Source organism: Bradyrhizobium sp. USDA 3240, assembly GCF_054063295.1.
Genome location: NZ_JBSSGD010000002.1, coordinates 7083642 through 8003351 on the forward strand (window position 1 = coordinate 7083642; position 919710 = coordinate 8003351).

The following is a 919710-nucleotide window of genomic DNA, read 5'->3' on the forward strand; positions in this document are numbered from 1 at the left end:
GTGTCCATCAAGCCGATGGTGTCGCGCGCCATGTCGGCCAGCCGGTAGGGCGCTGCGACCGGAATCTTCAGGAAGCGCAGCTTCAGCAGCTCGAGCGCGGTCAGCCGCTTGCCGCCGCTCATCCGGGAGGATTTGCCGATATCCCTGTTGTCGAACCGGATCACGCGAAACCCGCGCGCCGCGAGCTGGCGGCAGAACTCGTCGTCCCAATGGATCATCTGGGCGCCGAGGCCCATGATCAGGAGCAGCGGCTCGGCGTTCGCATCGCCAAAAACCTCGTAGCAGATGTCGATGCCATTGGCGCGGGCGAGCTGCGGTGGCTGATGGGCGAGCGTGGTCACGGGCGTCCTCTCCTGGATTCGCGGTCAGGAACCTCCATGCTGCCACGGATTGACGCAGCGCAGAAGAGCGCCGATGTCGCCGGGCGCGCCGCGCAGTTGACCGATCAGCGGCAACAGTGTCGTATGGCACAAACAAACGGAAGCGCAGCAAGCGCTCGGAATTGGTGTGGAGGAGCGCCGCATGGCCGACAAGGGCAACGACCCTGCCGTGATCTGGCAGACGATGATTGGCGAGATGGAGAAGGGGTTCAACTCCTTCGGCGGTCAGTTGATGACCTCGCCTGAATTCTCGAAGGTGATGAATCAGGCCGGCAGCGCCGCAGCGGGCGCGCAGAAGCAGCTCGGCGAGCTGATGGAGAAATATCTGCTGGCGATGAACCTGCCGAGCCGGGCCCAGCTCGTCGGCATGGCCGAGCGTTTGCAGTCGATGGAGACCCAGCTCAACGAGATCAAGACGCTGCTGCAGCAGGTGCATCACAATTCGCTGGCACCGGACGACGGCCATGGCGCAACGCCGCGGCCGCCGCGCACCAGGCGTCCGCCATCGGAGGGAGACAGCAAATGAATGCTCCCACCGGGTTAGATTTTGCCTCGATTTCCGAGCGGGTCCAGTCCGAGGTGCAGCGCGCGATCCAGCGCAGCATCAAGGGCGTCGAGTATTTCTCGAGCTCCGGCCCCGAGCTCGGCTCGACACCGAAGGACGTGCTGTATTCGCGCGGCACCATGAACCTCTATCACTACCGGCCGCAGTCCGACGAAGTCTATCGCGTGCCGGTCCTGATCGTGATGGCGACCACCAACCGCGGCTACATCCTCGATCTGGTGCCGGGGCAGAGCTTCATCGAGTTCCTGCTGAAGCGCGGCTTCGACGTCTACATGCTGGACTGGACTGCGCCGAAGCCGGAGGAGAAATCGCTGCGCATGGAGGACTACGTCCTCGACTTCATCCCGGAATCGGTCCGCCGGGTGCAGCAGGATTCCGGCGAGAAGGACGTCTCCGTGATCGGCTATTGCTTCGGCGGCGTGCTGTCGCTGCTCTATGGCTCGATCTTCAGCGACGGGCCGATGAAGAATTTGATCTGCTTCACCACGCCGATCGATTTCCGCGAGATGAAGCTGTTCTCGAATTTCGCCGACCGCCGCTATTTCGACGTCGACCGCCTGATCGACAGCACCGGCAACATGCCGCCCGAACTGATCCTGCAATCGTTCGACATGTTGCGCCCGGCCGCGCGCGTGGTCGGCCAGATCCAGCTCTGGGACAACATCTGGAACGACGAGTTCGTCAAGTCGTACCGGATGTTCGACCGCTGGGCGACCGACACGCTGCCGCTCGCCGGCGAATATTTCCGCGCCATCACCAAGGACCTGATGTGGGACAACAAGCTCTACAACGACACCATGACGGTCGGCGGCCGCGCGGCCAGGCTTGCCGACATCAAGGTGCCGATCCTGCACGCGGTCGCCGAGCACGACCACATCGTGCCGTATGACGCGGCAAAGCACCTGATCACCAAGATCGGCTCCGAGGACAAGGAGGAGGTGATGCTGAAAGGCGGTCACGTCTCGCTGGTCGCCGGCGCCAATGCAATCAAGCGGCTGTGGCCGAAACTGGACACCTGGTTGGGCAAAAGATCGACCTAAGAAGGGTCGACTTGAGAGAGATCGACATGACCGAGCAACGTTCCTATCCGCGCCACGTCAAGACCGAGGCGGGCGACATCGAGTTCCGGCTGATGAAGCGGGCCGACGAGGCCGCGGTGCTGGCCTTCGCGCAAAAACTGCCGACGCATGATCTGCTGTTCCTGCCGCGCAACATCAGCCAGCCGAAGGTGCTGTCGGCCTGGATCAACGAGATCGAGCGCGGCGACATCACGAGCCTGCTTGCGATCAAGGACGGCAAGGTGGTCGGCTGCGGCACCCTGGTGCGCGATCCGCATTCCTGGTCGCCGCATGTCGGCGAGATCCGGATGGTGGTGTCGCTCGACGTGCGCGGGCAGGGCGTCGGCCGGGCGCTGTCGCAGGAGACGTTCGCTATTGCGCTTGGCGCGGGACTGGAGAAGTTCTCGGTGCAGATGACAGTCGACCAGCGGGCGGCGATCGCGCTGTTCGAAAGCCTCGGCTTCAAGGCGGAGGCCCTGCTGCGCGACCATGTCCGCGACGTCGAGGGCAAGGCCCACGATATCGTCGTGCTCGGGCATAATGTGGCGCAAGTCCGGGCCCAGATGGAGGCCTACGGCGTCTCCGAGGCGGTTGGCGGTAATTAGAAACCGTCATCCGCCGGTTCGTTAGGCAATCTGCCGGATATTCATTCTGTTCACACGCTCGTGATATCGCGCTGCAACATTCATGTTGCGGCGCACCATGGATTGTGACACAACAGCCTTGCCCCGGGCCAAACCGGACGGGGTGAGCCCATAGCTCAAACCTGAGGATGGAGAGACCCCAATGACCACCGAAACCAATTCCGTGCTGAACAGCGTCAAGGAAGCCTTCGCGCCCGTCACCGAGGCGTTCACCAAGCTCCAGAACATGGAAGTTCCGGAAGCCGCCCGTGAGTTCGTGAAGAAGCAGGCCGAGGCCGCCAAGACCCGCGCCGCCGACGCGTATGCCGGCTCCGAGAAGGTGACCAACGTGATCGAGACCGCCGTTGCCGGTTCGGTGACCGAAGCCGCCAAGATCAGCCGCAACATCCAGCAGGCGCTCTACCAGGACGCCGAGGCGTTCTTCGCCGGCATCGACAAGCTCGCTTCCGCCAAGTCGCTGAGCGAAGCTGCCCAGATCCAGTCGGACATGGTCCGTGCGCGTGGCGAACTGTTCGTCTCGCGGGCGAAGGCGACCACCGAGTATCTCGGCAAGCTCGTCACCGACGGTGCGAAGACCGCGCAGGACAACTTCTCGAAGGTCTACAGCAAGACCGCCTGATCGCGCTTGCACTGACCACTGCCCTTTTCGAAGGCCCGCCATTTTGCGGGCCTTCTTTTTTGCCCGGCATAGTTCGTGGTATCCACCGTCATTCCGGACGCCGCGAAGCGGCGATCCGGAATCTCGAGATTCCGGGTTCGTGCTTCGCACGCCCCGGAATGACGGCGGTGGGAGCATCGCGCTATGGTTGATCCAATCGACCTTCGAAAGCCGTCATGACCCTTCCCACCGCCCTCATCGCAATGCCCGTCGATGCCGAACGCGCCGCCGAGCTGCGGCGCGTGAAGTGGCTGGCGACCGGCGTGCTGGCGGCCACCCTCGTCATCTTCGTCGCATCGAAGGCGCTGCTGCCGGTGCATCCCGCGTTCGGCTTCATCGCGGCATTTGCAGAGGCCGCGACCATCGGCGGGCTCGCCGACTGGTATGCCGTCGTCGCCCTGTTCAAGCGGCCGCTGGGGCTGCCGATCCCGCACACTGCGATCATCCAGAGCAACCAGGAACGCATCGCCGAGAAGCTCGGCGAATTCATCGAGAACAACTTTCTGGAATCCGGCCCCGTAGAGGCCAAGCTGCGCGAGATCGATTTCGGCAGCTTCATCGCCGACTGGCTGCGCGACCGCAAACGTTCGGAGGATCTCGCCCGCTTCGTGCTGCGGATGCTGCCCGAAGCGTTTGCGGCGACCGAGAGCTCAGGCCTGATGCAGTTCATCAGCCGCCGCGTCACGACCCAGGTGCTCTCGATCGATCTCGCGCCGCTTGCGGCCGGCGCGTTGCGAGGCTTCGTGCAGGAGGGCAGGCATGGCGGCCTGCTCGACGATATCCTGCGTGTGCTGCACCAGACGCTGACGCAGCAGGAGACCATGGCCGTGATCCGCGACAAGGTCCGCGCGGAGATGCCGACGCTCTTGAGGCTCTATCGCGCCGACAAGTTCGTGGTGAATCGGATCATCGCCTCGGCGACGAAATTCTTCGAGGAGGTGCGCAACGATCCGCAGCATCCGTTCCGCGGCGAGTTCGACCGCATGCTGCTGTCGTTCGTCGACCGGCTCGGCAGCGACAAGGCATTCGCCGATCGCATCGACGGTCTCAAGCGCGATCTGATGGCGCGGCCGGAACTCGCCAATCTCGGGCGCACGATCTGGGCCAACGTCAAGGATTTCATCGAGCGCAGCGCCTCGGGTGAATCGCAGGTGCTGCAGCATCAGCTAGCGAGAATGTTCGTCGAGGCCGGCGACGCGCTTGACGGTGACGCCGAGCTGCGCGCCGAAATCAATCAGGGCCTGGTCGCGATCCTGCGCTCGGTCGTTGCCGAGCAGAAGAGCGGCGTCTCGACGTTTATCGCCGACCAGATGAAGAGCTGGGACATGGAGCAATTGATCTCGTTGATCGAGGTCAATGTCGGCAAGGACCTGCAATACATCCGCTTCAACGGCTCGTTGATCGGCGGGCTTGCCGGTTTGGCACTTTACACGCTGGAATATGTGCTGCGGCTGCTGTGACCGATTGGGCACGGAGGTCACTTAAGTTGTGGCAAGTGTGACCTGGGCCGCTTGCACCAAAGTGATCGGTTCCCTAGCTTTTCAAGGTTGATTGTTGCGTCGCGGAACGATTCCGCCGGGTTTGCGTCAATCCTGTTGACCCATTTCCGTTGATTCCATTGCCGGCCGCCGAGACGTCAGGGGCCGTGCCGAAGAGGAGTTGAAATGTCCGTTGCTGCGCAGACGCTACGCCCGCCGTCCAGGACACTGATGTTCCTGGAAGGCCGCGCCATTCACGAGCTCGGTGCCTTTCTTGGTGCATTGCCGCTGCTGAGCCTCGCGCCGCGCGGCGATGGGCATCCGGTGCTGGTGCTGCCCGGGCTGATTGCCTCCGACATGTCCACGCGCCCGCTGCGCGACTTCCTCAAGAGCAAGGGCTACGCCGTTAGCGGTTGGCGCCAGGGCCGCAACCTCGGGCTGCGCGCCGGCGTGCAAGACGGGATGGTCGACCTGCTGCAGGAGATGAATGAGACCAGCGGCCGCAAGGTCTCGGTGGTCGGCTGGAGCCTCGGCGGCCTCTACGCGCGCCAGCTCGCCAAGATGATGCCGGAGCGCGTGCGCCAGGTGATCACCCTCGGCAGCCCGTTTGCCGCAGGCCCGAAAGCGACCAACGCCTGGCGCGTCTATGAGATGGCCAGCGGGCGCCGTGCCGACGAAGAGGATGCGCGCTTCGGAGGCTCGCTCGCCAGCGCGCCGCCGGTGCCGACCACCGCGATCTTCAGCCGCACCGACGGCGTCTGCGCCTGGCAGGGTTGCCGCGAGCAGGCATCGTCGATGACCGACAGCATCGAGGTGGAGAGCAGCCATTGCGGCATGGGTCATCATCCGGCCGTGGTCTACGCCGTCGCCGATCGCCTCGCGCAGAAGGACGGCGAGTGGGCGCCGTTCGATCGCAGCGGCTGGCGCAGCCTGGTCTATCCGGATCCCAACCGCTGACGCTTCTTTCTTGCCTCGCCCCGCATGCGGGGAGAGGCCGGGGCGCATGAAGCGAAGCGTAATGCGATCCGGGTGAGGGGGAGTCTCCGCGCACTCACGTCGATCCAATTTGCGGAGGCAGCCCCTCACCCCAGCCCTCTCCCCGCACGAGCGGGGCGAGGGAGCGGAGGGACCGCACTCGCATTGTCGTGAATCGACAAAACGCGCTATGCGTTGGGCATGCCACAGCCGCTTGCCCGCATTGTCGATCAGCTGAAGCGCGAGCCGTCACGCACCGGCTCGATCATCATCACCGTATTCGGCGATTCCATCGTGCCGCGCGGCGGCTCGGTATGGCTCGGCACGCTGCTCGAATTCTTCAAGTCGCTCGACATCGACGGCAATGTGGTGCGCACCGCGATGTCGCGGCTCGCCGCCGACGGCTGGCTCGAGCGCAGCAAGGTCGGCCGCAACAGTTTCTATCGCTTGAATGCGAAGGGGCGGCAGACATTCGACACCGCGACACGGCACATCTACGATCCGCCGCCGTCGGACTGGACCGGCCGCTTCGAGCTGCTGCTGATCGGCAATGCCGAGGACCGCGACGCCGCGCGCGAGGCGTTGAAGAATGCCGGCTTCGGCAGCCCGTTGCCCGGCGTGTGGGTCGCGCCGTCGGGCGCACCGATCCCCGATGAAGCGTCGCGCGCGATCCGTCTCGAAGTGTCGGCGGAAGATGACAGCGGGCGCAGGCTGCTCAGCGAGAGCTGGCCGCTCGACCGCACCGCGGACGCCTATCTGAAGTTCATGAAGACGTTCGAGCCGCTGCACGGCTGGATCGTCAGAGGCGATAAGCTGACCGACGCCGACGCCTTCACCGCGCGCATTCTGTTGATCCATCACTACCGCCGGGTCGTGCTGCGCGATCCGTTGCTGCCGTATCAGCTGCTGCCGAAGGATTGGCCGGGCAGGGCAGCGCGGAAACTCTGCGGCGAGATCTATCGCGGGCTGCTTCCGCCGTCGGAACAATGGCTTGACGACCATGCAACCAATGAGGACGGGCCGCTGCCGAAGCCCAACGGGGCCGTGGCGCGCCGTTTCGAGGGCGTCTGAACATATTACAAAAACTTCTTGCATTCTGAAATTTGTGTTATATATTCCTGCCTAACAACACACTGGGAGGTCGGCCATGTATACGCAGGCGCTCAATTCATCCGATGGCGACGATCGCGGTGTCGAGGATGTCGCCCGTGCCAATCAGTTCCAGGCCCGCATCGATGCCGACGAGCGCATCGAGCCGAACGACTGGATGCCGGCGGCCTACCGTAAGACGCTGACCCGGCAGATTTCCCAGCACGCCCATTCCGAAATCGTCGGCATGCTGCCCGAGGGCAACTGGATCACCCGCGCGCCGTCGCTGCGCCGCAAGGCCGCGCTGCTCGCCAAGGTGCAGGACGAATGCGGCCACGGTCTCTATCTCTACGCCGCCGCCGAGACGCTCGGCACCTCGCGTGAGGAGCTCGTCGACGGCATGCTCTCGGGCAAGGCGAAATATTCCTCGATCTTCAATTACCCGACCCTGACCTGGGCCGACATCGGCACCATCGGCTGGCTGGTCGATGGCGCAGCGATCATGAACCAGATCCCGCTGTGCCGCTGCTCCTACGGCCCCTATGCGCGCGCGATGATCCGGGTCTGCAAGGAAGAGTCGTTCCATCAGCGCCAGGGCTTTGAGATCATGGTGACGCTGTGCCGCGGCACCGCGGAGCAGAAGGCGATGGCGCAGAACGCGCTCGATCGCTGGTGGTGGCCGGTGCTGATGATGTTCGGCCCGCCGGACCAGGTCAGCCAGCACAGCGACACCTCGACCAAGTGGAAGATCAAGCGCTTCTCCAACGACGAGCTGCGCCAGAAATTCATCGACGCCACCGTGCCGCAGTCCGAGTTCCTCGGGCTCACGATTCCGGATCCTGGCATGAAGCAGAACGCGAACGGCAATTGGGTGCACAGCCCGATCGACTGGGACGAGTTCAAGCAGGTGCTGGCCGGCAACGGCCCCTGCAACCGCGATCGCCTCGCCGCGCGCCGCAAGGCGCATGAGGAAGGCGCCTGGGTGCGCGAGGCCGCGATGGCCTATGCCGAGAAGCGCAAGAGCCGCCAGCTCGCGCAAGCCGCAGAATAAGGGAGCGCTCAAGATGGCCACGCCGAACGTTCCGCTCTGGGAAGTCTTCATCCGCAGCCGCAATGGGCTTGCGCACAAGCATGTCGGTTCGCTGCATGCGACCGACGCGACGCTTGCGCTACAGGCAGCGCGCGACATCTACACTCGCCGCGGCGAGGGGCTGTCGATCTGGGTGGTGCCGTCGAATGCGATCACCGCGTCCGATCCGTCCGAGAAGGGTATGATGTTCGAGCCGGCGGAAACCAAGATCTACCGCCACCCGACCTTCTACGACGTCCCCGACGAAGTCGGACATATGTGATCGCGCTTCCGCCCGTCATTGCGAGCGGAGCGAAGCAATCCATCGGACCGCAAAGCACGAAGAAAATATGGATTGCTTCGTCGCTTCAGTGCAAAATTGCTCTGCAATTTTGTCACGCGCTCCTCGCAATGACGGCCCAACAGCGAGTTGAATAGATGGCAACCGCCAATATCGAAGTCTCCGAAACGCCGCTGGTGCTCTATGCGCTGCGCCGCGCCGATGATGCGCTGATCCTCGGCCATCGGCTGTCCGAATGGTGCGGCCATGCGCCGGCGATGGAAGAGGACATGGCGCTCGCCAATATGGGTCTCGACCTGCTCGGCCAGGCCCGCGAGCTCTACAGCTACGCGGCCAAGGTCGAGGGCAAGAACAACGACGAGGACAAGTTCGCCTATCTGCGCGACGTCAGACAGTACCGCAACCTGCTGCTGGTCGAGCAGCCGAACGGCGATTTCGCGCGCACCATGGTGCGGCAATTCTTCTACGCGGCATTCGCCGATCTCTACTGGCGCGCGATGATGGCCTCGTCCGATCCGACGTTTGCTGCGATTGCGGCGAAGTCGGAGAAGGAGAGCGCCTATCATGTCAGGCATTCGTCGGAATGGATCGTTCGCCTCGGCGACGGCACCGAGGAGAGCCATCGCCGCGCGCAGGATGCGATCGACGATCTCTGGGCCTATACCGGCGAGATGTTTACGGTCGACGACGACGAGCGCAGCCTGATCGATGCCGGCATCGCAATCGATCCTGCGACGCTCAAGCCGCGCTGGCTGAAGACCATCACCGGCATCGTCAACGAGGCGACGCTGGCGTTGCCGAAGAGCGATTGGATGCAGCAGGGCGGTCGCACCGGCAGCCATAGCGAACATCTCGGCCATCTCCTCAGCGAGCTGCAATCGATGCAGCGGACCTTTCCGGGGGCAACATGGTGACGGTTGCGGTCAGCGATGCCGATCTGCGCCGGCGCGCCTGGAGCGCGGCTGCGCAGGTGGTCGATCCCGAAATCCCTGTTCTGACCATCGCCGATCTCGGCGTGCTGCGCGATGTCGCTGTCCACGACGGCCATGTCGAGGTTGCGATCACGCCGACCTATTCCGGCTGTCCGGCGATGAACATGATCGCGCTCGAGATCGAGCTCGCGCTGGAGCGCGAAGGCATTCATGGGCCGAAGGTCCGCACCGTGCTGTCGCCGGCCTGGACCACTGACTGGATGAGCGAGGACGGCCGCCGCAAGCTGAGGGAATACGGCATCGCGCCGCCGCTGCCGGGCTCCTCGCGCCGCGCGCTGTTCGGCGACCAACAGGTCGCGTGCCCGCAATGCGGATCGGGCGATACCGAACTGCTGTCCGAATTCGGCTCGACTTCCTGCAAGGCGCTGTGGCGCTGCAAGAGCTGCCGTGAACCCTTCGACTACTTCAAGTGTCATTGACCATGTCGACCCCACGATTCCACCGCCTGTCCGTCAGCGATCTGCGCCGCGAGGCGTCGGACGCCATCTCGATGACCTTTGCGATCCCTGACGATCTGCAAGGCGACTACCGCTTCGCGCCCGGCCAGTATCTGACCTTGCGCACCACGATGGACGGCGAGGAAGTCCGCCGTTCCTATTCGATCTGCTCCGGCCCTGACGATGGCGAGCTGCGCATCGCGGTGAAGAAGGTCGATGGCGGCGCCTTCTCGAACTGGGCGGCCGACGAGCTGAAGACCGGCGACGAGCTCGACGTGATGACGCCGACCGGCCGTTTCGGCGTTGCGCATGCGCCCGGCGAGGCGCGGACCTATGTCGGCTTCGCCGCCGGCAGCGGCATCACGCCGATCCTCTCGATCGTCAAGGGCGTGCTGGCACGCGAGCCGGACAGCCGCTTCTTCCTGTTCTACGGCAACCGTTCGACCGAAGGCGTCATGTTCCGCGAGGCGCTGGAGGAGCTGAAGGACCGCTTCATGCAGCGGCTGTCGGTGTTCCACGTCATCTCGGGCGAGGAGCAGGACATTCCGATCCTGCACGGCCGGCTCGATGGCGAGAAGGTGCGGGTGCTGCTGCGCTCGCTGGTGCCGGCTGCGACCGTCGATCACGTCTTCGTCTGCGGCCCGGCCGCGATGAGCGAGACCATCGAGGCGACCTGCCGCGAGATCGGCATCGCCGACGAGCGCATCCATGTCGAGCGCTTCGTGTCGGAATTCGGCGGCAAGCCGCGCCCGAAGGTCGTCGTTCCCGCCGGCGCGCCGCCGAAGGCGATCGCCGGACTGATCATCGACGGCAAGCGCCGCGAGGTCTCGGTGGCCGACGGCGAGTCGATCCTCGATGCCGCGCTGCGCGCCGGCATGGACCTGCCGTTCGCCTGCAAGGGCGGCATGTGCTCGACCTGCCGCGCCAAGCTGGTCGAAGGCGAGGCGCCGATGGATCTGAACTATTCGCTGGAGCCGTGGGAGCTGAAGGCGGGGTTCATCCTCACCTGCCAGGCCAAGCCGTGCTCCGGCAAGGTCGTGGTGGATTATGATCATGTATGATCGTCATTCCGGGGCATCGCGAAGCGATGAGCCCGGAATCCATAACCACGATCGTGAGTATGGATTCCGGGCCTGCGCCTTACGGCGCATCCCGGACTGACGAAAGCGGCGTTGACGCCTCGCGCGTCGCGCCCAACACTGACACCAAGAGGCCCGCTGCAAACGGGCCCGCGCACAGGGAGTTCGATGTGAACGTGAAGGCCACGCTATCGCCCGAGGATATCGCCCGCGCCTGCGCGGATGCGATGTGGAAGGGAGACGACGCCAGCAAGGGTCTCGGCATGGAGCTGGTCGAGATCAAGCCGGGGCAGGCTACGATGGCGATGACGGTGCAGGCGCACATGGTCAACGGCCAGCGCATCTGCCATGGCGGCTACATCTTCACGCTGGCTGATTCAGCGTTCGCCTTTGCCTGCAACAGCCGCAACGATCGCGCAGTGGCGGCGGAGGGCAACGTCACATTCATCCGGCCCGGCAAGCTCGGCGATCGTCTGGTGGCGACTGCGCGCGAGATCTCGCGCAGCGGCCGTTCGGGAATCTACGACGTGCGCGTCACCGCGGGCGACAGCGTGATCGCCGAATTCCGCGGACATTCGCGCGTGATACCCGGCACCTGGCTGCCGGACACCGACATCAAGGCATAAGGCTTCAGGGGAAACGTCGATGGCAACGGCAAGACTCAAGGATAGCGGCTATCGCGCCGAGCTCGATGCGGCCGAACGCGCCTCGCGCGACGAGATCATGGCGCTGCAGACCAGGCGGCTCGCCTGGTCGCTCAAGCACGCCTATGACAATGTCGCGCACTACAAGAAGAGCTTCGACGCGGCGGGCGTGCATCCCACAGATTTCAAGCAGCTTTCAGATCTCGGAAAATTTCCGTTCACGGTGAAGACCGATCTGCGTGACAACTATCCCTTCAACATGTTCGCGGTACCGCGCGAGCAGCTCGTGCGGGTCCATGCTTCCTCCGGCACGACCGGCAAACCGATCGTGGTCGGCTACACCAGGGCCGACATCGACACCTGGGCGGATGTGATGGCGCGCTCGATCCGCGCCGCCGGCGGCCGCACCGGCATGCTGATGCACAATGCCTATGGCTACGGCCTGTTCACCGGCGGCCTCGGCGCGCATTATGGCGCCGAGCGGCTCGGCTGCACGGTGATCCCGATCTCCGGCGGCATGACCGAGCGGCAGGTGCAGCTGATCAACGACTTCCGGCCCGACGTCATCACGGTGACGCCGAGCTACATGCTGGCGATCCTCGACGAGTTCAAGCGGCAGGGCCTCGACCCGCGCAAATCGTCGCTGAAGTTCGGCATCTTCGGCGCCGAGCCCTGGACCAACGCGATGCGGGTCGAGATCGAACAGGCCTTCGATATGGATGCGACAGACATCTACGGCCTCTCGGAAGTGATCGGCCCCGGCGTCGCGCAGGAATGCGTGGAGACCAAGGACGGCCTGCACATCTGGGAGGATCACTTCTATCCCGAGGTGATCGATCCCCTGACCGGCAAGGTGCTGCCCGACGGCGAGAAGGGCGAACTGGTGTTCACCTCGCTGACCAAGGAAGGCTTTCCGATCATCCGCTACCGCACCCGCGACCTGACGCGGCTGTTATCCGGCACGGCGCGGCCCGGCATGCGGCGGATGGAGAAGGTGACCGGCCGCTCCGACGACATGATCATCCTGCGCGGCGTGAACGTGTTTCCGACCCAGATCGAGGAAGCGCTGCTGGCGACCGACTGGTGCGGCGGCCATTTTGTCATAGAACTCACCCGCGAGGGCCGCATGGACGAGATGACGGTGCTCGCCGAGGCCCGGCCTGAGAGCTGGGACGGCGAGGGACTCACCGCGCACGCCGAGAAGGTCTCGGCCTTCATCAAGAACACGATCGGCATCTCCACCCGCGTTCGCATCGTGGCGCCCGAGACGCTGGAGCGTTCGCTCGGCAAGGCGAAACGTGTTTACGACAAGCGGCCGAAAGAATAGCCTCTCGCCCGCAATGCAAGAGGGCGCGGGGATTCCATGGCCGATACCAACGAAGCAACCGCTGCGGAGATCGTGGCCGACATCCGCGCCGGGAAGGTGACGGCGGTCAGCGTCGTCGAGGCGGCACTCGATCGCGCGGAGCGGCTCAAGCACCTCAACGCCTTCATCATGCTGAACCGCGACGGCGCGCTGGCGGCGGCGCGCGAGGTCGATGCCGGGAAGCGCACCGGCGTACTGGCCGGGCTTCCGATCGTGGTGAAGGACAACATCAACACATCAGATATGCCGACATCGGGCGGCACCCCGGCGCTGCAACGCGCACGGCCTGCGCGCAATGCGCCGTCGCTGCAAAAGCTGCTCGACGCGGGTGCTGTCGTCATCGGCAAGACCAATCTGCACGAGCTCGCTTTCGGCATCACCAGCACCAATCTCGCGCCGTTCGCGGGACCGGTGCGGAATCCCTACGACACGAACCGGATCCCGGGCGGCTCGTCCGGCGGAACGTCGGCGGCGATCGCCGCGCGTATCGCGACCTGCGGCCTTGGCTCCGACACCGGCGGCTCGACCCGCGTGCCTGCCGCGCTGACCGGGACCGTGGGCTTGCGGCCTTCGGTCGGCAATGGCGGAGCCGAGCGGCGCTACCACGACGACAACCAGGTGGTTCCGATCAGCCATACCCGCGACACCGTCGGCCCGATGGGCCGCACGGTCGCCGACGCCGCGCTGCTCGATGCCGTCATCACCGGCACGCCGCTGGCCGTAGCCATTCCGCTGCGCGGCGTGCGTCTCGGCATTCCCGCCTGCTTCTGGAGCGGTCTCGATCGCGACGTCGAGGCCGTTGCTCGGGCGGCCTGCGCCCGGCTCACGGCGGCCGGCTTGGTGCTGGTCGACGTCGATATGCCTGATCTGTTCGAGCAGAACGACAAGGTGTCGTTCGTGGTCGCGCTGCATGAACCGATCGCCGATATCCCGGCCTGGCTCGCCGCCTCCGGGATCGAGGGGATCACGCTGTCCGACATCGCGGCCGCCGTCGCCAGTCCCGACGTCGTCGGCGCGTTCGGCGCCATCACGGCGGACGCATTCGGCGCCGCCTATGACGACGCGATCAAGGTGCAGCGGCCGGCGCTGCAGGCGATCTATGCCGCCTATCTCAGGGACAATAAACTGGACGCCATCCTGTTTCCGACCACGATTGCGCCTGCGCCTGTCATCGATGAGAAGACCGGGTACGGCGAGATGTCGGTCAATGGCGGCGAGCCGGTGCCGACCTTCGGCACCATGATCCGCAACACCGATCCCGGCAGCAATGCCGGCCTTCCCGGGCTGTCGCTCTATGCCGGCATGACGCCTGATGGCCTGCCGGTTGGGCTCGAGCTCGACGGTCCGGTCGGCAGCGATGCCAAATTGCTCGGGCTCGGCCTGTCGATCGAGGCGATCCTGGGCACGGCCCCGCCACCGAAGCTCTGAGTAACAAGCCCCTTGAATTGATCGGTCAGTCGATTAGTCATGGCGTGTGGCCGCCCGGCGGCCACGATCCGCGCGCTTTGCGGCGCGCTTCATGACCGAGACTGGACTGCCCATGCCGCCGGCCCCGCCAGCAAATCGTCATCCCGTCGATGCCCGTTGCGTCCGCCTGCTGACGAAGGCGGAGAATGCAGCGGCGGTCGCGCCTGTTGTCGAGACCCATGCGCTGTCGCGGGGGGACAACGACGTCCTGATCGAGCTCAAGGCCGCCGCGGTCAATCCGTCCGACGTGAAGGCCGCGACCGGGCTGATGCCCTATGCCGTCTTCCCGCGCACCTCGGGCCGCGATTACGCCGGCGTCGTGATCGACGGTCCATCTGCCTTGGTTGGGCGCGAGGTGCTCGGCTCATCCGGCGACCTCGGCATCCGCCGCGACGGCACCCACGCCACCCATCTGGTGGTCGAGGCCGATGCCGTCGTGGAAAAGCCCGCCGGCATCTCCTGGGACGAAGCCGCCGGGATCGGCGTGCCGTTCGTCACCGCGATGGAAGGCCTGCGTCGCGCCGGCGTGCCGAAGGCGGGCGAGACCGTGCTGGTGATGGGCGTCAACGGCAAGGTCGGTCAGGCCGCCGTTCAGATCGCGAGCTGGCACGGCGCGCGCGCGATCGGCGTGGTGCGCAAGAGCGAGCCCTATGAGGGCCACAGCAATTCGCCGGTCGAGGTAATCGATGCCTCCACCACCGACGTCGCGGCGCGGGTGCGCGAGCTGACCGGCGGCAAGGGCGCCGACATCGTCTACAACACGGTCGGCGATCCGTATTTTCAGGCCGCGCACAAGTCGCTCGCGCTGCGCGGCCGGCAGATCCTGATCGCCGCGGTCGATCGCATCGTGCAGTTCAACATCCTCGAATTCTATCGCGGCCAGCACACCTATGTCGGCATCGACACGCTCGCGCTGTCGTCGGTTGCGACCGGCGAGGTGTTGCGCGAGCTCGCGCCCGGCTTTGCCAGCGGGCATCTGAAGCCGTTTCCGATCAGGCCAAGCGCGATCTATCCGCTGGCACAGGCCAGGGCGGCGTTTGTTGCCGTGGCAGGCTCGTCGCGCGACCGCGTGATTTTGCGACCGTAATCCACCGTCATTGCGAGGAGCAAAGCGACGAAGCAATCCATTCTCTGTCGTGTGATAGTATGGATTGCTTCGCTTCGCTCGCAATGACGAAGGCAATTGAAGGATTGTTATGGACACCGGCACCATTGTCATCCTCGCCGCGCTGATCATCGGCCTGATCTATGGCTCGGTCGGGCTCGTCAGCGGCTTCTGCATGATGAGCGGCCTGCGCGGTTGGTGGGCGGACGGCGACGGCCGGCTGGTGCGCACCTATGCGCTGGCGATGGGGGTTGCGATCGCGGCCTCGCAGCTGCTGGCGGCGGCCGGCCTCGTCGATCTCGGCAAGTCGATCTATCTGCAACCGTCCTTCTCGGCGCCGGTGATGTTCCTCGGCGGGCTGTTGTTCGGCTACGGCATGGTGCTGTCGAACGGCTGCGGCTCGCGGGCGCTGGTGCTGCTCGGGCGCGGCAATCTGCGCTCCTTCGTGGTCGTGATCGTGCTCGGCATCGTCGCCGAGATGACGCTGAAGGGCCTGATTGCGCCAATGCGGATCGCGATGGTGCAGGCGTCGCAGGCTACGGTCGCCACCAATTCGGTGCCGGCGCTGCTGGCGAGCGCCGGCCTCGGCGCGGTGCCGGCGCGGATGGTGGCGGCCTCGGTACTGTCAGCCGTGCTGATCATCTTCGCCTTTGCCCATGCGCCGTTTCGTAAATCGCCGGGCCAGATCGCGGCCGGCCTGATCGTCGGCCTGCTGGTGGCGGGCGGCTGGTACGCGACCGGCTATCTCGGCGCCGATGATTTCAATCCAGTGCCGGTGACCTCGCTCACCTTCATCGCGCCGATCGCCGACGCGCTGCAATATGTGATGCTGTCGACCGGCTCGACGCTCAATTTCGGCATCGTCACCGTGTTCGGCGTGTTCGCCGGCAGCCTGGTCACCGCTGTTACCACCGGGCGCTTCCAGTTCGAAGGCTATCGGTCGCCGCAGCACATGCTGCGCTCGGCAGGCGGTGCCGCGCTGATGGGCGCCGGCGGCGTGATGGCGTTCGGCTGCTCGGTGGGGCAGGGGCTCACTGGCTTGTCGACGCTGTCGCTGTCGTCCTTCATCGCAATCGCCGGCATCATGCTCGGCACCGGCGCCGGCCTGCGCGGCGCCTTGCGGGTCAGGCCGCTCGCGGTGGCCTAGGGGGCTTACTCATAACCGGCGGCTTCCAGTCATAAAGCGGAAGTTGCCCAGTTCGGTAGTTATCGGCGGCTCATGACCCTGAGCGGAAGTCGAGACCGCCACCATCTCTGGCCGCCTGACACCTGATGTTCGAGCAACGCAAGCTCCCGCCAATTTCATCAGCTGCCAGTGTCCCTTATTGTGCGAGTACGCCGCGTTGCTCCCGTGGTCCCGGATTGAGAACCGCGCCGTTGACTTTGCCGGCTGCGTCTCTGACGAAGGCGATCCGCGTGTGATCGCCACTCTCGACCTGGAATTCATCCTTTGAGCGAACCGCCACGGGCGTCGGTTGGCCTCTGTCAAAATCAAGGATCGACCACCCGCCTGTTGCTTCAACGACCAGCCTGCCATCTGCGACACGAATTCGAAGCTGGACGCTGTGCGAAGGGACAGCCTCTCGGGTAAAGGTGACAACGATCGGATTACTTTGGTTTTGGCGGAAGATTTTGAGCTTGATCGCGGCGTTGACCGGACCTGAAATCCGGCGAAAGGCCGCTTCCAGGGTCAGGCCCCTGATAGAGCTGTCGCCGACCGCGGCGATGAGATCTCCCGCCATGACGCCTGCCTTAGCGGCAGGGCCTGCGTCGACCAATTTAATCACTCTGAGGCCGCCGGCCTCCGCGACAACGGACTCAAGCCCGGTCCAGCCATTCCCGTCGGCGACGAAGGCCTGCCGGTCCAGCGAACTTGCGGAGCCGCCGAAATCGTAGCGTCCGACATATTCAGCGAGGTCTTCGGCATTTCCTCGCCCCGACGCGACGGGAGCTTCAGGAACCTTCAACGCGGTGTATGGCAGACGCCGGATGGCATTGAAATAGAAACCGTTCTCGCTGTGCTCGCTCCGCTGCATCATCATCACCAAAATCAGCTTCTGCACCGGATCAACCGAGAAAAATGTGCCCCAGCTTCCTTGCCAGTTGAAGCTGCCGACCGCGCCGGGAATCAGACTGAAATCCGGATTGGTGCGAACAGCGAAGCCGAGCCCCCATCCGGTGCCAAATGCTGGACCGACTTCGTGTCCTGCAAGATGCATGTCGGGCGGCAGCGAATTCGTCGTCATCAGCCTGACCGTTTCGGGCTTCAAGATACGCACGCCGTCAAGCTCGCCGCCGTTGAGCAGCATCTGGCAGAAGCGCAGAAAATCAGGAACCGTGGAGACGATGCCTCCGCCGCCCGAGAAGAACGTCTGCGGCTTGCCGACGTCGCTATTCGCGAAAGGGGGTTGGGGCTGCGGCCCCGGCACGGCGACGAGACGGGCAAGCTTGTCCTGCGGTACCGAGAAGCCGCTATCGACCATATGCAGCGGCGCGAAGAGGCGGCTTTGCAGAAACTGATCGAAGGGCTGTCCCGACACGACTTCAATGACGCGGCCGAGCACGTCGTAGCCGATGGCATATTCCCAGACTTCGCCCGGCTGGTGCAGAAGCGGCAGGGCGCCGAGGCTCGCGACGAAGTCCGCGATAGGCTTGTCGCGCCGGAACGGCGCCCTGGCGCCGTACAGTACGTGAATCGCGGCATTCTCAAATCCGGGATCGGCGTAGTCCGGCGAAGCATAAACGAGGCCGGACGTATTGCGCAGCAGGTCCCGGATCGTCATCGCACGCTTCGCCGGTTCAAAAATATTCCGCGCAACATCCGAGAGGATCGGATCCCCGGTGACCGGATCCTTTTTGACGACCTGCATATCCCTGAGCTCCGGCAGATACTGGGCCACGGGAGCATCAAGGTCGAGCTTGCCTTCGTCGACCAGCATCATGGTGGCGACGCTGGTGATTTGCTTGGACATCGATCCGATGCGAAAGATCGAATCCGGCCGCATCGGCGTTTTCTTGTCGTGGTCCTCGAAGCCGGTGGCTTGCAAATAGGCGAGCTTGCCGCCCCGAGCGATCCCCACGACAAAACCGGAAGGATCGCCTTTTTCGCTCTGCGCTTCGAACCAGGAGGTCATGCGCGCCAGCCGCCGCGCCGAAAAACCGAGACTGTCCGGGTCACCGACGGTCTGCAAATCGTCGGCAAGCGCCGCCCCTGCCGGACCGAGTGTAAGCGCCGCCAGCGCGGCCAATAGAACGACAAACCGCTGATTTCGCATGGGGATCCCCGTTGGCGCAGCTAATGCGAGGAAGGATCGCCATCAGTCTGTCGAATGTTTTCGATTGCTTCTCGCCGATTCCTGCAAACCGGCTGGCCGATTCCTCAACTCGACTGGCCGATCTTCAATCGATCGCTTTACCGGGGCTGCATTTCCCGCCATTGAGAGACGGCGGAATTCGGTTGGGGTCATATTGGTCGCCGCCTTGAAGGCGCGGTTGAACGGCCCGATCGACTGGAAACCAGTGTCCATGGCAATTGTCAGCACCGGGACTTCCACTTGTTTAGGGTCGACCAGCGCTGCCTTGGCTTCCCCGATCCGGTAATGATTGAGGAACGCATTGAAATTGCGATAACCGAGGCCCTCGTTGATGAGTTGCCGCAGCCGGTACTCCGGCACGCCGAGCTCGACGGATAACAATTTGATGGTCAACCCCTCACGCCGGTAGATGCGCTCAACCGTTATGAGCTGTTCCAACCGGCGCAGGAGAGCCGGTTCAATCGTTGCGTCAGACGCCTTGGTTGGCGCGCTGGAGGGGACGTTTGCGGCGGGCAGCAGGATCGAACCTTTCCGCGTCCCCGCCTCCAGCAGATTCCATGTGCTCAAACCAGCTAACGCGAACAGAACGAAGGCGTTGGCGACGCTAGTCATGGAAAAAGTGGGATGCGAGGGCTGCTCCAGGAAGCTCAAGTAAGAGTTGAGAACGGTTTGGGCCGACGCGCCGATCAGGACGACCAGCCGGAGCCCACGCCGGCCTTGCACAAGGTCCGCCGGCCAAGTGACGAGCGTCTGCGCCACCGCCAACAGGGCCAGGCCGAGAGAGGCAAACGACAGCGTGCGTTCGATCGCAAGCTCGAGCGCCGCCGATCTTGTGACTCCGCTGGCGTCCAGCCACTGAGCGACGGCGACGGCCGCCCACAAGACGCCATGCCAAGGCTGTGGTACGAAATCGTCATCGAAGGCAGCACGCGCCCATAGCCAGAACACGACACTGTTCGCGCTGGACAACGCCAGTAGCAACAGGCCCCACCACGCAAATGGCCGCGGGAACGTGGGCGCCGAGCAGACCATCGAAGCCGCAGCGCCGATTGCGAGCGCGGCGCCCAGCAGTGCGGCCGTGCTATCGCGGCGATCGCGTAGCGCCATAGCTGCGATCAGCAGGCACAATGCTATGACGGCGCCTCGTAACCCGAGGTCAATCGACATCAAACCGCTGGTGCCCACTCTCGGAAATACTCCCAAGTGCCATTGTTGAGCCGCGCAGGCTCGCTCATACGCCCTGGGCGCAACTGATGTCGGGTCGTCAGATAATCTCGAAGCGGCTACGAACTGAAAGAGCCCCGATCCGGCTCGGCGTGTTCGCCGGCAGCCTGGTGACGGCGCTTGCCACCGGGCGCTTCCAGTTCGAAGGCTATTGCTTGCCGCAGCACATGCTGCGCTCGGCAGGCGGCGCCGCGCTGATGGGCGCGGGCGGCATGATGCCGTTCGGCTGCTCGGTCGGGCAGGGGCTGACCCGCCTGTCGACGCTGTCGCTGTCGTCCTTCGTCGCAATCGCCGGCATCATGCTCGGCACCGGCGCCGGCCTGCGCGGGAGCTTGCGGGTCAGGCCGCTCGCGACGGCCTAGGGCGTGTACTCATGACCGTCGGCTTCCAGTCATAAAGTGGAAGTTGCCCGGTTCGGTAGTTATCGGCGCCTTATGACCCAAAGCGGACGCTGAGCTTCTTGCGGCAAAGCGGCATCTCAGTTTACCGAGACAAGCTTTAGTCCAATCACGCCTGCTACAATCAAAACAATGCAAAGCAGCCGCGCGGGCGACGCGGAGTCACCTAACACTGCGATACCTAGAATGGCGGTACCCGCGGCGCCGATGCCGGTCCAGATCGCGTACCCCGTTCCTACTGGAAGTGTCCGGAGCGCGAGTGAGAGAAGAAAGACGCTCGACAAGCCGGTAGCAGCCGTGAACAGCCCAGGTACCAGCTGCGTAAACCCTGCAGACCACTTCATGCCGAACGCGAACCCGATTTCGAGAAAGCCGGCGGAGGCCAGCATTATCCATGCCATGTGCGTAAATCCATTCACTCGTCGCCGGCGCTACGGCCGGACGTCGCAGGGTGCGCGCATGGACGAATTTCCATGCGCGAAATGTGTGGGTGCCTCAAGCCTTGCCGGCGGCAGCTGGAATCGAGCGAAACGAAATTCCCAATCGGTTGAACGCACTCATCAAGCCAATGGCATAGGTGAGGTCAGCGAGCTCCTTGTCGTTGAATTCGCCAGCCGCGGCCTCATAGTCGGCATCGGGAACGCCGGTTTCGGCCACCCGCGTCACGGTTTCTGTCCAGGCTAGCGCAGAGCGTTCGCGATCACTGAAGACTTGCCCCGCGTCGCGCCATACAGGCACCAGCACGAGTTTGTCGACGGCGACGCCAGACTTGAGCAGGTCGCGGGAGTGCATATCGATACAGTAGGCGCAGCCGTTGATCTGCGAAACCCGCAGATACACGAGATCGACGAGTTGCTTTGGGAGGCCGCTTTTTTGAAGATAGACATAGACTCCCCCGAAAGACTTGAAGCCGTCCGGCGAAGCCTTGGCGTAATCAATGCGCTTGTTCATGATTGAATCCTCATCTGGTTGAAGGATTCCATCGTGCTGTATCTTGGCCTATTCAAGAAGGTCCATGATTGGTCTTTGCAGGTGTGCCATGATTTTGGACTCCAGCAGATCTCGCACCAGCCGCCGCCATCACATCAATTTCAAAATGCGCCGTCCGAAATTTTCGACGGTGCGCCGGGAGTCAATATTTGTGAAATTTAAAAGAAGGGCCGAAGCTCCATCGTTGCGTGTCGTCCAGTCCGTGAGTGCTTCTGCGTACAAATTCTGTTCCCGCATACTTGCGACGAGCCGGCGGTCTGATCGGTTGCCTCGCAGACGCAAGATCAGGTGCATGCCCCCCGGCTGTGAATCTATTCGCACATATTTTCCCAGAACGCTTTCCAGGCCCGCGGCCGTCGCCTCTCGGCGCTCGGCATAGAGCTTCCTCATCCGCTGGATATGGCGCGCGAAATGTCCTTCGGCGATGAATGCAGTGACGATAGTTTGCGTGAGCCCGGGACAACCCGCTGAAAGGCTTTCAGCAACCTGTTCAAACCGCTCCACCTTCTGTTCCGGCACTACGAGATACGCAAGCCGCATGCCTGGAAAGAGCACCTTGCTGAACGTGCCTGCATAGAGCACCCGCCCATCGCGATCGAGGCTCTTCAAGGCAGGGAGTGGGCGGCTGACATAGCGGTATTCGCCATCGTAGTCGTCTTCGATGATCCATGCCTTGTTTCGTGCGGCCCAGTCCAGGAGCGCGAGGCGCCGGGGCAACGACAAGGACATGCAGAGCGGGCTCTGATGCGCGGGCGTGACCACCGCTGCGTGCGCCTTGGGCGCCAGCTTGACGGCATCGGAAACAACCATGCCCTCCCCGTCGACCGGCACGGAGACACCTTCGATGCGCATATGGTTGAATATTTCCCCGGTGGGCGGATAGCCCGGGTCTTCGAGCCAGACGCGATCACCCGCCTTCAGGAGGGCATAACCAATCAGCTCCACGGTTTGACGATAGCCCGAGGTGACGAACACCTGTGATGGCCGGCAGCTGATCCCCCGCGAAACCTGGAGGTACCTCGCGATTTCCGCACGCAGCAAAGGCAAGCCGTACACGGAAGGATGGATCATGTCAGAAGGCTGCATGGCGCGCACACTGCGCGCGCCAAGGCGCGCCCAGATCTTGCGAGGAAAGGCATCCAGGGCCGGCAAGCCCATCTGGAACGGCAGGATGGAATCCGGACGAAAACTGACAGCGTCGATGTCGGGGATGTCCGGCAAAGGCACCGGGCTCGCGATGGGCGTTCGCGGCTCGAGATCCGGGCTTACTATGGTCCCTGCCTGACCGCGCGCCTCGATATACCCCTCGGCGGCCAGCAAGGAATACGCCGTTTCGATGGTGCCTCTGGCCAGCCCCAACTCCTTGGTCAGCACCCGTGCCGAGGGAATACGGTCGCCGGGTTTCAACATTCCATTGGCGATGGCGTCGCGAAACCTATCGTAGATCTGCCGGTAGAACGGTGACGCCGCCGTCGGATCAAGCGACGAGAGGTTTTCGGGCTTCGCGGCACGCATGGCCTGATCCGATCCGTGGATGAACGAAAACCGACTATGCCACAACGGCTCGGATCGGTCTCCACTTCTCGCAGGCCGCAGCGGTCAAGTTCATCGCGCGGTGAATCATGGACCAGTCGCAAAGCTCATTCATGGTCCTTGGATGCAGGCCGCGCGATTGGCTATCGTTCAGTCAGAGTTCAGACAACAGCGATGGAAAGCCGATCATGAAAATACTGCATTTGATTTGCAGCCCCCGCGGGCAGGCATCGGAGAGCTACAGGCTATCTCAAACAATCGTCGGCCATTTGCTGAATAGCGAACCCAAGGCAACGGTCATCATTCGACCGATCGGTGGTGCCATCACCGATCTGGATGAGAATTATGCAACAGCTCTTGGCGCGACGGAGCGGTCGTTTGCGGAACTGTCTCCCGAAGGCTCTATGTCCCGGTCTGAAGCACTGATCCAGGAGCTCGAGAGCGCCGACTTCGTGGTCATCGCAACTCCGATGCATAACTTCACCGTGCCTGCGGCTCTCAAGATGTGGATAGATCACGTCGTTCGAGTCCGTCGAACGTTCCACGTGACTGCCGAAGGAAAAATAGGTGCGCTGCGCGACCGTCCGGTTTTTGTCGCAGTGTCATCGGGCGGAAGATTTTCCGGCGAGCGCACGCATCAGCCCGATTTTATCACGCCGTATCTCAAAGCTATACTGGGTTCCATTGGGCTGCATGATCTGACGTTCTTCTCCATTGAAGGGTCGGCCCTTGGTCCCGATGCATTGGTCGAAGCCCGAACCAAGACCGATCAAGCAATGCAGAGGTTCTTCCTCCGTTTCGCGCGCAATTCGATGGCGTTGCTTCAGCAAGCTGTATGAGCGGCCACCGGTCCCCGTAGGCCCAATCCGTATTCTGGGAGAGCAAGCATGACCATCGTCAAAGCCGCTGCCGTACAGATCAGTCCCGTGCTCTATAGCCGGGAAGGTACGGTGCAAAAAGTGATTCAGAAAATCGCGGAGCTCGCCAAACTGGGGGTCCAGTTCGCCACGTTCCCGGAAACGGTGGTGCCGTACTATCCCTATTTCTCATTCGTCCAGACTCCTTTCGAGCTCCGAACCGGCAAGGAGCACCTCCGGCTGCTCGATCAGGCCGTAACGGTACCCTCAGCCACCACGGAAGCCATCGGTGAGGCTGCGAGGCAGGCTAGGATGGTGGTGTCGATAGGCGTCAACGAGCGCGACGGCGGCACGCTCTATAATACGCAATTGTTGTTCGACGCAGACGGCACCTTAGTCCAACGTCGCCGCAAGATCAGTCCCACTTTTCATGAGCGCATGATTTGGGGCCAGGGCGATGGCTCCGGGCTGCGCGCAGTGGATAGTGTGGTCGGCCGTATCGGCCAGTTGGCATGCTGGGAGCATTACAATCCGCTGGCGCGCTACGCCCTGATGGCTGACGGCGAACAAATCCATTCTGCGATGTATCCGGGTTCATTCGCGGGTGATCGATTTGCCGAGCAGACACAAGTCAGTATCCGCCATCACGCCCTTGAAGCCGGTTGTTTCGTTGTCAGCGCAACGGCGTGGCTGGATGGCGAACAGCAAGCACAGATCATGAAGGACACCGGGTGCGGCATTGGGCCAATCTCCGGCGGCTGCTTCACCGCGATCATCTCGCCAGAAGGTGAATTGATCGGTGAACCCTTGCGTTCTGGTCAAGGCCAGGTGATCGCCGATCTGGATTTCGTGTTAATCGATCGACGCAAGCAACTGATGGACTCGCGCGGCCACTACAGTCGACCGGAACTTCTCAGTCTGGCCATCGATCGCACACCGGCGACCCACTTCCATGAACGCGGTATGCATACCTTGCCGACGATCGCTGATCCAACTGATGAAGATAACGTGAGGGCGGCATAGTGCGGGACGCAATTGCGCGAGGTGTATTCTTTGGACTCCGGGCCGCAAACCCTTTGTGACATCGAATGACGGACTTCCCGCGCTCAATTCGGTACCGGATACGTCCGTTCTTGGCCCAGGGCCGACATGCAGCGACGTAGGTTTCGACACCAGCTTCGGAGATCGAAGCGGACGTGACGAGTCCATGAGTACAGGCCCTAATTACGCACGCACCGGCGCGTCCGCGAGCGCGCTCAACGCGATGCCGCCGACGATCAGCGCCGCGGCGATCGCGAGCGACAGATCGATCGGCTCGCCGAGCAGCAATGCCGCGGTCACGATGCCAACGATCGGCGTCCCCGTCGTGCCGAGCGAGGTCGTCAGCGCCGGCAGGCTCTTGTTGACCATGGACATCGCCCAATAGGCCAGCGCGGTGCCGATGAAGCCGGAATAGAGGAACAGCAGCACGAGGTGCGGCGACCATGTCACCGTGGGCACGCCCTCGGTGACCAGCGCCGTCGTGGTCAGCACCAGCGTCGCGACCAGCACCTGCCACAGCAACAGCTGCAACGGCGTCGCGACCCAGCGGTGCGAGCGGATGTAGATGATGTTGGCGGCCCAGCAGATCGCGGCGAGGATGATCATGCCGGCGCCGGCGATGACGTGCAGATTGCTCCAGTCCAGCGACGCCGGGTTGAGGATCACGCAGAGGCCCGCGAGCCCCAGCGCGACACCGACCAGCTTGAGCGCGCCGAGGCGTTCGGTTCGCGCGGCGCCGGCGGCGAGCGCGACCCACAGCGGCGTGGTGTAGCCGAGCACGATGCCCTTGCTGGCCGGCAGATAGCGCAGGCCGGCGGCGACCAGTGTCGAGAAGAACGTCATGTGCAAGAGCGCGACGCTGAGCACGACAGGAACATCAGCGATCCGCGGGATGATCAAATTGCCGCTGGCCCGCAGGATCACCAGCAGGGCGACCAGCGCGACCCAGCTACGGATCGATGCGGTCCACAGCGGCGGCACCGACACGACCAGCGATTTCGTCACCGACCAGTTGATGCCCCAGGCCAGCACCACGACGATGAACAGGGCGGTGGCCTTGGCAGGGGAGAGTGATTGGTTCACGGGCGGCATCCTTGCAGGCGATACCGCTTCTGAATAGGATCGCGCTGGCTCTCTCGAAAGAGCCAGATTTGACAGATCAAAGGAGCCAGATTGATTCTCGCTGAATTGCTCGCGCTGAAGCGTGCCGATGATGCCGGGCTGACCGCGCAGCTGACGCAGCAGCTGCGCGGACTGATGGCAAGCGGCCGGATCAGGAGCGGGGCCGAGCTGCCATCGAGCCGCACCCTTGCGGCCGAGCTCGACGTGTCGCGCAACACCGTCACGCACGCCTACGAGCAGCTCGCGGCCGAGGGATATCTGCGCGTCGCCGCGCGGCGGCGGCCGGTGGTGTCAGACGATATTGAGGCGCGCTTCGCCAGGGCGGTGCCGGCGCCGCGGCGCGATGCCGCCCGCAAGCCGCTGCTGTCGCCCTGGGCCTTGCAGCTCTCGGGCACGGATTGGCCGCTGTCCTACCAGGCCGATTTCCGGCCGCTACGTCCCGGGCTCGCGGATGCGCGCGAGTTTCCACACGAGATCTGGGCGCGCTGCCTGCGCCGCAGCGCATTGCGCCGCCGCTTCAACGATCAGACCGTGATCAACCGGCCGAGCCTGCGCGAGGCGTTGCGCGATTATCTCGAAATCAGCCGCGGCGTGCGTGCCGAGGCCGATCAAATCCTGATCCTGCCGACGGCGCAGGCGGCGCTGACGCTGATCGCCGCGACCACTATTGTTACCGGTGATGCGGTGTGGACCGAAGATCCCGGCTATCCCGGCGCCGCGGCGGCGTTTCGCGCGGCGGGTGCCGACGTCGTCGGCGTCAGGCTCGATCAATGGGGCATGATGCGGACGCGCGAGGCGCGCGCGCCGAAGCTCATCTTCACGACGCCCTCGCATCAGCATCCGACCGGGCGGCTGATGCCGGTGGCACGCCGCACCGAGCTGCTGGCGGCGGCCGAGCCCGGCAAGACCTGGATCGTCGAGGATGATTACGACGGCGAGTTTCATTATGACAGCCGCCCGATGCCGGCCCTGCAAGGGCTCGATCGCGAGGGACGCGTGCTCTATCTCGGCACCTTCGCCAAGGCGACGACCGCCGATATCCGCATCGGTTATCTGGTGGTGCCGCCACAACTGGCGCGGACGATGGAGATCGCGCAGCGCCACCTCGGGCTGATGGCCTCCGTGCACGTCCAGGAGGCGCTGGCCGGCTTCATGGGCGACGGGCACTTCCTGGCGCATGTCAGGCGGATGCGGCGCATCTATCGCGCGCGCCGCGATCACCTCGCGGCGGCGCTGGCGCGGCAGCTCGAGCCGGTGCTGACAGCCGAAGTCCCGCCGGGCGGCATGCAGTTGATTGCCCGATTCAAGGATGGCGCCGCGGACCGGAGCGCCGTGACGCGGCTGATCGCAGCCGGGGTCGAGGTGCGCGCGTTGTCGAGTCTCGCGCTGGAGCGGCCGCACGACCATGGCCTGCTGCTCGGATTCGCCGCCTGGCGCGAGAACGAGATCGGCGCCGCGGTCCGGATCATGGCGAATTGCCTGACGGGGAAGCGCGCGGCGCGTGGGTAGAGGGGCGTTCGCACGATTTCGGAATAATGGAAATATATCCCTGAGTTGCCCGACGTGTCAAGTTGCCGTGTCGCAGGCCTTTGGCCGCCGGCTACTGTGCATAGGGTTGTTTTCGATATTTTCAGTGCGCCCCTTACTCCGCCGCCTTGGTCACGATCCGCACCTCCGACGTCAGCGTCTTGTGCACCGGGCATTTGTCGGCGATCTCCATCAGCCGCTTGCGCTGGTCAGCATCGAGGTCGCCCTCGATCCTGATGACGCGATCGATCTGGTCGAGCATGCCCTCGCGCGTCTCGCACTCCTCGCAATCCTTGGCGTAGATCTTGTTGTGCTGGAGCGTGACGGTGATGCGATCGACCGGCAGCGACTTGCGGTCGGCATACATCCGCATCGTCATCGAGGTGCAGGCGCCGAGCCCAGTGAGCAGGAAATCGTAAGGCCCGGGGCCGGTGTCATCGCCGCCGACGGCGACCGGTTCGTCGGCGATCAACCGGTGCGGACCGGTGGTGACGATCTGCTGGAACTTGCCGTTGCGGGTCTCCTGCACCACGACGTTGCGCGGCGCGCTGCCGGCATCGGCCACCGGCTGTGGCGCGAGGTCGACGTAGCGCTCCGCCCAGGCGCCGATCACGTCGGCGACATAGGCGGCATCCTGCTTGCCGCTCAGCAGATGATCGGCGCCCGCAAGCGAGACGAAGCTCTTCGGGTGCTTGGCCGCGATGAAGATATTGGTGGCGTTGTCGATGCCGACGGTGTCGTCGGTCGGCGAATGCATCACCAGCAGCGCCTTGTGCAGCTTGGTGACCTGCGCCATCAAGTTCTGCTCCGCGACGTCGTCGAGGAATTCGCGCTTGATGCGGAACGGGCGGCCGGCGAGCGACACTTCGCCTTCACCCTGCGCGCGGATGTCCTCGATCCGGTCCTTGAAGAAGTGTGTGACATGGACGGGATCGGAGGGCGCTGCGATGGTGGCGACCGCCTTCGCCTCGGGAATTTGGCCCGCGGCCGCGAGGATCGCGGCGCCGCCGAGGCTGTGGCCGATCAGGATCGCGGGCGCCTTGCGGGTCTCGCGCAGATGGTCGGCAGCGCGGACGAGATCGGCGACGTTCGATGTGAACGTCGAATTGGCGAAATCGCCTTCGCTGGAGCCGAGGCCGGTGAAGTCGAACCGCAGTGTGGCAATACCCTTGGCGGCGAGGGCAACAGCGATGCGCTTGGCCGCTAGTACGTCCTTGCCGCAGGTGAAGCAGTGCGCGAACAGCGCATAGGCCTTGATTGGGCCATCAGGCGTATCAAGCACGGCGGCAAGCTGATGGCCGCCCACACCGGTGAATTGAAAGCGTTCATGCGGCACGGGCAGGCTCCATCATTGTGTTGATCGGTCAGTCGCAGAATAGCGCTGTTCGGTCCAGGGATCACCGCGATTGTGATAGCCGCGCACCTCCCAGAAGCCGGGCGCATCTTCGGTCAGGAATTCGATGCGCTGCAGCCACTTCGCGCTCTTCCAGAAATAGAGATGCGGCACCACCAGCCGCACCGGGCCGCCATGCTCCTGCTCCAGCGGCTTGCCCGACCAGCTATGGGCGAGCAGCGCGTCCTCGGCAGCGAAATCCTCGAGCGCCAGGTTCGTCGTATAACCGTCATACGAATGCAGCGCGACGAAGCGGGCGTCATCGCGCGGCCGGCAGGCGGCGAGCAGGTCGCGGGTCGAAAGCCCCTCCCACTGATTGTCGTAGCGCGACCAGGTGGTGACGCAGTGAATGTCGGAGACGAACCGGGTCTGCGGCTGCGCCGCGAATTGCGGCCAGGTCCAGTAGATCGTCTGCTCGACCGCGCCGTAGACGTCGAGCCGCCAGCGCTCCCGCGTTACGTTCGGCATCAGCCCGAGATCGAGCACCGGCCAGTCAGCCGTCAGATGCTGTCCCGGCGGCAGGCGCTGCTCGTCCGGCCGGGTCACCTTGCCGGTGAGGAATTTGCCCTCGCGCGCCCAGCGTTGCTTGCTGCGCGTCAGCTTGCTCTCGGGCGGCTCGGCGTCGTCGGTCATCGGCGTGGCGCCATCATTCGTGGCGATGCATCGCGGAATCGTGCTTGGTGTCGCGCATGGTCGAGTAGATCAGGAGCGACAGGAAGATCATGCCGCTGAGATAATAGTAGAACCAGTCTTCATGCCCGATGCTCTTGAAATAGAGCGCGACCGCAGGCGCGGTGCCGCCGAAGATCGATACCGTGATGGCGTAGGGCAGGCCGACGCCGAGCGCACGGACATTGGTCGGGAACAGCTCGGCCTTCACGATCGCATTGATCGAGGTGTAACCGGCGACGAAGATCCAGGCGCTGCAGATCAGAAGGAAAGCGATGAAGGGCGACTTGGTCTCCTTCAGGGCGGTCAGGATCGGGATCGTCGCCAGCGTGCCGACGACGCCGAAAAAGATCAGCAGCGGCTTGCGGCCGATCCGGTCGGACAGCGCGCCATAGATCGGCTGCAGGAAGGTCGCGAAGATCAGCGAGCCGAAGATCACGAAAGTGGTCTGGTCCTCGGTGAGGCCGACCGACAGCTTCACGAAGGTCTGCATGTAGGTGGTGAAGGTATAGAACGCCGCGGTGCCGCCGGCGGTGAGGCCGACCACCAGCAGCAATTCGCGCGGATAGTTCAACAGGCCGACGATCGAGCCGGTCGGCTTGGAGAGCTTCTTGGCCTCCTCGAACGCTTCGGTCTCGTGCAGGCCGCGCCGCATCACCGCCGCGAAGATCGCGAGCATGGCGCCGATCACGAAGGGAATCCGCCAGCCCCAGGCCTTTAGCTCGTCCGGCGTCAGGAACACCTTTTGCAGCAACAGCAGCACGATGATTGCGGTGAGCTGGCCGCCGATCAGCGTGACGTATTGGAAGCTCGAATAGAAGCCGCGATGTTTGGCGTCGGCGACCTCGCTGAGATAAGTGGCACTGGCGCCATATTCGCCGCCGAGGCTCAGGCCTTCGATGATGCGGGCGAGCGCCAGGATCGTCGGTGCAGCAATGCCGATGGTGGCATAGGTCGGCGTCACCGCGATGATCAGCGAGCCGAAGCACATGCAGACCACCGACAGCGTCAGCGACAGCCGCCGGCCATAGCGGTCGGCGATATAGCCGAACAGCCAGCCGCCGAGCGGGCGCATCAGGAAGGTCGCGGCAAACAGCACGGCCGCATTGAGCTGCTGCACCACCGGATCGCTGTGCGGGAAGAACGCCGGCGCGAAATACAGTGCGAACGCGGTGTAGGCGTAGAAATCGTACCATTCGACGAGATTGCCGACCGAGCCGATGAAGATCGCCTTGACCCGCCGCTCGACGTCATGGATGTCGAGATGGTCGCTCGCGGATTGAGCGGTTTGTTCGGACATTGGCAGGCCTCCCCGGATTCTCTCGCGCGATTCCGGGGCAACCTACCTCATTTGCTTGGTGCGATGTAACTGCTGTCCTGTTCCCTTAGGCGTTCTTGCCGAACAGAACGGGCAGTTGACGCGGGCCGCGCACCGTGCCTTCGGACCAGGTCACCTTGCCGGCCGGGTCGAGGCGGAAATCCGGAATCCGCTTCAGCCATTCCTCGATCGCCACCTGCATCTCCAACCGCGCCAGGTTGGAGCCGACGCAGCGGTGGATGCCGAGGCCGAAGGCGGCGTGGCGGTTCTCCTTGCGGTCGATCACCACCTTGTCCGCATCCGGGAACATGGCGGGGTCGCGGTTGGCCGCGGGGAACGACAGCAGCACCATGTTGCCGGCCTTGACCGGGCAACCGGAGATCGTGGTTTCCTTCATCACCTCGCGCGCCATTGTCACCGGCGAATAGGCGCGTAGGAATTCCTCGATCGCGGTCGGGATCAGCGCCGGCTCCGCGACCAGGCGCTCGCGATCGGCGGGCGTTTTGGCGAGGTGCCAGAGCGAGGAGCCGAGCGCGCTCCAGGTGGTGTCGATGCCGGCGATCAAAAGCAACCGCAGCGAGCCGAGCACGTGCTCGTCGGTCAGCGGCTGGCCACCGGGGCCCTTGGCTCGCAGCAGCTGCGAGATCAGATCGTCGCCGGGCTCAAGCTTGCGCTGCTCGAGATGGGCCATGAAGTAGCCGGTCATCTCGCGCACGCCGCTCATCATCTCGTTCTCGTCCTTGATGCCGAGCTCGAGGATCTGGTGGATCCATTTGATGAAGAGGTCGCCGTCCTTCTCGGGAATTCCCAGCATGTGCGCGATGGCGCGCACCGGGATGTGCTTGGTGTAGCGCGCCGCGGCGTCGCAATGGCCATCGGCGATGAATTCGTCGATCAGCTCGTTGCAGATCGCGCGCACCCGCGGCTCCAGCCGCTTCATCGCGTCCGGCGTGAAGGGCGGCAGCAGCACCTGCTTGGCGGGCTTGTGCTCCGGCGGATCGGAGGTGATCGGCGGTGCACGGGCGGAGATCTCGGGGCGGACATCGCGCACGATGACGCGGCGCGAGGAGAAGTGCTCGGTGTCGTAGGCGATCTCCTTCACCGCCTGATAGGTGGTCGGCATGTAGCAGCCGAGGAAGCGCTCGGTATGCACGACCGGCGAGGCCGCGCGCAGCGTCTCCCAGATCGGGAACGGGTCGTCGGTCCAGACCGGATCGGTATGGTCGAAATCATGGACCCAATCGGTGACCGGGGGATGCTCGGGCAGAAAGCTTGCGGACGGGGAATCGGACATCGGCTCGTTTCCTTCTCGTTCGATCAAATGCTGGTCGGCTCAACGGGAGGCACGCGGCCATCCCTGCCAGCTGCTATTCCTCGGTGACTTCGATCGCGATTTCCGGGCAATTGGTCTGCGCGAGCCAGGCCTTGTCCTCGAGCCCGGCCGGAACGGTCCCGTCGCCGACTTCATGGGCGTTGCCGTATTCGTCGAGCTCGAACAGTTCGGGGGCGAGCGATTTGCAGCGGGCGTGACCCTGGCATTTGTCCTGGTCGACGCGGATTCTGAGCTTGGACATGCAAGCACTCTCCCTCGGCTCTGGCGCACAGGTGGAGCGCGCCGGGTTCCTCATCTTAGTTTATGCAAGTCCAGCTTGCTTGGGCGGCCGGCGCTTTAGCCGGCTCGCCAAGTTATAGCATATTACATTATCGTCGTGCTTGCGCGTCAAGCGAAAACTGCGTGCGTCCCACCGCCGGGTCTCGTCATTTGGATATTCGATCGAAGTCATTGGGGAATTTAATTTCCAAATGACGTGAGGAGGCGTCAACTTCGCCGGAAGGGTGGAGGGGATTTGCGATGACACTCATTGGCCCGCGTCCGGACTGGCTGACGTTCGATTGCTATGGGACGTTGATCCAATGGGATGAGGGCTTGATCGCGGCGACCAATCGAATTCTGGCCCGCTCCGGATCGCAGATCGAGCCGCGCGCGTTCATCTCGGTGTTTGATCGGCACGAACATGCCCTCGAGCGGAGCCGACCGCATCTGTCGTTCAGGGAGGTGACGGCGAGGGCGCTCGAAGCCGCCATGACCGAGCTGTCACTGCCCTCGGATCCGAACGGTGCGGAGATCCTGACCTCGTCGATCGGCAAGATGCCGCCCTTTCCGGAAGTCGTCGCCACGCTCGGCCGTCTGAAGGCCGCGGGTTTCAAGCTGGCGATCATCTCGAACACCGACGATGCGATCATCGCCGGGAACGTCGCGCAGCTTGGCGGGCACATCGATCAGGTCATCACCGCGCAGCAGGCCCGCGCCTACAAGCCATCCCGCGAAACATTCGAATACGCCTGGGCGTCGATCGGAATCGACAAGCCGCAGCTCGTCCATATCTGCGCCAGCCCGCATCTCGACCTCGCCGCGGCCCGCGATCTCGGCTTCCGAGCGATCTGGATTGACCGCGGCACGGGCCGTCAGCCGTTGCCCGATTACTTCCCGAACAAGGTTGCCGCCGCACTCGATCAGGTTCCGGGATTTCTTTCCGAAGCCGGCTGGATGTAGCTCGCGAGAGAACCGGATGGGCGTTGAACGAGCCGATGCACTCCCGGGAGACGCGCTCCCTTAATGCTTGCGCGCCGTCGGCGCGGTGAGCGGGCCCCAGGCGGCGAGGGCGGCGGCTGCGATCTGCTCGAGCTGCTTGCGGGTGGCGCCGTCGCGCGCCTGGATCGACATGCCCTGCTGCACCGTGATGTAGTATTGGGCGATCGCGTCAAGGTCGGCCGCGGGTGAGATCTCGCGACGCTCGACGCCCTGGCGCAGACGTTCGCGCAGCTCGGTCACCGCCTGCGCGCGCCGCTGCACGAGTTCGCGCCGCACGGTCTCGGAATGTTCGTTCGGATGCAGCGCCGACAATACTACCAGACAACCGGGCGGGCGTGAGCGGCGGGTGAAGACGCGCGCGGTCTGCATCAGGAAGGTTTCCACGGCCTGATAGGCGGTGTGCGTCTCGGCCACCGCACCCCAGATCAGTCCACCTTCGCTCGCCACGTAATAGTCGAGCGCCTTGCGGAACAGGTCCTCCTTGCTGCCGAAGGCAGCGTACAGGCTGGGCGAGGCGATACCCATCGCCGAGGTGAGGTCAGCCATCGAGGCGCCCTCATAGCCCCTCAGCCAGAACACTTCCATCGCGCGCGCCAGAGCGGCGTCCTTGTCGAAATTCCGGGGGCGGCCACGCTCAGCCATCGGTCCGTCCATTTCTGTGTCGATCACTAAATAATTCACTTGACGCGCCGGCGCAAGCTTCCTAATTCTGTGTCGATCGTTACAGATATATCGCCACCAACGAATGAGCCGAACATGACCCAGTCCCTGCAGGGAAAACGAGCCCTCGTCACCGGCGGCAGCCGCGGCATCGGTGCAGCCATCGCCAGGCGTCTTGCCGCCGAAGGCGCCGACGTCGCCATCACCTATGAACGCTCGGCGGATCGCGCCGAAACGGTCGGAGCTGAGATCAGGAAACAGGGCCGCCGTGCGCTGGCGCTGCAGGCGGACAGCGCGGACGCCAGCGCCGTGCGCGACGCGGTCAACGCAGCCGCCAAGGCGTTCGGCGGTCTGGACATCCTGGTCAACAATGCCGGCATCTTCCGCGGCGGCGGCTCGATCGATGCCGTCACGCTGGAGGATATCGACGCCACGCTGGCCGTGAACGTGCGGGCGGTAGTGGTCGCATCGCAGGCCGCGGTCGCCCACATGGGCGAGGGCGGCCGCATCATCAATATCGGCAGCAACCTCGCCAGCCGGGTGCCCGATGCCGGCATGAGCCTCTATTCGATGAGCAAGTCGGCGTTGATTGCCTGGACCCAGGGCCTGGCCCGCGACCTCGGCGGCCGTGGCATCACGGTCAATATCGTCCATCCCGGCTCCACCAACACCGACATGAACCCGGCCGATGGCGAGCAGGCCGAGGCGCAGCGCGCGCGCATGGCGATCAAGCGCTACGGCAAGGCCGATGACGTCGCTGCCCTGGTCGCGTTTGTCGCCGGTCCCGAAGCCGGCTCGATCAATGGCGCCGGTCTCACCGTCGACGGCGGCGCCAACGCCTGACGACGTTGGAGCGAGGAGCGCGTTGCCCTGCGCGCTCCTCGGCCTGGTGCCCGTGCTGGCCCCGCGACCCTACGGTTACGATCCGCATCGTCGCAGGCGGCCGGGCATGATGGCCGTCTCGCGTGCGGAATCCCGAGCCCTTCGGCCGCCTGGACCCCGGCTGGGAACCCGTTAAGCAAGTCGGAGTCCCCGGGTGATCTTGATAGACTTTCTAATGGACGCGCTTGCCGATTTCGCGGTTAATTGCCAATGGACGTCTCGTCCGCGGATGGAAGTGACCTGAACGCCCGATGTCGCTATTGTGGCGTATCCGCTTTAGCTTGGCCGACCGGTGATCAGCATTTCGATGGGACAAATCGTTCGTAAGTCGTTCAAAACCTACCACCATGGCGACCTCCGGGAGGCGCTGATCCAGGCCGCGCTGCGCGAGGTCGAGCTCGGTGGCCCCGAAGCGATCAGCATCAAGGCGCTGGCCAAGCAGCTCGGCGTCTCGCAACCGGCGCCGTATCGGCATTTCGCTGACCGCGAAGCGCTGCTGGAGGCGGTGACCGCGGAAGCGTTCCGGCAGTTCAACGTGATCATGCGCGAGGCGATCGCGCAGCCCGGCAACGCCTCGAAACTGTCGCGCTTTGCCCAGGCTGCGCTGGCCTTCGGGCTCGAGCGCCACGGCATCTACCGCTTGATGTTCGCGTCCAGAACCATGGCCTGCGCGCCTGTCGGCAGCGAGCTGCACGTCGCGGCGATGGAAACGCTGGCGCTGCTGATCGAGTCGTTCGAGGCGCCGGCCGTCGGGCTGTTGCGCGAGCGGCAGGCGCTGAAGATCTGGGCCGGGCTGCACGGCATCGTGATGCTTGCCGAGCAGGGCCTGCTCACCGGCGAGGTCGGCCAGATCAGCCGCGAGGAGCTGATGGACGAGATCGTCGAGCAGACCAAGCTCGCACTCACCGCCGCGCTGCATGCGACGGAAGAAAAGGCGTAGGACGCTCGCGAGTTGCTTACCCCGTCATTGCGAGGAGCGACGCGACGAAGCAATCCATCGCTCTGTGCGCTCGGTGACAATGGATTGCTTCGCTTCGCTCGCAATGACGAAGTAGAGGGTTAGGATCTCGGCGCGCGCGGATCGATCGGGGTGGTGCCGCGCACGCCCAGAATGTCCTCCAGCACTTTCGCGCCGGCCAGAAGCTGCGCCTCGGCGCGGGGCTTGGCGATCATCTGCAGGCCGACCGGCAGGCCAGACGCGGTGAAGCCGCAGGGCAGCGACAGCGCCGGGCAGCAGGCCAGCGTGATCGCGTAGACGATGCCGAGCCATTCGACGTAATTGTCGAACTTCTTGCCGTCGCATTCGGCGACATAGCGGTTCTCGACCGGGAATGGTGGCACGATGGTCGCGGGCGCCAGCAGCAGGTCGTATCGCTCGAAGAACTCGAGCGCACGCGCGGTGATCGCGACGCGCTGCGCCTCGGCGCGTTCGAGCTTCTCGACGGTGAGCTTCAGCCCTTCCTCGATGTTCCAGATCACTTCGGGCTTGAGCAGGTCGCGCTTGGTGCGCAGCAATTCGGCCTTGCTGATCGCGAAATCGAACGCGCGCAGCACGTGGAAGCATTCATGGGCCTCGCGGAAGTCGGGATGCGCCTCCTCGACGATCGCGCCGGCTTCCGCGAAACGCTCCGCGGCCTTGCGGGTCACCGCCTTGACCTCGGGATCGACAGGCGTGATGCCGAGATCGGGCGAATAGGCGATGCGCTTCGGCTTGCTGCCCGACCGCGTCGCCGACAGGAACGATGTCGGCAGCACCGGCAGCGACAGCGGATCGGCAGGATGCTCGCCGCTCATCGCGTCGAGCAGCAGCGCGAGGTCCTCGACATTGCGCGCCATCGGTCCCTGCTGGCCGAGCGTCCGGTCGACGCCGAATTTCGGCGTCTGCGCGACCCGGCCGATCGACGGCCGGAGGCCTACGACGCCGCAGAAGCTCGCCGGGTTGCGCAAGCTGCCGCCCATGTCGGAACCGTGGGCGAGCCACGCGGTGCCGCTGGCCAGCGCTGCCGCGGCACCGCCCGAGGAGCCGGCGGCCGAGCGCGACGTGTCCCAGGGATTGCGGGTCGGGCCGAACACCTCGTTGAAGGTGTTGGCGCCGGCGCCGAATTCCGGCGTGTTCGATTTGGCGTAGATCACGCCGCCGTTCTGCTCGAGGCGCTCGACCAGGATGTCCGACTTCGCGGGGACATTGTCCTTGAAGATCGGCGAGCCCTGCGTGGTCAGCACGCCGGAGACGGCGGTGAGGTCCTTGATCGGGACCGGAAGACCCGCAAGCAGGCCGCGTTCGCTGGCCGGCTTCTGCATAAGGGCCTTGGCGTGGGTGCGGGCGCGGTCGAAGCAGAGCGTCGGGAGCGCGTTGACCTTGCCGTCGACCTCGGCGATGCGCTTTTCCAGCACATCGAGCAGGTCGAGCGGCGTGACGTCGCCGGCTTTCAGTTTCTCGACGACGGCACACGCCGTTTCCTTCACCAAGCCCTGATCAGCCATGCACCGTTGCTCCTATGTCTTCTGTTTCCTTGTGCTGTAGAACATTTCCTGCCGTCGTGGCAATGCGACGAGAACCGAAGAGGCAGGGATGGCAGCGTTGTTTTCCGCGCTGGACTGGCGCGCGATGAGCCAGCAGGAGCGGGACCTCGGCTTGAACAATGGTGTTGCCGTCAAGGGCAGCGCCGAGATGGCCGCCGGCTGGGAGCAGCGCTCCGCGGCGATGCGGCAGAAACATCCCGACCATCTCGACCTCCGGTATGGCTCGCGTGAGCGCAACCGGATCGATTTCCTGAAAGCGCGCGACGGCGCGCCGACCTTGCTGTTCATCCACGGCGGCTATTGGCAAACCCGCGCCAAGGAGGTGTTCACGATCTTCGCCGAGGGGCCGATGGCGCACGGCATCAATGTGGCCCTGATCGGCTACACGCTGGCGCCGGATGCGACGCTCGATGACATCGTCGCCGAGATTCACGCCGGCATCGATTTTCTGGCTGGGCAGTTGCCCGCGCTCGGTGCCGCTGCCGAAAGCATCGTGGTGTCGGGCTGGTCGGCCGGCGGACATCTGACGTCGATGGCGCTGTCGAACGCCCATGTCCGGGCCGGCATGGCGATCTCGGGCATCTATGACCTCGAGCCGATCAGGCATTCCTACCTCAACGAGAAGCTGAGGCTCGACGAGGCCGCCTCGCGACGCAATTCGCCCATGATGCAGGAAGGCGGCACGGCAAAGCCGCTGTCGCTCGTGGTCGGCAGCGCCGAACTGCCGCTGCTGCGCAAGCAGACCGCCGATTTCGCCGGCCATCGCGCCCGTTACGGCTTGCCGGTGACCTATGAGGAGATCGCGGGGGCCGACCACTTCTCGATCATGCACGAGATGCTGGCGCCGCAGGGGCGCGTCACCACGCTGATCCGGCAGTTGTTCGAGCGGACGGCCGACTAGGCCGTCATTGCGAGGAGTGAAGCGACGAAGCAATCCATCGCTCCGCATATGCCGGCGCATGGATTGCTTCGCTTCGCTCGCAATGACGTGGTGGGAACTAACCCCACCCCGACGTCAGCCCGCCGTCCACCGTGTAGATCACACCCGACGTGTAGCCTGCGCGATCTGACGCAAGGAACGCCATCAGGTCGCCGATCTCGCGCGCGTGCGCGGGGCGGCCGAGCGGGAGGCCCTTCTGGAACTCCTTGTAGCGGTTCTCGTCGCCGAACTGGTTCTTGGCGCGGGTCTTGAGCAGCGTGACGTGTCTGTCTGTGCCCACAGGGCCGGGGTTGATGCCGACGACGCGGATGTTGTCGGCGAGGCTCTTGCCGCCGAGCGCGCGGGTGAACGACATCAGCGCCGCATTGCCTGCGCTGCCGCAGATGTAATTGGCGTCGAATTTCTCGCCCGCCGCACCGATGTCGTTGACGATCACGCCGCCGCCGCGCGCCTTCATCTGGGCATAGATCGCGCGCGTCAAATTGACATAGCCGAACACCTTGAGCTCCCAGGCGTGCCGCCAGGTCGCCTCGTCGATCTTGTCGATCGAGCCGCCCGGGATGTCACCGGCATTGTTGACGAGGATGTCGATGTCGGCAGCCTCTTTTGCCAATCGCGCCAGATCTTCGGATTTGCGCAGGTCGACGACGCTGATCGCGGCATCGATCTGGTGCGCGGAGCGCAGCCGTTCGGCCAGCGCCTTCAATTGCTCGCCGTTGCGGGCGGCGAGCAGCAAATTGGCGCCTTCCTCGGCAAAGGCTTCGGCGGCGGCCGCGCCAATGCCCTTGGAGGCGCCGGTGATCAGGACACGCTTGCCGCGCAGATGCAGATCCATGGGATGTCTCGCTTTGGTATGAGGAACGGGATGTCAGCGAAATTGGTGGGGCAGGGTCGCGCCGCGGTCAACACTGCACTGCAGCGTTGCGCTCTCGCGAAGTTTGGTCCATTGCAGGACCATCAGGATAGGCGGCATTGCCGGCCGGGCAAATCACAAGGGTGTTCTCGATGAGCAGCAAAAAGCAGTATCGGATTGCGGTCATTCCCGGTGACGGCATCGGCAAGGAAGTGATGCCGGAGGGCCTGCGGGTCATCGAGGCGGCGGCAAAGAAGCACGGCGTCGACGTGAAGTTCGATCATTTCGACTTCGCCTCCTACGACTATTACGAGAAGCACGGCGAGATGATGCCGGCCGACTGGAAGGACCAGATCGGCAAGCATGACGCGATCTATTTCGGCGCGGTCGGCTGGCCGGCCAAGATCCCGGATCACATTTCGCTATGGGGTTCGCTGATCAAGTTCCGCCGCGAGTTCGACCAGTACGTCAATTTGCGTCCGGTGCGGCTGATGCCCGGCGTGCCGTCGCCGCTGGCGAACCGCAAGCCCGGTGACATCGATTTCTGGGTGGTGCGCGAGAACACCGAGGGCGAATACTCCTCGGTCGGCGGCCGCATGTTCCCGGACACCGACCGCGAGTTCGTCACGCAGCAGACCGTGATGACTCGCATCGGCGTCGATCGCATCCTGAAATTCGCATTCGATCTGGCGCAGTCGCGGCCGAAGAAGCATCTGACCTCGGCGACCAAGTCGAACGGCATCTCCATCACCATGCCCTATTGGGACGAGCGCGTGGAGGCGATGGCCAAGAAGTATCCGGGCGTGAAGTGGGACAAGTACCACATCGATATTCTCACCGCGAACTTCGTGCTGCATCCGGACTGGTTCGACGTCGTGGTCGGCTCCAATCTGTTCGGGGACATTCTCTCCGACCTCGGTCCGGCCTGCACCGGCACGATCGGCATCGCGCCGTCGGGCAACATCAATCCGGAAGGCAATTTCCCCTCAGTGTTCGAGCCGGTGCACGGCTCGGCGCCTGACATTGCAGGCCAGGGCATCGCCAACCCGATCGGCATGATCTGGTCGGGCGCGATGATGCTGGAGCATCTCGGCGAGAAACAGGCAGCAGCCGCCATTGTCGGTGCGATCGAGCGCACGCTCGGCGAACGCACGCTGCGCACCCGCGACCTCGGCGGCAACGCCGACACCACGGCCTGCGGCAAGGCCGTGGCGGAGATGGTGGATTAGGCTGCGTTGTCAACCACGGGGTCGTCCTGGCGAAAGCCAGGACCCATTACCCCGAGTGCTTGTTGGCTTGATAGGTCTGACCACCGCCCTGCGCGATGACACAGGCCGGTGGTAATGGGTCCTGGATCGCGCTCGCTACGCTCGCTTGTCCAGGACGACGTCGATAATTATTACTTCACGATCCTGCGGCAATGCTCCCATGCCGCGTGGATCAGGTTCTGGCTCGCCTCGGGCGTGCGGAAGGCGGAGTGCGCCGACAGCGTCACGTTCGGGATCTTCGTCAGCGGATGATCCTTCGGCAGCGGCTCGATGTTGTAGACGTCGAGGCCGGCGTGGCGGATGTGGCCGGAGTTGAGTGCATCGATCATCGCCTGCTCGTCGACGATGGCGCCGCGGGCGGTGTTGATCAGGACCACGCCCTTCTTCATCCTGGCGATCTTCTCGCGCGCGATCATCCCGCGGGTCTCGTCGTTCAGCAAGAGATGGAGCGAGACCACGTCGCTGTTCGCCAGCACGGTGTCGAGCTCGGTGAACTCGACGCCCGGATGGCTCTTGGGCGACCGGTTCCAGGCGATCACCTTCATGCCGCTGCCGAGCGCGATGCGGGCGACTTCGGCGGCGATGCCGCCGAAGCCGACCAGGCCGAGGGTCTTGCCGGTGAGCTGCATGCCGTCCTCGCGCAGCCAGTTGCCGGCGCGCATCTCGCGGTCCATCTGCGCGATCACCCGCGCCGACGACCACATCAGCGCGATCGCGGATTCCGCAACCGCGGTGTCGCCATAACCCTTGATCAGATGCACGGAGATGCCGAGCTCCGCGAGCTCTTCCGGATTCATATAGCTGCGCGCGCCGGTGCCGAGGAACACGACGTGCTTCAGGCCGGCGCACTTTTTCGCGATGTCGGTCGGCAGAGCGGTGTGATCGACGACCGCGATCTCGGCGCCGTCGAGCACCGCCGGATAGTCCTCGGACTTGATGTCCGGGTTGCGGTTGATCCGCATCCGGGGATCGCCGGGCTTTTCCAGCCGCTCCGTGATGACAGCGAGCGATTCATTGGCGTCGACAAACACTGCGCGCACGAAAGCCTCCATTGAAGGAAGAAGGGATGATCAGGATGCGACGCCGGCGAGCGCCAGCACCGTATGCATCAGGACGTTGGCGCCGGCGGCACAATCGGTCTGCGTGGCGTCTTCAAGCTCGTTGTGGCTGATGCCGTCCTTGCAGGGCACGAACACCATCGCCGCCGGCATCACGGTGTTGAGGTTGCAGGCGTCGTGGCCGGCGCCGGAGGTGATGCGGCGGTGCGAATAGCCGAGTTGCTGGGCCGCGTTCTCCACGGCGTCGACCAGCTTCGGGTCGAAATGCGTCGGCGCCTTGCGCCAGACGAGATCAAGCTGAACCTCGACCTTGCGCCGTGCGGCGATCTCGGCAACCGCGGCACGGAGATCGCGATCCAGCGCGTCCATGATCCCTGCATCGGCGCTGCGGCAATCCACCGTGAAGGCGATCTCGCCGGGAATGACGTTGCGTGAGGGCGATGCGATCACGGCCTCGCCGATGGTGCCGACCGCCTTCGGGCCATGTTTCTTCGCAATGCTTTCCATCGCCAGCACGATCTCCGACAGCGTCGCCAGCGCATCGCGGCGCAGCGGCATCGGAGTGGAGCCCGCGTGACTCTCGAAGCCTGTGATCTTGCCGTCGTACCACAACACGCCCTGGCCGGAATCGACCACGCCGATGGTCTTGCCTTCGGCCTCGAGGATCGGGCCCTGCTCGATATGCAGCTCGACGAAGCTGGTGAACTTCTGGCGGCCGACCGGGGCATCGCCGCGATAACCGATCGAGTCCAGCGCCTGCGCCACCGTGACGCCCTCGGCGTCCTTGCGCGACAAAATGTCGTCGGTGGTGAAATCGCCGACATAGGCGGCCGAGGCCATCATCGCCGGCGCAAAGCGCGAGCCTTCCTCGTTGGTCCAGTTACAGATGCAGATCGGCAGCTCGGTCTCGATGCCGGCATCGTTGAGCGTGCGCACCAGTTCGAGCCCGGCAAGCGTGCCGAGGATGCCGTCATATTTGCCGCCGGTCGGCTGGGTGTCGAGATGCGAGCCGACGCCGATCGGCGGCTTCGACATATCCCGCCCTTTGCGCAACCCGAACATCGAGCCGAGTGCATCGACCTGCACCTCGAGGCCGGCGTTCTCGCACGCCTTGCGGAACCAGTCGCGCACCTGCTTGTCTTCGGCGCCGAGGGTCAGCCGCCGCACGCCGCCCTTTGGCGTTGCGCCGAACTGCGCGGTTTCGTGGATGGTGCCCCAGAGGCGGGCGGAATCGATCTGCAGGTTGGTGGCGGCTCGGCTCATGTCGTCAGTCCATTTCAGCTGTCTTTCCGGGGCGATGCGTCAGCATCGAACCCGGAATCTCGGGATTCCGGGTTCGGCTCTTCGAGCCGCCCCGGAATGACGTTTGATTATCCGGCACTGGTTCAATGGCGCGCCGCTTCCATCGCGTCAACCGCCACGCTCGCCTGCGCGATCTGCCTGGCGAGATGGGCGACACGCTCGATGGCGACCGCATCGGGGGAGGCGAGCCAGCTCGCGGTGAAGGTGAGGGGCGGCAGCTTGAGGTCGGTATCGAGCAGTTGCAAGCGGCCGTCGGCGAGCTCGTTCTCGACGATCGCCGACGGAATCACCGCAATGCCAAGGCCCTCATTGGCCATGTGGATCACGGTCGCGAGCGAGGTTGAGGCGTGCAGGCGGATCGGCGGCAGATCGGGGGCGTTGAACAATGCGCGTACGGTCTCATAGGGCTGGGTCTTGCGCGGAAACGTGATGATCGGAAACCGCGCCAGATCCCGCCGCGCCACCGGGCCGGGGCCGAGACCGAGCGACGGGCTCGCCAGGAAACCGATCGGGTAATCGCATAGCACATGATTGTGCGCGCCGGACGCCGAGACCGGTCCGAGCACGAAGGCGAGCTCGATCTCCTGCGCCAGCAACCGCGGGGTCAGGTTCGGCGTGATGTCGACCTCGATCTCCAGCGACAGATTGGGGTAGATCTCGTTGACGCTCTTGACCAGCCGCGGCAGCCAGGTGTGCACGATGGTCTCCGCGACACCGAGCCGCAACGCGCCGCGCATCGCCGAACGGTCGCCGACCTCCGCCATCATCTCCGAACGCAGGCCGATCAGCTTCTCGGCGTAGGTCATCATCAGCCGTCCGCTCGGCGTCGGCGAGGCCACTCGATGATCCCGGTTCAACAGCTTGACGCCCATCTCGCGCTCGAGCTGGGCGATGCGCTGGGAGATCGCCGGCTGGGTGGTGTTGAGCCGCTGGGCGGCACCGCGGAAGCTGCCGAGCTTGACGACCCAGAGGAAGGTTTCGATCGAGCGGAAGTCCGTCATTGGAAGCATATCCCCGATCGATAAATCCTATTTATCGATTTTGATTAGAAAGGACGATTAGACATTATATCACGCTTGGTGTTGGTTTGTCCTTGTCGAGATTATGGGCAGGAGAATCCCATGACTGTTTTTGCGGCAGTGCAGCGATCTCAGGGGGAGCCGGTGCTGGCGAGCGTCGAAGCGCGGCGCGCGAGCCGCAACGGCATGGCCTCGGCCACCACGGCCGGCCTCGCCAACGGTTTCGTCCAGGGCAATCTGGCGATCCTGCCGGAGAAGCTCGCCGGCGCCTTCCACCGCTTCTGCCAGCTCAATCCCAAACCGTGCCCGATCATCGGCATGTCCGATGTGGGCGATCCCCGGATCCCCGCGCTCGGCCTCGACCTCGACATCCGCACCGACGTGCCGCGCTACCGGGTCTGGCGCGACGGAGAGGTGGCCGACGAGCCGACCGACATCACCAAATACTGGCGCGACGATCTCGTCACTTTCGTGCTCGGCTGCTCCTATTCGTTCGAGGAGGCGCTGCTGGAGGACGGGCTGCCGATCCGTCACATCGAACGCAACCTGCGTGTGCCAATGTACCGGACCAACATCGCCTGCCAGCCGTCGGGGCCGTTCGCGGGACCTATGGTGGTGTCGATGCGCCCGTTCAAGCCGGCGGATGCGATCCGCGCGGTGCAGATCACCTCGCGTTTCCCGTCGGTGCACGGCGCACCGGTTCATCTCGGTCACCCGCATGCGATCGGCATCAAGGACATTGCCAAGCCCGACTATGGCGATCCGGTGCCGGTGGCCGATGACGAGATCCCGGTGTTCTGGGCCTGTGGCGTGACGCCGCAATCGGTGATCGCAAGTGCGAAGCTGCCGTTCGCGATCACGCATTCGCCGGGCCTGATGCTGGTGACCGATCTCAGGAACAAGCAGCTGGCTGTGCTCTGAATAGGCAATTCGTGCAATTCATTGAGGCTTTACTGCGCGCTACAAGCGTCACATCGATAATAACAAGCTGACCAAGGGGAATTTCGATGACGATCTCTCGCCGTAACGTGTTGCTGGGTGCCACTGCTGCCGCTGCGCTCGGTCCGATGGCCGCGCGCGCGCAGACAAGCGAAGTGGCAATCGGCGTGATCTATCCGCTGTCCGGCTCAAGCGCAGCGATCGGCGTCGACGCGCAGCATGCCTTCAACACCGCGGCCGACATCATCAACAAGAACTATGATTTCGCACTGCCGCTCGCCAAGGGCGAGGGCCTGTCCGGCCTCGGCGGCGCCAAGGTCCGCCTGGTGTTCGCCGACCACCAGGCCGACCCGCAGAAGGGCCGCGCCGAGACCGAGCGCCTGATCACCCAGGAGAAGGTCTGCGCCGTCGTCGGCACCTATCAGAGCGCGGTTGCCGTCACCGTCAGCCAGACCTGCGAGCGCTACGGCGTGCCGTTCATCTCGGCCGACAACTCCTCGCCGAGCCTGCATCGCCGCGGCCTGAAATACTATTTCCGCGCCTCGCCGCATGACGAGATGTTCTCGGCCGCGATGTTCGACTTCTTCGATGCGATGAAGAAGAAGGGCCAGAAGATCGAGACGCTGGCGCTGTTCCACGAGGACACCATCTTCGGCACCGATTCGGCGAATGCCCAGACCAAGCTCGCCGGCGAGCGGGGCTACAAGATCGTGGCCGACATCAAGTACCGCGCCAACTCGCCGTCGCTGACCGCCGAGGTGCAGCAGCTCAAGGCGGCGAACGCCGACGTGCTGATGCCGTCGAGCTACACCACCGACTCGATCCTCTTGGTCAAGACCATGGCCGAGCTCGGCTACAAGCCGAAGAACATCATGGCGCAGGACGCCGGCTTCTCGGAGAAGGCGACCTATGACGCGGTCGGCGACAAGCTCGAGGGCGTGATCTCGCGCGGCAGCTTCTCGCTCGATCTGGCACAGAAGCGGCCGATGGTCGGTCTCATCAACGAGATGTACCGCGCCAAGTCCGGCAAGGACTTCAACGATTACACCTCGCGCCAGTTCATGGGCCTGATCGTGATGGCCGACGCCGTCAACCGTGCCAAGTCGACCGACGGCGAGAAGATCCGCGACGCGCTGGTCGCCACCGACATGCCGGGCGACGTCACCATCATGCCGTGGCGGCGCGTCAAGTTCGACGAGATGGGGCAGAACAATTTCGCCGATCCGGTGCTGCTGCAATACACCGCGAAGAACTTCGTGACGATCTTCCCGGAACAGGCCGCCGTCTCCGAGGCGATCTGGCCGATGAACAGCTGATCGATCAGGCTTAAGGGGGCAGACGGCGGTGATTATTCCGGGACTGAAGACGTTCGTCATTGCGAGGAGCGCAGCGACGAAGCAATCCATTCTATCTGCTTGCGGCACGATGGATTGCTTCGCTTTGCTCGCAATGACGCGCGGCATGCGCCGTCACCCCGAAGGCACGGAGCGCTCACTGTGACAGCCGAGACCATTATCCAGAGTTTGGCGAGCGGCCTCTTGATGGGGCTGCTCTACGGACTGATCGCCGCAGGCCTCGCATTGATCTTCGGATTGATGGACGTCGTGAACTTCGCGCACGGCGAGTTCCTGATGATCGCGATGTACGTGACCTTCTTCCTGTTCGCGTTCTTCGCGATAGATCCCTTGCTTGCGGCGCCTTTGGTCGCCGCGGCATTGTTCGTGTTCGGCGCGGTGGTCTACCTGCTGGTGGTCCGCTTCGCGATGCGCGCCAAGGCCAATGCCGGCATGGTGCAGATCTTCTCCACCTTCGGCCTTGCAATCGTGATGCGGGGCCTCGCCCAGTTCTTCTTCACGCCGGACTACCGCAGCGTCACCAACTCCTGGGTCGGCGGCAAGACGATCTCGATTGGCGGCATCTATCTGCCGGAGCCGCAGCTGATCGGCGCGATGCTGTCGATCGCGGCCTTTGTCGCGCTCTACTTCTTCATCAATCGCACCGATTTCGGCCGCGCGCTCGAGGCGACACGCGAGGACGCCGGCGCGGTGGCGCTGGTCGGCATCGACAAGAACCGGGTGTTCGCGCTCGGCTGGGGCCTTGGTGCCGCGCTGGTCGGACTTGCCGGCGCCATCATGGCGATCTTCTTCTACATCTATCCCGACGTCGGCGCGTCGTTTGCGCTGATTGCCTACGTCACCGTGGCGCTCGGCGGCTTCGGCAGCGTGTTCGGCGCCTTTGCCGGCGGCATCATCGTCGGCCTGGTCGAGGCGACCACCGCGCTGATCCTGCCGCCGTCGCTGAAATCGGTCGGCATCTACGCCGTGTATCTCCTGGTCGTCTTCATCCGCCCGCGTGGCCTGTTCGGATCGATGTGATGGACACCCACTTCGCCCAACGCCGCAGGCGTGACCTGATCGTGGCGGCCTGCCTTGCAGTGATCGCAGCGCTGGTGCCGCTGTTCGTCAAGGACGTCTACGTCCAGAACATCATGGTCCTGACCCTGATGTATGCCGCACTGTCGCAGAGCTGGAACATCCTGTCCGGCTATTGCGGACAGATCTCGCTCGGGCACGCGCTGTATTTCGGGCTCGGCGCCTACACCACCGCACTCTTGTTCACCAAGTTCGGTGTGCTGCCGTGGTTCGGCATGCTGGCGGGCGGGGCGATCTCCGCGGTGATCGCGATGGCGCTCGGCTATCCCTGCTTCCGCCTGCGCGGGCATTATTTCGTGATCGCGACCATCGTGATCGCCGAGATCGTGCTGCTCCTGATCCAGAACTGGGATTGGGCGGGCGCGGCCCTCGGCATCGATATCCCGGTGCGCGGCGACAGCTGGCTGAAATTCCAGTTCACCCGCTCCAAGCTACCGTACTTCTATTTCGCGCTGGCGCTGGCCTGCATCGCCTGGCTCGTCACCTGGTGGCTGGAAGATTCCAAATGGGGCTATTGGTGGCGCGCGGTGAAGGATAATCCCGATGCGGCCGAAAGCCTCGGCGTCGTCGTGTTCAATTCCAAGATGGGCGCGGCGGCGGTCTCCGCCTTCCTGGTCGCGGTCGGCGGCAGCTTCTATGCCCAGTTCGTCTCCTATATCGACCCCGAAAGCGTGATGGGCTTCCAGTTCTCGCTGCTGATGGCGCTGCCCGCGGTGCTCGGGGGTATCGGCACGCTGTGGGGGCCGGTGCTCGGCGCCGTGATCCTGATCCCGCTCACCGAGCTGACGCGGTCCTTTGTCGGCGGCTCCGGCCGCGGCGTCGACCTGATCGTCTATGGCGCGCTGATCGTCGCGATCTCGCTGGCACTGCCGAAGGGGCTCGTCAGCGTGTTCGGCATGCTCTCCGGGCGCAAGGAGGCCGCGCGATGACGGCACTCCTGGAGACTCGCGGCGTCTGGCAGCGCTTCGGCGGCCTCGTCGCCAACAGCGACGTCTCGATCTCGGTCGGACGTGGCGAGATCGTCGGCCTGATCGGCCCGAACGGCGCCGGCAAATCGACGCTGTTCAATTTGATCGCGGGCGTGCTGCCGCCCACTCAAGGCTCGATCATCTTCGACGGCGAGGATGTCACCCGCCTGCCGGCCGCCGAGCGCTGCCAGCGTGGCGTCGGGCGCACCTTCCAGGTGGTCAAGAGCTTCGAGACCATGACCGTGGTCGACAACGTCATCGTCGGTGCGCTGATCCGCAACACCAAGATGCGGGTCGCGCGACAGAAGGCCTATGAGGTCCTCGAGTTCTGCGGCCTTGCGGCGCGCGCCGGCAAGCTTGCCGCCGACCTCGTCCCGTCGGAGAAGCGCCGGCTCGAAGTCGCCCGTGCGCTCGCCACCGAACCGAAGCTGCTGCTGCTCGATGAAGTGCTGACCGGGTTGACGCCGGTCGAGGCGCAGACCGGCGTCGAGCTGGTGCGCAAGGTCCGCGCCACCGGCGTCACCGTGCTGATGGTCGAGCATGTGATGGAAATCGTGATGCCGCTGGTCGACCGTGCCATCGTGCTCAATCTCGGCAAGGTGCTGGTCGAGGGCAAGCCAACGGAAGTCGTCCGCAATCCGGAAGTCATTTCTGCCTATCTCGGGGATCGTCATGCTATCGGTGCGTGAAGTCACCACCGCCTATCAGGGCCTGGTTGCGATCTCCTCGGTGTCGATCGACGTCACCAAGGGCGAGATCGTCTGCGTCGCCGGCGCCAATGGCGCGGGCAAGTCGACGCTGCTGAAATCGATCGCCGGCGCCGAGCGTCCACGCGCCGGCAGCGTCACCTTCGACGGCAAGCGGATCGACGGCCAGCCGCAGCACGTCATCACGGCAGGCGGCATCGCCTTCGTGCCGGAGAACCGCCGGCTGTTTCCGCGACTCTCGGTGCGCGACAATCTGCGGCTCGGCAGCTACCTCTATCGCAGCCAATCCGACCGCGATGCGCCGCTCGATCTGGTGTTCCAGCTTTTCCCGCGGCTCGGCGAGCGGCTGGAGCAGCGCGCGGAAACCTTGTCCGGCGGCGAGCAGCAGATGCTCGCGATCGGCCGCGCGCTGATGACGCGGCCGCGACTTCTGATGCTCGACGAGCCGTCGCAAGGCATCATGCCGAAGCTGGTCGACGAGATCTTCCAGGCCGTGAAGCGCATCCGCGACGCCGGCATGACGGTCCTGATCGTCGAGCAGCGCATGGCCGAATGCCTGGAGATCGCCGACCGTGCCTACATCCTGCAAACCGGCCGCGTGCTGATGCAGGGCACCGCGGCCGAGATCACCGGCAATCCCGACGTGCGCAAGGCGTATCTGGGGCTTTAGCCTTCATTTCACTGCCGTAGCCCGGATGAGCGAAGCGACATCCGGGGCCGTATTTCCCGCTACGATGCGCTCGGTTGACCTCTCGCCGTGGCGGCAGCGATCAGCATCTGTTCCACAATTCCATCGAACTCGCTTTTTCCTATGGGATCGGTCGCGGCAAGCTCGTCGTATGTTCTCGTATTGGGAAGCCACCAGCCATGGTGGCGCCCCGCCTCGTGGAGAACACGGGCTGCGGCTTCGACCTCGACCAGCACGGGCCGTCTTGGTGCGCTCATCGCTAATGCCCGTGTTCCGGCAGCGTCAGCCCGAACACCTTCGTCAAATCCGCCACCTGTTCGGGCGAGAGATAGCGCGGATTCAGGCCGCGCAGCAGCAGATAGAGCTTGGCGGTTTCCTCCAGCTCCTCGGTCGCGAACACCGCCCCTTCCAGCGTGTCGCCGGAAACGACGGGGCCGTGATTGGCGAGCAGCACCGATGAATATTTCCCGGCCAGCCCCCTGATCGCGTCGGCAACGGCGGGGTCGCCGGGGCGATAATAGGGCACCAGCGCGGTCTGGCCGCATTTCATGACATAATAAGCCGTCATCGCCGGCAGCGCGGCGCGCGGGTCGATCTCGGGCAGCATCGAAAGCGCGACCGAATGGGTCGAGTGCAGATGCACCACCGCGCCGGCGCTGGTGCGCGTCTGGTAGAGCGCGGTGTGCAGCGGCACTTCCTTGGTCGGGGCGTCGCCGGAGATGAGACGGCCATAGGCGTCGAGCCGCGACAACTTCGCCGGATCGAGGAAACCGAGCGAGGCGTTGGTCGGCGTCACCAGCCAGCCGCCGTCGTCGAGCCGGACGCTGATATTACCCGAGGAGCCCGGCGTCAGCCCGCGCTCGAACAGCGAGCGGCCGAAGCGGCAGATGTCCTCACGAAGCTTTGTTTCGCTCACCTGGTTTCGCCTCGCCGCAATCCGCTTTCCACTTTGTCTCATGCTTTGGCAGCACGGCCAAGCCGTGTTAGGCAAGCAGCAACGAGCATGATCCGGACCCGGCAGGCCGCGCCAGCGAAAGGCGGGCCGCGCTAGCGAAAACCAAGCCGGTGTTCCGAAAATGCTCAAACAACTAAAAATGTTCGAGGATCGCCGCATGTCCAGTTCCGCAACACCGCACGTCGCCGTCATCGGGCTGGGCTCGATGGGATACGGCATGGGACCTCGCTCAGGCGCGCCGGATTTGTCGTGACCGGCTGCGACGTGTCGGCCGATGCCGTCGCGCGCTTCGTGGGCGACGGCGGTAAGGGCGCTAAAACACCGGCCGAGGCGGCCAGGGATGCCGACATCGTCGTCAGCGTCGTCGTCAATGCGGCGCAGACCGAGGCCATCCTGTTCGGCAAGGACGGCGCCGCCGAGACCCTGGCGAAGGACGCGGTCTTCATTTCCTCGGCGACCATGGACCCCGATATCGCGCGGCGGCTGGCCAAGCAGCTGGAGGCGACCGGCCGGCATTATCTTGATGCGCCGATCTCCGGCGGCGCGCAGCGCGCGGCGCAGGGTGAATTGACGATCCTCGCCTCCGGCAGCGCGGCGGCGTTCGCAAAGGCGCGGCCGGCGCTGGATGCGATGGCGGCAAAGCTCTACGAGCTCGGCGATGCCGCAGGGCAGGGCGCCGCGTTCAAGATGATCAACCAGCTGCTGGCTGGCGTGCATATCGCGGCCGCCTCGGAGGCGATCGCCTTCGCCGCCCGGCAGGGCCTCGACATCCGGAAGGTCTATGAGGTGATCACGGCCTCCGCCGGCAATTCCTGGATGTTCGAGAACCGCATGCCGCATGTGCTCGATGGCGACTATGCGCCGCGCAGCGCGGTGGAGATCTTCGTCAAGGACCTCGGCATCATCCAGGACATGGCGCGCAATGCGCGCTTTCCGGTGCCGGTCTCGGCCGCGGCGCTGCAGATGTTTCTGATGACATCGGCGGCCGGCATGGGCCGCGACGACGATGCGTCGGTGGCGCGGATGTATGCGCAGGTCACCGGCACCAAGCTTCCCGGCGCAAAATAAGAGGATTCTGCAATGCCCCGCTTTGCCGCCAACCTCACCATGATGTTCAACGAAGTCCCGTTCCTCGACCGCTTCGAGGCGGCGGCGAAAGCGGGCTTCACCGCGGTCGAGTTCTTGTTTCCGTACGACCATCCGGCCGACGAGGTCGGCAAGCGGCTGAAGGCTGCGGGGTTGACGCAAGCGCTGTTCAACCTGCCGCCAGGCGACTGGAACGCCGGCGAGAAGGGATTTGCGGCGCTGCCGGATCGCTACGCCGACTTGCAAGCGAGCCTGAAGACCGCGCTGCCTTATGCGCAGGCGACCGGCGTCAAGCGTGTGCATCTGATGGCCGGGATCGCCGACCGCAGCGATGCCAAAGCGGTTGCGGCGTTTCGCAAATCGGTCGCGTATGCCGCCGAGTTCTTCGCGCCGCATGGCCTCGACGTCGTGATCGAGCCGATCAATCCGCGCAACGTGCCCGGCTATTTCCTCAACGACTTCATCTTCGCGCGCGACCTGATCAACGAGCTTGATATCGCGAACCTGAAGCTGCAATTCGACATCTACCACTGCCAGATCATCCATGGCGATGTCACGATGCGGCTGCGCGAGATGATGCCTGTGATCGGCCACATCCAGATCGCCTCGATCCCCTCGCGCAACGAGCCCGACGGCGAGGAGCTGAACTATCCGTTCCTGTTCGGTGAGCTCGACCGGCTCGGCTACGGCGGCTTCGTCGGCTGCGAATACAATCCGCGCGGCAAGACCACCGACGGTCTCGCCTGGTTCAAGCCCTATGCCGGAGTGAAGCCGTGACGCGCGCCGGAAACCTGTCTCTCGGTTGCATCGCCGACGACTATACCGGCGCCTCCGACCTCGCCAACACGCTGACCCGCGCCGGCCTGCGCACGGTGCAGACCATCGGTGTGCCCGCCGACGATCTCGCGCTGCCGGAGGTCGACGCCGTCGTGGTGTCGCTGAAGAGCCGCTCGATCGAGGCCGGCCTTGCGGTGACGCGTTCGCGCGCCGCGGAGGCCTGGCTGCGCGACCGCGGCGCCGGGCATATCCTGTTCAAGATCTGCTCGACCTTCGATTCCACCGATGCCGGCAATATCGGTCCGGTGATGGACGCGCTGCGCGCCGATTCGAAAGACGCCATCGTGCTGGTGACGCCGGCCTTCCCGGAAACCGGCCGTACCGTGTACCAGGGCAATCTGTTCGTCGGCTCGGTGCCGCTGAACGAGAGCCCGCTGAAGGACCATCCGCTCAACCCGATGCATGATTCCAATCTGGTCCGCGTGCTGGCGCGCCAGAGCAAGACCAAGGTCGGCCTGGTCGATCTGGCGACGCTGAGCCGCGGCACCGAGGCGGTTCGGGCCAAGCTCGCCGAGCTCGCGCGCAGCGGCATCGGCGCTGCTGTCGTCGACGCGGTGTTCGATCGCGACCTCGAAACCATCGGCCAGGTGGCGCTGGATCACGGTCTCTCGGTCGGCGCTTCCGGCATCGGGCTTGGCCTGGCGCGGGCGCTGGTCGCCGCTGGAAAGGCCAAATCGGCAGCTGCGAATGCCGTGACTAGCGCCGCGATCGGCGGGCCGGCCGCCTGCCTCGCCGGCAGTTGTTCGCAGGCGACGCTGCGTCAGATCGCCAGCGCCGAGAAGGTGATGCCGGTCCTGCACCTCGACCCCGAGCGGGTGATTGCCGGCACGGACGAGGCGCAGCGCGCGCTCGCCTGGGCCAAAGAGCGGCTCGGCATGGGTCCAGTCCTGATCGCCAGCAGTTCGACTCCTGAGGAGGTGGCAGCTCTGCAATCCCGTCATGGCCGTGATGCGGCCGGACATGCGATCGAGCAGGCGATGGCCGACATCGCCGAGGGTCTGGTGCGGTCGGGTGTGCACAGACTGGTGGTCGCCGGTGGTGAAACGTCGGGCGCCGTGGTCGATCGCCTTTGTATCCCGGGATTCCTGGTCGGGGCGGAAATCGCTGCGGGCGTGCCGGTTCTGCGCGCGGTCGGCGCTGGAAAAGGCGAGATGGTGCTCGCCCTGAAATCAGGCAATTTCGGCGGGCCGGAGTTCTTCTCGGACGCGCTGGCATTGATGCCTTGACGCGCTTCTCGCACATCATGTCACGGCGGTGACGGGTAACTCCGTAGTTCAACGGGGAACCAAATTAACCCTACTTAAGGAGGGGGGCTGGCTTTGATATGTGCGGCGCACCGCCGCGCCATCAGTCTTCTTTCCGCACGAACGGGCCTCGCGAGCCCGGCACCCAAGAGACCCCACGATGTTCGCCAAATTCTCGATCCGCGCCAAGATCATTGCCGCGGTTGCGTTCCTGCTTGTCGCGTTGACGGGCATGGGCCTGCTTGCAGTCTGGAACATGCGGGCGATCAACGCCAGCACCGTCGACATCACGACCAGCTGGCTGCCGAGCGTGCGCGTGCTCGGCGAGCTGCGTGCCGGGGTCATCACCTACCGCAACGTGATCCGCGAACACATGCTTTCGGAAACGCTGGAAGAGAAGCTGGCCGCCGAAAAGACCCTCGCCAGCGTCGTCGAGATGAACACAAAGGCCCGCGCCAAGTACGAGCCGATGATCACTTCACCCGAAGAGCGGGCGCTCTACCGACAGTGGTCCGACACCTGGGACAAGTACCGCAAGGGCACTGAAGAGGTGATGGCGATCTCGCGCAAGGAGGCCGGCAAGCTTCCGCATGAGGCGCATGAGCTCAATACCAAGGTGGTGAACAAGATCGGTCTCGAAGCGGACGAGATCCTGAACAAGGACATCGAGCTCAACAACACCGGTGCGGACAAGGCCGCGCAGGATTCTGCCAACAATTACAGCTCGGCACTGATGATGGTCGCCATCTTGCTCGGCATTGCCATCCTGATCAGTGTCGGCGTCAGCTTCTACACGGTTCGTGACATCTCGTCAGGCATCGCCTCGATCGTCGCGCCGATGCAGGCGCTGGGCCGCGGCGACCTCACCGCGCAAGTGCCGCACCAAGGCGAGAAGACCGAGATCGGCGCCATGGCCGACACGTTGCAGGTGTTCAAGGAAGCCCTGGTCGCCAAGAAGGCCGCCGATGAGGCCGCCGCCGCCGACGCCGAAGCCAAGATCGAGCGCGGCCGCCGGGTCGATACCATCACCCGCAATTTCGAGCAGATGATCGGTGAGATCGTGCAGACCGTGTCGTCGGCCTCGACCCAGCTCGAAGCCTCGGCCAGCACGCTGTCGTCGACCGCAAGGCGTTCGCAGGAACTGACCACCTCGGTTGCCGCTGCGTCCGAGGAGGCCTCGACCAACGTGCAGTCGGTGGCGTCGGCGACCGAAGAGCTGTCGTCGTCGGTGACCGAGATCAGCCGCCAGGTGCAGGAATCGGCGCGGATGGCCGGCGATGCCGTCGGCCAGGCGCGGACCACCAACGATCGCGTCAGCGAGCTGTCGAAGGCTGCTGCGCGCATCGGCGATGTCGTCGAACTGATCAACACGATTGCCGGCCAGACCAACCTGCTGGCGCTGAACGCGACCATCGAGGCGGCGCGCGCCGGTGAAGCCGGCCGCGGCTTCGCGGTCGTGGCGTCCGAGGTGAAGGCGCTGGCCGAGCAGACCGCGAAAGCGACCGGCGAGATCGGCCAGCAGATCGCCGGCATCCAGACCGCGACCCAGGAGTCGGTCGGCGCCATCAAGGAGATCTCGTCGACCATCGAGCGGCTGTCGGAGATCTCCTCCACCATTGCTGCCGCGGTCGAAGAGCAGGGCGCGGCGACGCAGGAGATTTCCCGCAACGTGCAGCAGGCGGCGCAGGGCACCCAGCAGGTCTCGGCCAACATCACCGACGTCCAGCATGGCGCCAACGAAACCGGGTCGGCTTCGACCCAGGTGCTGTCGGCGGCACAGTCGCTCTCGGGTGATAGCAACCGCCTCAAGCTCGAGGTCGGCAAGTTCCTCGACGCCGTCCGCGCGGCCTGACGCCGGCCGAATCTCTGACCATCGAAAATGCCCGGTCCGCAGGCCGGGCATTTTTCTTTGCGTGGATGCCGCTTTCACGCTCAGTAATTCAACGGAAGACATGATTAACGAACCGTAGGTCCGCGCGCGGTAACCTGCCACAGCGCGACGCGACCACCCGCAAGAATCGCGAAATCCATTCCAAACGAGGCACCGGATGATGTTCCTGGCGAGATTCCGCATTCTCACGAAGATACTGGCGATTGTGGGCGGTCTCTCGATCATCGCCGGGATGCTCGCCTATCTCGGGATTTCCTCGTTGAAATCGCTCAGCGAACGCGGCGTCGTCACCGCGCGCGCGGCGGAACGCGCATTGCTGTCGGCGCAGGCCAACCAGAACGTGCTCGCGATCAACCGCGCCGAATTCCGCAGCGCGCTCGATCCGCGCGACGAGAACCGGCTTGCCGCGAGATCGCTGATTGACGAGCAGTTCAAGTCGCTCGAGGAGCGCATCGCCACGATCAGCAAGACCCAGGATCCGCAAACCATCGCGCTGCTGCCCGGCGTGCGATCGGCGCTGTCGGCCTATCGGGCCCAGCTGAAGCAGACGCTTGACGCGGTCGAGAGCGCGAAGGCGGTGGACCTGACCCAGTCCGCCGAGAAACTGCGCGATGTCGCGATGAAGAGCCGCGCGGCCGCCGAAGAGCTGCAGGCCAGGGTTCGGGCCGTCGCTGACCGCCAGGATGAGCGGGTCAGGGACAACGTCAAGGCCAGTGAGCAGGAATACGTATCGACCTCGGAACTGTTGATTCTGCTTGCTGCTTCGGGCGTCCTGTTCGGGTTGCTGTTCGGCTTCGTCGTCGGTCAATATGGTGTCGCGAAGCCGATCCGTGCCGTCGTCGCGATGCTGCAGCAGCTGGCCGATGGCCGCTATGACATCCCGGTGCACGGCACCGATCGCCGCGATGAGGTCGGCGACGTCGCCAAGACGGCGCTTGTGTTCAAGGACAATGGCCTTGCCAAGATCCGGATGGAGCGCGAGCAGAGGGAAATCGAGGCGCGCGCCGCCGCACAGCGCCGCACCGAGATGCTCCAGCTGGCCGATGGCTTTGAGCGCGCGGTCGGTGAAATCGTCGAGACCGTCGCATCCGCCTCGACCGAGCTCGAAGCGTCGGCGACCACGCTGACCTCGACCGCCGAGCGTTCGCAAAACCTTGCCACCACCGTTGCCGCTGCGTCGGAGGAAGCCACCACCAACGTCCAGTCGGTGGCGTCCGCAACCGAGGAGCTGTCATCCTCGGTCAACGAGATCAGCCGCCAAGTACAGGAATCGGCGCGGATGGCCGGCGATGCCGTCAACCAGGCCCGTGCGACCAATGACCGGGTCGGGGAGCTGTCGAAGGCTGCCGCCCGGATCGGTGACGTGGTCGAGCTGATCAACACCATTGCCGGCCAGACCAATCTGCTGGCGCTGAATGCCACCATCGAGGCGGCGCGCGCCGGCGAGGCCGGACGTGGCTTCGCGGTCGTGGCATCGGAGGTGAAGGCACTCGCGGAGCAGACCGCGAAGGCGACCGGGGAGATCGGCCAGCAGGTTTCCGGCATCCAGGCTGCGACCGAGGATTCCGTGGCCGCGATCCGCGCCATCGGTTCGACCATCGAGCGGCTGTCGGAGATTTCGTCCGCAATTGCCGCTGCGATCGAGGAGCAGGGCGCGGCGACCCAGGAAATATCCCGAAACGTGCAGCAGGCGGCGGAGGGCACCCAGCAGGTCTCGGCCAACATTACCGACGTGCAGCACGGCGCCAACGAGACCGGCTCGGCGTCGACCCAGGTGCTGTCGGCGGCGCAGTCGCTCTCGAGTGACAGCAGCCGCCTCAAGCTTGAGGTCGGCAAGTTCCTCAACGCCGTCCGCGCCGCCTGAGCCGACGCCGGTTCGGCCAAACAGACATCGTTGTCGGGGCAACCGATCCCGGTGTGGTGAGGCGGCCGGCTCACCACGCTCTACATTTTCGCAGAGCAGCGATGCGTTAGCCTCCTGACAGCCGAAACGGCGTGCTCGGCCGGCGCATATTCGCAGCAGAGCCGTCTCTTTTTTGACGATGAGACGAACGCGATCGACGGCACTGTGCCCGGCGTACCCGATCGGAGCGCACCGCTTCACTGTACTATGCCAAGGAAGTGAAGGCCGCCGCGGCGCCGCAGGTTGGCGTTTTGCCCGTCATCGGGTAAATCGGCCGCTGCGGAACGGCTTTTGCAATGTCGATTCCTCTGCCCGGGGCGGGCTTCATTTCGGGAATGCTGCTTTTATGATCGCACTGGTCCGTATCGCGCTGAGCCGGCCATATACTTTCGTCGTGCTCGCGATCCTGCTGTTGATTATCGGACCGTTGGCGGCGATGCGCACGCCGACCGACATCTTTCCTGAAATTCGCATCCCCGTGATCGGCGTGGCCTGGCAGTACACCGGCCTGCCGCCGGACCAGATGTCAGGGCGTATCACCACGCCGTTCGAGCGCTCGCTGACCACAACGGTCAACGACATCGAGCATATCGTCGCCAACTCCTATAACGGGTTTGGCATCGTCAAGATCTTCTTCCAGCCCAACGTCGACATCCGCACCGCCAATGCGCAGGTCACCGCGATCTCGCAGACCCTGCTCAAGCAATTGCCGCCGGGGTCGACGCCGCCGCTGATCCTGAACTACAGCGCCTCGACGGTTCCGATCATTCAGGTCGCGCTGTCGGGCGATGGCCTGACCGAGCAGAACCTCGCCGATATCGGCATCAACCAGCTGCGCACGCCGCTGGTCACCGTGCCCGGCGTCGCGATCCCGTACCCGTTCGGCGGCAAGCAGCGCCAGGTCCAGATCGACCTCAATTCGACGGCGCTGCAGGCCCGTGGTCTGTCGGGGCAGGACGTCGCCAACGCGCTCGCCGCGCAGAACCTGATCACGCCGGTCGGCACCCAGAAGATCGGCAGTTTCGAATACACCATCAATCTGAACAACTCGCCGCTCAAGATGGAAGAGCTCGGCGACCTGCCGATCAAGCAGGTCAACGGCGCGATGGTCTATGTGCGCGACGTCGCCACCGTTCGCGACGGCAACCCGCCGCAAACCAACATCGTCCATGTCGACGGCAACCGCTCGGTGCTGATGATGGTGCTGAAGGCCGGCGCGATCTCGACGCTCGATATCATCGCCGGCATCAAGCAGAAGGTGATCGAGGTCAAGGACCAGCTGCCGGACGCGCTCAAGATCGGCTTCATCGGCGACCAGTCGGTGTTCGTCCGCGGCGCGATCACGGGCGTTGCCATCGAAGGCGTGATCGCGGCGCTGCTGACCAGCGTCATGATCCTGCTGTTCCTCGGCAGTTGGCGCTCCACCGTCATCATCGCGGTGTCGATCCCGTTGTCGGTGCTGGGTGCGATCATCATGCTCTCGGCGATCGGCGAGACGCTGAACATCATGACGCTCGGCGGTCTTGCGCTCGCGGTCGGCATCCTCGTCGACGACGCCACGGTGACGATCGAGAACATCAACTACCACCTCGAGCAGGGCAAGCCGGTCGAGCAGTCGATCCTCGATGGCGCCAACCAGATCGTGACGCCGGCCTTTGTCTCGCTGCTCTGTATCTGCATCGTGTTCGTGCCGATGTTCTTCCTGAGCGGCGTCGCGCGCTTCCTGTTCGTGCCGATGGCCGAAGCTGTCATGTTCGCGATGATCTGGTCGTTCATTCTGTCGCGCACCCTGGTGCCGACCATGGCGAAATACCTTTTGCAGCCGCATGTGCATCACGAGGGCGCGCCGCCGAAGTCGCGCAATCCCCTGGTCTGGTTCCAGCGCGGCTTCGAGGCGGGCTTCGAGCGCGTTCGCGGCGGTTATCGCGGCCTGCTCGATATGGCGCTCGGTCATCGCAAGGTGTTCGTCGCCGGCTTCCTCGCGGTCGTGGCGGTGTCGTTCCTGCTGGTGCCGTTCCTCGGCCGCAACTTCTTCCCTGCGGTCGACGCCGGCAACATCCTGATGCATGTCCGCACCCAGGTCGGCACCCGCGTCGAGGAAACCGCCAACCAGATGGCGGATGTCCAGAAGGCCGTCCGCAGGCTGATCCCCGGCGAGATCGAGACCATGACCGACAACATCGGCATGCCGATCTCCAGCATCAACATGACCTACAACAACACCGGCGTGATCGGGCCGCAGGATGCCGACATCCAGATCCGGCTCAAGGAAGGCCACAAGCCGACCGAAGAGCATGTACGCACGCTGCGTGAGCAGTTGCCGCGGTTGTTCCCGGGCACCAGCTTCGCGTTCCTGCCGGCCGACATTGTCAGCCAGATCCTGAACTTCGGCGCGCCGGCACCGATCGATCTGCAGATCCGCGGCGCCAACGTCGACGCCAACTTCGCCTACGCCAACAAGCTGCTGGCGAAGATCAAGCGGATTCCCGGCATTGCCGACGCGCGGATCCAGCAGTCGCCGAACAACCCGACCTTCAACATCGACGTCGACCGCACCCGCGCGCAATATGTCGGCCTGACCGAGCGCGACGTCACCAACTCGCTGGTCGTCAACCTCGCCGGCTCCTCGCAGGTCGCGCCGACCTACTATCTCAATCCCGATAACGGCGTGTCCTATTCGATCGTGATGCAGACGCCGCAATACCAGATCGACTCGCTGAGCGCGCTGCAGACGCTGCCGATCACCGCGACCGGCAACACCCAGGCGCCGATCCTCGGCGGCATCGCTGACATCAAACGCGCGACCTCGAGCGCGGTGGTGTCGCAATACGACATCCAGTCGCTGGTGCAGATCTACGCCACGACGCAGGGCCGCGATCTCGGCGGCGTCGCGACCGACGTGCGCAAGCTGATCGCCGACACCGCCAAGGAGGTGCCGAAGGGCTCCTCCGTGGTGCTGCTCGGTCAGGTGCAGACCATGAACTCGGCCTTCACCGGCCTCTTGTTCGGCCTGCTCGGCGCGGTCGTCCTGATCTACTTCCTGATCGTGGTGAACTTCCAGTCCTGGTCGGATCCGTTCGTGATCATCACGGCGCTGCCCGCAGCACTTGCCGGCATCGTCTGGATGCTGTTCACGACCCAGACCACGCTGTCGGTTCCGGCGCTCACCGGCGCTATCATGTGCATGGGCGTCGCGACCGCCAACAGCGTGCTCGTGATCAGCTTCGCCCGTGAGCGCTATGAGGAACTCGGCGATCCCGTCGCGGCGGCCCTCGAAGCCGGTTTCGTCCGGTTCCGCCCGGTGCTGATGACCGCGCTCGCCATGATCATCGGCATGGCGCCGATGGCGCTGGGGCTCGGCGAGGGCGGCGAGCAGAACGCCCCTCTGGGCCGCGCCGTGATCGGCGGCCTGATCTTCGCCACCTTCGCGACGCTGATGTTTGTTCCCGTGGTATTCAGTATGGTACACAAGAAGCAGGGCGCCAGAGCCGCCGCCTCATCGGAGATTCCGCATGCAGCCCACTGAACAGCGCCCACCGGTGTCCCGCCGGAGATTGGGCATATTCGGCGTGGTTGCATTGGTCGGCGCAGGGCTGATCGTCGGCACCGGGATCCGCGCCCGCGAGGAGCAGGACACCAGGCTGAAGCAATGGACCGATGACCAGGCCGTTCCGACCGTCGCGGTGGCGCTACCCAACGCCAAGGCGCTGAGCCCGACGATAGACCTGCCGGGCCGGCTCGAGGCCTATTCCCGCGCACCGATCTTCGCCCGGGTGTCCGGCTATTTGAAAAACTGGGACGCCGACATCGGGGCCCGCGTCAAGGCCGGCCAGGTGATCGCGGAGATCGAAGCGCCCGACCTCGACCAGCAATTGCTGCAGGCGCGCGCCGATCTCGCCAGCGCCCAGGCCTCGGCCAAGCTTTCAGAGGCCACGCTGACCCGGCGCAAGACGCTGGTCGCCTCGAACTTCGTCTCCGCTCAGGAGATCGACGAGCGCACCGCCGACCTCTCCAACAAGAACGGTGCGGTCAGGTCTGGCCAGGCCAATGTCGAGCGGCTGGAAGCGCTCGCCGGCTACAAGAAGATCACGGCGCCGTTCGATGGCGTGGTCACCTCGCGCGACACCGACGTCGGCGCGCTGATCAATGCCGGCGGTAACTCGGGTCCGGCGATGTTCACGATCTCGGACATCACCAAGCTGCGCGTCTACGTCAACGTGCCGCAGAACTACGTTCCGGCGATCAAGATCGGCGCCAAGGCCTCCTTGGTATTGCCGGATTACCCGAACCGCACCTTCCAGGCGACGGTGGAAGCCTCCTCGCAGGCTGTCGATGTCGCCTCCGGCACCACGCGGATGCAGCTCGGGCTCGACAATTCCTCCGGCGAGCTGATGCCGGGCAGCTATGCCAGCGTGAAGCTCAATTTGCAGCGCGAGGCCGCGCCGCTCAGCATTCCCGCCAGCGCCCTGATCTTCAACAGCAGCGGCCTGCGCGTCGCGACCGTCAGCCCCGATGACAAGGTGCTGTTCAAGACCGTGAAGATCGGTCGCGATCTCGGCAAGGAGATCGAGATCGCCTCGGGCCTCGCGCCTGACGACCGCATCATCACCGCCCCGCCTGATGGACTCGCCGACGGCGATCATGTCCGCGTCACCGGCGCCGGCGCCAAGGGTAAGCCGACGACGGCATCGGAAAAGCAGGATGTGAAGGGGTAGCTTCCCCTTCGTCAGGCCCGGGCTTGTCCCGGGCATCCACGTTTTCCTTTTCTTGGCTAGGCAAAGACGCGGATGGCCGGGACGAGCCCGGCCATGATATGCGGAAAAAGCCTTATCCCACCCGCCATTCCCGCACACCATCGCTCGCCGTGACGATGTCGCCCGTGCTGCCGACCGGCGTGCGGTCGAGGTCCCGCAGATAGGTCAGCGTTGCCGTGTCGCTCGCCGGAATGCGGCCGAGGGTGCGGCGGCCGTCTTCGGTGCGCAGCATTGTGACGCCGTGCTCGACCTCGCCATTGGCGCGATAGATCACGGTGAAGGCTTCGACCTTGCCTTTTCCCGCAGCCTCGGCGGTGAAATCGGGCACGTTGCGGCGGTGGCGGTCCGCCTCCGCCTGCACGCTGGTCTCCTGCTTGAGTGCCGCCGTCGGCGCCGCGCGCGACAGCACGAGGCCATGATGCTTGGTGACGAAGCCGCCTTGGCCGTAGAGCAAGCCGAGCGTGCCGCCGTTGCGCAGCTTGCGCACCATCGCGCAGGCCGAATGCGTCATGTAGGTGTTGAGCGGCGCGCCGAAGAACGTCAGACCGCCGGTCACGGTCGGCTGCACGTCGGCGCCGAGGCCGAGCGTCCGGCGCGCCATCTTCGGCACGCAGGGGAAGCAGCTATAGAGCTCGATCGCGTCGAACTTCCTGCCGTCGCCGCCGACGAGGTCCATCACCGCCTTCAGCACCGCATTCTGCGCGTGGCTCTCGACGAACTGGTCGCGGATCAGATAGTCGCGCGGCTCTTCCGCCGAGGCGCCGCCGAGCGGATAGATCAGTTTGTCCTCGGGCACGCCGGCGGCGCGCGCTTTCGCAAGGCTGGTCAGGATCAGCGCGCCACCCATGTTCACCGTCGGGTTCGCCACCATCAGCTTGGTGTAGGGCCAGGCGATCATCCGGTTGTCCGGCGTCGCGGTCGTGATCTCGTCGCCGGTGAAGCGCTTCTTCAGCCACGAGTTCGGATTGTCGGCGGCAATCCGCGCATAGGTCGACCACAGGTCACCGGACTCCTTCAGCGCCTCGCGCGGCGTCTGGCCCCAATGCGCCGAGGTTGCGGACTCATAGAGCGGATAGACCGTGATCGGCCGGAACACGCCGAGCGCAACGGCCAGCGGCTTCTGGAACGCGGCGCCGCGCTTCGGCTCCTCCACGTCATGCGCGAACGGCGTCCACGGCAGTTCGACGCCGGCGCGCTGCGCCTTGGTCGCGGTCGACTGCGCCTCCGCACCGCAGACCGCGGCAACGCTGCATTCGCCACGCGCGATGCGTTGCGCCGCTTCGTGCAGATAGCGGATCGGGCTCTCGCCGCCGACCGGACCATAATAGAGATGCGCGGGCGCGATGCCGAGCCGCTGCGCCAGCTGCTTTTCGGGATCGCGATAGCGCCAGCTCAGGAAGTTGACGACATCGAGCGACTGCACGTCGGAGAGCAGTTTTGCGCCGCTGTCGGCCTCGGCGCGCTTCAGCGCCTCTTCCAGCAAAGTGAGCGGCTCGAGGCCGGCGGCGATGTCCTTGGGACGATCGACGACCTCGCCGACACCGACGATGACGGGAATGCGGTCTTCGGGGATGCTGTTCGACATTCTTGTTGCTTCACTCTGGGATATTGATTCGGTGGCTAATTGGTCGTCATTGCGAGGAGCGAGGCGACGAAGCAATCCATTCTCCACCCGGGGCGAGATGGATTGCTTCGCTTCGCTCGCAATGACGGCGGTGGCCGTGTCACTTCGCCACCAGCGCGTTCATGTGCTCGACGGCCTCGACGAATTCTTCCTTGAACTCCTGCACCACGGCGCCCGCCGACTTCACGCTGTCGACTAGGCCGACACCCTGGCCGACGAAGTAGCTGACGAGATCGCGCGCCTTCTCGTTGCCGGCGGCAGCGGCGCGGTCGATGGCGTTGAAGGCGTCGCGGCTGATGATGCTTTGCAGCGGCATCGGCAGCGCTCCTGGGCTATCCGGCGAGCGGTCCCAGGCGTCGGTCCACACCGAGCGGAGCTGCCGCGCCGGCTTGCCGGTGCGGCCCTTCGAGCGGATGGCGTCGCGCGAGGACGCCGCGATCATCTTCTCGCGGAATATCTCCGAGGTCTCCGACTCCACCGTTGCAAGCCAAATCGAGCCGGTCCAGGCGCCGGCGGCGCCCATCGCCATGCAGGCCGCCATCTGGCTGCCGGTCATGATGCCGCCGGCGGCGAGCACCGGCACGTCGCGGATCTTCCTGACCGCCTTGATCACCTCGGGGACCAGCACCATGGTCGAGACTTCGCCGCAATGACCGCCGGCCTCAGTGCCCTGCGCGACGAGGATGTCGACGCCGGCTGCGACTTGACGCAGCGCATGTTCCTTGGAGCCGACCAGCGCCGCCACCGGCACACCGTGCTTGCGGCCCATCTCGATCATCGCTCTCGGCGGCACGCCGAGTGCGTTGGCGATCAGCCGGATCGGATGGCGGAACGAGACCTCGAGCAATTGCAGCGCGGTCTCGGCGTCGAACGGCTGCGGCTGGTTGTCGGCGACACTCTGCGCCGTGAGCTCGATGTTGTATTTCTTGAGGAGATTGCGGGTGAAATCGCGATGCTCCTGCGAAACGCGTTTCTCGAGGCTCTTCCAGGTGACGTTCTTCTCACCCGCGGTCGAGATATTTTCGGGGATCAGCACGTCGATGCCGTAGGGCTTGCCGTCGACGTGATCGTCGATCCATTTCAATTCCTGCTCCAGCGTCTCCGGCAGATACCGGGTCGCGCCGAATACGCCGAAGCCGCCGGCGCGGCTGACCGCCGCCACAACGTCGCGGCAATGGCTGAAAGCGAGCAGGGGGAATTCGATTCCCAGCATGTCGCAGATCGGTGATTTCATGGACTGGTTTTCTCCCGGCAGCCGTTTTTTGTGCTTGTTGGCATCAGGCTTCCGCGACGCTAGCGCATCATGGATGGTCAAGCCAAGCCGGTTTCCACTACGGCGATCTTGCGCGGAGGCGCTGCTCTGGCTGCATCCCTCGCGACGCATTCCGCAAGGTAGAAAATGCGAGAGCACGGGCTGGGCAAAGCCGAGCACACCCACCATCTAGTGCGAGCATACGGATGGGCACGACGGTCGCCGGCCCAACCTTTGGAAAAACATTAACCGGGAGCCAACGACGTGACTGACACCTCTGCCTACGAGCCGCCGAAAGTCTGGACCTGGAACAAGGAGAGCGGCGGGCGCTTCGCCAGCATCAACCGGCCGATCGCGGGCCCGACCCATGACAAGGAATTGCCGGTCGGCCGTCATCCGCTGCAGCTCTATTCGCTGGCGACGCCGAACGGCGTCAAGGTCACCGTGATGCTGGAAGAACTGCTGGCGGCGGGCCACAAGGGCGCGGAATACGACGCCTGGCTGATCAAGATCGACGGCAACCAGTTCGGCAGCGGTTTTGTTGCGGTCAATCCGAACTCGAAGATTCCGGCACTGATGGACCGCAGCGGACCGGAGCCGATCCGGGTGTTCGAGTCGGGTTCGATCCTTGTCTGTCTCGCGGAAAAATTCGGCGCGTTCCTGCCCACTGATGTGAAGACCCGCGCCGAAACCTTCTCCTGGCTGTTCTGGCAGATGGGCTCGGCGCCGTATCTCGGCGGTGGCTTCGGGCATTTCTATGCCTATGCGCCGACCAAGATCGAATACGCCATCGACCGCTTTGCGATGGAGGTGAAGCGCCAGCTCGACGTGCTCGACCGCAGGCTCGCCGACAACGAATATCTCGCGGGCGACGTCTACACCATCGCCGACATGGCGGTGTGGCCGTGGTATGGCGGTCTGGCCAAGGGCCTGCTCTATGGCGGCGGCGAATTCCTCTCGGTGCAGGATTACAAGAACGTGCAGCGCTGGACCGATGCGATCGCAGCACGGCCCGCGGTGAAGCGTGGCCGCATGGTCAACCGCACCTGGGGCGAGCCGTCGAGCCAGCTCCACGAGCGGCATGACGCCGGCGATTTCGAGACCAGGACGCAGGACAAGATCGGCGAGCCGGCGGCGTCTTGATTGCGCAATAGCTGCGTAGGGTGGATTAGCGAAGCGTAATCCGCCGTCGTGTGCGGACAAATTGGCGGGTTACGCCTTCGGCTAACCCGCCCTACAATCTACGCATCACCCCAACAAATCGTCATACTCCGGATGCTTCTTCATGAAGCCCTGGATGAATTCGCATTTCACGACGAGCTTGATGTGCTGCGCGCGTACGGCGTCGAGCGTCGCGCGGGCGAGCTTCGAGCCGATGCCGCGGCCGCCGAGCTCCGCCGGCACCTCGGTGTGCACAAGCGTGATCGCATCCGGCGTCTTGCGGTAGACCACAAAGGCGGTGGCGCCATCGACGGCGAGTTCGAACCGGCTCTGTGCCGGGTTGTCGCGGAATGCTTCACTCATTGTCTTATCCTCGTTATTTCTTCCTTGCGCCCTCGGCCGCGGGAAACACCACGCGGTCGTCGGTGCGGCAGTAGCGGTCGGCGAACATGCGGCCGATCGGGTGGTAGCGCTCCATATGAACGCGCATCGCATCACGATCCCACAATTCATCGCGGATGTGGAAGTGGATGCCTTCGCCCATGATCAGCTGGCGGTCGCCGTTGACGTCGATCAGCTTCCAGGTCTTGCACTCCATCGCGAACGGCGCATCGGCAAGTCGCGGCACCGCGATCTTGCTGGAGGGCGCGAGCTTCAGGCCGAGATAATCGGGCTCGCCGATCTCGGGCGGGAAATCGCCCGAGGTCTCGTGCATCGCGCGCGCCAAGGGCTCGTCGGTGAGGTTGACCACGAACTCACCCAGGCGCTGGATATTGACCAGGGTGTCCTTCTCGCGGCCGTCGGGCCTGCGGTTGACCGCGAACATGCAGAGCGGCGGATCCTCGCAGAACACGTTGAAGAACGAGAACGGCGCCGCGTTGACCACGCCGTCGGCGCCGAGGCTCGTCACCCAGGCGATCGGCCGCGGCAGCACGAAAGAGGTCAGCACCTTGTAGCGTTCGCGCTGACTTAGGTCGCTCGGGGAATATTCCATGGGGTGTCCGAAAACGTGGAGCGGGTTAGCGAAAGCGTAACCCGCCGCCGGCCGTTCGGAAAGCAAAAGGCGGGTTACGCTTGCGCGAACCCGCCTTGCAGACTTGCTTCCTCATCACGCCCCGCGAAGAGCGGGGAGTGGGGGCGCATCAACTACGTCATGCTCAGTTCGTGGCGGCCGACCACCATCCAGTGCACTTCGTCCGGACCGTCGGCGAAGCGCAGATGGCGGACGTCCTGGTACATTTCGCCGAGCGGGGACCACTGCGAGATGCCGGTGGCGCCGTGCATCTGGATCGCCTGGTCGATCACCTTGCAGGCGCGCTCGGGAACCATGGCCTTGACCATCGAGACCCAGACGCGGGCTTCCTTGTTGCCGAGCACGTCCATCGCCTTGGCGGCCTTCAACACCATCAGCCGCATCGCTTCGATCTCGCAGCGGGCCTGGGCGATGATCTGCAGGTTGCCGCCGAGATGGGCGATCTTCTTGCCGAACGCTTCGCGGGTCAGGCCGCGCTGCACCATCATGTCGAGCGCCTTCTCGGCCTTGCCGATGGTGCGCATGCAGTGATGGATGCGGCCGGGGCCAAGGCGGACCTGCGAGATCTCGAAGCCGCGGCCTTCGCCGAGCAGCATGTTGTCCTTCGGCACCTTCACATTGTTGAAGCGCAGATGCATGTGGCCGCGCGGCGCATGGTCATGGCCGAACACGTGCATCGGGCCCAGGATCTCGACGCCGGGGGTGTCGATCGGCACCAGGATCTGCGACTGCTGCTTGCTCGGCGCCGCATCGGGACTGGTCTTCACCATCACGATCATGATCTTGCAGCGCGGATCGCCGGCGCCGGAGATGTAATACTTCTCGCCGTTGATCACCCACTCGTCGCCGACCAGCTTTGCGGACGTCGAGATGTTCTTGGCGTCGGAGGAGGCGACGTTCGGCTCGGTCATCGCATAGGCCGAGCGGATCTCGCCGTTGAGCAGCGGCTTCAGCCACTTCTCCTTCTGCGCCTTGGTGCCGACGCGCTCCAGCACTTCCATGTTGCCGGTGTCGGGGGCCGAGCAGTTCATCGTCTCGGACGCGAGCGGGCTCTTGCCGAGCTCGGCGGCGATATAGGCGTAGTCGAGGTTGTTGAGGCCGTCGCCGGTTTCGGCGTCGGGCAGGAAGAAGTTCCAGAGGCCGACTTCCTTTGCCTTGTCCTTGGCCTTCTGCAGGATCGCGAGCTGCTCGTCCGTGAAGCTCCAGCGGTTGGTCTTCTTCTCGCCGGCGCGATAGAACTCGACCGACATCGGGTCGACGGTGTCGCGGATGAACTGCTTCACATGGTCGTAGAGCGGGCGGACCTTGTCCGACATGCGGAGGTCGTTGAGCTCGTCGCCCGGATTGAGCGTGTAGTTCGTGGTGCGCGGCACATAGGCATGCTTCATTATCGTTTCTCCCGTCGCGAAGGCGCGTTCGCGGCGGACAATAAGCGCGTGCGGCGCGAAGCGCGAGTACCGATTTTCCTGATGTCTCTACCGCATCGCGGAATTTCGCGACGGCGTTTCAAACGTTGTTTGAACGCCGTCGCGGACAGCGTGAAAACGTCCGGCGGACGCCGGTTAGGTCATCCGATGCATCGCGCAGATCTTGTTGCCGTCGAGGTCACGCAGATAGGCGAGGTAGAGCTTGATGCCGCTGCCCTCGCGCACGCCCGGCGGATCTTCGCAGGGCTTGCCGCCATTGGCGACGCCGGCCGCGTGCCAGGCATGGACTTGTTCCGGCGAAGAGCAGGCAAAGCCGATCGTGCCGCCATTGGCGTGCGTGGCCGGCTCGCCGTTGATCGGCTTGGAAACCATGAAAATGCCGGCCTTGGTGAGGTACATAATGCGGTGACCGTCGACCCGGGCCGGCCGGACATCGAGCGTGCCGAGCAGCGCATCATAAAACGCCTTGGCCTTGTCCAGATCGTTGGTGCCAACCATCACGTGCGAAAACATCTGAAATATCCTCCCTGTTGTCGACGAAAGCCACTTTTGTCACGTGCCTGCCGCTCGAACGCTTAGCAGCAGTTTCGCCGCGACGGAAGCGACGCGGCGTCGCGTGCGGTTCTGAAGCGGACCGATCTCGTCATTCCGGGGCGAGCGAAGCGAGAGCCCGGAATCCATCAAGCCGCGGCGTCGGTGGATGAATGGATTCCGGGCTCGCGCCAAAAGGCGCGCCCCGGAATGACGAGGGGGAGATACCCTGATCACTGAGTTGCCCGACAGCGGGAGAGGGACAAGTAAACGCAAGACTCGGACGCAGCAGCGCCGCGAGGATGCGGATGTATGACCCACAGAACGTGCAACACACTCAGTGTCGTCCTGGCGAAAGCCAGGGGACCCATTACCCCAAATCTCAATTGTTGCGCGACGCTGGAGCCACGATCCCGTTCATTAGCAAATTCGGTGGCTATGGGTCCTGGCTTTCGCCAGGACGACAGTTGTGGACGTGGCGGTCGCGGTACCCTCAGAACGCCGTGTACCCACCATCGATCACGAAGCAATCAGCCGTATGATAGGACGACGCCTTGCTCATGAGGTAGACGGCGATGCCGCCGAAGTCGCTGGGCTCGCCGAAGCGGCGCACCGGGATGCGCGGCATCACATTGGCGACGAACTTGTCGTTGGCCATGATGCCGGCGGTCATGTCGCTCTTGATCCAGCCGGGCAGGATCGCATTCGCGGTGACGCCATGGCGGGCAAGCTCGACTCCGAGCGCGCGGCACAGCGCGTTCAGCGCGGCCTTGGTGCCGGCATAGTGCTCGTTGCGTGCGGTGCCGAACAGCGAGGCGAGGCTCGAGGTCGCGACCAGCCGGCCGAACTTGTCGCCGGCCTCGGCGCGCTCGGTCATGTGACGTGCCGCAGCCTGGAATACGTGAAACACGCCGTCGAGATTGGTCGCGAACATCTTGCGCCATTCCTCCTCGGTGCGGTCGATGAAGGAGCGGCGTCCGCCGCCGCCGATGCCGGCATTGGCGAAGCAGCCATCGACGCGGCCGAAGGTGTCGAGCGTCGCCTTCATCGCGGTCTTGACCGAGCCGGAATCGCTGACGTCGCAGAATTGGGTTGCGACCTTGCCGGGGCCGGCCTTCATCGAGGCCGCGGCATTGGCGTTTTTTTCCGCGTTGCGGCCCCAGATCGCGACATTGCAGCCGGCGGCGTTGAGCGCCTGCGCGATGCCGAGGCCGATGCCGCCATTGCCGCCGGTGATGACAGCAACGCGGCCGGTGAGATCGAAGATGCCACTCATTGGGGTTTCCATTTGGTTTGGTGCGCGCTAATCACGCGTTCACGGATGGGCTTGCCGCCGACCATGGACAAGCCCGGCACAAAAATCAAATATGGGTCGAAGCATCGACCTACCGCGGTACCCACCGCCGAAGCAACGTAAAGAGGAAACCATGCAGTTCAAGCACGTCACGCTCGACTTCGACGGATCGGTCGCGATCCTCAAACTCGACCATCAGGAAGTCATGAACGCGGTCTCGATCGACATGCTGGGCGGCCTTGCCGAGGCGCTCGATGCGATCGACGACAAGCGCGACGAGGTGCGCTGCCTGGTGATCACGGGCGCCGGCCGCGCCTTCTGCACCGGCGCCAATCTGCAGGGCCGCAACCAGCAGCAGAAGCCCGGCAAGAGCAACGCCGGCGCGGCGCTGGAGACCGCGTTCCATCCGTTCCTGCGCCGATTGCGTAAGCTGCACTGTCCGATCGTGACGGCGGTGAACGGTCCGGCCGCCGGCGCCGGCATGAGCTTCGCACTGATGGGCGACCTCATCCTGTGCGCGCGCTCGTCGTATTTCCTGCAGGCGTTCCGCCGCATCGGCCTGGTGCCGGATTGCGGCTCGACCTGGCTGCTGCCGCGGCTGGTCGGCAAGGCGCGTTCGGTCGAGCTGTCGCTGCTCGGCGAGCGGCTGCCGGCCGAGAAGGCGCTGGAATGGGGGCTCGTCAACCGCGTCTATGACGACGGCGCGCTGATGGAGGAGACCATGAAGCTCGCGCATGATCTCGCCAACGGCCCGACGGTCGCGCTGTCGCTGATCCGCAAACTCTATTGGGACAGCCCGGAAAACACCCTTGAGGATCAGCTCAATCTGGAATTCGAGTCGCAGCGGATCGCGGGCCGCGCCGAGGATTTCAAGGAAGGCGTCACCGCGTTCCTCGAGAAGCGGCCGGCGAAGTTCACGGGCAAATGATCGAGACCGAACTCACCCGCTGCGTCGCCTCGTTTCATCCTGGCGCGACCGGCGTCACCGGCGCGGCAAAACTATCCGGCGGCGCCAGCCAGGAGACCTGGACGTTCGACATCGTGCACCCGAACGGCAATGTCGGCGCGATCCTGCGCCGCGCACCGCCGGGTTACGGTGCGGCGCCCGGCCGCGCCGCCGGCCTCGATGCCGAGGCGACGCTGATGCAGCTCGCGCATGACGCGGGCCTGCCGTCGCCGAAGGTGATGCATGTGCTGACGCCGGAGGACGGCCTTGGCCGCGGCTTCATCATGGCGCGGGTCGAGGGCGAGACTATCGCGCGGAAAATTTTGCGTGACGAGGAATTTGCCAAGGCGCGGCCGCTTCTTGCCCGCCAGCTCGGCCGTGTCATCGCCGGCATTCATGGCCTGCCGCAAGCAAAACTGCCGCAGCTGCGTAGCCTGACCGCGACCAGGGAGATCGAGGATCTCGCTCGCGAGTATCACAGCTTCAACTGGCCGCGGCCGGTGTTCGAGCTGGCGCTGCGCTGGCTGCGCGATCACGATCCCGGTCCGTCGTCCGAGGTGACGCTGGTGCATGGTGATTTCCGTCACGGCAATCTGATCATCGGCTCCGACGGGGTGCGCGCGGTGCTCGACTGGGAGCTCGCGCATACCGGCGATCCCATGGAGGATCTCGGCTGGATCTGCGTCAACTCCTGGCGCTTCGGCGAGATCGACAAGCCGGTCGGCGGCTTCGGCTCCCGCGAGGACCTGTTCGCCGGCTACGCGGAGGCCGGCCGCAAGGTCGACCCCGATCGCGTGATGTTCTGGGAAGTGATGGGCACGCTGCGCTGGGGCGTGATGTGCTGCGGCATGATGCAGCGCTTCCGCCTGGGCCCCGATCACTCGATGGAGCGCGCGATGATCGGGCGCCGCGCGTCGGAGACCGAGATCGATCTGCTGCGGTTGCTAGCTCCGCGAGGAAAGTAAGATGCAGGACGAACCGACACCCACCGAACTGATCAAGGCCGTCGCCGATTTCCTGCGCAACGAGATCGCACCCGCGATCAAGGGGCACAATAGCTTCAAGCTGCGCGTCGGCATCAACGCGCTCGATCTGGTGACGCGGCAGCTCGCGCTTGCCGAGGCTGGCGATGCGACCGAGGCCGCACGGCTGAAGGCGCTGCTCGACACGGACGGCACGCTGATGGAGCTGAACCGCGCGCTCTCGGAGAAGATCGCAGGCGGCGAGGTTGATCTGAAGACACCCGGGCTATCCGAGCATCTCTGGCAGACCACGATGGACAAGCTCGCGGTCGATCAGCCGAACTACGCGTCGTACAAGAGGGAACTCGGAAAGTAGGATGGGTTTCGTTGCGCGCTAGCCATCCTAGCCAGTGTCATTCCGGGGCGCCGCAAAGCGGCGAGCCCGGAATCCATACTCACGATCGTGGTTATGAATTCCGGGCTCGATGCTGCGCATCGCCCCGGAATGACGGGAGAGGGGATTAGCTTACCGCCCTACCCACTTCGGCGGGCGCTTCTCCGAAAATGCCTTCGGGCCCTCGATGTAATCCTGCGAGGCGGCCATCGCCTTCACCGCCGGATACTCGCGCTGTTCGGCCAGCGCCTGTTCCAGTGAGACTTCGAGGCCCTTCTGGATCGCCTGCTTGGAGGCGCGGATCGACATCGGCGAGTTCTTGGCTATGGTCTCGGCCCAGCGCTCGGCGGCGGCGAGCGCTTCGCCCTGTGGCACCACCTCGTTGACGAAGCCGAGCTCGAGCCCTTCCTTGGCGCTGACATGGCGCGCGGTCAGGATCATGCCCATGGCGCGCTTCAGACCGATCTGGCGCGGCAAGCGGTGGACTCCGCCGGCGAGCGCGGCGAGGCCGACGCGCGGCTCGGGCAGGGCGAAGGTGGCATTCTCGGAAGCGATGATCAGGTCGCAGGCCAGCGCGATCTCGAACCCGCCGCCCATTGCGACGCCATTGACGGCGGCGATGATCGGCTTGTCACAGTCGAAGCGGCTGGTAAGGCCGGCAAAGCCACCCTTGTCCCAGCCGCGCTTGCCGCCGGCGGCCTGCCATTTCAGGTCGTTGCCGGCGCAGAACGCCTTGTCGCCGGCGCCGGTGACGATCGCGACCCACTGCTCGGGATCGGCGGAGAAGTCGTCGAACACCTTGTTGAGCTCGAAATGCGCGTCGATATGCAGCGCGTTGTAAACCTCGGGCCGCGACAGCGTCACGATGGTGATGGGACCCTTGCGCGTCACCCTGGAGAATTTCAGATCCATGTTTGCTCCCGTCGATTTTCTGCGGCGAAGAATATGGCTGATATCCTACCGCCTGCGCCTCGTTCCGTGCCATCCAATTACGCAACGCGACCGCGCGCGCAAGCGTCGCCGGCCTGCTTGACTTGGCGGCGTGCTTCTCACCTTAATCGATCCGAACGCGGCTACGCGATAGCGTCTAAACGCAAAACCAGAATCAACAATATCTTCGGGAGTGACCGCCTTGGATTTCAATCTGCCGGCTGACCTGACAGCCTATCTCGCCGAGCTCGATCGCTTCATCGAGCGCGAGGTCAAGCCGCTGGAAGCGGCTGACGACAACATCCGCTTCTTCGATCATCGCCGCGAATGGGCGCGCACCGATTTCGACAAGGGCGGCCTGCCGCGCCATGAATGGGAATTGCTGCTGCGCAAGGTCAAGAACCTGGCGGATGCCGCCGGCCACCTGCGCTTCGCGATCCCGAAGCGTTACGGCGGCAAGGACGGCTCCAATCTCTGGATGGCTGTGATCCGCGAACATTTTGCCTCGAAGGGTCTCGGCCTGCACAACGATCTGCAGAACGAGCATTCGATCGTCGGCAATCTTCCGCTGGTCACCATGCTCGATCGCTATGGAACCGACGAGCAGAAGGCGATGATCGACGGCTCGATCACCGGCAAATACCGCATCACGTTCGGCCTGACCGAGCCCGAGCATGGCTCCGACGCCACGCACATGGAGACCAGGGCGGTGCAGGCGACCCGCGACAACGTCAAGGGCTGGATCATCAACGGCGAGAAGATGTGGACGACAGGCATGCATGTCGCGACGCATTGCGCGCTGTTTGCCCGCACCTCCGGCAATGACGGCGACGCGCGCGGCATCAGCTGCTTCCTGGTGCCGGCGAAGTCGCCCGGCGTGAAGGTCGAGGAGTATATGTGGACCTTCAACATGCCGACCGATCATCCGCGCGTCAGTTTCACTGACGTGTTCGTGCCGGAGGATGCGCAGTTCGGCGAGGTCGGCCGCGGCCTGTCGCTGGCGCAATGTTTTGTCCATGAGAACCGCATCCGCCAGGCGGCGAGCTCGCTCGGCGCTGCGGTCTATTGCATCAATGAGAGCGTGAAGTATGCCCGCGAGCGCAAGCCGTTCGGCAAGGCGCTGGCCGAGAACCAGGCGATCCAGTGGCCGCTGGTCGAGCTCGCGACGCAGGCCGAGATGCTGCGGCTGTTGATCCGCAAGACGGCGTGGGAGATGGACCAGCTGACCCAGGCGCAGGTCGAGCACACGCTGTCGGACCGGGTCTCGATGTGCAATTTCTGGGCAAACCGGCTGTGCTGCGAGGCCGCCGACCGCGCGATGCAGGTGCATGGCGGCATGGGTTATTCGCGCCACAAGCCGTTCGAGCACATCTATCGCCATCACCGCCGCTATCGCATCACCGAAGGCAGCGAGGAAATCCAGAAGCGCAAGGTGGCAGGCTTCCTGTTCGGCTACATGGGCGCCGGCAAGCACTGAGGCCTCAACCGAGGAGGGGCACGGCATGGAAGGCGGATGCACCTGCAGAAACGTCCGCTACCGCCTCAACGGCAGGCCGCTGATCGTGCACGCCTGTCACTGCACCTGGTGCCAGCGCGAGACCGGCACCGTGCACGCGCTGAACGCGATGTACGAAGCCGAGCGGGTCGCGCACATCGCGGCCGAGCCCGAGATCGTGGACACGCCGTCGGCGAGCGGCAAGGGCCAGAAGATCGCCCGCTGCCCGCGCTGCAAGGTCGCGGTGTGGAGCAACTATCCCGGCGCGGGACCGGCGGTGCGCTTCGTCCGCGTCGGCACGCTGGATGATCCGGGCCAGTGCCCGCCTGACGTCCACATCTTCACCTCGTCCAAACAGCCCTGGGTGACGTTCCCGCCCGGAGCCAAGGTGTTCGCCGAGTATTACGATCGGCGAGAGGTCTGGCCGAAAGAGGCGCAGGAGCGCTGGCGGGTCTTGCGGGAGAACGCGAAGAAGACCTGATACGCGACGTTCCCTCCCGCGTCGTCCCGGCGAAGGCCGGGACCCATAACCACCGCCGCTTGTTGTTGAACCACGCTGGGGCCGCATCCGTCTCGCCAACTGCCCTTTGTGGCAATGGGTCCCGGCCTGCGCCGGGACGACGGAGGGCTAGTTCACCTGCCGGTCCTTGCCCGCCCAGTACGGCTCACGCAGGCTGCGCCGCAAAATCTTGCCCGACGGATTGCGCGGCAGCGCCGGGATGAAGTCGACCGATTTGGGCGTCTTGAATCCCGCGATCCGCTCGCGGGTGAAGTTGATGATGTCGGTCGCCGTCGCGCTCTTGCCCGGCTTCATCACCACCACCGCCTTCACCGCCTCGCCCCATTTGTCGTCGGGGATGCCGATCACTGCGGCTTCCGCCACGTCCGGGTGGTCGCAGAGCGCGCTCTCGACTTCGGCCGGATAGATGTTCTCGCCGCCGGAGATGATCATGTCCTTGATGCGGTCGTGGATGTAGAGATAGCCGTCGCGGTCCATGTAGCCGGCATCGCCGGTGCGCAGCCAGCCGTCGCTATCGATGGTGCGCGCGGTGGCCTCGGGCAGATTCCAATAGCCGGCCATGTTGGAGCCGGAGCGGGTGGCGATCTCGCCGACTTCACCGGGCGGCAGCGGTTTGCCGTCCGGATCGAGGATCGCGAGCTCGATGCCGGGCAGCGCCTTGCCGGCGGAGCGCATGCGGTCGAGCCCCTCGATGTGATCCTCCGGCGGCAGCGCGACGATGGTGCCGGTGGTCTCGGTCATGCCGTACATCTGTACGAAGCCGCATTTGAAGACCTCGATGCATTCCTTCAGCAGCGCCGCCGGGATCGGCGAGGCGCCATAAAGCATGTACTTCAAACGGGAAAAGTCGACCTGCCGCGCGCGCGGCTGCCGCACCACGAACTGCATCGCGGCCGGCACCATGAACAGCTTGGTGATGCCGGACTGCTCGAAGAAGTCGAGCACCTTGGTCGGGTCGAACTCGCGGGCTATCACGCCGCGGGCGCCGTGATAGAGCCCCATCACGCCCCAGCCGGAGCCGCCGATGTGGAAGATCGGCATCGCGACCAGCGAGACGTCGTCGGTGGTCCACCGGTTCCATTCCGGCTTCTCGGCCTCGTTGCCGCTCTGCACGAGGTTGAGGAAGTTGGCGTGCGACAGCATCGCGCCCTTCGGCTTGCCCGTCGTGCCCGAGGTGTAGAGCTGGATCGCGATGTCCTTCGGCTCGATCGCAACGCGCGGATCATTGCCGCTCTGCGCGTCGCGCCAGGCGAGATAGTCGGGCCATTCCGGCGCGCCGCCCTCGGTCGTGATGATGGTGCGGACGCTAGGCAGCTTGTCCCTGATGTTGCGCGCCTGCGTGATGAACTCGGGGCCGACGAACAGGGTGGGCGCCTTGCAGTCGTCGACGATGAAGGCGACCTCGGGGCCTGCGAGCCGCCAGTTCACCGGCGCCATCACCACGCCGGCCTTCATCGCACCCATCAACAGCTCGAAATAGAAGTCACTGTTCTTGCCAAGATAGGCGATGCGCTCGCCTTTCTTGATGCCCATCGCGATCAGCGCGTTGGCGACGCGGTTGGTGTTGGTGTCGAATTCGGCGAACGAGGTCTGCCGGCCCTCGAACTCATAGGCCAGCGCAGCGCCGCGGCTCGTGGCGCGGTCGCGCACCATGTCGGCAAGGTTGCTCAGTTTCGGCGCGTCGGACATGTTTCCCCCGGGACGTCTTGTTTTGGTTGCGCGGAGTGTGGCGGCATCCGGCAGCAAAGACAATACGGGGAGTGGTGCACGATCCATCCACACCGTCGTCCCGGGCAAGCGAAGCGCGACCCGGGACCCATAACCACGAATGCAAATTTGGCGCGACGCTGGAGCCCCAGCGTTCGCCCTCGCAAAGAGCGGTGGTTATGGGTCCCGGCCTTCGCCGGGACGACAGTTGTTGTTAAGGCGCGAGCGCGAGCCTCAACCCCGCGCCGCGCGATCCTTCTCGTTCTGCGCCTTGATCGAGTCGCGCGCCTTGGTCCAGTCGTCGTCGCTCCAGTCGCGCAGCTGGTAGAAATTGCCGCCCATTGCCAGCGCCTGCGCGCCGTCCATGGCGATGGTTTCGCCGTTGATCCAGTCGCAGCCGCCGGAGATCAGGAACACGGCGAGGTTCTGCAGCTCCTCCATGGTGCCGACCCGGCCCATCGGGTTCATCGCCTTGGTCCGCGCGCCGGCTTCGTCGCCGGGCTTGATGCGCTTGCTCATGCCTTCGGTCGGGATCTCGCCGGGCGCGATGGTGTTGAGGCGGATGCCGTGGCGGCCCCATTCGATCGCGAGCGACATCGTCATGGCATGGATCGCCGATTTGCTCATCGCCGACGGCACCACATAGGGCGAGCCGTTGCGCACCCAGGTCACGGTGATCGACACCACGTTGCCGCGATTTCCGCCGGCGATCCAGCGCCGGCCCACCGCGTGGGTCACGTAGAAGGTGCCGTGCATCACGATATTGGCCACTGCATCGAACCCTCGCGCGGAGAGCTCTTCCGAGCGCGAGATGAAATTGCCGGCGGCGTTGTTGATGAGATCGGTGAGGGGACCGCTGGTGGTCCAGATCGACTCGATCATCTCGTCGACCGCCATCGCGTTGCGGATATCGACGCCATGGCTGACCACGCGTCCGCCATGCTCGGCCATCAATTCGGTGGCGGTCTCGTCGCAGACGCTCTTGCGGCGGCCGCAGATATGCACCTCGGCTCCGAGCTGCAGGAACCGCGTGGCCATGGCCTTGCCAAGGCCGGTGCCACCACCGGTTACCAGTATGCGCCGCCCGGCAAGAAGCTGGTCAGAGAACATCGTTTCCTCCACGGGGGTTGTCAGTTAATTGGTCGATTGACTAAAAGCGGACAACGGCCTTTGTGTAAAGCGCCAACTCAAGGACAAAGCGGAGGGAATGATGGAAGATCGCGTTTCGATATCGATTTCAGACGGTATCGCCGATGTCCGCCTGGTGCGGGCGGACAAGATGAACGCGCTCGATGCCGCGATGTTCGAGGCATTGGTCGCTGCAACCGACCGGCTTTCCAAGGAAAAAGGCGTCCGAGTCGTCGTGCTATCCGGCGAGGGACGGGCCTTTTGCGCCGGCCTCGACATGGGGCGGTTCGCCGCCATGAAGGATGGCGGTAACGGGGTGCCGGGCGGCGAGAACCGCGACCTCACCATCCGCACCCATGGCAAAGCCAATTTCGCGCAGCAGGCGGTCTGGGGCTGGCGCCAGCTTCCGGTACCGGTGATCGCCGCGGTCCATGGCGTCGCGTTCGGCGGCGGCTTCCAGCTCGCGCTCGGCGCCGACATGCGCTTCCTCTCGCAGGACGCGCGGATGTCGATCATGGAGATCAAATGGGGCCTCGTCCCCGATATGGCCGGCACGCCCATCCTCGCAAGCCTCGTGCGCGACGATATCCTGCGCGAGCTCACCTACACCGGCCGCATCTTCTCGGCGCAGGAAGCACAGAGCTATGGCCTTGCCACCCGCGTCTGCGACGATCCGCGCGCCGCCGCGCTCGAGGTCGCGCGCGAGATCGCCGGCAAGAGCCCGGATGCGATCCGTGCCGCGAAGCGGATGCTGAACAATCTGTCGGTCGATCCGGCGGCCGCGCTGCTTGCGGAATCGGTCGAGCAGCAGAAGTTGCTCGGCAGCCCGAACCAGACCGAATCCGTGCGCGCCAATCTGGAGAAGCGCGCGCCAAGGTTTGCGGATGTTGGGTAGACGCAACGCCGTCATTCCGGGGCGATGCGCTGCATCGAACCCGGAATCTCGAGATTCCGGGTCTGGTCCTTCGGACCATCCCGGAATGACCACGTAACCCGACGAAAGATCGGACCACGACAATGGAAACGTCAAAGCCCTTCCTCGGCATTATCAGCGGCAGTCGTCGGCGCGAGCACGCGGCAGTCGCCGAGCGCACTGAGCGCATCGCGAGCGGCCTGAACAAGCTCGGCGTCAAGCCGGGCGACAGCGTCTGCATGCTGATGCGCAACGACATCGCCTTCATCGAGGCGGCCTACGCAGCGATGCGGCTCGGCGCCTATGGCGTGCCGGTCAACTGGCATTTCAAGCCGGAGGAGATCAATTACGTGCTGACGGATTCCGGCACGCGCGTCCTGATCGGCCATGCCGACATGCTGCATCCGCTGCGCGGCGCGATCCCCGATGACGTCACCGTGCTCAGCGTGCCGACGCCGCCGGAAATCCTCACCAGCTACAAGATCAATCCCGATCATCTCGCGACACCCGACTTCGCGATCGATTTCGAATCCTGGCTGGCACAGTTCCCGCGCTATGACGGCCCTGTGGTGCCGCAGCCGCAGAACATGATCTACACCTCGGGGACGACAGGCCGTCCGAAGGGGGTGCGCCGTTTCGCGCCGACGCCGGAACAGACCGCCAATGCGGAAGCGATGCGCGGAATGATCTATGGCCTGAAGCCGGGGGCGCGCGCGATCCTGCCGGGACCGCTCTACCATTCGGCGCCGAATTCCTTCGGGCTGCGTTCGGGCAGGCTCGGCGGCGCGCTGGTGCTGATGCCGCGCTTCGACGCGGAGGAATTTCTGCAGTTGATCGAGCGCGAGAAGATCGACACCATCTTCATGGTGCCGACGATGTTCATCCGCCTGATGAAGCTGCCGGAGGAGGTGCGCCGGAAGTACGACATGTCGTCGCTGCGCCACATCATCCATGCCGCGGCGCCCTGTCCGCCCGACGTCAAGCGCGCCATGATCGAATGGTGGGGGCCCGTGATCTATGAGTTCTACGGCTCGACCGAGTCGGGTGCGGTGACGTTCGCCAATTCCGAGGACGCGCTGAAGAAGCCCGGCACGGTCGGAAAGATCTCGCCCGGCGCTGAGCTTCGCTTCATCGGCGACGACGGCAAGGAGGTGCCGCAGGGGCAGATCGGCGAGATCTATTCGCGGATCGCGGGCAATCCCGATTTCACCTATCACAACAAGTCCGAGAAGCGCGCCGAGATCGACCGGCAGGGATTCATCACCTCGGGCGACGTCGGCTATATCGACGCGGACGGCTACGTCTTCATCTGCGATCGCAAGCGCGACATGGTGATATCAGGCGGCGTCAACATCTACCCGGCCGAGATCGAGGCCGTGCTGCATGCGGTGCCTGGTGTGCACGACTGCGCGGTGTTCGGCATTCCCGACGCCGAGTTCGGCGAGGCGCTGATGGCGGTGGTCGAGCCGCAGCCGGGCGTGACGCTCGACATCGCCTCGGTCCGTGCCCAGCTCAAGACCGCGCTCGCCGACTACAAGGTGCCCAAGCATATCGAGATCCAGACCAATTTGCCGCGGGAGGATTCTGGAAAAATCTTCAAGCGCCGGCTGCGCGATCCGTATTGGGAGCGGGCGGGGCGGCGGATCTAGGGGGCAAAAAGGCTTGTCGTCCCGGCGAACGCCGGACCCGTAGCCGCAGTCGTCGTGGCTATGGCCGGCTGGGGCCGCAGCTTCGCGCAAAACCGCTACCTGTGGTTATGGATCCCGGCCTTCGCCGGGACGACATTGGTGTGGTGCACCGCTTCCAAGTTCATCTTGCGCTGCGGCAAAAAAAGCGCACACTCCGGAGGAACCCGGCAGCCTCTGGAGTAGCCCGCCATGTCACCCCAGACCATGCCTTCCGACACCGACAACGGTGCCAGGAGTGCCGCAGAGAAGGCGGCACAGGAGGAGGATGCACGGCTCCGGAACGACATCCGGCTGCTGGGGCGCGTGCTCGGCGACACCGTCCGCGACCAGGAGGGGGCCGGCGTGTTCGACCTGGTCGAGCGCATCCGCCAGACCTCGGTCCGGTTCCACCGCGACGAGGACAGGCTGGCGCGGCGGGAGCTGGAAGGCATCCTCGACGGCATGTCGATCGACGAGACGCTGCGGATCGTCCGCGCCTTCAGCTATTTCTCCCACCTCGCCAACATCGCCGAGGACCAGAACAATATCCGCCAGATGCGCAGCCGCGGCCCCGGCGGGGCGCCACGCCCGAGCACGCTGGAGCAGACGCTGGTGCATGCCCGCCAGGCCGGCATCAGCCCGGCCGATCTGCGCAGCTTCTTCAAGAATGCGCTGGTCAGCCCGGTCCTGACCGCGCATCCGACCGAGGTGCGCCGCAAGAGCACGATGGACCGCGAGATGGAGATCGCGGACCTGCTCGACCGCCGCGAGCGGCTGCAGATGACGCCGGAGGAGAGCGAAGCCAGCGACGAGCAGCTGCGCCGCGCGGTCGTGACGTTGTGGCAGACCAATTTGCTGCGCCGGACCAAGCTGACCGTGCTCGACGAGGTCGCCAACGGCCTGTCGTTCTACGATTACACCTTCTTGCAGGAAGTCCCGCGCGTCCACTGCGCGCTGGAGGATCGTCTGACCAAGGAGGGCGGCGAGGCGGGCGAGCTCGCTTCGTTCCTCCGGATGGGAAGCTGGATCGGCGGCGACCGCGACGGCAATCCCTTCGTCACCGCGGAGGTGATGCGCGGCACGCTGCGGCTGCAGTCGAGCCGGGTGCTCAGCTTCTATCTCGAACAGTTGCATACGCTCGGCGCCGAGCTGTCGCTGGCGGCGCACCTCGCCGACGTCTCGGACGAATTGCGCATCCTGGCGGAGCGTTCGCCCGACACCTCGCCGCATCGGAGTGGCGAGCCGTATCGTCTGGCGGTGTCCGGCATATATGCGCGGCTCGCGGCCACCGCCATGCGGCTCGAGGTCGAGACCACGCGGCCGCCGGTGGGCAAGGCCGAACCCTATGCGAGCGTCGAGGAGTTCCAGGCTGATCTCGATGTACTCAATCGCTCGCTGATCGCGAACAATTCCGGGGTGATCGCGCGCGGCCGGCTGCGGCAGTTGCGGCGGGCGGTGGATTGCTTCGGATTCCATCTGGCGCGGCTCGACATCCGCCAGAACTCGGCGGTGCACGAGCGCACCGTCGCCGAGCTGCTCGACACCGCAAATCCCGGCACGTCGTATTTGGCGCTCGGCGAGGATGCGCGCGTCAGCCTGCTGCTCGGCGAATTGCGCAACGCGCGGCCGCTGGCTTCGCCCTTCGTCAAATATTCCGAGGAGACCCAGAGCGAGCTCGCCGTGTTCCGCGCCGCGGCCGAGGCGCACGCCAGGTTCGGCCCCGAGGTGATCCCCCAGTGCATCATCTCGATGTGCAAGGGCATGTCCGACATGCTCGAGGTCGCGGTGCTGCTGAAGGAGGTCGGGCTGGTCAATCCGTCCGGCCGCAGCGCCATCAACATCGTGCCGCTGTTCGAGACCATCGAAGACCTGCAGGCCTCCAGCGGCATCATGGACCGCATGCTGGTGCTGCACGACTATCGCAAGCTAGTCGACAGCCTCGGCAGCGTGCAGGAGGTGATGCTCGGCTATTCCGACAGCAACAAGGACGGCGGCTTCGTCACCTCGGGCTGGGAACTCTACAAGGCCGAGATCGGCCTCGTCGAGGTGTTCGAGCGCCACGGCGCGCGGCTGCGCCTGTTCCACGGCCGCGGCGGTTCGGTCGGCCGCGGCGGCGGCCCGAGCTATGATGCGATCATCGCGCAGCCCGGCGGCGCGGTGAACGGCCAGATCCGCATCACCGAGCAGGGCGAGATCATCTCGTCGAAATATTCCAATGCCGAGGTCGGCCGCAGCAACCTGGAAATCCTCGCCGCCGCCACGCTGGAAACCAGCCTGCTGCAGCCGCGGCAGAGCGCGCCGCGCCCCGAATATCTCAAGGCTATGGAGGAGATTTCCGCGCTCGCGTTCAAGGCCTATCGAGGTCTCGTCTATGAGACCGAAGGCTTTGCCGACTATTTCTGGGGCTCGACCGTCATCAACGAGATCGCGACCTTGAACATCGGCAGCCGTCCGGCCTCGCGCAAGAAGACCCGCGAGATCGAAGACCTGCGCGCCATTCCCTGGGTGTTCTCCTGGGCGCAATGCCGGCTGATGCTGCCGGGCTGGTATGGCTTCGGCAGCGCCGTCGAGATCTGGATTGCCGAGCATCCCGAGCAGGGCATGCCGTTCCTGCAGGAGCTCTACCGGGAATGGCCGTTCTTCCGCACGCTGCTCTCCAACATGGACATGGTGCTGGCGAAGAGCTCGATTGCGATCGCCTCGCGCTATGCGGAACTCGTGCCCGACGTTGCGCTGCGCGAGAAGATCTTCGGCCAGATCCGCCGCGAGTGGCATCTTTCGATCGAGACGCTGCTCGACATCATGGGCCACGACCGGCTGCTGCAGGGCAACCCGCTGCTGGAGCGCGGCATCCGCAACCGCTTTCCGTACATGGATCCGCTCAACCACGTGCAGGTGGAGCTCTTGAAGGAGCACCGCGGCGCGCAGAACCCCGACGAGCAGGTGCTGCGCGGGATTCAGATCACGATCAACGGGATATCGGCTGGCTTGCGGAACAGCGGCTAGCCCCAGCGTCGTCCCGGCGAACGCCGGGACCCATAACCACGACCGGAGGTGTGACGAGAAGCTGGAGCTCCGGCTTCTCACATAATCGACTCTGGTGGTTATGGGTCCCTGCTTTCGCAGGGACGACAGCGCATTTTCGTCAACAGTTGTGCGCGCCTCTGGTCTCAACATAGAGCGCGTAGAGCGACTGGCTTGCGGTCATGAACAGGCGGTTGCGCTTCTTGCCGCCGAAGGTGAGGTTGGCGCAGGTCTCCGGCAGCAGGATCTGGCCGATGCGCGCACCGTCGGGCGCGAACACCTGCACGCCGTCATAGCCCGGGCCGACCCAGCCGGCGCCAACCCAGATGTTGCCGTCGATGTCGACACGCATGCCGTCCGGGAAGCCTGACTTGCCGTCCAGCGTCATGTCGATCAGCGTGCGCGGGTTGGAGAGCTTGTCGCCGTTGAGATCGTACTGCCAGACGATGTTCTTCGCGTTCGGGTAGTGCGTGATGCCGGTGTCGCAGACATAGACCTTCTTGTAGTCGTGGCTGAAGGCGATGCCGTTCGGCTTGAACGGTTCGTCGGCGACCTTGGTGGTCTGGCCGGTCGCAGCGTCGATGCGGTAGACGGCTTCCTTCTGGTAGGGCTCGTTCGAACCGGTGTTGGCGCGCTGGCCCTCGTAGATCGAGACTGCGCCGTAGCCGGGATCGGGTGAACCAGATCGACTTGTCGTTGGGATGCACGACCATGTCGTTCGGCCCGTTGAGCTGCTTGCCATTGGCTTGCTCGGCCAATGAGGTGACGGTTCCGTCGTGCTCGTAACGCACCAGCCGCGTGCGCTCGGCCGTGATCTGTCGGCCCTCGAAATCGAAGGTCGAGCCGTTTGCCTCGTTCGACGGCTTGTGGAACTGCTCGGAGATGTGGCCGTCATCGTCGAGGTAGCGCAACTGCCGGTTGGCCGGGATGTCGCTCCACACCAGATACTGGCCCTGCGCGTTCCAGGCTGGACCTTCAGCCCAGAGGCAGCCGGTGTACAGCCGCTTGATCGCGGTGTTGCCGACCTTGGCCTTGAAGCGCTTGTCGTCGATCACGACGATATCTGGATCGGGATAGCGCTGCGGCTCCGCGTTGCGGCCGAAGTCGCGCGCTGCGGCATCGGATGCAACCACCGCAGTTGCAGCAAGCGCGGTTGCGCTGCGCAAAATGGTTCGACGGTCGAACGCCTTCGCGCCGTCGCTCTCGTGTTGCTCTGTGTTGCTTGGATTTGTCACGAAAGTCCTCCCAGGCTTTTTGTTATCGGGAGGACGATCATGGGCCGGCAATTCGGGCACAATGCGGGCGCGTTATGAAGAAACAACCAAAGAGTGTGTCGCCCCGGCGGTTTCGCCGAGGCGACTTTTCATAAAACTGTCAGATCGGATCCCAAATTGAGATCGGATCAGTTCAGATCGGATCCCAGGTGAAGACGTCGGCCGAGCGGTCGAGCTTGGCGAACGATCCCTTCAGCGCCGGCATGCCGTGTTCCGCAATGGTCTCGGGCGTCCAGCCTTCGCCGCGATGCACCGAGCGCACCGGACGATGCTGGCCGAACAGGAAGATCTCGTTCATGCGCACGCCGAAGATCTGTCCGGTGACGTCCTTGGCGGCGTCCGAGAGCAGATAAGCGCAGACCGGCGCGATCTTCTCCGGGCCCATCTGCTTGATCTTCTCGACGCGGGCCTTCTCGGCGTCGGTCTCGGTCGGGATGGTGCCGATCATCCGGGTCCAGGCGAACGGCGACACGCAGTTCGAGCGGACGTTGAAGCGGCCCATGTCGAGCGCGATCGATTTCGACAGGCCGACGATGCCGAGCTTGGCGGCGGCGTAGTTGGCCTGGCCGTAATTGCCGATCAGGCCGGAGGTCGAGGTGAAGTGCACGAACGAGCCTGATTCCTGCTCGCGGTAGATGCGCGCCGCGGCGTGGCTGACATAGAACGAGCCCATCAGATGCACCTTGATGACGGCCTCGAAGGCTTCCACGCTCATCTTGTGGAAGATCATGTCGCGCAGGATGCCGGCATTGTTGACGACGCCGTCGAGCCGGCCGAAATGATCGGTCGCGGTCTTCACGATCTTGCTGGCCGGGATCGCTTCCGCCACCGACTCGAAATTGGCAACGGCCGTGCCGCCGCGCTTCTTGATCTCCTCGACCACTTCCTCAGCGGGCGCAGCATTCGAGCCGCCACCGTCGGCGGCGCCGCCGGGATCGTTGACCACGACCTTGGCGCCTTCCGCGGCGCAGAGCAGCGCGATCTCACGGCCGATGCCGCGGCCCGCGCCGGTGACGATGATGACCTTATCCTGCAGTGATTTTGCCATGTGGGTTCTCCTGGTTTGCTGTCCGTCATTCCGGGGCGATGCGCCAGCATCGAACCCGGAATCTCGAGGTTCCGGGTTCGCGCTTCGCGCGCCCCGGAACGACGGGCGTTACTTCTCGTTCGTAAAGATGATGGTGCCTGACGCGGCGAACATGCCGCCGACGCCGTGGCAGACCGAGATCTTCGCATTCGGCACCTGCGCCGGCGCGATGCCGCGCATTTGCCGCACGCTCTCCTGCAGCGCGTACATGCCGTACATGCCGGAGTGCATGTAGCTCAGGCCGCCGCCATTGGTGTTGAGCGGCAGCTTGCCGCCGGGGCGGGTGTTGCCGTCGGCGATGAACTTGCCGGTTTCCTCATGCGGCATGAAGCCGAGGTCGCCGAGGCCATAGAGCGGCAGATGCGCGAAGGCGTCGTAGATCATCAGATGATCGACGTCCTTGTGGGCGATGCCGGCCTCCTTGAACGCCAACGGGCCCGCCACCCTGAAGGCGCGTGACGAGTCAAAGGTCTTCATCTGGCTGACCATCGGCGTCTCCACGCTCTCGCCGGTGCCGAGAATGTAGACCGGCTTTTGCGGGAAATCCTTGGCGCGATCGGCCGAGGTGAGGATCAGCGCGCCGCCGCCGTCGGTGACGAGGCAGCATTGCAGCAGCCGGAACGGATAGGCGATCATCCGCGAGTTCAGGACGTCGGCGACCGTGATCGGATCCTTCATGGTCGCGCGCGGGTTCTTCGCCGCCCATTCGCGCTGCACGACCGCCACCATCGCGAGCTGCTCATGCGTGATGCCGTGCGTCTTCATGAAGCGCAGCACCGGAATCGGGAACATGCTCGGCGGCCCGTAGACGCCGAACGGCGACTCGAACTGGCCGTTGAGGCTGTCGGGTGCGGTGAAGCGCGGCTGCTTGCCGATCATCGACTTGCCGCTCTCGGCATGGGTGATCAGCACGGTCTTGCAGAGGCCGGCCTCGATCGCGGCAGCGGCGTGGCGGACATGCAGCATGAACGAGCAGCCGCCGACCGAGGTGCCGTCGACCCAGGTCGGCGTAATGCCGAGATAATGGGCCATCTGCTGCGGGCTCTCGACCGCGGTGGCGAAGCCGTCAATGTCGGACAGCTTGAGGCCGGCATCCGCGATCGCATTCAGCGCCGCGTCCGCGTGCAGCTGGATCTGCGACATGTTCGGGATGACCCCGAGTTCGGTGGTTTCGGCCGCACCGACGACGGCAACCTGGTTCCTGCGCATCACGTCACCCTTTTGCCGGGCGGAACAAGGGAAGGGTGATCTTGTCGTCGAGTGCCTCGAAGGCGACCTCGAGCGGCATGTCGAGCTCGAGCGCTTCCGGCGTCTGCGGACAATCGATGATGTTGCTCATCACGCGCGGACCCTCGTCGAGCTCGACGATGGCGATCGCATAAGGCGGCGTGAAACCGGGGGCGGCGGGACGATGGTTGATGACGTAGCTGTAGAGCTTGCCCTTGCCGCTGGCCTTGAAGATCGAGACCTTGCGCGAGGCGCAGGAAGGGCAGAACGGGCGCGGCGGAAAGTAGACATTGGCGCAGGCGTCGCAGCGCTGCAGGCGCAGCTCGCCGGCCTTGGTGCCGTCCCAGAAATGCTGGGTCTCAGGTGTCGGTTTTGGTTTCGCGCGCGCGGGCTCGGCCATGTCTGATGTCTCCTCCCGAAGTCGTTACGGTCTTGATGCGCCATCGAACCAAGGCCCGTCAACGGTCCATCCACGCCCCGCGCAGCGGCCTGTGTCCCGCGCATGCCGCATATTCCGCCCCTCGCACAATTGCTAAGGCCGCGATGCTTGTGTCGCTCCGGTCCGGCGCGTAGAAGGGCCGCGGTCCAAGATACGTCCAAGATGCGTCGAGGACCGGTCCACGAGACGTCCAAGACACCCGGGAGGAATAACATCATGCTGAGGATCATCGGCGCGGCACTCGCTGCCAGCCTCGCATTTGCCACGCAGGCAGTCGCCGCCGACGCACCGTCGGAGATCAAGATCGGCACGCTCTACGCGTCCTCGGGGCGCTACGCCTCGATCTCGATGCCGGTCTACAGCTCGCTCAAACTGTGGGTCGAGCAGAAGAACGCCGAGGGTGGCGTGTTCGTGAAGGCGTTCGACAAGAAGATCCCGATCAAGCTCGTGTCCTATGACGACCAGAGCAACACCGCGACCGCCTCGACGCTTTATAACCAGCTCGTCACCCAGGATAAGGTCGACCTGCTGGTCGCCGATTCCGGATCGGTGCTGACGGCGCCGGCGGTTGCGATCGCGCGCGACCACAAGATGTTCCTGTTCGACCAGACCGGCACCGGCGCGAGCTTCTTCTCCAAGGACAATCCCTACATCGCGCTGATGGCCGACCCGGTGTCGACGGTCTGGCCGAAGCCGGTGGCTGACTTCATCAGCCATGACGGCCCCGGCCTCGGCATCAAGAAGATCGCTATCCTCTACGCGACCAACGAGTTCACCGGCACCCAGGCCAACGCGTTCCGCAAGTTCGTCAAGGAGTCCGGTGCGCCGATCGAGATCGTCTACGACCAGGGCGTTCCGACCGAGACCACCAACTACAACGTCATCATCAACAACATCAGCAACACCAATCCCGACGCGGTGATCCATTTCGGCTACGCGCCGAACGACATCGCCTTCCTGCGCAACGTCCAGGACGTCGGCACCAAGTTCAAGATGCTGTTCGCGATCTATGCCGGCCTCGAGACCGAGCTGCTGGAGAAGAACGTGGGCGCCAAGGGCCTCGAGCATGTCTGGACCTACGTGCCGCCGTCCGAGCTGGATTATCCCGTTAATTTCGGGATGACCATGAAGGATTTCCGCGCCGCCTGGCTGAAGAAGTACAACGACGGCAAGATGGAGTTCGGCTTCAACGCGGTGGCCGGCTACACCACCGCGCTGGTGATCGAGAAGACGCTGTCGGTTGCGACCAGTCTCGACCAGATGGAGCTGCGCCGCGCGGTGTTCTCGCTCAGCGGCCAGCTCAAGACGCTGGACGGCACCTTCGCGCTGGATGAGACCGGCGGCCAGATCGGCGAGTTGACGCCGCTCGGCCAGCTCACGGTCGACGAGCACGATCACATCAAGTTCGTCTCGATCTATCCGCACGAGACCGCCACCGGCAAGCCGATCTATCCGGCGCCGTGATGCAGGTGAGTACACTAGACGTAGTCTTCGGCGGCGAGCGATAGCATGACTTATGCGCTCGTTGCCGGCGTGCTGTTCGGGCTGTATTTCAGCCTGGTCGGCATCGGCCTCAATCTCGTGTTCGGCGTCATGCGCATCGTCAATCTTGCGCATGGTGACATCCTGATGCTCGGCGCCTTCATCGCGCTCGGCGTGGTCGGCATTGCCGGCATCGACCCGCTGTTCGCGGTGCCGCTGGCCTTCATGGTCTTTGTGCTCGCGGGCGTGCTGCTGTATTGGGTGCTGGTGCCGCGGCTGCAGGGCTCGGCCAACCCGGAAATGCTGTCGATCATCTTGTTCTTCGGCCTGTCGCAGGTGATCGAAGCCGTCACCACGATCTTCGCCGGCACCAGCGAGCGCTCGATCCAGAGCCGGCTACTCGGCACCGTGTTCACGACCATCAAGGTCAAATGGTTTGGCGGCAAGGCCGGCGGGGCAGGGCCGATCCAGATCTTCGGCCAGGGCTTTCCCGCGCCTTGGGTGATCGCGGCGATCACCAGCCTGATCGCGATTGGGCTTGTTTATCTCTATCTCTACCACACGCGGCTCGGCACCCTGACCCGCGCGGTGATGTCACGCCGCGACGAGGCGTTGGCGACCGGTATCGACGTCGATCGCGTCTCGGCGGCGGCGTTCGGCATCGGGCTCGGCATCGCGGCGGTGGCCGGCGTGTTCGCGCCCTTCATGTTCGGCTCGGTGACGCCGGCCTTCGGCGCCGATGCGACCGTGACTTCGTTTGCCATCGTCGTGCTCGGCTCGCTCGGCAATCCCTTAGGGACCGCGCTCGGCGGCGTCGTCTATGGCCTCTGCTACATGCTGGTGCAAACCTATCTCAGTTCCTGGGCCGACTTGCTGCCCTATGTGTTGTTGATCGTGATCCTGTTGCTGCGCCCGAGCGGTCTGCTCGGAAGGCGGGTGCGCGTTGCATAACGCCTCGAAACACCTGCTGTTCATCCTGGCGCCGCTGGTGGTGGTGTTCGCACTGCTGCCCGGCGTCTATCAAAACCATCTGCTGCTGTTCAACTTCGTGATCTTCCTGATCCTCGCGCAAGGCGTGAACATCATCTATGGCTTCACCGGCTATCTGCCGTTCGGCTATGTCGGCTTCTTCGGGGCCGGCGCCTATGGCTTTGCCATCATGGTGATGCATCTGCAGACGCCGGCGCCGCTCGCCGTGCTGGTCGGCGGCGTGGTCGCGGTTGCGCTGGGCCTGTTGCTGACCCCGCTGCTGCGGTTGTCGGGCGCGTATTTCGCGATCGCCAATCTCGCGGCCTCGCTCGCGGTGCTGCACTTCGTGGCCAACCCGGCGCTGGAGGGGATCACCAAGGGCCCCTACGGCGTGTCGCTCACCGGCACGTTCAACCCGACCCATGCCTATTATGCGGCCGTGGTCGTGATGGCGCTGACGGTCGGCGCGGTGATCTATCTCAAGAACTCGCCGTTCGGCCTGGCGCTGCAGGCCGTGCGCGAGGATGCGGTGTCGGCCTCGATGGCCGGCGTCAACATCATCAAGATGCGGGTGATCGCCTGGCTCGCCTCGGCGCTGGTCGCAGGCCTCGCCGGCGGCATCTACGCCTGGTACGTCTCGGTGTTCTATCCCGACAACGTGTTCTCCGGCGAGTTCTCGATCTTCGCGATCGTGTTCGCGCTGTTCGGTGGAGTTGCCACCATCACCGGACCGATCGTCGGCGTGCTGATCCTCTACGGCATCTACAATCTGATCGGCTTCACCACGCCGCAATATTTCCAGCTGATCTACGGCCTGCTGATCATGGGTTTGGTCTTGTTCCTGCCCGCGGGACTGGTGTCGCTGGCAACGCGCAGGGGGTGGCATGTCCCCTGAGCAAAACTCCATTCTCAAGGTCTCCAAGCTGGTCAAGCGCTTCGGCGGCTTCCACGCGCTCGACGGCCTGAGCTTTCACGTCGTGCCGGGCGAAATTCTTGGTCTGGTCGGTCCGAACGGCTCCGGCAAGACCACGGCGATCAATGTGATCTCGGGTCTCTATGCGCCCGACGGCGGCGAGGTCGTGTTCGACGGCGCGTCTTCCGGCGGCGTCGCCTCGCACAAGCTGGTTCACCGCGGCATCAATCGCACCTTCCAGGTGCCGAAGCCGTTCCTGTCGCTCACGGTGCGCGAGAACATCCAGGTGGCGCTGGCCTATGGCGGCGCGACTGGCACGCCACCGTCGATCGCCGAGCTGCTTGATGAGTACCGGCTGAAGGAGGTCGCCGACCGTCCTGCGGCCGACCTCAACAGCGCGCAGCAGAAGATGCTCGATCTCACCCGCGCACTCGCCACGCGCCCGCGCCTGCTGCTGCTCGACGAGCTCGCGGCCGGTCTCAATCCGGCGGAGCTCGACTGGATCGCCGGCCGCATCAAGGCGCTCGCCGCGACCGGCATGGCGATCATCGTGGTCGAGCATCTGATGGGCTTTATCGAGCAGATCACCGATCGCGTCATCGTGCTCAATGCGGGCAAGGAGATCTTCGAGGGCACGCTTGCGACCGCGGTGCGCGAGCCGCAGGTGATCGAGGTGTTTCTGGGAGGCGAGCATGCCCACTGATGCAGCATCGCTTCTGGACGCCAAGGGCGTCGATGCCGGCTACGGCACCATGCAGGTGCTGTGGGGCGTCGATCTCGACGTCCGCCCCGGCGAGACCGTGCTGTTGCTCGGCGCCAATGGCGCGGGCAAGACCACGTTCCTGAAATCGCTGGTCGGCCTGATCGAGGCCCGCAGCGGCCACATCAGGCTCGGCGGCGAAGACATCACGAGAATGCGATCGTCGGACCGCATGAAGCGCGGCATGACCTACATGTCTGAGCTTGCGGTGTTTCCCGATCTGTCGATCGAGGAGAACATCCGCGTCGGCGCGCAGGCGCTCGGCCATGCCAATCCGGGCGCGCGGGTCGACGAACTCTACGGCCTGTTTCCGGTGCTGCGCGACAAGCGCCGCGATCCGGCCTCCAGCCTGTCCGGCGGCCAGCGCAAGATGCTCGGCATCGCCAAGGCACTCTCGGCCGAGCCGAAGCTGCTGGTCATGGACGAGCCCTCGGCCGGGCTGTCGCCGCTGTTCGTCAAGGAGGTGCTTCGCGCCTTGTCGAGCCTGCAGGGCCGTGGATTGGCGCTCTTGATCGCCGAGCAAAATATCGGTTTTCTTGAGATTGCCACCCGCGTATTCGTGCTGGAAGGCGGGCGGATCCGCTTCTCCGGCACGGTTGCCGAGATGAGCGGCAATGAAGAGCTGCACCGGGCCTATTTCGGGCTGAAGTGACGCCGGTGGAAGCGTTTTCGAGCGAAGTGGACACCGGTTCGCGTGAAGAAAACGCGTCAAAAGAAGCGCTAGCGCCGATCTGGAAATCGGAGCCGGTTCGCGCGACAATCAGCTGCAAGACCTTTTGAGTTGCCAGCCAGCAAGCCGTGAAGTGCAAGCCTTAAAGTGAAAGCCATGCCCAAAAATCCGACACTCGCCTCCCTTGCCGCCGACCTCGCCAGCGGCGCAACCTCCGCCCGCAAGCTCGTCGAGCAATGCATCGCCAGGATCGCTGATCCGTCAGGCGAGGGCCAGCGCACCTTCATCCATGTCGACCGCGACGCGGCGCTGGAAGCCGCCGATGCCATGGACCGGCTGCGCAAGGCCAACGCCGCGCCGTCACCCTTTGCCGGCATTCCGGTCTCGATCAAGGATCTGTTCGACATCAAGGGGCAGGTGACGCGCGCCGGCTCCCGCGCGCTGGATGATTCAGCGCCGGCGGATGCCGATGCGCCTGCCGTGGCGCGGCTCAAGCGCGCCGGCTTCATCGTGATCGGTCGCACCAACATGACCGAGTTCGCCTATTCGGGCATCGGCATCAATCCGCATTACGGGACCCCGAAGAGCGCCTGGAACCGAAGCGTCGGCCATGTGCCGGGCGGCTCGTCCTCGGGCGCGGCAGTCTCGATCGCCGACGGCATGGCGTTCGGCGCACTCGGCACCGACACCGGCGGCTCCTGCCGGATCCCGGCCGCCTTCAACGGCATCGTCGGCTACAAGCCGACGCAGCGCCGGATTCCGCTCGACGGCGGCGTGCCGCTGTCGTTCACCCTCGACAGCTACGGCCCGCTGGCCAATTCGGTGGCCTGCTGCGCCGCGCTCGACGCGGTGCTGGCCGACGAGCCGGTGACGCCGGTCGCCCCCCGGCCGGTCAAGGGCATGCGGCTCGCGGTGCCGACCACGGTCGTGCTCGACGACCTCGACGATGCCGTCGCAAAAACCTTCGAGCGCGCGCTCGCGGCGCTGTCGCGCGCCGGCGCGTTGATCGAGCGCATCGAGGTGCCCGAACTGCTCGATGTCGGCGTGATGAACACCAAGGGCGGGTTTTCCGCGGCCGAGAGCTATGCCTGGCACCGCTTCCTGCTGGCCAGCAAGGGCGACATCTACGATCCCCGCGTCGCGGTGCGGATCCAGCGCGGCGAGGGGTTTCTGGCGGCCGACTATATCGACATCATCAACGCGCGCCGCTCGTTCATCGCCCGGACCGAGGCGCGCATCGCACCCTATGACGCGATGGTGCTGCCGACCACGGCGAACCTGCCGCCGACCATTGCGAGCCTCGCCGATGACAAGGCATTCGCCACCGAGAACCTGCGCGCGCTGCGCAATCCCTCGCTGATCAACGTGCTCGATGGCTGCGCGATCTCGCTGCCCGCGCATCGCGAGGGCGAAGCGCCGGTCGGCCTGATGCTTGCTGCCGCGGGCGGCTCGGATCGCCGCATCTTCGAGCTTGCGGCCGGAATGGAGACCGTCATCCGTGTTTGATCTCACCTTCAATGTCGACGACACGGGCGTCGCGACGCCACTCACGCTCGAAATCAAGCAGGCCGTGATCGCCGGCTGGACCGGCCGCGATCCGGTGGCGCGCGACAAGCACATCGCCGAGCTCGAGGCGCTCGGCATCGCACGGCCCGCGACGACGCCGATCTATTACCGCTGCTCGGCGCGCCGGCTCACCTTCGCTGATACCATCGAGGTCTGCGGCGAGGACTCAAGCGGCGAGGTCGAGTTCGTGCTGATCGGTTGGCAGGGCCGCATCTTCGTCGGCTGCGGCTCGGACCACACCGACCGCAAGGTCGAGAGCTACAGCGTCACGGTGTCGAAGCAGATGTGCGACAAGCCTGTCGCGTCTGAATTGTGGGAATTCGAAGACGTCATCGATCACTGGGACCAGCTGATCCTGCGCTCCTGGGCCACGATCGGGGGCCAGCGCGTGCTCTACCAGGAAGGCACGCTCGATCACATGCTGCCGGTCAAGGACCTGATCGGGCGCGGCTTCGACAAGGGCGCGTTGCCGGACGGCTGCGCCATGTTCGGCGGCACCTTCGCGGCCAAGGGCGGCATCCGCCCCGCCAGCCGCTTCGAGTTCGAGCTGGAAGACCCGGTGCTGAAGCGGAAGATCAGCCACGGATATGACGTGGTCACGCTGCCGGTCAGGGGCTGATTTCTCGCCGCGAGGTCTTGGAGCGGATGCAGCCGACACCCTCTCGGCGCGTCGTCCCGGCGAAAGCCGGGACGACAGCGGGAATTGGGGCGGCGTTCCCGGCACACCTGGATCGGAAATCGGGTGGCGACTCCCGCGATCATGCGCAAAACTCTGGCTCATGACAGCAACAGCCAAAGCCATCCCCCGCACCCCAACCACGAGCATTCCCGCCCGCGTTGACGCGCTCGACTGGGACCAGATCACGGCCGACCTCGACGGGCAGGGCTGCGCCGTCCTTGGCGGCCTGTTGAAGCCCGAGGAATGCGATGCCATCGCCGCGCTCTATCCCGACGACGGCCACTTCCGCAGCCGGGTCGTGATGGGCCGCCACGGTTTTGGCCGCGGCGAGTACAAGTACTTCTCTTATCCGCTGCCGGACCTGATCGCGGAGCTGCGGCCGGCGCTCTATGCGCAGCTGACTGCGACAGCCAATCGCTGGAACCAGACGATGGGGATCGAGATCAGCTATCCGCCGTCGCATGCAGCGTTCCTGAAGCGCTGCCATGACGCCGGGCAGACGCGGCCGACGCCGCTGCTGCTGCAATATGGCGAGGGCGACTACAATTGTCTGCACCAGGATCTCTATGGCGAGCACGTGTTCCCGATCCAGGTCGCGATCCTGCTGTCGCAGCCGGGGCGCGATTTCACCGGCGGCGAATTTGTGCTGACCGAGCAGCGGCCGCGGATGCAGTCGCGGCCCGAGGTGGTGCCGCTGACCAAGGGCGATGCGGTGGCGTTTGCCGTGCATCATCGTCCGGTGCAGGGGACGCGCGGGCCGTATCGTGTCAATCTGCGCCACGGCGTCAGCCGGATCAGGTCCGGCCATCGCCACACCGTTGGCGTGATCTTCCACGACGCAAAGTGAGTGCGCAAAGGCGTGGCTGCTGATCTGTTCGAGACAATCGGCGATGCCCGGCCGCGGCGCGAGACGATCGCGGACGGCGCGGTGCTGCTGCGTGGTTTTGTGCGGCCGTTCGAGGCCGAGCTGATCCCGGCCTTGCGCATCATCGTCAAGCAGGCGCCGTTTCGGCACCTGATCACGCCGGGCGGCCACCGCATGTCGGTCGCGATGACGAATTGCGGCAGCGTCGGCTGGGTCTCCGATCCCAGCGGCTATCGCTATGATCCGATCGATCCTGACTCGGGACAGCCATGGCCTGAAATGCCGGAGGTGCTGCGCGGGCTCGCCGCCGAGGCTGCGGCTGCGGCCGGCTTCAACGGCTTCGCGCCGCAGGCCTGCCTGATCAACCGCTATGTGCCCGGCGCAAAACTGTCGCTGCACCAGGACAAGGACGAGCTCGACTACGGCGCGCCGATCGTCTCGATCTCGCTCGGGCTGCCGGCGGTCTTCCTGTTCGGCGGGCTGAAGCGCAGCGACACGCCGCGCCGCTACAGACTCGAACATGGCGATGTTGCGGTGTGGGGCGGGCCGTCACGGTTATTTTATCACGGCGTTGCGGCGCTCGCTGATGGCGAGCACAGCGTGCTCGGCCGCCAGCGCATCAATTTAACCTTCCGCAAGGTGCGCTAGCTCCCCCTCCCGAAAATGGGAGAGGTGGTCTAAACTCGGATCATGACCACCAAGGCCGACCGCGCCGTCAACCGCACCGGCGTCTATCTCGCCGTGCTGCAGCTCGTGTTCACGCTGGGCTGGACCACCTACCTGATCTATCTGCCCAAGCTGTGCGCCGATGTCGGCATCGCGCCGTCGACCGTTATCCTGATCCTGATGATGGACCAGGGCATCTTCACCGTGACAGACACCGCGATGGGCATGGCCGCCGACAGGATTGCGAGCCTGGTCGGCCGGCTCGGCGTGTTCGTCGGCGTTCTCGCCGCGATCTCCTGCGCTGCCTTCGTCGCGCTGCCCTATGTGGCCGGCACCGGGCCGGGCGCGAAATTCTGGCTCATCGTGCTGATCGTGATCTGGTCGGTCACATCGTCGGCCTTGCGCGCGCCGCCACTGACGCTGCTCGGCAAGTATCGCGCGCAACCCTCGGTCCCGTTCCTCGCCGCACTGGCGATGCTGGGCTACGGCATCGCGGGTGCGGTCTCGCCCTATCTCGGCGTCGTGCTGCGCGATCACGATCCACGGCTGCCGTTCGTGCTGTCCGGCGCCGTGCTGCTGCTGACTGCGCTCGCGTTCACAGGAATCGAGCGCCGCGTCGCCGAGGAGGCACAGCCCGAGCGGCCTGCGCCACCGGCCAGGCGGCTCGGGACGGTGCCGACGTTCCTGATCGGATCGATGGTGCTACTGTCGCTCGGCTATCAGCTGCACTTCAACATCAACAGCGCCCCGTTCTATTTGCGCTTTGCCAAATCAGATGAGCTGCAATGGCTGATGCCGGTGTTCTGGATCGGCTTCAACATCGCGATGTTTCCGGCGAGCATTGTCGTCAAGCATCGCGGCGGCCTGATCGTGATGGGCGTGGCGGGATTGCTCGGCGCATTCGCGATCGTCGCCGCGGAGATTGCGGGCAGCCTCAACATGCTGATCGTGGCGCAGTTCATGGCGGGAGCGGCCTGGGGCTGCATGCTGATGAGCGCGGTGTCCGCGGCGCTTGCGATCGGGGAGACCGGCGCGGAGGGCAAGGTCACGGGCCTGGTGTTCTCGGCGCTGGCGCTCGCGACCTTTGCGCGGATGGCAGCGGTCGCCGGCGGCCTGCAGAAGATACCGGACTATGCGCCACTGGTGCACTGGGCGCCGGTCGCCTGCTGGTCGGTCGCCGGCGCCGGCCTGCTTGTGATCGCCGCGTCGCGGCTGCAAGTGAGGCGGATTTAGTATCGTCATTCCGGGGCGATGCGAAGCATCGAACCCGGAATCTCGAGATTCCCCGATGCGCAATTGCGCATCTGAGGTTCGCTTCGCGCCCCGGAATGACAACTAACTATTTCGCGCCGGGTGGATGAAAGCCCAGGGCGAGACTTCCGAATCGGTCGGCACTTCGACCGAGATCACGTAGGGCCCGCCATCGGCCAGCGCCTTCTCCAGCACGGGGCGGAAATGATCCGGCGAGGTGACGCGCGCAGCACCGACACCGAAGGACTCCGCAAGCTTGACGAAATCGGGGTTGACCAGGTCGGAGGCAACGACACGGCCGTCGAAGCGCTCGCGCTGGTCGCGGCGGACATTGCCATAGGCGTTGTTGTTGAACACCAAGGTCACCACGCCGATCTTGAACTGCACGGCGGTGGCGAGCTCCTGCACGCCGAACATGAAGCCGCCGTCGCCGGTGATCGCGACCACCGGTTTATTTGGGTTGGCGACCTTGGCGCCGAGCGCGGTCGGGAAGCCCGAGCCGAGCGTGCCCTGATAGCCCGAGGTGACGAATGTGCGCGGCTCGTAGATCGGAAAACCGTACCAGGAGGCGAAGCCGACCTGCGACAGCTCATCGGTGACGATGGCGTTGGCCGGCAGCACCTCGCGCAGGATCTTCAGATAGGCCATCTGCGGCTGGATGCGCTGGATCTCCTGCTCGGCGGCCGCGGTCGCCTCGCGGATCGCGTTGCGGCGGCCCGAGGTCTTGCTGTAGCCGGCCTTGCGCACGGCCGCGACGAGATCGGCGGTGCCAGTCTTGGCGTCCGCGATCACGCCGGCGTCGGCCGGCCAGCGGCGCAGCTCGATCGGGTCGATGTCGATGCGCACGCATTTCAGTCCGGCCGGCTGATAAGGCCAGCGCGACATGGTCGGCAGCTCCATGCGGGTGCCGATGCCGATCATCAGGTCGGTCTTCGGCCACAGTCTGTAGGCCGCGGCCATGGTGAGCCCGAGCTCATGGGCGTTGGAGACGATGCCGCGGCCGCTCCGGAATGCGACCACCGGCGCGTCGATCATCTCGGCCAGTTCGAGGATCTCCTCGCGTGCCTCGATGGCGCCGCTGCCGACGAAGATCATCGGCGCCTTGCTGCCGGCGATCAGATCGGCGGCCGCCTTGATGCGGTCCGGATCGGGCTGCGGCGCGGGCAACGGATCAAACGGACTGACGGGGGCAACCTGGGTGCGCTGGGTGAAGACATCCCACGGCATCTCCAGCGACGCGGGACCGCGCCGGCCCGACAGCATCTCCTGGAATGCGCGCGACACCAGCGCGGGCGCGTTGTCGGGATATTCGATCCGGTCGGCCCATTTCACGAAGGTGCGCAGCGTTGCGAGTTGATCCGGCATCTCGTGCAGATGGCCGCGGCCCTTGCCCAGGAATTGCGTCGGCACCTGGCCGGTCAGGCACAGTACCGGCTCGTTGCAGCCGAATGCGGTGAGCAGCGCCGCCGAGGCGTTGAGCACGCCGGGACCGGGCACCACGCTGAACACGCCGGGCTTGCCGCTGGAGCGGGCATAGCCGAACGCCATGTAGCCGCAGGCCTGCTCATGCCGGGCGCCGATCACCTTGAGCTGCGCCTGGTGGAACGCATCGAACAGGCCATAGATCTGCGCGCCGGGCAGGCCGAACACGGTGTCGACGCCGTGGGCGACGAGGCCGTTGACGATCGCTTCGCCGCCGGATGTTGAGGTCATGGCACTGTCCACTCGCTTGTGAGGTTAGGCGGCTTCGTCGACGACACCGTTGCGCAGGATACCGACGCCTTCGGCCTCGACCTCGACGACATCGCCGGGCTTCAGATAGCGCGGCGGATCGAACCGCGCACCTGCACCGGTAGGCGTGCCCGTGACGATGATGTCGCCGGGAACCAGCGTCGTGAAGGTCGAGATGTAGTTGATGAGGTAGCGGAAGCCGAAGATCAAGCGCGAGGTGCGGTCGTCCTGCCTGACTTCGCCGTTGACTCGCGTGGTCAGCCGGATATCGGCGATCTGGGCCTCACTGGTGTAGGGCACGATCCACGGGCCGAGACTGCCGGTGGAATCGAAGTTCTTGCCCTGGGTGACGTTGAACTTGGCGTGGCGCACCCAGTCGCGGATGGTGCCCTCGTTGCAGAGCGTGATCGCGGCGATGTGATCGAGCGCGGCGCTCTCGGGGATATGCCGGCCGGCCTTGCCGATCACCAGCACGAGCTCGCCCTCATAGTCGAGCTGCGGCGAGACGCGCGGCCGCACCACCGGCGTGTTGTGACCGACGAAGGAACGCGGCACGCGGAGGAACATGCTGGGATATTTCGGCGCGTCCGAGCCGTCCTTGTACTCGGCATTGCGGTCGGGATAGTTGACGCCGATGCAGATGATCTTGTCCGGCGCCGGGATCGGCAGCTGCCAGGTGACCGCGTCCAGCGCGTGGTCGGGCGCGCGCTTCGCAGCATCCTCCACGAGCCTGGTCAGCGCGCCGGCGCCAATCGCCTCGCGCAGCGTCGGATAGTTCTTGGCGAAGCGCGACGAGAGGTCGACGACGCCGGTGTCGGTGACCGCGCCGTATTGCGTGGCGCCGTTGACGGAATAGGTGGCGAGGCGAGGGGCTGACATCAGCAATCCATTCATTGGTGTCGTCCCGGCGAAGGCCGGGACCCATACGCCGCAGCCATCGGAATGGGTACGCGGCTAGACATTCTTTCGGCAACCCTCTTCGGCGGTAGTGGGTCCCGGCTTCGTGCGCATCGCGCACTCGGCCGGGGCGGCGTGAGGAGGGAGGGGGGCACTAGTCTGCGACCAGCACGTCGGCGACGAAGCGGGGCTCGCGCACCGCCTGGCCGGCGAAGGTCGAACCTTCCTCGAACCAGGAGCGCGGCGCCGGCGCGCCCCACAATGTCTGGCGGCGCGGATCGCGTAGCGACCAGCGCAGCGGCTCATGGTCGTGATCGCCGGTGAAATAGTCGCTGGTGTAGAGCTCGATGCGATGGCCGTCGGGATCGCGGATGTAGAGGAAGAAGGCGTTGGAGATGCCGTGCCGGCCCGGGCCGCGCTCGATGTTCGCGAGAAAGCCGGAGGACGCCATTACGTCGCAGAGATGGACGATGTTCATCGCGGTCGGCACCCAATAGGCGATGTGGTGCAGGCGCGGGCCACGGCCGTTGGTGATGGCGAAGTCGTGGACATTGCCCTTGCGGTGCATCCAGGCTGCGGCGATGCGGCCATTGTCGCCGTCCTCCTCGGCATATTCGGTGAGGCGGAAACCGAGCCGGGCGTAGAAGTCGACGGTGTCCTGCACTTCGGCGGCGAACACGTTGAAATGGTCGAGCCGCTGCGGATGGCAGCCCTTGTAGAGGTCGTAACGCCGCAAGAGATGCGGGCGCTTCTCCATCGTGGCGTAGAGTTCGATCTGGAAGCCGAATGGATCGGTGAATTGCAGCGTGCGGCCCTGGAACGGTTGGTCGACGAAGGCATAGGCAATGCCGTTCTCGGAGAAGAACGACGCCGCCTTATCGAGGTCGCCGTCATTGCCGACCTTGAAGCCGAGCCGGTTGCAGGCAGCCTTCGCCGCCTTGCGCAGCACCACCGAGTGATGCTGGTGCTCTTCGCTGGCACGCAGATACACCGACTTGTCGTCGCGGTCCTCGATGTGGAGGCCGACGGTCTTCTCGTAGAAGGCGGCGCTTTTCTCCAAATCCGTGACGTCGAGCACGGCGTGGCTGCAGCGAATGATGTTGAACGGCGGATCGAAGACGTGTGTTGGTGCGGGCATCGGTGTTTCCTCAATTTTATCCGTCATTCCGGGGCGATGCGCAGCATCGAACCCGGAATCTCGAGGTTCCGGGTTCGCTTCGCGCCCCGGAACGACGTGCAATCAAATTCCCAGTTTCTGAATCTTGTGCGTCCCGCGCGCGAGCGAGACGTGCTTGGTCTCCATGTAGAAGTCGAACGAGTAGTCGCCGCCGTCGCGGCCGATGCCGGAGGCTTTCATGCCGCCGAACGGGGTCGGCAGATGGCGGACGTTTTCCGAATTGAGCCAGATCATGCCGGCTTCAAGCGCGTCCGCGACGCGGAGCGCGCGGCCCACGTCGCCGGTCCAGACATAGCCGGCCAGGCCATACTGCACGCCGTTGGCGATTTCGATGGCGTCAGCCTCATCGCGGAACGGGATCACGGTCAGGAACGGGCCGAACACCTCCTGCTGGGCCACGCGCATCTTGGCGTTGGCGCCGGTGACGAGGGTTGGCTGCACATAGTGCCCGCCGCCCGGACCGTCATGCGGCTTGCCGCCGACCGCGATCGTCGCGCCATCCTGCTTGGCGATGTCGAAATAGCTGCAGACCTTGGCGAAGTGCCGTTCGTGGATCAGCGGCCCGATCTCGGTCGCCGGATCGAGGGGGTGACCGACCTTGAGCGCCTTCACGCGCGCGGTCAGCTTCTCGATGAATTCTTCGGCGATGCTCTCCTGGACCAGCAGGCGGCTCGACGACGTGCAGCGCTCGCCATTGAGCGAGTAGATCATGAACACGACGGCATCGAGCGCGCGGTCAAGATCGGCATCCTCGAACACGATCACCGGGTTCTTGCCGCCGAGCTCGAAATGCACCCGCTTCAGGGTCGGCGCGCCCTGCGCCATGATCGCCGAGCCCGTCGTGCTCTCGCCGACGAAGCCGATCGCCTTGATCGCGGGATGCTCGGTCAGCGCCTTGCCGGCGTCCTCGCCGAAGCCGTGCACGGTGTTGAAGACGCCATCGGGCAGACCGGCCTGTTTTGCCAGTTTGACCAGCAGATCGGCGGTCACCGGCGACCATTCCGCCGGCTTGTGCACGACCGTGCAGCCCGCGGCCAGCGCCGGCGCGATCTTCCAGGTCGACAGCATGAACGGCGTGTTCCACGGCGTGATCACGCCGACCGGCCCGATCGGCACGCGGGTCGAGATGTTCCAGTGCTCGTCCGAGGGCGTGCTGAGGCCGTCGCGGGCCTCGCCGCATTTGTCGGCGAAGAAGCGGAAATTCTCGGCGGCGCGGATTGCGGCCTTGGCCATGAAACGGTGCGCCTGGCCGGTGTCGATGCATTCGAGCACGGCGATATCGTCGGCGCGCTCCTCGATCGCGTCAGCGACGCGATGCAGCAGCTTGCGCCGCTGCGCCGCAGGCATGTCGCGCCAGGCCTTGAAGGCCTTGGACGCGGCGGTTGCGGCACGGTCGATGTCTTCAGCGTTGCCGCGCGCGACGGTCGCCAGCACCGTCCCGTCGATCGGCGATTTGGTCTCGAAGGTCTGGTCGGAGGTCGCCGGCACGACCTTGCCGTCGATCACATGGCCGATGCCTTCGGCTTTCAACTTGGTGAGCAGCGGACCGGCGCGGTCGCGATTGGCCTGGAACACGTCGGCAGCAGATTTCGGGGCGGCTTTATCCATTGACCGGCTCCACCTTCAGTGCGTCGTGGATGTTGTTGCGTTTCCAGCTGGTTTCCTTGTCGTTGATCTGCATGTCGAACGACAGAGCGAACTTGGCTTTGGCGAAGACCGGATCGAGATGGGCCGACAGCGCCTTGAAGATGTGCTCGCCGGCTTTCTTGCGCGTGGCGAGATCGCGGCCTTCGCCGAGGCGGAGCACCATGTCGAGGAAGCCGTAATTCTTGCGGCCGTCGGCGATCGCGTAATGCTCGCATCTGACGGCGCGGACCCGGATGCCGCCGAGCGGGAAGATGCCGGTCTCGACCGCGGCCTTGCGGACCAGTTCGACGGTTGCGCCCATGTCGACGAGGCCGTCGAGATTGGCGGAATATTCAATCGTGAAATGCGGCATGCAGCGCTCCTGCAGAGTGCGTCAGGCGAAGTAGCAGCTCACGGACCCGTAAGGTCCGTAGTCGGCCTGGATGGTGTCGCCCTTGCGGGTCTCGATCGGGCGGATGAAGGAGCCTGCCAGCACGATCTGTCCGGCCTCCAGCGCCAGCCCGTTCGGCGCGATCTTGTTGGCAAGCCATGCCACCGCGGTCGCCGGATGATTCAACACGCCGGCGGCCAGACCGGTTTCCTCGAGCTGGCCATTTCGGAAGCAGAGCGCGCCGATCCAGCGCAGATCGGCTTCCAGCGGGCGGATCGGCCGGCCGCCGAGCACAATGCCGGCATTGGCGGCGTTGTCGGCGATGGTGTCGAAGATCTTGCGCGTCGCCTTGGTCTCGGGGTCGACGCGCTCGACCCGGGTATCCAGGATCTCCAGCGCCGGCACCACGAAGTCGGTGGCATTGAGCACATCGAACACGGTGCAGTTAGGCCCTGCGAGGCGATGCTTCATCACGAAGGCGAGCTCGGCCTCGACGCGGGTCGCGATGAAGCGCTCGGTCGGCACCAGGCCGCCATCGGCAAAGAACATGTCGTCGAGCAGGATGCCGGAATCCGGCTCGTCGATATTGAGCGCGCTCTGCATCGCCTTCGACGTCAGGCCGATCTTGTGGCCCTTGACGACGCGCCCCTGCGCCACCTTCATCTCGACCCAGGCCTTCTGAATCGCGTAGGCGTCGTCGAGGGTAATACGAGGGTATTCCAGCGACAGCTGGCGGATTTGCTTGCGGGTCTTTTCCGCACTGTCGAGCCGTTCGGCTGCAGCGCGGATATCGTCCTTGGAGAGGGCCATGCGTGCTACACAAAAGTGGATGTCGGGAGATGATTAACATGTTAAGTGAATTCCCGCAAACTGAATCAGGGCATGTTGCAACGCAAAATTTCGTTGCTGTGGATTGAGCATGGCACGCAAGAAATCATTGGATGAGGTCAGGCCGGGGCAGGGCGACGATGCATCGTCGCGACGGACTCCGATGCGGGAGTTCTCACGCTCGCTGCCGATGTCGCTGCTCCGGGCGCGCGAGGCGGTGATGCGGCAGTTCCGTCCGTCGCTGCGCAATCACGGGCTGACCGAGCAGCAGTGGCGGATCCTGCGCGCGCTCACCGCGGTCGACGAGATCGAGGTCACCGAGCTCGCCCGCGTCGCGTTTCTGCTCGGCCCGAGCCTGTCGCGAATCCTGCGCGATCTCGAGGCGCGCGCGTTGATCGAGCGCAAGGCGGCGGAGAACGACGGCCGGCGCGCGGTGGTTTCGATCTCCGCCAAGGGGTTGAAGCTGATCGAGGCGGTGGCGCCGACGTCGGAGGCGATCTACGCCGAGATCACACGGCGGTATGGCGCGCGCAGGCTTGCCGAGTTGCACGAAATGCTGGGCGTGCTGGAGGCGAGCCTCGCCGGAATGGGCTCGGCCGATGGCGCCGAGGTCGAGGCCGACGAGTAGCAGCGACGATGCGCGGCAGTGCCGCTCAGGCCATGTAGGGCACGCGCGAGATCACGTTGATGGCGCGGAATTCGGCAATCCAGCCGGCGACCTTGGAGTGCGACCACTCAATATGGCGGCGCAGGGTTGCGGCGGCCGCCTCGCCGTCGCGCGCGCGCAAGGCTTCGAAGATCACCAGATGCTCGTCCATGAAGGAATCGATCTGCGGCGCGGTCAGCGCGACCTGGATGTGCTTGCCGATCACGAAGGCGCAGTGGGTGCGCTTGAGGGCTTCGATCATCTCGCGATTGACGCCGTAACCAAGACAACGGATATGGAGATCGCCCTCGATCTCGTCGAGTTCGCCGACGCCGACGCCGTCGCGGTACTCAATCCCCTCGCGCAGCCGCTCCGCCATCCGGTCAAGCAGTGCGGCAGGAATCCTCGCCGCAGCGGATTTGAGGAGCAGCGGCTCGAGGGTTGCGCGCACTTCGAAGATGTCGCGGAGGCGATCCTCGTCCAGCGGCACGACATACCAGTGTGCCTTGGCGCCCTTCTCCAGGATTCCGATCGCCTGCGCACGTAGCAGCAAATTGCGCGCAACCGTGCGCCCGACCCGGAAGTGCCGCGCCAATGCGAGCTCGCTGACGCGGAAGCGGCCGAACAGCGACCGGTAGATGATCTCGCGTTCGAGCTTGTAATAGAGCGTATCCCATGCGTCGCTGCGCACCGCCTCGACGGGGCCGTCGGTCAGCCCGAACATCTGCGGCGTGATCGGTACGCGCCGCGGGTCGACCTTGCGCTTGCCGGCGATGACGCCGCGGCCGTCGAACCGGCGCACCAGGCCGATGTGCTCGAGCTGTTCGAAGGCCTGTCGCACGGGCGAGCGGCTGGAGCCGAACAAGGTCGCGATCGCCGATTCGGAGAGAACCGTGCCGGGTGGCACGTCGCCGGTCCGGATGTGCTTCGCCAATGCGCTCTTGATCAGCGCATAGGCCGGCTGTTTCCGTCTGGTCTGCGATTTCGCTCTTGGAATCGACATCGATGACTGCCCGCCGGTCACACTATCACGTGATCCCGTCATGGTCGCTGGTAGCAGGCATTTACGCACCGTTGCCAGCGAACTTTTGACTATTGCGTGCAATGTGCAATCATGTTTAGCTAGGTCAAACGCCAGATTGATGGCCGCCTTTGCGCGTCTTGTGCGCTGCAGCGGTGCTCACGTTTGCTCGCCGCGCCGTTCGATGGCTGCGGATAGGGCAGCAGATCGACGCGTCAGCTCGTTTCAACGCAGCCGACATGCAAGTTCGGCGCACCAAAGGGAGGATTGAATGAAACTGACGAGGCGTGAGTTTTCCGCCGGCTTGGCGGCAGGTCTCGCTGCTCCCGCGCTGATGCGCAGCGCTTGGGCGCAGGGAGCGACCATCAAGATCGGCATGTGCGTGCCGGTGACCGGACCGGCGGCGGAGCAGGGCCTGTGGGCCCAGAACGGCGCTAAGCTGGCGCTGGCCGCAGTCAACAAGGCCGGTGGCGTACTCGGCAAGCAGGTCGAACTCGTCATCGAGGATGACCAGACCACCAATCCGGGCATCGTGCTGGCGTTCTCCAAGCTCGCCGCGCAATCCGACATCGTTGCCTTCCTCGGCTCGATCCGCTCGACCCAGGTGCAGGCGATGGCGCCCGACGTGATCAAGGTCGGCAAGCCCGTGATGATCGGCGGCACCAATCCCGATCTCACGCATTCCGGAAATCCCTGGCTGTTCCGCTTCCGCCCGAATGACAATTACTCCGGCCGCGTGATCGCCGATTTCGGCGTCAACACGCTCGGCAAGAAGAAGTGGGCGATCGTGCATTCCACCGACGCCTTCGGCACCGCGGGCGGCAAGGCGCTCACCGAGGCGCTGACCAAGCTCGGCGCGCCGCCGGTGCTCGACCAGGGCTATGCCAACCAGAGCCAGGATTTCACCCCGGTCGTGCTGGCCGTGAAGCAGTCCGGCGCCGACGTGCTCGGCACCTACTTCACCTTCGAGAACGACCTCGGCATCTTCGCCCGGCAGCTGCGCCAGCTCGGCGTCAACATCCCCTGGGTCGGCTCGCCCTCGGTCGTGGCGGTATCCTCGACCAAGCTCGCCGGTCCGGCGCTGTTCGGCACCTATGGGGTCGCCGACTTCGCCGAGGACTCGAGCGACACCGCGAAGGCGTTCGGCAAGTCCTATCGCGATGCCTATAAGACTGCGCCCGACAACCAGAGCGCCTGGCCGTATGATGCAATCACCATCCTGTCGGCGGCGATCAACAAGGCCGGCTCGACCGATCCGACCAAGATCCGCGACGCCATCCTGGCGACGCAGAAATTCGCCGGCGCCGAAGGCGAATACAATTTCGACAAGAACGGCGACGGTCTGCACGGCTACAACGTCGTGAAGAACGACAAGGGCAAGATCGTCTACGACAAGCACATCGACTTCAACGATTGATCGCGGCTCGGCCTCGCCGGCGAAACCGGCGAGGCCGATCTTCTGCGCACACTGTTCGGATCGAGCGCCGTCATGGATCTGGTCTTACAACTGCTGTTCACCGGCATTGGCATCGGCGCGGTCTACGCGCTGGTGGCGCTCGGCTTCGTGCTGATCTTCCGCGCCACCAACGTGGTGAACTTCGCGCAGGGCGAATTCTCGATGGTCGCCGCCTATCTGATGGTGGTGTTCTCGGTCGATCTCGGCTGGCCTTACTGGCTGTCGTTCCTGATCGCGCTCGCCGGCATGGCGCTGTTCGGCGTCATCTTCAATCTCGGCGTCTACTATCCGCTGCGCCACCGCACCTACCTGCCTGTCATCATCGCAACCATCGGCGCCTCGATATTGTTGTCGAACTCGGTGCTGGCGATCTACGGTCCGCAACCGCAGGTGCTGCAGGGCTGGTTCGATACGCCCGGCATCCAGCTCGGCCCGGTTTATCTCGACAGCCAGTATCTGCTGATCATCGGTGTCACGATCCTCCTGGTGCTGTTCAATTTCTGGTTCTTCGAGAAGACGCTGCTCGGCAAGAAGCTGCAGGCGACTTCGCAGGACAAGGAGATGGCCTCGCTGCTCGGCATTTCCGTCTCCACCATGATCATGATCACCTTCATCTATTCGGCCGTGCTCGGCGGTCTCGCCGGGATCCTGGTGGCGCCGGTGCTGTTCGTCTCGATCCAGATGGGCTCGACTATTGCGCTGAAGGCGTTTGCCGCCACCATCATCGGCGGCTTCGGCGACGTTGCCGGCGCCATCGTCGGCGGCCTCGCGCTCGGCGTCATCGAGACGTTCGGCGCCGCCTATATTTCGGTGCCGTACAAGGACGGCTTTGCCTTCCTGGTGCTGATCGCTTTCCTGGTGTTCCGGCCGCAGGGCATCTTCGGCGAACGCGTCGCGGAGAAAGCATGAGCGCCAGCGACAACATGATCCCGGCGCCCGCCGTGCGCTCGAGGCCGCTGATCGTCCGTCATCTGCCGTATTTCATCGGCGCGGCCGCGCTGGTGGCGCTCGCCGCCGGAATGCAGTTCGACGGCTACATCCTCAACATCCTGCTGCAGGCCACGACCTTCTCGATCGCGGTGTTCGGGCTTTCGGTCGTGCTCGGCCTGTGCGGCCAGATCAACCTGGCGCAGGCGGCGTTCTTCGGCTTCGGCGCCTATGCCGTCGGTCTCGGCACTGCCGACCTGCATCTGAACTTCTGGCTCTGTCTGGTCGGCGCCTGCGCGATCACGCTGGTCGCCGGCGCGTTCCTGGGCATGTCGACGCTGCGGCTCGGCGGGCACTACCTCGCGATGGTGACGATCTCGTTCCAGCAGATCGTGACGCTGGTAATGATCAACGCCATCGGCGTGACCCACGGCCCGGACGGCGTCGCCAACATTCGCCGGCCCGAGCTGTTCCAGTCCTCGCAAAGCTATCTCGCCTTCTGCGTCGCGATGCTCGCGATCGTCGGTTATTTCGTTTGGCACCTGCCTGACACCAAGCTTGGCCGCGCCATGCGTGCCGTGCGCGACAATGAGCTCGCGGCCGGCGTCAACGGCATCGACGTGTTCCGCACCAAAGTCTACGCCTTCGCGGTGTGCGCGGTGCTCGGCGGCCTCGCGGGCGGCCTGTTCGCCGGCGGCTTTGCCTATGTCAGTCCCGACCAGTTCTCATTTGCGGAATCGATTCAGTTCCTGACCATGTCGCTGCTCGGCGGCGTGGCCTCGCCGATCGGCTCCGCGATCGGCACCGGGCTCTTGATCCTGATCCCGGAATGGCTGCGCTTCCTCAAGAGTGTGCCCGGTCTCTATCTCGCGATCTACGGCCTGTCGGTGATCCTGATCATCCGCTTCATGCCGGACGGCATCTGGGGCTTCGTGTCGGACGCCTTCACACGCTGGCGCGCGCACACCAATGCCCCGCCTGTTGCCGGCGCGCTCCTGCTCAAGCCGGCGACCACTGGCGGCGACATCGTGCTCGAAGTCACCGGGCTCTCGAAGCATTTCGGCGGCCTCAAGGCGGTCGACGGCGTCGACATCGCGGTGAAGCGCGGCAGCGTGCATGCGCTGATCGGACCCAACGGTTCCGGCAAGACGACGACGCTGAACGTGCTGTCCGGTCTTTACAAGGCGACCGCGGGCAAGATCGTGCTCGACGGGACCGACATCACCAGCATGGCGCCGCATCAGCGCACCGCGGCGGGGCTCGGGCGCACCTTCCAGAACATCCGCTTGTTCCGCTCGATGACGGCGCTGGAGAATGTCGAGATCGGCGCCGAGCGTCCCGGCAACACCATGATCGGGAAGGGCGATGACGCGCTGACCGAGCGCGCGATGGAGGCGCTGACCTTCGTCGGCCTCGGCAACCGCGCCAACGAGTTGATCTCGAGCTTCTCTTACGGCCACCAGCGCCTGATCGAGATCGCCCGCGCGTTGGCGTCGAACCCGACCTTGCTGCTGCTCGACGAGCCGGCCGCCGGCCTCAACTCCACCGAGAAGCTCGAGCTGCATGAGCTACTGAAGCGCATCGCAGCGCAGGGCCTCACCATTCTGATCATCGATCACGATATGACGCTGGTCTCGGAAGCCGCCCAGCACATCACCGTGCTGAACTTCGGACGCCGTATCGCCGACGGCGAGTCCATGGCGGTGCTGCGTCATCCCGACGTCGTCTCCGCCTATCTCGGGAGCGAATGATGCCGCTGCTCGAAATCCGCAATCTCGTGGTCCGCTACGGCGAGATCGAGGCGCTGCGCGGCGTCACCATCGCCGTGGAACAGGGCCAGGTCGTCACCTTGCTCGGTGCCAATGGCGCCGGCAAGTCGACCACGCTGCGCGCAATCTCAGGCCTCGCCAAGCCTGCCTCCGGCGACATCCTGTTCGACGGTCACTCGATCGCGGGCCTTGGGCCAGAAGCGATCGTGCGGCTCGGCATCTCGCATGTGCCGGAAGGCCGCCGCGTGTTCCCGGGCCTCACCGTGAAAGAGAACATCATGCTCGGCGCGTCGAACCGGAAGGTGTCGGCGTCGCAGATCTCGCGCGAGGCCGACGCGATGTTCGACCTGTTCCCGGACATCCGCGCCTTCTCCAATGCACTCGGCTGGACGCTGTCCGGCGGCCAGCTGCAGATGGTCGCGGTGGCGCGCGGGCTGATGGCCAAGCCGCGGCTGTTGCTGCTCGACGAGCCGTCGCTCGGGCTCGCGCCCGTCATCGTGCAGGCGGTGTTCCGCATCATATCGCAGATCAGGAAAGACACCACGGTCTTGCTCGTCGAGCAAAATGCGCGCATGGGACTTTCGGTTGCCGATCACGGCTTCGTCCTGGAAACCGGGCGGATCGTGCTGGGCGGCAAGCCCGACGAATTGTGGGGCAACGAAGCCATCGCCGCGGCCTATCTCGGCGGTCACGCCAAAACCCACGCCTGACAACTCACTGTGCTGTATCGAGCGAGCTAGTTTTTCATGGTCACCATCAAGGTCGATAATCTCATCAACTTCGTGTCCGAGGTGTTTTCCCATTCGGAGTCGTCTCCGGAAGAGGCGAAGCGCATCGCGACCTACCTGACCACCGCGAACCTCACCGGGCATGATAGCCACGGCGTGATCCGCGTGCCCGTCTATGTCAGGTGGAAGAAGATGGGTTCGATCGTGCCGAACCAGACCCCCGAGGTCGTGGTCGACACGCCGTCGCTCGCGGTGGTCGACGGCAAGTTCGGTTATGGCCAGACCGTCACGCCTGTCGCAGTGAGGCTCGGCATCGAGAAGTGCAAGAAGGCGGGGCTCGCCGCGGTCGCGCTGCGCAACTCCGGCCATCTCGGCCGCGTCGGCGACTGGGCCGAAATGGCCGCCGCCGAAGGGCTTGTGTCTGTTCATTTCGTAACCGCAGCGGGCTCGTTGCTCGTCGCGCCCTATGGCGGAGTCGAGAAGCGGCTGTCCACCGCGCCATATTGCGTCGGCATTCCGCGCCAGGGGCAGGACCCGATCGTGCTCGATTTCGCGACATCCGTCGTCGCCGAGGGCAAGTGCCTGGTTGCCAGCCGCGGCGGCAAGAAGCTGCCGACAGGTGCGCTGGTCGATGCCGACGGCACGCTGAGCGAGGACCCGCATGTGCTGTATGGCCCGTACACGCCCGACGGGCCGCGCGACCACACCAAGGGAACCGGCGCAATCCGCGCCTTCGGCGATCACAAGGGTTCGGGCCTTGCCTTCATCTGCGAGCTGCTCGGCGGCGCGCTGACCGGCACCGGCGCGACGTCGTCGGACCGTCGTTTCGCCAACGGCATGATGGCGTTCTACATCGACCCCAAAGTGATCGACACCAGCAATTTCTTCGACGATGAAATCACCCGCTACACCGATTTCATCCGCGCCACCAAGCCGATTGCGGGCACGGAGTCCGTGCTGGTTCCGGGCGATCCCGAGCGGAAAACCCGCGCCGATCGCACCAGGAATGGCATCCCCTTGCCTGACGACACCTGGGCGGCGATAGTGAATACCGCGCGCGAAGTCGGCGTCAGCGAAGTTTCTATCCAGCGGGCGACCAGCTGAGGCTCGTCCCCCAATAAACCGCAAAGGGAAACGCGATCAATGGCAAACAAGGTCAAGCAAGTCTGGGCATCGGGCAAGGCGGTGGTGAACGCGTGGCTCGCGATCCCCTCCGGGTTCTCGGCCGAAGTGATCGCGCAATGCGGCTTCGACAGCGTCACCGTCGACATGCAGCATGGCGTGCAGGATTATCAGTCGATGGTGCAGTGCTTCCAGTCGATGCATGCCCATCCGGTGACGCCGATGGTCCGCGTGCCGTGGAATGAGCCCGGCATCATCGGCAAGGTGCTGGATGGCGGCGCCTATGGCGTGATCTGCCCGATGGTCAACACGCCGCAGGAAGCCAAGAACCTGGTTTCCTACGCCAAGTATCCGCCGAAGGGCGTGCGCTCCAACGGCCCGATCCGCGCCGGCATGTACGGCTCGGCCGGCACCTATCAGCAGACTGCCAACGACGAGATCGTGCTGCTGCCGATGATGGAAACCAAGACCGCTGTCGAGAACATGGAAGCGATCCTCGATGTCGAGGGCATCGACGGCGTCTATATCGGCCCGTCCGATCTCGGCTTCTCCTACGGCCTGGTGCCGAAGCTCGATCGCGACGAGCCCGAGATCCTCAAGATCTACGAGAAGATCATCAAGGAATGCGGCAAGCGCGGCCTCAACCCTGGCATCCATTGCTCGGGCGCCGAGGGCGCAGTGCGCGCGATCAACATGGGCTTCAAGCTCGTGACGCTGTCGAACGAGGTCGGCCTGATGCAGGTCTACGCCAGGATGCAGGTCAATCAGACCCGCGAGAAGTCCGGCGGCAAGGCGTAAGTCTGTCCGCAATGTTAGCTCTGCTCCCTCGCCCCGCTCTTGCGGGAGAGGGGTGGGGTGAGGGGGCCTCGATCCGGCGAGCACCATCGTTGTAAGTGCCATCGTGCTTCGCCCCTCACCCGAATTCTCGCTGTGCGAGAATTCGACCTCTCCCCGTAAAGGACGGGGGGAGGTGAAGAAGAACCAAGGAGAACTCCCATGGCCTCGGCACAAGTGATCCGTCTGCATGCCGACGACAGCGTCCTGATCGCACGCGCGAGCCTGCCGCCGGGGCTGGAGGTGACCGACGGCGTCATCACGGTCGATCGCATTCCGGCCGGCCACAAGGTCGCGATCAAGCCGATCGCGACAGGTGAGCCGATCCGGCGCTATGGCCAGATCATCGGCTTCGCGACCCAGCCGATTGCGCCCGGCCAGCACGTGCATACGCAGAACTGCGGCATGGGTGATTTCGCCAAGGACTATGCCTATGGCGTCGACGTCAAGCCGGTGCCGAACTTCGATCTGCCGGCGACCTTCGAGGGCATTCGCCGCGCCGACGGTCGCGTCGCGACGCGCAACTACATCGGCATCCTCACCTCGGTGAATTGCAGCGCCCATGTCGCTGGAATCGTCGCCGACATGTTCAAGAAGAATCCGTTCACCGGCGACAACCCGCTGGCCGATTTCCCGAATGTCGACGGCGTCGTCGCGCTGACCCATAAGACCGGCTGCGGCATGACCCAGGACGAGCCCTTAGCGCTGCTTCGCCGCACGCTCGGCGGCTACGCGCGGCATGTCAATTTCTCCAACGTCATCGTGCTCGGCCTCGGCTGCGAGGTGAACCAGATCGGCGGCCTGATGCAGGAACAGAAGCTCGCCGGCCGCCTGCGTGCGATGGACATCCAGGAGGTCGGCGGCACCCGCAAGACGGTGGAAGCAGGCGTTGCCTTCGTGAGGGAAGCGCTCACCGACGCCAACAAGGTCAAGCGCGAGGCGGTGCCGGCGAGCGAACTCACCGTGGCGCTGCAATGCGGCGGCTCGGATGGTTATTCCGGCGTGTCGGCCAATCCGGCGCTCGGCGCGGCGAGCGACCTGCTGGTCCGTCACGGCGGGACGGTGATCCTCTCCGAGACACCCGAGACCTACGGCGCTGAGCATCTGTTGACCCGTCGCGCCGTCAGCCGCGAGGTCGGCGAGAAGCTGGTCGGCCTGATGCGCTGGTGGGAGGAATACACCCAGCGCGAAGGCGCTGAGATGAACGCCAATCCGAGCCCCGGCAACAAGGCCGGCGGCCTCACCACGATCCTGGAGAAGTCGCTCGGCGCAATGGCCAAGGCCGGCAGCACCAACCTCGTCGACGTCCTGCACTACGCCGAGCCCGTCACCAAGAAGGGTTTTGTGTTCATGGACACGCCCGGCTACGACCCGGTTGCCGCCACCGGACAGGTTGCCGGCGGCGCCAACCTGGTCTGCTTCACCACCGGCCGCGGCAGCGTGTTCGGCTGCAAGCCCGCGCCGTCGATCAAGCTCGCCACCAACACGCCGATGTACAAGCGGATGCAAGACGACATGGACGTCAATTGCGGCACCATCCTCGACGGCGAGGAGAGCGTGCAGGAATGCGGCCAGCGCATCTTCGACCTGATCCTCAAGACTGCCTCGGGCCAGCCGACCAAGAGCGAGAGCTTCGATTTCGGCGGCGCCGAGTTCGCGCCCTGGGTGCTTGGCGCGACGATGTAGCATTCGCGTAGCACGGATGAAGCGCAGCGAAATCCGGGACGCTCGCCGCGGATAAACATCCCCGAATTGCGCTTCGCTCCATCCGGGCTACGGACCGGCGTTTCGATTTGAACGGAGGAAAGATGCGCGTGCGCGGGTTGATTGGATGCCTCGCATTCCTGGCCGCTTTGAGTCTTGGTATCGGTTCGGCCGACGCCGCGACCATCGTGGCGTTTGGCGCGAGCAATACCTACGGCAAGGGCGTGGCGCGCAACCAGGCCTATCCCGCGCAGCTCGAAGCGATCTTGCGGGCGAAGGGTTTGAGCGTCCGGGTCGTGAATGCCGGCATCAATGGCGACACGACGGAAGGGATGCTGCAGCGCCTGGACCGCGCCGTCCCCAACGGGACCCGTGCGGTTATCTTGCAGCCGGGCGGCAATGATCGGCGCAAGGGCAGCCCCGACCGGACCACGGATATCCAGAGTCGCCTCAGTGCCCGTGGCATCGCGGTGATCATGCTTTCCAACGGGATGCTGCACGGCCTCCCGCATCAGCCCGATGGTGTGCATTTGACCCCCGAGGGCTATCATATGCTCGCCGAGCAACTTGCGTCGCAGGTATCCGGCGCGATCGGGCGCTAGTCCCGTAGCCCGCCGCTTGGGCAGTCGCTGCCCGTTGTTAGTGCTTGATGTCGACCGGAACCAGTGTTCTGCTCAAAAAAGCTGCTGGAGTTCTCGGTCCGTGTCGATCTTCGTCGCACTGCATCACGTCACGCACTACAAATACGACCGGCCGATCGATCTCGGGCCTCAGACCATTCGGCTCCGGCCCGCGCCGCATACCCGCACGCCGATCCTGAACTATTCGCTCAAGGTCACGCCATCAAATCACTTCGTGAACTGGCAGCAGGACCCGCAGGGCAATTGGCTGGCGCGCTACGTCTTTCCGGAGAAGACCACCGAGCTCAGGGTCGAGGTCGACTTCACCGCGCAGATGACGGTGGTCAATCCGTTCGACTTCTTTGTCGAGCCCTATGCCGGCAGCTTTCCATTCGAATATCCCGGCGATCTCAAGACCGAGCTTGCGCCTTATCTTGAAACGGACGAGCCCGGGCCATTACTCGCGGCCTACCTGAAGGACATTCCGCGCAAGGCCGACTCGACCGTCAATTTCCTGGTCGAACTGAACGCGCAGCTGCAGAAGAAGATCAGCTACGTCGTCCGCATGGAGACCGGCGTGCAGACCGCGGAGGAGACGCTTGCCGCGGGCTCCGGCTCGTGCCGTGACTCGGCGTGGCTCCTGATCCAGGCGCTGCGCCATCTCGGGCTCGCTGCGCGTTTCGTCTCTGGCTATCTCATCCAGGTCCGGCCGGATATCGATCCGCTCGAAGGGCCGCGTGAGGTCGAAAACGATTTCACCGATCTGCATGCCTGGGCGGAAGTCTATCTGCCGGGCGCGGGCTGGATCGGCTTCGACGTCACCTCGGGCATGCTGACGGGCGAGGGGCATATCCCGGTCTGCGCCACGCCGCATTACCGTTCGGCCACGCCGATATCAGGCACCGCCGGAGCTGCCAATGTCGAGTTCGGCTTCGAGATGAGCGTGACGCGCGTGCGCGAAGCGCCGCGCATCACCAAACCTTTCTCCGATGAATCCTGGGCGCGGCTCGACCAGGTCGGCGAGCTCGTCGATGCCGATCTTGAGGCGCACGACGTGCGGCTGACAATGGGCGGCGAGCCGACCTTCGTCTCGGTCGATGATCTGGAATCGCCGGAATGGAACGTCGCCGCGGTCGGTCCGACCAAGCGCGGGCTCGCCGACGAACTGATCCGCAAGCTGCGCACGCGCTTCGCGCCCGGCGGCCTGCTGCATTACGGCCAGGGCAAATGGTATCCCGGCGAGAGCCTGCCGCGCTGGGCGTTCGGCCTCTATTGGCGCAAGGACGGCAAGCCGATCTGGAAGAACGCCAACCTGATCGCTTCAGTCGAAAATCCGGGCAAGGCTGAGATCGCTGACGCGGAGCGCATCGCAATCGGCATCGCCGCGCGGCTTGGCCTGAAGGCTGATTACGTCATGCCGGCCTTTGAGGACACTGCGTTCTGGCTGGAGCGCGAGGCCGGCCTGCCGGCCAATGTCAGCCCCGCGAATTCCAAACTGACCGATCCGGAAGAGCGCGCGCGGATGGCGCGGGTGTTCGACGAAGGGCTGACCACGCCGAAGGGTTACGTGCTGCCGATCCAGCGCTGGAGCCCGCTGGGCGATCGCGTGCCGGCGCGTTGGCGCAGCGAGCGCTGGAAGATCCGGCGCAGCCATCTGTTTCTGTTTCCGGGCGATTCCCCGCTGGGCTTGCGGCTTCCGATCTCTTCGCTCGAACACGTCCCGCCGGGCGACTTTCCCTACATCATCGAGCAGGATCCGATGGCGTCACGCGATGCAATCGGGGAAATCGATCCGGAGCTGAAGCAGGCGCTCAACGACATTGAAGAGCCGCTGCCGGTGCGCACCGCGATGTCGATCGAGGTGCGCGACGGCGTGCTCTGCGCCTTCATGCCGCCGGTCGAGAAGGTGGAGGACTATCTCGAGCTGATCGCCGCGATCGAGGCCGCGGCCGAACAGCTGCAGCTGCAAGTCCATGTCGAAGGCTACGCGCCGCCGTTCGACCCACGTATCGAGGTGATCAAAGTGACGCCGGATCCCGGCGTGATCGAGATCAACGTGCAGCCGGCACAGAGCTGGATCGAGGCCGTCGACATCACTCTCGGCCTCTATGAGGACTCGGCAAAGACGCGGCTCGGGGCCAACCGTTTCCTGATCGACGGCCGCCATACCGGCACCGGCGGCGGCAACCACATCGTGGTCGGCGGCAGCAAGCCGGAGGATTCGCCGTTCCTGCGCCGGCCCGATCTGTTGAAGAGCCTGGTGCTCTATTGGCAGCGCCATCCGTCGCTGTCCTATCTGTTCTCCGGAATGTTCATCGGCCCGACCAGCCAGGCGCCGCGCATCGACGAGGCGCGGCATGATGGACTTTATGAACTGGAGATCGCGCTATCGCACGTGCCGCCGCCGGGCATGGAGGCGCCGCTGTGGCTGGTCGATCGCCTGTTCCGGCACATCCTGGTCGATATCACCGGCAACACCCATCGCGCCGAGATCTGCATCGACAAGCTCTATTCGCCCGACAGTCCGACCGGCCGGCTCGGCCTGGTCGAATTCCGTGCGCTCGAAATGCCGCCGGATCCGCGGATGTCGCTGGCGCAGCAGCTCTTGATCCGGGCGCTGATCGCAAAGCTGTGGCGCGAGCCGCAGCAGGGCAAGTTCGTACGCTGGGGCACCGCGCTGCATGACCGCTTCATGCTGCCGCACTTCCTCTGGGAGGATTTCCTCGGCGTGCTCGCCGAACTCAAGCAGTTCGGCTACGACGTCGAGCCGGAATGGTATCAGGCCCAGCTCGAATTCCGTTTCCCCGCCTTCGGTCGCATCCATCACGGTGGCGTCGGCCTCGAGCTGCGGCAGGCGCTGGAACCTTGGCATGTGCTGGGCGAAGAGGGCACCGCAGGCGGCACCGTGCGCTACGTCGATTCCTCGGTCGAGCGGTTGCAGGTGAAGGCGACGGGCTTCGTCGAGGGCCGCCACGTCATCACCTGTAACGGCAGGCGGATGCCGATGACCGAGACCGGCCGCGCCGGCGAGGCGGTTGCCGGCGTGCGCTTCAAGGCCTGGCAGCCGGCCTCCGGCCTGCATCCGACCATCCCCGTGCACGCGCCGTTGACGTTCGACCTGATCGATACCTGGAACAGCCGCTCGCTCGGCGGCTGCGTCTATCATGTCGCCCATCCCGGCGGCCGCAACTACGAGACCAAGCCGGTCAATTCCTACGAGGCCGAGGCGCGGCGGCTGGCGCGCTTCCAGGAGCACGGGCATACGCCCGGCAGGATAGAACCACCGCCAGAGGAACGCACAATTGAGTTTCCCTTGACCCTCGACTTGCGGACGCCGCTCCTGCAGTAATTGGGTGCAGGGGAAGTGCAATGACCGCATCGGGTGGCCAAGGAAGCAGTCAAGAGAGCAGGGCCCGTCCCGGTCAGCGCCGGATGGCGCAATGGACCCGCGACTATGTCCGGTTGCCCGGCATTCCCGATGAATACATCGCCGAGAACGGCGCGCCGCGGCCGGTCTGGGCGCGCTTCTTCGACGCCTTTGCCGGGCTGTCGCCGGCCGATATCGAGCGGCGCTTTGCCTCCGCCGACCGCCATCTGCGCGAGGCCGGCGTTACCTATCGCGCGCCGGGCGACACTTCCGACCGGATCTGGCCGCTCAGCCATCTGCCGCTGATCATCGATGCGGCCGACTGGCGGCAACTCGCCGCCGGTGTCGCGCAACGCGCCCAGCTATTGGAAATGGTGCTGGCCGATCTCTACGGCGATGGCCGTCTCGTCGCCGAAGGCGCGATTCCCGCCGCAGCGATCGCCGGCAGCAGCGAGTATCTGCGCGCGGTCAGCGGCATCAAGCCGCCCGGCGGCCGCTATCTGCATCTCTATGCTGCCGACATCGGTCGCGGGCCTGACGGCCGCTGGTGGGTGCTCGGCGATCGCACCCAGGCGCCGTCGGGCGCGGGCTATGCGCTGGAAAACCGCCTGGTGCTGTCGCGCGCCTTTTCCAACCTCTACAAGTCGATGAATGTCGAGCGCGTCGCACCGTTCTTCGAGGCGTTCCGCGATTCACTCCGCGCCAGCGCCGACCGCGACGAGCCGCGGATCGGCCTGCTGACGCCCGGCGCGTTCAGCGAGACCTATTTCGAGCATGCCACGCTCGCGCGCTATCTCGGCTTCCTGCTGGTCGAGGGCGACGACCTCGCGGTCTCCGGCGACCGCATCCACATCCGCACCGTCGCAGGCCTGAAGCGGCTCGACGTGCTGCTGCGTCGGGTCGATTCCAACATGCTCGATCCGCTCGAGCTCGACGCCTCCTCCTATCTCGGCGTGCCCGGGCTCGTCGAGGTGCTGCGCAAGAGCGGCGTCGTGGTCGCCAATATGCCGGGCTCGGGCGTGATGGAGGCGAGGGCGTTGCTCGGCTTCCTGCCCAATCTCTGCCGCCGTCTGCTCTCTGAAGACCTGATGATGCCGCATATCGCGACCTGGTGGTGCGGCCAGAAGTCCGCCCGCGAGCAGGTGCTGTCGCGGCTCGACGAATTCGCAATCGAGGGCGCCTATGGCCGCGGCGTTGCGGATTTTCCAGGCCATGGGCCGGTGCTGCCGGGCGAATTGTCGGCTGCGGACCGCGACCGCCTGAAGGATGCGATCAGCCATCGCGGCATCGACTACGTCGGACAGGAACTGGTGCGCCTGTCCACGACGCCGGTGTGGGAGGACGGCCGCATCGCGCCGCGTCCCTTTGTGCTGCGGGTATTCGCGGCGGCGACGCCGAACGGCTGGACCGTGCTGCCCGGTGGTTTCTGCCGGATTGCCGATCGCGCGGATGCGCGCGCGGTGTCGATGGGCGATGGCGCAGTGTCCGCTGACGTCTGGGTGGTCTCCGACAAGGCGGTTGCGACCTCGACCTTGCTGCCGGCGGTCGACACCGTCCGCATCCGCCGCATTGCCGGCGTGCTGCCGAGCCGCGCGGCCGATAATCTGTTCTGGCTCGGCCGCTATCTCGAGCGCGCTGAGGCGACCATTCGGCTGATCCGCGCGCTGTGCACGCCGCTGCGCGATCCGGCGCGGGTGAATGCGACCGGCCCGACACCGGCGATGCATTCGGCCGAGCGCATCCAGCGCATGCTGGTCACCTGGGGCGCGGCGTCGCAGACTGCGCGCGCCAATCCCGCCAAGGTCGCGCTCGAAGCGTTGCAGAGCGAGGAGAAGTTCGGCTCGGCGTTGTCGCTGGTGCGGTCGGCGCAGCGCACGGCAACCTCGCTTCGTGAGCGGCTGTCGCCGGATGCCTGGCAGGTCATCACCGAGATGGCGGATCGCCTCGCGATCGAGGTTCACGACGACGACGGCGTCGTCAGCGCCGCCGAGCTGACCTTGCAGGAGCTCGCAAGCTTCGCCGGCCTCGCGCAGGAGAACATGAACCGCGCCGCCGGCTGGCGCTTCCTCGAGATGGGCCGCCGCGCCGAACGCGCCATCAACACCACGCGCTTTGCCCGCCAGTTCGCTTATGACGAAGCCGGCGACGAGGATCTCGACGTTCTGCTGACGCTGGTCGACTGCCAGATCACCTACCGCTCGCGCTATCTGGTGCAGCCGCTGCTGACGCCGGTGCGCGATCTTGCCGTGCTCGACCCCTATAATCCGCGCTCGGTCGCATTCCAGGTCGCGGCGCTGAACGAACATATCGCCGCGCTGCCAAGCCTGAAGGAGCACGGCCTGATCGAGCGGCCGCAGCGGCTCGCGGTCGCGCTCGAGGCGATGTTGACGACGGCCGAAGCCGGTAGTCTCGACGTCAAGACGCTGTTTGCGCTGGAGCAGGACCTGCTCAACCTCGCCGACTCAGTCGGGCTGCATTATTTCCCGCACGGGCCGAACGCCAGCCGGCCGGAGAAGCTCACGGGGCTGGCGTGATCTACGACATCCGTCACGTCACGACCTACAGCTACGAGACCCAAGTCAGCTTCGCGCGCTGCTCGCTGCGGCTGGAGCCGATCACCGGCGACGGGCAGCAGCTGGTTTCCCATTCGGTCGAGATACGTCCCAAGCCCGCGGAGCGCACCGCGCGGCGCGACTTCTTCGGCACGCTGACCGAAAGCGTCCTGATCGAGACCGCGCATCGCAGTCTTCGGATCGATTCGCGCTCGCGGGTCTCGGTGGCGCGGCAGCCGCCGCCCCGCGACGCGGCGAGCCTGCCCTGGGAGGACGTGCGCGACAGCGCATTCGAGGCGTTGAGCCTCGATGCAACCTCGCCCGTCGGCTACGTCTTCGCCAGCGGGCTGGTGCCGGTGCTGCGGCCGGTGACGGCCTACGCCTCCGCGAGTTTTTCGCCTGGCAGCGGCATCCTTGCCGGTACAGCTGATTTGATGCGCCGCATCCGTGGCGACTTCAAATACGATCCCAAAGCGACTGTGATCTCGACGCCGCTTCGCGACGTGTTCGAAAAGCGCCACGGCGTCTGCCAGGATTTTGCCCATGTGATGATCGCCGGGCTTCGCGGCCTCGGTCTGCCGGCCGCCTATGTCAGCGGTTATCTGCGCACCATTCCGCCGCCGGGCCAGCCGCGGCTGCAGGGCGCGGACGCAACCCACGCCTGGGTGTCGGTCTGGTGCGGCAGCGAGCTCGGCTGGGTCGGGTTCGATCCGACCAACGATCTCATGGTCGCCAACGACCACATCATTCTCGCCATCGGCCGCGACTTCGCCGACGTCTCTCCGGTCGACGGCGTCATCGTCGGCGCACGCAAGCAGAAGCTCAGCGTCGCCGTCGACGTGGTGCCCGTGGAGTGAGCCGTGGGGGGCGGGCGCGTGCGACCACGCCGCCGCCATCGCGATCAGGCGACCTGCCGCTTGCCCGATTTGTCCCACCCGATCGGGCTGACGATGACGCGGTCGCGGCCTTCATGCTTGGCTTGATAGAGCGCGAGGTCCGCGGCCTTGAGCAGATCGCGCGAGGTGCGCTCGTGATCCGGGACGAGGCACGACAATCCGATGCTGATGGTCGGCAACTCGTGCTCGGATTCGCGCGCCGCGGTCAGCTTTGCGCGAATCTGTTCGGCAACCTCCAATGCGCCCGCCTTGCCGATGCCGGGCAGCAGCACCGAAAACTCCTCGCCGCCATAGCGCGCGCCGAGATCGGTTGCGCGCTTGGTGCTGGCTGCGATGCAGCGTCCCACCGTGGCGAGCACAGCGTCGCCGGCCTGATGGCCGTAGGTGTCATTGAAGGTCTTGAAATGATCGACGTCGATCATCAGAAGCGATACCGGCGACTTTGCGCGCATGCCACGCCGCCATTCGACGTCGAGCGTATCGTCGAGGCGGCGGCGGTTGGCGAGGCCGGTCAGCGCGTCGGTGTTCGCGAGGTGCGCAAGCCGGCCTTCCGCGGCGGCCCGCCGTTTGAGCGCGGCCAGCAGATAGAACATCAAAACGATCGAGAAGCCGCAGAGCGCCGCCACCACGCTTCCGATCAGCCAGAGCTGTTGCCACCAGTCGGCATAGATGCCGTCGAGCGCGAGGCCCTCGGCGATTAGCAGCGGATGGTGTCCGACTGCCTGAAAGACATAGAGCCGGCTGACGTGATCGACGAGCGATTTCGTCATGTAGGAGCCGGATTGCCGCGCCGGGAACTGCTTGAAGACCTGTGAGTCCCTGATGCTTTGCCCGATCTTGCCGATGTCGAACGGTGCCCGCATCAGCATGACGCCATCGGTGTTGAACAGCGCCATGCTGTCGCCGAGGCCGAAGCTCAGCTTGCGAAACAGATTGTGGAAATAGCTGAGCCGCATGCTGCCCGCGACGACGCCGGCAAAGGACCCGTCGTCATTGCTGATGCGGCGGCTCAGGCTGATCAGATATTCGCCGTCTGGAGTCACCCAGGGAGCGCTGATGAACAGTCCGCTGTCGGCTCGCGCCTGATGCACCCGGAAGAAGTCCCGATCGGCGAAATTTGCGGTCCGCGGCGTCAATGTCCGGGAATCGAGCATGACGTCTCCAGCCGCATTCAGCACGAGGATCGAGCCGAGATCCTTGGCGGTGGCGGCGCGGTCGAACAGCACGACCTGGCGAAGCTCCGGGCTGATCTTGCCGAGCTCCGGCAGCCTGACGCCGTCGGCGACCGCCTGCAGTGACAGGTCATAGAGCTCGATGTTGCGGTCGATCTCGCTGGCGATGGAGGCGACAAGGTTGGTCGCGCCTTCCTTGGCATGCTGATAGTCCTTGCCGGCCATCTCCCAGAGAATGGACGCGCAGATCGCCGAAAAGCACAAGACGAGACCGATCCCGAGCGCGAGGAGCCGTTTGGTCGGCACCGCCTTCGGCCTTGGCAACAGCCCGTTCATTGCTCGCTTCCACTTCCCCGCGCCCCCGCGCTCTGTCCGTTTCTATAGGGGCATCAAATTGAGAAAGGCGACCTCAACCACAGGCAATTTGCGCCCATGCGTTGCGATAGTCTTAACCATTCCGGATTGGTCGGAACCTGCTGCGGGACCCGGACAGACTGCCTGATCCGTTCAGGTTCCGGACCGTCGCAGATCCTCAGCGGCGTCGCTGCGCAAGTTGCGGAAGAACTGCTCGACCTCGCGCGACAGCGTCTCGGCGGTTGCGGTCAGATCGTTCGATGCCGCGAGCACCGATTCCGCCGCCTTGCTGGTCTGGTCCATGTCGTCGCGGAGCGAGCCGACATTCGTCACCAGGGTTTCGTTGCCCTGGGCGGCCATCTGCGCGTTGGCGGAGATTTCGCGCGTGGCTGCATCCTGCTGGCTGATTGCGCTTGCGATGTTGGCGGTGACGTTGCTGATCTCGCGCACGGCCTGGCCGATCTCGCGCACGGCGGCCACCGAGTTGCGGGTCGAAGCCTGGATCAGGCCGACATTCTCGCTGATCTCGGCGGTTGCCTTGGCGGTCTGCCCGGCCAGCGCCTTGACCTCGTGCGCAACGACCGCGAAGCCGCGGCCGGCATCGCCGGCGCGGGCGGCTTCGATGGTGGCGTTGAGCGCGAGCAGGTTGGTCTGCTCGGCGATCGCCTGGATCAGGTTCAGCACGCCGTCGATGCGCTGGGTGGTGGCGGCAAGGCTCTCGATCTCGGTGATCGACCGGTCGGTGCGTGCACCTGCCTGATCGACCGCGCCGGACGACTGCTTGACCTGGCGGCCGATCTCCTCGACCGAGGCGGAGAGCTCTTCGGCTGCACTCGCCACCGCCGACACGTTGCTCGAGGCTTGTTCGGTCGCGCCTGCCGCCGCCATCGTCCGGCCGCTGGCGTCCGTCGCGACGGTCGCGATGGTCTGCGCGGTTTGACGCATCGTGGCAGCGTTGTCGTGCACCGCGCGGATCACCTCACCGATGGTGCCGCGGAACGTCTCGACGAAGCTCTCGATATGCCGGCCGCGGGCATCGCGGGCCTGGGAGTCCTGCACGACTTGCGCGTTCAGGCTGCGATTGCGATCCATCGCCTCCTGGAAGACCTTGATGGCGCGTGCCAGCGCGCCGATTTCATCGCTGCGCCCGGCATGCGGCACGTCGACATGGTCGGCGCCCTCGGCGACGTGCTTGATGGTCGTGGTGATCTGCGACAGTGGCCGCGCCACCGAGCGGGCGATGATCAGCACGCCGAGCACCACCACGATCAGGGCCGCTGCACCGAGCCCGGTCAGCAGCAGCGCCAGCTCGCGGTTGGTGTCGGTCTGCCGTGCCAGCTTCTTGCTGCGCTCGGCGTAGACCTTGGACAGCGCCTCGAGGTCCTTGTTCAATGCGGTGCGCACGTCGCGGTTGGCGTCGTTGTCGCCCCACTCGCGCCCGGCGGCGGCGCCGATTTCGATGCCGCGGCGGACCAGCTCTTTCCGGAACTCGACGAACTGCTCGATGCGCTGCTTGAACACCGTGAACTGCGCGGCGTCGTCGGCCTGCACCAGGGTTTCCCAGTTCTTCACCACGCCGAGGATGCGGTCGTTGAACGCCAGCAGCCCGGCGCCGTATTTCTTCACTGCCGTAGGGTCGGTCGACATGTAGACGCCGCGGGATTCCATCACCACCGCATAGACCAGCGAGTTGACCCGCTCGACATTGAGCGCGGCGCGGCTTGCGAGGTCGACGGCCTCGGTCAGCTCGGCATTGCGCCGCGCGTTGTAGTCGGACAGCACTGTGATGGCCGCGGTCAGCGCCGCAATCAGCGCAAACGTCGAGTACAGCCTGGCAGCAAGCGAGAATCGGGATGCCATTGAAGGCCGGGATGTGGGGATGGGGGATGTGACGGGGGGCTGCATGAGGGCACTCCAAGAGGCCGGGGAGTACCTTCGGCCGACTAAAGCTTATGCAAAATCTTCATGGACAATCTCTTAACGCGTGCGTTCTGTGTCGCCGCAACCGTTAAAATCTCTAAATAATACCAATGTCTTATGAGCGGCTTCGCGGCGACCGGGTGGCGGCGGCTTGCCGCCGTGTTGAATGACGGACCGCCATCATCCTCATTCATCAACATCCCCTCGGCACACCGGGCGAAGCTGATGGCACGACTTTCGCAAAGAGGTGCTAGGTTACGCCGTCCCCAGCCTCGACGCGAATTCCCCATGCTCTATCGTCACACCATCGACGCCACCAATTATGCATTCGACGATCTGCGCATCCTGCTTGCCAAGGCCTCGCCGCCGCGGTCCGGCGACCGGCTGGCCGGCATCGCGGCCGACAGCGCCGCGGAGATGATCGCCGCGCGGCTCGCGCTTGCCAACGTTCCGCTCAAGCAGTTCCTCGATGAGCCCGTCATCCCCTATGAGGACGACAAAGTCACCCGCCTGATCCTCGACAGCCACGACGTTGCCGGCTTCCTGCCGGTGTCGTCGCTCACCGTCGGCGGCTTCCGCGACTGGCTGCTGTCGGATGCCGCCACCGGTGACGCGATCAACCGGATCTCGCGCGGCATCACGCCGGAGATGGTGGCGGCGGCGTCGAAGCTGATGCGCAACCAGGATCTGATCCTGGTCGCGAAGAAATGCGAGGTGACGACCCGCTTCCGCAACACCATCGGCTTGCGCGGGCGCATGAGCACGCGACTGCAGCCGAACCATCCGTTCGACGATGTCAAGGGCATCACCGCCTCGATCCTCGACGGGCTGCTGCTCGGGTCCGGCGATGCCTGCATCGGCATCAATCCGGCGAGCGACGATCCGAACGTCATCGGCGGCCTGCTGCGGCTGCTGGACGACGTCATCACGCGGCTCGGGATTCCGACGCAGGGCTGCGTGCTGACCCATGTCACGACCACGCTCGGCCTGATCGGGCAGGGGCTGCCGGTCGATCTCGTGTTCCAGTCGATCGCCGGTACCGAGGCGGCGAACCGCAGTTTCGGCGTCGACCTCTCGTTGCTCCGGGAGGCACGGGAAGCCGGGCTGTCGCTTCGCCGCGGCACGGTCGGCGACAATGTGATGTATTTCGAGACCGGGCAGGGCTCGGCACTGTCGGCCAACGCCCATCACCAGGTCGACCAGCAGACCTGCGAGGTGCGGGCCTATGCGGTGGCGCGGGCGTTCGATCCGCTGCTTGTCAATAGCGTGGTCGGCTTCATCGGTCCGGAATACCTCTATGACGGCAAGGAAATCATCCGCGCCGGGCTCGAGGATCATTTCTGCGGCAAGCTGCTCGGCCTGCCGCTCGGGATCGACGTTTGCTACACCAACCACGCCGAGGCCGATCAGGACGACATGGACAATCTCCTGACGCTGCTTGCGGCGGCCGGCGTGAACTTCATCATGGGCGTGCCGGGCGCCGATGACGTGATGCTGAACTATCAGTCGACATCGTTTCACGATGCGCTCTACATCCGCGACCTGTTCGGTGTGAGGCGGGCGCCCGAATTCGACGACTGGCTCGCGCGCGTCGGCCTTGCCGGGCAGGACTTCCGCCTCGTTGCCGATGCGGGGCAGCTGCCCGACCTCGCCGCCAGGCTCCTGAGCTGACGGGATAGCGAAATTCTGCAGAGCAACTATCTCACCGTTGTGACGTTGGTAAGCGCCACAATGTTGAAGAATTTCTGGCCCAGCGTTCCACGCTGTGGTTAGATTTGCGGGTGCTTCGGGGTCGTTTGATGAGAGCTGAGGGCATAAAGACAGCACGGCGTATCCTCTGCGTCTTTCCGCGCTATACGTCGTCCTTTGGGACCTTCGAGCACTCTTATCCCCTGACCGAGGGCGTCAAGGCGTTCATGCCGCCGCAGGGCCTGCTGCTGATCGCCGCATACCTCCCCGAGAACTGGCCGGTCCGATTCGTCGACGAGAATCTGCGTCCGGCGACGACGGAGGATTTCGAGTGGGCGGACGCGGTGTTCGTCAGCGGTATGCACATCCAGCGCCAGCAGATGAATGACATCTGCCACCGCGCGCATGATCATGGGCTTGTGGTCGCGATCGGCGGCCCATCGGTCAGTGCCTGTCCGGACTACTATCCCTCATTCGACTACCTTCATGTCGGCGAGCTCGGCGATGCGACCAATGAGCTGTTCAGGCGTCTGGAGCAGGACACCAGCCGTCCGGACGAACAGGTGGTGCTGAAGACCGTCGACCGCCTGCCGATGACGGAATTCCCGCTACCGGCCTATGAGCTCGCCGAAACCAAGAAGTACTTCCTCGGCAGCATCCAGTTCTCCTCGGGCTGCCCCTATCAGTGCGAGTTCTGCGACATCCCCGGGCTCTACGGCCGCAATCCGCGGCTGAAGTCGCCGCAGCAGATCATCGCCGAGCTCGACAAGCTGCGCGCCTGCGGTGCGACCGACACCGTCTATTTCGTCGACGACAATTTCATCGGCAACCGCAAGGCGGCAGCCGAGCTGCTGCCGCATCTGATCGAGTGGCAGAAGCGGACCGGCTATGTCACGCGGCTCGCCTGTGAGGCGACGCTCAACATCGCCAAGCGCCCCGAGATCCTGGAGAAGATGCGCGAGGCCTTCTTTGTGACGATCTTCGTCGGCATCGAGACACCCGATCCCGACGCGCTGAAGGCGATGCACAAGGATCAGAACATGATGGTTCCGATCCTGGAGGGCGTGCGCACCATCAATTCGTTCGGTATGGAGGTCGTCTCCGGCATCATCATGGGGCTCGATACCGACAAGCCCCAGACCGCTGACGCACTGCTCTCCTTCGTCGAGGAATCCCGGATTCCGCTCCTCACCATCAACCTGCTGCAGGCGCTGCCGAAGACGCCGCTGTGGGATCGGCTCGAAAAGGCAGGAAGGCTGGTCGATGACGAGGGCCGCGACTCCAATGTCGAATTCCTGCTGCCCTATGAGGACGTGGTCAGCTCCTGGCGCAAATGCATGGAGATCGCCTACCAGCCCGAGAAGCTGTTCGAGCGCTACCTGCATCAATGCAACTACACCTATGCCAACCGCATCAAGGTGCCGGTCAGCCCGGAGATGAAGAGCTGGGCCAACATCCGGCGCGGCCTGATCATGCTGCGCAACATCTTCTGGAAGGTCGGCGTGCTCGGCGACTACAAGCGCGTGTTCTGGAAGTTTGCGCTCGGCCGGCTCAAGCGCGGCGACATCGAGGGTCTGATCTCGGCGACGCTGGTTGCGCATCATCTGATCACGTTTGCGCGCGCAGCCTCCAGCGGCCGGCAGAACGCCTCGAACTACTCGATCCGGCTGCGCGAGGCTTCCGTTCCCGCCGAATGACAGCATGACGACACCGCCGGCGCCATCGTCCCCGTCGCTTCCCGATTTGCGCGACCTCACGCCGGCGCGCATCGGCCTCGGCCGGTCCGGGGCCAGCCTGCCGACCGATGCGTTGCTCTCGTTCACGCTCGACCACGCCCGCGCCCGCGACGCTGTTCACGCGGCCTTCGATGTCAGCGGCATTGCAGCCGGTCTCGCCGCCCTCGATATCAGGCCGCACGAGGTGTCGAGCCAGGCGCCCGGCCGGCGCGACTATCTGCGCCGGCCCGATCTGGGACGCATGCTGGATTCGGCGTCGCGGCGGTCGCTGGAGAGAAGCGGCATCACCGCATGCTCCTGCGCGATCATGATCGGGGACGGCCTGTCGCCGACTGCCGTCAATGTGCATGCCGTCGAATTGATCCGGCACCTCGTGCCGCGGCTTGCGGCCGACAGGATCGACACCGGTGCGGTGGTCATCGCGTCGGGCGCGCGCGTCGCCCTCGGTGACGAGATCGGCGCCATCATCGGTGCACGCATGCTGGTGATGCTGATCGGCGAGCGGCCCGGCCTGTCCGCGCCCGACAGCCTTGGCGCCTATCTCACCTTCGCGCCGCGGATCGGCCTCAGCGATGCCGACCGCAACTGCATCTCGAACATCCACCGTGCCGGGCTGAGCTATCCGGAAGCCGCATTCAGGATCGCGTGGCTTGTGCGCGAAGGCTTGGCACGCCAGATCACCGGGATCGCGTTGAAAGATGAAAGCGGCGGTGGATCGTCACAGAATGCGTTACCGGGGTGTGACAAATCAGATACTTAATAGCGGGGATCAGCGGTTCCCCGCGCATTTGGTTCTACCCTCGCGCTTGCGAGCAAAGGGGCGGACAGGTAAAACCGGCGCCGGTCAATATTCGCGTGTTTTCAAGGACTAGCGCCGATAAGCCGCGCTCACCCGCCTCATTCGCGCCCCTAGACCCAAGCTAGACAGATTGCGCCGTTTTCAGAACTGGACAGGGCATGCTCGAAAAGAACTCCGAAAGTCAGGTCCACGTCGAGAAGGTCGAAGAGCCGCGTTCGGGCCCCAGCATCGCGTTCGGGCTGGAGCGTATCGGCCTGATCGCGATCAAGGCGCCGGTCCTGTCAGTCATCATTCTGCTGGCGCTGATGGTCGCGGCCGTTTTCGGTATCGAGCGCATCAAGATCGACGACTCGCTCAGCCAGTTGTTCCGTTCCAATTCCAAGGATTACAAACAGTACGAAGCGGTCACCAAACGCTTCCCGGCTACCGAGTTCGACGTGCTGGTCGTGGTCGAGGGCAAGACGCTCCTTGCGCGCCAGAACCTCGAAAAGATCCGCGACATGGTCACTGACCTGCAACTGGTCGAGGGCGTGCGCGGTCTGGTCTCGCTGTTTTCGGCGCGCCAGGCGCCCGAGCCCGGCAAATTGCCGGCCGCGCTGTTCCCGACCGAGCTGCCGCAAGGCGCCGCCTACGACAAATTCGTCGAGACCGTCAAATCCAACGAGATCATTCGCGGCAAGCTGCTCTCCGAGGATGGCACGCTGGCGCTGATCGTGCTGTCGCTTGAGCCTGAGGTTGTCGGCAGCAACAAGCTCAGCAAGGTCGTCGCGGACATGAGAAAGATCATGGCCGATGATCTCAGCGGCAGCGGGCTCAATGCCCAGCTTTCTGGCGTCCCGGTCATGCAGCTCGAAATCCGCAACGCGGTCAAGCGCGACGGGCTGACTTACAATATCCTCGGCATTCTGGCTGGCTGCATCATCGCCATCATCTTCTTCCGCAAGATATCGTTCATGGTGATCGCCGCGTTCCCGCCGATCATTGCGATCCTGCTCGCGCTCGGCGGCCTCGGCTGGGCCGGCTTCAATCTCAACATGTTCCTGAACGTGATGACGCCGCTCATCATGGTGATCAGCTTCTCCGACTCGATGCAGCTGACGTTTGCGGCACGCGACCGCCTGATCGCCGGCCAGGACAAGTACACCGCGTTCAGGAATGCGGTGATGGTGGTCGGTCCGGCTTGCGTGCTGACGCATGGCACCGCCGGCATCTCGTTCATCGCGCTGCAATTCTCGGATTCCGACTTGATCCGCAAATTCGGCGAGGCCGGGCTTGCAGCGACCGTCATTGCGCTGATCGCGGTGCTCTCGCTGGTGCCTGCATTCGGAATGCTTCTGGTACGCAACGAAAAAGTATTCGCGGTAAAATTCCAGGGTGCCGACGCCGGCGTCCAGGCGCTGCGCAATTTCTGCTACTGGATCGCGGTGCGCATGGTGGGCCGTCCCGGGCTGTTCAGCCTGATCGCGGTGATCGTGGTCGGCGGGCTCGGCGTCATCTACGCCAATCTCGAGCCGCGCTACCGGCTCGCCGACCAGGTTCCGGACAAGCGGCAGGCGGTGGCGGCGTCGAGCCGGCTCGACGCCAAGCTGACCGGCGCCAATCCGGTCGATGTGCTGATCGAATTCCCCAAGGGCCAATCGCTCTACTCGCCGGAGACCCTGAAGACGATCGCCGACGTCCACGCGATGGTCGAAACCGCGGCGGGGGTCGGCAACGTCTGGTCGCTGGAGACCCTGCGCCGCTGGCTCGCCGAAAAGGCCGGCAGCAATGACGTCGCAACGCTGAAGGAATATGTCGGCGTGATTCCCGAGCATCTGGTGCGCCGCTTCATCTCGGCGGATCAGGATGCGGTCGTGGTGTCGGGCCGGGTCCCGGATCTCGACTCGAGCCAACTGCTTCCGGTCGTGAACAAGCTGGATAGCTCGCTGGACAAGGTGCGCGCCGAGCATCCCGGCTACGAGATTGCGGTCACCGGCTTGTCGGTGATCGCCGCGCGCAACAGCGCCAACATGATCGAAAAACTGAACCGTGGCCTGACCGTCGAATTCCTGCTGGTGGCGGTTTTCATCGGCCTGGCGTTCCGCTCGGTGGTGGTGATGTTCTCGTGCATCCTGCCCGGCATCTTCCCGGTGGTGCTGTCAGGCACCGTGCTGTGGTTGCTCGGGGAGGGGCTGCAATTCGCCAGCGTCGTGGCGTTGACCGTGTCGTTCGGCCTCGGGCTGAGCGCCACCATCCACTTCCTCAATCGCTTGCGGCTCGAGACCAAGCCCGGTGTGTCACCGGAGCTTGCGGTGGAGCGCGCCACGGTCCTGGTCGGTCCGGCGCTGATCCTGACCACGGTGGTGCTGGCCTGCGGCCTCGTCGTCACCGTGTTCTCCGACTTGCCGTCGCTGCGGCTGTTCGGCTGGCTCAGCGCGTTCTCGATGGTCGCGGCCCTGGTCGCGGACCTGTTCATCCTGCGTCCGACCTCGATGTTCCTGATCAACCTGTCCCAAAAGTTGCGCGGCAAGGGCGGGCAACAGGTGCCGATCGAGAAGGCCTGATTGACCGAAAACAAAAGGCCCGGTTCCGAAGCGTTCGGAACCGGGCCTTTTTTGTTCGCGCGTGAAATCGCCCGGACGTCAGGTCTTCGTCATCGTGATCGTGACGCCGCGGATCTCGCCCTTGGAGTCGATCTGCACCACCTGCTTGGAGCCGTTGGTCTGCAGGTTCAGGTTTGCGGCAAAGCCGGACGCCTCGACAAACACGTCGATCCGGCCGCCACCCGCGGTGCCCTGCAAATTGCCGAAGATGTTGCGGCTCGCCTCGCTCCAGTTGCCGGAGATCCGGTCGCCCTGGCTGGTGACGTCGCTGGAAAGGTCGAACTTGTAGCTGTCGCTCGCACAATGCAGCGACTGCTTCAGGTTCATGCCCGATGGCGCGACCTTGTAATCCGCCTTGCAACGAATGCGTTCGGTCGTGCCGTTGGACAACGCCACCGTGCCCGTTCCGGTCCACGAGCCGGCAAAACCGGCAAATGGACCATTGGCCTGGGCATGGACTGCGGAGGCGGACAGCATCAGTGCGGCGCCGACGGCCACAGCTCTGAGGGCCTGACCATAAAGGCTGGAACCAAACAGTTTCATTGTGAATTTTCCCATCAAAATCAACGCCTCTGTCGGAAGAAAGCGTCTCGCCGCATCGAAGGTTTAGTGTCACCCAAGAATGTTAGGTTCAAACGACAGAAGCCGCGCGCGCGAGCCCTGTTGTCAACGAACAGAATCAGAAACCGTTGCCCTCTTGATGGCATCTAGCTTTGCGCGAGTGCGATCCGCAATACCCAAACGCGACAAATGATGGCATGAATCGTTGTTGTAATTCAATAGCTTAGGCGGGGGTTTACAGCGCCGCAAATTTAGCCGCATTTAGCAGTGCTTGTCGTCAATCCGTTGCCGCGTTACGTGGCGTCTGCAATCCCCAAAATCCGTCCCGGCCATGCCGAAACGCGTTTCGGGAACAGATTTTCTGCTGTCGGAAATGAAGGAATACGATGCGTAAATTTCTCCTGGCTGTTGCCCTGTTGTCGATCCCGCTCTCGTCCAGCGCCTTCGCCCAGCAGCAAGGGCGCGGTACGCCCGATGAGCAGAAGGCCTGCACGCGCGACGTGCAGCGTCACTGCCGCTCCGTCATCGATCAGGGCGATTTCACCATTCTTGCCTGCCTGCAGCAGAACCGCAGCAAGATCAGCGCCGCCTGCGACCAAGTGCTAAAGAGCCACGGCCAATAAGACCGGATTCAGGTCTCAAGGGACCGCTATCGACACCGCGGCTGGCAGTCCTGCCGGCCGCGGCCGCATATGCTGGCGGTCACAGATAGCATTGGTTTTGGTGGCGTATTCCCCTATATGGAGCTCGCAAATCCCCCGCATGCGCCTGACCGTCCGCGCCTGCGTCGTGCCATGACCAGTGTAGTCTAAATTTCCCATGACCACCGCGAGCGACCTGCGATCCGGAAAGACCCACCGCGACGAGAATTTTCCGGTCGCGTCGTGGATCATTCATCCGCGGCATCGTGCCCTGATCCTGGCCTTCTACAATTTCGTCCGCACTGCCGACGATATCGCCGATCACGCCACGCTGCCGCCTGCGGAGAAGCTGCGCTATCTCGACCTGATGGAGGCCGAACTGCTCGGCAATGGCGATAGCCAGAAGGAAGCGGTCAGCCTGCGCCGCGCTTTCGCCGAGCGCGGCATGGCGCCGCGGCATGCGCTCGACGTGCTGGTGGCGTTCCGCCTCGATGTCACCCAGCTGCGCTACGAAAACTGGGACGACGTGATCGACTATTGCCGCTACTCGGCGATGCCGGTCGGGCGCTTCATGCTCGACGTGCATGGCGAGGATATTTCGACCTGGGCGGCGTCGGACGCGCTCTGCGCCGGCTTGCAGATCAACAATCACCTGCAGGACTGCGGCAAGGACTATCGGAACCTGAACCGCGTCTACCTGCCGCGCGATGCGCTGGCCGCTGCGGGTGCGTCCGTCGAGATGCTCGGCGAGGCGAAGTCGCAGCCGGCCCTGCTCAAATGCCTGCAGGCGCTCGCGGTGCGCACCGAGGCGCTGCTCGACCAGAGCAAGTCGCTCGCCGCCGAAGTGAAGGATTTCCGGCTCGGGCTCGAGATCTCGGTGATCCAGGCGTTCGCCGACAAGATCGTCAACATGCTGAAGGTGCGCGACCCGCTCAGCGAGCGCGTGCATCTGGGCCCGGTCGAATTGCTGCTGCAGAGCCTTGGCGGCGTCGCCGGCGAGACAGCGCGGCGGGCGATCGGACGGCGTGCGGTCTCCAAGACGGCGGCAGGGGCATGAGTGCTGAGGCGGCGGCCAACGCAAATTACGGAAGCACCGCGTCGGGCAGCTCGTTCTATGCCGCGATGCGCATCCTGCCGCACGCGCAGCGCGAGGCGATGTTCCAGATCTACAGCTTCTGCCGGCAGGTCGACGACATCGCCGATTCCGATGGTCCGCGACCGGAGCGCCTGGCCGCCTTGCAGCAGTGGCGCGACGATATCGATGCGCTGTATGCGGGACGTCCGCCGGAGCGGCTGAAGGACTATGTCGCGTCGGTGAAGGCCTTCGGCCTGAAGCGCGAGGATTTCGTCGCGATCGTCGACGGCATGGAGATGGACGTGCCGCAGGACATCCGCGCGCCGGATCTTGCGACACTCGACCTGTATTGCGATCGCGTCGCGAGCGCGGTCGGCCGGCTGTCGGTGCGCGTGTTCGGCCTGCCCGAGGAGGACGGCATCGAGCTCGCGCATCACCTCGGCCGTGCGCTGCAGCTCACCAACATCCTGCGCGACATCGACGAGGATGCCGGCCTCGGCCGGCTCTATCTGCCGCGCGAATGGCTTTGGCATGCCGGCATCACCAATAACGACCCGGCCCGCGTCACGGTCGACCGCGCGCTGCCGAAAGTCTGTGCGCCGCTTGCCGAGCGCGCCAAGATGCACTTCCAGAAGTCCGACGAGATCATGAAGCGCAATTCGCGCCGCGCCGTGCGCGCGCCGCGCATCATGTCGAAATACTACCGCGCGATCCTCGATCTCCTGATCACGCGCGGCTTCGCCGCCCCGCGTGAGCCAGTGCGTGTGTCCAAGGCAGCCAAGATCGGCATTCTTCTTCGTTACGCGATCATCTGATGCAAAAGACCGTTCATATCATCGGTGCCGGTATTTCCGGCCTCTCCGCAGCCGTGCGGCTCGCCAATGGCGGCTACAAGGTCGCCGTCCACGAGGCGACGCAGCAGGCCGGCGGCCGCTGCCGCTCCTATTTCGACGCGGCCACCAATCTCACCATCGACAACGGCAACCATCTGCTGCTGTCGGGTAACCGCCACGCGCTGAGCTACGCGCGTTCGATCGGCACCGAGGCCGGCCTCGTGGGGCCTGCGCGCGCGCAGTTTCCGTTCGTCGATCTTGCTTCCGGCCAGCGCTGGCAACTCGACCTCGGCGATTCCCGCCTGCCGCTGTGGGTGTTCGACGAGGCGCGCCGCGTCCCGGACACCGGCCTGCGCGATTATCTCGCATTGGCGCCGCTGGCCTGGGCCAGCACCGAGGCGCTGGTCGGCAACACGATTCCCTGCAAGGGCACGCTGTATGACCGCCTGGTGCAGCCGCTGCTGCTCGCCGCATTGAACGTCGATCCGCCGGAGGGCTCGGCCGGGCTTGCCGGTGCCATCGTGCGCGAGACGCTGCTTGCGGGCGGGCAGGCCTGCCGTCCGCTGATCGCGCGTGACGGCCTGAGCTCGGTGCTGATCGAGCCGGCCGTGAAGCTGTTGCAGGAGCGGGGCCATAGCGTCCAGTTCAGTCACGAATTGCGTACGCTTGGCATGTCCGGTGATCGCATCGGTGAGCTCGACTTCGGCGGTGGCGACAAGATCACGCTGGCGGCCGACGATGCCGTCGTGCTCGCGGTGCCACCGCGCGCCGCGGCAACCCTGCTGCCCGGCCTGAAAACCCCGACCAAATTCCGCGCCATCGTCAATGCGCATTTCCGCGTCGATCCGCCGCGCGACGCCGCGCCCATTCTCGGCGTGGTCGGCGGCCTCGTGGAGTGGCTGTTCGCGTTCCCGCAACGGCTGTCGGTGACGATCAGCAACGGCGACCGCCTGGTCGACATGCCGCGCGAGGAGCTCGCGCAGGCGATCTGGCGGGATATCTGCAAGGCATCCGGCGTTTCCGGCGACCTGCCGCCGTGGCAGGTCGTTCGCGAGCGCCGCGCCACATTTGAGGCGACGCCGGAACAGAACGCCCTGCGTCCGGGGCCCGCGACGGCGCAAAAAAACCTGTTCCTTGCCGGCGACTGGACTGCTACCGGGTTGCCGGCAACCATCGAGGGGTCGGTGCGCTCGGGTGATCGCGCCGCAGATCTGGTTCTGGCCAAGCGCTAGATTCGACTTGTTAAGCGGCCGCGGCTTTCGATCAGCCGGTCCGCAATGAAGAGGATATCGAGCGAAATGCTTTCGAGAGATCACAGCGTTGCAGTCGACCCGGTCGCGCTGGAGAAGAGCATCTCCAAGGCAACCGAAGCGCTGCTCGGCTATCGCCAGTCCGACGGACACTGGGTGTTCGAGCTCGAGGCCGACAGCACCATTCCGGCCGAGTACATCCTGCTGCGTCACTATCTGGCCGAGCCCGTCGATGCCGCGCTCGAGGCCAAGATCGGCAACTATCTGCGCCGCGTGCAGGGCGCGCATGGCGGCTGGCCGCTGGTGCAAGATGGCCCGTTCGACATGAGCGCCAGCGTGAAGTCGTACTTCGCGCTGAAGATGATCGGCGATTCCGTCGACGCGCCGCACATGGTGCGGGCGCGCGAAGCGATCCGTTCGCGCGGCGGGGCTTCCGGCAGCAACGTGTTCACGCGCTTCCTGCTTGCGCTCTATGGCGTCGTGACCTGGCGCGCGACGCCGGTGCTGCCGATCGAGATCATGCTGCTGCCGATGTGGTCGCCGTTCCACATCAACAAGATCTCCTATTGGGCGCGCACCACCATGGTGCCGCTGATGGTGCTCGCCGCGCTGAAGCCGCGCGCCAAGAATCCGAAGGGCGTCGGCATCGACGAATTGTTCCTGGAGGATCCGAAATCGGTCCGCATGGCGCCGAAGGCGCCGCATCAGAGCGCGAGCTGGTTTTATCTGTTCCGCTCGCTCGACGCCGTGCTGCGCGTGATCGAGCCGATGTTTCCGAAGCGCCTGCGCCAGCGCGCGATCGACGCCGCGCTCGCCTTCACCGAGGAGCGGTTGAACGGTGAAGACGGCATGGGCGCGATCTATCCGCCGATGGCCAACATCGTCATGATGTACGAGGCCCTCGGCAAGGACGAGAGTTTTCCGCCGCGCGCCATCACCCGCCGCGGCATCGACAAGCTGCTCGTGATCGGCGAGCACGAGGCCTATTGCCAACCCTGCGTCTCGCCGGTGTGGGACACCGCGCTGACCTGTCACGCGCTGCTGGAAGCGGGCAGCGACGATACGTTCGCCAAGGCCAAGCAGGGTCTCGATTGGCTGAAGCCGCGCCAGGTGCTGGAGCTGAAGGGCGATTGGGCGGTCAAGGCGCCGGACGTCCGTCCCGGCGGCTGGGCGTTCCAGTACAACAACGACCACTATCCCGATCTCGACGACACCGCAGTGGTGGTGATGGCGATGGATCGCGCGCGGCGCCATACCGGATCCAGGGAATATGACGAGGCGATCGCGCGTGGCCGCGAGTGGATCGAGGGGTTGCAGAGCCGCGACGGCGGCTGGGCGGCGTTCGACGTCAACAACCTCGAATATTACCTCAACAACATCCCGTTCTCCGATCACGGCGCCTTGCTCGATCCGCCGACCGAGGATGTCACCGCGCGCTGCGTCTCGATGCTGGGCCAGCTCGGCGAGACCGCCGAGAGCAACAAGGCGATGGCCGACGGTATCGCCTATCTGCGCCGCACCCAGCTCGCCGAGGGTTCCTGGTACGGCCGCTGGGGCCTGAATTACGTCTACGGCACTTGGTCGGTGCTCTCCGCGCTAAATGTCGCAGGGGTCGATCGCAACGACCCGATGATTCGGAAAGCGGTCGATTGGCTGGCGTCGGTCCAGAATCAGGACGGCGGCTGGGGCGAGGACGCCGTCAGTTACCGGCTGGATTACAAGGGTTATGAAGTTGCGCCGTCGACCTCCTCGCAAACGGCATGGGCCTTGCTTGGATTGATGGCGGCCGGAGAGGTCGAAAATCCCGCTGTTGCGCGGGGGGTGGAGTACCTAAAGGCAACACAGACGGAAAAAGGGCTGTGGGACGAGCAGCGATACACAGCTACGGGGTTTCCGCGGGTATTTTACTTGCGATATCATGGCTACTCGAAGTTCTTTCCGCTCTGGGCGCTGGCGCGGTATCGGAATTTGAGAAGCACCAATAGCAGGGTGGTAGGGGTCGGGATGTGATTGTTGAGGCGGGGGCCGCCGAGACCGTGGGCAATAGAATTGATCCTCGGCCGGTATTGATTGTGACTGGATTGGTGCAGGAGGCCCGCATCGCAGCCGGTCCCGGCATGATCGTGATCTGCAGCTCGAGCGATCCGCAGCAGCTGCGTGAATTGCTGGCGACGCTGGATCCGACGAGCTTCCGCGGCGTGATTTCGTTCGGCGTGGCCGGCGGGCTCGATCCGTCGCTGAAGTCGGGTGACGTCGTGGTCGCGACCGAGGTGATGTCCGGCGATACCCGTTTCCTAGCCGCGTCTGCCTTGAACGAAGAGATGATCGCCAGCGCCGCGCTGAAGCGCCGCAGGATCGTCCGCGGCGGGCTTGCCGGCGTCGAAGAGGTGATCGCGGCGAAGGCCTGCAAGGCCTCGCTGCGCTCGATGACGGGCGCAGCAGCAGTCGACATGGAAAGCCATATCGCGGCAGCCTATGCTGCGAAGGCGGGCGTCCCGTTCGCCGCGCTGCGCGTGATCAGCGATCCCGCGCACCGGGCGCTGCCCGAGCTTGCGAAATCCGCGGTGAAGCCGAACGGCGACATCGACCTGCGCAAGGTGCTGCGCGGCATCGTGCGCAATCCGCGGACGCTGCGGGCGCTGGTGTCGACCGGTATCGATTTCAATCGCGCGCTGCGCTCGCTGCGCAGCTGCCGCGGCTTCCTGCTCGGCAATGACGTGCTGATGCCGGTGGAAGATGTCCTGATCACGGCCAAGGCGGCCTGATCCAACTGTCCCGGGCCGGGACGTTCGCCGGACCAGGCACAAACACTCAAGCTCAAAAACAAAGGCCCGATCGCATCGCGATCGGGCCTTTTGCTTTGGTGCCGATGGTTTGGCTCGAAGCCACGCCGGTTGTGGTTCCGGGCATGCGGCGAGTGATGTGCCGGGCGTACGTTGTTGGCTTGCGGACGGGTGACCCTTGAGGCCTGATTCTCCGACGACCATTGGTCCTGCAAGCCAGCCGCAGCGTTGGTGGGCCGTGTGCGCTGTCCTGCGACCTCGGACCGCCCGTGGCCGCTTGACAGAAACTACAATTCAATCGACTATGAATTATGATCCTGTATTCATGAATAAAGGTTCACGATGGCAATCGCTGCGGTTCGCCTCAATCAGCTCGTCGAGACCAAGGCCCGCATTCTGGATGCCGCCAGGGAGGCGGTGGCGCTGAGTGGGTGGAAGGACGCCCAGATCGCCCTGATCGCCTCACGGGCCGGCGTGGCCACGGGCAGCGTGTATCGCTACTTCGACTCGAAGGCGGACCTGTACGCGCAGGTGCTGGCCCTGGTTTCCGAGCGCGAGGTGGCCGTTGTCGCCGCGATCGTTGAGGCGGAGGGATCTGCGTCCCAGTGTCTGGTGGACGCGATCTACACCTTCGCGGTCCGGGCGATGCGCGGCCGCCGTCTGGCCTATGCGCTGATCGCCGAACCCTGCGAGCCCGAGATCGATGCGGCGCGCCTGAAATACCGGGCGGCCCTGGCCGATCAGATCGCAAGGCTGGTCCGGCGTGGCATCGCCGACGGCGAGTTCGTCGAGATTGATGCGAATGTCGCGGCATCCTGCGTGGCCGGCGCTTTCATGGAGGCGCTGGTTGGTCCGCTGGCGCCCGAAGCAGCCCCGGACTCCGACGCGGCAAAGGCGATCGCACAATCGATCGCGGGGCTTTCCGCGCGCATGCTGTTTCGCAATCCCACGCCTGAATTGACCCCTGTATCGAGAGTCTCCGCATGAATGCGCGTGTCCAGCCGGTTGCCGCCGCGGAATCGAAAGCCGCTCCATTTGCGACCCATGAGGTCCGCAACCAGGCGCGGCCAGCCACAGGCTTCAACGCGTTCGATAACGACCGCGCGTTGAGCGCCCTGATCGCAAAGACCGTGCCGTGGGCAAGAGACAAGCTTTCTGCGCTCGGCGCGCACGCCGGCAGCGAAGCCGTGCAGGACGCCGCGCGGCTTGCCAACGAGTACGAGCCGAAGCTCGTGACCCATGACCGGTATGGCAACCGCAACGATTGGGTCGAATTTCATCCGGCGTGGCATCAATTGATGACGCTGGCGTTCCAGAGCGAGGTCCATAGCCTGGCTTGGTCGACGCGCGAGCCGCATGGGCATCTGGCGCGTGCGGCGCTGAGCTATCTCTGGAATCAGATCGAGAACGGCGTCGGTTGTCCGACAGGGATGGCTTACGCCGCGATCGCCGGATTTTCCGGCAAGCCGCAATTCAGCCTGTGGCGGGAGCGAACGCTGGCGGCGGACTACGATCCGCGCCGGCTTCCGATCGAGGCCAAGCGCGCGGCGGTGATCGGCTATGCGATGACCGAGAAGCAGGGCGGCTCCGATCTGCGTGAGACCCAGACCACCGCGCGCTTCGTCGAGCGCGGCGCGCATGGCGAGATCTACGCGATCACCGGCCACAAATGGTTCTTCTCGGTGCCGGTCGCCGATGGATTCTACACGCTGGCACGGACCCAATCCGGCGTCAGCTGCCTGTTCGTGCCGCGCCTGTTGCCGGACGGCAGCGCCAACCGCATCCACATTCAGCGACTGAAGGACAAGTGCGGCAACCGTTCGAACGCCTCGAGCGAGATCGAGTATCACGATACGTGGTCGATTCTGGTCGGCGAGGAAGGCCGAGGCATCGCGGAGATCCTTTCGCATGCGCATTTGACGCGGCTGGATTTCGCGGTCGGTTCCGCCGGACTGATGCGGCAGGCGTTGAGCCTGGCACTGAACCACGCGCAAACGCGAACGGCATTTGGCAAGCCGATGTCCGAGCTCCCGATGCAGCGCAACGTGCTTGCCGATCTCGCACTCGAGAGCGAAGCGGCGATGCTGGGGGCATTTCGCGTCGCGCGTGCGACCGACGGATTTCAGACCAGTGACCACGAGCGGTTGCTGGCGCGGGTCGCGACCCCTGTGGTGAAGTTCTGGAATTGCCAGCGTGCGCCGGCCTTCACCTATGAGTGCCTGCAGGTGCATGGCGGCAACGGCTTCATCATGGAGAATGCGATGGCGCGGCTCTATCGCGAGGCGCCGCTGAACTCGATCTGGGAAGGCACCTCCAACATGATGTGCATGGACGTGCTGCGGGCCATGCAAAGGGATGCAAATTGCCGGGACGCGTTCGTCGACGAACTGCGCACGAGCAGGGGCCTCAATGCGGTCTATGACCGGTGCACGGACGACCTCGCGGATCGCATGCTGGCACGATATCCGGACGATGGGCATGCGAGGGCGCTGGTCACCCGCATGGCGCATGCGTTGCAGGCTGCCGAGATGTTGAGGCACAGCGACGCCGCTGCCGCCGATCTGTTCGTGCAATCCAGGCTTGGCGCGGACGGGATGCATGTGTTCGGCGCGCTTCCGTCGTCGGAAGGCCTTGGCAAGGTCGTCGAACGCGCCTCCGTCATCCGCCAGTAAGGGTCCCAGTCATATGCGTCAGACCGAAGTTTGTGCCGTCAGCGATGTCAGGGCCATGGTCGGAGAAGAGGAATGGGCAACCCGGGTCGATCTCGCGGCGTGCTACCGCCTGGTCGCGCTCTATGGAATGACCGACCTGATCTACAACCACATCAGCGCGCAGGTCCCGGGGCATGACGACCGGTATCTGATCAATCCGTACGGCATGCTGTACGAGGAGATCACGGCGTCGAGCCTCGTCAAGATCGACATCGAGGGCCGGACCTTGCTGCAGCCCGACCACGGCTACAACGTCAACGTGGCCGGCTTCTATCTGCATGCTCCGATCCATCGCGCACGGCCCGACGTGAAGTGCGTTCTGCATACCCACACCCGGGCAGGCACGGCGGTCAGCACGCTCGCCGAGGGGCTGCTGCCGCTGTCGCAGACGGCAATGCGGTTTCACGGGCGGATCGGCTATCACGACTTCGAAGGGCCGGCGATCGATCGCGACGAATGCGACCGGGTCGTCGCCGATCTCGGCCGCAACAATGTGCTGGTCTTGCGCAATCATGGCCTCCTGGTCTGCGGCAACACGATTCAGCAGGCGTTCAATGCGATCTACTGGCTCGAGCAGGCCTGCCGGATCCAGGTCGATGCGCTTGGCTGCGGCCGGCCGCTGCACGCCCCGAGCGAACTGGCGATCGGCAACACGGTGACCTGCTTTGCCGGCACCGAGATCACGCTCGACAATGAGCGCGACACCAATCCGGTGCTGAATGAATCAGCGCAGAATCTGCAAGCCGGCTACGGCCTATTGGAATGGCCGGCGCTGCGGCGCAGGCTCGACCGCATCGATGGGAGCTACGCGCAATGAGCACGTCGCAGGCCTCGTTGCGGATCGGCTTCATCGGTGCCGGCCGCGTGGCGCAGACGCTCGCGCCGGCGTTTGCCCGCGCGGATCTGAACGTCGCGGCCTTCTGCAACCGCGGTCTCGATGCCGCGCAGCGTCTCGGATCCCGCATCCCTTCGGCACGAAAGATGACCGACGCGCAACAGGTCGTGGACCGCTGCGACATGGTTTTCCTCACGGTGAGCGACGACGCGATCCTGCCGGTCTGCCGCGGTCTGCGCTGGGAGCCGCGTCACCGCGTGGTCCATTGCAGCGGCGCGACCGAACTGGCCGCGCTCGACCATGCGCGCTCCGCGGGCGCAGCAACCGGCGGATTTCATCCGATGCAGATGTTTGCAAATCCCGACGTCGCGCTTGAGGGGCTGCGCGGATGCACCGTCGGCATCGAGGCTGAAGGCGACTTCCGGCACGACCTCGAGCGGCTCGCCACCAGCATCGGGTGCGAGCCACTGGCGCTGCCGGCCGGTGTGCGGGCGATCTATCATGCCTCGGCCTACTATGTCGGCCCGTTCCTGATCTCTCTCCTCAAGGAAGGCGTCGATCTCTGGAAGAGCTTTGGCGCCAGCGAGGCCGACGCGCGCTGCGCGCCATGATGCCGCTGCTGCGGGGCACGGTCGCAGCCGTTCTCGACGGTGGCCTCGCCAACGGCATGGGTGGCTGCGTGGCGCGCGGCGACGTTGGAACGATCGTCAAGCACCTGCGGGCCCTGGACGAGCGCTTTCCCGCCTCGGGCGCGCTGTATCGCGAACTGGCGCTGCGCAATGTCCCGCTAGGGATCGAGCGTGGCACACTCAGCGCTCCGCGCGCCGCAGAGATCGAACAGCTGCTGTCGCGAACCAGGCGAGAGCAGGCGGCATCCTGATCCAAGAAAAAAGGGCCCCGGTTCGCTGAACCGAGGCCCTTGTTCGTTCTGCAGTCCGCTCACATGGAGCTTTACGCGGCGCTGGAAGCCTTCTGCTGCTGCTTGGCGGCGGCAGCCGCAGCCTCGTCGCGGCGGATATCCGAGAGCTTCTTCTCGACCTGCTCGGCGAAGATGTACTGCGCCGGACGCTGCTTCGACATGTCGATCTCCGGCGCCATCGGGCCAGTGGTCTTGATGCCGCGCAGCGCAACCCACATCGCCTTCAGCGGATTGTTGATCGCAGCGGTCGCCGCGGTCGGCTCGTAGCCGCAATGGGCCATACAGTCGGCGCACTTCTCGTACTTGCCGGTGCCGTAGGTCTCCCAATCGGTGGTGTCCATCAGCTCCTTGAAGGTCTTGGCGTAGCCTTCACCGAGCAGATAGCAAGGCTTCTGCCAGCCGAAGATGTTGCGCGCGGGCATGCCCCAGGGCGTGCACTCGTATTCCTGGTTGCCGGCGAGGAAGTCGAGGAACAGGCCGGAATGCATGAAATTCCACTTCTTGCCCTTGCCGAGCGCAAAGACGTCGCGGAACAGCTTCTTGGTCTTGGTGCGGTTGAGGAAGTGCTCCTGATCGGGCGCACGCTCATAGGCGTATCCCGGCGACATCGAGACGCCGACGCCGAGCTCGGTGGTGAAGTCGAGGAATTTGGCGATCTCCTCGGCCGGATGGCCGTCGAAGATGGTGGCGTTGACGTTGACCGTGAAGCCGCGCGCCTTCGCAGCCTTGATCGCGGAGACGGCGCGATCGAACACGCCCTTCTGCGACACCGCCTTGTCGTGATGGTCCTTCAGGCCGTCGAGATGCACCGAGAAGAACAAATAGGGCGACGGCTCGAACAGATCGAGCTTCTTCTCGAGCAGCAGCGCATTGGTGCACAGCGAGACGAACTTCTTGCGCGCAACCAGGCCGCGCACGATTTCGCCGATCTCCTTGTGGATCAGCGGCTCGCCGCCCGGGATCGCCACCATCGGTGCGCCGCATTCATCGGCCGCGTCCCAGCATTCCTGCGCGGTCATGCGGCGATTGAGGATCGCATCGGGATAATCGATCTTGCCGCAGCCGACGCAGGCGAGGTTGCAACGGAACAGCGGTTCGAGCATCAGCACGAGCGGATAGCGTTTGCGGCCAAGCAGCTTCTGCTTGATCAGATAACCGCCGATACGCATTTCCTTGAAGAACGGTATAGCCATTAGACGATTTTCTTTCTGCACTTATCAAAGGGAATTGGGTTCAGATCAGCCCGCAGTCAGTTCGGCCGGCAGCCGGAATTCGATATTCTCTTCGCGGCCCGGAACGACCGAGACCGGTCCGATGCGCCGCAGGGCCTCGATGACATCGTCGACCAAAACTTCAGGTGCCGATGCACCCGCCGTGATGCCGACGGCCTTCGCATCCTTCAGCCAATCCGGGTTGAGCTCGCTCCCATCGGCAATGAGATAACTCGCGACACCAACCTCGGTGCCGATCTCACGAAGCCTGTTCGAGTTGGAACTATTGGCGGCCCCCACCACCAAAATGACGTCCACCAGCTTGCTCAGGTCCCTTACCGCAGATTGGCGGTTCTGTGTCGCATAGCAGATATCCCTGATGTCCGGGCCTTGAATATCTGTAAATTTTGCCTGAAGGGCGGCGATGATGTCCCTGGTGTCGTCCACGGACAGGGTGGTCTGGGTGATATAGGCGACCGGAGCGTCGGTCGGCAGCCGCAATTCCGCCACATCCTGAACGCTCTGGACCAGCAGGACCGGCCCCGGAACCTGCCCCATGGTTCCCTCGACCTCGGGATGGCCGGCATGTCCGATCAGGATCAGGGCGCGGCCCCTCGAGATATAGCGTTTGCCCTGGTTGTGGACCTTGGTGACGAGCGGGCAGGTGGCATTGAGCACGGGCAGGTCGCGGGCCTCCGCCTCCTCCTCGACGCTCCTGGCGACGCCATGGGCACTGAAGACGGTCACCGCCTTGGCCGGCACTTCCGACAGGTCCTCGACGAAGATCGCGCCCTTCTTCTTCAGGCTTTCGACCACGTATTTGTTGTGAACGATCTCGTGGCGGACATAGACGGGCGGGCCATACTTCTGCAGCGCGCGTTCGACGATTTCGATCGCGCGCACAACGCCCGCGCAAAAGCCGCGCGGCTGGGCAAGAAACACTTGCATAGGTCGTCCGTTACGCAAATTGCACCAATCTCATTCCATGCCCTGCGGCCTTTTCGGCAACGCACTCCGCCCGGTCGGACCTCGCAACGTCAGTTGCAATGTCCGAACCATCTCAGGTCCTGCACGTGATCCGCGCCCTCAAGAGCATGGAAATACAGGGATTTGTGGCAAAAAGGTAGCGCTTCGAGCGGATGGGTAGCCAGCTAGGTGAGGGAACTGAGGTAATATAGTATGGATTTCGGGTCCTGCGACCGTCCGTCTCCCTCACTTGTTCGTCACTTTATCGCCCACTCCTGCGGTCTATACCGGCGACTCGTGGCCGTTCCTGTGCTTTGGAACCTCCTCGCATCTCGTCGGCGAAGGTAACCAAAACAACATTAGATCGGTCCCCGGAACTCCGCTACAGAGCGGGCGTTTTCGGCCATGCTTCCCCGAGATTAGAAAGAAACGAAGTGCTGACAAATATTGTCGTCTCCGTTGTTAGGACCTGTACGCGTTTTGCCCTTCCGGTTGTCATTCTCGCTGTGCTGCTGTCGATCGGCGCCGGCTTCTATACGGCCCGCAATTTCTCGATCAATACCGACATCAACAAGCTGATCTCGCCCGATCTGGACTGGCGCAAGCGCGACAACCAGTTCGAGGAAGCCTTTGACCGCGAGCGGTTGATCCTGGCCGTCGTCGAGGCAGCGACGCCCGAGCTGACCAGCTCGGCCGCGAAGGCGCTCACCGCGAAGCTGCAAGCCGATAAGAAGAACTTCGAGGCGATCACCGCGCTCGGCTCCGGCGAATTCTTCGAGAGGAACGGCCTGCTGTTCCTGCCGACCGAAGAGGTTGGCAAGGTCACGGGCCAGCTCGAATCGGCCGCGCCGCTGATCGAGATCATGGCCGGCGACCCTTCGATCCGCGGGCTGACCGGTGCGCTCGAGACCGGCCTTGCCGGCGTCAAGCGCGGACAGGTCAAGCTCGACAATGCCGCGCCGCCGTTCAACCTGATCTCCGAGACCGTCGAGACCATCCTCGCCAAGGGCAGCGCGACCTTCTCATGGCGTGAGCTCACCAGCGACAAGCCGCTGACCGATTCGGACAAGCGCGCCTTCATCGAGATCAAGCCGATCATCGACTATTCGGCGCTGGAGCCGGGCAAGGGCGCGACCGACGCGATCCGGCAGGCGGCCGCCGATCTGAAATTCCCGACTGAATATCACGCGCGCGTTCGCCTGACCGGACCCGTGCCGATCGCCAACGAGGAATACGCCACCGTGCAGGACGGCGCGATCACCAACGGCATCGGCACCGTGGTGATCGTGCTGATCATCCTCTGGCTGGCGCTGCACTCCGGCAAGATCATCTTCGCCGTGTTCGTCAACCTGTTCATCGGTCTTGCGCTCACCACGGCGGTCGGCCTGATGATGGTCGGATCGCTGAACCTGCTCTCGATCGCCTTCGCGGTCTTGTTCATAGGTCTCGGTGTCGATTTCGGCATCCAGTTCAGCGTTCGCTACCGCTCCGAGCGCTTCAAGAACGACAATCTGACGCTCGCGCTCGAGAACGCTGCGCGCCGCTCGGCGGTGCCGCTGTCGCTTGCGGCGATGGCGACGGCCGCCGGCTTCCTCTGCTTCCTGCCGACCGATTACAGAGGCATCTCCGAGCTCGGCAAGATCGCCGGCGCCGGCATGCTGATCGCATTCCTCACCAGCATCACGGTGCTGCCGGCGCTGCTCGATCTGCTCAATCCGCCCGGCGAGAAGGAAGCGGTCGGCTACGCCTTCCTGGCCCCCCTCGACCACTTCCTGGAAAAGCACCGCATCCCGATCATTGTCGGCACGATCCTGATCTCCGTCGCTGGTTTGCCACTGCTCCACTACATGAAGTTCGACTTCAACCCGATCAACCTGCGCAGCGCGAAGGTGGAATCGATCGCGACCTTCCTCGACTTGCGGAAGGATCCGAACACCGGCGCCAACGCCATCAATGTGATGACACGCTCGGAAGCCGACGCCAAGAAGATCGAGGCCAAGCTCGAGAAGCTGCCGGAAGTGTCGCGCGTGGTGTCGCTCGACAGCTTCGTGCCTGACGACCAGCCGGCCAAGCTGAAGCTGATCGCGCAGGCGGCCAAGACGCTCAACCCGGCACTCAATCCGGATTCGGTCGATCCTGCGCCGTCCGATCAGGAGAATGTCGAGTCGCTGAAGAGCTCGGTCGACAGCCTGCGCAGGACCGCGGGCGACAGCAAGGGGCCGGGTGCGGTTGCCGCGCGCCGGCTCGCCGACGCCCTGCAGAAGCTCGCCGATTCGAACCAGGCGATCCGCGACAAGGCGCAGGATGTCTTCGTCGCACCGATGAAGATCGTATTCGACCAGCTCAAGAACACGCTGCAGGCCCAGACCGTCACGTTGCAGAACCTGCCGCCGGAACTGGTCGCGAGCTGGAAGACCAAGGATGGCTTGATGCGCGTCGAGGCGGAGCCGAAGGGCGATCCGAACGACAACGACAATCTGCGCCGCTTTGCCGACGCTGTGCTCGTTGCCGAGCCGACCGCGATCGGTGGGCCGATTTCAATTCTGAAATCTGGCGATGTCGTCGTCGACGCATTCATTCACGCCGGCATTCTGGCGCTTGTGGCGATCAGCGTGCTGTTGTGGCTGGCATTGCGCCGCGTCGTCGACGTGTTGCTGACGCTGGTGCCGCTGCTGGTTGCCGGCATCGTCACGCTGGAAATCTGCGTGCTGATCGGGCTGCCGCTCAACTTCGCCAACATCGTCGCGCTGCCGCTGCTGCTCGGCGTCGGCGTCGCGTTCAAGATCTACTATGTCACGGCGTGGCGCCAGGGCAGGACAAACCTGCTGCAATCGAGCCTGACGCGCGCGATCTTTTTCAGCGCGCTGACCACGGCGACCGCGTTCGGCAGCCTGTGGCTGTCAAGCCATCCCGGCACCGCGAGCATGGGCAAGCTGCTCGCGCTCTCGCTCGTCACCACGCTGGCGGCAGTGTTGCTGTTCCAGCCGGCGCTGATGGGCAAGCCGCGCGAGGTCGGCAAAGAGGAGGATATCGCCAACGACGTCACCTGACGCCTAGGCGGTTCGTTTTCGATCCGGCTTGGCGGCAGGTGCCCCCGAGCCGTGATTTCAGACCGAGCGATCCAGTCATCCCGGCGCGCGTGAGCATCTGTGCTCTCGCGCGCGATCTCACATCCGCTAGTGCGTCGGTCGCGCGATGTCCGGCAGCAGGCAGATATCGCCCACGACGTCAGCAGACGCATTGGCGCTGCCTGGGGCATTGGCTGCTTGCTTTTGACCCGGCTTGGCAGCAGGCGCCACGGCGCCGGTGGTCTTCTGCGGTGCTGCCGATTTGGGCAGGGCACCCTTCGCTGCCGGGCTGCCGGCGACAGGCGGGTTGCCGGCGACGCTCATGGGGATCGGCGGACCGACGCGGGTCCAGGTCTCGCCGCCGCACAGGAAGCCGAGCACGCAGCCCTGGATCTCGAGCTGATCGGTGCCGACGGGCTTGATGGTTGAGCTGTAGAGCTGGCCGTCCTTCGCGTTGTAGACTTGGCCTTCCCACGCGTCGGTGCCGGCCTTCTTCTTCATGTCGATCAGGATCGGCATACCGAGCGTCGGCCTGGTTTGCTTCGCAGGATCAGGATTGTTCTTATCCTTGCCGCCGGGGGTTTTTTCCCAGGACACAGCACCCCACATGTTGCCATTACACTGGGCGACGCGGATGGTGGCGACACCGTCTGCGACCTTCCAGTCGCCGGTCGGGTCCGCTGCAAATGCCGGTGATAATACGGTGGCCAAAAATAAACCTGAAAAGGCTATTGTACGCGCGAAAGTTCTTGGGCAGTGCAACATGGTCCAAACCTGTGCTTATCTAGACGATCCGAGCGGGGGTCAAAACGCCGCTAGCGAGCGTTTTAAGTTGACGAGATGGCCATCAACCGACGTATGTAACGAATGGTAAGTTCCAATTTAGACGTTTCCGAGATATTTGTGGAGCGCGAGGGGCAGCGCGGTGCCATGCACACGCGTCACCTCAACGAGCAGCTCGTTCGCGTCCTCAAGACCATCGGCTATGACGTCGGCTTCCAGAAGGGGCAAGGCCAATACCTCTTCGATCGTCAGGGGGCTCGTTACCTCGATCTATTGAGCGGATTTGGCGTTTTTGCGATTGGCCGCAATCATCCGGACCTGCGCAAGGCGCTGAAGAGCGTGCTCGACGCCGATCTGCCGAATCTGGTGCAGCTCGACGTCTCGACGCTGGCCGGCGTGCTCGCGGAACGGCTTCTGGAGTATGTCCCATATCTGGACAAGGTGTTTTTTGCCAATTCCGGTGCCGAAACCGTCGAAGCGGCGATCAAGTTCGCGCGCGGCGCCACCGGCCGTCCTGGTATCGTCTATTGCGGGCATTCGTTCCACGGCCTGTCCTACGGCGCGCTGTCGCTGACCGATGATTCGAATTTCCGCAGCGGCTTCGAGCCGCTGCTGCCGGGCTGCACCGCGATCCCCTTCAACGATCTCGAGGCGCTCGAAAAAGCGCTGTCGTCGCGCCAGGTCGGCGCGTTCATCGTCGAGCCGATCCAGGGCAAGGGCGTCAACATGCCCACCGACGAGTTCCTGCCCGGCGCGCTGGCGCTGTGCCGCAAATACGGCACGCTGTTCATCGCCGACGAGATCCAGACCGGCATTGGCCGGACCGGCAAGTTCCTCGCGATCGAGCATTGGGGCATCGAGCCCGACATGGTGCTGCTGGCCAAGGCACTGTCCGGCGGCCACGTGCCGATCGGCGCGCTGCTGACGCGCAAGAACATCTTCGACAAGATCTTCAACCAGATGGATCGCGCCGTCGTGCACGGTTCGACCTTCGCCAAGAACGATCTGGCGATGGCTGCCGGTATCGCCACGCTCGATGTCATCAAGGCCGAGAAGCTCGTCGAGAACGCCGCCAAACGCGGCGCCGAGCTCCGCCTTGCGCTGACGCGCATGGTGCCCGGCTTTGAATTGATGAAGGAAGTCCGCGGCAAGGGCCTGATGATCGGCGTCGAGTTCGGTCCGCCGAAATCGCTGCGGCTCAAGGCGTCGTGGAATCTGCTGGAGACCGCCAACAAGGGCCTGTTCTGCCAGCTGATCACGGTGCCGCTGTTCAAGGATCACAAGATCCTGACCCAGGTCGCCGGCCACGGCCTCCACACCATCAAGCTGCTGCCGCCGCTCATGATCACCGAAGAGGATTGCGGCTGGATCGAGAAGTCGTTCGACGACGTGATCGCCGGCAGCCACAAGGTGCCCGGCGCGATCTGGTCGCTCGGCAAGACGCTGGTCGACAACGCGGTGCGCAAGTCGGCGTGAGTTCGATCCTGTAGCCCGGATGCAGCGAAGCGAAATCCGGCGTTCTCGATCTTTGCGAGACTGTTCCCGGATTGCGCTGCGCTCCATCCGGGCTACAAGATTTGGTCATTGCGAGCGAAGCGAAGCAATCCATCGCACCAAAGCGGAGGCATGGATTGCTTCGTCGCTGTCGCTCCTCGCAATGACGAGGCGTGACCGTTTTACTCACCCTTCCTTGTTGGCGTGCATCGCGCTCTCGAACTTGTCGCCGAACTCCGTCAGCTCATCGGCGCCGAGGTCGCTGACCGCCCAGTAATTCAGGCCGCGGTCGCTCCAGCGCCGGATGTTGAAGCCCTGCAAGGTCGAGATCTTCGCCGACTTCCGTTCGGTGCTCGCGGTCTGCGCCACGAACAAATTGATGACGTGCTGGCGGCGCTTGTAGACCACCGCGCCGATCTCGCGGGCGTTGACGTAGTCGAGCCGGCCGCCGATCAGGGTAAAGCCCTGCGCGGTGAGATCAATCACCGGCGGCGAGACGTCGAGCTTGCCGTTGAACCAGGGCTTGACCGTATGCTGATCGGTCGAGACCACGTCGATGAGGTGGCCGGCCTGCAGCGAGCGCAGATGCGCCGACACCACCTCGTTCTCGACGCGCTGCTCGTCGTCATTGCGCAGCACGATCGCGACGAGGCCGGTCGCGGCCATGGCCGACACGGCGGAGCCCATCGCGAAGCCGCGCAGCACCGAGCGCCGGGTCGGCGCCGCCTGCGGCTGCGGCAATGATTTCTCGATCTTGCGGCGCAGCTCGAGCGGCGCCTTGTAGCGCACGTCGCTCTCGGCGATCGCCTGGCGGATCTCCTGATACTCCTTCATCAGGGCGGCGCAATGCGCGCAACCCTCGATATGGGCTTCCACTTCGCGCGCATGGCCGGCGTCGAGTTCGCCGTCGATCAGCGCGTGGACCAGCACTTCGGCTTCCTCGCAGTTCATTTCACTTGCTCCTGTTCCGCGAGCCAGGCCGATCGCAGCATGGCGCGGGCGCGTGCGAGGCGTGACATCACGGTGCCGACAGGCACGGCGGCGACATCGGCGATCTCGCGGTAAGAAAGATTCTGGATTTCCCTGAGCACAAAGGTCTCGCGGAACGGCTCGGCGAGCGCCGCGACCAGCTTGCGCACGGTGTCGCCGTCGAAACGGCGCAGCAGCTGCTTTTCCGGTGTCTCCGGCGCCTCATTCCACAGCGGGGTCTGATCGCCGCCCTCGGGCAGCTCCTCGACCGCGGTGGGGGCGGTCTTGCGGCGGGCATATTCGGCGCGGCAGACATTGCGCAGGATCGCGAACAGCCACGGCTTCATCGCGGGTCCACGGTAGCTGTCGAAATGCTTGAAGGCGCGCAGATAGCATTCCTGCACCGCATCTTCGGCGTCGGCGGCATCGCGCAACAAGTAGCGTGCCAGGGTGTAGGCGTCGTCAAGGTACGGCAGCGCGGCTTCGCGGAAACGCCGCGCCTTTTCGGGATCGTCTTGCGACGCTTTGACAACCATCGTGTCCTGCCCGGCATGTCGAGAAACGGCTTGTGCCCGGTCGGGGGCGGAGGGCCACCGGCCGGGCATCGCTGTGATTGTATGGGTGGTCACGTTACCCAACCTTGATACTGCCTGTCATGTGCGGATGCAGCGAGCAGAAATACTTGTACTCGCCGGGCTCCGTGAAGGTGAACGAGAAGGTGCCGTCGGTATCCATGGTCTTGGAGCGGAACTTGCCCGCGCACACCACGGTGTGCGGGATGTCGTCGCGGTTGGTCCAGGTCACGGTGGTCCCAACCTTCACGTCGAGCGGGTTCGGCGCGAACGAGAAGTTGTCGATGTGGACCGCGGTATCTTCGGCGCGGGCCGCCGTGACTGGAAGCAGCATGGTTGCGACCACGGCTATACCGAAGTCGCGTCGATTGATCGAACTCATCGGTCTCGTCCCTTAGCCCTGCAACGGCGTGTCGATGATCGCCAGCGGCTGGCTGTTCTGCTTGAAGTTGATGCTGGCGACGCCGAGCATGCTGCGCAGCTTGGCATCCTCGACCTTCATCGGGCCGGGCGAGGGGGCGGCACCCGGTGCCGGCTGCGGGAAGGCAGTCGAACGCGCGGTGTGGAAGGTGACGTTGCCCTCGACCTTCTGCATCACCTGGTGGATGTGGCCGTTGAGCACGGTGACCGAGCCGAAGCCCTTGACGTATTCGAGCGCGCGTGCGCCGTCCTCGGTGCCCCAGCCCCATTGCGGATAGACCGTCCACAGCGGGATGTGGGCGAACAGCACGATCGGCGTCGACTTCGAGCGGCCCTTGAGGTCGTTCTCGAGCCATTCCAGCTGCTCGTTGCCGAGATTGCCTAGGCCGCCGCCCTTGAGGTCGACGACGTTGACGAGGCCGACGAAATGCACGCCGCCGGCGTCGAAGGAGTAGTAGCCCGGGCCCTTGGTGCCCTTGCCGTAACGCTCCTTGTAGAGCTTGACCTCCTCGTCGATGAAGTCGTGCTCGCCCGGCACGTAATGCACGTCGAGCTTGGCCTGCGAGATGATGCGGTCGGCATCATCGAATTCGGATGCCTTCGACAGATGCGTGATGTCGCCGGTGTGGATCATGAAGGACGGCTTGACCTGCATCGCCCGGACCTTGTTGATGGCCTCTTCAAGCGTGCCGATGGCATTCGGGTTGGCCGGCTTGTCGAAGCCGACATGGCTGTCGCTGATCTGCATGAAGGTCATGCCGGTGGCAGCTTCAGCTGCGGCCGCCGAGCCGACGATGCCGAGCGAATGCGGCACGCCGCCGGTGACCGTCCAGAGTACGCCGGTGCCGGCCCAGGTCATGCATTCCAGCACCTTGCGTCGGCTGACGCCTTTCTCTTCATCGTGGTGATCGTGATCGTGTCCGCTCATGACAAGTCTCCCATGGGCCCAAGGATTGGGTTTCCGGGGAGGTGATCGGCGGGCCTAAGGGTTTATTCCCGCGGCTTTGGAGGGGGTTGAGGGCCGGGATGACGATTTCGTGAGAGCCGGAAAGCCGACGGCGTCATGGGCAGCCATGTGGCCGGCGCGACAGGTGGACGCAAGGGCAAGATGCGCCATTGAAGGCGTGGGGCCTGCAACGCTATCGACCCCGGCAAACCACTGATCGGAGGTCACCGGCGGCTGTCACTGCGGCGAGGTTCGTTACGAGGTGACCGGGGAACCAGTCGTCCATGCGCTGTGTCACTGCACCGATTGCCGACGCCATGCCGGCGCGCCGATGGTCGGTTGGGTGATGGTCGCTGAAGGCATGGTCAAGATGACCAAGGGGCAGCCCACCATCTACCGGTCCTCCGAGCATGGCCGACGGCATTTCTGCGCGAATTGCGGCACCGGGCTTTTCTACACCAATGGCAACATGTTGCCCGGCTTGATCGACATTCAGAGCGGCACCTATGACGATCCCGATGCAGTGCCGGCCACGATGCATATCCAGGTCGCGGAGCGACTGCGCTGGATGGAAGCGGTGCATGAGCTGCCGACCATCGAGCGCTATCCGTCGCAGGAATGACCGGCCGCCGACGGGCGCAGCGGCGCTGATGCGCGCCGCAACATGGCGAGGCGCCGCAACATAGATGAACGGCCGCAACAAAGCTGTCTTGCAGCCGTCAGCATAGTGTCAGCGCTCCTGCATAAGAATGGCAGACTTCATTCGCCACACCGGGAGATCTTCATGAGCGACCACGCAGGCGTTGAGCATCACCACAAGGCCGCCGAGCACCACGAACACGCGGCGCGTCATCATCGCGAAGCCGCCAAGCACCACGAAGCCGGCGATCACCACAAGGCGGCGCATCACGCCCACAGTGCCCATGGTCACGCCAGCCATGCCCAGCATCACCACACCGAGGCCAGCCGGCATCACGCCGAGCACCATGGCGAACACTAATAAACGTTCCAGTACTGCGTGAGTGGCTTCTGCCGTCCCCGCAAGGGGACGGCGCTTTCTTTTGGCGGGCGCTGCGCGCTGACGCTCTTATTCGTCGAGCGCCCGATCATTCACGGACAAACCAGCACGGGGGTCTTTGCCTGCGCCAGCACCTTGTTTGTCACACTGCCGATCAGAAGCACGGAGAGTCCGCTGCGTCCGTGCGACGACATAACGATGAGATCGCAACCCCTGTCCGCGGCCGCCGCGATAATCGCTTGGTGGGGTTGTCCGTTCTCCGCCAGCACCGTCTCGCAGGGAATGCCGGCCTCTCTGGCCGCATTCGCTGCGTCGTTCAGCGCTTTCGTGGCCTGCTCCTTGCGCATCTCGGCATAGTTGGCGATCGTCTCGCGGAAATGCCCCGTCAGTTCCGAAAACGGCTCCACGGCGAAAATCACGGAGACCTTGGCTCCGATGGATTTTGCGAGCGCCATCCCTTGGGCGATGCCGTGCTTCGCTAGTTCCGATCCATCCGTCGGAATGAGAATATGCCGGTACATGCTTCAACTCCCGTGGTGTTTCAGGAATTCGCAAGCGAAGAGCGACGCAGGACGGAAGGCGAAACTTGAAGAGATCGTCTGCACGAGGCAGCAAGAACGTCACGTCGCGGCCCGAACGCTTGAGAAGCCTCGGCAAGGCAACCCGGCGCTGCGGAATGTTGTGCGAACAGCACTGCGCCATCCAGGGCCTATTCGTCCTCGTCTTCCGGACCGCCGTGCTGCTCGATCGCATTTCGCATGCCGCGCATGACGGCGAACGACACGAAGGCCATCCTTCGCTTCTGGTCATCGCTCAATGTCTTGTACAGCGGCTCCCAGGCATCGGAGAGCTTCTTGAGGTCGGTCCCGCGCTGAATCAGCCGGTCCGCCCTGCGTTGCATCATCTCGACCGGATTGCCGTCATGAAGGCCGTCCATCGCACCGTTCTCGTGCAATTCGGCAATCCGCTCCAGCCGGGCCTGCCGATTTTTCGCCCGCGTGCGGATCGCATCCTCGATCGCCGGCCAGTACTTCTCCTGATCGGGGGTGAGTTGCAGGGCGGCTTTGACGATGCCGACGCGCATGTCGGTCAGGCTCTTGAGGTCGGCGGCGCTGGGTGACGCTACGCCGACAGTCGGGGATGTCTCTGCTGTGAAGGCGAGAGACGAGGTTGTCACCAAAAATGCAATCGCTACGGCGGCTGCGTTCCTCGTCATTGCAAACTCCTGAGCTGCTATCGCGGATGTCCGCGAGAAGAGACACACGATCTGGTCAGCCGCGGGTTGATCTATGTCAAAGGGAAATATGGACGCACTTCTGACCGTTCGGGAAATGCCGCGGGACTTCGCGTAGGCCGGCGTGGCTCAGCGGTGGCCGGTGGGACGACGGTGACGGATTGAGCTAGATCAAGATCGAGCGGTCCGTGGTGATCAAAAGGTGCTGTCCAAGTCGTTTCGACCGGGCGGTACCATGCACCTTCTGCTCAAGGAAATACGACATAATCCACTGCTCTGGATGTTGATCTTCGTACCGATCGTGCTGGCGGTCGAAACGGCAGCTCCGTCCGCCCATACGGCGCTGTTTGTGCTCGCTGTCCTGGCCATCGTGCCATTGGCTGCCCTTCTCAGCCACGCGACGGAGAGCGTCGCGGAGAAAACGGGCGATGCGATCGGAGGCTTGCTCAACGCAACCTTGGGAAATCTGACCGAGCTGATCATCGCGATCGCAGCGTTACACGCCGGAGAATACATGCTGGTCAAGGCATCGATCGCCGGTGCCATCGTCACCAACTCGCTCTTCATGCTTGGCGCATCGTTCCTGCTCGGTGGGCTCCGCCATCATGTTCAGGAGTATAATCGAGCCGGCGGGAGGATGTACGCGGCGTTGCTGCTGATGGCCACGATTGCGCTGCTCGCCCCCTCAGCCGTCGCCGACCTTGATCCGGCAGGCGGCCAAGCCATGGCGCTCGCTCTCAGCACAGGCCTCGCCGTGCTGCTGATGAGTGCCTACGGGCTGGGCCTGCTGTTCTCGCTCAAGACCCACAAGGAGCTGTTCGCAAGCGAGGAGCACGGCGAGACCGGCGGCGCCGGCTGGCCGATCGGACTTGCGTTGGGTACGCTTCTCGCCGTCACGGTGCTGGTCGCCCTGGTCAGCGAGATATTCGTGAGTTCGGTGCAGAAAGCAGGCGAGACGCTGGGATTGAGCCCGGCGTTCGTCGGTTTCATCATCGTCGCGCTGGTCGGCGCCGCAGCAGAAATGGCCGTGGCATTCTCCGCGGCGCGCAAGAACCGGCTCGACATGAGCGTCAGCATCGCGCTCGGAAGCGCCTCGCAAATCGCCCTGTTCGTTGCGCCTGCGCTGGTTCTTCTAAGCTATGTCATCGGTCCGAAGCCGATGGACTTGCAGTTCTGGCCGGGTGCCGTGACGATGGTCATGATCGCCTCCGTGACGTCCTGCTTCATCACCAATAGCGGACGGTCGGCATGGTTCATTGGCGCCTTGCTCGTGCTGATCTATGCGATCTTTGCCATGACGTTGTACATGGTGCCGCCGGGATCGCACGCTGCGGTTTGATCATCCATCCAACGACTGCCCAGCCGGATCAGTATTGATACTGCTGTTGCGGGCAGATCATTTGACCGTATCGATCATGATAGCAGCCCTGATTGCCGTAGTAGCCATAGCTGCCATAGTACGCGCCAGCCGCGGCCGCGGCGCCGGCCGCCGCAGCAGCACCATAGCCCCAGCCTGGTCGATAGTAGCCGCCGCCATAACCGGGATAGCCGGCGACCGGGCGGCCGGGGCGTCCTGCAATCGGTCGGCCCGGATAGCCCGGACGGCCGGCGATCGGGTGTGAGGGGCGCGGGCGGCCGGCGGCGCGATATCCTCCACCATGGATCCTTCCGGCATGCATCCTTCCGGCACCGGCATGCATGCCGCCGCCACGCATCCCACCGCCATGAAATCCGCCGCCTCCGCCGCCACGGAAACCGCCGCCTCCACGGCGGGCATAGGCGTCATCAGGAACGAGGCAGACAGCAACGAGGAGCAGAACTGCCAGAGCGGCGAGGATGCAACGAAGCATGGCGTGTCCTCCCTAGCGGACGAGGTTGCGAACCCTGAAGCAGCATCATGCCAAGGGCGCCGGGTTGACGTAGATCAACGGAACGCAATCGCGTTCGAGATGCCGGGTTCCGCGGGCGCCTTCGCGCAACCGCGACAGGCGCCTGCTTTCAAATCTCCTCCGGCACAATCTGCACTTTGCTGTCGAAGCGGCCCTGCTTAGAATGCCGGACTTCGGAGGTTACGTGACTTGTCGTGTCACCTCTCAGTCAGGCGACAGCCCCATCCATTGCCGAGTTCACCAACGTTTTTTCGCTTGCGGCCGTGCGCAGTCGGAATAGTTGAACCAACCTCGATCCGAGGTGTTCTGTGGCGCCGGAACCCCGCGATTTGCAGCGGCGATGATGAGGACGGGCTCGGAGACATCAGCCTCGCAGGCAACATTCTGCGGGGCGTCTCTCCAATCTCGATCGCTTTGGCCGTGTTCTTGCACAGTTGGCATCGCCTCGGGGAGAGAACGAACGTGCGGAAAGCGGATGTAACGTGCGCGTGCTGTGGCGCAGGTTTCCGGCGGTTGGAGCTGTGGTCCGAACCCGGCGCCAAAGGTGAGTATCACTGTCCCGTTTGCGGCTATTTGCTTGAAGCATTTGATGGCACCAACCTGATCGCCTATCGGCTGACGATCCAGCCGGTGCGCGCACCGGTCTATTCGGTGAAGCAACTCGACGATCGACGATGACGTGACGTTCGGCTGCCATCGGCGCGCAACTGGTCAGTATCGTCCAGGTCCAGCCCAAACCTGGCCTGGACCCATCTCGCTTCGGCTTTCGAGGTCGATGCGAACGTAGCGCGCCTATGAGAAGGTGTCGCGGCCCGCGCGCTCGGCAAACGTTCTGATCGCCGCAACCATTAGGTCCGGCGCTTCCTGCGCGACGCAATGCCCGACGCCGTCGAACCTCCAGCGGCTGGCGTGCGGGATCAGGGCGGCGGCGCGGTCGGCCATCTCCTTGTAGACTGGCCATGACTGTTCGGCCGTGGCGATGCGGATCGGGCAGGCGATCTCGGAGAACCACGGGAACGGATTGCCGCGCGCATCGCCGGTGTAGATCTGCTCCATGGCCTGGAAGATCGGCCCGAGCAGTGCCGACTCGATCTCGGGCGTACAGCGCAGCCGCATGCGGCCATCGTCGAGCCGCGCAAAGCCGTGACGGACATAGGCCCACAGCGAGGGCTCGGTCCACGGCGCGAACGCCGGCGCGGCGCGCAATCGCCGGAACAAATCGTCGGAATTGTCGAATTCGGCGCGGCGACGCAACACGCCTTGCACCGATGCGTTCGCGATCTCGCTCAGGCCGCCGCTCCGCGGCGTGCGCGGATCCATCGCGGTCGGCTCCGTCACGAACAGCCGCAAGAAGCGGTCCGGCATCAGCTTCGTGGCGAGCATCAGGTCGGTCGCGCCGGCGCTGTGACCGATGCCGTAGATGTCACGGAGATCGAGGCGTTCGACCACCATGCAGACATCGTCGGCGAAATCCTGGAACTGATAGCGCTCGGCCGCCGGCTTGTGGCTCAGGCCATGGCCGCGGCGATCGAGCGCATAGACGGTGTAGTCGGCGGCGAGCGCCTCGGCGACCTCGGTCCACACTTCGGCGACAAAGCCGGTGCCGTGCAGCAGCAGCGCCGGTGGCTTGCCGGAGGCCGGCTCGCCCCATCGTGCCAGCGCGATCTGCGCGCCGGCATCGCCAACAAGAATGCGCTTGCTGGAGTTCATCGTCGTTCTATCGCGCATCCTGCAGGATCATCGCCGCGGCTTTCTCGGCGATCATCGCGGTCGGCGTGTTGGTGTTGCCGGAGGTGATGGTCGGCATCACGGAGGCATCCGCGATGCGCAGGCCGTTGAGGCCGTAGAAGCGCAGGCGCTCGTCGACCACGGCCATCGGATCGTTGGCCGTTCCCATCTTCGCGGTGCCGACGGGGTGGAAGATCGTGGTGCCGATGTCGCCGGCGGCCTTGGCGAGCGAGGCGTCATCGTCGCCGACCGAGGGACCGGGCAGGAACTCCTCGGGATGATATTGCTCCAGCGCCTTCTGCTTCATCAATCTGCGCGTGGTGCGGATCGCGTCGGCCGCGACCTGGCGGTCGTCCTCGGTCGAGAGGTAATTCGGCGCGATCGACGGCTTGTCGTCGGGCGCGGTCGAGCGGATCCGCACCGTGCCACGCGAGGTCGGCTGCAGGTTGCAGGCGCTCACGGTGATCGCGGGGAACCGATGCAGCGGGTCGCCAAATTTGTCCAGCGACAGCGGCTGCACATGGAACTGGATGTTGGCGCGCGAGCGCGTCTCGTCCGAGCGCGTGAAGATGCCGAGCTGCGACGGCGCCATGGTCAGCGGGCCGCGGCGACGGAATGCGTAGTCGAGGCCCATCAGGCCGCGGCGCACGAGATTGTAGTAGGTCTCGTTCAGCGTGCGCACGCCCGATACCTTGTAGATAGCGCGCTGCTGCAGATGGTCCTGCAGATTATGGCCGATGCCTTGCACGTCAGCCACGATGTCGACGCCGAGCGGCGACAGCCATTCGGCCGGGCCGATGCCGGACCGATGCAACACCTGCGTGGTGCCGATCGAGCCGGCGCAGAGGATCACTTCGCCCTTGGCGCGCGCCTCTACCGTCTCATTGCCCTGGCGGAACTCGACGCCGGCGGCGCTGCCGCTCTCGATGATCAGGCGGTCGACCAGCACGTCGGTCTCGAGCCTGAGATTGCTGCGGTTCAGCACCGGCTTGAGGAAGCCGCGCGCCGACGACCAGCGCCGCCCACGCTTCTGGTTGACGTGGAAGTAGCTGGTGCCCTCGTTGTCGCCGGTGTTGAAATCCGGGATGCGCTTGATGCCCATCTCCTCGGCGGCATCGCCGACCGCATCGAGGATCTGCCACGACAGCCGCGGCGCCTCGATGCGCCAGCCGCCGCCCACACCGTGATGCTCGCTCTCGCCGAGGAAGTGATCCTCCAGCCGCTTGAATGCCGGCAGCACGTCGCTATAGCTCCAGCCGGTGAGGCCGAGCTGCCGCCAGTGATCGTAGTCGGCGGCCTGGCCGCGCATCGAGATCATGGCGTTGATCGCCGACGAGCCGCCGATCACCTTGCCGCGCGGATAGGCGAGCGCGCGGCCGTTGAGACCTGGCTCCGCCTCGGTCTTGAACATCCAGTCCGAGCGCGGATTGCCGATCGCGAAGAGATAGCCGACCGGGATGTGAAACCAGATCCAGTTGTCCTTGCCGCCGGCTTCCAGCAGCAGCACGCGCTTCTTCGGATCGGCCGACAGGCGGTTGGCCATGATGCAGCCCGCCGTGCCTGCGCCGACGATAATGTAGTCGAAATCACCCTCGAGCCTTCGCGGCATGTCTTCGTTCCCGGCAAGCGTCTTCTGTTGGGCTCCTATTAGTCAGACGCAGCCAGTCGAGACAAGCCCGGCCGACGGCGCCGGGCTTGCGCTGGATGATCAGGGACGGCTGGGCTCCGCGAATGTGACCTCGGGGCCAGGCCGCGGCACGCAGAGGATCAGCGTCAGCATACCGACAGCGAGCAGCGCGCCGACCAGGGCGAGCGGTGCGTAGATGCTCCCGGTTGCGACATTCATCCAGCCGATCAGGGCAGGGCACACCGCGCCGCCGAACGAGCCGATCGCGCTGATCAGCGCGATGCCGCCCGCCGCGGCGCTGCCTTCCAGCATCGCGTTCGGAATGGTCCAGAACAGCGAGAGAATCGCGAAGATGCCGATCGAGGCGATGGCCAGCAGGGTTACGGTCAGCAGGATGCTGCCCTGCGCGGCCTGCAGGGCGATGAAGCACGCCGCCGCGACGAGGCCGCAAGCGACCACGTGCCAGCGCCGTTCCCGCGTGCGATCGGAACTGTAGCCGATCGCGACCATGCCGATCGCCGACGCCACCGAAATCGCGCCGCTCAGCCAGCCGATCTCGGTTGTGGTCGCCACGCCGACGCGCTTGAGCAGCGTCGGCATCCACAACAGGATGGTGTTGAGCGAGCAGAAGAACGCGAAATAGATGAAGGCGAGCAGATAGACGCGCGGCTCGCGCAGCGCGGCCGCGAAGCTGCTTGTCGTGTCAGGGACGGCGGCGCGATCGCGCGCGAGATCGCTTGCGACCCGCCGTCGCTCGTCGGCGCTGAGCCAGGCTGCGGCATCTGGCCCGTCGGCGAGAGTAAGATATGCGGCGATGCCGAGCAGCACGGCGGGAACGCCTTCGAGGATGAACAGCCACTGCCAGCCGTGCAGGCCATGGACGCCCTGCATGTGATCCATAATCAGGCCCGACAACGGTCCCGCAATGACGCCGCCGAGCGGCACGGCCATCACGAACAAGCTCGTCATGCGGCCGCGCACGCGGTCCGGAAACCACAGCGTCAAGTAATACAGGATGCCCGGGAAGAAGCCGCCCTCGGCGGCGCCGAGCAGGAAGCGCAGCAGATAGAGGTGATACTGGTTCTGCACCAGCGCGAGCAGCACCGTGACAGTGCCCCACAGCAGCATGATCCGCAGCAGCGTCTTGCGCACGCCGATCCTGACCAGCAGCAGATTGCTCGGCACTTCGAGCGCGACATAGCCGACCGAGAAGATGCCGGCGGCAAGCCCGAACACCGCGTCATCGATGTTGAGGTCGTGCAGGAATTGCAGCTTGGCAAAGCCGATGTTGAAGCGATCGATGATCGCCACTGTGTAGCAAGCCAGCAGGAACGGGATCAGGCGCCAGGCGATTCGTCGATAGAGCCGCGATTGGGCCGCATCCTGCATGAAAGTCTCCTCAGTGATTATTGTGATTGTTCGTTAGTGCGGCGACGGCAGCGCGCTCCCTCGCCCCGTTCTTACGGGGGGAGGGTTGGGGTGAGGGGCTGTCTCCGCATAGTCAAAGAGAGCTAGGCATGCGGAGACTCCCCCTCACCCGGAATGCATCTCGCGATGCATTCCGGCCTCTCCCCGCACGCGGGGCGAGGCGAATTGGACTTCGCCGCGAGTGTCCTTCGCTATTTCGCCGAAAACTCCAGCATCGCTTCGCCGGCCGCGACCGTCTCGCCGCGCTGGTTCTGGACGGCGACGTCGACCAGCACCCAGCGCGACTTCGCGGTCGTCTGCTTGGCCTTGATGGTGCCGGCGGGTCGGATGGTGTCGCCGGGCTTCACCGGCTTCAGCCAGCGCGTCTCGAGCCTGCGATGGATCGCGCCCGCGGGCAGCGCCCAGTCGGTCAGCATACGCGAGATCAGGCCGAAATTGTTCATGCCGTGCATGATGATGCCGCCGAAATTGGTCTTGCCGAAATCGCCCTTCATGTAGTTGTCGTCGAGATGCAGCGGGTTGTAGTCGAGCGATGCATCGCAGAACAGGCGGATCGATTCGCGCGAGACGGCGAAGGCGGGGCCGTCGATGGTGTCGCCGGCCTTGAGAGCGTCGAAATTCGCTGTGGTCATCGTGATCCTCCTTACATCGGGCGGATGGTCTGGCCGCGACCCGAGCAGATCACGTCGCCATGCTGGTTGAAGAAGACGTTGTCGTGCACCACGAACAGCCGCTCGCGCTTGATGAACTTGTCGAGCGCGCGGGCCCGCAGGGTGATGGTGTCGCCGGGGCGGGCAGGGATGTTGTAGCTCCATGACTGCCCGGCATTGACGGTGCCGGGCGAACGCATCCAGTCGTCGGCCGGGGTGCAGGCGAACATCAAGAGGATATGAATCGCGGGTGGCGCGATCAGTCCGCCATAGGGCCCGGCCTTCGCGACCGCTTCGTCGAGATAGAGCGGATTGGTCTCGCCGACCGCACGGCAGTACAGCGCGATCGCGTCCTGCATGAGCAGGTAGGGCAGTGTCTTGCGCGGTTCGCCGGGGACAATGTCGTCCCACACCTTGCGCAGTTTCGCGTCCTTCCAGAAATCGGTTTCGAACGGGGTGGCCGCAGAACTTTCTGCTTGCGCCATCGAGGATCCTCCTGCTATTCAGTTCGCTAGGCGAACATTTAATTCGCTAGGTGAATTGACGCTAGCGCGGTCGGGAGCCCCTGACAAGCGGGCAGCGCCGCGTCATGTGCAGGCAGCCATGCGGGCTGCGATGTGAAGAGCAGAACGACGCCCCCACCAAGATGACGCCATGAGCAAAGAGAGCGACGGCTTCGTGCGCGCGATCGCGCGCGGTTTCTCGATCATCGAGGCGCTCGGCAAACCGCCGGGCCGGCATACGCTGGCGGAGGCCGCCGATACTGCCGATCTCAACCGCGCCACCGCGCGCCGCATCCTCGCGACCCTGGTGGCGCTGAAATATTGCGCCTCGGATGGACGCTATTTCAGCTTGCGGCCGCGCGCGCTCGGGCTCGGCCTGTCCTATCTCAATGCATTGCCCTATTGGGCGCATGCGCAGCGCGCGCTGGAGAATTTGCGCAACGAGATCGGCGAGTCCTGCGCGATGGCGGTGCTCGACGAGGACGAGATCGTCTATGCGCTACGCCTGCCGGCGCGGCGGATCCTGTCGGCCAATCTCGGTGTCGGCAGCCGGCTGCCCGCGCATCTGGTGTCACTCGGCCGCGTGATGCTCGCGGCGCTGCCGGCCGGCACCCGCGAGGCCTATCTTGCGACCGGCGGCTTCAGGCAGGTCACGCCGCGGACGGTGACCGATCCGGAGCGGCTCGGCGAATTGCTCGCGCGGGTCGAGAGCGGCGGCTACGCCTGGGTCGATGGTGAGCTCGATCCGGCGATCTGCGGCATCGCCGTGCCGTTGCGCGATCCGGCCGGTACGGTGGTCGCGGCGCTCAGCGTCAACACGATTTCCGGCACGGTCAGCGAGGCCGGCGCGCGCAAGAAATTTCTGCTGCCGCTGCGCCGCACCGCACAGGAGATCCGCAGCCAGATGCTCACCTCGGGCTAGGTGGGATCTCTTGGAGCGCTACTGGATGAGAACGAGCAGTTATGCTTTCATGCGCCCAGATCGATCGGCCGGGAGCTCTGCTTGTGGGCGAACGCGTGGAGCGGAGACTGGCAGCGGTACTGGCGGCGGATGTCGTCGGCTACTCGCGCCTGATGGGGGCCGATGAAGTCGGTACACTGGCGGCCTTGAAAGCACACCGTCGCGAGGTGGTAGATCCGGCAATCGCCGAACACAGGGGCCGCATTGTCAAAACCACCGGCGACGGCATGCTGGTCGAGTTTGCCAGCGCCATGGAGGCCGTGACCTGCGCCGTGGTGGTACAGGACAAGATGGCGGAGCGGAATAGCGAAGCCGATCCCAAGATCACCTTCCGCATTGGCATCAACGTAGGCGACATCATAATCGATGGCGACGATATCTTCGGCGATGGCGTCAATGTCGCTGCGCGGATCGAGAGCGAGTGCGAACCGGGTGTGGTGTGCCTCAGCGAAGACGCGTTTCGTCAGGTGCGGGGAAAGCTCGCGTTCTCGTTCGACGACATAGGGGAAAGATCGCTAAAGAACATCGACAGGCCGGTGCGGATCTATGCGGTGCGCTCGGCCGTATGTTCGCTCGGGGCGACAACCGCCGAGATCGGAAAATGTTTGCCGCTGCCCGACAAGCCTTCCATCGCGGTGCTGCCCTTCCAGAACATGAGCGGTGACCCGGAGCAGGAGTATTTCGTTGACGGCTTGGTGGAGGAGATCATCACCGCGCTCTCGCGGTTCAAATCGCTGTTCGTAGTTGCCCGCAATTCGAGCTTCACGTTCAAAGGCCGGGCCGTCGACATCAAGGAAGTCGGACGTAGACTTGGCGTGCGCTACGTCCTCGAGGGCTCTGTGCGCAAGGCGTCGGGGAGAGTCCGCGTCACGGGTCAGTTGATTGATGCCGTGACGGGCGCGCACGTTTGGGCGGACCGATTCGAGCGTGACCTGACGGATATTTTTGCTCTCCAGGACGAAGTGACCGCCGCTGTGGTCTGCGAGATCCAGCCGGAATTGCTTCAAACAGAAATCGCAATGGCGACGCGGCGGCGACCGGAGAACCTCACCGCGTACGATTTTTATCTGCGAGCCCTGCAACATTTCTATATGACAACCCGAGCAGGGCTGGCTGAGGCGATAAGACTGACGCAACGCGCTTTGGAGCTCGATTCTGGGTTCGGCCGAGCCGCTGCTTTGGCCGGTGTCTCTCATATGAACAATGTCCTTTGGGGCTACGCTGTCGATCCCCAATTCGAGAGGAAGGAAGCAATTCGGCTCCTTCGCTTGGTATTGAGCATCGACGACAGTGATCCAGACACGTTGGCATTTGTCAGCCTCATCTCGGCATATTTTGTCGGCGATTGCGAAAGTGCGATTGAAATCGCAGACCGCGCAGTCTCGCTCAACCCAAACTCATATCCCGCATGGGCCAACAGAGGTTGGGTCTACAGAGTCGCGGGGCTGCAGGAAGAAGCGATCCGAAGTTTTGAACGTGCTATGCGTATGAGCCCGGTAGACCTACGGCTACATTTGACCTTCAATGGCATGGCGCACGCCCTGATTGAGCTTCGTCGCTTTGACGAGGCCATCGTCGCAGGGAAGAAAGCCCAACGCCACAATCCCTCTTTTTCGCCGGCCTACCGCTGTCTTGCATCCGCCTTTGCTCACCTCGGACGTGACGCTGAGGCCCGTGAGGCGGCGTTACGTCTGCTTGAGGTAGAGCCCACCTTTACGATATCAGAATGGGTCGCTCGCGGTGGGCAATCAAATGCGAAGCTGCTGATTGAGGGCCTTCGGAAGGCGGGATTGCCGGAATGAGGTCATACGCAGGCCGGGAGGCCGAATTGGAGCGATTGCCATGAACAAGATTGTTCTCACGCTGCTTGCGTCCGCCGCGCTCTGCACTTCATTGCCGCTACGGGCCAATGCCGAACTGGATGTCGTCGCGCTGAAGGGTGCAATCGAGAAATCGGTCGAGACCGACTATCCGAAACTCGACGCGCTCTACAAGGACCTTCACGCCCACCCCGAGATCGCGTTTCAGGAGGAGAAGACCGCCGCCAAGCTGGCTGCCGAAATGCGGGCGCTGGGCTTCGAGGTGACGGAGCATGTCGGCAAGACCGGGCTGGTCGCGATCTACAGGAACGGCGAGGGCCCCACCATCATGGTGCGCACCGAGCTCGATGCGCTGCCAATGGAAGAGAAGACCGGCCTTCCCTATGCCAGCCACGACAAGACCACATGGCAGGGACGGGAAACCTTCGTGGCGCACAGCTGCGGCCACGACGTCCACATGGCGAGCTGGGTGGGGACGGCCAAGACGCTGGTCGGCCTGAAAGACCAATGGCACGGTACGCTGATGTTCATCGCCCAGCCGGCTGAAGAGATCGTGGCGGGCGCCAAGGCGATGCTGGCGGATGGTCTGTTCACGAGGTTTCCAAAGCCGAATTTCGGCTTCGCCCTGCACGACGGCCCGTTCGCCTACGGAACGGTGCGCTATCGCGTCGGGATCGGCTCATCTGCCGCCGATGGCCTCTACATTAAATTCCATGGTCGCGGCGGACACGGTGCCGTGCCGCAGGCGACGATTGACCCAGTGATGATGGCCGCGCGCTTTGTCGTCGATGTTCAGAGCGTGATCAGCCGCGAAAAGGACCCGACCGAATTCGGCGTGGTCAGCATCGGCGCAATTCACGGCGGCACCGCGTCAAACATCATTCCTGATGATGTGGTGCTGCTCGGCACCATTCGAACCTTCAAGCCGGAGGTGCGCGCCAAGATGCTTGCAGGCATCGAGCGGACGGCAAAGGCGGTCGCCGCGATGTCGAATGCGCCGGAGCCCGAGATCAACCTGGCCGAAGGAACCAAGGCCGTGATGAACGATCCGGACGTGGTCGGCACCGCGGAAAAGGTGCTGAAGGCGGCGTTTGGCGACAAGTTCGCAACCTCGCCGCCGGGCACGCCCAGCGAGGATTATTCGGAATTCGTCAGTGCCGGGGTGCCGTCGATGTTCTTCAACATCGGTGTCTATGAGCCGGAGCGCGTCGCCGCAGCCCGAGCGGGCAACGGCCCGCCATTGCCGAGCAATCATTCGCCGCTGTTCGCGCCGGTGCCGGAGCCCACCATCAAGACCGGTGTCGAGGCCATGACGCTGGCCGTGCTGAGCGCGTTCGACCGGCAGGCGAAGGGAAACTAGCCGCCTGCGGCCGGGCAGGCGCAGAAAATTCACTGTCGCTCAGCCGAACAATCTGGGCGTGCCAAGACTCGCAGATAGATTGATCAACTTGTTGGAGAAGTCACGTGGCAGACCCGGTCCGCGCCCCTTTCTACCACGACGGAATGCGTGAATTGCAGGACCGCTTCGACGGCCGTCGCGTCGCCGACGGTCTCGAGAAGCATCGCCTGCACTTCGAATTCTGGGACCAGGAGCGCAAGCTCATCGAGGAGACGCGGTTCTTTTTCATTGCGACGAGCTATCAGGACAACGTCGATTGTTCGATGCGTTGTGGCGATCCCGGTTTTGTGAAGATCACCGGGCCCGACACGCTCGAATATCCTGAGTATGACGGCAACAACATGTACCGCACGCTCGGCAACATTCACCGCAACCCGAACGTCGGGTTGCTGTTTGTGCGCCTCGACGGCAAGACGTTTCGCGCGCGCATCCGGGGCAAGGCAACGATCGACGACAGCGCGGAAACGCTTGCCCGGAACCATGGCGCGAAGCTTGTCGTGCGCGTCAAATGCGAAATCTTTCCGAATTGCCCGCGCTACATTCCGGACCTGATGAGCACGTCAGCGGATGCCCCGGCCAATCCGTTCGTTCCTCGGCCCGGCTACGAGCCGCCCGCACCGGAATGGAAGAGCCGGGATTACCTCAAGGACGTGCTTTCGAAATACGACCCGCATCGGAAAGGCGACGCATAGCGGGCGGGCTCGCCGTCGCGAAGCGGGATATTGCTCTGCGCCGCGCTTCAGGGGCAAAGCGGACGTGGCTTCCAATCGTCCGCGCCCTAAGCGGAGCAAAATCCGATCAAGGCAGCGGCGCCATATAGGGAATGCTGCCGACCAGAACAAACACCTGAACCGCATTGCACAGCATTCCGCCCCAATGCAGCCGGCGTAGCCGCCGCACCGCGGTCGGATCGCCCGAGTCGCGCGCGTCCGCCTCGGCGTCGAGCCGCCGCAGAAACCATCGGCGTGCCAGCACCGCGAAGGCCGCGATCAAGGCGATGCCAAGCGCGACAGCCGGCCGGCCCGCCGCGGCGAAGGCGAGCGTCCCGATCACACCCGAGACCGTCAGCACTAGGAAGTAGGCATTGAACATGCCGCGCAGCAGGCGGGTGACGGGCGGGACGTCGAGCTTCACGAGCAGGAACGCCGGCGCCGCGAGCAGGAAGTAGCCCATCGGCACCAGTAGGATGATGGTGGAGAACAAGACCGCTTGATCCGGCGTCATGCAGCCGCGCCCTTCTTCGAGGAGGATTTCGGTGCGGAAACCTCAAGTAGTATCCGCATGAGATATCCCCGGCACTATTAGGCTTTGGTCGGATGCGATCCCCTCAGGCCGGACATTGGCAAACGGACGTAAGGTCACTCGGCCCTACGCCGGGGAATACTCGGCATCCCATTTGCGAATGCGGGCCCCAGGCCCGAGGCATGCCACATCTGTTGGGTGGACCGCCTCTTGCATGCTAGAGAGGACTTACGTCTAACCTCTGAGGCCAGAATTCTCATGCCCATCGTCAACCGCGTCGCCGATCTGCAACCCGATATCCAAGCCTGGCGCCGCAACATCCATGAACACCCCGAACTGCTCTACGATGTGCACCGCACTGCATCATTCGTGGCGGACCGGCTGCGAGAATTCGGCTGCGACGAGGTCGTAACCGGGCTCGGCAAGACCGGTGTGGTCGGGGTCATCAAGGGCAAGAAGGGAGCGGCCAAGGGCGAGGTCAAGGTGATCGGCCTGCGCGCCGACATGGACGCGCTGCCGATCCACGAGGAAACCAACCTGCCTTACGCCTCGAAGACGCCAGGCAAGATGCACGCCTGCGGCCATGACGGCCACACCGCGATGCTGCTCGGCGCGGCGCGCTATCTCGCCGAGACGCGCAATTTTGCCGGCGATGCGGTCGTGATCTTCCAGCCGGCCGAGGAGGGCGGCGCCGGTGCGGCCGCCATGATCAAGGACGGCCTGATGGACCGCTTCGGCGTCCAGCAGGTCTACGGCATGCACAACGGTCCGGGGATTCCGATCGGCTCGTTCGCGATCCGCTCCGGCCCGATCATGGCGTCCACCGACGAGGTCAATATCAACATCGAAGGCCTCGGCGGCCACGCCGCGCGGCCGCATAAATGCATCGATTCGGTGATGGTCGGCGCGCAACTAATCACCGCGCTGCAGTCGATCGTGTCGCGCAGCGTCGATCCGCTGGATTCCGCCGTGATCTCGATCTGCGAATTCCACGCCGGCAATGCCCGCAACGTGATTCCGCAGACCGCGGTCTTGCGCGGCACCGTCCGCACCCTGACCCCGGAGGTCCGGCAATTGATCGAGAAGCGCATCGGTGAAGTGGTCAAGGGCGTGGCCCAACTGACCGGCGCGCGGATCGATCTCGACTACAAGCGCGGCTATCCCGTCACCGTCAACCACGCGCCGCAGACCGAATTCGCGACCCGCATCGCCAAGGAAGTCGCCGGCGATGGCAACGTGCATGCGATGCCGCCGCTGATGGGCGGCGAGGATTTTTCGTACATGCTGGAAGCGCGGCCCGGCGCCTTCATCTTCTGCGGCAACGGCGACAGCGCCGGCCTGCATCACCCCGCCTACAATTTCAACGACGAGGCGATCGTGTTCGGGACGTCGTACTTCGTGAAGATCGTGGAGGACGCGCTGGCGGCGTAAGGCTCGCTACTGGCATCACTCCTCGAACGTCATTGCGAGGAGCGAAGCAACGAAGCAATCCATTGCTCAACGAGTGGAGAGATGGATTGCTTCGCTTCGCTCGCAATGACGGTGAGCGTTGGTCTTGGCGCCGGCTCACGCATCCCATCGCACCGGCAGCGTCACCGGTCCGCGGAACACCCAGCCGCGGACCACAGGCGGCGTCTCCGCGCGGAGGCGCAAATTGCGCAAGCGGTCGAACAGCATCGGCACCACGATCTTGCCGACGGTGAGCCGTGACACCCAGGTGCCGGCGCAGAAGTGCGGTCCGGCGCCGAACGCCAGATGCGATTGCTTCGGTCGCGTCACGTCGAAACAATCGGGCGCCGAAAAGCGATTGCCGTCGCGGTTCGCGGCGCCGACGCAGAGCCCGATCTGAAGGCCCTCGGGCAGCCTAGTGCCGGAAAGATCGACATCGTGGGTGACGCGGCGCGGATACATGCCGATCGGCGAGATCCAGCGCACCGCTTCCTCGAGCGCGGCCGGCCATAGCTCAGGCTTCGCCAGCACGCTGTCCCGCTGCGCCGGGTTTTGCAGGAGACCGAGCACGAGGGTCAAGATCGCATCGCGCGGCTCGTTCAGTCCGCCGCCGATGATCACCTTGATGTTGGCGCGGATGCCCTCGATCGGCATCGGCGGATCGGCGTTGACCATCGAGGACAGGATCGAGGGGTTGGGGTGGCTGCGGTGATCGTCGAGCACCGCGTCGATCGCGGCGTCGACATCGGCGCTGGCCTGCATCGCCTTGCGCTCGATTTCGGCATCGGCGGCGTAATTGCCCGCGCCATCGATCAGTGCCTGCGACCAGTCGGCCAGGGTCTGCCACGGCATCGCGCGAAAGCCGATCATCGCCATCAGGCTGAGCGAAGCCATCGGCGCGGCAAGTGCCGCAAACAGATCGGCCTCATCGGCCGCGGACAAATCATCGATCAGCGTTTCCGCGATGGCGGTGAATTTCGGCGCCCAATACTCCTTGATCGTGGCCGGGCGGAACGAGGGCTCGATCGCCTTGCGGCCGATCGCGTGCTCGGCGCCGTCCTTGCGCATGAAGGTCGGCCCCATCACCTTGTTGACCAGCGATGTCGGATTGTCGGCTGAGTAGGTCGCCGGGTCGCGCTCGATCCGCACGATGTCGTCGAAGCGCGTCACCAGTGTCAGCTTCGCGGCCTCGACGAACACCGCCGGCGCCAGCTCGCGCAGGCGGCGGAAGGTCGGATAGGGGTCGTCGAGCAGATCCTGATACGCGATGTCGGTGACGATGGGCACGGTGCTGGTCATTGGTCCTCCCGGGGCGCTTTTTTGCGAAGCCTAGCGCCAGGCGACGCAATCGCTCAATTCGATGGGCTCGATATCAATCATCGAAATATTCAATGACATCGTGATAGGCTGGGCCGCCAGCAAGGCGGGAGGTGCAACTTGGCGGCCAATTCCTCGATCGATCCGATCGACATCGGGACCTTGCGGACGCTGGTGCTGGTGTACGATTTGCGGTCGTTCTCGGCGGCCGCCAAGCGGCTCGACGTCAACCAGTCCACCATCAGCTACGCGGTCGAGCGGCTGCGCGGTGCGCTCGGTGATCCCCTGTTCGTGCGCAACGGCAATGGCGTGACCGCCACCGAACGCTGCGCGGCGCTGGTCGCCTGGGCGCGGGACATGGTCGGCGAGATCGACGGGCTTGCCTCACCGGTCGAATTCGATCCGGCGACGGCGCAAGGCAGCGTGACGATCTCCTGCAACTATCATGAACGGCAGACCCTGATGCCGCAGTTCAGTGCACGGCTGCGTGCCTGCGCGCCAAAAGTCCGTCTCGTCCTGCTCGATGCCGCGGGCCATGGCGACGTCCACCTCAAGCAGAACCAGTGCGACATCGTGCTCGGTCCGGTCGGGGTCGTCGGCGAAAGCTTCTTTCGGCGCCATATCCTCACCGATCACTATGTCTGCGTGATGGATCCGGCCAATCCGCTGGCGCGCGGCCGGATCGCGCTGTCGGCCTATGCCAAGGCCGAGCATGTCTTCATCACCCACAGCGGCGAGTGGCAGCCGCTTTATCTCGAGGCGCTGAAGGCGAGGGAGATCGAGATCGAGCCCGCGGTCAGCCTTCCGAACCACGACAGTCTGGAGCGCATCGTCGCCGGCACGAAGCTGGTCGCGACCATTCCGCATCATCTGGCGCGGGCGATGCGCGGCGGCCTGCACGTCGCTGCGCTGCCGTTCCGGGTGCCGATCTCGATCGACATGTACTGGAGCGCCCGGACGGCCAAATCAGGCCTGCACAAATGGGCGCGCGGCCTGCTGGCCGAGATCGCCAAAGCCTATGCCTCGTGAGCACGCAGCTTCGCGCCGCTTACGGCTTGTTCGTCATTGCGAGCCAACGGGTCGCGCGAACGCGCGCCCGATGACAGGCTCCGCGAAGCAATCCATCTCACCGCTTGCGGAGGCATGGATTGCTTCGTCGCTGTTGCTCCTCGCAACGACGGGAAATCCTCAAAGCAAGAGGCCCGCACCTGACGTGCGGGCCTTTGTCCGGCGCGGTGTCGCGCCGAAATCATGTCGGCATCAGAACACGTGGTAGAACACGTAGTACAGGCAGCCCGAGAGGATCATCGCTGCCGGCAGGGTCAGCACCCAGGCCATCGCGATGTTGCGGATCGTCGACCATTGCAGGCCGGAGCCGTTGGCGGCCATGGTGCCGGCGATGCCCGACGACAGCACGTGGGTGGTTGAGACCGGCAGGCCGTAGCCGTCGGCCGCCGCAATCGTCGCGGCCGCCGTGATCTCGGCGCAGGCGCCCTGCGCGTAGGTCAGGTGGGTCTTGCCGATCTTCTCGCCGACGGTGACGACGATCCGCTTCCATCCGACCATGGTGCCGAGGCCGAGCGCGATGGCGACGGCGAACTTCACCCAGCTCGGGATGAACTTGGTCGCGGCATCGAGCGAGCCCTTGTACTCGGTCAGCGTGGCGACGTCGGCCGCGGTCAGCTCGGCTTCCTTGTCCTTCATCAGGAAGCGGATCGCCTCGGACGCCAGGTACATGTCGTTACGGGTGTTGCCGACCGCGTCAGCCGGGAACTTGGCCAGCGATCCATACTGGGCAACCTGCTGGCCGATGTCACGCACCAGCACCGCGAGCGACGGGAAGGTGCCTTCGTTGATCTGGTGCTGCGCGACGTAGTTGGTCACGGCCGGGCGGGGATTGCCGATCACGTTGTAGCCGGCGGCCTTGCCTTCGATGACCTTGCTGGCCGAGGTGGAGTGCGCGGCGAACTGCTCGATCTGGTTCGCGGGCAGCGCGCGGTTCAGCGCGTAGGCGGTCGGCACGGTGCCGATCAGGATCAGCATGATCAGGCCCATGCCCTTCTGACCGTCGTTCGAACCGTGGAAGAAGCTGACCAGCGTGCAGGTCAGGATCAGGATGCCCCGGATCCACCACGGCGGCGGCTGGTTGCCGACCGGCTCGCCGAACAGCGCGGGCGTCGCACGCGCCAGCACGGCCTTGAGGATGTAGAGCAGACCGGCGGCGAGCACGAAGCCGAACAGCGGCGACAGCAGCAGCGCCTTGGCGATGCCGGCGGCCTGGGTCCAGTCCACGCCGGAGGTGCCGTCGCGGCCGCGCAGCAGCGCGTTGGTGATGCCGACGCCCATGATCGATCCGATCAGGGTGTGCGAGCTCGAGGCCGGCAGGCCAAGCCACCAGGTGCCGAGATTCCAGAGGATGGCGGCGATCAAGAGCGCGAACACCATCGCAAAGCCGGCGCTGGAGCCGACCTGCAGGATCAGTTCGACCGGCAGCAGCGACACGATGCCGAACGCGACGGCGCCGCTCGAGAGCAGCACGCCGAACAGGTTGAACATGCCCGACCAGACCACGGCGACATGCGCCGGCAGCGAGCGGGTGTAGATCACGGTGGCGACCGCGTTGGCGGTGTCGTGGAAGCCATTGACGAATTCGAAGCCGAGCGCGATCAGCAGCGCGACGAACAGCATGATGTAGGGCAGGAACGACGTGACGCGCGTGCCGGTGGCGTCGACGTCGGCATAGATGCTGTAGGCAACGAACAGCAGCGCGGCCGCGACCACGCCCAAATAAATGATCCCCGTCATAGGGTGGAAGCCCTTGTCGAGGTCCGGACCCTTTTTCAGGGCGGGCTCGATCGAGCCGGGTAACGCCATATCGCTCATGGTAAACTCCTGTCCCAATGCCTCCGATTTTGATCCATGCATATGACAGGCAATTGAAATCCGGCCCGTGAAATGAACCGGCGACCCATAACGGTGGACATCCCGCCGAATTGTTGTGCAAGGCATTGAAGGTCCACGGGCCTTCGCGGCCTCGTGGCAATCTTCAGCAACAGACGATCACCGATCTCGCAATGATCGTGACTGAAGTCACCGTCCGGGTTTCGTGGGGCGAGACGTGTGGGAGGCGAGGACGCCGGCAGTGGGACGCCGGGCCCGCGAAGCCACGCCACCGGGAATCGAGGTCACCGGAAATCCTGGCCGGCGCGTGCCGCGAGCAAGTGGGTGAGGAGGGAAGGATTGCGAGATGAGGTGGCGCGCCGCACGATTGGGGCTAGCAAACCGCGCAGCGCGCCCGCCTCAGGTACGTCATGGCGTGAACATGACGCCCGATACCTTTGGAACACGTCACAGTACCACGGATCAATTAAAGGTTGTAGGTATTTGTCCGCGTCCAGAAACAATTTCACGTTGAAGTGTAGCTCCCGGTTCCGCCGGTTCGGCGCAACTCAGGCCGCGCGGGCCGCATTGCGCAACTGATCTGCGGCAATTTTCAGGTCGTCGATAAAGCGCTGATATTCCAGCGCTTTGGCTTTCTCGTCGGGCAGCCGCAACAAGTAGGACGGGTGCACGGTGACGAGCACCTTGGTTCCGTCGTGATCGAGCAGGCGGCCGCGGTTCTTGTTGATCGGGGTGATCTTGCCGAGCACGCTCTGCGCTGCGGTGGCGCCGAGCGCCACCACGAGTTCCGGCCTGATGGCGGCGAGCTCGCGCGCGTACCACTGACGGCAGGCGCGGATCTCCGGCGTGCCCGGCTTCTGGTGCAGCCGGATCTTGCCGCGCGGCACGAATTTGAAGTGCTTCACCGCGTTGGTGATGTAGACCTTGGCGCGCGCGATGCCGGCGTCCTCAAGCGCGCGATCGAGCATCTGCCCGGCCGGTCCGACAAAGGGATGGCCTGCGAGATCTTCCTTGTCGCCGGGCTGCTCGCCGACCAGCATCACTGTCGCGCCTTGCGGTCCTTCGCCGAACACGGTCTGGGTTGCGTCCTTCCATAGCGGGCAGGCGCGGCAACCGGCGGCCTCTTCGCGCAAGGCCGCGATCGCGTCGTGCGCTTGTTTGCGGGCCATCAGTTCACCCTGCCGTTTCTGCGGCTTGTGCGGTTCGGCCGCCTCGTTCCTGATCATGGCGTTGGCGGTGCGCTCCGCGCTCGCGATCAATGGTTTAATCAATGAGGCTTCGGGCAGGTTCCTCCAATATTTCTGCGGCATTTCGGTCTGCATCGCCTTCACCTTCAGCCGTGCCGGATTGAAGATCGCTGTGTAGTAGCTTCGCCAGGTTTCTTCGAGCCGGTCCTCGCTCGGCGCGTCCGAGTTGGCTACGCCCGGCGTGATCGAGATCGCGTGACCGTTCCAGTGCGCGCAGAGGTCGGGCGTGAGGATCGACCAGGGCATGTCGGCAAAGCGCTTGGCAAAGAACGGCGCGGCAAGCTCGACGATGTGATGCTCCGGCTCGAACCAAGCCACGAAATGCGTATTCACGCGGCCAACCTCGCGGAATCGGACGAAGGCGTGCATCTTGTGCTCGTCGCGATGTACCGCGCGCGCCATCGCGCTGACCTCGGCGACGTCGGGATCGGTGGCAGCGTTGAGCAAATCGTGATGGCTGCGCAGGCGCCACAACAGGCGGTAGAGCAGGGCGAAGCGTTCGGGGGCGCGATGCAGGATCGCCGCTTTCGCCAGCTCGACGAATTTGGCCGGCACGTTGAAGGTGCCTTTTCCCGTTTCGGGCAGGTCATTTGTCTCGGCCGCAAATAAGTCCGGCGCGCCGCCGCGTACGGTCCAGGTCACGTCCTGCGGCTTCACCTCGTTCAGCGCCAGCCGCCGTGCGTCGTGTCGCCAGCCATCAAAGTCGGTTTCGCTATCGAGGGTGACGGTGTGCATCAAAACCCAAATCCCAATTGCTTTGCTGGCGGACGAAACCGCTCCACCAATCCGGCGGCGTCGAGCAAACGTGCCGACGGGCGATGGTCACTGAGAACGATGAATGGCAGTGCCTTGTTCCGGGGGATGTGAAGCCGCGCCAGATCGGCAACACGGATCGAGGTGACACGCCGTGTTGCGATGATGCGGTCGACCGCCTTGCGGCCGAAGCCGGGGACGCGCAGCAATTCCTCGCGACTGGCGCTGGCAACGTCGAGCGGAAAGCGCTCGCGGTGGCGCAGCGCCCAGGCGAGCTTTGGGTCGATGTCGAGCGGCAGCATGCCGCCCGCCGTATCATCGACGATTTCGCCGACGCCGAACCCGTAGAACCGCATCAGCCAGTCGGCCTGATAGAGGCGGTGCTCGCGTACGAGCGGCGGGGCGATCAGCGGCAAGGCGCGGCTGGCATCGGGGATCGGGCTGAACGCCGAATAGTAGACGCGCTTGAGCCTGTAGGCGCCGTAGAGATTGGCGCTGGTCTTGAGGATGGTCTGGTCGCTTGCGCTGTCGGCGCCGACGATCATTTGCGTGCTCTGGCCGGCCGGTGCAAAGCGCGGCGGCTTCGCTTTCGTCGCAGGCTTTTCCGCGGCTTCGTCAAGCTTCAGCCGCAACCGTCCCATGGTGCGGCGGATGGCACGCACGTCCTTCTCCGGCGCAAGTTTTGCGAGGCTGGTCTCCTCCGGCATCTCGATGTTGATGGAGAGGCGGTCGGCATATTTGCCGGCCTCCGCGATCAGTGCGTCGTCGGCCTCGGGAATGGTCTTCAGATGAATGTAGCCGCGGAAGCGGTGCTCTTCGCGCAGCTTGCGCGCGACGGACACCACTTGCTCCATGGTATAGTCGGCGCTGCGGATGATGCCGGAGGAGAGGAACAGTCCCTCGATGTAATTGCGTCGGTAGAAGTCGAGCGTCAGCTTCACCACCTCATCGATGGTGAAGCGGGCGCGTGCCACGTTGGAGGAGGCGCGGTTGACGCAATACAGACAGTCGAAATTGCAGGCGTTGGTCAGCAGCACCTTCAGCAGTGAGATACAGCGTCCGTCGGGTGCGTAGGAATGGCAAATGCCCATGCCGGGCGCGGTCGAGCCGAGGCCCTTACCGTCGCTGGAATCGCGCTGCTCGGTGCCCGAGGACGCGCAGGAGGCGTCGTATTTCGCAGCATCCGCCAGGATCTCTAGCTTGCGTTGTACGTCCATCATGAATCCCTTTGATTCTGCTGATGAATCAGAAAAATTTCCAACCCGATTGACTCATCAGGGCCTGTTAGCTTTATATTAGAACATACCATGAACAATTGAGCCAGTCCTTGGTTCTCTGTTCTGGTCAGTGACGGTCTCAAATTTTCAGGTGGAAGGAGCGGCGCAATGAACGGCGCACGCACGGGTACGCTTGCGTCTCTGCGCGGCAGCATCGCGCGCATCGAGGCGCCATCGGAGGCGGCGATGCCGAACCGCATCGCACTCGGACACACGAGCGCAGACGCGATGCTGCGAGGCGGGCTTGCGCCGGCTGCGCTGCACGAGGTGTTCGCGGCCGGCCATCAAGGCGGCGCGGCGACCGGCTTCATCGCCGGGCTCGCCGGACTGATATCAGCGCGCAAGCCGCTGGTCTGGGTGCGGCAGGATTTTTCCGATCGCGAGAACGGCGCGCTGTCGATGCGCGGGCTGGCCGAGCTCGGCCTCGATCCGCGCCTCTTGGTCACCGTGCGTGCCGCCGATGTCGACAGCGGGCTGCGCACCGCGGCCGACGCGCTCGCCTGCGATGCGCTCGGCGCCGTCGTGCTCGAGGTCTGGGGCGATGCGCGCCAGCTCGATCTCGTCGCCAGCCGCAAATTGACCTTGGCCGCGCAAGCCTCCGGCGTCACCGCGCTGCTGCTGCGGATCGCCGCCACCCCGATCCCCTCGACAGCGGAGACGCGCTGGATCGTGCGCGCGGCGCATTCGCCGCCCGGCAATGCCGCAAGCGCCTGGGGCGCGCCGCGCTTCGAGGCCGAACTGGTGCGCAATCGTCATGGCCCGGTCGGGCGATGGATCATGGAATGGAAATGTGATGAGTGCCAATTCAGTGAACCGTCGGCGTATCCTCAGCCTGTGGCTGCCACGCCTGCCCATCGACCGCATCAAGCGCAAGCTCGCGCAGGACATCGCCTCGCAAGCTGAGACACGGGAGGTAGTAGGGCTCTCTCCCCCCTTGTGGGGGAGAGTTGGAGAGGGGGGTAGCCACGAGCACCGCCCGTGGGGCTCACCCCCCTCCCTAACCCTCCCCCACAAGGGGGGAGGGAACCCGTCCGCTCATGCGTCCCTTACGAATGAGGTAAGCAACCTTCTTCCCAGCGTCGTGGTCGCAAAAGACCACAACGCGATCATGCTGCACGCCATCGATGAGGCGGCGGTGCGCGCCGGGCTGTCGATCGGGCTGCCGCTCGCCAATGCCCGGGCGATCTGTCCGGAGCTTACGGTCTACGACGCCGACCCCGCCGCCGATCTGAAGACGCTGAACGACATCGCCGACTGGTGCGACCGCTTCACGCCGCTGGTCGCGCTCGATCCGCCTTACGGGCTGTTCCTCGACATCACCGGCTGCGCGCATCTGTTCGGCGGCGAGCGCGCGCTGCTGCAGATCGTCATCAATGCGCTGAGCCGGCGCGGCTTTGCCGTCAGTGCGGCGATTGCCGGCACCTCGATCGCCGCGCGCACGCTGACGCGCACCGCCTCGGGGCAGGTCATCGCCGATGGCGCGGAGGCGGAGGCGGTCGGCCCGCTGCCGGTGTCGGCGCTCGGCGCCGATCCTGCCGTGACCACCGGTCTGCGCCGCGCCGGCCTGAAGACCATCGGCGATGTCGCCTCGCGCGCGCCGCATGAGATCTCGGCGCGGTTCGGCGCCGATTTCACCACTCTGCTCGGCCACGCGCTCGGGCGGGGCGATGCCCCGATCAGCCCGCGCAAGCCGCTGCCCGATTACATCGTCGAGAAGCGTTTCCCCGAGCCCATCGCGACCGACACCGTGATCGCTCTGACGCTCTCAAGCCTCGCCAAGACGCTGGTTGCGGCGATGGAGAAGCAGGGCAAGGGCGCGCGGCAGCTGGAAGCGAGCTTCTTCCGCACCGATGGCGCTGTGCGCGCGATCATGGTCGAAACCGGGCGTCCGGTGACGCGGCCGGAGATGATCGACCGCCTGTTCCGCGAGCGGCTCGATGCGCTCAACGATCCCCTTGATCCCGGCTTCGGCTTCGATCTCATCCGCCTCGCCGCCGGGCGTACCGAGATCGTGGTGCAGCAGCAGCGCGATCTCGATACCACAGTGCACGACAATGACGAGATCTCGGCGCTGATCGACCGCGTCGCCGCCCGCATCGGGGGCAAACGTGTCGTCGTGCATCTGCCGCTCGAGAGCCATATCCCCGAACGATCAGCGCTCGCGCTGCCGGCGCAGCATCATCTGGCCGCGGCGAGCGCGGCCGCCTGGCCGGAGCGCGTCGCCGGCGAGCCGCCGCTGCGACCCTTGCGGCTGTTCGAGCGGCCCGAGCCGATCAAGGTGCCGTTCGCGAGTGTGCCCGACGGTCCGCCGCACCAGTTCACCTGGCGGCGCGCCTTGCATGCGGTGGTGCGGGTCGAGGGCCCCGAGCGCATCGCGATGGAATGGTGGAAGCAGGACGGCGCGGCGCTGACGCGCGATTACTTCCGCGTCGAGGACGCCGAGGGCCAGCGCTTCTGGATCTTTCGCGACGGCCTCTACGAAAGCGAGCTGCGGAACGAGGAATGCAAGCCGGTTCCGGCCAACTGGTATGTGCACGGGCTGTTCGCATGAAACAGAGCGTTTTCAAGCGAAGTGGAGGCCGGTTCGCGTGAAGAAAACGCGTCAAAACGAGAATCTGATGCCCGATTATGCCGAGATCGGCATCACCAGCAATTTCTCCTTCCTGCGCGGCGGCTCCGATCCGCGCGCCTATGTGCATCAGGCGAGCGAACTGAAGATCCCCGTGATCGGGCTTGCCGATCACAACACGCTGGCCGGCGTGGTGCGCGCCTGGAAGGAGCTCGACAGCGACAAGGTCGCCCATCCGCCAAAACTTCTGATCGGCGCCCGCATCGTCTTCATCGACGGCACGCCCGACATCCTGGTCTATCCGCGCGACCGCGCCGCCTACGGCCGGCTGTGCCAATTGCTCACCCGCGGCAAGCGCGGCGGCGGCATCGAGCGCATCGAGAAGGGCGACTGCCGGCTCACTCTGTCCGACCTCGTCGACTTCGCCGAGGGCCAGCTGCTGGTGCTGGCGCTGCCGCATCGGTTCGAGGCGGTCGATGCGCTCGACGTGCTCGCGCAACTGAAAGTGAGCGCCGCCGACGGCGTCTGGCTCGCCGCAAGCCTGCTCTATCGCGGCGACGACAAGCGCCGTCTCGCGCGGTTGCATGGCCTCGCCGCGGATGCGGGCGTGCCGCTGCTCGCCACCAACGAGGTGCTCTATCACCATCCCGCGCGCCGTCCGCTGCAGGACGTGCTGACCTGTATCCGCGAAAAGACCACGATTGAGGCTGTCGGCCGCAGGCTCGAGGCCAATGCCGAGCGGCATCTCAAGCCGGCGCATGAGATGATCAGGCTGTTTCGCGATCTGCCGGACGCGATCGCGGAGACCATGCGCTTTGCGGAGCGCATCTCGTTCTCGCTCGACCAGCTCAAATACCAGTATCCCGACGAGCCGGTGCCGCCGGGCAAGACCGCGCAGCAGCATCTGGAGGATTTGACCTGGGCCGGCGTCGACAAATATTTCGGCGGCGAGATCGACGGAAAACTTCGCGCCACCCTGAACAAGGAGCTCGCGCTGATCGCCGAGCTGAAATACGCGCATTACTTCCTCACCGTGCATGACATCGTGCACTATGCGCGCAGCCAGAACATCCTGTGCCAGGGGCGGGGCTCGGCCGCGAATTCGGCGGTCTGTTACGTGCTCGGCGTTACGTCGGTCGATCCGACCAAGGTCGATCTGCTGTTCGAGCGCTTCATCTCCAAGGAGCGGCTGGAGCCGCCCGACATCGACGTCGATTTCGAGCATTCGCGGCGCGAGGAGGTGATGCAATATGTCTATCGCCGCTACGGCCGCCACCGCGCCGCGATCATCGCCACCATCATCCATTATCGCCCGCGCAGCGCGATCCGCGACGTCGGCAAGGCGCTCGGGTTGACCGAGGACGTCACCGCGGCGCTCGCCGACACCGTGTGGGGCAGCTGGGGCAAGGGCCTCAACGACATGCAGGTACGGCAGGCCGGGCTCGACCCGAAGAACGCGATGATCAACCTCGCGGTCGAGCTCGCCACCGAGCTGATCGAGTTTCCGCGCCATCTCTCGCAGCATGTCGGCGGCTATGTGCTGACCCAGGACCGGCTCGACACCTATGTGCCGATCGGCAACGCCGCGATGGACGACCGCACCTTCATCGAATGGGACAAGGACGATGTCGACGCGCTTCATATGATGAAGGTCGACGTGCTGGCGCTGGGCATGCTGACCTGCATCCGCAAATGTTTTGACCTGATCGATGATCACAAGGGCAAGCGCTGGGAGCTCGCCTCGGTCCCGCAGGACGAAAAGGAAGTCTACGACATGCTGTGCCGTGGCGAGTCGCTCGGCGTGTTCCAGGTCGAGAGCCGCGCCCAGATGAACATGCTGCCGCGGCTGAAGCCACGCACCTTCTACGATCTCGTCATCGAGGTTGCGATCGTGCGTCCCGGCCCGATCCAGGGCGACATGGTGCACCCTTATCTGAGGCGGCGGAACAAACAGGAGAAGGAAAGCTATCCGTCGCCGTCGCCCGAGCACGGCCCGCCGGATGAACTCCACAACGTGCTGCACAAGACGCTTGGCGTGCCGCTGTTCCAGGAACAGGCGATGCGGATCGCGATCGAGGCGGCAAAGTTCACCTCGGAAGAAGCGAACGGCCTGCGCCGTTCGATGGCGACCTTCCGCAACGTCGGCACCATCGGCAGCTATGAAGAGAAGCTGGTCGGCAACATGGTGGCGCGCGGCTACGATCCGGATTTCGCCCGCAGCTGCTTCGACCAGATCAAGGGTTTTGGCAGTTATGGCTTCCCGGAAAGCCATGCCGCGAGCTTTGCCCAACTCGTCTACATCTCCTCATGGCTGAAGCACCATCATCCCGATGCGTTCTGTTGTGGCCTGCTCAACTCGCAGCCGATGGGCTTCTATGCCCCGGCGCAGATCGTCAGCGACGCCCGCAACAACGGCGTCACGGTGCGCGAAGTCGATGTTTCCTTCAGCTTTGCGCAGAACACGCTGGAGGAGAAGGTCGGCGATCATTGCGCGGTGCGGCTCGGCTTCCGCCAGATCGACGGCTTTCACTGGCTGGATGAGGACGAGGAGCGGTTGAAAGCTCTCCAGTCGTCATTCTCCGATGCACAATTGCACATCGTGGGCGCGCCTGTGCTCCCTCTCCCGCTTGCGGGGGAGGGTTGGGGTGGGGGTCTCTCCACGAGTCCCACTGAGGAGGGAGCCCCCACCCGGATCGCATCTTCCGATGCGATCCGGCCTCCCCCGCAAGCGGGAGAGGCGAAGCAAGAGAAAGACTGGGCCGACCGCATCGTCGCGGCGCGCAACCGCCGGCCCTTCACCTCGCTCGAGGACTTTGCCCGCGACACCGGCCTGCCGAAGCGCGCGCTGATCCTGCTCGCCGACGCCGATGCGTTCCGCTCGCTCGGGCTCGACCGCCGCGAGGCGTTGTGGGCGGTGCGGCGGCTGCCTGACGACGTGCCGCTGCCGCTGTTCGAGGCCGCCACCGCGCGCGAGCAGCCGGATGAGGGCGCAAAACCGCTGCCGGAGATGCCTCGTCCCGAGCAGGTGGTCGCCGACTATCAGACCATCCGCCTGTCGCTGAAGGGCCATCCGATGGAATTCTTGCGCGGGATGTTCACCAGAGAGCGCGTCGTCGCCTGCCACACCATCAACCGCAGCAATGATAGCCGCCGCGTCAGCTGCGCCGGCGTCGTGCTGGTGCGGCAGCGGCCGGGCAGCGCCAAGGGCGTCGTGTTCATGACGCTGGAGGACGAGACCGGCATCGCCAACATCGTGGTGTGGCCGAAGGTGATGGAGCAGTACCGCAAGGAAGTGATGGGTGCGCGCCTGATCCTGGTCGAGGGCTATATCCAGAGCAGCCCCGAGGGCGTGACGCATCTGGTGGCGCAGCGCATGACCGACCGCTCCCACGATCTGATCGGCCTCGCCAACGAATCCCTCAGCCCCAAGCATCCGGTGCCGCCGGGCCCGGCACTGATCGAGCCGCTCAACGACGACCGCCGCGATCACGGCGACAACTCGCCGCAAAGGATCCGCCACCCCCGCAACGTCCGTATCCTGCCGCCGTCACGCGATTTTCATTAGTCATCGCGCGATGACGGTGGCTGTTGAGCCGGCTATCTCCCCAACGTCGTCCTGGCGAAAGCCAGGACCCATAACCACCGAACTTTGTTGTTGCAGGGATTGTGGCCCCAGAGTCGCCCAACAACGACAGTTGGGGTAATGGGTCCTGGCTTTCGCCAGGACGACGGTGAAGTTGGGCCTCTTAAAAATTCACCCGGTTCGAGATCGCGCCGTCGACGACGAGGTTCGAGCCTGTCGTGAACGAGGAGGCCGGACTCGCCAGAAACACCGCGGCGTTGGCGATCTCCTGCGGCGTCGCCATGCGGCCGGTCGGGTTGCGGGCCAGCGCGTCCTGATAAATCTTCGGCGTGTTCTGCTCGACCATGTTCCAGACGCCGCCCTTGAAATACACGGTGCCCGGCGACACCACGTTGACGCGGATTTTCTTCGCCGCGTATTGCCGCGCCATTCCCTTCGCCATGTGCACCAGCGCCGCCTTGATCGGGCCGTAGGAGCCGGCGCGATCCGCCTGCGCTGCCGAGATCGACGAGATGATGATGAAGGCCGCATCGCCGGTTGTCTCGCCGCTCGCTTCGAGGAACGGGCGCGCCGCCTCGAACGCGTTCACCGCGCCGAGCACGTCGAGCCGGAAATTCTGCTCCCACGACTCCGGATCGCCGCCCTGCGCCATCGCGCCTGCATTGGAGAACATCATGTCGATGCTGCCCAATTCGGCTGCGGCGCCGGTGATCCACGATTTCAGCGCCGCGCTGTCGGTGATATCGACGGCCGCGCCGGTGACGCGCACGCCGGCAACCTTCAGCTCGGCAACGCTGGACGCAACCTGCTCGGCATTGCGCGCACAGACCGCGACGCCGACGCCTTCACCCGCCAGCGTCGCCGCAATGGCCCGCCCGATGCCGCGCGTGCCGCCGAGCACTATGGCGTTTCGTCCCTTCAAACCCAGATCCATTCGGATGTCCTTTCTGATGCGCGCGGACTGTAGCGTCCATCGCGGCATTGCGCGACCTCGATATCCTGCCGTCCTCACGCGACTTTCATCGCAGCCCGGCGCATACGGCAAGGTCGTCGGCGCCATCGGCGGTTCGGGCTCGCAGGACAATGTGATCTCGCTCGCCGGCCGGGCCGCGTTGAAGTAGGGCGCATGACGCGATGCTTCTGCGGGGCTTCGGTCCGGCGGAAACTCTCGCGGAATTTTGTTCGGCTTTTCAGAATTTAACTTGACGCCGGACCCAACTCAGATGTTCAATACGTCCGTCTCACCCGTCACGAGGGGCGCTTCGCGGTCGTCACGAACGCGGGTCGAGATGCGGTGGACGCTGATGGCTCAACTGACGAGTGGGCCTGAGGCGGACGGTGAAGTCGTGTGGTCCTGACGCCCTAGCGGCAGGTGTCCTCTCGCAAAACGCGCAAGCGTTATGCGAAGGCGGTGACAAGCAAGCCCAGTCTCGCCGGGGAGAGCACGAAATAAGCCGTAAGCCATCGCGCAGGGAAAGCCGGATTGCTCCGGTTACACCTGTGGTCCTACCCCCGTGCTTTCTACCTTTTGCACGGGGCCCATGGGTGCGATCGGCACCCGGCTTTCCCCGCGCCCTCAGTTCGAGAGAGGGCGACACACGGAGCAAACCTCGGGCGCATCACGCCGCGAGAGTGCTGATCCGCGACTTACGCGCGAATGCTTACACGAAGCTTACAACCGGCTGCCATCAGATTGGTCTTGTGTTTGCAAGCGGATGAATTCTTCGGCAGCTGCATACTATTCCACCGCGGCGCCCACCGGCGGTCCGCCCGGCGGGCGGTGCAGGAAGGTGATCGACGCATAGGCACCGACCCACGAGCCGGCCGCTGCGAAGGCGACATAGAGCCAGTTCTCGGTGTAGCTGATCACCGCATAGGAGGAGAGCACGTACCAGACGCTGCTCCAGGTCGCGGCCGGCACGCGCTTGCGCGCGACGACTGCCGAGGTGAACATGACATAGACCGCGTCGGTGGCCGCGGTCGCGAGGAAGACACCGCCGGCGGTGAGGGGATCAATGGCAGCCATTGCAACTCCTGTTCGGGTCGGGCAGAGCTAAGGCATGGTCCGGGAAAGTGTGAAACCGTTTTTCGAAAAGATCATGCCCAAATAAGGCATGGTCCGGAAAAGCGTGAAGCCGCTTTCCGGGAAGATGATGCCAAATACGGGTTGGGACCGGGCATTGCCATTTTGTCATCATGCTCGGGCATAGAATAATCGCAAACAGGAATGCGCATGCAGGACATCCGTGAAATCCTTTCCGATGTCTGGACCGGCACCGGTGGCGCGCCGTCCGCGCTCGATGCGGTCGCCCTCACCGGCAGCGAGCCGCAATTGCCGTCGTCGTTTCGGGTCGCAGCGGCGGCGCAGGTGCCGATTGCCGCGGCGGGCCTTGCGGCGGCCGAGATCTGGAAAGCCCGCAGCGGCGAGCCGCAGGACGTCGCGGTCGACATGCGCCATGCCGTCGTCGAATGCCGCAGCGAGCGTTATCTGCGGGTTGACGACAAGCCGCCGCCACCGGCCTGGGACAAGATCGCCGGCGTCTACCGTGTCCGCGACAACCGCTTCGTCCGCCTGCACACCAATTTCCCGCATCACCGCGACGCCGTCTGCAAGGTGCTCGGCTGCAACGCCGAGCGCGACGATGTCCAGGCCCGCGCTGCTGCAATGGGACGGCGAGGCGTTCGAGACCGCGGCCTATGCCGCCGGTGGCGTCGTCGCCTTGATGCGCTCATATGACGAGTGGTCAGCGACGCCGCATGCAGGAGAACTTGCAAGACTGCCGCTGATCTCGATCGAGAAGATCGGCGAGGCCGCGCCAAAGCCGTGGCCCGCGGGAGAGCGGCCGCTGGCCGGCATCCGGGTGCTCGATTTGTCTCGCGTGATCGCGGGTCCCGTCGCCGGCCGCACGCTCGCTGCGCACGGTGCCGATGTGCTGCTGATCTCCGGTCCCGATCTGCCGGCGATTCCCTGGCTCAACATCGACACCGGCCGCGGCAAGCTGACGAGCTTTCTCGAGCTGCGCAGCGAGCAGGGCCGGGCCGTGATGCGCGGCCTCGTCGCGCAGGCCGATATTCTCTCGCAGGGTTATCGCCCGCAGGCGATTGCGCGGCTCGGCTTCTCGCCGGAGGAAGCGGCCCGCATCAATCCCGGGATCGTCTATGTGACACTCTCGGCCTATGGCCATGCCGGTCCGTGGGCAGAGCGCCGCGGCTTCGACTCGCTGGTGCAGACCACGACAGGCTTCAATCATGCCGAAGGGCAGGCCGCCGGCGTCGACGGGCCGAAGGAATTGCCGGCCCAGATGCTCGACCACGCCACCGGATATTTCATGGCGTTTGGCGCCATGATGGCCAAGGCCCGCCAGGCGCGCGAGGGCGGCAGCTGGCATGTCCGGGTATCGCTGGCGCAGACCGGGCGTTGGCTGTGGAATCTCGGCCGGCTCGAAGGGGGCCTTGCCACCGAGGACCTGATGGCGGATGCGGTGCAGCCCTTCATCGAGCGGCTTCCGTCTGGTTTTGGCACGCTGAGTTCGGTCCGGCACGCCGCCGTGCTGTCGAAGACCCCGGCCCATTGGTCCCGTCCGGCGATGCCGCTCGGCAGCCATCCTGCTGAGTTTCCCGCTCCAGCGTTTCCTGCCCCGGAGTTTCCCGGATGAGACATTCAGCTGTCGTTCAGGCTATCCGAACTTTAACGACCCGCAGCGCCGAAGTGCGATTTTTAGGTTGTTTGAAACGCCAAATCGGCACTATTAGCGCACCGCTGGGGCTGTCCCGCCGGAAGCTGCAACGATCGACCCCGCGGACCGCATGCTGAAAGAGTTTATCAAGCGAATGCAGAGCTTTAGCCGTCCGCGCCTGCTCGTGGCCACGGCGGTGCTGGTGGTCGCCTGCGCGGGCGCCTATGGCTATACGCGGTTCGGCTCGGACAAGCAGACACCGTCGGAAGTCTCCAGCCAGTCCCGCAAGGGCGGCACGCGCTATGCGCCGTCGCCGGCCGAGTGGGCCAGCCTGACCTTCCAGACCGTGGCCGAGCACACCTTCCGCTCCGAGCTGGTGACTGAGGGCAAGATCGGGATCGACGAGGACCGCTCCACCCCGGTCTACTCGCCCTATACCGGGCGGGTGACCCGTCTCATGGTGCGGCCGGGCGATACGGTGGTGAAGGGGCAGCCGCTGTTCGTGATCGAAGCGGCCGACACCGTGCAGGCGCAGAACGATTACGTCGCCGCGATGACCGGCCTCAACAAGGCCCAGTCGGCGCTCGACCTGGCCCAGATCCAGGAGAAGCGCGCCAAGGACCTGTCCGAGGGCAAGGCGATCCCGCTGAAGGATTATCAGACTGCGCAGGCCGCGCTGGTGCAGGCGCAGAACGATGCGCGCTCGGCGCAGACGCTGCTGGAAGCCGCGCAGAACAAGCTGCACATCCTCGGCTTCGGCGACGAAGCCATCACGACCTTGCAGCAGAAGGGCCGCCTCAATCCGGAGACGACGGTGTTCGCGCCGATCGGCGGCACCGTGGTCCAGCGCAAGGCCGGCCCCGGCCAGTATGTCTCGACCGGTGCCAGCGATCCGGTCTATGTGATCGGCGATCTCTCGACGGTCTGGCTGATCGCCTTCGTCCGCGAATCCGACGCCGACAATGTCGCGGTCGGGCAGGACCTCAGCTTCAGTGTGATGGCGCTGCCGGGCAAGGTGCTGAACGCCCGCGTCAACTATGTCGCCGCCGCGATCGATGCGACCTCGCGCCGGCTCCTGGTCCGCGCCACCATCGACAACGCCGACAATCGGCTGAAGCCCGAGATGTTCGCCAATGTGACGCTGTATTCGAAGGGCGACCACCCGGCGGTCGGCGTGCCGAAACAGGCGCTGATCTACGAGGGCGATCAGGTTCGCGTCTGGGTCGCGAAGGCCGACGACAAGACCATCGAGCTGCGCCAGATCAAGCCCGGCCTTATCAATGGCGACCTCGTCGAGGTCGCCGGCAATCTCAAGCCGGGCGAGCAGATCGTGACGAAGGGAAGCCTCTTCATCGACCGCGCCGCATCAGGTACCTAGCAGCATGATCCGGAAAAGTGGGAACCGGCTTTCCCTCGCGACAAACGCGGAACGCGTTTGCGCGGAGACCATGCTCACCAAGAAAAATCCTCTCCGTTGAAAGTGCCGATCTGAATGGATCGCCTCGTCGCCCTTGCCGTCAATCGCCGCTACTTGATGGTGGCCATGTTCGTCGTCGTCATCATCGGCGGCCTGTTTGCGTTCAAGCAGCTCAACATCGAGGCCTATCCCGATCCGACCCCGCCGATGGTCGACATCGTGACGCAGAGCCCGGGCCTCTCGGCCGAGGAGATCGAGCGCTATATCACGATCCCGATCGAGACCCAGGTCGCCGGCATCAAGAACCTCAAGACCATCCGCACCATCTCGCTGTACGGCTTGTCCGACGTCAAGCTGCAGTTCTCCTTCGACTACACCTATGACGAGGCGCTGCAGCAGGTGCTCAATCGGCTGTCGCAGCTCGCGCCGCTGCCAGGCAACGTACAGCCCGGCATCTCTCCGACGAGCCCGATCGGCGAAATCTTCCGCTACCGGCTGAAGGGACCGCCGAACTACAGCGTGCTCGACCTCAAGACGTTGCAGGACTGGGTGCTGCAACGGCGCTTCCGCGCAGTGCCCGGCGTGATCGACGTCACCGGCTGGGGCGGCAAGACCAAGACCTACGAGATCCAGGTCGACTTCAACAAGCTGGTCGCCAACGGCCTGACGTTGCCGCAGGTGCTGCAGGCGGTCTCCAACGCCAACATCAATGTCGGCGGCAACACCGTGAACATCGGCTCGCAATCGGCGGTGGTGCGCGGCGTCGGTCTGATCCGCTCGATCGACGATCTCGCCAACACCATGATCTCGCAATCAGGCGGCAATCCGGTGCTGGTCAGGGACATCGGCACTGTGACGATCGGCGAGAAGCCGCGGCTCGGCATCGCCGGCATCGACAGTGACGACGACATCGTGCAGGGCATCGTGCTGATGCGCCGCGGCGAGCAGAGCTCGCCGACCATTTCCCGCGTCGAGCAACTGGTCAACCAGATCAACAATTCCTCGATCCTGCCGCCGGGCGTCAAGATCGAGCGCATCTACGACCGCAAGGATCTGATCGAGCTCACCACCCACACCGTGCTGCACAACATGGTGGTCGGCATCCTGCTGATCGTGCTGTTGCAGTGGATCTTCCTCGGCGATCTGCGCAGCGCGCTGATCGTCGGCGCGACGATTCCGTTCGCGCTGTTCTTCGCCGTGATCATCCTGGTGCTGCGCGGCGAATCCGCCAATCTGCTCTCGGTCGGCGCGATCGATTTCGGACTGATCGTCGACGCCACCGTGATCATGGTGGAGGCGATCTTCCGCAGGTTGTCGCAGACCACGGCACTGTCGGAAGCCGAGCGCGAGCACATCTCCGACGACACGGTGATGGGCATGAAGAGCCATGCGATCCTGTCGGCGGCGGCCGACGTATCGCGCTCGATCTTCTTCGCCGCGACCATCATCGTCGCCGCGTTCCTGCCGCTGTTCACGCTGGGCGGCGTCGAGGGCAACATCTTCGGGCCGATGGCGCGAACCTATGCCTATGCGTTGGCGGGCGGATTGCTGGCGACGTTCACGATCACGCCGGCGCTGAGCGCGATCATCCTGCCCGCGCATATTCACGAAACCGAAACCTGGATCGTCAAGAAGCTCGATGCGATCTACCTGCCGGCGCTGAACTGGGCGATCGCCAACCGCAAGATCGTGATGGCCGGTGCGGCCGGCCTCGTTGTCACGACGATCATCTGCGTGCGGTTCCTCGGCCTCGAATTCCTGCCCAAGCTGGAAGAGGGCAATCTGTGGATCCGCGCCACGCTGCCGCCGACGATCTCGCTGCAGGAAGGCAACGCCTATGTCAACGAGATGCGGAAGCTGATCAGCAGCCGTCCCGAGGTGGTGTCGGTGGTGTCGCAGCACGGCCGTCCCGACGACGGCACCGACGCCGCCGGATTCTTCAATGCTGAATTCTTCGCGCCGCTGAAGCCGGCCGGCGAATGGCCGGGCACGCATGACAAGGACGTGCTCACCGCGCAATTGCTCGCGCAGTTGCAGGATAAGTTCCCTGGCGTCGAATTCAACTTCTCGCAATACCTGCAGGACAACGTGTCGGAGGCGGTGTCCGGCGTGAAGGGCGAGAACTCGATCAAGCTCTATGGGAACGATTTGCAGGCGCTGACCGACACCGCCAACAAGATCAAATCGGTGTTGGCGACAGTGCAAGGTGTCACCGACCTCGCGGTGTTCACCTCGCTCGGCCAGCCGACCGTCCAGATCGACGTCGACCGGGCGCGGGCGGCGCGCTACGGCCTGTCGCCTGGCGACATCAACGCCACGATCAAGGTTGCCGTCGGCGGCGACACCGCAGGCGATCTCTATGAACCCGGCAGCGACCGGCACTTCCCGATCATCGTCCGTCTTGCGCCGGAATATCGCAAGAGCGCGGAGGCGATCCAGAACCTGCGGATCGGGGCAACGAATCCGAATGGCGGGGTCACGCAGATCCCGCTCTCTGAAGTGGCTTCGATCAAACTGATCTCCGGCGCGGCCTACATCTATCGCGAGCAGCAGGAGCGCTATCTGCCGATCAAGTTCTCGGTGCGTGACCGCGACCTCGGCAGTGCGATCCTGGAAGCGCAGCAGAAGGTCAACGAGCAGGTCCAGTTGCCGCCCGGCTCGCGTATCGAATGGGTGGGCGAGTTCGGCAATTTGCAGGACGCGATCAAGCGGCTGTCGGTCGTGGTGCCGATCAGCCTCGTGCTGATCGCGGTGCTGCTGTTCTTGAATTTCGGCTCGATGGTCGACACCATGCTCGCGATGAGCGTGATTCCGATGGCGATCTTCGGCGGCGTGCTCGGGCTGCTGATCTCGGGCATTCCGTTCAGCGTGTCGGCGGCGATCGGCTTCATCGCGCTGTTCGGCATCGCGGTGATGGACGGCATCATCATCCTGTCGCAGTTCAACCAGCTGATCGACGAAGGCTATGACCGGATGCGCGCGGTGATCCGCACCGGCGAGCTGCAGCTTCGTCCGGTGCTGATGACCTGCGTCGTCGCCGGCATCGGCCTGTTGCCGGCGGCGGTGTCGGAGGGCATCGGCTCGCAGGTGCAGAAGCCGCTCGCCATCGTCGTCGTCACCGGCATGATGGTGGCGCCGCTGGTGATCCTGATCACGCTGCCGGTCCTGATCTCCTACTTCTCGCGACGGCCGAAGGATAGCGTCAGGTAAAGCCGTAAAGCCGCGCCGGATTGTCGACCAGGATGGTCTTGCGCACCGCGGCATCCGGCGCCCAGACCGGAAGCTGGTTGAGGAGGCGGCCGTCGTCGATCTGGTACAGCGGCGTCACGTCGGTGACCTTCTTGCCTTGGGGCGTCACCGAATCCGGGTGCGGCCAGTCGGTGCCCCAGACGATGCGCTCGGCATTGGCCGCGATCAGCGCCTGGGCCAGCGGCGTGGCGTCGGCATAGTCGGGCGCGAGCTTGGAGGCGCGGTAGGCGCCGGAAATCTTGACATACGCCTTGCCGGATTTGACCAGCGCGAGCAGGTCGTCAAATCCCGGCTGGCCCGTGCCGAGCGCGGCCTCGGCGCCGCCGAAATGGTCGAACACCACGGGCACCGGCGCTGCAGCGACCAGGTCCTTGATCGCGGAGATCATGGCGAGGCTGGTGAACAGCTGGACGTGCCAGCCACGCGCTTTCATCCGCTCGATCGCGGCCGAGAAGCGCTGCCGGCCGACATTGGGATCGTTGACGCCGCCGGTCGCGAGGTTGAGGCGGATGCCGCGGAAGCCGGCCTTCTGCATGGCGTCGAGATCGCTCTCGCTGGTCTTGTCGTCGATCACGGCAACGCCGCGCGCCGTGGGACCGCGCGCCGTCATGCCGAACAGCGTCGACGAATTGTCGGGGCCGTAGACGCTCGGCGTCACGATCACCACGCGCTCGACATGCAGCGCCTTGTGCAGCGCGCTCATCTCTTCCGGCGAGGCCGGTTCCGGCGTGTAGACGCGGCCGGCGAAGAACGGGAATTTCGCGGGATCGCCATGGATGTGGGTGTGGCAGTCGCAGGTACCTGCAGGCACGTCGAAGCTCACCGGGGTGGATGGTTGCGATGCCTTGGAAAATGCGTTGCTGCCGGTCATGGTCACTCCCGCTGCGATGGAAGCCAGCATCATACCGCGTCGCGTCAGCATTGGACGTCTCCCTGCGTGCTCGGCTGTTATGCGCGCATTCCGCGCACCGGCATTGTTGATGGCCGGCGAGGGGGAGGTTATCGGCGGAGAGAGCGGGCGGAAAGGGCCGGTTCGCGGCGCGAACGGTTCCGCAAAGGCTATTGTCCCGACGGCGTGCGCAGGCCGTGCCAGGCGTCGCGCACTTGATGGTAGTGCACCTCGGGCAGATAGTCGGGCGTCTTGAGATTGAGCGTCTTGACGTCGAGACGCCCGGTCGCGCTGAGCAGCGTATAGCAGGCGATCACGCGGTCGCGCTGCGCGCCGATCAGCCGGGCCCGCGCCGTGATCAGATCCTGCTGGGCGTTGAGCACGTCGACCGTGGTGCGCTGGCCGCCGGCGGCTTCCTTCTGCACGCCGGCGAGCGCAACCTCCGCGGCCTTCACCTCGGACTCAGAGGCCGACACCGCGATCTTGGCGCCCTCATTGGCGACCCAGGCGCTGACCACGGCGGTCTTGGCCTGGTTGCGGACCTGGTCCAGCACGAGGCGGCTCTGCGCCGCCACTTCCTTGGCCTGCCGGGTCTGCGAGGCCGCGGTGCCGCCGTCATAGATCGGCTGCGTGACCTGGCCGATTACCGAGGCCTGGTCGGTCCCGAAAGTACCCAGCGTGGGGTCGCTGTCGCGGCTGCGGCTGACGCTGCCTTGCAGGGTGACGTTCGGCATCAGGCTGCTCTCGGCGACGCGGATCGAGGTCGAGGCGACGTCGACGTCGAAGCCCGCGGCCATCACGGCCGGATGCTCGCGCACCGCAAGCGCGATCGAATCCTCGCGGCTGCGCGGCAGCAGCCGGTCGATGGTCTCGGCCGGACGCAATTGCGACGGCGCGCTGCCGACCACCTGCGAATAGGTCGCCTGGCTGATCGCGAAGTTGACCTCGGCGGCGTTGAGATCGGACAGGCCGCGGTTGAGCCGGGCCTCGGCTTGCGCGGTATCGGTCGGCGTGACGTCGCCGGCATTGAGCCGGCGCTGGGTGATCGCCTGGGTCTCCTTCAGGAAGGCGACGTTGGCGCGCTGTGCCTCGACCAGGGTCTGGTTGGCCAGCACGTTGGTATAGGCCGTGACGGCGTCGAGCAGCACGCCCTGGCCGACATTGCGCAGTGCCTCGCGGCCGGACTGCACCTGCAATTCGGCGACGCGGACACTGTTGGCGGTCTTGAAGCCGTTGAACAGGGTCTGGGTCACGGTGACCCCGATCTGCCAGGGCTTCAGCGTCGCACTCTGAATGACGTTGCCGGGCAACTGGTCGCGCACGGCCTGGAGGCCCAACGAGAGGCCGGCGGTGATCTGGGGGCGGTAACCAGCCAGCGCCTGCGGCACGTTCTCGTCGGTCGCGCGCTGGCGCGCCCGTTCGGCATTGAGCTGCGGATTGGTCTGATACGCCTTGACCAGGGCTTCGGGCAGGCTCTCGGCGCGGGCCGCGGTGTCCGTCAGCAGCGCGCAGGCCAGTGCACCAAGGCCGATGCCCGACAAAAGCACGCGCCTCGCTACGTCGCCAATATCAGCGGCACGCCCAACCATGTGATCCCGCAAACCAAAACCCCGGCAATCCGCTCTCGCCGATGCCGTTCGACACATCTACCTGTTTACGGGGCGCCGCCGCCACAGGCAAACCGCCGCGCAACATCTGCACATCATTTCGGTTGTTGTCTGTTGCCGGTTCGTCACAGGCGAGCGCAATTGTCATATGAAGTATAAGTTCGAACCGCCGGCCGCCGATTCAGCGCGGCCGGTCATCCACTGCCTTGCCCGGGTTGATCGCAGATGCCTAAATTCTTCTCTGACCCCGAGGCGATCGCGGAGCACATTGTTCGTGACGTCGGAACCGAACTTGTGGTGGGGCTGCCGCTCGGCCTCGGCAAGGCCAACCACATTGTCAACGCGCTGTATGCGCGGGCGGTCGCCGACCGCTCGATCAATCTGACGCTGTTCTCGGCGCTGACTTTGGAGAAACCGAAACCGAAGAGCCTGCTCGAACAGCGCTTCATCGGCCCGGTGATCGATCGCCTGTTCGGCGGTTATCCGGATCTCGCCTATGCGGAGGCGCTGCATCGCGGCGCGCTTCCACCCAACATCAAGGTGATCGAGTTCTTCTTCCTCGCAGGACAGTGGCTGCATCAGCCGTTCGCCCAGCAGCACTACATCTCGGCCAATTACACCCACGCGGCGTCGTACCTGCTGTCGCGCGGCCTGAACGTCGTGCCCCAACTCGTCGCCAAGCGCGTGGTCGACGGCGTGCCGCGCTACAGTCTGAGCTGCAACACCGACACGACGCTCGACGTGCTGCGCGCCCGCGCGCAGGGGCGGGCGTCATTCATGCTGATCGGCCAGGTCAATTCCGAACTGCCGTTCATGCCAGGGCCCGGCGATCTGCCGGCGGACGAATTCGATGCGGTGCTCGACAGTCCCGACACCGATTTCCCGCTGTTCGCACCGCCGTCGGAGCCGATCAGCGACACCAAATATGCGATCGGATTGCACGCCGCGGGTCTGGTCCGCGACGGCGGCACGCTACAGATCGGGATCGGGCAGGTCGGCGATGCGCTGGCGCAGGGGCTCGTGGTGCGTCACCGCGACAACGCCCAATTCCACGGCATCATGCAGCGCCTTGCACCCGGTAACACACAGCTCGCGGCGGCCGAGACCGGGCCGTTCGAGAAGGGCCTCTATGGCGTCAGCGAGATGCTGTTCGAGGCGTTCCTCGGGCTGATCGACGCCGGCATCCTCAAGCGCGACGTTGATGGCGTGATCCTGCACGGCGCATTCTTCCTGGGGCCGCAATCCTTCTATCGGGCCTTGCGCGAGATGACGGGCGAGCAGCTGGCGCGAATCCAGATGATGCCGGTATCCTTTACCAACGAGATCTTCGGCGACGAGGACGGCAAGCGCCGCGCCCGCGTCGATGCGCGTTTCGTCAACAACGCGATGATGGCGACGCTGCTCGGCGCTGCGATCTCCGACGGGCTCGAGAACGGCCAGGTCGTGAGCGGCGTCGGCGGCCAGTACAATTTCGTGGCGCAGGCATTCGCGCTCGAGGGCGCGCGCTCGGTGCTGGCGCTTGAAGCGACCCATCCGTCCGGCAAGCAGACGCAGTCGAACATCCGCTGGTCCTACGGTCACGAGACCATTCCGCGCCACCTGCGCGATATCTTCGTCACCGAATACGGCGTCGCCGACGTCAGGGGGAAATCCGATGCCGACGTGATCGCCGCGATGTTGCAGGTGTCGGACTCGCGCTTCCAGGGCGAGTTGATGCGGCAGGCCAAGGATGCCGGCAAGCTACCGCGTGGCCATGAAATCCCGGCCGCTCACCGCGAAAATTATCCCGAGCGCATCAGCACTGCGCTGAAGCCCGCGCGTGACGCAGGGCTGTTGCCGTCATTCCCGTTCGGCAGTGACTTCACCGACGTCGAGCAACGGCTGATTCCGGCCCTGCAGATATTGCAGCAGGCGCAGCGCACCCCGCTGCAACTCGCCGGCCTGCTGTGGCAGGGGATGCGGCATCCGCCTGACGCCGCCGATCGCGAATGCCTGGCGCGGCTCGGTCTCGACAAGCCGACGCATTTCGCCGAGCGCGCCTATCGCGCGCTCGTCACCGCAGCGTTGCAACGGAGCCGCGTGAACTAGCGGTTCTTGTTGACCGGCTTGCGCTTCTCGATGAAGGCCGCCATGCCCTCGGAGCGATCCTCGAGCGCGAAGGTCGAGTGAAACAGGTTGCGCTCGACATTCATGCCTTCAGAGAGCGGCGTCTCGAACGCGCGGTTGATGGCTTCCTTGGCCATCGCGGTGGCCGGACGCGACATCGAGGCGATCTTCTCGGCCGCGGCGAGCGCTTCTTCCAGCAGCTTGTCGGCCGGAACGATCCGCGACACCAGGCCCGAGCGTTCGGCTTCCGCCGCATCCATCATGCGTCCGGTGAGGCAGAGATCCATCGCCTTCGACTTGCCGATCGCTCGAGTCAGCCGCTGCGTACCGCCGATGCCCGGGATCGTGCCGAGGGTGATTTCGGGCTGGCCGAACTTGGCGTTGTCGGCGGCGATGATGATGTCGCACATCATCGCAAGCTCGCAGCCGCCGCCGAGCGCATAGCCCGCGACTGCCGCAATGGTCGGCTTGCGGCAACGGGCAACACGGTCGCCGCCGATGGCGGTGAAGTCGCTGTTGAACATGTCGATGAAGCCCTTCGGCTGCATCTCCTTGATGTCGGCGCCGGCCGCGAAGGCCTTTTCGCTGCCGGTGATCAGGATGCAGCCGATCTTGTCGTCGGCTTCGAGATCGTCCACCGCCGCGGCGATCTCGCGGAACACGCCGAACGACAGCGCATTCAGCATTTTGGGCCGGTTCAGCGTGATGACGCCGACCGGTCCCTTGCTTTCGACAATGATGAATTCGAACGTAGCCATGACGCAAACCCCGTGCCTGATTTGCGGCGCAATGTGCCCGCTGGCGGGATGCGCTTCAAGTGGCTGAAGCGAGGCTTTGGGCCGCGGTGCGGCGCACCGCGCCGCAAGCCGCGAGGACCTCGGCCTAGGCCATGAACATACGCGCTGCGGAGGCCACCGTGAGCAGGGCGCCGAAGCCGATGAAGATCTTCCCGATCAGCGAGGTCTGGTCCCAATTCGCACTGTCGCTGCTCGCCAGAACTGGGGCCGGCTTGGGTGCCGGCACGGCGGCAGGCGGCGGCTGCGTCGGCGGCGCCTCCTGCTGGGCGGTCTGCGGTTGAACCGGTTGCGGTTGTTCCGCCGGCTGCTCCTGCTGCAGGGCCCGGTCGAGGTCGTTGAGCTGGTCGGATGCGACCACGCTGCCGTCGGGTTGCGCGTCGCCGGGCTTGTCGGAGGCGGCCATCACCGGATTGACGCTGGCGGGCGCTGTGCTCGCATTACCGTCGCCGGACGTCAGCTCCGCATTGGCATTGGCGACGGTGGCGGGCATGCCCGCCGACGTCACGCTGCCGGCACCGTTCGTGGCCTTCTTGCTCTCGGATTTGTCGGCCGTCTTGTCAGTCGTCTTGGAAGACTGGTGGCGCGCATGGCGTCGGCCATGCCGCGAACTCTGGTCCGCGGACTTGTCGGTTGAAGCATTGTCGGATTTCGCCGCGGCGGGATCCGAACCGGCCGCATACGCCGGCAACGGTCCGGCGAAATACACACAAAACCCTGTCAGCCCTGTCGCAACCATCAAGGCCAAGCGCCCGCTGGCTCTGATCTTCATTCTGATGATCTCCCCATTTCGCCCGTCCCGAACGCGAAATGAGACCCCGCTGCGTGTCTACACCGGGGCAAAAAAAGGGAATCTTCGGGCATCAGAGGGCAAAAGCTGGGCAATTTCGTCCCGGTGGATCGTCGGCAGCAGCTGCACCGATGCGTGCCGGACCGATCGGTGTTATGAGCCCTTCCGTCTGCAAACCTGCCGGAGCGATTCTTTGAGGCTGATCCTCGGCGCGGCCCTGCCTGAGGACAATTATCACGAATTCGTGATGTCCTTGGCTTGCCGCGTAACAAACTGAAAGATCGGCCGAATTGCAATTCAGGAGCCTGCGTGCGCGAACGTGAGGATGAATGGACTGACCTGATGCGGTCGGCCATTTCAGGCGATGACGCGGCGTATCATCGCCTGCTCAGGGCCATCACGCCGGTACTCCGTGCCGCGGCGCGACGTGGCTTGGCGCGCGCGGGACAACCGGTCGATCAGTCCGAGGACATCGTGCAGGACATCTTGTTGGCGGTGCATTTGAAGCGACAGACCTGGGACACCAGTGCGCCGTTCGCGCCGTGGCTGTTCGCGATCGCACGCAACAAGCTGATCGACGCGCTGCGCCGCCGCGGCAGGCGCATCTTCGTCAATATCGATGATTTCGCCGAGACGCTGCCGGGAGAAACACCGGAGCCGACGGCGTCGCCCGGCGAGGTGACCGCCCAGTTGCAGGCGTTGCCCGCGCGGCAGCGCGACGTGCTGCAATCGATCGCGGTCGACAGCACCTCGATCAAGGACACCGCGGCGAAATTCGCGATGACCGAGGGCGCGGTACGGGTTGCGCTGCATCGTGGGCTTGCGAGCCTGACCGCGAAATTACGGGACCGATGAGCATGGACACGGATCAACTCATTCGCACCCTGACCGCCGACAATGCCTATCGCGCGCGTCCGATCGGCCTAGCGCTGATGCTGGCGCTGCTGGCGGCGGCGCCGATCTCGCTGCTGATCTTCTTCGCCGAGCTCGGCGTGCGGCCCGACGTGATGACCGCGATGCATAATCCGTTCTTCGACCTGAAATTCGCGGTGACGCTGGCGCTCGCCGCCTCGGCGATCGCGGTCAGCCTGCATCTGTCGCGGCCCGAAGCCTCGCTGCGCAGCTTCGGCTGGTGGCTGCTGATTCCCGCCGGTATCCTCGTTGCCGCGATCAGCGGCGAAATGATGATGCCGCAGCGCACGCCGATGATGACGCGCCTGATCGGCAAGAACTCGGTGGCGTGCATGACCGCGATTCCCGCAATGTCGCTGCCGCTCTTGGTCGGTGCGCTGTACGGGCTGCGGCAGGGCGCGCCGGCGCGGCCGGCGGTCGCCGGCGCGGTGGCAGGCCTGCTCTCGGCAGGCCTCGCGGCCACCGTCTATGCGTCGCACTGCACCGATGACTCGCCGCTGTTCGTTGCCACCTGGTACACGCTGGCGACCGCGATCGTCGCAAGCGTCGGCGCGCTGATGGGATCGAGGGCGCTAAGATATTAAGCCGCGGGCGCGGACTGCTGCATGCGATGGAAGCGCAGCACCTGCTGCGCGGTCGACGGCCGCAGCCGCTCATAGGTGTCCTTGCAGGCCTGCAGATCGGTCGGCTCACCGCCCGAGATGTCGTCGCGCAGATTGATGATCGACCGCACCGTCGACCATGACAGGCCCGAGACCTTGGCCAGGATCATCACGCCCTCGGCGCGGGTTTCGATCATCATGTTCTCGGCGATGCTGACCGAGACATTGGCGAGTGCGGCAAGCGAGGCATTGGTCTCGTCGAACTTGCCGGCCTCGGCGAAGGCTGCGAGCTGGAATTCGTCGAGCCGGCCGTCCTGGTAGAACGACTTGACCAGCGCATGTGCGATCGTGGTGTCCGGCGTCACGGCGGCGGGCGCCGAGCGCGCGCGTCGCGTCGCTTCCTTCACCGCGATCGGAATCTCCTTGGCCTGCTGCGGATTGGCAGCCTCGAGCCGCTGCCTGACCGTGTCCGAGGCCTTGGCGACCAGCTTGAGATAGAGATGCCGCGGGATGTTGGGGCGCAGGCCGACGCAGGTCGACAGATTGTCGTCGCCCTCGGCGCGGCTGACCAGCCGGGTGAAGCCGCGCTCGGTGAATTCCGCACCGGGATTGTTGACCGCGCTCTGGATCACCTCGTCGTTGCCGCGCAGCACCAGCACGTCGGTGACGGCGCCGCTCAGCGTCTTCCGGTTGGAGATCGCGAGCAGATGGGCCTGGCTCTTGCTGCGCGCCGTCTCGATCAGGGTGTCGTCGTCGAGCCGCGGCGACAGCGTCAGCACGGGGCCTGCGACCTCGATCAGGTCGTCGAATGCAAGGGTGCGGATGGTCTGCGGCGGTGCGGTCTCGATCGGGGCGAGGCGGTTGGCGAGCAGCGCCTTGGCCGAATTTTCGATGTGCTCGAGCAGGCATTGGAAAACGTCGTCGAACAGCACGATCTGCTGGTCCGAATAGTTGACCGATCCGTTGATGAAGAGGTCGGTCACGCGGCGCAGCGTCTCGACACGGCGTGCGACGGTGCCGTGCGCGAGGGTCGTCTGCAGCTCGTCGAGCAGACTTTCGGGGGCGGTCTCGGGCTTCGAACTCATGACTCTGTCCTGGAGCAGTGGCGACGGATTCTCCGGCGCCGAATAGCGAAATGAAAGGGTGTTAGGCACTGGCGATGCGGTTGCGCCCTCGCGCCTTGGCTGCGTAAAGCGCGCCATCGGCGCGGGCGAGTAATGTGTCGGAGTTTTCGTGCGGCTTGAGCGTCGTGACGCCCGCGGAGATCGTCACCTGCATGCCGGGCGAGAATGCGCTCCAGTCGAGACCGGCGATGATCGCGCGCAGCCGCTCGAGCGCGCGCATCGCCTGATCCTGCGACAGGTCGGGCAGCACCAGCAGGAATTCCTCGCCGCCGTAACGGCCGAAGCGATCGATGCTGCGGAGATTGGCGAACATGCCGATGGCGAAGGTGCGCAGCGCCTCGTCGCCGATCGGATGGCCGTAGACGTCGTTGATACGCTTGAAATGGTCGAGGTCGATCAGCGCCACGGCGCAGGAGCTGCCGTTGCGGGCGCAGCGCGCGATCTCCTCCTCGAGCGTGCGCATGATGCTGCGGCGATTTGAGGTGCCGGTCAGCTCGTCGAGCTCGGCGAGCTCCTCGATGCGCCGGTAGGCCTCCTTCAGCTTCACGCCGCTCTGATACAGCGATTGCTGCATCGAGCTCGAGAAGATGCCGAGACACATGCAGCGCCCGATCGTCAGCGCGAACACCAGCATGGTGGCGAGGCGATCGATCCTGGTGCCGGTCGGCATCCCGATCGCCTTGTCGGTGCCGAGGAACAGCGCGGCGAGGCCCAGCACCATGATGGTCCAGACAACAGCGGTCTGCCGCGCCGAGGTACGCAGCGCACCGAAGCCGAACACCACGAACAGGTTGCAGAGGAACAGCACGCCGACTTCCGGCGCGATGTAGGTGAACACCAGCAGGTTCACCATGTTGACGGCCGATTGCGGCGCGACCAGATAGTGGTCGCCGAAGCGCTCGTGAAAGCCGCGCTCTGAGAGCGCTACATAGATGGCAACGAGGGAGAGGCCGGTCAGGGCGTAGCCGGCCGCCACCAGGACCGACGTGGTGCCGGCATGCGCGTAGATCAGCAGCACGACGGCATCGAGCACGAAGCAGGCGGCGATCATCGACTGGATCTGGCGGCGCTGCTTGGCCCGGCGAGCCAGGCGCTCGCGCGTCAGCCTTGGACGGCCGCTTTCCGATGCACCCGCGATCGGGCTGGGAAGTGACGACGCAGCGCTGCCCATGGTCTCGCCATTGCTGAAATCCGGCGAAAATCTAAGTGGGAAAGCCTTTAGGTTTGGTATCTTTCGGAACCGAATCTGCTCCGGTGAAACCCGGTCATCACCCTTGTTTCGTAAGGGGAATCCGTTCGCCCAGCCGGGGCCGGAGCGATCGGGGGCGGGGGCTTGCGGCGGCGCTCGCTTTACGACAGCGCTGGCTTGCCGGCAAAGCCTTGGTATGGTCGCGCCGGATGGTGCGAGTCCGCGAGAGTTTTCACTATTATGATACCGCTTACCGAGTCCTGGGCGATTTTTCCTGATTGGAATCGTCGACTGTGTCATAGATCACACATGCGGTGCGCACATTGCCGTAATGTGAAGAATCTTGCCTCTCGCGTCGAACCACGCACCACCCCCCTCAGACCAACTTTGCGAGACGGCCATTGAGTGCGACACAGGCGGCTTCAGACGAGGTTCTGATCGCTCGGATCGCTCAAGGCGACCGGCTCGCCATGCAGGTGCTGTACGGACGGCATCATGTCAGGGTGTACCGCTTCGGGCTTCGGCTCGTGCGGGACGAACAGGTGGCGGAGGATCTCATTAGCGAGGTCTTTCTGGACGTGTGGCGTCAGGCGGGCAAATTCGAGGGACGATCCGCCGTTTCGACCTGGCTTCTGGCGATTACCCGGTTCAAGGCGTTGTCTTCGCTGCGGCGAAGGAAGGACGCCGAACTGGACGATGAGGCCGCGAACGCGATCGAGGACACGTCCGACGATCCGGAAACGGTGGTGCAGAAGAAGGACACGGGTGACACGCTGCGTAAGTGCCTGACGGGACTATCGGCGGAACACCGGGAAATTGTCGATCTTGTCTACTATCACGAGAAATCCGTGGAAGACGTCGCAGAGATCGTCGGGATTCCGGAGAACACCGTGAAGACGCGCCTGTTCTATGCGCGCAAGAAACTTGCCGAGTTGCTGAAGGCAGCCGGTGTCGAGCGAGGTTGGCCATGATGGCTGCGAGCAACAAAAAAGTGCAGGGTCAGGATCCTGACGATGTCGAGATGCTGCTGCCCTGGCACGCGGCCGGCACGCTGAACGCGCGTGACGCGCGCCGCGTCGAGGACGCGCTCGCTTCCGATCCGGAGCTGGCCAGGCAGTATGCCGTCATCCGCGAGGAATATGCTGAGACGATCGGCCTCAACGAGAGCCTCGGTGCGCCGTCGGCGCGTGCCATGCAGAAGCTGTTTGCCGCGATTGATGCCGAGCCAGAGCGCAAGCCGTCGGCGGGTGCGCGCGTGTCGGCCTCCGTCTCGGAGTTCTTTTCAAAATTGTCGCCGCGGACGCTGGCCTGGTCGTCCAGCCTCGGTGCGCTCGTGGTGCTGCTGCAGGCGGGCGTGATCGGTGCGGTGCTGATGCGCAGCGAGCCGGCCTCGTTCCAGACCGCCTCGCTTGATGCTGCCGAACAACGCAGCGCACCGAGCGCGGCCGTTGCACCCAGTGCGCCGATCACCCGCGACCTCGGCGCCAGCGTGGCGGCGGCGCCGACGCGGCTGTTGGTGCGCTTCACGCCGGATGCCAGGATCGCCGACATCACGTCGCTGCTGGACAACTACCAGGGCTCGATCATCGACGGTAAGGGCGGATTGTTCCGGCTGCAGTTCCGCGCAATGGACAAGAACGGCGTCGCGGTGCTGATTGCCCGTTTGCAGAAAGAGAAGATCGTCAGCCTCGCGGTCGAGACGCCGTAAACGGCAGCTGACGGTCTGCGGCGCGTTGAGGTCACCATGACCGCTAACGGCCGGACCCAATCGACGAACAGAGCGGCCATTGCGGCCGCCGTGTTGTTGCTGGTTTGTCTTCCCAACTCAACGTATTCCCAAGGGTTCATGCGATCGCCGATCGGCGGCGGGCCGCAGCTTTCCGTCGGGCCGCGGGTCAATCCCGGCATCGGCAGGGTCGGAGGCGGGTTGGACGGCACGGCCGGCCGCGCGCCGCTCCACGGCCCGGCTACGTCGTGGACCGACGAGGGGCCGCGATCGAGCAGACCGCCGTCCCTTGCGCGCGACCCCCCCCGTTTCCCTGCCGATTGTGACGACGGCACGCGCCGATGCTCCGGCCGGCCGGTCGCCGCCAATGGTGGCGGCAAGGGCGCTGCGAGGAAGGGCGGGGCCGGTAGTGGCGGCGGCATCCGCGGGCAGGACGTAGCGGGCACGCGAACCGTGCCGAACGAACTCCTGGCGGAGATCGACGGCGCATTGACCGAGACCCAGACCGACGCGCTGGCGCGTCGCCATGGCCTGAGGCGGATCGCCTCGCAGAATATCCCGTTGCTGGGCGCGACGATTGGCCTGTTCCGCACCGCCGGCAATCGCTCCGTCGATGCGGTGGCCCGCGACCTCGCAAGCGACAGCAGCGTCCGCTCCGTGCAGCCGAACTATCGTTACGCGCTGCAGGACCAGAAGTCGGCAGCGGGCGGCAGTGATCCGGCGCAATACGCCCAGGCCCAGCTGCATCTGCCCGAGGCTCACAGGCTGGCGCGCGGCATGAACGTCACCATCGCCGTCATCGACTCCGGCATTGATGCCGCCCATCCGGAACTGGCCAACACGGTCGCGGATACCTTCGATGCACTCGGCAGCAAGGATGGCCCGCATGCCCACGGCACCGCCGTCGCCGGCGTGATCGCGGCGCGCGTCAGGCTGACGGGGAGTGCGCCGGAAGTGCGGATCCTGGCGATCCGCGCCTTCGGTGCAGCCGCCGGCGGCGCCGAGAGCACCTCCTACGTGATCCTCAGGAGCCTCGACTACGCGGTGGCGCACGGCGCGCAGATCGTGAACATGAGCTTCGCCGGACCGAGGGACACCTTGATCGAACGTGCCGTGGCTGCCGCCGCGGCGAGGGACGTCGTGCTGGTTGCCGCGGCCGGCAATGCCGGCCCGAAATCGCCGCCGCTCTATCCGGCCGCCAATCCCGACGTGATCGCGGTCGGCGGCGTCGATGCCGGCGAGAGGTTGATGGCGGCCTCGAACCGCGGCAGCTACATCGCGCTGGCGGCGCCGGGCGCCGATCTGCTGGTGCCGGTGCCGGACGGCAAGTACCAGCTGATGTCGGGGACCTCCTTCTCGGCCGCGTTCGTCAGCGGCATCGCGGCGCTGGTGCTGGAGCGCAGTCCGGCATTGAAGCCTGCCGAGGTGCGGAAGGTCCTGACCCGCACGGCCCGCGATCTCGGGACACCGGGACGTGACGATCTGTTCGGATCGGGGGAGGCGGACGCGCTTGCTGCGGTGATGGCGGCGACCAGTGCGCCCGTCGCGACCACCGTGGACAAACCGTCGCAGCCCACGACGGCAGCGGACGGCAATAACACTTCCGTGAGCCGCGCGTTGAATGAACCCGCACCCTCGATCGCATCGGACGATTCCGCAGCAAATCCCCGTGCTGCACAGTGATTTTCGGCGCCGATCGCCTGCAACGGTGCGATGGAACCGGCGAAAGGCTAAAAAAATCGCCGGCGATTTGAACGTCCGCCGCCCTCTCACGACTTATCTGTGTGGGAGCGGTTTATCCCTCCCCGGCTGTATCAGGCGCGAGCGCCCATCCACCCCAAGCGCCCATATGGCTTTGACCCGTCCGGTTGTCCCCCCGGACGGGTCTTTCATTTTGGGGGCACCCTTGCATGACGAACGGGCCGGATGTGATCACGCTGGGCGATCGCGCTCGGATGCGCGCGACGGCGGCGGCCGTTTGCTGTGGATCGTTCGGCTGCGCAGCGTTCGGAAGCGACGCGCATCGCCACCATGCAAGTCGGTGACTTGACGATGGTTCGGGCAAGAAACTCCGTAGTGGAGCGGACTTCCTTCATCGCCCGTCCGCGATTAAGAATTTAGTTAGACTTTATTTACCTTTTCCACAGAATATCAGTGTCACGTCCAGTTGATTCGGTTCGGTTCGGTTCGGTTGCGTCTGCGTCCGTTTCTTTCCTTGCGGGCAAGTTGAATGACACATCGGACCGACGTGGCCAGGGGCCAGGAGATCGTTGCACGCTGGTGCAACCTTGCCGAGCAAAGGCTGGAGCACCTCAACGAGCTGTTCGAAACCGGACGCTGGCGCCGCTATCACAGCGAGCAGGCCTTCCTTGAGAACGTCAGGGAAGCACGGGCCGCGGTCGACATCTGGCGGGAATTGCTAACCCGCGAAGCTTCGCTCGACAATTCGCCGATCGATCTGTCCTGGCTCGGCCGCGGCAAGTCGAAATTGCCGCCGCCCGAAATCTCGTCGGTGCCAGAGCGCCGCTCGGACGCTGCGACATTGACCGAGGCGGCGATGACCGCGGTCGCGGCCGCGATGGAAACGGTGGCCGAGGTCCTGGAGCAGCCGCCCGTTGTGGCCGACGCGCCGCCGCTGGAGATGCCCCCTCCGGTCATGCCGCCGCCGGTGCTCGATCTCGACACCATCCAGCGGCGCTATCCGTTGCTGCGCAACGCGCTGTAGGCCGAAGGTTAGCGCCGCACCGCGTTCGCGCCGACCACGAGCTGCGCATATTGCTGGGCGCCGCCCACTGACAGGTCGGTCGTGATCGGGCGGGCGTGGTCGAGTCCGACCACCGCGCCGCGCGGGGTTTCCGCGATCATGTTGTTGTTGATCAGCGCAGTGCCGGCGCCCGGCACCACCGAGACGCCGATGCCGACGAACGCCTTGCGCACGACATTGCCTGAGATTGCGACGTCGCGCAGATACTTGCCCCAGCCGGCGACGATGCCGAAGGTCGGTGCGTTCTCGATCACATTGCCGGTGACGGCGCTGTCGGCCTCGACATAGATGCCGATGCCGGCCCCGTCGTTCGGGTCGGTGCCAACGGGGCGCTTCGGCAACAAATTGCGGATGATGTTGCCCTGGACCACCGCGATGCGGCCGCCTTCGTTGAAGTTGCACACGGAGACGCCGATCGCGGCGCCGTCGACGGTGTTGTTGGCGATGACCGCGGCCTCGAACGAGAACTCCGAATAGAGCGCGACCTCGCGGACATTGCTGACGCTGTTGTCCGTGATGTGGATGTTGGAGGCCGAATTGCCGCGCACCGCCGAGAAGTCGCAGTTCTTGATGCGGTTGCCGCGCACGATCACATTGCCGGCGCGGAAGGCGTTGACGGCGTTGCCGTATTGTCCGGAGCCGCCGGGGCCGGCCTTGATGTCCTCGATGCGGTTGTCGGCGACGATCGAGCCGTCATCGCCGATTGCGGTGCGCAGGATCTCGATGCCGTTGTCGCTGGTGCCCTTGATGGTGTTGCGCGAGACGATGAGGCCGAGCGCGTCGAACGACACCAGCGCTGTGCTCGCGATATCGGTGAAGATGTTGTTGCTGACGTCGCCCGACATCTGCTCGAACCAGATGCCGGCGCCGCCGCTGCCGGTGAATTGGCAATCGGTGATGCGGATGTCACGGCCGGACAGGCAATGCACGAGGCCGCGCCGCGCAGGCAGCGGGACGCTGCCGCCGTCGAAGGACAGGCCCATCAGCACGATGCCGCTAGCGCCTTCGCCTTCCAGCAGCGAGGCGCCGCCATTGAACACCAGCCGGCTGGCGCCGCGGACGCCGATCAGCTGGCTGCCGGGCGCAAGCCGCAGCAGGCCGGTGCGGTAGACGCCGGGCGGAAACGCCAGCGGCACCTGCGCCCGCGCGGCATCATCGATCGCGCGCTGCAGATTGCGGGTCTGGTCGTCGGGGCTGCCGGGACGGACGCCATATTGCGTCACGTCGCGGCCGAGCGAGCCGGCCGACTGTGCGGCGCGCGCAGCGTCCGGTGACATCGCAAGCGCACCGGCGACGCCGGCGGAGGCTCCGATCAGATGGCGGCGGTTGACGTCCATGGGCACAGCCCTCGCAAATAGTCGCGAGCGGTGACGTTCGCGCCCGAGTGGTAGCGCGAAATGCGGCGCGGCATGGTGAACACGCCGACGCAGCCGGGCGATTGTTGGCGGTAGGGTTAACCTCCGGTGCAGCTGGAGAATAAAGGCCCATGGCTCATTCCCAAGCGTCGTCCCGGCGAAGGCCGGGACCTATACGCTGCGGTGGATGTTGTAGGTGGGACTCGGCGTACCAGCGTTGCGCAATAAGCAGCATCGCTGGTTATGGGTCCCGGCCCCCGTGCGCAATTGCGCACTAGGCCGGGGCGACACTGAATTTGTTGCGCCAATTGTGAGTCACACATCCGCATTCTCGCGACATGCGCCGGATCTGACCCGAAGCGTTCATCCCAAATCGGCGATGTCTTCCGGCGCAAGCTTGAGGGAGGCCGCACGCACATTATCCTCCAGGTGATCGATGGATCGCGTGCCGGGGATAGGCAGCATGACAGGTGACTTTGCCAGCAGCCACGCGAGGGACAAGGCGGCATGCGTGAGACCGCGACGCGAGGCAACTTGCTTGACCTTGAGCGCCTTCAGGCCGCGTTTGCCGCCCAGCGGATACCAGGGCAGAAGCGCAATTCCAAGACGCTCGCACGCGGCGAGTACGTCTTCGCTGGTCCGGTTTCGCAGATTATACGGGTTCTGAACCGACACGATTGGTGTGATGGAGCGCGCCGCTTCGAGCTGCGCAACCGTCACGTTCGAAATGCCGATATGGCGAATTTTGCCTGCGCGCTTCAAATCAGCCAATGCTTCCATCGACTCGGCAAATGGCACATTGGGGTCAGGCGCGTGGAGTTGATACAAATCGATGCGCTCGAGCCGCAACCGCTGCAAGCTGCCTTCAACCGCACGCCGCAAATAGTCGGGGCGACCGTCCTCGACCCACGATCGGCGGTTTGGTCGCACCAGGCCGCCCTTGGTGGCAATGACCAAACCCGGCGGGTAGGGATACAGCGCCTCCGAGATCTGTGACTCATTCGCCTCGGGGCCGTAGCTATCCGCCGTGTCGATCAGATTCACGCCAAGCTCGATCGCGCGATGCAGAACCCGATTGGCGTGCCCTCGGTCCCTTGGTCTTCCCCAGGCTGAATCTCCGCAGAGGCGCATTGCGCCGAAGCCCAGCCGATGAACCGGTAAGTCGCCGAGGCGAATTATTCCGGCAAGCGCCGCCCCGCTGTATGGAGACTTGTCCACCCGCAACTCCATCTAATCGAACATTCTCAGAAGAGATCCGCTTCACTCTGGGGACGTGTCGGTCTCGGTGGATAAACTCTTGCGAGCGACTTTGATCGTCAACCGATGGACAGGCATGACCGTTGGGCTTTGGGTGGTCTTTACGGCCGCAAGAGGTCCATTTACACTCTGTGAAATTGCAAATTTGTCGCGTGCGCAGCCCCAGGCTTGCCGGGGACAGCGGACTCATGCGGGTGACTGGGATCGCGTCAGCCAGTGGCCTTGACCGATCACCTCATGTCGCATCCGCGGGCGTCAGCGGACGGCTAGTTCTGCGGCGATCAAGATGGGGAGATTGAGCGGAAGGTGGGTGACGCCGATCGCGGTCCGTGCATGCGTACCGACATCCGGGCCAAATGCCTGCAGCAAGACGTCCGAGCAACCATTGATGACGTTGGTCGTGGCAAAAAATCCTGGCGCGACGCTCACCATTCCTGAAACCGTCAGCCATGCCGAGATTCTGTCCAGGTCGCCGAGCGCTTGGCGAAGGCTGCTGAACATAGCCAAGGCCGCGAGGCGCGCGGCGGCATGGGCTTGCTCGGCAGATACCTCAGCGCCGACCTGCCCAAATGGCCCGGCTGGCGTGCCGTCGGGATTGAGGGGGCCATGACCGGATGCGTAGGCTCGGTCGCCGTGCACGCGAACCCACGCGAACGGAACGTTTACGCCGGGCGGCACCTTGGCGGGTTGAGCAAGCACAAGGCCAAGTTGCTCCAGTCTCTTCTCGACGCGCATCGCTCACGCCTCTCAATCCTGTTGTTCGGCTGAGAACGTCACTGCCAGTACTCTACCATCGTCCCCGAATTGGCAAAACCGGCACTGCCCCGCATTGGTCATCGTTGAAGCCACGTCGCTCACGCGCGCGCAGCCTGCCGGGTCAGTTTCACCAGCTCCAGCAGCATGGCTTCGCCGGCATCGACCAGTGCTTCCAGCGTGATGGATGATTTGCGTGATGCGGCCGTGCCGTCATGGGCGAGCGGTGGGACATGGACGAATTGCGCGAGGCGCAACTCGTTGTCGCCGTTGACCGCCTCGATCGCGCGCCAGCTCAAATAGTTGCAGAGATAGCTGCCGGCATCGCGGGACATCCGTGCATCGATGCCGGTGGCCAGCGCGGCGCGCCGCAGCTTTTCGCTGTGCGGCCCGAACAGCTTCGCATCGGCGCCACCTTCGATCGATCCTTTGCGTGCATGCTGGCGGCCGGCATCGGGGAAGCGCGTGGTCACGGCGTTGCGGGCGCGGCTTTCGATCCGCAGATGCGAGCTGCGGCCGGCGAGGCCGAACATCAACAGCGCCTGCGGGCGACGCGTTGCGATCAGCTCGGGCAATTCGCGATCGACGGCAGCATAGGTGACGTCAAAGATGTGGCTGGTCAGCGCGACGTTGTCGAAAGCCGGGCGGCGCAGGGCGGTCAGCCGCTTCACCAGTGGCATGGTCGGGTTGAACGGCGCACACCCGGGAACGGCCCGAAGCCGGTGATGAGGATGCGCAGTTTGCCGCTCAATGCAGCATCTCCGCGATCTGCTCGGCGGCGACCGCGGGCGAGATGCGGCCGCCGGCGACCTCGGCCTCCATCTTCTTCACCCTGGCGCGGATCGCAGCGTCTGAGCGCAGCCGCGCCATCATCCGGCCCTCCAGCATCGACCACATCCACTTCACCTGCTGCTCCCTGCGGCGGGCCTCGAATTCGCCCGAGGCATTCATCGCGGTGCGGTGCTCGAGGATCTTCTGCCAGAGCCGGTCGAGCCCGGCGCCGGTCAGCGCGGAATAGGTCTCGACCGGCGGATGCCAGTGCTCGGAGCGCGGCGCGAGAATATGCAGCGCGCTGCGATAGTCGGCGGCGGCGAGGTTGGCGCGCTTCAGGTTGTCGCCGTCGGCCTTGTTGATCGCGATCATGTCGGCGAGCTCGACGAGACCCTTCTTGATGCCTTGCAGCTCGTCACCGGCGCCCGGCAGCATCAGCGCCAGGAAGAAGTCGGTCATGTCGCAGACCGCGGTCTCGGACTGCCCGATGCCGACGGTCTCGACCAGCACGACGTCGAAGCCGGCGGCCTCGCACAACAGCATCGCCTCGCGGGTCTTCGCCGCGACGCCGCCGAGCGTGCCGGAGGACGGCGAGGGGCGGATGAAGGCCTCGTCGGAGACGGCGAGCCGCGCCATCCGCGTCTTGTCGCCGAGGATCGAGCCGCCGGTGCGCGCCGAGGAGGGATCGACAGCAAGCACCGCGACCTTGTGGCCGCGCTCGATCAGGAACATGCCGAGCGCATCGATGGTGGTCGACTTGCCGACGCCGGGCGAGCCGGTGATGCCGACCCGCACCGCCTTGCCGGTGTCAGGCAACAGCGCCTGCACCAGCTCGCGCGCCGCCGCCTGGTGGTCGCCGCGCCGGCTCTCGACCAGCGTGATCGCCCGCGCCAGCGCGGCGCGGTGGCCGGCGCGGAGCTGCTTGGCGAGGGCGTGGATGTCGGGAGAGGCGGGCTTCGGCGAGGTCATGGGCCTTGGTTTACAACGGCTGCCGGTTGCAGGCGAGGGCGGAGTCCGAACTCGTCCCCGATCAATCGCGAGATCGGGAATCGGGTGGGCGCGCCCGCCGCCATGCGGTTGATCAGGGCGCGTTCCGCATCACTGCGGACCAACATCCGGAGCCTGCCATGACCCGAGCCTATTACAGCACCGTTCTCGACCATCCGCTTGATGCCGTGTGGTCGCTGATCCGCGACTTCAACAATTACCCCGCCTATATCGAGGGCGTCAGCGAAAGCGTGATCGAGGACGACAAGCGCGGGGACCAGGTCGGTGCTGTCAGGCGCTTCTGCTATCTCGGGCTCTGGGTCAGGCAACGCCTTGCCGGTCACTCGGACACGCAGCATTCGCTGACCTATGCCAGCATCGAGCCGCTGCCGTTTCTGGCGGATGCCGGTTCGGACGCGCCGCAGCCGACCCATTACGAGGGCACGATGCATCTGCTGCCGGTCGTCGAGGGCAACCGCACCTTCATCGAGTGGTCGGTCAAGCTCGACACGGCGCCTGCTGACGCCGATCGCTGGCACAGCCAGTTCCAGGCGTGGATCCCGGACTGGACCGGCTCCCTGGTCAGAGCGTTGGCGCGTCAGCCAGGCTGAGGCCTGCTGAAGCAGCTATCGCGACTGATCGTCCGCGTCGGCCTTCGGTCGTGCGCCGCCAAAGATCTTCGCGCCTTCCGCCGTCAGGTACGGCTTCAGCGTCTCCCACGGCACGAAGACGACATACTGGCCTTCGGCATAGGGGCCGACGGCGTAGGGCGGGTAGTGGAAGGTGAGGCCGGAGCTCTTGCCGGCTTCGGTCGAGGGCGCCAGCGTCACGGCGCCGATCTTGAGCAGGGTCGGCTTCAGCTCCTTGTACCACTCGGCGGTTGCGGTCTCGCCGGCGCCGCGCCGCTTCTTCTCGGTGTTCAGCGCTGAGACGATCGCCTTGCGCATCGCCGTCAGGGTCGGGCCGTTGTCCGCCGTCTCGGTGAAGAGGGGACGGATGCTGATGCGCTTGTTCGCCGTCGTATCCCACAGGATGGTGTTGACGTCGGTGTTCGGATGCGCGCCGAGCGTGTCCATATAGTCGTCGCGCAGCACGCTGACATAGCGGCCGTCGACGATCGAGCGCACCGAATATTTGCGCTCGAATGAATAGCCGCCGCGGTCTTTGAAAAGCTCAGGCTCGTCCTTGCGCGCGGAAGCCGCCTCCGCCGCGTTCTTGTCGATCCACTTGCGGCCTTCGGCAAGGCAATCGGCCGCCAGTGCGCTATCCGCCTTGATCTTGTCGTCGAGATAGACGTTGGCCTCGATGCTCGCATTCTTGATCGTGGCGTCGGGCTTGGGATCGGTAGCGATGGCGGGGGAAATGAAGAGGAAGCCCGCTATCAGGGCAACGGACCACTTCGCGCTGATCGTCAATGCTTCAATTCCTTGGTGATTTGGTCGACGAACGCCTTCAATGGCAACAAATCATCCTCAATCATGATCCATAGCAGGTCAGCGTCGGTCCGATGATAGGCATGGCGCAACCAGTTTCCGAGATCGGCCAATCGCCTCCAGTTGATGCCGGGTTCCTTGTCCTTCAGATCGGTTGGAATGTGCCTTGATGCTTCGCTGATCATCTCAAGCAGCCGCTCTACAGCCAGCCGCATTACCAGATTGTTGGCGAAGCTCTCGGGGGTTTGCCCGGCCGTTATGTCCCGAATGCTATCGATCGCTGTGGCAATGTGGCCAATGCGGTCCGCAACGGTCGGCTGCACGTCAGAATACTTCGAGAATGTCGTCGGCGATTTGTTGAGCGAGCCGAGGAGGAAGGGATCGCTTCATGGTTGCTTGCGCCTGCAAGCCCGTCGCGTCTTCAATGATGTGCTCGACACCGATCAGGTTGAGTAGCGAAAACGAGGCGTCCGGCTCGACTTCAACGAGCACATCGACGTCACTGTCGGGCCGATAGTCGCCGCGCACGCGCGATCCATAGATCGCGAGCCTCGACACGCCCTCCGCCTTGATGGCATCGGCGTTCTCTCGTATCGCGGCTATGACCTCTTCGCGCGTCATGGTTTGGGACCTTGCAATCCCACCAATCTATCATCTACTCCGCCGCCGCGCTATGGCCGAGCCGCGTGTTGAGCTTGTGGATCAGCTCTTCGGCGGCGTCCGAGATCACGGTGCCCGGCGGGAAGATCGCCTCGGCACCGGCCGCATACAGCGCATCGTAATCCTGCGGCGGCACCACGCCGCCGATGATGATCATGATGTCCTCGCGGCCGTGCTTCTTCAGCGCCGCCTTCAGTTCCGGCACCGCGGTGAGATGTGCTGCTGCGAGAGAGGAGACGCCGAGGATGTGGACGTCGTTCTCGACCGCCTGCCGGGCGGCCTCGTCGGCGGTTGCGAACAGCGGTCCGATATCGACGTCGAAGCCGACATCGGCGAAGGCGGATGCGATCACCTTCTGGCCGCGGTCATGGCCGTCCTGACCGATCTTGGCGACCAGAATGCGCGGGCGGCGGCCCTCGGCCTCCTCGAATGCGTCGATCAGCGCCTGCACCTTTTCGACCTTGTTGGACATCGCCGCTGCCTCTCGCTTGTAGACGCCGGTGATGGACTTGATCTCGGCGCGGTGGCGGCCGAACACCTTTTCCATGGCGTCTGAAATCTCGCCGACGGTGGCCTTTGCGCGCGCGGCGTCGATCGCCAGCGCCAGCAGATTGCCGTTGCCTTCGCCCGCCGAGCGGGTCAACGCGGCCAGCGCCGCATCGACGTCCTTCTGGTTACGCTCCTTCTTGAGCCGCGCCAGTTTGTCGATCTGGAGCCGCCGCACGGTGGAGTTCTCCACCTTCAGCACGTCGATCGGCCGCTCGTTCTCCGGCTTGAACTTGTTGACGCCGATCACCGCCTGGCGGCCGGCATCGATCCGCGCCTGGGTTTTCGCGGAGGCTTCCTCGATTCTGAGCTTCGGCACGCCGGCCTCGATCGCCTTGGCCATGCCGCCGAGTTCCTCGACCTCCTGGATGTGACCCCAGGCCTTGGCCGCGAGATCGCGGGTGAGCCGCTCGACATAATAGGAGCCGCCCCAGGGATCGATGATGCGGTTGGTGCCGCTCTCCTGCTGCAGGAACAGCTGGGTGTTGCGGGCAATGCGCGCCGAGAAATCGGTCGGCAGCGCCAGGGCCTCGTCGAGCGCATTGGTGTGCAGCGACTGGGTGTGGCCCTGCGTTGCCGCCATCGCCTCGATCGTGGTGCGCATCACGTTGTTGAACACGTCCTGCGCGGTCAGCGACCAGCCCGAGGTCTGGCAATGCGTGCGCAAGCTGAGCGAGCGCGGGTCTTTCGGATTGAACTGCTTCAGCAGCTTGGCCCACAGCAGCCGCGCCGCGCGCATCTTGGCGACTTCCATGAAGAAGTTCATGCCGATCGCCCAAAAGAAAGAGAGGCGGGGGGCAAAGCGATCGACGTCGAGGCCCGCGGCAAGCCCGGCGCGCAGATATTCGACGCCGTCGGCCAGCGTATAGGCGAGCTCGAGGTCCTGCGTCGCGCCGGCTTCCTGCATGTGGTAGCCGGAGATCGAAATGGAGTTATATTTCGGCATCCGCTGCGAGGTGTAGGCGAAGATGTCCGAGATGATCCGCATCGAGGGCGTCGGCGGATAGATGTAGGTGTTGCGCACCATGAACTCTTTCAGAATATCGTTCTGAATGGTGCCCGACAGTTTTTCCGGCGGCACGCCCTGTTCCTCGGCGGCGGCGACGAACAGCGCGAGGATCGGCAGCACCGCGCCGTTCATGGTCATCGACACGCTCATCTGGTCGAGCGGGATGCCGGCAAACAGCGTGCGCATGTCGTAGATTGAATCGATCGCGACACCGGCCATGCCGACGTCGCCGGAAACGCGCGGATGATCCGAGTCATAGCCGCGATGGGTGGCAAGGTCGAACGCGACCGACAGGCCCTTCTGTCCAGCCGCGAGGTTGCGGCGATAGAAGGCGTTGGAATCCTCCGCCGTGGAGAAGCCGGCATATTGCCGGATAGTCCAGGGCTGGTTGACATACATGGTCGGGTAGGGGCCGCGCAGATAGGGCGCGATCCCCGGCCAGGTCTCGAGGAAGTCGATGCCTTCGAGATCGGCCTCGCCGTAGACGGACTTCACCGGGATGCCTTCCGGCGTCAGCCACGGCTCGGCGCTCGCCGACGGCATCGCCGCGGCAACGGGCTGGAAAGCGACATCGGCGAAATTGGGAATGCGGGTCATTCCTTGGCTTCCTTAGTCATGGTCCGGGTGCTGATGGCTGACGATGGTCGCCATCTTCTCCGGTCCGTAATTCTGCATCGTGGTCTGGCTCGGCAGGTTGGCGATGCCGACCACCCAGCCGTGGCGGGACTCGGTTCCGAATTGCTGCGTCGGGATCACCCGGTCGGGCCGGTCGAAGGCGCCGGTCATGATCTCGATACGGGGACCGTCGATCCGTCGGAAGCTGAGCGGCGTGCCGCAGGCGGCACAGAAGTCTCGCTCGGCGATCGAGGAGGATTTGAACGCCGCCGGCTTGCCCCGGGTCCAGGCGAAATCCTCCTTGTTGATGTCGGCGAAAGAGGCAAACGGCGCACCGGAGGCCTTTTGGCACATCCTGCAATGACAGATGCTGACGCGATTCGGCGCCGCCGACACCGCAAAGCGCACGGCGCCGCACTGGCAACCGCCGGTCAGCACAGGTTTCGCTGGTGCCTCTGCCGTCATGCCTGCTCCATCCGCCGATAGGCGTCGCGCAATGTCGCCAGCGCGTCGCCGCCGGCGAAGACGAACTCACCGATGCCGGCCGCCCGCAGCGCCGCTTCCTGGTCGCCGGGCCGCCCTGCCAGATAGATATGCCTTGCTCCGGCGCCGTGAAGGGCCTTGGCGGCCTCAGGGGCGCTGACGGCATAGACCTTATCGGAGGAACAAAGGCACGCCATCGCGGCGCCTGAGGCCTTGAAGGCGGCGGCAAGCGCCGCGGTGTCGGCAAAGCCCTCGCTGTCGATGGCCTCGATCCCGCCGGTCTCGAAGAAGCTTTTTGCAAATGTGGCGCGGGCCGTGAAATCCGCTGGCGTGCCGAGATTGGCGAGGAAGATTTTCGGCCGCGCGCCACGCGCCTTCAAGGCGGCGTCGGACTTGTCGCGCAACGCCTCGAACGGTTCGGCGAGCCGCATCGGCGCGAGGGCATCGAATCTGACCTTGGCTCCTGCCGCGGACACCGGCGCTGCCGGCTTCACATCCAGGACTGCGAGGATCGCTTCGTGCAGGTTCGGGAATTCGCTGGCGCCGGTCAGGACGTCGCGGCGCTTCGCCACGTTGGCTTCGCGCTGCGCTCGTGTCGCAGCGACTTTCTGTTGCAGCAGTCCTTGCTCGAGCGCGGTGAAGATGCCGCCGGCGTTCTCGATCTCCTGGAACAGCGTCCACGCCGCCTCGCAGAGCTGCGAGGTCAGCGTCTCGATGCCGCCGGCGCCTGCCGCGGGATCGGAAACCTTGGCCAGGTTGGACTCGTCGAGCAGCACGAGCTGCGTGTTGCGCGCCACGCGGCGGGCGAAATCGTCCGGCAGCCCGAGCGCGAGCGTGTGCGGCAGCACGGTGATCGCGTTGGCGCCGCCGAGCCCTGCGGCAAAGGTTGCGATCGTCGCGCGCAGCATGTTCACGTTGGGATCGCGCTGGGTCAGCATCCGCCAGGCGGTCTGCGCGTTGACGAAGATCGGCTTCGGTGCGAGGCCGCAGGCCTCTTCGATCCTTGCCCACAGGCGGCGCAGCGCGCGGAATTTCGCCATGGTCAGGAACTGGTCGGCATCGGCGCTGAGCCGGAACGACACGGCTGCACGCGCCGCATCGAGATCGAGCCCTGCGCCTTCCAGCATGCGCAGATAGGCGAGCGCGGTCGCGAGCGTGAAGGCGAGCTCCTGCACCTCGGAGCCGCCGGCGTCATGCACCGGCCGGCCGTCGGCCAGCACGAACGGTCCCTTGAAGCCGCGCTTGATCAGGCCGTTGACGACCTGGCCGAACGACTTTTCGTAATTGGGCCAGGCGATGGCCGCTGCACCGCGCACAGCCATGGTGCTGAGCGCCTGGTAATTGAAATGCAGGTCGAGTTTTGCCGGATCGAGCTTGCGGGCTTCGATCATGTCGGCAAACGTCTCGCCGGCGTTCTCGCGTCCGATCACCGGGTTGAGCGCGATCATGATGCCGGCATCGAGGTGGACGCCGCCGCAGGCCCGCGCCAGCGTCTTCTTGCTGGCGTCCGTGAGACCGAAGCCGCGCGCGCCGGGACCGCCGGCGAACTCGAATTCGAGGCCGGTCGCTCCGTTCTCGAGATCCTGCAAGGCCTGCGCATTGGCCGCTGCGGCATCGGGATGGTCGACCCGCTGCAGGATCTGCCAGGGGGTGGCGGCGGCGCGGCCGGGAAGCGGGCTCAGATTGGTGGCGCGGCGATAGATCGGATCGATCCTCAAACCATCATAGGTCTTGCCGACCAGCTTCTCGTACGGCGCGCCCTTCAGCATGCCGTCGACCAGCTTGCGCCAGTCGTCATAGGTCGCAGGAGCAAAATCCGAAGCCAGAGCCAAATCGTCAGTCGAGGTCGTCATCCGCCCAAATCGTCCTTCATCGGCCCCGCGACGGGGGCCCCCTTGATTTGGCCGGAAATTGCCACGGGCGGGCGGCCAAGCCAAACGGTTGTTTGCGCTCGTGCGGCTTTTAATCGAGGTCCGCTAGACGGAAAATACCGTCGGTCGAGACCCCAGCCAGCGCATCCGCGACGCGGCGCCCGGCGATGACGCGGTCGGGAACGATCTCGGCCAGCGGCACCAGCACGAAGGCGCGCTCGAACAAACGCGGGTGCGGCAGCGTCAGTTCCGGCTTGTCGAGTGTGATGTCGTCATAGGCGATCAGGTCGAGGTCGAGGGTGCGCGGACCCCAACGCTGCTCGTTCTTGCGGTCGCGACCGAATTTGCTTTCGATCTTGTGCAGCGTGAACAGCAGCGCGTGCGGATCGAGGCTGGTGTCGATCTCGATGCAGGCATTGATGAAGGTGTCCTGCTGCGCTTCGCCCCAGGGCGGCGTCGAATAATCCGACGAGCGCGCCAGGAGCGCTGCCTGCGTCATGCCGCAGATATTGGCGATCGCCTTGCGAAACGTCGTGCGGACGTCGCCGACATTGCCGCCGAGTGCGATCAGGACGTCAGCCATCGGTTCAACCGTGCGGCGGCGGATGCCGCGAGCGGGTCAGCACCACGCCGACATCGTCGAAGATCGCGGCGATCGGCGCATGCGGCTTGTGCACGGTGACCTTGACCGCCCTGACCCGCGGGAAGCTCGCCAAGATGTCATCGGCCACCGCGCCGGCGGCGCGCTCCAGCAGCTTGTAGTTGGTGTTCTTGAATGCCGATGTCGCGGTCGCCACCACGTTGGAATAGGACACCGTGTCGGAGAGGCGGTCGGTGCGCGAGGATTCCGAGAGGTCGGTATAGAGCTCGAGGTCGATGACGAAGCGCTGCCCGACTTCGGTCTCATGTTCCATCACGCCATGACGGGCATGGATGACGATCCCGGTGATGAAGATCGTGTCGGTCATTGCTGTCCCTCGATTGCCGCGGCCACCCGCAGCGCCTGAACGGTTTCCGCGACGTCGTGCGCACGGATGATGCGGGCGCCATGCTGCGCAGCGATCAGATGCGCCGCGATCGAGCCGCCGATCCGCTGTTGCGGTTCGGAGGCCACGACCGTGCTGATGAAGCGCTTGCGCGAGGCGCCGACCAGCACCGGCAGGCGGAATGCGTTGAGTTCGGCGAGCCGCGCCAGCGCCTGCATGCTCTGCTCGGGCGTCTTGCCGAAGCCGATGCCGGGATCGAGCACGATCCGGTCCGACGCAATGCCGGCGCGCGCTGCGATCTCGAGCGAGCGTTCGAAGAAGGCCGTGATGTCCTGCATGATGTCGATCGCCGGATCGGCCTGCTCGCGATTGTGCATGATGATCACGGGCACGCCGCGCGTGGCGACGAGCGGCGCCATGCCGGCATCGCGCTGCAGACCCCAGACGTCATTGGCGATCGCCGCACCCTGGTCGAGCGCCCAGGCCACGACCTCCGACTTCATGCTGTCGATCGAGACCGGCACGCCGAGCGCGACCACCTCGGTCAGCACCGGCTTCAGCCGCGCCATTTCGGCCTCGGCGGTGACCGGCTGCGAGCCATAAGGGCGGGTCGATTCGGCGCCGATGTCGATGATGTCGGCGCCCTCGGCGATCAGCCTGCGGGCCTGCGCCAGCGCCTGTTCGGGCGCGATGAACTGACCGCCGTCGGAGAACGAGTCCGGCGTGACGTTCAGGATACCCATCACGGCCGGATAGGGCCGCGACAGCAGCGCCGGCAGCACCGCCGATACGGCCGGGCCGGTCACCGCCGATGCTATGGGCTTGGTCGCCATCATGCGGTGGCTTTGCGCTGCCCGCAGCGGCAAGTCAAGGTGTCGCGATGATGGCTGGCGCGGGTGGCCGCGGGTGCGGTTAAGGCAGCCTAATAGTGATGCTAATAGGTGATCTTGAGCGGCAGCTTGCGTGCCTGTTCAATCAGCAGCTCGACCGACTTTTCTGAAGGCATCACGCGGACGAGCTTACGCCGCACATTGGCATCCTTCATGCTCTGCGCCAGCCGCGACGGGTTGCGCTGCGCGAGCTCCCGCACGGTGGTGACGCCGGCGGCGCGGACCAGCCCGACCTTCGCCTTGCCCATGCCGGGGATCCGCATGTAGTCGGAGATGTTGGCCCATTCGAGCAATTGTTGTTCGCTGATCCCGGTCTTGGCGGCGAGCGCCTTGCGTCCCTTGACGGTGCGGGCGGCTTCAAGCAGTGCGTCGGTCGTGCGGATACCCTGCGATTTCAGTTTGGTGGCGCAATAGGCGGACAGGCCTTCGATCTCGGAGAGGGGGTATGTCATGATACTCGTATGCAGGTAACAGGTAGAAGGGAGCGCGCGCAGGGGCGTTCGGAAAGTGCCTCAGGCGAACTGGCTGAGGCCCGGCGTCCCCGAGATGATCTCGCCCATTTGATCCGCTCCGATTTTGTCGCGGCCGAACCTGAAAAGTTCACGCGCGACGTTCTGAATTTCACCCATGCTCAGGCCAAGCGCCATCAGCCGGGTGCCGACAGCCATCAGGCCGCCGCCCATCAACCGCGATAGACCACCGCTGTTGTTGGAGGCGGCGATTGCCGCTTCGGCGCCGGGGATGTGGTCGATCAGAGCCTGGACTTTGTCGGACGGTCCCTCGTTACGGAGGAAACCCAGAACGATGCCGATGGTTTTTTCAGCGACAGCGCCATCGATGCCGGCCTTCGCGGCCAGCTGTCCAACCAATTCGTCCATCTTGCCCCGCCTCAACCGGACTTTGCCGGATCGTTCTTAAGGATTTATCTTGAGCGCCTGTGTCACGAAATACAAGCGATCCGCGCATTTCAGTTGGTTTTCTTTTTCAATCGCGCTGTGACTGTGGCCTCGTTGCAAGAGTGAGCGGCGGATTCACACCATCTTGTCGCAATGCGCAATGCCTTTCGTCACTTCGCCGGGAATAAAATGAGGAACCAGTGGCGCGACAATATACGTCAGCTTGCGCTGACGGTTTCAATCGACCGGCAAGATGCAATATGATGGCACTGGTTCGGTACCGAACCGGGTGCGATCATTGAAGCGATCTAAATTTCCGCGAAGAGGCGAAGCGATGGCGACCTCCGACGACAAGCTGGCCGATACCGACGAGAAGATTTTTATCGGCAAGGGTGAGGAGACAGCCTGGTTGACGCTGGCGCTGGCCAACCGGCATGGCCTCGTCACCGGTGCAACCGGAACCGGCAAGACCGTCTCGCTTCAAGTCATGGCTGAAGGATTTGCGCGCGCCGGCGTTCCGGTTTTCGCAGCCGACATCAAGGGCGATCTCTCCGGTATCTCCGAGGTCGGCGAGGCCAAGGACTTTATCGTGAAGCGCGCCCAGCAAATGGGCCTGACCTTCCAGCCCGACCAATTCTCGACCGTGTTCTGGGACGTGTTCGGCGAGCAGGGCCATCCGGTGCGCGCCACCGTCACCGAGATGGGCCCGCTGTTGCTGGCGCGAATGCTCGATCTGAACGACGTGCAGGAGGGCGTGCTCAACGTCGCCTTCCGCGTCGCCGACGAGAATGGCCTCGCGCTGATCGACATGAAGGATCTGCGCGCCCTGCTGGATGCGATCGCGCCCGACAGTAGCAAGAAGGGCGCCGACGACGGCGAAGATCCGCTGGCGTCGATCCGCAAGGCCGCGCAGAGCTACGGCAACGTCTCCAAGGCGACGGTCGGAACGATCCAGCGCCAGCTTCTGGTGCTCGAGAACCAGGGCGGCGCGAAGTTCTTCGGTGAGCCCGCGCTGACGCTGAAGGATTTCATGCGGACCGACCGCGACGGCCGCGGCATGGTTAATATCCTCGTCGCCGACAAGTTGATGCAGAGCCCGCGGCTTTACGCCACCTTCCTGCTCTGGATGCTCTCGGAACTGTTCGAGGAATTGCCGGAGGCCGGCGACATGCCGAAGCCGAAGCTGGTGTTCTTCTTCGACGAGGCGCATCTGCTGTTCACCGACGCGCCGAAGGCGCTGATGGACAAGATCGAGCAGGTGGTGCGGCTGATCCGCTCCAAGGGCGTCGGCGTCTATTTCGTCACGCAGAATCCGATCGACGTGCCGGACAAGGTGCTGGCGCAGCTCGGTAACCGTGTGCAGCATGCGCTGCGCGCCTTCACGCCGCGCGACCAGAAGGCGGTTGCCGCCGCCGCGCAGACCTTCCGGCCCAATCCGAAGCTCGATACCGCGCGGGTGATCATGGAGCTCGCCAAGGGCGAGGCGCTGGTCTCGTTCCTCGAGGGCGGCGGCACGCCCTCGATGGTCGAGCGCGTCATGGTGCGCCCGCCGTCGGCGCGGATCGGGCCGATCACGCCGGAGGAACGCAAGGCGATCATGGATGCGAGCCCGGTGAAGGGCAAATACGACACCGCGATCGACGCCGAGTCCGCCTACGAGATCATCCAGAAGCGTCTCGCCGGCACGGCGACGCCCGCAGACGGTGCGTCTGGCGAAGGCGGCGGTATCCTCGGCCAGATCGGGGCCATTGCCGCCACGATCTTCGGCACCAACGTCAAGCGCGGCCGGCTCTCGACCGGACAGGTGATCGCGCGCAACGTCACGCGCTCGGTGACCGACAAGGTGGTTGGCGGCGTGGTCGCAGATCTCGGCAAGTCGGTCGGTGGCTCGGTGGGCGGCTCGATCGGTCGCGCATTGGTGCGCGGCGCGCTCGGCGGAATCCTGCGCAGGTAGCATCGCGATCATCCGGCCGGAACGGGCGACCGACTTTGCCTCCGGCGGCCGGCGCGCTACAACGTCGGCAATGTCCAAACAAAAAGGATATGAGCGATGTCCAACGCCAAGCTGCAGCCCGTCCTCGACCGTATCGACGCCGATTTCGACAACAGTCTCGAGCGGCTGTTCACGCTGCTGCGGATCAAATCGATCTCGGCCGATCCGGCCTTTGCCAACGACTGCAAGGCGGCTGCCGATCACCTCGCCATGGATATCGCAACCCTCGGCTTCAAGACCGAGGTGCGCCCGACCGCCGGCCATCCGGCCGTGGTCGGCAAGCTGAACGGCGCGACCGACGGGCGCCCCCATGTGCTGTTCTACGGCCACTACGACGTGCAGCCGGTCGATCCCTTGAATCTCTGGCACCGTCCGCCGTTCGAGCCCGTGGTGACCGACCACGCCGACGGGCGCAAGATCATCGTCGCGCGCGGCGCCGAGGACGACAAGGGACAGCTGATGACCTTCGTCGAGGCGTGCCGGGCCTGGAAGGCGGTGACGGGGTCGCTGCCGATCGACATCACCATCGTCATCGAGGGCGAGGAGGAGATCGGCTCGAAGAATTTCGTGCCGTTCCTCGAAGCCAACAAGGCCGAGCTCAAAGCGGACTTCGCGTTGGTCTGCGATACCGGCATGTGGGATCCGAACACGCCGGCGATCACGACCTCGCTGCGCGGCCTGGTCTATGACGAGGTCAAGATCAAGGCCGCCAACCGCGACCTGCATTCCGGCGTGTTCGGCGGCGGCGCGCAGAATCCGATCCGCGTGCTGACGCGGATCCTCGGCGGCCTGCATGACGAGAACGGCCACATCACCATCCCCGGTTTCTACGACGGTGTGAAGGATCTGCCGCCGGACATCCTGGCGCAGTGGAAGCAGCTCAATCTGACGGCGGACAGCTTCCTCAAGCCGATCGGCCTGTCGGTGCCGGCCGGCGAGAAGGATCGGCTCCTGATCGAGCAGGTCTCCTCGCGGCCGACCTGCGACATCAACGGCATCGTCGGCGGCTATACCGGCGAGGGCTCGAAGACGGTGATCCCGGCGGAGGCGTCGGCGAAGGTCTCGTTCCGCCTGGTCGAGGGGCAGGACCCCGAGAAGATCCGTCAGGCGTTCCGCGATTATGTGAAGGCGCGCCTGCCGGCGGATTGCAAGGCCGAATTCATTGATCACTCCTCTGCGCCGGCGATTGCGCTCGACTGGAACATGAAGCCGCTGGCCGCGGCCCGCCGCGCGCTGACCGACGAATGGGGCAAGGAGGCGCTCCTGGTCGGCTCCGGCGCCTCGATCCCGATCGTCGCCGACTTCAAGCGCACGCTCGGCCTCGACAGCGTGCTGGTCGGCTTCGGGCTCGACGACGACAACATCCATTCGCCGAACGAGAAGTACGACCTCAAGAGCTACCACAAGGGCATCCGCTCCTGGGCGCGGATTCTCGCCGCCTTCGCCGACGCCAAGTAGCGCGAGGCGCGAACGCAAAAACGCCGCCCGGAATTGGGCGGCGTTTTGATTCAGGTCGTGTAGAGGGTGTTGGCGGCTAGCTTACCCGAAGATTGTGAAACTTCAATCGCGGTAGCCGGGATTGACCCGGTCGAGCTTGCGCAGCAGCGGCGGCCAGACCAGCTGCGTCGAGCGCAGCTCGGCGCGATCCGGGTTGGAGAGCAGCTCGGTGTTCTTGTCGATCGCGTGCTGGTCGACCGGATAGACGCTTCCGCCGAGCGCGCGGGTCGCCACCTGCATCGAGCAGGCGCGCTCCAGATGGTACATCCGCTCGAAGGCGGATGCAACCGAGCGGCCGACCGTCAGCGTGCCGTGATTGCGCAGCAGCATGTGGTTCTTGGTGCCGAGATCGCGCTGCAGGCGCGGGCGCTCGTCATGATCGAGCGCGATGCCTTCATAGTCGTGATAGGCGAGGTCGTGGGTAACGAGCTGCGCGGTCTGGTTCAGCGGCAGCAACCCATCGGGGCCGCTCGACACCGCGGTGCCGTCGACCGTGTGCAGATGGAGCACGCAGCCGGCGTCCTCGCGCACCTCGTGGATCGCCGAATGGATGGTGAAGCCGGCCGGGTTGATGCTGTAGTCGCTCTTCGAGAGCTGGTTGCCGTCGAGGTCGACTTTGACCAGGCTCGAGGCGGTTATCTCGTCGAACATCAACCCGTACGGGTTGATCAGGAAGTGATGCTCGGGTCCGGGCACCCGGGCCGAAATGTGGGTGTCGACCAGATCGTCCCAGCCGTAGAGCGCGACCAGCCGATAGCAGGCGGCGAGATTGATCCGCTGCTCCCATTCCGCCGCACTGATATCCGATGGCACTTCCTTCAGGCGCGCTTCCGCTGGCGACATGGCCGATTGCTCCGTTGATGGCTGTTGCTTGGGCTGAGCCTAGCGCTGCCGCCGGATCGCAGCAAGGCAGCATACCGGCGTGACAGTCATGCCGGCATGCGGCCCACGATCCGAATGGCGACGGTCGGTGGGCAGCCGCAGGGATCGATCTTCCAAGGCCGCCACGAGCGAGAGCATTTTTCAGTTCTGATTGACGCGAACCGGCGTCGACTTTGTTCGAGAACGCCTCAGGGGGCCGGGATCGCAAGCAGGCTCGAGATGCTGCGGCCGCGGATATCGTAGACGCGGGCGAACACGACGTCGTCGCGCTTGATCTCGACCATCACCGGTGCGGCCAGGCCCTTGCAGTAGAACTCGCCGAGCGTCATCGCGAAATCGGCAGCATTGCTGTCCCAGCCGATCGTGAAGTCGGGCCCGAGCGCGACTTGCGCGGGGCGCTGCGGTCCGCACACCGCGACCTTCCACTTGCGGTGCTGCGGCGGCACTTCCTGCCGCTCCGCCAGCTGCTCGCGCAGTCCGTCGGATGCCTGCTTCAGCGCCAGGCCCCAATAGTCCAGCATGAAGAAATTGTCGGCGGTTCGCACCGTGCCCGCGATGTGGTTGAAGTGCGTGTACTGATACGGATGCAGGCGGATCATTTCGCTGAGCGGCAGCATCAGGCCGAACGCGAACACGGCGAGCGCCGCGGGCTGCCAGGCACGGCGGTTCTCGCCGAGCCAGTCCATGCCGCGGGCGAAGGCGACGCCGCCAAGCACGGCCATCGGCGGGATCACGAAGATGAAGTGGCGGATGCCGTTGTAGAGCGCCGGCCGCTTCACCATTGCGATCACCAGCGGCAGCGTCGCCGCCAGCGTCAACATCAGCATGACCGACTTGCGCTTCGCGGTCACATCGGTGCGCGACAGCGACATGAAGGTGGTGATGACGGCCGCGGTCAGCAGCACCAGCATCACTTCGGGAAGCTGCAGCGCGAACAGCGTCGGCAAATAGGACCACGGCATGTCCGGCACCGAGACCAGCGCGCCGTCGAACATCTCCTTCCACGGCTTCTCGAAGAAGTGCGAGAAATAGGTCACCGCTTCCAGCGGATGGCCGGGCTCCATGATCGACCACGGCCAGATCAGGCCCATCACGAGATAGCCGAGAACAAGTCCCGGTAGCAGCACATAGACGACGTGGGCAAAGCGGTGGGTCGCCTCGCGCGGGCCCTGTGTGCGGAGTTCCTCGATCCAGAGCGGGATGAAGCCGACCACTGCGTAGATCAAAGCGAGGCCGCCAAGGACGCGGCAGCCGATCGACAAGCCAGCGCCGAGGCCTACGAGCAGGATCGTGCGCGGCGAGGGCGCCGGATATTCCTCGATCAGGCGGACGAGACCCATGATCAGGACCACCATCGCGACGGCGAACGGTGCATCCTTCGGATTCATGAACATGTGACCGTAGAAGGTCGGGCACAGCGCGAGCAGCAGCAGGGCCGCCAGTCCCGCCAGCGGGCCACTGACGCGGCGCGCCAGGCGCCAGGTCACGGCCAGCCCGATCACGCCGACGATTGCGCCCAGCAGGCGGCGCGTCTCGAACAATTCGAGCGGGATGACCTTGTGCAACAGCGCTGCGGCCATATCGAAGCCGCCGCCGTACATATAGAGATTGGCGAAGGACAGCGCGCCGGTGTCCTTGAACCCGGACCCGAACATGCGCAGCAGCAGGTCGGCGTATTCAGCGTGGGTGTAGTCGTCCCAGCCCAGACCGTAATCGCGGAATGTTAGCCCGGCGACCACGGCGACCACGCCGAGGACGAGGAATGCGAGATCGTCGCAGGTCTTCTCCACCGAGCGCCGCGCAGGCGCATCGAGGGCAGACGTCGTAATCGATGACATAGCTAGTGATACCGGCGTGCCTGTGGCCCAGTTTGGCGCTTTAGGGCCTCATTCCCCGGCATCCATAGCGCAGTTCCGTTTCCGAGTAATTGGTAATTGTGGCGTAATTTCCCAGATGCATTGCAATATATTGGCAGCAATTCGTAGCCAGTAAATCTACGGGCGGCGGTTTCCTGAACGTGGCTGCAACAGCGACGGGACCGCGCTTCGGGCCCGGTTAAGCGGGATGTTAGGGAACTCCGTCTACAATTGGCGGTTGGCGGTTGGCGGTGTGGGCACTATGACGGTATCGTGGCGTTGGTGGCCCGCGCCGATTTTCGGTCGGGTCTCCCGGGGGTTAGTTCGATGATGGTTGGTCTGTTGGTCGTCGGCGTGGGCCTGGTTGTGGCGGGCTTGGCGGCGATCGGCTTGGGAATCCCCTACAAGGAATTCAGCGTCGGCGGCGCGTTGATCACGACCGGCGTGACCGGCGTCTGCACCGGCGCGATCGTGCTGGCGCTCGCCGCGATCCTTCGGGAACTCCAGGTCATCGCCAGGCGGCTCGATCCCTTGGCCGCAGGCGCCCGGGCCGAGGTTCCGCTGCCGTCTGCAACTTCCCCGCGCAATGGCCCCGAGGATCCGGTTTTCCCGCCGCCGCGTGAGCCCAAGGTTGCCGCGCCTCCGTCGCTGGCCCCGCCATCCACGTCCACGGCGCCGCCACCCTGGCACGACGAAATCGGCCCACGTGGCGCGCCGGGCGAGACGCCGCTGCCCGTGCCGGGTGGAGCGCCCCCGGAGGGCGAAGCCACGCCCAAGCGGCGCAACCTGTTGTTTTCGTCCTCGCGGAAGGAACGCGAGCGGGCCCAGGGCCGCACGGCCGAGCCGCTGACGCCGGACCTACTGTCGCCGGAGCTTCGTCCTGGTCCGGCCGCAGCGGCCGAGCCCGCGCCGGCAACGTTCGACGATGCCTGGCCGAAGGCCGAGCGGCCGCGGTCGGTCGATGTCGCCCCACGGCGTACGCCCCGGCCATCCACCTTCGGCGAAACCCAGTCAGCCGGCGCGGCGCCGTCATCAGGCCACCCGCCGCCGCCCCAGGAACAGCCGCCGGTGACCGTGCTCAAATCGGGCGTCGTCGACGGCATGGCCTATTCGCTGTATTCGGACGGATCGATCGAGGCGCAGATGCCGGAGGGCATGATGCGGTTTACCTCGATCGACGAGCTCAGGTCGCATCTGGAGCAGCGACCTTAAGGTCCGCATCAATACTTGCGAGCGGCGGGTTCGAGCCCGGAAAAATACGGCCGTTCTTGTCAGCTTTGCTGCAATCCGCTCATATTCGCAAAGTAGTACGCGATTCCATTGATGTATTGCTGCACGTGGATACTGTCCGGTGGGCGCCGGGCTGCCGAGAGCACGGGGAAGATTGAGCCATGTCCGATACGTCAGGCAAAACGCCGGTCGAGCTGACCGCAAACATCGTTTCGGCCTATCTCAGCAACAATCCGACGCCGGCCTCGGATATTCCGAGCCTGATCAGCCAGGTCCACGCGGCGCTGCTGCGGGTGTCGAGCGGCCGTGCCGACACGCCGAGCGAGCCGGCCAAGCCGGCGGTGTCGATGAAGAAGTCGATCACGCCGGAATATCTGGTGTGTCTCGAAGACGGCAAGCGCTTCAAGTCGCTCAAGCGCCATCTACGCACGCAGTACAACATGACACCGGAGCAATATCGCGACAAATGGGGCTTGCCGGCCGACTATCCGATGGTGGCGCCGAACTATGCGGTGGCACGTTCTCAGCTCGCCAAGAAGATGGGACTTGGCCAGCAGGCGCGGAAGCGGAAGTAAGGGCTCAGAGCATTTTCGAGCGAAGTGGATACCGGTTCGCGTGAAGAAAATGCGTCAAACAAGAATCAAGAGCCCCGTTCCGATTCTATCGGAACGGAAAAGGCTCTAGGCGGACGCCAGCGCCTCGCGCGCGTCGTTGCGGATGCGATCGACCATCGAGCGGAGGCCGTTGGAGCGCTGCGGCGTCAGATGGTCGCGGAAGCCGAACTCGTCGAACAGCGCGAGCGCATCGGTGGCCAGGATTTGCTTCGGCGTGTGCCCGGAAAACAGCGTCAGCACGATCGCGACCAGGCCGCGCACGATGTGGGCGTCGCTGTCGCCGACATAGGTCAGGCGCGGTTCGCCGCTGGCATCGCGATCGATCCGCTTCGACAGCCAGACCTGGCTGACGCAACCCTGCACCTTGTTCTCGGCCGAATGCTCCGCCTCCGACAACGGCTCCAGCGTGCGGCCGAGCTCGATGACATAGCGGTAGCGGTCATCCCACTCGTCCAGCAGCGCAAAATTGTCCCTGATTTCGTCGATCGTCGTCATCGTGGCCCGCGTCCTATTCTCACCGGCTTATATAGGAAGGCGGGCCGCGAAAGCGACGAAAATGGAACCGGTTCCCGGTTGTTTTTGGCGCGTTTTCCTCACGCGAACCGGCATCCGTCTCACGCGAAAGCGCTCTATTGGCGCTTACGGCATCGGCGGCAGGCGGAATTCAATCATCTGATCGTCCGCCGTCAGCGTGTCGTGAGACGCGCCCGGGTCGGTATCGTCCTTGCCGATCGAGCCGGTGTGGTCGGGCGGCTTCTTGTCGGTGATGATCTGGTAGAGCTTGCGCGCGCCATCGGTCGCGCGCTGGCCGATCGCCGTCGCGGCCTGGCCGCCGACTTCGCAGGCGGAAGGCTGGCGCTTGCAGAACTGACCCATGTCGTTGATCGTCGCGGTCGCGGCCGACACCGCGTCCGACGCGCTGACCTGCGGCGTCTTGTCCGCTTCAGGGGTTTTGTCTCTCGGCAGCAGCACGAGCACAAGCCCGAGCCAGAATGCCAAACGCAGCAGGAAGAACATGGCGCGATCCCGGTCGTCTATCTTGTCTTTTGCTTCTTGCGCGGTCGATGCCGCTATTGCCCTCACGGTTAGCATCGGTCGATAAATCGGAAGTATCTGCATTGAAGCAAATCCGCCGAAAAATCGCGGAAAATTCGCCTGAATCGATTCGCCGTAAATTTTCGATTGATGGCGGCTGACGGGTGCCAAATCGGCATACTGCGCCGTGTCCACCATTTCGAAACCATAGTTTGTCGCACCCGGAAACCAGCCGTTCACCATCCCCGACAAATGACCGGTGAATGACAGCATCGAAGCCTCGCCAATGCACGGTGTTTGGCAGCAGGCCGCCCCGCCTTAGCGTTCGCTTAAGTTCGCTCTGACACGTTGGCCTGCAATCACAAAGGAGGCGTTCCGGCGCGTCTGTCTGACGATCAAGCCGAAGCGCGAGTGCTGTGAGTAGTTTGAGTCTGATCCGCGATTGCCTGGATGCGCTGCTGCATCCGTCGACGCAATATGATGCGCTGACGCGTGTGCGCCATCGTGCCTTCATGGCGCCGCGGCTGCTCGGCAGTCTGGCGGCGCTGGCATCGTTCCCTGCGTTTCTGGCGATGCGCGGGGCGCCGACGGCGATCGAGGTCGCAGCCTTCGCCTGGCTGATCGCGCCGATCCTGCTGTCCTGGTTCCTGTCGCGCACCGGCCGCTATGAAGGCGCGCATGTGCTGTCGTCGCTGGCGCTCGCCGGTCTCGTGATGATGATCGCAGCGTCCACCGGCGGCATCGCATCGTTCGCCGCGGTGTGGCTCGTCGTGATTCCGATCGAAGCGGCGCTGTCGGCGTCGCGGCGCGTGGTGGCGTTTGCGTTCGCGCTGGCGATGATCTGCGCGGCGCTGCTCAGCGTGCTTGGCCATTACCACGTGCTGCCGGTGGTCGATCCCGCGGTTGTCTTGAACAGCTCGCTGGTCGGCTTCGGCGTCGTGTCGGCGATCTTCTATGCGGCCGGGCTTGCCTTCGGCGCGGAGTCGCTGGCGCGCACCAGCGTGGCGCTGCTTTACGTCGAGGAAGAGCGCTACCGCCTGCTCGCCCATAACATGAGCGACGTGTTGTCGCGGCACAGCCGCAACGGCGCGGTGCGCTTCATTTCACCCGCGGTCGAGGTCATGCTCGGCGTGCCGGCATCGCGGCTGTCCGGCCACGGCCTGTTCGACCGCGTTCATGTCGCCGATCGCCCGGCCTATCTCACCGCGTTGTCGGACGCCGCGCGCGGCGAGTCCCGCAGCGTCGAGTTCCGGGTGCGCCGCGACGGTGCGCGTGGCGAGGCTGCCGCCGAATTCATCTGGGTCGAGATGCGCTGCCGTGCGCTCGAGCAGGCCGCCGCCGATGCCGAGGTGGTCGCCGTGATCCGCGACGTGACCGATCGCAAGGTGCAGGAGCAGGCGCTCGAACAGGCGCGCCATACGGCCGAGCAGGCCGATGCATCGAAGACGCGGTTCCTCGCCACCATGAGCCACGAGCTGCGGACCCCGCTCAACGCCATCATCGGCTTCTCCGAGATGATCGCGCAGGAAGACGTGCTCGGCCTCGACGCGGCCCGCCGCAAGGAATACGCGCAGCTCATCAACGACTCCGGCCAGCATCTTCTGTCGGTCGTCAACGGCATCCTCGACATGTCGAAGATGGAGTCCGGCAATTTCGAGATTTCGCCGGAGCCGTTTGCGCCGCGGCCGGCGCTGCTCAATTGCTGCAACCTGGTGGCGCTGAAGGCGCGCGAGAGCGGTGTCGACCTCGTCACCCGGGTGCCCGACGATTTGCCGATCGTGAACGGCGATTCGCGTGCGTTCAAGCAGATCGTGCTCAATCTGGTTTCCAACGCGATCAAGTTCACCGAGCGCGGCGGCAAGGTCACCGTATCGGCCGGCGTCGAGGGATCGCGGCTGCTGTTGCGGGTCTCCGACACCGGCGTCGGCATCGCCGCCGACGACCTCAAGCGGATCGGCGATCCGTTCTTCCAGGCCGGCAAGACCTATCAGCGCCGCCACGAAGGCACCGGCCTTGGCCTGTCCATCGTCAAGGGGCTGGTCGGACTGCACAACGGCGAGATGAACGTGGAGAGCAAGGTGGGCGAGGGCACCATTGTGTCGGTCGCGCTGCCGCTGTCGTTCACCCCGCCGGCCGCGGTCGAGCCGTCCAGCAATGTCTCGCCCCTGAAGCCCGCATTGCGCTCCGGACTGCAAGAGCAAACCCAACAGGTGAAGAAGAGTGCCTAGACAGACTTTGGATGACGACGAAACGCCGCGCCGTCGCCGCGGCGCCAAGGCAGTGGCCATCGCGGCCGAGGAGGAGCGTGGCCTCGTCCTGCGCCTGCTGCTGCACAGTCCGAAGGATCTGGTTGCGGGCGTGTTGGCCCTGTCTGCGATTGTTGCGATCCTGATCAATGCGCTGTTCCTGCAGGCTGGCCGTCATCCGTCGCCGATGTTCGGCGGGTCGGTGGTGACGCTGCCACCGCCGGCCCCGGCTGCCGCGGCCACCAGCCCATTGCCGCGCCCGCGTCCGGCCGAGGCTGCCGCCATGGAGCCGACCAAGCCGGTCGAGGTGAAACCCGTGGAGACCAAGCCTGCCGAGACCAGGTCCGTTGAAGCCAAGCCGGTGGAGCCCAAACCGGTTGAAGCGAAGCCGGTCGATCCGATGGCCAGCTTGGTGATGAAGTCGACGGCCGCGCCGCCGGCCGCCGCACCGTCCGCGGCCGCCGCGCCGTCCAGCGTCATTCGTCCGCCGGCGCCGATCCCGACCCAGCATCTGAGCCCGGCCGGAAAACGCATCGCCGCGGTCCAGCGGACGCTGACCGAATATGGCTACGGCCAGCTCAAGCCGACCGGCACAATCGGCGCCGATACCCAGCACGCGATCGCGAAATTCGAGCGCGCGCGCAAGCTGCCGGTGACCGGGCAGATGTCCGATCGCCTCGTGCACGAACTCAGCACGATGATCGGGCACGCGATCGACTAGGCGTCGTCGTCCCTGCGATGGCCGGGCTTCGCCCGGCCACGCACGTCCTTCATCGACGCATTGATGTGCCATCAGACAGTTTCGCCCAGCAGAACGTCCCTGACCTCGTCGGAGAACAGTTTTCTGCGGCCGGCCAGCAGCACCCATTCCGGATCGTCGCGATCCGGAACGGCGCGCGGCATGCCGTGATCAAGCAGGGCCTGCGCGCAGCCGGCCCAATCACCGCCACTGACCGGCTCATTGCAGGACGCCCAGGACAACGAGCCGGACGCGTCGTCGCCGAAGCCGTGCTGCTCGGTCCACTCTGCGCCGTGCTCGAGCAGGAAGCGTGTCAGCCCGGCATTGCCGCAGAACACCGCATGATTGAGCGCCGACGCATCCCAATCGCCGCCACGCACCGTGATGGGCCAACCGAGCCTGACCATCAGCCGCACCGCATCGTCGCCGCCTGCAGCGGCGAGCTCAGGAAGCAGCCGCAACTGCTGTGGTGAAAGCGAGCCCGGAAGATCGGGGCGGCCGGCCTGGATCCGCCGCGCCTCGCGCTCGTTGCCGCTGCTGCACGCCGCGACGAACCGCTCGTCATCGGCCAGCGTCTCGTCGCCGGTGCGCTGCCGCAGCAGCTCGGCGACCTCGGCCAGTCCAAACTGCAAAGCGTAGCGGTAGGCGCTGAGACCGTCCGGTGTCGTGATGCGTGGATCTGCGCCGGCGTCGAGCAGGGTCGCGATGCATTTCCGCGATCGCCGCCGCCGGATCGCCCACATCAGCGGCGAGCCGCAATCCGTCAACGGCGCGTTGCGGGCCGGCTCGTTCGGGTCGCCGCCGTGCCGCAGCAGCAATGCGAGCGCCGTCACGTTCTCGTCGTCGAGCACCTTATACATCGCGTTGGTGCCCGCGATCCGCGCGCTGTGCTCGAGCAGCAGGCCCCTCGTCACAGAGCCTTCGAGCGAGTGATACAGCGATTCATTGTCGTTCGGATTGGCGCCGGCCTCGAGCAACAGTTTCGTTAGCGCGAGATCGTGATTGCGCCCGGCGGCACCATACAGTGCCGACAGCGGATTGCTGTCATCGGGCGCGTCGAGCGATCCGGGCGGCCAACGGCTGCTGATGTGCTGGTCGGGATCGGCGCCGGCCTCGAGCAGCAGGCGCGCGCAGCGATGCAGCCGCGCCTGAAATTCCGGAATCTGCAGCAGGCTGGAATGCGTCACCGCAACCAGCGGCGGCAGCTTCAACGGACCGCCGGGACGGTTGACCCATGTGGGATCACTCGCTGTGGTGCGCCGTATCGTCGCTTCGTCGCCGACGGCGCAGGCGAGATAGGGATCATCGGCCACAAGATCGGGATCTTCGGTGAGCATTCGCACCGCGACGCGCGGATGAGCGCGATCGGATGTGCCGTCGACATCAGCGGCATAGACCAGCTGCAGCCATCGCCGCACGCGATCGTCCCGGCTCTTGCCTGGCGGCAATTGGGCTTCGACATAGCGCCGCAGGTCCGGCCAAGAGGCAAAGCCGAGATCGCGTGCCACGCAGGACTGCGCGTCGTGGAGCCGCAGATCGAGTGCGGCGATCTCAGCGTCACTGCGCCCGGCCGCAGCCGGAAGCGCCTGCCGGAAACGCGTGTAAGCCTCCGGGGCCTGTCGCCGGTAAAGGCGAATGAGCTCCTTGGCCTGCTTCTTCAGATGTTCGAGATTCAATCGCGCGGGCGATCGGTCCATGGAAACCTCCGTGCATCATCGCCGATGGTCCACAAAACCGGCTGCACAAAGGCTTGGTTGGCCGCATATCAGGTGCAAGTGGGTTCAACCCTTCCCGTGGACCCGGGCGCGGCTTGCACCGCAGATGCAAGGATATGAGCGAGGCTTGTATCGGTCAACCCGCCGGTGCGTGATGTCATCTGTGACAATTGGACGTGGCCGCGCGGCTGGCCTATAGGTCGGCGCATGCGATTGAAAACCAGCATATGGGTCGCGGCGTATCTGCGCCGCTGCCAGACCGAGGGCGTGTTCGGCGCGATCCGCAAGAAGGGCGCCGAGGAAGCCGGCGCCGTGTTCGTCAAGGTGGCGCTGATGGACGGCAACGCGATGCTGTATGCGCCGGCTCCGCAGACGGTCTATGACGACAGCCGTCCGGCCGAGCGGCTGTTCGTGCCGACCGCACAGCAGCCGGTGTCCGAGCCTTCGGTCGAGGAGCGATTGACCAAGGAGCTCCGCTTCGATCCCGATGCCTGGATCGTCGAGACCGAAGATCGCGCCGGGCGGCACTTTCTCGATCTGGCGAAGGCCTAACTTCCGGACTTCTGGTTGCGAATGCCGGGCGCGCTGCCGGGCTGCACGACGGGTCGTGTCTGCGCCGATGCTGCGCGGACCCGATGGCGCTCGTCGTCATAGAGCGACGAGCGATACTTGGCGCGCGCCACCGCCATGGTCGAGCCACGCCACGCCGCCAGCATCACCAGCGCCGAGCGCTCGCTGAGGTGATCGTAAAGCCGTGACAGCCGATAGACGTAGTTGACCGACGAGCCGGCTTCCGGATTGAGAAACATCAGGATCCGCTGGAACGCGGCGCTCGAGACGTCGAGCGCCCGCATCGCGCAGGCGAGCGGCTCGCCGCCGGGATCGTTGACGACGTCGGCGGCGATCCGCGACGGCAGGATCAGCGCCTCGCCGAGCTCGAGCGTGAAGTTATCGAGGTCCTCGGCAAACGCCGCCATCTCCAGGATATGGATCGCGCGCGCGGCGCGGGCAGCCGGAATCCGCGCCGCGGCCTTCAGCGGCGTCTCCTGCAGATTGTGCAGGATCTGCGCGCGCTCCTTTGCGCTGGCGGCAAAGAACATGTCGGAGATTTCGGCGGCATCGTTTGGCCGCATCGCAAGGCTCGCGGCCATTCGCAGCTCGGCTTCGGTCGGGACCTTGGCGGGCAGCGCGGACGGTGCAGGCGAGGGAAGCGGCGCTGCCGCCGGCACCGGCTGCTCCGGACCGGCGCGGCGCAGCCCGAGCTTGTCGATGATCCTGGCCGGCGTTGCCGGATAGATCGCAAGCCGCGCGCGGACGGCGGCGCGGGTCGCGTCGTCGACCTCGTCGATCAGGCGCGACGTTAGCTCGACGAACTGGCGCTCTTCGTCGGCGGAGTGTGCGCTCGCCTGCACATACAGGTCGGTCAGGACGCGCAGCAAAGTGGGGCGGATGTCGACTCCCTCGCGGCGGGAGAGCGTCATCAGCCCATCGAAACCAGGAAATAGCGGAGCTGCGCTCATCTCGGGCGTACGCGACTTGCCAATAAGACTCGGTTTGAAAACCTTGTGGCAGCGAGCCTACGCAGGCTGTTTTAAGACGCAGTTAAGGAAAACAAGCCGTGAAGGCGAACGCTCGAATTTGCGCGTGTCCATTAAGGCACAGCGCCACATCCGTAACCGTCCGTATCGGCAGTTTAAGATGTCGTTAACCATACGCGTTCTTAACTCGGCGTGCGCGGGGCAAATCATGTCCGTGCGGGGCCAGAGAGAACGGAACATGGGCACCATCGTTGAGTTTCCGGCGGATGCGGCTGCACGGCGGCCGAGCGCTGTCGGTGCTGCCGGTGAAGGCATGGGGACCGTGCTGATCCTTCCCGTCGTGCGGATCGAGCGAACGACGGAGGAGACCGGCGGTGGGCGCGGGCCGGAGCAGGGCACTGCGCAGGGCCGTCGTCGCCGACGCCGCTCCTGATCCAATGCCGGAATTTGCGCAGCGGACCGCCGCTCGGCGGTCATTCCCGGTGCTGATCCTGCTGCTTGCGGGCTCGGCGCTTGCGGGCTGTAGCGGCGGCGACTTCGGCCGCACCCGCGCCGACTTCCGCAACGACGATATGCATCGCTGGATGGGTGCCGAAGCGACCGCCAGCGTCGGCAAGAGCGCCTCGCAATTCCAGCTCACCGAACACGAACGTCAGCTGCGCGATCTCGCCTATCAGTTCATCGAGCCGCCGCTGTCGCGACCGGCGTGGAAGAGCGTGTTCGGCGATTACCAGCCGTTGCCTTCGCCGTGGCGGCAGAAGGTCGTGTTCGATCGCACGGCGTATGGCCGCAATCTGATCGACGAGCCGCATCGCTCGTTCGCCTCGCGCTATTCGCTGCTGATCGACCAGGTCCGCGACGACATCACGCGCTTCGAGCCGTTCTTCGCCACCGCGATCCAGGTGATCGAGCTGGATCGCAAGCGCAGTGCCAGCCTGAAGATGATCGCCGACGTTTCGCCGCGCGAGAAGGCCGACGCGGTGGCGCGGATGGAAGAGAACACGCTGATCGTGCAATGGGTCCAGCAGAGCCTGGAGCGGCGGATCTCGTCCTATCGCTGGGCGCTGGAGCGGCTGGTGATCCAGGCGCCTGACGGCATGGCCGCCGACGCCGAACGCCAGATCAACGAGCTCGCCCGGCTCACCGCCAATGCGCCGCTCGTCTCAGGTCCGGTCACGGGCCAGGCCGTCGTGACGAAGGGCTAGGTCCGCTTCGCTTTCCGCGCTGGTTTGACCCCGCGGCTGCTCGCCTGCCGCGGCAGGCGAGCAATGAACTCCTTCAGCGCGTCGGAAGGCGGGTGGGCCGCGGGATAGGCGAGGCCGATCTGGCGCGTGACGTCGATCTCGATCGCACGCACCGCCACATCCGGATTGCCGCGCGCCACGCCTTCGGGGACGATCGCAACACCGACTCCGGCCGCGACCAGCGCCATCGCCCACTCCTCCGATTCCGCGATCGCCACCGGCCTGCGTGGCGGCGCGGTGCGCTTGAAGAACTCCTGCTGCTCGCAATGGCAGCGATCGATCATCGCAACGCCTGCGAAGTCGGCGGTCCGGAGCGTCTCTTTGAGGGTCAGTGGATGCGACGGCGGCAATGCCGCGACGTAGCGTTCGCTCCAGAGCGGGATGAAGTGCTCGCCGGCGTTGATCATGGTCTTGGCGATGATCCGCGCGTCGGCCTTCTCATTGGCGCCGACCAGCCGAAGCGCGAGATCGGCATTGGCCGTCAGCGGCTTCAGCAGCGCGATCGTCCGCGCCTGATCGAGCGTGCGCAACAGGCCGAGCGTCAGCGGCTGCCTTGTCGCAGGTTTGCGAAACAGGTTTCGCGCCGCATCTGCCTCGTCGATGATCCTGCGGGCGATGCCGTGAAACTGCGCTGCGGACTCCGTCGGCGCCATGCCCTTCTTGTGCCGGATGAACAGCGTGGTGCCGAGCTCGGCCTCGAGATGGGGTGATCGCCGCCGAGATCGACGGCTGAGAGATGAAGCAGCGCTTCGCCGCAGCGGTCAGGTTGCGCTCGCGGTAGACCGCGGCGAAATAGCGGAGTTCGCGGATATCCATAGGTCCATCCTATCGTATAGATAGATAGACAATATTTTACCTATGGAAAGGCGGGTGGCAAGCCTGTGCTGAATTCAGCGGAGGAAGGGTCATGCGCATCCACCATCTCAACACCGGCACCATGTGTCCGATCGGCAAGCGGCTCGTGAACGGCAGCGGCAGCATCTTCCAGCGGGCACGGATGGTATGTCACTGCCTGCTCGTCGAAAGCAACGACGGCCTCGTGCTGGTCGATACCGGCATCGGGCTCGACGACATCGGCGACCCGCCGCGGCTCGGCCGCAAATGGGTGCGCCAGACGACGCCGCGGCTCGATCCGGCCGAGACGGCGGTGCGGCAGGTCAAGGCGCTCGGCTTCTCGCCCGACGATGTGCGGCATCTGTTGCTGACGCATCTCGATCGCGACCACGCCGGCGGCGTGCCGGACTTTGCGAAGGCCAAGGTGCACGTTCATCGCAAGGAGTACGATATGGCGGTGACGCATCAGGTCGCGCCGCCGGAAGGCCGCTACATCACGGCGCAGTGGAAGCACGGGCCGGATTGGGCGTTCTACGGCGCCGATGGCGAGGACTGGTTCGGCTTCAAGGGTGTGCGGGCGCTCGGCGATCGCGAGCCGGATATTCTGATGATCCCGCTGCCGGGCCACACGCTCGGCCATTGTGGGATCGCGGTGCGCGACACGGACAAATGGCTGCTGCACGCCGGCGATGCCTATTTCCATCACGAGCAGCTCGATGCCCGGCCGCGGATCCCACTAGTGCTCGGCATGTTCCAGCGCCGCGCCGACATGGATCGCGCGACGCGCATCCAGAACCAGGAACGGCTGCGCCAGTTGAAGGCGGTGCATGGCTCTGATGTCACGATCGTCAACAGCCACGATCCCGTCGACTACGAGAGCTGCCGTTGCGGCCGGCACGCGCTGGCTGCGCGCTAGCGCTTGTTGCGCGCCGCAGGTGGCGGAGCCGGAGCGGGCAGCGGCGGCGGTGCTTCCTGCTTCGTCGCGACGGGCTCGGCCTGCAGCTTGCAGGAGGAGGCCGCAAGCGAGGCCTGCGCCTGCGGCATCAGGCCGGGTTCCGGCGCCAGCGCTTTCAGCAGGATCAGGCCGGTCGAGGTCGGCGAGTCGATGATCAGCCGGTCGGCCGCCGTGACTTCCTCATCCTCCGGCAGCTCGTTGTGCTGCGCTTCCGTCATCAGGTCGAGCTCGATCACCTTCTTGCCGGCGGAGCGGTCGTTGATCGCGTAATAGGCGACTTCGTTGCGGGTGTAGAACGACACCGACGTATAGGCCTGGCTGACCGGCACGGTGAGCTTGAGCGGCCCGGTGGACAGATCGTAGCGGCAGATCGCCACCGCGAAGGCCGGATCCATCAGCGGCATCGGCGAGTTGCTCGGGTCGGCCAGCGGCAGCTGCGTCACCTCGTTGAGCTTGGTCATCGGCGTCAGCCGCGAATAGGCGTCCTGCGAAGCGATCCGCGGCAGTGCCAGCACGCTGACGAGATGCACCACGCCGCCGAGCAGCACGCCTGCGAGGATCGTGAACAGCACGCGGATCATGGGCAGCCCGTCGTTGCGATCGAGGGCATCGGCGCGTCGCGCTGGGTGCGGGTCGCGACCCCGACCGGCGTGTCGTAAAGGCGCAGCATCAGCGCGTAACGCTCGATGCCGCCGGTCGGCAGCCAGTTGCCGGCGCGCGAGCGCGAGGCGATGTGGATCTCGAACGTGCCGTCGGAGGCGCGCATGATCTCCTGGCTGGTGAAGCCGTAGCGCTGCAGCGAATTGGCGACGAGGTGGCCCTTGCGGTCGAACAGCGTCAGCGTCCAGAACCGCGCCGCCGGCGTCACGCCGCTGACCACGATATCGCAGCGGCCGTCGAGCGGCTTGTTCTTGTCGTCCGTAGTGGCCGAGAACGCGATGCCGTCGCCGGTGCCGATCGGCAGCTCGCCGCTGCGCGCGATGGTGGCGCGCGAATAGGGGTCGACGTCGGACGTGCCGCTCTTCGGCCGCGCGGTCCAGGCGCCGATCTTCAGCGTGCCGAGATCGGTGCCGCGCGTCGCCGTCGCGTAGGTCAGGCCGAGGCCGACGGCCGTGGCGATGACGAGCGCCAGCAAGGTGGTGAGGAGGAGCCGCACGTCAGTTCTTGCGTGGCGCAGGAGTCGTTGTCGCGCCGTCCGGTCCGGCCGCGGCAATGTAATTTTCCGGGAACGCCAGCGCGCTCGAGGATTCCGGCTTGCCGGCCTTCGAGGGCTCGTTCAGCGTGGTCTTGTTGGCCGTCTTGGCGGCGTCGTCGAGCAGCTTCTCGACCCGCACCAGGATATCCGCGCCACGCTTGGTCAGAACCGGCGGCGGACCCGGCTTGGCCTCCAGCACGCGCGGCGCCGCGTTGGCCTGGGCATTGGCCTGCGCCGGCTGCGGCGGCAGTTTCTGGCCCATGCCGACGCCGACGAGTTCTTTGACTTCCACGCCCTGATGCGCGGTCACCATGATGTCGTGCCAGGTCTGCGCCGGCAGCGAGCCGCCGGTCATGCGGTTGGTCGGCGAATAGTCGTCATTGCCGTACCAGACCGCGCAGGTGAAGTTGCCGGTGTAGCCGACGAACCAGGCGTCGCGATAGGCATTGGTGGTGCCGGTCTTGCCCGCGGTCGGGATGCCGTCGAGCGCGGCGCGGCGCGCGGTGCCTTCGCTGACCACGTGGCTCATCATGCCGGCCATGTCGGCGGCGATGTTCTGCGGAATGGCTTGCCGCGGCTTCGGACCGTCGCGGTCCCAGCGCCACACCAGATCGCCGGCGCCGGTGCGCACTTCGAGCACGGAATGCGGCGTCACCGCCTTGCCGCGGTTCGGGAAGGTCGCATACGCCACCGCGTGTTCGATCACCGTGACCTCGTCGGAGCCGATCGGCAGCGACGGCGTGTCGGGCAGCGGCGCCTTGAGGCCGAAGCGGCGTGCGACCTCGACGATCTTGGCGCGGCCGGCCTTCGGGCCTTCCTTGCCGCCGAGCATGATCGAGAGCTTGACCGGCACCACGTTGATCGAGCGGGTGATTGCCTGGGTCAGCGTGACCTGACCCGAATAGGAATGGCCATAGTTCTGCGGGCACCAATTGCCGATGCAGACCGGGCCGTCGACCACCTTCGAGTTCGGCGTGAAGCCGTTCAGCAGCGCCGTGGTGTAGACGTAGGGCTTGAACGACGAGCCCGGCTGGCGATAGGCGTCGACGGCGCGGTTGAACTGGCTCGCGCCGTAGTCGCGGCCGCCGACCATGGCGCGGATGCCGCCGTCGAGATCGGACACCACGGTCGCGGCCTGCGTCGCGTGATAATCGCGCCCGAACTGGCGGAGCTGGTTCTCGATCGCTTCCTCGGCCGCCTTCTGCACGTTCATGTCGATCGCGGTGCGGACCACGAAGACGCGCTCGGTGTAGGATTTCGGGAACGTGTCGACCAGCTTGCGCATCTCGTCGAAGGCGTAGTCGAGATAGTAGTTCGGCGAATTCTCGTCGCGCCGGTCGACCGCGACCGCCGGATTGCGGCGGGCGCCGAACACCTGGCCCTCGGTCATGAAGCCGGCATCCACCAGATTGTCGAGCACGACGTTGGCGCGGGCGCGGGCCGCGGGCAGGTTGATGTGCGGGGCGTATTTGGTCGGCGCCTTGAACAGGCCTGCGAGCATCGCGGCTTCCGCCAGGTTCACGTCGCGCACCGACTTGTTGAAATAGAAGTGCGCCGCGCCGTCGACGCCGAAGGTGCCGCCGCCCATATAGGCGCGGTCGAGATAGAGCTTCAGGATCTCGTTCTTGGTGAGCCGCGTTTCCAGCCAGATCGCAAGGAAGGCTTCCTTCACCTTGCGCTCGATGGTGCGCTCGTTGTTCAGGAACAGGTTCTTGGCGAGCTGCTGGGTGATCGACGAACCGCCCTGGCGGACGCCGCCGGCTTGCGCGTTGGTGACGAGCGCGCGGGCGAGGCCCGGAACGTCGATGCCGAAATGATCGTAGAAGCGGCGGTCTTCGGTCGCGAGCGTCGCCTTGATCAGGTTGTCCGGAAAGTCTTCCAGCGGGATCGAGTCATTATGCTTGATGCCGCGGCTGCCGATCGGGTTGCCGTAGCGGTCGAGGAAGGTCACCGCGAGGTCGGACTTCTTCAGCCAGTCCTCGTCGGCGGTCTCGCGGAAGGCGGGGATCGCCAGCGTCAGCATCAGGATCATGCCGCCGAGTCCAAGCGTCGCGGCCTCCGACAGCGGCTCGATGAACACCCAGCGCTTCCAGCGGCCGACATAGAAGCGGTCCATGAAGGTGGAATAGCGCTCGTAGAGTTCGCGCAGGCCCTTGCCCGACGAGAACAGCGTCGAGTCGATACGCGCATCGAGGTCCAGGAAGAAATTCCGGACCTTCTGTTTCCAATGCGACGGCATGATCTGAAGGACCGGACCCTTGATCAGTTCGACAGCGCTGCGGGCGCCCGAAATGGGCACAGGCCAGCGTCTTGCTTCGATGTTGCGGCAATCCCAAGGCGCTTTTGCGTCGTTGGGGACTCGTTCGTTGTTCTATCCGAGCGGCTGCCATAAACCAATGGCGCGGCTTGTGAATTTAATGAAAGCCCTAACGCTGCCCACCGGCTTTTTCGACCCCGCAATATCACCCCCCTTGCGGAGGGAGCGCCGGCGTCCCAAGAAGGGCTTTACCGCCATGTCAGGGATATCATGACCGCACCGCCCAAGCGCCCGTCGGGCCAGGAGGGATTCTTCTGGAAAACCAAGACGTTGGAAGAGATGTCCAACGCCGAATGGGAAAGCCTGTGTGACGGCTGCGCACGTTGCTGCCTGGAGAAGCTCGAGGACGAGGACACCGGCAAGATCTATTTCACCCATATCTCCTGCAAGCTGCTCGATTCCGGCCTGTGCACCTGCAAGGACTATCCGAACCGCTCCGACCAGGTTCCGGATTGCGTCCGCCTGACACCCGAGAACGTCCGAACCCTGAACTGGCTGCCGCCGAGCTGCGGCTACCGGCTCGTGGCCGAGGGGCGGGACCTTTACTGGTGGCATCCCCTGATCTCCGGCGATCCCAACACCGTGCATGAAGCCGGGGTCTCGGTGCGCGGGCGGGTGGAGGGCACCGAGCTCGACGTCAACGACGCCGATCTCGAGGATCACATCGTGCGCTGGCCGGCCCTGCTGCCGAAACGAGCACAATTGAAGAAGCGGCCCAAGGCCTCCAAGTAAACTTTCACGACAGAACGACGCCGCCGCGAGAGCTGGCGCTGGTGTTGTCGCGATCACGTCACCGCGAGAACAGTGCGGTGGGATGCACCCATGCGCTGAGGTGCCTGCCTCAGCAGCGAATTGCTGCATAAATTGCGGATCAGAGAATGATTCCATCGCGGCCCGCGCCCGCGCAGCAGCATTACGCCCCAAATGAACAAGTATGAACGGCAGAGCCGTTTTCCTGCCGACCAAGAAACATTGCCTGACGACATTGCCGCAGAGCTGTCTCACCTCCCGACCGAGGTGATCGAACTCAGCGACGCGCCGCCGCTGGCGCCGCCGGCGCCGCTCAATCCGGACGAAGTCCGCACCATCGTGATCAGCCTGATGCTGACGATGTTCCTGGCCGCGCTCGACCAGACCATCGTCGCGACCGCGCTGCCGACGATCGGGCGCCAGTTTCACGACGTCACCAACCTGTCCTGGGTGATCACGGCCTATCTGCTCGCCTCCACTGCGGTGGCGCCGGTGTTCGGCACGCTGAGCGACATCTACGGCCGCCGCGTTATGATCATCACCTCGCTCAGCCTGTTTGTGGTCGGCTCGGTGCTGTGCGCGATCGCGCCCAGCATGACCATGCTGATCATTGCCCGCGGCCTGCAGGGCCTCGGCGGCGGCGGCATCATGCCCGTGGTGCAGACCGTGATCTCCGACGTGGTGACCCCGCGCGAGCGTGGCCGCTACCAGGCCTATTTCTCCAGCGTCTGGATGGCCGGCGGCATTCTCGGCCCGGTGGTCGGCGGCGTGTTCGCCGAGCATCTGCACTGGTCGATGATCTTCTGGATCAACCTGCCGCTCGCGGCGGCGGCGCTGGCGCTGCTGTTGCCGAAGATGAGCAAGATCCCGGTGTTCCACCGCAAGCGCAAGGTCGACTGGCTCGGCGGCGTGCTGCTGATGGCCTCGGCCGTCGTGTTGATGCTGGTGCTGACCTGGGGCGGCACGCGTCTGTCCTGGCTGTCGCCGACCATTACCGCGATGGTCGGCGCCTCGATCGCGCTCGCCGGCGCCTTCGTCTGGCACGCGCGCCGCGCCGACGAGCCGTTCCTGCCGCTGTCGCTGCTCGGCGGCTCGGTGGTGCCGTTCGCGATGGGCGCGGGCGGCTGCGCGCTCGGCGCGATGGTCGGGCTCACCGTGCACCTGCCGCTCTATTACGAGGTGGTCTATCACCTCACCGCCAGCGAGGCCGGCCTTGCGCTGATCCCGCTCGCGGCGATCTCGACCTTCGGTGCGGCGATCGCCGGCCGGACCATGGCGAAGGCCAAGCACTACAAGCGTGTCGCGATCGTCGGCACCTCGGTGGCTGCGATCTGCGCCGTCGGCATGGCCGTGACGACGCTGCCGCTGTGGGGATTGCTGCTGTTGATGAGCGTGTTCGCGCTCGGGCTCGGCACCACATTCCCGATCAGCGTGGTGTCGCTGCAGAACGCGGTGGCGCGTCCGCAGGTCGGCACCGTGACCGGTGCGATGAACTTCTTCCGCGCCATGATGGCATCCTTCACGGTTGCTGCCTTCACCACCATCCTGCTGATGACGCTCGGGACCGACATCTCGCTCGCCGGCGAGCATCATGCCGCGTCCGCCGGCAGCGTCGGTGCGATCCCGATGGCCGACATGATCACCGCATTCCGCTATGTGTTCGGCGCCGCCGCCGTGCTGCTGACCACCGCGTCCATCTGCATGATCACGATGGAAGAGCGCCCGCTCGCCGGTCCCGCCGCGCAGCCGGTCGAGATCGCGGAGTAGGGCGGGTTCACCCTTGCTGTCGTCCTGGCGAAAGCCCGGACCCATAACCACCGTGTTTGAAGATGGATGGGATCGCGGCCCCAGCATCGCGCAACAATTCTCATTTGGGGTAATGGGTCCTGGCTTTCGCCAGGACGCCGCCGAATGTGTTCGACCAATTGGCTTACCGACGGGGCTTGCGCCGTCGGGCAGATCAGCGGCAGCGGGCGCTCCTATCTCCTCGTCATTCCGGGGCGGCCCGCAGGGCCGAGCCCGGAATCCATTGAGCCGCAAAACAAGTGGTGGAATGGATTCCGGGCTCTCGCTTCGCTCGACCCGGAATGACGAATTGAGAGACCGGCACCCCGCGCTCTTATTCCCGCGCTGCCTCATATTTATTCAGCCGCAAAGCGCCCACCCACTACTTTAGTTGTCGTCGACGCATGGCGATCTGCGCGCAGTTTCACTTGCTGCGCATTTTGTCGCAGCTATAGTCCGGCCCCAAGAGCTCGAAGCAGCCGAACAAAAGAGGAGAGAAACAGGGTGAAAAAGACTTCGCGACTGCCATTTCATGCGATGCAGCAATTCGCCGGAGCAGCCGCTTTGGGCCTTGTGGCGCTCGCGCCCGGCGGCGCGCAGGCCGCCGACACCCTCAAGATCGGCGTGATCGCCGAAGCGCAGGCGATCGCCGGGGCGTCGATCCCGCAGGCGGCGCAACTCGCCGCCGACGAGATCAACGCCAAGGGCGGCATCGACGGCCGCAAGATCGAGATCGTCTCCTACGACAATCACTCGTCCTCGGCGGACTCGGTGCGGGCATTCCAGCGCGCGGTCAACGAAGACAAGGTCAACGTCGTCATCTCGAGCTATATCAGCGAAGTGGTGCTGGCGCTCGAGCCTTGGGCGTCGCGCCTGAAGACCCCGTTCGTCACGCCCGGCGCGGCCTCCAACGAGATCAGCAAGAGCGTCCACGCCGACTACGAGAAGAACAAGTACACCTTCCACGGCTACCTGACCTCGGCGGCGCTCGCGCTGTCGGTCTGCGATGCCGCCAAGGAGCTCTTGGTCGATCAGAAGCACATGAAGACTGCGGTCATCATGAGCGAGGACGCGGCGTGGACCAAGCCGCTCGACGTCGGCTACGAGGAGTGCCTGCCCAAGATCGGGCTCAAGGTGGTCGACCATATCCGCTTCTCGCCGGATACCACCGACTTCACGCCGATCTTCAACAAGGTCGAAGCCGCCAAGCCCGACGTCATCATCACCGGCATCTCGCATGTCGGTGTGCAGCCGACGGTGCAGTGGAAGAACCAGCAGGTGCCGATCCCGATGTTCGGCATCTCCTCGCAGGCGACCAACGAGACCTTCGGCAAGGACACCAACGACGCGGCCGAAGGCGTGCTGTATCAGGGCGTGTCGGGCCCGAACGTCGCGGTGACGCCGAAGTCGGTGCCGTTCGCGGAGGATTTCAAGAAGCGCTTCGGCAACTATCCGTCCTATGCGGGCTACACCGCCTATGACGAGGTCTATTACATCGCGGATGCGGTGAAGCGTGCCGGCTCGGTCGAGGCCGACAAGATGGTCGATGCGCTGGAGAAGACCGATTGGGAAGGCACCATCGGACGCGTCCAGTTCTACGGCAAGGACGATCCGTTCACCCATTCGATCAAGTACGGCAAAGGCCTGATCACCGGACTGATGCTGCAGTGGCAGGGCGGCAAGCAGGTCGCGGTGTGGCCGAAGGAGGTCGCCAAGAGCGATCTCAAGTTCCCGAGCTTCATCAAGCTCACCACCAACTGACCGATGACAATGCTCCCGGGCCGGTCCCGGGAGCATCCGTATTCAGTTCCGCGTCCTCCACAACAGGCAGCTTTGCTGCCGCGGCCGATTTGAGATGCTTGCCTTACAAATCCTGATCGATGGCTTCGCCATCAGTGCGCTCTATGCGCTCGGCGCCACCGGCTTCACCCTGATCTTCGGTGTCTCCGGCGTTCTCAACCTCTCCCACGGCGCCATCATGGTGGCCGCAGCGGTCGCGGCCTGGGCCGCGGCCAGCGTGCTGCACCTCGACATCTACTCCGGCGCGCTGTTCGGTGTCGGCGTGGCGCTGATCATGGCGTTCGCGACCTATTTTGCGGTCGTGAAGCCGATCCAGAACTCCAGGCGGATCCCCAATGAGGAGAAGGAAATCTTCGTCCTCACCGGCACCCTGCTGTGGGGCATCATGATCCAGGAGCTGATCGCCTATTTCTTCACCAACAACGCCAAGACGGTGCTGCCGATCGTCGAGGGCGTCGTCGATATCTTCGGCAACCGCACGCCGCGCAACAACATCTTCACCGCGCTGGTGTGCTGCCTCGTGATCGGCCTGCTGTGGCTGCTGGTGAACCGCACCAGGACCGGCAAGGCCGTGCTGGCGGCCTCGATGAACCCGCGCGGCGTCACCTTGCTCGGGCTCGAGCTCACCCAGATCTACATCGTGGTGTGGGGCATCTACGGCATTCTCGCCGGTATCGCCGGCGTGCTGCTCGGCATGTTCCTCGGCGTCAGCTCCTACAGCGTCGGGCCGCTGACCGCGAGCGCATTCTCGATCGTGGTGCTCGGCGGCCTCGGCAGCGTCTCCGGTTCGCTGATCGCGGCCTTCGTGGTCGGCTATCTCGAAACCATCACGGCCTACATGATCTCGCCGGCCTACCGCACCATTCCGGCGCTGCTGCTTTTGGTGTTCGTGATGTATATCCGGCCTCAAGGCCTCTTGGGGAGGCGCTGAGATGGCCAACTTCTTCACCTCGCGCCTGTTCTTCATCTCGCTGGTCTGCGTGGTGGTTGCCGCGACGCTGCCGCTCTATGTCTCCGGCTACATCCTCGGCCTGCTCACCGTCGCGTTCTATTTCGGCGTATTCGCGATGGCCTGGGACCTCTTGTTCGGCTTCGCCGGCGAGGTCAATTTCGGGCCGACCTTCCTGATCGGCACCGGCGCCTACACCGCGGGCATCCTCAACAACCAGTTCGGCTGGTCGGTCTATGTCTGCATCCTGCTCGGCGCGCTGGCCTCGGTGGTCGCAGGCTTCGTGCTGGCGCTGCCGGCGCTGCGAGTGAGAGGACCGTATTTCGGCCTCACCACCCTGGTCGCGGTGCTGATGCTGCAGAATTTCATTGTGGTGTTCGCCGATCTCACCGGCGGCGAGATCGGGCTCACCATCCCTGATGTCATCACGATCAATGCCGGGGCGAACTACTGGATCGCGCTCGGCTTCATGACCATCAGCGCGGCCATTCTGTATGGCCTGTCGCAATCGCCCGTCGGCCTCGTCCTGCAGGCGAGTGGGCAGGACCCGGTGCAGGCCGGCGCGCTCGGCTTCAACATCGTCAAGCACAAGCTCGCGGCGTTCATCGTCAGCGCCTTCTTCTCGGGACTGTCGGGGGCGCTGCTGGTGTTCTACTTCGGCACCGCCTCGGTCGGCACCGTGGTCGATGTTGCGGTCGGTGTGAACGTGATCGTCTCAGCCGTGCTCGGCGGCCGGCGCACCGTGCTGGGCGCGGCGTTAGGCGCGATCTTCCTGATCGTGGCCGGCGAATTCCTGCGTCCGACCGGCGAGCTAGCGACCTTCATCGTCTCGGCGGTGGCTCTGCTCGTCGTGCTGTTCTTCCCCGGCGGTTTCCTCGGCGCGGCCCTGTCACGCGAGGCGCGCTCCTAAATGGATCAGACTGTGACCACTATTCCGACACTCGCAGTTCGCGGCCTGACCAAGCGGTTCGGCGGCCTGACCGCGGTGAAGAATCTGAGCTTCGAGCTGCGCCCCGGCGAGATCCTCGGCCTGATCGGGCCGAACGGCTCGGGCAAGTCGACCGCGATGAAGAGCGTGATGGGCATCGAGCGCCCGACCGCGGGCGAGGTGCTGTTCGACGGCGAAAACGTAGCCGGGCTGCCTGCGCACAAGATCGCGCGCAAGGGCTTTGGCATGGTGTTCCAGCACTCGCGGCCGCTCAACCGGCAGACCGTGCTGGAGAACATCATGGTCGCGCTGCTGCCCGACAGCCTGTTCATGCTGTTTCCCGACAAGGCGCTGACCGAGCGCGCCAAGTGGATCGCGGATCGCGTTGGCCTCGGGGCGGTGATGGACCGCCGTCCGCCGACATTGCCGTTCGCCGATCTACGCCGGCTCGAGCTGGCCAAGGCGATCGCGCGCGACCCGAAGGTGGTGCTGGTCGATGAGCCCTTTGCCGGGCTGACCAGCACCGAGGTCGGCGTGTTCTCGCAATTGATCCGCAGCTTCCGCGACGAGGGCCGCGCGGTGATGCTGGTCGACCACAACGTCAAGAGCGTCGCCGCGCTGGTCGACCGCGTGCTTGCGATGTATCTCGGCGAGGAGATCACGACCGGCCGCGCCGAGGACGTGATGAAGAACGAGACCGTGCGGCGGGTCTATCTCGGCGGCGCGATCGAGACCCATGCGCGGCCCGAGACCTCGTTCAAGGACAAGGTGCCACTGCTGCAGGTCGAGAATGTCAGCGTGCATTACGGCAAGGCACAGGCGCTGGAGAATGTCTCGATCCACGTCCATGAGGGCGAGTTCGTCTCGATCGTCGGCCTCAACGGTGCCGGCAAGACCACGTTGTTCAACACCATCTCGGGCTTCCTGCCCTATGCCGGGGAGATCCTGCGCGGCGGCGAGAAGTTGCGCGGAACGGGACCTGCCAAGATCGCCCGCTCGGGCCTCGTGCAATGCCCGGAATCGCGCGAATTGTTCGGCGAGATGACGGTGCGGGAAAACCTCGATCTCGGCGGCCAGCATCTCGACGACGCGGCGCGGGCCAAGCAACTCGCCTGGCTGTTCGAGTTGTTCCCGATCCTGAAGGAGCGCCAGGGACAGATGGCGCAGACTCTGTCCGGCGGCGAGCAGCAGATGCTGGCGATCGGCCGCGCGCTGATGATGCAGCCGCAGATCCTGATCCTCGACGAGCCGACGCTGGGCCTTGCGCCCGTCATCCTCGAACTGTTGTCGAAGGCGCTGGAGAAGCTGCGCCAGACCACCAAGATCACGGTGCTGCTCGGCGAGCAGAACGTGACCTTCGCGCTTCCGCATGCCGACCGCGTCTATGTGCTCGAGCACGCGCGGATCGTCTGGGAGGGCGATCCGGGCCGGTTCGCCGCGGAGGCCGGCAAGGACTTTCTCTGACGTTCGAAGTTTGAAGAATAACAAAACAAAGCAAGGGAGATCACGATGTCAGCATATTCAACCGCCACCCGCGTCAGCCTGTTGGCCTCGGCGCTCGCGCTGTGCCTTGCGGCGCCGGCCTATGCGCAGTCCAACGACCCGATCAAGATCGGCGTCATCGCCGAGGTGCAGTCGATCGCGGGTGCGGCAACCCCGGGCGGCGCGCAGATCGCCGCCGACGAGATCAACGCCAAGGGCGGCGTGATGGGCCGCAAGATCGAGATCGTCACCTACGACAACAAGAGCTCGTCGGCGGATTCGGTGCGCGCGTTTCAGCGCGCGGTGAGCGAGGACAAGGTTTCGGCCGTGATCGCGAGCTACATCAGCGAGGTCGTGCTGGCACTGGAGCCGTGGGCTTCGCGGCTGAAGATGCCGCTGATCACGCCCGGCGCTGCCTCGAACGAGATCACCAAGGCGGTGCACAACGATTATGAGAAGAACAAGTACACCTTCCACGGCTACCTGACCTCGGCAGCGCAGGCGCAGCTGGTCTGCGACGCAGCCAAGGAACTGCTGGTCGACCAGCTCAAGTTCAAGTCGGTGGCGATCATGAGCGAGGATGCGGCGTGGACCAAGCCGCTCGACATCGGCTACGAGGCCTGTCTGCCCAAGGCCGGGTTGAAGGTCGTCGAGCACATCCGCTTCTCGCCCGACACCACCGACTTCACGCCGATCTTCAACAAGATGGAAGCGGCCAAGCCCGACGTGATCGTCACCGGCATCTCCCATGTCGGCGTGCAGCCCACGGTGCAGTGGAAGAACCAGCAGGTGCCGATCCCGATGTTCGGCATCAGCGCGCAGGCGCTGAGCCCGACGTTCTGGGGCGACACCAACGGCGCCGCCGAAGGCGTGCCCTCGCTCGCGGTGGCGACGCCCGACGTCGCTGTCACCCCGAAGACCAAGCCGTTCGCCGCGGCGTTCAAGGCCAAGTTCGGCACGCCGCCGGCCTATACCGGCTACACCGCCTATGACGAGGTCTACATCATTGCGGAGGCGATCCAGCGCGCCGGCTCGACCGATCCGGACAAGATGGTCACCGAGCTCGAGAAGACGGATTTCGAGGGCACGATCGGCAAGATCCAGTTCTACGGCAAGAGCGACGAGTTCACCCACGGCATCAAGGCCGGCCCGGGCGCCGTCACCGGCCTCGTGTTCCAGTGGCAGGGCGGCAAGCAGATCACGGTGTGGCCGAAGGCGATCGCGGAAGGGAAGCTGAAGTTCCCGGATTTCGTGAAGCTGTCGCAGTAACAGACTACTCGCCGTCATTGCGAGGAGCAAAGCGACGAAGCAATCCATCTATCCCGGCGTGGAGGGGTGGATTGCTTCGCTTCGCTCGCAATGACGATCGGTGAATGTGAGCCCCTAACTACTTCCGCGTCGGCGGTGCCGTCTGGATCGTCGGCGCGGCGGACGCAAACAGTGCGGCGCGATCGCCGTTGCGCGGCGGATAGATGCGTTGCTGGTTGATGGTCTGCTTGGTGAGCTTGGCGGCAGCGCCCGTGGTGTGCACCTCGCGGTCCCAGCCGGTGGTGTAGAGCGCGCCCCAGGCGCCGAGATCGAGCACTGTCACATACCAATCGATATTGAGCGGCAGCAGCTTTTCGCCGAACAGATCCGCGACCACATTGTGGCCGGCAAAGCGGCCCATCGGCCGCGCGAACTGGCACGACATCACGGTCGGATGCTCGCCATCGATCAGGCAGGCGGCAACGTCGCCCGCGGCGAACACGCCGTTGAGGCCCTCGGCGCGCATGTAATGATCCACGGCGATGCGGCCGAGCGCATCGCGCGTCGCCGGCAGCAGAGCGGCGAGAGGGCTCGCGTGCATGCCGCCGCACCACACCACGGTTGCGGCCGGAATGATCTCGCCGCTATCCAGCGTGATGCTTTCGGCGCCGACGGCGCTGACCCTGACGTTCAGCCGCGTCTCGACGCCGAGCGCGGCCAGCGCCTCGTTGATGACGGGACGGCCATGCGCGCCGAACGTCGCACCGACCACCGGATTGGGATCGATCAGGACGATGCGGTGATCGCCGGCGATGCCCGCTTGCGCGAGCTTGGCCGGCATCTCGGCCGCAACCTCGATCCCGGTGAACCCTGCGCCGACCACCGCCACCGTCGCGCGAGCCGGCAAGGGCGGCTGCCTGCCGAGCGCGGCAAGATGCGTGTTGAGGCGCGTGGCTGCTTCGAAGGTGTCGACATCGAAGCCGTGTGCGGCAAGGCCTGATATCGCGGGGCGCACCAGCTCGCTGCCGGTCGTCAGCACCAGCCGATCATAGCTCAGCGTCTCCGCGCTGGAGCCAGTCTTGACGACGACCTCGCGCTTCGCCGGATCGATCGCCGTGACGTCAGCCACCCTATGCCCGACGCCGACCGGATCGAGCAGGTCCTTGAGCGGCAGTGCGACATCGCCGAGGTCGACCTCGTAATTGCGCACCCGGATGTTGTGATAGGGGTTGCGATCGACGACGAGAATCTCGGTGTCCTCGGCCCGCGCGCCGATCTCGTCGCGCTTGCGGGCCGCACCAAGCGCCGCCCACAGACCGGCAAAGCCGGCACCCAGCACCAGAACACGCGCCATCTCTCCCTCCGGTCTTCTCGTGGAGGGAGCTTGCCTGCGCAGGCGAGGTCAAATCAAGTGGGCGAGGGCGTGTGAGGTGCCTCACGTCCCCGGCCGCGATACCTCGGTCTCCTTGCTGGTGATGAATTCCAGCAGCACCGGCACGCCTTCCCTGGTCTTCTGGATGCCGCGCTTGATCGCGGGGATGATGTCTTCGGGCTTGGTCACCCGCTCGCCATAGCCGCCGAAGGCCCGCGCCATCGCGGCGTAGTCGCCGGAGATATCGGTCGAACGGTATTTCTCGGTCGAGATCGGCATTACCTTCAATTCGATCGCCATCGAGAAATTGTTGAGCAGGATCGACATGATCGGAATCCGCTCGCGCACCGCGGTCTCGAAATCCATCCCCGTGAAGCCGATCGCGGCGTCGCCCCAGACATTGATGCAGAGCTTGTCCGGCTTTGCCAGCTTGGCGCCCATCGCGAGGCCGAGACCATAGCCGAGCTGCGTGGTCTTCCCCCAGCCGATATAGGATAGCGGCTCGACCGATTTCCAGAACGGCGAGAGCTGATCGCGCGGGCTGCCGGCGTCGTGGGTGATGATGGTGTTATGGATGTCGACGGTGTGCTGCAGGTCCCACAGCACCCGGTAGGGATTGAGCGGCGCATCGTTATGCGTCAGCTTCGGCATCCACTTGGCGAGCCATTCCTTGTGGGAGGCGGCGATCTCTTCCGCGACCGCGCTCGCGTTGCGGTCCGCGGTCACGGTCTTGCCGATCTCCTCCAGCAGCGCGTCGAGCACCAGGCCGGCGTCGCCGACCAAACCGATCCTGGCCTCGACATCCTTGTTGATGTGGTTCGGATCGAGCGTCGAATGGATGATGGTCTTGCCCTTCGGCATCGCGATGCCGAACGACGTCTCGGTGAAGGAGCAGCCGATGCCGAAGATCACATCGGCCTCAGTGAGGAATTTCGGCACCGCGCGCGGCACGGCAAGGCCGCCGGAACCGAGCGACAGCGGATGGGTCTCCGGGAATGACGACTTGCCGCCGAGGCTCGTGGTGACGGGGATCGCGAGCCGCTCGGCGAGTCGCTTCAGCTGCGGCCACGCCTTTGCGTAATGCACGCCCTGGCCGGCATAGATCACCGGACGCTTGGCGCTGACGAGGAGGGCTGCGGCTTCCTTCACATGCACGGGATCGGCGCCGTACCGGGTGCGCAGCACCGGCGTGTAGTTCAGCGGCTCCGGCACCTCCTCGTTCCACATGTCGGCGGGGATCTCGACGATCACAGGGCCGCCGCGGCCGTTCTTCAGCTTGGTGAAGGCGCGACGGAAGATGTTGCAGACTTCCGCGGCGATGTTGATCGGCTCCGAGGATTTCGAGAACGCCTTCATCGTCTGGCTGGAATTGAAGTTCGGATCGATGTTGGCGAGCCGGCGCGCATAACCCATCGGCAGCACGAGCACCGGTACGGATTCGCCGTAGCATTGCGCGACGCCGCCCATCGCGTTCTCGGCCCCCGGTCCGTGCTGCATGCAGAACGCGCCGATCTTTTCGCCCGAGGTGACGCGGGAGATCGCGTCCGCCATGTGCACGCCGATGCGCTCCTGGCGCACCATCACGGGGCGGATGTCGGCGGCGGCAGCGTATTCGATCAGGTGGTTGACCGGGTAGCCCGTGAGGATCTCGATCCCCTCGCGCTTCATGATTTCCGCGATCGCGGTGCCGAGCTTCATGACGGTCACTCCCTTGGATGCGGCCGGTTCGTTCCGGCCTCGTTGTCGTCCTGTCCGATAAAGGAACAGGATTTCACCGCGAGGGTAAAGCGTCGCCGGGGCCGGATCAGGTAGTCCTGATATGCGTTTAAGCCCAATCGCGGCGCGCTGGCTCGCGGGGCGAGGTCAGGATGCAGGCAGAACTAGTATCGAGTTTCTCTGCAACCCTTAAGCGATCGTTCATCCTGTCCATCAATGCGCCGTCAACCAATGTGGCCTAGTTTTGCTGGCATATTACTACGGCGCGGGAGAAAAAGCCGCGGGCGTCGGACAGGAGCTTTTCATGCGCGCGTTGCTTGCAAGATTTCTGCGTGATGACGTCGGAGCTACGGCGATCGAATACGCCATCATTGCCGGCGGCATCAGCATCGTGATCGTCGCCGGCGTCCGAGGCATCGGCACCACTGTGAGCGGCCAATTCACTGCCGTCAGTTCGGCATTCAAGTAAGCGCCACCGGACACCGCTTCATACTTTCTGAGTCAGTCGCCTCCGCCGTCTCCATTCAGCGCGCGCAGCATCGTGATGCGCGCGAACATCAGCCACCCGCACCTCGTTCTGCCGCGCTGATCAGATGCGCAACCGCAAGCTACCAGCGCGCCTGCTGCTGGGTGTGCTCCGATAGCTTGATGATGTAGCCGGCCGCCTGCTGCAGCGCCGCGACCTCAGCCCGCCTTCTTCCGCGCCGCGGTGCCCTGCGCACGCGCGGGCTTCTCGGCCTTCTTCGGCTCGGGCTTGACGGCCTCCTTGGGCTCGCGCTTGCCGCTGCCCGAGATCGGCAGCAGCATCTCGCGCTGGCCTTCGATGCGCTTCTTCGGCTTCTTGCCTTTCGCCGCCTTTGCCTCGGCCTTGGCGGGAGCGGCCTGCTTCTCGTTGGCGAGGCTCTTCTTCAGCGCGTCCATCAGGTTGATGACATTGCCGCTGGCCTTGGCCGCGGGCTTGGCGATCTTGATGCCGTTGCGCTTCTGGTTGATTAGGTCGATCAGCGCCTGCTCGTAGCGATCCTCGAACTCCTCCGGATCGAATTCGCCGGACTTCTGCTCGACGATGTGTTTGGCGAGATCGAGCATATCCTTGGTGATCTTCACATCCTGGATGTCGTCGAAATATTCCTTCTCGCTGCGCACCTCATAGGGGTAGCGCAACAGCGTGCCCATCAGCCCGTTGTCGAGCGGCTCGAGCGCGATGATGTGCTCGCGGTTGGTCAGCACCACGCGGCCGATCGCGACCTTGTCCATGCTGCGGATGGTCTCGCGGATCACCGCGAAGGCGTCGTGGCCGACCTTGCCGTCGGGAACCAGATAATAGGGGCGGATCAGATAGCGGCTGTCGATCTCGCTGCGCGGCACGAATTCGTCGATCTCGATGGTGCGAGTCGAATCCAGCGCGATGTCGTCGAGCTCTTCCTTGGTGACCTCGATATAGGTGTCGGTGTCGACCTTGTAGCCCTTCATGATGTCGTCGGTGGAGACTTCCTCGCCGGTCTCCGCATCGACCTTGGCGTATTTGATCCGGTGGCCGGTCTTGCGGTTGATCTGGTTGAAGGAGACCTTCTCGGTATCCGACGTCGCCGGGTACAGGGCAACCGGGCAAGTCACGAGCGAAAGGCGCAAAAAGCCCTTCCAGTTGGCGCGGGGGGCCATAGGGAAAACTCCGATTACGCGGAACGGTCAAGGATAACACCGGGAACCCTGGTTTGAAACAACGCGGCCCGGTGAATCTGGCAACGGCGTTAACCGTGGCCCCAAGCCTGCGCCCGTTTGACGCGGCGGCGGCGCCAGCCGTTGGACAGCCTTCAACGGCTCGGAACCTCACTCCGGATCACGCGGCGGCCTCCGCAGGGGAGCGGCAATCGCCGGAATTTCAGGCGCTTAAGCAAAAAGGTCGCCATCGCAACGGAACGACACGGTCTGGTCACCGAAACCCGACCGGGGCGCGCCAGGCCGAGCCCGGACCATCGGTTCTCGCGCCGCTCACGGCCTCCGCCGGGCTCGCAGTCTTGATCCCCGGAATTGTCTAGTTGCCTTTTCCGGGTGTGACGATCGCTGGTCTCCTGCATGCAGGTCTCGATTGTTAAACTGAGATACAAGCAGAACGGCCGCCATGCGCTTGCGGGGTGTGCGGTCGATCACGCCCGCATCTCGCCACGGCCGTCGCGCATGCGGTCGCCTGGCATTCCCGGGCTCGGCGATCGGCTTGATGCGCGACGCGCATCCGCGGCCTCGACCGCAATATCACGCAACTGAAAATTCCGGCGCGCGGGCTGCTGCGATCGCAGGAGGCGATCCCTGTTTTCTTGAGCCAAGCCTTGACCAGCAATCTTCTTGAGCGCGGGCCCGCTGCTTCACGAGATTTTGCGGGTGGATATCTGTGACGCGCCGGGCGAATTGCTGCCGTGACGCGTCATGAGATCATCGAAATTGGCTGCTAGCTGATTTGAATCAGATGCGTCTTGAGCTCGAGATGTTCTATCCGCAAGAAGAAAAAAACTCGCTGCTGGCGCGTTTCAAGGAGAAAAGCGTTTCAGGTGTATTCGTCGGGCTGACGCTGCTGGCGATGGCGGGGTGGATTTATCTTCTCAGCTCGATGTTCCTGAAATTCATGCTGTGGTGGTTCTCCTGAGGCGCGTCGCCCCCGAGAACAACCGGCGTGGGCGCCTGGTCATCGTTGCGCGGTTCGACTGCACAAAAAATTCCAGCGGCTGAACATTCTTTCGGCGCGCGCAATCATGATGTCGTCACAACTCCGAATGTTAATAACATCGGATCAACGTGGACGAATGTGATGCTCTCTCCTGTTCTCATCCTTGCGGCGGCGTTCGTCGCCGGCTTCTGCTCCGGTTTCGCCACGCGCGCGTGGCGGTCGCGCAAGCGGCGCGCGCAATATCGGATCTACGCGCCCTATGTTGCGCCGTCAGCGGCGAAATCGTCGCGGCGGGAGCAGCCGGTTACCGCATTCGGCCACATGCGCCGTGCGTTCTAGCGGGCTAGCTCGACAGGGGTAGCGCGACAGTGTCGTGAGTTGGGGTTGGCGGGCGACATGCAATCGGTCATCTTGTCTTCGTTGCGGCAGCGGGGCCGGGTTCGCGTGCCGGCTGGGTCTTTCCGTCGGCCCGCGCATCGTGAGGGAACTTGCACAGCATGAATGATCTCAGGGGGCATTCGCCAAGGCGGTATGTCGTCGATGTCAGTGGAAAGCGCGTGCTGGTCGGTCTCACGCTCGAAGAGACATCTGAATTCGAAGGACTGGACACCTCGCTGCCGATGCTGGGCGGGGAAGCCCAGGGAGCGGAACTGATGCCGTCGGCCGTCGAGGGACGCTGGCTCGAGCTCTATGACAAGCACGACAAGGCCTGGATCCAGTGGAAGGCCGACCTGAGGGCCGGGCAAGCGGGCAATTCACCCTTTTTTAACTAAGACCGGGCGATTTTGAGCGATACTGCCTGAGTGGGCCCGAACCGGATACTGACAGATGTTTCAGCTGTTTTTGCGGGCTCGCGCGCACGACCTGGTCAGGTCGCGGCGTGGCGAGGAAGGTTTCAAGGCGCGCTCGGCTGAGCGCGATGCCGAGACCGATCGCGCCCGGATCGGATCGATCATGGCCGCGATCGAGGCGGCGTTGCAGGCAGCCGAAAGCGAGCAATCCGGCCTTGGCCGACGTGTCGACGATGTTCTGGCCCGCGCGGCGGTGACGCTCGGCAACGGCACCGACGAGTATCTGGAACGCGAGGCGCTTGACAACCATCATCAGGACCTGTTTGACGCCGAGATCTCCAACGGCCAGCGTCGGCTGAAGGAACTGGCGACCGAGATCGCGCACTTCAAGTTCATGAAGGCCGCGGTCCTGAGCCGCTTTCCGGACTACATACCTCCGGCCGGCAGCAACTGACGCGCCCCGCGGCCGCAACGCGAAGCCAGAAGCTGCGGCCCGCGCCTGACGGCGTATGCGGCCTGGTCCGGCGCAAGGCGAAAGGCACAGGCGAAACGTGGTGATCGCAGGCAATCTACTCGTCACGGGCTGCGCCGGCTTTATCGGCTTTCATCTGGCTGAGCATTTGCTGCGGGCAGGGCAGCCGGTGATCGGCATCGACAATCTGAACCAGTATTATGATCCGGCGCTCAAGCAGGCGCGGCTCGATCTGCTCAAGCAGCACCGCGGCTTCACCTTCCTGGAACTTGACCTCGCCGACCGTGCCGGGATGAAAGCGCTGTTCGAGCGCTATCGCTTCGAGGTCGTGGTGCATCTCGCGGCGCAGGCCGGCGTGCGCTATTCCCTGCAGAATCCGCATGCCTATTTGGATTCCAATCTGGAGGGCTTCCTCAACGTCCTCGAGGGCTGCCGACATACTGCGTGCCGGCATCTGCTGTTTGCGTCGTCATCGTCGGTCTACGGCGCCAACACCAAGCTGCCGTTCTCGGTCCACGACAACGTCGATCATCCGATCAGCCTGTATGCGGCTACCAAGAAGGCCAACGAGCTGCTCGCTCACTCCTATAGCCACCTCTATCGGATCCCGACGACAGGGCTGCGGTTCTTCACCGTGTACGGGACCTGGTATCGGCCGGACATGGCGCTCTACGCGTTCGCGGACGCGATCACCGGCGGGAAACCGATCCAGTTGTTCAACAACGGCAACATGCGGCGCGACTTCACCTATGTCGATGACGTGGTCGAGGCGATGGTGCGGCTGATCGGCCGCGCGCCCGAAGGCGACGTCAACTGGTCGGGAGCGCATCCCGATCCGGGGTCGAGCAAGGCGCCGTGGCGCGTCTACAACATCGGCAACTCCAGGCCGGAAGAACTGATGCATGTGGTGGCACTGCTTGAGCAGGGCTTCGGCCGGCAGGCCGAAAAGCAGTTGTTGCCAATGCAACCTGGGGATGTCCTGGAGACGTCGGCCGATGTCTCCGATCTGGAGCGTGAGATCGGCTTTCGGCCGCAGACGCGGATCGAGGACGGCATTGCCAAATTTGTCGCCTGGTACCGCGCTTATCATGACGTCGATCGGACGTAGCGCGCTCGTTGCGAATTCCGGCGCGAGAAAAACCTGGCTCGGCGTGGAACGGAGTGCGGCAACGAGAGTTGTCAGTGGTTTTGCGTTCGCGTCAGCCGTGATCATCATGTCCAGCGCCATTTTCAACAGGTGCGTCGCCAATGGCGGCAAGATGGACGACGACACGCCTGTCAAACGGAAATAGCGCGCGATCCCCGACGCGCATTGCGAATTAGCGATCCTTATGGCGGTTGGTCGAATCGCTGTTGTCCGCCGTGGCAATCGTGCAAGCGCCTATGAGATGAGAATGCGGGCGTTCGCTGCCTCCGCTGAAGTCGAAACGCCTCAATATCACTCATTTCGAATTAGAATAGCATTGTCGCGTTCGGCTCAGGTCGAGGCGAATGTCTCGCATGATCGCATGTGTGGCGTTGATTCCCTTCGCCGCATCGTGAGGGCGGATCAGAATGCCCAGATCCTCGATCTCGATATCCGAAACGGATCGAAACATTCTGCGCTCAATGGACAGGACGCGGCGTCGGTTCGCTGCATCCATGCCGCTCGGTTCAAGCTGTTATGCGCGGCGAAAAAACCGATTGATCGAAAGCAGCAGATTTAGTGTGTGCACGCCGTGTTTGGTGGAATATCTGGTTCGAGGCTGGAACACCTCATCAAGTCCCGAGCCGTTCACGCGGCGACATTGTGATAGCCGGCAGGCGCGTCGCCGGTTTCGACCGCGATCGCCGCGATCAACGATCGTCAAATGATTTCATGCTCTTGGTCGCGCCTCATGGTCCGTTCCAGCTGCGCTCTTTGACCGCGCGTCTCGTCGCTGCCGCCGACATCCCATCGCCACGACACATATAAGGCCATCGATCGAACTTTTCGCGATCAGGTTGTGGAACCTGGTTGAGAAAATTTAACGCGGAGCCACGTTTGTCGCAAACCTGCCCCATTAACCGCATTCCATGTGTGTGATCTAACTCTGTCATTGAAACTTCAATCACATCGCTCATACCCTTAACCGCAGAGCGAGGGCGCGCCATGAAGCAGCACAAAGTTCAACATTCGCATCAGCCAATCGAAGAGGCGTTGCTCGCGACCAATCAATCGCTGCGCAACGAAGTCGTTGCGCTGATGCTTGATATCGCCGCGTTGCGTGAAATCCACGAGCGTCCGGGGGCGTCTCGTTCGTTCGGCATGTCGCGTGAGCAGAACGCTCCGCGCGTCGCATTGCGCCGGGTTCACCACAGCTAAAGTCGTCAGCCTATTTCTCACCGAGCAGAATTTGCGGCCACATCCAAGCCAGTCTGGCGAGGATGTCGGCGCCTGCCGCTATGAACAATTCAATTTTAAATTGAACGTTGTCCCGCCCGACCCTCGTTTGGGTGAGCCGGCTCGATCTGGCCAATGTTTGCCGCGGACAATCTGTGGTCGTGAGGGCAGGGCAGTCAGTGCTCTTGCCGCACCGGCTTGTGCGCCACGATGTAGGACAGGCGCTCGCGCAGGATCCAGGTCTGCAAGACCAGCTCGACGGCGGTATGCCGGAGCTCGGAATTCTCCGCGACGAGACGTTCCAAGGCGTCGGTCGCCTCGCTGGACGCGGACTGCTTCCCCTCGAAGACCTTGAGACGCGCCATAGTGTCGATCCTCGTAAAATGTGTTGGTCAGAGACTGGCTCTGACAAGCGTCAGCACAGAATAGTTCGCGGATGATCGGGCGGTCGTGGTTCCGCCTGAGGGCCTCGGGTGGGAAAGCGCCTAATTGATAATTCGCGGATCGAGCTATGGGTGTTAGGTTTCCTGAAAATGATCCTCAAATACGTTGAAACTCTCATGACACCTAACGTCTCAGTAACTACCGCTGCGCGTGCGCGCCCGCAAGCTGCCGGACGCGAAGGTCGCGGGATTAATTTGTTAGAGTGTTGTGAAACTCTCACCTGACCGGCGGCGTAGCTATCACGGAGAGGCATGGTGCACTCACAATCTGTCGCGGGACCGATTGGATGTTCTCATTTGCTTCTCATTCGGGAATGCAAACGGTGCGCCAGTTATCCGGATCAAATTGTCATGCGCAGAAAGTCGTATAACTTTTTCTGTGAGGCCGTCTTTCGGCAGGAATATTGCTCATATATTCCGGTAAATACTTGCAGCTTCGATGTTTCTTCGCACAATGCGGCGCTGCCGACGGCAAGTTCGAGGCTCCCGTAGGTCCCCCGGGAAATCCTCAATTTGAATTTCCTGTTGCATTTACATAGCTTATAGGCCATGCGATGATTGCTAATCTAGGGGGCAATGAGATGACCAATGAGGCGTCATTCAACTGACGAGATCAGTTCCAAGGTCAAGCAAGCCGAGGAACTCATGGCGCGGGGGCAGTCACAAGCCCAAGCGTGCAAGGTGCTGGGCGTTAGCGTGATGACATTTCACCGCTGGCGCAAGCAGGAGGCTGCACGCGGCCATCAGCCGAATGGTACTGTGACCGAGCTTGCCGCTCGCACCGATGATCGAGATGGTATTCCCCACGTTCACAACCGTATTGACGAATTGCGGCTGGAAAATGAACGGCTGCGCCGGATTGTGACTGACCTCCTGCTCGAGAAAATGAAGATCGAGGAGAAGCTCGCGCTCAGGTCCAGCGGCGGGAACGGTTTGCCCCGCCGTGGTGAAGTCCAGAGCTGACGGAAGCTGATCCGCTAGTGGATACGCGAGGGCCTGGGAGCCAGCAGCAGCTGGTCGCTCAGATGCGCTTTCTCGGATCTTGCGCGCAGCTCCTCGAGGATTGGGCGTAGCCTCGCCTCTGCGAGGTCCAAGCCTTTGACAATGTCCTGGTTCGGCATTTCAGCCGGAAAACGGGCCGATCGCAGCTTTGTTTCGACCGCCTTGACCAGCACCTCGACGTCGTCGCGGTGCTGGCCGGCGACGAGCTCGGCGCCCATCAGGCGGATGAGATGGAGGAGGGCCAGCAGCGCGGCCTCGGTTTCGCCAGCCGATGAACTCATAGACGCTCTCTGCCTGATGTTGCCGGCAGGTCTTGCGAGCTCACGACCTGCCTGATATTACACATGTGAATTGTTAACACGAATGTTAATTCCCGATGACCGACCTTTCGGACGCTCGAATAGCGAAGGTACCGGTTAGCTTCGGCGCCTTCTCGTTCGCTTTCGGCTCGCTCGAAGCGTTTGCTGTCGTCTTCGAGATGATCATCGTCGTGCTGTCCAGCATCATCGGCGGCGCAGCCTATCACCTGTTTTACTACCACACGGTTTATAGCAACAGCTTCGAGGGTTTTCTAGGGATCGGGGTCCTCGCCGCCATCCTTCACATGTTCGTGGCGAAGTCGCAGGGCCTCTACAATGCGCAGGGTGCTAGCCGGTCTCGACCGGCGCTGGAGCACTCTGCTCGGCGGGTGGCTGCTGGTCGTCCTGCTGATGACCCTAATCATCTTCCTTCTGAAGGTTGGCACCGGCGTCTCGCGCGGGTCGGTGATGTCGTTTGGCCTGATCGGCGGCCTTGGGCTGGTGACCGGACGGATGCTGCTGCAGGCGCCGCTGCAACGCGCAATCGACCGCGGCATGCTGGCGACGCGCCGCGCGATCGTGGTCGGGATGGCAGACGAATTGTCCCGGGTGCGGCAATCGAGCCTGCTGCGCGATTTCGGCCTCAGCGAGGTGCGACGGATCCAATTGTCCGGCCTGTCCGACGACGAGGGTGATCGCGCTGCCGTCGCGTCGGCCATCCGCGCGGCACGGGAGTGCGGCGCCGACGAGATCACCCTGGCGATGCCCTGGCAGGAGGAACCGCGCATCCAGTTCCTGTGCGATCAGCTGCGGGCGTCACCGCTGCCGGTGCGGCTGCTGCCGGATCGGACGGCGGAGCGATTCCTGGCGCTGCGGATGGTGGCGTCCGGCCCGATACCGACGCTGGAAATGCAGCGCTCGCCGCTCACCTCGGTCGAGCGTGCCGGCAAGCGGCTGTTCGACATCGTGGCATCGAGCGGCCTCTTGGTGCTGTTCGCGCCGCTTCTGATCGGGACGGCGATTGCGATCAAGCTCGACTCCAGGGGGCCGGTCCTGTTCCGGCAGCGCCGCAACGGGTTCGACGGAAAGCAATTCACCATCCTCAAATTCCGCTCCATGCACGTGCTCGAGGACGGCGATGTGATCACGCAGGCTCGCGCGAACGATCCGCGGCTGACCGGGATCGGCGCCACGCTCCGCCGCCGCAGCATCGACGAGCTGCCGCAGCTGGTGAACGTGCTGCGCGGCGACATGTCGCTGGTCGGGCCGCGGCCGCATGCGCTGGCGCACGACGACAAATATTCGAAGCTGATCGCAAGCTATGCGCAGCGCCAGCACGTCAAGCCGGGCATCACCGGTCTCGCACAGGTGCAGGGATTGCGCGGCGCGACGCCCGCGATCGAGGATATGCAGCTGCGGGTCGCGCACGATCTCATCTACATCAAGAGCTGGAGCTTCGTGCTCGACCTGCGCATCCTGCTGCGCACCGTCGGCGCGGTGCTGCGGCACAAGGGCGTCTGACGGCTGGGCGTCTTGACGGCTCCGGCATCCGACCGCCGTTCGCGTGCCGACGCGCCTTACTCCGGGATGCTCTGGTTGGCGTCCTTGAATTCCGCCTCGATGATGTGCCGGTTGGCATCGGTCGCCACGCGATAGGCCTGGCCGATCGCGCCCTTCAGCTCCGGCGCGCGGGTGAGGATCAGGCGGATCTGCCGCTGCAGCAGATCGACCAGCTCCACATCGCGCGTGGTATCGACCTGCGCCAGCAGGATCAGCCGCGGCGCGATCAGGTCGCTGCGGTTGAACCCGGTATAGTAGGACATCTTCAGCGCCTTCGATGCGGTCGGGTTCAGCCAGTCGAACCGTCCGGTCGCCGCGGCGAGACCGAACCAGGCGCCAGCGTCCATCGGCGAGAGCCGCAGCGCGCGGGTGAAGGCGGCTTCGGCCGCCTCGGGCGAGGTCTGCAATTCGCTCCAGCCGTCGGCGAGCCACAGCTCGCTCCTGACGACGCCGAGTGCGGCAGCCAGCGAAGGCTTGCCGCGCAATGCATCGGCGGCGAGCCACCAGGCCGACAACGCCAGCGTCGCGGCGCCGATCAGGATTGCGGCCGGCATGAAGGCCGGCGACAGCTGCCGCGCGCGCCGTCGGGGCGCATCAGTCTTCGCGCTAGCCATGGCGCGCCGCCCGGTTGCCGGTCATCAGCAGGGTTCGCCGCGCGCCCTCCAGCTTGACGCAGGTCAGGCGGCCGGTCGCGTAGGCGCCGGTGTCGACATTGATGCGGTTGTGCCGCAGCTCGGCCTCGTGCACCGGCGTATGGCCGTGGACCACGACCTTGCCGAAATCATCTTCCGACACCAGGAAGTCTTCGCGGATCCAGAGCAGGTCCTCCTTGCGCTGTTGCTTCAGCGCGAGCCCGGGCCTGACGCCGGCGTGCACGAAGAAATAGCGGCCGCAGGAATAGGTGATCGGCAGCGAGCGCAGGAAGGCAAGATGGGCCGGCGGCATCTGGCGAACCAACTGTTGCGCGAGCGCCCGCCGTTCCGCGGCGTCGGGATTGAGCGAGGGCGTCAGTCCATAGGACATCAGCGTCTGCAGGCCGCCGAATTGCCGCCATTGCGCGAGCATGTCGGGATTGACGAGAAACTCCAGCAGGCAGGCCTCGTGATTGCCGAGCAGGCAGACCATGCTGCACGTGCGGCGGCGCTGCTCGAGCATCGCGATCACATCGCGCGAATCCGGTCCGCGATCGATGTAGTCGCCGAGGAAGACCTGGATCGGCCGCGCCGGCCGGAACTTGCGGATATCGGCATCGATGCGCGCGCAGATCTCGTGCAGCAGATCGGCGTGTCCGTGAATATCGCCGACGGCATAGATGCAGGTCTCGTCGCTCTCGTCAGGTTCGAGGTCGCCGGTCTGGCCGACCATACGCCGGAGGAGGTTGCGCATCTGTGGTCTAGCCCGCCTGCAACCGTGAACGGCTGATCCGCTGTGCCAGCCCTGTTCCGATCACGGCTCCCAACACGATCACTCCGGGCAGTGCCGGCAATTCCGGCAAGGTGAAGGCGGCGAGCGCCAGGGTCAGCAACACGGCTGCCGCCGCCGCGGGATAGGACCAGTCGCGGCCGCGATTGCGTGCACCGGCCGTGAACGCCGCGATACCCACGATCGTGACCGCGAGTGAAGTCCAGAACATGGCGGAACCAAACTGCGTGATCAAGGCGGCGGCGCTGTTCGCCACCACGGGCCGCGTGGTTGCGCCTTGCCAGTCCATGTAAGTCGATGCCAGCGTTGCGGTGGTGCCGGCGCCGCTGCCGAGCGCGGGCAGGTCGGCGAGCAGATTTTGGGTCGACTGCACGAGCTCGTCCGGCGCATGGGTGAAGGCGATGGCAAGCGCCACGTCGGGGTGACGGTTGGCGATCGCCGTGACCAGTGCGATCAGCGCGATCGCAGCCGCAGCAGCAGCGGTGCTCCAGCGAGGCAGAGCAAGTCTTCGCGCGGCGAAGGTCATCAGGACGAGCGCGATGCCCCCTGCGATTGCGATCGCGGCGCCGCGCCGCCCGTACCAGCAGGCGCAGGCGGCGCAAAACAGCGCGCCGGCGGCGAGCAACCGGCGCGGTCGGGTCGACTGGGCCGCCGTGCGGCCGCCAACAATATGTCCGCCGCTGTCGAGCGCACGCGCAAGCCCGAGCGGGACGCCAATGAGAACGACGACGAGGAATCCGTTTGCCGTCCCGTCGCGCGCAGCGTCGGCGGCGCCGAGCCAGGCTTTGATCGGATCGCTATACGACACCAGGATCAGAGCTGCGACGGCCGCCGTCGCTGCAATGCTGCGGGCCACCATGTCGGCGCGGCGGGGATCGATCGCGATTGCCGCGGCGGTGATCATGACCGAGAGCAGCGACAGCCAGAGCAGCAGCGCGCCGAGGCTTGCACCGGTATCGATCGTGATGCTGCCGCTGAGCGGTGCAGCCAATGTATCGCCGGCGAATTTCCACACCGGATGCGCCCAGAACGCCAGCGGCAGCATCTGCAGGATGATCCAGAGCATCGGCAGCAGCGCTGCCGCAACGGCGGGCCCGGCAACGGACTTCAGGAAAGACAGTTCACCCGGACGAATCGACCTGAGGCTTGCCAGCAGGCCGAGTGACGTTGCGGCGCCGACCACGCCGGTGGCGAGCGATGCGTCCATGAGACCCACCGGAATCGATGCCCCGATCAAGATGCAGATGAAAGCCGTGACATTCCACACGGGAGGGGCAAATCCTTGGGAAAATCCTTGGGAAACAGGTCCTGCGGACGATGAGAACGCAAGGCAGCGGGATGCCCCGGGCTCGCGGCGAGGTCAATGGAAATCGGGCGCGCCAGGCAAAGCTGCGTCGTACCGCGTCAATGAGGGCGGCGCAGGGCGATGAGCGGCGTCGAGCTGCGGGATCGGAGCAACGGCGCGAAGGCGCTCGCGAGATATCCGCCCTGCAGCGATACCATGGCGATGATCATCAGCAGCGCAGTCTCGGACCACGAGAGGCGCGCCACGCCGATGGCGGCCAGCAGCGCGAGTTCGACAAGCATCACCGGCACCAGCACCAGACAGTGCTGGCGCAGCCCGAGCACGGCGCCGCCGATTAAATTGCCAAGCAAAACAAATAACATAACCAAACCCTGCGGTCGGATATTAGTGGGCCGGGTCCTAAGCCGGGGTTAATCCGGTCGTCGCAAATCATCGGAAGGTCGCACGAAATCAAGGCCCAAGATCAGAGCCCAAGATCAGAGCCCAAGATCAGAGCCCAAGATCAGAGCCCAAGATCAGAGCCCAAGATCAGAGCCCAAGCGATGCCGTGCGGGCCGCTTGCCTCACGGCGCCCGTGCGCGGGTGTCGCTGAATTGCCTCATCTTGCTAACATTTTTTATCAATTGTAATGCAATATATCGCGGATTCCTGTGATTGTGATAGTCGGCGTGTTACGGCTCCGCCGGAGCATTTGAGTGTCGCGTACGAATTTCATTCGAGCAATGTCATGCACCAGATCCGTAACGCTGAGCGATCCGATCGTGGCCGCCTATACCGCAACTTTACTTCGTAATTCAATCAAGCTTGCGCCCTGATACTGGGGCGTGAGCCGGCCCGGCCGGCTTCATGACACGCTTAGGATCACCTTCCGGCTCAAGCGGGGCGACGGTATTGCCGTGGCCGGTACGATGGTCGTCGTGGATGTTCTGCGCCGTCGTCGCTTTGGCGCCACTGCCGCTCGGCTCGGTCGGCGGCGCCGCGTCCGCGATCGGGTCGATCCTGCTCGGGATCGCCCTGCTCGGGGTGCTGCCGATGCGCTTGCGCGGGAGCCAGCTCGCAATCCTCGCGGTAACGGCGCTGCTGACGGCTCTCGCCATGCTGGTGCTGCATGAGCAGTCGGCGGTGCGGCCCTGGTTGGGCGTGGCGCCGAACGCGCTGTGGTCAGAGGCCGGCAAATTGCTGCCCGCCGAGCTTCCGCCCGCCGTGACGATCGCGCGCAATCAGCCGTTCTATTCCGCGGGCGTCGGGATCGTCTGCCTGCTCAGCTTTGCGATCGGGGTCGTGCTCGGTGCGAACCGCGCATTGGCGCGCGGGTTGCTGCGGGCGGTCGCAGTGGCCGGCCTGGTCTATGCGATCCTCGGCATCATCACCTTCGCGATCGATCCCACCCGGATCTACCTGCTTCACGAGAAGCAGGCCCATCTGGAGTGGCTGACGTCTCCTTTCGTCAACCGCAACACGGCGGGCATCTATTATGGCTGCTGTGCGCTGATCTGGCTGTTGTACGGCTGCGAATTGATCGAGCGGCATTGGCCGTCGCGCCGAACGAGCCTGCCACGCCTGTTGGCGCGCCTCGATATGCCGGCACGGCGCCGGCTCGCCGGCCATGCGTTCGGCTGGCTCACTTGCCTGCTGGCGATGTTTCTGACCGGATCGCGCGGCGGCGTCGGAATCTCGCTGCTTGCCGCAGTCGCGGCTGTCGCGCTCTTCCTTCGCAACCGGTTGCCGCGCGGCTACGGCCTGATCATGGCGCTCGGCGTCGGCTGTCTGGTCGCGCTGGCGCTGCTGCAACTGCTCAGCGGCGGCGTCGGCGCGCGCTTCAGCACGGTCGGCCTGTCGGATGAGGGACGGTTCTCGACCTATCGCGCGACGTTGCGGATGATCTGGGATCATCCCTGGCTCGGCAATGGGTTCGGGTCCTTCGAATGGGTCTATCCGGCCTATCGCACCGACGACATCTCGTTGCGCGGGACCTGGAACCGGGCCCACAACAGCTGGCTCGAACTGGCGTCCGGCGGCGGAATGTTAATGGCCGGCGCGGTCATGATCGCGCTGCTCGCAGCCTTCGTCGTGCTCGCGCATGGCGTGCGGACCCGCCGCCGCGACGTGATCGTGCCGCTCGCGGCGCTCTGTGCGTCGGCCGCCGGCGCCCTCCATTCGATGATCGATTTCTCGCTCCAGATCACCGGCTATGCCGTTGTTATTGCGGCCCTGCTCGGGGCGGGCCTGTCGCAATCCTTCCGCTCCGGCAGGACCGCCGGCGGTGGTCGCGGCGACAGTGACGCCCGTGTTGCGGCCGGTTCGCAAGTTAACACTGATTTCGCGCGTCAGCCCGGGGGCGCAGCCGGGCAGGGGTTTTAATTGGCGCGATAACCCTGACTATGCTAACGAACTGTTAGTATTCGTTAGGGAGATAGCATTGTTCACATTTGAGCGATCCGGCGGGTTTTCCGCGTCGCGCCTGGCGATGTTGGCGCGCCCGGCGCCCGGTGGCGCTGCGCTTGCTTCAACAGTTACTCCCTGAGCGGGCTTGCGATCGCCAATGGAAGATTCTCAGCAGCAGCGCGCTTCGGTGTCGGCGACGGAACGCTTCCCGGGATCATTGGAGGACGCGAGGGCAGGATGCATCCTGTCGGCGCGGCGATAGGACGAGATGCTTCAGCGCAACCAGATTTCGCCGCCCGTCGATCTGAGAAATCGTCCGGCTGAACTGCCGTCGCTGGCGGAAACCTTCGACGCCTTCGTCACCTATCTGCTGCGGCAATACTGGGTCATCCTCGGGACTGCCGGGCTCTGCCTGTTCGGCGGCATCTGCTACCTGGCGACGGCAGCGCCGAGCTATACCGCGCTCGCCACGATGATCATCGACACGCGCAAACTCCAGGGCGCCCAGCAGCAATCGCCGGCGAATGACCTCCCGGTCGATTCTTCCGCGGTCGAGAGCCAGGTCGAAATCCTGAAGTCGGAGAACGTGGCGCTCGCGGTGATCCGCGACCTCAAGCTCAACGAGGATCCGGAATTCATCGGCTCCAGGGCCGGCGCGGCGGGAGCGGTGCTGGATTTCGTGTCCGGCCTGTTTGCCGGCAGCGCGCCGCCCAACGAATTCTACCGGACCCGACGTGCGGTCCGCACCTTCGAGAAGCAGCTCGACGTCCGCCGCCGCGGCATGACCTATGTGATCGAGGTCTCTTTCCGCTCGCTCGATCCCGAGCGCGCAGCGCAGATCGCCAACGCCGTTGCCGACGCCTACATCGTCGAGCAGCTCGATTCCAAGTATCAGTCGACCCGCCGCGCCAGTGTCTGGCTGCAAGACCGCATCCAGGAGCTGCGCACCCAGGCATCCAACGCCGAGCGCGCCGTGCTCGACTACAAGAAGACCAACAACATCGTCACGTCCAGCGGCAAGCTGCTCAACGAGCAGCAGCTCGGCGAGCTCAACACTCAGCTGCTCCAGGTGAAGTCGCAGGTCACCGACGCCAAGGCCAAGCTCGACCGCATCGAGGCAGTGGTGAAGGGCGGCGTCCCCGATGCGACGGTTGCCGATACCCTGAACAACCAGGTCGTCACCAAGCTACGCTCGCAATATCTCGAGCTTTCCAACCGCGAGGCCGACTGGTCGTCGCGCTACGGCTACAATCACCTGGCCGCCGTCAATCTGCGCAACCAGATGCGCGAGATCCAGTCGTCGATCATCGACGAATTGAAGCGGCTCGCCGAGAGCTACAAGAGCGACTATGCGATCGCCCTGCAGCGGCAGACCGAGATCGAGCGCGCCGTGAACGATTCGGTTTCGCAGTCGCAGTCCACCAATCAGGCGCAGGTCACGCTGCGCGAGCTCGAGAGCTCGTCCCAGACCTATCGCTCGCTCTATGATAATTTCCTGCAGCGCTACATGGAAAATGTGCAGCAGCAGTCGTTTCCGGTCAGCGAGGCGCGGGTGATCACCCGTGCCTCGCGTCCCCTGAGCAAGAGCCACCCGCAGACCTTCGTCGTGCTCGCGCTCTCGGCGCTCGGCGGCCTGATTGCCGGGCTTGCGCTCGGCGTGTTGCGCGACCTCTATGACCGGGTGTTCCGCACCGCTGACATGGTCGAGACCATCCTCGACGCCGACTGCGTCGCGATCGTTCCCCGCCTCTCGCCAAGCCAGCTCAAGGCGCCGGCGGCCGGTCGTCCCAGCCCGCCGGTCGGCGCGCGCATGATCCAGCGCGGCGATGAGCCGGTGCTGTGGGCGGCGATCGATTCACCATTCTCGCGATTCTCGGAAGCGATCCGCTCGATCAAGGTCAATGCGGACCTCAACGTCACCAAGCCGTCGAAGATCCTTGGCCTGACCTCGGCGCTGCCCAACGAGGGCAAGTCGACCCTCGCCTTCGTGTTCGCGCAGCTGGTCGCCCAGAGCGGGGCGCGCGTGCTCCTGGTCGATTGCGACCTGCGCAATCCGTCCCTGAGCCGCAAGGTCGCCGCCAAAGCCGAGCGCGGCATTCTGGACGTATTGTCGAACAATGCGACATTGCAGGACACGCTGTGGCGCGATCCCGAGACCGGCCTTGCCTTCCTGCCGGGCGCCACACGGTCGCGCATCGCGCATTCGCACGAGGTGCTGGCCTCCGACCAGATGAAGGATTTCATCGACGGGGTCCGCAGCCATTATGATTACGTGATCGTCGACTTCCCGCCGCTCACGCCGGTAGTCGATGTCCGCATCACCGCGCACTTCGTCGATTCCTTCGTCTTCATCGTGGAATGGGGCAAGACCCAGGTGCAGGTGGTCGAGCGCGCGCTGCGCAGCGCGCGTGCGGTCAACGAGAACCTGCTCGGCGTCGTGCTCAACAAGGCCGATATCGCCGCGATGAGCCGCTATAGCGGCTATGGCGGCAAGAACTATTATTACAACTCGCATTATGGGCGATATGGCTACACCGAGTGAGACGCATGGTGGGATGCCCCGGCGTGCCGCCGTCTGGCTTGCGCGCGGTTTTTTGGCCGCGGTCGCATGCTCGTCGGTCGCCTGGGGGGCGACCACCTTGCCGGTGTTTATCGACCAGACCCGGCTCGATGGCGCAAGGGACCTGATCCTGCGCAACGTGCCGGTCAGCGACGCGGAACTCGGCGAGCTCGGCCCACTGCTGTCGCGCGCGGCGGCGCGACCGGATTGCATGCCGGCGATCGATCGTGACGCGGCGGTGATCCGGCTGCGGCTCGCTGAGAACGCATTCGCATCCGGCAACCTCGTGGACACGCGGTTGGGCGAGCTCGACGCGGCTGTCCGCAAGTCGCTCGGCTGCGCGCCGGCCGATCCTTATCTCTGGGTCGTGCTGTTCTGGCTCCGCAACATCAGGCAGGGTTTCAGTGATGCAAATTTCGACCTGCTGCGGATGTCCTACCGCCTCGGGCCCAATGAAGGCTGGATCGTCGTCAAGCGCAGCGCCTTGGCGCTCGCGATACTCGATGCCTTGCCGCCCGACCTTTCGGACGCGGTCGTGGCCGAGTTCGCACGCCTCGTGAAGACCGAATTGTACACCGAGGCGATCGATCTCCTGAAGGGGCCCGGCTGGGTGCACCGGGACAGGCTACTGGCCGGCCTCGCAGCTGTCCCGCAACGCAACGTCGACATCCTGACCCGCACCATGGCCGACATCGGATACGATCTCGACCACCGTTCGCCGACCGAGCGACGCAATCCGGAGCATAAGTCGAACGACCGCCTCGACGAGCCTGCCCGAATGCCGCCCGCGGCGATGGCTCGACCATGACGATGGAATTCAGCATCGGACAGCACAACGCGCATTATGAGGGCGTCTATTCGGCGCAGGAGCGCGACTGGCGCCGCGTCTGCGCGGTCGACAAGGCCGATCATATCGCCGGCTTGCTCGGTGGGTCCGCCGCCGCTGTCGGCAATGTGCTCGAGGTCGGCTGCGGCACCGGCGCCGTGCTGGCGCGGCTGTCCGCGATCGGCATCGGCCGCGACTTCACCGGCATCGACGTCATCGATCCCGCAACCAACCTGGAGACCGACGGCGCCGCGTCAGCCCCGTTCCGCTGGTCGAGCTATGACGGTGCAACGATCCCGTTCGCTGACGGATCGTTCGACCTCGTCTATGCCAGCCACGTGCTCGAGCACGTGCCCGAACCGCGCGCGTTCCTGCGCGAGCTTGCGCGGGTGGCGCGGAATTTCATCTATCTCGAAGTGCCGTGCGAGCTGCATGCGCGAACCAATCGTCGGGCGCTGCAATCGACGCTCGACATCGGCCATATCAATTTCTACACACCGGACACGTTCCGCCTGGTGCTGGAGACCGCGGGGCTCCATGTTGCCGGCTTCGGTATCTATGATCACAGCCTGCCGGTGCACGCCTTTCATTCATCGCGCCTGAAGGGCCTTGCCAAGAGCCTTGTGCGGAAGTCGCTGTTGTCGGTCAGCCCCGAACTCGCGACCCGGCTTGCGACCTATCATTGCGGGGCGCTTTGCCGGCGCGCCGAGGCGGCGCCGCCGCCGCGGGACCGATAAGCCATGGCGCCGCGCGTGGTCGTCTTCAACAACATGATCACACCCTACACCAACCGGCTCTACAACGAGCTGGTTAACCGTGGGCTGGATCTCGCCGTGCTGTCCTGTACCGCGCAGGAGGCCGATCGCTCCTGGGCGGGATCGTTTACGCCGCGCTATACGACGCGCACGGTGCCCGGTGTCTCGATCCCGCTGCCGCGGTCGCGCCACACCCATCTCAATATCGGGATCGGGCGCGCTTTGAACGCGCTCGCGCCCGACCTGCTGTTCGTCAACGGCCTCTATCCTTCGATGCTGGCCGGCGCGGCATGGGCGCGCGCCAACGGCAGGGTGCTTGCGCTGACGATCGACGGCTGGCGCGAGACGATGCCCAACACGGCCTATCATCGCCTGGCACGGCCATGGCTGCTGCGCCAATGCGGCGCGGTCGTGTGCTGCAGCGACAAGGGCAGGGCGTATTTCCGCGGCGAGGGTTTTGGCGACAACGATCTGTTCGTGGTGCCGCTGGTGCCGGCATGGGATCCGCCGGATACCGTCCCTGACTTCCACGACCGTCCCTTTCACCTGCTGTGGTGCGCCCGCATCAACGACGATGCCAAGAACGCGATCTTCTTCGAGAACGTCGCCATCGCGCTCGGCCGGGTCTTGCCCGGCTTGCGGGTTCGCGTGGTCGGGTCCGGCGCCGCCGAGCAGCGCATGCTGGCGCGGCTCGGTGGCGCCGGCATCGATGTCAGCCACGACAGCTATGTGCCGTGGCAGGCGATATCGGAGGTCTATCTGCAATCGCGGCTGCTGCTGCTGCCCTCGTTGCTGGAACCATGGGGTCTGGTGTGCAATGAGGCCTTGCAGTGCGGGGTTCCCTGCCTGGTGTCGCCCCATGTCGGGGCAGGCGGCGAGTTGGTGCGCGACGACCATAACGGCCATGTTTGCGCGCTCAATCAGCAGGCCTGGGTTGACGCGGCGCGGGGCTTGCTCGAGCATCCCGCGCGCTGGGAGGCGATGTCGCAGCAGGCCCGTCAGAGCGTACGAAAGGATGCGCTTGCCGACGCCGCGGCGCGCTTCACAGCCGCGGTCGATCATCTCTTGAGGGCGCCGGCCCGGCAGGAGGCCGTGCAATGATCGGCAAATGGTGGTTTCGAACTGAAGTCTTTCTGCACGCCTATCTGGTGATGGTGCTCGGCTGTATCTACTTCCTGTTCAATTTCATCGAGGGCATCTCGTTCGCGGAACGGGCCGGGGAGTCCACGCTGTTCCGCGGCGCGTGGCTCCTGCTTTATATCGTGCTGATGCTGCACATTGCGGTCGATCGGAGCCGCTTCGGCGTGCTGATGCTGCAATCACATCTCTACTTGACGTTCATTGCCTTCGCGCTGCTGTCGCTGGTGCTGAGCGCCGACCCCGCGGGCGTGTCGGTCAAGTTCGCGATGTATCTCCTGACCACGCTGTTCTCGGCCTGGGTCGTGATCAGCTGCCCGGTCGATCGGCTCGTCGACACCCTGTTCCGGATCGGGATCGTGGTGCTGATCGTTCACATTCTGTTGTTTCCGGTGATCGGCTCGGAATGGGCCTACGACCCGCTGCATCGGCCGACCGTGCTCGGGACCCAGGCCTATGCCGGCGTGTTTGGTCACAAGAATCTCGCGGGCGCCTTCTTCGGTCTCATGGTGCTGATCTGCTTCGTGCGCATGCTGGCGGGGCCGCGGCGGCAGTTCGGCTGGTCGCTGCTGCTGATGGGATGTCATCTTTTTGCGCTCGCCGCGGCCGGCGCCGCTGGACCGCTGATCAGCATGCTGACGGCCCTCGCCGTGACCTTCGGGCTGCTGCTGGTGGTGCTCGGGCACAGGGGAGCTGCCGCGATCTACTGGCTCGGCCTCGCCTTTGTTGCGCTGGTCATGTTCACCGTGCCGAGCGACGAGTTGTATGGCTTGGTCGGCCGCAGCGGAAACCTGACCGGCCGCTCCTTCCTCTGGGCGGTCTGGCCCCACTTCTTCTGGCAACACCCCTGGCTGGGCTACGGCTTCTCCGGGTTCTTCAACGAACTGCCGAACTCGCCCGTGAACGAGCTGACGAGCATGGCGCCATGGAACACCGAGTTCGGCTCGTTCGAAAATTCCTATCTCGATGCCTTCCTCCAGTTCGGCTTGCTCGGCGGCGCGTTCTATATGCTGCTGCTGGCGCGAGCGTTGTGGAACACGATTGTCTTCACGTTCGAGCGGCGCGGAATGTACTGGCTTGCGCCGTTCGCGATGCTGCTGTTCGTCGTGATCGCGTCAGCCAACGATTCCAGTCAGCTGCTGCATAATTATTTCGGCTGCGTGCTGGTGTTCTGGTGCTATTTCGGCCCGGAAGCCAGGCTGCAAATGGCGCCACGGCGGGCGTTTGCCAGACTGCGTGTGAGTGAGGCGTGAGCGCATTGACCGACAGGTTGGATCGCGTGGCGGCCCATACCAGGGTCACTGGTGCCGTGAGCGGAGCGCTCCGCCGGCTGCGGCGCGCCAAGGGCAATGTCGCGCTCGGCCTGATCGATCAGGCGGCGCTTAGCGGCTCGGCTTTCGTGCTGACGGTGGTGCTGGCAAATGTCCTCGATATCAGTTCGTTCGGCCGGTTCAGCGTCGCCTGGTCGTTCTCGATCCTGATCGAGGCGGTGTTTCTGCGTGGCCTGTTCGACGATGGGCTGCCGGCGACTGCGCATCGCATCCCGAAATCGCTGTGGCCGCAACTGCGGTTCGGCCTCTATCTGTCGTCGCTGCTGTTCTCGGCTGTGCTTGGCCTGCTGCTGGTGATTGCCGGCCTCGTGATCGCAGCAGTCGGCGGCACCGCGGGTGGGCTCGTGATCGCAACCGGCCTCGCGATCCCTGCGGTGCGGCTGCAAAGCATGTTCCGCCGCATCTGCTATCTCGATGGGCGGCTGCCGCGCGCGGTGGCGTCGTCGCTGACCTATTGCGTGGCGCTCGTCGTCTCGGCCGGGCTGATGATCGCGCTCAAACTGACCGGCGCTGCGGTGGCGATGGCCTGCATCGCGATCTCGGCGGCGCTCGCCGGCAGCCTGCTGCTGGCTCACACCAGCGAGCTGGCCTGGCCGCGGACGAGGATCTTCCGCGGCTCGCTGCGGCGGCTGTTTCGGAACGGCCGCTGGTTCGTCGCGACCTCGCTCACCTACTGGATCGGCAGCATCGGGCTGATCCCGGTTTGCGGTTTCCTGATCGGGCTGGACGCGAGCGCGTCGCTGCGGATCCTGCTCCTGGTGTTCGCACCGCTCAGCCAGTTTTGCGCGACGATGTTCTCGGTCCGCCTGCCGGAAATTGCATCCGAGCTGCGCGCCGGCCGGCGCAGCGCGGTCGCTGCTGCTGCGCGCGAGAATGCCGTGCTGCTCGGCTCGATCGCGCTCGCCTATGGCGCGGTGGCCGTGCTGCTCGGCCAGCGCATGCTCGCCCTCGTCATCCACGGCCAGAGTTACGACATCGGCACCGGCAGCCTCGCCTTGATGGGGACCGCGATGGCGCTCGACGCGGTGTGGCTCGGCCTCGCGCTGCCGCTGTTTGCGACCGGCAGGCCGCAGCGGTTCATGCTGAGCCGGCTCGCCGGCCTCGTCGCGCTGTGCTGCGTTCTGCCGCTGGCGGCGGAGGCCTGGCAGGTGACGGGCGCGGTTGCGGCGATGGTGGCCTCCAGCGCGGCGTCGGTGATCGTGGTGGTGCTGACCAATTCGGTGCGGGAACAGACATGACTGACGACGCATCCGGCCGGTCGCTCTCGAAACTGCATATCGGCGCCTTCAATTGCGGCATCGCGGGCTGGATCAACACTGACATCACGATGCATCTGTGGATCGCGCGCCTGCCGCTCGCGGCGAAAGCGTTGCATCTCGCCGGCCTGCTGAGCGACGCCCGCTATGCCGAGCATCGCCAGGGGAGGTTTGCCGGGCTCCGCTACATGGACCTGACCAAGCCGCTGCCGTTCGCCGATGGCAGCCTCTCGGCGGTGTTCAGCGCGCATGTCTTCGAGCATCTGTTTCCCGACGAGGTCGAGCGGCTGGCGCGTGAGATCGCGCGGGTGCTGGCGCCGGGCGGGGTGTGCCGCATCGTCGTCCCCGACATGGAAAGGATCGTCGCGCTCTACGATCCGGCAGCGCCGCAGGCCTTCCTCAAGGGGGTGTTCGAGATCGAGCGCCGCAGGGAGGCCGCCTTTGCGCATCACTGGGGCTTCACGCGCGCCTCCCTTGCGGCGCTGTTCCGCGAGGCGGGCTGTTCCGAGACCCACACCCGGGCCTATCGAGAGGGGGGCTGCCCCGACATCGACCGGCTCGACAACCGGCCGGACGAGTCGATCTTCTTCGAGGCGATCAAGTGAGCGCGATCGGCAAATCGATCCACCGCTGCGTGAAGGATTACGCGTGCCGTGCTAGACCGACGCGACCGATAGCAGGAGATTGACATTGCTGGGCGCGATCCAAGCCCGATTTTCCGGTGCAGCGCGCAAGCGGCGCGGCGAGTTCCTCGTCCGCACCGTGAACCTGCCGCTCGACGCAAAGATCCTCGATCTCGGCGGTGGCACCGGCCGGCACATTCGCGCGATCCTGCCGCGCCATACCGACATCACGGTTTGCGATATCTCGGCCGACGATTTGCAGGCCGCGCGCGAGCGCTTCGGGTTCAAGACGGTGCTGCTGCAGGAGACCGAGCGCTTGCCGTTCGTGGATCAGGCGTTCGATTTCTGCTTCTGCTCGTCGGTGATCGAGCATGTCACCGGGCCGAAGCAGGATGTCGTGACGATCGAGAGTGACACGGCATTCCGCGATATCGCGCGCAAGCACCAGAACCGCTTTGCGGGTGAGATCTCGCGGGTCGCGAAGTCGTTCTACGTGCAGACGCCGCACCGGTACTTTCCGATCGAGAGCCATACCTGGTTGCCCGGAATCATCGTCCTGTTGCCGAGGCGACAGCAAATCGCACTGATCGAGAGGTTCAACCGCTTCTGGTTCAAACGGACCGCGCCCGACTGGCACCTGTTCGACTGGCGCGAGATGACCGAAACGTTTCCGGATGCGAAGATCTACCGCGAGCGATATCTCGGCATGACCAAGTCGCTGATGGCGATCAAGGCGTGAAGCAGGGAACTCCCCGCCGCGTCAATTGTCGCGGCGGGCGAGGATATTGATCAGCGTGCCGACCGCGGGCCGGCGATCGAGCGCCGGCGGGAGCGGGGAGCCGGCAAAGCTGGCGCCGAGCATCGTGAGAGCATGTTGCCGCAGCAGGTTCTGCATCACGGCCGGCGTGGTGTCGAATTTGGAGAAAGCGAGGTAGCGGAACAGCGGCCGCGCCGACACGCGCGACGAAGCCGCATGCGCGAGCTTGTAGCCCTGGCGCAGCAGCGATCCGCGGTTGGGGACCGAGAGCAGCAGCAGTCCGCCGGGCCTGAGCACGCGATGGATCTGGGCGAGGCACTGCGCCACGTCGGGGACATATTCCAGCACGCTCGCGCAGAGCACGCCGTCGAAGGATCGATCCGCAAACGGCAGGCTTGCGATGGTCGGAATCTGCCGGAATGTGAGCCGTTCGGCCGGCGTGCCGTCGGCGGGTCGGCCGCGTGCCGCCGCAATCATCTCCGACGAGGCATCGACGCCGGTGACGTCGCAGCCGCGTGCGGCGAGCAGGCGGGAGAGCGTTCCGGTGCCGCACCCTGCATCCAGCCAGCGCTGGCCCACAAGGTCTGTGTTCCCGAGCAGATCGAACATCGCGGCCGTGCGCGCCTTGAAGGTGCGGCTCCGATGCAGCGTCTCCCACTCCGACGAGATCTCGTCGTGAAAGCGGATTTCGGGTCGGTCGCGGGTCTGGGCCATGGTGGCCATGGTGTTCCCTACCAGTGAAAGCCGCTCACTCTGGCGCGCACCTCGTCGGGCAATCCGATATCAGACAGTTCGAGCACCACCTGGTCGGGCCGAGTTGCCTTCAGCGCCGCAACGAAGCGTGGATCGGCCGTCGTCAGCACGATGATGTCGGCCCATTCGATTGTCGCCGTCACGTCGTCATGCAGCAGGCCGACCAGCGCCGGGTTGCGCATCATGAAGTCGCGGTTGGCGCCGATCAGTTGCGACAGGCGAACGTTGGGGTCGTAGATCCGAATGTCGCGCCGTTCGCCGCGCAGGCTTTTCACCAGTTCGACGAAGGGGCTGTCGCGGACATCGTCGGTGCCGGCCTTGAAGCTGATGCCGAGGAATGCGATGCGGCGGCCGTCATGCGACAGGATCCAGTCGGCGCCGCGCGACATGATCATGTCGTTGCTCGGCAGGATGCTTTCGAGCACCGGCGTCGACAGTCCGCGGCTGTGCGCGAGGTGCTTCAGCGCCTTGACGTCCTTGGGCAGGCAGGAGCCACCGAAGGCAAATCCCGGCCGCAGATAGGCCGGCGAAATGTTGAGCCTTGTGTCCTGCAGGAAGATGTTCATGACGTCGCGGCCATCGATGCCGAGCGTCTTCGCGATGGTGCCGATCTCGTTGGCAAAGCTGACCTTCAGCGCATGCCAGCTGTTGTCGACATATTTGACGAGCTCGGCGGTCTCGACCGGCGGGGTGATCTTGGCGCCCGGTAGATCCTTGTAGAGCGCCATGACGCGATCGGCGGTTTCCTGATTGAAGGCACCGACCACGGTCTTGGACGGCGCGTTGAAGTCGGCAATCGCGCTGCCTTCGCGCAGGAACTCCGGATTGAAGGCGAGGTCGAAATCGCGTCCGATCTTGTTGCCGGAGGCTTCCTCGATCAGCGGTCCGACGGTGCCGCGGGTGGTGCCGGGCAGCACGGTGGAGCGGATCGTCACGGTATGCGGCGCGTTCTTCGCGCGCAGCCCGCGGCCGATCTCGATGGCTACCTCTCGGATCGCGGCCAGGTCGAGATTGCCGTTGCCGGACGACGGCGTGCCGACGCAGACCATCGAGATGTCACTGTTGACGATCGCCTCGGTGGCGTCGGTGGTGGCGATCAATTGACCCGTTGCAACCGCGTGCGCCACCTTGTCCGAGATGCCCGGCTCGATGACCGGCGATCGGCCCCCGCGGATCAGGTCGACTTTCGCAATGCTCTTGTCGACGCCGATGATCTGATGGCCGAGCTCGGTGAAGCAGGCCGCGCAGACCGTTCCGACATAGCCGAGGCCGAAAATGCTGACATTCATGCTTCGACCTTCCATCCAAGGACGTGCGTGTGGCGGCGTCGCGTTTCGCGTGAGTGAGGCGGCAGGGCGTTCAACGCGATGCCCGCCCGGCGGCTGCATTGGCGCTGACACCAGACGCCTGCGAGGTTGACCGCTCCGCGGTGGCGATCGTGCGCGGCGTGCGGCTCTGCCAGGGGAGCTTCCTCGCGAACAACGCCTCATAGGCGGCGAGCAGCTTCGGCTCCTCGTGCGTCCAGGACAATTCGCGCTCGACTCGGCTGCGGCCAAATGCCCCCATCGTCTGCCGTAACGTCGGATTATCGACCAGCGTGATGATCTTGCCGGCGAAATCCTGCGGGTCGTTCTTCGCCGCATAGAGTGAGGCGTCGAGCGCCGAGCGGCGGCCTTCGCGAACCTCGAACTGGACGATCGGCCGTCCGAGCGCCATGTATTCCATGATCTTGTTCATGGTGGAGATGTCGTTCATCGGCGTGACGCGATCCGGATTGACGCAGACGTCGGCGGTCGAGAGCATCGTGAACAGCGCGTCGTCGGCGACGGCGCCGGTGAAGTTCACGTAGTCGGAGAGCTGCATCTCTTCGCAGAGCTTGACCACCGCGTTCCACTCCGGCCCGGTGCCGGCGATGTTGAACTGGATGTCGGTGCGGCCGAGATCGTGCACGATGTGGCCGATCGACTGCAGCAGAAGATCGATGCCTTCCGACTGGCCGATCACGCCGACATAGCCGACGCTGTAGCGCCGGCCGCGGCGCCAGGCCGGATCGGCGGGGCGAGAGCGCACCCGTTCGAGATTGGGGCCGGAGCGCACCACGAAAATACGGTTGGCCGGCATCCGGCCGCGGGTGATCGCGATCTCGCGATAGGATTCGTTGGTCGCGATCGAGATGCTTGCGGTCTTGAAGGTGAGATATTCGACCAGCCGCAGCAGATGCCAGAAAAAATCCCGGCGGCCGAATTTTGCTTCGTAGAGCTCGGGATTGACGTCGTGATGATCGAACACGAAGCGCTTGCCGCCGAGCTTGAACAGCAGGCCGATCAGGAAGATCAGGTCGGGCGGATTGCAGCCATGGATCACGTCGAAGCCGTGCTTCCACGCCACCTTGAGCGCAAGCCACGTCTCCCAGAACAGCGCGACCGGATATTCGATGAGGTAGGCGGCGATCCCGCGCGCTTCCAGCGGCATCGGATGACGGTAAATGTGAATGCCGTCGAGGCACTCGTAGGATTCGTCATGGCCGCGGCCCTTCGGGCAGATCACCGAGACTTCATAGCCTGCCTGGCGCAGCGACGTTGCTTCGCACCACACCCTGCGATCGAAAGGAACCGGAAGGTTCTCGACGATGATCAGGATCCGCCGCGGTGATGGTTCAGCTCTCGACATCTGCGATGATCTATACCATTGACCTAACAACATCACAATCAGACTAACATCGGCATTAACATGAGCGACTTCCATTATGCAATCCCGGCACGGATGTGACGGCGACGAGACACCGACATGGCAGGCAAAGTGAGGGATTGGGCACAAGCGGCGTTGATTGCACTGGTTTTGAGTGCGCTGGCGCCGCTGGCTCACAGATGGCCGCTGCAGTGGGCCGGTGCGGCGGCAAACGATGCGCTCGATGTGAGCCGTGTGAACGTGGTGATCCCGCCGTCGCTTTTCGGCATGACGATCAATGCGATCGGGCAGTCGCAGCCATGGCCCGAGCTCAAATTTGACGGCGTCCGGCTATGGGGCGCGATCTACTGGGCGCAGATCAATCCGGCGCCCGGCATCTACAATTGGGCGCGCTTCGACGCCATCCTCGCGGCGGCGGAGCGCGAGCACGTCGATATTGTCCTCAATCTCGCCTTCACGCCGCGTTGGGCCGCGTCGGTGAAGGATGCGCCGCCGGCGTTCACGCCGGGCGCAAGCTCGCCGCCTGCCGATCTCGCATCATGGGATGAATGGGTGCGTGCGGTCGTCGCGCGTGCCGCCGGCCGCATCAAATACTGGGAAATCTGGAACGAGCCCGAGGATCCCAAATATTACTCGGGCGATATCGCGACCATGGTCCAGATGCAGAAGCGGGCCTACGAGATTATCAAGGCCAGCGACCCCACTCTGACCGTGCTGACGCCGTCGTCCAACGGCACGCCGGACGGCTATCGCTGGCAGCAGGCCTTCATGGCGCAAGGCGGCGGCCAATATGCCGATGTGTTCGCCTTCCACGGCTATACGAGTGAACCCGAAGCGGTGATCGGAATCATCGCCCGCTTCAAGCAGATCCTCGCCGCGCACGATCTCTCCACAAGGCCGATCTGGGACACCGAGGCCGGCTGGTCGTCCCACGAAGACAACCCGGATGGCTGTCTGGCGCGCGCCTATATCCTGAAATGGATCAGCGGTGTCGACCGGTTCTACTGGTACGAGTTCGCCGGCGGGGGCAGCGACTTCGGCAAATTATGGGACCGGGCGCGTGGGCTGCTTCCGAGCGGAATTGCCTATCGCACGGTCCAGTCATGGCTGGTCGGCGCCAGCGTCGTCGCCGCGGCCAGGCCGTCGCCGTCGACCTGGCGCGTCGATCTGCGCATGCCGGATGGCCGCAGCGGTCTGATCCTCTGGACCACCAACGGGCGGTCCATCTATCGGGTCGATCCGCGCTTTGGCCGGTACCAGGGTCTCGACGGCGGCGAAGGAGTTGTTGCCAACGGTGAGGTCGAGATATCGCCCAAACCGGTCCTGTTGCTGGAGTGATAACAGTGTTAAATTCCGAGGTGATGGGATAACGATCACGATGTTCTTATCTTCATTGCGGGCGGCGGGCGCGATACAACGGGCACTGTTAACTCGAGGCGTTGACCGACTGTGAAGCAGATCGCGCAGAACTATAAGAGCGGCGAACTCAAGCTGATCGATGTGCCAGCGCCGCGCTGCCGCGCCGGCGGGGTTTTGGTGCGCACGGCATTTTCGGCGGTGTCGACCGGCACCGAGATGATGAAGTTCACCGAGGGGCGCCTCTCGCTGCTCGGCAAGGCCCGTGCGCGCCCCGACCAGGTTGCCAAGGTGGTGCGCTCGGTCCGCCAGCAGGGATTGCTTGCGACTTATCAGAAGGTGATCAACCGGCTCGATTCCTACACGCCGCTCGGTTACTCGCTGTCGGGCACCGTCGTGGAAGTCGGCGAGGGCGTCGCTGGTTTCTCGGTCGGACAGCGGGTCTGCTGCGGCGGCAATCAATATGCAACCCACGCTGAATACAATTGGGTGCCGGTGAACCTCTGCGTGCCGCTGCCGGACAGTGCCGCGCTCGATCAGGCCGCGTTCACGACGATCGCCTCGATCGCGCTGCAGGCGATGCGCCAGTCGGAAACCGGGTTCGGTGAGACCGCCTGCGTGATCGGCCTCGGCCTGATCGGGCAGATCATGGTGCGCCTGTTGCGCAGCGCCGGTGTCGTGGTCGTCGGGCTCGACAGGCTGGAGCCGCGCTGTCGTCAGGCCGAGGCGGCGGGCGCCGCGCTCTGTGCGGTCGCATCGGATGATACCGCGGCCGAGTTTCGCGCCCGGATCGATCAGCTGACCGCAGGCAACGGTGTCGATTGCGTGTTCATCACGGCGGGCAGCGACGATCCCGATCTCGCATCGCGCTCGGCCGCATTGCTGCGCGACCGCGGCCGCATCGTCGATATCGGCAAATGCACGCTGAACCTGCCGTGGAACGAATTCTACGACAAGGAGCTCGACGTTCGCTTCTCGCGCTCCTACGGCCCCGGCCGCTACGATCCGCTCTACGAGGAGGGCGGCATCGACTATCCGATCGGCCATGTACGCTGGACCGAGAAGCGTAACATGGAGGCGATCGTCGCGCTGCTCGCCGACGGGCGGCTCGATTTTGCTGCGCTGATTTCTGACGTGGTGCCGCTGGAGCAGGCGACGTCGGCATTCGAGCGCATGAGCCGGGGCGAGGTTGGTCTCGGCATGGTGTTCGGCTATCCGGACGCCGCTTCGCGCGCCATGCAGATGATTTATCGTCCGGCGGTTGCGCTGCGCAGCGGCCGGGTGCGGCTCGGCGTCATCGGCGCGGGCAATTATGCCTCCAGCATGTTGTTGCCGCAGCTTGCGAATAATCAGCGTGTCGATCTTGTCGAGGTCGCCACCAACACCGGCCTGAGCGGCGCCACCGCGGTGCGCAAGTTCGGCTTCGCGCGTGCCTCGACGGATGCGTCTTCGGTGCTCGCGGCCGACGACATCGATGCCGTGCTGATCGCGACGCGCCATGCCTCCCACGCCGACCTCGCGGCGCAAGCGCTGCGTGCCGGCAAGGCGGTGTTTGTCGAAAAGCCGCTGGCGATCGACGCCAACGCACTCGATCAATTGGAGCAGGTGATCCGCGAGACCGGCAACAACCGGCTGATGGTCGGCTTCAACCGCCGCTTCTCGCCGCTGCTGCAGGGCATGCGCGCGGCGTTCGCGCCGGCGGGGCCACAGACCCTGCAATATCGCGTCATCGCCGGCCCGCTGGAGAAATCATCCTGGTATCTGCAGGCCGAGAGCGAAGGTAGCCGGTTCGTCGGCGAGGGTGGGCATTTCATCGACGTGTTGTCCTGGTGGCTCGGCGCCGAGCCGGTGCGCGTCTCCGCGAGCACTGCCGGCAAGGATGTCGACAATCTCGTCGCCACGTTCGATTTTGCCGACGGTTCGGTTGCGAGCCTCAGCTATCTCACCGGCGGCGATCCGCGTGTGCCGAAGGAGGCGCTCGAAATATCGGCAAGCACCGGCTTTGCCGCCTTTGACAATTTCTCGGGCTTCGAGGTCTGGCACGCCGGACAGCGGACGGCGAAGAAGGCGCGGCTCGACAAGGGGCAGCGGCCGATGCTGGATGCCTTCATCGCATCGGTCGCATCGGGGGCGGCGATGCCGATCGGGCTCGAATCGCTGCTTGCGACCACCCGCGCAACCCTCGCGGTGCAAGAGAGCGCGGCCGCCGGGATTCCGGTCGATCTGACGATCGGCGCAGCAGAGCAGGGCGTCGCGCGCGCCGCGACTGCGTTGAGATGAATCCGGCCTGGTATCTGCGCAGGCTGCAGCGCATGGAGCCGTCCGAGCTTGCGGGACGGGTGAACGATCAGCTGTTGCGCCTGCTCTGGCGCATCACGCCGCCCGATATCGCACGACACGCCGGCGCCAGGCTGGCCCCGGGCCCGCGGCAGCCGCGGCTGAAGCCGCTGCCTTTGCCCGCGCACGCTCCCCAGCTGGCCGCTGAGCGACTCATCCAGAGCGCCGACCGGATTCTGGCCGGACATTGGCAGGTTTTCGCCAGAGATCATGATGCTTTGGGCGAACGGCCGGACTGGTTCGTCGATATCAGAAGCGGCAAGCGGGCGCCTGCGGACATGTACGCGTTCGCGGTTCCCTATCGCGACGAAGCCGCGATCGGGAACATCAAATATATCTGGGAGCCGTCGCGTCACCACCATCTCACGGTGCTCGCGTCGGCGTATTACCTGACCTCGGACGAACGCTACTCCGAGCGCGTCGCCGCGCATCTCACAAGCTGGTGGCGCGAAAATCCGTTTCCGCGCGGCCCGCACTGGATCAGCGGCATCGAGCTCGGCGTGCGGCTGATCTCGTGGGCCTGGGTGCGTCAGCTGCTGCAGAACTGGGCCGGCGCGCCAGCATTGTTCGAGGACAACGAGCAGTTCCTGACGCAGCTTTACGCGCATCAATACTGGTTGTCGCAGTTCCCGAGCCGTGGCTCCTCCGCCAACAACCACGTCATCGCGGAGGCTGCCGGGCAGTTCGTGGCGGCCTGCGTGTTTCCGTTCTTCCGCGACAGCGCACCGTGGCGCCAGAATGCCGCCAGGACGCTGGCAGACGAAGCTGTTGCGCAAACCTTCGCCTGCGGCAGCAATCGTGAACTCGCGACCGATTATCACGGCTTTGTCCTCGAATTGCTGCTGGCCGCGGCAGTGCAAGGAGAAGCGTCCGGGCACCAGCTGGGCGAAATGGTCTGGACCACGATGTGCCGCATGGGCGATGTCATCGCGGCGATGCTCGACGATCGCGCCCATCCTCCCCGTCAAGGCGATGGCGACGAAGGCGTTGGCCTGCTGCTCGACGATCCAGCCGGCAATCGCTGGCTCGGTCTGCTCGCCACCGGCGCGCGTCTGTTCGGCGAGCTGCCATGGTGGCCCAGGCTGCCGGAGCCCGATCTGCGCACGTTTGTTCTGACCGACGGCATCGGGGCGCGTGCGATCGCCGCGCGGCCCGCGCGCCGTCCGCATTTGCTTGACGAGGCGGGACAGACCTTTCTCGTCGATTCCCACCGAGCGGTGTGGTGCCGCTGCGATCACGGCCCGCATGGCTTCGGCCGCATCGCGGGACATGCGCATGCGGATGCGCTGGCGCTCGAATGCAGGATCGGCGGCGTCGATATCCTCGCCGACCCCGGCACCTATTGCTATCACGGCGATCCGCGATGGCGGGCCTATTTCCGTTCCACGCTGGCGCACAACACGCTCTGCCTGTTCGGGCGCGACCAGTCGGTGTCGGGCGGCCCGTTTCTCTGGACGCGGCATGCGCAGAGCCGGCTGATCGCATCGAGCGGGCTGGACGATCGTGATGCGGACGCAAGCTGGGTCGCGGAGCATTCGGGATATCAGGACACAGCAGATCGTCTCGTGCATCGCCGTTCGGTGCAATTGCAGCGCCAGGCGGCGCGGCTCGTCGTCACCGATATTGTACTTGCCGGTGAAGGGCTTGCGGTGCCGGCGAGCCTCGGCTGGCATCTCGGTCCCGACGTCGAATGCAAGCTCGAAGGGGGGACGGCGCGGCTCGCATGGCCGGGCGGACGCGGCGAGCTCGATCTGCCGGCGCCGCTCGACTGGAAAGCGTATCGCGGTGACGAGACCGTGCCGGCCGGCTGGTATTCGCCGTCGTTCGATCTCAAGGTGCCGGCGACGACGCTGATCGGCTCCGGAACGCTGGCCGCCGGCCAAAGCCTGGTGACGGAGCTGCGCTGGTTTCCCGAGCCGGCACGCCGATCGTGAAGATCCTGGTTGCTCACAACAGGTATCAGGGCCGCGGCGGCGAAGACGTCGTGTTCGAAGCGGAAGTCGACCTGTTGCGCGACGCTGGACACAGTGTCGAGACACTCACGGTCAGCAACGAAGCGATCAATTCGTTCGCCGCGCGGATCGCGACGACGCTGTCGATCGCCGACAATGCGGAGGGCAAGCGGGCCATGGCGGAGGCGATCGACCGCTTTCGCCCCGACGTCGTCCACGTCCACAATTTTTTTCCGCTGCTCTCGCCCGCCGTGTTCGATGTCTGCCGGCAACAGCGCGTACCTGCGGTGGTGACGCTGCACAATTATCGCAGCATCTGCACCGGCGGCATGCTGCTGCGCGACGGCCGCATCTGCCACAATTGCCTGGACCGTGGCCATCTCTGGGGCGTCGTGCATCGCTGCTACCGCGGATCGTTGCCGGGCTCGCTGGCCTCGGCCTACATGATCGCGCGGCACCAGCGCCGTGGTACCTGGACGCGTCCCGGCCTGCGCCTGATCGCGCTGACGCAGTTTGCCCGAACGCTGTTCACGCAGGCCGGCTTCGATGCCGGCCGGATCGATGTGAAGCCGAACTTCATGGCAGATCCGGGGGCGCCCGATCCGGCCATGCGACGCACAGGGCTGCTCTATGTCGGGCGGCTGAGCCGCGAGAAGGGCGTTGGCGTGCTGCTCGACGCTGTTGCGGGGACCGGCATGCCCTTGCGGATCGTCGGTGAAGGACCGGAGCGCGCTGTGCTTGAGGCTCGGGCGCCCGCCAATGTCAGGTTCCTCGGCGCGCTCGCGCGCACAGACGTGCTTCGGGAAATGGCGAGTGCCCGGGCGTTGGTCGTGCCGTCGCTCTGGTACGAGGGATTTCCGATGGTCGTGGTTGAGGCTTTCGCGCAGGGGACGCCGGTGATCGCATCCGAGATCGGTGGACTTGCCGAGGTGGTGAGCGCCGGCAAGACCGGCGCATTGGTGCCGCCGGGCGATCCGGCCGGGCTAAGACAGCGGATTGTCGAGCTTCTGGACGCGCCCGATCGCGCAACGGCATGGGGGCAGGCTGCACGGGCCGCCTATCTCGAGCGCTACGCCCCGGATGAGAATCTGCGGCTGCTCGAGGCCATCTATGCGCGCGCCGCCGCCGGATGATCGCCGCCGACGGTTATCTCGCCCGTGATCGGGCGCCGTTGCGGCACTCTTGCCCCTAACGGATTGCGGCGAATCTGATGTTAATTTGTTATATCGAGCACTCGATCTGGCGCCTCTCCGGCTTTGGCGGAGCGGCCAAATTGCTCCGATTCTGCGATCGATTCCCTGGTTTTCGCCTGCCTGGCGCTCGTGGCCTGCAACCAGAACCCGGCATAACGCCGCTCCACTTGCCGGCCGGTTGTGAAGTTTGACGCTTTTTTGCAAAAGCTCTCGCGCGGCGCAGAAATATTTTTTCAGATCGGAAAATCGCGCCGAAGCGCGCGCAATGGCTGCGAAATTCCGCGCTCCGGCGCCATCGGGGGACCCGATGAAACCCCGTATAATCACTATCCTTTTTTGCGCCGCGGCTAACATTTGTGAGTGGTCCGCGTCGAATGTTAGTGCGCATCCGAAATGGCGCTAAGTCTCACATAAGTCTCAGGGAACCAGAGGTTAATGGCGCATTGCTGATTGACACTCCGGTATTGCGGACTTAACAATGGACTTAACAAGTTCGTAACGTGTGTCCACATTTGAGCTGCGTCGCAACAAACCAGTTGTGGATCAACAGCTTACGTGCGGGCGAGCGGCTTGAATCCTCGTATCCCAAGCAGGGGCTACAACGATGGCGACTTACAATCTCGACCAGACTGACCTCAAACATGCGATCAACTCCACGATCGATCACGCGACCCAGCAACAGATTCTTGACTATCTGATCAACGCAGGCATCGGGTACACCAGCCCGGATGACGGCAGCACGATCCCGGTGCAGGTGGGCGCCGGCATCAGCAACCCCGACCCGAACGCCAACGTTCTCATCGAAACCAACCCGGATAACACTGTTAACACTGACGCCAGCCTGAAGGCGATCATCGAGGCGACCAACCAGGACGTCACGCTGACGGTGAACGGCAGCACCCCGGTGCTGGTCGCGTCCGGCAACGGCAACGATCAAATCTTCATCAACAACACTGGTGACACCACGGTTCTCGCCGGCAACGGCAACGACACCATCTTCGGTGGCGCGGGTCACGACTCGCTCTCCGGCGGCAACGGCGACGACGTCCTGATCGACAACGTTTCCGGTCACAGCACGCTCGATGGCGGCAAGGGCGATGATCTGCTGTCCGGCATCGGTGCCGACACCCTGATCGGTGGCTCCGGCAACGATACGCTTTACGGCGGCAGCTCGTCGACCCTGTTGGGTGGCAGCGGCAACGACGTGCTGGTGTCCGGCAGCACTGTCGGTAATTCCAGCATCCTGCTTGGCGGCACGGGCAACGACGCGCTGTACGGCGGTGCCGGCAACGACCGCCTGTTCGGCGGCGACGGCAACGATACGCTGACCGGCGGTTCGGGCAACCAGATTCTCGACGGCGGCAAGGGCAACGACGTCCTGATCGGCGGTTCGGGTAACAACGAGCTGTTCGGCGGTGCCGGCAACGATGCGCTCTATTCGAACTCGGATGCGTCGCACGGCTCGATCCTCGACGGCGGTGCCGGCAACGACTCGCTGTATGGCGGTGCGGGTGCCGACACCCTGTACGGCGGTGCCGGCAACGACCTGCTGGTCGGTGGTACCGGCACCGTTGCCGAGTACGGCGGCGCCGGCAAGGACGTGCTCTACTCGGGCAGCGATGCGTCGCACGCGACGAAGCTGTTTGGCGGTGACGGCAACGACTCGCTCTACGGCGGTGCCGGCAACGACACGCTGTATGGCGGCTCCGGCAGCGACACGCTGGTCGCCGGTTCGGGCACGCAGACGCTGTTCGGCGGCGGCGGCAACGACTCGTTCGTTGGCTCCGCCACTGGTACGGCCTCGATGGTCGGCGGCTCTGGTCAGGACTACTTCTATTTGTCCAACCTCCACAGCAGCGACACCATCGACGGTGGTGCCGGCAGCAAGGACTCGCTGACCTTCCTGGATCACGCCTCGACCGATGTGACCGGCATCACCGCGGGCAAGGACGGTTCTCTGGACGTCAACTTCAGCAACGGCCAGGTGACCCAGATCAGCAACATCGAATACCTGATCTTCAACGATGGTCACTCGACCAAGCTGTAAGATCCCAAGTCTGCACTAGACTAGGTCTGCACTAAACGAAGGCGCCGCCTCAACGCTGGTTGAGGCGGCGCTTATTTTGGGCGGCAGGTGGCGCCCTGATATGTCGTCTGGTAATCTGAGGTAGTGCGACGGACTGCTCCCATGTGAGTTATCGAGAGACTTAACGAGCGGCTTGAATCCTCGTATTCCAAGCAGGGGTTATGTCGATGGTGACTTCCAATCTCGACCAGAGCGACCTCAAGGCAGTGATCGACTCCACGATCGATCACGCAACCCAGCAACAGATTCTTGACTATCTGATCAATGCGGGGATCGGGTACACCAGCCCGGACGACGGTGCCACGATCCCGGTCGAGGTGGGCGCCGGGATCAGCAAGCCAGATTCGAACGCCAACGTTCTGATCGAAACCAACGCCAATAACACCGTCAAGATCGACGCCAACCTGAAGGCTCTCATCGAAGCCACCAGCAGCGACGTGAAGCTGACGGTGATCGGCAGCACTCCGGTGTTGATCGCGACCGGCGCCGGCAACGACTATGTCTCCTTCAACAACAACGGCGATACGACGGTTCTCACCGGCTGCGGCAACGACACGGTGTATGGTGGCGGCGCGGGCCACAGCTTGATTGATGGCGGCGCCGGCAACGACCTGCTTCAAGCCGGTAGCTGGTCGGAGCTGTATGGCGGCAGCGGCGATGACAGGCTGTATTCTGTCAGCGCGAGCGGCACTTCCAGCGCGCTGTACGGCGGCACCGGCAACGACGACGTGTTCGGTGGTGCGGGTGCCGACACCATGTACGGCGGCGCTGGTAACGACTGGTTGGGCGCGGGTTCGGGCAACCAGGTTCTCTACGGCGGCGAGGGCGACGACACCCTGGCCGCCGCCGGTCTGGGCAGCGATCAGCTTTACGGTGGCGCCGGCAACGACATGTTCTTCACCTGCCTGGATACGCAGCACGCCTCGTTCATGTCGGGCGGTGACGGCAACGATTCGTTGTTTGGCGGTGCGAGTACCGTTGCCGACACGCTGGATGGCGCCGCCGGCGACGATCTGCTGAGCGGCGGCATGAGCACTGCTGTGGAGTATGGTCGCAGCGGTAACGATGATCTCTATTCAGGAAGCCGTGTGACGTTTGGGACGCTGCTCGATGGCGGTACGGGCGACGACACGCTTCATGGCAGTGCGTTCGCCGGTTCCGACACGCTGGACGGCGGTGCCGGCAACGACCTGCTGATCGGCGCTAGCGGGACTGTTGCGGAGGATGGCGGCAGCGGTAACGATGCGCTCTACTCGTACTCCGATGCGTTGCACGGCTCGATGCTCGACGGCGGTTCGGGCAACGACTCGCTGTATGGCGGTGCGGGTGCTGACAGTCTGTACGGCGGCGCCGGCAACGACCTGCTGCTCGGCGGTACCCGCACGGTTGCGGAGTACGGCGGCAGCGGCAACGACGTGCTCTACTCGGGCAGCGATGCCTTGCACGCGACCTCGCTCTACGGCGGTGATGGCAACGATTCGCTTTACGGCGGTGCCGGCAACGACACGCTGCATGGCGGCTCCGGCCACGACACGATGGTCGCCGGCTCGGGTACGCAGATGCTGATCGGCGGCAATGGCGGTTCGTCGTTCGTCGGCTCCGCCACCGGCACGGCCTCGATGGTCGGTGGCTCGGGTCAGGACTATTTCTACCTGTCCAACGCGACCAGCAAGGACACCATCGACGGCGGCGGCGGCAGCAAGGACTCGCTGACCTTCCTGGATCACGCCTCGACTGACGTGACCGATATCACCGCGGGCAAGGACGGTTCTCTGGACATCAACTTCAGCAATGGCCAGGTGACCCAGATCAGCAACATCGAATACCTGATCTTCAACGATGGTCTCCCGACCAGGTTGTAGGATCCCATGTTTGCACCAAGCGAAGGCGCCGTCTCAACCGGGTTGAGGCGGCGCTCTTCTTGCGCGCGAATGTGATCATCGGAACTTTGTCGACCGATCCGCGTCGAATCCGCCGGTCTCCATCACAAGTTCCACTTCTCGCATTTTCGGCGGTGGATGTTAGAAGTTAGTTTGTCACATTCGGACCACGTAGCTTTTGTAAAGCCGTGTGGTTCGCCCGACCGAATGGTGCCGTGCCGATGGTTTTCCAGCGGCGCCGGCGACGGTCGAGACGAACGATCGCTGCAGAAATCAGCCGCTTAATGCGCGAACCGCGGAGCTCTCGAATTGGCCAAGAAGAAACTGCTGAATGCCGGCGCTGGAACGACGATTGCCAAGCGGATCCAGCCGCTCCTGACGTCGCATGAGTGGGAGGAGGTTCGCCTCGATGTCGACGGCAGCGTGAACCCGGACATCGTCGGCTCGATCACCGACCTCGCCAAGCTGTGCCGGCCGGCCTCGTTCGACGCGATCTGGTGTTCTCATTTGATGGAGCATCTCTACGCCCATGAGATACACCCCACATTCGTCCAGTTCCGCGAGGCTCTCAAGCCGGACGGATTCGCGCTGATCATGTCCCCCGACCTGGAGGCGGTGGCTCAGCACATGCTGACTCAGGGTCTCGGTGCGGTCGCTTATGTCTCGCCGGCCGGTCCGATCCGGCCACTGGATATGATCTACGGCCACTCCGGCGCGATCGAGCAGGGACGCCACCACATGGCGCACAAGACCGGCTTTTCGTGCGACCGGATGGGAAACCTGCTGCTCAGTGCCGGATTCCCGACGGTCTCCGTTCGCAGTGGGAACTTTGAGGTCTGCGCGCTGGCGCTCATGCCGGAGGCCGAGGAGAGGCGGATCCGGCCCCAGCTCGAGGCCTGCGGCTTCGACTTCCGGGAGACGGCGATCGCCGCTCCGTGAGTGTCGATGTTAAATAATGTTATAAGATTCGGTGGTTAAAACCGCTGGTAGCAATGGCCGGAACCGGCTTCTTTGCCTGTCGGGACACATATCTTTTTGGAACGATGCGCTGAAAATGCTGCGTTAGCGAACTAACAGTGATAAGTTATATATCGCTAGAGACCGGATCCTGCGCAGTCGAAACCTCGAGGCCTCCATGACCAAACACCTCTCGCTCGTCGGCGCACCTTCGGTGGAGGCGCTGCCACCCTCGGGTCTCGCCTGTCTCGTCATCGTAGCAAGACAGCATGGTTTGAATCTGACCCCGTCCCAGCTGATCCATGACAATCTCTTGGGCGACCAGGAAGTCACGCTCGCCGAGCTTTTGAAGTGCGCGAATTCCTCGGGCATGACGGCAAAGGCCGTCACGCTGGACTGGAAGGGGCTGAGCCATCTCAAGCGGGCGCTGCCGGCAATCGTTCGCCTGCGCGATGGCAGCCACATGGTCTTGCTGCGCCTCGAAGGCGATGAAAACAGCACTCGGGTGGTCTTGCAGGATCCGAACGCGAGCGAGGATGCGCTGCTCGTCATCGATCAACCGCGCTTTGAGGACATCTGGTCGGGCGACGTCGTCATGGCCAAGCGCGATTACGAAATCTCCGACGAGACCCAGCCGTTCAGCCTGGGCTTTGTCGCCGCCCTCGTGTTCCGCGAGCGGCGCATCCTGCGCGACGTCGCGATCGCGGCGTTGATCCTTGGCTTGCTCGGCCTGGCGCCGATCATGTTCTGGCGGCTGCTCTCGGACAAGGTCATCTACTACAAGGCCTTCAACACCTTCTACGTGCTGTGCGTCACGATGCTGGTGATCATCGCGTTCGAGGCCGCGTTCTCGTTCCTGCGGCAGTACCTCGTCCAGCGCATGACAGCACGTCTCGACGTCAAATTGTCGACCTATGTGTTCGAAAAAGTGCTCAATCTGCCGATCGACTACTTCGAACAGAACCCTGTAGGCCTGATTTCCCGGGACATTCGCGAGGTGTTCCGGATTCGCGGCTTCCTGACCGGGCAGTTGTTCGGGACCATCCTCGATTCGACAACGCTGATCTTCTTCCTGCCCGTCATGTTCTTCTTCAGTCCGATCATGACGCTGATCGTGCTTTCCTTTGCGGCACTGATCGTCACCTGGCTTGTCTTGATGCTGCCGATCTACCGGAAAAGGTCGACGGCAGTTCTCGCGGCTGAAGGCGCCCAGGGCGCGTTCCTGATCCAGAGCCTGAACGGAATGAGAACGATCAAGTCTCTGGCGCTCGATTCACGTCAGCGGCACATGTGGGATGTGCTGGTTGCGCGCGTCGCCAACGCGCGTCTTGCGGAAGGCATGAGCGGAATTGCCATTCAGACGGTGGTACGTCCGCTGGAGCGGTTGGCGGTGAGCGCGCCCTATGCACTCGGCGTCTACCTGGCGATAACGAGCGACGATCCGATGTACATTGGCGCGCTGTTCGCCTTTCTGATGCTGTCGCAGCGGGTCGCCGGCCCGCTGATGCAGATGGCGCAACTCGTCAACCAGTATGACGAGGCGCGCACGGCTGTCGCGATCGTCGGCAAGCTGGTCAATCAGCCGGCCGAGGAGGGACGCACCGGCCATGGCGTGAGGGTGCCGCTGAAGGGGCTGGTCGAATTTTCCGGTGTCACGTTCAAGTACAAGGGCGCCGTATCGCCGGCGCTGAACAACATCTCCTTCGAGATCCCTCTCGGCACCACGCTCGGCGTGATGGGCAAGAGCGGCTCGGGCAAGACCACGATCACCCGGCTGTTGCAGCGCCTGCATTCCGACTATGGCGGGCTGATCAAGGTCGACGGCATCGATGTTCGCGAATACGATGTCGACCATCTCCGGCGCAATATCGGCGTCGTGCTGCAGGAGAACTTCCTGTTCAGCGGCACGATCCGCGAGAATATTTCGGCGGCAAAGCCTGATGCGACGTTCGACGACATCGTCAGGGCGGCGCGGCTGGCCGGTGCCGAGGAGTTCATCGACAAGCTGCCGCGCGGCTACGAGACCTATATCTACGAGGGATCGACCAATCTCTCCGGCGGCCAGCGCCAGCGCCTCGCGATCGCGCGCGCGCTGATCGTCAATCCGCCGATCCTGATCCTGGACGAAGCGACCAGCGCGCTCGATGCCGAGAGCGAGACGATCGTGAACGCGAACATCTCGCGGATCGCGCATGGGCGCACGCTGATCATCATTTCGCACCGGCTGTCGTCGCTGACCAAGGCCGATGCGATTCTCGTGCTCAATCGCGGCGTGGTCAATGATATCGGGCGCCACGACGAGCTTCTGGAGCGAAACGATATCTACAGCTCGCTGTGGTACCAGCAGAATACGCACCTCGCGCCGACGGCTCGCAGCGACAAGAACTTCAGGAGTCCGACCCTTGTCTCCTAATCAAGCTTCGCTGGCGACCGTTCGCCAGTTCCAGTCCGAAACCGATGCCATCCGCGAAGCCGCCGAGCCGCAGCTGGCCCGCGCGACGCTGTTCGTGCTGTCAGCATTCCTGGTATCGATCGTGGCGATCATGTGCTTGATGCGCCTCGACCGGGTGATCATGAGCGTGGGGGGCAGGATGGTTCCCGTCGATCAGATCAACGTGCTGCAGGCGTTGGACCCGTCGATCATCAAGACGATCGATGTTCGGGAAGGTCAGCAGGTCGAGACGGGGCAACTGCTGGCGACCCTCGACTCGACATTCACCGTGGCTGACGTCACACAGTACAAGCTGCAGATCGCTAGCCTGGACGCGCAGGTCGCGCGGGATGAGGCCGAACTGTCCGGGAAGCCGCTGTCGTACGGCCAATCCAGCGATCAGGACGTCACCAGGTACAACGCCTTGCAAAAGGCGCTCTACGACCAGCGCGTTGCCCAGTACACCGCGCAGGTGACCAGCTACGATTCCAAGATCAGCCAGACCGAAGCGACGATCCAGAAGGCGAAGAAGGACGACGAGCGGTATGGTCAGCGTGCCGAGATCGCCGGCAAGATCGAGGACATGCGCACGTCGCTCGCCGAGAGCGGTAGCGGGTCCAAGCTGAATCTTTATCTATCGCAGGATACCCGCCTGGAGTTGTTGCGTCAGATCGACAATACTCACAACACCCTGCTGGAAGCGCAACACCAGCTGGACTCGCTGAAGGCGGATCGCAAGGCGTTCATCGAGCAATGGAACGCGCAGTTGAGCCAGGATCTGGTCACGACGCGCAACAGCCTGGATACCGCCCGTGCAGCCTATGACAAGGCCGTCAAGCATCAGGATCTCGTCCGCTGGACGGCTGCGGAGCCCTCGGTCGTCCTGACCCTGGCCAAGCTCTCGGTCGGATCCGTGCTGAAGCCCGGCGATCCCTTCATCACGCTGATGCCGCTCAAGACGCGGCTCGAAGCCGAGATCCGGATCTTGTCGCGTGACATCGGCTTTGTCCGGCCGAACGATCCCTGTACAATGAAGATCGATGCCTTCAACGCCGCGGAGCACGGCACGGCGAAGGGCAAGATTCGCTGGATCAGCGAAGGTGCCTTCACGACCGATGACGACGGAAAACCGGTCGATGCCTACTACAAGGCGCGCTGCTCGGTCGACCAAACCAACTTCAAGGATGTTCCGGCGAACTTCCGCCTCATCCCTGGCATGACGCTGCAGGGCGATGTCAATGTCGGGACCCGCTCGGTCGCGATGTATCTGCTGGGTGGCATGCTCCGAGGCATGAATGAGTCGATGCGCGAGCCATGACAGTGTTGACACGATCCCTGATTGACTTGTTTCGGCCCAGCTCGCCCCGTTCAGATCCAAAGCAGTTTGAACGGGGGCTGGAGGCGTATGAGAACCAGCAGTATCTCGAGGCCCTGCGACTTTGGAGGCTTGCCTCGCAAGCGGGCAACCCGGAGGCGGATTACCGTATCGGGTTGCTGTATGCGCGGAACGAGGGCGTCATCGGCAACCTTCCGGACGCGGTTGCGTGGTACGAGCGCGCCGCCCTCAAGGGACATACCGAAGCGCAATTCCAGCTCGGCGTGATCTACCTCAACGGGGTCAAGCCGACGGTCGGTCCGAACAGGCCGGAGATGTGGCGGCAATCGACTGCACAGCGTCTGGGTGACAAGGCGACCAACCTCCACGATCTGGTCTTCCCGAACGGCATCGGCGTGCCCAAGGATGTCGACGCCGCCTTCCTCTGGATGTCGGTGGCGGCGGAAGCCGGCAAGGCGGAGGCGCAGGCGATCCTCGGCGACATGTACGCCAGTGGAGCGGGCTGCACCAAGGATCATGCAACCGCGTTGCGCTGGTACGAGGCCGCGGCCGAGCAGAAGGCTGCGTCCGGCGAATTCGCGCTCGGCGATGTGCATTATCAGGGCCGCGGCGTTCCCGTTGATTTCGCGCAAGCTGCGATCTGGTATCACAAGGCCGCGGAGCAGGGACACGTGCGTGCGCAGGTGGCGCTCGCGTTCATGTGCCTCAAGGGCACCGGGCTTCCCGAGAATGCCGACGAAGCCGCGCGGCTGTTTCAGAGCGCCGCGACCCATGATGATACGATCGCGCTCTACAACATTGCGCTGTTGCGGCTCGCCGGCAAAGGCGTTGCCAAGGATATCGACAAGGCCGAGACCGCCTTGCGCAAGGCAGCGCGGAAGGACTATCTGCCGGCCATCCAGGCGCTGGCCGAGTTCTATGCGCTCGGCACCTCAGCCGAGCCGGACCTGCGCGAGGCGGCGTATTGGTACGAGAAGGCGGCCGAGCGCGGTGACGCGCAGGCGCAGTTCTTTACCGGGCGTTTCTATGCCACCGGCACCGGCGTTCCGCCTAGCGTCCGTCAGGCAGCGAAATGGTTCGAACGCGCCGCCGAGAGCGGCCATGCCACGGCGGCCCACAACATCGCGGTGTTCTATCTCAACGGCAACGGCGTGACGCGCGATGTCGCAGCTGCGATCAAGTGGTTCGAGCGTGCGTCCGAGGAAGGCATCAGCGCCGCAGGCGTGCAACTCGGCCGGCTGTACTCGGCGGGCAACGGTGTGCCGCGCGATCAGGTCCGCGCTGCCGAATGGCTCAGTAAGGCGGCCAAGGGCGGCGACGCCGATGCAAAGACGGCCTTTGCCGTGTTTCTCATCCAGCAGGAGCCATCCGAAGCGGGTCTTGCGCAAGCACGCACGCTGCTCACCGATGCCGCCGAGGTGGGGCATTCGGCCGCGGCATTCCAGTTGGGCGGGCTTCACATGGGAAGGTCCGGTGGCGCGGTCGATCTTCCGGCCGCGGCGCAATGGTTCAAGCGCGCAGCGAGTGCCGGCCATGTCGAGGCCCAGCACACATTGGCGTTGCTGTATTCCGATCCCAAGAGCGCGCTGAAGGATCCGCAGGCGGCCGCCAGCTGGATCGTCAAGGCCGCCGATGGCGGCAGCGCCGCAGCGCAATTCAAGCTTGCGGTGATGTATTGCACCGGGCAGGGCATCGAGCAGGATCTTGCCCAGGGCGTGAAATGGTACGAGGCCGCGGCGCGCCAGGGCCATACGACAGCGCAGTACAACCTCGCCGCGATGCTGGGGCGAGGACAGGGCTGCGGCGCCGATCCGGCGAAGGCGGCCGAGTGGTTCGAAGCAGCAGCAAAGCAAGGCATGGTCGAAGCCCAACTCGCGATTGGCGATGCGCTGCGTGCCGGCAACGGCGTCGCGCAGGACCGCGATCAGGCGCTGCACTGGTATCGACAGGCGGCGCAGCAGAACAACGAAGGCGCGCAGCGTCGTCTCCAGGCAATGGGCGAGAGCGTCGGCTGAGATTGTTGGAGGCGGACATCACGTCGCGCGCAGGCAATGGCAGAGACGGTGACACGGCTTTGTTTTTGGGCGCGAAGGCACGCAAGTGTGCATGTCCGCGTGACAATCTAGGCAGAACTAACAATGGCTTTCATATCGGCGATAGAGAGATTGCGTTAATGTGGGTTCGCGGAATAGATGTTCATTGCACCTCTGGTTGTGTGAAGATCATCGATAAGAATCGAGATGTCACGATCTGGAACGTGTCAGGCAATGTGATCTCGGGATCGAACGTCCGCGTGACCGGGAAAGAAACTGGAGCCAGCGCCAGGCGTTGGCAGGAGATTGAGTGGCGATGAACAAGATGGTCGAACGGAGCGTCAGGGATACGAAGGATATGTTGCCCGTTGCCAGCCCGGTTCAGCAGGACGACCTCGCGCAGAGCCTGTTCCTGGATCCCGATGTGAGCGATCTCCAGTCGGGACAGAGGCTGCGTGGCGCTATCCTGGAATATTCGGGGCGGGGGATATCCGGCTGGATTGTCGATGCCCAGTCGCCCGCTTCGACCGTCTCGATCGCGCTTTTCATCGGCTCCCACTGCGTCGAAGAAGGACGAACAGGTCGACCTGTCCGGGTCAGCATAGGTCCACAGAGTGCGATCGGGCGTCCCGGATTTCGTATCGATCTATCCAAGCCGGGAGTGCGCCGTCGTCTGGCGCGCGCCCTGAGAAACACGCTCGTCGAACGCGACCATGTGCAGATTTATCTTCGCGTCAGCCCGAACGATGGCGAATACTACGAAATACCGCTGTTTGAGAAACTGGCATCTAGCAGCGAGGTGATCGTTGCACTTGGCTTCTCGACCGACGACTACGACGATTTGTTGTTTCCGAACAGCGACAACAAAATAGTTGCCGGATCGGGCGACGCTTCCAAGAAAGAAGTGCGATTCGTTTGCTTCTACCTGCCGCAATTCCATTCATTCGCGGAGAACGACCGATGGTGGGGACCGGGCTTCACCGAATGGACCAACGTCTCCCAGATGCGTCCGCAGTTTCCGACGCACCAATCTCCGTGGTTGCCCGCTGATCTGGGTTTCTACGACATGAGATTGATCGAGACTCGCCGGCAACAAGCGGAGTTGGCTCGCCGTTACGGCGTTCATGGCTTCTGCTACTATGCCTACTGGTTTCAAGGACGAAGACTTTTGGAGCAGCCGCTTAAGCTTTTGCTGGAGGACGGCGAGCCAAACTTGCCGTTCTGCATCTGCTGGGCGAACGAAAACTGGTCGCGCCGATGGGACGGTTCTGACACCGAGCTCCTTCTTGGACAGAATCATTCTCTTGAAGATGATGTTCGCTTCATTGACGACATGGCGGATATCCTTCTTGATGATCGCTACATCACCGTCGATGGTCGAAAGATACTTCTCATCTATCGTCCCTCGCTGATCCCGGATAAGGAGCGCTTGTTCCAGACTTGGCGGCTCCGTGCAAAGCAACTCGGCATCGGGGAGTTGCTCATCTGCAATGCCATGACTTTCGGCGAGTTCGATCCACGGGAATTCCATTGCGATGCCGCAGTGGAATTCCCGCCTCATACGGTTTCCGCCAGGGAGCTGAGCCGTGCGGAGGTCGAGGCGCCGCCGGACTTCACCGGAAAGCTTTACGACTACCTTGAAGCCATGCGCTCGACGCTCGGTAAGGTCTACGAGTTTCCGTTCTTTCCGTCGGTCATGCCGCGCTGGGACAATACACCGCGCAAAGGCGCGCGAGGACATGTGTTCGTTAGATCAAGTCCGGAGGCGTTTGAAGTATGGCTTCGTGAGGCGGCTGAGCGGGCTCGTCGGAGCTCTGTTGGTGAGCCGATCGTATTCATCAATTCGTGGAACGAATGGGCCGAGGGGGCTCACCTGGAGCCGGACTCCCGTTACGGTCGCGCCTATCTGGATGTCGTCAGGCGGGTGTCTGCGGGCGATTCGATTTCGGCGGAGCTACGCTCAAATTCTGCTCTGCTGGACTGCCTGAGCAGATCGGAGCTTGAGCAGGCTATCAAGGGAGCCGCAGTTCATGTCGAGGTGCTCGCCAATTTGCAGCGTAGCGAAGGCGCTCTGACGGGATTCCAGCACCTTCGAGAAGGCTTGCCGGTCGAAATGGAGGGAGCCGTCGCGAGTCCCGATGGTTCGATGTTTGTGATTGAGAGCATCAATTCGCAAACGGAGGAGCGTGTGGTGGTAGACCCGCGCTACAGGGTGCTGGTCCGAGGTTGGGTTTTCGCCAAGGATGGCTTCGAGCCGCTCAGAAATCGCATCGCATTTTTGGTGCTGTCTCCGGAAGGAGAAACCAACGCAGGCAAGAGCGGGTACTGCCTGGTTGTCGATTGGCACGAGCGAATGGACGTAACGGAGTATATGAAGGCGACCGCCCGTGAGTGCTGCTTCGGCTTCGAGGTGGGTTTTCTGCTCAAGGGATTGCCGGACGGACAGTACAGACTTTCGATTCTTGAGGTCGGCGAAGGAGAAAACCTGATTGTCGGATCAGGTCATTCTCTGGTCGTTCGGCATTGAGTTGAGGATCCAATGTTAGCTAGCGTGGTGATTGCTTGCTACAAGCACGAAGCCTATCTCGAGCACTGCCTCGAGACGGTTTTCGATCAGACATATCCTGAACTCGAGCTGATAATTGTCGACGACAACTCGCCGGACAACAGCTTCCAATTGGCCGAGAGGCTTCTAAAGCGGAAATCGTTCACCAAGCGCTTTGCATCATGCAAGTTGCTCAAGAATCCTGCGAACATGGGAGCTCATTTCACCTGGAATCGCGCTCTGTCCCTTGCGACAGGCGAAATGCTGTTCTTGCTAAACTCGGACGATGCCTTTTCCAAGGAGCGGGTCGAGGCATTTGTCGGCCGCCACGGCGCTGAAAAACTGTTCTTCGGATTTTCCGCGATTGAGCCAATCGACGAAAATGGGAAATCCATCAACAGCTTTCAGTTTCCAGCGCGCCTCAGATACGCCACCAGTCAGGCTGCAGGTGCCGATCGCCCGTTGTCCTGGTCCTTCTTGGAGTCGCAGATCGCGGCGTCAACGGGAAATTTTGTGTTGAGCGCAGAACTGTTGAGGCGGACGGGGTGGTTTGCCGACCTCAAATATTGTCACGACTGGGAATTCGCGCTGCGGGCGATCACGATCGTTGAACCAAAATATATCGAAGCTGATCAATATATGTATCGGTTGCACGCATCCAACAGTTTTCGTGGACTGAGTTCGGTGGCCGAAAGCGAAACGAAGGCTTGTATGCAGACCTATTCGCTGCGCGCGATGGTCTCCAGGCCGTCCAACCGGACTTGCCTCAGCCCTCTGAACATGGGGGACGCTTTCTATCGGCTGATAAAGAACTACCCGAACTTCAATTATTGGATGCGGCAACTGTACGCGCCTTACATGGCCGAGCACAGGACAGTCGAGAAGAACCAGTGGACGGTTCCGGCTGAATGGCGCTAGAGAAATGCGGCCGGCGCCGGATCACGGGGGGGTGGATTCACACTCGAAGTGCAACACTTGATCGGCAAAGGACTCCGCAGGCGTGCGGTAGTCAAGGCATTTGCGTGGTGGGGTGTTGTTGTAGGTGGCGATGAACTGGCGGAATCTGGCGGTCGAGAGGGTTACGAGATCCGTTTTGCGAGGGATGAAGCGGCGCATCCTGCCGAAGGCGTTCTCGATACCACCCTTCTGCCAGGGCGCGTGGGGATCGCAGAAGAAGGTCTCGATCGAGAGGCGATGTAGCGCCAAGTGACCGGCAAACTCGGTGCCGTTGTCGAAGGTGACGGTCTGGCGCAGCTCTTGTGGAAGGGCAGCGAAGAAGCGGACGAGATGGCGTGCGACACCGCGCGCAACCTTGCTGGCAAGGCGGATGCCGAGCAGCAGGCGAGAGGTGCGCTCATGCACGGTCAGCACGGCCTGACCGTACTTCGAGAACATCATCAAATCGGCCTCCCAATGCCCGGCGACGCTACGGTCGGCAACCTCAAGGGGCCGATTTGCCAGGGAAACACGGCCTTCGATGAAGCTTGCGGGGCTGCCGCCTCGCTTGCCGCGGAGGCCGCGCTTGCTCTTGGCGCGCGGCAGGTAGCGTCGCCAGCTGAAGTCCGAGGTGCGCCTGAGTTGGCCATAGATGAAGCGGTAGATGGTCTCGTGGGAGATCACCTTGTGCCCGCACTCGCGGGCCAGCCGGCCGGCGATCTGCTCCGGCGACCAACCTCGGCGAAGGCGTTGCAACACCGCGCGGCGCAGGACGGGCTCCCGTTCGAGGCGTCCGCCCGTCCAGCGCCGCGCTCGCATCTGTTGCTGGGCATAATTTGGCTTGTAGCCAGCCTGAACGCTCCGATTACGGCTCAGTTCCCGAGAGATTGTTGATGGCGAGCGATCCAGAGCTGCCGCGATTTGCCGGACCGAGCTGCCATTGGCCGATAGACAGGCAATCTCGCATCGGTCGTCCAGAGAGAGCTGCTTGTAAGTCCGCCCCATGGCAACACCTCCTCAAGGAAGTGTTGCACTTCGTTTGTGAACTCAGGGGGGGACTCAAGACGCCATCCGCCCGTTACATTGTGGGAGCTGAAGCGTTCCGTTCCGACCAAATCGGAACGGAACGGTGGAATCGGCGGACCGGCATTCACTCGCGCGTGAACGCCTAGCAAAGGTTCGGCTTTCCCTTGGATTGCTCGCGAAGATCCTTCAGGACCTTACGCAATGCCTCCAGGCGCTCGGTCTTGCACGGCAGGGTGGGGACCAACCATCCACCTTCGTCGTTTTCATTCCAGGCATAGATCAGGATGGCAGGAGATTTCAGCTCGGCCGGCTGAGCAGACCTCCATTCTATCGCGCGATGCAGATGATCCGACAGCTCCGGCCCGGTCGGCGCAATGAAGAAGTTTTCCATTCCCACGCCAGGGCGCTGCTTGGCCTCCCACGGTACTGGACGTTCGATGCGCGGACGGCGGTCCCAGCCAGTCATCACGGTGGGGATGACGGGCAGACGGCTCTTGGCCAGTTCATTCCAATCCCGCTCCGCGCCACGTGCAAGGTCGGCATAAGAACCACGGACACTACCGTAAACTCCGGCATAGGAACTGACCGCGTCGGCAGTTAGAAAAGCGCCCTGTTCATAAAGCAGTTTCTTATCGCCGGTGAGTACCAGGTACGGATCTCCGTGGCCTGCGTCGCTTACGCGGGCTCTGAATTGCATGATCTGGGACCGAAGGTTCTCTATCCCACCCCACCGCTTATCAACGTCGCCAACGTGTATGAAGCCGAGAAAATACAACGGTCTGCCACCCGCGACTCTCAGGTAATTGTCGTCGCCCATGAGCTTGACATGCTCGTCAAGCAGCGGACTTTCCTTGTCGTGGGAGCCAAATCGAGGGAATTCCGTAAAAATGCAGTACGAAATCTCCTTCTTGATTGGGCTTTCTCTAAACATCTTTAGAGCTCTCGACATCGGATCGCCCGAGCCGTAGGCGACAAAGGCCCAGTAGTCGATGCCTGCGAAGACGGCCTGCTTGATCTCCTTGTCGATCGTCTCTTGCGTGATCTCCGGGAAGGCAACCTCGGCGCGGTTCGTTCCTGTAGTCTCTCTCGCGAAGAACGGAACTCGCCAATGATACTGCTGGGGAGAGAGCGATGTTTCGACTGCTTTGGTGGGCGTTGATCCAGGCGCGTACCACGCGTCCCACCTGAGCGCGCCCACGAGAGGCCGACCGGTGGGGGTGGCCACTTGCTTGGCTGCGAGGCCGCGCCCAAAGCTATAGCTAAGGCCAGCCGAGCCCAGGGCCAGAAACAATCGTCGCGTCAGCATGTTCATGCACCCGTCGTTGTTTTCCCAAACATCCTGTTGATTCTCCTCAAAAACACCCTAATGATCAACAAATGGTAAGGCCAATGTTAGGCCAAACTTTTTCGGCGCGATGAACTTAGATCGGCTAGAACCGATCGATGTTAGTTGCAACGCACAGGGACCGCGTTTGATGCAGATGGTTGCATGGGAAAATGAATCGACTGGGATTTGTGATCGTATCCGCAGCACCCGTGGAACGCTCAAGATTGTCCTTAAGACAAAGGACGACCCGTTTTTCCTTGCGGATTGGGTAGCCCATCACAAGCAGATTGTGGGCAGCTCCAACCTGATCATTTTTGACAATGGATCCTCGGACGGCAAGGTCTTGTCGACCTACAAGGAATTGGGGCCGGACTTGCTGCTCGCGAGTTTCGGCGGATTTCACAACAACCTGCACAACCCCAAGAATTTCGAGGCGCTCTACGCCAGCCTGTCGGCTTCTTCCGATTTCTATTGCTTCCTGGATACAGACGAGTTTCTGGCGTTCTATGACGGCGAACGCTTCACGAGCGACGCTTCGATATTGCGTCACTTGAACGACAGGGAAGGCGGCGCGTTCATCCCATCGACCTGGCTGTACAACGCGCCCTCCTATCGCGACAGGATGCTATGCGGCGCCGATTTGGGCACACTGCGCAATGGCCTGACCTGGGGCAAGCCCTTGATCCGTTCAGCTGCTTCGCCTCTGTCGGGAGAGGTAAATCACAACTGCCAAATCGCGAAGGGAAAGAAGGCTCCCACGCCGTTGTTTGGATTCTTCCTGCTGCATATGGCCACGCTGTCTCCAGCGCAGAGGGTTCGTGCCAATCTCAACAAGCTGATTGCTCGGGGATTCATGCAGCGTGGGGATTCGGTCGAGAAAGTATTGGAACGAGATTTATCGCGTGCCACCGAAAACGAGAAGCTGTACGTCACCGAGATCAAGCGGATGCTTTCTCTTCGGGAAGACCCCGGCTCCGAACAGGCTCCGCTGGCAGCCGGATCGATGCGAATTGAACAGTCGGGTAAGGTTGAATTTGCGTCGCCCGATGAGGCGCGCGTCTTTGCCGAGTTCGGTGCTTCCTTTGGCGCACTCTGCGCTGAGATGCTGCCTTCTTGAGGTTGGATCTGCCCTGGTTGCCCGGGGGCCATTACCGCCGTTAGCGATCAGACGGCAGGCCACCCAATGTAGTCTTCCACCTATATCGGCGGGGCCTCCCGGCTGAGCCTCGGTTGTGATTGCCGGGGCTCAGCTTCTTGTTTTGAGGCGCGCAAACGTGCCAGCTTCGTTCGAAAGCGCCTTAGGACGGCTCTGCGCTAGACGACTGAAGTATCGCTTCCGCGGCCTTTCTGTTCGCAAGCGGCACGAAGAACGACATGTCGCCGGCCGTTGCAATTTCGCGGGCTATCTCTCTGACACAATGATAGGCCGGGCGCGAGCTGAAGTCGTGCATGCCGATGATTGCAGCCGGATTGCAGTGCAGGACAATCTGGGCGAAGCACGCAACTCTGAAGCGACCGTCGACGAGATACAGATCGGCGTGGGCGCTGCCGGGCGTATTCCAGATTGTCGAATGATAGTCTGGCCAGCGTGGCTTCGTTGACGGATCGATCGGGAAACCCCATTCGCCGGTCGGCCCGATGTCGATGAATGTCAAATGAGGCTTTGTGCGGCTCGAGGTGCAGGCGCGATCGACCTGGTCCAGCCATCCCCGTGAGGAATCGACCGACGTAATTGAATTCTTGACGTGCTTTGATGCAACGACCGTGCTTCCGCCCGTTCCGAATTCGACGTAGTCGCGGCTATTTCTCACGAATGATAGGAAAAGATCCGCTTCTTCCTTCGACATTCTTGGTAGCAATTGACGTCTCCATATCTTGCGACCGAGAGCAGCTTGTCGTCGCCCGAGGCGCTCGACGTGCCTGATGCCAGCACGCCGTTGCGCATCCGGATCAGCCGCTCAGTTCATTCCCGCCTGCAGCTCGCAAATTTGAATCCGATCGCGCGGACATCCGCCGGCCGATAGGTGATCATCGCAATTCGCGCCGGTGATCCGGAGCGACCGGCGCCTACTGGTTCAGCCCGACGCGCTCCACCTTGTAGCCCCGCTCCAGGATCGCGCGCCACCAGGGTTGCTCGTCGACATACCAGCGCACTGTCTTGGCGATGCCGGTCTCGAAATTCTCCTCGGCGCGCCAGCCGAGCTCGGTCTCGAGCTTGGTGGCGTCGATGGCGTAGCGGCGATCGTGGCCGGGCCGGTCGGCGACGAAATTGATCAGCTGGCGCCGCGGGCCCGCCGCAGCCGGCGCGACCTCGTCGAGCAGGTCGCAGATGCTTTCCACGACGTGCAAATTGGTGCGCTCGTTGCGGCCGCCGACATTGTAGGTCTCGCCGACCTCACCGCGCTCCAGCACCAAGGTCAGCGCCTTGGCGTGATCCTCGACGAACAGCCAGTCGCGGACGTTCTGGCCGTCGCCATAGACCGGCAGCGGCTCGCCGGCGAGCCCCTTGATGATCATGTGCGGGATCAGCTTTTCCGGGAAATGATAAGGGCCGTAATTGTTGGAGCAGTTGGTCACCAGGGTCGGCAGCTCGTAGGTCTCGCGCCAGGCGCGCACCAGATGATCGGACGATGCCTTGCTGGCCGAATAGGGCGAGTTCGGCGCATAGGCCGTGGTCTCGGTGAACAGGCCGTCGTCGCCGAGCGAACCGAACACCTCGTCGGTCGAGATATGCAGGAAGCGGAACTGGTCGCGCTTCTCGGGCGAGAGCGTCCGCCAGTGGCGCAGCGTCTCCTGCAGGATCGTGAAGGTACCGACGATGTTGGTTTGGATGAATTCGCCGGGGCCGTCGATCGAGCGGTCGACATGGCTTTCTGCGGCAAGATTCATCACCGCATCGGGCTGATACTTCTCGAACAGCCGGCGCAGCACCTGCGCTTCGCAGATGCAGGCCTTCTCGAAGGTGTAGTTCAGGCTCTCGGTCGAGCCGGGCAGGGAGGCCAGGTTTGCCGCATAGGTCAGCTTGTCGATGTTGACGACGCGGGCGTGGGTGTCTCGCAGCAGGTGCCGGACCACGGCGGAGCCGATGAAGCCCGCGCCGCCGGTGACGAAGATCGTCGATCCCTTAAACCGCATGTTTGAAGACCTCGGCTGGGCGGGGCTGCCCCTGGAACGAGCGGTAGACCGACAGCAGATACTCGCCGTAGCTGCTCTTGGCGGTCTTCTGTGCCACCCGCGCGAAGGCTTCCAGCGAGATGTAGCCCTGGCGCAGCGCGATCTCCTCGGGGCACGCGATGCGCAAGCCCTGGCGTTGCTCCAGGATCTGGACGAAATGGCTGGCCTCGACCAGCGAGGAATGGGTGCCGGTGTCGAGCCAGGCGAAGCCGCGGCCGAGCACCTCGACATAGAGATCGCCGCGTTCGAGATAGGCCTTGTTGACGTCGGTGATCTCGATCTCGCCGCGCGGCGACGGCCTGATGCCGGCGGCGATGTCGACCACGTCATTGTCGTAGAAGTAGAGGCCGGTGACGGCGACGTTGGACTTCGGCCGTTTCGGCTTCTCCTCGATCGACAGCGCCCGTCCGGTGCCGTCCAGCTCGATCACGCCGTACTGTTCCGGCGCGTTGACGACGTAGCCGAACACGGTGGCGCCCTTCTTGCGGATCGAGGCGGCCGACAGCATGCTCGGCAGGCCGTGGCCGTAGAAAATGTTATCGCCTAACACAAGGGCAACGGAGTCATCACCGATGAACTCGCGTCCGACGATGAAGGCGTCGGCGAGGCCTCGCGGGGTCTCCTGCGTGGCGTAGGCGAACCGGACGCCCATCTCGCTGCCGTCGCCGAGCAGGCGCTGGAACAGCGGCTTGTCCTGCGGCGTGGAGATGATCAGGATATCGCGGATTCCGCCGAGCATCAGCGTCGACAGCGGATAATAGATCATCGGCTTGTCGAAGACGGGCAGCAGCTGTTTGGAGACGACGGTCGTCACCGGATAGAGGCGCGAGCCGGTGCCACCGGCAAGGATAATGCCTTTCATGGTCCCTCACAGTTTGATTATCAAAACATAACATATAGCGTGCGCCGCACAAGTTTGTTATGAGGTGGAAATTAACATTTCTGGCGCATCGAACTGGAACAAATGTTAAATGAACGTCATCAAGACCGAGCTTCCTGAAGTTCTGATCGTCGAGCCGAAGCTGTTCGGCGACCAGCGCGGCTTCTTCCTCGAGACCTACCAGTCGCCCCGTTATGTCGAGCACGGCATCACGCGCCCCTTCGTGCAGGACAACATGTCTCGCTCGGCCTATGGCGTGCTGCGCGGGCTGCACCTGCAAAACCCGCTCACCCAAGGCAAGCTCGTGACCGTGCTGCGCGGCAAGGTGCTGGACGTTGCCGTCGACGTGCGTGTCGGCAGCCCGAACTTCGGCAAGCATGTCGCGGTCGAGTTGAGCGAGGACAACCGCCGTCAGCTATGGGTGCCGCGCGGCTTTGCCCACGGCTTCGTGGTGCTCTCGGAAACGGCCGACTTCTTCTACAAATGCGATGACTTCTACAGCCCCAAGAACGAGCTCTCGATCCGGTGGAACGATCCGGCGATCGGGATCAAATGGGGCGTCGATAAGCCACAGCTGTCGGCCAAGGATGCGGATGCGCCGCTGCTCGCCGACGCCAGCAATCTTCCGACCTATGGACAAATCTGATGCGGATTCTTTTGACGGGAACGCGCGGCCAGGTCGGCAGTGCGCTCAAGCCTCTGCTGGAAGGCCATGGCACCATCATCGCGCCGCCGACCGCGGAGTTCGATCTCGCGAAGCCGGAGATGTTGACGGGCGAGCTTGAGCGACTGAAGCCCGATCTCATCATCAATCCCGCCGCCTATACGGCCGTCGATCGCGCCGAGGACGAGCGCGAGCTGGCGTTCCTGGTCAACGCGAAGGGGCCCGAAGCGCTGGCGAAATGGGCGGCGGCGAACCGGGTGCCGCTGGTGCATTTCTCCACGGACTACGTCTTCAACGGTTCGGGCGACCGGTCGTGGCGCGAGGACAGCCCGACCGAACCGTTGTCGGCCTATGGCGCAAGCAAGCTTGCCGGCGATGTCGCGATCCAGGCGGCAGGCGGGGCGCATCTGATCGCGCGCACCTCCTGGGTCTATGCCGCAAAGGGCACGAATTTCCTGCGCACCATTGCGCGGCTTGCCGGCGAGCGTAAGGAGCTGCGGATCGTGGCCGATCAAATCGGCGCGCCGACAACGGCACAGGCGATTGCGAGCGCGGTCGCCGGCATCGTCCTGCCGAACATCACCTCGCTGCATGATCAGCTCGCGCGCAGGGGCGGTGTCGTCAATCTCGTTTGCGCCGGCGAAACCAGTTGGCACGGCTTTGCAACCGCTATTGTCGGCGGGCTGAGGTCGCGTGGCGTCACGCTCGCGGTCGACAACATCGTTCCGATTGCGACGGCCGATTTCCCGACCAAGGCGGTGCGTCCGGGCAATTCACGACTGGATCTGACGCGGCTCAAGGCGCAGTTCGGGGTCTCGATGCCGACGTGGCAGGAAGCGCTCGCAAGCGAGCTGGACTCGTATGTCCAGCTCGGTGCGCCCGCCCACGCCTAGAGCCCAAAGCGCGGAGCGGATTCCCCGCGGCAAATGCCAGGCATTTGCGCTGAGTTGATCGTGAGACAACAAGCAAAAAGCGCGATGAGGATTCAACCTCATCGCGCTTTTGGATTAGGCGGCGCCGGCGCGGCCGCTTAGCGCGGCCGGCCGATGCTGTCGTAGGTGAAGCCGTGCGCGGCCATCTCGTCCGGACGGTAGATGTTGCGCAGGTCGACGACGACCGGATGCTTCATCTCCTGCTTGATGCGCTTCAGATCGAGCGCGCGGAACTGACGCCACTCGGTCACGATGACAAGCGCATCCGCCTGGTGGGCGCATTCATAGGCGTCCTTGCAGTACGCGATCTCGGGCAATTCCTTGCGGGCCTGCTCCATGCCGACCGGATCGTAGGCGCGAACGCTCGCGCCGAAGTCGATCAGGCCGTTGATCAGCGGGATCGACGGTGCCTCGCGCATATCGTCGGTATCGGGCTTGAAGGTCAGGCCAAGCACGCCGATCGTCTTGCCGCGCAGCTCGCCGCCGAGCACGTTGGCGACCTTGCGCGCCATCGCGCGCTTGCGGTTGTCGTTCGCGGTCAGCGTGGCTTCGACGATCTTGAGCTGGACGTCGTGATCGAGCGCCGTCTTGAACAGGGCGCGGGTGTCCTTCGGGAAGCACGAGCCGCCATAGCCTGCGCCGGCATGCAGGAACTTGGTTCCGATCCGGTTGTCGAGCCCGATGCCGCGCGCGACTTCCTGCACGTTCGCCCCGACCTTTTCGGAGAGATCGGCGATCTCGTTGATGAAGGTGATCTTGGTGGCGAGGAAGGCATTCGCGGCGTATTTGATCAATTCCGCCGTGCGTCGTGCGGTATAAAGGATCGGCGCCTGGTTCAAATAGAGCGGGCGATAGACTTCGCCCATCACCCTCTTGGCCCGATCGTCCTCGGTGCCGACGACGATCCGGTCGGGATGGCGAAAATCCTGGATCGCGGCGCCTTCGCGCAGGAATTCGGGGTTCGAAGCAACCGCGAAATCCGCGTCGGGACGGGTTTCACGGATCAGGCGTTCCACCTCGTCGCCGGTGCCCACCGGCACCGTCGACTTCGTCACCACCACGGTGAACTTCTTCAGCGCTGCGCCGATCTCCTTGGCGGCAGCATAGACGTAGCTCAGGTCCGCGTGGCCATCGCCGCGCCGCGAGGGTGTCCCCACCGCGATGAAGACGGCATCGGCGTCGCCGACAGCCCCGGCAAGCTCCGTCGTGAAGGTCAGCCGTCCGGCGGCGGTATTGGTCTCGACGAGCTTATCGAGGTCGGTTTCGTAGATCGGGATCTTGCCGCGCTTCAGGGCTTCGATCTTGCCGGCGTCCTTGTCGACACACACGACCTGATGGCCGAAATCGGCAAAACACGCTCCGGATACGAGACCTACATATCCCGTTCCAACCATTGCAATCTTCATGAATCCGCTCGTCGATCAGTGTGGAGAGGAGGAGTTAGCACTAGCACAATTGAAGCCGATAACGCCAAGTTTTATAGCGTATCGATTGTGTTGAAGCTCGGCGGCTTTTTGTGCAAACGGTGATGGCCTCAGTGCAGTTGAGTGCTCGTTAGTCACCCAGGGCGCGCCATGGACACATTCTCAACTTGAAATCGACCGACAATCGGGCCGCCGTTTGAGGGGTGGACATGAGCACGAAGACGATTGGCAAGCAGAGGCCCTCAGGAGCTGAATACGCGTCGTTGCAGACGCAATTCTCCAGATACGATCGCACCACGTTTTCTGGATTTATTTATGACCGCGCCGATCCGACCCGACGCTACGCCGTCGAGCTGCTGGTCGACGGCGAGCCATACATGTCATCATTGTGTGACGAGTTTGTAACAGAGCTTGCCGACGCCGGAATCGGCGACGGTCGATTTGGCTTTACGTTCAACGTGCAGGATGAGGTCAGCGCGAACGCTGCGATCATCGAGGCAAGACTGGCGAATATCGGAAGTCCGGTCGGTGCTCCGATTCGCTGCGACGTCGCTGCACCGGAAGCGCAGTGGCACCGAATCAGCGAGATCAAATGGGCCGGAGGCTTGCGCTTCGAGGGCTGGCTCTCGCAGGACGTCGACGAAGACATCGAGATCCTGATCGCGCAACGGCCGGTGATGACCGTGAAGCCGACCGGGTGGACCAACGTTGCGCGCGGCAGCGAGTTCGGCGTCGGCCGCCGGATCGATTTTCATCTGCCCGAGCATTTTGCCGACGGTCGCGTGCGCGGGCTGTCCGCGCGGACCATTTCGGGACGGAGCCTGATCTCCGAGCCGGTCGCATTCGTCGCTTTCGAGCGTGGGCTGGAGCAGACCATCGCCGAGCTCGGACGCTGGGATAGTGAGCGGCTGCGCGGCCAATTGTTCGATCAGCTCCTGCCTGCCTCGGTGCCGTTTCACACTTATCGCAGCTGGAAAGAGCGCTTCTCGCCGCCAGCACCGCCTGACGTTCCATCCGAGGCCGCGGTCGTCCTGATCGGGGATGCCAGGGTGGACGAAAGCATCGAGAGCCTGGAGGCCCAGCGGCACGCGGCCTGGTCGGCGGTGTCTCTGCCGGCGCGGGGCTTCAGTCAGTTCGATTCTGGCGCTGCGCGCGAGTTCGTCGACGGCGATGCCGCCAACAGTGCGTTCTTTGTCTTCTGCCTGAGCGGGACGATCCTTGCGGAAGATGCCTTGCAGCGCTTCGCCGATGTGTTCGCGGCCGAGTCCGGCTGCGATCTCGTCTATGGCGACGTCGAGGTCTCGGGCGGCGCCGGCGCGGTCTGGCCGCTGGCGTTCTCGGCATTCGATCTCGAACGTGCACTCGAGCAGGGCTATGGCGCGTATTGCTTTGGGGTGCGCCGGGAACGTGCCGTGGAGGCGCTGCGATCGGCCGCATCACTCTACGACATCTTCATTGGCTGCGTCGAGCTTGAGCGAACCTATCATCTGCCGGGGTCAGTCGCGGCGTTGCCGCGGATTGATGTGTCCGCCGCGACCGCCGAACTGGTCGCGGCAAGCAAGGCGTATTTGGCCAGGACTGGCGTCGAGGCGAATGTCGAGCCGCGGAAAGCGGGGCTTCTTCCAGCCGTGCGGGTCAAGCGCGCGGTCGATTGGAACGAGCGCACCACCATCATCATCCCGACCAGAAACCGCGCCGAACTGCTCAAGCGCTGCATCGAGACGGTGTTGCCGGCCGCACATGAGACCAACGCCCGGATTCTCGTCGTCGACAACAGCTCGAGCGAGCCGGAAGCGCTGGACTATCTCGAGGGTCTTTCGGCGGACGAAATCGACGTCATTTCGGTCGAAGGGCCGTTCAACTTCGCAGCCATCAACAACGCCGCCGTCGATTGCGTCGATACGGACAACATCTGCTTCCTCAACAATGACGTCCAGGCGCTCGACGACGGCTGGCTGGCGGAGATGCTGTGGCGGCTGTCCGCTCCTGACGTCGGAGCCGTTGGCGCAAAGCTGCTCTGGCCGAGCAGCGTCGTGCAGCATGGCGGGGTGGTGCTGGGCGCCAATTTCTCGGCCGCGCACGCCTTCAACGACCGGATGGATGGTGATCCCGGCTACGGCGATCTGCTCCAGGTGGCGCACGAATGTTCGGCGGTGACGGCCGCCTGCCTCTTGATGCGCAAGCGGGATTTCGTGGCGGTTGGCGGCATGGACGAGATCCGCTTTCCGATCAGCTTCAACGATATCGATTTGTGCCTGAAGCTGCGTCAGCTCGGAAAACGGATCGTATTCACGCCGGACGCAAAACTCGTTCACCTGGAGTCGGCAAGCCGCGGCCGCGATTCTGCGCCGGACCGCAAAGCACGCTTCGGGCGCGAGCTGGCGATGCTGCGCGCGAAGTGGGGCGAGGTGCTGCTCGATGATCCCTATTACAGCCCGCTGCTGGGGCTGGATTCGACCCCGTTCTCTTCGCTCGCATGGCCGCCGCGGTCATGGAAGCCGCGCGCCAACCTGCCGCCGGTGCCGACTGCCCCTCCGATCGGGATGTAGCTGCACGGCTTCGACCGCCCAGTCGAGGACGGCGGCAACCGCATCATCGGCATCAAGGCCGGGCGGCAGCTTCAGGTCGGTCTTTCGGCCACGTCCCGGTGGTGTCGGAAGCCATTCTGTCGAGGCGGCCGGCAATCCGCTCGCCAGCAGCGCGTCGACCAACGGATGCCCGAATGCCGGTTCGCCGATGTCGAGCACCAGTTTCGTGATGCCGTGACCTTCGATCAGCGTCGCAACGTCGTCGACGGCGATTTCGCCGGTGACCATCACATTGGCCCGCTGCATCAGCTTGAGATCGTCGAGGGTGGTACCGAGCACGATGATCTCGGCGTCTGCATTGGCGTCGGCCATTTGATCGCTGAGCGCTCTGACGAAGCGAAATTCCGCCGCGCTGCCGTGCAGGGCAAGCAGGCCAAAGCGCGCCGGGCCGTCCACGGCAGGATGCCGCACCGGCCGCGCCGGCGGGTCGCTCGGCCTGACCACTTGCAGGCCGAGAGCCGACACCGAAAAGGCTGCTCCCTCTTCGCCGATCGCGATCACACCTCGGGCGCCTTCGACGAGACCGATCCAGTCCGGATGGAGGCCCGATCCAATCGCGGCGCGCGCGGCAAGCCTGGTGTCGGTGATCAGCAGCTCGTAGGCGAAGTGTTGCGTGAGCTGCGCGAGACATGCGCCGGGGATGCGGTTCGGTTCCGCAATCTCGAGCGAGCGGATTTGGAGATCGGTGAGAAACCTCAGAAGGGCCTCGCGGCCCTCAGGTGTCGCAACGTCGAGTGTGATCGACTGCGGGGCTCCGCCGTCCGGCGCGAAGATCGCAGCGAGCTGGCGTCGTCCCTCGGCGCGGAACTGCACGATCAGACCGCGCTTGTTGTTCGCCGCGAGCTGCCGGCACCGCCTGATCGCAATCTCGCGGCCGACGGCGGAGCCGCAGAGGATGATTTGCGGGCCGGCGGCGCGCGGTTCGTTGGCGAGCAGCTTGAGCTCGAGCGCCGCGCGGCAATCGCGCAGCGGATCGGCGAGCAGGAATGCCGCGCACTCCGTCGCATAGCGCCGGTAGCGGTGCTCGAGCACGCGAAGATTGCGCAGCACCAGCGAACGCTTCTCGCCGAGAAACGAGCGCGAGCCCTCGTGTCCGACAAAGACCGACGGGATGCACACATTGCGGAAGCCGGCCTCCGCGGCGCGCAGACAGAAGTCGACGTCTTCAAGATAGCCGCGATAGAAGTCGTCGGAGAGCGCACGCACGGCGTCGAGGCATGCGCGGGTGATGTAGAGGCAGAACCCGATGCCGTTGGGAATGTCGATGGCGATCCCGGAATTTGCCGCGCCGGCAAGCGCGTCCAGCAATTCCAGCTCGTCGGGCGAGGGCAGGGGGTTCGACCGGTTCGGGATTGGAAAGCTGGTATATTCGCCGTTGTTCGAGAGCGGGGTCGCCGTGCCCACGTCCGGCGTCGATTGCACGGCGGTTCGCAAGCGCTGCAGCGCGTGTTTCGGCACCGTCGTGTCCGAGTTCAGCAGCACGACGTCGCCGCTATCAGTCTCGGCAAGCGCCCGGTTGACCGCGCCGACAAAGCCGAGATTGTGCGCGTTGGTCAGGAGCCGGATGTGCTGCTCGGACGCCAGCTCGCCGAGCAGGCGCTTGATGTCGGGTTCGGGCGAGGCATCATCGACGACGACGATGGTCGCGCCGGGCGTGCAGGCCGCGGCCGTCAATGCGCTCTCGATGCAGGCATGCGTCGCGGCTAAATCCCGGTACACCGGAATGATGATGGTGAGCGGCGAAGCGTCGGCGCTCGCAGCGCGAAGCGGCCGCTGTGGCGCGTTACGGCGATCCGGCGCGCGGTTGGCGGGGAGCTGAATGCTCGCGATGACGCGACCAGCTTGAGCGATCTCGAGGTGCTGCGAGGCCGCGGACGCCGGCCGCATCAGTCGGAAGCTCGCAGCACGTCGCCCATTGAGCGCAAACCTGTGACGGGGATCGGCGGGAAGCTGGACGGTGCTGGATTGATCCGCTTGCGCCAGTGAAAGGTGCGGGTCATCAGCTCGCTGCCACGTCACCCATCCCTTCACCTCCTCGTCGAGGAAGTCGATACGGGCGCAGCTGTCCTGACCGTTCTGCTCGAGCAGCAGGAGCGCGGTCCGGACTGAATCCGGATCGTCATCGCGTCGCGCGACGCTTTGCGCGGCTTCGATCTGCGCAGGGCCGTCGCCCCAGGCCATCATTCGCCGTGCGGCGGCAAGATCGTCCGGTTCGAGCTCGAGCGCTTTGGCTACGCTGGCGACCGCCGCTTCCTTGAGATCGAGGCGAAACAGCGCTTCGGCGCGCAGCAAATGGGCGCGGGCGCCCGGATGCGGCAAGATCCGGCAGCGGCGGTCAGCGAGCCCGAATGCGCGACGGAAATCACGTGCCTCAAGCGCCCCGACAGCGGCCCGCTCGAGATCGGCGTGGTGCAGGGTTCTGGACGTAAAGGCGATCCTGCGCGCGTCGGCGGTCAAGTGTCGCCCTTGTCTGCCCGCATAGTCAGCCCGCCGTCTTGACCGCGTTCTGGCGGCTCCGGAACACGCGTACCCGTCCCTCAAGGCGCGGTGCCTCCTGGCGCGGCATCGCGGGGGCGGGCTCGACGCGCATCGGCTGCCGGGGCGCAAGCGGCGCTGCCTGCACCCGGTGCTCTTCGAGGCTGAGCTTGAGGCCCACCAGGGGTTCCCGGCCCGAAGGGCCAGACACCACAATCCGGTTGCCGGTGACGCGCAAGGCGGGGGCCCCGAGGAAGATGGTTTCCGCGGCGATGGCGTAGCGATCCGCGCCGGGGCCGGTGGCCTCCAGCGAGAACCCCGTGATCGCCAGCGCGCGTCCCCGGGTTCCGGCAAAGGTTCCGAGCGGAACGAACTGGTTGTCGCCACGCTGCGGCCGGGCGAACTTGACCGCATATTGCAGGTTGAGATCGTGCGGCTTGTTCGGCCATTCGAGCGAAATTCCCTCGATACGGGCCGGCGCGGCCGGGCCGGCGATCCACGTATTCGGGCCGACCGTCACGTCACCCAAACCCGCGACATGCGCGAGCAGCTTGAGGGCGCTCAGTTCCTCAGGGCCAGGCTCGGGCTCGTAGGTGTCGAATGGCTGGCTGGCCGGCTGACCGATCGGCTGCACGGCCGGTTGTCCCTGGGTCAGCGGTTCGATCTTGATATTGGCGGCGGTCGAGCCCCCGGCGCGCCCCGCCGTGACCTCGACGATCAGGCGGCTTGGCCGGGCCACCGACACGACCAGCGCGGTCTCGGGCGCAAACAGGGTTCCATTGGCCGCGTCCGGCCCGGTAATGATGTTACAATTGTTAAGACTGGTGCGATCGGCATAGACGCGCACCACCGGAGGTGATGTCTTGTCTTCCGCGCCATTGTAGCGAACCAGGAAAAGACCCCGTGCCAGGTCGATGGTTTTCTGCTGAATCTGTTCGTTCATGGTCGCCTGCGAGCCTAACGGAATGATCGATATATCTCTCACACAGTGTGCCCCAAAAATTGGTGTGATAGAAGGGGGCTTAATGTTAATCCGGTGAGATAGTTCGCACGTGCATATCGAAGACACCCTGCCGGTCATGATCTCGAATCTGACCCCAATCGAAGACCGCGCGGCCGGGGGGCGCGCCCGCCCGCCAATGAACGTCCTCTTCGTCCACAACAACTTTCCAGCCCAGTACCGCCACATTGCGCGTGCGCTCGCGGAGCAGCCCGGAAACAAGGTCGTTGCGGTCGGTTCATCGACCGCGAGCACGACACGGGATATCCGGCTGCTGAAATATTCGACGACCAAGTCGGACTCCGCGATGGTGCATCCCTTTGCCCGCCGCTTCGATGTCGAGGCGCGGCGTGCCGAGGAGGTCCTGTATGCGCTGTCGTCGCTGTCGGGGCAGGGCTTCGTGCCCGACCTGATCTTCGCGCATCCCGGTTGGGGGGAGACGCTGCCGCTGCGCACGATGTTTCCGAAGGCGCGGATCATCCTCTATTGCGAATTCTACTACGGCGCCGAGGGCCGGGACGTCGGCTTCGATCCCGAGTTTCCGATGACGGGCCTCGACGGCAATGTCGCACTCCATCTGAAGAACGCGACGACGCTGCTGGCGCTCACCGAATGCGATTCCGGCGTTTCGCCGACGCCATGGCAGAGGTCGACCTTTCCCCGCGAGTTTCAGAGCAAGATCGAGGTCATTCACGAGGGCGTCGACACCGACGAGGTGAAGCCCAATCCGGTCGCCAGGTTTCAGCTTCCGAATGGTGCGACACTGTCGGCGGACGACGAGGTGATCACCTACGTCTCGCGTAATCTGGAGCCGGTACGCGGCTTCCATGTCTTCATGCGATCGCTGCCGAGGATATTGGCTGCGCGGCCGAATGCGCAGGTGGTGATCGTCGGCGGCAGCGGGACATCCTACGGCGCCAATCCGCCCAAGGGATCGAGCTGGAAGTCGATGTTCCTGGACGAGATCAGGTCGGACATTGATCTGCGCCGCGTGCATTTCCTCGGCCGGATTCCTCGGGACCAGTATCTCGCGCTGCTGCAGATCTCCTCGGTGCACGTCTATCTGACCTATCCCTTCGTGCTGTCATGGTCGCTGCTGGAGGCCATGAGCGCGGGATGTGCGGTGGTGGCATCCGACACCGCCCCGCTTCGCGATATCATCTCGGACGGCAACGGCCTGCTGGCGCCGTTCTTCGATATTGATGCGCTGTCCGATCAGGTCGTCTCGGTGCTGTCACGGCCGAAGGCCTTCAAGAAGATGCGGATGAAGGCGAGGAGCTTTGTGCGAGACAATTACGACGCAAGGCGGGTCTGTCTGCCCCGGATGCTGACGCTCGTCGATGAAGGTGTCCTCCCGCGCACGTACGGCGGATAACGCCAGGAGCTAGCGATGCCGCTTGTCATCTCGGTTGCCCAGCGCAAGGGCGGGGTCGGAAAGACGACCCTTGCGGTCTTGCTGGCCGCAGAACTGGATCGGCGTACGGGCTTGGTGGGACTGGTCGACGCCGACTCCCAGGCGTCCGCATGTCACTGGGCCGAGCCCGGCAATTTGTCGTTCCCCGTCTACCAGCTAGATCCGGAAACCCGCCCCGTCGCCGAATGGGCCAAGCTGATGCGCCAGATTCCGCATCAGATCATCGTCGTGGATTCCGCGCCCAACGACCGGGTGCTGGGCGCCGTGCTCGCGGTCGCCAATATCGTGCTGATGCCCTGTACGCCGTCGGGCCTCGACATCGAGGCCACTGCGCGGACACTCGACATCGTGCGAGAGGTGCGTGCAGCGCGACGAACGGCGCTCCGTGCCATGATCGTGCCGAACCGCGTCGACCAGCGCACGCTCGAGGGCCAGCAACTGATCGAGGAGCTGGATACGCTCGACGAAGAGATCGGGCCGATGATCGGAAGCCGGTCGGCCTATGTTCGCGCCGTCGCGCTGGGACAATCGGTCGCCGATTTCGCCAGCGGCACGCCCGCGGATATCGAGATCAAGACGCTCGCCGATCTCGTCATGAGCTGGTGCGGGATCGCACCCCGGCAACGCGTGACGGTCTAGATTGGCCGAGCGCTCCGGCCGCTTCACATCAGGCTAACCATGCCTGCATGCGAACAAGAAATCCCGCGCCGCAACGGCCCCTTCGTCTGACGGCGGCGTCCGCCGAGACCGCAGGAGAAATCGCCCGCAAGCGCGATCGAGTCGCGATCCGCCGGCCTGCACGCGCGTTATCATTCGGCAACCGAAAGGCTGGCCGGCGCGCGAACCTTTTTTGGTTAACGGACTCCTCGCGCGCCTCTCGGCATTTGAGGCAAATGCCGCCGCGCGCTTGAGCCTAAGCTCAAGACATTTCCCGTACATGCTTCCTCTCACTGTGGGGAGTGAAGAATGTACAACGTCAAGAAAGTGATGGCTCTTCTGCTGGCCATCGTCGCGCTCGGGACCAGCGCCCAGCACACACAGGCTGCAATGATCGGCTCGCCGCTGCCGCTGCGCGGCATGGTCGAGAAGATCCGCTTCAGCGAGCCGACGCTGGCGCCGATGGCCTACATGATGTTCTGCATGCGCTATGCCGACGAATGCAAGCAGAAGCCGCGCGCCCGCATGGTGTTCCGCGGCGGCGCCACACGTCTGACCAAGCAGCGCATGGCCGACCTGATCGAAGTCAATGCCACGGTCAATCGCAGCATCGCGCCACAGCGCAACGAGCGCGGCCTCGCCGGTGAGGAATGGCTGATCAACCCGGCACGCGGCGATTGCAACGACTATGCCGTCAGCAAGCGCCATGAACTGCTGGCGCGCGGCTGGCCGATGCGCAACCTGCTGCTGAGCGAGGTCGTGACCTCCTGGGGCGAGCATCATCTCGTGCTGGTGGTCCGCGCCCAGGGCGGCGATGTCGTACTCGACAATCTGAACGCGCAGATCCGCAACTGGTCGCAGGCGCGCTATCGTTGGGTCAGGATGCAGACCCCGGCGAACCCCGGTCGCTGGGCCGCCCTCGCACAGGCCGGCGTCTAACAACATCTGAGTTAGCCAACGCGCCGCTTGCGGCGCGTTAACCGTCGCTGCGGCAGCAAATCCTTTCGGCCTTAACGCTATTCTCACCGTCATTTTGCCGCGCCGGACGGAATGTCGTACCGATGCGATGATTGCGTTTGGTGACGCGCGGGATCGGTCCGCGCAGGGACGGCATTTTCAATGGCGAGCAGGGGTTCGATCCTCATCACGGGCGGCGCGGGATACATCGGATCCCATTGCGCCAAGGCCGTCGGCGAGGCCGGGTTTGTTCCGGTCGTCTACGACAACCTCTCCACCGGCCATCGCAGTTTCGTGCAATGGGGACCGCTCGTGATCGGCGACGTCGCCGATCACGGCAAGATCGCCGCCACCATCCGCGAGCACAATGCGCTGGCCGTGATGCACTTCGCCGCGTTCAGCGCAGTCGGCGAGTCCGTCGCGGATCCGCAGAAATACTACACCAACAATGTTGACGGCACGATCGGCCTGCTGCGCGGCATGCGCGAGGTGGGCCGCGATCGCCTGGTGTTCTCCTCTACCGGCGCTGTCTACGGCAATGCCGGACGCGATCCCATTCCGGAAAGCGCCGCGGGGCCGACCGTCAATCCCTACGGCCGCTCCAAGTTCATGATCGAGCAGATCCTCGCTGACTATCGCGCCGCCTATCAGTTCAAATCGGTCTGCCTGCGCTACTTCAACGCCTGCGGCGCCGATGCATCCGGCACCATCGGCGAGCTCCGCGATCCCGAGACGCATTTGATTCCGCGCGCGCTGATGGCGCTGCTCGGGCACGTGCCGGACTTTGCGATCTTCGGCGAAGATTATGAGACGCCCGACGGCACCGCGGTGCGCGACTACATCCATGTCGACGATCTCGCCGCCGCCCATATCGCGGCGCTCGAGTTGCTCTTGAAGGGGAGCGCCGGCGGTGTGTTCAACCTCGGAACCGGCACCGGCTATTCGGTGCGCGAGGTGCTCGACGCCATCCGCGCCGAGACCGGTGAAGCGGTGCCGAGCGTGGTGCGCGAACGCAGGGCCGGCGATCCGCCGATTCTGGTCGCCGATCCCTCTCGGTCGGAGAGCGGCCTCGGTTTCAAGGCGAGTCGGTCGGATCTCGGCTACATCATTCGCTCGGCCTGGGCGTGGCACCAGAAGGCGCATCCGCGCCGGCGATAGAGCACGATCCGGAAAAGTGCGAGGCGGTTTTCCGTCGCGACAAACGCGGAACGCGTTCGCGCGAAGATCATGCCCAAGATGGCGGAAGACTAGAGCGTTTTCGAGCGAAGTGGACGCCGGTTCGCGTGAAGAAAACGCGTCAAAACAAGAATCTAGAGCTTCGGTTCTGATTCAATCAGAACCGAAAACGCTCTAGGCTGCGTCCGTGCGCGACCTCAACCGGCCGAACTGGCTGCGCAGCAGCAGCAGGATGAGGTGACCCGCGCCGATGCCGGCAAGACCTCCCGACACCTTGACGATCGCGTCAAGCAGGCGGCCGTGACGGTCCGGTGTCAGCAGTTGCATCGCTTCGAGTGTGAACGAGCTGAAGACCACAAAGAGCACGATCAGCGCGGTACGCCGCGGGTAACCCAGTACAAACGCCATTGCCATCACTGCATATGCGGCGAAACGCTCGGTCTGAGGGGGGAAGAACGACGGACGGTCCTGGATCGGCGACAGCGTCACGAAGGCGATAAAGGCAAGCGCTAGCCAGCCCGCAATCACGCCGAACTTCCGTATCTGTGAAATTTCCAACAAAGTATTCCCGGTCCTGTACCGCAGACGACCCCCTGGCTGGATTAGCGCATCACTCGTGCCAGCGACATGGAAATGGTCGCCGAAGGTTAACTTGCCCGCCGACTGTGGCAGCCATGACGCGTCCTCTTGTTGCCAATAGTAGGTATTTAAATACCCGGCGCTGAAACTCAATCCCATTTGGCGCGCATCTCTCAGCGGGAACCTGTCGCGCTTGCGCGGGTTCCCGGGATGGTGCACCTGACGAAAAAATAAGGTTTCGCCTGTGGCTCCATTCATAGGCCGTTCACGGCCGGGAGCCTCATTTGATGCCGGAATATCGCAATGCTCACTCTCGGAGGCCAAAGTGCGTCTGCTCGTCGTTGAGGATGACCCGGATCTGAACCGCCAGCTCACCACCGCGCTGACGGACGCCGGCTATGTGGTCGATCGGGCGTTCGACGGCGAGGAGGGGCATTTCCTTGGCGACAGCGAGCCCTACGACGCGGTCGTGCTCGATATCGGCCTGCCGAAGATGGACGGTATCTCGGTACTCGAGGCCTGGCGGCGGAACAAGCGGGTGATGCCGGTGCTGATTCTCACCGCGCGCGACCGCTGGAGCGACAAGGTTCAGGGGTTCGACGCCGGTGCCGACGACTATGTCGCAAAGCCCTTCCATCTGGAGGAGGTGCTGGCGCGGATCCGGGCGCTGCTGCGCCGCGCGACCGGGCATGCCCAGGTCGAGCTGGTCTGCGGGCCGGTGGCGCTCAACACCCGCACCAAGCGGGTCACCGTCAACGGCAACCCGATCAAGCTGACCTCGCACGAGTACAACCTGCTCGACTATCTGATGCACCACACCGGGCGGGTGGTCTCGCGCACCGAGCTGGTCGAGCATCTCTACGACCAGGACTTCGACCGCGACTCCAACACCATCGAGGTGTTCGTCGGCCGCATCCGCAAGAAGCTGGAAGTCGATATTATCCAGACTGTTCGGGGCCTCGGCTACATGCTGTCGCCGCCGACTTAAAGCGTTTTCGAGCGAAGTGGATAACCAGTTCGCTCGCGTGAAGAAAACACGACCAAACAAAAGGATGAGAGCATTTCCTGTTCAATCGGATCATGTTCTTAGAGCGCTTGATCGGCGTACACGGGCATTGGCATGATCCGCGCCGGGAGAACTGGATTCGCCAATGTTTGAATCCCTGACGTCTGTTGCCGCTGACACGCCGTTCGAGCCCGTGCTCTGATGGGCGGCAGCTCGCTTGCGACGCGCCTGTTCGTCTCGGCGACCGCCTGGGTGGTGGTGATCCTGGCGATCACCGGCGTCATCCTTTCGTCGGTCTATCGCGACGCCACCGAGCGCGCCTTCGACCGGCGGCTCAATCTCTATCTGCGCACCCTGATCGCGGAGGTGGCGACGCCGGACGAGCCGGCGGACCGCCAGTTCCAGTCGCTCGGCGAGCCGCTGTTCGACCTTCCGCTGTCGGGCTGGTACTGGCAGATCACCCGCACCGATACCGAGAAGGGCGAAACCCGTGCCTCGCGTTCGCTGTGGGACAAGAAGCTGCCGAAGCTCGAGGAGCACGGCGCCGACCTGACCGCCGCCGGGGTCCGGCTCGGCTATGTCGATGGACCCGAAGGCCAAAGCCTGCGCGTGGTGGAGCGGCCGGTCGATCTCGGGGCCGACGGCAGGTTCCTGGTCAGCGTCGCCGGCGATGCCACCGAGATATTCGATGAGACGCGCAGCTTCGATTATTATCTCGGCGGCACCTTCGCCGCCCTCGGCATCGTGCTGCTGCTGACCACGATCTTCCAGGTGCGCTACGGCCTTGCGCCGCTGAAGCGCATTTCGGATTCGATCGCCGATATCCGCTCCGGCCGCGCCGAGCGGTTGGAGGGCCAGTTTCCGGTCGAGATCGCGCCACTGGCGCGCGAGACCAACGCGCTGATCGATGCCAACCGCGAGATCGTCGAGCGTTCGCGCACCCATGTCGGCAATCTTGCGCACGCGATCAAGACGCCGCTGTCGGTGATCGTGAACGAAGCGGGCACGCATGCCGGCGATCCCTTCGCCAGCAAGGTGCTGGAGCAAGCCGATCTGATGCGTGACCAGGTCGCGCATCACCTCGAGCGTGCGCGGATCGCCGCCCGGGCCACCATCGTCAGCACCATCACCGACGTCGCCCCTGTCATCGAGGCGCTGCGCCGGACCATGGAGAAGATCCATCGCGATCGCGACCTCGCGATCGAGGCGAAGGCCGACCCGGCGGCGCGGTTTCGCGGCGAGCGACAGGACCTCGAGGAGATGGTCGGCAATCTCGTCGACAACGCCTGCAAATGGGCGGCGTCGCAGGTGTTCATCGAAGTCAGCGTGGTCCCGCCGGAGGCGTCGGGCGCGGGTCCCAGGCTGCGCATTGTGGTCGACGACGACGGGCGCGGCCTGTCGGAGGCCGAGCGCGCCCAAGTGTCGCGGCGCGGCCAGCGGCTCGACGAATCGAAGCCCGGCTCGGGCCTCGGCCTTTCGATCGTGACCGATCTCGCCGGCCTCTATGGCGGCAAGCTCGCCCTGAATGACGCGCCGATCGGTGGTCTGCGGGCCGAACTCATGCTGCCGGCGGTGTAGGGCATGATGGAATTCGGTTGCATGCGGTCGCGAAGGCGGTGCGCTCCCGCTCCCGCTTGCAGGAGCTGTCCGAATTTGAGCCCTCGTGCGGTACGCCACCTGTTCTTGCCCATGATCTGACGCTGGCCTGTTTCCATCCCCAATGGCCTGCTTTGATTTTTGGAGTGACCTAGTTTGCCATTAGCCCCGTCGGAACCATGGGCTAGCCGTTGTTCTCGGTAGAACGACCGAGCGGGCTATTCACTGTTCTGAGCACATAGATTTGGATGGGCCTCCATCCGTTCCTGATCCACAGAACACATGGACTATCGGGGTTTCTCCGTGGGTGAACAGAGTTCCTAAAAATCGCAACCCGCCGATGTCCCTTTGGAACTGAACGCCGATCATCTGCATATTAGGAGTCGTGGAACTCACACCCGACGGTTAGGACCCGTAAGACGAGGTAGGTGTCATGAAGCGACGACGACGCCGGGCCATTCAGATTATCGCCCTTGAAGAACGTCTCACCCAGGAAGCCCGAGAGCTGCGCCAGCGAGCTAGAAAACTCCCCCCATGTCGAGAGCGGGAAGCATTGCTGAGAAAGGCGCGGCACAACGAGACCACCGCTCATTTGACCGAGTGGCTGATGTCTCCCGGGCCACGCGCTCCAATTTAGGAGCACGACGATGTCCGCGAACCCATATGAGTTCGACGGCGTCGAGACAGCCTTTGTCTGCACAGCGGCGGTATCGTTTGTGGCGCTGATCGCCAGCGTGGTTTGGCTCTTTCTTGGATGAACGCTGGTGCCAGATCGTCGGCTGGAAAACGTTCCATGCCATTTGAGGATTCTTCCCGTCGCTCTAGGAACTAGTGTTCACTTGGTAACTTATGAGTTCACCCTCCGTGAAAGTGGACAATGAGCAATTTACTGGATGCCGGTGCTGGCGACCAAAGGCCGCAGCCCATCAATTTTCATGCCTGCAACAGCTGCGGCGGAGCGACATTTGCGATGTCGATCCTCGATAGCTGTGAGGGCAAGACCTACCGCCTCAGAAGGTGCTTGAGCTGCGAGAAACTGACTTGGTATGAGGAAAAGTGAGGCCGCCTCAGTTGGGCAGCCCCCGTTCCGGCCCATCAATTCCTTTGGGGCGCCAATATCCCGCGAGTTGCGACAATAAGCCTGAAATAAACAACTCGCTATTCGCCTCAGATCGGCACACAGTAAATCTATCACCGCCCGAACCCGTGGCTCATATCGGTGACGAGAACGCCCGATAGCGCTCCCGCCTTCCTCTAACGGAATGGCGTCATGTCCATGAAGCGACATCTCATACACACTCAATCACTTGAGCAACGTCTTGCCATTCACGCAGAACGGCTCCGCAAGGAGGCGCGAGGAACTCCTCCAGGCATCGAGCGTCAAATCCTAATCCGCAAGGCTCGTCTGGCTGAAACCGGCTCACAGTTAAGCGAATGGCTGCATTCACCGGGGTTACGAGCCCCGACATGAGGGGCCGATACCATTCCCATGTGCAAAGCGGCGCGCGCAGGATAGTCAATTTTCGTAGGCGGTGGGCAATCAAGAGCGACACGGCTATCAAAGCGATCCTGAATTACTTCTGGAGCAGACAAACCGACAGAAGTTCCGCAGCCATACAGAAGGACAGGCTCCGCAAGTAAAGAGGTGATCGCGTTCGAAAAGTGCAGTATCCGGGATTTTGTTAGTCCCCTCTCGGGCTGGAAGGCTATGCCGCCTGTAAGATTTTCAAACGGGCGGCATAGCTTTGTTTAGGCCGCCTCGATTGGCGGCCTCTCTCGCCGCAAGGCCTCCCGGCCTTCCGTGGTTCTCCGTGGGTGAACCAAGCGCGGCGTAAGGATGCTGTCAGCAAGAAATGTTTAGATACATCGATACTTTTCAGCCTCGGCATGCACCGTGCTGAGGCCGTCTTTTTGACGTTTGCAGCAAAATGGATCCATCAAGCCGGCAATTCTGGACCTATCAGTTGACAGGCTATGCTGTGATAGCTCTCAGCGTCGCGGCTATCATCGTGATCGTTCTCGCATAGAAGCCGCCTCAGTTGGCGTTGTCCCTGAGCTTGCCTTTACCTTCGCAGGCCGCGCATTTGACCGGATAGATTCTGTGACCCGGTTGGGCCGCCTGCGCAATCGACTGGACGCCCGTTCCATTGCAGGCCGGGCAGATACGCTCTTTGATCTTCGGCTGCATGTTTGAGCCCTTCTGGCCGCTTCAATTGGACGAATCGAAAGGGGCCGCTCCGCGCGCGGCCCCCGCCGGGAAAGTTTCGAAATCTGCTCGGGATGAAAATCTAAGGCTCGGCAAGACTTACGTTAGAGTTTTCAACAGACCTTTAGGATTCCGATAAACTACGGTGTTTCGCTATCGGAACATGTTCTCCATCCACGGAGGAGAAGTGTCACCGGAGTTCTTCGCGGGTGATTGACGGCCTCTTTGTCAGATCATGCTGGCAAGACACGCAAGTTGCTTTTGATACTGCTCGGCGGACCCTTAGAGTGGCCTATTTCGCATCTACGAATGGCCTAAAGAATAAGTCCCAGCGCCCCGGGGAAGGTTGGCGCTGGGACTGATGGCGGCGGCAGACTTTGGGGGCAGGATCGCGCCGTCGCCAATTGCCTAATTTTCCCCGGCATCAAGCGTTCCTAATCGGTGGCCGGTTTCGATTTGACGAGTGGCCTATTTCGGCCAGGAGCCCTGATCTAGATCAAAGGATTTAGATCCAATCCGGGGCTTCTCCGTGGGTGAACGGAGTGCGCGTGCAATCATCCCCCGATCTTGGGAGACTGCCCATGAAGGACATGCAGGCGCACTTGGAGAAGCTTCGCATCGAGGCGGAAGAGTGCGAGCTAATCAGCAAGCTGGCGACCAATAAGGCCAAGAAAGAGCTGTTCGCCAGGTTGGCCGCACATCACCGGACGCTGGCCGATGAGGTCGAGCGAACCATGAAGGAAGCAGGATAGGAACTTTGCGTTCCCATGTGGATTTACAGCCCCGTTCCCGTAAGGAACTGAGCGAGGAAAAAGGTCACATGGGCCAAATTCGACGTCGGGTCAGACACACCAATTCACTTGAAGCGCGCCTTTTTGAGAGAGCTAGAGAGCTACGCGAACAGGCCGCAGCGCGCGCCCCGGGTATCGAGAGAGAAGCGCTCCTGAAGTTAGCCCGGCAAGCTGAGGCTGGCGCCAGCATGACCGAATGGCTGCGCGCTGGGGGGCTTCAATCATCCACGACCTAAGGGCTCTTTGCCGACGTCGCCATCAATCGCGTCGTACACAAACAGCATAATATGCTTGCTCCAACGCAGCAGGCGGGATCGCGCTGAATTGTTGACGCGCCGCAGAAGTCCTTTGTCACCGGGGGCTGTTCCTAGCCGTGAAAAAGAAACGGCCCGAGCGAGGGGGCAAGCCGGGACCGAGTTGACAGACGTCATCCGACGGACCCGACGGGGACGCCGGACCTAAACAATCGCCAGCCCGCACGCCTCGTTCCTGTGGCGCGCAAACGAACGGCCCCAGCACCCTTGGAGGTAATGCCGGAGCCGTTCTTATTCCCATTCTCACGCCGAGCCGCCGGTTGCCGATAATTGGCGGCCCCTTCCGGGCTGTAATTTGATCTTAATGAAACGCCCTGCCCAGTCGCGAAAGGATCGAATCAGCGGGCGGTTTCAGAAATCACCTGTGTGAATCGTACGCAAATAAACTGCCACGCTTTCCCGGGTGTTTGACAAGTGTCCTGGTTCCCGGAGCGAGTGCCCGCATTGGGACAGCACTCGCAAGCGGGAGAGGCGAGGGGAGCTCGCGGACAATCGTCGCAGACATCATATGCGATTTGGCATATGGATGCTGCGCAGCCTTTTGGGCGGCGTTGCCGTCATTATTCCTAAACGGCTTCTTAACGCGCCCACCTCTATCATCGCGGGCGGACGGGCTGCGGCGTTTGCCGGGCACCTAGCTTTCACGACCGGGCATGAGCCAGAAATCGATCGAGCGCCTGACGGATTATCTCGCGCAGCTTCCGCCGCAATCGCAGGCGCTGCTGATGCGCGAGCTGGAGCGCGCGGTCGAACGCGGTGATGACGTCGCGGTCGCCAATCTGGTCCTGGAACAGCTGCGCAAGATCGTGCGCAGCGCCGAGCAGGACGAGCAGATCCAGCCGCGCAGCGACGATCCGGCGCGGCTCTTGTTCCGACCGCTCGAGCCGTTCCTTGCCGAGACCAATTTCCCGACCCGGGCCGGCCAGCTCCGGCGTGCGTCCCTGTTGCCGATCTGGCAGTGGCTCGCCCGCGAAGGTGCGCCCGAGGCCGCCCGCGAATTCGAGGCGGCGCTGGCGTCGGCCACGGAGAGCGGTCCGATGGAGATCGCCGCGCGCAAGTTCCAGCTTGCGGCCGCGGAAGCCATCCTCAAGGTCGCTGGGCCGACGCAGGACGACCGTCAGCGCGCGCTGGCGCGCGTGGGTCCGCCGAGCGTTGTCGAGGACCTGCTGCCGATCGGCCTCGTCCTGCAGGCCCGTGAAGCCCTGGAAACCCTGGGCAGCCGGCTGCCGAGCCAGATCAGGGTGTTTTCCGATTCCCAGATTGCCTCCGCGATGGAGGCGCTCAAGCTGCCGTCGCTGCAGACCCCGCAACTGCTGCCGTTCGCACTGTCATTGATTACGCAGCGGCTCGCCGCGCCATGGCAGATCATCCGCCTTGCCATCAAGATGGCGGCCTCCGACGACGAATTGCGGGTCGCGGCCACGCCGTACGGCATCGCCGTCACCATCGCGCTGCATGACCTGTCATTCGTCGCGGCCTGCCTGCGCACCGACATCAAGCGCGGGCATTTCGATTATGTCAGCGACCAGCTCAAGACCCTGCATGACGGGGTCCGCGGCCTGCGCACCGAGCTCGATCTGCGCAACGATTCCACCTGGGGCCGCCAGCTCACCTCGGTACGCGCCGATACGTCGAACGCGCTGCAATCGGAGATCGACAGCGTGCCGGGCCGGGTCCGCCGCATCCTGCGCCAGCGCGCCGACAAGGACATTACGGCCGGCGCCAAGATCGACCAGTCCGAGGTCGAGGATGCCGCCGCCCTGATCGATTTCGTCGCGGTGTGCCGCACCTATGCCAGCGAGCTCGCCATCAACGAGGTGACGCTGCGGACCTTCTCGGACCTGCAACATTATGTCGAGCAGTCGACCGAGGGGCTCGTGCAATCACTGCGCGGCGGCGACGCACGGGTCCGCACCTTCCGCCAGCAACAGGTCAAGGCCGCGATCCGCTTCTGCGAGGTGCTGTTCGGCCACGACTACGCCTCCCTGATGAACCGGGCGGCCGAGAACGCCGTGACCGGCGAGCGGAAGTCGTCCCGCGCGGGGTAGGGCGCCCACGGACAATAACGGGCGAGAAGGAACTGGGCGTGGACTCACTATCGAATTGTGTCGAGTTTGACCCGAAGCGGACGTGACGTCTGGCGACGAGAGCCCTCGCTGCCGGCAAAATGCGATTGAGAGGCGTCGCCTAAAAGTCCACAACGGCTGAAATCGTCCTACTGCAAACTCATCAGCAGGAGCTCCGCCGCCGTCAGATCTACCGTATCCTGACCTTTGAACCATGCGATCATTGGCTCCAGGAGCGCTCGGGCATCCTGGCGTCGTCCATGAGCGCTCATGAGCTTTGCCAGGTCGGCCGTGGCCCGCAGTTCGCTCGCCCGCGCGCCTTGTTGACGACTGAGTTCGAGCGAACGTTCGAAGAGCCTTTCCGCTTCCTCGACGTCAGGCTGCGGCATTGAGAGAAGAAGAACGCCTTTCGCCCGCAACAACTCGGTCATATAAATGAGGTCGCCGTTCGTCTCGACCAATTGGATGCCGGCATTGATCACGCTCAAGCCTTCGTCGAAGCGGCCTGTCGCGGCAAGTCCTTCCGTGAGCGAAAGATTGAATGGCGAAGCCATCATCCCGTACCGTGCAGCGCGAAGCTCCTGCACGCAACTCCGCAAGGCATCGACTCCGATTTGAGGATCACCGCTGCTGATCGCAAGCATCGCTTTGATGCCACGCCCGACCAACACCTGTAGCGCCAGGGAATGGGCCCGGCCATTGGAGACATACCAATCCGTGACCTTGTCGGCAGTCTCCAGATCGCCCGTCCAGAGAAACAGCAAAGCGGCGTGAATGAGAGTCAGGCTCAACGTGATCGAGTGCTTGATGTGACGGGCATCCTCAAGGATGAGATGCGCTTGTTCGGTGGCCTGGCGTGCATAGCCCTGCAAGCATAGCGTGCTCGCCAAACCCATGCCGGCCGGGGCGGCGACGTCAAAGCCGAAGAAGACCTTGCTGGCGCCCTGTGCACGTGACCGATTTTCTATCGCCGCCTCAAATTCCGCTTGGGCGCCCTTGAGATCGCCAGTCAGGTAAAGTGAGTTCCCCAGCACGAAATGCGCCAACGCGAAGGCGGCTGGGTCGCCAAGGGCTTCGGCAACTGCCAGACTGCGCTTTGCGCATTGCATTGTCAGCTCGCGATTGCCGGCTCGAAAATGGAAGATGTTCAGCGCGCTGAGCAACCACATTTCATAAGTGAGCTCGCCGCGATCCTCGGCGATGGAAAGGCTTCTATCCAGAGCCGCGCGCGCCTCGTCGCCGCCGCCGCGCGTGAACATCAGCGAATAGCCCAGGGCGGCCTGCAAACGCATTTCATCGGACGTTCCGCACTTGGTGTCGTCAAGGACCAGCAGCGCCCGCTCCGACCATCGATAGCATTCGGGCAACATGGACGTTGCCAGCAGGACGGGCCCGGCGGCGACAGCAAGTCCGATTCCGATGTCGACTTCTTGCGAATCGCGAGAGAATGCCCACTCTAGCGCCGCTCGCATGTTGTCGAGGTCTCGAACGTAACGAGGCAGATCATTGAAATCTACGGATGGGCCGTCGGCGGCCAGTGCAAACAGATCGCGATAGAACGCCGCGTGCCGACGGGCAACCTGTACGCCCTCACAACTCTCGGCCAGCTTATCGAGCGCATAGGCCCGAATTGTCTCGAGCAGTCGCCAGCGGCCGAACGGTGCCGATGAATCAAGAGATACGAGCGACTTGGCGACCAGGCTTGCGATGCCCTCGGCAACCATGGTGGCCGTCACCGCAGGATCGCCCATGACCGCGGTCGCCGCTTCGAGCGTAAACCCGCCGGCGCAAATTGCCACCCGGCCCAACAGGGCCCGTTCGGCCTCCGGCAGCAGCTCGTAGCTCCAATCCAGGGCCGCACGCAGGGTCTGGTGTCTCGGCAGAGCCGTTCGGCGGCCGGCTGTCAGTAGACTGAAGCGATCATCCAGAAGGTCAGTCGTCTGCTGAAGTCCTAGCGTCGCAACTCGCGCTGCCGCGAATTCAATGGCGAGCGGAATGCCGTCGAGGTGCCGGCAGATCGCGGCAATCAGTGGCAGGTTTCCTGGGCCAGCCGACGAGCCGGCACCGAGGGCGATCAGTCTGGCATTGAACAGTTGAACGGCGCTATACTCGCGGATGATATCCTCGTCGTCCTGGCGCGAAGGTGGCACGTCGAGCGGTGGAACGCGATATGCGTACTCGCCCTCGATTCTCAGGACTTCCCGGCTCGTCGCAAGCACGGACACATTCGGGCATAGCCGGACGATCGTTTCCGCAAGCTTGGCCGCGGCATCGATAAGATGCTCGCAGTTGTCGAGCACGAGCAGCAGCTTCTCCCGGTCGAGAGCCCGCGCCACGGATTCGGCCGAAATCACGCTGCCCGCGAGCCTCATTCCGAGTGCCACGGAAACTGCAGCCGGCACGAGTGCCGAGTCCGACAGCGAAGCCAGCTCGACGATCCAGCAATCGCCTTCGAGCGTCGGAAAGATGCTGCGCGCAACCTCGAGAGCCAGCACGCTTTTTCCGATCCCGCCTGGCCCGGTCAGCGTGACGACGCGATAAGCCGACAGGACATCCAGGAGATGCTGCCGCGGTTCGCTTCGGCCGATCAGCGCAGATCCTGCAGTCGGCACGTTGGTTCGAAATGCCGGTTTTGGGGTGCGTTCAGCGTCACCGAACCGATGTCCCGGCAGGGGCACCTCCAGCACGTTCCAGCGCCCCAGCAGGCGATAACCACGGCCGGCAACCGTCTTCAGCAGGCCACGGTCGGCGCCAAACGCCTTTCGGATGGCCGAAATGTGAAATTGGAGGGTGTTCTCCTCCACGACTGCGCCGGGCCATACGCGCTCCATCAGGTGGTATTTGGTGACGAGCTCGCCGGCCGATCGAGCCAAAATCTCGAGGATCTCGAATGCACGGCTCCCGATCGGCACGGCGGCACCGCCGGACCGCAACTCGCGCCGGGCCAGATCGACTTCCCACCCGTTCGACGCGTGAACGGCCTTTGCGCTTTGCTCCGTCAAGTCGGCGACCCCGGTAGATCGAGTGATTCTCAGAACTTCTCAGGACAGGCTCAGGGAATTCACGCGCGAAACGAGCTCAAACGTTGCGCGTGGCGGTGAGCATCGGACGGTCGAACAAGTCGTCAACACAGCCCGGAGCTCGTTGGAAGTGCTCCGGATACGCGCTCGACCGTCGGAACGGCAGAGGTAACACATGCGACGCCCCCTTCTTTTCTCAGCAATCCTTCTTGGAGCGACGGTTATGACGCAAACGACGCAAGCCGCAACACCAGATCCTGCGACCGACCCTCGCATCGATCCGCAGGTTCGTGCGTTTCTGAAAGAAATCAACAAGGACTCAAGTCCTTTCTGGGAGCTTCCTCAGCCGAAGCCGCAGGACATCCTGACCGGCTTGCAGAACAAGACCCCGGTCGACATGTCGGGGGTAAGCACGACCGAGCAGACCATCACCCAGGATGGTCAAACTGTGAAAATCCACATCATGAAGCCCGAGCAGATCTCCGGTAAGCCCGGTGTGCTGCTGTTTATTCATGGTGGCGTCTGGATCGTCGGAAATTTCCAGAACCACCAGCGCCTCTTGCGGGATTTGGTCGTCGGCTCGGGCCAGATCGGCGTGTTCGTCGAATACACCTCCCTGCCGGAGGCGCGGTTTCCCACCCAGCTCAATCAATCCTATGCTGTGTTGAAGTGGGTGGCGAGCCATGCCGAAGAGTTTGGCGCGGATGGCAGCCGGATCGCGGTCGCCGGCAATTCGGTCGGCGGCAACATGACTGCGGCGCTGACGCTCATGGCCAAGGACCGCGGCGGTCCCAAGATCAGTCACCAGGTGCTGATGATCCCGGCGACCGACGCCAGCGTGGACACTCAGTCCTACCATGAGTTCGGCACCGGTCGGTTTTTGGCCCGCGCTTTCATGAAGTATGGCTGGGACTTGTACGCACCGGACGCCACATTGCGCGATAACCCTTATGTCTCTCCATTGCGGGCTGGCCTTGAACAACTGCGCGGGCTACCGCCGGCGCTGGTCATCACATCGGAGAACGATCCACTGCGTGATGAAGGTGAAGCTTACGCCCGTAAGCTCAAGGAAGCCGGGGTTTCGGTGATCGCTACCCGTTACAATGGGATGATCCACGACTTCGTGCTGCTGAACGGCATCCTGACCGACCCCGAGCCCCAGGCAGCGATCCGTCAGATGTCGGCTGAGATCAAGGCTCGTCTGGCGCCTTGATGTAATCTGTCGACGCGGGTGGCGATGGATTCGCCGCCCTCCTTCATTTGCGGAAGCGTGTTATTTTGAGAAGGCGAAAGGTCCGGCTCTGGCCCATCCACGGCCTCGGAGAATGTCCGCTCTTGAGCCGCTGTTGGGGGGAGCCGGACACCAGTCGACCAGCCGCATCATGAGTACACGCCCTAGGAATTGCAGTGACAGCACGGTCACTGTCATTTGTGAGCATGTTCGACGGCGAACCGACGAGCCCGTCAGGACGGGATGACAGGCATTTGCGCAATTTCGGAATAATGGAAGTGTGGCGCTGAGTTGCCCGACGTGTCAAGCCGTCATTCGGCGGCGCCTGCTACTGTGCATGGGGTTGTTTTCGATATTTTGGTCGTGCCGCGCCTTGGCCCGGGAAACGCCGTTGCAATTCCACCGGAACGGCACCGGAAACCGGCTGATTTCGACCTTCGGCCGATCCAGTAATTGTCAATTGCCGGGTTCGCCGCCGGTAGTGTAAAGCGATTCCAAGGCGGCTTGCCGGAAGCCGCCGTTCCATCCGGGAACCGCTTGATGACGCTGTGGTTTGTGTTCGCGCTGATGACGGTCGCGGCGATCTTTGCCGTGCTGTGGCCGCTCAGCCGCCGCGGACGGGCGGATACCGGCGGCAGCGAGGTCGTGGTCTACCGCGACCAGCTCGCCGAAATCGACCGCGATATGGCCTCAGGGATCATCGGCGCCGCTGAGGCCGATGCCGCGCGGATCGAGATCAGCCGGCGGCTGCTGGCCGCCGCCGACCAGAGCGGACGTGACGCCCCGGTGACAGGCAGTCTCAGTCTGCGGCGCGCCGCCGCGATCGTGGCCCTGGTCGGGCTGCCGGTGATTGCTTCCAGCTTCTATCTCGCGCTCGGCTCGCCGCGCCTTGGCGACTTTCCGCTCGCCGAGCGCAGCCAGGTGGCCGATGCCAACCAGCCGTTCACCAATCTGGTCGCGCAGGTCGAGGCTCATCTGGAGAAGAACCCGACCGACGGCCGCGGCTGGACGGTGCTGGCGCCGGTGCTGTCGCGCCTTGGCCGCTACGATGATGCCGTCCGTGCCTATCGCAATGCCATCACGTATGCTGGCGACAATGCCGATCGCCGCGCCGATCTCGGCGAGGCGTTGATGGGGAGCGCCGGCGGCGTCGTCACCGCGGATGCCAAGGCGGAGTTCGAGCGCTCGGTCGCGCTGAATGGCGACGACGCCAAGGCGAACTATTTCCTCGGCCTTGCCGCCGAGCAAGACGGCCGCAAGGCCGACGCCGCCGCGATCTGGCAGAAGATGATGGCGAAAGCTCCGTCCGATGCGCCGTGGCGGCCGCTGGTGCAGGCTGCGCTGGTACGGGTCGGCGGCGTCAGCGCACCCGGTGGCGCCAGCGCACCCGCGCTGCCGGATGGCGCGGTGGCGGCGGCCAAGGACATGAGCGAGGCCGATCGCGGCACCATGATCAAGGGTATGGTCGATCGGCTGGCGACGCGGCTGAAGACCAACGGCGACGACGTCGAGGGCTGGTTGCGGCTGGTTCGCGCCTATCTCGTGATGGGAGAGCGCGACAAGGCGATGAGCGCGCTTGCGGATGCCCGTCAGGCGGTGGCCAATGATGCGGACCGGTTGCGTCAGCTCAATGAGGGGCTGAAGAGTCTCGGATTGGATGGATAACGCATGATGCCGAAACATGTGCAGCGGTTTTCGGCGGATGTCATGCGCAAGGAAGCACCATGACCAGGAAGCAACGGCGTTTGACACTGATCGGCTGCGCGCTCGTCGTGCTCGCGATCGCCGCGGGCCTGGTGCTGAACGCGCTGCGCGATTCCATCGTGTTCTTCTCGACGCCTTCGATGGTCGCTGAAAAGCATCTCGGGCCGGGCAAGCGGTTCCGCCTCGGCGGGCTGGTGGAGCAGGGCTCGCTCAAGCGCGGCGACAATCTCGCGGTGAGCTTCACCGTCGGCGACGGCGGCGCGACGCTGCCGGTCGCCTACAAGGGCATTTTGCCGGATCTGTTCCGCGAGGGGCAGGGCGTGGTTGCCGAAGGCGCACTCGATGCCGACGGCGTGTTCCGCGCCGACACCGTGCTCGCCAAGCATGACGAGACCTACATGCCGAAGGACGTCGCCGATGCCCTGAAGAAGCAGGGCCACTGGAAGGACGATTACGGCGCCAAACCAAACAGCATGCCGAGCGCCTCCGCGGCGCCGACCCAGGGAGCGATGCGGTGATCGCCGAAAGCGGACATTATGCCCTGGTGCTGGCGCTGGCGCTGGCGCTGATCCAGTCGATCGTGCCGATCGTCGGCGCGCGCTGGCGCGATGCGGCGTTGATGAATGTCGCGCGCTCGACCGCGCTCGCCCAATTGCTGTTCGTCGCGGCATCGTTCGCGGCGCTGGTGACCTTGCACGTCACCTCGGATTTCTCGGTCGCCAACGTCTTCGAGAATTCCCATTCGCTGAAGCCGCTGCTCTACAAGATCACCGGCGTGTGGGGAAACCATGAAGGCTCGATGCTGCTGTGGGTGTCGATCCTGGCGCTGTTCGGCGGCCTCGTCGCGGCCTTCGGCAACAATCTGCCGCTGTCGCTGCGCGCGCATGTGCTGGCGGTGCAGGCCTGGGTCGCCAGCGCCTTCTATCTGTTCATCCTGATCACCTCGAATCCGTTCCTGCGGATCGCCAATCCGCCGATCGAGGGACGCGACCTCAATCCGGTGCTGCAGGACATCGGCCTCGCGGTGCATCCGCCGATGCTCTATCTCGGCTATGTCGGCTTCTCGATCTCGTTCTCGTTCGCGGTGGCGGCGCTGCTCGAAGGGCGGATCGACGCCGCCTGGGCGCGCTGGGTGCGGCCGTGGACGCTGATGGCGTGGATCTTCCTGACGCTCGGCATCGCGATGGGCTCCTACTGGGCCTATTACGAGCTCGGCTGGGGCGGCTGGTGGTTCTGGGATCCGGTCGAGAACGCCTCGCTGATGCCGTGGCTGGCCGGCACCGCGCTGCTGCATTCGGCGCTGGTGATGGAGAAGCGCAACGCGCTGAAGGTCTGGACCGTGCTGCTGTCGATCCTGACGTTCTCGCTGTCGCTGCTCGGCACCTTCCTGGTGCGCTCCGGTGTGCTGACATCGGTCCACGCCTTCGCCACCGATCCGACCCGCGGCGTGTTCATCCTGCTGATCCTGTTCGTCTTCATCGGCGGCAGCCTGTCGCTCTATGCCTGGCGCGCGCCGGCGCTGAAGCAGGGCGGGCTGTTCGCGCCGATCTCGCGCGAAGGCGCGCTGGTGCTCAACAATCTCTTGCTCACCACCGCCTGCGCGACGGTGTTCATCGGCACGCTGTATCCGCTGGCGCTCGAGGTTTTCACCGGCGAGAAGATCTCGGTCGGCGCGCCGTTCTTCAATTTCACCTTCGCGCCGTTGTTCGTGCCGCTGCTGCTCGCGGTGCCGTTCGGGCCGCTGCTGGCCTGGAAGCGCGGCGACCTGCTCGGCGCGGCGCAGCGGCTGATGGTCGCCGGCATCGTCGCGCTGGTTGCGATCGCGGTGGTGTTTGCGTGGACCTATGGCGGCGCGACCTTGGCACCGCTCGCGATCGGGCTTGCCGCCTTCGTCATCATGGGCGCGCTGTGCGATCTCGCCGAACGCATCGCGCTGTTCCGGATTCCGCTGTCGCTCTCGCTGCGCCGCGCACGCGGTTTGCCGCGTGCGACCTGGGGCACGGTCTTCGCGCACGCCGGCCTCGGCATAGCCCTGATCGGAATCGTCTGCGAAACCACCTGGAACAGCGAATATATCGGCTCGATGAAGCCGGACGACGTCGCCAAGGTCGCCGGCTACGAGCTGCGGCTCGACGGCCTGAACCCGCGGCAGGGGCCGAACTTCCGCGAGATGGTCGCGCAATTCACCGTGATCCGTGACGGCGAGAAGGTCAGCGTGATGACCCCGTCGAAGCGCAACTTCACGACCCGCGGCGCTTCGACGACTGAGGCCGCGCTGCTGACGCGCGGCGCGAGCCAGCTCTATATCTCGCTCGGCGATACCTCGGCCGACGGCGCGATCGCGGTGCGCATCTATCACAAGCCGCTGGTGCTGATGATCTGGTGGGGGCCGGTGCTGATGGCGTTCGGCGGCTTGCTCTCGCTGTCCGACCGCCGCCTGCGGGTCGGTGCGCCGAAGCCGGCCAAAGCAGCGGCGCGCGCCTTGCAGGCCGCCGAGTGATGCGGTCGCGCGCCCTTGCAGCCGCCGTGCTTGCAGCGAGCCTGATGCTCGGTGCGATGCCCGCCCGGGCCGTGCTGCCCGACGAGATCATGGCCGACCCGGCGAAGGAGGCGAGGGCGCGCGAGCTTTCGAAAGAGCTGCGCTGCATGGTCTGCCAGAACCAGTCGATCGACGATTCCGAGGCGCCGCTGGCGCGCGACCTCCGCCTCCTGGTGCGTGAACGGATCTCGGCCGGCGACAGCGACCGCCAGGTGATCGATTTCCTGGTGGCCCGCTACGGCGAATTCGTGCTGCTCAAGCCGCGCCTCAACGAGCATACGCTGGTGCTGTGGCTGACCCCGCCGCTGGCGCTTTTGCTCGGCGGTTTCGCGCTCTGGCGCCTCGGCCGCCGCAAGGCAAATCCGCACCCCGGCGGGGGCGATTCCACCCCCGGATTGACGTCCGACGAACAGGCGCGCCTTGAGCGGCTGCTGGCGGCCGAATCCGCGCCGGAGAAGCCGCTTTAGTTCCTTTCTAAGCCCTTAATTTGCATGCGCTATTCTGCCGCAGTGCAGGTCTGCTCAATTACCAAAGTTTAATTCCGCAGCCAGCGCGCCGTAAGGCTGATGACCCCATGTTCAGATGCATCAGGTGCTTGCCCCCGCACCGAATGATTCTGGCCCTGGAGATCTCAAGACATGACCGACCGTCCCGACCTCTCGACCCTTCCGTCCTACAAGGCACCGAAGCGCTCGCTGTTCTCTGCCCGCAAACTCGCGCTGATGGCGTCGGTCGTGGCCGGCCTCGGTGCCGCCACCTACGGCTTCAGCCCCACCCACAACCCGGCCGACCTGTTCTCGACCCCCGCGCACGCGCAGGTCAATAACGAGGTCAAGAAGGTTCAGCAGCCGGTCGGGTTTGCCGACATCGTCGAGCGGGTGAAGCCGTCGGTGATCTCGGTCAAGGTCAACATTCGCGAGAAGGTCGCGAAGGACGACAGCAACAATAATGACGATTCGCCGTTCCAGCCGGGCTCGCCGATGGAGCGTTTCTTCCGCCGCTTCGGCGGTCCGGATGGCTTGCCCCCGGGTCTGCGCGGTGGACCGCGTGGCGGCGGCGTGGTGACGGGCCAGGGCTCCGGCTTCTTCATCTCGGCTGACGGTTTCGCCGTGACCAACAATCACGTCGTCGACGGCGCCGACAAGGTCGAAGTCACGACCGACGACGGCAAGACCTTTTCCGCCAAGGTGATCGGCACCGATCCGCGCACCGATCTCGCGCTGATCAAGGTCGAAGGCGGCTCCAACTTCCAGTTCGCCAAGCTCTCCGACACCAAGCCGCGCATCGGCGACTGGGTGCTTGCGGTCGGCAATCCCTTCGGTCTCGGCGGCACCGTGACCGCGGGCATCGTCTCGGCCTCCGGCCGCGACATCGGCAACGGCCCGTATGACGATTTCATCCAGATCGATGCGCCCGTGAACAAGGGCAATTCGGGTGGCCCTGCGTTCGATGTGTCCGGTGAGGTGATGGGCGTCAACACCGCGATCTACTCGCCGTCCGGCGGCAGCGTCGGCATCGCGTTCTCGATCCCGGCCCAGACCGTCAAGAGCGTCGTTGCCCAGTTGAAGGACAAGGGCTCGGTCAGCCGCGGCTGGATCGGCGTCCAGATCCAGCCGGTGACCTCCGACATCGCCGACAGCCTCGGCATGAAGAAGGCCGAAGGCGCGCTGGTGGCCGAACCGCAGGCCAACGGCCCCGCGGCCAAGGCCGGCATCGAGTCCGGTGACGTCATCACCGCCGTCAATGGCGAGCCGGTGAAGGATGCGCGCGAACTCGCCCGCACCATCGGCGGCCTCGCGCCCGGCAATGCCGTGAAGCTGAACGTGCTGCACAAGGGTCAGGACAAGACCGTCAACCTCACGCTCGGCCAGTTGCCGAACACCCTGGAGGCCAAGGCTGACACCGACAACAGCGACAAGGGCAACTCGTCCCGCGGCACCGACGTGCCGAAACTGGGCCTCACTGTGGCGCCTGCCAACAGCGTGGCCGGCGCCGGCAAGGAAGGCGTGGTCGTGACCGAAGTCGATCCCAAGAGTGCTGCCGCTGAGCGGGGCTTCAAGGAAGGCGACGTGATCCTCGAGGTCGCCGGCAAGACCGTCGGCACCGCCGGTGAGGTGCGTGATGCGATCACCGCGGCGCGCAGTGACAACAAGAACAGCGTTCTCATGCGCGTGAAGAGCGGCGGTTCGTCGCGCTTTGTGGCTGTGCCGCTGGCCAAGGGATAACTATCTATGAGTTGGAACGCGTCGCCGGCATTAGTCGCCCCCGCCGACGGCGCGTTCCGGGGGGCGGGCGCCTTGCTCGCTCCCTATGTTGCCTTTCGATGGAATATGCCCCCCTCCGTCGGAAGGTCTCAGGGCGGTGAGGTCCCCCAGCTTCACCGCCCACTTTTTTCAGACAATCCGGAATATTCGCGGTCGTCTTGCATGTGCAGGCCGGCCGCGCCATGCTGACAGAGGGCCCATTCCCGTGACCGCAACCGCTCCGCAAATGCGCATCCTGATCATCGAAGACGACCGCGAGTCAGCCGACTATCTGGTCAAGGCATTCCGTGAAGTCGGCTATATCGCCGATCTCGCCTCCGACGGCGAGGAAGGCCTGTCGATGGCGGAGACCGGCGATTACGACGTGATGGTTGTGGATCGCATGCTGCCGAAGCGGGACGGCCTGTCGCTGATCGGCATTCTGCGCGACAAGGGCAACCGGACGCCGGTCCTGATTCTCTCGGCGCTCGGCCAGGTCGACGACCGCATCAAGGGCCTGCGCGCCGGCGGCGACGACTATCTGCCAAAGCCCTATTCCTTCGCCGAGCTGCTCGCCCGCGTCGAGGTGCTGTCACGGCGCAATGTCGGGCCCGCCGAGGAGACCACCTACAAAGTCGGCGACCTCGAGCTCGACCGGCTGTCGCATCGCGTCGCCCGCGGCAAGGATGAGCTGACCTTGCAGCCGCGCGAATTCCGGCTGCTCGAATATCTGATGAAGCATGCAGGGCAGGTGGTGACGCGCACCATGCTGCTCGAGAACGTCTGGGATTATCATTTCGATCCGCAGACCAACGTCATCGACGTCCACATCTCGCGGCTGCGCTCCAAGATCGACAAGGGTTTCGAGCGGCCGCTGCTGCACACCATCCGCGGCGCGGGGTACATGATCCGTGACGGCATTCGGTAAACTGATCCGGACCACGGCGTTTCGGTTGACGCTGGTCTACCTGTTCCTGTTCGCGCTGTTTGCCGCCTCGCTGCTGGCTTACTTTGCCTGGAACACGCGACGGCTGATCACCGAGCAGATCACGACGACCGTCAACGTCGAGATCAGCGAGATCACCTCCATCTATAACCGCCGCGGCCTGCACGGCCTGCTGACCACCATGGGCAATCGTGCGCTGCGGCCGGGCGCCAACCTCTATCTGTTGACGGCGCCGAACGGGCAGGCGCTGGCCGGTAATGTCGGCTCGCTGGCGCCTGGCGTGATGAGCGTCCAGGGCTGGAGCGAGACCGCCTATCGCCGGTTCGACGACCTGGACAAGACCGATCACCGTGCCCTAGTTCGGGTCACCGAGATGGACAACGGTTTCCGCCTCCTGGTCGGGCGCGACCTCGAGGAGCGGCGGCGGCTGTTCGGCATCGTCGCCAAGGCGGCGCAATGGTCGATCCTCGTCGTGGTCGTGCTCGGCATCGGTGGCGGCATCTTCGTCGCCCGCCGGGTGCTGCGCCGGATCGACGCCATGACCGGCACTACCAAGCGCATCATGGCGGGCGATCTGTCCGGCCGGCTGCCGGTCGGCCGCAGCGGCGACGAGCTCGACCGTCTCGCGGAAAATCTCAATGTGATGCTGGAGCGCATCGAGGCGCTAATGACGGGGCTGAAGGAAGTCTCCGACAACATCGCCCATGACCTCAAGACGCCGCTGACACGGCTGCGCAACCGCGCCGAGGAGGCGCTGGCGCGGTCGGGCGGCGAGGCCGACTATCGCGCGGCGCTGGAGCGGACGATCGAGGAATCGGACGGCCTGATCCGCACCTTCAACGCGCTGTTGATGATCGCGCGCGCCGAGTCCGGCCAGGCGCGCGGCAACATGGACGATTTCGACGGCGCCGACGTCGCCAACGGCATTCACGAATTGTACGAGCCGCTGGCCGAGGACGACGGCATGACGCTGCAGGTGAAGACCGCGCCGGCGCCGATTCACGGCAACCGCGAATTGATCAGTCAGGCGGTCGCCAACCTAGTCGAGAACGCCATCAAATATGGCAAGCCCGAACCGGGCGTGGAGCCGATGAAGGCCGATGCGCGGGAGATCCTGATCGAGGCCCGCCGTGAGGGCGATCAGGTCCTGCTCAGCGTCACCGACCACGGTCCGGGCATCCCCGAGGGCGACCGCAAGCACGCGGTGGAGCGCTTCGTCCGGCTCGAGGCCAGCCGCACCTTACCCGGGTCCGGTCTCGGCCTCAGCCTGGCCTCGGCGGTTGCCACGCTCCATGGCGGCGAGCTGCGGCTCGGCGACGCCCATCCGGGGCTGGTGGCCACCCTGGTGCTGCCTGCGCGGGCGGGCGGCAGTGACAGGCTTGCGGCTCAAACGCAGGATGTGTCACAGAAGGCGGCATGAATGCCGCCGCGCCGGGAAACGCGGATCGACACCATCTGGCCGCGCGGTTCGCGGATGGACCGCGTGTCGCCGCTTCCGTATCTGCCGATCAGCGTCTGACCGACTGGTTCGCCGAGCTCGAACCGGCGCAGTCGGCTGCGCTCGCGGTGTTGCTGGAGCACCCGTTCGCACGGGACATCATGCGCGGCATTGCCGAGTTCTCGCCCTATCTATTCGAGCTCGCGCGGGTCGATGCCGCGCGGTTGATCCGGATCCTGTCATGCGACCCGGAGTCGCATCTGGCCAACCTGATCGAGACCACCTCGCGCGACGTGCTCGCCGCCGGCAGCGAGGCCGACGTGATGGTTCTGCTTCGCCGCATGAAGGCGGAGGCCGCGCTGATGATCGCGCTGTGCGACATCGGCGGCGTCTGGCCGGTGATGCGGGTGACGGCGGCGCTGACCGACATCGCGGTGAATTCGGTGCAGTCGGCGCTGCGATATCTACTCCGGCAGGAAATCGCCCGCGGCCGCATGGTTGCCGTCGATGCCGACCATCCGGAAGAGGGCTCCGGCCTGATCGTGCTTGCGATGGGCAAGATGGGCGCGGGCGAGCTGAACTATTCCAGCGACATCGACCTGATCGTGTTCTTCGATCGCACAGCCACCTCGCTCGCCGAGGACATCGAGCCGCAGCCGTTCTTCGTCCGCGTCACCCAGGCGATGGCGCGGATGCTGCAGCAGCGCTCGGGCGAGGGCTATGTGTTCCGGGTCGATCTCAGGTTGCGTCCGGACCCGGCCTCGACCCAGGTCGCGATCTCGACCGACGCGGCCTTGCACTATTACGAGCGCGAAGGGCGCACCTGGGAGCGCGCCGCGATGATCAAGGCGCGGCCCTGCGCCGGCGATCCCAAGGCCGGCGAGGCGCTGATCGGCGAGCTCGCGCCGTTCGTCTGGCGCAAGCATCTGGACTTTGCCGCGCTGGCCGATGTCCACGACATGAAGCGGCAGATGCAGACCTATCGCGGCCAGAGCGAAATCTCGGTCGAGGGGCACAACGTCAAGGTCGGCCGCGGCGGCATCCGCGAGATCGAGTTCTTCGCCCAGACCCAGCAGCTGATCGCCGGCGGCCGTCATCCGGAGTTGCGGGTGCGGCCGACGCTGGAGGCGCTCAATGTGCTCGCCGACAGCAACTGGATCACTTTCGAGGCGCGCGACGAGCTGACCAAGGCCTACGAATTCCTGCGCCGGGTCGAGCACCGGCTGCAGATGATCGCCGACGAGCAGACCCACTCGCTGCCCGAAGCGCCTGAGGACGTCGAGCGCTTCGCGCATTTCTTCGGCTACGAGAATCGCGAGGCCTTCGCCAAAGATCTGCTCGGCCAGCTCAACATCGTGCAAAACCATTACGGCAAGCTGTTCGAGGGCGACGATCCGACCGGAAGCGCGAAGCTGCCGGATGTCGACTACGGGGCGGGCCCCGAAGACGGTCGCCTGATCGAGCATCTCGCCAGTCTCGGCTTCAAGAAGCCGGTCATGGTCGCCGGCACCGTGCAGCAATGGATCGAGGGCGATTATCGCGCGCTGCGCGTGGAAGCGACGCGGGCGGCGTTCCTCGAATTCATTCCCGGCCTGATCGACGGCCTCGCGGATGCCGAGGAGCCGGACGACGCGGTCGCGGCATTCGACCGCTTCCTGGGCGCGCTGCAGAGGGGCGGGCGGCTGATCTCGCTACTCAGCCAGAATCGCGATTTCGTCGCGCTGGTGGCGCTGATCCTCGGCGCGGCACCGCGGCTCGGCGACATGCTGGCGCGGCAGCCGCAGATCATGGACGGCCTGGTCGATCCACGCTTCTTCGGTGCGATGCCGGACAAGAAGGAGCTGTCGGAGCGGCTTGCGGCCACGCTGCAGGATGCGTCCTCCTATGAGGACTTCCTCGATCGTCTGAGACTGTTCGGCCAGGAGAGCCTGTTCCTGATCGGCACGCGGATCCTGTCCGGCACGGTGTCGGCGCAGCACGCCAGCACGGCGTTTGCCGATGTCGCCGAAGGCATCGTGCACACCGTGCATGGTCTCGTCACCGACCAGTTCGCCGCGCAATATGGCCGGATCAAGGGGCAGGAGACCGCGATCGTCGCGATGGGCCGGCTCGGCAGCCGCGAGATGACGGCGTCCTCAGACCTCGATTTGATCCTGCTCTACGATTTCGACAGCGAGGCGCCGGACTCCGACGGCGAGCGCTCGCTGCATGGCGCGCAGTATTTTGCCCGCTTCACCCAGCGCCTGATCAGCGCCTTCACGACCCGGACCAATTACGGCGTGCTGTATGAGGTCGACATGCGGCTGCGGCCGTCGGGGCGCGCCGGCCCGGTCGCCTCGCGGATCGATTCGTTTTCAGACTACCAGGAACGTGAAGCGTGGACCTGGGAGCACATGGCGCTGACGCGCGCGCGCGTGATCTCGTCGTCAGTGGAGTTCCGCGAGAAGATCGAGGCGATCATCCGCAGCGTGCTGACCCGACCGCGCGATCCGGCGTCGACCGCGGCCGATGTTGCCGACATGCGGCGCGCCATCGCGCTGGAGAAGGGCGAGGACGATGTCTGGGACCTCAAGCTTGCTGCCGGCGGACTCGTCGACATCGATTTCGTTGCGCAATATCTCCAGCTCGCGCACGCATCCGTGAAGCCGGAGATCCTCAGCGTCTCGACGCTGCAGGTACTCGACCATGCCGCCAAGCTCGGCCTGCTCGGCCAGTCCGAGGCCGAGATCCTGCGCTCGGCGGCGCGGCTCTATCATGATTTGACGCAGATCCTGCGGCTCTGCGTCACCGGCAAGTTCAATCCGGAGACCGCGGGCGAGGATCTGCGGCGCGTGATGGCGCGAGCCGGCGACGCGCCGGATTTCTCTGCGCTGGAAGCCCGCCTGCGCGAGACGCAAAGCGAGGTGCGCCGGGTGTTCAACGGGATTGTCGGCGGGGGGTAGTGCCCACCCGCCGTGCTTGTCCCGTCATCCTGAGGTGCGAGCTCTAGCGAGCCTCGAAGGATGCACGGCCACAGTCGGGCCGTCGACCCTTCGAGACGCGCTACGCGCTCCTCAGGGTGGCGGAGATAGAAAGCCTTGCGTGGTTGTTACTCGCTACGCCTGCTGCTTCAGCTTCTGCAAGGCTTCGCGGACGTCGGGGTCGAGGCCGGCGCCGCCGGTGTCGAGATGGGCGAAGATCTGCTTGCGCATCCGCGGGTCCCAGAACTTCCAGATGTGCTCGGAGATGCCCGGCACGGCGCGGTCGTGCCCCTGGCTCTGGAAGAATTTTCCGATCTGGTTCGCCATGTAGACCAGTTTGTCAGGCGACGACGACATAAGCGGACTCCTTGCCGGGCACCGCGCCTGTGACGCGTTCCGGGTGCGTAAAGATTTCAAATCCATCCGCGCGGGCGATCGCGGCAAGCGTGATGCCGGCGGCATCCGCCATCCGCACCGCAAGCGCGGTCGGCGCCGACACGGCAGCAATCAGCGGCGCGCCGATCGCGGCGGTCTTCTGCACCATTTCGACTGAGACACGGCTGGTCACCAGCACGATGCCGTCGCTTGCGACGACCTTGTCGCGGGCCAGCGCGCCGGCGAGCTTGTCGAGCGCATTGTGGCGGCCGACATCCTCGCGCAGCGCGACGATGCCGCGCGCCGCGTTCCAGAACGCGGCGGCGTGCACCGCGCGGGTCTGGTGGTTGATCTCCTGCAGCGGCGGGACCGCGGCCACCGCGGTCATGATCTCGCGCGGCGCGAAGACGCGGCCCGCGGGCACCACCGCGGCCGGCCGGACCGCCTCGCTGATGGAATCGAGACCGCACAGGCCGCAGCCGGTCGGGCCGGCGATGTTGCGCCGCCGCTCGGCTATCCGCGCGGCCCTGTCGGGCTTGAGCCACATTCGAAGCTCGATGCCGTCATCGAGCTCGACGATGTCGAGGGTCTCGATCTCGTCGGCCGATCGCACGATGCCTTCGCTCAGGCTGAATCCGATCGCGAAGTCGCCGAGGTCCTCCGGCGAGCCCATCATCACGGCGTAGGTGCCGCCGTTATAGGTCAGCGCCAGCGGCGTCTCTTCCGGGATCAGGCGCGCGCCGTCGCTGAAGACGCCGTCGCGCCAGAACTTTCGGTTCGCCTTGTGGACCGGCTCGCGCATCGTTACTCCGCGGCTTCCACCACCGGCGCGATGCGGCGCGAGTGGCGGGCCTGCTCGTCATAGGCCTTCTGCCAGTCGGACGGACCGTTCGACGGCGAGATCTGCACGGCCGTCACCTTATACTCCGGACAGTTGGTCGCCCAGTCCGAGAAATCGGTCGTGATGACGTTGGCCTGGGTGTCCGGGTGATGGAACGTGGTGTAGACCACGCCCGGCGCCACGCGGTCGGTGATCTCGGCGCGCAGCGTCGTCTCGCCGGCGCGGCTCGCCAGCCGCACCCAGTCGCCGTCGCGCACGCCGCGCAGCTCGGCGTCGTGCGGGTGGATCTCGAGACGATCCTCGGCGTGCCAGACCACGTTCTCAGTGCGGCGGGTCTGCGCACCGACATTGTACTGGCTGAGGATGCGGCCGGTGGTGAGCAACAGCGGGTAGCGCGGGCCGGTGCGCTCGTCGGTCGCGACATATTCGGTGATGATGAACTTGCCCTTGCCGCGCACGAAGCCGCCGATATGCATGATCGGCGTGCCCTCAGGCGCCTTCTCGTTGCACGGCCACTGCACCGAGCCGAGCTCGTCGAGCTTGTCGTAGGACACGCCGGTGAAGGTCGGCGTCAGCGCCGCGATCTCGTCCATGATCTCGGACGGATGGTTGTAGTGCATCTCGAAACCCATCGCCTTGGCGAGCAGGATCGTCACTTCCCAGTCGGCATAGCCGTTGCGCGGCGTCATCACCTTGCGGACGCGCTGGATGCGGCGCTCGGCATTGGTGAAGGTGCCGTCCTTCTCGAGGAAGGTCGAGCCGGGCAGGAAGACGTGGGCGTAGTTCGCGGTCTCGTTCAGGAAGAGATCGTGGACGATGACGCATTCCATCGCCGACAGCGCCGCCACCACATGCTTGGTGTTCGGGTCGGACTGCAGGATGTCCTCGCCCTGCACGTAGAGCCCCATGAAGGTGCCCTCGATCGCGGCATCGAACATGTTGGGGATGCGCAGGCCCGGCTCGTTGTTGAGTTTGACGTTCCACATCGCCTCGAACTGCTCGCGCACGGCATCGCCGGAGATGTGGCGGTAGCCGGGCAGCTCGTGCGGGAACGAGCCCATGTCGCAGGAGCCCTGCACGTTGTTCTGGCCACGCAGCGGGTTCACGCCGACGCCGGACCGGCCGATATTGCCGGTCACCATCGCGAGGTTGGCGATCGCAATCACCGTGGTCGAGCCCTGGCTGTGCTCGGTGACGCCGAGCCCGTAATAGATCGCGCCGTTGCCGCCGGTGGCGTAGATCCGCGCCGCCTCGCGCAGATCCTTGGGATCGACGCCGGTCATGATCGCGGTCGCTTCGGGGCTGTATTTCTCCTGGGCGACGAAGGCCGCCCATTCCTCGAACTCGCTCCAGTCGCAGCGTTCGCGCACGAAGCTCTCGTTGACGAGCCCTTCGGTGACGATGACGTGGGCGAGCGCCGTGACCACCGCGACGTTGGTGCCGGGCATCAGCGGCAGATGCAGCGCCTTTACATGCGGCGATTCCACCATCTCGGTGCGGCGCGGATCGAGCACGATCAGCTTGGCGCCCTGGCGCAGCCGCTTCTTCAGCCGCGAGGCGAACACCGGGTGAGCCGAGGCCGGGTTGGCGCCGATGATCATCACGACGTCGGTGTCTTCAACCGAATCGAAATCCTGGGTGCCGGCCGAGGTGCCGAAGGTCTGCGACAGGCCGTAGCCGGTCGGCGAATGGCAGACGCGGGCACAGGTGTCGACATTGTTGTTGCCGAATCCGCCGCGGATCAGCTTCTGCACAAGGTAGGTCTCTTCGTTGGTGCAGCGCGAGGAGGTGATGCCGCCGACCGCGTCGCGGCCGTATTTCTGCTGGATGCCCTTGAACTTCGCGGCGGCGAAGTTGAACGCCTCGTCCCAAGACACTTCCTGCCAGGGATCCTCGATCCGTTCGCGGATCATCGGCTTCAGGATGCGCTCCTTGTGGGTGGTGTAGCCCCAGGCGAAGCGGCCCTTGACGCAGGAATGGCCGCGGTTGGCCTTGCCGTCCTTCCACGGCACCATGCGCACCACTTCCTCGCCGCGCATCTCGGCCTTGAAGGCGCAGCCGACGCCGCAATAGGCGCAGGTGGTGATGACAGAGTGCTCGGGCTGGCCGATCTCGATCACGGATTTCTCGGTCAGCGTCGCGGTCGGGCAGGCCTGCACGCAGGCGCCGCAGGACACGCATTCCGAGCCAAGGAAGCTCTCGCTCATGCCGGGCGAGACGCGGCTGTCGAAGCCGCGGCCGGAGATCGTCAGCGCGAAGGTGCCTTGCACTTCCTCGCAGGCGCGGACGCAGCGCGAGCAGACGATGCACTTCGAGGGGTCATAAGTGAAGTACGGATTGGAGTCGTCCTTCGGCATCCAGTTGTCGTTTTCGCAGCCGTGCGATTTGGCGAAGACGTGGTTCTCGCCCTCATAGCCGTAACGCACGTCGCGCAGGCCGACCGCGCCCGCCATGTCCTGCAATTCGCAGTCGCCGTTCGCCGCACAGGTCAGGCAGTCCAGCGGATGGTCGGAGATGTAGAGCTCCATCACGCCCTTGCGCAGCTTCTTCAGCCGATCGCTCTGCGTGTGCACGACGAGGCCAGGCATGACAGGCGTGGTGCAGGACGCGGGCGTGCCGGCGCGGCCCTCGATCTCGACCAGGCAGAGCCGGCAGGAGCCGAAGGCGTCGACCATGTCGGTCGCGCAGAGCTTTGGAATCTGGGTGCCGGCCTCCATCGCCGCGCGCATGATCGAGGTGCCGTCGGGCACCGTGATCTGATTGCCGTCGATGGTCAGCGTGACCATCGCCTCGGATTTGGACTTGGGCGTGCCGAAATCGATTTCCTGGATCAGCGACATCGTGATTTCCTGTTATTCCGCGGCCTGCAGCCGGGCCGGTGCGGGGCCGAAATCTTCCCGGAAGTGTTTCAGTGCGCTCATCACCGGGTAGGGCGTGAAGCCGCCGAGTGCGCACAGCGAGCCGAACTTCATGGTGTTGCAGAGGTCTTCGATCACGGCGAGGTTTTCCGCGACGCGCTCGCCGTTGATGATCTTGTTGATGGTCTCGACGCCGCGGGTCGAGCCAATCCGGCACGGCGTGCACTTGCCGCAGGATTCGACAGCGCAGAATTCCATCGCAAAGCGCGCCTGCTTGACCATGTCGACGGTGTCGTCGAACACCACGATGCCGCCATGGCCGATCAGGCCGTCTCGCGCGGCGAATGCCTCGTAGTCGAACGGCGTATCGAACAGCGCGCGGGGGAAGTAGGCCCCAAGCGGACCGCCGACCTGCACCGCGCGCGCTTCGCGTCCGGTGAAGGTGCCGCCGCCGATCTCGTCGACAAGATCGCCGAGCGTGACGCCGAATGCGGTTTCGAACAGCCCGCCATATCTGATGTTGCCGGCGAGCTGGATCGGCATCGTGCCGCGCGAGCGGCCCATGCCGAAATCGGCATAGGCCTTGGCGCCATTGTCGAGGATGAAGGGGATCGCCGCGAACGACAGCACGTTGTTGATCACGCTCGGGCGGCCGAACAGGCCCTTGTGCGCCGGCAGCGGCGGCTTGGCCCGCACGATGCCGCGGCGGCCTTCGAGGCTTTCCAGCAGCGAGGTCTCTTCGCCGCAGACATAGGCGCCGGCGCCGACCCGCACTTCAAGATCGAACTCATGCTTGGTGCCGCCGATGCGCTTGCCGAGGAAGCCGGCGCGGCGGGCCGCCACGATCGCCGCGTTCATCGCCTCGACTGCGTGCGGATATTCCGAGCGAATGTAGATGTAGCCCTTGGTGGCGCCGACCGTGATACCCGCGATCGTCATGCCCTCGATCACGACGAAGGGGTCGCCTTCCATGATCATGCGGTCGGCGAAGGTACCGCTGTCGCCTTCGTCGGCGTTGCAGACGATGTATTTGCGGTCGGCGCTGGCCTGCGCCACCGTCTTCCACTTGATGCCCGTCGGGAAGCCGGCGCCGCCGCGGCCGCGCAGGCCCGACGTCGTGACGTCGGCAAGAATCTGGTCGGAGCTCTGCGTCAACGCCCGCTCCAGGCCCTTGTAGCCGCCATGGGCGCGGTAATCGTCGACCGAGCGCGGATCGATCACGCCGCAGCGAACGAAGGTCAGTCTGGTCTGACGCTTCAGCCAGGGGATCTCATCCGTGACACCAAGCCGCAGGGCATGCTGGCCGTTGCCGGCCATCGCATCGAGCAGCGACGGCACGTCCGCCGGTGTCACCGGGCCGAACGCGATGCGGCCCTGGGCGGTCGAAAGCTCGACCATCGGCTCCAGCCAGCACAGCCCGCGCGAGCCGTTCCTGACGATCTCGATTGCCGCGCCGCGCGCTGCTGCAGCCTGCGCGAAGGCGAGGGCGACATCGTCGGCGCCGACGGCGACGGCCGCGGCATCGCGAGGGACGTAAATTCGCATCGTCATCGCTGTGCCTCCGCGACCAGCGCGTCGATCCGCGCTTCATCGAGCCGGCCGACCAGCCGGCCGTCCAGCATCGCCGAGGGTGCGGTGGCGCAGAGCCCGAGGCAGTAGATCGGCTCCAGCGTCACGCGCTCGTCCGCCGTGGTATTCCCCAGGGATACGCCGAGCTTGGCCTCCGCCCGCGCCGCAAGCCGATCGCCGCCGGCGGCCTGGCAGGCCTCGGCGCGGCAGAGCTTGAGGACGTGGCGTCCGGCCGGTTGCTTGCGGAAGTCGTGGTAGAAGGTGAACACGCCGTGCACCTCGGCGCGGGACAGATTGAGCGCCTCCGCCACCATCGGAATCGCAGGCTCCGGCACGTGGCCGAAGGCTTCCTGCAGCGCGTGCAGGATCACCAGCGTGGCGCCTTCCAGCCCGGCATGCTCGGCGATGATCTCCGCGCCGCGCGCCTTGTCCCAAGGTTCGTATCCCACCGTCATCCGCGCTTCTCACGATCCGTTTTTTGCTTTGCACATCAGAATTGGAATCCTTCGAAACATCAATAAAGCTGTCTCATGCGGCGATTGCGAAACGCGATTAATAGCGTTGCCGAATGGGTCGATCCGGGATCGCAATAATGTTCTGGAATCACGGACTTCCGGGGCGCTTTGGATTTCGGGATCGCACCCCGATCGTGCTACCTATGACGCGTCGGGCTGCCATTTGGGGCGCCGTTTTCCGAAGGGGTTTGAACCTTGATCGACAAGCTGGAACTTCTGCTGGCGCTGGCCAAGGAACGGCATTTCGGCCGTGCTGCGGAGGCCTGCGGGGTCACCCAGCCGACCATGTCGACCAGTCTCAAGCAGCTCGAGGAAATCCTCGGCGTCATGCTGGTGCAGCGCGGATCGCGCTTCCAGGGTTTCACGCCGGAGGGCGAACGGACGCTGGACTGGGCGCGGCGCATCGTCGGCGATACGCGGGCGATGAAGCAGGAGATCAACAGCCTCAAGGACAAGCTGTCGGGCGAGATCCGGATCGCCGCGATCCCGACTGCGCTCGGCATGGTGGCCTCGCTCACCACGCCGTACCGCGCGCGCCATCCCGATGTGCGGTTTCGCATCCAGTCGTGCACGTCCGCCGACGTGCTCGGCCTGCTTGAAAATCTCGAGGTCGATGCCGGGCTGACCTACATCGAGAACGAGCCAATCGGCAAGGTCCGCACCATTCCGCTTTACAACGAGAGCTATCGTCTGCTGACCGCGCCGGATGCAATGTTCGGCGACCGCAAGCAGGTGACGTGGAAGGAAGTCGGCACCGTGCCGCTGTGCCTGCTCACGCCCGACATGCAGAACCGCCGCATCATCGATCGCGCGCTGACCTCGGTCGGTGCGGAGGCGACGCCGTCGCTGACGTCGAATTCACTGCTCGTGCTCTACACCCACGTGAAGACCGGACGCTGGGCCAGCGTGATGCCGGCCAAGCTCGCCGAGACGCTTGGCCTTGCCGATGCCGTGCGCAGCATTCCGATCGTCGATCCGGTCGTCGACTACAGCATTGGCCTCGTGATCCCGCAGCGCGATCCGATGACGCCGCTGATTGCAGCCCTGGTGCAGGTCGCGCGCGAGGTCGCGCCGAAGCTGGAGAGCGCGTAGCCGGCCTAGGCCGCCTCTTGCAGCTTCGCCCGCAAGCTGCGCGGATCGCGCGGCAGAGTGATGCGGACCACGGTGCCGACGCCGAGCTTGGAGCGCAGCTTCATCGAGCCGCCGTGCAGGTTGGTGAGGGAGCGCGCGATCGCCAGTCCAAGGCCCGAGCCCTGGTAGCTCTTGGTGAGCTGGCTCTCGACCTGCTCGAACGGCTTGCCGAGCCGCCGCAGCGATTCCGGCGCGATGCCGATGCCACTGTCGGCGATCAGCAGCACGATCGAGTCATCGAGCATCTGGCCGCGCACCAGCACGCGGCCGTGGTCGGGCGTGAACTTCACGGCGTTGGAGAGCAGGTTGACGATGATCTGCTTGACCGCGCGGCGGTCGGCGACGACCGAGATCGTGCTCTCGATATCCGATTCCAGCGACAGGCCCTTGTGCTCGGCGCGGCCGGAGACCACCCGCAGCGACTCGGCGAGGATGCCGGAGAGGTCGAGCGGCTCCATGTCGAACTTCATGCGGCCGGCCTCGATCTTCGACATGTCGAGGATGTCGTTGATGACCTCGAGCAGGTATTTCCCCGAGGTCAGGATGTCGTGGCAGTACTCCGCGTATTTGTCCGAGCCGAGCGTCCCGAACAGGCCAGAGCCCATGATCTCGGAGAAGCCGATGATGGCGTTGAGCGGCGTGCGCAGCTCATGGCTCATATTGGCGAGGAATTTCGACTTCGCGGCGTTGGCGTCCTCGGCGCGGGTCTTCTCCTGCGAATACTTCTCGGCGAGGTCGGCGAGCTCGACGGCCTGACGCTCCAGCTCGGATTGCGAGCGCTGCAGGTCGATCACGGTGGCACGCAGGCGCAGATCGTTGTCGACCAGCTTCTGCTCGTGCGCCTTGATGCGGGTGATGTCGGTGCCGACCGAGACGTAGCCGCCGTCCTTGGTGCGGCGTTCGCTGATGTGCAGCCAGCTGCCGTCGTCGAGCTGCGCCTCGAAGGTGCGGGCGCCGGGCGCCGGCACGCCGCTTTCATGCAGGCGGGTGCGCACCTCGGGCATGCTGCCGACCTCGATCACGGTCTCATAGGAGGTGCCGGGGCTGACGGCGCTATCGGGCAGCTTGTGCAGCCGCTGGAAGTGCGAGTTGCAGAGCACGAGGCGGTCCTCGGCGTCCCACAGCACGAAGGCTTCCGGAATGGTCTCGATGGCGTCGCGCAGCCGGAGGTCGGCTTCCACCGACTTCTCGGCGAGGCTCTTCTGTTCGGTGATGTCGACGGCGATGCCGATCAGATGCAGGCCGCTGTCGGCCGCGGCGTGGCTGAGCTCGCAGCGCACGCGCAGCCAGATCCAGTGGCCGCCGACATGGCGCATGCGGAAGCTCTGGTCGATGTGATCGATCTTGCCCGAGATCAGCTGTTCGGCGATGTCGAACAGGTTGATGTCGTCGGAGTTCACCAGCGCGTTGACCTCGCCGAAGGTGAGGAGGTCGTTGCGGCTATCGAGGCCGAGCAGGGTGAACATCGACTGCGACCAGAATATCCGGCCGCGCGACAGGTCCCAGTCCCACAATCCGCAGCGGCCGCGATTGAGCGCGGTGTCGATCCGGCCGCGCACGGCGTCGTTGATCAGGTCGCCCTCGCGGGCGCGGGTCGATTGCCAGTGGAAGGCGAAGCCGAGGATCAGCACCACGAAGCTCGTGGTCGCCGACAGTGTCACCGAGAGCGCGGCGTCCGATCCCCAGATCGGCTCGTTCATCTCCTGGATGACGACGACCTGGCCGGGCAGCGACTTGACGAGCTGCGAGATCGCCAGCGCGCCGGTGCCGCCCGGCAGCGTCATGTCACTGACTGCACCCTGCTGCCCCGGGGCGATCAGGAGCTGCGCGGTGGAGACGATGTCGAGGACGCGGTCGTTCTCGCCGGCGCCGTCGATCGGCACGCGCGCCAGCACGCGGTGATCGGCGCTGGTGATGATGACGTGGCGGCCGTTGGCGATGCCCCAGGACGGAATGAGATCCGGCAGCAGTTCCTGCATCCGCTCGATATTGGCGAGCCGGTCGCGCCGCACTGAAGTGAGGCGGTCGAGCCGCTCGGCGAGGATGTCGGAGAGCGCGGCAAGGTCGCGCTTCATCGCGCCGCGCTTCTGCCGGTTCTGGTCGATCACCTGGACGAAGGCGCCAAGGCAGATCGTGATGAGGAAGGCGATGATCAGCGTAGGAACAGCGCGGCGCAGTGCAGGCTCGGCCGTCAGGAGCCTGTGATAGGCCGGTTTCGCGATCGACTGCGCCAATCCCTTGATCGAATCGGATTGGACACAAGCGTTCGCTGCATGCGCGCGCGCCATGCCTTAGACCCCCATCTAAGCTGATTTTTTACCCGGATCGGATGCTCCCCACGTCGCATCCGAATCATGATGATTTGAATCCAGATTTCCCGGGCTGTCGAGAGTCAACGATTCGTTAATGCGAAATAATTCTTGTCCAAAACAGAATCAGTCAGCGCAAAGTGAGTCCGAAACAGGAACGGCTCCGTAGAATTACGCGCGCGCCGGTTCTGCGTGACTGATCACACGTTTCACGGTGGGGAACGTGCGACGCAGCTCGCGTTCGATCTCGTCGACGCTTTCGTGCACCTTGATCACACTCATCGAGGGCGCGGCGCGGCAATGGAAGTTGACGATCTCGCCGGCGTCGGTGTTGCGGACCCGCACATTATGGATGTCATGGATCGCGCCGCCATCGGCAAAGCCGGTCAGCGCGGTCTTGATGGCTTCGACGCGGTCGGGCACGGCGTCGGTTCCCCATGGGAGTTCCGGCTCGAGCGGCTCGATATGGGTGTCGACCTCGACGTCCTCGCCAAAGTCCTCGCGGATCGCGCGCTCGAGCTCGTGGGCGATGTCATGTGCGGCGTCCAGCGCCATGTCGCTGTCGACCTCGAGGTCGATGCCGACGATCAGCTTGCCGCCGATGTCGTGCACGGTGACGTGGTGGATGGCGAGGCCGGAATTGCGCGCGATCACCATGATGCGCTCGCGCACGCTCTCATTGTCGCGCGCCACCGGCACCGCGGTGAAGGTGAGGTCGGCGTCGCCGAATGTCTTGGTCATCGCCTGCTGCGCCCGGCGCTTGATGTCCTCGACGCGGTCGATCGGGTAGGTGCGCGGCACAGCGGCGATGGCGTCGATGAAATGCGTGGCGCCGACCATGCGGACCCGCAGCCGCTCGACGTCGACGACGCCGGGCACGGCCTTGATGGCCGCGGTGGCCTTTTCCAGTGCGCCTTCGGGCGCGCGGTCGAGCAGGGTCTCGACCGTCTCCCGCGCCATGCGCAGGCCGAGCAGGGCGATCATCACGGCAACCGCGATCGCGGCCGCGGCATCGCCCCACCAGAAGCCGAAGCCCGCCAGCACCAGGCCGACGATGACCGCCGCAGATCCCATCACGTCGGAGGCGAAATGCAGCGCGTCGGCGGCGAGCGCCTGGCTCTTGGTGTCGCGCGCGGCACGGTGCAGCGCGCGGGCGCGCCATAGATTGACGCCGATATCGATGACCAGGACGATGAACGGGATGGCTGAGATCGACGGCGGCGGCGCGCCTTCGCGCAGATGGCTATAGGCCTGCACCAGAATGCCGCCGGCCAGCACATAGAGCAGGGCGATGATGAAGAGCGCGGAGACGCTCTCGAACTTGCCGTGGCCGTAATGATGCTCCGCGTCGGCCGGCTGGTCCGATACCCGCACCACCGCCGAGGTGATGATGGTGGCGACCAGATCGATCGAAGAGTGCAGCGCCTCGGAGATCAGCGCCAGCGATCCGATGGCGATGCCGACCACGAACTTCGCCACGGCCATGCTGCCACTGGCGAGGATCGAGATCGCGGCGACGGATGTCTTGGTGTTGGGTGCGCTGGTGCTGGAAGAGCTCATGGGCGGGGGTTTAGCAGGCCATCTGTGAACATCAAGTGTCGTTCACGATGCGCAATCGCCACTCACTTGCAATTGCATATTCGCGCCGAAGTCACGCCGTCGTCCTGGCGAACGGCGGGACCCATAACCACGGGGTTGTGTTGCTGAAGTGAGCTGGTGCAATTCAATAGCGTCACGACTCGCATTCGGGGTAATGGGTCCTGGCTCCCATGCGCAATTGCGCATTAGGCAAGGACGACGATGAGGATGGTTCTCGCGCGATACGACGCACCGGCATTGCATGCTTCATCTCGGTGTCATCGCCCGGCTCGACCGGGCGATCCAGTATTCCAGAGACGCCGGTGCCTGAATCGAGAGGGCGCGGCGTACTGGATCGCCCGGTCGAGCCGGGCGATGACAGTGTGGGTGCGGATGCTGCTTCGCATTCTCGCGACACAATTTGTCCGAGCTTTGGATTTCGTTCCGCCTGCTCACTTGAAGGGGGCTGAGGGGGATTGACGCGCTTTGCTGAGTTGCCCGTCGTGTCGAATTGGCAACAGTCGTCATCACCACGGGAGGACGATCCTGCTTATCACGAGACGTCAAGCACGCTACTATTGCTTGGACGAGACCTAACCGGGGGCTGGGCGCTGGTCGACCCTGATGGATAACCGAGACGGCAGTCTTGGATGACATTGGACGGAAGAGGGACACGCCAATGAACTCCACACCCACTCCGAATGCAGGTGAACCTGCTGAGCGGCCGATCGCGAGTGCCGATGAGCGACTCGCGGAAGCCCACAAGCAGATCGTCCGCGCTGATGAGGAGCTCACACGCTTGAGTGAGCGGCTTGCAAAGATGGAGCGCGATGCTGCGCCACCACCGCCGGCTCAATCTGACCCGCCTTTGGTCGAGCCTGCCCCTGCTTCGTCCGGACCTGGCTCGCAATCATCGTCCGGAAGGCCGGCTTTCCGGGCCTTTGGCGCCTTGTCGCTCGCGGCGTGTGTCGTTATCGCTGCCTTGGCTTCGCAGTCGTCGTATGGTGCGAGAGCCAAGCTGGTCGTCGCCCGCTGGGTGCCGCAGCTGGCTTCGACTCCATCATCGCCGCGGGATGATCCGCCGCTTCCCGCGCAGTCCGCTCCATCTGCCGTTCAAGTCGCCGCGGCGGAAGCCGTACCGCAGCAACCGACGCCCGCGCCTTCGACCGCGCCGCAGGACGCCGCGCCGAAAGCAACGCAGGACACCGCGCCGCCAGTTCCTGCAGCGGTTCCGGATCGAACCGAGCTGCTGCAAACCATTGCCCGCGATCTCGCGAACGTGCAGCGAAACATCGAACAGCTCAAGGCGGACCAGCAACAAGCGGCCCGCGAGAGCTCCAAGGCCATTGAGGAGCTCAAGGCAAGCCAGGAGGAATTGAAACGGGCACTCGCGAAGGTTTCCGAGCAGAAGACGTCAGCGCCTCCGGCGCAGCCGGCTCCGACCTCGCGCAAGCCCCAGCGGACATATGAGCCGCCCTACGCGAGAGCGCCGCCTCGAATGCAAAGGGAATGGCTCTACGACGACTGGTAACCGTCGATGCGGTGATCATCGAAGCTCATCCGGCAACAGCGCCTCGATTCGGAATTCCGTGCGTTGTCGCTTTTCCCCATCAGCGCAGTGTTCGCGTGGCTCGTCACAGCCCGCTTCGCTAATACGCCAACGCAGCTACAGCGTCGTACTTGTTGGCCTCCATGTGTTCGAACGCCTTGCCGGCGGCGGCGAATCTGTAGACTTGGTCAATCGGCAGCTACAGCTTGCGTGCCTCGACCGCGGGCCAGATGTCCTTGCACACCGCGTCGAAGACCTCGCGGATCTCCTCGATCGAGCGGGTACGGAAGGTAGCGCCGATACACTGTTGACGCGCGGTCGAACAGGTTCCATCCAGTCATGCTGCTGACGCAATCTCTGTCTTAGTCGGGCGAGAATTAAAAACACTGTGTGGGACCGCCGCGGTTCCCACAATGGTTCCGTCGCCGGAAATGGCACGAATCCGCAAAGAATTGCCCAGAGTTAGCGCCTCCGCGTTCACTCGACCATGTTTGCGGAATCGGGAACCGAACGATCGAGAAAAATCAGTCAAGGAGTTATGATGCTGTTCGGCTCGAGCGCCGCAGTCTGCGGCGCCGTAGTTGCGCTCGCCATTTTCGGCCGCGCTTCTGGAAGTGAAATCGGTGCAGTTCATTCAAGCGATGTCGTCAATGCTGCTTGTGGAGATGCGATCGTCGGCGCGGCCTCCATGTACAATCCGTTCGAGCCCGGCAAGGAGGAGGGCGGTCCGAGCACAGCCTCCGGCGAGCGCTATGATCGCTCGGTCTGGGCGGCTGCCATCAAGACAAGTCTGCGTCGGAAGTTTGGTGGGGTCCAATTTGGCGCGAGGCCGAAATATGCCCTCGTCGAGGCTGTAGGCAAGAAGGCCATCGTGAAGATAAATGACGTGGGGCCACTACGGCCCGGCCGCATCATTGACCTCAATGAGCGGACGATGCGCTATTTCGATCCAAGCCTGGAGCTCGGGGTCATTAGCGACGTAAAAGTTAGCCCGCTTGCGGGGGATTATTGGACTCCGGGACCGGTCGGCTGAATATTGCACCGCAAAGAGCGCGCGAGGGCGGGTTACGCTTCGCTGATCCGCTCTACGCGCTACCCACTCTATGCCCGACCAGGAACGGACAACTGGTCGAGGCGGCTGGTTTTCATCGTCACGTGGTGGAGCGAAGGTCTAACGATGGTCGTGGAAGCCATCGTCATGGCTCTCTCCTTTTCACCGCAGGGTGCTCGCATCAGATCGCCGCGCAACGAGGATATGAAGCCGGGCGTGACGGCGGCCGGCTTTTCCGGTTCAATTGAACCCGACATCGCTGATCTAGGTTGGCATCGCGTCGCGATGTCGCCAAAGCACCGACGAATCCCGCCAGCTCTGCCGCGCCCGTGCCCAAAGCGATGACTTGCAATTTAAAGACCGATCGGTCTATATATTGGCAATGAGCCGCCAAGCCCCCGTGCAGTCGCCCCGTGGCCGTCCCCGAAGTTTCGACGTCGAAGCCGCCGTCGAACGCGCGATGGATGTGTTCTGGTCGCGCGGCTATCACGCCACGGCGCTGCCGGACTTGCTGCGTGCAACGAAACTCTCGCGCGGCAGCCTTTACGCCGCTTTCGGTGACAAGCACTCGCTGTTCCTGCGCGCGCTCGATCGCTACATTGCCGATGCCCAGACGCGGATGGATGTTGAACTCGCCCCTCGCGGAGAGCCGGTCGCCGGCTTGCGGGCCTACCTTGCCGGTTACGTCGAGCGTGCCAGCGGCGCCAATGGCCGGCGCGGATGCCTGCTGGTGGCGACAGCCATGGAACTGGCCGGGCAGGATGCTGAGGCTGGTCGTCGCGTCGCGGGTTTTTTCAAAACCATGGAAGCCAGGTTGGCGGACGCGCTGTCCCGCGCGGAGGCGGCGGGCAGATTGGCCGATGGCGTCGAGCCTGCAAGCGCCGCCCGAATTCTCGTCTGTTTCGTTTGGGGGTTACGAGTGGTCGCCAAAACGGCACAGACACGGATCACGTGGCAAGCCACCGCTGACGCGCTTCTCGATCGCTTCATCAGATAAACAATAACCCATGGACGCCTTCGCTATTGGTGCGCCCATATTTGGACTGATCGGTCTTGAAAGGAATGATGCCATGTCTGCCATCCAGATCGTCTGCGCAGTGGCCGTTCCCTTGCTCTGGGGTCTTCAGTTCGTGGCCATCAAGGTGGGCGTCACGGAGTTTCCGCCGCTGTTCTTCCTCGCACTGCGCTTCCTGGCGATCGCGCTGCTGCTTGTTCCGTTCGTCAAGAGGCCCACGCGTCAACAGTTCGGCCCCATCGCGGCCATTTCGCTTTTCCTTGGTGGACTGAACTTCGGGCTGTTCTATGTTGGTCTTGGGCTCGGCTCGGGAAGCATATCGGCTGTCGCATATCAACTCGCGCCGCCTTTCACCGTCCTGCTGGCCTGGCCGTTGCTCGCCGAGAGGCCGTCTCTTGTCACGTCAGCCGGAGTGGTGCTTGCATTCGCCGGCGTGGTAGTGTTGGCAGCGGGGCCGGGGCTGTCGACCAACGCGCTTCCGCTGCTGCTTGTGGTCGGGGCAGCGTTCGCGTTCGCTGTGTCCAACGTCCTGACGAAACGCTACGGCCCGTTTGATCCCCTGATGTTGATGGGCTGGTCGTCGCTACTCACCGTGCCGCAAGTGATGTTGATGTCGTTGCTGCTCGAATATGGACAGCTGGCGAGCCTAGGCACGGCGGATCAACACGGTTGGCTGGCGCTCGCCTACACCATCTTCATCGGTGGCATTGTCGGCTTTGGCCTCTGGTTCTGGCTGATCGCCCGTTGCTCGATGGGCCGCGTCGCGCCGTTCGGTCTGCTGCTTCCGGTGTTCGCCCTGATCTCGAGCGTGATGTTCCTTGGCGAACGCGTGACGCCGAAATTGGTTGTCGGCGGGCTGCTCGCGACCTCCGGCGTCGCCATCACGCAGGTAAGGCCGAGATTGGGGGGCGTAGTGCAAGGGCGTAGGGCGGAATAGCCCACCGGGTCCGCGCGAAGCGCGGCCCGATGACAGGCTCCGGCGTAATCCGCCGTTGCACCCGGAGAAAGAACGGCGGATGAGGCGTCGCTAATCCGCTCTACGCATCAAGCATCTGGTCGCTACAGCGTCACCACGATCTTGCCGAGGTGCTTGTTGGCTTCCATGTGCTCGAACGCCTTGCCGATGTCGGCGAATTTGTAGACCTGGTCGATCGGCAGCTGCAGCTTGCGCGCCTCGACCGCGGGCCAGATGTCCTTGCGCACATCGTCGAAGATCTCTCTGATCTCCTCGATCGAGCGGGTGCGGAAGGTGACGCCGATGTACTGGATGCGGCGCGCCGCATGCAGGTCGAAATTGAAATCGGCGTGGGTGCCGCCGAGCCGGCCGACATTGACGATGCGGCCCTTGACCTTGGTCGCCTTGAGGTTCTGGTTCGCGACCGGTCCTGAGATCTGATCGACGATCAGATCGACGCCTTCACCATTGGTTGCCTGCAACACCTGATCGACCCAGCCGGGATCCTTCGAGTCCACGGCGAGATCGGCGCCGAATTCCGTCAAGCGGCCGCGGCGCATCGCATCGGTCGAGGATCCCACCACGAGCTTGGCGCCTTTCAGCTTCGCGATCTGCATCGCCATCAGGCCGACGCCGGAGCTCGCGCCTTGGATCAGCACGGTCTGGCCCGCCTGCAACGCGCCATTGGTGACGACGGCATTGTGCATGGTGGCGAGCGCGACGGGCAGGGTGGCGGCCTCGTCGAAGTTCATGTTCGATGGGCTACGGAACAGCCTGCCGTGATCGGCGAGTGTGTATTCGGCGAACGCCGCGCCGCCGGAGCCCATGATCTTGTCGCCGACCTTGACACCCTTGGCGTCGGGGCCGAACTCGGCGACCTCGCCGGCCCATTCCATGCCGAGCACGGTGCCGACGCCGCCGGCTGCGCCGTGGGCGTGGCCCTTGGTCATGCCAAGATCGGCGCGGTTCAGCCCGCAGGCGTGAACCTTGACCAGCACCTGCGTGCCCTTCGGCACGGGCTTCGCGACGTCGGCGATTTCGGGGCCATTGGCTCCGTACACGTAAGCTTTCATATCGTTCTCTCCGGCTGTGTTGGCCGAGGCGTGTCTTGCGTCAGGTCTGTTGGGACACGTCGCGCGCTTGATGATGTGAGGTCAGGGCTGGTGGACGTCCAGCTCTTTGCGGAAGAAGGCGAGGATGTCAGCGTTCAATTCCTTGTGGAACGCGACGCGATCAAAGCCCGGCCGGTCCGTGCAGATCTTCGGCAACCGGGCGGCCAGGCTTTCGGAGCAGGGCACGAGGAACACGAAATGTCCGGCATTGCGGACCACATGATAGTCGGTCTTGATCGGCAGCTGCTGATTGATCGCCGTGACGTAGCCGGGATTGATTTCGGTGATCTTGTCGTCGCCGCTGAGCTCGGAGGCCCAGAGCTGGGTCGGGATCGTCACATCCTTCAAGGCGTCGCGATCGAACAGCGGACCGAACGCCGGATCGGCAATCACCATCGCCTTGACGCGCGGGTCATGCACGACAGCCTCTGCCGGAAGCTCGTTGCGCTGCAATTCCTCGCAGCTCGGCTTGCGATAGGGCACGTCGCAGAACGCGGTGGCCTTGCTGATGTCCGGCTTGGCGCCGGCGACGACGAGGCCGGTGTAGCCGCCGCGGGAAAAGCCGAAGAAGCCGATCTTGCCGGGGTCGAGCTTGGTGCGATCCGACCATGCGTCGAGCATGTAGTCGATCGCCCGCTTGATGTCGGCGGAGCGCTCGACCAGCGCGGCCAGCGTATCGGCTCGCGTCATATCGCCTGCGCCGGTATCGACGGGATGATTGACGGCGACCACGACGAAGCCGGCATCGGCCAGCGTCTCGGCGGTGTCGTGATGTCCGGTGAAGCTGCCGCCGAAACCGTGCGAGATCAGGACCAGCGGCAGCTTCTCGCCGACGACGGGGCAGTCCTCCGTTCCGGGCAGCGTCGAGGTCTTGAGCTTGACCTCGCCCGCGGGCGCGGCGCAGGGCGACCACACGGCGATCTGCATCGGCGGGGCGCCGTCGGACTGCACCTTGATGAGTCGGAGACCGGCCGCGTGTGCACACGCGGCCGACAGGCAGAGCGCGGCCGCAACGGCCGCCTTGAACAGACGCATGTAGGCTCCCGCCGGCTGTTCCGATGCCCATGATGCGAAACGATCGCACCATGGGCTTGTTCTTGTTTGTGTCGTCAAACGCGAGATACCTCTGAGGTACCGTCATCCTGAGGAGCGCGCAGCGCGTCTCGAAGGATGAACGGCCCGGCCGGTGGCCGTCGACCCTTCGAGGGCCGCTGAAGAAGCGGCCACCTCAGGGTGACGGGTAACTCGTCTTACCCTCGGCCGCTTATTCGGCGGCCTGGCGCTTGCCCACCGACGTCATGCGGTCCAGACGTTCGCGGATGATCGCTTCCGCCTCGCTCACGATGCGCGAGATCAGTTCGGCGCAGGACGGAATGTCGTGGATCAGGCCCTGCACCTGGCCGGCCGACCAGATTCCCTCGTCGGCATCGCCGGTCGCGTAGACCATCTTGCCGCGGGCGCCGGCAACCAGCTCGCGGACGTCCTCGAACTTGGCGCCTTCCTTCTCCATCTGCACGACCTTGGTCGAGATCGCATTCCTGGCGACGCGCGAGGTGTTGCGCATGGTGCGGAAGATCAGCTCGGTCTCGCGCTCGTCATTGGCGACGATGCGTTCCTTCACGAGCTGATGGATCGGGCTCTCCTTGGTGCACATGAAGCGCGTGCCCATGTTGATGCCTTCGGCGCCGAGCGCCAGCGCTGCGACGAGGCCGCGGGCATCGCCGAAGCCGCCGGAGGCGATCATCGGGATCTTCACCTTGTCGGCGGCAGCTGGAATCAGGATCAGGCCGGGGGTGTCGTCCTCGCCCGGATGGCCGGCGCATTCAAAGCCGTCGATCGAGATCGCGTCGGCGCCCATCCGCTCGGCGGACAGCGCGTGGCGGACGCTGGTGCACTTGTGCACCACCTTGACGCCGTGTCGCTTGAACTCGTCGACATGTTCCTGCGGCTTGTTGCCGGCGGTCTCGACGATCTTGATGCCGCTCTCGATGATGGCCTGGCGATACTCGGCGTAAGGCGGCGGCTTGATCGCGGGCAGGATGGTCAGGTTGACGCCGAACGGCTTGTCGGTCAGCTCGCGGCAGCGCGCGATTTCCTTGCGCAGATCGTCCGGCGTCGGCTGCGTCAGCGCGGTGATCATGCCGAGCGCGCCAGCATTGGCGACGGCGGCAACCAGCTCCGCGCGCCCGACCCATTGCATGCCGCCCTGCACGATCGGGTGGTCGACGCCGAACATTTCGGTGAAGCGTGTCTTGATCATTCTGCCCTCGTTTCCATCAGAATTTTCCGCGCCGCGGACGGCCGCGCACGGTGTTGTTTTTGGATGTCGAGGGAAGGATGCAGTCCTGTCCGGCAAATGTCTACCGGCGACCTGCGGCGCGCCCATGCGGAAATGACGGGGCGCGCAGGTCAGGTGAGGACGGGGCCGAAAGTTTCAGTCAATTGCTCAGGCGCCGTTGAACCAAATACACAGCGCCTGGCTGAGAGCAGCGGCAATCGAGATGTCTGTTACGCCGGCACGGCTTGCTTGTTCAACGCGGAGGTTTCCTCGTCGAACGCGGCCGCGATGTCGCGCATGCTGACGACGCCGATCAGGCTGTAATCGTCGATCACGGGCACGTGGCGAATGTGGTGCTTGGTCATGAGATGACGGATGTGCTCGAGCGTGTCGCTCGAGGTGCACGACACCAGCTGCTGCACCGAGACGAGCTGCGAGACCTTCATGCTGGCGCCGGCCGCGCCGTGCTCGGCAATCGCGCGCACCACGTCGCGCTCGGTGAACATGCCGACGGCGGTGTTGCCCTCGGTGCGAACGACATCCTTGACCACGAGCGCGCTGATATTGCTGGCGCGCATCAATTGCGCGGCGATCGCCACCGTCTCGTTCATGCGAACCGTGGCAACGCGAGGGGTCTTCTTGCGCAGGATATCTCCGACTTGCATGGCAACCTCCTTGGTTTATCGTTGACAGGATTATGGTATACAAAATGCCAATTGTCAACGCGGCCGTCACAGAAATCTACCACCTGCGAACAGCTGAAATAGGCAGAGTCGCTGACGTTTCAGACGATTGTGACCTGGCCTGAGCGGGCTGGCCGTCCACGGCTCCCGGGCGCCTGTGGTATCTGGCATCCCTGTCGGGTCAAAACGAAAGAGGCGCACCGAAGTGCGCCTCGATCAGTTCACAGCCAGTTCCGAAATCAGGCCGGCATTTCAAGTCGACATATCAAGCTGTCTTGGCATTCGTCGCGGTCTCGGCTGCGGCGGCGGCAGCCTCGTTGCCGTTGATGAAGGCGCGGCGCATCGGCTTGATCACGAACAGCGCCATCAGCGCCGCGGTGGCGTTCAGCGCGACCGCGATCACGAACACCGCCTGCCAACCATAGCTGGCGGCAACAATGCTGGCGGCCGGCACCAACAGTGCGGCGGTGCCCTTCGCGGTGTAGAGCATGCCGTTGTTGGTGGTCGCATACTTCGAGCCGAAGGTGTCGCCGGAGGTCGCCGGGAACAACGAGTAGATCTCGCCGAACACGCCGAAATAGACCGCGGTCGCCAGCACGAACACCAGCGGGTTGTGGCCCCAGGTGGACAGCGTCAGCAGCATCAGCGCGCCGGTGCCGAACGCGATGAACATGGTGTGCTCGCGGCCGATATTGTCGGAGACCCAGCCGAAGAACGGCCGCCCGAACCCGTCGAAGATGCGGTCGAGCGAGATCGCAAAGGTCAGCGCGGCCATCTGGAAGCCGGCGAGCGAGACCGGCGTGGTGGCGATCTTGTAGTCGTGCGCGATCGGCGCGATCTGCGCGGCCGCCATCAGGCCGCCGGAGGCGACCATCACGAACACAAGATACATCACCCAGAAGATCGGGCTGCGCAGCACCTGCGGCGGCGTGAAGTCGATCTTGGTCTGCGGCAGGTTGAGCTGCTTCTTCCTCGGCGGGATCGTGACCGCAGGCTTCTGGATGAAGAAGGCGAGCAGGAACACGATCAGGCCTTGCCCGATGCCGAAATCGAAGAACGCGGTCTGGTAGCCGCTCGAGGCGATCATGTTGGCGATCGGCACCACGGTCAGCGCCGCGCCTGCGCCGAAGCCCGCCGCCGTTGCGCCGGCGGCGAGGCCGCGGCGATCGGGAAACCATTTCAGCGCATTGCCGACGCAGGTGCCGTACACCGAGCCGGCGCCGATGCCGCCGACGACAGCCGCGGCGTAGAGCAGGGTGAGTGAATCCGCGTAGGAGTTCAGCACCCAGGACAGCGTGATCATGACGCCGCCGAACATGATGACGACCCGCGGGCCGTATTTGTCGACGAACCAGGCCTCGACCGGCACCAGCCAGGTCTCCGTCACCACGAAGATCGTGAAGGCGAACTGGATCGCTGCGCGGCCCCAATGATGCGCGCCGTCGATCGGATCGACGAACAGCGTCCAGCCATATTGCAGATTCGCGATCATCGCCATGCAGACGATGCCCATGACAAGCTGAAGCCAGCGGAAGCCACTGGACGAAGGTTGTGCTTGTGTTACGGCAGCATTGCTGGAAACCATCAAATCCTCCCGAGCGCGCCGGTCTTGTTGTGACCCAGTGTCGCAATTCTTGTGGCGTATCGTCGCAAGCGCTTGGCCGGAGGTTGGTATACTATATTCCAGAAAGCAAGCCTATCTTTCTGCTGCGTCGCAGCAAAACTGGCATACTTTGGGCTGATTTGAGTTTGCGATCGATGCCGCAAATGAAAGCGCCCGGTGTTTGACCGGGCGCTTTCGTCAGTCGAAGAGTGGCGCGTTGCTTAAGCCATCGCCGCCGATTTCTCGACCACGATTTTCCGCCAAGGCTTGAGCACGGCGATCGCAAGCAGCGAGGCAAGGATGTTGGCGCCGGCTGCGATGATGAACACGTTGTCCCAATGGCCCGACGACTGCTGCATGTAGTTGGCGATCGGCACCAATAGCGCCGCGGTGCCCTTCGCGGTGTAGAGCAGACCGGCATTGGTCGTCGCGAACTTGGCGCCGAACGTGTCGGTGCAGGTCGAGGGGAACAGCGAATAGATCTCGCCCCAGGCAAAGAACACGAAGCCCGATAGCAGTACGAACCAGACCGGATCGTGGCCCCACAGATAGAGCATCCAGATGCCGAAGCCTTCCATGCCGAAGGCGATGAACATCGTGTTCTCGCGGCCGATCATGTCGGAGATCCAGCCGAAGAACGGACGCGTCAGACCGTTGAGGACGCGGTCGATGGTGGCCGCGAAGGTCACCGCCGTCATCGTCACCGCCATTAGCGTGACCGGCACGCTGTCGACCTTCCAGTCGACCGCGATCGGCTTCAGGTTCGCCGTCACCATCAGGCCGCCGGCGCCGACGATCACGAACATGAAGTACATCAGCCAGAAGATCGGCTGCCGCAGCACTTCGGTCGGCTGATAGTTGCGCCGGGTCTGGATGATGTTGGCATTGGCCACGACGGCCGGCACCTGTCCGGCCTTCGGCGCGAGCAGGAAGAAGGCGAGCAGCACGATGATGATGCCCTGACCGAGACCGAAATACAGGAAGGTGGTCTGGAAGCCGGAGTCCTTGATCATCGCCTGGATCGGCGCGACCGTCAGTGCGGAGCCCGCGCCGAAACCGGCTGCAGTGATGCCCGCCGCAAGTCCGCGCTTGTCGGGAAACCATTTCAGCGCGTTGCCGACGCAGGTGCCGTAGACGCCGCCGGCGCCGATGCCGGCGACGATCATGCCGAGATAGTAGCCGTTCAGCGAGGTCGCATGCGCGTTGATCGCCCACCCGATCGCGCAGAGAATGCCGCCGATCAGCACGACGAGGCGCGGACCGTATTTGTCGACGAACCAGCCCTCGACCGGCACCAGCCAGGTCTCGAACAACACAAACAGCGTGAAGGCCCACTGGATCGATGCGCGATCCCATCCAAACTTCTTCTGGATGTCGGGGACGAAGAATGTCCACCCGTATTGATAGTTTGCGATCATCACCATCGCGGCGACGCCGATCGCAAGTTGCGTCCAGCGATAGGTATCGCTGACACGCGCGGCCGCGGGGGCCGCAGTTGCCTGAACCATGTCCGACATTCATCCTCCCAGTGCGCGCTTTGTCATTCTGCTTCTGGCGCGGCTCGGTCATCTTGGTATTTGATATGCCAAGGTTCAAGCTGTCGCAGAGGTCGCGTGCGCATATGCCGCAGAGGACTGAAGGCGGTCACCGCAGTGAGAGTAATTCAGCGCGCAAAAAAAATGACCCCGAAAATCGGGGCCATTGGTCGAAGGTTCAATGTCAGATCGCGTCTTGCGCGAAACAGTCTCGGTGCAGCGCGCGCGGAATCGCAGGCCTCAGAGGCCGAAGCGCGGCAGGTCGCCATTGCGGTTGGAGATCTCCGCGCTCTTCATCAGCAGGCGGTCGATCGAGGCCATCAGGCGGCCGAACAGGGTGGAGGAGGGCGCGAACGCGATTGCGGTAGTCTTGGACATTGGTGTCCCCTTTCAACTGCAGGGCCAGCAACGGGCCGGCTCATCATCTGCAGTCAAACTATGTATACCAGATGCCAGAGGCAACGGACTTGTTTGCATAGCAGCATTTCGGATTGTGCAGTGCAATAGGATGGACTGGTTGGCATCCCAGATCGGGCGACGAGGGCACGGTACCCGCGGAACTGGCGAGCTCGGAATTTCCAGCAAAAATTGGCTTTTACCGAGTGTTTTGCGCCCGCTCGGCAGACGTCCGACATGGGCGATGCCGACGCCGGCCTGCGGCGTCATCCGCAGGTCGAGTCCGCCTTCGAGCTACGCCGCGTTGCGGCCACGCTGAAACTGGTTCCCCGGTTCTGGAAGGCGAGCGCTGCGGTCGGCGTGATGCTGCCAAAGACGTATTGGCAGGCGATCGAGGCGCGGCGTCAGCCAGATGGCGTTGGCGAGCGAAGCAAGGCGGCGCCCCAGGGCCGCCTTGCTTCAATATCAATGCTCTGAGGACGAGTTACCCCGCGGGTAACTCATCTTCGGACAAGGTCTGCTCGATAGCGGAAGGCATTTTCGCAACCGACATCAGCGAGCGCGCGACCTGATTGAGCAGCTGATCGGCGTTCTCCTCTTCCGCCAACGTCTTCGAAAGCAGCGCGACAATGGCACTGTAACGCAATTGCTGCGCCAGGTTGCGAGCAGTGGTGTAGCCGGCAATTTCGTAATGCTCGACGCGCTGTGCCGCGCCGATCAAGGCAAGATCCGCAGCTGCATCGTCCTTCTTGGCACTCTCCTTGATCACTTCGCCGCCCTCGTCGACGAGCCCCTGCATACCCTTGCAGGGCTTGGCGCGCGGCTTCTTGCCGAGCAACCCGAAGCACTCGTCGAGGCGGTCGACCTGTGCTTCGGTCTCGATCAGATGCATTGTGAAGAGCTCGCGGAGCTGGTCGTAGCGTGCCGCCTCGATCATCTCAGGCAATGCCTTTGTCAGTTGTTTCTCGGCATGCAAGAGGTCCCGCAGCTGATCGATCAACAGATCGTCGAAACCAACGAATGCTTCGGGTGGGGAACTCTCGGCCACGATGGAAGGTGCCGTGCCGGACTCGCCACTCTGGAGCGCCGGCGATTCCATGAAAACCCAAGCTTCACCCTCGTTCCAGGGACCTCGCGTGTCGATTTCACCGTTCTCGCCGGAACCGGTCGAATCGTTGAAGAACTGGTCGACGAGACCCGGGGTAGGAGCGATACGGCCGATACTGAAACTGGGCTTCCCCATGCTCTCAAGCGCGAGCGCGAACGCCTTCATATGGGTGATTTCCCGCGTCATCAAAAACTGCAACGCGTCCTTGGTCCCGGCGTCATCACAGAAATTGATCAGCCGTTCATAAACAATTTTGGCACGAGCCTCTGCTGCGATGTTGCTGCGCAGATCAACGTCCAGTTCGCCGGTGATCTTGAGATAGTCGGCTGTCCAGGCATTGCCTTGCGAGTTGAACAGATTGACGCCGCCGCCTCCGGCGATAGCGATCAAGGGATCGGCTTCCGCCGCTTCGCGGTCGAACTTCAAGGGTTTCAGATGCAGGCGTGCGAGGGAACCCACGACTTCGAGGTGGCTCAATTCCTCCGTTCCAATGTCCATCAGGAGGTCCTTGCGATCTGGATCTTCGCAATTGAGGCCTTGAATGGAATATTGCATGGCGGCCGCCAGCTCGCCGTTGGCGCCGCCGAACTGTTCCAGCAGCATGTTGCCGAACCGAGGATCGGGTTCATCGACCCGGACCGTGAACATGAGCTTCTTGACGTGATGATACATGGGAAGACCTTTGATGATTGGCAGGAGGACACGTGGCCAACAGGACGTTCGGTTGAACGTTCCTAACTGCGACTAGCGCCGCAGCCAGATCCGCTGCGAAGTTAGAACGCTCTCAATGCAGCGTTTCCGCCGCGGCTTCGTCGACCGCCGCCATCAGGTCGGCCGTATCCGACTGCTGAATCATATGGCCGGCTCTCGGGAGGCGGTGCATCTTGCTGTGCTTGATCTCGTCATGCAGCCTGCCGGACTGCTCGTCGATGTCGATGATGCGATCGTCCTCGCCTGCCAGGATGACGACCGGCATGGCCAATTCACCGTAGGTCTTCGCGGACAGGATCGCCGCAGGGACCATTAGCGCAGCTTCGGCGGCACTGGCGCGAAGTTGCGATGGACGCACGGCCAATGATTTTGGAAAGCGGTCGAATTTATGCGGGACGGATTTGGGTCCGAAAAGCTGCCGCAGCATGGCGGGCCACATCAGGCGGCTGAGGATCGGCGAGATTGTGTGACTGAGGATATCGCCGAATCCGGGTATTGCCGGCCCGGCCATCGCCATGATCGCGTCGGGGCGCGCCGTCGGGAAATAGTATCCTGACGCCAGTATTAGCGCTTCGACCATCGAAGGATACTTGCTCGCCAAGGCGACTGCAACGGAAGCCCCCCAGGAATGTCCGAGCACGATCGCCTTGTCGACGCCCAGGTGCGCAAGCGCGTCCCTGAAGAGATCCGCCTGGGCCGCGGGGGTCCATACGACATTGCGGGGCCTCAGGCTGTAGCCGAAGCCCGGGCGATCAAACACGATTACGCGATAGTGCCTGGCGGCGAGATCGATGAGACCACTCGTCTCAAAATCCTGGATCATGCTGCCGTTGCCATGAAGCAGGACCAGTGGCCGGCCGGACCCGCGTTCGACATAGTGCAGGCGGACGCCGTCGATTTCGATGAAACGTCCTTGTGGCGGATGATCGCGCTGCGCCTTGTCGGCAAGTCGTTGATTGACGACCGCAGCGGCAGCCATCAAGCCGACTGCCGCGACAACGGCGGATGCCATCGGATATTCCCTCAGAGCACGAACGGCGCTGACCGCCAGCGATGGCGAACGTTTTTTCAGAATGCGCATGTGACACTTTCGCTGGACGAAGCCAGCTGCTGGAGACGGGTTGCTTGCGGATCTGCGTCCTGGTCCGATTGCGATCTTGATGACGCCGACTTCTTTGTCGCGTTCTTTGTCGCGAAATTTCTTGCACAGCTCAGGCCGAGACCGGCCGGATGACTGACCGCAATGCTGGGATCGATTTCGCCATCGACGATCTTCGGCCTTGACCCTGTCGAGGACGGCTCCCGCGGCGCCGTGCCGGTCATGTCGTGCAGACGCAACAGGAGGTGCAACGATAGGTTCCTAACATCGCGAGGGGATGCGGCATGGCGGGATAGGAACGAACCTCCCACGGGCTGACTGAGCTTCATGGACGATTGGCGTGAGTAACGGGATGCGGCCGCGCAAGCTGCGAGCTCGGTCCCAGCGTGTTGATGCTGCTCGGCGCCAGCGGTGCACTTGCAGCTCTCATCGTGGGGGACACGTGGCTTACTTCAGACCCGGATCGCAAGCCGCGCGGCGATGGAGGAACCAAAGCTTCAACGGCGGCTTGGCTCACTCCTCAGACCCTGGAGAAAATTATGAAACGCCCATCAATCTTCGTTTGCATTTCTTTATTGGCGGCTGCCACGGCATTGCCGGCCTCGGCGCAGAATTCGCCGGCGCAGTCCCAGCCGAACAACAACGCGGTCAACAGTGCCGGTCAGAACAACTCCGATGCTCCTGTCGCGGGTCACAACAGTTTCACCGAAGGCCAAGCCAAATCGAAGATCGAGGATGCCGGCTACGCAAACGTCACCGAGTTGAAGAAGGACGACAACGGCGTCTGGCGCGGCCAAGCCAGCAAAGGCGGATCGGCCACGGCAGTCAGCGTCGACTTTCAAGGCAACGTCAATTCGGCCAAGTAACAAGTAACGAGGATACAAAATGACCGTTACAATTTCTCGCCTTTACGACCAATACAATGACGCCCAGCAGGCTGTTCGACGGCTCGAGGCTGAGGGCGTGCCTCATTCGGACATCAGCATCGTTGCCAATAATTCGGACAGCTGGTTCAGTTCCGACAAGAAGGTGGATCGTGACCGCGATGGTGTCGACCATCGCGCCGAAGGTGCCGGCAAGGGCGCCGGCATCGGTGCGGGGTTGGGTGGAGCCGCCGGCCTACTTGCCGGTCTCGGCTTGCTGGCCATCCCTGGCCTTGGGCCCGTTGTCGCAGCAGGCTGGCTGGCCGCGACTGCGGTCGGTGCTGCCGCGGGCGCCGCTACGGGCGGAATTGTCGGAGCGCTCACGGAGGCCGGCGTTTCAAGGGAGGATGCGGGCACCTACGCGGAAGGGGTTCGTCGCGGAGGTACGCTCGTGTCAGCGCGCGTAGCGGATGCGGAGCGGCCTCGCGTTGAGACGATACTCGACGAGTCGTCCGTCAACCTGCGTGACCGGAGTGCCGCGTGGCAAAAGGCCGGGTGGAAATCGTTCGATCCTGCCAGCCAGCCTTATGGCGCCGAAGAGATTCGCGAGGAGCGGCGGCGTTACGGTGGTTCACTGCGTTAAACAGAACGTTGCGACGGTTTGCGCGCGCAAGCCGTCGCTCTTCTATGCTTTCCCTACGAGAGGGGGCAGGGCATATCAGGGAAGCGATGTCTGCTTTGATGAATCCGGCTCGCTTGCTGGAATCTCTGATTTCTCCTCTGGCAGGTGCGGGAGACAGGCGCCGCTTTCATTGCTGTCCGCCGGCGGTCCGGCTACGCCGCGCAAGGTGCTCAACAATGCCAAACGAGCCGGGAGCTGACGCGGCTTGCTGCGGCGTCCATGGAGGCGTCGCCTTCACAAAGAAGGCCGCCCAAACGGGGCGGCCTTGAGTGACTGGGTTTGCTTTTCTTCTTGGCCGATGAAGGGTCGGGGCCAGATCCCTTCACCGCGTCCAGTCTTCGCCCGCGCATAGCGTTCCCATGCAGCCGCGAACGTTTAGCGTGCCCGACGAAACCAGTGTCACCGAGCTTTCATAGGTCTTGCCGTCATCGGCGTTGTAGATCCTGCCGGCCCATTTGTTCGGGCCTGCGGGCTGCATGTTGATGAAGAGCGAGATGCCCATCACCGGCCGGGTCCGCTGCGCGGGATCGGCATTCTTGTCGTCGCGCTGCGGCTTGCCGGTGGCCTTGTCGGTCGGCTCCTTCAGCCAGACGACGCGGCCGCACAGCGCGCTACCGCAGCGCTGGACCTTGATCCTGGCGTCACCGGACTGGGTCAGCCAGACGCCGGCCGGATCGCTGGCCTTGTCAGTGGCTTTGGCGGCATCGGCGGCGCTGCCGAGCAGCGGAATGTGGAACGCGGCCACGATCAGGCGGCGCGTGAGGTGAGCGCGGATCAGCTGTTTCAGGGTCCTGGGGAGGCCGTTAATATCTGGGGGTAACGTCATCATCCACCTTCTTCATGAAAAATTTCATGATAAACATGAAATAAATCACGTTTAAGGTTGAGTCAACAACATTACCGCAGCATGATGCTTTCAGGCCGTAACGGCCTGCAGGGCAAAAAATTATTCGGATGGGTGCAATGAGGAAATCGGTTCGCGAGCAGCGCCAGCTTTGGTTTCGCCGGCTCGATTGGGCGTTCTGGGCGATCTGGGCCGCGCTGCCTGTGGTGCTGTGGCTGGCCTATTACCGGACTACGACTGCCGCGGGCGCGATCGCCGAAAGCCTCAGCGGCGAGCAGGCGAAGTGCGCCAGCATCGTCGCCAACCCGCTGACCATGTCGACCATGGGCCAGGTGCTGTTCTGGTCGCTGTTCGCGCTTGGGGTATCGTTTTACGCCGTGCTGATCGGCATCCTTCATCGCATGGTCAACCGATTCGCCAACGGGCGGATCTTCGCGTCCGAAACGCTGCAGGGGGTGTGGTGGATGGGGATCTTTCTGGTGGCCTGGCCGTTCGTCGATACGATCACGACCAATGCGGTGCTCTATGTCTTGTATCGAACCGGCGACATCAAGTTCTTCCTGCCGAGCTACAACGTCGACGTCGGCACCATCGCGGGCGGGGTTTTCCTGATGGCGCTGAAATTCGTGCTCGAGCACGCCATCCTGCTGCAGTCCGAAAACGAGCTCACGATCTGAGGTGAATGCCGGTGCCCATCGTGGTGAACCTCGATGTCATGCTCGCAAAGCGCAAGCGCCGCCTCGGAGACCTCGCGGACGCGATCGGCATCTCGATTCAAAATCTGTCGATCCTCAAGACCGGCAAGGCCAAGGCGATGCGCTTCTCGACGCTGTCGGCGATCTGTCGCGAACTGGACTGCCGGCCGGGAGATATTCTGGAATACGTGCCGGGCGACGAGGGCGAGGCCGATGGCGGCGAAGGCGGCTGATCCGGCGCGTGATCGGTCGCGTCACGGCATTGCCGGCGGGGCGCAGCCAAACTGACAGATCCCTGATGAATCCGTCGAAAATGATCCAAAGCAAACGTGTTTGAAAGCCCGGACGTTGCCATTTTTACGAGCGCTCGCGTATGCTCCACGTGCAGGATCGTGGTGGGAGACATCCAAATGGCGATGGAGCTGAGGGGCGCGAGCGGCGAGGGATTTGCGACGATTGCTGCTGACGGTCGCGTGTTGGATTCCTGGTTTCTTCAGCTACGCCTCGTTGCGGAGAGCGGCAAGGCGGCAACGGTACGGCTGGCGAGCGACGAGATCAGCAGATCGCTGGGCGAGTCGGCAGACGGATATGCGCGACACGACGACATTCGCAATGTCGATATCGTTGCCATTCGTACAGAAATTGACACCCTTGCATCTGCGCCGATTGATGTGCACGACGCATATCTTCGACTCCACCTCCTGAGCCACCGGCTCGTCCAGCCCAATTGCATGAACCTTGACGGAATCTTCGGTCTGTTGCCCAACGTTGCCTGGACGACGCTCGGTCCCTGTGAATGCTCTCGTGTATCGGAAGCGCGCATCTTAGCGCGAAGGCGTGCCGTTGCGTTTGAGGTGACCGGCGTCGACAAGTTTCCGCGCATGACTGATTATGTCACGCCTGCGGACGTGAGAATTGCAGATGCGGATCGCGTAAGGCTTGGGGCTTACCTGGCTCCGGGCACGACCGTCATGCATGAAGGCTTTTGCAATTTCAATGCGGGCACGCTCGGTCCCTGCATGGTCGAAGGCCGGATAAGCGCCGGTGTGGTTGTCGGAAGCGGCAGCGACGTTGGTGGCGGAGCGTCGATCATGGGCACTCTGTCCGGAGGAGGGAAAGAGAGGATTACAGTCGGCGAGCGCTGTCTGATCGGAGCCAACGCCGGTATCGGCATTGCGTTGGGTGACGATTGTATCGTCGAAGCGGGCTGTTATGTCACGGCCGGCGCGCGCATCCTTTTGGAAGATGGCCGAGTATTGAAAGCCAAAGAACTCTCGGGCCAGAAGGGCCTTCTATTCCGTCGTAATTCCCAGAGCGGCGCTCTTGAGGCAACCCGACGTACACCCAATTGGGGCGGCCTCAACTCGCAACTGCACGGCTAGGCAGTTCAATCGAAGAAGTCGCCGGCGACAATTGTGGCGCGTCGGCGATGTCGCCTTCTGGTCCATCGTGACATTTGTTGTCATCGCAGAAAAGCGGTCGGTGTCGGGTCGAACCGACATCGACGAAGGTTTATGGGTGCGCGCCCTTTGATCGACCGCGGCGCAAACGAGCGACCTTGGCGTCGCGATTCCGGGCCGGGCGCTCCTGAACGTGCTTCCAGAACGCCTCTGCCGCGGGCGTCAGCCGCGATCGCGGACGAAACACCCGGATCTCAATCGGGATATGCCATTCCGGACTGCCCGCCGCGACCAACTCGCCCGACGCAAGCTGATCGGTGATGAGGCTCTCCGGAAGCCAGGCCATCCCGCGGCCGGCTTGCACCATCGTGACGAGGAGTTTTGCGAGGTGCGAGGTGAATGCCGGCTTCAAATGCGCTTGCAGCGGTGATGCCGAGCGGACGGCATCCAGAATCCTTCCCATGCCCGACTCGGTCTTGAAGCTCAGGAATGTCACGGGCGCAGAGCTGGTTCCGGGCAATCTGAATCGAGGAGCCTTGCCCGACTTCGAGCCCGGTACGGAGGCCGGTATCAGGCGATCATTGCCGACGTGAATCGACAGGAAATGCGAATTCGTCAGCGTAGTCGCAGCAGCCGCATGATGATGGCAAAGCAGGAAATGGACTTCGCCCGCAAGCAGCATGCGCTCGCAGGCCTCCATATGGTTGGCGACGAGCTGGACGTTCGGCACAAAGGAAAGCGCCATCTCGATCTGCCGAAGCCAATCCGGGAAGAAGGTCAACGACAGCGCATTGGTCGATGCGAACTTCAGGGCATCGGACGAGCCGCGCGCCAGCTCTTGCGCTTCGAGCCGGCAGGCGGCGAGCCGCCGCACGATGTCTTCAGCCGTCAGGCGGAAAGCTTCGCCGGCAGCGGTGAGATGCACGACATGTGTCGTGCGTTCGAACAGTGCTGCGCCGGTCCATAGCTCCAGTGCCTTGATTCTCCGGCTGAGCGCAGGTTGCGACGAATTTCGTTCCTCCGCGGCACGCGAGAAGCTGCGCGCCGTCGCCACCGCAATGAAGTCGTGCAGCCAATTGATTTCCATGATCCGGCCTGCTTATGCAAATTTTGCATAATCATATCATGACGTGACATTGGATTTCCAGAACCCAGGCCTGCACCCTCGCCGAAAGTCAGATTTTCCATTCGGGAGGCGGAATGCTGGGGCGCACGCTCTACGACAAGCTGGTCGACGCGCATGTGGTGCGGCGGATCGACGACGACGGTCTCGTTCTGCTCTACGTCGATCGCACGGTGCTCAACGAGTACACCAGTCCGCAGGCTTTCGCAGGACTGCGCGCCGCCGGGCGAAAGGTCTGGAATCCGTCGGCAGCCCTCATGGTCGTCGACCATGTCAATCCGACTGCGGCAAGTCGAACGCGCCGGATGCCCGACGCCGACGCGGCGCGGCAGGTCGACTATTTCGCCGAGAACGCGCGCGATTTCGGCATCGAGTATTTCGACATCATGGATCCCCGGCAAGGCATCGAGCACGTCGTTGCGCCGGACCAGGGCCTGGTGATGCCGGGAATGGTGATCGCTGCGGGAGACAGCCACACCACGGCCTACGGCGCGTTCGGCGCGCTCGGCTACGGGATCGGCACCTCCGACATCGAGCACTATTTGGCGACCTCGACGGTTCGCTACCGTCGCCTGAAGACGATGCGCATCAACGTGACCGGGCACCTGCCGCTCGGGGTCACGCCCAAGGACATCGTCATGGAGATCATCCGGCGCGTCGGCGCGGACGGTGCGACCGGCTATGCGGTCGAGTTCGCGGGGCCCGCCGTGCGCGACATGAGCGTCGAAGGGGCGCATCGTGATGTCGATCATGATCGTCGAGGCCGGCGCACGCGGCGTCGTCATCGCGCCCGACCAGAAGGTGCTCGATTATCTCGAGGGACGGCCGCGGGCTCCAAAAGGCGAGATGTGGGACCGTGCTGCCCGCGCCTGGTTGCAGCTTGGCTCCGATCCCGACGCCCGGTTCGACCGCGAAATGACGGTCGACGCCGGAGAGGTCGCGCCGGTCGTGACGTGGGGCACCAGTCCCGATCAGGCGATCGCGGTCACCGGTCAGGTGCCGGATCCGGAAAACAACGCCGCTGCCGTCCGTGCCTTGAGCTATATGGGGTTGCAGGCGGGCACGCCGATTCAATCGGTCCCGATCGATTTCGCCTTCATCGGCTCGTGCACGAATTCCCGCATCGAGGACCTGCGCGAGGCAGCAAAGGTTTTCCGAGGCCGCCATGTCGCGACGGGTGTTCGCGCGATCGTCGTTCCCGGCTCGACGCAGGTCAGAGTGCAGGCCGAAATCGAAGGGATCGCTCAGATCCTGATCGATGCCGGCGTCGAGTGGCGGCAGTCCGGCTGCTCGATGTGCCTTGCGATGAACGACGACATTCTTGCGCCGGGTCAGCGATCCGCTTCATCGACCAACCGCAATTTCGAGGGGCGTCAGGGCCCCGGCGCCCGGACCCATTTAATGAGCCCCGCGATGGTCGCGGCTGCGGCCGTCACCGGTCGCATCACCGACGTGCGCGCCCTGATCAAGGAAGGTGCGCAATGACGCCGTTCCATTGCGTGACCGGAACCGCGGCGCCGATGATGACGCCCAATGTCGATACCGACGTGATCATGCCCAAGATGTTCCTCAAGGGGATCGATCGCAGCGGGCTCGGCGAGGGGGTTTTCAATCTCCTTCGCTTCAACGCGGGCAGGCCAAACCCCGACTTCGTCTTGAACCGGGACGGATACCGCGACGCCTCTTTCCTTGTGGTCGGTCCGAATTTCGGCTGCGGATCGAGCCGCGAGCACGCGGTATGGGGACTTCAGCAACTCGGCATCCGCGCCCTGATCGGCACGACGTTCGCCGGCATCTTCAACGACAATTGCGCCAACAACGGCCTGCTCACGATCAGCCTCGATGCGGCCACGTGCGGCGCTCTCGCCGATGCCGTCTCCGATCCGGCAAGCAACCGCCTCACCGTCGATCTCGAGCAACAGACCATCCGGATCGAGGGCGGCGATGGCCGGAGCGTGCCCTTCGGGATCGAGGCCGCCAGGAAAGAGGCGTTCCTCACGGGACGGGATGCGATCGGCTCCACGCTCGCCTTTGCCGACGACATCCGCGCCTTCGAGGCCCGGCACAGGGCTGAGAATCCCTGGATGTTCTGAGCCGGACGCCGTGCGCCGTGGCGATGCTCAACGACTAAAAAACCATCGAGGGAGGCTTTCTTGACCGACACGACCGTTAAACTCAACGATGCGACGGACTCGCCCGGCTCGTCCGCATCTGCCGCACTGAAGATCGGACCGTTGCCGATTGGTGTCTATCTATTCGCTGCGTTTGTCTGCGCGGTCGCCGTCTATTCGGGAAAGCTTCCGAACGACGTGATCGGTGGCCTTTCCGTCCTGATGCTGCTTGGCTTCCTTCTCGGCAAGCTCGGCCAGACCATTCCGGTCCTGAAGCAAATCGGCGGCACGGCGATCTTGTGCCTGTTCGTTCCCGCGGCGCTCGTCAGCTACGGACTGATGCCCGAGCCTGCCCTCAAGGCCATCACGACGACGTTTCGTACCGCCAACTTTCAGTATTTCTTCATCGCCTGTCTCGTCGCAGGCTCGATCCTGGGGATGCCCCACCGCGTCCTGGTGCAGGGCTTTCTCAAGATGTTCATTCCGCTGCTGATCGGGACCCTGAGCGCGGTCGCGATCGGCATCGCCGTCGGCGTGCTGTTCGGTCACAGCCCGAGGGATACGTTCTTCTTCGTGATCATACCGATCATCGGGGGCGGTCTGGCGGAAGGCGTGTTGCCGCTGTCCATCGCTTACTCGGAAATGCTTCATCAGCCGCAGGCCGACCTTGTCGCGCAGATGGTCCCTGCGGCATTGCTGGGAAATGTGGTTGCCATCGTCACCGCCGGATTGCTTGTTCGGCTGGGCGAGAAGCGACGGGACCTCAATGGTCAGGGCATGCTGGTCAAGACCGGAGATGAAGGCATCCTCGGTCCCGCGCGATCCGATCGTCCGATCGATCTCGGCCTTCTCGGAGCCGGAATCGTGCTGTCGTGCGTGCTGTTCGTGCTCGGCATGGTGCTGGCGCCGTACACCGGCATTCCCGGACCGATCCTCATGATCATCGCAGCCGTCATCCTCAAGCTGACGAGGACGCTTCCCGCCGAGATGGAACTCGGCGCCTACCAGATCAACAAATTCATGTCGACCAATCTCACCTTTGCGATCCTGGTCGCGATGGGGACGTTGCTTGTGTCGTGGCAGCAGCTCGTCGCGTCGTTCAATCCCGGCTACATCTCGATCTGCACCGCGACCGTGCTCGCAATGACGGCGTCCGGGTTCTTCGTCGGAAAGTGGCTGAACATGTATCCGATCGAGGCTGCGGTCGTGACGGCATGCCATTCCGGACTGGGAGGCACCGGCGACGTCGCCATCCTCGGAGCCGCCGATCGCATGGGGCTGATGGCCTTTGCCCAGATATCGACGCGCGTCGGAGGGGCAATCATGATCGTGATCGCGACCCTGCTGATGAAGGCGCTGTCCTGATGGCCGCGCGCGGCGTGATCGACCGGAAGGCCGCGCCGCCAGGCCGCATCTTGCTCAGCTTGCAGCCGCGCCTGGCCGGAGCAGGGCGCGCATCAACTCCTCGACGAGGGCTGTCGCCTTGGGCCAGCGCAAGGTCGGCTTGTTGATCTGGAGCGAGATCACGCCGTGGGTCGCCGCCCACAGCAGCAGTGACAGCCGTTCTGCATCTTCCGCCTCGCGGCCGGGCGTCGCCGCAAGGATATCCTTGATCAGCGCCACCACGCGGATCTGGATCGCACGCCCGAACGTTGCTGCTTTCGGATCGCTCAGGCCGGATATCACGCGGCCTTCGTAAAGCATCTTGTAATGGCCCGGCCGTTCCAGCCCGAAACGGACTGTGGCGAAGACGCCGGCACGCAGGCGCTCCCATGCACCGCTGCCGGCTGCCTCTTCCGCCTTGGTGCGCAGCTCGACGAGTTCATCGAACAGCTTTTGCAGAACCGCAAGCAGCAGCGCGTCGCGATCGGCGAAGTGCGGATAGACCGACGGCGCGGCGATGCCGGCCTGTTTGGCGACCGCGCGCAGTGAAACGCCTTCGCATGAGCCGGCTTTTTCGATCAGCGTAATGGCGGCCATGAGGATGTCCTCGCGCAATTGTCCGCCTTCGCCTCTCGCATTCCGTTGACGCGCCTTCATCCGATTCCTTTGGCTGATGCCTGTAACCTTACGCGCGTTCGGCTTGACCTGTAAACTTAACGTATGTAAGCTAACATATGTAAGTTCATGAAATCGGAGATCCGATGACGACCACCATATCCTCAGGCGGCGCCTTCACGCCCGCCGGCACCACCTTGACGCTCAATCGTATGGGCTTTGGCGCAATGCAGTTGACGGGGCCCATGGTATGGGGGCCACCCAAGGACCACTCAGCCGCGCTTGCCGTTCCGCGGGAGGCTGTCCGCTGCGGCGTCAACCACATCGATACGAGCGACTATTACGGTCCGCACATCGCCAATCAGATCATCAAGGAAGCTCTGCACCCTTACCCCGCCGGCCTCACCATCGTGACCAAGGTCGGCGCGCGCCGGGGTCCGGACAAATCCTGGCCCCAGGCGATCTCCCGGCAGGAATTGATCGACGCCGTGCACGACAATCTGCGCAATCTCGGCCTTGATGTGCTCGATGTCGTCAATCTGCGCCTCGGCGGCCAATTCGGCCCCGACGACAGTTCGGTGGAAGCGCCGCTCTCCGTGCTGGCCGAATTGCAGCAGCGAGGTTTGATCCGCCATATCGGCCTCAGCAACATTTCCCATGCGCAGTTCGAAGAAGGCAGCAGGATCGCCGCCATCGTCTGCGTGCAGAACCACTATAATCTGGCGCATCGCATCGACGACGCCTTGATCGACGACCTCGCGGCCAGGCAGATCGCCTATGTGCCGTTTTTCCCGCTGGGCGGATTCCGCCCGCTCAACTCGCCCATTCTGGACGGCGTCGCGCAGAGCCTCGGCGCAACGACCCGTCAGGTCGCGCTCGCATGGTTGCTGCAGCGCGCGCCGAACGTGCTGTTGATCGCCGGCACGTCATCGGTCGCGCATCTCCACCAGAATTTTGCAGCCGGCGCTCTGCAACTGCCGCCCGAGACGATCGCGCAGCTCGACAGCATCGCAGCAGCCAGCAAGCAGGGGCAACATTGACAATGAGCGACAAGACTTCCGCGCCCGCTGACCGGGCGCGTAACGCAATCAGTGCATTGCTCGGCGATATCAAGGCCGCCTGGGCCACCAACGACGCGGACAGGTTGGCGCAGGCCTTCGCGGAGGACGCGATTTTCGTCCCGTTCAACGGTTCGCGCCTGCTCGGCCGCGCGGCGATCGCCGAGTTTCACATGCGGCCCTTCGCAACGGAGCTTCAGGGATCGCGGCTCCTCGTCGATCTCGTCGACATCCGCCCGCTGTCGGAGACGCTTTATCTCGTCGCGACCAGCGGTGGACCGGCGAGGCGGGGGCAGGAGAGCCCTCCTCAGGCGACGCAGAGCTATATCTGCCGGGATATCGGCGACCGATGGGCCATCCTGTTCTTCCAGAACACGCCCGTTCGCTCGCCTCCCGGCGCTCCCTGACTATTTCAGGATGCGAAGCAGATTAGTGTCTCCGCTTCCCCGTTAGAGTTCCGCTGCCCCTCGTAAATCACGGCTGCGGTTTGCCCGTTTTGCCCAGATAAGATGCAGATGGGGCGCAGGTTCGCTTCCGACCCGAAGCGGTCATGAGAGCGGCAGCGAGAGTTCTTGCGCCAACGGCGAAAATGATTGCTGATGATCCGACCGAAACGCGGCGGGATCGGATCGATTCGTAGTCCGGATACCACCGCGCGCGTAGCGTACCACCGCCGTTAGGTCAACGGTGCTGCCCGATGGCCTCTCGTTCCGAAGTTGCCTAGCGCCTCTCTACTCACGATCGTGCGGCCATGTTTTGGTCAAAACTGCGTCCGCATTGTTGAGATGCCCACTGCAAAGGCTCGCGATGGAAAGGGCAACGTTCGCCAAGGCCGGGATTTTCGCTTTTGGCGACGCGCGGAGCGTTGCGACCTACGCGGTCGAAATCCTGATAGTTGCCGCAATTTATGCTGGCGTTGCCGAATCCGCGCGGTTCCTTCCCGCAATAAATCCAACCGCGACACCGCTATGGCCACCAACCGGGCTTGCGCTCGCCCTGGTCCTGCTGCGCGGCTACCGGATCTGGCCCGCGATCGTGGTGGGGGCCATCTCTTCGTATCTCATGGCCGACCGATCGCTCCTGGAGTTCGGCGCCGCCGGGATCGGCAGCCTCCTTGCCGCATGTGCCGGGACATGGTTGATCGGCCGCTGGTCGAACGGTCGCCAGACGTTTGCCACACCATCCGGTGTCGCAAAGTTTGCAATCATTTCCTTTGCGCCGACCACGATGATCAGTTCAGCCATCGCCTTGGCCGGCTTCACGTTCGCCAACGAATCGAATTTTTCCGATTCCGTCGTGGCCGGGGTGACCTGGTGGCTTGCGGACGCTGCCGGCGCCCTGGTGATTGCTCCGGTCATCGTGCTCTGGGCGACGATGCCCTTACGCATTGCTTCCAGATGGGCGCTGTTGGAATCGATTACGGTCGCTGCTCTCGCCGGTATGATCGGGCTCGCGGCTTACAGCCCGCTGATCGGTAGCGATCTCGTCAGCAACGGCCTCGACGTGTTGCTGCCACATCGGAGCCTTCTGGGCTTTCTGGTTCTGCTGCCCTTGATCTGGGCCGCTCTGCGCGGCGATCGATGCACCGTGGCGACGGCCGCGTTCATTTTCATCGGAACCGCCGTGTGGGGGTTCTCGGTGGGGAATGATCCATTTCCGAAAATCGATCCGAACGGAGCGCTGTTATCCCTGCTCGTGCTTTCGATCATCGTGTCGGCGCCGCCTCTTGCCCTGGCCGCGGCAAGCGCGACGCGCCAGGCCAGGGAGGCCCATTTGCTTTCCGTCCAGGACCAGCTGAACGGCCAACTTGAACGGAAAGCGTTGGCGCTCGACAGCATTAGACGGCACTTCCAGACCCTGATCGAAGGCGTCGTCGACTATGCAATTTTTGCGCTTGATCGAGAAGGACACGTGACGAGCTGGAATAGCACCGCTCAAACGATCATCGGCTACAGCTCGGAAGAAATCATCGGCAAGCACTTCGGGATATTCTATCGGCCGGATGAACGCCGCGCGGGTTCTCCGACACACGCGCTGGAGTCGGCAATCGAAAGCGGCAAGTACGACGTAGAGGGTTGGCGTATCAGGAAGAATGGTACGCCGTTTTTCATCACGGGCTCAGTCTCATCGAGCCATGATGACGCAGGAAATCTGATCGGTTTTATCAGTATCCTGCGCGACGCGACGGAGCGCCGCGATGCGGAGGAAAAGCTGGTCCAGGCGCGCGAACAGCTCGCGATGTCTCAGAAGATGGAGGCAATCGGCAAGCTGACCGGCGGGATCGCGCACGACTTCAACAATCTATTGATGATCATCGGAGGCAGCGCCCAGATATTTCAACGCCTGCTTGATCCAAAACTGCCAAAAGCCATCGACGCCATACAAACCGCAGCCAAACGGGGCGAGAGTCTCACGCGCCAATTGTTGACATTCTCTCGTCACCAGCATCTCAGCCCGACGGTCGTCGATCTGAATGCGTCCATCAAGAACATGCGGACCATGATCGAGAGCTCGCTGCGTGGCAACATCGTGTACAACGAGAACGTTGGCGACGGCGTTTCGCCGGTCAAGGTTGACCTTGCCGAACTTGAACTTGCGATCGTCAACATTGCCGTCAATGCGCGAGACGCAATGACAAGCGGCGGCACATTCGCGTTGTCGGTCCACGCGGTCACCGCAAATCAGGAAACCGGCGGCGATCGCCGTGGCAAGGCCTTCTTTGCGATCACACTTGGCGATACGGGCACCGGTATTCCGCCAAATCTTCTGTCCAAGATGTTCGATCCGTTTTTCACGACCAAGGAGGTCGGCAAGGGGACCGGGCTCGGTTTGTCCCAGGTTTACGGTTTTGCGCACCAGGCGGGCGGGACGGTGACGGCGGACAGCAAGGTTGGGCAAGGAACAACGATTACAATCTATCTACCGTCCTGTGCGGACGAGCAGATCGCCAACAAGGAGCTCGCCGCCGCCCGGGCAAGGCCACGGCAGCCGCCGCGGCAGACGGTCCTCGTTGTCGACGACAGCCCCGAAGTGGCGGATGTGACATCATCGCTGTTCGAGCATCTGGGCTATGAAACCATCTATCGAGATTCGGCCGAAGCGGCATTGAAGCTGCTCGATACCGGTACAAGGATCGATCTCGTCTTCAGCGATATCGTCATGCCAGGGACCATCGATGGCGTCGGGCTCGCGAGAGAAGTTCGGTCGCGGTACCCCGGTTTGCCGATAGCCCTTACGACCGGTTACAGCGATGCCGCAAAAGCCGCTCCGCCAAGTCTGAAAATACTCCGCAAGCCATTCGATACCGAGGCGCTGAGAGATTTTATCCAGGATCTTGCGCCGGCGAGATCGACGCGCTCGTCCGGCATACCTTTGGCGTCAGGGACTTCCGACGCAGCGCGCAGAAGTTGACCGGTCGCACCATCATGAGGGTCTTGATCTCATCAATATCCGCTATTGATCGCGGAGCGCAGACGGCGGGCTCAAACAAAAATGGCCGCAGTTTCCTGCGGCCATTCGTGTCTTGATTGAGCGCAGCCGTTACTCGGCGGCCTGCTTGCGCGGCGGGTCGAGTGCGCCGGAGTCGTGGATCTCGGCGACCTGGTGATCGCTGAAGCCCAGCACCTCGCGCAGGATCTCGTCGGTGTGCTCGCCGAGCAGCGGCGAGCGGGCGACCTCGCTCGGCGAATCCGACAGCTTGATCGGGTTGCCGACCGAGATGTACTTGCCGCGGGTCGGGTGATCGACCTCGACCACGGTGCCGGTCGCGCGCAGCGACTGGTCCTCGGCGATCTCCTTCATCGACAGGATCGGGCCGCAGGGGATGTCGTCCTTGTTGAGGATCTCCATCGCCTCGAACTTGGTCTTGGTCATCGTCCACTGCTCGATGCGGGCGAAGATCTCGTTGAGGCGCGGCAGGCGGGCCGGCGGCTTGGCGTAGTTCGGATCGGTCTTCCAGGTCGGCTCGCCGATCACGTCGCAGATCTTCTCCCAGACCGGGGCCTGGGTGATGAAGTAGATGTAGGCGTTCGGGTCGGTCTCCCAGCCCTTGCACTTCAGGATGCGGCCGGGCTGGCCGCCGCCGGAATCGTTGCCGGCGCGCGGCACGGCGTCGCCGAACGGAATGCCTTCGCCGAACTGGCTGTATTCCTTCAGCGGGCCGTGGGCGAGGCGCTGCTGGTCGCGCATCTTGACGCGGGCGAGGTTGAGCACGCCGTCCTGCATCGCCGCGGTGACGCGCTGGCCCTTGCCGGAGTGGGTGCGCTGATACAGCGCGGTGACGATGCCGAGCGCGAGATGCAACCCGGTGCCGCTGTCGCCGATCTGCGCACCGGTGACCAGCGGCAGGCCGTCGCGGAAGCCGGTGGTCGAGGCGGCACCGCCGGTGCACTGCGCGACGTTCTCGTAGACCTTGCAATCCTCATACGGGCCGGGGCCAAAACCCTTGATCGAGGCAACGATCAGCTTGGGGTTGATGGCCTGGATCTTCTCCCAGGGGAAGCCCATGCGATCGAGCACGCCGGGGCCGAAATTCTCGACCAGCACGTCGCACTGCTTGATCAGCGCGGTCAGCACTTCCTTGCCCTTCGGATTCTTGGTGTCGAGGGTGATCGAGCGCTTGTTGTGGTTCAGCATGGTGAAATACAGGCTGTCCACGTTCGGGATGTCCTGCAGCTGGCCGCGCGTGATGTCGCCGACGCCGGGACGCTCGACCTTGATCACGTCGGCGCCGAACCAGGCCAGCAATTGCGTGCAGGTCGGGCCCGACTGGACGTGGGTGAAATCGAGAATGCGAACGCCCTTGAGCGCCTTGGTCATAATGTATGCTCCGTACTGTGGTCTACCCCTGCACCCGCAGGGAAAATGGGTTGAAGGGGATTGCTTACTTTTTCTTCAGAACGCTCTGAGGATTGAGGTTGCCGATGCGGCCGCTCTCCGAGCCCGCCGCCGGATCGATCACGGCGTTGATCAAGGTCGGCTTGCCGGAATCCAGTGCCGCATTGACCGCGCGCTTCAGCTCGTCGGGCGAGGTGGCGTTGACGCCGACGCCGCCGAAGGCTTCCATCATCTTGTCGTAGCGCGAGCCCTTGACGAACACGGTGGTGGCCGGATCGTCGCCGGCGCTGTTGACGTCGGTGCCGCGATAGATGCCGTCATTGTTGAAGATCACGATGCAGATCGGCAGCTTGTAGCGGCAGATGGTCTCGACCTCCATGCCGGAGAAGCCGAAGGCGCTGTCGCCTTCGACCGCGAGCACGGGCAGGCCGGTCTCGACCGCAGCCGCGATCGAATAGCCCATGCCGATGCCCATCACGCCCCAGGTGCCGACATCGAGCCGCTTGCGCGGCTTGTGCATGTCGACGACGCCGCGGGCGAGGTCGAGCGTGTTGGCGCCTTCGTTGACGAAGATGGTGTCGGGACGTTCCGTGATGATCGTGCGCAGTGCGCCGAGCGCACCGTGATAGTCCATCGGCGACGCATTGCTCATCAGCTTCGGCGCCATCTTGGCGACGTTGTCGTCGCGCTTCTTCGCCACGGTGGCGAGCCAGTCGCTCGGTGCGGCCGACCAGTTGGCGCCCATCGCGTCGAGGAACGCGGACACGCAGGAGCCGATATCGCCGACCACGGGAGCGACGATCTCGACGTTGGAATCCATTTCCTTCGGCTCGATGTCGACCTGGATGAACTTCTTCGGAGCTTCACCCCAGGTCTTGCCCTTGCCGTGCGACAGCAGCCAATTGAGGCGGGCGCCGATCAGCATGACGACGTCGGCTTCCTTCAGCACGGTCGAGCGTGCCGCACCCGCGCATTGCGGATGCAGATCGGGCAGCAGGCCCTTGGCCATGCTCATCGGCAGGAACGGCACGCCGCTCTTCTCGACGAAATTCTTGATCGCCTCGTCGGCCTGCGCATAGGCCGCGCCCTTGCCGAGGATGATGAGCGGACGTTTTGCGTTCTTCAGCACGTCGAGCGCGCGCTTGACCGCCGACGGGGCAGGGAGCTGCGCCGGCGCGGCATCGATCACCTTGACCAGCGACTTCTCGCCGGCCGCCGCGTCCATGACCTGGCCGAACAGCTTTGCGGGCAGATCGAGATAAACGCCGCCCGGACGGCCCGACACCGCGGCGCGGATCGCGCGCGCTAGGCCGATGCCGATATCCTGAGCGTGCAGCACGCGGAACGCCGCCTTGCACAGCGGCTTGGCGATCGCGAGCTGATCCATTTCCTCATAGTCGCCCTGCTGCAAATCGACGATCTCGCGCTCGGACGAGCCCGAGATCAGGATCATCGGGAAGCAGTTGGTGGTGGCGTGGGCAAGCGCGGTGAGGCCGTTGAGGAAGCCGGGCGCCGACACCGTGAGGCAGACGCCGGGGCGCTTGGTCAGGAAGCCGGCGATCGAGGCCGCATAGCCGGCATTCTGCTCATGGCGGAACGAGAGCACGCGAATGCCCTCCGCCTGGGCCATGCGGCCCAGGTCCGTGATCGGGATACCCGGCACACCATAGACGGTGTCGATGCCATTGAGCTTAAGCGCATCGATGACGAGGTGGAAGCCATCGGTTAGTTCCTGCTCGGTGCCCGGTGCCTCGGACTTCGTAGCGGTATTCAGCATCGGCATCGTCTCCCTGATCGTTCTTGGTTCGGACGATCTGATTGTCGTCTGAAGCGGGTGTGGACTCTCAAACTTACGTGAACGGTTCTCTACGTGAATAATTCTTGACCATGCGCCTCGACATACGCGGCAAGGCCGAGCGTGTGATCGCGTGCGCGCTTTTCGGCGAGCTCGGTGTCGCGCGCTTCCAGCGCCTCGATGATTCCGAGATGCTCGGGCAGCGAGGTCGCGGTGCGGTCCTTGCGGCCGATCGTGAGCTGGCGATAGCCGCGCACATGCAGCAGCAGGTCATTGGTGAGGTCGACCAGAACAGGCGATTCCGACAGCGAGATCAGCGCCTGGTGGAAGGCGATGTTGGCCTTGGAATATTCCTCGACGTGATCCTGCGGCAGGCGATCGTCGCTGAAGTCCTTGAAGAAGTCGCGTAGCGACGAGATGTCCTTTTTGCGCGCGGTCGTCGTGATCAGGCGCGCCGCCATGCTCTCCAGCGCCGCCCAGGCGCGGATCATGTCGACGATCTCGGCCTTGGTGCGGCGGACCACGACGATGCCGCGGCGCGGCACGGTCTTCACGAATCCGTCCTGCTCGAGCATCGCGATCGCTTCGCGGATCGGCGTGCGACTGACGCCGAGACGCTCGGACAATGCGCGCTCGTCGAGCATCACGGGCTCCGGCGTCGCGTAGATGTCCATCTTCAGGATCGCTTCTTTCAAGGCCTCATAGGCCTTGTTCTTGAAGCTCGTCTCCGGGGCGATCCGGACGATGGCAATATCTGTGTCAGCCATAGTGGGCGACGCCTTGGTCTGTTTCGGTTCTGGCACGACTCGTCTCCTCCTCTTGGAGACGTCTTCTTAGCAGAAGAAAGTACCTTAGATTTTTGGCATGCCAAATACCAGAATGTCAAGCTGCCCATATTTTTCGGCATTTTTGAGCATCGACCGACCTTGACAATTACGTTTTTGGCATACCAAATGCCACGAAATCTGTCCCAGGAGGAAGCCAATGTCAAATTCGAAGGATGCGGTCCGCAAAATTCTCGATGCGGTCAGGGCCGACAAGCGCACGAGCCTCACCGCGCCCGAAGGCAAGGTGGTCTGCGACGCCTACGGCATTCCGGTGCCGAAAGAGGGTGTCGCCAAGTCGGCCGCCGAGGCCGCGCGGATCGCCTCCGACATGGGCTTCCCGGTCGTGATGAAGATCGTCTCGCCCGACATCCTGCACAAGACCGAGGCGGGCGGCGTGATTGTCGGCGTCAAGAGCGCCGCGGACGCCGAGAAGAGCTACGAGACCATTCTGGCCAACGCCAAGAAGTACAAGGCCGATGCCAAGATCGAGGGCATCCAGGTCCAGCAGATGCTGGGCGGCGGCACCGAGGTTATCGTCGGTTCGATCACCGACGGCTCGTTCGGCAAGCTGGTCGCCTTCGGCCTCGGCGGCGTGCTGGTCGAGATCCTCAAGGACATCACCTTCCGCCTCGCGCCCGCGACCAAGGACGATGCGCTGTCGATGCTCGACGGCATCCAGGCGCATGAGATGCTGAAGGGCGTGCGCGGCGGCGAGCCGGTCAACCGCGAGGCGCTCGCCGACGTCATCGTCAAGGTATCGCAGCTGGTCAGCGATTTCCCCGAGATCGTCGAGCTGGACCTCAATCCGGTGTTCGCCACCAACAAGAACGCGATCGCCGCCGACGTCCGCATCGTCGTCGACTTCGACTACAAGCCGCGTCCGGCGCCGCGCCCGACCGAAGAGATCGTCGCCGCGATGAGCCGCATCATGCAGCCGAAGGGCGTCGCCGTGATCGGCGCCTCCGCCGAGGACGGCAAGATCGGCAACTCGGTGATGAAGAACCTCATCAACGGCGGCTACAAGGGCGAGATCTATCCGATCCACCCGAAGGCCGCCGAGATCCTCGGCTACAAGGCCTACAAGAGCGTCAAGGACGTGCCCGGCGTGATCGACACCGCGGTGTTCGCAATCCCCGCGAAATTTGTCGCCGGAGCGCTCGTCGAGTGCGGCGAGAAGAAAATCCCCGGCGCGGTGCTGATTCCCTCGGGCTTCGCCGAGGCCGGCGCGCCGGAATTGCAGGCCGAGATCGTCGAGATCGGCAATAAGTACAACATCCGCCTGATGGGGCCGAACATATACGGCTTCTACTACACGCCGGCCAACCTCTGCGCCACGTTCTGCACCGCCTATGACGTCAAGGGCCATGCGGCGCTGTCGTCGCAGTCGGGCGGCATCGGCATGGCGATCATCGGCTTCTCGCGCTCGGCCAAGATGGGCGTGTCGGCGATCGTCGGCCTCGGCAACAAGTCCGACATCGACGAGGACGATCTGCTCGCCTTTTTCGAGCAGGACCCCAACACCAATCTGATCGCGCAGCACTGCGAGGACCTGAAGGACGGCCGTGCCTTCGCGGAGGCCGCCAAGCGGGTCTCCAAGAAGAAGCCGGTGGTCGTGCTCAAGGCCGGCCGCACCTCGGCTGGTGCGAAGGCGGCGTCGTCGCACACCGGTGCACTTGCCGGCAACGACAAGATCTACGAGGACGTGTTCAAGCAGTCCGGCGTGATCCGCGCGCGTTCGCTGCGGCAACTGCTGGAATTCGCCCGCGGCGTGCCGGTGCTGCCGACACCGAAGGGCGAGAATGTCCTGATCATCACCGGCGCCGGCGGCTCCGGCGTGCTGCTATCGGACTCCGTCGTCGACAACGGCCTGTCGCTGATGCAGATGCCGCCGGATCTCGATGCGGCGTTCCGCAAGTTCATCCCGCCGTTCGGCGCGGCCGGAAATCCTGTGGATATCACCGGCGGCGAGCCGCCGATCACCTATGTCAACACGGTGAAGCTCGGTCTCTCCGATGAGCGCATCCACGCGCTGATCCTTGGCTACTGGCACACCATCGTGACGCCGCCGATGGTGTTCGCCCGGAATATGGTCGAGGTGAAGAAGGAGATGGAGGCCAAGGGCTTCGTGAAGCCGATCGTCGCCTCGCTCGCCGGCGACGTCGAAGTCGAGGAAGCCGCCGAATATCTCTACCAGAACGGCATTCCGGCCTACGCCTACTCGACCGAGCTGCCGGTCGAGGTGCTGGGCGCCAAGTACAAGTGGGCTCGCGGCGCGGGACTGCTCTGATCGTCTGATCTGTCGAAGATCAGAGGCCGCCTCGGACATCGTCCGGGGCGGCTTTTTATTTGGCTCCTGTCTGAGCCTTGCCGCCGAGGTGGGCGGGGAGGGCGATAGCAGCCCGATCGTTCGAAACCAGCCCGGGCTTTGCTGCTCCGTCCTGCGCGGGTTCCGCGCGCCGTCCCTGCTTCCCGATCGCATGCCGCCCACCAAGGCAGCTTGCCTTTCGCATCTGATGTGCTACTGATATGTCAGATAAGAATGATGGAGGACGCCGCGATGGAGTTGGCTGCAACAGGGATGACCGACCGCCAGCGCAAATATCGCGCGACCTACCGCGAGCGCGTGGTGGGCTGGTACAATGGCTGGCTGCACGTCGTGCTGATCTACACGATCGGCTTCACCGCGCTGTACGTCTATCTGGCCAATGTGCACGACGTGAAATGGTGGGAATACCTCACCATTCCGGCGGTGTTCCTGATTGCAAACTTCTTCGAATGGGCGGTGCATCGCTTCGTCATGCACCGGCCGTCGAATGTGCCGCTGCTGCGCGCGATCTACAGCCGCCACACCCTGATGCACCATCAGTTCTTCACCGAGGAGGAGATGCGCTTCGCCGATCATCACGACTGGCGCGTCACCTTCTTCCCGCCCTATGCGCTGGTGGTGTTCACCCTGATGTCGATCCCGCCGGCGATCGTCGCCGGCCTCGTGATCTCGGCCAATACCGGCTGGCTGCTGATCACCACCACCACGTCGATGTATCTGATCTACGAATTCATGCATTTCTGCTGCCACGTCGAGGAAAACGCCTTCGTGCGCAACATGCCGTTCGTCAACACCATCCGCCGGCATCATACCGCCCATCACAACCAGTCGATCATGATGGAGCGGAACATGAACCTGACCTTCCCGGTGATGGACTATGTGTTCGGCACCTCCGATCTCAACCGCGGCCTGCTGGGCCACGTCTTCAACGGCTACAGCACGCGCTACGTGAAGACCGACATGCGACGCACGGCGCGGACGCCGCGGGTCGCGGTGAAGGAGCAATCGGTGCCGCATGCCGCAGCTTGAACCCAATCTCGCCGGCCTCGCCTGGTTCGGCCTGCTGTGGAGCGTTTGCTGCATCGGCTTCCTGCAGCTCGCCGGCATGTATCCGTTGCGTGGACGCGCGGTTCTGGCGGTGACGATGACGACCGCCCTATGGGCGATGTTGCTCGCCGGCACGCTGGCATTCGCCCTGGTCGAGCTGCGCTGGACCACCGTCGTTGTGGTGGGTGGTGTGCTGTTCCTGTTCCTGCCGGGGCTGTTTCAGGCCTTGCCGGACTGGTGGCGCGACGGACGCGCGGGATTGCGGCTGTCCTGCTGCGCCATGATTGCGGCGCTGGCGCTGCTGGTCGGCGTGGCTGCACCATCGTTCCACATGTGGATCTAAGGGGAGGTCTCGATGCCGAGCCACATCAAGCTGATGCTGTCGCTGGCGTGCCTCGCCACGGCCGCCTGCGGGTACTTCTTCATGGTCTATCTCGGACAGCAGGGACCGAGCTATGCGGTCGCCTTCCTCGGCGTATTCGCCACGGTCGCGATGTGGATCTTCCCCGAGGTCGTCAAGAAGGACCTCAAGATGCGCCCACCGGGATCCTGACATGATGCTGCAGCACAGGGAGACTCCGATGGCGAGCTATGCCGGGGACCGCACCATCGACGGCATTTCCGTGCTGGTCGACGGGGAGCCGCTGTCACCGCACTACGACCAGCTTCGGCTCACCGAGCACGGTTTTGAATGGAGCTATGAGGGGCCCGAGCCGGCACAGCTGGCCTTCGCGCTGCTCTATGATCATCTGCACGACGCGGCTGCGGCGAAGGCGCTGCACCAGAGCTTCATGCGGCGCATCGTCGCCAATTTCGGCAATGAATGGGAGCTCTCCTCGGCCGATCTCGACGAGGCGGTCGCGGCGCTGCGGTCCGGACCAACGGCCTAACCCACGCGGATTTCCGGGCGAGAGAATATGAGATGACCCTGACCTGTCGCGCGGCGGTGCTGCATCAAAGCGGAACGCCGCTCTCCATCGAGCGCGTTTCGCTTGCGCCGCCCACGCCGACCGATGTCGTGGTGAAGGTGCGTGCCGCGGGGCTCTGCCACACCGATCTGGAGGTGATCGACGGATCGCTGCGCTATCCCTTGCCGATGATCCTCGGGCACGAGGCGGCCGGCGTGGTCGAGGAGGTCGGCAGCGCGGTGCGTGACGTACGCGTTGGCGATCATGTGATCCTGTCCTGGAATCCGCATTGCGGGCATTGCTTTCACTGCGACCGCGCGCAACCCATCCTGTGCGAGACCTACCTCGCCAGGGGCGCGGAAGGTGTGCATTTCGACGGCGCGTCGAAGGCGCAGCTCGCGGGCGGCGGCAGCCTGGCGCATCTGATGTTCCTCGGCGCATTCTCGGAATATGTCGTGCTGCCGGCGCAGCAGGCGATCGTCGTGCCGAAGGACATCCCGTTCGATCGCGCCTGCCTGATCGGCTGCGGCGTCATGACCGGCGTTGGCGCCGCGCTGAACGTCGCCGCCATCGGCCACGGCGATATCGTGATGGTCACTGGCTGCGGTGCGGTCGGGCTGGCGGCGGTGCAGGGCGCCCGGCTCGCCGGCGCCGGCGCTGTTATCGCGGTCGACCTCGATGATGCAAAGCTTGCGCTGGCGCGGCAACTCGGCGCCACCCACACCGTCAACGCGGCGCGCGAAGACCCGGTGCAGTTCGCCAAGGAGGCGACGCACGGACGAGGGGCCGACGTCATCCTCGAGGCGGCAGGCCATCCCCAGGCATTTCGGCAGACCGCGGAGGCGGTGCGGCCGGGCGGTCAGGTGATCTGGCTCGGCAAGATCGACGTCACGCAAGACGTGAGTTTCCGCTGGGGCGCGTTGATGGGCGAGAAGCGATTTCGCCGCTCGAGCTACGGCGGCGCGCGGCCACGGCGCGATTTTCCGTTGCTGGCGCAGGCCTATCTCGACGGCCGGCTCAAGCTCGACGAACTGATCACCGGCCGCTGCAGCCTCGACGGCATCAATGATGGTTTTGAGGTGCTGCGGCGCGGACGGTCGATCCGCACGGTCGTCGAGTTCTGAACGCTTATAGCGTCGAACGCGCAAAACTCTCGATGTAGTCGATCAGGCTGTCGGAGGCCGCGCCCGCGGCGTCGACGCGGCGCTCGGCGACGGCTTCAGCGACATCGGCATGCAGCCGCGCCGCAAGCGGCAGGTCGGCCGCTTCCTTGTAATGCTGGTACCAGAAGCGGCGCGACAGGCCGTGCATCAGGCCCATGGCGCGGGAGGCGAACTCGTTGCGCGACGCCGCCGAGATCAGCGTGTTGAACTGGTGATCCAGCCGCATGAACAGCAGATCGTCGGATTTTTCCGACGCGCGGCGCATGCCGGCGGCGATCTCGGAGAATTGCTTGCGCTGCTCGGTGGTGGCGCGCTCGGCGGCGCCGCGCGCCATCAGCCGTTCCAGCTCGCGCCGCACCTCGAGCAGACGGAGCTGGGCGCGCAGGTCGATCTCCGATACCAGCACGCCGCGGCGGGCGAGGATGTTGACGAGGCCGTCGCGCGACAGCCGCTGCAACGCCTCGCGGATCGGGGTCCGGCCGATGTCGAGCCGCTTGGCGAGCACGAGCTCGGACAGCGCGGTGCCGGGCGGCAGTTGCAGCGTCACGATCAGCTCTTCCAGCTCGGCATAGGCGCGATCGGTGAGGGTGACATCGGCTTGCGGGAGCATGGCCTGCGCGGCAGCGCGTGGCTTGCCGGCAGCAGCGGACGATGGCCGCGCCGGCCGGCGGCTTCCTGCTGCGCGGGCGCGCACCGTGCTGGATCGTTTGCTCGAATCGGCCATCGGGATCTTGCGTGCTGCTATACAGCAGATATCTCACACGCCCTGATGGCACTGACAAGGCCGCTCCGATCGGCGCTACACCGAATCCGGTTGCGTGCAGCGAACAGCGAGCATCATCAGTGCGAAATGCTCTCCAGCGTCCGGCCGCGGGTTTCCTCGCCGAGCAACAGCACCGCCAGCGCCGCCACCACGAACGCGCCGGCGCCCAGCGCGAACACGCCGCTCTGTCCCGCCGCAGGCAAGATTACGCCGATCACATAGGGGCCGATCAGCGACCCGATTCGGCCGACAGCAGAGGCAAAGCCGGTTCCGGTGGCGCGGACATGGGTCGGGTACAGTTCAGGCGTATAGGCGTAGAGCGCCGACCACATCCCGAACAGAAAGAACTGCATGCAGAGGCCGGCAAGGATGAGCTGGGTCTGGTCCGCCGCCGAACCATAGAAGTGGCAGGCGATCGCGCCGCAGAGCAGGTTCATCACCAGCGTCGCCTTGCGACCCCAGGATTCGACGAGCCAAGCCGAGACCAGGAAGCCGGGGATGCCCGCGAGCGAGATCATGATGGTGTAGAATACCGATTTGGTGATCGGGAAGCCCTTGGCCTGCAACAGCGCGCCGAGCCATGTGGTCAGACCATAGAAGCCGAGCAGGGCGAAGAACCACAAGGTCCACAACATCGTGGTCCGCTTGGCGTAGATGCCCGAAAACAGCGTCCTCAGGCCGGTCACTTCCGACGCGGGCGCGGCCGCCTGGCGAACCACCGGCGGCAGTTCCTTGCTGCCCAAACGATCGCGGACCCTGCTTTCGATGTCGCGCACGGTCGCTTCGGCGCGCTCGGAATAGCCGTGGGACGCGAGCCAGCGCGGCGATTCCGGAACGTAGCGTCGCACGATAAGCACGAACACGGCCGGGATCGCCTGCAGGATGAAGACCCAGCGCCAGTCCGCGACCTGCAGCACGAAGTAGGTCAACAGGCCCGACGCGATGAAGCCGAGCGGCCAAAATCCTTCGAGGAACGCGATGTAGCGGCCGCGGTTCTTGGCCGGCATGATCTCCGAGACCATCGACTGCGCGACCGGAAACTCCATGCCCATGCCGAAGCCGAGCAGCAGGCGGGATGCGCCGAGCGCGGTCGCCGTCGTCGAGAGGCCGCAGCACAGGCTGCCCAATCCCCAGAAGATCATGCTGACCTGGAAGACGCGGGCGCGGCCGAAACGGTCGGCCAGCAGGCCGGCGGACGCGGCGCCGACGAACATGCCAAGGAAGCTCATGCTGGACAGCAGCCCGGTTTCCGCCGTCGACAGGCCGAAGGTCTGGCGGATCGAGCCGAGCACGAAGGTCAGCGCGGCCAGGTCCATGCTGTCGAAGAACCATGCGGTCGCGATGATGCCGAAGATCCAGCGCTGATAGGAGGTCAGCGGCAGGCGTTCGAGCCGTGCCGCGATGTCGGCGACCTGCTGCGCCTGCGCGGTGCGCGCGACGGCGGCCGGAGCCCGACTTCCGGCCGATGCGGTGACGTCGGAAACGGTCATGCTGTCCTCCCCAAGTGGACGTTGCCGGGCTCTTGTCGGCCCGTTCTATAAAATGTCACACGGATAGCAGTGATATGTCAATTGGTGATCACGCGCGAATTGGCAGCGTGGGCCGGCCTGCGGCGCCCGACCGGGCCGGGGACGAATCGGCGCGGAGCGCGGGCCTGCTGTGACCTGATCGACGTTCGATGCCGCTTCGGACATCTTCCGAGGCGGCATCAAAGCCCGGTTAGCGGCATCCGAGAAATCGGGGCCTGTCCGATAATCCGGCTTTAATGGGGGGCCGACTAAAGGTCTTCCTGTTGCAGTGTACCGGATGCCGGGAGGTATCCGATAGCGGGTCCGGAGGAGGCGTTTTCCCCATCATGTCAGTTCAGGTCGATTTGGATTTTGCGAGCGACGATCGCGCAAGGGCGCAGATCGGCGCAGCGGTGAGCTATCTGCTGAGGGACGCGACCGGTGCCGCGCGTGAGCATGCGGTCGTGATGATTGTCGAGTTGGTGCGCGATGTCGCAAGCCGGCCGGCCGGTCTCGAAGCGGCGTCGCTTCAGCCGCTCATGAGCGGCGTCACCTATCGGGATTTTGTCATCGATGCCTACCGGCGCGATGTCGATCGCTGGCGCGCGACCATCCGCCGGTCGAACGGCAAGAAGATCCGGATCGCGTCTCCGCCGTCGGTGCGCGACGAGGCGACGACCACAGCGGATGCGATCACCGCCGAGAAGGCCATCGAGTTCGCCAGGCGGGCGATCGATATGGGCGAGGTGATCTGACCACACCCAAGGGTGCATTCGCCGCGAAAGTCCCGGCAATGCCACCGACCCTATGCTTGGGACGCACGATGTGCTCCGATGCGGCGGCTGCGCCGGTTCCGGAACTGTGCGCGCATCTTGATCCATCGTATCCCAGCAGAGAGACGCCATGCCTTCCGAACTCCGTTCGCCCCGTCTGGCGGTCCTGATCGACGCCGACAATGCATCTGCAAGGATCGCCGATGGGCTGTTCGAGGAGATCGCCAAGATCGGCGAGGCCAGCGTGCGCCGCATCTATGGCGACTTCTCCAATCCGAGGTCCAAGGGCTGGGCCGACATTCTGTCCAAGCACGCCATCATCCCGCAGCAGCAATTCGCCTATACGACCGGCAAGAATGCATCCGACATCACCCTGGTGATCGACGCGATGGACCTGCTGCACAGCGGCCGGTTCGATGGATTCTGCCTGGTGTCGTCGGACAGCGATTTCACCCGGCTTGCCGCCCGCATCCGCGAGCACGGCATCGACGTCTTCGGGTTCGGCGAGCAGAAGACGCCGGAGAGTTTTCGGCAGGCCTGCCGCAGGTTCGTCTATACCGAGAATTTGCGCGGCGGCGTGACGAGCAATCAGGACGCGGCGGTGCGTGCCCAGCCGTTGCAGCCGCCGGACGCCGCCACGCCCATCCTCAAGAAGGTGATCGGCCAGATGGCGAGCGAGGACGGCTGGGTGACGCTTGGCGAGGTCGGACGGCAACTGGCCAATCTGGCATCGGATTTCGATCAACGGACTTACGGCTTCCGCACCCTGAGCGAGCTGGTGCGCAGGACAAACGCGTTCGAGATCGAGCAGCCCAAGGGCGGGACGACGCGAATCCGCATCAAACCTTCAGCTGACGCCCCTGCGAAAGCACCTCCAAGACGGCGAACGCCAAGACGACGAGCCGGTCAAAAACCGCCGGAATGAACGGCGCGCAGCGCGCTCCTGCTCTGAACCATCTCTGAATCTGAACCAACGATGAATGCTGCTTCGGACATTATCCGGAGCAGCATTTTCGTTTGTGCCGGAACTGAAGCGAGTTGCTGCGGAACTGGAATTTGCGCGCAAGTTGCCGAGTTGGAACTGGAACGTCTCGTTCCCTGCGATGTTGAAGGGGCGTCTCATAGCTCGGAGGAGGAGAATGATGAACAAGCGTTTTGCTGTTTCCCTTGTTGCTGCTGTATCGCTGCTCGCGTCCGGTTCGGCGTTCGCACAGTCCACGACTGCGGCGGGTGCCGCGAACGGTGCGCGGACCGGTGGCGAGATCGCAGGCCCGGTTGGCGAGATCGTCGGCGGCACCGTTGGTGCTGCGGTCGGTGCCGGCCTCGAGATTCCGAATGCGGTGATCACCTCGATCCCGCGTGACGAACCCTCGGTCGTGGTGCGCGAACGCGTCGTGGTCGGCGAGCCGCTGCCCGACCCCGTCGTGCTGCGTCCGGTGCCGCGCTACACCGAATATCGCTACGCGATCGTCAATGACCGGCGCGTGATCGTGGAGCCGCGCACCCGCCGGATTGTCAAGATCATCGATTGATCGCGTTTATTTCCCGTCATTGCGAGGAGCGATAGCGACGAAGCAATCCATCGCGCCACATATGCTGAAGCGTGGATTGCTTCGCTTCGCTCGCAATGACAGATGTGGAGAAACATAATCCTCGCGGGCAAATCGCCCGCGGGGATTTTCGTGGTCCCATGAATACCGGCATGGCACAGGCCCGCTTTTTTCATGAGGCGCCTGGTTGGCCTGACGGTCCGATCCCCTAGACTGGTCCGCAACAAGCGGGCGCAGCCAGCGGCCGCCTCAAGAGCAGGGTGGAAACATGGGTCGGAAGATCGCGATCGTCGGCGCGGGTGCGGTCGGCGGCTATGCCGGTGCGCATATGGTTCAGGCGGGTGAGGACGTCACCTTCATCGATCCCTGGCCCGAGCATGTCACGCACATGCGCAAGCACGGACTGCGCGTGACGCACGCGATGGATGTTGTGGAGTTCTCGGTGCCGGTGCGCGCGCTTGATGTCACCGACGCGCAGCAGCTGGCGAAGGAGAAGCCGGTCGACATCGCCTTCGTCTGCATGAAGTCCTACGACACCGCCTGGGCGACGATGCTGATCCGGCAATATCTGGCGGCCGACGGCTACGTCGTGTCGCTGCAGAACTGCATGAACGAGGAGACGATCGCCGGCATCGTCGGCTGGGGCAAGACACTCGGCTGCATCGCAAGCAGCATCACCGTCAATCTGCCGGAGCCCGGCCATATCCACCGAGGCGCCGGCAAGGGTGGCGCCGCGCATACCGTGTTTCGCGCCGGCGAGGTACATGGCCGCATCACCGCGCGGGCGGAGGAAGTCTGCCGGCTGGTCGGCTACTCCGATAGCGCAAAGGTGACCTCCAATCTCTGGGGCGAACGCTGGTCCAAGCTCGTCGCCAACGTGATGGGCAACGGACTGTCGGCCTGCACGGGTCTAGCGGGCGGTGAGGTGCTGCAAAGCGAACCGCTGCGCCGCTTCTCGACGCGGCTCGGCAGCGAGGCGATCCGCGTCGGCCAGGCGCAGGGCTATCAGCTGGAAGAGATCCTGCATCTGCCGCCCGAGACCATCGCGCGGGCCGGCGAGGGCGACGAGGCCGCGACGCGCGCCTGCGACGAGCAGCGCTTCAAGGATGCCAAGCGCACCTCATCCGCACAGCGCCCCTCGATGGGCCAGGACATGCAGAAGGGGCGCCGCACGGAGATCGAATTCCTCAACGGCTTTGTGGTGCGCGAGGGCGAGAAGCTCGGCCTCGCGTGCAATGCCAACGCCGCGCTGACCGACATCGTCAAGCGCGTCGAACGCGGCGAACTCGCGCCGGATCCGCGGCACATCACGGAGTTGAGGTTGAATTGAGCGACGTTGCCGTCATTGCGAGGAGCGAAGCGACGAAGCAATCCATCTTTCAGCGTGTATGGAGAGATGGATTGCTTCGCTACGCTCGCAATGACGGGCGGAGATGTCGCGGCAGCTTGTCCTACAGCAACTGCCTGACCCCCATCCCGCTCATGAACCGCTCGCGGATCTGCACGGGGTCGCGGCGGGTGGTGCCGGTGCCGGGCTTGTCGTCGATGCGGACGCCGATCAGGGTCGGGCCGGAGGCCTGTTTCGACTGTTCGATCAGCCGCTCGAAATCGTCCTCGTCGGCGGCCCAGGAGCTGTTCGCGATCCCGCTGGCGAGCGCGACCGCGACGATGTCGGTGTGGCCGGCGGCCGGCGTCGGCTGGCTGCCCGTGATCTGGTAGATGCCGTTGTCCATCACCACCATGGTCAAGTTCTTCGGGGCCAGCGTTGCGATGGTCGAGAGGCAGCCGAGCTGCATCAACAGCGAGCCGTCGCCTTCGAGCGCGAACACGCGGCGCTTCGGCTGCGCCAGTGCGACGCCAAGCGCGATCGGAAACGCAAGTCCCATGCTGCCCAGCATGTAGAAATTCTCAGGCCGGTGGCCGGCGGCCCAAAGATCGAAATTGGTGTTGCCGATGCCGCCGATCACGGCCTCGTCCTTCAGCCCGGCGACGAGGCGCTGGGTGAGCTCGAAGCGGTTCATCACCTTGGTGTTGCGCGCTTGTGTGCTGGTCATGGCTGATCTCACTTGTCGAAGGTCTTGCCGCCGGTCAACAGCGGCGAGAGGATCAGCGCCACCGGCGCCTGGGTGGTGACGGCCTGCTTGATCGAGCGGTCGGCGATGAATTCAAGTTCGTCGAGCCGGGTGATGGTGTGATGTTCCATCGCCAGCGAATCCAGCACCGGGCGCATGGTGCGGCAGACCAGCGCCTGGCCGTAATTGAACTCGCCGAGCGTTCCGCGTTCGGAGACGAACATGATCAGCGGGATCTGGTAGGGCACCGCGAGCGAGGCCAGCACGTTGGCAAGCGTGGCAAAACCCGAGGTCTGCATCAGCACCGCGCCGCGTGTCCCGGCCATCCAGGCACCGGAGACGATGCCGACGGCCTCCTCCTCGCGCGCGGTCGGAAACGTGGTGAAATAGGGATCGGCATGCAGGTCCTTGATCAGCGTGGTCAGCACCCGGTCGGGCACATAGGGCACCAGCTTGATCTCGTTCCGCTTCAGCGTCTGCAGCACGATGCCGTGCCAGGTGGTCGCCGTCTTCTGGGACGAGGCTTGTTCCGCGGCCGCCATCCTGTTCTCCCTTGTCACGCGACGCTGATGTTCGCTTGCGATCCAAAACTTGACGCGGTGCCTGCGATTGTCAACATGCCCCGACCGCATCGCGATCTGCGCAATTCGGTCATCGCAGCGCCGAACCGGCGTGCCATACAGGCGGTAACGACAAAGGGACGGAACGATCAAGGGACGGGAGGCGTCGATGGCCGGATGGGTCTGGCGGACCGCCATTGCGGCAGTGGCCATGGTTGTGGCCGGCCTCGCGTCCGCGCAGCCATACCCGGCAAAGGCCGTTCATATTCTCGTTCCCTATCCGCCGGGCGGCGGCGTCGACGTGCTGACGCGGACACTCGCCGAAGCCGTGTCGAAAACCTGGACGCAGTCGATCGTGGTGGAGAACCGGCCCGGCGCCGGCGGGGTGATCGCCTCGCAGGCGATCGCAAGCGCCGCGCCCGATGGCTACAATCTGATCATGGTGGCGAGCGGCCACGCCACCAATCCGTTCCTCTATCCCAAACTGCCCTACGACACGTTCAGGGATTTTTCGCCGATCTCGCTGCTCGCCTCGTCGCCGAATGTGCTGCTGGTGCGCGCGGACTCGCCGTTCAAGTCGGTCGGCGATGTCATCGCCGCGGCGAAGGCCAAGCCCGGCAGCCTGTCCTTTGCCCATGCCGGCAACGGCACCTCGACCCATCTGGCGGGCGAATTGCTCAACAGCATTGCCAAGATCGATCTCAACGCCATCCCCTACAAGGGCGGTGCGCCGGCGATCAACGATCTGCTGGGCGGACAGATTCCGATGTCGTTCAACAACGGGCCGGAATCGGTCGGGCAGTTGCAGGCCGGAACGGTTCGTGCGCTGGCGGTGACGACGGCGTCGCGTGCGCCGTTCCTGCCCGATGTGCCCAGCATGTCGGAAACTGTGCCGGGCTACGACACCGAGGTGTGGTGGGGGCTGCTCGGACCGGGCAACATGCCTGCGGATCTCGTTGCGAAGATCTCGCATGATTTCGTTGCGGCGGTGAACACCGATGCGGTGAAGGACCGTCTGGGCAAGCTCGGCGCGATCTCGATCGGCTCGACGCCGGAGCAGTTCGCCGCCAAGATCAAGGCCGACTACGACAAATGGGGGCCGATCATCAAGGCCGCCGGCATGAAGGCGGAGTAGGAAGATGGCTGAATCAGAGATTCCCGCCTGCCTGCCGCCGCGTCCGGTGACGCCGCCGAGAGAGAAGCTGCCGCCAAAGGCGTGCGATACGCATGCGCATGTATTCGGCCCGTCGGACCGCTTCCCCTATGCCGCCGATCGCAGCTACACGCCGCCCGACGCGCCGCTCGCGAGCTATCTCGGCATGCTCGATGCACTGGGCTTCACCCGCGGCGTGCTGGTGCAGGGCAGCGCGCATGGCCACGACAATTCGGCGATGCTCGATGCGTTGCAACGCGAGCCGGCGCGGCTGCGCGGCGTCGCGGTGGCCGATGCCGATGTGGCGGCGGGCACGCTGCGGCAATGGCATGTGCTCGGCGTGCGTGGCTTGCGCTTCAACCATTTCTTCCGCGGCGGGCAGTTGCACTATCGCGGCGGCATTCCACTCGGCGTCGCCGCGACACACGCACCCGTGATGGCCGAGCTCGGCTGGCATCTGCAGCTCTGGATCGACGTCAAGGACTTGCCTGACACTGTCCCGGCGCTGAAGGCACTGGGCCTGCCGGTCGTGGTCGATCACATGGGCCGCACCGATGCGGCCGCTGGCATCAACACCGCGGGCTTTCAGAGCCTGCTGCGCGCGGTCGGCGAGGGCTGGTGCTGGGCCAAACTGTCAGGCGCGCATCGCCTGAGCCAGCGCGCGCCGGATTATCCGGATGCGCGGCCATTCCACGAGGCGCTAGTGTCGGCCAACTCCGAACAGCTGGTGTGGGGCGGCGACTGGCCGCATCCGCGCGTCGAGGGCGAGATGCCCGACGCCGGCCATCTGCTGACGCTGTTCCAGGCGTGGACGCCGGACGCCGCGACACGCCACCGCATCCTCGTCGATAATCCCGCACGACTCTATGGCTTCCCAAACTGAAAGCTGCCCGAAGACATGACCGTCAACAACAAGCGCGTGTTCTACGTCAAATACCTCGCCCACGAGATGTACGTCGACATCCTGAAGAAGCGGCCGGATGTCCGGCTCGACCGTTTGGAGAACGAGACGCCGGAGGCGACGTTCGCGCCGGTTCTCGCCGACGCACATGCCTATCAGATCGGCGCCGCCCGCGACGAGTTGGCGCCGCATTTCCATGCCCATGCCGAACTGTTGAAGCGCGCGCCGAACCTGTTGATCGTGTCCTCGAACGGTGCCGGCTTCGATCCGGTCGATGTCGATGCCTGCACCGCGGCGGGCGTGCTGGTCGTCAACCAGTCCGGCGGCAACGCCAACTCGGTCGCCGAGCACGCGCTCGGCATGATGCTGACGTTGTCGAAGCGCATCATCCAGTCCGACCGCAGGCTGCGGCGCGAGGCCAACGTCAACCGCAACGACCTGATCGGCAACGAGCTGAACGAGAAGACCGTCGGCATCGTCGGCCTCGGCAATGTCGGCCGCCGCATCGCCGAGCTGTGCAAGGGCCTGCTGCACATGAAGGTGATCGCTTACGATCCGTACCTTGCGGCCGAGGAGATGGCGAAGCGGGGCGGGGAGAAGGTCGAGCTCGACGATCTCTTGCGTCGCGCGGACTTCGTCTCGATCTCCTGTCCGCTGGACGGCAAGAGCCGAGGCATGATCGGCGCGCGCGAATTCGCACTGATGCAGCCGCACGCTTACTTCATCACCACCGCGCGCGGCTTCATCCATGACGAGAAGGCATTGGAAGAGGCATTGCGAGAGAAGCGCATCGCCGGCGCCGGCCTCGACGTCTGGTCCAAGGAACCGCCGCCGCCGGATCATCCGCTGCTGCAGTTCGACAACGTGCTGGCGAGCCCGCACACCGCCGGCGTCACCCGCGAGGCGCGCATCAACATGGGCAGGATCGCCGCCGAGCAGATCCTCGACGCACTCGACGGCAAACGCCCGCCGCGCATCATCAATCCCGAGGTCTGGCCGGTCTACGCCAAGCGGTTCGAGAAGGCGTTCGGGTTCACGCCGGGGTAGGTCGACGATCATTGCTGTCGACGATGAAGTCAGCCAGGTGAGGTCGGCACGCTGGTCAGACCTCCCCCTTGTGGAGGCCGCGGCTGCGCGCGGCCAAAATATCGAAAACAACCCCATGCAAAGTAGCCGGCGGGCTGCCGGCGGTTCGATCGGGCAGCTTGACGCGTCGGGCAACTCAGGGGTGCATTTCCAATATACAGAAATCGTGCAAGCGCCCGGCCTTACGGGGGAGACACCGCAGGGGCGGAGGGAACTGTCCGCCGGTGCGTGCTCGCGCAAATGGCCGGTCGTGCGAGCGTTGTTGCGCGCGCAAAACATCGGAGAAAATCTCCTTCGTGTTGGCCTCGATCGAGGCAATAAACCCACTGTCGAAACGGCGCCCGGCAACGCGTCCGTTGCTATTTTCCCCGAGATATCGACGGCTTAGCCCGAAATCGCCATTTTCCCTTCGTGCCCGCCCGTTCGAGGCACGGAAGGAAGAAGTGTCATGCGACAGGTCCAGTCATTGCTCCGCAACGCGCCCGCCAGGATCGGCCGCCGCATTGCGCAGATCGTCGCGATCGCTGCCGCCAGCCTGCCGCAGGCCGGCGCCTAGTTTTCCACCGCCGCGAAGCGCCGCATCCGCGCGCGCTGAATTAACTCAACACCATTTCGCGTTAGTGCTAACGTGGTACCCCCGGGCTCTGCCGGCGCAGCAGGGAGGGTTCCATGTCGCGTTTCGTCGTTCAATTCATGAAGGACGTGCTCGGCGGCAACGGCCGCCAGCGCGAAGTTTGCCAGGGCGAACTCGAGGTCGACGCCTCGAGCGAAGGCCAGGCCACCGAGATGGCCAAGCTCATGTTCTGTCAGGAACAGGCACTCTGCGACTGGTCATTGCATGCCGACCGCATCCGGATCGAAGCGGCCGACTTGCAGGTGACCTGATGCGTCCAGAGCCCCGTTCCAATTGAATCGGCACAGGGCTCTGGATTGTTTCACTCCGGTAGGATGCGCACGGCACCCTTTGCCGCGCTGCTCGCGAACGCCGCGTAGGCCTTCAGCGCGGTCGAGACGGCGCGCTTGCGCGGCGCGGCCGGCTTCCAAGCCGCGTTGCCCTTGGCTTCCATCGCCGCGCGGCGACGCTTGAGCTCGGCATCATCGACCTTGAGGTTGACCTTGCGGTTCGGGATGTCGAACTCGATGATGTCGCCTTCCTCGACGAGGCCGATCAGGCCGCCTTCGGCGGCTTCCGGCGAGACGTGCCCGATCGACAGGCCCGACGATCCGCCGGAGAAGCGGCCGTCGGTGATCAGTGCGCAGGCCTTTCCGAGGCCCTTCGACTTCAGATAGCTGGTCGGATAGAGCATCTCCTGCATGCCCGGGCCGCCACGCGGACCTTCATAGCGGATCAGCACGACATCGCCGGCCTTGACCTTGTTGGTCAGGATGGCGTCGACCGAGGCGTCCTGGCTCTCGAAGATGCGGGCCGGGCCCGAGAATTTCAGAATGCTCTGATCGACGCCGGCAGTCTTCACGATGCAGCCGTCCTCGGCGAGGTTGCCGAACAGCACGGCGAGGCCGCCGTCCTTCGAATAGGCATGCTCGGCGTTGCGGATGACGCCCTCGGCGCGGTCGAGATCGACTTCTTCGAAGCGGCGATCCTGGCTGAACGCTTCCTGGGTCGGCACGTTGCCCGGCGCGGCGCAGTAGAAGTTGCGCACCTTGTCGCTCGAGGTGCGCACCACGTCCCAGCGGTTCAATGCGTCGGTGAGCGTCTCAGCATGCACCATCGGTCCGTCGGTCGTGAGCAGCCTGGCGCGATCGAGCTCGCCGAGGATCGCCATGATGCCGCCGGCATGATGCACGTCCTCCATGTGGACGTCCGGCACCGAGGGGGCCACCTTGCAGAGCACCGGCACCTTGCGGGACAGGCGATCGATGTCGGCCATCGTGAACGGCACGTCGCCCTCGCGCGCGGCGGCGAGCAGATGCAGCACGGTGTTGGTCGATCCGCCCATCGCGATGTCGAGCGTCATCGCGTTCTCGAACGATTTGAAGTTCGCGATGTTGCGCGGCAGCACCCTGGCGTCGTCCTGCTCGTAATAGCGGCGGGCGAGATCGACGATCAGATGGCCGGCCTCGACGAACAGGCTCTTGCGGTCGGCGTGCGTCGCCAGCACCGAGCCGTTGCCGGGCAGCGCGAGGCCAAGCGCCTCGGTCAGGCAGTTCATCGAATTGGCGGTGAACATGCCGGAGCAGGAGCCGCAGGTCGGGCAGGCCGAGCGCTCGATCGCCTCGACCTCTTCGTCCGACACGTTGGAGTCGGCCGCGGCAACCATCGCATCGATCAGGTCGACCGCGCGCTTCTTGCCCTTGAGCAGGATCTTGCCGGACTCCATCGGGCCGCCCGAGACGAACACGGTCGGGATGTTGAGGCGCAGCGTCGCCATCAGCATGCCGGGGGTGATCTTGTCGCAGTTGGAGATGCAGACCATCGCGTCGGCGCAATGCGCGTTGACCATGTATTCGACGCTGTCGGCGATCAGTTCGCGCGAGGGCAGGCTGTAGAGCATGCCGTCATGGCCCATCGCGATGCCGTCGTCGACCGCAATGGTGTTGAATTCCTTGGCGACGCCGCCCGCCTTCTCGATTTCCCGCGCCACGAGCTGTCCGAGGTTCTGCAGATGCACATGCCCGGGCACGAACTGGGTGAAGGAGTTGACCACCGCGATGATCGGCTTGCCGAAATCCTCGTTCTTCATGCCGGTGGCGCGCCACAGGCCGCGGGCACCCGCCATGTTGCGGCCGTGGGTGGTTGTGCGGGAGCGATAGGCGGGCATCGTAAATCCTTGGGCTATGGCCATTTTTTAGGGGAGATGGCAGCCCTTATGCCCGCCCGCAGCAGCCGATTCAAGCGCGGAACCGCATGGCTGAACCCCGCTATCCGACTTCGATCCCGGCCGCCGTGGCCGCGGCTCACACGCTCAACCCTCGAACCTGAACCTGAAGGCCTCGCCATGCCGGACCACGCGGCCCGCGGTCGGGGCGGGGAAGTGCCCGGTCAGCAGATAGCTCGGCGTGTCCGCCAATTGCTCCAGCAGCGTCACACGGGTGGCGAGCGCTGCCGCGGGATCGACATCGGCGGCATTCGACAGCCACGGCTCCGCGCACTGGATCGGATGATGGATCACGTCGCCCGACATCACGGCATGATCGCCGATGCCGTTGAGATGGATCTGCATGTTGCCGGCGGTGTGGCCCGGCGCCGGCGCAAAGCACAGGCCCGCGTCGCGGTCGTCGAACAGCAGGTGATCGGTCTCGACGAATTCGGCCTGACCGGCCGCGACAACGGGCAGCACCGAATCCTCGAACGCGCCGTGATTGACCGGCGTCGGCGGGTTCGCCCGGTGCGCTGCCTCCCAGTGGCGAAACTCGGCGCGTCCCATCAGATAACGCGCCTTCGGAAAGGTCGGCACCCAGCGTCCATTGATCAGCCGCGTGTTCCAGCCGACGTGGTCGACATGCAGTTGCGTGCACATCACGAAGTCGACCTGCTCGGGCCGCACGCCGAACGCGGCCATGTTTTCCAGATAGGGCTGGTTGAGATTGTTCCAGGCAGGCACGCGCGGGCGCGGCTTGTGATTGCCGCAGCAGGTGTCGACGACCGCGGTCCAGCGCGGCGTCCGCACCAGATAGGAGTGGTGGCTCAGGATGAAGCGACCGGTCTCCGGCTCGATGTAGCGGTGATCGAGCCAGCTTCGGTTCGCGGCGATCACCTCGTCCGTGACGTTGGCGAACAGCCATGTCTTGTCGAAGGCGAGCGCGGGGATTTCGACCAGCCGATCAATCCGCATGCTGCCGATCGTGATCTGGCGCATGCGGTGCTCAGTTCTTGATGAGTTCGCCGAACGGCACCCAGCGCGTGCCGTCGTAGCGGATCAGTTGCAGGCTGGTCATCGGCGTATACCGCTCCGGCGAATTGCTGACCGCCGTGCCGTTGATCAGCATCGGCAGATGCAGATCCCTGATGCCGGTCGCCTGCTTGATCACATTGGCGCGGGTAAGGTCGTTGCCGGCGGCCTTCAGCACCGCGGCCAGCGTCTGCGCGATGGTGTAGCCGTAGACATTGAGCCAGTCGCTCTTGTTGGCGTCGGGCAGATATTTGTCCATGAAGGTGACCCATTCCTTGTAGCCGGCATCGTCCTTGAGCGCGGGGTCGGTCGAGTCCTTCAGGTACTGGCTCGAGATGACGCCGGTGGAATTGTCCTTTCCGGCGGGTTCGAGCACGCCGCTGATCGAGGCCGAGACGTTGGAGATGATGGTGGTGGGCTTCCACCCGATCTCGCCGATCTTGCGGATCGCCTGCGTCGCGAATTTCGGCGTTGCCGCGACCAGCACGACGTCGGCGCCGCTGCTCCTGAGCAGCAAGATCTGCGTATCGACGGTGGGGGCGGTGGTCTCGTAGGCCGCGCGCGCCGCGATCGCCTCGGTGCTGCCGAGGCCTTCCTCCAGCGCCTTCAGATAGTCCTTACCGAGGTCATCGTTCTGATAGAGCACACCGATCCTGGCGTTCGGGTGGCTCGCCTTGATGTATTTGGCGTAGGCGATGGCCTCGTCGCGATAGGTCGGCTGCCAGCCGACAGTCCACGGAAAATTCTTCGGATCGTCCCACTTCGCTGCGCCCGAACCGAGGAAGAGCTGCGGCACCTTCCTGTCGTTGAGATATTTGTGCACGGCGCTGTTGGTCGGCGTGCCGACGCCGCCGAAGATCAACAGCACCTCGTCGCTCTCGACCAGGCGACGCGTCTGCTCCACCGTCTTCGGCGGGCTGTAGGCGTCGTCGGCGATCATCATCTGGATCCGCCGGCCGTTGATGCCGCCCTCGTCATTCACCTTGCGGAAATAGGCTTCCGCCGATTTCGCGATCTGCGCAAAGGCCGAGACGGGGCCGGACAGCGGTGCGGTGGTTCCGATCTTGATCGTCTTGTCGTCGGCGCCTGGATCGTATTTCGGGCTCTCGGCTCGTGCGGTGCCGGCGGCGATCAGCGGCAGCAGCAAAAAGGCCGCGCGCAAATGAGAGCGGACGAGGCGCGCCATGACGGAATCTCCCCAGATTGCTCTCCGCCTCTTCGGAGCGGAGTTGAAACGCGAATACTTCGCGCCTGCGCGGCGTGCGGGCCGTGACCGCTGCCGTACAGACGAACGATCGTTCGTACGTTGACTAACGAACGATCGTTCGTTAGTCAAGACGGTATGGCGGCTTCCACATCCAGCGCGGCCGAGGCGGTCGTGACCTCCACCCGCGAGCGCATCCTCAGCGAGGCGCTCAGCCTGTTCGCGCAAAGCGGCTATGGCGGCGCGTCGATGCGCGAGCTCGCGCGCCGCGTCGGCATCCGCGAGAGCAGCCTCTACAATCATTTTCCAGGCAAGGCCGCGATCCTCGAGGCGATCGTCAGCGAGCACGGTCCGGCGAGTTCGGCCGACCGGCTCGAGGCGCCGCGCTACCGGCAGCTCGCGCGGCAGCCGGCGGCGTTCTGCCGCCAGTTCGCGCTCGACCTCGTCGAACAATGGTCGGATCCGCGCGAGCATCAGTTCCAGAAGGTCATCACCGCCGAGCGCAACCGTGTGCCCGGCATCCGCGCCAAGTTCGCCGACCATTTCTACGCGCGCGAACAGAACCTGATGACGGACTATTTCCGCGGCTTCGCGCTCGCCGGACTGATCTCGACCTCAGACCCGCGCGAGGCGGCACGGCTGTTCGCGGCCGGCCTGATCTATGTCAGGCTCGAACATTATGTGATGGGCGCGCAGGCCTCGCCGCGGCCGAAGGTGATCGAGGCGATCGACCGCTATCTCGCGTTCTTCCTGTCGCTGATTGCGGCAAAGGACGCAGACACATTGGACAAGAAGCAACGAAAAAAGGGAGAGACGCGTGGCAAGGCTGCCTCTGATTGATCCGGACACCACGAGCGGCGACATCCGCGCCGCGTTCGACCGCATGCCGGTCAAGCTCAATATCTTCCGCATGATGGCTCACGCCGAGGCCAACATGATCCCGGCGATGCGGTTCGCCAATTCGATCCTGCACAAGCAGAAGCTGTCGGCGGTCAATCGCGAGCTGCTGATCCTGCAGGCCGCGCAGCTCGAGGGCGGCGCTTATGAGTGGCGGCAGCATGTGCCGATCGCGCTCGGCGTCGGCGTGACGCAAGCGCAGATCGATGCCGTCGAGCGCGGCAATTACGATGATGCCGCGCTCGACGCGGCGGAGCGTGCGCTGCTCGGCTTCGGCCGCGAGGTGGTCGAGAAGGTCCGCGTCGGCGAGGCGGCTTTCGCCGGCATGCGCGAGCACTTCAGCGATCAGGAGATCGTCGAGGCGATCGTCACGCTCGGCTTCTACATGATGATGGCGCGGCTGACGGAGGCGACCGAGACAGACCTCGATCCAGCCGCCGGCATGGCCGTCTATGAGGGCGGCAAGAAGCGGGGTTGATGGGATGTCGGAGACTTCGCAAGAGGCCAAGCAAGGGACCTCGCAAGACCCCAAGCCGGAGCGCTATGTCCGTCCGCTGAGCGCGGAATCGTCAGGCACCGCGCCGGGCAGGAGCCGCCTCAAGGGCCGCCGCATCCTGGTGGTCGGCGGCGGCCAGCGCGTGTTCGATGCCGCGACCGATCCGATCGGCAACGGCCGCGCGATGAGCCTGCTGTTCGCGCGCGAAGGCGCGCATGTCGCGGTCGCCGACCTCAACCGTGGCTCCGCCGAGGATACGGTCGCGCGCATCGCCGATGACGGCGGCCAAGCCTTCGGGATCGCTGCCGATGTCACCAGGGAGGCCGATGTCATCAGGATGATCGACGAGGCCCACCACGCGATGGGCGGTCTCGACGGCATGGTGCTGAACATCGGTACCTTCGGCAAGACCGGGCTCGACAATGTCAGCGCCGAGGAATGGAACAGGATCTACGACGTCAATGTCCGCGGCCCGATGCTGTGCTGCCGCGCGGCTCTGCCCAAATTCGCCGATGGCGGTTCGATCGTCTTCATCTCCTCGATCGCGGCGCTGAAGGCGGGATCGCAGATGGCGGTCTATGATTCCTCCAAGGCCGCGCTCGGCGGCCTGATGCGCAACATCGCGCATACCGGCGCGCGGCGCGGCATCCGCGCCAATCTGGTCTATCCCGGGCTGGTCGACACGCCGAATGGCCGCGAGGCCGGCGCGGGCCGGCCGTCGCGCGGCAAGAGCCAGGTTCCGTTCGGCCGCCAGGCGACGGCGTGGGAGATCGCCTATGCGGTTCTGTTCTTCATGTCGGATGAAAGCGTCTACGTCACCGCGCAGACGCTTGCGGTCGACAGCGGCCTGAGCGGACTCTAGCCGAGTTGAACTCCGCCGCTACTCCGCGGCGAGGCTGGTCGGCACCGGGATGCCCACTTTGGGGTGTGCCCTGGCCGCACGGCGGTTGTTCTTGCTGAAACGGCTGCCGGCCAGCAACGCCGCGGCGGCGCGCAGCTGCTCGCGCAGCCATTGATTGGTGGTGTCGCCCTCGGCAGTGGCATGCCAATAGAGATAATTGACGTGCGGGCTGATCGGGAACGGGCAGGGGAAGCACTGCAACAGCCCGGGATCCTCCAGCACGGAGGCGGCGCTCTCCGATGCCGTCAGCAGCATGTTGCTGCGGCTCACCACGTGGCAGGCGGTTGCAAAATTCTGGCAGGTCAGGCGCACGGTGCGGGTCAGGCCGAGCCGCTGGAACTGGAAGTCCTCGAACGACAGGCCGCTGCGCCGCGACGTCACGCAAACATGTTCCAGGCGCAGGTACGCCTTCTTGTCGAGCCGCTTGCCGAGCTCGGGATGGCCGCGCCGGGCGAACACCGCGATATGCTCGGTCAGGATCTGCTCGCGCCGCACCTCGGTTGAGAGGGGCAGCAGCGTATCGATCGCGACATCAAGCGTGCCGGCGGCAAGCTCGCGCTCCAGATTGTTGCGCTCGCTGCGCACGGTCGCGATCTCGACCAGCGGCGCGACAGTGCTGATGCGGTTGATCAGCGCGCTCAGCATCGGCGCCTCGAGGTTGTTGCGCAGGCCGATCACGAACCGCTTCGGCGTTCTGGCCGGATCGAAGCGGTTGGTGTGGGTCAGCGTCGTCTCCAGGCCGTTGAGCGCCTGGCGCACCGTGGTGATGATCTGGCGCGCCAGCGGGGTCGGCGTCATCACGTGATGGCGGCGCACGAACAGCGGATCGTTGAACATCGCGCGCAGCCGGCCCAGCGCATGGCTTACCGCGGGCTGGGTCAAATTGAGGCGGAAGCAGGCACGGCTGACGCCGCCCTCGGTGTAAATCGCGTCGAACACGACGAACAGGTTCAGATCGATATCGCGCACATGCATGGAAATAATCAATCCGTATCCGTCGAATGCATTTGACGAATATGAGTGGGCGCTCTTAAAGTCTCAAGCAAAATAATACCTGGAGGAAACGATGAGCGTGCAATCGCCATCGCGCGGCGTTGCTGTCCCTGCGGCATCATCTCGCTCGGGCTCAATGTTCGCAAAGCCGAGCCAGGAGCAGATCGTGCTCCTGATCACGATTGCGCTTCTGGTCGTGTTCGGCCTGACGCTGAACGGTTTCGCCACAGTCTCCAATCTCCTCAACCTGTTGCGCAGTATTTCCATCCTCGGCGTGCTCGGCCTCGGCATGGGGCTGATCGTGATCAGCCGCGGCATCGACCTCTCCGAGGTCGCGATCATGGCGGGTTCCTGGGCGATCGCACTGATCTACATGCAGAACGGCATGCCCTTTTTCACGGCAGTGCTGCTGGCGCTGGACATTGCGGTGCTGATCGGCGTCGTCAACGGCGTCATGGTCGCCTTCGTCGAGGCGCCGGCGCTGTTCGTGACGCTGGCCGCCGGCTTCGTGATCTATGGCCTGGCGTTCTGGATCGCGCCGGCCTGGGTGGTCTACGCGCCGAAGGACGCGCCGGGCCTGATGTATCTCGGTGCTGGGCGGCTGTTCGGCATCCCGGTTCCGATCCTGGTGTTCGCGGTCTGTGCGATCGCGATGCACCTGTTCCTATCGCGCACCTCGATCGGGCGCTTCATCTATGCGCAGGGCGACAATCCGGAGGCCGCGCGGCTGACCGGCATTCCGCTGCGTCCGCTGATTGTGCTGGAGCACGTCTTGGTTGCGCTGCTCGCATGGATTGCAGGCCTGGTCTGGGTCGGTACCACGGGCAGCATGCAGATGGCGATCACCCAGGGCACCATGATCTTCGACGTCGTGCTGGTCGTCGTGATCGGCGGCATCAGCCTGATCGGCGGCCGCGGCAGCGTGTTCAGCGTCGTGGTCGGCTGTGTCCTGATCGGCACGCTGCTCAACGCCTTCACCATCATGGACGTCAACAGCGAGGTGCAGAACATCATCAAGGGCGTGGTGCTGCTGGCCGCGATCGTGCTCGACAACTGGCTGCATCCCCGTGACGAGGAGACTGCGCGGCAAGGAGACTGAAACAAGGCGACTGAGCGCGCCGCGCCAATCAAAAAAACAATTCCAATCAATCAAAAGAATTTTGTGTGGAGGAGACGATGAAGACGACCAAGTTCTGGACGACCCTGCTCGCCGGGGTGACGCTCGCCGCGATGCCGTTCGCGGCATCGGCGCAGGAGGAAGGTACCAAGGCCGGGCGCGAGCTGCGCGCCGCCTACGACAAGTCGCTGCAGGGCAAGACCGTCGCCTATCTGCCGATTGCGCTCGGCGTGCCGCTGTCCGACGAATGGGGCCGCGTGGTGCAGGAAGAGGCCGAGTGGCGCGGCATGAAATACATCGTGCGCGACCCCAACAACAATCCCTCCGCCATGCAGCAGGCGCTGACCGCGCTGGTCGACCAGAAGCCCGACGTCCTGATCGTGCAGAATCCGAGCGTGACGCTGCTGATGAAGGATCTGAAGCGCGCCGAGGCCCAGGGCACCCATGTGATCCAGGTCAACATGGCCTCGAACTACAAGTCCGGCGCCTTTGTCGGCGTCGACTGGCGCGAGATCGGCAGGATGCTCGCGAACGAAGCCGTCAAGGCCTGCGGCACCGGCTCCGGCAAATCGGGCAAGGTGCAGATCGTGCAGGGCGAATTGACCGCAGCCGCCAGCGTCGATCAGGTCGGTGCCATCATGGATGTCCTGAACAAGGATCCCAACATCAAGGTGGTGTCGAACCAGGCGGCGAATTGGGATGCCAACACCGCGCTCAACATCACCGCCACCGTGATCCAGCAGCATCCCGATCTCTGCGCGTCGATCGGCTTCTGGGGCATCATGGAGTCGGGCGCCGCGCAGGCGATCCGCAATGCCGGCAAGATCGACGACGTGAAGGTGTTCGCCTCAGGCGAGGGCTCGCAGCTCGATTGCGACCAGGTCACATCAGGCAATTTCAGCAAGTTCCTCAGCTACAAGGCGACCGAGCAGGGCCACGACCTGATGTTCGCAGCCGAGACGCTGCTGATGTCCGGCGACAAGCCCGGCACGAAAAACCTGTCCTATTACACGCGGCCGATCTGGATCGATAAGTCGAACGCCTCGCTCGGCGGCACCTGCTTCGCGCTACCCAAGAAAAACTAACGAGGCGCGAGACAGCCGGCGCGGGGGGCATTCCCGCGCCGGCTGTATCACGGGTCAGAATCCGGAGACGTTGAAACCGGATCAGGAGTGCTTTGGCGATGTCGATGGCAGTTGATTCCTTTTCCGCTTCGGTGCGGCGGTTCTCACCCCGGCTCCTGCTGTCGGAGCTGTTGCTGAAACAGTGGTTCGAGCCGGTCGTTCCCTTCACCGTGATGATCGGGCTGTGGGCGTATTTCGCGCTCACCATTCCCGACTATGCCTCGGTGCAGAACTCGGTCTCGCTGCTGCGGCTATTCGCCGAATTCGGCTTTGTAGCGCTCGCGATGGGCTTCTGCCTCGTCACCGGCGGCATCGACCTTTCGGTCGGCGCGATCTTCGCGCTGTGCAATTTCGCGGCGCTCTACTTCCTGCTGGTGCGCGAATGGCCGGTCGGCCTCGCGGTGCCGGCGACGCTTCTGGTCGGCGCGCTGCTCGGCAGCATCAACGGTTTTCTGATCGGCTTCCTGAAGACGCGGCCGTTCCTGACCACGCTGGTGACGCTGATCATCCTGCGCGCCTCGGTCAATCTGCTCAACACCAGCTACGCCCAAGTGTTCGCGACCAATTCGGTCGAGAGCGACGCCTGGGATTTCATCGGCGGCGGCAGCGTGCTCGGCATTCCCGTCAATGCCGCGACGCTGTTCGTGGTGCTTTTGGTCTGCCACATCTTCCTGTCGCGCTCGCGCTACGGCTGGCATCTCACCGCGATCGGCGCCAGCCGCAAGGCGGCGCGCCATGCCGGCATCCGCGTCCGGTTGATGCTGTTCATGACCTATGTGCTGTCGGGCACGCTGTGCGCGGCGAGCGGTATCTTCTATGCGGCACGCCAGGCCTCGACGGATTCCACCACCGGCGTGGGCTGGGAATTCCAGGCGCTGACCGCCGTGGTGCTCGGCGGCGTGTCGCTGGCCGGCGGCAAGGGCACAGTGTGGCGGGCGATGATCGGCGCGCTGATCATCTTCCTCTTGATCAACGGCCTCGTGCGCATGGGTATCCCGGGTTACGTCACCTCGGCGGTAACCGGCATGATCCTGCTCGCCGCCGTCGGCATCGACGTCAAATGGTCGAAGAACCGCGGCAAGGCGATCCAGAAGATCTATGTCAATCCGGCCTTCGTGCCGCTGGCCTCCGCGCCCGCGGTGCAGCCGGGCGCGGCGTCGCCCTACGCGCAGAACGACCGGCTGATCAACGCGCAGGCGATCGGCGTCGATCAGGTCGAGGGGCCCGAGGACGTCATCCTCGACCGCCAGGGCCGGCTCTACGGCTCGACCCGCGACGGCAATGTGATCCGCTTCTCGGGGCCCGACTTCAAGACCCGCGAGGTGTTCGCCCATATCGGCGGGCGGCCGCTCGGCATGCAGTTCGATCGCGACGAGAATCTGATCGTCGCGGTCGCGGGCATGGGCGTCTACGGCATCGCGCCCGACGGCCGCATCTTCAAGGTCACCGACGAGACCAACCGCACCTGGTACAAGCTGAACGACGACAGCCGCCTGCGCATGGCCGACGATCTCGACATCGCGCCCGACGGCAAGATCTATTTCAGCGACTGCACCACGCGCTACGAGATGACCACCAACACCCTCGACATCCTCGAGGGCCGGCCCAACGGCCGCGTGGTCTGCTACGATCCGGCGACCAAGACCACGCGCACGGTGATCAACCACTTCTATTTCCCGAACGGGATCTGCGTCTCCCACGACGGCAAGTCGATCCTGATTGCGTCGACCTCGCTGTGCAAGGTGTTCCGCCACTGGATCGACGGGCCGAACAAGGGCAAGACCGAAGTGCTGATGGACGAGTTGCCGGGCAACCCCGACAACATCAACCGCGCTTCCGACGGCACCTATTGGCTGGCGCTGGTCGGCATCCGCACGCCAACCTTCGACCTTGCTGCGCGCAAGCCCGGCTTCCGCCTGCGCATGGTCAAGCAGGTGCCGGCCGACGAGTGGCTGGCGCCCGCGCTCAACCATGGCTGCGTGCTGAAGTTCAACGAGAAGGGCGAGGCGCTGGAGTCGTGGTGGGACCCGACCGGCATCTCGCATTCGACCCTGACCTCGATGCGCGAGCATCAGGGCTATCTCTATCTCGGCGGGCTCGAGAACAACCGGATCGGGCGCATCAAGCTCGACGGCGTCGACGACAGCTGGACCGGCTACGATGCCTATTGGGGCGCCAAAAGCAGGGTGACGAAATAATGGGATTTTTCGATCATCTGCTGCGCGATATCCGCAGCGTCACCGACCGCGACGGCGGCCAGAACGCGATCCCGCCGCTCGATGGCGCGATGAGCCCGAACGACCGGCTCGACACCGCGGTGCCGATCGGCGAGCCGCTGCCCGGAATCGACGACGTCATCGCCGCTGGCGACGGCGCGATCTATGTCTCCGCCGGCCGCCAGGTGCTGAAGCTCACCGGTGCGGATTTCGCGACCCGCACGGTTGTCGCCGAGTTCGAGGATGATGCCGGCGGCCTCGCGCTGCATCCGGACGGCCGCCTTTTGGTCTGCGTTGCGGGCAGGGGGCTTGCCGCGATCGATCCCGCAAAACCCGCGCCGCGTTGGCTGGAGGCTGCCGGCGGCAGCGCGCTCACGGGGCTGTTGTCGGTCACGGCGGCGCCCGATGGTCGCATCTATGCCGTCGAAGGCAGCGCCGGCCGCCGCCCGAGCGAGTGGCGGCACGATCTGATGGAGAAGCGCGCCGGCGGCCGCCTCATCGGCTGCGGCGCCGGCCTCGACGATCCGCAGGTACTGCTCCGCGATCTGCCATATCCCTACGGCGTGATGGTCTCCGCCGACGGCAAGAGCCTGTGGCTCACCGAGAGCTGGGCGCATCGCCTCAGCCGGTTCGCGCTAGCTGGCACGGGCCTCGGTCCGCGCGAGACCGTCGCCGCCAACATGGCGGGCTATCCGGCACGGCTGCATTCGGACGGCCATGGCGGGGCGCTGCTCGGCGTGTTCGCGCGCCGCACTCATTTGATCGAGTTCGTGCTCAAGGAAGACGACTTCCGCGAGGAGATGATGGCGACGATGCCGCCGGAGTACTGGGTGGCGCCGGCGCTGGTCGGCGGCAGCGATTGCCTGGAGCCGATGCAGATCGGCAGCGTCAAGGCGCTCGGCATCCAGAAGCCATGGGCGCCGCCGCGCTCCTATGGCCTGCTCGCGCATCTCGACGCCGAGGGCGAGGCCAGCGACAGCCTGCACAGCCGCGCCGGCGGCCGCTTTCACGGCATCACCGCTGCCTGCGCGACGCCCTCCGGGATCGTGATCGCGGCGCGGGGCGCCGGACGGCTGCTGCGCTACACGGGAGAGCTGCGATGAATGACGGCGTGATGCAGGCGGCACCCGCCACTCAGTCGGCAGCCCGCGAGCCGGTGCTGCGGATCAGCAACGGCTCCAAGATCTATGGCGGTGTCCACGCCATCGAGGGGGTCAATTTCGATCTCTATCCCGGCGAGGTGCACGCGCTGGTCGGGGAGAACGGCGCCGGCAAGTCGACGCTGTGCAAGGCGATCGCGGGTGCGATCAATCTCACCTCTGGCGACTACCTGCTGGACGGCAAGCCCGCCAATTTCGAGCAGCCGCGCGACGCGCTCGATGCCGGCATCTGCATGGTCTATCAGGAGACCAGCCTGGTGCCGACAATGACCGCGGCGCAGAACATCGAGCTCGGCAACGAGAAGCTGCTGACGCGGTTCCGCACGCTGAACATTCAAGCCCAGCAGCTGTTGCAGTCGCTCAATTTCCACGTCGACCCCGCGACGCCGGTGGCGCTGCTCGGCACCGCAAAGAAGCAGATGGTGGAGATCGCGCGCGCGATCTACAACAAGGCGCGCATCATCATTTTCGACGAACCGACCGCGTCGCTAACGCCGGAGGAGATCGTCCACTTCTTCCACCTGGTGCGCGACTTGCGTGCCCGCGGGGTCTCGATCATCTACATCTCCCATGCGCTGGAAGAATCGCTGCAGATCGCCGATCGCATCACCGTGCTGCGCGACGGCAAGCTGGTGATCACGGCGCCCGCCAAGCAGCTCACCCGCGATGCGCTGGTGCAGCATATGGTCGGGCGCGAGGTGGCGCAGGCGGTCTATGGCGGCAGGGAGAAGACCCATCAGCGTCGCGAGAAGGTGCTGACGGTCGAGAACGTCACCATGGGCATGGCGGTCAAGAACATGTCGTTCTCGGTTTATGCCGGCGAGGTGGTCGGCATTGCCGGCCTGATCGGCTCCGGCCGCACCGAGATCGCCAAGATCGTCTATGGTGCGCTGAAACGCAATCTGGTCAATGGCGGCACGATCCGGCTGCGCGGCAAGCCGATCCGCTATCGCGTGCCGCGGCAGGCGATCAATGACGGCATCGCCTACATCACCGAGGACCGCAAGGCCAATGGCTTCTTCGAGACCATGGTGGTCGACGACAACGTCTATATCGGCAGCCTCGCCACGCGGAAGGGCTGGAGCTTGCTGCTGTCGCGCGCCAGGCGCAGCAAGCTCGCCAGTTACTGGGTCGACCGGCTCAAGATCAGTGCGCTGCAGCGCAAGGCCAGGATCGTCGAGTTGTCCGGCGGCAACCAGCAGAAGGTGGTGCTGGCCAAGACCCTGGTGCAGGAGCCGTCGATCATCTTCTTCGACGAGCCGACGCGCGGCGTCGACGTCGGTACCATCCCGCACATCCACGGCGAAATCCGCCGGCTCGCCGACGAGGGCAAGGCGGTGGTGGTGATCTCGTCCTATCTGCCGGAGATCCTCGCGGTTTCCGACCGCATCCTGGTCGCCCGCACTGGCCGCATCGTCGCCGAGTTTGATGCGGCGGACGCGACCCAGGACAAGATCCTGTACGCCGCGGTGCATTGAGGCGCGCGCGACGTCTCTCCGCTGTCATTCCGGGGTTCACGAAGCGAGAGCCCGGAATCCATTTCGCCGCACATGATGCGGCCTGATGGATTCCGGGCTCAGCCCTTCGGGCTGCCCCGGAATGACGGGGAGCGAGATGAGCAGTGCGGATTAGTGCAGCTAGTCCGCCATCTTGCCACATCGCCCTAAAGTGACGCCGACACATGCGCGCCGGCGGCGCCTCATCCTCGATGTCGTCCCGGCGAAGGCCGGGACCCATAACCACAATTTGTCATTATTGCGCGTTGCTGGAACGACGAGTCCCGCCGGCAAGGCCTGCTGCGGCGTATGGGTCCCGGCCTTCGCCGGGACGACAGCAATGGGTGAGCCGACAACCACCCTTGACAATTATTTTAAGTATAAAATAATATGCCGCATCGGCTGGCAGGGAAACTGACCCCGGCCGAAGCCAGAGCATGATCCGGAAAAGTGGCCCCCGGTTTTCCGACGCGATCATGCTCAAACGGAAAGGCGAGAACGCCATGCGCATCGTTTGCATTGGAGGCGGGCCGGCCGGGCTCTACTTCGGCATCCTGATGAAGATGCTGGATCCCACGCATGTCATCTCCGTGGTCGAGCGCAACCGGCCCTACGACACGTTCGGCTTCGGCGTGGTGTTCTCCGATGCGACCATGGACAACATGCGCAAATGGGACCCGGTCACCGCTGATACGATCGAGCAGGCCTTCAACCATTGGGACGACATCGAGGTCCTGATCAAGGGCCGCCGGATGCGCACCACCGGCCACGGCTTCGTCGGTATCGGCCGCAAGCGGCTGCTCAACATCCTGCAGGCGCGCGCCGAGGAGCTCGGCGTCGAATTGATCTTCGAACGCGAGGTCAATTCCGATCTCGAATTCCCCGACGCCGATCTGGTCGTGGCGTGCGACGGCGTCAACTCGAGGGTTCGCGCAAAATATGCCGAAACCTTCCAGCCCGACATGCTGATGCGGCCGAACCGCTATATCTGGCTCGGCACCGTCAGGCCGTTCGATGCCTTTACCTTCGATTTCCGCAAGACCGAGCATGGCTGGTTCCAGTCGCACATCTACAAGTTCGAGGAGGGCGCGGCGACCTTCATCGTCGAGACCACCGAAGAGGCGTATCTCGCCCACGGCCTCGACAAGATGGATCAAGGAGAATCCATCGCGTTTTGCGAGAAGGTGTTCGCTGAGATTCTCGAGGGGCATCATCTGGTCTCCAATGCGCGGCATCTGCGCGGCTCGGCCTGGCTGTCATTTCCGCGGCTGATCTGCGGCAAGTGGACCGCGTTCAACGGCAGCAGTCATGTCGTGCTGATGGGCGATGCCGCCCACACCGCGCATTTCGCGATCGGCTCGGGGACCAAACTCGCGCTGGAAGATGCGATCGAGCTCACCAACCAGTTCAAGATCCACGGCGCAACGAAGGACAGCATTCCCGCCGTGCTGGAGGCTTACGAGGAACTGCGCCGGGTCGATGTGGCGCGGATCCAGAATGCCGCGCGCAATGCGATGGAATGGTTCGAGGTGGTCGGCTCGCGTTATGCCGATACGCTGGAGCCGGAGCAGTTCATGTATTCGCTGCTGACCCGCTCGCAGCGCATCAGCCACGAGAATCTGCGGCTGCGCGACAAGACATGGCTCGAAGGCTATGAGCGCTGGTTCGCCGAGCGCAGCGGCGTGCCGGCCACCAACGAGCGCGTCACGCCGCCGATGCTGACGCCGTTCCAGATCCGCGGCCTGTCGCTCGCCAACCGGATCATCGTCTCGCCGATGGCGATGTATTCGGCGGAGGAGGGCGTGCCCAACGACTTCCACCTGGTGCATTTCGGCTCCCGCGCGCTCGGCGGCGCAGGGCTGCTGTTCACCGAGATGACCTGCGTCTCGCCGGAGGCGCGGATCACGCCCGGCTGTTGCGGGCTGTGGAACGACGCGCAGGCGGTGGCCTACAAGCGCATCGTCGAGTTCGTGCATCGCAATTCGCAAGCCAGGATCGGCATCCAGCTCGGCCATGCCGGCCGCAAGGGCTCGACCCGCGTCGGCTGGGAAGGCATGGACGAACCGCTGCCTGACCATAACTGGCCGCTCGTGTCGGCCTCGCCGGTGCCTTACCTGCCTGACGGCCAGATCCCGGAGCCGATGAACCGCGCCGAGATGGACGAGGTGCGCGATCAGTTCGTTGCCGCCGCCAGGCGTGGTGCCGCCGCGGGCTTCGACATTTTGGAGCTGCACTGCGCGCACGGCTATCTGCTGTCGAGCTTCCTGTCGCCGCTGACTAACCGCCGCACCGACGACTATGGCGGATCGATCGAGAACCGCGCGCGTTATCCGCTGGAAGTGTTCCGTGCGATCCGCGCGGTGTGGCCGGAGGACAAGCCGATGTCGGTTCGCCTGTCCTGTCACGACTGGGCCGAGGGCGGCAACACGCCCGAGGATGCGCTGGCCTTCGCAAGACTGTTCAAGGCGGCGGGTGCCGACCTGATCGATTGCTCCTCGGGCCAGGTCTGGGCCGACGATCATCCGATCTATGGCCGGCTCTACCAGACGCCGTTCGCCGACAAGATCCGCAACGAGGTCGGTATCGCCACCATCGCGGTCGGCGCGATCTCGGAGGCCGACCACGCCAATTCGATCATCGCCGCCGGCCGCGCCGATCTCTGCGCCATCGCGCGGCCGCATCTCGCCGACCCGGCCTGGACGCTGCATGAGGCCGCGAAGATCGGCGTCAAGCAGATCGCCTGGCCGAAGCAGTATCTGTCGGGCAAGTCGCAATACGAGGCCAATCTCGAACGCGTAGCCGCGGGAGTGAAGGCATGACAGGGTTCTGGCCCAACGCCACATGCGCTGGTCACGGGTGCCGGTTCCGGCATCGGGGCCGCGACGGCAATCGCGCTCGCAAGAGCCGGCGTGCGCGTCAGCATCGCCGGACGTCGGATCGACGCACTGAAGGCGACGGCGGCGTTGCTCGGAGCGCACGCGGGCGCCGCCGTTTCGATCGACGCGACCGATGAAGCTGCGGTGACCAAAGGCGTCGCGCAGATCGAGGCCGAGGCGGGCCCGATCGACATCCTCGTCAACAATGCCGGCAAGGCCGCCAGCGCGCCGTTCGACAAGACGAGCGCGGCGCTGTGGGCGGACATGCTGGCGAGCAATCTCTCCAGCGTGTTCCTGGTGACGCATGCGGTGCTGCCTGCCATGGCGCAGCGCGGCCGCGGACGCGTCATCAACGTGGCCTCGACCGCAGGCCTCACCGGCTACGCCTATGTCTCGGCCTATGTCGCCGCGAAGCACGGCGTCATCGGCCTGACGCGCTCGCTGGCGCTGGAGTATGCGCGGCGCGGCGTCACCGTGAATGCGGTCTGCCCCGGCTACACCGACACGCCGCTGGTGGCGGATGCCGCCGCCAACATCGTCGCCAAGACCGGGCGCAGCGAGCAGGAGGCGCGGGCTGCGCTCGCCAAGGTCAATCCGATGCAGCGGCTGGTCACGCCGGAGGAGGTCGCCGACACCATCCTCTGGATCGCGTCCGAAGGTGCATCATCAATCAACGGACAAGCCGTCGCAGTCGCCGGCGGCGAAGTCTTTACCGGGTGAAGGAACAGATCATGTCCGAGATGAAAGCAAAGCTCCGTCCGTTCAGGGATTATCCCGCAAAGCACTTCCGCTGGTCGACCGACGCCAGTGGCCGTGTCGCAACGATCACGCTGAACCGGCCGGACAAGAAGAACCCGCTGACCTTCGAGTCCTACGAGGAGCTGCGCGATCTCTTCACCAACCTCAAATACGCCTCTGACGTCCGTACCATCGTGCTGACCGGTGCCGACGGCAATTTCTGCTCCGGCGGCGACGTGTTCGAGATCATCGAGCCGTTGACGCGGATGGCGATGCCGGACCTGCTCGCCTTTACCCGGATGACCGGCGAAGTGGTGCGGGCGATGCGCAAATGCCCGCAGATCATCGTCGCGGCGATCGACGGCATCTGCGCCGGCGCCGGCGCGATGCTGGCGCTGGCATCCGACCTGCGGCTGGCGACGCCGCTGGCCAAGACCGCGTTCCTGTTCACCCGCGTCGGGCTTGCCGGCGCCGACATGGGCGCGTGCGGATTATTGCCACGCGTGATCGGGCAGGGCCATGCCGCCGATCTGCTCTATACCGGACGCGCGATGAGCGCCGACGAAGGTTTTGCGTGGGGCTTCCACAACCGCCTGGTGCCGCCGGCCGAACTCGCCGCTGCCGCGCAGGATCTGGCGCGCTCGCTTGCGGATGGACCGTGGTTCGCACATGGCGTGACGAAGACGATGTTCAATCAGGAATGGGCGATGGGCGTCGACGAGATGATCGAGTCCGAAGCGCAGGCGCAGGCGATCTGCATGGTGACCGGCGATTTCCGCCGCGCCTTCGAGGCCTTCGCCGCCAAGCAGAAACCCGCCTTCGAGGGCAATTGAGATGATCGAAATTCTGCAACCGGACGGATGGGCCAAGCCGATCGGCTATGCCAACGGCATGGCCGCGCGCGGCAAACAGATCTTCATCGCCGGCCAGATCGGCTGGAACGGGCAATGCGTGTTCGAGAGCGACGATCTCGTGGCGCAGATCGGCCAGACCCTGCGCAACATCGTCGCGGTCGCGGCCGCCGGCGGGGCCGGACCCGAACACATCGTGTCGATGACCTGGTTCTTGCTCGACCGCAAGGAATATTCAGCGCGGTTGAAGGAGATCGGCACGGTCTATCGCGACGCGATCGGCCGGCGCTTTCCCGCGATGACGGCGATCCAGGTTGCCGGCCTGATCGAGGACCGCGCCAAGGTGGAAATCCAGGCCATCGCCGTGGTGCCGGATTAACGACGATGCCGGATTGTCAAACCCGTCATCCTGAGGAGCCGCGAAGCGGCGTCTCGAAGGATGCACGGCCCGGCTGGTGGCCGTCGACCCTTCGAGACGCGCGTTCCGCGCTCCTCAGGGTGACGGGGATGGATTGGAGTTCGCTGAAGCAATGTTAAGCCTAAGCCCAATCATCGCCGGCCGGCCCAAGTCCCGGGCGACAAACCCGCTTGCGGCCGGGCAACGGGCCATGCGACCTTAGGCGAAAGCGTAAGAACGTCCTGTGTTTGAGCGGAGTAAGGGACGATGAAGGCGATTATCGTCGGAGGCGGAATCGGAGGCCTCACCACTGCGCTGATGCTGCGCTCGCGCGGCATCAGTTGCGAGCTGTACGAGCAGTCGGAGACGATCCGCGAGCTCGGCGTCGGCATCAACACACTGCCGCATGCGATCCGCGAGCTGGCGGGGCTCGGCCTGCTCGACAAGCTCGACGAGGTCGCGATCCGGACCTTTGAGCTGTTCTATTTGACGCGGCATGGCCAGCAGGTCTGGCACGAGAAGCGCGGGCTCGATGCCGGCCACGACGTGCCGCAATTCTCTGTTCATCGCGGCCGCCTGCAGGGCGTGATCCATCAGGCGGTGATCGACCGGCTTGGCGCGGATGCGATCCGCACCGGCTGCCGGCTCGGCTCCTTCACGCAGGACGAGGGCGGCGTGTCCGCCCACTTCTTCGATCGCAGCGGCAGTCATGTGCACACCGCGCGCGGCGATATCCTGATCGGTGCCGACGGCATCCATTCCAAGGTGCGGCAGACGCTGTTTCCGGATGAGGGCGGGCCGTGCTGGAATGGGCTGATGCTGTGGCGCGGCGCGACCGATTGGCCGGCTTTCCTGACCGGCCGTTCGATGATCATCGCCGGCGGGTTGAATGCCAAGGCCGTGATCTACCCGATCGCACCAGGCTCGAGCCCCGCGAGTCGCCTCACCAACTGGGCGGTGCTGGTGCGGATCGGCGACGGCTCTTCGCCGCCGCCGCGCCGCGAGGGCTGGTCCAATCTCGGCCGGCGCGACGAGATGATGCCCTATGTCACTGGTTTCACCATCCCGCAGGTCGACTTCGCCGGCCTGATCAACGCGACGCCGGAGTTCTGGGAGTATCCGTGCTGCGACCGCGATCCGCTGCCTTATTGGTCGAGCGGCCGCGTCACGCTGCTCGGCGACGCCGCGCATCCGATGTATCCGGTCGGCTCGAACGGCGCGTCGCAGGCCATTCTCGATGCGCGGTGCCTCGCCGACATGCTGGCGCGTGCCGAGCATCCGCGCCAGGCGCTGGCGGCCTATGAGCGGCAGCGGCTGCCGATGACCGCCGACATCGTCGCCTCCAACCGCCGCGGCGGCCCGGAGGGCGTGATCGACGCCGTCGAACAGCTCGCGCCGCAGGGCTTTACCGACGTCGACACCATTCTCAATTACGAAGCGCGCGAGGCGATCGTGCGCGGCTATGCGGCCAAGGCCGGCTTCGCCGCGCGCGTGGTGGCGCGGCAGTAGGTCTTTCAAGGAGGAGAAGCCCGGTCGGCGATCTCTACATCGTCATTGCGAGGAGCGAAGCGACGAAGCAATCCATCGTTCCGCGATCGCCGAACGACGGATTGCTTCGCTTCGCTCGCAATGACGGAGGAGCGTCCTACGCCGGCGGCGGCGGCAGGAAGTGGATGTTGTGCTCGGCGGCGAGCCGCACCACGTCATCCGGGTTCTGCTCTTTCATGTTGTGGATCGCCCAGAACAGGTCATAGAGCCTGCGGGTCGGCGACACCCAGAACAGCGTCTTGGCCGACTGCTGCGACTTGTTGAAGATGCCGTGCGGCTTGCCCGCCGGCAGCCGCACCAGATCGCCTGATGTGGCTGATTCATCGGCGCCGTCGAGCATGAAGTCGAGCTTGCCCTCGAGGATGTAGAGATACTCGTCCTGGTCGGGATGGATGTGCGGCGGAACGAAGGTGCCGGGCGGGAAGGTGGCGTGCCAGGAGAAGGAATGCTCGGAGCGGCTCTTCGGCACATAGGTCTGGCCGAGGATGCTCCAGGAAATACCCTGGATGCCGTCATTGGCTCGTGTGATGCCGGCGATCTCGTCTTTCATCGTCATGTTTCCTCCTGATCTTTACTTCGACGCGCAGTCCTTGGCGTAGCGATCGCCATAGTTCGAAAAGACCTTTTCGACGATCTCGGTCTGGAATTTACCGTCCGGCCGCTTCGCGACCTTGGTGAGGTAGAAATCCTGGATCGGATAGCCGTTGTTGTTGAACTTGAAGTTACCGCGCAGCGAGGTGAAGTCGGCCTTTCTCAGCGCCGCGGCGACCGCGTCCTTGTTGGAGAGGTCGCCCTTCACGGCCTTGACCGCGCTGTCGATCAACAGCGCTGCGTCATAGGCCTGCATGGCGTAGGTGCCGGGCACGCCCTTGTAGGCCGCCTCATAGGCGGCGACGAACTTCTTGCTCTGGGGATTGTCCAGATCAGGCGCCCAGTTCGCACCGCCGAACATGCCGACCGCGGCATCCTGCTGCGCGGGCAGGGTGGATTCGTCGACGGTGAAGGCGGAGAGCACCGGCACGGTCGCGCCGGCCTGCTTGTACTGCTTCACGAGGTTGACGCCCATGCCGCCGGGCATGAAGGTGAACAGTGCATCCGGCTTCAGCGAGGCGATCTTGGAGAGCTCGGGCTGGAAATCCAGCGTGTTCATCGGCGTGTAGGATTCCTCGACGATCTCGCCTTTGTAGTCGAGCTTGAAGCCGGCGACGGAATCGCGGCCGGCCTGATAGTTCGGCACCAGCAGATAGACGCGCTTGTAGCCGCGGTCCTGCGCCACCTTGCCGAGGACTTCGTGCACCTGGTCGTTCTGGTACGACGTCACGTAGAAGAACGGGTTGCACTCCTTGCCGGCGTAGCTGGAGGGGCCGGCATTCGGGCTGATCAGGAAGGTCTTGCTCTCGGTGACCGGGCGGTGGATCGCCTGCAGGATGTTGGAGAAGATCGGGCCGACCACGAAGTCGACCTTGTCGCGCTCGAGCAGGCCGCGCACCTTGACCACGGCGCCGTCGGGCTTCAGTTCGTCGTCGGCGTTGACGATCTCGACCTCGCGGCCGGCCATCTTGCCGCCGAGATCCTTGACCGCGAGCGCAAACCCGTCGCGGACCTGCTGGCCAAGCGCTGCGGCCGGACCGGAGGTTGTTACCAGCACGCCGATCTTGATCTTCTCCTGCGCGGTCGCCGGGGTCACTGCGATACCCAGCAGCGCCGCCAGTCCCACGAGCTTCGTCAAATGTTTCATGTCTTTCCCCCAACCACCGGCTTGCTGCCCTTGTCTCAGCCTCATTGACCTCAGCTTAGTCTGACGCGCGCGACCGCTGCAAGCGATGTGGCATTGCGTCAGGGCAAACGCCGCGCACCATGCAGGCGCTGCACATGCAAGCGTCGCGCCAAATGCTTGAAGTTTAAAGAAATGGCCGGATCGGCCGGGCGTTTCGGGCAGGATTCGCATTTGTCCTTGCGGCGCAGCGCGAATTGCTTGAAGCTCAAAGCAATCGGTCCGACCGAAACCCGGCGCGGAGGCACGATCGCCGCATGAACCTCGATTCCGAAACCAAAGCCGTCGAACTGCCCGACGATCATGGCACCGAGCTCAGGCTGTGGCTGCGTCTCTTGACCTGCACCACGCTGATCGAAAGCGAGGTGCGCAGCCAATTGCGCGAGAAGTTCGATGTCACGCTGCCGCGCTTCGACCTGATGGCCCAGCTCGACAAGGTGTCCGACGGCATGACGCTGTCGGACCTGTCGAAGCGGATGATGGTGTCGAACGGCAACGTCACCGGGCTGGTCGAGCGGCTGGTCGAGTCCGGCCATCTCGATCGCCGCACTTCGGACACCGACCGCCGCGTGCAGTTCATCCGGCTGACCAAGCTTGGCCGGGCCGAATTCCGCAAGATGGCGACCGAGCACGAGAAATGGATCGCCGACATCTTCGGCGATCTGTCGCCGAAGGATATCCGCGAACTGATGCGGCTGCTCGCCAAGGCCAAGGGCTCGGCCCAGCGCTCCGCCAAGGCGAGGACCGCTTAAGCCGTGAGCGAGATCGATTACGAGGTCGAATACAACAACCGGGCAAGGGTGCCGGAAAATCCGGCGCTGATGGCCAGCTGGGCGAGGGACTCCGCGGCCTATCGCGAGCAGCATCCTCCGCGGCGGCTGACCTATGGTCCGGGCAGCCGCAACGTCATCGATCTGTTTGAGGGTGATCGCGACGGACCGCTCGTGGTCTTCATTCACGGCGGCTACTGGCAGGCGCTCGATGGATCGTCATCGAGCCACTGCGCGCGGGGCCTCAATGGCCACGGCATCACCGTCGCGGTGCCGAGCTACGACCTCTGTCCCAACGTCACGGTCGGCGACATCATCGGCGAGATGCGCGCGGCAACACGCGAACTGGCGAAGCTCGGCCGGCCGCTGGTCATGTCGGGACACTCCGCAGGCGGGCATCTGGCCGCATGCATGCTCGCGACCGATTGGCCGGCCTACGATGCGTCGCTGCCGGCGAATCTGGTCAGGGCCGCTTACGCGATCTCCGGCCTGTTCGAGCTCGAGCCGCTGGTCGGCACTTCCATCAACAAGGCGCTTGGCCTTGACCGCGACGCAGCACGGGCGGCGAGCCCGCTGCTCTGGAAAGCGCCCGCAGGCGCGACGCTCGATGCCGTGGTTGGCGGCGCCGAGAGCGCCGAATATCACCGGCAGAGCCGGAGCATCGTGGACGTCTGGGGCAAAGCGGGCGTGGCGACGCGGTTCGGCACCGTGCCCAATGCCAATCATTTCACCGCGATCGCACCGCTCGCCGACCCGGAGTCGGAGATGGTCGCGCGGCTGAGGCAGCTCACGCAGATCTGAGGTTTGCAGCACCGCGCCGTCGCCACGCGATTTCCACCCTTGCGCCAAATTATTTTAAGTATAAAATGATTGGCGATCGGGACGCTGCCGGGCGTTCTCGATACTGGTCTTCTCGATGTTGATCTTGATGTTGGTCTTGGCCTTTCTGGATAGAAAGCGAGGGGCAATCGAATGTCAGGTGAATTTCCCGGGCTCGGCCCATCCGGGCATGTCGACGATTTCGCGCGGCGCAACCTGCCGCCGTCGGCGCAATGGCCGCAGCTGCTGCTCGACCGGCCCGAATTCAGCTATCCCGATTATCTCAACGCCGCGGTCGAACTGACCGACCGCATCGTCGAGCAGGGCATGGGTGATCGCACCGCGCTGATCGGCAACGGCCGCCAGCGCACCTACAAGGAATTGACCGACTGGTCGAACCGCCTGGCGCATGCGCTGGTGGAGAATTACGGCGTCAAGCCCGGCAATCGCGTCCTGATCCGCTCGGGCAACAACCCGGCACTGGTCGCGGCCTGGCTCGCGGCGACCAAGGCTGGCGCTGTCGTCGTCAACACCATGCCGATGCTGCGCGCCGGCGAACTGGCCAAGATCGTCGACAAGGCCGAGATTGCGCTGGCGCTGACCGACAGCCGCATTGCGGATGAGCTGGTGGCCTGCGCCAAGACCAGTAAATTCCTCAAGCAGGTCGTCAATTTCGACGGCACGCAAAACCACGACGCCGAGCTCGACCGGATTGCGCTGAACAAGCCGGTCAAGTTCGATGCGGTGAAGACCGGCCGCGACGACGTTGCGCTGCTCGGCTTCACGTCGGGCACAACAGGCGAACCCAAGGCGACGATGCACTTCCACCGCGATCTCCTGATTGTCGCGGACGGCTATGCCAGGGAAGTGCTCAAGGTGACGCCGGACGACGTGTTCGTCGGCTCGCCGCCGCTCGCGTTCACGTTTGGCCTCGGCGGGCTCGCGATCTTTCCGTTGCGCTACGGCGCCACGGCGACGCTGCTTGAGAACGCGGCGCCGAGCGAGATGATCCGGATCATCGAGACCTACAAGGCAACGATCTGCTTCACCGCGCCGACGGCCTATCGGGCGATGATGGCCGCGATGGACAAGGGCGCCGACCTGTCGTCGCTGCGGCTTGCGGTCTCGGCCGGCGAGACGCTGCCGGCACCGGTATTCGAGAGCTGGACCAGGAAAACCGGCAAGCCGATACTCGACGGCATAGGCAGCACCGAGCTATTGCACATCTTCATCACCAACCGCACCGGCAGCGCCGTCGCCGGGACCACGGGCACGCCTGTTTCCGGCTACCAGGCGAAGATCGTCGACGAGGACATGAACGAGCTGCCGCCGGGCCAGGTCGGCAAGCTGGCGGTTCGCGGCCCGACCGGCTGCCGTTATCTCGCCGACTCCCGGCAGACCAAGTATGTGCGTGATGGCTGGAACATCACCGGCGATGCCTTCGTCAGCGACGAGAATGGTAGGCTGTCCTTCGTGGCGCGCGCCGACGACATGATCATCTCGGCGGGCTACAACATCGCCGGTCCCGAGGTCGAGGCGGCGCTGCTCGGACATCCCGATGTCGTGGAATGCGCTGTGATCGGCGCACCTGACGAGGAGCGGGGACAGATCGTCTCCGCCTTCATCGTGCTGAAGCAGGGCGCGCGCAGCGACGATGCCGAAGTCAAGGCATTGCAGGATCACGTCAAGGCGACGATCGCGCCGTACAAATATCCCCGCGCGATCGCTTTTGTCGAAGCGTTGCCGAAGACCCAGACCGGGAAGATCCAGCGCTTCAAGCTCCGCGAAGCAAGCTGAGAGCGGGGCGACGGCCGTGGCCGCCGCCCTCGATCGTTCAATGCCCGCCCGCGCCGCCCGCCGCGTTCTTCGGCTTGCCGGTCAGCACGATCGCGATCGCGGCAAGCACCAGCACCACGCCGATCACCGCGAAGGCGTCGCTGAAGCCAAGCACCAGCGCCTGGCGCTTCACGATATTGCCGATCGCAACGATCGCCTGGCTGTGTGCGGTTGCGGGGTCCGAGATGCCGTGGCTGAGGAAGTAGTTGGTGACCTCGGCGATCCGGGTGCGTACCTCCTCGCGGCCCAGATGCACGGACTGGCCGATGATGTTGGAGTGGAACTGCTCACGCTTGGTGACGATGGTGGCGAGCAGCGCCGTTCCGATCGCGCCGCCGAGGTTGCGCATCATGTTGGAGATGCCGGAGGCTGCCGCCGCATCCTGCGGCGCGACGCTGCCGAGGCTGATGGCGGACAGCGGTGCTAGCGTGATCGCCTGGCCGACGGCGCGAACGATGTTCGGATAGAAGAACTGGTCGCCGGAATAGTCGAGCGACATCTGTATGTTCATGAAGGATGAGACCGCGAACAGGATCATGCCGGTGAAGGCGATGAATCGCGCGTCGAAGCGCTGCATCAGCTTCGGCACCAGCGGGATCAGGATGAGCTGCGGCAGGCCGGTCCAGGCCAGCACCTGGCCGATCTGCTCGGCATTGTAGCGCTGCACCTGGCCGAGATAGGCCGGCAGCAGGTAAACCGAGCCGAACAGCGCGAAGCCGACGAACACCGCCGAGATGGTGCCGAAGCCGAAGCTGCGTTGGGTCAGGAGCCGCAGCCGGAGCAACGGTTTCTCGACAACGAGCTCGATCCAGACGAACAAAGTGAGGCTGACGGCGGCGATCACGGCAAGCTTGACGATGAAGGGCGAGCCGAACCAGTCGTCCTTGTTACCTTCCTCGAGCACGGCCTGAAGCGATGCCAGGCCGATCGCCATCGTGGCGATGCCGAGCCAGTCGCCCTCGCGCAGCAGATTGAGCTGCATCGGCTGGCGTTCCAGCGTGAAGGACAGGGTGATGACCATCACCGCGGTCGGAACCACGTTGACGAAGAAGATGGTCTGCCAGCCGTAATTCTCGGTCAGGTAGCCGCCGATGGTCGGGCCGATCGCCGGGGCAAACGTCACGGCGAGCGCGAACATCGCAAGGCCGATCGGCTGCTGCACCTTCGGCAGCTTGGTGAAGACAAGCGTGAAGGCCATCGGGATCAACACGCCGCCGAAGAAGCCCTGCAGGCCGCGCATCGCGATCATCGAGGGCAGGTCGTGGGTGAAGGCACAGGCGACCGAGAAGATCGCAAACAGGGTGGCGAAGCCGATGATGATCTTGCGGAACGAGAACACCCGGCTGAGAAAGTCGGTCAGCGGGATCACAACGATCTCGCCGATCAGATAGGACGTCGAGATCCAGGAGCCGTTGTCGACGCCGGTGCCGATGCCGCCCTCGATGTTGAGCAACGAGGCGTTGGTGATCTGGATGTTGAGGATCGCCATGAAGGCGCCGATCATCGCGGCGACGATGGAAATCCAGACGGCCATGCTGGCGCGGTTGGGGTCGACCGCTACCGCTGCCGCGCGGGGCGCAGCAGCCGGGGAGGAGAGCGCGAGGTCGGACATGAGATCACCTATTTGAAGGAGGCGACAGCGAGCTTGGGCGAGGCGCTGGAGCGCGGAGTGTCCCCGGCGGGATGCGACAGCGTCGCGATGGACGGGATCACCGACATGCCCGGCCGCAGGTCGACATTGGTTGCGTCGAGCACGATCTTCACCGGGATGCGCTGCACTACCTTGGTGAAGTTACCGGTGGCGTTGTCCGGCGGCAGCAGCGCGAATTCCTGGCCGCTGGCGGGCGCGAGGCTGTCGACATGCCCGCGCACGACCTGGCCGGGGAACATGTCGACCTCGATCTCGACCGGCTGACCCTTGCGGACATTGGTGAGCTGCGTCTCCTTGTAGTTCGCGATCACATAGGCGCCGGTGGCGGGCACCAGCGACATCAGTTGCGTGCCGGCCTGGACGAACTGGCCGGTGCGCAGGGTGCGGTTGCCGACCACGCCGTCGATCGGGGCGATGATGGTGGTGTAGCCGAGGTTCAACTCGGCCTGATGCTGGAGCGCGGTTGCGCGGGCCTGCGCCGCGACGGCCTGAGCGATGTCGGCCTTGAGCAGTTCCACCTGCCGTTCGGCGGAGGCGAGGTTTGCGGTGTCGCGGGCGATAGCGGCCTGCGCGCCGGCGTAGCGCGACTGCGCCTGCTGAGCGTTCTGCACACTGCCGAAGCCGGTGCCGGCGAGGTCGGTGTAGCGCTTGTTCTCCTGCTCGGCGAAGGTCTGGTTCGCCGTGTCCACGGCGAGCGTTGCACGTGCCGCCTCGATCACGGAGTGCTGCACATCGAGCTGGGCGCGTTTGCTGGTGATCGCGGCTTCGGCGGCGGCGACGTCAGCTTTCGACTGATCAAGCGCGACCTTGAAATCGCGCTCATCGATCCGCGCCAGCACCTGGCCGGCACGCACATGTTCATTGTCGCCGACCAGCACCGCGCTGAGATAGCCTGACACTTTCGGTGCGATCGTCGTGTTGTCGGCCTTCACATAGGCGTCGTCGGTCGAGATCTGAAAGCGGCCGACCGTCCAGTAATCCCAGCCATACCAGGCGCCGCCCGCCAGCAGGGCGAGTGCTGCGCCGGTCATGAGCAGGCGGCGAAGCTTACCCTTGGCGGCGGGCGGCTTGGCCGCCTCGGGACTTGCGATCAACTGCTTGGCGGTCTCGGCCGGAACCTGGCTCTCGGCCTTGAAGGACGTTTCGTGCTGGCTCATGGCAGGTGCTCCTGATCGTTCTATCCTGCTGGGAAACCGTAGGAATTTTGATTTCGGTGGCCCGGGATAATTAGGAAACTTGATGTTTTCCAAAATAGAGCCCATATTTGGACTGTCAATAGAATGACAGGCATCATCTAAAAGCATGGCTCGCGCATGAACCGGAGCGACAACGACCAGACAGAGCAGACCGCGCCGGAGCGGCGCGGCCGCGGGCGGCCGCAGCTTCGTTCCGACGACGAAACACGCGCACTGATCTATGAGGCGGCGCGGCGTGAATTCTCGGAGCGCGGCTTCGCTGCGGCCAGCATCGCCGACGTGGCCTGCCGCGCCGGCGTCTCCACCAAGACGCTCTATCGTTTGATCCCGACCAAGCTGGCGCTGTTCGAAGGCATGGTGACCGACCGGGTCGAGCGGTTCGTGTCCGTCGTGAATCTCGGCGCCTGTGATGGCCGCAATGTTGCGGCGGCGCTCGAGGCGGCGCTGCTGACCTGCGCCGAGCTCATTCTCGATGCCGAGGTCATCGCGCTGCAGCGGATCATCCTGGCCGAGAGCGACAAATTTCCTGACATCGCCGAGACGTTCTATGAAAAGGCCATGCAGCGCTCGATCGCCGCGCTGGCGAATTGGCTCGGCGTCCAGCAGCGGCGAGGGCGGATCGTGCTCGATGACAGCGAAGTCGTAGCGGGCATGCTGCTCGGCATGCTCGTGTTCAAGCCGCAACGCGACGTCATGTTCGGGCACAAGCCCGCGCCACTGCACAGCGAGATGGCAGCACGCGCCAAGGCCTGTGCTGCGCTGTTCCTGTCCGGATGCGCCGTGCCGGCCGACCAGATCAACAAGCAAAGTGGAGGCGGGTGATGCCGGAGCCGGCCGCGACCTATACCGTCGAGGCGCAGATCGCGCGCGACGACCAATCCAGATGTGAGGACGTCCTGACGCGCTGGATGGCTGCGCTCAACGACTATGACGCCGCGGCCATGGACGCGCTGATGCACTTCCCGCATGTGCGGATCGCCGGTGGCGTGGTCACGGTCTATCAGCAGCCCGGCAACAATCCGATGGACCTGTTCGAGCGGCTGCGCAAACAGGACGGCTGGCATCACAGCGCCTGGAACGAAACGAAGCTCGTGCAATCCTCGCCGGCGAAGGCACATTACGCCGTCCGCTATACGCGCTACCGCGAGGATGGGTCGGTGATCGGGATCTACGATTCCCTCTATGTGCTGAGCCTGCTCGGCGGCGTCTGGAAAATCCAGAGCCGCTCGAGCTTTGGTCCCTGAGCAGGCCTGCGCTACAAGCCGCGTTACTTGGCAGCCACCGCCGATGCGGGAGGCTGGGTCAGCACCTGGCGGATCATCCGGGCGAGATCGGCCTTGCGATAGGGTTTTGGCAATAGCGTGACGTCCGGGTCGAGCCGGCCGTGATGGATGATCGCGTCCTCGGTATAGCCCGACGTAAAGAGCACGCGCACCGAGGGCAGCCTGGAGATCACGGCATCAGCTACCTGCCGGCCGTTCATGCCGCCGGACATGATGACGTCGGTGAACAGCACGTCGCAGACGAACCCCTTGTCGACGGCGGCCAATGCCTCCGGGCCGTTGGCGGTGACCATGGTGCGATAGCCGAGCTGCTCGAGCTGGGCGCTGACATAGTTGCGGACCAGCGGATCGTCCTCGACGACCAGGATGGACTCGTGGCCGCCACGCATGTCGACCGGAGGCGGCGGCTCGACGTCGACCATGTCGCCCATGCTGCGCGGCAAATAGAGCTTGATCGATGTTCCGTGGCCCTCTTCGGAATAAATCTTGAGATGCCCGTCGGATTGCTTGATGAAGCCGTAGACCATGCTCAGCCCGAGGCCGGTGCCTTTGCCGGTATCCTTGGTGGTGAAGAACGGCTCGAACACCTTTTCGCGGATCGGTTCCGGGATTCCGGCGCCGGTGTCGCTAACCGCGACCATCACATATTCACCCGCGCGCACATCGAGGTTGGCGGCGGCATAGACCTCGTCGAGGATGACGTTGCTGGTCTCCAGCATCAGCTTGCCGCCGTCAGGCATCGCATCGCGGGCATTGAGGGCGAGATTGAGCAGCGCGGTCGACATGTGGTTGGGGTCGATGAAGGCCGGCCAGGCGTCGGCTTCGAGCGCGGTATCGATTTCGATCTGCTCGCCGAGCGACGGGCGCAGCAGCCGCGCGGTGTCCTGCACCAGCGTGTTGAGGTTGGCTTCACGCGGTTGCAGCGGCTGCTGCCGCGAAAAGGCCAGCAGATGCTTGGTCACCTCGGCGCCGCGAAACGCGGCGTCGCTGATCATCTTTGTCACCGACGACAGCGCGGCATCGTGTTCCACGGCCTCGGCGAGGATGTCTATCAGACCGGTGATCACGGTCAGGATGTTGTTGAAGTCGTGGGCGATGCCGCCGGTGAGGTGCCCGACGGCCTCCATCTTCTGCACCTGGCGCAGTTTCTGCTCGGCCTCGAGCTGTTCCCGCGCGACCTCGACCTCGCGCGCGCGCATGAAGATTTCAGCTTCCATCTGCTCGGTGCGCTCGCGCAGCCGGTCGGTCAGCTTGTCCTGCTCGGCGCCGCGCTGTTTCAGGTGAATGAAGCCGGTGACATCTTCCACCCGATGGATGATGTAGCTGAACTGTCCGCTCGGTCCGAACACCGGCGTATTGCGCGGGCTCCAGTAGCGTTCCTCGAATCCGCCGCCCTCTGACTCGGGCTTGCGGATATCGTATTTCTGCACCGACATGGTGTCGGGGCGGCGGAACTGGACCACACGTTCCAGCGACGCGCGCAGGTTGCGCACGCCGTCGGCGGCCGGATCGTCCGGATTATCGGGAAATACTTCGAACAGCCCGCGCCCGAGGATCGCGGCGCGCTCGGTCTTGGTGGCGCGCAGGTAGGCGTCGCTCACTGCCACGATGCAGAAGTCGGGCTGCGTCAGCACCAGATAAAGGCCGGGCGCCGCCTCGAATAACGCCTTGAAGTCAGGCATCGGCGGGGACTGGTTTTGCAGTTAATCCTCCCTCGCAGGGATACGGTCCCCCAGTGACCGCAATCAAGATGTGGCACGCGTTCGCGGGAACTTCAATGATTAACATACGGCGTTAACTCGATTTTTTCGATCGAACGGGTGTCGCAACGTCAGCGCGAATTCGGGAGGTAGCGCCAGCCCTCCTTGCCCAGGAAGTCCAGCATGGCCTGGGCGGGCGGCAGCAGTATCTTGTCGGTACGCCTGATGGCGTGCCACTGCCGGACGATCGGCAGGCCCTTCACCTTGAGCACCACCAGCCGGCCATCCTCCAGTTCATGGAACACCGTGTGCTGGGAAATGAAGGCGATGCCGAGCCCGGCCATGACAGCCTGCTTGATGGTCTCGTTGCTGTCCATCGCCATGCCGAGCTTCGGCTCCAGCCCGACCCGCTCGAAGTACTGCTGCATCAGCATCCGCGTGCCGGATCCCTGTTCGCGGGTGATGAAGGTTTCATTGGCGAGCTCCGATGTCGCGACGTGCCGCCGCCGCGCCAGCCGATGATCGGGTGCGGCGATGATGAAGTGCGGATGCCGGCCGAGCGGCTTCATCTCGACTTCGACATCGGCCGGCGGCCGGCCCATCACCGCGATATCGAGATCGTAGCCGCGCAGCGCGTCGCGGATCTCCTCGCGGTTGCCGATCCTAAGCGTGACCTCGATCTTGGGAAAGCGGCGCGAGAACGCCGCGATCGCGAACGGCACGAAGTATTTCGCGGTCGAGACCGCGCCCATTGCGACGCGGCCGCCGCTGCGGCCCGCGATCATGTCGAGCGACTGCTCGCAGTCCTTCAGCGCCGCCTCGATCCGCTCGATGAGCGCCAGCACATGCGCGCCGGCGTCGGTCAGCGCCATGCCGTCGCCGGTGCGCTGGATCAGCGGCAATCCCGCGAGTGCCTGCAGGTTGCGGAGCTGCAGCGTCACCGCCGGCTGCGTCAGGTTCAACTGGTTGGCTGCCGACGTGATCGAGCCGGCTCCGTGCACGGCCGACAGCGCGCGCAGCTGGCGGATAGTGAGGTCCCGCGAGAAGTTCCCGGCCATCACAAGCTCCATAAGAAATACTTTGCCCAGACCAAAGATAATGAAATTTCCCTAATTGGGCAATTCGCGCGTTGATACGGCCAAGGCGACTCCCCTGAGGTCGCCTCTCGACACCTCGGGACAGAGGGCGCGATCAAGGGAGAGGCCGGTGGAGATTCGTCCTGCATTGCATGCCCATCTGGAGTGGCCGACGCAGCATAACCCGTTGCGCGCCGCGACCGTTGCGGTGATCGAAGCCCTTGCCGGCGCCGCGATCGAGCTCTCGCGCATCATCGCCGCCGGACCGCTCGCCGGCATCGGCGGCGAGAGCGGCGGCATCAATCCGGACGGCGATCGTCAGAAGACCATCGACATTGTCGCCGACGGCCTGATGCGCGACGCATTGCGCACTGCTCCGGTCGCCGCTGTGTTGTCGGAGGAGGTCGAGCTGCCGGAGACGCTCGATATCGATGCGCCGCTCTGTGTCGCGATCGATCCGCTCGATGGATCGGCCAATCTCGAAAACAACATCTCGATCGGGACGATCTTCTCGATCCGGCCGAAGGGCAACGACATCCTGTCGACCTTCTTCGAGCCCGGCACGGCGCAATGTGCCGCAGGCTGCTTCATCTACGGTCCGCAGACCGTGCTGGTGCTGGCGCTCGACAAGTGCGTCGACTGTTTCACGCTGGACCCGCGAACCGGCGAGTTCGTCCTGACTGCGCGTGAGCTGCGGGTGCCGCAGGACGCGTCGGAGTTCGCCATCAATGCCTCGAACCGGCGGCACTGGAGCGGCCCGGTGCGCAACTACATCGACGAGTGCCTTGCCGGCGTGAACGGCGAGCGCGGCCAGGACTTCAACATGCGCTGGATCGGCTCGCTGGTGGCCGAGGCCTACCGCATCCTGATGCGCGGCGGCGTGTTCCTGTATCCGGCGGATGCGCGCCAGGGCTACCGCGAAGGCCGGCTGCGCCTGCTGTATGAGGCGCACCCGATCGCGCTGATCATGGAATGGGCAGGCGGTGCCGCCTCGAGCGGCCGGTCGCGCATTCTCGATCTCTCGGCACGTACGCCGCATCAGCGCGTGCCGCTGATCATGGGATCGGCGCGCGCCGTGCGCGACGTCGATGCGATCCACCTGACCGTCGAGCCGTTGTTCGAGAGCAGCGATGCCCCGCTGTTCGCACGGCGCGGCCTGTTCCGCTGAGGGGGAGCGCATGTCTCGTCGACATCCCATCATCTCGATCACCGGCTCGTCCGGCGCCGGCACCACCTCGGTGAAGAAGACGTTCGAGAACATCTTCCGCCGCGAGAATGTGGTCGCGGCCTACATCGAGGGCGACGCCTTCCATCGCTACGACCGCGCCGAGATGCGCAGCCAGATGCTGGAGAAGGCCGAGCGCGGCGACAAGCATTTCAGTCATTTCAGCCCCGAGACCAATCTGTTCGAGGAGCTGGAGAGGCTGTTCAGCGACTATGCCGAGACCGGCACCGGAACGACGCGGCACTATGTGCATGACGAGGAGGAATCGCGGCTCTACGGCGCCAAGCCCGGCACCTTCACCGCGTGGGAAGCGTTGCCGGAGAATTCCGACCTCTTGTTCTACGAGGGCCTGCACGGCGCTGTGGTTACCGACAAGGTGAATGTCGCGCAACACGCCGACCTCAAGATCGGCGTCGTGCCTGTCATCAACCTCGAATGGATCCAGAAGCTGCATCGCGACCGCAGCCATCGCGGCTATTCCACCGAGGCGGTGACCGACACCATCCTGCGCCGCATGCCGGACTATGTGAACTACATCTGTCCGCAATTCAGCGAGACCGACATCAACTTCCAGCGCGTGCCGACGGTCGACACGTCGAACCCGTTCATCGCGCGCTGGATCCCGACGCCGGATGAATCGATGGTCGTGATCCGGTTGAAGAACCCGCGCGGCATCGATTTTCCCTATCTGCTCTCGATGATCCCGAACAGCTTCATGTCGCGCGCCAATTCGATCGTGATTCATGGCGCCAAGCTCGATCTCGCGATGCAGCTCATCCTGACCCCGCTGATCCTGCAACTGATCGAACGAAAGAGGCGAACGATATGACCGCACTTGCGTCCGTTGCCAGCCGGCCCGACGTCAGCCACGACGAGATGGCCAACGCCATCCGCTTCCTCGCCATCGACGCGGTGGAGCAGGCGAAGTCCGGCCATCCCGGCATGCCGATGGGCATGGCGGATGTCGCGACCATCCTATTCACCGACTTCCTGAAGTTCGATCCGGCCGATCCAGCCTGGCCTGATCGCGACCGCTTCGTGCTGTCGGCAGGGCACGGCTCGATGCTGCTCTATGCGCTGCTCTATCTGACGGGCTACGAGCGCATGACGCTCGATCAGCTCAAGGCGTTCCGGCAATGGGGATCGCAAACCCCGGGGCATCCCGAGTATGGCCACACGCCCGGTGTCGAGACCACGACCGGGCCGCTCGGGCAGGGGATCGCGACCGCGGTCGGCATGGCGCTCGCCGAGCGCTTGATGAACGCACGCTTCGGCGACGATCTCGTCGACCACTACACCTATGTGATCGCCGGCGATGGCTGCCTGATGGAAGGCCTCAGCCATGAGGCAATCTCGCTCGCCGGCCATTTGCGGCTGAACCGGCTGATCGTGCTGTTCGACGACAACCGGATCTCGATCGACGGCGCCACCTCCCTGTCCTGTTCGGACGACCAGGCGGCGCGGTTTGCGGCCAGCGGCTGGAACGTCTGCCGCATCGACGGTCACGATCCGCAGGCGATCTCTGCCGCGATCAGGCAGGCGCGCGCGAGCGATCGTCCGTCGCTGATCGCCTGCCGCACCGTGATCGGGTTCGGCGCGCCGAACCGGCAGGGCAGCGAGAAGGTGCACGGCGCGCCGCTCGGTACTGATGAGACGGCGAAGACCCGCGCCGCGCTGCGCTGGCCGTATCCGGCTTTCGAAATCCCCGATGCGGTGCTGGCGGAGTGGCGCGAGCTCGGCGGCCGCGGCCGCGACGCACGGCGGGCCTGGATCGAGCGCTCGCGCAGCGCCTGCAAGGCCGACAGAGGCGAGAGGTCTCCGTTCCACGACGCGCTGAATCGGAAATTGCCCTGTGCCTATGTCGAGGCGATGGCCAAGCTCGTGGAGCGGTTCGCGACTGAGCAGCCGAAGCTCGCCACGCGGCAGGCCTCGCAGCAGGTCATCGATGTGATCGCGGAGGCATTGCCGAATCTCCTGGGCGGCTCGGCCGACCTCACGCACTCCAACCTGACGCTGGCGAAGTCTCAGGTTTCGGTGCGGCCCGAAACACTCGACGGCAGCTACATCCACTACGGTATCCGCGAGCACGGCATGGCGGCGGCGATGAACGGCATCGCGCTGCATGGCGGATTCATCCCCTATGGCGGCACCTTCCTCAGCTTCGCCGATTACAGCCGGCCGGCGATCCGGCTCGCAGCATTGATGGGCATCCGCGTCATCCATGTGATGACCCATGACTCGATCGGGCTCGGCGAGGACGGCCCGACGCATCAGCCGGTCGAGCATCTTGCGGCGCTCCGGGCGATCCCGAACGTGCTGGTGTTCCGCCCGGCCGATGCGGTCGAGACGGCTGAAGCCTGGGACTGCGCGTTGAAGGCAGAGACCTCGCCGTCGATCCTCTGCCTGTCGCGGCAAGCGCTGCCGACGGTCCGCGACGGCAGCAAGGACAACCAGGTCGCGCTCGGCGCCTACGTTCTCGTCGAGCCGGCCTTCGGGCGTGACGTCACCCTGATTGCAACGGGTTCAGAGGTGTCGATCGCGCTCGAAGCCGCAAAGCTGCTGGCGGAAGCAGGGGTGAAGGCCGCGGTCGTCTCGGCCCCGTGCTTCGACCTGTTCCGCCAGCAGCCGCGCGACTATCGCGCCCAGGTGCTGGGTAGTGTGCCGCGCGTCGGCGTGGAAGCCGCCGTCGAGGGCGACTGGGCGCGCTGGCTCGGCGACGACGGCGTATTCGTCGGCATGAGCGGCTTCGGCGCCTCGGCGCCGGCCGACGTCCTGTACCGCGAATTCGGTATCACGCCGGCGGCGATTGCCGCGGCGGCAAAGCAGCTCATTCAACGAGCGGATTGAAAGGAGGACGCCACCATGGCGCGGATCACACTGAGGCAATTGCTGGACCACGCCGCCGAACGCGGCTACGGCGTGCCGGCTTTCAACATCAACAACATGGAGCAGGGCCTCGCCATCATGGAGGCAGCGGCTTCCTGCGATGCGCCTGTCATCATCCAGGCCTCGCGCGGCGCGCGGTCCTACGCCAACGACATCATGCTGGCGAAGATGATCGATGCGCTGGAGGAGATGTATCCGCAGATCCCGCTTTGCCTGCATCTCGATCACGGCAACGAGGAGGCGACCTGCGCCACCGCGATCCGCTACGGCTTCACCTCCGTCATGATGGACGGCTCGCTCAAGGCCGACGCCAAGACCGCGGCCGACTACGACTACAATGTCGATATCACCCGCCGGGTGGTCGACATGGCGCACTGGGTCGGCGCGTCGGTCGAAGGCGAACTCGGGGTACTCGGCTCGCTCGAGCATGGCGGCGGTGAGCAGGAGGACGGTCACGGCGTCGAAGGCAAGATCAGCCACGATCAACTGCTCACCGACCCCGACCAGGCGGTTGATTTCGTCCGCGCCACCAAGGTCGATGCGCTCGCGATCGCGATGGGCACCTCGCACGGCGCCTACAAGTTCACGCGGCGGCCCGACGGCGAGATCCTGGCGATGCGCGTGGTCGAGGAGATTCACGCGCGCTTGCCCGACACGCATCTGGTGATGCACGGCTCGTCCTCGGTGCCGCAACCGCTGCAGGACATGTTCAACCAGTTCGGCGGCGAGATGCCGCAGACCTGGGGCGTGCCGGTCGAGGAGATCGTCCGCGGCATCAAGCACGGCGTGCGCAAGGTCAACATCGACACCGATTGCCGGCTGGCGATGGCGGCCACCTTCCGCAAGGTCGCCGTGCAGTCGAAGAGCGAGTTCGATCCGCGCAAATTCCTCAAGCCGGCGATGGATGCGCTGCGCGAACTCTGCCGTGACCGTTTCGAGCAATTCGGCACGGCCGGCAATGCCGCCCGGATCAAGGTGGTTGCACTGCCGGAGATGGCCCGACGCTACCGCGCGGGCGCGCTCGATCCGCAGATTGGAAAGATCACCCAGGCCGCCTGAGCAGACGGCGACGAACGACGACAAGGAGATTGAGATGAACATACAGCAGTCGATCACGGTGCGCGGCAAGGATCGCTACAAGTCCGGCGTGATGGAATACAAGCGGATGGGCTATTGGGAGCCGAACTACGAGCCCAAGGACACCGACGTCATCGCCTTGTTCCGCGTCACGCCGCAGGACGGCGTCGATCCGACCGAGGCCTGCGCGGCGGTGGCGGGCGAATCCTCGACCGCGACCTGGACCGTGGTGTGGACCGACCGGCTGACCGCCGCGGAAAAATACCGGGCCAAGTGTTATCGCGTCGATCCGGTGCCGAACTCGCCGGGCAGCTACTTCGCCTATATCGCCTACGACCTCGATTTGTTCGAGCCGGGTTCGATCTCGAACCTGACCGCCTCGATCATCGGCAACGTGTTCGGCTTCAAGCCGCTGAAGGCGCTGCGCCTCGAGGACATGCGGCTGCCGATCGCCTATGTGAAGACGTTCCAGGGCCCGGCGACCGGCATCGTGGTCGAGCGCGAGCGGCTCGACAAGTTCGGCCGTCCCTTGCTCGGCGCCACCGTGAAGCCGAAGCTCGGCCTGTCCGGCCGCAACTACGGCCGCGTTGTCTATGAAGCCTTGAAAGGCGGGCTCGACTTCACCAAGGACGACGAGAAACATCAACTCGCAGCCCTTCATGCACTGGCGCGAGCGCTTCCTGTACTGCATGGAGGCGGTCAACCGCGCGCAGGCCGCGACCGGCGAGATCAAGGGCACCTATCTCAACGTCACCGCCGCGACCATGGAGGACATGTACGAGCGCGCCGAGTTCGCCCACGAGCTCGGTTCCAACATCGTCATGATCGACCTTGTGATCGGCTACACCGCGATCCAGTCGATGGCGAAGTGGGCGCGCAGGAACAACATGATCCTGCATCTGCATCGCGCCGGCCATTCGACCTACACGCGGCAGCGCAGCCATGGCGTCTCGTTCCGCGTGATCGCGAAATGGATGCGATTGGCCGGTGTCGATCACATCCATGCCGGCACGGTGGTCGGCAAGCTCGAGGGCGACCCGAACACCACGCGCGGCTACTACGATATCTGCCGCGAGGACTTCAACCCGATGCAGCTCGAGCATGGCGTGTTCTTCGACCAGAACTGGGCAAGCCTCAACAAGCTGATGCCGGTGGCTTCCGGTGGCATTCATGCCGGCCAGATGCACCAGCTGCTCGACCTGCTCGGCGAGGACGTCGTGCTGCAATTCGGCGGCGGCACGATCGGCCATCCCCGCGGGATCCAGGCCGGCGCCACCGCCAACCGCGTCGCGCTGGAAGCCATGATCCTCGCCCGCAACGAGGGACGCGACTACGTCCATGAAGGGCCGGAGATCCTGGCGAAGGCGGCGCAGACCTGCACGCCGCTGCGCGAGGCGCTCGACGTCTGGAAGGACGTCACCTTCAACTACGAATCGACCGACGCCCCCGATTTCGTTCCCACGCCGAGCATGGCGGTCTGACAGGAGTTTCTCATGCGCGTGACCCAAGGTTGCTTTTCTTTCCTGCCCGATCTCACCGATGAGCAGATCGCCGCGCAGGTGCAATACTGCCTCGACAAGGGCTGGGCGGTGAACATCGAGTTCACCGACGACCCGCATCCCCGCAACACCTATTGGGACATGTGGGGCCTGCCGATGTTCGACCTGCGCGATGCGGCCGGGATCATGAAGGAGCTCGCCGACTGCCGGCGGGTCTATGGCGACCGCTACATCCGGATCTCCGGCTTCGATTCCGGCCATGGCTGGGAGTCGGTGCGGCTGTCCTTCATCGTCAACCGGCCGCGCGAGGAACCCGGCTTCCGGCTCGATCGTGCGGAAGGCACCGGACGCAACCTGCGTTACGCGACGCATTCCTATGCGGCTGGTCGCCCCGAGGGCGAGCGCTACGCCGATCAGTGACCGCGTCCGGCTTGTAAGCCAGGCGGATTGCTCCCTCGACCGTCCTGGTCCGGATGCACTTCTCCGTCGTCGCCGCCGCGGCGACGGAGCCTTTTCGAAGCGAGAGGATGATGACCCAAGCGCAAGAACAGATCCACGAGACGCCGCCCGAGACCATCGACCTCCGGCATGAATTCGCCGGCCTCGGCATAGGTAACGTGCTCGACCAGCTCGATTCCGAATTGATCGGCCTGAAGCCGGTGAAGACCCGCATCCGCGAGATCGCGTCGCTGCTGCTGGTCGAACGCATCAGGCAGAAGATGGCGCTGGCAACGACATTTCCGACCCTGCACATGTCGTTCACCGGCAATCCCGGCACCGGCAAGACCACGGTCGCGCTGCGGATGGCCGGTATCCTGCACAAGCTCGGCTTCGTGCGCCGCGGCCACGTCATCAGCGTCACGCGCGACGATCTCGTCGGGCAATATATCGGTCACACCGCGCCGAAGACGAAAGAAATATTGAAGAAGGCGATGGGCGGCGTGCTGTTCATCGACGAGGCCTACTACCTGTACCGCCCCGAGAACGAGCGCGACTACGGGCAGGAGGCGATCGAGATCCTGCTGCAGATCATGGAAGCGCAGCGTGAGGATCTGGTGGTGATCCTGGCCGGCTACGGCGACCGCATGGAGAAGTTCTTCCAGAGCAATCCGGGGTTCCGCTCCCGCATCGCGCATCACATCGACTTCCCGGACTATTCCGACGGCGAACTGCTCTGGATCGCCGAGCTGATGTTGCAGCAGCAGAATTATCGTTTCTCCCCGGAAGCACGCGAGGCCTTCACCCGGTACATCGGCATCCGCAAGGAACAGCCGCTGTTTTCCAATGCACGCTCGATCCGCAACGCGCTCGACCGCATCCGGCTGCGCCAGGCCAACCGGATCGTGGCCAAGCTCGACCGCACGCTCACGGCCGACGACGTGATGTCGATCGAGGCCGGCGACGTGCTTGCCAGCCGCGTGTTCGCGAAGGCGACCGGCGCGGCGGGCGAGGGGTGATGAACCCGGCGCTCGCAGCGATCCGGAGCGCCGGGATGCGCGACATCATTGCGGGCGCCCGTGCCTTGATCTTCGATGTCGACGGCACGCTCGCCGAGACCGAGGAGGTGCACCGCCGCGCCTTCAATGAGGCGTTCGCCGAGGCTGGCCTCGATTGGTTCTGGGACCAGGTCACCTACGCGCGGCTGCTTCGGGTCGCCGGAGGCAAGGAGCGTATCCGCGCCTTCGATCAGCGGAACGCTGTCCCGTCGCTGACATTCGCCGACATCGCCGACCTGCACAGGATCAAGACCGCGCGCTATGCCGCGCTGATTGCGGCGGGCGGTTGCCCGTTGCGGCCCGGCGTGAGGGCCTGGCTTGCCGGCGCGCGCAGCCGCAGCCAGCGGCTGGCGATCGCCACGACGACTTCGCACGGAAATATCGATGCGCTGCTGTCGGTTGCGTTGGGGCTCGACTGGGCCGATCTGTTCGAGGCTGTTGTCGCCGGCGACGACGTGCCGCGGAAGAAGCCGGCGCCGGACGTCTACGTCGAGGTGCTGGTGCGGCTCAGGCTCGGACCGGCGGATTGCATCGCGGTCGAGGATTCCGGCAACGGCCTCGCCGCCGCCGCTGGGGCCGGCATCCCCGTGGTCATCACCCGCAGCACCTATTTCAGCGACGACGATTTTGCCGGAGCCCTGCTGGTCGTCGATGATCTCTCGGAGATCGACGCCTGAAGGCGGCTGTCGCTGTCGCGCGGCGGTTCGATCAATTTATTCATTCAGTGAAATAAATGGTACTTGCGTCCATCGCATAGTAGAGGCACAATGTCACCAAAGGTTGCGAGAAGCCCCGCCGCACCCCAGCGGTCTGCGGAGCTTGTCAACAATTTCGGGAGACAACGCCCTATGGTCCGCCGACCTCCGGTCAATTTATTCATATGCTTAAATAAATGACCGGCTGGCGCTTGCATCAATATGGTGGGGGCAACGTCCACCAAAGGTTGCCAGAAGCAAGGTGCCGCACCGCCAGAAGTTCTGGCGGAGGCCAGCGCTCGCCAGCGATTCCAGGAGACAGGCGCCCCATGATCCCCACGTCATTCCTGCGCCTGGTTTGTCGCACGACATGAATTGCGGATGAACCCGGCATTGCAGGATCGACTGGTCGTGCGGACATTGGCGCTGTTGACGGGTTCAATCGACATTCCGCAATTTCGGTTCGTGATGGCCCCGACGCCGATCCGATATCGCTGTAGATCTGCGGCCGGCCAACGAATGATAGCCGGCGATTGACGCCGTCCACGGCAAGGGTACCCAACTCAAAAACCAAGGGAGTGAAGCATGTTCAAATTGAAGACCGCCTTGTTCGCGCTCGCGCTGGCCGGCCTTGCCGCGACGGTGTCCGATCGCGACGCCATGGCCCAGGCCAAGCCGACCGTCGGGATCGCGATGCCGACCAAATCCTCGGCGCGCTGGATTGACGACGGCAACAACATCGTCAAGGTGCTGAAGGAACGCGGCTACGGCACCGACCTGCAATATGCCGACGATGACATCCCGAACCAGCTCTCCCAGGTCGAGAACATGGTGACCAAGGGCGCCAAGGTGCTGGTCATCGCGGCGATTGACGGCACCACGCTGTCCGATGCGCTGAAGCAGGCCAAGGCCCAGGGCATCACGGTGATCGCCTATGACCGCCTGATCCGCGACACCCCTAATGTCGACTATTACGCGACCTTCGACAATTTCCAGGTCGGCGTGCTGCAGGCAGGGTCGATCGTGAATGCGCTTGGGCTGAAGGACGGCAAGGGGCCCTTCAACATCGAGCTGTTCGGCGGCTCGCCCGACGACAACAATGCCTATTTCTTCTACGACGGCGCGATGTCGGTGCTGAAGCCCTATATCGACAGCGGCAAGCTTGTGGTCGCGAGCGGCCAGATGGGCATGGGCAAGGTCGCGACCTTGCGCTGGGACGGCGCCACCGCGCAGGCGCGGATGGACAATCTGCTCAGCGCCTTCTACGGCAAGAAGCGCGTCGACGCGGTGCTGTCGCCCTATGACGGCCTGTCGATCGGCATCATCTCCTCGCTGAAGGGGGTCGGCTACGGCAGCAAGGACCAGCCGATGCCGTTCGTCAGCGGCCAGGACGCCGAAGTGCCCTCGATCAAGGCGATGCTGCGCGGCGAGCAATACTCGACCATCTTCAAGGACACCCGCGATCTCGCCAAGGTCACGGCCGACATGGTCGATGCCGTGCTGAGCAAGAAGGAGGTCACCGTCAACGACACCAAGACCTACAACAACGGGGTCAAGGTGGTTCCGTCCTATTTGCTGAAGCCGGTCGTGGTGGATAAGACCAATTGGGAGAAAGTCCTGATTGACAGCGGCTACTACAAGCGCTCGCAATTCGACTAGGGCTGGTGAACGGGGCTGATAGCGCCGAGGCCGAGTGACGTTGCGGGACATGATGCGATGACGGCGATGCTTGAGATGCGTGGCGTCAGCAAGAGCTTTGCCGGGGTGCAGGCATTGCGCGACGTCAGCCTCACCGTGGAAGCCGGGCAGATCCATGCGCTGGTCGGCGAGAACGGTGCGGGCAAGTCGACCCTGATGAAGGTGCTGAGCGGGGTCTATCCCGCCGGCAGCTACGAAGGGTCTATCCTGTTCGACGGCGAGGAGCGCCGGTTCCGCGACATCAACGACTCCGAGGCGCTGGGGATCATCATCATCCACCAGGAGTTGGCGCTGATCCCGCTGATGTCGATCGCCGAAAACATCTTCCTGTCGCGCGCGCCGTCGCGGTTCGGGGTGGTGGACCGCAATGCGGTGTACCGGCGGACGGCAGAGCTGCTGGCGCAGGTCGGCCTGCGGGAATCGCCGGATACGCTGATCACCGATCTCGGCGTCGGCAAGCAGCAGCTGGTCGAGATCGCCAAGGCACTGTCGAAGAAGGTGCGCCTCCTGATCCTGGACGAGCCGACCGCGAGCCTCAACGAGGCCGACAGCGCTGCGCTGCTGGACCGGCTGCTGGTGTTCCGCGAGCAGGGCATCGCCTCGATCCTGATCTCGCACAAGCTGAACGAAGTCGCGCGCGTCGCCGACCGGATCACGGTGCTGCGCGACGGCCGCACCGTCGATAGCATCGATTGCCGAACCGAGCAGGTCGACGAGGACCGCATCATCCGCAGCATGGTCAACCGCGATCTCGCGCATCGCTTCCCGGAGCGAAACGTTGCGATCGGCGATCCCGTGATGACGGTGGAGAACTGGTCGGTCTATCACCCGCTGCACACCGCCCGGCAGGTGATCAAGAACGTCGATTTCAGGGTGCGCCGCGGCGAGGTGGTCGGCATCGCCGGCCTGATGGGCGCCGGCCGCACCGAGTTCGCCATGAGCCTGTTCGGCAGGGCCTGGGGCTACAATATCTCCGGCAGGATCAGCCTTGACGGACGCGAGGCGGACCTCGCCAGCGTGCCGGCTGCGATCCAAGCCGGCCTCGCCTACGTCACCGAGGACCGCAAGCAGCTCGGGTTGATCCTCGCCGACGACGTCCGCAAGAACGTGACGCTGGCGAGCCTTCACCAAGTGTCGGATCGCGGCGTGATCGACGATGTCGTCGAGCTGAAGGCCGCGAGCGATTATCGCAACCGGATGCGGATCCGCTGTTCCGACGTCTATCAGGAGGCCGGACAGCTCTCGGGCGGCAACCAGCAGAAGGTGGTGCTGTCGAAATGGCTGATGACCGATCCACAGGTGCTGCTGCTGGACGAGCCGACCCGCGGCATCGACGTCGGGGCAAAGTACGAGATTTATTGTATCATCAACGAGCTCGCGGACGCCGGCAAAGGCGTCGTGGTGATCTCGTCGGAAATGCCGGAATTGCTCGGCATCTGCGACCGGATCTGCGTGATGAATGACGGCGCCTTTGTCGGCGAGTTCGCGAGAGGCGACGCGACGCAGGAGAAGATCATGCGCGCCATCATGCGCAATGTCAGGATGTCCGGGAACGGCGCCCCTGCCAGTGAGGCGCGGGCGGGAGGCGGAGCACAATGACCGACAAGACGGTATCACTTCCCGAGACTCCGAAGCATTCCGGCTTCATCAAGAACAATCTGCGCAACTACGGCATGCTGCTGTCGCTGCTCGCGATCATGCTGTTCTTCGAGATCGTCACCGACGGCACGCTGTTGCAGCCGGTCAATCTCACCAACCTCGTGCTGCAGAACAGCTATATCGTGATCATGGCGCTCGGCATGCTGCTCGTGATCGTCACCGGGCATATCGACCTGTCGGTCGGCTCGGTCGCGGGATTCGTCGGCGCGGTCGCGGCGGTGCTGATGGTGACCTACCATGTCGACTACCCGACCGCCTTCATCGTCTGTCTTCTGGTCGGTGCCGCGATCGGCGCGGCGCAGGGCTACTGGGTCGCCTATTTCAAGATTCCGTCCTTCATCGTGACGCTGGCGGGCATGCTGGTGTTCAAGGGCCTTGCGCTTGCGGTACTCCAGGGCCGGTCGGTTGGGCCGTTTCCGCCGACCTTCCAGAAGCTGTCGTCGGGCTTCATCCCCGAGCTGTTTCCGAGCGCCGGCACGCTCTATCCGACCTCGCTCCTGATCGGCGTCGTACTGGCGTTCGCGATGGTGCTGGCGAGCGCCAAGAGCCGGGCGCGCGAGCAGTCGCACGGCATCGAGGTCGAGCCCTACGCGTTCTTCATCGCCAAGAGCATCGCGCTGGCGGGCGCGGTGCTCTACTTCACCTATCTGATCGCCTCGCATCGCGGCCTGCCGAACGTATTGGTCATCATGACGGTGCTGATCGCGCTGTACGGTTTTGTCACGCGGCGGACCGTGATCGGCCGGCAGATCTATGCGGTTGGCGGCAACGCCAAGGCGGCGAAGCTGTCGGGCGTCAAGACCGAACGGCTGACCTTCTTCACCTTCGTCAACATGGGCGTGTTGGCGGCGCTCGCCGGGCTGGTGTTCGCAGCCCGGCTCAACACTGCGACGCCGAAGGCCGGTCTCGGCTTCGAGCTCGACGTGATCGCCGCCTGCTTCATCGGCGGCGCATCGGCCTATGGCGGCGTCGGCCGGGTCGGCGGCGCGGTGGTCGGCGCCATGATCATGGGCGTGATGAACAACGGCATGTCGATCCTCGGCATCGGCATCGATTATCAGCAGGTGATCAAGGGCCTCGTGCTGCTGGGTGCCGTCTGCATCGATGTCTACAACCAGCGCCGCTGATTGCCGCGCAGTCATGATCCTGCGATAGGATGGCGGTGCAACGCAGGAGAATGCCGCGTGAAACTGTCCCATGCCGATGCGCTGAACATCGGAAACATCCTCGCCGAGGTCGGCCGCACCGAGATCATGCCGCGGTTCCGCCGCGTCCGGGAGATCGAGGTCCGTACCAAGACGTCGGCATTCGACGTGGTGACCGAGGCCGATGAAATTGCCGAGCAGGCGATCTCGGCCGCGCTGCTCCGGGCGTTTCCGAATGCCGTCGTGATCGGCGAGGAAGGCACGGCACGCGATCCGGCCGCGCTCGATCTGGTTGGAACCGCGGAGCTCGCCTTCATCGTCGATCCGATCGACGGCACGCGAAATTTCACCTCGAGCCTGCCGCTGTTCGGCTCCATGGTGGCCGCCACGACGCGCGGCGAGATTGTGTTCGGCGCGATCCATGACCCTGTCTGCAACGACACCGCGTTCGCGCTGCGCGGCGAGGGCGCCTGGCTCGAGATGCCGGACGGCAGGCGGCATGATTTGAAGGTCGCCCCAGCGGTGCCGGTCAAGCAGATGGACGCGGTGGTCGGCGTCAACTTCCTGCCCGAGCCGCTGCGCGCAACTGTCGCCGGCAATCTGTCCAGGCTTGGCGCCAGCGCATGGCTCCGATGCGCCGCGCATGAATACCGCATGGCGGCGTCCGGCCATTGCCATCTCCTGTTCTACAACAAGCTGATGCCGTGGGATCACGCCGCGGGCTGGCTATTGCATCGCGAGGCCGGTGGCTACAGCGCGCATTTCGACGGATCGCCATACAAGCCGGTCAATCTGACCGGCGGCTTGCTCTGCGCGCCCGACGAAGCGAGCTGGCATGCGGCACAGCAGGCGATCCTGACGCCGTCCGGGTAGAGGCGGGTGTGCGAGTTCCGATTCAACTGTCAAACAGCTTGTTCGGTGTCATCACCCGCGCAAGCGGGTGATCCAGTATTCCAGAGGCGTCAATGCTTGAGCGGAGGGGCTGCGGCGTATCTGATGTACACATTCGCGTGCATGACATCGGAGAGCATGCACGCACGGCTCCTTCCACAGGTCGTCCTGGCATAAGCCTAGACCCATAACCATTGCATTCAGTGATGAGCGGGAGAGCGGCCTCAGCGTCGCGCAACAATGGAGATTCGGGATAATGGGTCCTGGCTTTCGCCGGGACGACACTCAACTTGTTGTAAGACCCGTGAACTCGGATCCGCGTTCTCGCGACGTGATCCGCCCGAGCTTTGCGTCTCGTCCCACCCTCTGACTGAACAGAGCGCGCGCACGGCCTTATTCGCTGCCGACCTCGCCGGTGATGATGTTGCCGAACAGCTTCCAGCTCTCGCCTTCGAACCGCATCAGCTGCGACTGCTCGATCGGGCGGAAGTCCGTCGCGCTGGTGTTGATTCTGATCCCGGGCAGGATCATCTTCGGCGCAAAGTCCTTCAGGCCGGCGGCCTGCTTCATCACGTTCTCGCGTGTGAGATCGTCGCCGCACTGCTTGAGCACCTGCGCGAGCGTTTGCGCGGCGGCGTAGCCATAGACGTGATTGCCGTTGGTCTTGTCGCCATCGGGCATGTACTTGTCCATGAACGCCCGCCATTCCCTGGTTTCGGGATCGTCGTTCCAGATCGTGTCGGTCGGATCCTTGAGGTAGGCGACCGAGATGATGCCCTGCGAATGCTCGATGCCGGCGGCGCGCATCACAGAGGCGACCGACGTCGCCGTCGAGGTCAGGAAGAAGGTCGGCTTCCAGCCGAGCTCGGCGACCTTCTTGATGGTCTGCGCCGCGCCCTTCGGCGCCGCCCAGGTGAACAGGATGTCGGCGCCGGAGGCACGCAGCGCCACCATCTGCGAGTCCAGCGTCGGATCGGTCAGCTCGTAGGACTTGTCCGCGACGATCATGCTGCTCGCCTTGCCGCCGAGGCCGTCGCGCAGCCCCTTGAGCGCATCCTTGCCGGCATCGTCGTTCTGCCAGAGAACCGCGATCCTGCCGTTCGGGAATTTGTCGAGGATGTATCTGGCGTAGATCCGTCCTTCGCTCTGGTAGTTCGGCTGCCAGCCCATCGTCCAGGGAAAGCCCTGGGGATCGCCGAAGCGCGTCGCGCCCGATGCGATGAAGAGGTGGGGGACCTTCTTGGCGTTCAAATATTTCTGGATCGCAACATTGGGCGCGGTGCCGAGCGGCTGGAACACCAGCAGCACCTCGTCGCCCTCGACCAGCTTGCGCGCCTGCTCGACCGATTTCGGCGGCGAGAAGCCGTCGTCATAGCTGACGAAGTTGATCTTGCGTCCGTTGATGCCGCCTTGGTCGTTGATCATCTTGAAATAGGCCGCCTCGGTCCTGCCGATCGCGCCGTAGGCCGAAGCAGGACCGCTATAGGGCATGATGTTGCCGATCTTGATTTCGGTATCGGAGACCCCCGGGCCGTAGTTCTTCTGCGCCAGCGCCGGCGACAGCGCGCCGATCGTTACCGCGGCCGCCAGGCACGCACGAAGACAGAATCCGTCCAACATCCCTCAGTCACTCCCTGATTGTCCGCTGAACGCCGTGTGGCGTGCGCGCGGTTCCCCCGGTCGACGGCCGGTGCGTTGACGCTCGGCGACAATTATCGTATGCGCTTCCAGTCTGGAAACGTTTCCAGACTAGCGCGCGTTCCCACCGATGGCAATATTCCTGCGGCCGGAGAGATGTGACAAATGAGCAGACTGGAGCAGACGAGCCCGGACCATGGCGCGAGGCCGCCGCTGGTCGCCGAATGCGATGCGGTCGTGGTCGGTGCCGGCTTCGGCGGACTGTATGCGATCTACCGGTTGCGTGAGCTCGGGCTGAAAGTGATCGGCATCGAGGCGGCGTCCGACGTCGGTGGCACCTGGTACTGGAATCGCTATCCGGGCGCGCGCTGCGACATCCCGAGCCTGTTCTATTCCTACACCTGGTCGGAGGAGCTGCGGCAGGAATGGCGCTGGAGTGAGAAGTACGCCGCCCAGCCGGAGATCCTGCGCTACGCGCAGCGCGTCGCCGACCGATTCGATCTGCGCTCCCTGATCCGCTTCGACACCCGCGTGACTGATGCCGATTGGGACGAGGCCGGCGAGAGCTGGACATTGCGCACCGATCGCGGCGATTGCATCGTCGCATCGACTTGCGTGATGGCGACCGGCAATCTCTCGGTGCCCAACAAGCCCAAGCTCGCGGGCCTCGAACGCTTTGGCGGACCGGTCTATCACACCGGGCAGTGGCCGCATCAGGAGATCGACTTTTCCGGCCTGCGCGTTGCTGTGATCGGCACCGGCTCGTCGGGCGTGCAGACGATCCCGATGGTCGCAAAGGCTGCGAGCCGACTGACCGTGTTTCAGCGCACGCCGAATTATTCGGTACCGGCACGCAATGCGCCGTTGTCCGAGGTCGACATCACAGCCGCCGAGCCGGTGATCGCGAAATATCGCGAGAGCCTCGAGACACCGGAGTTCGGGCGGGTCCCTGCGAATGCCTTCGACGCACCGGTGCCCGAGCGGGACGCGCAATGGGCGCGCTATGAACAGCTTTGGGAGCAGGGCGGCGGCGGCATCCTCACCGCATTCCCGAACATCCTGACCGATGCGGCCGTCAACGACGTCGCCTGCGATTTCGTGTGCGACAAGATCCGCGGCATCGTGCACGACGGGGCGACGGCGGAGGCGCTGTCACCGAAGGATTATCCGCTCGGCGTCAAGCGCATCTGCATCGATACCGGGTATTTCGCGACCTATAATCTGCCGCATGTCGAGCTGGTCGATTTGCGCACGGAGCCGCTGGAGACCGTCACCGAGACCGGCGTCGAGACCGCGACGCGGTCGTTCGCGCTGGATGCGCTGGTGCTGGCGACGGGCTATGACGCGATGACCGGGGCGCTCGCCGCGATGCAAATTCGCGGGCGGGACGGCGCGACGTTGAAGGAGGCCTGGGCCGACGGACCCAGCGCCTATCTCGGCCTGATGGTGACAGGCTTTCCGAACCTGTTCGTCGTGACCGGACCGGGCAGCCCTTCTGTCATCGGCAATGTGATCCACGCCTGCGAGAACCATGTCGAGTGGATCGCGGCCTGCCTCGACAGCATGCGCGCCAAGGGATTAACGCGGATCGAGCCGGAACGCGACGCCGAGCGGGCCTGGATGGCGCATGTCGCCGATGCTGCCAGCCGCACGCTCTATCCGAAGGCCAATTCCTGGTACCAGGGCGCCAACATCGCGGGCAAGCCGCGGGTGTTCATGCCCTACGTCGGCCAGGGTTACCGCCACCGCATCGCGCAGATCGCGCAGCGCGGCTATGAAGGGTTTGTGCTCCGCTGAGGCAGTGTCGCGCTCCGTCATTGCGAGCGCAGCGAAGCAATCCATCGCGCAGCATATGCGGGACGATGGATTGCCTCGTCGCTTCAGCGCAAAAATTGCCTTGCAATTTTGTCGCGAGCTCCTCGCAATGACGAGGCTCTGGAACCGTTTCCAGCTTAGAAAGACGAGAGGATCACAGATGGAATCAAGCGTGCAGGATCGATCGCAAGCCGGCGCGGCAACGCCGATTGGTTCAGCGGCACGGTATGGGCTGATGCGATCGTCAATGCGCCCGCGCCGGCCCGGATGCAGGCGGCACGCGTCACCTTCGAGCCGGGGGCGCGTACGGCGTGGCACACCCATCCGCTCGGCCAGACGCTCTACGTCACCGCCGGCGTCGGATATGTGCAGAGCTGGGACGGCCCGATCCGCGTGATCCGTCCGGGTGACGTGGTATGGATTCCGCCCGGCGAGAAACACTGGCACGGCGCGGCGCCAACCACGGGCATGAGCCATATCGCGATTCACGAGGCGCTCGATGGCGACTACGCGACCTGGATGGAGCACGTCTCCGACGCGCAGTATGCGGCCGCACCGCAGGCCGATTGATCGGCGCAGCGTTACTTCCGGCCGTGCGCGGGCGTTGCCGGCGCGGCGCAGGAATGCCGCAGGATGAGCCGCGTCGGCAGGAACACGGGGGCGCTGCTGCCGGTCTTGTCGGGTTCGCGGATCTGCTCCAGCAGCAGCCGCGCGGCGGTGCGGCCGACCTCGTTCATGTCCCAGCTCAACGCCGAGATCGCGGGCGTCGCATGGCGTGCGAGGTCGGTGTCGCCGCTGCACACGATCGACACGTCCTGCGGATAGCGCAGGCCGTTGCTGGTGATCGCCTCCAGAACCTCGGCCAGCATGCTGGTGCCGAGCGAGATGATCGCGGTCGGTGGCTTTGCCGATTGCAGCAGCTGGCACACCGAGCTGAAGGCGGTGTTGGCGCCCTGCATGTGCGGACGGATCAGGGTCGGGTCGACCTCGATCTTCGCCTCCTGATGCGCCTGCCGGTAGCCCGCGAGCCGCTCCGAGCTCGGCAACACCGCAGCGCTTCCGGTCAGCAGCGCGATCCGGCGATGGCCGAGGCCGATCAGGTAGCGCGTCGCCTCCAGCGCGCCGCCGCGGTGATCGACGCGAACCGGGATGCTATCAGGCACGTCGCGGTCGACGGTGACGCAGGGCAGGTCGAGCATGGCCAGCCCCTTCATGAAATCCTTGTGCGAATTGTCGCCGGCGAACAGCAGCAATCCATCCATCTGGCGCCGCCGCACCGCCGACAGGAACGCTGCCTCGCGCGCCTCCTCGTGCTTGGTCGCCGCCAGCATCAGCAGGAAGCCGGCGCGCTGGAATTCCTCCTCCGCCGCGCTCACCATGCCCGTGTAGTGCGGATTGGAGAAATCGGCCACCATGCAGCCGATCGTGTTGGATGCCCCTGAGCGCAGCGCCTGCGCCGCCTGGTCGGGCTCAAAGCCCAGACGCTTCACCGCGCGCATGATGCGGGCATGCAGTTCCGCGCTGGTATAGATGCCGCCATTGAGCGTGCGGCTGACGCTTGAGACGGAGACGCCGGCCTCGGCCGCGACGTCACGAATCGTCGGTCGTGTCCGTCGCGTCCTGGTCATCGGTGGTCGGGTCCTGTCGGTTCGGCATTGCCGCCGTCAGGCGCGCAGGGTGCAGCGTGCAGCAGACGACATCGCCGAACCTAATCAGGCTCCGCTGCGAATCTCAAATGATTCTTGGGAGTCTTGGGCTATCGCCGTGACGCGCTCAGGAACAGCGGCCTGAAGATATCCAGGAATCCGGTCGCAGCCGGCGTCAGCGGGCGGTTCTTCAGCCGCAGGATCCCGATCTTGCGAACCAGCGGCGGCGACACCAGCCGCTTGACGATCACGCCGCGCGGGGCGCGCGGCGGCACGGCCGAGGCCGGAACGATCGAGATGCCGACATTGGCTGCGACGAAATCGTAGAGCGTGCCGAACTGCTCGACGATCGTGCTGTGCTTGAGCACGATGCCGCTTGCTGTCGCGGCGCTGTCGATCTGCTTGCGCAGGCCCGAGCCGGTCGGGAGCGAGACGAAGGTTTCGTTGCGCAGTTCGCGGAGGCTCAGCGTCGCCTTGTTGCGCAGCGGATGGCGCGAGGGCAGGATCGCGAAGCAGGACTCCTGGACCGCGTCGTCGCTGACGACCTCCTGGCCGAGCGCGGTGACGTTGCCGACGCCGAAGTCGGCGAGGCCGCTGCGGACATCCTCATAGACTTCGCTGCCGAGGCCCTCGCGCAGGTGGATTTCGACGCCGGGATGCGCCTTCCTGTATTTCAGCACGGCCTCCGGCACCACGTGATGCGTGAGTGACAACAGGCAGGAGATGATCAGGCGTCCCTTGATCTGCTCGCCGAGCGCGCGGGCGTTATCGACCTGGGCGCCGAGATCGGCGAGCAGGCGCTGCGTCGATGCCGTGAATTCGCGGCCCGGTGCGGTCAGGATGACGTTGCGCGTCGATCTGAGGAACAGCGAGACGCCGAGCTGCCGTTCGAGCTGAAGAACGAGGCGGCTCACCGCCGACTGCGTCATGCCGAGGTCGGCGGCGGCCGCGGTGAAGCTGCCATACACCGCGACCGAGTTGGCCGCGCGAAGATGTTTGAGGCTGACTTCGAACCGGCGTGGGCGTCCCTCGCGCATCATTCATTCCATTTTCGCATCAATAATCCGGATCGGAAAATATTTGACCTATATGCCCGCCGCGTCAACGATGAAGACAACGACAGGGCAGCCAGCGGGAAGGGAAATTGCGGATGACGGCGAGCCCGACGATGACGAGGCAAGGCGCGCTGCACGGGGTCCGCGTTCTCGATCTCACGCGGTTCTATTCAGGCCCGTTTGCGACCTTGATGCTGGCGGGCTTCGGCGCAGAGGTCATTCGTATCGATACCCCGGAGCAGGGCGATCCCACCATGACCGGGCCGCCGTTTCTCGGCAAGGACGGCGTCTCGCTCGACCGCAAGCATGACAGCGATCTCGGCCTCGCCTATCTGAAGCGCTGCCGCGACAAGAAGTCGATCACGCTGAACATGCGCACGGCGGAGGGCATGGAGCTGTTCCATGCGCTGCTGCGCAAGTCCGATATCCTGGTCGAGAATCTGCGTCCCGGCGCTGCCGAGCGGCTCGGGATCGACTATGAAGCAAACCGTCAGGTCAACCCCGCGATCGTGCATTGCGCGCTGACCGGCTACGGCTCGACCGGCACCGACCGGCGTCTCAAGGCCTACGATTTGATGATCCAGGCGGCGTCCGGTCTGATGTCGATCACCGGCGCGCCTGACGGCAGCCCAAGCAAGGCCGGCACCGCGCTCGCCGACGGCATCACGGGCGCCTTTGCCGTCTCCGGCATCCTCGCCGCGCTGACCGAGCAGCGCGTGTCGGGACGAGGCCAGTTCGTCGACGTCGCGATGGCCGACTGCCTGCTATCGCTGGTGCTCGACGAGCCCCTGGATTGCTACAAGCAGATGGGGATGGCGCCTCGGCAGGGTAATCGCATCATGCGGTTCTCGCCCTTCAACACCTATGCCACGCGCGACGGCGCGATCGCGCTCGGCGCTGCCACCAATGAGGATTGGCTGGCGCTGCTGGGTGTGATGGACCGGCTCGACCTCGCCGCAGACGCGAAGTTCATGAACACCGGCTGGCGCGTCGCCAACAACACGATCGTCGACGCGATCGTCGCCGAATGGACGCTGGGCCGCACCACGATCGAGGCGATCGAGGCGCTCAATCGCGGCGACGTCGCCGCGAGCCCGATCCGCGACATCGACGACATCCTCGCGTGGGAGCATCTCGGCGCACGCGACATGCTGCAGCCGGTCGTGCATCCGACCGAGCCGCTGGAGCAGCGCGTCATCGGCGCCGGGTTCCCGATCAAGATGGGACGAACGCACAAGGGATACACCGCGCCGGCGCCGACGCTCGGTCAGAACAATCAGGAGATCTATGGCGGCTTGCTCGGCCTCTCGGGGCAACGGATCGACGATCTGACGTCGAGGCGGATCATCTGAAAGCAAAGAAGGCCGGCACATGCATGCCGTCCCAAGCGGGAGCGTCGAGGATAGTCATGGCGAAGAAACGAACAATCACAGCTGCGGCGATCGCGTTGCTGGTCGGCAGCGCGATGCTGACGCCGGTACAGGCTGAGGATGCGCAGCCGGTCAGGATCGGCGTGCTCACCGACATGTCGGGGATGTACCGCGACATCATGGGGCCGGGCTCGGTGCTCGCCGCCAGGATGGCGGTCGAGGATTTCGGCGGCAAGGTGCTGGATCGTCCGATCGAAGTGATCTCGGGCGATCACCAGGCGAAGGCCGACGTGGGCGCTGCGATCGCCCGCAACTGGTTCGACAATGGCGGTGCGGACGTCGTCGTCGACGTGGCGCAATCGGCCGTGGCGCTCGCTGTTCAGGAGCTGGCGCGGACGCGCAACAAGATCGTCATCCACGGCGTGACCGGAAGCCCGGCGATCACCCAGCAGGCCTGCGCAGCGACCGCATTCTCGTGGTCGCTCAACGCCTACGCCATTTCGGCGCCGCTGCCGAAGCCGCTGATCGAGCGTGGGCTCGATACGTTCTTCTTCCTCTCGGCCGACTACTCCTTCGGCAAGGCGATGGAAGACGCTGCGGCGGGTGCGATCAAGGCGGCCGGGGGCAAGGTGCTCGGCTCGGTGCGTTTCCCGCAGAACAATCCGGACTTCAGCTCGTTCCTGCTGCAGGCGGTGGCGTCAAAGGCCAAGGTGATCTGGCTGATCTCCGCTGCAGAGGACACCACCAATGCCCTGAAGCAGGCCAAGGAGTTCGGCATCGCCGAGGGCGGCCAGCACATCGTGGTGCCCCTGACCTACATCACCAATGTGCACGCACTCGGCATTGCCAATGTGCAGGGCCTGACCTTCGCAACCCCGTTCTACTGGGACCGCACCGACGAGACGCGCGCCTGGTCGGAGCGCTTCTTCAGGCAGCATCATGCGATGCCGACCATGGACCAGGCCGCGGTCTACTCGGGAACGCTGCATTATCTCCAGGCCGTCGCTGCCGCCAGGACGCTCGATGGTCTGAAGGTCGCGGACGAGATCCGGAAGCTCCCGGTCAACGACATGTATGTCGAGAACGGTTTTGTGCGCGCTGATGGCTGGCTGATGCATCCGTTCTACATGGCGAGCATCAAGGCCCCCGGCGAGGTCAGGAAGCCCTGGGACTACTACACCATCGAGAAGGTCATTCCGGCATCCGAGGCGGCGCAGCCGCTGTCCGAGAGCCAGTGCCCGCTCGTCGCTCAATCGCAATGACAATCGACAAAGGAGAGACAATGTCCCGCGAAATTCTCAAGATGTATTCGGACTACAAGAGCCCCTATGCCTGGCTGGCATTCGATCCGGTGTTCGAGCTGGAGAAGAAGTTCGACATCAAGGTGCAGTGGCGGCCGTTCCAGCTCCGGATCAAGGGCTCCGGCCAGCGCAGCGTCTATTCGGAATACAAGGTCAAGTATTCCTACATGGATGCACGGCGGTCCGCCAACGAGCGCGGCGACAAGAAGATCATCCGCGGTCCGTTGAAGATCTTCGACACCGCGCCGGCGCTGATCGGCGGGCTGTTCGCGGAAAAGCACGGACGTCTGATCGAATACAGCCGCCTGGTCTATGAGCTGTTCTTCCGCCGCGAGCTCGCGGTCGACGAGGTCGATGCGGTGGAGCGCTTCATCGAATCGCTCGGCATGTCCGGCGCTGAATTCCGCAGCTATCTCGAGGGCGACGGCCGGCGCGAATATGAGGAGGCGCAGCAGGAGAGCCAGGGCGACCACATCTTCGGCGTGCCGATCTGCGTGTTTCGCGGCGAGCAGTTCTGGGGCAACGATCGGGTGCCGATGCTCGAGCGGCGGCTGCAGGAGGCCGGACTGTCGCTGTCGCGCGAAAAGCAGCTGGCTTGAGCCGTGCCGGAGGCTCCGATGATCGATCTTCACTTCGCACCGACGCCGAACGGCTGGAAGATCTCGATCATGCTCGAGGAATGCGGGCTGCCGTACACCGTCGTGCCGGTCAACATCACGCGCGGTGATCAGTTCAGGCCCGAATTCCGAAGGCTCAATCCGAATGGCCGGATCCCTGTCATGATCGACAGGGACCCGCCCGGCGGAGGCGAGCCGCTGACGATCTTCGAGTCGGGAGCGATCTTGCTTTACCTCGCGGAGAAGACCGGCAGGTTCTTTCCGCGCGACCTGCATGGCCGCACCCGCGTGCAGCAATGGCTGATGTGGCAGATGAGCGCGCTCGGGCCGATGCTGGGCCAGAACGGGCACTTCTCGCTCTATGCGCCGGACAAGATTCCCTATGCCGTCGAGCGCTACGGCAACGAGGCGCGGCGTCTCTACGGCGTGCTGAATGATCGGCTCGGCGAAAGCAGCTATGTCGCCGGCGACGACTATTCGATCGCCGATATCGCTTGTCTCCCCTGGGTGATGACCCACAAGGCGCAAGGCTTCACGCTCGACGATGTCCCGCACGTCAGGCGCTGGTTCGCTGAGCTGCGCGCGCGGCCGCTACTCCAGAAGGGGCTGGCGGTCGGGCGGCGTGGCATTCGCAAGGCGCTTGACGAGCAGGCCCGCAGCAATCTGTTCGGAACGAGGCCCGCGGGCGGAGACGCGCCCGCCGGAACTCTTCAATCACAACAACTGGACAATTGAGATGACCCTGCCTCCGAAAATGCTGACCGGTTACCGCGTGCTCGATATCACCCAGTTCGTCGCAGGCCCGACCTGCACGCGGCTGCTGGCCGAGGCCGGCGCTGACGTCATCAAGATCGAGCTCGCGCCATTCGGCGACCGATCGCGCTTCCAGGGCCTGAAACCGCGCGATCCGGCGCACAAGAACACCTCGCAGAGTACGTATTTCTTCCAGCAGAATCATTCGAAGCGCAGCCTGGCGCTCGACTTCAAGCATGGGAAAAGCCGCGAGATCCTGACCCGGCTCGCCGCCAAGGCCGACGTTCTGGTGGAGAACTTTACGCCCGGCGTGATGGAGCGCGCCGGACTTGGTTACGAGACGCTGAGGAAAATCAATCCGCGGCTGGTCATGTGCTCGATCTCATTCGCCGGACAGACCGGGCCGCTGAGCGACAAGCCCGGCTTCGACTACATCGCGCAGGCCTTTGCCGGCATCACCGGGGTGATCGGCGATCCCGATGGCAAGCCGGCGCAGGTGCCGGTGGCAATCGGGGACGCCTCGACCGGCGTTGCCGCAGCGATGGCGGTCGGCTTTGCGCTGCTTCACCGCGAGCGGACCGGAGAAGGCCAGTTCATCGAATCGACGCTGCTGGACACCTACTTCCACATGCACGAGGCAAATGTGCCGAAGGTCTCGCTGCGCGGGGACAGCTTCGTGCCGCAGCGGGAGGGCTCGCTGCACCCGAATGGTGGCCCGGTGGGCGTGTTCGACTGTGGCCGGGGTGAGTTTCTCGTGATCTGCGCACTGGCGCATCAATGGCCGCAAATGGTTCGTGCGCTGGGGCGGCCGGAGCTCGAGAAGGATCCCCGGTTCGAGTCCGCGCGCGCCCGTGCCGACAACAGGGTGCTGGTCGGGGAGATCGTCGAAGCCTGGCTCAAGACGTTTCCGTCACGTGATGCGGCGATCGCCGCGCTGGAGCAGGAGCGGATACCCTGCGCGCCGGTGCTGACACTGAATGACGCCATGGCCCAGCCGCATCTGATCGAGCGCGGTACGGTCCGCCATGTCAGCGATCCCCGGATCGGCCAATTCGCGATCCCGGGCGCGCCGATGCGCTTCTCGGAATGGCCGCAGCGCACCGAGCTGAGGGCCGACCTGCTCGGTGAACACAATGAGGAGATCCTGGGCGAACTCGGGTTGTCCGGGCAGGAGATCGACCAGCTCTATGCCGAGAAAGTGCTGGTGCAGGACAGGGAGTTGCGGGCCGGCAAGCCGCTCAGGCAGGCGAGCTGAGCGGGCACGATATCACGCAGTGGCGTCAGGCCGATGCGGGCCGGTCGAAATAGGCGAACGCGGCGCTGGTCAGGCCGCCGAGCAAGGACCAGAACACCAGGCTGGTCAGTGTGACCGCGACCACGAACTGATGCGACAATGACGAGGGCACGTTGGTCTCGACATGCTCGAGCTCGGGTGCGCCGATCAGATGCGGCAGCATGATCAGGACCACGCCGGCGATCGCGGCCGGCATCGAGCGCCGGAACACGATCAGCCCGAGTCCGGCCGATGTCGACAGCACCGCCGTCACCCACCAGATCTGACGCGACATCAGTGGTGCCGCCGGGACGCCCGGCAGTTCAGGCGGCAGCCCAAGGCCCGGCGCAATCGTGAAAACGGCAAAGCCTGCGAGGCCCCACATCAGGCCTTCGTGCCACGAGATCGGCTCGCCGGTCGCGCCGCTGCGGACTGAAAAGAAGCCGCAAAGCAGCAGCGCAAATCCGATCCCGGTCAGGATGTTCGCTCCCGCGGTATAGAGATTGCGCTCCAGGCCGTCGCGCGGCTCCCACGCCTCGGCGCCATGATCATGATCCGCATGATCGTGGACGAGGATGGCCTGGGGTGGTGCGGCGGCTTCGTGCTTGTGCTCGGCCGCCTTCTCATAGACCTCGGCCTTGAGGATCAGCGGGACGGTGCCGAACTGCTGGACCGCGGCGACGATCAGGCCAACGATGAATCCGGCAATGACCGAGGAGAAGACGATCGAGCGAAACGTGCTCATGCCAGCGGGGTCAGTGGCAGGGGAAGGCGTTGGAGTGGCGCACATCGTGCGCGGCGTTGTGGATCACGTCGATGTGCGAGAAGCCGACCACGCCGACGATGAACAGGCCGAGCGTCATCGCCATCAGGGACTGGGCAAGCCGTCCGACCTGTCGGGCGGCGACCGGCAGATGCGTGACCTGGGATTGCATGACCTGGCTTTGCGCGGCCGGGGACTGGCTCATGGTCGTTCTCCACATTCGATTTGGTCGGCTTCTAGCAGCTTTCGAGCGATGTCGCGACTGGTAAGATGCAGATTTGTTCCAACGGGGATGCGCTTGCGCAGGATCTTGGCGCTCGCTGCAGCCCTGAACGCGCCTTCAAACCGCGCGAAATAACCGATGCAGCCTTCCGGCGTCGGGTCGGCGCCAAGCAGCGTCCGAAACGCGCCCCGGTGCACCGCGCAGATCGCGCCGTGCTCCGGGAGCGGAAAAACCAGGGAGGCGATGTCGGCGCGCCAGTGGGCAGCGCTGTTCGAGGCGCCGCTGCCGGCCGGAGACTGGTCAGCGCCGGATGGTGAATTCATCCGGACCTCGCCGCGATTCCCACTTGGCCTGCTCGAGCTCCGGACGGTCGCATTCCGCCTGGGGGTAACCGATGCAGAGGTAGCCGATGAATTTCCACGTATCAGGTATTTCCAGAATCTCGTGAACGCGGCCTGGATTGAAGATCGAGACCCAGCCGAGCCCGATGCCGTCCGCGCGCGCGGCCAGCCACATCGAACAGATTGCGGCGACCACTGAATATTCCGTTGTCTCCGGCATCGTGGCGCGGCCGAGTCCGGAGCCGATCTGGTCGCTCTTCTCGGCGAACACGGCGAGATGGCCGGGCGCCTCTTCGAGGCCGGATAGTTTCAATGCGGCATATTTCGCCGCACGCTCCCCGGAATAGGATCGCAGCGCGTCGGCGTTGCAGGTCTTGAAGTCCTCGATGACAGCGCGCCGCCGGGCCGCATCGTCGACAATGACGAACCGCCAGGGCTGGCTCAACCCGACCGAAGGCGACAGGCAGGCGATCTCGATCAGCCGCTCGATCGTGCGGTCAGGCAGCGGATCGGTGCGGAAGCGGCGCACGTCGCGCCGCCACACGAAGAGTTCGTGCAGTTGGCGACGAAACGCATCGTCGAACGAGACCATCGCGGAGCCTTTGGCGGGGTCGATCGTGTTGCTCATTTCAGTTTCATCGGCAGGCCCGCAAAGACGAACTCGACCTCGTCCGCAGCGCCGGCAATGCTCTGGTTCATGAGACCTGCGGCGTCGCGGAAGGTCCGCGCCAGTGCGTTGTCAGGCACGATGCCGAGGCCAACCTCGTTGGTGACCATGATGACCGGGCTGCGCTGGCGCGGCAGCGCGTCCGCCAGCCGCGCGACTTCCCGCGACCAGTCGCGCTCCGCGTGCAGCAAGTTCGACAGCCAAAGCGTCAGGCAATCGACCAGCCTTGCGCCGCCGCCATCGGTCTCGGCCAGCACCTCGATGAGGTCGAGCGGCACCTCGCGTTCGATCCAGTCACCGCCGCGCCGCGCGCGATGCCTGGCGATGCGCTCATCCATTTCCGCGTCGAGCGCCTCGGCGGTCGCAACATAGACCGGCTGAGCTGGAAAGCTGAGCGCGCGCAATTCGGCGCGCCGGCTTTTTCCGGACCGGGCTCCGCCGGTGATCAGAATGACGGTCATATGGTCTCCCGTTGCGAACCGGTATCCGCTTCGCCTCGAAAACGCTCTAACCACCAATCGCGGCAAAAGACAAAGCCGAAATCCGTCCCGGAGGGCTTGCACTCGGCCGACGTCTTGCGCATCAGGGGGATCGCGGAGAGGAGAGGTGAGTGGGCTTTGCGGGAGCGATGGCGGTGGCGATGGCTGTGGACGCCTTGATCGGCTGGCCGGATTGGCTGTTTGCCCGCATTGGCCATCCCGTGACCTGGCTCGGTCGGTTGATCCATCTTGTCGATACCGCCTGGAACCGGGCCTCCGATCCACCGGCGTTTCGACGCGCGGCTGGTGTCGCGGCTGCCATCCTGGTGATCGCGCTGGCGACGGCGCTCGGTTGGGCCGTGCAGTCTTTGCTCCCATCCGGATGGGTTCACGTCGTCCTTGTCGGTGTGCTGGCGTGGCCGCTGGTCGCACTGCGCTCGCTGCATGATCATGTGGCGGCGGTGGCACCTCCGCTTGCTTCGGGCGACATCGCGGCCGCGCGTTCCGCGGTAGCACAGATCGTTGGACGCGACCCGGCAACGCTCGACCACGCCGGCATCGCGCGCGCGACGATCGAGAGCCTTGCCGAGAATGCCTCCGACGGCATCGTGGCGCCGGTGTTCTGGGGCGCGCTGTTCGGCCTGCCGGGAATTCTTGGCTATAAGGCGATCAACACGTTGGACTCGATGATCGGCCATCGCACCGAACGGCACGAGGCCTTCGGCTGGGCCGCTGCCCGGATCGACGATCTCGCCAATCTGATTCCGGCACGGCTGACCGGCCTACTGTTCGTGCTGCTCGCGCCGCATCGTTCGCAGGCCTGGTCGTGCATGCTGCGCGATGCGTGGCGCCATCGCTCGCCGAATGCCGGCTGGCCGGAAGCCGCGATGGCCGGCGCGCTCGATGTGCGCCTCAGCGGGCCCCGCATTTATCACGGCAGCATCGCAGATGAGCCCTGGCTGAACGAGGGCGCGCGTGATCCGGCTGCCGCTGATATCCTCACCGGGCTGAAACTCTATCGTTACGCCATGATGCTGCTGGCCGCGGCGTTCGTGGCGCTGGCGCTGGCATGAAGGAGCGGCGCATGCGTGAGCACGGCGGAAATCTCGATGTCGCCCAGCAGCGCTTCGGCGGCGCCGCGGAAGACTGGATCGACCTATCGACCGGCATCAATCGCGTGCCGTATCCTGACGTCGATGTTGAGCCGCGGCAGTGGAATGCGCTGCCGTCGCGCTCCGACATTGAATCTCTCCATCATGCCGCACGGCGGGTCTACCGCACCGACGCGCCGATCGCGGCGATGGGCGGGGCGCAGGCCGCAATTCAATTGCTGCCGCATCTGGTGCCGCGCGGGCGGGCGCGGATTCTTGCGCCGACCTACAATGAGTATGCCGGGTTATTGTCGGCTGCCGGTTGGGACGTTGCCGAGGTTTCCGATCTCGGCGCGCTTGCGGGAGGCGATCTTGCCGTTGTCGTCAATCCGAACAATCCGGACGGCAGACACCATGATCCGCACGAACTGCTCGCGCTGCTGCCGCGCGTTGGCCGGCTCGTCGTAGACGAGAGTTTTGCAGACGCCGTACCCGGCGTCTCGCTTGCGCCAGAGGCGGGACGGCCGGGCCTCCTGATCCTGCGCTCGTTCGGAAAGTTCTACGGACTTGCCGGCTTGCGGCTCGGCTTCGCCGTTGGCAGCGAGCCGGATATCGCCGCGCTTGCGGCGATGGCGGGCCCATGGCCGGTTTCGGGCGCCGCAATCGCGATCGGGCGGCGCGCCTTGCTCGATCACGACTGGGCATCAGCGACGATTGCGCGGCTGGCGGACGACTGTGGCAGGCTCGATACGGCGGCGCGATCGCAGGGCTGGGCGCTGCTCGGCGGCACGCCGCTGTTCCGTCTCTTCGACACCGGCGACGCGTTGGCCGCGCAGGAGAAGCTTGCCCGCGCGCAGATCTGGTCGCGGGCTTTCCAGCAAAAGCCGGGATGGCTGCGCTTGGGCTTGCCGGGCAGCGAGACCGAGTGGTCCCGTCTCGCCGCCGCGTTGTCGGTTTAACGCGCCAGCGCGAGCAGGCCTTCGACATCGAGATGGGTCTCAATGTGCTCGGCAAGCGCGTCGAGCGCGCTCTCGACCCTGGCACCGTACGGCTGATCCGCCGCAGGGATATCGAGCTGCGCAAGGAACGCCTTGCGAAATTCGTCCGAGGTGAACAGGCCGTGCAGATAGCTGCCGTGAACGCGCCCGTCACGCGACGTGGCGCCTTCCGGCGAGCCGTCAAGCATTGAAAATGGCGCGCGATCCGGGCCATCGGTGCGCCCGATGTGGATTTCGTAGGCGCTGATCGGTTGACCGGTCGCAGCATGCACCGCGCTGACGCGGGTCAGTGTCTTCTGTTCGGTCATGGTGGTGGTGACATCGAGAAGCCCGAGCCCGGGCGTTTCGCCGGCGGGACCCTCGATCCCATCAGGGTCGGCGACGGTTTGCCCCAGCATCTGATATCCGCCGCACAGGCCGAGGATGTGGCCGCCGCGGCGATGATGCGCCAGCAGATCGATGTCCCAGCCTTGCGCGCGCAGGAAGGCGAGGTCGCCGCGGGTCGATTTCGAGCCGGGCAGGATGACGAGCTTCGCATCGCCCGGGATGGCTTCGCCCGGACGCACCATCACCAGATCGACCCCCGGTTCGAGCTTCAGCGGATCGAGGTCGTCGAAATTGGCGATCCGCGACAGCGCAAGAAACGCGATTCTGCACTGACCGGGCTTGCGTGCCTCGCCGAGCCCGAGCGCGTCTTCAGCCGGAAGCTCGCCGGCACGGGCGAACCAGGGCAGCACGCCAAAGCCGCGCCACGCGGTGCGGGCTTCGATCAGGCGGTAGCCGTCGTCGAATAGCGTCGGATCGCCGCGGAATTTGTTGATGACAAAACCCTGGATCATCGCGGCATCTTCAGGGTCGATCACCGTCTTGATGCCGACGAGTTGCGCGATCACGCCGCCGCGGTCGATGTCGCCGACCAGCACCACGGGCACGTCGGCCCTGCGCGCAAAGCCCATATTGGCGATATCGGACTTGCGCAGATTGACCTCGGCGGGGCTGCCGGCGCCCTCGACCAGCACGAGGTCGGCGCGCGCCTTCAGGCGCCCAAAACTCTCCAGCACTGCGCCCATCAGCGACGGCTTCATGCCGGCATATTCGCGTGCGCGGGCGGTCGCGATCCGCTTGCCGTGCACGATGACCTGGGCGCCGACGTCGGTTTCCGGCTTCAGCAGCACCGGGTTCATGTCGGTGTGCGGCTCGACGCCGGCGGCGAGCGCCTGCAGTGCCTGCGCACGCCCGATCTCGCCGCCGTCGACGGTCACGGCGGCATTGTTGGACATGTTCTGCGGCTTGAACGGCAGCACGCGCAGGCCGCGCCGTTTGGCTGCACGCGCGAGGCCTGCGACGATGAGCGATTTGCCCACGTCCGAGCCGGCTCCCTGGATCATCAATGCGCGCGCCATGATTGATTATCGCATCAGAACTCGACGCCCGGCTGCGCCTTGATGCCGGAGCGGAAGGGGTGCTTCACCAGCGTCATCTCGGTGACGAGATCGGCGATTTCGATCAATTCGTCCTTGGCGTTGCGTCCGGTGAGCACGACATGCGTCATCGGCGGCTTCGACGTCGTCAGAAAGTCGACGACATCGGCGATCGCCAGATAATCGTAGCGAAGCGCGATGTTGATCTCGTCGAGCACGACCATGCGCAGGCTCGGATCCGCGATCAGCTGCTTGGCTTTTTCCCAGCCGGCCTGCGCTGCCGCGATGTCGCGGGCGCGATCCTGCGTCTCCCAGGTGAAACCTTCGCCCATGGCGTGGAATTGGCAGAGATCGCCGAAATGTCCGGTAAGCAGGCGGCGCTCGCCGGTATCCCAGGCGCCCTTGATGAATTGCACCACGGCGCAGGGAAAGCCGTGCGCCACACAGCGCACGATCATGCCGAAGGCGGAGGAGGATTTTCCTTTGCCGGCGCCGGTATGAACGATGACCAGGCCCTTTTCACCACTCTTGGTCGCCATGATCTTGTCGCGGGCGACCTTCTTTTTCGCCATCTTGGCCGCGTGGCGCGCATCCAGCGAGGGGTCGGTGCCGACGGCGCCGTCCTCAGCGTCGTTTCCATCAGAAATCATCACGTTCCTTCGGCTTGACAAGTGCGGGGCTAGGACGAATGGTGCCCCCGCGTTGGTTCCTGTCCTACGACAGGCGAAGAGGGAATGCGATAGGGCTCAGACCGCTGGGTTTGCCCAAAGCGCAGCCGCCCCCGCGACCGTGACCGGAGAGATGCCCAAGCCACTGATTCCCTGATGGAGTCGGGAAGGTGGGCATCAAGGGAGAAATCCTACTCCGCAAGCCGGGAGACCTGCCGACGCGATGTGTTTGAGACCGGCGGACGGGGTGTTCCGCGACGGGGAACGAACCTGTTCACGTCAGGTTCGTGTGCCTCATCGCTTCCCGCAGTCAATCCAGGAAGGGCGATGAGCGTTACACTTCATGTCTGCATCACCTGTCGCGCGGGCCAGACGCTCGCGGAAGGTGAGACCGCGCCCGGTGCGCGCCTGCATGCCGCGCTTGTTGAGGCCGGCGTGCCCGATGACGTCAATCTGGTTCCCGTCGAATGCCTGTCGGCCTGCAGCCAGGGCTGCTCGGTCGCGCTCAGCGCGCCGGGGCGGTGGTCCTATGTCTATGGCCGCCTGTCCGCTGATCATGCCAAGGATGTGATCGCAGGAGCCACCGCCTATGCGTCGGCGCCTGACGGCATCGTGCCGTGGCGCAGCCGTCCCGAAATCTTCCGCAAGCAATCGCTTGCCCGCATTCCACCCATCGCCGTCGTGCCGGAGGCCGCAGAATGACCACGCTCGCCAAGGTTCCGGTCACCGTCGTGACCGGCTTTCTCGGGTCCGGCAAGACGACGCTGATCCAGCATCTGATCCGCAATGCCAACGGCAAGAAGCTCGCGGTGCTGGTGAACGAATTCGGCAGCGAAGGCGTCGACGGCGACATCCTGAAGTCGTGCGCCGATGCTAATTGTCCGACCGAGAACATCGTCGAGCTCGCCAATGGCTGCATCTGCTGCACCGTCGCCGACGATTTCATCCCGGCGATGGAGCAGTTGCTCGCGCGCCCTGTGAGGCCCGATCATATCGTGATCGAGACGTCCGGCCTCGCGCTGCCGAAGCCGCTGCTGAAGGCATTCGACTGGCCGGAGATCCGTTCGCGGATCACGGTCGATGGCGTGATCGCGCTGGCCGATGCGGAGGCCGTTGCGGCGGGCCGGTTTGCGCCTGACCCGGCCGCGGTGGATGCGCAGCGCGCGGCCGACGACAATCTCGATCACGAGACGCCGCTGTCGGAAGTGTTCGAGGACCAGATCGCCTGCGCTGATATCGTGCTGCTGACCAAGGCCGATCTCGCCGGAGCCGAGGGGATCAAAGCGGCCAAAGAGCTGATCGCGGCCGAGATGCCGCGCGAGGTGCCGATGTTGCCCATCGTCGACGGCGCGATCGATGCCCGCGTGATCCTCGGTCTTGAGGCGGCGGCAGAGGATGACCTCGCGTCCCGGCCGTCCCACCATGACGGTGAGGACGAGCACGAGCACAACGACTTCAATTCCGTGGTGATCGACCTTCCGGAGATCGGGGATGTCGATGCGCTGATCGCGTCGATCAAGGGGCTGGCGCGCGAGCAGAACGTGCTGCGCGCCAAGGGCTACATCGCCGTCGAAGGCAAGCCGATGCGGTTGCTGGTGCAATCGGTCGGCGAGCGGGTCAGGCATCAGTTCGACATGCCATGGGGTGCGCGGCCGCGGCAGTCGAAGCTCGTCGTGATCGGAGAACACGGCGATATCGATGAAGCTGCGATCAGGGCGCGACTAGGTGTCTGATGCACGTCGTCTTCCGCGAGAGCCGCGGCCTTGAGGAGACCGCGACACCAAGGGACCTCGGCCAGGATCCGGCCGATCTCGTGGTCTTGTCGTTTTCCGACAGCGATCTCGCCGCGTTCGCGGCCGGCTGGCGGCGGGGCCGCGCCGCGCTGCCGTCGCTGCGGCTCGCCAATCTCGCGGAGCTGCGCCATCCGCTGTCGGTCGATACCTATATCGAGCGCACACTGTCGCAGGCGCGCGGCATCCTGGTCCGGCTGATCGGCGGCGAACCCTATTGGTCATATGGCCTGGCCGCGGTGCATCGGCTGGCGAAGGAGCGCGGCATCGCCCTGGTCGTGCTGCCGGCGGATGGCCGCGACGATTTGCGGCTGGATGAATTCTCGACCTTGCCGGTCTCGACGCTGCGCCGCCTGAAGTTGCTGTGCGACAAGGGCGGCCCCGTTGCCGCGCAGGCCGTGATCGCGCAACTGGCGCTGGCGTCCGGCCTTTATGCCGGGCCGGTCGTCGGCGAGATCGATCTTCCCGAGATCGGCGTCTACGATTCGCGGCGCGGCGCCGTCGCGGCACTGCCGGCATCGAATGGCCGGCCGCTTGTGCTGGTGACCTTCTATCGCTCCTATCTGGCGGCCGGCGACACCGCGCCGGTCGATGCGCTGATCGATGCGTTGCGCGCGGAGGGCTTTGATGCCCACGGCGTGTTCGTCACCTCGCTGAAGGCGGCGGGCGTGACCGACTGGCTGCGCGCTCAGTTCGCGCAATGCCCGCCGGCGGCCATCGTCAATCTGACTGCGTTCTCCGCGGCCGGCGACGACGGCACGACGCCGTTCGATGCCGCATCGTGTCCGGTGTTCCAAGTCGCGCTGTCGACGGCGCGGCGGGAGGATTGGGACTTGTCGCTGCGCGGTCTGTCGCCCGGCGATCTCGCGATGCATGTGGTGTTGCCGGAGGTCGACGGTCGCCTGTTCGCGGGCGTCGTGAGCTTCAAGTCGCCTGGCGAGCGCGATCCCGATCTGCAATTCGCCCATCTTGCGCACCGGCCGGATGCCGAGCGCGTCGCCGCGGTCGCCGCGCGTGTGGCAGCCTGGCATCGGCTTTCCGGCAAGCCCGCCAGAGACAAGCAGCTTGCGGTCGTGCTCTCGAATTATCCGGGGCGCCCGCATCAGATCGCGCATGCCGTTGGTCTGGATGCGCTGGCTTCGGTGGAGACGTTGCTGGCCGATCTCGCAACTGCGGGCTTTGATCTTGCGCCGGTGGAATCGCTGGGCGGCGTGCTGCTGCACCGGAAGCTGACATGGGACGTGGCTGAATATCGCGCGGCGATCTCCGGCCTTCCCGAGCTGCTCCAGGACGATCTTGCACGCGCATGGGGCGCGCCGGAGAACGATCCCGATTGCCGCGACGGCGCGTTTCATTTCTCGGCGATCCCGTGCGGCAAGTCGATCATCGCGGTTCAGCCGGAGCGCGGTGACGTCGGTCAGCGCGATGCCGACTATCACGATCTCTCGCGCACGCCGCGCCATGCCTATGTCGCGTTCCATCTGTGGCTCAGGCAGCAGGGCATCGATGCCGTCGTCCATATGGGCGCGCATGGAACGCTGGAATGGTTGCCCGGCAAGTCGGTTGCGCTGTCATCCGCATGTTGGCCGGAAGCGCTGATCGGCGATCTGCCCGTCGTCTATCCCTTCATCGTCAACGACCCCGGCGAGGCCGCGCAGGCCAAGCGCCGGATCGGCGCCGTGACGATCGGCCATCTGCCGCCGCCGCTCGCGCAGGCGGCGGTACCGGAGGGCTTGCGTAATCTCGAACGATTGCTCGATGAGTATTCGACCGCGGACGGTCTCGATCCGGCGCGGCGGCAGCGTCTGATTGCGGCGATCCGCGAGGAAGCGCGCATCGCCGGGCTGGAGGACGATCTCGGTCTCGCGGCGTCAGTCTCCGCGGCCGAGGCCATTCCGCAGATCGATCGCTTTGTCTGCGATCTCAAGGAAAGCCAGTTCGGCGACGGCCTGCATGTGTTCGGGCAGGGCACTTGCGGCGAGGCGGAGCGGGCGGCGTTGCGCGATGCGCTCGCAGGCCGGCGTGTTGCGCCGGGGCCGTCGGGCTCGCCCTATCGCGGGCGCAGCGATGTGCTGCCGACCGGACGCAATCTGTTTGCGGTCGATCCGCGCGCGGTGCCGACGCCGTCGGCGCATGCGCAAGGCGTGAAGCTCGCCGAGGAGCTGCTGCGCCGTCATTTGCAGGATCACGGCGATTGGCCGAAAGGGCTTGTCGTCGACCTCTGGGGATCGTCGACGATGCGCACCGCCGGCGAGGATTTTGCGATGGCGCTGCATCTCGCCGGGATCGCGCCGTGCTGGGATCATGGATCGGGCCGGGTGTCGGGCTACGACATCATCGCGCCAGCAGAGCTCGGCCGCCCGCGCATCGACGTGACGCTGCGCGTGTCGGGGCTGTTCCGCGACGTCTTCTCGGGGCTTGCGCAGTTGTTCGAAGCCGCTAGCGAGGCATTGTCCGAGCGCGGCGAAGAGGCGGACGAGAATCCTTACCGGCATCGCGTCTCGCGCGTGTTCGGGCCTCGCCCCGGACATTATGGCGCCGGCATCGCTGCTGTCCCTGACGTTTTCACGCAGGAGGCGCGCGACGCGGCCGGCGAAGCGTGGCTGTCGGCATCGTCCTGGGCTGTCGCGTCCGACGGCGAGATCCGGCTCGATCGCGCCGGCATCGAGGCGAGGCTCGCCGCGGCCGACAGCTTCGTCCATACCCAGGATTTGCCGGAGACCGATCTGCTGCTGGCAGCGGATTATGCCGCGCATGAGGCCGGCATCGCTGCGGCGGCGCGGCGGCTTGGTGCAAAGGCTCCGTCGCTCTATCACCTCGATGCGACACAGCCGGATCAGCCGCATGCCCGCTCGTTGACCGAGGAAATCTCCCGGGTCGTGCGGGCGCGCGCCGCCAATCCGGCATGGATCGCGGGCATGATGCGCCACGGCTTCCGCGGTGCCGCCGAGATAGCGGCGACGCTGGAGCACATGGCGGCGTTCGCGCATCTTGCCGGCGCGGTGTCGCCGCATCTGTTCGACCTCTATTACGACGCGACGCTCGGCAATGACGACGTCCGCGCCTTCATGGCGCGCGAGAATCCGACGGCGCTGGCTGCGATCGAAACCTGCTTCAGCCGGCTGCATGACGCGTCGCTGTGGCAGACGCGGCGTAATTCGATTGCGGCAGCGTTGCAGGAGGCCTCATGACCGCCATCGCGATCAAGGGTTGGTGTCCCGGCGCGCTGCGGCCGATGCAGTCGGGCGATGGCCTCGTGGTGCGCATCCGCCCGCGCGGCGGACGGCTGGAGGCGAGGCAAGCGGCTGGTATCGCTGACCTGGCTGCCCGATACGGCAACGGCCTGATCGATCTGACCAGCCGCGCCAATCTCCAGATCCGCGGCGTCGGCGATGAAGCTTATCCGCCTCTGATCGATGGGCTCGCCGAACTCGCGTTGCTGGACCAGGATTCGGATACCGAGGCTCAGCGCAACATTCTGGTGACGCCGTTCTGGACGCCCGATGACGACACGCCTTTGCTCGCGGCCGAGCTTGAGCAGGCGCTCGCCGGCGCGTCGCTCGATCTTCCCACCAAGTTCGGTTTCGCAATCGATGACGGCAGCGAGCGGGTGCTGACTGGCGCGTCTGCCGATATCAGGATCGAGCGCGACCGCAACCGAGGACTTCTAGTGCGTGCCGATGGCACGCGGCGCGGCCGCTCTGTCTCGCGCGGAGAGGCGGTGGATATCGCGCTGGCGTTGGCCGAATGGTTCGTCGCCTCCGGAGGAGCCAAGGGTGAGAAGCGACGGATGGCGGCTCATCTGGCCGGCAATGCGAGCTTGCCGCAGTCGCTTCGCGGCGACGCCGAGCCCGTGGCTCGATCGGCAGATCCTTTGCCCGGCCTCTATCCGACTGGCGGGCTGGTTGGCGTAGCCTTTGGGCAGATGCCGCACCAGACGCTCAGCCATCTTGCCGGGTGCACGCAGGCGCTCCGCATGACGCCGTGGCGGATGGTGCTGGCTGAAGGGATGCACGAGATGCCCCGTGGGGCCGACCTGGTTACTGATCCCAACGATCCGGCGCTCCGCGTGATCGCTTGCAGCGGTGCACCGCGTTGTCGTGAGGCGCATGCCGACACGCGTGCATTGGCATCGGTGCTTGCATCGTTTGTCCCGGCCGATGCCCGGCTTCACGTGTCCGGCTGCGCCAAGGGCTGTGCCCATTCCGGCTCTGCTGACGTCACCCTGGTTGCGTCAGGTGAGGGCTTTGATCTGATCCGTCGCGGCACCACGCGGGATGCGCCGGTCCTGCGCGGGCTGACCCGTTCGGATCTCATCGCAAATCCCTCTGTGCTGATGGGAGGCCGCTGATGCCGCACGTCTATGAGACTGATGGTGCGGCGATCTATCGCCAGTCCTTTGCCACCATCCGGTCGGAGGCCGACCTCGCCCGTTTCACGCCCGATGAGGAGTCGGTGGTCGTGCGCATGATCCATGCCGCGGGCATGGTGGGTCTGGAAGCGCATGTCCGCTTCACATCAGGCATGGCCGCGCGCGCGCGGGCAGCCTTGCAGGAGGGCGCGCCGATTCTCTGCGACGCGCGGATGGTGTCGGAGGGCATCACGCGCGCGCGGCTGCCGGCCGGCAACGCCGTGATCTGCACGCTCGGCGATCCCCAAATTCCTGCACTCGCGCAGTCGATGCACAACACGCGCTCGGCGGCGGCGCTCGAACTGTGGCGGCCGCATCTCGCCGGCGCGATCATTGCGATCGGCAACGCGCCGACGGCGCTGTTTCATCTGCTCAACATGCTGGAGGATGCCGACTGTCCACGGCCGGCGGCGATCATCGGCTGTCCGGTCGGCTTCGTCGGCGCCGCCGAGTCCAAGGCGGCCTTGATGGCCGCGCCGCCGGTGCCGGCGCTGACGGTCGAGGGACGTCTCGGCGGTTCGGCGATTACGGTTGCCGCCGTCAATGCGCTGGCGAGCCGGAGCGAATAGCGATGGGACGCATCATCTGCTGCGGGCTTGGCCCAGGCGATCCGGGCCTGATGAGCGTGCGCGCCGACCGGACGGTGCGCGCGGCGAAGCATGTCGCCTATTTTCGCAAGAAGGGGCAGCTCGGACAGGCGCGGCGCATCGTCGAAGGCATGCTCGCTGCCGGCGTCAGCGAGTATCCGATGGAATATCCGGTCACCACCGAGATCGCGTTCGACAATCCGGAGTATGCGCGGCTGCTCGCCGGCTTCTATGATGAATGGACCGAGCGCCTGGCGCGGCTTGCGCGCGCGGTCGACATCGTCGTGCTCTGCGAGGGCGATCCCTATTTCTATGGCTCGTTCATGCACCTGCATGCGCGCCTGCAAGGTCGTGTCGAGATCGAGGTGATCGCCGGTATTCCCGGCATGGTCGGTTGCTGGAATGCGGTCGGCCAGCCGATCGCGCTTGCCGACGATGTCACCACCGTGCTGATGGGCACGTTGCCGGAGGCTGAGCTCGAACAGCGGATGCGCAGCTCCGACGCGCTGGTCGTCATGAAGACCGGCCGCAACTTGACGAAGATCCGCCGCGCGCTCGCCTCCGCGGGCCGCCTCGACGATGCGTGGCTCGTCGAACGCGGCACCATGCCGGATCAGCGGGTCGCCCGGCTCGCCGATCTTGCCGAGGCGGACTGTCCGTATTTTGCGATAGTGCTGGTGCACGGGCAGGGGCGGCGCAGGGAGGCCGCGCAATGACCGGCACGCTGACCATCGCGGGACTGGGGCCGGGTGACGAGGCGTTGATCACGCCGGAGGTCTCCGCTGCGCTCGCGACGGCGACCGACATCGTCGGCTATGCGCCGTACGTGACGCGCGTGCCGCCGCGCAACGGGTTGACGCTGCATCTCTCGGACAATCGCGTGGAGCTACAGCGCGCCGGCGAAGCGCTGCGGCTGGCGTCCGAGGGGCGGCACGTCGTCGTGGTGTCCTCAGGCGACCCCGGCGTGTTCGCGATGGCATCCGCCGTGTTCGAGGCGCTCGAGGACGCGCCGCAATGGCACGACCTGCCGATCCGCGTTCTGCCGGGCGTGACCGCGATGCTGGCGGCAGCGGCAAGTGCCGGCGCGCCGCTCGGCCATGATTTTTGCGCGATCAACCTGTCCGACAATCTCAAGCCATGGCCGCTGATCGAGCAGCGCCTGCGGCTCGCGGCCGAAGCCGACTTCGCGATCGCGATGTACAATCCGCGCTCGGCGAGCCGCCCTCATGGCTTTGCGCGGACGCTCGAGATTTTGAAAGAGGCGGGCTGCGGCGAGCGCATCGTGATTTTCGCGCGCGCCGTCAGCACGCCCGAGCAGCGGATCGAGACCGTCGAACTGCGCGACGCCAAGCCCGAGATGGCCGACATGCGGACGCTTGTGATCGTCTGCAATTCGACGACGCGGAGGGTCGGCCGCTGGGTCTATGCGCCGAGGCAGGTCCGATGACCGAGCCATGCCATCACCTCGCGCACGCTTTCGACCCGCGGCCGCTCCGGCAGCGACGGCCGCGTGATCATGATGACGGGAAGGCCAAGCGTGCGGGCGGCATCGATCTTGGCGCGTGCGCCGGCCCCGCCGGAATTGCGGGCGACGATCCACGCGATCGCGCGCGCGCGCATCGTCTCGAGCTCGTCGTCGAGCGTGAATTGGGCCGCGCGAGACGATGACATCGGCACCGGGCAATGGCAACCTCTCGTCGGGCGGGTCGACGAACCGCAACGTATAGGCATGCCGTGGCCGGCTGCCGAACGGCGCGATGTGCTGGCGGCCGATCGCGAGGAACACGTTGGCGCGACTGTCCGGCAACGCCGCGACCGCCGAGACGACGTCCGCGACCTCGATCCAGTGATCGCCGGATGTTCTATTCCAAGGCGCGCGTTCAAGCGCGAGCAGCGGCGTTGCGGTTTGCGCGCAGGCGGCGATTGCGTTGCGGCTCATCTCGGCCGCGAAGGGATGCGTCGCGTCGATCACATGCGTGATGCCCTCGCGACGCAGATAGTCGGCAAGACCGCTGACGCCGCCGAAGCCGCCGATCCGGGTCGGCAGCGGTTGTTCGGCAGGAGCTGTGGTGCGCCCGCCGTAGGAATAGACCGCGTCGATGCCCGCGCGCGCGATCGTCGCGGCAAGCGAATTGGCGTCGGCCGTTCCGCCCAGGATCAGGGCGCGCATCATGGGTAATCCCTGGTTGACCATCATCGGCATCGGCGAAGATGGCCTTGCCGGCCTCTCCGACGCAAGCCGAAAGGCGCTTGGTGAAGCCGAAACGGTGTTCGGCGGTGAACGGCACCTCGCGCTGGCCGGTGTCACCGACTGGGGCCGCGCCTGGCCGGTGCCGTTCGATGCGGAGATCGTGCTCGAATACCGGGGGCGGCCGACTGTTGTTCTCGCCTCGGGCGATCCGTTCTGGCATGGCGTCGGTGGCAGCCTTGTCGGGAAATTGCAGGCCGGCGAATGGGTCGCGCATTCCGCGCCGTCGACATTCTCGCTGGCCGCCGCGCGTCTCGGCTGGCGTCTCGAGAATGTCATCTGTCTCGGTCTTCATGCCGCACCGTTCGAACGGCTGTTGCCGCATCTTGTGCGCGGTGCGCGGATCGTTTGCCTGGTACGCGATGGCAAAGCGGCTTCCGATCTCGCGCGATGGCTCACGGAGCGGGGCTGGGGTTCGTCGGCGATGTGGACGCTTTCAGCGCTTGGCGGACCGGGTGAATCCATCACGCAGCATCGGGCCGACGGCTATGCCGGCGATTCCGGCGGCAGTCTGGTCACCGTTGCGCTGGAGGCAGCGGGATCGCAGGGGATCGCGCGCAGTTCGGGACTTCCCGACGCACTCTTTGCGCATGACGGGCAACTGACCAAGCGGCCGGTCCGTGCGCTGGCGCTGTCGGCGCTTTCGCCGCGGCCTGGTGAGCGGCTGTGGGATATCGGCGCCGGCTCGGGCTCGATCTCGATCGAATGGGCGCTGTCCGGCGGGACGGCGATCGCCGTCGAGGCCCGCGGCGAACGGGCCGCCAACATTTGCAGCAATGCGGCAAGCTTCGGCTTAACCCACCGGATCACCGTCATCGAAGGCGATGCGCCCGGCGTCCTGTCGAACCTCGAAGCGCCTGATGCCGTGTTCATCGGTGGCGGCCTCGATGCTGATATGTTCGATGCCATCTGGTCGCACATCGCGCCGGGAACGCGGCTGGTCGCCCACGCAGTGACCCTGGAAACCGAGGCGCTGCTGTCCGATCTGCATCAGCGCCACGGCGGCGAATTGATGCGAGTGGAGATTGCGCAGGCCGAGCCGTTGGGGCGGTATCGCTCCTGGAAAGCCGCGCGGCCGATCGTGCAATGGAGCGCGGTCCGTTGAAAGTCGCGGGTCTGGGGTTCAGGAACAATGCCAGTGTCGCGTCCTTGCGCGAAGCCCTCGATGCGGCCGGCGGGCCCAACGGCCTTGCGGCGGTTGCGACGGTGAGCGACAAGGTCGGTGCTGTGGCATTGCAGGCGTTGGCACAGGAACTGGGATTGCCGATCCGGGGCATTCCTGCGGCCATGCTGGCTGAGATAGAAACCGCGACACAATCCGAACTCATCAACGCCAGGTTCGGAACGGGTTCGGTCGCCGAAGCCGCCGCGGTCGCGGCCGCCGGGCGCGGTGCGCGCCTGATTTCGGCGAGGGCCGTGTCGCAGGATCGGATGGCCGCTGCAGCGATCGCGGAAGGAGACGGCGAATGACGGTGCATTTCATCGGCGCGGGGCCGGGTGCTGCCGACCTTCTGACCTTGCGCGGCCGCGATCTCATCGCCGCTTGCCCGGTCTGTCTCTACGCCGGATCGTTGGTCCCCGAGGGCGTGCTGGCGCATTGCCCGAAGGATGCGCGCATCGTCAACACGGCGCCGCTGTCGCTCGACGACATCGTCGCCGAGATCGCTGCGGCGCATGCCGAAGGCAAGGACGTCGCGCGGCTGCATTCGGGCGATCTCTCGATCTGGTCGGCGATGGGCGAGCAGCTGCGCCGGTTGCGCGCGTTGCAGATTCCCTATTCGGTCACGCCCGGCGTGCCGGCCTTCTCGGCGGCCGCGGCAGCACTGGAGGCCGAACTGACGCTGCCCGGTCTTGCGCAATCGGTGGTGCTGACGCGCACGCCGGGCAGGGCGAGCGCGATGCCTGACGGCGAGACGCTCGCAGCCTTTGCCGCGACCGGCGCGGTGCTGGCGATCCATCTGTCGATCCATCTGCTCGACAAGGTCGTCGCCGAGCTCACGCCGCATTATGGCGCGGATTGCCCGGTGGCGATCGTCTGGCGCGCGAGTTGGCCGGAGCAGCGCATCGTGCGCGCCACGCTCGCGACGCTTGATGCCGCGGTCGGCCCGGAGCTCGAACGCACGGCGCTTATCCTGGTCGGCAAGACGCTCGGCGCCGGCGAATTCGCCGAGAGCCGTCTCTATGCGGCCGACTACGACCGCCGCTACCGGCCGGTCGGCGCCGAGCCGCGCTTTCCGGAACCATCGCGATGACCGCGGGGCTCGTGATCTCTGCACCGGCATCCGGTGTCGGCAAGACGACGCTGACCCTGGCGCTGGCGCGCGCCTATCGCAATCGCGGCGTGAGGGTGCAATGCCTCAAGAGCGGGCCTGACTATATTGATCCCGCCTTTCACGCAGTCGCAACGGGACGCGCATCGGTCAACATCGACAGCTGGGCGATGGCATCAGATGCGATCGCGCATCTGGCAGGCCGCGGCGCGGACGCCGATCTCGTGCTGGCCGAAGGCTCGATGGGATTGTTCGACGGGGTCGCGACCCGTGGCGTCTCGGGTACCGGCGCCACCGCCGATATTGCCGAGATGATGGGATGGCCGGTGCTGCTGGTGATCGACCCCTCCGGCCAGGCACAGACCGCGGCGGCGGTTGCGGCGGGATTGCGTGATTTTCGCGCCGGCGTGCGGCTTGCCGGCGTCGTTCTCAACCGTGTCGCGAGTCCGCGGCACGAAGCGCTGGTGCGCAGCGCCATGGCGGGTGCGGGCATTCCGGTCCTGGGTGCGCTTCCCCGCCACGCCGAGATCGCCTTGCCCAAGCGTCATCTCGGCCTGGTGCAGGCCGAAGAGCAGGCCGAGATCGACGGTCTGATCAATGAGGCCGCGCGCTTCGTCGTCGAGCATGTCGATCTCGACGCCGTGTTGCAATCGGCGCGCGCCTGGTTGCCGCAATCAGCCGCGCAGGGCCTCAAGATCACGCCGCCGGGCCAGCGGATCGCGCTCGCGCGCGACGCCGCATTCTCCTTTGTCTATCCGCACATGCTGGAAGCCTGGCGCGCGGCCGGCGCCGAGATCGTGACGTTCTCGCCGCTCGCCGACGAAGGCCCCGACGCGAGCGCCGATGTGTGCTGGCTGCCCGGCGGCTATCCCGAGCTGCATGCCGCCCGGCTTGCTTCCAACGCGCGGTTTCTTGGGCAATTGCGCGCTTTCGCGGAGACGAGGCCGGTGCATGGCGAGTGCGGCGGCTACATGGTGCTGGGCACCGCGTTGACCGACGCCGAAGGCGTGCGCCACCCGATGGCGGGCTTGCTCGGCCTCGAGACCAGCTATGCCAAGCGCCGCATGCATCTGGGCTACCGGCTCGCCGAACTTGCCGCTGCGATGCCGGGGCAGGGTCCAGGCTCTCGTCTGCGCGGTCACGAATTTCACTATTCGACGATCATCGCGCAGCCGGACACGCCGCTCGCGGTGGTGCGCGATGCGACCGGCGCGATCGTGGCCGAAACCGGATCGCGGCGCGGCAATGCAACGGGTACATTCTTCCATCTGATTGCGGAGGACCGATGAGCGGATTCGTTTCCTTCGTCTCGGCCGGGCCCGGCGATCCCGAGCTCCTGACCATGAAGGGAGCCGCGCGGCTGCGCGAGGCCGATGTGGTTCTCTACGATGACCTTGCATCGGGCGCGATCCTCGATCTCGCGCGCTCCGGCGCCAATCTCGTCGCAGTCGGCAAACGCGCCGGCCGCCTCTCGGCGAAACAGCATCATGTCAGCCGGCTGCTGGTCGACTACGCGGCCGCTGGCGTGCGCGTGGTGCGGCTGAAATCCGGTGACGCCGGCATCTTTGGACGGCTCGAGGAGGAGATCGAGGCGTTGCGCGCGGCCGGCATCGGCTACGAGATCATTCCCGGCGTGACCTCGGCCTCGGTCGCCGCGGCGCAAGCCGGCATTCCGTTGACGCGACGGCTGACTTCGCGCCGGGTCCAGTTCGTGACCGGCGCCGATGTCACCGGCGAGTTGCCGGGGGATTTAAATTGGGCGGCGCTGGCCGATCCCGAGGCGACCACCGTCGTCTATATGGGACGGCGCACCTTTCCGGCCCTGGCCGCGAGGCTGATCGCGCATGGCCTCGCACCCGAGACGCCTGCGCTGCTCGCGGAGTCGCTCGGCCACGCCGACGAGCGGCTGGTCCGCACCACGATTGCAGAGCTCGCCGAATGGCTCACGCATGCGGGCGCGGCCACGGCGGCTGCCGTCATTCTGTTCGGTGCGCTGGCACCGGAGCAAGGTTGATACGGCGATGTTGACGCTTTCCCTGATCGGTATCGGTTGCGGCGATCCGCAGCAGCTCACACTTGCTGCGATCGCCGCGATCAATGCCGCCGATCTGATCCTGATCCCGCGCAAGGGGGGCCGCGAAGTCAGACCTCGCCGACTTGCGCCGAACGATCTGCGCAGAGGCGTTGAACAACGACCGCACGCGCATTGCCGAGTTCGACCTGCCGGTGCGTGACGCAGGAGAGGAGGACTATCGCAAGGGTGTCGACGATTGGCACGATGCGATCGCCGCAACCTGGTCACAGGAAATCGCGCGCCATCTCGGCGGCGAGGGTCGCGTCGCCCTGCTGATCTGGGGCGATCCCTCGCTCTACGATTCGAGCCTGCGGATCGCGCAACGGCTCGATCCGCCGCCGTCGATCGAGGTGATCCCGGGCATCACGTCGATCCAGGCGCTGTGCGCGGCGCATGCGCTGCCGCTCAACGAGATCGGCGAGCCGTTCCTGGTCACGACCGGCCGGCGGCTCCGCGAGGCCGGCTGGCCCCCCGGCGTCGACACAATCGTCGTGATGCTCGACGGCGGCGCTGCCTTCCAGACGCTGGATCCTGCCGGGCTACGAATCTGGTGGGGCGCCTATCTCGGCATGCCCGATCAGATCCTCATGGCGGGCGAGCTTGCCGAGGTCGGCCCTCGCATCGTCGCCGCGCGCCGGGAGGCGCGTGAGCAGCACGGCTGGATCATGGACAGCTATGTCCTCAAGCGGCGATCGTAATCGAGGGATTGCGTCGGCAGTCGACGCAGCGGGGGGCTATCCGGTCTTCAATCCGCGAATTGAGGGTTGGATCGTCAGGCGGTAGGCCACCAGCTTGTCACCATCGAACTGCTCGAGGGTTGTCTCGCAGACCGGGCAGCGATACTCGCCCTTGCTTCCCGATCCGGATGACAGCTCAAGGCGCCGGAATCCAGCCCCGCAGCGCGGACACGTGACGTCGTCCTTCTTCATCAACCCACCCCAGAACAACACCGGCGGTATTTTGTAACCTAGACCGCACGGCAGAACTATGGTCATGGCCGGGAGAGCGACCGATCATTCCTGCATGGCAATGCCGACGCGATCGAGATCCAACATCCGTACCGCCAACCCGATCCCGCACAGGAACGGACCGGCAACCGCAGCGCATTCCGCAAACTCGGCAACAGCTTATGGCGTGACGTCGAAGCACGCTCTGACCTCGCCCGCACCGCAACAATGGCTGCGATGTCGCGACATCAGCGGTCCCCTCGATCCCCGATCAACGTGCGATCGCCGGCGAACGCAGGGTTCGCCGGCGATCCATCGCCATCAGCGGATGCCACCTATTGCCGCGTCAGGCGAACCACGTCCTGCCTCAACAGGTAGAGCGACACGGCAAGCAGAACGACGTCCTTCATCAGGAAGGGCACGTTGCCGGTCATTGCAGGGAAGCCTCCGGCGGCAACGTCCCAACCATCAGGCATGAACGGGATGATGGTGACCGTCGCGATGAAGGTGCCGGTCGAGCCGAGGGCGCCGAGCACGCCGAGGCGCTTGTCCCAGAAACCCGCCAACAACAGCGAGCCGAACGTCCACTCCGAGGCGCCGAGGAAGTAGCTGGCGCCGGCGTGGCCGAAGGCTGGATACAGCCACCAGATCAGCGGTCCGTTGCTGATAAACGGGACCAGCCGTTCGAATTCGTACGGAAACCATTTCTGGTAGCCGAAGAACAGGAACATGATCACCATCGCGGCGCGGACGACGTGGTAGTCGAGGTCATCCGCGAGCAGGCCGGACCTGTAAAGTGCGCGGACGAGCGGATTCTGTGTGGTGTTGGAAAGCGTGGTCATGGTCGTGATCCCTTCGTGTGACATCGCGCGGTCGCTCTAGGCGACCGCGGGGAAGTCGATGTCGGTGTCGTTGATGCGGTTGAAGACGTTGGTGAAGACGATGGTCGCGAACGCCAGGCTGATCTCGACCAGTTGCGCGTCGCTGTAGCCGGCGGCCTTGATCGCGGTGAAATCGTCGGCGCTGATGGTGCCGCTCGACTGTGCGAGCTTGCGGACAAAGCCGATCAGCACGTCGGACTTGGCATCACCGCTCGGCGCGCCGTCGCGGATCTGCTTCAGTGCGTCTGCCTTCACACCGGCGAGCTTGGCGAGATGAGAATGCGCGGCGACACAATAGTCGCAGCCGCCGGCGGCGCTGACCACGAGCTTGATGATCTCCCGATCGCGCTTGGAAAGGCTGCCGCTGGCGAGCACCGCATCGGCGGCGAGCATCGACTTGAGCGCGGCCGGGCCGTGGGCGGCGATTGCCGCGTAGGCGTTCGGGACGCTGCCGGCCGCCTTCTTGATCTGGGCGTAGATCTGGCCCGACGGGCCGGTATCGGCTTCGAGATTGGGAACTGAGAGACGGGACATGGTGGCACTCCTTGTTTGGGGTGGTGAACGATTGCGGAGTGACGATAGGATTGCGGTTTGAGACATTGAATGTTCATATTGCTCGATTATATGCTCAATCGTCTCATGGACTGCTTCGGGGGATTGACCGTGGACTGGCTCAGCCGGCTATTCGAGATGATGCCGGTGCGCGGACGGCTCGATATTCGCTGCAGCTACAGCGTGCCCTGGCGCATCGACCAGGGGCCGGGCGCGACCAACGAGATCCCCTATCATGCGGTGCTTGCCGGCTCGGCGATCCTGGATGATCCCGCTGGCGGCCGGCCGTTGCTGCTGAAGACCGGAGACATTCTTCTGCTGCCCGGCAACCCGCGACACGTGATGCATGACGGCAGCGGGGTGACGCCGTTGCCGGCGCGCAACCGGGCGGCGCAGAATTTCACGATCAGCGAGAACCTGGGTTCGGACGAGCGGCTTGATCTGCTGTGCGGACACTTCGCGATTGCACCTCCGCACGACCGTCTGTTGCGCACCTATCTTCCGCCGCGTCTCGTCGTGCATGCCGGGCCGCGGATGGGAAAGGGTACGGCCGCACGGCTCGCTGGCCTCGTGTCCCTGATGCGCAGCGAAACGGCCGACGATCATCTGGGCGGCCGCGCCATGCTGGACGCGCTGTCCACGGCGATGTTTGCGCTTGTGCTGCGGCTTGCGAGCGAGACCGATGACAGGTCAAGCGGCCTGCTCGCACTGGTCGGCGATCCCCGACTTGCGCCGGCGGTGGCGGCCATGTTCAACCAGCCCGCGCGCGCATGGTCGCTGCCGGAGCTTGCGCGTCTCTGCAACATGTCGCGCGCCACGCTGGCACGGCAGTTCCAGGAAAAGCTCGGGCGATCGCCCAGCGATCTGCTCACCGATATCAGGATGACGCTTGCGGCGAACGAGTTGAAGAGATCGTCGCTCTCGACCGGCGCCGTTGCGGAGAAGGTCGGCTACCAGTCCGAGGCCGCGTTTCAGCGCGCCTTCAAGAGCCATATCGGCGTGACGCCGGCGCAGTGGCGTAAGATGCAGCCGTCCGAACCGGATGCCGTGATGGGTCTCGCCGCACCGGGTGATCCGCCAGGCGCCGCACAAGCTTGACCCACGTCGGGCAGCGGCCGATGGGAGATCGCCACCGGCCGCTCTGCGCACTGTCATGCCCTCACGGCGGCGGCCTGCTGGAGAACTGCGATCATGTCCTCGGGCTCCGGGCGGCGGGTATAGTCGGGGTTCACCTCCGAGTAGAGGATCACGCCGTCCTGTCCGATGACGTAGCGGGCCGGTATCGGCAGCGTCCAGCTCGGATCGTCGTTGAAGGTCGGCAGATCGTTCTTCAGCTGCTTGTAGAGCTCGACCAGATAGTCGGGCAGATGGAAGCGCAGTCCGAAAGCGTCGCCGATCTGGCCCTTCGCGTCGGACAGGATCGGGAACGAGAGCTTGTTCTGGCGCACCGACTTCCGGCTGTTCGGCGCGGTCTGCGGCGAGATCGCGATCAGCGACGCGCCATATTTGTCGAATTCCGGCTTGGCGGCCTCCAGCGCCTGCAGCTCCATGTTGCAATACGGGCACCAGACGCCGCGGTAGAAGCTGAGCACCAGCGGGCCGCGCTTCAACAGGTCGGCCGAGTTGACGATATTGCCGTCGGGATCCCGGAGCGAGAAGGCAGGGGCGACATCGCCCGCCTTTTTGGCGCGCTGGGCCGCACCGGACGCGATCAGCTCCGCGGTGGCGCGGTGCATGATCTCGATGACGGCTGGCGGAACGTTGTAGGGCGGCTTTCCGGCCTCGAAATCGGCCTTGAAAGCGTCGAGCTTGGCTTGCAGCGACATGGCGGTTCTCCTTGGCTTCTGCGTGGTGGACGGCAGCGCCGTCCGTTTGTTGAAATCACTCGCAGGAAGCTAAAGCAGATGGCCGCGCAGGGTAGCGCTGCCGCTGGACTAGCGCTTATTCCTGACTGGAATAGGCGCGAACCGCTTCAACCGGCGGATCACGCGTCATGCATTGAAGCTGCGCTCGAAGAAGTTCACGAATGCGCGGGCCTTGGCGGTCGCGGCGCGCCCGGTCGGAAGCACGGCCCAGAGATCGAGCGCGGGGAGGCTCCATTCCGGCAGGACCGCACGCACAGCGCCCGCTTGGAGTTCGGGGGTGAACATCCACTCCGAGGCGATCGCGAGCCCGGCATCGGCGAGCACCGCAGCCCGGACGCCTTCGGCCGCGGTGACCCGCAACCGGCTCCGCACCGTGACGGCGAGTTCCGTGCTCTCGCGCTGAAACGACCACACGCTGCCCTCGCGGAGATAAACGACGGCCTGGTGCCGGCTCAGTTCGCTCGGCGTGGCCGGCGTGCCGACGCGGTCGAAATAGGCCGGCGTACCCAGCACGAGGCGCTTGCATCTCGCGACGCGGCGCGCGGTCAGCGTCGAATCCAGCATCTTGCCCATCCGGAGCGCGACGTCGATGCCTTCCTTCACGAGATCGATCTGGCGGTCGTCGAGCACGACTTCGAGCTCCAGCTCCGGATGCTGCGCGAGAAACTTCGGCAGCATCGGAATGAGATGGATGCGGGCGAAGGTGACGGCGGCGCAGATCCGCAATCGGCCCTTGAGGCCCGCACCCGCGCCGCGTGCCGCGATCTCGGCCTCGGCCGCCTCTTCAAGCGCGCGCCTGGCGCGCTCGAGATAGCTGAGCCCTGCTTCGGTCGGGGTGAGCCCATGGGTCGACCGCGTGAGCAGCTTGACCCCGAGAAATTCCTCGAGCTGCGCGACTGATTTCGAAACCGCCGGCTGGCCGACCCGGAGCTGTCGCGCCGCCCCGGAGAACGAGCCGGTCTCGACCACCCGCACGAATGTCTCCATCGCCGCCAGACGATCCATGGCTATTCTCCACAGGAATGAGCGATCATGCCCATCCTGTCACGGTCCGAGGCGATTGGCCATTTCCGGGCGCGCGTCGGCAGAGGAGACGGCAGGCTACGACTTGCGATGCCTGGCGTTGACCGCGATCGCGGCGGCGGCGGTGCGGTTCTCGACGCCGAGCTTGGCGTAGATCTGCTCGAGGTGCTTGTCGACGGTGCGCGGGCTCAAGCCCAGGATCTGCGCGATGTCGCGGTTGGTCTTGCCCTTGGAGAGCCAGGACAGCACCTCGCCTTCGCGGGTGGTCAGGCCGAGCTCGCTGGAGAACTCGGCCGGCATGTCGCCGCTGGTGTCCTTGGCCAGCCGCAGCAGGAATTCGTTGGGCCCGAGCTTGCCCATGAATTGCAGCCGAAGCTGCTCGCTGCCGGGGAATGACGCCACGGCGGCGGTCTTCGCTCCGGCCTTGCCTTTCTGAGCCTGGTCTAGCCATTGCGGCATGGGCTCCGGCAGCACGAAATTGTCGGCGGCGTCGGCGAGCGTATCCGACAACAGTCTTTGTGCCTGCGGCGTCGCCCACAGCAGCGCGCCTGAACTGTTGACTGCGAGCAGATAGCGGCCGGAGACGTCGAGCGCGGCGCGGGCGCTCTGGGTCATCCGCGCATTGGCGAGATGCACCCGGATGCGCGCGAGCATCTCCTCGACCACGATCGGCTTGGTGACATAGTCGACGCCGCCGGCCTCCAGCCCGCGCACGATGTGCTCGGTTTCGGCCAGCCCCGTCATGAAGATGATCGGCACCCCGTCGAGACCGGCGTCGCGCTTCAGCCGCCGGCAGGTCTCGAACCCGTCCATGCCGGGCATCACGGCATCGAGCAGCACGATGTCGGGGGTGATCTGGTCGACGATGCGCATCGCCGAGGCGCCGTCGAGCGCGACCATCACGGTCATGCCGGCGCCGTCGAGCGCGTCGGTCAGCAGGCGCAACGTCTCGGGCGAGTCGTCGACGACGAGCGCGACGTCGCGCTTTCGCTGTTCAATGGTCATAGCTGTGCAATGTTTTCAACGTCGCCATATATTGATCAAGGTCGAACCGGTCGATCAGTGTGCGCATCTGGCCGACGAAATCGGCATGTTCGGGACATTCGTTGCCGATCTCGTCGAGCTTGAGCTGGATCGCCCTGATATAGCCGAGTTGACCGAGGCTGATCAGCTCTTCGACATATTTCACCGGTGGGCGCGAACCCGTGTCGGGCTTCCACTGCGGGGGTGGAATCTGCTCGGCCTCATATTGCCACTCGATCTTGAGCAGCTGGCGGATGCTCTCGAGCAGCCGCGGAATGTCGATCGGCTTCATCAAATAGCCGTCGTGGAACGGTTGCGCCAGCGGCGCGCCGTGGGCCTCCAGCGCGCTTGCCGAGATCATCAGGATGCGGGCCTGGTGATGGCCTTCGGAGCGCAAGGTCTCGGCGACCGTCCAGCCGTCCATGCCCGCCATCGAGATATCGAGCAGGAACATGTCCGGCCGGCAATGCTGCGCGAGGGCCAGGCAGCCCGGCCCGTCCGGTGCGCTGAGCAGGATGAAGCCGAGCGGCGCCAGGATCTCGCGCAGCAGGTCGCGGTGGGTCGGGTCATCGTCGGTGATCAGGATCGTCTTGCGCGGGCCGTGATAGCCGTACACCGGAGCGTCGACCGGCGCATCGCGGCGTGGATTGGTGACTTCGGACAGCAGCAGCTTGACGCGGAAGGTGCTGCCGGTGCCGACCGTGCTCAAGACCTTGATGTCGCCACCCATCACACCCGCGAGCAGGCGGCTGATGGTGAGGCCCAGCCCGGTGCCGGTCTGCGGCTGGCTGACGCCGAGCGCGCCGCGCTCGAACGGGGCGAAGATCCGCTCGAGATCGTCGGGCTGGATGCCTGGCCCGGTATCGATCACCTCGAACTCGGCGACCGGGCTGCGATAATGCACCACGAACTGCACCTTGCCGGATTGCGTGAACTTGATCGCATTCGAGAGCAGGTTGATCAGGATCTGCCGCAGCCGCTTCTCGTCTGCATAGACCACGACGGGCAGCACCGCCGGCCGCCTGAACACGAAGTCGATGCCTTTTGCAGCAGCTTGCAGGCGGAACATGCCGACCAGCTGCTCGAGGAAATCGTTCAGCCGCACCTCGTCGCGCGAAAGATAGAGGCGGCCGGCCTCGATCTTGGAGATATCGAGAATGCCGTCGATCAGACCCGACAGATGATCGGCGCTGCGGCGGACCACGCGCACTTGCCCGCGTGGCCGCACCGGGAGGCTGTCGTCCTGCTCCAGCAGCTGCGCGTAGCCGGAGATCGCATTCAGCGGCGAGCGAAGCTCGTGGCTGAGGCCGACGACGTATCGGCTCTTGGCGAGATTGGCGGCCTCGGCGACTTCCTTGGCGCGCTGCAATTCGGCATCGGTGCGCTTGTGGGCGTCGATCTCCTGGATCAGCAGCGTGGTCTGCCGGCGTGTTTCGTCTTCGGCAGCGCGCCGGCTCTGTTGCGCCAGCACGAACAGCCAGGCGACGACGCCGATGATCAGGGTCAGCGCAAAGAACACCTTCCACAGCACGTCGGCCAATAGCTCGTTGGCATGCACGGCCGCGGTGGTCTGCAGATAGATCAGGCCGAGCACCAGCGCCACGAGGCCGGCCGAGACGGCGAACACGCCGAGGTAATGTCCGAGCTGCGAATTGATGCGGGCGTAGATCGGCTGCGGCATCACCTTGCCCAGCGCGTCCGAGACCTGTGCGCCGATCCGCCCATGCGGCTTGCAGAGGTCGTGGCAGCGGGCGTCGAGCGAGCAGCACAATGAGCAGATCGGGCCGGCATAGGCCGGACAGGAGGCCATGTCTTCGGGCTCGAAGGCATGCTCGCAGATACAGCACTGGATCGATTCAAGGTTCTGCCAGCTCCGCTTCGGCTTGCGTGCGATGTAATACTTTCCGTCGGTCGCCCACGCAATCAGCGGAGCGGTGATGAAGGCCACCGCGAGCGCGACGAAGGCGGACAGCGCCTTCGCGGTCGGGCCGAACAGGCCGTAGAACGCGCTGATCGAGACCACGGTCGCAATCGTCATCGCGCCCACGCCGACCGGATTGATGTCGCAGAGGTGGGCGCGCTTGAACTCGATATGCTGTGGCCGCAAGCCGAGCGGCTTGTTGATGACGAGATCGGCGACCAGCGCGCCGACCCAGGCGATCGCGACGTTGGAGTAGAGCGCCAGCGTCTGCTCCAGCGCCTTGTAGACGCCGATTTCCATCAACAGCAGCGCGACCACGACGTTGAACACCAGCCACACCACGCGGCCGGGATGCGAATGGGTGAGGCGGGAAAAGAAGTTCGACCAGGCGATCGAGCCGGCATAGGCATTGGTGACGTTGATCTTGACCTGCGACAGGATCACGAAGGTCCCGGTCAGCGCCATCGCGAGATCCGGCTGGGACAGCACGTAGCGGAAGGCTTCCAGATACATGTTCGCGGGTTCGGCCGCATGCTCGGCCGAGACGCCGTGGCTGAGCGCGAAGAAGGCCAGGAACGAGCCGGCCAGCAGCTTGAGCGCGCCGAGCACGATCCAGCCTGGACCGGCGCTGAGCAATGCGATCCACCAGGCCTTTCGCGAGGTGCGGCGGTCGCGCGGCAGGAAGCGCAGGAAGTCGACCTGCTCGCCGATCTGCGCCACCAGCGCAAACACGACGGAGGCCGCCGTGCCGAACAGCAGGAGATCGAGGTTGCCCGCGGGATCGCCGTGCTCGCCGGCGAACTTGCGCCACTCGGTGAACGAATGTGGATTGGCCCAGGCGATCGCCGCAAACGGCATGATGTGGAGGACCACCCACAGCGGCTGGGTCCAGAGCTGAAAGCGGCTGATCAGCGTGATGCCGTAGACGACCAGCGGAATGATCACGACCGCGCTGATCAGGTAGCCGATCGGCCGCGGGATGCCGAAGCACATGTCGAGCGCGCTGGCCAGGATCACGGCCTCGATCGCGAAGAAGATGAAGGTGAAGGAGGCGTAGATCAGCGAGGTGATGGTCGAGCCGATATAGCCGAAGCCGGCGCCGCGGGTCAGCAGGTCGATGTCGATGCCGCTTTTCGCGGCATGGTAGGCGATCGGCAGTCCGCAGAGGAAGATGATGACGCTGACGACCAGGATCGCCGCGGAGGCGTTGATCGCGCCGTAGTTCAGCGTGATGGTGCCGCCGATCGCCTCCAGTGCGAGGAAGGAGATCGCGCCGAGCGCGGTGTTGGCGACGCGGGCGGCGGACCAGCGCCGCGCGCTCTTGGCGGTGAAGCGCAGCGCGTAGTCTTCCAGCGTCTGGTTGGCGACCCATTGATTGTATTGGCGCCTGACGCGGTCTATCCGCTGCCGCCCTGCCACTCGCTTTAACTCCTGGTCCACGATGCTTTGATCGCGGGCAAATCCCGTACCAAAAACCTACGTCGCTATTTTGCGGTGCAGTATACGCGATCTCACGTATCAGTGCGCTGCACAAAAGTGAGCAATCCTCGCCCGATCAATAAGCGTTCTCGAACCAATGGGGTGCTCATGTCAGACGAAACCAAACCAGGCCTGAAGTCTCCGCTCCGGCGCAAGCTCTTGATGGGAATGGCGGCTTTGCCGGCTGTTTCGATGCTGGGCCGTCCCGCTTTTGCCGACGTTCCTGCAACCTCCGCGGTCAACACCACGGGTCTTGCAGTCACCGATAGCGAAGTCACGGTCGGTATCCTGCATTCGGTGACCGGCACCATGGCGATCTCCGAGACCGGATCGGTCGAGGCCGAGAAGCTGGCGATCGAGCAGATCAACGCCGCCGGCGGCGTGCTTGGCCGCAAGATCAAGTTCATCCAGGAAGACGGCGCGAGCGACTGGCCGACCTTCGCGGAAAAGGCGAAGAAGCTCCTGGTCAACGACAAATGCGCGGCCGTGATGGGCTGCTGGACCTCGGCCTCGCGCAAGGCGGTGCTGCCGGTGTTCGAGCAGTACAACGGCATGCTGTACTACCCGACCTTCTACGAAGGCCTCGAGCAGTCAAAGAATGTCATCTACACCGGCCAGGAGGCGACGCAGCAGATCATCGCCGGCCTCGACTGGGTCAACAAGACCAAGGGCGCCAAGAGCTTCTATCTGCTCGGCTCGGACTACATCTGGCCGCGCACCTCGAACAAGATCGCGCGCAAGCACATCGAGAACCATCTGCAGGGCTGCAAGGTGGTCGGTGAGGAGTACTTCCCGCTCGGCTCGACCCAGTTCAACTCGGTGATCAACAAGATCAAGCTGACCAAGCCTGACGTGATCTACGCGATCATCGTCGGCGGCTCCAACGTCGCGTTCTACAAGCAGCTCAAGGCGGCCGGCATCGACCTGTCGAAGCAGACGCTGCTGACGATCTCGGTCACCGAGGACGAGATCGACGGCATCGGCGGCGAGAACATCGCCGGCGCCTATGCCTGCATGAAATACTTCCAGTCGCTCGACAATCCGAACAACAAGGCCTTCGTGCCCGCCTTCAAGAAGATGTGGGGCGAGAAGACCGTGATCGGCGACGTCACGCAGGCTGCGTACCTCGGCCCGTGGCTGTGGAAGTTGACGGTGGAGAAGGCGGGCTCCTTCGACATCGACAAGATCGCGGCGGCGTCGCCCGGCGTCGAATTCAAGGGCGCGCCGGAAGGCTACGTCCGGATCCACGAGAACCATCATCTGTGGTCGAAGACCCGCGTCGGGCGCGCCAAGGCCGACGGCCAGTATGAGCTGATCTACGAGACCGCGGATCTCGTCGAGCCGGATCCGTTCCCCAAGGGCTACCAGTGAGTTCTGGCGCTTAAAGCGCAACCTCACTTCAACGCATCGCGGCGTGGACGTCATCGTCCACGCCACGGAACGAGCGTCGCTTGACCGGCGGCGCGTGCCCTTTGGAATGACGGAGGACCAGATGTTCGGCGACTATTCGATCAGCGATCTCGGCGCCATCCTTGCGATGCAGGGATTTGCCGGGCTCATCCTGTTCTCCGTCTATGTGCTGATGGCGCTGGGGCTTGCCATCATCTTCGGCCAGATGGGCGTCATCAACATGGCGCACGGCGAGTTCATGATCCTGGGCGCCTACGTCACCTGGATGACGTCGAACGCCGTGCAGCACGTCGCGCCCTGGCTGTTCCCCGGTTACTTCTTCATCGCCATGATCCTGGCGTTCATCGCCTCCGGCGCGCTCGGCATGCTGGTCGAATGGGCGCTGATACGCCATCTCTACAAGCGTCCGCTCGATACGCTGCTGGCGACCTGGGGTCTCAGCCTGATCCTGCAGCAGGCCTATCGCTCGATCTTCGGCGCGCGCGAAGTCGGCGTCGAGCTGCCGGAATGGATGATGGGCTCCTGGCAGGCGACCGACTCGATCCAGATCCCCATCAACGGCATGTTCGTGATGGCGCTGACCATCCTGATCACGATCGCGGTCGCCTACGTGCTGTTCCGGTCGAGCTGGGGCAAGCAGGTGCGCGCGGTGGTGCAGAACCGCGTGATGGCGGGCGCCGTCGGCATCAACACCGAGAAGGTCGATCGCTACACCTTTGGCCTCGGCTGCGGCATCGCCGGGATCGCGGGCTCGGCCTTCACCATGATCGGCTCGACCGGGCCGACCGCCGGCCAGCTCTACATCGTCGACACCTTCCTGGTCGTCGTGTTCGGCGGCGCGGCCTCGCTGTTCGGCACCATCGCCTCCGCCTTCTCGATCTCACAGACCCAGTCGACGCTGGAATTCTTCCTGTCGGGATCGATGGCCAAGGTGATCACGCTGCTCACGATCGTCGCGATCCTGATGGTGCGTCCGCAGGGGCTCTTCGCGCTCAAGGTCCGCAAATAAGAACAAGCAGGCAGGTCATGGTCATCAACTCGCGCTTTTTCAATCGCTCCGAACTGCTCGGCTTCCTTGCGCTCGCGGTGCTGCTACTTCTCATCCTGCCGCTGTCGCTGGATATCTTCCGCCTCAATTTGGTCGCCAAATATCTGACCTACGCCTTCGTCGGGATCGGCCTCGTGCTATGCTGGGGCTATGGCGGCATCCTGAGCCTGGGGCAGGGCGTGTTCTTCGGCCTCGGCGGCTACTGCATGGCGATGTACCTCAAGCTCGAAGCGTCCTCGGTCGCGAACACCAAGATCCAGTCGACGCCGGGCATCCCGGACTTCATGGACTGGAACCAGATCACGCAGCTTCCGCTGTTCTGGAAGCCATTCCACAGCTTTCCGGTCACGGTGCTGGCGATCCTGCTGGTTCCCGCGTTGTTCGCGCTGATCATCGGCGCCGCGATGTTCAAGCGCCGGGTCGGCGGCGTGTACTTTGCGATCATCACGCAAGCGATCGCGGCGATCCTCACCATCCTGATCGTCGGGCAGCAGGGCTACACCGGCGGCATCAATGGCATCACCGACTTGCGTACGCTGCACGGCTGGGACATCCGCACCGATCACGCCAAGTTCATTCTGTATTTCGTCGAGGTTGTGCTGCTGTTCGGATGCATCGTTGCCGCGCAATTCATCCGGCTGACAAAACTCGGGCGCATCCTGGTGGCGATGAGGGAGCAGGAGGATCGCGTGCGCTTCTCCGGTTACAGCGTCGCCAATTTCAAGATCTTCGCGTTCTGTGCCGCGGCGGTGTTCGCGGCGATCGGCGGCGCCATGTTCACGCTCGAGGTCGGCTTCATGTCGCCGTCCTTCGTCGGCATCGTGCCGTCGATCGAGATGGTGATCTACACCGCGGTCGGCGGCCGGATGTCGATCTTCGGCGCAGTTTGGGGCGCGCTGCTGGTCAACTTCGCCAAGACCAGCCTCTCGGAATCGTTCCCGCAGCTCTGGCTGTTCGGCCTCGGCGCACTGTTCATCGCGGTCGTGCTGGCCTTCCCGAACGGGCTTTCCGGCATCTGGGCGGATCATATCCAGCCCCGCATCGATCGCCTGTTCGCATCACGCAAATCGAAATCGGCGGCCGGCCTGATCGCCGACGGCGCACCGGCCGAGTGAGGAGGGACCATCATGCTCGTCGGCCATCAGCCCAAGGATTTCCTGCTCGCGGTCTCCGGACTTACCGTGTCCTTTGACGGCTTCAAGGCGGTCAACGATCTCTCCTTCTATGTCGAGGAGAACGAGATTCGCGTCATCATCGGCCCGAACGGCGCCGGCAAGACCACCGTGCTCGATCTGATCTGCGGCAAGACCCGGGCCACTTCAGGCTCGATCCAGTTCCGCGGCCAGGAGCTGACGCGACTGCGCGAGAACGAGATCGTGCAGGCCGGGGTCGGGCGCAAGTTCCAGACCGCCATCGGTATTTGAGGATCTCACCGTGTTCGAGAACCTCGAGATTTCCTACCCGCGCGGGCGCACCGTGTTCGGCTCGCTGACCTTCCAGCGCGACGACGCGGTCAAGCAGCGGGTCGAGGAGGTCGCCGAGATGATCTTCCTGAAGGACCGCCTCAACACCTATGCCGACCAGCTCAGCCATGGCCAAAAGCAGTGGCTCGAGATCGGCATGCTGCTGATTCAGGACCCGGACCTCCTGATGCTGGACGAGCCCGTCGCCGGCATGAGCGTCTCGGAGCGCGCCAAGACCGCCGAGCTGCTGAACCGCATCATCAAGGACCGTTCGGTGCTGGTGATCGAGCACGACATGAAATTCGTCGAGGACATCGCGCACAAGGTGACGGTGCTGCACCAGGGACAGATCCTGTCCGAGGGGACGATGGAGCACGTCAAGAACGATCCCAAGGTGATCGAAGTCTATCTGGGGCACTGAGGAACTGGAACGATGCTGGCAATCAATGATCTTCACGTCGCCTACGGCCAGAGCGAGGTGCTGCACGGCCTCAACGTTTCGGTCGCGCCCAACGAGATCGTTGCGATCATGGGCCGCAACGGCATGGGCAAGACTACGCTGATGAAATCGCTGATGGGCATCCTGCCGGCCAAGAGCGGCAAGGTGACCATGGACGGCACCGAGCTCGGCGCGATGAAGAGCTACGAGCGGGTGGCGAAGGGGCTCGCCTACGTGCCGCAAGGACGCATGATCTTCTCCACCATGACGGTGAAGGAGAATATCGAAACCGGGCTCGTGGTGTCGGGCGGCTCCGAGGTGCCCGGCGACATCTACGAGCTGTTCCCGGTGCTGCTCGAGATGAAGGGCCGCCGCGGTGGCAATCTTTCGGGCGGGCAGCAGCAGCAGCTCGCGATTGCCCGCGCGCTTGCGACCAAGCCCAAGGTGCTGCTGCTGGACGAGCCGACCGAAGGCATCCAGCCGTCGATCATCAAGGACATGGCGCGCACCCTGAAACGGATCCGCGATGAGCGCGGGCTGTCGATCGTCGTCTCCGAGCAGGTCCTGAGTTTTGCGCTCGACATCGCTGACCGCGTGCTCGTCATTGAGAACGGCGAGATCGTCCGCGACGAGCCGCGCGCCAGCGTCGATGCCGCGCAAATCTCCAAATACCTGTCCGTCTAACCGAGCGTGATCCGGAAAAGTGTGAAGCGGTTTTCCGACCAGATCACGCTCAAACATTTAACCATGTAAACTAAGGGGAGCATCTCGATGCCTGATACACTGATCAAGGTCGATCTCAGCAAGTCGGCCTATGAAAACGACAAGATTCACAACCGCTGGCATCCCGAGGTTCCGATCGTCGAGTGGGTCAGCCCCGGCGACGACTTCATCATCGAGACCGTCGACTGGACCGGCGGCTTCATCAAGAACAACGATTCCGCCGATGACGTGCGCGACATCGATCTGTCGATCGTGCACTTCCTTTCGGGTCCGATCGGCGTCAAGGGCGCCGAGCCCGGCGACCTCCTGGTCGTCGACCTGCTCGACGTCGGTCCCTTGAAGGAGAGCCTGTGGGGCTTCAACGGCTTCTTCTCCAAGCAGAATGGCGGCGGCTTCCTCACCGACCATTTCCCGCTGGCGCAGAAGTCGATCTGGGACATCAAGGGTCTCTACACCTCGTCGCGTCACATCCCCGGCGTGAACTTCGCCGGCCTGATCCATCCCGGCCTGATCGGCTGTCTGCCCGACGCCAAGATGCTGGCGGCCTGGAACAAGCGCGAAGCCGAACTGATCGCGACCAACCCGACGCGCGTGCCGGGCCTCGCCAATCCGCCGTTCGCGCCGACCGCGCATGCCGGCCAGGCCAAGGGTGACGTCAAGGCCAAGATCGGTCTTGAGGGCGCCCGCACCGTGCCGCCGCGCGAGCATGGCGGCAATTGCGACATCAAGGATCTCTCGCGCGGATCGAAGATCTACTTCCCGGTCTATGTGCCGGGCGGCGGGCTTTCGATGGGCGACCTGCATTTCAGCCAGGGCGACGGCGAGATCACCTTCTGCGGCGCCATCGAGATGGCCGGCTGGCTGCACATCAAGGTCGACATCATCAAGGACGGCGTTTCGAAATACGGCATCAAGAATCCCGTGTTCAAGCCGTCGCCGATCACGCCGAACTACAAGGACTACCTGATCTTCGAGGGCATCTCGGTCGACGAGGCCGGCAAGCAGCACTATCTCGACGTCCACATCGCCTATCGCCAGGCCTGCCTCAACGCGATCGAGTATCTGAAGAAGTTCGGCTACTCCGGCGCCCAGGCCTATTCGATCCTCGGCACCGCGCCGTGCCAGGGCCACATCTCCGGCGTCGTCGACGTGCCCAACGCCTGCGCTACGCTGTGGCTGCCGACCGAGATCTTCGACTTCGACATCATGCCGTCGTCGGCCGGACCGATCAAACACATCGAGGGCGACGTGCAGATGCCGATCTCGCCCGACAAGTGATCCTTTAAGTGATCCCTGCGCGAAGGGTGCGGGACGGCTGCGTATTGGCCGCCCCGCATCCGCCGCCAGACGTCAAACACGACTGCGCAAGGATACGAAAATGCCGATCTACGAATATCTCTGCAACGATTGCGGCCCCTTCACCGACATGCGGCCGATGGCGGAATGCGACCTGCCGCAGGACTGCCCGCAATGCGAGGCGACGTCGCCGCGCGTGATCCTCACCGCCCCGGCGTTCTTCTGCATGCCCTCGGACAAGCGCAAGGCGCACGCCACCAACGAGCAGAGCCGGCACGCGCCGAAGACGCTCGATCAGTACAAGGCCGCGCACGGCCCGGGCTGCGGCTGCTGCTCCACGGACAAGAAGAAGCCGGCACGGCTGATGACCAAGACTAAGAGCGGCGCCAAGGGTTTTCCGACCGCGCGTCCCTGGATGATCAGCCACTGACGGGGCAGCCAATCGTCGGTTTCCTCAAACTGGCGCTGTTTCGTCATGGCCGGGCTTGTCCCGGCCATCCACGTCTTTCTTGCCCGATTGAAGCAAAGACGTGGATGCCCGGCACAAGGCCGGGTATGACGGAGCTAGTTAAGAAATCTCGATGTCATTGCTCGCATTTCGAAACACGCTCTCAGGCCTGTTCGGCGACCTTCAGGGCCTCGGTGCGGATCTCCTCGACTAGGCGCTCCTTCAGCGCGACGAATTCGGGCGTGGTCTTGATCTTGTAGGAGCGCGGATGCGGCAGGTCGACCGCGATCTCGGCCTTGATGCGGCCGGGACGCGCGCTCATCACGATGACGCGGCTGCCGAGGAAGATCGCCTCCTCGATGTCGTGGGTGACGAACAGCACCGTCTTCTGGTCGCGCTCCCAGATCCCGAGCAGCATCTCCTGCATCAGTGCCCGCGTCTGGTTGTCGAGTGCACCGAACGGCTCGTCGAGCAGCAGGATCTTCGGATCGTTGGCCAGCGCCCGGGCGATCGCGGTGCGCTGCTGCATGCCGCCCGACAGCTGCTTCGGCCAGTGGTTCTCGAAGCCGGATAGCCCGACCCGGCGGATGAACGCGTCGGCGATGTCATGGCGCCCTTGTTGCGGAACGCCGCGCTCGCGCAGGCCGAAGGCGATATTCTCCCGCACGGTCAGCCACGGAAACAGCGTGTAGGACTGAAACACCATGCCGCGATCGGCGCCGGGGCCGGTGACCTCGCGGCCGTCGAGCGTGACGCGTCCGCTGGTCGGCCGGTCGAGCCCGGCGATGATCCGGAGCAGGGTGGATTTTCCGCAGCCGGACGGCCCAAGGATGGTGACGAAGTCGTTGTCACCGACGTCGAGCGTGGTCGGCTCGAGCGCCCTTGTCGGCGCGTTGCCCGCGCGGGCCGGGAAGGTTCGCGAAACCTGATCGATCCTGAGCGCGGTCATGCGAGCTTCCACGGGAACAGCCAGGCGTTGAACGCCTTGAACAGGAAATCGGAGACCAGGCCGATCAGCCCGATGACGATGATGCCGAAGATAATCTGGCCGGTGTTGAGCAGCGCCTGGCTGTCGGTGATCATGTGTCCGATGCCGGACGACGAGCCGATCAGTTCGGCCACAATGACGTAGGTCCAGGCCCAGCCCAGCACCAGCCTCAGGATCTCGGCGATCTCGGGCGCGGCTGAGGGAAGCAGCACGCGGCGGATGACACCGCTGTCGCGGGCGCCGAGCGTGTAGGCGGCTTCGACCAGGTCGCGCCGTGTGGCACCCACCGTGACGGCCACCATCAGGATGATCTGGAACACAGCGCCGATGAAGATCACCAGCAGCTTCTGCAATTCGCCGATGCCAGCCCACAGGATCAACAGTGGGATGAAGGCGGATGCCGGCAGATAGCGCGCAAAGGAGACGAAGGGCTCGAGAAAGGCCTCGACCGGCTTGTACGCTCCCATCAGCACGCCGAGCGGCACTGCGATGACGGCGGCAAGGGCAAAGCCGCCGATGACGCGCCAGATCGTCATTCCGATGTCGAACAGGAAGCCTTGCTTGGCGAGCAGCTCATAGCCTTCCTGCACCATGGTGAGCGGGTTGGCGAGGAATGTCTTCGACACATGGCCGCCGAACGTCGCCCAGGACCAGAGGGCGACGAACAGCACGAAGAAGGCGAGGCCGTAGACCACGCGTTGCTTCGATGTTGTGGGCTCGAGGGGACGCATCAATTTGTCCAGGCGTATCTCATGCGCCGGTCCCGCTCGCTTTGCCGCGAGGCGGGACCGGCCGAAATGATGGCTATATTACTTGATGAAGCTGGCGTCGTAGATGTCTTCAACCTTCGGCGCGGCCTTGATGATGCCGACCTCGAGCAGGAGCTCCGCGGCGTCCTTGTTGAAGCTGAGGAAGTCGCCGGCGAAGAATGTCTGGTTGGCGGCCTTGTCCTGCCAACGCAGGTACTTTGCCGAGTTGCCGAACTGCTCGCCGGATTGCTTCACGTCGGCGCCCATGATCTCATAGGCCTTGGCTTGATCCTTGGCGATCATGTCGAGCGCCTCGAAATAGCTATTGGCCAGCGCCTGGGCCGCCTTCGGATTGTCGGTCAGGAATTTCGGCGTGCAGCCGAACGTATCCATTACGATCGGATAGTCGAGCGTGGTGGCGATGATCTTGCCCTTGTCCGGGGCGGCGCGCACCGTCGACAGATAGGGCTCGTAGGTCATCGCGGCGTCGTTCTGGCCGGAGACGAAAGCCTGCGCCGCGGCGGCGGGTTCCAGATTGACCACGGTGACGTCCTTCACCGTGAGGCCGTTCTTCTTCAGCATCCAGGCCAGCGCGAAATAGGGCGAGGTGCCGGGCGCCGATGCCGCGACGGTCTTGCCCTTCAGGTCCTTGATCGCGGCGACGTCGTTGCGCACGGCCATGCCGTCGGCGCCATAGCTCTTGTCGAGCTGGAAGATCTGCTTGGTCGCGACGCCATTGGCGTTCCAGGAGATCCAGGTCTCCACCGTCGTCGCCGCGCACTGGATGTCGCCCGAAGCGATCGCGAGATGCCGGTCCTTCTGCGGGATCTTCTTCAAGGTCACGTCGAGGCCGTTCTTCTTGAAGATGCCGGCCTCCTTGGCGAGCGTCAGCGGCGCGAAGCCGGTCCATCCGGAGATGCCGACGCCGATCTTGACGTCATCCGCGAACGCGGCGGTGGACGCGAGCAGAGCTGCAATTGCGGGCAATAGCTTGAACGAACGCATGATTGTCGACCCCTTGAACGATGGATAGAACCCTGTTGATTTCTTCGTCAGTCGCGGCGGATTGCCGCATCAGAAAGGTTGGCGGATGGTGGCCCATGATGCATTGCATGAAATATACCGCGCAAGGCGTCCTCAGCCTCCCTTGAAGCGAGCCACCAGGCGGTGCGTCTCGCCCGGATAATGCAGCCGCACCGCGGTCACTGTGCGTGCGCTGCGCCAGGTGTAGCGATCGATCACGAGGCAAGGCGCGCCGACCGCGATGCCGAGCGCCTTCGCCGTGCGATCGTCCGCGACAACCGCGCTGATCGTATGTTCGGCCTCGGTCCACGGCACGTGATGCAGCAGCCATGATCCCGGCGGCTCGCGCGCAAAGTCGGCCGTCGCGGCCTCCGGAACCGTGGAGAGATCGATCAGCCTGTCTTCGACCGCAAACGGCACATTGTCGGCACTGTGCCGGCAGGCGATCGCGATCACCTTGCCGGCCGTGCTCACCCCGAGCCGGGCACGATCGGCCGCTGTCGCGGTGCGTCGCCGGCAATCGATCAGCTGATAGCCGTAGCTGCGGCCGAGTGCCGTGATCTCGGCGCGCATGTCGGCAATCTTGAGCACCGCCGACAGATGCTGCGGGCGGCGTACGAATGAGCCGGCGCGCCGCCGCCGCTCGATCAAGTCGGCCTGCGCCAGTTCCGACAGCGCCTTGTTCACCGTCATGCGCGAGCAGCGATAGCGCGCCATCAACTGGTGCTCGAACGGGATGCGGTGGCCCGGGGGCCATTCGCCGGTCAGGATCCGCGTCTCGATATCGAGCCTGATCCGCTTGTAGAGCGTCGGCTTGCTGCTTGCACCCGGTTTGGCCCGTTCGGAGGCGAGGCTCATGCGACGAGCCTCCGGACGCTCGCATTGAACCGCTCGCGCGCCTTGTCGCGCAACCTGTGCCGTCCGCCAACGACCAGCTTGTGGCCGCCGGCCCAGACGCAATCGATCCCATCGCTTCCGGACGCAAACAGCCAGCCGTCGAGCACGGCATCGCCCGACCGTCCCGCCAGGGATGGGTGAGCGGTATCCAGGGTGACGATATCGGCGCGTGCGCCGGGCGTGAGCCCCGCATTGGTCTGCGCCAGCGCTTGCGTGCCGCCGGCGAGCGCGTGGTCGAACAGGACGCGGCCGGTGGATGCACCCGGACGCCCGGAGAGCACATTGCGCTCGCGGTGCATCAGGCGCTGGCCGTATTCGAGTTGGCGAAGTTCGTCGGCGACCCCGACCAGCACGTTGGAATCCGTTCCGATGCCGAACCGGCCGGCCGGCGGCAAGGAATTCGCGCGCCGAAAAGATGCCGTCGCCGAGGCTTGCTTCGGTCACCGGGCAGAGGCCGGCAACCGCGCCGCTTCCGGCGAGCGCAGCGACTTCCCTTTCCGTCATGTGGGTCGCGTGAATCAGGCACCAGCGTCGATTGACGGGCGCGTTTTCCAGCAGCCATTCCACCGGCCGCTGCCCCGACCAGGCCATGCAATCCTCCACCTCACGCACCTGTTCGGCGGCGTGGATGTGGATCGGGTCGGTGCCGGCAAGCGGAATGATCGCCGCAAGCTCGTCGGGCGCCACTGCGCGAAGGCTGTGCGGGGCGATGCCGATGTTGGCGCCGGGCAGTTTTCGGATCGCCTCGCGCGAGGCAGTCATCAGCGTGGCGAACCGATCGACCGAGCAGATGAAGCGACGCTGCCCGGCGTGCGGCGCTGCGCCGCCGAAAGTGCCGTGGGCATAGAAACTCGGCAGCAGCGTAAGCCCGATGCCGGAGGCCTCAGTTGCCTCCGCAATACGCACGGCCATCTCAGCCGGATTGGCGTAAGGCGAGCCGTCGCGATCATGATGGAGATAGTGAAACTCACCGACGCGCGTAAAGCCGCGCTCGAGCATCTCGACATAGAGCAGGGTCGCAACGGCTGCGACGTCGTCGGGTGTCATCGTCAGCGCAAAGCGGTACATCGTCTCGCGCCAGGTCCAGAACGTATCGGTGCTGTCGCCGCGCAGTTCGGCAAGGCCGGCCATGCCGCGCTGAAACGCGTGGCTGTGCAGGCTCGCCAGTCCCGGAACTGCCAATTGGTGACGCTCATCTCCGGCGGCGGGGGCCACGCCTGCCGTCACCGAGATGATCGCGCCGTCGGCGACCACGACCTGCACGTCATTGGCCCAGCCCGAAGGCAGCAGCGCGAATGCGAAATGCAGTCGTGTCATTTTTCCATGCCGGCTGGACAGAACCGGCACACGATTATATGTCTAGACATATAAGTCAAGCATCCCACCTCGAGGGACGATCGCATGGCAGAGCGTTTCGACCGCATCTGGCACAACGCCCGGCTCGCCACGATGCGCGGCGATGGCGCCGATCTCGGCGAGATCGAGCAGGGCCTGATCGCGGCGCGCGATGGCCGCATTGTCTACATGGGCACGCAGTCGGATTTTCCTGTGGACGCGGACGCGGTCGAGCGGATCGATTGCGCCGGCCGCTGGATCACGCCCGGGCTGGTCGATTGCCACACCCATCTCGTCTACGGCGGCAACCGCGCGCACGAATTCGAGCTTCGCCTGAAGGGCGCGAGCTATGAAGAGATCGCGCGCGCGGGCGGCGGTATCGTCTCGACCGTTGCCGCAACGCGCAGCGCGACCGAGGCCGAGCTCATCGCCGGCGCGCTGCCGCGGCTGGACGCGTTGATCGGCGAGGGCGCGACCACCGTCGAGATCAAGTCCGGCTATGGCCTTAACGTCGAGACCGAGATCCGGCAGCTTGCGGCGGCACGCAGCCTCGGCCGCTTGCGGCCGGTTGCGATCCGCACATCGTTTTTAGGCGCTCACGCTTTGCCGCCTGAAGCCGATGGCGACAAGGACCGCTACATTGATCTGGTCTGCAACGAGATGCTGCCGGCGGTGGCGAAGGCTGGCCTTGCCGATGCGGTCGACGGCTTCATGGAGGGTATCGCATTTTCCGGCGAGCAGACCGCCCGGGTGTTCGCGGCGGCGCGTGCGCTGGGGCTGCCTGTCAAGCTGCATGCCGACCAGCTGTCGAATCTCGGCGGCGCGGCGCTCGCCGCACGATTCTCGGCGCTCTCGGCCGATCATCTGGAGCACACCGATGAAGCCGGTGCCGTTGCAATGGCGAAGAGCGGGACGGTCGCGGTGCTGCTGCCCGGTGCATTCTATTTCATTCGCGAAACGCAGAAGCCGCCGGTCGAGCTGTTCCGCAGCCACGGCGTGAACATGGCGCTGGCGACCGACTGCAATCCCGGCAGCTCGCCGCTGACCTCGCTTCTGCTTGCGATGAACATGGGCGCAACGTTGTTTCGGATGACGGTCGCCGAATGCCTCGCCGGGGTGACACGGGAAGGGGCGCGCGCACTCGGCCTGCTCGCCGAGACCGGGACGCTGGAGGCCGGCAAAAGGTGCGATCTGGCGATCTGGGACATCGAGCGTCCCGCCGAGCTGGTCTACCGCATCGGTTTCAATCCGTTGCACCGGCGGGTGTGGAGGGGCCAATGAGCGATCCGGCTACGCCGATTGTCGTAACGCCCGGAACGGTCGGCCTCGACGTGCTGGCGCGCGTGCTTGACGGTGCGCCCATCGCGCTCGATCCATCGTTCTGGCCGCGGGTCGAGGCAGCCGCGGCAATCGTGGCGAAAGCGGCGCAGATCGACATTCCCGTCTACGGCATCAATACCGGTTTCGGGAAGCTGGCCTCGACGCGTATCGCGCCTGACCAGACCGCGCTGCTTCAGCGCAACCTGATCCTGTCACATTGCTGCGGAGTGGGCCCGGCCACGCCTGAGCCGATCGTGCGCCTGATGATGACGTTGAAAGTGATCTCGCTCGGCCGTGGTGCGTCGGGTGTGCGCCGCGACGTCATCGAGCAGCTGCAGGGCATGCTGGCGCACGGCGTCGCTCCGCTGGTGCCGCAGCAGGGCTCGGTCGGCGCCTCCGGCGATCTCGCGCCGCTTGCCCACATGACCGCCGTCATGATCGGGGAGGGGCAGGCATTCCTTGATGGCAAGATCGTGCCGGGTCATGAAGCGCTTGCCGCCGCCGGTCTTGCGCCGCTGACGCTCGGCCCCAAGGAAGGACTCGCGCTGATCAACGGCACGCAGTTTTCGACCGCCTATGCGATTTCCGGCCTGCTGCGTGCGCATCGCCTGGCGCGTGCCGCGCTGGTGACCGGTGCGCTGTCGGTCGATGCGGCGATGGCTTCCACGGTGCCGTTTCGTCCCGAAATCCAGTCCTTGCGCGGCCATGATGGACAGATCGCCGCGGCCGCGGCCCTGACCGCATTGCTCGACGGCAGCGACATCAGGCAATCGCATCTCGAAGGCGATGAGCGGGTGCAGGACCCGTATTGCCTGCGCTGCCAGCCGCAGGTCGCGGGCGCCGTGCTCGATCTGCTCGTGCACGCCGCGCGCGGACTGACGATTGAGGCCAATGCCGTGACGGACAACCCGCTGGTCCTGGTCGATACCGGCGAGATCGTCTCAGGCGGCAATTTCCATGCTGAGCCGGTGGCGTTCGCCGCCGACCAGATCGCGCTCGCGCTCTCGGAGATCGGCGCCACCAGCGAGCGCCGGATCGCGACCCTCGTCGATCCCGCGCTCAACTTCGGCCTGCCGCCGTTCCTGACACCTGAGCCCGGCATCAATTCCGGGTTCATGATCGCCGAGGTGACGGCGGCCGCGCTCTATGCCGAGAACAAGCAGCGCGCGATGCCGTGCTCGATCGATTCCACACCGACCAGCGCCAATCAGGAAGATCACGTCTCGATGGCGGCGCATGCCGCGCGCCGGCTGTCCGACATGGCCGACAACCTCGCGGCCATCCTCGGCATCGAGCTTCTGGTCGCCGCGCAGGGCATCACGCTGCGCGCACCACACGCGACGAGCGTACCGCTCGCTGCGGTGATTGCCGCGTTGCGCGCGCATGTTCCGGCGCTCGCCGCCGACCGCTACATGGCCGACGATCTCGCGCGGGCAGCGTCGTTGATCGAAGCCGGCGCGTTGCCCGCCGCCGCGATCGCGGCCCTTTCGTCCGATCCGTTTCCAAAACTTGCGTAGCCGACAGGGACATCCGTCATGAACCGCCGACTGGATAACGAACGTATCATCCGCGCGCCCCGCGGCTCCGAGATCAGCGCGAAGAGCTGGTTGACCGAAGCGCCGCTGCGCATGTTGATGAACAATCTGGACCCTGACGTCGCCGAGCGTCCGAGCGAGCTCGTGGTCTATGGCGGCATCGGCCGTGCGGCGCGCGACTGGGAGAGCTTTGACCGGATCGTCGCGTCCTTGCGCAAGCTCGAAGGTGATCAGACGCTCCTCGTGCAATCCGGCAAGCCGGTCGGCATCTTCCACACCCATGCGGATGCGCCGCGCGTCCTGATCGCGAACTCGAACCTGGTGCCGCATTGGGCGACGCTCGATCATTTCAACGAGCTCGACCGCCAAGGCCTGATGATGTTCGGCCAGATGACGGCGGGCTCCTGGATCTATATCGGCAGCCAGGGCATCGTGCAGGGCACCTATGAGACGTTCGTCGAGGTCGGCCGTCGGCACTACGGCGGTAGCCTTGCCGGCAAATGGATCCTCACGGCGGGCCTTGGCGGCATGGGTGGCGCCCAGCCGCTCGCTGCGACCATGGCCGGCGCCTCGATGCTCGCCGTCGAGTGCCAGCCGAGCCGCATCGAGATGCGGCTGCGCACGGGATACCTCGATCGCCAGGCGACGACGCTCAATGAAGCCCTCGCAATCATTGCCGACGCGGCCAAGACTCATAAGCCGGTGTCGGTCGGCCTGCTCGGCAACGCGGCCGAGATCTTTCCCGAGCTGGTGCGCCGCGGCGTGCGCCCGGACATCGTCACCGACCAGACCAGCGCGCACGATCCGATCAACGGCTATTTGCCCAAGGGTTGGACGCTCGCCGAATGGGAGGCGCGGCGCGCCGCCGATCCGAAGACGGTCGAGACCGCGGCCAAGACCTCGATGGTCGATCACGTCCAGGCCATGCTGGATTTCCACGCGCAGGGAATCCCGACGCTCGACTACGGCAACAACATCCGCCAGATGGCCAAGGACATGGGCCTGAAGCAGGCGTTCGACTTTCCGGGTTTCGTCCCGGCCTACATCCGTCCGCTGTTCTGCCGCGGCGTCGGGCCATTCCGCTGGGCGGCGTTGTCCGGCGATCCCGAGGACATCTTCAAGACCGACGCCAAGGTCAAGGAGCTGATGCCCAACGATGGCCATCTGCACAACTGGCTCGACATGGCGAAGGCGCGCATCAAGTTTCAGGGCCTGCCGGCGCGGATTTGCTGGGTCGGGCTCGGCGACCGCCATCGCCTCGGCCTTGCCTTCAACGAAATGGTGGCGCGGGGCGAGCTCAAGGCGCCGATCGTGATCGGCCGCGATCATCTCGACAGCGGGTCGGTGGCAAGCCCGAACCGGGAGACCGAGGCGATGCGCGACGGATCGGACGCGGTGTCCGACTGGCCGTTGCTCAATGCGCTGCTTAACTGTGCGAGCGGCGCCACCTGGGTGTCGCTGCACCACGGCGGCGGCGTCGGCATCGGCTATTCGCAGCACGCCGGCATGGTGATCGTCGCGGACGGCACGCCGGAGGCGGCGCGCCGGCTCGAACGCGTACTGTGGAACGATCCGGCGACGGGGGTCATGCGCCACGCCGATGCTGGCTATGAAACCGCGATCGAATGCGCCCAGGCCAATGGCCTTGATCTGCCGAGCCTGCGCGCCTGAGATGACGTTGGCGAGAAGCCGCTGACGACGGTTCTCGCCAACCCGGCTCAATCGGCCGACAGCGGCTCGCCCGTCAGCGACCAACTCTCGCCATCAAACGTCGCGATCCGCAGGGTCCGAAACGGCGTGTAGTCGCCGGGCCGGGTGCTGATCGAGACGCCCGGCAGCATCATCGGCAGCCGCGCGCCGCTGAGCGACGTCGCCTGCTTGATCAGGTTCTCGCGGGTGAGATCGTCGCCGCATTTGCGCAACGCCAGCTCCACGGCGTGCACGTTCATATAAGCAACCAGCACGGAATAGTCGTCCGGATTGGCCGAAGCCGCGTACGTCTTCAGGAAATCCTTGTAGGCCTTGACCTCATCGTCATTGGCCCAGGCCGGGTCGCCGGGCTGCTTGAGGAATTGGGTGGTGACCAGCCCCTTCGATGCTTCGAGGCCCGCGGGCTTCAGAATGGTTTGGACCGATGCCGTGGAGCCGCCGATCACGTGCAGCGGCTTCCAGCCGAGCTCGTAGACCTTGCGGATCGACTGCGCGGCGGCCTTTGATGACGACTGCTCGATCAGCGTGTCGACGCCGGCGGCCTTCAGCTGGACGATCTGCGAGTCGATCGTCGGGTCGGCAAGTTCGTAGGAGGCCTGGGCGACGATCAGCTCGGCCTTCGGACCGAGGCCGGCGCGAAGGCCTTTGAGATAGTCCTTGCCGTAGTCGTCGTTCTGGTAGAGCACGCCGATCCTGGCGTCGGGCTTTGCCTTCAGGATGTACTTGGCGACGACGCGGCCTTCGGTTTCGAAGTCCGGATAGAGCGGGATCGTCCACGGAAACGTCTTGGGATCGTTGAAGCGGCGTCCGCCGGCGGTGATGAAGAGCTGCGGCACCTGCTTGGCGTTGAGGTATTTCTGGATCGCCACATTGGGCGCGGTTCCGATCGTACCGACCTCGGCCAAGACGCCGACATCCTCGATCAGCTTGCGCGATTGCTCGACCGCCTTCGGCGCGCTGTAGGCGTTGTCGAGCTGGGTGAAGTTGATCTTGCGCCCGTTGATGCCGCCCTTCGTATTCAGCATCTCGAAATAGCCGACCACGGCACGCCCGGCGCCGGCGCCGAAGGCGGAGGCGGGGCCGCTCAGCGGCGTCGATTGACCGAGCTTGATCTCGGTGTCGCTGGCGCCGGGTCCATAGGCCTTCTGCGCGTAGGCAGGCGCCGCCAGCAGGGCTGACAGCGCGACGGCCGCCAAAGCCCGGTCGATGATGTGGTTCAAGGTCGTTCCTCCCTGTAATTCGTTTCTTGTTGCGCTAGCGCAGCAGCTCGCGGGCGATCACCACGCGCTGGATCTGGTTGGTGCCTTCGAAGATCTGGGTCAGCTTGGCGTCGCGCATCATGCGTTCGACCGGGTAGTCCATGGTGTAGCCGTAGCCGCCGAAGATCTGGACCGCGTCGGTCGTCACCTTCATGGCCATGTCGCTGCCGACGCATTTGGCCATGCTGGCAAGCACGTTGAGCCGCTTCCAGTCGCCGGCATCGCCCGGCGCGGGCGCATTCGTAGACCAGCGCGCGGGCCGCCTCGATCTGCATCGCCATGTCGGCAAGCATGAACTGCACGCCTTGGAACTCGGCGATCGGCTGCTTGAACTGCTTGCGTTCCTTGGCGTAGGCGACGCATGCATCGAGCGCACCCTGGGCGAGGCCGACCGACTGCGCGCCGATGGTCGGGCGGTTGAGGTCGAGCGCGCGCATCGACGCGCGAAAGCCCTTGCCTTCTTCACCGACAAGGTTTTCGGCCGGCACCCGCACATTGTCGAAGAAGATCGGGGTGTTGGGCGCGCCGCGAAAGCCCATCTTGCGCTCGTGGCGGCCGAACGTGATGCCCGGCATCTTCTTCGGCTCGACGATGAAGGCGCTGATTCCGTCCGCGCCGGCGCCGTCACTGGTCCGCGCCATCACCACGATGTAGTCGGCGACGACGCCGTAGCTGCACCATTGCTTGCGGCCGTTCAGGACATAGCTGTCGCCGTCCTTCCGGGCGCGGGCGTTGAGCGCGGCAACGTCGGAGCCGGCCTGTGGCTCGGAGATCGCGATCGCCGTGACCACGCCGCCCTTAGCGATGATCGGCAAATATTTCTGGCGCTGCTCTTCCGAGCCGAAATGCAGCAGCGGCATGATGAACATGGTGTTGAGCGCCGCAATCGATGCGCAGGCGGGCGAGACCTTCGAGATCTCCTCGCGCGCGATGCAGGCCATGGTGAGGTTGCCGTTCGGGCCGCCATAGCGCTCCGGCACCCAGAGCTGCATCAATCCCATCTCGCCGAACAGCTTGACCAGCTCGAGCGGGAAGCGGTCGGTCTCGTCGATTTCGGCGGCAATCGGCGCCACGTGCCTGGCGACCATCCTGCGCAAATTGTCGCGGAACGCGACCTGCTCCTCGGAAAAACTCATACGGGCTCCCGTTTGTTTTCTTTGCCGGAAGCCAAAAAGGGACTTCCATTGAATGGGTGATCCATTTAATAATTCACCGCATGAGCACCAAGTCAAGCCCTCGCGCGCCGCAGCGCCCCCGCACCGCCTCGCCGAACCGGCGGGAGCGGGCCACCGATCTTCGTGCGGCCGCCGCCGCGGCCACGCCCACATTCAAGCCGATCCACACCAGGCGGACGTTCGAGGAGATCTGCGAGCGCATTCGCGAGCAGCTGGCGCTCGGCGTGCTGAAGCCCGGCGACAAGCTGCCGGCCGAGCGCGAACTCGCACAGCAGCTCGGCGTCAGCCGGAATGTGCTGCGGGAGGCGCTGCGCAGCCTGGAGATGGCCGGCGTGCTGCGGCTGCAGAAGGGCGTCAAGGGCGGCGCCTTCATCCAGCAGGGCGACACCCGGCGCATGAACGAGGTCATGCGCGACATGCTGAGCCTCGGGACGATATCGGTGCGGGAATTGTCGGAGGCGCGGGTCCACGTACTCGACCTTGTGGTGCAGCTGGCATGCGCAAATGCACGCCGGGCCGACCTCGATGCGCTGGAAGCCAATATTGAGCGGACGGAGCTTGCGACGAAGGAAGGCAGGCTGCTCGATCGGGTCGAATGCTCGCGCGAGTTCTACAAGCTGCTCGCGGCTTCGACCGGCAACAAGGTGATTGCGATGATCGTGGACTCGGTCACCGAGATCCACATGCGCTTCGTCTACGCCAAGGTCGCTTCCAGCGGGGTTGCGATGGCGCGGCTCGCGGAGAAGCGGCGGCAGTTCCTGGCGGCGCTCAGCGAGCGAGACGTGGCGCTGGCGAGCCGGCTGCTGCGCTCGCACCTCGAATCCGTGCAGCGCATGCTGGAGCAGGATCCGGGAGCCATGTCGCTTCACGTGGCATTGGCCGACGTGCAGCCCGGGATGCGCCGGTAACGCGCGGCGCGGGCAAATAGATCAACACTCAAACGGCAATAACAATGGAGGCAAACGTGTCCAACTACGCCAAGTATGAATGCCTGACGGTCGAGGTCGCGGACAAGGTCGCGACCGTGACCTTGAATCGCCCGCAGGCGCGAAATGCCATCAATCAGAAGCTGATCCGCGAGCTGCGGACGATCTGGGACGACCTTGCCGACGATCATGCCGTCAATGCCGTGGTGCTGACCGGCGCCGGCGATTTCTTCAGCGTCGGTGGTGACGTAAAGGCGATGTCGGAGCGGCCGGGCGGCGACGTGCTCGAGGAGGGCGAGGTGCACGATCCCATGATCAGCCGGCGCGGCGTGACCCGCCAGCTCGAGCTCGACAAGCCGATCATTGCGGCAATCAACGGCGACGCCATCGGCCTGGCTGCGACCCACGCACTGCTCTGCGACATCACCGTGATGGCGGAGGATGCCCGGATCGGCGACACTCACGTGTCGCGCGTCGGGCTGGTGGCGGGCGACGGCGGCACAGTGATCTGGCCGCTGCTGATCGGCATCAACAAGGCCAAGGAATTTTTGATCCGCGGCACGCTGCTGAAGGGCAAGGAGGCGGAGCGGATCGGGCTGGTCAACCATGTCGCGCCGCGCGCCGAGGTATTGGCCAAGGCCCGCGCGATCGCAATCGAGCTAGCGAACGGCCCGACCTGGGCCATTCGCTGGACCAAGCTGTCGATCAACCAGATCGTCAAGGAGCGCGTGAACATGCTGCTGGAGGCCTCGATGGCGCTGGAGCAGGTGACGTTCGAGACCGCCGACCACAAGGAAGCGACGATGTCGTTCAAGGAGAAGCGCAAGCCCAGGTTCGGCCAGGCGTAGCTCGAGGCTGGGCAATGACGACGACCGAAGCGTCGAATGACGATGTCGCAGGGATGCTGCGCGACTCCTTGCGCGGCTTCCTCGACGAGCATTGGCGTCCGCGCGGCGTAACGGCATCGTCTTCGCCGGACGAGGTATCGGCGATCTGGCGCAAGCTGGTCGGGCAGGGCGTCGCCGCACTCGGTGTCGAGGGCGAAGGCGGGCTCGCCGAGATTCTCGTCGTCATGGCGGAGCTTGGCCGCGCCGGGTGCCCGGCGCCGATGTGGTCTGCGGCGTTCGCCAATCTTGCGATTGCCGGATCGAAGGTCGACGTCGTGGTTGAGCTCATGGAGCGGCTGCATTCCGGGAAGGCCATCGTCGCCTTCTCGTTCGGGGCGTTGGATCCCGATCGCGGGACTGGTTCGGTCGAGGCCACGAACAGCACAGCAACGGGAGTGCTCCGCTTTGTCGAGGCAGCGGGAGGTGCCACGCACCTTCTGGTCGTGCTCGAGCAGGCCCATCTTGCGCTAATCGATCTTGGCGGTGTCGGTGTCGAATGCGTCGCGACCCGCGCGATGGGGGCGTGGGGACAGTACGAGGTCAGGCTGAACGCAGCGCCGCTCACGCGCATTCCGGTCGGGACGGTCGATCTGGACGATCTCCGCATCAAGGGCAAGGCGGCATTGACCGCGCGTGCCTACGGCGCGGCGCGGCGTGCGTTTGAGCTGGCCGTGGACTACGCCAAGGAACGGCACCAGTTCGGACAACCGATCGGCAAGTTTCAGGCAATCCAGCACAAGCTGGCGAATTGCCTGATCTCGCTCGAAGGCGTCAGGCTGATCCTCGAGCATGCCGCCAGATTGCATGATGGCGGCGACGACGACTGGCGCTACTTCTCCGATTGCGCGTCGGCATTCTCCGGCAATGCGCTGCGGCAGGTCTCGCTGGAGACCCAGCACACATTCGGAGCGATCGGCTATGCCGAGGAGCACGAGGCGCCGATCCATTTCAAGCGCGTGCATCTCGATACGATCGCGCTCGGCGGCGCCTCGGATGCAAAGCACAGATTGGCCGCACAGCTGCTGGATGCGGACGGCGCCGGGCTGCCGCAATACGACCTCGGGTCCGCCGGAAATGCGTTTCGCGAGCAGGTCCGGCTCTGGCTCGCGCAAAACTGGACCGGGGATACAAAGCAGGCGTTCGCCCAGAGGCCGTTCGCCAAGCGCGAGTTCGATGCGGGCTTCGCCCGAAATATCGGCGAGACCGGATGGATTGGCCTCGGATGGCCGGAGCAGTTCGGCGGCCAGGCTCGCTCTCCGCTGGAACAGATCGCCTTCATGGAGACGATGGAGCGGGGCGAGGCGCCGCGGATCGGTGCGGCGATCCAGGCCAACGCGCTGATGATGTTCGGCACGGCAGAACAGCAGCGGAAATACTTGCCGGAGATCCTGCGCGGCGAAGCCATGCACGGCATGGGTTACAGCGAGCCGCAGGCGGGCTCGGACCTCGCGGCGCTGCGCACCAGTGCGATCAAGGACGGCGATCACTGGGTGATCAACGGCCAGAAGATCTGGACCACCACCTGGTGGGGCAAATACATGTTCCTTGCCGCGCGAACCGACAAGGATGCCAAGCCGCCGCACGCGGGCGTCAGCATGTTCATCGTGCCGATGGATGCACCGGGCATCACCACCCGTCCATCCGTCACCATGTATGACGGCACGTTTGCCAACATCTTCTACGACAATGTCCGGATTCCCGCCGAGAACCTGGTCGGCGAAGTCAATGGCGGCTGGAAGGTGCTGACCGGCGCGCTGGCCTTCGAGCGCGGGCTGGTCGGTGGCGGCATTGTCCTGAAGGTCGCGCACGCCTTCGAGCAGCTGCGTTCGCATGTGATGACGAAGCAAGGTGAGCAGTCCCTGGCCGATGATCCCATCGTCCGCGACAAGATCGCGACCCTGGCATCAGAGATCGAGATCGGCCGTCAGTTAATGATGCATTGTGCCGAGCTTGCCGCTGATGGCGTGACGCCGCCGGAATATGGCGCGATCAGCAAGGTGTTCTCCGGAGAGCTGATGGAGCGTTTCGGCGAGGCGGCGCTCGACATTCTCGGGATGCGTGCCGCGCTGTCCGAGCAGATGCCGGGCGCGATCGATAACGGCCGCTTCGAGCAAAATCTGCGGCATTCGCTGATGTGGGTCATCAGCATCGGGACCAACGAGATTCAGCGCAGCCTGATCGCGCAACGCGCGCTCGGGCTGCCGAGGTAGGAGAGATCGGATGCAGAAGGATGGCGACAGGGCGCCGCTCGCCGGTGTGCGGGTGCTGGATTTTTCCATCATGGTGGCGGGGCCCTATTGCGCGCGGCTGCTCGCCGACGTCGGCGCCGAGGTCATCAAGATCGAGCCGCCGGAAGGCGACGACATGCGGCTGCGGACGCCGCTGCGCGAAGGCCACAGCACCTATTTCGGCCAGCTCAATGCCGGCAAGCGCAGCCTGGCGCTGAACCTGAAGAACGCCGATGCCATCAAGCTCGTGCATCGCATGGTCGCGGAAGCGGACATTCTCGTCGAGAATTTTCGTCCGGGAGTGATGGAGCGGCTCGGCCTCGGCTACGACGCGCTCCGCGAGATCAACCCGCGTCTGATTTATTGCTCGATCTCGGGCTATGGCCAGTCCGGCCCCGCTGCCGAGCGCGCGGCTTACGCGATGATCGTGCATGCCGAAAGCGGATTCGATACCTCGTTGATGCGCTATGCCGGTGACCGGGAACGTCCCGCGGCCGGAGCGATCTTTGTCGCCGACATTCTCGGCGGCATCTTCGGCTATTCCGCGATCCAGACCGCGATGGTCCAGCGCGAACGCACCGGCAAGGGGCAGCGCGTCGATGTGGCATTGATGGACTGCATGCTCAACCTGCTGGTCTATGAACTCCAGGAAGCCCAGTTCCCGATCCGCTCGCCGCGTCCGACCTATGGGCCGGTCCGCACCCGCGATGGCGATATCCTGATCGCCCCGGTGACGCCGCGGAATTTTGCGGCGCTGTGTGAGGTGACGGGGCAGGCCGAGCTGGCGAACGATCCGCGCTTTGCGACCATTCCGGCGCGCGGCGCCAACTGGACCGCCATGATGCAGGTGATCGAGCGATGGACCGAACGTCACACCGTCGCGGAATGCATCGCGGCGCTGGATCGGGCCGGCGTTCCCTGCGCCGAGTACCGGACGCCGGGCGCGGCGTTGACCGATGCCCATCTGCGTCAACGTGGCGTGTTCGGGACGGTCTCGGATGGTGCCGGCGAATTCGTCGGCGTCAATGCGCCGTGGCAGATGTCGGGGGCCGATACGTCGATCGGAAGTCAAGTTCCCGAGATCGGCGCCCAACGGGACGATGTGCTGTCGCGGATCCTGGGATTGTCGCCGGAGGCGATCGCAGCGCTCGCGGCTGCGGGCACGTTTGGCGGGACGCCGGCCTAAGCAGCGATCTCAGCTATCGGACGAAGCGTCTGGCGGCGGAGCCTTCGCGATCGCGAGCAGGCATTTCAGGAAATGCGCGCGGTCCTCCTTGCGCAAGGGAGCCAGCATGATGTTTTGCAGCTCGGCAGCGGCTGGGATGACGGCGAGCAGCGCTTCCTCGCCCTTGGCGGTGATCTGCACCTGGAGCGAGCGGCGGTCGTCCGGATTGTTCTTCTTCGAAACCAGCCGGCGCGCCACCATCCGCTTCAGCATCTCGCTGAGCGTGTTGCGATCGCAGCTGATCCGTTCCGCCAGCACCGAGGGGGTGAGAGGACCCAATTGGTACAGCGCCATCAGCACGCCGAACTGCCGCGGCGTGATGTCGCTCTGGCGCGTCATGCTCTGATAGAGCCCGTCGTAGCGGGCCTCCAGCAGCCGCAGCAGAAATCCGACGCCGCCTTCGAGCTGCCAGTCGCGCGCAATGTCCGTGGCCGAACTCGGTTTCATACCCTTGTCGGCTGCCATGCCGTCGTTGGACTCCGGTTTTTCGAATTCGCGTTAGCCGTTAGCAGCTTGGCCTGACGTCCTCAACCCTGCGGTGAACGGCACCCCGGTCTGTTCCCTGCACAACGCAACCGCTTTCGGCCTTGTCACGCATTTGGCAATGTAGTACGTATACGTATCAAATGCGATGCCAAGACATCGTGCAGGGAGGTTGAACTTGGACCTGCGTGAGCTGCTGTCGATTCCCTATTTGCTCGAGGCTGAGGCGGTCGAAGCCGAGCCGGGGCAGTGGCGGGTTCGCCTTACCTATCCGGAGCTGCCGGGATGCACGGCGGAAGCCGCCGTCGTCGAGGACGCCCTACGGGAACTGGAGCGGCGCCGCATCGAATTGATCGTCGGCCTGGTGGAGGAGGGCAAGCTGCCTCCCGTGCCTCGCAAGCCGCTCACCGCATCCGATCCGCTCTGGACCGCTCAGGATCTCGGACTGTCCGACCGTGTCGCCGCGCTTCTCGGCGGCGCGGCGGGCCCGGCCACACGCAATTGAAGGAGGCAAATTCATGCTCTCGCGCGAAGACAATGAACGCCTGGTGAGGGTCGGCAAGGGCACGCCGCTCGGCGACCTGTTTCGGCTTTACTGGATTCCCTTCCTGCCGTCGGCGGACCTCGCCAAGGATGGACAGCCGAAGCGCATCCGGCTGCTCGGCGAGGATCTGGTCGCCTTCCGCGACACCGAGGGACGGGTCGGGCTGGTCGATCAGGCCTGCCCGCATCGCGGCGCGCCGCTGATCTTCGCACGAAACGAGGATTGCGGGCTGCGCTGTGTCTATCACGGCTGGAAATTCGACGTCACCGGCGCGGTGACGGATATGCCCGCGGAGCCGGTGCGCAGCCGCCTCAAGGAGCGGGTGCGGATCAAGGCCTATCCCTGCAAGGAGCGCAACGGAATGATCTGGACCTATATGGGCCCGGACCAGGCCGAGCTTCCGCCGCTGCCCAACCTCGAATGGAATCTGGTGCCGGCCGAACAGGTGCACATCTCGGTGCGAGTCCAGGAGTGCAACTGGCTGCAGGCGGTCGAAGGCGAGATCGACTCGGCGCACGCGCCGCTGCTGCACGGGCGGCTGGACGCCCAGGGTACGACGAGTGCCTGGATCCAGAAGCGCGACCTGCGGCCGACCTTCGAATGCATCAAGCAGGACTTCGGCATGAGCATCGCCGCGCGGCGCAATTACGATGCCAACACCCTGTATTGGCGCGTCAACCAGTTCATGCTGCCGTTCTATACGCTGGTGCCCCCGCTGTCGCCGTTCCCGGATCTGAGCGGACACGCCTGGGTGCCGATCGATGACGAGAACACGCTCTGCATCATGTTCTCCTATCATCCGTCGGAACCGCTGCTGGAGAAAACGCGGCAGGTGTTCGCCGAAGGCCACAAGGGCCGCGAAAGCGGCCATGCCAGCCACCACGCGCTCGTGCAGCACCCGGTGACGGTCTCGTATGCAGGCTACTGGACCAAATACAATCCGCAGAACGGCTTTCAATTCGACTATGAGGCGCAGCGCACCACCTGGTTCTCGGGCCTGCCGGGGCTGTGGGTGCAGGACGGCGCCTGCCAGAGCGGCGTCTCGCCGGTCTTCGATCGCACCAAAGAGACGCTGTGCTCGAGCGACACCGGCATCGCGATGACGCGGCGCTTCATTCTGGAGGCGCTCGGCGCCTATCGCGATCACGGGACGAAGCCCAAGGGCGTCCTGGACCCCGACGTGTTCATGGTGCGCGCGGTGTCGCTGCGGCTGCCGCCGGAGGATTCCTGGGTCGACGTCGGCGCGCCGTTCATGCGGGCGAAGCTTGGCGCCGATTTCGGGTACGAGCTGTGAGCGCATCCCGCCATGGCTGAAATGACGCAGGACGTGCTGGTCAAGCGCATCGGCTACGAGGCCGAGCGGATCAATTCCTATGAGCTGATCGCCCGGACCGGCGGCGAGCTGGCGCCGTTTACGGCCGGCAGCCATATCGACCTGCATCTGCCGAACGGCATGATCCGCAGCTATTCGTTGGTCAACGATCAGCGCGAGCGGCACCGCTATGTGATCGCCGTCAACAAGGATGCCGAGAGCCGGGGCGGCTCCAGCTTCGTCCACGACTCGATGAAGGTCGGGGATATCGTGACGATATCCGGGCCGCGCAACAATTTCGCGCTGCACGAAGCGGCCGAGCATTCGGTCCTGATCGCCGGCGGCATCGGCATCACGCCATTGCTGTCGATGATCCGGCGTCTGGATGCGATCGGTCGCCACTGGGAGCTGTTCTACGCCGCAAGGACCCGCGCGGCCGCGGCATTCCTCGACGAGCTCGACGCATTCCGATCCGATCTTCGCTCCAGGATACATGTCGATTTCGACGATGAGCGGTCGGGGCGTCTGTTCGACCTGCCGGCGATTGTCGGCAACGCACCGGCCCACGCGCATCTTTATTGTTGCGGCCCGGTGCCCTTGCTCGCGGCATTCGAGGCGGCGGCGGCCGATCGGCCGTCCGATCACGTGCATGTCGAATACTTCCAGGCGCGGGAGGCTCCAGCCACCGAGGGCGGCTTCGACGTCAAGCTCGCGCGAAGCAATCGCACGATCGCGGTCGAGCCTGGCAAAACGATCCTCGATGCGTTGCTGGATGCCGGCATCACCGCGAACTACGCCTGCACCGAGGGAGTCTGCGGCACCTGCGAGACGCGCGTGCTCGAGGGCACGCCCGACCATCGCGACCAGTTTCTGAGCAAGGAAGAGCAAGCTGCGAACAAGAGCGTCATGATCTGCTGTTCGGGCGCCAAGTCCCGCACGCTCGTGCTCGATCTCTAGAACAACAACAGACGACGGGTGGAAACAATGAAGTATCTTTCGCAAATCGCCGGAATGGCCCTGCTGGCCGTTTGCGACGGTTCGCCCGCATCGGCGGACGCTGCGCGCTTCCTCAAGATCGGCGTGCTCAACGACGCATCCGGCCCTTATTCGGACAATGCCGGCGAAGGCTCGGTGACGGCGGCCAGGATGGCTGCCGAGGATTTCATGCGGCTTCATTCGGATTTCAAGATCGAGATCGTCTCCGCCGACCACCAAAACAAGGCGGATGTCGGCGCCGCAATCGCGCGGCGCTGGATCGATCAGGAGGAGGTCGATGCGGTCGCCGACGTGCCGAACTCGGCCGTCGGGCTCGCCGTCAACGAAGTCGTGCGCGGCACCAAGGCGGCGCTGATTGCATCGAGCGCGGCATCCTCCGACCTGACCGGGAAATACTGCTCGCCCAACACGATCCAGTGGACCTTCGATGCCTGGGCGGCCTCGCACACGATCGGCGCCTATCTCGTGCGTCATGGCGGCAAGAAGTGGTACTTCATCGCGACCGACAATGCGCTCGGCAAGTCGATGGTGCGCGACGGCACGGCGGTGATCGGCGCCGGCGGCGGCACCGTGCTCGGATCGGTCAACGTGCCGATCAACAATGCAGACTATGCCTCGTTCATCCTGCAGGCGGATAGCTCGGGCGCCGACGTGATCGCGTTCGCGACCGCCGGCGGCGACACGGTCAGCCTGATCAAGCAATCCGCCGAGTTCGGGCTGAAACAGAGCGGGCGCACCTTCGCGGCGCTGCTGACCACCACCAACGATGTCGAGTCGAGCGGCCTTGCGGTTGGGGAGGGGCTGATCATCACCCAGGCGTTCTACTGGGACCTCAACGATGCCAGCCGTGCCTGGTCGGTGAGGTTCAGCGCGCGCCAGCACGGGCCGTCGCCGACCGCGTTCCACGCCGGCGTCTACTCCTCCGTGCTGGCTTACCTGAACGCGGCGCTGGCGGCAGGAACCAATGACGCGCCGGCGGTGATCCGGAAGTTGAAGGAGAAGCCGATCGACGACGCCTTGTTCGGGCCGGTCGTGGTGCGCGCGGACGGCCGCGCCATTCACAACATGTACATCTTCAAAGTGAAGAGCCCGAATGCGTCGAAGAGCAAGTGGGACCTGCTGGAGCAGGTCGGCGTGCTGTCCGGGCCGGAGGCGTTTCGGCCGCTCGACCAGGGCGGATGCTCGCTCGTCGAGCCGCCGAAGAGCAATTGACGACGACGGAAGCGACCTTCGGATCAACACTTCTCAAACTGACGGACCTCCCGATGCTGGATCAGCTTGAAGCCGACTTCCCCGAGCACACGCCGCGCCCTGCCGATGCGCCAAGGGCGCTCGAGGGGGTCCGGGTGATCGATTTCTCGCATTTCATTGCGGGACCGTTTGCGACCATGATCCTCGCCGACATGGGCGCCGAGGTGATCAAGGTCGAAGCGCCCGGCCGGGGCGACGATTTGCGCCGCTATCCCCCGGTGCATCCGGATCTCAGGCACGGTGCGCCGTTCCTCTGGACCAACCGCAACAAGCGCAGCATTGCCCTCGATCTCAAATCGCCGGAGGGCCTGAAGGTCGCGCGCGAGCTGGTCGCGACGGCAGACGTCCTTGTCGAGAACTTTTCGGCCAGCGTGATGGCGCGGCTGGGGCTCGATTATGAGAGCTGCCGCAAGATCAAGCCCGAGATCATCTATTGCTCGGTGTCGGCCTATGGCCGTGACGGAGCGTTTTCGGACCGGCTCGGCTTCGATCCGATCGCGCAGGTCGAGAGCGGGTTCGTGTCGATGAACGGCTATGCCGACCGCGAGGGCGTGCGCGCATTGTCGCCGGTGATGGATATCAGCACGGCGATGATGGCCAGCAACGCGATCCTTGGTGCCTTGTTCGCGCGGGAGCGGAACGGGCAGGGCCAGGCCATCGAGGTGTCGTTGTTCGAGAATGCCGTGCTGATGACCGGCTATGCGACCATGCAGTCGCTGTTCAACAATGCCGATCCGAAGCGAAGCGGCAATACCAGTCCGGATACGTGTCCGTCGGGTGTGTTTCAGGCCAGCGATTGCGCCTTCTACATCAATTGCGGCAACGACAAGATCTTTCAGCGCCTGATGGCGCAGGTTCTCGAGCGCGAGGATCTCGCCGCGGCTGAGATCTATGCAACCGGCCCTGATCGAATCCGTCGGCGTGAGGAGCTGTTTGCTATTCTCGGCGATGCCTTTGCCCGGCAGCCCTGGTCGCACTGGCAGTCGCGGATGCGGGCGGCCGGGGTGCCCTGCGGCCAAGTGCGCACCGTCGGCGAGGCGATCCGCTCCCCGGAGGCAAGGGAGCGCGGGATCGTCACGAGGATCCCGCACGAGACGCTGGGTTGGGTGCCGAACGTAAACCTTCCGATCCGCTATTCGCGGACCCCGATCGTCGATCCCGTTGCGGCACCGGCGGTTGGACAGCACACCGAAAACGTGCTGCGCGAATTGCTCAACTACGATGAGGCCGAGATCGCCCGCCTTGCCGCAAGTGGGGCTTTCGGCAACCAGCCCTCGCGACGGGATGCCAGGCCGTGACGGCGCGCGGGCGAGACGAGCGGACGCTGCGGGGCCGTGTCGCCGTGATCGGGATCGGCGAAACAGAATACTATCGCCACGGCGCTTCGCCCGACCCGGAGTTCAAGCTCGCGCTGAAAGCCATTCTGGCGGCCTGCGAGGATGCCGGGCTCGATCCCCGCGAGATCGACGGGTTCTCGTCCTATAGCGACGATCGCAGCGAAGCCTCACGGCTGGCCGCGGCGCTGGGGACGCATCGATTGCGCTCGGCCACCATGCAATGGGGCGGAGGCGGCGGCGGTTGCTGTGCTGCGGTTGCCAACGCGGCGGCCGCGATCGTCGCGGGTCTCGCCGATTGTGTCGTGGTGTTCCGCTCGCTGGCGCAGGGCCAGTATGGCCGGTTCGGACAGGCGGGCGGGATCCACACCGTTTCGGGCGAACGATCCTACCTGATGCCTTATGGTGTGCTGGCGCCGCCGCAGCGTTTTGCCATGCGGGTGCAGCGCTATATGCACGAGCACGGCGTGCGGCAAGAGGCGTTGCGCGCGATTGCGCTCGCCTCCTATCACCATGCGCAGGCCAACCCCCGTGCCGTGATGCACGGCAAGCCGCTAGACGCCGAGAAATACGATGCCTCGCGCTGGATCGTGGAGCCGTTCCATCTCTACGATTGCTGCATGGAGAATGACGGCGCGGCGGCATTGGTGCTGGTATCGGCGGAGCGCGCCGCCGAATTCCGGAATAGGCCGGCCTATCTGCTCGGTGCCGCCTTCGGATCCGGACATCGCGCGGCCGCGACGGCGCACAACGCGCCGCTCTACGCCACGGCGAGTTTCGACACCGTTGCCCCTGATCTCTACCGCATGGCCGGCGTAGGGCCGTCCGATGTCGGCGTGGTCCAGGCCTACGAGAATTTCACCGGCGGCGTCGTGATGGCACTGGCGGAGCACGGCTTCTTCAAGCCAGAGGAGGCCAACGAGTTCCTGACCGTCGAGAACCTGATCGCGCCGTCCGGGCGGCTGCCGCTCAACACCAGCGGCGGCAACCTCGCCGAATGCTACATGCACGGCTTTGAGCTCGTGCTGGAAGCGGTTCGCCAGGTACGCGGCACCTCGACGAACCAGGCGCGACGCAGCGACGTCGCAATGGTCATCGGAGGTCCGATGGTCTCTCCCGCCAGCGACCTCATTCTGGGTTCGGAGGCCACCTTATGAGCAAGCCGAGCGCGCGCTATCTCCCGGCAGGCCTGCCGATCCCGGTTGCGGAGCCCGACGGCCTGTCCACGCCGTATTGGGAAGGATTGCGTCAAGGCAAGCTGCTGGTGCAACGCTGCGGCCACTGCAACACGTGGCAGTTCGGACCCGAATGGCTCTGTCATCGCTGCCACGCCTTCGATCCGGCATGGACCGAAGTCGCGCCGCGCGGCCGGATCTTCAGCTGGGAACGCGCGTGGCATCCATCGCATGCCGCGCTGAAAGGGCATGGACCTTACATCGCGGTACTTGTCGAATTGCCGCATGCCGGCGGCATTCGCATGGTCGGCAATCTGCTCGGCGATCCCGAACAGGCGGTTGCAATCGGTGCAGATGTCGAAGGGGTCTTCGAGCATCACCTGGAGTCGGATCCGCCTTACTCCTTGCTGCAATGGCGCCGGGCGTAGGTTTCCCCGGAGTTACTATCGATCGGTTCGCTTGATACGGGCAATCGATTGCGCGTCTACCGGAGATAGATGGTCAGCGGTGCGCTGCACTTGTGATCATTCGCGGGTGACATCTGGTTTGCCTGCTTTCGCGTCAGCGCCGCTGACAGGATGAGCTTCGTGGGTCCTTGTCTCGCGGCAGATGACATGCAATCTTCCGCCCCCGGCAATGCTGTTCGAGAGCAACAAGAACAATAATCCCTCTCGTCCCTCCAATTCTGTCGAGGGCCTGATCATGTCGAATCCTACCCAAGCGACCTCCGCTCCATGGCGGATAGGCGTGCTGTTCTCGCGAACCGGCTTCATGTCGGTGATCGAGGAGACCCAGTATCAGGGCACGCAGCTTGCGATCGAGGAGGTGAACGAGGCGGGTGGGGTCTGCGGCCGCGAGCTGGTTCCCGTCGCCTACGACCCCGGCTCGGATTCGGCCGCCTATGGCCACTACGCCAAACGGTTGATGGTGGAGGATCAGGTCAGCACTATATTCGGCTGTTACACCTCGTCGAGCCGCAAGGCGGTGCTGCCGGTGGTCGAACGGCTGAACGGCCTGCTTTGGTACCCGACGCTCTATGAGGGTTTCGAGGCGTCGCCGAACGTCATCTACACCGGCGCCTCGCCGAATCAGAACAGCCTCGCGCTGTGCCGCTATCTGATGGATACGTTCGGAACACGATTCTATTTCGTGGGTTCGGACTACATCTATCCGCGCGAGTCCAACCGGGTGATGCGGGAGCTGCTGAAGAGCAACGGCGGCTCGGTCGTCGGCGAACGCTACGTCAACGTCTACGCGCGCTGGCAGGACTTTGTCCCGATCATCCAGGACATCAAGCGGGTCAGGCCCGACGTGATCTTCTCGACCGTCGTGGGGGAGGGCACGGTCTTCCTCTATCAGGCCTATGCGAATGTCGGGCTCGATCCAAAGCAAGTGCCGATCGCCAGCCTGACCACGACGGAAGCCGAAATCGCCGCCATGGGCTTCGACGTCGGCGCAGGACACGTCACCGCGGCATCCTACTTCCAGGGCGTCGAGGGCAGCGCCAACAACGCGTTTGTGCAGCGCTTCAAGAAGCGGTTCGGCGCCGACATCTCCACCAACATGTGCGCCGAGGCATCCTATTTCCAGCTGCATCTGTTTGCGAAAGCGCTCGAGCAGGTTAATTCGCTCGATACGGAAGTCCTCCGCTCCATGGTGTTCGGTACCAGTTTTGATGCACCGCAAGGTGCCGTCACCGTCAACCCGATGTCGGGCCACACCGATCTCTGGACACGCATCGGACGTGCCAACCGCCAGGGGCAGTTCGACGTGGTCAGCCAATCGAAGGAGCCGGTGCATGCGGATCCGTTCCTGATCGGGTATGGTCGTGCAACGCAAACAGGAAGCGTCCAATGAACGAGCAGTCGCGTAAGCCGTCGCTGAGCCGAGACGTCGGCGGACGCAAGACCATGGTTCAGGAACTTGCCGATCTTTCGGCCGTCGTGGTCGCGCCGGTCGACGATCAGGTCGGCATGTTGTTGCGCGAATTGCAGCGGTTCAGGATGCGGGTGCGTCAGGTCTGGCCGATGCCGGAGAGCGTACCGGCCGATGCCGACGTGGTGTACTGCGAATATTCGCCTGATCTGGCGCGGCGTTTGCCGTGGATTCCAGGCGATGCGCGTTCCGCGCTGGTCGTGATCCTGCCGGCGACGGAAGCCGTTCACGCCGATGCGCTGTGTCATGCAACGCCCAACGCCGTTCTGCCGCGGCCGTTTACGCAGAATGCGGTGTTGTCCAGCCTCGTGTTGGCGCGCAGCCAGTTCAGCTACGAACGGCGGCTGCGCAGCAAGATCGAGAAGCTCGACGACAATCTGCGCTCGATGCGCACGGTGGAACGCGCCAAGGCGATCCTGATGGCGACGCGCCAGATGCCGGAAACCGAAGCCTATGGCTTCATCAGACGACAGGCGATGGATCGTCGCGTGTCGGCAAGCGCGGTCGCCGCAGCGATTGTTGACTCGTTCGAACTGCTTGGCTACGATCATCAACAGTAAGCCCCAATAGCGGGGCCGGCGGCGACAGCGCCGCCTTCGACACAACCGGCAACAAAGCCCTCCCAATGCTCGCGTAAGCGCGCATCGGGAGGGCTTTTTGTTTTTTCAGTCCTGAAGGGAGCTAGGGATGAGCATTTCACGGCGGACTTTGCTGAGGAATACCGCGGCGCTTGGCGCGTTTGCCGGCGCCGGACTGCCGCATATCTGGATCAAGAACGCCGACCTCGCTTACGCCGCAGGCGGCGAGATCAAGGTCGGCGTGCTGTTCTCGCTGACGGGAACCACTGCAATCATCGAAGAATCGCTCAACAAGGCGACGTTGCTTGCGATCGAGGAAATCAACGCCGCCGGCGGCATCAAGGGCAGCAAGATCGTGCCGATCGTCGAGGATCCTGCGTCGGATCCGGCGACCTTCTCGGAGAAGGCCCGCAAGCTCGTCGTCGGCGACAAATGCGTGAGCGTGTTCGGCTCATATACCTCGGCGAGCCGCAAGGCGGTGCTTCCGGTCTTCGAACGACAGAACAATCTCTATTGGTATCCGACGCTCTATGAGGGCCGCGAGTGCTCGAAGAACGTCATCTACACCGGCGCAGTGCCGAACCAGCAACAGGACGAGTTCGTGCCTTGGCTGGTCAAGAAGTTCGGCAAGAAGTTCTATCTGATCGGCTCCAACTACATCTATCCGAAGGAAGAGAACAACTACTGCAAGAAGCTGCTCGAGAAACTCGGCGGCGAGGTCGTGGCGGAAGAATATGTGCCGCTCGGCCATTCCGAATTCTCTTCCGTCATCAACAAGATCCGCTCGACGCAGCCGAACGTGATCTTCTCCACCGTGGTCGGCGATTCCGTGGTCGCGCTGCATCGTCAGTACAAGGCTGCTGGCCTCGATCCCGAGAAGATGCCGATGGCGAGTCTCACGACCTCCGAGAACGAGGTCGCGGCGATGGGCGGAGAGGCTGCCGCCGGTCACTTCACCTCGGCGCCTTACTTCATGGTGCACAAGTCGCCTGAGAACGAGAAATTCGTCGAGGCCTACAAGAAGCGCTGGGGCGCCGACAAGGTGACGCATTTCGTCTCGGAGGCCTGCTACTTCCAGACCTATCTGTTCAAGCAGGCGGTCGAAAAGCTCGCCACCAGCGACCTCACGCCGCCGAACATCCGCGACGCGGTCAAGGGCCAGGAAGTGACTGCGCCGCAAGGCAAGGTCCGGATCGAGCCGGAGAATCTGCACACCTGGCTGTGGCCCAAGATCGCGCAGGCGAAGTCGAACGGCCAGTTCGAGATTCTCGTCGAGGCCAAGGATTGGCTGAAGCCGGTGCCTTACGCGGCCTATCCCGGGCAGTCCTGCACCGAGAAGGGCCTGGTCGAGAAGAGCTGACGGGGGCTGACGACGGCCGTCGGCGTGCGGCGCCGGCGGCCGGCTTCCCGCAACGAAAGCCGCCTCTCGCACACATGCGAGGGGCGCAAGCGCCCAAACGAACATCGAAAGCGGATCCCGACGTGGACCAACTCATCGAACAAATCGTCACCGGCCTCAGCATCGGATCCATCCTGCTGCTGGTGGCGCTGGGACTGTCGATCATCTACGGCTCGATGGGCATCATCAATCTCGCCCATGGCGAGTTCGTGATGCTCGGCGCTTATGCCGCCTGGGTGTTTCACACCTATCTCGGGCTCGGCCTGCTGGCGAGCCTCGTTCCGATCTTCCTGGTGGTGGCAACCTTCGGCTGGGTCGTCGAACGCTACGTCCTCAGCCTGCTCAACAACCGGCCGCTCGATACGATTCTTGCGACCTGGGGCGTCGGAATCATGCTGCAGCAGGCGGTGCGGCTGATGGTCGGCAGCGAACTCCGCTATGTGCAGCTGCCGCCGGCGCTGGCCGACAGCATGAACGTGTTCGGCATCCCGATATCGTCCTATCGGGTGTTCCTGTTCGTCGTGTCGATCGCGCTGTTCGGGGCGACCTGGGTGCTCATGAACCGCACCACGGTCGGGATGAAGCTGCGGGCCATCATCCAGGACCGCTCGGTCGCCGCATCGTTCGGCATCAACGCCAAGCGGATTTACGCGCTGACCTTCGCCTATGGCGCGGGCCTCGCCGGACTTGCCGGCGCGCTGGTGTCGCCGCTCAAGAGCGTGTCGCCCGACATGGGCACCGGCTACGTGGTCGACGCCTTCATGGTGGTCGTGCTCGGCGGCGTGCAGAGCCTCGCCGGCACCGTGGCGAGCGCCTTCATCCTCGGCGAGCTCTCCGGCGGCATCGCTTTCCTGCAGAACGACACGGTCGCCAAGACGATCGTGCTGCTCGCCATCGTCGTGCTCATCCGTTTCCGCCCCGAGGGGCTTTTCACCGCACGCGTGCGGGCCTGAGACAGATCGCTCATCTATGCCGTCGAATGCTTCCAATTCCAGCGGATTGCAGCGCCTGATCGCGCAACTTGCACCGTTGCTGATCGTTTCCGCGCTGGTGTTCGCGCTCCCGGTGCTGCTCAACAATGATTTCCTGCTCAACAAGGTCGCGCGCTATCTGGTGCTGGGCATCCTCACGATATCGCTGGGGCTGTCCTGGGGCTTCGGCGGCATCCTGAATCTCGGCCAGGCCATGAGCTTCGGGCTCGGCTCCTACGCGATGGCGATGGCGCTGAAGCTCAAGACCGTGCCGGTGCATACCGGGGCGAGCGGACTGCCGGACTTCATGGTCTGGAACAATGTCCAGCATTTGCCGTGGTTCTGGGAGCCGTTCCGGTCGCTCAGCTTCGCCATCGCGGCGGGGCTGCTCGTGCCGGCGCTGGTTGCGGCGGCGCTCGGCTGGTTCATGTTCCGGGGACGGGTCACCGGCGTCTACGTCTCGATCATCACGCTCGCCACCATGGTGGTGATCAATCTCGTGATCATCGACCAGCAGAGCTACACCGGCGGCTTCAACGGCATCACCGATCTCGCCCAGCTCGAGCTGTTCGGCGTCGCGTTCGATGCCTATGGCCGCGCGACCTACTACCTCGTCGCCGGATGCGTGCTGCTCAGCCTGCTGGTTGCCTTTGCCTTCACCAAGTCCAGGGCCGGCCTGATCGTGCAGGCGATCCGCGATCACGAGAGCCGGGTGCGCTATTTCGGCTACGACGTCGCGCTCTACCAGATCTTCGTGTTTGCGCTCTCGGCTGCGATCGCAGGCCTCGCCGGCATGCTCTACACGGTCGTGATGGAGTTTGCCTCGCCGACCTTCCTTGGCGTGCAGCTCTCGCTCTCGGTGGTGGTGTGGTGCGCCGTCGGCGGCAGGCAGAGCCTGGTCGGCGCGTTCCTCGGCGCGGTGCTGGTCGCGGGCATGCAGGGCGCGCTGTCGGAATCCGCAGCGTTCCTGGAAACCTGGACGCTGGTGATGGGCGCGCTGTTCGTGCTCGTGGTGCTGTTCCTGCCCAAAGGGCTCGCCGGCCTCGCGCAGTCCACCTGGCGCTGGGTTGCCCAGCGCAGACAGGCCGCCGGCGGCGCCGTTGCACGGGGTGTCAGCCAGACGGAGGGCAGCACGTGAACTCCCATCTCGATCTCCGCGACGTCTCGGTCAGCTTCAACGGTTTCAAGGCGCTCAATTCGCTCAACATGAGCGTGCGCAAGGGCGAGCTGCGCTGCCTGATCGGGCCGAACGGCGCCGGCAAGACCACGGCGCTCGACATCATCTGCGGCAAGGTCAAGCCGAGCGCCGGCACGGTCAGCTTTGACGGCACCGCGCTGCAGGAGCTCGAGGAATACGAGATCGCCCGTGCCGGTGTCGGCCGCAAGTTCCAGGTGCCGAGCGTCTTCCGCGAGCTCTCGGTCAGCGACAATCTCGAAGTGGCGCGGGCGCGCCGCACCTCCGTGTTCGGCAATCTGCGCTGGAGTATCGGCAATGCCGCGCGCGACGACATCGAGCGTCTTGCCGAGCTGGTCGGGCTTACCGAACAGCTCGACCGGCCGGCCGCGTATCTGTCGCACGGCCAGACCCAATGGCTGGAGATCGGCATGCTGGTCGCCCAGGACGCCGAGCTGATCCTGATGGACGAGCCGACTGCCGGCATGACGGCGCAGGAAACCCGCAAGACCGCCGAACTGTTCGTACGGCTGAAGGGCAAGCACACGCTGATCGTGGTCGAGCACGACATGGGCTTCGTCAAGGCGATCGGCGACATCATCTCGGTGATGCATATGGGCCAGATGCTGGCCGAAGGCACCGCCGCGGAAGTGGAGGCGCATCCGGAGGTGCGCCGCGCCTATCTCGGATCGGGAGGCATCAGCCATGCTTGAGCTGACCGACGTCGACGCTTTCTATGGCAACAGCCGCGCGCTGCAGGGCATCAACCTGGTGGTCGGCAACGGCGAATTCCTGTCGGTGCTCGGCCGCAACGGCGTCGGCAAGACCACGCTGATGCGCAGCATCCTCGGTCTGATGGATCGCTGCACTGGACGGCTGTCGCTCGACGGCGCCGACATCTCGCCGTTGCGCACCCATCAGCGCGCCAAGGCCGGCATCGCCTATGTGCCGCAGGGCCGCGGCATCCTGCCGCGCTTCACGGTGCGGGAGAATTTGACGCTAGGGACCTTCGCGGCGAAATCGGCCAACGGCATCGAGGAGTGGGTGCTCGAGCTGTTTCCGGTGCTCAAGGATTTTCTCAACCGCTACGGCGGCAATCTCTCCGGCGGTCAGCAACAGCAGCTTGCGATCGCACGCGCGCTGCTTGCCCAGCCCAAGGTCATCCTGCTGGACGAGCCGACCGAGGGCATCCAGCCGAACATCGTCGAGCAGATCGAGGACGTGATCGTCAAGCTCAATCGCGAGCGCGGCATCACGGTCGTGCTGGTCGAACAGAATGTCGCGTTCGCGCGGCGCGCGTCTCACCGCTTCGCGTTACTCGAAAAGGGACGCGTCGTTGCCAAGGGCGCGATCGGTGAACTCACCGATGATCTCATCCAGCTGCACATGGCCGTGTAGCGGGAATTATCGTTCAGAAAGGGAGTCGAGACATGTTGCATGGAGATATATCGAGCAGCAAGGACACGGTCGGCGTCGCCGTGGTCAATTACAAGATGCCGCGCCTGCACACCAAGGCCGAGGTGCTGGATAACGCGCGCAACATCGCCAAGATGGTCGAGGGCATGAAGCTCGGCCTGCCGGGCATGGATCTCGTGATCTTCCCGGAATACTCGACTCACGGCATCATGTACGACTCCAAGGAGATGTACGAGACGGCTTCGTCGGTGCCGGGCGAGGAAACCCGCATCTTCGCCGATGCCTGCCGCAAGGCCAAGGTCTGGGGCGTGTTCTCGCTGACCGGCGAGCGCCATGAGGAGCACCCCAACAAGGCGCCGTACAACACGCTGATCCTGATGAACGACAAGGGCGAGATCGTCCAGAAGTATCGCAAGATCATGCCGTGGGTGCCGATCGAGGGCTGGTATCCCGGTGATTGCACCTACGTCTCGGAGGGGCCGAAGGGCCTGAAGATCAGCCTGATCATCTGCGACGACGGCAACTATCCGGAGATCTGGCGTGACTGCGCGATGCGCGGCGCCGAACTGATCGTCCGCTGCCAAGGCTACATGTATCCGGCCAAGGAGCAGCAGATCCAGATCTCGAAATCGATGGCCTGGGCCAACAACTGCTACGTTGCGGTCGCCAACGCCTCCGGCTTCGACGGCGTCTATTCCTACTTCGGCCACTCCGCGCTCATCGGCTTCGACGGCCGGACGCTCGGCGAATGCGGCACCGAGGAGAACGGCATCCAGTACGCCCAGCTCTCGGTGTCGCTGATCCGCGATGCCCGCCGCAACATGCAGTCGCAGAACCATCTCTTCAAGCTGATGCACCGCGGCTATACCGGCCTGATCAACTCTGGAGAGGGCGATCGCGGCCACGCGGTCTGTCCGTACACCTTCTACAAGAACTGGATCACGGACCCCGAAGGTACGCGGGAGATGGTTGAAGCCATGACGCGTCCGACCGTCGGGACCGACGAATGTCCGATCGAGGGTATTCCGAACCAGAAAGTCGCACATCGTTGATTTGGGAAAACCGGGCTGTGCCGGCGCGATCATTCGCGCCGGCGCGGTTCTGAAACTGTTGCAGCGGGAAACGGGGGTTACCATGAGCAGCGAAGCAAATAGCGGACTGGCGCATCAGACCGAGGGGCAGATCGACGACATTCTCGGCCATGAATTCGAGCACGAGCCGGTGCCGATCAGCGCCCGGCGCAGCGCCTTCTCGGTCACCATGGTGTGGCTGGGCTTTCCGATGATCATCACCGGCGCCATGACGGGATCGTTGCTGGTGCTTGGCATGGGCTTCAAGAACGCACTGGTGGCCATGATCATCGGCAATCTGATCATGTTCGCCTATGTGGGCGCGCTCGGCCTGATCGGCACGCGGAAGGGCATGAACTTCGCGCTGATCGCGAGCATCGTCTTTGGCAAGAAGGGCTATGTGCTGGCGTCGGGCCTGCTGTCGACCCTGCTGCTCGGCTGGTATGCGGTGCAGACCGGCATCACGGGCGCATTGATCTCCTCGACCTACGGCCTCAACTATGTGGCGATGACCATCGTCGCTGGCGTGCTCTATATCGGCATCACCTTCGTCGGCGTGAAGGGATTGCATTATATCGGGCTTGCGTCGGTGCCGCTGTTTGTCGTCCTCGGCCCCTGGGTCGCAGCCGATGCAGCCTCGACCACGACGGCAGCGGCGATCTTCAGTTATGCCGGCAATAACGGCGTCGCCAGCATGTCGATGGGCGTTGGCCTCACGGTTGTGCTCGCGCTGTTCATCGACGCCGGCACGGTGACCGCGGACTTCAACCGCTGGGCGCCGAGCCCGCGGGCATCGCTGTTTGCCACGTTCAGCGCGTTTCCGTTCGCCAATCTGGTGGCGATGCTGGTCGGCGGCGTGATGACGGCCGCGCTTGCGGTGCCGAATGCCAACCCGTTCGGCGTCGACAACATGTTCGGCTACATGAACGGCAGGCAGCTCACCTGGCTCAGCATTCTCGCCTTCATCTTCCTCTACGCCAATCTCGGATCGGTCTGCTCGCACTGTCTTTACAATGCGGCCACCGGCTGGTCGCGTATCCTCGGGACCAACATGCGGCTGATGGCCGTGATCCTCGGCGCCATTGGCATCGTGGTTGCCGCGGGCAACGTTTGGGCGTTCTTCATCCAGTGGCTGTCGCTGCTCGGCATCCTCGTGCCGCCGATCGGTGCGATCATCCTGGTCGATCAGTATTTGTTGCGCACCGGGTCGCGTGCGGACGTCGACTGGCGCGCGAAGCCGTTCATCGCCTGGGGCATCGGGTCGCTGTGCGCATTTGCGGTTGAAAATCTGATGCCGGGGCTGTCCACTGCGATATCAGCCGCGCTGGTCGCCGGCATCGTGTACGGGGTGATCGCGCGGGTGGAATCTTCCACCGAAAAGGTAGCGCGCCCCGCATAAGCGACAAGCTCGATCAAGCAAGAAGGGTACATCAATGAGCGTCGACTATCAGATCTATGATCTCGGCAATCTGACCTTGCAGCGCGGTGCGACCCTCCGCGACTGCAAGCTCGCCTACAAGACGTTTGGCCAGCTCAACGCGGCCAAGGACAACGTGATCGTCTATCCGACCTGGTACTCCGGCCAGCACTACGACAATGAATGGCTGATCGGGCCGGGCATGGCGCTCGATCCGGCGAAGTACTTCATCATCATTCCCAACATGCTGGGCAACGGCCTGTCGTCGTCGCCGAGCAACACGCCGGAGCCTTACAACGGGCCGCGTTTTCCGCAGGTGACTGCCTATGACAATGTTCGTGCCCAGCACCGGCTGGTGACCGAAAAATTCGGCATCAAGCACATCCGGCTGGTGGTCGGCTGGTCGATGGGCGCGTTGCAGACGTTCCATTGGGGCGCGCTCTATCCCGATATGATGGATCTGCTGGCGCCGTTCTGCGGCTCGGCGAAATGCTCGCGCCACAACTACGTCTTCCTCGAAGGCGTCAAGGCGGCACTGACAGCGGACGCGGCCTGGAAGGAGGGCTGGTACACCGACAAGCCGGCTCGCGGCCTGCGCGCCGCCGCGCGGGTCTATGCCGGCTGGGGCTTTTCGCAGGCCTTCTACCGCGAGCAGCTCGACATCAAGACGATGGGCTATTCGTCGCTGGAGGATTTCCTGGTGGCATTCTGGGAAGGCTTCTTCCTGCCGAAGGACCCGAACAACCTGCTCACCATGCTGTGGACCTGGCAGAACGGCGATATCAGCGCCAACGAGATCTACAATGGCGACTTCAAGGCTGCGCTGAGGGCGATCAAGGCCAAGGCCTATGTCATGCCCGGGCAGACCGATCTCTACTTCCCGCCTGAAGACAGCGAGAACGAGGTCGCGAACATGCCGAATGCCAGGTTCGTGCCGGTGCCGTCGATCTGGGGCCACTTCGCGGGCGGGCCGGGGACCAACCCGATCGATGTCGCCTTCATCGATACCAAGCTCAAGGAGCTGCTCGCATCGTGAGTACGAACGGTTGCGAACGGCTGCCTGCGCGATCATGGGAGGCGTGAGCTTGTCCAATCCCGCTTTGCTGCTCGACCAGTACCGCATCCGCCAGGAGCCGTATTACCGGCCGCTCAAGGATGAGGTCGAACTGTTCGGTGCGGCCTATGCGAACCGCATGCCGGTGATGCTGAAAGGCCCTACCGGCTGCGGTAAGACCCGCTTCATCGAATACATGGCCTGGCGGCTCGGCCGTCCGCTCATCACGGTCGCCTGTCACGAGGACATGACGGCGGCGGATCTGGTGGGCCGCTGGCTGCTCGATGCCGAGGGTACGGTGTGGAGCGATGGGCCGCTGACGACGGCCGTGCGTCTCGGCGCGATCTGCTACCTCGACGAGATCGTCGAGGCGCGTCAGGACACCACGGTCGTGATCCATCCCTTGACCGACGATCGGCGTGTCCTGCCGCTGGAAAAGCGTGGCGAGCTGATCCACGCGCATTCCGATTTCCAGCTCGTGATTTCCTACAATCCGGGCTATCAGAGCGCGATCAAGGACCTCAAGGAATCCACCAAGCAGCGCTTTGCGGCGCTGGATTTCAGTTATCCCGACCGGTCGGCGGAAACCGAGGTGGTGTCGCGCGAGGCCGGCATCGAACCGAACCTCGCGGATCTCCTGGTGAAGATCGCCCAGCACAGCCGCAATTTGAAGGGCCAGGGTCTCGACGAAGGCGCCTCGACCCGGATGCTGGTCAATGCCGGCCGCTTGATCGGATGCGGCATCAGCCTCGAAAAGGCGTGCGAGACCACCATCGTGGTTCCATTGACCGATGATGCGGACACCAGGAACACGTTGCGTGACGTGATTTCGGCCTCTGCGTGAATGGAAGCCCGGAGGTGGCGGTCGCGCAAATCAGTTCGCTCGATGGCTTCCGATCCGGACGCCGGCTTGCGGCACTGTTGCGCGGCCACGATGAGATCGCCTTGGCGGTGCAGTCGGCGCGGGCCGCCTTGCATCGGATGGGTTCGCTCGACCGTCTGACGGCCTGGGACGAGGCGGTGCACGACCTGTTCGAGGCCAACCTCGGCCAGGCCGTGGTGCTGGGTTTTCTAAAGCTATCGGAGCAATGGCAGGCGCCGCGATCGACCGATGATCTGATCGCGATCGGACGCGCCGCGGGCGATATCGGCCGTAGCGCCGGAAGCCGCGCCGCCCATGGGCTGTTGACCGAATTGTCTAAAGTGCTGCCGCGGCTCGCGGGTGCTGGAGAACTCACGGCGGTCCTTGCGGCGCTTGGCCAACTCGCAGATGGAGGCCCGGAATCGGTGGGCCTTGCGATCGGCCGGCTGGAGCCGCTGCTCGCACATGCCGGGGCCGACGATTTTTCCGCCTGGGTTTCGGCCGGCCTGCGCGCAAGCGGCGGCCACGCATCGCGCCGGCGCGCCTATTTCGCGCTCGACGATCCGCTCTCGGTGCGGCTGTTCGCGGTCGGCCGGACCGGCGATGATTTTGCACGGCTGGAAAAGCGCCTCGCCGCAACCACGCTTGCGCTGTGGAACAGGAAGCCGCGTTTCCGCAAGCTTACCATGGCGCCGACGCCGGTGCCGCGGCGCGCCTCGCTCGCCGCGGGCCTGATCGGCCTCCCGGAGACCTTTCCCGGTTTCGCGGGTGAGGAGGCGGACACCATCTATCTCGCGGCGGTCGCGCATGCCGGCGCGCATCTGGTGCACTCCACCGTCCGCTTTCCCGTGGGGCGGTTGAAGGCGCTGCAGATTGCGCTGGTCTCGCTGATCGAGGATGCCAGGGTCGAGACGCTGGCGCTTCGCGAGATGCCGGGGCTGCGCCGGCTGTGGTTGCCGTTTCACAGTGCGACGCCAACCGGCCAGGCAACTGCCGCCGGACTGATGACGCGGTTGGCACGGGCGCTGATCGATCCGGACTATCAGGATCCGGATGCGTGGGTGACCAAGGGGCGCGCGCTGTTTGCCGAAGCCGCCGACCGCTGGATTGATCCGGCCATCAGCCGCGAGATCGGCGGACTGCTCGGCAACGACATCGGGCAGATGCGGCTGCAGTTCAATGCCAAGAGCTACGTCGTCGAGCCGGCCTATCGCGATGACAATCTGGCGCTGTGGGATTTTGGCGATCAGCCGGACAGCCCGGCCGAGACGATCGAACTCGCGGTCGATTCGGTGCGGATCGAGCGGCGCGACGACGCCAATGGGCAGTCGACCGACGACAACGCAAGGCCCGACGAAACGCTGCGCGCGAAGGCTGCGGCAGTGACCTTGCTGGACGGATTTCCGGTTGCGACCTACCCGGAATGGGACTATGCCACGCGCACCGAGCGGGCGGACTGGACCACGATCCTGGAGGCTGATGCCGCGGTATCCGCCCAGCCGTTCGACCCTTCGACGGATGCCGAGGCGATGCGCTGGATCACCGAGTTGACCCGCGACGCCTCGATCGGCCGCCGTATCAGACACAAAGGTCAGCGTGACGGCGAGGCGCTCGACATCGATGCGGCAATCGCGCTGACGATCGAGCGCCGTGCCGGCAGTATCAGCGAGCCCAGGGTCTACCAGCGCGATGCGCCGGGACCGCGCGATCTTGCCGTTCTGCTGCTGTTGGACCTGTCGCAATCGACCGCGGACCGCGATCGTCGCGGCCGGACGGTTCTCGACGTCGAGCGCAAGGCCGCCGCGATCATGGCGACGGCGGTCGAGGCCGCCAATGACGCGATCGCGGTGCACGGCTTCAGCTCCGACGGCCGTGAGCGCGTGCGCTATCTCCGCATCAAGAGCTTCGAGGAGCCGATGGACGCCGTGGTGCGTTCGCGTCTCGCGGGCCTTGGCAGCAGCCATTCCACCCGGCTCGGTGCCGCGTTGCGCCACGCCGGGGGCTACCTCGCGGGACGACGCGCATTCCGCAAAGTGTTGCTGGTTCTGACCGATGGCGAGCCGTCCGACGTCGATGTGCCCGATCCGCAATATCTGGTGGAGGACGCGCGCCGTGCAGCCCAGCAACTGCGGCGGCGCGGTGCCGATATTTTTGCCTTCGGAATCGGTGAGGACAAATTTCCGCAGCTCGATCGCATTTTCGGCGAGCGCCATGCGCTCCGGGTGCCCCGCATCGAGGTATTGCCGCAACGGGTGATGCAGCTTTATGCGGAACTGAAGAAGTAGTCGTAAGGTCTAGCCCGCCGCGCGGGGCAGGGAGCCATTTGCCGTGATCTCGGCCGAGAGCTCCTCGATGGTCTTGCGCTGCTCCATGGCGGCCCGCCGGATCATTGCGAAGGCGGCCGGCTCGGCCAGCGCATGGGTGTGCATGACCTGAAGGACGGCGGCAAGCACGACGCGACGGGATCGAAGACGCTGTTCGAGCTTGAGCACCTGCTGCTTCAGCTCGCTGTTGCGTTCGCTTCGCTCGAAGGCGAGGACGAGCGCGGCATAGATGCCGGCCGAGCGCAGCGGCTTGACCAGGAACGAGGCCGGATCGAGGTCGAGCACCAGCTTGAGGCGGCTCGGCGTCTCGGTGCCGAGCAGGGCGATGACCGGGCTTCGCCCAAGCGCCGCGCGCTGTGCCGGCGAGGCGAGCGGCAGGAACTCGTCGTCGATCAGCGTCACATCTGGCCGGCAGTCGATATCGGCGTCGCCATCCCATGTGACGATGTCGATCCCGAGACGCTCGAACTGACGCCTGACGATGGTGGCGTCGCGCTCGTCCTTGATGGCGACGAGCGCCTTGCGTCCGCGCAGCGAAAATGATGACGGCTTGCTCATTTCACAACCCGCAAATGCGGCGCATTCGGCAACGTTCCATCCCTTGCGGGACCGGCGGCGATGTCGAGCTGCGTCAGATAGGGATCCGGTCTAACCGGAGCTTCAGCTTCCCAGAAGATGTCAAACTGTCCTTCGGCGTTGGAGACGGCGAGCCGCGGCGTCAGGACGCAGTGGTTGTTGCTACCGTCGATCCAGACCGGACCTTGCGGCGAATTGTAGCGATGGCCGGCCGCGGCGCGCCGCACCTCGCCGATATCGGATGTGCCGGCACGTTGCAGCGCGCGGGCCAGCAGATAGACTGCGACATAGGCGGATTGCCCGTCCACCGACGGGCTGCTGTGCTGGCCGTGACGCGCCTTCCAGCGCGCGACGAAGGCCTGGTTCTCAGGGAGGCGAATGCTTTCGAAATAGGCCGACGACGTGATGCAGCCGGCCGATGCGGGACCTGCGATCTTGAGCTCGGGCTCGCACAGGCTGCAGCTCAGCATTGGGATGTCGAGACCCGCAGCAAGGGTTGCGGCATGAAACGCGCGGATGAAATCATAGCTCGAACTGCCGACCAGCGTGTTGAATACGACCGGCGGCCGACGCCGCACGATCTCGTCGACGATGTGCGTAACCGCGCTTTCACCGAGCTCGAGCAGGCGTTCCGCCAGAATCCGTCCCCGCGCCGCCGTCACCAGCTCGCGGGTGACGCGATTGGTTTCCCAGGTCCAGACATAGTTGGAGCCGACGCAGAATATCTCGCGCGACAGATTGTCGAGCACGTAGCGCACCAGCGGCAGCACGTTGTGATTTGGCGAGGCGCCGACATAGATGACGTTGTCGGAGCATTCGAACCCCTCGTAGCGCGCCGGATACCAGAGCAGGCGGTCGGTGCGCTCGACGATCGGAAGAACCTGTTTGCGCGAGGCCGAGGTGTAGCAGCCGATAATGTGCTCGACCCCGACATTGCGAATGAGATCGTCGCAGACCGTATGGTATTCCGAAATGATACCGCGGGGATCGCGGACGTGCGCCGATATCGCGAAGTCGAACTCGTCATGCTCGTTGATCTCGTCGACCGCCATCATGGCGCTCTTCAGGATCTCGCGCCCCATGGCCTGATAGGGCCCGTGCTGCGAGCAGATGATGCCAACGGGAATGGACGGCTTTGTCATCGACGACTTTCAGTGCACTTCATGCAGGAAACCATCTTCGCAGAGGCCGGTGCAAGAGGTCATGCCGATTTGCTGCGCAGCACCTCGCGAAATTTGTGCAGCAAGCCTCGTTGACAACGCGCTGCACACCTCCTTAGAATTTTCTCCTACAGGGCTTCCTGTCGAACCTTGCGTGCGTCGATTTGGCCGATGACGTCCCGATCGCCGCGCAGAGTGCTCCGTTCGATCCCGGACCCACGCGATAGTTCATAGCCGCGGCATTTGGGCCATTCGTCACCTTCGTTTGGAGGGGCGGGTGGCTTTTTGCTTTTGCCGCCAAACAAATTGGCGACACATCCGTGTCGCCAAGCCGGAGGCGCATGCGCGGTGATGGGCAGTGCCTGCGCTTGCGTCGTGCCAAGTGCGGGGATGAGAAACGATGCCGACAACGGAACTTCACAATCTCGGGCTCATTGAGGTCGGGCAGCAGATCCAGGCCAAAAAGCTCTCGTCGGTTGAGGTGACAAGAGCGATGCTCGGGCGGATCGAGCAGCTCGACGGCAAGCTCAAGAGCTACGCTTATGTGATGGGCGAGGCAGCGCTTGCCGACGCCGCGGCCGCCGAGAAGGAGATCGCCTCTGGCAAGATCAAGGGGCCGCTGCACGGCGTGCCGATCGCCGTCAAGGATTTGTGCTGGGTCAAGGGCGCGCCGGCCGCGCACGGCATGACCATTCATCGCGAGTTCCGTCCGAGTGAGGATGCCACCGTGGTCGCGCGGCTGAAGGATGCCGGTGCTGTGATCCTCGGCAAGCTGCAGCAGACCGAGGGCGCCTATGCCGATCATCACCCGAAGATCGATCCGCCGAAGAACCCGTGGAATGCCGATCTGTGGTCCGGCGCATCGTCGAGCGGTTCCGGCGTCGCCACCGCGGCGGGGCTTTGCTTCGGATCGCTTGGAACCGATACCGGCGGCTCGATCCGCTTTCCCTCGGCTGCCAATGGCATCACCGGGCTGAAGCCGACCTGGGGCCGTGTCAGCCGTTACGGCGCTTTCGAACTCGCGGCCACGCTCGATCACATCGGCCCGATGGCGCGCAGCGCGGCCGATTGCGGCGCGATCCTCGCCGTGATCGCCGGCCAGGATCCCAAGGACACCACGTCGGTGCCGTTGGCCGTGCCGAACTATCTCGCCGGTATGTCCGGAGACTTGCGTGGAGTGACGATCGGGGTCGATCGGCGCTGGACCAGCGAGGGCACTGACGAGGCTGCCGGCAAGGTGCTCAGCGAAGGGTTGCGGGTTGCTGCTGATCTCGGCGCGAAGATCAAGGACATCACGTTCCCTGATCCGAAAGCGGTGATCGAGGATTGGTTCCCGCTGTGCGGCATCGAAGTGGCCGTTGCACACGAAGAAACCTATCCCGCGCGCAAGGAAGAATACGGTCCGGCGCTCGCCGGCCTGCTCGATCTCGGCCGCGCGCAGTCCGGCGTGGACTATCAGAAGATCGTGCTGCGGCGCGAAGCGTTTCGCGGCGCCGTGCGGCTGCTGTTCGACACGGTCGATCTCATCGCGGTCCCGGCCCAGGCATTCGCGGCGCCGACATTGGCCAAGATGGCGGCGCTGGGCGAGGACCCATCGCTGATTACCGGGCTGCTGCGCTTTACCTGCCCGTTCGACATGACCGGCAGCCCGACCGTGACGCTTCCCGGCGGCTTCGCGCCGAACGGCGGTCCGGTCGCCTTCCAGTTTGTCGGCCGCCATTTCGACGAGACAAGTCTCGTCCGTGCGGGCGATGCCTTCCAGCGCGTCACCGACTGGCACAAGCGCCATCCCGCGATCTGAGTTGAGGAGCCATTCAAATGACCGAAGACTGGTTGAAGAGTTCCATCATGGCCAAGCGGGCCGTCGCCAAGGGCGCGACGGGCACGACCCATAGTTTGACGATCGAGCAACAAGGCAGCTTCCATTACGTCTATGGACCCTATGCTAAGCCGACGCTGTCGATCGATCCGGGCGGGGTGGTCGTCGTCGAGACCGAGGATGCCTTCGGCGGCGTGCTCACCAGCGAAAGCGACAGCCCCACGGCGAAGCTGAACTTTCCTTACCTGAACCCGCAATGCGGGCCGATCGCGGTCAAGGGCGCCAGGAAGGGGGATTGCCTCGCCGTCTATATCCGCGATGTCGAAACCCGCGGCGCGCAGCCGGCCGGCACCACCTGTATCATTCCGGAGTTCGGCGGCCTGGTCGGAACGGCGTCTACGGCGCTACTCAATCCGCCGCTGCCGGAGCGCGTCAAGAAGCTGCACGTCGATCGCAACGGCGTGCGCTGGAACGACAAGATCACGCTGCCCTATGAGCCGTTCATCGGTACGATCGGCGTGTCGCCCGAGATCGAGGCGATCTCCTCGCTGCAGCCCGATTATCACGGCGGCAACATGGACCTGCCCGACGTCGCACCTGGCTCGATTATTTATTTTCCGGTGCATACCGAAGGCGGGCTGCTCTATGTCGGCGACTGCCACGCCACGCAAGGCGATGGCGAGCTCTCGGGCGTCGCGCTCGAACAACGCGCCACCGTCACGCTGCAGATCGATCTGATCAAGAACTGGAGCTTCGCCTGGCCGCGGCTCGAGACGCGCGACTTCATCATGACGATCGGCAGCGCGCGGCCGCTCGAAGACGCCGCGCGGATCGCCTATCGCGAGCTCGTGCGGTGGATGAGTGCCGACTACGGCTTCGACGAGATCGACGCCTACATGCTGCTCAGCCAGGCCGGCCGCATGCGGCTCGGCAACATGGTCGACCCCAAATACACGATGGGGGCGTCGATCCTGAAGAATTACCTCAAGGCGTGACGTCCAACATCTTTCAACAAGGAACATCGCGATGAATTCGGGGCGTATATTTGGAATGGCTTTGCTTGGTGCCGTGCTCGGGACGGCTGCAATTGGTGCCGCTCAGGCGGCCGACCCGCCGCTGAAGGTCGGCTTGCTGGAGGATGTCTCCGGCGACCTGGCATTCATGGGCATGCCGAAGCTGCATGGATCGCAGCTCGCGGTCGAGGAGATCAACAAGAGCGGCGGCATTCTCGGCCGCCAGATCGAGCTGATTCACCTTGATCCCCAAGGTGACAATGCCCGCTACCAGGAGTTCGGCCGAAGGCTGCTCAACCGCGACAAGGTCGATGTGCTGATCGGCGGCATCACCTCTGCGTCGCGCGAGGCGTTGCGTCCGATCGTCGATCGCACCTCGACGCCATACTTCTACACGAACCAGTATGAAGGCGGCGTGTGCGATGCCTCCATGGTCAGCATGGGCGCGGTGCCTGAGCAGCAGTTCTCGACGCTAATCCCCTGGATGGTCCAGAAGTTCGGCAAAAAGGTCTACGTTATCGCGGCCGACTATAATTTCGGCCAGATCTCCGCCGAGTGGAACCGCAAGATCATGAAGGATCTCGGCGGCGAGGTCGTGGGAGAGGAGTTCATCCCGCTCGGCGTGTCGCAATTCGCGCAGACGATCCAGAACATCCAGAAGGCGAAGCCGGATTGGCTGCTCACGATTAATGTCGGCGCCGCGCAGGACTCGTTCTTCGAGCAGGCGGCCGCCGCCAACCTCAATCTGCCGATGGGGTCCTCGATCAAGGTCATGCTCGGCTTCGAGCACAAGCGGTTCAAGCCGCCGGCGCTCAATAACATGCATGCGACCGCCAACTGGTTCGAGGAGATCGACACGCCCGAAGCCAACGATTTCAAAAAGCGCTGGCACGCCAAGTTCCCGGACGAGCTCTACATCAACGACATGGGCTACAACGCCTATAACGCGCTCTACATGTACAAGGCGCTGGTCGAGAAGGCGAAGTCGACCAAGCTCGAGGACATGCGCAAGGTGATCGCGACCGGCGATGCCTGCATCGACGCCCCCGAGGGCAAGGTCTGCATCGATCCGAAGAGCCAGCATACGTCGCACCGTATGCGCCTGATCTCGGTCGGGCCCAAGCATGAGGTGACCGTCGAGAAGGACTACGGGACGATCCAGCCATACTGGCTTGGCGAGATCGGCTGCGATCTCACCAAGAAGAACGACAAGGATCAGTACACGCCGAGTCATCTTCCCAGCAAATCGTGACGCGTACGGGCACGAATCTTGCTCGTGTCTTGCATCTCGAGTTTGAAGCGAACCGGCGCCGCAATGATGCGGCGCCGTGATCACGGAGAGCGGAATGTCGGCTGAACTCTTCTCGCTATTCTATCAGTTCGCCGACGTCTTCGCGTTCCTGATCCTGTCCGCGGCCGGCCTCGCTATCGTGTTCGGCATGATGGGCGTCATCAACATGGCGCATGGCGAGTTCATCATGTGCGGGGCCTATGTGACGGTCGGGCTGGTGAATCTCGGCGTGCCGCTCCCGATCGCCCAGATCCTGGCCGCGCTGACCGCGGGTGTCATCGGCATGATCGTCGAGTTGCTGATCGTGCGGCGCTTCTACAAGCGTCCGCTCGACTCGCTGCTCGCGACCTGGGGCCTCAGCCTGATCGTGACCCAGTCGATGCTGCTGATCGTAGGCTCCGCGGTGCGCGGCATCGGTACGCCGGAAGGAAGTTTTGCGATCGGAGGCTACACGTTCTCGACCTATCGCCTTGTGCTGTTCGGCTGTGCGGTGGCGGTGCTGGCCGGCCTCTACATCATCTTCATGAAGACGCGCTTCGGCGTGATCGCGCGCGCCACGATGCAGAATGCGGCCATGGCAAAAGCGCTCGGCGCGCGCACCGGGCGCATCTATTCCATCAGCTTCGGGATCGGCACGGCGCTCGCGGGGCTCTGCGGTGCGCTCTACGCGCCGACCATGACGTTGATCCCGACCATGGGCGCGACCTTCGTGGTCGAGAGCTTTGTCACCGTGGTGATCGGCGGCGCCAATGTCCTGCTCGGGACCGCGCCGGCTGCGGTGTTCCTGGCCATGATCAGGATGGCGCTGAATGCGAGTTATGGCCAGATCATTGGGCAGATCGGCATGCTGTTTGCTGTCATCCTGATCATACGGGTGCTGCCTGAGGGGCTATCCAGCGTGTTGGTTCGTCGTGGGCGCTAGACGGGAATTTCTGATGTTGAAGCTGCTCGACGGTCCGCAGACGCTCGGACGCGGAAAGATCTTCTGGTCCTGCTTTCTTGCCGTGCTGGCGGGCGCGCTGATCTATCCGCTGTTCGCCGACTCCTACGATGTCGGCAACTTTGCCTACTTCCTGATCTGGATCTTCATGGCGCTCGGACTCTGCCTGATGTGGGGCTACGGCGGCATGCTGTCGTTCGGCCAGACCTTCTTCTTCGGCATCGCCGGTTACGGCTATGGTGTGCTCGCCATCAACATGGGCGGCGGAACGGCCACGATCGCAGCACTCGTGCTCTCGGTCGTCATCGCGATGATCGCGGCGGGAATTCTCGGCTACTTCATGATCTGGGGCGGCATCAGCGGGATCTTCTTCGGCATCGTGACGCTGTCGGCGACGCTGGTGTTGGCCTTCTTCCTCGGGCAGACGGCCGGGCCGGAATGGCATATCGGTCCAGCGCGGCTGAACGGCTTCAACGGCATGAAGGGGATGGATCCGCTCACCGTCGGCAATTTCGACATCGAAGGATCGGCGCTCTACTACCTCATGATCGCGCTGATCGTGATCGTCTACGTCGCGCTCCGCATGCTGGTGAACTCGAGCATCGGCAACGTGATCGTGGCGACGCGGGAAAACCCGCAGCGCGCCGAGATGCTCGGCTACGACGTCCGCAAATACCAGCTTCTGACATTCGTGATCGGCAGCGGCCTCGCGGGTCTCAGCGGCGCGCTGTACACGTCCTGGGGGCAGTTCATCACGCCGTCGAGCATCGGCCTGCCGGCGGCGGCGATGCCGATCGTCTGGGTGGCGTTCTCTGGACGCAATGATCTGACCGCGACGCTGGTCGGATCGTTCCTGCTGCTGTTCGGCTTCCAGACCATCACGGTCTACAGCCAGCAGGCCGCGCTGGTGCTGATGGGCGTGCTCCTGCTCGCCACCGTGATGCTTGCGCCGCAGGGCTTTGTGCTTGGAATCGGCAAGCTCGTTGTCGATTGGTGGACGAGGCGCCGGCGGCGCGACGAGGCCCCCGCGCTGGCGGACGCCGGCCGTCTGCAATCGGATGAGACCTGAACCATGGCGCTGGTCGATGTAAAGGGCGTCTCCAAGCGCTTCGGTGGGTTGACCGCCGTCTCCGATGTCGACCTGACGGTCAATGCCGGGGAGGTCCATTGCCTGATCGGGCCCAACGGCGCCGGGAAGAGCACGCTGTTCAAGCTGATCGTCGGCCTCTATCCGCCGACCACCGGCAGCATCTTCTTCGACTCCGTCGATATCACCGCCGAGCGCCCCTACGCGCGGGTGCAGCGCGGCATGAGCATCAAGATGCAGGCGCCGAGTGTGTTCAAGGAATTGCCGGTGCGGCAGAACATCCAGATAGCGCTGCAGGAGCGGCTCTCGGGTGCGGAATGCCGCGCTGAGGAGGAGCGGCTGCTGGCGCTGCTCAATCTGGCGGAGGACTCTGTCAAGCTCGCCGGTGCGCTGTCGCACGGCCAGCAGCAATGGCTGGAGATCGGAATGGCGTTGGCGTTGCAGCCGCAGCTCCTGCTGCTGGACGAGCCGACCGCCGGCATGTCGCCGGAGGAGACCTACAAGACCGGCGAACTGATCAAGTCGTTCAACGCCGAGGGCATGACGGTCCTCGTCGTCGAGCACGACATGGCGTTCGTGCGTCAGGTCGCCCAGCGCGTCACTGTTCTGCATCTTGGCAAGATCTTCGCGCGCGGCAGCCTCGAGGCAATTTTGGAAGACGAGAAGGTCGCGGAAATCTATCTGGGTAAAACCCATGCCCACTGATCGCATCCTCGACGTATCGGGACTTTGGGCGGGCTACGGCGCGACGCCGATCCTGCAGGGCGTCAGCATGCAGGTCGCGCGTGGCGAGATCGTCGGCGTGATCGGCCGCAATGGCGTCGGCAAGTCGACCTTGATGCGCTGCCTGATCGGCCTGCTGCAGAGCTGGCGCGGCACCATCACCTTCATGGATCAGGACGTGACGCAGCTCGAGGCCGATGCGCGGGCGCGTGCCGGCTTCGGCTACATCCCCCAGGGCCGCGACGTGTTTCCGCAGATGAGTGTCGAGGAGAATTTGCAGGTCGGCGAGCTGATCGGCGGCCCCGACGGAAAGAAGCTGCCGGAGCTCGTCTACACGTATTTTCCGCGCCTGAAGGAGCGTCGGCGGCAGATCGCGGGCACCATGTCGGGTGGCGAGCAGCAGCAGCTTGCGATCGGCCGCGCGCTGATCGGCAATCCCTCCTTGATGATCCTCGACGAGCCGTCCGAGGGCATCCAGCCCTCGATCGTGCAGCACATCTGCGAGGCGCTGCAATCGTTCCGCACCGAGCTCGGCACGACGATCATCTTCGTCGAGCAGAATCTCGACACCATCCTGGCGATCGCCCAGCGCTGCTACATCATGGAAAAGGGCAAGATCACGCGATCGCTGACCGGTGAGGAGGTCAACGCGGACAGTGTTCGCGCGCAATTGCTGCTCTGATCGGCCACACCATGTGGTGAGTAAGTACGCGTTTCACAATCGATAACAACGGAGGAAATGGACATGGATCTGGGACTCAAGGGAGCGAAGGTTCTCGTGACCGGCGGCACCAAGGGCATCGGCAGAGCGATCGCCGACACATTCGCAGCGGAGGGTGCCAATGTCGGCATCTGCGCGCGCAACCAGGTGGATGTCGACGCTGCAGTTGCCGCGATCAAGACCAAGGGCAATGCGGCGTTCGGTGGCGCGGTCGACGTCTCCAATGGACCGGCGCTGAAGGCCTGGGTCGCCGACATGGCGTCCAAGCTCGGCGGTATCGACGTTGTGGTCGCCAATGTCAGCGCGCTCTCGATCGGGCAGGACGAAGAGAGCTGGGAGAAGGAATTCTCCACCGACATGATGGGAACGGTGCGCCTCGTCAATGCGGCGATGCCGTATCTCGAGAAGAGCGCCGCGGCGGCGATCGTGACCATCGCCAGCGTGTCGGGGCGCGAGGTCGATTTTGCCAGCGGCCCTTACGGCACGTTCAAGGCCGCGATCATCCACTACACGCAGGGGCTGGCTTACCAGCTCGCGGCCAAAGGCATCCGGGCCAATTCGGTGTCGCCGGGCAACACCTATTTCGAGGGCGGTGTCTGGAACATGATCAAGGACGGTAATCCCGAACTGTACAAGACCGCACTGGCGCTCAACCCGACCGGCCGTATGGGCACGCCGCAGGAGATGGCGAACGCCGCCGTGTTCCTGGCGAGCAAGGCGGCGAGCTTCATCACGGGGACCAACCTCGTCGTGGACGGTGCCCTGACGCGCGGCGTCCAGTTCTAGCCGGGGCCACAACGACATGTCAGCGGATCCATTGCACTACAAGTCGATCACCGAGATCTCCGGGCTCATTCGCCGCGGCGAGGCGAAATCCTCGGAGATCACGGAGGCGATCCTCGGCCGGATCGCGAAGCTCGATGGGCAGTTTCATGGCTACGCGCTCGTCCTTGCGGAGCGGGCCATGGCGCAGGCGAAGCAGCGCGATACGGAGATTGCCAAGGGCATCTGGCGCGGCCCGCTGCATGGCGTTCCGATCGGGCTGAAGGACCTCTGCTATACGACGTTTGCGCCGACCGCCGGCGGCACGACGATCCATGCGAAGTTCGTGCCGTCCTTCAATGCCACGATCGTGGACCGGCTCGAAGTCGCCGGTGCGGTCACGCTCGGCAAGCTCAAGATGACGGACGGGGCCTATACCAGTCACCATCCGGCCGTGCAGGCCCCGCTCAATCCGTGGAATGTGAACTACTGGGTCGGCTCCTCGTCGAGCGGATCGGGCGTCGCGACCTCGGCGGGCCTCTGCTACGGCTCGATCGGCAGCGACACCGGCGGCTCGATCAGGTTTCCGTCGGCGACCTGCGGCCTGACCGGCATCAAGCCGACCTGGGGCCGCGTCAGCCGGCACGGCATCTTCCCGCTGGCGGACTCGCTCGATCACGTCGGACCGATGTGCCGCAGCGCGGCCGACGCCGGAGCAATGCTCGGCGTCATCGCCGGCGCGGATGTCAACGATCCGACTGCCTTACGCGCACCGGTGCCGAACTACCTGGCCAGCGTCGGCGAGAGCATCCGGGGCTTGAGGATTGGCGTCGATCGCAGGTACACCCAGGAGGGGATCGACCGGCAGGTCGTCGCCGCTTTGGTGCAGGCCGAGCGCACGCTCGCCGATCTCGGCGCAGAGATCCGCGAGGTGCATTTCCCGCCCTATCAGAAGCTGGTCAGCCAGTGGATTGCGATGTGCTCGGTGGAGACGGCGGAGGCGCACCTCGATACCTATCCGGCGCGCAAGTCGGAATATGGGCCGGACCTCGCGCAGCTGATCGAGCAGGGCAGGGCGACCAGCGGCGTCGACATCGCCGCGATCCATCACGAGCGCCTGAAGTTCGCAGGCAGCCTCGCCGCGATGTTCGAGGATATCGATCTCTTGCTGATCCCGACAATGCCGGTGCCGATCCCGACGCTGACCAAGATGAGCGAGTACGGCGCCGATCCCAACGTCCTCCTGAACATCCTGCGCTTCACGGCGGTGTTCGACTTCTCGGGCAGCCCGACCATCACGCTGCCGATGGGCATGGCGTCGGACCAGATGCCGCTCAGCATGCAGCTGGTCGGACCGCATCTCTCCGAAGACGTGCTGGTCCGCGCCGGCGCCGCGTTCCAGTCGGTGACGGACTGGCATACGCGGCGGCCGCCGATCGAATAGCGCATGATCCGGAAAAGTGCGAAGCGGTTTTCCGAAAAGATCATGCTTAGACAACAAGCTAAACCGCGATGACGATTCAACCGAATTTCATCGCGCTTTAGCGCGCCGTCAGCCGGTCTTGTCGACGTTCCAGAACAACGGCACCGGCGCGCGGACGATGTCCTTCAGCGCCTTCCGCGTCGCGGCCGGCTGGTTGTACTGGCCGGTCGGGACGTGCGTGACCACCTCATAGGCACGCGCCTGGATCCTGTCGGCCAGGGCCTTCTGGTCCGGCCGCGCCGCGGCGCGGGCAAAGCCGTCGCGCAGCCGCTCCAGCTCGGCGTCCTCGACCCAGCCGAAGAACCCGCCGTTCTTGCCCTTGCCGTTGACGCAGGCATTGCCGATCGGGTTGACGAGATCGGCGCTGGCCCAGGTCGAGTGGTACAGCGACCAGCCGCCCTCGGCCGGCATCGACTGCTTGGCGCGCCGTGCCACCACCGAGCCCCAGTCCATCGCCAGCAGGTTGACGTTCATCCCGATCGAACGCAGCGCCTCCGCCGTGACCGTGCCGAGCGCGGTGATGATCGGGGCGTCGGTCGCATGCAGGATCGTGATCGGCTCGCCCTTGTAGCCGCCTTGCTTGAGCAGCTCCTTGGCTTTTGCCGTGTCGGACTTGGTCGACCAGCCGACCGCGCTTTCGAACGGCGTACCGGCGATGAAGATCGCGGGCGTGACCTTGTAGTAGTCGGGATTGCCGATCTGGGTGTCGAGCCAATCCTTCTGGTTCACGGCGTGCAGTACCGCCTGGCGGATCTCCGGCCGGTCGAACGGCGGCACCAGCCAGTTCATCCGGCACATGCCGGAGAAGCCGAGCGTGTTGTAGTCGGTCAGCTCGACATTCGAGGCGCGCGCGATCATCGGATGATGGTCGTGCGGCGGCACCTCGAAATAGTCGATCTCGTCGTTCAGCAGCGCATTGGTCGCGATCTGGAAGTCCGGCACGCTGATCCATTCGTAGCGGCCGATCTTGACGACCTTGCCGCCGCCGGTGCCATCAGACGGCTCGTCGCGCGAAACATAGTCCGGATTTCTCTCGTAGGCGGCCTTGACGCCTGGCTGGAATTCCGCGGTCACGAAGCGGAACGGCCCGGAGCCGAGGTGATCCGTGATCGCCTGGTCGGCGGGCGTTGCGGCAATCCGCGCCGGCACGATGAAGGGCACATTGGCGGTCGGCTTGCCGAGCGCTGCCAGCACGAAGCCGCACGGCTCCTTCAGCACCATGCGGAAGGTCCGCTCGTCGACCGCCTTCAGCTCCGCGACGAATTCGAGCAGCTTCTGACCCATCGTATCGCGCTTGGCCCAGCGCAGCAGCGAGGGGATCACGTCGGCCGACGTCACCGCGCTGCCGTCATGGAATTTGAGGCCGGGCCGCAGGCGGAACGTATAGGTCAGGCTGTCGGCGGAGACCTCCCAGGCTTCGACCATCTGCGGCTTGATCTCGAATTTCGAGTTGGTCGAGAACAGCGTGTCGTAGATCATGTAGCCGTGGTTACGCGCGGTCCACGCCGTCGTCATGATCGGATCGGTGGCGCGCAGCGGCGCATGCATGACCGCCGTGATCGCCTTTGTACTGGCGCGTGCAATGCGTGGCATCGTAATGCCGAGGCCTGCGCCCGCGCCGATCTGCAGGATACGGCGGCGGTTGATCGATGATCCCATGATGTCCCCCGTCGCAAGCCGTCAGGCCTTGCCAGCAAGCCTGGCCGCGATCGCGCGATAGCCGCGCATCCACATGTGGTCGAGATCGAGATCCATCGGCAGCGGCTGCGAGGAGACGCGCGCGATCACGGTCTCGTTGGACGGATCGATGTAGACCCACTGGCCGTGGATGCCGACCGCAGCAAACGGCGTTTCGCGCCGGTCCAGCGTGTACCACTTGTTGCGGTAATTGCCGTTCGGAAACACCTTGGTCAGGTCGCCGCGCAACCACGCGTCGGCATTGCCGTTCTGCCTGATGTCGTCGACCCACCAGCCAGGCACCACCTGCCGTCCGTTGCTGATGCCGTGATTGCGCATCATCTCGCCGAAACGGGCGAGATCGCGCAGCGTCGCGCAGATGCCGCCGGCAACGCGCGCCGCACCGCGCGAATCGACGGCGATGTAGGCGTCGTGCTCGGCGCCCATCGGCTGCCACAGATAGTGCGCGAGGATTTTCGCGTAGGACACACCGCAAGCGCGCTCATAGACCCAGCCCAGCACGTCGGTGTTGGTCGAGACGTAGTGGAAGGTCTGCCCATGCGGCGTGCCATTCGGCCGCAGCGTGCGCAGATAGTCGCGCAGATTGCTCGGCGGCACGGTCGGGTCCGGTGGTTCCCAGCCAGTCGCGCGCCGGTAGTTCATGACGTCGCCGTCGCGCGCCATGTAGTCCTCGTCGAAGCGGATGCCGACGCTCATGTCGAGCAGGTGGCGCACCGTGCAGCTGCCGCCATAGACCGATCCCTCCATCTCCGGGATGTAGCGCGTCACCGGCGCGTCGGGATCGAGCTTGCCGTGATCGGCCAGGATGCCGCCAAGTGTTCCGGCGACCGACTTGCTCACCGAGAAGATCAGATGCGGGGTGTCCGGCGTCAGGCCGTGGGCATACCATTCGAAGGCGACCTGTCCGCGATGCGACACGACGATGCCGTCGGTGTGGCTTGCGCGCAGGGCCTGGCCGACGCCGATCGTCTCGCCGCGCGGGTCAGCGAAGCTGACGTCATCGAGATAGCGCGGCGCAAAGGATAGCGGCGCCGGCGTCGAGGCGCGCGGGATGTTGGCGGTGGGCAGCAGTTCTCGGACGTTGCGAAATGCCCACTCGCTGAACGGATGCTGACGCCAGTTGGCGAGCGTGACTTGTTCGTCGGCCGCCGACGGGAAGGCGGCCATGATGCGACGCGAATTCATTCTTGATCCAGCAATGACATTGGGAGGTGTGCGAAAGTTCCGCGTCGGTCGCGTTGCCCGCAATCAACCGGATGGTGGAGGGGGTTATCAGGTTACTCCGGCGTAACCGTTTCCGGGATGTGCGTTTGGCCCGCAATTTGCTTGACTACGCCTTGCGTCTGCCCCAGCGTGCCGGCCATGCGACGCGCAGACGTTCGCCATCGGGAAACATCGGGAGGTAGGTCATGATCGCGCTTCTGGGCCGACCGGATCCGGCGACCACACAGGCAATTCAGTTCGCACGGGGGATTCTCGAGGGCTCGGCAACCGCGTTCTACGAGGTCGACGGCAATCTGACCCTCAACCGCTTCGTGCTCTCTAGCAACGTCCCGCCGAGTTTCCACGACCAGTATCTCGCCGGCATGAACCGGCTCGATCCGTTGCATCCGCGCTCCGCGAGCAACCGGCCGATTGCCCGGCTGAGCGTCGCGCTCAACCAGTGCGCATCGCAAGAGGCGGCGACCTACCGTGCCTTCGCCGGCCAGTGCGGCGTCGCCGACATGATCGAGTTCTTCTTCCGCCGCAACGACCGCATCGTGGCCGGAATGAGCGTGCTCTGGGCGCCGGGCTGCGCAATTCCCGACGGCAGCATGCACATTGCCGAGAAGATCCACGATTACCTCGAATTCAACCTGACCAGCCGCTTGTCGTCGAACGCCGACGAGCCGGCGCGCTACGGGCTGACCTCGCGCGAGATGGAAGTGGTCGAGCTGCTGTGCTGCGGCCGCACCAACCGCGAGATCGGCGAGTGCCTGAGCATCGGTCTTGCGACGGTGAAGACTCACCTGATCCATATCTTCGAGAAACTCGGCGTCGAGACCCGCTCCGCCGTCGTCGCGCTGATGTCGCGGCCGCATTGAGGGCCGGCTCTTTCCTCCCGTCGTCCCGGCGAAGGCCGGGACCCATAACCACAGGGTTGTGTTGGTAAGGAAAGATGTGGCCCCAGCGTCGCGCAACATCACCTTCGGTGGTAATGGGTCCCGGCCTTCGCCGGGACGACGCCGAGTTTTTTGCACGGCCTGTGGGTCAAGCATCCGCATTCTCGTGACATGATCTGTCCGAGCTTCGCTATTCGCTTCGCCCGCGCGTTCACCCGCTCCACCGTTAGGTGGATTGCCGCTCACCGCGCGGCCGGCAGAGAATCCCCCAAGGACCGGTGTCGTTTTCGACAATGTTGGCGAGCGGCTGCCGCTCACGAACATTGAAGGATTCGACATGCGTGATTTCATGGCCATCGGCCGCTCGGTGGCGGTTGCGGAGCGGGGCATGGCCGCGACCTCGCACCCGCAGGCGACGCTTGCCGCGGTCGAGATGTTGAAGGCCGGTGGCAATGCCGTCGATGCCGCGGTGGCCGCGGTGGCGGTGCAGGGCGTGGTCGAGCCGCAGATGACCGGGATCGGCGGCGACTGCTTTGCGCTGTATTCGCCGAGGGCCGGCGAGCCGATCGCGCTGAACGGCTCGGGCCGCACGCCCGCCGGCACCGATACTGAAAAATATGCCGGCAGCGGCGCGCGCGACATTCCGCCGACCGCGCCCGAGTCTGTGACCGTGCCAGGCGCCATCGACGCATGGTGCAGGCTGGTCGCCGATCACGGCAGCAGGTCGCTGGAGGAGATCTTCCGGCCGGCAATCGCGGCGGCCGAGCAGGGCTTCTGCGTGACGCCGCGCGTCGCGGAGGACTGGCGCCGCTTCCGGGCCCGGATCGAGATCGACGCCAATGCGGCGGTGCAGTTCCTTCCCGGGGGCAAGACGCCCGAGGTCGGCGACATCCGCACGCAGCCTGCGCTTGGCCGGACCCTGCGCCGGATCGCGCAGCACGGGCGCGAGGCGTTCTACGCAGGCGAGGCCGCCGACGAGATGGCCGACATCCTGCGCGGATTGGGTGGTGCCCACAGCACCGAGGATTTCGCCGCCCAGAGCTCGGACTACGTGCAGCCGATCTCGGCGCGCTACCATGATCACGACGTGATCGAGTGCCCGCCGAACGGGCAGGGCCTGGCGGCGCTGATGATCCTGCGGACACTCGCCGGCTTCGATGTCGGCACGCTGGCGCAGGCCGATCGGATCCATCTGCTGGCCGAAGCGACCAAGGCGGCCTACCGCGCGCGCGATGCCTTCTTCTGCGATCCCTCGACGAGCAAGGTCGATCCGGCCGCATTCCTTGCCGAAGACTATATCGGGAGGATCCGCAGCAAGATCGACATGAGCCGCGCCTCCGCGTCCGCGATCTGGGACGATATCGAGCATCGCGACACCGTCTATGTCACGGTAGTCGACCGCGATCTCAACGCCGTCTCGCTGATCAATTCGCTGTTCTATCCGTTCGGCAGCGGCATCTACGCGCCGAAGTCCGGCATCCTGCTGCACAACCGTGGTTGGAGCTTCCGCGCCAGGCCCGGACACCTCAATTCGCTCGGGCCGCGCAAGCGCCCGATGCACACCATCATTCCGGGCCTGCTGCGCAAGGACGGCAAGACCGTGATGTCGTTCGGGGTGATGGGCGGGCACTACCAGGCCGCCGGCCACGCCAATCTGCTGTCGAACATCTTCGATCTGAAAATGGACATTCAGTCGGCGGCCGAGGCGCCGCGCTCCTTTGCCTTCGACGACGCGTTGTCGCTGGAGACGACGATATCACCTGATATCCGCGACGAGCTGCGCGCCCGCGGCCACGATGCCCGTTTCTCCGAGGAGCCGATCGGCGGCTGCCAGGCGATCCGCATCGACCATGCGCGCGGCGTTCTGCTCGGCGCCTCCGACCATCGCAAGGACGGGCTCGCGCTCGGTTTCTAGGGACAAACCAGGTTACCTCGACGGTATCGTTCTAACGGTTGATTGTTACCGCGCTGCGCGCTCACCAAGCTGGATGCTGGGGGAGTGCATCATGAGCGACAAGCGCGCCGCGGCCGACATGGCCGGCGTGTCGATCGTCGAGTCGGTCGATGCGAACGACTATGCCGGTCGCATCAGCGGCTGGAACATGCGAATGGACCAGGTGTCGTCGGGAAGGTTTGCCGGACGCTTGGTGATGATCCGCCTTCGCGGTCTGGAGATCGTCCGGGAGACGACGACGCAGGCCCTGCTCAAGCAAGGCTCTGCCTGGCCGGATGCACTCGTCTTCAGCCTGCCGCTCGCGATGTCCAATCCCGGATATTACAACGGCCGTCCGCTGGAGTTTCCGCAGCTCTTGCTGAGCGACGGTGCCAACCTGCTGCCGTTGCTGACGTCGACGCGGGTCGACGTCGTGTCGGTTGCGGTCGCGCGCGATCGGCTGTTTTCATGCCTCGATGCGCTCGGCGAGAGCCGGGCCGCCGACTTCATCGCGGGCCTTCGTGGGCAGCAGCATTTCTTCAGCGGACCTGGCCTCGTCGGCCTTCAGCATGGCCTTCGCAGGCTTTGCGATCAGGGCGAGCGGCTGGGACCGGCGCTCGGGTTCGAGCACGTGCGCCGTTCGCTTCAGGACACCGTCGTCGATGCGTTGGCCTACGTCTTGTCGGAGAACCACTGGACCGACGTTCGCGGCTGCACCGCACAAAAGCAGACTGTCGATCGCATCCGCGAATATGTGTTCGAGCGGGTCGAGGATCCGCCGCGCATCGCCGAACTCTGCCGTCATGTCGGCGTCAGCCGCAGGACGCTGCAGGGATGCTTTCAGGACGCGCTCGGGCTGACGCCGTTGCAATATCTGCGCACGCTGCGGCTGAACGCGGTGCGCCGCGAGCTCCGTGCGCTTGCCGCGACCGGCCAGCCGGTCTCGATCGGCGACGTCGCGGCGCGGTGGGGCTTCTGGCACTGGAGCCGCTTCACCGAAAATTATCGGCAGCTGTTCGGCGAGCTGCCCTCGCACACCGTGCAGCGTGTCGCATCCGCCTCACGCTAGGAATATTCACTGCACGGCGGTTGCTTCTGCCGATTCCGGATAACGCCGGTTGAAACCCCCTTTCTAGATTTCGCCCGCTCCGCGCGGAGCCTGCACGATCGATCGTCGATCGCAATGCAGCGCAGCGCGGTGGGGACAAGGGGGCTACATGACAGCACATCGAAAGATTGCCGTTGCCGCGCTGATCGTGGCGAGTGCGGGCGCAACATCGGCCAATGCGTATGAGTTCGGTTCTCCCGGCTGGGCGCAGAAGCCGGGCATCACGCTCGGCGGAGGCACGGCCGGCACGCCGCCGCCCGGCCTTTACAGCTTCAATCAGGTCTTCACCTATCAGGCGAACATTGTCGGCCCGGGTGCGCCCAACGTCGGTGGTGCGTCGACGCCGGTCCACGCCGCCGTCGAAGCATCCGGTCTGCTGTGGGTGCCGGGCTGGACCTTCCTCGGCGCGACGTATGACGCGGTGATCGTGCAGCCCTGGATCATGGCCGATGTCGGCGGACCGGTTAACGTCCAGCAGGCCGGCATGCACAACACCTTCATCGTGCCGGGGGAGTTGAGTTGGAAGCTCGGCGACAGCGGGTTCTTCGTCAAGACCGGCCTCGGCATGTATGTGCCGAACGGGTCGATCAGCGGTCCGTCCGGCCTGAACAATGTCGGCAATCCCTGGTGGACGTTCCAGCCCGAACTGGTCGTGTCCTACCTGAAGGACGGCTGGAATCTCACGGCCAATCTGTACCATGAGATCAACACCAAGAACTCGATCACGGGCTATCGCTCCGGCGACGTCTTCCACGCCGAGTTCACCGCTGCCAAGACCATCGGCAACTGGACCTTCGGGCCGATCGCCTACTACGCAGGACAGGTGACCGGCGATACGTCGAGCGCGTTCTACAACGGCGCGATCAACGTCAACCGGTACAACATCTGGGCCGGCGGCGGCCTGGTCGGCTACAATTTCGGGCCGGCTGCGCTGACGGTTTGGGCGACGCATGAGTTCTCCTCCAACGCCTCCGGCGGCACTGCGGGCCCGCCCGGATTCGATACCGCGTCGATCACCAAGGGCTACTCGGTGTTCGCCAATCTGAGCTTCCGGCTGTGGGCGCCGGACGAGCCGGCGACGCCGCCCAAACGCCCGATGTTCATCAAGTAGCGCACGCGCCGGCGTACCGCGCGAGACGGAGAGAAAGGGAGCTGCGTCGATCGCGCGGCTCCCCGACGGCTGCCCGTTTCTGCCTGCTGAATCCGTCGGGCCGCAGCATCCACCGGATGGTGGATTGTTCCAAACGCCGACATGCCGAACCTTTGCCATCATGCCGGCGCCGTGCGTGGTTCCGACCTGTGCACCGCATGGCGAAGGCTGATCGCTCCGGACTTTCCCAATCGAGAAGTTGCTCCGTATGAACAGGACATTCGCCGACACGGTCTTCCGCAACGGCCGGATCTACACGTCGAACCGGGAGCTACCGTGGGCCACATGCGCGGCGGTCAAGGCGGGCCGGTTCGTCGCCGTCGGTGACGAGCGCGACGTCGCCGCGCTGATCGGCGAGGGGACCGAGACCGTCCATCTCGGTGGACGCATGGCGATGCCGGGGATCGTCGACATCCACAATCACATCATGATGGGCGGGCAGGCCGATCTCTACGAGCTGCGCTTCTCCAACGCCGACAGCGTGCCAAGGATCGCCGAGACCCTGCACAAGGCGGCGTCCACGGCCGCGCCGGGCGCCTGGATCGTCGGCGGGCAGTTCGGCAACAATCTCCTGAACGAGATGAACACCACGGAGTCCTGCGCGCTGCTGGACGCGGCGTGCCTCGGGCATCCCGTCGTGCTGCGCGACGACACCTATCACAATCGCTGGGCGAGCTCAGCGGCGCTGCGGCTGGCTGGCGTGCAGGCCGATACCGCCGATCCGACCGACGGCGAGATCGGCCGCGACCTCAAGACCGGGACGCTGACCGGGATCATGATCGAGGCCGCCTCGGGCCTGGTCGAGCGGGCGCTCGCGGCCTCCGGTCACTACACGGCCGAGATGGACCGTGCGGCGGTGGCGCGTTCGATCTCGGTGCTGAACGCCTACGGCGTCACCGCCTTCATCGACGCCGCCAGCATGCAGCCGATCATGGCGGCGCTGAAGGGGCTCGACGACCGCGGCGAACTCTCCGCCTGGGCGGTCTGCGCGATGCCGGTGGTCGAGCCGGGCTTCATGTTCGGCAAGGCCGGCGAGGAGCTGTTTGCGCTGCGCGAGCAGTATCGCGGTGCACATGTGAAGCCGGACTATGTGAAGGTGTTCCTCGACGGCGTTCCCGGCGCCAAGACTGCCGCGTTCCACGAACCTTATCTCGCCGATCCCGTGCGCGGCTGCTGCTTCCGCGGATCGACCATGCTGACCGTGCCGGACCTGATCCGCTGGCTCGGGCGCTGCGAGAGGCTCGGCCTTGCCGCGAAGATCCATTGCGCGGGCGATGCCGCGGTGACGCAGGCGCTCGACGCGATCGATGTCGTGCGCAGCTTCAACGGGGCGACCCATCTGGTCCACCAGATCGCGCACGCGAGCTACATCGCGCCCGACGACATCAAGCGCTTCGCCGAGCTTGGGGTTGCGGCCGATCTGTCGCCGATCATCTGGTATCCGACCGTCTTCCTTGAGGCACACAAGGCCGCGATGGGCGAGGAGCGCGCGCAGCGCTTCTGGCCGAACAAGGACCTGAAGGCGGCGGGCGCGTTGATGGCCGGCGGCTCGGACTGGCCGGTGATCCCGATTCCCGATCCCTGGCAGGGCATTGAGGGCATGGTGACCCGGCAAAATCCCACCGGCGATTTTCCCGGGAAGTCGCTGTGGGCCGAGCAGGCGCTCGATCTCGCCACCGTGATCGACATCTACACCATCGATGCCGCGCGTGCGGCCGGCCTCGGCCAATCGATCGGCTCGATCGAGGTGGGCAAATCGGCCGACCTGATCGTGCTCGACCAGATGATCTTCGACATCCCGCCGGACCAGCTCGCGGACACGCGGGTCGAGATGACCTTCTTCGAAGGTCGCAGGGTCTATGAGCGGGGCGCGTGATGGGCACGGCGGATCAGATCCCGGTCACGGTGCTGACCGGCTTCCTCGGCAGCGGCAAGACCACCGTGCTGAACCATCTGCTGCGCCAGCCGGAGCTCAATGGTGTCGTCGCCATCATCAACGAGTTCGGCGAGGTGGCGCTGGATCATCTCTTGGTCGAGAGCAGCGAGGATCGTCTCGCGCTGCTCGACAATGGCTGCATCTGCTGCTCGGTGCGCGAGGACCTGATCGAGACGCTGGCCGATCTCGCCGCCCGCCGCGCCGCAGGCACGATCCCGCTGTTCCACCGCGTGCTGGTCGAGACCACCGGGCTCGCCGATCCCGTTCCGGTGCTGCACACGCTGATGACGGCGCCCGATGTCGTCGCTCGCTATCGAATCGATGGCGTGGTCGCGACCGTCGATGCCGTCAACGGCGTACATACCCTCGAGGCGCACGTTGAGGCCGTCAGGCAGATCGCGGTCGCCGACCGGCTGCTCGTGACCAAGACCGACCTTGCCAGCGAAGATGCGCTGGCGCGGCTCGATGCGCGGTTCGCGGCGATCAATCCGGTCGCGACGCGCGCGAACGTGCGGAACGGGATGGTCGATCCCGCGAAGGTTCTCGATGCCGGGCTGTTCGATCCGTCGGCCCGCTCCGCCGATGTCGTGCGCTGGTTCGATCTGGCGTCGCAGGCGACGAACGCGCCGCACCATCACGCGGATCACGATTGCGACGGCGGGGATTGTGGTCATCACAGCCATCATGCGCATGACACTGATGTCTCCTCATACAGCCTGATCATCGACGAGCCGATCCAGCGCGACGCGTTTGCGCGCTGGCTTGACTATGTCGCGGCGCTCAAAGGCGAGGACCTGCTGCGCTTCAAAGCGATCGTGCACGTCGCCGAACAACCCGATACGCCGATTGTGGTGCATGGCGTGCAGCATGTGTTCCATCCGCCGATCACGTTGCAGGGTTGGCCGTCGGCGGACCGGCGCTCGCGGCTGGTCTTCATCGTGCGCGGCATCCCGCGCCAGATCATCGAAAACACCTTGTGCAAGTTCGCAGCAGTGAGCCGTGCGGCGATTCAGCGATCGGCGGCCTAGGCAGGATTTACTTCAGACAATTGTTGAGGGGAGAGGGACATGACTGAGAATTCAAAGACGATATCGTCCGGCCGGCTCGATCGGCGCACGCTGCTGAAAGCGGCCGGTGCCACCGGTCTCGCATCGGCGATGAACGTGCCGCTGGTCAACGTCGCGCGGGCCGCCGGCAACACCATCAAGATCGGCTGGGTCGGATGCCTCTCCGGCGTCCGCGCCCAGTTCGCCGAGCCGGATCCCTGGATCCACGAGCGCATCAAGGCGCGGCTGAAGGATGGCCTGAAGATCGGCGGTAAGACCTATCAGGTCGAGCTGGTGTTCAAGGACAATCAATCCGATCCGAACCGCTCGTCGGTGATCGCAAGCGAGCTGGTGCTGCGTGAAAAGTGCGACCTGATCCTGATCGAGGACGGCGACGCCCAGCCGCCGGTGCAGGAACTCGCCGACGCCCGCGGCATTCCCACTATCTCGACCCAGGTGCCGTGGCAGGGCTGGATGTTCCCGCGCAAGTCGACGCCGGACAAGGGCTTCCCCTACAGCTACCACTTCTTCTGGGGCGCCGATGACGTCGCCAGGAACTTCCTCGGCATGTGGCAGTCCGTCGAGACCAACAAGAAGGTTGGCACGCTCTATATTGACAACCCGCCGGGCCAGGCGTTCTCCGATCCGAAGCTCGGCCTGCCGGCCGGCATCTCGGGCGCCGGCTATCAGGAATTCTCGGCCGGCAAATTCCAGATCGCGACCGACGACTTCACCAACCAGATCGCCTCGTTCAAGAACAACGGCGTCGACATCGTCTCCGGCTTCACCTTCAGCAATCACTGGGTGACGCTGTGGAACCAGGCGGCGCAGGCCGGCTTCAAGCCGCAGATCTGCACGGTGGCGGCAGCCTTCCTGTTCCCGGCCGCGGTGAACGCGCTGGGCGATCGTGGCGACGGCATGTCGACCGAGGTGTGGTGGACGCCGGCCTATCCGTTCAAGTCCTCGCTGACCGGGCAGAGCGCCGCCGAGCTCGCCGCGGAGTGGGAGAAGACCACCGGCAAGCAGTGGACCCAACCGATCGGCTACGCGCATGCGCTGTGGGAGGTCGGGCTCGCGGCGCTGCAGAACAGCGATCCCAAGGACAAGAACTCGCTGCGCGATGCGATCGCCGGTCTCGACATGGAGACGGTCGTCGGCCGGGTGAAGTTCAAGGACAGCCCGATCAAGAACGTCGCGGTCACGTCGCTGTCGGGCGGGCAATGGCGCAAGACCAAGGGCGGCAAGGCGAAATACGAGCTTCTCATCGTGCACAACGGGACGGCGCCGTTCATCCCGAAGCAGGCCGATCTCCAGCTGCTCTCCAAGCTGGCCTGAGATGGCACCGCTTCTGCGCGTCAGCGGGCTGTCGAAGCGTTTCGGCGAGATCGTGGTCGCCGACAACGTCAGTTTCGAGCTGGCGCGCGGCGAATGCCTCGGCGTGATCGGCCCGAACGGCGCCGGCAAGAGCTCGCTGTTGAACCTGATCGTCGGCCTGCTCACGGCCGACGGCGGTTCGATCATGCTCGACGACAGGGAGATATCAGGCCTGCCGCCGCATCGCCGGGCCCGGTTGGGGCTCGGGCGCGCGTTCCAGATCCCGCAACCGTTTCCGCATCTGTCGGTCTACGAGAACGCGCTGGTGGCGGCGTCCTACGGCGCGGGGCTCTATGGCGAGGCGGCATCGAGCTGGACGATGGAGGTGCTGCAGCGGACCGGGCTCGACGCCAAGGCGGACAAGCTCGCGGGCGCCTTGCCGCTGATCGACCGCAAGCGGCTGGAATTCGCCAAGGCGCTGGCTTCGAAGCCAAAACTGATCCTGCTCGACGAGATCGCCGCCGGGCTGACCGAGCCCGAGGTCGAGCGCCTGGTTGCCATCATCAAATCGGTGAAGGCAGATCACGCCATGATCTGGATCGAGCACATCCCGCACGCGCTGCGCGCGGTGTCGGATCGCATCCTGGTGCTCGATTTCGGCCGCAAGGTGTTGGAAGGGCCGCCGGCCGAGGTGATGGACAGCGCGGTGGTGCGCGAGATCTACATGGGATTGAAGGCCGATGGCGTTGCTTGATGTGAACGGCCTGCAGATCTTCTACGGCGATCTCCAGGCCGTGTTCGACATGAATTTCACGGTCGCCGACGGCGAGGCGGTGGCGCTGGTCGGCGCCAACGGCGCCGGCAAGTCGACCTTCCTGAAGGCGCTGGTCGGGCTCAACGAAGAGCGCAAGGGGGCGGTGCATTTCGATGGCATCGACATCTCGCAGATGCCGGCCGAAGAGGTGTCGCGGCTCGGCCTCATCATAGTGCCCGAGGGCCGGCTGCTGTTCGATTCGCTGACCATCGAGGAGAACCTGCTGATGGGCAGCGTCAACCGTCGCAAGGGCAGCTGGACGCTGCGGCGGGTGTTCGACCTGTTCCCGATCCTGGAAGAGCGGCGGCGGATGTTTCCGGGCCAGCTCTCCGGCGGCCAGCAGCAGATGGCGGCGATCGGTCGCGCGCTGATGTCGAATCCGCGGCTGTTGCTGTGCGACGAGATCTCGCTCGGGCTCGCGCCCGTCGTGGTCGAGCAGATCTACCGCTCCTTTGCCGACATCCGCCGCGAAAGCACCGCCGTCGTGCTGGTCGAGCAGGACGTCAAGCGCGCGCTCGCGACCTCTGAACGAATCTACTGTCTGTTGAAGGGGCGGGTGTCGCTGACCGGTCCGGCGCAAGGATTGCAGCCGGAGCAGCTGACGCACGCTTATTTCGGTAACTAGCCAGGATTGGCACGACATGATCTGGGTTGAGACATTGATCAACGGAGCCCTGCTGGGCGGACTCTATGGCCTGCTCGGCATCGGGCTCGCTTTGGTGTTCGGCGTGATGCGCGTCGTCAACATCGCGCATGGCGAGTTCATGGTGCTGAGCGCGTTCTGCGCCGTGCTGCTTTCCAACCTGTTTCCGCAGGTGTCGCCGCTGCTGATGCTGATCCCGGTGATCGCACTTTCCTTTGCGGTTGGCTGGCTCTACCAGGCCGCCATCGTCAACCGGGTCGTGACGTCGCCCGATCCGCTGTCGCCGCTGCTACTGACCTTCGGCGTCTCGGTGATCCTGCGCAACGTCATGGTCGAGATCTTCGGCGCCGACGTGCGTAGCCTGCAGGTCGGCGAACTGTCGCGCGCCAGCCTGGAAATCGCCGGCCTCAACATCGGCATCATGCCGCTGCTCACGCTGGTGCTTGCCGCGCTGCTGTTCATGGCGCTGCAACTCGTGCTGCGCCACACCGAGTTCGGACGGATCGTGCGCGCCACCGCCGACCGCCGCGACATCGTCCGGCTGTCCGGGGTCAAGCCGGACCGGGTCTATAATTATGTCATGGGCCTGTCGCTCGCGCTCGGCGCGATCGGCGGCGTGCTGCTTGCGGTGCGGTCGAGCTTCACGCCGTTCTCGGGCGCCGAGCGGCTCTTGATCGCCTTCGAGGTCGTGGTGCTCGGCGGGCTCGGCTCGTTCTGGGGCGCGCTGCTCGGCGGCATCGCGCTCGGCATGGCGCAGTTGATCGGGCTGAAGATCGATCCGAACGCGGGGCTGCTCTACGCGCATCTCTTGTTCTTCATCATGCTGCTGATCCGCCCGTCGGGTCTCGTGTCAAGCAGGGTGTGACGCCGATGCCGACACGGACAATTCTTCTGGCTTGTGCCATCGTGCTGGTCGCCGTCATCGCCGGCGCACCCTTCGTGCTGAATGAAGGCATCCTGCGGCTCGCGACCGAATGCCTGCTGCTGCTCACGATGGCGCAGATGTGGAACCTGCTGGCGGGCTACGCCGGGCTGGTCTCGCTCGGCCATCAGGTCTTCATCGCGTTCGGCGCCTATGCGCTGTTCCTGACCTCCGGCTGGCTCGAGGTGACCCCGATCTGGGTGCTGCCGGTGGCGCCGCTGGTGGCCGCGACCGTCGCGGCGATCATCGCCTTTCCGCTGTTTCGTTTGCGTGATGCCTATTTCTCAATCGCGATGTGGGTGTTCGCCGAGATCATCGGCGCCTTCACGATGAAATCGCAGGCTGTCGGCGGCACCTCGGGCGTGCCGCTCGCCACCAGCAAGCTGATCGATTTCGACTGGTTCGAACCGACCATGTTCTGGCTCGCCGGTGGCCTGACGCTCGTCACCATCGCGGCCCTGTACAAGATGATGACCTCGAGCTTCGGGCTCGGGCTGATGAGCGTGCGCGACAATGATCTGGCCGCAATGAGCGTGGGTGTCGATGTCCGCCACAACCGCTTCATCGCCTTCGTGCTGTCGGCGGCGGGATGCGGGCTTGCGGGTGCGTTGAGCTTCATGGGTAATCTGTTCATCGCGCCGCTGGCGGCGTTCGACGTCAACTGGTCCGTCTACATGATGTTCATCGTGATCATCGGCGGTATCGGAACGCTGGAGGGCCCGATCCTCGGCGTCATCATCTTCTTCGGCCTGCGCGAAGTGATGACCGGACCGCTCGGCCTGTCCGGCGGCTGGTATCTGGTTGGGCTCGGCATCATTGCTGTCGTCGTGATGATCGTGGCGCCGCGCGGCATCTGGCCGGCTTTGCGCGACCGGCTCGGCGTGCGGCTGCTCGACGTCCACCGTGCCGCGCCACGGCCGGCCGCGGCCGCCGTCCTGCCGGGCGCGTCGGAACGGGTTACCGGATGAGGCAGGCCTTCACGCCGTCACCATTGCTTGTATTCTGACCGTTCTGGCTTTGAGTGGAGGGCGTGATGGCTCTAGTTTTGCGGCATGGCGGATGGGCATTGGCCGGCCTGGTTGCGGCGACCTTGGCGGCACCGCCGCCGGCGCAGGCCGAGCGCAGGATGTGGCCGCAGGCGGCCGCGATGCACCCGATGGACGGGCTGACGACGGACGAAATCCGTTCGGTCTCCGAAATCCTCCGCGGCGCCGGCAAGTTCGACGATGCGACGCGGGTCGTCTCCATGACGGTCGACGAGGATCCCAAGGACGAGGTGCGGGCGTGGAAGCCCGGACAGCCGTTCACGCGGCACGCGAGCGTGACGCTGCTAAGCGGCGGACATCTCTACGAAGCGCATATCGACCTCGCCGCGCGCAACCTGCGCGGCTGGGACGAGGTCCGGGATCACGAGGCCGCGCTGACCATCGACGAGCTGATGTCGGCCGGCGATCTGCCGAAGCAGGACCCGCGCTGGATCGCCGCAATGGCCAAGCGCGGCATCACCGATTTCCACAATGTGCTGTGCCTGCCGCTGACGGTAGGTCCAGTGAGTGACCCGGCCATGAAGGGCCGCCGCCTGCTCAACGTTCCCTGTGTCGACACCACGGGCGCAGCCAACAATCTCTGGGGCAAGCCGATCGAGAACCTGGTCGCCCTGGTCGATCTGAAGAGCAAAACGGTGCTGTCGGTGACCGATCTCGGCGTGGTGCCGCCGCCGGCGCAGACGCCCTCGCATGCCTACGCCGACTCCGGAAAATACCGCAAGCCGCCGAAGCCGATCGAGATCACCGCGCCCGAGGGCAGCAATGTGAAGGTGGAGGGCGGCCAAGTCCGTTGGGACAACTGGTCATTCCATGTCCGGCTCGAGCCGCGCGTCGGCGCGGTGCTGTCGCTGATCCGCTACGACGATCACGGCACGTCCCGCGACATCGCGTACCAGATCTCGGCGAGCGAGATGTTCGTGCCCTATATGGATCCTTCGCCGACCTGGTCGTTCCGCGCCTATATGGATATCGGCGAATACGGCTTCGGCGTGCTCTCCAGCGAATTGCAGCGCGGCATCGATTGCCCCGAAGGCGCGCATTATCTCGATCTGACGATCTCGGACACCAAGGGCATGCCTGTCGTCTCCAAGGGTGCGGTCTGCATCTTCGAGCGCCCGACCGGGGATCCGATCTGGCGCCACAGCGAGCTGATCAACAACACCGCCGAGGTGCGACCGAACAATGAGCTGGTGGTGCGGATGGCGCCGGTGGTCGGCAATTACGACTATCTGGTGGATTACGTCTTCGACCGTGCCGGCAATATCGACGTGCGGCTCGGCGCCTACGGCATCGATGCGACCAAGGGCGTCGCAAGCCGGACACTGAGCGACTCGACGGCCGCGCAGGATACCGCCTACGGGACGCTGGTCGACGAGCGGCTGCTGGCCGTCAATCACGATCACTACATGACGTTCCGGATCGACATGGACGTCGACGGCACCTCGAACCGGCTGGTCGAGGACCGCTTCAGCGTCCGCCGGCTGGACGAAGGCCAGCGCAAGAGCCTCTGGCAGGTCGACACCAGGCCGGTCGCGACCGAAGGGCCGATCACGACGCCGCTGAGCGCGGCGCAGTTCAGGATCGAGAGTACGGGCAAGACCAACAAACAGGGCTATCGCACCAGCTATCAGCTGATGCCCGGACATTCCGACGTCTCGCTGCTCGCCAAGGACGATCCGATCCAGCTGCGCGCGGGATTCAGCGCCTACACGCTGTGGACCTCGACCTACGCCAAGGACGAGAGATATGCCGCGGGCCTGTATCCAAACGAAAACCCTGACGTCGATGGCCTGCCGAAATGGACGGCGGCGAAACGGCCGATCGAGGATCGCGACCTCGTGCTGTGGTACACGGTCGGCTTCCGCCACGTGCCGCGCGCCGAGGATTGGCCGGTCATGCCAGGCCTGTGGCATGGCTTCCGGCTGCGCCCGTTCAACTTCTTCGATCGCAATCCCGCGCTCGACGTGCCGCCGATGGTGAATGCAAAGGATACCACTAAGGACATCAAATGAGGGGCCGCGTGCATCGCATGGGAGCGGTCGCCGGCGCGCTGCTGACGCTGTTGGCGGCGCAGACGGCCGCGCACGGCGCGGCGGCCGAAAGCGGCGTTGACGATGCGTCCTTGCTCTATCTGAGCAGCGGCGACTGGGACCGCCAATCCGCGCCGCGCAAGGTCGCGCTCGCGGCCGACTTCATGCGGATCTTCTGCACCGATCAGAGGATGTCGGCGGCATCGCTCGCCGATTGCCTCGACCGCGACAAAGCGGATGGCGCGCCGTTCGAGCGCGCCATGGCGTGCGTCAGTGCGCGGTCAGCCGGCCGCTGAGAGGCCGGCGTCGATCCCCTCGGCGATCGCCTTCACGTCCAGTGCGGTGAGGATCAGGGGCGGGGACAGGATCAGGTTGTTGCCGGAGACGCGCAGCATCACGCCGGCCTCGTAGGCGCTATCCGCCACCTTCGCCATCGTCTTCTTGTCCGCGAGCTTCTTGCTGACGCGATCGGCGACCAGCTCGAGCGCAGCCATCAGACCCTTGACCCTGACGTCGCCGACCAGCGGGTGCTTGGCCTTGAGCGCGGCCAGCGCCTGCGCAAGGTCCTTGCCGCGTGCGGCCGCATTCTCGTCGAGCTTGAGGCGGCGGGTCTCGGCGAGCGCCGCGATACCCGCGGCGCAGCCGACCGGATGACCCGAATACGTGTAGCCGTGGCCGATCGAGCCGAACGCGGTCGTGTCGGTCTCGAAGGCTTCCGCGACCTGCTCGCCGATCAGCGTCGCACCAAGCGGGAAATAGCCCGAGGTGATCGCCTTGGCCATCGTCATCATGTCAGGCTTCACGCCCCACAGCCGCGAGCCGGACCACGCGCCGGTGCGTCCGAAGCCGGTAACGACCTCGTCCGCGATCATCAGGATGCCATGGCGGTCGCAGATCTCGCGCATGAGCTTCATGAAGCTGTCCGGCGGCACGATGACGCCGCCGGCCCCCAACACCGGCTCCATGATGAAGGCCGCGATGGTGTCGGCGCCCTGGAACGCGATCTCCTCTTCCATCGCCGCCGCGCAAAGCTGCGCGAGTTTGGCGGGATCGGTCTCGTTGAAGGGATTGCGATAGGTCGACGGCGCCGGGATATGGAATACGCCGGGCAGCATCGGCTCATAGTTGCGGCGGAAATTGGCGTTGCCGTTGACCGACGCGCCGCCGAAATGGGTGCCGTGATAGCCCTTCTTCAGCGCCAGGAACTTGGTGCGGTCGGCTTGTCCCTTGATCTTCCAGTATTGCCGCGCCAGCCGCAGCGCGGTCTCGACCGAGTCCGATCCGCCTGACGTGAAGAAGGCGCGAACCATGCCTTCCGGCTTGAACCATTCGGTCAGCTCGTAGGCGAGCTCGATCGAGGGGCCGCTCGAGGTGCCGCGGAAGCCGGAATAATAGGGCAGCGCGCTGAGCTGATCTGAGATCGCCTGCTTGATCGGATCGCAGCTATAGCCGAGGTTGACGTTCCACAAGCCGCCGACCGCATCGATCACGGTCTTGCCGTCGATGTCGGTGACGTGGACGCCTTCGCCCTTCATCACGATCCGCGGCGGCTGCGCCCGCATCTCGGCAGGATGGGCCATCGGGTGCCAGATCGGCTTGGCGTTGTTCTCAACCAGGAAGTTTCTGTCGCGCATGATCGCTCTCTGTCGTTAACGCGCTTTCTCCGTGCGAACCGGTACCCAATTCGCTGGAAAACGCTTTAGTCGAATTGCAACCCGAAATGCCGCAGTGCCTCGCCGTAGGACGCCGCCGGATTGCGCACATCGAACAGCACCGTGCGCATGTTGCACGCGGCGGCGCCGGTGATGTTGCGGCGCTGATCGTCGACGAAGACGCAATCTTCTGCCTCCAGCGCCAGTTCGTCCAGCACGCTTTGATAGGCGCGCCGGTCGGGTTTCAGGATCCCGGTATGGGTCGCGTCGACGATGGTGTCGAAGCGCTTGAGGATCGAAAGACGGCTGCGGAAATCCGCACCGTAGAACAGGTCGAGCTCGTTCGAGAGAATGGCAAGCCGGAACCCGGCGTCGGCGGCGAGGGTGATCGCGCGCGCCGCCTCGGGGCGGATCACGGTGTCGGGATCGGCGCCGCGCGCGCGCTTCACGAAGGTTTCCATGTCGCGCCAGTCCTCGCCGACCATGCGCCCGACCTCGCGGCTGCGAGTGAGCCAGTAGTCGCGTTCGGAAATCTCGCTACGTTGCATCGCAGCCCAGAGTGGATCGCTATCGGGAGCGAATGGTCCGAGCCATTTCAGCGTGCATGGCGCGAGCCCGAGCGCACGCTCGGTTAAATCGTGGGTCTCGAACAGGGTTTTCGAGATGACACCGCCGAAGTCGAGCACCAGCGCCTTTGCGAGTGGCCTCGTCATGCGGCAACCGTCGCGCGGCCGGGGCGGACGATACCGGCCGCGACCCAACCGTCGAAGATGCCGAGCACCGTTTCGTTGAACGTCGCGCTGTTGATGTGGTCCTTGATCTCGTGCAGCTCGACCGGTGGCCGGACCGCCGACCGCATCGCGTCGACGAAGGCGGCGAGGGCGTCCGGATCGTGCAGGGCTTCGCCTTCGCGGTCCCATTGCTGGATGCCGCCGGCCGGTAGCACAAAGGCGACCGGCGCACTGGCGCCGGCCAGCTTCTCCGCAATCGCGTGGGCGATCCGGCGGCGATCGGCGGCTCCCGATGTCGCCGACGCGAGCAAGCGGTTGTGTGCGTGGAACGGCCGATCCGACAGCTCGCTCGGAACTCCAAGCCATGCCGGGAAGTCGACCATGTCGACGGCCCCGGGGGCGACGATCTGCGGAATGCCGGCCCTACCCGCATTCTCCAGCCGGTCGGCACCTGAATTGACCACGGAGCCGGTGAGCTGATTGGCGACCTCCTGTAGACTAAGATCCAGCACCGCGGCGAAGCCGCCCTGGGCCGCGATCGACTCCATGGCACGGCCACCCATGCCTGTGGTGTGAAAGACCACCACCTCGTAGCCGCGCTGCTCGAGCTGCGGCTTGAGCTCCACCATGTAGCGCAGGCAGCTCTTGCCGAGCGAGGTGATCGCAACCACCGGCCGATCCCGGCTCGGCTTGATGGCGCTTTTCGCGGCGCCGACGATCGCGCCGCAGGCTTGCGACAGCACGGCGGTGCAGGTGCCGTTGAGGCCATAGAGGCCGCCGGCCCACAGGATCATCATCAGATCGGCGGCGACGCGCTCGGGTGGGATCAGATGCGAGAAGGCGACGGTCGAGACGATCAGCTTCGGCAGGCCGAGCGGCAGCGCCTGTGCGACGTCGAGCGCAAGGTCGGTGCCCATGGTGCCGCCGATCGCGATCACGCCGTCGATCGCATCGCGCGCCGCAAGCTCGCGCGCCAGATTTGCCGCGCCAACGGCCATCAGCGACATCGCGGAATTTTCGTCGCCGCTGGATGCTATCGCCGCGATCGTGGTCTCTGCAGCCGCCGCCACCGCGTGCTTGTCGTGAGCGGGTTGATACGGCGGATCGCCGAGTACGCTGATGTCCATCATGATCGTCGTGCCGCCGGCGCGGGCGATGCACGCGCTCATGAACAGCAGTTCGTCGGCCTTGGTGTCTCCGGTGCCGATCAGAAGAATGCGGGGCTGCGTGATCTCGGGCATGACCTTCGGCTCGCCGGCGGCGTGAGGGATGTGGACGAGTTGGTTTGCACCCAGCGGGCAGGGCGTTCGGCCATCGTGCGATCACGCTATGAGGGCGCTGGCCGCGGCGACATCCACCTATCGGTTGATTGCTGCCAAAGCCTTGATTTGGCGAGGATTGCACCATGCCAGCGGTCTCCGGTCGGGAGCCGCTTTTGTCACCGTCATGATGATCCCGCATGCAGCAAGCCCAGATCGATCTGTTACGCTCGGCCGCCATTCCGGCCCAGCAGCTCTTCATCGGCGGCCGGCCGGTGCAGGCGATTGGCGAGGCGCGGCTCGATGTGGTGTCACCGATCGACGGCAGGGTGCTGACGACCATTGCAGATGGCGATGCGGCTGATGTCGACCTCGCGGTGAAGCGGGCACGGCCGGCCTTCGAGCAGGGAAGCTGGTCGCGCGCGGCACCAGCGCAGCGCAAGAAAGTGCTGCTGCGGTTCGCCGATCTGATCGAGCAGTACGCGCTCGAGATCGCGGTGCTCGGTGTGCGCGACAACGGCACCGAAATCAGCATGGCCTACAAGGCCGAACCGCTGTCGGCCGCCGGCACCGTCAGGTACTACGCCGAGGCGATCGACAAGGTGTATGGCGAGATCGCGCCGACCTCAGGCGACGTACTCGGGCTCGTGCATCGCGAACCGCTCGGTGTCGTCGGCGTGATCGTGCCGTGGAATTTCCCGCTGATGATCGGGGCGTGGAAGATCGGTCCGGCACTCGCCGCCGGAAATTCGGTCGTGGTCAAGCCGCCGGAACTGGCCTCGCTGGCACTGCTGCGGCTCGCCGAGCTAGCGAGCGAAGCGGGTCTGCCGGACGGCGTGCTCAACGTCGTCACCGGCCGCGGTGCATCGGCCGGCGAGGCGCTCGCGCTGCATATGGATGTCGATGTGCTGGCCTTCACCGGCTCGGGCGCGGTCGGCCGCCGGCTGCTGGAATGCTCGGCGCGGTCGAACCTGAAGCGGGTTCACCTCGAGCTTGGCGGCAAGTCGCCCAATATCGTGTTTGCCGATGTGCCCGACATCAAACATGCGGCCAAGGTCTCCGCGAACGGCATCTTTCGGAACTCGGGCCAGGTCTGTGTCGCCGGCTCGCGGCTGCTGGTGCAGTCCGCGATCTATGACCGCTTCATGGATGCGCTGCTCGACGCGACCGGAAAGCTCAGGGTCGGCGATCCCCTCGAACTGACGTCGGATATCGGGGCCGTTTCGAGCCCGGCTCAGTTGCGCAAGAATCTCGATGCGGTTGCCCGCGCGGAAGCGCAGGGCGCGAAACGGCTGACCGGCGGCGAGCAGATCCGCGTCGAGAGCGGCGGCAACTTCATGGCCCCCGCAATCCTCACCGAGGTGACACCGTCGATGGAGGTTTGGCGCGAGGAGGTGTTCGGCCCGGTGCTGACGGTGACGCGGTTCGACGGCGAGGAGGAGGCCACAGCGCTCGCCAATGCGACACCCTATGGACTTGCGTCGGCGGTGTGGACCGGAAGCCTGTCAACGGCGCATCGCATGGTGCGCGCCATCAGGGCCGGTGTCGTGCACGTCAACGCCTATGGCGGCGCCGATATCACGGTGCCGCTCGGCGGCTTCAAGCAATCCGGCTTTGGACGCGACAAGTCACTGCACGCCCTCGACGCCTATACCGACCTCAAGACCGCCTGGATCGCGCTATGACATCAACAACTACTGAGCGCGCAGGCGTTCTGAACCGCTTGCTCGATGCCGAGCAGGAACGCTTCCGGGCACTGCATCCGCGATCGGCGGCGGCCTGGCAGCAAGGCCGGCAGCACTACCTCTATGGCGGCCCGTCGCATTGGATGCGGCGCTGGGCCGGCGGCTTCCCTGTGTACGCCGAGGAGGCGCAGGGCGCGCATATCAGGGATATCGACGGCCGCGACTATATCGATTTCTGCCTCGGCGACACCGGCGCCATGTGCGGGCACGCGCCGGAGGCGGTGACGGAGGCCGCGCTGCATCAGCTCAAGCGCGGCGCGACCATGATGCTGCCGACGGAGGACAGTCTCTGGGTTGGCGCCGAGCTGTCGCGCCGCTTCGGTCCGAAATACTGGACGCTGACGACGTCGGCGACCGACGCCAACCGCGCCGCGATCCGCATCTCGCGCATGATCACCGGCCGGCGCAAGGTGCTGGTGTTCTCCGGCTGCTACCATGGCGGCGTCGAGGAGGCGCATGTCGAGATCCGCGACGGCCGCGTCGGCCTGCGCAACATGATCCATCCCAACGGCATCGATCATGACGCCGTGAGCCGGGTGGTCGAGTTCAACGACGTCGCAGCACTCGAGGCGGCGCTGGCGCAGGGCGATGTCGCCTGCGTGCTGACCGAGCCGTTGATGACGAATTTCGGCATGATCCCGGTCGACCCCGGTTTTCACCAGGCGCTGCGCGACCTGACCCGCCGCGCCGGCACCGTGCTCATCATCGACGAGACGCATACGCTGTCTTGCGGACCGGGCGGCTACACGGAGAGCCACGGGCTCGATCCCGACATCTTCGTCGCCGGTAAGGCGATCGCGGGTGGCATCCCCGCCGGCGTGTTCGGTCTCAGCCAGGAGATCGCCGAGCGGCTCTGGAAGCTCGTCCCCCATGTCAATCCGCGCGAGCGGCAGTCGGCGCATCTCGGTTTCGGCGGTACGCTCGCCGGTAACGCGCTGACGGTCGCCACCATGCGCGCGGTGCTGGAGAAGGTCCTGACATCAGCGAATTACGAACGGATGATCGGAACCGCGACCTGGCTCGCGCAGGAAGCCCGCCGGCTGATCGAAGCGGCCGGGCTGCCCTGGCACGTCACGCAGATCGGCGCGCGTGCCGAGATCATGTTCATGCCACGCCCGCCGCGTAGCGGCGCCGACGTCATCGCCGGCCGGCAACCGGATCTCGAGACCCTGCTGCATGCGTTCTACATGAACGAGGGCATTCTGGTGACGCCGTTCCACACCATGCTGCTGATGTGTCCGGCGACGTCGGGGCGGGACGTGGACAGGCATACGACGGTGTTCGCGCAGTTCATCGATCTGCTGCGCGGCGCGGGAGCAATCTGATGCAGACGCCTCCGTTCAAGCTCGACGGCCGGGTCGCCATCGTCACCGGCGGCGGCCGCGGGATCGGTGCGGCCATTGTCAAGCGCCTCGCGCAGGCGGGCGCAACCGTGGTGATCGCCAACCGGACGCTTGACGTGGCCGGGGCGCTGGCGCGCGAACTGGCGGCCGATGGGCGGACCGCGCATTGCGTCCCGTTCGACAAGCTGGACCGTAGCAGCTTGCGGGCGATGGTTGACGACGTCGCGACCAGATACGGCCGGCTCGATATCGTCGTGCACAATGCCGGTGGTTGTCCGTGGGCCTCGCTTGACGAGCTCGATGAAGCGAAGCTCGACGAGACGCTGGGGCTGAATCTCAACGCCAGCATCTGGCTCGCGCAGGCCGCAATTCCGCATATGCGCGCTGTCGGCTTAGGACGCATTCTGGTGACATCCTCGGTCTCGGCGCGGGTCGCGATGGGCGGTGGCGCGCATTACTCGGCGGCGAAGGCCGGCGTCAACGCGTTCATCCGCGGCGCCGCCTTCGAGCTCGCGCGCGACGGCATCACGGTCAACGGCGTCGAAGCCGGCTTCATCGAGAAGCCCGGCCGTGGCACCATGAGTGCGCCGGAGAACAAGGCGAAGCTCGAAGGCTTCATCCCGATGGGGCACATGGGGAGCGCCGACGACATCGCCTGCGCGATGCTCTATCTCGCTTCCACCGAGGCCAAGTATGTCACCGGGCAGACCATCGTCGTCGACGGCGGCTCGACCTTGCCGGAGACCGGATTTGCCGTCGAACGGCAGTGGGGGCTCTAGATGAGCATGATCTTTTCGGAAAACCGGTTTCCACTTCTCCGGCTCACGCGCTGATGCCGCGGCTGGACGGAAAGACGGCGCTGGTGACCGGCGCGGCCACCGGGATCGGCCGGGCCACGGCGGCGTTGCTAGCGTTGAGCGGCGCGCGCGTCGTGCTGTTCGGGCTCGGTGATGCCGAGCTTCAGGCCGCCGCAGCGGAGTGCGGCGGGCAGGTGGTCCATGGCGACGTCACGCGTCCGGACGACGTTGCCAGCGCCGTCGCCGCCTGCGGCGCGTGGCTCGACATCGTCGTCAACGCGGCCGGCCTGATCGTGCCGGATCAGCCCGCCAGCGTTTCCGACGAGGTCTGGGCCAGGACGCTCGACGTCAACCTCACCGGGACCATGCGGATCTGCCGGGCATCCTTGCCGCTGCTCCGGCAGCGCGGCGGGGCGATCGTGAATATCGCCTCGGTTGCCGCGTTCAATGCCAGCCCGGAGAGCGCAAGCTACGCCGCCAGCAAGGCGGCCGTCGTCGCCTATACGCGTTCGCTGGCCTACGCTCATGGCGCCGACGGCATCCGCGCCAATGCCGTGGCGCCCGGCTGGGTACGAACGCCGATGAGCGCCTATGAGATGCAGCTGCTCGCCGACCAGAATGGCACCACCGCCGAGACCGAGTTTCGCGGCGTCGAACGGCGGATCGCCTTGGGGCGGATGGCCGAGCCCGCCGAGATCGCGGCGTGCTGCCTGTTCCTGGCCTCCGACGAGGCGTCGTTCGTGACCGGAGCGGTGCTGGTCGCTGATGGCGGCGGCCGCTCGCCGACGCAAAACCGCGCCGTGTAGAGCCAGGACTGCGCGCTGGCTGGCGAGCCGCCGGACCGGACCACTTCGCCCTCGACCGTGCCGCGCGCGTCTCCATCCGATCTCCGCCGGAAGGCGCTCGCAACGTCACTCCGGCGCTATCGGATGCGCTGGCCGCTCGATCGATGGCTTGAGGCCTTCGAGTTCAACGAAGGCATCGGCGTGTCTGCGAAGCTCATCGGCGATCATCGGAGGCTTCGTCCGAATGCTGGAAACGACGGTGACACGTACGCCCCTCCGCCTGACGGCTTCGACAACGGCTCGCAGGTCACCATCGCCGGAGAACACGAACGCATGGTCGATGCGGTGCGCGATCTCCATTGCGTCGACCGCGAGCTCGATGCCGATGCTGCGCTTCATTCGCCTCCGTCCATCGCCGTCGTCATGCTGCTTGGCGGCCTTTCTCCTCACCGCATATCCGTTGTAATCGAGCCAATCCACCAGCGGGCGAAGGCTGCTGAACTCGTCGTCATCCCTCACGACCGTGTAGAAATATGCGCGGACGATTTGCCCATGCTTGCCGAACTCCAGGAGCAATCGCCGGAAGTCGACTTCAAAGCCGAGGTTCTTGACCGTCGTGTGCAGATTCGCACCGTCAATAAATAGTGCTATGCGATCGGTCATCCCAAATCCCCATGACGCCCGGATCATTTGCCTTTTTGCTCTTGTTCCAAGAATTTCAAGGCGCAACGCGGGCGCCTTTTCTTAAATGCCGTCGCTAAAATCACTTATTCTAAGACAAGGACTCGGTCGGGAAAAAGCAGAAACTTGAGCGCCGTGGTCATCACGTTGATCGTGCGCTTATTGATAAAGAAGCCACGCGGCCGTCCGAGTGCAGACGAACCAATCGAGTCAAACAACAATGCTCGCCGCCCCCCGACGCGCGCGCATCCAGCCAGCAAGAGAATTGCCCGCTATGGCGCTTTGATGGCATCGGTTGCAATGACCGGGTGTGCTTATCTCCAATTCGGATGTCTGTGGGCCTTCGGAACAACGGTCCTCTCTTCGTCGGCGAAAGCGTCCGTAGGCGTTGTGGCCAGAAAAATTGTATCCAAAAATCAATCCAAAGTACTGTCGTCCAATCCTGCCGACGCGAAATTTCGAGATACCACTTTTTTGCAATGCGGGCTTTGTCGCTACAAACTCGCCGGTTGCTTGATCGGCCGCCGGAGGTGGCGACTTGGCCGAAGCGCGCGCAATGCCTTGCCGTCCTTGCGCTCTGCATCCCGTTGGCCTGTTGCGGGGCCGCGCGCTAGGTCATCGAGGAGGAGGCGGAGCCGGCCGCGGTCAGCCTGAATGGCGTGCTCGCGGATTGCCGCAGCGCCTTCCCAGATCAGATCGCAAAGGCGGAGCGAGGGGGTCCTCGGAGACGTCTTCCGACCATAGCTCGGAGGTATTGAAGCCGATGACGCGGATCGGTTGGAGTGCTGGCCTGAGATCAGGTCCTCGATAACTGTGTCCAGGTCGGTCGCCTCGGGGATCGGCCTCGCGCCACGCGCGGCCGATCGGACCGAAGTCGTCGGCGACAAGATAAACACTCAGACGTCCTTAGATACTGGGCTGGCTCGGCGCACCCGCTGCTTCTACGCCCGGTGCACCGCGGTCGGCTAACAGAAGTAATGGGACAGGACGCGGGAGATGCACCGAATCGTATCAGCGCGCAAAGGACGGCCCCTAGCGAGGAGGACACGCTGGGGCCGGGCTTGCGCTTTGGGCGAATGTTGCACGAGAAGGTGCCGAGTACTTGCTGCGATCTCGTCGCGCTTAATGAGGGACGGACTCCGCGTGGAACTTCCGCAAGTTCGCCGCGAATTGGCGGGCGACCTCCGGCGGGATCTCGAGCGACTTTCGCGTGATGGGCATGGCCTAATGCTAACGCACAACAACGCCGACAAGCTTAGATACGTGCTGGCGGCGTGATCTAATTATGGGAAGGGTTACTACCGAAGGGGTATGTGCTGTCGCCTATGCGAATAAATTAGTCTTCTGCAATATTTCTCCGCGAGTCATAAAATTCAACTTCTACGTTCACCGCCTTACGGGAGCCAAGGTGAAGCGCGCGATCGACGTTCTCGAGGTACCGGCGAGCTGACCCATGAGCGATGATGATCTTTCCTCAAGATACGGCTGCGGTTTGGCCGTCTGTTTCATCGCGATCGGCCTCTGGCTACTCATTTTTGTCGGCGTCGAGATTGCGAAGTATTACTATGGGTGAGCGCGATGATGCCCGGCCCTGGCGAATTATTGATATCGCCACGGGCGAAACGAACGGGACTACCCCCTGCGGTCCTGGCTGTACACTGAAGGGCAGAAACGAGTGGTTTTCTCGGGGATAGACTAAAAACACTCCCGGTCCTTATGTCTACCAACTCGGCCGGGAGAAAGAATGGCGCGTCGGTGCGCCGCCCGCGCCGGGGTCGTTCGCGTTTTGAGGTTTGCTTTCTCATTGGCAGCGCGGCTTTAAGACCGATTGACCGCAGCAGATTGTCCAACCCGCTTCCGCTGCAGGTTTTTGCCTCGACCGTTCGTCTCGGCTTTTCGTCCTGGGGGGCTTGATATTGCCTATCTGCGCCCGGCTCGCGGATTGCCGCAGCGCCTTGCCAGATCAGATCGCAAACGCGGAGGCGAGGGCGTCCTGTGTGACAAAGGCGACCGACCTCGTCCGCCGATGCTGCCTTCTCCAGTTGCTCGATCGGGAGAATGCCCTGCACAAGGCGTTGGCAGGGTCGGTTCAAGCAAGGACAATATCCCAGTTGGAGCGAAACGCGCAGATGCAGAAGCTCCATTCGCAGTTCCTCGATGAAGAGCGCGGCAGGCAATTGGCAGCGCCGGCTGACGCGAGCAGGTCGCCGCTGGCGGGTCGCGCAGTGGCGACAATCGAACCCCGAGAGCTGCGGGCGGCTCGGAGGGATTTCGAGACCTCGAGCGTTGATAGTGGGCTCCGGGGAAAGATCGGTAGATCGGGATTGTGAGGTAGCGGACGCCGTTTTCGCAGGATCTTGCTCAGCATGTATTCTGAGGCGGAGTATACGGTGGCCGCAACGCAAGAGCCTGGAATATTGAGAGCTCTTCGCTCAAACGTGTGATCCTTGCGAATGCCGATCTCAGCGGGAAGAACTGGCAGATCGGGATCGTAAGCTCGTCATTTGGGGCGTTAGTTTCCGGGAATCGTACTCAATTCTGTACTGTGGGACCGTCACCGTATTCGCACGGGGGAGGCCGTCCGCAATATCTTGAAGGAACGGATTCCCTGTAAAAATAAGGGATTCTACACGCTGTCTTCGGAGCGCAGTGGCTAAGCAGGGCTGTCGACCGCGACACGGTAGGGTTAATAATCGATTACCAATCGACAGGTTTCTTGCTTCAGATTATAAGCAGTTCCTAGTTGGCCCCGGATTTTGCCCGCCAACATATTTATGTAAATTAATCGCAAAAAGGGATATTTTCCTATGCTGAAGCTTTATGTCCAGACCACCGAAGCCTTTAAGCGTCTTGCCTCGGACAAGGACGGCGTTGTGTCGTTCGAATACGTGATCGTCGCCGCTTGCATCGTCGCCGCAGTGGCCGCTGCGTTCGGTACCGGCACTACCACGGGTATCGGCAAGATCCTGAGCGATTCGATCACCAAGATCAGCACCGCCGTCGGCAACGCGGTCAGCGCTTAACTCCGACAGTTGAATGCTGTCGGCAGATTATTCGGCCGACAGCAATCAACCAGATTTGCAAGCCTGAAGGAGGCTTCTCCTATGTTGCAATCTTATATCAAGATCACCGAGGGGTTGAAGCGTCTGCGCACGGACAAGGACGGCGTCGTGTCGTTCGAATACGTGATCGTCGCCGCTTGCATCGTCGCTGCAGTTGCTGCTGCGTTCGGTACCGGTACCACTGCTGGTATCGGCAAGATTCTGAGCGATTCGATCACCTCGATCGGCACCGCGGTCAGCAACGCGGTCAGCGCTTAAGTCCAGAAGGACGGAGCCCCGGAGGGGGGCATTATTCTGTGCCCCCCCTTCTCTGAGGCACATATTTTATGAATTGGATTGCGTCCACGACCTCGTGTCTGGAAATCGCATTGTTGTTCTATGTCGCAACGATCGATATCGCGACACGGTTGATCCGAAACGAAATCTGTCTGGCGCTGGCGTTCCTCGGGATCGTCGGTCAATTGACCAGTCCGACGCAGATCGGCCAGTCGCTGATTGTCGCCACAATTCTGCTTCTGGTTCTCTTCGTGATCTATCAGCGGGGAGCGATCGGCGGCGGCGATGTCAAGTTGCTGGTTGCCCTGGCGATCGGTCTGCCGCTGACCGGTGTGATCGAGTTGCTGACAGCGACCGCATTGGCCGGCGGCGTTCTGGCCGCGGTGCATCTGATAATGCGCCGCTTGCCAACTCCGCGACTGGCGCCCGCCGGATCGTCGCTTGCGCGGCGGGTCTACGCAGTCGAGCGCTGGCGGCATTTGCGGCATGCACCGCTGCCTTACGGGGTCGCGATCGCATGCGGCGGTATTTGGACCATTTTGAGCAAGGGATTTTGACATGTCATCCGCTCTGCGCATCTCCATCATTATGGTGCTATTGCTCGCGGCCACGGCGCTCGGGATGATCGCCTTCAACTTGAACCGGCCGAAAGACCAGGTTGCGGAGGGGGTCGCGGAAAAGCCGATCGCGGCACCGTCGACAGTAGGCTATTTTGTCACGACACGTCCGCTACCGAAGGGGACACTGGCGCGCGATGAAGATTTTGCCGTGCGCCAGGCGGCACCGAGCCGTGTCCCCGTCGGAGCGATCCTTGAAACGCCCGACGCCAAGGCCGGACTTCCCGGTTCGCTGGTTCGCAAGTTCGTCGACGCCGGCAGCGTCATTACCCTCGACGATATCCTGCGTCCGAAAGACCGTGGCTTCCTCGCCAGCGTCCTGGCGCCGGACAGCCGCGCTATCAGCATCAAGGTCGACGAGGAGACCGGTGTCTCCGGTTTGATCAGGCCGGGCGATAACGTCGACGTGGTCTTGACCCAGGTGTTCGAGAAGGCGGATCCAGTGAAGCGGGCCGTCAGCGAAACCGTGCTGTCGAACGTCCGCGTGATCGCGATCGACCAGGAGATTGCGCAGGGCGGTCGCCCCATTACCAACGCTGTCCCGGGCAAGACGGCGCAAACCGTATCGCTCGAGCTTAAGCCGGATCAGGTCAAGAAGGTCGCCGTCGCTAAGCAGCTGGGAACGCTCTCGCTCGTCATCCGCGCTGCGGCCGAGCAGTGGGACAAGACCGACACCGGTGCGACATCGAGCTGCGACGTGTCCCCCGAGTTGGCGCGCCAGAGTGCGGTTGCCGGCCAGAGCACCACGGTGGCGATCTATTCCGGGACCGGGGTCAAGCAATATTCGGTCAGGAAGCAGGATGCTGATGATGACGCCCGTGCGAACTGCGACGGGGCGCTCGCGGCTGAACCGCAGACGACAGCGGCGGCCGGTGACGTCGGCAAGGGACCGGAGAAGCGTTGATGAGCATGGCAGTCGTGGAACAACCCGAAGGCACGGCGTCCCTTGTTGCGCGCAACCGTATCGTCTGCTTCGTCAACGACGAGCTGAGTGCTGCGGCGCTGCGCAAGGGCCTCGAGGGCAGCAATCTGGTGATCCGGCGCGGCACCATCCGTCACGCGACACGGATGCTTGAGACCGACACGGATCTGACCGCGCTGGTGACCGACATCAGCGGCATCGATGATCCCTTCACCGAGCTGGAGCGCCTGGCCAGCGTCTGCCCGCCAGATGTGCGGGTATGCCTGATCGGCGAGAACAGGGAAATCACCTTCTATCGCGAACTGATGGAGATCGGCCTTACCGAGTACCTTCCGACGCCGATCACGCGCGATATGGTCCTGGACCAGCTGCGTCCGAAACTGCTTGGCGACGTCGCACCCGTTCACAATGATCGCGGCGGACATGTGGTCTCGATCTGCGGTGCGCAGGGCGGCGCCGGCGCGACCAGCGTCGCGATCAACCTCGCGCTGCAACTGGCCGAGACCACCAAGGCGAAGGTCGCGCTGCTCGACCTGCATTTGCAGGGCGGCGAGACCGCGGTAATGCTCGGTGTACGCCCCGGACCGGGCCTGCGCATCGCGCTCGAAAACCCGATGCGGGCCGACACGCTGTTCCTGGAGCGCGCGGCAATCGACGTTAACGATCGGGTTTGCCTGATTTCCGGGGACGAAGAGCTCGATGCGAAGCTCGACATCACTGAGGCGGGCGTGCGGCACGTGATCGGCCTGCTCCGGCAGCGGTTTAACTACGTCGTTGTCGACGTGCCGGTGCCGTTCCCGGCATCGATCTATCCGGTCATCCAGATGTCACGCCACGTGCTGGTCCTGCTGGAAGCCGAGGTGACCGGCCTGCGCAACGCCCATGCGCTGCGCAATGCTGTCACCAACATCGCCGGCAAGGACCGCGTCTTTACCCTGCTCAATCGCGCCGATCGCGCCGGTGGCCTGCCGCGGGCGACGATCGTCAAGGCGTTGGGTGCCGAACCGGACATGATTATTCCGGATCTCGGCAAGGGCATGACCCAGGCCGTCAACCTCGGCATTCCCGCGCTTAAGCACGTGTCCAAGCTGCGGCGTCACCTCGCCCCGATCGTGCGGGAGATCACCGGCGTTGGCGCCATGAAGAAGGCAGGCTGGAAGAGGTGGCTCAGGCTATGAAAAAGTTCGGACGGCGCGCAGACGAAATGCCAATGCGAATGCCTGCGGCAGTGCCGGACGCTTCGGCCGCGGCGCCGACCGTGCGGCCGGTGCAGCCTCCATTGTCGCAGGTGGAACCCAGCGTAGCATCATCGGCGCCGAGCCTGTTTGCAACGGCGCCGAGGCATGAACCGCCTCTTGAACAGCCTTCCACCCATCATCCGGTGATGTCGGCGTCGCTGCGCGAGCGGGTTATCGAACAGATCGAGCCGTCGGTCGCCACGACCGTCTCCCGCGACGTGCTGCGGCGGCAGATCGAGGAGATCATCCACGGCATCGCCAATCAGGAACGGCTGGAACTGTCGGGCCGCGAGCAGCTCTTCCTCGCGGAAGAGATCGCCGATGACATGACCGGCTACGGGCCGCTTCGTCCGCTGCTGCTCGACGAGACGATCAACGACATCATGATCAACGGGCCGAGCAATGTCTATGTCGAGCGGGCCGGCAAGCTCGAGCGGGTCGCGGTCCGCTTCCGCGACAACGACCATATCGCCTCTGTTGCACAGAAGATTGCTTCACAGGTCGGCCGTCGCGTCGACGAATCCAGCCCGATGGTCGACTGCCGTCTGCCTGACGGAAGCCGCGTCAACATCATCCTGCCGCCGCTGGCAATCCACAGTCCCTGTATCTCGATCAGAAAGTTTCCGAGCCGGCGGTACAATATCGCCGGGATGATCGAAAACGGAACGATGAATGCAGCCATTGGGCAGTTGCTGGAGATCGCATCCCGCTGCCGGCTCAACGTTCTGGTCTCGGGCGGCACCGGTTCGGGCAAGACGACGCTGCTCAATGCCCTCAGTCAGTTCATCGACCACAGCGAGCGCATCGTCACCATCGAGGACGCGGCCGAGCTCCAGCTTCAGCAGCCGCATGTGATCAGCCTGGAGACGCGGCCTCCGAGCCTCGAAGGCACCGGACAGGTGAATCAACGAGATTTGCTGTGGAACGCGCTGCGTATGCGGCCAGACCGTATCGTCGTGGGCGAGGTGCGCGGCGCCGAGGCATTCGACATGCTGCAGGCGATGAATACCGGCCACGACGGCTCGATCTCCACCGTGCACGCCAACAGCACGCGCGACGCGCTGACCCGCGTGGAAAACATGGTGCAGATGGGGCAGGTCAATCTGCCGTCGCGTGCCATTCGCTCCCAGATCGTCGCCGCCCTCGATCTCATCGTGCAGGTCGAGCGCATGCGGGACGGGCAACGCCGCATCGTGCAGATCAGCGAGGTGATCGGCCTCGAAGGCGAAGTGATCACCACCAACGACATTGCGCTCTTCGAGTACAAGGACGAAGACATTCACGGGCGAATCTCGGGCACCTATCGGTCCACTAATGCGGTCCCGAAATTCAAGAGCCGCCTCGTCTATTTTGGGCTTGATAGAGCCTGGGCTGAAGCGATGAGGCAGATCTGATGTCGACGCCTTTGATGATCGTCCTGGTGCTGCTGCTGTGCGCGACCGTCAATGCGCTGTGGCTTGATTCGCGGCAGCGCCGAATGGATCGCCAGCTCGAGATCGCGCTGCCGACGGCTGAAGCGGCGACCCTGGTGTCGATCCGCCGTGCGGCCAAGACGTCGCGTTGGCGGACGCTCAATCGCTTTGCGAATTATCACCCCCAGATGGTGTACCCGGTGCGCTCGATCTATGTGCTGCTTGGGGCAGCGCTGGCCGCGTTTGGCGTCATCTACCTCAACGGATTTCTGCAATTTCCCGGCCTCTATGGTGGTATCGCCGCGGCGGTCGTTGCCGTCATGGTGGTGCGTGGCCTGTTCGGATGGCAGCAACGAAAATTCGCAAATCAGCTTTTCCAGCAGCTTCCCGACACAGTCCAGCTGGTGACCAGTACCGTCCGGTCGGGATTGCCGGTTCACGAGGCGTTTCGGACCATCGCCCGGGAGATGCCGCAACCGACATCCGGGCAGTTTGCCATCGTCTGTAACGAGCTGAATATGGGCCGATCGCCGGAGGAGGCGGTGGAAGCCGTGTATCAGCGAACGCTGGTACCGGAATATGCGATGTTCGCGGTCACGCTCGCGGTGCAATTGAAAACCGGCGGCAGCCTCGCGGAAACGCTGCAAACGCTGGGCGAGACGGTCAGTCAGCGGGTTGCGCTGGCCGGCCGCGCCAGGGCGCTGGCGGGCGAGGTGATCTTTTCCTCGCGCGCGCTCACCTTCGCGCCGGTGGTTATCGGCGGGCTGCTCTACTGGATCAATCCGCAGTCGGTGGATCTGCTGTTGTATGATCCACAAGGCAACGTGCTGCTCGCCTATGCGGCGTGCTCGGTCCTGCTGGGCCATTTCGTGATCCGCTGGATGGTCAGAAGGGAAACCACGCTATGACGGGTGTTCTCGGTCTTGCCACCCTTGCCGTCGCGATTATGGCGGCGACCTGCCTCCTGGTCATCCGCGAGATCCATATCCGCGCCCTGGACGCCCGCGTCTCGAACGCAGTGCTCGGCATTCCTGACCGATCGATCTCGTCGAACGATTTGGTCGGCTGGCTTTCATCGGTTGGCTCGCGCTACCGACGCTTCTACGCACAGGAGAACGTCGACCAGTTGCGCATGGTGCTGCAGGCGGCAGGCTTCAATCACTATCGCACGCTGCCGATCTGGATCGGCTTCAAGACGGTCAGCTCGTTTGCATTCCCGATCGCGGCCTTTACTGTCGCGCAGCTGCTCGGAAGCTCGTTCACCGACGTGATGATCTACACGCTGTGCGGCCTGGCGTTCGGGATCATGATCCCGCGCGTGATTCTGATGGTCCTGAAACGCCGCTTCGATGCCGCCATCCGGGCCGGAACGCCCGATACAATCGATCTGCTGGTGGTGTGCAGTGAGGCGGGCATGGGTCTGGAGAGCGCGCTCGAACGCGTCGCGGAGGAAATGCGGGAGACCAATCCTGCCATCAATCACGTGCTGCGCGGACTGCTTGATGATCTGCGGATCCTGCCCAACCGCGCCGATGCATTCGAGAAGCTTGCCGCCACGTCGGACGGCATGCGCCGCTTCGGCACCATGGTCAGCCAGAGCCTGCAATACGGCACGCCGCTCAGTCAGGCGCTGCGCAGCATCGCGGTCGACCTCCGCCGGGAGCGCATCACCAAGCTCGAAGAGCGCGCGCACAAGCTCGGCGCCAAGCTCACCGTTCCGATGGTGCTGTTCCTGCTTCCCGCGATGTTCGTCATTCTCGGCGGGAGCCCGTTCCTGCATCTCATCCGTACATTCGCCAGCATCGGTAAGTAAGCCATGAGTACAAGTGCAATGACCGTGCCGACAAACCTGGGTTACGACCGGATCACCCGGTTCCTGGGCAGCGCCTGGTTCCTGCTGCTCGGACTGATCGTGACGATCAAGCTCGGCACGACTGCCGGTCAACCCTGGCCGTCGCTGGTGTCGAGCTTCTGCACCGCGGTGTTCTACCTGATGCTGTCGCTGCTGCTGCTGATCCGGGCACCGGCAAAGGCGCAGGCCGAAGGCCTGCTGCCGAGCATCGCAGCCTTCGTCGGGACCTACTGGCCATGGACGATCACGTTCTTCGACAGGACCGAAGGCGAGGTCGCGAACCTGATCTCGACGGTGTGCGTGCTGGCCGGCATGATCATGATCCTGGTCACCATCCGGCATCTCGGACGCTCGTTCAGCTTGGTGCCGCAGGCGCGCTCGGTGGTGCAGAGCGGACCGTACCGCTGGATCAAGCATCCGCTCTATCTGTCCGAAGAGATCGTGTTCGTGGGCGTGGTGCTGCAGCATTTAAGCTGGATGACCGTCGCCCTGCTGGTCCTGCATATCGGCATCCAGGTGTGCCGGATTCACTACGAAGAGGACGTGCTTCGGCGCACGCTTCCGGAATACGCCAGCTACGAGACGTCGCGCTGGCGACTGATCCCCTATGTCTGGTGAGTAGCCATGTACAGCCGGAAGATCCGTGTGAGACGCAAACGTTCGCTGATCCGCGATCAGCGCGGCGCCGTCGCGTTCGAGATGCTGTTCGTCTTCACTAGTCTGATGATCGGGATCCTGGTGCCGTTCGCCGATCTTGCGGTCGCCTGCTACCAGTATGCGACGGCATGGGACGCGCTGCGCGCATTCGGGCAGTCCATTCAGTACTCACCGCCGCCGGACGTGACGAGCACCTCGACCTGGGCGTCGACCGCAATCGCCAAGGCCGATAGCCGCTACCCAATTCAAAGCTTCCAGGTGATGTGCGGCACTGCCGTGTGCTCCAGCACCAACACCGTGTCGCCAAAGTTCTATTCCTACAGCACGACGGTGACCTTGAACCCGATGGTGCTGAGATCGGTGCTGTGCAACAGCGGTAATGGCAATACCTGTGCGTTCACTCTGCCTTATACCGAACGGTTTCAATAGGAGGGTCCCATGCGTAACCTGCTCCGTAGCCGCAGAGGATCGGCCGCATTCGCAACCGTGCTCGCGCTGATCCCGCTGCTCGGCATGGTCGCGATCGGCGGCGAGGCCGGGTCGTGGTACGTTACCCAGCAACGCGCGCAGAACGCTGCCGATGCCGCCGCCTATTCGGGCGCCTTGCAGCAGGCGTGTCTGAATTCGGCATCCACATGCACCACGACGACCACGGTCGTCGATAGCGGCAAGCAATTCGCCGCGCAGAACACGTTCTGCAACTCCGGCGATTCATCTTATTCAGGCTCCAAATGTTCGACGAGCCTTCCGAGCGGAATATCGCAGAGCGTCACGATCGCCCAGCTCGCGGCTTGGAATGGCACCAGTTGTACGGGCGGTGCCAACTGCTTCGTTCAGGCCACCGTCACCCAGACGCAGCCGGCCTATCTGGCGAAGGTGCTCGGGCTTTCCACCATCACGATCGGTGCGGTCGCCATTGCCAAGGTCAATAGCTTGACAAGCTCACCCTGCGTCCTGGCCTTGACAGGCTCTCTGAGTTTCCAGGGCAGCCCCAACATCAATGCGCAAAATTGCGGCATGGCTTCGAACAGTCAGGCCGGCAACGCGATCGACTTCACCGGCGGCGGCATGACTCTCACCGGATCGTTGTCTGCGGCCGGCGGTTGTTCGGGCAGCTCAACGTTCTGCAGCAAGGCGTTCCTTTATACGCCTCCGGTTCCAAATCCGTTCTCGGCCCTCGATACCGCCATGACCACGTTGTGTGGAGCGAACCCCTCGCTGCCGACCAAATGCGGTCTCACGTCGTGCACAACCTACGGCGCCTCATCGGGCAACTTCCTTCCCTATACGGCCGCTACCCCATGCGTGAATGACAGCGTCAGCACGAAGGGCAACACCGCTGTGACATTGAGTGCCGGCGTGTACTTCATCTCGGGTACCCTGACCCTCAAGGGCGGCTCCGCGATCACAGGTTCAGGAGTAACCTTGATCCTGTTGCCGGGAGCGAGCTTCGACACGAAGGGAGGTGGCACGGTTACCATCACCGGACCGTCGACGGCGCCCAGCACCAGTTCGCTTCCTGCAGCGTTTCAGTCCAGCGCCAACCTGTTCCAGTACATGTCGATCTACTATGCTTCATCGACGGGCGTGCAGTTCGGCGGAAACAGCAACATCAACCTGACCGGAAACATCTACGCACCGAATGCGGCGGTGACGTTTCAGGGTAATCCGACGATCAGCGTTGGCAGTGGGGGGAAAAGCTGTGGCGAGTTGATCGCCAAGTCGGTCGCGTTCAACGGCAATGCGACGCTCGACAGTTCCGGTTGCCCGTCCATACAGCAGGTATCGACCCCGCCCCAATACGTCCAGTTGGTGCAGTGATGAGAAGGCTCGATCAGCGCGGCGTCGCGGCGTTGGAGTTTTGTCTGATCGCCGTGCCGCTCCTCACCCTGATTTTCGCTATCTTTGATTTCGGGCGCTATGCGATCACGCTGCAGTCGTTGCGGACGCTCGCGAATGCCGGTGCCCGCGCCGTCATGATCAACTGCTATTCGAACGCCGTGATCCAGAAGAATTCGCCGACCAGCTGCGGCGGCGATCCGCTGTCGACCTCGGCGAAACAGGCGATCGCTCCTTTTCTTTATGCTGGCGGTCTGACGCCGACATTGAGCGTCCCGGCGGCAGCAAGCAGTCCGATCGTCGTGACGGCATCCTCGCCGAGCTTCACCATGCTGATGCCGATCTGGGGCACCAAGCTCAACGCGCCGAGCGTGACGACCAAGATTCCGTTCTGAGGGGGCCCGATTTGTCGTGGCTGATTGGGGCTGTCCCGCGCCCCCCGCCGCAGGATCGGCCGCGGCCTGTTGGGCAGCCGGCAAATAGCCCAAGCGGGTCAGGGAAGTGGTGCGCGCTGGCAACATCCGAGAGTTTTCTCAGGGGTTGCCATCATTCGAATGGGCTCTTTCCTTGCAATCAAGACGCGTAGCGGAGGATGATCTTCAAGCTGTCATTAGCGGCCCGGCGTCTGGAGCGAGTTGCGCTTTTGCTTCGGATCAGCGCGCCGGGGAATGGGAATTCGCAAGTAACTATTTGTAGTCGGACAAACTGTAAGCTCTCCGGCGTGGTGCACGAACGGGAGTGATCGGGACGCCGAGGCCGTAGATTTACGGGGATCGCCGCGGAGACGCGGCGAAGGGGATGGCATGATGGGAAGTCGCGTTTCAGTCGATGCGGGACTTGGGCTGGTCGCCTTCAGCGCGATGGCGTTTGGCGCTGCGATCGCCCTGTTTCATTGCATCGATCCCGCAGCCGCCGCGGACCGGCGCGCGCCATCATCCAGCGGCGTCTTCGTCAGCGAGATGAGCGACGTCCAGCAGGTTAAGGTGACGGTCAACAAGTCACGCACCTTCAGGGTCGACACGGCGTTTTCCTCGATCGTCGCGGGCTCGCCCGAGATCGTCGACGTGAAGTCGCTGAGCGACCACCTGATCTACGTCCAGGGCAAGAAGACCGGCACCACCAACGTCATCCTGTTCGACAGCGGGATGAAGCAGATCGGCATCCTGGATGTCGAGGTGACGCTGGATATCGGCAACCTGCAGCAGAACATTCAGAATGGTACGGGTACCCACGGCATCAAGGTGTCCGCGTCCGAAGGCCAGGTGGTGCTGAGCGGAATGGCTGCCGATGCGGTCGCCGCCGAGCGGGCCATGACGATTGCCCAGGGCAGCGTGCCGCAGGGCGGCATCGTGGTCAACGCGATGAGCGTTGCAGCGCCGCAGCAGGTGATGCTCGAGGTGCGCTTCCTGGAAGTCAACCGGCAGGCGGGACGCGACCTCGGCGTGAACCTCTACGCGGCGAACGCCAACGGGACCAACGTCGGCAATACGGGGCTGGGCGGGATCAATGTAATCGGTCGAGCGCCGATCGGTGGTCAGAACGGTAGCGTCGGCGCTCCGCCAACGGGCAGCCTTCCATTGCTCGGAACGGCCAACACGCTCGCCACCACCGCCGGCGGCGTAGCTACGCCTCCATTCGGAAGCCTGCTGACCAGCATCCTGAGGACCAGCAACGGCAGCTCGGTGGACCTGCTGATCACCGCACTGGAAACCAAGGGACTGGCCCGCCGGTTGGCGGAGCCGAACTTGACCACGCTGTCGGGCGATGCCGCGCGCTTCCTGGCCGGCGGCGAATTCCCGGTGCCGGTTGCCTCGACGCAGGTCGCGGGCTCGCTGCCGACCGTGACCATCGATTACAAGAAGTTCGGCGTCGAGCTGGCGTTCGTGCCTACCGTGCTGTCGCGCGGCGTGATCAACCTCCGCGTCGAGCCCTCGGTCAGCGAGCTCGATTTCTCCAACGCTGTGACCATCGCCGGCACCACGATCCCGGCGCTGACCCGGCGCGACGCGCGCACCACGGTCGAATTGCGCGACGGCCAGAGCTTTGCCATCGCTGGCCTGTTGCAGACAAAGAACCAGCAGGACGTCTCGCAACTGCCGTGGATCGGCTCGGTGCCGGTGCTTGGAGCCTTGTTCAGCAGCAAGTCGTACCAGCAGCAGGAAACCGACCTCGTCATCATCGTGACGCCGCGCCTCGTTGCTCCGGCCGCACCCGGCCAGCAACTGGCATCGCCGCTCGACTCCCGGCTGCCGGCCAATGACGTCGATTTCTTCCTCAACGGCCAGATGGAAGTCCGCAAGCGCTACAACGACTATGTCAATTCCGGCGGCGACGTGAAGGGACCCTATGGCCATATCATCGCGCCCAACGCGGTCATTCCCGCACCACCACCGGCGGTCGTTGTTGACCAGCCGGTCGTGAAGACCCTGAATTAGAGGAGGCGGGAGATGACCATCCGATATCTGGCACTGCTCGCCCCCTTCCTGCTCGGCGGCTGCTATGGCGTCTACGGGCATGACGAGATGGACCGCTACGTGCAGCGTTCCGACACCATCACGATGAGTGCCGGCAACGCCAAGGAAGTCAACGCGGTCACCCACACCATCCACCCATGGCCGGCCTATGTCGGCGACCGCCGGATCGCATACGACGCGCGGCGGACGGGTGAGGCTGTCAAACGCTACGGCACCACGACCCGGCCGGTCGATCAACTTCCCGACATGGGCGATCCGACGAAGGCGATGGGCCAGCCGCCGCCAGCGCACACCATTCAGGATGTCAACACGACCGGACTGGGGGCGGGAACCGGAGGATCAGTGGCCGTCGGGGTGGGGGGCAAGTAACGGCGAGCTGATGCGGTTCGGCCCGCTTCTGGCGCTGACGCAATGTTCCGATCGTGCGGTCTGTTTTAGGTAGTTTCGCGATGAATTTTCGAAGGGTGCAAGAGATGCGCTGGACTTGGGGAACGGGACGAGGATTGCGTCGTCTCGTGCCGGCGTTGATCTGTTGCTGCTTGGCGACCGGTCTTGGAGCCTGCGACTACACCACGCGCGAGGCCGCGATCGTCGCGCCCGTCGATCCGCCGGGCGGCGATCCCGTACAGGAGCCGACCGACGTCAAATACTATCCCTCCGATGAGCCGGTGCGGATGGGCCTCGAGCAATACAACCGCGGCAATTACGGTATCGCCCAGCGCTATTTCAAGGATGCCGTCGAGAAGGCGCCGAAGGACGTGACAGCCTGGGTTGGGCTCGCGGCGAGCTATGACAAGATCCGCCGCTTCGATCTTGCCGATCAGGCCTATGCGCAAGCAATCCGGATCGGCGGCGAGACCGTCCAGATTCTGAACGACCAGGGCTATTCGCTCATGCTGCGCGGCAATCTGAGCGGCGCGCGGAAAAAATTCGAGAGGGCGTATTCACTCGATCCGGGCAACCCCGTGATCGCCAACAACCTCGAGCTTCTCAACGGAAGCCGGAAGTTCATCGAGCGGCCGCCGAACAATCAGCCGTAAGATGATTGCCGCGCGATGGCGACCGGATTCTCATGATGCTTCCGGACGCAGACGTGTGATCCAATGGGTCTTTCTCGCGCTTCAGGTCCATGCGGCCGATGCGTTCATCGGTCAGTCGATTCGGTCGATGAGGATTGGCCTGAGTAGCCACTCAAGCTCACCGGTCCGGCTTCTAAGTCGCGCCGACGATCCCGATGCCCCCCGAGCCCATCCTTGCGAAGCGTCTTTTTGCATAGCCGATGAGTGGGGCCTCGATCACGCGCCAACTCATCTCCGCAAGGACGCACACGATTGGCAGGGCGATGAAGGCGGAGAACGGAACCTCAAAGCCAAGCAGCTTCGTGTACACCAGCATGTGGAAGAGATAGAGGGCATAGCAGCGGCGCCCCATCCAGATCAGCGGACGAAGCATCACGGGCCGTTCCGTGATGGCAGCCGACCAGACCGCAACGCAGCACACCAACGACACCACCGAGAGAGCGGCGATGGAGCCTGCCAGTGCGAAATGAGCAACGTCGCAAACCGGTGGGATGAGGGCCAGGATTGCCCACGTGGTGCGGGAGCGGCAATAGCCACGTATCAAACAGGCGATCAGCACGCCGCCGAATAGCTCATCCAGGCGACCGGGCAGCAGGGACAGCCAGGACGGGCCGTGCAAATAGGCATCAAAGAGCCAGCGCCACGCTGGCGCGAGCAGGACGCCCCCCCAAAGCACGCGGATCAGCCAAGGCCGCGGCAGCCAGGAAATCAGTATCGGGAGGATCAGATAAAACTGTTCTTCGACGGCGAGCGACCATGTGACGAAGGTCGGGTCATGAATCGGATACCCGAACAGCAGCCAAGGCACTTGCTGAATGAAAAGCAGATAATAGCCCCAATGTTCCGGCGGCGCGATCAATAGCAGAAGCCAATACAACGGCAGGATGCGAAAAGCGCGCCGTCCGTAGAATGATGAGAAATAGCCGGGCTGTTCGCGGCTATCTAGGAGAATGCCGCCGATCAGAAAGCCGCTGAGAACAAAGAACAGGTTGACGCCGAATATTCCGAACTTGAACTCGAAGTAGTGGTAGGCGATGACCAGCGAAATGGCCAGGCCCCGGAGTGCGTCTAGCGGTTCTGAACGATCAGATTGACCGTGGCGGTCGATGCCCAAACTGCTCATAAGAATTCGTCTAGATTTTGCAATGGCAACCAATCTACCATTGGCTTCCTTGGTTGAGCAACGGAACAGGCACCCATTTGGTAAATCGGTGATCGTCAAAGCATGCGCGGCTCATTCGACTCGCGCGCAGCAAGGACATCCGGGACAGTAGGACACGTTATCGGGTTTCGACCTGTTGCACCGGGCCGATGCGATCGATCGGCGGAGGGCAATTGATCGCTGGCCACGTCAGGAAAGGCGCGTGCCAATTCAAAGAGCGCCGGTCGTGTCTTGGAGGCCTATGGGACTTTCCGTTAACTAACGGGTACCCAATCCGTTGCCGCACCAGAAAATCCGATGGTAGATTGCGCCTATAAGCCAAAGCGCGATTTTTCATGATTTGGGCTAGTTCGCACGAAGACGGCGAGGATAGAGCGCAGGCGATTGCCTTCCTCGTCCTGCTCAGTATGACGATGCTGGCTCTAACCCTGATGTTCATCAGTGGGGCCGGTCATCCAGGGATCGATTTCTCATGCTTTTGGGCCGCCGGCTCTATGGCGCTCGAAGGCCATGCGGCGACTGCCTATGATTGGGCCCAACTGCGTCAGATGCTTGTTCAGATGCAGCCGGCAGATCATGCGCCGTATTCATATGATAAAATGCCGGTTCCGTTTTTCTATCCACCCGTGTTTTTTCTGGTTCTGGCGCCATTGGCGCTCTTGCCCTTTACGGCTGCCTTCTGGGTTTGGAGCGCAGCAAAGCTGTTTTGCTGGCTGTCAGTCGTCTGCTCCATTCGGCCGCGTTTAGGGACGCTGCTGCTCGCACTGGCGGCGCCGCCTGTCGTCTACGATTTCCTTGCGGGCCAAAGCTCCCTGCTTGCGGCCGCGTTATTGGGTGGCGCCTTGATGCTCTTGGATAGGCGCCCAGTCGTCAGTGGTTTCTTGATCGCGCTACTCATCTTCAAGCCTCAATACGGCGTCCTGCTTCCTTTCGTACTGATCGCCACCGGCCGTTGGAGTGTTGTCCTGATAGCTTCCCTGATGGCAACCGCTCTCCTGCTGCTGTCTGGGACAATCTTCGGCTGGGATACGTTCGTGGGATTTCGTGAAGCAGCAACCTTCGCGACGACACAATTTCACCTCACGGGCGCGCTGCCGTGGTACAAGTTGCAGAGTATCTATGGCCTGTTTCGGCTTGCCGGCTTTGGCTACGGGGTGGCCATGTCGCTGCAGATATTCGTCGCGTCGGCCGCCGCGGTCTGGGTGCTGATCATGTGGCGGCGCAATGTGGACTTCGCCATCAAAGCCGCCTGCCTGCTTGCGGCAACGCCTCTGATTTCCCCATACTTTGCCATCTACGATATGCAGATCCTGTTGGTCGCGTTGGTATTTATCATGAGCGCCGATGAGTTCACTCCGCGATCAAATCAACGATCGCTCCGACTCGGCATCAGCATTATGTTTCTGCTGGGATATGCTTTCCCGATCGCGCTTGTACCCGTTAGTCCATTCATGTGCGCCACACTGATCCCGATCATCTGGATGAGGTTGCGGCAACTCGACGCTAGCAGGAAAGTTCCGGTTTGCGTTTCCTGATCCGGATTGGGGCACCTTAAGCTGGACAACGGCAGCCGGAAGTTCATCGAGACACCGCCGAACAATCAGCCGTAGGCCGATAGTCGCGCGGCGCAAGATCGTTCATCAGCGACCGAGCCAGCGCCCGAGCTTTGCATCGAGAACGGCGCCGAGAATATTCGCGTAGTCATCGGTCCAAGCAGCTCGCGAGCCGCGATCGACGCGCGTCCATCCTTGCCTCGGCAGATTGCCGAGGTCGCTTTCATGCCGGGCAAATACGACAACGTCCGCTGGATTGCGCATGTCGTCGTCTGTCATATCAGGTGGAAGCTGCGCTTTGGCGAAAACAGCGAGACCTTCGGCGTCGCCGATGGCAGCTGCCGGCGGACGCAGTGCCATGTGCCTGTTCGAGATGTGCAAGACGATGACGCCGTGTTCGGACAGGTGAGATAGATAGCCGGCAAACGCTTCGCGCGTCATCAAGTGCACGGGGATCGCGTCGGAGGAAAAGGCGTCCAGCACGATCAGATCATAGCGCTCCGCGGATGCCGCCAGGGTCAGCCGTGCATCTCCGGGCACAATGCGGATATCCGTTCCGCATTCCGACAGGAAGCGGAACAGCGCCGGATCGCGTGCGATCCTGACCACTTGCGGGTCAAGCTCGAAGAACGTCCACTCCTCGCCGTCGTGGCGATGGCAAGCAAGGCTGCCGGTGCCGAGCCCGACGGCTGCGACGCGTGTCAACCGTCCCTGTGCGCGGCGGGTTTCTGCTACGGCGTCGCCGATTGGCCCGCCAAAATAGTAGTATGTGGTGGGTTCGGGCCGGCCGCTGACCGGCGTTCCATCCGGATTGCGTACGCGTTCCGCTCCATGCAAGGTCGTGCCGTGCATCAGAAGGCGAAATTGCCCGGTTCGGTCCTCGACCACGCGATGAACACCGAAGAAGCTGCGCACTTGCTCGATCGGTGTGAACAAGGGATCGAGCTTGGTGATCATGAAGGCGAGCACGGCAAGGCCGAAGAACCCGGCCTGGTGCCGGCGCACCAGCACCATGACGCCGGCCAGGACGATGAGCACGATCTCAATCGGCATCGCGAAACTGGCTGAAAGGCGAATGTGCAGCGGTTCGGCGCCGAGGATCAACATGGCCAACGCTAGACCGGGACCACTTTGTCGCAGAAATCGCCCCAACCCACCCTCAAGCGCGCCGGGCATTGCCAGCAGCGCAGCCAGAACCAGGATGGAATACTCGGCGACGCCGCTGAATACATGCGGTGCGATCAAACCGGCGAAGATTCCGCCGATCATGCCACCGAACGATGTCCAGAGGTAGAATTCCGTCAGACGCGCCGGTTGCGGTCGGCGACGGTAGAGCTCGCCATGACAAGCGAGTGCGATCACCAGAAAACTCGCGAGATGGATCGCGAGCAGGATGCCGACATATTGCCGAACCACCGTAGATGCGGCTGCGACGAGGGCTACTGCGGCGAAGGGCACCAGCTTCAAAAGAGGCTCGTGCGCAATCCAGGCACGGTCGCGGAAGATCGCCACGAAGGTCAGAAGATAAAGTGACAGCGGCAACACCCAGAGGAACGGCGCTGCTGCCAGATCGACCGAGATCGCCGCCGTGACGGCGACCACCAGACCGGCGGGGATCGCAGCGAGCACCTTCCACATCGCGCGCTCCGCGATCATGGGAGCAGTGGCCGCATCCGCGCTCGCCTGGCTGATCGAGGGCTTGCCGGCGCCGGCCACGATGACCGCCGCAACCACGATCAGCAACGTCAAGAGAACGTAGCCAAGCGACCACAGCTGGATCTGCGTATGTAACGTCAACAGCGGCTCGACACCGAAAGGATAGGTCAAGAGACCGACGAACGAACCGAGATTGGATGCCGCATAGAGCAGGTAGGGATTGGCGGCCCGCGGATGCCCACTCGCCGCGAACCAGTTTTGCAGCAGGGGAGCAGTCGCGGCCAGCGCGACGAATGGCAAGCCGATCGAGGCGGCAAACAATGCCAGCAGCCAGAGTTCGAGCCCTTGCTGTGGCACCGTTTCGAAGCCTTGAGCGATGCCGACCGGCAATGTCACGGCGGCAATTGCCAGCAGACCCAGATGAATGAGAGCCGATGATCCCGGCGACAGCGTGCGGCTGAGCATGTGGGCGTAGGCATAGCCCAGCAGCAGCGCCGACTGGAAAAAGACCATTGCAACCGACCAGATGGCCGCGGCACCGCCGAGCCGTGGCAGCACCATCTTTGCAAACATCGGTTCGATCGCGAACAGCAACAGCGCCGAGAGGAAAAGCGCCGCAGGATAGATCACGGGCGCAAAACGCAGTGCAGGTGCGGATATCGCTCGAAGGTTTACCTGGCCAGCAGAAGGCATGATGTTTCTAAATTGCTATGCGGCCCACAGCACCGAAGTCACCTGTGAAATCCGCTGAGAACGACTACTGAAATGACTACGAGATCGCCGGGATGGTTAATCGACCCCCGAAAGAAAATTCGTTCGATTATAGCACCATCGCGCAGTTTCAAGAAACACAACCTGTCGGAGCAGTTAAGGCAGCCAAGAGCTCGACGGCTAGTTCGGGGTCAGCACGCCATCGACGCGGCGGCTGTTTCGCGCGCTGATAATGATGACACCGTTACGCGTTGCAAATCTCGCACCGACAAGTCGCGGCACTTTTCCGTCAGGGATGATGGCAGCGGAATCATCCCGCCGATGATGGGATCGCCGACGTTGACCGGAGGCCCGCCGGCACCGGCCGTAGGAGAGGCCTTGATGTATTCCCTGATCAGCTCTCCTCGCGCGAGAGGTTGAGCGCGGCCTGTTCGCTGCTGGCATCAAGCAGCTTCTTGTCCGCCTCGGCCTTGCCCCGTGCCTTTTCCTGCTGGGCGGCATCGCGTCTCGCGGTTTCGCCCTGTTCGGTCCGTGCGAGACGTTAGCAGCGGAACCAGCTCCCGGCGCAGCTGAGTGATGTCCGATTTCAGAGAGGCGTTCTGACCCGCGCAATCGCTGTGGCAACGCATGCAACGACCGCGATCAGGCTGAGACATGCGACGGCCAGCCCTGTTATTCCTCTCCCACCATTGGCCTTCCGATCCGGCACGTCGCCCGTGGAACGCCGACGCCGCGCGCGTGAACTTTGGCATCCTGGCGCCGACCAAGCCGACCAGCCGCGACAGCCGGGAATTGCCCCGGCTCGGCTCGTGAATGGAGCCAAACGCCGGTTCGAGGATGATCGGGCCATCGGCGGGGCGTTCAGGCGCAGCGGTCGAACGGCTTGAGGGTTTGATCGGCACGGTCTTCATCCGTCAGGCGGGGGAGCTCCGGATCGATGTCGTCGCTCCGGTCGAGGGCAGCATTGCCGGGCGCATCGGTTGTGTCAGCGACAATGGCGCGCAGCCCCTCGGCGTGCCGTTTCCTGAGTTGTTGCGCGATGAGTTCCTGTTCGGCGCGGGACGCTTCCAGCGAGCGCCATAGCGATAAACCGGACTCGGTGATCTGCAAACCGGCCTCGTTGATCGAAGCCTAACCGTATTGGAAGACATCGGCATCGCCAAGCTCGGACGAGCGCTTCAAGTGCGCAGCTCCATCGCCCGAGGCGATCATGCGCTTGACTTCGCAGCTGACCTCGTCAAGCGGGATCCGTTGTTCGGGCCTTGCGGCCAGCACGCTCAGGATCGCCAGATTGAACCTCACGTGGCGTCTCTCGATGCTCCATCCAGAGAGTCGCGTGAGTTTAACGGCTCCCGCATGGGCAAACAATCCGGCGTCCGACAGATGGATAAGTCCGCTGATGAACGCGACGCGTCAAGATCGCGGGCTGGAGCGCACCTCAGAGAAACTTGCGAAGCCTGGAGACCTCGATCACGTGCTCCGGCGACAGCACATCGGGGCCGAGAGGAGGCTGCGGCCTGGGCTGGATCTCGTAGAGATGCCGCGTCTTCTCGGGCTTGCTCATGAAATCGTGAATGCATTGGTCGAGCGCTCCGTGACGACCATATAGGGCACCCGATCATCTCGCCTGGTATTGTTGAGAAGGCCATTTGTAAAAGGAGGCCGGGCCTGGAAGTCCAGCTGATGAGCGTGGTCGGTCATCTCTGGATATCGACCCGAAAAAGCTCGTCCGTCAATCAATGCATGTCCGTCAACGCGCGAACCGGTGCGGCAGGATCGAGCTCATATCATCGATTCAGTTCATGCTCGCGGTGATGAACGCGCTGGAGACCTTTAACCCAATTCATTGCTGGACGCTCGACGCCGCAAATGCCGGATTGGCCAGATCACGCTATTGATGATGTCCACGCGTTCGGCAGGCACGAGCCCTGTTGCAGATACTCGTCCTGCTTCGGGACGCACGCCATGCCAAACAGAATATCCCAGAACGGGAAGAAGGCGGCAAAGTTCTTGTCCTGATGCTCCATCTCAACCGAATGATGGATGCGATGCCATTGTGGGTTGTTGATCCAGGTCACGAAGCGGCCGGGCGGGATGCGAACCACCAGTAGCCTTCCGTCGGCAAGTGAATCCAGCCAACTCCCGTGATGCTCGCTATCTTGCCTGCGACGATTGCAGCGAGCGAGATCGACAATCCGGGGTTGGCAATGACCGCGAGCCAATCAACTTGAAATTCGGAGTAGGGACGTCGGCGATCGGCCATTTCTTCTCCACCAGGCGACTGCCGTAGATGACTCCCAGCAACAGCACCAGGTAGAGGGCTGCGTGTGCAATCTCACTCGACATGAAAAATGACTCGCCGATTGAAATGTAGTTTTTGGTCGGTCAGGCAGCCCTTCGGCGTCGCCAGCGAAAATCAATTGCCAATAAACAACGGGACAAAAAGGTAGAACATCCGTCATCCGGATGCTGAAAAACGTATTTTTCCTTAAACCTCGATCGAGTGCAAGCCGCGATTTTCGCGGGACTTCCTTCGCTTTCTTACCCCAACTCGCTCGTGGGATCATGCGCAACCCGCAGCCATCCTTAACCGGCAGGGCGGCTTTAATCACCAGCTTTTAACCATGTGTGGCTGACTGCCGCTCGAGCAGGGCGAGCCGGAAAGGACCACGATCGGTGGCATTCTGCCCCGCTATCCCGCGCGATTCAGGGCAATCTGCTGCACCACGAGAGTTCCACGGCACAAGCCACAGGGCGGCACGGCGGTCTAGCCGGCCATTGGCAGGAACAATTGAGAGGTGGCGCCATTCAAGTGCCGGGCCCTTGGTTGAGCCCGCCCGAAGCTTAAGAGAAATATAAAGCTTTTTGGCTTAGACACACCCCAATTGCGCCTTTCACCGAGTCGTTTGACCCCGCCATTGCCTCAGGATCCCTTGATATGACCAAGCCGGGCATCTTCAGCATCGAAGGCCTCAGAGCGAACTGGGTTAAGGCGCTCCTGTTGCTTTCCTGCTTGTTGCTGGGGTGCGCCGACCTTGTGACGACGAATGTGATCCTCGATCTTGGAATGGGCGAGGCGAACCCGGTCATGCGGCTGGCTCAGACCTGGCTCGGGGTGTGGTGGCTCATGCCCAAGCTCAGCCTAACGCTCTTCATGGTGTGGTTGCTCGGGCGCGCCAAGAACATCTACAACGTGGCCCTGGTCGTGGCCTTCTGCTCGACGCCCGTCCTCAACAACCTCCTCCTGATCGCCGGCGCGAACTGAAGCAATCGCTTCGCGCCTTGCAGCGATTGGCGGATTTGGAGGCAAGTGGTAGGCTTCCGTCATTTCCCTAGGCGGCCATTTCAATGGACGAGCTATTTGGACTGAGCAAATTTTTGCTGACGCTTTTGATCTTCGTTCCGATCGAGCGACTGTTCGCTGCGCGGCGCCAGAAGATTTTCAGACGCGGCCTGCTGACCGATATGGCCTTCCAGTTCGTCAACGGGTGGCTGATCTTGCTCGGCGTGATCGTGATCGTCGCGATCGCCATTCTGGTCAATCAATCACTGCTGCCGACGGCGGTGAAGCAGGCGATCGACGGGTTCCCCTATCTGGTCCAAGTGCTGCTCGTGATCCTGATCGGGGATTTCGGGGTCTATTGGACTCACCGCATCCTGCATGCCGTGCCCGCCATGTGGCACATCCATGCCGTTCATCATGCCGTTGAAGAACTGGACTGGCTCGCTGCGGTTCATCAGCATCCGCTCGATGTGGCATTCATGAAGGCCGGCTCGATGTTTCCACTCTATGCGCTCGGCTTTTCCACCGAAGCGATCGGGACTTACTTTCTCATCTATTACTGGCAGGCCTATCTTGTGCATGCCAACGTGCGCTTGAGCTACGGCCCGCTACGCTACGTTCTGGTATCTCCCGAATTTCATCATTGGCACCACAGCTCCGAGATGGAAGCCAGAGATAAGAATTTCGCCGGAATGATCTCGTTCTACGATTTGATGTTCGGAAGCGTCTACCTTCCTCAGGGGCGAAGGCCGAAGACGTTTGGCGTCGATCATCCGATGCCATCAGGATACCTAGCACTTTTGGCGCACCCATACCGCAAATGGACATCGAGGCTAAGAGGAGACGATACGTCGGCTAGGACTGGAGACCCAGGATAGCCGCAGGACTGATTAGATTCAGGTCGAGTGCCGAATGTGTTTGAGGTATCAACTTCCTCCAAATAAGTGGACATCAGGGCCCATGAGCCCGTAGGTGTCGAATGGAACGTCAACATCTGTCGTTTGCCAAGGATTGCAAGCCGGCAGTTGAGTTCATGTAGTCGGGCGGTCGTTCAATCGGTCGGTAAGTACTCGATTTGAGTGGGGCGGTGCTGCGGCGCTGGGTGGATCAGGTCTGGCGCAAGCCGACGTCGGCGACGTTGCGCACCACCACGCAAACGACGCCGATGTCGGCGGACCAAGCTTCGGAGATCGCCCGGTTGCGCCAAGAGAATGAACGGCTGCGCATGCAGCGCCCTATTGAACGCGATCTTCGGAACCCGGACACGAGCTTCCGCTTCATCGAAGATTACCGCGATACCTATCCGGTTCGTCTGATTTGCGCCGCGCTCGAGGTCACGCAGGCGGGCCAATACGCCTAGCGCGATCGCCCGGTGAGTAAGCGGACAAAATGAAATGCTGCGATCGAGCGTTCATTGATGAGTCGATTCAGTTTCTCGTCCCGCAGCGTATGCCTTCTGAACAGCCTGCCATGCAGGTGATAAGCAAGAAGTAGCAGGACAACGGCAACGCCACCGAGATAGTAGGACCGGTCCATAGTCAGAATCGCGTAGTGACCTTCAATGTCGCAATAAGTGCTGGTGTGGACGGCCTCTCATCCCCGCGGTTTGATGGCGCTCTTGGCGTCACAGAAAGATGAGATGAAAGTCTGATGAATCTTCCCATTCGGATCGGCATGGATACCTCGAAGTCAGCATTCCAGCTTCACGGTGTTGATCGGAATGAGGTAGTGGTCGTCCGGCGCCAGTTTCGGCGAGCCGAGATGATCCGCTACTTCGAGCGGCTTCCGCCGGTTCTCGTCGCCATAGAGTCTTGCGGCGGCTCGCACCATTGGGGGCGCCTGCTCCAATCGTTCGGGCACGCGATAAAGCTAATTCCTCCTCAATACGTGAGGGCCTACGTGAAGCGCGGCAATAACGACGCGGCCGACGCCGAGGCACTGTGCGAGGCGGTCACCCGGCCCATATGCGGTTCGTACCGGTGAAGTCGAAGGAACGGCAAGCGGCTTGCATGTTGATATGTGCGGGAACGCCTGGTCAGCGTAAAGTCGCAGCTCTCCAATGCTTTCAGGAGCTATGCCGCTGAATTTGGTATCGTCGGCCCCGCGGGCGGGCAGAACGTCGCGGCACTCATCAAACGTGTGCTCGAAGACGATAGCCTGCCGGAAATGGCGCGGGATCTCTTCCGCTTTCAGGCGGACGAGTACGCCGCTGTCCAAGCTCGCCTGCCGAAGATCGAGGCCAAGCTGATGAAGTGGCATCGCGAGGATGATGTCAGCAGGTGGATCGCGACGATTCCCGGCGTCGGTCCGATTGGGTCGTCCATGCTAAGCATGAGGCGCCGCCGCCGGAGACGTTCAGATCAGGCCGCGTGACCTGCTCCCCGATTTGCCCTCGTTTATAAGGAGAGTCTGTTCTGGGTTTGGCCCCTGTTGGGGCGGGTTGCAAACTCGGTCGGTGTGAGCCCGTTGAGGCTCGTGTGCGGTCGGTTGGTGTTGTAGTCGATCCTCCACTCTTCGATGATCCGGCGAGCCTCGTTGAGATTGGCAAACAGGTGCTCGTTCAGGCACTCGTCGCGCAGGCGGCCGTTGAAGCTTTCGACAAAGCCGTTCTGCATCGGCTTGCCGGGCGCAATGTAGTGCCACTCGATCCCGAGTTCTTCCTGCCAGGCCAGGATCGCATTTGAAGTGAACTCGGTGCCGTTGTCGCTCACGATCATGCGTGGGCAGCCCCGGCTTTCAATGATGTGGCCAAGCTCACGCACCACACGCAGGGCGGTGAGCGAGGTGTCGACGACCAGACCCAGGCATTCCCGGGTGAAGTCGTCGACCAGGGTCAGGACACGGAAGCGCCGGCCACTGACCAGCGTGTCCATCACGAAGTCGAGCGACCAGCGCAGGTTCTGATCCTGCGGGATCGTCATCGGCGCCCGGGTGCCCAGTGCCCGTTTGCGGCCACCACGCTTGCGCACGCTCAGCCGCTCCTCCTTGTAGAGCCGGTACAGCTTCTTCCGATTGATCCGGACCCCTTGCCGAGCCAATAGCAGCCCCAGGCGACGGTAGCCGAAGCGGCGACGTTGCGACGCCAATTCCTTCAGCCGGGCTCGCAACGGACCATCGTCCGGTCTCGTCGGGGCATAGCGATAGGTCTTCGGTTGCAGGCCAACCAGCCCGCAGGCCCGCCGCTGCGAGTAGCCCTTCTCATCGATCGCCCAGGTCACAGCGCGTCTCCGCAAGCTGGGCGTCAGAAGTTTTTTCCGAGCATCTCCTTCAGTGTCGATGCGTCTAGCATCGACTCCGCCAGCAGCTTCTTGAGCTTGCGGTTCTCCTCTTCCAAGGCCTTCAGCTTGCGGGCGTCGGAGATCTCCATCCCGCCATAGCGCGACCGCCACTTGTAGAAGGTCGCATCGCTGATGCCGTGCTTGCGGCACAGATCGCTCGCCGACATTCCGGCAGCGTGTTCCTTCAAGACCTTGATGATCTGCTCTTCCGTGAACCTGCCTTTACGCATCGTCTGTCTCCTCGGTGGAGAACAGAACCCTAACTCAAAACCGGGGGCGTTTCAGGGGAGCAGGTCACCGGCTTTGCTCTTAGCGAGGATTGCTATCAGCACTTTGGGAAGAAGACGCGTTGCGGCGGGCTGCTGGACTACATCCGCAAGCTTGACCCTTTCGGAAATCCGGTCCTTTGCAAAACGCAGATTGTCCTCTACGCGTCTCCTCAAACCTTCTTCGATTGATGGAATTTGAAGGATACGAAGGCAAGCGTCGATGTAGACGCCGCAAATACCGGACGGCTTGCTCGAAAAATGCCACTTCGCCCAACCCCGCTAGTCCACCGTCAGCTCAGAAGTTCTTGAAGCCGATGGGGCAATGCTGGCGAAGCCTGCAGTTTTTTGCAGCTGTCCTTCCAGGCCTCCAGATATTGCTCGAGCGGGATAGCGCTGCGGCCATCCCATCGGTTTAGCGCGCCAAGCGCTTCCATGGTGGCCGGGTTGCGCTCGTATTCTTCGAGGATGAATAGCGATGCCGCTTGTGCAAACGCGTTGAGGCACGGGTCTGCCTCCAACGCGGCACGATGCTGCCTGAACCAGGCATTGAGATTCTTTGAATTACCTTGTTCAGTCGCCAATTTTCCGTAGCGCTCGACAGCGTCTTGTCGATAGACCGCAACGGCGGCGCCAAAACCACTGTCATCCTTGAACGGAGGATCGCGCGACCAGTTATCCGCCAACAGGGAGAGACCTCGCAGCGTAAAGGCTTCTACCAGGGCCTCCTCTAGCCATTGGCTGGGTGCTGCAGGCTTGGCATCCGGCCGCCATGAGTTGGATGTCACGTGTCCCAACTCGTGACCAAACTGATAGGCGAGCCTCGACCAATCCCGTTCCCCAATGTCGACGACAATCCAGGCGAGGTCGATTGTGTCCTTGTGAAGCCAGATCGCGGGAGGGCCGCTGGTGCGCTCCTCAACGCGTAAGCGGTTGGGTTGGTCGTTTGAAACAAGGCGAAAACCATCAAGGCAAGCAGCACGCATCCGCTCAACGACTTGCAGAGCCGCATGCGGGATCATGCGACCCCAGTCGCCGGCGAGTTCGATTGGAGCGGTGCGGAGATCCGCAAGATAACCCGATGACATGCAGCATTATCCTTCTGACGATCAAAAGTTGAACGTTGTGCTAATTACACAATGTTATTGTCACCAGAGCAATGCGCATATCGTCCCTTTTGCGCGGCTGCTCTCCAACAGCCGTGCGTCCACATCCCGCCTCAACGAATACTTCGTTGGTGTATCTGCAACGGCTTGTTCGCAAAAGTCAGATGGAGAACCTATTCCGGTGCTTCCCCCTAACTATCGTTCTGAATCTATTGGAAGGCTGAGGCCGTACGCACGACTTGCTAAGCCCAGCTCTGGCGACAAATGGTGGGACATGATGCATGAACATAGTCTTGGACCCAGAGCCGTGGGTTTCTTGCAGATCACGGCAAGCGACACTTCTTGATCTCCCTGAAGAGCAGAAGGCGTCTGGATTGCGCTGCATTGAGCAGGCCCTCGAACAAGACATAGGCCTCGCGCGCCTGGATGTAGACATCAGTGTTGATGGAATGCTGGTCGAAACCGTACGACGCGAGACGCGCCTCGATTTCGGTCGTGGCAACAGGATCGAGCCGCCAACTCAGCGCGTTTTGTCTGGTGTAGTGCTCGGCCTCGTCTTCGAACTCAGGCGCGATCCCGGCCATGTCGATATGGCGTAAGGCGGCCTCAATTGCCTTTAGCCGATAGGTCGCGAGCAGACGGTGGCGCAGGACGCGGTAACGCTGGATCTCCCAGGAGAGTTCGACGACGTCGATCGCGAGCAGCCACTCGACGGCAGAGCGCGGCCCCAAATCAGCGAAGATCGCCGCGCGTAGCGCGTGGTAATGGTCAAGGCGTTCACCGGGGAGAAGAAGGGGAGGCGGGCCCAACACCTCAAGCGCGACCGGCAACGTTGTTGTTGCGGGCAACTCATGCGCGGTTTGAAATGGTCCATTCATAGCGAGGGAACCTCCGGCTCAAAGCGGGAGGGAGCGGCCGTGCCGGCCACGGCCGCGCTGAGCGGACTGTGGATCGGGCTTGCCGTCCATAAGTCATGGGCCAGCCGCAAGGGATCAATCTTCAAGTTCGCCCACCAGGCCCGTTCGTTGCCATGTCGATGCAGCTCGTGGTGATGGGCGCGACACAACGGAACGGTGTACTCGTCGCTGACCTTGCGGCCGAGAGCCCTGGGTTGGGCGAACTTCAAATGGTGGGCATCAGTAGGCGATTGCCGGCAAATGAGGCAGCATTGTTCTCGCACAAACATGAGGTGCGCCTTGCTGCGCCTGCGGGGCAACTCCTTGGGATGCGCTAATCCGGCCGCAAGCGCATCTGTCAGCGAGGCCGGTACCGCGGCCTCCGTGGCTGCGTAAGGCTCCGGGGGCTGCTCTGGCGCTTGGTCTAAAGTGGGTGCCTGTTGGACCATCCCGGCTTCGTCGGATTCCTGAAGCTTGGTCAGATAGGCGACCTCGACGAGCTTGGCATCCGGCTCCAAGAGGGTGTTCTTGAGCGGAAGGCTGACCTTTGCCCAGACGAGTAGGTCGTCGCCGGGAGGCAGGCCCGCGAGCTGGCTCAACAGCCGCTCCCGAAGCTCGGTCGACCGTGTTAGATCCAGCACCGGCACGCGGTTGAGAGCGCCCTTGGCGGGGGTGGCCTTCGCGCCAGCGGGTACTTGCGGCGCCGGGGCCGGCGGCGCCGCTACCGCGTCGGGGGCGTCGAGATCATCCTCGCCGGCAATTCCGACCAGGGCAAAGAGGGCATAGCGGCGCGCATAAGTGAGCGCCGCTCCCATGCGGTGCGGCGCCTCGACGTCTTTGACGGCGCAGACCGGCAAGTCCGAGGAAATCCATTCCCCGGAGGCATGAGCGAGCAGGGTGGTGAGGTGGATGTGGCCCGTGGTAATCTCGATCCGGGTGGTCTGAATGGTCGCGATCTCCTGCCGGCTCAAGGTCTTGCGTACGATGTCGAGGCCTGCGGCGAGCGACGCATAGCGGAAGGTCCGATCGTCATCGCGCAGGAAGGGCGAGCGGATCATGGCGGTCAGGGTCTTTTCCGGGTTGGTCAGTTCAGCCTGCGCTCTGGCGAGCGCGGCTGCGATCGTGCCGATATGCTCACTTGCCTGATGCATCGACGATCTCCAGCTCGAGCGAGCCAAAGCTGATGGCGCCGGATTTCGCCCGCTTGGCACGAATGCCGCAGCCGAACGCTTCCTTGGCATCCTCCGGCACTAGCTTTTTCAATTCGGCCTTCGCCCGTTCGTGGTCGCCGTGTGCGACGCGGGTGCGGAGGTAACTCGCTGCACATTCGGCCCACAGGTTGGAGGCGGTCATGTCCACGACCTTGACGGCCGCGAGCCGCGGGCGCGGCGCCTCGCTCCCGAACAGGACCGGCGGCTCGCCGGTTCGTACGCAGCGCCAGAATTTCTTCTCCGCGGTCAGCAGAAGGTGCTGGTAGAGCGGGTCCGCATGCAAGGTGATCTCGATCCATTTGCCGCCTCCGGTGATCACCGAGAGCACCGCCGACCTTGCCGCGATCACCCACATGTTGTGTTGCAGCTGCGCCATGTGCTTTTCGGCTGCTGCTTCCTCACTAAAGGCCCATGGCAGCATGAACTTGGCTTCGAACACCGCGCCGGTCTGTTCGACAATGCCGTCGAGCGTTGCCACCATCCATGCATGGACGGGGTGACGCACGCGCTTCTGGATGTCTTTCAAAGTCTGGCCACTGTTGCGCTGATACCAGCTGCGATTGAGCTCTTCGGTGGTGGTACCGAGCTGGACGATAAGATTGTTGGACAAGTCTTCCGGCTCGCTCTCGCCGCGTTTTTCGCGCCATAGGCGGATGAGGTCCACCTCATCATTGCCCATGATGACACGAGCATCCGAGCCGCCAATGAAATGACGGCGATCAGCAGGGTTGAACTTGACGAGCTGAAATCGTGGCTCTGTTGCGCCACCGGTCGGAATAGCACTCACCGGTATCTCCCGTTATGAACAGCGCGGCGATGGTTGCCGCACTGCGCAAACCCCGCTGGATGCGAGGTGAGATAACGGGGCCGTTTCTGTGCCCGGTCGACTCAGTAACGCTCCGTTTGCCGCGGAACGCCAGTCCTTTCTGCAGCAACAATCTTGCTCTTTTGCCGGCCAAAACTTGATGCCGATAGCGAACGGAGCAACGTGACGAGCGTGATCGGCAAGGCGGAGAATAGAGTATGGCGTCAGTTCGACAAATCGAAGCCAATCGGAGAAATGCTAAGCACAGCACGGGCCCGAAGACAGTCCAGGGAAAGGCCCGATCATGCCTGAATGCGCTCCGTCACGGGTTGTCGCGCTCGATGGCGTATGAGAGCACGGGGACCGACGCGTTAACGGACGCTCTTCTCAATCGCTTGGAGCAAGAAGCGCTGGCGTTCGACCCGGCCGCCATCGTAAGCCAGCAGGAACTCGCCAGCGTCCGCTTGGCTCGCTACGAATTGCTCGCAGCATTCCTGATGTGCCCGAGCGCGGCACTAGCAAAACAGATTCGCGGCCTCGCGCGTTACGAATGCAGGGCCTTTACAAAGCAGAAGCGTGTCATCCGGGCCAGCAGGATCAGCAGAGCGCGCGCAGAAACAGAGCGTTCCTACAGCGAGGCATAAGGGGGGCCTCGACATTGAAGTCTCAACGACTAACCGCGGGTCTCATTTAAACACGTAATCGTGGTGTCCATCAAATCGGAAGCAGCTCAGTAACCGCTACTTCCCGGACAAACGACTTCAACTTCCAAGCTCCAATTATGGGATTGTCCTCAGCTGCTGCGGACATGGGTCCTAGCACGGCCAGCATCAACGAAATCAGCAGCGTCTTGCGTATCATGTGTCCCCCCTTTGTCAGAGCGCACGACGGCCTTAGAGCGACGATCATTGCCAACGCCGAGCGAACATATCAATTCAATTGATCAATGTCTCTTATGGGTCAACCTGAGACCTCGCACCGGCGGGTATGCAGAGTCATCCTGCGCATCGATATTCGGCCTCGCAACACGACCGGAAGATCAACAGAAGAAGGAAATCAATAGAGCTTCGTATTTCAGGAAATGTGAAGTTGATCTGATGAGCTTCGGGTTGCTCTATCGAATGATCCACACCCGGCTTCGCTCGCACGGGCGGGTTCATCGAAATTACAAAACTCGGACGGACGTCCTTAGAGAGGCTGGACTCTTCCCCGAACAACGCGAGCGCAAAAAATAGCTGCCCCGTAAAAACCCCCGCTTGCGCTCCACCATCGGTTGAGGGAGGCTTCCGCTGCGTTCGTTGGAGGCAGGGGCCATGAACATGATCGGTGATCGATCGCGCCAGATCGCGATCATCAAGGCGCAATCGGAACTGACAGGCGGTGGGCAGTTTTGCGTCGTGATGCTTGTGCTCAGCATCGTAATCTCCGAGGCGCTTTATCTGGTAGCGACTACGGTCTTTTTCCAAATCCAGGCGGGCATCGCGATGATAGCCGGCATTCTATTGTTTGGATCTGGCATCGCTATTGGTCGGAAGACGACTTACAACGTCTTCGACGCTAAGCCGGTTGCTCCGCCTCCTCCAATGCCCGCCGAACAGCCGCTACATGGTTGGTCAAAAGGTTGAATTTAGACGCGAGGAGCCGGTCATCGCGATTGCGATGCTGATCTTGCTCGCGGGCATTCCTGTGGCGCACCAACTCCGCGCGCAAGGAAACATCATGAAACAAAACTCCTTTGCGCCGGCATGAACAGCGAGCCTTGACCAATCGACACACTTAGCATGCGACGAGCTTGTGCAGGCCATTCCTTAAGAGGAAGGAACATGCAATGTCACGTCTCGGCTACGTTCTCCCCGATCGTCTCGGCGCATCTCCTCTAGATACCATCCCCTTTGTGCTCGGTGTCGCAGATTGCGCGATATCTGTAGCGGAATCGGTTGCTTTGGTAGCTGCCGCCGGAGAAACAGCCTTCTCTCTGCTCATGGCCGATATCGGAGTGCTCAGCGCTCCCGGAGTGGCGGCAGTCGGCAGTTTCATGGCCTTGGGAGCTAGTTACGACGAGGCCAAAAGAGATATCCAGGATCGGGAAACGATATACGGATTTTCGCTCGGCTTAGTGATGGGATCGGATGGCGTGACACCGAAGAAGGGAGCCGATTATTTCGGCCACCGGCACTTCACGCGCAATGTATTCTTGGAGGGCGGAGCCCGATATGCGGCAGATGCCTACAAGCAAGGACTGTTAAATGGATATATGCAAGGTCGCGGATTAACAGCAAACCAAAAAATGAACTTGTGGAAGGATCTGCTGGCTCGCGGCAAGTCGCTGCCAGGTTGGAATGACTTTCGTGGCCAATCATCCCAATCGAAGCAGTGGTCGAGCGCCACGTGGGTCAACTACTATCTATTTTTTGCTGCCGTATTCCGCAAATTTCATACTGTGGAGTAGTAACCGGTATCGCTGCCGCCGAACCATCATCTGCCGCCACCGATCCAGCTGGGACTGGACGTTCTAACTATTGCAGCGTCGCCGGCTTCTCGCGTGAGTTGGTCCAGAACAGTTCGGCTTGCCCTCAGCCCTTCGATTTGCCGATTGCCGAAATCGAGCGTCACAGGATGTAGAGATTCTTGGCTGCCGGCCGGCGCAAGCGAGTCCGCATCGAGCGTCGGCGGGCCCATGCCACCCACATCACCGCCATCGGCCAGATGTAGCATCGGAGGGATAGTTACTCTTCCGCCATTGGCGAAATGCCGCCATGCATCGCCGATCGGGCCACCACCTGCTACATAGCTGTCGTCGCTGTGGCCGAAACGCCCGACGAATTCCGAGTTGTACTTGTCCTGCTGGGCTGCTGGCTGATCCCCGCTTTTGATTGCTCAATCCCACGTCGGACAGTGGGATCATTCAGCAAGAGATCGCCTGACATGTGCAGAACGCCGTCGACAAACGCACCACCCGTCGCGGGATCGAACGTGATCTCGTGATCGCCGGGCCCGAGGGAGGCGCTAGACCGGCTAGAACTAGCATCAGCGGCCGCGGCTCTTTTGCCTGCCTGGATCCCCTGCGGCACTCCGCGGGTCCAGTCGTCAGAGGCCGAGCCGCCATCGGCAAGCCTGCGGACCATGGCGAGACGCCGGCTCGAGACGTCGCCGCCGTCAGCATAGCCAGCCTTGAGCTGGTCGAGGCGATCGCGACCGAGCTTCCGCGCCGAGCTCGCCTTGATGACATACTCGCCGTCGGAGAGCATCGCCGGGATGCTGCGGATGTGGACGTGCCGGGACCGGAGACGCCGCCGCCGCGATCAAACCAGCGACGAATAAAGCCGCCTTTTGCCTCCGCTTGAACCGAAGCCGGAGCCGGCGTCTGCACGGTTTCGATCATCGCGACGACGCCTTGCAGCGCGCTGGCTAACTTGTCGCCAGCCACCTCGATCTCCTGGCTGGCACCTGCGGCTGCCACGTCCGTTCCGGTTGGTGACTGGCCTTCGCCGCGGATGCCGCCGGAGGCCGGCTCATCGACCTTCAGGTCCGGCCGGCTGGCGCTGTTAGCCGCGGCTGAAATGCTCGTCAGGATCGACTGGACAAGGCTGGAGAGGTCAGCGGTCTGCTCGAGCGTTGCGGCTTCGCCGAACCGCTGTGGCGCCTCAGGCGGCCGCAGCGGAACGGTACCCTGCGGCGGCAGTTCCTGCGACGGTGCGACGGGCCAACCATAAGCCGAGTTGGGATCTCGGCGCAGGTAGTCGCCACCGTTCGGGTCGGGCGTGTAGGTCAACGAGGGAGACAGAAGAGGGTGGTCCTGTCATGGTGGAATGAATAGACGCTCTCAGCGTCTCTCGCGTGCCGCTCGAAGAACAACTCTCGTGAATGATCGAAGGCCGTCATGGTCGCGTTGTCGCTTACTAGTAGCAGCAAAATGCACCTTGGTGCTCCCTGGTTGTTCACTTATGAGCCTGGCATCGGCTCGTTTCAAAGCCTCTCGTCGGCTTCGGTGATGCTGAACGTTATTTTATCACCAGGCAGCGGGTCGCCAGGAAACTGCCTACGGAGTTGGTCTAACAGGCGCGCCGCGCCGATATTCTTGTTGAGGGCCATGGTGTAGATCTGATTTACGTAGGCGATCCAACGCAACATCGTGACGGCCTCTCCGTCGATCTCAAGTCGGACCTGTTCCTGTGCAACTTTGCGAAACAGAAACCCGAGAGACTTCGGTCGCTTCGGTTGTTTTGGGCGACCTCTTGGATTTCCGGAGCGACCTTTCTTAAATTGTGTGTTCTTCGATCTAGCTTGCGCGCTCATTAGATTCTTCCGACTTCGGCTTCATTGGTGCGAGTTCGCTTGCTCCCGGCACAAGAATGAATTCTATCTCAGATGGGCCCTCGGCGTCTGGGCCGAAATATTGCTTTGCCATTGTTGCTATGATCCTTGCTGCATCGATATCTCCTCTCATCGCCTTGTTGAACAACTGCCGAAGGTGGATCTCAGCTTTTGGCATTCGCCTGCGCTTGCCGTCGATGTTGACGACAAGCTCCTCGTTATCGATCGATTGCAGGATCCGTCCGGGGTGAAATTCCAGAGCATTCTTTTTGGGTCGCCCGCGCGGATTACCGGACTGGCCTTTTTTGAAGCGCGAACCTAACGGCGGCTTTCGATAGCCCACCTTGTAGCCTTCCGACTTCTCCTTGCCCACCAGTCTCTTCCTTTCGCATTCGATCTCGAACGTGGGACCGGCCTAACCGGCGCCTGAAGTTCCCGAGCATTATTGCCTTATCGAGTCTGGTCGCTGGTCACCGGGGTGAATCCTCGAATATTTCTTTGCGGCGCCGGCTAAGAGTCCGGACGGCACCTTTCTGAAGCGCCCAACTACCGGCGGCTTTCGATGGCCTACCTCATAGCCTTCAGCCCTATTCCTGCTCACCAGTCTCTTCCCTTCCAGATTCGAGTTCTCGGAAGGACTTTCCATCCGATAGCCGAACAGCATCCTGCCCCGTCAGATTCTGCCAGCGTCGGATCGCCGTATCGATATAGAGAGGATCGAGTTCGACCCCGCGGCAGATGCGGCCCGTTCGTTCCGCCGCAAGCAGCGTAGTTCCGCTGCCCAAGAATGAGTCGACCACGATTTCACCTCGGTGCGAGCAGTCCAGCAGGGCATCCATCACCAGCGGGACCGGTTTGACCGTCGGATGCAGTTCCAGAACATTATTGCCTTTTCGAGCCTGGGTGCTGGCGCTCTCGTACCTCCAAACGTTGCTGCGATCTCGACCATTCTTGCCGAGTTGGATATTGTTGGTGTGGCGATCCGTGCCGGACTTGAAGACACAGACGAGTTCATGCTGCGAGCGATACAGCGACCCCATGCCGGCTGAACTCTTGACCCAGACCACGATGTTCTTCAGTTCACTGTAAGCCTCGCGGCCGGCGGCAAGAAGTTGGTCAAGATGCGCCCAGTCCATAAAGACAAAGTGGATTGCTCCACTTTTGCTGTACTTCGCAAGCAAGGCGCAGCTGTCGGTCAGGAAGCGAATAAATTCGTCCCGGCTGAGCTCGCCGACACCTTGAGCAAATTCGCGATGGACAGTCTTCCCGTTGCCGGAGACGTGGCCGCCGATGGGAACGTTGTAGGGCGGATCGATGATGACGACATCACCGCGCTCGTTTCGCATGACTTCGTCGAAGCTGGACTCCGATCTCGCGTCGCCACAATAAACGCGATGGCTGCCGAGCTGCCAAAGATCACCGATCTGGCAGACCGGCACTCCTGTGACGGAGTTGGCATCTGCGATGTCGTCGACTGGTGCCTCAGTGAGCTTCTGAATCGTCAGATCGATTTCAGGCAGGGTGAAGCCCGTCACCGTAAGGTCGAAATCCCGGTCGAGCTCCTTCAACTCCAGAAGGTTTTCGCCCAGAAGGCGCTCGTCCCAATGCGAATTCAGTGCCAGTTTGTTGTCCGCAATCCTAAGCGCCTTCAACTGAGCGGCCGACAGATGCCGGATCTCGACCACGGGTACTCTCGCCATTCCAAGCTTCTTGGCCGCGAGGACCCGCCCGTGGCCAACGACCACGTTCCCCTTGTCATCGATGACAATGGGCATCACGAAGCCAAACTCTCGGATGCTATCGGCAAGCTGGGTAACTTGACGCTGGGAATGCTGGCGCGGATTGCGCGCGTCCAACAGGAGGTCCGCTACCGCGCGATATTGAATCTGGATTTCTATCAGGCCAGCGTTCGTTGCCGTGCGGCTTCTAGCTACTGTGCCGGCAGCCTGCTGAGCGGTTGCTGGGCTAGAGGAAGTCCGTTTGTTTTGGGTCAAATCGCGCACTCCGAGATGGTCGGAGCACTTCAATAATACGGATTCGACGGGTAATGTGGCGCGGAAAATGCGAAATAAAATTACCCGGTCAGGGAATGCATAACGATCGCCCGGCGATTTTTGGGCGGCATGCCGAGGTGCTCCCGGCACAGGTTCGTCCATACGAGTCGCAGACGCCGGTCACGCTTGGCCATTTCATCAGCGTCTCCATAACAAGTTCTCAAGGTTTCAGCATTCGTGACGCTATGGCACGAAAAGATGGTTCCCTTGGCGCTCGGCGTCAGCGTTGACCTTGTCGAGCCGATCTTAAATCGATGCCACCGTTTCGTTCCTTTGGCGGACATGTCGGCGACAGCCTCGACATTTCCGCCCACAATGGAATGAATGCCACCCTGTGCCGACAATTCATCACAGACTCGGCGGATCGAGGGGGTCTTTCTGGTCTCGGCGAAAATGCGAATACGCAGCAGCCGGACGGCAACCCAAACTTGAGCGTAAAAATCAGCATTTCTCAACGTGGGTCCACGCGGGCGTCCCCGGCGGCGTTTAGATATTGTTAACATCGTCCCTCTTGCAAAAAGCGGCCTGCAAGCGCCTCCGCGGGGGCGGGGCGCGCATTCTAAAAAGGGGAGGTTCCGATCGCCCTGTTACTGCGAATCCGTTCCCCTGTTTTCGTAGCATATTCTCCCTGTTAATTTCCGTTCTCGATCCATCGAAAGATCGTCATTCCATTGGACTTTTGCCGCGGAGTGGCCATTCGGAGGCAATGAACAGTAGCGAAGTCCCTGTTGTTGCCCTGTTATGCAGGGAATTGGGTGCTCCAGATCGGTTGGGTTAGACTAGGTCCACCACCCGGACCCCGTTGTATCGCTCAGTGGCACCGCTGGGCCGTTGGTGACGATGCCCTGTGCCGTCCCCCCCGCATTCTTTCTGTCCGCGCGCGACAATCGACGCCTTCTGCGTAGATTTAGTTCGGTGTAAGCAGTGCATCGACGCGTCGGCTGTTTCGTGTGCTGATGATGATCACGCCGTTGCGGGTCGCGAATCTCCCGCCGATCAGCCGCGGCACCTTCTCGGTCAGCGATGACGGCAGCGGGATCATTCCGCCGGTGATGGGATCGCCGACGTTGATCGGCGGTCCGGCCGCGCCGGGCGAAGGCGCGGCCTTGATGAACTCCCTGATCAACTGGATTTCCTCCCGTGACAGGTTGAGCACGGCCTGTGCGTTACCGGCGTCAGAGGCCTTCTTGTCTGCTTCGGCCCTGTCTTGCGCTTCGTCCCGTTGGGCGGCCTCGCGCTTCGCGGCGTCCTGCTCGAGCCGTGCGAGACGGTCACGCAGCGGGACCAGCTCCCGCCGCAGCGCGGCGTTGTCCGACTTCAGCGACGAGATCTGGCCGAGTGCAATCGCTGCCGCAACGCACGCAACGACCGAGATCAGGCTGAGGCATGCAACGGCCAGCCCCGTCATTCCGACGCCACTCGCCGTTTTCCGGTCCGGCACCTCGCCCTCGGAGCGCCGCCGCCGCGCCCGGGCAAGTCGCGGCATGGTGGCGCCGAGGCGTTTGACAAGGCGCGAGAGCCGAGAAGCGTTTTGGTCCGTCTCGTGAATGGAGCCGAATGCCGGCTCGGGGATGATCGGCGCGCGCGGGGGCGGGTCGGGTGCTGCCGTTGCGCGGCTTGCGCCCAAGATCGTGCGATCGGCAAGGCCTTCTTCCATCACGCGAAGGATTTGCGGATCAATCGCGTCGGGCTGTTCGACGACAGCATCGCTGATCGCATCGCGCGGGTCGGCCGCGACGATCGCCACGCGCTCCGCTTGCGGTTCGCTGAGCTCCTGCTCGCCGAGCTCCTGCTCGACGCGGGACGCTTCGAGCTCGCGCCATAGCGCGAGGCCGGAGTCCGTGATCTGCAGCCCGGCCTCGTTGATCGAAGCCCATCCGGATTGGAACACGTCGGCGTCGCCAAGCTCCGACGATCGTTTCAACTTGGTGGCTGCATCGCCCGCCGCGATCATGCGCTTGACTTCGCGGCTGACCTCTTCGAGCGGGATCCGTTGCTCGGGTCTTGCGGCCAGCACGCTCAAGATCGCCAGATTGAACCTCATGTGGCGCCTCTCGATGCCTCGGCAACCGGTCGTGCAGCCGCTCCGCTCCCGAGCAGGCGACGTGCGAACCGCGGAGGAGGCGGAAGCGGATCAATCATGCCGGCGCGGACGAGTCAGTGAGTGATGCGAGTGTAGCGGCTCCCTCAGAGGCAAACAATGCGCCTTCCGGCGCACGACAGATGGATAAGTCTGCCTGCGAACGAGACGTGTCAGGATCACGTCCGCCGCAGTGCCTCAGAGAAACTCGCGAAGCCTGGAGAGCTCGATCACGTGCTCGGGCGACAGCACATCCGGCACGAGGGGAGGCTGCGACGTGGTGCGGATCTCGTAGAGATGCCGGGTCTTCTCGGGCTTGCCCATGAAGTCCCGGATGCATTGGTCGAGCGTTCCGTTGACGATCATATAGGGCGCACGATCCTCTCGCCTGGAATTGCCGAGAGAAGGCCATTTGTAAAGCGAGGCCGCAGCCTGGAAGTCCACCTGATGAGAGTGGTCGGTCATTCCTTGATGTCTACCCGAAAAAGCCTGTTCGTCAAACAACGCCGGCTCGTGAGTGAGCCGGCGCAGCGGGATGCGACGGCCGCGCGTCGTGATGCTCGTCTTCGGCTGAGAATGCCCATGGATGTCGAGCGACCCGCCCACTGCTTCGCGGTGATTCCTTCGACAGCAACCGGCGGCCCGCTTTGATGCCTGGCACGACAGCGCGCGCCCAACGTTCGCCGGCAGACCGCCAGCGCCCGCGGCCGTCCCTGGTCGACCGGAGATGAGTTTGTTCTTGTTTTGTTCGTTGCGCTGCTGTATCGTCCAGGGACGAGCAATCCTGGTCAGGTCGGGGATGAACGCCCTGAGATGGCAGCCGCAGCCACCATCCTTCACGCGGACCTGGATGCGTTCTACGCGTCGGTCGAGCAGCTGCTCGAGCCGTCGCTGCAAGGCAAGCCAATCGCCGTCGGAGGCGGGGTGGTGCTTGCAGCGTCCTATGAGGCCAAGGCCTTTGGGGTCTACGGCGGCATGTCGGGACGGGAAGCGCGCCGGCTCTGCCCGCAACTGATTTTCGTCGGCGGCCACTTCAGCGATTATCAACGGCTGGGTGATGCAGCCATCAAGGTGATCGGCGACTTCACGCCGCTGGTCGAGCGCATTTCGATCGACGAGGCGTTTGCCGACGTTGCCGGATGCACGCATCTGTTCGGAGCGCCCGCCGAAATCGCCGCGGCGATCCGGCGGCGCGTGCGCACAGAGCTCGGCCTTGCGATCTCGGTGGGCGTTGCGCGCACCAAGCATCTGGCGAAGATCGCCTCGCAGGTCGCAAAGCCCGATGGACTGGTCGTCGTCGATCCCGACGACGAGCTCGGATTCCTGCATGAACTGCCGGTTGAACTGATGTGGGGAGTAGGGCCGGTCACCAGGACGCGGCTGGACGCGATCGGCGTCTCGACGATCGGTCAACTCGCCGGTTTGTCGGAGCGGTCGCTGACGCGGTTGCTCGGTCCGGCGGCAGGCGAGAAGCTCGCAGCGCTGGCCTGGAATCGCGATCCGCGACAGCTCACGCCGCATCGGCGCGCGCGATCGGCGGGAGCACAATCGGCGCTTGGCCGAAAGCCCGCGATCGAGCAGGTCATTCGGCCGACGCTGCTTCATCTCGCCGATCGCGTCGCGACGCGGCTCCGGGCGAAATCCCGGCCCGGACGAACCGTGACGGTGCGCGTTCGCTTCGCCGACCTGAAATCGGTGACGCGCTCGATGACGCTCGATGCGCCCGTTTGCACGACAGTGATCCTCGCCCGGCTCGCCGAGAAGCTGGTGCGCGCTACTCTTGCTGACCACCCGGGCGAGAAAATCATCTCGCTGCTGGCAATCTCGGTGTCGCATCTCGAGGAGCATTGGGATCTTGCGCTCGAGCTGCCGCTCGGACTGGCCGATCAGGCGCTTCGCCCTGGAAGTCCGATCGGGATGGCGCGTTGGGCCGCAGACTGTGCCATCGACAAGGTCCGCGATCGTTTCGGCTGGGATGCGATCGGATACGGTTCGGCAGCGCTGGAGGTCGTTCGTTCGGTGCCCGACGACTTCCGCAAGCTGGCCGAGAAGGATCTCTAGCTCTTCGCAGGTTCACCAGCTTGTCATTGCATTAAGAAAACGCAATCTGGAATCGCGGGCTTGTGAGTGGTGGCCCGGCGCGCCCGGTCTATCCTGAGCGCGCGGAGGAGTGCCATGAAATTCAGCTCCGAACTGATCCAGACGATGCGCGATGCGCTCGACACGGTGATGGCAAGCGTGCCGGCCGACCAATCGGTGTTCGGCCTCAAGGCGGCCGTCGCCGAATCCATCCTGCGGGCCGCGGCGCACGGCCAGACGTCGTTCGACGGGCTCGTGACGGCGGCTTCCGGTCAGCTGCAATCAATCATCTCGATGCTGAGCTAGAAGGCCAGATCGCGCCCAAGCGTCACCGACGGCTCGCGCGGAGCTTCGTTGAACCGCTACGATGAACCCATGCCTTCCCTGGCGATCCCGGTCAGGGCTTCGTATCCGGATGGCGTCAGGTGCAAGAGATCGCTCTTGTAATTGGCGCACGGCGTTGTTCGTCCGCATGCGATATTGGAGGCGTCGATCGTTCTGATTCCGAGTTCCCGGCTTCTTCTGCTGAGCTCGGCATTGACGGATCCGATATTCTCGGCGGCACCCTTCATCTGGTCGCCTCGTGGAAGAATCTGGATGGAGAAAATCTTGCCGTTCGGCCAAAGCGATCTGATCTCCCCAAACAGCTTTTGATAGGATTCCATCGCGCCGCCCGGCTTGCGACGTGACGAAGGACGGGAATGACGAAGGCTTCATCGAAATTGCCGATTGCCCTCGCGATACTCCGCGTTTCTACCGTCGGATATCGTTCGGCGCTGTTGGCGTCCGCTCCGAAAGTCGATGGATAAGTCGGTCAACGCTTTGGCTGACAATGCCCCGCCGCCGTAGAATCGACCCGATTCGGAGGCGCGCTTCATATGACGTTCCAGACCCGCCACCCTGGCGATGTCGTTAGGTTGATGGTTCACACGGTCGAGGCCGTAAGGACCGGTCGGCCGCGCGTCTGGTGGCGACAATGACGCGAGGCTATTGGGAATTCCGCTCCAAGGGTGGCACGTTTCGCATCGTGCCATTGAACGGACGATTTCAATTCTTCTTCGAGGAAGAGAATCTGGGGTCGTATCACTCGGCAGTGGCCGCCCTCAACGATCTGCTCGGCGGGTATAGCTATTATCCATCGGCCCGCGGGCTACCGTTTGAAGTCCCCGAGTGGACGTTCGTCAGGACGGGATAAAGAACTGGCTCGCGCACGTTTCGCGGTAGAAATACGGCGCCAGGCTTATGTCGTTCCATTGAGCTACTCGGACCAATGCCCTTGCTGTCCAAGTGAGCTCAAGCGCGCCGAGCCGCTTCCCTCCTTGCCTGAGCTGAAGTACGCTACCCGCTTTCCCAGTTGCGTACGTCAATGACCGCTCAGTTGGGATAGTTATTGCCCCTGGTTCTGGTTTCGGTCGGATCAGATTTGAATTGATACGGAGCGCCAAAATGGACTCCACGCTGGACAACAAGGCTGGGGAAGGGCGGCTCGCGAGCTTGGAGGAGCAGCTTTCGAACCTCGCGCGTGAAGCGGGAGTCAGCCCTTCGAGCCCACCGACCAGCATGAAAGTGCCTCGCGCGCTGCTAGAAGCGATTCCACGATTGGGAGATTGGCGCTACCCGGCCGCCGTTGGTTTTGTACTGCTGGCATCCGTTGGTGGCGGTGCTTGGTGGTGGTCCTCCGCTAGTACAGCGGTCGTACCCACCTCGAACCCTACACCGTTGACACAAATCCCACCGAAAGACATTGCACCGACCTCCGTCGCACCTTCTCCCGACCTGGCACAGCAACTCGGACCGATGGCGCGCGATCTCGCAGCCCTAAGGCAAGCGGTCGAAAAGCTGCAGTTGAGGCAAGACCAACTGGTTCGCGACAATGATGGCGTGGCAAGGCAAATCGCGGCGGGCCAGGCAGAAATAGCACGCAACAACAATGTCATCGACGAGATCAAGGCTGTGCAAAGTCAGATGGCGCAAGAAAGCAAGACGGTCACCGAGCGGCTCAACGTGAGCCAGGAGCAATTGGCCCGTCTAATCGCTAACGCCTCACCACCAAAGGTGGAGGCTGAAGCCCCTGAGCAGACGTCAGAGCAACCAAAGGTACCCCCCCAAGAGCAACCAAAGGTAACCCCACAAGAGCAGCCAAGGGTAACCTCCGAAGTACCATTGCCGCGTCCGCGGCGGCCGACCAATGTCACCCAGGCGCACAAGCCGGCGCGCCCGCAAGCCAACAAGCCGCAACCGTCGGCATGGCCGTGGTCAGTGCGCTAATCTGCGAGACCGCCATCACGACAAGCAGCGCGAAGAGGCCACGGACGCTTTGACCGCGGCCTTGAACCTAATCTCAATCAGTGCCCTGGAAACAGGATCTTCGCCAGAGGTTCGCCATAACGCCGGCCTCGGCTGAGAGCCCGCGATCGCTCTCGTCCTGGAATGAGTTACAGGGCCACACGGGCCAACCTCGCGGCAATAGCTGGTGACATCGAGCGGAACCCGCAGCGCGAATGGCCGAGCTGTGAGAACTGTCTGGCTCGACGTCATGCAAGGCGCGACTTCGGAAGGTCGACTACCTCGAGGTGTTTACCATATTTGAGGCCGCGGCGTGGTTCGCGGAAATTGGGGTGTATCGGCATAGGCCTTGCAGTCTAGGCAATGCTGGGAATTTCAGTGTCCCAGTTAGGAATAAACCGTCCCCGGCTGTGTATTTTTGAGACCGGCGGACTGACCGATTGGGAGGCATGGTTGAACTTCACCGCACATGTACAGTCCAGATTCCTGGTTCGGAAGGGAAGCACCGACTGGATGGTCTATGATCGAGAACTCAAGGGGCCGGCGCAGCTCGAAAGAGGTGGCCGCTTTGCCGAGAAGCTGACGAAAGAGCAGGCCGAACACATCAAGCAGGCGCTGACCGACGCTCTACCGGCGCCTGCGGTCAATGCTCGGGCTTGGCGGTGATCGACTGCCTTTGCGACGTGTCGGCGAAACAGACCGCGAACAAATGACGCCTGTGTTACCTAGTAAGGTATATGAACAGAATGAGACCTCGGGGAACGAGGCTGGGCGACACCTTCGTGCAACAAGCTAGGCCATTGCGGAATCCGACTGTGATTGCCGAGCGTTAAGGACCGCCATTGCTTGGTGAGCCTCTGGAACAAGCCAGCAACTTCTCGAGACGCTTGTTCTTCATTCACATGCTGCCGCCCGACATTGCGGTCAAAATCCGCGTGATGTCATGATCTTGCGGAGGAGGTAACCCGTTCACATTACCTTCGACGTGCTATGTACGAGGCCATTCGTCCTCAGACTCTGGATCGCCAATTGTTCTTCGGTGAGGCGCCGCTCGACGAACTCCCTCTCTTGTTCGGTTAGGTTGCCCTTGAGCAAGCGGCGATAGCGCTGGACATTGTTCCCGTAGACTTTCAGGCGCATCAACTGCTCGTCGGTCATCTTCGTCTCCATGCGAGACCGGCAATGGGCAGATAGCCCCCGGCCATTCCCAACAAAATTGCAGAGAGCCGGAAAAAATCTCGCCGCTGTCTCTGCGCCGCTTCAATGATTTCGGTCGTGGCTTTGCGCAACCTTTCCTGGCAGCGTGCAAGGCGACGATGCGCACCGAATAGCTTCTCTGCACGGAACGGCGCGGATCGGCGTCTCGCGATGCGTATTCGCATCGTCACCGGTCTTGCGCGAGGCGCGACCTATCCAGGACCATAAGGCCTCCCGCAATAAAATAGATGCCTTGGTCCGCATCTTGCGAGCGATCAAAGGCGTGCAATGAACAATTTGCTCCCGCTGCAATGAAGCGGATGTAGATTAGTTACCCTTCTTTGCAGAGGGGTGGCTGGAAATTCCGAGGTATTCCGTCGAACGTGGAATGTGCGCAAAGCCGTCGCGGAGCCACCCTAACTCACGATCAACTCAAGCAATTGCGTTGCCACTCGCTGATCTTGGTTAATCGGGCGTATGGTGCAGATCATGAGACTTCGTCGACAGCAGCCCGGCGGAAAGGGCGATCTTCCTAACGTCTCGTTCGGGATGCAATTCTCACACGCGCGTCGCCCAAGAAACTCACCTCACCGAAGGCAAAGCGCTTCGGTTGCAGCACGCGGCGCGCCGCACTCGGATGCGGACAGGCCGGTGGCGATCGGCGCGGGAACCGGCTCGCTTCAGCTGCGCCGGTAGTCGTCCTCGATGCGGATGATGTCGTCCTCGCCGAAATAGCTGCCGGTCTGCACCTCGATCAGTTCGAGCTGAATCTTGCCGGGATTCTCCAGCCGGTGCACCGCGCCGATCGGGATGTAGATCGACTCGTTCTCGTGCACCGTCTTGACCAGCTCGTTGACGGTGACCTGCGCGGTGCCGCGCACCACGATCCAGTGCTCGGAACGGTGATGGTGCTTCTGCAGCGACAGCCGCCCGCCCGGCTTGACGATGATGCGCTTGACCTGGTGGCGGTCGCCATTGTCGACCGACTGATAGGAGCCCCAGGGGCGATGCACCTTGATGTGGTTCTCGGTCACCCCGGGCGCCGCCACCTTCAATTTCGCGACCAGCCGCTTCAGCCCGTTGGCGTCCTTCTGGCGTGACACCAGCACGGCGTCCTGGGTCGCGACCACAACGAGATCGTCGACGCCTTCGAGCGCGACCAGCGCCCGGTCGGTCGAGACGTTGCAATTGCGGGAGTCCTCGAACACCGCCGCGCCGCGCGCCGCGTTGCCGAGATTGTCCTTGTCGGAGAGCTCCCAGACCTGACGCCATGAGCCGATGTCGGACCAGCCGCACGCCACCGGCACCACCGCGGCATGTGCGGTCTTCTCCATCACGGCGTAATCGATCGAGATCGCTTTCGCCGCGCCGAACGCCGACGCATCGAGCTTGACGAAGCCGAGATCGCGCGTCGCGGCAGTGACCGACTGCTCGATCGCCGCGATGCTGTCGGCATCGACATTGCGATACTCGTCGAGCAGCACGCTTGCGCGGAACATGAAGTTGCCGCTGTTCCAGAGATAGCCGGCATCGATATAGCCTGCCGCCGTCGCGGCATCCGGCTTCTCGACGAATTTTGCCACCGCGCGCACCTCGCCGGCGACCACCTCGCCCGGGCTGATGTAGCCGTATTCGGTGGCGGGGCGTTCCGGCTTGACGCCGAAGGTCACGATGCGGCCGGCTTCGGCAGCCACCAATCCGCCGCGGCAGGCGGCGACGAAGGCCGGCGTATCCCGCACCAGATGGTCGGCGGCAAGCGCCAGCACGATCGCTTCGCCGTCACGGCTCTGTGCGAATGCCGCACCGGCCGCGATCGCGGGCCCGGAGTCGCGGCGCATCGGCTCCAGCAACACATCGGCTTCGCGGCCGATCTCGGCCAGCTGCTCCAGCACCATGAAGCGATAGGCCTCGTTGGTGATCACGATCGGCCGCTCGAACAGGCCGGCGTCGGAGACCCGCAGCAGCGTCTCCTGGAAGGTCGAGCGCGCCCCGAACAGCGACAGGAACTGCTTCGGATGCACCTCGCGCGACGCCGGCCAGAGCCGCGTGCCTGCGCCGCCGCACATGATCAGGGGAATAATTCGTCGATCCATCGATGCCTCAAGTCCTATCGTGTCCGCGCTCAAAGACCAGTCGAGCGAAGGGGGCCGCGATCGACGGTGCCGGCGACTGCCATGACACTAGCACGGCGAAACCGTGCGTCCGTGGATATTCCGGCGCGCATTTTGATCGGTGTGTCGAACTGCTGCGGACCCAGCGGCCAGACGGTGTCCCCGGCATGTGGTGATGCACCGGCCGATCGATCCCTCCGTCAGGTCCGGGTAGCCACAGCGCATAATCCGGAATGGTTAGGGGGCTCCTCCAAGGGGAAATAGCGCGCGAGGGCGAACTGCACGAAACTACGAGGAAATTTCGGATTGGCGAGGGCAGAGCCAGATGGGCAAAACAAGCGCAGCAGTGCCATCGACCGGAAGGGGTGGATTGCGTCCGTTGCTCGTGCTCGCGATGCTGGTGCTCACCAGCATTCCGCTATTCAGCGTGGGTGTGCAGGCGCAACCTGCTGCATCTCGTCAGTTGCGGCGAGAACCTCAGCCAGAAAAGCCGCAAGTGACGATGAATGCCTGGACTATCGGCCTCGCCGGTGGCCTGCTCGAGGGCGCGCCTATTCGCCTCGCGGCCGAAATGGCGCGCGTTGTGGACGATGGCGACAAGCTGCACGTCTTGCCGGTCGTGACACGCGGTCCGACCGAGAACGTGAACTCATTGCTCTATTTGCGCGGCATCGATGCCGCCATCATCAATTCCGACGTGCTCGATGAATACAAGAGCCAGGTGCCGGACATCCAGCAACGGCTGGCCTACGTGCTGAACCTGTTTCCGTCCGAACTGCATATCTTCGTCCGTCCCGAGATTCAGAGCCTGGGCGATCTCGTTGGAAAGAAGGTCAACTTCAACAACCTGGGGACTGCCGCGGCCTATTCGGGACCGCTGATCTTCAGCCGCCTTGGTCTCGACGTGGAAAAGACCTTCATTCCTCATCAAGTCGCGCTCGAGCAGATGCGCAAAGGTGAGATGGCCGCGGTCGTCTTCATCACCTCCAAGCCCGTGGACGCGTTCGTGCGCGGCCGCTGGGAGCCCGGATTCAAATTCCTGCCCGTCCCCTATGACAAAAAGTTTGAGGACTTCTATCTTCCCGCCTCGCTAGAAGCCACGGAGTACCCCAATCTTATCAAGCCGGGCGAGCGCGTCGCGACAATCGCGGTGCCGACCGCCCTGGTGGCCTTTAACTTCCCGGTCAAGTCGAACCGTTACGAACGCATTGCGCGCTTCGTGGAGTCCCTGTTCTCGCGGATCGACAAGCTGCAGCAGCCTGGCTTCGACCAGAAGTGGAAGACGATCAATCTCGCGGCGACCGTTCCCGGCCTGACGCGTTTCCCTGCGGCGCAGGCATGGCTTGATCGCGGGCCGCGCGCCGCCACAAATCCATCGCAATGAGACGCGCGGCGATCCGGATGGTGGCTGGATTCTTGCTGGCAACCGGTATTGCCTCGGCACAGGCGGAAGGACCTCGTCGCATTGCTCAGCTTCGTGGTTGCTCCTCCATGGAGCGCCCGGAAGGGATCGAGTGCTCCGAGAAGCTGTCGCGAACGTCAACGCCGTCCCAGCCGAAGCAGCTCAACAACTGGGTCATCAGCCTGACGACATCGCCTCTCGACTACTCACCCGTTGCCACCGCCACGACGGCATCTCGCGATGGTATCGGCGAAAGCGGAATGACGCTCTCGATCCGCTGCCGTGGCGGACGGAGCGAACTGATCGTCGGAGGATCCCGCGTGTCCGGTCGCACCGACGGATATGCGCTCGCCTATCGTATCAACGACGGTCAACCACAGCAGATCAATGCAACCGTGCCGGCGTCCGAGACCGGCGTAGCGTTCGGTGGCGACGTAGCGCGCTTGCTGCAGTCCCTTCCGGACGGCGGAAGTCTCGCTATTCACCTTGCCCCCCGAACGGGTGACGCGCTGGACGCGGTGTTTCCGTTGGGTGGTTTGGATGCGGTGCGCGCGAAGATCTCCGCCGCCTGCAAGTGGCCGCAACCGGCCGCCAAGCCCAACGGATAGAGGATTTGATGACGTGTGTTCAATAGGAGAGGTACCATGCGTGTGTTTCAGCATATTGCGACGATAGCTACCATCGGAGCCGCAACGATCCTGCTTGCCGCTCCCTACGCTGCGGCTGAGCAGGGCGGCGGACGTTACTGGACGCCAATGATAACGAACACCGCTGCTGACAGCGATCATGGTGCGCGAAGGGCCCATGTTGCGCGCAAGGAGACCGCTCACAGAAAGGAGCGATCCATTCTCAACGCCAACGCCCGGATTCCAACCAACGCCAAGGCGCACAACCTGATCCTGCAAGTGAATACGAACGACCCTGCCGCCATGAATCTCGCACTCAACAATGCGACCAACGTCGCACAATATTACAAGGATCTCGGCGAGAAGGTGAAGATCGAGGTGGTCACATTCGGACCCGGCCTGCACATGCTCCGCGAGGACACGTCGCCGGTGAAGTCCCGAATTGAGGAGATGGCGCTAAGTACGCCGGAAATTTCGTTCAAGGCCTGCGGCAATACGCAGGAGAAAATGCATAGTGCCGAGAAGAAGGACATCCCGATCATTCGTCAAGCGGAGGTGGTGAAGTCCGGCGTCGTGCGAGTGATGGAGCTGCAGGAGAAGGGTTGGTCCTATGTAAAGCCGTGACGCACGGCCTTGTCTGGAAAGGGCCTCAACGCGGGGCCTCGCGCCGAGGGTAGGGGACTTGACGCCTCACCTCGACAGATCGTGTCGCCATACGAAAGGTGATTACGGATGGATCGCACGGTTCTCCTGGATGACGAAGTAAGCCCCGCCTGCGACATCGCAGGCGCACCGCCGCGACGTCTGATCAGCGTTGCACAGCCCGTGCTGCTGTGGACGACGACCGTCGCCATGCTCGCAACCGCGTGGGTACCCGAAACGACACGGGCGTCGCCCGATCCGGTCCGTCTCGCTGCGGATGTGCGGCAGACGGTGGCCGTTCGCAATGCCAATTCGGCCACTGCGGCAGAAGATGGCAATTCCAAAGTCGCGCCGGGGCGCGAAGGCGATATCGAGCGGCCGATGCTGACAGTACAGGGAGCGCGCGACCAGAGCGGGCCTCCCTCAGACCAGGTGCCCGATTTGGGTAAGAGTCTGTCCTGCGAGCTCTCGACTGCAAGGCTTGACATTGGCTTGTTGCAGCGCATCGAGCAACAGCGCGAGCGGGCCGAGATGTTGGAGCAGGATCTTGCCGCGGCTCGACGCGACGTCGAAGTCCAGACTGCCTTGGCCAGTAAGGCCGTCGAAGATGCCGCTCGGGTGAAGCAGGCCGTGCAGGGTGGCGAGGCGGGGCAGGATGCGCTGCAACAAGCGCGTGAGCGGGCAACAAGGCTGGAACAGGATCTCGCGGCGGCGCGACGCGACGTCGAGACCCAGACCGCGCTGGCGGCACGGGCAGGCGAGGAGGTTTTGCAGCTGAAGCGAGCGGGCAAGATCGGCGCGGCCGAGACGAGCCAGGTGCCTGCAAGGGGCGGAGTGCCGGCGCACGGCCTTTCCTTGGCGCGGAGTGCAGTCCAGGCCTACGAGGCTCAAGTCCGTGCGGTTGGAGGAGAGCTGGCCGAACTCGGACAAGCGACCGCGAGCGATACCGGGTCGCATCGCGACCCGGAGCGGTTTGCACGTCTCGAGCAGGACCTCGCGGTCGCGCGAGGCGAGCTCGAGACACAGACCACGATCGCGACGAAGGCGAGCGACGAGGCGTCCCGCCTCAGGCAGTCGGGGGAGAGGGACGCGGCGGACTTGCAACAGGAACGCGAGCAATCTGCGCGGCTGGGTCGGGATCTTGCGGCGGCGCGGCGTGATCTGGAGGTCCAGACCGCATTGGCGACGAAAACGAGCGAGGAAGCGTCCCGCCTGAAGGCGGCGGGCGAGAGCGGCGCAGCCAAGCTGGAGGTATCCCTGCAGCAGGAGCGCGACCGGTCTGCGCGGCTGGATCAGGATCTCGCGGCGACGCGGCGTGATCTGGAGGCTCAGACGGCGCTTGCAACGAGAGCGAGCGAGGAAGCATCCCGCCTGAAAGCCGCGGGAGATCGCGGAACGCCAGATCTGCAGAAGGAGGAGGAGCGGTCCGCGCGGCTGGAGCAGGACCTCGCGGCAGCGCGGCGTGACCTGGAGGCCCAGACGGCACTGGCGGCAAAGGCGGGCGAGGAAGTCTCGCGTCAGAAGCTGTCGGTGGAAGCCGTGGCCGTCGATCTGAGGCAGTCGCGGGCGAAGGTCGACGCGATGTCCCTGGAGCTTTCCCAGGCGCGCAGCTCGATTTACGCATACGAGGCGCAGGCCCTTAAGGCTGGAGAACAAGTGGCGGAGCTCAGGCGCGCGGCTGAAGGCGGCGCGGCTTCAGCTCACAAGGCCTCACCCGACGTACAATTGGCCCGGTTGGAGCAGGACCTCGCGACGGCGCGCCGCGATGTCGAAGCGCAGGCCGCACTGGCGGCGAAGGCAAGCGATGAAACAGCCCGATTGAAACGGGAGAAGGAGAACGGCGCGGCAGAGGCGCAGAATCTGCTGCAAGCTGCACGTCAGCGGGCTGACAGGCTGGAGCAGGATCTGGTGGCGGCGCGACGTGATATCGAGGGCAGGATCGCGCTGGTGACGCAAGCAGGCGAGGAAGCCACACGGCTGCAAGTAGCGGTCAAGGGCGCTGCAGCAAACCTGCAAAAGGAGCGTGAGCGATCCGCGCGGCTGGAGCAGGATCTGGTGGCGGCGCGACGTGATCTCGAGAGCAAGGCTGCGCTGGCGACGCAGGCAGGTGAGGAAACATCCAAGCTGCAAACAGCCGGCAAGACCGCCGCTGTGGATCTGCAAAAGGAGCGCGAGCGATCCGCACGGCTGGAGCAGGATCTGACGACGGCGCGGCGCGATGTCGAGTCCAAGACTGCACTGGTAGCCAAAGCGGTCGAAGACCTGTCCCGGCTGACATCCGCGGGGAAGAATGGCGCGGCGGACCTGCAAAAGGAACACGAGCGGTCGGTGCGGCTGGAACAGGACCTGGCAGCAGCGCGTCGCGATAGCGAGGTCCAGGCGGCGAAGGCCGCAAAGGCAAGCGAGGAGGTATTGCTGCAGAAGAAGGCAACAGAAGCCGGTGCTGCCGAGCTGAGGCAATTGCGCGCCGAGAGCGCGGGCGTGAAGGCGCAGAACGTCTTCCTGTCGCGGAGCGCGATCCAGGCGTATGAGGCACAGGGGCGCAAGGAGACTGGCGCTGCGTCAGATGTATTGACGACCGGCTCGTCCGGCCCGGACAAGTCCGGCTCGATCGCAGTGGCTGCCAATCCGATAGCCGAGCAAGTGCCTCAGGCGCGTGCTCCCGCTGTCGCTCAGCCTGCTTCCGAGCAGCTTGCAGAGGCCGCAGGGTTGATCCTGCGTGCAAATGCCCTGCTCCGGCAGGGCGATGTAGGCGCGGCGCGGCTTGTGCTTGAGCGCGCCGTCGAGATGGGCAGCGCCCAGGCGAGCTTCGCGCTGGCAGAAACCTACGATCCGTTGGTTCTGGCGAAATGGGGAACTTACGGCACCCGCGGCGATGCGAGCAGAGCAAGAGCCCTGTATGCCAAGGCCGATGCCGCAGGAATCAAGGAGGCGAAAGCTCGGCTGGATGCACTGCATCGCTGATATTTGCGGACACGCGCCGTGCCTGGCCGATCAGCTTGCAGCCGTGACCGAGCGGACCGACCTCATCATCTGACGCCGACTGAAGGCGGATCAGCCTCCGTCACCGCAGTTCGGCCCGTCGCCGGTGACGAGCCTAATCCGCTCAGCTTTCGGGAAGGTACGTCCGGAAGATCCTGGTATCGCAAGGAGACCTCGACCGTGTCGCCTGGTTGCAACTCGGTGTCTTCGTTCGCGGCAATCTGTTCCGGCCCGTTCTTACCCTTCCTGACGATGGTAATGTCGGGCTTGCTTCCGCTTCCTCGCACGAGCTGCGATCGAACCATCGCGGTGTATTGAATCTTCTCACCCACGGCCTGCAGTCTCTCGCGAACCTGGTTAAGCCTCAAGCTCGTGTCCTGCAGCTCGCGCAGCAGGTCAAGCCGCCGCTGGTCATCGAGCTTTGTCAGCCTTCTGACGAGATCATCCTGTTGCTTCTTGACCTGCAGCAGCTGCGCGGAGGTCTGCAGCTTCCTGGTTGACGACAGCAGAACCGCCCGACGCGCATCCGTGACGCGCGGGCTGGTCAGGGTGCCTCTGGCGAACATATCTTGCGCCTTTTGCAGCTCTTCCTGGTCCGACTGAAATCCCTCTTCCTCCCGCTTTTGCTGCTCGGACAGCACGCGCACTTCCTCGTCTCCCTGCCGAACGCCGCGCTGGATGAACTCCTTCTCCTGCTGATAGTCACTTTGCTTCGCCTTCAGGTACTCCGTTTCAGCATTGAAGATTTCCGAAATCGCCGATCGAGCGATCGGTGCCTCCTTCGCAGCGTTCGGAGCGATCTGGGTCGCCTCTCCAAGTTCCGTCTTGATACGCCACAAGCGCGCCTGCTCTTTGGCGAATTCCGTCCAGAGCGATCCGTACTCGGCTCTCATGTCCGCCAGATCGAGATACGGATTGTTCATTCTCACATGCATGATGTCATAACCGCTTGCCACTGCTATGAGTTGACGTGCGGTGATCGACGGAAGGTAAGGATACTGGCCCGGCTTCGAGACATCGCCATTGATGTAGATCGGCCTGTAGTCCGCCACGGTTGCAGTGATTTCATCTGCATCTATCACGATGACGCTTTCGCGCCCTTCCGGACTTCTCTGTCGAAACACTTTGTTCGCCAGTGCGGTGCCGACCTTGGCTCGGATCTGCGGCAAGCTCAGGCCGGCTACCTGAAGCACTCCGACGAGCGGCAACGATATGTTCCCGTCCGTCTGGACGGCTGCACGAGATCGCAGCTCCGGCACGCCCGCTGCCGCGACCTCCAGCACATCTCCGACATTGACGAGATACTCGGCTTTCGCTTGGGTCACTGAAATCGCCAAGCCGAGGGCGACCAAGCCCCATTTGATGTAACCGCCGAGGCCGTTGTCCAGGATACTGGGCCTGAAACGCTTGCGCGGTGTGGAGTTCGGCATGACGGCAACTTTCTGCGACGTGGTCACCAGGATGAAGCCCTCGGAATCTGTCGGCGTACCAACACGTCAACATCGCTGACGCTCGGGTCGCCATCGAGGCGGACGATCGGCAAACCGGGGTTGGTTCCCTCATTTGCTGCGAGGCAGGGCTTCCCGCCCGCATTTTCGATTGATCGGCCCTGTTGATCGTCAATTCGAAGTTGCATCGGATCCATTGGGATGTGCGAACGCGCGGATCGCCACTCGAATTTAGTCCGGTAGTGCCGCGGCTCAATGGACCATCGTAATTACCCATTTATTGCCTTTCCCAACCTGTGACCCGGAATGTACTGATTCAGCAGGAAATGCGTGATTGGGCCGTAGAGTGCCATGAACGATGCGTTCTTCACCGGGCTGCCGGCCTCCGCCAACCTTCCGGCGCATCCGGTCCATGGCAGCCGGGTGAATTCAGCAGGTGCCGTCGGGCCGGTTACTGGCCTCACCGGCCATGACCGCTGCCGAATCCGTCGCCAGCGTGACTTCGGCTCATGTCGCGGTCCTCGTCTATCACAGGTTGAGGCCGCGACTACGCGCGGTTTCGGCCAGCAATCATCAGCGCTGGTATGAAAATGCTACAGAATACAACGGATAGTTGGATGAACCGGGACGATCCGCCGCCGCCGGAATTTCGTCCTACGTCGGTCATTTCCGTGCGAGCGGTGTTTGCCTTCGTACGGCGACGCCTGTTGACCATGTTCCTGGTGTGTTGCGCAGCGCTTTGCGTTGCCGTGCTCTACCTCATCATGGCGGTACCCACGTTTACTGCCAAGGCGCAACTTATCGTAGATTCGAAAGCGACCCCCGGCGACGTTGCAGCAGTCGCAACGATTGTCGAGAGCCAGATCGGAATCATAAGGTCCGAGAGCATCGCCAGTGCTGTGATCGAGAGGCTCGGCCTTGCACAGGATCCGGAGTTTGCGGGCGGGCAGGGTAGCAGCGCGCTGTCCGTATCCCGGTTGCTCGGCTGGACTAGACCGGAAGGCGAAGGTAGCGCCATGCGCTACGCCGTGGAATCCTTCGGACAAAGGCTTACCGCCAAGCGCATCGGCCCGACTTACCTCGTCGAGCTCACCTTCAGTTCCAAGAACCCTGATCGAGCAGCGCAGATTCTGAACGCCGTCGCAGAAAAGTATATTACGCATCAAATGGACCAAGGGGGCTCGCTGCAAGATGAGACGTGGGTCCGGGATCGACTGAATGGCTTGAGCACTCAAGCGGCGGCTGCGCAAAGGGCACTCGAGGACTTCAGTAGGAGCAAGAAGGATGCGCCGGATTCCGCCGCCAATATGGACAAGTTGGCGGCCGCTGCAGAATCGGCCAAGAGTGCTTATGATAATTTTCGTCACATGCTGCGCAGGCTTGAGGCGACGCGACAGCAGTCCTCGCCGGTGTTTGCTGCGAGCCTGATTACTCAAGCGTTGCCTCCTCTGAGGGCCGCTTCGCCAAAGCCCAAGAATGTACTTGGAATAGCGCTCCTTGGCGGGCTGCTTCTCGGCCTCGCCTTCGCGGTGCTGCAGGATCTGATGGATGGTCACATGCGCTTCGCTGCGTTGGACCACTTGCTCGGACACGATGATAGAGCCGAGTGGCCTGTCTCGGACGCAGTTCGACCGGATCATCAATCTGAAACGTCGAAGACCAGGCCAGTGCGCCTTACGGGTTCGGGGTGAGGGCAGAACTGCCATTCTCGGAAATGCTTGAGATGCACTGTGTTGGACAGCCGGCGGGCAGGCGCCATCGGATGATCAGTTCGGAAGACGTCACGCTGCTGGCCGGGAATGAAGACTGGGCGCGGATTCGACGCGTTGTGCCATGTCGATAGAACCGCTCAAGCTCGCTCGAGGTGACTTTCAGTGGCTTGGGAGCCGCTGCACACCGAGAAACCGTGCACTCGCGCTCGATCGCGCTGAAACGCAGGGAGCGGGCTCGTCATGACCGTTGCGGTAAGATATGGCGGCGGAACTCCCTATCATCGCGCGTCTGCGTACTCGCTCGACCAAAGGGTAAAATGGCTTTTTCTGGCGGTCATTTTCATACTGCCATTTCAACGAGTGCCGTTCGTCAATTCGAACCTGTTAGGCATACAGGGCTGCAAACCCTTCAACCTGTTGTCAGCGGGAGTGCTGGTCTATTTGTTATTCCGAGTTTCACTCTTATCAGCGACCGACAAAATCGAACGGACGTCCATCCGCATTCTCTTGCTGTATTTCGTAACCTTCATCATTGCCTTTGCTAGATCAGTCTCGAATGCTCCTCTGCTTCATGAGCGTCTCCCCGATGTATTTCCAGATTCCTATTTGGATTACATCATGTCATACGGCATGGTTCCGGCGTTCTACATACTGCCGTTTCTGTTCATTCTGAAGCGATGTCGTTCGTTTTCGGAGATTGAGACAGTCGTCAACGCAATCTGCGTTTCGATTCTCGTCTTATCGGCGAGCTTCATATTCGTCGCCGCCATGAATCCATCGGCCGCACTTTCGGGTCGGGCTGCCGTTAACGATTTTTGTGAAGCCTATTTCGGCATCCACTACAACACGATGGGCACGATATACATCTGCACGGCGCCCTTGTTGCTGTACAAGGCACTTACACGTAGCTCACTCTGGATGGTGCCCGTCGCCTTGTCGCTTTTGGGGCTCCTTCTACTCTCATCGCGCAGCGCGCTTCTGACCGTTGTGGGCTCCTACGTTCTTATTCTGATTTACAAGCGCAAGTTTGCCGTCCTGGCTGCCGGCGCCGCGATGGTGGCCATCGCATCCGTTCTCTGGATCGCGCCAACTATGGACGCCATCTTTTCCATTGGTTTCGATGGGACTTCGGAGGTGTCGGCTGACGAATTGCTGACTGGCCGTGTAGATTTCATTTGGATCCCGGTGCTCAACGAATGGACGAGTGATCTCGGCCTGTTTCTGTTCGGCGCGGGTCGGTCCGGAATCATAACCAGCGAAGCCTGGTACACGGGAACGCTCATACAGGCTACTCATGCGCACAACGCAATTATCGATTTCTTTCTCGACTGTGGAGCGATCGCGACCGGCATTCTTCTCGTTTTTATGTGCGTCGGGATATCAACCGCCTGGGCGTGTCGGCCGACGGTTGCATAACGACCTGTATTGGGCCCTGTTTGCGTGCATCGTCGGCTATGGAATAAGCATGTTTACCGAGCGGGAGGTATTTCCATCGTTCGAGAACATGTACCTGTTCCCTCTCATTGCGATGATGGTTAACCTGGCGCGCCTGTCTTCGCGCGTGGGCCAAAACTCGGCATGAGCTGCTGATTACAACCGGTCATCGCTGATGGAATTGTCGCTTAGGTAAGCCTCAGCGACCTGACGCTGGTGCAATACGAGGCAGGTCCGAGGGCTCCAGGGCCCCCTCGAGGCCCCGCCTCACGCCGGCACCGCAACCGCGGCGACAAGCCGGTGGAGGTAACTCCTGTTCTCCGTCGCTGAGCCCGTGATCTTCTTGCAACGAAGCGACCGAGCCCGCCTAATGATGATATTTAGCTTCGCATCGTTCCTAATTGTGATGGATTCCAGCGTGACTATGTCCGAGCGGGAGAGGGCGGTTGGCAACAGCCCGACCGAAATGATCAAGATCCCGCTCTCGTGTGACCGTGCCGGCGGGCGCCGTATGAACACGGCACTGTCACACGCGTTCATCAAGCACGGCGAAGCGTTCTACGACCCGAGGGGAGCTTCGTGCGCGCGGGGACAGAAGAATTTCGGTGGAGCGCAGCGACGGTCAAACTGGCAGGGAGCGCTCCAGTGATAGGACCGCTCAAGCGTCTCACGCAGCGCCTGCTCATCGGCGCGCTCGGATTTGACAACTACCTTTTCTTTGTCGCTCAAGCGCGCATCGCTACGATAAAGGCGTTCCGTTACGAAGCCGACTTCCTGTACTTTCTCAACATGGTGCCGAACGACGGCGTAATCCTCGACATCGGCGCCAATATCGGGGTGACGGCCTATTTTCTGGCGGCAACGAAGCCCGGCTCCCGGGTCCATGCGTTCGAGCCGGGGCCCGAGAACTTCAGGAGTCTGACGCGCGTGGTCGCGCAGCATACGCTCGCCAACGTGACGGTTCACGAATGCGGTCTGGGCCGCCAGGCTGCAGCACTTCCGATGATCATGCCTGTGATAGGCGGCATTAAGCGACACGCGCTGTGCCAGGTCGACGACGGGCACTCCGAATACAAGGAAGGCATCCGCTTCCAGATCAAGATAGAGCCGCTCGACGACGTTCCGGACCTCAAGACGCGCACGGATGTGCACGCGATCAAGATCGATGTCGAGGAATTCGAGGCCGAGGTGCTGAAAGGGGGCATGGAACTGATAAGGCGCTGCCGGCCGCTCATCTTCTGCGAGATATGGAAGCCCGAGAACCGCGACGAGATTCGAGCGATGTTCGAAGGCGAGCGCTATCGCATGTACGGCTATGAGCATGGCGTGCTCAAGCCTGCCGGGTCCGGCCTCAAGAACTTCACGGGAAACTTCTTCATCATTCCCGACGAATGTCCGCTGCCCCAGTAGGGCTTGCGCCGGTGTCCCGATCCCCGTCGCGCACGGCATAGTGTTTGTGAGCGAGCGGTGCGGCAGCCACCGATCTCAGCCTTATCTGGCTTGCGCGAGCCGTCCAAGTACTACTCACAAAGAGCAACGCAGTGAGACCGATCGCTCCATTGGGAGCGCCACCTCCCGTTGCGCGGGAGAGCCAAATGGGCTCAAATCCGACCCCGAAAGCTCGGCTCCACTGGATGGGTCAAGGGTCTAGTCGCATCATGCTGTGTCTGGCTCCGCCTATCTCAGTCGAAGGTCAATGAATTGCCGTGACGCGCATCCTGATTGTAACGCATAAACCGCTCGCAAGCCTGACCAACGGGCATGATCTACGCGTGTGGCACTTGTGCCGCGAATTGGCGAAGCGGCATGAACTGTATCTTTTGACGGTAAACCTCGGTTCGACGGACGAATCTACCAGCAGCCTAGTTGGCTTGTCCGATGTCTTCAAAAAGATTGCGGAAACGCCGAAGTTCCCGGCTCACAGGCCCTCACTGAAGAGGCACTTCCGTCGAAATGATTCAGACTACTTCTCGCTCTCTTATCCGGATCACTTTTCAACGGTTACCAAAGCGATAGCTGGCTTCTGCGAAGAGAACAGTATCGATCACATGATTGTCTTCTGCCTCGTACTTGCAGAATTCGTCCGACCGTTTTCGAGCGAGAAGAAAATACTGTTCGATCTCATCGACAGCGAAGTGCTGACGTTGACCAGACAAATGCAGTTCTTTCCGCCGTGGCCCGCGCAGCTGAGAACGCGTCTCGACGCGCGCCTGATGCTCGCGCGTCGCGCAAGGGCGGAGGCTTGTTTGCCCGTTTGGTTCGACCACGTCACCACAGTCAATGATGCCGATTCCGATACGGTTTGCAGGCTGTCCGGCAGAACCGCGAACGTGAGCACGGTACCGAACGGTGTCTCGCCCGACCTGATGGACGCATTCGAATCGAACGCGCGTGTCGCTAAGCGGAGGGGAGTGGCATTCTGGGGCAATCTCGCCTTCAAGCCAAACAGCGACGCGGTTCGCTTCTTCTATCAGGACGTCTATCGACCGTACCTGGCTCCCGCGGGAATTGAGTGGTGCGTGGTGGGCAAAGATGCGGAGGGGTGGCTTCTCGAGGAGGCACGGCGAGACGACGGCATTCGTCTCACCGGATTCGTCGATGATATCTGCTCAGTGCTCGCCGAGTACCCCATCATGGTGAACCCGATGCGAATTGGCAGCGGATTGAAGAACAAGGTACTTGAGGCGTTTGCCATGGGGCTGGCCGTTGTTTCAACGGGAGTGGGCATCGAAGCGCTTGGTATGGCGCGAGAAGGCGTCGATTACATGCGAGCCGACGAGCCCGAGAATGTCGCGGCTGCGATCAAGTTGCTCATTGAAGACGAAGGCCTTCGCTATTCCATGATCCTGAGCGCGCGAAAAGTCATGCTGGAGCATTACACCTGGAAAAAGGTCGCTTGTGACATGGATGCGCTCTTGAGCTCCGTGTGACTGAGGGGGCATTGATAGTTTATTGTCGGTTCAACGCCCACGGTTCGACAAGATGATGCATCGATTGGTCATACGAGATTGACCGGAAGTGGCTCAAGAGAGGTGAGGCGTGCGCAAGCCAATTGGCATCGGGCCCTTGTTCGCTTTGTGGGATTGTCGTCCTGTCCTGTGTTTCTGGAGTCCATCGGTGATTTTTGATCGTGTTCTTGGAAGGTACGCAAACCTCAATTTGGGCGTTCGGTTGCTGACGCCGTCGCGAGGTCGCTGACCCATGGCATCCATCTTGCGTCAAGGAATTGCGCTCTCGGCTGCACAGTACACCGAGCAAGTCATCATGCTGTTGACGCCGATCGTCCTGGTGCGAACGATTGGCCCCACCGCGTTTGGCGAATATCGGCTGTTCTGGCTGCTGGTAACGACGGTGGCCCTGTTGTTCTCCTTCAACATGCCCCGGAGCTTGCTCTTCTTTTTTGTCCGGCTGGATGCAGAGGGACGGCGGGTTTACGTCGGGCAGACGGTCCTGTTCCTGCTCGCCGCAACGATGGTTGCGGTGCTTCTGATTTTTTCCTTTCGTCACGTTCTTCCATCGGGCATGAAGGATCTGCTGCACGACCACGGGTTGTTGCTGGTGCTGTTCCTGTTCGTCTGGAATCTGGGCCTGTTGCTTGACGTGCTGCCCAACGCCGTGGGGCGAATCCGCTGGCAAGCGCAAGCAATCCTGGCTTCATCCGTGCTGAGAGCTGCGCTGATAATTTCCGCAGCCGTCGTTTTCCATCGATTTGAAGAAGTGTTAATCGCGGCTTTGATTGCTGCCAGCGTGCGCGTAGTACTTCTTGCCGTCTTCATTGCGCGCTACTGCGGCATTCGACTGTTTCCAATTGAGAAGGAGCGGTTCCGCGCGCAGCTCCGCTACGCCCTTCCGTTCGGTGTGGCCGGCCTGCTGTGGAGTGTGCGGAAACAAGCGGAGCTCTGGATTGTCGCGACGATGTTTTCGTCGGGCATGTTCGGCATTTTTTCGATCGCAACCATGCTCCTTATGCCGTTCGAAGTCTTGAGGGGCGGGCTGGGGAATTTGCTCTTGCCGAAGATGAGTCATTTCCATTCATTGGGTCGCCACGAAGACCTGTTGCGGCTGAACAATCAGGGCAACGTGATCATTAGTGCGGTCATGTTCCCCGCTATCGCTGCATTGTTCGTCTTTGCGGAAGAAGTCATTCAGTTTCTGTTTACGAAGGAGTACGTGAGTGGCGCGCCAGTGCTGCGCATCTATCTGATTCAGACATTGATCTCGACCGAGATTACGACCCTGCTCAATGTATTTGGACAGGGTTCGGCCAACATGCGCTATGAAGCTGCGATCCTTCCGTTTGCCGTGTTAACGAGCCTGGCCGGCGTCTGGTACTACGGTTTGCCAGGGGCGGCGATCGGGTCGGTACTCACAACCTTCGTTGTGTATATTCTGTTTCTGAGAAGACTTTCAAAGGTCATGAACACTCCGATCGCAAGGTTGCAGGATTGGAAGAACCTTGGACTAATTCTGGTCGCTTCGGTGTTGGCGGCAATGCTGGTGCGGTTTTCGTTTGATCTGCTGCAAGCGCCGGTTCCAGTCGCTGCGGTGGTTGGTCCGGCTGCGGTTCTGGTGTGTTATGCGGCGATGTTGTTTGTGACCGGATACTATCGAACGCTGGCTGAGGTGCGGAGGGAATGGGGAGTTCTCGGGGCGTAACGGAAGGTGATCCGCATTGTGCGGGGTTACCTGAATATCAGCGCGAGGACGCGACGTCCAACGAAGCTCAGTGACGAGCCACGGCAGGAGCTCCACTCGTCAGTGGGCCTTCGGCTGGCCATCCGGCCAATCGTATTCGGTCGCGATACCGCGCATGATTTCGTTGGCCAGTTCTCCGCCTTGATCTCCGTTCGTCATGATGACAGCGCCATCTCCATTTTCAAACATCGTCATCAAGCTGACGAAGCCATCGTTGACGCCGGCATGTAGAATTCGTCGATGCGGGGCAACTCCCAGTACAATCGGACCAAGGCCGTAGTTGCCAAGGCCGGGTGTGAGCATTTGGAGAGCTGTAGCCCGGGACAGCACGGGAGCATCTCGACCGGTCCAGGCGCGGACCACACCGAGCGCAAAATGTGCAACGTCAGTCGGTGTCGTCCACAATCCTGCGGCAGCTAGCTCGGGATAGACATGCGGGCCGCCGGGCACCGGCTGCCCGGTCGCTCGGTAGGGTGTCGCGGCCATTGGAGTGTCATTTTTGGGCAGCGGCTGCAGGAAACTGCTGTGGGTCATCCCGAACGGCTTGAGGACGAGGTCTTCAAGCAATCTTGGAAACGGTGTGCCGGTCACGTCAATGAGCAGCTGTTGAACGATGGTATAGGCGCCGCTGGAGTACTCGAACCGTGTGCCGGGCTCGTGATCGACAACGACAGGCGCGGTATTGGCAGAGCCGCATCGTGCAAACCAATCGTGCGCTGACGGCTGGAACCGGGTTAGGTCGCGACACAACAGTGAGGCGCCATTGAGAACGTCGCTGAGTGACGGAATTGGTGCGCCTGCAGGATATCCCGGAAAATATGGAACGGTTATACCAGCCGAATGATTCAGCAGTCTTCGAAGTGTAACCTTCGATTGATCGGTGAACGAGTTGACAGGGAGCTTCCAGGTCTTAAGGGATAGATTGACGTCGCCATCGAGATCGAGCTTGGCGGCCTGAACCAATGCGAGCGCCGCTACGGCAGTAACGGGTTTGCTGATCGACGCTGCCTGGAATAAAGTTTCAGGCGTTACAGGCGGACCACCGATGGTGGCAACCCCGAACCCCCGAGCTTCGACTACGCCGCCGTGAACCACCGCGATGCTGACGCCAGGAACGTGCAGTTCGTTCATCCGGTCAGCAAGTTTCATCGGAGGTGCGGCTGCGGTGTCAGCTCGCAGTCCATTCACGATACGCTGCATGCGCTGTTCAAAGTCGCCGCTGCTGCCCGGGGTCGCGCCGTTCTGTCCACGCGAAGCCGGGAGGGTTGCAATGCTTCCTATGACGACGAGCAACGCGATACGGCCGACGTTGAGAATCATCGACGGGGAGCTCCGCGGGCGGCCGGTGGATTGGACCATGCGAGGATTTCTAGCAAGACGGCGGCCCTTCCGGTAGGGACGTTGTCAACCGCTGAAACCGCCGCCTCTGCCGGTGCAATCCGCCGCCGCACGCTGCTTGTGCAGCTAGACAAGCCCTTTCCTGACGGCTGCAGAACTCTCCTTGGTCGGCGCATTCGGAGCCGGTTGGCCCGGCTTTTGCGGCGATCGAGAATGGGTAATCCGAAAGGGTCGAGCCGCGTATCGACCCAAAAGATTATGCTTGTGATCGCGAGAAACGGGGCGCACCAGGAGCAGTGTGCCTTCAATCGATTGAGTTCGAGCGATCCCGAGAGACGAGCCGAGCAGAGGGTGCAGTATATGACGGTCCTGATGCGCTTCTCCGGAGGTTTTGGGGGCGGCGTGGTTTTGAATGCAAGGAATTTTCTGACGGAAGGTGATGCGTTTACGCAAACACAGGAGGCGGCGTTCTTTGCCTCGATCCGGCTGCGGAACGGCACCTATAAGACCACCGATCATCATCGCCTTGATGATCTCAACAAGCTCGTTATCGATGAGTGGAAGAAACTTGGTAGCAAGCCGAGCCAGGTCATGGACGTCGGCGTATCATCGGGAATCTCCTCCGTCGAATGGGCGGATGCCCTGACGCGCGCTGGCATCGAGGCGAAGATCCTCGCGACAGATCTGTGCATGCGCGGGAGCCTCGTGCGCCTGTTGCCAGGATATGAGGTCCTTCTCGATCGCGATGGCAAAGTGCTTCAGCATATCGTTGCCGATCGTCCGGTGCGCTGGTACCTGAATGGTCCCCGAGATTTTCTCAAGGGCACCGGATTCGTGGTCGCCGCGCTGAACACACTTGCGGGTGTGCTGCTGCCCCTGACGAACACGCGGGAAGGGGTGAAAGATGTCCTTCTGGTGAACCCGCATGCCCGCGACGACGCGCGGTTGAGCTTTGCCGAGGATGACATTCTGGCGCCTAACCCTGCTCATCTACGCGGCCGGTTCAACGCGATCCGCGTGTCAAATCTGCTCAATCATGGCTATTTCAACGAAGCGCAGTTGCGCGGCGCGGTCTGCAACCTGAGGGATCGCCTGGTCGGTGCCGGTTCGTTCCTCATTGTGAATCGAACGCTCTTGAACGGCACCAATCACGGCACGCTCTTCCAGCTTAGCGGCGCAAACAGATTTGAGACGGTAGCCAAGCTTCGGGAGGGAAGTGAGATTGAGCGTATCGTATTGTCGGTTTGATACGGGACGATCGAGCTCCCCGGTGAAGGCAACGCTCGCTCCTTCGCTACACGAACCGAGAAGCTCTACGCCCCGAGTTCGCGGGTTAGGCGTCGCGGAGCTTCTCTTCATGGCGCAGTCCCATTAAGCACGAGGTGTCGGGTGCGTATTCTCTCGATGGATTTTTCCATCCCCTATCTGATGAAAGATGAGAACTACCCGATTGGTGGTTGGGCGATCGAGCTCGCAGTGTGGCTTCGTGCGCTCCAGAACGCCGGTCATGAGACCGCCGTCCTCACCTGGAAGGGGGCGCTGGAGCATGTAGGTTCCGGACAGCAGATCAAGCTCATCGAAACTTATGATCCTGCTCGTGGGATTCGGGTCGCGAAGTATTTCTATTCGTATATCCCGAAAGTATTGGCAGCCGCCCGCAGCTACCAGCCGGATATCCTGGTCCAGGGAGTATGCGGGATACATACTGCCATCATGGCGTTCGTCGCCGACCAACTGAAGGTTCCGTTCGTTTATCGCGTTGTAAGCGACATTGATGTCGATGAGCGTTGCAAGGCGCTCCTTCCGGCTCATGAATGGATATCGTACTCGTGGGCCCGGCATCGCACTGCCGGATTTCTCTGTCAGAATGAGTATCAGCGCGGAAAGTTGGCCGCGCTTTTTCCGGACAAGCCAATCCATGTCCTTCATAATCCGTTTGCGATGGCGGAGGACGCGGCAGCTCCTTTGCCGCGCGCCAAACGCGGATACGTTGCCTGGCTCGGTGTGTTCCGCTATCCGAAGAATCTGCCGTTACTTTTTCGGATCGCCAAGGCGTTGCCGGCCGTCAACTTCCGCGTGGCGGGGATGACGTCGCCCAATACCGATCAATCGACGCGGGATGCCTTGGATGGCTTGCGTCAGCTGCCGAACGTGGAATTGGTCGGCTATGTGCGGCGGGCGGACGTTCAGAAATTTCTATCGGAAGCGACAATGCTTCTCTGTACGTCGGATTTCGAGGGCTTCTCAAACGCATTTCTGGAGGCGCTGGCTGTCGGCGCACCCATTGTGACGCGCCGGCATGTTGATCCGGACGCGATTGTCGAGCGTCATGCTCTCGGCGCTTCGGTCGAAGACGAGTTGGCGCTTTCAAGATCCGTGAGTGAGATTTGGAATATGGACGCGGGTGAATACGACGCGCTCAGTCGGCGATGCCAGGTCTATGTCAAGGCAAATCACTCCCCGATGGTGAAGACTCACGAGTTGATGGCGGCTTTGACACCCCTTGTCGCCAAGTCGAGGCACTTGGGCGGCGTCAACAAGCGAGACAAGGGTCCCATCGGCACGACTGCCATGTAGCGTGAACCGCCGGCGAGGCAGACTCGCTGGCCGCAGGGCTTCGCGCCGCGATGCTAGCTGATCATGCATTCTTCCCGAGCCGACGCCTGGCGGTAGTCCTTATTTTCCGTCGATTGAGCCCCTCGATAAATTGCATCGAGATTTGAATGGGTTACGCTGGCGTATGGCTGCCATTTTGCGGCGGTCGCGGGACCGAATAGGGATGGGCAATGAGAATAGTTTTACCCCTCATCTTTGCGTTGGCTGGGAGTGTGGCGGAAACCTCCAATGGATCGACATCGAGCATCGCCAATGCAGGTGGTCAGAGAACGCTGTTGGCTGAGGGCCCGTCCGCCGAGGCCTACAGTGCTGCCGGCACCGATGGGAATACAGCAACCAGCAGAGCGGCTGTTTCGTCGATCAACTCATTCTCCGGTAAGCCGCGAACCCGCTTTCGGATCGGCGACGTGAGCTACGGCGTTCACGTTGCAGACCAGAGCTATAGTCTGACCAATCCCGACCCCCAAACCCTGCGCTTCGAGGTCCGCAAGGGCGACCATGCCTGGTACGACAGCGCGTCCGTGGATCGTTCCGAGATCAATTCCACCGTGACCTATCCCGCCGCCACGCCCATCACGCTCACCTACCAGCTCATGGTGGAGCCGAACGGCAGCAACGGGGCGCTCGTCAACAGCGCGACCGGTTGGTTCATCGTCGGACAGTGGCACAACGACGATGACGCCTCGGGCGTCGGAACCTCCCCTCCGGTCGCGCTGAACCTGCAGGGCGATCGCCTGCAGGTGCTCGTACGCCACTGTCCGCCGGGCAAGAACCCGAGCAACGGCGCAGGCTTTGTCGTCACCAAGACACTCTGGACCGACCCCAACCCGATCGTGACCGGCAAGTATCACGACGTGAAAGTGCAGGCCCAATTCTCGAACGACCCGACCGGCTACCTGAAGGTCTGGATCGATGGGGCACCGGTCGTGAATTACAGCGGGCCTCTGGGTTTTGGGGTAGGCACCAATTGGGAATTCGGGATCTATCGGTCGTCGGCGCCCGAGACCGTTGCCGTCAACTACCGAAACCTGATGATAACGACCGGGTCGTTGACGCCTGTATCGTCGGAGCGACCGTGACCCGCGGTGCGCAACGTCACCGGCCATCTGATAACGGGAATTCGGCGTCTGCTGAAATACGAAGAGGATAGGTTGCTATCCTCTTTTGTCTCTCAGTTTGAATACTCTCTCATAAGCCGTCAAAAGCTTCGTCGATGCATGATGCCAGGCGAGTTCGCCACTAATTCGTTCGCGACCGAATGCGCCCATGGCTTCGCGCCGCGCCGGATCTTCCAAAAGCTCCAGTATCTTGTCGCCGAACTCGGCGGTGTCCGCATTCGGCACGTACAGCGATGCGTCTCCCGCCGAAAAGCGGCCTTCTGTGAGGTCGAATTGGACGATCGGCTTGCCCAACGTCATGTACTCCATGATCTTGTGCATCGTCGATATGTCGTTCATGGAGCTGGGGCGGTCCGGATTCACACAGACGTCGGCCGTCGATAGGATGGTGAATAGCGTGTCGTCATCGACACGGCCGGTGAACGTGACCACGTCGTCCAGTCCGAGCGCCATCGCAAGCGTCTTGAGCTCCTCCAGTTCCCGTCCGCCTCCGACGATCACGAACTGGATATCATCGCGGTTCCGTGTCGCGCGGATGTGCTTGATTGAATCAAGCAGCAGGTCGAGCCCCTCCTGTCGCGCGATAACACCCACATATCCGACAAGATACTTTCGTCCCTTCTTCCAGGCAGGGTCCGGCGGAAGTGAGCGAACGCGGGAGACATTCGGAGCGGAGCGCACGACGAACACACGATCCGGGCTCATTCGGCCCCGTTCAATCGCAATGGTGCGATACGATTGGTTGGTCGCGATCGATACGTCCGACAGCGCGAATGTGACGCGTTCAAGTAGAACCATGACGCGCCATAGAAAGCCACGGCGTCCAAATTTCGCCTCGTAGAGTTCGGGATTAACGTCGTGGTGATCGAAAACAAACGACTTCCCGAACAGAAATTTATGAAATGCACCGACGATGAAGATGAGATCGGGGGGATTGCACGCGTGGATGACGTCAAATCCTCGCGTTGCCAGAACTTTCACGCTCAGCACGAATTCCCAGAACAACGCCACGCTGTACTCTATGACGTAACCCAGCACCCCGCGACCTTCCGCAGGCATCCAATGGCGATAGACTGCGATTCCCTCGAGCATCTCAAACGAGGCCGTTGCGCCTGGTCCCTTGGGACAAATCACGGACACCTCGTAGCCCTGCCGCGCCAGCGTGGTCGCTTCCGCCCACACTCGGACATCAAACGGGACTGGAAGATTTTCGACGATGATCAGGACCCGGCCGCGAACCGAGCCAACGACCGCTTGCTCGGTTTCGTGCACAACGATGTCGTCATGAGAGAGTGTTGACATCAATGACCCGTTTTGCATTCAGCGCCATCTGCTTCGCCCACCCCCGGGTATCGATGACGAGGTCGAATAGTTCCGATTCGGCGGCGGACTTTGCGATCAGCAATTTGCGAAGGGCGGGCAAATTGGCGAACGCATAGCCAAGGTTCTGCCCTAACAGTTTCGACGGCTCGACGTGCGGATCGTAGATCGAGAGGCCGATGTGCAAGCGAAGGAATTTGCGAGCCAGGTCGATATTGGGACTTTCGCGAAGATCGTCGCTGTTCTCCTTGAAGGCGAGTCCCAGCATCAGTACGCGTCCGCCGGGCGGGACCGCTTTCAGGCAATTCTCAAACAGGAAATTCTTGTGCTCGTCGTTCGACCTGAGCACCGAATCCACGAGCCAGGTATGCGCCCCGACATCGCTTGCGATGTATTGGAGCGCGCGAACGTCCTTGGGCAGGCAAGAACCGCCGAATGCGCCGCCCGGCCTCAAATAGTACGGTGAAACGTTGAGCTTGGTGTCAGAAACGAAAATCTTGTGAACGGTGGCCGCGCTGATGCCGAGCTTGTCGCAGACGCGACCGACTTCGTTGGCAAAGGCAATCTTGACTGCGTGGAACGAGTTGTCGACGAATTTCGTCATCTCGGCCGTACGGTAGGTGGTGTAGAAGACAGGCGCTGCGATGCCCGCGTTCAATTCGTCAAGGACCGGGCACCGTTCCCCATCCTTTGTTCCGACCACGATCTTCGGCGGATTGAAGAAGTCTTCGATCGCCACCGACTCGCGCAGGAACTCGGGGTTATAGACGACGTCGACTAGCTCCATCCTGCCGTTCAATGCGCTTTCGAAAATCGGGAGAACCAGATCCTCGATGGTGCCGGGCCGCATCGTGGAACGAAACACGACGGTTAGCGCCGTCGTGCGAGTGGGACCGATCAGGTCTGCGATCTGATGGGACACTTCAGCGACGAAGCTCATGTTGTGGGATCCGTCCGGCGCGCTGGGCGTTCCCACGCACACGATGGCCAGCGTGCAGCCGTCGAGATGCCCGCTCGCGTCCTTTGTCGCGCTCAGCAAGCGCTTTCGAACGGCGGATTCTATGAGTTGATCGAGGCCGGGTTCCGTAATTGGAGATTTGCCCGCGTTGACGATCGCGACCTTTTCATCGCTGATGTCGACGCCGATGATTTCGTGTCCTTGCCTTGCGAGGCAAGCGGCCGCCGTCATGCCTACGTAACCGAGTCCGAACACCGCTATTTTCATCTTGATCCATCACGCGCATCAGGTTGCGCCGGCAACACTGGCGGCTGTTTAGGGGTTGTCTGCAAGGTCGACGGCTTCATTCAGAGATAGTCTTCGGGCAGGCACTCCGAGAGCGCGTTACGCGTCCGCAACGCCTGCCAAAGTGCAGCCCGATTGTATTCGTTCGGGCTTGCGGAGCCTGGACTTTTTCGGGCTACCTATTCCGGTTTCGGCAAGAAAAGGCGCACCGAAGCGGCGCTATCCGATCCGTTGATGATCGAACGCGAGAGCCGCTGTGGTTCAGTCCGCGCCGCGGCGGACAGGTCGGTCGAGGCAGACCGCTGACAGGGTTGTTAGGAGCGAGCGGCGGGGGCCGCCCTTGCTCGCAGCTTCATGACAAAGGCAATGTGTCTGGGTCGAAGCGGCTTGATCACGTCGCTTTGGTTTGTCTTCGGCTACGCGCGAGAACGAAGCAGGTGACCGTAATTGTCCCGAAGTTCAGATAGATATCGCCGAATGGCCACCCCGAACCGGTATCGGATCGATTCCGCGGCGGGCGAACCAAGCAACTGTTCGCGATAGATGCACCGAATATCCGCCGAGCCGCCGGGCGGGACATCGACCATCACGCGAACATATCCGTCGATGTACTCGTACGCGATGAGGCCTTGGTTGACTTCAACACCCCTTAGGGAAGCGACCTGTGGTTCGCGCTTCATGACGCAAATCCGTCGCGTCGTGGGGCCGCCGTTCTCGAAGACAAGTCGCTCGGCAAGCATCTTTACCAGGATTGTATCGCCGTCGGGTCGAAGGCCGTAGCTGCGGCGAACGGCGTCCTCGAGAGGTCGCCAGCAGAGTTTCCACTGCAAGGATGCGAGAAGCCGGAGGAATGCCGCCAGTTCGCTACCCCGGCCGCGGAGAAGGTCGTGATGACCGGCAATGAAGCACGGCTTGCCCAGGAGGCCATCAAACGCGAAGTTTTCGATGCCGTGATGAATATATCGTCGGGTAAAGATTGGGAAGCTCCCATACCGGACGATGGCGACACTCCAGAGATCGGCGAGTGTGGTTTCGTTCAAGGCATCATTGGCCGGTGCGACCTCGGTGTTCACGGCCGCGGTGAAGCCGTTCCGCTTGAGCGCCGAGGCGGCCTCGGGCGAGAATGCCCCTTGCGGGAAAACCATCACGTTCTCGTAGTCAAGCGCGGTGTTCCGGCGAAGGGCCTGCATCCGCGTTCTGGCGGTTTTCAGCTTTCTGTCGAGCAGCTCAGGCGAGCGGGCTGCGAACTCACCTCCAGTGTGATCGCAGCCGTGCACGCAGACAGACAATTTGCCGCTGCTTTCCCGAAAGGCGGCAACGGTGTCGCGGTCTGTTCGTCTCCAATTCCATGGAATGAAGGCAATGGTCGTTGCGAATGTCAGCTTGTCCGCAAGCTGCAGCAGGTCATCAAAATCGAGGAGACCGTACCGCGGCCATAGAGGCGGATCGTCAATGATCAGGCAAGCGCTTGTTTCGGCGCTCGTCAAGCAAACGTCGCGGAACGCCCACTTCAGATACATCACGATTGGCACCGCGCCGGCGAAACGCTTTTTCACATCAAAGTAGGTTGCGGTGCGTTCGCGAATGTCCACCATCGTCAGCGAAGAGTCGGCAAAAAAGTGCACACCACCGGAATTGGTGAACCCGGCGAACAGGTGTCCGTCGGGGGCTCCGACGATGCTTTGTAGCTGGCTGTTGCGGATGACGAGCGCGGCATCGGCGGCGCCGCGCTCCACTTCGATCCGCAGCCCCGACATTGGGCCGCACATTTCCGGAAAAGCATCGGTGACCGATACGGTCATTGGCTGCGGATTGGAGCCGCGAACTTCCGCCTCGGGGTCTCCCGTGATTTGGCGCAGGAGAGCCTGGCAAGGATCCGTTGCCTCAAATCCATAAACGAAGATCGAAGCGGCGGCCGCCATCCAGGTCGGAAGTGCCTCCGTCTTGCAGTGCTGCAGGACTTCGGCGAGACAGGACGCGGAGGTCAGGATGGAGAATTGCTGATGACCTGCTGTCAGCGCAGCCACATTGTCCCCGCGCGCTTCGTCCGCTGTCAGCGCCGTCCAGGGAATTTCAAGGAGATCAAGAATTTCCGTCAGGTTGCGATCGTTGGTCGATGGAGTGTTGCCGCGAAGCAGAAGTGCGATCGAAGTGCCTTTGGCCATGGCGTCGGCGTTTCATCCGTGGGTTATGCCTCATCTGTTGGTAAGGCCGCCAGGCCTCCTGCAGATTGTTCGTGACCTCGCGCCTGTGCGCCTCTTTTGAGGAAGCCTATACGATGGATGGCGGAGTTTCCACCATGGGTCGGATGCGCAATGGTAGTCCCGGCCTAACCAATCTGCGGTAGGCGATGTGGCGGACTTATCGACATCAGACGAGGCCGCTCGCAGTCGGCGATTTGTAAATCCCGCGGTCGGCGTGAGCCCCAATCGGCAGCACTGACATTCCGCGAGAGCGCTGCTTTGCCGCCATGCGATGCGTCGGGTTGCCGCAAAGGAATTGCCGACGGGAGGGACGCGAGGAGGTGTGACGGGAGGATGACCGCGTGATGTTGATCCCTGACCGAGCGGGCCAGTATGGCAAGTCAAAAAAGGTGATTGATTACAATATGGTGCCCGGATTTTTGACGCGTAGGGTCCGGCCATTGCACTGCGTGTGGAGCGCCTGGGTGTCCCGCGCAAAGGCGGGGGTACCCCCGATGGGCGTGAGGCATAACCCGTGTTCTACAGCGGGGCGCGCGCCCAACCCGCTATCCTGATTGGACGCACGCTAAGGCCTTCAATTAGGGAGCCAACATGGCGAGATAACCGTGCTCATGAGGATACTGATTTTCACCATTGCTTTCCTCTGGCGTGATTGTGGCAAACATGTCGAAACAATTTTATTCCAAACTCGCTCCTGGCTTTATTGATAGCCAGAACAAGACCGGTAGCGCGGGAATTGAGTCCGCAAAGGCCGGCCCATCGCTCGCCGTCATCGGTTGCGGCTACTGGGGCGCAAAACACATCCGTGTTGGGCACGATATCGGCGCAACGGTGTCGATGGCCGCCGACATGCGGTCCGACAGACTGGACTATGTCAAATCACAGTATCCCTCTGTCGCTGTTTCGCGCGACTTCGATGCGGTCCTGAATAACTCGTCGGTCGACGGGGTGATTATCGCCACCCCCGCCGTGACGCACTTTGAGCTGGCGCGGGCGGCGCTCAAGGCCGGAAAGCACGCACTCGTCGAGAAGCCGTTGGCCATGACGAGCGCGCATTGCCGCGAACTGATCGCGATCGCCGAAGAACGGAATCGCGTGCTGATGGTCGGGCACACGTTCGAGTACCATCCGGCAGTGGGTGTGATGCGCCAGATGATCCGGAGCGGCGCTCTCGGCGAGCTCTACTACATCGACTCGCGGCGCCTGAATCTCGGTCTCTATCGGCCCGACGCCAACGTCCTGTGGGACCTGGCGCCGCATGACCTCTCGATCATCTTCTTCCTGCTCGAGGAGGTCGCGCACAACATCGGCGCTTGGGGTTGCGCGCACGTTCTGCCTGACGTCGAGGATGTTGTTTACGCCAAGTTGGGCTTCAAGAGCGGGCCGACCGCCCATGTGCACGTTTCATGGTTGGACCCCGTCAAGGTGCGCCAGATCACGGTCGTCGGAAGCGATGCGATGCTGGTGTTCGACGACGTGGAGCCGTCCGAGAAGGTTCGCGTTTACCAGAAGCGCTTCAGGCCGCGGATCAACGGCGACTCCTACGCCGACTTCCAGTCAGCCTATCATCATGGCGATGTTCATATTCCTGCGATATCCAGCAGCGAACCGTTGAAGCTCGAGTTGCTCGACTTCGTCAACGCAATCAAGACCGGGACGCAGCCCGTTGCGAACGGAGCGCATGGCTTGCGCGTCGTCGAAGCGCTCGAAGCTGCGTCGGAGTGTCTACGGCTCAACCAGGAGCACCGCGGCAACGGAACACATCAACCGGCGTTTCTGCGGCGGAACGCGTCGGCGGGGGCTGCCGAAATTGTCGTTAGATGAAGCCTTGCGATGGAAGGCGAGCCCGCGGGAATTCGTTAAGCGGGCGCTTGACATCGTTTTGAGCGTCACCGCGATCCTCTTACTGGCTCCGTTTCTTGTGGCGGTGTGGATCGCGATTCGCCTCGACAGTCCTGGGCCGGCGATCTTTTGCCAGCGCCGGGTCGGACGAGACGAGGAGCCCTTCAACTGCCTCAAGTTCCGGACGCTTCGTCACAAGGCCGACGAAAACGTCCATCGCGACGCTATTCGCCGGGTTTGGGCGAAGGAGGTTCTCTCGAACGACCCGGATGCCCCATACAAGCTGACAGATGATCCTCGCGTGACGCGCGTGGGGCGGTTGCTGCGCAGAACCAGCATCGACGAGCTGCCGCAACTGCTCAACGTATTGCGAGGCGAAATGAGCATCGTCGGTCCGCGGCCGGCGATTCCCTATGAACTCGAGTACTTTCGCGACTGGCATCATAGACGTCATATCGTGAAGCCCGGCATCACCGGACTTTGTCAGGTTCGCGGCCGTGGTCGCCTGGGCCCCGACGCGATGCTCGAGATGGACGTCGAATATGCAATGAACTGGACCTTGTGGACCGACCTGAAGCTGATTGTCCTAACGGTTCCCGCGGTGCTGCGGGGGCACGGTGCTCGATGAGGTTCTCGAGCGATTGAGATGAATCCTGGTGAGGCTGAAAAATGAAAATTCCGTTCGTAGATCTCAAGGCACAATATGCGACGCTAAAGGATGAGGTAGCCGACGCAATTCAAGGCGTTCTCGAATCCACGCAGTTCATCGGCGGCGAAGCATTGGCTTCGTTCGAACGAGATTTCGCCGCCTATTGCCAGGTGCCCTATGCGCGCGGTGTGGCGAGCGGCACGGACGCAATTCATCTGGCGCTACGGGCGTTGGGTGTTGGTCATGGCGACGAGGTGATCACGACCGCCCATACCTTCATCGCCACCGGTGCGGCGATCGTAGCGACAGGAGCGCAGCCGGTATTCGTCGATATCGATCCCGATACCCACACGATCGATCCGAGGATGATCGAGCGCGCCCTGACCAGTCGTACCAAGGCGATCGTTCCGGTTCACCTCTTTGGCCAGCCGGCTGAGATGGGCCCGATCAAGGACATCGCACGGCGGCGCGGCCTCTTTGTGATTGAGGACGCAGCCCAAGCGCATGGAGCGGAGTATCAGGGGATCCGGACCGGGGCGCTCGGCGACATAGCTTGTTTTTCGTTTTACCCGGGGAAGAACCTCGGAGCATACGGTGATGGGGGAGCCGTCACCACCAACAATGCGGCGATCGCCGAGCGGATCGAACGGTTGCGCGACCACGGTCGAACGAACCACTACCATCACGCCGAGGTCGGGTTCAACAGCAGGCTCGATGCTCTGCAGGCCGCAGTTCTGCAGGTCAAGCTCCGACGCCTGGACGAGTGGAACGAACATCGGCGGCGTGCTGCAGAGTGGTACACCGCGGAGTTGAGACATCCGGCCATCAAGACACCTTTCGTCCGAACGGGATCCACGCACGTCTACCATTTGTACGTGATCATCACGAACGAGCGGGACGCAATGCGCAAGCGGCTCGACGAGGTCGGCGTGGCGAGCGGAATCCACTATCCGGTGCCGCTGCATCTGCAGCCGGCGTTCGCCTATCTCGGCTACAAGCAGGGTGATTTGCCGTGCTGCGAAGCGATGGCGGCTCGCTCACTGTCGCTACCGATGTTCCCGGAGATCACGCGCGACCAGGTGCGCCGTGTCGCTGCGACTGTGCTTGCGGCTGCGGAGCGCGAAAGCCACCAGGAACGGCAGCGGGAGCCCGTCGCGATGCACGCCGGCGGTGGGAAGGTGTGACGATGAGCCGAATTAGTGCACAGGCGGTGGTCGAGACCGAGGCGATCGGTGCGGACGTGACGATCGCCGAGTTCGCCGTGGTGCGGTCAGGTGTCACGATCGGCAACAGGGTGGTCATTCACCCGCATGTCGTGATCGAGAGCGGCGTGAGAATAGGGGACAATGTCGAGATCTTCCCGGGAGCCTATATCGGTAAAGTACCCAAGGGTGCCGGCGCGTTGTCGCGGGCGCCGCATTTTGAGGCGTGGATCGATATCGGCGCCGATTGTTCGATCGGACCGCATGCGGTCATTTTCTACGACGTCTCGCTCGGCGCGGGGACCTTGATCGGTGATGGCGCCTCGATCCGTGAACAATCGCGGATCGGCTCGAAGACCGTGGTCGGACGTTACGTTACGGTCAATTACAACACCCGCGTTGGCGATCGCGTCCGGGTACAGGATCACACCTGGCTGGCCGGCAACATGACGATCGAAGACGACGTGTTCATATCGGGCTGCGTCGGCACCTCGAACGACAACGCGATCGGCCGGAACGGCTACGATGGCTCGCCGATGCTCGGGCCCACCATCGCGCGCGGGGCGGCGATCGGCGTGGGAGCCAATCTGCTACCGGGCGTCAGAATCGGTGTTGGCGCTATCGTCGGCGCCGGCGCGGTGGTGACGAAGGACGTGCCCGACAACACGCTCGTGACGGGCGTCCCTGCTGAAGTCCGACGAAAGCTCAACGGGGCTGGCGGCACTGCCAAAACCTCAGGGGAGTAGTCGTGAGGATCCTCTGTGTCACCAATATGTATCCGAGCCCGGAGAGACCAGGGTCCGGAGCCTTCGTGTACCAGCAGGTAGAGCAACTGCGCCGGTTCGGCCACACGGTCGACGTCATCAATATTGTCGGGTCCCAATCGAAGCTGAACTATCTGAAGGGCACTTTTGATGTCATGCGAATGACTGGCGTGACGAAATACGACGTCGTTCATGCGCACTACGGATATTCGGCCTATCCCGCAATGTTTCGGTTGCGGGCGCCACTCGTCATCACACTGCACGGGACCGACGTGCTTGGGAATGTCCTTGAAAGGCTGTCCACGCGACTTGTGTCGCACTTCGCCGATGCCATTATCGTCGTGTCAGAGGAGATGCGGAAGCGGATTCCCGCGACCGTGATTCCCTGCGGGGTCAACCTCGACGTATTCAAGCCGTACGACCGCAACGAAGCGCGAGCGCGGCTGCAATGGCCCAACGACAAATTCGTCGTCCTGTTTCCGTTCGATCCGACACGCCCTGAGAAGCGATATGATCTGGCAAGAGCGTCAGTCGATCGGCTGGTGCGGGAGGGCGTCGACGCGCAGTTGATGACGGTCATCAACGTGCCGAACGAGGAAATGCCGTGGTATTACAGCGCGGCAAACGCCCTGCTTCTCAGCTCAGATTATGAGGGGTCACCGACCTCAATCAAGGAAGCTCTCGCGTGCAATCTTCCGGTGGTGTCGACCAATGTCGGCGACGTCCGTGAACAGTTAAATGGCATCGCGGGAACGTGGATATGTCCGCCGGACGCCGGCACGATTGCGCGCAGCCTTCGAGAGGCCTTTGATTGGTCGCTGAACGGCGAGTTTCAGGGGCGGGCAGCCGTGGCGAGATACGACCAGGCGCTCACCGTGGAGCGAATCGTGGCTGTATATGCCGACGTCCTGTCGAACTTCAGGACAAGAACGGTAGGCAGGCGCTTGCTACGGAGTGGATGATAGCAATGCGCTTCGCGGAGAAACGTCGTCCCCGGGATCGTCGCGTCGGCAGGCCGAGGCGTGCGGTCTGTGTTCTTACGGTGAGCTAGAGTGAAGCAGCTTCTCACGAACAGCGTAATCGAAATTGCCCGTTGGTCTGGCCTGATGCCGGCCATCCGCAAGATCCTTGCCGGCCGGGCGGCTATCCTGATGTTCCATGAGATCCAGCAGGATGGCCCCTCGGAATTGATGACCGGGACTTCAGTCGCCCTCTTTGAATATTCGCTCAATTGGCTGCGGCAAGAAGGCTGGGAGATTGTGAGTCTGGCGACATCTCTCGAACGATTGGCGTCGGATTCCGGGAGGGGCGGTCGCTATGCGGCGCTTACCTTTGACGACGGCTACCGGGACAATGTCGCGACCGCGCTTCCAATCCTCGAGCGATACAACGCTCCGTTCACGATCTACGTTCCCACTGGTGCGCCAAAACGGACATTGCAGGCGTGGTGGCTGGGCTTGCGTGAAATGTTTCGCTCTGGAGACACGGTAACGATCGATGCGATGGACAGGCGATTTCATTGCCCCCGACTGCGCGAAAAGATGGCGGGTTTGAACGAGGTAACTGAGTGGATTCATCAGGATTATCGCCGGATCGCAATGCTTGATCCAACGTTCAGAAAGGCAGGTTTGTCATTATCGGACTTGAATGACGCGTACTTCCTGGATGAGCGGGAGGTTCAAGACCTGGCGCGGCATCCTCTCGCGTCAATCGGCGGGCACACCGATTCCCATGCTGCCTTATCGTGCCTAGATACTGAGTCCGCACGGGCCGAAATGGCAGATAACCGCCGCTACCTGGAGCAGTTGCTGCAGCGTCCCGTTCAGCACTTTGCTTACCCTTACGGTGACTCCAAGGCATGCGGTCCCAGGGAAGCGGGCCTTGCAGAGGAGATCGGCTTTTCAACCGCAGTGACAACCCGGCATGGGCAACTGTCTGATCTCAAACCGGATCATTTTGCGCTCCCTCGTATCGGCGTTGGGGGGCCATTCGATACGACAGCCAGATTCGAGGCGCGCATCAGTGGCATTCAGTCGGCGGCCCACATGCTACTGGGGTCCCAACGTTGAATGTAGCGCTGAACCACTCACTGCGAGGTGGACCGCATCAGTTCACTCGGGAAGGCCGCTGAGATGCGCATCTTGCACCTTATTGAACGTCTTGGCCCGGGAGGGAAAGAGCGCCAGATCGTCGAATTGCTGAAGGGGCTCGCCGCTCACAGTGACGTACGGTCATTCGTCGCTGTCATGGACAAGGATGAGGTTCGCCTCGAGATTGATCGTGAACACGCGCAAGTCATTCAGCTCAATCGCAGAGGCAGAAAGGATTTGCGCCTTTTCAAGAGCCTATGTGAACTGGTCACCGACCTGAGAATAGATATCATCCACTCGTGGGGCTCGATGTGCTCCATCTATGCAGCGCCGGTTGCGAAAGTGTGCGGGGCAGCTTTCGTAAATGGGTTCGTGCGAGATGCGCCCTCGCATATGACGCTGTGGACCGAGGGGTACCTGAGAGGCAAGCTGACGATCCCGTTTTCGGACGTTGTTGTTGCCAACTCGCGTGCAGGCCTGGCTGCCTACGGAATTCCCGAGCGCAAAGGTCTATGCATCTACAACGGGTTCAGTCCTGAAAGGGTCTCGAACCTAAAGAATGAAACAGAGCTTCGCACCATTCTGAGGATTGCGACGCCTCACATTGTCGGGATGGTCGCTAACTTCACGCCCAGAAAGGACTATGCGACCTTCGTTGAGATGGCATGCCGCATTTGCCGTCTTAGGGAGGATGTGACGTTTTTGGCTATCGGTAGCGGTGATATGCTGGAGCAGGTGCGCGACAGCATCCCGACTGAACATTCGCATCGCATAAAGCTTCTGGGGCGGCGGAACGACATAGAGAGCATTGTCAATCTCTTCACTGTCGGCGTTCTCACCACCAATAGCCGTTTGCACGGGGAAGGCATTTCCAACGCAATAACCGAATGCATGGCATTGGGTAAGCCGGTTGTGGCAACCGACGATGGAGGCACATCCGAGTTGGTTCTGGAGGGGCAGACCGGATTTCTTGTGCCGAGCCATGACACCGGCGCTTTGACCGATCGCGTGCTTAAGCTCCTCGACAATGCTGAACTCGCTGATCGTTTTGGTGCCGCAGGACGCCTGCGCGTTGAGACGGCATTCTCACTGGATGCGATGCGCGATGCATATCTCGCCCTTTATCGGAAAGTGGCGCGCAAGAGAGCGCGCGCGACATGGCAAGGCGCGGCCACGAGCGATATGGTCGATTGATCGTTTGGTGGTTTCTTATTCCTGACAACATCTGGCCAAGCCCCAGTCTACTGTTGCGCTTGGTTCCGATCGCCGTATCGACCGTGTTTGCCTTGGGCGTTCAGATCGGTTCCGGAACGGAATGCTTCTCTAGAGAGTCCAGACTTGACGGCTTGAAGGCTCGCAAGAACAGCTCCAGGTTGGCCAGAGACCAAAGCACCTTTTCGTGGTTCTGACGGCGGGCGAGATGCTCGTTGACCAACTGCCTCAAGACATCCCGGTCGCAGAAGGATGCCACACGCGCACCGTCGCATACCAGCAAATCGGAGATGAATTCGCGATAGGGACCGCGAAACCACTCCTCGATTGGCACGCGAAATCCGATCTTCTTGCGCGTCAGAGTCCCCGGAGGAAGAGTGTGCTGCATCGCTGCTCGCAATACTGACTTGCCGCCGCTCCGACCGACCAGGAAGCTGTCCGGAAACCGCGCCACAAGCTTGGCGAGACTGGTGTCCATGAATGGCATCCTGCCCTCAATCGAGCCTGCCATCATCATTCGGTCAGCACGTTCAAGGAGGTTGTCGGGTAGCCACGACGTCTGATCGAAGAACAGCGTGCGCCGGACATTCGACCCGACGGCCATCGAGAACGGATGGGAATCCGGCGGCGTTACGGGTAGGGGGCGTCCGATAATGCGGTCCCGTTCGTTGAGGGAAACGCCGCCAAACCAGAGTTGCATCCGGCTCGGCCAATCCCGCTCGCCCGCTGCGTTGGACAGGACCTTGGCGCGCCGCATATCGTACGGGAGTGCACGCATTGCGGGTGATATGATGCGGTCGTGAATGGCCTGCGGAACCAGCCGTTGGTAGAGCTCGATCCACAACTCGGCTCGATGCTTGGGATAGCCGCCCAGAAGCTCGTCCGCTCCTTCTCCAGTAAGGACCATTTTCACCTTGCTCGCCGCCATATGCGACAGCATCATAACTGGAATATCGGCCGGCTCGGCCGCAGGGGCGCCCCGACGCAGCACAGCGGTCGGCCAGCTCTTCAAGAAGTCGTGCGGCTCTAGCACGATCTCCTCGTGATTGGTGTCGAATTGACGAGCTATGGTGCGGGCGTGATCAAGCTCGGAGTAGCTGGCTTCACGAAAGCCAACTGAGAAGGTGCGCACGCGCTCAGAGCTATGGCGGACCATAGCGGCCACAACCGCAGACGAATCGAGGCCGCCAGACAGGTAGGCTCCAAACGCAACGTCACTCCGCATGCGAATCCGTACGGCATCATCGAATGTCGCCTTGAACATCCTGACTGCCTCGCCGAAGTCCGTGATGTCGGGCTCTGCCGTTGCCAACGGTGGTGTGAAATACCGGGTGATGTCGGAGCGTCCGTCCCGCCACACCAGGTGGCAGCCGGGAGGAAGCTTACGCACGGCTTGAAAGAATGTTCTGGGGCCGGGGACATATCGATTGAGGAGATAGTGCTCGACGGCATGGGGGTCGATCTGGGTATTCATGCCCGGGAACTTGAGCAGGGGCTCGATTTCCGACGCGAACAAAAGACCTGCGTGCTCGGCTATGAACAGCGGCTTCTTGCCGAATGGGTCGCGCGCCAGGACAAGTTGTTGGGTCCTCGCGTCCCATAGCCCGAACGCGAACATGCCGCGGAACCGCCTGATCGAGTCCAGTCCCCAGGCCCGGTAGGCTTCGATCAGCACTTCCGTATCGGAGGACGTGCGAAAGGCATGTCCAAGAGAGACGAGTTCCTCGCGCAACTCGACGTAGTTATAGATCTCTCCGTTGAATACGAGACCGATCGAGCCATCAGCGCTCCACATCGGCTGGGCTCCGCCCTCCAGATCGATGATCGAGAGACGCCTATGCCCCAAGCTGACCTGATGGTGCCCGCCGGCGGTGTCGCCTTGCCAGTAGCCGGCGCCGTCGGGGCCCCTGTGCTTCATGAGGTTGGTGAGGCGGACAAGAGTGTCGTAATCTTGCCGGTGCCTCCCCCGAAGTGCCCAGCCAAAAATCCCGCACATGACCCCTGCCAGCTTCTTGTGTCAGGACATTGCTGTGGCCACGGATGACCCTCAATGGGGCAAGCGGGTTAATCCTTGGAGATTGCGTCATCATGTCCTCTCGACTTGCTTGCGAGGGAGAGCCGGGCTGCTGAAATTCAGCAATCGGGTGAGGAGGCGGCCCGGGCGCCTGCGTGTCCGGATTGCTTGGCCATTTCTTCCTTTCGCGGCTGTCTTTCCCGTGACGATGCGCAGCGTTGCCGATGCGAGAGGCGGTCGACGACGGCGAGCCGGTGGAGCGCCCGACCATTCGGATTGGGTCACCAATCCCGGTCGTCAATTGCTTGATGTGAGCGACTCGTGTCGAGGCCTTCGCCAGCTTTGGAATTGACAGCTTACTCATCCGAAGAGAGCCCGCCTGCTGCGCAGGACGCTGACACTTTGCATCGGCAAGCTTGATCGCGAGCAGCTATGTGCAAGAAGGGCTGCATTCGGCGGGATCAGGGATCGCTCACGATGGCGAGCGTTCTCATTGTTAATATAAGTGGAGAACTTTTTTATTTCTCCTGTGACGATCACGCTGAATTTAGCTGCAACGGCAAGCACATGCCGCCGGCGCCGCCGGTTTTGCAGTTTCAAACTATCGCCATGTTAAATAATTTTTTCGCCATACTCGCTCATTAACCAACCGACCCAGCAGTTGGGGATGGGCGATTCGCACTGCATCGGAATGTGCACGCAGTTGATGCTGCGATGCATCGGAAATCCGCTCGTGGCGTAGGCGTTGCGAGTGCGTGGTATGTCGCGCGCCTTCGCGCTGCGGCCGGAAATTCCCTTGTAAGCGTCAAAGAGAAGCATCTCTTGACCCATGGAGGCCTGAATTGGATACGACTGGGACAATCACATCATTTTCTTCCACACCGATGACGAGGTTTTCGATCGGGGGCGACGTCTACGGCGTGCAGGATGCGAGCACGAGCTACAGCCTGACCAATCCTGACGCGCAAACTCTGCGCTTCCAAGTCCAGCAGGGTGATCATGCCTGGTACGACGACTCATCTGTCGACCGCTCCGAGGTTTCGGGCGCGGGCAACATTCCCGGCGGCACTCCGATCAACTTGAACTATCAGTTCATGGTGGAGGCAAATGGCCCAAATGGGTCATTTACGAATACGGCAGATGGCTGGTTCATCGTCGGGCAGATGCACAATGATGATAACTCGAGCGGCGTGGGCACCTCGCCGCCGTTTGCGATCCAGCTTGTCGGCGATCATCTGCAGGTTGTCGCCAGATATGTCCAGCCGGGTCAGAACCCGAGCAACGGGGCCGGCAATGTGCAGATGCTCACGCTCTGGACCGACCCCAATCCGATCCAGACGGGCGTGTACAACAATATCCAAATTCAGGCCGACGTTTCGAACACCGGTGGCGGCTATTTGAAGGTCTCGATCAACGGGACACAGGTCGTGAACTACAGTGGCCCCCTGGGCTATGGGCAGGCCACCAATTGGGAATACGGAGTCTATCGGTCGACGGCGCCCGAGACCGTCGCCGTCGATTACCGAAACATGACGCTGTTGACGGGATCGGCGGCGACGTCGGCGCCGACGCAGCCGACCACACCGACGCAGCCCACCACGCCGACGCAGCCCACCACCCCGAACGTCGCGCCGACAGTGACGCAGGCGTCCGCTTCGCCGGGGACCGGGACCGAGCATGTCGGCGATGTCGTCACGTTGACCCTCACCTTGAGCGAGACCGTGACCGTCACAGGCAAGCCGACGCTGTCGCTCAATGATGGCGCCAGCGCCACCTATGTTGGTGGCTCCGGGACAAATACGCTCACCTTCCAGACGACGGTCGCGTCGACCAATACGAACACCTCGGCGCTCGCCATCACCGGGGTCAATCTCGCGAGCGGCGTGAGCATCAAGGATTCCGGGGGGCTTGCCGCTAATCTCTCGGGCGCGGTGAAGACATTCTCCGGTCTTCAGATCTCGAACACGCCCATCATGCCGACGCAGCCAACCACACCGACGACGCCAACCACACCGACGACGCCGACAACTCCGTCGACGCCGACGGTGACCACGCCGGTGCTCTCCGTCGCGGACAGCTCACTCACGGTGAACGGCAGAGGCGGTCATATCGACCTGGGGACAACGCTGTCGACGACCGATCCCAACGATAAGGTCAGCCTGAACATCAAGGGGCTGCCGAAATATGAGACGATCACGACCGGCGACGGCACGACGTTCAGGGGTGGCAACATCACTCTGAGCTCTGCGCAGGTCGCCAGCGGATTGACGCTGACATCCTACTACAGGGGCAGTGCTCATCCGGTCGCGACTCTCACCTTGACCGCGAGCGCGAAGGACCCGGTGACGGGGGCTGTGACGTCGGCGACGCCGCAGACCATCACCGTCACGGATCCTCGGCCGTCCGCAACCTCAGGGAGCACGACAAGCTCAGGGAGCACGACAAGCCAGGGCCATGGACTGCACCACCACCTTAGCTCGGCCAGCAATACGCTGGCAGCCACCGTGCCGCAGACCACCTCTTTGGCGAATTACGATACGGCCAAGGGGTCCCAGACGAGCCATAGCTTCGCGCTGCTGAACCAGTATCTGGCCGGTAGCTCCGGTCGGGTCGACGGGGGACAGATCGCGGCAGCGATTTCGAATGGCGCCGCCTGGATGCAGAACTCGTTCCTGACGAAGCCGCACCACTGACGACCTGCCGCACCCGGGCACCTTGCGCCCGGGTGCGGCACCGTCAATTTTTGGGACGTCACGCGGCAAAGTGGTCGGCCAGCAGCCGCGACGGGAAGGTTGAAAAGCCAATCCGCAACGGAGGGTTGCCGGTTGCCGCCGATTGACGGACAATCGCCGTAAGAATTCTGATTCGATACTTCGTTGTGAGCGTAAAACGCCTGAGTTTAGGTCAGTTTCCGGGCACAACTTGCATGTGTATAAATCCACAATTCGAAAGTTTTTTCGCCATTTTTGCTCGTTAACCAACCTGCTCAGCCAGTCGGGGGGGCAATTTCAATATCCCGTCGCGCTGAAATCTCCTCGCGGTTCGAGGCCCTAACGCTCTGATGATTGCTTGCGCCGTTTTGGCCGCAAGCACGCGTATGTCGCGTATCCTCGGATAGGCGTCATTGGAATTCCATGTGCATGCAAAGGACCACAAACGCAGGCGGTAGCCGCGAAGGGTAGAGTAACGAAATGGCGATCCAGAACGGAAATGCCCACGCAACTCCAGATCTAGGGTTTCGAGCGCTGGCTCTGTTCCTGCGCCTTCATGGCGTGAACACCGAACCCGATCAGCTCCGCGATCGTTGCGGAGACAATGGGATAGGCATCCGCGGAATGCTTCGTTGCGCGCGCGAATTCGGGGTCAAAGTCCGTGCGACAACAATGGATTGGCCGCGGCTGGCGGGCATCCAGCTGCCTGGCATCGCTTCGCTGCATGACGGCGGATTCCTGCTTCTGGGAAAAATCGAGGACCAGGTAGCGCTTGTGCTGCACCCGACCTCGTCGCATCCGCGGCGGATGACGCGTGCGGAATTTGAGGCGATCTGGGATGGCGGCTTGATCTCGCCCGGCTCACAGAGCCTCACACACGGCGCACGTCATGCGGTTGCCGACATCGGCGCCCGAGCAGTTGGCCTAGGCGCCGGCCTGATGCGCCACGCCGGTGGCCTGCTGGTGCTTGCCCGCGACGGCTTGACCAAGGCCCGCGATACCGTGTTGACGAATGCGTCCGGCATGCGGGCGCGCTTTACCGCTTCCGGCGATGTTGCGAACGAGGCCGCGGATACCGGATCCCCGGCTGCGAGCGCCGATCCGGACGACGTCGACGAATCCGGGCTCATTGCGCTCGCGATCTTGCTGCGTTGCCATGGAATTGCTGCCGACCCCGCCCAAATCCACCACCGGGTCGGCGCGGCGCGCGTTGGCGTTACTGAAATCTTGCGCTGCGCGAAGGAGTTCGGGCTCAAGGCAAGGGTGCAGCGGACCAGTTGGGACAGGCTTGCGGTCACGCCGCTGCCGGGAATTGCACTGCTGCGCGACGGCAGCTTCCTGATTCTCGGCAAGCTGATCGACGGCAAGCTTCTCGTTCAGCGCCCGCTGTCTCCGCGCCCTGAAACCCTTACCCAGGCCCAGCTCGAGGCGATCTGGGATGGTGGCCTCATTCTGATGGCCCGGCGCGCCAGACTGACTGATCTCGCGCGACGCTTCGATATCGGCTGGTTCGTCGGCGCCATGCAGAAGTATCGCCGCCTGCTCAGCGAGGTGCTGGCGGCGTCGTTCTTCCTTCAGATCTTCGCCGTTGTCTCACCGTTGTTCTTCCAGGTGGTGATCGACAAGGTGCTCGTGCATCGAAGCATGAGCACGCTCGATGTTCTGGTCATCGGCCTTGTCGTGCTGACTGTGTTCGAGGCCATTCTCGAGACGCTGCGCGTCTATCTGTTCGCGCATACGACAAACCGTATCGACGTCGAGCTCGGTGCCAGGCTGTTTCGCCACCTGATGGCACTGCCGATCGCCTATTTCCAGACCCGTCGCGTCGGAGATTCGGTGGCGCGCGTCCGGGAGCTGGAGAACATCCGCCAGTTCCTGACGAGTTCGGCACTCACGCTGGTGATCGACCTTCTGTTCACGGTCGTCTTCCTTGTGGTGATGTTCTACTACTCGACGACGTTGACCTGGATCGTGCTCGCGTCTTTCCCATTCTACATCGGCATATCGGCGGGAGCCGCGCCGCTATTCCGCGCGCGCCTCGATGAGAAGTTCAATCGCGGCTCCGAGAATCAGGCCTTCCTGGTCGAAAGCGTCACCGGCGTCGAGACCTTGAAAGCCATGGCGGTCGAGCCACAGATGCAACGCCGCTGGGAAGAACAGCTCGCCGGCTATGTAGCCGCAAGCTTCCGCGTGCTCAGCCTGAACAATACGGCGAGCCAGGCCGTTCAGATGATCAACAAGCTGGTCATCGCCGCGACCCTTTACTTCGGCGCGCGGCTGGTCATTGGTGGAGAGCTGACCGTCGGCGAACTCGTCGCGTTCAACATGCTGGCTGCGCGCGTCAGCACGCCGGTACTGCGGCTTGCACAGGTCTGGCAGGACTTCCACCAGGCCCGTCTGTCGATCGATCGTCTCGGCGACATCCTCAACACCATTCCGGAGCCGAGCTTCACGCCGTCCCGCGCGGCTTTGCCGCCGATCCGCGGCCAGGTGAAGTTCGAGCACGTGACCTTCCGCTATCGCATCGACGGCCCCGAGGTGTTGCACGACGTGTCCTTCAGCATCGAGCCGGGCCAGGTCATCGGTATCGTCGGCTCGTCGGGGTCGGGCAAGAGCACCGTCACCAAACTGATCCAGCGTCTCTATGTTCCGGAGAGCGGACGCGTGCTGGTCGATGGCGTCGACCTCGCAATGGTCGACCTGAGCTGGCTACGGCGCCAGATCGGCGTCGTGCTGCAGGAAAACGTGCTGTTCAACTGCACGATCCGGGACAACATCGCACTGACCGATCCGACCATGTCGATGGAGCGCGTCATCGAAGCGGCAATACTGGCCGGCGCGCACGACTTCATCCTGGAACTGCCCGAGGGTTACGACACCGTCGTGGGCGAGCGCGGCAGCAGCCTGTCTGGCGGACAACGCCAGCGTATCGCAATCGCGCGCGCGCTGATCACCGACCCGCGCATCCTGATTTTCGACGAGGCGACCAGCGCGCTGGATTACGAAAGTGAGCGCGCGATCCAGCAGAACATGAGGCGGATTTCCGCCGGCCGGACCGTGGTCGTTATCGCTCACCGGTTGTCGACTGTACGTAATGCCGACCGGATCATCACGCTCGAGCATGGCCGCATCGTCGAGGACGGCAGCCATGATGAGCTGATCCAGACCAATGGCCGTTACGCGAACCTTCATTACCTGCAGGCCGGTATCCATGACGTCCGCTAGTCGCAACATCGTCCCGTTTCCGAGGCGCGAACTCCGGCGCCGGGAGCACGAGCTTGCATTTCTGCCGGCGGCGCTCGAAATCGCCGAATCGCCGCCGTCACCGATCGGGCGTGCGATCGGAGCGAGCATCATCGCAATGTTCTGCATCGCACTGTTGTGGGCGACGCTCGGCAGCGTTGATATCGTCGCCACGGCGACTGGCAAGATCGTGCCCGGCGGCCGCACCAAGCTGATCCAACCATTCGAGACGGGTGTGGTCCGCGCCATCAAGGTCCGCGATGGCCAGAGCGTGAAGGCCGGCGACGTTCTGATCGAGCTCGACCCAACGATGACGGAAGCCGACCAGGAGCGTCAGAAGAGCGATCTGCTGGCGGCCGAACTCGACGCAGCGCGATTGCGGGCGGCACTTACAGCCGATCCGCTCGCCGCTTTCCGTGCTCCGCAGAACGCCAGCGCCGCCGAGATCGAGATGCATCGCCAGTTCCTGATCAGCGAGCGCGCCGAGCAGAATGCCAAGCTTTCCGAAATCGAGCGGCAGCAGGGGCAGAAGGAGGCGGAGCGGGACACGACATCGGCGAGCGTTGCCAAGCTGGAAGCAACCATCCCCGTGCTTCAGGAGAGGGTCGATATCCGCAAAGGCCTCGTCGAAAAGGCACTGGCTTCCAAGGTCGTCTATCTAACCGAGTATCAGGAGCTGGTCGCCATGCAGCAGGATCTTGTGCTGCAGAAGAGCCGGCTGCGCGAAGCCGATGCGGCGATCGCGCTACTGAAGGAAACCAAGGAAAAGGCTGCCGCGGAGTATCGTCGCGCGACCTATGACGCACTTGCGAAGGCCGAGCAGAAGGCCGCCAGTGCGGCGCAGGAGGTCGTCAAGGCGGACCGACGCACGAAGCTCCAGCGTCTGACCGCGCCAGTCGACGGGGTCGTGCAGCAGCTTGCCGTTCATACGGTGGGCGGCGTGGTGACCCCGGCTCAGGCGCTCGCAGTGGTGGTCCCCAGCGAAAGCCAGCTCGAGATCGAGGCCATGCTCTCCAACCGCGATATCGGATTCGTCCATCCGGGGCAGGAGGCGGAGATCAAGATCGATACCTTCAGCTTCACGCGCTACGGACTGCTTCACGGCGACGTGCTCAGCGTGTCGACGGATGCCATCACGCGCGACAGGACGCAGGGGTCGAATGACCGTGCATCGGGCGCCACGATGAGCAGCAGCGAGCCGAAAGGTCAGGAGCTGGAATATGCCGCGCGCGTGTCGCTCGACCGGACGCACATGCAGGTGGAGGACAAGCTCGTCAAGCTCGGCCCGGGCATGGCGGTGACGGTCGAGATCAAGACCGGTACGCGCAGGATCATCAGCTACCTGCTCTCGCCGCTGGCGAGGTACAAGCAGGAAGCGTTGCGGGAACGGTAAGCAGCCGTCTTGCTTGGGCGAGGCCTTGTGCCGCCGGACCAAGCCGGGCGCCACGCAGGCCCAATGCGGAAGTTGGAAAGGTCCGGATCGACGGTGACGCGATCCGGGCCTGCGCATCGCCGCTCAGACGTGGCAAGGCCCTGAGGCAACAGCTTTTCCGCCTTATACCGATCTCGCTGCCGCTCTGAGGGCGCGGCGCGACACGGCGCTTACCTCCGGGCAGCCTCTCAACGCATTCTGGTTACTTCGGATGGTGTGCTGTTCAGCTTGCGAATTCAATGCCACTGTTGGGCATTTCAGTTCAATGCAAGCGCTGATTGTGGCGGGATAGATCAGCCGGCATCGGAGGGGTTAATCACCTTGTGCGGCTTCGTCGGCATATTCCAATTCACAGAATCGTTTGAATCGGCTCGCAGCCGGGCGCTGGAAATGGCGAAGACGGTCAGGCACCGCGGACCGGATTGGAGCGGCATTTATTCCAGCGAACGCGCGATGCTCGCGCACGAACGCCTTTCCATCGTCGACGTAGAGCACGGCGCCCAGCCCCTTCTCGACGTTGTCGCGGGGCGGGCGTTGGCTGTGAACGGAGAGATCTACAACCATGTCGTTCTGCGCGACGCACTGAAGCGGCCGCACGATTGGAAAACGAAATCGGACTGCGAGATTATCCTGTATCTCTACGATGAGTACGGACCAGCTCTGTGCAACATGCTGAGTGGCATTTTTGCGTTTGCCCTCTTCGACGAACGTACCGGCGAGTTCTTCGTCGCCCGAGACCATATCGGCATAGTGCCGCTTTATATCGGATGGAGCGGGGACGGCGTAACATATGTCGCCAGCGAAATGAAAGCTCTCGATCCGGTGTGCGAGACGATCCAGGAGTTTCCGCCGGGACATTACTATAGCGGCAAAGCCCGCGAATTCGTCAGGTGGTACGATCCAGAGTGGGCGCATGCCTTTCCAACCAAAAAGGCGTCGCTGCACGAGCTCCGGACGTCGCTCGAGACCGCAGTCATACAGCAAATGATGTGCGACGTACCTTACGGGGTACTTATTTCCGGCGGGCTCGATTCATCGCTCATCGCAGCGCTCGCAGCACGGCACCGCTTCAAGCGGATCGAGTCTGGGGAGACCGAGGAGGCTTGGTGGCCAAGGCTACACTCGTTCTCCGTGGGCTTGGAAAATTCGCCCGACATGAAGTATGCGCGTAAGGTGGCGGCTCACATCGGCACGGTCCATCATGAAGTTGTATTCACTGTGCAGGACGGGTTGGACGCATTGCCCGATGTGATCCGGCACCTGGAAACCTTCGATGTCACCACCATCCGTGCCGGCACGCCGATGTATCTGATGGCGCGCAAGATCAAGGCGATGGGCATCAAGATGGTGCTGTCTGGAGAAGGCGCCGACGAGGTGTTCGGCGGCTATCTCTACTTCCACATGGCCCCATCAGCAGAAGAATTCCACGAGGAGACCGTTCGAAAGCTCTTTGCGCTGAGCAGGTACGACTGCTGTCGCGCAAACAAGGCAACCGCTGCCTGGGGGGTCGAAGCCCGCGTACCGTTCCTGGACAAGGAATTCCTGGATTACGCGATGTCGATCAATCCTGCCGAAAAAATGTGCCCCGGTGCGAAGATCGAAAAGGGCATATTGCGGGAAGCCTTTACCGACCTGCTGCCGCAGGAGATTTTGTGGCGTCAAAAGGAACAGTTTTCAGACGGAGTGGGGTACGGCTGGATCGAGTGCTTGAGGAATCATGCCGAAGGCAAGGTCTCGGATCAGATGTTCGCAGAGGCGGGTGAGCGCTTTCCGAAGCAGACGCCGACCTCGAAGGAGGGATATTTCTATCGGACCATCTTCGACAGCATTTTCAAGAATCCGACAGCCTGCCTAACCGTCCCCGTCGGTCCCTCGATCGCGTGTTCGACGCCGACCGCATTTCTCTGGTCCCAGCAATTTGCGAGCATGGATGATCCATCTGGAAGGGCGGTGAAAGGCGTGCATATTGAGGCCATTGACAACGTTTAGGCAGTTGGTGGCCAGGAAGTTCAATTTGCGTTTGCTGACCCGAAGAGCCGCAGCTTCGTTTTTGGCAGGTTCGTGACGATCGTTCGGAGCGTCCGTTTGGCCTCGCGGAGCTTCGTCTCGATGTGGCGTTCTGGACCGTCTCTGCCGATTGCGATCCACTTCATGGCATACTCGCTGTTTGACAGATGGGCCTTGTGCCCAGCGCCGCCAGCCAGGAAGTCGTAGCCGCTTTCCCCGCGCGAGATGCTGTCCTCGATGGCCAGCACATGGCTGACGAGCCCGGGCTTGAGCCGGCCATCGCTCTCATAGAGAAAGCCGCTTTGGTAGTTCAGGACACGGCCGCCATGCACGAAATTGTACACGACCCCAATCGTCTGGCCGGCAACCAACGTCCGTGAGATGCGGACAGCTCCCGTGGGTATTCCGCGCGCGATGAGATCCTCGTGGAACGGACGGAAGCCCGGATTTGCGAAAGCGCCCTTGCGTCCCCATCGCGACCGATGAAAGTCGCTTAGCAGATCGAACGCGGCCAAGGCTTCCGTCGTCGTTTCCATGATCCGGAATTCAAGGGGGCCTCGTTCAGCGTACAACCTCATGGCGCGGCTCACGGCCTGGCGAGTGCTGCGGCCCAGTGTGGCGCGATAATCCTTCTTTTGCTGACGGACTTTCGCGAAATCAACCCACAGGGCCGTATCAGCCTGTTTCACCTCGCTGACGAGCCCAGCCTGGCTCGCCGCGCGGCAAGCGGCCAACTCGAGGTCTGTATCAATTCCGGAAAGCACCAGCTGATCCGAGCGGCGCAAGCGGGACGTCAGCGCGTCGAGACCTGCCGGGATAATGGTGTCCGGTTGCTCTGCAAGAATGCTATTGCACTCGATGAACAGCCGGTCGAAACGGGTATCTCCCGATTCATTGAGCAGCCAACGTGCCCGCGCATGCGGTCCAAGACTCCAGGCTCTCCGCCGGCCAATAATCGCCAACCCGACGATCTTGCCTGACGACCGTGCTACGAGGACATGTGGTTGCGTGCCATCCGGAATATGCCGCAGCCAGGTGCCGATCCAGAGCCAGGACAGAAAGAACGAGTGATTGGCCCGAGCTTCGAGCTCCTGCCACGCGCTTTCAAGCCAGGCAGTGCTCTTCAATGCCTCCAGGCTTACATCGGTGACGGCGTCGGGCATGCTCATTCTTGTTCAACGCCAGAGGACCGCGAGCGCGCTTTGATGAGAGAACAAGGATCCTGCTGCAATGATCGCGCATGATCCCATGATCGGGCTGGCCTGGTCACACACGTATCCTTCTGGCGGCCACGCCGTCGGGCGTCTGTGACCGTCGCCTCGGCCGGGCGGATGGCGGTACTATATCGGGAATTCGACCTAGGTGCGGACCCTTTCTGGTTACCCACTCCTGCGACTTGTGCCTTCGGCGCGACTGTGCCGAGGGGCTGTGACCGGCCAGCTTTCGGCTGGTGCCGGCCGGCAGCCAGTGCTTCGGGCGCGCGCAATTTCCGCAATTGTGAGAACGACTACGATGGTCGAGATAGAGCCTGAGCCGAGGCCAGGAACGCTCCGAGTTGCTCGACCAGATCTGCGGCGATCGACTGGTCGACCATCAGAATTGTGGTGCCCGGTGTTTTGTCGGACGACCAAGCGCCCTGAGCGGAGATCGCAGCATGGTCGGAACGCACCTTCACAAGCACGCGGGTTCTCTCGACGTTGAGACGCTCACCGACGAGATTGGTCCCTTCCACAGCGCCGCCGGCAGTCTGCCTGCCAACAGCGACGGGCGAAATCTCCAGGATCGCCTGGGCCAGCCAGATCGCGTGCTTGTAGGGAATCGTCCAAATTGCCGAGCCATGATCGGCGTCAACATCAACTCTGAATGCCAGCCCGTCATCGGAGCTCTCAATCCCGAGAAAACCCTTGATGGTTTGTCGCTCAAGCGTGCCGTCTCGATTGGTCAACGCGGGCCTCAATTTTGCTTTCGCGCTAGTGAGCGTTGCTATTCCGAATTCCACCTGTTTTCGAGTGAGCTGATCGCTCCGCAATTGGGCGGGACCGTCGCTCCCTAGGCTGGAGCGGCGATCCCTTATCGCACGATATGTCTGGTCGGGGTGTGGGTGTCCGCCAATCCGCACGACTGGGAACACGATAAATCGGCAAATGCCTGCGGCAAATTGCCATTCTGAACTAGTCCTAACTTAAGAGATCCAACAGCACGTCGCCTCTTGGGGCAAAGGTATTAGCGCGCTGCAACAATCGCAGACTACTGGTGACGAAATTCAAGAGAGACGTAGATTCAGTGGTCGAGGTTGGCCGCCACAACCTCCGAAGCCCCGTAGCCCCAGCTCCCCTGACCTTGGCGACGCCGGCGGGGATCCAGTCGTCGCCTGGCCGCGACAATCCAGAGGCTGAGGCGACCTTACATTCCCGCGCAAAAGCAGCTTTCAACCACTCCGGCTGTCAATCGGCGTTCGACTGGGACCCCCTATCGGCATCCAAAAGGGACCCCTTTGATCGGCGTGCTCTGCTGGTAGCGCTCGGGTCGTCGGAGCTGGTCGGGGTTGCGGAGACGGCGCGAGCGCGGGTTGTTTGAACATCGTCGCGGCTTTTGAATCGCCAGCTGTCGTTGCCGGTCTCGACGATGTCGCAGTGATGGGTCAATCGGTCGAGTAGCGCGGTGGTCATTTTGGCATCACCGAACACACTGGGCCATTCGCCGAACGCAAGATTGGTGGTGACAATGATGGAGGTGCGCTCGTAGAGCCGGCTGATGAGATGGAACAGGAGCTGACCGCCGGATTGCGCGAACGGCAGATAGCCCAGCTCGTCGAGAACGATGAAGTCCATGCGGGTCAGATGCTCGGCGAGCCGTCCCTGCCGACCGTTGCGGGTCTCGGTCTCGAGCCGGTTGACGAGGTCGACGACGTTGTAGAAGCGTCCTCTGGCGCCATCGCGGATGCAACTTCTGGCGATGGCAATCGCCAGGTGGGTTTTGCCTGTACCGGTGCCGCCAACCAGCACGACGTTGCGTTGTTGGGCGATGAAGCCGCCGCCAGCGAGATCATTGACGAGAGTCTGATTGATCGGCGTGCCGTCGAACTGGAAGTCGGCGATGTCCTTGGCGAGCGGCAGCTTTGCAATGGTGAGCTGGTATTTGATCGACCTGGCTTGCTTCTCGTTGATCTCGGCGTTGAGCAGGTCGCCGACAATGCGTTGAGGCTCGTGCTGGCGCTTGACGGCAGTTGCCATGATCTCGTCGAAGGCAGCCTTCATGCCGTAGAGCTTAAGTTCGCCCATGAGGTCGAAGATTTGGGTTCGTTCCATCAGATGGTCCTCCGGAGGTTGTCGTAGCGGGCACAATCGGCGATCGGTGCATGACGGAGCGTCAGTGCGGCCGGCGTCATGATGTTGGCCGGTGGGGCGGGTTCACGTTGACGGGCCAGGATATTGAGAACGACATCGGCGGAATGGACGCTGTGACTGAGCGCTTCGGCACAAGCCGCTTCCACCGCGGACAGACCGTCAGTCAGCACCGCGGTGAGGATGTCGACCATCTGCCGATTGCCATCGTCGGTGCTGGCCAGCTTGCGCCGGATCCGCTCGATCGCGGCCGGCAGCACCCAGTCTTTGAAGGGAGCACCGTTGCGCAAGGCGCCGGGTTTGCGGGCGAGCACCGGCACATAATGCCAGGGGTCGTAGACGGTATCGCCGCGGCCAAAGGATCGCGGGTGCTCGGCAACGATACGTCCATCCTGACGGATCACGATGCGATCGGCATAGGCTTGAACCTCGACCGGTCGTCCGACTGCACTGGCTGCGACCGAGTACTTGTTGTTGTCGAAGCGCACCAGGCAGGTCTTCGAGACCGATGCTGTCACCGCATGGAAGCCGTCGAAGCGGCCGGCATAGGGAACGAGTTTGGGGCGTTCGGCTTCGAACACGTCCCAGATCGTCTGATCGACCAGCTCCGGATGGCGATGAGCCTTGGCGTAGGCGATGCACTTGTCGAGCAGCCAGGCGTTTAACTCGTCGAGGTTTTTGAACCGCAGCCGCGGCGTGAAGAAGCGCTCCCGGACCAGCCCGACCTGGTTCTCGACCTGCCCCTTCTCCCAGCCCGACGCTGGCGTACAGGCGACCGGATCGACCAGATAGTGGCTGCACATCTGCAGGAAGCGGCGATTGTAGAGACGGCCTTTACCGACAAAGATCGTCTCCACCGCGGTCTTCATGTTGTCGTAGATGCCGCGGGTGCAGGTGCCTTTGAACAGGGCGAATGCCCGGTCGTGGGCGTCGAACACCATCTCCTGCGTCTCCCGCGGATAGGCCCGCACGAACAGCATGCGACTGTGACAGAGCCGAACATGAGCAGCCTTCACCATCACCGTGGTGCCGCTCAGCAGGACCACCTCGTGGCTCCAGTCGAACTGGTAGGCTTCGCCTGGTGCAAAGCTCAGCGGCACATAAGCCGACGCTGTCGAGGTGCCGCGTTCCTTGGTCCACCGTCGGGCGTATCGACGAACCGCATCATAGCCGCCGGCATAACCCAGGCCGCGGAGTTCCTCGAATAGCCGGATCAGCGTCAGCCGTTCCCGCGCCGCCTTGCTCTCATTCCCTGCCAGCAACCGATCAAGCTCGGCACTCCAGGCACCCATCTTCGGGAGCGGCTGCGTCTCGCGCTCGTACCGGAACTCCGTCGCTTGAGAACGAATGACCTTGCGAACCACCTTCCGCGATACGCCAAGTTCTCGGCAGATCGCCTTGATCGGACGACCATCAACAAAGTAGGCGCGACGGATCTTACCAATCGTCTCCACCACCAGCATCCCAACCTCGGCTTCCATGACTCGATGGAAGCCACTGTGGACCCTTATCCCGGGGTCCCGATTGGATGCCGATCACCCCGAAACGGGGTCCTTATTCCATGCCGAAACACAACTCCGGCACGGCTGCTGAAATAGGCACAGCGCCCCGGTCGGTGCTGTCCAAGTAAGGCCACTTGCAGGAGCGGATTGGGCCATTGGCGCACCATCATTGCAACAACAAAACCCCGTGTAACTCCGACGGGGTGAGTTCAGGCCCAAGCCTCGCACCCTGGTAACGGCCCCGGTCTATCGCCCAGATCGGGGCTGTTTCTTTTCGGCGGAGCAGCGGCCGGAGGGGATCGACCTGGAATCGATCTGGCTCGTCGCCCATGCCTTGCAGAAGCAGGCATCAAGGAAGGTGGCGAGATGATCGTCGAGATCACGAGCTCAAAGAGTACTGGGCGAAACCAAATGAAGAAGGCCGCCAAAAAAGGCGGCCTTGCTCAGCGGTCCCAGTATTGGCTTCCGACATTCAATTGGGCATTAGTCCCGGCGAGGACAGTCTCCCGCTCAAATGGGCACTTGTCTCTGCGTACCGGGCGAGCTTGATCAGCGCTTCCTTGGCTGCACACGGGGCCAGAGCTGCGGCCTCGTTCCGAAGCTCGCTAGCTCGCTCTGCAAGCCGTGCTTCGAGTGTATCTCTCTGAACCACGCGTTGGCGTAACTGTCCCATGCGCTTTCCCTCGAAAGGTCCCCACCCGGAACTTACGATTCCAAGCCTTAACCGAGCGTAAAAGCTCCCCCGGAGCACGGTATTCTGAGACGCCAACACGGCGCCAAGAGGGCGCCAAATGGGACAAATTGCGAATCGCCTGGCAACGCACAGCTTTTGCGGAAGTCCCCGGGAGGACGTCCGAGGCCATTCCGAGGCGGGAGTTGGCGTTTTCATGCCGACTTGAGCGCCACTTGCGCCTGCCTTGGTCCAAGATGCGTCGAGCGATGGAGTTCGTTGCAGATAGTGTGTCGATCTCGCAACGTCTCAACAGTTTCGCTGGGTATGGGGCTGGTTGGGCTTCCCGTCGCTGCCAATTCGTCGTCTAATCATGACGGACCTCCGGCGGCGATTTTATTTCCAAGACGTTCATTTGAAATCGGGTCCAAGAGGTCGCTGTCCAGCGCCAGCGGCCTCTTCGTTTTGCTTCATTGAATTGCAAAGGACCGTCCGATGCCGCTACAGGTGTGGGCCGTTGCCGCTTCGATCGGCTGGACAGCCGTTGTTGGCACGATGTTGCTGTATATGATTTTCGGCCCCGGCTAACCCTGCGATGCTGGCGTACGACCGTCGGCGAGGGGACACCACCGCGACACGACATGTCGCGGCCGACGTTATTCCAAGGCGATCACGGCCCCGACATGGCAGTGCGTGGAGCTTGCTTCAGCGCTGGCTCCGGCCACCGCGGGAAATGCTCGGGCCGCTCGGTTATCCCCGGAATTTTTGCCTAACGGCAGGCATCAGCCGGGCTTCTCATTGTCGCCATGCTAGCTCATTTTTTTTGCCATACTCCCTAATTAACCAAATCGAGTTTAGCAGTCGGGGGGCAATCCCACTGCAACAGAATGTGTTTGCGGTTACCGCGATACATTGGAAATCCGCTCGTGACGCAAGGCGTTGCGAGCGCGTGGTATGTCGCGCGCCTTCGTGATGCGCGGCAGTGGAATTCCCTTGTAAGCGTCAAAAGAGAACAATCTCTGCGACCCACGGAGGTCTGAATTGGATACGACCGGGACAATTACATCGTTTTCTTCCACACCGATGACGAGGTTTTCGATCGGGGGCGACGTCTACGGCGTGCAGGATGCGAGCACGAGCTACAGCCTGACCAGTCCTGACGCGCAAACCCTGCGCTTCCAGGTCCGGCAGGGCGACCATGCCTGGTACGACAGCTCGTCTGTCGACCGCTCCGAGGTTTCGGGCGCGGGCAACATTGCCGGCGGCACTCCGCTCAGCCTGAACTATCAGTTCATGGTGGAGGCAAATGGCGCCAACGGGTCATTTACGAATACGGCAGATGGCTGGTTCATCGTCGGACAGATGCACAATGATGATAACGCGAGCGGGGTGGGCACCTCGCCGCCGTTTGCGATCCAGCTTGTCGGCAATCATCTGCAGGTTGTCGCCAGATATGTCCAGCCGGGTCAGAACCCGAGCAACGGGGCCGGCAATGTGCAGATGCTCACGCTCTGGACTGACCCCAATCCGATCCAGACGGGTGTGTACAACAACATTCAAATACAGGCCGACGTTTCGAACACCGGTGGCGGCTATTTGAAGGTCTCGATCAACGGGACACAGGTCGTGAACTACAGCGGCCCCTTGGGCTACGGGCAGGCGACCAATTGGGAATACGGAATCTATCGGTCGACGGCGCCCGAGACCGTCGCCGTCGATTACCGAAACATGACGCTGTTGACGGGATCGTCAGCGACCGTCACGTCGCCATCAACTCCGACACAGCCAACCACGGGCACCACGACCGACCCAACCACCACCCCAACTGCGACCACCACCCCGACCACCATTGTCTCGCCGGCTATGACGCAGGCCACCACTTCACCTGCGACCGCGGTAGTCAGCCCGGCGGCGACTGTCACGACGACCGACCCCAGCGTCCTAGGCGCCATGGGAGCGATGGGAGCGATGGGACTGGCGCCGACATCGGCGTCCGGTTGGTCGGCGCCAGCAGCCAGCGCAAGCGCAGCAAGCCTGCCAAGCCTGGATTTTTCGCGTTTCGGATTTGACACCGATGGGCTGGCGACCGCCGCGCCGCAGACGACCAATTGGTGGGGAGATCAAGGCTCGGCCGCCGCGTCTCAGGCAGGCAACAGCTATGCGCTGCTGAACCAGTATCTGGCGGGTAGCTCGGGTGGGGCCAATGGCGGTATGATCGCTGTAGCCATGAGTGGCTCTGCCTGGACACAGAACTCGTTCCTGACCAAGCCTCAGAGCTAAAGGACTGCCGGTCCGCGCAGGGTTCATCTGCGCGAGGCCCGTTCTCCTACGTGACACCTCGGGCAAATCGGTCGTCCTTGGCCGAACGGGTTCGCATGTGAGACCCGCTCTCGCGGCATTCGAGCCGCGTGATCTTTTTGCGTACCCCAGGCCGGCCCGAGGTTCGGCCTGTGTCACTTCGTTCTAGCGAAGCATTGGGCCGTTGATCTCCTCGATGTCGATCCGCCCGTCCTGACGGGCTCGAATGTTCGAGAGTGGCTCCATTGGTCTGCGAGCGCCTTCCCGGGATCCGCTTACAAAGTAGCTGCGCCTGAACCGGTGGTCGTGCCGGCACGAGCGGTCCTTGAAGCGTTGTTCAGTTTTTCGCGAGGCGAAACAGCAAGGGCCTAAGGCGATATCGAAGCAAAATATTGGCGGGCGACACGCAGCAAGTGAAGCGCTTTTCCCAGCGGTCCCACCGCGTTGTTCGGCGTCCTTTCAGTACGTGATCTTCGATTACCAAAATGAGTACCGCATATTAGGTCAGCAAAACTTCCCGAAAGCAGTCAAACCTCGCTGTTGACCTGGAGCATCCCTGGAGAGGACTGTGGATCGACTGGCTATCATCGCACTCGCGATCGTAATCGCGGGGCTTCTGAGCGGCGGCGTCTATTCAGTGTCGAGTTCAGGCCTCAGCACTGCAATAGTCATCAATCGCTTCACCGGCGCAGCGTGGTCGTGCAGCGTCGTTTGCGAACTCATCGAAACACGCCGGAATTCAAAATGAGGCATCTTGGCCTCGACGCGCACATGATCTGCGGCGGATCAGGCCAAGGGCCGGCGGCTGGACAGGTCTGGCCTAAATCACGAGGTAAGCTACGGCTCAATTCCGAGATGGCGTAGTCGCGCCTGCGGCGCTCGCTGGCTCGTTCTTGTCGTCGGACAGACAATTCCCCCGGAAATGTTGTTTGTGGCCATTGGCTGCCTCCATCAGGCCGCTGTCGCGCGCCTGGAGGAGGTGAGGGCAGTCCGACCATCCGGCCGAACCGTCGCTTGCCGTCTAGCTGCTGCGATAGCCAGTCGGGTTCTGCTTCTGCCACCGCCAATGATCTGTGCACATCTGTGTGAGCGATCGCTGTGAGGTCCAGCCCAGCAGATTTTTGGCGAGTGTCGGATCCGCGTAACAGGTCGCGACATCACCGCCCCTGCGTTGGTCGATCACGTACGGAACTGGCCGGCCACTCACGGTCTCGAATGTCTTGATCACCTCCAAGACGCTGCTGCCGCTTCCCGTTCCGAGATTGATGGTGACAACGCCGGGTTGCCTCAGCTCGCGCAAGGCGCTCAGATGTCCGGATGCAAGATCGACGACATGGATGAAGTCGCGGATGCCGGTGCCATCCGGAGTATCGTAGTCATCTCCCCAAACATGCAGCTTCTCACGTCGCCCGATGGCGACCTGCGCCACGAGCGGCAACAGATTGTTGGGCACGCCGAGCGGGTCTTCTCCGATGAGCCCGCTTTCGTGGGCGCCGACCGGATTGAAATAGCGCAGGATGGCGATCCGCCAATCGCCGTCGGACCCATGGAGATCCCTCAGAATCTCCTCGACGAAATACTTTGTGCGGCCATACGGATTTATTGGGCCTACGGGATGCTTCTCGTCCAGCGGCAGGTATGCGGGCGTGCCATAAACCGTTGCGGAGGAACTGAAGACCAGTGTTTTCACAGCGGCGCGCGACATCGCCGACACCAGCCGCATCGTCCCAACAACGTTGTTTTGGTAGTACGTCATGGGTTGAGCGCTGGACTCACCGACCGCCTTGAGCCCGGCGAGGTGAACGACCGCGGTCACGCCGTGCGTGCGCAGGATCTCGTAAATCGCCGCCTCGTCGCAGATATCGATGTGCCGGAATACGAGCGATCGCCCGCAGATGGCCTGCACCCGTTCGAGCGATGCACGATTGCTGTTGCAGAGATTGTCGACCGCAACGACATCCAGCCCGGAGTCGAGTAGGGCGACCGCGATGTGTGACCCGATATAGCCGGCGCCTCCGGTCAACAGGATCATTCTGATTCCATTTCCATTCCGCGTCTGCCCGCGCACGATCACCAGGTATTGGCAGTTGTCCTGGCAACGTCCGCGTCAAGCGTTTGCGCTGAGACCAAAGCGGCCGGCACCAACGGTGCCGATCGCCACATCGATGGGTGCCGCATCCGTCGATGCGGCACGAACTCCGGCTCGAGATGTCCGGCCGAAAGCTTCGCGGTGGGTGGCCGAACCGATTTCGGCTATTTCCGCAGTCGGATCGCCCCTTCGGCCTTCGAACCGATATCCTTGCGGGCGTGGCCGTTCGCAAGAGGCACTTCGAAGTAGTTTACCGCATGGTCGATTGAACCGATCGGCGCGGGCCGGCCTGTCCTCGCGATTTTCGGAAGTTCTCGTCTTGGCGGGAGGAGGCGTTCGGTTGCGTCAGCGGCCGGGTACGTCGTCGGCCCGTTTGATGGCCGAGCTGTAGGTCGATGGTTCAGCCCCCAGATCGCCGCCTGTGTTCTGTTCTGAACACGAATCTTGCGGAGGATCGCCTTGATGTGAACCTTCACCGTCGCTTCCGCGATGTCGATCTTGCGCGCGATGCACTTGTTGGAATCGCCTTCGATCAGACACTGGAGAATGGAGATTTCTCGCGGCGAAAGCTGCTGTGCGAGCCTGTTGTCCGCGCCCGTCACGGCATGACTGTCATCGAGGCGTGGAGGGACACCGTCCGCGTCGCGCTTTTCGATATCAAGAGCGGACGTCAGGAAATCGGTCGGAAACACCGTTCCGCCCATCATGACGAGCTCGATGGACTTGATGAACGCATCGCAGTTCATCACGTCGATGAAATAGCCGGTGACGCCGGCTCGGATAGCCGCAGTCAACTCGCTCAGTCGGTAGTGATCTGCAACGACGGCAATGCGTCCGTCCGCGTGACGGCGCTTGAAAACAACACTCGATCTGCTCGATTGTGGGTCCGAAATCATCGCCGCTGTGAACCACCAGGAACAGTGGCGGACAGGTTGCAGCGCTTCCGACATTGACCTTGCCAGGCAAATCGTCAACATCGGAGATTGAAGCAAAGACTTGAAAATTTTCGGAGTTTAGAATTCTGGCGAGACCCTCTTTCCGAAGACTGTTTTCGCCACCAAGCACAATAGAAAAAGAATATTGTCGTCTCATGGAACTCTCCTGGACGCTACAAAATATGAAACAGGCTCATCGGTTTAATCCGACTCGTTTCTTGAATGGCTTGCCAAGCCAAAACATCGCGACGCATTGAAATTGCTTCTTCAGATTCCGGTCGCTTGGACTGAAGTCTGGGGCGAAAAAGCCCTGAGCATGCGTCAAAAGATTTACTAATATTAGATGCTAATCCCCAATATCCCTATATACCGTTGGTTATAGACAGTCCTTGGAATGTCGCCCGTAATATTATCCCCGTGTTTTGACGGGCTTTGGGTTCCGGAGACTTGTCGAATGGCGCTCGCTCAGGGCGACGTCGATACCATGATGCTATTTAAGATTGTAAAACTGCCGGATTTCGGCATACCCACGATGAGAAAATTTGACTTGAATGCCTCAAAGTGAAGTAGCTTGGAGCGATATTGGGTGCCGATTTGAACTGGGGGGACTGAGGATTGGCGGGAAATGCATTTCAGTCGTGTGGTCATTGCTAGCAGATATCCCGTTGTTTTACTGGGTCTGAACTGTCTGCTGGAAGCAGAGCTTGATTTCAGGGTTGCTGCTCGATGCAGCGATAGTGCGTCTTGCCTAAATGCAATTCGCGCGCTCGTGCCCGATATCGCCATTTTGGACATATCGATGCCTGACATTTTTGGGCAGGCATTGCTCGATATCGCAAATTTCCAGACTCCTGCTGTCCGGCTCATCTTCCTCGCAACCTCCGTTGAGGATCGCGACCTCACCATGTTGGCGGAAGTGGGCGCCTTTGGCGTTATCCTGCATGACGAGGAGCCCGAAACTCTTCTGCAGACATTGCGGCAGGTCGCCGACGGCCACAGGATGCTGCCTGCGCCTTCGAGCGAGGTCTCTATCTCTTCTGGGCAGTCCGCGATTTTAGAGAAGCATCTTGCCGTACTGACGGACCGGGAGCGTCAGATCATGCGCCTGGTATCGGAGGGATTGTCAAACAAGGAGATTGGCCGTCGTTTGAAGGTAGCTGACGGCACCATCAAGGTTCATCTCCACCACATCTTTCGCAAGCTCGAGATCGGCAACAGGACAGCTCTGGCTACGCTCGCGGTCTCATACGCAGGGCAAAGCGGCTTGCCTTCCGATTAGCACCAACCTCTTTGACTTAGGACGATATCAACCGACCTGGCGCTTGGGTGCACGGTGTATTGGATGACCGGTGACCGCAAGCACAGCTTCACCGCATTGGTTTGTGCTTGACCGGCGATGGCGCCATTCAACGGCCATCGCATCGCAACTGCTCCCTCGCGAGCACGCTTTGTCCCAGGGCATGCCCCAAATGGGCCATGTCGAGATCGATCGAGTCTTTCCGGCGTGACTAGCCCAAGACAGACATAGCCCAAGACAGACACTGATCGAGGCGGCACGCGAACTCCGTCAGCGCGACAATTAGGCAGGAAGCCAAAGCGTATGAATGACAGGGGGCCTAGGTCTTTTGATGTAGCCGTCCATACATCTAAATATCCATCAGGGCTCCTTGTCTTCGCGCTTACGTGATTGTTCAATCGAAGAAATCCGCGTGAACGGGAGCCGCCGCTCCAGAAGGAATGCTCCGGTGCGCACGAGCGCTCCTGCGATCGGAATCCAGGTATGACGCTTGACTGGCCTGAGCTCGACCTTACCCGATTTTCCGGCGCGGGCGGGGCTCGTGGGGCGTTGGCTTTGAGCCAGAATTTTCACGTTGCGTTGGCCTGCTCGGGGCCTCGATTGTTGCCGCCCGCCGAATGCGACGTCAGTCAGACACTTGTGGAGCCAGCAGCGTCCTTTCCGAGCTTCCTTGATGAAGGAGTTGAGCCGAGGGCAGGGATCGTAGTGCCGGTTCTCGAGGATGACTGCTTGGAGGTTCTCGCATGCATGCTCGATGTGAAGCAGGAGGTCGTGCGTGGGATAGGCGCCTTCCTCAGCGAAGCGGAACGCAGACGCGCTGAAGGGTTGAAGTCGGAGCGGGATCGCCGCCGCTTTATTGCTTGCCGTGGTCAGCTGCGCCAGATCCTCGCTTCCAGGTTGGGAATCTCGCCGTCCGATGTCGAGCTGGAATATGGACCGCTGGGTAAGCCCCAGCTCTCTCACCGCATGCCTTCGCGCAATTTGCACTTCAGCGTCTCTCGATCCGGAGACGTGGCAGTCGTCGCCCTCTCGACCGGGCGAGAGGTCGGAGTGGACATCGAGGCAGTACTCCCCGTGCCCGAAGCGGACGAGATCGCTGCGCTGTGCTTTTCCGCCTCCGACTACGAGTCTTATGCTGCCCTCGGTCCGGGCGACCGGCTGGAAGGCTTCTTCCGGCGTTGGACCCGGCTGGAGGCTATTTCCAAGGGCCTGGGATGCGGCTTGGGATACCCCAGTTCCTCGGACGAAAGGGATTGGGTTGTCCGAAGTTTCATACCTAAAACGGGGTATCTCGGGAGCGTGGTTGTTCGGAAATGAATGGTCGTCCGGACTGGAGCGTCCGCGATGTAATCATTCACTGAGGATAGCGGGAGCCCGGCCAACTTGCTGGAAGGGCACGCAAGTTCACTCCAAGCCGCGCTTGTTTGAGACACCTCGCGGTCGTAGTCGAGAATACGGGAATAACCGATGCAAGCGCGCGTGACGCAGTTTTCGGAACTGCTCGCAGACCTCGCGGTCAAGGACATCAAGGTCTGGGTAGAGGGCGATCGGCTCCGGTGCAGCGCCCCGGCCGGCGCGATGACGGCGGAGCTTCGCGATCAATTGCAGGGGCGAAAGGGTGAGATCATCGCCTTTCTGAACATGGCCACCGCCACGGACACGCAACAGCCTGCAATCATTCCCTTGCAGTCGCGCGGATCACGCACACCAATCTACGCTGTACCGGGGCATGTCGGAGCACCCTTCTCATTCTCGGACCTGTCGAAGCACCTGGGCGGCGATCAACCGTTCTACGCACTTCAACCGCCTGGCTTCGACGGGCAGAGCGAGCCGATGGACCGCGTCGAAGATATCGCCGAGTACTTCGCTCGCCAGATCGTTCAGTATCAGCCGGTCGGTCCGTACATCATCGCTGGTTACTGCTCCGGCGGTCCAACAGCCTTCGAATTGGCCAAAATCCTCACAAAGCGCGGAGCGGACGTTCATTGCGTCGCTCTGTTTGGTCCTCTTCACCCCGCCACCCATCAGGAACTGCTGCGTCTGCTGTACTTCACTGCCTGGGGGACGATCCGATCGGTCCGGAGATCGATGGCGCAGTTGCCGACATTTGGCGCTCGTCTCCGATATTTTGGCAATCGCCTTCGCGAGCGCGCCTTCATGCCCCTCGTTCGCAAGGAGCCTGTCACGACAGATCCGGTGCTGGCCAGCAGAGCTCTGCTCAAATCCACGGCGATGGCGGCATTTCGGCGGTACACTCCGACTCCGTACTCAGGCCGCGTGTGCATCTTCCTTCCGAACAGGGCCTGGCTGCGATCGGGCGCAGCGCCTCATCGATGGCGGCTCGTGGCGCCCGATGCCGAATTCCATTTCGGCCCCGAGGACTGCGACGAAGTCTCGATGCTGGAAGAGCCTGACGCACCTGCCGTCGCAGAGCTCTATCGCCGGGCAACGCAGAAGCTCGGAGATTGACGTGATCCGATTTTTAAGCTTGCCGGATGGGAGCGCATTTCATGAATGAAGTCCTACCTATCGTGGCGGAGAGCGTGGCGTTTCCTCCGCTGCAAGATGCCGATTATCGGGCGCGGGTCGTCGAGTACAACACCACGTCCGCGCATTACCCGTCGGACAGGACAATTATCGATCTTTTCCATGATCAAGTGATGCTCAGTCCTGATGCTGAAGCGATCCGCTTTGGCGATGCAATGCTGACATACCGGCAGCTCGACGAACGCTCCAACCAGGTGGCCGCGTATCTGGGCTCAAAGGGCGTGGGCCCAGGTCGGATCATCGTTGTCTTCATGGAACACTCCATCGAGGTCGTTGTCGCGATCCTGGGCGTCCTCAAAGCCGGCGCAGCCTATGTGCCAATCGATGCGGCGACGCCGAAAGGGCGCATTGCTACAATCCTGAAAGACATTTCCAGCGGGACCGGTGAGCAAACGCCGGTGGTCATCACTCAGGCACGTCTGCAATCGGTCATCTCGCCGGAGCTTGCCGACATTTTCGTGCTCGACGCCGATTTCGCTTCGATCCTGAATCAGCCGGGCTCGGCCCGACCGTCCGCCGCGACGTCGGAGGGCATCGCCTATATCATCTTCACCTCAGGCTCGACCGGCACGCCCAAGGGCGTCGAGATCGAGCACCGCTGCCTTGTGAACTACATCTGGTGGGCCGCGCGGGTGTACAGTTCCGGCCAGCCTCTCGCATGGCCACTTTTCTCATCTCTCGCCTTCGACCTGACCGTCACAACACTTTTCGCGCCACTCATTACCGGTGGCCGAATCGTGGTCTATCTTGGTGATCCCGGGTTGAGCAACATGGTCGTGCTCAAGGTCGTGGACGACAATGCCGTCGATATCATCAAGCTGACGCCGGCGCATCTCGCGATGATCCGCGACCGCGATCTTGCGTCGACGAGATTGCGCAAGTTCATTGTGGGCGGCGAGGACTTCAAGACCGAGCTGGCTCGCGACATCACGAAAGCCATCCCTCATCCTGTTGAGATCTACAACGAGTACGGACCAACCGAAGCCACAGTGGGCTGCATGATTCATCGGTTTGACGTAGACCAGGATCAATCAGCGTCGGTGCCGATCGGCGTTCCGGCCGCCAATGCGGGAATTTACGTTCTCAGCAAGGAATATCAGCCGACCGGCCCCAACGTCATCGGTGAGATGTTCATCGCAGGCGATGGTCTCGCGAGAGGCTATTTCAATCGCCCCGATCTGACTGAAGAGCGTTTCCGCACGGCTACAGATCCCCGAGATGGCTTTTCGAGGCTGCGGCTGTACAAGACGGGCGATCTTGCCCGCTGGTCCTCGGAAGGACGCCTGGAATTTCTCGGTCGCGTCGATCATCAGGTGAAGGTTGGTGGCACGCGTATCGAGCTGGGCGAGATCGAAGCGCGGCTTCTCAAGCAGCCCCACGTTCAGGAATGCGCTGTCGTTGCCATTTCCTCTCCGGTGGGGAATGCGGAAGATGGCGCAATCACGCGACTCGTAGCCTACTATGTCTCCTCGAAACCGCTGACCGTGGCGGAGCTACGCGCCCACCTTGCCGAAGAACTCCTGGAGTCCATGGTTCCGACGCACTATGTCTGCCTCGAACGCATGCCGCTCACGTCCAACGGCAAGATCGACCGCGCCTCGCTTCCCGAGCCGACGGCGGACAGCATTCAGCCGGCACACAAGTTCGCTGCCCCGTCAACGGAGACCGAGAAGACCTTGGCCGCCCTGTGGTGCAGTCTTCTCAAGATCAAGTCGATCGGACGCCACGACAACTTCTTCGACCTTGGCGGGGAGTCGCTCCTGGTCGTGAGAGCGGTGGCGCGCATGCGAAAGATCTTCGGCGTCGACGTGCAGCTTCGCAACCTGTTCGAGCGCCCGACAGTGGCCGAACTGGCGGAAGTGATCGACGGGATGCGCTGGGTGGCCGATTCCAAGGCTGCTTCACCCTCGGGCGGACCGCGAGAAGAAATCGAACTGTAGAGCGTTTTCGAGCGAAGTGGGTACCGGTTCGCGTGAAGAAGACGCGTCAAAACAAGAAGCTGGAGCTTCGGTTCTGATTCAATCAGAACCGAAAGTGCTCTAGTCTATTGGCAGGGCCGCAAGCGGTTCTCAGGGCGCCGATACGATCTGGACCTTGAGTGCTGGACTCATAGAACGGACGAAGATGATGGACAAAGCGTGGGTACCGGAGCAAGAGCCGGGGCTGCCTTGGGCGGCTGCGGAATATGAGCTCTTGCGGGACCAGGTCCGCCGCTTTGTCGAGGAGGAGATCAAGCCCTGTGCAGATCGCTGGGAGGAGGAGGGGGGCATTCCGCGTCCGGTCCTGCGTCGCATGGGCGAACTCGGCTTCTTCGGCATCCGCTATCCGGCCGAGTACGGTGGTGCCGAGATGGACGCAGTCGCATCGACGGTCTTTGCAGAGGAACTCGGGCGCTCCACCTATGGCGGCGCCGCAGACGCAATGCTGGTCCAGGCCGAGATGGCTTCCAGCTATGTCTTTCACGACGGAACCAAATCCCAACGGGCTCGCTGGATGCCGGGCATTGTGAGCGGCGAGGTGATCACCGCGATCGCCATCACGGAGCCGGATGCGGGCTCGGATGTGAAGGCCATCCGCACGCGCGCGCGCCGAGACGGCGACTCCTACGTGCTCGATGGTACGAAACTATATATCACTAACGGCGTCTGCGCGGATCTCTACTGTGTTGCGGCCAAGACTGATTCCGCGGCAGGGAGCAACGGGATCACGATGTTCCTAGTCGAGAAGGGCACGCCGGGCTTCAGCGTGGCTCGCGAGCTGGACAAACTCGGCTGGCGCTCCTCCGACACGGCCGAGCTCGTCTTCGACGGTTGCCGCATTCCTGCCGAGAACGTGCTCGGCGCGGAGGGACAAGGCTTCTACTCCATCATGCGCAACTTGCAGAACGAGCGCCTTGTCCTGGCCGCCATGGCGACAGGGATGGCCGAGGCGGCGATCGATATGACCCTCACTTACGTGAAAACGCGCCCCGCGTTCGGAGGCGTCCTTTGGGACATGCAGGCGATCCGGCAACGTCTTGCGATGCTTTCTGCGAAGGTTGAGGCAAGCCGCGCGCTTCTCTATGCCACCGCTTGGCGCATGGCGGCGGACGACGACTGCATGCGCGAGATCTCGATGTTGAAGGCCATCTGCGGCGAACTCGTCAACGAGGTGGTGTATACATGCGTCCAGTTCCACGGAGCCATGGGCGTCATGCGGGAGAGCCCGATTGAGCGCATATCGCGCGACGCTCGCATCCTCTCCATTGCCGGCGGCGCGACGGAGGTGATGCTGGACGTGGTCGCATCAATGTCGTGAGCTTGCTGCGGAAGCTGAAGCGATAGCGCTCGGCAACATTCGCACTGACCGCAATTGGCTTCAGACCCGAAGAGCGTCTGGCCGATCACCCAGCCTGACATCGGAGGTTGGCGTCCGCGGCACGGCGGTCCTAAATGTCGCCGAGCCACCGGCCGATTTCTCTGGATCCGACGACCCGTTTTGGCTGGTGCGGATTGATCGTTCCGGCCGAAAGGCTCTTCACTCTCTGGTCCTGCGCCAGCGTCCTGGTGAACTGCTTTGCTTCCTGTTCGGATTTGAAGGTCGCAGTCCGTCGCGCGTGCCTGTCGGGTGGAGCATCGCGTTGATCAACGAAGGAGACGTACCAGACGTGGTCTTGCATCATGTGGCGACCTCCGAGATTGGGTCCAGGTGCGAAAACGAAGCTCTGCCAAGCTAAGCGGGCCGGGGGCCGGGTTCGCGGATGACGGAGGAAAATACGGCTTCCGTTCAAAGTGTCCCTAGGGTCTTTCTAAGTAATTCTTCTGAGCAGTGGGTCTTCAGTCCATCCGGTGGAAGATGATAGCGGTGTGATCGGCTTCTGGCCTCTACGCTGATGGCCTTGCCATTTTCAGCATTCCTTCGTAGCGCCTCATCGGTAAAGCAGAAACGGCGTTCCTCCCAGGGTTCGCGCGTCCACGCGATCATTCTCCCAACCACAAGGCCAAGTGCCCGCCGCGGATCTCGCCCTCAAGCCGCGCGACGCGACGGTATGACCGGATCCGCGACCGCCATCCTGACGATTGACAGGCAATTATTACATGTATAAAAATATGCAAATTCATATAATATGAGATGCCCGAATGGACGCGCATCCGCTCAAGCTCAAGGTGCAGTCGATCGTTGCGGAGACGCCTGTCATTCGCAGCGTCGTGTTCGGTGTGGAGGGCGGTGCCGTGCCGGCGTGGCAAGCGGGCGCGCACATTCGTGTGTTGCTGCCGGGCAGAGGAGACCGGCCGTACTCTCTGATGGCATTGCCGGACTTGCCCGAAGGCACTGTGGCGCTCGGGGTATTGCGCGAGGAAACGTCAGCCGGCGGCTCGCAATTCATGCATGCGCTTCAGGTTGGCGACGTCGTCAGAGCGACCGCGCCGGTCAACAATTTCGGTCTTCATGAGGGCGCCGCGCCGGCGTTGCTGTTTGCCGGTGGCATCGGCGTCACGCCGATCCTGTCCATGGCGGCGGTGCTCAAGGCGCAGCGAACCTCATTTCGCCTGCACTATGCCGGACGCATGCCCGGGCTGCTGGCGTTCCTGCCGCAGTTGCAGGCAATCTGTTCAGACGGTTTGGCGGTTCATTACGACATCGATGCGTCCCGCCTCGACATCGCGGCAGCGCTTGGCGATGCGCCCGCAGATGCCCACGTCTATGTCTGCGGGCCTGCCGGCATGATTGACGCGGTGAAGGCGGCGGCGCTCGCCAGGGGCATCCCAGCCGACCGCATCCATTTCGAGCTGTTCAAGGCGGAGCAGTCCGGCTCCCCGAACAGGCCGTTCGAGGTCGAGCTCAAGTCGACCGGGCAGGTCATCACGGTCGCGACCGATCAGAGCATCATCGAGGCGCTGGAAGCGGCAGGGCTCGATGTGCTCTATGATTGCCGGCGGGGCGATTGCGGTATCTGCCAGTGCGGCGTGATCGCAGGTCTGCCCGATCATCGTGACGTCATTCTCAGCGACGACGAGAAGGCGTCCAACAAGGTCATGCAGATCTGCGTGTCGCGTGCGAAGTCGGACCGGCTGGTGTTGGATCTCTGAGAGGAGGCAAGAGGCGCCATGGCGAAATACGGAAAGGATGCCCGCGCGATCGGCGGGCTTGTGCGCGACGCCGAGGTGCATCGCGACGTCTATATCGATCCCGAGGTGTTCGAGCTCGAGATGGAGCATCTGTTTCCCAACAGCTGGATCTATGTCGGGCATGCCAGCCAGTTGTCGAAGGCCGGCGATTTCATCACCGCCAATATCGGCCGGCAGCCGGTGGTGGCCAGCCGCCATACCGACGGTTCGATCCACCTGTTCTACAATCGCTGTCCGCACAAGGGCGTCAAGATCGCCTCCGAGCCGTGCGGCAACACCGGAAAGTTCTTCCGCTGTCCCTATCATGCCTGGTCGTTCAAGACCGACGGCTCGCTGCTCGCGATCCCGCTGAAGAAGGGCTATGAGGGCACCGGATTTACCGACACCCAGGCGAGCGGCGGGCTGTCGCGGATCAAGAACGTCGTCGTCTACCGGGATTTCATCTTCGCGCGCCTCAGCGAAAGCGGCGTCGGCTTCGAAGACTATTTTGGCGAAAGCCTCTCGACCATCGACAACATGGCCGACCGCTCGCCGGAGGGGAGACTGGCCGTCGAAGCCGCACCGATCCGCTACATGCACACCTGCAATTGGAAGATGCTGGTCGAGAACCAGACCGACACCTGCCATCCCATGGTGGCGCATGAGAGCTCGGCCGGCACCGCCATCAGGGTCTGGCAGCGCGAACAGGGCGACTCCACGGAGAAGCCGATGGCCGTGCAGCTCTATGGTCCCTTCATGAGCCCGTACGAATTCTACGAGCAGAGCGGCATCCGGATTTGGCCCAACGGCCACGGCCATACCGGCGTCGCCAATTCCATCCATTCGAACTATTCGGACGTCGAGGGCTATCTCGGCCAGATGGTCGCGGCCTATGGCGAGACGCGGGCGCACGAGATTCTGCGTGAGGTCCGGCACAACACCGTCTATTTCCCGAACATCATGGTCAAGGGCGCGGTGCAGATCCTGCGCAATTTCATCCCGATCGCGGTGGACAGGACGCTGGTGGAGAGTTGGGTCTATCGTCTGGTCGGCGCACCCGACAAGCTCTATGAGCGTGCGCTGATGTACAATCGCTTCATCAACGCGCCGACCTCGATCGTCGGGCACGACGATCTCGAAATGTATGAGCGGGCCCAGGAAGGGTTGAAAACAAACGGTAATCAATGGGTCAATCTGCGCCGGCTCTACGAGAGCAACGAGGAGCCCGACGTCACCGCGGTCATCAACGGCACGTCGGAGCGCCAGATGCGGAACCAGTTTCATGCCTGGGCCAAATTCATGACCATGGACATGGACCAGGGCGTCGAGGCCGCGGAATGATCAGCGAAAAGACCATCACCGATTTCATCTATCGGGAAGCCGACCTGCTCGACACCATGCAATGGCAGGCGTGGCTTGACCTGTTCCACCCCGAGGGGCGCTACTGGATGTCGCTGGAATGGCAGCAGCAGGATCCGGTGCTGCAGCCGTCGCTGATGTACGAAGATCTGATGCTGATGAAGGTGCGGATCGAGCGACTGGCCGGCGAACGCACCTTCAGCCAGAAGCCGAAGAGCCGCTGCCATCATCTGCTTCAGGCGCCGCAGATCCTGGCCTGCGACCCGGCGGCCGGCATCTTCAAGGCAAAGACGTCCTTTATCTACACCGAGACGCGCGGCGACACGCTGGAACGCTTTTCGGGATGGGCGTCGCACGATCTCGTTCAGGTCGGCGATGAACTCAAGATCAAGCTCAAGCGCATCGATCTCGTGAATTTCGACGCGCCGTTCGGCAATATCCAGCTTTTCATGTGAGTGCGCCTTGACCACAGCGACTACTGTCTACGCCCGCTTCCGCGAGATCGCCCTCCAGCGGGGAGAAGCCGGCTTCCTCAACGTGCTGCCCGAGACGGCCGAGATCTACGGCATCGCGGCCGGGGAAATCTCGTACCGTGCCATGTCGGAGCGGGTCGAGCGCTGGCGCGCGGCGTTCGCTGACCGCGGCTACGGCAAAGGCCATCGGGTCGGGCTGCTGCTGCAGAACAGGCCGGTGTTCGTCGAGCTGTGGTTCGCGTTGAACGCGCTCGGTGTGTCCGTGGTGCCGATCAACCCGGATCTGCGGGTCAGCGAGCTCGAATACATCATCGCGCATTCCGAGATGAATGCCGCATTCGTGCTCGCCAGGCGGCGCGACGAGGTCGAGACGGCGGCGCGGCAGGCCGGCCGGCCCATTCCGGTGGCGACCGACGGCGGCGAGATTCCGGCCCCGTTCGGCGGCGCGCGCCCAGCGGACGCCGGCGACGGTGCCAGCGAATGCGCGCTGCTCTATACCTCGGGGACGACGGGCCAGCCCAAGGGTTGCGTGCTGACCAACACCTACTTCCTGTACTCCGGAGACTGGTATCGCGACGTCGGCGGGTTGATCGATCTCAGCGGTGATGGGGTGCGCATGCTCACGCCGCTGCCGCTGTTTCACATGAACGCGATGGCGGTGTCGGTGATGGCGATGCTGTCGGTCGGCGGCAGCCTGACGATGCTCGATCGCTTCCATCCGCGGACCTGGTGGAAATCGGTGCGCGACAGCCGGGCGACCTGCCTGCATTATCTCGGCGTCATGCCCTCGATGCTGATGAGCGCGCCGCCGGCGGATGAAGACCGTGCGCACACCGTGCGGTTCGGCTTCGGCGCCGGCGTCGACAGGCTGCTGCATGCGCCGTTCGAAGAGCGCTTCGGCTTTCCGCTGCTCGAGGCCTGGGCGATGACCGAGACCGGAAGCGGCGGCGTGATCGCCGCCAATGTCGAGCCGCGCAAGGTCGGCACGAGCTGTTTCGGTCGTCCGGCGCCCGAAGTCGAAGTGCGGATCGTTGGCGACGGCGGCGACGACGCGCCGGTGGGAGCGCCGGGCGAGCTCTTGGTGCGGCGGGCGGGGGATGATCCTCGTTACGGCTTCTTCAAGGAGTACCTGAAGAATCCGGAGGCCACCGCCGAGGCCTGGAAGGACGCATGGCTGCATACCGGCGATATCGTGTCGCGCGATGCCGACGGCGATCTGCATTTCGTCGATCGCAAGAAGAACGTGATCCGCCGCTCCGGCGAGAACATCGCCGCGGTCGAGGTCGAATCCGTGCTCAACCGCCATCCCGCGATCCGGCAGGCCGCGGTCGCGGCGACACCCGATCAGGTGCGCGGCGACGAGGTCGCGGCCGTCATCATAGCTGAGAATCCGGGGGCAGACCGCGCGCTGGCCGAGGACATTGTGCGCTGGAGCCTCGAGCAGATGGCCTATTACAAGGCGCCGGGCTGGATCTCGTTCGTCGATCAACTGCCGCTGACCGCGACCGAGAAGATCCAGCGCGCCGGGTTGAAGGAGTTCGTCGCGAGACTGATGCGCGATGGCGCGTTCTTCGATCTTCGCGACCTCAAGCGGCGGCAGGAGTGATCATGAGCCAGAGGCGCACCACACTCATCACCGGAGGCAATTCCGGCATCGGGGAGGCGCTGGCGAAGAAGCTCGTCGGCGAAGGGCAGCGGGTTGTCTCGGTCGGCCTCGAGAAGCCGGACTGGACCCACGACCTGCTCGCGGCCTATCGCGCTGATTTGACCAGCATGGCCGAGACCAGGGCCATTGCCGAGGAGATCTGCCGGGATCATGCGGTCGACTGCCTCGTGCACAATGCCGGCGTCATCCTGCCGAACCTGCTCGCCGATGCCAAGCCGGAAGACATCCTGACGCTGGCGCAGTTGCATCTCGCCGCACCGATGCTGCTGACCCAGGCGGCGATGGAAGGGATGCGATCGCGACGGTTCGGGCGGATCGTGTTCGTGAGCTCGCGCGCCGCCATGGGCGCGACGACGCGCTCGGCCTATTCCGCGACCAAGGCCGGCGTGCACGGCATGGCCCGGACATGGGCGCTGGAGCTGGCTTCGAGCGGGATCACGGTGAACGTGGTCGCGCCGGGTCCGATCCTGACCGACAATTTCTGGGGCGTCGTCCCGAAGGACTCCGAGCAGCAGGAGCGGATGGCGCGCAACGTTGCGGTTGGGCGGCTCGGCACACGCGAGGACGTAGCGCACGCGATCCGCTTCTTCCTCGATGAGCGCTCGGACTTCGTGACCGGACAGGTGCTCTATGTCTGCGGCGGCACCAGCCTTGCCGGCCTCAGTCCCTGATCGGGTACCGATCAGATCTGATTCTGGCGGATGTTCTCGACCATCTTGGCCAGCACGCGGGCGCACACCTCGATCTCGTCGGGATCGATCCCGACGGTCAGCCGGTCGTAGTTGCTCTCCATGATCGGCCAGATCTTGCGCAGCAGGGCCTCACCGTCCGCCGTCAATCCGACGACGCGGCGGCGCTGGTCTTCCTCGGCGATCTCGCGCTTGACGAGGCCCGATGACACCATCGACTCGACCATGCGGCTCGCGGTCGACTGCTCGGTGACGGCCAGAACGGCGATCTCGTTGACGGTCAGGGTCTTGTAGATGAACAGGACCGACAGCGTCCGGAACACGACGTTGTTGATGTTGTGCTCGCTGAGATCGCGGTTCTGATCCAGGTTCCAGCGATTGGCGAGCCGGTTGAAGAGATAGGGAATATAGCTTTGCAGCTGGTCCCGTGTCCGCGGTGGACCGGATTTCCATCTGCTTCTGGAGTCTTTGGCCATTATCTCTTGCGACCCTGCTTCTTGCTTTCGCTGCCGAGTTTCGAGGAGAGGGACCGCAGCACCGACAGTGCAGCCTCCAGCTCCGGGGCGGGGATACATTCGAGCCGTTCGCTGAGGTGCCGCTTGTGCACGTCAGCCGCCTTCCTGAACAGCGCTTCGCCTTTTGGCGTCAGGCGCACGATGAACGACCGGCGGTCCTCGCTCGACATTTCCTTGCTGATCAGGTCGTCGGCCAGCAGGCGCTGCACCAGGCCTGAGACGTTGCCGCCGGACACTTTCAGGTTCTGCGACAACTGCCCGAGCGCCATTCCGTCGCGGTAACGGTCGAGCTGCGCCAGCACGTCGAACTTGGCCAGCGACAAGCCGAACTCCGAGCTCAGCATGGAATTCAGCGACGCAAACAGTTCGCCATGCAGCGACAGCAATTGCAGCCACAGCCGGGTTTCGATCTGCCCGAATACGGCAGCCGTGCTCTCCTTGAGGGCTGCCGGCATCATGCAAAACTCTTGATGGTCTGGATCACGCCGTCGAGCTCCTTGCCCGCGCTGTCCTTCAGCGCGGCTTCCCGCAGTCGGCGCGCCCAGTCGGCGGCATCGTCGCGCGGTGCGACCAGCTTGATCGCGGCCAGCGTCTTGTCGAATTTCGACAGGCCGCGGCTGTGGGTGTCGGAATAACCTTTGACGAGGCGCCGGCATTGCAGGATCTCGACGCCCAACTGATAGTTTGCTCGAACGGCCTCGGTCGCGGCCGTCAGCCATTGGTCCCGATGGGCGGTCTCGATGGCGTGACGCAGCGAGCGCCGGCGCATGCCGCGAAGTCCGCCGACGACATAGAGCGCGACGAACGACAGCAGCGAGTAGGTCCGTACCCGGCGTCCCTTGTTGACCCGGCGGTCGAGCCAGCCGACGAGGCGCGGCCTGGCGCCAAGCCAGCGGCCAAGGCCCACCGGGAGCATGCCCATGACCTCTTCCATGCGGGGATGCATGAACTCGGTGGTCTGCAGCACCTGGCCCTCGGACAATTCGAGCGCGCCCTCGATCCGCGCACGGCGGCTGGATCTGGTCTTGAGGTCGGCAACGCGGATGACGTCATCATAGCTCATGGCGTTGGCGAGATATTTTGCGGCGGCCTCGGTGAAGGCGAAGTTTCGTTCGGCGCCTCCGGAGCTGCGATCGGCGGCGTGGAGCTTGCCGAGGATGTCGAGATATTCGCCGCCGTAGGCGACGTCCTGGAAATCGACGACCTTCTTCAGCCCGGCGCGGCCCATGGCCTGCACGGCATCGGGCAATTCCTGCGTCAGTCGGGCGGCGAGGCCGGCAAGACGGGGATCCAGCGCGGCCGGGGAGGAAGCAGTGTCGGCCACCTCCGATTGCACCGGCGGCGCCGGGTCCGGAGATTTCGACTGCACCCGGTCGAACGCGGCCTCGAACGCGCGGACGCTGGCCTGTGCGCCTTTATCGCCGGCGCGGATGACGTCGAGATAGCTCTCGCGGCTGAAGCTGAGCACGCCGGCGCCGGCGAGCGCGCCGAACATCGCGGCCGAGATCACGCTGCCGTTGGCGATCGCCAGTGCGTTCATGTCAAAGATGATCTCGGTCTTGGCGGCGACCCCGATGGCGCCGGTCACCGCGCCCCCGTCGGCGATGCCATTGCCCGGCGCGATCTTCTCGCCGATCGCGAACGTCCGGTGATTGGATGCAATCAGCGTGGTGCGGTCCGGCGTCACCAGGCCGCGCAGGATCGAGCGGCCGGCCTCCATGAACTCCGCCGCCATCACCACGTCGACGTCGCCGGGCGTCGGCATCAGCGACAGGATCGGCTTGCGGCCGTCGAGCGGCGGCATCGCCTCGATGTAGTAGATCGTGGCGCCGGTGCGCTGGGCGACGCCGGGCACCGACGTCGACTGCGCGACCCAGCCATGGTTCTCGGCGAGCTGGACGATCCAGTCGGTGAGGACGCCGCCGCCCTGGCCACCCATCGCGACGATCGCGATCGAGATCGGCCGCTCGGTCGCGCCACCTGCGGCAGGAAGCGCCAGCTGGACCGTCTCGTCTCTCATGCTAACGCCCCGAGCGCCGGACGCCGGCGATCGCGCCGCCGTTGCAGCCAGCCGATCACGGCCATGGCGACCTTCGACTTGAACTTGTCCCAGCCGGTCGGATTATGAATGACGTCGGCGCGATAGAACGAGGGACACAGCACCGCGGCGTCCGCGACCTCGCCGCAATTGCCGCACCCGACGCAGGAATTGTCGATCGCCGCGACGGGATCGTCGCGCAATGGGTCGTCGAGCTGCTTGACCGAGAGCGACGGGCAGCCGGAGAGGCGGATGCAGGCGTGGTCGCCGGTGCAGACGTCCTCGTCGACGCCGAAGCGTTCCTTCACGGTGCGAACGCCGTCCTTGATCGCCTTGCTGATCTGCGGCTTCACGCGGCGCTGCTTGTTCAGCATGCATTCGGAGGACGCGACGATGACCTTCGGGCCTTGTTCCTTGGTCGTCAGCGCCTCCTTCAGCGTGTCGCGCATCCGGCCGACATCGTAGGTGCGGTCGATCTGCCGGACCCATTGGCCGCCGATGCCCTTCACGGCCTGCACGATCGAGTTGTTGGTGTTTCGCCGCTTGCTCGTCGCACGCGACGACAGGATGTCCTGACCGCCGGTCGCCGAGGTGTAGTAATTGTCGACGATGATGAAGACGCCGTCATGCTTGTTGAAGACGGCGTTGCCGATGCCGCTGGTCAGCCCGTTGTGCCAGAAGCCGCCGTCGCCCATCACGGCGATCGAGCGCTTGTCGGCCTTGACGTTGAACGCCGAGGTCGAGGCCGGGCCGAGGCCAAAACCCATGGTCGTCGTGCCGATGTTGAACGGCGGCAGGATCGAGAACAGGTGACAGCCGATGTCGGCGGAGACGTGGTGCTCGCCGAGCTCGCTTTCGACCAGCTTCATGGCGGCGAAGATCGGCCGCTCCGGACAGCCGGTGCAAAGCCCCGGCGGACGCGCCGGCACGACATGCTTCAGCTTCTCGATCTCGGGGTGGTTGAGCACGGGGCTCGCGTCTGGCGCCGGCGGCCGATTGCCGAGCAGCCGCGGCTCGGTCTTCTCGATGAATTCTCTGATGCCACCGAGCAGCACCTGCGCGGTGTAGTCGCCACCCATCGGCAGCACGTCCTTGCCGTGGATGCGCGCCTGGATATCCCTGCGGCGCAGCACGGTGTTGATTGCCTGCTCCAGATATTCCGGCTGGCCTTCCTCGACGATCAGGACGGCGTCCTTGTCGAGGCAGAATTCGGCGACCTCGGTGTCGATCACGGGGTAGGTGACGTTCATGACGTAAAGCGGGACCTGCGTATTGCCGTAGGCATCCGACAGCCCGAGATATTGCAGTGCGCGGATGACGTTGTTGTACATCCCGCCCTGCATGATGATGCCGACCTTGCCCTGCTTCGGCCCCATCCATTCGTTCAGCCTGTTGTCGCGGACGAAGTTGATCGCCGCAGGCATCCGTGTCTTGATCTTCTCCTGCTCATGCTCGTAGGACGCCGGCGGCAGCACGATGCGGCCGACGTCGCGCTTCGGATTGTTCAGGGCGTCCTTGATGGTGTGGGCGGGCTTGACGTTGTCCTTGCAGGCAAAGCTGCCGCGCATGTGACAGGCGCGGACGCGCACCTCCAGCATGACAGGGGTGTTCGAGACCTCCGAGAGCTCAAAACCCTTCTCGATCAAATTGACGATGCATTCATGGTCAGGACGGGGATCGAGCAGCCAGATCTGCGATTTCATCGCAAAGGCATGGGTGCGCTCCTGCATGATCGAGGAGCCTTCGCCGTAATCCTCGCCGACGATGATCATCGTGCCGCCGGTGACGCCGCCGGAGGCGAGATTGGCCAGCGCGTCGGAGGCGACATTGGTGCCGACCGTCGACTTCCACGCCACCGCGCCGCGCAGCGGATACATCACGGAGGCCGACAGCATTGCGGCTGCCGCCGCTTCATTCGCAGAGCTCTGGAACACGACGCCGAGATCGTCGAGCACGTCCTTGGCGTCGGCCAGCACGTCCATCAAATGCGAGATCGGCGAGCCCTGATAGCCGCCGACATAGGCAACGCCGGATTGCAGAAGCGCCTTGGTGATGGCGAGGATGCCTTCGCCGCGGAAGGTGTCGCCGGCGCCGAGCCGGAGATCCTCGACCTCACGAGCAAAAGACCGTTCAGCCATTGCACCCTCCATAAATATGCGATAGCATACGTTTACATGTAAAGTAAGTCAAACGCTGCGCCCCGATTATGAGCCGGCGACAGGGTAGGGCCAATGCTGAAGCTGCCGCGCTTTCGTGCCGCCGCCGTCCAGGCTTCACCTGTCTATCTCGACGCAAGCGCGACCGCCGACAAGGCCGCCTCACTGGTGCGTGAGGCGGCGGCGAACGGCGCGCGGCTGGTCGCATTCCCCGAAGTGTTCGTACCCGGCTATCCCTATTGGAACTGGATCACCGATCCCGTCACCGGCAGCGCCTGGTTCGAGAAGCTCGTCAAGGCGTCGGTGCTGGTGCCGGGTCCCGAGGTCGATGTCGTCCGCAAGGCGGCGCGCGATGCCGGGTGCTACGTCGTGCTCGGCGTGAACGAGCGCAGCCCGGTGTCGCTCGGCGCAATCTACAACACGCTGGTCTTCATCGGCCCGGACGGAACGCTGCTCGGCAAGCACCGCAAGCTGGTGCCGACCTGGGCAGAGAAGCTGACCTGGACCGGCGGCGACGGGTCGAGCCTGCGCGTCTATGACACTGAGATCGGGCGCCTCGGCGGGCTCGCCTGCGGCGAGAACACCAACACGCTGGCGCGCTTCGCGCTGCTCGGGCAGGGCGAACTGGTTCACGTCGCGAGCTACATCTCGCTGCCCGTCGCGCCGCCGGACTACGACATGGCCGAGGCGATCAAGCTGCGCGCCATCGCCCATTCCTTCGAAGGAAAGATCTTCACGATCGTTTCCTGCTCGACCGTGTCGGAGGAGATCATCGCGGCGATGGAGACCGTCGTCCCCGATGCGCGGGCGCGCCTGCAGCGCAAGTCGAGCGCGTTCTCCGGCGTGATCGGGCCGGACGGCCGTCTCGTCGGCGAGCCGCTGATCGACGATGAAGGCATCGTCTATGCCGATATCGACCTCGATCGCTGCATTCAGCCGAAGCGGATGCATGATATCGTCGGGCACTATAACCGGTTCGACATCTTCGATTTGCGGGTCAACCGCCGTCCGCAAACACCGCTCGGCCTCGCGGAAGGCGAACGTCTGGCGCCCGATGCCGCGGAGCAGGCGAGCTTCGTCTCAATTCCAGGTAGGACGGAATGATGCGACGTGTCGATCCAACGACACCATCACCCGCTTTCGCGGGTGATGACACCGCGTGGTGTGGCAACTTGAATCGACAGCCAGCTTCACCGTCGTCCTGGCGAACGCCAGGACGAGAGTCATGGATGTGGCGACAAGACGTCATCAGATAAGACTTGGAGGACAGGATGGGTGAAAACGTCATCGGCCGGGCCAATGTCGAGGATACCCCGGAGCTCAAGGCCTATTACAAGGACCTCGAGAAGTTCGAAGCGGCCGCGCTGTGGACGGTCGCCAACAAGATCGAGCCTTGGCAGCCGCAGTCGGCGTCCGTTCCGGTGCTCTGGCGCTACAGCGATCTGCGTGAGCACGTGCTGCGCTCGGTGGAGCTGGTCTCGCCGGAGAAGGCAGGACGGCGGGTGATCTACCTCAACAATCCCGGTCGCCGCGACGTGTCGGCCGCGGTCGGTTGGCTCTATTCGGGCTTGCAGGTGATGCACCCGGGCGAGGTGGCGTCGGCCCACGCGCATTCGGCCTCCGCCCTGCGCTTCATCATGGAAGGCGAGGGCGCCTACACCATCGTCGATGGCCACAAGATGACGCTCGGCGCGCGGGATTTCGTGCTGACGCCGAACGGCACCTGGCACGAGCATGGCGTCGAGGAAAACGGCTCGGTCTGCATCTGGCAGGATGGGCTCGACATTCCGCTCGTCAACGCGCTGGAGGCCAATTTCTTCGTGGTGCACCCGAAGATCCAGCAGGAGGAGTCGGGCTATCCCGTCGACGACATGACCAAGACCTGGGGCAATCCGGGCCTTCGGCCGGCGGGCTCGCGATGGTCGAACGGTTATTCACCGATGTTCAAATATGAGTGGGAGCCGACTTACGAGTCCTTGCGGAAATATGCCGCCGCCACCGACGGATCGCCCTATGACGGCATCCTCATGAACTACGTCAATCCGATCACCGGCGGACATGTGATGCAGACCATCGGCGCGAGCATGCAGTTGCTGCGGCCAGGCGAGAAGACCAGGTCGCACCGCCACACCGGAAGCTTCGTCTACCAGGTCGCCAAGGGGCACGGCTATTCGGTGATCGGCGGCAAGCGGTTCGAGTGGCAAGAGCGCGACATCTTCTGCGTTCCCTCCTGGGCCTGGCATGAGCACGGCAACGCTTCGGCGAGCGAGGACGCCTGCCTGTTCTGCTTCAACGATCTTCCCGTCATCGAAGGGCTCGGCCTCTACCGGGAAGAGGCCTATGGCGACAATGCCGGCCACCAGTCGGTCGCGGCCTGACGTTTCCCCGCAGAATTCAACCCGAATAATCGGATCAGGCTCTCATGCGTCTAGTCACCTACACCTTGGGCTCCAGCGGCGCCCGGCTTGGGGTTGTCGTCAACGGTTTGGTTGTCGATGTCGAGCGCCTCGGTGCGTCACGCGGTCTGGTCTGGCCGGGCGATATGCTCTCGTTGATCGATAACGCCGTCACCTTGCTGCCGGCGTTGAAGGAATGTCTGGACAGCGCCAACGGGTCGCTGCCGGTCGGCGGCGCCGTCCCGATCGAGGATGTCAAGCTGCAAGCGCCGATCCCGCGCCCGCGCAAGAACATCTTCGGGATCGGGCTGAACTACCGTGCGCATGTGGCGGAGTCCGCCAAGAGCCTCGACACCGACAAGGATCTGCCGAAGCAGCCGGTGGTGTTCTCCAAGCCGCCGACCGCCGTGATCGGGCCGGGAGCCGCGATCCAGCACAATGCCAGCATCACCCGGCAGCTCGACTGGGAAGTCGAGCTCGCCGTCATCATCGGCAAGACCGCGACCCGCATCCCGGTCGAGAAGGCGATGGATCACGTCTTCGGCTATTCCGTGATGATCGACATTTCCGCGCGCGACAATCGCCGCGCCGGGCAGTGGATCTTCTCCAAGGGCATGGACACCTACGCGCCGTTCGGCCCCTGCATCGTGACCGCCGATGAGATTCCCGATCCGCATGACCTCAGGCTTTGGCTGACGAAGAACGGCGTCATGAAGCAGGACTCCAACACCAAATACATGATCTTCGATATCCCCGCCCTGATCGCCGATATCTCGTCCGGCATGACGCTCGAGCCGGGCGATATCATCGCGACCGGAACGCCTGAAGGCGTCGGCGCCGGCATGAGCCCGCAGGAATGGCTGTGGCCCGGCGATGTGGTCGAGGCCGGCGTCGACGGCGTCGGCGTCATCCGGCACCCCGTTGTCGCGATCTGATGACCTCGTTCTCGTTCGATCGCGAGCTGAGGTTCGGCGACTGCGATCCATCGGGGATCGCCTATTTTCCGTCCTACCTGAATATCCTCAACGGCGTGGTCGAGGAGTTCTGGACCACGATCGGGTTTCCCTGGCCGGAGCTGATCACGGTCCGCAGGATCGGGACCCCGACCGTGCATCTGACCTGCGACTTTTTGCGGCCGTCGAAGTTCGGCGATCGCCTGACGTTTGGCCTCTGCATCGTCAAGGTCGGCCGCGCCTCGCTCCATCTGGCGCACGTCGTGACGGCCGCAGATGGCGTGCGCTGGCGCGCGCGCCAGATCCTTGCCGCGACGTCGCTGGTCGATCATCACGCCATTCCATGGCCCGACAACGTTCGTGCGGCTCTCATGTCGCATCTGCAAGCCGGCGAGGAGAGGGCTGCATCATGATCTCGCTGTTCATGACGTTCTCCGATCCGAAAGGCGAGCGACGAATTCACGCGGACGATCTTGCGGCTGTGGCTGCAATGGTGGGGTCTACTCCGGGCATGGCCGAGGGCCTGCTGTTCACGCCGCTGGAGCAATCGGTCGATCATCCCTACAAGGCGGACGGGTCCGGGCCGGTATTTGCGCTGCAACTGCGTTTTCCGGACCTGTTTGCCTGCGAGGCCGCGATGGACCGCGGTGGTGTGCTCGCGGGTCTTGCGGCAGGTCGCGGACTGCCGAGCCTAACCGGATTGGACGTGACGCATCAGGCGATGGTGACGCGCGCCTTTCCGGTCGACGACGCCAAGCATGCGAACGGCACGGTCACGCCGTGCAGCTACCTGGTGCATTACCCCGGGCCGGCTGACGACATGAATGCCTGGAATTTGCACTATCTGGAGCTTCATCCGTCGATCATGCGGACCTTCCCTGAGGTCCGCCAGATCGAGATCTACACGCGCATCGATTGGGTCGACCGGCTACCGTCGCAGCGGGTCGAGTACATGCAGCGCAACAGGCTGATGTTCGACAGCCCGCAAGCCCTTGCGCGCGCGCTGAGCTCCGACGTGATCACGCGCATGCGCGCGGATTTCGTCCGGTTTCCGCCGTTCGCGGGCGGCAACAAGCATTTTCCGATGCTGACGAGCATCGTCCCGGCCTGGGAGATGAGGGAGATGGGCGAGGGCGGAACGCCGCGATGATGGTATTGTGCCCTTGATTTGCCCGACGGCGCAAGCGAATTCTGAAAATCAGCACGCGTCACGCCGGGCCAGCTAGCCATTGATATGACTATGGCCGGCTACTGTGCATGGGGTTGTTTTCGATGTTTTTGGTGTGCGGCTCGCCGGGACCCACCCAAACCGGTCTCAGTGTCCGCCGAGATAGGCCGTGATCAGCCGGGGATCGTGGATCAGATCCTTGGCAGGGCCGGACTGCACGATCTCGCCGGTCTCCAGCACGTAGCCATAGTCGGCGGTCTCGAGCGCGGCACGGGCGTTCTGCTCGACCAGCAGGATCGACACGCCCAAATCGCGCAAGGACGCGATGGTGCGAAAGATCTCGCGCACGATCAGCGGCGCAAGGCCAAGGCTGGGTTCGTCGAGCATCAGAAGCGCGGGCTTTGCCATCAAGGCGCGCCCCAGAGCCAGCATCTGGCGTTCGCCGCCGGACAGCGTGCCTGCGGCCTGGCGTTGTCGTTCCCTCAGCCGGGGAAAGCGATCATAGACCTCGTCCAGCGTCTTTCGGACACCCGAGCGGTCGCGCAGGCTGTAGGAGCCGAGCAGGAGGTTGTCGGCGACCGACATATCCGAGAACAGCTCGCGCTTCTCCGGAACGAGGCAGAGCCTGCGCTCGACGCGATCCTCGACCGACATCTTACCGAGATCGTTGCCGCGGAATGCCATGCGGCCACGCGATCCGAGCAGCCCGATGGCGGCCATCAGCAGCGTGGTCTTGCCGGCGCCGTTCGGGCCGATCACGGTGACGATCTGGCCCTCGTCGACCGACAGCGAGGCGTTACGCACGGCCTCGACGTTGTCGTAGCAGACTGTCACGTCGGTCATGGAGAACATCTCGCTCACGCGACGCCCCCGAGATAGGCCTCTTGAACCCGCTCGTCGCTGCGGATCGCGCTTGGCACGCCCTCGCAAAGCTTGGAGCCAAAATCGAGCACCACGATGCGGTCGACCAGCGACATCACGAACTCCATGTCGTGCTCGACGATCAGGATGGTGAGGTGATCCGCCCGCAGCGCGCGGAGCAGCTCCGCCAGTCTCAGCTTCTCCTGGCGGCGCAGGCCCGCCGCCGGCTCGTCGAGCACCAGCAGGGCGGGATCCGCGGCGAGCGCGCGGGCGATCTCCAGGATGCGCTGGTTGCCAAGCGGAAGATTGCCGGCGAGCTCGAACGGCTTGTCGCCGAGCCCGACGCGCTCGAGCTGCATCAGCGCCTCGTGCCGGGCGCTGGCTTCCTCGCGCTGATTGAGGCGAAAGGCGCCGGCCAACAGGCCGGTGCGGGTTCGGCTGTGGGTGCCGAGCATGACGTTCTCCGGCAGGCTCATGCGCGGCCGCAGCTTGACGTGCTGGAAGGTCCGGGCGACGCCCGCCCTGGCGATGCGGGATTGCGGATCGCGCGTGATCATGCGGCCCGCAAAGACGATCTCGCCCTTGTTGACCCGCAGCGCGCCGGTCAGGCAGTTGAACATCGTGCTCTTGCCGGCGCCGTTCGGACCGATGACCGCAAGTATCTCGCCGGATCTCACCTCGAAGCTGACATTGTTGACCGCGACGAGGCCGCCGAAGCGGCGCTCGGCGCCGTCGACCTTCAGGAGAAGCTCGCCCGGTGCCGGCTGCGGACGGCGCGGCAGCGGCGGCGCCGGCTGCGGCCGCTCGCGCCTGATCTTCGGCAGGTAGCGCGCAAGGGAGGGGACGATGCCCTGCCGCGCCCATTGCAGGAACAGGATGAACAGTGCGGAGAAGGCGACGATCTCAAGTTGCCCTGATGCGCCCTTGGCGATCAGCGGCAGATAATCCTGCACGCTGTTTTTGAGCAGGGTCACGATGGCGGCGCCGACCACACCGCCGAGCAGGCTGCCCGCGCCACCGACCATCGTCATCATCAGGTACTCGATGCCCATGCTGGCATCGAACGGACCCGGGCTGATGAAGCGGCTCATATGCGCGTAAAGCCATCCGGAGAGCGAGGCCAGGAACGCCGCGATCACGAAGGTCACGAGCTTGATCCGGAAGGCGTTGATGCCGAGGCTCTCGACCAGCGTATTGCCGCCGCGCAGTGCGCGCATGGCGCGGCCGAGCCGCGAGTCCAGCAGATTGTACCCGAGCAAGAGCGCCAGGGCGACGATGCCCCAGATCAGATAATAGATCTGCGCGCTGGAGACGAGCGCGAACGAGCCAACACTGATCGGCGGGATCGACGAAATGCCGTTGAAGCGGCCGAGCCCCTCGACATTGCCGAACAGGAAGCCGATCGCAAGGCCCCATGCGACGGTCGACAGCGAAAGGAAATGGCCCTGCAGGCGCAAGGTGACGACGCCGAGAATGGCCGCGACGCCGCAGGTCAGCGCCACCCCGAACAGCAGGCCGAGCCAGGGCGATTGCCCGTTCAGGGCAGAGACCCACGCCGTCGCATAGGCGGCGATGCCGACGAACGCGGCCTGTCCGAACGACACGATGCCGCCGACGCCGGTGAGAAGCGCAAGGCCGATGGCGACCAGCGAATAGATGCCGATATAGTTCATCAGCGTCACACTGAACGGGCTCAGGACGAGGGGCGCGAGTGCGAGGCACGCCAGTGCTGTTACTGCTGCGAGCTGAACATGCAGGCGCGTCATTCCTCGATCTCCTCCTCGGAATGCAGCGAGGCGAGGGATCGCCAGATCAGGACAGGGATCAGCAGCGAGAACACGATCACGTCCTTCAAGGCACTGCTCTGGAACGACGCGAAGCTTTCGAGGATGCCGACCCCGACCGCGCCGATCGCGGCACCGGGATAGCTGGTCATGCCGCCGACGATGGCGCCGACGAACGCCTTGAGCCCGATCAGGAAGCCGGAATCGTAGAACACGGTGTTCACCGGCGCGATCAGGATGCCGGATACGCCGGCCATCAGTGAGCCCAGCAGGTAGGCGATGGTGCCGGCCCGTGCCGGCCGGATCCCCATCAGCCGCGAGCCGGTCCGGTTCACCGCGGTGGCGCGCAGCGATTTGCCGACCAGCGTGAAGTCGAAGAACAGATAGAGAAGTCCGCTGAAGACCAGCGCGGCGATCACGATCAGCATGGTCTGGCCCGAGATCAGCACGCCGGCGAATTCCGTCGAGAACGACGTCAGCGCTTCGGTCCGAACACCCTCGGGGCCGAAGAACAGCAGGCCAAGGCCGACCAGCGCGAAGTGCAGCGCCACCGAGACCGTCAGCAGCAGCAGCACCGTGCCGTCGGCGATCGGGCGGAAGACGATCCGGTCAAGCAGAGGGGCGATCGGCGTGATCAGCATCAGCGCGAGCACGAGCCGGACCGCGAGCGGCGGATCCATGCGCATGGTGAGCCAGGCGATGCCGACCACTGCCAACGGAAGGACGAGATAGAACAGCAGCGCGCGTGGCAGGAGTCGAGTGTCGCCGTTGCGAATGAGCGAAATGATCTCGATCAGGGTCGCAAGGCCCGCCAGCACCACGACCAGCGCGCCGGTTCCGGGAAAGCGCTTGGCATCGAGGGCCGCAAGCGTCAGGGCGGTAAAGGCGGCGATGTCGCCGAAGGGAATGAAGATGACCCGTGTCACCGTGAAGATGAGCACGGTTCCGATCGCGACCAGCGCGTAGACCGCGCCGGTGGCGATCCCGTCGATTCCAAGGATGGCCGCGATGTCACTCGTCATTGAGACGCCGTTCCCCCGTTCCGACCGACGGCCATGGTTTCGCTTATGGCGCGTACTTCCAGACGCCGCCGGTCAGGCGGACCACCACCAGCGAGCGCTCGTCGACGCCGGTCACCGCACCGGGCTTGAAGTTGTAGACGGCATGCACGCCGGGCAGTTCCTTGGTGCTGAGGATCGCGTCGCGCAGTGCGGTGCGGAATTCCGTCGTCCCGGGCTTTGCGGTCTTGAGCGCCCGCTCGGCGGCGTTGGCAAAGATCAGCCAGGCATCGAAGGAGTAGGCGGAGAATCCGTCGGTGGTCGGAATGTTGTGGGTCTTCTGGTAGACCGCGCGGAAATCGAGCGCGATCTTCTTGGCGAAGTGGTCGTCCGGAAGCTGCTCGGCCACGATCACCGGGCCGGCGGAGACCTGAATGCCCTCGGCGGCCTTGCCACCGACCGTGACGAAGTCCGGATTGACCAGCGCCACGGTGCCGTAGGTGTTGCCCTTGAAGCCGCGTTCTGAGAGCGTGATGAGCGGCAACGCACCTTGCGTACCGGAGCCGCCGATCAGCACCGCATCGGGACGCGCGGCCATGACCTTGAGGATCTGCGCGGTCACCGAGGTATCGGTGCGGGCATAACGCTCGTTGGTCTGGACCTTGATGTCGTCTGTGGGCTCGGCGGCCTTGGCGCCGTTGTAGACGAGGTCGCCCCACGCATCGGAGAAGCCGATATAGCCGATGTTCTTCATGCCGTCGCGCTTCATCCGGTCGGCGACGATCTTGACCAGCAGCGAAGCCGGCTGCGGCACTGCGACGACCCATTGATCCGGCGAGTCCGGAAGCTTGCCGACCGGTGAGATCGAGATCATCGGCACCTTTAATTCGCTGGCGACGGCCGCCATGGCGATGGTCGAGGGCGTTGTCGCGGTGCCGATCAGCAGATCGACCTTCTCTTCCTCGACGAGCTTGCGTGCGTTGCGCGTCGCGGCCGACGGATCGGAACCGTCGTCGAGCTGGATCAGGCGGATGGTCTCGCCGTTGATCGTCTTCTTGTATTCATAGGCGGCATTGATGCCGCGGCCATAGGGGATGCCGATCGACGCGCCGTTGCCGCTCAGCGAGGTGACGAAGCCGATCGTGATATCGGCCTGCGCAGCCGGTGCTGCGAAGACGCCGGCGACAAGTGCGAGTAAGCCCAGGGTCTTCTGCCGCATTTGCGTTGTCCTCCGTTGATGCTGGGTACGAATGTCCGGCAGCCGGGCAGGAGCCCGCGCTGTGCACGAACCGGTTGAAGGCATTGCTGCAGCGCCAGACGCCGGGCGCGGCGAGAGGGAAGTTCGCTGGGCCGGGGCGTCAGCGGCCATGACGAGGTGCGCCGCTGTAATAGCGGGCGGATCTGCGGCAACCGGCGTGCATCTGTCGAAACGAAGGAAGGCGAATGCCGCAGCCGCGACGCGCGACCGGCGATGCTGCTGCCGGCCATTCAGGCCCGACGATCGTCCACGCGATTGAGTTTCTCAAAATCGGTGCCCTGCAACATCATCGTCATGGCCACCGGCTTTGGCCGATGGTCGATTACTTAAAGCCTAAAGTATTCTCCGTGGCGCCGTCAACACGTGTCACGGGGCTGTCAGAAAAAAATGTTGCTGCATACAATTCTGTCAGAGTGCGCCAATTCCATCATCTCTTCGTCCCCAAAAATGGGTCTTCTCGTCCTGATGGCGAGGCCCCCTTCGTGGGCTCCATCGCGCGCATTTGACGGGTCAATTAGTTTATGGTTGAAATATCTCCGTCGGCAGGCCGACGGCCGATGCTCCCGTCACCGTTTGAGGAGAAGGGCGATGCGCATCTTCTGGCAGAGTTTCGTCGATGCGAGCGTGAACGCGCCCTATATGGCGCGGCTGTCGGAGTATCTCAACACGATCGCCGCGTCCGGCACGACGGTTCACGTCGAGGGCATTTCGCCGCCGGACCGGGAGTTCGGCCGGCTTGCCGAGTTGCGCTGCGCGGTTCAGGCGATCGACAACGGCATCGCGGCCGAGGAGAGCGGCTTCGACGCCTTCGTGATGGGCCACTTCCAGGATCCCGGTCTTTACGAACTCCGCGCGACGCTCGACATTCCGGTGATCGGGACCGGCGAGGCGACGCTGCTTGCGGCCTCGCAACTCGGCCGGCGCCTCGGGCTCGTGACGCTCGATCCGGTCTTCGAGGTCTGGCACTACGAGCAGGCCGAACGTTACGGCCTCGGTGATCGCGTCGTCCACGTGACCGGCCTCGGTTGCAAGCCGGAGGATTTCGCTAGCGCATTCGCCGGCGACCAGGCAGCGCACGCGCGGATGATCGAGGATTTCATGGCCTGCGCCCTGCCGCTGGTGGAGCGCGGCGCCGACGTGGTGATCCCCGCCGGTGTGCTGCCGGGCCTCTTGATCGGGCGCGAGCGTGGCCTGAAGGTCGGGCACGCGCCGGTCGTGAACTGCGCTGCGGTGGCGTTGAAGAGTGCCGAGATGTGGGTGCAACTGAGGCAGCTCAACGGCACCGAGCCAAGCCGCGGGCCGAGCTTCAAGCGAGCCAGTGCACAGGCACGTGACGATTTCCGGGCGATACTCGCGCGCAACAAGCGCTAGCGCCTGAACAGCCGACAAGCTCTGGAGAGCCAGACGTGACGAGATCCGAGAAGGTGCCTCTGTTCGAATACGAGTCGTGGCAGTATCGATGTGTAACTGGAAATGACTTGAGGCGGGCAGGCAAGGCAGGCGGCTGGTGAAGAATTCGCTGCGCACACCGTATGAGGGCATCGTGATGGCGGCTCCCGTCACGGTCCCCTATGCGCGCTATTCCATCGAGAGTGCGCAATGGTGGATCGGCCGCGCGTTGAGCGCGCTGGTCGCGCGGGCCGGCATCAAGGCTTCCGATATCGACGGCCTGTGTGTCTCCAGCTTCACTATGGGCACGGACAGCGGGATCGGACTGACGCAGCATTTCGGGCTGTGCGTCAGATGGCTGGACACCATCCCGCTCGGCGGCGCCAGCGCCATCGCGGCCTTGCGCAAGGCGGCGCGCGCGGTGCAGGCACACGATGCCGATATCGTGGCTTGCGTGGCCGGCGATACCAACCACGTCGATTCCTTCCGCCTGACGCTCGAGAATTTCTCGCGCTTCAACCAGGACGCGGTCTATCCTTATGGCGCAGGCGGCGCCAATGCGAGCTTCGCGCTGATCGCGCGCAACTATATGCGGACCTATGGCGTTACGCGCGAGGACGTCGGCAGGATCGCGGTCGCCCAGCGTGCCAACGCGCTGCGCAACCCGCATGCGCTGATGAAGGCGCCGCTGACTATCGAGCAGTACCTGGCGGCCCGTCCCATTTCCGACCCCATTCACCTGTTCGATTGCGTCATGCCGTGCGCCGGTGCCGAGGCCTTCCTGGTGATGCGGGACGAGACCGCGGCATCGCTTGGCTTGCCGGCGGCACGATTGCTGTCGACGATCGAGCGGCACAACGCCTTCGCCGACGATCCGATGCAGGTGCGCGGCGGCTGGGCAATGGATGTCGGCGAACTTTACGCGATGGCCGGTGTGAAGCCTGATGATCTCGATATCGTCCAGACCTACGATGACTATCCGGTCATCACGATGATGCAGTTCGAGGATCTCGGCTTCTGCAACAAGGGTGAGGGCGCGGCCTTCGTTCGTCAGCACGATCTGACGGTTGACGGCGACTTTCCGCACAACACCTCGGGTGGCCAGCTCTCGGCAGGGCAGGCCGGCGCCGCCGGCGCCTATCTCGGGCTCGTCGAAGGGCTGCGGCAGGTCCTGGGCGAAGCCGGTCCTACGCAGGTGAAGGATGCCAAGCTCGGTTTGGCGTCGGGCTTCGGCATGATCAATTATGACCGCGGCCTGGCCTCGGGCGCCGTGATCTTTGCAGGGCCCGCGCGATGATCGATCCAATCGAACCGCCCCGGCGCAAGAACCCGCTGCTGCGGACGCGGCTTCCGGCGTCGCCGCCGCGGGCGCGCAGCAGGACATCGCACGGGTTCACACGCGCCGCGGCCGTAGGACGCTTCATGCTGCAGCGATGCGAGGCCTGCGGCGCCTTTGCCTATCCGGCACGCGAGGCGTGTCCCGGCTGCCTTTCAGGTAGTCTCGCGTTCGTCGATGCGCCGCGCCGCGGCGCGCTGCTGGCCGAGACGACGGCGCGGGTGCCGAGCGACGTCTATTTCCGCGAGCGGGCGCCCTGGCGCATTGGGCTCGTCAAGATGGACTGCGGTCCGACGATGGTGGCGCATCTGCATTCCGACTGCGTCGAGGGCGCGCCCGTCCTGATGTCGTTTCAACTCGACAAGAGCGGTCAGGCCGTGGCCTTTGCCCGACCCGAGGAGGAGACTCCCAACATGGCAGACGACAGGCAGTGGCGGGAAATGACGGCTGATCCGAAATTCCGGCGTGTGCTCGTGACCAACGGCCGTAGCCTGATCGGCCAGGAGGCCGTTGCAGCACTGAAGGCCGCAGGCGCGAAGACGGTGTTCGTCGGCGTTGCCGAGCCGTGGCGGCCGTTTGCCGGCGAGCAGGTGTTGCGCGGACAGCAGGGGATCGAACTCGTGACGCTCGACGCGTCCGACGAGAAATCTGTGACCGATCTTGCGGCGGACATCGGCGGCAAGGTCGATATCCTCGTCAACACCACGGAATATGTGCGGCCCGGCGGCCTGCTCGACCGCAGGGGCACGAGCATCGCGCGGGACGAGATCGACCAAGCCTATCTCGGCTTCATCAATCTCGCGCAGGCCTTCGGTCCGGCGATGCGGATGCGGGGGGCGGACGGCGTCAACAGCAGTGCCGCCTGGGTCAATATCCTGTCCGTCCATGCGCTGGTGAATTGGCCCGCTTTCGGCGCCTACTCGGCATCGCAAGCCGCCTGCCTGTCGCTGTCGCATTGTCTGCGCGCGGAACTGCGGCCCGGCGGCGTCAAGGTGCTGAACCTGTTCACGGGGCCGGTCGACAACGAGTGGTTCCAGACCGTGCCGCCGCCCAAGGTCGCGCCGCGCGCTGTTGCGCAGGCGATCGTGTCCGGGCTCAGAGGTGGGCTCGAGGAGATGTATGTCGGAGACGTCGCCGAGGAAATCAGGCAGCGTCTCGCCGCCAATCCGAAGGCGCTCGAGCGCGAGCTCGACAAATAAGATCAGGATTTCAACCAAGCGGGAGGACGTGACGATGCAAAGCAAGAATCTCCTGGAGCTCGCAGGTGCGGTCTCGTCCGGCGCGGTGCGCGTCGTCGATCTGACCTTCACGCTCAGTCCGGATTTTCCGGTCATCGTGCTGCCGCCGGAATTTGGCCAGGCAGCTCCCGTCCGGATCCAGGAGATTTCGCGCTATGATGGTCGCGGTCCGGCCTGGTACTGGAACAACGTGACCTTCGGCGAGCACACCGGCACGCATTTCGATGCGCCGATTCACTGGTTCACCGGCAAGGATCTGCCGAACAATTCCGTCGACACCATGCCTGCCAAGGACATGATCGCGCCGGCCTGCGTGATCGATTGCTCCGCTGGGGCCGCGCAGGATCCAGATTTCCTGCTGACCGTTCCGCTGGTCGAAGCCTGGGAGGCGAAGCACGGGCGGATTCCCGAGCGGCACTGGGTTCTGCTGCGGACCGATTGGTCGAAGAAGGGCTGGCGCGACTACGCCAACCTCAGGGATGACGGCGCGCACACGCCGGGCCCGAATGCGGCCGTCATGAAATGGCTGGTGGAGGAGCGCGGCATCATCGGCTTCGGCACCGAGACGATCGGCACCGACGCGGGGCAGGCCGGCCATTTCGAGCCGCCTTATCCGGCGCATCACTTCCTGCATGGCGCCGGCCGCTATGGCCTTCAGTGTCTTTGCAACCTCGATCAGCTTCCCGCCACGGGCGCCGTCATCGTGGCTTCGCCGTTGAAGATCCAGAACGGTTCCGGCAGCCCGCTGCGCGTGATCGCGTTGGTTGCGGCGAACTGACGCGCGCGGGTGGCGCTTGCCCGACAGAAGAAACGCAAATCAAGAAAGACAAGTGCCATGATCTCGATGAAGACCCTGCTGGCTTCCGCCGCGCTGCTTATTGCCGTTCCGCAGGTCGGGCAGGCGGAGATACTCGTCGGATTTGTCACCGGCCTCAGCGGGCCGGTGTCGTCGATCGGGATCCCGAACGCAAAGGGACTGGCGGCCGGTGAAGCCTATATCGGCGAAGTCGGCGGTGAGAAGCTCCGCGTCATCCAACTCGACGACGGCTCCGATCCCACGGCGTCGGCGCGCAACGCGCGCAAGCTCGTCGAGCAGGAGAAGGTCGACATTCTCATCGGCACCTCGGGTGCGCCGCAGACGCTGGCGATGGCGACGGCCGCGATCGAGATGAAGATTCCGATGATCGCGGTGTCGCCGATCGCGGCGGTGCCGCCCGGCGATGGCGGACCCTGGGTCGTGCAGACGCCGCAACCGACGCCGCTGCTTGTTCAGGGCATCGTCGATCACATGAAGGCGCGAGGGTTGAAGACCGTCGCGTTCATCGGCTTCTCGGATGCCTTCGGCGACCTCATGTACGATTCGCTGTCGCAAAGCGCCAAGGCGGCCGACATCAAGGTGATCGCCAACGAGCGATACGCCCGATCGGATTCGTCGGTGACCGCCCAGGTGCTGCGCGCGTTGGCGGCGCACCCCGACGCCATCATGCTCGGCGGCACGGGAACGCCGGGCGCGCTGCCGGTGATCGCCTTGTCCGAGCGTGGCTACAAGGGACCGCTCTACGGCAACCACGGGCTCATCAGCGCCGATTTCCTCCGGCTGGCCGGCAAGGCCGCCAATGGAATCATCTGCCCGACCGGGCCGGTGACCGCGGCCGAGCAGCTTCCAGCCAGCAATCCGATCCAGAAGGTTGCATTGGCGTTCCGCGCGGCCTTCGAGAAGGCGAATGGCGAGGCGACGACCGACTCGTTTTCATCCTATTCCTTCGACGGCTGGCTGGTGTTCGTCGATGCGGCCAAGCGCGCGATGGCTACCGGCGCCAAGCCGGGTTCGCCGGAATTCCGCGCCGCGCTTCGCGAGGCGCTGTTCACCACCAAGGAGCTGGCCGGGACGCAGGGCGTCTATACGTATACGGCGGCGGACCGGCATGGCGTCGATGCCCGCGCGCGAATCCTGGTTCAGATCGAGGACGGGAAGTACAAGCTGCTGCCCTGATCGAGCGGCGGGATTGCGCTGGAGCACGATGTGCAGGCGAACATCGGCAAGAGGATGGAGCAGGGCGCTGCGATGCCGACGTCAGCTATGGCTTCTGCATCGCGTCCCTGACGGCGCCCTTAAGCTCGTCGAGCTCGCTGGTCAATCCGTCGAGGCGGCCGGCCGGGAATCCCGCCAGCAACTCCGCCAGCCATGAGCCATGGCTCTTGGCCATACGCCTGAAGGCCTTGCGGCCCTCGACGGTCATGCAAACGATCTGCACGCGCCGATCCAAATTGGAGGGAGTGCGCGTGATGTAGCCGTCCTCGACCAGGCGATCGACGATGGGTGTGAGGTTTCCGGCGGAGACCATCAGGCGCTTCGGCAGCTCTCCCAGCACCAGTCCACTCGGCTCACGGTCAAGCTGGGCCAGAACGTCGAAGCGCGGCATCGTGAAATCGAATTCCTCGCGGAACCGGCGCCGCAGCTCGCCCTCGATCAGGGTCGTGCAGGCAAGCAACCGAAGCCAAAGCCGTGTCTGAGCCCGGTACTCGGCCTCCTGATCGACCCCGCTCTTGGGCGAAACAGGTGGGGACTCCTTCGCGACTGCCAAATCAAATCTCCTGCGGCATCCGGTCCGCTGAAGGCGCCGACCTCAATGTCGCATACAAGATAGTTCGTACCAAAAGTAAATTCAAGGCTCGTTCAAGGCGCGGCGATCCCACTGGCCGATGCAGCTGAATTTGCGGAGCTTGGCGCGCCGAACGGCGATCTTCGCGGGTTTCCAACGAGCGCCTTGGCGATCCTTTCGTTGGCGGAGATACTTTATACTTAAAATAAGTGAGAGGCGGCCGAGTTGCGAGCGGAACCGCCGCACGCGCCCGCGTCCTAGCGCGGCTGCGCTTGAGTCCAAGACGGGTTCGGTCCGGTAGGTCTATCTGATGGCAACGAAACGTCGTCGGGTAGCAGTTTGTCGTCCGGCTCGACGAAAACGCGGGCGGCATCGGGGGCGAAGCGAACACATGAGATTCAGCGGACGAACGGCCCTGGTCACGGGTGGCGGCACCGGAATAGGAGCGGCCGTCGCCCGGCGGCTTGCGTCGGAGGGCGCCAATGTTGCCGTCATGGGCCGACGGCGGGAGCCGTTGCAGGCATTGGCTGACGAGACCGGTTGCTTCGTGGTGCAGGCGGACGCTGCCGACAGCGCCGCCGTACGGGCAGCCTTGGCGGAGATCCACGACAAGTTCGGCAGGGTAGATATCCTGATCGCCAATGCCGGAGGCCACGGCGTCGGTCCGACAATCTCGATGACCGACGAGACATGGTCGCTGGCGACCCGGCTCAATCTTGACACCGCCTTTGTCTGCGCCCGCGAAAGCCTCCCCGATCTGATCGCGCAGAAAGGCGCCGTCGTGGTTGTTGCCTCGATCGCCGGCCTGTTCGCGGGCCCCGATGCGGCCGGCTATGTGACGATGAAGCACGCCTGCATCGGCTTCGGCAAATCGCTGGCGCGCGATTACGGCCGCAAGGGTGTGCGGACCAATATCGTATGTCCCGGCTGGGTCGCGACCGCGATGGCCGACGAGCAGATGCAAGTCATCGTCGAGAAGCACGGGCTTCATTCGATCGAGGAAGCCTACCGGCTGGTGACCAAGGATGTACCGCTCGGCCGCCCGGCAACATCGGAGGAGGTCGCCAACGTCATCTGCTTCCTCGTCTCGGATGAAGCGTCGGCGATGAATGGTTCGATCCTGACCGTCGATGGCGGGGCGGGTGTGGTCGACTTGCCGACGTTGGCATTCGTCGAGTGAGCGGGAGGCAAAAGATGCAAGGCAACGACAGACCCGCTGACTGGAAGAATTTCGATGACTTCGCCGCCGGCATTGCGACCAACCGGCTGCCGGCCACGGACGCGCTCGCCGGCCAGAGCCTGAAGATCACGCTGAAGGATGGCCGCGCCATTGACTTGGCCTTTGCCTCGGCCGATCGGCTCGAATGGCGCGAGGGCGATGCGACCGGCGCCGACTGGTACGAGGCAATCAGCGTGGCGCCGGACGTGGTCTTCATCAACATCACCTTTGCCGCGCGTCCGACCGAGGACGAAGCGTTCATCGTCAATACCAGGACCCGCCGCGTGCTGTCGGTCCGCGAGCGCGTCCGTGCCGCGGGCGAAGCTCCCGGCGAACCGCGGGTTGCGCAGGTCTACACCTCTGGTGTCGTCGGCGATCCCGCAATTCCGCCCACGGGTTTCGAACCGGCGCCATCGCGGGACCTGGTCGGGATGACGGCCCATTATGACTACAGCCTGCAGCACCTCTACGAGCACGTCTATCTCAGCTCGCAGCGCTATGCCTGGCAGAATCTGGTCGGCGTCCAGCGCGGCCATGGCGACGTCGACCTGACGACGACCTACAAATTCGATCACAACCAATACGTCTTCGGATTCCGCGAGTTCATCATCCCGGTCGCGTCGATCTTCTTCTACGACTGGAATGCGATGCGATCGACCGGGAAATTCCTCGGCGTGGCCAGTGAGGGCCGGGTCGAGAACAAGCCGGCCGGCGCCTTCATCACCATCAAGTCCAGAACCAGCTACGACCCCGGCAAGGAGCCGGTGTAATCAGGGAGCAGCGACGTGAGCCGGAACTACGACGCGATCAAGGCGCATTATGCCGGATCGGATATCGGTGATCTCGTTGCCATGATGGCGCCGATCACCGGCGAGACCAGGTGGACCGAGATGGCGGGTTTTCCCTACGCGGGAACCTATGTCGGCGCGGACGCCATCATCGCCGGCGTGTTCAAGCGCATTGCCGAGGAGTGGACCGGCTACACGTTCACGCTCGAACGATTGATCGACGGCGGCACGACGATGGTCGGGATCGGGACCTATTCCGGGCACTACAAGCCGACCGGCAAGGCAATGCGCGCGCGCGTCGTGCACGTCTGGGACGTGGACGAGGGGCGGGTGGTGCGCTTCGAGCAATTCACTGACACAAGGCTCGTCGCTGACGCGATGAGGTGACGGGGGCGACCGCGTGCGCCGGGGCTGGGGGGCATTGGCGCACGCGGGCTTCGGGCACACACATTGCTCGTTTGTGTCCTAGGCCGATTGCGTCCGAGTCCAAGACGCGCCGGATCGCGCCTGCCTAGTATCAAGATCAATTCGGCCGAACAACGCGCCGCTATTGCATCGCACGACGCGCAAGGGGAAGCGCGGCGGAACAACGAAACCCACGCGACATCTGGGGTATGGAGGGGAACGCATGAAATCGAGACAGACGATTCTGGCTGCCGTCACAGCAATGCTCGCGGTCTGCATCGGCAGTGCTGCCTACGCGGCTGATCCAAAGTGCGGTGCCAACACCGGCAAGGCGGCGACCGGCGAGCCGATCGTCGTCGGCGGCATCGTCAGCATCACCGGGCCGGACAATTTCAGCTCGTCGGGGCTGGCCGCGGCGGCTTATTTCAAGTGCCTGAACGCCAATGGCGGCGTGAATGGCCGCCCGGTCAAATATCTGCTCGAGGACGATGCCTGGAACCCGGAGCAGTCGTCGCAGGTCGCGGCGAAGCTGATCCGCGACCAGAAGGCGGTCGCGCTGGTCGGCAACATGAGCTTCGTCGATTGCGGCGCCAACCAGGGCATCTACGAGAAGGAAGACATCATGGTGATCGCCGGCGTCGGCGTGCCGCGCGATTGCTTCTTCCAGAAGAACTATGCGCCGACCAATGCCGGCCCGCGCGTCAGCAACACCAAGGCCGTGATGGATGTCGCGCGGACCTATCCCGGCAAGATCAAGCGCGTGGTCTGCATCGCGCCGAACATTCCCAATGTCGGCGAGTGGTCCTGCACCGGCGCGGTCGCCTGGATCAAGAAGCAGGGCGGTGACGGCAAGATCATCGCGTTCGATCCCGGCTCGCTCGATGCGACCTCGATCGTGCTCGAAGCGATGGCATTCAAGCCTGACGTGATCAGCGTCGGTACGCCCAAGGGTCTGGCGGTTCCGATCTTCGCTGCGGCGGAAGAGCAGGGGCTGGCCGACAAGGTGCATTTCGCAGGTCCGGCGTCGCTCTACAATCCGGACTTCCCGCACGCGATCGGCAAGTACTGGGACGGCAAGGTCACGGTCGACATGGAGCTGAATGCCGCCACTGCCGGAACGCCGGATACGCAGAACTGGCTCGCGGTGCTGGACAAGTATGGCCAGGCCTCCGATCCGAGGGATACTTTCTCGCAGGCCGGCTACCTCGCCGCACGCGTCACGGCCGAAACCCTGCTGAAGATGGATCCGGCCAAGATCGACCGTGCCTCGGTCACGGCTGCGCTGCGCAACGTCAACCGGTTCGAGAGCGACATGTTCTGCTCGCCCTGGTACATCGGCTCGGGACCGCGTCACAACGCCAACCACGCTGGTCCGGTGTCGCAGGTCAAGGACGGCAAGCTGGTGCCGAAACCGGTCTGCATCGAGTCGGAAGATCCCGAGCTCGACGACGTGCACGCCTTCGAGAAGACGATCGGCATCGCGAAATAGACAATGCCCGATTTCACGCCCTTTCTCGTTGCGGGCCTCGCGACGGCCGCCACCTACGTACTCTCCGGTGTCGGCATCGTGGTGCTCTACCGGGCATCCGGCGTGGTCAACTTTGCCCAGGGCGCGGTCGGCGCCCTGGCAGCCTTTATCTCCTGGTCGATCGTCGAGCGCGGCGGTCCGGCCGAATGGTCGTGGATTGGCGGGATCACCGCCGCGGTCGCGGTGTCATTCCTCTATGGCCGTGTGATCTCACCCCGGCTCGCCTATTCGGATCCGATCATGCGCGCCGTTGCGACGCTCAGCTTCGCACTCATTCTGTTGGGGTTCATGGGATATGTCTGGGGCGAGGCGCCGCGCCGGCTTCGGCTGCCGACCGATACGATGAGCTTCGACCTGATGGGCGTTCGCGTCACGATGACGCGCGCGGTCGCATTCGCTCTCGGCTTGCTGGTCACCTGCGCGGTGATGGCATTTCTGTCCTATAGCCGCGTCGGCCTTCAGATGCGGGCACTGGCCAGCAGCCGCGAGCTCAGCGCGATGCTTGGTGTTCGCGTGTTCCGCGTCGATGGCTGGGCCTGGGTGATCTCGGGCGCGCTGGCCGGCGTCAGCGGCGTGCTGCTCGCCGATCTGCAGCGGCTGAGCGGCCAGGCGCTGACATTCGCCGTCATTCCGGCGATCGCCGCGGCGGTGGTCGGGCGCTTCGCATCGCTGCCGGCGACCGTCGCAGGCGGCCTTGCGATCGGCGTCTGCGAGGCGTTGCTGACGCCGGTGCCGATCGTGGGCCCGTTCCGGACCGCGGTGCCGTTTCTGTTTGCGGTCGGCGCGCTGCTGTGGATGCAGCGCAAGGTCGTCTTCGTGTACAGGTGAGCTGACGTGACCGATCAAAGCCTGGAGGGAGCCCCGCCCATTCGCGCCGCCAGAGTTCCGCTCCGCGGGATCGCCCTCGGCGTGGCCGCGCTGATCGCCCTGTATGTGATGCCGGACGCGCTGAGCAATTATTGGCTGCGCACGTTTATTTCCGCTGCGGCGCTGACGATCGCGAGCCTCAGCGTCAGCGTGCTGTTCGCCCAGGTCGGCATGGTGTCGCTGGCGCAGTTCGGCCTGCTTGGCGTCGGCGGCTGGTTCGCGCTGCGCATCTCCCATGGCCTCGGGGTGCCGTTCGAGATCGCGCTGCTCTCCGCGGGTGTCTCGGCGGCGCTGGTCGGGTTGATCGTCGGGCTGCCGGCGTTGCGCATGCGCGGGCTTTATCTGGCGATCATCACCCTGATGATGGCGGGCGCGATCCAGGTGCTGATCAGCGCGTTCGGCTTCCCCGACGGCGGACCCGGCATCCTCGGCAAGAGCACCGGCGCGCGGCTGATGATGGCGCGCCCGCTCATTGCGCAGAGCGATGAAGCCTATCTGCGTTACGCGATCGTCGTCACAGCGCTGTGCTTTCTGCTGGTGCTGGTGCATGTTCGCGGGCGGCCGGGCCGCGCCTGGGCCATGATCCGCCGCAGCGAGGTCTGCGCGCTCGCCGGCGGCGTCGACATCGTGGCCTACAAGGTGTGGGCCTTCGCGCTGGCCGGTTTCCTCGCCGGCGTCGCGGGAGCGGTGCTTGCCGGCGGCGTCGGGCAGCTCGACGGCAGTGCGTTTCCGGCGGGCCAATCGATCATGCTGTTCGCACTGACGATCGTCGGCGGAGCGTATTCCTGGTTCGGCCCGATCATCGCCGGATTGATGTTGCGGGCCTTTCCGGCGCTGCTCAACGATTTTCGCGTCGACGGCAATATCGCGACCATGGTGTTCGGCATTGGACTGCTGCACGCCCTGATCACGGCGCCGCACGGCATCGCCGGCCAACTGTCTGACCTGGCCGGGCGCTTGCGCCGGGCTTTGGGCAGCGAACGAAAGGCCGGTCCATGATCGAGATCGACGATCTGACGGTGCAATTCGGCGGCGTGCGTGGCCTGAGCGAATTGACGGCACGTCTGCCCGAACCGGTCACCGGCCTGGTTGGACCAAATGGCGCCGGCAAGACGACGCTGATCAATGTCTTGTCCGGATTTGTGCGCCCCACCACGGGACGGGTCGGCATCGACGGGCAGGACCTGAGGGACATCGCGATTCACAGGCGGGCCGCATTCGGGATCCGCCGCACGTTTCAGAATGAGCAGGTGGTCGAGAATCTCACCGCGGCCGACAACATCAATGCCATTCTCGACAATGTGCCGACCGATGGGCAGCCGCGCGCTGCGCTGATTGCGCAAGCGCTGGAGTTCGTCGGCCTTGCCGCCAAGGGCAATGTGCTCGGTCGCGACCTCAACGCCTATCAGCGGCGGATGCTGGAGATCGCCCGCGCCATGGTCGGCCGCCCGCGGCTGATCATGATGGACGAACCGGGCGCGGGTCTCGCCCAGCATGAGAGCGAGCATCTGCGCGACGTCATCAGGCAGCTTCACGGCCATTGCGGGGCGCAGGTGCTGCTGGTCGACCACGACGTCGATCTGATCTCGGCGACCTGCACGGCAACGCTGGTGCTCGATTTCGGCTCCGCGATTGCCTATGGGGCGACGGCAAGCGTGCTGGCCGAGCCGAAGGTTCGTGCGGCCTATCTCGGTGTGCTGGAGAATGCGACGTGAGCACAGGCCTTGTAGTGCAGGACCTCGATCTCGCCCGCAACGGCAAAGCGGTCCTGCACGGTGTCGATTTGTCGCTCGAGCCCGGACGGATCACCGCGTTGCTGGGCGCCAACGGCGCCGGCAAGAGCAGCCTCGTGCTGGCGATCGCCGGCGCGCTTCCGGCGACCTCCGGCGAGATCACCCTCGATGGCCGCTCGATCAGGGGCTTGCGGCCGGAGGCCATTCGCGCGAGCGGGCTGGCCGCGGTCCCTGAAGGACACCAGGTTCTGAACGAGCTGAGCGTCGAGGACAATCTCAAGGTCGCCGGCAGCCATCTGTCGCGCGCCGAAATGAGATCGGCGATCGATGTTGCGCTCGGCACCTTCCCCGAATTGCGTGAACGCCTTCAGGCCAGGTCGGGCAAATTTGTCCGGGGGACAGCAGCAGATGGTGGCGCTGGCGCAGGCGATCATTGCCAAGCCACGCTATCTGCTCGCCGACGAGTTGTCGTTCGGTCTCGCCCCCGTTGTCGTTGCTCGCCTGGTGCCGGTGTTGCAGGACCTGGCCGCGCAAGGGGTCGGCGTGCTGTTGATCGAGCAGTTCACGCACATCGCCCTCAAGATCGCCCATGCGGTCTATGTGATGGAACGCGGCAGGATCTGCTTTTCCGGTGAGCCGCGGCAATTGATCGACAATCCCGCCATCCTGCACAGCGCCTATCTCGCATGAGCAAGCCGTCGCTGCGCGACCGCTGGTCGCGGCGCGATGCCCGCTCTCCCTGCCGGAAAGGCGTTGACACGGCAAAGGAGGTGCTTAACATGTTATCAAAAGCGCCGCCCGACGGCGTTTCCCAGGGAGGAGCGCATGCAGCTCCAGGAGTTTAGCAGCTGGACTCCCGAAGTCTGGGGACAGCCGCCTTTGGAGGAATGGAGAGACAAGCTCCGGTCCGTGTGCGGACGGTTCAATCCGTTCGGCCAGGAGGAGCGCGGCTTCGTCAATGGCGGCGTCGTGCTGCGCGATGCCGCAGGGATGGAGATCGTCCAGGTCGCAACCGACGTCGATGTGGTTCGCCGCGCAGAGCGCGATATTCGCCAGGACTATGGCGAGCACTTCTTCCTGCTGGTTCAGCTCCAGGGTGTGTGCGGGGTCGAGCAGCAAGGGCATCAGAGCATCATCTCGCCCGGCGACTGCATCCTGGTCGATTCCTCGCTGCCGTCGAACTTCTTCTTCAATGGCCAGTTCAGCAATCATTTGTCGGTGCATCTGCCGCGGCAATTGCTGCTGTCGGAGAAGCCGAACGATTTCGAGGTGTCACGACGGCTCGGCGCCGAGGACCCGATGTCGACCATGCTGCGGGCATTGGTTGCCAAGATGTTGCAACTGCCGTCGAGCCACAAGCGGTCCGGCGAATTGCGGCAATTGCTGCTGCAGGCGACCCGGCAGGCGTTCGCTGCGGATTCGCCGGACACCCCGCTCTGTCCGAAGGAGCGGGCGTCCGGCCGGCTGGAATTCGCGCGGGCCCTGGTGGACCGCCATCTCACAGCGGAGTGGCTGACCGCGCAATGGCTCGCCAATCGTCTCGGCGTCTCGATGCGTACCTTGCAGGAAGATTTCAGCGCGGTCGGAACCACGGTCACCAGCTTCATCCGCGATCGCAGGCTGCGGCTGGCCAAGGATCGCCTGCTGGAACGGCAGCGCGGCTCTGACGGCGGCACCATCGCCGAGATCGCCTATTCGTCCGGCTTCAACGACATTTCCTATTTCAACCGCTGCTTCAAGCGGGCCTTCGACTGCTCGCCGACCGACGTCACGCGCCGATAGCCTGCTGCGCTCCCGTCCAAGCGAAACCGCGCTCCTTTCCAAGACATTGGCCGTGCGATGGCTTTTGCTGAAGCCAGTCGTTGTCGCGAGGAGAAGATTGCATGCAGCGCTGGAGCTTGCTTATCGACGGGCGCCGGATCGAGACGGATCGATTCCAGGACGTCCTCAACCCGTCGACCGGCGCCGTCGTCGGCGGAATGCCGCTCGCGGCTGCGTCCGATCTCGACGCCGCGGTCGCGGCCGCCTCCAAGGCGTTTGAAATCTGGAAGGACCGGCCCGATGCCGAGCGTGCCGACGCCTGTCGCGCGATCGCCGACACGATCGAGCAGCATGCCGAGGAGCTCGCGCGGCTCCTGACGCTCGAGCAGGGCAAGCCGCTGAACGGGCTCGGGTCGCGCTTCGAGATCGGCGGCGCCGTGGCCTGGACACGCCATACCAGCGGTCTGTCGCTGCCGGTGGAAGTCCTGCAGGACGGTGCCGAAGGACGCGTTGAATTGCATCGCAAGCCGATCGGGGTCGTCGGTTCGATCACGCCGTGGAATTGGCCGGTCATGATCGCGTGCTGGCATATCATCCCGGCGATCCGCGCCGGCAACACCGTGCTCATCAAGCCGTCGCCATTGACGCCGCTGAGCACGATCCGTCTGGTCGAGCTGATCAATGAGAAACTGCCGCCGGGCGTGGTGAATGTGGTCACCGGCGACAACGAGATCGGTAGTCTGATGTCGGCGCATCCCGGGATCGGCAAGGTGACCTTCACCGGATCGACCGCGACCGGCCGCAAGATCATGCAGAATGCGGCGGGCAGCCTGAAGCGCCTGACGCTCGAGCTCGGCGGCAACGATGCCGGGATCGTGCTGCCCGATGCCGACCCGAAGAAGATCGTCGAGGGTCTGTTCTGGGGCGCGTTTATCAACGGCGGGCAAACCTGCGCGGCGCTGAAGCGGCTCTATGTCCATGACAGCCTCTATGACGAGCTGTGCCGCGAGCTCGCGGCCTATGCGAAGCAGATCGTGGTCGGCGACGGTCTCTCCGAGACCTCGACACTTGGCCCGGTGCAGAACCGCCGGCAGTTCGAGATCGTCTCGGCCTTCGTCGACGAGGCGCGGAAGAAGGGCGGTCGTGTGCTGGTCGGCGGCGATCCCTCCGACGGCCCTGGTTACTTCTACCCTGTGACGCTGGTTGCCGACGTCGATCACGGCTGCAGGCTGGTGGACGAGGAGCAGTTCGGGCCGGCTCTGCCGATCATCCGTTATTCCGACGTCGAGGATGCGATTGCCAAGGCCAATGCGAGCGCGATGGGGCTCGGCGGCTCGGTCTGGGGGACCGACCTCGCGCGTGCAAAGGCGGTCGCGCAACGCATCGAATCCGGGTCGGTCTGGATCAACAAGCACGGCGCCATTCAGCCGAACGCGCCCTTCGGCGGCGTGAAGCAGTCAGGCTTCGGCGTGGAATTCGGGGTCGATGGCCTGAAGGAGTTCACCACGGTCCAGACCGTGTTTGTCTAATCGGGTAACAGGTCGCAGTCGGTCGCGTCATAGGGAGTGATATGCAGGAGTATGACTATATCGTCGCCGGCGGCGGCTCCGCCGGCTGCGTGCTGGCGTCCCGTTTGTCCGAGGATCCGCGCAATCGTGTCTTGCTGGTCGAGAGCGGACAGCGCGATACCGACCGGTTCATCCACATCCCCGCGACCTTCTTCAAGGTGCTCGAGAAGGGACGGGACGCCTGGGTCTATGCGTCCGAGCCCGAGAAGGGCCTGAACGGGCGCCCGTCGATCGTGCCGCAGGGGCACGTCATCGGCGGCGGCAGTTCGGTCAACGCGATGGTCTACATCCGGGGATCGCGGCGGGATTACGATACATGGTCGCAAATGGGATGCCGCGGCTGGAGCTACGATGAGGTGCTTCCGGTTTTCCGCGATCTTGAAGCCAACCAGCGGCTGTCCGGCGAATATCATGGCACGAGCGGCAAGCTCAATGTCTCCGATCGTGCCTACGGCCATCCGTTGTCCTGGGCGTTTATCCGCGCCGCGCAGGAGGCGGGCATCCCCTACAACGAGGACTTCAACGGCGCACGCCAGGAGGGTGTCGGCTTCTACCAGACGACCACGAGCCGCGGACGCCGCCGCAGCGCCGCGGAAGCCTTCCTGCGCGAGGCAGAGCGCCGCGCCAACCTGACCATCAGGACCGCGACGCGTGTCCACAGAGTGGTGTTTGAAGGGAAGCGGGCGAGCGGTGTGCTGCTCGAGGACGGTTCGACCGTGAAGGCGCGGCACGAGGTGATCCTGACTACCGGCGCCTTGGCGACGCCGAAGATTCTGCAATTGTCCGGGATCGGACCTGCGGCGCATCTGCGCGAGCATGGAATCGAGATCGTCTCCGATCTGCCCGGCGTCGGCGAGAATTACCAGGATCATCTGGAGGCGACTGTTCAGTGCGAGACGAAGGATCCGATCTCGATCTTCGGCGAAGACAAGGGCGTTCGGGCCGCATCGCACATGATGCAATATCTTCTGACCAAGACCGGGCTGCTGACATCAACGGTCGTGGAGTCCGGAGGCTTTGCCGATACCGCCGGGACCGGCGAGCCGGATATCCAGTTTCACGTCTTGCCGACGTTCAACGGCTTTGCAGACCGGCCGTCCGAGCCCGGGCACGGCATCTCGATCGGCCCCTGCGTGCTGCGTCCCCAGTCGCGCGGAACCGTTCGCCTGAGATCGCCGAATCCGGCCGACCCGGCGCTGTTCGTTGCCAATTCGCTGGCAGAGCGGGCGGATGTCGACACCCTCGTGCGAGGCGTCCAGCTTGCCATTCGTATTTCGGAGGCGCCTTCGCTGGCGCGTTTGATCAAGCGGCGCGCTCTGCCGAAGCTCGGCGTGGAGAACGACGTCGATGCGCTCGCCGACTATGTCCGCGCGATCTCGAAGACCGTGTTCCATCCCTCTGGAACGGCGAAGATGGGCGCCTCCGGCGACCCGATGGCGGTTGTCTCCGAACAGCTTCTGGTGCGTGGGGTCGAAGGTCTTCGGATCGCCGACGCCTCAATCATGCCGCGGCTCGTCTCCGGAAATACCAACGCACCGACCATGATGATCGGGGAGCGGGCAGCCCGCTTCATTCTGGAGGCGCGGCCATGACGAGCGCCTCCTGAGACAGCCGGTTACCCTTGCAGCGGTATCGCGCGCAGGAATGGGGCAGTGTCAAAGCTTCGCCGCTTCCACAAGTCCCGCCGCGATCGCGTCGCGGATCTCGCCGATCTGATTCTCATCGATGATCAGGGGAGGCGATAGCACCAGCGTCTCGCCGAGCGCGCGGACGAATACGCCGCGGTCGAAGCAGACGTCGGCGCATTTGCGCGCGCGCAACCCGAGACTGTCCGGAGCGGATTCGATCTCGACCGCGCCAAGCAGACCGAAGTTGCGGATATCCCTGACATGCGGCTTGCCGCGCAGGCTGTGCAGCGCATCCTCCCACACCGGTGCGAGCTGCTTCGCGCGCTCGCACAGGCCTTCTTCCAGATAGCAATCGAGCGTCGCCAGCGCCGCAGCGCAGGCCAGCGGATGGCCGGAATAAGTATAGCCATGAGCCAATTCGACGGCGGCTTCGGGACCTTGCGCGAGTGAATCGTAGACGGTGTCGCGCACCAGCACGCCGCCCATCGGCACCGCGCCGTTGGTCATGCCCTTGGCGCAGGTGATGAGATCGGGTGTGACGCCGAGTGCCTGCGCGGCGAAGGGCGCGCCGAGCCGGCCGAAGCCGGTGACCACCTCGTCGAAGATCAGGAGGATGCCATGCTTGTCGCAGGTCGCACGCAGCCGCTCGAGATAGCCGCGCGGCGGCGGCAGCACGCCGCCGGCGCCGGCGACCGGCTCGACGATGACGGCCGCGACCGTCGAGGGATCGCAGGCTGCGAGGATCCCGTCCAGCGCATCGGCGAACTCGGCGCCATGATCGGGCTGGCCGCGGCTGAAGGCGTTGCGACTGAGATCGTGGGTGTGCGGCAGATGCGAGACGCCGGGCATCAGCACGCCGAATTGCGCGCGATGCCAGCCGATGCCGGAGACCGACAAGCCGCCAAAGCCCATGCCGTGATAGCTGCGCTGCCGGCCGATCAGGCGCTGGCGATGGCCTTGCCCGCGCGCGCGCTGGCAGGCGAGGGCGATCTTAAGCGCGGTGTCAACCGCCTCCGACCCCGAACCGGCGAGGAAGACGTGGTTGAATCCGTCCGGCGCGATCGTCATCAGGCGGTTGGTGTAGTGGAAGGCAAGCGGATGGCCGAGGCCGAAGCTCGAGGCATAGTCGAGCTTTCCGGCCTGGTCGCGGATCGCTTCGACCACCTTCGGATGGCAATGGCCGGCGTTGACGCACCACAGGCCCGCGATCGCGTCCAGCACGCGTCTTCCGTCCGGCGTCTCGTAGTACATGCCGCGCGCGGCGGAGAAGAACATCGGTGCCTTCTTGAAGCGCCGGTTCTGCGTCATCGGCATCCAGTAGGCTTCCAGGTCGTTCGGCGGCGTATCGAGAGCAATCATGTCGGACATGGCGAGTTTCCTGACGTTGGGATCGGCTTCGGATCGCGAGAGCTCTAAAGCGCGATGAGATCAGGTCGAATCGTCATCGCGCTTTAGCTTCTTGTTTGAGCATGATCTTTTCGGAAAACCGCTTCACACTTTTCCGGATCATGCTCTAACGGGACAGCGCGGCTTCGACCGCTTTGAGGTCGAGACCGTCATTGACCTGATCGATCAGCGTATTGGTGACGACCTCGTGCGCATCGACGTGCTCCTTGAGGACACCGGCCTTCACCAGCCAGTCGAGATAGGCCTGGTAGGCCTCGAAACTGCTCGCGCCCCATTTGTCGGCGCCGGCTTCCAGCGCCATCTTCGGCGTCACCGTCTTGAGCAGCGCCGTGGTCTGGTCGAGTGCCTGAACCGCGTCCAGGCCGGTCGGCACCACCTGCGGATAGACCGCGTGGTACATTTCGGCGGCGGCGCGTGGGTTGCGCACGGCATAGAGCGTTCCCATGGCGTAGCCGCGGACCAGCCGTGCCAGCAGATCGCCCTTGGTTTTGATCGTATCGGGCCGTGCGACGAAACTGTTGGAGGGGAACGATTCCAGTTCGCGATCCGCCAGCGGACGCATCGGCACGCCGGCGAGCTCCATCAACGTGTACTGCACGTCCCATTGCGATACGGCGTCGATGTCGCGGCGTCTCAACAGCACGGCGCTCTGCGCCGGCTGACCGGAGACGACGATCTTGACGTCACGGTCGGGATCGAGCCCAACCGAGGTCGCGACCGAGCGGGCGACGACCACGCCGGCCGATGCCATCGAGGTCACGCCGATCTTCTTGTCCTTGAGATCCTTGTAGCCGGTGATCGGGCTGCTGGCCGGCACGGCGAGGCCAAAGATGTTGCGGCGGAACGCGGTGTAGAACACCTCGGTCTTGACGCCGGTCAGCCGCAGGATCGCGACCGGCTCGACCGTCGGCACGGCGACCAGCACCTCGCCGGTCGCGACATTGCGCACGCAGTCGGAGGATCCCGGCAGGTTCACCAGCTCGAGATCGATGCCGAGCTCCTTGTACCAGCCCATCTTGATGGCCACCGCGAACGGCACGACGCCGAGTGTGAGCACGCTGGTGCACCAGCCGACGCGGACCTTGGTCTGCGCAGAGGCGGCAGTGACGGAGCCGGCAAGGGCTGCGGCGATCATGACCGCACCGATCAGGCGATTGCGTCTGCAAGGTTGGTTCACGGCATCCTCCCGTTGAAAGGCCTGCATGGTCGCAGCCGGTCGCCCGGCGTGGTCAGGACGTGAGCTGCTTCGCCTCGGCCGGAACGCCCGCCGCCGGCGAGGCCGTTGCCTTCGGCGCGCTCGACGCGCCGCGCCCGAGCCGCTCCCAGAACAGCACACGATGCCGGATTGCGAGCAGTGCCTGGTTGAGCACCAGCCCGACGATGGCGAGCACGATCAGCACCGAGAACGAACCGGCGATATCCATGGAGAAGTTCATGCTCTGCATCAGCATGCCGAGGCCCTGTTCGGCGCCGAGGAATTCGGCCACCACGGTGCCGATCAGCGACAGCGTGATGGCGATCTCGAGCCCTGCGATCACCATCGGCAGCGCGGTCGGCAGCCTCAGCATGGTGAAGATCTGCCGCTCGGAGCCGCCGAGCGAGCGGATCAGGTCGACCCGGTCGCCATCCGCCGCATTCAGCCCGGCGATGGTATTGACCATCAACGGAAAGAACGAGACCAGCGCCGCGGTCACGATCTTCGAGGTCATGCCGAGGCCGAACCACAACACGATCAGCGGCGCCAGCGCCACCTTCGGCATCGACAGGAACATCACGATATAGGGGTAGAGGAAGTAGGCGACGTGGCGGTTGAGCGCGACCGCGACGCCGAGCACGAAGCCGAGGCTGCAGCCGAGTGCAAAGCCGAGCAGCACCTCGAACATGGTCACGGCGATGTGCTGCAGGTACAGCCCGCTGGAAAATCCTCGCCATAGTCCGGCGGCCACCGCCGATGGCGGCGGCAGCACGAAGGAGGGAATGCCGAGCAGGCGCACGGCGAGCTCCCAGGTCGCCAGCGCCGCGACGAGCAGGGCAACGCTGAGCAGGCGGTTTTGCGTGGTATCGACGGAGCTTTGCATCAGTCGGTCACTCCCAATGCGCCGAAATGGTCGCGGATGCGCCGGACATAATCGCCGAACGGCGCGGTGCTCATCATGTCGAGGCTGCGCGGCCGCGGCAGCGCGATCTCGATCACCTCGGCGATGCGTCCCGGCCGCGGCGTCATCACCACGACGCGATCGGCGAGGAAGACGGCTTCCGAGATCGAATGGGTGATGAACAGAACGGTCTTGGTGCGGGATTGCCAAAGCCGCTGCAGCTCGACATTCATGTGCTCGCGGGTCATCGCGTCGAGCGCGCCGAACGGCTCGTCCATCAGCAGGATCTCCGGATCGTGCACCAGCGCCCGCGCGATGCCGACCCGCTGTTGCATGCCGCCGGACAGCTCCGCCGGATAGCGCGACTCGAAATCGCGCAGGCCCACCAGCGCAAGAAGCTCGCGTGCCTTCGCGAGATTGCTGTCGCGGCCGAGCTTTTGCACGTCGATCGGCAACAGCACGTTTTCCAGCACGGTGCGCCAGGGAAACAGCACCGGCGATTGAAACACGATGCCGATGTCGCGCCGCGTGCCGTGCACCCGGCTGTCGCCGATCCACACCTCGCCGCTGCCGGGTGGAATCAACCCCGCCACCACCCGCAGCATGGTCGACTTGCCGCAGCCGGACGGACCGACGACCGCCACGAATTCACCGCCGCGGATTTCGAGGTCGACTTCATGCAGAGCCAGCAGGCTGGCGTCGCCGACGCCATAGGCCTTATTGACGCCGGCCAGGCGGATCGCCGGCTGTGCCGGTTCGGCGGTGGATGACGGCTTCGCGAACGCGTGCTGTACAGTCCCCTGGGGTCGCAAAGCCATTCGATACTCCATCGACGCAACTGTTTCCGCCCGCACATCAGGGTTCGCGGAGAGCCGGTGTACGGTCTTCCGCCTCTGCGCTACTGGCCCAAGGCCATGCCGTCCTTGCGATGATCGGACGCGCCGATCAGCACGCCGCGATCGCGATCGATCCAGATCGCCTGCGCGCCGCCGATCGGAAAGTCCGACCACGCGACCATGTGTCCGCGGGCCTCCAGATCGGCTTTGACCTGTGGCGCGATGGTGGTCTCGAGCGACAGCTTGCCGTCGAAGGCGAACGAGCGCGGCAGGTCGCTGGCCTCTTGCAGGCCGAGGCCGCGATCCAGGATCTGCGAGATGAAATGCGCATGCCCGGTCGCCTGATAGTGTCCGCCCATCACGCCGAACGGCATCACCGGCTTGTCGCCCTGATAGAGCAGGGCGGGGATGATGGTGTGCATCGGCCGCTTGCCGGCTGCGATCGCGCTCGGATGGTCCGGGTCGGTGCTGAAGCCCATGCCGCGGTTGTGCAGGAGCACGCCGGTGTCGGGCTCGTAGATGCCGCTGCCGAACGGCGCGAACAGCGAGTTGATCAGCGAGATCGCGTTGAGATCGCGGTCGACCACCGTGACCAGCACAGTGTCCTTGTGCTCGGCGTCGTCCCAATAGGCCGGCGCGCTGGCGCGGTCCGGCGCGATGCGTGCGCGGGTCCGAGCGGCCCATGCGTCCGACAGGAATTCGCTGGTCGCGGTCGGCCCGTGCGCGGGGTCGCAGAAATAGGCGTCGCGGGCGCGATAGGCCGCCTTGGTGGCTTCCGCGAGCAAATGGATGCGGTCGGCGTCGGTATGCTTGGCATCGCCGAGCGCGAGCCCTTCGATGGTGCGCAGGATCATCAGCGCGGCGAGGCCCTGGCCGGCCGGCGGGCATTCATAGACGGTGTAGCCGCGATAGGGCGCGCTGATCGGCGTGACATAGTCGCTGTGCTCCTGCGCAAAATCGTCGGCTTCGTGCAGGCCGCCGAGCGCCTTGAGCTTGCGGGTCAGTGCGGCTGCGACGCCGTCTTGATAGAACGCTTTGGCGCCCTCATGCGCGATCCTGCGCAAGGTGGCGGCGAGCGCCGGGTTGCGGAAGGTGTCGCCGGTGCGCGGCGCGCGGCCGTCGGGCAGGAACTTGGCGCGCGTCGCGGCATCGCGCGACAGCTTCTCGACCTGCCGTCCCCAGTCCCACGCGACGCGCGGCGTGACGCACATGCCGTCTTCGGCGAGCCGGATGGCCGGTGCCAGCACCTCGGCAAGCGGCTTTTGGCCATGGTCGCGGTTGAGCGTGCACCAGGCCGCGATCGCGCCGGGGATCGTGACCGCGTGCGGTGATTCCGCGGGAATGGCGTTGAAGCCGCGCTCGGCGTACCAGCCGGCTTCAGCGGTGCGGGGCGCGCGGCCTGAGCCATCGAGCGCGACCGGTGCGCCACCCTTCGGGGCAAACAGCGCAAAGCAGTCGCCGCCGATGCCGGTCATGTGAGGCTCGACCACGCCTTGCACGGCGATGGCGGCGATTGCCGCGTCGATCGCATTGCCGCCGGCGCGCAGCATGTCGAGGCCGGCGAGCGAGGCCGCCGGATGCGAGCTGCACACCATGCCGTGCGCACTGACGGCTTCGGAACGGCCGGGTTTGGTGAAATCACGCATGAGATGCCGGCTCCGCTGAAATCTGGGCTGCGGCCTGCGCGATCCGCGGACCGATTTCATGTTCGAGACGCTCGGCGCTGACTTCCGACGGCATGCCGCCGCAGTTGATCGCGAGCACGATGCCTTCAGGCGTCACCAGCGGCGCGCCGACCGCAAACACGTCGGGACGCCGATCGCCCAGCGACACGCAGAAGCCGCGCTCGGTAAGCTGCTCGAAGGCCTTGTCGAGGCGGGCGCGGATGTCGCGCCACTCCTCGCGGCTATGCTGCAGGCGCAGGCGCTTGAGCAGCATCTCGCGCTCCTCCGCCGGAAGGCCGAACAAATAGGCGCGTCCCATCGCGGTGGTTTCGATCGGCAGCTTTGATCCGAGATCGAAGCGCATCGGGCGCATATGCGGATGTCGGGCGGTCTCGATCGTCACCATCTCGGACTGGTCGCGCATGCCGAGCGAGGCCGGGACGCGGGCGAAGTCGGCGATGTCCTGCAGCAGCGGACGGGCGGCGATGCGGTGTGGCATGCCGGCGAGCAGCGAGTGACACAGCGCGACCACGCCGGCGCCGAGCTGATAGCGACCGAGCCGCGGTGAATAGGAGAGGTAGCCGAGCGCGGTCAGCGTCTGTGTCAGCCGCGAGATCGTCGCCTTGGCAAGGCCGGTGCGCGCCGCGAGCTCGCTGTTGCTGAGTGAGGTTTCGCCGGGCCGAAACGCCCGCAGCACGGTGAGCCCGCGCGACAGTCCCTGCACCACGCGCGCGTCGTCGCCCGTCTGATCCAGGCCATCGGTATCCGCCTTGCGCTGAAACGCCGTAAGCCGCGCCATTCCTGCCCCTATAATTCTTCTGTTCGCAATTCAATTTCACTATTTGGAATTAAGTTTGTCAAGACCCGTTTAGCGGTCGGGGGCGGGCCGAAAGGCTGAGCCCGCCGCGTGCAGTCGTGATCAATGATGATCGGGCTCGGAAACGGGGCCCGAAGTCGCGCGTGGTCCTCGCGCTTGTGCCGCCATTCTCGGCTATCCGCGCCGCCGAGAAACACGGTCCCGACGCTGGTGCGCATATGCTGTATCCGCCAACACGCGGCTTGCGCTGCACTTGCAGATGCGGCACAGCGCTGATGGCGCGCGCAGCCGCCGTTGGTGACGAGGGCGCTGCGCGGGAGATAGTCCTGGACGGGACTGAAGTTCGTGTGTGCGAAACGGCGCTAGGCGCCGGTGTTGGCGAACCCGCGAAGCCAGGCCGTCATCGCCAGATGCTCCGCCTGCGCGGCGGCACAGAGGCCGCGGGCGCGAACAAATCCATGGATCAGGCCGCGTCCGGGCCTGAAGGTCACCTGTACGCCTGCCGCCTTCAGCCGCTCGGCATAGGCATGACCGTCATCGCGCAGCGGATCGTGCTCCGCCACGACGATGAACGCTGGCGGAAGGTCGCTTTGCGACCGCGCGAGCATGGGAACGGCCAGCGGATTCTGCCGCTGCAGCACGTCGGGGCAATATTGATTCCAGAACCAGATCATCTCGCGCGCCTTGAGGTAGGGCGCTTCCGTTTCGCTCAGGTACGACGGTCGATTGAAATCGACGTCGACGCAAGGATAGATCAGGAGCTGTCCGCATAGCGCGTGGTCGCTTTCGCGAAATGCGAGCGTCATCGCAGCCGCCAGATTGCCGCCTGCCGAGTCGCCGCCGACGCAAATCGCCCTCGGATCGATGCCGAGCCGGGCCGCATTCTCGAACGTCCATCGAACCGCGGCCGCGCAGTCCTCGATCGCCGCCGGGAATGGGTGCTCGGGAGCGCGCGCATAGTCGACGCTGATCACGACGCAGGGCGTGTCGGCCGCGATCGCGGCGGTGATCGCGTCATGGCTATCGATGCTGCCGATCACCCAGCCGCCGCCGTGCATGTAGATGAGAGCAGGAAGCGGGTGGGCCGACGCCGGCCGGTAGATCCGAACCCGCACCGGCCGTGGTGCATCGATGATCAGGGTTTCGACGTTGAGGCCCGCCGGATAAGGCGTTCGCGCCGCAGCGGACAATTGCTCGACACGGTCGCGCCATGCTGGTATCGGCAGCGACAATGGCGGCTCGGGCCAGGCTTCGTCGAGACGGGCAATGAAGGGAGCAAGCTCAGGGTCGATAGCCATATCCGGGATTCCTAGAGTTCGCCGTGAACGATGCGTCCGCCGACGATGGTGGCAAGGCAGGACAGTGATTCCAGCTCCTCACCCGGCGTTGTCAGCGGGCAGCCGCTGAGCACCGCGAGGTCGGCAAGATAGCCGGGCGCGATCTGCCCCTTGATCGTCTCCTCGAAGGTGAACCACGCGCCATTTCGCGTCATCGCGCGCAACGCGAGATCGGCCGAAGCGCAGGCGCGCGGGCCGATCAGCTCGCCGGTGGTCCGTTCCCGGCGTGTCCGCATCGCCCGCATCGTTGCCAGCGGATTGCAGGGGCTGTTGTCCGTCCCGCAACTGACCGGCACGCCAAGCGCGTCGAGCTGCGCGGCAGGGGCAACCAGCTCCCTGTCATGCTCATCGAGCGGAAAGAACCGCGTTCCAACTTTCCAGAGATGGTAATCGGGAATCAGCGTGACGCCGATTCCGAGGCCCTTGAGCCGGGCGAGCTCGGCCGTCGGGGCGTAACTCATATGCTCGATCACCCAGCGCCGGCCGACGATCGCATGCCTGGCATTGACCCGCTCGTAGATCGGGATGATTTCGTGAAGCTTGTCGACCGCGATGGTGTGCACGCGCAGATTGGCTTCGGCCGCAGCCAGGCAGAGCCGCTCGAACTGCTCGGGCGTATTGGCTTGCTTGATGTAGCAGGACCAGCCGAGATCCGCCGGCTTCGCCATCGCCGCGAGCGCCGCGCTCGGCTCGCCCCCGTAGCCGATGAAGATGCCGCCAACCCGCAAGGTGTGGTCGCCGAGGCCGCTGCCTCGCGCATAAGCGAGCTGCTCGCGAAAATCGCGCTCGGCCTGGTCGAGCGTGCTCCAGAACGGGCTGACGACGAGATGCATCCGCATCGACAGCTCATTGGACTCGCGCTGATCGCGGTAGGCGGCGATGACCTCTGGTGCGCAACCGTGTCCCTCATAGACGCTGGTCGTACCGAACGAATGATAGGTTCTGACCGAACGCTTGATGGCCTCGCGCCGGTCCCGCGGCGAGAAGCGCGGCACGACTGGCAGCAGGGCGATCTGCGCCGAATCCGGATAATTATGCTCGACGATGATTCCGGTCAGCTCGCCCTCGGAATCGCGTTGCAGTTCGATGCCTTCGACCGGAGATCCGGATGCCCGGTCGAGGCCATTCAACTTCAGTCCGAGCGAGCTGAGCGCGGTGTAGCAGGGCAAGAGGCTCCAGTAGCCCGACGGCGGCAGGATGCACACCGGGTGATCCGGCGCGGCGCGGTCCAGCTCCTGCCGCGTCGGCATGCGGCGCTCGTCGAGCAGCAGCGGGCCCCCGAAATAGAATGGCGCATCGCCGACCGGCATGGTGACGATCCATTCGCCCCGCGGGGTGGTGCGCGCGAGCTCCGCGATCCGCGCCAGGACGTCGGCGATCGAGCGAACCTTGCCGAGCGACGGAAAGCGCTCACGCAGACCTTCGGTATCCATATGCGCGTGGGTGTCGTTGAACCCGGGAATGATCGTCCCGTCGGTCCGGGAGACCTTGGTTCGCGGGCCCTTCAGGGCCAGGACCTCGTCGAGCCGGCCTGCCGCGACGATCCGGTCGCCTCGGAGCGCGACGGCCTGGGCGATGTCGCCCGCCGGATTGAGCGTGACGACCCGGCCGATCAGGATGCGGTCAATGTCATGCTGGCTCATTCTGGATGCTCCCCGCCGTCTGCCGTTCGTCGCGTTCGTCCTGAGCGGCCTCGGTCCAGCCGAGCCGGACGCAGGCGCGATCGTATAGTCGGCCGACCAGCCCGCCGATCCCGGACGGCAGGACGACCAGTGTCACGATCAAGGCGCAGCCGAACACCAGGCCGCCGAGCGAGACGTCGATGTCGCTGGCCCAGGTCGGCACGAACTGAATGAACATCGCGCCGACAATGGCGCCGCCGATCGAGGTGATGCCGCCGACGACCGCGCCGACGAACAGGCTCAGACTGAGCATCACATTGAACGTATCGGGCGAAACGAACCCCACGATCATCGCGTAGAGCGAGCCGGCAACGCCCGCATAGAGGCTGCTCATCGCGAACGTCGCCGTCGCGAGCGGTGCGCGATCGACGCCGAGCACCGCGGCGACGAGATGGTTGTCGCGCGCGGCGACCATGGCCCGGCGCAGGGGGCCGGACAGGATGCGGGCCGCGACGAAGTAGAGGATTGCCGCGACTGCGAGACAGACGAAGTAGATCCACTGCGAATCGTCCAGCCACTTCACCGGGGATTCGGGGTTGCCGACGTTGAGCCCCTGCACGCCGCCGGTAAATCCATCGAACCTTTTGAGCAGGGCAGGCACCGTGATCGACAACACCAGCGTGCCCATTGCGAGATAGAGCCCCTGAAGCCGGAGTGCGGGAAAGCCGAGACACCACCCGGCGAGCCAGCTGAGGCCGGCGGCGACCGGAATCGTCGCATACGGATTCCAGCCATAGCTGACGACCAAAATCGCCGTCGTATACGACCCGAGCGCAACGAACGCCGCGTGCCCCAGCGTGATCGCGCCGCCATATCCCGTCACGAGGTTGATGCCGATGATCGCGATGGCAAAAACCAGCACGGTCGCCAACTGGCTGACGAGATAGTTCGGAATCGCGAACGGGATGACGTAGAGGAACAGGACTGCCAGCACCGCGGCGAAGATGATGCGGGCTGCGAGTGGAGGCCTCGGCTTGACGACGACGTTCATAGCCTGGCCACCTTCCTGCGGCCGAACAGGCCGTCCGGTTTGATCAGCAGCGTTCCGAAGATCAGGATCAGCGCCACCACGATCTTGAGGTCCGGCCCGATCCAGGGGATGTAGGTCCCGACCAGATTCTCGACGACGCCGACCAGCAGCCCGCCGACCACGGCGCCGATCAGGCTGTCGAAGCCGCCCAATGTCGCGGCGGCGAATGCATAGATGATGACGCCGAACATCATGGTCGGGTTGAGGAAGACGCGCGGCGCGACCAGGATGCCCGACAGCGCGCCAAGAGCGGCGGCTATCCCCCAACCGATCAGCAGCATCGCGGGTACCGGCACGCCGACCAGCTCGGCGGAATCCGGCGTTGAAGCGGCGCCGCGCATCGCGAGCCCGAGCTTGGTCCTCTCGAACAGGAGATAGAGCAACAGCAGCACGCAGGCGACGACGGCGATGATGCCCACGGTCTCGATCGAGACGCTCAGCGGGCCGATCTGCAAATGAGCTTTGGGAAACAGGCTCGGCAGCGCCTTGATGCTGTAGGTCCACAGAAAGCCGGCGAGGCTGTTGAGCGCCAGGTACAGCCCGATCAGGACGCTGACGACGGTCAGCAGATTGGCGCGCGACAGCGGCTTGACCAGTCCGGCGTAGAGCGCTGCGCCAGCCGCGAATGATATGGCGATGCTGATGAGGGTGGCCGGCACCAATGGCAGCCCCCAGGTCATCAACTGCCAGACGGCGTAGGCCGACAGCATCGCCATCTCGCCCTGGGCGAAGTTGACGATCCCCGTGGATCGGTAGCTGAAGGCCAGCGCCAGAGCGAGCGACGCATAGATGGCTCCGTCGGCCAGCCCATCGATGACCTGATTTGCGAACAGCATCACTCGTATCCCAAGTAAATCCGGCGGACTTCGTCGTTGCCGACAAGATTGGCGGCCGTATCGCGCAGAACGACATTGCCGCTTTCCAGCACCATGCCGTCGTCAGCGATGGCCAAAGCGAGATTCGCATTCTGTTCGACGATGAGCATGGTCATTGCCGTCTCCTTGCGGATCGCGGCGAGCACGTCGACCAGGCCGCGGGTGATGATCGGGGCGAGACCCAGCGAAGGCTCGTCGAGCAACAGCAGCCGCGGCTGCAACATCAGCGCGCGGGTGATCGCGAGCATCTGCTGCTCCCCGCCCGAGAGGCTGCCTGCCTGCTGCGCCAGGCGTTCCCGCAGCCGTGGAAAGAAGGTCAGCCACCGCTCGCGATCACGCTTCGCATCCGCCGCATTGCGCAGATAGGCGCCAAGCCGGATATTCTCGTCGACGGTCAGATCTGCGAACGTGCCGCGGCCCTGCGGCACGTGCGCGATCCCGGCGGCCACGACCTTTCGTGCCGAGAGCCGGTCGATGCGCTTTCCGTCGAAGGTGATGGTCCCAGAACAGGGTATCGTGCCCGAAATGGCGCGGAGCAGCGTGGTCTTCCCGGCACCGTTCGCGCCGAGCACGACCAGGATCTGCCCGTCGCCGATCGTTAGGTCGATCCCCTGCAGGACACGGCGCGGTCCATACCCCGCCTGTAGTCCATTGATGCTCAGAAGACTCATGCCGCGCTCCCCAGATAGGCCGCGGCCACCTTCGCATCAGCCTTGACTTCCGCAGGTGCGCCGTCCGCGATCTTGAGGCCGTTCTCGAGCACAACGACATGGTTCGAGATACGCATCAGCATCCGCATGTGATGCTCGACGATCAGCACGGTGAGGTCATATCGCTTGCGTACCTGCAGGATGACGTCGGCGAGCTCGTCGACCTCGCCGTGCGAAAGACCGTTGGCGGGCTCATCGAGCATGAGGAATCTCGGATGCGAGATCAGCGCGCGGGCCAGCTCGATCCGTTTCAATGTGCCGAACGGAAGGCCGCCGGCAAGATGATCCCTGACCTCGTCGAGGCCGAGATCATGGAGCAGGGCGCAGGCCTCGGCCTCGGGATCGGCGACGGTACCGGCAAGGCCGCGGCCAAGGATCGCCTTGATGAAGCCGGGTCGCACCCGGTGATGGGCCCCGAGCAGCACATTGTCCTTCACCGAGAGCGTGCTGAACAGGCCGACATTCTGCAGCGTGCGTGCGATGCCGAGTGCGATGATGCGATTGGCCGGAAGCGCCGTGATATCCCGGCCGTCGAAGTGGATCGAGCCACGGTCAACCGGATAGACGCGCGAGATGGCGTTGAACAGCGACGTCTTGCCGGCGCCGTTCGGGCCGATCAGGCCGCAGATCTCGCCCCGCTGGACATCGAAGGAGATGCCCTGAAGGGCCCGGATTCCGCCGAAATCGATCTCGACGTCCCGCACGCTCAGCAAAGCAGTCACGGCCGTCGGCCCTTCCTGAAGATCGCCTTCGGCATCCGGGCATGGATGCCGTTGACGCCGTTCACGAGCTGGGTGACGAGCAGGTCGGCCTGTAGCGAGCACAGTGCGTAGGCATCCCGCCGGCCGATGCCTTGGGCATCGACCAAGAGGTCGATCATGTCGAGAACCGCCTGCCGCGCCGCCTCGCGCAGGTCCTGGTCGAGCCCCATCGTGATGAAGTGATCGGGGGTTTCCGCTTGTGGCCGCTTGATCGAACGTCCCGTCAGAACCGTCAGGCGGAGTTGCGCGACCTTCATCGTGGTTTCGAGCGCGGTCTGCACGACCTCGCCGGACCCCTGCGCGGCATGTGCGTCACCGACGAAGAAGCCGGCGCCTTCGGCGAAGACAGGCAGATAGAGGATCGATCCCGCCACCAGATCGGCACAATCGATGTTGCCGCCGAAATCGCCGGGAATGGCCGAGCTTCTTGGCGGCTCGCCGGTGGGTGGCGAGACGCCCATGATGCCGAGAAACGGCCGTAGCGGGATCGTGATATGATCGCCCAATGTCGTGGTCATGGTGCGGCCATCGAGCACGAAATGGCGGAGCTCCGCGTCTTCGAAAATATCGGCCAGCAGGCCACGGCTCTGTTTGCCGGGAAATATGACGTTGATGCCGTGGTCGGCGACCTCGAGACGCTCGATCTCGACCTTGAGGATGTCGCCCGGCCGGGCTTGCGCGATTGCGATCGGTCCGGTGAGGCTGTGGGGGCCGCGGCCCTCAGTGCGGAATCGATCGCGCAAGGCGAGGGCGCCGGCCAGATCGAGACTGGCGTTGCCGGCATTATCCCACATCGCCCATGTGTCGAGGATGACGGTATCGCCCGATGCGATGGTCAGGATCGGGGCCGCCTGCGGCGAGATCAGTCCGCGCTGGATCGTCGCCGCGGAGGCATGGATCGTGTGTGTCGCCATTACGCCGCCGCGCTGAAGATCTGAAGCCGCATCGGCGTGCAGCGGCCGCCATTGATCATACTGACATGATCCTCCGGGCAATTGGAGATCGCGACGAGGCAATCGGTGTCGGCGCGGAGCTCGACGAAGTCGCCGGGCTTCGAGACCGGCGCTTCGGCGACCCAGGCATGGCTCGCGCAGTCGTGATGGTAGTTCATGAAGAAGTCGATGGTGTCTGGAATGTCCTCGGGACGGATTCCATAGGGAGCCACGATGCCGCTGATGATTTCGTGGCAGCCGTCGATGCCGTGCAGGCCGAAGCTCTCGTAGAAGCGCCGATTGCACATGCGTTGGTTGACCTTGTGGACCCCTTTCGGTTCCGGCGTCTCCCTGACGATCGTCATCAGCGGCGTGTAGATCGTCGACATCAGCACATCGCCCTCGGTCACATAATCCTTCGACATCAGCACGCTGGGCTCCGGGCGGCCTGATCGCCGCGCGCTGAATTGCATGGCGTAGCGCGTCGTCGAGTACGAGAGCGACAGCCGATCGCGGTAGTTGTTGGCGTTGAAAATGGCGACATCGACCACCTGCTGGCCCTCGATGTCGGTGATCCGCAGCACCTCGTCCTTGCGGACGATGAGCGCCCGGCCGGTCTTCGGCGGCAGGATCTCGTTGAAGAGCTCGTTGGACATGACACTCACTCGGGTTCGGTTCGGGACTGCATGGTGGCTACTTGACGCTCTGGGGCGTCTTGCCTTCGTATTTGGAGATGACGTCGCCGACCTTTTGCCAATTGCCCTTGCTGTAGCGAACGACCTGCATGGTCTCGACGTAGAAGGGGTCCTGCTTGCCGTTGACGCAGACCTTGACCCCGGGTACGACGCCGAGCACAGCGACATCGCAAAGCGAGCGGGCCGATTCCATGATCGCTTCGCGGGTCGGCGCCTTGGCTTTCTGCAGCACCGCGACCATGGTTTGGGCCTGCGAGAAGCCGTACATGGTCATGGGGTCGTCGAGATTGAGCCCCGAGCTCGGGAATTTGCTTCCGATCGCGCGGTAGACTTCCATGTCCTTGGTGGCGGCATAGTCTGACGTCGTCGGATCCATCATGCTGACCACCGAATAGACGCCCTCGGAGGCCTCGGCGCCGGCCGGCTCCATCACGGTCTTCCTCGATGCGCTGATGTTGGACACGATCACCGTCGGTCGCCAGGTCATGTCCTGGACCTTGCGCAACGTCTGCGCCGTGAACTTCGGCACGGCGAAGACCAGCAGCACGTCGGCATTGGTTGCGCCCAGATTCGAAACCTGCGAGTCGACGGTCGGCGAGGTGACTTCGTAGGACTGCGCATCGGCAATCGTCACGCCGGAGCCGGCCGAAGCCGCCTTGAAGGCGTTCAGCAGCTCCTTCCCGAAATCGTCGTTCTGATAGAGCACCGCGACTTTCGCGTCGGGCTTCTTGGACTTGACGAATTCGGCATAGATGCTGCCTTCCGTGGTGTAGGAAGGCTGCCAGCCGACGGTCCAGGGATATTTGTCGGACTCGGTGCTGAACGCAGACAGCCCGCTGCCGACGAACAACTGCGGGACATCCTTGCGGTTCAGGTAGTTGCGGATCGCGAGGCCCGTCGCGCTTCCGAGCGGACCGATGACGAGCGCGACGTTGTCGCGCTCGACCAGGCGGCGAGCCTGCTCGACCGTGCGCGGCGGCGAATAGCCATCGTCGTAATAGGTGTAGGCAATCTTGCGTCGTTTCCCGTCGCTCATCATGACGCCGCCGTCGTGCTCGTTGATCGACTTGAAATAGGCGTCCTGCATGGCGCAGATGGTGACGAAGGAGGCGATCGGTCCGGTACTCGGGCAGATCCCGCCGATCTTGATCTCGGAATCGGTGATGCCGGTCGCCTCATCGGCGAGCGCCGGAGCGGATGTTGCCGCGACTGCGATGGCCGTCGCCGAAAGCAATTGCGCCATCAGGTGGCGGAAGCGCGGGGAATGCATTTTGATACTCCTTATCGATCCCTAGAAAATTCACTGGCCGACGTTCGGCCCAACATCTCTTCGTGCCTGAGCTCCAGCCATGGCTCCACCGCCCCAAATGTCGGTGGACATCGGGCCGTCACGTCGTCATCAGGTGTCGCAGCGAGCGCGTTGTGCCTGGTCAGGCCGAGCCGGTTACGCGCTCAGTGATCACGCAACAGGGCCCTTGCCCTGGAGCGATTCCACCAGCTTGTTGACCGCGACCGTTGCGCCCTTGCCAGCCTCATTGCCGAAGATCAGCCGGGCAAACTGTCCGCCGAGATAGGGGTGCAGCCCCATGTCGTAGAGGGCGAGGAAGTTTCGGCTCTCGATCGCCTTTCGCTCGTTCTCGGCGAAGGGATAGCGATCGAGCACCGCGGATTCATGCTCCGCGAATTCCGTGCGCAGCTCCGGTGACCACTTCAGATCCTGGATCAGGTCGTGCGTCGCCAGGGATGGTTTGAATTTCTCTAGTCCCATGCGGGTTCCTCCTGTCAGACCGCTGCGCGCTGCTGCCGCATGTTGGCGTTCATGTCCCACAGCACGCCGCCGACGCCACACTTGAAGTCCTTGTGGACGGTGTAGCCGAAGCTCTTGCCGGGCCGCGATCCGATTGCGCCGAGCACGACGACCCAGGCGAGCAGTTCGGCAGTGCCGCCTGAACCGGCCGCCTCCATTTTCTCGAGCGTCAACTCGCGCAGCAGCCTCTCATGGTCGCCGGAGGCGACAAGGTCGAGAAACCAGCGATCGAACTCCTCGTCGATGAAGTAGTAGCGCGCGCCGCCCGGCTCGTGGCTGAGCCCGCCCGAGCCCAGCAGCGCCACGCGCATGTCCGCGGGCAGGTCATCGCGGATGAAGTCGCCGAGCGCTTTCCCGACCTCATAGCAGCGACGTTGATCGGGAATCGGCGGCACCGTGCAGTTCTGCAGCACAGGAACCATCGGAATTCCCGAGCCGGCAATGTTGGTCAGCAGCACCGGAACCGAAATATTGTCGTCGAACTTCAGGTTCTCATTCTGCGCGAACATGCGGATGCCGCGCTTGGTCATGCCGTCGAACAGGGCCGCGGCGATCTCCGGCGCGCCCTTCACCGTGTAGTCCTCGCAGCCGATCCACGGCTTGAACCATTCGTAGGGACCGCGATGTTCGGCGGCCATGCCGATGAGAAAGTCCGGATAAGCACGGACCCGGCTGTTGGCGAGATGATCGTTGGCGAACACGATCAGCACCTCGGCCTTCGCCTCCGCGATCGCCTCGGCAAGGCTTCGGTAGGTGGTTGCGACGACATCCTTGACGTCAGGCGGCGCGGCCTCGAGCAGCCCAATCAGGCCGGGCGCATGCGGCGCACCCGCGGCAAACACGATTTCAGCCATGGCGTTTCTCCCCGTTTGTTCCAAAACTGCGCTATTGTTCCAATCTTGTCAACATTTTCGAAAATCCAATTTCTCTTGGAATTTCGATAATACTCGACGATAGTCGGTGGACAGAATCGCGACTTAAAGGCGCAGGCGAGATGAAGAGCACTTCGAAAGGGCCTTCCGTGCAGTGGGGACCAGGCATCAGTCCGGCCCGGGACGAGCCGCGCACATTGGCCGGGCAAGTGGCCCGGCAGTTGCGGCTCGACATCATCCGCCACAAGCTCGAGCCGGGCGAACGGCTGCAGTTCGACAAGTTGAGCAAACGATATGAGGTCGGCGTCAGCCCGTTGCGCGAAGCGCTGTTTCAGGTCGCCGCGCAGGGGTTGGTCGTGGCCGAGGACCATAAGGGCTTCGTCGTCGCCCCGATCCATCTCGACGAGATGATGGATGTTTCAAGTCTGCGCGCCCATCTCGAGACCTACGCGCTGAGCGGCTCGATCCGCGATGGCCGCGAGGAGTGGGAAGTCGATCTGCTCTCGGCATTCCATCGTCTGAAACGCGCCGGCATCGCCGTTTCAGTCGATCAGGAGGACGAGAACCTCCGCACCGAATGGGAAGACCGGCACCGGGAATTTCACTTCGCGCTGTGCAAGGGATGCGGATCGCCATGGCTGCTGCACTTCTTCAACGAATTGTACGACCAGATGGAGCGCTATCGCCGATACTTCTGGAAATATGCCGAGCGTGCGGTCGCGGCCGATAGCGAGCATGAAGCGATCATGCGCGCGGCGCTGGACCGCGACGAAAAGCGCGCGACGGATCTGCTGCAGGCGCATTTCCGGCGGCAGGCGAAGTTGACGTTGAGCCTGCGCAACAAGGTGCAGCGCGCGGTGTCGGCGACTGGCTGAGCCGGCGCGCGTGCGGTATGTCCGCAACGCGGAATACGTCGTCCTTTTTGCTGAGTGGCGATCAAGCAGTGCCCGTGGCACCATCGCAAGACAGCACCTTGCGGCGCGATCTCGGCAGCATGGTCGTCTGCGGCAATGCTGCGTCCCGTCGACGCTTGCAACGCGGTCGGCCGGTGCCGCATATTCAACTGACGAGGCGCCTTCCCGAGCGATGACGTATCGTCGAAGGAGAGCGCGTTGCGAGACAGGAAGGCCATCTCGGTGAAAGATTCACTGTCGTCGATCGCATGCCGCGCCGAGGTGAGCGAAACGCTGCGCGTGCCGTCGGCGATGCTGAAGCGCCTGCTCGAGCTCGCGCCGGGCCTTCCGCGCAGAAAGATTGCCAAGGGCACGGCGATCTATCGACAGGGCGAGCTGGGTACCCAATGCTACGTGGTCGTCTCCGGTCGTATCGGCATCACGATGCTGGGCGCCGGTGGACAGGAGCTGCTCATCGATATCGTCGGCGCCGGCGCACTCTGCGGTGAAGGCGCTGCGTTCGACGGTCTGCCGCGGTTCTCCAGCGCAAATGCCCTCGAGGCAAGCGAAGTGGTGTCCATCCCGGCCGTCGAATTCTGTCAGCTGATGGCATCCGATGCGGCGCTCGCCGCCCTGGTCGCGCAGACCATTGCACTGAAGCAGCGGACCCTGGCGGGCCGGCTCGCCCAGGTCGCGCAGTCCTCTCCGGAGGACCGGATCACCGAGCTGTTGTCACAGATCTCCGAGCCGGAAGCGTCCGATATCGTGCTCACGCATCAGCAGATCGCCAGCCTGATCGGCGCGTCGCGCATCACGGTGACGCGCGCCATGCAGAGGTTGCGGCGAGATGGTGCGATCCTTTGTCACCGCGGCCGCTATCAGCTGGTCCGGACGTCGGCGTCCCACCTTCGGCCGTCGCGGATGGCGTGAGTCGGCGAGGCGGCGCCGATGAGCGCGCGGTCAAATATCCTGGGCCTTAAGTAGCGCGTGATACAGACCGCGGCGAGCCAATCCCTATCTTCGCAATCCTGTCGAGCTGGCAATCGTTGTCGCAAGGTGCGCGGGCGATCGTCGTGGATTTTGCGAGAGGGTCGAAGTGAGCGCAGGTCGAATCAAGGACATAGCCAACATTCAGAAGCTGGGGCACGTCGAGTTCCGGACCACGGACCTGGAGCGGGCGAGGGACTTCTACGTCAATCTCATCGGCCTGCACGAAACGGCGCGCGACGACAATCGGGTCTATCTGCGCTGCACCGAGGACAAGCAGCATCATACCTTCGTGCTGCGGAAGGCCGATAGCGCCGGTGTCGGCCATATCGGTTTCGTGGTGGCTCAGGATGCCGAACTCGACCGGATGAAGTCCCGCTTTGAGCAACTTGGCCTGCCGACGCGCTGGGCCGGCAACGACATACTCGGCCAGGGTCGCACGTTGCGGGTCCAGGACCCGCTTGGTTTCATCGTCGACTACTATGCCGAGATCGAGTCCGTGCCCTGGCTCGTGCAGCACTATCACCTTCACAGGGGTGCCTCGCCGACCCGCATCGACCATGTGAACGTGCTGACGCCGGATGCCCAGGCCGGCTACGACTGGTACACCCAGGAGATGGGCTTCGGCTGCGCCGAGCTGACGGAGGGCGATGCGCCCGAGAAGCGGGTGTGGGCGAGCTGGCTGTTTCGGAAGTCGACGGTTCACGACATCGCGGTCATGACCGGCGCAGGTCCCGCGGCCCACCACGTCGGGTTCTCGCTCGGCGATCCGCTCTCGATCATCAAGGCATGCGATCTGCTGGCGGGAGCCGGCTACGCCGACAGCCTCGAGCGCGGGCCGGCGCGGCACGGCATTTCAAATGCGCTGTTCGTCTATGTACGCGACCCCGACGGCAACCGGTTCGAGCTCTACACCGGCGATTACCTGACCGGAAACACGGCGGCCGAGCCCATTCGCTGGCATCTCAACAATCCGGTGCGGCAGACCCTGTGGGGCGCGCCGCCGCCTCGCCGGTGGTTCGAGGAGGCCATGTCGGTCGAGGAATTCGACGGGCATGGCATGAAGAAGACCAAGCCGCCCCTGATGCAATCCGTGCCGAGCTACGTGCTCGATTAGTCCGCCTGTCGCCTTATTGTGGGATCTCCTATCGTGAAAAACGTTCTAGCCTTGGTCATTGCCGCACTTGCCCTGCCGGGTTTCGCATTCGCCGCAGACAAACCGGAGCTTCGCATCGGCTCGGTGGTTGCAATGACCGGGCCGGCGTCCGCGCTCGGCGTGCCCGCGAAGAATGCCATCGATCTGCTGCAGGAGCGACTGGCGAACGATGCGAGCCTGCCGTTCACGGTCAAGTTCATTACCTATGATGATGCATCTGATCCGACCAAGGCGGTCAACAGCGTCCGCAAGCTCGTCACGGAAGACCGCGCGCACGTCGTGATCTGCTGCAGCACCACGCCGGCGTCGATGGCGATCCTCGATGTCGTCACGCAGGCCAAGGTGCCGAACATCTCGCTCGCGCTGGGGCAGAGCGTGATCGAGCCGGTGAAGGAGCGTTACTGGATCTTCAAGACGCCGAGCACCGATCAGTTGCAGATCGCTGTGCTGGTCGACGACATGATCAAGCAAGGCAGCAAGAAGGTGGCTTTTCTCGGCCTGGAAGATTCCTTCGGTGAGGGCGGCTGGGTCGCGATGCAGAGCGTTGCCAAGGCGAAGGGCGTCGAGATCGTCGCGGCCGAACGCTTCGCCCGGACGGACACCAACTTCACCCCGCAGGCGCTCAAGGTGCGTCAGGCCAGCCCGGGTGCGGTCTACATCCACGCGATCCCGCCATCGTCGGCGCTGGTCCAGCAGGCGCTGCGGCGCGTCGGCTATACCGGGCCGATCTATCATTCGGGCGGGTCGGCCAACAGCGCGTTCCTTTCGATCGGCAAGAAGGACGTCGACGGCGCGCTGCTCGGGACGACACCGGTTCTGGTCTACACGGACCTTGCCGGCAACAATCCGCTGAAGCCGGTCATCGCGAACTTCGCGGCGCTTTATGAGAAGCGCTTCAATGTTCCGAAGGTCGATATCTTCCCGGGGCAGGCCTGGGACGCCGGCAACATCGCGCTCAAGGCAGCCGCGGAGGCCGCCAAGGGCGGAGCCAAGCCCGACGACGTCGACGCATTTCGCGCCGCACTGCGCGACAAGATCGAAGCCACCAAGGAGTTCGTCGGGGTCGGCGGGATCTTCAATTACACGCCCAGCGACCACCTCGGGCTCGATGCACGGAGCACCTTTATCGCCGTCGTCAAGAATGACGAGTTCCGCTTGTACGACGCCAAATAAAGCACGATGGATACCGCGCTCTTTCTCCTCGTCGACGGACTGACCAACGGGCTCGTCTACGCTTTGCTGGCGCTCAGCCTGGTGCTGACGTTCACGGTCACGCGCGTCGTGAACATCGCGCAGGGCGAATACGTCATGCTCGGCGCGTTGACCCTTGCCGATCTGCTGCAGGGGCGCTTCCCCGGCTCGGTCTATCTCCTGGTCGGCGGACTGGCACTGTGCGTCGTGCTGGATGCGCGGCGGTGGCGCAGCGACTGGAAAGCGGCGCTGCTGTTCGCCGCGGGCATGTTGCTTGCTGCGGTGGCGGCGGTCGCACTGGCGAAAGGCGCGCTGGCATTGCAGTTGCCGGTTGTCGCGATGATGCTGGTCGCGCTCCTGCTCGTCGCACCGATCGGTGTGCTGATCTATCGCTTCACCGTGCATCCGATTCCCGATGCGTCGACCATCGTGTTCGTGATCATCTCGGTCGGCGTGTCGATGAGTGTGCAGGGACTTGGCCTGCTGATCTGGGGCGCCAGCCCGTATCCCGTCGATCCGGTGGCTTCCGGCGGCACGCTGCTGGGTCCGGTGTTCGTTCCGTATCAGAGCTTCGTCATCCTTGTTGTCGCGCTGGCCTCGATGGCCGGCCTCTATCTTTTCTCGGAGTACACCTTGGTGGGGAAGGCGCTTCAGGCATCGGCGATGAACCGGTTGGGCGCGCAGTTTTGCGGCATACCCGTCGCCAGGGCGGGCGGCCTCGCATTTCTGCTGGCCGCTGCCTTCAGCGCCATCAGCGGCATGCTGCTCGCGCCCCTGATCACCGCGAACTATGAAATGGGCTTCATGGTCGGCCTCAAGGGCTTCGTCGGCGGCGCCATGGGTGGATTGATCGATTATCCGTTCGCGCTGCTCGGGGTCATGATGGTCGGGGGGTTGGAGACGACGTCTGCCTATCTCGCGAGCGCCTATCGCGACGTTCTGGTGTTCGGGCTCCTCATTCCGATCCTGCTCTGGCGCAACGCCCGGCAGCGCGCGGAGGCGAGATGATCATGCGCGCACGATCGGTTCTCGGGCTCTGCGTCGGCGCAGCGTTCGTCGCCGCGCCCTGGGTCCTGCCGTCCTTCTACGTCGGGATCCTGGCATTTGCCGGCATCTACGCCCTTGCGGCGATCGGCCTGATCCTGCTGCTGCAGGCGGGGCAGGTCTCGCTCGGCCAGGCCGCCTTCATGGGGATCGGCGGTTACGTCTCGGCGCTGGTGTCGCGGGCCTATGGCATCGACAGCGTCTTGACGCTGGTGCTGGCGGTGGCGGTGACTGCGGTGATCGCCGCGGCCTTCGGACTGATGACGCTGAAATTGCGCGGTCACTATCTGCCGCTGGCTACCCTTGCGTTCGGGATTGCCACGTCCGGCGTCTTCACGGCCTGGCACGACGTCACCGGCGGCGCGTCGGGGCTCGACAAGATCCCGTCGCTTGGGCTGTTCGGACATGTGATCACCGATGACCGGCTCTATGCGCAGCTGATCTGGATCGTGGTGCTGCTGGCGGTCTGCGGCGTCAACCGGCTTCGGACCTCGCGGGTTGGACGGGCGATCGCGACGCTGGAATCGCATGACGGCATGGCGCGGAGCTTTGGCGTTGATACGACCGCGTTACGCGTGAAGGTCTTCGTGCTGTCGGCCGTTATGGCCGCGCTTGCGGGTGCCCTCTATGTTCACCTGCTGCGCTTCGTCAGTCCTTCGCCGTTCGGACTGTCGAGCTCCTTCAAGCTCCTGATCATGTCCGTCGTCGGCGGCCCGGTCAGCGGCGCGGGGGCGGTGCTCGGGGCCGTGACGCTCGAGAGTGCGCAGTGGGGATTGCAGGATCTGCTGGCGCGCTGGGGCGCATCGGGCAACCTCGAAGTGATCGTGTTCGGCATTCTCTTGGTCGTCATGCTGCTGAAATTTCCGCGCGGGCTGTGGCCGACCGTGGAGAAGCGGCTTCCTGCTCCGGCGGCTCGCAGCCGCGACGGCGCGGGCCTGCCGATGCGCAGGCCGGATACGAAGCCGGGCGAGGTACTGCTCGATCTCAAGGGGATCGGCATCCGGTTCGGCGGATTGCAGGCGCTGGCCGACGTCGACATGGTGCTTCGCCGCGGCGAACTCGTCGGGCTGATCGGTCCGAACGGGGCGGGGAAGACGACGCTGTTCAGCATCATCTCGGGATTGCAGCGGCAGACATCCGGTTCGGTCAAATTGTTTGGCGAGCCGCTGCCGAGGAGCCACCTGATCGTGCGCAACGGCATGGCGAGGACGTTCCAGCATGTCCAGCTCGTGCCCGAGATGTCGGTGATCGAGAACGTCGCACTCGGAGCCTACTGGCGCACCCGCGCCGGATTTGCCCGCAGCCTGCTGGCGCTCGACGCCGGTGAAAACCAGCAGGCGCTGGCGACGGCACAGGCCGCGCTCGTGAGGGTTGGTCTTGCCGCAGAGGCCGATCTTCCCGCCGGAAGCTTGCCGCTCGGCAAGCAGCGGATCGTCGAGATCGCCCGCGCTCTGGTGGCCGATCCGCAAATCCTGTTGCTGGACGAGCCGGCGGCCGGCCTGCGCTTCTCGGAGAAGCTGATGCTGGTCAAGATCCTTCGCCAGTTGCAGGCCGACAATGTCACGATCCTGCTCGTCGAGCACGACATGGAGCTGGTGATGGGATGCGTGCAACGCCTCGTAGTGCTCGATCGCGGACGCATGATCGCCGAGGGGACCCCGCACGAGGTGCAGGCCAATCCGGCGGTCATCGCTGCCTATCTTGGTGGAAGCCGTGACAAAGCTGCTTGAAGTCTCCGATCTGACCGTTGGGTACGGCAACGCCGTCGCGCTGGAATCGATCAGCTTCGATCTCGCGCGCGGCGAGTTCATCACCTTTATCGGTCCTAACGGGGCGGGCAAGACGACGCTGCTCAACTGCCTGATGGGCGTTCTGTCGCCAAAATCCGGGACGGTGGTCTTCGAGGGTCGGGCGCTGAACGGCGAGGCACCGGAGGCGCGCGTCGCCAAGGGAATCGTTCTTGTTCCTGAGCGACGGGAGCTGTTTCCGTCGCTCAGCGTCGAGGATCATTTGAGGCTGGGCGCCTTTCTGAAGCGGCGTCGCAGCCGCGAGGCGACCGCAACCGCGCTGGATCGCATTTACACATTGCTGCCGAAACTGCGCGAGCGCCGGCGTCAGCTGGCCGGAACGCTCTCCGGCGGCGAGCAGCAGATGGTCGCGGTCGGCCGCGCACTGATGTCGGAGCCGCAACTGTTGATGCTCGACGAGCCGTCGACCGGGCTCGCGCCGCGGATCACCGAAGAGATCTTCGACACCATCGATCGTCTCAGATCGGAAGGCATGACCGGCATTCTGGTCGAGCAGAACGCCAATCTCGCTTTGTCGGTTGCGAGCCGGGGCTATGTCATCGAGGTCGGCAATGTCGTCGCGGCTGGAGCTGCGCGCGAGCTTCGGCAGGATCCCCGCCTGATGGCCGCCTATCTCGGCGCCGGCGATCGCTATCGCGACATCGCCATCTGAATTCAGACGTTCACGAATTTCACCCAGCAGAAGGACACACCCTATGTCACGCACAGTCATCGTCCCGCCGACCGGTTTGCGGCCGGGCCTCCCGTACTCTCCGGCCATCCGCTGGGACAGGCTTCTGTTCGTTTCCGGGCAGACCGGCTCCGATCCAGTGACGCGGGCGTTTCCCGAGGACATCAAGGCACAAACGCGCATCGCGCTCGACAACGTCAAGGCGCTTGCCGAGGCCGGCGGAGCCGGGCTCGACACGGCGTTGAAGATGACGATCCACATGACCGACATGATGAACGAGTTTGCGGCGATGAACGAAGTGTTCCGCGAATACTTCCCGAAGGATCCGCCGTCGCGAACGACCGTCGGTGTGGCGCACCTGGCGCGTGCCGGGCTGAAGATCGAGATCGACATGATCGCCGTGGTCAAGGATGCCGGCTAGGACACCAACGACACTCCTGCGTGGCGGCCTGTTCGCCGCGCAGGATCGCTCGACGCCCGACAGCCTGCTGATCGCGGACAACCGCATCGCCTGGCTGGGATCGCGGCGCGATGCGCCGTCGGCGGATCGCGTCGTCGACCTCGACGGTCGCCGCGTGGTGCCGGGGCTGACCGACGCTCATCTGCACTTCTTCATGCGGGCGCAGGAATTGCTCAATCTGCAGCTTGGAGCGGGCGTCAATTCGGTCGCGGACCTGCTCGACCGTCTGCACGGCGGCTGTGTTGCGGCCGGGCGGGGCGAATGGGTGGTCTCGGCCGACTACAACGAGCAATCGTTGATGGAGCGCCGGCATCCGACATTGTCCGAGCTGGATGCGGTGTCGCAGGATCATCCCGTGCTGTTGCGGCGGAGCGGCGGGCACCTTTCCGTGGCGAACTCGGCGGCGCTCCGGCTCGCGCAATTTGACGCCAATACGCCGGACCCGCCCGGCGGAACGATCGAGCGGGACAATGGCGGTCTCTCCGGCGTGTTGACGGAAACCGCCGCGGATATCGTCGCCGAGCTGGTTCCACAGCCGTCGCCGGCTCGGACCATCCAGGCGATCGGCCAGGTGGTCAGGGAGAGCCTGGGCTTTGGCATCGTCGCGGCGGTCGAAGCCGCGGTCGGATTCAACAGCGGCTTTGAGACTGAGTGGGAGGTCTGGAGCGCGATCCGGAATGCCGGCGCGCTGCCGGTGCGCATGGGCTTCATGCTTCGGATCGACCCGTCACAGGCGCGCGCGCTGAACATCGTCCCGTCGCGACTTGACCCGCACTGGCAGGTCCGCACCTTGAAATTCTTCGTCGACGGCATCGTCGGAGCCCGGACGGCGGCGCTGTCCGAACCTTACGCCGATCGTGAGACCTGCGGCCGCCTGATGGAGGACCCGGCCGATCTGCGCGCCAAGGTGATGGACGCCCATACGGCGGGCTGGCAGCTCGCCGCCCACGTCATCGGAGACCGCGCGATCGATCATTGGCTGTCGGCGCTGGAGGCCGCGCAACGTGCCGCGCCGCGGGGCGATCCTCGGCATCGGCTCGAGCATTTCGCGATCTGCAGCGCAGATGCGGTCGAGAGGGTTCGCTCGCTCGGTGCGATCGTCGTCCCGCAGTACGGATTCCTGCATCGGCTTGGTCGATCCTTCGCGCACGCCGTCGGACCAGCGCGCGCCCAGCGATTGTATCCGGGCCGCACGGTCCGCAATGCCGGTGTGACGATCGCCGGCAGTTCCGATCATCCAATCGGTCCGCTCTCGCCGTTCATCGGCATGGCCGCCGCTGTCGATCGCACCACCGCCGAAGGACTGATCATGAACGCGGACGAGGCGCTGTCGCGTCGGGAAGCGTTGGATATCTATACAAGCGGCGGAGCGTTCGCGATGGGGCACGAGCAGTGGCGCGGCGCGATCGCTGTCGGCTATGCCGCCGATTTGGCCGTGCTCGATCGCGACATCTTCGCTGATGGTGCTGACATCGCGCCAGCGCGCAGCCACGCAACGTGGGTTGATGGCGAGGTTGCCTTCTCCGATGGAGCGCTCGGCATTTGAAGACAAGCTTCAATCTGGCAGCTTGCCGGCATAAACTTAACATGTTAAGTATCGGCGAGATCGCGAAGCCTGAACTCGAGAATCCAAGGAGATCGATATGAACAAGCCCCTTCCCAACAACGCCTTGACCGACAATCTCCGCAAGGCACAGCAGCATTTGGCCCGATTCAAGAGCGCGGTGGTCGCGCATCGCATTGCCGGGGAGAATGTGCTCAGCGAGGGCGCGTTCGACAATTTCGATCCGTCCGACAACTCGGTGCTCTGCCGGGTGTCGTCCGGCACGCCCGCCGATGTCGATCGGGCCGCGCGCGCGGCCGAGGAGGCGTTCAAGGTCTGGAAGGACGTCCCGGGAGAGAAGCGCCGCGCACTGCTGCACACGATCGCCGACAAGATCGAGGCGCGCGCGGACGAGATCGCGCTGGTCGAAAGCACCGACAGCGGGCAGGCGATCCGCTACATGTCAAAGGCGGCCTTGCGCGGTGCCGAGAACTTCCGCTTCTACGCCGACAAGGCCCCCGAGGCATCGGACGGGCTCTCGATGCCGACGCAGACCCATCTGAACTACACGGTGCGACAGCCGATCGGCCCGGTAGGCGTCATCACGCCGTGGAACACGCCTTTCATGCTCTCGACCTGGAAGATCGCGCCGGCGCTGGCGGCAGGCTGCACCATCGTGCACAAGCCGGCCGAATGGAGCCCGTTGTCGGCGGTCATCCTGTCGGAGATCATGAGCGAAGTCTTCGAAGGCGCCGGTTTGCCGAAGGGGATCGTCAATCTGGTTCACGGCTTCGGCGAGAGCGCGGGCAAGGCCCTCACGGAACATCCGGCGATCAAGGCGATTGCGTTCGTCGGCGAGTCGATTACCGGCAGCCATATCATGGCGCAGGGTGCGCCGACGCTGAAGCGGGTGCATTTCGAACTCGGCGGCAAGAATCCGGTGTTCGTGTTCGATGACGCCGATCTCGACCGCGCCTTGGACGCGGTGCTGTTCATGATCTACAGCCTGAACGGCCAGCGCTGCACATCGTCGAGCCGCGCGCTGGTTCAGCGTTCGATCTACGACAAGTTCACCGCCGAGCTGAAGGCGCGTGTGGAGAAGATCAAGGTCGGCCATCCGCTGGATCCCGCGACCGAGCTTGGGCCGCTGATTCATCCGCGCCATGCCGAGAAGGTGCTGAGCTACAGCGAACATGCCAGGCGGGAGGGCGCGCAGGTTGCAACCGGCGGCGTTCGTGCGCTCGAGGGCAAGGGCAATTTCGTCTGCCCGACGCTGTTCACCGACGCGAAGAACAGCATGCGGATTGCGCAAGAAGAGATATTCGGGCCGGTGTTGACCGCGATCCCGTTCGAGGATGAGGCCGATGCGCTGCGCATTGCCAACGATGTGCGTTATGGTCTTGCGGCCTACATCTGGACCGGCGACGTCGGTCGCGCCCATCGCGTTGCGCAGGGCGTGGAAGCAGGCATGGTCTGGATCAATTCCGAGAACGTGCGTCATCTGCCGACGCCTTTCGGCGGCGTCAAGTCAAGCGGCATCGGCCGCGACGGCGGAGATTATGCTTTCGAGATCTACATGGAGCAGAAGAACATTGCGGTCGGTCTCGACAGGCACCGGGCGCCGAAGATCGGCGTGTGACCGCTATTGGAACTGTGGGAGCTGTTGAGATGAACAGTCGATTGCCAGCGTTCGATTCGAAACTGCTCGGCGGGATTGCCGGCGATGCGAGGCTTTACGAGCTATCGCACGCCATGGCGCCGTCGATGCCGGTGTATCACCAGCACATCCCGTATTCGCTGGCGCTGCATCGGAGACATGGTGACCCGCACCCCACCAAGCGGCAGGATGGCTCGAGCTTCGCCAACGAGGTCATCGTGACCTCAGGTCACTCCGGCACCCATATCGACGCGCTCGGACACTTTTCGCGCAATGGCTGTCTCCATGGCGGGATCAAAGTGTCCGAGGTGGAAACGCGGGACGGCTACCGCGAGCTCAATGCCGCCGACATTCCGCCAATCGTCCAGAGTGCAGTCGTGCTTGATGTCGCGGCCGCCAAAGGCGTGGATTGCCTGAAGCCGGCCGAAGAAATCTCCGTCGCAGATCTCGAAAAAGCGTTGTCGCTCAGCGCATCGGAGATTCGCCCGGGAGATGCCGTCCTGATACGGACGGGCTGGTCGAAGTACTGGTCGGATGCGGAGATGTTCATCGGCCGGCGCGGCGGCATGCCCGGTCCGGGAGAGGCCGCCGCGCGCTGGCTCGTCTCGCGTGGGGCTTGCCTGGTTGGATCGGATACGCCCGGCTTCGAATGCCTGCCCACCCCGGGAAATTCGGTGCACGCCATCATGCTGGTGGACGAGGGCATTCATATCATGGAGAATCTGAACCTCGAGGAGATCGCGCAGGCCCGCAAGCCTCGGGTGATCTTCGTGGCGTTGCCGCTGCGTCTCGCGGGATCGACCGGTTCGCCGATCAGGCCGATCGCCATCGCGTGAGGCCGCCGCCGTCAACTGCGCATCGCTGTCAGGGCTGAACGTGGACCGGGCTCGCGGGGGCAGGGCACCGACACCGCCGGCGCGTCAATCGGATGACGTTCCGAACAGCAGCGTGATGCGCGACTTTTCGCTCTCGCTGCCAATGTCGCTGCTTCGCGCGCGAGAGGCGGTGATGGCGCTGTTTCGCCCGCCGCTTCGGCAATACGGCTTGAGCGAGCAGCAGTGGCGGGTGTTGCGCGCGCTCGCCTCGGTCGAGGCAATGGAGACGTCGGAGCTCGCTCGTGTCGCGTTCCTGCTCGGCCCGAGCCTGTCGCGCATTCTCACCTATCTCGAGGCGAGGCAATTGATCGAGCGGCGGGTGATCGCCGCCGACCGTCGTCGAACAGGCATAGCGATCTCCCCGCAAGGGCTCGCCCTCATCGAAGCGATTGCGCCGACGTCCGAGCAAATCTACGCAGAGATTGCCGGCCGGTTTGGTGTCCGCAAGCTGGCGCGCCTTCATGAGATGCTCGGCGCTCTGGAGCGCGACCTCGCAGAGCTGCCGGCGGCACGGATGGCACGGAAGAATCAGGCAGATTGAGGCTGCGCCTCTCTTACGGAGCGCTCGCTTCGGGTACGCGGGATGACATCGCGCCCGGTCCTCAGACGGCTTCACCGGGATGATCCGACATTTCGGGCGACAGTTCAGGTGGGTTTTCCGGAGCGTCAGACAGATCCCGCCCGAATGCATTGGCTGGCATGCCGACCCAAAGGGCAAAGCCAAACAAAATGAATGACATCCTCGCGATCGGCCGGGCATTGCGTGGTCTGGCACGAATGCTGCTTGGGATGTCTCCAAGAGGAGCAACAGCTCCAGAAAACACAATGCGAGGGGACGTTCCGATGCCAGCCAACACTCAATTCACCACCTAAAAGCGACGGGACATCGCCCGTTCGGCATTGCGCGCTCCCGCATGAACGCGGGCCGCGATGAGCGTTGGCGCGCGACTTCGGCTCGGCATGCAATGGAGAAGGCAATGACGATCGCGGACGCTCACGATCAGGATCCGCAGGAAACCCGGGAGTGGCTCGATGCCCTTTCGGCAGTCCGGGGTCATCGCGGCAATGACCGCGCGGAATTCGTTGTCAACGCGATGGTCGATGCGGCGCGCCGCGGCGGTCTTCAGATCGAGCAGTCGCTGACGACGCCCTATTGCAACACGATCCCGCTGGACCAGCAGCCGGCGCTGCCCGGCGATCGCGCCATCGAGCACAAGCTTCGCTCCCTCATCCGCTGGAATGCGCTCGCGATCATCCTGCGTGCCAACAAGGAAAGCTCGGAGCTTGGCGGCCATATCGCAAGCTTCCAGTCGGCCGCCACGCTGTACGATATCGGCTTTGGCCATTTCTGGCACGCCCCGACGGATGCTCACGGCGGCGATCTGATCTTCGTGCAAGGACACTGCTCACCCGGCATCTACGCGCGTGCGTTTCTCGAGGGGCGATTGAGCGAGGAACAGCTCCTCAGCTTCAGGCAGGAAACCTCGGGCAAGGGATTGTCGAGCTATCCGCACCCCTGGCTGATGCCTGATTTCTGGCAGTTCCCGACGGTGTCGATGGGACTCGGGCCGCTGATGGCGATCTATCAGGCGCGCTTCCTGAAATATCTCGAGAACCGCAAGCTGGCCGAGACGTCCAAGCGCAAGGTCTGGGCGTTCATGGGCGATGGCGAAACCGACGAGCCGGAATCGCTCGGTGCGATCTCGCTCGCCGGCCGCGAGAACCTCGACAATCTGATCTTCGTCATCAATTGCAATCTCCAGCGGCTCGATGGACCCGTCCGCGGCAACGGCAAGATTGTGCAGGAGCTCGAAAGCATCTTCCGCGGCGCGGGCTGGAACGTGATCAAGGTGCTGTGGGGCTCGGGGTGGGACCGCCTGCTGCAAAAGGACAAGAGCGGGCAGCTGCTCAGGCTCATGGAAGAATGTGTCGACGGCGAATACCAAGACTTCAAGAGCAAGAGCGGCGCCTACATTCGCGAGCACTTCTTCGGCAAGTACGATGAGACGAAGCAACTCGTCGCCGACATGAGCGACGACGAGATCTGGCAGCTCGCGCGCGGCGGCCATGATCCCGAGAAGGTCTTTGCCGCTTACACCGCGGCCGTGAATCACAAGGGGCAGCCCACGGTCATTCTGCCGAAGACCGTTAAGGGCTACGGCATGGGCGAGTCCGGCGAAGGTCAGATGATCGCCCACCAGGCGAAGAAGATGACGCAGGACGCGCTGCGCGGTTTTCGTGATCGCTTCCAGGTGCCGGTCTCCGACGCCGATTTGGCCAAGGTACCGTTCCTCCGGCTGCCGGAAGATAGCCCGGAAATGAAGTATTTCCGGGCACAGCGCGAAAAGCTCGGCGGCTACCTTCCGCAACGCCGGCGGAAATCCGCGTCCTTGCAGATTCCGCCGCTCTCGACGTTCCAGCGGCTGCTCGAAAACACCGGAGACCGCGAGATCTCGACCACGATGGCGTTCGTGCAATTGCTCGGCGCCCTTGTCCGCGACAAGGCGATCGGCAAGCACATCGTGCCGATCGTGCCGGACGAATCCCGTACCTTCGGCATGGAGGGTATGTTTCGGCAACTCGGCATCTATTCGTCGGTGGGCCAGCTCTACCGGCCGCAGGATGCCGACCAGCTGATGTACTACCGCGAAGACAAGAGCGGGCAGGTCTTCCAGGAAGGCATCAACGAAGGCGGCGCGATGTCCAGCTGGATCGTGGCGGCGACGTCGTACTCGACGAACAACGTGCCGATGATCCCGTTCTACATCTACTACTCGATGTTCGGCCTGCAGCGCGTCGGCGACCTCGCCTGGCTCGCAGGCGATATGCGGGCGCGCGGCTTCCTGCTCGGCGGCACTGCCGGCCGCACTACACTGAACGGCGAGGGGTTGCAGCACGAGGACGGACACAGCCACGTGCTCGCGGCCACCATCCCGAACTGCGTTTCCTACGATCCGACGTTCGCCTATGAGGTCGTGACCATCGTCCGCGAGGGCATGCGCCGCATGTACGAAGCGCAGGAGGACGTCTACTATTACATCACCCTGATGAACGAGAACTACCCGCACCCCGCGCTGGCCGATGCAGGCAAGGGCGCGGAGGAGGGAATTCTCAAGGGCCTCTATCTTCTCAAGAGCGGTGGCGAAGCCGCGAAAAAGGAGCTCCGCGTCCAACTCGTCGGTTCAGGCACGATCCTGCGCGAGGTGATCGCGGCCGCCGACCTGCTCAAGGCGGACTTCGGCGTGACCGCGGATGTGTGGAGCGCAACCAGCTTCAACGAACTGCGTCGTGACGGCATGGCGGCGGAGCGCTGGAACCTGCTGCACCCGACCGAGCCGCGGCGCAAGAGCTGGGTGGAAGCGCAGCTCGAAGGACATCCGGGGCCGGTCGTGGCGTCGACCGACTACATGCGGAATTACCCCGACCAGATCAGGGAATATGTGCAAGCGGCCGGGCGCCGCTACGTCGTGCTCGGTACCGACGGGTTCGGCCGCAGCGACTATCGCGTGAAGCTGCGGCGATTTTTCGAGGTCGACCGGCACTATGTCGCGATCGCGGCGCTCAAGGCACTCGCCGACGAGGGAGCGATCAAGCCGGCAATCGTCGCCGAGGCCATCGCCAAATACCAGATCGACGCCGGGCGCGCTGCGCCATGGACCGTGTGAGGCAGGGCCGAGGGCAGAGCGATGAGTGGTCTGATCGACATCAAGGTTCCCGATATCGGTGACTTCAAGGACATCCCGGTGATCGAGGTCTTCGTCAAGCCCGGCGACAGCGTCAAGGCCGAGGATCCGCTGGTCGCGCTGGAGTCCGACAAGGCGACCATGGAAGTGCCGTCGCCGCGCGACGGTGTGGTGAAGTCGGTGGTCGTCAAGGTCGGTGACAAGGTCAGCGAAGGCGCAGTGATCGTGCAGTTCGAGGGCGCGGGCGCCGAGCAGGGCGAAACGCGGCCTGTCGTCAGCGCGCCGCCGTCGCCCGTCAGCGCCCCGGCGGGTATCGCCGAGGTGCGAGTCCCCGATATCGGCGACTTCAAGGACGTGCCGGTCATCGAAATCTTCGTGAAACCCGGCGACAGCGTCAAGGCCGAGGATCCGCTGATCGCGCTCGAGTCGGACAAGGCGACGATGGAAGTGCCGGCGCCGCTCTCGGGCACCGTGCGCGAGATCAAGGTGAAGACGGGTGACAAGGTCAGCGAGGGCGCAATCATCCTTGTGCTTGCGACAAGCAACGCATCCGCGGTGGCTCCCGCCGTCGCGGCGGCGCCGGCACCAGCATCGTCGGCAACCACCGCCGCTCCTCCGGCGCAAGCCGGCGCCGTCGACGAGAAGGCCTTTGCGCTCGCTTATGCCGGCCCTGCGGTGCGCAAGCTGGCGCGCGAACTGGGCGTCGATCTCGGCATGGTCAAAGGTTCGGGCAATCACGGCCGCATCGTGCGCGAAGACGTCGAGGGTTTTGCCAAGGGTGGCACGCCTGCCGCCAAACCGCAGGCTGCGGCCGCAAGCGGGGGAAGCGGCGTCGGCGGCATCGACCTGTTGCCCTGGCCCAAGGTCGATTTCGCGAAGTTCGGGCCGGTCGAGCGCAAGGAGCTCGGCCGCATCAAAAAGATTTCAGCGGCCAACCTGCACCGCAATTGGGTCGTCATTCCGCATGTCACGACCCACGACGAGGCTGACATCACCGAACTTGAGCAATTCCGGGTCAAGATGAACAAGGAGCTGGAGAAGAGCGGCGTGAAGCTCTCGCTGCTGCCGTTCATGGTGAAGGCGGCCGTCGCGACGCTGAAGAAGTTTCCCGAATTCAACGCCAGCCTCGACGGCGATACGCTGGTCTACAAGAACTACTGGCACATCGGCTTCGCCGCCGACACGCCGAACGGGCTGATGGTGCCGGTGATCCGCGATGCCGACAAGAAATCGGTGCCGGAGATCGCGAACGAGATGAACGCACTCGCCAAGCTCGCGCGCGAGGGCAAGATCAAGCCGGACCAGATGCAGGGCGGAACGTTCTCGATCTCGTCGCTCGGCGGCATCGGCGGCATCTATTTCACGCCGATCATCAACGCGCCCGAGGTCGCCATCATGGGCGTGTGCAAGGGATACTGGAAGCAGCATTCGGCCGACGGCAAGGCCTGGACCTCGCGCCTCACGCTTCCGCTGTCGCTGTCCTGGGATCACCGCGTCATCGACGGCGCGGCCGCGGCACGCTTCAACGTCTACTTCGCCAATGTACTCGCCGATCTTCGGCGCGTGTTGTTCTGAGATCGGGGGAGAGCAGCATGGCTCAACAGATCGAGGTCAAGGTCCCTGATATCGGCGACTTCAAGGACGTGGCGGTGATCGAGGTCCTGGTGAAGGCCGGCGAGACCGTCGCGGTAGACACCAGCCTCATCATGGTCGAGTCCGACAAGGCGTCGATGGAGATTCCGTCCTCGCACGCCGGCGTGGTCAAGGAGCTCAGGGTCAAGGTCGACGACAAGGTCAGCGAGGGATCGACGATCCTCGTGCTGGAGACCGCGGGTGCCGCGGCTGCGTCGGCGCCCGCACCTGCTGCGCAGCCGGCCGCCGCTCCGCCGCCGGTTGCGCCCGCGGCGGCGTCCTATTCCGGCAAGGCCGAGATCGAATGCGAGATGCTGGTGCTGGGCGCCGGCCCCGGCGGCTATTCCGCTGCCTTCCGTGCCGCCGATCTCGGCATGAAGACCGTGCTGGTCGAGCGTTACGACACGCTCGGCGGCGTGTGTCTCAATGTCGGCTGCATCCCGAGCAAGGCGCTGCTGCATACGGCGTCGGTCGTCGACGAGGTCAAGCATCTTCCCGATCACGGGATCTCCTTTGGCGCGCCGCAGATTGATCTGGGCAAGCTGCGCGCCTTCAAGGACGGCGTGATCAAGAAGCTGACAGGCGGTCTCGCCGGGATGGCGAAGGCCCGCAAGGTTGAGGTGGTGACCGGCGTCGGCGCGTTCCTCGACCCGCATCATCTCGAGGTTACCACGGCGGGCGGCAAGAAGACGGTCAAGTTCGCCAAGGCGATCATCGCCGCGGGTAGCCAGGCGGTGAAGCTGCCGTTCCTGCCGGACGATCCCCGTATCGTCGATTCGACCGGCGCGCTGCAGCTGAAGTCGATCCCCAAACGCATGCTGGTGATCGGTGGCGGCATCATCGGGCTCGAAATGGCGACGGTCTATTCGACGCTCGGCACGCGCATCGACGTGGTCGAGATGCTCGACGGCCTGATGCAGGGCGCCGACCGGGACCTGGTCAAGGTCTGGGACAAGATGAACACGCATCGCTTCGACAAGGTGATGCTGAAGACCAAGACGGTCGGCGGGAAGGCCACCGAAGCCGGGATCGAGGTCAGCTTCGAAGGCGAGCAGGCGCCGGCCGGACCGCAGCTCTATGATCTCGTTCTGGTGTCGGTCGGCCGCAGCCCGAACGGCAAGAAAATCGGCGCCGAGAAGGCCGGTGTCGCGGTCACGGATCGCGGCTTCATCGACGTCGACAGGCAGATGCGCACCAACGTGGCGCACATCTTTGCGATCGGCGACATCGTCGGGCAGCCGATGCTGGCGCACAAGGCTGTGCATGAAGGCCATGTCGCGGCCGAAGTGGCCCATGGCGAGAAGTCGTATTTCGACGCGCGGCAGATTCCGTCCGTCGCCTACACCGATCCCGAAGTGGCCTGGGCCGGCAAGACCGAGGAGCAGTGCAAGGCCGAGGGCATCAAGGTCGGCAAGGCGGTGTTCCCCTGGGCGGCGTCGGGCCGAGCCATCGCCAACGGACGCGACGAAGGTTTCACCAAACTGCTGTTCGACACGACGACCCATCGCGTGATCGGCGGCGGGATCGTCGGCACGCATGCGGGCGATCTCATCAGCGAGGTCTGCCTGGCGATCGAGATGGCATGCGAGCCGGCGGATATCGGCAAGACCATTCATCCGCACCCGACGCTCGGCGAGTCGATCGGCATGGCGGCGGAGGTCTTTGAAGGCCACTGCACCGATCTGCCGCCACAAAAGAAGAAATGACGTTGGCCTGCCGATGCGCAGGCACAGAAAGATCAGGAGAAGACACAATGTCTGGAGCGACCACCGCGACGTCCGGAACGGTGCCCGTCACGCAGAAGAAGCCGTTCTACCGGATTCTCTACGTTCAGGTGCTCGCGGCGATCGTGTTCGGCGTCATTGTCGGCTGGCTCTGGCCTGATCTCGCCAAGAACGACTGGATCAAGGCGATGGGCGACGGCTTCGTCAAGCTCATCAAGATGGCGATTGCGCCGATCATCTTCTGCACGGTGGTTTCGGGGATCGCCCACATTTCCGAAGTGAAGAAGGTCGGCCGCGTCGCGATCAAGTCGCTGGTCTACTTCGAGGTCGTCTCGACCTTTGCGCTGGCGCTGGGCCTGATCGTCGCTAACGTGCTGCATCCGGGAAGGGGCTTCCAGGGCCAGTCGAACGCCGCGGCGGTCGCCGGCTACGCCAAGCAGGCGAGCGAGATGAAGTCGGTGGACTTCGTCCTGCACATCATTCCGGACACGGTGGTCGGAGCGTTCGCCCAGGGCGAGATCCTGCAGGTTCTGCTGTTCGCCATCCTGTTCGGCTTCGCGCTGATGGGGCTCGGCGAACGGGCTCACACCGTCCGCTCGATGATCGACGACGTCGCGCATGCGATGTTTGGCGTCATCTCGATCGTCGTCAAGGTCGCGCCGATCGGCGCCTTTGGCGCGATGGCCTATACGATCGGCCGCTACGGACCGCAGGCGCTCGGCAATCTCGCCGGCCTGATCGCGACCTTCTATCTCACCGCGATGCTGTTCGTGGTCGTTGGGCTCGGCATTATCGCCCGCATCGCCGGCTTCTCGATCTTCAAGTTCCTCAAATACATCAAGGACGAGTTGCTGATCGTGCTCGGCACGTCATCCTCGGAAAGCGCGCTGCCGCAGTTGATGGAAAAGCTCGAACGTCTCGGCTGCTCGAAGTCGGTCGTCGGTCTCGTCGTGCCCACCGGCTATTCCTTCAACCTCGACGGCACCAACATCTACATGACCCTGGCGACGATGTTCATCGCTCAGGCGATGAATGTCGATCTCAGCTTCGGCGAGCAGATGACCATCCTCATCGTTGCCATGCTGACGTCGAAGGGCGCCTCGGGAATCACGGGCGCCGGCTTCATCACGCTCGCAGGTACGCTGGCGGCAGTCAGGCCGGAGCTGCTTCCCGGCATGGCGATCGTGCTCGGCATCGACAAGTTCATGAGCGAATGCCGGGCTCTGACCAACCTGTGCGGCAACGGTGTCGCTTGCGTCGTCGTGGCTTGGTGGGAAGGCGAGCTCGACCGCGAGAAGCTGCGTGCCGGGCTCGATCAGGACATTGATCCGAGCGACATCGAGGTGGCCGTAACGACGGGTTAGGCGAGTACGGAGGGGCGTCGTCGACGATCGCCGCCGGTTCATCAGAGCTACATCAAGGGAGTTGGTCATGACGGACGTGGTTGTTGTTTCCGCGGCGCGGACAGCGGTGGGCTCGTTCAACGGAGCGTTCGGGACGGTACCCGCTCACGAACTCGGCGCGATCGCGATCAAGGGTGCGCTTGAGCGCGCCAAGGTGTCGCCGGAAGATGTCGACGAGGTCATCCTGGGGCAGGTGTTGTCCGGCGGTGAGGGACAGAACCCGGCGCGGCAGGCCGCCATGGCGGCCGGCATCCCGCAGGAGAAGACGGCGTGGGGCATGAACCAGCTCTGCGGCTCGGGCCTGCGGTCGGTGGCGCTGGGCCTGCAGCAGATCGCCAATGGCGATGCCAGGATCATCGTCGCCGGCGGCATGGAGTCGATGTCGATGGCGCCGCATCTGTCGCATATGCGCGGCGGCACCAAGATGGGCGACGTCAAGTTCGTCGATTCCATGCTGAAGGACGGCCTGCTGGACGCCTTCCACGGCTACCACATGGGCGTCACGGCGGAGAACATTGCCGCCAGGTGGCAGATCACGAGGGAGGAGCAGGATGCGTTCGCGACCGGCTCGCAGAACAAGGCCGAGGATGCGCAGAAGGGCGGCCGGTTCAAGGACGAGATCGTTCCGGTCACAGTCAAGACCCGAAAGGGAGACGTCGTCGTTGACCAGGATGAGTACATTCGCCCAGGCACGACGCTGGACGCGCTTGCGAAGCTGAAGCCCGCTTTCAACAAGGAAGGCACGGTGACCGCCGGCAACGCGTCGGGTCTCAACGACGGTGCGGCCGCGCTGGTCTTGATGAGTGCGGATGAAGCCAGCAGGCGCGGCCTCACGCCGCTGGCGAAGATCGTCTCGTGGGCCACCGCCGGAGTCGATCCCGCGGTCATGGGCTCGGGGCCAATTCCGGCATCGCGCAAGGCGCTGGAAAAGGCCGGCTGGAAGGTCAGGGATCTCGACCTCGTCGAGGCCAACGAAGCCTTCGCCGCCCAGGCCATCGCCGTCAACAAGGACATGGGGTGGGATCCGGCGATCGTGAACGTGAACGGCGGCGCCATTGCGATCGGGCATCCGATCGGCGCGTCCGGCGCGCGCGTTCTGACGACGCTGCTGTTCGAGATGCAGAAGCGCGGTGCGAAGAAGGGCCTCGCCACGCTGTGCATCGGCGGGGGCATGGGCGTCGCCCTGACAGTCGAGCGCTGAACCGGCGCAGGCCCATCCGGGCTCGATCCGAACAAGGCGCGGCCGGCACCAGCCGACCGTGAGAGATGGCGGCGCGCGAATATAAAAACGAACCGATCAGGAGGAGATCATGTCGAAGGTTGCAGTGGTGACCGGCGGAACGCGAGGCATCGGCGAGGCGATCTCGGTCGCGCTCAAGGCGGCCGGCTACAAGGTAGCCGCGAGCTATGCCGGCAACGATGAGGCGGCCGCCAGGTTCAAGAGCCAGACCGGCATCAACGTCTACAAATGGGATGTCTCCAACTACGAGGCCTGCGTCGCCGGCCTGAAGCAGGTCGAGGCCGATCTCGGTCCGGTGGACGTGCTGGTCAACAATGCGGGCATCACCAAGGACGGCATGTTCCACAAGATGACGCCGGAGCAATGGTACGCGGTCATCAACACCAACCTGAACTCGCTGTTCAACATGACCCGACCGGTGTGGGAAGGGATGCGCGAGCGGAAGTTCGGACGGGTGATCTGCATTTCCTCGATCAACGGCCAGAAGGGCCAGATGGGACAGGTCAATTACTCCGCCGCCAAGGCAGGCGACCTCGGATTCGTGAAAGCGCTGGCCCAGGAAGGCGCTCGCGCCGGCATCACCGTCAACGCGATCTGTCCCGGCTATATCGCCACCGAGATGGTCAAGGCGATCAATCCGGACATCGTGGCCAAGAACATCCTGCCCCAGATCCCGGTCGGCCGCCTCGGTGAACCGCAGGAGATCGCGCGTGCGGTGCTGTTCCTGGCCTCCGACGATGCCGGCTTCATCACGGGCTCGACGATTTCAGCGAACGGCGGCCAGCACGTGGTCTGAGCTGGTCCGGCAATGTGGACGCGGTCGCCCGGCCGAGGGTGAGATGAACGCGAGGGGGCGGCCTAGATCGGCCCCTCGAACGAAGAGATCAAGTTGGGGAATATGATGGACCAGGATCTGAAGGAAGCCGCACTCGAGTATCATCGCCTGCCGACCCCGGGAAAGATTTCCGTGGTGCCAACCAAGGCGATGGCGACCCAGCGCGACCTGGCGCTGGCGTATTCACCCGGTGTGGCAGAGCCCTGCCTGGTCATCGCCAATGACCCGTTGCAGGCCGATGTATTGACCGCCCGCAGCAATCTCGTTGCCGTCGTCACCAACGGCACGGCCGTGCTCGGCCTCGGAAACATCGGCCCGCTGGCCGGCAAGCCGGTCATGGAAGGCAAGGCGTGCCTGTTCAAGAAGTTCGCGGGAATCGACGTGTTCGACATCGAACTCGCCGAGGAAGATCCGGACGCGCTGATCGAGACCATCGCCAGGATGGAGCCGACCTTCGGCGGCATCAACCTGGAGGACATCAAGGCGCCGGAATGCTTCTACATCGAGAAGAAGCTCCGTGAGCGGATGAAGATCCCGGTGTTCCATGACGATCAGCATGGCACCGCGATCATCGCTGCGGCCGCGATCCTCAACGGGTTGAAGCTGGTCAAGAAGGACATTGCCGACGTCAAGCTGGTTTGCTCCGGCGCCGGCGCCGCGGCGCTTGCATGCCTTGATCTCATCGTCAGTCTTGGGTTGCGCCAGGATCGGATCATCGTCACCGACGCGAAAGGCGTGGTCTATGCCGGCCGCACGGAAGGCATGGACGACAACAAGGCGCGCTATGCCGTGAGGACGGACGCGCGGACCCTGGACCAGATCATCGGGAACGCGGATATCTTCCTCGGCCTTTCAGCGGGCAAGGTGCTGACGCCCGAGATGGTCAAGAAGATGGCGCGCGATCCCCTGATCTTCGCGATGGCCAACCCTGTTCCCGAGATCATGCCGGAGGACGCGTTGGCCGTTCGTCCCGATGCGATCATCGGCACGGGACGTTCGGACTATCCCAACCAGATCAACAATGTCCTGTGCTTCCCGTTCATCTTCCGCGGCGCGCTGGATTGCAGCGCGACCACCATCAACGAGGAGATGAAGCTCGCGACGGTGCGCGCGCTCGCCGACCTCGCCATGACGGAGGTGCCGGAGGTCGTGGCTGCCGCCTATAAGGGCGAGGGACTTCGTTTCGGCAGGGATTATCTCATCCCCAAGCCGTTCGACCCGCGTCTCATCGAGATGATCGCTCCTGCGGTGGCCAAGGCCGCAGCCGACAGCGGCGTTGCCAGGCGCCCGATTGCCGATATGGACGCCTATCGCCAGAAGCTCGGCCGCTTCGTCTACCACTCCGGCAATGCGATGCAGCCGGTGTTCTCCGCGGCCAAGGGAAGCGGAAAATCCCTCGTGCTGGCAGAGGGCGAGGATGAGCGCGTACTGCGCGCGGCGCAGGTCATCGTCGACGAGGGGATCGCCAGGCCGTTGCTGCTTGGCCGGCCCGCGACGATCGATGAGCGGATCAAGGCATTCGGCCTCCGGCTCAAGCCCGGCGCCGATTGCGAGACCATCGATCCGCATGATGTCGAGGTCTATTCGAAGTGTGCGGACGTGTACCATGCGCGCCGGAAACGCGATGGCGTCTCAGCGGCTCTGGCGCTTTCGGAAACGCGGAGCAACGCGACCGTGCTCGCATCGATCCTTCTGGAGAGAGGCATCGGCGATGCGATGCTGTGCGGCGTGATCGGAAGGACCGCGGATCACCTGGCCGCCATACGCAACGTGATCGGAACGCGAGAGCACGTGCGGACGCTTGCAGTGATGCAGATGCTCATTCTTCCGCAGCATCAGCTCTTCATCTGCGATACCCACTGCAATCTCAACCCGACTGCCGAACAAATTGCCGACATCGCCTTGCTGGCGGCGGAGGAGGTCAAGCGATTCGGCATCACCCCGAGGGTGGCGTTGCTGTCGCATTCGAGCTTCGGCAGCTCTGCGGTCCCGGAAGCGCACAAGATGCGGGAGGCGCGTGCAATCATTCGTGAGCGGTCGCCGGAACTGGCGGTGGAAGGCGAGATGCGCGGCGATGCCGCGCTCTCGCAGTCGGTGCTCGATCACGAGTTTCCTGATTCCGGCTTCGTGGGCCCGGCAAACGTGCTGGTGATGCCCAATCTGGACGCCGCCAACATCTCGTACAATTTGTTGCGGATGGCCGCGGGGCAGGGGCTGACGGTCGGAGGCATATTGCTCGGCGCCGCCAAACCGGCCCACATTCTCACGCCGTCCGCCACCGTCCGGCGCATCGTGAACATGGCGGCAGTCGCTGCCGCGGATGCGATTTCGGAGAGAACCTGATCCAGAGCACGTGATTGGGTGGGCTGTGAACGCGATCGGTCGAGGCCATCATGAGTGAGGCGCAATCGGGAAAACCCCGGGTCGTGATCGTCGGAGGCGGAGCGGGCGGGTTGGAACTCGCGACCAGCCTCGGCGACAAATACGGTCGCAAGGGGAAGCTCGAGGTCACGTTGATCGAGCGGAACCGCACCCATGTGTGGAAGCCGAAGCTTCACGAAATCGCCGCCGGCAGCATGGATATCGCCGCGCACGAGGTCGACTATCTCGCGCAATCCTACTGGCATGGCTTCCGCTACCGGATCGGGGAGATGATCGGAATCGATCGGGAGCGACGTGAGGTGCTGGTGGCGCCCTATCTCGATGCCGAAGGTCGTGAAGTGACGCCGAAGCGGACCGTCGACTATGACGTTCTTGTCGTTGCTGTCGGCAGTCAGAACAATGACTTCGGCACGCCCGGCGTAGTCGAACACGCGATCAAGCTGGAATCGCAGGCCGACGCAAAGCGATTTCACGAACGGATGGTCAATGCGTGCATCCGCGCCCATGCCCAATCATCTCCCGTCGCGGAGCACCAACTGAAAATCGCAATCATCGGCGCCGGGGCGACCGGTGTCGAACTAGCCGCGGAGCTGCATCGAACGACGCGGGAAGTGGTCGCGTACGGCCTCGATCAGGTCGATGCGCAGAACGACATCAGGATCACGCTGATCGAAGCCGCGGACCGGGTGCTCCCGGCATTGCCCGAGCGGGTTTCGAGCGAAACCGAGAAACTTCTTGTCAAGCTGGGCGTCCATGTTCTGGCAGGCGCGAAGGTCTCCGAAGTTGGTTCCGAGCATGTGAGCCTGACGGACGGACGGACCATCCCCGCCGAACTGATCGTCTGGGCTGCCGGCGTCAAGGCGCCCGATTTCCTGAAAGACATCGCTGGCCTCGAGACCAATCGCATCAATCAACTGGTCGTGCGGCCGACGCTGCAGACGACGCGCGACGAGAACATTTTCGCCATTGGCGACTGTTCGGCCTGCTCATGGGGCGAGCGGGGCAACGTGCCGCCCCGCGCACAGGCGGCCCATCAGCAGGCGTCTCACCTCTATGCCCAGATTCCGCGGCACCTGCGGGGCGAAACGCTCAAGGATTATCGGTACCGCGACTTCGGCTCCCTGGTCTCGCTCGGCGAATTCAGCACCGTCGGATCGATGATGGGCGGACTGGTCGGTGGCAGCCTCGTGTTCGAAGGGCTGGTTGCCCGGATGATGTACCTGTCACTCTACAAGATGCATGAGTACGCCCTGCATGGCTCGGCCAAGGTGGCGCTTGACACGTTGGCCCGCTTGATCACGCGGCGGACCGAACCGCACGTCAAGCTCCATTAAGGCAGGTGCGACGGAGATGAATGTCGTGATCCGGCACACCGTCTGGCAGGCCGCCAGCAGCCCCGAGACACTCAAGGTCATCCTGATCCGGGTGTGCGTGATGCTGCCGGTGATGATCGCCTGCACCGGATTTTCCTATCGCCTATTCCGAGGCAAGACCATAGAGTTGGACCATGCCTGAGTGGTCGTCCGCAGTGGCCGGCGCTCCCCGGTTTGTGCTGGTTCACGAGATGACGGAGCTTCCATCCCTGGCGAACGTCAAGGGGCCTGCCAAAGTCGGTTCGCTGGCATCTGTTCCCACGCGTTGGCTCGTTCGCGGTGCGTTTGCCCTTGCGCTGGTTGCCGCCGCGTCGTGGCTTGGATACGCAGTGACGTTCCGCCGGGGACTCGACCATTTGCACGCTGCGGCTGAGCAGCGGCTGGCCGTCGAGGCGGCCCGGCTCGACGGCTATCTTTCGAGATTTGAGTATCTCCCATCCCTGCTCGAGACGTCGCCGAATGTGTTTCGGCTGCTCGGATCTCCCAATGATCTTGCGCTGCAGCAAAGCGTCAGCCTTTATCTGAAGTCGATCAATTTGCTTGCAGGGGCCGACAATCTCTATGTGCTGGGCGTCTCCGGCGCGACGCTGGCTGCGGCCGATTTCGACCAGCCCGGGACGCCCCTCGGCGAAAACCTGTCGTATCGGCCCTATATGATCGAAGCGCTCGCGAGCGGCCGAGGGGCGTTCTTCGGTGTCGGCATCACGACCGCGCGCGCCGGCTACTATCTGTCCTATGCCCTGAAGGACGATGGAACGACGAAGGGGGTCGCCACCGTCAAGGTCAATCTGGATTCGTTCGAGCGTGCGTGGCGCAGCACAGAGAACGACATTCTTCTTCTTGATGAACGTCAGGTGACGATACTTGCCTCCCGCGACGAATGGCGTTATCGCCCGATGGCTCCGCTGTCGGTTCAAACCCGCGACGACATTGCGCGATCCAAACCCTACGGAAACCACGACCTGGCGCCGCTCGGATGGCGCTTCGTCACCCGGTCCGAGAGCGGTACCGCGCGGATCATCGCGGAGAACGGAACCGCCTACACGGTCAGCGAGCTCCCGATCAACCGCGGTCTGTGGAAGCTCGTCCTTCTCGACGACGAGGCGCCCACACGGCAGATTGCGCTCATCATCGGGGTTATCTCGGGCCTCGCCGCCGTCGTTGCGCTGCTGGCGCTTGGTCTGGTCGAGCAGCGCCGCAGGGAGATCAAGCAACGGTTGGCCAGCCAGGCCGCGTTACAGACGGCGAACGACATGCTCGAGACCAGGGTGCAGGAACGAACCGCCGAGTTGCGGGCGACCCAGGATGAGCTCGTTCATGCCGGCAAGCTCGCCGCTCTCGGTCAGATGTCGGCCGGCATTGTCCATGAGCTGAACCAGCCGCTGGCCGCCCTGCAGACTGCTGCCGACAATGCGGTCCTGCTCGTCGACCGCGGGGCGATCGGCGATGCACGTGGAAATCTCACCCGGATTGGCGAGCTGGTGCGGCGGCTCGGGCGGTTGACCAGCCAGTTGCGGGTCTTCGCGTACAAGTCGAGCAGCCCGCTCGACGCGGTGTCCGTCGAACAGGCTGTGGTCGAATCGCTCAAGATACTAGCCGGGCGCGTCAAGGAAGGCGGCGTGGCGGTCGTGACCGACGTCGATGCAAAGCTCTGCGTCGTCGCCGATCAGACCCGGCTGGAGCAGCTGCTGTGCAACATCGTGGCCAACGCGCTGGATGCCGTGGAGAGCGCGGAACGGAAGTCGATCCTGATCCGGGCGAACAGGGAAGAGGCTCAGACCGCCCGCTGCCGCATCGCGATCAGCAACAGCGGCCCCGCGATCGCGCCCGACGTTCTGCAGCGCATGTTCGAGCCGTTCGTGACGACCAAGCCCGCGGGCAAGGGACTCGGCCTTGGCCTGATGCTCTCCAACCACATTGCGCGCTCCTTTGGCGGCGAGCTGCATGCGCGAAACCTGATGCCTGATGGTGCCGAATTTGTCGTGATCCTTCCATTGGCTGAACTAGCAGAGGCAGCTTCGCATGGGCGATGACCAATCGATCGGCGTGATCTATGTCGAGGACGATGACGATGTCCGGATCGGCGGTGTCCAGGCCCTGGAGCTTGCGGGATTTTCGGTCTCGGGATTTGCCTCGGTCGAGACCGCCAATGGCTCCGTGCGTTCCGACATGCCCTTCGTCGTCGTCTGCGACGTACGGCTGCGCGGTAAGAGCGGTCTTGAGTGGCTGTCCGATCTGCGTCGGCTGGATCAGGATCTGCCGGTGATCCTGATCACAGGTCACGGCGATATTTCAATGGCCGTGCAAGCCATGAGGAACGGCGCTTACGACTTCATCGAGAAGCCGTGCTCTTCGGAGCTACTGATCTCGGTGGTGCGCAGGGCGGCCGAGAAGCGGCGGTTGACCCTGGAAGTCCGCTCGCTGCGATCGGCGTTGGCGGACCGTCAGGCAATCGAAGCGAGCCTGCTCGGCCGGTCGCCGCAGATCCAGGAAGTGCGCCGGCTCGTCTCCACTTTGGCTGCGACCAATGTCGACGTCACGATCTACGGCGAAACCGGGACCGGCAAGGATGTCGTGGCGCGCTGTCTGCACAGTCACAGCGGTCGCCGCGGCGGCAACTATGTCGCTGTGAACTGCGGCGGCCTTCCGGAGTCGCTGGTCGAGAGCGAACTGTTCGGCCACGAGGTCGGCGCGTTCACCGGCGCTACGCGTCAGCGGATCGGCAAGATCGAATACGCCAATGGCGGAACCTTGTTCCTCGACGAGATCGAGAGCATGCCGCTGAGCGTCCAGGTCAAGTTGCTGAGATCGCTGCAGGATCGTTCGATCGAGCGCGTCGGCACCAACAAGCCGATCGCAGTGGATTGCCGTGTCGTGGCCGCAAGCAAGGTGAACCTGCTCGAGCTGAGCGAAAAGCGGCTGTTTCGTGCCGATCTCTACTACCGCCTCGGCGTCGCATTCATCGAATTGCCGCCGCTGCGCGAGCGGCGGGAGGATATCCCGCTGCTGTTCGAGCAATTCACCCTCGACGCAGCCAGGCGGTTCGAGCGTGATGCCCCGATCCTGGACGAGCAGACCATGTCCTACCTGCTGGCCTATTCGTGGCCGGGCAACGTGCGGGAGCTCCGCAATGTCGCCGACCGTTTCGTGCTTGGTGTCCTCGACGGCAAGGCGATCAACAAGTCCGGCCTCGGGACGTCGGACATGTCGTTGCCGCGGCAGTTGGAAAACATCGAGCGGTCGATCATCGAGGATGCGTTGCGGCGCAAGCAAGGCGACGTCCAGGCGACGGCTGCGCTTCTGAGCATTCCGAAGCAGACGCTCTACGACAAGATCAAGCGCCTCTCCGTCAACGTCGACGGTATCAGGGAGGGCGCAACTATCCGCTCCGCGTCCTGAAGACCGCGGCGGGCGATGGTGACGCGTTGAGACGGGCTGACAGCCGTTCCGCGCGGGCGACGAGACAGCAAGCTCTGGTGCATGCGAGGGCAAAGGGCGCCATGTAGAAGCGGCCAGAAACCGGAAACGATCAAGCCAATCAATCTTGCCAAGCGAGGGACGTCATGAATCGGCCATTCAACATGCCTGATGAGTTTGTCGAGGGCTTCATGAAGGCGGGGGAAAGCCTGTGGCGCTCGCTCGGATGGGCGCCGAATGGCGATCGTGACGGGGCGAGCCTGGGCTCGGCCCTGAACGCGTCGGCCCGCCTCGCCGAATTGCAGGCGGACCATCTGAGGCGGTTGTACCAGCTCACCGAGCACGTCATCAAAGCGGCAACCGGCGCGCAGGGCGAAGGAGGCATCGAGCCTGTGCGCGGTGATCGCAGGTTCAACGCAGCGGAGTGGCGGGACAATGCGGCCTACAGCCTGCTCAAGCAATGCTATCTGCTGAACGCGCGCTATTGCGTCGACTTCGTCGAAGCGCTTGACCTCGATGAGAAGGAAAAACATCGGCTGCGCTTCTTCACACGTCAGCTTGTCGAGGCGATGAGCCCGACCAATTTCGTCGCTTCCAACCCTGATGTCATCAAGCTTGCGGCGGATAGCGAAGGTCGGAGCCTCAAGGCAGGCCTGGACAATTGGATGGCCGATCTGGGCAGGGGCAGTCTGACGATCACGGACGAGGAGGCGTTCGAAGTCGGCAAGGATGTCGCCACGTCCAGGGGCGCCGTCGTCTTCGAAAACGAGCTGTTTCAACTCATTCAATATGAACCGGTGACCGAGCAGGCGACGGCGCGGCCGCTGCTGATCGTGCCGCCCTGCATCAACAAGTTCTACATTCTCGACCTTCAGCCGGCCAATTCCTTCGTCCGCTTTGCGGTCGAGCACGGCTTGACCGTTTTCATGGTCTCCTGGCGCAATCCCGACGCTTCATGCGGGCACTTTGGGTGGGACGATTACGTCGAGCGGGGCGCGATGCGTGCCATCGAGGTCGCCCGGTCGATCTCGGGCGCCGACAAGGTCAACGTCGTCGGCTGGTGCGTCGGGGGAACCATCCTGTCGTCTGCGCTGGCGATCCTGCGGACACGTAGGGACGAGACGGTCGCCAGCGTGACATTGCTGACGACGATGCTCGACTTCCGCGAGCCGGGCGACCTCGGCGTGTTCGTGGATGAGGAGGGCGTGCGACAGCGCGAGCAGACGATCGGCAATGGCGGCATCTACCGCGGCTCGGAGCTCGGGTTCGTGTTCCAGACCCTGCGTTCCAAGGAGCTCATCTGGCCGAACGTGATCAATAACTATCTCAAGGGAAAATCACCGGAGCGTTTCGATCTGCTGTTTTGGAACGCCGACGTCACCAACCTGCCGGGGCCGATGTATTGCTGGTACATCAGGAACATGTACCTGGAGAACAATCTTCGGGAGCCGAACCGGTTGACGATGTGCGGCACGCCCATCGATCTGGGGCGGGTTGACCTGCCTGCCTATGTCCTGGCGACCGTTGAAGATCACATCGTGCCGTGGCGATCGGCCTATCGCACCACGGGGCTGTTCAGCGGCAACACCCGCTTCGTGCTCGGCGCGAGCGGGCATATTGCCGGTGTGATCAACCCCGCGTCGAAAAACAAAAGAAGCTATTGGCTGTCGGACGAGCGATGCGGCGATCCGGCGGCATGGCTCGCGGGCGCGGACGAAAAGCCGGGCAGCTGGTGGAACGACTGGATTGCCTGGCTCAAACCGTGGGCTGAAGACCGGGTGCCCGCCCGTACGCAACTCGGCAGCAACCTGTTTCCGCCGGGTGAAGCCGCGCCCGGGCGATACGTCAAGGCGAAGGCGAACTAACAGCGTCCGTAGAGCACAAAGGAGGCCGGCTCGTTAGAGGTCGTTGGTTCGCAGTAGGCGTCCCCCATGCGTTGCGGGTCTTTGCCTGCGGATGCGTGGCAAATTTGGAGCAACGTCTGTTATGAAGATCAGACCAGCCAAAAACGAGCTGAAGAAAATCAACGGGACCAATATCTAAGGTCGGTGTCACCGATGATCTGTTGGGTTAAAAAAGAGAATTAAGTGACTGACAATAAATGGAAATTCTCCGTCGCGCCGATGATGGATTGGAGCGAGGGTTCAAGTTTTTCAACTAGTTAGAAGGCAACGTGTGCACGACGTGTGCACCGAGACATCAAAGAAAATCCAAGCAAATCACATGAGTTTCCGCGAGTGAAGTTCCGCGGCGGTCGCCAATTGCCTCGTCAGACCCGCTCTACGGGAACGGCGAATACATATCCAACGCCGCGTTCGGTCTGAATGACGCGCGGCGCGCTCGGGTCGCGCTCGAGCTTGCGCCGCAGGCGGAGAATCTGCACATCAATGCTGCGGTCGAAGACATCTTCGTGAATGCGGGTCGCCTGCAACAGGTGCTCGCGGCTAAGCGGACGTTGTGGCGCTTCGAGAAAGGCCAGGAGCATCGCGTACTCGCCCTTGGTCAATGCGACGGCGGCACCGGCCGGGTCGATAAGCTGCCGGATCCTGCGGTCGAGCTGCCAGCCAGAAAATCGAAATCGGCCTCGCTCTGGATCGCGCGCTTGCGCGGCCCTTCCGGCATCGAATCGGCGCAAGATCGCGCGAACACGCGCGAGCAATTCGCGCAGGTTGAATGGCTTCGTCAGATAATCGTCGGCGCCAAGTTCGAGACCGACCACTCGATCGATGTCGTCGCGGCGGTGACCCGTGATGATGATCACGGGTACTTCGGAGCTCAAGCGGATTTCCCGCAGAAGATCCAGTCCGTCTTCCAATCCAAGCCGGAGATCGAGGATCACCAGATTGACCTCGGCACTGCCAAGCCGACCGATCATTTCCTGCCGATTATTTGCCGCCAAGGTCCGGATGTTGTTCTCTGCGAAATAGTTTAGGATCATGCGCTGCAAGGCAGGATCATCTTCCACGACGAGGACACACACTTGGCGATCAACGCTTCCGCGAGGACCCGGGTCATTTAGTGATGAGCCGCTCATTGTGTCCAGTCCCTTCAACGGCGCCGTCGGTGACGACGGCGGCCGAGGCCGGCTGCGGTGTCGCGTGTCTGCTGCTGGCGCTTGTTTGTCTCACTGCGTTCTCGACGGCAGACGCTCAATCGCCGGGCTTTGAGGTGCGCGCCGACCGAGAGCCCATCACGCCAATTCCCGTGCCACGCGCCCAGGACCCGCAGCGTGTGCTGCTCGGAGAGCGATTGTTCGGCGACCGGCGTCTGTCTCACGATAACACACACAGCTGTTTATCCTGCCACGATATAGCAACCAATGGTGCCAGCGCCAGTATCCACGATACGCGTGAGGGCCAGCCGATCGCCCTCAATACGCCAACGGTCTTCAATGCGAGTCTGAACTTCCGCCTCAACTGGGAAGGTAATTTCCGCTCGTTGGAGGACGGAATCGACGGCAGTCTTCGCAATCCAGCGATCATGGCGTCGAGCGCTGACGAAGCGCTCGGGAAACTGCGTGCCGATCCCGAAATCGTGGGGCAGTTTCGTAATGTCTATGGAAGGGAGCCTGATGTCGCCACCATGCTGGATGCGATCGCGACATACGAGCGGACGTTAGTCACACCAGATAGCCGCTTCGACCGATGGCTTGACGGGGAAACCGACGCGATGACGCCGGACGAGTTGTCGGGTTATCAGGTTTTCAAATCGCTCGGCTGTATCGCCTGCCATCAGGGTGTCAACGTGGGCGGCAATCTCTTTCAACGGCACGGCATCTTCCATCCATTGGGCTCGCCGGAGCCGGAATTAGTTCGCGTGCCGAGCTTGCGAAATGTGGCGACGACAGCGCCATACTTCCATGATGGCAGCGCGGCCACGTTGCCGGATGCGGTCAAAGCGATGGGCGTCGCCCAACTCGACCGCGTTTTAACCGATCAGCAAACAGCCGCTATCGTCGCCTTCCTCAACACGCTGACCGGGACATATCGAGGTCGCGCCGTAAGGCCGGCCTCCGCCACGCCACATATTGGCTCGCCGATCCCATGAGGAACCTGCCGTTTATTCTCGGGGTTTCATTTCTGCTCGCGCTGCTCACCTGGCTGTTGGTGCGCGGCATAGATACCAACGCGTCCACCTATGCGGTGACGCTCCAGACACTCGACGAATATGCGCTTGCGGAGGCCTCGCTGCACCGCGACGTACTTCAGGCGAGGGCTGGCCTGCTTCGTGACTACGATACGTTCAACGCTGCCGCGCGGGCGATGGAGGACGCGGTCAATCGACTCGGGTCTCAAGCACGGGCCGAAGGTCTCGATCCGAAGACGATTGACCAACTGGCAGCGACGGTTGTCGAGCAGGAAGATCTGCTGGAACGTTTCAAGACAAGCAACGCGTTGCTGCAGAATTCGCTTTCCTATGTAGGCCTGCTCAGCACGAGCCCAGCATTCCTTGCCCACGACGCGCAACTCGCGCCGGCAACGGGCGCATTGGCGGCTGCGATCCTTCATTTGTCGCGCGACACCTCAGCCGACGCGCTGCGGGCGCTTCAGGAAAGAATCGACCAGTTTGCGCAGAAAGCGCCCACCGCTGGACCGGAGGCGGAATCAGCGCGCGCGATGCTGGCGCATGCGCGGCTGCTCCATGAGCAGATCCCGGCGGGCGATGAAACGTTGAAGACCTTCATCGCCGCGGCCAGCACGCATGCCCTGCAGGAGACCCGCGAACTGTTTTCCCGCCATCGGTCCGTGGTCGAATCCAGTGAGCAGCGTTATCGGCTGCTGCTCTACATTGTCTCTCTGCTGTTGCTGGTCGTGCTCGTCATTTTCGGCCTTCGGCTGCGAGCTCGGGCGGTGGCGTTGCGTCGGCGGGCAGCATTCGAACATGTCATTGCCGAGAATTCGACGCGTCTGATCAATTGCGCGCCGACCGAAACCGGGATGCGATTGAAGCAGGTGCTGGGCGAATTCGGTCGGATGATCGACGCGGATCGCGCGTATGTGGTTTTGGACGAGAGGCCGGTCCGGGTCCACGCATGGTCGAAGGATGGAGTGACGTTTCCGCCAGGTTGGCCTCGACGGGCATTGGCAGTAGCCGATCAACTCGGCGCAGGGGACGGGATCACCATTGCCGACGCGAGCGCATTGCCGCCCGGCACTATCAGGGATGCATTGGCGGGAACGGGCGTGCGCGCGTGGGCCTGTTTGCCGCTGATTCGGCCTGGTCGGGTCCAGGGCATCATGGGTTTTGACCGTTTCCGCCCGATACGGAACAAGATCTCCCCGATCCCGCTCGCGAGGCTTGCCGGTGACGCCGTAGCTAATGCGCTCGAGCGCGAATTTCTGGAACGCGAAAGGACCAAGCTTGCCATGCGGCTGGAGCGGGCACGTCGCATGCAGATGATAGGATCGCTGGCCAGCGGGATCGCTCATAACTTCAACAATATCATCGGCGCCATTCTTGGCTATTCTGAGATGGCGGAGCCGCAAATCACCCGCGGCTCCAAGCCGGCACAGCACATCGACGAGATTCGCCGGGCCGCCGAGCGCGGTCGCGACCTCGTCGACAATATCCTCACCTTCGGCCGGCGGACCGACGGGCGTGCTCGTCCAGTTCAGGTGCGCACTTTGCTCAACGAAGCGGGCTCGTTGTTGCGTGCCTCGTTGCCGCCGGATGTAGAGCTTGTCTTCGAAGATGTTCCGGCCGACGTCGCCGTGTCCGGCGAGCCGGCGCAGCTCCAGCAGGTCATCCTCAATCTCTGCACCAACGCAGCGCAAGCGACGAACGATGGCGGTTCGGTCCGCGTGGCTGTGAAGCAGGAACAGACGGCCGCTTTCGCGGAGATGAGCGACGGGGGGCTCTCGCCGGGTCACTATGTGTGCCTCTCCGTCAGCGACAATGGGAGCGGAATCGATGAACGCGTGGCGCGGCGGATGTTCGAGCCGTTCTTCACGACGCGCGTGGCAGGAACTGGCCTTGGTCTTGCAACGGTTCGCGAGATCGTCCGCGATCATGATGGAGCCATCAACGTTCAGAGCGAACCTGGCTGTGGTAGCCGGTTCGAAGTTTGGCTGCCCGCTGTGGCGGCGGCTTCCATCGCGGCTGACGGATTGCCGGCGCTTCCGCTCGGACGCGGCGAGACGGTGCTGATCGTCGAAAGCGAGCGAGAACGCTTGCTACGCGATGAAGAGAAGCTGGCGGCGCTGGGATACGAGCCGGTCGGATTTGAGGTTGCGGCTGATGCCCTTGCTGCATGCCGTTCTGACTCTGCTCGATTCGATATCATCCTGGTCGGTCACGCCTCACGACCCCAGGGCGGGGTGGAATTGGCGCGAGCCCTGCACGCTGTATCGCCGTTGCAGCCTGTGTTGCTTGCCGTCGCGACTGCCGCCGATGTCAGCGTCGATTTGCTGACGGACGCCGGCATCTCCGAAGTGCTGCACTGGCCGCTGGATAACGCCGAACTTGCTGCGGCATTGGACCGCTGCCTGCGAACGCCGGCCAAGTTACAGCCGTAACACGAATACCGTTGCCTGAAATACTTCCGTAGTGCAGCGCCGCCATTTCTGGTGGCCCGCAGCCGTGCATACGCGCGTCAAGATTACGGAGGTGACAATGGCTACCAGATCGGGCGTTGGCACCAAAGAAACCACCCACCCCAGGAATGAGCGTTCGCGCTGATTCATCAATCCTCGAAAGGACCGCTACAATGGCAATTACAGCCAGTTTTTCGGCAGGCTCCGGCGTGCTGACGGTGTTCGACGACTCCCTCGATAACTCCATCATCGCCAGCCGCGATGCGGCCGGCAACATTCTCATTAACGGCGGCGCCGTGACCATCCTCGGCGGCCGACCGACGGTTGCCAACACCGCCACGATCCAGGTGTTCGGCCAGGCCGGCAACGACACGATCGCGGTCGACGAGAGCAATGGCGCAATGCCGGCCGTGCAGCTGTTCGGCGGCGCAGGCAACGACACCCTCATCGGCGGCTCGGGCAACGATCAGCTGTTCGGTGGCGCCGGCAACGACATCCTGCAGGGCAAGGGTGGCGACGATCTCCTGTTTGGCGGTGACGGCAACGACACCCTTATCGGCGGCACCGGCAACGACCAGATGTTCGGTGGGGCCGGCAACGACCTCATGATCTGGAACCCGGGTGAGGGGACCGACCTGATGGAAGGCGGCGACGGCATCGATACCGCCGAGGTCAACGGCGGCAACGGGGCCGAAGTCTTCACGCTCACGGCCAACGGCAGCCGCGTGCGCTTCGACAGGATCAGCCCGGCGCCATTCTCGCTCGACATCGGCACCACCGAGAACTTCGTGCTCAACATGAACGGCGGCGACGACGTCTTCACCGCCGGCAACGGTCTCGCGAACCTGATCAACATCACCGTCGATGGCGGCGACGGCAACGACACCATCACCGGCGGCGCCGGCAACGATATGCTGATCGGCGGCGCCGGCAACGACATCATCACCGGCGGCCGCGGCAACGACACCCTGCTCGGCGGCACCGGCGACGACACCTTCATCTGGAACCCGGGCGACGGCAGCGACACGGTCGAAGGTCAGGACGGCACCGATACGCTGGTGTTCAACGGCGCCAACGTCAGCGAGAACGTCAGTATCACGGCCAACCACGGCCGGGTGAGGTTCAGCCGCGATGTCGCCAACATCACGATGGATCTCAACGGAATCGAGAAAATCGATTTCAACGCGTTCGGCGGTGCCGACACCGTTAATGTCGGCGACCTCACCGGTACCGGCGTCACGCAGGTCGCGATCGACCTAGAGAGCCAACCCGGCAGCGGTGCGGGCGACGGCGCGGCCGATAGCGTGACCGTCAACGGCACCAACGGCAGCGACAACATTCAGGTGGCGGGAGCGGCGGGCTCGGTCACCGTCACCGGCCTGCCCGCAGCGGTGACCCTTGCCGGCGCCGATGGGGCCAACGACCAACTCACCGTCGAGGGCGGCGCCGGCAACGACGTCATCACCGCTGCCGGCCTTGCTGCCGGGGTGATCGGGCTCACCATCGACGGCGGTGCCGGCAACGACATCATCACCGGCAGCGCCGGAAACGACATCCTGATCGGAGGCGACGGCAACGACACCGTCGTTGGCGGTCGCGGTAACGATACCGCGCTGCTCGGCAACGGCAACGATACCTTCGTCTGGAATCCGGGCGACGGCAGCGACACGGTCGAAGGCGGGGCAGGCACCGATACCCTGGTGTTCAACGGCGCCAATGTCGCCGAGAACATCGACATCTCGGCCAATGGCTCGCGGGTGCGGCTGTTCCGCGATGTCGGCAATGTGACCATGGACCTCGGCGGTATCGAGCGCATCCAGCTCGCGACCCTCGGCGGTGCCGACACCGTCACAGTCAATGATCTCTCCGGAACCGACGCAAAGCAGATCGCAATCGATCTGTCGGCGACGCCGGGCAGCGGTCAGGGTGACGGCGTGGCGGACACCGTGAATGTCAATGGCACGGTAGGCGATGACCGCATCAGTGTCGGCAGCAACGGCTCGTCGGTGGTCGTCAACGGATTGGCGGCGCAGGTCACGGTCAGTGGCGTCGATGCCGGCATCGACTCGGTTGTCGTCAACGGCGGTGCTGGAAACGACATCATCAATGCTTCGGCGGTTCGCGCCGGCCAGGTCAACCTCACGCTCAACGGCGGCGATGGCAATGACACCATCTTCGGCAGCGCGGGCAACGACCTTGTCATCGGTGGCCGCGCCAACGACGTGGCATCGATGGGGGCGGGCGACGACACCTTCGTCTGGAACCCCGGCGACGGCAGCGACACGGTCGACGGCGGGGCAGGCAACGACACCCTGTTGTTCAATGGTGCCAACATCAACGAGAACATCGACATCTCGGCGAACGGCAAGGGGGCGACCCTCAACCGTGACGTCGGCGCCGTCAGCATGAACCTGAAGAGCATCGAGACGATCGATGTCAACGCGTTGGGCGGCGCCGACACGATCACGGTCAATGATCTGTCCAAGACCGACGTGAAGCGTGTTGCGATCGACTTGTCAGCGCCTGTCGGTAGCGGACAGGGCGATGGTCAGGTCGACACAGTGGTGATCAACGCCACCAATGGCGACGACGCGATCTCGATCAACGACAACAACGGCGTGATCACGGTGTCGGGCCTGGCCACCGACGTCACGATCACCGGCTTCGAGGCCAACGATCGCATCGTGATCAACGGCCTCGGTGGCGATGACGTCATCAACGCCTTCGGGCTCGGAGGGGCGATGCAGTTCATCGCCAATGGCGGCGACGGCAACGACATCCTTATCGGCAGCCGCGGCAACGACACTCTGAGCGGCGGCGCAGGCGATGACACCCTGATTGGCAATGGCGGTACCGACGTCCTCGACGGTGGCACCGGCAACAACTTCGTGTTCCACGCGGTGGCGAATCCCGGCGGCGCCGGGAGTAACACTCAGCCTGTGGCGGGTGCTGCCCTGCTGGGCCAGTTCATGGCCTCGAGTCTGGTCTCGACGGGTGTTGGTTTCGGTGGCGCCCCGCTTGCCGATCCTGCGCCCGGCCAGCAACCGCTGCTGGCGCAGCCGCACGCAGCCTGACGCAACATCACCCTGGAGAGCATACATGAGCAACGAAACCAACAGCACGAGACCCGTTGACCAAGGTCTCGAAGCCCTCGTGACGCTGCTGCATCTCCAGGGGGTTGCGGCCGATGCCGGACAGATCGCGCATCGGCTGGGCACGGATAAGATCGGCGCAGCGGAGATGATCCGGTGCGCCAAAGGCCTCGGGCTCAAGGCACGGGCTTGCCGGACCGACTGGTCCAGGCTTGGCAGCACACCCTTGCCCGCCATCGCGGCGCTGCGCGACGGTGGATTCATGCTGGTTGCCAAGGCCGCCGAGGGCAAGGTTCTGGTGCAGGCGCCGGCGGCGCGGCCCGCGCTCATGACGCGGGACGAGCTGGTTTCGATTTGGGATGGTCAATTGATCCTGATGACCCGCCGCGCCGGTCTGTCGGACATCACCCGCCGCTTCGACATCGTCTGGTTCATGGGCGCGATTCACAAATATCGTCATCTGCTGGGCGAGGTGCTGGTCGCATCGTTCTTCCTGCAACTGTTCGGCCTGGTTTCGCCGCTGTTCTACCAGGTGGTGATCGACAAGGTGCTGGTGCACCGGTCGCTGACCACCCTCGATGTCCTGGTTCTCGGACTAGTGACGATCTCGGTCTTTGAGACCGTGCTCGGAATCCTCCGCACCTATCTGTTTTCCCACACCACTAATCGGATCGACGTCGAACTCGGCGCGCGGCTGTTTCACCATTTGCTGGCTTTGCCGATGGCCTATTTCCAGGCCCGTCGCGTCGGGGATTCGGTGGCGCGGGTGCGCGAGCTGGAGAACATCCGCAATTTTCTCACCAGCTCAGCGCTGACCCTGCTGATCGACCTGTTCTTCACGTTCGTCTTCTTGGGCGTGATGTTCTTCTATTCACCGCTGCTGACGTGGATCGTGATCGGCTCGTTTCCCTTCTACATCGTGATATCGGCAGGAGCGACGCCGCTGTTCCGGCGACGGCTCGACGAGAAATTCCGCCGCGGCGCCGAGAACCAGGCGTTTTTGGTCGAGAGCGTCACCGGCATCGAGACGCTCAAGGCGATGGCGGTCGAGCCGCAGATGCAGCGCCGCTGGGAAGAGCAACTGGCCGGCTATGTTGCGGCGAGCTTCCGCGTCCTCAGTCTCGGCAACAGCGCGAGCCAGACGGTGCAGCTGGTCAGCAAGATCGTCACGGCGAGCATCCTGTACTGCGGCGCCAGGCTCGTCATCGACGGCGATCTTTCGGTCGGCGAGCTCGTCGCCTTCAACATCCTGGCCGGCAGGGTGAGCGCGCCGGTGCTGCGCCTGGCGCAGATTTGGCAGGATTTTCATCAAGCGCGGCTGTCGATCGCGCGGCTCGGCGACATCCTCAACACCACCGCCGAGCCGACCTATTCGGCCGGGCGGGCGCGGCTGCCGGCCATCCGCGGCGACATCAGGTTCGACCATGTCTCGTTCCGCTACCGCGTTGACGGACAGGAGGTGCTGCACGATGTCTCGTTCGATGTGCCGGCCGGCCAGACCGTCGGTATCGTCGGGCCCTCGGGCTCGGGCAAGAGCACGTTCGCCAAGCTGGTGCAGCGGCTCTATGTCCCGGAGCGCGGGCGCGTGCTGGTGGACGGCATGGACCTCGCGATGGCCGATCCGGCCTGGCTGCGCCGTCAGATCGGCGTCGTGTTGCAGGAGAACGTGCTGTTCAACCGTTCGGTGCGCGACAATATTGCGCTCGCCGATCCGACCATGCCGATGGAACGCATCGTTGCGGCGGCTCGGCTCGCGGGAGCGCACGACTTCATCCTCGAGCTTGCCGAGGGTTACGACACCGTGGTCGGCGAGCGCGGTTCGACGCTTTCGGGCGGCCAGCGGCAGCGCATCGCCATTGCGCGTGCGCTGGTGGGCGATCCGCGCATCCTGATCTTCGACGAGGCGACCAGCGCGCTGGACTACGAGAGCGAACGCATCGTTCAGCAGAACATGAAGGACATCGCCAAGGGGCGGACGGTGTTGGTGATCGCACACCGGCTCTCGACCGTCCGCACGGCGGACCGCATCGTCACGCTCGATCGCGGTCGCCTGGTCGAGGACGGCAGCCACGACACGCTGATCAAGACCGGCGGCCGCTACGCGTCGCTGCACCGGTTGCAAGGAGGGTTCCATGAAGTCGTCTGAAGCGGCTGTTGCCGCCGGATCCGCGCCACGCGTGATCTCGTTCCTCCCTGCGCAACGCAAGAGCACTGAGGAGCTGGCGTTTCTACCGGCGGCGCTCGAGATCGTGGAGACGCCACCGTCGCCGGTCGGCCGGGCGACCGCGGCCAGCATCGCCCTGATGTTTTGCGCGGCCTTGCTCTGGGCCTGGTGGGGTACCATCGATATCGTGGCTTCGGCGACCGGAAAAATCCTGCCGGGCGACGGCACCAAGGTGGTGCAGCCGTTCGAGACCGGCGTCGTGCGGTCGATCCGGGTACAGGACGGGCAGGCGGTGAGGGCCGGCGAGGTGCTGATCGAACTTGACCCGACCGTGAACGCGGCGGAGCGCGATCATTTGCGCAACGATCTGCTGGCCGAGCGGCTCAACATCGCGCGCGTGCGCGCGGCGCTCACCGGTAGCGAGGATCCTGCTGCCGACTTCATGCCACCCGCCGAGGCCGACCCGGAACTGGTTGCGGCCCAGCGTCAGTTATTGCTGAACCAGGTGACCGAGCATCGCGCCAAGATCGCGGCACTCCTGCGCCAGCAAGCGCAGAAGGAGGCCGAACAAGCCACCGCATCGGCGACAATCCACAAACTCGAGACGATTATTCCGGTAATCCAGTCGCGCGTCGACATTCGTAAGACGCTGGTCGAGAAGGAGCTGGGTTCGAAGCTCGGCTATTTCGAGGTGCTCCAGCTGCTGGTCGAGCAACAGGAAGAATACAACGTGCAGAACAGCCATCTGCATGAGACCGAGGCGGCGATCGCAGCGATCCGCGAGACCCGCGGGCAAGCGGTGGCGGAGTATCGGCATACGCTTTCCGACGAACTGGCCAAGTCCGAGCAGAAGGCGAACGGGCTCGCGCAGGACCTGATCAAGGCCGAGCAGAGGACCAGGCTTCAGCAGCTGACGGCCCCCGTCGACGGCGTGGTGCAGCAGCTCGCGATCCATACCGTCGGCGGCGTGGTTACGCCGGCGCAGTCGCTGCTGGTGGTCGTGCCGAGCGACAGCCGGCTGGAAATCGAAGCCATGGTGTCGAATCACGACATCGGCTTTGTCCATGCCGGACAGCAAGCCGAGATCAAGATCGATACCTTCAATTTTACCCGCTACGGGCTACTGCATGGTCAGGTGCTGTTGGTTTCGCAGGACGCCGTGATCCGCGATCGCCAGCAGGATCGCTCCAGCGATCGCACTCTGGGGACGCAGAACGAAACCAGCGAGCCGAAGGGCCAGGAACTGAACTACAGCGCGCGCATTTCGCTCGATCGCGCAAAAATGCAGATCGACGACAGAGTCGTTAACCTGTCGCCCGGCATGGCGGTGACCGTGGAGATCAAGACGGGATCGCGGACGGTCCTGAGCTATCTGCTTTCGCCATTGCTGCGCTACCGCCAGGAAGTTTTGCGCGAGCGCTAGACCTGGCGAGCAGTCCGGCTTCGCCGCCGTCAGCCCACACGTTACAGCTGCAACCAAGTCGAGGAAAACCGATGAAGAATCCGACAGCGTTCGTTAGCGCCGTTTCTTTTGCCGCCCTCATCGGCAGGGCGGCGGCGCAAGAGCCGTTGGCAATTGCGGTGCGCGACAGGACCGTTATCACTACCCTCCATGCCGAGGGCGCGCAGGTCTACGAATGCAAGCTGGACGTCGGGAAATCCCAATCGAGAGTTCGCGCGCTGACTTGGCAATTGCGCGAGCCGATTGCGACGCTCATGCTGGACGGAAAGTCGATTGGACGGCATTACGGCGGACCGAGTTGGGAGCTCACGGACGGTAGCGCCGTGAAGGGTAAGGTCGTCGCCAGCGCGCCCGGCGCGACCTCGAACGACATTCCGTCGCTCGAGCTCGAAGTGGTCGATCGGCGCGGTAACGGTGTGCTGTCGGCCGCGACCGTTGTCCAGCGCATCAACACCGAGGGCGGGGTCGCGCGGGGCTCGTGCGAGAGAGTCGGGGATTACCGTAGCGCGCCCTATTCGGCGGACTACGTATTCCTGCGCAACAGCGGTTGATGGTATCAGCCCCACGGTACCTCATGGCGCATGCTGACGTCCTTTGACCCACCCTTCGCATCTTGGCTTGAAACAGCTCAAACAGCATTTTCGAGGGTAGGAGGCCGGCGAATGCCAATAGGGCGCGCAAATCGGACATCTGTGCGATCGGGGTGGTTGCTATTTTAAGGCGCGTTGACAAAACTCAAACCCGCAATCCTATGAAGGCCACGCCACCAACGACTGCATTTGTTTGTCGAACGTCGAGCCGCCAACTCGTCAACGGTGTGAAACGCATCAACCGGCCCGTCTGAGGTAATAAATGGACTGCCTGAGCGCGATTGAGCGGGAGTGGGCGATCGGCTGCAATCGCGCAGCGTGGCGTAGGTTCTTAGGACGGTTCTCGCCTGTTTCGTTTCGCGCTGTGTACGTCTGACTGAACTCGATCGAGCTCCGCAATTCCGTCGCACAACCATGAGCGGAGTGTTGTATCGAGGCATGAGCGAGGATAGCGCTGGCGGCCGGGAGAAAGACCAGTAGGCCGGCTAGAGACAACACTTGCCAGCAAAGTGTATTGCCCGGGGCGCGACATGGCATGTCGCGATCACAATGTTCGAAAAATACGAAATTGGCCTCGACGAAACACCCAACTCATTTTGCAAACCGTCGGTGGATGCTTGCCCGTAGCAAATTACGGGCAGCCGGACATTGCGCGCATGATTCGTTCCGGCTCTTGCGGCGAAGACGCCCGGGCGACCGCCAGCACCTCTAGCGGCCGTTTCATTCGCATACCCATGTCTGCCGCGATGAAAGTGTTCGAGGCCGATGACCACTGCCAGAAGCGCGGCAGGATAGGCAGAGAGGCAAACGAAAACACAGCTCCGATCAGGATGAGGCTGCAAGGTGGTCAACGTTGGGTGAACTCAACGTGTGAGGGTTTGCAGAATTCCTGATGGTTGGCGGGAAGCGACCAGGCATGGTTTCACGAAACGGCTTCAGCGCGTAGGCTCTCGCAGCAGGCCTGCATACGAAATTGAATGGACATCCAAATAAATTCGATGGTTTAGTGTGCGCGGTGAGCCCGGAAGAGGAGATCGTTGCTTGCAGAAGGCGGAAAAGCGGGCTCGGGGACGCCCGGTGGGCTCGTCCGATCAGGAAGCAAAGCGACAGGAGTTCGTGATCGCGGTCATGAAGGCGATCGCGGAGCGTGGCTACAAGGATGTGACCGTGGCGACCATCTGCGAGGCGGCCGGTTTTTCGCGTGGTCTGATCGGGCACTATTTTCCAGGGAAAGACGCGCTGCTGCTTCACGCAGTAGGGGAAGTGGCCAAGGACTTTGAACAGGCGACAAGAGCTGCGGCGGAGGCCGCCGGCCGGGATCCCCTGGACCGCTTGCATGCTATCGTCAGTGCGAGTTTTCGCGCGCCTGTGTTCACTGCAGAAAGGGTTCTGGTCTGGGTCGCTTTGGCCAGCACGTCGCGTTGGTCTCCTGATCTTGCCGAGATTTATCACAAGCTGAACCGGCCTTATCGCCGTGGCTTGGCCAATCTCATGCAGCGCGCCGCGAGTGCGCGGGGCGCTAAAATCAATCCTGACCGTCTTGCGATCACACTCACTCAGCTGACCGAAGGTCTGTGGTCCGGCTGGGCTGCCGACCCAAAAACGATATCCGCCGCAGAGGGGGAAGCGGCCTGTCACGACCTTCTCGACGCGTTCATTCCGTCAAAAAAAGCGACAAGCTGAGGAGTTTGTAGCTAGCCGCGTTTCTTCGCTCCGCGCAGGTCGATCGCGCCGGTGAGGGTCCGGGGATCCAGGCCGGGTGCGAAGATCTGCGCCTTGTTGATCTTTTGCGTAGCAGTGACGGGCATCCGGTCGAGGAACAGAATCCATCCGGGAGCCTTGTAGAAAGCGAGCTGCTCCCTGCAATAGTTGACGATGTCATGCGCAAGCTGGTAGTCGCCTGTACGGCCCGCGACCGGGACGACGCAGGCAAAGATCTCTTCTCCCGCCTTTTCGTCAGGGACGGCCAGAACCGCAATCTGATCAACCGCGGGATGTCGGCAAAGTACGGTTTCCACTTCGGTGGCCGCAATATTTTCGCCAGACCGCCGGATCATGTTCTTGCGTCGATCGACGAAATAGATGATCCCGTCTTCGTCCTGCCGAACAATGTCGCCCGAATGCCACCAGCCTCCGCTCCACCCGGTCTCGGTTGCGGCCTCGTCATCGAGATAGCCGGCAAAGAAGCCCTTGCGGGGATCTTCGCCGGCCAACCGGACGACAAGCTCGCCTTCGGCTCCTGCAACAACGTCGCCGTCGCGTTCATCGACGACCCTTGCCTCGAGTGGAGCAACTGCTCGCCCGATCGCCCGAACGCCGATCGGGCGAGGGTCGCGATCGTTTGCCGTCCAGCGTCCAACCTCAGTCATGCCCCAGACCTCGAGATGAGGAATGCCAAAGCGGTCCTCGAATTCACGGTGAATGGCGGGCTCCATTCCTGCGCCAAAGCCAAATCGGACACCATGCGCACGTTCGTCTGCCGATCTGTCTAGGGCGACCAAGGCCTGTGGGACGGCTCCGATGTAATGCACAATGGTCGCCCGGCTGGTTGATACCTCGTTCCACCAGCGCTTGGCCGAAAAATACTCGGGGCGAATCACGCACCCCCGCGACAGGAGCATCGGCATCAAGGCGACCACGCCGGCATGAACGTGGAAGACCGGCATCGGGTTGAACAGGCGGTCCTGCCCTGGTGCGATCGAAAAGCGGCCACCGCTTCTAGCCAGAGTAAAAAACCAGTCCCCGGCGGAGAGCCAATAGTCGTTTGTGGTCACGCAACCTTTCGGCCGGCCAGTCGTGCCGGATGTATAGAAAATCCCTGCCTCGGTATTTAGATCGAACGTGCCGATGGCAGCCGGTCGTGCCGGCGAGGGCAGCCGTTCCGGCAAGCTGTCTACGGCGAGGACGACGAACTGGCCCGCCAGTTCGGCCGCAACCGCGGCCAGCCGCTCGACGTGATGGGGAAGGGCGACTGCGAGGACGACGCCGCTATGCCGCATCTGGTAGAGCAGTTCGGCGTGCCGGTGATCGGGATTAACGGGCACCACGCTTGCTCCCACGGCGTTGAGCGCGAGCAAGTGCAGAAAATAGTCGGGTCTGTTCTCGACGAGTAAAGCGACGCGATGCCCGAGCCCGTATCCGGCGCGCCCGTAGCATTCGGTGAGAGCCGCTACGCGCTGCATGACCTCATGATCGGTCCACTCAATTCCATCGGGGGCGTAGGAGGTACCGGCCGGCACGCAGATGAAGGCGTTGTCCGGCGCTGCGGCCGTACTCGCGCGAAATGCTTCGAAGATCGTTTCCGCCACCTTCGTCCTTCTCCCAGGCCATTGCAGGCTAGTTCGACCAGCCGCTTGAGCCCTGACCGCGGTCCACGGCGACTTGCGTGTTCCATCGCGCCAGGTTGCATCGAGCGCCTTGCTCCGCAGCTTTTTTCAGAACGATCCTAAGGCGACGCCTGAAGAAGGCAACAAATAATTTTGTTGAACGTCCGACAAATTATGCCATCATGGCGACGCAAGCCCAATAATCAAACAACGGTAGGGAGGTGAGCATGCTTTGGAGATGGACCGGGATCGGGGTCATCGCGCTGCTGGTCGCGGCGCCGACGGCCTCGCAGGCCAGCGAAGACACGCCCGTCAAGATCGGCGTTCTCGGCGACCAGTCGTCGGTTTATTCCGCGGCCGGTGGGCGAGGCAGTGTCGAGGCGGCGAAGCTCGCCGCTGAGGATGCGGGACTTGTGCTCGGCAAGCCGGTCGAGATCGTCTCGGCGGATTTCCAGCTCAAGGTCGACGTCGGTGTTGCGATCGCGAGGAAGTGGTACGACGAGGAGAACGTTGACACGATCATCGACGTACCTTTCTCCGGCCTTGCCCTGGCAATTGCCGACATGACCAGGACCAAAAAGAAGCTCGCGCTGTTCAATGCGGCGGCGAGTTCGGAACTTACCGGCACAAAATGCTCGCCCTACGTGGCGCAGTGGACTTATGACACCTATTCGCTGGGACATGGGCCGACCAGCGGACTCGTCAGCCGCGGCGAGAACTCATGGTTCTTCCTGACCAACGACACCGTGTTCGGCGCGAGCCTTGAAGGCGACGCATCAGCGGCGGTCAAGGCCGGTGGAGGTACGGTGGTCGGCTCTGTGCGGACGCCGACAGGCGCGACGGACTTCTCGTCGTTCCTGTTGCAGGCGCAAGCCTCCAACGCGAAAGTGATTGGCGTCGTCGAAGCAGGCGCCGATCTTGCCACCGTTCTCAAGCAGGGCGAGGAGTTCGGCCTGAAATCACGGGGCCAGCGCCTCGCGGCGCTGATGGCCACGATCGACGCTATTCACGGCGTCGGTCTGAAGGATTCCCAGGGCATTATCGTTGCCGAGGCGTTTTACTGGGACCAGAACGATGAGACGCGTGCATTCGCCAAGCGGTTTTACGAGCGGATGAAGGCGATGCCGACGCAAGTGCAGGCCGGCGCCTACAGCGTCGTCAATCACTATTTGAAGGCAGTCAAAGCGGTCGGCTCCAAGGATCCTGACAAGGTGATGGCCAAGATGCGGGAGATGCCGATCAACGACTTCATGTCCCACAATGCCAGGCTGCGCGCCGATGGCCGCGTGCTCCGGGATCTCTACCTCTTCGAGGTGAAGTCGCCGAAGGAATCCAGGGCGGCTTGGGATTATTACAAGCAGATCGCCGTGATCCCGGCGGATAAGGCGGTACGACCGCTCGATCAGGGCGGTTGCCCGCTTGCCAGTCAATGAACCTGGATCAGCGCATGACCGCGACGCGTGACGCCGCCGAGCTTGATCTGTTTCGCGTGACCGTTCGCCGTTTCCTCGCAGCGGAGGTCGCACCCAATGCCGACGCCTGGCGCGCGAGAGGTTACATCGACCGCGATCTATGGCGCGGGGCAGGCGCGCTCGGTCTGCTGTGCGCCAGTTCGCCGGAGGAGTATGGTGGCGGCGGTGGCGACTTCCGGCACGAGGCCGTCATCATCGAGGAACTGGCGCGGATCGCGTTTCCCGATTTCAGCATCCCGCTGCAGAATGTGATCCTGGCGCCGTATTTCACGCAGTATGGCACCGAGGAGCAGAAGCGCCGATGGCTGCCGCGCATGGCGAGCGGCGATCTGGTCGCGGCGCTCGCAATGAGCGAGCCGGGCGCCGGATCCGATGTCAGGGCGATCAGGACCCATGCGCGCCGGGACGGCAACGAGTATGTCGTCAATGGGCAGAAGACTTTTATCACCCACGGCCACACGGCGGAACTGATCTGTCTCGCCGTCAAGACCGATACGGCTGACGACAATGGCGTTCGCGGCTTCAGCCTCCTGGTCATCGAAACCGAGAAGACGGCCGGATTCCGGCGCGGACGCCGGCTCGACAAGGTTGGCCTCAAGGCCCAGGACACGGCCGAGCTGTTCTTCGATGATGCGCGCGTGCCCGTCGACAATCTGCTTGGGGCAGTCGAGGGGCGTGGATTCTATCAGCTGATGGAGCAACTCGCCAAGGAGCGCATCAATATCGCGATGCAGGCGCTCGCTTTGAGCGAAGCCGCGCTGACCGAAACCGTCGCCTATGTCAAGGAGCGGGAGGTGTTCGGCAAGCGTCTGATCGATTTCCAGAACACGCGGATGGTGCTTGCCGAGGCCAAGACCGCCGTGTCCGTCACGCGCACCTTCGTCGAGACATGCATCGACCGGCTGATCGCTGGAACGCTCGATGCAGAGACCGCGGCGATGGCGAAATGGTGGGCGACCGAGAAGCAGTGCGAGATCATCGACAACTGCATGCAGCTGCACGGCGGTTACGGCTATATGCTCGAATACCCGATCGCAAGGATGTGGAGCGATGGCCGCATTCAAAAGATCTGGGGCGGCTCCAACGAGGTCATGAAGGAACTGATTGCGCGGGCGTTGTAACCGGAACGACGCCACGGCTGCTGCAAAGCGATCACGCGAGTACTCAATGAACACACTGTCCTGATTGGAGTTGATCATGAACCCTTACGCCAGATACGAATGCCTCTCGGTAGAGGTTGCCGACAAGGTGGCGACCGTGACCTTGAACCGCCCGCAGGCGCGCAACGCCATCAATCAGAAGCTTATCCGCGAGTTGCGGACGATCTGGGATGACCTTGCCGACGATCACGCCGTCAATGCGGTAGTGCTGACCGGCGCCGGGGATTTCTTCAGCGTCGGTGGAGACGTCAAGGCGATGTCCGAACGGCCCGGCGGCGACGTGCTTGAAGAGGGCGAGGTCCACGATCCCATGATCAGCCGCCGCGGCGTGACCCGCCAACTCGAGCTGGACAAGCCGATCATCGCTGCCATTAACGGCGACGCCATCGGCCTTGCGGCGACGCACGCGCTGCTCTGCGACGTCACCGTCATGGCCGAGGACGCCCGGATCGGCGATACCCACGTTTCGCGCGTCGGCCTGGTCGCCGGTGACGGTGGCACGGTGATTTGGCCACTGCTGGTCGGCATCAACAAGGCCAAGGAATTTCTGATCCGCGGGACGCTGCTGAAGGGCGCGGAGGCCGAGCGGATCGGGCTGGTGAATCACGTCGTTCCGCGTGGAGAAGTGCTCGCGAAGGCCCGCTCGATCGCGGTCGAGCTCGCCAACGGGCCGACCTGGGCGATCCGCTGGACCAAGTTGTCGATCAACCAGATCGTGAAGGATCGGGTGAACATGCTGCTGGAGGCATCGATGGCGCTGGAGCAGGTAACATTCGAGACTGCCGACCACAAGGAGGCGACGATGTCGTTCAAGGAAAAGCGCAAGCCCAGGTTCAGTCGGACCTGAGTAAAGCCTGCAACGCGAACACCTGGAGTGCAGATGCACAACCGCATTACCGAAATGTTCGGGATCGAGGTTCCGATCTTCGGCTTTACGCACAAGCCGGAGGTTGCGATCGAGGTCACCAATGCCGGCGGCATGGGGGCGCTGGCGGCCAGCTACTATCAGCCGGCCGAGCTCGAAAGCATCCTCACCGACATGGACGAGAAGACAGGCGGGCGCCCTTATTGCATCGACGTCCTGTTCGCCAACAAGGTCGGGCAGGTCACGCCAATGTCCGAGCGCCTCAAGGCGCTACCGAAGGCGCATCTCGATTTCGTCGAGAAAGTTCTGCATGACGCTGGGATTCCTCCGCTGCCGCCAGAGGTCGAAGCGGAAATGCTTCGGGAGAAGGCGCCTGGCCATGGGCACACCGAGGAGGGTGTTCTTGAGGTTCTGGAGATCGTCGTTCGCCATCCGCAGGCGAAGTTCGTGCTGAGCGCGATGGGAGCGCCACCGGCTTACGTCGTCGATAGGTTGCACAGCCGCGGTATCAAGGTTGGTGCGATGGCTGGTAGCGCCGAGCATGCGCTCAAGCATGTGCAGGCGGGCGTCGATCTGATCGTGGCGCAGGGAAGCGAGGCGGGGGGGCACACCGGCACGATCTCCTCGATGGTGCTTTGGCCGGAGGTCGTCGAAGCAGTTACGCCGATCCCGGTGCTCGCTGCGGGAGGCGTCGGCAGCGGCCGTCATCTCGCAGCCGCCTTCGCGTTGGGAGCCGAGGGGGTCTGGTGCGGCACGATCTGGCTCGGCTCTTCGGAGAGCGAGCTTTCTCCCGATATGCGCAAGCGGTTCATCGCGGCGCGCTCGCAGGACGCGATCCAGCGCAAATACGATACCGGAAAGCCACTGCGTGGCTTGCGGAACAAGTGGACAGACGCATGGGACGCGCCCGACGCGCCAGAGCCACTGCCGCTCGCAGCACAAAAGCTGCTTGTGGCCCCGGCGCTCAAGCGGCTCGAACTGGCCAATGCGGTCGATTACATGGGTTATATGTCAGGACAAATTGTTGGGAGCATCAAGGTTGAACGGCCCGTCCGCGATATCATGCAAAGCATGACGTCCGAGTGTCTGGCCGTACTGAAGACTTTGAGTTCGAAATCCTAGCTTTGGAGTGGGCGCGCTATCGGTATCGCTAACGTGGACGTGCCGATTTCGCGCCCCACATGCAAAGGCTAGATGGTTCGAAGCCAAACTGTCGCGGCTTGTGACCTTCCTCGTCCTCGATCTCGTCGACGCCCACGGAGTATTCAAAAACCATGCCGTCGGGGCCCTGGAAATACAGGAAGCGTGCACCGGAGGTCGGGTGGCGCCCAGGACCGAACACGATCGGAACACGTTGACCGGACAGGTGGTAGTATGAGCGCAACACATCGTCGTTGCTCTCGACCTGATGGTTGATGTGATGAACGCCCGGGCCTCGTCCTGGCGCCAGTGCCACGGTGTGATGGATCGCATTGACGCGCATCAATGCGATGTCGCCGATGCGGTCGCTGACCCGGGCGTTGCAGACTTGGGTCCAGAACTGCTCGTCCCGCACTGGATCGGTAGTAAACAGACCCACATGGCTGAAGCCCGTGATTCCGGCGTCACGGGTCGCAAAATACCGTTTCCCGCTGCGCTCGGGACGCACCACGAGCTCGACCTGGTTGCTAGTCGGGTCCCTGAACCCGATGAAGGCCTTGACCTTGCGCAGCGCCCACTCGTCTGCTGTGCCGGCGTGGACGGCATGGCCGAGCGCATCGAGTGTCGCGCCGGCAGCATTGAGCTTGTCCTCGTCGGTGACCTCGAAGGCTACCGTTTGATCCCGCGGATCGCCTTCGAAATAGCAGAGCGTGTGCGCGCGGTCATCCGGGCGCAAATAGAGTGCAGCCTTCGCCTGCTCGCCAATCTGCAGGCCGAGGCTTCTGGTTGCGAAACTCTGCGCATCCTCGAGATTGGAGGCGCCGAGCCGGACATAGGCGAGATCTCGCAATTCAATCATGGCTTCACAAGGGCGGGTGACGGATGATCGTATCGCTGATCCAACCGCAGTTTCCCGGCTGACGCGCGGGGGCGTTCAGATTCTCGCGGAAAAACGGTCGAACGCGGTCAGGATCTGGGTCCGGATTCCGGCGTTCCGTTGATAGATGGTTTCCTGCAGATACGCGATCTCGGCGGCCTGATTGCCATCATCGACGTCGATGTACCAGGACCGCGGCCGGCCATCGGCGCCGTCGCTCCAGCGGTAGCCGCGCCGCTTGAGCGCGTCCTTGAGTTCGAAGGGCGACTGCTCGGCCCAGATCCTGATCGTCCTGCGGCGGGCGCGCTCGAGTAGGACCGAGAGCACGGTGCGATCGAGCTCGGGCAGGGTCATTGCCAGGATCTCGAGTAGCGCCTGGCAATCGTCGACTGCCCGGTGCGCCTCATGAAACAGGCCGGCCTTCACCAAAAGATAGGACAGGCGCGATCCCTCGAAGCCGTGTCGGCGCCATTCGACCTCGCTGACCGAGCAGGCCCAGGCCTTGAGCACGAACAGGGGCGCGTAACGCTCCATGAACTTGCGATCGAAACCGGCATTGTGGGCGATGACGACGACCGCATCGGACGCGAACGCGTTGATATGCTCTTCATCGAGGCTGTGGCCCGCCACCATCTCGTCGGTGATGCCGGTCAGTGCGGTGATCTCGGCGGGAATTGCGATCGACGGCTGGTTGAAACAGCTGAAGGTATCGACCACCCGGCCGATCCTTCCGTCAGCCAGATAGCTGAACTTGACCATCCCGAGCTCGATGATCTCGTCTTTGGCCGTATCGAGGCCTGTGGTTTCGACGTCGAGCAGGATCGCGGTCTTCTCCGGCTGTCCGCTGCGCGGTGCGAATTCGACACGTGGAACCAGCCGGCGCAGCACCCGGTAGTCGGGCGATTGCTCCAGCATGCCGGCGATCTCGGCAAGGGTTGGTTGAAGGGTCATGTCGGGCGCCGATGGGATAGGGGCGTTGTGATATGTGACCAGCGAGTCTACCCGATCGGATCGGCCAGGTATCGCAGCGCCTGTGGATAGGTCGCCAGTCCGCGGGCATCGGCAGAGGCAGGCATTGCTGGAACTGGGCTTGCGATGCAGCGCAGTCTCGCGCGCCGCAGGATGCGGCCGGGCTCGCGTGGACCGCGCCGCTTCGCGTCACGGCCGGCGGCTTCGATCCCTCGCGCCGCTGGAGTGCACTTCGATCACAAAATTCGGAAAAGGCGAAATAAGACTCGACGCGATACCCAACTCACTCGTATCATCTCATGGTGTCTGAATGCAGATGAGGGGGCCGCAATGGCAGATCAGCAGGCCAAGTCTTCGGACCTCGTTGAAATCGCTCGCAGAAGCGGCGAGTTTCGCAAGCACTATGGTGTCGTGCTCGGAGCATTTCTGTACCTCAGCTCGATCAGTGCGGCGCGGCCGCGGTCGATCTGGTGGAGCGGAGTGCTGACAGCGCTGATCGGCGCTGCTGCCGTGTGGATCAAGAGCCGTGGCAGTGGTGGTTAGCAAGCGAGACTCTTCGGTACGTTCTTCGACGGGTGCGACCATACGTAGCCGTTTGTGGCGCCGCGCCCGACGGCGAGGGCACAGCAATCCAGTAGCGTTACCTGCCATTGTCGTCTCGTCCAGAACCCGCGCTCTTGCCCTGGCGTGCAGACTCACCGTAACTCGGAGCGACTGGACTGGGACCTTGCGGACGAATCGGTCGAATAGCCTGCCGGACAATAGCTACGCGCTAATAGTCGATGGCCACGTGAAGACGGAGTTCATGACGAGAGAGGGCGCCGAGGCTGGCGCCAGGGATCTGAAGCGCCGCTTTCCGGTATTGCAGATCCGGTTGTATGACGCCGAGGCGAAACAAGCCGAGGAGCTCGCCTGACCAGCCGGTTCTTTGTAAGACTAGCCAGTCCGATGCCAGCGATTTTGGTGGCGCTTGGTGCGGTGGCTGCATTACGTTCACGTGGACAGCCTGGCCTTGGAAGGCGAATTCCACAACGACTCATGCGCGCAAGAGAGCGCGCGGATGATAGGTGCTGCGTCGCCTTGGCTAGCCGCACTTGGTAGCTGTTGAACTTCATTATCCCCTCGGCCCACGCAGACGCCGAGACTGGCTCGAATGCTCATGCATGACGGGGCACTCGGCCGGTTGGATTTGCTGAACGCGATTTGGCCTTAGACGGCGGCGGCGCGCTTCCTCGACCGAGAGGGTGGTCAATCGCGGCGAATCGATCGGTGGCCCTCCTCAAGCAAAGGCCCGAATGTGGCCGACGTCGTAGGCGCGGCGAGATCGGCGACTTCTTGCCGACCAGAACTACCCGCATAGACAAAGCAGGTACCTGCGTTGTGGACCCGCGATTACTGGTTCCTGCTTGATCTATTTGGATCTCCTAGCTGGCTCCAGCTTGTCTCCTGTAGAATTTGACAGGCGAACCAGCGGTTGCGCTCTGGTCTTATGATCTCTGTGTCATTTGCGAGAGGTCATGATGAAAGCCGTTGCGCTTCGAAGCCACCAGTTCGGCCGCCACCTTGGTCTGCTCAAGGCTATGTATCAGCTACGCGGTCGGGTCTTTCAGGATCGCCTGAACTGGAATGTAGTTGTCTCCGGGGGGCTCGAACTTGACGTCTTCGATGCGCTGAATCCCTTCTATCTCCTGGTGCTGTCGGACAACGACGATGTCGTCGGATGCGTCCGATTGCTGCCGACTACGGCACCCACGATGCTCGGAGAGACATTTTCGGCGCTGTTGGACGGACACCCCATGCCACGCAGCGACACGATTCTTGAGAGTTCCCGCTTTTGCGTCGATACAAGTCTGGGCGAGGACTCGGCTCGACATGGTTTGAACCGTGCCACGTTCATGCTGTTCGCCGCGATGATTGAAGGTATTCGTGCCGTCGATGCAAAGTCGATCGTGACCGTAACCGATTTGCGAATGGAGCGTGTGCTCCGGCGCGCAGGCTGGCCGCTTGAGCGTATCGCGTCACCACGTCCGATCGGGACGACCATGGCGCTCGCGGGCTATTTGCACGATTCAGATGAGGTGCTGGCGACGATGTATCGCCAAGCACGCGTTGTAGGGCCGGTGCTAGAGACATCGCTGAACATTCAGACCTGAAGCAGACGTGATGCTGGCCGACCCGCGTCATAGCCGCGTCTTGCTGATTCATCCTGCCCGCTGCGTAGCATACGAAGTTGCGCAGTATTCGGAAGAGTGGCTGAGCAGTATGTCATTGCTATCGGCGGCTCACGACATCTTCGGCATTCGTACCTGCGTCGTTGGGGCAAACGATGCCACGGGACTGGCAGAGAGTGACACATTCTTTTCTGTCGCGGATGTCGATCCTTGGCGCCTGTGGCGGGATGGTTCAGACGCGCTGTCGTTCGCAACGGGGGAGGCTGGCATTGTGTTCCTGGGGGGCGCATGGCTTGAGGAGGATGTGCTGATTGCAGCCCTTGAAGCGGGTGCTCAGGGATATGACGTTCGCGTGCTTGCGGATCTCTCGGTGCCGAGGCGGGAAGCCGATCGCCCGCTCGCCTTCAACCGGCTTGCCTTGCACGGCATTCCAACCATGACGGTTCGGCAGGCGCTTCTCGAATGGGCGCTGTCGTGCGGCGGCCCGGCGGCAATGGGCAGGGTGGGGCAGCTGCTATCCCGATAGGCGCCAAGCGTGTCGTGAACCGCGTCCGCTGTTGAGGTCTACAGCGTTCCACTGGCTTCCGGGCGGCGTGCCTGCCGGCAGGCTCGGTCCTGGCGGCGGAGGCCCGCCCGTTCCTGCAGCGCCGATCGACGTGGAGGTTCACGGGCCGCGTTGGAGTCCGCTCGCTGGCAGGCTGGACAAACATAACAACTGTTGTGTAAATTGTTGACGCTTCGGTTCCGGAATGCCGCCTGTCTGCCGGGATGGGGACCCGAGACGAGACACTCGCTGTGGGCGATATGGGGGAAGTCAAAATGGACCAGACGAAACACCCGAGTGAGGGACGGCAACCGATCAAGTATCCGCTGGATCCCCTCGATCCTGAGGAAATCAAAGCCGCTTGCGACATCGTCAAAGCAAGCTCGAGCGACTTGGATGGTTGCCGGTTCCCGGTGGTGCGTCTTGAGGAACCGGGCAAACAGGAACTCCGCCGCTTTGCCGACGGTGAACCTCTCCCTCGCTTGGCGTTTGTCGTTACGTTAGATATCTCCAATGGCGCGGCGCACGAACACATTGTTGATGTGGGCGCGCGATCTATCAGGGAAACACGACGCTTGCCTACTGCGGAGGCGCCTTACGGTCAGCCACCGATAATGCTTGAAGACGTTGTGCGCTGTGAAGCGATCGTGAAGGCAGACGCCGGCTGGTGTGCCGCAATGCGCCGCCGTGGTCTGACCGACGAACAGATGTCCTTGACGCAGATTGATCCATTTTCGTCAGGGTTCTTCGACAACGAGTTCGAGCGCGGTCGCCGGATCGTCCGTGCGGTGAGCTATTTCAGGGATCACGTTCAGGACAACGCCTATGCACGCCCGATCGAGGGGGTTGTAGCGGTCGTCGATCTCGTTCTTGGGCGGGTGGTCGATCTGGTCGATGATGACCCGGTCGTTCCGATTCCGAGCAAGAAGAGAAACTATGCTGGCCACTTGAACACGTCGCCGCGACCTGACATCAAGCCACTTCATATCGAGCAACCTGATGGTCCAAGCTTCAAGGTCGACGGGTGGTCCGTCGAGTGGCAAAACTGGTGCTTTCGGATCGGCTTTACGCCGCGCGAAGGGCTGGTGCTGCATCAACTCGCGTATCGGGACCAGGGTCGAGAACGTCCGATCATCCATCGTGCGAGCGTGACCGAGATGGTTGTGCCATATGCGGACCCTTCGACCAACCACTACTGGAAATCCGCCTTCGATGCTGGTGAGTATGGCTTGGGCATGCTCGCAAATGCGCTTGAGCTTGGTTGCGATTGTCTCGGCAACATCCAATACTTTGACGTGTCGACCGCATCGTGCTTCGGCGAGCCGCAGATCATGAAGAATGCGATCTGCATGCACGAAGAGGACTATGGCGTCTTATGGAAGCACTACGAGTTCCGTAACGGCTTGTTCGAGGTCAGGAGGTCCCGCAGGTTGGTGATCAGCTTTTTCGCGACCGTCGGGAATTATGATTATTGGTTCTATTGGTATCTTTACCAGGACGGAACGATCCAATTCGAGGCGAAGCTGACGGGAATCATCCAGACGGCGGCGATTATGCCGGGAGAGACGTATCGTTGGGGAGGTGTGGTCGATGACAATCTCGGTGGTCCGACGCATCAACATTTCTTCAACGTCCGCATGCACATGGATCTTGATGGCGGTGGAAATGCGGTGTCGAAGCATGAGTTCGTGCCGCGGCCCTGGGGCATGGAGAATCCTCATGGCAATGTGTTCGATGTCAAATCGCGCCCTCTCACGCGCGAGCTGGACGCTCCTTCCAACGCGGACGGCGAGCGTGGCACCTATTGGAAAATCGTCAATCCCACCGCTATCAACTCCGTCGGGAAGGCAACCGGGTACAAGCTGATCGTCACGCCCGGTCCGCTGATGCTTGCTCAGGAGGGCAGTTCAGTCCACAAGCGGGCCGGTTTCGCGACCAGGCATGTCTGGGTGACCGCCTATGACCCTGCGGAGAAATACGCGAGCGGCGACTATCCGAATGTTCATGCCGGGGGAGATGGTCTTCCGCGATACATTCGGCAGAATCGCAACATCGATAACGCAGACATCGTTGTGTGGCATACCTTCGGTCATACGCACGTTTGCAAACCTGAAGATTTCCCGGTTATGCCAGTCGAGTACGCTGGGTTTACGTTAAGGCCGAACGGTTTCTTTTCTGCCAATCCAGCTAATGATCTGCCGCCGGAACGAAACCGACGAAGCGTTCGCAGCGATCTCGAAGCGGGAGGGCCCAGGCGATCTGCAGACCAGCAGGGGGCCTGCTGTGTGCCAGCGAGCGGAGCAGCCGAATTGTCATCGGGGGCGTCGACGTAAGCGAAGTCGGCGGGTGGCGCCTCGTTCAACAGTGCGCCGGTTTGCATTGATGACCTGGGCGGCGCCCTGAGAAGCATTGCCTTGCCAAACGGGACGCGGAGGTGCTGTCGACGACGCGACCCGGGCTTGCAGGTCTCGTCGGTTAGCGGAGTTGGATCGCTGCCACCGTCAACTCACCCGCAGTCGACCGCCGCAGTCTGCGGACAGGTGGCCTATCGTGTACTGAGCTTGGTAGTGTTAAGCATGCCGCGCTGAACGTTTCTTTGCGCCGGCGCGCCAACGGGAACAGAACCCTTCAAGCAGTGATCTTCGCTTGGCAGGCGTAAAGGCTTCCGGCGAAATCAAGGCATGGAGTCCGAGCCCATCGATGAAGCTTGCAAGTGCGGCGGCCTCGTCCTCCTGATCTAGATCGGGATTGGCATCGCCACCCGCTAGTAGCTCTCTTAATCGTCCGGCGAGCGTTCGCCGTATGCGCGCCAGCCCGCGGTCAATGCGGACGGATTCGGAAACATTGTCGGAGCTCTGCGGGCGCAGATGCTCCTCGTGGCTGCGGCTCGAGCGCTGGAATGCTTGTTGAGGTGGCCTCAGTTTCGGCAAGCAGAGGATAGACAAACATAACAACTGTTGTGTAAGTTTCTTCCATGGTTTCGAAGGAGATTGGTTGTTATGCGAGTCGTTGTGTTAGGCGGGGCGGGCGGTATGGGGCGCACGGCAGTGAGAGTAGCCGTGGATCTCGATTTCGTGCGCGAAGTCGTGGTGGCCGATCGTCACCTGGCTGGCGCTGAGGAGGTCGCGGCGCGACATCCGCCGAAGGCACGTGCGTTTCACGTCGATGTGCGCGATCCGCGGGCGCTCGCCACGCTGCTTGATGGCGCCGATGTGGTGATGAACGCCTCGGGGCCGTTTTTTGAGCTGGGTGTCCCGGTGCTGGAGGCGGTGATCGCGGCCGGGGCGCATTATCTCGACATTTGTGATGATTGGGAGCCGACGTTGGAAATGCTGGCGCTCGACGCCCGCGCCAAGGCGCGCGGCGTCACGGCGATCTTGGGCATGGGAGCCAGTCCGGGGCTGACGAACCTGTTAGCGGTGGCCGCAGCGCGAATGGTGCAGCGGCCGCAAGAGATCCTGACCGGCTGGTCGATCGATGGCGCGGAGGAGGCGACCGGCAACGCCAAGCCGCCCTCGGACGAGCCGAGCGCCGCCCTGGTTCACTGGATGCAGCAATTGTCCGGCAATATCCGCGTCCACAGCGGCGGCGCGCAAGTGTTGGTGAAGCCGCTGCAGCGCCGAGAAATCGATTTTCCCGGCCATGGTCGACTCTTGGTCTGGAGCGTCGGCCATCCCGAAGCCGTGACGCTGCCGCGTGTCTTCGGCGGACTGCAGGATTGCGGGAATGTCATGACGAGCGCCAACGAGCGCTCCTTCGCCAGCCTTCGCGTGTTGCAGACCCTCGTCGACCAGAAGATCCTGTCGCTGAAGGAAGCGGCGCGCGAGATAGAGAAGTCGAACCGGGATTCGGGGGCGAAACGTTCTGGCGGCGCCTATGTGCCGTCGCTATTCGGATGGGTCCGCGGCGAGACGGCCGGCCGGCCCGTGGTTTCCGCCGCCTGGTTGCGAGGCCTGCCTTCCGGAGGCATGAGCGGGGTGACCGGCGTTCCGCTCGGACTGGCGCTGCATCTGTTTGCGCGGGCAGAGCGGCCGCCCGCCGGGGTTCTGACGCCGGAGGAAGTGATCGATCCCGCTTGGTTCTTCGATCTGTTCGCTCCGTTCTGTGGCTTTGCATCTGGCGCCGATCTCCTCGCCCACGGTGAGCTGTCACTGGCGCATGGAGGCTAGGGTGACGACACTTCTGATTGTCGCGCGATGCGGTGCCGGCACGCTATCGCGGGTCGGACGTCTAAACGTGCTCACGCTGGAAGGCGATCCGTTCGAGGTCGGCCTGCAGCACGGCACGTTACTCAAGACCGAGATTGCCCGCGGTTGCGCGCCCGTGTTCGGCGGCGATCGCGCATTCGCCGACATCCTGTCGGCGCTCCCCGCCGGCCAGGACGGCCTCGTCCGGCGGGTTCTCGATGGCCTCTACAAGCAACTGGCGGCGGGTCTCGACAATAACTTCAAGGCGGAGCTGGAGGGAGTTGCCCGCGGCGCCGATCTGCCCCTCGACGTCGTCATGCGCGCGACCTGCCGCTCGGAGATCCTTCAGGTATTGGCGGCGCTGGAGGCTGCCGAGCCGTCCGGTGAGTGCACCTCGCTCGTTGTCCATGGCAGCCGGAGCGAAGGTGGTCGGCTGCTGCATGGCAAGAACCAGGATTATGATGGGGCGGGACTTTGGGACGCCGTGCCGACGGTGTCTGTGGTCCGGATGCCAGGTGCGTTGCCGCATGTGCGGGTCGGCACCGCCGGGCTGCTGAAAGCGAGCTTTGGCATTAACGCCGCCGGCATTGCCGTTGGCGGCCACATTCTGTTCTCGCGCCATGCAGCGCCGGCCGGCATCGGCTTCACCGCCCTCGAGCATGCGCTGCTGCGGACAGCGGACAGTGTGAGCGCGGCGGGCGATCTGCTGCGGTCCTCCCCGCGGTGGGGGGCATTCGCCTTTGTGGTCTCCGACGGAGGTCGCGACGACGCCGCGGTGTTCGAGTGCGACGGCGAAGGCGTGTTCGCGCGTGCGGCAACCAAGGGGCTGCTCGGCTGCGCCAATCATTTCATGGCCGCGCCAGATTGCTCCTGGCGCGATCTGACGCTGGCCGGAAACGAGGCGCGCAACTCGCTCGCCCGTTTCCGCCGCCTGCAGGACGCCGCCGTCCCCAGCCAGTGGACACCCGCCAGGGTGGCGGATGTTCTCGCAGATCGCTTCGATCCGTGCTGCGGGGGGCACCGGTCGCTTGGACAGACAGTTGCGAGCGCGCTGACGGTGATGTCGGCGATCGCCGATCCGGTTGCGCAGCGGATCTGGGTCAGCGCCGCCAGCGTGCCCACCGGCGACGGACCTTACATTGGCTTCGACCTCGAGGACGCCTTTCGCGGGGGAGAGATCCGCACGCGTGCGCCGATCACGCCGTCCCCTGGCGATGTCGGCGGATGGGACGCACTCGTTGCAGCGCTGGCGGCGCGGCGCGCGCTCGACGAGCAGCCCGCCGACGAAAGCAACCGGGCGCAGCGCGCGCTCGAGCTCGCGATCGACGTCGATCCGAAGGACTCGGGATTGCGGCGCCTTTACGCGAGGCTATTGCTGCGGAAGGGGCGTTTCACGGCCGCGCTCGAGGCGCTGCTGATGCCGCAGGAAACGTTGCAGTCCCATGGCGAGCGGGCCGAGGCGGCCTATTTGTCGGCCATTGCGCACGACTGTCTGGGGCGGCGCGGGGAGGCAATTGCCGCCCTGCGGGAGATCGAAGGCGCCGGGATGGATCACGATCCATTGCGGCGTATCAATCCGGCGTTGCGGACGCGCGCGCAACACCACCTGACCGCGCCTTTCAGTCCGCAGGATGCGCGAGCCCTTCCGCTGACGTTCACCCCGATCAGCGGACTCGCCTAGCACTCGGTCGTGCGAGGCAACCGTCCACCCGCTCGCGGCTCGAGGTTTCGAACCGGCGGCATAATGGTGATGAGCACCGTGCCGCCCTGTCCAACAGAACGCAACGCAACGCAAGGCAAGGTAACGTCGAGGTGTTCGCATGAGAGATATTGAGCCAACGTCCGACCGCCCGAGGCTCGTTTGGCAGAGCGATGGAAAGTCCACCGACATTCCCGTCCTCCTGATTCATGGCCTGGGCCAGACCCTGCTTGACTGGCCCGCTGCAATGGTGAACGGGCTTACCGACGCGGGCTGCCGGGTGATCCGGTTCGACAACCGCGATGTCGGCCGTTCGCCGCGTTTCGATCATCTGGGGACGCCGCCGCTGCTGCGCCTGTGGCTATGCAGCACGCTGCGGCTGCCACAATGGGCCAGGTCGCCCTACACGGTCGCGGACATGGCGTCCGACGCGGTGGCGCTGCTGGACACGCTGAACATCCCCGCCGCCCATCTGGTCGGCGCATCCATGGGCGGAATGATTGCGCAGCAGATCGCGCTGATCCATCCCCATCGGGTGCGGTCGCTGACCCTGATCATGTCGTCGTCAGGCGCGCCGGGGCTGCCTCCGCCGCGCGACGATGTCCGGCGGGCGCTAAGCAGCCGGGAGCCGGACAATCTCCAGGCCGGGATCGCCTCGGCCCATGCGTTCCGTCGCATGATCGCGGGGCCGCTGCACGTGGAAGATGCGGTTGAGCTGGCAGTGCGGGTCACGCGTTCGACGGCCTATGGATGGCCAGGCGGCGCAGGCGTCGCGCGCCAATACGCGGCGATCCTGGCGGACCGGCGCCGCTGGCGGCTGTTGGACCAGATCGAGGCGCGATGCCTGGTCATTCACGGCGAGCTCGATCCGCTGCTCCCGATCGCCCATGGCCGGGATGTGGCTACGCGGATTGTCGGCAGTCGCTTCGTGTCGCTCGCGACGATGGCGCACGAGATCACGCCATCACACGGCAAGACCATCGTTGCCGAAATCCTGCGCCTGGTACACGCGGACTAGAAAATCGAAACGTCCATGCGCTTCCGGCGCATGGACGTTCTGTTTGTCAGGCTTGACCGCAGGAGCGGGTCGGAGCCTCTCATCACATGCGAGCTTAGCGGCACCGCTGGCTGGGCTGCGACGTCTTCGTCCAAGTCTCGCCGTCGCTGCCGCCAAGCAGCAGCCTGGACGCATCACCAGTCACCTTGAAGCCGCGCTCGGTCTTGCCGGTCGCCGGATCGTAGGCGGAGGCATCGTCGCCGGACCGTGCGAATTGAAGTACGGCCATGCCGCAGATCGGGCGAGTGCGTTTGGCAGGGTTCGGATTCCCCCGGTCCAGTTCGCCGTCCTTCAAGTCCTGGCCCCACACCAGAATCCCGCAGATGTTGCTGCCGCACGATTCGAGCTTGACGATGCCGGCCTTGTCTTGCGTCAGAAAGTAACCGGATTCGGGGACCTGTCCGGCCGATGCGGAAGCGTTGAGTGCGAAGAGGGCCGCGGCCGCGAACACGATGGATAGCCGTCGCATATCAGTTTCTCCTGTTTTCGATCAGAGATGAACCGGCGCGCCAGCGTTCGACTGGACGCGCCGCATCTCGGTCACAAATAAATCACAACAGTTGTTGTGTAGCAAACGCGAGCGTGATAAATCCGGCCCGACATAACGCTTGTTATGTAGAACGAATGCCAAAACGGCATCGATTGGGGAGGATGCTCAAAATGTGGGGTGGTAATTCCTTGAGAACGGTCGTTCTCTGTTCCATGGCTGCTGTCGTATGCGGCTCCGCTGACGTCAAGGCAGGCATGGCGAGGCCTGCGGCCTCGACGACACCGCAGGCCGTTACCGACATCGAAGCGGCGACGAATGCGGATCGATCGGATGCGGACGCGGGTGCGGCGTCCGGCGCGCGTAGCAAGGACAGCAAAGCGCTGAAGCAAAATGCCGAAGGGCGGCGACATGCGAAGCCGCGATCCCCCGCAGCGGGCGCGACGCCGCCAGGTTCGCTGGCGCCAGCGACCGGGACTTTCGTGGCGGCCGGCGACGCGGTCGCCAATGCGGAGCCGGCAGCCGCCGTGACGCTGCCGGACGATCCGTCGGGCCTCAAGGTCGAGGGGCACATCGGTCTACGACTCAGCAATCAGAGTGAGTATGAGGGGGCGAAGGGGCGCAAGACGTTTGCCGCGCCGGACTTCAACATTACCTTCAACGACCGCTTCTTCTTCAGCATTACCGACAATATGGGACTGGACATCGGCGCGGACGCCAAGCCGCAGGTTGGCGTCTATATGGTGAGCACCGAGGCGCTGAAGGTCGGTCTCGCTCTGACCTATGAAAGCGCTTTCGACAAGAAAGTCGAAAACTCGATCTACGGCGCGCGGACGCGATTGTCGCGCCGGATCTACGGATATTTGCGACCTACACGTTCGGCAACAGCCAGGTCGCGGCGCGCTATTCCCGCGTTCTCGGCGGATCGCAGAGCGAGAAACTGTCGATGGGCGCATTTCACTTGTTCGAATTGCGTCCGGATCTCACGCTGACCGTCGGCGGCTCGGTTACCTGGGCTAACCAAAAGGCGGTCGATGCGCTCTTCGATCCGATGACGACAGTGTCCGACGGTTTCGGAGGCACGATCACCGGGCGCGCATCGGAGCTCATCGAGCTCGCTGGTGGCGTGGCGAAGCGCCCATCGGCCGGCATCAAGAGCGTCGATGCGATTGTCGACCTGGAATACTGGATCGACAAGACCCTGTCGGTCGAGCTGCTCGGCGGTATCGTCTATCTCACCGACAATGTCCGGGGCACGCCTGTGGTGGAAACGCCCTGGGTCTCCGGTGTGTCCGCCATCGTCAAGCACCATTTCTAGCAGCCTCTTACCTTGAAAGGCCCGAATATGAGCCAAGACAACAAACTGCTGGTTCTCGGAGGAGCTGGCGCGATGGGCCGAGTCGCGGTCAAGACCCTGCTGGGCACGAGGACATTCGGATCGATCACGATCGCCGACCGCGCTTTCCAGGCTGCGCGGCAGCTCAGCTATGAGCTAGGCGATTCCCGGATCAAGGCGACCGGACTCGACGTCAACGACGCCAACGATCTAAACACGGCGCTTCAGGGCGCCGATGTCGTGATCTCGACCGTCGGCCCGTACTACCGGTTCGGCACCACCGTGCTCAAGGCCGCGATCGCCGCCGGCACGCACTATCTCGATATCTGCGACGACTGGCAGCCGACCATCGACCTGTTGGCCCTGGATGACGAGGCGAGGGCGGCGGGGATCACCGCGATCATCGGCGCCGGCGCAAGTCCCGGGATCTCGAACCTGCTGGCCGTGAAGGCGGCGGCCGAATTCGACCGCGTCGATACATTGCATACCGTTTGGGGCACCGGCAAACGTTCCGCCGAAGACGATGTGGCGGAGAACAGCGCCGTGCTTCATCACTTCCTGGCGATGCTGATCGGCCGCATCCGGGTGCATCGCGAGGGGGCGCTGGTCGATGTGCGCCCGCTGCAGCGTCTGCGTATCGACTACCCGGGCATTGGCCGAGTGCCGGTGCACACTATCGGGCACCCCGAGCCGATCTCGCTGCCGCGCCGCTTTCCGACGCTTCGCCACAGCGTGAACGCGATGGATATGCCACGGGGAATTATCTCGGTGCTCCGGTCGATGACCCGGCAGATCGAGGAGAAGGGCATCCCCTTCGACGACGCGGTTGCCTATTTGGGAAAAGTGTTCGCCCAGAGCGACACGCTGGGGTTCGGCGCTGCGCTGAAGGAGGCGGCCCGCTTCACCTGGGGCGCCGGCGTTGAGATCGTCACCCGAAAGAAATATCTCCCCATGCTGTCGGCCTATGCGGAGGGCATCCGGCAAGACCAGCGCCTGCGGGTCGGGGTGTCAATGCGCGGTGAAATTCCAGGCGGCATGGCGAGCGCTACCTGCATTCCAACCGCGATCATGACCGAGATGCTGATGGCCGGGGAAGTGGACCGCCGCGGCGCCTTCGCTCCGGAAGCGGGCGTCGATCCCGATCGATTCTTCCGACGGCTCGCGCCGTTCACCACCGCGCCGGCGCTGGAGGGGGCATTGTTACGAACCGTGCGAGAGGAGGCGGCTTGAGATGACCGCTATTGTGAGCGAACCAGTGAAGGCAGCCCGCAAGCGTGGCGTCGGCCGTTGGTGTCTGCGACAGATCAACCAAAAGAACTATCCGGCTGCGATGTCGGCGCTGGTCGACGCCATCTTCGTCGTACCCATTGTGTGCGTCATTGCCTTGATCGAGTACTGGGATGCCTCAACCATCCTGCTCTACGTCCCGACGCCGGACCTTTCCGGCAAATCATTCGCGGAGATCGTCACGGCACTGGTTTCGTCGACCGAGGAAAATGTGTTCGACGAGATCTATGGCGGCCTGATCGTCTCTTGGGCGTATTCGTTGTTCGCCTATGGTTGGATGATCAAACAGCGCCGGGCGGGTCGGTTCGCCCCGCCGCTGCCGCGGAGCGCGAAGTGGTTCTGGCCGGGGTTCTGCTGGCTGACTGGCACCCTGATCTTCTGGGTGGTGGCTACGGTGGTGGCACAAGATCAAATCGAAAGTTACTGCGAACAGGCAGGCCTCGATACCTCCCTCACGGTGGCCCGGTCGCTGGCGATCATTGCTGCAACGTCGAGCTTGATCCAGTATACGTTCAGTTATGTGATCGTATCGACGGCCTTCCGGATTCGCGGCCGGCGGTCGGACTAGCTCGGCGGGACGGGACCAGATGAGACAGTTGTCGGAGAATCAGCGCGCCCGGCGGGCGGATGTCGTGGAGTGTGCCTGGCGCGTGATCATCAGGGACGGTGTCGATCGCACGAGCATCCGTTCCATCGCCCAGGAGCTCGGCGGCACCACTGGCATCGTCACCCACTACTTTCGCGACAAGGACGAACTACTGCTGTTCGCGCTTGACCGCGTGATCAAGGCGATGCAGCAGGTCGAGTTTCCGGAGAGAAAGTCGGATCTGACCATGAAGAACGTGGTGTCGTGCTGGCTGACGATTCTCCCGACGTCGAAGGACAGCAAGGACAATTGGCGGGTGTGGACTGCGTTCATGGGCTATGCGGTGGGACGAGAAAAGCTGATGGCGGAGTACCGTAAGCATCACAGCGAGCAAATCGCCGAGGTGACGAAGGGGTTTGCCAGCATGAGGGCCGCCGGGCTTCTGACCTCGAAAGGCAACGACCGCGACGATGCGATCGGATGTCTGGCGTTGATCGACGGCCTCGGCATGGCGTGGGTCATCAACCCCGACCGCTATCCAGAGCGGGTGTTCCGCACCGTGCTGAACGATTTCTACGCGGCCCGCGCGCCCTGAGTCGGCCTCCGCCAAGGGAAGATTCAGGTCAAGTTACATAACAACGGTTGTCATAATTGCGTGTGAGCTCGTGGAGACGAAGGTGCAGCCAGCAGAACCAGAGATCGACCAGGAGATCATTATTGTCGGGACCGGCTTCTCCGGGCTCGGCATGGCGATCGCGCTGATCCGGGCAGGCATCACGAGCTTTCTGGTGCTGGAGCGGGGGAGCGAGATCGGCGGGACCTGGCGGGACAATCACTATCCGGGCGCCGCCTGCGACATCCCCTCGCACCTGTACTCATTCTCCTTCGAAGGCAAACCGGACTGGTCACGCAAATATCCGCGGCAGCCCGAGATCAAGGCCTACATGCAGCAAACCGCGCGCAAATACGGCGTGCTTGATTATGTGCGATTCAACACGACCTTTCGCGGTGCACGGTTCGAGGCGTCCGAGGGCAAATGGCATATCGACTGCGGTGGGAACAGGTTTCGCTGCCGCTTCCTGGTGCTGGCCACCGGCGGGCTCAGCGAGCCGGCGATCCCCGCCTTGAACGGCGCGGCTGACTTCTCCGGCCCCTCGTTTCACTCGGCGGCCTGGAATCACACCGTCGCGCTGGACGGCAAGCGGGTCGCGGTTGTCGGCACGGGAGCGAGCGCTATCCAGTTCGTGCCGGAAATCGCGGCGCGCGTAAAACAGCTGGACGTCTATCAGCGGACACCGCCCTGGGTCGTGCCGCGCCCCGACCGTCTGTTTACCCGCGCGGAAAAATTCATTTTCGGCGCGGTGCCGTTCGTCCGAAAATTGTATCGCGAGTTGATCTTCTGGCGCAACGAGTACCAAGGGATCGGCATCTTCAAGCCGCAGCTGATGAAAGGCGCGGAAGCGCTCGCACGGCGACATATCGAAGCCCAGGTCGCGGATCCGGCCCTGCGGGAGCGGGTCACGCCGCGCTACGCGATGGGATGCAAGCGCATCCTCATTTCGAACGATTGGTATCCGGCGCTCAGCCGGCCGAATGTCTCGGTCATCAGTAGCGCTATCGCGGGCGTTGGTGCCAACGCGATCATCACGGCCGACGGCGTCGCGCGCGCCGCAGACGTAATAATCTACGGCACGGGGTTCCAGGCAACTGCGCTCCTGCAGAATGCGGATATCACCAACCACGACGGCGTCGCACTGAAGACACATTGGGCGAATGGCGGCGAAGCCTACCTCGGCACGAGCATCAAGGGATTCCCCAACCTGTTCACAATCACGGGGCCGAATACCGGGCTCGGGCACAACTCCATGATCTATATGATCGAGACCAATGTGAACCAGATCTGCGAGACCATCGCGGAGGCACGCCGGCGGAAAGCGGCCCGCGTGGAGGTCAAGCCGGAGGTCCACGATCGATATAACCGCGAGCTGCAGCGGGACCTGACCGGGACGGTCTGGAAGTCGGGCTGCAGAAGCTGGTATCAGACCGCGAGCGGCAAGATCACAACCCTATGGCCAGGGTTCTGCTTTCAGTTCGGGCGCCGGGCCAGGCATTTTCGGCAGGCCGACTACAACATCGACTAGCTGGCGGGAGGTTGGCCGGAATCGTCGGAGCATGCGTGCGAACGCCCTGTGGGTGACATCAAGAAGCTCCAGTCGACGGGCATCATTTCGTTGCAGGATACCCGCAAATCAAACAAGTCGCTCTGTGTCATGATCACTTCCAGAGAGAAGGCGTTCTTTGAATATGTCGATGCGATCCAGGTCGCGGATGACGAAAAGGGAATTGAAGCAGCGGGGCGCCTGCTTGCGCGCGGCCTGGGGTTCAATTGGTTTGCTTATCTTCGATGTGACTGTGACGAGACGAAGATACTTACGTCTTATCCTGTTGCCTGGGTTCGGCGTTACGTCGAGGCCGACTATCAGAAGGTGGATCCCGTCGTCAGGCGAGCGCAGCTCGACAACGATATCTTTGGATGGGCGGTCACGCCCGCCGGTAGTCGGAAGGATTGTCGACAAAGCTGTTTCCGCAATGACGCGATGGCGTTTGGCATATCGACCGGAGTGACGGTGCCAATCAAGTGGGGCTTTGGTCGAATTGCGGCCTTCACGATGGCGTCAAGCGACGGGTCGCAGCGAACGGTTATCGAAGAGGTGGCATTGCTCGTTCGTGTCGCCGCCATCTACTTCCATGCACGCTGCAGCGGCATCGACAAAATCAAACGGTTGCCTTCTGACCGTCAGCTAACTCAACGCGAGCGATTGTGTCTCGCCTGGGCAGCCCAGGGGAAGACCGTGACTGACACCGCTTTGCTGATGAGTATCGCTCCCCGAACGGTCTCGTTTCATCTTGATAACGCCAGGGCCAAGTTGAATTGTCTGACTATCGCGCATTGCGTGGCCGAGGCGTTTCGTCACGGTATTCTCGTGTAGGCGTTGCATCTCCTATGTCTCACTTAGCCATCAATGGCTTGGAGCGGATCGACTCCGATGATTGACCGGGATGGCCACGACTGGCTGTACGGGGCATCATTCCGACCAGCGCTTGTCAGACCGCAACAGAAGGGAGCCGAGGTCTTCGAGACATCGAGGTATGCCGGCTGGTCTCGTGGATGTTGGACGTGGCGTAAGGCAGTCAAAGTCCTGCGCGTTCGACCAGTTTGCCGCCCGACGGGCTCTCGGTGAACCGGGCCCGCTGACGCGGTCTGCAGCCTTCGGCTTCGATCCTTGGCGGAAGCCAGTGGCGAGCTCTTCGCCGGGTAGTCGTTCCCAACATCCAGGCCAACGGCGGCGTCACGCCGCCGACGCTTCTACGATTTTACTCCAACCGGCCGCAGGGCCGTGAATGGTCTCCGCCTACGCTCTTGCCCATACGCCATTATTCTGAGGACCAGGTCAGCCTTCGGCTGACGTTGATCATAGGTTCGGGGCGCGAACTCAAGGGTCGTCGAGGACGAAGCGGCTATGGAGCGGGCCGCGAGCGGCCGGCAAATTATTGGGCGGTCCACCGTCGGCGGTGTGGGCGTCGCTCCCGTATAGCCCCGAACCGGCAAGCCGCAACCGCGGGGTCGTGAAAGTCGCCGCTGACGAAAATGCCGATCCTCGCGGTCCTCCGCTGCGCTTCGGCCGTTCCGGTGCGGCTTGCCTCTGCGTTCGGGCTGTCCGGTCGCTCTTCGCCGCCCACCCCGCCTTTCCGGGGCAGGGCGCGGAAGACGAGCGAACGGAGATCATCATGTCGAAGCGTGCCGCGCGCGATCGCGCGACCAAGGCGAAGCCGAGCCTCTATGAAGACGTCACCGCGCGGATCATCGCCGATCTGGAGGCGGGCATTTTCCCTTGGGCGCAGCCTTGGGGCGCCACCACGAAGAATGCCTTGCTCGGATTGCCGCGCAATGCGGCGACCGGCAGCAGCTATTCCGGGATCAACATCCTGATCCTGTGGAAACGGCTGTTCGATGGAGGCTTCGCCTCGCAGCGGTGGCTCACCTTCCGGCAGGCGGCGGCTCTGGGCGGGACCGTGCGCAAGGGCGAGCGGGGAGTCGGGGTCTGCTATGCCGACAAGTTCGTCCCCAGGGATCGCCGAAGCGAACCCGGCGATCCGGTGTTCGCGCAAGGCGACGGGCACGAAACCGAGGCGATCCCGTTCCTGCGCCGCTACATCGTGTTCAACGTCGCGCAATGCGAGGGACTTCCCGATCGTTGCCTGGAATCTGCGCCGGAATTGCCGGAGCGTCAGATCGTGCCGGAAGCGGAAGCGCTCGCGCGCGCGACGCTTGCCGACATCCGTCACGGCGGCGATCAGGCGTTCTATGCCCCGCGCGAAGACGTGGTTTGCCTGCCGCCACAATCGGCTTTCTTTGACCAGATCAACTATTACCGCACGCTGTTTCATGAACTAGGGCACTGGACCGGCCATCATCGCCGGCTGAACCGCGATCAGGGCGGGGCCTTCGGGTCAAAGCTCTATGCCGCGGAGGAACTGGTCGCCGAGATGACGGCGGCGTTCGTTTGCGGGTCTCTGTCGATCGTGCCGACCGTTCGGCACGCCGACTACATCGGCAGCTGGATCGATGTGCTGCGCGCGGACAATCGCGCGATCCTTCGCGCCGCGAGCAAAGCCTCGAAGGCCGCCGACTTCCTGCTGGGCTTCCGCGCACCGGTCGCTGAAGACCAGGCGAGGGACAGGCAGGGGGCTTAGCGAGTCCCGTCACGGCCGCAAGAGCTGGGCCCCAGCGCAACCCATTGCCTCCCGAAATCGGGCTCGTCGGTGAGGCTGCTCCCAACTGTTGAGCCTGCACCACAACGTCAACCGAAGGAGATAAGACAATAGACCTGCAACACATTCCGCTGAGCAACCTCATGGTCGCTACCGTCAATGTCCGCCATGGGCGCAAACCGCCCGACGGAAGCCTCCCTGATCGAGAACGTCGCGGGCGAGCCCATGGATGAACTTCAGGAGTATGAGGCCTTCGCCAGGCTGCTCAAGCAGGGCCGCAAGGTGGAGGAGATCGCCGCGACGTTCGGCGTGACTGAGCTTCGGGTCAAGCAGCGGCTCGCAATCGCGGGCCTGCGACCAAAGATCAAGGAGGCGTTTCGCCAGGGCGGGATCGAGAGCGAAGACCCGCGGCTCCTCACGTCGGCGACCAGGAGCCAGCAAAAGGAGTGGGTCGATGTGCCTGCCCCCCGATTCGGCTGCGGCGGCCTCCGCCGCAGCCGCCTTCGGGAGAGCCCGAGTCGTGAATCAAACCCTAACACCCCGGAAAATAAGCCTGAGGCGCGAGCCCCGCGACTCAGACTATGAGTCCGGCTCGATCCATGGAAGGAACTGGACGGAGCCGAGCCCATGCAAAATGCATTCAGCGTCTTTGTTGACGGCAGTGCCATGGTGAAGCGGTGCGTTGTACAGGTTCTGATCGGAGGGACGACGCTGACCGCGACCGTCGTGGTGCTGGCGCGGGTCGCTTCCTCCCTGAGCGTTGGCACGCCATAGCGCGTGGTCCTGACAAGTGGAAACCGGGTCTCCGCGTGGATTTGGCTAGCTCGAAGATGTCGCCAGAGTTGGTCTTCGTTCGGTTGAATCAGGTGTTGGGATGGCAGCCGTTTGTGAGCTGCGCGCTCGCATTGCTGGTGATTGCCACAACGCCGGCGAAGCAGGCGCGCGCCGACGACGTGACCGGGCAAGCGAGCGTCATCGACGGCGATACCATCGAAATCCATGGTGCGCGCGTGCGCCTTTACGGGATCGACGCCCCCGAGCACGACCAGCTCTGCCACGACCGGCGCGGCGAGCGCTATCGCTGCGGGCAAGTGGCGTCGAACGCGCTCGCCGAGTTCATCGGCAGGCAAGCGGTCGCGTGCGTCGAGGTCGACCGCGACCGCTACAGCCGAACGGTTGCCGTCTGCACCGTCGGAAGGGTCGACCTTGCGGACTGGCTGGTGCGCGACGGGCTCGCGATCGACTGGCCACGCTACAGCAGGGGCGACTACGCGCCCGCCGAAATCGAGGCGCGAGGCAAACAGGTCGGCATGTGGGCTGGACGATTTGTCGAGCCCTGGCGCTACCGGCAATGCATCGGCGCGGGAGGCCGCCCTGAGGGCTGTTCCGCTGCAGGAATCGGCGAGCGGCGATAACGCGCGAAGCCATCAGGGGCACATCATCCGGTCCGGTGAGAATGACGGCCGGAGCCAAAGGTTCTGAAAAACCGGACCCATGTGCATCAATTCAGTGGCTGCTCGAGCCGTGCGCACATGGGGCCGGTCTGATCGTCGCCGCGTCCTCGGACGAACATCTTGCGATGCGTCCGGTATGACCATCACGATGGTTCGCGATTCCGCGGCGGCTTGGGCGTGCGAAAAACCGCGCGCTACTTCTTCATCTTCTTGGTCTTTTTCGCGACCTTCTTGGTCGCCTTCGCCGTCTTTTTCGCCTTCTTCGCTTTCTTGGCCATGTCGTCCTCGTGGTTTGATTGGCTTGACGAATGCGCGGACGCCGTGAGCCGGTGCGCGCGCCATCAAGCTAATATGAAACTAGCAAAATTGATACCACGTTGGGTTAACGCACTGGTTGAAGTGTCGCGACCTCGCCGATGATGAGCAGTGCAAGGCCTCTCGCTGATGTCAGGGCATGCAATGTTTGCGATCCGCAGACGGTGATGAAGCGTGATTTGTCGACGTACCAGCGGCGCGGGCCGCGATTGGCGTAGGGTCTGCGCGGTCCGCACTCGGGAGCCGACAGCGACAGGCTCACATAGTCCTTGCGGCTGTTTTCTCCGCACCGGCTCGCCGAGCGCCAGTCGCGATGCATCTGATGACAACGTGGAAACCCGGGTGAGTATCCGCGCTCTTGTCGCGGTTCGGCCCGATTCCGGCGATGCGCTACTGGACAATCTCCACTCTTGTCGAGACGCGCCGCCCTGGGGCCAACCGGCGCAGTCACGGACTGTACTGTGTGAGCCTCAAAGGTTCGATCTCCTGCTTGTGGGCTTGACGACCTATGGGAAGCGCTCCGCCAGCCAAAACCCTCGCCATCTCCTTTTTTCCCCGCCGGTCCCTGCGGTCCCGGCTCCTCGCGGCCGCTGCGCTTCAAAAAATTCGCCTCCTCGGGTGCGCCGCTATCGCTTCGCCCCTGACGGGTTCGGTGGCGTTTCGCTTCCCATGACGGTCTCGCCATCGCAGGGGATCGGCCTCTGCGTCATCAAAGGAGACAGACCATGACTGCGATCGGATACGTCACCAGGAACGAGAACGGCGGCTACAAGGGCCAGCTCAAGACCGTGTCCATCCGGGCCGACATCGACATCGTGCCGAACCGCGACAAGACCGCGGACACTCACCCGGACTTTCGGGTCGTCACCCAGGGCGTCGAGATCGGCGCAGGCTGGATCCGCCGCGGGGAAAACAGCCGCAAGGACTATGTGAATCTCTCCCTGGCGGCTCCCGAGTTCGGCCCGCGCAAGCTCTACGCCAACCTCGGCCGTGCCGCCGGGCAGGACGACGAGAACGTTTTCGCACTGATCTGGAACCCGGCGGATTGATGCGCTCCGGCCCCCGCGGGTGCTCTCCGCGGGGGCCGCTCTCTTGCCCCAATTGGGCAGAACGATCACCTGCTCAACTAAAAAGCGAGTCGAGGCGCCGTTGAACCTGCCCCAGCACAGACAGCGCCTGCCGCGAAGTTGCGAGGCGGTCTCCTGCGACACGGACGGCTATGACGCGACCGACTGGGCATGGGAATTCTTGCGGCGGAACGCCGACTATGCCGCGGACTGGCGGAGCTCGGTTCCACAACGTCTCGTGGTGACGACGCTTTGCGACGGCACACGGCTGTTGCGGCTGCCGCGGCGGTTTCTGCGCGCAGAAAAATGGGGACTCCATGCCTTTGCCGATCCGATGAAATGCGCCCGCGGGACGCCGGTTTTCTGGCATCCGGACGCCCTGCGGCGGACCGTCCAGCTGTGGGCGCGGCCGCTTGCTGAGGGGAACGGAGCGCCGCCGCGCTCGCTTGCCGACTTCAAGGTTGCGCGCGATGCGGTGATCGATGCCGATGGCGCATCGCTGGTCTTGTTGAAGGGCAGGGGTATTCATGTCGCCCTCGACATCCGCGGGCTTGCGGTGCTGACGAGATCGTTTGCGCCGGCCTTCGAGCTCGAGGGCCTTTCCGATCTTTCAGCCCAGACCGAGCTCTTGAAACGACTGCTGCGCTTCATGGAGCCGGAATCCGCCGTGCCGCAGAGAGCATCGTTAGGCTCGGACGAGCGGCTGCGTCATGCGCTGATCGCGCTCGACGAGAGCCTCAAAGGCAAGACCTACCGGCAGATCGCAATCACGATCTTCGGGCCGAAGATGGTCGCCGACGAATGGCTCGGCCCAAGCCAGTTCCTGAAGGACCGCACCCGGCGGCTGGTCGCCAAAGGCAATGAGCTGATGAAGGGCGGCTACCGCGACCTGCTCGGCTAAGCGCGATCAAATTGGTTTGAATCGTCATCGCGCCTTTAGCGCTTTGTTTGAGCATGATCTGTTCGGAAAGGTGCGAAGCGGTTTTCCGGATCATGCTTTAGCGCCTTTGCCTTCCGCTTGCTTGATCAGCCTTGCCGGCCAGGGATGGCAAATCAGGCCGCACGATTTTCGCCACTTCGATTCACGCACTCAATCTGACGACGCTTCCCCTTGCGTCCCGCCCATCGAGCGGGCGCGCAGCAAGGGACAGCTCGCAGATGACTAAAATCGAAGACAGACAGCCCGACAAGCCGTTTCTGAACACAGTGGAGGCCGCAGCCTGGCTCAGGCTCACCAAGAACACCCTGGAAAAGATGCGGGTACACGGACGAGGCCCAGCCTATCGCAAGCATGGCCGTTATGTCCGCTATCACATCGAGGATCTCGTCGAATGGTCGCAGGCGAGCAAGCGGAGGTCGACCTCCGATGCGGATTAGACATCATCGCCTGTGGGTTAGGACCACGATCGTTGCGGCGATGTGCGGCGGCATCATCCTCTTGTTGCTGTCGGCTGCACCAGGCACGCCAATTCTGATCTTCAATGCCACCGGCAGTGCGCCGCTTGGCTTCTATTATCTGGAACAGAGATACCCAACGCGCGGCGAACTCGCCGTCTTCAGGCCGCCGCCCGCCATCGAGCTCCTGATCGTCGCCCATGAGATCCTGCCCGCGCCGGTACCGCTCCTCAAGACGGTTGTGGGCGTCGGGGGCGACGAAATATGCCGATCGAAGGGACTGGCAGATATGATCCTGATCGACGGCAAAGCTGTGGCGGAAGTCCAGGAGACGGATCAGGCGGGCCGGGCGCTGCCGTCATGGGCGGGCTGCCTGCGGCTGGTCGAGGGAGAGTTTTTCCTGTTGCAGCCGCATCCGCTCTCGTTCGACTCGCGCTACTTCGGGCCGGTCTTGAGGTGCGATATTCTGGGAGTGGCGCGACCGCTCTGGACCTGGAATCCGGATATCTGACCGGCTGATCTTCGGCGATCGCGCGCGTCGAGACCTTGCGCGCGATCGTTCGTCAGGCTCGCGCCTTGATCACTTCGCAGCATCGCTTGCAAACTGGCCAGGCAGCTTCTTCCAGCGAAATCAATGGCGCTTCGAGGGAGGAGGAGAGTGCCGCCCGTAATCGGTCTGCGCCGGGAATTGCCGCTGCTGACGTGGTCCGCGAGCTGAATATTCCGCACACTGCGCCGTCTCAGCAACGCGGGAGGCGTGCGATGGAATGGTTCTGTGGACTGGATGTCGGCATGGACGAAAGCGCGATTTGCGTGGTCGACGACAAGGGTGCGGTGGCGCTGCAAACCACGGTCGTGACCGATCCGGAGGCGATCAAGGCGGCGCTCAAACCGTATCTTGCGCGGCTGCGGCGGCTCGGCCATGAGGCGGGGTCGCTGTCGCCCTGGCTGCATCCGGAGCTCGTCAAACTGGGCTTGCCGGCGGTGTGTCTGGAGACGCTGCACGTCCGCGCGGCGCTGAAGGCGCAGCGCAACAAGACCGACAAAACCGACGCGCTCGGCATCGCCCACATCATGCGCACCGGCTGGTTCCGCAAGGCGCATATCAAGAGCGAAGCCTGCTATCGGCTGCGGCTTTTGTTGACCCACCGGCGCAATCTGAAGCGCAAGTATCTCGACCTCGAGAACGCGATCCGGCACTCGCTGAAGGCGTTTGGCATCCGCCTGAACCGGGTCGGGCGGGGCGGTTTTGCGCAGGCGGTGCGCGACGCGGTAGCACAGGATGCGCTGGTCAGCGAGCTGATCGACGCCATGCTGAACGCGCGCGCGGCGCTATGGAAAGAGTACTGCCGGCTGCACAATCTGGTGGTGAAGCTGGTCGCCGGCCACGCGCTGTGTCGGCGCTTCATGCAGATTCCGGGTGTCGGCCCGATCGCGGCGCTGAGCTTCATGACCGCGATTGACGACCCTTCCCGGTTCAGGCGCTCGCGCGACGTCGCCGCCTATTTTGGCCTGACCTCGCGGCGCTGGCAGTCTGGCGCCTCGATCGACATCCAGGGCCGGATCAGCAAGGCCGGCGATGGCGATGTACGGCGCGCGCTGTACGAGGCGGCGAGCGCGCTTTTGACCCGCTACAAGAAGAAGGACAAGGTCAAAAGTTGGGGTCTGGCGCTCGCCAAACGCAGCTCGCACCGCAAGGCAACGGTCGCGGTGGCGCGCAAGCTCGCCGTGATCATGCACGAGATGTGGGTCGACGGCACGTTCTACTGCGGCGATCCGGACGCCGCCAAGGCGGACGTCAGCGCCCGCGCCGCCGTCAAGCAACGCAGGCTGCTCGCGCCCCTCGCGTGAGGTCGCGGGGCCGAATTTGGGAGACCGATTGAGAGGTGATGAACGCGACGTTTTGAACACGGAGCTCCGCGACGAGCGGATGAGACCTGGTGCAGATCCACGACGACGGAACGCACGTTATCTTGCGTGTGGCCACGCCCCAAAAGGGGCGCCTGGACCACGGAAAATGCCTGTGATGTGGCTCCGTCCGACCGATGGAAAGATGCGCCGCGACGGTTACCGGCTGCCTTGTCGCAGCGAATGTACGCCCGTCGACGAGCGCGCAAGAGTGCACGGCGCACCGGGACTCTCGTGGTCGGTGAGGCTGCGTGGCGTCGATGCAAGGACCTTGTCACAGCAAAGAGAGGAAGCGACAATGGCTGAGATGAAGCGCACAAGACGACCGATTAAGAGGGCCGCCCGTAATCGGCCTGCTGCGGAGCGTGCGGCCGCAGCGCAAGTGGTCTGCACGCTGAATAACCCGCACACTGCGTCGCCTCAGCAACGCGGGAGGCGTGTGATGGAATTCTTCTGTGGCCTGGATGTCGGCATGGACGAGACGGCGATCTGCGTGGTGGACGACAAGGGCAAGGTGCTGCTGGAGGCGGCGGTGGTGACCGATCCCGACGCGATCAAGGCGGCGCTGGCGCTGTATCTCGGCCGCTTGCGGCGGCTTGGCCACGAGGCCGGCTCGCTGTCGCCCTGGCTGCATCCGGAGCTGTTAAGACTTGGATTGCCGGCGGTCTGCCTGGAGACCCTGCATGTGCGCGCGGCGCTGAAGGCGCAGCGCAACAAGACCGACAAGGCGGACGCGCTCGGGATTGCCCATATCATGCGCACCGGCTGGTTCCGGCGTGCGCATATCAAGAGCGCGGCCTGCTACCGGCTGCGGCTGCTGCTGACGCACCGGCGCAATCTGAAGCGCAAGTTTCTGGATCTCGAGAACGCGATCCGGCATTCGCTGAAGGTGTTCGGCATCCGCCTGAACCGGGTCAGCCGTGGCGGCTTTGCGCAAGCCGTGCGCGAGGCCGTGGACGGCGACGCGCTGGTCAGCGAGCTGATCGACGCCATGCTGGCCGCGCGCGCGGCGCTATGGCAACAATACTGCCGGCTGCATGACCTGGTGGTCAAGCTGGTCGCCGGCCACGAGCTGTGCCGGCGCTTCATGCAGATTCCCGGCGTTGGCCCGATCGCGGCCTTGAGCTTCATGACCGCGGTCGACGATCCCTCGCGCTTCAAGAGGTCGCGCGATGTGGCGGCATATTTTGGCCTGACCTCGCGGCGCTGGCAGTCCGGTTCGTCGATCGACGTCCACGGGCGGATCAGCAAGGCCGGCGACGGCGACGTGCGCCGCGCGCTCTACGAGGCGGCGAGCGCGCTGCTCACCCGCTACAAGAAAAAGGACAAGGTCAAGAGCTGGGGGCTGGCACTGGCCAGGCGGTCCTCGCACCGCAAGGCGACCGTGGCGGTGGCGCGCAAGCTCGCCGTGATCATGCACGCCATGTGGAGCAGCGGCACGTTCTACTGCGGTGACCCGGATGTCGCGGCAGCAGACGTCAGCGCGCGCGCCGCGGCCAAGGATCGCCGGCTGCTCGGAGTCTACGCATGAGAAGCGCAAGGGATTTGCACGTCGGCGGCACGATGCCCGCCGCGAATTGAACACGGAGCTCCGCGCGAGCGGATGAGGACTGGTGCAGCACACGAACGACGGAACGCACGTTATCTTGCCTGCGACGGTGCATCTTCGGATGCCGACCGATCGCGCCGGATTGCCTGTGATGTGGCTCCGTCATGCCGATGGAAAGATGCGCCGCGACGGCGTCCGCGCTGCCTTGCTGCAGCGAAGCCTGGCCGTCGATGAGCGCGGAAGACTGCACGGCGCATCAGGACTCATGACGATCGCGGCGCTTCGCGTCATGGCGTGGATCAAACAGGCTTGTCGCAGAAAAGAAAGGAAGCGAGAATGGCTGAGATCAGAGAGACGAGACGCCCGATTAAGACTGCAAGATAAAAGCACTGGCGCTTCACCGTGCTCAAGTCCTTGTCTGCACATCTAGGAGTTGGCGACACCGCTAGCTGCGATGTCGCCAATTGCGGCTCAAGGGAATGCTGTCGTTCGTTGATTGCGTCTGCGACTTGGCGGCCGCTCACTGCTTCACATATCCGCGGTCTTCGCAGCGGGGAGGTCGCGTCATGCATGGCGTCGATGACGACGAATTCGAAGTCAAGCTCGGCCGGATCGGCAATAGCAGAGCCAGGAAAGCAACCAGCTATCTACGGCGCGTGCGCCAGGCGGCAGACAAGGCCGGCGTCAGTTCGCGCCGTGCGTCGAATTTCTCCGGTGGCCGGATCGGTCGGGGGCACGCGCAAGGCACTGTGTTGGCCGGGTCGGCGAGAGCCAAGGGCCAGCGCCGGGTCGTGATCAAGGCGCGCATCGTGCGCATTAGGGCCGGCAATGCCGGCGCTGTTCGCGCCCATTTGCGCTATTTGCAGCGCGACGGCGTCACGCGAGACGGTGAGCCGGGCGAGCTCTACGATGCCGCCGGCGATCGCGCCGACGGCAAGGCCTTCACGGAACGGAGCGAGGAAGATCGCCACCAGTTCCGGTTCATTGTGGCGCCCGAGGATGGCGCGGAACTCTCCGACCTAAAGCCCTTTGTCCGCGACCTGATGCGACAGATGGAGAGTGACCTCGGCACCAGGCTCGACTGGGTCGCAGCTGATCATTTCAACACGGGTCATCCCCATAGTCATATCGTCCTCCGCGGAAGGGAGGACGAAGGGCAGGACCTCGTGATCGCCCGCGATTATATCTCTCACGGCCTGCGGGCGCGGGCCGCCGATCTGATCACGCGGGAACTCGGCCCCGAGACGGAGATCGAGGTCGCACGCAAGCTCCAGCAGGAGGTGACGGCCGAGCGGTTCACGCGACTTGACCGGGCCATCGTGCGCGATGCGCCGGATGGCGCCCTTGAACTGAGCGCAGTGCCGGCGAGAGATCCAGTCTTACAAGCCGCCCGGATGGGGCGGCTACGAGCGCTCGAGCGGATGGGACTTGCGGAAGAGACCGATCCCGGCCAGTGGCGGATCGATGCCGCCCTCGAGGCAAAGCTCAGGCGGATGGGCGAGCGGGGCGATATCATCAAGACCATGCATCGCGAGCTTGCCGCGGCCGGACTGTCTCGGGCCCCTGGCGGCTACACGATCTTCGATCCAGGACAGAGCAGCCAACGGCTGGTCGGGCGTGTCGTCGGTGAGGGGTTTGCGGACGAGCTGAAGGAGCGCCGCTATGTCGTCGTGGATGGCATCGATGGGCGGACGCACTATGCCGAGATCGGCAGCCTCGCCGGACAGGATGAGCCACCGCCCCGGAACACGATTATCGAGCTCAGCTCTCGCGCTGCGGAACCGCGCCAGATCGATCGAACCATCGCCAAGATCGCCGCCGTTCATCATGGGCGCTACAGCGACGACGTTCATCGCCGGTTCGACCCGCAGGCCTCAAGCGAGTATGTCGCATCCCACGTGCGGCGCCTGGAAGCGATGCGGCTGGAGGGCATGGTCAGCCGGCTCAGTGACGGGAGCTGGGCGGTGGGTGAAGATCACCTTGATCGGGCGCTTCAGTATGAGAGCCGCCAACGCGCCCACCATCCCGTGCGGGTTGCCGTGCTGTCATGGCAGAGGCTGGAGGATCTCCCGCAGGCGGTGGGCGCAACCTGGCTCGACCGTCAGCTTGTCGCCAAGAGGCGCGAGCCGATGGCTCCGAGCGGAATGGGTGCTGAGGTCCAGGCTGCCATGCGGGCGAGACGGCAATGGCTGATCGAGCAGGGGCTTGCGCGCGAGCAGGATGGTCAGGTGCGCTATGCGCGGGACGTGTTGCGGACGCTTGAGGCGCGTGAACTCCGACTGGCAGCCGCGGATATTGCGACGCGAACGGGACTTGAGCATCTCGACGTCAAGAGCGGCGACAGTCTCACTGGTGTCTACCGGCGCATGCTGACGCTGAACACCGGCCGCTATGCGCTGATCGAGCGGTCCCATGACTTCGCACTGGTGCCCTGGCGGCCGGTGCTGGAGAGGGCACGTGGGCAGTTGGTCACCGGCAGTGTGGGCGGTGAGGGCATATCCTGGTCGATCGGCATCAAGCGCGGGATCGGGCGCTAGCTCCGGGCGCTGGGCTGCCGGCGGGAGCCAGCTCGCTTCTTCGGCGAGGCGGTTCGCGCAAAGCTCTCGTAATCGCGCGCAACGTTGTGCCTCTTTATGATTATGTCCGCGAGAATAGTAGAACTCGCGGTGGAGGACTCCGCCTTGAGGACCGCTGGTTGCCCGGGTGGACATCGCCGGGAACGCTGGACGGTCCAAGGGATGCGCTCGCCGCAATCAACAGCATTCAAGCGGCAAGCGAATAGCTTGTACTTCGGCCTCCGCCCTCGTCCTTGGCGAGAATGCCCTGATCAACGAGGTCCTGAATGTCGCGCAAGGCAGTGTCGGGCGAGCACTTTTCTATCTTTGCCCATTTGCTCGATGTCAGCTTGCCCTCGAACCCGTCCAGCAGGCGGTTCAACATGTCGCGCTGCCGCTCATTGATCCGGGCTGTCGCATGCCGTTTCCAGAAGTCGGCTTTTTCAAGCACAGCTGCGAGAATGGTCTCAGCTCCGGTGAACGCGCGGTCGAGGCAGCCCAGGAACCATTCGAGCCACGGCGTGACGTTGAGGTCGCCCTTCTGGGTGCTCTCCAGCATGTCATAGTAGGTCTTCCGCTCGCTGCGTATCTGGGCCGACATGCTGTAGAAGCGCTGCGGAATTCCTTCAGAGCGGGCAAGGGACATGTCGGCGATGGCGCGCGCGATTCGTCCATTGCCATCCTCGAAGGGGTGGATCGTCACGAACCACAGATGCGCGATCGCGGCCTTGATGACGGGATCAATCTTCTCCTCGGTGTTGTACCACTCCAGGAACGCGGTCATTTCAGCATCGAGCTTTTCGGCGGTCGGCGCCTCGTAATGGACGTGCTCACGACCATAATCGCCCGAGACAACCTGCATCGGTCCCGCCGACACATCTCGCCAGGCTCCCACCGTGATCTTCTTCAGGTTGCTGCGGCCCGTTGGGAAGAGTGAGGCTTGCCAGCCGAAGAGCCTCTCCGTGGTGAGCTCGGCTTTGAATTTCTGAGTGGCGTCGAGCATCATCTCGACAACACCTTCGACATTGCGGTCTGCCGACGGCAAGGCGCCCGCGTCCATGCCAAGTCGACGCGCCAGCGAAGAGCGCACCGCATCCTTGTCGAGTTTCTCTCCCTCGATTTCGCTGGATTTGAGGACTTCTTCGGTCAGGGTAGTCAGGACAGCTTCTTCCTGCTGTGCAAAACCCAGGGTCTGCATCCGCCCTATGAGCTGGCCTTGCCGAAGCCTGACAGCCGCGAGCAGCTTCGCCAAGGCATCGACATCCCAGGAAAAGTGAGGCCAATCAGGCCGTTGGTGGATATATCCTGGCATTCTCCGCACTCCTTGCGGAGAATATGGCGACCATTCTCCGCATCCGCAAGGGAATTCGCCGCGATTTATGCGGAGAATAGGCTGCTGTTTCCCTGCCTCTAGCTAGTTGGAACCCCTTAACGACCTCGCAAATCCGCTCACGCGTAAACGTCCTCGCGGCGATCGCTTAGCCATGAGCCCCGGATGGGGACGATGTGGGGTCACCACAGCGACAGCTGAGGGACCGCTCTCTCGCGCAAAATTATACGCGCGGAATCAGGATAACCGGCCCCGACTTCGGATTTTCAGCTGGTGCCGAAGATTCAAGAAAGAACGCCCAAACGAGGTCGTTCGATTCGCCCGCCTCTTGCTTACAACGTCGGTGAGTTGAGCAATCAGCTGAGCCAGACGATTGATCCAGTTTGATCATGCTCTTCACCTTCTATTGAGGCGCTTCCTCACCCACGCCGACGCTGGCGCACCGTCGATCTCTCACTGACGAGCTTGATCGATACGGATCTCGCTGCCGACCACGATTTTTATTCCGGTTGAATGCTCACCGGACTCCCGCTTTTCATCTCGCCGCGCTCGCCAACGCGAGTGAGTGGGGCGGAACATGTTTCCAGCAAAAATCTACATCGGTCAGATCACTGCCGTCTTCGGCATCGTGATCGCGTCGACGTGGGGAGCAACGCAATGGACTGCGGCTGCTCTCGGTTTTCAGGAGCGGCTTGGCGCGCCCTGGTTCTTGGTTGCCGGCTATCCGATCTATCTGCCCTGGCGATTGTTCGAATGGTGGTTTGCCTACGAGGCGTACGCCCCCGAAATCTTTGAAGCGGGCGGGGCCATTGCCGCCGCTGGCGGCGTCGCCGGCGCCCTGTTTGCAATCCTGAACTCGGTGTGGCGGGCGCGGCAAAACCAACTCGTGACGACGTACGGCTCAGCCCGCTGGGCGACGCCCAAAGAGATCAAGGAGGCGGGCCTCTTCGCAGCCAAGGGCGTGTTTTTGGGCCGTCTCGAGAACAACTATCTGCGCCATGATGGACCGGAGCACGTCATGTGCTTTGCGCCGACCCGATCGGGCAAGGGCGTGGGACTGGTGTTGCCGACATTGCTGTCGTGGACGTCGTCGGCGGTGGTGCATGACATCAAGGGCGAAAACTGGGAACTGACCTCCGGTTGGCGTTCGACGTTTTCGCACTGCCTGCTGTTCAACCCAACGGACTCAAGAAGCGCCCGCTACAATCCGCTGCTCGAGGTGCGCAAAGGGGCGGCCGAAGTCCGCGATGTCCAGAACATCGCCGACATCCTGGTCGACCCCGAAGGGGCGCTCGAACGCAGAACCCACTGGGAAAAGACCAGTCACTCGCTCCTGGTCGGTGTCATTCTCCACGTTCTTTACGCGGAAGAGCAGAAGACGCTCACCCGCGTCACCGAGATCCTGGCCGATCCTGCTCAGTCCTTTGAGAAGACGCTCAGGATCATGCTGGCAACCAATCATCTCGGCACCGAGACCGAGCCGAAGGTGCACCCCGTGGTCGCCGCAACCGCACGAGAGCTGCTCAACAAGTCCGAGAACGAACGCTCCGGCGTTCTGTCGACCGCCGTGAGCTTTCTAGGCCTTTACCGGGATCCCGTCGTCAGCCGAAACACCGAATACTGTGATTGGCGCATCGCCGACCTCGTGAGCGCCGACAAGCCGGTCACGCTCTATCTCGTCGTTCCGCCGTCGGACATCAGCCGTACCAAGCCGCTGATCAGGCTGATCCTCAACCAGATCGGCCGCCGGCTGACCGAGACCTTGAACGTCAATGCAATTGGCAGCAAGCACCGGCAGCTCCTGATGATGCTGGATGAGTTTCCCGCACTTGGCCGGCTCGATTTCTTCGAAAGTGCGCTCGCCTTCATGGCCGGTTACGGCATCCGCGCCTATTTGATCGCGCAATCGCTCAACCAGATCGCAAAGGCCTACGGCGAGAACAACGCGATTCTCGACAATTGCCACGTCCGCATTGCCTTCGCCGCCAACGACGAGCGCACCGCCAAACGGATCTCGGACGCCCTGGGGACCGCGACGGAACTACGTGCACAGCGCAACTATGCCGGTCATCGGCTGGCTCCCTGGCTTGGCCACGTCATGGTCAGCCGTCAGGAGACCGCGCGTCCTTTGCTGACGCCAGGCGAAGTGATGCAGCTGCCGCCCCATCAGGCCATCGTGCTGGTTTCTGGCCTTGCACCGGTCCGGGCGATGAAGCTGCGTCACTACGAAGACGCAAACTTCGTCAGCCGCCTGCGCGAGCCGTCGTCCTTGACGGGCGACGCGTATGCCGACCGGCCGGCGGCACGCCCTGACAATTGGAGGGGGCAGGTGCGCTCAACCGACCTTCGCCTTGCGACCCTGCCGTATCGCGAGCTCATGCAGGCGAGCGGCGAGGAGGGCGGTCTCAAGCAGCAATTGCCGTTGTTCGATGAGGCGGCACCGGCCGTAGACGACGCGCGCGCCATCGAGGAGCGATTGCTTGACGACGATTCTGACGTCGCCGCCGACCACAACCAGATGCAGCAATCCGCGGGCGCGTCTAGCGCCGTACGCCGAGCCCACGCCGTCACCCGCGACGATGACGATCTTCTCCCCTCATTCTGAAGAGCATTTCCGATGAAACCGAAACTGTCGGCCTACGTCAGCGATAGCGTGGCGCAACGGCTCGAACTCGCGGCCAAGCGGCCGGGAACCAATAAGTCAGCGATCGTGGACGCTGCGCTTGATCGCTTTCTCAATCCTGAGCGGGACGCAAGCGGCGATGCGGCGCTGATCCGAAGGCTGGACCGGATGAGCCGGCAACTGGAACGAGCCGACCGTGACGTGAGCGTCCTGGCGGAGACCATCGCACTTTTCATCCGTTATTACCTGACCATCACGCCGCCGCTGCCTTCGCAAGATCAGGATGCAGCGCGTGCGCTGGGCCGCGAGCGGTTCGAGATGTTTGTTGCCCAAGTCGGCAAACGCGTCGCCTCCGGTGGCCGGCTTGTCGCGGACGTCATGGATCGCGTCAGCACGTCGAAACCAGATCTCTTCATGCGGAACCTCGAGGAGGGCGCTCCTCAACCCAGCGATACCGGATCCCGCGCGCAGGGCGCGACGGGTGAGCCGCCGGAGCATTCTCCGGCAGGGCGAGAGGAGGTCGGCAATGTCTGATCTCCTCTCGCCAGAGACCCGCGAACGACGCCGCGGCATGCTGCGGACCGCGATGGGACCGGCAATTGCCCTGGCTCTGGAAGAGCCTGATGTCGTCGAGGTCATGGTCAATCCCGATGGGAGGCTTTGGCTTGATCGGCACGGGACGGGTCGCGCCGATACCGGCGTTATTCTGACGCCGCTGGAGTCGGAGCGGATCATCCGGCTTGTTGCAAGCCATGTGCGGGCGGAAGCGAGCAGTTCGTCTCCAATCATCTCGGCGGAGCTACCCGAGACTGGTGAACGCTTTGAAGGTGTCCTGCCGCCGGTCTCGCTCGCGCCTTGCTTTGCCATCCGCAAGCCCGCAACGACCACGTTCCGCCTATCCGATTACGTCAAGGCACAGGTTGCCTCGCCGCTAATGGCGAAAGTGCTGACATCAGCGGTCACCGAGGCGCGCAGTATCCTGATCGCCGGCGGCACCGGTTCGGGCAAGACGACGCTTGCCAATGCGCTCCTTGCCGAGATCGCTGGCCTCGGAGAGCGGGTGGTCGTCATCGAGGACACCCGTGAGCTGCGCTGCGATGCGAAGGATGCCGTAATGCTCCGGACCAAGCCGGGCGCGGCGAGCCTTGCGGATCTTGTCCGCTCTACGCTGCGCTTGCGGCCCGACCGCATCATCGTCGGAGAGGTCAGAGGCGCCGAAGCCCTCGACATGCTGAAGGCCTGGAATACGGGCCACCCCGGCGGAATTGCCACGGTCCATGCCAACTCCGCACGAGCTGCGCTCTACCGGATCGAACAGCTCATTCAGGAAGCGGTCGCAACCGTGCCACGCCGGCTCATTGCCGAAGCGATCGACCTGGTCGTCTTCATCAAGGGGCGGGGACCCGCACGGCGCATCGAGGCGGTCGCCGAGCTCAAGGGCCTCGATTCGTCGGGCGACTACCTGCTCGAGACCCCTCCCGGACTTCCAAACACAACCCACCGTCCTTGACCTGAAGGAGACTGCAATATGTCCATTCGACTGCGTCTAAACGTGCGTTCGCGCCTTCGCGGCTTCTATTCGGTCAACGCACTGCCTCTGGTCGAGCTCGGCGTGGCCTCGGCCTGCGTGCTCCTCAGCGTCACGGCGGCACACGCCGCTGGTTCGGGCATGCCATGGGAAGCACCGCTCGAACGCGTCCTGGAATCCGTGCAGGGGCCCGTCGCCAAGATCGTCGCCGTCATCATCATCACGGTGACCGGCATATCGCTGGCCTTCGGCGACACCTCCGGCGGATTCCGCAAGATGGTCCAGGTCGTCTTCGGCCTCTCAATCGCCTTCGCCGCGAGTTCCTTCTTCCTTTCGTTCTTCTCGTTCGGTGGCGGAGTACTGATCTGATGCGCCCCGATGGTTTTGAACTCGTGCTCCACCGCTCATTGACCGAGCCCATCCTCATCGGCGGCGCTCCGCGTGCCGCGGCCATTCTGATCGGGACCCTGTCGGCCGTGCTGGCGCTCGGCTTGCGCCTTTGGCTCGCAGGCCTGATGCTCTGGGTCATCGGACACAGCGCTGCCGTTTGGCTGGCCAAGCGCGACCCGGCCTTCGTCGAAGTCGCCATCCGTCACACCAAGCACAAAGGGCGACTCGCATGCTGAACTTGAGAGAATTCCGCGGCGATGCCTATCGGCTGGCGGATTGGTTGCCATGGGCCTGCCTGGTCGCTCCGGGCGTCATCCTAAATAAAGATGGCAGCTTTCAACGGACGATACGCTACCGCGGACCGGACCTCGACAGTGCCACCGAGGCCGAACTGATGAGCGTCACCTCACGCGTCAACAATGTCTTGAAGCGTTTCGGTTCAGGCTGGGCTCTCTTCTTTGATGCCACGCGCATCCCGGCGTCCGAATACCCGCGGTCGGAATTTCCGGACCCGGTGTCCTGGCTGGTTGATGAGGAACGCCGCGCCGCTTTTGCGGGCGCCGCCGGGGCATCATGGGAGGATCCCGCACGACCGGGCGGGCAGCACTTTGAAAGTGTGCTGCATCTGACCTTGATGTATTTGCCGCCGGCCGAGCGGATCTCGCGCCTCGAGGGCCTGTTCCTCGAGCGTCCCGAGGGGAAGAATCGCGCGACCAAAAAAGATCGGCGCATTCGTCCGGATCAATCAACCGCCGATGCCGATCGACACGAGAATTCGGCACAGGGCGGCATTGACGACGCCAATTTCGGCGGCCAGCGGAGGCTTGAGAGAAGCGAGCAGGGCTACCGGGACCACCTCCAGCGGTTTATCCAGGAAACCGACCGGGCGATCGATCTGCTCTCATCGGTCTTGCCCGAAATCTGGCCCCTCAACGATGAGGAGACGCTCACCTATCTGCATAGCTGCGTCTCGACCAAGCGCCATCCGGTCAGTGTTCCCAAGATTCCGGCCTATCTCGATTGTTTCCTGAGCGATGAGCCGCTGACCGGCGGATTGTCCCCGGCGATCGGGCGGAGCCATCTGCGTGCGCTGACCGTCCTGGGGTTTCCGCACGTCACCTTTCCGGGCCTGCTCGACGAACTGAATCGGCTTGGCGTCGCCTACCGCTGGGCGACACGGTTCATTCCGCTGGACCGCACGCAGGCAAATGCGACGCTGACGCGCTACCGGCGGCAATGGTTTGCCAAGCGAAAGTCTCTTGCGGCGATCCTCAAGGAGGTCATGTTCAACGAGCAGGCGGCGCTGCTCGACACCGACGCCAGCAACAAGGCGCTCGACGCCGACGCGGCGCTTTCCGAGCTCGGCGACGATCTGGTCGCCTTCGGCTACATCACAACGACCGTTACCGTGAGCGACGAGGACTCGCATCAAGCGGACGAGAAGATCCGCGCAGTCGAGCGGGTGATCAATAGCCGGGGTTTCACGGCCATTCGCGAGAGCGTCAACGCGGTGGAAGCCTGGCTCGGCGGTCTGCCGGGCCAGGCCTATGCCAACATCCGCCAGCCGATTGTTCACACGCTGAACCTCGCCCATATGTGCCCGTTGTCGGCGGTATGGGCCGGACCGGAGCGGTGCGAGCACCTTGATGGGCCGCCGCTTCTGATCGCAAAGACCAAAGGGGCGACCCCGTTCCGATTGTCGCTCCATGCCGGAGATGTCGGGCACACGATCATCGTCGGTCCGACCGGCGCGGGCAAGTCGGTCCTGCTTTCGATGCTCGCCCTTCAATTTCGCCGCTATCCGAACGCCCAGTTGATCACGTTTGACAAGGGCCGCTCGGCACGGGTCACTACGCTCGCGTTGTCGGGGGCCTGGTATGAGCTGGGCGCCAAGGGCGGTATCGCCTTTCAGCCGCTCAAGGATGTCGCGGAGGACGGGGCGAGACTCTGGGCACTCGACTGGCTTTGTGGCGTGCTCGCGCATGAGCGCGTGACCGTGACGCCCGAAGTCAAAGAGACGCTCTGGTCGGCGCTGAGGAGCCTCGGTTCCGCGCCCGTCTCGCAGCGGACGATGACCGGGCTCGTGGCGCTGCTTTCTCGTGATGCGCTTCGGCAGGCGCTGCAGCCCTATACGCTCGAAGGACCCTATGGTCGGTTCCTGGACGCAGACGCCGACCGTCTTTCCGGGGCGGACGTGCTGACCTTCGAGATGGAAGAATTGATGGCATTGCCTGGCCTGGTGGCGCCGGTTCTGACCTACCTTTTCCACTCTCTTGAAGAGCGGTTTGACGGACGGCCTACCTTGCTGGTGCTGGATGAGGCCTGGGTGTTTCTGGACGATCCGCTGTTCGCGAGCCGGATTCGCGAATGGCTGAAGACGCTGCGCAAGAAGAACGCGGCTGTGATCTTTGCCACGCAGTCGCTTGCCGATATCGCCGACAGCGAGATTGCGCCTGCGATCATCGAATCCTGCCCAAGCCGGATATTCCTCCCGAACCCCCGTGCGCTGGAGCCGACGCAAACCGAGACCTATCGCCGGTTCGGCCTGAACGACACGCAAGTTGGGCTGATCGCCGAAGCGTTTCCCAAGCGCGACTATTATCTGCAGTCTCGCGCCGGAAACCGCCTGTTCGAGCTAGGCCTTGGACCGGTCGCGCTCGCACTCGTTGGGGCGTCCTCACCGGACGATCAGCGCGTCATTGACGCGGTCCTGGCCCGCACCGGGCCTCATCATTTCGCCGAGCGCTACCTCGCCGAACGCGGTCTGCACTGGGCCGCCAACCTGATCAGCACCTTCGAACAAGCCCACAAGCTCTGACCTCAACCTCGATCCCTGGAGTCTTCCATGCTCGAAAGCATCGGCCGCGTGTTCACGGGTACAACTTCCAGAATTATCGTAACGACAACACTATCGTTTGTTATCGCCGTGAATGGGTCGCGACGGCTCGGCGCGTTCGATATCGTATTCGATCCGACGAACTACAGCCAGAATCTCCTGACTGCCGCGCGCGCGCTTGAGCAGATCAACAACCAGGTCAGAAGCCTCCAAAACCAGACGCAGTCGTTACTCAATCAGGCCAAGCATCTTACAAGCCTCCCGACCAGCGTCGTCGGTCAGCTCTCCTCGACGATCAATCAGATGAACGGCCTGATCGGTCAGGCAAAGAACATCTCGTTCGATGTGCAGACGACGCAGCAAGACTTCCAGCGGCTCTATCCCCGACAGTACGCGGCGGCCATCTCGTCCGACAAGATGGTGCAGGATGCGACGACACGCTGGGATAATAGCTACGACGGGCTGAAGCAATCGCTCACGCTGCAATCAGCTATCGTCAGTACGCTCGACCAGGATGGCCAGACGCTTCAGATGCTGATGGCTAGGTCGTCTGCTGCGGTCGGCTCGCTGCAGGCGCAGCAGTCGGGTAACGAGCTTCTCGCCCTGCAGATAAAACAGTCGCTGCAAGCCCAGGCGCTCATGGCAACCCAGGCGCGCGCAGACACGTTGCGTGCCGCCGAACAACAGGCGTCGTCGGCCGCGGCAAAGGAGCGGTTTACCCGCTTCATTGGCGACGGCCACGCCTACAGCAGTGGCAAGTAGGTGAGGGCGCCATGGCTGATCTCTCCGTCATTGACCGCTTTACCGAGACGTTCTCGCGCTACATCGACTCCGGATTTGGTCTTCTGTCTGGCGACGTCTCATTCCTGAGTTCAACGTTGATCGGCATCGACCTGACGCTCGCCGGGCTTGCCTGGAGCATGCGGGCGGACGATCACATCATGGTCACGCTTGCCAAGAAGGTGCTTTATGTCGGCGCTTTTGCGTTCATTATCGGCAACTTCAAGAGCCTCGCCGATATCGTCTTCGCGTCCTTCTCCAGCATCGGTCTGAAGGCGTCCGGTGGGACCTTAAGTGCGGCCGACCTGGCGCGGCCAGGCTTTGTCGCCGCCGCCGGGTTTACGGCCGCTCATCCTCTTCTGGAGGAGACCGGCCAATTCTCCGGCTTTGATGTCCTGACCAACCTGCCGACGATCCTGATCCTGCTGTTCTGCTGGATCCTGATCGTGCTCGCCTTCTTCGTCCTCTCGGTGCAGCTGTTCGTCACGCTGATCGAATTCAAGCTGACGACGCTCGCAAGCTTCATTGTCGTGCCGTTTGCCCTGTGGGGAAAGACTGCATTCCTTGCGGAAAAGTCGCTCGGCAACGTGGTCGCCTCAGGGGTGAAGGTGATGGTTCTCGCGATCATCATCGGCATCGGCTCGACCATTTTCGGTCAGCTCGCGAGCACCTTGACGCGGCCGGTCGATATCGTGTCGGCCATGAGCTTGTTGCTTGCGGCCCTTTCGCTGTTTGGCCTTGGCATTTTCGGCCCAGGAATCGCGGCAGGATTGGTCTCAGGTGCACCCCAGTTAGGCGCCGGTGCAGCCGCGGGAACGGTGGCGGGTGCGGCGGCTATCGCGATCGGCGGCGGAGCGGCGGCCGCGGGCGGCTTACGCGTTGCCGCAGGCGGTTCAATGGCTGCGGTTCGCTCCGCGGCGTCGCTCACCGGGGCGGCTGCGGGCACGTCAGCCCGGGCCGCCACCGCGGATCAGCTCTCAAGCGCGAGCACTGCCGGCACGACGAGCGGAGCGGCTGCTTCAGGCGCGGGACGTGCGGCGGCCTCGTCAGGACGGGGACACGCAAGGGAAGCGGCGCAAGTCGCCGCTCACACCCTGAAGGAAGGTGACAAAGGCGGGCATTCTTCAGGTCCGAAGCTGGGGGAGGAATAAGATATGGCAGGTCACCCCTTTCAGCGCGTGGCCGTTCGCTATGGCGAGACGCCGGAGCCGGTCACCGCTTATCAGAAGGCAGCCCAGGTCTGGGATGAGCGGTTGGGATCAGCCCGCGTGCAAGCGAGCAATTGGCGGTTGGCGGCGCTGGCGGCCATTGGCTTGTCGGGCGTGCTCGGACTGACGATCTTCACCCAGATCGCTCGCTCAGGTGTCACTCCCTACGTGGTCGAGGTCGACCGGCTCGGTGAAGTCCGAGCAGTCGGGCCCGCGCTCGAAGCCTACCAGCCGTCAGACGCGCAGATTGCGCATTTTCTCGCGCGATTTATCGAGAACGTGCGTTCGCTATCGATCGATCCAGTCATTGTCCGGGCGAACTGGTTGCGTGCCTACGATTTCGTCACCGACCGCGGCGCGCAAGCCTTGAACGATTACGCGCGCGAGGCCGATCCGTTCACAAAGATCGGTTCCAAGACGGTAACCGCCGAAGTCACGTCGGTGGTACGCGCGTCCGGCGACAGCTTCGAGATCCGCTGGAAAGAGAACACCTACGAGAACGGTTCGATCGCAAAGACAGAGCGCTTCACCGGTCTCGTGACCACGGTCCTCAAGCCGCCCGCAGATGCCGAAACGCTGCGGAAGAACCCTCTCGGCCTCTACGTCCATTCACTCAATTGGTCGCGCGACCTGATTGGAGACGCCAAATGAATTCCAAAGCCCTCACCAAGCTCGCATCGGCCAGCGTCCTTGCCTTGTCGCTAGCGCTTGCCGGCTGCGCCACCAAGCTCAATCTTGAAGCGCCCTATGACGAGATGACCTTTGAGAAGGCAATTCCAGACGCCGATCCGCCGGCGCCGGTGCAAGTCGTCGAAACGCCAAAGGTCCTTCCGTTACCGGGCCAGTTGAAGCCCTATCCGACAAAGGGCGGCAAGGAGGAAAAGCTGCCACCGGAGCAGGCAATCGCCAAGGCGAACAAGGCGGCACGGATGGAGCCGACGCGCGCCGGATATATCAATGCCATCCAAGTGTATCCCTGGACGGAAGGCGCACTCTACCGGCTCTATGCAAGCCCAGAAAAGGTCTCAACCATCGCGCTTCAGCCGGGCGAGGAACTGATCGACGTCTCCACAGGTGATACGGTTCGCTGGGTGGTCGGTGATACCCTGAGCGGGCAGGGCAACTCCCGGCGTGTGCATATCCTAATCAAGCCGACGTTGCCGGATATCCAGACCAACCTCGTGGTCTTGACCGACCGGCGGGCCTATCACCTCGAGCTCGTCTCCACCAAGCAGACCTACATGGCGTCCATCTCATGGACCTATCCGACCGATACGCTCGTTGCTCTCCATAAGCAAAACGTCGCCGCTCAAGAAGGTGAGGAGCGGATCGCCGATCGCGGCGTGCGGCTCGACAGCCTGAATTTCCGCTATCGCATTGAAGGCGACGATCCGCCGTGGCGACCACTGCGCGCCTTCGACGACGGCCGCAAGGTCTATATCCAGATGCCGACCGGCCTGTCGCAAGGGGAGGCGCCGCCCTTGTTCGTCGCCGGAGCCGATGGCCGGCCGAACCTCGTCAACTACCGGGTCCGCGGCTCCTACTATATCGTCGATCGGATGTTCGGCGCCGCCGAGCTTCGCCTTGGCGAGGATCCGCAGCGCATCGTCCGAATCATCCGTATAGACGCGCGACCGGTGTCGCAGGTTTTCAGCACCGGGAGCGCCTCATGACGACAGGATTGGATCAGGATCCGGAGCCGCTGGAACTGCGAGCCCGCCCACGGCCCGTTCGGCGCCTCAACAGGCGCGCCCTCATGATCGGCTGCGCGGTTGCCGTGCTGTTTGTGGGCGGGGCGGTGCTCATTGCGCTCCGAGCACACTCCTTCAAGCAGTCGGAGCGGACAGAGCTCTACAATATCGACCGCAAACAGACTGCCGAGGGCTTGAGCAAGCTGCCGAAGTCCTATGAGGACCTGCCGCCATTGACGCCGCGGCTTGGACCGCCGTCGCCTGGGGATATTGGCCGGGCCTTCGCCGAAAACGAGAAGAAGGCTGGTGTGGCACCGGACGCTAGCTTCCGGACCAACCCGGAAGAAGACGCCGAGCGGGCCGAAAGGATCCGCCAAACGCGCGTCGCTCAGCAAGCAAAGGAGTCAGGCTTGTTCTTTCGCTTGTCGGAGAAACACGAGAAGCGCAAGCAGGCAAGCACGACCGAAGTGCCGGCAGCTTCCCCATCCGCATTCCGCCCTGCGACGGCTGATACGGGACCGTCCGCGGGCGAACTCGCAAAGACGGCGCAGGCGATGGTCGACCGATCTAGCGAAATCATTCACTCGTCGCAGGCGCGAAAGCTGGCCTTCGCGGGCGCGAGGGCTGACACGGAAATCGCCAATCCCCATGCGCTCAAACCAGCACCATCCACCTATGCGGTGATGGCGGGGGCGATCATCCCGGCGAGCCTCGTCACGGGACTGAATTCGGACCTGCCTGGGGCCACCATCGGCCAGGTCACCGAGAACGTCTATGACACGGTGACGGGCGAGCATCTCCTGATCCCGCAAGGGACGCGGCTCGTGGGCAAGTACGATAGCGTCGTCGCCTTCGGCCAGAAGCGGGCGCTGGTCGTCTGGACCCGGCTAATCCTGCCTAATGGCAATTCGATCGTAATCGAGAACCTTCCGGCCACAGATGTCGCAGGCTATGCCGGGCTCGAGGATGAGGTGGATTTCCATACCTGGCAGTTGCTCAAGGGCGTGGCTTTGGCGACGTTGATCGGGGTGGGGACACAGCTTTCGATCGGAAACAACGAGAGCGATCTCGTGAAGGCGCTGCGGGAAAGCTCGCAGCAAACAACCAATCGCGCGGGGCAGCGCCTGGTGGAGCGCGAGCTCGACGTGCAGCCGACGATCACGGTGCGGCCGGGTTGGCCGTTACGGGTGATTGTTTCGAAGGATCTAGTGCTGAAGCCCTACCAGGACGTTCAGACGGCAGCGAAGGGCCGGTGAGGGATGAAGCTCGCGAAACTGCCTGATCGGACCCCAGTGAAGATGAACGTCGTGCTTACGCCAGGGCTGGCGCATCGGCTCCGCGACTATGCTGCCTTCTATGCAGAGACCTACGGCAACAAGGAAGAAGTAGCTGAGCTGATACCGTTCATGCTCGAGGCATTTCTCGACGGGGATGTAGCCTTCAAGAAAGAAAAGAAGAAGGTCGATGGTACAAGATCATCATCGGGTGATCGATAGGCTTCTCATTGACCCTGAGCTATGTCGTCTGAGCGAGTGTAGTCCTTACATGTTCGATGGGTGCCTCCAGCGATCTCAAGAGCCCATTTAGTTCCTCTAGGGCGTGTACTCATTAACTGGCCGCGTGACCGATGTCCGCTTTTCCCTCAATAACGGCGGTAAAGCGGACATTGCCTGACTTCCGGGTTGGGCCAGCAGCGGACATCGGCAATTTCAGCACGCAGGCATGTCCGATCTTGAGACTCACCGTCCTTGCTGAACTAGGCTGACGGGGCTTGCGCCAAGTGCATCGCGGCTTCAACGCCGCCATCCAGGATCTGCTGCGCCTCTCTCGCGTCGGGCACGGCCCGCGCGAACTGCAGGGTGCCGACCATGAGCCCGAAGATCGCCGTCGCACGGCGGTGGTTCGCCTTGGAATCTGCACCCGGAAGCAGCGCGGCCAAAGTCGCAACGTACCTTCGCAACGCTTTCTCGTAATCTTGCCTGGTAGACAGGGGCTGGCGGGCGATTTCCGGTAGTAAGGCCGCTGAGGGACACCCGTCTGCCCGGTCTTTGAGGTGGGCGCGGTTGAGGTATTTACGGATCGCGCCTTCAAGGTCGAGGCCCTTGAGCTGATCTTCAAGGCAATGCTGCTGGCCCCCCAGCGCGCTCGCCAGCGCCTCGCGAACAAGCTCGTCCTTGGACTCGAAGTGCGGAGAAAAGGCCCCTTTGGTCAGGCCGGCCTCGCCCATAATCCCCGCAATGCCGGCCGCAGAGATGCCGTCCCGGCGCATGCACTTCGATGCCACATCAACGATGTGCCGTCGTGTCGCCGCCTTGTGACCCTTCTCGAATCGCATCTTCGCTCAACTCCACAAACTGCCCGCAGCCTGGTCGCGTTAGATCGCAGTCGACTTGTAGCCCAGGATACCTTCGACCCTGCGGGCAAGGACCAAGAGCGTCCGGTCGCTCCCGAGCGGGGCGTCAAGCTCAAGGCCAATCGGCAGGCCAGCGCGGGACGAGCCGACAGGAAGACTGATTCCCGGCATCCCCACGCTGCTCGCAGACACGGTGTGGTTCGCCAAAGCGAGGTAGCTGACGTCCTGCCCCGCGATGTGGACGGTCGCCTGCTCTTCGATCAAAGGCGCCGTGCACGGCGTGGTCGGTTGCAGAATGGCCTGCGCCCCACGAGCGACGAACGCCGTGTCGAGGCGGCGCTGGATTTCAGGCCGGCTCACGTTGAGCGCCGACTGATAGGCCTCTACGGAGGTGGCGCCTGCGCCGCCCGGTAGCACGATGTGTCCCCACGCCTGCCGAAGTTGGGGCTTGAGCCCATCGTAAATGGCCTCGAACGTAGTAGGAATGTCGTGGCGGCGAAGGAACTCCGAAATCGCGCCCATCGTTTCATGGGCGAAGATGCCCCATGTCGCGGTTTGGACGAGGACGTTGAAATCATTGCCAAGGTCGACCTCGACGATTTCGGCGCCAGCATCCTGCAGCCGTCGAACCACTTCGAGGGAGCGGGTTTCGACTTCCGAATCCACAAGTTCCAGGAACTGCCGAGGCGCGAAGGCGAGTCGGACTCCCTTTAGATCATGGCCGTCGGAAATTTCCGCAGCCTGTTCGCCAGTCACAACGTGATCCAGCAATACGCAGTCCTCGACGCTTCGAGCGAATGCGCCCGTGGTGTCGAGCGTGTGAGAGATCGGAGCAACGCCGTTGCGCGGCCACCGTCCGGTGGTTGGCTTGAACCCCACGACGCCACAGAACGATGCGGGTACCCGGATCGAGCCAACGGTGTCGCCGCCCAGGGAGGCGGGAACGAGGCCGGCGGCTACCGATGCGGCGGAGCCGCTCGAGGAGCCGCCCGACACGCGACCTCGTGCGTGCGGGTTCTTGACCTGGCCGTAACGTGCGTTGTGACCGGTCAAGCCATAGGACATCTCGACTAGGTTATTTTTGCCGAAAACGAACGCGCCCGCATCCTTGATGGCACGGACAGCGTCGGCATCCCTGTGCGGTACGAAGTGAGCGAGGCTATCGAGCCCGAGGCTCGTCGGTAGTCCTTTTGTCAAATAACTATCTTTCACCCCGAGCGGCACGCCCAGTAGCGGAACTGTCGATCCGGCCGCACGTGCTTTGTCTGCGTCTCTCGCAGCCGTCAACACGACGGCCTCATCGATTGTGATGAAGGTGTTTAGTTCGGCAAGCGTTCGGGCGCGAAGCAGAAGTGCCCGAAGTGTAGGCCTCCGACGTGATCTCGCCCTTACGAATGGCGGCTGCAGCGGCTGCGAGCCCCAGCGAGGGGAGATCCATGACTTCTTGCGGCGCGCGATGGCTTAGAGTGGCGGTGGTGTCGTTCATGAAGTCCTCGCAAAGAGCTGTTTGCAGCATTCGACGCCGTCAAACATCGACTGGAGTTCAATTACGATCGTAATATCACATTACGAATGTAATTCAATAGAGGTGCAGGGCTTCTCTGGACACATGAGCGTGAGGTGTTGACGAGGCGGCGATGGGTGACCACCGCATGTCGGTTTTGGGTCAAACTGAGACCTCGCACCGGCGGGTCGGCACTTCCGGGCTTCATTCGGAAGCGGACATCGTCACGGCCGTCCGGCATGTCTCAAGAGGGCCAAAAGCAGATATAAGAGGTTTAACTGACAAGACCTCAACACCATGGCATCCGTCCGCCCAGTGCTTGCTGATCGTCTAGGGCGGATATTCTTTTCTTGCGGACAGGGCCGCGCCACACCCGACCGCCAGCGCCAAATGGGCCAGCACTACCGGCCACAGGGCAACGCCCGCCAACCCTTGGCTCGTCCAAGCCAGCACGAGGATCGCGACCACGGCGGCATTGTAGAGCAGCACAGCCGCAATCAACCCTCGCACGGCGCGACCGGCAGCGTCCTCTCGCGCAAGCCAGCAGGCGATACCGATCGCTAGTATCGCAACGCCAGCGACGCGGCTGACCGTGGTGCCGGCGGCTGTGCCGGGTGCGGCGCCCAGCAGCAATTCCACCAGAAAGGACGGCGCTACCGCCAAGACTAAGCCCGTCGCCGCCTCAGCCGCGCCCATCATTGCAAGGAGCGGCTTCGACCTCAGCGCCATCGTTCCACTCACTTCGCCTTCTTCGACGCGGGCACCTTGGCATTTGGCTGCTCGATCGGATCCGGCTCCGGCGCCGCCGTCGGTCCCAGTTCTGCCTTGGCCTGCGCGGGGTCCTTGAGCTCCGGTTCGAGCTTGAACGTCAGCCTGTTGATTCTGCCGGTGAATTTGAACGGGGGATCGTAGCGATATTCCAGCATCGCCACGCCGCTGCGAGTATCCATGCCGACGTCGAAGCTTTCGTCCTCAGGGAAGGTGACCGGAATGGAGTGCTCCATGGATTTTCGGTCTACTTCCTTGCCGTCGACCGAGAGAACACCAGTTCCTCCCTTACCCAGGCCCGGGCCATCCGACTTGAAGTCGAAGACAATGGTGTGCTTGCCGGCGCTCAACTCCGGCCCCGCCCAAATCGTGCGCTTGAGGTTGAGCAGGTTGTAAAGAAACACCGGCTTGCCCGACCGAACCCCGGCCACACCCTTGCTCAGGAAAAGCCCATAGCCCCCGAACCGGCCGCCTTCGGTGACGATCATGCCTTCCCCACCGCCGCCCGGAATCTCAACTTCGGCTGTGATGGTGTAGGACTTGTTCAGAATGCTTGGCGCTGCGCTGGCGGGCACTCCCGATAGTTCGCCCGAATATTTGAAGACGCTTCGCCCCGCCGTGAGGCTCGGGCGTGGCGTGTTCCAGCGCAGCAGCGTCGTGTTGTCGAGCGGCAGCACGTTGTACTTCTTGGCTTCGACATCGAACACCGCCTGCAGTTCCTCCACTTTCTCTGGCATCTGCGCGGCGAGATCGTTGAACTGGGTCGGGTCCTCCTTGACGTTGTAAAGCTCCCACTTGTACGCGCTGACATCCGGGGGCGGAGTGGTGCTCAGCACCCACGGCTGGGTCACCGGCGTCGTTGCCGCCACCCAACCGTCGTGGTAGATGGCGCGATTGCCCAGCATCTCGAAATATTGCGTCGTGTGCCGGGTCGGAGCGTCGGCGTTCGCCTTGTCCCATGTGTACATCATGCTCACCCCTTCGATCGGGCTCTGCTTGATGCCCTTGACCGTCTCGGGCTGCGGAATGGCGGTTGCTTCCAGGATGGTCGGCACAACGTCGATGACATGGTGGAATTGGCGGCGGATGCCGCCGACGTCGTTGATGTGGCCGGGCCAGGAGATCGCCATGCCTTGCGCGGTCCCGCCGAAGTGTGATGGTACCTGCTTCACCCACTTGAACGGGGTATCCATCGCCCATGCCCAGGGCGCCGCGAAGTGCGGGAACGTCTTGTCCGAGCCCCAGAACGGGTACCAGAGGAACTGCGCCTTCACCGGCACGGGGACGCCGTTGAAAGTCGTGAACTCGTTCGGCGTGCCGTTGAGCATACCTTCCGCGCTCGCGCCATTGTCGCCGCTGATGTAGATGATCAGCGTGTTGTCGAGCTGGCCCATGTCCTCGACCGCCTCGATCACTCGTCCGATCTCATGGTCGGTGTAGGCGAGGTAGGCGCCATAGACGTCCGCCTGCTTGATGAAGAGCTTCTTTTCCAGTTCGCCGATCGAATTCCATTCCGGAAGTTCTTTCGGCCAGGGCGTCAGCTTGGCGTAATCGGGCATGATGCCGAGCCGCTTCTGGTTGGCGAAGATGGTTTCGCGCAACTGGTTCCAGCCCTGATCGAACAGGTGCATGTCGCCGATCTTCTTGATCCACTCCGGCGTTGGATGATGCGGCGCGTGCGTGCCGCCTGGGACATAATAGACAAAGAACGGTTTCTCCGGCGCGACCTCCTTGAGCGTCTTCATGTGCTGGATCGCCTCGTCGGCCATGGCCGTCGTGAGATTCCAGTCAGGATTACCCTGGAAGGGATAAATCGCTGTCGTATTGCGGTACAGGTTAGGTTGCCACTGACTGGCGTCGCCCCCGACGAAACCGTAAAAATATTCGAAGCCCATGCCGTTGGGCCACTGCTCGAACGGCCCGGCCTGGCTCGACTGGTAGGACGGCGTGTTGTGGTTCTTGCCGAACCATGAGGTGGCGTAGCCATTCGCCTTGAGGATGGTGCCTATGGTGCCCTTGCCGATCGGGATGATGGAGTCGTAGCCCGGATAACCCGTCGCTATTTCGCCGACCACGCCGGTGCCCACCGAGTGATGGTTGCGGCCCGTGATGATAGCCGCGCGGGTCGGCGAGCAGAGCGCGGTCGAATGGAAGTTGGTGTAACGCAGGCCCTGTGCGGCGATACGGTCCAGAGCCGGGGTCGGAATCACCCCGCCGAACGTGCTTGGAGCTCCGAATCCGCAATCATCGGTCATGATGAGCAACACGTTGGGCGCGCCCTTCGGCGGCACGACGCGCGGAGCCCACCAGGGTTTCGACTCCGATGCTTTCTCCTTGATATCCCCGCCGAACGCGGCCGATGGCGGCGGAATCTGTTTTCCGTCGATGGTGGTGGTGGCGCCGGGCGTGCCCAGCTCCCCCGTCACCACTTGTGCGCTCGTGGGTTCGGAAAGCGCGGTGAAACCGAGGAGAAGGACCGCCAGGCTGCTGCTTTGCAGGACATCACGATGAAAGCGCATGCGAAGTGCTCCTTTTGTCAGCTACTGGAGGACTCCGGCATCTTGCTTCTGCGCTTGACGCATCGAAATCCGACATGGCTCGTGGACGTATCGATCGCCTCCGCATGTCGTGCGGCCGGGCGATAGCGGCGACAATAGCTCGGCGCGCAGAGATGCGAGCCGCCCTTCAAGACTTTCCGCGGAATCCGGATGTTGGGTTGACTTGGATCAATGCTTTCAACCTCCGGTCCACCGCGCGGATTTTCCGGAATGCAGCACACCTTTGGCGCGTCCGCTTCGTGCTTCGGCGAATACCAGTCGGACGTCCATTCCCAGACATTGCCGATCATGTCGTGGACACCGTAGCCGTTCGGCGGGAAGGCCGTCACCGGCGACGTACGCTCGTATCCGTCGGTGCAGAGATTTTGCCGGGGGAATTCACCCTGCCAGGTGTTGGCACGATGCTCTCCGCCCGGAGTGAATTCGTCGCCCCAGGCATATTCGGCCCCGTCCAATCCGCCGCGCGCAGCGAACTCCCATTCCGCCTCGGTCGGCAGGTCCTTGCCGGCCCACCGCGCATAGGCGAGCGCGTCGGAATAGGCGACGTGGACGACAGGATGATTGTCGAGCACGTTGATACTGCTTTTTGGGCCATAGGGGTGCCGCCAGTCGGCGCCCTTCATGAATTGCCACCATATGCTCCAGTCGCGGAGATCGACGGCCTGCGCGGGCGGCGAAAACACCAGCGAACCCGCATAGAGCATGTGCGGCTGCGCGCCCGGATAGTCCTTAGGGTCGGGTGGGATTTCGGCATAGGTAACGTGGCCGGTTGCGCGCGCGAATTCCTTGAATTGCCGGTTCGTGACCGGCGTGCGGTCGATGAAGAACTCATCGACGGTCACGCGATGCGCGGGGGCTTCCTCGGGGTAATGCCGGTCCGAACCCATGCGGAATGTGCTGCCGGGAATCAGCACCATGCTCTCGACTACCGTGCCTTGACCATCAATCGCTGGGGGGTCACGCATCTGCTGCGCCCTCTGCTGATCATGCGAAATTCGCACAATGGCAGCAGTTGACTATGCAAAACCGGACAACAGAGCGCAATACGGTCGATCGCGCGATTTCCGCTTCGGGTCAATCGCGTCGTCTTTGCAGTCGGCCAGCTATTTCTGGTCTACCCTCAACTCCGGACATGTCGCTGCATTGCGCCAACTGACGCGATGGGCCAACAGGCAACATTTACATGCCCCAATTGCGCCGACGTTATTTTCTGGCCTACGTTGAGACTTCCTTCTGCTGGATTGGCTACCGGGTGGGCGATTTTCTAGAGATTGTCGGACTTTCAATCAGCGTTAGCTTGACGGCGACCGCCACAGCGACGGCCGTGAGCCTTCCCCTTGGAGCCACGCTCGCGGTTTTTCCCTTTCGCGGGCGGCATCTTGTTGTCGTTTTGATCAACGCGTTTTTCGGACTGCCGCCAGTTGTTGTCGGCCTCGCCCTATACCTCGCGCTCTCGCGCTCCGGTCCGCTGGGTTCTCTCGCCCTGCTCTTCACGCCGACCGCTATGGTGATGGCACAGAGCATCCTTGCAATCCCGATCATCACGGCACTCGTGCATCGCGCTAGCGAAAGAGCTTGGGCGCGATACGGCGACGAACTGACCGGAGACGGCGCAACGCGATTGCAGGCCGTTCCGCAAATTCTGATGATCATTCGCGCGGAACTTATAACAGCGGTTTTGGCAGGCTTTGGTCGCACCGTTTCGGAAGTTGGCGCAGTGATCCTTGTCGGCGGCAACATTCGTGGCCTGACTAGAACGATGACCACGACCATTGCACTTCAAACAAGCCAAGGCGACCTCTCGTTGGCCTTGGCTCTTGGCGCGGTGTTGGTAGGGATTAGCATTTCGATCAGCGCGACAGTCTTTGCTATGGCCGGACGTGCGCGAACGGCGGGGAGCGATGAGGTATGATCAGTTTTCGGGACGCATTGGCGCTAGTTGCGAGCGTCGTCGCAATAAATACGAGTTCTGCCGCCGAGCAATCCATCGTGTTGGCCTCGACTACCTCGGTCGAAGCGTCCGGGTTATTGGCAAACATTCTCCCACAGTTTACGACCAAGACTGGCATTACCGTGAATGTCGTCGCGCAAGGCACGGGCAAAGCGATAGACACGGCGCGGCGGGGCGATGCCGATTTGCTGCTTGTTCACGATCCAGAGGCTGAACAACAATTCATGGATGAGGGCCACGGCTCAACGCGGAGACAGGTCGCGTGGAATGACTTTATCATCGTCGGACCGTCCGGCGATCCGGCTCACGTGAAAGGCGGCAACGACAGTATTGTGGCATTGAAGGCGATTGCCACGTCGCGAGCCCCGTTCGTCACGCGTGGTGACAAAAGCGGTACGAACGCGGCTGAGTTACGACTTTGGAAGGCCGCTGGTCAAACGCTGGACGCTCTCAGCAAAGAGAAGTGGTATCGAGATATTGGCGGTGGCATGGGGCAAGCACTTAATGCCGCGAGCGCGATGGACGCCTACACTTTGTCGGACCGTGGCACGTGGCTCAGTTTCAACAACAAGGGATCGCTAGCCGTCGTTATCGAGGGCGATCCACGCTTGCTCAACCGTTATGATGTGATTGAATTGAACCCTCAGAAACACACAGGCGCAAAACTTGCCAACGCGAAGGTCTTTGCAGATTGGCTGGTTTCGCCAGACGGGCAGCAAGCAATCGGCGCCTACCAAGTGAGCGGCCAAAAGCTGTTCAACCCGTCTGCCGGTGCGCCCAAATGACGTACTTTAAAATCTAAAGCCCGGGAATTATTCTGATCGACAGCCGGTGCGACAGTTCGGCAACCCCGACCTCGCCCGGTTAGGCTCGGCGTGTGACTTACGGCGCGCGCCGAGCCGCGTTTTTCATACCCTTAATGGATCGGATGTCCGGTTGGGGTCAAACTGAGACCTCGCACCGGCGGGTCGGCACTTCCGGGCTTCATTCGGAAGCGGACATCGTCACGGCCGTCCGGCATATCTCAAGAGGGCCAACAGCGGAAGTGCGAGCTTTGGTTGTCGCTCGGTTGCTACATGATGCTTGTCAGACGGGCGCCCCAAGCCCGGGGCGCCAGTCACCGCATACTCTACTTGCCAGCATGCGACTGCATGGCCTTCTCGATCTGCTCCTTGACGGCTTCCAGGTTGAAGCTCGCACCCTTCTGCATCGGAGGAAACTCGATCGCAGTCTGGGCAAGCTTGCCCACCTCCTGCTGCACGAATTGGAATCGCCAGAACTCGTAAGCAAACCAGTTATAGAATGCCAACGACCCCTTATCGCCGTTTGGCAAGTTCGTGCGTTCGAAGGGATCAAGGCGGAGATTGGTGAGGATCGGCCAATCGACCTTGACCGTGCCGCCCAACCAGCCACCCGGCTGATCGGTGAAGCGATACTTGAAATCGTCCACCCGCACCGCGCTCAGCGTGCCTTCGGTGAAATAGAAGATCGAGTGGCGGGCAGACGGGCCTTTTCCGGTAATCAGGTCCAACTGGTTATACCCGTCGAGGTAGACCTTATAGGTCTTGTCGCCGAGCTGCTTTCCCTTCTTCAACTCTTCGGCAATAGTCGAATTGCCGGCGGCGGCCACGAAAGTCGGGAACCAGTCGAGCCCGGACATAATGCCGTTCTCGACCTTTCCCGCCGGCACCCTACCGGGCCATCGGATCATGCAGGGCACACGGAAGCCGCCTTCCAGCGCCGTTCCCTTGCCGCCCGCGAACGGCGTCTGGCCGCCGTCAGGCCAGGTGAAGTTCTCAGCGCCGTTGTCGGTTGTGAACACGACGATGGTGTTGTTGTCGAAGCCCTCGTCCTTGAGCTTCTTCATCACAGCGCCGACGATGTCGTCGAGCTGGGCGAACCCGCCCTCGGAAACCGACCAGCCGTTTTCCGAGTTGCGCATGTTCTCGTATTTTTCCGAAAGATGGGTGACGACGTGCATGCGAGTGGGGTTGAGCCAGACGAAGAACGGCTTGTTGTCCTGTTTCGCCTTGTCGATGAAGGCGAAGGTGGTTTGCAAAATCTCGTCATCGACCGTTTCCATCCGCTTCGGATAAAGCGGCCCGGCGTCCTCGATCCGCTGCTTGCCGATCTTGCCCCAGCGCGCTTGCACCGACGGATCGTCGACGTTGGTCGCCCATGAATGGACCATGTTGCGGGGGCCGACGGTGGCCAGCAGCGATTGCGGGTAATTGCGGTGGGCTGGGTCCTCCATCGCATCGAGGTGATAAAGGTAACCAAAGAACTCATCGAAGCCGTGCACCGTCGGCAGAAACTCGTTGAGGTCACCGAGGTGGTTCTTGCCAAACTGACCCGCTCCCTTGTGATCCCCCCGAAGCCGACACAGAGCGGCACACTTCCGGGTTGATCTAGATCAAGGGATGTCCGAATAGGGTCACGAACGACAAAACTCACTCTGAGCATAATAGGTCCGCTTTTGGATGCATAGCGACCAGTTGAGCCTGGGCCCCGAACCATGATTCAAGCCCTCCACGTCGTCAGGGGCTCAAATCATGCGCTACGAACTCACGGATTGTGAATGGACCGCCATCAAGCCGATGCTGCCGAACAAGCCGCGTGGCGTTCCTCGGGTGAACGACCGACGTGTCCTCAATGGCATTTTCTGGGTCCTGCGATCCGGAGCACCTTGGCGCGATCTGCCCGAGGCGTTTGGTCCGTACACGACTTGCTACAACCGGTTCGTTAGGTGGCGGCGGGCTGGTGTTTGAGGCCGCATCATAGACGCGCTTGCCGCTGCCCACGATGCGACTGTCCAGATGATCGACACCTCGATTGTCCGCGTGCATCAGCACGGAGCTTGCATCACCCGGAACCAGCACCAATCGATGGGAAGGTCCCGCGGCGGTTTGACGAGCAAAATTCATGCGGTGGTCGATAGCAATGGTCTGCCGGTACGGCTGGCGCTTAGCCCCGGTGAGACCCATGACGTCCGACTTGCAAGAAAACTGCTCTCTCGCCTTTGGCCCACGCGCCTCGTCGCATGGCCAGCTCCCTAATCCAATCAGCGTCATAGCCACGATCGGCCAGCAGCATTGCCTTTGGTTTCAAACATCCCGCCAAAACGCAATCGTACCAATCCGATCTGCTTCAGCCCTTATCTCTACCGTGACCGCAAGCGGATTGAACGCTACTTCAACCGGATCAAGCAATGCCGCCGGGTCGCTACGCGCTACGTCAAGCTGGCTGCCAACTACCTTGCCTTCGTTCAGCTTGCTTCAATCAGGCTGTGGCTTCGTGCTTATGAGTCCACGCCCTAGTCGAAGGCTAAGTCTCTTGCGTCTACCCAGTGTAGGTCGCTTATCATTCGCAGTTGACGTCCGAACGCTAGCCCCGCTGCCCCGCAACCTGCGGCTCGTTTCTCGCGATTGTCTGGATGAATTCTTCCAAAGATACTTGAGGCGTCGTTTGTAGCTTGTGGAGCTCTTCCGGCTTCAGCTTGGTGTAGCGCCGCAGCGTACGCCAATCCTTGTGGCCCGTAACCAGGGCGACCTTCTCAATGGTAAGCCCTGCCTCAAATAGCCGGCTAGTACCTTCGTGTCGAAGATCGTGAAAATGCAAATCCTCGATCTTCAACTTGTTGCAGGCGCGCGTGAATGCAGCGCTTACTGACCTGTAATTATACGGGAATACGCGACCCTGGCCTCTGGTGATAATGCGTTGCTGAAGCAAGAGCTCCCAGGCATCATAGCCGGTCAGATTAAGAAGCGGAACTTTCTGGTTGTTGCCGTCCTTCTTTCGCGGGTCCTTCCTATCAACGATTGTAAGAATCCGCGTTTTCATGTCGACGTGTGGCCAATCTGGGCGGCAAATCTCCTCTTGCCGCATCGTCGTCGCTACCGCGTAGCGAACGATGCGGCCCATTGGAATGATCTGTTGGGGATTGCTCTCGAAGTATTCGATAAGCTCATCGAGCTCATCTTGGGTCGGGCGCCGATCTCGCTCAACTGACTTTCCGACGAGACCGAGATGCTTCAACGCGAAGCGTGCCAGGCGAACTTCTTCGGCAGAAACGTCGATGCCGTGAACGGCTGCGGCATGGGTGGCGATTGTTCGGATGAACGACATGTCGATCGCAAGGGTAGCTGGACCGGCACCTTCTTTCGCACGCTTCCTGCCGTATTCGATCAGTCGTTCACGGTCGAGCCGAGGAAGCTTCGTTGGTCCGAGATCCTCCTTCAGCGCTTTCAGGACGGCGGCCTTGGACCGGCGCAGAGGGCGACCGACCTCGTGCATGTCTTCGACGTGAAGATCGATGATGTCGCCGAGCGTCTTGGCCTTTACAGCGGCGCGGGGTTTGGGTGACCCGCTACGGTCGATATTGCGCTCCATGTCGAGCGCCCATTCCTCGCCATCCTTGCGTCGGCGGAAGGTCTCCGCCACATAGCGGTTCTTGCGGCGGACCTGGACACGCCAACTCCCGGACGGCAATTGAGTGAAGCTGGCCACGGTCGTGTGCACTCCCCAATTCGTGTGCGCTACGTGTGCACTGACAGGTCAAAACGGGTACAAACGTGTGCAAATTCGGCTAGTTTGGAGTGCACAAGTTCGTGTTTCATCCCGTTGAAGCATAAGGTAAATCATTGAAATCGCAAGATTATCGCTTTTCCGTGGCCCCGATGATGGACTGGACGGATAAGCATTGCCGTGTCTTCCATCGTCTGATGTCGCGGCGGGCGCGGCTTTATACGGAGATGCTGACCACGGGTGCTGTAATCCACGGCGACCGGGCGCGGCTGCTCGGCTTCGATGCAAGCGAGCATCCGGTGGCGCTGCAGCTCGGCGGTTCCGATCCGCGCGATCTCGCGACCGCCGCGCAGATCGGCGAGGACTTTAACTATGACGAGATCAATCTCAATGTCGGCTGTCCGTCCGATCGGGTGAAGGACGGCCGGTTCGGCGCCTGCCTGATGGCGGAGCCCGCGCTGGTCGCCGAGGGCGTTGCGGCGATGAAGCGCGCGGTGAAGATTCCCGTGACGGTGAAGTGCCGGATCGGCATCGACGACCAGGATCCGGAAGTCGCGCTCGATACGCTGGCGCGCGGCGTGATTGCCGCGGGCGCGGACGCGCTTGTCGTGCACGCGCGCAAGGCCTGGCTCAACGGATTGTCGCCGAAGGAGAACCGCGACATCCCGCCGCTCGACTACGATCGCGTCTACCGCCTCAAGGCGGCGCTGCCGGACGTGCCCATCATCGTCAACGGCGGCATCACGAGTATCGCGGAAGCGAAGCAGCATCTGGCGCATGTCGATGGCGTGATGCTGGGGCGGGCGGCCTATCAGGAGCCGTGGCGGCTGCTGTCGGTCGATTCCGAACTGTTCGGTGAAACGCCGCCCCACGCTACGATGAAGGACGTCTTCGAAGCGATGCTGCCCTATATGGAGCGGCAACTGGCTGAAGGCACGCGGCTGCATTCGATCACGCGCCACTTCGTCGGCGCCTTCCATGGCGTTCCCGGTGCGCGCGCGTTTCGCAGGCACCTCGCGGAGAATGGTGTGCGGCCGGGCGCCGGGACCGACGTGCTGCGCGACGCGATTGCACGCGTTGACGATCGCGCGCCTGCGGCGGTCGCGGCCTGAGACCGCGGTTACTGCTTGCGCTGCCGCCGCGTGACGTCGTGCGCAATCTTCAGGAAGTTGAAGAGGTGCGGCATCCGGTTGTCGCGCCGGTAGTTCAGCGACAGCGCGGTGCCGGGATTATGCCCCTCATAGGCGCGGTAGGCGACGCCGGGCCGGTCCGCCTGCGACACGGATTGCGGCACCAGCGCGATGCCGACGCCGACCGACACCAGGCTGATCGCGGTCTGATAATCCTGGGCCAGCACCTGCGATTTCGGAATAAAACCCTCTTCGAGGCAGATGTTGAGGATGTGGTCGGCGAAGCTCGGGCGCGGCTTGCGCGGATAGAGCACGAATGTCTCGGCCTTGAGCGCCGCTAGCCGCGTGACCTGCTGCTCGAGCAGCGGCGAGGTGTCTGATAGCGCGAGGATCAACGGCTCCTGCAGCAGCGGCTCCGACTTCAATTCCTCGTCGTCGAGCGAGGGGCGGGCGACTGCGATATCGATCTCGCGCTGGATCACCGCGCGCTTCTGCTCGGCGTTGTTCATCGCCGACAGCGCGAGCTCGACATCAGGATAGGCCGAGCGAAACGCCTTGATCACGTTGGGCAGCACGCCATAGGTCGCCGATCCGACGAAGGCGACGCGCAGGTGCCCGGAAAAGCCTTCCCCGATCCGCTTGATCTCGCGATGGGTCCGGTCGAGCCGCTCCAGCACATCGCGCGCACGTTCCAGCAGAACGCTGCCGGCCTGGGTCAGCCGGATCTGGCTCCGGCTCCGGTCGATGAGCACGACGCCGAGGTCGCTCTCCAGCTGCGCAATCTGCCGGCTGAGCGGCGGCTGGGCGATCGCGAGCCGCGATGCGGCACGGCCGAAATGCAATTCCTCGGCGACGGCCACGAAGTAGACCAGCCGCCTCAGATCCATGACGTCGTCGCGATCGGTCACGGTCAGCCGGACGTTGGTCCGCGCGCTTCCGCGGAAGCTGCGCGAAAGGCCTGCCGGGTTTGATATCGTGTGGTCATCGGCGCATGATCGAGACAGTGGTTCCGGCGCGAAGACTGGGCGGGCGTCCCTGGATTGTCAATTATCCGCCTGGCCGACGCCATCTCGCTAATCCTTCCGGGCGAAGGCACGGATCTTGTCCTCGTCGACCTCGACGCCGAGGCCCGGGCCATCGGGGAGGCAGATCTCGAACTCGTCGAATCTGATCGGGTTGACCACGAGGTCCTCCACCAGGATCCGCGGACCGAAGTGCTCGGTGCCCCATTCGAGCCTGGGCAGGGTGGCGAATGCGGCGAGATGCGCGGCCGCGCCGATGCTGCTCTCCAGCAGACAGCCGCCATAGAGCTCGAGGCCGTGCGCGCCGGCGACCGCAGCCGCACGCTTCATTTCAAACAGGCCGCCGCTTTTCACGAGCTTCAAAGAATAGACGCTGCCGCACCCCATCGTGGCGACGCGCGCGATTTCCTCCTTGGTGAAGGCCGCTTCGTCGACAAGCAACGGGATGGAGGTGCGCGCCGCGACACGCGCCATGGTTTCCAGTTGCTGCGCCGACACCGGCTGTTCGACCAGAGCGACGCCCAGTTCCTCCAGCGCGGGCATGAAGCGGATGCATTCGGCCTCGGTCCAACCCTGGTTGACGTCGACGATCAGGCGCACCTCGTCGCCGAGGCCGGCGCGCAGCGTCTGCAACCGCATCACGTCCGCCGGTGGGCGGTTGAAGCCGAACTTGATCTTGAACTGGCGGTGTTCGCGGCGGCGCAGCTTCTCCTTCGCTTCCTCCAGCTCCTGGCCGCTGTCGCCCGAGGCCAGCGCCCAGATCACCTCCATGCGCTGGCGTACCGCACCACCGAGCAGCGCGCTGGCGGGGAGGCCGAGGCTCTTGCCGGCGGCGTCGAGCAGGGCGGACTCGATCGCGCCCTTGGCGGCGAAATTGCGGGTCGCGGCCTTGCCCATGCGCAAGGCATTGGCTTCGAAGGCGAGGGCAGGCTGCCCGAGCAGCGCGGGCGCCAGGTAATTCGTGACCGCGGCCTTGATCGATTCCACGCTCTCCTCGGCCCAGCGCGGTCCACCGAGCGTCGAGGCTTCGCCGATACCGGTCACGCCGTTGTCGAGCAGCACACGCACCAGAACGTAGCCCTGGTGCGTGACTTCCGTGTTCGAAAGCTTGTGCCGCCGGCGGGTCGGCGCTTCCACGATGGTAGCGCGGATACTGCGGATCGCAGTGTCCGTCGCGAGGCTCCGCACTGGCTCCACGGGCTCGGCGATTTCGATGACGGCACGACTCATAGGTCCTCGCAGGTCAGTTCAAGGTGAACCCTGCCGGGCTTTTCGAGCCCGGCAGGGCGTAATGCGAATCACTCGGCGGCGACAAGGCGCTCGACCGCCGCCTTCTTGAGCTTGAAGTCGAAATCGAGCACGAGATCGGTACCGGCGCCGGCCGGTGCCTTGGCGAACTTGCCGATCAGGCTCTGCTTCACGGCGAACACCGAGTCGTTGTCGAGATATTTGGTCTCGGAATCGTAGATCTGCGAGATCAGCGATTGATAGCGGTCCTTGGAGAGCATGAAGTGGATATGGCCGGGACGCCAGGGATGGTGGCCCATGTATTTCAGGAGCTCCCCGCCGGCGCCGTCATAGGGGATCGGGTAGGGCTCGGGGCGGAGCGCCACGAAGGCGTATTCGCCGTTGGCGTCGGTCGTGAAGCGGCCGCGCAGATTATAGGCCGGCTGCTCGGGATCTTGCAGATCATACAGCCCGTTCGGGGCGTCTTCCCAGACGTCGATGGTGACACCCTCGATCGGCCGGCCCGCGGTGTCGCTGATGCGCCCGCTGACCTTGACGGTTTGTGCGTTGTCGAACGTCTTCTTGATGATGGAAGCGCCCTTCGGCAGCACCGGCGGGTTCTCCCGGTAGAACGGCCCGAGCACGGTGGACTCGCTCTCGCCGTCGGTGACCCTGTGGTCGAGCATGTCGACCAGCACCTCGACGCCGAGAATATCAGCGATCAGGATGAACTCGTTGCGCTTCTCATCCGAGATGTCGCCGGCGCGGCGCAGGAACTCGCAGGCGGCGAACCACTCGGCAAAGGTCAGGTCGACCTCCTTGCAGAACGCGTGCATGTGGCGGATCAGGCTGGTCATGATCTGACGGTTGCGATCCGGAATGTCGTTCGAGAGCGCGGCGATCACGTGGTCGGTGATGGTGTCCTTGTTGACGTTCAGCATGGTCGTTTCCTCCTTTTCTTGCAGTTTGGATCAAACTTGCATCCCCGTTTTCGGGAATATCTTCTGGCGGTCTCACCAGACAAATTCGTAAGCCGCATTCTCCAGCGTCGCGGGCGCCGGGTGCGGGTCGGCAAGGCCGCCGAAGCGGCCGCGGCAGAACAGCAGCGGCTTTTTGCCGGGCTCCAGTGCCATCTCGCGGACATGGCCGAGGAAGATGGTGTGGTCGCCTGCGACGATCTCATCCGCAAGATCGGTCACGAAATACGCCGCTGCGTTGGCGATGACGGGCAGCTCGTTGTGGCGTTCGAACACGTCGCAGAGGTCGAGTTTGGGCTTGCCTGCGAAGTGCCAGGCAAGATCCTCCATGCCCTCGGCCAGAACGCTGACCGCAAAACGGCCGGTGTTCTGGATGTTGCAAAGCATCTTCGCGCTCTTCGCGATCGAAATCGCGACCAGCGGCGGATCGAGCGACACCGACATGAAGGCATTGGCCGTCATGCCATGGTCGCGTCCCTCGCAATGCGTGGTGATGATGGTGACGCCGGTGCCGAACTGGCCACAGGCATTGCGAAGCTCGCGCGGATCGATGGTGGTCATGGGTTGATGACCTCGAGTTGGGCCAGGCTGGATCGATTGGCAGGCGATGCGGTCACGATGTCCCGCCAGTTTTCCAGCGCCGTCGCGGCGGCCGCAAGGCCGGATCGCCGAAGCGAACGGATCCGGCTGCTGGAGACGATCTCGCCATTGCCGCAGCGCACCGGTGGCAGGATGCTTGTGTCGAAGTGGCGCCGCAGCAGCTGCGCGGTGCCGCCCTTGCAGGACCCGAAGCGGAAATCCTCACCGACGATCACCTCACGCGGTCGCAGAAGCTGCAACTCGGCGAGAAAATCGGCCGCGGTGCGGCGGACGTAGATCTGGTTGAAGTCGGCGACGATGACATGGTCGGGCGCGAATGTTGCGATGCGCTCGAGCTTTTCGCGCAGCGGGATCAGCGCCTCGGCCTGACCGAAATACACCTTTGGCGGCGGATCGAAGGTATAGACCACGGCCGGCACGCCGCGGCGTTGCGCTGCCGCAATGGTCTGCCTCAGCAGTTCCTGATGGCCGCGGTGGACGCCGTCGAACGCACCGATGGTCACGACGCAGGCCGTGAGGGCCAATTCCCCATCGCGATGGAAAGCGACAGCAGCGCTGTCAAAACCCTTGGCCGAGTCTTTGCCCATGGCTCGCTCCGGTTTCGCTCCCTTGCCGTGCCGTGCAATTGCTGCGTCAGCTGCGGCGTTGCATCGGCCGGACGATCGTTTGCCGTCCGGTCCGCGCCACCTGAGTCATAGCCCGAGCCGCGGCAGTTCGCGCGGTATGGTGTGATACCTTTCGTCCGCGCAGGCTGAGCGCGTAGCTTTTCCTCCGATGTCACGCCGACCAAGAGCGTGACGGGATGGTCCGGGCCGGTGTGGCAACGCCCGCCGGTCCAACGACACAAGCGGAGGAGAAACCCATGACTACAGCAGCTGCCCTGCGGGCCGATGTGCCTGCGTCGACCACCAGCGTCTATACCGGCGCGGAATTTCTGGACAGCATCCAGGATGGCCGGGAAATCTACATCTACGGCGAGCGCGTCAAGAACGTCACCCAGCATCCCGCCTTCCGCAACTCGGCGCGGATGGTGGCGCGCTGGTACGACCGCTTCCACGAGAAGAAGGATCAGATCGGCGTCCTGACCGATACCGGCTCGGGCCAGCTGACCCATCCGTTTTTCCTGGGCTCGCGCACGGCCGATGACCTGATCAAGGGCCGCGACGCGATTGCCGAATTGCAGAAGGTTGCGTACGGCTGGATGGGCCGCTCGCCGGACTACAAGGCGGCGTTCCTTGGGACCCTGGGTGCGAATTCGGGCTTCTATGGCGAATACGCCGGCAACGCGAAGAAATGGTATGCCCGGACCCAGGAGCGGCTCGACTTCTGGAACCACGCCATCGTCAATCCGCCGATCGACCGCGATCGGGCGATCGAGGACGTCCGCGACGTCTTCATGCATGTCGAGAAGGAGACCGACGCCGGCCTGATCGTCTCCGGCGCGAAGGTGGTTGCGACCGGCTCGGCGCTGACGCACTACAATTTCATCGCGCACTACGGCATCCCGATCAAGGACAAGTCGTTCGCGCTGATCTTCACGGCGCCGATGGACGCCAAGGGCGTCAAGCTGATCGCCCGCTCGTCCTACGAATTCACCGCGGCCGCGACCGGTTCGCCGTTCGACTATCCGCTGTCGAGCCGCTTCGACGAGAACGACTCCATCCTGGTTTTCGACAAGGTGCTGGTCCCCTGGGAGAACGTCTTCATCTACGGCGACGTCGACAAGATCAACCAGTTCTTCCCGGCGTCAGGCTTCATCCCGCGCTTCACGCTGCACGGCGTGACGCGGCTCGCCGTCAAGCTCGACTTCATCGCCGGCCTGTTTTCAATGGCGGTGGAGGCGACCGGATCGAAGGATTTCCGCGGCGTGCAGACGGCGGTGGGCGAAGTGATTGCCTGGCGCAATCTGTTCCACGGCATTTCAGATGCGATGGTGAAATCGCCGATCGCCTGGCAGGGGACCCAGGGCTACAATCTGCCCAACCTGAACTACGGGCTGGCCTACCGCGTCTTCGCGCCGATGGCCTATCCGCGGATCAAGGAGCTGATCGAGCGCCATGTCGCGAGCGGCTTGATCTACCTGCCGTCAAGCTCGGCCGATCTCGAGAGCAAGGCGATCAGGCCCTATCTCGATCGCTTCGTGCGCGGTTCCAACGGCTATGCCGCGATCGACCGGATCAAGCTGCTCAAGTTGCTCTGGGACGCAGTCGGCTCCGAGTTCGGCGGCCGGCACGAGCTCTACGAGCGCAACTACGCGGGCAATTACGAGAACCTTCGTGTCGAGACGCTGATGGCCGCAAGCGCGACCGGCGACCTCGGCGCCATGCAGGATTTCGTGCGCAATTGCATGAGCGACTACGACGTCTCCGGTTGGACGGCGAAGGATCTGATCAATCCGGATGACATCAACCTCGTCAGCCGCGGTCTGGTGCAGGGCTGACGACAGAATTGTCGATCTGATAGAGAGAGATGGAGTCGTCGCGATCTCGCGGCGGCTCTGATCCGTTCGCGTTACCGCCTCATCGCCTGCAAGGAGAGTTGATCATCATGCTGTTTCACGTCGAAATGGACGTGCGGATTCCGCACGATCTCCCGGTCGAAAAGGTCGATGCGCTGAAGCAGGCCGAGCGTACCCGTGCCATGGAGCTGCAACGCACCGGGGCCTGGCGTCATCTGTGGCGGGTAGCCGGACGCTACGCCAATGTCAGCATCTTCGATGTGTCGGGCGCGCAGGAATTGCACGACATTCTGTCCAGCCTGCCGCTGTTTCCGTTCATGGAGATCCAGGTCACGCCGTTGTGCCGGCATCCGTCATCGATCCATGACGACGATCGGTAATGGCGGACTGGTAAGGCCACTCGGGTTTGTGGGAGCGTCCGTCTGGACCGGGGGGTCCGGAACTCGATGTCATCAGCATTTGTATGCCAGAGCCAGCGAAGAGGATCGCTGACCTCGGGAAGCTCCCGGTGGGCTTCGCAACCGGACCGGATCATTGATCTGAATCAATCCGAACTGTGTGGAACTCACTCAGGTGCTGGATGCACCCGCCGGCGGGGTCGAAGGTCAAGGTCAGGCAGACGCTATGAGAATGCTGGCTGCTTCGGGTCCTCGCTGTGTGGCAAGAGGAGAGCCGGATGCATCCACGGGGCCGTGCTGTCGCTTCTTTGCGGGTTGCAATTGCCGTGTTGGCGGCCATTGCCTGCTGTTCATGCACGATCCGTCCCTTGCAAGGCGTGCTTGTGCCGAGCAGTGAGACGGTTGATGCCGCCTCGCAAGTCCCTATTCTTATCGGAACGACGCGCGCTCGGTCCAGCAGCGATGTCGGCGAGATGTTCGGCCGGGATCCGTCCAACGAGATGGCTTTCGGTCAGGTCACGGTCTCTATTCCGCCGGATCATTCACGAGCGGTCGGCGAAATACAGTGGCCGGTGACTCTCCCGGGCGACCCACGTAAAGACTTTGTAACGACGTCGACGGAGTATCTGGATCGCGCCGGATTTGGAAATGCTGTCACCATCGTGGCAAAAGCAAAACATCGCAGCAAGGCGATGGTCTTCGTTCATGGATTCAACAACCGCTTCGACGATGCGGTGTATCGGTACGCGCAATTCGTGCAAGACGGCAGACTTCCCGTTGTTCCGGTCCTCTTTTCGTGGCCGTCACAGGGAGCCGGAAATCTGGGGTCGTATGAGTACGACCGCAAGGTTGCGACGCAGTCAGCCGCGCCCCTGGCCCAATTCCTGGACGTCGTGAGCTCGAATCCTAGCATCAAGGAGATCACACTTGTCTGCCATTCCATGGGTTGCCTTGTAACCCTTGATGCGCTCCATATGAAAGCATCTTGCCGTAACACGATTTCGAAGCTGAAGAACGTGGCATTTGTCGCGCCCGACGTCGCGTTTGACCAGTTCATCAGCCAGGTCGGAGAAATGGGATCCCGGCGCCCTCGGATCGGATTGCTTTTGTCTCAAGATGATGTCGCTCTCAAAATCTCAAGATCAATTGCGGGAGGGACAAACCGCGTCGGCGACATCAATCCGGAAGAAGAACCGTACAAGAGCGCGCTTGCTCAGCAGAAAATTCTGGTGTTCGACCTTACTCATCTGGGGGGAGACGACTCGCACTCCAGAGCCTTCGACGAAGTAAGCACCGTAATGGGCATGTTGGAGCGGAGGTTGGCCCAGGGTCAACAACTCGGAGAGGATACGTCACGAGCGGCGTCTGCCAAATGAGGCTTTCGGGCCCGTTGTCGCACAGCACCGATTTTCACCGGACCTTCCGACATATCCGATTTGGATCAAGAACTGTCGATGACGGGCTAAGCCAACTGACTTTGGCTTTGCCTGAGATGCACACCGCTAGTCGACAACCGCGCGCGGGCGCCGGTGGCGGCTCGAGGGCGTGATGCTGCCGGTGACATCAGGGTATCCGGTGAGGCTCAGCGTGTCGGAACGGACCCCCCAGCTTTCGAGCCGGTCGAGGAAGCTCATGCCGAGCAGGTTGGTCTTCATCTGCCCGCGCTGCACCACCAGCGCCGGCACCGATTTCTCAACCAGCTTGCCGACCGCGAGACGATCGAGCGTCAGCCGCGCCGCCTTGGTGTGACCGCCGGCGGTCTCCAGGTCGACATTGTATTCGAGCATGTCGGTCGGCAGCCCGATCGCCTTGGCGGTTTCCCAGGTCAGAACCACCGAGGTCGCGCCGGTGTCGATCACCATCGGTGCGCTGATGCCGTTGATCTTGGCGCGGAACGCGAACTCGCCGCCCTGACTGCGCGCAATCTGCACCGCGGGGGCAGGGACGGCGGCCGGCGCGGCGATGCCGCGGCCGAAGATCTGGGTCAGATTCTGCCTGGCGCGCGCGATCTGATCGGGATCGCCGTAGGCGACCACGGCGCCGGCGGTTGCCATCAAGAGCAGGATGACAAGAAGGATGCGGTTCACGGTGCCGCTCCGGTCGCGGCGGTGGTCACGCGCGCTTCGGACGCGGCTCCATGCGATCGAGCCCAGCCTCGGCCATCCGCGCCGGCAGCGTCGCCATGACGGACAGCCGCTCGGTGCGGTCCATCTTGTGCCAGCGCGCGATCTCCGGAAGCGTGCGACCGCAGCCGAAGCAGAGCTTCGTCCTGGGGTCCATCATACAGACTGCAATACACGGCGTTTCTGAGCTCATTGTTCAACTGTTGACCCGTTTCACCTGCCAGTGCAAGCCGGTCGAATCGGGATGCGCCATCACGCCCCGGCTTTTTGGCGCGAGCATGGTGTTGGCGCGAACGCCTTGCGTCTATGGGCAACGAAAACCGCGTCACGATTGTCCGCGACATGCTCTACAATCCGGTGCCGGCACTCATGATCGACTTGCGGCGCACGCGCTTGCGGTCGGCGCCCATCGAGGGCTCGGCGGGCTCCGGCTGCATCGGCGGCGCTTCTTCCGTCATCGGCGCCAGCGCGCTCATCACCCGCTCCGGCGGCAAGGTGACGATCACCTCGGTGCCGATGCGCAGTTTCGATTTCAGCGTGAAGGTGCCGCCATGCATGTCGATCAGGCTCTTCGCGATCGGCAGTCCAAGGCCCGCACCCTGTTCCGCCGACTTGATCGAGTTGGAGCCCTGGCCGAACGAGGCCAGCACGACCGGGATCTCGTCCTCGGCGATGCCGCTTCCGGTGTCCTTCACGCTCAGATACTGCCCGCCCGACGCGGTCCAGCCGACCTTCAGCCAGATCTCGCCGCCCTGCGGGGTGAACTTGATCGAGTTGGAGAGTAGGTTGAGCACGACCTGGCGTATCGCGCGCTCGTCGCCCCAGATCCTGGGCATGCCGTGCTCGAACACCTCGTGGATGGTGATGCCGCGGCTGGAGGCGCGCAGCTTCAGGAGATGGTGGCAGTCGGCGACGACATGCACCAGCGCCACGGCCTCTTCGTTCAGCTCGTAACGGCCAGCCTCGATGCGCGACAGATCGAGGATCTCGTTGATGAGATTGAGCAGGTGCACGCCGGAATTATGGATGTCGGCGGAATATTCCTTGTAGACCGGCACCGCGTGCGCGCCAAAGATCTCGCTCTTCATCACTTCGGAGAAACCGAGGATGGCGTTGAGCGGGGTGCGCAGTTCGTGGCTCATCTGGGCCAGGAAGCGCGACTTGGCGACGTTGGCGGATTCGGCGCGGTGCCGCGCCTCGTCGGAGATCGCCTTGGCCTGTTCCAGCTCGCCGATCAGCGCGTCCTTTTCGGCGCGGGCCTCCAGCGTCGCCAGCGTGGTCGAATGCAGCCGATGCGCCAGCAGCGCGAAATAACCCTCGGCGGCAAGCGCGAGCAGCGCCAGCACGTAATTGTCGAACGCGCCGTTGAGCACGAGGTCGAGCGCAATCCCGACCGTCACCGGAACGGTCGCTGCGAGGGCCGCGATCGGCAGGCTCGCCGCCAGCATGCTGGAGACCGCGATCACCAGCAGCATCAGGAACATCATCAGCGTGTTGGAGGAGAGATCGCGCCCGGCGGGGTGGATCAGGATCGAGGTCCAGCACAGGCCGTACAACAGGTCGAGCAGCACGAAGCGGGTCCGCCATTTGCGGGTCACCGCGACCGAGGTGGGCTCGGCGAGGAAGCGGGAGCAACTGCGGATGATCGCGAGATGGACGCCGAGGATGCCGACCGTCCAGGCGCCGGCCACGATCGGCTTCATCCAGAGGCTAAACAGGACGCCGGTTGCCACCACGAGCAGCATCACGACGTAGGATGCCGACATCCGGGTCTGGGCATATTGCCGGAGCAGTTCGGCGTCGAAAGCCGGGCGGGTTCCACTGGTTGACGTTAACCGATCCCGCGCCTCGCGCACCCGCTGTGCTGCGACGCGCCGGTTGTTGACCGGCACCGTCACCTGAGGTCCTGCTGGAAGCTGTACAACTTCAGGCTTTTCTGCGGGATTACTCATCAACAACACAAATCCTGCCCGCGAACCGCGCGGGCTTTTTGCATTGTCTATCTGTGACGCTAATTCATTAAGCGTTACCTTAAAGAGCTAAAGAAAAGCGTTAACCGGAGGTTAAATTAACTTTTGTGCAGGCGCCGCGCCGTTGGTCCGAGGAGAGCCACGGCTTTCGAGGACTGCAACGAAAGGCGGCATGTTTCGGCATGCATCTATTGCGTGACCGCCTGCGAACCCCAGACGCTGGCCACGTCCACATGATTTCGGAATAATGGAAATGTGCCCCTGATTTGCCCGACATGTCAAGTTGACAAATCGTATGCCGGCGGCCGGCCAGTTACTTTGCATGGGGTTGTTTTCGATATTTTGGCAGCGCGCACCTTCTAAGGAGAATGCTCCTTCGCGAGACGACGCTGCATGGCACGGTGGCCCGCCGACGCGGGTCACCGTGCCAATGCGGACAGCTACCGCTGCAACCGCGCCAAGAGGCTCGACGTATCCCAGCGCTTGCCGCCCATCTTCTCGACCTCGGCATAGAACTGGTCGACCAGCGCGGTCGCCGGCAAAGTGGCGCCGTTGCGGCGGGCTTCCGCAAGCGCAATCGAGAGGTCCTTGCGCATCCACTCGACCGCGAAGCCGAAATCGTACTTACCCTCGTTCATGGTCTTGTAGCGGTTCTCCATCTGCCAGGACTGCGCCGCGCCCTTGGAGATGGTTTCGATCACAGCGGCGACGTCGAGGCCACTCTTCTTAGCGAAGTGGATGCCCTCGGACAGGCCCTGCACGAGGCCGGCGATGCAGATCTGGTTGACCATCTTGGTCAGCTGGCCGGCGCCTGCCGGTCCGAGCAATTTGCACATCCGCGCATAGGCGGCGATGATGATCGGCTCGGCGCCGGCATAGGCGTCCGCGCTGCCGCCGCACATCACCGTCAGCACGCCGTTCTCGGCGCCGGCCTGGCCGCCGGACACCGGCGCGTCGACGAACTTGAAGCCGGCCCTGGTGGCGGCGGCATCGAGTTCGCGGGCAACCTCGGCAGAGGCGGTGGTGTGGTCGACGAAGGTCGCGCCCTTCTTCATGCCGGCAAAGGCGCCGTCGGGGCCGATCGTGACCGTGCGCAGGTCGTTGTCGTTGCCGACGCAGCACATCACGAAATCCTGGCCTTCGGCGGCGGCCTTCGGGGTCGGCGCGGTCTTGCCGCCGAACTTGTCGGCCCATTCCTTCGCCTTCGCCGCGGTCCGGTTGTAAACGGTGACCTCATGGCCGCCCTTTTTCACGAGGTGTCCCGCCATCGGGAAACCCATTACGCCGAGACCGAGGAAAGCGACTTTAGCCATGTCTGTTACCTTATGATTGCCGTGGTGATCGCCCCTTGAGACCGCCGGAAAACGGCGCGGCGGGCAGGGCATTCCGTCCATGGAAGGGAGCCGCACCATACCCCCTGCGCAGCGGAGGGCAACGGCTTCGTTGGATGGCAGACCCCGGTTTTGTGCTAGGATCGGCCCACCAAAGAACCTCACAAAAAAGGGAGTGTCTCGCATGGGCATGAGCGTCGGTGTGCTCGATCATTTCAATATCCGGACCCGGAATCTCACCGCCACGGTGCGGTTCTATGAGGACATTCTGGGCCTGGAAAAGGGTGCGCGGCCGAACTTCGCGTTCCCCGGTGCGTGGATGTACAGCGAGGGCAAGGCGGTCGTGCATCTGGTCGATATTTCCGCGACCGACGAGGCACAAAAGCCTGACTCGGGCGTCGTCCATCACGTCGCCTTTGCCAGTCAGGGCTTTGACGGGATGCGGAAGCGGCTGCAGTCCAAAGGCATGGAATTCGACTCGCGCCAGGTTCCCGGCGGTGACCTCTGGCAGATCTTCGTCAACGACCCCAACGGGGTCATGATCGAGCTGAACTACGAGGCCGCCAAGGAGGGCGGCTCCGCAGCGCCGTCCGAACGGCGGGACGACGTCGGAGCGAGGTAGCCTTTTGCGCTGCAACGCTTTATTGGGTCGTCTCCTGGGCGTGATCCGGAAAAGTGTGAAGCGGTTTTCCGACAAAATCACGCCCCGCTAAAAAGCCAGGAGATGCGCGGTGAGCGTGACGCAGCAACAGGTTCTCGATTGTCTTGCCAAGGTGATGTCGCCGCGCGGCACAGCCTTGACCAACGCCAATGTGCTGTCGGCGATCACGGTCACCGACGGCAAGGTGTTCTTCTCGATCAATGTCGATGCCGCGGAAGCCCGCGCCTGGGAGAGCGTGCGTGCGCAGGCCGAGAACGCCGTGCGCGCCATTCCCGGCGTCAGCGTCGCGATGATTGCGCTGACCGCCGAGCGCAAGGCGGGCGGTGCGGCGCCTGCGCCGCGACCGGCCGGCGGTGTCCAGCCTGCGTCCGCGCACCGTCATCCGCACCCGCCCGGTGCGCAATCGCCGATGGCGCGCCAGGCCGAGATTCCCGGCATCTCGGCGGTCATCGCGGTTGCCTCCGGCAAGGGCGGGGTCGGCAAGTCGACCACGGCGCTCAATCTTGCGCTCGGTCTGCGCGACATCGGCCTGCGCGTCGGGCTGCTCGATGCCGACATCTACGGCCCATCGGTGCCGCGGCTGACCGGCATCCGCGAGAAGCCGCAGCTCAACGACGACAAGAAGATGATCCCGCTGCAGCGCTTCGGCCTGGCGATCATGTCGATCGGCTTCCTGGTCGAGGAAGACACCGCGATGATCTGGCGCGGGCCGATGGTGATGTCGGCGATCACCCAGATGCTGCGCGACGTCGTCTGGGGCACGCTCGATGTGCTGGTCGTCGATATGCCGCCCGGCACCGGCGACGCCCAGCTCACGCTGGCGCAGAACGTCCCGCTCAAGGGCGCCGTCATCATCTCGACGCCGCAGGACCTCTCGCTGATCGACGCACGGCGGGGACTGGCGATGTTCAAGAAGGTCAACGTGCCGGTGCTCGGCATTGTCGAGAACATGAGCTATTTCCAGTGCCCGCATTGCGGCACGCGCTCGGACATCTTCGGCCATGGCGGTGCCCGCCACGAGGCCGAGAAGCTCGGGGTGCCGTTCCTCGGCGAAATCCCCCTGCACATCGCCATCCGCGCTGCCTCGGATTCCGGCAACCCGGTTGTCGAGAGCGAACCGGACGGCCCGCATGCGGCGATCTACCGCGCGATCGGCAGCAAGGTCCGTGAGCAGCTGCAAGGCGTGATCGCCGCCGCCTGAGCCTGCGCGATGGCCGATGAGCCTGAAAGTCCGGGATCCCGGCGGCCCTTCTTCACAGGCCTGTCGCCCTTGGACGATTGCTGAATCGCGTCCGGCCTGTATGTTTGTCCGGCACTGGCCGAATCGTACCACCGTTCCGTCAATTGAAGGCGGGCACGGGCAGCCGACATACGGGGAGGGGCCGTGAGGCGACCAGCGACATGGCAGCATCACGCGAAGCAAACAAGCAACGCCGCAAGCATCTGACGCGGGAGAAGCGCGAAGAGGCCTCCCGGGCGGCGTTCAATCTTGCGAAGAAATCCGACTCGATCGGCGAGGCCGCCGTGGCGATCGCCAAGACCTTTGGCGTCAGCAAGACGACGGCGCAAAGCTGGATTCGGCGTGGGCGGCATCTGGCCGATAAAGCCAAGAAGGCGCGAGAGACGGCGCGGCGCTGATTGCCAATGGGAGCCCGGTGGTTGAGCGCCGGCCGGGCGGCCCGCACGCGGCGATTTACCGCGTGACGGCGGCAAGCTCCGCGAGTTGCTGCAAACCGTCGCCGCAGCAGCCTGAGCCTACATTTTCCGGCAAATTTCCCGCCTCATCAGACTTTCGTTTAATTGGTGGGGTCATGCCATTGTCGCGTTTCCGTGAGGCCGTCTTCCGTGTTAAAGGGCCGATCGAGAGCGCCTCGGCGGGCCTTTTGCAAGTGTTCTGCTTGCGAGCCTCCTGCCGGAGAATTGCTTGCGGTCACTGGGAAACGCCCCTCAAGGAGAAGCCTTACGATGAAGCGTCGTGATTTTTTGAAAGTGTCTGCGGCTGGTGCTGCCGCGACGGCGGTTGCCGCGCCGGCGATTGCGCAGTCCTCGCCTGAAATCAAATGGCGCCTGACCTCGAGCTTCCCGAAGTCGCTGGACACCATTTATGGCGGTGCCGACCAGGTGGCGAAGTATGTCGCCGAAATGACCGACAACAAGTTCCAGATCCAGGTGTTCGCGGCCGGTGAGATCGTCCCCGGCCTGCAGGCGCTGGACGCGACCTCCAACGGCACGGTCGAGATGTGCCACACCGTGTCCTACTACTATGTCGGCAAGGACCCGACCTTTGCGATCTACGCGTCGGTGCCGTTCGGCCTCAATGCCCGCATGCAGAACTCCTGGTGGTATCAGGGCGGCGGCGAGGCGCTCGGCAACGAGTTCTTCAAGAAGTTCGGCGTGATCGGCTTCCCCTGCGGCAACACCGGCACCCAGATGGGCGGCTGGTTCCGCAAGGAGATCAAGACGGTCGCCGATCTCTCCGGCCTCAAATTCCGTATCGGCGGCATCGCCGGCCAGGTGCTGCAGAAGGTCGGCGTGGTGCCGCAGCAGCTCGCCGGCGGCGACATCTATCCGGCGCTGGAAAAGGGCACCATCGACGCCGCCGAGTGGGTCGGTCCCTATGACGACGAGAAGCTCGGCTTCCAGAAGGTCGCCAAGTACTACTACTACCCGGGTTTCTGGGAAGGCGGCCCGACCGTGCACGCCTACTGCAACCTCGAAAAGTGGAACGCGCTGCCGAAGAACTACCAGGCGATCCTGAGCAACGCGACCGCCAACGCCAACACCTGGATGGCTGCGCGCTACGACATGCAGAACCCGTCCGCGCTGAAGCGGCTGGTTGCCGGCGGCACGCAGCTGCGTCCGTTCACCAACGAAGTGCTCGAGGCCTGCCTCAAGGCGACCAACGAGCTGTGGGGTGAAATCTCGGCCAAGAATGCCGACTTCAAGAAGTCGATCGACGCGATGCAGGCGTACCGTTCCGACCAGTATCTGTGGTGGCAGGTCGCCGAATACACCTTCGACAGCTTCATGATCCGCTCGCGCACCCGCGGCTAACAGCGCTTCGAGCGTTCGCGAGCAGAGAACGCGCCAGAAGCTTCGACTTAAGTAGCCCGGCCCCCGCAAGGGGGCCGGGTTCTTTGCGTCTGGCATTCGCCGAGGGGATGTTCCATGCTCGCGCCCGAAGCCTCGGCACGAAGGCGGGCATGTGATCGGTCACCGGTCATGACGGCAAAGAAACGCAGCGCGACGATCGCAAGCCGTCGACGCTCGGACAAACACAATCATACAGGGTGGGATTCAAATGAAGCGCAGAGATTTTATCAAGGTCACGGGTTTAGGTGTCGCAGGCGCGGCAACGGTCGCGGCTCCCGCGATCGCGCAGTCGATGCCGGAGCTCAAATGGCGCCTGACGACGAGTTGGCCGAAGTCGCTCGACACGCTGCACGGCGGCGCCGAGCTGATGGCCAAGGCGGTCGGTGAAGCCACCGACAACAAGTTCCAGATCCAGACCTTTGCCGCCGGCGAGATCGTGCCCGGCCTGCAGGTGCTCGACGCCGTACAGAACGGCACGGTCGAGATGGGGCACACCGCGCCCTATTACTATTTCGGCAAGGACCCGACCTTCACCTTCGGCTCCTCGGTGCCGTTCGGGCCCAACATGCGGCTCAACCAGGCCTGGTTCATGCTGGGCGGCGGCAAGGAGCTGCTCAACGAGTTCTACAAGAGCTACAACGTCACCTCGCTGCTTGCCGGCAACACCGGCTGCCAGATGGGTGGTTGGTTTCGCAAGGAGATCAACAGCGTCGACGATCTCAAGGGCCTCAAATTCCGCATCGGCGGCTTTGCCGGCAGGGTGATGCAGAAGCTCGGCGCGGTGCCGCAGCAACTCGCCGGCGGCGACATCTATCCGGCGCTGGAAAAAGGCACCATTGATGCGGCCGAGTGGGTTGGTCCCTACGACGACGAGAAGCTCGGCTTCTACAAGGTCGCGCCGAACTACTACTTCCCCGGCTGGTGGGAAGGCGGCCCGATGCTGGTGGCGATGATCAACCTCGACAAGTGGAACGCGCTGCCGAAGCACTATCAGTTCGTGCTCGAGCAGGCCGGCCATCTCGCCAACAACTGGATGATGGCGCGCTACGACCAGGCCAACCCGCTCGCACTGAAGAAGTTGCTCGCGGCCGGCACCAAGCTGCGCCCGTTCCCGGCTACGGTGATGGAAGCGTCCTTCAAGGCCGCCAAGGAGTTGCATGCCGAGGTTTCGGCGACCAATGCCAATTTCAAGAAGGTCTATGACTCGCTGACGACGTTCTCCAACAACGGCTATCAGTGGTTCCAGGTCGCCGAAGTCGGCTACGACAATTTCATGGCACGCCACTCTCAGGCCTGATGCAACGCCACCTTCAATGCGAGCAAAACCCCGGGCAAAAGCCCGGGGCTTTTGCTAGACCCGGCGAGGGGCCAGCCAAATGAATGCTTTTCGGCGAGATTCGTGCTAACGTTGCCCAGGAGCGTGAATCAGGGCGCCATATGCGTTTCCTCGGTCTTATCCTGCGGACGTTGTTTCTGATCCTTGTGGTGGTCATAACGGCTCGCGTCGCGAGCCCGCAAAACGAAACCATCTGGTCGGCCTACGAGACGCCGTCCGATCTGTTTCGCATCATCCTGGGGGCCGCGGTCTGCCTCTTCGTCGCCGTCCAGATCTTCAGGTATTCCAGAGATCCCGCTGATATGCGCAGGTGGGTCGTGATCGGCGGCGCCGCGGTGCCGTTGGCGCTGGTATGCGCGGCCGTCATCTGGTAGGCGCCTTCGCTGGCAACCACCGTGCAAGCCCCGTCGATCAAAATGGAAACGGCAATGAGCGCACGGGAAGGCGGCTTTCGAAGCTCAATCCGGTGGCCGGTCCGGTGCGGTAATGGCCGTTATAATGCCCGCCGCCCGGGCAGTAATTCGGATCCTGACGCGCCTGATCGTCGATTGTCCGGCGATAGCTTCGCTGCCGATAGCGCGTCTGCCAGCAATAGCAGTATTGATCACACGCGAGCCGTACCCGAACAATGCTTGCCGGGCCTTGCGGCGACGGCCGCGTGACCTGAACAGGCGCCGCGCAGGCTACCGACGCCATCATGGCACCGGCCGTAGCGATGAGAAGCAGACGCGTTGTGTGTTTCATATGGGTCTCATCGAGCCGATCAGCGTGAATCCCGGAAGCCAATTCGATCGCAGAAGCCTGCCGCTATTTCCTCGGCGATCGCTTTGGCGGCGCTGCCGGAGGCGTTGATGCGGTAGCCGGCGTCGTGCGAACCACCGGGTTCTTCTGCTCGGTGGGACCGCCGAGATTGCTTGGCTTCTTCGGACCGCCGACCGCGCTTTGTGCGGCCGCGGATCCCGCGGAGACCGCGAGGAGAATTGCCGCCAAGGTGAGCATGTTTTTCATTCGTCGGTTCCTCCAGTCAGTGGTCTCTCCGGCGCTTGTCAGCGGGCAGGTGGCCCGCTTTCGCTGACCCGCTGTGGGGCGGCGGCGGGCAAATCCTCCAGGGCGCATTTGCGCCAGTCGTCGGATGCGCAGTTGGTCGGCCAGCCGCCACCAAGCGCCATGAAAAGCGCGGCGCTGTCCGAGAGACGCGTCGCCTGGGCCTGAACGCGGACCACTGCCGCCGTCAGATAGACTTGCTGGGCATTGAGCACGACCACCTGATTGACCTGCCCGAGCGCAAGCTGCTTCTGGATGATGTCGAGGCTGGCCTTGGCGGCGAGCTCGGCCTTGACCGCAGCCTGCAAGGCGCGCGCGTCGGCCTGCAGGCTGCGCAGGGCGTCGGCGACGTTCTGCATCGCCGTGACGACAGCCTGGCGATAGAACGCATCCGCCTGGTCCACCGCCGCCTCCGCGGCCTTCTGCTTGTGGTAGAGCGTCAGGCCATCGAACAGCGGCTGGGTCGCACTCGCGGCGATGACGTAGAAGCTGGTCCCCGGCGCGAACAATTCGGCTAGGCTGAAGCCGGCGGCGCCGGCGTTGCCGGTGATCGTGATGTTGGGCAGCCGCGCCGCGATCGACACGCCGACCTGGGCGTTCGCCGAGTGCAGCAACGCTTTCGCGGCCCTGACGTCGGGACGCTGGGCGATCATCTTGCTCGGCAGGCTCACCGGCAGGTGTGCGGGAAGCGCCAGGCGGTCGAGCGTGAACTTCTGCAGGATCTCATCCGCCGAGAATTGCCCGGCCAGCGACGTCAGCAGGTCGCGCTGAACCGCGAGCTGCTTTTCGAGCGGCGGCAGCAGCTGCTCTGACTGGGCCAGTGCAGCCTCCTGGGCCAGCACGTCGACCTGGGCGGCGCCGCCCGCGTTGAACTGGTTCTTCACGATCTCCAAAATGCCGCGTTCGATCTTCACGACGCGCTGGATCGCGGCAATCTGGCCGCGCAGCGATGCTTCCTGGATCGCCGCGGTGACGACGTTGGCCGTCAGCGTGAGGTAGGCCGCTTCGAGCTGGAACAGTTGCTGCTCGGAGATCGCGTCGAGACTCTCGACCGCGCGAACATTCTGGCCCCAGATATCCGGCACGAAGCTGACGTTCAATTGCGCGGTATGAAGCGAAAATACCGAAGGCGACTGGCCGCCCGGGCCCGAGCCCGATGCGCCGGAAATCTGCTGCTGGGAAGGCGTGTAGTTTGCGCCGAGCTGCGGGAAGAACAGCCCGCGCTGCGCCAGCGCATTGTACTGCGCGATCCTGATCGACGCCTCGGCTGCCTGCAGCGACGGGTTGTGCTCGACCGACATCTTGATGAGGTCGTCGAGCGGCTTCGAGCGAAATGCCGTCCACCACCGCAGCGATACGTCTTCTCCGCTGACGAAGTGCTGCTTGGGCACGCTGGGGCCCCCGGCATTCGAGCTGGGGGAGGCCAGCTTCTCCGGCGTGAAGCGATCGACGTCGGGGGCGGCCGGCGGCACGAAATTCGGACCGACGGCGCAGCTTACCAGCAACAGCCCGGCGGCGCCGGTGCCGAGCGCCGGACGCAGGCCGCGCCTTCCGCACCGCGCGAGTGCGGCAACAATCCTTGCGACGATCTCGGACATCAGGCGCCCCCTTCATGCGCCGCTTCGGGCGGCGCCGTGGCAGCCGCCTGGTCGGGAGAGGCGACAGGCTCGCGCGACAGGAAGATCTTGCGCAGCGCAGGCGCCACGATCAGCAGCAGCAGCGGGCCGATGAACATGCCGCCGACCACCACGGTCGCGAGCGGTCGCTGCACCTGGCTGCCGATGCCGTGCGACAGCGCCGCGGGGAACAGGCCGACACCTGCGGACAGCGCGGTCATCAGCATCGGCCGCATGCGCTGCTCGGCGCCGTTGAACACCGCCTCCGCGATGCTCATGCCCGAGGCCCGCAATTCGCGGAAATAGGTGATGTTGAGGATGCCGTCCATGACGGCGACGCCGAACAGCGAGATGAAGCCGATCGCGGCCGAGATCGAGAAATCGAGCCCGGCGAAGTACAGCGCGATCAGGCCGCCGCCGACCGCGAAGGGTATGCCGGCCAGCGCCAGCAGGCTGTCGCGCAGCGAGTTGAACAGGCTGTAGAGCAGCACGAAGATCAGCAGCAGCGTCACCGGCACCACGATCATCAGCCGCGCCTTGGCGGCTTCGAGATTGTCGAATTCGCCGGACCAGATCATCCGGTAGCCGGTCGGAAGCTGCACGGCCTCGGCGACGCGCGTCTGCGCTTCCGCCACCGTGCTGCCGAGATCGCGGCCGCGCACGCTGAACTTGATCGGGATGTAGCGCTGGCTGCGCTCGCGATAGATGAATGACGCGCCGGTACCGAGCGAGATGTCGGCAAGCTCGCTCAAGGGGATGTAGGCGTTGGTGCCGGATGGCGTCTGGTAGGCCACCTTGATCTCGCGCACCTCGTCGATGCTCTGGCGGAATTTCGGATCGAGCCGCACCACCACGCCGAACTGCCGGTCGCCCTCCAGCACCGTCGTCGCGCTGGTGCCGCCGAGCGCCGCCTGGACCACGGTCGTCACGTCGCCGGTATTGAGACCGTAGCGCGCGGTCTTCTCGCGGTTGACCTTGATATTGAGGTTGGGCTGTCCGACCAGATGGAAGATACCGAGATCGGCGACGCCGCGGATCTTGGCCATCTCTTGGGCGACCTTGGTCGCAAGCTGTTCGAGCACGGCGAGGTTGGGACCGATGATCTTGACCGAGTTCGCGCCCTTGACGCCCGACAGCGCCTCCTCGACGTTGTCCTGGATGTATTGCGAGAAGTTGAAGGTGACGCCGGGCAGCTCCTCGTCGAACTCCCGCTGCAGCTCCTCGGTGAGCTTCTCCTTGGTCAGGCCGGGCGGCCACTGGTCGAACGGCTTGATCGGCGCGAACAGCTCGACGTTCGAGAACGGAGAGGCATCGCTGCCATTGTCGGGGCGGCCATGCTGCGACACCACGGTGATGATCTCGGGGTGACGCAACAGGATCTCGCGCATCTTGCGGGTCGGTTCGGTGCCGGCATCGAGCGACATGGTCGGCGGCATCGAGGCGCGGATCCAGAAATTGCCTTCCTCGAGCGCAGGCAGGAATTCGCTGCCGAGCTGGCTCGCAGCAAGGCCGCTCAGTCCGAGGAAGATGATGCCGGCTGCGACCGCGACCCTCAGATGCGTCAGCGACCAGCGCAGCACCGGCGTGTAGGCCTTGCGCAGCGAGCGCACGATGATGGTTTCGGTTTCCTCGATATGCCGGGGCAGCAGCAGCGATGCCAGCACCGGTGTCACGGTGAAGGTCGCCAGCAGCGCGCCGGCGAGCGCGTAGCCGTAGGTTCGCGCCATCGGTCCGAAGATCTGGCCTTCGACGCCCTGCATGGTGAACAGCGGCACGAACGCGGTGACCGTGATGGCCGCGGTGAAGAACACCGCCTTGTCAACCTGCAATGCGCTGACGAAGATCATCCGCAGTCGCTCGGTCCAGCCCGGCGCGGGCTGGCCGTTTCGCGTCGTGGGATCGCCGCCCCAGTAGCCCTCGGCGAGGTTTTGCAGCACCCGCAGCCGGTTCTCCGGGCTGGACTGGAAGTTGCGAAAGATGTTCTCCATCATGATGACGGCGGAATCGACGATGATCCCGAAGTCGACGGCCCCGAGCGACAGCAGATTGGCGTCCTCGCCCTGCAGCACCAGGATGATGATCGCGAAGAACAGCGCGAACGGGATGTTGGCGCTGACGATCAGCGCGCTTCTGAGGTCGCCGAGGAACACCCACTGGATCACGAACACCAGCAGGCAGCCGAACATCAAATTGTGCAGCACGGTGTGGGTCGTGACGCTGACCAGCGAGGTGCGGTCGTAATAGGGGACCACCTTGACGCCGGCAGGCAGGGTGCCATCGCTGTTGATCTTGGCGACTTCCTCCTCGACCTTCGGCACGATGTCGTTGGTGTGCTGGGTGCGTCCCATCACGACGATCGCCGCGGCGACGTCGTCGTTCCTGTCCTTGCCGGCGATGCCGAGCCGCGGCACGTAGCCGACCGAGACCTTGGCGACGTCCTTGATCTGGATCGGCAGTCCGTTGGATTGGGTCAGGACGACGTTCTCGATGTCCCGGACCCGGTAGCCCTTGGTGATGTCATCATCGCCGCCTGAATTGATCAGGCCGATACCGCGGATGTTGACGGATTGCTGACCGATCGCGATTTCGCGGCCGCCGACATTGATGTTCGCGTTGCCGAGCGCGCTGATCAGCTGCGGCACGGTGATGTTGTAGGCTTCGAGCTTGGCGAGATCGGCGTCGACATTGAACTGCTTGGTGGTGCCGCCCCAGGAATTGATCTGCACGACGCCCGGTATCGTCATCAACCGGCGGGCGACGACGTAATCCTGCAAGGTCCGGAGATTGGTCAGGCCGAAATTCGGCGGACCGACGAGCTGGTAGCGATAGATCTCGCCGACCAGACTGGACTGCTGGATCTGCGGAATCTGGTTGCCGGGAAGCTGGACATTCTGCGTGAGGTTGTTGGTGGCCTGCGAGAGCGCGAAGTAATAATCGACGCCGTATTTAAAGGTGACCCGCACGAACGACAGGCCGTAGAACGAGGTCGAGCGGATGTTGACCACACCCGGCGTCGAGTACAGCCCGACCTCCATCGGGATCGTATAGTACTTCTCCATTTCCTCGGCGGAGAGGCCGGCGGCCTGCGCCGTGATCTCGAGGATGACGGGCGCCGGGTTCGGATAGGCCTCGATGTTCAGCTTGGTGAACGCAGCGAAGCCGGCGGCGCAGAACACGGCGAGGCCGAGCACAATGACGGCGCTTCGTGTCAGACCGAATTGGAGGAGGCTCTTGATCAAGATGCTGCACTTACTCTTGAGCGGACGAGGGCGCGGTCAGCGTTGCGGCTAGCGCGCTAGCCGGTGGCCGCGTTGGCGAACTTGTTGCTGAGGAAGATCGCGCCGGTGGAGGCAACCTTCTCGCCGGCTGCGAGGCCGTTGAGGATTTGCCGCCAGCCGTCCTGCTCCATGCCGATCGTCACTGTGCGGCGGTCGAACTTGCGGCCGTCGCTCGTGACCCACACTGTCATCGTGCCGTCGCCCTCGCGCACGATGGCGTCCAGCGGAACGCTCACCGACAGTTTTGGCGGCTCGGTTTCGATGGTGAATCTCGCCAGCATGCCGGCGCGCAGCTTGTGCTGGGGATCGTCGATCACCGAACGCACCAGCTGGCGGTGCGAATTCGGATCGATGTTGAGGCCAAGCGTCGTCACGCGGCCGCGAAACACTTCGTTCGGGTAGGCCGGCACCCGCACCTCGACCGGCTGGCCGATCCGGTAGGCGGGAGCGTCGGTCTCGATCACATTGGCGACCATCCACATCGTCGAGATGTCAGCTAGCGAATAGGGCGCCGGCGCATTGCCGGGCTGCACGAAGAGTCCCGGCGCGGCATTGCGCGCAATGATCCGGCCCGAGATCGGGCTCGGCACCACCAGGATCGAATCGACCTTGCGGTCGGCGACGATGCGGTCGATCTCGGCGTCGCTCTTGCCGAAGATGCGCACCGCGTCGCGCCCGGCCTTGTAGTTGCCCTCGGCGGTCTGCTGATCCGACGTCGCCTGGTCGACGTCCTTTTGCGCGCCGCCGCCGGTCTTCAGCAGCTGCCTGACCCGCGCCAGCGTTCTGGTCTGCAGTTCGAGCACGCCGGCCGAAGCCAGCAGCGACGACTCGGCCTGCAGCAGATCGGGGCTGTCGATCGTGAACAGCCTGTCGCCCTTCGCAACCTTGTCACCGACATTGAGGGGCGTGTCGACGATCCTGCCGGGATTTGGGGTAAACGCCTGCACCAGCATGTTCTGATTGAAGTCGATCGAGCCGACCGCGTTCTTCAGGGTCCGGAACGAACGCTGCTCCGCGGCCATGGTCTTCAGCGAAGCCGCCTGCTTGTCGCTCAGCGCGACGTATTGCTGCTCGACATTGACGTCCTGCGGCGCGGACTCCTGCGCGGCCTTGGCATTCACGACACCATCGGCGCGCGTCGTGAGCCACGCGCCGACGAGAAGCGCCGCCAGCACCGGCATCGCCGCAAAGCCAATATACTTCATTCGAAATGACATCGCCCGCCGCCAATACTGCATGAAAGCCTCGCGCGAGAGACGAGGTCTTGCCGCATGGCGGGCCGTCGTCCGATCTCCCGGTGAGAGCGAATGAACAGTTATCAGGGCTAGCTGACGCCAGCCTTACATTTGCCCTTTTCAATAGTGCGCCCGGCGCGCGAATTTGATTGCGGCGGGTGCCGGTTTAACTATTTTGCGTGGGAATAGCAGCGGCGGCATATAGCCAAAACATAGCGCTGAGAGCGGCAATCCGGGCGCTGTGCTTAAATGCGTATCGTTTGCACATCGGGATTGCTCAGCGCGCGATCTGTTGCGGAATTGTCGCTAGGCTGGCGCATCGCAACAAGGTGTGCAAACGGAAGACCGGTCGAATGAAAACAGGACTGCTGCGATGCGCCTTCTGATCGTCGAGGACAATCTAGAGCTCTCGCGACTGCTCGCGAGCGGGCTGGTGGCGGCGGGATATGAGTCCGATATCGTCAACAGTGTTGCCGAGGCGCGTGATGCGCTGCGCAGCGTCACCTATGCTGCCATGATCCTCGATCTCGGTCTGCCTGACGGCGATGGTCTATCGGTGCTGTCGGAGCTGCGCCGCAAGACCGACCCGCTGCCGGTCCTGGTGCTGACCGCGCGCAACGGCCTGCAGGATCGGGTCAACGGCCTGCGCAGCGGCGCGGACGATTATCTGGCGAAGCCGTTCGCGCTGGAAGAGCTGGTGGCGCGGCTCGAAGCCATCCTGCGCCGGCCCGGCCAGCTGCTCGGCTCGTCGCTGAAGCTCGCCAATCTGGTCTACGACACCGAGAGCAAGCAGGTGTTCGTCGACGGTGCTCCGCACGTCTTCTCCGCGCGTGAAACGTCGGTGCTCGAGATCCTGCTGCGGCGGCAGGGACGGGTGGTGCCGAAGAAGAATGTCGAGGACCACATCTTCGGTCTGTCGGGCGAGGTCGCCTCGAATGCGGTCGAGGTCTACGTGTCGCGCCTGCGCAAGCTGCTCACCGAGCACCGCGCCAAGGTCATCATCCACACCATTCGCGGCGTCGGTTATCTGATGGCGGAGGAGAAATAGGGGTGTTCCGTTTCACGTCGCTGACCTCGCGGATCGTGTTCCTGCACATCGTAGCGGTCGCGGTCGCCGCGATCTTTCTGCCGCTGCTGCTGCTGTGGCTCTTGAATTCGGAGATCAACCAGCTGCATCGCGAAGCGATGCGCGACCAGGCCGCCGATCTCGGCCAGAACCTCGTGGTCGATTCCGCCGGCAAGGTGCAGCTCAACTTGCCGGACAGCCTGAGGGGGCTCTATTCCGACGCCTATGGCCGCTATCGCTACGACATCTACGATGCGGACGACAATCTGCTGTTTTCGTCGCATCGCGGCGCGCCGCGACTGCCAGCCTTGGCCGACCGGATTTCCGGCGCCAGCGCCACCAAGCTCGTCGGCGGTCAGACGCTGCGCATCCAGGTCGCCGAGGATCTGTCGCATCGCGACGTCATCATCGATGACATCGTCTCCAACTTCTTCCGCCGGGTCGGCTGGATCACCATCCCGATCCTCCTCATCCTGCTGGCGACCGACATCCTGATCTTCCGCCGCGCCGTGATTCCGCTGTTGCGGGCTTCGGAGGAGGCCAGGGCCATCGGACCAGCCAGGACCGACATTCGTCTGCCGACGGAGGGGATTCCGAGCGAGATCCTGCCGCTGGTGACCGCCGTCAACCAGGCCTTCGATCGTCTGGAGGACGGGTTTCACGTGCAGCGGCAGTTCACTGCCGATGCCGCGCACCAACTGCGCACCCCGCTCGCGATCCTGCGGACCCGGATCGAGACGCTGGATGTAGCCAAGGGGACCAAGGATCTGCATGCCGACATCGAGAGCATGAGCCGCATCGTCAGCCAGCTGCTCGAGATTGCCGAGCTCGATACGCTGGTGCTGGACCCCGGCGAAACCGCGGATCTGCGCGCGGTGTGCGCCGAGGTGGTCGGCTCGATCGCGCCCTATGCGCTGGCGCAGCAGAAGGATATCGCGCTGCGCGGCACCGACGGTCCGGTGCGGGTCAAGGGCAATGCCGAGATGCTGCAGCGCGCGATCTTCAATCTGGCGGAGAACGCCATCAAGTACACCGCGGACGCGACCTCGGTCGATGTCGAGGTGCATGAGGACGGTTCGGTGCAGGTGCGCGACTGCGGGCCAGGGATTGCGCCCGCCGAGCAGGGCCTGGTGTTCCAGCGCTTCTGGCGCGGCGATCGCCAGCGCCAGCGTACCGACGGGGCGGGGCTCGGGCTCTCCATCGTCCGCGGCGTCGTCGACGATCACCACGCGACAATCAGGGTGGAGAACCTGCCGTCCGGCGGTGCCCAGTTTACGCTGAGCTTCCGCCTTGCCGAGGCCGTGCCGGCGACCGTCTGAGCGGCACGGCCTGCGGCACCTGTCGTGCCGTGGGCCGGCCTACTTCACCTTGCCGTCGGACAGATCCATGATCATGCGCGTGGTCAGATACAGGCGCGGCACGATGCTGTTGATCTGCACATACTCGGCATCGTTGGAGTGCGCGCCGAAGCCCGAGAGGCCCATGCCTTCAACCACGGCTCCCTTGGTCTTGAGGGCGGCAAACGCAGCGTCGGTGCCGCCGCCGGTGGCCCGCTCGGCCACGTTCAGCGGCATGCCGAGGTCCTGATAGATCGTCTTGCCGTGGTCGGCCACGCGGCGCGAGGCGTCGTTGGCTTCGAGCGGCGGGCGGCGTACCTCGAACTTCACGTCCACCTTGGAGTCGGGCAGCAGGCGGTTCTTGATCTTGTCCTGCAGCGCCGTCTCGAGCTCGTCGAAGTCGGACACCTTGAGCGCACGCGCATCGGCCTGGGCGGTGGCCTCGGCGGGGATCACGTTGCGGTTGGTGCCGGACTTGGAAACCGTCCAGTTCAGCTTCAGGCCCTGCTCGGGCTTCGACAGGTCCTTCATCTGCAGCACCTGGTGCGACAGCTCATAGAGCGCATTCACGCCGCCTTCGGGCCTCGCGCCCGCATGCGACGACTTGCCATGCACCGTGAGGTAGGCCGAGCCGATGCCGCTGGTGGCGAGGCGCAGCGTACCGCTGGCGTCGCTGCCTTCGAACGAGAACACGGCATCCTGCTCTGAGGCGACGCGGGTGATGGTGCTGCGCCAGCCGGGCGAAGAGATCTCCTCGTCGCCGTTGATGAGCACTGTGAGCGTGCCGTAATCCTTGAAGTTGAGCTTCTGCAGCAGCGCCACGCTGTGGAGGATGGTGGCGATGCCCTGCTTGTCGTCGGCGATGCCGAGGCCGTAGGCCTTGTCGCCATCGACGCGGAAGGGTTGGTCCTTCAGCATGCCCTTGAGATACACCGTGTCCATATGCGCGATCAGCATGATTTTCGCGCTGCCGGAGCCCTTGAAGACAGCCTGCACGGCCGGGCCGATCTTCTCCGGCGTGTCGTCCAGCCGGTAGATGTCAGTGGTTTGCAGGATGTCCACCGCGCCGCCGAGCTCTTTGAGCTGGCCGGCGATGCGCGCGGCGATCTGGTTGAGACCTTCGATGTCCTTGCTGCCGGATTCGATCTGCACGAGGTCGCGTAGGGTGTCGAGCAGCGGCTGCTGCTCCTGTTGCGCCAGTGCGCGAATGTCGGCCGCCGGCGCCGCATGTGCTGTGGCAGCGGCAAACGCCAGGCTGAGGGAGGCCAGGCCGAGGGATGCGACGAGCGGGCGAACGAATGAACGGGCGGGATGCGGTTGGGGCATGGGCGGCATCTGTGAGTTGGAGGACGATCCGTATCCCCGCGTCTTCACAGGACTTGATGCCGCCGTCAACGGCTCCAGCGTGCCCCACTTCCGCAAGAGCGTTTTCGAGCGAAGTGGACACTGGTCGCGTAAAGAAACGCGTCAAAACAAGAATCCAGAGCTTCGGTTCTGATTCAATCAGAACCGAAAATGCTCTAGGCACGCGTCAGAAGCTGACGCCGGCTACTGCTTAGGTTGCCCGAAATCGAGCGGCGGCAGCTCGATCTGCGGCACCTCGATCTTCACCTTGTTGAGGTCGACATCGAGCGGCTTGTCGAGCAGTCCGGTGACGACGACAGGGAACGCGATCACCAGCGCCACCATGATCGCCTGCAGCCCGATCCAGGGCATTGCGCCCCAGTAGATGTCGGAGCTCTTCACTTCCTTCGGCGCCACGCCGCGCAGATAGAACAAAGCGAAGCCGAACGGCGGATGCAGGAACGAGGTCTGCATGTTGACGCAGAGCATGACGCCGAACCAGATCAGCGCGGCGTCGGGGCCGACCACCGGCGCCAGCACCTTCTGCGCGATCGGGGCGATCATCGGCAGGATGATGAAGGCGATCTCGAAGAAGTCGAGGAAGAACGCCAGGAAGAAGATGAACAGGTTGATGAAGATCAGGAAGCCCCAGACGCCGCCGGGCAGCGAGGTCAGAAGGTGCTCGAGCCAGACGCCGCCGGAGACGCCGAGGAACACTACCGAGAAGCAGGTCGAGCCGATCAGGATGAAGGTGACCATGCAGGTGATGCGCATGGTGGTCTCGTAGCCCTGCTTGATCAGGTCGCGCAGGTCCGGAATCTTGACGGCCTCGGCGCAAATCCAGACCACCGCGGCATAGGTGATTGCGAACGCGAGCTTGAAGATCAGGTTCTCGCTGAAGAGCATCGCGATGATGGTGCCGATGCCGCCGGCGATCACGCCTGTTATCAGCACCTTGCGGCCGGTCGCGCTGAAATCCTTGTGGTGGATCGCGGCGAGCACAATGGCGCCGACCGCGCCCATGGCGCCGGCTTCCGTCGGGGTCGCAAGGCCCATCATCATGGTGCCGAGCACGACGAAGATCAGCACCGCGGAGGGGATGATTCCGAGCAGGCACTTCTTCCACAGCGCCCAGCCGGTCAGTGTGCGGGCATCGATCGGCACCGCGGGCACATGGCTCGGCTTGAAGATGCCGAGCAGGAAGGTGTAGCCGGCGAACAGCAGGATCTGGAACACCGACGGGCCCCAGGCGCCGAGATACATGTCGCCGACCGACTTGCCGAGCTGGTCGGCGAGCACGATCAGGACGAGAGAGGGAGGGACGAGTTGTGTGATGGTGCCGGAGGCCGCGAGCACGCCCGTGATGTAGCGGATGTTGTAGCCGTAGCGGATCATCACCGGCATCGAGATCAGCGCCATCGCGATCACCTGCGCCGCCACCGTGCCGGTGATGGCGCCGAGGATGAAGCCGACGATGATCACGGAATAGCCGAGGCCGCCGCGGATCGGGCCGAACAGCTGGCCCATCGAATCCAGCATGTCCTCGGCGAGCCCGCATCTCTCCAATATCGCGCCCATGAAGGTGAAGAACGGGATCGCGAGCAACAGCTCGTTGGACAGCACACTGCCGAAGATGCGGCCCGGGATCGCCTGCAGGAAGTTTAGGTCGAAGAAGCCGAGATAGATCGAGAGAAACCCGAACGACAGGCCGACCGCGGCGAGCGTGAACGCCACCGGGTAGCCGATCAGCATTGCAATGATCAGGCCGCCGAACATCAGTGGCGGCATCATCTCCAGCGTAATCGTCATTGCGTCGGCCTCTCGTACTTCGCGTCGATCGTCACATAGCCCTGCAGCGCGGCGATCCGCTTGATCACCTCGGAGACGCCTTGCAACGCGAGCATCACGAAGCCGGACGGGATAACGAATTTGATCGGCCAGCGCAGCAGACCGCCGGCATTGCCGCTCATCTCACCGACCGCGTAGGCTTGGTGGAAGAACGGCCAGGACAGATAGGCGAGCAGCAGACAGGAGGGGATCAGGAAGAACAGGGTGCCGATCAAGTCGAGCCAGAGCTGGCCGCGTTCGGACAGCATCAGATAGAGGATCTCGACGCGGACATGCTCGTTGCGCTTGAAGGTGTAGGAGGCGCCGAACATCACGAGGATCGCGAACATGTACCACTGCGCCTCGAGCCAGCCGTTCGAGGAGTAGCTGAACGCGTAACGGATCATGGCGTTGCCGGCGCTGACCAGGCAGGCGAGCAGGACGAGGAGATTGCAGACGTAGCCGATCTTCTCGTTCAGTCGGTCGATGGCCTGACTCAGTGCCAACATTGGGCGCATCACGATCTCCGCGGTCGCGCGATCTGCGCACCGAATATCTTCTCAAGCATCATCTGGCCGCCGCGCGCATGCGCACGGAGCCACGGCTCACCTTCAGGAGCAGTTGCAAGCGATCGTCCTCCCCCGAAATCCGCTTCCGCCGTTGTTCGTTGCTCTTGGCTGCCGGATCGTCGGCGGGTACCGACAGGGGGCAGCGGCCTATCCGGCCGGGCGAGCGTGAAAGCCGGGGCACCAAATCAGCGCCGTCGAACGCCGTCAATCGGAAAATGGGCAAATTGACGGCGCGGCAAATCGTTGTCCCGCCTTGGTAATCGGGGGACGTCGCAGGCGTCGGCAGCGGGCTTTATAGCTAGCCGCCGGTGACGCTCATGTGGCGGCTGACGCTCGGGCGGTTGTGGCGGCGGTCGATGATGAAATCGTGCCCCTTCGGCTTCAGCCCGATGGCCCGGTCGATGGCCGCCGACAGCAGATCGTTGTCGTCGGAGGCGCGCAGCGGCCGGCGCAGGTCGGAGGCGTCCTCATGGCCGAGGCAGGTGTGCAGCGTGCCGGTGCAGGTGATCCGCACCCGGTTGCAGGATTCGCAGAAATTGTGGGTCATCGGCGTGATGAAGCCGAGCTTGCCGCCGGTCTCGGCGACCCGGACATAGCGGGCAGGGCCGCCGGTGTCGTCGGCGAGATCGGTCAGCGTGTAGTGCTTCTCGAGCCGCGCGCGCAGCAGCGACAGCGGAACGTACTGATCGATGCGGCCTTCGCCGATGTCGCCCATCGGCATCACCTCGATCAAGGTCAGGCCCATGCCCTTGCCATGCGCCCATTCCATCAGCGCGGGAATCTCGTCCTCGTTCATGTTCTTCAGCGCGACCGCGTTGATCTTGACCGCAAGCCCCGCCGATCGCGCCGCCTCGATGCCCGACAGCACCTTGTCGATGTCGCCCCAGCGGGTGATGGCCCGGAATTTTACGGGGTCGAGCGTGTCGAGTGAGACGTTGACGCGGCGCACGCCGCAATCGGCCAGCTCCTGCGCGAAGCGCGCGAGCTGCGAACCGTTGGTGGTCAGCGTCAATTCGTCGAGCGCGCCGGTCGAAAGGTGGCGTGACAACGAGCGCACCAGGCCCATCACATTGCGGCGGACCAGCGGCTCGCCGCCGGTGAGGCGGATCTTGCGCACGCCCTTGGCGACGAAGGCCGAGCACAGACGGTCGACCTCTTCCAGCGTCAGCAGATCGGCCTTCGGCAGGAAGGTCATGTCTTCCGACATGCAGTAGAAGCAGCGCAGGTCGCAGCGGTCGGTGACGGAGACGCGCAGGTAACGGATCGTCCGGCCGAACGGATCGGTCATCGGACGAAACAGCGTGTCGGAATGCGCCTGCGTGGATCCGTTCATTCAACCCAAGCCTTCAAGCCAAGCCTTCAAACCAAGGCGTTCCCAGAGCGCCGGGCCGTGACGGACCCCGCACACGCAATCTATGCATGTTGGCACGCCGTCACAATGCGTTCCAATGGATGATCCGCAACCTGCAACGCCAATTGCAAAGCGATAGGTGAGACAGATCGCGCGATGCATGATCGCAATCGCCGATGTGTCTCCACAAAATACAAAAACCCGGCTTTGGGCCGGGCTCTTGTGCAGTGCAATCTTGATCAGATACGCGCGTCAGCGCGTGGGCGCAGCGGCCGGCGGCGGTGCGGCGGCGTCCGGAGCGGCAGGAGCCGCAGCGGCAGCCGGCTTCGGCTTCTTCTTTTTCGGCCGCATCGCCTTGTGCCCGCGCGGCGGCGGGCCGGCGGGTTGCAGCTCGGCGAACACCGGGCTCGGATCGAGCGTGGTGGTGGCCGGGCTGGTGAAGTCGCCCGGCGAGCGGGTCACCGTCACCGGCACGGTCGCCGGCTGGAACTTCGGCATGTTGAAGGTAACGGTGAAGTTGGCCTCCGGCGCCGGGATCGACACCGAGCAGGGCGTCTTGCAACCCGGTCCGATCGAGGTCACGGCGTCGGCGCCTTGCGGTGCCGAATCCAGTTGCACCTGCATCGGCGGCGGTGCCGACTTGAACGAATCCAATGAGAACGAAGAGCAGCCGGCCAAGCTCAGCCCAGCGGCCGCAATCACGATGGTACGACGCATGATCCACACTCTTACTGCGGCAATCAGCCACAATCCCCGGCGCGACCATAGGAGCGTCGGAACAGAGGTGCAACAGGGGGAGGTCTGTTCGTTAAAGGATGGTTAATGGAAAATTCGCATGGCAGATCATTGCCAAGCAATATCAATGTGTTGCGGAAAGATTATGCTGCGCCGAGGCTCGCGACGGCGTCCGGCAGATCGCGCATATGGCTGATCAGCCGGTCCGGCTTCAGCTCGGTCATCGGGACGTCGGTATAGCCGAAATCGACGCCGATCACCGGGACGCTGGCGCGCCGGGCGACCCCAACATCGGGACCGGCATCGCCGACCATGATGGCGCCGGGCAGCTTGCCGCCGGCACGGGCGACCGTCTCGCGCAGGAACGCCGGATCGGGCTTGGCGACACCGAACGTGTCCTGGCCGCAGATCGCGGCAAACCGCGGCGTCAATCCGAGCCGATCGAGCAGCAGCTTCGACAGCCACTCCAGCTTGTTGGTGCAGACCGCGAAGCGATGGCCCTTGGCCGCAAGCCGATCGAGCGCGGCTTCAAGCCCGTCGAACGGGCGCGAGCCGTCGGCGATATGCTCGGCGTAATAGTCGATGAAATCCTTGGTCAGACGATCGAGGTCCGCGAGGCTGACCACGCGTCCGTCTACCTCGAGCCCGCGCTCGAGCAGCTTGCGCGCGCCGGCGCCGATCATGTTGCGCGCCGCCGACAGCGGAACCGGCCGCAGGCCTTCGCGGGCGAGCACATAATTCAGCGCGCTGATCAGGTCAGGCGCGGTGTCGACCAGCGTACCGTCGAGATCGAACACGATGATGGGGGGAGAGGAGGCGGACATCTGTTTCTGGCTATCGGGCAGCGCGGCGCGATGCAAGCGAAGATGCTAGGGTCGCGCAAAAAAGGGAGGCTCGGATGCGGGAACTTGCCGGAAAAGCCGCTTTTGTCACCGGCGCGGCCAGCGGAATTGGCCTCGCCATGGCAACCGCGTTCGCGCGTAAAGGCATGAAGGTGATGCTCGCCGACATCGAAATCGGCGCGCTCGACAAGGCCGTCGAAGCGCTGCGGGCCGGCGGCGCGGATGTCCGTGGCGTGGTCTGCGACGTCGCCGATCCCGCAAGCGTCGACCGCGCGGCAGAGGCATCGTTCCGCGCCTTCGGTAACGTCCATGTCGTCTGCAACAATGCCGGCGTCGCGGGTGGCGGCGGCATCGACCAGATCTCGGTCGACGACTGGCGCTGGGTGATCGACGTCAACCTGATGGGCGTCGTGCATGGCATCAGAAGCTTCCTGCCGCATATCCGCGCGCACGGTGAGGGCGCCCATATCGTCAACACCGCCTCGATGGCCGGCATGAATGCCGGGCTCGGCGTCAGCCCTTATTCGGCGACCAAATTCGCCGTCGTCAGCCTTTCAGAAGGGCTTTCGGCGCAACTGAAGCCGCTCGGGATCGGCGTTAGCGTGCTCTGTCCGAGCTATGTGCGGACCCGGATCGGCGAGAGCGGGCGCAATCGCCTCGAGCACTACGGGCCGCCGCGCCAGCTCGATCCGGCAAGCCCGATGGCCGCTGTCGTCGCCGAGATCGCGCGCCGGCTGGACGCCGGTCTCGAGCCGGCCTCGGTTGCCGCCCGCGTGCTGGCCGCGATTCACGACGACCAGCTCTATGTTTTCACCCACCCCGGGATGCGGGCCGAGGTCGAGGACCGTTTTGCGGCGATTTTGGCCGCGATGGATGCCGTTTCGGCCTAAAGACGGGCCCGGATGGCGCTATTCCTGCCCGTGAATCGAGGCTAGATATGCGCCCGCCGGGCGGCCGATGGCGCGCCCGTAACGGACAACCGAGGGGCTATCGGCCGTGGACATGGACGCACTGAAACGCCAGGCGGCGGCGCGCGCGCTCGAAGAAGTGCGCGACGGCATGAAGCTTGGGCTCGGCACCGGGTCGACCGCCAAGCATTTCGTCGAGTTGCTCGGCGAGAAGGTCCGATCAGGCATGAAGGTGATCGGCGTGCCGACCTCGGAGGCGACCCGGGCGGACGCGATCCGCTGCGGGGTTCCTCTCACCACGCTGGACGAGGTCGATCATCTCGACCTCACGATCGACGGCGCCGACGAGATCGACCACGCGCTCAATCTGATCAAGGGCGGCGGCGGCGCGCTGCTGCGCGAGAAGATCGTGGCGGCCGCCAGTGATCGCATGATCGTGATCGCCGACGACAGCAAATGGGTCGACGTGCTCGGCCGCTTTCCGCTGCCGGTCGAGGTGATCCCGTTCGGGCTCGCCGCGACCCAGGCCGCGATGGCGCGGGCGTTCGCCGAGGCCGGCGTGTCCGGCCAAATGATCATCCGTAAGGGCAAGGACGGTCACGTTTTTGTCACCGATGGCGGCCACTGGATCGTCGATGCCCATCTCGGCCGGATCGGCGATCCGCCGCGTCTCGCCGGTTTGCTCAGCGTGATCCCGGGCGTGGTTGAACATGGTCTGTTCATCGGGCTCGGCAGCGTCGCCGTTCTGGCCGGCGCACAGGGAATTCGGGTTGTTGAACGGCGATAGCGCCGCAAGCAAGGAGACTTGGAATGAAGCGTTTTTCGGGACTTTTGTCGGTAGCGGCCCTGGCGGCTGGACTGGCGCTCGCGGCCGCACCGGCCATGGCGCAGCAGCAGCTGCCTCCGATGCCCAAGGTCAAGCAGTCGACCCCGGCGGCGATTGCGGCTGCCAAGGAAATCCTGACGATGAAGAACGTGGCGGTGATGTATTCCGGCGCCGTTCCCGGCATCATCGAAAAGACCAAGACCGGCTTGCTGCAGCAGTACCTGAACTACCAGAAGGATCTCGACGAGGTCGCGGTGATCGTCGCCAAGCAGTTCGCCGGCGGCGAGAAGGAGATCGGCGACGGCATGGCGCAGATCTACGCCGCCGAGTTCACCGAGCAGGAGCTGAAGGACCTCGTGACGTTCTACAAGACGCCGCTCGGTCAGAAGCTTTTGACCGCGGAGCCCACGGCAATCAACGGATCGCTGCAATATATGCAGCAGTGGGCCCAGCAGTTCGGCGTGATCGTCAACGGCCAGTTCAAGGCCGAGATGAAGAAGCGCGGCAAGGATATCTAAGGCGGTTGCCACCTCGCCCCGCTTGCGGGGAGAGGTCGGCGCGCAGCGCCGGGTGAGGGGGACTCTCCGCGAATTGGATCGTGGAGAGAGCCCCTCACCCCAACCCTCTCCCCGCAAGAGCGGGGCGAGGGAGCAGGAAGAAAGAAGGTTGCCATGGCCGAGTTTGACGTCGACCTGTTTGTCATCGGTGGTGGTTCGGGGGGCGTTCGTGCCGCCCGCATCGCCGCTAATTATGGCGCGAAGGTCATGGTCGCCGAAGAGTACCGGATGGGCGGCACCTGCGTGATCCGCGGCTGCGTGCCGAAGAAGCTGTTCGTGATCGGCAGCCACGTCCACCAGGAGATCGAGGACGCCGCCGGCTTCGGCTGGAGCATCGGTCAGGTCTCGTTCGATTGGGCCACGCTCGTTGCAAACAAGGACAAGGAGATCGCCCGGCTCGAGGGCGCCTACACCACCAATGTCGAGAAGTCCGGCGCCAGGATCGTCAAGACCCGTGCGGTGCTCGAGGATGCCCACACGCTACGCCTCGCCACCGGCGAGAAGGTGACGGCGAAATACATCCTGATCGCCACCGGCGGCGCGCCCAATCACGGCCCGGCCGTTCCCGGCATCGAGCACGTGATCTCCTCCAACGAGGCGTTTCACCTGAAAGAGCTGCCGAAGCGGATCGTGATCCAGGGCGGCGGCTACATCGCGCTGGAATTCGCCGGCATCTTTGCCGGCTTCGGCTCCGACGTGACGGTGGTCTACCGCGGCGACAACATCCTGCGCGGCTTCGATGAGGACGTGCGCAAGCATGTCCGCACCGAGATGGAGAAGCGCGGCATCACCATCATCACCGGCTGCACGGTGGCGAAGGTCGACAAGCACGGCAAGGATTACACGACCCATCTGTCCAATGGTTCGAGCATCGCCTCCGACCAGGTGATGTTCGCGATCGGCCGGCATCCCAATGTCAGGGGTCTCGGGCTGGAGGCCGCCGGCGTCGCCATCAATCCCGCCAATGGCGGCATCCAGGTCGATGGCTGGTCGAAGACGTCGGTCGACAACATCTACGCGGTCGGCGACGTCACCCACCGCACCAATCTGACGCCGGTCGCGATCCGCGAGGGGCATGCCTTCGCCGATACCGTGTTCGGCAAGCGCCCGGTGCAGGTCGACCACGCGACGATCCCGACCGCGGTGTTCTCGCAGCCGGAGGTCGGCACCGTCGGCCTCACGGAAGAGGAGGCGCGGGCGCAGTATAGCCACGTCGAGATCTACAAGACCGATTTCCGCCCGATCAAGGCGACGATGTCCGGCCGCGACACCCGCGTGCTGATGAAGCTCGTGGTCGACGGTTCGAGCGACCGCGTGCTCGGCTGCCACATCGTCGGCGATGCCGCCGCCGAGATCACGCAAGCCGTTGCGATCGCCGTCAAGATGAAGGCGACCAAGGCGGACTTCGACGCCACCGTCGCGCTGCATCCGACCGCCTCCGAAGAGCTGGTGACGATGCGGACGCCATCCGCGCGCCACGTCCGCCAGGCGGCGGAGTAGGGCACACCGCCCCGGAGTGACTTAGCGTCTCAGAGGGAGTGATTCCGATGAGGTTTCTGGCGCTCTTGCTGATCATGCTCACGGCGCCGGAGCTCGCATACGCCGACGATGCGGCATTCACGGTCGGTGTCACCACGCGCGATTTCGTTCCGGCCGAGCCGTACGATTGGCGCGGCGCCAGCGCGCACATGCTCCGCGCCGTGATTTGGTATCCGGCTGCGGCCGATGCGCACGAGCAGCCGCAATGGATCGGACCACGCCTCGTCCCGCTCGTGAGCACTGGACGCGCCGCGCCTGATGCGACGCCGGCAGAGGGGCCACCGCGTCCGCTCGTTCTGCTGTCCCATGGCTTCGGCGGCCTTGCGACCGATCTCGCCTGGCTCGGCGCGGGGCTTGCGGCGCACGGCTTCATCGCCGTTGCGGTCAATCACCCCGGCAACAATCGATCCGAGGACAGGACTGTCGACGGTTATGCGCTGAAGTGGCTGCGCGCCGTCGACCTCAGCCGGGTTATTGACGCCATGCGCACCGACCGGACCTTCGGCGACCGGATCGATCCGGCGCGGATCGGCGCTGTCGGCCATTCCTACGGCGGCTACACTGTCATCGCCATCGCCGGCGGCATCACCGATCCGGAGCGGACTCAGGCATTCTGCCGCTCGCCCGCCGCTGACGCGTTGTGCACGTCGCAGCCTGGCGCGACGGAGCTGCGCCAGAAGAGCGTGATACGCCTGACCACCGATCCCGATTTCCGGCAGCGCTACAGCCTTGGTGGCCAGTCCTATCGCGATGAGCGCGTTCGCGCCGTGTTCGCGATGGCGCCGGGGCCGGTGCCGGCCTTCACGCCGGAGAGTCTTGGTGCCATAACGATCCCGGTCGCGATCGTCGCGGGAAGCGCCGACGAGATCACGCCGCCGGCCTCGGGCGCCGAGGCGCTCGGCAAGGCTATTCCCCATGCGACGCTGAGGCTGTTTCCGCGCGCGGGCCATTTCGTCTTCTTCGACACCTGTACTGCGGTAGGGCGCCTGGTGATCGGAGCCGTATGCCGCGATCCCGATGGCACCGACCGCGACGCGGTCCATGCCGAGACGGTCGGCCTTGCGCTCGATTTCTTCACCGCAAGCTTGCGCTGAGCAACCGCGGCGCCTTGGTGCGGCTCTCGCGGGGGGACGGAGCGAGCCCTGCCTGAAAGTCCAACGCCGCCCGCTTAAAATACATGCGAGCGGCGTTGTCTCTAGCCCCAGGAAGGTGATGGCAAAATCCTGATAACCTTAAGTCTGTGGGAGCGCGCAAAGGTTTCATACCTCAAAAGGGGTAGGTGGGCCTCCGCAAGACAGCGCGCTGTCGGCGGCCGCATCGGGTCGGGGGAACTAGGGCACCCTTGCTGACGCGCATAGGCCGCACTTCGCGCGCGCTCAAATCAGACCCAGCTTCCGGCAAATGGCCTGCGCAACGGCGCTTGTGCACAGATGGCAGCGCGGCGATCTCGCGCGCCTTGGAACCTTGCGCTATGCTGGCAGTTCCACTCCAAACAGTTTGATGTCTCAAATTGAGGGAGCCGCCCATGACAGGCCCAACCGAGCAGGAGATTCGCACCCGCGCCTACGAATTGTGGAAGGACGCCGGCGAACCGCCGGGCCAGATGGATCAGCTCTGGTACAAGGCCGAACGCGAGCTGCTCGAGCGCAAGGCCGCCAACGGCGAGGCGCATTGCGAGGTCAACGGGCACAACGGAACGTATCCGGAGAAGTTGAGGGGCGTGCATTGAGTGCGTCGCGCGCCTGAGCTAACGAGCCCGGCAAGCTGGCCCGGACCCGGAGGCATCATGAGCGACGCGATCGATCTTTCGCAGAAGCTGTCGACATTCACCGATCACTGGTCGCCGCGCACCGTCGCGCAATTCAACGCCTGCGACGTCATGGTGGTGAAGGTGCAGGGCGAGTTCGTCTGGCACAAGCATGACGGCACCGACGACTTCTTCCTCGTGCTGAAAGGCGTGCTCGACATCGAGCTGCGCGATCGCACCATCACATTGCATCCCGGCCAGATGTACATCGTGCCGAAGGGCGTCGAGCATCGACCCGTCGCAAGGGAAGAGGTGCATCTGTTGCTGATCGAACCGACGGGGACGCCGAACACGGGGGATAGGGCGACGGCTGCGCCTCGGAAGGTGGTGTGAGATCGGTGCCGGGCCCCAAGAGGTGAGAACCAAGAATGCGCTTACGAAATAAGCAATAATCAATTTCGCTGCTTCGCCGCAGCAACCATGCTCGGCTCGTACCCGCAACCGGCACAAGTCGGTGTCCGAACTGTCGTCGCCCGGCTTGACCGGGCGATCCAGTACGCCGCGGCCTATCGATCAATCACAACCGCCGCTGGAATACTGGATCGCCCGGTCGAGCCGGGCGATGACACCGAATATGCTGTTTGACCCTTGAATCAAGAGCTCGTCATTGCGAGCGAAGCGAAGCAATCCATCTCACCGCATATGCGGAGCAATGGATTGCTTCGTCGCTTCGCTCCTCGCAATGACGAAGGTTCGATTGCGCCTAGCTCTCCGCCTCGAGCCATTCCGCGGCGCCGCGCCACAGGGCGTCGCGGTGCTCGCTGCGGAAGAAGCCGAAATGGCCGATCGCTTTCGCACCGGCATCGGCGGGGCGGATCGAGATGATCTCCGGGGTGATCGACGTGAAGGCGGAGCACAACAGCTCGATTGCCGGCCGCGTCGCCCAGGTGTCGTCGGTGATCGCAAGCGCGCGGAGCCTGCCCTTGAACTTCGGAAAATTCACGCGCGCCGCGAGCGTGGCATCATCGAGCAGATAACGCTCGCGCATCACCCAGCCGCGCCATTGCTCGAACACGCCGCGCGGCAGGTCCATGCCGAGACCGGCCCAGGCGGGGACATAGCCGAGCGTGCGCGCCAGCGGCAGGCCGATGCCGTTCATGAAGGCGACGACGCGGTAGCGCTCGGGCGAGGCCATCAACTTCCAGGTGGCGGCCTGCGAGGCGACCAGCAGCGCGCGCGGAATTTCAGCGTTGTTGGCAAGGAGCCCAAGCGCCTGGCCGCCGAAGGAGTGGCCGACATAGGCGAAGGGCAGGTCGCGGTAGCGATAGCGCATCCAGTTCACGGCCGCGGTGGTGTCGAGCGCGGCCCACTCCGCCATCGTGGCCTTGAAGCCGGAGAGCGACTTCGGCTTGTTGAGGCCGGTCGCCGCCATCGGCCTCGAGTCGCCGGTGCCGCGGTAGTCGTAGGTCAAGACCGCCGCGCCGCGGCGGGCGAGGTAGCCGGCAAAGCCGCGATAGACCTTGCGCGGCACGGCGGTCGCCGAATTGATCAGGACGGCGTGGCGCTTCCTGCCGCGCGGCAGGAACAGCGTCGCGGCCAGCGGATAGCCGTCCGCGGCCGGCACGACGATGTCGTCGCTAAAAACGTCGTCCAGCGTGGCGGAGGCCACGGCAATTTCCCTGGCATTCATGGTATGGTCCAGCAAATGCGAATTCGTATTTTCCTGCAAGAGTTTGACGGGATTGCAGGAATCCTTCTAGCGGCGGGGCGGGCGGCTGTGTATAAGCCCACCTTTCCCGTCGATTAAGTCGCAGTTTTTGCTCAGGAGTTGACCTCATGTCCGAGCGGTGGACACCCGATAGCTGGCGCGCCAAGAAGGTGCTGCAGGTGCCCGATTATCCCGATGCCAAGGCATTGGCCGATGTCGAGGCCCAGCTTGCGACCTTTCCGCCGCTGGTGTTCGCGGGCGAGGCGCGCAGCCTGAAAAAGGCTCTGGCGCGGGTTTGCGCCGGCGAGGCCTTCCTGCTGCAGGGCGGCGATTGCGCCGAGAGCTTTGCCGAGCACGGCGCCAACAACATCCGCGACTTCTTCCGCGTGCTGCTGCAGATGGCCGTGGTCATGACCTATGCCGGCGCGCTGCCGGTGGTGAAGGTCGGCCGCATCGCCGGCCAATTCGCCAAGCCGCGCTCGTCGCCGACCGAGAAGCAGGGCGACGTCGAGCTGCCGAGCTATCGCGGCGACATCGTCAACGATATCGCTTTCACGCCGGAGGCGCGGATTCCCGATCCGCAGCGCCAGCTGATGGCCTATCGCCAGTCCGCGGCGACGCTGAACCTGCTCCGCGCGTTCGCGACCGGCGGCTTCGCCAATCTGGGCAGCGTGCATCAATGGATGCTCGGCTTCCTGAAGGACTCGCCGCAGTCCCGCCGCTACAAGGAACTGGCCGACCGCATCTCGGACGCGCTGAACTTCATGCGCGCCTGTGGCCTCGATCTCGAGAGCCATCCGGAGCTGCGCGCCACCGATTTCTACACCAGCCACGAGGCGCTCCTGCTCGGCTACGAGCAGGCGATGACGCGGGTCGATTCCACCACCGGCGACTGGTACGCGACCTCCGGCCATATGATCTGGATCGGAGACCGCACCCGCCAGCTCGATCACGGTCATGTCGAATATTTCCGCGGCATCAAGAACCCGATCGGCCTGAAGTGCGGTCCGTCGCTGAAGCCGGACGAACTGCTGAAGCTGATCGACGTGCTCAACCCCGACAATGAGCCGGGACGCCTGACGCTGATCAACCGCTTCGGCGCCGACAAGGTCGGCGACCATCTGCCCGGCCTGATCCGCGCCGTGCAGCGGGAAGGGCGCAAGGTGGTGTGGTCGTGCGATCCGATGCACGGCAACACCATCACCTCGACCTCGGGCTACAAGACGCGGCCGTTCGACCGCGTGCTGTCGGAGGTGAAGGCGTTCTTCCAGATCCATGCCGCCGAGGGCACCCATGCCGGCGGCGTGCATCTGGAGATGACCGGGCAGGACGTCACCGAGTGCATCGGCGGCGCGCGCGCCATCACCGATGAGGATCTCAACGACCGCTATCACACGGTCTGCGATCCCCGCCTCAACGCCGAACAGTCGATCGACATGGCCTTTCTGATCGCCGAATTGCTGAAGCAGGAGCGCGCAGGCAAGGTCAAACCGATGCCGGCCGCTGCTGGAATGTGAGTTGGGGGCAGGTGACTTGAGGGCAGTGACTTGCTGAGGTTCTGGCGAGCCACCATCAACTCGCGCAACGGGCTGGCCTTCGCCATTCGCTCGGAGCAGGCGATTCGCGAGGAAGTCGTCGCGCTGGTGCTGTCGGTGCCGCTGGCCTGGCTGGTCGGCGCCACCGTGATGCGCCGGGTCGAGCTGGTCGCAACCGTAGTGTTGGTGCTCGTGATCGAGCTGCTCAACACCGCGATCGAGAAGCTCGCCGACCGTCTGACCATGGATCACGATCCGCAGATCGGCCGGGTCAAGGACATGGGCTCTGCTGCCGTCGGCGTCGCGCTCGTGATGGCCGGGCTGTTCTGGCTGTTCGCCCTCGCCGAACGCCTGGGCGCATTCTCGTCGTGAGCGCCGACAAGCCGATCAAGCTCGCGGTGATCGGACGTGGACTGATCGGGTCGGCGGCCGCGCGCCACCTGAGCAAGATGGGCCATGACGTCGCGCTGATCGGGCCCGATGAGCCGGTTGATTTTTCGCAGCACAGCGGCGTGTTCGGCAGCCATTATGATGAGGGCCGTATCACGCGGGTGTACGATCCGCAGCCGTTCTGGCGGCAGATGAACCGCGCGGCGATCGCGCGTTACGGCGAGATTGCCGCGGAAAGCGGCGTCGAGTTCTACCGCGAAGCCGGTGCGCTTCACATCGGCGATCGCGAGACCACAGATGTCGCTTCGGTCGGCCAAGTCTGCGCCGACGAAGGGATCGCGTGTGAAGCCTATCAGGATGCAGCGCTCGCGGAGCGGTTTCCGTTCCTGAAATCGACGGCGGGGATGCTGGGCTATTTCGAGCCGCGCAATGCCGGTTACATCTCACCGCGCCGTCTGGTCCGGGCGCAGACCATCGCGGCCGAGCGCGCAGGCGCCCGGATCATCGACGAGCCGGCGCTCGGGATCTCGGAGAGCGGCTTCGGCGTGACGATCCGGACGCGATCGGGCAGCGTCGAGGCCGAGCGTGTGCTGGTTGCGGCCGGCGGGCACACCCAATCGCTGCTGGGCCGATCGCTGGGCTTCACGGTCTATGCGCGGACCGCGGCGCTGTTCCGGCTCGGTGCGGCGGAGGTGCAACGCCTGGCCGGCATGCCGTCGATGCGCTGTCTCGGGCCGAAGGGCGACAATCCCTACATTCTGCCGCCGATCCCATATCCGGATGGCCAGAGCTGGCTGAAGCTCGGCGGCGATCCCGTCGATCTTCGGCTCGACAGCGAGGCGGATATCAAAAACTGGTTCCGATCGGGCGGATCGGTTGACGTCGCCGATCGGCTGCAAGGCCAGATCCTCGACCGCATTCGCGATCTCAAATTCGAGGAACGCCGCGTCGTGCCCTGCATGACCACCTTCGGCGACACCGGCTTGCCCAGCATCGGACCACTTTCCGAGCGGGTTACGGTCGCATTCGGCTGCTATGGCAAGAGCGCGAAATGTTCGGACGAATTGGGTCGGCTGGGTGGCATGGCGCTGCTCGGCGAGGTGAGGGCAGAGCTTGCCCCCTGATTGGCGCCTAAGATCCCAGTGCGATTTCTGCATTCGCACCATGATCGGACGACCATTGCAGTTTGCCGTTGTGCGGGACAACATAAAGCTATGAGCGAACAACAGATCAAGATCACCCTGGCGCAACTCAATCCGACGGTCGGTGACGTCACCGGCAACGCCGCGAAAGCGCGTGCGGCGCGCGAGAAAGCCAAGGCCGACGGCGCCGACCTCGTGGTGCTGTCGGAGCTGTTCGTCGCCGGCTATCCGCCGGAGGATCTGGTGCTCAAGCCGGCGCTCCAGTCGGCCTGCCGTGCCGCGATCGAGGAACTGGCGCGCGAGACCGCCGATGGCGGCCCGGCCATGCTGATCGGCACGCCCTGGGTCGAGGACGGCAAGCTCTACAATGCCTGCGCGCTGCTCGACGGCGGACGCATCGCGGCGCTCCGCTTCAAGGCCAATCTGCCGAACTACGGCGTGTTCGACGAGAAGCGGCTGTTCGCGCGTGGCCCGGCATCGGGCCCGGTGACGGTGCGCGGCGTGCGCATCGGCGTGCCGATCTGCGAGGACATCTGGCTCGAGGAATCCGAGGACTACGAAAACGTCGTCGAGTGCCTGGCCGAGACCGGCGCCGAGATCCTGATCGTGCCGAACGGCTCACCCTATGCGCGCGACAAGGCCGATCTCCGGCTCTCGATCGTGGTCGCGCGCGTCACCGAGAGCGGGCTGCCGCTGATCTATCTCAACGAGATGGGCGGCCAGGACGAGCTGATCTTCGACGGCGCCTCGTTTGCGCTGAATGCCGATCTCTCCGTGGCGGCGCAGCTTCCGGCGTTCGAGGAGAACATCACGACGCTGACCTGGCGCAAGACCGCGGATGGCTGGCGCTGTAACGGGCCGATCACGGCACAGCTCGAAGGCGACAAGGCCGATTACGCGGCCTGCGTGCTCGGCCTGCGCGACTATGTCCGCAAGAACGGTTTTCCCGGCGTGCTGCTCGGCGTCTCCGGCGGCATCGACTCGGCGCTGTGTGCGGCGATCGCGGTCGATGCGCTCGGCGCCGACAAAGTGCGCGGCGTGATGCTGCCGTTCCGCTACACCGCGCAGGTCTCGCTCGACGATGCCGCCAAGCTCGCCGCCGCGCTCGGCATCCGCTACGAGATCCTGCCGATTGCAGATGCGGTCAACGGCTTCGAGACAATTCTGGCGCCGGTGTTCAAAGGGCTGGAGCGCGACATCACCGAGGAAAACTTGCAGGCGCGCGCCCGCGGTACGCTCCTGATGGCGATCTCCAACAAGACCGGCGCCATGGTGGTGACGACGGGCAACAAGTCGGAAATGTCGGTCGGCTACGCGACGCTGTACGGCGACATGAATGGCGGCTTCAACCCGATCAAGGACATCTACAAGACCGAGGTGTTCCGCCTCTCGAGCCTGCGCAATGAATGGAAGCCGGACGGCGCACTCGGGCCCTCGGGCGAGGTGATCCCGGTCAACATCATCATCCGGCCGCCGACCGCGGAATTGCGCGAGAACCAGACCGACCAGGATTCGCTGCCGCCCTATGAGGTGCTGGACGCGATCCTCGAGCGGCTGGTGGAGCGCGAGGAGCCGCTTGCGACCATCATCGAGGCCGGCTTCGACCGCGATGTGGTGACCCGCGTCGATCGCCTGCTCAACATCGCCGAATACAAGCGGCGGCAGGCGGCGCCCGGGGTGAAGGTGACGCGGAAGAATTTCGGCCGCGACCGCCGCTATCCCATCACCAACCGCTTCCGCGATTTCGGCAAGGCGCTGCCGGCGCCGGACGAGACGCTGGTGACGCGCGGTTCGCGCGCGTCGGCGGAAGCGTTCGAGGGGTGAGCCTTACTGCTTCTTCGGGATGAAGGTCGGGCCGACCGTGCGGATCTGGCCATCGCTTGCGGGCGCGGCAGGTGCTGCCGTTGCATCAGCGGCGGCGGGCTGCTGCGGTTGAGCCGCCGCGGCTGCGGGCGCGCCCTTCTTGCCGGCGGCAGCCTTGGTCTGCGCGCGCTGCTGCATCTTTCGCGCGCTCTCCTCGGTGACGATGATGTCGCCCTGCTGCGCGGCGGACGCCTGGTCGTCGACCGCCTTCAGCGCCTCCGCCCAACTCTGGCCGGCCGCCTTGCAGGAGCAGGACGGATTGAATTCGGTGCGGTACTTGAAGGCGTTCGGCAGCGACGAGTAGGACTGGCCGTTGATCGAGACCGCCTGGTTGATGTCCTCCCCGGGATTGCGGTAGGCGAACAGGCTGGCCTCCGCGGCCGGGCACTGCGCCTTGCAGATCTGCTCGTCGGCGGCAAAGCGGGCCTGACTGGTCGCGAACGAGATCGGGAAATAGGCGCCGTCGCAGGTGCGGACGCAGACGGTGCGGAAGGTGCCGGACTGCCCGCCATATTGCGCGTCGGGCGGGGGCAGCGGATTGGGATTGCCGCCACCGCCGCCGCCGAACAGGTTCTCGATGAAATTGCCAGGGCCGCGCGCGGCCGCCGCGTATTGCGGGCCGCAATTGTTCTGCGCCAGTGCGGTCAAGACCGAGCGGCGCTGGTTCTCGCGATCGGCGCCGCCGAGCCCGCCGGTGCGCAGCCGCTCGAGATTTCCGGTCATCTGGTCGAGATTGGCGCGCATCTGCTGGATCTGGTTGTTGACCGGTCCGCACTGCGCCGAGTTGTTATTGAAGAGCGACAAGAATCCGGAGCTGTCGCAGCCCATCCGCCGGGCCTGCGCGGTCACGCGATCCAGTTCGCCCTGCTGCCGGGTTGCCGCATCCTGATAGCGGCGGATCTGCTCGTCCTTGGCCGGATCGCCGCCGCCACGATCGATTGCCGCCAGCTGGCCTTCGAGCCGGCCGCACATCGGATTGGCCTGCGCGCCCTGGGGGGCCGGGCCGGGCGGGCCCGGGGGCACCTGCGCCAGGGCATCCGCGGCGGGCAGGGCGATTCCACCCAGCACGGCGCAAGTCAGGAACCAGCGGGAGAAGCGAGAACGGGAGCTATTGGGCATATCCGGCCATTAAAACGACGCCGCGCGGCGATCAACGCCAAAGCGCGCAGGCAAGGCCGCTGCAATAGCCGTTTCTCGGGGCAGCGTCACGTCGTTTCCGGGGCGCCGGTGTGGCAATAACCCCGTTTGTCCAGCGGCTTGCTCAGCGTTGGCAGGTAATGGCGACGTATTCGCCGCAGCTATTGCCGGTGCATGTCTCGTTGGCGGCGTGCGGAACCGCGCCGGTGATCTCGTCGGGATCGACGCGGCGGTAACTGGTGGCCTGCGCAAAATCGCGTGACCGGCAGTAGGCGCGGGCGGCGGAGGCGCCGCAGCGGTCGCCGTGAGCCAGGCACTGGTCGATACCGTATCCGTCGGCCTGGTTGGCGACGATGAAAACGCGGCTGTCGGCCAAGGCGGCCGAGGAGACAAGGAGGAACGTGGAGGCAATCAATGCTGAAATGGGCCGCATGGTGCACCAGTGAAAATGGCGGGGAATCCGCTGGCCCTCCCGTACGCCCAATTCCTTAATAATGATTAACCAAGAGGGCGTTGGCGTGATTTCGGTGCGGTGGGCGCTGCATAACGCCCGAAAACTGCCCCTTGACGCGATCAGGGGGCCGTGAGACACGATGGAACCATGAACGGCCACCTCGCCATCTGCAGCATTTGCCGCGAGATTATGAGCTAGCGATTCGCTGGCTGAGGCCGTCTTTTCTCAATCACCCTGAGATCACTGGACGCCCGGCCAGCACCGGACTGGCTCTCGCATTCGCATACTTTTGCGGCGAACGGGGTTGCGAATGCGAGAGCCAGTCCGGTGTCAAGAAATTAGAGTTTAGTGCCGCCTGCGATTTGAAGTTCCTGATCGAGCTCGCCGCGACTACGACAGGAACTTCAAATCGCCTGCGGCACTGGGATGGGTACCCATGGATTTGCGCCTCTACGATACGCTGACCCGGGAGAAGCGGCCGTTCGTGCCGCTCGATGCCGATAATGTCCGCATGTATGCCTGCGGACCGACGGTCTATGACTTCTCCCATATCGGCAACGGCCGCGCCGCTGTTGTCTTCGACGTGCTGTTCCGCGCGCTGCGCCATCGCTACGGCACCGATCACGTCACCTATGTCCGCAACATCACCGACGTCGACGACAAGATCAACGTTCGCGCCGCGCGGGACTATCCCGGCGTGCCCCTGAACGAGGCGATCCGCAAGGTCACCGAGCTGACCTATCAGCAGTACCAGGACGACGTCGCCGCGCTCGGCTGCTTGCCGCCGACCGTGCAGCCGCGCGCGACCGAGCACATCCCGGAGATGCGCGCGATCATCGAGAAGCTGGTCGCCGGCGGCTTTGCCTATGTCGCCGAGGATCACGTGCTGTTCTCGCCGGAGGCGATGAATGCAGCCAATTCGACGCTGCCGCGCTACGGCGCGCTGTCGAAGCGCTCGCTCGACGAGATGATCGCGGGCGCCCGCGTCGATGTTGCACCCTACAAGCGCGACAACACCGACTTCGTGCTGTGGAAGCCGTCGAAGCCCGGCGAGCCGTCCTGGCCGTCACCGGCAGGCATTGCGATGGAAGGCCGGCCCGGCTGGCACATCGAGTGCTCGGCGATGGCCTGGAAGCATCTCGGCGAAAAGTTCGACATCCATGGCGGCGGCATCGACCTGGTGTTTCCGCATCATGAGAACGAGCTCGCGCAGACTTGCTGCGCGTTCCACACCGACCGCATGGCCAATGTCTGGATGCACAACGGCTTCCTGCAGATCGAAAGCGAGAAGATGTCGAAGTCGCTCGGCAACTTCTTCACGATCCGCGATTTGCTGGCGGATTGGCCGGGCGAGGTGCTGCGGCTCAGCATGCTGAGAACGCACTACCGTTCGCCGCTGGACTGGACGCTGAAGAGTGCGGAGGAAGCCGCAAGGACGCTCGACGACTGGTATGCGGTCGCGGCCGACGCCGAGCCCGGAGCGCCGTCGCCGGCGATGGTCGAGGCGCTCTACGACGACCTCAACACCGCGCAGGCCATGGCCGTGCTGCACAGCTTGCGTAATGCTGCCGCGAGCAGTGAAGCGAGCCGCAAGGAATTTGCCGGTTCGCTGCGGCTGCTCGGCTTCCTGTCGGAGAGTGCGGCGGCGTGGAAGGGACGCAAGGAGCAGGCCAGCGGCGTCGATGCCGCCGCGGTCGAGGCGCTGATCGCCGAGCGCACCGCGGCGCGTGCGCGTAAGGACTTCAAGGAATCCGACCGGATCCGCGATCAGCTCGCCGCGATGGGCGTGGCGATCAAGGACGGCAAGGATGCCGAAGGAAAGCCGATCACGACCTGGGAGGTCGCGCGATGAGCCGATCCGCACCCGCGTTGCGCCCGTATCTGCCCGACGATGCGCCGCTGCTGGCGTCGATCTTCGCGGCGTCGATCATGGACCTGACCGGCGACGATTATAGCGAGGCGCAGCAGGAAGCCTGGGCGATGGCCGCCGACGACGAGGAGGCCTTCGGCAAGAGGCTCGCCGGTCAGCTGACGCTGATCGCGACATTGCAGGGCGCGCCGGTCGGATTCGCCTCGCTGAAGGGGGCCGACCACATCGACATGCTCTATGTGCATCCGAGCGCCGTGGGGCAGGGTGCAGGCAGCGCGCTGTGCGACGCGCTGGAGAAGATCGCGAGCGCCCGCGGCACCAAGGCCCTGAAGGTCGATGCCAGCGACACCGCGCTCGAATTCTTCCGCAAGCGCGGCTATGTCGCGCAGCAGCGCAATACGGTCACCATCGGCGACGAATGGCTCGCCAACACCACGATGCAGAAGACGCTCGACGGCGTTGCCACGCCCGGAGGCCACGCATGAGCCGCGAGCGCCTCTATCTGTTCGATACCACGCTGCGTGACGGCGCGCAGACCAACGGCGTCGATTTCACGCTGCAGGACAAGCAGGTGATATCAGGCATGCTCGACGCGCTCGGCATCGACTATGTCGAGGGCGGTTATCCCGGTGCCAATCCGACCGACACCGAGTTCTTCAGCAGGAAGCCTGCGTTCGACCATGCGCGCTTCACCGCGTTCGGCATGACGCGGCGGCCCGGCCGTTCGGCCTCGAACGATCCGGGACTCGCCGGCATCCTCGAGGCCAAGGCGGATGCGATCTGCTTCGTCGCCAAATCCTCCGCCTATCAGGTCCGCGTTGCGCTCGAGACCACCAACGAGGAGAATATCGCCTCGATCCGCGACAGCGTCGCGGCCGCCAAGGCGCTCGGCCGCGAGGTGATGGTCGACTGCGAGCATTTCTTCGACGGCTACAAGGAGAACCGCGACTATGCGCTTGCCTGCGCGACTGCGGCCTATGAGGCCGGCGCGCGCTGGGTGGTGCTGTGCGACACCAATGGCGGCACCATGCCGCATGAGATCGAGACCATCGTCGGTGACGTCGTCAAGCAGGTGCCCGGCGCCCATCTCGGCATTCATGCCCATAACGACACCGAGCAGGCGGTAGCCAATTCGCTCGCAGCGGTGCGCGCCGGCGCGCGGCAGATCCAGGGCACGCTCAACGGCCTCGGCGAGCGCTGCGGCAACGCCAATCTCTGCTCGCTGATTCCGACCCTGAAGCTGAAGCAGGAGTTTGCCGACAAGTTCGAGATCGGCGTCACCACCGAGAAGATGGCGACGCTGATGAAGGTGTCGCGCACGCTCGACGACATGCTGAACCGCGCGCCCAACCGCCATGCAGCTTACGTCGGCGAGAGCGCCTTCGTCACCAAGACCGGCATCCATGCCTCCGCCGTCATGAAGGATCCGCAGACCTATGAGCACGTGCTGCCGGATTCCGTCGGCAACCACCGCAAGGTGCTGGTCTCCGATCAGGCCGGCCGCTCCAACGTGATGGCCGAGCTCGACCGCGCCGGCATCATCTACGACAAGGGCGATCCGCGGCTGACGCGCCTGGTCGAGGAGCTGAAGGAGCGCGAGGCCGCGGGCTTCGCCTATGAATCGGCGAACGCCTCGTTCGACCTCCTGGCGCGCCGCACGCTCGGCAAGGTGCCGGAATATTTCAAGGTCGAGCAGTTCGACGTCAATGTCGAGCAGCGCTATAACGCCAACGGCCAGCGCGTCACCGTGGCGCTCGCAGTGGTGAAAGTCGACGTCGACGGCGAGCGGCTGATCTCGGCCGCCGAGGGCAACGGTCCGGTCAACGCACTCGACGTGGCGCTACGCAAGGATCTCGGCAAGTACCAGAAATATATCGATGGCCTGAAGCTGATCGACTACCGCGTGCGTATCCTCAATGGCGGCACCGAGGCGGTCACGCGGGTGCTGATCGAAAGCGAGGACGAAACCGGCGAGAGCTGGACCACGGTCGGCGTCTCGCCCAACATCATCGACGCCTCGTTCCAGGCGCTGATGGATTCGGTGTTCTATAAGCTGGTGAGGTCGGGCGCGCAGGCGTGAGTGATTGATCCGTCATTCCGGGGCGATGCGAAGCATCGAACTATGGTGCGCTATTGCGCACCTGGGAATCTCGAGATTCCGGGGCTGGTCCTGCGGACCATCCCGGAATGACAGCGGGAGAGGTTTTCATGATCGACCACGTCTCCGTCGGCGTCCGCGATCTCGAACGCGCCGCACGGTTCTATGAGCCGACGCTGGCCGCACTCGGCCTGAGCCGTCTCGTCACGCGGCCGGCGACGATCGGCTTCGGCAAGGCCTATCCCGAATTCTGGATCAATCTGCGCGCCACGATGGCGCAGGTCGCGCATGAGAGCGGCAGCCATATCTGCCTGCGCGCGAAAACCACCGCCGAGGTCGATGCCTTCCATGCCGCGGCACTTGCTTCCGGCGGTGCATCCGATGGCGCCCCGGGCCTCCGCCCGCACGACCGCGTGCGCTACTACGCCGCCTTCGTCCTCGACCCCGACGGCAATCGTATCGAGGCTGTGACGTTTCCGAGCGAGTGATTTGGGCTAGTCTGGCGCCTAGTCAGACCCGTCATCCTGAGGTGCGAGCGGAGCGAGCCTCGAAGGATGCGCGGCCACCAGCCGGGCCGTCGATCCTTCGAGACGCCGCTTCGCGGCTCCTCAGGATGACGGGAATGGGCTGCGCGGTTCGAAGAGACCGCTGGAGGCTCTGGCTTACAGCCGCCGCGCCACCTCGGGCGCGAGCTCCTTCGCGGCCGCCGGCTTGCCGGCCACCGCGGAACGCAGCCGCGGCAGGATGTCGTCGACGCGGTCGGCCATCAGCACGTTGATCGGCAGCGTCGGGCGGATGAACTCGGTCGTGCGCATGTGGCTGAGCAGCGAGAGCAGGGGCTCCCAGAAATTGTCGATGTTGGCGAGCAGGATCGGCTTGTGATGACGGCCGAGCTGCTGCCAGGTCAATTGCTCGACCAACTCCTCCAGCGTGCCGATGCCGCCGGGCAGCGCGACGAACGCATCCGAGCGCTCGAACATCAGCCGCTTGCGCTCATGCATGTCGGGGGTGACGATCATCTCCTGCACCGAGGTCAGCGCATTCTCGCGTGCCCGCAGGAATTCCGGAATGATGCCGGTGACGGAGCCGCCATGATCGAGCGTGGATTTCGCGACGGCGCCCATCAGGCCGATCGAGCCGCCGCCATAGACCAGGCGCACGTTGTTTTCGGCAAAGGCCTTGCCGAGCGCGACGGCAGCTTCAACGAAGCGGGGATTGTTACCGGGGCCGGAGCCGCAATAAACACAGACAGTCTTGATTTGGTTCATACGATCCTTGTGGCACTGCAGCGTAAACAGGGTCAAGACTCGCATATGGGGATTGAAGGCCAAAAAATCCCGTAAATTCCCGCGAATCGCGAACAATTTTCGTCATAAGCCTGTACGCCACGTTGAAACGATCTATATGACGGGCACAATGGCAAATCGTGGAAAAGATGTGGCCGCGGACCGCCGCGCCATGACGTCGCGAGCGGGCTCCTGATGGTGCCGCCGCAACAGACTGTGACGGCGGCCGATCAGCCCGCGGCCACGACCTCGGCGGCCGAGAAGGGGACGCTGCTCGGCACCCTCGTTCATCTCTGGCCCTACATCTGGCCCGGCGATCGCGCCGATTTGAAGATGCGCGTCATCTGGTCGGTGGTGCTGCTGCTGTTCGCCAAGCTCGCGACGCTGTCGGTGCCGTTCACCTTCAAATGGGCGATCGACGCGCTGAACGGCACGGGCTCGGCGCCAGTCGCTTCCTCGAACTGGATGGTCTGGCTGATCGCCTCGCCTGTGCTGATGACGATCAGCTACGGCGCGGTGCGCATCATCATGGCGGTGCTGACGCAGTGGCGCGACGGCATCTTCGCTCGCGTCGCGATGCACGCGGTGCGGCGGCTCGCCTATATCACCTTCGTGCACATGCACGAGCTGTCGCTGCGCTTCCATCTCGAGCGCAAGACCGGCGGCCTGACCCGCGTGCTGGAGCGCGGCCGCTCCGGCATCGAGACCATCGTGCGGATGGTGATCCTGCAGCTGATCCCGACCATCGTCGAGGTCACGCTGCTGGCGGCGGTGCTGCTCTGGCAGTTCGACTGGCGCTATGTGCTTGCGGTGCTGATCACGGTCGTCGTGTTCATGTACTACACCTACATCGCGACCGAGTGGCGGATCGAGATCCGCCGCAAGATGAACGATTCCGATACCGAGGCGAACACCAAGGCGATCGACTCGCTGCTCAACTACGAGACGGTGAAGTATTTCGGCGCCGAGGAGCGCGAGGCAGGGCGCTACGACCGCTCGATGGAGCGCTACGAGCAGGCCAGCGTGAAGACCTACACTTCGCTCGCTGTGCTCAACACCGGGCAGGCGATCATCTTCACCGCCGGCCTGACCGCGACCATGCTGATGTGTGCGTTCGGCATCCGCAACGGCACCCACACCGTCGGCGATTTCGTGCTGATCAACTCGATGATGATCCAGCTCTACCAGCCGCTGAACTTCATGGGCATGGTCTATCGCGAGATCAAGCAGGCGATCATCGACATCGAGAAGATGTTCGACGTGCTGGCGCGCGATGCCGAGGTGAAGGACATGCCGGGCGCAAAGCCGCTCGTGGTGTCCACAGGCAGCGTGCGCTTCGAGGACGTCCGCTTCGCCTATGAGCCTGACCGGCAGATCCTGAAGGGTCTGAGCTTCGAGGTGCCGGCCGGCAAGACGGTCGCGATCGTCGGTCCCTCCGGCGCCGGCAAGTCGACCATCTCGCGGCTCTTGTTCCGGCTCTACGATGTCTCGAGCGGCCGCATCCTGATCGACGGCCAGGACATCAAGAATGTGACGCAGACCTCGCTGCGGTCGGCGATCGGCATGGTGCCGCAGGACACCGTGCTGTTCAACGACACCATCCGCTACAACATCCGCTATGGCCGCTGGGATGCCGGCGACGACGAGGTGGAGGAGGCGGCGCGGCTGGCGCAGATCGACGGCTTCATCCGGATGTCGCCGCAGGGCTACGAGACCCAGGTCGGCGAGCGCGGCCTGAAACTCTCCGGCGGCGAGAAGCAGCGCGTCGCGATCGCGCGCACGGTGCTGAAGGCGCCGCCGATCCTGGTGCTGGATGAGGCGACCTCTGCGCTCGACAGCCACACCGAGCACGAGATCCAGGGCGCGCTGGAGCGGGTGTCGCGCAACCGCACCTCGCTGGTGATCGCGCACCGGCTCTCAACGATCGTCGGCGCCGACGAGATCATCGTGCTGGACCAGGGCCGGATTGCCGAGCGCGGCACCCACGCGCGGCTTTTGGCCTCGGGCGGCCTCTATGCCAGCATGTGGAACCGGCAGCGCGAGGCCGAGGAGGCCCGCGAACGGCTCGCCCAGGTCGATGACGACGGCAGCGCGCCGAATCGCCTGCCGCCGGTGGTCACCGATTCGTCGGAGGATTCCACCCCCGTTGAGGGTGAGAAACCCTTGCCGACCGCCGCGGAATAGTCGATTTAGGGCCTCTCCCGCCAAACGGGGCGGGGAAACGCAAGCGAGCTCTGATGTCGATCGCCAATTCCATCCGCGCGCAGATCCCGCCGATCCACCCCGAGGGCTATCCGTTCATCGGCGGTTTCGCCCTGGCGAGCCTGATCCTGTTCTGGATCTGGACCCCGCTGGGCTGGATCGGGACGTTGCTCACGGTCTGGTGCGCGCTGTTCTTCCGCGATCCAGTACGGGTGACGCCGCTGCGCGACGGCATCGTGGTGTCGCCGGCCGATGGCCGCGTCTCCATGGTGGTGCAGGCGCTGCCGCCGGCCGAGCTTGGCCTCGGCGACAAGCCGCTGCCGCGGGTCTCGGTGTTCATGAGCGTGTTCAACTGCCACGTGAACCGCAGCCCGGTGGCCGGCCGCATCGACCGCATCGCCTACCGGCCTGGCGCCTTCATCAATGCCGAGCTCGACAAGGCGAGCGAGGACAACGAGCGCAACTCGCTGGTGATCTCGGGCGCCAATGGTCGCATCGGCGTGGTCCAGATCGCCGGCCTCGTGGCGCGGCGCATCGTCTGCTTCGTCAAGGAAGGCCAGTCGATCGGCGCCGGCGAGCGCTTCGGTCTGATCCGCTTCGGCTCGCGGCTCGACGTCTATCTGCCCGAGGGCACCAAGGCGCTGGTCTCGGAAGGCCAGACCGCGGTTGCCGGCGAGACCATTCTGGCCGATTTCCGCAACGCCGACCCCGGCCGCACCTATCGCGCCGATTAACACTGTTTCGGCTGGTCGATCAGATGGTTCCGGCGCCAATGGCGGAGCCGGGCCATGCTTGCTATATTGCAAACCATGATGCCCTTTGATCCCAATTCCAGCGAGTTGCGCCGCCGCCGGTTCCGCCCGATCCCGGTGCGGATGCTCGTGCCGAACATGATCACGCTGCTGGCGATCTGCGCCGGCCTCACCGCGATCCGGCTGTCGACGGAAGGGCGGATGGAGCTCGCGGTCGCCGCCATTGTGTTCGCCGCGATCCTCGACGGCATCGATGGCCGCGTCGCGCGCATGATCAAGGGCCAGTCGAAATTCGGCGCCGAGCTCGACAGCCTGGCCGACTTCGTCAATTTCGGCGTCGCGCCGGGCCTGATCCTGTATTTCTGGCAGCTGCATGAATTGAATAATGGCGGCTGGATCGCCGCGATGGTGTTTGCGATCTCCGGCGGCCTGCGGCTGGCGCGCTTCAACGCCTCGATCGACGATCCGAACAAGCCGGCCTTCGCGGCCAATTACTTCACGGGCGTGCCGGCGCCGGCCGGCGCGATCACCGTGCTGCTGCCGATCTATCTCGCCTTCCTCGGCGTGCCGATGCCGCCGGCGACGCTGACGGCGTTCTACACGCTCTTGATCGCCTTCCTGATGGTGTCGCGGCTGCCGGTGTTCTCCGGCAAGACCGTGAAGATGCGCGTGCCGCCGGAGATGGTGCTGCCGGTGTTCGTGTCGGTGGTGTTCTTCGTCGCGCTGTTGATCGGCTACCCCTGGCACATCCTGTCGGCGGGCTCGGTCGCCTATCTGATCAGCCTGCCCTGGGGCTGGAAGTCGTATCGTGACCAGGAACGTGCTCTTGCGGCGCAGACGCAAGGTGCGAGCGCGCCGGTGGCGGCGTCGAACGCGGCTCCCTACGCGGCACCGGTCGCGGATGCTGACAACGACGATCGTCCGACGCATTTGCATTGAGGCCTGCGTAATCCGTCATCCCCGCGCAAAGGCTTCGCCTTTGTCGCTGGAGGAGCGCGCAGCGCGTCTCGAAGGATGCACGGCCACAATCGGGCCGTTGCGCGTTCCGCGCTCCTCAGGGTGACGGTGGTGCAGTTGTTTCGTCCCAGCAAATATCAGCCATGAGCGTGGCTCAGTTGGGTTCGCCTGCGATCTCGGCTATAGGCTGAGACGGCCCAGCGAACGCCAAAAATCAGGAGAGAAACGCCGTGACATCCGCTTCCGCCCCGCTGCCTGCTTCCGTCCTCGAGGCGTTGGCGCGCTACGACACGCCGACGATCTGCAATGCGATGGAGATCGTCGCGCCGGAGCGCCGTCTGATCGGCTACACCGTGAAGCCGCTGGTCTGCCCGTTCCCGACCTTGCCGCCGATCGTCGGCTACGCGCGCACGGTCGCGATCCGCTCGGTGCTGAAGTCCGGTCTCTCGGCCGAGGAGCAGTCGAAGCGCCGCATCGAATACTATGAATATGTCGGCACCGGCTTCGGTCCGCGCATTTCCGTGATCCAGGACATTGACGGTCTCGACGTCGGCTACGGCGCATTCTGGGGCGAGGTGCAGAGCGCGGTGCACAAGGCGCTCGGTTGTCTCGGCGTCATCACCGATGGCTCGATCCGCGACATCCCGCAATGGGCGCCGGGCTTCCAGGCGCTGGCCGGCTCGATCGGCCCGTCGCACGCCTGGGTGCATGCCGAAAGCTTTGGCGGCGAGGTCCGTGTCGCCGGCATGACGGTGCGCTCCGACGACCTGATCCACGCCGACAGCCACGGCGCGATCGTGATCCCCTATGAGATCGCGGCGAAGCTGCCCGAGGCCGCCGAGCTCTGCGGCCGCCGCGAGACCCCGATCCTGGATATCGCGCGCAGCAAGGACTTTACGCTCGAGAAGCTGAAGGAAGCGCTGAAGCGTTCGGCGGAAATCCACTGAGGCAACGCGCCTCTTCGAATTGCGGAACGGCGGGCCGAAAGGCCCGCCGTTTTGCTTTCGATCGTCAGGCCGGCGCGACCTTCGCGATCTCGGTCGCCCCGCGAATGGTCATGTCGACGGCGACGTAGAGGATCACGGCGAGGCCGACATAGGCGATCCAGCGGTGGTTTTGCAGCAGCCGAGCGATGAAGGTCGCGGCCGCGCCCATCATCGCGATCGAGAGCGCAAGGCCGAACACCAGCACGATCGGCTGCTCGCGCGCCGCGCCGGCGACCGCGAGCACGTTGTCGAGCGACATCGAGACGTCGGCTATGATGATCTGGGTCGTGGCCTGCCACAGCGTCTTGCGCTGTCCTTCCGCGCCATCGGCGGCATGTTCGGCCGCGGTCTCCTGCGCGGTGGCGCGCAGCTCGCGCCACATCTTCCAGCACACCCACAGCAGCAGGATGCCGCCGGCCAGCAGCAGGCCGACTATCTGCATCAATTGCGTGGTGAGGAGCGCAAACAGGATGCGCAGCAGCGTCGCGGCCGCGATGCCGATCAGGATCGCCTTGCCGCGTTGCTGCGCCGGCAGGCCGGCCGCGGCGAGGCCGATCACGACGGCGTTGTCGCCGGCCAGCACGAGGTCGATGACGACGACCTGCAGCAAGGCGCTGAGGGCGTCGAGTGAAAACAGTTCGGACATGAGCAATGCTCCCCTTTAGGTCGGGGAGTGGACCGTTTCGACGCCGCCGCCATGCAGACGGCGAATCCGCCGCGGCGCGTGTCCGCGTCGCGGGTCGAAGCAGGGCCACTCCAACTGAGTTCCAGTCCGACATCGCAGCTTGTGGCTGCCAGAGGGGCCCGGCCTGGGATTACGGTCAAAGCGCGATGAAATCAGATTGGATTGTCATCGCGCCTTGTTCTTATTTGAGCATGATCTTTTCGGAAAACCGCTTCACACTTTTCCGGATCATGCTCTATGCCGGACGCAGCGCCGCCTGTTCCTCGAAGAACAGCGCCGCCTGATCCGGCTCGCCGAGGATCGCCGCCGCACATCCCATGAAGGTGAATGCTCCGGCAAAATCCCACAGCGTGAGGTTCGCCACGCTTGCACGCATGTGGATCACGCGCGCCGCAAGCGCGGCTATGGCTGCCTCTGCGAACAACACCAGGCTGAGCGCGGGCAGCACGAGTGCGGGCTCAACCAGACCAACGGTCAGGATGATCGGCAGCGCGGTCAGCACCGCGAATGACAGCAGCATGCCGAACGGCTCCAGCGAGGGAGCTTTCCGGGAGAACCTGTCTGGAATGGTCGAGGACATTCCGATTCTTGCCGACCCTTGCCGATCCTGGCCTTGTCGTTCATCCTGACGATATCAGAATGCATTCACATTGACGCGCGGCGCGGCGCCGCGCGACCGCAGGCCGCGCGACAGACTGCGCATCTGGTGGCCGTGGAAGAGGGCTGTGAGCGGGCCATTTCGGCGCCGTTTTGGGGGTGATCGCGTCGCGGCATGCCATGGCAATGTTCGGCTAGCGCATTTATCTTTGCTGGCAGCGCTGGGAGAACGACCGAAGGGCGATGTCCATGAATATGGCAGGCAAGACCGTGCTGATCACCGGTTCCACCGATGGCGTCGGCCGCTACGTGGCGATGAAGCTGGCATCTGCCGGCGCCCGGGTCCTGATCCACGGCCGCGATACCAAGCGGGCGCAGACCCTCGCCGACGAGATCAAGCGGGTCTCCGGCCGCGAGCCGATGTTCTATCAGGCCGATCTGTCCTCGCTCGCCGAGGTCCGCGAGTTCGCCCAGCTGGTGCTCGACGATCAGGAGCGCCTTGATGTGCTGGTTTGCAACGCCGGCATCGGCTCGCAGAACGAAGGGCCGGCACGGCAGACCAGCAAGGACGGCCACGAGCTGCGCTTCGCGGTGAACTATCTCGCCGGCTTCCTGCTCGCGCATCTCTTGCTGCCGCGGCTGAAGGCGAGCAAGCCGGCGCGCATCGTCAATGTCGCATCGCTCGGCCAGCACCCGATCGATTTCGGCGATGTGATGATCACCAAGAACTACAGTGGCGCCCGCGCCTATGCGCAGAGCAAGCTGTCGCAGATCATGTTCACCATCGACCTCGCCGCCGAGCTCGAAGGCAGCGGGGTGACCGTCAATTCGCTGCATCCGGCGACCTACATGAACACCACGATGGTGCGCGCCAGCGGCGCGACGCCGATCTCGACCGTCGAGCAGGGCGGCGACGCCATCCTGCGTCTGGTTCAGGACGACGACGTCGCGGGCAAGAGCGGGCTGTTCTTCGACGGCAAGCGCGAGGCCCGCGCCCATGCCCAGGCCTATGACGCCGAGGCGCGCAAACGGCTCAAGGCGTTGAGCCTTGCGCTCACCGGGCTGCGGATTTCCTGACGCGGCGCGACGCAGACGCGCCCTGAGTGCGACCTTCGGCGCGGATCGCTTCGAACAGGCGCTTGCAGGCGGCCTGAATCCCGCGATCGGGCACGGTTGCGATGCCGAGCAGCAAACCGGGCTGCGCGCGTTTCGGTGCGAGATACCAGGGCGAGAGCGGGGCGGGCGCCAGCCCATGCGCCAGCACCTGCCGCGCAATCGCGATATCGTCGGCGTTGTCGGGCAGCGCCAGCATGACCGCGAGGCCGGCAACCCGCACATCGTTGCTCCACGGTCGCAGCGCAGCCGTTAGCGCGTCGCGGCGCTCGCCATGGGTCCGCTTGGTGCGCCGGAGATGGCGGATGTAGTGGCCGTCGCGCATGAACTCCGCGGTGGAAAGCTGCACGGCTGGTCCCGGAGCAGGGGCAAGGCATGTCGCGACATCGGCGAACTGCGCCGCCAATTGTTCGGGCGCAACCAGGAATCCAAGCCGCAGCGTCGGCGAGATGGTCTTGCTGAAGGAGCCGAGATGGATCACGCGGCCGGCACGGTCGAGCGAGGCAAGCGCGGGCGCGGCGCGGCCATCGAGCTGCAACTCGCCGAGATAGTCGTCCTCGATGATCCAGGCGCCGGTTTGCGCGGCCCAGTCGAGCAGTTGCGCGCGACGCTTGGCTGACAGCGTCGGTCCGAGCGGCGCCTGCTGTCCCGGCGTCACGACCGCGAGCGCCGCGTCGGGCGCGTGCTTGAGGCCGTGGTCGACATCGAGGCCGTCGCCGTCGACAGGGATCGGGACCAACTCCAGCCGGGCGAGCTCGAGCCCCTTTCGGGTCAATGGAAATCCCGGGTCTTCCATCCATGCCCGGCGGCCTTCGAGGCCGAGCACGCGCAACGTGAGGCCCAGTCCGCCGCTGAAGCCAGAAGTGATGACGATCTGTGCGGGCGAGCATTCAAGCCCGCGCGCGATCGCGAGGTGCGCCGCGATCTCCCGCCGCAGTTCGAGCTCGCCGCGTGGATCGATGGTGCGGGTCACCGCGCTCAATTCCGCCCGAACGGCGCGGGCGCGGATTCGCGCCAGCAACTTCGCAGGGAGCGCGTCCTGTGCGGGGACGCCCATCCGGAAGTGTCCCTGACCGCTCAGGTCATGAAACATCTCCACGACCGATCCGGGAGCGATCGGCGCATCGGGTTTTACAATCTTCCGCGGCCGCCTGGCGACGGTGGTGCCGTTCGCCTTCGACGACACGATGTGCTGGGCATCCGACAGCTTGTCGTAGGCCGCGCGCACGGTGCCCCGCGCAACGCCGAGCTGCGCGGCGAGATCGAGCCATGACGGCAACCGGGCGCCCGGCACCAACACGCCATTGTCGATCGCCGCCGCAATCGCCTTGCGGATCTGCTCGGAGAGCGGCGTCCTTGCCGAGCGGTCGAGCGCGATGGGAAGCGGGTTGGGCATGGCCCGTGGTACACCAATTCGGTCCATTCTTGGTGCTTCTTTTCAGGCCCGCGCGTCCGCATTTTTACGACAGCAATGGAGGCACCTGATGAAGATCCTATGGACGACGCTGCTGGCCTGCGCCGCGCTTGCAACCCCCGCTGTGGCGCAATCGGTGACGCCGAAATTCGAGCATGCCATCACCAACATTCCCGGCAAGTCGCTGATCGCGGTCGAGGTCAACTTCCCGCCGGGTGAGCCCTCGGAGCCGCACCATCATGCCAAGTCGGCATTTCTCTACGTGTACGTGCTGCAGGGCGCGATCGAGAGCCAGCTGGAGGGCGAGGCCGCGCACATCTATCGGGCCGGGGACAGCTTCTTCGAGCCGCCCGGCGCCCATCACGTGCTTGGGCGAAACGCCAGCGCGACCGAGCCGGCGAAGATCCTCGCCGTGTTTGTCGTCGACAGCAACGACAAGGCGCTGACCGTCTTCGACAAGGAAGGACACAAGCCGTGAGCATGCGTATCGATTACAACAAGGTCGCGCCCGCGGGCATCAAGGCGCTCGGCGGCGTCTACGGCTACCTCACGCAATGCGGCCTCCCGGCTGCGCTGATCGAGCTCGTCTACCTGCGCATCTCGCAGATCAACGGCTGCGCCTATTGCCTCGACATGCATACGCGCAGCTTGCAGAAAATGGGCGTTGCGATCGAGAAGCTGGCGCTGCTGCAGGCCTGGCGCGAGGCGGAGGTGCTGTTCGACGCCGAGGAGCGTGCGGCGCTGGCCTGGGCCGAAACCGTCACGCGCGTGGCGGAGACCGCGATCCCGGATGACGTGTATGAAGCGGCGCGCGCCGTGTTCAACGAGAAGCAACTGGTCGACCTGACCATCGCGATCGGCCTGATGAACACCTACAACCGGATCGCAATCGGCTTCCGCAACCCGCCGCAGGCCGTGCACGAGCATTCCGCGGCGGCGTGATCTCTTAGGGTGAGTTAGCCACCCGACGGACTAGCTCTGACGTTGCGCGAGGTAGAACCCAGCCAATACGGTGACCAATCCGGCCGCCTGCAGTGTCGTCGGCGGCTCGCCGATCAGCAGCCATCCCAGCAGCAAGGTCAGCACCGGCACGGTCGCGGGAAATACGGCGGCGCGGGCCACGCCGAGGCGCTGGATCGACAGCGCGAACAGATACATGGCTGCGGGCCCGGCCAGGATGCCCTGGGCGACGGCTTGCAGCGCATTCTCGTGCAGGCCGATCGCCGCATCGCGGGCGAGCCCGCCCGAGGCGGCATACAGCGGAAATAGCGAGAGCGACAGCACGCTGATGACGGTCGCCACCGAGAGCGCAGACACGCGCCAATAGCGCACCAGCGTGGCGAAGCCCGCAAACATCAATCCGGTCGTGACGAAGATCAAATCGCCCATCACGGCGCTCAATCCCATGTGGCCGATCGACTCGCTGCCGATGACGGCAAGGCCGACAACGATGACGATTGCGCCGGCGACCCGCGAGAGTGAGATCTGTTCCTTCAGCAGGACGACCGCGAGAAACAGTCCGCCCAGGGTCGCGCAGGAAGGCTG

At 63.8% G+C, this 919710-nt stretch carries 795 protein-coding genes, 19 pseudogenes and 1 riboswitch (2 of these 815 running past the window's edge); of the genes and pseudogenes, 518 read left to right on the forward strand and 296 right to left on the reverse strand.

All coding sequences use genetic code 11. From position 1 onward, the window contains the following. Positions 1–341: the beginning of an alpha/beta fold hydrolase gene (locus tag ACVIGA_RS34055; protein ID WP_456669457.1), read on the reverse strand. The gene continues 580 nt to the left of window position 1, outside the view; only the first 341 of its 921 coding nucleotides appear in the window; it begins with the start codon at positions 339–341; the stop codon falls past the left edge of the window. A gap of 181 nt (positions 342–522) precedes the next feature. On the opposite strand from ACVIGA_RS34055, the gene ACVIGA_RS34060 reads away from it, so the two are divergent. The 17 genes from ACVIGA_RS34060 (at position 523) to ACVIGA_RS34140 (ending at position 16454) form a co-directional block, all read left to right on the forward strand. Then, the gene (locus ACVIGA_RS34060) at positions 523–906 is read left to right on the forward strand and encodes a hypothetical protein (RefSeq protein ID WP_456669458.1); all 384 of its coding nucleotides are present in this window, start codon (positions 523–525) and stop codon (positions 904–906) included. Beyond that, positions 903–1985, forward strand: a complete 1083-nt coding sequence (locus tag ACVIGA_RS34065) for a PHA/PHB synthase family protein (protein WP_456669459.1) — start codon at positions 903–905, stop codon at positions 1983–1985. The genes ACVIGA_RS34060 and ACVIGA_RS34065 overlap by 4 nt, the downstream gene beginning before the upstream one ends. A gap of 26 nt (positions 1986–2011) precedes the next feature. Then, entirely contained in the window at positions 2012–2608 is a 597-nt protein-coding gene (locus ACVIGA_RS34070) for a GNAT family N-acetyltransferase (protein ID WP_375779793.1), read from the forward strand. Between the two features lie 181 nt (positions 2609–2789). Beyond that, complete coding sequence (locus ACVIGA_RS34075) at positions 2790–3266, forward strand: phasin (protein ID WP_223970684.1); 477 nt, start codon at positions 2790–2792, stop codon at positions 3264–3266. Between the two features lie 215 nt (positions 3267–3481). Next, positions 3482–4765, forward strand: coding sequence for a DUF445 domain-containing protein (locus ACVIGA_RS34080; RefSeq protein WP_456669460.1), 1284 nt, complete (start codon positions 3482–3484; stop codon positions 4763–4765). Between the two features lie 204 nt (positions 4766–4969). Further along, positions 4970–5740, forward strand: coding sequence for an esterase/lipase family protein (locus ACVIGA_RS34085; RefSeq protein WP_223970688.1), 771 nt, complete (start codon positions 4970–4972; stop codon positions 5738–5740). Between the two features lie 219 nt (positions 5741–5959). Beyond that, the gene (gene paaX, locus ACVIGA_RS34090; RefSeq protein ID WP_456669461.1) at positions 5960–6829 is read left to right on the forward strand and encodes a phenylacetic acid degradation operon negative regulatory protein PaaX; all 870 of its coding nucleotides are present in this window, start codon (positions 5960–5962) and stop codon (positions 6827–6829) included. A 76-nt stretch (positions 6830–6905) separates the two neighbouring features. Next, on the forward strand, positions 6906–7898 hold the full coding sequence (gene paaA, locus ACVIGA_RS34095) for a 1,2-phenylacetyl-CoA epoxidase subunit PaaA (RefSeq protein WP_456669462.1): 993 nt from the start codon (positions 6906–6908) through the stop codon (positions 7896–7898). 13 nt (positions 7899–7911) lie between these two features. Continuing rightward, on the forward strand, positions 7912–8199 hold the full coding sequence (gene paaB, locus ACVIGA_RS34100) for a 1,2-phenylacetyl-CoA epoxidase subunit PaaB (protein WP_456669463.1): 288 nt from the start codon (positions 7912–7914) through the stop codon (positions 8197–8199). Between the two features lie 155 nt (positions 8200–8354). After that, the gene (paaC, locus tag ACVIGA_RS34105) at positions 8355–9131 is read left to right on the forward strand and encodes a 1,2-phenylacetyl-CoA epoxidase subunit PaaC (protein WP_456669464.1); all 777 of its coding nucleotides are present in this window, start codon (positions 8355–8357) and stop codon (positions 9129–9131) included. Beyond that, positions 9125–9628, forward strand: coding sequence for a 1,2-phenylacetyl-CoA epoxidase subunit PaaD (gene paaD / locus ACVIGA_RS34110; protein WP_456669465.1), 504 nt, complete (start codon positions 9125–9127; stop codon positions 9626–9628). The genes paaC and paaD overlap by 7 nt, the downstream gene beginning before the upstream one ends. Positions 9629–9630: 2 nt before the next feature. Next, positions 9631–10707 (forward strand): 1,2-phenylacetyl-CoA epoxidase subunit PaaE, encoded by a 1077-nt coding sequence (gene paaE / locus ACVIGA_RS34115; RefSeq protein ID WP_456669466.1) that lies wholly within the window; start codon positions 9631–9633, stop codon positions 10705–10707. Positions 10708–10895: 188 nt separating this feature from the next. Further along, positions 10896–11351: a hydroxyphenylacetyl-CoA thioesterase PaaI gene (gene paaI, locus ACVIGA_RS34120; protein WP_456669467.1), complete on the forward strand. Its 456-nt coding sequence runs from the start codon at positions 10896–10898 to the stop codon at positions 11349–11351. A 19-nt stretch (positions 11352–11370) separates the two neighbouring features. Continuing rightward, a complete protein-coding gene (paaK, locus tag ACVIGA_RS34125) occupies positions 11371–12696 on the forward strand; it encodes a phenylacetate--CoA ligase PaaK (RefSeq protein WP_456669468.1) in 1326 nt (441 codons plus the stop codon). Positions 12697–12732: 36 nt separating this feature from the next. Continuing rightward, positions 12733–14163: an indoleacetamide hydrolase gene (gene iaaH, locus ACVIGA_RS34130; protein ID WP_456669469.1), complete on the forward strand. Its 1431-nt coding sequence runs from the start codon at positions 12733–12735 to the stop codon at positions 14161–14163. A 91-nt stretch (positions 14164–14254) separates the two neighbouring features. Continuing rightward, positions 14255–15289 carry a quinone oxidoreductase family protein gene (locus ACVIGA_RS34135; protein ID WP_456669470.1) on the forward strand — a complete coding sequence of 345 codons (1035 nt, stop codon included), beginning with the start codon at positions 14255–14257 and terminating at the stop codon, positions 15287–15289. A gap of 109 nt (positions 15290–15398) precedes the next feature. After that, on the forward strand, positions 15399–16454 hold the full coding sequence (locus ACVIGA_RS34140) for a YeeE/YedE family protein (protein ID WP_456669471.1): 1056 nt from the start codon (positions 15399–15401) through the stop codon (positions 16452–16454). A 175-nt stretch (positions 16455–16629) separates the two neighbouring features. Here the strand turns inward: ACVIGA_RS34140 and ACVIGA_RS34145 are convergent, their stop codons facing one another. Together ACVIGA_RS34145 and ACVIGA_RS34150 are read right to left on the reverse strand one after the other, a co-directional pair. After that, the gene (locus ACVIGA_RS34145) at positions 16630–18582 is read right to left on the reverse strand and encodes a serine hydrolase (protein WP_456669472.1); all 1953 of its coding nucleotides are present in this window, start codon (positions 18580–18582) and stop codon (positions 16630–16632) included. Positions 18583–18624: 42 nt separating this feature from the next. Beyond that, complete coding sequence (locus ACVIGA_RS34150; RefSeq protein WP_456669473.1) at positions 18625–19788, reverse strand: helix-turn-helix domain-containing protein; 1164 nt, start codon at positions 19786–19788, stop codon at positions 18625–18627. Between the two features lie 83 nt (positions 19789–19871). On the opposite strand from ACVIGA_RS34150, the gene ACVIGA_RS34155 reads away from it, so the two are divergent. Then, entirely contained in the window at positions 19872–20207 is a 336-nt protein-coding gene (locus ACVIGA_RS34155) for a YeeE/YedE thiosulfate transporter family protein (RefSeq protein ID WP_456670948.1), read from the forward strand. A 116-nt stretch (positions 20208–20323) separates the two neighbouring features. Here the strand turns inward: ACVIGA_RS34155 and ACVIGA_RS34160 are convergent, their stop codons facing one another. The 3 genes from ACVIGA_RS34160 to pdxR (ACVIGA_RS34170) all read right to left on the reverse strand — a co-directional run bounded on the left by ACVIGA_RS34160 (position 20324) and on the right by pdxR (ACVIGA_RS34170) (position 22748). Further along, entirely contained in the window at positions 20324–20644 is a 321-nt protein-coding gene (locus ACVIGA_RS34160) for a DMT family transporter (protein WP_456669474.1), read from the reverse strand. Positions 20645–20738: 94 nt separating this feature from the next. Further along, entirely contained in the window at positions 20739–21194 is a 456-nt protein-coding gene (locus ACVIGA_RS34165; RefSeq protein ID WP_456669475.1) for a carboxymuconolactone decarboxylase family protein, read from the reverse strand. A gap of 129 nt (positions 21195–21323) precedes the next feature. Further along, entirely contained in the window at positions 21324–22748 is a 1425-nt protein-coding gene (gene pdxR, locus ACVIGA_RS34170; protein WP_456669476.1) for a MocR-like pyridoxine biosynthesis transcription factor PdxR, read from the reverse strand. Between the two features lie 206 nt (positions 22749–22954). On the opposite strand from pdxR (ACVIGA_RS34170), the gene ACVIGA_RS34175 reads away from it, so the two are divergent. Then, positions 22955–23605 carry an FMN-dependent NADH-azoreductase gene (locus ACVIGA_RS34175; protein ID WP_456669477.1) on the forward strand — a complete coding sequence of 217 codons (651 nt, stop codon included), beginning with the start codon at positions 22955–22957 and terminating at the stop codon, positions 23603–23605. A 48-nt stretch (positions 23606–23653) separates the two neighbouring features. After that, entirely contained in the window at positions 23654–24646 is a 993-nt protein-coding gene (locus ACVIGA_RS34180; RefSeq protein ID WP_456669478.1) for a nitrilase-related carbon-nitrogen hydrolase, read from the forward strand. A gap of 201 nt (positions 24647–24847) precedes the next feature. Here the strand turns inward: ACVIGA_RS34180 and ACVIGA_RS34185 are convergent, their stop codons facing one another. Further along, on the reverse strand, positions 24848–25756 hold the full coding sequence (locus tag ACVIGA_RS34185; RefSeq protein ID WP_456669479.1) for a DMT family transporter: 909 nt from the start codon (positions 25754–25756) through the stop codon (positions 24848–24850). Between the two features lie 81 nt (positions 25757–25837). On the opposite strand from ACVIGA_RS34185, the gene pdxR (ACVIGA_RS34190) reads away from it, so the two are divergent. Then, a complete protein-coding gene (gene pdxR, locus ACVIGA_RS34190; protein WP_456669480.1) occupies positions 25838–27295 on the forward strand; it encodes a MocR-like pyridoxine biosynthesis transcription factor PdxR in 1458 nt (485 codons plus the stop codon). A gap of 133 nt (positions 27296–27428) precedes the next feature. Here pdxR (ACVIGA_RS34190) and ACVIGA_RS34195 read toward each other — a convergent pair whose 3' ends face one another. The 5 genes from ACVIGA_RS34195 to ACVIGA_RS34215 all read right to left on the reverse strand — a co-directional run bounded on the left by ACVIGA_RS34195 (position 27429) and on the right by ACVIGA_RS34215 (position 32267). Beyond that, positions 27429–28649 (reverse strand): bifunctional alpha/beta hydrolase/OsmC family protein, encoded by a 1221-nt coding sequence (locus ACVIGA_RS34195; RefSeq protein ID WP_456669481.1) that lies wholly within the window; start codon positions 28647–28649, stop codon positions 27429–27431. A gap of 12 nt (positions 28650–28661) precedes the next feature. After that, positions 28662–29339, reverse strand: a complete 678-nt coding sequence (locus ACVIGA_RS34200; protein ID WP_456669482.1) for a sulfite oxidase-like oxidoreductase — start codon at positions 29337–29339, stop codon at positions 28662–28664. Between the two features lie 13 nt (positions 29340–29352). Beyond that, positions 29353–30675, reverse strand: coding sequence for an MFS transporter (locus tag ACVIGA_RS34205; RefSeq protein ID WP_456669483.1), 1323 nt, complete (start codon positions 30673–30675; stop codon positions 29353–29355). Positions 30676–30760: 85 nt separating this feature from the next. After that, positions 30761–31987, reverse strand: coding sequence for a cytochrome P450 (locus tag ACVIGA_RS34210; protein ID WP_456669484.1), 1227 nt, complete (start codon positions 31985–31987; stop codon positions 30761–30763). A gap of 73 nt (positions 31988–32060) precedes the next feature. Next, a complete protein-coding gene (locus tag ACVIGA_RS34215) occupies positions 32061–32267 on the reverse strand; it encodes a ferredoxin (protein ID WP_016842874.1) in 207 nt (68 codons plus the stop codon). Between the two features lie 278 nt (positions 32268–32545). Here ACVIGA_RS34215 and ACVIGA_RS34220 point away from each other — a divergent pair, with 278 nt between their 5' ends. Beyond that, positions 32546–33247 carry a haloacid dehalogenase type II gene (locus tag ACVIGA_RS34220; RefSeq protein ID WP_456669485.1) on the forward strand — a complete coding sequence of 234 codons (702 nt, stop codon included), beginning with the start codon at positions 32546–32548 and terminating at the stop codon, positions 33245–33247. 60 nt (positions 33248–33307) lie between these two features. Here ACVIGA_RS34220 and ACVIGA_RS34225 read toward each other — a convergent pair whose 3' ends face one another. Then, entirely contained in the window at positions 33308–33928 is a 621-nt protein-coding gene (locus ACVIGA_RS34225) for a TetR/AcrR family transcriptional regulator (protein WP_375779822.1), read from the reverse strand. Between the two features lie 114 nt (positions 33929–34042). Here ACVIGA_RS34225 and ACVIGA_RS34230 point away from each other — a divergent pair, with 114 nt between their 5' ends. Together ACVIGA_RS34230 and ACVIGA_RS34235 are read left to right on the forward strand one after the other, a co-directional pair. After that, positions 34043–34789 carry an SDR family NAD(P)-dependent oxidoreductase gene (locus ACVIGA_RS34230; protein ID WP_223970729.1) on the forward strand — a complete coding sequence of 249 codons (747 nt, stop codon included), beginning with the start codon at positions 34043–34045 and terminating at the stop codon, positions 34787–34789. 346 nt (positions 34790–35135) lie between these two features. Beyond that, a complete protein-coding gene (locus tag ACVIGA_RS34235) occupies positions 35136–35768 on the forward strand; it encodes a TetR/AcrR family transcriptional regulator (RefSeq protein WP_223970730.1) in 633 nt (210 codons plus the stop codon). A gap of 119 nt (positions 35769–35887) precedes the next feature. On the opposite strand, the gene ACVIGA_RS34240 is transcribed toward ACVIGA_RS34235, so the two are convergent. Then, positions 35888–37312 (reverse strand): amidase, encoded by a 1425-nt coding sequence (locus tag ACVIGA_RS34240; RefSeq protein ID WP_456669486.1) that lies wholly within the window; start codon positions 37310–37312, stop codon positions 35888–35890. Between the two features lie 88 nt (positions 37313–37400). Here ACVIGA_RS34240 and ACVIGA_RS34245 point away from each other — a divergent pair, with 88 nt between their 5' ends. Continuing rightward, on the forward strand, positions 37401–38252 hold the full coding sequence (locus tag ACVIGA_RS34245; protein ID WP_456669487.1) for an alpha/beta hydrolase: 852 nt from the start codon (positions 37401–37403) through the stop codon (positions 38250–38252). 97 nt (positions 38253–38349) lie between these two features. On the opposite strand, the gene ACVIGA_RS34250 is transcribed toward ACVIGA_RS34245, so the two are convergent. Then, complete coding sequence (locus ACVIGA_RS34250; RefSeq protein ID WP_229164382.1) at positions 38350–39126, reverse strand: SDR family oxidoreductase; 777 nt, start codon at positions 39124–39126, stop codon at positions 38350–38352. A 170-nt stretch (positions 39127–39296) separates the two neighbouring features. On the opposite strand from ACVIGA_RS34250, the gene ACVIGA_RS34255 reads away from it, so the two are divergent. Further along, entirely contained in the window at positions 39297–40373 is a 1077-nt protein-coding gene (locus ACVIGA_RS34255) for a tartrate dehydrogenase (protein ID WP_456669488.1), read from the forward strand. A 170-nt stretch (positions 40374–40543) separates the two neighbouring features. Here the strand turns inward: ACVIGA_RS34255 and ACVIGA_RS34260 are convergent, their stop codons facing one another. From ACVIGA_RS34260 to ACVIGA_RS34270, 3 genes are all read right to left on the reverse strand, one after another. Next, the gene (locus ACVIGA_RS34260) at positions 40544–41452 is read right to left on the reverse strand and encodes an NAD(P)-dependent oxidoreductase (protein ID WP_456669489.1); all 909 of its coding nucleotides are present in this window, start codon (positions 41450–41452) and stop codon (positions 40544–40546) included. A gap of 30 nt (positions 41453–41482) precedes the next feature. Next, a complete protein-coding gene (locus ACVIGA_RS34265) occupies positions 41483–42733 on the reverse strand; it encodes an allantoate amidohydrolase (protein ID WP_456669490.1) in 1251 nt (416 codons plus the stop codon). Between the two features lie 122 nt (positions 42734–42855). After that, complete coding sequence (locus tag ACVIGA_RS34270) at positions 42856–43773, reverse strand: LysR family transcriptional regulator (protein WP_212311182.1); 918 nt, start codon at positions 43771–43773, stop codon at positions 42856–42858. Positions 43774–43893: 120 nt separating this feature from the next. On the opposite strand from ACVIGA_RS34270, the gene ACVIGA_RS34275 reads away from it, so the two are divergent. The 6 genes from ACVIGA_RS34275 to ACVIGA_RS34300 all read left to right on the forward strand — a co-directional run bounded on the left by ACVIGA_RS34275 (position 43894) and on the right by ACVIGA_RS34300 (position 49507). Further along, positions 43894–44712 (forward strand): putative hydro-lyase, encoded by an 819-nt coding sequence (locus tag ACVIGA_RS34275; RefSeq protein WP_223970740.1) that lies wholly within the window; start codon positions 43894–43896, stop codon positions 44710–44712. 86 nt (positions 44713–44798) lie between these two features. Continuing rightward, positions 44799–46046 (forward strand): ABC transporter substrate-binding protein, encoded by a 1248-nt coding sequence (locus ACVIGA_RS34280; protein ID WP_456669491.1) that lies wholly within the window; start codon positions 44799–44801, stop codon positions 46044–46046. A gap of 180 nt (positions 46047–46226) precedes the next feature. Continuing rightward, entirely contained in the window at positions 46227–47105 is an 879-nt protein-coding gene (locus ACVIGA_RS34285; protein WP_223970742.1) for a branched-chain amino acid ABC transporter permease, read from the forward strand. Continuing rightward, on the forward strand, positions 47105–48091 hold the full coding sequence (locus ACVIGA_RS34290) for a branched-chain amino acid ABC transporter permease (protein WP_456669492.1): 987 nt from the start codon (positions 47105–47107) through the stop codon (positions 48089–48091). Before ACVIGA_RS34285 ends, ACVIGA_RS34290 begins: the two co-directional genes overlap by 1 nt. Continuing rightward, positions 48088–48819, forward strand: a complete 732-nt coding sequence (locus ACVIGA_RS34295; protein ID WP_456669493.1) for an ABC transporter ATP-binding protein — start codon at positions 48088–48090, stop codon at positions 48817–48819. Before ACVIGA_RS34290 ends, ACVIGA_RS34295 begins: the two co-directional genes overlap by 4 nt. Further along, a complete protein-coding gene (locus ACVIGA_RS34300; protein WP_456669494.1) occupies positions 48803–49507 on the forward strand; it encodes an ABC transporter ATP-binding protein in 705 nt (234 codons plus the stop codon). The genes ACVIGA_RS34295 and ACVIGA_RS34300 overlap by 17 nt, the downstream gene beginning before the upstream one ends. Before the next feature lie 59 nt (positions 49508–49566). Here the strand turns inward: ACVIGA_RS34300 and ACVIGA_RS34305 are convergent, their stop codons facing one another. Both ACVIGA_RS34305 and otnC read right to left on the reverse strand, forming a co-directional pair. Beyond that, the gene (locus tag ACVIGA_RS34305; RefSeq protein WP_456669495.1) at positions 49567–49761 is read right to left on the reverse strand and encodes a hypothetical protein; all 195 of its coding nucleotides are present in this window, start codon (positions 49759–49761) and stop codon (positions 49567–49569) included. 23 nt (positions 49762–49784) lie between these two features. After that, positions 49785–50483, reverse strand: a complete 699-nt coding sequence (gene otnC, locus ACVIGA_RS34310; protein ID WP_456669496.1) for a 3-oxo-tetronate 4-phosphate decarboxylase — start codon at positions 50481–50483, stop codon at positions 49785–49787. A gap of 154 nt (positions 50484–50637) precedes the next feature. Here otnC and ltnD point away from each other — a divergent pair. The 7 genes and pseudogenes from ltnD (at position 50638) to ACVIGA_RS34345 (ending at position 62156) form a co-directional block, all read left to right on the forward strand. Next, a pseudogene (gene ltnD, locus ACVIGA_RS34315) lies at positions 50638–51548 on the forward strand (L-threonate dehydrogenase). 12 nt (positions 51549–51560) lie between these two features. Then, positions 51561–52343, forward strand: a complete 783-nt coding sequence (otnI, locus tag ACVIGA_RS34320) for a 2-oxo-tetronate isomerase (protein ID WP_456669497.1) — start codon at positions 51561–51563, stop codon at positions 52341–52343. Then, on the forward strand, positions 52340–53629 hold the full coding sequence (gene otnK / locus ACVIGA_RS34325) for a 3-oxo-tetronate kinase (RefSeq protein WP_456669498.1): 1290 nt from the start codon (positions 52340–52342) through the stop codon (positions 53627–53629). The genes otnI and otnK overlap by 4 nt, the downstream gene beginning before the upstream one ends. A 178-nt stretch (positions 53630–53807) precedes the next feature. Then, complete coding sequence (locus tag ACVIGA_RS34330) at positions 53808–55499, forward strand: methyl-accepting chemotaxis protein (RefSeq protein ID WP_456669499.1); 1692 nt, start codon at positions 53808–53810, stop codon at positions 55497–55499. Between the two features lie 196 nt (positions 55500–55695). Then, the gene (locus tag ACVIGA_RS34335; RefSeq protein WP_456669500.1) at positions 55696–57402 is read left to right on the forward strand and encodes a methyl-accepting chemotaxis protein; all 1707 of its coding nucleotides are present in this window, start codon (positions 55696–55698) and stop codon (positions 57400–57402) included. A 385-nt stretch (positions 57403–57787) separates the two neighbouring features. Next, a complete protein-coding gene (locus tag ACVIGA_RS34340) occupies positions 57788–60967 on the forward strand; it encodes an efflux RND transporter permease subunit (protein ID WP_456669501.1) in 3180 nt (1059 codons plus the stop codon). Next, entirely contained in the window at positions 60954–62156 is a 1203-nt protein-coding gene (locus ACVIGA_RS34345; RefSeq protein ID WP_223970756.1) for an efflux RND transporter periplasmic adaptor subunit, read from the forward strand. Before ACVIGA_RS34340 ends, ACVIGA_RS34345 begins: the two co-directional genes overlap by 14 nt. Positions 62157–62268: 112 nt before the next feature. Here ACVIGA_RS34345 and ACVIGA_RS34350 read toward each other — a convergent pair whose 3' ends face one another. Both ACVIGA_RS34350 and ACVIGA_RS34355 read right to left on the reverse strand, forming a co-directional pair. After that, a complete protein-coding gene (locus ACVIGA_RS34350; protein ID WP_456669502.1) occupies positions 62269–63780 on the reverse strand; it encodes an acetyl-CoA acetyltransferase in 1512 nt (503 codons plus the stop codon). A gap of 139 nt (positions 63781–63919) precedes the next feature. Beyond that, entirely contained in the window at positions 63920–65053 is a 1134-nt protein-coding gene (locus ACVIGA_RS34355; RefSeq protein WP_456669503.1) for a nitronate monooxygenase, read from the reverse strand. A gap of 282 nt (positions 65054–65335) precedes the next feature. On the opposite strand from ACVIGA_RS34355, the gene yghU reads away from it, so the two are divergent. Next, on the forward strand, positions 65336–66214 hold the full coding sequence (gene yghU, locus ACVIGA_RS34360) for a glutathione-dependent disulfide-bond oxidoreductase (protein WP_456669504.1): 879 nt from the start codon (positions 65336–65338) through the stop codon (positions 66212–66214). Positions 66215–66319: 105 nt separating this feature from the next. Here yghU and ACVIGA_RS34365 read toward each other — a convergent pair whose 3' ends face one another. The 5 genes from ACVIGA_RS34365 to ACVIGA_RS34385 all read right to left on the reverse strand — a co-directional run bounded on the left by ACVIGA_RS34365 (position 66320) and on the right by ACVIGA_RS34385 (position 70499). Continuing rightward, entirely contained in the window at positions 66320–66595 is a 276-nt protein-coding gene (locus ACVIGA_RS34365) for a GNAT family N-acetyltransferase (protein WP_456669505.1), read from the reverse strand. A 13-nt stretch (positions 66596–66608) separates the two neighbouring features. Further along, positions 66609–67226 (reverse strand): flavin reductase family protein, encoded by a 618-nt coding sequence (locus ACVIGA_RS34370; RefSeq protein ID WP_456669506.1) that lies wholly within the window; start codon positions 67224–67226, stop codon positions 66609–66611. A gap of 152 nt (positions 67227–67378) precedes the next feature. Then, the gene (locus tag ACVIGA_RS34375; RefSeq protein ID WP_456670949.1) at positions 67379–68656 is read right to left on the reverse strand and encodes an acyl-CoA dehydrogenase family protein; all 1278 of its coding nucleotides are present in this window, start codon (positions 68654–68656) and stop codon (positions 67379–67381) included. Between the two features lie 171 nt (positions 68657–68827). Beyond that, the gene (locus tag ACVIGA_RS34380; protein ID WP_420970222.1) at positions 68828–69205 is read right to left on the reverse strand and encodes a VOC family protein; all 378 of its coding nucleotides are present in this window, start codon (positions 69203–69205) and stop codon (positions 68828–68830) included. Positions 69206–69716: 511 nt separating this feature from the next. Beyond that, positions 69717–70499 carry an SDR family NAD(P)-dependent oxidoreductase gene (locus ACVIGA_RS34385; RefSeq protein WP_456669507.1) on the reverse strand — a complete coding sequence of 261 codons (783 nt, stop codon included), beginning with the start codon at positions 70497–70499 and terminating at the stop codon, positions 69717–69719. A 151-nt stretch (positions 70500–70650) separates the two neighbouring features. Between ACVIGA_RS34385 and ACVIGA_RS34390 the strand changes: the two genes are divergently transcribed. The 3 genes from ACVIGA_RS34390 to ACVIGA_RS34400 are packed head-to-tail and all read left to right on the forward strand — an operon-like array spanning position 70651 to position 72801. Continuing rightward, positions 70651–71445 carry an enoyl-CoA hydratase/isomerase gene (locus tag ACVIGA_RS34390; RefSeq protein WP_456669508.1) on the forward strand — a complete coding sequence of 265 codons (795 nt, stop codon included), beginning with the start codon at positions 70651–70653 and terminating at the stop codon, positions 71443–71445. Continuing rightward, on the forward strand, positions 71442–72428 hold the full coding sequence (locus ACVIGA_RS34395; RefSeq protein ID WP_456669509.1) for a phosphotransferase family protein: 987 nt from the start codon (positions 71442–71444) through the stop codon (positions 72426–72428). Before ACVIGA_RS34390 ends, ACVIGA_RS34395 begins: the two co-directional genes overlap by 4 nt. 1 nt (position 72429) lies before the next feature. Then, complete coding sequence (locus tag ACVIGA_RS34400) at positions 72430–72801, forward strand: DUF6285 domain-containing protein (protein WP_456669510.1); 372 nt, start codon at positions 72430–72432, stop codon at positions 72799–72801. Positions 72802–72951: 150 nt separating this feature from the next. Here the strand turns inward: ACVIGA_RS34400 and ACVIGA_RS34405 are convergent, their stop codons facing one another. Beyond that, positions 72952–73731, reverse strand: a complete 780-nt coding sequence (locus ACVIGA_RS34405) for an enoyl-CoA hydratase-related protein (protein ID WP_456669511.1) — start codon at positions 73729–73731, stop codon at positions 72952–72954. Between the two features lie 220 nt (positions 73732–73951). Between ACVIGA_RS34405 and ACVIGA_RS34410 the strand changes: the two genes are divergently transcribed. Both ACVIGA_RS34410 and ACVIGA_RS34415 read left to right on the forward strand, forming a co-directional pair. Beyond that, the gene (locus tag ACVIGA_RS34410; RefSeq protein ID WP_456660217.1) at positions 73952–75226 is read left to right on the forward strand and encodes an acyl-CoA dehydrogenase family protein; all 1275 of its coding nucleotides are present in this window, start codon (positions 73952–73954) and stop codon (positions 75224–75226) included. 25 nt (positions 75227–75251) lie between these two features. Next, the gene (locus tag ACVIGA_RS34415) at positions 75252–75725 is read left to right on the forward strand and encodes a GFA family protein (RefSeq protein WP_456669512.1); all 474 of its coding nucleotides are present in this window, start codon (positions 75252–75254) and stop codon (positions 75723–75725) included. Between the two features lie 147 nt (positions 75726–75872). Here the strand turns inward: ACVIGA_RS34415 and ACVIGA_RS34420 are convergent, their stop codons facing one another. Both ACVIGA_RS34420 and ACVIGA_RS34425 read right to left on the reverse strand, forming a co-directional pair. Further along, entirely contained in the window at positions 75873–77453 is a 1581-nt protein-coding gene (locus tag ACVIGA_RS34420) for a fatty acid--CoA ligase (RefSeq protein WP_456669513.1), read from the reverse strand. A 252-nt stretch (positions 77454–77705) separates the two neighbouring features. Further along, a complete protein-coding gene (locus ACVIGA_RS34425) occupies positions 77706–78581 on the reverse strand; it encodes an SDR family oxidoreductase (RefSeq protein WP_456669514.1) in 876 nt (291 codons plus the stop codon). Positions 78582–78681: 100 nt separating this feature from the next. Here ACVIGA_RS34425 and ACVIGA_RS34430 point away from each other — a divergent pair, with 100 nt between their 5' ends. The 3 genes from ACVIGA_RS34430 (at position 78682) to ppc (ending at position 84185) form a co-directional block, all read left to right on the forward strand. Further along, positions 78682–79494 (forward strand): crotonase/enoyl-CoA hydratase family protein, encoded by an 813-nt coding sequence (locus tag ACVIGA_RS34430; RefSeq protein WP_342710463.1) that lies wholly within the window; start codon positions 78682–78684, stop codon positions 79492–79494. A gap of 122 nt (positions 79495–79616) precedes the next feature. Then, positions 79617–81161 carry an acyl-CoA synthetase gene (locus tag ACVIGA_RS34435; protein ID WP_456669515.1) on the forward strand — a complete coding sequence of 515 codons (1545 nt, stop codon included), beginning with the start codon at positions 79617–79619 and terminating at the stop codon, positions 81159–81161. Between the two features lie 228 nt (positions 81162–81389). Next, positions 81390–84185, forward strand: coding sequence for a phosphoenolpyruvate carboxylase (gene ppc / locus ACVIGA_RS34440; RefSeq protein ID WP_456669516.1), 2796 nt, complete (start codon positions 81390–81392; stop codon positions 84183–84185). A 139-nt stretch (positions 84186–84324) separates the two neighbouring features. On the opposite strand, the pseudogene ACVIGA_RS34445 reads toward ppc, so the two are convergent. The 4 genes and pseudogenes from ACVIGA_RS34445 to ACVIGA_RS34460 all read right to left on the reverse strand — a co-directional run bounded on the left by ACVIGA_RS34445 (position 84325) and on the right by ACVIGA_RS34460 (position 88191). Further along, positions 84325–85438 (reverse strand): annotated as a pseudogene (locus tag ACVIGA_RS34445) (SMP-30/gluconolactonase/LRE family protein). A gap of 172 nt (positions 85439–85610) precedes the next feature. Beyond that, the gene (locus tag ACVIGA_RS34450; protein ID WP_223970976.1) at positions 85611–86525 is read right to left on the reverse strand and encodes an SDR family oxidoreductase; all 915 of its coding nucleotides are present in this window, start codon (positions 86523–86525) and stop codon (positions 85611–85613) included. Between the two features lie 108 nt (positions 86526–86633). Beyond that, positions 86634–87773 (reverse strand): thiolase C-terminal domain-containing protein, encoded by a 1140-nt coding sequence (locus ACVIGA_RS34455; protein ID WP_456669517.1) that lies wholly within the window; start codon positions 87771–87773, stop codon positions 86634–86636. Positions 87774–87777: 4 nt separating this feature from the next. Continuing rightward, the gene (locus tag ACVIGA_RS34460; RefSeq protein ID WP_456669518.1) at positions 87778–88191 is read right to left on the reverse strand and encodes a Zn-ribbon domain-containing OB-fold protein; all 414 of its coding nucleotides are present in this window, start codon (positions 88189–88191) and stop codon (positions 87778–87780) included. A gap of 255 nt (positions 88192–88446) precedes the next feature. On the opposite strand from ACVIGA_RS34460, the gene ACVIGA_RS34465 reads away from it, so the two are divergent. From ACVIGA_RS34465 to ACVIGA_RS34510, 10 genes are all read left to right on the forward strand, one after another. After that, complete coding sequence (locus ACVIGA_RS34465; protein ID WP_456669519.1) at positions 88447–89694, forward strand: amino acid ABC transporter substrate-binding protein; 1248 nt, start codon at positions 88447–88449, stop codon at positions 89692–89694. A gap of 45 nt (positions 89695–89739) precedes the next feature. Further along, on the forward strand, positions 89740–90663 hold the full coding sequence (locus ACVIGA_RS34470; protein WP_456669520.1) for a branched-chain amino acid ABC transporter permease: 924 nt from the start codon (positions 89740–89742) through the stop codon (positions 90661–90663). Continuing rightward, positions 90656–91576, forward strand: a complete 921-nt coding sequence (locus ACVIGA_RS34475) for a branched-chain amino acid ABC transporter permease (RefSeq protein WP_212311150.1) — start codon at positions 90656–90658, stop codon at positions 91574–91576. Before ACVIGA_RS34470 ends, ACVIGA_RS34475 begins: the two co-directional genes overlap by 8 nt. Continuing rightward, positions 91566–92297 carry an ABC transporter ATP-binding protein gene (locus ACVIGA_RS34480; RefSeq protein ID WP_207836366.1) on the forward strand — a complete coding sequence of 244 codons (732 nt, stop codon included), beginning with the start codon at positions 91566–91568 and terminating at the stop codon, positions 92295–92297. The genes ACVIGA_RS34475 and ACVIGA_RS34480 overlap by 11 nt, the downstream gene beginning before the upstream one ends. Further along, positions 92287–93006: an ABC transporter ATP-binding protein gene (locus ACVIGA_RS34485; protein WP_456669521.1), complete on the forward strand. Its 720-nt coding sequence runs from the start codon at positions 92287–92289 to the stop codon at positions 93004–93006. The genes ACVIGA_RS34480 and ACVIGA_RS34485 overlap by 11 nt, the downstream gene beginning before the upstream one ends. Positions 93007–93180: 174 nt before the next feature. Continuing rightward, positions 93181–94530, forward strand: a complete 1350-nt coding sequence (locus ACVIGA_RS34490) for an amidase (RefSeq protein ID WP_456669522.1) — start codon at positions 93181–93183, stop codon at positions 94528–94530. Then, a complete protein-coding gene (locus ACVIGA_RS34495; protein ID WP_456669523.1) occupies positions 94523–95209 on the forward strand; it encodes a DUF2848 domain-containing protein in 687 nt (228 codons plus the stop codon). The genes ACVIGA_RS34490 and ACVIGA_RS34495 overlap by 8 nt, the downstream gene beginning before the upstream one ends. A 160-nt stretch (positions 95210–95369) precedes the next feature. Further along, entirely contained in the window at positions 95370–96116 is a 747-nt protein-coding gene (locus ACVIGA_RS34500; protein ID WP_456669524.1) for a 2OG-Fe(II) oxygenase, read from the forward strand. A gap of 12 nt (positions 96117–96128) precedes the next feature. After that, positions 96129–96782: a DNA oxidative demethylase AlkB gene (alkB, locus tag ACVIGA_RS34505; RefSeq protein WP_456669525.1), complete on the forward strand. Its 654-nt coding sequence runs from the start codon at positions 96129–96131 to the stop codon at positions 96780–96782. Between the two features lie 42 nt (positions 96783–96824). Further along, positions 96825–98033, forward strand: a complete 1209-nt coding sequence (locus ACVIGA_RS34510) for an MFS transporter (RefSeq protein ID WP_456669526.1) — start codon at positions 96825–96827, stop codon at positions 98031–98033. A 102-nt stretch (positions 98034–98135) separates the two neighbouring features. On the opposite strand, the gene ACVIGA_RS34515 is transcribed toward ACVIGA_RS34510, so the two are convergent. From ACVIGA_RS34515 to hpaH, 6 genes are all read right to left on the reverse strand, one after another. Beyond that, positions 98136–99764, reverse strand: a complete 1629-nt coding sequence (locus ACVIGA_RS34515) for a thiamine pyrophosphate-dependent enzyme (protein WP_456669527.1) — start codon at positions 99762–99764, stop codon at positions 98136–98138. A gap of 24 nt (positions 99765–99788) precedes the next feature. Then, positions 99789–100661: a fumarylacetoacetate hydrolase family protein gene (locus ACVIGA_RS34520; protein WP_456669528.1), complete on the reverse strand. Its 873-nt coding sequence runs from the start codon at positions 100659–100661 to the stop codon at positions 99789–99791. A 172-nt stretch (positions 100662–100833) separates the two neighbouring features. Further along, the gene (gene hpaD / locus ACVIGA_RS34525; RefSeq protein ID WP_375779866.1) at positions 100834–101817 is read right to left on the reverse strand and encodes a 3,4-dihydroxyphenylacetate 2,3-dioxygenase; all 984 of its coding nucleotides are present in this window, start codon (positions 101815–101817) and stop codon (positions 100834–100836) included. 102 nt (positions 101818–101919) lie between these two features. Then, complete coding sequence (gene hpaE / locus ACVIGA_RS34530; protein ID WP_456669529.1) at positions 101920–103464, reverse strand: 5-carboxymethyl-2-hydroxymuconate semialdehyde dehydrogenase; 1545 nt, start codon at positions 103462–103464, stop codon at positions 101920–101922. Further along, positions 103457–103855 (reverse strand): 5-carboxymethyl-2-hydroxymuconate isomerase, encoded by a 399-nt coding sequence (locus ACVIGA_RS34535; protein ID WP_456669530.1) that lies wholly within the window; start codon positions 103853–103855, stop codon positions 103457–103459. The genes hpaE (ACVIGA_RS34530) and ACVIGA_RS34535 overlap by 8 nt, the downstream gene beginning before the upstream one ends. Before the next feature lie 21 nt (positions 103856–103876). After that, entirely contained in the window at positions 103877–104683 is an 807-nt protein-coding gene (gene hpaH / locus ACVIGA_RS34540) for a 2-oxo-hept-4-ene-1,7-dioate hydratase (RefSeq protein ID WP_456669531.1), read from the reverse strand. Positions 104684–104792: 109 nt separating this feature from the next. Between hpaH and hpaR (ACVIGA_RS34545) the strand changes: the two genes are divergently transcribed. Next, positions 104793–105329 carry a homoprotocatechuate degradation operon regulator HpaR gene (gene hpaR, locus ACVIGA_RS34545; RefSeq protein ID WP_456669532.1) on the forward strand — a complete coding sequence of 179 codons (537 nt, stop codon included), beginning with the start codon at positions 104793–104795 and terminating at the stop codon, positions 105327–105329. Positions 105330–105354: 25 nt separating this feature from the next. Here hpaR (ACVIGA_RS34545) and ACVIGA_RS34550 read toward each other — a convergent pair whose 3' ends face one another. Further along, complete coding sequence (locus ACVIGA_RS34550) at positions 105355–106350, reverse strand: GntR family transcriptional regulator (RefSeq protein ID WP_456669533.1); 996 nt, start codon at positions 106348–106350, stop codon at positions 105355–105357. A gap of 289 nt (positions 106351–106639) precedes the next feature. On the opposite strand from ACVIGA_RS34550, the gene ACVIGA_RS34555 reads away from it, so the two are divergent. The 11 genes from ACVIGA_RS34555 (at position 106640) to ACVIGA_RS34605 (ending at position 122304) form a co-directional block, all read left to right on the forward strand. Beyond that, entirely contained in the window at positions 106640–107785 is a 1146-nt protein-coding gene (locus ACVIGA_RS34555; protein ID WP_223970932.1) for an ABC transporter substrate-binding protein, read from the forward strand. A gap of 72 nt (positions 107786–107857) precedes the next feature. Continuing rightward, a complete protein-coding gene (locus ACVIGA_RS34560) occupies positions 107858–108733 on the forward strand; it encodes a branched-chain amino acid ABC transporter permease (protein WP_029082157.1) in 876 nt (291 codons plus the stop codon). Further along, entirely contained in the window at positions 108730–110502 is a 1773-nt protein-coding gene (locus ACVIGA_RS34565) for a branched-chain amino acid ABC transporter ATP-binding protein/permease (RefSeq protein WP_456669534.1), read from the forward strand. Before ACVIGA_RS34560 ends, ACVIGA_RS34565 begins: the two co-directional genes overlap by 4 nt. Then, positions 110502–111230: an ABC transporter ATP-binding protein gene (locus ACVIGA_RS34570; protein ID WP_021079917.1), complete on the forward strand. Its 729-nt coding sequence runs from the start codon at positions 110502–110504 to the stop codon at positions 111228–111230. Before ACVIGA_RS34565 ends, ACVIGA_RS34570 begins: the two co-directional genes overlap by 1 nt. A 36-nt stretch (positions 111231–111266) precedes the next feature. Continuing rightward, positions 111267–112352 (forward strand): malate/lactate/ureidoglycolate dehydrogenase, encoded by a 1086-nt coding sequence (locus ACVIGA_RS34575; protein ID WP_456669535.1) that lies wholly within the window; start codon positions 111267–111269, stop codon positions 112350–112352. 39 nt (positions 112353–112391) lie between these two features. Beyond that, positions 112392–113168: an HpcH/HpaI aldolase family protein gene (locus ACVIGA_RS34580; protein WP_092125098.1), complete on the forward strand. Its 777-nt coding sequence runs from the start codon at positions 112392–112394 to the stop codon at positions 113166–113168. A gap of 198 nt (positions 113169–113366) precedes the next feature. Further along, positions 113367–114890, forward strand: coding sequence for a UxaA family hydrolase (locus ACVIGA_RS34585; protein ID WP_456669536.1), 1524 nt, complete (start codon positions 113367–113369; stop codon positions 114888–114890). Between the two features lie 122 nt (positions 114891–115012). Beyond that, on the forward strand, positions 115013–115510 hold the full coding sequence (locus ACVIGA_RS34590) for a GDSL-type esterase/lipase family protein (RefSeq protein WP_456669537.1): 498 nt from the start codon (positions 115013–115015) through the stop codon (positions 115508–115510). A gap of 100 nt (positions 115511–115610) precedes the next feature. Further along, positions 115611–118877 (forward strand): transglutaminase family protein, encoded by a 3267-nt coding sequence (locus tag ACVIGA_RS34595; protein ID WP_456669538.1) that lies wholly within the window; start codon positions 115611–115613, stop codon positions 118875–118877. Between the two features lie 20 nt (positions 118878–118897). Continuing rightward, the gene (locus ACVIGA_RS34600; protein ID WP_456669539.1) at positions 118898–121429 is read left to right on the forward strand and encodes a circularly permuted type 2 ATP-grasp protein; all 2532 of its coding nucleotides are present in this window, start codon (positions 118898–118900) and stop codon (positions 121427–121429) included. After that, a complete protein-coding gene (locus tag ACVIGA_RS34605) occupies positions 121426–122304 on the forward strand; it encodes a transglutaminase family protein (RefSeq protein ID WP_456669540.1) in 879 nt (292 codons plus the stop codon). Before ACVIGA_RS34600 ends, ACVIGA_RS34605 begins: the two co-directional genes overlap by 4 nt. A 44-nt stretch (positions 122305–122348) precedes the next feature. Here the strand turns inward: ACVIGA_RS34605 and ACVIGA_RS34610 are convergent, their stop codons facing one another. Beyond that, a complete protein-coding gene (locus tag ACVIGA_RS34610; protein WP_456669541.1) occupies positions 122349–123851 on the reverse strand; it encodes a sensor domain-containing diguanylate cyclase in 1503 nt (500 codons plus the stop codon). 171 nt (positions 123852–124022) lie between these two features. Beyond that, entirely contained in the window at positions 124023–125729 is a 1707-nt protein-coding gene (locus ACVIGA_RS34615) for a methyl-accepting chemotaxis protein (protein ID WP_456669542.1), read from the reverse strand. A gap of 348 nt (positions 125730–126077) precedes the next feature. Between ACVIGA_RS34615 and ACVIGA_RS34620 the strand changes: the two genes are divergently transcribed. The 4 genes from ACVIGA_RS34620 (at position 126078) to ACVIGA_RS34635 (ending at position 132556) form a co-directional block, all read left to right on the forward strand. After that, complete coding sequence (locus tag ACVIGA_RS34620) at positions 126078–127460, forward strand: ethanolamine ammonia-lyase subunit EutB (RefSeq protein WP_456669543.1); 1383 nt, start codon at positions 126078–126080, stop codon at positions 127458–127460. Between the two features lie 128 nt (positions 127461–127588). Then, positions 127589–129175, forward strand: a complete 1587-nt coding sequence (locus ACVIGA_RS34625; RefSeq protein WP_223970899.1) for a B12-binding domain-containing radical SAM protein — start codon at positions 127589–127591, stop codon at positions 129173–129175. 4 nt (positions 129176–129179) lie between these two features. Then, a complete protein-coding gene (gene eutC / locus ACVIGA_RS34630; protein WP_456669544.1) occupies positions 129180–129974 on the forward strand; it encodes an ethanolamine ammonia-lyase subunit EutC in 795 nt (264 codons plus the stop codon). Positions 129975–130171: 197 nt separating this feature from the next. After that, the gene (locus ACVIGA_RS34635) at positions 130172–132556 is read left to right on the forward strand and encodes an efflux RND transporter permease subunit (RefSeq protein ID WP_456669545.1); all 2385 of its coding nucleotides are present in this window, start codon (positions 130172–130174) and stop codon (positions 132554–132556) included. Between the two features lie 78 nt (positions 132557–132634). Here the strand turns inward: ACVIGA_RS34635 and ACVIGA_RS34640 are convergent, their stop codons facing one another. Next, on the reverse strand, positions 132635–133138 hold the full coding sequence (locus tag ACVIGA_RS34640; RefSeq protein ID WP_375779885.1) for a hypothetical protein: 504 nt from the start codon (positions 133136–133138) through the stop codon (positions 132635–132637). Positions 133139–133542: 404 nt separating this feature from the next. Here ACVIGA_RS34640 and ACVIGA_RS34645 point away from each other — a divergent pair, with 404 nt between their 5' ends. The 11 genes from ACVIGA_RS34645 to ACVIGA_RS34695 all read left to right on the forward strand — a co-directional run bounded on the left by ACVIGA_RS34645 (position 133543) and on the right by ACVIGA_RS34695 (position 144164). Next, positions 133543–133779 (forward strand): cysteine rich repeat-containing protein, encoded by a 237-nt coding sequence (locus ACVIGA_RS34645; RefSeq protein WP_223970889.1) that lies wholly within the window; start codon positions 133543–133545, stop codon positions 133777–133779. Positions 133780–133975: 196 nt separating this feature from the next. Further along, positions 133976–134854 (forward strand): squalene synthase HpnC, encoded by an 879-nt coding sequence (hpnC, locus tag ACVIGA_RS34650; protein WP_456669546.1) that lies wholly within the window; start codon positions 133976–133978, stop codon positions 134852–134854. Next, complete coding sequence (gene hpnD, locus ACVIGA_RS34655) at positions 134851–135687, forward strand: presqualene diphosphate synthase HpnD (RefSeq protein ID WP_456669547.1); 837 nt, start codon at positions 134851–134853, stop codon at positions 135685–135687. Before hpnC ends, hpnD begins: the two co-directional genes overlap by 4 nt. Further along, positions 135687–136937, forward strand: a complete 1251-nt coding sequence (gene hpnE, locus ACVIGA_RS34660; protein ID WP_456669548.1) for a hydroxysqualene dehydroxylase HpnE — start codon at positions 135687–135689, stop codon at positions 136935–136937. The genes hpnD and hpnE overlap by 1 nt, the downstream gene beginning before the upstream one ends. A gap of 66 nt (positions 136938–137003) precedes the next feature. Continuing rightward, positions 137004–138965, forward strand: a complete 1962-nt coding sequence (gene shc, locus ACVIGA_RS34665) for a squalene--hopene cyclase (protein ID WP_456669549.1) — start codon at positions 137004–137006, stop codon at positions 138963–138965. Beyond that, a complete protein-coding gene (locus ACVIGA_RS34670) occupies positions 138962–139720 on the forward strand; it encodes a phosphorylase (RefSeq protein WP_456669550.1) in 759 nt (252 codons plus the stop codon). The genes shc and ACVIGA_RS34670 overlap by 4 nt, the downstream gene beginning before the upstream one ends. Before the next feature lie 360 nt (positions 139721–140080). Further along, positions 140081–140725, forward strand: coding sequence for a TetR/AcrR family transcriptional regulator (locus ACVIGA_RS34675; RefSeq protein ID WP_223970873.1), 645 nt, complete (start codon positions 140081–140083; stop codon positions 140723–140725). Next, the gene (locus tag ACVIGA_RS34680; RefSeq protein ID WP_456669551.1) at positions 140722–142410 is read left to right on the forward strand and encodes an acyl-CoA dehydrogenase family protein; all 1689 of its coding nucleotides are present in this window, start codon (positions 140722–140724) and stop codon (positions 142408–142410) included. Before ACVIGA_RS34675 ends, ACVIGA_RS34680 begins: the two co-directional genes overlap by 4 nt. A 13-nt stretch (positions 142411–142423) precedes the next feature. After that, the gene (locus tag ACVIGA_RS34685) at positions 142424–143266 is read left to right on the forward strand and encodes a class II aldolase/adducin family protein (protein ID WP_456669552.1); all 843 of its coding nucleotides are present in this window, start codon (positions 142424–142426) and stop codon (positions 143264–143266) included. Continuing rightward, the gene (locus tag ACVIGA_RS34690; protein ID WP_456669553.1) at positions 143263–143895 is read left to right on the forward strand and encodes a Rossmann-like and DUF2520 domain-containing protein; all 633 of its coding nucleotides are present in this window, start codon (positions 143263–143265) and stop codon (positions 143893–143895) included. Before ACVIGA_RS34685 ends, ACVIGA_RS34690 begins: the two co-directional genes overlap by 4 nt. Beyond that, a complete protein-coding gene (locus ACVIGA_RS34695) occupies positions 143892–144164 on the forward strand; it encodes a DUF2520 domain-containing protein (protein ID WP_456669554.1) in 273 nt (90 codons plus the stop codon). The genes ACVIGA_RS34690 and ACVIGA_RS34695 overlap by 4 nt, the downstream gene beginning before the upstream one ends. Positions 144165–144235: 71 nt before the next feature. Here the strand turns inward: ACVIGA_RS34695 and hpnH are convergent, their stop codons facing one another. Further along, positions 144236–145396, reverse strand: coding sequence for an adenosyl-hopene transferase HpnH (hpnH, locus tag ACVIGA_RS34700; RefSeq protein WP_212311112.1), 1161 nt, complete (start codon positions 145394–145396; stop codon positions 144236–144238). Between the two features lie 45 nt (positions 145397–145441). Next, on the reverse strand, positions 145442–146362 hold the full coding sequence (gene ispH, locus ACVIGA_RS34705; RefSeq protein WP_456670950.1) for a 4-hydroxy-3-methylbut-2-enyl diphosphate reductase: 921 nt from the start codon (positions 146360–146362) through the stop codon (positions 145442–145444). A 452-nt stretch (positions 146363–146814) separates the two neighbouring features. On the opposite strand from ispH, the gene hpnN reads away from it, so the two are divergent. Further along, the gene (gene hpnN / locus ACVIGA_RS34710) at positions 146815–149430 is read left to right on the forward strand and encodes a hopanoid transporter HpnN (protein ID WP_456669555.1); all 2616 of its coding nucleotides are present in this window, start codon (positions 146815–146817) and stop codon (positions 149428–149430) included. A gap of 126 nt (positions 149431–149556) precedes the next feature. Here the strand turns inward: hpnN and ACVIGA_RS34715 are convergent, their stop codons facing one another. Continuing rightward, complete coding sequence (locus ACVIGA_RS34715; protein WP_375779894.1) at positions 149557–150213, reverse strand: DUF2147 domain-containing protein; 657 nt, start codon at positions 150211–150213, stop codon at positions 149557–149559. Positions 150214–150315: 102 nt separating this feature from the next. On the opposite strand from ACVIGA_RS34715, the gene hpnO reads away from it, so the two are divergent. Then, positions 150316–151707 carry an aminobacteriohopanetriol synthase HpnO gene (hpnO, locus tag ACVIGA_RS34720; RefSeq protein WP_456669556.1) on the forward strand — a complete coding sequence of 464 codons (1392 nt, stop codon included), beginning with the start codon at positions 150316–150318 and terminating at the stop codon, positions 151705–151707. Positions 151708–151911: 204 nt separating this feature from the next. Here the strand turns inward: hpnO and ACVIGA_RS34725 are convergent, their stop codons facing one another. From ACVIGA_RS34725 to ACVIGA_RS34740, 4 genes are all read right to left on the reverse strand, one after another. After that, complete coding sequence (locus ACVIGA_RS34725) at positions 151912–152676, reverse strand: anti-sigma factor family protein (RefSeq protein WP_223970855.1); 765 nt, start codon at positions 152674–152676, stop codon at positions 151912–151914. Then, positions 152673–153230 carry a sigma-70 family RNA polymerase sigma factor gene (locus ACVIGA_RS34730; protein WP_223970994.1) on the reverse strand — a complete coding sequence of 186 codons (558 nt, stop codon included), beginning with the start codon at positions 153228–153230 and terminating at the stop codon, positions 152673–152675. Before ACVIGA_RS34730 ends, ACVIGA_RS34725 begins: the two co-directional genes overlap by 4 nt. A 94-nt stretch (positions 153231–153324) precedes the next feature. Further along, a complete protein-coding gene (locus ACVIGA_RS34735; protein ID WP_097670580.1) occupies positions 153325–153648 on the reverse strand; it encodes a cupredoxin domain-containing protein in 324 nt (107 codons plus the stop codon). A 12-nt stretch (positions 153649–153660) separates the two neighbouring features. Next, complete coding sequence (locus tag ACVIGA_RS34740; RefSeq protein ID WP_097670581.1) at positions 153661–154614, reverse strand: metallophosphoesterase family protein; 954 nt, start codon at positions 154612–154614, stop codon at positions 153661–153663. A 247-nt stretch (positions 154615–154861) separates the two neighbouring features. On the opposite strand from ACVIGA_RS34740, the pseudogene ACVIGA_RS34745 reads away from it, so the two are divergent. Continuing rightward, positions 154862–155254: pseudogene (locus ACVIGA_RS34745) on the forward strand (GFA family protein); the annotation flags it as partial. Between the two features lie 108 nt (positions 155255–155362). Here the strand turns inward: ACVIGA_RS34745 and ACVIGA_RS34750 are convergent. The 3 genes from ACVIGA_RS34750 to ACVIGA_RS34760 all read right to left on the reverse strand — a co-directional run bounded on the left by ACVIGA_RS34750 (position 155363) and on the right by ACVIGA_RS34760 (position 156866). Continuing rightward, positions 155363–155629, reverse strand: a complete 267-nt coding sequence (locus ACVIGA_RS34750; RefSeq protein ID WP_456669557.1) for a hypothetical protein — start codon at positions 155627–155629, stop codon at positions 155363–155365. A gap of 113 nt (positions 155630–155742) precedes the next feature. Further along, a complete protein-coding gene (locus ACVIGA_RS34755; RefSeq protein ID WP_456669558.1) occupies positions 155743–156171 on the reverse strand; it encodes a universal stress protein in 429 nt (142 codons plus the stop codon). 188 nt (positions 156172–156359) lie between these two features. Then, the gene (locus ACVIGA_RS34760; RefSeq protein WP_456669559.1) at positions 156360–156866 is read right to left on the reverse strand and encodes a Spy/CpxP family protein refolding chaperone; all 507 of its coding nucleotides are present in this window, start codon (positions 156864–156866) and stop codon (positions 156360–156362) included. A gap of 253 nt (positions 156867–157119) precedes the next feature. On the opposite strand from ACVIGA_RS34760, the gene cax reads away from it, so the two are divergent. Further along, positions 157120–158223 (forward strand): calcium/proton exchanger, encoded by a 1104-nt coding sequence (gene cax, locus ACVIGA_RS34765; protein WP_456670951.1) that lies wholly within the window; start codon positions 157120–157122, stop codon positions 158221–158223. A 28-nt stretch (positions 158224–158251) separates the two neighbouring features. Here cax and ACVIGA_RS34770 read toward each other — a convergent pair whose 3' ends face one another. Next, positions 158252–158734 (reverse strand): hypothetical protein, encoded by a 483-nt coding sequence (locus ACVIGA_RS34770; protein ID WP_456669560.1) that lies wholly within the window; start codon positions 158732–158734, stop codon positions 158252–158254. A gap of 501 nt (positions 158735–159235) precedes the next feature. Between ACVIGA_RS34770 and ACVIGA_RS34775 the strand changes: the two genes are divergently transcribed. Continuing rightward, a complete protein-coding gene (locus tag ACVIGA_RS34775; protein ID WP_456669561.1) occupies positions 159236–159451 on the forward strand; it encodes a hypothetical protein in 216 nt (71 codons plus the stop codon). Positions 159452–159565: 114 nt separating this feature from the next. Here ACVIGA_RS34775 and ACVIGA_RS34780 read toward each other — a convergent pair whose 3' ends face one another. The 5 genes from ACVIGA_RS34780 to ACVIGA_RS34800 form a co-directional block, all read right to left on the reverse strand. After that, complete coding sequence (locus ACVIGA_RS34780; protein ID WP_375779903.1) at positions 159566–160483, reverse strand: alpha/beta fold hydrolase; 918 nt, start codon at positions 160481–160483, stop codon at positions 159566–159568. 7 nt (positions 160484–160490) lie between these two features. Then, on the reverse strand, positions 160491–162110 hold the full coding sequence (locus ACVIGA_RS34785; RefSeq protein WP_456669562.1) for a GMC family oxidoreductase: 1620 nt from the start codon (positions 162108–162110) through the stop codon (positions 160491–160493). A 99-nt stretch (positions 162111–162209) separates the two neighbouring features. Continuing rightward, positions 162210–163517, reverse strand: coding sequence for an MFS transporter (locus ACVIGA_RS34790; RefSeq protein WP_456669563.1), 1308 nt, complete (start codon positions 163515–163517; stop codon positions 162210–162212). 230 nt (positions 163518–163747) lie between these two features. After that, complete coding sequence (locus tag ACVIGA_RS34795; protein WP_456669564.1) at positions 163748–164188, reverse strand: MaoC family dehydratase; 441 nt, start codon at positions 164186–164188, stop codon at positions 163748–163750. 11 nt (positions 164189–164199) lie between these two features. Beyond that, complete coding sequence (locus ACVIGA_RS34800) at positions 164200–164691, reverse strand: MaoC family dehydratase (RefSeq protein WP_456669565.1); 492 nt, start codon at positions 164689–164691, stop codon at positions 164200–164202. Positions 164692–164860: 169 nt separating this feature from the next. Here ACVIGA_RS34800 and ACVIGA_RS34805 point away from each other — a divergent pair, with 169 nt between their 5' ends. The 4 genes from ACVIGA_RS34805 (at position 164861) to ACVIGA_RS34820 (ending at position 169581) form a co-directional block, all read left to right on the forward strand. After that, entirely contained in the window at positions 164861–165631 is a 771-nt protein-coding gene (locus ACVIGA_RS34805) for an IclR family transcriptional regulator domain-containing protein (RefSeq protein WP_456669566.1), read from the forward strand. A gap of 83 nt (positions 165632–165714) precedes the next feature. Continuing rightward, positions 165715–167472, forward strand: coding sequence for an adenylate/guanylate cyclase domain-containing protein (locus ACVIGA_RS34810; protein WP_456669567.1), 1758 nt, complete (start codon positions 165715–165717; stop codon positions 167470–167472). A gap of 40 nt (positions 167473–167512) precedes the next feature. Continuing rightward, entirely contained in the window at positions 167513–168850 is a 1338-nt protein-coding gene (locus ACVIGA_RS34815; RefSeq protein ID WP_456669568.1) for an amidohydrolase, read from the forward strand. 104 nt (positions 168851–168954) lie between these two features. Beyond that, on the forward strand, positions 168955–169581 hold the full coding sequence (locus tag ACVIGA_RS34820) for a pyridoxamine 5'-phosphate oxidase family protein (protein WP_456669569.1): 627 nt from the start codon (positions 168955–168957) through the stop codon (positions 169579–169581). Positions 169582–169687: 106 nt separating this feature from the next. Here the strand turns inward: ACVIGA_RS34820 and ACVIGA_RS34825 are convergent, their stop codons facing one another. Continuing rightward, entirely contained in the window at positions 169688–170113 is a 426-nt protein-coding gene (locus ACVIGA_RS34825) for a hypothetical protein (RefSeq protein ID WP_223970812.1), read from the reverse strand. A gap of 276 nt (positions 170114–170389) precedes the next feature. Between ACVIGA_RS34825 and ACVIGA_RS34830 the strand changes: the two genes are divergently transcribed. After that, on the forward strand, positions 170390–171562 hold the full coding sequence (locus ACVIGA_RS34830; RefSeq protein WP_456669570.1) for a M20 aminoacylase family protein: 1173 nt from the start codon (positions 170390–170392) through the stop codon (positions 171560–171562). Between the two features lie 135 nt (positions 171563–171697). Here ACVIGA_RS34830 and ACVIGA_RS34835 read toward each other — a convergent pair whose 3' ends face one another. After that, positions 171698–172879: a cytochrome P450 gene (locus tag ACVIGA_RS34835; protein WP_456669571.1), complete on the reverse strand. Its 1182-nt coding sequence runs from the start codon at positions 172877–172879 to the stop codon at positions 171698–171700. Between the two features lie 138 nt (positions 172880–173017). On the opposite strand from ACVIGA_RS34835, the gene ACVIGA_RS34840 reads away from it, so the two are divergent. Beyond that, positions 173018–173926, forward strand: a complete 909-nt coding sequence (locus ACVIGA_RS34840; RefSeq protein WP_456669572.1) for a LysR family transcriptional regulator — start codon at positions 173018–173020, stop codon at positions 173924–173926. Positions 173927–174157: 231 nt separating this feature from the next. Here ACVIGA_RS34840 and ACVIGA_RS34845 read toward each other — a convergent pair whose 3' ends face one another. The 3 genes from ACVIGA_RS34845 to ACVIGA_RS34855 form a co-directional block, all read right to left on the reverse strand. Beyond that, complete coding sequence (locus ACVIGA_RS34845) at positions 174158–175780, reverse strand: inorganic phosphate transporter (protein ID WP_223970799.1); 1623 nt, start codon at positions 175778–175780, stop codon at positions 174158–174160. Positions 175781–176346: 566 nt separating this feature from the next. After that, on the reverse strand, positions 176347–177780 hold the full coding sequence (locus tag ACVIGA_RS34850) for a UdgX family uracil-DNA binding protein (RefSeq protein ID WP_456669573.1): 1434 nt from the start codon (positions 177778–177780) through the stop codon (positions 176347–176349). Next, a complete protein-coding gene (locus ACVIGA_RS34855) occupies positions 177780–179015 on the reverse strand; it encodes a putative DNA modification/repair radical SAM protein (protein WP_456669574.1) in 1236 nt (411 codons plus the stop codon). Before ACVIGA_RS34855 ends, ACVIGA_RS34850 begins: the two co-directional genes overlap by 1 nt. Positions 179016–179183: 168 nt before the next feature. Here ACVIGA_RS34855 and ACVIGA_RS34860 point away from each other — a divergent pair, with 168 nt between their 5' ends. The 3 genes from ACVIGA_RS34860 (at position 179184) to ACVIGA_RS34870 (ending at position 185209) form a co-directional block, all read left to right on the forward strand. Beyond that, positions 179184–179978 (forward strand): ImuA family protein, encoded by a 795-nt coding sequence (locus tag ACVIGA_RS34860; protein ID WP_456669575.1) that lies wholly within the window; start codon positions 179184–179186, stop codon positions 179976–179978. Beyond that, positions 179869–181626, forward strand: coding sequence for a Y-family DNA polymerase (locus ACVIGA_RS34865; RefSeq protein ID WP_456669576.1), 1758 nt, complete (start codon positions 179869–179871; stop codon positions 181624–181626). Before ACVIGA_RS34860 ends, ACVIGA_RS34865 begins: the two co-directional genes overlap by 110 nt. A 67-nt stretch (positions 181627–181693) precedes the next feature. Continuing rightward, a complete protein-coding gene (locus ACVIGA_RS34870; RefSeq protein WP_456669577.1) occupies positions 181694–185209 on the forward strand; it encodes an error-prone DNA polymerase in 3516 nt (1171 codons plus the stop codon). A 181-nt stretch (positions 185210–185390) separates the two neighbouring features. On the opposite strand, the gene ACVIGA_RS34875 is transcribed toward ACVIGA_RS34870, so the two are convergent. Beyond that, positions 185391–186161, reverse strand: a complete 771-nt coding sequence (locus tag ACVIGA_RS34875; RefSeq protein WP_456669578.1) for an SDR family NAD(P)-dependent oxidoreductase — start codon at positions 186159–186161, stop codon at positions 185391–185393. A gap of 16 nt (positions 186162–186177) precedes the next feature. On the opposite strand from ACVIGA_RS34875, the gene ACVIGA_RS34880 reads away from it, so the two are divergent. Further along, positions 186178–186348: a hypothetical protein gene (locus ACVIGA_RS34880; protein ID WP_456669579.1), complete on the forward strand. Its 171-nt coding sequence runs from the start codon at positions 186178–186180 to the stop codon at positions 186346–186348. Between the two features lie 617 nt (positions 186349–186965). Here ACVIGA_RS34880 and ACVIGA_RS34885 read toward each other — a convergent pair. After that, positions 186966–187253: a hypothetical protein gene (locus ACVIGA_RS34885; protein ID WP_050626238.1), complete on the reverse strand. Its 288-nt coding sequence runs from the start codon at positions 187251–187253 to the stop codon at positions 186966–186968. Positions 187254–187460: 207 nt separating this feature from the next. Here ACVIGA_RS34885 and ACVIGA_RS34890 point away from each other — a divergent pair. The 3 genes and pseudogenes from ACVIGA_RS34890 (at position 187461) to ACVIGA_RS34900 (ending at position 193531) form a co-directional block, all read left to right on the forward strand. Continuing rightward, a pseudogene (locus ACVIGA_RS34890) lies at positions 187461–188883 on the forward strand (CoA transferase). Positions 188884–189034: 151 nt separating this feature from the next. Further along, positions 189035–190282, forward strand: a complete 1248-nt coding sequence (locus ACVIGA_RS34895; RefSeq protein WP_375779919.1) for an efflux RND transporter periplasmic adaptor subunit — start codon at positions 189035–189037, stop codon at positions 190280–190282. A gap of 114 nt (positions 190283–190396) precedes the next feature. Further along, entirely contained in the window at positions 190397–193531 is a 3135-nt protein-coding gene (locus ACVIGA_RS34900; protein WP_456669580.1) for an efflux RND transporter permease subunit, read from the forward strand. Here ACVIGA_RS34900 and ACVIGA_RS34905 read toward each other — a convergent pair. Next, positions 193524–194492, reverse strand: coding sequence for an amidohydrolase family protein (locus ACVIGA_RS34905; RefSeq protein WP_456669581.1), 969 nt, complete (start codon positions 194490–194492; stop codon positions 193524–193526). The two genes, ACVIGA_RS34900 and ACVIGA_RS34905, sit on opposite strands and share 8 nt — an antisense overlap. Positions 194493–194629: 137 nt before the next feature. Beyond that, positions 194630–196048 (reverse strand): TolC family outer membrane protein, encoded by a 1419-nt coding sequence (locus ACVIGA_RS34910; RefSeq protein WP_456669582.1) that lies wholly within the window; start codon positions 196046–196048, stop codon positions 194630–194632. Positions 196049–196291: 243 nt separating this feature from the next. Here ACVIGA_RS34910 and ACVIGA_RS34915 point away from each other — a divergent pair, with 243 nt between their 5' ends. Beyond that, positions 196292–198154, forward strand: coding sequence for an acetyl-CoA hydrolase/transferase C-terminal domain-containing protein (locus ACVIGA_RS34915; RefSeq protein ID WP_456669583.1), 1863 nt, complete (start codon positions 196292–196294; stop codon positions 198152–198154). On the opposite strand, the gene ACVIGA_RS34920 is transcribed toward ACVIGA_RS34915, so the two are convergent. Both ACVIGA_RS34920 and ACVIGA_RS34925 read right to left on the reverse strand, forming a co-directional pair. Further along, positions 198151–198930: an enoyl-CoA hydratase gene (locus ACVIGA_RS34920; RefSeq protein ID WP_456669584.1), complete on the reverse strand. Its 780-nt coding sequence runs from the start codon at positions 198928–198930 to the stop codon at positions 198151–198153. The two genes, ACVIGA_RS34915 and ACVIGA_RS34920, sit on opposite strands and share 4 nt — an antisense overlap. Positions 198931–199054: 124 nt before the next feature. Continuing rightward, positions 199055–199738 carry a hypothetical protein gene (locus ACVIGA_RS34925; protein ID WP_456669585.1) on the reverse strand — a complete coding sequence of 228 codons (684 nt, stop codon included), beginning with the start codon at positions 199736–199738 and terminating at the stop codon, positions 199055–199057. A gap of 327 nt (positions 199739–200065) precedes the next feature. Between ACVIGA_RS34925 and ACVIGA_RS34930 the strand changes: the two genes are divergently transcribed. Both ACVIGA_RS34930 and ACVIGA_RS34935 read left to right on the forward strand, forming a co-directional pair. Then, a complete protein-coding gene (locus tag ACVIGA_RS34930; RefSeq protein WP_456669586.1) occupies positions 200066–200611 on the forward strand; it encodes a sigma-70 family RNA polymerase sigma factor in 546 nt (181 codons plus the stop codon). A 2-nt stretch (positions 200612–200613) separates the two neighbouring features. After that, positions 200614–201252 (forward strand): NrsF family protein, encoded by a 639-nt coding sequence (locus ACVIGA_RS34935; RefSeq protein ID WP_456669587.1) that lies wholly within the window; start codon positions 200614–200616, stop codon positions 201250–201252. Here the strand turns inward: ACVIGA_RS34935 and ACVIGA_RS34940 are convergent. After that, on the reverse strand, positions 201249–202355 hold the full coding sequence (locus ACVIGA_RS34940) for a DUF2336 domain-containing protein (RefSeq protein WP_456669588.1): 1107 nt from the start codon (positions 202353–202355) through the stop codon (positions 201249–201251). The two genes, ACVIGA_RS34935 and ACVIGA_RS34940, sit on opposite strands and share 4 nt — an antisense overlap. Before the next feature lie 61 nt (positions 202356–202416). After that, positions 202417–203565, reverse strand: coding sequence for a GGDEF domain-containing protein (locus tag ACVIGA_RS34945; protein WP_456669589.1), 1149 nt, complete (start codon positions 203563–203565; stop codon positions 202417–202419). 419 nt (positions 203566–203984) lie between these two features. Between ACVIGA_RS34945 and ACVIGA_RS34950 the strand changes: the two genes are divergently transcribed. The 4 genes from ACVIGA_RS34950 to ACVIGA_RS34965 all read left to right on the forward strand — a co-directional run bounded on the left by ACVIGA_RS34950 (position 203985) and on the right by ACVIGA_RS34965 (position 208034). Then, positions 203985–204554, forward strand: a complete 570-nt coding sequence (locus ACVIGA_RS34950) for a sigma-70 family RNA polymerase sigma factor (RefSeq protein WP_092125157.1) — start codon at positions 203985–203987, stop codon at positions 204552–204554. Continuing rightward, positions 204554–205291 (forward strand): hypothetical protein, encoded by a 738-nt coding sequence (locus ACVIGA_RS34955; protein ID WP_456670952.1) that lies wholly within the window; start codon positions 204554–204556, stop codon positions 205289–205291. Before ACVIGA_RS34950 ends, ACVIGA_RS34955 begins: the two co-directional genes overlap by 1 nt. Positions 205292–205327: 36 nt before the next feature. Beyond that, positions 205328–206992: a S8 family serine peptidase gene (locus ACVIGA_RS34960; RefSeq protein ID WP_456669590.1), complete on the forward strand. Its 1665-nt coding sequence runs from the start codon at positions 205328–205330 to the stop codon at positions 206990–206992. Positions 206993–207539: 547 nt separating this feature from the next. Beyond that, positions 207540–208034, forward strand: a complete 495-nt coding sequence (locus ACVIGA_RS34965) for a TIGR03809 family protein (RefSeq protein ID WP_456669591.1) — start codon at positions 207540–207542, stop codon at positions 208032–208034. 8 nt (positions 208035–208042) lie between these two features. Here ACVIGA_RS34965 and ACVIGA_RS34970 read toward each other — a convergent pair whose 3' ends face one another. From ACVIGA_RS34970 to meaB, 5 genes and pseudogenes are all read right to left on the reverse strand, one after another. After that, complete coding sequence (locus tag ACVIGA_RS34970) at positions 208043–209410, reverse strand: TIGR03808 family TAT-translocated repetitive protein (RefSeq protein WP_456669592.1); 1368 nt, start codon at positions 209408–209410, stop codon at positions 208043–208045. Between the two features lie 381 nt (positions 209411–209791). Continuing rightward, the gene (locus ACVIGA_RS34975) at positions 209792–210658 is read right to left on the reverse strand and encodes an aldo/keto reductase (protein ID WP_456669593.1); all 867 of its coding nucleotides are present in this window, start codon (positions 210656–210658) and stop codon (positions 209792–209794) included. 282 nt (positions 210659–210940) lie between these two features. Next, positions 210941–211420, reverse strand: coding sequence for a RidA family protein (locus ACVIGA_RS34980; RefSeq protein WP_456669594.1), 480 nt, complete (start codon positions 211418–211420; stop codon positions 210941–210943). Positions 211421–211539: 119 nt separating this feature from the next. Continuing rightward, positions 211540–212189: pseudogene (locus ACVIGA_RS34985) on the reverse strand (pyroglutamyl-peptidase I family protein). Next, complete coding sequence (gene meaB / locus ACVIGA_RS34990) at positions 212186–213178, reverse strand: methylmalonyl Co-A mutase-associated GTPase MeaB (RefSeq protein ID WP_456669595.1); 993 nt, start codon at positions 213176–213178, stop codon at positions 212186–212188. The pseudogene ACVIGA_RS34985 and the gene meaB overlap by 4 nt, the downstream one beginning before the upstream one ends. A gap of 158 nt (positions 213179–213336) precedes the next feature. Between meaB and ACVIGA_RS34995 the strand changes: the two genes are divergently transcribed. After that, on the forward strand, positions 213337–213807 hold the full coding sequence (locus ACVIGA_RS34995) for an SRPBCC family protein (protein ID WP_456669596.1): 471 nt from the start codon (positions 213337–213339) through the stop codon (positions 213805–213807). Between the two features lie 15 nt (positions 213808–213822). Here the strand turns inward: ACVIGA_RS34995 and ACVIGA_RS35000 are convergent, their stop codons facing one another. The 11 genes from ACVIGA_RS35000 to ACVIGA_RS35050 form a co-directional block, all read right to left on the reverse strand. Further along, the gene (locus ACVIGA_RS35000) at positions 213823–214605 is read right to left on the reverse strand and encodes a DUF3298 domain-containing protein (protein ID WP_456670953.1); all 783 of its coding nucleotides are present in this window, start codon (positions 214603–214605) and stop codon (positions 213823–213825) included. 2 nt (positions 214606–214607) lie between these two features. After that, on the reverse strand, positions 214608–214952 hold the full coding sequence (locus ACVIGA_RS35005; protein ID WP_456669597.1) for a HepT-like ribonuclease domain-containing protein: 345 nt from the start codon (positions 214950–214952) through the stop codon (positions 214608–214610). A gap of 1 nt (position 214953) precedes the next feature. Next, positions 214954–215250, reverse strand: a complete 297-nt coding sequence (locus tag ACVIGA_RS35010; RefSeq protein WP_456669598.1) for a nucleotidyltransferase family protein — start codon at positions 215248–215250, stop codon at positions 214954–214956. A gap of 34 nt (positions 215251–215284) precedes the next feature. Beyond that, positions 215285–217441: a methylmalonyl-CoA mutase gene (scpA, locus tag ACVIGA_RS35015; protein ID WP_456669599.1), complete on the reverse strand. Its 2157-nt coding sequence runs from the start codon at positions 217439–217441 to the stop codon at positions 215285–215287. A 12-nt stretch (positions 217442–217453) separates the two neighbouring features. Then, on the reverse strand, positions 217454–217924 hold the full coding sequence (locus ACVIGA_RS35020; protein ID WP_074131308.1) for a GFA family protein: 471 nt from the start codon (positions 217922–217924) through the stop codon (positions 217454–217456). Next, a complete protein-coding gene (locus tag ACVIGA_RS35025) occupies positions 217921–219795 on the reverse strand; it encodes a methylmalonyl-CoA mutase family protein (protein ID WP_456669600.1) in 1875 nt (624 codons plus the stop codon). Before ACVIGA_RS35025 ends, ACVIGA_RS35020 begins: the two co-directional genes overlap by 4 nt. A 109-nt stretch (positions 219796–219904) precedes the next feature. After that, positions 219905–220396 (reverse strand): 2-amino-4-hydroxy-6-hydroxymethyldihydropteridine diphosphokinase, encoded by a 492-nt coding sequence (gene folK, locus ACVIGA_RS35030; RefSeq protein ID WP_456669601.1) that lies wholly within the window; start codon positions 220394–220396, stop codon positions 219905–219907. Between the two features lie 4 nt (positions 220397–220400). Then, positions 220401–220781, reverse strand: coding sequence for a dihydroneopterin aldolase (gene folB, locus ACVIGA_RS35035; protein ID WP_223968279.1), 381 nt, complete (start codon positions 220779–220781; stop codon positions 220401–220403). Continuing rightward, positions 220778–221635: a dihydropteroate synthase gene (gene folP, locus ACVIGA_RS35040; protein ID WP_456669602.1), complete on the reverse strand. Its 858-nt coding sequence runs from the start codon at positions 221633–221635 to the stop codon at positions 220778–220780. The genes folB and folP overlap by 4 nt, the downstream gene beginning before the upstream one ends. A 98-nt stretch (positions 221636–221733) precedes the next feature. Continuing rightward, a complete protein-coding gene (locus ACVIGA_RS35045) occupies positions 221734–222141 on the reverse strand; it encodes a DUF4332 domain-containing protein (protein WP_092125172.1) in 408 nt (135 codons plus the stop codon). Between the two features lie 60 nt (positions 222142–222201). After that, positions 222202–222567: a DUF2267 domain-containing protein gene (locus tag ACVIGA_RS35050; protein ID WP_456669603.1), complete on the reverse strand. Its 366-nt coding sequence runs from the start codon at positions 222565–222567 to the stop codon at positions 222202–222204. A 352-nt stretch (positions 222568–222919) separates the two neighbouring features. Here ACVIGA_RS35050 and ACVIGA_RS35055 point away from each other — a divergent pair, with 352 nt between their 5' ends. Together ACVIGA_RS35055 and ACVIGA_RS35060 are read left to right on the forward strand one after the other, a co-directional pair. Next, on the forward strand, positions 222920–224539 hold the full coding sequence (locus tag ACVIGA_RS35055; RefSeq protein WP_456669604.1) for a helicase HerA-like domain-containing protein: 1620 nt from the start codon (positions 222920–222922) through the stop codon (positions 224537–224539). Positions 224540–224635: 96 nt separating this feature from the next. Further along, a complete protein-coding gene (locus tag ACVIGA_RS35060) occupies positions 224636–226036 on the forward strand; it encodes a M20/M25/M40 family metallo-hydrolase (protein ID WP_456669605.1) in 1401 nt (466 codons plus the stop codon). 102 nt (positions 226037–226138) lie between these two features. Here ACVIGA_RS35060 and ACVIGA_RS35065 read toward each other — a convergent pair whose 3' ends face one another. Together ACVIGA_RS35065 and ACVIGA_RS35070 are read right to left on the reverse strand one after the other, a co-directional pair. Beyond that, entirely contained in the window at positions 226139–226918 is a 780-nt protein-coding gene (locus tag ACVIGA_RS35065) for a class II aldolase/adducin family protein (RefSeq protein ID WP_223968282.1), read from the reverse strand. A 227-nt stretch (positions 226919–227145) separates the two neighbouring features. Continuing rightward, positions 227146–228795 (reverse strand): glycosyltransferase family 39 protein, encoded by a 1650-nt coding sequence (locus ACVIGA_RS35070; protein ID WP_456669606.1) that lies wholly within the window; start codon positions 228793–228795, stop codon positions 227146–227148. Positions 228796–229140: 345 nt separating this feature from the next. Here ACVIGA_RS35070 and ACVIGA_RS35075 point away from each other — a divergent pair, with 345 nt between their 5' ends. Then, positions 229141–230025, forward strand: a complete 885-nt coding sequence (locus tag ACVIGA_RS35075; RefSeq protein WP_456669607.1) for a DUF308 domain-containing protein — start codon at positions 229141–229143, stop codon at positions 230023–230025. 179 nt (positions 230026–230204) lie between these two features. After that, on the forward strand, positions 230205–230618 hold the full coding sequence (locus ACVIGA_RS35080) for a MucR family transcriptional regulator (RefSeq protein ID WP_092125178.1): 414 nt from the start codon (positions 230205–230207) through the stop codon (positions 230616–230618). A gap of 105 nt (positions 230619–230723) precedes the next feature. Here the strand turns inward: ACVIGA_RS35080 and ACVIGA_RS35085 are convergent, their stop codons facing one another. After that, on the reverse strand, positions 230724–231152 hold the full coding sequence (locus ACVIGA_RS35085) for a SufE family protein (protein ID WP_456669608.1): 429 nt from the start codon (positions 231150–231152) through the stop codon (positions 230724–230726). A gap of 144 nt (positions 231153–231296) precedes the next feature. Further along, positions 231297–231674, reverse strand: a complete 378-nt coding sequence (locus ACVIGA_RS35090) for a DUF5330 domain-containing protein (RefSeq protein ID WP_456670954.1) — start codon at positions 231672–231674, stop codon at positions 231297–231299. 443 nt (positions 231675–232117) lie between these two features. Between ACVIGA_RS35090 and ACVIGA_RS35095 the strand changes: the two genes are divergently transcribed. Together ACVIGA_RS35095 and ACVIGA_RS35100 are read left to right on the forward strand one after the other, a co-directional pair. After that, positions 232118–233920 (forward strand): ATP-binding protein, encoded by a 1803-nt coding sequence (locus tag ACVIGA_RS35095; protein ID WP_456670955.1) that lies wholly within the window; start codon positions 232118–232120, stop codon positions 233918–233920. Beyond that, a complete protein-coding gene (locus ACVIGA_RS35100) occupies positions 233913–234659 on the forward strand; it encodes a peptidoglycan-binding protein (RefSeq protein WP_456669609.1) in 747 nt (248 codons plus the stop codon). Before ACVIGA_RS35095 ends, ACVIGA_RS35100 begins: the two co-directional genes overlap by 8 nt. Positions 234660–234730: 71 nt before the next feature. On the opposite strand, the gene ACVIGA_RS35105 is transcribed toward ACVIGA_RS35100, so the two are convergent. Further along, positions 234731–236374 (reverse strand): hypothetical protein, encoded by a 1644-nt coding sequence (locus tag ACVIGA_RS35105; RefSeq protein WP_456669610.1) that lies wholly within the window; start codon positions 236372–236374, stop codon positions 234731–234733. Positions 236375–236599: 225 nt separating this feature from the next. Between ACVIGA_RS35105 and ACVIGA_RS35110 the strand changes: the two genes are divergently transcribed. Continuing rightward, positions 236600–236944, forward strand: a complete 345-nt coding sequence (locus ACVIGA_RS35110) for a DUF1491 family protein (RefSeq protein WP_176532524.1) — start codon at positions 236600–236602, stop codon at positions 236942–236944. Here the strand turns inward: ACVIGA_RS35110 and ACVIGA_RS35115 are convergent. After that, the gene (locus ACVIGA_RS35115; RefSeq protein WP_223968289.1) at positions 236941–237873 is read right to left on the reverse strand and encodes a DUF2336 domain-containing protein; all 933 of its coding nucleotides are present in this window, start codon (positions 237871–237873) and stop codon (positions 236941–236943) included. The two genes, ACVIGA_RS35110 and ACVIGA_RS35115, sit on opposite strands and share 4 nt — an antisense overlap. 295 nt (positions 237874–238168) lie before the next feature. Here ACVIGA_RS35115 and ACVIGA_RS35120 point away from each other — a divergent pair, with 295 nt between their 5' ends. Further along, the gene (locus ACVIGA_RS35120; RefSeq protein ID WP_097670912.1) at positions 238169–238363 is read left to right on the forward strand and encodes a hypothetical protein; all 195 of its coding nucleotides are present in this window, start codon (positions 238169–238171) and stop codon (positions 238361–238363) included. 4 nt (positions 238364–238367) lie between these two features. Then, positions 238368–239135, forward strand: coding sequence for a hypothetical protein (locus ACVIGA_RS35125; RefSeq protein WP_456669611.1), 768 nt, complete (start codon positions 238368–238370; stop codon positions 239133–239135). Here ACVIGA_RS35125 and ACVIGA_RS35130 read toward each other — a convergent pair. Beyond that, positions 239132–239990, reverse strand: a pseudogene (locus ACVIGA_RS35130) (LysR family transcriptional regulator). The gene ACVIGA_RS35125 and the pseudogene ACVIGA_RS35130 overlap by 4 nt on opposite strands. A 91-nt stretch (positions 239991–240081) precedes the next feature. Here ACVIGA_RS35130 and ACVIGA_RS35135 point away from each other — a divergent pair. Beyond that, entirely contained in the window at positions 240082–240924 is an 843-nt protein-coding gene (locus ACVIGA_RS35135; protein WP_456669612.1) for an MBL fold metallo-hydrolase, read from the forward strand. Here the strand turns inward: ACVIGA_RS35135 and ACVIGA_RS35140 are convergent. The 3 genes from ACVIGA_RS35140 to ACVIGA_RS35150 are packed head-to-tail and all read right to left on the reverse strand — an operon-like array spanning position 240921 to position 244397. Next, entirely contained in the window at positions 240921–241544 is a 624-nt protein-coding gene (locus tag ACVIGA_RS35140) for a DUF1254 domain-containing protein (RefSeq protein WP_456669613.1), read from the reverse strand. The genes ACVIGA_RS35135 and ACVIGA_RS35140 overlap by 4 nt on opposite strands. Further along, a complete protein-coding gene (locus tag ACVIGA_RS35145; RefSeq protein ID WP_456669614.1) occupies positions 241541–242119 on the reverse strand; it encodes a DUF1214 domain-containing protein in 579 nt (192 codons plus the stop codon). The genes ACVIGA_RS35140 and ACVIGA_RS35145 overlap by 4 nt, the downstream gene beginning before the upstream one ends. Before the next feature lies 1 nt (position 242120). Further along, positions 242121–244397, reverse strand: coding sequence for a transglycosylase domain-containing protein (locus ACVIGA_RS35150; RefSeq protein ID WP_456670956.1), 2277 nt, complete (start codon positions 244395–244397; stop codon positions 242121–242123). Between the two features lie 288 nt (positions 244398–244685). On the opposite strand from ACVIGA_RS35150, the gene ACVIGA_RS35155 reads away from it, so the two are divergent. From ACVIGA_RS35155 to ACVIGA_RS35185, 7 genes are all read left to right on the forward strand, one after another. Next, positions 244686–245207, forward strand: coding sequence for a YcgN family cysteine cluster protein (locus ACVIGA_RS35155; RefSeq protein ID WP_456669615.1), 522 nt, complete (start codon positions 244686–244688; stop codon positions 245205–245207). A 192-nt stretch (positions 245208–245399) separates the two neighbouring features. Continuing rightward, positions 245400–246992, forward strand: coding sequence for an MDR family MFS transporter (locus tag ACVIGA_RS35160; protein WP_456669616.1), 1593 nt, complete (start codon positions 245400–245402; stop codon positions 246990–246992). Between the two features lie 555 nt (positions 246993–247547). Continuing rightward, positions 247548–248771 (forward strand): ABC transporter substrate-binding protein, encoded by a 1224-nt coding sequence (locus ACVIGA_RS35165; RefSeq protein ID WP_456670957.1) that lies wholly within the window; start codon positions 247548–247550, stop codon positions 248769–248771. A gap of 94 nt (positions 248772–248865) precedes the next feature. Next, positions 248866–249741, forward strand: coding sequence for a branched-chain amino acid ABC transporter permease (locus tag ACVIGA_RS35170; RefSeq protein WP_092125194.1), 876 nt, complete (start codon positions 248866–248868; stop codon positions 249739–249741). A 1-nt stretch (position 249742) separates the two neighbouring features. Further along, positions 249743–250669, forward strand: a complete 927-nt coding sequence (locus tag ACVIGA_RS35175; RefSeq protein ID WP_375779956.1) for a branched-chain amino acid ABC transporter permease — start codon at positions 249743–249745, stop codon at positions 250667–250669. After that, complete coding sequence (locus ACVIGA_RS35180) at positions 250670–252151, forward strand: ATP-binding cassette domain-containing protein (protein WP_456669617.1); 1482 nt, start codon at positions 250670–250672, stop codon at positions 252149–252151. 45 nt (positions 252152–252196) lie between these two features. Next, positions 252197–253438: an ABC transporter substrate-binding protein gene (locus ACVIGA_RS35185; protein ID WP_223968299.1), complete on the forward strand. Its 1242-nt coding sequence runs from the start codon at positions 252197–252199 to the stop codon at positions 253436–253438. Between the two features lie 118 nt (positions 253439–253556). On the opposite strand, the gene ACVIGA_RS35190 is transcribed toward ACVIGA_RS35185, so the two are convergent. Continuing rightward, on the reverse strand, positions 253557–254771 hold the full coding sequence (locus ACVIGA_RS35190) for an NAD(P)/FAD-dependent oxidoreductase (protein WP_456669618.1): 1215 nt from the start codon (positions 254769–254771) through the stop codon (positions 253557–253559). Positions 254772–254852: 81 nt separating this feature from the next. Then, the gene (locus ACVIGA_RS35195; RefSeq protein WP_456669619.1) at positions 254853–256487 is read right to left on the reverse strand and encodes a thiamine pyrophosphate-requiring protein; all 1635 of its coding nucleotides are present in this window, start codon (positions 256485–256487) and stop codon (positions 254853–254855) included. A gap of 262 nt (positions 256488–256749) precedes the next feature. Between ACVIGA_RS35195 and ACVIGA_RS35200 the strand changes: the two genes are divergently transcribed. Further along, positions 256750–256974 (forward strand): Flp family type IVb pilin, encoded by a 225-nt coding sequence (locus ACVIGA_RS35200; RefSeq protein ID WP_456669620.1) that lies wholly within the window; start codon positions 256750–256752, stop codon positions 256972–256974. Positions 256975–257189: 215 nt separating this feature from the next. Here the strand turns inward: ACVIGA_RS35200 and ku are convergent, their stop codons facing one another. Continuing rightward, positions 257190–258167, reverse strand: a complete 978-nt coding sequence (gene ku / locus ACVIGA_RS35205; RefSeq protein WP_223968302.1) for a non-homologous end joining protein Ku — start codon at positions 258165–258167, stop codon at positions 257190–257192. An 820-nt stretch (positions 258168–258987) separates the two neighbouring features. Between ku and ACVIGA_RS35210 the strand changes: the two genes are divergently transcribed. The 8 genes from ACVIGA_RS35210 to ACVIGA_RS35245 all read left to right on the forward strand — a co-directional run bounded on the left by ACVIGA_RS35210 (position 258988) and on the right by ACVIGA_RS35245 (position 262774). Then, the gene (locus ACVIGA_RS35210; protein WP_223968303.1) at positions 258988–259146 is read left to right on the forward strand and encodes a hypothetical protein; all 159 of its coding nucleotides are present in this window, start codon (positions 258988–258990) and stop codon (positions 259144–259146) included. 27 nt (positions 259147–259173) lie between these two features. Next, the gene (locus tag ACVIGA_RS35215) at positions 259174–259506 is read left to right on the forward strand and encodes a hypothetical protein (protein ID WP_456669621.1); all 333 of its coding nucleotides are present in this window, start codon (positions 259174–259176) and stop codon (positions 259504–259506) included. 158 nt (positions 259507–259664) lie between these two features. Then, a complete protein-coding gene (locus ACVIGA_RS35220; RefSeq protein WP_223968305.1) occupies positions 259665–259940 on the forward strand; it encodes a hypothetical protein in 276 nt (91 codons plus the stop codon). Between the two features lie 55 nt (positions 259941–259995). Beyond that, positions 259996–260412, forward strand: a complete 417-nt coding sequence (locus ACVIGA_RS35225) for a hypothetical protein (protein ID WP_223968306.1) — start codon at positions 259996–259998, stop codon at positions 260410–260412. A 55-nt stretch (positions 260413–260467) separates the two neighbouring features. Further along, entirely contained in the window at positions 260468–261538 is a 1071-nt protein-coding gene (locus ACVIGA_RS35230) for an NAD-dependent epimerase (protein WP_456669622.1), read from the forward strand. Continuing rightward, a complete protein-coding gene (locus ACVIGA_RS35235) occupies positions 261519–261722 on the forward strand; it encodes a hypothetical protein (protein ID WP_456669623.1) in 204 nt (67 codons plus the stop codon). Before ACVIGA_RS35230 ends, ACVIGA_RS35235 begins: the two co-directional genes overlap by 20 nt. 102 nt (positions 261723–261824) lie before the next feature. Further along, positions 261825–262136: a hypothetical protein gene (locus ACVIGA_RS35240; protein WP_456669624.1), complete on the forward strand. Its 312-nt coding sequence runs from the start codon at positions 261825–261827 to the stop codon at positions 262134–262136. A gap of 425 nt (positions 262137–262561) precedes the next feature. Beyond that, on the forward strand, positions 262562–262774 hold the full coding sequence (locus tag ACVIGA_RS35245) for a hypothetical protein (protein ID WP_092125205.1): 213 nt from the start codon (positions 262562–262564) through the stop codon (positions 262772–262774). Between the two features lie 194 nt (positions 262775–262968). Here ACVIGA_RS35245 and ACVIGA_RS35250 read toward each other — a convergent pair whose 3' ends face one another. Continuing rightward, positions 262969–263157, reverse strand: a complete 189-nt coding sequence (locus ACVIGA_RS35250) for a hypothetical protein (protein WP_223968308.1) — start codon at positions 263155–263157, stop codon at positions 262969–262971. 666 nt (positions 263158–263823) lie between these two features. Between ACVIGA_RS35250 and ACVIGA_RS35255 the strand changes: the two genes are divergently transcribed. Next, the gene (locus ACVIGA_RS35255) at positions 263824–264198 is read left to right on the forward strand and encodes a helix-turn-helix domain-containing protein (protein WP_223968309.1); all 375 of its coding nucleotides are present in this window, start codon (positions 263824–263826) and stop codon (positions 264196–264198) included. A gap of 14 nt (positions 264199–264212) precedes the next feature. On the opposite strand, the gene ACVIGA_RS35260 is transcribed toward ACVIGA_RS35255, so the two are convergent. Further along, positions 264213–264518, reverse strand: a complete 306-nt coding sequence (locus ACVIGA_RS35260; RefSeq protein WP_223968310.1) for a hypothetical protein — start codon at positions 264516–264518, stop codon at positions 264213–264215. A 354-nt stretch (positions 264519–264872) separates the two neighbouring features. Here ACVIGA_RS35260 and ACVIGA_RS35265 point away from each other — a divergent pair, with 354 nt between their 5' ends. After that, positions 264873–266057 (forward strand): exopolysaccharide biosynthesis polyprenyl glycosylphosphotransferase, encoded by a 1185-nt coding sequence (locus ACVIGA_RS35265; RefSeq protein ID WP_456669625.1) that lies wholly within the window; start codon positions 264873–264875, stop codon positions 266055–266057. 56 nt (positions 266058–266113) lie between these two features. On the opposite strand, the gene ACVIGA_RS35270 is transcribed toward ACVIGA_RS35265, so the two are convergent. The 4 genes from ACVIGA_RS35270 to ACVIGA_RS35285 all read right to left on the reverse strand — a co-directional run bounded on the left by ACVIGA_RS35270 (position 266114) and on the right by ACVIGA_RS35285 (position 269186). Continuing rightward, entirely contained in the window at positions 266114–266710 is a 597-nt protein-coding gene (locus ACVIGA_RS35270; protein WP_456669626.1) for a hypothetical protein, read from the reverse strand. Then, positions 266703–267482 carry a metallophosphoesterase family protein gene (locus tag ACVIGA_RS35275; RefSeq protein WP_456669627.1) on the reverse strand — a complete coding sequence of 260 codons (780 nt, stop codon included), beginning with the start codon at positions 267480–267482 and terminating at the stop codon, positions 266703–266705. The genes ACVIGA_RS35270 and ACVIGA_RS35275 overlap by 8 nt, the downstream gene beginning before the upstream one ends. 7 nt (positions 267483–267489) lie before the next feature. Beyond that, entirely contained in the window at positions 267490–268725 is a 1236-nt protein-coding gene (locus tag ACVIGA_RS35280) for a hypothetical protein (protein ID WP_456669628.1), read from the reverse strand. Positions 268726–268922: 197 nt separating this feature from the next. Then, positions 268923–269186 (reverse strand): hypothetical protein, encoded by a 264-nt coding sequence (locus tag ACVIGA_RS35285; RefSeq protein ID WP_456669629.1) that lies wholly within the window; start codon positions 269184–269186, stop codon positions 268923–268925. A 559-nt stretch (positions 269187–269745) separates the two neighbouring features. Here ACVIGA_RS35285 and ACVIGA_RS35290 point away from each other — a divergent pair. The 9 genes from ACVIGA_RS35290 (at position 269746) to ACVIGA_RS35330 (ending at position 280436) form a co-directional block, all read left to right on the forward strand. Next, positions 269746–271185, forward strand: coding sequence for an O-antigen ligase family protein (locus ACVIGA_RS35290; protein WP_456669630.1), 1440 nt, complete (start codon positions 269746–269748; stop codon positions 271183–271185). A 292-nt stretch (positions 271186–271477) separates the two neighbouring features. Beyond that, a complete protein-coding gene (locus ACVIGA_RS35295; protein ID WP_456669631.1) occupies positions 271478–273751 on the forward strand; it encodes a polysaccharide biosynthesis tyrosine autokinase in 2274 nt (757 codons plus the stop codon). 13 nt (positions 273752–273764) lie between these two features. Then, positions 273765–274577: a hypothetical protein gene (locus ACVIGA_RS35300; RefSeq protein WP_456669632.1), complete on the forward strand. Its 813-nt coding sequence runs from the start codon at positions 273765–273767 to the stop codon at positions 274575–274577. Then, the gene (locus ACVIGA_RS35305) at positions 274574–275332 is read left to right on the forward strand and encodes a class I SAM-dependent methyltransferase (protein ID WP_456669633.1); all 759 of its coding nucleotides are present in this window, start codon (positions 274574–274576) and stop codon (positions 275330–275332) included. Before ACVIGA_RS35300 ends, ACVIGA_RS35305 begins: the two co-directional genes overlap by 4 nt. 3 nt (positions 275333–275335) lie before the next feature. Continuing rightward, complete coding sequence (locus ACVIGA_RS35310) at positions 275336–276451, forward strand: glycosyltransferase family 4 protein (protein ID WP_456669634.1); 1116 nt, start codon at positions 275336–275338, stop codon at positions 276449–276451. Next, a complete protein-coding gene (locus ACVIGA_RS35315; protein WP_456669635.1) occupies positions 276448–277740 on the forward strand; it encodes an O-antigen ligase family protein in 1293 nt (430 codons plus the stop codon). The genes ACVIGA_RS35310 and ACVIGA_RS35315 overlap by 4 nt, the downstream gene beginning before the upstream one ends. Continuing rightward, positions 277737–279056: a polysaccharide transporter gene (locus ACVIGA_RS35320; RefSeq protein ID WP_456669636.1), complete on the forward strand. Its 1320-nt coding sequence runs from the start codon at positions 277737–277739 to the stop codon at positions 279054–279056. Before ACVIGA_RS35315 ends, ACVIGA_RS35320 begins: the two co-directional genes overlap by 4 nt. After that, the gene (locus ACVIGA_RS35325) at positions 279053–279679 is read left to right on the forward strand and encodes a class I SAM-dependent methyltransferase (protein WP_456669637.1); all 627 of its coding nucleotides are present in this window, start codon (positions 279053–279055) and stop codon (positions 279677–279679) included. Before ACVIGA_RS35320 ends, ACVIGA_RS35325 begins: the two co-directional genes overlap by 4 nt. Positions 279680–279764: 85 nt before the next feature. Continuing rightward, positions 279765–280436 (forward strand): class I SAM-dependent methyltransferase, encoded by a 672-nt coding sequence (locus ACVIGA_RS35330; protein ID WP_456669638.1) that lies wholly within the window; start codon positions 279765–279767, stop codon positions 280434–280436. A gap of 21 nt (positions 280437–280457) precedes the next feature. On the opposite strand, the gene ACVIGA_RS35335 is transcribed toward ACVIGA_RS35330, so the two are convergent. From ACVIGA_RS35335 to ACVIGA_RS35345, 3 genes are all read right to left on the reverse strand, one after another. Beyond that, complete coding sequence (locus ACVIGA_RS35335) at positions 280458–281177, reverse strand: class I SAM-dependent methyltransferase (RefSeq protein ID WP_456669639.1); 720 nt, start codon at positions 281175–281177, stop codon at positions 280458–280460. A gap of 8 nt (positions 281178–281185) precedes the next feature. Further along, positions 281186–282496, reverse strand: coding sequence for a nucleotide sugar dehydrogenase (locus tag ACVIGA_RS35340; protein WP_456669640.1), 1311 nt, complete (start codon positions 282494–282496; stop codon positions 281186–281188). A 70-nt stretch (positions 282497–282566) separates the two neighbouring features. Beyond that, entirely contained in the window at positions 282567–283877 is a 1311-nt protein-coding gene (locus ACVIGA_RS35345; protein WP_456669641.1) for a glycosyltransferase family 4 protein, read from the reverse strand. A 117-nt stretch (positions 283878–283994) separates the two neighbouring features. Here ACVIGA_RS35345 and ACVIGA_RS35350 point away from each other — a divergent pair, with 117 nt between their 5' ends. From ACVIGA_RS35350 to ACVIGA_RS35405, 12 genes are all read left to right on the forward strand, one after another. Next, complete coding sequence (locus tag ACVIGA_RS35350) at positions 283995–285233, forward strand: glycosyl hydrolase (protein ID WP_456669642.1); 1239 nt, start codon at positions 283995–283997, stop codon at positions 285231–285233. Between the two features lie 111 nt (positions 285234–285344). Continuing rightward, on the forward strand, positions 285345–287531 hold the full coding sequence (locus ACVIGA_RS35355) for a bi-domain-containing oxidoreductase (protein ID WP_456669643.1): 2187 nt from the start codon (positions 285345–285347) through the stop codon (positions 287529–287531). Further along, a complete protein-coding gene (locus ACVIGA_RS35360; RefSeq protein WP_456669644.1) occupies positions 287528–289522 on the forward strand; it encodes an alginate lyase family protein in 1995 nt (664 codons plus the stop codon). The genes ACVIGA_RS35355 and ACVIGA_RS35360 overlap by 4 nt, the downstream gene beginning before the upstream one ends. Next, positions 289519–290673, forward strand: a complete 1155-nt coding sequence (locus ACVIGA_RS35365) for a glycosyltransferase family 4 protein (protein WP_456669645.1) — start codon at positions 289519–289521, stop codon at positions 290671–290673. The genes ACVIGA_RS35360 and ACVIGA_RS35365 overlap by 4 nt, the downstream gene beginning before the upstream one ends. Positions 290674–291337: 664 nt before the next feature. Continuing rightward, positions 291338–292780 carry a calcium-binding protein gene (locus ACVIGA_RS35370; RefSeq protein WP_375779986.1) on the forward strand — a complete coding sequence of 481 codons (1443 nt, stop codon included), beginning with the start codon at positions 291338–291340 and terminating at the stop codon, positions 292778–292780. 206 nt (positions 292781–292986) lie between these two features. Next, the gene (locus tag ACVIGA_RS35375) at positions 292987–294681 is read left to right on the forward strand and encodes a calcium-binding protein (RefSeq protein ID WP_456669646.1); all 1695 of its coding nucleotides are present in this window, start codon (positions 292987–292989) and stop codon (positions 294679–294681) included. A gap of 342 nt (positions 294682–295023) precedes the next feature. Beyond that, entirely contained in the window at positions 295024–295638 is a 615-nt protein-coding gene (locus ACVIGA_RS35380) for a class I SAM-dependent methyltransferase (RefSeq protein ID WP_456670958.1), read from the forward strand. Between the two features lie 196 nt (positions 295639–295834). After that, positions 295835–298069, forward strand: coding sequence for a peptidase domain-containing ABC transporter (locus ACVIGA_RS35385; protein WP_456669647.1), 2235 nt, complete (start codon positions 295835–295837; stop codon positions 298067–298069). Then, the gene (locus ACVIGA_RS35390) at positions 298059–299405 is read left to right on the forward strand and encodes an HlyD family type I secretion periplasmic adaptor subunit (RefSeq protein WP_223968812.1); all 1347 of its coding nucleotides are present in this window, start codon (positions 298059–298061) and stop codon (positions 299403–299405) included. Before ACVIGA_RS35385 ends, ACVIGA_RS35390 begins: the two co-directional genes overlap by 11 nt. Next, the gene (locus tag ACVIGA_RS35395; RefSeq protein WP_456669648.1) at positions 299402–301438 is read left to right on the forward strand and encodes an SEL1-like repeat protein; all 2037 of its coding nucleotides are present in this window, start codon (positions 299402–299404) and stop codon (positions 301436–301438) included. Before ACVIGA_RS35390 ends, ACVIGA_RS35395 begins: the two co-directional genes overlap by 4 nt. A gap of 334 nt (positions 301439–301772) precedes the next feature. Further along, positions 301773–303983, forward strand: a complete 2211-nt coding sequence (locus tag ACVIGA_RS35400) for a glycosyltransferase WbsX family protein (protein ID WP_456669649.1) — start codon at positions 301773–301775, stop codon at positions 303981–303983. 12 nt (positions 303984–303995) lie between these two features. Beyond that, positions 303996–304919, forward strand: a complete 924-nt coding sequence (locus ACVIGA_RS35405; protein WP_456669650.1) for a glycosyltransferase family 2 protein — start codon at positions 303996–303998, stop codon at positions 304917–304919. 21 nt (positions 304920–304940) lie between these two features. Here ACVIGA_RS35405 and ACVIGA_RS35410 read toward each other — a convergent pair whose 3' ends face one another. Continuing rightward, positions 304941–305942, reverse strand: coding sequence for an IS30 family transposase (locus ACVIGA_RS35410; RefSeq protein WP_456669651.1), 1002 nt, complete (start codon positions 305940–305942; stop codon positions 304941–304943). A 163-nt stretch (positions 305943–306105) separates the two neighbouring features. Then, positions 306106–307275 (reverse strand): hypothetical protein, encoded by a 1170-nt coding sequence (locus ACVIGA_RS35415; RefSeq protein WP_456669652.1) that lies wholly within the window; start codon positions 307273–307275, stop codon positions 306106–306108. Positions 307276–307438: 163 nt separating this feature from the next. On the opposite strand from ACVIGA_RS35415, the gene ACVIGA_RS35420 reads away from it, so the two are divergent. Next, entirely contained in the window at positions 307439–308407 is a 969-nt protein-coding gene (locus ACVIGA_RS35420; protein ID WP_456669653.1) for a glycosyltransferase family 2 protein, read from the forward strand. 181 nt (positions 308408–308588) lie between these two features. On the opposite strand, the gene ACVIGA_RS35425 is transcribed toward ACVIGA_RS35420, so the two are convergent. From ACVIGA_RS35425 to rfbA, 3 genes are all read right to left on the reverse strand, one after another. Continuing rightward, positions 308589–309137, reverse strand: a complete 549-nt coding sequence (locus tag ACVIGA_RS35425) for a hypothetical protein (protein WP_456669654.1) — start codon at positions 309135–309137, stop codon at positions 308589–308591. Positions 309138–309357: 220 nt separating this feature from the next. Next, on the reverse strand, positions 309358–310425 hold the full coding sequence (gene rfbB / locus ACVIGA_RS35430) for a dTDP-glucose 4,6-dehydratase (protein ID WP_456669655.1): 1068 nt from the start codon (positions 310423–310425) through the stop codon (positions 309358–309360). Continuing rightward, the gene (rfbA, locus tag ACVIGA_RS35435; RefSeq protein WP_223968342.1) at positions 310415–311326 is read right to left on the reverse strand and encodes a glucose-1-phosphate thymidylyltransferase RfbA; all 912 of its coding nucleotides are present in this window, start codon (positions 311324–311326) and stop codon (positions 310415–310417) included. The genes rfbB and rfbA overlap by 11 nt, the downstream gene beginning before the upstream one ends. Positions 311327–311435: 109 nt before the next feature. Here rfbA and rfbC point away from each other — a divergent pair, with 109 nt between their 5' ends. Next, positions 311436–311990, forward strand: a complete 555-nt coding sequence (rfbC, locus tag ACVIGA_RS35440) for a dTDP-4-dehydrorhamnose 3,5-epimerase (protein WP_456669656.1) — start codon at positions 311436–311438, stop codon at positions 311988–311990. Next, on the forward strand, positions 311990–312901 hold the full coding sequence (rfbD, locus tag ACVIGA_RS35445) for a dTDP-4-dehydrorhamnose reductase (protein WP_456669657.1): 912 nt from the start codon (positions 311990–311992) through the stop codon (positions 312899–312901). The genes rfbC and rfbD overlap by 1 nt, the downstream gene beginning before the upstream one ends. Positions 312902–313038: 137 nt before the next feature. Here rfbD and ACVIGA_RS35450 read toward each other — a convergent pair whose 3' ends face one another. Beyond that, positions 313039–314346 (reverse strand): UDP-glucose dehydrogenase family protein, encoded by a 1308-nt coding sequence (locus ACVIGA_RS35450; protein WP_456669658.1) that lies wholly within the window; start codon positions 314344–314346, stop codon positions 313039–313041. 227 nt (positions 314347–314573) lie between these two features. Between ACVIGA_RS35450 and ACVIGA_RS35455 the strand changes: the two genes are divergently transcribed. Further along, positions 314574–316913 (forward strand): glycosyltransferase family 2 protein, encoded by a 2340-nt coding sequence (locus ACVIGA_RS35455; protein WP_456669659.1) that lies wholly within the window; start codon positions 314574–314576, stop codon positions 316911–316913. On the opposite strand, the gene ACVIGA_RS35460 is transcribed toward ACVIGA_RS35455, so the two are convergent. After that, a complete protein-coding gene (locus ACVIGA_RS35460; RefSeq protein WP_456669660.1) occupies positions 316854–319409 on the reverse strand; it encodes a glycosyltransferase in 2556 nt (851 codons plus the stop codon). The genes ACVIGA_RS35455 and ACVIGA_RS35460 overlap by 60 nt on opposite strands. 25 nt (positions 319410–319434) lie before the next feature. After that, positions 319435–320370: a hypothetical protein gene (locus tag ACVIGA_RS35465; protein ID WP_223968348.1), complete on the reverse strand. Its 936-nt coding sequence runs from the start codon at positions 320368–320370 to the stop codon at positions 319435–319437. Positions 320371–320566: 196 nt separating this feature from the next. On the opposite strand from ACVIGA_RS35465, the gene ACVIGA_RS35470 reads away from it, so the two are divergent. From ACVIGA_RS35470 to galE (ACVIGA_RS35485), 4 genes are all read left to right on the forward strand, one after another. Continuing rightward, on the forward strand, positions 320567–321802 hold the full coding sequence (locus tag ACVIGA_RS35470) for a glycosyltransferase family 4 protein (RefSeq protein ID WP_456669661.1): 1236 nt from the start codon (positions 320567–320569) through the stop codon (positions 321800–321802). Positions 321803–321817: 15 nt separating this feature from the next. Then, positions 321818–322480 (forward strand): nucleotide-binding protein, encoded by a 663-nt coding sequence (locus ACVIGA_RS35475; RefSeq protein ID WP_456669662.1) that lies wholly within the window; start codon positions 321818–321820, stop codon positions 322478–322480. Positions 322481–322807: 327 nt separating this feature from the next. Beyond that, positions 322808–323437 (forward strand): transglutaminase-like cysteine peptidase, encoded by a 630-nt coding sequence (locus ACVIGA_RS35480; protein ID WP_223968351.1) that lies wholly within the window; start codon positions 322808–322810, stop codon positions 323435–323437. A gap of 180 nt (positions 323438–323617) precedes the next feature. Then, positions 323618–324613, forward strand: a complete 996-nt coding sequence (galE, locus tag ACVIGA_RS35485) for a UDP-glucose 4-epimerase GalE (protein ID WP_456669663.1) — start codon at positions 323618–323620, stop codon at positions 324611–324613. Positions 324614–324805: 192 nt separating this feature from the next. Here the strand turns inward: galE (ACVIGA_RS35485) and ACVIGA_RS35490 are convergent, their stop codons facing one another. Further along, complete coding sequence (locus ACVIGA_RS35490; protein WP_456669664.1) at positions 324806–325468, reverse strand: hypothetical protein; 663 nt, start codon at positions 325466–325468, stop codon at positions 324806–324808. Between the two features lie 67 nt (positions 325469–325535). On the opposite strand from ACVIGA_RS35490, the gene ACVIGA_RS35495 reads away from it, so the two are divergent. Both ACVIGA_RS35495 and ACVIGA_RS35500 read left to right on the forward strand, forming a co-directional pair. Beyond that, positions 325536–326198, forward strand: a complete 663-nt coding sequence (locus tag ACVIGA_RS35495) for a response regulator transcription factor (RefSeq protein ID WP_163154879.1) — start codon at positions 325536–325538, stop codon at positions 326196–326198. A 219-nt stretch (positions 326199–326417) separates the two neighbouring features. Then, positions 326418–327794, forward strand: a complete 1377-nt coding sequence (locus tag ACVIGA_RS35500; protein ID WP_223968355.1) for a sensor histidine kinase — start codon at positions 326418–326420, stop codon at positions 327792–327794. Between the two features lie 2053 nt (positions 327795–329847). Here the strand turns inward: ACVIGA_RS35500 and ACVIGA_RS35505 are convergent. Next, entirely contained in the window at positions 329848–330000 is a 153-nt protein-coding gene (locus tag ACVIGA_RS35505) for a hypothetical protein (RefSeq protein ID WP_456669665.1), read from the reverse strand. A 599-nt stretch (positions 330001–330599) separates the two neighbouring features. On the opposite strand from ACVIGA_RS35505, the gene ACVIGA_RS35510 reads away from it, so the two are divergent. Next, positions 330600–330770: a hypothetical protein gene (locus ACVIGA_RS35510; RefSeq protein ID WP_456669666.1), complete on the forward strand. Its 171-nt coding sequence runs from the start codon at positions 330600–330602 to the stop codon at positions 330768–330770. Between the two features lie 1006 nt (positions 330771–331776). Beyond that, positions 331777–333171: a hypothetical protein gene (locus ACVIGA_RS35515; RefSeq protein ID WP_456669667.1), complete on the forward strand. Its 1395-nt coding sequence runs from the start codon at positions 331777–331779 to the stop codon at positions 333169–333171. Positions 333172–333338: 167 nt separating this feature from the next. On the opposite strand, the gene ACVIGA_RS35520 is transcribed toward ACVIGA_RS35515, so the two are convergent. After that, a complete protein-coding gene (locus ACVIGA_RS35520; protein ID WP_456669668.1) occupies positions 333339–336191 on the reverse strand; it encodes an ATP-binding protein in 2853 nt (950 codons plus the stop codon). A gap of 241 nt (positions 336192–336432) precedes the next feature. On the opposite strand from ACVIGA_RS35520, the gene ACVIGA_RS35525 reads away from it, so the two are divergent. The 9 genes from ACVIGA_RS35525 to ACVIGA_RS35565 all read left to right on the forward strand — a co-directional run bounded on the left by ACVIGA_RS35525 (position 336433) and on the right by ACVIGA_RS35565 (position 349252). Then, a complete protein-coding gene (locus ACVIGA_RS35525) occupies positions 336433–337422 on the forward strand; it encodes an alpha/beta hydrolase (RefSeq protein ID WP_456669669.1) in 990 nt (329 codons plus the stop codon). A 558-nt stretch (positions 337423–337980) separates the two neighbouring features. After that, positions 337981–339105 (forward strand): c-type cytochrome biogenesis protein CcmI, encoded by a 1125-nt coding sequence (gene ccmI, locus ACVIGA_RS35530; RefSeq protein ID WP_456669670.1) that lies wholly within the window; start codon positions 337981–337983, stop codon positions 339103–339105. Positions 339106–339164: 59 nt separating this feature from the next. After that, entirely contained in the window at positions 339165–339662 is a 498-nt protein-coding gene (gene ccmE, locus ACVIGA_RS35535) for a cytochrome c maturation protein CcmE (protein ID WP_375780008.1), read from the forward strand. Continuing rightward, complete coding sequence (locus ACVIGA_RS35540) at positions 339659–341644, forward strand: heme lyase CcmF/NrfE family subunit (RefSeq protein ID WP_456669671.1); 1986 nt, start codon at positions 339659–339661, stop codon at positions 341642–341644. The genes ccmE and ACVIGA_RS35540 overlap by 4 nt, the downstream gene beginning before the upstream one ends. Next, complete coding sequence (locus ACVIGA_RS35545) at positions 341644–342150, forward strand: cytochrome c-type biogenesis protein (RefSeq protein WP_456669672.1); 507 nt, start codon at positions 341644–341646, stop codon at positions 342148–342150. Before ACVIGA_RS35540 ends, ACVIGA_RS35545 begins: the two co-directional genes overlap by 1 nt. A gap of 171 nt (positions 342151–342321) precedes the next feature. After that, a complete protein-coding gene (locus ACVIGA_RS35550; RefSeq protein WP_456669673.1) occupies positions 342322–343908 on the forward strand; it encodes a Do family serine endopeptidase in 1587 nt (528 codons plus the stop codon). 265 nt (positions 343909–344173) lie between these two features. Further along, positions 344174–344854, forward strand: coding sequence for a winged helix-turn-helix domain-containing protein (locus tag ACVIGA_RS35555; RefSeq protein ID WP_375781108.1), 681 nt, complete (start codon positions 344174–344176; stop codon positions 344852–344854). Beyond that, complete coding sequence (locus ACVIGA_RS35560; protein WP_456669674.1) at positions 344838–346292, forward strand: sensor histidine kinase; 1455 nt, start codon at positions 344838–344840, stop codon at positions 346290–346292. Before ACVIGA_RS35555 ends, ACVIGA_RS35560 begins: the two co-directional genes overlap by 17 nt. Next, complete coding sequence (locus tag ACVIGA_RS35565; protein ID WP_456669675.1) at positions 346289–349252, forward strand: bifunctional [glutamine synthetase] adenylyltransferase/[glutamine synthetase]-adenylyl-L-tyrosine phosphorylase; 2964 nt, start codon at positions 346289–346291, stop codon at positions 349250–349252. Before ACVIGA_RS35560 ends, ACVIGA_RS35565 begins: the two co-directional genes overlap by 4 nt. Before the next feature lie 153 nt (positions 349253–349405). Here the strand turns inward: ACVIGA_RS35565 and ACVIGA_RS35570 are convergent, their stop codons facing one another. The 5 genes from ACVIGA_RS35570 to ACVIGA_RS35590 are packed head-to-tail and all read right to left on the reverse strand — an operon-like array spanning position 349406 to position 355368. Next, entirely contained in the window at positions 349406–349627 is a 222-nt protein-coding gene (locus ACVIGA_RS35570; RefSeq protein WP_223968371.1) for a formate dehydrogenase subunit delta, read from the reverse strand. Beyond that, entirely contained in the window at positions 349611–350447 is an 837-nt protein-coding gene (fdhD, locus tag ACVIGA_RS35575) for a formate dehydrogenase accessory sulfurtransferase FdhD (protein ID WP_456669676.1), read from the reverse strand. The genes ACVIGA_RS35570 and fdhD overlap by 17 nt, the downstream gene beginning before the upstream one ends. Before the next feature lie 2 nt (positions 350448–350449). Beyond that, positions 350450–353326 carry a formate dehydrogenase subunit alpha gene (gene fdhF, locus ACVIGA_RS35580; RefSeq protein WP_456669677.1) on the reverse strand — a complete coding sequence of 959 codons (2877 nt, stop codon included), beginning with the start codon at positions 353324–353326 and terminating at the stop codon, positions 350450–350452. Positions 353327–353338: 12 nt separating this feature from the next. Beyond that, positions 353339–354895 carry an NADH-ubiquinone oxidoreductase-F iron-sulfur binding region domain-containing protein gene (locus ACVIGA_RS35585; protein ID WP_456669678.1) on the reverse strand — a complete coding sequence of 519 codons (1557 nt, stop codon included), beginning with the start codon at positions 354893–354895 and terminating at the stop codon, positions 353339–353341. Then, positions 354892–355368, reverse strand: a complete 477-nt coding sequence (locus ACVIGA_RS35590; protein WP_456669679.1) for a formate dehydrogenase subunit gamma — start codon at positions 355366–355368, stop codon at positions 354892–354894. Before ACVIGA_RS35590 ends, ACVIGA_RS35585 begins: the two co-directional genes overlap by 4 nt. A gap of 255 nt (positions 355369–355623) precedes the next feature. Here ACVIGA_RS35590 and ACVIGA_RS35595 point away from each other — a divergent pair, with 255 nt between their 5' ends. Next, complete coding sequence (locus ACVIGA_RS35595; protein WP_176532448.1) at positions 355624–356520, forward strand: LysR family transcriptional regulator; 897 nt, start codon at positions 355624–355626, stop codon at positions 356518–356520. A 5-nt stretch (positions 356521–356525) separates the two neighbouring features. On the opposite strand, the gene ACVIGA_RS35600 is transcribed toward ACVIGA_RS35595, so the two are convergent. Beyond that, a complete protein-coding gene (locus ACVIGA_RS35600; protein WP_456669680.1) occupies positions 356526–358847 on the reverse strand; it encodes an ATP-binding protein in 2322 nt (773 codons plus the stop codon). Between the two features lie 192 nt (positions 358848–359039). Beyond that, a complete protein-coding gene (locus tag ACVIGA_RS35605) occupies positions 359040–360428 on the reverse strand; it encodes a cation diffusion facilitator family transporter (RefSeq protein WP_456669681.1) in 1389 nt (462 codons plus the stop codon). A gap of 697 nt (positions 360429–361125) precedes the next feature. Here ACVIGA_RS35605 and ACVIGA_RS35610 point away from each other — a divergent pair. After that, positions 361126–361977 (forward strand): hypothetical protein, encoded by an 852-nt coding sequence (locus ACVIGA_RS35610; protein WP_456669682.1) that lies wholly within the window; start codon positions 361126–361128, stop codon positions 361975–361977. A gap of 118 nt (positions 361978–362095) precedes the next feature. Here the strand turns inward: ACVIGA_RS35610 and ACVIGA_RS35615 are convergent. Beyond that, positions 362096–362296, reverse strand: a pseudogene (locus ACVIGA_RS35615) (hypothetical protein); the annotation flags it as partial. Positions 362297–362533: 237 nt separating this feature from the next. Here ACVIGA_RS35615 and ACVIGA_RS35620 point away from each other — a divergent pair. The 3 genes from ACVIGA_RS35620 (at position 362534) to ACVIGA_RS35630 (ending at position 364998) form a co-directional block, all read left to right on the forward strand. Further along, positions 362534–363028: an RlpA-like double-psi beta-barrel domain-containing protein gene (locus ACVIGA_RS35620; RefSeq protein WP_375780022.1), complete on the forward strand. Its 495-nt coding sequence runs from the start codon at positions 362534–362536 to the stop codon at positions 363026–363028. A 400-nt stretch (positions 363029–363428) separates the two neighbouring features. After that, positions 363429–364043 (forward strand): TetR/AcrR family transcriptional regulator, encoded by a 615-nt coding sequence (locus tag ACVIGA_RS35625; RefSeq protein WP_456670959.1) that lies wholly within the window; start codon positions 363429–363431, stop codon positions 364041–364043. Between the two features lie 73 nt (positions 364044–364116). After that, a complete protein-coding gene (locus ACVIGA_RS35630; protein ID WP_456669683.1) occupies positions 364117–364998 on the forward strand; it encodes a DMT family transporter in 882 nt (293 codons plus the stop codon). 122 nt (positions 364999–365120) lie between these two features. Here the strand turns inward: ACVIGA_RS35630 and ACVIGA_RS35635 are convergent, their stop codons facing one another. The 7 genes from ACVIGA_RS35635 to ACVIGA_RS35665 all read right to left on the reverse strand — a co-directional run bounded on the left by ACVIGA_RS35635 (position 365121) and on the right by ACVIGA_RS35665 (position 372605). Continuing rightward, positions 365121–366089, reverse strand: coding sequence for a zinc-binding dehydrogenase (locus ACVIGA_RS35635; protein WP_456669684.1), 969 nt, complete (start codon positions 366087–366089; stop codon positions 365121–365123). A gap of 81 nt (positions 366090–366170) precedes the next feature. Further along, a complete protein-coding gene (locus ACVIGA_RS35640) occupies positions 366171–367163 on the reverse strand; it encodes an alpha/beta hydrolase family protein (protein ID WP_456669685.1) in 993 nt (330 codons plus the stop codon). Positions 367164–367392: 229 nt separating this feature from the next. Further along, the gene (locus ACVIGA_RS35645; protein ID WP_456669686.1) at positions 367393–368388 is read right to left on the reverse strand and encodes an NAD(P)H-dependent flavin oxidoreductase; all 996 of its coding nucleotides are present in this window, start codon (positions 368386–368388) and stop codon (positions 367393–367395) included. A gap of 248 nt (positions 368389–368636) precedes the next feature. Further along, positions 368637–369071 (reverse strand): CBS domain-containing protein, encoded by a 435-nt coding sequence (locus ACVIGA_RS35650; protein ID WP_223968393.1) that lies wholly within the window; start codon positions 369069–369071, stop codon positions 368637–368639. Between the two features lie 283 nt (positions 369072–369354). After that, positions 369355–370674 carry an oxalate/formate MFS antiporter gene (oxlT, locus tag ACVIGA_RS35655; RefSeq protein WP_456669687.1) on the reverse strand — a complete coding sequence of 440 codons (1320 nt, stop codon included), beginning with the start codon at positions 370672–370674 and terminating at the stop codon, positions 369355–369357. 239 nt (positions 370675–370913) lie between these two features. Then, entirely contained in the window at positions 370914–372209 is a 1296-nt protein-coding gene (gene oxlT, locus ACVIGA_RS35660; protein WP_456669688.1) for an oxalate/formate MFS antiporter, read from the reverse strand. A gap of 258 nt (positions 372210–372467) precedes the next feature. Next, positions 372468–372605: a hypothetical protein gene (locus tag ACVIGA_RS35665; RefSeq protein ID WP_456669689.1), complete on the reverse strand. Its 138-nt coding sequence runs from the start codon at positions 372603–372605 to the stop codon at positions 372468–372470. A gap of 255 nt (positions 372606–372860) precedes the next feature. On the opposite strand from ACVIGA_RS35665, the gene ACVIGA_RS35670 reads away from it, so the two are divergent. Continuing rightward, positions 372861–373100 (forward strand): hypothetical protein, encoded by a 240-nt coding sequence (locus ACVIGA_RS35670; protein WP_212310981.1) that lies wholly within the window; start codon positions 372861–372863, stop codon positions 373098–373100. 7 nt (positions 373101–373107) lie between these two features. On the opposite strand, the gene ACVIGA_RS35675 is transcribed toward ACVIGA_RS35670, so the two are convergent. Both ACVIGA_RS35675 and ACVIGA_RS35680 read right to left on the reverse strand, forming a co-directional pair. Beyond that, positions 373108–374403 carry a DUF892 family protein gene (locus ACVIGA_RS35675; RefSeq protein WP_212310980.1) on the reverse strand — a complete coding sequence of 432 codons (1296 nt, stop codon included), beginning with the start codon at positions 374401–374403 and terminating at the stop codon, positions 373108–373110. Positions 374404–374515: 112 nt separating this feature from the next. Next, entirely contained in the window at positions 374516–375523 is a 1008-nt protein-coding gene (locus ACVIGA_RS35680; RefSeq protein WP_212310979.1) for an alpha/beta fold hydrolase, read from the reverse strand. Between the two features lie 557 nt (positions 375524–376080). Here ACVIGA_RS35680 and ACVIGA_RS35685 point away from each other — a divergent pair. Next, positions 376081–376407, forward strand: coding sequence for a hypothetical protein (locus ACVIGA_RS35685; protein ID WP_456670960.1), 327 nt, complete (start codon positions 376081–376083; stop codon positions 376405–376407). A gap of 19 nt (positions 376408–376426) precedes the next feature. Then, on the forward strand, positions 376427–377047 hold the full coding sequence (locus ACVIGA_RS35690; protein WP_456669690.1) for a general stress protein: 621 nt from the start codon (positions 376427–376429) through the stop codon (positions 377045–377047). A gap of 361 nt (positions 377048–377408) precedes the next feature. Here ACVIGA_RS35690 and ACVIGA_RS35695 read toward each other — a convergent pair whose 3' ends face one another. Continuing rightward, complete coding sequence (locus ACVIGA_RS35695; RefSeq protein WP_456669691.1) at positions 377409–377915, reverse strand: DUF2147 domain-containing protein; 507 nt, start codon at positions 377913–377915, stop codon at positions 377409–377411. A gap of 134 nt (positions 377916–378049) precedes the next feature. On the opposite strand from ACVIGA_RS35695, the gene ACVIGA_RS35700 reads away from it, so the two are divergent. The 3 genes from ACVIGA_RS35700 to dapD all read left to right on the forward strand — a co-directional run bounded on the left by ACVIGA_RS35700 (position 378050) and on the right by dapD (position 380007). Beyond that, positions 378050–378607 carry a DUF2975 domain-containing protein gene (locus tag ACVIGA_RS35700; RefSeq protein ID WP_456669692.1) on the forward strand — a complete coding sequence of 186 codons (558 nt, stop codon included), beginning with the start codon at positions 378050–378052 and terminating at the stop codon, positions 378605–378607. 11 nt (positions 378608–378618) lie between these two features. Then, positions 378619–378858: a helix-turn-helix domain-containing protein gene (locus ACVIGA_RS35705; protein ID WP_050405125.1), complete on the forward strand. Its 240-nt coding sequence runs from the start codon at positions 378619–378621 to the stop codon at positions 378856–378858. Between the two features lie 177 nt (positions 378859–379035). Beyond that, positions 379036–380007 carry a 2,3,4,5-tetrahydropyridine-2,6-dicarboxylate N-succinyltransferase gene (gene dapD / locus ACVIGA_RS35710; protein ID WP_456669693.1) on the forward strand — a complete coding sequence of 324 codons (972 nt, stop codon included), beginning with the start codon at positions 379036–379038 and terminating at the stop codon, positions 380005–380007. A 130-nt stretch (positions 380008–380137) separates the two neighbouring features. Here dapD and ACVIGA_RS35715 read toward each other — a convergent pair whose 3' ends face one another. Beyond that, complete coding sequence (locus tag ACVIGA_RS35715) at positions 380138–381112, reverse strand: LysR family transcriptional regulator (RefSeq protein WP_456669694.1); 975 nt, start codon at positions 381110–381112, stop codon at positions 380138–380140. A 113-nt stretch (positions 381113–381225) separates the two neighbouring features. Between ACVIGA_RS35715 and leuC the strand changes: the two are divergent. The 3 genes and pseudogenes from leuC to ACVIGA_RS35730 all read left to right on the forward strand — a co-directional run bounded on the left by leuC (position 381226) and on the right by ACVIGA_RS35730 (position 384624). Beyond that, positions 381226–382633: pseudogene (leuC, locus tag ACVIGA_RS35720) on the forward strand (3-isopropylmalate dehydratase large subunit). After that, positions 382630–383241, forward strand: a complete 612-nt coding sequence (gene leuD / locus ACVIGA_RS35725; protein WP_223968413.1) for a 3-isopropylmalate dehydratase small subunit — start codon at positions 382630–382632, stop codon at positions 383239–383241. The pseudogene leuC and the gene leuD overlap by 4 nt, the downstream one beginning before the upstream one ends. A 60-nt stretch (positions 383242–383301) precedes the next feature. After that, positions 383302–384624, forward strand: coding sequence for a 2-hydroxycarboxylate transporter family protein (locus ACVIGA_RS35730; protein ID WP_456669695.1), 1323 nt, complete (start codon positions 383302–383304; stop codon positions 384622–384624). Positions 384625–384678: 54 nt separating this feature from the next. Here ACVIGA_RS35730 and ACVIGA_RS35735 read toward each other — a convergent pair whose 3' ends face one another. Continuing rightward, the gene (locus ACVIGA_RS35735; RefSeq protein ID WP_456669696.1) at positions 384679–385257 is read right to left on the reverse strand and encodes a TetR/AcrR family transcriptional regulator; all 579 of its coding nucleotides are present in this window, start codon (positions 385255–385257) and stop codon (positions 384679–384681) included. 146 nt (positions 385258–385403) lie between these two features. On the opposite strand from ACVIGA_RS35735, the gene ACVIGA_RS35740 reads away from it, so the two are divergent. The 3 genes from ACVIGA_RS35740 (at position 385404) to ACVIGA_RS35750 (ending at position 389726) form a co-directional block, all read left to right on the forward strand. Next, positions 385404–386297 (forward strand): oxidoreductase, encoded by an 894-nt coding sequence (locus ACVIGA_RS35740; protein ID WP_456669697.1) that lies wholly within the window; start codon positions 385404–385406, stop codon positions 386295–386297. Positions 386298–386299: 2 nt separating this feature from the next. Next, on the forward strand, positions 386300–386722 hold the full coding sequence (locus ACVIGA_RS35745; RefSeq protein WP_456669698.1) for an SgcJ/EcaC family oxidoreductase: 423 nt from the start codon (positions 386300–386302) through the stop codon (positions 386720–386722). Between the two features lie 400 nt (positions 386723–387122). Further along, complete coding sequence (locus tag ACVIGA_RS35750; RefSeq protein WP_456669699.1) at positions 387123–389726, forward strand: MASE1 domain-containing protein; 2604 nt, start codon at positions 387123–387125, stop codon at positions 389724–389726. 129 nt (positions 389727–389855) lie between these two features. On the opposite strand, the gene frc is transcribed toward ACVIGA_RS35750, so the two are convergent. The 3 genes from frc to ACVIGA_RS35765 all read right to left on the reverse strand — a co-directional run bounded on the left by frc (position 389856) and on the right by ACVIGA_RS35765 (position 393713). After that, the gene (gene frc / locus ACVIGA_RS35755) at positions 389856–391133 is read right to left on the reverse strand and encodes a formyl-CoA transferase (protein ID WP_223968423.1); all 1278 of its coding nucleotides are present in this window, start codon (positions 391131–391133) and stop codon (positions 389856–389858) included. Positions 391134–391197: 64 nt separating this feature from the next. Then, a complete protein-coding gene (gene oxc, locus ACVIGA_RS35760) occupies positions 391198–392928 on the reverse strand; it encodes an oxalyl-CoA decarboxylase (protein ID WP_456669700.1) in 1731 nt (576 codons plus the stop codon). An 89-nt stretch (positions 392929–393017) separates the two neighbouring features. Further along, the gene (locus tag ACVIGA_RS35765; protein ID WP_051346457.1) at positions 393018–393713 is read right to left on the reverse strand and encodes a GntR family transcriptional regulator; all 696 of its coding nucleotides are present in this window, start codon (positions 393711–393713) and stop codon (positions 393018–393020) included. A gap of 217 nt (positions 393714–393930) precedes the next feature. Between ACVIGA_RS35765 and ACVIGA_RS35770 the strand changes: the two genes are divergently transcribed. From ACVIGA_RS35770 to ACVIGA_RS35795, 6 genes are all read left to right on the forward strand, one after another. Further along, on the forward strand, positions 393931–396060 hold the full coding sequence (locus tag ACVIGA_RS35770; protein ID WP_456669701.1) for an acetate--CoA ligase family protein: 2130 nt from the start codon (positions 393931–393933) through the stop codon (positions 396058–396060). 270 nt (positions 396061–396330) lie between these two features. Further along, entirely contained in the window at positions 396331–397128 is a 798-nt protein-coding gene (locus ACVIGA_RS35775; protein WP_456669702.1) for a sterol desaturase family protein, read from the forward strand. Then, a complete protein-coding gene (locus tag ACVIGA_RS35780; RefSeq protein WP_456669703.1) occupies positions 397115–397489 on the forward strand; it encodes a hypothetical protein in 375 nt (124 codons plus the stop codon). The genes ACVIGA_RS35775 and ACVIGA_RS35780 overlap by 14 nt, the downstream gene beginning before the upstream one ends. A 12-nt stretch (positions 397490–397501) precedes the next feature. Continuing rightward, positions 397502–397699 (forward strand): hypothetical protein, encoded by a 198-nt coding sequence (locus ACVIGA_RS35785; protein WP_024579640.1) that lies wholly within the window; start codon positions 397502–397504, stop codon positions 397697–397699. Between the two features lie 28 nt (positions 397700–397727). Continuing rightward, positions 397728–398036 (forward strand): DUF6166 domain-containing protein, encoded by a 309-nt coding sequence (locus ACVIGA_RS35790; RefSeq protein WP_456669704.1) that lies wholly within the window; start codon positions 397728–397730, stop codon positions 398034–398036. Between the two features lie 32 nt (positions 398037–398068). Beyond that, the gene (locus ACVIGA_RS35795) at positions 398069–399178 is read left to right on the forward strand and encodes a Zn-dependent alcohol dehydrogenase (RefSeq protein WP_456669705.1); all 1110 of its coding nucleotides are present in this window, start codon (positions 398069–398071) and stop codon (positions 399176–399178) included. A 4-nt stretch (positions 399179–399182) separates the two neighbouring features. Here ACVIGA_RS35795 and ACVIGA_RS35800 read toward each other — a convergent pair whose 3' ends face one another. Together ACVIGA_RS35800 and ACVIGA_RS35805 are read right to left on the reverse strand one after the other, a co-directional pair. After that, the gene (locus ACVIGA_RS35800; protein WP_456669706.1) at positions 399183–399941 is read right to left on the reverse strand and encodes a GntR family transcriptional regulator; all 759 of its coding nucleotides are present in this window, start codon (positions 399939–399941) and stop codon (positions 399183–399185) included. Between the two features lie 116 nt (positions 399942–400057). Further along, positions 400058–401470, reverse strand: a complete 1413-nt coding sequence (locus ACVIGA_RS35805) for an MFS transporter (protein ID WP_456669707.1) — start codon at positions 401468–401470, stop codon at positions 400058–400060. Positions 401471–401835: 365 nt separating this feature from the next. On the opposite strand from ACVIGA_RS35805, the gene ACVIGA_RS35810 reads away from it, so the two are divergent. The 4 genes from ACVIGA_RS35810 to ACVIGA_RS35825 all read left to right on the forward strand — a co-directional run bounded on the left by ACVIGA_RS35810 (position 401836) and on the right by ACVIGA_RS35825 (position 405141). Beyond that, on the forward strand, positions 401836–402243 hold the full coding sequence (locus ACVIGA_RS35810) for a hypothetical protein (protein WP_456669708.1): 408 nt from the start codon (positions 401836–401838) through the stop codon (positions 402241–402243). A 148-nt stretch (positions 402244–402391) separates the two neighbouring features. Next, positions 402392–403186: an NYN domain-containing protein gene (locus ACVIGA_RS35815; RefSeq protein ID WP_375780048.1), complete on the forward strand. Its 795-nt coding sequence runs from the start codon at positions 402392–402394 to the stop codon at positions 403184–403186. A 217-nt stretch (positions 403187–403403) separates the two neighbouring features. Beyond that, positions 403404–403793 carry a DUF1236 domain-containing protein gene (locus ACVIGA_RS35820; protein ID WP_456669709.1) on the forward strand — a complete coding sequence of 130 codons (390 nt, stop codon included), beginning with the start codon at positions 403404–403406 and terminating at the stop codon, positions 403791–403793. Positions 403794–404079: 286 nt separating this feature from the next. Next, positions 404080–405141, forward strand: a complete 1062-nt coding sequence (locus ACVIGA_RS35825; protein WP_456669710.1) for a ketopantoate reductase family protein — start codon at positions 404080–404082, stop codon at positions 405139–405141. A gap of 121 nt (positions 405142–405262) precedes the next feature. Here ACVIGA_RS35825 and ACVIGA_RS35830 read toward each other — a convergent pair whose 3' ends face one another. Then, the gene (locus ACVIGA_RS35830; protein ID WP_456669711.1) at positions 405263–405865 is read right to left on the reverse strand and encodes a thiamine pyrophosphate-dependent enzyme; all 603 of its coding nucleotides are present in this window, start codon (positions 405863–405865) and stop codon (positions 405263–405265) included. Positions 405866–405873: 8 nt separating this feature from the next. Next, positions 405874–406425: a thiamine pyrophosphate-binding protein gene (locus tag ACVIGA_RS35835; protein WP_050405122.1), complete on the reverse strand. Its 552-nt coding sequence runs from the start codon at positions 406423–406425 to the stop codon at positions 405874–405876. A gap of 187 nt (positions 406426–406612) precedes the next feature. Here ACVIGA_RS35835 and ACVIGA_RS35840 point away from each other — a divergent pair, with 187 nt between their 5' ends. From ACVIGA_RS35840 to ACVIGA_RS35855, 4 genes are all read left to right on the forward strand, one after another. Further along, positions 406613–407578 (forward strand): Bug family tripartite tricarboxylate transporter substrate binding protein, encoded by a 966-nt coding sequence (locus tag ACVIGA_RS35840; protein WP_456669712.1) that lies wholly within the window; start codon positions 406613–406615, stop codon positions 407576–407578. 4 nt (positions 407579–407582) lie between these two features. Beyond that, positions 407583–408479: an amidohydrolase family protein gene (locus ACVIGA_RS35845; RefSeq protein WP_456669713.1), complete on the forward strand. Its 897-nt coding sequence runs from the start codon at positions 407583–407585 to the stop codon at positions 408477–408479. Between the two features lie 15 nt (positions 408480–408494). Further along, positions 408495–409544: a hydroxyacid dehydrogenase gene (locus ACVIGA_RS35850; protein WP_456669714.1), complete on the forward strand. Its 1050-nt coding sequence runs from the start codon at positions 408495–408497 to the stop codon at positions 409542–409544. A gap of 708 nt (positions 409545–410252) precedes the next feature. Then, positions 410253–410468, forward strand: coding sequence for a hypothetical protein (locus ACVIGA_RS35855; protein ID WP_456669715.1), 216 nt, complete (start codon positions 410253–410255; stop codon positions 410466–410468). A gap of 50 nt (positions 410469–410518) precedes the next feature. Here ACVIGA_RS35855 and ilvD read toward each other — a convergent pair whose 3' ends face one another. The 3 genes from ilvD to ACVIGA_RS35870 form a co-directional block, all read right to left on the reverse strand. Then, positions 410519–412363: a dihydroxy-acid dehydratase gene (gene ilvD / locus ACVIGA_RS35860; protein WP_456669716.1), complete on the reverse strand. Its 1845-nt coding sequence runs from the start codon at positions 412361–412363 to the stop codon at positions 410519–410521. Between the two features lie 144 nt (positions 412364–412507). After that, entirely contained in the window at positions 412508–413401 is an 894-nt protein-coding gene (locus tag ACVIGA_RS35865; RefSeq protein WP_456669717.1) for an MBL fold metallo-hydrolase, read from the reverse strand. A 7-nt stretch (positions 413402–413408) separates the two neighbouring features. Then, positions 413409–414620, reverse strand: a complete 1212-nt coding sequence (locus ACVIGA_RS35870) for an ABC transporter substrate-binding protein (RefSeq protein ID WP_456669718.1) — start codon at positions 414618–414620, stop codon at positions 413409–413411. Positions 414621–414776: 156 nt separating this feature from the next. Between ACVIGA_RS35870 and ACVIGA_RS35875 the strand changes: the two genes are divergently transcribed. From ACVIGA_RS35875 to ACVIGA_RS35885, 3 genes are read left to right on the forward strand one after another with little or no spacing between them, the layout of a single operon-like run. Further along, entirely contained in the window at positions 414777–415478 is a 702-nt protein-coding gene (locus tag ACVIGA_RS35875; protein ID WP_456669719.1) for a TetR/AcrR family transcriptional regulator, read from the forward strand. Further along, a complete protein-coding gene (locus ACVIGA_RS35880; RefSeq protein WP_456669720.1) occupies positions 415456–416013 on the forward strand; it encodes a carboxymuconolactone decarboxylase family protein in 558 nt (185 codons plus the stop codon). The genes ACVIGA_RS35875 and ACVIGA_RS35880 overlap by 23 nt, the downstream gene beginning before the upstream one ends. Before the next feature lie 4 nt (positions 416014–416017). Continuing rightward, positions 416018–416893 (forward strand): SDR family NAD(P)-dependent oxidoreductase, encoded by an 876-nt coding sequence (locus ACVIGA_RS35885; RefSeq protein ID WP_456669721.1) that lies wholly within the window; start codon positions 416018–416020, stop codon positions 416891–416893. An 18-nt stretch (positions 416894–416911) separates the two neighbouring features. Here the strand turns inward: ACVIGA_RS35885 and ACVIGA_RS35890 are convergent, their stop codons facing one another. Next, positions 416912–417919 (reverse strand): LysR family transcriptional regulator, encoded by a 1008-nt coding sequence (locus ACVIGA_RS35890; protein ID WP_456669722.1) that lies wholly within the window; start codon positions 417917–417919, stop codon positions 416912–416914. 79 nt (positions 417920–417998) lie between these two features. On the opposite strand from ACVIGA_RS35890, the gene ACVIGA_RS35895 reads away from it, so the two are divergent. The 10 genes from ACVIGA_RS35895 (at position 417999) to ACVIGA_RS35940 (ending at position 431409) form a co-directional block, all read left to right on the forward strand. Beyond that, a complete protein-coding gene (locus ACVIGA_RS35895; RefSeq protein ID WP_456669723.1) occupies positions 417999–419024 on the forward strand; it encodes an ABC transporter permease in 1026 nt (341 codons plus the stop codon). A 77-nt stretch (positions 419025–419101) separates the two neighbouring features. Then, complete coding sequence (locus ACVIGA_RS35900) at positions 419102–420127, forward strand: sugar ABC transporter substrate-binding protein (protein ID WP_456669724.1); 1026 nt, start codon at positions 419102–419104, stop codon at positions 420125–420127. 104 nt (positions 420128–420231) lie between these two features. Next, positions 420232–422364: an ABC transporter permease gene (locus tag ACVIGA_RS35905; protein ID WP_456669725.1), complete on the forward strand. Its 2133-nt coding sequence runs from the start codon at positions 420232–420234 to the stop codon at positions 422362–422364. Then, positions 422364–423485: an SMP-30/gluconolactonase/LRE family protein gene (locus ACVIGA_RS35910; RefSeq protein ID WP_456669726.1), complete on the forward strand. Its 1122-nt coding sequence runs from the start codon at positions 422364–422366 to the stop codon at positions 423483–423485. The genes ACVIGA_RS35905 and ACVIGA_RS35910 overlap by 1 nt, the downstream gene beginning before the upstream one ends. A gap of 11 nt (positions 423486–423496) precedes the next feature. Continuing rightward, positions 423497–425020 (forward strand): sugar ABC transporter ATP-binding protein, encoded by a 1524-nt coding sequence (locus tag ACVIGA_RS35915; protein WP_456670961.1) that lies wholly within the window; start codon positions 423497–423499, stop codon positions 425018–425020. A gap of 521 nt (positions 425021–425541) precedes the next feature. After that, complete coding sequence (locus ACVIGA_RS35920; RefSeq protein WP_456669727.1) at positions 425542–427857, forward strand: bifunctional salicylyl-CoA 5-hydroxylase/oxidoreductase; 2316 nt, start codon at positions 425542–425544, stop codon at positions 427855–427857. 27 nt (positions 427858–427884) lie between these two features. Next, positions 427885–428634, forward strand: a complete 750-nt coding sequence (locus ACVIGA_RS35925) for an SDR family NAD(P)-dependent oxidoreductase (protein WP_456670962.1) — start codon at positions 427885–427887, stop codon at positions 428632–428634. A gap of 11 nt (positions 428635–428645) precedes the next feature. Further along, positions 428646–429485, forward strand: a complete 840-nt coding sequence (locus ACVIGA_RS35930; RefSeq protein ID WP_456669728.1) for an enoyl-CoA hydratase family protein — start codon at positions 428646–428648, stop codon at positions 429483–429485. Between the two features lies 1 nt (position 429486). Continuing rightward, positions 429487–429882, forward strand: a complete 396-nt coding sequence (locus ACVIGA_RS35935; RefSeq protein WP_456669729.1) for a RidA family protein — start codon at positions 429487–429489, stop codon at positions 429880–429882. Positions 429883–430167: 285 nt separating this feature from the next. Continuing rightward, complete coding sequence (locus ACVIGA_RS35940; protein ID WP_456669730.1) at positions 430168–431409, forward strand: flavin-dependent oxidoreductase; 1242 nt, start codon at positions 430168–430170, stop codon at positions 431407–431409. A gap of 136 nt (positions 431410–431545) precedes the next feature. Here the strand turns inward: ACVIGA_RS35940 and ACVIGA_RS35945 are convergent, their stop codons facing one another. From ACVIGA_RS35945 to ACVIGA_RS35955, 3 genes are all read right to left on the reverse strand, one after another. After that, positions 431546–431998 (reverse strand): cupin domain-containing protein, encoded by a 453-nt coding sequence (locus ACVIGA_RS35945; RefSeq protein WP_456670963.1) that lies wholly within the window; start codon positions 431996–431998, stop codon positions 431546–431548. A 21-nt stretch (positions 431999–432019) separates the two neighbouring features. Then, positions 432020–433186 (reverse strand): ABC transporter substrate-binding protein, encoded by a 1167-nt coding sequence (locus ACVIGA_RS35950; protein ID WP_456669731.1) that lies wholly within the window; start codon positions 433184–433186, stop codon positions 432020–432022. Positions 433187–433284: 98 nt separating this feature from the next. Next, a complete protein-coding gene (locus ACVIGA_RS35955; protein ID WP_456669732.1) occupies positions 433285–433527 on the reverse strand; it encodes a hypothetical protein in 243 nt (80 codons plus the stop codon). Between ACVIGA_RS35955 and ACVIGA_RS35960 the strand changes: the two genes are divergently transcribed. The 3 genes from ACVIGA_RS35960 to ACVIGA_RS35970 all read left to right on the forward strand — a co-directional run bounded on the left by ACVIGA_RS35960 (position 433480) and on the right by ACVIGA_RS35970 (position 436608). After that, positions 433480–433974 carry a MarR family winged helix-turn-helix transcriptional regulator gene (locus tag ACVIGA_RS35960; RefSeq protein ID WP_456669733.1) on the forward strand — a complete coding sequence of 165 codons (495 nt, stop codon included), beginning with the start codon at positions 433480–433482 and terminating at the stop codon, positions 433972–433974. The two genes, ACVIGA_RS35955 and ACVIGA_RS35960, sit on opposite strands and share 48 nt — an antisense overlap. Positions 433975–433977: 3 nt before the next feature. Then, complete coding sequence (locus ACVIGA_RS35965) at positions 433978–434793, forward strand: alpha/beta hydrolase (protein WP_456669734.1); 816 nt, start codon at positions 433978–433980, stop codon at positions 434791–434793. Positions 434794–434964: 171 nt separating this feature from the next. After that, on the forward strand, positions 434965–436608 hold the full coding sequence (locus tag ACVIGA_RS35970; protein WP_456669735.1) for a benzoate-CoA ligase family protein: 1644 nt from the start codon (positions 434965–434967) through the stop codon (positions 436606–436608). Between the two features lie 37 nt (positions 436609–436645). Here ACVIGA_RS35970 and ACVIGA_RS35975 read toward each other — a convergent pair whose 3' ends face one another. Together ACVIGA_RS35975 and ACVIGA_RS35980 are read right to left on the reverse strand one after the other, a co-directional pair. Further along, positions 436646–438259 carry a DHA2 family efflux MFS transporter permease subunit gene (locus tag ACVIGA_RS35975; protein ID WP_456669736.1) on the reverse strand — a complete coding sequence of 538 codons (1614 nt, stop codon included), beginning with the start codon at positions 438257–438259 and terminating at the stop codon, positions 436646–436648. Between the two features lie 8 nt (positions 438260–438267). Continuing rightward, positions 438268–439455 carry an HlyD family secretion protein gene (locus tag ACVIGA_RS35980; RefSeq protein ID WP_456669737.1) on the reverse strand — a complete coding sequence of 396 codons (1188 nt, stop codon included), beginning with the start codon at positions 439453–439455 and terminating at the stop codon, positions 438268–438270. 156 nt (positions 439456–439611) lie between these two features. Between ACVIGA_RS35980 and ACVIGA_RS35985 the strand changes: the two genes are divergently transcribed. After that, a complete protein-coding gene (locus tag ACVIGA_RS35985; RefSeq protein WP_456669738.1) occupies positions 439612–440316 on the forward strand; it encodes a TetR/AcrR family transcriptional regulator in 705 nt (234 codons plus the stop codon). After that, a complete protein-coding gene (locus ACVIGA_RS35990; protein ID WP_456669739.1) occupies positions 440316–440738 on the forward strand; it encodes a hypothetical protein in 423 nt (140 codons plus the stop codon). Before ACVIGA_RS35985 ends, ACVIGA_RS35990 begins: the two co-directional genes overlap by 1 nt. Before the next feature lie 23 nt (positions 440739–440761). On the opposite strand, the gene ACVIGA_RS35995 is transcribed toward ACVIGA_RS35990, so the two are convergent. Both ACVIGA_RS35995 and ACVIGA_RS36000 read right to left on the reverse strand, forming a co-directional pair. Further along, positions 440762–442459: an ATP-binding protein gene (locus tag ACVIGA_RS35995; protein WP_456669740.1), complete on the reverse strand. Its 1698-nt coding sequence runs from the start codon at positions 442457–442459 to the stop codon at positions 440762–440764. 149 nt (positions 442460–442608) lie between these two features. Further along, positions 442609–443535, reverse strand: coding sequence for a LysR family transcriptional regulator (locus tag ACVIGA_RS36000; protein WP_173641924.1), 927 nt, complete (start codon positions 443533–443535; stop codon positions 442609–442611). Between the two features lie 154 nt (positions 443536–443689). Here ACVIGA_RS36000 and ACVIGA_RS36005 point away from each other — a divergent pair, with 154 nt between their 5' ends. The 12 genes and pseudogenes from ACVIGA_RS36005 (at position 443690) to ACVIGA_RS36060 (ending at position 457806) form a co-directional block, all read left to right on the forward strand. Continuing rightward, entirely contained in the window at positions 443690–444721 is a 1032-nt protein-coding gene (locus tag ACVIGA_RS36005) for a class 1 fructose-bisphosphatase (protein ID WP_374707984.1), read from the forward strand. A 10-nt stretch (positions 444722–444731) separates the two neighbouring features. After that, positions 444732–445607: a phosphoribulokinase gene (locus tag ACVIGA_RS36010; RefSeq protein ID WP_456669741.1), complete on the forward strand. Its 876-nt coding sequence runs from the start codon at positions 444732–444734 to the stop codon at positions 445605–445607. Further along, positions 445604–447625, forward strand: coding sequence for a transketolase (tkt, locus tag ACVIGA_RS36015; protein WP_456669742.1), 2022 nt, complete (start codon positions 445604–445606; stop codon positions 447623–447625). Before ACVIGA_RS36010 ends, tkt begins: the two co-directional genes overlap by 4 nt. 15 nt (positions 447626–447640) lie before the next feature. After that, positions 447641–448723: a class II fructose-bisphosphate aldolase gene (fba, locus tag ACVIGA_RS36020; protein WP_456669743.1), complete on the forward strand. Its 1083-nt coding sequence runs from the start codon at positions 447641–447643 to the stop codon at positions 448721–448723. A 34-nt stretch (positions 448724–448757) separates the two neighbouring features. Next, positions 448758–450222 (forward strand): annotated as a pseudogene (locus ACVIGA_RS36025) (form I ribulose bisphosphate carboxylase large subunit). 12 nt (positions 450223–450234) lie between these two features. Then, entirely contained in the window at positions 450235–450660 is a 426-nt protein-coding gene (locus ACVIGA_RS36030) for a ribulose bisphosphate carboxylase small subunit (protein ID WP_223968499.1), read from the forward strand. 110 nt (positions 450661–450770) lie between these two features. Continuing rightward, positions 450771–451697, forward strand: a complete 927-nt coding sequence (gene cbbX / locus ACVIGA_RS36035) for a CbbX protein (RefSeq protein WP_456669744.1) — start codon at positions 450771–450773, stop codon at positions 451695–451697. Further along, the gene (locus ACVIGA_RS36040; RefSeq protein ID WP_456669745.1) at positions 451697–452413 is read left to right on the forward strand and encodes an HAD-IA family hydrolase; all 717 of its coding nucleotides are present in this window, start codon (positions 451697–451699) and stop codon (positions 452411–452413) included. Before cbbX ends, ACVIGA_RS36040 begins: the two co-directional genes overlap by 1 nt. Positions 452414–453016: 603 nt before the next feature. Continuing rightward, positions 453017–454090: a multiple monosaccharide ABC transporter substrate-binding protein gene (chvE, locus tag ACVIGA_RS36045; RefSeq protein WP_456669746.1), complete on the forward strand. Its 1074-nt coding sequence runs from the start codon at positions 453017–453019 to the stop codon at positions 454088–454090. A 57-nt stretch (positions 454091–454147) separates the two neighbouring features. Next, positions 454148–455728, forward strand: a complete 1581-nt coding sequence (gene mmsA / locus ACVIGA_RS36050; RefSeq protein WP_456669747.1) for a multiple monosaccharide ABC transporter ATP-binding protein — start codon at positions 454148–454150, stop codon at positions 455726–455728. Beyond that, positions 455725–456915 (forward strand): multiple monosaccharide ABC transporter permease, encoded by a 1191-nt coding sequence (gene mmsB, locus ACVIGA_RS36055; protein ID WP_375780089.1) that lies wholly within the window; start codon positions 455725–455727, stop codon positions 456913–456915. The genes mmsA and mmsB overlap by 4 nt, the downstream gene beginning before the upstream one ends. A 57-nt stretch (positions 456916–456972) precedes the next feature. Then, positions 456973–457806: an inositol monophosphatase family protein gene (locus ACVIGA_RS36060; RefSeq protein WP_456669748.1), complete on the forward strand. Its 834-nt coding sequence runs from the start codon at positions 456973–456975 to the stop codon at positions 457804–457806. 411 nt (positions 457807–458217) lie between these two features. On the opposite strand, the gene ACVIGA_RS36065 is transcribed toward ACVIGA_RS36060, so the two are convergent. Further along, the gene (locus ACVIGA_RS36065; protein ID WP_456669749.1) at positions 458218–459444 is read right to left on the reverse strand and encodes an ABC transporter substrate-binding protein; all 1227 of its coding nucleotides are present in this window, start codon (positions 459442–459444) and stop codon (positions 458218–458220) included. A gap of 183 nt (positions 459445–459627) precedes the next feature. On the opposite strand from ACVIGA_RS36065, the gene ACVIGA_RS36070 reads away from it, so the two are divergent. Next, entirely contained in the window at positions 459628–461259 is a 1632-nt protein-coding gene (locus ACVIGA_RS36070) for a flavin-containing monooxygenase (protein ID WP_456669750.1), read from the forward strand. A gap of 183 nt (positions 461260–461442) precedes the next feature. Next, on the forward strand, positions 461443–461847 hold the full coding sequence (locus tag ACVIGA_RS36075) for a (R)-mandelonitrile lyase (RefSeq protein ID WP_456670964.1): 405 nt from the start codon (positions 461443–461445) through the stop codon (positions 461845–461847). Between the two features lie 11 nt (positions 461848–461858). Here the strand turns inward: ACVIGA_RS36075 and ACVIGA_RS36080 are convergent, their stop codons facing one another. Next, positions 461859–462905: a LacI family DNA-binding transcriptional regulator gene (locus tag ACVIGA_RS36080; RefSeq protein ID WP_456669751.1), complete on the reverse strand. Its 1047-nt coding sequence runs from the start codon at positions 462903–462905 to the stop codon at positions 461859–461861. A 128-nt stretch (positions 462906–463033) separates the two neighbouring features. Next, entirely contained in the window at positions 463034–463960 is a 927-nt protein-coding gene (locus ACVIGA_RS36085) for a LysR family transcriptional regulator (RefSeq protein WP_456669752.1), read from the reverse strand. A gap of 131 nt (positions 463961–464091) precedes the next feature. Between ACVIGA_RS36085 and ACVIGA_RS36090 the strand changes: the two genes are divergently transcribed. From ACVIGA_RS36090 to ACVIGA_RS36110, 5 genes are read left to right on the forward strand one after another with little or no spacing between them, the layout of a single operon-like run. Continuing rightward, positions 464092–465330: a CaiB/BaiF CoA transferase family protein gene (locus ACVIGA_RS36090; protein WP_456669753.1), complete on the forward strand. Its 1239-nt coding sequence runs from the start codon at positions 464092–464094 to the stop codon at positions 465328–465330. A gap of 56 nt (positions 465331–465386) precedes the next feature. Continuing rightward, positions 465387–466610 (forward strand): ABC transporter substrate-binding protein, encoded by a 1224-nt coding sequence (locus tag ACVIGA_RS36095; RefSeq protein ID WP_456669754.1) that lies wholly within the window; start codon positions 465387–465389, stop codon positions 466608–466610. Positions 466611–466630: 20 nt separating this feature from the next. Continuing rightward, positions 466631–467248 (forward strand): DsbA family protein, encoded by a 618-nt coding sequence (locus ACVIGA_RS36100; RefSeq protein ID WP_456669755.1) that lies wholly within the window; start codon positions 466631–466633, stop codon positions 467246–467248. An 18-nt stretch (positions 467249–467266) separates the two neighbouring features. After that, positions 467267–468001, forward strand: coding sequence for a glutathione S-transferase N-terminal domain-containing protein (locus ACVIGA_RS36105; RefSeq protein ID WP_456669756.1), 735 nt, complete (start codon positions 467267–467269; stop codon positions 467999–468001). Position 468002: 1 nt separating this feature from the next. Continuing rightward, on the forward strand, positions 468003–469274 hold the full coding sequence (locus ACVIGA_RS36110; RefSeq protein WP_456669757.1) for a CaiB/BaiF CoA transferase family protein: 1272 nt from the start codon (positions 468003–468005) through the stop codon (positions 469272–469274). Positions 469275–469299: 25 nt separating this feature from the next. Here the strand turns inward: ACVIGA_RS36110 and ACVIGA_RS36115 are convergent, their stop codons facing one another. From ACVIGA_RS36115 to cobU, 5 genes are read right to left on the reverse strand one after another with little or no spacing between them, the layout of a single operon-like run. Next, a complete protein-coding gene (locus tag ACVIGA_RS36115) occupies positions 469300–470037 on the reverse strand; it encodes a CbtA family protein (RefSeq protein ID WP_456669758.1) in 738 nt (245 codons plus the stop codon). A gap of 10 nt (positions 470038–470047) precedes the next feature. Beyond that, positions 470048–470227, reverse strand: coding sequence for a CbtB domain-containing protein (locus ACVIGA_RS36120; RefSeq protein WP_223968828.1), 180 nt, complete (start codon positions 470225–470227; stop codon positions 470048–470050). A 29-nt stretch (positions 470228–470256) separates the two neighbouring features. Further along, entirely contained in the window at positions 470257–470601 is a 345-nt protein-coding gene (locus ACVIGA_RS36125; protein ID WP_456669759.1) for a hypothetical protein, read from the reverse strand. Further along, positions 470579–471211, reverse strand: a complete 633-nt coding sequence (bluB, locus tag ACVIGA_RS36130; protein WP_456670965.1) for a 5,6-dimethylbenzimidazole synthase — start codon at positions 471209–471211, stop codon at positions 470579–470581. Before bluB ends, ACVIGA_RS36125 begins: the two co-directional genes overlap by 23 nt. A gap of 32 nt (positions 471212–471243) precedes the next feature. After that, a complete protein-coding gene (gene cobU, locus ACVIGA_RS36135) occupies positions 471244–471747 on the reverse strand; it encodes a bifunctional adenosylcobinamide kinase/adenosylcobinamide-phosphate guanylyltransferase (protein WP_456669760.1) in 504 nt (167 codons plus the stop codon). Between the two features lie 149 nt (positions 471748–471896). Between cobU and cbiB the strand changes: the two genes are divergently transcribed. Next, complete coding sequence (gene cbiB / locus ACVIGA_RS36140; RefSeq protein ID WP_456669761.1) at positions 471897–472838, forward strand: adenosylcobinamide-phosphate synthase CbiB; 942 nt, start codon at positions 471897–471899, stop codon at positions 472836–472838. 11 nt (positions 472839–472849) lie between these two features. After that, entirely contained in the window at positions 472850–473815 is a 966-nt protein-coding gene (gene cobD / locus ACVIGA_RS36145; RefSeq protein WP_456669762.1) for a threonine-phosphate decarboxylase CobD, read from the forward strand. Here the strand turns inward: cobD and ACVIGA_RS36150 are convergent. Together ACVIGA_RS36150 and cobO are read right to left on the reverse strand one after the other, a co-directional pair. Further along, positions 473812–475257, reverse strand: coding sequence for a cobyric acid synthase (locus tag ACVIGA_RS36150; protein ID WP_456669763.1), 1446 nt, complete (start codon positions 475255–475257; stop codon positions 473812–473814). The genes cobD and ACVIGA_RS36150 overlap by 4 nt on opposite strands. A gap of 14 nt (positions 475258–475271) precedes the next feature. Then, entirely contained in the window at positions 475272–475925 is a 654-nt protein-coding gene (gene cobO / locus ACVIGA_RS36155; RefSeq protein ID WP_375780105.1) for a cob(I)yrinic acid a,c-diamide adenosyltransferase, read from the reverse strand. Between the two features lie 36 nt (positions 475926–475961). Next, positions 475962–476177, forward strand: a riboswitch (cobalamin riboswitch). Positions 476178–476270: 93 nt separating this feature from the next. Between cobO and ACVIGA_RS36160 the strand changes: the two genes are divergently transcribed. Genes ACVIGA_RS36160 through cobJ form a run of 7 tightly spaced genes read left to right on the forward strand, consistent with a single transcriptional unit; the run spans position 476271 to position 484178 of the window. Beyond that, complete coding sequence (locus ACVIGA_RS36160; RefSeq protein WP_456669764.1) at positions 476271–476645, forward strand: DUF1636 family protein; 375 nt, start codon at positions 476271–476273, stop codon at positions 476643–476645. Then, positions 476642–477676: a cobalamin biosynthesis protein CobW gene (cobW, locus tag ACVIGA_RS36165; protein ID WP_456669765.1), complete on the forward strand. Its 1035-nt coding sequence runs from the start codon at positions 476642–476644 to the stop codon at positions 477674–477676. The genes ACVIGA_RS36160 and cobW overlap by 4 nt, the downstream gene beginning before the upstream one ends. After that, entirely contained in the window at positions 477676–480924 is a 3249-nt protein-coding gene (gene cobN / locus ACVIGA_RS36170) for a cobaltochelatase subunit CobN (RefSeq protein ID WP_456669766.1), read from the forward strand. The genes cobW and cobN overlap by 1 nt, the downstream gene beginning before the upstream one ends. Next, positions 480921–482084, forward strand: a complete 1164-nt coding sequence (cobG, locus tag ACVIGA_RS36175; RefSeq protein ID WP_456669767.1) for a precorrin-3B synthase — start codon at positions 480921–480923, stop codon at positions 482082–482084. The genes cobN and cobG overlap by 4 nt, the downstream gene beginning before the upstream one ends. Next, entirely contained in the window at positions 482084–482713 is a 630-nt protein-coding gene (locus ACVIGA_RS36180; protein ID WP_456669768.1) for a precorrin-8X methylmutase, read from the forward strand. Before cobG ends, ACVIGA_RS36180 begins: the two co-directional genes overlap by 1 nt. Before the next feature lie 2 nt (positions 482714–482715). Next, complete coding sequence (locus tag ACVIGA_RS36185) at positions 482716–483447, forward strand: precorrin-2 C(20)-methyltransferase (RefSeq protein WP_456669769.1); 732 nt, start codon at positions 482716–482718, stop codon at positions 483445–483447. Next, the gene (cobJ, locus tag ACVIGA_RS36190; protein WP_456669770.1) at positions 483444–484178 is read left to right on the forward strand and encodes a precorrin-3B C(17)-methyltransferase; all 735 of its coding nucleotides are present in this window, start codon (positions 483444–483446) and stop codon (positions 484176–484178) included. The genes ACVIGA_RS36185 and cobJ overlap by 4 nt, the downstream gene beginning before the upstream one ends. Here cobJ and ACVIGA_RS36195 read toward each other — a convergent pair. Further along, positions 484154–484904 (reverse strand): annotated as a pseudogene (locus tag ACVIGA_RS36195) (cobalt-precorrin-6A reductase). The gene cobJ and the pseudogene ACVIGA_RS36195 overlap by 25 nt on opposite strands. Between ACVIGA_RS36195 and cbiE the strand changes: the two are divergent. From cbiE to cobF, 6 genes and pseudogenes are all read left to right on the forward strand, one after another. Beyond that, complete coding sequence (cbiE, locus tag ACVIGA_RS36200) at positions 484903–486084, forward strand: precorrin-6y C5,15-methyltransferase (decarboxylating) subunit CbiE (protein ID WP_456669771.1); 1182 nt, start codon at positions 484903–484905, stop codon at positions 486082–486084. The pseudogene ACVIGA_RS36195 and the gene cbiE sit on opposite strands and share 2 nt — an antisense overlap. Next, entirely contained in the window at positions 486081–486449 is a 369-nt protein-coding gene (locus tag ACVIGA_RS36205; RefSeq protein WP_456669772.1) for a cobalamin biosynthesis protein, read from the forward strand. Before cbiE ends, ACVIGA_RS36205 begins: the two co-directional genes overlap by 4 nt. Continuing rightward, positions 486446–487231 carry a precorrin-4 C(11)-methyltransferase gene (gene cobM, locus ACVIGA_RS36210; RefSeq protein ID WP_223968599.1) on the forward strand — a complete coding sequence of 262 codons (786 nt, stop codon included), beginning with the start codon at positions 486446–486448 and terminating at the stop codon, positions 487229–487231. The genes ACVIGA_RS36205 and cobM overlap by 4 nt, the downstream gene beginning before the upstream one ends. Beyond that, positions 487228–488538 carry a cobyrinate a,c-diamide synthase gene (locus ACVIGA_RS36215; protein ID WP_456669773.1) on the forward strand — a complete coding sequence of 437 codons (1311 nt, stop codon included), beginning with the start codon at positions 487228–487230 and terminating at the stop codon, positions 488536–488538. The genes cobM and ACVIGA_RS36215 overlap by 4 nt, the downstream gene beginning before the upstream one ends. Continuing rightward, a complete protein-coding gene (cobA, locus tag ACVIGA_RS36220; RefSeq protein WP_456669774.1) occupies positions 488535–489263 on the forward strand; it encodes a uroporphyrinogen-III C-methyltransferase in 729 nt (242 codons plus the stop codon). The genes ACVIGA_RS36215 and cobA overlap by 4 nt, the downstream gene beginning before the upstream one ends. Positions 489264–489270: 7 nt before the next feature. Continuing rightward, positions 489271–490021: pseudogene (gene cobF / locus ACVIGA_RS36225) on the forward strand (precorrin-6A synthase (deacetylating)). Positions 490022–490057: 36 nt separating this feature from the next. Here cobF and ACVIGA_RS36230 read toward each other — a convergent pair. From ACVIGA_RS36230 to ACVIGA_RS36240, 3 genes are all read right to left on the reverse strand, one after another. Next, the gene (locus ACVIGA_RS36230; RefSeq protein ID WP_223968606.1) at positions 490058–490252 is read right to left on the reverse strand and encodes a hypothetical protein; all 195 of its coding nucleotides are present in this window, start codon (positions 490250–490252) and stop codon (positions 490058–490060) included. A gap of 353 nt (positions 490253–490605) precedes the next feature. Next, the gene (locus tag ACVIGA_RS36235) at positions 490606–491112 is read right to left on the reverse strand and encodes a YkgB family protein (RefSeq protein ID WP_456669775.1); all 507 of its coding nucleotides are present in this window, start codon (positions 491110–491112) and stop codon (positions 490606–490608) included. 36 nt (positions 491113–491148) lie between these two features. Next, positions 491149–491685, reverse strand: a complete 537-nt coding sequence (locus tag ACVIGA_RS36240; protein WP_456669776.1) for a carboxymuconolactone decarboxylase family protein — start codon at positions 491683–491685, stop codon at positions 491149–491151. A gap of 129 nt (positions 491686–491814) precedes the next feature. Here ACVIGA_RS36240 and ACVIGA_RS36245 point away from each other — a divergent pair, with 129 nt between their 5' ends. After that, the gene (locus tag ACVIGA_RS36245) at positions 491815–492801 is read left to right on the forward strand and encodes an AraC family transcriptional regulator (protein ID WP_456669777.1); all 987 of its coding nucleotides are present in this window, start codon (positions 491815–491817) and stop codon (positions 492799–492801) included. A gap of 53 nt (positions 492802–492854) precedes the next feature. Here ACVIGA_RS36245 and ACVIGA_RS36250 read toward each other — a convergent pair whose 3' ends face one another. From ACVIGA_RS36250 to ACVIGA_RS36265, 4 genes are all read right to left on the reverse strand, one after another. Next, entirely contained in the window at positions 492855–493529 is a 675-nt protein-coding gene (locus ACVIGA_RS36250) for a peroxiredoxin-like family protein (protein ID WP_456669778.1), read from the reverse strand. 165 nt (positions 493530–493694) lie between these two features. After that, positions 493695–494573 carry a LysR family transcriptional regulator gene (locus tag ACVIGA_RS36255; protein WP_456669779.1) on the reverse strand — a complete coding sequence of 293 codons (879 nt, stop codon included), beginning with the start codon at positions 494571–494573 and terminating at the stop codon, positions 493695–493697. A 96-nt stretch (positions 494574–494669) separates the two neighbouring features. Continuing rightward, on the reverse strand, positions 494670–495596 hold the full coding sequence (locus ACVIGA_RS36260; protein WP_456669780.1) for a response regulator: 927 nt from the start codon (positions 495594–495596) through the stop codon (positions 494670–494672). After that, positions 495586–498954: a hybrid sensor histidine kinase/response regulator gene (locus ACVIGA_RS36265; protein WP_456669781.1), complete on the reverse strand. Its 3369-nt coding sequence runs from the start codon at positions 498952–498954 to the stop codon at positions 495586–495588. Before ACVIGA_RS36265 ends, ACVIGA_RS36260 begins: the two co-directional genes overlap by 11 nt. A 168-nt stretch (positions 498955–499122) precedes the next feature. On the opposite strand from ACVIGA_RS36265, the gene urtA reads away from it, so the two are divergent. The 7 genes and pseudogenes from urtA (at position 499123) to ACVIGA_RS36300 (ending at position 505823) form a co-directional block, all read left to right on the forward strand. Then, entirely contained in the window at positions 499123–500385 is a 1263-nt protein-coding gene (gene urtA, locus ACVIGA_RS36270; protein WP_050400067.1) for an urea ABC transporter substrate-binding protein, read from the forward strand. Positions 500386–500506: 121 nt separating this feature from the next. Then, positions 500507–501433 (forward strand): urea ABC transporter permease subunit UrtB, encoded by a 927-nt coding sequence (gene urtB / locus ACVIGA_RS36275; protein ID WP_456670966.1) that lies wholly within the window; start codon positions 500507–500509, stop codon positions 501431–501433. 17 nt (positions 501434–501450) lie between these two features. After that, positions 501451–502587, forward strand: a complete 1137-nt coding sequence (urtC, locus tag ACVIGA_RS36280) for an urea ABC transporter permease subunit UrtC (protein ID WP_375780126.1) — start codon at positions 501451–501453, stop codon at positions 502585–502587. A gap of 12 nt (positions 502588–502599) precedes the next feature. Beyond that, positions 502600–503356: pseudogene (urtD, locus tag ACVIGA_RS36285) on the forward strand (urea ABC transporter ATP-binding protein UrtD). A 12-nt stretch (positions 503357–503368) separates the two neighbouring features. After that, positions 503369–504058, forward strand: coding sequence for an urea ABC transporter ATP-binding subunit UrtE (gene urtE / locus ACVIGA_RS36290; RefSeq protein WP_456669782.1), 690 nt, complete (start codon positions 503369–503371; stop codon positions 504056–504058). 87 nt (positions 504059–504145) lie between these two features. Next, entirely contained in the window at positions 504146–505375 is a 1230-nt protein-coding gene (fmdA, locus tag ACVIGA_RS36295; RefSeq protein ID WP_456669783.1) for a formamidase, read from the forward strand. 100 nt (positions 505376–505475) lie between these two features. Beyond that, positions 505476–505823 (forward strand): FmdB family zinc ribbon protein, encoded by a 348-nt coding sequence (locus ACVIGA_RS36300; protein WP_456669784.1) that lies wholly within the window; start codon positions 505476–505478, stop codon positions 505821–505823. Positions 505824–506004: 181 nt separating this feature from the next. Here the strand turns inward: ACVIGA_RS36300 and ACVIGA_RS36305 are convergent, their stop codons facing one another. The 5 genes and pseudogenes from ACVIGA_RS36305 to ACVIGA_RS36325 all read right to left on the reverse strand — a co-directional run bounded on the left by ACVIGA_RS36305 (position 506005) and on the right by ACVIGA_RS36325 (position 510815). Next, positions 506005–506790 carry an ABC transporter ATP-binding protein gene (locus ACVIGA_RS36305; protein WP_375780129.1) on the reverse strand — a complete coding sequence of 262 codons (786 nt, stop codon included), beginning with the start codon at positions 506788–506790 and terminating at the stop codon, positions 506005–506007. Beyond that, on the reverse strand, positions 506787–507560 hold the full coding sequence (locus ACVIGA_RS36310; protein ID WP_456669785.1) for an ABC transporter permease: 774 nt from the start codon (positions 507558–507560) through the stop codon (positions 506787–506789). The genes ACVIGA_RS36305 and ACVIGA_RS36310 overlap by 4 nt, the downstream gene beginning before the upstream one ends. Positions 507561–507638: 78 nt before the next feature. Then, positions 507639–508583 carry an ABC transporter substrate-binding protein gene (locus ACVIGA_RS36315; RefSeq protein WP_456669786.1) on the reverse strand — a complete coding sequence of 315 codons (945 nt, stop codon included), beginning with the start codon at positions 508581–508583 and terminating at the stop codon, positions 507639–507641. Positions 508584–508715: 132 nt separating this feature from the next. Further along, complete coding sequence (hutC, locus tag ACVIGA_RS36320) at positions 508716–509459, reverse strand: histidine utilization repressor (RefSeq protein ID WP_223968635.1); 744 nt, start codon at positions 509457–509459, stop codon at positions 508716–508718. Further along, positions 509456–510815, reverse strand: a pseudogene (locus ACVIGA_RS36325) (formimidoylglutamate deiminase). Before ACVIGA_RS36325 ends, hutC begins: the two are co-directional and overlap by 4 nt. 84 nt (positions 510816–510899) lie before the next feature. Here ACVIGA_RS36325 and hutI point away from each other — a divergent pair. The 3 genes from hutI to hutU are packed head-to-tail and all read left to right on the forward strand — an operon-like array spanning position 510900 to position 515359. Continuing rightward, complete coding sequence (hutI, locus tag ACVIGA_RS36330; protein ID WP_456669787.1) at positions 510900–512114, forward strand: imidazolonepropionase; 1215 nt, start codon at positions 510900–510902, stop codon at positions 512112–512114. Beyond that, on the forward strand, positions 512111–513670 hold the full coding sequence (gene hutH / locus ACVIGA_RS36335) for a histidine ammonia-lyase (RefSeq protein ID WP_456669788.1): 1560 nt from the start codon (positions 512111–512113) through the stop codon (positions 513668–513670). The genes hutI and hutH overlap by 4 nt, the downstream gene beginning before the upstream one ends. 18 nt (positions 513671–513688) lie before the next feature. Continuing rightward, positions 513689–515359 (forward strand): urocanate hydratase, encoded by a 1671-nt coding sequence (gene hutU, locus ACVIGA_RS36340; RefSeq protein WP_456669789.1) that lies wholly within the window; start codon positions 513689–513691, stop codon positions 515357–515359. Between the two features lie 47 nt (positions 515360–515406). Here hutU and ACVIGA_RS36345 read toward each other — a convergent pair whose 3' ends face one another. The 3 genes and pseudogenes from ACVIGA_RS36345 to ACVIGA_RS36355 form a co-directional block, all read right to left on the reverse strand. Next, positions 515407–516609 (reverse strand): ABC transporter substrate-binding protein, encoded by a 1203-nt coding sequence (locus tag ACVIGA_RS36345; RefSeq protein WP_456670967.1) that lies wholly within the window; start codon positions 516607–516609, stop codon positions 515407–515409. A 43-nt stretch (positions 516610–516652) separates the two neighbouring features. After that, positions 516653–517024, reverse strand: coding sequence for an acyl-CoA dehydrogenase family protein (locus ACVIGA_RS36350; RefSeq protein WP_456669790.1), 372 nt, complete (start codon positions 517022–517024; stop codon positions 516653–516655). Then, positions 516945–517985: pseudogene (locus ACVIGA_RS36355) on the reverse strand (acyl-CoA dehydrogenase family protein); the annotation flags it as partial. The gene ACVIGA_RS36350 and the pseudogene ACVIGA_RS36355, both read right to left, overlap by 80 nt. On the opposite strand from ACVIGA_RS36355, the gene ACVIGA_RS36360 reads away from it, so the two are divergent. From ACVIGA_RS36360 to ACVIGA_RS36375, 4 genes are read left to right on the forward strand one after another with little or no spacing between them, the layout of a single operon-like run. After that, positions 517874–518740, forward strand: a complete 867-nt coding sequence (locus ACVIGA_RS36360; RefSeq protein ID WP_456669791.1) for a FadR/GntR family transcriptional regulator — start codon at positions 517874–517876, stop codon at positions 518738–518740. The pseudogene ACVIGA_RS36355 and the gene ACVIGA_RS36360 overlap by 112 nt on opposite strands. Positions 518741–518796: 56 nt before the next feature. Then, positions 518797–519606 carry an enoyl-CoA hydratase/isomerase family protein gene (locus ACVIGA_RS36365; protein WP_456669792.1) on the forward strand — a complete coding sequence of 270 codons (810 nt, stop codon included), beginning with the start codon at positions 518797–518799 and terminating at the stop codon, positions 519604–519606. Between the two features lie 14 nt (positions 519607–519620). Beyond that, positions 519621–521855, forward strand: coding sequence for an acyl-CoA dehydrogenase family protein (locus ACVIGA_RS36370; RefSeq protein ID WP_456669793.1), 2235 nt, complete (start codon positions 519621–519623; stop codon positions 521853–521855). A gap of 10 nt (positions 521856–521865) precedes the next feature. Beyond that, positions 521866–523059, forward strand: coding sequence for a CaiB/BaiF CoA transferase family protein (locus tag ACVIGA_RS36375; protein ID WP_456669794.1), 1194 nt, complete (start codon positions 521866–521868; stop codon positions 523057–523059). 9 nt (positions 523060–523068) lie between these two features. Here the strand turns inward: ACVIGA_RS36375 and ACVIGA_RS36380 are convergent, their stop codons facing one another. Continuing rightward, positions 523069–523563 (reverse strand): MarR family winged helix-turn-helix transcriptional regulator, encoded by a 495-nt coding sequence (locus ACVIGA_RS36380; protein WP_456669795.1) that lies wholly within the window; start codon positions 523561–523563, stop codon positions 523069–523071. 196 nt (positions 523564–523759) lie between these two features. Between ACVIGA_RS36380 and ACVIGA_RS36385 the strand changes: the two genes are divergently transcribed. The 19 genes from ACVIGA_RS36385 to ACVIGA_RS36475 all read left to right on the forward strand — a co-directional run bounded on the left by ACVIGA_RS36385 (position 523760) and on the right by ACVIGA_RS36475 (position 544354). Then, on the forward strand, positions 523760–524086 hold the full coding sequence (locus ACVIGA_RS36385; RefSeq protein WP_456669796.1) for a hypothetical protein: 327 nt from the start codon (positions 523760–523762) through the stop codon (positions 524084–524086). A gap of 13 nt (positions 524087–524099) precedes the next feature. Continuing rightward, on the forward strand, positions 524100–525419 hold the full coding sequence (locus ACVIGA_RS36390; protein WP_456669797.1) for a Rieske 2Fe-2S domain-containing protein: 1320 nt from the start codon (positions 524100–524102) through the stop codon (positions 525417–525419). Positions 525420–525431: 12 nt separating this feature from the next. After that, positions 525432–526394: a PDR/VanB family oxidoreductase gene (locus ACVIGA_RS36395; protein ID WP_456669798.1), complete on the forward strand. Its 963-nt coding sequence runs from the start codon at positions 525432–525434 to the stop codon at positions 526392–526394. A gap of 27 nt (positions 526395–526421) precedes the next feature. Continuing rightward, entirely contained in the window at positions 526422–527645 is a 1224-nt protein-coding gene (locus ACVIGA_RS36400) for an ABC transporter substrate-binding protein (protein WP_456669799.1), read from the forward strand. Positions 527646–527698: 53 nt separating this feature from the next. Continuing rightward, positions 527699–528982 (forward strand): CaiB/BaiF CoA transferase family protein, encoded by a 1284-nt coding sequence (locus ACVIGA_RS36405; protein WP_456669800.1) that lies wholly within the window; start codon positions 527699–527701, stop codon positions 528980–528982. Then, positions 528979–530175: a thiolase C-terminal domain-containing protein gene (locus ACVIGA_RS36410; protein ID WP_456669801.1), complete on the forward strand. Its 1197-nt coding sequence runs from the start codon at positions 528979–528981 to the stop codon at positions 530173–530175. Before ACVIGA_RS36405 ends, ACVIGA_RS36410 begins: the two co-directional genes overlap by 4 nt. Continuing rightward, positions 530172–530621, forward strand: a complete 450-nt coding sequence (locus ACVIGA_RS36415) for a Zn-ribbon domain-containing OB-fold protein (RefSeq protein ID WP_456669802.1) — start codon at positions 530172–530174, stop codon at positions 530619–530621. The genes ACVIGA_RS36410 and ACVIGA_RS36415 overlap by 4 nt, the downstream gene beginning before the upstream one ends. Before the next feature lie 274 nt (positions 530622–530895). Continuing rightward, positions 530896–532050: a transporter substrate-binding domain-containing protein gene (locus tag ACVIGA_RS36420; protein ID WP_223968668.1), complete on the forward strand. Its 1155-nt coding sequence runs from the start codon at positions 530896–530898 to the stop codon at positions 532048–532050. After that, positions 532047–532688: an ANTAR domain-containing response regulator gene (locus ACVIGA_RS36425; RefSeq protein WP_092125390.1), complete on the forward strand. Its 642-nt coding sequence runs from the start codon at positions 532047–532049 to the stop codon at positions 532686–532688. Before ACVIGA_RS36420 ends, ACVIGA_RS36425 begins: the two co-directional genes overlap by 4 nt. Positions 532689–532815: 127 nt before the next feature. Next, entirely contained in the window at positions 532816–534066 is a 1251-nt protein-coding gene (locus tag ACVIGA_RS36430) for a transporter substrate-binding domain-containing protein (protein ID WP_223968670.1), read from the forward strand. A 122-nt stretch (positions 534067–534188) separates the two neighbouring features. After that, positions 534189–535058, forward strand: a complete 870-nt coding sequence (urtB, locus tag ACVIGA_RS36435) for an urea ABC transporter permease subunit UrtB (RefSeq protein WP_456669803.1) — start codon at positions 534189–534191, stop codon at positions 535056–535058. A 16-nt stretch (positions 535059–535074) separates the two neighbouring features. Further along, a complete protein-coding gene (urtC, locus tag ACVIGA_RS36440; RefSeq protein ID WP_456669804.1) occupies positions 535075–536214 on the forward strand; it encodes an urea ABC transporter permease subunit UrtC in 1140 nt (379 codons plus the stop codon). Continuing rightward, positions 536211–536963 (forward strand): urea ABC transporter ATP-binding protein UrtD, encoded by a 753-nt coding sequence (urtD, locus tag ACVIGA_RS36445; RefSeq protein WP_375780150.1) that lies wholly within the window; start codon positions 536211–536213, stop codon positions 536961–536963. Before urtC (ACVIGA_RS36440) ends, urtD (ACVIGA_RS36445) begins: the two co-directional genes overlap by 4 nt. Next, the gene (gene urtE, locus ACVIGA_RS36450; protein WP_456669805.1) at positions 536956–537648 is read left to right on the forward strand and encodes an urea ABC transporter ATP-binding subunit UrtE; all 693 of its coding nucleotides are present in this window, start codon (positions 536956–536958) and stop codon (positions 537646–537648) included. The genes urtD (ACVIGA_RS36445) and urtE (ACVIGA_RS36450) overlap by 8 nt, the downstream gene beginning before the upstream one ends. A 32-nt stretch (positions 537649–537680) precedes the next feature. Further along, entirely contained in the window at positions 537681–538718 is a 1038-nt protein-coding gene (locus tag ACVIGA_RS36455) for an aliphatic amidase (protein ID WP_092125395.1), read from the forward strand. 82 nt (positions 538719–538800) lie between these two features. Continuing rightward, positions 538801–540135, forward strand: coding sequence for a purine-cytosine permease family protein (locus tag ACVIGA_RS36460; protein WP_456669806.1), 1335 nt, complete (start codon positions 538801–538803; stop codon positions 540133–540135). Positions 540136–540169: 34 nt separating this feature from the next. After that, on the forward strand, positions 540170–541189 hold the full coding sequence (locus ACVIGA_RS36465; RefSeq protein WP_456669807.1) for an alpha/beta fold hydrolase: 1020 nt from the start codon (positions 540170–540172) through the stop codon (positions 541187–541189). A 49-nt stretch (positions 541190–541238) separates the two neighbouring features. Beyond that, entirely contained in the window at positions 541239–542051 is an 813-nt protein-coding gene (locus tag ACVIGA_RS36470) for a CbbQ/NirQ/NorQ/GpvN family protein (protein WP_342722836.1), read from the forward strand. Positions 542052–542065: 14 nt separating this feature from the next. Beyond that, positions 542066–544354 (forward strand): VWA domain-containing protein, encoded by a 2289-nt coding sequence (locus ACVIGA_RS36475; protein ID WP_456669808.1) that lies wholly within the window; start codon positions 542066–542068, stop codon positions 544352–544354. Between the two features lie 9 nt (positions 544355–544363). On the opposite strand, the gene ACVIGA_RS36480 is transcribed toward ACVIGA_RS36475, so the two are convergent. Together ACVIGA_RS36480 and ACVIGA_RS36485 are read right to left on the reverse strand one after the other, a co-directional pair. After that, entirely contained in the window at positions 544364–544951 is a 588-nt protein-coding gene (locus ACVIGA_RS36480) for an ANTAR domain-containing response regulator (RefSeq protein ID WP_456669809.1), read from the reverse strand. Then, positions 544948–546111 carry a transporter substrate-binding domain-containing protein gene (locus ACVIGA_RS36485; protein WP_456669810.1) on the reverse strand — a complete coding sequence of 388 codons (1164 nt, stop codon included), beginning with the start codon at positions 546109–546111 and terminating at the stop codon, positions 544948–544950. The genes ACVIGA_RS36480 and ACVIGA_RS36485 overlap by 4 nt, the downstream gene beginning before the upstream one ends. Positions 546112–546529: 418 nt before the next feature. On the opposite strand from ACVIGA_RS36485, the gene ACVIGA_RS36490 reads away from it, so the two are divergent. From ACVIGA_RS36490 to ACVIGA_RS36530, 9 genes are all read left to right on the forward strand, one after another. Next, positions 546530–547930, forward strand: a complete 1401-nt coding sequence (locus tag ACVIGA_RS36490) for an amidase (protein WP_456669811.1) — start codon at positions 546530–546532, stop codon at positions 547928–547930. Between the two features lie 17 nt (positions 547931–547947). Then, positions 547948–548943: an acetamidase/formamidase family protein gene (locus ACVIGA_RS36495; RefSeq protein WP_092125403.1), complete on the forward strand. Its 996-nt coding sequence runs from the start codon at positions 547948–547950 to the stop codon at positions 548941–548943. A gap of 55 nt (positions 548944–548998) precedes the next feature. Beyond that, complete coding sequence (locus tag ACVIGA_RS36500; RefSeq protein ID WP_223968692.1) at positions 548999–550213, forward strand: urea ABC transporter substrate-binding protein; 1215 nt, start codon at positions 548999–549001, stop codon at positions 550211–550213. 94 nt (positions 550214–550307) lie between these two features. Continuing rightward, positions 550308–551174, forward strand: a complete 867-nt coding sequence (locus ACVIGA_RS36505) for an ABC transporter permease subunit (protein ID WP_456669812.1) — start codon at positions 550308–550310, stop codon at positions 551172–551174. A gap of 13 nt (positions 551175–551187) precedes the next feature. Then, positions 551188–552261 (forward strand): branched-chain amino acid ABC transporter permease, encoded by a 1074-nt coding sequence (locus tag ACVIGA_RS36510; protein WP_456669813.1) that lies wholly within the window; start codon positions 551188–551190, stop codon positions 552259–552261. A gap of 3 nt (positions 552262–552264) precedes the next feature. Continuing rightward, positions 552265–552984, forward strand: a complete 720-nt coding sequence (locus tag ACVIGA_RS36515) for an ATP-binding cassette domain-containing protein (protein WP_456669814.1) — start codon at positions 552265–552267, stop codon at positions 552982–552984. Continuing rightward, on the forward strand, positions 552974–553684 hold the full coding sequence (locus tag ACVIGA_RS36520; protein WP_456669815.1) for an ABC transporter ATP-binding protein: 711 nt from the start codon (positions 552974–552976) through the stop codon (positions 553682–553684). Before ACVIGA_RS36515 ends, ACVIGA_RS36520 begins: the two co-directional genes overlap by 11 nt. A 63-nt stretch (positions 553685–553747) precedes the next feature. Continuing rightward, complete coding sequence (locus ACVIGA_RS36525) at positions 553748–554509, forward strand: SDR family NAD(P)-dependent oxidoreductase (protein WP_456669816.1); 762 nt, start codon at positions 553748–553750, stop codon at positions 554507–554509. Positions 554510–554525: 16 nt separating this feature from the next. Continuing rightward, positions 554526–555929, forward strand: a complete 1404-nt coding sequence (locus tag ACVIGA_RS36530; RefSeq protein ID WP_456669817.1) for an amidase — start codon at positions 554526–554528, stop codon at positions 555927–555929. A gap of 108 nt (positions 555930–556037) precedes the next feature. Here ACVIGA_RS36530 and ACVIGA_RS36535 read toward each other — a convergent pair whose 3' ends face one another. Together ACVIGA_RS36535 and ACVIGA_RS36540 are read right to left on the reverse strand one after the other, a co-directional pair. Next, positions 556038–557627, reverse strand: a complete 1590-nt coding sequence (locus ACVIGA_RS36535; RefSeq protein ID WP_456669818.1) for an ABC transporter substrate-binding protein — start codon at positions 557625–557627, stop codon at positions 556038–556040. A 21-nt stretch (positions 557628–557648) separates the two neighbouring features. After that, on the reverse strand, positions 557649–558851 hold the full coding sequence (locus ACVIGA_RS36540; RefSeq protein WP_456669819.1) for a serine hydrolase domain-containing protein: 1203 nt from the start codon (positions 558849–558851) through the stop codon (positions 557649–557651). Positions 558852–559075: 224 nt separating this feature from the next. Here ACVIGA_RS36540 and ACVIGA_RS36545 point away from each other — a divergent pair, with 224 nt between their 5' ends. From ACVIGA_RS36545 to ACVIGA_RS36605, 13 genes are all read left to right on the forward strand, one after another. Beyond that, positions 559076–559750 (forward strand): helix-turn-helix transcriptional regulator, encoded by a 675-nt coding sequence (locus tag ACVIGA_RS36545; RefSeq protein ID WP_223968711.1) that lies wholly within the window; start codon positions 559076–559078, stop codon positions 559748–559750. A 355-nt stretch (positions 559751–560105) separates the two neighbouring features. Further along, complete coding sequence (locus ACVIGA_RS36550) at positions 560106–561683, forward strand: gamma-glutamyltransferase family protein (protein WP_456669820.1); 1578 nt, start codon at positions 560106–560108, stop codon at positions 561681–561683. A 91-nt stretch (positions 561684–561774) separates the two neighbouring features. Beyond that, positions 561775–562770 (forward strand): helix-turn-helix domain-containing protein, encoded by a 996-nt coding sequence (locus ACVIGA_RS36555; RefSeq protein WP_456669821.1) that lies wholly within the window; start codon positions 561775–561777, stop codon positions 562768–562770. A 148-nt stretch (positions 562771–562918) separates the two neighbouring features. Further along, positions 562919–563920 carry a SphA family protein gene (locus ACVIGA_RS36560; RefSeq protein WP_456669822.1) on the forward strand — a complete coding sequence of 334 codons (1002 nt, stop codon included), beginning with the start codon at positions 562919–562921 and terminating at the stop codon, positions 563918–563920. A gap of 247 nt (positions 563921–564167) precedes the next feature. Next, positions 564168–565835, forward strand: a complete 1668-nt coding sequence (locus ACVIGA_RS36565) for an amidohydrolase (protein ID WP_456669823.1) — start codon at positions 564168–564170, stop codon at positions 565833–565835. Further along, positions 565835–566923, forward strand: coding sequence for a CobW family GTP-binding protein (locus tag ACVIGA_RS36570; protein ID WP_456669824.1), 1089 nt, complete (start codon positions 565835–565837; stop codon positions 566921–566923). The genes ACVIGA_RS36565 and ACVIGA_RS36570 overlap by 1 nt, the downstream gene beginning before the upstream one ends. Positions 566924–566962: 39 nt before the next feature. Next, positions 566963–568276, forward strand: a complete 1314-nt coding sequence (locus ACVIGA_RS36575) for an ABC transporter substrate-binding protein (protein WP_456669825.1) — start codon at positions 566963–566965, stop codon at positions 568274–568276. Between the two features lies 1 nt (position 568277). Further along, the gene (locus ACVIGA_RS36580; protein WP_456669826.1) at positions 568278–569009 is read left to right on the forward strand and encodes an ABC transporter ATP-binding protein; all 732 of its coding nucleotides are present in this window, start codon (positions 568278–568280) and stop codon (positions 569007–569009) included. Beyond that, entirely contained in the window at positions 568996–569694 is a 699-nt protein-coding gene (locus tag ACVIGA_RS36585; protein WP_456669827.1) for an ABC transporter ATP-binding protein, read from the forward strand. Before ACVIGA_RS36580 ends, ACVIGA_RS36585 begins: the two co-directional genes overlap by 14 nt. Before the next feature lie 16 nt (positions 569695–569710). Next, positions 569711–570577 (forward strand): branched-chain amino acid ABC transporter permease, encoded by an 867-nt coding sequence (locus ACVIGA_RS36590; protein WP_097676476.1) that lies wholly within the window; start codon positions 569711–569713, stop codon positions 570575–570577. 5 nt (positions 570578–570582) lie between these two features. Next, complete coding sequence (locus ACVIGA_RS36595) at positions 570583–571602, forward strand: branched-chain amino acid ABC transporter permease (protein ID WP_456669828.1); 1020 nt, start codon at positions 570583–570585, stop codon at positions 571600–571602. Positions 571603–571667: 65 nt separating this feature from the next. Further along, complete coding sequence (locus ACVIGA_RS36600) at positions 571668–573692, forward strand: copper amine oxidase (protein ID WP_456669829.1); 2025 nt, start codon at positions 571668–571670, stop codon at positions 573690–573692. Between the two features lie 17 nt (positions 573693–573709). Next, entirely contained in the window at positions 573710–574006 is a 297-nt protein-coding gene (locus tag ACVIGA_RS36605) for a hypothetical protein (RefSeq protein WP_456669830.1), read from the forward strand. Here the strand turns inward: ACVIGA_RS36605 and ACVIGA_RS36610 are convergent. The 3 genes from ACVIGA_RS36610 to ACVIGA_RS36620 form a co-directional block, all read right to left on the reverse strand. Next, a complete protein-coding gene (locus ACVIGA_RS36610; RefSeq protein ID WP_456669831.1) occupies positions 573992–575344 on the reverse strand; it encodes an aminotransferase class III-fold pyridoxal phosphate-dependent enzyme in 1353 nt (450 codons plus the stop codon). The genes ACVIGA_RS36605 and ACVIGA_RS36610 overlap by 15 nt on opposite strands. Before the next feature lie 65 nt (positions 575345–575409). Continuing rightward, positions 575410–576075, reverse strand: coding sequence for an HAD family hydrolase (locus tag ACVIGA_RS36615; RefSeq protein ID WP_456669832.1), 666 nt, complete (start codon positions 576073–576075; stop codon positions 575410–575412). Then, on the reverse strand, positions 576072–577334 hold the full coding sequence (locus ACVIGA_RS36620) for a Tm-1-like ATP-binding domain-containing protein (RefSeq protein ID WP_456669833.1): 1263 nt from the start codon (positions 577332–577334) through the stop codon (positions 576072–576074). Before ACVIGA_RS36620 ends, ACVIGA_RS36615 begins: the two co-directional genes overlap by 4 nt. A 218-nt stretch (positions 577335–577552) precedes the next feature. Between ACVIGA_RS36620 and ACVIGA_RS36625 the strand changes: the two genes are divergently transcribed. From ACVIGA_RS36625 to ACVIGA_RS36640, 4 genes are read left to right on the forward strand one after another with little or no spacing between them, the layout of a single operon-like run. Then, positions 577553–579037 (forward strand): aldehyde dehydrogenase family protein, encoded by a 1485-nt coding sequence (locus ACVIGA_RS36625; protein WP_456669834.1) that lies wholly within the window; start codon positions 577553–577555, stop codon positions 579035–579037. After that, complete coding sequence (locus ACVIGA_RS36630; RefSeq protein ID WP_456669835.1) at positions 579034–580422, forward strand: transaminase; 1389 nt, start codon at positions 579034–579036, stop codon at positions 580420–580422. The genes ACVIGA_RS36625 and ACVIGA_RS36630 overlap by 4 nt, the downstream gene beginning before the upstream one ends. Beyond that, entirely contained in the window at positions 580422–581219 is a 798-nt protein-coding gene (locus ACVIGA_RS36635; protein ID WP_456669836.1) for an SDR family oxidoreductase, read from the forward strand. The genes ACVIGA_RS36630 and ACVIGA_RS36635 overlap by 1 nt, the downstream gene beginning before the upstream one ends. 53 nt (positions 581220–581272) lie before the next feature. Beyond that, entirely contained in the window at positions 581273–582043 is a 771-nt protein-coding gene (locus tag ACVIGA_RS36640) for an SDR family NAD(P)-dependent oxidoreductase (RefSeq protein ID WP_456669837.1), read from the forward strand. 105 nt (positions 582044–582148) lie between these two features. Here the strand turns inward: ACVIGA_RS36640 and ACVIGA_RS36645 are convergent, their stop codons facing one another. Then, positions 582149–582685, reverse strand: coding sequence for a LabA-like NYN domain-containing protein (locus tag ACVIGA_RS36645; RefSeq protein ID WP_223968751.1), 537 nt, complete (start codon positions 582683–582685; stop codon positions 582149–582151). 2825 nt (positions 582686–585510) lie between these two features. Here ACVIGA_RS36645 and ACVIGA_RS36650 point away from each other — a divergent pair. The 15 genes from ACVIGA_RS36650 (at position 585511) to ACVIGA_RS36720 (ending at position 598092) form a co-directional block, all read left to right on the forward strand. Next, the gene (locus ACVIGA_RS36650) at positions 585511–585726 is read left to right on the forward strand and encodes a hypothetical protein (protein ID WP_456669838.1); all 216 of its coding nucleotides are present in this window, start codon (positions 585511–585513) and stop codon (positions 585724–585726) included. Positions 585727–585807: 81 nt separating this feature from the next. Beyond that, complete coding sequence (locus ACVIGA_RS36655; RefSeq protein WP_456669839.1) at positions 585808–586023, forward strand: hypothetical protein; 216 nt, start codon at positions 585808–585810, stop codon at positions 586021–586023. A gap of 68 nt (positions 586024–586091) precedes the next feature. Next, on the forward strand, positions 586092–586598 hold the full coding sequence (locus ACVIGA_RS36660; protein ID WP_456669840.1) for an A24 family peptidase: 507 nt from the start codon (positions 586092–586094) through the stop codon (positions 586596–586598). Between the two features lies 1 nt (position 586599). Then, positions 586600–587562 carry a Flp pilus assembly protein CpaB gene (cpaB, locus tag ACVIGA_RS36665; RefSeq protein WP_456669841.1) on the forward strand — a complete coding sequence of 321 codons (963 nt, stop codon included), beginning with the start codon at positions 586600–586602 and terminating at the stop codon, positions 587560–587562. A gap of 128 nt (positions 587563–587690) precedes the next feature. After that, positions 587691–588758, forward strand: a complete 1068-nt coding sequence (locus tag ACVIGA_RS36670) for an AAA family ATPase (protein ID WP_456669842.1) — start codon at positions 587691–587693, stop codon at positions 588756–588758. A 32-nt stretch (positions 588759–588790) separates the two neighbouring features. Then, on the forward strand, positions 588791–590212 hold the full coding sequence (locus ACVIGA_RS36675) for a CpaF family protein (RefSeq protein WP_456669843.1): 1422 nt from the start codon (positions 588791–588793) through the stop codon (positions 590210–590212). Further along, a complete protein-coding gene (locus ACVIGA_RS36680; protein WP_456669844.1) occupies positions 590212–591138 on the forward strand; it encodes a type II secretion system F family protein in 927 nt (308 codons plus the stop codon). Before ACVIGA_RS36675 ends, ACVIGA_RS36680 begins: the two co-directional genes overlap by 1 nt. Then, positions 591135–592043 carry a type II secretion system F family protein gene (locus ACVIGA_RS36685; protein WP_456669845.1) on the forward strand — a complete coding sequence of 303 codons (909 nt, stop codon included), beginning with the start codon at positions 591135–591137 and terminating at the stop codon, positions 592041–592043. Before ACVIGA_RS36680 ends, ACVIGA_RS36685 begins: the two co-directional genes overlap by 4 nt. A gap of 18 nt (positions 592044–592061) precedes the next feature. After that, complete coding sequence (locus ACVIGA_RS36690) at positions 592062–592700, forward strand: methyltransferase family protein (protein ID WP_456669846.1); 639 nt, start codon at positions 592062–592064, stop codon at positions 592698–592700. Between the two features lie 27 nt (positions 592701–592727). Beyond that, positions 592728–593168, forward strand: coding sequence for a hypothetical protein (locus tag ACVIGA_RS36695; RefSeq protein ID WP_456669847.1), 441 nt, complete (start codon positions 592728–592730; stop codon positions 593166–593168). Between the two features lie 9 nt (positions 593169–593177). Beyond that, complete coding sequence (locus tag ACVIGA_RS36700) at positions 593178–594560, forward strand: pilus assembly protein TadG-related protein (RefSeq protein ID WP_456669848.1); 1383 nt, start codon at positions 593178–593180, stop codon at positions 594558–594560. Continuing rightward, positions 594560–594973 carry a TadE/TadG family type IV pilus assembly protein gene (locus ACVIGA_RS36705; protein ID WP_456669849.1) on the forward strand — a complete coding sequence of 138 codons (414 nt, stop codon included), beginning with the start codon at positions 594560–594562 and terminating at the stop codon, positions 594971–594973. Before ACVIGA_RS36700 ends, ACVIGA_RS36705 begins: the two co-directional genes overlap by 1 nt. 408 nt (positions 594974–595381) lie before the next feature. Further along, a complete protein-coding gene (locus ACVIGA_RS36710) occupies positions 595382–597013 on the forward strand; it encodes a type II and III secretion system protein family protein (protein WP_456669850.1) in 1632 nt (543 codons plus the stop codon). A 12-nt stretch (positions 597014–597025) separates the two neighbouring features. Then, positions 597026–597421 (forward strand): hypothetical protein, encoded by a 396-nt coding sequence (locus tag ACVIGA_RS36715; protein ID WP_456669851.1) that lies wholly within the window; start codon positions 597026–597028, stop codon positions 597419–597421. A 134-nt stretch (positions 597422–597555) separates the two neighbouring features. Further along, on the forward strand, positions 597556–598092 hold the full coding sequence (locus ACVIGA_RS36720; RefSeq protein WP_456669852.1) for a tetratricopeptide repeat protein: 537 nt from the start codon (positions 597556–597558) through the stop codon (positions 598090–598092). A gap of 172 nt (positions 598093–598264) precedes the next feature. Here the strand turns inward: ACVIGA_RS36720 and ACVIGA_RS36725 are convergent, their stop codons facing one another. Continuing rightward, positions 598265–599353: an acyltransferase family protein gene (locus tag ACVIGA_RS36725; protein ID WP_456669853.1), complete on the reverse strand. Its 1089-nt coding sequence runs from the start codon at positions 599351–599353 to the stop codon at positions 598265–598267. A 275-nt stretch (positions 599354–599628) separates the two neighbouring features. Here ACVIGA_RS36725 and ACVIGA_RS36730 point away from each other — a divergent pair, with 275 nt between their 5' ends. After that, positions 599629–600828, forward strand: coding sequence for a glycosyltransferase family 87 protein (locus ACVIGA_RS36730; protein WP_456669854.1), 1200 nt, complete (start codon positions 599629–599631; stop codon positions 600826–600828). Positions 600829–600933: 105 nt separating this feature from the next. On the opposite strand, the gene ACVIGA_RS36735 is transcribed toward ACVIGA_RS36730, so the two are convergent. From ACVIGA_RS36735 to ACVIGA_RS36760, 6 genes are all read right to left on the reverse strand, one after another. Beyond that, positions 600934–603096 carry a spermidine synthase gene (locus tag ACVIGA_RS36735; protein WP_456669855.1) on the reverse strand — a complete coding sequence of 721 codons (2163 nt, stop codon included), beginning with the start codon at positions 603094–603096 and terminating at the stop codon, positions 600934–600936. Between the two features lie 978 nt (positions 603097–604074). Next, positions 604075–604323, reverse strand: coding sequence for a hypothetical protein (locus ACVIGA_RS36740; RefSeq protein ID WP_456669856.1), 249 nt, complete (start codon positions 604321–604323; stop codon positions 604075–604077). A 21-nt stretch (positions 604324–604344) separates the two neighbouring features. Continuing rightward, complete coding sequence (locus tag ACVIGA_RS36745; RefSeq protein WP_456669857.1) at positions 604345–604515, reverse strand: hypothetical protein; 171 nt, start codon at positions 604513–604515, stop codon at positions 604345–604347. A gap of 136 nt (positions 604516–604651) precedes the next feature. Continuing rightward, positions 604652–604777 (reverse strand): hypothetical protein, encoded by a 126-nt coding sequence (locus ACVIGA_RS36750; protein ID WP_456669858.1) that lies wholly within the window; start codon positions 604775–604777, stop codon positions 604652–604654. Positions 604778–605099: 322 nt separating this feature from the next. Then, the gene (locus tag ACVIGA_RS36755) at positions 605100–605291 is read right to left on the reverse strand and encodes a sterol desaturase family protein (RefSeq protein ID WP_456669859.1); all 192 of its coding nucleotides are present in this window, start codon (positions 605289–605291) and stop codon (positions 605100–605102) included. Continuing rightward, a complete protein-coding gene (locus tag ACVIGA_RS36760) occupies positions 605288–605476 on the reverse strand; it encodes a hypothetical protein (protein WP_456669860.1) in 189 nt (62 codons plus the stop codon). The genes ACVIGA_RS36755 and ACVIGA_RS36760 overlap by 4 nt, the downstream gene beginning before the upstream one ends. A 675-nt stretch (positions 605477–606151) precedes the next feature. Here ACVIGA_RS36760 and ACVIGA_RS36765 point away from each other — a divergent pair. The 4 genes and pseudogenes from ACVIGA_RS36765 to ACVIGA_RS36780 form a co-directional block, all read left to right on the forward strand. Then, positions 606152–606478, forward strand: a complete 327-nt coding sequence (locus ACVIGA_RS36765; protein WP_456669861.1) for a DUF5658 family protein — start codon at positions 606152–606154, stop codon at positions 606476–606478. 83 nt (positions 606479–606561) lie between these two features. Continuing rightward, positions 606562–607374: a sterol desaturase family protein gene (locus ACVIGA_RS36770; protein WP_456669862.1), complete on the forward strand. Its 813-nt coding sequence runs from the start codon at positions 606562–606564 to the stop codon at positions 607372–607374. Positions 607375–607583: 209 nt separating this feature from the next. Next, complete coding sequence (locus tag ACVIGA_RS36775; protein WP_456669863.1) at positions 607584–607856, forward strand: hypothetical protein; 273 nt, start codon at positions 607584–607586, stop codon at positions 607854–607856. Between the two features lie 290 nt (positions 607857–608146). Beyond that, positions 608147–608865 (forward strand): annotated as a pseudogene (locus ACVIGA_RS36780) (IS110 family RNA-guided transposase); the annotation flags it as partial. 27 nt (positions 608866–608892) lie between these two features. On the opposite strand, the gene ACVIGA_RS36785 reads toward ACVIGA_RS36780, so the two are convergent. The 5 genes from ACVIGA_RS36785 to ACVIGA_RS36805 all read right to left on the reverse strand — a co-directional run bounded on the left by ACVIGA_RS36785 (position 608893) and on the right by ACVIGA_RS36805 (position 614031). Further along, positions 608893–610004, reverse strand: a protein-coding gene (locus ACVIGA_RS36785) for an IS3 family transposase (protein ID WP_173640965.1) whose coding sequence is annotated in 2 segments (ribosomal slippage) — positions 608893–609749 and positions 609749–610004 — 1113 coding nt in all. Because the reading frame shifts where the segments join, the coding sequence is not laid out codon by codon here. Positions 610005–610333: 329 nt separating this feature from the next. Then, positions 610334–611128, reverse strand: a complete 795-nt coding sequence (locus ACVIGA_RS36790; RefSeq protein WP_456669864.1) for a hypothetical protein — start codon at positions 611126–611128, stop codon at positions 610334–610336. Between the two features lie 341 nt (positions 611129–611469). After that, positions 611470–612024: a hypothetical protein gene (locus ACVIGA_RS36795; protein ID WP_456669865.1), complete on the reverse strand. Its 555-nt coding sequence runs from the start codon at positions 612022–612024 to the stop codon at positions 611470–611472. Then, complete coding sequence (locus ACVIGA_RS36800) at positions 612021–613193, reverse strand: ERF family protein (protein ID WP_456669866.1); 1173 nt, start codon at positions 613191–613193, stop codon at positions 612021–612023. Before ACVIGA_RS36800 ends, ACVIGA_RS36795 begins: the two co-directional genes overlap by 4 nt. Beyond that, positions 613177–614031, reverse strand: a complete 855-nt coding sequence (locus ACVIGA_RS36805) for a YqaJ viral recombinase family nuclease (protein WP_456670968.1) — start codon at positions 614029–614031, stop codon at positions 613177–613179. Before ACVIGA_RS36805 ends, ACVIGA_RS36800 begins: the two co-directional genes overlap by 17 nt. A gap of 368 nt (positions 614032–614399) precedes the next feature. On the opposite strand from ACVIGA_RS36805, the gene ACVIGA_RS36810 reads away from it, so the two are divergent. From ACVIGA_RS36810 to ACVIGA_RS36820, 3 genes are all read left to right on the forward strand, one after another. After that, a complete protein-coding gene (locus ACVIGA_RS36810) occupies positions 614400–614702 on the forward strand; it encodes a hypothetical protein (protein ID WP_456669867.1) in 303 nt (100 codons plus the stop codon). Positions 614703–615371: 669 nt separating this feature from the next. Further along, positions 615372–615683: a hypothetical protein gene (locus ACVIGA_RS36815; RefSeq protein WP_456669868.1), complete on the forward strand. Its 312-nt coding sequence runs from the start codon at positions 615372–615374 to the stop codon at positions 615681–615683. A gap of 203 nt (positions 615684–615886) precedes the next feature. Next, positions 615887–616507, forward strand: a complete 621-nt coding sequence (locus ACVIGA_RS36820) for a hypothetical protein (RefSeq protein ID WP_456669869.1) — start codon at positions 615887–615889, stop codon at positions 616505–616507. Positions 616508–616963: 456 nt separating this feature from the next. On the opposite strand, the gene ACVIGA_RS36825 is transcribed toward ACVIGA_RS36820, so the two are convergent. The 6 genes from ACVIGA_RS36825 to ACVIGA_RS36850 form a co-directional block, all read right to left on the reverse strand. Next, positions 616964–617830 (reverse strand): hypothetical protein, encoded by an 867-nt coding sequence (locus ACVIGA_RS36825; RefSeq protein WP_456669870.1) that lies wholly within the window; start codon positions 617828–617830, stop codon positions 616964–616966. Between the two features lie 194 nt (positions 617831–618024). Continuing rightward, on the reverse strand, positions 618025–618354 hold the full coding sequence (locus tag ACVIGA_RS36830) for a DUF5681 domain-containing protein (RefSeq protein ID WP_456669871.1): 330 nt from the start codon (positions 618352–618354) through the stop codon (positions 618025–618027). Beyond that, the gene (locus ACVIGA_RS36835) at positions 618338–618745 is read right to left on the reverse strand and encodes a DUF5681 domain-containing protein (RefSeq protein ID WP_456669872.1); all 408 of its coding nucleotides are present in this window, start codon (positions 618743–618745) and stop codon (positions 618338–618340) included. The genes ACVIGA_RS36830 and ACVIGA_RS36835 overlap by 17 nt, the downstream gene beginning before the upstream one ends. 214 nt (positions 618746–618959) lie before the next feature. Further along, the gene (locus ACVIGA_RS36840) at positions 618960–620528 is read right to left on the reverse strand and encodes a site-specific DNA-methyltransferase (RefSeq protein ID WP_456669873.1); all 1569 of its coding nucleotides are present in this window, start codon (positions 620526–620528) and stop codon (positions 618960–618962) included. Between the two features lie 805 nt (positions 620529–621333). Beyond that, positions 621334–622449, reverse strand: a complete 1116-nt coding sequence (locus tag ACVIGA_RS36845; protein WP_456669874.1) for a hypothetical protein — start codon at positions 622447–622449, stop codon at positions 621334–621336. A 255-nt stretch (positions 622450–622704) separates the two neighbouring features. Continuing rightward, complete coding sequence (locus ACVIGA_RS36850; RefSeq protein ID WP_456669875.1) at positions 622705–623346, reverse strand: hypothetical protein; 642 nt, start codon at positions 623344–623346, stop codon at positions 622705–622707. Between ACVIGA_RS36850 and dinB the strand changes: the two genes are divergently transcribed. Next, positions 623320–624567, forward strand: a complete 1248-nt coding sequence (gene dinB, locus ACVIGA_RS36855; protein ID WP_456669876.1) for a DNA polymerase IV — start codon at positions 623320–623322, stop codon at positions 624565–624567. The genes ACVIGA_RS36850 and dinB overlap by 27 nt on opposite strands. Positions 624568–624681: 114 nt before the next feature. Next, the gene (locus ACVIGA_RS36860; RefSeq protein WP_223968786.1) at positions 624682–624891 is read left to right on the forward strand and encodes a hypothetical protein; all 210 of its coding nucleotides are present in this window, start codon (positions 624682–624684) and stop codon (positions 624889–624891) included. 56 nt (positions 624892–624947) lie between these two features. On the opposite strand, the gene ACVIGA_RS36865 is transcribed toward ACVIGA_RS36860, so the two are convergent. After that, positions 624948–625250: an SGNH/GDSL hydrolase family protein gene (locus ACVIGA_RS36865; protein ID WP_456669877.1), complete on the reverse strand. Its 303-nt coding sequence runs from the start codon at positions 625248–625250 to the stop codon at positions 624948–624950. Between the two features lie 311 nt (positions 625251–625561). Here ACVIGA_RS36865 and ACVIGA_RS36870 point away from each other — a divergent pair, with 311 nt between their 5' ends. The 3 genes from ACVIGA_RS36870 to ACVIGA_RS36880 all read left to right on the forward strand — a co-directional run bounded on the left by ACVIGA_RS36870 (position 625562) and on the right by ACVIGA_RS36880 (position 627537). Beyond that, complete coding sequence (locus ACVIGA_RS36870) at positions 625562–625780, forward strand: hypothetical protein (protein ID WP_456669878.1); 219 nt, start codon at positions 625562–625564, stop codon at positions 625778–625780. A gap of 251 nt (positions 625781–626031) precedes the next feature. Then, positions 626032–626853, forward strand: a complete 822-nt coding sequence (locus ACVIGA_RS36875; RefSeq protein ID WP_456669879.1) for a hypothetical protein — start codon at positions 626032–626034, stop codon at positions 626851–626853. A 471-nt stretch (positions 626854–627324) separates the two neighbouring features. Next, on the forward strand, positions 627325–627537 hold the full coding sequence (locus ACVIGA_RS36880; RefSeq protein WP_456669880.1) for a hypothetical protein: 213 nt from the start codon (positions 627325–627327) through the stop codon (positions 627535–627537). A gap of 303 nt (positions 627538–627840) precedes the next feature. Here ACVIGA_RS36880 and ACVIGA_RS36885 read toward each other — a convergent pair whose 3' ends face one another. Both ACVIGA_RS36885 and ACVIGA_RS36890 read right to left on the reverse strand, forming a co-directional pair. Further along, a complete protein-coding gene (locus tag ACVIGA_RS36885; RefSeq protein ID WP_456669881.1) occupies positions 627841–628029 on the reverse strand; it encodes a hypothetical protein in 189 nt (62 codons plus the stop codon). A gap of 719 nt (positions 628030–628748) precedes the next feature. Further along, complete coding sequence (locus ACVIGA_RS36890; protein ID WP_456669882.1) at positions 628749–630161, reverse strand: mannose-1-phosphate guanylyltransferase/mannose-6-phosphate isomerase; 1413 nt, start codon at positions 630159–630161, stop codon at positions 628749–628751. A gap of 412 nt (positions 630162–630573) precedes the next feature. Between ACVIGA_RS36890 and ACVIGA_RS36895 the strand changes: the two genes are divergently transcribed. From ACVIGA_RS36895 to ACVIGA_RS36910, 4 genes are all read left to right on the forward strand, one after another. Beyond that, positions 630574–631563, forward strand: a complete 990-nt coding sequence (locus ACVIGA_RS36895; protein WP_456670969.1) for a TAXI family TRAP transporter solute-binding subunit — start codon at positions 630574–630576, stop codon at positions 631561–631563. Positions 631564–631580: 17 nt separating this feature from the next. After that, a complete protein-coding gene (locus ACVIGA_RS36900; protein WP_456669883.1) occupies positions 631581–632189 on the forward strand; it encodes a hypothetical protein in 609 nt (202 codons plus the stop codon). Positions 632190–632225: 36 nt separating this feature from the next. Continuing rightward, on the forward strand, positions 632226–632831 hold the full coding sequence (locus tag ACVIGA_RS36905; RefSeq protein ID WP_456669884.1) for a DsrE family protein: 606 nt from the start codon (positions 632226–632228) through the stop codon (positions 632829–632831). Positions 632832–632939: 108 nt separating this feature from the next. After that, positions 632940–635813: a hypothetical protein gene (locus ACVIGA_RS36910; protein WP_456669885.1), complete on the forward strand. Its 2874-nt coding sequence runs from the start codon at positions 632940–632942 to the stop codon at positions 635811–635813. Between the two features lie 65 nt (positions 635814–635878). Here ACVIGA_RS36910 and ACVIGA_RS36915 read toward each other — a convergent pair whose 3' ends face one another. Further along, positions 635879–637288, reverse strand: a complete 1410-nt coding sequence (locus ACVIGA_RS36915) for a polysaccharide biosynthesis/export family protein (protein WP_456669886.1) — start codon at positions 637286–637288, stop codon at positions 635879–635881. A 608-nt stretch (positions 637289–637896) separates the two neighbouring features. Between ACVIGA_RS36915 and ACVIGA_RS36920 the strand changes: the two genes are divergently transcribed. From ACVIGA_RS36920 to ACVIGA_RS36940, 5 genes are all read left to right on the forward strand, one after another. Beyond that, positions 637897–638970 (forward strand): GumC family protein, encoded by a 1074-nt coding sequence (locus ACVIGA_RS36920; protein WP_456669887.1) that lies wholly within the window; start codon positions 637897–637899, stop codon positions 638968–638970. A gap of 261 nt (positions 638971–639231) precedes the next feature. Beyond that, positions 639232–640407 (forward strand): O-antigen ligase family protein, encoded by a 1176-nt coding sequence (locus tag ACVIGA_RS36925; protein WP_456669888.1) that lies wholly within the window; start codon positions 639232–639234, stop codon positions 640405–640407. 663 nt (positions 640408–641070) lie between these two features. Continuing rightward, on the forward strand, positions 641071–641835 hold the full coding sequence (locus tag ACVIGA_RS36930) for an FkbM family methyltransferase (RefSeq protein ID WP_223973922.1): 765 nt from the start codon (positions 641071–641073) through the stop codon (positions 641833–641835). Positions 641836–642131: 296 nt separating this feature from the next. Next, complete coding sequence (locus ACVIGA_RS36935; RefSeq protein ID WP_456669889.1) at positions 642132–643355, forward strand: glycosyltransferase family 4 protein; 1224 nt, start codon at positions 642132–642134, stop codon at positions 643353–643355. A 271-nt stretch (positions 643356–643626) separates the two neighbouring features. Next, the gene (locus ACVIGA_RS36940; RefSeq protein ID WP_223973918.1) at positions 643627–645081 is read left to right on the forward strand and encodes a lipopolysaccharide biosynthesis protein; all 1455 of its coding nucleotides are present in this window, start codon (positions 643627–643629) and stop codon (positions 645079–645081) included. 99 nt (positions 645082–645180) lie between these two features. Here ACVIGA_RS36940 and ACVIGA_RS36945 read toward each other — a convergent pair whose 3' ends face one another. Then, the gene (locus ACVIGA_RS36945) at positions 645181–646440 is read right to left on the reverse strand and encodes a serine hydrolase domain-containing protein (RefSeq protein ID WP_456669890.1); all 1260 of its coding nucleotides are present in this window, start codon (positions 646438–646440) and stop codon (positions 645181–645183) included. Between the two features lie 231 nt (positions 646441–646671). Here ACVIGA_RS36945 and ACVIGA_RS36950 point away from each other — a divergent pair, with 231 nt between their 5' ends. The 3 genes from ACVIGA_RS36950 (at position 646672) to ACVIGA_RS36960 (ending at position 650153) form a co-directional block, all read left to right on the forward strand. Then, complete coding sequence (locus ACVIGA_RS36950; RefSeq protein ID WP_456669891.1) at positions 646672–647706, forward strand: hypothetical protein; 1035 nt, start codon at positions 646672–646674, stop codon at positions 647704–647706. Positions 647707–647847: 141 nt separating this feature from the next. Beyond that, positions 647848–649035, forward strand: coding sequence for a glycosyltransferase family 4 protein (locus ACVIGA_RS36955; RefSeq protein ID WP_456669892.1), 1188 nt, complete (start codon positions 647848–647850; stop codon positions 649033–649035). A gap of 251 nt (positions 649036–649286) precedes the next feature. Continuing rightward, a complete protein-coding gene (locus tag ACVIGA_RS36960) occupies positions 649287–650153 on the forward strand; it encodes a heparin lyase I family protein (protein ID WP_456669893.1) in 867 nt (288 codons plus the stop codon). Between the two features lie 75 nt (positions 650154–650228). On the opposite strand, the gene ACVIGA_RS36965 is transcribed toward ACVIGA_RS36960, so the two are convergent. The 3 genes from ACVIGA_RS36965 to ACVIGA_RS36975 form a co-directional block, all read right to left on the reverse strand. After that, on the reverse strand, positions 650229–651494 hold the full coding sequence (locus ACVIGA_RS36965) for a glycosyltransferase family 4 protein (RefSeq protein WP_456669894.1): 1266 nt from the start codon (positions 651492–651494) through the stop codon (positions 650229–650231). After that, entirely contained in the window at positions 651475–652737 is a 1263-nt protein-coding gene (locus ACVIGA_RS36970; RefSeq protein ID WP_223973903.1) for a nucleotide sugar dehydrogenase, read from the reverse strand. The genes ACVIGA_RS36965 and ACVIGA_RS36970 overlap by 20 nt, the downstream gene beginning before the upstream one ends. A gap of 434 nt (positions 652738–653171) precedes the next feature. After that, positions 653172–654920 (reverse strand): hypothetical protein, encoded by a 1749-nt coding sequence (locus ACVIGA_RS36975; RefSeq protein ID WP_456669895.1) that lies wholly within the window; start codon positions 654918–654920, stop codon positions 653172–653174. A gap of 702 nt (positions 654921–655622) precedes the next feature. Here ACVIGA_RS36975 and ACVIGA_RS36980 point away from each other — a divergent pair. The 7 genes from ACVIGA_RS36980 to ACVIGA_RS37010 all read left to right on the forward strand — a co-directional run bounded on the left by ACVIGA_RS36980 (position 655623) and on the right by ACVIGA_RS37010 (position 662700). Further along, on the forward strand, positions 655623–656783 hold the full coding sequence (locus tag ACVIGA_RS36980; protein ID WP_456669896.1) for a Gfo/Idh/MocA family protein: 1161 nt from the start codon (positions 655623–655625) through the stop codon (positions 656781–656783). Next, on the forward strand, positions 656770–657429 hold the full coding sequence (locus ACVIGA_RS36985) for a sugar transferase (RefSeq protein ID WP_223973889.1): 660 nt from the start codon (positions 656770–656772) through the stop codon (positions 657427–657429). Before ACVIGA_RS36980 ends, ACVIGA_RS36985 begins: the two co-directional genes overlap by 14 nt. A 41-nt stretch (positions 657430–657470) precedes the next feature. Then, positions 657471–658634 (forward strand): DegT/DnrJ/EryC1/StrS family aminotransferase, encoded by a 1164-nt coding sequence (locus tag ACVIGA_RS36990; RefSeq protein WP_456669897.1) that lies wholly within the window; start codon positions 657471–657473, stop codon positions 658632–658634. Between the two features lie 26 nt (positions 658635–658660). Continuing rightward, positions 658661–659398 carry an acyltransferase gene (locus ACVIGA_RS36995; protein WP_456669898.1) on the forward strand — a complete coding sequence of 246 codons (738 nt, stop codon included), beginning with the start codon at positions 658661–658663 and terminating at the stop codon, positions 659396–659398. 26 nt (positions 659399–659424) lie between these two features. Continuing rightward, complete coding sequence (locus ACVIGA_RS37000) at positions 659425–660378, forward strand: glycosyltransferase (RefSeq protein ID WP_456670970.1); 954 nt, start codon at positions 659425–659427, stop codon at positions 660376–660378. A gap of 90 nt (positions 660379–660468) precedes the next feature. Continuing rightward, entirely contained in the window at positions 660469–661485 is a 1017-nt protein-coding gene (locus ACVIGA_RS37005) for a polysaccharide deacetylase family protein (RefSeq protein WP_456669899.1), read from the forward strand. A 63-nt stretch (positions 661486–661548) separates the two neighbouring features. Next, entirely contained in the window at positions 661549–662700 is a 1152-nt protein-coding gene (locus tag ACVIGA_RS37010) for a glycosyltransferase (protein ID WP_456669900.1), read from the forward strand. 100 nt (positions 662701–662800) lie between these two features. Here the strand turns inward: ACVIGA_RS37010 and asnB (ACVIGA_RS37015) are convergent, their stop codons facing one another. Then, the gene (gene asnB, locus ACVIGA_RS37015; RefSeq protein WP_456669901.1) at positions 662801–664714 is read right to left on the reverse strand and encodes an asparagine synthase (glutamine-hydrolyzing); all 1914 of its coding nucleotides are present in this window, start codon (positions 664712–664714) and stop codon (positions 662801–662803) included. Between the two features lie 860 nt (positions 664715–665574). Between asnB (ACVIGA_RS37015) and ACVIGA_RS37020 the strand changes: the two genes are divergently transcribed. The 4 genes from ACVIGA_RS37020 to asnB (ACVIGA_RS37035) all read left to right on the forward strand — a co-directional run bounded on the left by ACVIGA_RS37020 (position 665575) and on the right by asnB (ACVIGA_RS37035) (position 674107). After that, on the forward strand, positions 665575–667425 hold the full coding sequence (locus tag ACVIGA_RS37020) for a heparin lyase I family protein (RefSeq protein WP_456669902.1): 1851 nt from the start codon (positions 665575–665577) through the stop codon (positions 667423–667425). A gap of 498 nt (positions 667426–667923) precedes the next feature. After that, entirely contained in the window at positions 667924–670668 is a 2745-nt protein-coding gene (locus tag ACVIGA_RS37025; RefSeq protein WP_456669903.1) for a type I secretion system permease/ATPase, read from the forward strand. Next, complete coding sequence (locus ACVIGA_RS37030; RefSeq protein ID WP_223973864.1) at positions 670655–672079, forward strand: HlyD family type I secretion periplasmic adaptor subunit; 1425 nt, start codon at positions 670655–670657, stop codon at positions 672077–672079. Before ACVIGA_RS37025 ends, ACVIGA_RS37030 begins: the two co-directional genes overlap by 14 nt. Positions 672080–672439: 360 nt before the next feature. Beyond that, entirely contained in the window at positions 672440–674107 is a 1668-nt protein-coding gene (gene asnB, locus ACVIGA_RS37035) for an asparagine synthase B (RefSeq protein WP_456669904.1), read from the forward strand. Positions 674108–674127: 20 nt separating this feature from the next. Here asnB (ACVIGA_RS37035) and ACVIGA_RS37040 read toward each other — a convergent pair whose 3' ends face one another. The 4 genes from ACVIGA_RS37040 to istA all read right to left on the reverse strand — a co-directional run bounded on the left by ACVIGA_RS37040 (position 674128) and on the right by istA (position 678932). Further along, the gene (locus ACVIGA_RS37040; RefSeq protein WP_456669905.1) at positions 674128–675288 is read right to left on the reverse strand and encodes a GNAT family N-acetyltransferase; all 1161 of its coding nucleotides are present in this window, start codon (positions 675286–675288) and stop codon (positions 674128–674130) included. Positions 675289–675632: 344 nt separating this feature from the next. Then, entirely contained in the window at positions 675633–676070 is a 438-nt protein-coding gene (locus tag ACVIGA_RS37045) for a hypothetical protein (RefSeq protein ID WP_194455079.1), read from the reverse strand. 499 nt (positions 676071–676569) lie between these two features. Further along, positions 676570–677433, reverse strand: a complete 864-nt coding sequence (istB, locus tag ACVIGA_RS37050; protein WP_166107168.1) for an IS21-like element helper ATPase IstB — start codon at positions 677431–677433, stop codon at positions 676570–676572. Continuing rightward, entirely contained in the window at positions 677433–678932 is a 1500-nt protein-coding gene (istA, locus tag ACVIGA_RS37055; RefSeq protein WP_166309211.1) for an IS21 family transposase, read from the reverse strand. The genes istB and istA overlap by 1 nt, the downstream gene beginning before the upstream one ends. Positions 678933–680682: 1750 nt before the next feature. On the opposite strand from istA, the gene ACVIGA_RS37060 reads away from it, so the two are divergent. Beyond that, positions 680683–681921, forward strand: a complete 1239-nt coding sequence (locus ACVIGA_RS37060) for a heparin lyase I family protein (RefSeq protein ID WP_456669906.1) — start codon at positions 680683–680685, stop codon at positions 681919–681921. Between the two features lie 1039 nt (positions 681922–682960). On the opposite strand, the gene galE (ACVIGA_RS37065) is transcribed toward ACVIGA_RS37060, so the two are convergent. Together galE (ACVIGA_RS37065) and ACVIGA_RS37070 are read right to left on the reverse strand one after the other, a co-directional pair. After that, positions 682961–683971, reverse strand: coding sequence for a UDP-glucose 4-epimerase GalE (gene galE / locus ACVIGA_RS37065; RefSeq protein WP_456669907.1), 1011 nt, complete (start codon positions 683969–683971; stop codon positions 682961–682963). Between the two features lie 221 nt (positions 683972–684192). Then, positions 684193–684978: a LuxR C-terminal-related transcriptional regulator gene (locus ACVIGA_RS37070; protein ID WP_456669908.1), complete on the reverse strand. Its 786-nt coding sequence runs from the start codon at positions 684976–684978 to the stop codon at positions 684193–684195. A gap of 610 nt (positions 684979–685588) precedes the next feature. Between ACVIGA_RS37070 and ACVIGA_RS37075 the strand changes: the two genes are divergently transcribed. The 5 genes from ACVIGA_RS37075 (at position 685589) to ACVIGA_RS37095 (ending at position 692104) form a co-directional block, all read left to right on the forward strand. After that, complete coding sequence (locus ACVIGA_RS37075; RefSeq protein WP_456669909.1) at positions 685589–686242, forward strand: LuxR C-terminal-related transcriptional regulator; 654 nt, start codon at positions 685589–685591, stop codon at positions 686240–686242. A 765-nt stretch (positions 686243–687007) separates the two neighbouring features. Then, positions 687008–687577, forward strand: coding sequence for a 4'-phosphopantetheinyl transferase family protein (locus ACVIGA_RS37080; protein WP_456669910.1), 570 nt, complete (start codon positions 687008–687010; stop codon positions 687575–687577). Between the two features lie 150 nt (positions 687578–687727). Beyond that, positions 687728–688729: a thioesterase domain-containing protein gene (locus ACVIGA_RS37085; RefSeq protein ID WP_456669911.1), complete on the forward strand. Its 1002-nt coding sequence runs from the start codon at positions 687728–687730 to the stop codon at positions 688727–688729. A 41-nt stretch (positions 688730–688770) separates the two neighbouring features. Beyond that, positions 688771–690747, forward strand: coding sequence for a non-ribosomal peptide synthetase (locus ACVIGA_RS37090; RefSeq protein ID WP_456669912.1), 1977 nt, complete (start codon positions 688771–688773; stop codon positions 690745–690747). Between the two features lie 187 nt (positions 690748–690934). Next, complete coding sequence (locus tag ACVIGA_RS37095; RefSeq protein WP_456669913.1) at positions 690935–692104, forward strand: acyl-CoA dehydrogenase family protein; 1170 nt, start codon at positions 690935–690937, stop codon at positions 692102–692104. Between the two features lie 130 nt (positions 692105–692234). On the opposite strand, the gene ACVIGA_RS37100 is transcribed toward ACVIGA_RS37095, so the two are convergent. Next, positions 692235–692468 carry a hypothetical protein gene (locus ACVIGA_RS37100; protein ID WP_223973824.1) on the reverse strand — a complete coding sequence of 78 codons (234 nt, stop codon included), beginning with the start codon at positions 692466–692468 and terminating at the stop codon, positions 692235–692237. Between the two features lie 457 nt (positions 692469–692925). On the opposite strand from ACVIGA_RS37100, the gene ACVIGA_RS37105 reads away from it, so the two are divergent. The 5 genes from ACVIGA_RS37105 to ACVIGA_RS37125 are packed head-to-tail and all read left to right on the forward strand — an operon-like array spanning position 692926 to position 698063. Next, positions 692926–693876, forward strand: a complete 951-nt coding sequence (locus tag ACVIGA_RS37105) for a PDR/VanB family oxidoreductase (RefSeq protein WP_456669914.1) — start codon at positions 692926–692928, stop codon at positions 693874–693876. A gap of 18 nt (positions 693877–693894) precedes the next feature. Then, positions 693895–695235, forward strand: a complete 1341-nt coding sequence (locus ACVIGA_RS37110; protein ID WP_456669915.1) for an aromatic ring-hydroxylating dioxygenase subunit alpha — start codon at positions 693895–693897, stop codon at positions 695233–695235. Next, complete coding sequence (locus ACVIGA_RS37115) at positions 695232–695708, forward strand: aromatic-ring-hydroxylating dioxygenase subunit beta (protein ID WP_456669916.1); 477 nt, start codon at positions 695232–695234, stop codon at positions 695706–695708. The genes ACVIGA_RS37110 and ACVIGA_RS37115 overlap by 4 nt, the downstream gene beginning before the upstream one ends. A gap of 7 nt (positions 695709–695715) precedes the next feature. Then, entirely contained in the window at positions 695716–697332 is a 1617-nt protein-coding gene (locus ACVIGA_RS37120) for an ATP-dependent acyl-CoA ligase (protein WP_456669917.1), read from the forward strand. Between the two features lie 2 nt (positions 697333–697334). Next, positions 697335–698063 carry an SDR family NAD(P)-dependent oxidoreductase gene (locus ACVIGA_RS37125; protein WP_456669918.1) on the forward strand — a complete coding sequence of 243 codons (729 nt, stop codon included), beginning with the start codon at positions 697335–697337 and terminating at the stop codon, positions 698061–698063. An 11-nt stretch (positions 698064–698074) separates the two neighbouring features. On the opposite strand, the gene ACVIGA_RS37130 is transcribed toward ACVIGA_RS37125, so the two are convergent. From ACVIGA_RS37130 to ACVIGA_RS37145, 4 genes are read right to left on the reverse strand one after another with little or no spacing between them, the layout of a single operon-like run. Then, on the reverse strand, positions 698075–698557 hold the full coding sequence (locus ACVIGA_RS37130; RefSeq protein WP_342722744.1) for a MarR family winged helix-turn-helix transcriptional regulator: 483 nt from the start codon (positions 698555–698557) through the stop codon (positions 698075–698077). Beyond that, a complete protein-coding gene (locus tag ACVIGA_RS37135) occupies positions 698557–699054 on the reverse strand; it encodes a MarR family winged helix-turn-helix transcriptional regulator (RefSeq protein ID WP_456669919.1) in 498 nt (165 codons plus the stop codon). The genes ACVIGA_RS37130 and ACVIGA_RS37135 overlap by 1 nt, the downstream gene beginning before the upstream one ends. After that, a complete protein-coding gene (locus ACVIGA_RS37140) occupies positions 699051–700616 on the reverse strand; it encodes an indolepyruvate oxidoreductase subunit beta family protein (protein WP_456669920.1) in 1566 nt (521 codons plus the stop codon). Before ACVIGA_RS37140 ends, ACVIGA_RS37135 begins: the two co-directional genes overlap by 4 nt. Beyond that, entirely contained in the window at positions 700613–702772 is a 2160-nt protein-coding gene (locus tag ACVIGA_RS37145) for a thiamine pyrophosphate-dependent enzyme (RefSeq protein ID WP_456669921.1), read from the reverse strand. Before ACVIGA_RS37145 ends, ACVIGA_RS37140 begins: the two co-directional genes overlap by 4 nt. 93 nt (positions 702773–702865) lie before the next feature. Here ACVIGA_RS37145 and ACVIGA_RS37150 point away from each other — a divergent pair, with 93 nt between their 5' ends. From ACVIGA_RS37150 to ACVIGA_RS37170, 5 genes are all read left to right on the forward strand, one after another. After that, entirely contained in the window at positions 702866–703894 is a 1029-nt protein-coding gene (locus tag ACVIGA_RS37150; RefSeq protein WP_456669922.1) for a carbon-nitrogen hydrolase family protein, read from the forward strand. Positions 703895–704061: 167 nt separating this feature from the next. Next, positions 704062–705168 (forward strand): cupin domain-containing protein, encoded by a 1107-nt coding sequence (locus ACVIGA_RS37155; RefSeq protein WP_456669923.1) that lies wholly within the window; start codon positions 704062–704064, stop codon positions 705166–705168. Positions 705169–705212: 44 nt separating this feature from the next. Then, the gene (locus ACVIGA_RS37160) at positions 705213–706121 is read left to right on the forward strand and encodes a fumarylacetoacetate hydrolase family protein (RefSeq protein WP_456669924.1); all 909 of its coding nucleotides are present in this window, start codon (positions 705213–705215) and stop codon (positions 706119–706121) included. Beyond that, positions 706121–706552: an acyl-CoA thioesterase gene (locus tag ACVIGA_RS37165; protein ID WP_456669925.1), complete on the forward strand. Its 432-nt coding sequence runs from the start codon at positions 706121–706123 to the stop codon at positions 706550–706552. The genes ACVIGA_RS37160 and ACVIGA_RS37165 overlap by 1 nt, the downstream gene beginning before the upstream one ends. Further along, the gene (locus ACVIGA_RS37170; protein ID WP_456669926.1) at positions 706549–707289 is read left to right on the forward strand and encodes a hypothetical protein; all 741 of its coding nucleotides are present in this window, start codon (positions 706549–706551) and stop codon (positions 707287–707289) included. The genes ACVIGA_RS37165 and ACVIGA_RS37170 overlap by 4 nt, the downstream gene beginning before the upstream one ends. Before the next feature lie 165 nt (positions 707290–707454). On the opposite strand, the gene ACVIGA_RS37175 is transcribed toward ACVIGA_RS37170, so the two are convergent. From ACVIGA_RS37175 to ACVIGA_RS37190, 4 genes are read right to left on the reverse strand one after another with little or no spacing between them, the layout of a single operon-like run. Then, entirely contained in the window at positions 707455–708168 is a 714-nt protein-coding gene (locus ACVIGA_RS37175) for an ABC transporter ATP-binding protein (RefSeq protein ID WP_456669927.1), read from the reverse strand. Next, positions 708165–709934 (reverse strand): branched-chain amino acid ABC transporter ATP-binding protein/permease, encoded by a 1770-nt coding sequence (locus tag ACVIGA_RS37180; protein WP_456669928.1) that lies wholly within the window; start codon positions 709932–709934, stop codon positions 708165–708167. Before ACVIGA_RS37180 ends, ACVIGA_RS37175 begins: the two co-directional genes overlap by 4 nt. Then, positions 709931–710974 carry a branched-chain amino acid ABC transporter permease gene (locus ACVIGA_RS37185; protein WP_456669929.1) on the reverse strand — a complete coding sequence of 348 codons (1044 nt, stop codon included), beginning with the start codon at positions 710972–710974 and terminating at the stop codon, positions 709931–709933. The genes ACVIGA_RS37180 and ACVIGA_RS37185 overlap by 4 nt, the downstream gene beginning before the upstream one ends. Positions 710975–711017: 43 nt before the next feature. Next, positions 711018–712169 carry an ABC transporter substrate-binding protein gene (locus ACVIGA_RS37190; RefSeq protein ID WP_456669930.1) on the reverse strand — a complete coding sequence of 384 codons (1152 nt, stop codon included), beginning with the start codon at positions 712167–712169 and terminating at the stop codon, positions 711018–711020. A 224-nt stretch (positions 712170–712393) separates the two neighbouring features. Here ACVIGA_RS37190 and ACVIGA_RS37195 point away from each other — a divergent pair, with 224 nt between their 5' ends. The 6 genes from ACVIGA_RS37195 to ACVIGA_RS37220 all read left to right on the forward strand — a co-directional run bounded on the left by ACVIGA_RS37195 (position 712394) and on the right by ACVIGA_RS37220 (position 718164). Then, positions 712394–712714, forward strand: coding sequence for a hypothetical protein (locus ACVIGA_RS37195; protein WP_456669931.1), 321 nt, complete (start codon positions 712394–712396; stop codon positions 712712–712714). An 82-nt stretch (positions 712715–712796) separates the two neighbouring features. Continuing rightward, positions 712797–713579, forward strand: a complete 783-nt coding sequence (locus ACVIGA_RS37200; RefSeq protein WP_456669932.1) for an aspartate/glutamate racemase family protein — start codon at positions 712797–712799, stop codon at positions 713577–713579. A gap of 136 nt (positions 713580–713715) precedes the next feature. Next, on the forward strand, positions 713716–714894 hold the full coding sequence (locus ACVIGA_RS37205) for a thiolase family protein (protein ID WP_456669933.1): 1179 nt from the start codon (positions 713716–713718) through the stop codon (positions 714892–714894). Next, positions 714891–716132: an SDR family NAD(P)-dependent oxidoreductase gene (locus ACVIGA_RS37210; protein WP_456669934.1), complete on the forward strand. Its 1242-nt coding sequence runs from the start codon at positions 714891–714893 to the stop codon at positions 716130–716132. Before ACVIGA_RS37205 ends, ACVIGA_RS37210 begins: the two co-directional genes overlap by 4 nt. A 34-nt stretch (positions 716133–716166) precedes the next feature. Beyond that, positions 716167–716949 (forward strand): cyclase family protein, encoded by a 783-nt coding sequence (locus tag ACVIGA_RS37215; RefSeq protein WP_456669935.1) that lies wholly within the window; start codon positions 716167–716169, stop codon positions 716947–716949. A 57-nt stretch (positions 716950–717006) separates the two neighbouring features. Then, on the forward strand, positions 717007–718164 hold the full coding sequence (locus ACVIGA_RS37220) for an ABC transporter substrate-binding protein (RefSeq protein ID WP_456669936.1): 1158 nt from the start codon (positions 717007–717009) through the stop codon (positions 718162–718164). Positions 718165–718249: 85 nt separating this feature from the next. Here the strand turns inward: ACVIGA_RS37220 and ACVIGA_RS37225 are convergent, their stop codons facing one another. After that, positions 718250–718756, reverse strand: a complete 507-nt coding sequence (locus tag ACVIGA_RS37225) for a MarR family winged helix-turn-helix transcriptional regulator (protein WP_456669937.1) — start codon at positions 718754–718756, stop codon at positions 718250–718252. Positions 718757–719165: 409 nt separating this feature from the next. Here ACVIGA_RS37225 and ACVIGA_RS37230 point away from each other — a divergent pair, with 409 nt between their 5' ends. The 12 genes and pseudogenes from ACVIGA_RS37230 to ACVIGA_RS37285 all read left to right on the forward strand — a co-directional run bounded on the left by ACVIGA_RS37230 (position 719166) and on the right by ACVIGA_RS37285 (position 730235). Beyond that, positions 719166–719954 (forward strand): SDR family NAD(P)-dependent oxidoreductase, encoded by a 789-nt coding sequence (locus ACVIGA_RS37230; RefSeq protein ID WP_456669938.1) that lies wholly within the window; start codon positions 719166–719168, stop codon positions 719952–719954. Between the two features lie 14 nt (positions 719955–719968). Then, complete coding sequence (locus tag ACVIGA_RS37235) at positions 719969–720763, forward strand: MoaF C-terminal domain-containing protein (protein ID WP_456669939.1); 795 nt, start codon at positions 719969–719971, stop codon at positions 720761–720763. Positions 720764–720778: 15 nt separating this feature from the next. Next, complete coding sequence (locus tag ACVIGA_RS37240; RefSeq protein WP_456669940.1) at positions 720779–721168, forward strand: nuclear transport factor 2 family protein; 390 nt, start codon at positions 720779–720781, stop codon at positions 721166–721168. 241 nt (positions 721169–721409) lie between these two features. After that, positions 721410–722675: an ABC transporter substrate-binding protein gene (locus tag ACVIGA_RS37245; RefSeq protein ID WP_456669941.1), complete on the forward strand. Its 1266-nt coding sequence runs from the start codon at positions 721410–721412 to the stop codon at positions 722673–722675. 3 nt (positions 722676–722678) lie between these two features. After that, positions 722679–723542: a branched-chain amino acid ABC transporter permease gene (locus tag ACVIGA_RS37250; protein ID WP_456669942.1), complete on the forward strand. Its 864-nt coding sequence runs from the start codon at positions 722679–722681 to the stop codon at positions 723540–723542. A gap of 6 nt (positions 723543–723548) precedes the next feature. Further along, complete coding sequence (locus ACVIGA_RS37255) at positions 723549–724580, forward strand: branched-chain amino acid ABC transporter permease (RefSeq protein WP_456669943.1); 1032 nt, start codon at positions 723549–723551, stop codon at positions 724578–724580. After that, a complete protein-coding gene (locus ACVIGA_RS37260) occupies positions 724577–725296 on the forward strand; it encodes an ABC transporter ATP-binding protein (RefSeq protein WP_456669944.1) in 720 nt (239 codons plus the stop codon). Before ACVIGA_RS37255 ends, ACVIGA_RS37260 begins: the two co-directional genes overlap by 4 nt. Before the next feature lie 14 nt (positions 725297–725310). Then, positions 725311–725601 (forward strand): annotated as a pseudogene (locus ACVIGA_RS37265) (ATP-binding cassette domain-containing protein); the annotation flags it as partial. A 121-nt stretch (positions 725602–725722) separates the two neighbouring features. Further along, the gene (locus ACVIGA_RS37270) at positions 725723–726004 is read left to right on the forward strand and encodes a hypothetical protein (protein ID WP_456669945.1); all 282 of its coding nucleotides are present in this window, start codon (positions 725723–725725) and stop codon (positions 726002–726004) included. Positions 726005–726139: 135 nt separating this feature from the next. Next, positions 726140–727096: a helix-turn-helix domain-containing protein gene (locus ACVIGA_RS37275; protein WP_097672572.1), complete on the forward strand. Its 957-nt coding sequence runs from the start codon at positions 726140–726142 to the stop codon at positions 727094–727096. A gap of 101 nt (positions 727097–727197) precedes the next feature. Then, positions 727198–728604, forward strand: a complete 1407-nt coding sequence (locus ACVIGA_RS37280) for an aldehyde dehydrogenase family protein (protein WP_456669946.1) — start codon at positions 727198–727200, stop codon at positions 728602–728604. Positions 728605–728645: 41 nt separating this feature from the next. Then, positions 728646–730235: a GMC family oxidoreductase gene (locus ACVIGA_RS37285; RefSeq protein WP_456669947.1), complete on the forward strand. Its 1590-nt coding sequence runs from the start codon at positions 728646–728648 to the stop codon at positions 730233–730235. 63 nt (positions 730236–730298) lie between these two features. On the opposite strand, the gene ACVIGA_RS37290 is transcribed toward ACVIGA_RS37285, so the two are convergent. The 17 genes from ACVIGA_RS37290 to ACVIGA_RS37370 all read right to left on the reverse strand — a co-directional run bounded on the left by ACVIGA_RS37290 (position 730299) and on the right by ACVIGA_RS37370 (position 747774). Beyond that, positions 730299–731639 carry an aminotransferase class III-fold pyridoxal phosphate-dependent enzyme gene (locus ACVIGA_RS37290; RefSeq protein WP_456669948.1) on the reverse strand — a complete coding sequence of 447 codons (1341 nt, stop codon included), beginning with the start codon at positions 731637–731639 and terminating at the stop codon, positions 730299–730301. Positions 731640–731784: 145 nt separating this feature from the next. Beyond that, the gene (locus ACVIGA_RS37295) at positions 731785–732855 is read right to left on the reverse strand and encodes an ABC transporter substrate-binding protein (protein WP_456669949.1); all 1071 of its coding nucleotides are present in this window, start codon (positions 732853–732855) and stop codon (positions 731785–731787) included. A 52-nt stretch (positions 732856–732907) separates the two neighbouring features. Next, positions 732908–733756 (reverse strand): ABC transporter permease, encoded by an 849-nt coding sequence (locus tag ACVIGA_RS37300; RefSeq protein ID WP_456669950.1) that lies wholly within the window; start codon positions 733754–733756, stop codon positions 732908–732910. Continuing rightward, a complete protein-coding gene (locus ACVIGA_RS37305; protein WP_456669951.1) occupies positions 733756–734592 on the reverse strand; it encodes an ABC transporter ATP-binding protein in 837 nt (278 codons plus the stop codon). The genes ACVIGA_RS37300 and ACVIGA_RS37305 overlap by 1 nt, the downstream gene beginning before the upstream one ends. A gap of 80 nt (positions 734593–734672) precedes the next feature. After that, positions 734673–736256, reverse strand: a complete 1584-nt coding sequence (locus tag ACVIGA_RS37310; RefSeq protein WP_456669952.1) for a gamma-glutamyltransferase family protein — start codon at positions 736254–736256, stop codon at positions 734673–734675. Then, positions 736249–737073 carry an IclR family transcriptional regulator gene (locus ACVIGA_RS37315; RefSeq protein WP_456669953.1) on the reverse strand — a complete coding sequence of 275 codons (825 nt, stop codon included), beginning with the start codon at positions 737071–737073 and terminating at the stop codon, positions 736249–736251. Before ACVIGA_RS37315 ends, ACVIGA_RS37310 begins: the two co-directional genes overlap by 8 nt. Positions 737074–737453: 380 nt before the next feature. Further along, the gene (locus ACVIGA_RS37320) at positions 737454–738389 is read right to left on the reverse strand and encodes an alpha/beta hydrolase (RefSeq protein WP_456669954.1); all 936 of its coding nucleotides are present in this window, start codon (positions 738387–738389) and stop codon (positions 737454–737456) included. Between the two features lie 11 nt (positions 738390–738400). After that, complete coding sequence (locus ACVIGA_RS37325; protein WP_456669955.1) at positions 738401–740071, reverse strand: amidohydrolase; 1671 nt, start codon at positions 740069–740071, stop codon at positions 738401–738403. Further along, positions 740058–741101: a branched-chain amino acid ABC transporter permease gene (locus ACVIGA_RS37330; RefSeq protein WP_456669956.1), complete on the reverse strand. Its 1044-nt coding sequence runs from the start codon at positions 741099–741101 to the stop codon at positions 740058–740060. The genes ACVIGA_RS37325 and ACVIGA_RS37330 overlap by 14 nt, the downstream gene beginning before the upstream one ends. After that, positions 741098–741976 (reverse strand): branched-chain amino acid ABC transporter permease, encoded by an 879-nt coding sequence (locus ACVIGA_RS37335; RefSeq protein ID WP_223973698.1) that lies wholly within the window; start codon positions 741974–741976, stop codon positions 741098–741100. Before ACVIGA_RS37335 ends, ACVIGA_RS37330 begins: the two co-directional genes overlap by 4 nt. Beyond that, a complete protein-coding gene (locus ACVIGA_RS37340; protein ID WP_456669957.1) occupies positions 741976–742686 on the reverse strand; it encodes an ABC transporter ATP-binding protein in 711 nt (236 codons plus the stop codon). Before ACVIGA_RS37340 ends, ACVIGA_RS37335 begins: the two co-directional genes overlap by 1 nt. Beyond that, the gene (locus ACVIGA_RS37345) at positions 742683–743447 is read right to left on the reverse strand and encodes an ABC transporter ATP-binding protein (protein ID WP_456669958.1); all 765 of its coding nucleotides are present in this window, start codon (positions 743445–743447) and stop codon (positions 742683–742685) included. The genes ACVIGA_RS37340 and ACVIGA_RS37345 overlap by 4 nt, the downstream gene beginning before the upstream one ends. Then, positions 743444–744400, reverse strand: a complete 957-nt coding sequence (locus ACVIGA_RS37350; RefSeq protein WP_456669959.1) for an acetamidase/formamidase family protein — start codon at positions 744398–744400, stop codon at positions 743444–743446. Before ACVIGA_RS37350 ends, ACVIGA_RS37345 begins: the two co-directional genes overlap by 4 nt. Continuing rightward, positions 744400–745074, reverse strand: coding sequence for a DUF1989 domain-containing protein (locus ACVIGA_RS37355; protein WP_456669960.1), 675 nt, complete (start codon positions 745072–745074; stop codon positions 744400–744402). Before ACVIGA_RS37355 ends, ACVIGA_RS37350 begins: the two co-directional genes overlap by 1 nt. A gap of 37 nt (positions 745075–745111) precedes the next feature. Continuing rightward, positions 745112–746383, reverse strand: a complete 1272-nt coding sequence (locus tag ACVIGA_RS37360) for an ABC transporter substrate-binding protein (RefSeq protein WP_456669961.1) — start codon at positions 746381–746383, stop codon at positions 745112–745114. 189 nt (positions 746384–746572) lie between these two features. Next, positions 746573–746881, reverse strand: a complete 309-nt coding sequence (locus ACVIGA_RS37365; protein WP_456669962.1) for a hypothetical protein — start codon at positions 746879–746881, stop codon at positions 746573–746575. Positions 746882–746895: 14 nt separating this feature from the next. Then, positions 746896–747774 carry a DODA-type extradiol aromatic ring-opening family dioxygenase gene (locus tag ACVIGA_RS37370; RefSeq protein ID WP_456669963.1) on the reverse strand — a complete coding sequence of 293 codons (879 nt, stop codon included), beginning with the start codon at positions 747772–747774 and terminating at the stop codon, positions 746896–746898. Between the two features lie 215 nt (positions 747775–747989). Between ACVIGA_RS37370 and ACVIGA_RS37375 the strand changes: the two genes are divergently transcribed. The 24 genes from ACVIGA_RS37375 (at position 747990) to ACVIGA_RS37490 (ending at position 779630) form a co-directional block, all read left to right on the forward strand. Continuing rightward, entirely contained in the window at positions 747990–748667 is a 678-nt protein-coding gene (locus tag ACVIGA_RS37375) for a GntR family transcriptional regulator (RefSeq protein WP_456669964.1), read from the forward strand. Positions 748668–748997: 330 nt separating this feature from the next. Further along, the gene (locus ACVIGA_RS37380) at positions 748998–749615 is read left to right on the forward strand and encodes a Crp/Fnr family transcriptional regulator (RefSeq protein ID WP_456669965.1); all 618 of its coding nucleotides are present in this window, start codon (positions 748998–749000) and stop codon (positions 749613–749615) included. Between the two features lie 166 nt (positions 749616–749781). Next, positions 749782–750789 carry a 3,4-dihydroxyphenylacetate 2,3-dioxygenase gene (gene hpaD / locus ACVIGA_RS37385; RefSeq protein WP_456669966.1) on the forward strand — a complete coding sequence of 336 codons (1008 nt, stop codon included), beginning with the start codon at positions 749782–749784 and terminating at the stop codon, positions 750787–750789. 33 nt (positions 750790–750822) lie between these two features. Continuing rightward, positions 750823–752001, forward strand: a complete 1179-nt coding sequence (locus tag ACVIGA_RS37390; RefSeq protein ID WP_456669967.1) for an ABC transporter substrate-binding protein — start codon at positions 750823–750825, stop codon at positions 751999–752001. Between the two features lie 6 nt (positions 752002–752007). Beyond that, positions 752008–753027: a branched-chain amino acid ABC transporter permease gene (locus ACVIGA_RS37395; RefSeq protein ID WP_456669968.1), complete on the forward strand. Its 1020-nt coding sequence runs from the start codon at positions 752008–752010 to the stop codon at positions 753025–753027. Positions 753028–753029: 2 nt separating this feature from the next. Next, entirely contained in the window at positions 753030–754793 is a 1764-nt protein-coding gene (locus tag ACVIGA_RS37400; protein ID WP_456669969.1) for a branched-chain amino acid ABC transporter ATP-binding protein/permease, read from the forward strand. Then, entirely contained in the window at positions 754777–755523 is a 747-nt protein-coding gene (locus ACVIGA_RS37405) for an ABC transporter ATP-binding protein (protein WP_456669970.1), read from the forward strand. The genes ACVIGA_RS37400 and ACVIGA_RS37405 overlap by 17 nt, the downstream gene beginning before the upstream one ends. 43 nt (positions 755524–755566) lie before the next feature. Further along, complete coding sequence (locus ACVIGA_RS37410; RefSeq protein ID WP_223973658.1) at positions 755567–755962, forward strand: RidA family protein; 396 nt, start codon at positions 755567–755569, stop codon at positions 755960–755962. Continuing rightward, complete coding sequence (locus ACVIGA_RS37415; RefSeq protein ID WP_456669971.1) at positions 755952–757547, forward strand: amidohydrolase; 1596 nt, start codon at positions 755952–755954, stop codon at positions 757545–757547. Before ACVIGA_RS37410 ends, ACVIGA_RS37415 begins: the two co-directional genes overlap by 11 nt. A 97-nt stretch (positions 757548–757644) precedes the next feature. Next, on the forward strand, positions 757645–759183 hold the full coding sequence (gene hpaE / locus ACVIGA_RS37420; RefSeq protein WP_456669972.1) for a 5-carboxymethyl-2-hydroxymuconate semialdehyde dehydrogenase: 1539 nt from the start codon (positions 757645–757647) through the stop codon (positions 759181–759183). A 29-nt stretch (positions 759184–759212) separates the two neighbouring features. Then, entirely contained in the window at positions 759213–760037 is an 825-nt protein-coding gene (locus ACVIGA_RS37425; RefSeq protein ID WP_456669973.1) for a cyclase family protein, read from the forward strand. A gap of 115 nt (positions 760038–760152) precedes the next feature. Next, positions 760153–760617 carry a homoprotocatechuate degradation operon regulator HpaR gene (gene hpaR, locus ACVIGA_RS37430; RefSeq protein WP_456669974.1) on the forward strand — a complete coding sequence of 155 codons (465 nt, stop codon included), beginning with the start codon at positions 760153–760155 and terminating at the stop codon, positions 760615–760617. A gap of 436 nt (positions 760618–761053) precedes the next feature. Continuing rightward, the gene (gene aceE / locus ACVIGA_RS37435; protein ID WP_456669975.1) at positions 761054–763741 is read left to right on the forward strand and encodes a pyruvate dehydrogenase (acetyl-transferring), homodimeric type; all 2688 of its coding nucleotides are present in this window, start codon (positions 761054–761056) and stop codon (positions 763739–763741) included. A 21-nt stretch (positions 763742–763762) separates the two neighbouring features. After that, on the forward strand, positions 763763–765334 hold the full coding sequence (locus ACVIGA_RS37440) for a dihydrolipoyllysine-residue acetyltransferase (RefSeq protein ID WP_456669976.1): 1572 nt from the start codon (positions 763763–763765) through the stop codon (positions 765332–765334). Between the two features lie 17 nt (positions 765335–765351). Continuing rightward, positions 765352–767097: a dihydrolipoyl dehydrogenase gene (gene lpdA, locus ACVIGA_RS37445; RefSeq protein ID WP_456669977.1), complete on the forward strand. Its 1746-nt coding sequence runs from the start codon at positions 765352–765354 to the stop codon at positions 767095–767097. Positions 767098–767144: 47 nt separating this feature from the next. Then, a complete protein-coding gene (locus ACVIGA_RS37450) occupies positions 767145–768479 on the forward strand; it encodes a dicarboxylate/amino acid:cation symporter (protein ID WP_456669978.1) in 1335 nt (444 codons plus the stop codon). Positions 768480–768546: 67 nt separating this feature from the next. After that, positions 768547–769719, forward strand: coding sequence for an acetyl-CoA C-acetyltransferase (locus tag ACVIGA_RS37455; protein ID WP_456669979.1), 1173 nt, complete (start codon positions 768547–768549; stop codon positions 769717–769719). Positions 769720–769828: 109 nt separating this feature from the next. Beyond that, positions 769829–770554 (forward strand): acetoacetyl-CoA reductase, encoded by a 726-nt coding sequence (gene phbB, locus ACVIGA_RS37460; RefSeq protein WP_456669980.1) that lies wholly within the window; start codon positions 769829–769831, stop codon positions 770552–770554. 105 nt (positions 770555–770659) lie between these two features. Next, the gene (locus tag ACVIGA_RS37465) at positions 770660–772936 is read left to right on the forward strand and encodes an NADP-dependent malic enzyme (RefSeq protein ID WP_456669981.1); all 2277 of its coding nucleotides are present in this window, start codon (positions 770660–770662) and stop codon (positions 772934–772936) included. A gap of 50 nt (positions 772937–772986) precedes the next feature. Continuing rightward, a complete protein-coding gene (locus ACVIGA_RS37470) occupies positions 772987–774309 on the forward strand; it encodes an NAD(P)/FAD-dependent oxidoreductase (protein ID WP_456669982.1) in 1323 nt (440 codons plus the stop codon). Between the two features lie 16 nt (positions 774310–774325). Further along, positions 774326–774490, forward strand: a complete 165-nt coding sequence (locus ACVIGA_RS37475) for a hypothetical protein (protein WP_456669983.1) — start codon at positions 774326–774328, stop codon at positions 774488–774490. Next, complete coding sequence (locus ACVIGA_RS37480; RefSeq protein WP_456669984.1) at positions 774483–776381, forward strand: sensor histidine kinase; 1899 nt, start codon at positions 774483–774485, stop codon at positions 776379–776381. The genes ACVIGA_RS37475 and ACVIGA_RS37480 overlap by 8 nt, the downstream gene beginning before the upstream one ends. Beyond that, positions 776371–777747, forward strand: a complete 1377-nt coding sequence (locus tag ACVIGA_RS37485; RefSeq protein WP_375780338.1) for a sigma-54-dependent transcriptional regulator — start codon at positions 776371–776373, stop codon at positions 777745–777747. The genes ACVIGA_RS37480 and ACVIGA_RS37485 overlap by 11 nt, the downstream gene beginning before the upstream one ends. Before the next feature lie 164 nt (positions 777748–777911). Beyond that, positions 777912–779630 (forward strand): PHA/PHB synthase family protein, encoded by a 1719-nt coding sequence (locus ACVIGA_RS37490; RefSeq protein ID WP_456669985.1) that lies wholly within the window; start codon positions 777912–777914, stop codon positions 779628–779630. Positions 779631–780034: 404 nt separating this feature from the next. Here the strand turns inward: ACVIGA_RS37490 and ACVIGA_RS37495 are convergent, their stop codons facing one another. Continuing rightward, positions 780035–780799, reverse strand: a complete 765-nt coding sequence (locus ACVIGA_RS37495; RefSeq protein ID WP_456669986.1) for a response regulator — start codon at positions 780797–780799, stop codon at positions 780035–780037. Positions 780800–780828: 29 nt separating this feature from the next. On the opposite strand from ACVIGA_RS37495, the gene ACVIGA_RS37500 reads away from it, so the two are divergent. From ACVIGA_RS37500 to ACVIGA_RS37530, 7 genes are all read left to right on the forward strand, one after another. Then, positions 780829–781812 carry a cytochrome-c peroxidase gene (locus ACVIGA_RS37500; protein WP_456669987.1) on the forward strand — a complete coding sequence of 328 codons (984 nt, stop codon included), beginning with the start codon at positions 780829–780831 and terminating at the stop codon, positions 781810–781812. After that, positions 781809–784280 carry a two-component system VirA-like sensor kinase gene (locus ACVIGA_RS37505; protein ID WP_456669988.1) on the forward strand — a complete coding sequence of 824 codons (2472 nt, stop codon included), beginning with the start codon at positions 781809–781811 and terminating at the stop codon, positions 784278–784280. The genes ACVIGA_RS37500 and ACVIGA_RS37505 overlap by 4 nt, the downstream gene beginning before the upstream one ends. Positions 784281–784471: 191 nt before the next feature. Then, entirely contained in the window at positions 784472–787372 is a 2901-nt protein-coding gene (locus ACVIGA_RS37510) for a beta strand repeat-containing protein (protein WP_456669989.1), read from the forward strand. 25 nt (positions 787373–787397) lie between these two features. After that, the gene (locus ACVIGA_RS37515) at positions 787398–789536 is read left to right on the forward strand and encodes a type I secretion system permease/ATPase (protein WP_456669990.1); all 2139 of its coding nucleotides are present in this window, start codon (positions 787398–787400) and stop codon (positions 789534–789536) included. Further along, on the forward strand, positions 789523–790977 hold the full coding sequence (locus tag ACVIGA_RS37520) for an HlyD family type I secretion periplasmic adaptor subunit (RefSeq protein WP_456669991.1): 1455 nt from the start codon (positions 789523–789525) through the stop codon (positions 790975–790977). Before ACVIGA_RS37515 ends, ACVIGA_RS37520 begins: the two co-directional genes overlap by 14 nt. A gap of 71 nt (positions 790978–791048) precedes the next feature. Beyond that, the gene (locus tag ACVIGA_RS37525) at positions 791049–791567 is read left to right on the forward strand and encodes a DUF3455 domain-containing protein (RefSeq protein WP_456669992.1); all 519 of its coding nucleotides are present in this window, start codon (positions 791049–791051) and stop codon (positions 791565–791567) included. Between the two features lie 1080 nt (positions 791568–792647). Continuing rightward, entirely contained in the window at positions 792648–793289 is a 642-nt protein-coding gene (locus ACVIGA_RS37530) for a TetR family transcriptional regulator C-terminal domain-containing protein (protein ID WP_456669993.1), read from the forward strand. 11 nt (positions 793290–793300) lie between these two features. Here the strand turns inward: ACVIGA_RS37530 and ACVIGA_RS37535 are convergent, their stop codons facing one another. Next, positions 793301–794914 (reverse strand): AMP-binding protein, encoded by a 1614-nt coding sequence (locus ACVIGA_RS37535; RefSeq protein WP_456669994.1) that lies wholly within the window; start codon positions 794912–794914, stop codon positions 793301–793303. Between the two features lie 245 nt (positions 794915–795159). Between ACVIGA_RS37535 and ACVIGA_RS37540 the strand changes: the two genes are divergently transcribed. From ACVIGA_RS37540 to ACVIGA_RS37555, 4 genes are all read left to right on the forward strand, one after another. Further along, positions 795160–796365 carry an ABC transporter substrate-binding protein gene (locus ACVIGA_RS37540; protein WP_456669995.1) on the forward strand — a complete coding sequence of 402 codons (1206 nt, stop codon included), beginning with the start codon at positions 795160–795162 and terminating at the stop codon, positions 796363–796365. 14 nt (positions 796366–796379) lie between these two features. Next, a complete protein-coding gene (locus ACVIGA_RS37545) occupies positions 796380–797525 on the forward strand; it encodes an acyl-CoA dehydrogenase family protein (RefSeq protein WP_456669996.1) in 1146 nt (381 codons plus the stop codon). Positions 797526–797601: 76 nt separating this feature from the next. After that, a complete protein-coding gene (locus tag ACVIGA_RS37550; RefSeq protein ID WP_456669997.1) occupies positions 797602–798411 on the forward strand; it encodes an enoyl-CoA hydratase/isomerase family protein in 810 nt (269 codons plus the stop codon). Between the two features lie 33 nt (positions 798412–798444). Beyond that, positions 798445–799551 carry an NAD(P)H-dependent flavin oxidoreductase gene (locus ACVIGA_RS37555; RefSeq protein ID WP_456669998.1) on the forward strand — a complete coding sequence of 369 codons (1107 nt, stop codon included), beginning with the start codon at positions 798445–798447 and terminating at the stop codon, positions 799549–799551. A 28-nt stretch (positions 799552–799579) separates the two neighbouring features. Here the strand turns inward: ACVIGA_RS37555 and ACVIGA_RS37560 are convergent, their stop codons facing one another. Then, complete coding sequence (locus ACVIGA_RS37560) at positions 799580–800428, reverse strand: VOC family protein (protein ID WP_456669999.1); 849 nt, start codon at positions 800426–800428, stop codon at positions 799580–799582. 75 nt (positions 800429–800503) lie between these two features. Then, complete coding sequence (locus tag ACVIGA_RS37565; RefSeq protein WP_456670000.1) at positions 800504–801397, reverse strand: 3'-5' exonuclease; 894 nt, start codon at positions 801395–801397, stop codon at positions 800504–800506. 348 nt (positions 801398–801745) lie between these two features. Between ACVIGA_RS37565 and ACVIGA_RS37570 the strand changes: the two genes are divergently transcribed. The 5 genes from ACVIGA_RS37570 to ACVIGA_RS37590 all read left to right on the forward strand — a co-directional run bounded on the left by ACVIGA_RS37570 (position 801746) and on the right by ACVIGA_RS37590 (position 806463). After that, complete coding sequence (locus ACVIGA_RS37570; RefSeq protein ID WP_456670001.1) at positions 801746–801958, forward strand: hypothetical protein; 213 nt, start codon at positions 801746–801748, stop codon at positions 801956–801958. 247 nt (positions 801959–802205) lie between these two features. Next, the gene (locus ACVIGA_RS37575) at positions 802206–802331 is read left to right on the forward strand and encodes a hypothetical protein (RefSeq protein ID WP_456670002.1); all 126 of its coding nucleotides are present in this window, start codon (positions 802206–802208) and stop codon (positions 802329–802331) included. Positions 802332–802932: 601 nt separating this feature from the next. Continuing rightward, complete coding sequence (locus ACVIGA_RS37580; RefSeq protein WP_456670003.1) at positions 802933–803568, forward strand: acyl-homoserine-lactone synthase; 636 nt, start codon at positions 802933–802935, stop codon at positions 803566–803568. 10 nt (positions 803569–803578) lie between these two features. Further along, positions 803579–804112 carry a hypothetical protein gene (locus ACVIGA_RS37585; protein ID WP_456670004.1) on the forward strand — a complete coding sequence of 178 codons (534 nt, stop codon included), beginning with the start codon at positions 803579–803581 and terminating at the stop codon, positions 804110–804112. Positions 804113–804405: 293 nt separating this feature from the next. Then, positions 804406–806463: a primary-amine oxidase gene (locus ACVIGA_RS37590; RefSeq protein WP_456670005.1), complete on the forward strand. Its 2058-nt coding sequence runs from the start codon at positions 804406–804408 to the stop codon at positions 806461–806463. 237 nt (positions 806464–806700) lie between these two features. On the opposite strand, the gene ACVIGA_RS37595 is transcribed toward ACVIGA_RS37590, so the two are convergent. Continuing rightward, positions 806701–807084 carry a TetR family transcriptional regulator C-terminal domain-containing protein gene (locus ACVIGA_RS37595; RefSeq protein ID WP_456670006.1) on the reverse strand — a complete coding sequence of 128 codons (384 nt, stop codon included), beginning with the start codon at positions 807082–807084 and terminating at the stop codon, positions 806701–806703. 45 nt (positions 807085–807129) lie between these two features. Here ACVIGA_RS37595 and ACVIGA_RS37600 point away from each other — a divergent pair, with 45 nt between their 5' ends. The 3 genes from ACVIGA_RS37600 to ACVIGA_RS37610 all read left to right on the forward strand — a co-directional run bounded on the left by ACVIGA_RS37600 (position 807130) and on the right by ACVIGA_RS37610 (position 811034). Beyond that, complete coding sequence (locus tag ACVIGA_RS37600; RefSeq protein ID WP_456670007.1) at positions 807130–808299, forward strand: saccharopine dehydrogenase family protein; 1170 nt, start codon at positions 807130–807132, stop codon at positions 808297–808299. A gap of 1 nt (position 808300) precedes the next feature. Then, positions 808301–809998 (forward strand): C45 family autoproteolytic acyltransferase/hydolase, encoded by a 1698-nt coding sequence (locus tag ACVIGA_RS37605; RefSeq protein ID WP_456670008.1) that lies wholly within the window; start codon positions 808301–808303, stop codon positions 809996–809998. A gap of 139 nt (positions 809999–810137) precedes the next feature. Then, on the forward strand, positions 810138–811034 hold the full coding sequence (locus ACVIGA_RS37610) for an alpha/beta fold hydrolase (protein ID WP_456670009.1): 897 nt from the start codon (positions 810138–810140) through the stop codon (positions 811032–811034). A gap of 94 nt (positions 811035–811128) precedes the next feature. Here ACVIGA_RS37610 and ACVIGA_RS37615 read toward each other — a convergent pair whose 3' ends face one another. Next, positions 811129–811542 (reverse strand): DUF2147 domain-containing protein, encoded by a 414-nt coding sequence (locus ACVIGA_RS37615; protein WP_456670010.1) that lies wholly within the window; start codon positions 811540–811542, stop codon positions 811129–811131. Between the two features lie 877 nt (positions 811543–812419). Between ACVIGA_RS37615 and ACVIGA_RS37620 the strand changes: the two genes are divergently transcribed. The 17 genes from ACVIGA_RS37620 (at position 812420) to rlxS (ending at position 829767) form a co-directional block, all read left to right on the forward strand. Beyond that, the gene (locus tag ACVIGA_RS37620) at positions 812420–812878 is read left to right on the forward strand and encodes a MipA/OmpV family protein (RefSeq protein ID WP_456670971.1); all 459 of its coding nucleotides are present in this window, start codon (positions 812420–812422) and stop codon (positions 812876–812878) included. A gap of 27 nt (positions 812879–812905) precedes the next feature. Next, positions 812906–814126 (forward strand): saccharopine dehydrogenase family protein, encoded by a 1221-nt coding sequence (locus ACVIGA_RS37625; RefSeq protein ID WP_456670011.1) that lies wholly within the window; start codon positions 812906–812908, stop codon positions 814124–814126. A 1-nt stretch (position 814127) separates the two neighbouring features. After that, complete coding sequence (locus ACVIGA_RS37630; RefSeq protein ID WP_456670012.1) at positions 814128–814751, forward strand: hypothetical protein; 624 nt, start codon at positions 814128–814130, stop codon at positions 814749–814751. A 19-nt stretch (positions 814752–814770) separates the two neighbouring features. After that, positions 814771–815364 carry a TetR/AcrR family transcriptional regulator gene (locus ACVIGA_RS37635; protein WP_456670013.1) on the forward strand — a complete coding sequence of 198 codons (594 nt, stop codon included), beginning with the start codon at positions 814771–814773 and terminating at the stop codon, positions 815362–815364. 82 nt (positions 815365–815446) lie between these two features. After that, complete coding sequence (locus ACVIGA_RS37640) at positions 815447–816910, forward strand: flavin-containing monooxygenase (RefSeq protein WP_456670014.1); 1464 nt, start codon at positions 815447–815449, stop codon at positions 816908–816910. A 48-nt stretch (positions 816911–816958) separates the two neighbouring features. After that, on the forward strand, positions 816959–817759 hold the full coding sequence (locus ACVIGA_RS37645; RefSeq protein WP_456670015.1) for a helix-turn-helix transcriptional regulator: 801 nt from the start codon (positions 816959–816961) through the stop codon (positions 817757–817759). A gap of 799 nt (positions 817760–818558) precedes the next feature. Continuing rightward, positions 818559–819524: an ArdC family protein gene (locus ACVIGA_RS37650; protein ID WP_456670016.1), complete on the forward strand. Its 966-nt coding sequence runs from the start codon at positions 818559–818561 to the stop codon at positions 819522–819524. A gap of 177 nt (positions 819525–819701) precedes the next feature. Beyond that, complete coding sequence (locus tag ACVIGA_RS37655) at positions 819702–820127, forward strand: ParB/RepB/Spo0J family partition protein (protein ID WP_456670017.1); 426 nt, start codon at positions 819702–819704, stop codon at positions 820125–820127. A gap of 42 nt (positions 820128–820169) precedes the next feature. Then, positions 820170–820316: a hypothetical protein gene (locus ACVIGA_RS37660; RefSeq protein WP_456670018.1), complete on the forward strand. Its 147-nt coding sequence runs from the start codon at positions 820170–820172 to the stop codon at positions 820314–820316. Between the two features lie 56 nt (positions 820317–820372). Then, positions 820373–820957 carry a thermonuclease family protein gene (locus ACVIGA_RS37665; protein WP_456670019.1) on the forward strand — a complete coding sequence of 195 codons (585 nt, stop codon included), beginning with the start codon at positions 820373–820375 and terminating at the stop codon, positions 820955–820957. Between the two features lie 1079 nt (positions 820958–822036). Further along, complete coding sequence (locus tag ACVIGA_RS37670) at positions 822037–822360, forward strand: DUF736 domain-containing protein (protein ID WP_456670020.1); 324 nt, start codon at positions 822037–822039, stop codon at positions 822358–822360. Between the two features lie 100 nt (positions 822361–822460). Further along, entirely contained in the window at positions 822461–823279 is an 819-nt protein-coding gene (locus tag ACVIGA_RS37675; protein WP_456670021.1) for a DNA -binding domain-containing protein, read from the forward strand. Between the two features lie 257 nt (positions 823280–823536). Beyond that, complete coding sequence (locus tag ACVIGA_RS37680; RefSeq protein ID WP_456670022.1) at positions 823537–823755, forward strand: helix-turn-helix domain-containing protein; 219 nt, start codon at positions 823537–823539, stop codon at positions 823753–823755. Beyond that, on the forward strand, positions 823745–824284 hold the full coding sequence (locus ACVIGA_RS37685) for a S26 family signal peptidase (protein WP_456670023.1): 540 nt from the start codon (positions 823745–823747) through the stop codon (positions 824282–824284). The genes ACVIGA_RS37680 and ACVIGA_RS37685 overlap by 11 nt, the downstream gene beginning before the upstream one ends. A gap of 251 nt (positions 824285–824535) precedes the next feature. Next, positions 824536–825624: an IS110 family RNA-guided transposase gene (locus ACVIGA_RS37690; protein WP_456670024.1), complete on the forward strand. Its 1089-nt coding sequence runs from the start codon at positions 824536–824538 to the stop codon at positions 825622–825624. A gap of 499 nt (positions 825625–826123) precedes the next feature. Beyond that, positions 826124–827212 carry an IS110 family RNA-guided transposase gene (locus ACVIGA_RS37695; protein WP_456665228.1) on the forward strand — a complete coding sequence of 363 codons (1089 nt, stop codon included), beginning with the start codon at positions 826124–826126 and terminating at the stop codon, positions 827210–827212. A 584-nt stretch (positions 827213–827796) separates the two neighbouring features. Further along, the gene (gene rlxS / locus ACVIGA_RS37700) at positions 827797–829767 is read left to right on the forward strand and encodes a relaxase/mobilization nuclease RlxS (protein ID WP_456670025.1); all 1971 of its coding nucleotides are present in this window, start codon (positions 827797–827799) and stop codon (positions 829765–829767) included. 226 nt (positions 829768–829993) lie between these two features. Here the strand turns inward: rlxS and ACVIGA_RS37705 are convergent, their stop codons facing one another. Next, positions 829994–831097, reverse strand: a complete 1104-nt coding sequence (locus ACVIGA_RS37705; protein WP_456670026.1) for a Fic family protein — start codon at positions 831095–831097, stop codon at positions 829994–829996. Between the two features lie 595 nt (positions 831098–831692). Between ACVIGA_RS37705 and ACVIGA_RS37710 the strand changes: the two genes are divergently transcribed. The 12 genes from ACVIGA_RS37710 to ACVIGA_RS37765 are packed head-to-tail and all read left to right on the forward strand — an operon-like array spanning position 831693 to position 843667. Continuing rightward, positions 831693–833720, forward strand: coding sequence for a conjugal transfer protein TraG (locus ACVIGA_RS37710; protein ID WP_456670027.1), 2028 nt, complete (start codon positions 831693–831695; stop codon positions 833718–833720). 12 nt (positions 833721–833732) lie between these two features. Beyond that, positions 833733–834272, forward strand: coding sequence for a CopG family transcriptional regulator (locus ACVIGA_RS37715; RefSeq protein WP_456670028.1), 540 nt, complete (start codon positions 833733–833735; stop codon positions 834270–834272). A 37-nt stretch (positions 834273–834309) separates the two neighbouring features. Further along, positions 834310–835248 carry a P-type conjugative transfer ATPase TrbB gene (gene trbB, locus ACVIGA_RS37720; protein WP_456670029.1) on the forward strand — a complete coding sequence of 313 codons (939 nt, stop codon included), beginning with the start codon at positions 834310–834312 and terminating at the stop codon, positions 835246–835248. 18 nt (positions 835249–835266) lie between these two features. Continuing rightward, a complete protein-coding gene (locus tag ACVIGA_RS37725) occupies positions 835267–835635 on the forward strand; it encodes a TrbC/VirB2 family protein (protein ID WP_456670030.1) in 369 nt (122 codons plus the stop codon). Next, the gene (locus tag ACVIGA_RS37730; protein ID WP_456670031.1) at positions 835635–835892 is read left to right on the forward strand and encodes a VirB3 family type IV secretion system protein; all 258 of its coding nucleotides are present in this window, start codon (positions 835635–835637) and stop codon (positions 835890–835892) included. The genes ACVIGA_RS37725 and ACVIGA_RS37730 overlap by 1 nt, the downstream gene beginning before the upstream one ends. Further along, positions 835886–838474, forward strand: a complete 2589-nt coding sequence (gene trbE, locus ACVIGA_RS37735; RefSeq protein ID WP_456670032.1) for a conjugal transfer protein TrbE — start codon at positions 835886–835888, stop codon at positions 838472–838474. Before ACVIGA_RS37730 ends, trbE begins: the two co-directional genes overlap by 7 nt. Positions 838475–838501: 27 nt before the next feature. Then, complete coding sequence (gene trbJ, locus ACVIGA_RS37740) at positions 838502–839254, forward strand: P-type conjugative transfer protein TrbJ (RefSeq protein ID WP_456670033.1); 753 nt, start codon at positions 838502–838504, stop codon at positions 839252–839254. Between the two features lie 11 nt (positions 839255–839265). After that, complete coding sequence (trbL, locus tag ACVIGA_RS37745; protein ID WP_456670034.1) at positions 839266–840423, forward strand: P-type conjugative transfer protein TrbL; 1158 nt, start codon at positions 839266–839268, stop codon at positions 840421–840423. A gap of 3 nt (positions 840424–840426) precedes the next feature. Further along, positions 840427–841131 carry a conjugal transfer protein TrbF gene (trbF, locus tag ACVIGA_RS37750; protein WP_456670035.1) on the forward strand — a complete coding sequence of 235 codons (705 nt, stop codon included), beginning with the start codon at positions 840427–840429 and terminating at the stop codon, positions 841129–841131. Then, complete coding sequence (trbG, locus tag ACVIGA_RS37755) at positions 841128–842153, forward strand: P-type conjugative transfer protein TrbG (RefSeq protein WP_456670972.1); 1026 nt, start codon at positions 841128–841130, stop codon at positions 842151–842153. The genes trbF and trbG overlap by 4 nt, the downstream gene beginning before the upstream one ends. Further along, on the forward strand, positions 842150–843427 hold the full coding sequence (locus ACVIGA_RS37760) for a TrbI/VirB10 family protein (RefSeq protein WP_456670036.1): 1278 nt from the start codon (positions 842150–842152) through the stop codon (positions 843425–843427). The genes trbG and ACVIGA_RS37760 overlap by 4 nt, the downstream gene beginning before the upstream one ends. A gap of 3 nt (positions 843428–843430) precedes the next feature. Next, positions 843431–843667, forward strand: coding sequence for a DUF2274 domain-containing protein (locus tag ACVIGA_RS37765; RefSeq protein ID WP_456670037.1), 237 nt, complete (start codon positions 843431–843433; stop codon positions 843665–843667). Between the two features lie 260 nt (positions 843668–843927). Here ACVIGA_RS37765 and ACVIGA_RS37770 read toward each other — a convergent pair whose 3' ends face one another. The 5 genes and pseudogenes from ACVIGA_RS37770 to ACVIGA_RS37790 all read right to left on the reverse strand — a co-directional run bounded on the left by ACVIGA_RS37770 (position 843928) and on the right by ACVIGA_RS37790 (position 850319). Beyond that, on the reverse strand, positions 843928–844506 hold the full coding sequence (locus tag ACVIGA_RS37770; protein ID WP_456670038.1) for a TetR/AcrR family transcriptional regulator: 579 nt from the start codon (positions 844504–844506) through the stop codon (positions 843928–843930). A 39-nt stretch (positions 844507–844545) separates the two neighbouring features. Continuing rightward, positions 844546–846010: pseudogene (locus tag ACVIGA_RS37775) on the reverse strand (amidase family protein). 348 nt (positions 846011–846358) lie between these two features. Further along, entirely contained in the window at positions 846359–846757 is a 399-nt protein-coding gene (locus ACVIGA_RS37780; protein WP_456670039.1) for a hypothetical protein, read from the reverse strand. Positions 846758–846765: 8 nt separating this feature from the next. Continuing rightward, on the reverse strand, positions 846766–849315 hold the full coding sequence (locus tag ACVIGA_RS37785; RefSeq protein ID WP_456668187.1) for an arylsulfatase: 2550 nt from the start codon (positions 849313–849315) through the stop codon (positions 846766–846768). 17 nt (positions 849316–849332) lie between these two features. Next, positions 849333–850319 (reverse strand): formylglycine-generating enzyme family protein, encoded by a 987-nt coding sequence (locus ACVIGA_RS37790; protein ID WP_456668186.1) that lies wholly within the window; start codon positions 850317–850319, stop codon positions 849333–849335. A 218-nt stretch (positions 850320–850537) separates the two neighbouring features. Between ACVIGA_RS37790 and ACVIGA_RS37795 the strand changes: the two genes are divergently transcribed. Continuing rightward, positions 850538–851266, forward strand: coding sequence for an ABC transporter permease (locus tag ACVIGA_RS37795; protein WP_456670040.1), 729 nt, complete (start codon positions 850538–850540; stop codon positions 851264–851266). Further along, complete coding sequence (locus ACVIGA_RS37800; protein WP_456670041.1) at positions 851263–852090, forward strand: substrate-binding domain-containing protein; 828 nt, start codon at positions 851263–851265, stop codon at positions 852088–852090. Before ACVIGA_RS37795 ends, ACVIGA_RS37800 begins: the two co-directional genes overlap by 4 nt. Positions 852091–852434: 344 nt before the next feature. Here the strand turns inward: ACVIGA_RS37800 and ACVIGA_RS37805 are convergent. Continuing rightward, positions 852435–853661, reverse strand: a pseudogene (locus tag ACVIGA_RS37805) (sulfatase-like hydrolase/transferase); the annotation flags it as partial. 196 nt (positions 853662–853857) lie between these two features. Here ACVIGA_RS37805 and ACVIGA_RS37810 point away from each other — a divergent pair. Further along, a pseudogene (locus ACVIGA_RS37810) lies at positions 853858–854622 on the forward strand (IS5 family transposase). 67 nt (positions 854623–854689) lie between these two features. On the opposite strand, the gene ACVIGA_RS37815 reads toward ACVIGA_RS37810, so the two are convergent. Then, positions 854690–855811, reverse strand: coding sequence for a site-specific integrase (locus ACVIGA_RS37815; protein ID WP_456670042.1), 1122 nt, complete (start codon positions 855809–855811; stop codon positions 854690–854692). 134 nt (positions 855812–855945) lie between these two features. On the opposite strand from ACVIGA_RS37815, the gene dusA reads away from it, so the two are divergent. Then, positions 855946–856941, forward strand: a complete 996-nt coding sequence (gene dusA / locus ACVIGA_RS37820) for a tRNA dihydrouridine(20/20a) synthase DusA (protein ID WP_456670043.1) — start codon at positions 855946–855948, stop codon at positions 856939–856941. 8 nt (positions 856942–856949) lie between these two features. Here dusA and ACVIGA_RS37825 read toward each other — a convergent pair whose 3' ends face one another. From ACVIGA_RS37825 to ACVIGA_RS37845, 5 genes are all read right to left on the reverse strand, one after another. Then, the gene (locus ACVIGA_RS37825) at positions 856950–857867 is read right to left on the reverse strand and encodes a LysR family transcriptional regulator (protein ID WP_456670044.1); all 918 of its coding nucleotides are present in this window, start codon (positions 857865–857867) and stop codon (positions 856950–856952) included. Between the two features lie 165 nt (positions 857868–858032). Next, positions 858033–859211, reverse strand: a complete 1179-nt coding sequence (locus ACVIGA_RS37830; RefSeq protein ID WP_456670045.1) for a muconate/chloromuconate family cycloisomerase — start codon at positions 859209–859211, stop codon at positions 858033–858035. 68 nt (positions 859212–859279) lie between these two features. Further along, complete coding sequence (locus ACVIGA_RS37835) at positions 859280–860149, reverse strand: intradiol ring-cleavage dioxygenase (protein WP_456670046.1); 870 nt, start codon at positions 860147–860149, stop codon at positions 859280–859282. A 72-nt stretch (positions 860150–860221) separates the two neighbouring features. Next, positions 860222–860746: a flavin reductase family protein gene (locus tag ACVIGA_RS37840; protein WP_456670047.1), complete on the reverse strand. Its 525-nt coding sequence runs from the start codon at positions 860744–860746 to the stop codon at positions 860222–860224. Then, positions 860743–861372, reverse strand: a complete 630-nt coding sequence (locus ACVIGA_RS37845) for an FAD synthetase (RefSeq protein WP_456670048.1) — start codon at positions 861370–861372, stop codon at positions 860743–860745. Before ACVIGA_RS37845 ends, ACVIGA_RS37840 begins: the two co-directional genes overlap by 4 nt. A gap of 275 nt (positions 861373–861647) precedes the next feature. Here ACVIGA_RS37845 and ACVIGA_RS37850 point away from each other — a divergent pair, with 275 nt between their 5' ends. From ACVIGA_RS37850 to ACVIGA_RS37860, 3 genes are all read left to right on the forward strand, one after another. After that, complete coding sequence (locus tag ACVIGA_RS37850) at positions 861648–863225, forward strand: 4-hydroxyphenylacetate 3-hydroxylase N-terminal domain-containing protein (protein WP_456670049.1); 1578 nt, start codon at positions 861648–861650, stop codon at positions 863223–863225. Between the two features lie 107 nt (positions 863226–863332). Then, positions 863333–863623, forward strand: a complete 291-nt coding sequence (catC, locus tag ACVIGA_RS37855; protein WP_456670050.1) for a muconolactone Delta-isomerase — start codon at positions 863333–863335, stop codon at positions 863621–863623. Positions 863624–863919: 296 nt separating this feature from the next. Further along, positions 863920–865017, forward strand: a complete 1098-nt coding sequence (locus ACVIGA_RS37860; RefSeq protein ID WP_456670051.1) for an alpha/beta hydrolase — start codon at positions 863920–863922, stop codon at positions 865015–865017. Between the two features lie 126 nt (positions 865018–865143). Here ACVIGA_RS37860 and ACVIGA_RS37865 read toward each other — a convergent pair whose 3' ends face one another. The 4 genes from ACVIGA_RS37865 to ACVIGA_RS37880 form a co-directional block, all read right to left on the reverse strand. After that, a complete protein-coding gene (locus ACVIGA_RS37865) occupies positions 865144–865728 on the reverse strand; it encodes a TIGR02281 family clan AA aspartic protease (protein ID WP_223973449.1) in 585 nt (194 codons plus the stop codon). 25 nt (positions 865729–865753) lie between these two features. Then, positions 865754–865957: a DUF1289 domain-containing protein gene (locus tag ACVIGA_RS37870; RefSeq protein ID WP_375780392.1), complete on the reverse strand. Its 204-nt coding sequence runs from the start codon at positions 865955–865957 to the stop codon at positions 865754–865756. Positions 865958–866111: 154 nt separating this feature from the next. Continuing rightward, positions 866112–867716, reverse strand: a complete 1605-nt coding sequence (locus tag ACVIGA_RS37875; protein WP_456670052.1) for a sensor histidine kinase — start codon at positions 867714–867716, stop codon at positions 866112–866114. A gap of 458 nt (positions 867717–868174) precedes the next feature. Further along, positions 868175–869047, reverse strand: coding sequence for an NAD(P)-dependent oxidoreductase (locus ACVIGA_RS37880; RefSeq protein WP_456670053.1), 873 nt, complete (start codon positions 869045–869047; stop codon positions 868175–868177). A gap of 202 nt (positions 869048–869249) precedes the next feature. On the opposite strand from ACVIGA_RS37880, the gene ACVIGA_RS37885 reads away from it, so the two are divergent. The 6 genes from ACVIGA_RS37885 (at position 869250) to ACVIGA_RS37910 (ending at position 874529) form a co-directional block, all read left to right on the forward strand. Then, positions 869250–869687, forward strand: coding sequence for a VOC family protein (locus tag ACVIGA_RS37885; protein WP_223973434.1), 438 nt, complete (start codon positions 869250–869252; stop codon positions 869685–869687). Positions 869688–869796: 109 nt separating this feature from the next. After that, a complete protein-coding gene (locus ACVIGA_RS37890; RefSeq protein ID WP_223973431.1) occupies positions 869797–870927 on the forward strand; it encodes an Mrp/NBP35 family ATP-binding protein in 1131 nt (376 codons plus the stop codon). A gap of 200 nt (positions 870928–871127) precedes the next feature. Next, entirely contained in the window at positions 871128–871364 is a 237-nt protein-coding gene (locus ACVIGA_RS37895; RefSeq protein WP_223973429.1) for a hypothetical protein, read from the forward strand. Between the two features lie 327 nt (positions 871365–871691). After that, on the forward strand, positions 871692–872780 hold the full coding sequence (locus ACVIGA_RS37900) for a TRAP transporter substrate-binding protein (RefSeq protein ID WP_375780394.1): 1089 nt from the start codon (positions 871692–871694) through the stop codon (positions 872778–872780). Positions 872781–873027: 247 nt separating this feature from the next. After that, on the forward strand, positions 873028–874116 hold the full coding sequence (locus tag ACVIGA_RS37905; RefSeq protein ID WP_223973427.1) for a TRAP transporter substrate-binding protein: 1089 nt from the start codon (positions 873028–873030) through the stop codon (positions 874114–874116). An 83-nt stretch (positions 874117–874199) separates the two neighbouring features. Further along, positions 874200–874529, forward strand: coding sequence for a hypothetical protein (locus ACVIGA_RS37910; RefSeq protein ID WP_456670054.1), 330 nt, complete (start codon positions 874200–874202; stop codon positions 874527–874529). A 37-nt stretch (positions 874530–874566) separates the two neighbouring features. Here ACVIGA_RS37910 and ACVIGA_RS37915 read toward each other — a convergent pair whose 3' ends face one another. The 4 genes from ACVIGA_RS37915 to ACVIGA_RS37930 form a co-directional block, all read right to left on the reverse strand. After that, on the reverse strand, positions 874567–874899 hold the full coding sequence (locus tag ACVIGA_RS37915) for a hypothetical protein (RefSeq protein ID WP_456670055.1): 333 nt from the start codon (positions 874897–874899) through the stop codon (positions 874567–874569). Positions 874900–875201: 302 nt separating this feature from the next. Next, positions 875202–876797 carry an efflux transporter outer membrane subunit gene (locus ACVIGA_RS37920; protein WP_456670056.1) on the reverse strand — a complete coding sequence of 532 codons (1596 nt, stop codon included), beginning with the start codon at positions 876795–876797 and terminating at the stop codon, positions 875202–875204. Beyond that, positions 876797–880054 carry an efflux RND transporter permease subunit gene (locus ACVIGA_RS37925; protein WP_456670057.1) on the reverse strand — a complete coding sequence of 1086 codons (3258 nt, stop codon included), beginning with the start codon at positions 880052–880054 and terminating at the stop codon, positions 876797–876799. The genes ACVIGA_RS37920 and ACVIGA_RS37925 overlap by 1 nt, the downstream gene beginning before the upstream one ends. Positions 880055–880110: 56 nt before the next feature. Then, the gene (locus ACVIGA_RS37930) at positions 880111–881298 is read right to left on the reverse strand and encodes an efflux RND transporter periplasmic adaptor subunit (RefSeq protein WP_456670058.1); all 1188 of its coding nucleotides are present in this window, start codon (positions 881296–881298) and stop codon (positions 880111–880113) included. 403 nt (positions 881299–881701) lie between these two features. Between ACVIGA_RS37930 and ACVIGA_RS37935 the strand changes: the two genes are divergently transcribed. Both ACVIGA_RS37935 and ACVIGA_RS37940 read left to right on the forward strand, forming a co-directional pair. Next, positions 881702–882376, forward strand: coding sequence for a response regulator (locus ACVIGA_RS37935; RefSeq protein ID WP_092125557.1), 675 nt, complete (start codon positions 881702–881704; stop codon positions 882374–882376). Between the two features lie 2 nt (positions 882377–882378). Then, a complete protein-coding gene (locus ACVIGA_RS37940) occupies positions 882379–883713 on the forward strand; it encodes a sensor histidine kinase (protein ID WP_456670059.1) in 1335 nt (444 codons plus the stop codon). 39 nt (positions 883714–883752) lie between these two features. On the opposite strand, the gene ACVIGA_RS37945 is transcribed toward ACVIGA_RS37940, so the two are convergent. The 6 genes from ACVIGA_RS37945 to ACVIGA_RS37970 all read right to left on the reverse strand — a co-directional run bounded on the left by ACVIGA_RS37945 (position 883753) and on the right by ACVIGA_RS37970 (position 890381). Beyond that, entirely contained in the window at positions 883753–885057 is a 1305-nt protein-coding gene (locus ACVIGA_RS37945; protein WP_456670060.1) for a M20/M25/M40 family metallo-hydrolase, read from the reverse strand. Between the two features lie 222 nt (positions 885058–885279). After that, positions 885280–886884 carry a TRAP transporter large permease gene (locus tag ACVIGA_RS37950; protein ID WP_456670061.1) on the reverse strand — a complete coding sequence of 535 codons (1605 nt, stop codon included), beginning with the start codon at positions 886882–886884 and terminating at the stop codon, positions 885280–885282. Further along, on the reverse strand, positions 886881–887420 hold the full coding sequence (locus ACVIGA_RS37955; RefSeq protein ID WP_375780403.1) for a TRAP transporter small permease subunit: 540 nt from the start codon (positions 887418–887420) through the stop codon (positions 886881–886883). The genes ACVIGA_RS37950 and ACVIGA_RS37955 overlap by 4 nt, the downstream gene beginning before the upstream one ends. A 349-nt stretch (positions 887421–887769) precedes the next feature. Continuing rightward, positions 887770–888804: a GTP 3',8-cyclase MoaA gene (moaA, locus tag ACVIGA_RS37960; RefSeq protein WP_456670062.1), complete on the reverse strand. Its 1035-nt coding sequence runs from the start codon at positions 888802–888804 to the stop codon at positions 887770–887772. A gap of 270 nt (positions 888805–889074) precedes the next feature. Beyond that, positions 889075–889539: a hypothetical protein gene (locus ACVIGA_RS37965; protein WP_223973392.1), complete on the reverse strand. Its 465-nt coding sequence runs from the start codon at positions 889537–889539 to the stop codon at positions 889075–889077. 161 nt (positions 889540–889700) lie between these two features. Continuing rightward, a complete protein-coding gene (locus ACVIGA_RS37970) occupies positions 889701–890381 on the reverse strand; it encodes an HAD hydrolase-like protein (protein ID WP_456670063.1) in 681 nt (226 codons plus the stop codon). Positions 890382–890455: 74 nt separating this feature from the next. Between ACVIGA_RS37970 and ACVIGA_RS37975 the strand changes: the two genes are divergently transcribed. From ACVIGA_RS37975 to ACVIGA_RS38005, 7 genes are all read left to right on the forward strand, one after another. After that, on the forward strand, positions 890456–891289 hold the full coding sequence (locus tag ACVIGA_RS37975) for an SDR family NAD(P)-dependent oxidoreductase (RefSeq protein ID WP_456670064.1): 834 nt from the start codon (positions 890456–890458) through the stop codon (positions 891287–891289). Positions 891290–891395: 106 nt separating this feature from the next. Next, positions 891396–892094: a ribose-5-phosphate isomerase RpiA gene (gene rpiA / locus ACVIGA_RS37980; RefSeq protein WP_456670065.1), complete on the forward strand. Its 699-nt coding sequence runs from the start codon at positions 891396–891398 to the stop codon at positions 892092–892094. Between the two features lie 23 nt (positions 892095–892117). After that, the gene (locus ACVIGA_RS37985; protein WP_375780408.1) at positions 892118–892651 is read left to right on the forward strand and encodes a DUF2059 domain-containing protein; all 534 of its coding nucleotides are present in this window, start codon (positions 892118–892120) and stop codon (positions 892649–892651) included. Between the two features lie 153 nt (positions 892652–892804). After that, complete coding sequence (gene gor, locus ACVIGA_RS37990) at positions 892805–894190, forward strand: glutathione-disulfide reductase (protein ID WP_456670066.1); 1386 nt, start codon at positions 892805–892807, stop codon at positions 894188–894190. A 47-nt stretch (positions 894191–894237) separates the two neighbouring features. Continuing rightward, positions 894238–895323 carry an alpha/beta hydrolase family protein gene (locus ACVIGA_RS37995; RefSeq protein WP_456670067.1) on the forward strand — a complete coding sequence of 362 codons (1086 nt, stop codon included), beginning with the start codon at positions 894238–894240 and terminating at the stop codon, positions 895321–895323. 431 nt (positions 895324–895754) lie between these two features. Further along, complete coding sequence (locus ACVIGA_RS38000) at positions 895755–895958, forward strand: DUF2934 domain-containing protein (RefSeq protein ID WP_375780411.1); 204 nt, start codon at positions 895755–895757, stop codon at positions 895956–895958. A gap of 57 nt (positions 895959–896015) precedes the next feature. Beyond that, positions 896016–896369: a cupin domain-containing protein gene (locus tag ACVIGA_RS38005; RefSeq protein ID WP_456670068.1), complete on the forward strand. Its 354-nt coding sequence runs from the start codon at positions 896016–896018 to the stop codon at positions 896367–896369. 370 nt (positions 896370–896739) lie between these two features. On the opposite strand, the gene ACVIGA_RS38010 is transcribed toward ACVIGA_RS38005, so the two are convergent. Continuing rightward, positions 896740–897666, reverse strand: a complete 927-nt coding sequence (locus ACVIGA_RS38010) for an alpha/beta hydrolase family protein (protein ID WP_456670069.1) — start codon at positions 897664–897666, stop codon at positions 896740–896742. 146 nt (positions 897667–897812) lie between these two features. Here ACVIGA_RS38010 and ACVIGA_RS38015 point away from each other — a divergent pair, with 146 nt between their 5' ends. From ACVIGA_RS38015 to ACVIGA_RS38030, 4 genes are all read left to right on the forward strand, one after another. Next, complete coding sequence (locus tag ACVIGA_RS38015; RefSeq protein ID WP_456670070.1) at positions 897813–899201, forward strand: class II 3-deoxy-7-phosphoheptulonate synthase; 1389 nt, start codon at positions 897813–897815, stop codon at positions 899199–899201. Positions 899202–899231: 30 nt separating this feature from the next. Beyond that, positions 899232–899591 (forward strand): diacylglycerol kinase, encoded by a 360-nt coding sequence (locus tag ACVIGA_RS38020; RefSeq protein ID WP_229170836.1) that lies wholly within the window; start codon positions 899232–899234, stop codon positions 899589–899591. Further along, positions 899588–900733 (forward strand): NAD(P)/FAD-dependent oxidoreductase, encoded by a 1146-nt coding sequence (locus ACVIGA_RS38025; protein ID WP_456670071.1) that lies wholly within the window; start codon positions 899588–899590, stop codon positions 900731–900733. Before ACVIGA_RS38020 ends, ACVIGA_RS38025 begins: the two co-directional genes overlap by 4 nt. Before the next feature lie 90 nt (positions 900734–900823). Beyond that, positions 900824–902575, forward strand: coding sequence for an NAD+ synthase (locus tag ACVIGA_RS38030; protein ID WP_456670072.1), 1752 nt, complete (start codon positions 900824–900826; stop codon positions 902573–902575). Between the two features lie 3 nt (positions 902576–902578). Here ACVIGA_RS38030 and ACVIGA_RS38035 read toward each other — a convergent pair whose 3' ends face one another. Next, the gene (locus ACVIGA_RS38035; RefSeq protein ID WP_456670073.1) at positions 902579–903733 is read right to left on the reverse strand and encodes a DUF2865 domain-containing protein; all 1155 of its coding nucleotides are present in this window, start codon (positions 903731–903733) and stop codon (positions 902579–902581) included. Positions 903734–903875: 142 nt separating this feature from the next. After that, on the reverse strand, positions 903876–904184 hold the full coding sequence (locus ACVIGA_RS38040) for a hypothetical protein (RefSeq protein WP_456670973.1): 309 nt from the start codon (positions 904182–904184) through the stop codon (positions 903876–903878). 457 nt (positions 904185–904641) lie between these two features. On the opposite strand from ACVIGA_RS38040, the gene cysS reads away from it, so the two are divergent. The 4 genes from cysS to ACVIGA_RS38060 all read left to right on the forward strand — a co-directional run bounded on the left by cysS (position 904642) and on the right by ACVIGA_RS38060 (position 908661). Continuing rightward, complete coding sequence (gene cysS / locus ACVIGA_RS38045; protein WP_456670074.1) at positions 904642–906057, forward strand: cysteine--tRNA ligase; 1416 nt, start codon at positions 904642–904644, stop codon at positions 906055–906057. Continuing rightward, positions 906054–906560 carry a GNAT family N-acetyltransferase gene (locus ACVIGA_RS38050; RefSeq protein WP_456670075.1) on the forward strand — a complete coding sequence of 169 codons (507 nt, stop codon included), beginning with the start codon at positions 906054–906056 and terminating at the stop codon, positions 906558–906560. Before cysS ends, ACVIGA_RS38050 begins: the two co-directional genes overlap by 4 nt. Next, positions 906557–908155, forward strand: a complete 1599-nt coding sequence (gene cimA / locus ACVIGA_RS38055) for a citramalate synthase (protein WP_456670076.1) — start codon at positions 906557–906559, stop codon at positions 908153–908155. The genes ACVIGA_RS38050 and cimA overlap by 4 nt, the downstream gene beginning before the upstream one ends. Before the next feature lie 128 nt (positions 908156–908283). Beyond that, positions 908284–908661 carry a VOC family protein gene (locus ACVIGA_RS38060; protein ID WP_456670077.1) on the forward strand — a complete coding sequence of 126 codons (378 nt, stop codon included), beginning with the start codon at positions 908284–908286 and terminating at the stop codon, positions 908659–908661. 174 nt (positions 908662–908835) lie between these two features. Here ACVIGA_RS38060 and ACVIGA_RS38065 read toward each other — a convergent pair whose 3' ends face one another. Beyond that, positions 908836–909441, reverse strand: coding sequence for an LOG family protein (locus ACVIGA_RS38065; protein ID WP_223973323.1), 606 nt, complete (start codon positions 909439–909441; stop codon positions 908836–908838). Between the two features lie 213 nt (positions 909442–909654). Here ACVIGA_RS38065 and ACVIGA_RS38070 point away from each other — a divergent pair, with 213 nt between their 5' ends. The 4 genes from ACVIGA_RS38070 to ACVIGA_RS38085 all read left to right on the forward strand — a co-directional run bounded on the left by ACVIGA_RS38070 (position 909655) and on the right by ACVIGA_RS38085 (position 914317). Beyond that, positions 909655–911643 carry an ABCB family ABC transporter ATP-binding protein/permease gene (locus ACVIGA_RS38070; RefSeq protein ID WP_456670078.1) on the forward strand — a complete coding sequence of 663 codons (1989 nt, stop codon included), beginning with the start codon at positions 909655–909657 and terminating at the stop codon, positions 911641–911643. Between the two features lie 53 nt (positions 911644–911696). After that, positions 911697–912395: a phosphatidylserine decarboxylase gene (locus ACVIGA_RS38075; RefSeq protein WP_092127222.1), complete on the forward strand. Its 699-nt coding sequence runs from the start codon at positions 911697–911699 to the stop codon at positions 912393–912395. Positions 912396–912473: 78 nt separating this feature from the next. Beyond that, complete coding sequence (gene pssA, locus ACVIGA_RS38080) at positions 912474–913352, forward strand: CDP-diacylglycerol--serine O-phosphatidyltransferase (protein WP_456670974.1); 879 nt, start codon at positions 912474–912476, stop codon at positions 913350–913352. A 248-nt stretch (positions 913353–913600) separates the two neighbouring features. Next, positions 913601–914317, forward strand: a complete 717-nt coding sequence (locus ACVIGA_RS38085; protein ID WP_456670079.1) for an RraA family protein — start codon at positions 913601–913603, stop codon at positions 914315–914317. 64 nt (positions 914318–914381) lie between these two features. Here the strand turns inward: ACVIGA_RS38085 and ACVIGA_RS38090 are convergent, their stop codons facing one another. Together ACVIGA_RS38090 and ACVIGA_RS38095 are read right to left on the reverse strand one after the other, a co-directional pair. Then, positions 914382–915002 (reverse strand): TerC family protein, encoded by a 621-nt coding sequence (locus tag ACVIGA_RS38090; protein WP_456670080.1) that lies wholly within the window; start codon positions 915000–915002, stop codon positions 914382–914384. Positions 915003–915276: 274 nt separating this feature from the next. Then, complete coding sequence (locus ACVIGA_RS38095; RefSeq protein ID WP_456670081.1) at positions 915277–915621, reverse strand: hypothetical protein; 345 nt, start codon at positions 915619–915621, stop codon at positions 915277–915279. Between the two features lie 266 nt (positions 915622–915887). On the opposite strand from ACVIGA_RS38095, the gene ACVIGA_RS38100 reads away from it, so the two are divergent. Next, positions 915888–916715, forward strand: a complete 828-nt coding sequence (locus tag ACVIGA_RS38100; protein WP_375780425.1) for an SDR family NAD(P)-dependent oxidoreductase — start codon at positions 915888–915890, stop codon at positions 916713–916715. Here the strand turns inward: ACVIGA_RS38100 and pdxR (ACVIGA_RS38105) are convergent. Further along, positions 916693–918147: a MocR-like pyridoxine biosynthesis transcription factor PdxR gene (gene pdxR, locus ACVIGA_RS38105; RefSeq protein ID WP_456670082.1), complete on the reverse strand. Its 1455-nt coding sequence runs from the start codon at positions 918145–918147 to the stop codon at positions 916693–916695. The genes ACVIGA_RS38100 and pdxR (ACVIGA_RS38105) overlap by 23 nt on opposite strands. Before the next feature lie 88 nt (positions 918148–918235). Here pdxR (ACVIGA_RS38105) and ACVIGA_RS38110 point away from each other — a divergent pair, with 88 nt between their 5' ends. Together ACVIGA_RS38110 and ACVIGA_RS38115 are read left to right on the forward strand one after the other, a co-directional pair. Beyond that, positions 918236–918643, forward strand: a complete 408-nt coding sequence (locus tag ACVIGA_RS38110) for a cupin domain-containing protein (protein ID WP_456670083.1) — start codon at positions 918236–918238, stop codon at positions 918641–918643. Next, positions 918640–919107 carry a carboxymuconolactone decarboxylase family protein gene (locus ACVIGA_RS38115; RefSeq protein WP_456670084.1) on the forward strand — a complete coding sequence of 156 codons (468 nt, stop codon included), beginning with the start codon at positions 918640–918642 and terminating at the stop codon, positions 919105–919107. Before ACVIGA_RS38110 ends, ACVIGA_RS38115 begins: the two co-directional genes overlap by 4 nt. A gap of 30 nt (positions 919108–919137) precedes the next feature. Here ACVIGA_RS38115 and ACVIGA_RS38120 read toward each other — a convergent pair whose 3' ends face one another. Next, on the reverse strand, positions 919138–919710 hold the 3' portion of the coding sequence (locus ACVIGA_RS38120) for a DMT family transporter (protein ID WP_456670085.1). It continues 345 nt past the right edge of the window; 573 of the gene's 918 nt are visible here — the last part of the coding sequence; its start codon lies beyond the right edge, outside the window; it ends in the stop codon at positions 919138–919140.

What these genes read in the sequence shown, in the direction of transcription:
- cbiE (WP_456669771.1), top strand. Translation starts at nt 484,903, where the DNA reads ATGGGTAATCCCTGGTTGACCATCATCGGCATCGGCGAAGATGGCCTT.
- ACVIGA_RS35915 (WP_456670961.1), top strand. Translation starts at nt 423,497, where the DNA reads ATGCAGGCGGCACCCGCCACTCAGTCGGCAGCCCGCGAGCCGGTGCTG.
- ACVIGA_RS34800 (WP_456669565.1), bottom strand. Translation starts at nt 164,691, where the DNA reads ATGGCGCAAGCAGAAAGTTCTGCGGCCACCCCGTTCGAAACCGATTTC.
- ACVIGA_RS37495 (WP_456669986.1), bottom strand. Translation starts at nt 780,799, where the DNA reads ATGAGCGGCTCATCACTAAATGACCCGGGTCCTCGCGGAAGCGTTGAT.
- ACVIGA_RS35805 (WP_456669707.1), bottom strand. Translation starts at nt 401,470, where the DNA reads ATGACCGTTTCCGACGTCACCGCATCGGCCGGAAGTCGGGCTCCGGCC.
- ACVIGA_RS34280 (WP_456669491.1), top strand. Translation starts at nt 44,799, where the DNA reads ATGACGATCTCTCGCCGTAACGTGTTGCTGGGTGCCACTGCTGCCGCT.
- ACVIGA_RS36630 (WP_456669835.1), top strand. Translation starts at nt 579,034, where the DNA reads ATGACATCAACAACTACTGAGCGCGCAGGCGTTCTGAACCGCTTGCTC.
- ACVIGA_RS35665 (WP_456669689.1), bottom strand. Translation starts at nt 372,605, where the DNA reads ATGTCCAAGACTACCGCAATCGCGTTCGCGCCCTCCTCCACCCTGTTC.
- ACVIGA_RS38000 (WP_375780411.1), top strand. Translation starts at nt 895,755, where the DNA reads ATGACAGGCCCAACCGAGCAGGAGATTCGCACCCGCGCCTACGAATTG.
- ACVIGA_RS36100 (WP_456669755.1), top strand. Translation starts at nt 466,631, where the DNA reads ATGTCCCGCGAAATTCTCAAGATGTATTCGGACTACAAGAGCCCCTAT.
- paaD (WP_456669465.1), top strand. Translation starts at nt 9,125, where the DNA reads ATGGTGACGGTTGCGGTCAGCGATGCCGATCTGCGCCGGCGCGCCTGG.
- ACVIGA_RS35020 (WP_074131308.1), bottom strand. Translation starts at nt 217,924, where the DNA reads ATGACGGCAGAGGCACCAGCGAAACCTGTGCTGACCGGCGGTTGCCAG.
- ACVIGA_RS36680 (WP_456669844.1), top strand. Translation starts at nt 590,212, where the DNA reads ATGTCGACGCCTTTGATGATCGTCCTGGTGCTGCTGCTGTGCGCGACC.
- ACVIGA_RS36550 (WP_456669820.1), top strand. Translation starts at nt 560,106, where the DNA reads ATGCGTGATTTCATGGCCATCGGCCGCTCGGTGGCGGTTGCGGAGCGG.
- mmsA (WP_456669747.1), top strand. Translation starts at nt 454,148, where the DNA reads ATGACGGCGATGCTTGAGATGCGTGGCGTCAGCAAGAGCTTTGCCGGG.
- ACVIGA_RS36595 (WP_456669828.1), top strand. Translation starts at nt 570,583, where the DNA reads ATGCCGACACGGACAATTCTTCTGGCTTGTGCCATCGTGCTGGTCGCC.
- ACVIGA_RS35140 (WP_456669613.1), bottom strand. Translation starts at nt 241,544, where the DNA reads ATGATCCGCGTGCTGTTCACGATCCTCGCAGGCGTGCTGCTCGGCGGC.
- ACVIGA_RS38065 (WP_223973323.1), bottom strand. Translation starts at nt 909,441, where the DNA reads ATGAACCAAATCAAGACTGTCTGTGTTTATTGCGGCTCCGGCCCCGGT.
- ACVIGA_RS36500 (WP_223968692.1), top strand. Translation starts at nt 548,999, where the DNA reads ATGGCTTTGCTTGGTGCCGTGCTCGGGACGGCTGCAATTGGTGCCGCT.
- ACVIGA_RS36380 (WP_456669795.1), bottom strand. Translation starts at nt 523,563, where the DNA reads ATGGCAGCCGACAAGGGTATGAAACCGAGTTCGGCCACGGACATTGCG.
- ACVIGA_RS34855 (WP_456669574.1), bottom strand. Translation starts at nt 179,015, where the DNA reads ATGGACGTACAACGCAAGCTAGAGATCCTGGCGGATGCTGCGAAATAC.
- ACVIGA_RS34805 (WP_456669566.1), top strand. Translation starts at nt 164,861, where the DNA reads ATGAGCAAAGAGAGCGACGGCTTCGTGCGCGCGATCGCGCGCGGTTTC.
- hpaE (WP_456669972.1), top strand. Translation starts at nt 757,645, where the DNA reads ATGAACAAGCCCCTTCCCAACAACGCCTTGACCGACAATCTCCGCAAG.
- ACVIGA_RS37110 (WP_456669915.1), top strand. Translation starts at nt 693,895, where the DNA reads ATGGCGAAATACGGAAAGGATGCCCGCGCGATCGGCGGGCTTGTGCGC.
- ACVIGA_RS35260 (WP_223968310.1), bottom strand. Translation starts at nt 264,518, where the DNA reads ATGAGTTCATCGGCTGGCGAAACCGAGGCCGCGCTGCTGGCCCTCCTC.
- ACVIGA_RS36535 (WP_456669818.1), bottom strand. Translation starts at nt 557,627, where the DNA reads ATGGGATCATCGATCAACCGCCGCCGTATCCTGCAGATCGGCGCGGGC.
- rfbD (WP_456669657.1), top strand. Translation starts at nt 311,990, where the DNA reads ATGCGGATTCTTTTGACGGGAACGCGCGGCCAGGTCGGCAGTGCGCTC.
- ACVIGA_RS34420 (WP_456669513.1), bottom strand. Translation starts at nt 77,453, where the DNA reads ATGTCCGACGCGCCGAAACTGAGCAACCTTGCCGACATGGTGCGCGAC.
- ACVIGA_RS37670 (WP_456670020.1), top strand. Translation starts at nt 822,037, where the DNA reads ATGACTGCGATCGGATACGTCACCAGGAACGAGAACGGCGGCTACAAG.
- ACVIGA_RS35105 (WP_456669610.1), bottom strand. Translation starts at nt 236,374, where the DNA reads ATGGACCGATCGCCCGCGCGATTGAATCTCGAACATCTGAAGAAGCAG.
- ACVIGA_RS36400 (WP_456669799.1), top strand. Translation starts at nt 526,422, where the DNA reads ATGAAGTATCTTTCGCAAATCGCCGGAATGGCCCTGCTGGCCGTTTGC.
- ACVIGA_RS35410 (WP_456669651.1), bottom strand. Translation starts at nt 305,942, where the DNA reads ATGGGGCGGACTTACAAGCAGCTCTCTCTGGACGACCGATGCGAGATT.
- ACVIGA_RS35800 (WP_456669706.1), bottom strand. Translation starts at nt 399,941, where the DNA reads ATGGCCGATTCGAGCAAACGATCCAGCACGGTGCGCGCCCGCGCAGCA.
- ACVIGA_RS35235 (WP_456669623.1), top strand. Translation starts at nt 261,519, where the DNA reads ATGACGTCGATCGGACGTAGCGCGCTCGTTGCGAATTCCGGCGCGAGA.
- cpaB (WP_456669841.1), top strand. Translation starts at nt 586,600, where the DNA reads ATGTCATCCGCTCTGCGCATCTCCATCATTATGGTGCTATTGCTCGCG.
- ACVIGA_RS36790 (WP_456669864.1), bottom strand. Translation starts at nt 611,128, where the DNA reads ATGTCATCGGGTTATCTTGCGGATCTCCGCACCGCTCCAATCGAACTC.
- ACVIGA_RS37485 (WP_375780338.1), top strand. Translation starts at nt 776,371, where the DNA reads ATGGGCGATGACCAATCGATCGGCGTGATCTATGTCGAGGACGATGAC.
- ACVIGA_RS35465 (WP_223968348.1), bottom strand. Translation starts at nt 320,370, where the DNA reads ATGAACGAACAGATTCAGCAGAAAACCATCGACCTGGCACGGGGTCTT.
- ACVIGA_RS35745 (WP_456669698.1), top strand. Translation starts at nt 386,300, where the DNA reads ATGAGCGACAAGACTTCCGCGCCCGCTGACCGGGCGCGTAACGCAATC.
- ACVIGA_RS34450 (WP_223970976.1), bottom strand. Translation starts at nt 86,525, where the DNA reads ATGGCAAAATCACTGCAGGATAAGGTCATCATCGTCACCGGCGCGGGC.
- ACVIGA_RS35125 (WP_456669611.1), top strand. Translation starts at nt 238,368, where the DNA reads ATGCCGGAATTTGCGCAGCGGACCGCCGCTCGGCGGTCATTCCCGGTG.
- ACVIGA_RS35150 (WP_456670956.1), bottom strand. Translation starts at nt 244,397, where the DNA reads ATGCCGTCGCATTGGAAACAGAAGGTCCGGAATTTCTTCCTGGACCTC.
- dapD (WP_456669693.1), top strand. Translation starts at nt 379,036, where the DNA reads ATGGCGATGGAGCTGAGGGGCGCGAGCGGCGAGGGATTTGCGACGATT.
- ACVIGA_RS34255 (WP_456669488.1), top strand. Translation starts at nt 39,297, where the DNA reads ATGAGCAGCAAAAAGCAGTATCGGATTGCGGTCATTCCCGGTGACGGC.
- hpnD (WP_456669547.1), top strand. Translation starts at nt 134,851, where the DNA reads ATGAGTGCTGAGGCGGCGGCCAACGCAAATTACGGAAGCACCGCGTCG.
- trbE (WP_456670032.1), top strand. Translation starts at nt 835,886, where the DNA reads ATGCTGAACTTGAGAGAATTCCGCGGCGATGCCTATCGGCTGGCGGAT.
- ACVIGA_RS37270 (WP_456669945.1), top strand. Translation starts at nt 725,723, where the DNA reads ATGGTGGCGCTGGCGCAGGCGATCATTGCCAAGCCACGCTATCTGCTC.
- ACVIGA_RS37360 (WP_456669961.1), bottom strand. Translation starts at nt 746,383, where the DNA reads ATGCATTCCCCGCGCTTCCGCCACCTGATGGCGCAATTGCTTTCGGCG.
- ACVIGA_RS35830 (WP_456669711.1), bottom strand. Translation starts at nt 405,865, where the DNA reads ATGACCAGCACACAAGCGCGCAACACCAAGGTGATGAACCGCTTCGAG.
- ACVIGA_RS35360 (WP_456669644.1), top strand. Translation starts at nt 287,528, where the DNA reads ATGAATCCGGCCTGGTATCTGCGCAGGCTGCAGCGCATGGAGCCGTCC.
- ACVIGA_RS37785 (WP_456668187.1), bottom strand. Translation starts at nt 849,315, where the DNA reads ATGCGCTTTCATCGTGATGTCCTGCAAAGCAGCAGCCTGGCGGTCCTT.
- urtB (WP_456670966.1), top strand. Translation starts at nt 500,507, where the DNA reads ATGTTCGGCGACTATTCGATCAGCGATCTCGGCGCCATCCTTGCGATG.
- ACVIGA_RS36390 (WP_456669797.1), top strand. Translation starts at nt 524,100, where the DNA reads ATGCTCTCGCGCGAAGACAATGAACGCCTGGTGAGGGTCGGCAAGGGC.
- ACVIGA_RS36415 (WP_456669802.1), top strand. Translation starts at nt 530,172, where the DNA reads ATGAGCAAGCCGAGCGCGCGCTATCTCCCGGCAGGCCTGCCGATCCCG.
- ACVIGA_RS37905 (WP_223973427.1), top strand. Translation starts at nt 873,028, where the DNA reads ATGAAGCGCAGAGATTTTATCAAGGTCACGGGTTTAGGTGTCGCAGGC.
- ACVIGA_RS37450 (WP_456669978.1), top strand. Translation starts at nt 767,145, where the DNA reads ATGTCTGGAGCGACCACCGCGACGTCCGGAACGGTGCCCGTCACGCAG.
- ACVIGA_RS34075 (WP_223970684.1), top strand. Translation starts at nt 2,790, where the DNA reads ATGACCACCGAAACCAATTCCGTGCTGAACAGCGTCAAGGAAGCCTTC.
- ACVIGA_RS35885 (WP_456669721.1), top strand. Translation starts at nt 416,018, where the DNA reads ATGTCGGAGACTTCGCAAGAGGCCAAGCAAGGGACCTCGCAAGACCCC.
- ACVIGA_RS35160 (WP_456669616.1), top strand. Translation starts at nt 245,400, where the DNA reads ATGAACAAGTATGAACGGCAGAGCCGTTTTCCTGCCGACCAAGAAACA.
- ACVIGA_RS34135 (WP_456669470.1), top strand. Translation starts at nt 14,255, where the DNA reads ATGACCGAGACTGGACTGCCCATGCCGCCGGCCCCGCCAGCAAATCGT.
- paaK (WP_456669468.1), top strand. Translation starts at nt 11,371, where the DNA reads ATGGCAACGGCAAGACTCAAGGATAGCGGCTATCGCGCCGAGCTCGAT.
- ACVIGA_RS37920 (WP_456670056.1), bottom strand. Translation starts at nt 876,797, where the DNA reads ATGTCCGAGATCGTCGCAAGGATTGTTGCCGCACTCGCGCGGTGCGGA.
- cbbX (WP_456669744.1), top strand. Translation starts at nt 450,771, where the DNA reads ATGACCCAAGCGCAAGAACAGATCCACGAGACGCCGCCCGAGACCATC.
- ACVIGA_RS36975 (WP_456669895.1), bottom strand. Translation starts at nt 654,920, where the DNA reads ATGGCCAAAGGCACTTCGATCGCACTTCTGCTTCGCGGCAACACTCCA.
- trbB (WP_456670029.1), top strand. Translation starts at nt 834,310, where the DNA reads ATGCTGCGGACCGCGATGGGACCGGCAATTGCCCTGGCTCTGGAAGAG.
- ACVIGA_RS34635 (WP_456669545.1), top strand. Translation starts at nt 130,172, where the DNA reads ATGCTCGAAAAGAACTCCGAAAGTCAGGTCCACGTCGAGAAGGTCGAA.
- ACVIGA_RS35350 (WP_456669642.1), top strand. Translation starts at nt 283,995, where the DNA reads ATGGCAGGCAAAGTGAGGGATTGGGCACAAGCGGCGTTGATTGCACTG.
- ACVIGA_RS34490 (WP_456669522.1), top strand. Translation starts at nt 93,181, where the DNA reads ATGCCCAAAAATCCGACACTCGCCTCCCTTGCCGCCGACCTCGCCAGC.
- ACVIGA_RS38035 (WP_456670073.1), bottom strand. Translation starts at nt 903,733, where the DNA reads ATGCCCAATAGCTCCCGTTCTCGCTTCTCCCGCTGGTTCCTGACTTGC.
- ACVIGA_RS34915 (WP_456669583.1), top strand. Translation starts at nt 196,292, where the DNA reads ATGCCTAAATTCTTCTCTGACCCCGAGGCGATCGCGGAGCACATTGTT.
- ACVIGA_RS35555 (WP_375781108.1), top strand. Translation starts at nt 344,174, where the DNA reads ATGCGCATCCTGATCATCGAAGACGACCGCGAGTCAGCCGACTATCTG.
- ccmE (WP_375780008.1), top strand. Translation starts at nt 339,165, where the DNA reads ATGACCAGGAAGCAACGGCGTTTGACACTGATCGGCTGCGCGCTCGTC.
- ACVIGA_RS34430 (WP_342710463.1), top strand. Translation starts at nt 78,682, where the DNA reads ATGGAAGATCGCGTTTCGATATCGATTTCAGACGGTATCGCCGATGTC.
- ACVIGA_RS36895 (WP_456670969.1), top strand. Translation starts at nt 630,574, where the DNA reads ATGCTGGTGCTCACCAGCATTCCGCTATTCAGCGTGGGTGTGCAGGCG.
- lpdA (WP_456669977.1), top strand. Translation starts at nt 765,352, where the DNA reads ATGGCTCAACAGATCGAGGTCAAGGTCCCTGATATCGGCGACTTCAAG.
- ACVIGA_RS34220 (WP_456669485.1), top strand. Translation starts at nt 32,546, where the DNA reads ATGACACTCATTGGCCCGCGTCCGGACTGGCTGACGTTCGATTGCTAT.
- ACVIGA_RS35570 (WP_223968371.1), bottom strand. Translation starts at nt 349,627, where the DNA reads ATGTCGTCGTCGCCTGACAAACTGGTCTACATGGCGAACCAGATCGGA.
- ACVIGA_RS34795 (WP_456669564.1), bottom strand. Translation starts at nt 164,188, where the DNA reads ATGACCACAGCGAATTTCGACGCTCTCAAGGCCGGCGACACCATCGAC.
- ACVIGA_RS36815 (WP_456669868.1), top strand. Translation starts at nt 615,372, where the DNA reads ATGAACATGATCGGTGATCGATCGCGCCAGATCGCGATCATCAAGGCG.
- ACVIGA_RS37395 (WP_456669968.1), top strand. Translation starts at nt 752,008, where the DNA reads ATGGATACCGCGCTCTTTCTCCTCGTCGACGGACTGACCAACGGGCTC.
- ACVIGA_RS37690 (WP_456670024.1), top strand. Translation starts at nt 824,536, where the DNA reads ATGGAATGGTTCTGTGGACTGGATGTCGGCATGGACGAAAGCGCGATT.
- ACVIGA_RS35765 (WP_051346457.1), bottom strand. Translation starts at nt 393,713, where the DNA reads ATGGCTGACACAGATATTGCCATCGTCCGGATCGCCCCGGAGACGAGC.
- ACVIGA_RS36640 (WP_456669837.1), top strand. Translation starts at nt 581,273, where the DNA reads ATGCCGCGGCTGGACGGAAAGACGGCGCTGGTGACCGGCGCGGCCACC.
- ACVIGA_RS34350 (WP_456669502.1), bottom strand. Translation starts at nt 63,780, where the DNA reads ATGTCGAACAGCATCCCCGAAGACCGCATTCCCGTCATCGTCGGTGTC.
- ACVIGA_RS36540 (WP_456669819.1), bottom strand. Translation starts at nt 558,851, where the DNA reads ATGAATTCGCGTCGCATCATGGCCGCCTTCCCGTCGGCGGCCGACGAA.
- ACVIGA_RS35295 (WP_456669631.1), top strand. Translation starts at nt 271,478, where the DNA reads ATGCTTCAGCGCAACCAGATTTCGCCGCCCGTCGATCTGAGAAATCGT.
- ACVIGA_RS34370 (WP_456669506.1), bottom strand. Translation starts at nt 67,226, where the DNA reads ATGGAATATTCCCCGAGCGACCTAAGTCAGCGCGAACGCTACAAGGTG.
- ACVIGA_RS35515 (WP_456669667.1), top strand. Translation starts at nt 331,777, where the DNA reads ATGAGCCAGAAATCGATCGAGCGCCTGACGGATTATCTCGCGCAGCTT.
- ACVIGA_RS36350 (WP_456669790.1), bottom strand. Translation starts at nt 517,024, where the DNA reads ATGCATGCGTCGCCTACGCCAAGGAACGCAAGCAGTTCAAGCAGCCGA.
- folB (WP_223968279.1), bottom strand. Translation starts at nt 220,781, where the DNA reads ATGACCGACACGATCTTCATCACCGGGATCGTCATCCATGCCCGTCAT.
- ACVIGA_RS37305 (WP_456669951.1), bottom strand. Translation starts at nt 734,592, where the DNA reads ATGGCTTTGCGACCCCAGGGGACTGTACAGCACGCGTTCGCGAAGCCG.
- ACVIGA_RS34910 (WP_456669582.1), bottom strand. Translation starts at nt 196,048, where the DNA reads ATGGTTGGGCGTGCCGCTGATATTGGCGACGTAGCGAGGCGCGTGCTT.
- cobA (WP_456669774.1), top strand. Translation starts at nt 488,535, where the DNA reads ATGAGCGGATTCGTTTCCTTCGTCTCGGCCGGGCCCGGCGATCCCGAG.
- ACVIGA_RS34615 (WP_456669542.1), bottom strand. Translation starts at nt 125,729, where the DNA reads ATGGCATCCCGATTCTCGCTTGCTGCCAGGCTGTACTCGACGTTTGCG.
- ACVIGA_RS37520 (WP_456669991.1), top strand. Translation starts at nt 789,523, where the DNA reads ATGAAGTCGTCTGAAGCGGCTGTTGCCGCCGGATCCGCGCCACGCGTG.
- ACVIGA_RS34880 (WP_456669579.1), top strand. Translation starts at nt 186,178, where the DNA reads ATGCGCGCGGACTGTAGCGTCCATCGCGGCATTGCGCGACCTCGATAT.
- ACVIGA_RS36940 (WP_223973918.1), top strand. Translation starts at nt 643,627, where the DNA reads ATGGCATCCATCTTGCGTCAAGGAATTGCGCTCTCGGCTGCACAGTAC.
- ACVIGA_RS34510 (WP_456669526.1), top strand. Translation starts at nt 96,825, where the DNA reads ATGACCACCAAGGCCGACCGCGCCGTCAACCGCACCGGCGTCTATCTC.
- ACVIGA_RS36010 (WP_456669741.1), top strand. Translation starts at nt 444,732, where the DNA reads ATGTCTCGTCGACATCCCATCATCTCGATCACCGGCTCGTCCGGCGCC.
- ACVIGA_RS37975 (WP_456670064.1), top strand. Translation starts at nt 890,456, where the DNA reads ATGCGGGAACTTGCCGGAAAAGCCGCTTTTGTCACCGGCGCGGCCAGC.
- ACVIGA_RS37310 (WP_456669952.1), bottom strand. Translation starts at nt 736,256, where the DNA reads ATGCGTGATTTCACCAAACCCGGCCGTTCCGAAGCCGTCAGTGCGCAC.
- urtE (WP_456669782.1), top strand. Translation starts at nt 503,369, where the DNA reads ATGCTGGCAATCAATGATCTTCACGTCGCCTACGGCCAGAGCGAGGTG.
- ACVIGA_RS37155 (WP_456669923.1), top strand. Translation starts at nt 704,062, where the DNA reads ATGGGTGAAAACGTCATCGGCCGGGCCAATGTCGAGGATACCCCGGAG.
- ACVIGA_RS37635 (WP_456670013.1), top strand. Translation starts at nt 814,771, where the DNA reads ATGAGACAGTTGTCGGAGAATCAGCGCGCCCGGCGGGCGGATGTCGTG.
- ACVIGA_RS36715 (WP_456669851.1), top strand. Translation starts at nt 597,026, where the DNA reads ATGACCATCCGATATCTGGCACTGCTCGCCCCCTTCCTGCTCGGCGGC.
- ACVIGA_RS35715 (WP_456669694.1), bottom strand. Translation starts at nt 381,112, where the DNA reads ATGGAAATCAATTGGCTGCACGACTTCATTGCGGTGGCGACGGCGCGC.
- ACVIGA_RS35230 (WP_456669622.1), top strand. Translation starts at nt 260,468, where the DNA reads ATGCGGCCTGGTCCGGCGCAAGGCGAAAGGCACAGGCGAAACGTGGTG.
- ACVIGA_RS35300 (WP_456669632.1), top strand. Translation starts at nt 273,765, where the DNA reads ATGCCCCGGCGTGCCGCCGTCTGGCTTGCGCGCGGTTTTTTGGCCGCG.
- ACVIGA_RS35850 (WP_456669714.1), top strand. Translation starts at nt 408,495, where the DNA reads ATGACCGTCAACAACAAGCGCGTGTTCTACGTCAAATACCTCGCCCAC.
- ACVIGA_RS35345 (WP_456669641.1), bottom strand. Translation starts at nt 283,877, where the DNA reads ATGTCGAGAGCTGAACCATCACCGCGGCGGATCCTGATCATCGTCGAG.
- ACVIGA_RS37505 (WP_456669988.1), top strand. Translation starts at nt 781,809, where the DNA reads ATGAGGAACCTGCCGTTTATTCTCGGGGTTTCATTTCTGCTCGCGCTG.
- hpaR (WP_456669974.1), top strand. Translation starts at nt 760,153, where the DNA reads ATGCGCGACTTTTCGCTCTCGCTGCCAATGTCGCTGCTTCGCGCGCGA.
- ACVIGA_RS36080 (WP_456669751.1), bottom strand. Translation starts at nt 462,905, where the DNA reads ATGACCAGGACGCGACGGACACGACCGACGATTCGTGACGTCGCGGCC.
- ACVIGA_RS34175 (WP_456669477.1), top strand. Translation starts at nt 22,955, where the DNA reads ATGAAAATACTGCATTTGATTTGCAGCCCCCGCGGGCAGGCATCGGAG.
- ACVIGA_RS36260 (WP_456669780.1), bottom strand. Translation starts at nt 495,596, where the DNA reads ATGACCATTGAACAGCGAAAGCGCGACGTCGCGCTCGTCGTCGACGAC.
- ACVIGA_RS34500 (WP_456669524.1), top strand. Translation starts at nt 95,370, where the DNA reads ATGACAGCAACAGCCAAAGCCATCCCCCGCACCCCAACCACGAGCATT.
- ACVIGA_RS35630 (WP_456669683.1), top strand. Translation starts at nt 364,117, where the DNA reads ATGTCTGCCATCCAGATCGTCTGCGCAGTGGCCGTTCCCTTGCTCTGG.
- ACVIGA_RS37615 (WP_456670010.1), bottom strand. Translation starts at nt 811,542, where the DNA reads ATGCGACGGCTATCCATCGTGTTCGCGGCCGCGGCCCTCTTCGCACTC.
- ACVIGA_RS37625 (WP_456670011.1), top strand. Translation starts at nt 812,906, where the DNA reads ATGAGCCAAGACAACAAACTGCTGGTTCTCGGAGGAGCTGGCGCGATG.
- ACVIGA_RS34785 (WP_456669562.1), bottom strand. Translation starts at nt 162,110, where the DNA reads ATGCCGCGAAGGCTCGAGGGTGATTTCGACTACATTATCGTCGGCGCA.
- ACVIGA_RS34835 (WP_456669571.1), bottom strand. Translation starts at nt 172,879, where the DNA reads ATGACCAGCACCGTGCCCATCGTCACCGACATCGCGTATCAGGATCTG.
- ACVIGA_RS35845 (WP_456669713.1), top strand. Translation starts at nt 407,583, where the DNA reads ATGGCTGAATCAGAGATTCCCGCCTGCCTGCCGCCGCGTCCGGTGACG.
- ACVIGA_RS36905 (WP_456669884.1), top strand. Translation starts at nt 632,226, where the DNA reads ATGCGTGTGTTTCAGCATATTGCGACGATAGCTACCATCGGAGCCGCA.
- ACVIGA_RS38110 (WP_456670083.1), top strand. Translation starts at nt 918,236, where the DNA reads ATGAAGATCCTATGGACGACGCTGCTGGCCTGCGCCGCGCTTGCAACC.
- ACVIGA_RS37085 (WP_456669911.1), top strand. Translation starts at nt 687,728, where the DNA reads ATGCAAGCGCGCGTGACGCAGTTTTCGGAACTGCTCGCAGACCTCGCG.
- ACVIGA_RS35220 (WP_223968305.1), top strand. Translation starts at nt 259,665, where the DNA reads ATGAATGATCTCAGGGGGCATTCGCCAAGGCGGTATGTCGTCGATGTC.
- ACVIGA_RS34940 (WP_456669588.1), bottom strand. Translation starts at nt 202,355, where the DNA reads ATGAGTTCGAAGCCCGAGACCGCCCCCGAAAGTCTGCTCGACGAGCTG.
- ACVIGA_RS35990 (WP_456669739.1), top strand. Translation starts at nt 440,316, where the DNA reads ATGCCGGAGCCGGCCGCGACCTATACCGTCGAGGCGCAGATCGCGCGC.
- ACVIGA_RS34685 (WP_456669552.1), top strand. Translation starts at nt 142,424, where the DNA reads ATGCGTCAGACCGAAGTTTGTGCCGTCAGCGATGTCAGGGCCATGGTC.
- ACVIGA_RS34980 (WP_456669594.1), bottom strand. Translation starts at nt 211,420, where the DNA reads ATGCGCGTCGAGAAGAGACTGGAGCAACTTGGCCTTGTGCTTGCTCAA.
- ACVIGA_RS37585 (WP_456670004.1), top strand. Translation starts at nt 803,579, where the DNA reads ATGCTGGCCGACCCGCGTCATAGCCGCGTCTTGCTGATTCATCCTGCC.
- ACVIGA_RS35820 (WP_456669709.1), top strand. Translation starts at nt 403,404, where the DNA reads ATGAACAAGCGTTTTGCTGTTTCCCTTGTTGCTGCTGTATCGCTGCTC.
- ACVIGA_RS37465 (WP_456669981.1), top strand. Translation starts at nt 770,660, where the DNA reads ATGGACCAGGATCTGAAGGAAGCCGCACTCGAGTATCATCGCCTGCCG.
- ACVIGA_RS35045 (WP_092125172.1), bottom strand. Translation starts at nt 222,141, where the DNA reads ATGACATACCCCCTCTCCGAGATCGAAGGCCTGTCCGCCTATTGCGCC.
- ACVIGA_RS35185 (WP_223968299.1), top strand. Translation starts at nt 252,197, where the DNA reads ATGTCAGCATATTCAACCGCCACCCGCGTCAGCCTGTTGGCCTCGGCG.
- cobO (WP_375780105.1), bottom strand. Translation starts at nt 475,925, where the DNA reads ATGATTTCTGATGGAAACGACGCTGAGGACGGCGCCGTCGGCACCGAC.
- ACVIGA_RS35770 (WP_456669701.1), top strand. Translation starts at nt 393,931, where the DNA reads ATGTCAAATTCGAAGGATGCGGTCCGCAAAATTCTCGATGCGGTCAGG.
- ACVIGA_RS35400 (WP_456669649.1), top strand. Translation starts at nt 301,773, where the DNA reads ATGAACAAGATGGTCGAACGGAGCGTCAGGGATACGAAGGATATGTTG.
- ACVIGA_RS35905 (WP_456669725.1), top strand. Translation starts at nt 420,232, where the DNA reads ATGGCAGTTGATTCCTTTTCCGCTTCGGTGCGGCGGTTCTCACCCCGG.
- ACVIGA_RS37570 (WP_456670001.1), top strand. Translation starts at nt 801,746, where the DNA reads ATGGCAGATCAGCAGGCCAAGTCTTCGGACCTCGTTGAAATCGCTCGC.
- ACVIGA_RS37900 (WP_375780394.1), top strand. Translation starts at nt 871,692, where the DNA reads ATGAAGCGTCGTGATTTTTTGAAAGTGTCTGCGGCTGGTGCTGCCGCG.
- ACVIGA_RS35425 (WP_456669654.1), bottom strand. Translation starts at nt 309,137, where the DNA reads ATGTCGAAGGAAGAAGCGGATCTTTTCCTATCATTCGTGAGAAATAGC.
- ACVIGA_RS34435 (WP_456669515.1), top strand. Translation starts at nt 79,617, where the DNA reads ATGGAAACGTCAAAGCCCTTCCTCGGCATTATCAGCGGCAGTCGTCGG.
- paaC (WP_456669464.1), top strand. Translation starts at nt 8,355, where the DNA reads ATGGCAACCGCCAATATCGAAGTCTCCGAAACGCCGCTGGTGCTCTAT.
- ACVIGA_RS34845 (WP_223970799.1), bottom strand. Translation starts at nt 175,780, where the DNA reads ATGAGCGATATGGCGTTACCCGGCTCGATCGAGCCCGCCCTGAAAAAG.
- cobN (WP_456669766.1), top strand. Translation starts at nt 477,676, where the DNA reads ATGCACGTCGTCTTCCGCGAGAGCCGCGGCCTTGAGGAGACCGCGACA.
- ACVIGA_RS34385 (WP_456669507.1), bottom strand. Translation starts at nt 70,499, where the DNA reads ATGAGTGGCATCTTCGATCTCACCGGCCGCGTTGCTGTCATCACCGGC.
- rfbA (WP_223968342.1), bottom strand. Translation starts at nt 311,326, where the DNA reads ATGAAAGGCATTATCCTTGCCGGTGGCACCGGCTCGCGCCTCTATCCG.
- ACVIGA_RS34550 (WP_456669533.1), bottom strand. Translation starts at nt 106,350, where the DNA reads ATGTCGATTCCAAGAGCGAAATCGCAGACCAGACGGAAACAGCCGGCC.
- mmsB (WP_375780089.1), top strand. Translation starts at nt 455,725, where the DNA reads ATGACCGACAAGACGGTATCACTTCCCGAGACTCCGAAGCATTCCGGC.
- ACVIGA_RS35810 (WP_456669708.1), top strand. Translation starts at nt 401,836, where the DNA reads ATGTCAGTTCAGGTCGATTTGGATTTTGCGAGCGACGATCGCGCAAGG.
- ACVIGA_RS36570 (WP_456669824.1), top strand. Translation starts at nt 565,835, where the DNA reads ATGGGCACGGCGGATCAGATCCCGGTCACGGTGCTGACCGGCTTCCTC.
- ACVIGA_RS36625 (WP_456669834.1), top strand. Translation starts at nt 577,553, where the DNA reads ATGCAGCAAGCCCAGATCGATCTGTTACGCTCGGCCGCCATTCCGGCC.
- ACVIGA_RS36485 (WP_456669810.1), bottom strand. Translation starts at nt 546,111, where the DNA reads ATGACAAAGCCGTCCATTCCCGTTGGCATCATCTGCTCGCAGCACGGG.
- ACVIGA_RS34975 (WP_456669593.1), bottom strand. Translation starts at nt 210,658, where the DNA reads ATGGAGTTGCGGGTGGACAAGTCTCCATACAGCGGGGCGGCGCTTGCC.
- ACVIGA_RS37510 (WP_456669989.1), top strand. Translation starts at nt 784,472, where the DNA reads ATGGCAATTACAGCCAGTTTTTCGGCAGGCTCCGGCGTGCTGACGGTG.
- ACVIGA_RS37945 (WP_456670060.1), bottom strand. Translation starts at nt 885,057, where the DNA reads ATGCCCCAACCGCATCCCGCCCGTTCATTCGTTCGCCCGCTCGTCGCA.
- ACVIGA_RS34210 (WP_456669484.1), bottom strand. Translation starts at nt 31,987, where the DNA reads ATGTCCGATTCCCCGTCCGCAAGCTTTCTGCCCGAGCATCCCCCGGTC.
- ACVIGA_RS36255 (WP_456669779.1), bottom strand. Translation starts at nt 494,573, where the DNA reads ATGGATCGTCTGGCGGCGATGGAGACATTCGTGCGGGTGGTCGAGACC.
- ACVIGA_RS34790 (WP_456669563.1), bottom strand. Translation starts at nt 163,517, where the DNA reads ATGCAGGATGCGGCCCAATCGCGGCTCTATCGACGAATCGCCTGGCGC.
- ACVIGA_RS35550 (WP_456669673.1), top strand. Translation starts at nt 342,322, where the DNA reads ATGACCGACCGTCCCGACCTCTCGACCCTTCCGTCCTACAAGGCACCG.
- ACVIGA_RS35895 (WP_456669723.1), top strand. Translation starts at nt 417,999, where the DNA reads ATGAGCGTGCAATCGCCATCGCGCGGCGTTGCTGTCCCTGCGGCATCA.
- ACVIGA_RS36820 (WP_456669869.1), top strand. Translation starts at nt 615,887, where the DNA reads ATGTCACGTCTCGGCTACGTTCTCCCCGATCGTCTCGGCGCATCTCCT.
- ACVIGA_RS36525 (WP_456669816.1), top strand. Translation starts at nt 553,748, where the DNA reads ATGGATCTGGGACTCAAGGGAGCGAAGGTTCTCGTGACCGGCGGCACC.
- galE (WP_456669663.1), top strand. Translation starts at nt 323,618, where the DNA reads ATGGCGAGCAGGGGTTCGATCCTCATCACGGGCGGCGCGGGATACATC.
- ACVIGA_RS37330 (WP_456669956.1), bottom strand. Translation starts at nt 741,101, where the DNA reads ATGAACGTCGTCGTCAAGCCGAGGCCTCCACTCGCAGCCCGCATCATC.
- ACVIGA_RS36575 (WP_456669825.1), top strand. Translation starts at nt 566,963, where the DNA reads ATGACTGAGAATTCAAAGACGATATCGTCCGGCCGGCTCGATCGGCGC.
- ACVIGA_RS38010 (WP_456670069.1), bottom strand. Translation starts at nt 897,666, where the DNA reads ATGAATGCCAGGGAAATTGCCGTGGCCTCCGCCACGCTGGACGACGTT.
- ACVIGA_RS34390 (WP_456669508.1), top strand. Translation starts at nt 70,651, where the DNA reads ATGCAGTTCAAGCACGTCACGCTCGACTTCGACGGATCGGTCGCGATC.
- ACVIGA_RS35025 (WP_456669600.1), bottom strand. Translation starts at nt 219,795, where the DNA reads ATGACGACCTCGACTGACGATTTGGCTCTGGCTTCGGATTTTGCTCCT.
- ACVIGA_RS34225 (WP_375779822.1), bottom strand. Translation starts at nt 33,928, where the DNA reads ATGGCTGAGCGTGGCCGCCCCCGGAATTTCGACAAGGACGCCGCTCTG.
- ACVIGA_RS35945 (WP_456670963.1), bottom strand. Translation starts at nt 431,998, where the DNA reads ATGAAAGACGAGATCGCCGGCATCACACGAGCCAATGACGGCATCCAG.
- ACVIGA_RS36375 (WP_456669794.1), top strand. Translation starts at nt 521,866, where the DNA reads ATGCAGAAGGATGGCGACAGGGCGCCGCTCGCCGGTGTGCGGGTGCTG.
- ACVIGA_RS36760 (WP_456669860.1), bottom strand. Translation starts at nt 605,476, where the DNA reads ATGGCCGATCGCCGACGTCCCTACTCCGAATTTCAAGTTGATTGGCTC.
- ACVIGA_RS34140 (WP_456669471.1), top strand. Translation starts at nt 15,399, where the DNA reads ATGGACACCGGCACCATTGTCATCCTCGCCGCGCTGATCATCGGCCTG.
- ACVIGA_RS37130 (WP_342722744.1), bottom strand. Translation starts at nt 698,557, where the DNA reads ATGGCCAAAGACTCCAGAAGCAGATGGAAATCCGGTCCACCGCGGACA.
- ACVIGA_RS34860 (WP_456669575.1), top strand. Translation starts at nt 179,184, where the DNA reads ATGAACGGCGCACGCACGGGTACGCTTGCGTCTCTGCGCGGCAGCATC.
- otnC (WP_456669496.1), bottom strand. Translation starts at nt 50,483, where the DNA reads ATGAGACAAAGTGGAAAGCGGATTGCGGCGAGGCGAAACCAGGTGAGC.
- ACVIGA_RS36395 (WP_456669798.1), top strand. Translation starts at nt 525,432, where the DNA reads ATGGCTGAAATGACGCAGGACGTGCTGGTCAAGCGCATCGGCTACGAG.
- ACVIGA_RS35680 (WP_212310979.1), bottom strand. Translation starts at nt 375,523, where the DNA reads ATGCGCATTCTGAAAAAACGTTCGCCATCGCTGGCGGTCAGCGCCGTT.
- ACVIGA_RS35995 (WP_456669740.1), bottom strand. Translation starts at nt 442,459, where the DNA reads ATGCCTGACTTCAAGGCGTTATTCGAGGCGGCGCCCGGCCTTTATCTG.
- trbF (WP_456670035.1), top strand. Translation starts at nt 840,427, where the DNA reads ATGGCAGGTCACCCCTTTCAGCGCGTGGCCGTTCGCTATGGCGAGACG.
- ACVIGA_RS36615 (WP_456669832.1), bottom strand. Translation starts at nt 576,075, where the DNA reads ATGACGAGGCCACTCGCAAAGGCGCTGGTGCTCGACTTCGGCGGTGTC.
- ACVIGA_RS35500 (WP_223968355.1), top strand. Translation starts at nt 326,418, where the DNA reads ATGGGCGGCAGCTCGCTTGCGACGCGCCTGTTCGTCTCGGCGACCGCC.
- ACVIGA_RS36460 (WP_456669806.1), top strand. Translation starts at nt 538,801, where the DNA reads ATGAGCAGCGAAGCAAATAGCGGACTGGCGCATCAGACCGAGGGGCAG.
- ACVIGA_RS36910 (WP_456669885.1), top strand. Translation starts at nt 632,940, where the DNA reads ATGGATCGCACGGTTCTCCTGGATGACGAAGTAAGCCCCGCCTGCGAC.
- ACVIGA_RS35280 (WP_456669628.1), bottom strand. Translation starts at nt 268,725, where the DNA reads ATGGACGCATCGCTCGCCACCGGCGTGGTCGGCGCCGCAACGTCACTC.
- ACVIGA_RS35265 (WP_456669625.1), top strand. Translation starts at nt 264,873, where the DNA reads ATGCGCAGGGTGCTAGCCGGTCTCGACCGGCGCTGGAGCACTCTGCTC.
- ACVIGA_RS34935 (WP_456669587.1), top strand. Translation starts at nt 200,614, where the DNA reads ATGGACACGGATCAACTCATTCGCACCCTGACCGCCGACAATGCCTAT.
- ACVIGA_RS36620 (WP_456669833.1), bottom strand. Translation starts at nt 577,334, where the DNA reads ATGCCCGAGATCACGCAGCCCCGCATTCTTCTGATCGGCACCGGAGAC.
- hpnO (WP_456669556.1), top strand. Translation starts at nt 150,316, where the DNA reads ATGGTAAGTTCCAATTTAGACGTTTCCGAGATATTTGTGGAGCGCGAG.
- ACVIGA_RS34780 (WP_375779903.1), bottom strand. Translation starts at nt 160,483, where the DNA reads ATGAACTCCAGCAAGCGCATTCTTGTTGGCGATGCCGGCGCGCAGATC.
- ACVIGA_RS34850 (WP_456669573.1), bottom strand. Translation starts at nt 177,780, where the DNA reads ATGCACACCGTCACCCTCGATAGCGAAACCGACTTTGATGGCTGGCGA.
- ilvD (WP_456669716.1), bottom strand. Translation starts at nt 412,363, where the DNA reads ATGCCCGCCTATCGCTCCCGCACAACCACCCACGGCCGCAACATGGCG.
- ACVIGA_RS35605 (WP_456669681.1), bottom strand. Translation starts at nt 360,428, where the DNA reads ATGAGCTCTTCCAGCACCAGCGCACCCAACACCAAGACATCCGTCGCC.
- ACVIGA_RS36810 (WP_456669867.1), top strand. Translation starts at nt 614,400, where the DNA reads ATGGCGTATGAGAGCACGGGGACCGACGCGTTAACGGACGCTCTTCTC.
- ACVIGA_RS37285 (WP_456669947.1), top strand. Translation starts at nt 728,646, where the DNA reads ATGCAGGAGTATGACTATATCGTCGCCGGCGGCGGCTCCGCCGGCTGC.
- ACVIGA_RS36610 (WP_456669831.1), bottom strand. Translation starts at nt 575,344, where the DNA reads ATGCGCGACAGAAACTTCCTGGTTGAGAACAACGCCAAGCCGATCTGG.
- ACVIGA_RS34625 (WP_223970899.1), top strand. Translation starts at nt 127,589, where the DNA reads ATGAGAGCTGAGGGCATAAAGACAGCACGGCGTATCCTCTGCGTCTTT.
- ACVIGA_RS37475 (WP_456669983.1), top strand. Translation starts at nt 774,326, where the DNA reads ATGAATGTCGTGATCCGGCACACCGTCTGGCAGGCCGCCAGCAGCCCC.
- ACVIGA_RS37860 (WP_456670051.1), top strand. Translation starts at nt 863,920, where the DNA reads ATGCATCCACGGGGCCGTGCTGTCGCTTCTTTGCGGGTTGCAATTGCC.
- ACVIGA_RS37515 (WP_456669990.1), top strand. Translation starts at nt 787,398, where the DNA reads ATGAGCAACGAAACCAACAGCACGAGACCCGTTGACCAAGGTCTCGAA.
- ACVIGA_RS36305 (WP_375780129.1), bottom strand. Translation starts at nt 506,790, where the DNA reads ATGACCGCGCTCAGGATCGATCAGGTTTCGCGAACCTTCCCGGCCCGC.
- ACVIGA_RS35960 (WP_456669733.1), top strand. Translation starts at nt 433,480, where the DNA reads ATGAACCTCGATTCCGAAACCAAAGCCGTCGAACTGCCCGACGATCAT.
- scpA (WP_456669599.1), bottom strand. Translation starts at nt 217,441, where the DNA reads ATGACCCGCATTCCCAATTTCGCCGATGTCGCTTTCCAGCCCGTTGCC.
- ACVIGA_RS36565 (WP_456669823.1), top strand. Translation starts at nt 564,168, where the DNA reads ATGAACAGGACATTCGCCGACACGGTCTTCCGCAACGGCCGGATCTAC.
- ACVIGA_RS34905 (WP_456669581.1), bottom strand. Translation starts at nt 194,492, where the DNA reads ATGCTGACGCGACGCGGTATGATGCTGGCTTCCATCGCAGCGGGAGTG.
- ACVIGA_RS34480 (WP_207836366.1), top strand. Translation starts at nt 91,566, where the DNA reads ATGTCCCCTGAGCAAAACTCCATTCTCAAGGTCTCCAAGCTGGTCAAG.
- ACVIGA_RS34730 (WP_223970994.1), bottom strand. Translation starts at nt 153,230, where the DNA reads ATGGTTGTCAAAGCGTCGCAAGACGATCCCGAAAAGGCGCGGCGTTTC.
- ACVIGA_RS37730 (WP_456670031.1), top strand. Translation starts at nt 835,635, where the DNA reads ATGCGCCCCGATGGTTTTGAACTCGTGCTCCACCGCTCATTGACCGAG.
- ACVIGA_RS37480 (WP_456669984.1), top strand. Translation starts at nt 774,483, where the DNA reads ATGCCTGAGTGGTCGTCCGCAGTGGCCGGCGCTCCCCGGTTTGTGCTG.
- ACVIGA_RS36405 (WP_456669800.1), top strand. Translation starts at nt 527,699, where the DNA reads ATGCTGGATCAGCTTGAAGCCGACTTCCCCGAGCACACGCCGCGCCCT.
- cobU (WP_456669760.1), bottom strand. Translation starts at nt 471,747, where the DNA reads ATGACCGTCATTCTGATCACCGGCGGAGCCCGGTCCGGAAAAAGCCGG.
- ACVIGA_RS36160 (WP_456669764.1), top strand. Translation starts at nt 476,271, where the DNA reads ATGAGCGTTACACTTCATGTCTGCATCACCTGTCGCGCGGGCCAGACG.
- ACVIGA_RS36890 (WP_456669882.1), bottom strand. Translation starts at nt 630,161, where the DNA reads ATGGATCGACGAATTATTCCCCTGATCATGTGCGGCGGCGCAGGCACG.
- ACVIGA_RS34330 (WP_456669499.1), top strand. Translation starts at nt 53,808, where the DNA reads ATGTTCGCCAAATTCTCGATCCGCGCCAAGATCATTGCCGCGGTTGCG.
- ACVIGA_RS36070 (WP_456669750.1), top strand. Translation starts at nt 459,628, where the DNA reads ATGAGCAGACTGGAGCAGACGAGCCCGGACCATGGCGCGAGGCCGCCG.
- cax (WP_456670951.1), top strand. Translation starts at nt 157,120, where the DNA reads ATGCACCTTCTGCTCAAGGAAATACGACATAATCCACTGCTCTGGATG.
- ACVIGA_RS38005 (WP_456670068.1), top strand. Translation starts at nt 896,016, where the DNA reads ATGAGCGACGCGATCGATCTTTCGCAGAAGCTGTCGACATTCACCGAT.
- ACVIGA_RS37160 (WP_456669924.1), top strand. Translation starts at nt 705,213, where the DNA reads ATGCGTCTAGTCACCTACACCTTGGGCTCCAGCGGCGCCCGGCTTGGG.
- ACVIGA_RS37415 (WP_456669971.1), top strand. Translation starts at nt 755,952, where the DNA reads ATGCCGGCTAGGACACCAACGACACTCCTGCGTGGCGGCCTGTTCGCC.
- ACVIGA_RS37875 (WP_456670052.1), bottom strand. Translation starts at nt 867,716, where the DNA reads ATGAGTAATCCCGCAGAAAAGCCTGAAGTTGTACAGCTTCCAGCAGGA.
- ACVIGA_RS37340 (WP_456669957.1), bottom strand. Translation starts at nt 742,686, where the DNA reads ATGAGTCTTCTGAGCATCAATGGACTACAGGCGGGGTATGGACCGCGC.
- ACVIGA_RS34380 (WP_420970222.1), bottom strand. Translation starts at nt 69,205, where the DNA reads ATGTTTTCGCACGTGATGGTTGGCACCAACGATCTGGACAAGGCCAAG.
- ACVIGA_RS37185 (WP_456669929.1), bottom strand. Translation starts at nt 710,974, where the DNA reads ATGACGAGTGACATCGCGGCCATCCTTGGAATCGACGGGATCGCCACC.
- ACVIGA_RS35910 (WP_456669726.1), top strand. Translation starts at nt 422,364, where the DNA reads ATGGGATTTTTCGATCATCTGCTGCGCGATATCCGCAGCGTCACCGAC.
- catC (WP_456670050.1), top strand. Translation starts at nt 863,333, where the DNA reads ATGCTGTTTCACGTCGAAATGGACGTGCGGATTCCGCACGATCTCCCG.
- ACVIGA_RS36870 (WP_456669878.1), top strand. Translation starts at nt 625,562, where the DNA reads ATGACGCGAGGCTATTGGGAATTCCGCTCCAAGGGTGGCACGTTTCGC.
- ACVIGA_RS34485 (WP_456669521.1), top strand. Translation starts at nt 92,287, where the DNA reads ATGCCCACTGATGCAGCATCGCTTCTGGACGCCAAGGGCGTCGATGCC.
- ACVIGA_RS34675 (WP_223970873.1), top strand. Translation starts at nt 140,081, where the DNA reads ATGGCAATCGCTGCGGTTCGCCTCAATCAGCTCGTCGAGACCAAGGCC.
- ACVIGA_RS37275 (WP_097672572.1), top strand. Translation starts at nt 726,140, where the DNA reads ATGCAGCTCCAGGAGTTTAGCAGCTGGACTCCCGAAGTCTGGGGACAG.
- ACVIGA_RS35815 (WP_375780048.1), top strand. Translation starts at nt 402,392, where the DNA reads ATGCCTTCCGAACTCCGTTCGCCCCGTCTGGCGGTCCTGATCGACGCC.
- ACVIGA_RS36925 (WP_456669888.1), top strand. Translation starts at nt 639,232, where the DNA reads ATGACCGTTGCGGTAAGATATGGCGGCGGAACTCCCTATCATCGCGCG.
- ACVIGA_RS34865 (WP_456669576.1), top strand. Translation starts at nt 179,869, where the DNA reads ATGAGTGCCAATTCAGTGAACCGTCGGCGTATCCTCAGCCTGTGGCTG.
- ACVIGA_RS36300 (WP_456669784.1), top strand. Translation starts at nt 505,476, where the DNA reads ATGCCGATCTACGAATATCTCTGCAACGATTGCGGCCCCTTCACCGAC.
- ACVIGA_RS37760 (WP_456670036.1), top strand. Translation starts at nt 842,150, where the DNA reads ATGACGACAGGATTGGATCAGGATCCGGAGCCGCTGGAACTGCGAGCC.
- ACVIGA_RS37200 (WP_456669932.1), top strand. Translation starts at nt 712,797, where the DNA reads ATGCGCATCTTCTGGCAGAGTTTCGTCGATGCGAGCGTGAACGCGCCC.
- ACVIGA_RS34200 (WP_456669482.1), bottom strand. Translation starts at nt 29,339, where the DNA reads ATGACCGACGACGCCGAGCCGCCCGAGAGCAAGCTGACGCGCAGCAAG.
- ACVIGA_RS36705 (WP_456669849.1), top strand. Translation starts at nt 594,560, where the DNA reads ATGAGAAGGCTCGATCAGCGCGGCGTCGCGGCGTTGGAGTTTTGTCTG.
- ACVIGA_RS37715 (WP_456670028.1), top strand. Translation starts at nt 833,733, where the DNA reads ATGAAACCGAAACTGTCGGCCTACGTCAGCGATAGCGTGGCGCAACGG.
- frc (WP_223968423.1), bottom strand. Translation starts at nt 391,133, where the DNA reads ATGACCAAGGCGCTCAAGGGCGTTCGCATTCTCGATTTCACCCACGTC.
- ACVIGA_RS37125 (WP_456669918.1), top strand. Translation starts at nt 697,335, where the DNA reads ATGAGCCAGAGGCGCACCACACTCATCACCGGAGGCAATTCCGGCATC.
- ACVIGA_RS35225 (WP_223968306.1), top strand. Translation starts at nt 259,996, where the DNA reads ATGTTTCAGCTGTTTTTGCGGGCTCGCGCGCACGACCTGGTCAGGTCG.
- ACVIGA_RS37195 (WP_456669931.1), top strand. Translation starts at nt 712,394, where the DNA reads ATGCCGCAGCCGCGACGCGCGACCGGCGATGCTGCTGCCGGCCATTCA.
- ACVIGA_RS37350 (WP_456669959.1), bottom strand. Translation starts at nt 744,400, where the DNA reads ATGGCGACACACACGATCCATGCCTCCGCGGCGACGATCCAGCGCGGA.
- ACVIGA_RS36105 (WP_456669756.1), top strand. Translation starts at nt 467,267, where the DNA reads ATGATCGATCTTCACTTCGCACCGACGCCGAACGGCTGGAAGATCTCG.
- ACVIGA_RS37075 (WP_456669909.1), top strand. Translation starts at nt 685,589, where the DNA reads ATGCATTTCAGTCGTGTGGTCATTGCTAGCAGATATCCCGTTGTTTTA.
- ACVIGA_RS35900 (WP_456669724.1), top strand. Translation starts at nt 419,102, where the DNA reads ATGAAGACGACCAAGTTCTGGACGACCCTGCTCGCCGGGGTGACGCTC.
- fba (WP_456669743.1), top strand. Translation starts at nt 447,641, where the DNA reads ATGGCGCGGATCACACTGAGGCAATTGCTGGACCACGCCGCCGAACGC.
- ACVIGA_RS35275 (WP_456669627.1), bottom strand. Translation starts at nt 267,482, where the DNA reads ATGCGCAACCTCCTCCGGCGTATGGTCGGCCAGACCGGCGACCTCGAA.
- ACVIGA_RS36710 (WP_456669850.1), top strand. Translation starts at nt 595,382, where the DNA reads ATGATGGGAAGTCGCGTTTCAGTCGATGCGGGACTTGGGCTGGTCGCC.
- ACVIGA_RS37800 (WP_456670041.1), top strand. Translation starts at nt 851,263, where the DNA reads ATGATCAGTTTTCGGGACGCATTGGCGCTAGTTGCGAGCGTCGTCGCA.
- ACVIGA_RS36690 (WP_456669846.1), top strand. Translation starts at nt 592,062, where the DNA reads ATGACCGTGCCGACAAACCTGGGTTACGACCGGATCACCCGGTTCCTG.
- ACVIGA_RS34460 (WP_456669518.1), bottom strand. Translation starts at nt 88,191, where the DNA reads ATGGCCGAGCCCGCGCGCGCGAAACCAAAACCGACACCTGAGACCCAG.
- ACVIGA_RS37680 (WP_456670022.1), top strand. Translation starts at nt 823,537, where the DNA reads ATGACTAAAATCGAAGACAGACAGCCCGACAAGCCGTTTCTGAACACA.
- ACVIGA_RS37630 (WP_456670012.1), top strand. Translation starts at nt 814,128, where the DNA reads ATGACCGCTATTGTGAGCGAACCAGTGAAGGCAGCCCGCAAGCGTGGC.
- ACVIGA_RS36455 (WP_092125395.1), top strand. Translation starts at nt 537,681, where the DNA reads ATGTTGCATGGAGATATATCGAGCAGCAAGGACACGGTCGGCGTCGCC.
- ACVIGA_RS37150 (WP_456669922.1), top strand. Translation starts at nt 702,866, where the DNA reads ATGCTGAAGCTGCCGCGCTTTCGTGCCGCCGCCGTCCAGGCTTCACCT.
- ACVIGA_RS34400 (WP_456669510.1), top strand. Translation starts at nt 72,430, where the DNA reads ATGCAGGACGAACCGACACCCACCGAACTGATCAAGGCCGTCGCCGAT.
- ACVIGA_RS37165 (WP_456669925.1), top strand. Translation starts at nt 706,121, where the DNA reads ATGACCTCGTTCTCGTTCGATCGCGAGCTGAGGTTCGGCGACTGCGAT.
- ACVIGA_RS35270 (WP_456669626.1), bottom strand. Translation starts at nt 266,710, where the DNA reads ATGGCTAGCGCGAAGACTGATGCGCCCCGACGGCGCGCGCGGCAGCTG.
- ACVIGA_RS36090 (WP_456669753.1), top strand. Translation starts at nt 464,092, where the DNA reads ATGACGAGGCAAGGCGCGCTGCACGGGGTCCGCGTTCTCGATCTCACG.
- ACVIGA_RS37410 (WP_223973658.1), top strand. Translation starts at nt 755,567, where the DNA reads ATGTCACGCACAGTCATCGTCCCGCCGACCGGTTTGCGGCCGGGCCTC.
- ACVIGA_RS35510 (WP_456669666.1), top strand. Translation starts at nt 330,600, where the DNA reads ATGAAGGACATGCAGGCGCACTTGGAGAAGCTTCGCATCGAGGCGGAA.
- ACVIGA_RS35865 (WP_456669717.1), bottom strand. Translation starts at nt 413,401, where the DNA reads ATGCGCCAGATCACGATCGGCAGCATGCGGATTGATCGGCTGGTCGAA.
- ACVIGA_RS36490 (WP_456669811.1), top strand. Translation starts at nt 546,530, where the DNA reads ATGCCGACAACGGAACTTCACAATCTCGGGCTCATTGAGGTCGGGCAG.
- ACVIGA_RS34515 (WP_456669527.1), bottom strand. Translation starts at nt 99,764, where the DNA reads ATGACCTCAACATCCGGCGGCGAAGCGATCGTCAACGGCCTCGTCGCC.
- ACVIGA_RS36555 (WP_456669821.1), top strand. Translation starts at nt 561,775, where the DNA reads ATGAGCGACAAGCGCGCCGCGGCCGACATGGCCGGCGTGTCGATCGTC.
- pdxR (WP_456670082.1), bottom strand. Translation starts at nt 918,147, where the DNA reads ATGCCCAACCCGCTTCCCATCGCGCTCGACCGCTCGGCAAGGACGCCG.
- ACVIGA_RS35670 (WP_212310981.1), top strand. Translation starts at nt 372,861, where the DNA reads ATGGGCGATGCCGACGCCGGCCTGCGGCGTCATCCGCAGGTCGAGTCC.
- ACVIGA_RS35210 (WP_223968303.1), top strand. Translation starts at nt 258,988, where the DNA reads ATGTTCTATCCGCAAGAAGAAAAAAACTCGCTGCTGGCGCGTTTCAAG.
- ACVIGA_RS35780 (WP_456669703.1), top strand. Translation starts at nt 397,115, where the DNA reads ATGCCGCAGCTTGAACCCAATCTCGCCGGCCTCGCCTGGTTCGGCCTG.
- ACVIGA_RS34145 (WP_456669472.1), bottom strand. Translation starts at nt 18,582, where the DNA reads ATGCGAAATCAGCGGTTTGTCGTTCTATTGGCCGCGCTGGCGGCGCTT.
- moaA (WP_456670062.1), bottom strand. Translation starts at nt 888,804, where the DNA reads ATGAACGGATCCACGCAGGCGCATTCCGACACGCTGTTTCGTCCGATG.
- iaaH (WP_456669469.1), top strand. Translation starts at nt 12,733, where the DNA reads ATGGCCGATACCAACGAAGCAACCGCTGCGGAGATCGTGGCCGACATC.
- ACVIGA_RS35155 (WP_456669615.1), top strand. Translation starts at nt 244,686, where the DNA reads ATGACCGCACCGCCCAAGCGCCCGTCGGGCCAGGAGGGATTCTTCTGG.
- ACVIGA_RS34265 (WP_456669490.1), bottom strand. Translation starts at nt 42,733, where the DNA reads ATGAGCCGAGCCGCCACCAACCTGCAGATCGATTCCGCCCGCCTCTGG.
- ACVIGA_RS34825 (WP_223970812.1), bottom strand. Translation starts at nt 170,113, where the DNA reads ATGACGCCGGATCAAGCGGTCTTGTTCTCCACCATCATCCTACTGGTG.
- ACVIGA_RS37095 (WP_456669913.1), top strand. Translation starts at nt 690,935, where the DNA reads ATGGACAAAGCGTGGGTACCGGAGCAAGAGCCGGGGCTGCCTTGGGCG.
- ACVIGA_RS37105 (WP_456669914.1), top strand. Translation starts at nt 692,926, where the DNA reads ATGGACGCGCATCCGCTCAAGCTCAAGGTGCAGTCGATCGTTGCGGAG.
- ACVIGA_RS34815 (WP_456669568.1), top strand. Translation starts at nt 167,513, where the DNA reads ATGAACAAGATTGTTCTCACGCTGCTTGCGTCCGCCGCGCTCTGCACT.
- ACVIGA_RS34760 (WP_456669559.1), bottom strand. Translation starts at nt 156,866, where the DNA reads ATGACGAGGAACGCAGCCGCCGTAGCGATTGCATTTTTGGTGACAACC.
- ACVIGA_RS35930 (WP_456669728.1), top strand. Translation starts at nt 428,646, where the DNA reads ATGTCCGAGATGAAAGCAAAGCTCCGTCCGTTCAGGGATTATCCCGCA.
- ACVIGA_RS35405 (WP_456669650.1), top strand. Translation starts at nt 303,996, where the DNA reads ATGTTAGCTAGCGTGGTGATTGCTTGCTACAAGCACGAAGCCTATCTC.
- ACVIGA_RS37895 (WP_223973429.1), top strand. Translation starts at nt 871,128, where the DNA reads ATGGCAGCATCACGCGAAGCAAACAAGCAACGCCGCAAGCATCTGACG.
- ACVIGA_RS35795 (WP_456669705.1), top strand. Translation starts at nt 398,069, where the DNA reads ATGACCCTGACCTGTCGCGCGGCGGTGCTGCATCAAAGCGGAACGCCG.
- leuD (WP_223968413.1), top strand. Translation starts at nt 382,630, where the DNA reads ATGACGCCGTTCCATTGCGTGACCGGAACCGCGGCGCCGATGATGACG.
- hpnE (WP_456669548.1), top strand. Translation starts at nt 135,687, where the DNA reads ATGCAAAAGACCGTTCATATCATCGGTGCCGGTATTTCCGGCCTCTCC.
- otnI (WP_456669497.1), top strand. Translation starts at nt 51,561, where the DNA reads ATGCCCCGCTTTGCCGCCAACCTCACCATGATGTTCAACGAAGTCCCG.
- folP (WP_456669602.1), bottom strand. Translation starts at nt 221,635, where the DNA reads ATGATGGCGACCAAGCCCATAGCATCGGCGGTGACCGGCCCGGCCGTA.
- ACVIGA_RS37000 (WP_456670970.1), top strand. Translation starts at nt 659,425, where the DNA reads ATGTATCCGAGCCCGGAGAGACCAGGGTCCGGAGCCTTCGTGTACCAG.
- ACVIGA_RS38015 (WP_456670070.1), top strand. Translation starts at nt 897,813, where the DNA reads ATGTCCGAGCGGTGGACACCCGATAGCTGGCGCGCCAAGAAGGTGCTG.
- ACVIGA_RS34395 (WP_456669509.1), top strand. Translation starts at nt 71,442, where the DNA reads ATGATCGAGACCGAACTCACCCGCTGCGTCGCCTCGTTTCATCCTGGC.
- ACVIGA_RS36110 (WP_456669757.1), top strand. Translation starts at nt 468,003, where the DNA reads ATGACCCTGCCTCCGAAAATGCTGACCGGTTACCGCGTGCTCGATATC.
- ACVIGA_RS37780 (WP_456670039.1), bottom strand. Translation starts at nt 846,757, where the DNA reads ATGGCGCTGAGGTCGAAGCCGCTCCTTGCAATGATGGGCGCGGCTGAG.
- ACVIGA_RS35640 (WP_456669685.1), bottom strand. Translation starts at nt 367,163, where the DNA reads ATGCGTCTGTTCAAGGCGGCCGTTGCGGCCGCGCTCTGCCTGTCGGCC.
- ACVIGA_RS36040 (WP_456669745.1), top strand. Translation starts at nt 451,697, where the DNA reads ATGAACCCGGCGCTCGCAGCGATCCGGAGCGCCGGGATGCGCGACATC.
- ACVIGA_RS37600 (WP_456670007.1), top strand. Translation starts at nt 807,130, where the DNA reads ATGCGAGTCGTTGTGTTAGGCGGGGCGGGCGGTATGGGGCGCACGGCA.
- ACVIGA_RS35825 (WP_456669710.1), top strand. Translation starts at nt 404,080, where the DNA reads ATGGGTCGGAAGATCGCGATCGTCGGCGCGGGTGCGGTCGGCGGCTAT.
- ACVIGA_RS36885 (WP_456669881.1), bottom strand. Translation starts at nt 628,029, where the DNA reads ATGACCGACGAGCAGTTGATGCGCCTGAAAGTCTACGGGAACAATGTC.
- ACVIGA_RS37955 (WP_375780403.1), bottom strand. Translation starts at nt 887,420, where the DNA reads ATGCGCCCAATGTTGGCACTGAGTCAGGCCATCGACCGACTGAACGAG.
- ACVIGA_RS34755 (WP_456669558.1), bottom strand. Translation starts at nt 156,171, where the DNA reads ATGTACCGGCATATTCTCATTCCGACGGATGGATCGGAACTAGCGAAG.
- ACVIGA_RS35135 (WP_456669612.1), top strand. Translation starts at nt 240,082, where the DNA reads ATGCGCATCCACCATCTCAACACCGGCACCATGTGTCCGATCGGCAAG.
- ACVIGA_RS36840 (WP_456669873.1), bottom strand. Translation starts at nt 620,528, where the DNA reads ATGGACGAACCTGTGCCGGGAGCACCTCGGCATGCCGCCCAAAAATCG.
- ACVIGA_RS34920 (WP_456669584.1), bottom strand. Translation starts at nt 198,930, where the DNA reads ATGGCTACGTTCGAATTCATCATTGTCGAAAGCAAGGGACCGGTCGGC.
- cimA (WP_456670076.1), top strand. Translation starts at nt 906,557, where the DNA reads ATGAGCCGCGAGCGCCTCTATCTGTTCGATACCACGCTGCGTGACGGC.
- eutC (WP_456669544.1), top strand. Translation starts at nt 129,180, where the DNA reads ATGACGACACCGCCGGCGCCATCGTCCCCGTCGCTTCCCGATTTGCGC.
- ACVIGA_RS36800 (WP_456669866.1), bottom strand. Translation starts at nt 613,193, where the DNA reads ATGCATCAGGCAAGTGAGCATATCGGCACGATCGCAGCCGCGCTCGCC.
- ACVIGA_RS35255 (WP_223968309.1), top strand. Translation starts at nt 263,824, where the DNA reads ATGAGGCGTCATTCAACTGACGAGATCAGTTCCAAGGTCAAGCAAGCC.
- ACVIGA_RS38030 (WP_456670072.1), top strand. Translation starts at nt 900,824, where the DNA reads ATGAGCGAACAACAGATCAAGATCACCCTGGCGCAACTCAATCCGACG.
- ACVIGA_RS37470 (WP_456669982.1), top strand. Translation starts at nt 772,987, where the DNA reads ATGAGTGAGGCGCAATCGGGAAAACCCCGGGTCGTGATCGTCGGAGGC.
- ACVIGA_RS37365 (WP_456669962.1), bottom strand. Translation starts at nt 746,881, where the DNA reads ATGGGACTAGAGAAATTCAAACCATCCCTGGCGACGCACGACCTGATC.
- ACVIGA_RS34770 (WP_456669560.1), bottom strand. Translation starts at nt 158,734, where the DNA reads ATGCTTCGTTGCATCCTCGCCGCTCTGGCAGTTCTGCTCCTCGTTGCT.
- hutU (WP_456669789.1), top strand. Translation starts at nt 513,689, where the DNA reads ATGAACCGCCGACTGGATAACGAACGTATCATCCGCGCGCCCCGCGGC.
- ACVIGA_RS35490 (WP_456669664.1), bottom strand. Translation starts at nt 325,468, where the DNA reads ATGAATGGAGCCACAGGCGAAACCTTATTTTTTCGTCAGGTGCACCAT.
- ACVIGA_RS34955 (WP_456670952.1), top strand. Translation starts at nt 204,554, where the DNA reads ATGGCTGCGAGCAACAAAAAAGTGCAGGGTCAGGATCCTGACGATGTC.
- ACVIGA_RS35620 (WP_375780022.1), top strand. Translation starts at nt 362,534, where the DNA reads ATGATGCTGTTCGGCTCGAGCGCCGCAGTCTGCGGCGCCGTAGTTGCG.
- ACVIGA_RS34345 (WP_223970756.1), top strand. Translation starts at nt 60,954, where the DNA reads ATGCAGCCCACTGAACAGCGCCCACCGGTGTCCCGCCGGAGATTGGGC.
- ACVIGA_RS35470 (WP_456669661.1), top strand. Translation starts at nt 320,567, where the DNA reads ATGAACGTCCTCTTCGTCCACAACAACTTTCCAGCCCAGTACCGCCAC.
- ACVIGA_RS38075 (WP_092127222.1), top strand. Translation starts at nt 911,697, where the DNA reads ATGTCGATCGCCAATTCCATCCGCGCGCAGATCCCGCCGATCCACCCC.
- ACVIGA_RS37850 (WP_456670049.1), top strand. Translation starts at nt 861,648, where the DNA reads ATGACTACAGCAGCTGCCCTGCGGGCCGATGTGCCTGCGTCGACCACC.
- ACVIGA_RS34585 (WP_456669536.1), top strand. Translation starts at nt 113,367, where the DNA reads ATGGCCTCGGCACAAGTGATCCGTCTGCATGCCGACGACAGCGTCCTG.
- ACVIGA_RS37795 (WP_456670040.1), top strand. Translation starts at nt 850,538, where the DNA reads ATGCCCCAATTGCGCCGACGTTATTTTCTGGCCTACGTTGAGACTTCC.
- ACVIGA_RS34070 (WP_375779793.1), top strand. Translation starts at nt 2,012, where the DNA reads ATGACCGAGCAACGTTCCTATCCGCGCCACGTCAAGACCGAGGCGGGC.
- ACVIGA_RS34555 (WP_223970932.1), top strand. Translation starts at nt 106,640, where the DNA reads ATGAAACTGACGAGGCGTGAGTTTTCCGCCGGCTTGGCGGCAGGTCTC.
- ACVIGA_RS37380 (WP_456669965.1), top strand. Translation starts at nt 748,998, where the DNA reads ATGCTGAAGCGCCTGCTCGAGCTCGCGCCGGGCCTTCCGCGCAGAAAG.
- ACVIGA_RS36765 (WP_456669861.1), top strand. Translation starts at nt 606,152, where the DNA reads ATGACCAAGCCGGGCATCTTCAGCATCGAAGGCCTCAGAGCGAACTGG.
- ACVIGA_RS36770 (WP_456669862.1), top strand. Translation starts at nt 606,562, where the DNA reads ATGGACGAGCTATTTGGACTGAGCAAATTTTTGCTGACGCTTTTGATC.
- ACVIGA_RS34080 (WP_456669460.1), top strand. Translation starts at nt 3,482, where the DNA reads ATGACCCTTCCCACCGCCCTCATCGCAATGCCCGTCGATGCCGAACGC.
- ACVIGA_RS36515 (WP_456669814.1), top strand. Translation starts at nt 552,265, where the DNA reads ATGGCGCTGGTCGATGTAAAGGGCGTCTCCAAGCGCTTCGGTGGGTTG.
- ACVIGA_RS37440 (WP_456669976.1), top strand. Translation starts at nt 763,763, where the DNA reads ATGAGTGGTCTGATCGACATCAAGGTTCCCGATATCGGTGACTTCAAG.
- ACVIGA_RS35625 (WP_456670959.1), top strand. Translation starts at nt 363,429, where the DNA reads ATGAGCCGCCAAGCCCCCGTGCAGTCGCCCCGTGGCCGTCCCCGAAGT.
- ACVIGA_RS37315 (WP_456669953.1), bottom strand. Translation starts at nt 737,073, where the DNA reads ATGGCGCGGCTTACGGCGTTTCAGCGCAAGGCGGATACCGATGGCCTG.
- ACVIGA_RS36580 (WP_456669826.1), top strand. Translation starts at nt 568,278, where the DNA reads ATGGCACCGCTTCTGCGCGTCAGCGGGCTGTCGAAGCGTTTCGGCGAG.
- ACVIGA_RS35675 (WP_212310980.1), bottom strand. Translation starts at nt 374,403, where the DNA reads ATGTATCATCACGTCAAGAAGCTCATGTTCACGGTCCGGGTCGATGAA.
- ACVIGA_RS34250 (WP_229164382.1), bottom strand. Translation starts at nt 39,126, where the DNA reads ATGGATCTGCATCTGCGCGGCAAGCGTGTCCTGATCACCGGCGCCTCC.
- ACVIGA_RS37910 (WP_456670054.1), top strand. Translation starts at nt 874,200, where the DNA reads ATGCTTTTCGGCGAGATTCGTGCTAACGTTGCCCAGGAGCGTGAATCA.
- ACVIGA_RS35565 (WP_456669675.1), top strand. Translation starts at nt 346,289, where the DNA reads ATGAATGCCGCCGCGCCGGGAAACGCGGATCGACACCATCTGGCCGCG.
- ACVIGA_RS36420 (WP_223968668.1), top strand. Translation starts at nt 530,896, where the DNA reads ATGTCGAATCCTACCCAAGCGACCTCCGCTCCATGGCGGATAGGCGTG.
- ACVIGA_RS34205 (WP_456669483.1), bottom strand. Translation starts at nt 30,675, where the DNA reads ATGTCCGAACAAACCGCTCAATCCGCGAGCGACCATCTCGACATCCAT.
- ACVIGA_RS35335 (WP_456669639.1), bottom strand. Translation starts at nt 281,177, where the DNA reads ATGGCCACCATGGCCCAGACCCGCGACCGACCCGAAATCCGCTTTCAC.
- ACVIGA_RS35870 (WP_456669718.1), bottom strand. Translation starts at nt 414,620, where the DNA reads ATGGCGCGCCTCGTCCGCTCTCATTTGCGCGCGGCCTTTTTGCTGCTG.
- ACVIGA_RS37080 (WP_456669910.1), top strand. Translation starts at nt 687,008, where the DNA reads ATGCTCGATGTGAAGCAGGAGGTCGTGCGTGGGATAGGCGCCTTCCTC.
- ACVIGA_RS35590 (WP_456669679.1), bottom strand. Translation starts at nt 355,368, where the DNA reads ATGACGGTGGGATACGAACCTTGGGACAAGGCGCGCGGCGCGGAGATC.
- ACVIGA_RS37590 (WP_456670005.1), top strand. Translation starts at nt 804,406, where the DNA reads ATGGACCAGACGAAACACCCGAGTGAGGGACGGCAACCGATCAAGTAT.
- ACVIGA_RS36235 (WP_456669775.1), bottom strand. Translation starts at nt 491,112, where the DNA reads ATGACCACGCTTTCCAACACCACACAGAATCCGCTCGTCCGCGCACTT.
- ACVIGA_RS35285 (WP_456669629.1), bottom strand. Translation starts at nt 269,186, where the DNA reads ATGTTATTTGTTTTGCTTGGCAATTTAATCGGCGGCGCCGTGCTCGGG.
- ACVIGA_RS36650 (WP_456669838.1), top strand. Translation starts at nt 585,511, where the DNA reads ATGCTGAAGCTTTATGTCCAGACCACCGAAGCCTTTAAGCGTCTTGCC.
- ACVIGA_RS34405 (WP_456669511.1), bottom strand. Translation starts at nt 73,731, where the DNA reads ATGGATCTGAAATTCTCCAGGGTGACGCGCAAGGGTCCCATCACCATC.
- ACVIGA_RS35840 (WP_456669712.1), top strand. Translation starts at nt 406,613, where the DNA reads ATGGCCGGATGGGTCTGGCGGACCGCCATTGCGGCAGTGGCCATGGTT.
- ACVIGA_RS35985 (WP_456669738.1), top strand. Translation starts at nt 439,612, where the DNA reads ATGAACCGGAGCGACAACGACCAGACAGAGCAGACCGCGCCGGAGCGG.
- ACVIGA_RS35505 (WP_456669665.1), bottom strand. Translation starts at nt 330,000, where the DNA reads ATGCAGCCGAAGATCAAAGAGCGTATCTGCCCGGCCTGCAATGGAACG.
- paaX (WP_456669461.1), top strand. Translation starts at nt 5,960, where the DNA reads ATGCCACAGCCGCTTGCCCGCATTGTCGATCAGCTGAAGCGCGAGCCG.
- ku (WP_223968302.1), bottom strand. Translation starts at nt 258,167, where the DNA reads ATGGCCCCCCGCGCCAACTGGAAGGGCTTTTTGCGCCTTTCGCTCGTG.
- ACVIGA_RS34900 (WP_456669580.1), top strand. Translation starts at nt 190,397, where the DNA reads ATGGATCGCCTCGTCGCCCTTGCCGTCAATCGCCGCTACTTGATGGTG.
- ACVIGA_RS35175 (WP_375779956.1), top strand. Translation starts at nt 249,743, where the DNA reads ATGGCCAACTTCTTCACCTCGCGCCTGTTCTTCATCTCGCTGGTCTGC.
- ACVIGA_RS36585 (WP_456669827.1), top strand. Translation starts at nt 568,996, where the DNA reads ATGGCGTTGCTTGATGTGAACGGCCTGCAGATCTTCTACGGCGATCTC.
- ACVIGA_RS37835 (WP_456670046.1), bottom strand. Translation starts at nt 860,149, where the DNA reads ATGCTGAACGTCAACAAGGACACCATCACCGACCACGTGATCGCCGCG.
- ACVIGA_RS35110 (WP_176532524.1), top strand. Translation starts at nt 236,600, where the DNA reads ATGCGATTGAAAACCAGCATATGGGTCGCGGCGTATCTGCGCCGCTGC.
- ACVIGA_RS37840 (WP_456670047.1), bottom strand. Translation starts at nt 860,746, where the DNA reads ATGACCACCATCGATCCGCGCGAGCTTCGCAATGCCTGTGGCCAGTTC.
- ACVIGA_RS37335 (WP_223973698.1), bottom strand. Translation starts at nt 741,976, where the DNA reads ATGCTGTTCGCAAATCAGGTCATCGATGGGCTGGCCGACGGAGCCATC.
- ACVIGA_RS36120 (WP_223968828.1), bottom strand. Translation starts at nt 470,227, where the DNA reads ATGCAATCCCAGGTCACGCATCTGCCGGTCGCCGCCCGACAGGTCGGA.
- ACVIGA_RS37100 (WP_223973824.1), bottom strand. Translation starts at nt 692,468, where the DNA reads ATGATGCAAGACCACGTCTGGTACGTCTCCTTCGTTGATCAACGCGAT.
- ACVIGA_RS34885 (WP_050626238.1), bottom strand. Translation starts at nt 187,253, where the DNA reads ATGGCTGCCATTGATCCCCTCACCGCCGGCGGTGTCTTCCTCGCGACC.
- gor (WP_456670066.1), top strand. Translation starts at nt 892,805, where the DNA reads ATGGCCGAGTTTGACGTCGACCTGTTTGTCATCGGTGGTGGTTCGGGG.
- ACVIGA_RS35115 (WP_223968289.1), bottom strand. Translation starts at nt 237,873, where the DNA reads ATGACGCTCTCCCGCCGCGAGGGAGTCGACATCCGCCCCACTTTGCTG.
- ACVIGA_RS34085 (WP_223970688.1), top strand. Translation starts at nt 4,970, where the DNA reads ATGTCCGTTGCTGCGCAGACGCTACGCCCGCCGTCCAGGACACTGATG.
- ACVIGA_RS37560 (WP_456669999.1), bottom strand. Translation starts at nt 800,428, where the DNA reads ATGATTGAATTGCGAGATCTCGCCTATGTCCGGCTCGGCGCCTCCAAT.
- ACVIGA_RS36545 (WP_223968711.1), top strand. Translation starts at nt 559,076, where the DNA reads ATGATCGCGCTTCTGGGCCGACCGGATCCGGCGACCACACAGGCAATT.
- ACVIGA_RS35250 (WP_223968308.1), bottom strand. Translation starts at nt 263,157, where the DNA reads ATGGCGCGTCTCAAGGTCTTCGAGGGGAAGCAGTCCGCGTCCAGCGAG.
- ACVIGA_RS37230 (WP_456669938.1), top strand. Translation starts at nt 719,166, where the DNA reads ATGAGATTCAGCGGACGAACGGCCCTGGTCACGGGTGGCGGCACCGGA.
- ACVIGA_RS35010 (WP_456669598.1), bottom strand. Translation starts at nt 215,250, where the DNA reads ATGACGCGCGAAGAGGTCATAGCCGCGATACGAGAGAACGCCGATGCC.
- hpaD (WP_375779866.1), bottom strand. Translation starts at nt 101,817, where the DNA reads ATGCCCGCACCAACACACGTCTTCGATCCGCCGTTCAACATCATTCGC.
- ACVIGA_RS35980 (WP_456669737.1), bottom strand. Translation starts at nt 439,455, where the DNA reads ATGAGCCAGCACGAAACGTCCTTCAAGGCCGAGAGCCAGGTTCCGGCC.
- ACVIGA_RS37355 (WP_456669960.1), bottom strand. Translation starts at nt 745,074, where the DNA reads ATGTCCAACGAGCTCTTCAACGAGATCCTGCCGCCGAAGACCGGCCGG.
- hpaR (WP_456669532.1), top strand. Translation starts at nt 104,793, where the DNA reads ATGGCACGCAAGAAATCATTGGATGAGGTCAGGCCGGGGCAGGGCGAC.
- ACVIGA_RS37985 (WP_375780408.1), top strand. Translation starts at nt 892,118, where the DNA reads ATGAAGCGTTTTTCGGGACTTTTGTCGGTAGCGGCCCTGGCGGCTGGA.
- ACVIGA_RS37025 (WP_456669903.1), top strand. Translation starts at nt 667,924, where the DNA reads ATGGCGATCCAGAACGGAAATGCCCACGCAACTCCAGATCTAGGGTTT.
- ACVIGA_RS36370 (WP_456669793.1), top strand. Translation starts at nt 519,621, where the DNA reads ATGACGACGACCGAAGCGTCGAATGACGATGTCGCAGGGATGCTGCGC.
- ACVIGA_RS35650 (WP_223968393.1), bottom strand. Translation starts at nt 369,071, where the DNA reads ATGCAAGTCGGAGATATCCTGCGCAAGAAGACCCCTCGCGTTGCCACG.
- ACVIGA_RS37790 (WP_456668186.1), bottom strand. Translation starts at nt 850,319, where the DNA reads ATGCGTGACCCCCCAGCGATTGATGGTCAAGGCACGGTAGTCGAGAGC.
- ACVIGA_RS36510 (WP_456669813.1), top strand. Translation starts at nt 551,188, where the DNA reads ATGTTGAAGCTGCTCGACGGTCCGCAGACGCTCGGACGCGGAAAGATC.
- ACVIGA_RS37580 (WP_456670003.1), top strand. Translation starts at nt 802,933, where the DNA reads ATGATGAAAGCCGTTGCGCTTCGAAGCCACCAGTTCGGCCGCCACCTT.
- ACVIGA_RS34610 (WP_456669541.1), bottom strand. Translation starts at nt 123,851, where the DNA reads ATGAACGGGCTGTTGCCAAGGCCGAAGGCGGTGCCGACCAAACGGCTC.
- ACVIGA_RS37140 (WP_456669920.1), bottom strand. Translation starts at nt 700,616, where the DNA reads ATGAGAGACGAGACGGTCCAGCTGGCGCTTCCTGCCGCAGGTGGCGCG.
- ACVIGA_RS36750 (WP_456669858.1), bottom strand. Translation starts at nt 604,777, where the DNA reads ATGAGCAAGCCCGAGAAGACGCGGCATCTCTACGAGATCCAGCCCAGG.
- ACVIGA_RS36685 (WP_456669845.1), top strand. Translation starts at nt 591,135, where the DNA reads ATGACGGGTGTTCTCGGTCTTGCCACCCTTGCCGTCGCGATTATGGCG.
- ACVIGA_RS35600 (WP_456669680.1), bottom strand. Translation starts at nt 358,847, where the DNA reads ATGGCGCGCGCGCATGCAGCGAACGCTTGTGTCCAATCCGATTCGATC.
- ACVIGA_RS37040 (WP_456669905.1), bottom strand. Translation starts at nt 675,288, where the DNA reads ATGCCCGACGCCGTCACCGATGTAAGCCTGGAGGCATTGAAGAGCACT.
- ACVIGA_RS36980 (WP_456669896.1), top strand. Translation starts at nt 655,623, where the DNA reads ATGTCGAAACAATTTTATTCCAAACTCGCTCCTGGCTTTATTGATAGC.
- ACVIGA_RS34335 (WP_456669500.1), top strand. Translation starts at nt 55,696, where the DNA reads ATGATGTTCCTGGCGAGATTCCGCATTCTCACGAAGATACTGGCGATT.
- ACVIGA_RS37190 (WP_456669930.1), bottom strand. Translation starts at nt 712,169, where the DNA reads ATGCGGCAGAAGACCCTGGGCTTACTCGCACTTGTCGCCGGCGTCTTC.
- folK (WP_456669601.1), bottom strand. Translation starts at nt 220,396, where the DNA reads ATGGCTGACGTCCTGATCGCACTCGGCGGCAATGTCGGCGACGTCCGC.
- pdxR (WP_456669476.1), bottom strand. Translation starts at nt 22,748, where the DNA reads ATGCGTGCCGCGAAGCCCGAAAACCTCTCGTCGCTTGATCCGACGGCG.
- ACVIGA_RS37685 (WP_456670023.1), top strand. Translation starts at nt 823,745, where the DNA reads ATGCGGATTAGACATCATCGCCTGTGGGTTAGGACCACGATCGTTGCG.
- ACVIGA_RS36920 (WP_456669887.1), top strand. Translation starts at nt 637,897, where the DNA reads ATGAACCGGGACGATCCGCCGCCGCCGGAATTTCGTCCTACGTCGGTC.
- ACVIGA_RS34600 (WP_456669539.1), top strand. Translation starts at nt 118,898, where the DNA reads ATGACCGCATCGGGTGGCCAAGGAAGCAGTCAAGAGAGCAGGGCCCGT.
- ACVIGA_RS38070 (WP_456670078.1), top strand. Translation starts at nt 909,655, where the DNA reads ATGGTGCCGCCGCAACAGACTGTGACGGCGGCCGATCAGCCCGCGGCC.
- ACVIGA_RS35935 (WP_456669729.1), top strand. Translation starts at nt 429,487, where the DNA reads ATGATCGAAATTCTGCAACCGGACGGATGGGCCAAGCCGATCGGCTAT.
- ACVIGA_RS34560 (WP_029082157.1), top strand. Translation starts at nt 107,858, where the DNA reads ATGGATCTGGTCTTACAACTGCTGTTCACCGGCATTGGCATCGGCGCG.
- ACVIGA_RS37660 (WP_456670018.1), top strand. Translation starts at nt 820,170, where the DNA reads ATGCAAAATGCATTCAGCGTCTTTGTTGACGGCAGTGCCATGGTGAAG.
- ACVIGA_RS35245 (WP_092125205.1), top strand. Translation starts at nt 262,562, where the DNA reads ATGAAGCAGCACAAAGTTCAACATTCGCATCAGCCAATCGAAGAGGCG.
- ACVIGA_RS34995 (WP_456669596.1), top strand. Translation starts at nt 213,337, where the DNA reads ATGACCCGAGCCTATTACAGCACCGTTCTCGACCATCCGCTTGATGCC.
- ACVIGA_RS36065 (WP_456669749.1), bottom strand. Translation starts at nt 459,444, where the DNA reads ATGTTGGACGGATTCTGTCTTCGTGCGTGCCTGGCGGCCGCGGTAACG.
- istA (WP_166309211.1), bottom strand. Translation starts at nt 678,932, where the DNA reads ATGCTGGTGGTGGAGACGATTGGTAAGATCCGTCGCGCCTACTTTGTT.
- ACVIGA_RS36590 (WP_097676476.1), top strand. Translation starts at nt 569,711, where the DNA reads ATGATCTGGGTTGAGACATTGATCAACGGAGCCCTGCTGGGCGGACTC.
- ACVIGA_RS36635 (WP_456669836.1), top strand. Translation starts at nt 580,422, where the DNA reads ATGCAGACGCCTCCGTTCAAGCTCGACGGCCGGGTCGCCATCGTCACC.
- ACVIGA_RS35195 (WP_456669619.1), bottom strand. Translation starts at nt 256,487, where the DNA reads ATGAAGCTCGGCACCGCGATCGCGGAAATCATGAAGCGCGAGGGGATC.
- ACVIGA_RS36520 (WP_456669815.1), top strand. Translation starts at nt 552,974, where the DNA reads ATGCCCACTGATCGCATCCTCGACGTATCGGGACTTTGGGCGGGCTAC.
- rfbC (WP_456669656.1), top strand. Translation starts at nt 311,436, where the DNA reads ATGAACGTCATCAAGACCGAGCTTCCTGAAGTTCTGATCGTCGAGCCG.
- ACVIGA_RS34185 (WP_456669479.1), bottom strand. Translation starts at nt 25,756, where the DNA reads ATGCCGCCCGTGAACCAATCACTCTCCCCTGCCAAGGCCACCGCCCTG.
- ACVIGA_RS35315 (WP_456669635.1), top strand. Translation starts at nt 276,448, where the DNA reads ATGATCGGCAAATGGTGGTTTCGAACTGAAGTCTTTCTGCACGCCTAT.
- ACVIGA_RS37425 (WP_456669973.1), top strand. Translation starts at nt 759,213, where the DNA reads ATGAACAGTCGATTGCCAGCGTTCGATTCGAAACTGCTCGGCGGGATT.
- ACVIGA_RS36030 (WP_223968499.1), top strand. Translation starts at nt 450,235, where the DNA reads ATGCGCGTGACCCAAGGTTGCTTTTCTTTCCTGCCCGATCTCACCGAT.
- cysS (WP_456670074.1), top strand. Translation starts at nt 904,642, where the DNA reads ATGGATTTGCGCCTCTACGATACGCTGACCCGGGAGAAGCGGCCGTTC.
- ACVIGA_RS37370 (WP_456669963.1), bottom strand. Translation starts at nt 747,774, where the DNA reads ATGGCTGAAATCGTGTTTGCCGCGGGTGCGCCGCATGCGCCCGGCCTG.
- ACVIGA_RS37030 (WP_223973864.1), top strand. Translation starts at nt 670,655, where the DNA reads ATGACGTCCGCTAGTCGCAACATCGTCCCGTTTCCGAGGCGCGAACTC.
- ACVIGA_RS37930 (WP_456670058.1), bottom strand. Translation starts at nt 881,298, where the DNA reads ATGAAGTATATTGGCTTTGCGGCGATGCCGGTGCTGGCGGCGCTTCTC.
- ACVIGA_RS35950 (WP_456669731.1), bottom strand. Translation starts at nt 433,186, where the DNA reads ATGAAACATTTGACGAAGCTCGTGGGACTGGCGGCGCTGCTGGGTATC.
- meaB (WP_456669595.1), bottom strand. Translation starts at nt 213,178, where the DNA reads ATGACCTCGCCGAAGCCCGCCTCTCCCGACATCCACGCCCTCGCCAAG.
- fdhF (WP_456669677.1), bottom strand. Translation starts at nt 353,326, where the DNA reads ATGTCGCTGATCCAGGAAATCGATTTCGGCACGCCCAAGTCCAAATCC.
- ACVIGA_RS36000 (WP_173641924.1), bottom strand. Translation starts at nt 443,535, where the DNA reads ATGGCCGGGAACTTCTCGCGGGACCTCACTATCCGCCAGCTGCGCGCG.
- ACVIGA_RS34970 (WP_456669592.1), bottom strand. Translation starts at nt 209,410, where the DNA reads ATGGACGTCAACCGCCGCCATCTGATCGGAGCCTCCGCCGGCGTCGCC.
- ACVIGA_RS37705 (WP_456670026.1), bottom strand. Translation starts at nt 831,097, where the DNA reads ATGCCAGGATATATCCACCAACGGCCTGATTGGCCTCACTTTTCCTGG.
- ACVIGA_RS35060 (WP_456669605.1), top strand. Translation starts at nt 224,636, where the DNA reads ATGTCCAACGCCAAGCTGCAGCCCGTCCTCGACCGTATCGACGCCGAT.
- ACVIGA_RS34270 (WP_212311182.1), bottom strand. Translation starts at nt 43,773, where the DNA reads ATGACGGACTTCCGCTCGATCGAAACCTTCCTCTGGGTCGTCAAGCTC.
- urtC (WP_375780126.1), top strand. Translation starts at nt 501,451, where the DNA reads ATGGTCATCAACTCGCGCTTTTTCAATCGCTCCGAACTGCTCGGCTTC.
- ACVIGA_RS35975 (WP_456669736.1), bottom strand. Translation starts at nt 438,259, where the DNA reads ATGTCCGACCTCGCGCTCTCCTCCCCGGCTGCTGCGCCCCGCGCGGCA.
- ACVIGA_RS37935 (WP_092125557.1), top strand. Translation starts at nt 881,702, where the DNA reads ATGCGCCTTCTGATCGTCGAGGACAATCTAGAGCTCTCGCGACTGCTC.
- ACVIGA_RS36240 (WP_456669776.1), bottom strand. Translation starts at nt 491,685, where the DNA reads ATGTCCCGTCTCTCAGTTCCCAATCTCGAAGCCGATACCGGCCCGTCG.
- ACVIGA_RS37260 (WP_456669944.1), top strand. Translation starts at nt 724,577, where the DNA reads ATGATCGAGATCGACGATCTGACGGTGCAATTCGGCGGCGTGCGTGGC.
- hpnH (WP_212311112.1), bottom strand. Translation starts at nt 145,396, where the DNA reads ATGGCTATACCGTTCTTCAAGGAAATGCGTATCGGCGGTTATCTGATC.
- fdhD (WP_456669676.1), bottom strand. Translation starts at nt 350,447, where the DNA reads ATGCGCGAGCCGGTCCACAAGGCGAACCGAAAGTTCTGGCGCGACGGC.
- fmdA (WP_456669783.1), top strand. Translation starts at nt 504,146, where the DNA reads ATGCCTGATACACTGATCAAGGTCGATCTCAGCAAGTCGGCCTATGAA.
- ACVIGA_RS34715 (WP_375779894.1), bottom strand. Translation starts at nt 150,213, where the DNA reads ATGTTGCACTGCCCAAGAACTTTCGCGCGTACAATAGCCTTTTCAGGT.
- phbB (WP_456669980.1), top strand. Translation starts at nt 769,829, where the DNA reads ATGTCGAAGGTTGCAGTGGTGACCGGCGGAACGCGAGGCATCGGCGAG.
- ACVIGA_RS36700 (WP_456669848.1), top strand. Translation starts at nt 593,178, where the DNA reads ATGCGTAACCTGCTCCGTAGCCGCAGAGGATCGGCCGCATTCGCAACC.
- ACVIGA_RS35455 (WP_456669659.1), top strand. Translation starts at nt 314,574, where the DNA reads ATGAGCACGAAGACGATTGGCAAGCAGAGGCCCTCAGGAGCTGAATAC.
- hutC (WP_223968635.1), bottom strand. Translation starts at nt 509,459, where the DNA reads ATGAGCCTCGCCTCCGAACGGGCCAAACCGGGTGCAAGCAGCAAGCCG.
- paaE (WP_456669466.1), top strand. Translation starts at nt 9,631, where the DNA reads ATGTCGACCCCACGATTCCACCGCCTGTCCGTCAGCGATCTGCGCCGC.
- ACVIGA_RS34465 (WP_456669519.1), top strand. Translation starts at nt 88,447, where the DNA reads ATGCTGAGGATCATCGGCGCGGCACTCGCTGCCAGCCTCGCATTTGCC.
- ACVIGA_RS36215 (WP_456669773.1), top strand. Translation starts at nt 487,228, where the DNA reads ATGACCGCGGGGCTCGTGATCTCTGCACCGGCATCCGGTGTCGGCAAG.
- ACVIGA_RS34640 (WP_375779885.1), bottom strand. Translation starts at nt 133,138, where the DNA reads ATGAAACTGTTTGGTTCCAGCCTTTATGGTCAGGCCCTCAGAGCTGTG.
- ACVIGA_RS36085 (WP_456669752.1), bottom strand. Translation starts at nt 463,960, where the DNA reads ATGCGCGAGGGACGCCCACGCCGGTTCGAAGTCAGCCTCAAACATCTT.
- ACVIGA_RS34590 (WP_456669537.1), top strand. Translation starts at nt 115,013, where the DNA reads ATGCGCGTGCGCGGGTTGATTGGATGCCTCGCATTCCTGGCCGCTTTG.
- ACVIGA_RS37170 (WP_456669926.1), top strand. Translation starts at nt 706,549, where the DNA reads ATGATCTCGCTGTTCATGACGTTCTCCGATCCGAAAGGCGAGCGACGA.
- ACVIGA_RS35305 (WP_456669633.1), top strand. Translation starts at nt 274,574, where the DNA reads ATGACGATGGAATTCAGCATCGGACAGCACAACGCGCATTATGAGGGC.
- hutH (WP_456669788.1), top strand. Translation starts at nt 512,111, where the DNA reads ATGAGCGATCCGGCTACGCCGATTGTCGTAACGCCCGGAACGGTCGGC.
- ACVIGA_RS35310 (WP_456669634.1), top strand. Translation starts at nt 275,336, where the DNA reads ATGGCGCCGCGCGTGGTCGTCTTCAACAACATGATCACACCCTACACC.
- cobM (WP_223968599.1), top strand. Translation starts at nt 486,446, where the DNA reads ATGACGGTGCATTTCATCGGCGCGGGGCCGGGTGCTGCCGACCTTCTG.
- ACVIGA_RS34365 (WP_456669505.1), bottom strand. Translation starts at nt 66,595, where the DNA reads ATGAGTGAAGCATTCCGCGACAACCCGGCACAGAGCCGGTTCGAACTC.
- paaA (WP_456669462.1), top strand. Translation starts at nt 6,906, where the DNA reads ATGTATACGCAGGCGCTCAATTCATCCGATGGCGACGATCGCGGTGTC.
- ACVIGA_RS36990 (WP_456669897.1), top strand. Translation starts at nt 657,471, where the DNA reads ATGAAAATTCCGTTCGTAGATCTCAAGGCACAATATGCGACGCTAAAG.
- ACVIGA_RS35375 (WP_456669646.1), top strand. Translation starts at nt 292,987, where the DNA reads ATGGTGACTTCCAATCTCGACCAGAGCGACCTCAAGGCAGTGATCGAC.
- tkt (WP_456669742.1), top strand. Translation starts at nt 445,604, where the DNA reads ATGACCGCACTTGCGTCCGTTGCCAGCCGGCCCGACGTCAGCCACGAC.
- ACVIGA_RS37115 (WP_456669916.1), top strand. Translation starts at nt 695,232, where the DNA reads ATGATCAGCGAAAAGACCATCACCGATTTCATCTATCGGGAAGCCGAC.
- urtA (WP_050400067.1), top strand. Translation starts at nt 499,123, where the DNA reads ATGTCAGACGAAACCAAACCAGGCCTGAAGTCTCCGCTCCGGCGCAAG.
- hpaH (WP_456669531.1), bottom strand. Translation starts at nt 104,683, where the DNA reads ATGGCCCTCTCCAAGGACGATATCCGCGCTGCAGCCGAACGGCTCGAC.
- ACVIGA_RS34300 (WP_456669494.1), top strand. Translation starts at nt 48,803, where the DNA reads ATGCTATCGGTGCGTGAAGTCACCACCGCCTATCAGGGCCTGGTTGCG.
- trbL (WP_456670034.1), top strand. Translation starts at nt 839,266, where the DNA reads ATGGCTGATCTCTCCGTCATTGACCGCTTTACCGAGACGTTCTCGCGC.
- ACVIGA_RS35180 (WP_456669617.1), top strand. Translation starts at nt 250,670, where the DNA reads ATGGATCAGACTGTGACCACTATTCCGACACTCGCAGTTCGCGGCCTG.
- ACVIGA_RS35645 (WP_456669686.1), bottom strand. Translation starts at nt 368,388, where the DNA reads ATGATCAAGACACGCTTCACCGAAATGTTCGGCGTCGACCACCCGATC.
- ACVIGA_RS36230 (WP_223968606.1), bottom strand. Translation starts at nt 490,252, where the DNA reads ATGAAGAAGGACGACGTCACGTGTCCGCGCTGCGGGGCTGGATTCCGG.
- ACVIGA_RS35170 (WP_092125194.1), top strand. Translation starts at nt 248,866, where the DNA reads ATGCTTGCCTTACAAATCCTGATCGATGGCTTCGCCATCAGTGCGCTC.
- ACVIGA_RS37010 (WP_456669900.1), top strand. Translation starts at nt 661,549, where the DNA reads ATGCGCATCTTGCACCTTATTGAACGTCTTGGCCCGGGAGGGAAAGAG.
- ACVIGA_RS36505 (WP_456669812.1), top strand. Translation starts at nt 550,308, where the DNA reads ATGTCGGCTGAACTCTTCTCGCTATTCTATCAGTTCGCCGACGTCTTC.
- ACVIGA_RS35690 (WP_456669690.1), top strand. Translation starts at nt 376,427, where the DNA reads ATGACCGTTACAATTTCTCGCCTTTACGACCAATACAATGACGCCCAG.
- ACVIGA_RS37090 (WP_456669912.1), top strand. Translation starts at nt 688,771, where the DNA reads ATGAATGAAGTCCTACCTATCGTGGCGGAGAGCGTGGCGTTTCCTCCG.
- ACVIGA_RS34965 (WP_456669591.1), top strand. Translation starts at nt 207,540, where the DNA reads ATGACACATCGGACCGACGTGGCCAGGGGCCAGGAGATCGTTGCACGC.
- ACVIGA_RS34060 (WP_456669458.1), top strand. Translation starts at nt 523, where the DNA reads ATGGCCGACAAGGGCAACGACCCTGCCGTGATCTGGCAGACGATGATT.
- ACVIGA_RS34895 (WP_375779919.1), top strand. Translation starts at nt 189,035, where the DNA reads ATGCTGAAAGAGTTTATCAAGCGAATGCAGAGCTTTAGCCGTCCGCGC.
- ACVIGA_RS34425 (WP_456669514.1), bottom strand. Translation starts at nt 78,581, where the DNA reads ATGTTCTCTGACCAGCTTCTTGCCGGGCGGCGCATACTGGTAACCGGT.
- ACVIGA_RS36480 (WP_456669809.1), bottom strand. Translation starts at nt 544,951, where the DNA reads ATGAGCAAGCCGTCATCATTTTCGCTGCGCGGACGCAAGGCGCTCGTC.
- ACVIGA_RS34065 (WP_456669459.1), top strand. Translation starts at nt 903, where the DNA reads ATGAATGCTCCCACCGGGTTAGATTTTGCCTCGATTTCCGAGCGGGTC.
- ACVIGA_RS36945 (WP_456669890.1), bottom strand. Translation starts at nt 646,440, where the DNA reads ATGATTCTCAACGTCGGCCGTATCGCGTTGCTCGTCGTCATAGGAAGC.
- ACVIGA_RS34470 (WP_456669520.1), top strand. Translation starts at nt 89,740, where the DNA reads ATGACTTATGCGCTCGTTGCCGGCGTGCTGTTCGGGCTGTATTTCAGC.
- ACVIGA_RS35340 (WP_456669640.1), bottom strand. Translation starts at nt 282,496, where the DNA reads ATGAATGTCAGCATTTTCGGCCTCGGCTATGTCGGAACGGTCTGCGCG.
- ACVIGA_RS35475 (WP_456669662.1), top strand. Translation starts at nt 321,818, where the DNA reads ATGCCGCTTGTCATCTCGGTTGCCCAGCGCAAGGGCGGGGTCGGAAAG.
- ACVIGA_RS36115 (WP_456669758.1), bottom strand. Translation starts at nt 470,037, where the DNA reads ATGAGCACGTTTCGCTCGATCGTCTTCTCCTCGGTCATTGCCGGATTC.
- ACVIGA_RS35120 (WP_097670912.1), top strand. Translation starts at nt 238,169, where the DNA reads ATGGGCACCATCGTTGAGTTTCCGGCGGATGCGGCTGCACGGCGGCCG.
- ACVIGA_RS37845 (WP_456670048.1), bottom strand. Translation starts at nt 861,372, where the DNA reads ATGGGCAAAGACTCGGCCAAGGGTTTTGACAGCGCTGCTGTCGCTTTC.
- ACVIGA_RS34645 (WP_223970889.1), top strand. Translation starts at nt 133,543, where the DNA reads ATGCGTAAATTTCTCCTGGCTGTTGCCCTGTTGTCGATCCCGCTCTCG.
- ACVIGA_RS36530 (WP_456669817.1), top strand. Translation starts at nt 554,526, where the DNA reads ATGTCAGCGGATCCATTGCACTACAAGTCGATCACCGAGATCTCCGGG.
- ACVIGA_RS36315 (WP_456669786.1), bottom strand. Translation starts at nt 508,583, where the DNA reads ATGCGTTCGTTCAAGCTATTGCCCGCAATTGCAGCTCTGCTCGCGTCC.
- ACVIGA_RS34355 (WP_456669503.1), bottom strand. Translation starts at nt 65,053, where the DNA reads ATGAAATCACCGATCTGCGACATGCTGGGAATCGAATTCCCCCTGCTC.
- ACVIGA_RS37490 (WP_456669985.1), top strand. Translation starts at nt 777,912, where the DNA reads ATGAATCGGCCATTCAACATGCCTGATGAGTTTGTCGAGGGCTTCATG.
- ACVIGA_RS35420 (WP_456669653.1), top strand. Translation starts at nt 307,439, where the DNA reads ATGCAGATGGTTGCATGGGAAAATGAATCGACTGGGATTTGTGATCGT.
- ACVIGA_RS37220 (WP_456669936.1), top strand. Translation starts at nt 717,007, where the DNA reads ATGATCTCGATGAAGACCCTGCTGGCTTCCGCCGCGCTGCTTATTGCC.
- ACVIGA_RS37525 (WP_456669992.1), top strand. Translation starts at nt 791,049, where the DNA reads ATGAAGAATCCGACAGCGTTCGTTAGCGCCGTTTCTTTTGCCGCCCTC.
- ACVIGA_RS37830 (WP_456670045.1), bottom strand. Translation starts at nt 859,211, where the DNA reads ATGAGTCGTGCCGTCATCGAAATCGCCGAGCCCGTGGAGCCAGTGCGG.
- ppc (WP_456669516.1), top strand. Translation starts at nt 81,390, where the DNA reads ATGTCACCCCAGACCATGCCTTCCGACACCGACAACGGTGCCAGGAGT.
- urtC (WP_456669804.1), top strand. Translation starts at nt 535,075, where the DNA reads ATGCCGTCGAATGCTTCCAATTCCAGCGGATTGCAGCGCCTGATCGCG.
- ACVIGA_RS36965 (WP_456669894.1), bottom strand. Translation starts at nt 651,494, where the DNA reads ATGTCAACACTCTCTCATGACGACATCGTTGTGCACGAAACCGAGCAA.
- ACVIGA_RS35785 (WP_024579640.1), top strand. Translation starts at nt 397,502, where the DNA reads ATGCCGAGCCACATCAAGCTGATGCTGTCGCTGGCGTGCCTCGCCACG.
- ACVIGA_RS37320 (WP_456669954.1), bottom strand. Translation starts at nt 738,389, where the DNA reads ATGGCTATCGACCCTGAGCTTGCTCCCTTCATTGCCCGTCTCGACGAA.
- ACVIGA_RS37540 (WP_456669995.1), top strand. Translation starts at nt 795,160, where the DNA reads ATGCTTTGGAGATGGACCGGGATCGGGGTCATCGCGCTGCTGGTCGCG.
- ACVIGA_RS36730 (WP_456669854.1), top strand. Translation starts at nt 599,629, where the DNA reads ATGATTTGGGCTAGTTCGCACGAAGACGGCGAGGATAGAGCGCAGGCG.
- ACVIGA_RS37400 (WP_456669969.1), top strand. Translation starts at nt 753,030, where the DNA reads ATGCGCGCACGATCGGTTCTCGGGCTCTGCGTCGGCGCAGCGTTCGTC.
- ACVIGA_RS36600 (WP_456669829.1), top strand. Translation starts at nt 571,668, where the DNA reads ATGGCTCTAGTTTTGCGGCATGGCGGATGGGCATTGGCCGGCCTGGTT.
- ACVIGA_RS35740 (WP_456669697.1), top strand. Translation starts at nt 385,404, where the DNA reads ATGACGACCACCATATCCTCAGGCGGCGCCTTCACGCCCGCCGGCACC.
- ACVIGA_RS36250 (WP_456669778.1), bottom strand. Translation starts at nt 493,529, where the DNA reads ATGTCGCTGCAAGCCAAGCTCGACGCTTTCAAGGCCGATTTCGAGGCC.
- ACVIGA_RS38100 (WP_375780425.1), top strand. Translation starts at nt 915,888, where the DNA reads ATGAATATGGCAGGCAAGACCGTGCTGATCACCGGTTCCACCGATGGC.
- ACVIGA_RS35190 (WP_456669618.1), bottom strand. Translation starts at nt 254,771, where the DNA reads ATGGCGCGTGTTCTGGTGCTGGGTGCCGGCTTTGCCGGTCTGTGGGCG.
- ACVIGA_RS37145 (WP_456669921.1), bottom strand. Translation starts at nt 702,772, where the DNA reads ATGGCTGAACGGTCTTTTGCTCGTGAGGTCGAGGATCTCCGGCTCGGC.
- paaB (WP_456669463.1), top strand. Translation starts at nt 7,912, where the DNA reads ATGGCCACGCCGAACGTTCCGCTCTGGGAAGTCTTCATCCGCAGCCGC.
- ACVIGA_RS35290 (WP_456669630.1), top strand. Translation starts at nt 269,746, where the DNA reads ATGTTCTGCGCCGTCGTCGCTTTGGCGCCACTGCCGCTCGGCTCGGTC.
- ACVIGA_RS35240 (WP_456669624.1), top strand. Translation starts at nt 261,825, where the DNA reads ATGCGGGCGTTCGCTGCCTCCGCTGAAGTCGAAACGCCTCAATATCAC.
- ACVIGA_RS34520 (WP_456669528.1), bottom strand. Translation starts at nt 100,661, where the DNA reads ATGTCAGCCCCTCGCCTCGCCACCTATTCCGTCAACGGCGCCACGCAA.
- ACVIGA_RS37970 (WP_456670063.1), bottom strand. Translation starts at nt 890,381, where the DNA reads ATGTCCGCCTCCTCTCCCCCCATCATCGTGTTCGATCTCGACGGTACG.
- urtE (WP_456669805.1), top strand. Translation starts at nt 536,956, where the DNA reads ATGCTTGAGCTGACCGACGTCGACGCTTTCTATGGCAACAGCCGCGCG.
- ACVIGA_RS34925 (WP_456669585.1), bottom strand. Translation starts at nt 199,738, where the DNA reads ATGAAGATCAGAGCCAGCGGGCGCTTGGCCTTGATGGTTGCGACAGGG.
- ACVIGA_RS35835 (WP_050405122.1), bottom strand. Translation starts at nt 406,425, where the DNA reads ATGGCGGCCGCGGAACAAGCCTCGTCCCAGAAGACGGCGACCACCTGG.
- ACVIGA_RS37210 (WP_456669934.1), top strand. Translation starts at nt 714,891, where the DNA reads ATGATCGATCCAATCGAACCGCCCCGGCGCAAGAACCCGCTGCTGCGG.
- ACVIGA_RS34165 (WP_456669475.1), bottom strand. Translation starts at nt 21,194, where the DNA reads ATGAACAAGCGCATTGATTACGCCAAGGCTTCGCCGGACGGCTTCAAG.
- ACVIGA_RS37070 (WP_456669908.1), bottom strand. Translation starts at nt 684,978, where the DNA reads ATGTCGGAAGCGCTGCAACCTGTCCGCCACTGTTCCTGGTGGTTCACA.
- ACVIGA_RS37135 (WP_456669919.1), bottom strand. Translation starts at nt 699,054, where the DNA reads ATGATGCCGGCAGCCCTCAAGGAGAGCACGGCTGCCGTATTCGGGCAG.
- ACVIGA_RS37885 (WP_223973434.1), top strand. Translation starts at nt 869,250, where the DNA reads ATGGGCATGAGCGTCGGTGTGCTCGATCATTTCAATATCCGGACCCGG.
- ACVIGA_RS37695 (WP_456665228.1), top strand. Translation starts at nt 826,124, where the DNA reads ATGGAATTCTTCTGTGGCCTGGATGTCGGCATGGACGAGACGGCGATC.
- ACVIGA_RS37915 (WP_456670055.1), bottom strand. Translation starts at nt 874,899, where the DNA reads ATGAAACACACAACGCGTCTGCTTCTCATCGCTACGGCCGGTGCCATG.
- ACVIGA_RS36645 (WP_223968751.1), bottom strand. Translation starts at nt 582,685, where the DNA reads ATGACCGATCGCATAGCACTATTTATTGACGGTGCGAATCTGCACACG.
- ACVIGA_RS35450 (WP_456669658.1), bottom strand. Translation starts at nt 314,346, where the DNA reads ATGAAGATTGCAATGGTTGGAACGGGATATGTAGGTCTCGTATCCGGA.
- ACVIGA_RS35075 (WP_456669607.1), top strand. Translation starts at nt 229,141, where the DNA reads ATGATGGTTGGTCTGTTGGTCGTCGGCGTGGGCCTGGTTGTGGCGGGC.
- ACVIGA_RS34290 (WP_456669492.1), top strand. Translation starts at nt 47,105, where the DNA reads ATGGACACCCACTTCGCCCAACGCCGCAGGCGTGACCTGATCGTGGCG.
- ACVIGA_RS35750 (WP_456669699.1), top strand. Translation starts at nt 387,123, where the DNA reads ATGGAAAGGGCAACGTTCGCCAAGGCCGGGATTTTCGCTTTTGGCGAC.
- ACVIGA_RS37610 (WP_456670009.1), top strand. Translation starts at nt 810,138, where the DNA reads ATGAGAGATATTGAGCCAACGTCCGACCGCCCGAGGCTCGTTTGGCAG.
- ACVIGA_RS34875 (WP_456669578.1), bottom strand. Translation starts at nt 186,161, where the DNA reads ATGGATCTGGGTTTGAAGGGACGAAACGCCATAGTGCTCGGCGGCACG.
- ACVIGA_RS35525 (WP_456669669.1), top strand. Translation starts at nt 336,433, where the DNA reads ATGACGCAAACGACGCAAGCCGCAACACCAGATCCTGCGACCGACCCT.
- ACVIGA_RS34725 (WP_223970855.1), bottom strand. Translation starts at nt 152,676, where the DNA reads ATGAACTGCGAGGAAGCCGAAGTGCTGGTCCACGCGCTGATCGACGGC.
- ACVIGA_RS37215 (WP_456669935.1), top strand. Translation starts at nt 716,167, where the DNA reads ATGCAAAGCAAGAATCTCCTGGAGCTCGCAGGTGCGGTCTCGTCCGGC.
- hpnC (WP_456669546.1), top strand. Translation starts at nt 133,976, where the DNA reads ATGACCACCGCGAGCGACCTGCGATCCGGAAAGACCCACCGCGACGAG.
- ACVIGA_RS36150 (WP_456669763.1), bottom strand. Translation starts at nt 475,257, where the DNA reads ATGGCGCGCGCATTGATGATCCAGGGAGCCGGCTCGGACGTGGGCAAA.
- ACVIGA_RS35080 (WP_092125178.1), top strand. Translation starts at nt 230,205, where the DNA reads ATGTCCGATACGTCAGGCAAAACGCCGGTCGAGCTGACCGCAAACATC.
- istB (WP_166107168.1), bottom strand. Translation starts at nt 677,433, where the DNA reads ATGGAACGAACCCAAATCTTCGACCTCATGGGCGAACTTAAGCTCTAC.
- ACVIGA_RS35790 (WP_456669704.1), top strand. Translation starts at nt 397,728, where the DNA reads ATGGCGAGCTATGCCGGGGACCGCACCATCGACGGCATTTCCGTGCTG.
- ispH (WP_456670950.1), bottom strand. Translation starts at nt 146,362, where the DNA reads ATGCAAGTGTTTCTTGCCCAGCCGCGCGGCTTTTGCGCGGGCGTTGTG.
- ACVIGA_RS37455 (WP_456669979.1), top strand. Translation starts at nt 768,547, where the DNA reads ATGACGGACGTGGTTGTTGTTTCCGCGGCGCGGACAGCGGTGGGCTCG.
- aceE (WP_456669975.1), top strand. Translation starts at nt 761,054, where the DNA reads ATGACGATCGCGGACGCTCACGATCAGGATCCGCAGGAAACCCGGGAG.
- ACVIGA_RS37765 (WP_456670037.1), top strand. Translation starts at nt 843,431, where the DNA reads ATGAAGCTCGCGAAACTGCCTGATCGGACCCCAGTGAAGATGAACGTC.
- ACVIGA_RS34870 (WP_456669577.1), top strand. Translation starts at nt 181,694, where the DNA reads ATGCCCGATTATGCCGAGATCGGCATCACCAGCAATTTCTCCTTCCTG.
- ACVIGA_RS38095 (WP_456670081.1), bottom strand. Translation starts at nt 915,621, where the DNA reads ATGTCCTCGACCATTCCAGACAGGTTCTCCCGGAAAGCTCCCTCGCTG.
- ACVIGA_RS35920 (WP_456669727.1), top strand. Translation starts at nt 425,542, where the DNA reads ATGCGCATCGTTTGCATTGGAGGCGGGCCGGCCGGGCTCTACTTCGGC.
- ACVIGA_RS34735 (WP_097670580.1), bottom strand. Translation starts at nt 153,648, where the DNA reads ATGAGTTCGATCAATCGACGCGACTTCGGTATAGCCGTGGTCGCAACC.
- ACVIGA_RS34680 (WP_456669551.1), top strand. Translation starts at nt 140,722, where the DNA reads ATGAATGCGCGTGTCCAGCCGGTTGCCGCCGCGGAATCGAAAGCCGCT.
- galE (WP_456669907.1), bottom strand. Translation starts at nt 683,971, where the DNA reads ATGATCCTGTTGACCGGAGGCGCCGGCTATATCGGGTCACACATCGCG.
- ACVIGA_RS36605 (WP_456669830.1), top strand. Translation starts at nt 573,710, where the DNA reads ATGGGAGCGGTCGCCGGCGCGCTGCTGACGCTGTTGGCGGCGCAGACG.
- ACVIGA_RS36560 (WP_456669822.1), top strand. Translation starts at nt 562,919, where the DNA reads ATGACAGCACATCGAAAGATTGCCGTTGCCGCGCTGATCGTGGCGAGT.
- ACVIGA_RS35065 (WP_223968282.1), bottom strand. Translation starts at nt 226,918, where the DNA reads ATGTCGCCAGCGGAAGCGCGCCTGAAGGAAGTGCCATCGGATATCAGT.
- cobD (WP_456669762.1), top strand. Translation starts at nt 472,850, where the DNA reads ATGCGTGAGCACGGCGGAAATCTCGATGTCGCCCAGCAGCGCTTCGGC.
- ACVIGA_RS36865 (WP_456669877.1), bottom strand. Translation starts at nt 625,250, where the DNA reads ATGGAATCCTATCAAAAGCTGTTTGGGGAGATCAGATCGCTTTGGCCG.
- ACVIGA_RS34535 (WP_456669530.1), bottom strand. Translation starts at nt 103,855, where the DNA reads ATGCCGCATTTCACGATTGAATATTCCGCCAATCTCGACGGCCTCGTC.
- ACVIGA_RS38050 (WP_456670075.1), top strand. Translation starts at nt 906,054, where the DNA reads ATGAGCCGATCCGCACCCGCGTTGCGCCCGTATCTGCCCGACGATGCG.
- ACVIGA_RS35635 (WP_456669684.1), bottom strand. Translation starts at nt 366,089, where the DNA reads ATGAAAGCTTACGTGTACGGAGCCAATGGCCCCGAAATCGCCGACGTC.
- ACVIGA_RS35695 (WP_456669691.1), bottom strand. Translation starts at nt 377,915, where the DNA reads ATGATGACGTTACCCCCAGATATTAACGGCCTCCCCAGGACCCTGAAA.
- ACVIGA_RS36495 (WP_092125403.1), top strand. Translation starts at nt 547,948, where the DNA reads ATGACCGAAGACTGGTTGAAGAGTTCCATCATGGCCAAGCGGGCCGTC.
- oxlT (WP_456669687.1), bottom strand. Translation starts at nt 370,674, where the DNA reads ATGGTTTCCAGCAATGCTGCCGTAACACAAGCACAACCTTCGTCCAGT.
- ACVIGA_RS34945 (WP_456669589.1), bottom strand. Translation starts at nt 203,565, where the DNA reads ATGGGCAGCGCTGCGTCGTCACTTCCCAGCCCGATCGCGGGTGCATCG.
- ACVIGA_RS34580 (WP_092125098.1), top strand. Translation starts at nt 112,392, where the DNA reads ATGGCAAACAAGGTCAAGCAAGTCTGGGCATCGGGCAAGGCGGTGGTG.
- ACVIGA_RS34240 (WP_456669486.1), bottom strand. Translation starts at nt 37,312, where the DNA reads ATGGCTGATCAGGGCTTGGTGAAGGAAACGGCGTGTGCCGTCGTCGAG.
- ACVIGA_RS35970 (WP_456669735.1), top strand. Translation starts at nt 434,965, where the DNA reads ATGTCAGGTGAATTTCCCGGGCTCGGCCCATCCGGGCATGTCGACGAT.
- ACVIGA_RS37880 (WP_456670053.1), bottom strand. Translation starts at nt 869,047, where the DNA reads ATGGCTAAAGTCGCTTTCCTCGGTCTCGGCGTAATGGGTTTCCCGATG.
- ACVIGA_RS34415 (WP_456669512.1), top strand. Translation starts at nt 75,252, where the DNA reads ATGGAAGGCGGATGCACCTGCAGAAACGTCCGCTACCGCCTCAACGGC.
- ACVIGA_RS37550 (WP_456669997.1), top strand. Translation starts at nt 797,602, where the DNA reads ATGAACCCTTACGCCAGATACGAATGCCTCTCGGTAGAGGTTGCCGAC.
- ACVIGA_RS35395 (WP_456669648.1), top strand. Translation starts at nt 299,402, where the DNA reads ATGACAGTGTTGACACGATCCCTGATTGACTTGTTTCGGCCCAGCTCG.
- ACVIGA_RS34160 (WP_456669474.1), bottom strand. Translation starts at nt 20,644, where the DNA reads ATGGCATGGATAATGCTGGCCTCCGCCGGCTTTCTCGAAATCGGGTTC.
- ACVIGA_RS35940 (WP_456669730.1), top strand. Translation starts at nt 430,168, where the DNA reads ATGAAGGCGATTATCGTCGGAGGCGGAATCGGAGGCCTCACCACTGCG.
- ACVIGA_RS34695 (WP_456669554.1), top strand. Translation starts at nt 143,892, where the DNA reads ATGATGCCGCTGCTGCGGGGCACGGTCGCAGCCGTTCTCGACGGTGGC.
- ACVIGA_RS34150 (WP_456669473.1), bottom strand. Translation starts at nt 19,788, where the DNA reads ATGTCGATTGACCTCGGGTTACGAGGCGCCGTCATAGCATTGTGCCTG.
- ACVIGA_RS34960 (WP_456669590.1), top strand. Translation starts at nt 205,328, where the DNA reads ATGACCGCTAACGGCCGGACCCAATCGACGAACAGAGCGGCCATTGCG.
- asnB (WP_456669901.1), bottom strand. Translation starts at nt 664,714, where the DNA reads ATGTGCGGGATTTTTGGCTGGGCACTTCGGGGGAGGCACCGGCAAGAT.
- ACVIGA_RS35370 (WP_375779986.1), top strand. Translation starts at nt 291,338, where the DNA reads ATGGCGACTTACAATCTCGACCAGACTGACCTCAAACATGCGATCAAC.
- ACVIGA_RS36655 (WP_456669839.1), top strand. Translation starts at nt 585,808, where the DNA reads ATGTTGCAATCTTATATCAAGATCACCGAGGGGTTGAAGCGTCTGCGC.
- ACVIGA_RS37300 (WP_456669950.1), bottom strand. Translation starts at nt 733,756, where the DNA reads ATGCAAAGCTCCGTCGATACCACGCAAAACCGCCTGCTCAGCGTTGCC.
- ACVIGA_RS35090 (WP_456670954.1), bottom strand. Translation starts at nt 231,674, where the DNA reads ATGTTCTTCCTGCTGCGTTTGGCATTCTGGCTCGGGCTTGTGCTCGTG.
- ACVIGA_RS37710 (WP_456670027.1), top strand. Translation starts at nt 831,693, where the DNA reads ATGTTTCCAGCAAAAATCTACATCGGTCAGATCACTGCCGTCTTCGGC.
- ACVIGA_RS36180 (WP_456669768.1), top strand. Translation starts at nt 482,084, where the DNA reads ATGCCGCACGTCTATGAGACTGATGGTGCGGCGATCTATCGCCAGTCC.
- ACVIGA_RS36830 (WP_456669871.1), bottom strand. Translation starts at nt 618,354, where the DNA reads ATGAGCGCGCAAGCTAGATCGAAGAACACACAATTTAAGAAAGGTCGC.
- ACVIGA_RS36185 (WP_456669769.1), top strand. Translation starts at nt 482,716, where the DNA reads ATGGGACGCATCATCTGCTGCGGGCTTGGCCCAGGCGATCCGGGCCTG.
- ACVIGA_RS35055 (WP_456669604.1), top strand. Translation starts at nt 222,920, where the DNA reads ATGGCGACCTCCGACGACAAGCTGGCCGATACCGACGAGAAGATTTTT.
- hutI (WP_456669787.1), top strand. Translation starts at nt 510,900, where the DNA reads ATGGCAGAGCGTTTCGACCGCATCTGGCACAACGCCCGGCTCGCCACG.
- ACVIGA_RS37655 (WP_456670017.1), top strand. Translation starts at nt 819,702, where the DNA reads ATGTCCGCCATGGGCGCAAACCGCCCGACGGAAGCCTCCCTGATCGAG.
- ACVIGA_RS36950 (WP_456669891.1), top strand. Translation starts at nt 646,672, where the DNA reads ATGGGTAATCCGAAAGGGTCGAGCCGCGTATCGACCCAAAAGATTATG.
- ACVIGA_RS35050 (WP_456669603.1), bottom strand. Translation starts at nt 222,567, where the DNA reads ATGGACGAATTGGTTGGACAGCTGGCCGCGAAGGCCGGCATCGATGGC.
- ACVIGA_RS36125 (WP_456669759.1), bottom strand. Translation starts at nt 470,601, where the DNA reads ATGAATTCACCATCCGGCGCTGACCAGTCTCCGGCCGGCAGCGGCGCC.
- ACVIGA_RS35685 (WP_456670960.1), top strand. Translation starts at nt 376,081, where the DNA reads ATGAAACGCCCATCAATCTTCGTTTGCATTTCTTTATTGGCGGCTGCC.
- ACVIGA_RS35955 (WP_456669732.1), bottom strand. Translation starts at nt 433,527, where the DNA reads ATGATCGTCGGGCAGTTCGACGGCTTTGGTTTCGGAATCGAGGTTCAT.
- oxlT (WP_456669688.1), bottom strand. Translation starts at nt 372,209, where the DNA reads ATGTCGGACATGGTTCAGGCAACTGCGGCCCCCGCGGCCGCGCGTGTC.
- ACVIGA_RS37870 (WP_375780392.1), bottom strand. Translation starts at nt 865,957, where the DNA reads ATGAGCTCAGAAACGCCGTGTATTGCAGTCTGTATGATGGACCCCAGG.
- ACVIGA_RS35855 (WP_456669715.1), top strand. Translation starts at nt 410,253, where the DNA reads ATGTCGCGTTTCGTCGTTCAATTCATGAAGGACGTGCTCGGCGGCAAC.
- ACVIGA_RS36875 (WP_456669879.1), top strand. Translation starts at nt 626,032, where the DNA reads ATGGACTCCACGCTGGACAACAAGGCTGGGGAAGGGCGGCTCGCGAGC.
- ACVIGA_RS37995 (WP_456670067.1), top strand. Translation starts at nt 894,238, where the DNA reads ATGAGGTTTCTGGCGCTCTTGCTGATCATGCTCACGGCGCCGGAGCTC.
- trbG (WP_456670972.1), top strand. Translation starts at nt 841,128, where the DNA reads ATGAATTCCAAAGCCCTCACCAAGCTCGCATCGGCCAGCGTCCTTGCC.
- bluB (WP_456670965.1), bottom strand. Translation starts at nt 471,211, where the DNA reads ATGGTCTCGTTCGACGATGCGTTTCGTCGCCAACTGCACGAACTCTTC.
- ACVIGA_RS35325 (WP_456669637.1), top strand. Translation starts at nt 279,053, where the DNA reads ATGACTGACGACGCATCCGGCCGGTCGCTCTCGAAACTGCATATCGGC.
- ACVIGA_RS35085 (WP_456669608.1), bottom strand. Translation starts at nt 231,152, where the DNA reads ATGACGACGATCGACGAAATCAGGGACAATTTTGCGCTGCTGGACGAG.
- ACVIGA_RS34230 (WP_223970729.1), top strand. Translation starts at nt 34,043, where the DNA reads ATGACCCAGTCCCTGCAGGGAAAACGAGCCCTCGTCACCGGCGGCAGC.
- ACVIGA_RS37280 (WP_456669946.1), top strand. Translation starts at nt 727,198, where the DNA reads ATGCAGCGCTGGAGCTTGCTTATCGACGGGCGCCGGATCGAGACGGAT.
- ACVIGA_RS36430 (WP_223968670.1), top strand. Translation starts at nt 532,816, where the DNA reads ATGAGCATTTCACGGCGGACTTTGCTGAGGAATACCGCGGCGCTTGGC.
- ACVIGA_RS34295 (WP_456669493.1), top strand. Translation starts at nt 48,088, where the DNA reads ATGACGGCACTCCTGGAGACTCGCGGCGTCTGGCAGCGCTTCGGCGGC.
- ACVIGA_RS35070 (WP_456669606.1), bottom strand. Translation starts at nt 228,795, where the DNA reads ATGTCATCGATTACGACGTCTGCCCTCGATGCGCCTGCGCGGCGCTCG.
- ACVIGA_RS36360 (WP_456669791.1), top strand. Translation starts at nt 517,874, where the DNA reads ATGAGCACCAAGTCAAGCCCTCGCGCGCCGCAGCGCCCCCGCACCGCC.
- ACVIGA_RS34575 (WP_456669535.1), top strand. Translation starts at nt 111,267, where the DNA reads ATGGTCACCATCAAGGTCGATAATCTCATCAACTTCGTGTCCGAGGTG.
- ACVIGA_RS37565 (WP_456670000.1), bottom strand. Translation starts at nt 801,397, where the DNA reads ATGACCCTTCAACCAACCCTTGCCGAGATCGCCGGCATGCTGGAGCAA.
- pssA (WP_456670974.1), top strand. Translation starts at nt 912,474, where the DNA reads ATGCCCTTTGATCCCAATTCCAGCGAGTTGCGCCGCCGCCGGTTCCGC.
- ACVIGA_RS37555 (WP_456669998.1), top strand. Translation starts at nt 798,445, where the DNA reads ATGCACAACCGCATTACCGAAATGTTCGGGATCGAGGTTCCGATCTTC.
- ACVIGA_RS34690 (WP_456669553.1), top strand. Translation starts at nt 143,263, where the DNA reads ATGAGCACGTCGCAGGCCTCGTTGCGGATCGGCTTCATCGGTGCCGGC.
- ACVIGA_RS36660 (WP_456669840.1), top strand. Translation starts at nt 586,092, where the DNA reads ATGAATTGGATTGCGTCCACGACCTCGTGTCTGGAAATCGCATTGTTG.
- ACVIGA_RS37650 (WP_456670016.1), top strand. Translation starts at nt 818,559, where the DNA reads ATGTCGAAGCGTGCCGCGCGCGATCGCGCGACCAAGGCGAAGCCGAGC.
- ACVIGA_RS37325 (WP_456669955.1), bottom strand. Translation starts at nt 740,071, where the DNA reads ATGAGCCAGCATGACATTGACCGCATCCTGATCGGCCGGGTCGTCACG.
- ACVIGA_RS34340 (WP_456669501.1), top strand. Translation starts at nt 57,788, where the DNA reads ATGATCGCACTGGTCCGTATCGCGCTGAGCCGGCCATATACTTTCGTC.
- ACVIGA_RS34180 (WP_456669478.1), top strand. Translation starts at nt 23,654, where the DNA reads ATGACCATCGTCAAAGCCGCTGCCGTACAGATCAGTCCCGTGCTCTAT.
- cobJ (WP_456669770.1), top strand. Translation starts at nt 483,444, where the DNA reads ATGACCGGCACGCTGACCATCGCGGGACTGGGGCCGGGTGACGAGGCG.
- ACVIGA_RS37245 (WP_456669941.1), top strand. Translation starts at nt 721,410, where the DNA reads ATGAAATCGAGACAGACGATTCTGGCTGCCGTCACAGCAATGCTCGCG.
- ACVIGA_RS34245 (WP_456669487.1), top strand. Translation starts at nt 37,401, where the DNA reads ATGGCAGCGTTGTTTTCCGCGCTGGACTGGCGCGCGATGAGCCAGCAG.
- hpaE (WP_456669529.1), bottom strand. Translation starts at nt 103,464, where the DNA reads ATGGATAAAGCCGCCCCGAAATCTGCTGCCGACGTGTTCCAGGCCAAT.
- rfbB (WP_456669655.1), bottom strand. Translation starts at nt 310,425, where the DNA reads ATGCGGTTTAAGGGATCGACGATCTTCGTCACCGGCGGCGCGGGCTTC.
- dinB (WP_456669876.1), top strand. Translation starts at nt 623,320, where the DNA reads ATGGCAGCCGCAGCCACCATCCTTCACGCGGACCTGGATGCGTTCTAC.
- ACVIGA_RS37235 (WP_456669939.1), top strand. Translation starts at nt 719,969, where the DNA reads ATGCAAGGCAACGACAGACCCGCTGACTGGAAGAATTTCGATGACTTC.
- ccmI (WP_456669670.1), top strand. Translation starts at nt 337,981, where the DNA reads ATGACGCTGTGGTTTGTGTTCGCGCTGATGACGGTCGCGGCGATCTTT.
- ACVIGA_RS34455 (WP_456669517.1), bottom strand. Translation starts at nt 87,773, where the DNA reads ATGCGCAGGAACCAGGTTGCCGTCGTCGGTGCGGCCGAAACCACCGAA.
- ACVIGA_RS36970 (WP_223973903.1), bottom strand. Translation starts at nt 652,737, where the DNA reads ATGAAAATAGCGGTGTTCGGACTCGGTTACGTAGGCATGACGGCGGCC.
- ACVIGA_RS34565 (WP_456669534.1), top strand. Translation starts at nt 108,730, where the DNA reads ATGAGCGCCAGCGACAACATGATCCCGGCGCCCGCCGTGCGCTCGAGG.
- ACVIGA_RS37545 (WP_456669996.1), top strand. Translation starts at nt 796,380, where the DNA reads ATGACCGCGACGCGTGACGCCGCCGAGCTTGATCTGTTTCGCGTGACC.
- shc (WP_456669549.1), top strand. Translation starts at nt 137,004, where the DNA reads ATGCTTTCGAGAGATCACAGCGTTGCAGTCGACCCGGTCGCGCTGGAG.
- ACVIGA_RS37250 (WP_456669942.1), top strand. Translation starts at nt 722,679, where the DNA reads ATGCCCGATTTCACGCCCTTTCTCGTTGCGGGCCTCGCGACGGCCGCC.
- rlxS (WP_456670025.1), top strand. Translation starts at nt 827,797, where the DNA reads ATGCATGGCGTCGATGACGACGAATTCGAAGTCAAGCTCGGCCGGATC.
- ACVIGA_RS35385 (WP_456669647.1), top strand. Translation starts at nt 295,835, where the DNA reads ATGACCAAACACCTCTCGCTCGTCGGCGCACCTTCGGTGGAGGCGCTG.
- ACVIGA_RS37965 (WP_223973392.1), bottom strand. Translation starts at nt 889,539, where the DNA reads ATGCGTCGTACCATCGTGATTGCGGCCGCTGGGCTGAGCTTGGCCGGC.
- ACVIGA_RS37770 (WP_456670038.1), bottom strand. Translation starts at nt 844,506, where the DNA reads ATGCGATTCGAGAAGGGTCACAAGGCGGCGACACGACGGCACATCGTT.
- oxc (WP_456669700.1), bottom strand. Translation starts at nt 392,928, where the DNA reads ATGCTGAATACCGCTACGAAGTCCGAGGCACCGGGCACCGAGCAGGAA.
- ACVIGA_RS36900 (WP_456669883.1), top strand. Translation starts at nt 631,581, where the DNA reads ATGGTGGCTGGATTCTTGCTGGCAACCGGTATTGCCTCGGCACAGGCG.
- ACVIGA_RS34275 (WP_223970740.1), top strand. Translation starts at nt 43,894, where the DNA reads ATGACTGTTTTTGCGGCAGTGCAGCGATCTCAGGGGGAGCCGGTGCTG.
- ACVIGA_RS37290 (WP_456669948.1), bottom strand. Translation starts at nt 731,639, where the DNA reads ATGTCCGACATGATTGCTCTCGATACGCCGCCGAACGACCTGGAAGCC.
- ACVIGA_RS38090 (WP_456670080.1), bottom strand. Translation starts at nt 915,002, where the DNA reads ATGTCCGAACTGTTTTCACTCGACGCCCTCAGCGCCTTGCTGCAGGTC.
- ACVIGA_RS35415 (WP_456669652.1), bottom strand. Translation starts at nt 307,275, where the DNA reads ATGAACATGCTGACGCGACGATTGTTTCTGGCCCTGGGCTCGGCTGGC.
- ACVIGA_RS34215 (WP_016842874.1), bottom strand. Translation starts at nt 32,267, where the DNA reads ATGTCCAAGCTCAGAATCCGCGTCGACCAGGACAAATGCCAGGGTCAC.
- ACVIGA_RS35480 (WP_223968351.1), top strand. Translation starts at nt 322,808, where the DNA reads ATGTACAACGTCAAGAAAGTGATGGCTCTTCTGCTGGCCATCGTCGCG.
- ACVIGA_RS35775 (WP_456669702.1), top strand. Translation starts at nt 396,331, where the DNA reads ATGGAGTTGGCTGCAACAGGGATGACCGACCGCCAGCGCAAATATCGC.
- ACVIGA_RS34740 (WP_097670581.1), bottom strand. Translation starts at nt 154,614, where the DNA reads ATGAGCGGACACGATCACGATCACCACGATGAAGAGAAAGGCGTCAGC.
- cobG (WP_456669767.1), top strand. Translation starts at nt 480,921, where the DNA reads ATGACCGCCATCGCGATCAAGGGTTGGTGTCCCGGCGCGCTGCGGCCG.
- ACVIGA_RS34830 (WP_456669570.1), top strand. Translation starts at nt 170,390, where the DNA reads ATGCCCATCGTCAACCGCGTCGCCGATCTGCAACCCGATATCCAAGCC.
- ACVIGA_RS38060 (WP_456670077.1), top strand. Translation starts at nt 908,284, where the DNA reads ATGATCGACCACGTCTCCGTCGGCGTCCGCGATCTCGAACGCGCCGCA.
- ACVIGA_RS36095 (WP_456669754.1), top strand. Translation starts at nt 465,387, where the DNA reads ATGGCGAAGAAACGAACAATCACAGCTGCGGCGATCGCGTTGCTGGTC.
- ACVIGA_RS35610 (WP_456669682.1), top strand. Translation starts at nt 361,126, where the DNA reads ATGAACTCCACACCCACTCCGAATGCAGGTGAACCTGCTGAGCGGCCG.
- ACVIGA_RS35545 (WP_456669672.1), top strand. Translation starts at nt 341,644, where the DNA reads ATGCGGTCGCGCGCCCTTGCAGCCGCCGTGCTTGCAGCGAGCCTGATG.
- ACVIGA_RS36675 (WP_456669843.1), top strand. Translation starts at nt 588,791, where the DNA reads ATGCGAATGCCTGCGGCAGTGCCGGACGCTTCGGCCGCGGCGCCGACC.
- ACVIGA_RS36425 (WP_092125390.1), top strand. Translation starts at nt 532,047, where the DNA reads ATGAACGAGCAGTCGCGTAAGCCGTCGCTGAGCCGAGACGTCGGCGGA.
- ACVIGA_RS37950 (WP_456670061.1), bottom strand. Translation starts at nt 886,884, where the DNA reads ATGACGATTACGCTGGAGATGATGCCGCCACTGATGTTCGGCGGCCTG.
- ACVIGA_RS34570 (WP_021079917.1), top strand. Translation starts at nt 110,502, where the DNA reads ATGCCGCTGCTCGAAATCCGCAATCTCGTGGTCCGCTACGGCGAGATC.
- ACVIGA_RS34620 (WP_456669543.1), top strand. Translation starts at nt 126,078, where the DNA reads ATGCTCTATCGTCACACCATCGACGCCACCAATTATGCATTCGACGAT.
- ACVIGA_RS35875 (WP_456669719.1), top strand. Translation starts at nt 414,777, where the DNA reads ATGGCGGCTTCCACATCCAGCGCGGCCGAGGCGGTCGTGACCTCCACC.
- ACVIGA_RS35700 (WP_456669692.1), top strand. Translation starts at nt 378,050, where the DNA reads ATGAGGAAATCGGTTCGCGAGCAGCGCCAGCTTTGGTTTCGCCGGCTC.
- ACVIGA_RS34235 (WP_223970730.1), top strand. Translation starts at nt 35,136, where the DNA reads ATGGGACAAATCGTTCGTAAGTCGTTCAAAACCTACCACCATGGCGAC.
- ACVIGA_RS36310 (WP_456669785.1), bottom strand. Translation starts at nt 507,560, where the DNA reads ATGCGTCCCCTCGAGCCCACAACATCGAAGCAACGCGTGGTCTACGGC.
- ACVIGA_RS37725 (WP_456670030.1), top strand. Translation starts at nt 835,267, where the DNA reads ATGTCCATTCGACTGCGTCTAAACGTGCGTTCGCGCCTTCGCGGCTTC.
- ACVIGA_RS37665 (WP_456670019.1), top strand. Translation starts at nt 820,373, where the DNA reads ATGTCGCCAGAGTTGGTCTTCGTTCGGTTGAATCAGGTGTTGGGATGG.
- ACVIGA_RS36465 (WP_456669807.1), top strand. Translation starts at nt 540,170, where the DNA reads ATGAGCGTCGACTATCAGATCTATGATCTCGGCAATCTGACCTTGCAG.
- ACVIGA_RS35165 (WP_456670957.1), top strand. Translation starts at nt 247,548, where the DNA reads ATGCAGCAATTCGCCGGAGCAGCCGCTTTGGGCCTTGTGGCGCTCGCG.
- cobW (WP_456669765.1), top strand. Translation starts at nt 476,642, where the DNA reads ATGACCACGCTCGCCAAGGTTCCGGTCACCGTCGTGACCGGCTTTCTC.
- ACVIGA_RS38040 (WP_456670973.1), bottom strand. Translation starts at nt 904,184, where the DNA reads ATGCGGCCCATTTCAGCATTGATTGCCTCCACGTTCCTCCTTGTCTCC.
- ACVIGA_RS37180 (WP_456669928.1), bottom strand. Translation starts at nt 709,934, where the DNA reads ATGACGCGCCTGCATGTTCAGCTCGCAGCAGTAACAGCACTGGCGTGC.
- chvE (WP_456669746.1), top strand. Translation starts at nt 453,017, where the DNA reads ATGTTCAAATTGAAGACCGCCTTGTTCGCGCTCGCGCTGGCCGGCCTT.
- ACVIGA_RS36795 (WP_456669865.1), bottom strand. Translation starts at nt 612,024, where the DNA reads ATGAATGGACCATTTCAAACCGCGCATGAGTTGCCCGCAACAACAACG.
- ACVIGA_RS36860 (WP_223968786.1), top strand. Translation starts at nt 624,682, where the DNA reads ATGAAATTCAGCTCCGAACTGATCCAGACGATGCGCGATGCGCTCGAC.
- trbJ (WP_456670033.1), top strand. Translation starts at nt 838,502, where the DNA reads ATGCTCGAAAGCATCGGCCGCGTGTTCACGGGTACAACTTCCAGAATT.
- ACVIGA_RS35585 (WP_456669678.1), bottom strand. Translation starts at nt 354,895, where the DNA reads ATGACGATGCGAATTTACGTCCCTCGCGATGCCGCGGCCGTCGCCGTC.